Source organism: Bacillus sp. FSL K6-6540, from assembly GCF_038007545.1.
Genome location: NZ_JBBOXH010000001.1, coordinates 275,344 through 1,070,000 on the forward strand (window position 1 = coordinate 275,344; position 794,657 = coordinate 1,070,000).

Sequence of the window (794,657 nt, forward strand, 5' to 3'; positions counted from 1 at the left end):
GCATGTTGGCCGATTAGCCATCGAAGCCTGCCCGGACCACGCACCGTAAGCATAAGGAGTAATACGCACGATGTACAAAACAAAGACCACGCCAGGAACGAATCCTGGCGTGGTCTTTTCTATATGAAATTAGGAGTTATGAGGTTGATTCTTCGCCGCCGGATACATTCGGATTAGCATCCAGAATGCCTACCGTGACATCCCACAGCTTCGGCAGGAAACGGAGGGTCTCTTCGGCCCGCTGGAGCAGGTCAACGGTGGACGTTATGCCGAGATCGGCCAGAATCGCATCGAAAGCGGGTACATACTGCTCCTGAAATTCAGGAGTCCCGTCAACCTCCAAGATGTTGTGGCAGCGGGCGAAGGTGGCCACCATCCAGAAGACGGCTTCCCGATGGCTTCCGTTTAGGATCAGCTCGCGGCTGCCGTCAATGGCAATCGGTCTTGCTTCCGGCGTAATGTCACTGCTGAAGAAGAAGGGCGTCTTGGCAATCGCAGCAGCGGCGTCGAAGGTGCGGGCCAGTCCGTTGAGATGATTCATGGCTTGCTCGGCAGACATGTCTTTACAGCCCAGCAAACGTAACAGCTCCTCGTAGACCTCCTCTTGGTTATATTCCTTCAGCACGTCGCGAACGGCCGCATAGCGGAGTCTGACCGTGGGGTTGCGAAGCCCGGCGACCAGAAGCATATGGGTGGTTACGCCGGTAGGGAACAGCCACGAGGTCACCTGCCGATGCCAAGGAGCGGAAGGATCTATGGATTGGAGGCCGTTCATGATACGTTCGCGCACGTTCTCACAGCGGCGGGTGACCCAGATCCGGTCGGCAAAATGCCGCGAGACGTCCGTCTGCAGCTTGCGCAGTTGTCCGGTCGGGTCGGACATCAGGGTGTCTACGCGGAAGCTGCCGGCCAGATGGTAGGACGTTAATACTTGCTCGGGCGAAGCTAGGTCCTGCCAGGACAGATAGGTGACCTCGATCAAGGCGTCCTGGTAGATAAACTTCCCCGGTTTCAGCGGGGGCTCCGGATCCGCGGTGACTACAACGACGTCAATGTCTGATGACGGAGCCATCTCGGCATCGTCCGGCTTGCCGACCGTGGAGCCGCTGAAATAGGCACCCATGAATCCAGGCTCCCTGCTGGCATGCTGCAAGACCCAATCCGTTGCCGCTGCTCGTGCTGATCCAACGTTCATAATCAGATTCCTCCTCTACCTGCATGGTGTCGCAGAACATAACAAAAATATCCTGATTTTCATTCCTTCATCATTATATGGACTTCCCTTCTAATGTACAACCGCTTACAAAGGAGGCTAGGTCCGTCATCCACATAATAAAGAGAGATGGAGATGCATGGAAAGAAGATTAATCCTTATGGATGCAGGATACTGAAAAAGGCTCGATACATATAAGCTGGCACCGGTCTCCGCCAGTGTGAATTAAAAAACGGACATTCCCATATTCGCTGTCGTTCGGCGATCGGTAATGTCCGTTTTTGGCGTGATTCTCTATTCTATTCATCTGCAATCACAAGCGTTGTATTGGTCTTCTTGAAAGTTGGAATAAAGCTTGGATGGACGTTCGCATCCGTCACGATGGTATCGATTCTGTCGAGCGGAGCGATGGAAATGGTAACGTCTTTGCCAAACTTGGTGCTGTCCGCCATGACAATCACCTCTTTGGACAGCTCGATCATTTTTTTGCGCGTGATGGCTTCTTCCAGGTTGTAGTCGGAGATGCCTTTTTCGATGGTGATGCCGCTGCAGCAGATAAACGCCTTCAGCACATTCAGCTCATGAAAGTTGAAGATGTATTCATACGCGACGACGGATTGCTCCTCCCGCCGGATTTTGCCGCCGATCATAATCAGCTCCACGTCGCTGTCCATCAGCTCGATCGCAACCGGAAGTGAATTCGTAACCACCGTCAGCTTCTTCTTATGCTTCACGTATTTGGCGATTTGGTACGTGGTCGAGCCGCTGTCGATGTAGATGCAGTCGCCGTCATGAACAAATTCGCTGCATTTGCGGGCGATCCGGTCCTTCTCTTCCAGCTGGCTGACCATGCGCTCATCCATGGAGGATTCGCCGAACCGGGACTCCACGAGCTTTACCCCGCCATAGATCTTCTCAATCCGCCCTTGCTTGGTCAGGGTGTTCAAATCCCGTCGCAGCGTATCCACGGAGACGTTCAGCTCTTCCGTAAGCTCCGTGATCTTCAGTACTTTTCGAATCGTAAGCAGCTCAAGTATTTTCTTTTGCCTCTCCAATGGAAACATTCGCTCACCCATTCAATCCGCATTAGTGGTTGATGCCTGTATTCATGTCTAGTTTACCGATTCGCACGGCCATGTTCAATAGAGTTACCTATATTATTCATAAGTTAGGCATCAGTTTTGAGTGAATATGGTCAATAGTTAGTATTAATTTATGAATGATATATGCATAATTTACTTACATTTAACAGTTCCCATGATTCTTATTTACATATGGTTTCTATACTGAGGATGTGTTTAAGGAGGTGAGCCGTTTGCTGAAGCTAGAGCATATTTGCAAACAATTCGACGATAAAGTGGTTTTGGATGACATCAACGTAGAAATCGGCACCGGCGAGATAGTATCGCTGCTCGGTCCGAGCGGGAGCGGGAAGACCACATTGCTGAATATTATTTTGGGACTCACCCGAATGGATCAGGGAAAAATCGTGTTCCAGGGTCAAGATCTGAGCAACGTACCGATGAAGAAGCGGGGATTTAATATCGTGTTTCAAGACTATGCCTTATTCCCCAACTTGAATGCCTACGACAATATCGTATACGGCCTGCGCAATAAGAAGGGAACCGTGAGCGAGCAGGAGGTCCGGGAATATATCGATTTTCTCGAGCTCCAGCCCCACTTGGACAAGCGGATCGGCGAACTGTCAGGGGGGCAGAAGCAGAGAGTGGCCCTGGCCAGAACGCTTGTCACGAAACCGAAAATCCTGCTGCTCGATGAGCCGCTCAGCGCGCTGGACGGCGTGATCAAGGAATCGATCAAGCAGCGGATCCAGTCGATCGCCAGGGAATTCAAGCTGACCACGATCATTGTGACGCATGACCCGGAAGAGGCGCTGACGCTCTCGGACAAAATTCTGATCATCCATCAGGGACAGATTGCCCAATTCGGCACGCCCCAGGAGATTGTCCATCATCCGAGCAATGATTTTGTGAAGCAGTTCATTATCAAGCAGCTGCATATCAAAAGGCAGAACATCTACAACCTGTTCGGTGAACAGTATGCGTAGCACGAAGCCGGAAATGCGGGTTATTTTCACCGTCATCCTGTTATTGTTCGCCGTGTTTCTGTTCCTGCCGCTGCTCATATTGCTGGTCCGCTCCTTCGGATCCGATCAGGGATTTACCCTTGGACACTATGCATCCATAGGGGCGAATCGGGAATTCGTCGAGGCGATCGGCAACAGCGTGAAGGTATCGGGCGTAACGGCCGTGATCACGACCGTTCTGGGGTTCATACTCGCGTATTCCATTCATTGCACCAAAATATACCGGCCCGTCAAAGGCCTGCTGAAAACCGTCATCATGGTCCCCATGCTGCTTCCGACCATTACCTATGGGTTCGCCATCATGTATTCGTTCGGTAACCAGGGCTTGATCACCCGGCTTGCCGGGCGCAATCTGTTCGATATCTACGGATGGAACGGGTTGCTCATCGGCTACGTCATTTACACGCTGCCGCCGGTATTCCTGCTGATTCATAACGCGTTTAAGTACATTGATAAAAAATTCATCATCGTATCCAAGTTAATGGGTGACGGCACGATGAGAAGTTTCATGAATACGATTATGCGTCCCCTTGCGGGAGCCCTTGGCGGGGCCTTTGTGCTGTCCTTTATCTTAAGCTTTACGGATTTTGGGATTCCGGCTTCCGTCGGCGGTACCTACCCGGTCGTGGCGACGCAGCTGTACCAGGTGATGCTGGGTTCCATTCCGGACTTCAATCAAGGCGCTGTCATTGCGGTGATGATGCTGATTCCGGCCGTGTTCGGCATCTGGCTGCTGAATTATCTGGAAAAGTGGAATTTCCACTATGACAAGCTGTCGGATATCGAGCTGCCGCGGCAGCGCGTTCGGGATATCGCCTTCGGCGTGATGTCGTCGGCCATTGTGACGGGCATGCTGTCCATTTTTGCGGTGATGTTCATCGCTCCTTGGTTGAGCAGTTACCCCTATGACATGACCTTCACGTTCCAGCATGTGCGGGATGTGATTCAATCGAGTGACTTGACGGGGGTATATCGCAATTCGCTCTGGGTCGCCTTCTTGACGGCGCTGTTCGGTACCTTGATGGCGTACTTATCCGCGCTGCTCAATGTGCGTACATCGTTAAAGGCCCGGTCCGCGGTAGACATCGTATCCATGATAACCAATACGGTGCCCGGCATGGTGCTGGGGATATCCTACCTGCTCTTCTTTAACGGGAGCGGCCTGAAGGGGACCTTTTTCATTATCGTTCTGTGCAACATCGTTCATTTCTTTACGACGCCGTACCTGATGGCCAAGAACTCCCTGTCCAAGATGAATCCCTCCTGGGAAACCACGGGAGAACTGCTGGGGGACAGCTGGTTCAAGACCGTGTATCGGGTGATCCTGCCGAACTCGGCCTCAACCGTCATCGAGATGTTCAGCTACTATTTCATCAACGCCATGGTAACGATCAGCGGCATTATCTTTCTCGTATCGGCCCAGACGTCGCTCGTCGCCAGCAAAATCAAAGAGCTGCAGCATTTCGCCAAGTTTAATGAGATCTTCGTGCTGTCAATGCTGATCTTCTTCACGAATCTGATCATCAAGCTGGTGTGCGACGCATGGCAGAGGAGAACCGCGCAGCGCTAAAGCTGCCCCATCACGCCTGTCCGCTACGATGCCGGATCGTATTTCCGATCGCTGTTGTCTTCGGATTTCTCGGATTGAGATGACTAAGCGGTAGAAATCCGAAGACAAAGGCGAACGCATGCGCTTCTCCAATACGATTCCGTCCTCTCCGCTGGGTATTGGCACTGGAAGCGAGGAGCTTCTTGCTAATTTACCACCAGCCATTTTGAAGCGGGAATACGATGGCTAATTCATTATTTCACATCATTACTAAATAAAAAATTCAAGGAGTGAGTTAATCACGATGAAGACGCTGAAGGGAATGCTGCTGTCATTGATCGCAGTCAGTATGGTGTTTGCTTTGGCCGCCTGCGGCAGCGGCAGCGCGGGGGAAGCGAAGAAGGTAGTCATCTACACCAACGGGGATGAAGAAGCCGTTGCGGCAATGGAGACCTCGTTGAAGAATGCCGGATATGAAGGACAGTACCTTGTCCAATCCCTGGGCACCTCCGAACTCGGGGGCAAATTGATGGCGGAGGGGAACAAAATCGAGGCCGATCTTGTCACGATGAGCTCCTACTTCATCGAAAGCTCGCAGAGCAAGCATTCGATGTTTAAGGATCTGGCTTTTGACGCAGGCGCTACCGATTCTTATCCGGCATATTACACGCCGATTCTGGCGAATACCGGCTCCATCTTCGTGAATACGGAAGTGCTGAAGGATAAAGGATTGCCGATGCCCACCTCCATCACGGACCTGACCAAACCGGAATTCAGCGGACTCGTATCGATTCCGAACATCATGGATTCTTCCACCGGCTGGCTGCTCGTTCAGGCCATTATTACGCAATACGGCGAAGATGCGGGACGTAAGGTGCTTCATGACCTGATCGCCAACGTGGGACCGCATCTGGAGAGCTCGGGTTCCGGTCCGATCAAGAAAGTGCAGGCTGGCGAAGTGGCGGCCGGGTTTGGCCTTCGCCATCAGGCGGTAGCGGCTAAAGCCACCGGTGCACCGATTGACTACGTGGATCCGGTCGAAGGAAACTTCTCGCTGACCGAATCGGTTGCGGTCGTGGACAAGAAGAATGCAACGACGGATCTGGCGATGAAGATGGCCGAGACCATTGTAAAGGATGCCCGCAAAGATTTGATTGCGAACTACCCGGTGGCCCTGTACGAAGGGGAGACCGTCGATGAAGTCAACAAACCTGCATACTCGATGACCTTCGAGAAGCCGCTGACCGTGGAGCTGCTGGAAGAGCATCAGCAATTCTTCAACGGATCCAAAGAATAAGCCGAATTAGGAGCGATGCGACATGAAAACCTACAAGCTTTTGACACCGGGACCTTTGACCACAACCAAGGCGGTAAAAGAGGAAATGCTCTTTGACCGCTGCACGTGGGATGATGAATATAAATCCATTACGCAAAAAATCAGATCGCAGCTCTTGGCACTGGCCGGAGCGGATCCAGAGCTGTACACCGCCGTGCTGATGCAGGGAAGCGGCACGTTTGCCGTTGAAGCCGTCATGACGACCGCCATTTCGAAAGACGATAAGGTACTGATCGTAACGAACGGCGCCTACGGCGAACGGATCGTGAAGATGGCGGAGTATATCGGACTGAATTACGCGGAGTACAAGGTGAATTACGATGAACATCCAAGCGAGGATGAGCTGCGGGCTAGGCTCCAGGAGGATCTGCAGATTACGCATATCGCGATGGTTCATTGCGAAACGACCACCGGCATTCTGAACCCGCTGGAGATGATCTCGAAGCTGTCCAGGGAATATGGAAAAACCCTCATTATCGATGCGATGAGCAGCTTTGGCGGCATGGAGATCGATGTGCAGGGGCTCGGCATCGATTATCTGATCAGCAGCGCGAATAAATGCATTCAAGGCGTTCCGGGGTTTGGCTTTGTGATCGCCAAGCTGGAGAAGCTTACGGCCTGCGAAGGGATTGCGCGCAGCCTGTCGCTCGACCTGTACGACCAATGGAAGGGCATGGACAAGGACGGCAAATGGCGTTATACCTCGCCGACCCATGTCGTGGCGGCCTTCTCCAAAGCGTTGGATGAGCTGAATGAAGAAGGCGGCGTCCCTGCCAGGTTCAGCCGTTACCGGAATAACAATCGACTGCTGCGGGAGAGATTGGAGCAGATCGGCATTCGGTCGTATATCACCGATGACAAGCAATCCCCGATCATCACCACGTTTTTATTCCCGAGCGAAGGGTTCAGCTTTGAGCATTTTTACGCTTATATTAAAGAAAGGGGTTATGTGATTTACCCGGGCAAGCTGACCGACGTGGATACCTTCCGCATTGGGAATATCGGGGAGATCTATGAGCAGGATATCGAGCAATTATGTACGATTATTGAAGAATATATAGGGGTGACGGCACAATGAACCGAATCGAAGGCGTTATATTGGACTGGGCTGGAACGGCCGTGGATTTTGGATGTTTTGCGCCCGTGAACGTGTTTGTCGATATTTTCAAGAATGCGGGTATTGAGGTAACGATGGAGGAAGCGAGAGCGCCGATGGGGATGCTGAAGATCGACCATATTCGTGCCATGCTGTCTATGCCGAGAGTGTCTGCGCTATGGGAGGCGAAGTACGGCAGAGCTTTCGGTGAGCAGGATGTAGAACGGCTGTATGCGGAATTCGAGCCGGCCTTGATGGTCTCCTTATCCGAGTACACGGACCCGATTCCGGGTGTCATTGAGGCGGTTGAAGCGCTGAAGGAGCAAGGCTTGAAAATCGGTTCCACGACCGGTTATACGAGCGTCATGATGGAGGTCGTGGTTGCCAATGCGCGGCAAAAGGGGTACAGCCCGGATGTTTATTTCACGCCGGATGACACGCGCTCCCAAGGAAGACCTTACCCCTACATGATCTACCGGAACATGGAGTTTCTTGGATTATCGGCTTCATGGAAAGTCGTTAAGGTCGGCGATACCGTCTCCGACGTGAAAGAAGGCGTGAACGCAGGCGTGTGGTCGGTTGGCGTTGCTATCGGCAGCTCCGAAATGGGCTTGGGCTTGGAAGAGTTTCATGCCCTGTCAGAGTCGGACCGGGAAGCCGCGATCTCGAAAACCGAAGAGACGTTTATCCGTAACGGGGCGGATTTTACGATCCGGACGATGAGCGAGCTGCCGCAGTTGATCGAGAGCATTAACGGCATGCTGGCTGAGGGAAAAAGACCGGGCATTCAGCGCTAGGATGGTATTTAATGAAGAAACCGCGAATGGTATTCTTCGGTGCATAAGCTCTGTCTCGGTTTCTACTGTACTTTTTTGTTGACTTCCTTCATTGAGAGGGTGCTCACTTTAAACCTCAATAAAACAGATCCGGCAGAATTGCCGGGTCTGTTTTAGATTGAGTTAAGTTTCTAACGCAAATCGCTAAAAATGAATGAGGTAGCATTTAGATTTCTTTATTCTTACGATCCCCAAGTGTTTTTTCCGAATGATCTACTAGCAATTTCTTTATATCTTTCAATTCGTTCTTGAGACTATCCATTTCCGATTTCAACCCTGAATTTGAAATAGCATTACTAACAATCAGGTAAATTAGTAAGTAATTTGCTGCTAAAATAATGATAAAAAAAATGAGCTCTTGTACTCCAACAACCATGAAGAATCCATCCTTTCAACAATGGAACTAAAAACCTTATAATTTATTTACTCATTCCAAAAACAATGTGTGTTTACAGAATATTCTAATTATAGCATGATTCTGAATCTAAACAGGAACATGTAGTTGATCTCTTGAGGGAAACCAGGTCAAGTGGTCTCATATCATGCATCCAACATTTATGTTCTAAACCTGAGTTCGCTCAAAGGGTATAGCTCACCAACATGGGCTTAAATGTGACCACAAAGCTGATCAGGGGTATATTCACCTCACCAAAAAAGAGCAGTCCGCATGGACTGCTCTTCTTTCAATTTATTGCACATACGTGCCGATAAACTCCTTCACTTCCCGGTCGTACCCTTCTGGATCGAACTGGCGTGCCAGGCCGTGGCCTGCATCGGGGACGATGAACAGCTTCTTTTGCTCCGGACCGTTCTCGTACAGCTCATACACCATCTCGGTAGGGACGAACAGATCCCCGCCGCCGTGTATGAACAGCGTCGGCGTCTTGGATTTCTTCACCTGCTCCAGCGCGGAGGCCTCGCCGAAGGAGTATCCGGCCCGGATCTTGGTGAGCAAGCTCGTGGATTGAACCAGCGGGAAGGATGGAAGCTTATACATGCGCTTTAGCTGATAGGTCAGCTCATCCGTGACCGAGGTATACCCGCAGTCCTCGACAATGGCTTTTACCTGGGGCGGAAGCTCTTCGCCGCTGGTCATCATCACCGTTGCCCCGCCCATGGACACGCCGTGCAGGACAATCTGGGCGTCTTCCCCTGTATGCCGGATGACGCGTTCAATCCATCTGAGATAATCCATCCGCTCCGGCCAACCGAAGCCGATGTAATCGCCTTCGCTCTTTCCATGGCCACGCGCATCGGGAAGCAGGACGTTGTAGCCCAGGTCCTCATGGTACATTTGGGCGAATCCGCTCATCTGCTCCGAATGGCCGGAGTATCCGTGCGCGATCATGACGGTTTTATCCGTAGGCACTTCGGCAGGTAAATAGTACGCATGCAGTTTCAATCCGTCGTCTGAGGTAAGACTCCATTCCTCGAAGCTTTGCTTGGCCCACCAATCCTTGCTATCCGCAAAGGGGTTGTCGATATTCGAGTTGGCTTCCAGGTCCGGGTTGCCGTTCAGGAAGGCCTTGTCGGCCCGGGCAATAGCGACGTTATAAAAGTAGAAGCTGGCTGAAATTATAATGATTGCTAGTAATGCGATAATAGCTGCAGACATGGTCATAATCCTTTTTTTCTTAATGATGTGTACCCTCCCCGTCAGTGTTGATCGCGCTGAAGGCATGCCGAGAGGAAGAATGCGCCGAATCGATAGCTTCCTTCCACCTATCATATCGTACGTATCTTGATTCATCCATATGGCAGATCACGTTCGATTCGGATGGCGTTACATCAATCTTATCGGTTGGGAGAACCTAATCCATAAGAACTGTGGCAGGAGGTGCGAAGAGAGGAAGATGAACAAATGCTTTATCAGCCTGATCCTTGCCGTCGTCACGATTTTCGGCTTGCCTCTGCCGTCCCATGCCGAGGTGACCGATTATACATCACCGAAAAAGGATAGTGCCCAGCTGCAGTATCAGGATATGCTGATGCTGTTTCTGCTTCCCCATATCGATGAAGTGGTCAATCGGCATTATAGCCATACGTTGAAGGAGCTTCCGGTTGTCTATCCCTACTTCGTGGACGTAATCCGAGTGAAGAGAGTGAACGGATTCCGCGGCTTTCATTTCGTCATCACGCTGGAGGCCCGCCCGGTGGTCGGCCCCCATATCCCGGTGGGAAAGGACCGCCTTGTCTTTGAGGTCGCCCCGACGATTCCCGGCGGTATGGTGAAGCTGGTAGAATACAAGCATCTGAATACGTATGAGCTTCCCTCGCATTGGCAAGACATCGTGAAGTAACGGCGGCTGGGCTGTTCCATGTAAAAAAACAAGCAAACGCGGTGTTCGCGTTTGCTTGTTTGGCATGCAGGATAGAGTGCACTTATCAGGTGTAACAACTATCAGCTGCTCTAGGAGAACCCTATCGGCTCTCATAAACCGGCCGATCCGGCCCGGGTTCAGCTTGGCTCCAGCCGATGCCGAGCAGGACAACGATGGCGATGAAAGCGGCCGGCAGCACCCATTTCCAAGAATGCGCGAGCATTCGGACTGCCGGGGACATCAGGGCCAGTATCAGTCCGATCAGCACAACGCTGAACAGATGAATTCCCGGCGGGAGCAGAAGGAATACGATGTGAAAGACCGACGTGAACATCAGAACCGGGATAAGCGATGTTCCCAGCACGACGGCCGGATGGGTTAAGGTTTCGCGCGGGTCCCGGGTAAATGCCGCCCATGTCAGAGCCGCGAAATGAACCAGCAGCGGTATCGCGAATAAATAACTTGCGCCCGGCAGAAGCCAGGTCGAGCCGATGAGCAGCAGCAGGAACAGGAACGCGCCGCCAAGCAGCGTCTCCACTTCATTTGCTTTCCGCACAATCCAGCGGGTAAGTGCCACATGAACGATGAGTGTCACCAGGACAAAGCTGACGCTGTACAGAAGCGAATCATAGGTTGCGCCTGTGGGCTGCGTCATTTTGCCTGCCCACAATGCATCGATGAGCGTCCACAAGCCATAGCTGAGCGCGGTTGAGAGCACGACGGCCAGAATCGGAGTTCCGAGCCCGATCAGGCTTCCCTTAACGGTAAGCAGGGAGAAGCGGGCAAACAACCAAGCAAAAGCCAGCCATAGCGCTGCGATCGCCACGGTGAGCGGAATTGCCCATTGCGCAGGGTAGTGAACCAGCAGGCCAAACAGATTGAAATAGATGCGGTCGCCTGTGGAGGTCAGGTCAGCCAAGTCCAGGTTGCCAAAATGCCTTGCCATGGCGAGCGCATTCTCGCCTTGATGCTGCATGGTCTCAAGGGAGACATTCTCCGTGTTGTCCATCGGAGTATGGTAAGCTACCCACCCGTCGCCATAGGCAAAGTTCAGTCCCGGGAGGCCATGCTCCAGCGCCACCGTCAGATCGGTATCGTTCGGCAGTTGTTTGTAGAGATCCACCAAGAGGGAGTTGCTGACAGGATTGGATACGGCCCGGGCATATTCTTCAATGATCCGTCCATTGCTGTCGCTGGTCTGGAACATGAAAGACGAGCCCTTCGATCCCCGGGCTTCAAAATTCGCAATCATGCCAATCTCACGGTGCGCCGGATCCTGAAAGAACACCTCAGCACCTAGCAGGCCTTTTTCCTCCCCGTCTGTCAGCAGGATCCATATGTCATTTTGCGGCGGAGGTCCGGCCTGGATCGCTCTTGCCGTCTCCAGCAAGGAAGCTACGCTGACCGAAGCATCGTTCGCTCCCGGTCCGGTAGGGACCGAGTCATAGTGCGACATCAGTAGGAGCGGTTTCCCCGATCCGGTTCCTTTAATGACGCCGAGAATGTTCGTAAGCTGCACGTCGGCGTCGACGTACTTGGTTGTCAGACGGTCATTAAACTCCTGAACCTCCGGGTTCAAGCCGAGCTGCTTCATCTGTTCCACCAAATAAGCCCGGACTTCCGCATTGGCAGGGGACCCCATCGGGTGGGGCTTTTGGGCAATCCGCTCGACATGTGCCATGGCGCGTTCTGCGGAGAACTCGGTTGCGGGTGCATCGATCTTTCTGGCTTCCGGCGGCTTCTCGAACCACAGCATGAGGGAGATAAAGAGTATGACGGCCAGGATGGTTGTAAGCGGCAGCCAATAAGGAGGTCTGCGGTCCGGCGGTCTGCTCAATTGAATTTGCATGATCAATACTCACTTCCTTTTAGGATCATTCAGGGTCATTCGCGGTGTGATCTTTCATCGTATGTAAGAAATAGGCCCTTACACAGCGTAGTTCCAGAATATGACATGTGTCAATATAAGATTGAGAACGATGGCTCCTTACCTAACAAAAGAGCCTCCATCAGAATGGAAGCTCCTTTAATTTATATTCGATATTCATCTGTTCATACCATGCGTTTAGTCCGGTCCAGAGCTGCTCGGAGAGTTCATAGACATGATCGATTTGGAGAAGCTGTCCACGCATGACCAACTGTGCCAGCTCGTCATAACCGGAAGGTCGGGACGGGAGGGACAGGGATTCCTCCAACGTCCGCGCTCTTGTATGATAAAAGGTTCGGTTGGCAAGTCCAATCAGCTTGGCCGTCTGCCAGGTCAGGTCCTTAGCGCCAAGCGGGAGATAGTTAAGGTTCCCGGACTGGACGTTGTTTCGGATTTTGCCCATCGTTTCGTAGGGCTCCCAAATCATGAATTCCCGCATCGTTTCTTTGATCGCTTCGTCCGAAACCTCGAGGGGCAGCTTCCGAATCTCGGCGAGCAGGTTCCCCGGATCGTAGATTTCCTGCAGGTATACATAGGCGCCGGCCTTAATTGCCCAGGAGTCATCCACAGACGCGGCAGCCTTGAAGATGTCCTGTTTCTGTTTCATTCCGATTTCGATTTTGAAAGGGGGATATATGAATTCGTGCCCGGGCAGGGAGACTCCGTCCTGCGTAACAACCCGAAGCTCAATGTCCGAGTAAGGGCCATCGATCCCTTGCGCAATCGAGCCGTACAGGCCGATGGCCAGAATGTCATCGCCGTGCAAGTGAAGCAGCCGGTCTTTGATGTGATGAATGATGTTCATTTTCTCTTCTCTGGTCGTAGCCGCAGGATAAGATAGCATAAAGGAAATCCCCTCCGAAGAAAGTTAGTTATCTATATTATAGTATAAACAGGATAAGTGTATCAGGGGGTGACGGGTTATTGAAGTTTAGGAGCGTTATGTCTTGGTTCGTCTTGGCGATGGTGATCGGTTGTTCCGGTTTGAGCAAGATAGAAGTTCCTGAGGAACTGCTGGCGGAAGAAGAAGAATTACGAATTCATTATTTCTATGAATATGCGAATGCGGCGAATGGGCCGAATGAGCAGACGCATGTTGCATGGTGGAGTGAAGAGATCCATGTGTCCGATGCCGATCGAGAGGTTTTGCAAGCTACCAAATTACATAATGTAAGGGACGAGACCGGCAGGCAAATGGCGGATGCTATAGGACTAACCAGATTTCCGATTATTGTATTGGTGAATGATAAAGAAATCGTCTTGAAAACGGATGACTTAAATGAGGTTATAGATTTTCTTAAAAAGAACAGGCAGGGATCATAATATTCTTATGCCTATACTCCATATTATGGTAGTATATCCTTGCGGAGTGGGCAGGAGCTGCCGCATCCGCAGCCAATCTATAGCTGAGGTGAGAAGAGATGAGTAAAGCTGAGCAGAGTAGAGGCAAGACCAAGCAGGCATTGGATCGGGTTGTATTCATTGGCCGCACGTTTGAAGAGTACGCGCACATGTTTGATTTGAAGATGCCGGAGCTTGCTGGTAAAAGGGTGCTGGATTGCCCTTCCGGCGCGTGTTCGTTCACCGCTCACGGTTCGAAGCAGGGTCTCGGTATAACGGCCAGCGATATTGCTTATGATCACAAACCGGATGATCTGGAGACGAAGGGACTGCAGGATATCGGGCATGCCATGGAAACGATGGAGCAGGCAAAAAGCAATTATGTCTGGGATTATTACGGGGATGTAGAGGGGCTCCGCCGGCATCGCGAGCAAGCGCTCCGCGATTGCGTTAGGGATATGCGGGAGTTTCCGGATCGCTATGTCGCTGCGGTACTGCCGGAGCTGCCTTTTGATAACGAACAGTTTCACCTGGTGCTGTCCGCCCATTTTCTGTTCATGTATAGCGACCGATTGGATTATGACTTTCATGTCCAGACGGTTCGGGAGCTGCTGCGAGTGGCCTCGGAAGAGGTGCGCATCTTCCCGTTGACCGATTTATCGGGGAGCCGCTACGTCCATTTGGACCGTCTGATTCATGAGCTGGAGGCAGAAGGCTTTCGGGTAGCGGAAGTTAAAGTACCTTATGAATTTATGAAGAACGGCAATTCGCTGCTAAGCATTCGTAAGATATAGAAGTTTGAGAAGGTAAGAAGCGAGGAAGCCGGCAATGTGCCGGCTTCCTTTTTCTCTGGGGATGGTGATTATCGCCAGATCAGCAGGGTGTGCCGTGTTCACGTTCACTGACCCAATGTATGTTTCTGTCTTATAGAAGCACGGAGAATGGTTTTCATGGTGGAGGACAAATGACAAAAACTCAATATTGATATGATGAGGTTGTTTGCTATAATGTGTTCAACAGAGAGGGGGCGTGAAGGTGGGCAGCGGGCGAAAACGGAATCCCGTTGCTCATGGAACCTATGTCACATGACCAACCATTAACAAAAGAAGCCATATTGGACGCGGCCGAGCAGACGCTTCGACGTTATGGCCCAGACAAGACTTCGGTTGTCGATGTGGCCAAAGCGCTGCAGGTGAGCCACGGCTCGCTTTATCGGCATTTTCCCAGCAAGGCCGCTCTCAGAGAAGCCGTCACGGAGCGGTGGCTTCAGCGGATTGCGGATCCGCTGCAGACCATTGCAGACGGGACGGACGGCAGCGCCACCGATCGCTTGCGGTTATGGACGGATACCCTGATCCGGGCTAAGCGGACTTACGTTCTCGAGGATCCCGAGATGTTTGCCATGTACGCGTCCGTGACGCTGGAAGCCGTCAAGATCATCGATACGCATGTGAATTTGTTAATCGGGCAGATCACCCAGATCATGGATCAAGGGATGCGTGCCGGTGAATTCAAGCCAGGCCGGCCGGAGTCAGCGGCGAAGGCATTTTTCATGGCAACCTCCTTGTTTCACCATCCGGCCCATGCCTATCAATGGACTTCGGATGGGATCGAAGCCGCCTTCGAGTCGGTTTGGACGTTATTGTTGGCCGGGATTTCGACGAACGGTTAGCGGGAATAGGGATATGGCCAACCGCCGTCATCAGAATGCGGCAGAGAACTTTGGGAGCTAGCATGATGAGATCATTCCTTATGTAAAAAAGATGCTATTCTTGGCGATACTCGCATGGGATAGCGTCTTTTTTGTTTTGGTTCATTTACAAATGACAAAATTATAAATCTGTCACTTGTAATTTGTTATAAAGCGACATATAATCAAATTACTAATAAGAAATTGCCGATCAGAACATCCATCTGGGGAGAGATTCGTTTTTTTTCTCAATTCATATGCGGGAGGTTTTATCATGACAAAGGGCTTATCGGGCAAGGTAGCTATCGTAACGGGAGCATCCAGAGGCATCGGGCGTGAAATTGCAGAGAGACTTGCGGAGAACGGAGCCAAGGTTGTCGTAAACTATGCAAGCAGTCCGGCTAAAGCCGAGGAAGTGGTGGGCCTCATTAAGCAGGGCGGCGGCGAAGCACGGGCCATTCAAGCCGATATTAGTCAGGTAGCGGAGATCGAACGGCTGTTTCGTGAAACGATCGAAGCCTATGGCGGAATCGATATTCTCGTGAACAATGCCGGCATCATGACCACCAAGCCGATTGCGGCCATGACGGAGGAGGATTTCGATCAGCAGTTTGCGATTAACGTGAAGGGGACATATTTTGCGATCCAGCAGGCTTTTCGCCATATGAACTCCGGCGGACGCATTATCAATTTCTCGACATCGGTCGCTGGGCAGATGTTCCCGACTTACAGCGTGTATGCAGGGACGAAGGGAGCTGTGGAGCAGTTTACGCGTCAGTTGGCCAAGGAGTTCGGGCCCAAAGGGATCACGATTAACGCAGTGGCGCCCGGTCCGGTTAATACGGAGCTATTTACCGTTGGTAAATCGGAGGAACAGATTGCGGGGATCGTGAGCATGAACTCCTTCGGGCGCTTGGGCGAACCGGATGATATTGCAGGGGTCGTGCTGTTTCTGGCAAGCGAAGAGTCAAAATGGATCACGGGTCAAACGCTGCGCGTGAACGGCGGGTTCGTGTAATATCAGCGTTATGGCTAAGGAAAAAATAAAAATGCACCGGGATTCCGGTGCATTTTTGAATGACGGAAGGCCACGCCAGTGCGTCATAATGACCTTCAACACATTTTTATACCCAAGGATTTTTCTCTAGAGGGCGCTATTTCCCTCAAGACCCTCAAAACACTTTAAGCCCCTCAAGGCATCCTTAGTCCAGGTCCTTCCACTTCAGGTCCAGCGTCGGAGGCGTGTAGCTATCCATAAGCTCTAACAACTTGAGCGGATCATCGGACATGTTGATCAGGTTCAAGTGAGAGGAGTTGGAGAAGCCCTCGGTAATGCTGTACTGAATCAGCTTCATGAACGGTTCGAAATAATCGCGGATACTGAGCAGTCCGATCGGCTTCTGATGAATTCCGATTTGCGACCAGCACAATACCTCAAACAATTCCTCATAGGTTCCAAAACCGCCCGGCATGGCGATAAACCCGTCGGCCAGCTTGCCCATCGTCGCTTTGCGTTCATGCATGTCGGCTACTTCAATGAGCTGGGTCAGCTCGGTATGTACGATTTCCCCCTTGAACAGCCCTCTCGGCATGACCCCGATCACTTCGCCGCCATTTTGCAATACGGCGTTGGCAACTTCACCCATCAATCCGATGTTGGAGCCGCCGTACACTAATTTGTATTGGTTGTGGGCAATATGCCTGCCAAGTTCGGCCGCTTTTGCTTTATAGTCCGGATGCTCGCCCATGTTCGATCCTGCAAATACGCATATGGATTTCAATTTGCACACTCCTTACCCAGATGTTGATATTTCATTCGAGTAATTATACTATATATAGTGATTTATGTCATGGAATGTTCGGCATATCCTTTCGGCGCCGACATAGCACCTTTTTATTTTATGGCATGCATGTTCGTTTTATCATGGATTTAATCTCGGATTGTGTAAAAAGAAGGATGCAGTCATCCCAAGAAATCGCGGAGGTAACAAACGTCATGGATATGAACGAAGCGCAGCAATGGATTAAACAGTTCTACGGTGAAAGAGGCTGGGCCGGTTACGGCCCCTTTATCCGGGTCGGTTTTTTGATGGAGGAAGCAGGGGAAACGGCGCGCGCCGTACGCGCTTATGAGATTGGCAGGGACCGCCCCGATGAGGAGGTTCAGTCGAGGGAACGGCTCAAGCAGGATTTGGTGGAGGAGATCGGCGACGTGCTCGGCAACATTTCGCTGCTGGCGGATCTCTATGATATTTCGCTGGAAGAAGCGTTTACGGCTCATCAGCAGAAGTTGTTGAAACGGTTTGGTTCTTAAAGTTGACAGGCTAGTGCCGGTTCCCATTCAGTTTGTGGTAGTCCTTCGGAATGCTTCATAGGCGAAGGACGCTGCAGGCGCAAAACTTACGAAGGAAAAAGGCTGCTCCAGGTTCCCGGACCTTTTGGAGCAGCCTTTTTTTGAATATGATAAATCGTTATGAAATCCTAGGATACCAGCACCTTGCGGAATTCCTGCGTCAGCAGCGGGACGACATCGAACAGATCGCCGACGATGCCGTAATCGGCAACTTTAAAGATTGGCGCCTCCGGGTCCTTATTGATGGCAATGATGACCCGGGATTGGCTCATGCCCGCCAAATGCTGGATCGCGCCGCTAATGCCGCAGGCAATATAGATCTCGGGCGTGACGACTTTGCCGGTCTGCCCGATCTGGAGCGCGTAATCGCAGTAGCCGGCATCGCAGGCGCCGCGCGATGCGCCGACCGCCCCGCCGAGCAGGTCGGCGAGCTCCTCCAGCGGCTTAAAGCCGTCCGCGCTCTTCACGCCGCGCCCGCCGGAGATGACTATTTTGGCTTCCGATAGGTCGATTTTTCCCGTGGTTTTGCGGACGACGTCCTTTACCACGGAGCGGAGGGAAGGAGCCGGGTAAGCGATGTCCTCAATGCCGGCGCTGGCGCCTTCGATGGCTTCCGCAGCGGGAATATTGTTCGGTCGAACCGTGACCACCCACGGTCCGTTCTGAAAGACGCGTTTCTCAAAGGCTTTACCCGCATAGAGCGGACGCGTGAATACCGCTTCTCCGCCTTCGTTGTCAATGGCGGTGACGTCGGAGATCTGTCCGGCATTCAAGGAAGCGGCCACCAGCGGTGCCAAGTCGCGGCCGATGGCCGTATGCCCTAAGAGGACGGCATCGGGCTGTGCATGACGGATTACCGCTTCGATAGCGGCCATATAAGCTTCGGGATTATAGCTCTCCAGATCCTCATGCTCGACGGTATAGATGGTATCGGCACCATAGCCGTTCAGGACCGATACGGCCTCCGTAATGTTGGAGCCCGCAACCAGAATACGGATGCTGTCGCCATCTTCTGCAATTAAACGGGCAGCGCCAAGCGTCTCGAGGGCAACCTGACGCAGCTTCCCATCCCGGTTCTCGGCATACACTAATATCGTTTTGCTCATATCATAACCTCCTAAGATCCATTTGGGGTTGAAAGTAAAGAGAGTTTTACGATGTCGGCCAGCCTGAGCGTCCAAAGCGAATGCGGAACATTCCTCCAATCGCTGATGCCCCGGATTTCCAAGGCACATCAATCGAAAAGCGTGCATGACGGACATCCCGTAAACCATACAATCAGAATACATAAGGCACGATGGCAGGGGCTCTGCCGCTGCCATGTAACCGCATTCAACAATGAGAATCGAAGGAATTTACAGGTTCAATTTGTCCTTTTATTAAATCACTTTCGACTGCGTCCGCAGCAAGGATACCAGCTCATGCGCCACTTCGGCAGGCTCCCCCTTCAGAATGCGCCCGGCGCTTCGCTCCGGCGGCAAGGACAACTCGCTTTGCTTCGTTGCCGGCTGAATGTCGGGTTCGGATAACCCGAGATCATCCAGGGTCAGCGTCTGAAAAGGCTTCTTCTTGGCCTTCATGATGCCCGGCAGCGACGGATAACGGGGTTCGTTCAATCCCTGCTGTGCGGTGAAGATGGCCGGCAGCTGGACTTCAAGCACTTCCAGATCGCCTTCCGCATCCCGGTGCACTTCAGCGGTGGTCCCGTTCAGCGTAAGCTTGGTAATGGAGCCGGTGTGCGAAATGCCGAGAAGCTGTGCCAGGCGGATGGCCACTTGGCCTGAACCGCGGTCCACGGAGAAGTTGCCGCCGAGGATCAGATCCGGGCTTTCCTTGGATAAATACGCATGCAGCACCTTCGATACCGCATATTCATCGTCCGGAATCCGTTCGTCGGAGATCAGCACCGCATCGTCCGCCCCCATCGCAAGGGCGGTCCGGAGGGCTTCTGCCGTACGGTCGGGTCCGACGGACAGGAGCGTCACGCTGCCGCCGTGGTCATCCCGAAGCTTCACGGCTTCTTCTACCGCATATTCGTCATACGGATTGATGACGAATTTCACCCCATCCTCGGCAATCGATCCATTCTCAATCGTGATTTTTTCCTCCGTGTCAAAGGTCTGTTTAAGCAATACCACAATCTTCATCGGTTAAACTCTCCCTTCAATATGAATATCAGCAGGACTTATTGTCCGCCGGAAACACCGCTCAGAAAAAAGCTTAGCGTCTCATCCGCTTGGTCGGACAACGAATATTTACGGCCGGAGATCAGCCAAGAGGTTACCGCTTCGTCCATCGCGCCAAAAATCAGGTTGCGGACCAGCTTGACGTTCAGATCGGAACGGAATTTCTGTTCTTGGATGCCCTGTTCCAGGATATTCTCGATCAGTACGATATATGGCTTGAGCGCGCTGCCGATTTCCTTGCGCAGCTCCAAATCGCTCTGCCGCAGCTCAATCTGCGTGACATAGGCAAGTTCAGGATTGCTCTCCAGCTCCGAGAAATGGATGCTGCACACCGTCCGCAGCGCTTCCACGGCGTCCGTGGTTCCTTCCACGCTTTCGTGGAATTTGCCGACCAGTTCCCCAAGCTTTTCTTGGAACAGGCGGATCAGAATATCCTCCTTCCTCTTAAAGTACAGATAGATGGTGCCGTCGGCCACGCCGGCAGCCTTGGCGATCTTGGATACCTGGGACCGGTGATAGCCGTTTTCGGCAAAAACTTTCAGGGCGCCCTGGAGGATCAGGTGGTATTTTTCATTTTTTTTACTTGTCATATGCTCACCCCGGTGTTAGAATACAGTTAAAATTATGAATGAATACTCATTCATTTCTTGTATCCATCATAAAATACGTTCATGTCATTGTCAACGATGGGTTATCGAAGACGCGTAAAATGGATGAAGCAGACCTGGAAGAGCAGCAAAATAAGGCGTTCATATCAGAGCAATAGACGGCAGTTTAACCGGAAGAAACGAATAGCTGGGTATCCGCAGGCAAGTACACAAATACGGATGTAGCGTTGTACAGAGGAAGAGATGCAGCTAGCAGTCATGATGTTCGGTTTAGAGTGGTCGGCACGGCACGATGTGGAGGTCTTATTTTTGTCTCTATAATGAAAGCGCTTCATATATTGTCCCAATCTTGACACAATGACGAGCCGGTTCTGGAAGGAGTGACAGGAGCTGTAGAATTGGACGCTGCAGAGACGAAATGAAGGGTGTGGAAGAAGGATCTTTTAACGCAAGGGGCTGAGAGGGATGATTCCAACATTAATCAACGCGCTGCTCTTTGTCTTGATCACGGGCTGGGCAGTGTACATGTTCGCCACCGTGGTGTATCGCCGTTACCTGTATATCCGTTTGGGCAAGCCGGCGAATCTGAAGAAGGATCTGAAGGAACGCCTGAGCCAATTCGCCATCCAGGTATTCGGACAGAGCAAGCTGTTTAAGGACCGCAAGAGCGGCATCATGCACTTTATCGTGTTTTACGGATTTATCATTTTGCAGTTCGGGGCGCTCGATATCATCTGGAAAGGGCTCTCGGGCCACAGCCTGCCGATTCCGGGGCATGCGGGCTTCATCCTCATGCAGGAGATTACGGTTGCGCTGATTCTGCTGGCCATCGGTTATGCGGCATATCGCCGCTATGGCGAGAAGCTGAAACGGCTCAAGCGAGGCTGGAAACCAAGCATTGTCGTGTTTTTCATCACCACGCTGATGGCTTCGGTGCTGCTGACGATGGCCTTTGAACGGCTGATGGAAGATCTGGCGTGGTCGGCCATGGCACCCATCTCCTCGAGTATCGCGGCCGCGTTTGCCTGGATGCCGCCGGTGGCAGTAACGGTGTGTTATTACGTATTCTGGTGGCTTCACCTGTTGATTCTGCTGTCATTCCTTATTTATGTGCCGCAATCGAAGCATTTTCACCTCATTACGGCGCCGATCAACATTCTGGTTCGTCGCACGGATCCCCCGGGCAAACTCAGCAAGCTTGACTTGGAGGATGAAGAAGCCGAGGAGTTCGGGGTAGGCAAAATCGAGGACTTCACGCAGAAGCAGATGCTGGATTTCTATGCCTGCGTTGAATGCGGACGATGCACCAACGTGTGCCCGGCCTCGAACACGGGCAAGCTGCTGTCGCCGATGCACATGATCGTGAAGCTGAGGGACCATCTCACGGAAAAAGGTGCCGCGCTCACCTCCAAATCGGCGTGGATGCCTGCTTCCGTGTTTGGGTCGCCGGGCGTTCACTCCATGGGCGCAACGGATCTGGCGCTTGTCGGCTGGAAGGGCGAGGGGGTCACCGACATCGGGCCGACGATGGATGTGCAGAAGCGCTCCTGGCACCAAGTCGAGGGCGTCGACCCGAAGGACATTCAATTGATCGGCGGCGTCATGACCGAGGAAGAGATTTGGGCATGCACGACCTGCCGCAACTGCGAGGATCAGTGTCCGGTCGCAAATGAGCATGTCGACAAAATCGTGGATCTCCGGCGACATCTCGTGCTGATGGAGGGCAGCGTGCCGCAGGAAGGCCAGCGAGCCATGCAAAACATCGAACGACAAGGCAACCCTTGGGGAATCAGCCGCGCGGACCGGAGCAAGTGGGTGAAGGAGGTCGACCCGGAAGGGACGTTGGATTTGAAGATCCCGACCGTGAAGGAAAATCCGGACTTCGACATTCTGTTCTTTGTCGGTTCCATGGGTTCCTACGACAATCGCAGCCGCAAGATCACCCGGGCCTTCGTCCGGCTCATGAATGAAGCGGGTGTCAACTTCGCCATTCTCGGCAACGAGGAGAAGAACTCGGGCGACACTCCGCGCCGGATGGGCAATGAATTTCTGTTCCAGCAGCTGTGCATGGAGAACATCGAGACGTTTCAGAAATACGATGTGAAACGAATCGTCACGGCTTGCCCGCATACCTTCAATATTTTCAAGAACGAATATCCGGAATTTGGATTGGAGGCCGAGGTCATCCACCATACGGAGCTGCTGGATCAGCTGGTGAAGGAAGGGCGTCTTAAGCCCAAGTATCAGGTCCAGGAGAAAATCACCTATCATGACTCCTGCTACCTGGGACGGTATAACGACGTATACGATCAGCCGCGCAGCGTGCTTCGCGCCATTCCCGGCGTCGAACTGCTGGAGATGGCGCGGAATCGCGAGAACGGGATGTGCTGCGGCGCCGGCGGCGGTCAGATGTGGATGGAGGAGGACGCAGGCAAGCGCGTGAATCTGGCGCGTACCGAGCAGGCGCTGGCCGTATCTCCGACGATGATCAGCTCAGCCTGTCCGTTCTGCCTCACGATGCTGGAGGACGGCACGAAGCTGAAGGAAGTGGAAGAAAGCGTGAAAACGCGAGATATTGCGGAAATTTTGGAGTTATCCGTATTCGGTCTATCCGAAATCCATGAACAGGAGGTCGTTGTGCAATGAGTAATACCATTACCAAAGAAGCCGTCAGCGGTTCCGGGGTCGCAAGTCGAAACATAACCAAAGCCGCCGTGATCGGCTCGGGCGTCATGGGATCTGGGATCGCCGCCCATCTTGCCAACGCAGGCATTCCCTGCCTGCTGCTCGACATCGTTCCGAATTGCTTGACCGCCGAGGAGGAGAAGGCCGGCCTGACGCTGGATCATCCGAAGGTACGAAACAGGCTTGCCGCCAAAGCGATTGCGGCTCTGCCTAAATCAAGCACCGCTCCGCTCTACAGCGCTGATTTTGCGGGCCGGATCACGCCGGGAAACACCGAGGACCATCTAAGCCTGTTGAAGGATGTAGACTGGATCATCGAGGTGGTTACGGAACGCCTGGAAATCAAAAAGAGCATCTTCAAGCAGATTGAAGGCGTGCGTAAGGAAGGATCGATCGTCAGCACGAACACCTCGGGTATTTCCGTCAATGCGATGGTCGAAGACTGCAGCGAGGAATTCCGCAGCCACTTCCTGGGAACGCATTTCTTCAATCCGCCGCGTCATATGAAGCTGCTGGAGATTATTCCGGGCTTTGATACCGATCCGGACATTACGAAGTTCATGGTTGAATTTTGCACGAAGCGCCTTGGGAAAGGGGTTGTGCTTGCGAAGGACACGCCGAATTTCATCTCGAACCGGATTGGCACCTACGGACTTCTGGTCACGCTGCAGGAGATGGTGAAGAACAGCTATACCGTGGAGGAAGTAGATGCGGCCACGGGTCCTGTTCTGGGACGTCCAAAGAGCGCCACCTTCCGCACGCTGGATCTGGTTGGCATCGATACGTTTGTCCATGTAGCCAGAAACGTGTACGACTCCGTACCGGACGGCGAGGAGAAAGACGTGTTCACGGTGCCTGACGTCATGAATGAGCTTGTCGCCCGCGGCTGGACCGGGGAGAAGGGCGGCCAGGGCTTCTATAAAAAAGTAAAAGGGGATCAAGGCAGCAAAATCCTATCGCTCAATCTGTCCACGATGGAGTACAACCCGAGCGCCAAAGTGAGCTCCGCTTCCATCGAAGCCGCCAAAGCGGTAAAGGGAGCCAAGCGGAAGATCAAGGCTTTCCTGGGAACGCAGGATCGTTACTCGGAGCTGGCCTGGAATGTATTGAAGCAAGTGCTCGTCTATGCGGCCGGCAAGCTGGGAGAGATCGCCGATTCCATCCAAGACATCGACAACGCGATGAAATGGGGCTTCAACTGGGAGCTCGGTCCCTTCGAGACCTGGGATCTGATCGGACTGCCGGAATCCGTGCAGCGCATGGAAGCAGAGGGCATGACCGTCCCCGCGTGGGTGAAGGAGTGGGTTGCCGCAGGCAACAAGTCCTTCTATCAGGAGAAGGACGGCGAGGTGTTCCATTATTTCAAAGGCGAATATAAGGGCGTTGAGGTTCAGCCTGAGCTGATCTCGCTGCAAGCGCTCAAATCGCAAAACCGGATCATCCGCACGAATACGGGGGCGAATCTGATCGATATTGGGGATGGCGTTGCATGCCTTGAATTCACTTCGCCGAACAACGCGATCGGCGCCGATATTCTGGTCATGATTCAGCAGAGCGTGGAAGAGGTCAGGGCCAATTACCGCGGGCTGGTGCTGGCGAACGAAGGCCGGAACTTCTGCGTCGGCGCCAATCTGATGCTCATGCTGATGGAAGCGCAGAGCGGCGACTGGGATGAGGTGGATGACATCATCCGTCTGTTCCAGGGCAGCATGATGAAGCTGAAGGGGCTGGAGAAGCCGGTTGTGGCCGCGCCTCACCGGATGACGCTGGGCGGCGGCGTGGAAGCGTGCCTGCCGGCGGACCGGATCATCTTCTCGGCGGAGACCTATTTCGGCCTGGTGGAGACGGGGGTCGGTCTGATACCGGCAGGCGGCGGCTGCAAGGAGCTGGCGCTGATGACCAGCAACCGCCATCCCGACAAGGACAGCGACCTCCAGCCGGAGATCAACAAAATATTCGAGATGGTGGCGATGGCCAAGGCATCGACGAGCGGACATGAAGCCATCCGCATGGGATATGGACGCAGCGGGGATACGGTGGTCATGAATCAGGATTACCGGATCCATGAAGCGAAGCAGGCCGTGTTAGCGATGGACCGGGCGGGTTATGTCCCGCCGCAGCCGGGCAAAGCCCGCGTTGTCGGCCGCGATGGCCGGGCCGTGCTCCAAATGGGCGCGATCGACATGAAGCGAAGCGGCTATATCAGCGATCACGATCTGTTGATTGCAAAGAAGCTGGCGCATATCCTGACGGGCGGCGACGTCCCTGCGGGAACGGTCGTGAGCGAGCAGCATCTGCTCGACCTGGAGCGCGAAGCATTCCTCAGCCTGCTCGGGGAAGTCAAGACCCAGCAGCGCATGCAGCATATGCTGGCAAAAGGCAAGCCGCTGCGGAATTAAGACGGTTCAGCTTGGACTGTACTTCCTTGGAAATTTTGAGCGTCTTGCCTTCCGGTCTCTCCTTGCCTTCGGCATCTTGAAAAGCAATCAGGACATGACGAACGCTAATGTTGGTATAGTCCTTAAAGCTTCACAGCTAACAGATCAGCTATCAACCGCAGCGTAGGATTCGCCAAATCAAACGTGCATACGGTACATGTGGCAAACTGTCCGCGCTGCTGGATGTTTGGGTGATGGCGGCACTTTAATCAGTTCCACCCGGTACGTACTCATTTCAAGGCCGATGAACGGCCAGCAATCTTATCGGTATTGGATCCAACCATTTCTAGTTGATGAGGTGAATGGCATGAGAGAAGCAGTCATAGTATCCCTTGCTCGCACCCCGGTGGGGAAGGCGAAGAAGGGCAGTTTTGCCCAGACGCGCGTAGAGGATCTCGGCAAAGCCGTACTGGAAGCCGTCATTGAGCGTGCGCCGGGCCTGAAAAAAGAGGACGTCGAGGACATTATCCTCGGCTGCGCGATGCCGGAAGGCGAGCAGGGCCTTAACGTTGCACGGATTATCTCGTTGTATGCGGGTTATCCGGTCACGGTGCCGGCCTTGACCGTCAATCGCTTCTGTTCGTCCGGACTTCAGGCGATCGCTTTTGCTGCGGAACGCATTATGCTCGGCCATGCCGAGGTCATCGTCGCCGGCGGCGTCGAGAGCATGAGCCATGTGCCGATGACCGGCTTCAAGCCGGCACCGCATCCGACGATCGTCGAAGAGATGTCGGAGGTTTACATCGGCATGGGCCATACGGCGGAAGAGGTAGCGCGCCGCTTCGGCATCACCCGCGAGGCGCAGGATGCCTTCGCGGCCAGCAGCCACCGCAAGGCCGCAGCCGCTATCTCCGAAGGCAAGTTCCGGGACGAGATCGTACCGGTGAACGTAACGCTGGCTGCCGCCGATGAGCAGGGCAAAGTGCGCAGCAAAACCTTAGCCATCGATACGGATGAAGGGGTTCGGCCGGACACAACACCGGATGTGCTGGCCAGACTGAAGCCGGCCTTTGCCCTCGGCGGCTCGGTTACCGCGGGCAACGCGTCGCAGACGAGTGACGGCGCGGCGGCGGTAGCCGTCATGAGCCGCGAGAAAGCGGAGGAGCTGGGCCTTACCCCGCTGGCTACCTTCAAATCGTTTGCCCTGGCAGGCGTAGAGCCGGAAATTATGGGCGTCGGCCCCGTCGAAGCGATTCCGAAGGCGCTGCGCATGGCGGGCATCGAGCTGGATCAGGTGGATGTGTTCGAGATTAACGAAGCGTTCGCTTCGCAATGCCTCCACATCATCCGCGCGCTGGGGATCGACGAGAGCAAGGTCAACGTCAACGGCGGCGCCATTGCGCTTGGCCATCCGCTCGGCTGCACCGGCGCGAAGCTGACCGTCAGCCTCGTCTCCGAGCTCGCCCGCCGCGGCGGCGGCTACGGCGTCGTGAGCATGTGCATCGGCGGCGGTATGGGCGCCGCGGGGGTGTTCGAGGTGCATGCTGCTGGGGCGTAATTGCCTCTTCCGTAGGAGTCGTAACTCGTTCGTTATTGAAATAAATCTTGCTAAATGACAGCCGCAGGGAAGAAGCCTCCTTCTTGACTGGGGGAGAGCTGGAGCAGGTCCCGAGGAGGGAAATGTGGCCCGCCAAGGTCACCAGGGTCGACAGCCAATCCAAGCATGCCCCGGACCACGCATCGTGCGCACGGGGAGCAGTGCGCACGATGTACCCGTGTCCGCTCCGTACACGGACCGGACACGGCACCACTCACTCCATCCACAGGGGAGTGCAATGATAGCCGGAGTAAGGTGTTGAACTAGGAGATTCATAGTGCACGCCAACCTAGCGGAGAGGGCGGAATTGTACTGGAGAAGCAGCAGCGGTCGCCTTTGAGTTTGGATTTCTACTATAGATCAATTCATTCCCGGAAATCCAAACTCAACAGCGATCGGAAGTACAATCCGCACGCGGAGCGCCAATATTGCGCCGGAGTAACACATACACCATCTATGATCAACCAGCAAGTTCGCAACCTAGCAACACCAAGGCCACCATTGCACTCCACCTTATTCCAATTCCGAAAGGGGAAACCAATCATGAGCGATAACCAAACCAAAGAACCGAAAATCAAAGGCGGCAGCTTTGTCATCGATAATCCCGATATGCAGCGCATCCTGACACCGGAGGATTTCACGGAAGAGCACCGCATGATCGGCGAGACGGTGCGTGATTTTATCGATGGGGAAATCGTGCCGCACGATGAAGAGCTGGAGAAGCTCAATTACGAGATGACGGTAGATCTGCTTCGCAAAGCAGGCGAGCTGGGCCTGCTCGGTGCCGATGTGCCGGAGCCGTTCGGCGGGATCGGTCTGGATAAGGTCAGCTCCACGATTATTAACGAAAACTTGGCGAAGGGATCGTCCTTCGCGCTTTCCTTTGGGGCTCATGTCGGGATCGGAACGCTGCCGATCGTGTTCTTCGGCACGACCGAGCAGAAACAGAAGTACCTGCCGGATCTATCGACCGGCGCCAAAATCGCCGCTTATTGCTTGACGGAGCCGACCTCCGGCTCGGATGCGCTGGGTGCCAAAACAACGGCACGCCTGTCGGATGACGGAGACTATTATATTTTGAACGGATCGAAGCTATATATAACTAACGCCGGATTTGCGGATATCTTTATCGTCTACGCCAAGATTGACGGAGAGCACTTCACCGCGTTCATCGTTGAGAAGGAGATGGAAGGCTTCACGCTCGGGCCGGAGGAGAAGAAGATGGGCATCAAGGGCTCGTCGACGCGTCCGCTCTTCTTCGAAGACGTGAAGGTGCCGAAGGAGAACCTGCTCGGCGAGATCGGCAAGGGCCACCGGATCGCCTTCAACATCCTGAACATCGGCAGGTATAAATTGGCAGCCGGCACGGTCGGTGCGGCGAAGGAATCGATCGAGCTAAGCGCGAAGTATGCTAACACACGTAAACAGTTCGATACGCCCATCTCGCAGTTCCCGCTCATGCGCAAGAAGCTGGCCGAGATGAACATCACCGCCTTCGTGATGGAGAGCATGGTGTACCGTACGGCAGGATTGCTGGACGAAGCGATGCAGGACATCGATTACAACAGCGAGGATGCCGGAATCCACTCGGCTGCGGCCATTTCCGACTATGCCATCGAATGCTCGATCAACAAGGTGTTCTGTTCGGAAGGACTCGATAACGTGGCAGACGAAGCGGTACAGATTCACGGGGGCTATGGATATATCCAAGAGTACAAAGTGGAACGCATCTATCGGGACTCCCGCATCAACCGCATCTTCGAAGGCACGAACGAGATCAACCGGCTCCTGATTCCGGGCACGCTTGTGAAGAAGGCCATGAAAGGCGAAATCGCGCTCCTGCAAAAAGCGCAAGGCCTCCAGGGTGAGCTGCTCCAGCTGGTACCTGGTCAAACCTTCGAAGGCACGCTGGAGCAGGAAGCGCACTTTCTGGACATGAGCAAGAAGATTTTCCTCCTTGCAGGCGGTATGGCGGTACAGAAGTTCGGCACAAAGCTGGAGAAAGAGCAGGAGGCCTTGTCCAATCTGGCGGATATGATGATTGATATTTATGCCCTCGAGAGTGCGCTGCTGCGTACCCGCAAGCAAATCGAACGCACCTCCGAGGAAAAAGCAGCCAGCATGATCGAGATGACGCAGGTGTTTGCATACGAGGCGTTCCAGCGCATTGAAGCACTCGCGAAAGAGACGCTGGCCTCGGTGGAAACCGGGGATATGCTGCGCATGCAGCTGTCGGTGCTCAAGAAACTGACACGTTGCACGCCGGTCGATACGGTGGCCCTCAAGCGCAGCATCGCAGCCCGCGTGGTTAAGAACGAGCGGTACACGGTGTAACACGCGTCAACGCCAATACGATGCGTAAGTAACCGCAAAAGAGAGAGATTTTTCTTGGAGTAGGAAAGAAGGAGCATTCCTTAGGAAAGGGTTGGTTTTGTATGGATACAAAGCCTTGGCTGCCGTTTTATCCGCCCGAAGTAGCCCCCGCTTTTGATTATCCGAAACAGAATTTGGCATTATTTCTCGTAACCTCGGCGCAGAAGTTTCCGAATCGTCCGGCCCTGTATTTCATGGGAAAGACGATCAACTACAGAAGTCTGCTGGATGCGTCCTATCGTATGGCAAACGCGCTCCGCAGCAAAGGGATTAAGAAGGGCGACCGGGTAGCAATCATGCTGCCCAACTGCCCGCAGGTAGTCATTTCCTATTATGGCGCACTGCTCGCAGGAGCCGTGGCCGTCATGACCAACCCGCTCTATATGGAGCGGGAAATTGCGCATCAGATGAAGGATTCCGGTGCGAAGATCATCATTACGATGGATATGTTCGTATCCCGCGTTGAAAAAGTCATCGAGGAGACGGAACTGGAGCATATGATCGTCACGTCCGTGGCGGATTATCTGCCGTTCCCCAAGAATTTTCTCTACCCGATCAAAGCCAAGAAGGAAGGCCCTCTTCCGGTCGTCGATTATGGAAGCCGCGTCCATGCCTTCAAAAAGCTGCTTGCGGGCGCGCCGAATGATCCCGTCTGCGAATCCGTGAAAGCGGAGAAGGATTTGGCCCTGCTCCAGTATACAGGCGGCACGACCGGCGTTCCCAAAGGCGTCATGCTGACGCATATGAACCTGATCGCCAACACCGTGCAGTCCGCGAACTGGTGCTTTCAGGTGGAGGACGGGAAGGAGCGGTATTTAGCCGTTCTGCCGTGCTTTCACGTGTTCGGTCTCACCGTGCTGCTGAACCAGGCGATCTATCGTGCCGGCATGCTGATATTGGTACCGAAATTCGAAGTGACGATGATCCTGAACCTGATCAAAAAAATGAAGCCGACGCTCTTCCCGGGCGCACCGACCATGTATATCGCATTGATTAATCATCCCAAGATCAGGGAATACGACCTCTCTTCGATCAATGCCTGCGTCAGCGGCTCTGCCGGGCTTCCGGTCGAGGTGCAGGATAAGTTCGAGGAGCTGACCAAAGGGCGGCTGATCGAAGGCTACGGCCTGACCGAAGCATCCCCGGTTACCCATGTGAATCCGATATGGGGAAGGCGGAAGATCGGCACCATCGGCGTCCCCGTTCCGGATACGGACGCGAAGGTCGTGGATCCGGAGACGGGCGAAGAAATGCCGGTCGGCGAGCCTGGCGAGCTGATCGTGAAGGGACCGCAGGTGATGATGGGGTACTGGAACCGGCCGGAGGAGACGTTTGATACGCTCCGCAACGGCTGGTTGTTCACGGGCGACATGGCCACGATGGACGAAGAGGGGTATTTTACGATCATCGACCGTAAGAAAGACATGATCATTGCAAGCGGTTTCAATATTTATCCTCGGGAGATCGAGGAAGTGCTGTATGAGCATCCGTCCGTGAAGGAAGCCGTCGTGGTCGGAACGAAGGACGATTATCGCGGCGAAACCGTAAGAGCTTATATTGTACTGAAGGACGGCGCGTCTCCGGACCCTTCGGGCCTGGAGAAATTCTGCCGCAGCCAGCTGGCGGCCTATAAAGTGCCGCGCGAGTACGTGTTCCGCGATTCGCTGCCAAAGACGATGGTAGGCAAGGTGCTACGCCGCAAGCTGCTGGAGGAAGAAGAGGAAGGCAAAACAGGCTAAGCGCAGAATAGCGGAGTCGGCACGACCGACGATTCATGTTATCCCGCAGGAATGGATACAGTATCTAACGACGTCAGAAGTAAAAAGGAGGCGGCCTGATGAATCATACCAATGTCAACCCCGACGCGAAGGCCGAACAGCCGGCATTCGACCGGGAGGCGTACATCGAGGACATGACCAAAGCGGCAGAGCCCACCTTCTGGGGATATCTTGGCTGCAAGCTTGCGTCAGCCAGCTCGGAGGCGGTTGTTGTCACGCTGGATGCGCAGCCTCATCATATGAATATGATGGGCATCGTGCATGGCGGCGTACTCTCCTCGCTGATGGATAACGCCATGGGCATTGCCGTCATGCTGGAGCGTCCCGGCGAATCGACGGTGACAAGCAATCTGAACGTGCATTTTGTCATGCCGGCCAGGGCCGGGGTCCTTACGGTTACGGCAAACATCGTGCATCAGACGCACCGTTCGGTCACGACGGAATGCAGGATAACGAATGATAAGGGCGAGTTAGTCGCGATCAGCACAGGGTCGTTCCGAGTGAAATAATGCAGCTTTCTGCTGCCAAGAAACGGATGGTCTGTCAACGCTGGAGGGGCAGGCCATTTATTTTTTGGCGAGAGCGAATCATGGCGCTGCCGGATATAAAGCGTCTGTCCATGCAGCCAATAGACGATGTTAGGTGACTTCCAACCCGCTGGCAGAGCAGATTTTCTGTCGGGATTGTTCTCCGCACTTCTTGTCAGACCACTAAAGCTGTGGTACAATAAGAATGCTGTTTTTCATGTAGAATCTAGAATGTCTCTTAAGATCATAAATTTAGATGTTTACATACGTAGGAGGTGGAAGTCATGGTTGTATTTTTTGAAGTATTGCTCGTTATTTTCTCCATCGGGTTGATTACTGTCGTTCTTCTCCAAAAAGGGAAAAGCGCAGGTCTTGCCGGTGCCATCTCCGGCGGTGCGGAACATCTTTTTGGTAAAACGAAGGCTCGCGGTATGGATCTCGTACTGCAGCGTACAACGGTAGGTCTTGCAGCAGGATTTATGATTTTGGCCATCGTTGTTGCCATGTTGAAATAACAATTGCGTTACCCTCGCTTTTTCACTCTTGGAAGAGCGGGGGTTTTTTATTGCCTGAATTTCGGATTACATAGGTAAGGGCGGTGTTCGGAAGGATACCGGGGATTAAATTCGTGTATACTAGGGTATGAGTATATAAAGGTAAAGAATGGATAGAGGAACGATGAAATTGCAGGTTCCCGAGGTGATAACATGATAACTGAAGAAACATTACTGAACTTTATGCGGGAAACTGCATACAAACCGATGACGTACCAGGAGCTGGAGCAGCATTTTGCGATTGAGGATGCCCATGAATTCAGGGAGTTCTTGAAGCTGCTGAATGAGCTTGAGCAATCCGGAAAAATCATTCTGACGAGCACCGAGCGTTATGGCGTGCCGGAACGGATGTCTTTGCTGCGCGGACGGCTGCAGGCCCACGCGAAGGGTTTTGCTTTTCTGATTCCCGATGACCGTGAGCATCCGGACGTGTACATTCATGCCAATGACCTGAAGAGTGCGATGAATGGAGATACCGTGCTGGTTCGGATCAGTTCAAAAAGCAGCGACGGCGGCAAAATGGAAGGCGAAGTGGTCCGCATCGTGACACGCGCCGTTACCCAGGTAGTGGGCGTATTCCAGAACCATGAAGCCTATGGCTTCGTGCTGCCGGATGACAAACGGATTAACCGGGATATTTTCATTCCGAAGCATGCGATCAACGGCGCTGTTGACGGCGTGAAGGTCGTCGTGAAGCTGGTGAGCTATCCGGAAGGAAGAGCCGCGGCGGAAGGCGAAATCGTGGAGATTCTCGGTCATAAGGATGATCCGGGCGTCGATATCCTGTCCATTATCCGCAAGCATCAGCTGCCGGAGGGCTTTCCGGAGGAAGTGCTGGCCGAAGCGGACGCAGCGCCCGATGCGATCACGGAAGAAGAGATCGTGCAGCAGGGCCGCCGCGATCTGCGCGGTCTGAACATCGTGACGATTGACGGCGAAGATGCCAAGGACCTGGATGATGCGGTCAACGTGGAGCGTCTGCCAAACGGGAATTACCGTCTGGGCGTTCATATTGCCGATGTCAGCTACTACGTGCGCGATCGGTCCGAGCTGGATAAGGAAGCGTATAACCGCGGCTGCAGCGTGTATTTGGTGGATCGGGTCATTCCGATGCTCCCTCATCGCTTGTCCAACGGCATATGCAGCTTGAATCCGCAGGTGGATCGTCTGACGATGTCCTGCGAGATGGAATTCAATGAGCAGATGAAGGTCGTGAAGCACGATATCTTTACGAGTGTTATCCGTACGAAAGAACGGATGACGTATAACAATGTGAGAAAAATCCTGGTGGATGAGGATCCGGAGCTGATCGAGCGCTATAGTGATCTCGTGGAGGATTTCCGCTTGATGCGCGAGCTGGCGCTGAAGCTTCGGAACCGCCGGATGCGCCGTGGCGCAGTGGATTTTGATTTTGTGGAATCCAAGGTCATTGTGGACGAGAACGGCAAACCGGTGGATATCGTCAAAAGAGAGCGTTCCATTGCGGAGCAGATCATTGAGGAATTCATGCTGGCGGCCAACGAAACGGTGGCGGAGCATTTCCACTGGATGAAGGTTCCCTTCATTTATCGGATCCACGAGGATCCGGATCAGGAGAAGCTGCAGAACTTCATGGCGTTTGCGGCGAATTTCGGGCATCACGTGAAGGGACGGGGCAATGCGATCCATCCGCGCGCCCTGCAAAACCTGCTGGAAGCCATTCAAGGCACGAAGGAGCAGACCGTCCTCAGCACGATGATGCTCCGTTCGATGAAGCAGGCGAAATACGATGCGGAGAGCACGGGTCACTTCGGCCTCGCCGCGGAATACTATTCTCACTTCACGTCCCCGATTCGGCGGTATCCCGATCTGGTCATTCACCGGGTCATCCGGGAAGTGCTGGAGAGCGGCGGGTCGCTGAATGAGAGCCGTCATGAGCAGCTGGCCGGCCGGATGGCCGACATTGCGCAGCAATCCTCGGAACGCGAGCGCGTAGCCGTGGATGCGGAGCGCGATACGGAAGCGCTCAAGAAGGCCGAGTTTATGCTGGATAAGGTCGGTGAAGAATTCGAAGGCATTATCAGCAGCGTCACCAGCTTCGGCATGTTCATCGAGCTGGAGAACACGGTCGAAGGCTTAATTCGCCTCAGCGCGATGACCGACGATTATTACCATTTCGATGAAGGCCATATGGCTCTCATCGGGGAGCGTACGTCGAAGGTATACCGCATCGGCGACGATGTGAAGGTTCGCGTGGCGAACGTGAACATGGATGAGCACACCATCGATTTTGAGATGGTGGACATGAAGCCGCGCCGCCAAGGGCGCGGCGAAGGCGACCGCGGCGGCAATGGCGGCCGCGGGTTCGGTGCCCGCGACGGCGGAGGCCGCGGGGGCAAGGGCCGCGGCGGTAAACGCGGCGCGGCTGAAGGCGGCGCGCCAGGCGGGCGCCGCAGTGACAGCGCCGGCGGCCAGGGCGGCCGCGGCAAGCGCGGCGGCGAGGTGGCCGCTGGAGCAGCGGGCACTGCCGCTGGAGCTGGAGCTGGCGAGCAGCAGGCGTCGAACTTCGCCTTTGGCTCCGGCAAAGGCGGCTACAGCTCCGCAGGCGGCGGCGCACTAGGCTTCGACCGCAATGCTCGCAGCTCTGGCGGTGCCGGCGGGAAAAATCGACGCAAGAAGACGTCGGGCAGCGGCATTTTCATCGGCGAAGGTCCAACGCCGGGCGGCAATGCTGGAGGCAATTCCGGCGGAGGCGGCGGTGGCCGCAAACGGAAGAGTAAGGGCGGAAACGGTACAGCCGCTTTTGTCCGCAAGAAGAAAAAGTAAGCTTTTCCTCCTGATCTAACGCTGGAGGTGCTTGCCCAACCTTGCTTTTAGAGGCTGACGTTTGATACAATGGACTTCTGGTGAGATTGCATTTGGCGGTCTGTCGGAAGTCCTTTTTCCATTATCATTGTTGATGACAGGGGTGAGACCATGGGTAAGAAAAGTGACGGGAAGGTTCTGGCCCAGAACAAAAAAGCTTCCCATGATTACTTCATCGAGGATACGTATGAAGCCGGGATGGTGCTGACCGGAACGGAGATCAAATCCATACGGAACGGCCGCGTCAATATCGGAGATGCATTCGCTACCATTCGGAATGGCGAGATTCATATCCATAACATGCATATCAGCCCGTTCGAGCAGGGGAACCGTAACAACCCAACGGATCCTACGCGGACACGGAAGCTGCTGCTGCATAAGGAGCAGATCCGCAAGCTGCTGGGCCTGTCCAAGCAGGACGGTTACGCGATCGTACCGCTGAAGATCTACATCCGTAACGGCTATGCGAAGTTGCTGCTGGGCCTCGGTAAAGGTAAGCGTCAGTACGACAAGCGTGCCGATGCCGCCAAGAAGGACGCACAGCGCGATATTCAGCGTGCATTGCGCGAGAAGCAGAAGATTGCAAGGTAATCATGGTTATCCGTGGTATGCCGTTTAAGAAATCGGCATCATGTTTAATGAAGTTTATAGTGGGATGGCAGCTTTTAGCTGTGTTACCTGCAATGTATATATCATTTTGATGTAAAATGTGATATACTAATTGATGTAAGAGAGATCAATAAGATCTTTGACAATCAGCATACAGCCTGCGTATTCCTTTCTTGGAGGGAAAGAATGCGCAATAGATGGACTGCTATGACTGAATACATTCTTTGATTTAATCCGATAGCCCTTTTTGGCAGGAACGCTTAAGGTGCATAACACCAGCATTTCTCCAACTTAAGGGGGCGTTTTTGGATTCGACGGGGATAGTTCGGGCATGAGTAGCGGGTAGTGGGGACGCGTCCACTTCATCAACGCTAAAGCCAATTAAACGGCAAACAACAAAACAACTACGCTTTCGCAGCTTAATAACCTGTGAGCGTGCTCTCGCTCTGTATCGCCCATGTACCGGGATGAGGGCTCAACTTTAGTGGGATACGCTGTCTAGTCTCCGCCTGGGGCTAGCTGAAGAAGACAATCAGGCTGACCTGAAGGGAATCCGGTGACAGGGAGTCTCTAGGGTGACATCAAATCTGTCACTACACCCGTAGAAGCTTGTGTTGTCGTTATCTTCGGACAGGGGTTCGACTCCCCTCGCCTCCATACATAAAAAACCACAACTAATTTAGTTGTGGTTTTTCGTTTTCTTACGGTTAAATTGTAGTCCCAATGGGCTAGAAAAAGTTCGCTTAACAATTGATTAATGAAGATGATACCATAACCTTTAGGTAAGGCATTAACTCCAATGGCGAGTTCTATATTGTCTTTTTTAATCTGAACTATAGATCTCATAATATCAGTGATCAGCTTTATCCTCTAATCTTACGTTCTCAATTAAGGATTATAAAGTGTGAACATTTTTGACATCCTCATCAAATGTTTTTTGCAGAGTTATCTAACTTTGGAATGGATGTAAAACTAATCACTGACCTCAATACTTAGTGCTATCTGTTTTCTATAGAAGATACTATTATGAATCATTGGCATTGTTGAGAGCAAACAATACAATTAATTTTTTTGAAATCTTTGTGATTTAGCAGACTATTTATCTGACAATCTCAGTAACTTTATTACTTAGAAGAGCCCATTAATAGCTTTTCTATGGGATTGCCCTCATCTTTAGCTAGACAATTCTTGTATCAGACTAGAATTGGCCCTAAAAATAAAATATATTGACTAAAGATTGACTGTATTCCAATATTATGAATAGCTGGTGGAGTGTTGGGTTATGTCTTGATCGCATGTAAATAATATAATTGCAGAGGAGATACATTGTGGAGAATTTGCATGAAGTTTCACTTGAAAAAATTCTGGAAATAAAAAATATTAATGCCGATGTTGAAATGGCCACATTAGATTTCAAAGAAATCTATAGTATGTCGCCTACAACAGGTATTGAGATAATAAAAGATATTGTATCTTTTGCGAATTCTAAAGGTGGTCACATTATTTTTGGTGTAACAAATGATTATAAGTGGGTAGGTTTAGATGAGAGAAGCGATGAAAAGATCGATGATGCAAATCTTTATAATCTTATTGATAAATATGTAGATGGCCATATAAATATTATTATTGCACTACATACAATAGAAAAACGTGAGTTTGTGATTTGTTATATTTCACCGTCCCCAGAAATTATTCCGTTTAAAATTGACGGAAAGTATATGAAAACAGACCGTCAAAAGAAACAACATGAGGTAATTGTATTTAGAAAAGGTGATGTTTATTGCAGAAGGGGAAGTAGAAGTATTAAAGCCGACCATATTTTCTACAAACAAAAATCACATCAATTTCAAATAGTACATAATTTGCCTTCTTACTCACCATTCCATAGATTTATAGGACGAGATTCACAGGTGGAGCATTTGCATAGATTGTTGCAACATGAAAATACTAGACTGTTACAGGTTGACGGAATCGGGGGTATAGGAAAAACGTCATTAGTTTATCATTACTGCACTCTTATTTCAAAAAAAACTATTGAGCATAACTTTGATTTTATCATCTGGATGAGTGGTAAGAGAACGTATCTAACCCCAGCAGGAGAAAGAAAAATCAGAAACTACATTGCATCTTATCATGACGTTGTAAATGAAATTGCAGATTTTTTTGATACAGAATTAAATGGTACGGATACTACTGAGCAGGTAATTAGACTATTGAGTCAATATAACGTTCTGATAATAATAGATAATTTGGAGACATTGATCGAGGATCAACTAACTGAAATGCTTTTTAATCTGCCAAGGAACAGCAAGGCAATATTAACAACTAGAGAGTCAATTAGCGATTTTCAAATGAGTAAGATTACATTGGATGGGTTAAAAAGTAATGACTTTATTGAATTTATTGAGTTTGAGTATCGGCGATTGAAAGATAGTTCTCTTTTAGATAAATATAAGGATAGCATTGATGAGCTTTATATATTGACAAAAGGGATGCCCTTAGCAGCGCAACTTGTAGTAAATCAACTTGCATATGATGCTCCTATTAAATATGTTTTAGATGGCCTTAGATCTGGGAAAACATATGAATCATTACTGTCTTTTTGTTTTAAAGGGTCTCTTGAAAGAATTAACGGTGTGGCAAAGAAGGTTCTCTATATTTTGTCAATTGCTGAAAGTGAGAAATTATTTTCAATTAATGACTTAAAGTATATTAGCGGGTTCTCGGATGACGAGCTCCATGTCGCCATACAAGAATTATCAAAGTTGACTCTGTGTTTTACAGATAAAACTCACGATGGTCATGTTGGTTATGGAACTCATCATCTAATGAAACTCTACATTAGGCAACAAGAGATACCTGATAGAATTGAAATACTGAGAAAATATGAACAGTTTGTTGATGAATTGAGGCTAATCGAAGATGCAACAGTGTCAGAGGAGCAATACTTAGTGAACACAAGAGCACGCACTCACGAGGAGCGAATATCTGCCTTAAATATAAAAAATATAATTTCTACGTTTTATTTTAACGGTTATGATAATGCTACAGAGATTCTTGATAATGAGATAAAAAAGTGTTCTCAGTTTGCATATCTTCATTATATGAAAGCTATTATTGAAAAAATGTCAGGTTTATATAATTCCTATAAGTTAGCCTCTAAAGAATTGGAGATTGCCACCGATCTAGACCCTGAGCTTGTAGAAGCATGGATTGATTGGGGATACTTAGAGTTAGAGCAAAAAAATTATAATCTTAGTAGTCAATATTTCAGACAAGCACTATCGTTAGATTCGGAAAGTCCAAATGCGAATCACGGTTACGCTAGGTCATTATTTTACTTGTGTAGAAAATCAAATGATATTTCAATGGCCACATTAGCAGAAAAACACTACGAGCAAGGTTACCATAGAGAAAAAGAGGGATTCCCTTTAAGCAAGCAACAATTACACTCCAATGCTATTAATGCGCATTCCCAAGCATTGAACTTGATGATAAATTTAAATAATCTTCAAAGATCAATGGAAATAGTAAAGATGGGATTAACATACGAACATTCTAATAATATGCTGTCGTCCCTAAAAGGTGAGATTAATAAAAAAATTAAGGACCAGATATCCCTGGATTCAAAAAAGAAAGTACAGAGTGAGATAGCTCCGAGAGTCACTGAGTCTTATTCTGAAGGTGCCTCTAACGAAAAGCAAGGAATAACAATAAAACCAAATAGTAGGATTGGAACGAAGATAAGTGAAAATCTTCCTCAAGAGACCATCCAAAAACTACTTCAATTGCGTAATTTTGGGTAACATCAAAACTGATGACTATACTAATGGGAAGCGGTGTACGTGTCGTTATATTCAGGAATGTTACTCTCTTCGATTCTATTCACATCAAAGGAAAACTCGCTAAATTTGCGGGTTTTTCTTTTCTAAAGAAATGTTAAATTATCAAATTCATTACATGTTTTTATAGTCCAACATTACAAAACATTAAGAGATATTTTCATTGTAGTGATTAGTAAATAGACTTGAAATCATCATGATGCATGAGTACTCTCCCCCTCATCCATTAACTCAATAATCTCCCGAATATCACTTATATTTAAAGTCTCAGCAATTCTTTCAATATGGCTAAAGCTGATACTTTCCCGTTTTCCATTGGCAAGTTCACTTAATGCAGCGTGCCGTACATCGGTTATTCGGGATAATTCCCGCAAATAAATATTATGTACCTTGGTCAATTCCGAGATTTTAACGACAACTTTTTTCCTCATTATATTCACATCTCAAAAAGATCGATTTCAACTTGACTATACGCATAAGCGTACCGTATATAATTTCAATACTGGTACTCATATGCGTAACGACTATGAATTTATCAATGTTTATCGATCAGTGATTCATTTGTTAAGGAAGGAGAATCCCATGCCAAGCTTCCTGGTATCCCTATAATACGGACAGTTGAATCCTGTAGAGTGTAGAGAAGGCTGTTTCCACCGACCCTCAGTATCGCCTATAGAGCCGGTAAATATCCGAGTCTATGGATGCCTAGAAGAAGGGGCTTTTCAAATGATTTTCATGAGCTTGAGGAGTTATTAGATTTGTATCGACAAGTCCAATGACTGGAAATGGCGGCTTCTTTTACTGATGGTTTCAGACTGGGAGTGACGATGATCATCGGGGTATATTCTGAGTAATGTGATCAGTAAGAGCACTCATAAAACTGCGTAAAGACACGAATCATGTCTTTTTTTACATAAGGTACCTAAGTCACTACCCGAAATAAATTTAGCAATACCCGACGGCGAATTGTGGTTTTGCAGAGCCACGGCTCGCCTTCTCCATGTAAAACCACAACCGCATGAAGTTGTGGTTTTTTGCTGTGTTCGATTAAAAATGTAAAATCCTTAGCTATAAGTTTGCAAAGCAAGAAACCTCACTCAAAGAGTGTCAAATGCACGTTATCCTGAAGAAGGGCCTAGAGGTCCTTCTTTTTTTGCTTTCTTTTTTCTGACATTTGTCATAACCGGCTTGTGACAACCCACACTAATTGATTCTCGCGCTTTTTCAATATAATGAGGACATCAAGTAACGAAAGAAGAAATTAGCGGAGGTTAGGACAAAATGACAAAGGCGATTGAATGTATAAATCTAGTGAAGAAATTCGGCGACTACTGTGCCGTTGATCATATGAATCTATCATTTGAGAAAGGTCAGATATCAGCATTGCTCGGACCGAATGGGGCAGGCAAGACAACAACCATTTCCATGATACTCGGAATGATCAAGCCAACATCAGGAGAAGTCAGGGTCTTGGGGATGCCGTCCGGCACAAAAGAATTACGGCAGCGCGTCGGAGCGCTTTTGCAGGATGTTAAAGCAGCAGATGGACTTACGGTGAAAGAAGTGCTTCAATTGTTTCGCAGTTATTATCGTAATCCGATGTCGCTAGAGCGATTGTTAGACATTTCGGGTCTCCACGCGGATCAGAAACGACGCGCATCCTCGCTGTCTGGAGGACAACGCCGTAGATTAGCCTTCGCTCAGAGTTTGGCGGGAAATCCAGAGCTTCTCCTGCTTGATGAACCAACGGTCGGAATGGATATCGAGGCTCGTGGCCGCTTTTGGGACACCATTCAAGCGCTGGCAAGTGACGGACGTACGGTGCTTTTGACTACACATCATTTAGATGAAGCTGATGCTGTCGCAGATCACATCGCACTCATCGCCAGGGGACAGGTTGTTGCGGAAGGGACTCCGGAACGTTTAAAGGCTCAAACAGCGCTTAGAACCGTTTCATTTCGAGCGGCGAACGCGCCAGCCCAGCAGGAATGGCTCACATTACCTGGTGTAGAAAAGGCAGAATGCAACGGCGAGCGAATTCGTCTGTATGCTCAAGAGACCGATGTATTGTTATTTACACTGATGCAGTCTGAATGGGGAATTTCAGATATTGATATACAATCCGCCAGCTTAGAAGATACATTCCGAAGTCTTACAGGCTCAAATAAACAAACAATTATACGATAATAAACATTTTTAGGAGGAAAATAGCCATGTTACATATGTTTGTTGCCCAGACCAAAGCAGAAAGTATACGAATTATCCGTAGTCCATTTTTCTTACTCTTCTCCATTGCGATGCCGCTTGCTTTCTACTTTTTATTTGCAAGTATGAATGGGGTAGATCAATCGATTCAATCAACAACTTGGGGTGTCTTTTCATTGATGTCGATGACTGCATTCAGTTTGATCGGTACAGCCGTATCTCAATTCGGTATCCGTCTATCGTTTGAGCATCAAGATGGGTGGGTACGCCTGTTGAAGCTGACTCCACTATCTCCTGCAGTCTGGATTGGCAGCAAAATCGTATCGCAAATGGCGGTTCACTTGATCGTCATTGTTGTTATATTTGTATCTGCTGGCCTTGTTCATGATATACAATTGACAGCCGGGCAATGGATTTTATGCGGACTATGGTTATGGATTGGGAGCATATCTTTTCTGGCGCTTGGTGCCTTGTTAGGAACGCTTAAAAATGCGAATACCTCCGTTGCCATCGGAAATGTATTACAGATGGGGCTTGCCATTGTGGGAGGGCTTTGGATGCCGCTTAGTACTTTGCCAAGTTGGATGGGCTCGGTCGGGGAATGGCTTCCATCTCACCGTTACGCCAATGGGGCATGGAATATGATCGCTGGACAAAATCCAGCAAGTATCGATTTCATAATTTTGACAGGATGCGGTCTCTTCTTTATGCTACTATCAATCTATATATATAATCGACGGGATGCGGTCTAATTGAATAGAGAAAAGTGGCGTCTCTTTCCAAAATCGGAAGGAGTCGCTCCTTATATTTTGTTAACAAATTTAATGATACCCATGTACTTTTTACTCTATGAGCCATCAAGTATACAGTGGCTTGGCTTTGTTCTGTTAGGCATATTCGTTCTATCGTTTCGACAATCCTACTTTTATTTAAAGTGGGCCACGCCAATATTGATCGTACAGGTGGGTATACTTTTAATTTTAGCAGCTGTATTTCACCCTATGTATACGTTTATGGGTTTTATGATAGCTGCTCCGCTGAGCAAACAAAAGCTGCCGATATTACTCTCTATAACGATCGTTTTCACTGTAGCTATGGGATTTATCGCTGTTCCTTACTTGGATCGGATGGGCAGCCTAGTATGGATAGGGCTGGTGCCAATGTTTGGCATCTGTATTCTGCCGTATATTATTCGAACTTCGACCAGGTTTCAACAGAAGTCTGCGCGGCTGCGGGCAGAAACTGCTGAACGAATGGCACAGCAGGAGGAGCGCCAGCGGATCGCACGTGAATTACATGATACATTGGGACATACGCTGTCATTAATCGCACTAAAAGGCGAGGTCGTTGAGAAATTGGTCAATCGTCAACCCGAGAGAGCGATAGCAGAGGCTCGTGAAATACGAGAAACGGCACGCGCAGCCTTGAAACAAATGCGAGAATTGGTTACGGAGATGAAAGTTACATACCTCGCTGATGAATATAAGCATGCTGTATCGTTATGTTCAGCAGCGGGCATAACGCTTTTTTTTCAATATCAATCGATTTCAGATCCAAGACCTTCAAATGTAGGGACGGAAGACGCTTTAGTGAACAATCCGCTTCCGTTAACACCCTTGCAGGAGACGATTTTGGCGATGTGTTTTCGCGAGACGATTACAAATGTGGTTCGTCATAGCCGAGCAACAAGTTGCAGCGTTCTTCTCGACATTCAGGAAGGGGAAGTTCGTGTATCTGTACGTGATGATGGTATTGGGGCAGATATGGATCAATTCTATACTAGCAGTAATGGCCTCGCCGGTTTACGGCAGCGGTTGGTTATGATCGACGGACGTATGTCGCTGTCTTCGTCCCCAGGCAAGGGGACGGAAGTCACCTTACATATACCTAGGGTAATACGAAATGAAAAGGTAGGTAGTGCTTAGATGATTCGTATTGTTTTGGCAGAAGATCAAAAGTTATTAAGGGGAGCATTGGCAACTTTACTCTCGTTAGAAGATGATATTGAAGTAGTCGGTCAAGCTGAAAATGGGGAAGAAGTGATGTCCATGATTCAGCAATATGAACCCGATGTAGCTGTTCTGGATATTGAGATGCCGCTGAAAACGGGGTTAGATATTGCGGAATTAATTCAAAAAAATAAGTCAGCTTGTCGTGTCATCATCTTGACGACATTCGCGCGTCCTGGATATTTCCAGCGGGCTATGCAGGCAGGAGTTTATGGATATCTTCTTAAAGATACGGGCAGCGAGGAACTGGCTGATGCGATTCGTCGGGTCTATGATGGGAAACGTGTCATCAATTCAGAATTGTCGCTCGCGATATGGGATGATCCATGTCCATTATCACCCAGGGAACGTGAAGTCATGAAGTTGGCTGCCCAAGGCTTAGTTCTTCAAGATATTGGAGCACAGCTGTTTCTATCCTATGGAACGGTACGGAACTATATGTCAGAGGCGATTGGGAAGCTTGGGGCGAATACACGGATCGAGGCAATCGATATCGCACGTAGCAAGGGATGGTTGGATTAAGGAGAACTCCGAGGTATGGAGGTAAGCGGATCACCCCATTCAAGGGATGATGCAGCCAGCCCATAGAGAGCTTTAGAAGCTCTCTTTTTTATGATCCGCTACTTAGCATACCGTAACCTAATCAATACACTGCGGCGAATTGTGGATTTGCATAGCCACGGTTCGCCTCCATATATACCATCAGAAAAGCGACTGAATATGGTCGATTTTTTGCTGTGAAGGGGTATGTCTCCCAGCTGCCAAAATACTGAATGTACTCGCTCTTCATTGCCCATGTACCGGGGAGTTTCTTGGGTGACATCAAAACTGTCATTACACTCTTAGAAGCCTATGTGATATTATACCTTCTCCCTTCATACCCCCATAAAAACCCGCTCATTGAGCGGGTTTTTTCTCGTTGTAATTATGGTTCTGTATAAGTTAAAAGAAGAACGTCTTTTTGGGCAATCTTTTAATTTGATATGAGTTCAAATAATAGATTTTTGAGGGAAAATATTCCAATTTAGCTAAAATAGTATATACTAAATAACAGGAGGTGACCCATATTATGGAATAATAAAACAGTTTTTTGCTATTTAAACAAGAAGACTTTGGTGCGCGGCTCTCAAATCAGTCAATACATAGGAAGATAAAGCAAATTTCAATTCAATATTAGGAGGAACGCTTGTGAAAAAAAGTTTAAAAACACTTTCTGGGTTATTAGCGCTCGTCATACTATTCATTTCCTTTATACCAGCAGCCCAGGCCAACGCCGATAGTGATCCGGTTGCAATCGAAAAGCTGTCGTATTTAAGCGGTGAAGAACAGTTAGACGCCCTTTTAGAAAATGGACTCGTATTGCCTGAAGCATTTGAACAGGACGAGTATACGGTAAATGCCGTAAAAACGATCGTAGCTGATATTCAGCGAGGAGTAACGACCGTAGACCGCATACCGTATAACTATACGGAGTTAGCGGAGCTGGCCAAGAGAATCCTGGATGTGTCCGGGCAAGAAAGCATATCTGCTTTAGCGAACTATACGTTAAAAGATAGTACGGTAATAGGAACATGGTCGAACAGCTATACAGGATATAATTGCTACGGGTATTCCATAGGCGTGCATGTCTTTCAAAATCCGGGCTATCATTCCAATCAGAGCTTCAACATGAATCTATCGATTGCAAGTATGGCAGATTTAGTCGTTGATGATCTGGAGGCCCTTGGATATTGGGGTTATAAGACAGCGACTAAACCATCATCGTTGGCTAATTATGAACGTGTGGTGGCAATCCGAAAAGGAAGCGTCGATTACCATTTCATGAAAGGAACGACGACGGCTTCGGATTGGACTCATAAGCCAGGAGGGACGAATCCTTTGAGATGGAATTATTCTTCGCCTGGGTATAAAACTTGGACAAATGAATATTCCTACAATAATGTAAGTTATCAAGGAGACATCACCTACAATAGCTCCATTTATTACATCATCTATTGGCCTAAAAACGTCGGTCCACAGCCTGACAAGATTGATTTTTCAATTTGAGTGAAAAAGGCGATTCTTTTCCAGTAGTCGCCTGCGTCAAGAGCTAATCCTAAGGAATGGAATTGTTTTTCTTGGAGGTTTTGGATTCAAAGGAATTTCCTTTTCAATTTATCGGTGATTTGAAGTTGATTTTATCCTTATTCGTACACAGGAGGTGCCGGGTTGATGTCCAACATAATCAAAGTCGGCGGACTTAAATTACTGTTCATCTGTGCGGGCCTGGGATTGATTCTGCTTGGCGCCGGGTGCGCTCCGAAGACGGAGGAAGATGTGAAACCGGAGGTTGTAAACGTACCTGCGGAAGAAATGATCGCCATACTTTGGAATAAAGGATGGTCACCGGCTATCAGCGTCACTCGGGGCATTCCGTTTGAACTGAGCGGCAGTGATGAAATCGCGTATGACATATCAGGCGATACCGACTACTTATGCGCGGAAATCAAGGGCAGGCTTGAAAGCATGAGCAAGACGGGAACCTCAAGGAAAGCGGGAGAGCAATTTTACTGGAGCCCTCTCTGCGGGGACCCTCCGGCTGATCTCGCCGAAATTGAAACTTCATGGGTCACCGTCGTTCGTAAACAGGATGGGTATCCGACCGGAATGGTTCTGGTCAGGATCTCGCCGGAGCGAGACAACGGGAATGGAGGATTGACGTTCAAGGCAGACATCATCGCGAGTTTGGCTTTTCCCCAACAAGACGGGGCTTACCAAGACATTTCTGACGAGGATTTAAAGGAACTTGAAGCCACCTACAAAAATTGAAAGGACAGAGGCTCCATTCCCCACTCAAAGATTATTTGCTGATTTAGAAGTATGAATTGTCCATAAAATGTATGCAAAAGTCATCAGCCCATGTTCGGGTTGGTGACTTTTCCATTTGTGGTATAATAACCCGAAATGTCCACATTAACTGAAGATTGGCTGGTGAATTGGAATGAGCGAAAAATTCTGGTTAGTGGTACAGTATCCTCTGAAAAGTGCAAAAGGCAGCCAACGCGACCACTGGTTAAGAGAAAAAGTAATGGAATATTTAGAATTATCTCTAGCGGATGCGGATTTGGGCCATGTCGACGGCTTTGATATGGGGACATGCATTTCCGACCCGAAGAAGTATGCGCTTAATATATTTTGTGTTGTTACGGAGGAAGAACGGGGTATAGCCTTGGTAAAAAGAGTGATAAAAGAGAGTCGGCTTGATTATACCCGCATAAAAATGGCTACCATGCCCTATGGAAAAGAAGAAGAAACCTATACTCTGAAGTATGCCTATAAGAAGGGCGTTACCGATTTTTCACTATAGCCTATACGGTGTTTAAATGTCGTTCGGCGAGTTGGTCATAGTGTCTTCGCTTCAATAAATTCACCAGAGCCAGGCCCATTCCTAGTCTAAGGTCTAGGTTCAGATACCCCCTAAGACGGTTATGTCAGCCAAATAACGCGGATATAATGGATTTATAACTCGGAGCGTGACTTATGAAGCCATAAGGGGTGTTTGAATATGAAGGCAACAGAAGCGACTGCCATGTCGCGGGCAGGCAAGGTGAATTGGGTGCTTTTTAATCCGAAAACCTATGCAACGATTCTCTATTTATTGCTATCTCTCCCGTTAGGGATTATTTATTTTACAGTAGCGATAACGGGACTTACATTATCCATCGGTTTGACTCCGATATTTATCGGAATACCGCTGTTTTTTGGAGTAGCTAAGCTGTTGAATGGGATTGTGGTTTTTGAACAAAGCATGATTAGACAAATTTTAGGTTTACCTAATCCTACTGTATCGTATACCTACAATCACCAGTCTGAAGCTGGGCAGAATTGGTTGAAACGAATGGTGAGCGGATTTGACGGAGCGCTCTTTATTCGAAATCTGCTGCTCGTATTACTAAGATTTGTTACTGGCATCGTATTCTTTGTTATTATGGTAACGGTGATTTCACTGGGACTCGGATTGATTGCTCTTCCGGTCGTGCATATCATTTTGATGAATGAATTGCAGCTTGATATTTTGGAGAATAGCTTGTTCAGTTATTTTCATATCGATTGGACCTATAATCAGCAATACCTGCTGTACGTAGGCGTAGGCCTTATCCTGTTCTGGGTCGCGCTGCGCGTTGTGAATGGGCTTATGCAAATTCTGCGCAGAATCATGTATGTGGATGAGCCCTATCAGCAGCCGTCAGTGCCGCCGATGGAAGCACAAATCCATGCGCCCGTTCAGTCGCAATATTACGAGTACCAAGAGGATCACCCCACTCAAGGGATGATGCAGCCAGCCCATAGAGATCTTTAGAAGATCTCCCCAAAGCGACCTTAACCGGTCGCTTTTTCGTTTTTGCGTCCGGTTTAAGCCTGAAATATAGCCCGATCTACGCCTTGTATCTACAGATTTCAGCCGTTCACGACCATCCCGGATGGATGTTGTCCAAGAGGAAGTGTCATTTCCCCGACCTATAATCATTAACTCAGAATATCGCGGAATGCGCAGGTTATAACAAAATGATTGTTTCGGAACTGTTTTCGCAGCTGATAAGCTGTGGGTGGAATTCCAAAATTTGTTGATTTTAAACAAGGACTTTGGTTTTGACAGACATGGTCCATAAAGCGAGGAGGCTGATAAGAAAGTTCCAAATTATTGCAAGCGATTACAAAGCACAAGTGAATAAAAAAAGGAGGAGATGAAATGAAGAACAGCGTTGCAAAGGTAACCGGCATGGTGGTGTTGTTTTCTCTGGCGCTATCTCTCATAGCGGGAGGATGGGTGAATAAGACAACGGTCCATGCTGCCGGTCTTTCGATTATCGGCGGCGGGGGCTGGAATGAAACGGCGTATATAGAATGGTCACCCGTGAGTAATGCGGAGGGATACAATGTCTACGTGAAACACGCCAATGCGCCGGATTCCAGCTATCAACAAATGGATAATGAGCTGATCCGGCAATACCCTTCCTATTGGAGAGCAGATGCCGTTGGACTTGCAGCAGGAAATTATGTGATGAAGGTTGAAGCCAGGCTGTCGGACGGTTCAACGGTAAGTGTCGTTTCGAATAACCTATCCGTAGCGCCGCATGATCGATCCGGATTTGCTTTTTCCTCAGACTCGCCATACGGGACTGGCTCGGGTGCCTACAATGATGACGGTACGCTTAAAGATGGTGCACAAGTTATTTATGTGACCTCCGAGACGGCACGAACTGTAACCCTTGATGTGAAAATCAACAGCTCAGGCGGGGTTCAAACGGGCGTGGGGATCGGCGATATTTTGACGCTAAGACAAAAAGGCTACGATACAACCCCTCTTGCGATCCGGTTTATTGGAAAAGTTACCGATGACGACATGAACGGACAACTGAATAGCAGCGGCTACCTTCAAGTAAAAGGCAAGAACGATTACTCGGAAATGAATATGACGATCGAAGGGATCGGAGACGACGCTTATGCTTATGGGTGGGGATTGCTCCTTAGATACGTAGGGAATGTGGAAGTAAGAAACCTCGGGCTCATGTTGTTTCCTGATGATGGAATTTCCATGGATACAGGAAACGTCAACGTGTGGGTGCATAATAACGATCTATTTTATGGAACCGCAGGAGGAGATGCCGACCAGGCCAAGGGCGATGGTTCAACGGATCTGAAAAAAGGATCGACCTATATTACCATCTCCTACAATCACTACTGGGATTCGGGAAAAGCGGCTTTGGTCGGTTTGAGTGAATCGGAGGAATTCTTTGTCACCTTCCACCATAACTGGTTTGATCACTCGGACTCCCGCCATCCGCGAATCCGATTGGCATCGGTTCATATCTATAATAACTTCTATGACGGAGTCTCAAAATATGGGGTCGGTGTGACAACGGGAGCTTCGGCCTTTGTGGAATCCAATTACTTTAGACATGCCAAATACCCGATGTTGAGTTCCTTGCAAGGTACGGATGCTTTAGGGGAAGGGACCTTTTCGGGCGAAGACGGAGGCGTGATTAAGGCCTATAACAATAGGATCGTAGATGCGGACAGTCTGATTTATGCAAACTCCAATACCGGAACAGCTCCGGCAAATGCAACCTCATTCGATGCATACTTGGCTTCATCAAGAAATGAAACCGTACCAAGCTCATACAAAGCATTCGTGGGAGGAACGGCTTATAATAACTTCGATACAACCGTCGATACGGGAGTAAATAGCGCCGACATCGATAACGTGAGCGATGTGGAACAGATCGTTACCGCACAAGCCGGACGCCTGAATAACGGGGACTTCACTTGGGAATTCAATGATGCCGTAGACGACACATCCTATACACTCAATACAGCTCTTATGGCTAAAATAAGCAGCTACACCAGCGGGCTTGTATCCGTAGGCGGGAATTCAACCGGGGCGGAGCCGGAACCAGAACCGTCCACCGGAGAACAAGTTCACAACTTTACAACGTCCGGATTAGCAAGCGATTTCTTTCATATTGTAGGGAATCTCTCCACAACCAAGGGAACCGCGGTGTATAACGGCTTAACGCTAACCCAATGTTTGAAAATCGAGAGTTCAACCCGCATTACCTTTACCTCTACGGAAACCGCTACATTAACATTAGTGTTTAATTCGGCAGACGGAACCAAGATCAAGATTGATGGAACGAGTTATCCCATGACGAATGGTATGGTCAGTGTGCCACTTGCTCCAGGAGCGCATACGATTACAAAAGATCATACGACGAATCTCTTTTATATGGAGTTGGAGTAGAGCAGGGCGGGGTTTGTGCTCCCGCGCGTCTCTCATACGAATATAAAAAGCGACCGTGATTCGGTCGCTTTTTATATTTTATCTGTTGATTTGGTTATTGGGACACCATGCATCTGAATGGTAGCTGCTAAGTCGGGAAACTGATATTTATGATTAACCATATTACCGTAAAATCCTCCGCTTTCTTTGGGTTCATCCTAAAATACAAGTCATTATAACGCAGGAATATGACAAGTGCTGTAAAAGCGGTGCGTTTATTAGCATTGTAGAAAGGATGATTTTGCCCTAATGACTCTAACAAAGCAGCAGCCTTTTCGAACACGGTCTGATAAGCCTCCTCCCCAAAAGCGGAGGTCTGAGGGCTTAGTACGGCGGATTCGAGAAACCTGGGTTCCTTTACCCCGATTTGTTCACTTGGACTGTAGCGTTGAATCATCGATACATTAATAGCCATGACTTCTTGGACGGATAGATAACGATTTGATGTCATCTATCTTTTAGTCCTTGCAGTGTTTGATCGTACTCCTCAATAACATTTGTTAAAGTATCCAAGAAGTCTGCACTAATTCCTTCAGGTAATGAAACTCTTGTTGACTTCTTAATTATAATTTCTCCTGTTTCCGGGCTAACATCAATGCTGACGTTGTCACCTTGATCCAATCCAATTTGCTTCAAAGCGTCAGTCATGGTTATACCTAAACTGTTGCCGAATTTGGTCACTTTTCGTTCCATCAGAGCCACCCTATTCATAAAGATTCACTCCTTATCAGCACATTCAATCGTTATAACAATTATACAATTATGAAATCGATTTCACAGTCTAACTTTAGCCAACTTCGGAATTCGATTTCGTATCCCATAGTCATCCCCACCATGTTCCTGTACAATGAAGTGAAAATAAACGGGACTGGCGGAAGGGGGTGGCCAGCGTGTCTTTCAGGTTCAAACCGCTTAAGTCCTGGAGTCTTCGTGCTAAAATTTTGCTGATCTTCCTGCTGCTCATTTCGATTCCGCTCAGCCTGCAGGGCGTGGCTACCTACGTGGGTTTCTCCAACTCCGTTGAACGAAGAACCTCCGATTATACCGCTCAATTGGTGGACCAGATCAACCGGAATTTGGACAGGACCCTGATGGAGATGCAGAGATTGACGTTGATGCCTTTATACGATTCGGGGGTATTGTCCATCTTGCGCAAGTACAGGGAGGAGGATAGTCTACATCAGCAGCCTACGGTGGAAGAACGCTCCAAAATGCAACTTTATATCGCCAGCATGACCTTCGACAGGCCAGAGATTGACAGTATCCAGATTTTCGCCGGAAGCGGTTACACCTTCTCGAGCCTGGCTCCTAGCGCGATCGCTGCATATACGGACGTGGAGCGGCAGCCCTGGTACCCTGGCGTGGTAGAAGCAAGAGGAGCTTGGGTGCTGCTTCCGCCGCATCGGCCTTCTTACTATCTGGACGGCAATCAAAGCTATTTTTCCGTAGCCCGGCTGATCCGTGAGCCCAATACCAACCGGACGCTCGGGTTAGTCAAAATCGATTTGAAGCAGACCTTGTTCAAGCAGCTTGTCGATAATGTCAGGCTGGAAGAGAACGGCGGCATCGTCGTGCAGAATAGCCGGGAAGAGCTTTTCTACACGGCGACCGCAGATGGGGATACGGAGGCGTCCAAGCTGCTTTCGGATCGGATCCTCGGCCTTTCAGGGCGTTCGGAAACGGCCAGCGCGATTCTGCATATGGAAGGAAGCAAGTATTTGGTTGTCTCCAACTATTCCCGATATTCCGATATTAATATCGTCAGCTATATTCCGGTGGCGTCCCTGCTTGTGGAGACCAAGGAACTTCGAAATTTTACGCTTCTAGCCGGCCTGATATGTCTCGTTTTGGCCGGGGCCTTAGCTATCTACTTCTCTTATCGGCTGACCCAACCTCTCGGGACGCTGGTTAGAAAAATGCGACTTGTGGAGCTCGGCGATTTCAAGCAGAGTGTGCCGGTAACTGAGGATGAAATCGGTCGGCTTGGTTCCGGCTTCAACCGGATGGTAGAGGAAATCGACCGGCTCGTCCATGAAGTGTACGTGCTCGGCATGAGGGAAAGAGAGGCGGAGCTAGCCGCCCTGCAAAGCCAGATCCAACCCCATTTTATATATAATACACTGGAGTCGATCAGCATGCTTGCCCGGCAGCGCAATAATGAGGACGTCTCGGAAATGGCCACGGCTTTGGGACGACTGATCCGCAGCGCAGTGGAGCAGGACCGAAGCCTCATCCGGCTTGGCGAGGAGCTTGAGACGGCGGAGTCGTATATTCGCATCCAAAAAATGCGCCATGGTTCCAGGCTGCAGGCTATGTTCGATATCGAAGAAGGGTTGGACGATTGCCTGGTCCCGAAGCTGCTGCTCCAGCCGCTCATTGAAAATGCGATTATGCACGGGATTGGAGACCGCGAGCAAGGGGGAACGGTATACGTTACGGTGGCGCGATTTGAGGATGAGGTGCTGTTGACCGTTCGGGATGACGGGCGGGGCTTGTCAGAGGATGAATTGGCGGCTTTGCAAGCCTCATTGGAAGAGGCCGGGGATGATGTGGCAGCAAAAACGCCGGCGATGCCATTACGCGGTCATGGAGTGGCGCTAAAAAATATTAATCAGCGGTTGCGTTTGATTTACGGCCGGGACTGCGACTTCGAAATCGATGGAAGCTTGGGACAAGGTACGGCTTTTACCGTGACGCTGCCGTTCGCGAAACAAGAAAAGTAGGAGGTCATCCATGATCAAGCTCATGTTGGTGGAGGACGAGGACATTATCCGTAAAGGCATCCGCGATTTGATCGGCCGTGTGGCTCCTGATGTTGAGGTCGTATACGAAGCCGCTCACGGCAAGGAAGCGCTGGCTTATCTGGAACGCAATGTGGTGGATGCGCTCATTACGGATATTCGAATGCGGGAGATGGACGGGCTTCAGATGGTGGAAAAGCTGCGAATCGCAGGCCATGAGATGCCGATTGTCATTATCAGCGGCTATGGAGATTTTGTATATGCTAAAAAAGCGCTGCAATTCGGGATCGCCGATTACCTGCTGAAGCCCATAGACCGTAAGGATTTTACGGTTGCATTGGACAAGATTCGGCTAACCCTGAATTCTTCAAATCGATATGCGGGTGGGACTGAGCCGCAAAGCGAGGCGGACGGGGGGCCGCCATCCAGCGAGGGGCGCAGGATGATCCGGAAGCTGAAGGCGCATATCGCTGAAAACCCCGACGGTGATTTGCGTCTGCAGACGTTAGCGGAGATGGTGCATTTAAATCCTTCCTATCTAAGCCAGCTCTTTAAGCAGGAAGGAGGCGGCAATTTGTCCGATTATATCGCCGAAACGCGCATCCGGCGAGCCTGCAAGCTGCTGGAGACGACGAATTTGAAGGTTTACGATATCGCCCGTTTATCGGGATATCAAAGTCCGAAGCATTTTATGCTGGTATTTAAACAGCATACCGGAATGACGCCGGGAACCTATCGGGAGTTATACAGTGTGTAATACTACATAACAAATTATGTTATGTAGTTCTTTTTTATGGACTAAAACGGAAATAACCTAAAAAAATCGTACCTTTTCTGAACGTTTAGTGATTTTTTATATGACCATATGTAAATATAATTAACCTCATCACAACCTTAACTTGAACAATGCAGAGGGGGAAGCGGTATATGAAAAAATGGTTGACCGGTTTATTGGCATTAACACTTGGTGTGGGGCTCATGGGCTGCGCCGGGAAAGAACAGCCGAATCATACCCCAGGCGAAGCCAGTGGCGAGAAGGTACTGCTCAAATTCGCGACATGGGGAAATCCGGCGCAGCTTGAGCTGTACAAAGGGCTGACCGACGCTTTCACGGAGGAGCATCCGAATATTGAGGTGCAAATTGACACGATCCCGTTTGCGGACTATCAGCAAAAAATGTCCGTACTGGCGGCAGGCCAGGAGCTGCCCGACATTGCCTGGGTATCGGAGCGGATGGTACCGCAATTTATGGCCAACGACATTCTGGCCGATGTCACGGATATCGTTCAGGATGATGCTTTTGACATCGATGACATTATACCTTCGACGCTTGAACTGTTTCGCCAGGACGACAAGCTATATGGACTGCCGTTTTCCACTCCGCCCAGCGTGGTGTTCTACAACGAAGATTTGTTCAAGCAAGCGGGCTTAAGTACGCCGAACGAGCTTGCGGAAAAAGGAGAATGGACGTGGGAAACGTTCGAAGAAGCCGCAAAAACGATCAAGACGAGCGCTGCTTCACCGAACGTTTACGGGGCTAACTTTTTCCGCGACTGGAAGACATGGATTATTCTCGCTTCGTATTCTTGGTCAAACGGGAGCGGACCATTTAATCCAGAGATGACGGAATACACTTGGAATGATCAATACGGGGTTGAAACCTTGGACATGCTGAAGCGCATGATGTTTACGGAAGGCTCGCACCCGAAGGCGGGAGAGCAGGTTAATTTTGAATCCGGGCAAATCGGCATGATTTTCGACAACTATAGCTTTGTATCCAAAGCCAGGGAAATCCAAAATTTCAAATGGAGCATTGCGCCAATGCCATCGGGCTCGAAAGGCAGCGTTCCGATGATGGGTCAGGCGGGTTACGTGCTATTTAAAGAGGGAAAACATCCGGAGGAAGCCAAGGAACTGCTGAAATTCCTTGCCGGCAAAGAGGGTGTGCAGAAAACTTCGGCCTTCTTTGTGCCGCCGCGCCAATCGGTGTTGAACTCGGATGAGTTCCTGAGCGTGGAGGGCAATCCGGATGCCGGGCACATCAAGCAGGCGGTCATCGACGAAATGCCTAAAGCGGTTGTGCAGCCGGGACATATCCGCTGGCAAAACATCGACACGGAGATTTTGACGGGCTTTGACGAGTTATTTGCCGGGCGGGGCGAACCGCAGAAAATTCAGGATGAGGTAAAAAGCAAGGTGGATGCTCTGCTGAGCAAATAGAGGCAGTTACGTTAGGAGGAACGGGCATGAATCGTTTGGATAAAGCATTAAACGAAGCGCCGGGGCTGCAGCTGTTCGTCAGCCTCCCGGCCAATGACATCAAGCTTGCAGAGGCAGCCTTGGCTTCGGGCGCCGACGGATTGAAAGTCCATATCAACGTAGGGCACCGGGCCAGCGGCAATCGCTTCGGCACGCTGGACAGCTATGCCGACATGTTCAAGGACATTCGCTCCCGCTTTAACGGCCCCCTTGGAATTGTGCCAGGAGGCTCGGTGGAAGAGGTAAACGCGGAGGAAATCAACCGGCTCCCTGAGCTCGGAGTCGATTTCTACTCGATTTATGCCTTTCATCATCCTGCTTCTCTGCTGCAGGCCCCGGGACTGGCAAGAACGTTTGCGATCGATAGCGAGTTCGACCGGGGCCTCGTGGAAGGAGGCCGGACCTTCGGCATCAGCGCGCTTGAGGCTTCCATCGTTCCCGGCCATGAATATGGTACCAGGCTTACCCTTGCCGATCTGCTTCATTACCGCTGGCTGGCGGCACACGGCGGTTTGCCGGTCATTGTGCCAACGCAGCGTAAAATCGGCCCGGAGGATATCCCGGCCTTGGCCGATAGCGGCGTCAAGGTGCTATTGGTCGGAGCGGTGGTCACGGGCAATGAAGCGGAAGGCATCCTTAGGGAGGTTGCCGCTTTACGGAATGCAATCGATCGTCTGTAGAGGTGCCCCACAAGGAGGAAAGCGACATGACCACACTTGAAACGATAAAATCTGAAGGGCCCGGCCGTCCATTCCGAAGGAAGGCAAGGAAGACCAGGTCTTTAAACCGGGGAGACCATTTGGCGGGCTGGCTGTTTGTGCTGCCGATGGTGCTGGGGTTCGTTCTACTGCTGCTTGTCCCGCTCATAATGGCGCTTTATATGAGTTTTACCGATTGGCCGCTGCTGGGTGAGGCCAAGCTCATCGGATTCGAGAATTACCGCACGATTGCGGGGGACGCAGAATTTTGGCGCGTGCTGGGCAATACGCTTTATTTTGCCGCCGGACTTGTTCCGCTGAACATTATTTTGGCATTGCTGCTTGCAATCCCGTTATCAAAAAATATTCGCGGAGCCGGCTTTTTCCGGACATTGATCTTTATTCCGGTTATGACCTCGCTGGTGGTCTGGTCGATTGTCTGGAAGTATATGTTTGCCACGGATTCCGGGTTCATTAACCAGCTGCTGCGTATGATCGGCATTACCGGACCGGCCTGGCTGTACGATACCCGGCTTGCCATGCCCGTTGTTATCGTGACCAGTCTCCTGAAAAATGTCGGTTTGAATATGGTGTTGTTCATTGCGGCGCTGCAGCAGGTTCCGGCGCAGCTCTACGAGGCGGCCAGGATCGATGGCGCAGGGAGAATGCGGATTTTTTTCCGAATTACCGTACCCATGATCACGCCGACGATTTTTTTGACCCTGATGATGACCATTATCGGTTCGCTGAAGGTGTTCGGACAAATTTACGTGATGACACAAGGGGGGCCTTCCGGAAGCACCAAGGTGCTCGTCTACAACATTTGGGAACGAGCCTTTAAGCTGTTCGAGTTCGGATATGCTTCTGCGCTGGCTTATGTGCTGTTTGTCATCACCCTGCTGCTTACGCTGGCACAATGGCAGATGAGAAAAAGGTGGGTTCTGAATGAAAGCTAGTCTATTTGCTAAAAGGGGCAACCCGGCAGGCGGGAACCTGTTCCATTATCTGCTGCTGCTTGCCGTTTCGGTGGTCATGATGACCCCGTTCGTGTGGATGGTCTCTACTTCGCTCAAACAGCCGGCTGATGTGTTTGTTTTTCCGCCGCAGCTGATTCCGTCGCCGATACGATGGGCGAACTATGCGGAAGTGCTGGAGACGATCCCGTTCCATCTATTTTATGGCAACAGCGTCTATATCGCCCTTCTGGTTACCGTGGGCACCGTGCTTTTCTCTTCCATGGCGGGGTATTCTTTCGCACGAATTCCTTTTTGGGGGAGAAGCCTGGTGTTTCTGATGCTGCTGAGCACGATGATGATACCGAATGAGGTTATTGCCATTCCGATGTTTCTGTTTATGCGTGAGCTGGGTTGGATCAATACGCATTTACCGCTGATTATTTTGCCTATATTCGGCGCGGGCGGCGTGTTCGGGGTGTTTGTGATGCGGCAATTTTTTCTGGGGATTCCGAAGGAACTGGAGGAGGCAGCGATGATCGACGGCTGCTCGCGGCTGCGGATTTATTCCACAATCATGTTGCCGTTAGCAAAACCCGCGATCGCCACACTGATCATTTTCACGTTTTTGACGAGCTGGAACGATTTTTTTGATCCGCTGATCTTTATTAATGACCGTAAGCTGATGACCTTGCCGCTGGGATTATCGCTGTTTACCGACGAATCGGGAACATCGTGGCATTTGCTGATGAGCGCTTCGGTTATGGCGACATTACCACTGCTCATTGTGTTTTTCTTTGCGCAGAAGCAGTTTGTCGAAGGGGTATCCATGACGGGTCTCAAGGAATAGGGGAAATAACGCTTAAAAAGGAGGAGTAAAAAGAGATGGACAGCAGGACACGGATCATGGAGGCGGACGTGGTAGTTATAGGTGCGGGGCCGGCGGGCATTGCCGCCGCCATTGCCGCCGGCAGGCAGGGGGCAAGCGTCATCTTGATTGAACGGTACGGATTTGTCGGCGGGATGTCTACGGCTGCCGGAGTTTATCCTTGGATGACGTTTCATACACAGCGAGGGGAACGGGTCATCGGCGGCATTGCACAGGAGATTGTGGAGCGCCTGATGGAGCGTGGGGGCTCGCCCGGCCATCTTCGCGATACCGTCGGTTTCGTGCATACGCTGACGCCGTACCATCCAGAGATATATAAGGTGCTTGCCGTCGATATGCTGCGCGAAGCGGGGGTGAAGCTCGTCTCGCACAGCTTCGTTGACGAAGTGGGACGTGAAGGCGAATACATCCAGTCCGTGACCCTTACTGGAAAATCGGGGCGAATCAAGGTGGATGGGAAGATGTTCGTCGACGCGTCCGGGGATGCGGACGTCGCTTATCTGGCGGGAGCGCCGACGCTTCAGGGGCGCGAAAGCGACGGGCTGTCGCAGCCGATGACGATGAAATTCCGGATGCGGGGCGTTGACGTGGAGGCGATTCGGAAGGCGATGATTGCTGATCCCGACAACTTTTATCACAAAACGCCGTTTGCCGAGCTAGAGAAGGAGCTTATTCCGCTCACGGGGGTTTCCGGCTTTTATAAGGAGTGGAAAGCTGCCGAGGTCCCGATCAACCGCGATCAGGTTCTGTTGTTTATCGGACCGGAGAAGGATGAGGTGCTGATTAACTGTACGCGGGTACAAGGCTTAAGCGCGACCGATGTCGAGGAACTGACTTTGGCGGAGGAGGAAGGGCGCAAGCAGGTGCTGATGATGGCGGAATTTTTGAAATCGCGGGTGCCCGGATTTGCCGAGGCCTCCATTTCCTCGGTTGCCCCCCAGATCGGAATTAGGGAGTCGCGCCGAATCGACGGTCTGTATCGGTTAACGATGGAGGACGTGGTGACGGGACGACATTTTGAAGACGGCATTGCGCGGAGCGGTTATCCGGTTGACTTGCATGATCCGTCAGGCAAAGGGATCATGGAGGCTACCATCGAGAATGACGGTTCCTACAGCATTCCTTACCGCTGCCTGGTGGCCCGAGGGCCAGTAAATCTGCTCGCGGCAGGGCGCTGCATTTCCACCACGCATGAAGCACTGGCGACCACGCGCTTGACGCCAAGCTGCATGGCTACGGGAGAAGCGGCGGGCACGGCGGCGGCCCTGGCCTGCAAGGCGGGAATTACCGCGGCGGAAGTCGATGCATCGCAGCTCAGGGAGATGCTGCACGCCCAAGGGGCGATTGTGTGAAGAGACGCGGGCTAGAAGAAGCAGGTTGTTGCTACTCTTGATTTTGATTCTCCAATCTGCACTGTTATTTTTTGGAGTCCAGCACATTGAAAGATTAAGTAATGGATATTATAATATTTTCAAACCAACTTTCACCTATTAATGGAAAATAAGTCCTCTAGATGATTAGGGGGCTTTGTTCGTCTTCCTTGGGATTGAGTGAAAAAAGGGCAACTCATTCTCAGCAGACACTTGCTAACAAGAACTCTAGGAATAAATTCTTTAGTTAATTTCATCCTTACTCTTACACAGGAGGTACAAGTAGATGTCCAACATAATCAAAGTCGGTGGGCTTAAACTACTGTTCTTCTGTGCAGGCCTGGGATTCATTCTGCTTGGCTCCGGGTGCGAATCGAAGACGGAAGAAGAGGTGCAACCAGAGGTTGTAAGCGTATCTGCGGAAGAAATGATAGCCATACCTTGGAATGAAGGATGGTCACCGGCCATCAGCGTCACCCCGGGCATCCCGTTTGAACTGAGGGGCAGCGATGAAATAGCGTATGACCTATCAGGCGATACCGACTACTTATGCGTGGAAATCGAGGGCACGCTTGAAAGCATAGGCAAGGCGGGAACCTCAAGGAAAGCGGGAGAGCGTGTTTACTGGAGTCCCCTTTGCGGGGAACCTTCAGCTGATCTCGCCGAAATTGAAGCCTCATGGGTAACCCTCGTGCGGAAGCAGGAGGGATATTCGACCGGATTGGTTCTGGTCGGGATTTCGCCAGAACGGGAGAACGGGAATGGAGGATCGACGTTCAAGGCAAACATCATCGCAAGCTTGGCTTTTCCCCAACAAGACGGGGCTTACCAAGAGATCTCCAACGAGGATTTAAGGGATCTTGAAGCCGAATATAAAAAATAATCCCATCGAATAGTGCTGGTTACGGGATGCTTCGGTATCACATACGATGTCGGCTAGAGTTGCGAAACAATGTAATCCAGGTGACATCAAAACTTGACTAAGCCCGTAGAAGCTTGTGTGTTGTCGTTATCTTCGGGCAGGGGTTCGACTCCCCTGCCTTCACCATGATGAACATCATCCGCATGAGGATGGTGTTTTTGTTTTATATTAATACTATAGGCTAGAGCATGTCGTACAGATGGAGTGAAACCGATGAATCATAGTCATGATGGAGAGGAACCATTGATAACGGTACTCAATATGGATGGTCAACAACTGACACCATGTTTGCCCCATCGGGCTTGGCGGGAAGTTGAGCGATCGCGAGCTGTCTGGGTTGATGAGCAGACGATCCAGTTGCTTTATAATCCGTTCTTATTTCGGGACTATCGCAAAGCTGCACTGAAACGAGATCATCACACTTGTTTGTGGTGCGGACGACACGCCACGACAGTGGACCATATGATCCCCTCAAGCAAAGGCGGCTCGGATCTTCCGTACAACCTGATCGCTTCATGCAGCGAATGCAATACGAAGCGAGGAAACCGTTCTGCACTGTCCTTTCTCAAAGAAAACGCACACGCTGTTCCAAATCTTATGAAGCTTAGCTGGCGTATCTTTATAGCTAAATACAGACATCGTCAATTGAAAAAAAGAGGCACTTAAGTAAAGGCTTAGAATTGTTGTTTTGACCGACCGAAGTCTATGCAGAAATCGTTACGCGCTCATTCATTTTGCCGACATTAAAACTGTGGCCTATGTGGTGTTGTCTTCGGACAGGGTTAAGCTCCCTCGCCTCTCTCATACCGATATAAAAGCGGCCGTGATTATGTTAGGAGGGGAGACAGTTCGGATTAGACAGCGTGCAGGAAATACCTAGAATACAGAGGTAAGTTGGAGAAAGACTTTTCGAAGAAGTGGAATTATCTTCCCTTGTTCAATGAATTTTCATTACCTTTGTGCTTTTAATCACAAGTGATGGAGCATGAGAATGCTAGTTTAGAGAAGTAAACAAGATAGAGCTTCATCATTATATATTGAGAGTAAAAGAAACGGCTCTTTGATACAATAGAGGTATCACCAGGCACAGCTAAAGCAGTCGAAAGTGGAGTTAGCTGGATTCGCGGACTGTTCAAATAATTTCAGGAAAGGCGCTAGATCATGAACGCGATATCTTATCGGAAATCCGTGGCATGGGGCAAAGCACTTGGCAGTTTACTGTTTGTGCTGGCCTGCCTGTTTCTGCTGTACGCGGCCTTTTTTATGGATACTTCCTTTATTCGTAAGTTTTTTTGTATCACATCAGCCATAATAGGGATTCCATTTTTTGGAGGTTATCTGTTTGTCAGCTTGCCAAAGGCGCTGAAATCAGACACGCAGCTGTTGATCTACGATCAAAATTCCATTTCAGATGGTACGCGGACCGTAGCCTGGGCGGAGATTACAAGTATCAGCTACAGCGGCCCATCCATTCGGAAGTGGCTGCTTCCGAAATTTCCTGTGCTGATTTTTCATTTGAAAAACAAAAAGACCTGGACCGTGAACACGTATTATTTGTTGACCGATACCGAAATTCAGTCTGTCATGAAGCGTCTGCGGGGGCTGATCAGCCGTAACGGAAAGGAAACGAAATAGATCGGATCGAATCAGACTAAGAGAGCACCCTTTCGGTGCTCTTTTTTTGTTTTTCAAACAGACCGTCTTACACCAAGCATCTTCCAAATCAACCCAGCGATGTCTTATCTTGAACTTTGCGCAGTACTAGAATCTCCTCTATAATAATAGGCTAATCTTAAACTGCGTCAGGAGGAAACAATGGACTTTATCAAAAATCAACTAGACGGATATGGCATGAGCGAACAAACCATTGGATATCTCTCGAATATGATCATGGTCGTTTTTATCGCGGTGGTCTCCATACTGGCCAATTTTATTACCAAAAAAATCGTGCTGAAGACGATTATTCATATCGTCAACAACAATCGGTACACATGGGACAATATCATCGTGGAGAAAAAAGTATTCCACAAGCTGTCGCATCTTGTGCCGGCAATCATTATTTATTTTTCGGCGTCCATCTTTCCGGCGTACCAAATTCTGATTGAAAAAGCGGCCATGACGTACATGATTATCGTCACCATCACGGTGTTGAATGCACTGCTTAATGCTTTTGATGACATTTATCGTTCATTTGAAGTTTCCAAGATTAGGCCGATTAAGGGATACATTCAGGTGGTGAAAATCGTTCTGTTCATCATCGGCGGCATTGTGGTGATCTCGAACCTCATCGGGCAGAATCCGTTGATCATCCTCAGTGGGCTTGGTGCTCTATCGGCCGTTCTGATGCTGGTATTCAAGGACTCCATATTGGGCTTGGTTGCAGGCGTTCAATTATCATCGAATGATATGGTGCGTGTCGGCGATTGGATTGAAATGCCGAAATACAATGCGGACGGCGACGTCATCGACATTACGTTGAATACGGTCAAAGTGATGAATTTCGATAAAACGATCACGATGATTCCCAGCTATGCCCTCATCTCGGACTCGTTCAAGAACTGGAGAGGCATGCAGGTATCCGGCGGCCGAAGAATTAAGCGAAGCTTCTATGTCGATACAAGCAGCATCTGCTTTTGCACCAAGGAAATGATTGAGGAATTTCAGAAGATTCACTACCTTACCGATTATGTCACGACCCGATTACACGAAATTAACGCATACAACATCGAGCATCAGATCAATACGGAAAGCAACGTGAACGGCAGACAGCTTACGAATGTGGGCGTGTTCAGGGAGTATATCCATCAATACCTGCGGAATCATCCAAAAATCCATAAGGATATGACACTGATTGTCAGGCAGTTAGCACCGGGAGATAACGGACTACCCTTGGAAATCTACGCGTTCAGCAATGATACCAACTGGGGTGTGTATGAATCGATTCAAGCGGATATCTTTGATCATATCTTTGCCGTTGCGCCGACCTTCGGGCTTCGTGCCTTCCAAAATCCAACCGGCCATGATATCGTCCATCTCAAAGAAAGCCCGGAATATTCCCGGGGATATTGAGAACGATTCCGAGAGTAGTTCAACGAGTTACAAGGATTTCACGCGGGAGGAGATTGGCTATCCGTTGTAGAAGCAATGGTAGAACGAGGCTATCGCTCAATCGAGCGCCATTGGTCGGCGGGCGATGCCCTCTCGCTCGAGCTCGACATGCCCAGCACAGGAAAGGAGTGTCTACCATTGAACATCAACAATCCGATCATACCCGGCTGGTATGCAGATCCCGAAGCCAGAACGTATGAGGGGAAGCACTGGATTTATGCAACGCGGTCCTTCACGGAATATACGATGCAGATGAATCTGGACGCATTCAGTTCCGACGATTTGATCCATTGGGAGAAACATGAAGGCATTATCGAGATGGCGGATTTCCCATGGATATGGAGGGCGGTTTGGGCACCGACCCATATCGAGCACCAAGGGAAATATTATCTCGTGTTTGCATCGAACGATATCCAATCGAACGAGGAAACCGGCGGCTTGGAAATTGCCGTTGCGGACCGTCCGGAGGGGCCGTACAGAGGCTACTTGGGGAAGCCGCTCGTGGATAAGTTCATTCATCAGGCACAGCCGATCGATGCGCATCTATTCAAGGACGAAGATGGAACGATCTATCTGTATTATGGCGGATGGGGGCATTGCAACGTTGCGCGGATGAACGAAGAGATGACGGGATTCGTTCCATTGGCAGACGACAGCAATGAAATTTTCCGTTCCATTACGCCGGAGGGATACGTGGAAGGTCCTTGTATGATTAAGAAGGACGGACTTTATTATCTGATGTGGTCCATGGGCGGATGGACGAATGGAACCTATCGCGTAGCCTATGGCGTAAGCGACAGCCCGCTCGGTCCATTCAAGAATGAAGGCACGATTCTGGAGCGTCAGGAGCCGATTGCCGAAGGACCCGGCCACCATGGCTACTTGCATTTGCAGGAGAAAGATGAATGGCTTATCGTATACCACCGCCGGATCATTGGAGACACCGAGCCGGGACATCGCCAGTTATGCATAGATCGGATGCGGATCGGCAACGGCAAGATTGAGCCGGTCATCATGACTTGATTAGGAGAATCAATGGTGAAAAAGCGGCCCGTAATCGGTCGCTTTTTTGCGTCTTCGTGAGGGTTAGGTGTCAGGAAAATACCGGAAATAATCCGTATGATATAATCTAGTTATATCTTTTGACCATGGCAGGAGGAAAGAACCCGAAATGGCGATATTGAAGAATGACTGGGCGACATATTTAGATCAGGAGTTTACGAAGCCATACTACGTACAGCTGCGGGAATTTCTTATTGAGGAATATCGGACGAAGACCATTTTTCCCGATAAATACGATATTTTTAACGCGCTGCACTATACGCCGCTGGCCGACACCAAGGTGGTCATTTTGGGCCAGGATCCTTATCATGGACCGGGTCAGGCCCACGGACTAAGCTTCTCTGTCAAAGAGGGCGTCAGCACGCCTCCTTCCTTGCAAAATATGTACAAGGAGCTTCAGGATGATCTGGGCTGCTTCATTCCCAATAACGGCCATCTGATAACATGGGCGAAGCAGGGGGTGCTGCTTCTAAATACGGTGCTCACCGTAAGGGCCCATGAAGCGAATTCTCATAAAAACAGGGGATGGGAAAGCTTTACGGATAAGGTTATTGAGACGATCAACCGGAAAAATGAACCTGTCGTGTTCCTGTTATGGGGAAGCCACGCCCAGAAGAAGGCGGAGCTCATTACGAACCGGCAGCATAAACTGATTCGTTCGCCGCATCCGAGTCCGTTGTCTGCGCATCGAGGCTTTTTTGGCAGCAAGCCGTTTTCTCGCGCTAACGAATTTCTACGCAGTATGGGGATTCAGGAAGTGGATTGGCAGATTCCGAACTTGTAAGCGGAAGGAGAGGGCATTAGCGAAACCTCTGCATTCTGCAAGCGATAGTATCTAAACAAAAAACCACATCCGCATCAGGATGTGGTTTTCGTTTACTATTAAGGATGGACTTTTGCTTTTCTAACGGCCCGATTCGAAAGCGTAGGCCCACAGATATCCTTTCGATTCCAATAGAAGGGCATCCGGCCTTTCTTTCGGCTTCATGACGATGCTGTTGTTCGCATTCATGATGTAACCATCATTCACTCGTTCGATGACGATGGGCATATCGAGCTCCATAAACAGCTGACGCATCCGGTAAATCGTATTATACAGATTGGAAATTGCGCGTTTTTCCTCCACGTTCGTCCAGAGATCATCAATGATTCTCCACTTCGGGCACAATTTATTCTCATGCAGCAGCAAATAGTAAAACAGCTCCTCCGTGATGCGGGTAGGCCATTTTACAAGCTGCTCGCCTTTCGTAACGGAAGCTTCCCCATATAACTGGACATCGAACTCCTTCTTCTGTGCCTGCTTGGGTCTCTGGCCGTAATACTTCTGAAGGCGTTCATCCAGCTGCTTCACCATATTGATGGTCATCGGTTTCAAGAGATAATCCAGGGCTTGAACGCGAAAGGCTTGCACGGCATATTGCTGGTGAGCGGTCGTGAAGATCACAGGCACGTCGATCCCATTCTCCACCAAGTTCTGAGCCAGCTGAAGTCCCGTCATTCTCGGCATTTCAATGTCGAGCACGAGTGCGTCCAGATCCAGCTTCGGTATTTCCTGCAGCGCATCGAACGGCGATTCGAAGCAGCCTACAACCTGAAACGGGCCATGCGTTTCAAGCAAACGGGCATGCAGGCCCAGAATCGGTTTCTCATCCTCCACGATAATGATCTTCCACATTACCCTTGTCCCTCCTTCACGGGAATCGTTATTTGAATGGTTGTTCCGTTGCCCGGCGACGAGTGAAGTTCCAGGCTTCCTTGGGTAAGATCATGTACGCGACGACGTACATTCGTGAACCCGATTCCGGCATTGGCGGCCGTTCCCCCCATCAACTGAGCGCACTGCGCGGCCGACATGCCTACTCCATCATCGGCGACGCGTATGTTCAAGCAGGATGCGTGCAAGGAAATGGTGACCTGGACATGTCCCGGACCTTCCTTGTCGAATAGGCCGTGGCGTATCGCATTCTCGACTAAAGGCTGCAGGAGCAGGCTAGGAATCCGAACATGCTCCGCTACAATGGACGGATCGATGTCATAAGCAAAGGTTAAACGTTCGCCGAATCTGGCTTTTTCCACCTCGACATAGGCCTCGATAATCTCCAGCTCCTTCTGCAGGGTGGAGAATTGTCCATCCCGGCTCGTCTCGAAGATATAACGCAGGAATGAGCTGAGCATCGTTAGAAGATAGGCTGCACGCTCCCCATCCGTATAACAAAAGGCAATGATGTTGCTAAGCGCATTGTATAGAAAATGCGGTTTAATTTGGGTCTGCAGAAATGCCATTTCATACTCAATCGCCTTCAGCATCGACTGCTTTGTTTGTTCCGCAGCGTTCAAGCGGGCCATCAAGGTCTCTTTGGAAAAAGGCTTCAGCAAATAATCATTGGCGCCGGCTGCAAAAATCATTTCAACATGTCTGGGATATTCGGAAGAAATCATCATCAAGATCGGCAGATCCATTAAGGATGCCTGTATACGGATTTGCCGAAGCAATTCCAGACTATCCATGTCGCCTGGAATGATGTCATCCATGATCATCATCGCGATTTCCGGATGATTCCTGTAGTAGTCAAGCGCTTCTTGAGCCGAATAAGCGATTCGTACCTTGTAAGCGTCCCCCAGCATATCCCTCATGACTTCCGCATGCATCACGTCATCATCCACAATCAGGAGCGTTCCTAACGTCCGATCTTCTGCGTGCGCCGCAGACTGTAGATCGTATTCATGCTCCGCTGCGTTAACCGGCTCTTTACATTCGCTGAAAGCCAGGGTGACCGTAAAGCGAATGCCGCGTTGCAGGCGTTCATATGCGATGCTTCCATTCATCTGTTGGACGAGTTCCTCCGTCATCATAAGCCCCGAAGAATGCGGGCGTTCCCGATTCGCTGCCATGGATTCGCCGCTTGACGTCACTCGAAGCAGGACTTCCGTGCCCACCTGTACGGCTTCAATGCTCAGCTGATCATCTACGGTATCGTGAGAGATCTCGGTCATGATTCGGATGAATACCTGCGTCAGGCGCTGCTCATCCGCCCATACGTAAAGCTGCTTCGGAATCTGTTCGTTGATTGCGATCTTCTTCTTCGTGAAGGTAAACTGCATCAGCTGAATGACATGGAGCATGACCATCCGAACATTGGTGGACTTGAGCTGGATCGCGTAATCATCAAACCGAATGCGGGTGAAATCATGCAGATCCCTCAATAAATACACCATGTTCCCCATCAGCTGTTCAGCCAAGTACAATTGCTCGCCTTGCTTCTCGCGATGGGGCTCCCGGTTGATGGACCCCACCAGATGAACGGCATCGTGCAGAGGCCTCTGCAGGTCCTGCGTCGTGACCTTCAAGAAGGCATCCTTCGCATCGTTAGCCTTCTGCAGCCTGGTGCTCAGCTTCTCCGATTCCTCGGCCCGGTTCATCAGGCGTACGCCCAGAAAAACATTCATCGTCATGACAAACCCGACCAGCCCGATTCGGTTCATATAGTTGCGCCCGGTGAAGAATAAGCTGTCCGATGAAGCGCTTATCGCGAATACGGCTAGAAACAGAAGCATTGACATGAGAATGACGGCTTCATTCTTACGGATGTTGATTCGCTTCTTCATCGTCAGATAGAAGATGCGAATAATAATGCCTAGGATTAATCCATCGTTGTAATAAAAGAGCGGATACTGCGTAATCGACATGGTTCTGGCCGGGAGAACCGCATTAAAGAACGCGTAGGCCAGGATCGGCAGAAACAGCAGATACATCGTCTTTCGGCTCATGATGGAAGGAATCATTTTGACGATAAAGACAATCAGCAAGGTGGAGGCCAAGAAGGTCAAGCTGTCCTGCAGGCGAAAATAGAGCTCAAAGGGAAATGACGGAAACTCCCGAATGAACAGCCGCTCTCCTCGCAGCACGATGACCCATGCCAATAGCAGAAAGTGCAGACCGCTGTACAAGAAAGCCTCGTCCTTCGTTCGCAGCATGTAGATCGTGATATGGAACATGCTGAACAGCAGCAAACATAAGGTAGCCGTCCATTCCAAGGAAAGATCCCGCTGTACGTCTTCCTTCATCTGCTCGGCGTCGCCGAAATCGATCGGCAGGACGATGCCGCCTCTCGTGTTATAGAAATTGGAGGCATGAATGGTAATCAGCAGCTGCCGGCCCTCCGGTTTAAAATACGCTTCATAGGCAGGATTGTCTGGGGTTGTCGCATGTTTGGTTGCTGCCACGGTCCCTATTTTCGATAGGGGTACGCCATCAATATAGATGGTATGGGCAGACCAGATATTCCGAACACGGAGACCGATCTCATCGGTCCAGTGGTCCGGCAGGTATACGATTAACTGGTAGGATCCCCACTCGACATCCGATGCCCAGGGACCGGGTACTGAAAGATAATCGGTTTCGCTTGAAAAGTCGGCCGGGTCGACAAAAGATTCGGCGGTGAATTTCCAATCGCCGGCTAGCGATACAAACGGCGAATCCTTGAGCTCTCGCAAGTCAAGCACGCCGTCTACGGCTTTGATATGGACGGCACCCGTGTCCCGGTCGCTAAAAATCATATAGAGAATGGCGATTAAGGCGCAAATTGCACCCAGATAACCCATCCATTTCTTCATGTATAGTCACACCCTTATGGACTCTATCATATGGCAAAGATCTCTCAAAAATCTACCTGTCGATAATAGTCGAAATTTGAGAGATTTTTGAGAGATGCTTCTGATATGTTGAAATTAACAATTTTTACAATCTGCTTCGTTGGAGGGAGTTATCCGCACAAATTTATATCTGAATGGTACAAGGGGTCAAGGGTCGTTGTTGGATGTCATACGATTACTAACTTACAGGATGGGTGAAATAGTTGAAGAAAAAGATAATTTCAATGATCGTGGCAACGCTGTTAATTGTTACGAATATGCCAATGGCATATGCGCTCTCGCCGGTAGCAGAGGTTTACTATAATGCCGGAACGAGCATCTATGATTCCAGTGATTTTGAGAGCCAGTTGAATGATGCAATTAAAGCCCGGTTGAGCGCACAAGGCGTAAATCCTAAATATGTGTCCATCATGGACGCGAGCGCAGACCGGACAACGGTAACGGATACGACGTATGTGCATGCCGGATATGACAGCTGGTATATAGATCAATTTGGCTATGCGATTCCCCCGGCGGTTGAAACTGCCGATTACAATCACGTTCAAGCTTCCAACGGCGGTAACACGTTAACCTTCTATGGTTATACCTCGCCCGCGTATAAGGATTTCATGCTAACGCAGGGAAGCCCTTCAGGCAAGAAGATCATTACCTTCGACATGGATGAATCCAAAGTGGATTACCACAGCATGGAAGGCGGAGGTTTTCTATTTAATACCCAAATCGACGTCAGCGGGAAATTAAGCGGGTATGCGATTTTATATGTTCAAGGTGCCATCAATGTATATAAGATCGATGGCGTAGACGCAGCCGCTCTGCACAATGAAACGTGGAGTCCTTTGAGTTCCATGTCAGGCGTTACCTCCATCGGAAGTTTTCCGAAAGGGGCATCCACCCACCACAGCATTAAAATCGTCGTAACGGATACGACGCTGAGCATGTGGGATAATGGCGACCAAATCATTCGTAATCTAGCCCTTCCGGACGTTTACGGCAATGAATTTGGTCCAATTGTCAGCCATATAAGCCATGCTTGCGAGATCATTTCGATTTTTTCATTCGACAATATGAAATTATATTCAACTTCGAGCAAGCCGTTGGATGTAGCGGTCGATAATATCCTGTGGGGGACGTCGCCGCTGCGCTATGTCGTGAACATTAACGATGACCCTCGCGGGGATTTGGATCAGGGATCGAATCAATCCAAGCTGACGGAAGCGTTCAATAACAAAGGCACACAGTATATCGGTGTTACGGAGTCGACTTATACGGACACCAACGATGATTTTATCCGCGGCTTGAACGAAGGCGGACTGCATGTCGATTCCGACAAATCAACCGACGACATCATTCAAGAAATTGCGAATCGGATCGCGGATCAACTTGTTTCCGATTATAAAGAAGCCATTCAAGCCATTGAAACGGCAGAGGACAAAACCGATATCGAGTACCATTTTGCCGACACGAAAAATTCGGTGAAAAACAATCTAACATTGAAGCAAGACGATGACGTCACTACTACCTGGTCCTCCGACCAGCCGTCGGTCATTGCACCTGATGGAACCGTGACGAGACCGGTTACGAACCAGTCGGGAACTTATGTGACCTTGACGGCAACCATGACCAAAGACGGGCTGACAAGCGAGAAGACGTTTACCGTCTATGTTCTTGCCGCAGATCCGGCTCCTTTAAGCACATTGAGCGCTGTTGCGGGCAATCAGCAAGCGACATTGAAATTCCCTGCTTTAACAGGTGCAACAAACATCGTGGTCGAACAGTCTACCGATGGTACCAACTTTACGCAGGTAAGACCATTGGAGGCGCTGGATGCGGCTTCAACAAGCGCAACCGTAACCGGATTAACGAACGGGGAAACCTACTATTTCCGACTGAACGTCGAATCCGGACTATATGACGGCGTATCCAACGTAGTCCAAGCCTCGCCTTCGAAATCGTTAACCACGTTATCGGCAGAAGCAGGCAATGGGCAAGTGACATTGACTTTCCCGGCATTGACAGGGGCAACGAGCATTGTGGTTGAACAATCGGCGGACGGCACCACGTTTACTGCGGTTAGCCCGTTGGAGACATTAGATGCTGCTTCTACAAGTGCAACCGTAACCGGATTGACGAACGGCGAGACCTATCATTACCGATTGAACGTCAAATCGGGTCCATATGCTGGCTTGTCCAATGTGGTTCAGGCTTCCCCTTCGGAACCGATCACCACGTTGTCGGCCGTTGCGGGCGTCGGACAAGTGACATTGAATTTCCCTGCTTTAACGGGGGCAACGAGCATCGTTATTGAAAAATCTACGGACGGCACCACGTTCACGCCGGTCAACCCAGTGGAGACATTGGATGCCGGTTCAACGAGTGCAACCGTAGCCGGTTTATCGAGCCGTGAAACCTACTATTTCCGGTTAAACGTCGAATCGGGTCCACATGCAGGTTTGTCCAATGTGGTTAGCATCAAGCCGAACGCGCCTGCGGTACCGGCAGAAGATCCGCCTGCAGGGAATACAAACGTTGTACAGCAACCTGCACCTACTATGAAAACGGACGTTGTTGTTTCCGATCAAGCCAACGGGGGCAAAGTCATTCAGGACAAAATTACGAAGCTCGTCGGAGACAGCCTGAAAGTATCGGGGAAAATAAAATCGGCAAACGGTCAAGAATTGAATCTGCCGAATATCGCAATGAACCAGGACGGCAGCTTTACGCTTCCGAAAGTTGCACCTGGCGAATATACGTTGTCGCTGAACGTGATCGCGCCTAACGGGGTGAAGCTGGCTGGTCCTGCCGGCAAGCTGAGCGTCGATAGCAATGGAAATGCCAAGTTATCGGTTGATCTAGTCGATCCATATGGCACGATTCTCGATAAGGTGACGGAACAGCCTGTTGCAGGCGTGAAGATGCAATTGTATTGGGCAGATACGGAGCTGAATCGTTCCAAAGGCAGAGTGCCGGGAACGCTTGTCAATTTGCCTGAGCTTCCGGATTTTGCACCCAACAAGAACCATAACCCGCAAATGAGCTCAGACAGCGGTCAATATGGCTGGATGGTTTACGCCAATGGCGATTACTACTTCTTGGGCGAGAAGAACGGATACGTTGTTTTTGACAGCCGTACCGATAAGCGTGAAGAGCGCTTTGGCGCTGACAGCTATATTAAGGACGGAGTCATCCACGTCGGTGACACGATCGTGAAATTCAGCTTCTCCCAGGAGCCGAAAGTGAAGGCCGCAGGCGATCATCGCGCATACATGGTCGGATATCCTGACGGCACGTTCCAAGCGGATCGTGGCATTGTCCGGTCCGAAATGGCTGCGATCCTGTCTCGTTTGTATACATTCGCAGCGAGCTCGAAGAAAGTATCGTATTCGGATGTGAGTGCGAAACATTGGGCAACGAACGCGATTACGACCGCAACCAACAATAAATGGATGGTCGGTTTCGGCGACAATACATTCAAACCGAAGAAACAGATCACGCGGGCGGAATTTGCACAGATTCTCATGAATTTGTATAAATGGGACGCTGTCCAGGAGAGCACATACACGGACGTAGCGGGACACTGGGCTGAAAAAGCCATTGCAACGGCTCAGGAGCAAGGGGTGCTGTTCGATTTCACGGAGGAGACCTTCCATCCGAATCAGCCGATTACGAGATTAGAGGTTGTTCGAATCCTGAACCAACTGCTGGATCGTAAACCTTGGGATATCAAGGTTGAACCGAAGTGGACCGATGTTCCGGAAAATCACGACTATTATTCAGACATTATGGAAGCTTCGATTCCGCATGGGTTTGAGCAGCTTGAGACCGGAATTGAAGATTGGAAGGAATAGGGGCTAAGACCTTAGACGAAGCAATGGTAGAGAAGGGCAGTTAAGCTGCCCTTCCTATATTTTGTGCTCATATAGCGAGAGGAACCTTGAGTTCCTTTGAATAATTGATTTCAGCTATGCTAAACAAATGTAAAGATGCTGACCTTATGCGGTCAGCGTCTTTTTTTAAAAAATATTTATAGGTAAATGAACCCGAGCCTACAAAGTTCAACATATCCCTCCATCATATTCCATGATATACTAAAATAAACCAAAATATAGTTCTTGGAGGTACTATGCGAAGACCGATATTAGGACTTAATGCACAGGTTGGAACTAGTCTGGACGTCTCATCTAGGCAGCGGGCTGTAGTCCGATTGGAAGGAGTGGCATTGGAGAAAAGATTGCGTTCAAAACGCTCGAGCGCTTTCGTTGAAGCTATGACGAAGCTTGATGTAAGCGGTGTAATTGCCACTAAGGAGAAAGTACAAGAGTTTATAGATCAAATAGCCGGTGAATTTCCTGAGTTAGCAGCTGATCAACTTCCGTTAGGTATTGTGAGTAAGTGTTATTTGGGAAATCCTTATGAAGTACATTCGCTAGATGCTAGATTACAGATTATCGATCACTATAAACGAGGAGAAATATTACCTAACGGAATGGAAAAAGCTAGAAGATTGGCTATGCATCCTGGTTATGTCTACATCGAGGTATACATGAATATGATCTGTGCAGTATCCCAGTCTGGAGAAGTATCTATGATTAAGGAGTAGATGAGCGATGTCAAATCAAACGATCTCAACGGCGAACTTGAGTCGGATAGAAAATTCGTTAAGCACAATTAATGACAATATTAATGTAGTGTCTCATCAGGTTGCTACTGTAGAACAGCAACTGGAAGTTACGAAGAGCGATCTGGAACTGCTTGCAGAAGAGTTTCGGGAATATGTTCGCCAGGACGCTCTGATTAAGAATATCCAGTTGGCAGAAATGAGATTGGTTAAGGTTAGACAAGAGCTTGAAAATAAATACGGCCACTATGAGGATGTCCGTCGAAGAGCGATTGGAATATTGCAAGCCGTTGACACCAGTTTGGTACGTAAAGATACAATCGAGAATGCATCGGAAGAGCAGTTGTTGGCTGCTCCACGCTATTGGCTGGCGCCATGCTTAATAGCATTATCCGCATGGCTTAGTGATAAAAAGGAGCTGGCTGAGAAGGCAGTTATCGAAGCCTTGCGAAGAGATGATGAAAAGACATCTTTGTTTTTTGCATTAGTCACACGTCGAGGAGGCCGTTATCAATCAAGCCGCTCGTGGTTGGAACGATATTTTGGTCAGCAAGATCCGAATGAGCTAAAAAGAGAAATCGTTGTTTTGATTGATGGCTTTTCTAACGGAATTTTTGGTCCTGAAGCTAGAGCGAGATGCGGATTATTAATTAAGAGCTGGTTGGATGAACTTTCGCAAAAAGCCGGTTTTATAGAAACGCAGCGAGACCAATTGAAGAAGGCTCTTTTGTCGCGTGCAGAAAAGCTGGATTCTTCTAAATTTCCACATTTGCAAAAATATAGTCCGTCTTGGCCAAAGCTTCGGCATGCGCTTGAGGGTGCAAAACTTCATGATATTATTTTTCAATATTTCAATTTTATTCTTACGCAAGAGATCATCCCTTCCAAAAATTTGGCATTTGCAGTAGATCAACTGCTCGACATTTTAGTTCGTGAATTCGATGAAGAAGAGTTGCCGTTACGCCGTGAAGAACGATTGAATGAATTAATTATAAAAGAAGACGGAGATAAAAGTTCGGCAATGAATTTGTTTGCTGACGAAAAGGTCACTGAGGAAAAACTTGATTTTACCCAGTTGCTAACGAACTTCTCCATGTATCCAACAGAATCAAACGCTTCTGTTGCTACCCAAAAGCTAGCCATAGCATTATCAAAAGAATGGATTAACCATGCCCACAATGATCTAACCGCCGAAAATCGTAATGCAGTCCCTATCGATATTGAGATTGAATTGGATGATTGGTCAGGCACTTCAAGGGACGGAAGCAATGAGGAAGAACTGACCTCCCGTTTACAACAACATATTCAATTGAAAAAAGAGGACGCTTTAAGAAGGAACAAACTCGGCGCCAAACACTGGGTATCGTTAGTTGCGGGCATTGGCTTCTTTATATTAGGTGTAAGCACATTGTTTTTATTTATAGTTTCAGCAATCTGTTTAATTATTTTCATAAATGGTCTAAGGGCTGTAAAAAAGAATGTAGACATAATTGAGAAGAACTATGTGGAGCTTTTCGAAAATCATAAACAAATTTTAGTTGCAACTCTTAGTGATATTGTTGATTATCGCCGTGAATATGAGATTGAAGATACAAATGCAAGTAAAATAAATGAGCTGCTTGATCAAGTCACACCTGAGCAATATACATATTCAACCTACGATTCTGCTAGAGCTGTTATTTCGTCCAATTAAAAGGAGTGAATTTTTTGATGTTAAATAGAAGCAAGCCAATCATCCTGAATTCCTCGACAGAGCCAGTTGATCAAATGCAAGCGAAGTTAGACTTGAAAATTGAAGAACTGCAGAAACAGACAGTAAATCAATCATTAGCAGAAAGTTTTCCAGCATGGGATTTGAATCCGCCGGCTGTATTAGTTCGTAGACGGAGCTCAAAACTATGAATCCTCCAAGCTATTATTCCGAATGGATACAACTGTTTTATCAACTGAAAGAGCTCGGACAGGAAGATGAGAAAATCATTTCTGCTCTAGAAAAAGGAAGATTAGAATGGACACCCGGTGTCGCTGATAAAGTTGTAAATTGCACTTATGATGTAATTGAATTCAAGCTAAGGCATGCGACACGCCTATTCCAGCAGGAATTAGATCATACACGTGGTGAGGAAGCAGCAATTATTTCGGCTATAATAAATGCTCGGTACCGATTTGATTTACTTTATCGTTTATGCCGACTTTCTATTTTTCCTGAGGAAATAAAGGAATCCTTGATAAATGTAGTTAGTAAATATGTTGGAGATTCTCAGGAAGCTTTATTAGAAAGCGCAAGGCATGATCGAACAGGTCAGCTTGCCTATATGATTAGACATAACAGTTTGATACAGCAACAGACACAAGCTCCAGCGGCTGCGGCTCGTGAGCCGATTGAACAGAAAGAGCCAAATTCTAATCAATTCAAGCCTAGAAGAAGGGTGCTATTTTAAATGAGTGATCTGCAAACATGCATGAAAACCATGGAACAATATTTGAAAGCGAGAATTCCCTTTATTTCTATACGTACCGCGGAACGATCTCGTGCGCTTAGCTTTATAGCTCAATTATCCACAAAGTTAAATTTAAATATTGGCTACCATACGTTATCTCAAGGAATGAGAGATATATCTACAAATCGGCTTCTCAATGAGGACCGTTCGGTTATTGGTGGATTAGATTATGTGACACAAAAAATAGGTCAACTGCAAAATCAAACATTTGTTTTTACTGAGGTACAAGAACTTGAAGATGATACTCGAATGGCAAGACAATTGCAAGATGCGGTAATGCTTGCCACGGAAACAGGTGGAGCTATTGTTGTCATTACTAATAATCCTGTTTGGGGGCCGTTACAGCGTCTGGGCATGTCGATAACCCTGTCTCAGCCTAATGAGGATGAAATGCTGGTTATTATTCGTGATCAAATCAACCCTTATCGAAGTGAAATGACAATTGAGTGGAAAGATGCCGAGGAGAGACAAGCGGCTGCTATACTTGCGGGCATAAGTCAAATCGAGGCCGAGAATGTAATCGCGACATTATTAGCGAACGGAAGCATTTTGAACGAGGATTTGAAAGAATTAATGCATGCCAAAGATAAAATTTTCGCCGATATTTCTGGTATTGAACGAGTTATTGTAAGAGAAGACTATCAAATTGGCGGACTAGATGGTCTTAAATTATGGCTTGAAGCTAATCGTCAGCTATTGACGGCGGACTTACGCGAACGTGGTATTCGTCCTCCGCGAGGAATTTTGTTAGTAGGTGTTCCAGGATGCGGCAAGTCTTTGTCTGCTAAGGCTATTGCCTCCTTATGGAACCTGCCGTTGTACCGTCTGGATTTATCCACTATACATGGACAGTATTTAGGACAGAGTGAGAATCGTTTAAAAGAAGCATTATCAACAGCCGATCATGTGGCACCATGTGTATTATGGATTGATGAAATTGAGAAGGGACTTGCCGGTGCGGTGGGCGGTGGGGATGGAGGCACATCCATTCGTCTAGTCGGCCAATTTCTTTATTGGTTACAGGAAAGCCTTGCTAGAGTCTTCGTTGTTGCAACCGCAAATGATGTATCTAAGCTGCCCCCTGAACTGCTGCGCAGAGGACGTTTCGATGAGCTGTTTTTTGTAGACTTGCCAACTGCAAGTGAGCGGGAGGAAATCATAAAGATTTATATTGAAAAAGGATTGAAAAGAACGATAACTGATGATTTATTGCAGCATTTGGTGAGAATTTCAGATGGTTTTGCAGGTGCGGATTTGGAAGCTGCTGTTCGAGATGTTGTGAAGCAAGCATTCGTAAAAGGGGACAATTCAATTACAGATGAAACTTTTATAAACTTCTTTACAAACGTTGTGCCATTATCACAAACAAGTCCTGAACAAATTGAAACGATACGTACTTGGGGAAAAGAGAGGGCAGTACCTGCTGGTAAAATAAATGAAGAACAGAATTCCCATGGAGTTTACCGACCAAGCGGACGAAAGGTAATGGTGTAGTGTGTGAAGACCATTTTACTGGATCTGCACTCCAGACGCTAATTATTATAAATAATACGTTAGTTATAAGAAGACGACAGCCTTATAAGGCTGTCGTCTTCAAGTTTTTACTTTGGGAAGTATTACGTCACTTAGCTATAAGTCTGTCTGCATAAAACAGCGACATTACCGCCGCTATATGTAATTTTTTTATTTGTAGTAGTCAGCCGGTTGGTTGTCGGCTAACGCACTTTTTCGGTTTTCGTCTGGCCTGGACGAACGGATACGATGGGTTGACCAACCGAAGCGTCGCCAGCTGGAGTCAATTTGGGCAGCGTCGGCGTGACAGAGTACCCCCTTGCGAGGCCCTGCTTTTCGATTCTAGATCCGTGGAGATTGCTTGTGATAGGTTCGGAATTCTATCCGCTATTTTATTCTTATAAATAAGTTATTGGTCCAATACTATTTTCTCCTTCGATCATATGATACCAAGAATACGATTAAAGGAGGACTTATCATGGCTGAACAGGTTAGAGTGAGCCCGCAATTCAGAAGGCTTTGCGACCAATTTGGAAGAATCCTAGGCGGCGAATCGGAAATCGAAGAAGGTCCGGTTTGTTTTGTCACGCGGATGACGAACTTAAGAGAGACGATTTTGGGAAGAAGAACGCGTTCCCCTTTGGTTCAAATGCAAATGTTTTCGTTTGAATCGCTTGATCAGTCGGGCCGTGCGCTTTGTTTGGGTGAGACTGCCGTGCATCAAAACCAGGTGAATCGATTGATGTCGAATCTCCGCAAACGGGGGATTAAAGTAACGGCGCTCCATAATCACTGGCTAAAAGAACAGCCTCGTTTAATGTATATGCATTGGGAATCGATTGACAATCCGGTTGCGTTTGCCAGAAAAACAAAAGAATCCATTGCATTCTTGGGTTAATGCGGTTGAGTCATATCGTTCATATTTCTATCATTTCATGAGAGGATGATTACGTATGGCGGAAGTGCAAGCAAGTCCTCGCTTTAGAAGATTATGTGACCAATTCTCAAGTATTTTAGGCGGAACGGAGCATGAAATTACAAAAGGCCCAGTTTGCTTTGTCTCCAGAAATAGAAGAGTAAACGCATCTATCTTAGGTAGACGTACCACTTCTCCTTTGATCCGTTACCAACTCTTCTCGTTTGAATCTCTGGACAGTTCCGGTCGCGCGCTTTGTTTGGGAGAAACGGCTCTCTTCCAAGGCCAAGTGAATCGATTGCTGTCGAATCTTCGTAAGAACGGGATTAAAGTAACGGCCGTCCACAATCACTGGTTGTTTGAAAATCCCCGCCTGATGTATGTTCACTGGGAGTCCGTCGATGATCCCATTGCATTTGCAAGAAAAGTAAAGCGTTCTATTGCATTCTTAGGTTAACTATCGGATAGAAAAATATTAGAAAAGCGACCGTGATCGGTCGCTTTTTTACGAGGTTACTCCCTAGTGATAGTTCTTGGATTCATTCTCTTTGTATTTGCCGTCACTGTCATGCAGAGCTTGTTTTCTGCGATCATTGCGGGCTTGCTGCTGTTGCTGGGCCTCATGGCTGTTCACGGGTGTCTCTGCCAGTTGTTCCACCGTGTTAATCAGATTTTTGTCCGGTTGGTTCGTGCTCAATGGAAAGGTCCTCCTTATTTACTGGAATCGATTGTGATGTTTATTATGTGCTGGCGGTCATGCAGCTATTCGTAACTACAGCTTTGGCTTGAACGAGGGGCTAGCCTTATTCTCTCCAGGCATAGAAAAAAAAAGACCCGGCGGAAGCCGGGTCTTTTTTACATATGACATCTTCGGTCGTCACACGATTACATTTGATCCTTCGGGGCAAGCTCAATGGCAGAGCGAATCGCGGCGAGCATGCTCTTGTCATCGGCGATGTTCTTCCCTGCAATATCGAAGGCGGTGCCATGGTCGACCGAGGTTCGGATGATGCCGCCCTTCAGTCCGACCGTAATGTTCACGCCCTCTTCGATGCCCATGACCTTGATCGGCGCATGTCCCTGGTCATGGTAGCAGGCCACGACGATATCGAAATCGCCTCGGCCGGCTCTGAAGAACAACGTATCCGCAGGGAGGGGGCCGACTACATTAATGCCTTCCTGCTGAGCGCGCTGGATGCCCGGGAGCAGCTTTTCTTCTTCTTCGCCGTTACCGAACAATCCGTTCTCGCCCGCATGCGGGTTGATTCCGCAGACCGCGACTCTGGGATTGTCGAAACCGGCCTTTTTCAAGGTATCGTGGGCCAGTTTGACGACGGTATACGTTCTTTCCGGGTTGATGCTTTGAATGGCCTCGATCAATCCCATATGCGTCGTCAGATGAATGACCCGCAGGTTCGGGGTCGTCAGCATCATCGAGAAATCCTTGGTATCCGTGAGATCAGCCAAAATTTCGGTGTGACCCGGATACATATGTCCGCCTTGATGCAGAGCTTCCTTGTTCAGCGGAGCCGTGCAGATGGAATGGATCTTCCGCTGCTTCGCCAGATCGATGGCTCTGGCCAGAAACTGAAAAGCGGCATCTCCCGCGACGGCCGATACCTCGCCGAATGCAAGGTCAGCCGGCACGAGGTCCAGATCAATGACGTCTACGGTGCCGAACTCGTATGTTGCTTCGGCTGGCTCTTGAATGGCGTTCACCTTCAGGCTTGAGCCGATAATCGGAAGCACGCGTTCTAGTATTTTAGCGTCGCCGATCACGAGCGGGTTGCAGTTATCGTACATCTCCTGATGGGATAAGGCCTTCATAATGATTTCGGGTCCGATGCCTGCCGCATCGCCCATCGTAATTCCAACCGTCGGTTTCATGCTGGATTACCTCCTTTTATCGTTTGAATCGCATGGATAAATACGTCCGGCTTGCCGAATCCGCCTGCCTTGGTGACCACATACAGATCGTCGATCCCCAGAAATTTCGAGATCGGCACGCCGATTTCCAGCTCGTCCAGCAATTCGAAGCCGCTAATGCTCCATTGCATGCAGATTTGTTTGGCCGTGTCTCCGCCTGTCATGGATACGCCCTTGAAATAGCCGTGCTCCAGCAGCTTGGCACAGATCTCTCCCATGGCGCGCACAATCTCATTACTGACCTCGGTGTGATTGAGCCCGCGGGCTTCGCCTACGGCACGGGCCTGTTCGATGTCGGAGGACTCCGCCGTGGAATAGATCACGATATCTTTGCCTTCCAGTGCGTGCAGCTTGACTTCTTGATAGACGCGATTCATTTCTTCCATACGCTCCGCTGAATCGGACACAGCCTTATAGGACTCGAAATGCACGGGAACCACGTCGGTATGTTCCAGCAAAAGCTTTAGCTGGGCACGGGAGTTCTTATTCACGCTGCCGACCACGGTAAGGATCGGTCCCTGATTCTGCGCGATGGCAAGCTCCCTCGGTTTGGACGAAATATGATAATGGGCTGGCAGATAGTTGGCAATGCCTGCGGAGCCTGCCCACGCGAACTTGTAGGGAAGCTGACCGGTGATGTGCAGGATGAACTCCAAATGAGCTTCTTCCGTGGAATCGATCAGCACATACGGTATGTTATGTTCTTGAAACTCTTTTAATTTGCCTTCAATGCGGCCTGCTCCAGCTTCCAGGTCACGGACTGAGATCTCGCCGACGGCATACTTGGTTTGCAGCTTCAGCAAGTCGGGAAGATAGGAGTGGGTGACAGGCGTTTTGGGATCATGGGCAATCTCGGTTTCGGCTAACGGTACTCCATTCAAGTAATGGGTAGCGTTGAGAATGGTTCGATTGTTCTTGGGATAACCCGGAGCGATCATCATAAAGTCCGGCTTCACCACATCATATAACGCATCAATTTCGGTCCCGATATTGCCGCGCATGGTGGAGTCCATTTTTTTGAAAATCGTATCAAACCCGGCATCGGTTAAAAATTGAGCGGCCCGGCTTACTCGCTGATAAGCTTCTTCAGGTGTTATGGAACGGCTGTCCGTATCAAAAACAACGGCATCGTAATGACGAATGTTGTCTTGGTCCATATCGAACAGAACGCTTGTTTTAAGGCCATGACGAGCGAGTTGGACCCCGCTGTCATTGGCACCTGTCAAATCATCTGCAATGATGGCTAATTTCATGCAGTTACCTCCTCCTTGAGAAAAACGATGCAATCGAGGGGTTAGGGATAACCTCTATGCTGCAGGGTTGTTGTATTTTTCGACGCCGCCTGATTTCTCCAGTCTCTTGGACAGGAAACCAATGAAGACAGGCAGCAGTATGGCGGTCGTCACGACGCTCGCGGCGATTTGCACGGTCGCGATTTCGGCAATCGGCGCGAAGGAAGCATTCGCGGCGACGATCGCAGCCGGCGTGCCTACCGCATTACCCGCCGTGGAGCCTTCGGAAGCACCGACAATCGGATTCCAGCCGATTGCCTTGAACAGCAGGAAACCAATGCCGCCCGTGAGCAGTACCGTCAGCACGCCAAGCAGAATACCGCTGAGTCCGCCTTGAATGATGGATGAGAAATTGATGCCCATACCGAGCGAGAAGGCAAAGAACGGAACCAGCTTGTCGCTGCCTTTATGCAGCCAATCGGCCATATTCCGGTCCAGGTTCCCGATGACGACGCCGACGAGCAGCGGAAGCAGTACGGCAACGAAAGACATCGCCGAGAACATGCCGTTGGCAAAGCCCATAGCGCCGAAGATTGAGAGCGCCACCATCGTCAAGAACGGTCCGTCGCTTAATGCGAGGAAAGGATAGGCAGCTTTGTCATCCTCTTTTCCGTATTGTCCGGCTAACGCAATATACAGTCCGCCGTTTGAATTCGTCATCGCGGCGATAATGGCAAGTGGGGCAAGACCCAGGAATAATCCATTGGAATCCGCAAACAGGATGGCGACCAAACCTAATAATGCGCCTATCGCCCATTTAAACACAAGCAGCGTGACGCCTTTTCCGACCGACGAACCCGCTGTTTTGAACGTAATTTGCGTGCCGGCAATCAATAAGAAAAGGGCGATGAGCGTACTCGAGCTGTTCACGAATAAGGCTTCCGTAAACCCGCCGATCCGCAAAGCGTTTGGTGCGAATGTATTGATGCACGCTCCGATGAGGAGGGGAACAACCATCATACCGCCAGGGATACGATCTAATGTCGCTTTAATTTTCATAATGTTAGCTCCTTGTGTAATCGTTTTATTGAAGCGCTTGCAGTAATTATACTAGTTCAAATTGTTTGTTTTAGCAACATATAATTTCTGTAAATGAGATAAATCTAATAAATTGTTTAAAATTGCAACACTAAAGATAAAAAAAAAGACGTAAACTTAAATTTATTCTTTAAGTTTACGCCAAAGCGTGGCCCGATTAATCCCTAATCGTTCGGCTGCTCTAGATTGGTTATTCTTTTCCTCGAGGAGTACGTATTGAATAATGCCTTTCTCGATCTCTTTAAGCGTCCCTTTCAACGGAATAGGGTTTGAGGCTGGAGGCTGATGATCGAGCAAGCGTGCTAGTGTATCGGCTGAAATCACATAGTCGGTTTCGTTCATCGCAGCCTGTTTAATGAGCTGCTTTAATTGGCCGATCGTCATGTGCGCAGCATTCTGTCTTATCAGCTGCAAGGCATCTTCCTTTATTTTGACCGCCGCCGTCCCGTATTTTTGATGGTATCGGCTTAAAAAGAGCTGAATAAGCGAAGGCAGATCCTCCAAACGGTCCGAAAGCGAAGGCATGATGATCGTATTCAGGCTCATGTTCGGGGTTTCGTGTAGGTCAAGTGCCCGATCGCTAAGTATGAATACGCCAATCCCCCTATTTAGGCAGGTCTCCACAAATGCTATCAAACTCGGATCCTGTATGCATTCTTCCACATGGATGAATTCCACGGTCCTGGCTTTGGACAGCGGAAGGGTTCCTAACTGATCCGGGGAAACCTGGGCTAAATCGATCTGGAGCAGCAATCCGCCGTCCGCGTACAATTGATGAATATACTTCACGATGAAAGATTTGCCCGTATCTTCCCGGCCAAGCAGATGAATGGGCTCATGATGTTGATACAGAGCTTGGATGCTTGCCAACGTGGTGCGCATGGCAGCGGATTCGGCAATCATCGGCTCTGCTAATGGTTCAGCGTAGGCTTTGATGCCTGACTGCGCAAATTCATAGGGCCGCCCTTTTTCCAAGGAGTATACTTTATAGCTTCTGTTCTCCAATGAGGTTTCATAGGCTGTAACGGAAAGCTGGTAATCGTCCATCGTAAAAACATTCTGCACTTGGGATTTGTGGAATTCTACATTAGTATTGATCAGATAGATATGGTTATCCGTCAAAGGGCTGTGCTCAAAATCGGCTAATTGCTCATATACGATTTCATTCTGATCGTTAAAAATCACGAGATTGGGGTGTTCCTTGGCAATAAGATCGTTCAGAATGGCTGAAACGGTATGGTTGTTGCTCAGGTAGCGGTAGATGAGCTGGGCATCGTCCAAGGCTCGCATGATGGATTCTTTGCCGGAATGGATGAGGAGGCCCTTTAACCCGTAAGCCTCGGCCGTATGGACGGTGATGACATCCCCGACTACCTGCCGGTATCCGGCAGCTTTCAGCTCCAGCAATAACCGTGCAACATCTTCGGAGCTGTGTATGGTATACACTTTTAAAGGCAGATCCATTAAATCAATAATCGATTGGGCGCCCGATGTAATATTGGAAAAGCCGACAATGGCGGTTTTTCCGTTAAACTGGCTCGCCAGCGTCAAGGAACGGATCATGTCGTATCCGGACAGGTGGACGTCAATGACGGGGATGGATACCGCGGCTTTAATCAGCTGGGCCGTTCCGCCGCGGCTGATAATCACCTCGGCTCCGTTGTTTTGAGCCGAAGCTGCCAGCTCGGCCCCTTTTTGCAAGTCGCCGACGGCGTATTGTATGTCTAACTGGGGAAACAGAGGAATGCATTCTTGTATGATGGGAACCATCGCTTCATAAGGAGCGATCATATGGACACGTATACGCATAACTGATCCTGCCTTCATTCAAAATCATCCAATCGCATATCCGTGTTGACGGAATATAGATGTTTACATTATTATAGCCAACTTCATCGCATCCTGCGAACATTGCACTGTATTCCCCTACGGAATTTGTTACTATGATAGTACATAGATGCCTAATACCTAATGTTGGAATTCGTCAGGCATTTACAATCTTTCTTCATATGGCTTGGTGATTTGGAGAAACAAACAGGAGGGAACATATTGAGTACACAGAGAGTGGGAGCTCCTTTGGAAGGCTTTGCGGAGTTCAGCCGAAAAGTTGCCGCCGAAGGTGCCGTACTGTTAAAGAATGAAGGACAGGCTCTGCCCCTGCAGTCGAACGAAACCGTTTCCGTTTTTGGCAGGACGCAGATCCATTATTACCGCAGCGGTACGGGGTCGGGAGGCAGCGTTCATGTTTCCCATACAACGAATCTGCTGGGCGGTCTTCGGGATCAGAAGGGCATCGCCGTCAATGAAGAATTGGCTGCCGTTTATGAGCAGTGGATCGAGCAGAATCCTTTCGATAACGGCGGGGGCGGCTGGGCGGCTGAGCCGTGGCATCAGAAGGAAATGCCTTTGACCGATGAGCTGGTCACCGCGGCAAGACGGGCATCCGACAAGGCGATCGTTGTCATCGGGCGGACGGCCGGTGAAGATCAGGACAATGCCAATGAGCCGGGCAGCTACCAGTTAACGTCCGAAGAAAAAGCCATGCTGCAGCAGGTGACCGCACACTTCGAGCGAACCGTTGTAGTCCTGAATGTATCCAACATTATCGATATGAGCTGGATGCTCGATGAAGGTTATGTGCACCCGATTTCTGCAGTCATTTATGCTTGGCACGGCGGCATGGAGGGCGGTAACGCCATTGCAGACGTATTGGCGGGCAAGGTGACGCCCAGCGGCAAACTGACCGATACGATTGCTTATTCGATCGAGGATTATCCATCGACCCGCAATTATGGCAATGAGCTTAAGAACCTGTATCAAGAGGATATTTATGTGGGCTACCGTTTTTTCGAAACGTTTCGACCCGCAGCCGTCCAGTATGAATTCGGGTTTGGATTGTCCTATACGCAGTTCCGAATCGAGCCGCAAGAAGCCAGGCTCGCGGTTAGAGAGGGAGCACAAACCGTTGAGATCGGCGTGAAGGTGACCAATATCGGGACCGTCTATGCAGGTAAAGAGGTTGTGCAAGTTTATTATGAAGCACCGCAAGGATGGCTGGGTCAGCCTGCCAAAGTTCTGGCCGCATTCGGGAAGACGCAGGAGCTGCAGCCGGGGGAATCGCAGCAGCTAACGCTCCAGTTCCCGGTTCATGCCATGGCCTCCTATGACGATGCAGGCGTGACGGGCCGCCGTTCAGCCTATGTATTGGAGGCCGGAACGTACCGTCTGTACGCGGGAACCAGCGTGAGAAATGTGCAGCCTATCGGCTTGGATGGTCAAGAAGGTTATGTTGTAGAAACGCTGCAAGTTGTCGAGCAGCTTCAGGAAGCCATGGCGCCAACGGAGAGCTTCACGCGAATGAAGCCGGGCGTTCGCAGGGAGGACGGCTCGTACGAGCTTACATTTGCGGAGGTGCCGAAGCGCACGATTGCCATGGAAGAGCGCATTCACTTGAACCTGCCGCCGACCTTGGAGCAAACGGGCAATCGAGGCTATACCTTAAGGGACGTCCATGAGGAGAAAGTCAGTATGGAGGCTTTCATCGCCCAGCTTAGCGATCAAGATCTGGCGGTCATCGTCAGAGGAGAAGGCATGAGCAGTCCGCTGGTTACGGCAGGGACGGCATCGGCTTTTGGCGGCGTGAGCGACCGCCTGCTCGACTACGGCATTCCGGTGGCTTGCACCGCGGATGGACCGTCCGGTATTCGGATGGACAGCGGGCAGCAGGCAACGCAGGTAGCCATTGGCACCCTGCTTGCAGCTACGTGGAATACGGAGCTGGTCGAAGAGCTCTATGTGATGGAAGGCCGGGAGCTGCTTAGCTACAACATCGATGCGTTGCTTGGTCCTGGTCTGAACATTCGGCGCAGCCCGCTGAACGGTCGCAATTTCGAGTATTTCTCGGAAGATCCGCTCATCTCCGGCGCCTTTGCTGCGGCGTGCACGCGCGGGATTATGAAGGGCGGCTCCAACGCCACGCTGAAGCATTTTGCCTGTAATAACCAGGAGAAGCATCGGAGCAAAGTCGACGCCGTCGTATCCGAACGGGCCCTTCGGGAAATTTATCTGAAAGGCTTTGAAATCGCGGTGAAGCAGGGCGGGGCGAACTCCATCATGACCTCGTATAACCCAATCAATGGGCACTGGGCGGCATCCAATTATGATCTGAACACCACGATTCTGCGCGGAGAGTGGGGATTCCAGGGCATCGTCATGACGGATTGGTGGGCCATTATGAACGACGTGGTAAACGGAGGCCCGGCCGATCGAAAAAACACGAACTGGATGGTCCGTGCCCAAAACGATTTGTACATGGTGGTCATGAACTACGGAGCAGAAATCAACGCCTGGGAAGACAATACGCTGGCATCCTTGGAAAATGGTACGCTGACCCGTGGAGAGCTGCAGCGCAGCGCCATGAACATCTGCCAATTCCTGATGCATGCGCCGGTCTTCTCTAGAAAGCAGGTGATCGAGGAAGCCGTGGGTTCATTTAAAGCCGATCCTTCCCTCGAGTCGGTATCAGCGCAAGCCTTATCGGAGAGCACGCAAGTGAAGCCGGCTGCAGCGGGATCAACATATATGAAGGTGGAGGAATCCGGTGAGTACCGAATCATTGTGCGCATCATGTCGCCGGAATCGGAACTGGCCCAAAGCGCCTGCAACGTCACGCTGAACGATCAGCCGGTTACCACGATTCAAACGAATGGCACCGACGGCAGATGGATTCGGCAGAAGCTTGTCAAAGTGGAACTGGAAGCGGGTTATTACGAGATGAAACTGGACTTCGTCAAGCCGGGCTTGCAGATCGAGTGGATTGAATTGAAACGGGTTTAGATCTAAACACTATGGGATATCGCAAAGTACCGTTTAGCCTGATTCATTGATACATGAAATTAAATGGTAAGTGTCCGATGCTTCTCTTTTGAAAATAACGAAGGCGGCCCGCTCATGGAGCGGGCTTCTTTTAGGGTTTCTTAAAAATTTCGGCAGTGAATTGGAAAACATTCGTCGTTTGCTATTCCACATCCATTGAGGTATAATAAGTTTATTGGGATTTTGACCTGAGATTCACATATTGCAGAGGGTTATTATTTTGATTAGGAACCTTGTGCAATATGTGAATTTTTTGTTTTTTAACCAAAAATGAGAAAATCATATAAATTTAGGAGGTGTTTCTATGCAAACAGGAACAGTGAAGTGGTTTAACGCAGAAAAAGGCTTTGGTTTCATCGAGGTTGAAGGCGGCGAAGACGTATTCGTACACTTCAGTGCAATCGCAGGTGACGGCTTCAAGTCGCTTGACGAAGGACAGCGTGTTGAATTTAACGTAGTCCAAGGCAACCGCGGACAGCAAGCCGAGAACGTTGTAAAACTGTAGACTCGTGAAAGGATCCCCAAACGTATCGTTTGGGGATTTTTTTATAAGATATCAGAAAGTATAAATTTCGGAGGATCTGCTGCCTGATATCGCAAGAAAAACTACCGCTAAACGCGGTCCGTCTTCTTTTAGAGTACGTCGATTGACGTATTTCTTATAAAGGGTAGGCTTGCTAGTTTAAAGCACGAAAGTATTAAAAAATGTAGCTGAGGGGGAAATGCATTGTCTTATTCTTGGAATAAACCACTGGAAAATCTGCCGGAAGAGATGACCGCGATCTGGTCTTGTACGAAGGAAGGGTGTAACGGTTGGATTCGAGACAATTTCTCGTTCAAGGATGTTCCCGTTTGTTCACAGTGCGCCTCGTCCATGGTCAGCAGCAATAAAATCCTGCCGATTCTCGTTTCGTCGGATCAGCAAATCAAGCTTTACCGCAAGAATCAGCGCAAGGACGCGAAGTCGTAGGGCGGTTCTCACGGTCCCATAAACATTCTGCCCTCGTTCGTTGCGTACAAGAAAGGTTGAGATTTCATGCAGGCATTCGAAGATTGGAATCTAAAGGTGAAAAAAACGTTTAATGCTACAAGTAACAAGGAGGTATTAACCGTGTCTGAGGCAGGTCATTTGTTAGGTCTGTCCAAAGATCAAATGAAGATCTATGTCGATCAGAATAAGCTGACTAAGGTTCCGATCATGCGAAGCGTGCATCGATACCTTTTGTTGAAAAGTGAAATCGATCGAATTATGGAAAAGCGATAAGACAGTTCTGTCTTGTGCTCATACACTGACGGAATCTCGCTCTTCTCGATCAGTATCTTTCATACGAATATAAGAGAAGAGGGCGCCTTCATGGGCGTCCCTTTTTATTTCATGCCTCCAGTCGTTTGAAGGAACCTTTAAACGAATCATCTTAAAGGTCAAAAAAGGTCAAATTTAAAGATTCAAACAATTTTCTTAATCAAACCGCCCGATAACGAGCTGTTTTGGCGCAAATTCCTGCATCATCGGTTTTGGCATTTAAACGTTCCGGGCATATAATAAAAGCGTAAGGTCAAATAAGGTCAAAGAAAGGGGAATTCATGATGTTTGAATTGATGCCATTCGGCAAGCGCAGAGAGGATGCCTTCGGACAACTGATGAAGTCATTTCATGATGCCTTTAACGACGCTTTTCCTGATGATGTATTCGCGCCGTTCAAGGGTTCAATGATGTCGTTTAAGACGGATGTCAAGGAGACGGAGCACGCTTATCTGGTTGAGGCGGAGCTGCCCGGTTTTCGAAAAGACGACATCGAAATCAGCTACGCTGACCCTTACTTAACGATCAAAGCCGTGCGCAAGGAAGATCAGAGCGTGGAGGATACGAACCAGCACATCGTCCGCAAGGAGCGCCGTTACGGCGAGTATGTGCGCAGATTTTACGTTCAGAACATAGCCGAGGACCAAATCGACGCTTCCCTGAAGGATGGAGTCCTTAAGCTTGAAATACCAAAAAAGTCTGACCCTGGTAAGAAACGCATCCAGATCCGGGATGATATCTAATATATATGCCCTCCGATCCATAAGGTCGGGGGTATTTTTTTGTGCTTTCTTAGTCATAAATTTACATATATGCCAATGAATTTCGGCAAATGAAACCTATCGGGAGTATATAGGGTATTATAAGTTAAATGTAAACTTTTCGAGGGGGACGCACATGATGGGAATCTTATCGAGGTTTAAGGATATTATGAGGGTGAATGTGAATTCGTTATTGGAACGGACGGAAGATCCGGAGAAAACGATCGATACCTATATGCGGAGTTTGAACGGCGATCTGGGTAAGGTGAAAGCGGAGACCGCTTCCGTGCTCTCGGATGAGCGGAGAGCGAAGCGGGCACTGGATGAGTGCAGCGCCGAAATCCAGAAGCTGCAGCGATATGCGGAGAAGGCCGTGGAAGCGGGAAATGAAGGCGATGCCCTGAAGTTCCTGGAGCGAAAAGCGGCGCAGGCCGAGAAGCTAAGCGACCTGCAGGCAGCTCACGAATCGGCTTCCGCAAACGCCGTCAGGATGAAGCAATTGCAGGATAAGCTGGTGTCGGATATGAGTCAGCTGGGAGCTCGCTATGCCGAGTTGAAAGGGAAGATGGCCGCTGCGAAAACCCAGCAGGAGCTGAATGCCGGCCGATCCTCCTTGGGCGGTGCCAACGCGGCATTCCATACCATGGAGGAGAAAGCGAACCGTGCTTTGGATGAAGCGGAGGCCCTGGCTGAGCTGCGCGCAGGAGCGAAGGGAGATGACCTGGACGATTTGATCGCGGAGTTGGAGAAGAACATGGGCAAGGACGGAGCTGCCCCGACTTCACCTCCTAATGCCGAGGATGAACTGGAAGCGATCAAAGAAAAGCTGAACAAGAAGGAGTAACCATTTCATTGTTATCGAGGTGAGCAAATGCCGGTAATTGAATACAAATGTCCGAACTGCGGCAGCGGCATGGTTTTTGACGGCGATACGGGAATGTTGTCTTGCCCCAGCTGCGGAAGAAAAGACAATATCGAGGAAATCCCCGACCCGCTGAAGAAGCAGGTGTTCGCGGAAGACGAGGTAAAGGAGTACCATTGCAACAGCTGCGGAGCCGTGATCGTGACCGAGCCGGAGACCAGTGCCACGACCTGCAGCTTCTGCGGATCGGCCGTCGTGCTCAGCGACCGGTTGAGCGGCGAGCTGGCACCGGTGAAGGTCATCCCTTTTTCGATTACGAAGGAAGAGGCGATGAAGGCGTTCAAGAAATGGTGCCGGAACGGCCTGTTGACGCCAAGCGGATTTATGACAGCGGACCGGATCAAGGGCATCACCGGGATCTACGTCCCCTTCTGGCTGTATGAGCTGCATAATCGGGTTGAGGTTCATGGCCAAGGCACCAAGGTGAGAACTTACACGCAAGGAGATTACCAGTTCACGGAGACCGAGCATTTCGACATCTACCGGAAGATTCGCTTGAATTACGTGAAGGTGCCGATCGATGCTTCCGAGAAAATGAACGATGAGCTGATGGATAAACTGGAGCCTTTTCCCTATCAGCAGCTGAAGGAATTCAAGACGCCTTATCTGGCCGGGTACATAGCGGAAAAATACAGCCATGACGACGAGCAGCTTCTTCCGCGCGCTAAGGAAAAGATCAGCTCCTTCATTGATTCGTATATTTCGTCGGCGGTCTCAGGATACACGACCGTGAGTTATACCAACAAACGGATCGATACCACCAAGAAACAGGCCGATTACGTTCTCCTTCCGGTATGGATGGTGCACTATGATTACAACAAATCGGAGTATACGTTTGCGATGAACGGCCAGACGGGCAAGGTGGTCGGCAAGCCGCCGATCAGCAAAGCGAAGGTGGCCGGGTGGTTCGCGGGCATTTCGGGCGTCTCCTTGCTATCCTTGAAGCTGATCTCCTGGGCAATGGGAGGAGGGTTCCTGTGAGAAGACGATATGCGTTATGGACGGTCTTATTTTTACTAACGGTATATTTGATAGCGCCCTCCGGGATCGTCAAAGCCGCGGATGATAAGCCTTTGATCTTTGATGAAGCGAATCTGCTTAGTCCGGAAGAACGGAATGAGCTGAATGCGATGGCGAATGAGTACGGCGCCGAACGCGAGACGGATTTTATGATACTTACCGTTAACAGTGTCCCGAATGATGATTATGAGTTATGGACCGAAAACTTTTACGATGAGTATGCCCCCGGATATGATAAGCCGCACGGGAATACCGCTATTTTAACCATTGTAATGAGTGCTCGTGACGGTTCTCGTAACGTGCATTTGGAAGGTTATTATAAGGCTGAGAAGTATCTCGATTCCGGGAGACTGACCAAAATACGCAGCAAGATTACTCCGGACTTGTCGAGCGGCAATTACAAGCAGGCTTTTGAAAAATACATCAAAACCGCTCATCGGTACATGGGCTTTGAGCCGGACGTGAACCCGGATAATATTGTATTTAATCTCTGGTTTCAGCTGGGAGCTGCCGCTGCCATCGGCGCGATCGCCGTGGGCATCATGGCTTACCGCTCCGGCGGGCGGGTCACGGTTAACAGCCGGACCTATGAGGATGCCAGCACATCGGGGATCTTGAATCAGCAGGACCGATATATCAGAACAACCGTGACAAAGCGGAAAATAGAGCGCAACACGAGCAGCGGCTCGGGTGGCGGAGGCGGAGGCGGCGTCACCGGCGGCGGCCATTCGCACAGCAGCAGCAGCGGGAAATTTTAATGGGAAGGGATGGAGCATCAATGGGATTTTTCAAGAACCAATTCTCCAACGTAGTGGAATGGGAAGAGTTTAGAGATGACATGATTTTCTGGAAATGGCGCAATCGGGAGATCAAAAAAGGAAGCAAGCTGGTCATTCGCTCCGGTCAGGATGCGATATTCATCAATAACGGCAAAATCGAAGGGATTTTCGAGGATGAAGGCGTATATAACATCGACTCAGACATCATTCCGTTCCTTTCTACCCTAAAGGGTTTTAAATTCGGCTTTAACAGCGGTATGCGCGTGGAAGTGCTGTTCGTGAACACCAAGGAATTCACCGTTCGATGGGGTACGCAGAATCCGGTTCTGATCCCGACGCCGCAGCTGCCGGGCGGCATGCCAATCCGCGCCAACGGCACGTTTAATTTTAAAGTGAACGATTACGTAACGCTGATCGACAGGATTGCCGGGATCAAGGAGAGCTACCTTGTGGAGGACGTGAAAATCCGGATCAGTTCGGTGCTCGATCAATTGTTGATGAAGTGGATCAGCCGTGAAGGCAAGGACATGTTTAATCTGCAGGCGAACGCTTCCGACATCGCCAGAGGGATTCGGGAAGACCTCGACATGGAAGTGATGGATAACGGGATGACGATTACCGGCTTCCAGGTGATGAGCTTCAATTATCCGAAGGAAATTCAGGACATGATCACGAAGACGGCCTCCCATGAAATGATCGGCAATCTGCAAAAGTACCAGCAGGTCAGCATGACGGACGGGATCGCGTCCGGCAAGGTGAAAGGCGGCGGTGCGGCTTCGGATATGGCAGGCATGATGATGGGGATGAACATGGCCAATGAAATGATGAAAAATATGAATCAGAACCAGGGCCAAAACAATCAAAATCAAAGCCAGCAGTCTCCGGACGCGAAGGAGCAATCCGCCCCAGCAGCCTCGTCCTCTTCCGAAGGAAACAAGAAGCCCAATTTCTGCCCGAACTGCGGCGCGAAGAACGAAGGGGCGAACTTCTGTCCAAATTGTGGTCATAAGCTGGGTTGAATGAAAGCCAACAGCACGAATAAATGCACAACCTTGGGATGGACCTAAAGGTTTTGATGTCACGGTTAAAACGATACGAACTGCGTTATTTCTTCTATATAAAAGTAAATTTAACTCACGACAGCCCCCTCACTCATCAAGTGAGGGGGCTTTTTTGCTATGAACGCCGTAGCTGAGTTATGTATCTACCTTTCCGCAGGAAGTGGCTCACAACTGGAATGAAGAACAGCCTCCGAGGGCAGGAAGGAAGGTGCTGCAGTGCGAATCCGGAGAAATAGAACTTGACGGACAAATGAGAACTAGGCAAATGGAAAAAGGGTACATTATGATAGGACATATCGGTCATAAGAGAACTCCGAAAGACGAAGGGGGACAGGGGGATACTATGTTCAGATCGACATCCTGGCGCATATTTGTGATTAGCGGCATCTTTTTTGCAATGACCATCATACCGTTCTCGTTGTTTCTGGCCAACCGGTTTTCCCATTTCGCATACTCGCAGATGGGAACGTTTAATCAGGACCGCATCGACGAAATGGCGGAGCGGGTCGAGTACATCCTGGCCAAGCTGAAATGGTACAGCCTGACCATGTACGAGGATCATTCCGTGCAAAACTGGATGTATGCTTCAGCCGACAACCTGCTTCAAAATGCCAGCACGATGGGGGTGTTATCTAAATATTTATCTCACGAGCCTTATATTGAAACCGCTTACTTATTCAGCATCCGCAAACGTGAGGTGATCGACGCCAAAGCTGGATTGCTTTCGTTCGAGGAATTTGCCGATCAGGCGATGCTGCAGCGAATCGAGCGCACTCCCGGGAATTTCCTCCGCTATTTTGATCACCGGATAGGAAACCAATCGTATTTGGCGCTTCAGCTTCCTTCGACACCTGTGCAGAAAAACCGGGACGGGTATCTTGTCGTCCTGTTCGACAAGAAGGAGCTGCAGAAGCATTTGATCTCAGGCGACGAGAGAGCTGATACACTGCTCTCGATCGTGGATGATCGAGGAAGATTGATTCTGGGCGAAGGGGATGGTCGGCTCGAGGAGACCATCGATAACATCCAGACGGGGCAGAAGCGGGGATCATTCGAGATGAACAGCGCCGGAGGAAAAGCATTCGTCAACTATGCGCGGATGGGATCGCCGGAGTGGACCATTATATCCGTCACTGAAATGAAGCAATTCCGCGAAAAGGCCGGGGCGTTCAAAACAGTCATCATCGTCTGCTCGCTCCTGCTGCTCGTGGCGCTGCTCCTGGTCGCCTATTGGAATTCGCGCCGTTTCGTCGGGCCATTCCGCCGGCTGGCGGATCAACTGCAGCGGAAGCTGGGCGTGAAGGGGGAGAACGATTACGGCGTTATCGAGCAGGGCGTCGTTATGCTTCGCGATCATTATCCGCTGATCAAGACCGAATATTTGCGGCAATGGCTGCTGCAGGGCAGGCTGAGCGACGGCGCCAGAGCGGCGATTATCCGCGAATCGTGCCTGCTTGACTATGAGTGGCTTCGGTTGGCTGTTATCAAGATCGATTCCTATTACGAGATATCCGAGCGGTATGATTTCTTCTCTCGCAAGCTGCTCAAGTATGCAATCGGCAATATCGCAGAGGAGCTGCTTGGCACATCAGAACGGCCGATCGAGGTGGTCGATTTTGGGACCGACCATCTGGTCGTGCTGGTTGGCACGGCCAGTTCCCTCCCTGATCCCGAGTTGACCCAAGAGCTCAAGGAGCTTAGCCGTCAAGTCAGCCGTTACGTAAAGCTGGACGTGACGATCGCCGAAAGCGAAGCGCGGCGCGTACATGACGATTTACGCAAAGTATACGACGACATGAACGAACTGACATTATTCAAGTTTGTCAGCGGTGATGACAAAATCTACGTCGAACAAGACTTTGAACGATATGCCGATTTACAGGCGCCGATCGACTCCGCCGTGCATGAAAGCTTGATCCAGACGATTCGAAGCGGCAAAGAGGAGAAGGTGCTGGCCATGCTGGATGAGGTGTTCACGCGCCTGCAGACGATGAAATATACCGAGTGCCAATTCCAACTGAAGCTGCTTCTGTTTACGATCGTCAAGTCGTTCAGCAAAGTGATGTCTATCCAGAGTGTTGAAGGGATTGAGCGCCACTTGAGGCAGTTCGCCACGCTTACCGAGGTTCGCGAATGGCTGAAGGAAGAGACCGGGCTGATGATCCGGCAGCTTAGCGACCAAAAGGGATTCAATCGCAAGGAAAAGCTGATTGGGGAAATCATCGAGTACGTCCGCTACCATACCCATGACCCGATGCTGTCGGTAGACGATATCGCTGACCATATCGCTTTGTCGGCCAAATACGTCCGGCAGCTGTTTCACGAACATTATGGCATGCCTCTATCGAATTTCATCTTGAACGAGCGGCTCGGGAAGGTTAAGGAGCTGCTGGAGCAGACCAGCATGCAGATCACCGAAATTGCAGAGCAGTCCGGTTTTCAGACGAAAAGCCACTTTTTCACCGCATTTAAAAAAGCGACCGGCATGACGCCGAGTCAATACCGCGACAGCAAGGCGGACGAGCGGATGGAGCGGACGCGGCAGATAGCCGGGAACTCTGCGAATTAGAAAGGTCAGCGGGCGATTGAGAACCGGCCAGACCAATAACAACTGGCCGAACGCTCGCAAATCGGCCGCGCGAGAACCGAATCCGGCCAATGAGAACTAGGCAAGCCGCAACCGTGAATGCTACGATGGCTCCGTTCGAATCCTGCAAGCCGCACAAGAAAGGAGGGGCGCTCTTTGGAGCGACGTAGAAGGTTCGGCGGGTCGTTTGTGCGCGAGCTGTCGCGGAACCGGTATTTGTACTTACTGGCGCTGCCCGGCATTGCGTTTCTGGTCGTATTTGCTTATATGCCCATGGCCGGGCATCTGCTCGCCTTCCAGGATTACCGACTATCCGATGGAATATGGGGGAGCGAATGGGTCGGATTTAAAAACTTCGAGTTTTTCTTCAATGGGAAAGACTGGCTGCGGGTGACGCTGAATACCGTTTTCCTGAATGCACTGTTTCTCGTAACCGGTCTCGGCAGCGCGGTCGTGCTGGCTATCTTTCTGAACGAAATCCGTAACAGGCTGTTCAAGCGAATCACGCAATCGTTTATTTTTTTACCGTATTTCATTTCTTGGCTTGTCGTCAGCATGATGACGTTGACGCTATTCAGCACATCCGAGGGGCTGATTAACCGCGCGCTTGCCGCCCTTGGCTACGAAGGAGTGGACTGGTATTTGACGCCTGGCGTATGGCCGTATATCTTAACCGTCATTAGCGCCTGGAAGATTGCCGGCTATAATTCCATTATTTTTTTGGCCGTCATTACGGGCATCTCCTCGGAATATTACGAGAGCGCCCGAATAGAAGGCGCGAGCCGGATGCAGCAAATGCTCTACATAACGCTGCCGTTGATGCGGCCGACCGTGATGATATTGGCGCTGCTTGGCATTGGCCGTATTTTCTACGGCGATTTCGGCATGATTTACGCGATCATCGGAGATAACGGCATACTGTTTCCAACGACAGATGTCATCGATACGTATGCGTTTCGTGCGCTGAGGCAGCTGGGGAACTTCAGCATGTCCGCTGCCGTTGTCGTGTACCAGTCCTGCATGGGGCTTGTCACGATTCTGATCTTCAATGCGATTGCGCGCAAGGTGGACGCGGATTCAAGACTATTCTAAAAGGAAGGTTGGGCGAGTTGGCATGAGGCCGGACTTGGGCTTCCGATCGCTGTTGTCCCCGAATCGTTATGATCGTATAAGCTCGTTAAGCGGATACGATTCGGGAACAAAGGCGACCACTTGCGTTTCTCCAGCTCCGAACCGGCCCTTTGCTTCAGTCCCAACCAGTTAAGGTGTGATCGAAGTGAGAGAACGGTTGTTTCTTGTTTTGATGTACGCGGTGCTGGGCGCTTATGCGCTGTTTTGCTTCATTCCGTTCTGGATTGTGTTCATCAACTCGTTCGCCGATGAATCGCTTCTGCAGACGGCGGGATACCAGTTGCTGCCGAGCAAATTCAGCCTCCATGCGTACAAATTTCTGCTTTCCGGCAAGCAGGTGTTTCTAAGCTACGGTATTACGATTATCGTGACGATCGCCGGCACGGCGCTGGGCGTACTCTTGACAGCTGCCTATGCGTACACGCTGAGCCACCGGAAAGTGAAGTACCGCAATATTTTATCGTTTCTAACCTTCCTGACGATGCTGTTCGGTGCAGGACTTGTCGGCTTTTACATGCTGATCGCCAACTGGCTGCAGCTGAAAGACTCGGTGTGGGCGCTCATTTTGCCCTATCTGCTTAATCCGTTCTATGCCTTCATTCTTGTCTCATACTACCGGACGCTGCCGTATGAATTGAATGAAGCTGCGACTGTGGACGGCGCCAATGATCTCTATATTTTCTTTCGCATCATCTGGCCGATTTCGCTGCCTGTTATCGCCACGGTGAGCCTGTTTTACGCGCTGCAATATTGGAACGACTGGTACTTGTCATTGCTGTTTATCGACAATCACAAAATGCTGCCGCTGCAGATGATGATCCGCCAGCTTATGTCCAATTTGAATGTTATGGCTTATGTGAGCGGGAGCCAGACGCAGTACAACGTCGTCGTGCCGACCTATGGCATGCAGCTGGCGATCGTCTGCGTTACCATCGGCCCGATCGTGTTCGTCTATCCCTTCATCCAGCGCTTCTTTATAAAAGGTTTGACGCTTGGTTCGGTAAAAGGGTAGAGCCGCAAACGTGAAGGCGTTTGGCCGGTTCGAGCTTTCAATCGCTGCTGTTTATGAACCGGCTCATCCGCCTATTTTCTCTATTATTGATTCAGGGGGAAGGAACCATGAAAAGATTATTGTCCATCGCGCTTGTGTTATTGATTGCGCTCATCGCGATTGCGGGTTGTTCGGGCAAAAACGAAGGGGAAGGGAAGACGCCCGGACCGTCGGGTCAAACCGGAGACAGCGCCAGCGATGACGCCAAACTTGAAGAGGTGACGCTGAAAATCATGATTCCCGGCGATCGGCCGTCGGATATGGATTTGGTCATCGCCGAGGCAGAAAAGCGGATGAAGGATACGATCAACGTCAAGCTCGACGTCGTCTTCGTACCCTGGTCCGATCTGGCGCAAAAGACACAGGTAACGCTTGCTTCCGGCGAAAACATCGATCTCATCTTCGATGCGCCATGGCTGCACATCAATCAGATGATTGCAAACGGATTCTATGAACCGCTGGATGACCTGTTGGCCAAGTACGGCCAAACGGTGCTGGAGAAACGGCCGCAGCAAATGTGGGACTACAACAAATACGGCGGCAAAATTATGGCCGTTCCGCTCGGCGTCAGCTACATGTCCGGCAATTCGTACATGGTGCGCAAAGACATTCGCGAGAAGCTGGGCGTACCGCCGATCAAGACATATGAAGAATTGATAGCTTTCGCTTACAAGGTAAAGGAGCAAGAGAAAGGCATTATCCCGATGAGCGCAGGCTCCGCCACTTATTCATTTGTCGCTCACCATGCGCTGAACGATTACGAAACCCATGTCAGACCGACCCACGCCCTGGGCAACAGCCTGATGCTCTACTACAAGAACAATGACGGCAAAGTTTACAATTTGCTGGAGGATCGGGAGCCGATCGGAACGTGGCTGGCGAACACGCACAAGTGGTTTAAAGACGGACTGATCTTCAAGGACATTTTGACGACAAAAGATTTTCACCAGCCAATATCGGCAGGCAAAGTAGCAATCGTCACGAACGGCGCGTTCGGCATCGGCGATTCCCTCAAGAACACGTTCAAGAACAACGTACCGGGAGGCGAGCTGGAAACGGTCACCTTCTTTAACCCGGAAAAAGGCGCGAATTTGACCAATTTTAAACAGTGGAATTTCCTCGCTGTTCCGAAGGTGAGCAAGAACAAGGAGCGGGCGATTATGTTCCTGAACTGGGCGAATGAGAAGGAAAACTACGACCTGCTCTCTTATGGAATCGAAGGAAAGCACTGGGAAGCGGTAGGAGAAGACAAAATGAAAAACCTGGATACATCCGGCTACTCCGCATTCGGCTATGTCTGGCTATGGAATCCGGTCGATGAGCGCAGTGTTGTAGGTGGCGATCCGCAGAATGATGAAATGGATGCCGTGCTTCGCGATGCCGACATGTTCACTACCGACATTTTGGCCGGCTTCGAATTTGACAGTACTCCGGTGCAGAACGAAGTCAGCCAGTACAATACGGTCGACGGGCAATACTACACGGCGCTGTTTAACGGGGTTATCGATCCGGAGGACACATTGAAGAAATTCGAAGCGGAAGCCGGCCCCGCCCTCCACAAGATTCAGCAGGAGCTGCAAAAGCAAATTGACGAGTTCCTGGCGGCAAAGGCGGAATAAAACAGAATCACTTGAACACGGATAAACCGAAGTTTGCTTATCCACTGTTTATCTACGCCTCAGATCGCTTGAAGTGCGGAGTGTTTGGCTGCGCTGTACTAATGCTGTTGCCCACTGGAAACTTCGCCCCGCTGGCGGCACTGGATGCGGCGGTGACGGCTTCCTCTTCCGGAGGAAGCCGATCTTATACGCTTTGCTGCTTGCTTATGGCGGAATTCGCGAAAGGGGGGATTAAAATCTAGCGTTCACCCGGAACAGAAATAAGGATTTAAAGTTTTTGATATTTCTGTACTCGAGAATAAAGAAAAGGAGCTGGCCTTGATGAATTTGAATAAAAAATGGTTATCCGGATTAATGGCAGCCGTATTACTACTGACTCCGCTCTCTGCGGTTCAGGCGAAATCACTTGTTCCGGATGTGACCGTCCTGCAGGCGGCAGGTGCAGACCAGATGGAAGCAGGAAAGGATACAGGTCATCCACAGGTCGAACTAGATCAACTGACGGATGCTGGTGAACCGGCAGCGGAACAGGCACCACAAGGAATAGACGAAAATCAAGCGGCAGCATCTTCGTCAGTGCAGGAGACGCAATTTCGCAATCTCGCGGCAGGCCTTCCGTATGAATGGTCTGAAGCTCCGGAAGCTTCGCATCCCGATGACGGATACAAGCTTACGGACGGAACATACGGCGCATTGGATATGAACGACCCGGCATGGGTAGGACATCTGCGCGGAAAGGCTCGCGAAGTTGTGTTCGATCTCGGTGAGGAAAAGTCAATTGGAAAGATCACGGCTAATTTCTTTCAAGATTTTCCTACGAATTCGATTCTCGTGCCGCTGTCGGTATCGATGTATGTCTCCGACGATAAGGAAAATTGGGGGCTGCTTTCCCATAACGCTACGCAGCTTCTGTGGGGAGAAGGACCACCCAGACAGGAGACCTTTGAATGGGATGGCAGCCGGGATGGAATCAAAGGCGGGAATACGGAAGGCAAGCTGGCTTATGCCCGTTATGTGAAGGTGACCTTTTATATGCATCCTACACAGTGGGAATATATTGACGAAATCGAAATTATGGGTATGGACGGCAAGATTGAAGGAGCGGTAAAGGTTCCTGCCGAGCAGCCTCGTTTTTTGGAGCCGGGGGAAGCTACGGCCGGGATCCGGAATCTGAATCTGTTTTATAACGGACAATATGCGAATGGTTTGGGCGATTGGAAAAAGGAACGGATTATCCCTAATATCAGTTATGTAAATAAAGACGGCGAGCCGGTCGATTGGCTTTATGACGGCGTTCTATATCTCGGGATTGCTTCGCCTGCCGGTCGCGATTTCGGTCAGGGACAAACGAACCTGGACGATTGGAAATGGTATTTGGATAAAACATTTGCAGCCACGGGCGATATGCAGCAGTTGAATGAGGCTGCCAAGGAAGTTGGGGCCAAGCTGAAACAGCCCGATCATCAAGTCAAGGTTGTGTTAATGATTCCGAATCCAGGGGAATCCTTAACCAATTTTGGCGACATTGACGGTAGCGGTTCCTTAAATTTCAACGACTCCGTCGTAGGCAAAGAAAAAGCGTCTGAAAACAGAGGAAAAGCGGTGCAGTGGTGGCTGGACCAGACCCGGCAAAGATGGCAGGCTGCCAACTACTCGAATCTTGAGCTTGTCGGCATGTACTGGATGCCGGAACAAATCGACATATCCGAATCGGGACCGGACATAGCTCGCATGGTGTCGGATAAAGTGCACGCCATGAACATGAAGGTTTTCTGGATTCCACACTCCTATGCTTACAAAATGTTTATGTGGAAAGACGTAGGGTTCGATGCCGCGGCGCTTCAGCCTAACTATTTCTTCGGCGGAATGGATTCCGACCGTCTGGACGATGCTACGAATACTGCAAAGCGATACGGAATGGGGAACGAAGTTGAATTTGATGACGGAATGCTGACAGATCCCGTACTTCGTCAGCGTTTTGTCGAATACTTGGACAGCGGCGTCAGATCCGGTCTGATGCAAAATGGCTTCAGAGCTCACTATCAAGGCAATAATGCAGTATACAACTTAGGGGTAAGCAAGGATCCAAGTTTGCGTTTAATGTATGACTGGCTGTACCAGTATTTGAACGGAACGTACGCCATCGATAGCAGCCCGGCGCCGGAGACGATGGCGGAGGTTGTACAGCGTTATGTCGCATCGAACGAAATCAAGCCGGCTTTTGGTAATGATTTGACGTATCGATTGCAGACCATCAAGCTTCTTTTGGACGATAACAAGCCGAAGGAAGCCGTGACGTATATGCAGGATTTTCTCGCGCACATTCACGACCCGGCCGTCCAAGCGCAAGGGTTGATTTCGGTCCCGGCAGCAACGCTGCTTGATACCTACGCCCAAGTTCTCATTCATACCTGGTCTGACGAAGGGGGACTCAGCAATCTGGTTCTTGGCCAAAGCTATACAATTTCACAGCAGCCTAACAGCAACTATCCCGATTCCGGGAACGAACTTACGGACGGCCGATTCGGCGGGACGGATTACCGCACCGAGCAGTGGCAGGCCCATGCGGGAAGCGACTACCCTGACGAACGAAGCCGCACCATCACGTTTGATTTGGGCGGCAACAAATCGATCGGGGCCATTAGAGCCCATTTTCTTCAGGATCAAGGACCCGGCATCTATTTCCCTCAGAACGTCACTTTTTCCGTTTCATCTGACGGCGAGTCCTGGAGCACGCTGGCAACCGTTACTCCGCCACCGGCACAGGATGCTGCCTCGGCCGAGTTCGTGGGTTGGAGCGGGATAACAGACGGTGTGCCGGGGGAATCGGGAGCCGATAAAGTGTCTGCCCGCTACGTTAAAGTGGAATTCCCGGTCAACGTCTGGGTCTTCCTTGATGAAATCGAAGTTCTCGGCGTTGACGGCCATGCGGGGGGTGGCACTACAATCGACGGCGCAAGAGCCGTGGTGGATGCCGCTGCGAAGAAATTGACGATCGACGGTCTGGTCGTGAACGGCAGTCAGTCCCAAGTGGATTTGAAAATACTCGATTCGAAAGGGAAAGTTCGGTACGAAGGCCAGACGACCAGTACGGAAACGGGGAGTTTCCAATTCACGATCAAGCTTACCGGCAATTTAAAGGGAACCTGCGACGCCTATCTCTCTATGGAAGGAATGTCGGCTCCCGTTAAGATTTCATTCGAGTACAATAAAAAGGACTGACGTTTATTTCTTGCACAAGCTTAACTTCCGATGGTATACGTCCTGATTTCCATGATGTTGATTTAGGATGAGGGCATTCCGTGATAATTTCTGTCGCGGCATAATGCATGATAATTAATTTATGTTTCGTAAAAAAGCCATGGACGCAGCGTGATTTCCACGCTGTGATCTATGGCTTTTGCTTTCGAATCGGTCTTGATGACCGTATGATAAATATCTGATGCATCCCGATGTTTATGAACACGACTCATATCACGACTCATATAATGAAGTAATTGCGGGCTACTGAAAAATTCATACTGCTTGAAATCGAGATTAATGTAAACGCATACTTATTCATGGTATAATGCATCTAATAGATTAGGCAATTTTAGTCATCTGGGGTTCTTATAAAGCTGTGAATCTGGCCTGGGGGTGTTGCGAGGATGAAAAGGTACAGCGTGTGGCGTCCGGTCATGCTGATTGCGGTGGCGCTGCTTACGAATAACTTGGTCACGAGTTTGGCGGGCGTGTTTGGCATGTCGCCGAAGTCGGCGAGCGATTTAGGTTTTATCGCGATGATTATTGCCGCATTCATTACATATAACCGCATGATGAAAATCCGCCGCAAGTGAATAATCATTCACAGCCATTCATCGAATGAACAGCATGTTTATAAGCACCTTGGCCAAGGTGCTTTCTTTTCGTAAAGCGCATTTATTTTTTACCAAATCAAAGGGTCTGAATCCTTGCACACGCTTCGTATCACACCGCCTGTAATCCCCGTGTTATCTATAAAAACCGTCAAATCAACGATGCGAAAATTACGTCTCCCTATCTCTACTAGAATTGGAATAAAACATGTCTTAAACGTTTCACCGCGGCACAGATGCAGTTTGACAGATTCACCCAAATTTATGTTGAAAAGGGTCACTTTTATTAATATATTGTAAATAGCGCGAATCTAGTATTCGGGCATATATACCTAGGAGGGTTATCCTTAATGAAAAAAGGGGTCATATCTTTAATCAGTTTGGCGTTATCTGTCACAATGCTGGCGGGTTGCGGCGACAAACCGGCGTCAGAGCCAAGCGGCGGCGCAGGCGGCGACGCACCTAAGGCAAACTTCATGGTAGGGATGGTCACAGATGCGGGAACGATCGATGACAAGTCGTTTAACCAAGGCACATATGAAGGTATTGAGAAGGCGAGTAAAGACTTCAACATTAAGCATAAATACCTGAAGCCAGCTGGACAGACAGAGGCTGATTATTCGAAGGAAATTGTAAACCTTTACGATGCCGGATATAAATTAATCGTAACGCCGGGCTTCAAATTTGAGACGGCTGTGTTTAAAGCACAGGAAAAGTACACAGACGCTAAATTCGTTATTATCGATGGATCACCACGCCCTACAGCAGACGCCGATCCAGTTGTTAAGGAAAATACCGTATCCATCTTCTTTGCAGAGCAGGAGTCCGGGTTCCTGGCTGGCGTAGCGACTGCGCTTCATGTGAAGGATGGACAAGCAGGCTTTATCGGCGGCATGGAAATTCCGCCTGTACAGAAGTTCAACTGGGGCTTCCAACAGGGTGTAGCTTATGCTAACGAGAATCTCGGCACGAAACTGGTGATTAACAAAGAAAACGTTGTATATCAGGGAACCTTTGACGACACTGCAGCAGGCAGCCAATTGGCGGCACAGATGTATGACCGTGGCGTAAATGTGATCTTCGCAGCAGCAGGCGGCGTTGGTGTCGGTGCGATTAATGAAGCGAAGACTCGCGTGCAGCAAGGATCCGAAGTTTGGATCGTCGGCGTCGACGTTGACCAATATCAAGACGGCGTATACGAAGGCGACAAGTCGGTTGTACTGACTTCGGCTGTTAAGAAAATCGACAATGCGGCTTACGATATGATCAAAGCCGAAACCGAAGGCAAATTCCCGGGCGGACAAACGCTTACGCTGGATGCCACAAATGACGGCGTCGGCCTTCCTGAGAAGAACCCGAACCTGAGCGATGATGTTCTGAAGCAAGTTGACGAAGTGTTTGGCAAGATCAAAGCCGGCGAAATTAAAGTAGCCGCAGAGCAAGGCGATTTGATTAAATAAATCAAGACACCAAGGTTATCTACAAAGCGTGGATAGGCTTACTTGAAAAGCAGCGATACCCATGAAAAAAGACGGATTCCCTTCCGTCTTTTTTTAAGGTATTAGAATTTATAAGTTATTTCAGCGAAGCGAAAGCAGTTCTGTAATCGCATTTATATGTTTTGGGGCCCCCGAAAAGTATTTGGAACAAGCATCGAAGCATAGGCTCCACGATTTGGGCTTTTTAGGTATCAGACAGTATCATCAGCGCAAGCGATTGCATCCTGATATTGAATGTAGAATCATCTCTATGGAACTACGTTCGGGCTATTTGGAAGTGAGTCGATCCGCGTTTTTTAGCGGTAAATAATAAACAGGAAGATATCCAACATAAAAGAAGGAGAGGACCCAAAACCATGGACTATGTTGTCGAGATGGTGGGCATCCGCAAGGAATTTCCGGGGATCGTGGCCAATGACGATATCACGATTAGACTGAAGAAAGGCGAGGTTCACGCGCTGCTCGGCGAGAACGGCGCGGGCAAGTCGACTCTGATGAGCATCCTGTTTGGCATGTACCAGCCTGACCGTGGCGTGATCAAAGTCAACGGCAAGGACGTGCGGATTTCGAATCCGAACGTCGCGAACAAACTTGGAATCGGGATGGTGCATCAGCATTTTAAATTGGTCGAGCCGTTTACCGTGACCGAGAATATTATTCTCGGCAGCGAGACGCGCAAGTATTACTTTGGTTTAGACGTGAGATCCGCAGCCAAGCGGGTCGAGGAGCTGTCCAAACGATACGGGCTCAACGTAGACCCCTATGCCAAAATCGAGGATATCTCGGTCGGGATGCAGCAGCGCGTGGAAATTCTCAAAATGCTGTACCGCGATGCGGAAGTGCTCATATTCGACGAGCCGACTGCCGTGCTTACCCCTCAGGAAATCGAAGATCTGCAGGGCATTATGAAAAACCTGGTGAATGAAGGCAAATCGATCATTCTAATCACCCATAAATTGAAAGAAATTAAAGCGGTTGCGGATCGATGCACCGTTATTCGCCGGGGAAAAACGATCGGCACCGTTGACGTGGCCGACACAAGCCGCGAAGCGATGGCAGAAATGATGGTAGGCCGCAGCGTTTCCTTTAAGGTGGACAAGCAGGAGAGCCGTCCGGGCAAGACCGTGCTTGAGATCCAGTCGCTTACCGTAAAGAACAGTAAAAAAGTCGATGCGCTCAAAGGCTTCAGCTTGGATCTGCATGCCGGTGAGATCGTGGGCATTGCCGGCGTGGACGGCAACGGTCAAACGGAACTGGTGGAAGCCATTACCGGCCTGCGTCAAGCGGAGAGCGGGACGGTGAGCTTGAATGGTAAGGCCCTTAACGGACTTTCCGTCCGTCAGCGGAACGAGAGCGGAATCGGACACATTCCGGAGGACCGCCAGAAGAGGGGCCTCGTGCTGGATTATACGATTGAAGAGAATTTGATCCTTGAGGTGTATAACCGCCCACCGTATTCCAAGAACGGGCTGCTGCAGCCGGCAGCGATCCGCAAGCATGCGGAGCATATCATTCAGAGCTTTGATGTGCGTTCCGGAACGGGCGGCCGGTCGATCGTGCGTTCGATGTCCGGCGGTAACCAGCAAAAAGCCATCATCGGCCGCGAGGTAGAGCGCGATCCGGATCTGCTTATTGCTGTTCAGCCGACCCGGGGCCTTGACGTAGGCTCGATTGAATATATTCACCGTCGTCTGATCGAACAGCGGGACAAGGGGAAAGCCGTTCTGCTGGTTTCCCTGGAGCTTGATGAAGTGCTGAATTTGTCGGACCGCATAGCCGTTATCAATAATGGTGAACTGGTAGGTATCGTAAAAACCTCCGAAACGAACGAAAGAGAGCTCGGACTGATGATGGCCGGGTATCAAAAAGAGGAGGCACCACATGAATAACAGCGTAAAATCGTTGCTTGCCGTCCTGTTAGGACTCATCGCGGGTGCACTGCTTATGGCGCTGACCGGACATAATCCGGTAGAAGGGTATAAGTATCTCCTCCAGGGCGGGCTCAAAAATCCGGAGCGGATCGGTAACACGCTGGCGACGGCGACTCCGCTTATTTTGACCGGTTTGTCCGTGGCTTTTGCCTTCCGTACCGGGCTGTTCAATATCGGTGCTGCGGGCCAAATGCTGTTCGGCGGTTTCTGCGCAACGGCTGTCGGCCTTTCACTGGATTTGCCGCGGGCTCTGCTCTTGTTGGTCATGGTGCTGGTCGGTTTCATCGGCGGCGCACTATGGGCGGTCGTTCCCGGTTTTTTGAAGGCCAAATATAACGTGCATGAGGTCGTATCCACGATCATGATGAACTGGACGGCCTACTGGACCGTTTATTATGTCATTCCGGGTTACTTCAAAGGGGCGAGCCTGGAGACGGAATCGCGCCAGCTTCCACCGGAAGCCATGCTGCATCAGCAGTGGCTCAGCGATATGTTCCAAGGTTCTTATGTCAATCTGGGCTTTTTTATCGCGGTCATTGCTGTTCTGGTCGTCGCTTTCCTTATTAACAAAACAACGCTCGGATACGAATTGAAGGCGGTCGGATTCAACCGGCACGCTTCCGAATATGCGGGGATCGCTGTCAAACGCAGCATCGTGCTGTCCATGTTCATCTCCGGCGGCCTCGCGGGCCTCGCGGGAGTTGCACAGTATGCTGGGAATGCCTCCAGCATGCAGATCGGCGTGCTGCCGAGCCAAGGCTTTGACGGCATTGCCGTAGCCCTGCTTGGAATCAACGCACCTATCGGTGTGTTGGTGTCGGCCCTGTTCTTCGGGATTCTCTACTCGGGCAGAGGGTTTATGAATGCCATGACGGAGATTCCGCCGGAAATCGCCGATTCGATTATCGCCATCATTATCTATTTTGCGGCAACCAGCATCTTGATCGAGCGTCTGTACCGTAAATTGAAGCTGCGTCGCGCGGCAAATAAAAAGCAGGGGGAGTAAGGACATATGTGGACAACGATTGAACAGATTTTTCCGTATGCCATCGCTTACACGATCCCGCTTTTGATTACCGCGTTAGGCGCACTGTTCAGTGAACGAAGCGGGGTCGTTAATATCGGCCTTGACGGGTTGATGATTGTCGGTTCTTTCATCGGCGCCTTTGTCATTTTCAAAATGCAGGCCCAATGGCCTGGCCAATCGTGGGTATTATGGGTAGGGCTTTTGGCAGCGGCGGCAGCGAGCGCGCTATTCTCGCTATTGCATGCCTTTGCCAGCATTAACCTCAGTGCCAATCAGATCATAAGCGGTACGGCGATCAACATGATTGCGGGTGCCTTGACGATTTTCCTTGCCCGTAACATTACGGGTAGCGGCAAGATTACGATCACGAATGGTTTTGCACCATTTGATGTGCCCTTACTGTCTAAGATACCGATTATTGGGGATTTATTCTTCACCAAAACCTATGCAACGACCTGGCTCGTTCTGTTAGTGTTATTGCTCAGCGCACTGATATTGTACAGAACCCCCTTCGGTCTGCGGCTCCGGTCCTGCGGCGAGCATCCGCACGCGGCTGAAGCAGCCGGTATTAAGGTACAGTCCATGCGGTATGTCGGCGTCATGATCTCGGGTGCTTTTTCCGGACTCGGTGGGGCTGTCATTCTGTTGACATATTCCGGCGAATTTACGGGGAACGTTGCGGGACTCGGGTTCCTGGCTCTGGCATCCTTGATCTTCGGACAATGGAAGCCGCTCGGCATCCTGCTGGCGACCTTGTTCTTCGGATTTGCCACGACGGTAGCCAACGTATCGCAGGTCATCCCGTCCTTGGCGGTGATCCCGCCGGTCATTCTCAAGATTTTCCCTTATATCGTCACGCTGATCGCGCTCGTGATTTTCTCCAAATCCTCGAATGCGCCGAAAGCGGTAGGGGAGCCGTTCGATTCAGGTAAACGGTAACGAATTGCGCAAGTCGATGTAAGACAAATAGAACCTCTGATATGCCTATCCAGCTTTGGGTTTAGGTCTATCGGAGGTTTTTTTACATCTAGCATACTTTAGGTTAGAACTCCCAAAACATATCTGGTATATATAGTAAATAAGGTAAGAAAATTTAATAGAATAGAGGAGTGAACACCTGAATGCGCATTCGATTACATAGGTGCCAAAGGCCGTTAAGCATGCTTTTGGCTATCGTGATGCTTCTGAGTATCATCGTTCCTTTCAGCCCCGTGAAGGTGGCGGAGGCTTCTCCACGGCATGATCAGGTTGTGATCAGCCAAGTGTACGGTGGGGGCGGGAATAGCGGGGCATCTTTTACTCATGATTTTATCGAATTGTTCAATCCGACCAGCAGTCCGGTCGACCTGACAGGCTGGAAGGTGCGTTATGCGAGCGCAACAGGCACTTTTAACAACACGGCCTCTTTAACTGGCATCATAGAACCATATGCCTATTATTTGATTCAACTACAGAGCAGCGGCTCGGTAGGTGCTTCTTTGCCGACAGCTGATGCTGCAGGAGCATTGAACCTTAGCGGCTCCAATGGCAAAGTAGATCTGGTGAACACCGCTGGCGATCGCATCGATCTCATTGGCTATGGGTCCGCTTCAGAGTATGAAACGAGTCCGACCGCAGCTCTATCCAACAGCACGGCAGCGATTCGCAAGGAATTGACCTTTGGTCAAAAGGATCGCGGCCTTGACACGGATAACAATGCGGCCGATTTTATCGTTATAACCCCGGATCCCCGGAACAGTGCGAGTCCCGTTACGCCGGTCACGCCTGGCTCTGGCCTTGGAGCGGTAACGGCTAATCCGGAGCCTAATGCCTGGCCAGCCGGAACGGAGATTACGCTGAATCCGCCTACGGTAGGCGCTTCCGTTTATGCGGATGTGTATTTGTCCGGCGGGAACGGGTCCGGCTTCCAGCTCGTCAACGGCCCGATCATCCTTAACGAGCCTACGCGGGTGGATGCCTATGCAGCCCAAGATGGCCAGCCGGATGGGCCGGTCTCCTCGTTCCAATACGATATTTTAAGGCAATCGTCCGTCGCTGATGCCCGCAGCAAGGCAAAAGGCGAGCATGTATGGACGGAAGGCATCATTACGCATATCGAAGGCAGAGAAACCTACATTCAAGATGACACGGCAGGTATCGTGCTCTATGATTACCCGCTTAATGCCAGCGTTGGCGACCGGGTGAGCGTGGCCGGCGTGATGGAGATTTACAACAATCTTCAGGAGATCAAACCGCACGCCTTGCTGCCGCACAACGTAACGGGGAACCAGGTCGGAGTGCCGCAGGCTCTCCCAATTACCGGAGCTGATCTATCTGCAGCTGCAGGGGAGAATTATGAGGCAAGACTAGTCTCCCTGAATGATGTCACCATCAAATCCGAGAATAGACCTGGAGAATACACAGCCGAGCAAGGCGGGAATGAATTCATTATATATTCGGGCTTGTCCAAGCTGAAGACGGTGAAGACCTTCAGCCGCATCACGGGCGTGGTGAAGCAGTTCGGAAACATCTATGAGCTGATCCCTTTAGGCGAGGATGCCTTAATCGAAGAGATGTTCTCCGTAATCGCAAGTCCGGGTGCCGGACCGATTATTACCGGGGGAACGGTAACGCTGTCCAGCCCTACGCAAGGGGCAAGCATCTATTATACGCTCGATGGATCGGTACCGACGACAGCAAGCACGCTGTACAGCGCACCGATACAGATTGACCGTGATACGACCATCAATGCAATTGTTGTCTCAGGTGCGGATGTGAGCAAGGTATACGAATTTGCTTACAAGGCCACTCAGCAGCCGCGCATCGCGGATATCCAAGGCGAGGACCATGCTTCACCGTATAACGGACAGACGGTAACCGATATTGAAGGCGTTGTAACCCAGTACGGTTATACGTTCTCTAACGGCAGCATTAAGGGATTCTATATCCAGGATCCGAATCCGGATTCCAATCCGAATACCTCGGACGCCATTTTTGTGTATTCCACGGATCCAAACCGGCCTCAAATCGGAGATCTGGTGAGCGTAGCCGGTAAAGTCGCCGAGTATAACGAGGGAAGCTCCAGCAACCTAACTTCCACTCAAATCGAGCTGCAATCGTTCAAGAAGCTCGATCAGGCACAGCAGCTGCCGGACCCTATTCTATTAGGCAAAGGCGGACGTCCGATTCCGGCTGCCGTTATCGATAACGACGGCATGACCACGTTCGATCCGGAGGAGGATGCCATCGACTTCTACGAGTCGCTGGAGGGCATGCTGGTCAGACTTCCGCAGCCAACGATCATTAGTCCCTATTGGACAAGCAGCGGAACCTACAACATTGCGACCCGGGTCGAAAATGATGTCGCCGATGTCATTACGCCAGCGGGCGGGCTGGTCCTGAAAGAGAACGGCAATTTCAACCCGCAGCGTCTCTTGATTGCTTACGGCAATCCGGGTCAAGAAGTGAGCACAGGCGATACGTTTGCCGATGATGTGATCGGCGTGATCGGGTATAACGGCGGGAACTTCAAAGTGATCCCTGCCAAAAACAGCTTGCCTCCAATCGACAGCAGTTCTTTTAAGCAAGAGGTATCTACTATTGACGTGAATGCCGAACAGCTCAGAGTAGCGACGTATAATATTGAAAATTTCTACCCGGGCGTAAGCTCTGCCAAAATCAACAAGCTTGCGGAGTCGATCGTAAACAACATCAAGTCTCCGGATATTATCGGCCTTGTGGAAGTACAGGATAACAACGGAGAGCAGAACAACGGAACCACCGCAGCCGATCAAAGCTACCAGACCTTGATTAACGCCATCAAGGCAGCCGGCGGACCAACCTATAGCTTTACCGACATTGAACCAGAGAATAATAACGACGGGGGAGCGCCGGGAGCCAACATTCGGGTCGGTTTCCTCTACAACGCGGATCGCGTCCAGTTATCGGACAGCGTTCAGGGCAAGAAGGGATCCCCGACGGAATCCGTGGCGTATGATGCGGCGAAGGATCAGTTAACCTTGAATCCGGGCCGAATTGATCCGCAGAATGCGGCATTCAACGCATCGCGCAAGCCGCTGGCAGCACAGTTCGAATTCCAAGGGGAAAAAGTGATCGTCATCGCGAATCATTTTAACTCGAAATCCGGAGACCAAGGACCATTCGGCAACACCCAGCCGCCGGTTCTCTCCAGCGAAACCCAGCGCCATCAGATCGCAGCGGTCGTGAACGGTTTCGTGAAAGACGTGGTGTCCGCTAATCCTGATGCTAACATCGTCGTGCTGGGGGATTTGAATGATTTCCAATTTACCGAGACGGCAAACATTTTAAAGGGCAACGAATTAGACAACCTGATCGAGACGCTTCCGCTCAAGGAGCAGTACACGTACACGTATGACGGAAACTCGCAGGTGCTGGATCATATTCTGGTCAGCAAGAACCTGACCCGTTCTACGCAAGTCGATATCGTGCATCTGAACGCCGATTTCCCGGCCTCCAAGGGCCGCGTATCGGATCATGATCCCGTCGTCGCCCAGATCGACCTGAAGGAAGAAGCCGCGAACGGCTTCCCGCTGACGATTTTGCATACCAATGACACGCATGCCAATCTGGACACCGTAAGCTCGCCGGATAATATTGCGCGCCGGGTTACGGCAATCAAGGAAGCCAAAGCGAATGCGGTCAATCCTCTGCTCGTGGATGCGGGAGACGTATTCTCAGGCACGCTGTATTTCAATCAATATTTGGGACTCGCCGATCTGGAGTTCATGAATTTGGTTCAATATGATGCCATGACCTTCGGTAACCATGAGTTCGATAAAGGATCCGAGGTGCTGAACGATTTCATCGAGCATGCGGAATTCCCGTTTGTTTCCTCGAACGTGAATTTTTCGGCCGATGCTTTATTGACCCAGAAATTCAAAGATGAAGTGACCCGGGATGCCAAGGATGCAACCATCTACCCGGCCATCATCATGGAGGTCGACGGGGAGCAGGTTGGCCTCATCGGACTGACAACCGAAGACACGGCGAACATCGCTTCGCCAGGAGACGTAACCTTTGAGAATGCGGTGCAAAAGGCGAAAGACACCGTAGCGATGCTGAGGAAGGAAGGTATCAACAAAATCGTCGTACTGTCGCACCTCGGTTATGACGTGGATGTCAACCTTGCGAAGGAAGTCGAGGGCATCGACATCATCGTGGGCGGTCACAGTCATACCAAGCTGGATCAGGCGGTCGTGGACCGTTCGGACAGCGAACCGAAGCTGATCGTGCAGACAGGTGAAAAAGGTCAATTCTTAGGCCAACTGGAGGTCGTGTTTGACGACGAGGGTGTTCTGCAGGAGTGGAACAGCAGCCTCATTTCCGTTGACGAGAAAGATAGCAATGAGCAGTATGTCATTCAGCCGGATCCCGAAGCCTTGCAAATTCTGAATACCAAATATAAGCCGGGCGTAGATGAACTGAAACAAACGGAGGTTGGCACGACAGAAGTGAAGCTGAACGGCGTCCGCGCCGATGTCCGCACGAAGGAAACGAATCTCGGCAATCTGATTGCCGATGGCATGCTGGATGCGGCGCAAGCCGCCGGCACGAATGCGGTCATCGCCCTGCAGAACGGCGGCGGCATCCGCGAATCGATTGAAGCAGGCAAAATCACGATGGGTGACGTCATGACGGTGCTTCCGTTTAACAATGATCTCGTCACGATCACGTTAACGGGCGCCGAGATCAAAGAAGCCATGGAGAACGGGGTCTCCAAAACCCCGGCTCAGGACGGACGCTTCCCGCATATCGCGGGCATGAGGTTCTATTATGATTCGACCAAGCCGGTTGGATCACGCGTCCTGCGCATCGAGGTGAAAGGCAAGAACGGATATGAGCCGATCGACATGAATAAATCGTATGAGGTAGCGACGAACGCATTTACCGCTAAGGGCGGCGATTTCTATGCTTCGCTCGAGAAGGCTTATCTGGAGGGGCGCGTGAACCTGCTTTATAAGCCTGACTATGAGGTGTTCTCGAACTATGTGAAAAAGGTAGGCACCATCACGGCCAAGACCTCCGCCGTCGAAGGACGGATTACGGACTTGAAGGGAGCGTCGCTTCCGGGTGGTCCGGGAGAGCCTGGGCCGGGCAACCCTGAAAATCCGGGCACGCCTGGAACTCCAGGGCCGACGACGCCTCCCGTAAATCCATCGAATCCTGGCACGACGCCGCCGGCGGAACCAGGCAAGATCAAGGTGCCGGTTAAGGTGGAGAACGGCGCGGCGGCAGGCAGCGTGACCGGAGCGGCCATGAAGGGAGCCCTGAAACAGCCTGTTGGCGGAAAGGTTACCGTAGAGGTAACAAGCACGCAGCCCATCTCTTCTTCATCCGTTACCATCGAGAATGAAGCGCTGCGTGCGTGGCTTGATCAAACAAGCGCGCAGGTGCTGGTGGTAGCGACGCCTTACGGAAGCTATGAACTTCCGAAGACGGAGATCGATCTTCAAGCGCTGGCAGCCCAAGCCGGTTCGGATATGAACAGCCTTCAATTGGTCATTCAGCTTGCTGTCGATGCGGATGCCCTTAAATCAGCGGCGTCCAAAGGATATAAAGCGCTGCAAGCCGTGAGCTACACCGTGACGGTGAAGTCCGGCAGTGGCAAGGCTTTCACGCTGGATTCGTTCCAAACGTATGTGAAACGGTCCCTGAATGTCGACAAATCGCATGCGTTGACAGACATTGCGGTTGTTCGAGTGGATGGAAACGGCGAATACACGCCAGTACCATTCAAGGTGAACGGCCAACGTATCGATATCTATAGCCGAACCAACAGCACGTATCTGGTGTTGCAGAACCCGGTAACGTTCCAGGACATCGCGTCCCACTGGTCTAAGGGTGAGGTTGAATCGCTTGTAGCCAAAATGATCGTAACCGGGCGCACGGATCAGACCTTTGTTCCGAACGCTCCAGTCACTCGGGCCGAGTTCGCAGCGCTTGTCGTCCGGGCATTGGGACTTTCTGCAGACGCTGCGTCAGACAGCTTCCAGGACGTGGCTTCATCCGACTGGTATGCGGGAGCGATCCAGGCAGCCGTCGATGCCGATATCATTAACGGCTACACGGACGGCACTTTTAAGCCGAATCGGACGATCACGCGCGAAGAGATGGCTGTAATGGCCTACAACGCGCTGGAGTATGCCGGATACAACCCCGTCGACGCGGCAAAAGCTCATTTTGCCGATGCGTCCGCGATCGGAGCTTGGTCTCAGGCAGCGGTGTATGAATTGGCGGCACTTGATATTCTGAACGGAGATCCGAAGCAGCGCTTCAACCCTGAATCGAATGCCACCCGCGGCGAAAGCGCCGCTGTGCTCCATCGTTTGATGCAGGATTTGACGTACGTAAAATAAACAGGTTCTATAGCGGCTGGATGCAGGGTTAGCCTTTCGGTTATAAACGAGAAGGGGGAGTCCACCAGCAAATCTGCTGAAGAACACTCCATTGATCAACAAAATGGGAAATAGAAATGGCGGTGCTAAGGATACGATCCTTGCACCGCCATTTCTTGTTTTTTACTTTCGTTGCACCGCTTCTTTCGTAAATGGGTCGCACACGGAGCTTCTCCTAACAGAAAAAGGAGATAGCCATATCTATTGGGACACCCTCTTTTTTTTAATCCGAAAAACTTAAAAACAAAATGTGACCGATCCGCGTCCATAACTGTGTTAAGGGTAAAAGGAGGTCTAAAGGCGATGCAGATCGATTCGCTCCGGCCGGGCGGAGATATTACGGAAACCTATGAATTATATGGCGATATGCTTTTTAAAATAGCAATGGTGTATCTTGGGAACAAACAGGATGTCGAAGAAGCCATTCAGGAGACGTTCATTAAATTGATATATAAAGCGCCCGACTTCAGAGACCAGGAGCATAAGAAGGCTTGGCTCATTCGGGTGATTACGAACCACTGCAAGAACATGCAAGGGAGCCTGTGGCGCAAGCGGGTAACCAAAATGGAGCATATGAACGATTATTTTGTCGAACCGTCGGAACGGACGCTGATGGATAACGTCATGAGTTTGCCGTTCAAGTATAAGTCGGTCATCCATCTGTTTTATTACGAGGATTATTCCGTTAGGGAAATCGCCGGGATTTTGCAGATTAACGAGTCTGCGGTCAAGATGCGTCTTCAGCGCGGCAGGAAGCTGCTGCGCATGGACTTGGAAGGAGAGGACGATTGATGAATCGGAATGACTACAAATCATTGATAGATCGAATAGAACCTGATAAGGGATTGGAGGAGCGAATTATGAAAGGAATGAAACAAAATCAGCGTCAAACGACAAGAATGAGCCGAATGGGGGTCGCCGGCGTCACCGCGGCCATTATGCTGGGGCTGGTGGTAGTGACTTCGCTGGTATTGAATCTTGAGAACGAGCCAGCGGTCAGCGATATCCCGGTGGTTCAACAAGGGACTGGGGCGAATACCCCGCCGACCGCGAAGGTTGGTCACGATCCAATAACCATTCCGAAAATCGAACTTCCGGGCGAGAGCAACGTCAAAGCCGACATGATCGGTTTGGTTGTATACCAGGGCAATATCTACACCCAAACCGGTACGCAAATCACGCCGGAAATCGCCAAGCAGCTGCGGGGCGACAAGCTCGGACGGTCAAAGTCGGGGATTACGGAATGGAGCTCCTCCGATGATTATACGGAGCTTGCTTCGACGATCGGCGAAATGGATATATTCACGGTTAAGGGATATGACGCCGATTTTAGAATCATGTCCTACATGGAGCACGACGGGGAAGTCTACGCCGAATTGTATGAGCATTTGAACGGGATTACGGTGGCCAAGGGCGAGGATATCATCGGCAAGCTGAATCTGATGGGGAACATGACTTCGGTCAAATGGCAGGATTTCGATAGCTGGAACATGGGCGAGAACAAACTGCGCGAGCTTTCCGCCGATGCGGAGGTGCAAGCCTTCGTTGACGCTTTATATGAAGCGAAGCCGATAGCGGCAGAGCCTCTGTTTGAGCAAGGGATCTACGAGACCGGGCCTAGCGAGCAGAAATTTCTGTATATCCAGCTGCAGGACGGGACGGAAGTCCAGTTAAGACTGTTCAAAGGCGGCCAATATGTGCGATATGCCAATGCGCCTGTGTTCTTTCAATTGGAAGGCGCGGCATTCACCACGCTGTGGGAGCTAATGGAGGAATAGGTTCCTGCCGTTTGTATTCACGAAAAATAGGTAATGTAAAAAGACTAAAGGCTATCCCTAATCGGATGGCCTCTTTTCGTTGCTGTAGGATCGATAACGGCGATTCCTTTATCGTTTATCGTATTGGCCGTTCCTTGCTATTCGCTTGCTCTCGAAGATGGGCGGTTCGCTTTTACGAATGCGCTTGGCGTCATTCCGAAATACCGGGTAAAGGCGCGGGAGAACGTAAACAAATCCGAATAGCCCAGGGATAAAGCGGTCTGCGTGATGCTGGTTCCCTCGGCGGATAACAGGCGGTTCGCTTTCTCCATGATCAACTGCTGCATGTAGCGGGACGGAGAGATGCCGTATCGGCGGGTAAACGCGCGGGTGAAGTGACTGCGATGCACGCCGGCCCAGGCGGCAAGCTCCTCCACGGACAGGTTCTCCGTGCAATGAAGCCCCATATATCCGGGGACGGACTCGAGCCAGTCCGAAGCAGCCGAAGCAGTGGGAAGGTGCTGGTCCCGGTTGGGATCGATGCTGTGGATCAACTGGAATCCCAGCGACATCAGCTGAAGGCTATGGTCCTGCTGGGGCTGCCGGAGCAATCGCTGAATGTCCTTGATGACAGCCAAGGCATCGTCCCTGAAGGCATTTCGTCGATAGGGCCGCTCCGGACATAAATCGACATGCTTCAATATGGACGGCATCAACTCGCCCATAAAGGCCGTCCAGGTGATCATGGTAGACGGCTCGTCGCAGTCCTTGACATACGTATAGACCGAGCCGGGGAAGAGGCAGAACAGGTCGCCTTCCGAGAGGGAGACGCTGCTGCCGTCCCATCCGAACCGCACCTTGCCGCTGGCAACGAAATGTATACTATAAAATTCGACCGACCGGGGCCCGACTTTTTCGGTGAAAAAGGGGTGGGATCCGGATTTGAATATCCATAATCCCAGTTGTGTCTCAAAGTGAGCCGGGTTGTTAAAGTATTCTTCTCGGGATGGCCGCTGATTCACTGTTAAACTCATGTGTCCTCCTTCTACCTATAGCGATCATTTCTTTTTTGTTACTGCTATGATGCAACATATTGTATAACATTTGCAAGGATGGAGCATTCCGTATTCGTCGGCCAAAAGTTACGATGATGAGGAACAAGTCGAGCATAGTAGAGGTGAATGGAGATATGAAGCAACCGAATTTTATCGTGATTTATTGCGATGACTTAGGCTATGGGGATCTTGGATGCTACGGTTCGGACACCGTGAAAACCCCGCATCTGGACGGGTTGGCTGATGAAGGCATTCGTTTTACGAATTGGTATTCGAATTCCCCGGTCTGCTCTCCGTCACGAGCCTCATTATTGACGGGCAAGTACCCGGCCCGAGCGGGAGTCGGCGAGATTCTTGGGGCGAAGCGCGGTTCGCATGGACTGCCTGCCGACGAGGTGACGTTGGCTAAGGCGCTCAAGCCTGCCGGGTACAGGACGGCACTGTATGGAAAATGGCATCTGGGCTTGTCCGAGGAAACCAGCCCGAATGCGCATGGATTTGATGAGTTTTTCGGATTCAAGGCAGGCTGCGTCGATTTTTACTCGCACATTTTTTATTGGGGCCAAGCCCATGGTGTCAACCCCCTGCATGACCTATGGGAGAACGAAACGGAGGTTTGGGAGAACGGCCGGTACATGACCGAGTTGATCACGGAACGATCGGTAGATTTCATTCAGCGGTCGCGGGAGCAGGAGGCTCCGTTCTTCTTGTTTGCGTCGTACAATGCGCCGCACTATCCGATGCATGCCCCGCAGGAATACATGGACCGGTTTGCGCATTTGCCTTGGGATCGGCAGGTCATGGCCGCCATGATTGCCGCGGTGGACGACGGCGTCGGGGAGATCGTAAAGGCCCTGAAGGAAGCCGGCTGTTATGAGGATACGGTCATTTTCTTCTCCAGCGATAACGGACCGTCCTCCGAGAGCCGGAACTGGCTGGATGGGACGGAGGACGTGTATTACGGGGGAAGCGCGGGGATTTTCCGGGGGCATAAAGCAAGCCTGTTCGAGGGCGGAATCCGCGAACCTGCCATATTGAGCTGGCCGAACGGATGGGAAGGCGGGCAAGTGCGAGATGAAGTGGCGGCTATGATGGACATCGCACCGACCTTTTTGGATCTGGCCGGCGTCGATCCGGCGGCAGGACCGCTTCAAGGCGTTGCGCTGGACGGAAGCAGCCTGAAGGAGATGCTGCAAATGCGCGAGCCGTCGCCGCATCAGCAATTGTTCTGGGAGTATCAAGGACAACTGGCTGTCCGGGAAGGGGATTGGAAGCTGGTGCTGAACGGAAAACTCGATTTTGACCGCGTGGTTCCGGATCAGGTTCACCTGTCCGATCTGTCCAGGGATCCCGGGGAGCGCTCCAACCTGGCGGACCGTTACCCGGAGATCGTGGAACGGCTTAGCCGGGATGTGCGAGACTGGTATGAGGAAGTGCAGCGGCACGGATCCTGAGCGTGAATAGAGCATATCGCCTAAGCCTCAGCGATAAATGCAAAAAAAGCCCCGGCAACCGGGGCTTTTTATTATGTGTTGATGACAGGGTATCAGCAGAATCCGACAGCTGGAACCCTTAAAAAGGATTCAGGACATGGTAGAACACGTTCGGCGAAGCCATGCGATAATAATGGCTGCACCAGCCGACGCCCTTGTGATTGTCGCGGTTGGTCGTGCTGAACACCAGCCGTTCCTGGTCAAGTTCCTCGATCCGTGCCGCCCGTCCCTCCACGTATTCCAGGATGCGGAACGATGCAGTGTCCAGGCGGGTGATGACGCCGCCATAGCGGATATCGATGACCTCCCAGCCGAAGGGTTTGAACATCCGGTGCCACTGCGTGCGATGGGCAATGCGCAGCTCTTGCACGGCTTTGGAGATGGCAGGGAGCACGTTCTTGGCCATATGCCTTAAGGTATCGACGTCCTTGGCATCATAGGCTTGCTTCAGCAGAATGCCGATTTCGCTCTTGCGTTTGAGGACGGCGCTCAGCTTCTCCGGCATCTCGAACAGATAGTCCAGCTCGGCCGTGCTATCGCGCTTCGCACGCAAGTTTTGCTCCAGCTCGGCATAGTGGTTCGAGAGGTCCAGGCCTTCGATCTGTTTGTCGAACATCCCGAGGAGCACATCCTGATACAGCAAAAATTTCGACGGGTTGCTCTGTTTGGCGTTGTTCGGCTCCTGGCCGGGAATCTCGTCCAGATCCTTCAGCAGGAGGAACGCCTCCATGTCGATGCCCGTACAGAATTTCACCCGTTCCGCCAACTGAGCCGAGGAAGGCTCCTGTTCCGAGTAGGCATGCTCGGCATAAAGCTGCAGACCGAGCAGCGCCGCGAACGGATTTCCTTCGTTGCCGTCGTCGCCCCACATCGTGGCGTATACCTCGCGGATTCCTTCCTGCTTGCACACTTGAAGCGCAACATTCGAAGCGTTCAGGGACAACCCGTAATTGACGCCGAATGTGTTAAAGATCCAGACGGCTCCGGCAAACACGAGGTTGCAGCCCAGCGGGCGGTGATTGGCGATCAGCTTCTCATAGTCCGCCGGCTCCATGTGGGTGTAATCCCAGTACACCATGTCCACATCCTTCGGGATGCGGCAGGCCATATCCTCCGGGATCGAGGTGTCCTTGTCGTAATACGCCGCATCGCCGCCTCCGCCGGCAGCGAGCTTCAGGAACATGTCGCTCCACATCATCGGCTTCAGGCCGCGCTTGCGGACGGCAGCCAGGACTTTGTCCAGATGGGCGATCATAATGTCGAAACGGCTCACATAACCGTTGTGATCCAAATATTTACCACGTCCGAGCTCCTCCGCTTCGTCCATCCCGATATGAATCTTGTTGCTGCGGAACGGAGCGCTGGCAGCCTCGATCATCCGTTCAATCAGGGAATCGGTCTGCTCGCTGCCAACGAGCAGGGCACCCTTCGTATCGCGGTAATGCTTGATGGGCTCCCACTTCAGAAACTCCTCGAGGTGCGCCAAGGTTTGGATGCTTGGAAAAGCCTCGATGCCGAATTGATCGGCATAATCGTCCATCTCTTTCAGCTCCGCCTGCGTGTAGCGACCGCGCATATAACCGAAATACGGCTCGCCTTCGATCTGGTAGGTGTCCTCCATGTACAGCATCACGCTGTTCATTCCCATCAGGGCCATTTTATTCAGCATGAGCTTAAAGCTGTCCACGGTCAGCACGGCGTTGCGGGACAGGTCGAACATCGGGCCAATTTGGTCAAATTGCTGGCGTTCGTGAAGGTGGAACGAATCGCTTTGGCGGCTATGTTGAACCAGCAAGCCGAGTCCCCGGAAAAATTGATGTTTTCGTCCGTAACGAATATAGGCGCGGTCTCGGTCCCTGCCGACCTCCAGATCGCCATCGGACAAGGCTGCCTCAACGGGGATGCCGTTTTCCCCAAGTTCGACGCCAAGCTCCTCCAGCAGCAGCTCAATGCCTGGCATGACATCCGTAACAGCGCCCTCGAAACGAAATTTCATATGAAATCCCCCTGCATCCATGATTTTGCGAACATTAAACATTATATCATTATAATGTTTAATGTTATGGGAATCGCCGCTGGAAATCAATCCTTTGTTTGCAAAGTTAGAGGAGTTATCACGACCTATATCAAACGTACAGCGGATCGTGGACGAGTTATTCATTTACGAATTGATTAAAAAAAGAACAGAAAACGGGATTGACACTGCCGATAACCCGGTGTATTTTATATACAAATCGTTTTTGCAAAAACGTTTTGCATCACGAGAACATCAATCATTGCGTCATTCGATGATTCTTTCTTCAACGCGATAACGCCGTAATCGGCTAATACATGATACCGTTTACATAAGTGGTTGGGACTCTGCGGTTTTACAGCTCTACATTTATAGTCTAATCAAATGCTTTCCTATAATTTTGGATAAGGATGATCATGATGGCAGCAACCATAAAAGACGTCGCCCGTGAGGCCGGCGTAGCGGTTTGTACCGTGTCGTTTGCGGTCAATGGCTCCGCGCATGTAGCGGAAGCGACCAAGAAGCGGATATTCGATGCAATCGAGAAGCTGAATTACCGGCCGAACCAATCCGCGCGCGGACTGGTTACGAAGAAGACGAACAACATCGGCCTGGTGGTCGAAGATACGGTGGACGGTTTGGAGAATACTATTCTCCTCGATGTCGTCAAGGGACTTGGGGAGGCGACGGGAGACAACAATTACGATTTGCTGCTGTCCTTTCAGAAGCCGAGTACGAATAAATTGGCGGATCACCTGCTGGACGTCTACCGCAAGCAATCGGCGGATGGACTGATCCTGATGGGGGCGGCCATTAACCAGCCGTATGGGGAGCTGATCAAGAACCGGTTTCCGTTTGTCCTGCTCGGGAGGCCGACGATGCCCGGCGTGTGTCACAGCGTCAATGCGGATAACGAGCAAGGCGCCTATGAAGCCGTTAAATATCTGATCGGCAAAGGTCATCGCCGGATTGCGCTCATCACCCCATGCTCGCTGGAAGTGGATGCCTCGCTGGACCGGTATAACGGCTACCGCCAGGCCATGGAGGAATTAGGCGACGGATTCGACGAGCGGTTGGTTGAGATCGGTTCCTTCGAAGAAGACAGCGGGTATACGGAAACGGAGAAGCTGCTGAACGGAGCCGAGCGTCCTACCGCCATCATCGCCGGACGCGACGTGATCGCTTCCCGCGTCGTCGAGAAGGCTCAGGAGCTGGGTTACAAGGTGCCGGATGACCTGGCGGTGATCGGATTCGATAACACAGCCGTGTCCCAGTTGGCCCGGCCATCCATTACATCGATCGAGCTGCCGATGCGGCAGATGGGCCTGGAAGCAGCGAAGCTGTTAATGCAGCTGATTGACGGCGAAATTCGTTTTGACGATATTCAGACGATCGTTTTGCCGTGTACCGTCATTGAAAGAGAATCGACCTGAAAACGGATATTTTCGTTGGACGATTCTTTTTTTTGAAGGGTGCAAAAACGTTTTTGTACCCTGTTATCCTTGAAGGGAGTGATGCGGGTCCAATTTAGACATCTAAGACTTCACATAAATGTAAGCGAATTCATTAAACGCTTAGGGGAGTGAACGTCATGATCCATTTTAGAAAAATCGTAAGCCTCATTTTGATTTCCTCACTAATGATCATCATCGCAGCGGGCTGTACCAGCAGCGGACCCAATACCGCCAGCCCGTCACCATCCGAACAGCCTACCCCAACGGATAACAAAACACCAGCCGAACCAGCCGGAGAAGATACGGAAAAACCAAAAAGCGGCACGATCCAAATATCCTTGCGCGGTGCCTCAGCCGAGGTTTGGGGCAAGGTAGCCGACGCTTACATGGCTAAGCATCCGGACGTGAAGGTCGTCGTGGATATCAAGCCGGCCGAGGGTTACCGCGAATGGCTGCAGGCTCAGTTTGCCGCCGGAGAGCCGGAGTCCGATTTTGTGAACACGAATGAAAACAGCGACCTGAACGAAGACCAGAAATTCGTGGACTTCAAGCCTTGGCTGGAGACGGAGAACCCCTACACCGGAAAGCTCTGGAAGGAAAGCTTCAACCTGGACGGCATGGGCGTCAATCTGGATGACCCTAACCTGCAAACTTTGCAAGCGCTTAACTTTGAATCGGTTCAAATCCTCTGGATGTACAACAAAGAGATGTTCGAGAAAGCGGGGATTACCGATACCCCTAAAACGTTCGACGAACTCATCGCGACCTACGACAAACTGAAGGCGGCGGGTCATATCCCGTTCACGATCGGCGGCAACGCGCTCTCCCTGTGGAGCGGTCAGGCGGGCTGGCTCATGCGCATTTATCCGGACCAGTACTTCCGCGATTACGTGGAGCTGATCAAATCAAAGCCGGAAGATTATACGTACATGCCAAACATCGACGATAACTGGAAGTTCGACCTGAGCGACCCGTACAACGATTCCCGTTCCAAAGTATCGACGAACGAGCTGCGGATGTACCAGGCGATCAAAAACAAAGTCGGCCCGTATAAAGTCGAGGGCAATCCGGCGTGGCGCGAAGTCATGACAAATCTGAAAACCTTGTTCAGTTACGCGCCGGACGGTTTTATGGGCATGTCCGAGGAGCAGGCCTACAAGCTCTTCCTGACAGGCAAGGCCGCAACCATGGTCGCGCTTCCGTCCTCCTACTGGCAGCTTCCGAAGGATTTTGCCGATGCGGAAAAAACGGGAGAGAGCGGCGGCGTGAAATCCTTCGACTTCGGATTCTTTAACATGCCTTCCATGGAAGGGGAGCTGGTCCAGGCTCCGGCGAGAACGATTCACATCTACACCGGCTTCTACGGCTTCGTGAAGAAGAATGCGGAGCAAACCGCCCTGAACGTGGATTTCATGATGTATTTGACCAGCCCGGAAGGATATAAAGTGTACCTGGAAGCCATCCAGAATTCCAAAGACGCCTCCTTGAACGGCGCGCCGCTGCTTAACGACATCGAGCTGCCGGAAGAAATGAAGAAGACGTTCGAATCGTTTGACGCGATCGGGAATACGGAAGGGCTGAACAGCCCGGGCAACGTGTTGGCCCGCGGTCTCCATGACTATCAGCCGTCCGTGCAAAGCTATATCGGCCTGATCTCCAAATACTTCAACGATGAAATCGATGTGGATCAGCTGCTGAAACAGTACCAGGCGGATATTGACGCCAAATTTGAAGCCATGCTCAAGGAACGCAAAAAAGAACTCTCCGATATCGAGAATCCGGAGCGTCAGCCGCCTGTCAGACAGTAGCATTAGAAGGCTGTAAGGCGCAGGACTTCGCCTTCATCGGTGGAGTCCTGCGGGTTCACTTGGCATGGAAGGGAGTGTGAACACGAAGGTGATGAGAACAATATATTCCTGCCTGCTGGCTTCGCTGCTGCTATTTCTTTTTGCCCAGCCGATCCATGCCTCTGAGCCGATCTGGACGATGGAGCAGGGCCTTACGATCAAAGCCTTGTCCATATCAGAAGACGGCGAGCTGGTGGCGGTCGGTACGCAGAATGCGAGTGCCATTCTTCTTCAGCGCGACGGCACCCAGCGATTCGAATTCATGGCAAACAACGTCGTGACCGGTGTCGCCCTCCTGAATGACGGCCGCATGCTCGTCACTTCCGATGACCGGCATCTTTATATGCTGAGTGCTGACGGCAAGGAGCTGTGGAAGCGGGACTTTAAGAAAATGATCAAGAATCTGTCGGCAACGCCCGACGGCAAGCTGGCTATCGTGACGCTGCATAACGAAAGTTTGGTGCATGTGCTGGACGAACAAGGACAGACGCTGGGTGAAATTCCGATCGGCATCGCGGTGAAGAGCGCCGCGGTATCCCCGAACGGGCAATGGCTGGCAGCCGGAGCCGCGAACCAGTATGCCTATTTGTTCAATCCTGCCGGCGAGCTGCAATTCCAGACACCGCTGGAGGGCGACATTCTTCATGCTTCCGTTGCGGATAACGGAACGATGGTGGTCGGAATGTCCAGCAATAAAGCGGTCCTCTATTCGGCGGAGGGCAGCAGGCTTGGCGAATTGTTGACCAAGGATAAAGTGACCTCCGTTCATGTCACCCATGACGGGGAGTTTATCGGGGTAGCGGATTACTCGGGCAATTATTACGTGGCCAATCAAGACGGCGATTTGTTGTGGAGCACGAAGGAGGCCGGAGCCGGCCAGCAAATCCGGTTCAGCAAAGACGGCACGCGGCTCTTCGCAGGCTCGGACAAAGGAGCCGTCTTCCAATATGAAGTCGGGGCCGTGCTGGAGCAAGGCAAACAGGCGGCGATGGTCAAAACCGTGGTACAGGTAGCGGCCGTGATCGTATTCGTTCTGTTGACGGCCCTGTTATTTTTCTGGTTATGGCGCAAAAAACCTTACATTCTTCACCGGTTGTGGAAGAGCAAACTGGCGTATGCCATGCTGCTCCCCAGCTTTACGCTCCTTATCATATTTCTGTATATCCCGGCGTTCTCCGGCTTGATTCATTCCCTGTACGACTGGAATCCCGGAGCTAGAAGCGAGTTTATCGGGCTGGACAATTTCAGGCGCATGGCGAACGATCCGTACGTCACCAAAGGCGTGGGCAATCTGCTCATCCTCATCGCCACCGGATTGCTCAAGGCTCTTATTCCGCCGCTGATCGTGGCGGAGCTGATCTATCATCTGAGAAGCAAAAGGTCCCAGTATGTATTTCGCACGTTTTTCGTCATTTCCATGGTCATTCCATCCGTTGGCATGCTGCTGGTCTGGCAGGACATGTACGATCCGAACATCGGCCTTGTGAACCAGCTGCTGCGCATGATCGGACTCGGCTCGCTAAGCCATCCTTGGCTGGGAGACCCGAATACGGCGCTGTGGGCCATCATAATGATGGGCTTCCCGTTCGTCGGCATCCTGCAGTTGCTGGTGATGTACTCGGGGCTGATTGCCATTCCGGAAGAAGTGATCGAAGCGGCGAGAATCGACGGCGCCAAATCCTTCCGCATTATCCGGGCGATTCACCTGCCGCTGCTGGCGGGACAATTCAAGCTGCTGATCGTGCTCGCGCTGATCGGCATCATTCAGGACTTCGGCTCCATCCTGATCGTGACCGGCGGGGGGCCTGCCGACTCGACCTATGTGCCGGCGCTGCAGATGTATTTTGCCGCAACGAAATTCAATGACCTGGGCTATGCGTCGGCGCTTGGCGTCAGCATGTTCGCCATCATCATGGTGATTACGGTCATCAATATGAAATTCATCAAAACCAATACGGATTAGGAGGGAAACGGCATGAATGCTAAGGCTAGACTCGTTCATCAGTCGGGGCTTTATGTGCTGCTTATCGTTTTTGTTGCGTTGACCCTCGCCCCCATCGCTTTCACCTTGATTTCATCCTTCAAAAATAACGCGCAGATTCTGGGAGGCATCTGGACGCTGCCCATCCCGGCGCAGACCGCGAATTATGCGGAAGCCTTCGCGGCGATCTGGCGGTATACCTTGAATACGGTGCTCTATGCGGCGGTGGGCGGCACGCTGGTCGTGGCCCTGTCCGCCGTTGCGGGCTATACCTTTGCCAAGAAGGACTTTCTCGGCAAGGAGGTGCTGTTCATGCTGATGCTGGCCATCATGATGATACCGGGCGTCATGACGCTGATCCCTTCTTACGTCCTGTATGCGAATCTGGGGCTGGTGAATACGCCGTGGGTCATCATTATCAGCGCGGCCGCGGGCGGCCAGATTTTCGGCACGTTTCTGTGCAGGAGCTTCATGGCGGGCATTTCCAACGAGCTGTTTGATGCCGCCAAAATCGACGGTGCGGGAGAGTTCGTGGTGTTCACGAGAATGGTGCTGCCTCTGTCCGTTCCCGTCCTCATGACCTTGATGATCATGCAGTCCGTCGGGATCTATAACGATTACATCTGGCCGCTTTTGACCATTAAATCGAACAGCATCCAGATGATTGGCGTCGGGCTTACGCAATTCACGAACCAGTTCGGCATCTCCAACATGGGCGTGGAATTCGCGGCGTACATCATTTCGGCGATTCCGCTGGTGCTGCTGTTCAGCTTCGGGATGAAGTATTACATTCAAGGCGTTACGCAAGGGGCTTTAAAAATATAAAACGACGGACCAAATGGAGAGAGATGGATGAATATACACAGACAAGCGGAGAAGATACCCAGCTGGATCTGGCACAGGGAACGTGAGGGCCGGCGGCATGTCGTACTGGAAAAAACCTTTGTCCTGCATGCCGCGGTTGAGCAGCTTGAGATGAGAATCGCCTGTACGGGAGAAGCCGAGATCAGGCTGAACGATGCCGTGATCGGCCATTTCCCGGAGCATGCCAGGCATACGTCCGCATTTTATCCGGTAGAGGGGCTCCCCGGCGGTTTGGAGCCTGGAGCCTATACGCTCCGAATCGAGCTCCGAAATACGGAGCCGATGCCGATGCATCCCATCAATATGCATCTGCATGACCGCTCGGTGGGATGCATCGCCTACTTGAGCGGAAGCGAAGGCTTATGGCTGGCAACGGATGATACCTGGGAGGCCGGGGACGGTTCGGCAGAGGTGGTATGCGTTTGGGGCGAGGAGCCTTTCGGAGACCTGGATCATGCGCCTCCTTGGTTTATTGCCGGAGGATACGGCGATATCGTGGTCGAGCCTGTTCAAGGCATAAGAGTCATGTCCGCATCCGGAGTGGAAGCGGTCAGCGGCATAGATGGTGTAATTCAGATGAATGGAACAGCCGGAGGGCGAATCGTCCTAGGCGAAGTGGAGTCCCGGAATGAACGGCATATTTTTTATCATCTTCTGAAGCAGGGCGAATGGAAGGAACGCAGGACTCAGCAGAAAGGGCTGGATTTGAGCCGGATGCCGGAGCTGCTGCTGGAATTGCCCCATGAGCTCAATGTGCGGATGCAGGTGACCAACCACGGCGATTCCGAGATCGGTTTGCTGTGGAATGGCGCTGAATCCTTGCAGGAGCTGCGGCATTATGACGGATGCATGACCGAGTGGTTGGCGATTCCGCCGGGGAGCCTGTCGGCAACGAATCCCCAGGGCATGCGGTACGTGCAAATTTACGTAAGCGGGGACGATGGAGGAACATTCCATATCGAGCTCCGATTGGAGGCTGCCGGTGCTGCGCTGAACCAGGCGGGGCAGCTGCAGACGGACAACGACCTTATGCAGCGCATCTATGACGTGTCGGTGCATACCAGCCGGGTCTGCCATCAAATCGGATTGTGGGACGGCATCAAGCGGGATCGCCTGAATTGGGCTTACGATATTTACCTGGCCGCCAAAACCGAATACTCGCTCTGGGACGATTATTCGGTATTGAAGCGGTCGCTCCGGGAGCTGGGGCGGACCCCTTACGGCTATTGGATGAACAATCTCCCCTCCTATACGCTGTGGTGGCTCAGCAGCATATGGGATTACTACTTCGAGACGGGAGACCGCGAATTCGTATGGGAAATCCGGGAGGATCTGCAGCGGCATATCGCTTGGGTGAAGGCGAATGCGGATCCGTGCAGCGGGATTTTCATGCCGGATGCCAGAGAGGCACATTCCTTTATCGAATGGTCGCCCATGGGGACGTCTGAATCGTGGGCGTGCCTGAACGCGATTTATGGCATGACGAAGAGCCAAATGAAACGGCTGGCGGATTACATGCCGGAGCTCGGGCTCCATTGGGATGAACCGCAAGCGGAGCTTAAGGAGGAGCAGTTCATCGGGCCGTCATACGCGCTGCTCACCTCGGTCATCGGCATTAAGAGCGGGTATGTGGGAGAAGACAGCGCACGCAGATTTCTCCTCGACTATCGGCTGAGGGACCCGCTCACGCCATTGTCCGCCTACTGGCTGGCGGAATGCTACTCGGAGTACGGCATGCACGAACGGGCGTGGGCGGTTATCGCTACGGTCTGGGGAACGATGCTGGATGCGGGAGCAACCACTTTCTGGGAGGGGATCAGGCTGACGCCGAGCAGCGATATTCACCATGCCTTGACCACGTATACCGCGTACGATTCCTACCGGATGAGCCTGTGCCACAGCTGGTCGAGCACGCCGGTGGTCTGGATTGCCAGGTATGTCCTGGGGATTCGCGCGCTTGAGCCCGGATATGCCCGCATCGCTTTCGAGCCTCATGCGATCGGAGGGCTCACGGCCGCACGGGGCGTGATTCCAAGTCCCAGGGGCTTGATTAAGGTGGAATGGAAGCTGGAGCATGGCCGCATGATCAAATCAGCTCGCATCGGGGAAGCCGAGCTGGCAGGGAGGGCATGATGAAAGATCACTGGCAAGCGAGCTGGATTTGGGGAGATTGCCCCCCGAATACGGCCAACGTGTATCTGGAAGCGAGAAGGAGCTTTGACTTGCAGGAAGCGCCGATGGCGGGCCGATTGTACGTGTCAGCCAACCAGGAGTACTTGCTCTATGTCAATGGTACCGTGGTCGGGAGGGGCCCTTCACCTGCCGACCAGCAGTGGAAATATTACGACGAGATCGATGTGACCCCGCTGCTTGCGAAAGGTAGGAATGTGCTGGCCATCGTCGCCTACAATTTCGGTTCGACCGATATCGTGACAGGCCAGATGCAAGGGCCGGGGGGATTGATTGCCGAGCTTGAGATCGAGCGCGGAAACGGAGTATTCTGCGTGGCCGCCACGGATGCGGATTGGAAGGTCCGGCGATCGCCAAGATGGATGGCCCAGGTGTCGCGCCAGCATCAGTGGAACGGATTCCGCGAAATTTATCTCGCGCAGCAGGAGGACGGATGGGAGGAATCCGCCTACGACGATTCCTCCTGGAGCGGGGCGGTGGTTATCGCCAAAGCATTGGATCCGGATTCGCCATGGCCGCGACTGCTTCCGCGGGAGATTCCTCCGCTGCACAGGGAATGGGTTAGTCCGGCAGCGATCGTGCGGACCGAGGCCAATTTCGGCGTCAGCCTGGGGGAGTCGGGCATGCTGCCGAATCGCTTAGGCAGCACGGAAGCGTTCGGTTCGCCGGAGCATGCCCCTTTGGGTCATGAAGCGATTGGCTTGCAAGAGGACTCAGCGGGAACAGAAAGAGATCCAGGCGGGTTAGCGGCAGGTACAACGGACTGGACGCTTGATGCCAGCATGCCCGGCTCGCTGCCGGGTGTTGTGTATGACTTTGCTAGCGAAATCGTGGGGTATCCCGAGCTGGAGCTGGACGCGCCTGCGGGCGGCGTGATCCAGCTGTCGTACGGAGAATCGCTGGAGCTGCAATTGTATGACACTTTCATCCTGCGCAAGGGGCGAAATCGGCTGAAGCCCTTTGGCCGCCGGGCTTTCCGTTTCCTTCAGGTTACGGCACAGGCGACGCCGGCCGCGCTGACGATATCGCGCTTCGGCGTCGAATCCGTCCACTATCCGTTTGACGAATCCGGCTTTTTTCGCTGCAGCGATGAGCGCCTGAACCGGATTTGGGAGGTGGGGGCGTATACGACGCTGGTGAACAGCCAGGACCATCTGGAGGATTGTCCGCTGCGCGAGAAGGCGCTGTGGGTTGCCGATGCCGTGGTCATGGGCAAAGTCATCTACCACGCGTTCGGCGACGATCTGCTGCTGCGCAAATGTCTCTTGCAAGGGGCGCGGATTCAGAACGACGACGGCTCCATACCCGGTACCGGCCCGGAACGAAACTCGTTTCTGCTGCCCGATTTCTGCGCGCATTGGTTGTTCGGCGTGCATTCCCACTGGCGGTATACGAAGGACCGCGGTTTCCTGGAAGAAATCTGGCCGGCCATTACGCGGTTGATGGCGTGGTTCGCGCTGCAGGAGGATCGGGAGGGCCTGTTTGCCGGCGCCGACCGACCTGGCTGGTGGTGCTTTATCGACTGGGCCGATTACATCGACCGGCGCGATCGGGTGACGGCCGTCTCCTGCTTCTATTACAAGGCGCTCGGGTTGGCGGCGGAGCTGGCGCAAGATGTTGGACACGGTGAACTGGCAGGGCAGTGGAAAGACCAGGCGGTCCGGCTTCGCGCTGCCATAAGGGAGCGGATGCGGCCCCCTGGCGAGATCGTGTTTGCGGATTGCATCGGATCGGACGGATTATCGAAGCAGATCACGGCTCAGACCAACTTTGCGGCGATATGGTCGGGCCTGATGGACCCGGCGGAAGAGGACCGCTTCCTGGACGAATGGTACGACGGCGGAAAGCTGCCGCCGTTAAAAGGCGCTTTTTTCTATCATGTGGTTCTGGAGACGCTGATGAGCAAGGGGCGCGTAGACCGCGCCCTGGAAATCATAAGAAGCTATTGGGGCGGCATGCTGGACCGGGGAGCGACGACCTGGTGGGAGACGTATGATCCGTCAACGCCGGCCTGTACCGTGCCGAGCGCTTATCAAGGCAATACGCCAACTTATTTAGTTGATCATATTCCCGTGAGCTTTAGTCACGGCTGGGGCGCATCGCCGAGTTATATTTTGACGCAATCCGTGTTGGGCCTTGATTTAAGCAGACTCGGCGATCAGGAGGTATATCTTGCCCCGCATGCCGGTGATCTCGATTGGGCGGAAGGCGCTGTGCCGACGCGCTTTGGCATGATGGAAGCAAGCTGGAAGAGAGAGAAGGGAGGGAAGCTGAAATACGAGCTGACGGTACCGGAGGGAATTACCGTGAAAGCGATCGACGGGACGGACCTTGTGCTTAGAATCAGAGATTAAGGCGATCGGCTTGGAGACGAGCGAATAGGGGTTTGGAAAGGGGGTGAATGGCGTAGAACTGCGGCAACCGTATCATCTGAATCCATTTTGAGGAGGAACAAGCGTGATGAAGTTGAAGAGGCTTAAGACGCTGCTGGTGTATTCCGTCCTGCTGGCGCTCACCCTGCAAGCGTATCCCGCCGGGATCGTGTTTGCGGGCACGTATGATCCGGATTTAAAGGCATCACCCCATGTGCTGAACGTGACGGGTTACACGCCTTCGATTGTCATTGACGATTTTAACGAGCCTGATGCGGTAAACCAGCCGGGTAAATGGACCAGCGGAGCCGGGGCGGAGAAAGTCACCTACGCCGACCGTTATGCCAACGGCCCGAACTCTCCATATGAGGGAAGCCATGTGCTCGAGGTATGGTCGGATGAAGTCAAAGCCTATGAGTGGAGAACAGTATCCAGGACTTTTGATCAGTCGCTCGACTTGTCGGGCGTGAACTATCTGACGTTTGCGGCCAATTGCTACGGGTGGCAGACGGAGGACTATCTGATCAAGGTTACCCTGTTCAGCGGCGAAGATTCCTATGAGAGCATTGCCCAAATCAATCCGAACAGCTGGAGCAAAGTGGCAGTGTCCGTCAAGGATTGGGCCCAGAGGGACCACGTCACCAAGATCGAATTCGCGTTCATGCTCAACTTCGATCACGGCGGACTGAAGCCGGGCGATCCGGGATACGAATTCTGGGGCGGCAATTACCAGATCGATTATCTCAGCGGATCGAACGCCATCGGCATGGATTTTAACGTGGACGGGGAAACGGAAGGGTTTACCGCCCAAGGCGCCGAGGTAGGCGCAGCCGGCGGAGAGCTCCGATTGGCACCGGCGGGTGCCGCTCCCGTATTGCAATCTCCGGTGATCATCCAGGATATCGATCATTACAATACATTAAGCGTCAAATGGAGGAACGAGTCGCCATTCAACAAAGTGAAGGTCGAATGGATTACGGAGGAAAGCCCCGATTGGGATGACACGAAGTCGGAGGTGTTCGACATCGAAGCGAATAACAGCCAATCCGTTGAACAGGAATTTAATCTGTCGCTGCATCCGGAGTGGAGCGGCAGCCTGAAGCAGTTCCGGTTGACGTTCTTGAGCGACGGAGGGGCAAGCACGGGAGAAGTCGGCATCGATCAGATCCGATTCAAACAGCTGGCACCGATCGAGGTTTTCCCCGGGGAGCTTACGAGGCATGAGATCGCGGCCTCCCGGGATCGGATCGTGATCGAGGGCGCATTAAAGCCCGGGGAAGCGGAGCTTTATGAAGGCGGAGAGCTCCAATTGTTTGAGCTGCAGCCCTATGAATCCGAAAGGGATCTGGCGAATCGAGAGCCGATTGCCGAACAGGGGATTCAAGGACAATTTATGTTTGAGCTGGACCTGGCAGGAGAAGAGGGACGTACCCGACTGCAATCCAAATTTGCGGTCGCGGCCCTGCTTCCGGACGGATCGCTGGAGCTCGTGGACCGCGCCAAATACGTGAGCAACCCCGAGGTGCTTGCACCGAATACGTATCCGTTCCCTGTGGCGAAGAGCAAGAAGGGGCTGCAGGTGCAGATGGTCGGCGATGCGGAGGACCTCGGCATCAGCCATGCGGCGCTGAACGTGGATTACAATAACGCCCTGTACATGAACGGGGCCGTCAATCCGGCCAATACGTTCGAATATTCCTACGAAGGGGAGACCTTCTACTTCAAGAAGGATTGGATCGAGGAGCGGGATAATTCCATCAAGAGTTTGTCCGACAACGGGGTGACGGTATCCCTGATCCTCCTCATGTATAAGGGGGGAATGGACGATACCACGCCTAACCGGTATTTGCTCCATCCGGATGCCACGGAAGGCATCGTCTATGCATTTAACACGACGGATGAGCTAGGGACGAAGTATTATAAAGCCATCACCGCTTTCCTGGCGGAGCGCTACTCGCGCGAGGACGAGAAATACGGCAGAGCCGTCAATTACATCGTTGGCAACGAGGTGGACGCCGGGGAGACCTGGTACAATATGGGCAACGATAAAACGGTCAGGGAATTCGTTGAGGACTATGCCCGGACCGTGAGAATAACGAATACCGTCGTAAAAAGCTTTTACAGCAACGCCAGAGTGTATATTTCGCTGACGCATAACTGGGATCAGCAGCTGCCGTCCACGCAGATTGGCTCGTTCGACGGCCGATCGATCATCGATACGCTTCAGGCGGAGATCGCCGCAGCGGGCGACATTCCGTGGCATATCGCCTATCATCCTTACCCGGAAAACTTGTTCGATCCGAGAGCTTGGGTTGCGCCGCAGTCGCTCGAGCAGTTCGATACGCCGAAAATCACGTTTAAAAACCTGCACGTCCTCGTGGATTACATGAAGCAGCCGAAGTTCATGTACGGCAACGAGGCGCGCCGGATTATCCTGTCCGAGCAGGGCTTCCACAGCGGCGACAATTCGCCGGAAGGCCAGCAGCTGCAGGCGGCAGCTTATGCGTACGCCTATTACATTACGGACTTCCTGGACGGCATCGACTCCTTCATTCTGCACCGGCATGTGGACCATGCCGAAGAGTATGGCTTGAATCTCGGATTATGGACGCATGATCCGGATACGAGCAGGGGCGCCAACACTCCTGCGGAGCACAAGCTGGTGTACGATGTCTTTAAGTATATCGATACGGAACGTTCGCTGGAGGTGACGGAATTCGCGAAGCCGATCATCGGCATCGCCGACTGGCAGGCTATCGCGCCATCCTTCGATGCCGGCAAGCTTGCTCGGCGGGAGATACCGGATACGGCACCAGCGGCCGTCCTTCCCCCGGAGCGGCTGGAGGGCGCGGAAATGCTGTTTGATTTTGAGAACGGCGATGAGGGCTGGACCCATGCAGAGTATGTATCCGGCGTCGAAACCGATGCTTCCGTCACCTGGAGCGGCAGTCAAACGCTCAAGGCCACGGTGATGACCAGAGAGCAGCTGGGCGACAGCAAAGGCATCGCCAAGCGGTTCGACGAGCCGCTGGATGCCGAGGGCAAACCCTACCTGTTCTTTGGCATCAATCCTTCGAACGGGCCTGCGGCCGAATCCTATACCGTTAGGGTAAAGGTGTACAGCGATCAGCATGTGCTGGAAGCAGAGGCGAATGTTCCGCCCAAACAGTGGAGCAATCTGGCGGTTAACTTAGGGGATTGGGCCTTTAAGGACCGGATTACCAAAATCAAAATCGGGCTTGTCCCTGCAAGCCGGGTGCATTGGCAAGGAGGATATTTCCATGTGGACGACATCGGATTAGCCAACGGCATGGAGGCTGCGGAGCTTACCGCCGCTTTGACGCCGGAGCAGCCGGATGGCAACGACGGCTGGTACCGAAGCCCGGTAACCGTGAAGCTCGGCGCAGCGAATGGCATGCCGGACGGCTACGGCATTCAGTATCGCGTGAATGACGGAGAATGGCAGACGTACGGTTCTGAAATCATCATGAATACGGACGGGATTCATGGGCTGGACTATCGGACGATGAGTCCAGCCGGGGAACCGGGTTCCATCAAGTCGTTGACCTTGAAGATCGACCAGACCGCGCCCGTGGCGAGCGTAACGGCGGATCCGGTTAAGTTGTGGCCACCTAACCAGAGGTTGGTCCAGGTCACGGCTTCCGTCGACGCCAGCGATTCGGGCTCGGATATCGGTTCCGTCGTGCTGTCCTCCATTACAAGTAATGAGGAGCTGCAAGCGGAGGATATTCAGGGTGCGGAGCTGGGCACGATGGATACCTCATTCAGCTTGCGCGCGGCAAGATCGGGTGCAGGTTCCGGCAGGATCTACACGATCACTTACACGGTCACGGATCAAGCCGGCAATGAAACCGCGGCCGTGACCCAGGTGAACGTGCCGCATGATCAATCGAATCCATGATGGATGGATTCTAACGCCCGATAGACAGTCTGGAAGGGGAGAGGCAACGTGCTTACGATACAAAAACCGCTTGTGCATGGTCTGGAGAATCCATTGGGGCTGGATGTGTCTTCTCCCCGTTTTTCCTGGCTGCTGGAGAGCGATCGGCGCGGAGAGGCGTGCACGGCTTACAGGGTGAGGGTGTCCCTTTCCGCGGAGGGTCTCTCTAACAGGGACGAAGATTTGGCGTGGGACAGCGGCAGGCGAAGTGGCCAAAGCCTAAGCCTCCTGTATGATGGTCCGCCGCTGCAGAGCAATACGCGTTACTGGTGGCGGGTTACGGTCTGGGACCGTCAGGGTACGGAAAGCGAAAGCGTACCGGCATATTGGGATACGGGCTTGTTTCCCGGCGATTGGAGTGCCGAATGGATATGGCGGTCCGAGGAGATGAAGCTTAATGATTTTGCCTATTTCCGCAAATCCTTTGATCTCCGGGGAGCCGTTGCGCGGGCCAAAATATTCGTATCCGCCCACCATGTATTCCAATTGTTCGTCAACGGACAACGGGTTGGAGGCTATGGTTCACCCGCACCGACGGGGGTGCCTCACCGCAAATATTATTTGGCTTATGATGTGGCCCCCCTCTTGTCGACCGGTGCCAACTGCATCGGCGTTGCCGCTCATTATTTGGGCGGAAGCGGCCAGAACTATGTGAACGGCGTCCCGGGAATGCTGCTCCAGCTGCACGTGGAGCATGAGTACGGGACGGAGCAACTGGTTGTATCGGATCTGACATGGCAGGCCTTAAGGCAGATTCCGCATCGCATCGGGTCTCCTTATCAGCAGAACCGCCGCTTATCGTCCATAGAGGACTATGACGCGGCTCTTCTGGAACCGAACTGGCTGCAGCCCGATGTTGGAGAGGAACACTGCAGTTCGGTTGTTCTTGCTCATCCATCCGCGCAGCAATGGTCACTCCATTGGCAGCAGCTCCCTGAGGCGGAAGAGCTGGAGTCTATCATTCCATCCGTGGCAGCGGCGCCGTCGTTCGTAAACGGGGAAGAGGGGCTCATTCAGGTATTCGACGCTGGTAAAATCATATCGGGCTGGCCGCAGTTGGCCTTGCCCGGTATGGCAGGCGTCACGGTACGGCTGCGGTACGCCGAAACGCTCGATGGCGACGGGCGGGTCGTTCATCAAGTGTGCAACGAGACTTCGCATCATTATTACGACCTGTATACGATGCATGGACGCGGAGGGATCGAATATTGGCAGCCGGATTTCAGCTTTAAAGCCTTTCGTTATGTGGAGGTTACCGGCTATCCGCAACCGATTGAGGAAGGCCAGCTGCGAATTTGCTCAGCGGGTACGGCCATGGCACGGACGGGACACTTTCGGTGTTCGTCTGACTTCTTAAACAAGCTGTACGACGTTTGCCTGCAGACGCAGCGCAACAATGTGCTGGGCCAGGTGGTCGATTGCCCGCATCGGGAACAGGCGCAGTATCTCGCGGATACCGATCTCCAAGCCGAGACGCTGCTCTATAACTTCGATGCCTATCCGGTATTGGATAAGACGCTGCAGGACTTTGCGGACGGCCAATTGGAAGACGGCTCCTTCCCTTTTGTGTTCCCATCGAACTACGAGCATCCAGACTTTTTCATTCAAATCCCGGAATGGGACCTGCATTATGCGACCTTGCTGTGGAAGCTTTACCAGTTTAGCGGAGATACGGAGCTGCTCTTGCGATATTATGAACCGCTCCGGGTCATGATCGAGGGTTATCTATCGCTGATATCGCCAGCAACAGGCCTGATTCCGGTCGGCCGCGGATGGCATATTAGCGATTGGCCCTACCCGACGGTTGAGCATGAAGGCGAACATCTGACCGTGCAGCAGATCAAGGCATGGCAGGCGTTGCGCATACTGTCCGAAGCCGCTGCCTTGCTGAACCGGGCAGATGACAGTGCAGCGTATGCTGCCTATGCGCAGAAGCTGCAAGTCAGCGTCCTGAATGGGCTGTACGATGCTTCCGGCAAGCTGCTGCATGACAGCTCGGGATCGACTGCCACCCACCAAGGCGTTAATGCGTTGGCATTATATGCGGGGCTGCTGCCGCAAAAAGACCGGGAGGCTGCATTGAAGGCCGTGGCAGGCAAACCGTGGGAGAGCAAGACCGTCTTGTCGCTCCCGCTGCTCCGTCTTTTGTTCGAGGAAGGATTACAGGATCAGGCCTACCATTTGCTGAGTAAACCGGATTATCCGGGGTGGGGCTACATGGTTGCGCAAGGCGCCGAGACCATGTGGGAAGGCTGGGATGATATCGAGTCCCATTGCCATGCATGGAACGGTTATCCCGCCCGCTTGCTGCAGGAGTATGTCTGCGGAATTCAAAGCGGAGCTCCCGGGTTCGCGACGGCACGAATTCGCCCCTTTTTCGCGCCGGATCTGGACTTTGCCGAGGCTTCCGTTTCCACCGTAAGAGGCAATATCGCCGTACGGTGGGAGCGGGTCAGCGAATCCGGCATTCGGATGCGGCTTGAGCTGCCCTGCACGATGAGCGCTACCGCTGCATTGGCATCACCGAGCTCCCGCCCCATTACCGGTCTCCTGATCGATGGTGTAGAGATATGGAAAGGAGCAGCTTCAAGCTGTATGCCGGACGGCATCGTTCGCTGCGGCCTGGACGATAGCATGCTTGAACTTGAGCTGCTGTCGGGACGTTATGAGTTAACGGTTCGCTATTAGGCAGCGTTGTGCTTGCGGCCGACCAGCTTCAGCAATTCCATTAGCCCTATTTACAGGCAACGGCCATACCATACATGTAAACCTTAGTAGGGGAATCGGTCATCTGGATGACTGATTCCCTTTATTTGTTAGAGCTAGATGCTGCTGGAGAAAACCCGCTTGAGCCGCAAAATTCATGATGAAAACAGGTCAAAATATGGTTGACGAGAAGGAGCCTCAATACTACAATAAATGATGCAAACGTTTCCATTGTAATCGCTTTCATCTATTTTTGTTTCATTCTATATTTCGAACATATTCTCTAACTCTTGTCAGTAATTGTCGTACTTTACTTGATGGAAGCTCAAACCTGTTTATGCAAGCGTTTGCGCAATGATTGGCATCAACATCGTACCAGCTGTACCTAATCCAAGAACAGAAGGAGGTTATTTGTTTCATGAGAATGACGGTTTCAAGCAAACGAACGTGGTCCATCATCATGATTGTTTCGCTGATTTTCTCCATGCTCGGCATTCCGCCATCAACGGCCGATGCCAATAGCGCGCCAAGCCAGGTTACGCTGGTAGGGACTCTGCAATCCGAATTAGGCCATAGCGGGGATTGGGATCCGGCTGCCGCCGCGACAACCATGAACGATATGGGGAACGGAGAATACAGGTTCACCGGCAGCTTGCCCGCGGGATCGTACGAATACAAGATCGCGATCGACGGCAAGTGGGACGAGAATTACGGCTCCGCCCATTATTCCAATCCGAGCGGAGCAAACAAGGATGGCAACATCCTCATAGAGCTCGCTCAAGATTCCCAGGTTACCTTTTATTACAATCATGGGACGCACCGGATCGCGGATTCTACATACTACGCTCCGATCGAGGCGGATAAGCTTCCCCGAGTGATCGGCAGCTTCCAATCGGGCATCGGCGAAGCGGCCGACTGGTCGCCTGCGGATGCGAGATTAATCATGCAGGATTCCGATTATGACCATGTATACACGGTGACGGCCGACGTGTACGAAGGGGATCATGAGTACCAAATCGCTTTGGGCAGCGATGCGGCAAGTCCGGTTCACCCCGCTAATCGGGAGGCCCTTCAGCTGCCGCAGGATGTTAAGGTTACGTTCAGCTACGATGCGGCCAATCACGGCGTTGCCGCTCATTTCACGGTACCCGCCGATCCGGGAACGCCGGTGCCGGCTAACCATCTGCGCGTCCATTACAACCGGGCTGACGCGAATTACGGGAGCGTCGGACTGTGGATATTCGATGACGTCGCATCTCCGTCCGCCAATTGGCCGGCAGGCGCAACGCCATTCCCTGGCGGGCAGCAGGACGCCTACGGGGCCTTCGTCGACATACCGCTCAAGGACGGCGCGCAAAAAGTCGGCATCGTCGTTGTCGATCGCATCAGCGGCAATAAAGACGGCGGCGACAAGAAATTCACCCTAGCCTCGCCGGACATGAACGAAGTCTGGCTCAAGGAAGGCTCCGATACGGTATACAGCTTTGAGCCTGTTGACCTGCCGGCGGATACCGTTCGCATCCACTATCAACGTCAGGATCAGAACTATGATCCGTACGGTTTATGGTTATGGGGCGACGATGTCGCTGCGCCTTCGAAAGACTGGCCGACGGGGGCTACCATGTTCCCTTCAGGCCAAACCGACCGATATGGCGCTTATGTAGACATTCCAATGAAGCCGGGGGCCCAGAAGATTAACTTCCTCGTGCTGGATCCGGCCAAAGGAGACGCCGGCAAAGACGGAGGCGACAAAGGCTTCACCCTGGTAGACCGATACCAGCATTTGTTCATTCAAGAAGGCGACAACACCGTCTACACATCTCCGTATGGGGAAGTGCCTACCGGGTTGGTCTCGGCCGAGGTATTGGCTCCCGGAAAGCTCCAGCTCGGATTTACCATGACCGATGGTTTGGAAGCGGATACGCTGAAGAATGAGCTGCAGATTAAGAATAAGGACGGCCATCCGGTTGCCATTCAAAACGTGAAGATTACCGGAAACACGACCATCGAAGTAGCGGCATCATTTCAGCTGGATCAGATACCGCTAAGCGTAACTTACGCCGGAAAAACCGTATCCGCCTCCACCGGCTGGAGAATGCTGGATGAGATGTACGCTTACGACGGCGATGACCTCGGGGCGACTTATCAGGCTGGAGGAGCCGAGCTTAAACTGTGGGCACCGACGGCGACCGAAGTCACCGCAAAGGTGTACAGCAAGGATGATGCCACGCAGTTTATCGGCAATGTCGCCCTCCAAAAGGGTGATAAAGGGGTATGGTCGGTTCGGTTGAAGCCGGGAGACCTCGGCATCCAAGATTTTAGAGGATATTTCTATCAATATGAAGTGACCAACAACGGCGTGACGAAAACCGTGCTGGATCCATATGCCAAATCCATGGCGCAATTCAGAGTGAATACCAAGGGCGAAGTTGGACCGGACGGCGATATCGTCGGCAAAGCCGCGATCGTCGATTTGAGTCAAACGGACCCCGCCGGCTTGGATTTTGCGGACATTCCGGGCTACGAGCAGCGGGAAGACGCCATCATCTGGGAGATTCACGTCCGGGATTTCACGTCGGATCCGACGATTGAGAATGACCTGCATAACACGACTTGGGGATCCTACGACGCGTTCAAAGAGAAGCTCGAATACATCAAGTCCCTGGGCGTCACCCATGTTCAGCTGCTGCCCGTGATGGCTTGGTATTACGGTGACGAAGCGGCCATGAAGAACAGGGAGCTGGATTATTCGGCCAAAGACAATGAGTACAACTGGGGGTATGACCCGCACAGCTATTTCTCCCCTGACGGAGCTTACTCCGAGGATCCAACGGATCCCGAGCTTCGCATCAAAGAATTGAAGGCGATGATCAACGCCATTCACGAGGCCGACATGGGCGTCGTATTGGACGTGGTCTACACCCATATGGCCAAGGCGGATTTCTTGAATGATATTGTGCCGAACTATTATGCATTCCAGGATGCCAACGGCAATTTCATCGGCGGCTTCGGCAACAATCTGGCGACCAACCACAAGATGGCCGAGAAGCTGATGGTGGATTCGGTGAAATACTGGTTCGACGAATACAAAATCGACGGCATGCGCTGGGACATGATGGGCGACGCCACCTATGAGGCCGTGCAGAAAGCCTATGATGCCGCTGCAGCCATCAACCCGAAAGCGCTGTTCATCGGCGAGGGCTGGGTCACGTTCGGCGGTCATCTATCGGATCCCTCCCTGGCAGGCAAGGGCGCGGACCAGAATTGGATGGATAAAACGGACGACGTCGGCGTTTTCTCCGACGAGTTCCGCAACGAGCTGAAATCCGGCTTCGGCAACGAAGGCGAGCCGCGATTCATTACGGGCGGCGCGCGCGACATCCAAACCATTTTCAACAATATCAAGGCGCAGCCGAGCAACACGAAGGAAGATGATCCGGGTGACATGGTTCAATACATTGAAGCCCATGACAATTTGCCGCTATACGACATCATTGCGCAGTCCATCAAGAAGGACCCGTCGATTGCAGCGAATGATCTGGAGATCCATAAGCGCATTCGCCTGGGCAACCTGCTCACCTTGACCTCGCAAGGAACGGCTTTCCTCCATGCAGGACAGGAGTACGGGCGGACCAAGCAATGGCTGGGCCCAGGGGTTCCCGAGCAGAAATACCATGAATTAGAGGACGAGGCAGGAAACCGCTTCGGTTATTTCATCCATGATTCCTACGACTCCTCCGATGCCATCAACATGTTCGATTGGGAGAAAGCGACGGATGAAGCCAAATATCCGGAGAATAACAAGACGCGGGAATATACGGCCGGACTGATCGAGTTAAGAAAATCGTCCGACGCTTTCCGTCTCGGCGATCAGTCGATGGTGAATTCGAACGTAACGCTGCTGCAGATTCCCGAAGTAAAGGCGCAGGATCTGGTCATTGCATATAAGAATAAAGCGACGGACGGAACCGGCCATTATTATGTGTTCGTTAATGCGGATAACCAGTCGAGAACGCTTACGCTAAGCGAAGATCTGAGCTCCGGCACGGTGGTGGTCGATAACGATGAAGCCGGCACGACCGGCGTCAAAGCGAAGTCCGGCTTCACGTTAACCTCCGGCTCGATCACGCTTGAGCCTCTGACGGCCGTTGTGATCAAGACGGACGCCGCGGCGTCCGTACTCCGCGCGATATCGGTAGATCAAGGAAGTTACTCTTTGCAGACCGGTAAGACGCATCAAACCGCGGTATACGCTGAATACGAGGACGGCAGCAAACGAGCCGTAACGAAACAAGCAACCTATGCATCCAGCAACCCGCAGGTTGCTTCGGTAACGGCCGCAGGCGTGGTGAAGGGAGTCGCGGAAGGAACGGCGGTCATAACCGTTTCCTATCGGGGGTTCCAGAAAGAGATTACCGTAACCGTTACAGCCGATGAAGTGGACAATAAACGGTATGTGCAGCTTAACTACATTCGGCCGGATCAGGATTATGCGGATTGGAATTTGTGGGTTTGGAATACGGGGGTAAAGAACGATCAGATCGACTTTGAAAAGATAGAGAATGGCGTGGCTACCGTAAAGATTGAGGTGGCACCCGAAACAACAGGCGTTGGTTTCGTTCTGCGCAAAGGAACGAATTGGGATACGGCCAAGCAGGATATCCCGGATGACCGAATCATTCCGCTTCAGCCAGGCGAGGCCTTCACGAAAGTGAATGTGACCAGCATGGTGCATGAGCTGGAGATTTTGCCGAGCATTGCGGGGCCGACGCTTGAAGGCGGTAACATTACGTTCCATTACCGGGACGATCAATTGTTCAGGGACGGCCGGATGGATAGCATCTCTGACGTGAAAGTGAAGATTAACGGGAAGCTGGAAACGATGGCCTATGTTCCTGACAAGGAATGGTTCAGTTATACGCTTAAGGGCGTTGCTCCCGGAACGTATGATTACACGTTTATCGTCAATCATAACGGAACCACGAAGGAAGTCACCGACCCGAAAAACACGGTGAACGGAAAGTCGCAGGTGGTTTACCGCGATCCGACCGTGACCATCGGGGCGAAGGTAACCCCTGGTTCCATCTCTTATGATGAAAATGCGGTGCTAAAATTGAATGTAACCTCTTCGGAGCCCGTTGCTTACAAGGAAGCGTTCGTCGACCTGACGGAACTGGGAGGACCAGCCCGAGCGAAGGTTGATACAGAGCTGCTTGAGCACAGCATTGCCGTAAAGGATACGGTCACGGCCGGCAGCAAGAAAATTGGAATCACGCTAGTCGACCAATACGGCAATAGGCATACCGGCGGAGCCGCGGTAACGGTGAAGCCAAGAATCGCAGGCGGCAAACTCGATTTCGATTGGGACGAGGCGCGCATTTATTTTGTGCTGACCGACCGTTTCATGGATGGGGATGCCTCCAACAATGCGAATGTTGACAAGGATCACCCGGAAGCCTATCATGGCGGGGATTTCAGAGGACTGATCGATAAACTCGATTACATCGAGGATCTGGGCGTGAACACGCTGTGGATCACGCCGATTGTGGATAACATCGATTTCAATCAGGGTGCAGGCTTCGGCGGCAAGCAATATGCGTATCACGGCTATTGGGCCAAAGATTTTACGAAGATCGATGAACATTTGGGCGATCTGGATACTTTTAAGGAGCTTATCGATAAGGCGCATGACCGGGGCATCAAAATTATGGTGGACGTCGTGGTCAACCATACGGGATATGGCCTGAAGCCGGGAGACAGTGCGCCCGGTATCACGCAGGAAGATAAGGACCGGTTTAAAGGTATGCTTCGTACAGACGGTCTGTCGGCCGATACGGACCCGATCAAAGGTGAATTAGCGGGGCTTCCTGATTTCATAACGGAGAATCCGGCTGTTCGCCAGCAGATCATCGATTGGCAGGCAAGCTGGCTGGAGCGTGCCAAAACCGACCGCGGGGACACGATCGATTACTTCCGCGTGGATACGGTGAAGCACGTGGATGAAACGACATGGAAGGCGTTCAAAAATGCGCTGACCCACCTCGATCCGAGCTTCAAAATGATTGGCGAATATTTCGGAGCAACGGTTGACAGCGATGGCGGAACGCTTCAGAGCGGACAGATGGACAGCTTGCTGGACTTCGGTTTCAAAGGAAAGGCCAAGGAATTCGTGAACGGCAGCGTGGAATCGGTTGAGGCCTACCTGGCTGACCGCGAATCGAAGCTGGATAACACCCGAATGATGGGGCAATTCCTAAGCAGTCATGACGAGGATGGCTTCCTGTCCCACTACGTGGATGGCGACAAGGCAAAGCTGATGGCGGCCGCAGCGCTGCAAATTACATCCAAAGGCCAGCCGGTCATCTATTATGGCGAAGAGCTTGGGCGCTCCGGTAAGAATGCCGGTAAAATGGAAAACGGCGAATTTTCCGAGAACCGCGGCGATATGCCATGGGACCAACTGGAGGCCGAGAAGAAGCTGCTCACGCATTACCAGAAGCTCTTGAACATTCGAGCGGCAAACTCGAAAGTATTTTCAAAAGGAACGCGCGCATCCATTGCGGCTTCGAATGCGGATGGTTATATCGCATTCGACAAGCAGTATAACGGAGAGCATATCGTTACCGCGATTCATGTGAAGAACGAACCGAAAGAAGTCGTCCTGCCTGTGCCGTTTAAGGCGGGCAGCAAGGCGAAGGACTTGTACGGCGGCAGCGTGTATAACGTAACGGCCGATCAGAAAGTCACGCTAACGCTCCCTGCCATGTCGGATGGCGGTACCGTCATTCTGGCTGCAGTGCCAGCTGAAGGCGGCGGCAACGGCAGCAACCCCGGCAATGGAAACGGAAGCGGAGGAGCAGGCGGCAATCCGCCTACCGATCCGGGAACGAAGCCAAATCAGGGTCAGCGGATCGTTAACGAAGAATCGCTGCGCGGCGGGCAAGAGAAAGTAACGATTCAGCTCGGTGCCGAGGATATCGAAGTTCTCCTGCCGCTGACGGCAGGGGATATTCTGGGGGCGAAGCCGCTGGAGCTGAAGCAGGACGGCGTGATGGTACAGCTTACGTCCGCGCTGCTCAAAGCGCTGCGCCAGCTCGTACCGGCCGAGCAGGCTAAGGATGCGGTCATCTCGTTTAAGCTGAAGGAGGTTGGAACGCAGACAGCCGCCTCTCTCGTAGCCAAAGCAGCTGCTGCCGGGAAGGCTAAACTGAAGCAGGGCAGCAAGATGTACGAATTAGATCTTAACGTCCGTACGAAAGACGGCAAGGCATATAAGCTGGAGCATTTCATAGCACCTGTAACGATTGCTTTTCCCGTCGACAGCGCCATTCACGGCGAGCTGGCCGGCATCTACGGCATTTCGGAATTGGGACAATTGAAATATGCCGGCGGCAAGCCGGTAAACGGGCAGCTGACGGCTGAAGTCAGTCAATTGAGCTGCTATGCCGTGCTGGAATACGACAAATCGTTTGCCGACCTTACCGGCCATTGGGCGGAGCAAGCGGTAAAAGAGTTGACAGCCAAGCATATTGTGAATGGCACCAGCGATACGAAATTCAGTCCGCATCAGCCGCTGACGCGCGCGCAGTTCGCCGCGATGCTCGTTCGTGCCCTGGGCCTTAAAAGCACGCAAGACACGACCTTCACGGATGTGGACGGCGATGCATGGTATGCTTCCGCGGTTGCGGCGGCTTCCCAGCACGGGCTGGTGAACGGCAGAGGCAAGGAGACGTTCGCGCCGAACGCGTCCATCACCCGCGAGGAGCTGGCTGTGATGCTTTATCGTGCTTATCAGACCAAGGGAGACGCTTCTTCTTTAGAGGAAGCACCGGAACTGAAAGATAAGCAGCAAATTTCTTCATGGGCACTCCAAGAAGTGAATGAAGCCTTGGCCCTTGGCTTGATGAAGGGGCATGCCAATGGCATGTTTACGCCTCAAACCAAGACCACCCGTGCGGAAAGCGCACAAGCCATGCTGAATCTGTTGGAACGACTGCAGTAATTCCGACCATCCGCCGATTCGTGCAACGCTGGAATGGGGTTAGAGAGACGATTCGGGCGGGAATGACATGGTGTCGAGTCGCATTATAGCAATCTCTCGGAAACGCAAGGAGCCTGGACATGGATACATGACCAGGCTCCTTTTTCGTCCATACAGTCGGGGTTCCAACCTGAACTTTGGCGTAGATTCAAGTTTCACTAGATGACGGCTGAGGGGGTTTGGAGCCGGATGATCTCCTTCATGAGCTTTTTCAGCATGGCGGATGCTTTGACCTTAATAGGCAGGCTGTCCGAGACATGAATCTGGTAAGCGCCTTGCATAATGGCATCCTTGAGCTCGGCAGCGGATTCGCAAGGCATTTGCAGCTCGTTATAGACGCTTCCGAATTGGAGGCATTGATGCGTATCGCTTCCCGCCGTAACAGGTTTGCCGAGATCGGCGGCGAAACGTTGAACCTGATCTTGATTGGCTTCGCTGCCGTATTGGTACATATCCTTGGCATTGAGATCAAAGGCGTCCAGGCGGCTCAACTGGCTGCGCGTGAGATGGCGGAGCGGCGTGCTCTCCCGGAACGGATGGGCTCCGATCTTGAGCAGCGGGAAGCCTTCGGCCAAGTCCATCAGATCATCGAAAGGGATGAAGGAGCCCTTCTCCGTATATCCGTCCAGGCGACGGCGGGTTTCCAGAATGAACTCCTTCCGGCCGATCAGCAGAATGTGGCCGGTTTCCCGGATGTCCACTTCCATCCCCGGAAAGATCTTCAATCCGCCTGCATCGTAGTATTCGCCATTATAGGGAAACATGCTGTCAAGCTGCCGGTACACCTCGTCAAAATGGCGCGTGTTAAAATGCTCGGTCAAAGCGAGCGCATCAAGTCCGTTGTCCAGCGCCTCCCGGATCATCTCCTCATAATAATTTTTAGAGAAATCGGACGCTTTGGACAATTTGGCGTGGGTATGGAGATCAATTTTCATATTCGAACACTCCTTGTCAAAGTCAGTAATTTTAAGGTCAGCCGAACCAGAACAATAATGCGGTATATGCTGCCGTTCCGGTCAGGAACACCGCATCCCGCGCCGACAGGGTCAGGTGGGACAGCTTCAGCTTCTTGGCAGCCGGATTCTTCATGCCGTAGGAGAACCCGCGGGTCTCCAGCGCTTCTACCGTCGTGCGGGAACGTTTGGCGGTCGCCAGCATCAAAGGGAAAAAGGATAGCATCAGCAACTTCATGTAATAGGCTGCGAGCCGCCAGTAGAGAAAACCGGGATGCTCCGGCGCTTTTCCCCGAAGCCGGTAAGAGAGCAGCACATGGCGAAATTCTTCGAACAATACGGGGAGTATCCGATAGCCGTACGACAAGCTGAACGAGAAGGCGGCAGGCATGCCGAGCGCAAGCAGGCCGTCGCTGATTTTCTCGGGATCCATGCCGGAGAACACCGTAATGCTCGCAAGGGATACAACCGACAGCTTTAAGGTGAGTTTCAGCAGCGGAAGCGCCGAGCCGACGTCCCCGCCGAAAAAGAGGGACAGCACAAACAGCCAGCCGACCTGGCCGATCAGGCCCAAGCATAGTATGACGATAATAAACGGCGTAACCCGCGACAGAATGGTGGTGACCACCATCATGAGAAACAATCCGGCCAGCACGGTAATGTTTGAAATAAACCAGGGCGCTATAGCAAAGAACAGGTACCAGATCAGCATGCATCGGGGATCGAGCCGGGAAAGGGCGGCATGGCCGCTCCCGTAGGCGGTATTCATCAACTCGAGTTGAATCCGTTCAATCGAAATCTTGTTAAACCAGTTGCGGACTAGCTGCATGGCAGTGAATCTCCTTTCCGCTCAGAATGCCGTATATATGGCGGGCAAACTCGTCCGGCGAGCTGGTCGCGGGCACGACGCCCAGCCTTATAGATAAATCCATCATCTGGGTCGGTGCGAGCCCGGCCCGGGAAATAAGCTCCGAATCGGCGAAAATCTCGGAGACGGTGCCGTCGCCGGCCACGACGCCTTGATTCAAGACGATCACTCTGGTCGCCCATTCGTGAACCAGCTGCATATCATGGGTGGCGATGACAACGGTACGGACATGGTCCTCCAGCTCCTGCAGCGTATCCAAAAGCTCTTCGCGAGTGGACATGTCCAGATTGGCCGTCGGCTCATCCAGCAGAATCAGTTGGGGCATCATGGCAGCTCCAATAGCCAGGGATACGCGGCGCTGCTGACCACCGCTGAGGAGACGGGCATCCCGTTCCTGGAGAGGCTGAAGCCGGAAATGGGTCAGCATGCGATCAACCCTATCCTCAGCTTCCGGGTGACGGCGGCTCTTCAAGCCGTAGGCCACTTCTCTATACACATTGTCTTCAATGAACATATCTTCGGGATTCTGGAAGACGTAAGCCACGTTAGCGGATATTTGCTCCATCGATACATCCTTTGTATTCCTGCCTAGGAATAAGACAGAGCCGCCGGAAGGCTTGGCGATGCCGGCGATCAGCTTCAGAAGCGACGATTTGCCCGCGCCGTTGTTGCCGACAAGCGCGATGCGTTCGCCTTCATACAGGCGAAGATCTATGCCTCGAAGAACCTCGTGCTCCGTTTTATGAATCGTTCGGTAGCGAAGTACGGTATGGTGGAACTCCACCAGCGCGCCATGCTCCCCTTGCCGTTCTGATTCATCGCCCTGCTGGATGCGGTGCTGGTCGGAATCTGGGTCCTTCGCGGTTGTGTCAGCAAGTGAAGCATCGTCAGCTCTTGCGTCGGTTGGTCGATGATCAAGCAGCGACAGGGTATCCCCGTGCCTGTGCAGAAGCTCTCCAAAATAGACTTCTGCTTCCTCAGCCGTAATAGGGTAAGGCTGCTTCAGCTGAAATCCGGACAATCCCATAGCATGAGAGCCGGAGACGTCCGTTATCGAGTGCCCGTCCTGCGGACTGCCGGAGGCCATGCCGCCATTCAGCAGAATCGCAGACAGCTGTACCGCGGCTTTGGTCACCTGGGGCGGCTGGATGCCCAGCCGCTCCAGATCTTCAAGGCTGTTCAGCGCTTCAATGACCGGGCGCTGCCACAGCACCTTCCCCTGCTCCATCAGGCACACTTCCTCGCAGTAGTCGGCAATAAACTCCGCATGATGCTCAATCACGATAACGGTCTTTCCATGGACCTGATTCAATTGGCGGAGCACATCATACACTTGCCTGGCGTGCTGGGGATCGAGCTGGGATACCGGCTCATCCACCACGAGAATGTCCGGTTCCAGCGAGAGGGCTCCCGCCAAGGCGAGCAGATGCTTCTGCCCCCCGCTCAGTTCCCATATATAGCGGTCCTTCAGATGGGTTAACCCGCACATATCGAGTGCCCTGGCGCCCATGGCCCGGTAGTCCGGGAGCCCGTAATTGAGCGGAGCGAAATGGGCTTCATCCATGACGGTGGGGCGGACTAACTGGTTATCAAAATCCTGATAGACATACCCCACCATGCGCGATAGCTCGGAGACTGTCCGATTCTCGGCGGAAACCCCGCAGATTTCGACGGTACCGGTGAAATCGCCTGAATAATAGTGGGGAATCAATCCGTTGAACAGCTTGCAGAGCGTGGATTTGCCGCAGCCGTTCCCTCCGATGATCGCCGTAAAGCTGCCGCGGCGAATATGAAGGGAAGCTTCCTTCAGCACAGGCTGCTCCGAACCGGGATAGGCAAAGGTGACGCCTGCGATTCGGATGGCCGGATGGTCATGAACCAACGGTTTAGGCATAAGGCGGGTTCTCCGGCATTTTCTCTTCCTGAAGGCCGCGGTTTCTTCTGGCCCGCATGAACGTCAGTACCGCAATAGCAACGATAGCGGCTGCAGCAATGCTGATCCAGATCGCGCCGATGCCGAACCGGTCTGCAAAACCGCTGTCCCACTCGCCGAGGTTCCAGTCCGTTTCCGAAAGGGATTCCGCCCCGAAGGCAATCAGGGCCAAAACGATTCCGGCCAGGACCAGCTTGGGCGAGACGATGCCTGCGGCTTCGTATTGGGTAAGCTTCTGGCGGGGTTTGATGCCGAGCAGCGGCTCGATTTTTCCATACAACCTAGGAACCAGATATAATGTAGGCAGAAGAGCGAACAGAATGCCGGAGAACAGCACATCGTTCAGGAAACCGATGCCTTCGACAAGGACCACGCTTTGTGCAAGCCCGGGCACGGCTTCGAATTCCTCGACGCCGATCCAGACCTTGCCGATATCCACCAGAGAGCTGCACAGCTGGTGGATGATGACGCCCGATATGGCGGCGATGCCGACCTGAGCGCGGCTGAGGGGGTTTTTGACCAGACGGCCGGCAACGTACATGGCGAAGGAAAAGGTAAGAAACTTCTCCAGCTCTCCGAGACCGCCGAATTGCCCGAGCATCAGTTCACCGAAGATAACTTCGCCGAGCGCAGCCCCCACAGCAGCATAAAAAGGATGAAACAGCATGCAGAGGGTTAGGGGAATGAACGCGAAATATTCGACCGAAAGCTCGATCGGACCCAGGCGAAACGCGGGAATGAGCTCGGTGAACATGTTGGACAGGCCGTACAGCGACATGGACAGCACGAAAATCATCATTTTCTGCGAAGAGGTCAGGGTATAGACCCGTGAATTGCTTGCCATTAGAGAGAAGCCTCCTTGGGAATGGGATTTGCTATCAGTATAGGAGGCGATTATTAAAATGAACGGAGCACTATGTCAACGCATTGTAATATTTTTTACAAAAATATAATGATGAAATAAAATTTACATAACAATTACAGCGTATGATGAACTCATGCTCAATCACGATGATTTCATGCAGAAGGAGTGCAGCATCATTGAAGAATCTGTTTCCCGATACATCCGGGCTGTCGCCGAGCCAGCTCAAAATCGCCGATTTTATCGAACGTAATCCCGAGGAGATGCTGTTCATGACCGAGCAGGAAATCGCCGACAGGCTTGGCACAAGCATCGCGACCGTTTCCCGGTTTTGGCGTGCCGTCGGGCACGAGAATGCCAAGGCGTTCAAGCTGAAGCTGCGGGAATCCTCGGATACGACGCCTGCCATAAAGCTGGAAAAAACGATATCCCGGCTGGACGCGTCCAGTCTGCCCGCGAAAATGCTGGAACAGGCGAAGCATCATCTGCAAGACACGATGGAGAAGAACCGCCCGGACGAGCTGGAGGAGGCAGCCCGTCTAATGGCTTCGGCAAGACGCGTGTATGTGCATGCGCCTGGTCCGTCCCTCTCGCTGGGCGAGCTGTTATCGTACCGTTTATCCCGGTTTGGCATGTCGGTGCGATTCATGGCCGGCAGCGGTCATGAACTGCTGGAATCGCTCGCGCATGTAGAAAGAGAAGACGTCGTGCTGATCTTCAGCTTCACCCGGATGCTCCCGGAAACGGAGGTTATCCTGGACTGCGTAAGCCGCGTGCAGAATGCGGCGATCATGATCACGGACCGGGAGGAGTTCCGGTATGGAACGCCGGCGCAGATCTCCTTTTTTGTCAGCCGGGGGGACATGGGCGAATTTCATTCCATGGTGACGCCATTGCTGCTGATCGAGCAGCTCATTCTGAGCATGGGCATGCTGAATAAAGAGAAGGTGCTCCGCAAGCTGGATTACTTGGGCGAGTTGCGGACCCGATATGCGGATAAGCTGCCCAGAGGCAAAGCTTGAAGGTTTATAGTTCCGCCGGCAGCCATCCCTAATAGAAGTCGTTCAGGCACGCCCTGAAGGACTTTTTTTGCGTCTTTTGTCGCAGAACCATTGGATTATTTATGTAATTTTGATATAGTAGCCCTACCTCTATGAACTTGCTCGCCTCGGCTTGGCCCCTCTGTTTTTGCTGCGGTTCTCTGCGTATTCGCCATGGCTTTCTTAAACACGGGACGGTCATGCCCGCATCATGTTATCCAAGTGAAAATCCGATAAAGAAATGAATGGATTACATATCGGCAGGGTTGCCTGGAGAGGAAAATGCATCTAACTTCGAATTGAGACGTAGTATGTGTTATATCCTTTAATTACCTATATTTTTACGGATGTTTCATAAGCGGTTATAGGTTGAATCAGTCATCGCTCTATAGGAGTAGGGGAGGTGTTAATTCTTGAATGGCTCGAAGTCCGCGAAGCTGCTCCTGCTTATGGCGGTTATCGCGATCGTGAATATTGTCCTGGTTTCGCCCGGGCTGCTCGGCTTCCAAGTCGGCGGCGATAACGCTTTCCAGTCTGCACTGGTCATCACCGTATGGGTGGTCAGCATGCTTGCACTCTTTTATGGAAGTTATGTTTTGTTATTCAAGTCTCCGGCTGCAAAACCGATCCAAACGATTCAGACCCGCGAGGATTACATAGAGGCGCTTCACCATTACCGCAACGTGAAAGTGCTGAAGAATGATATCGCTCTTGCCCTGGACCAATTGGAGCGAATCGAGAAGAAGAGAAACGCGCTGCTGGGCGTTCTGGGTCAGCGTTTTCAGCCAACGGAGCTCAGTTACAAGAAATTCATGGGGGTCATCGATGAAGTCGAGAAGCTGTTCTACCTCAATATCCGAGGGATACTGAACAAGCTTGGCGTCTTCGCTGCATCCGATTTCGCCCGCATGGCGGACCAGCCGAAAGCCTCCCAGCTGTCCAGCAAGGTGGCGCAGAAAAAAACGGCGTTATACCAAGAGTACTTGGCTTACGTGACCGGTTATCTGGAGGCGAACGAGGAAATCATGCTCAAGCTTGATAAGCTGCTGCTGGAGATCTCTTTGCTCGGCAGCACCGATTACCGGGATGTGGAAGATATGCCGTGCATGAAGGAAATCGATGCGTTAATCAAGCAAACCAAATTATACAAGCAATAAGAGAGGGAGATGATTATGCGAAGCAAGGGTAGTGCCTTTGTCGTATTAGTGGCCATTGCAGTGGTCGTGTTTGTTCTAGTGTACGCGGGGATCACGTTAACCTCCAATCTGGGCAAAAGCCAAGCCGAGGTCGATTCGGAAGGCGCGGCTAAAAAGATCAACAAAATCTACAAGGATATTACTGTCACGACAGCCGATCCCATCAAAGGCCAAGTCGATCTGGACCCGGTGGCCGTCGCGGATTCCCTGCCCGATATATCCAAGTTCCCGATCTCGGTCGAGAATACGACGGACTTGTACGTGGAGATTTTCTCCTCGCCGGAGAAGGCGGGACCGGGCATTGACGGATGGCTGAACGAAGTGGCAGAGGAATTCAACAAATCCAAGCCGGTAGTGAACGGCAAGCCGGTATCCGTGAAGATCCGCAATATCGCTTCGGGAACCGCAACCGATTACATAACATCCGGGAAGTACGTGCCGGACGCTTTTACGCCTTCCAATGAGCTGTGGGGGGAGATGGTCAAGGAATACGGCGTCAAAGCCGAGCTGGTATCCAAGCGCCTGACGGGGAACGTCACCGGCGTCGTCACCCGAAAAGCCAAATACGACGAGCTGGTGGAGAAGTACGGCTCCTTGAACGTCAAGACGCTGACGGATGCGATAGCGAATAATGAATTGGCGATGGGATACACGGATCCTTTTGCCAGCTCCACGGGTCTCAACTTCCTGATCACGGCCCTTGAAACGTTCGACAGCAACGACATACTGGGTGAGAAGGCGGTACATGGCTTCGAGAAATTCCAAGCGAACGTTCCTTTCACGGCTTCCACTACGATCCAGATGCGCGATGCGGCGAAGTCCGGCATGCTGGATGCCTTTGTCCTGGAGTATCAGACCTTTGTCAACGCGGCGGATATGAAAAGCGGTTACGTCTTTACCCCGTTTGGCGTAAGGCACGACAGCCCTTTGTACGCGCTCGGGAAATTGCCGAAGGAGAAGCTGGACATTATCAAGAAATTCGCGGAATTCGTTGAGCAGGACAAATACCAGCAGATGGCCGACAAAAAAGGGTTCAACGGTCTTAACGATTACCAATCCGAGCTCGAGGTCGTCGACAGCAGCCTGCTGCCGTCCGCCCAGAAGCTGTGGAAGGAGAAGAAGGACGGCAACAAGCCGGTTGCGGCCGTGTTCGTGGCGGACGTATCGGGGAGCATGGACGGCGAGCCGTTAAACCGTCTCAAGGAATCGCTGTTGACGGGACAGAAATATCTGGGCCGGGACAACAGCATCGGCTTTGTATCGTATTCCACGGACGTTACGATCAACCTTCCGATCGGCAAGTACGATTTGAATCAGCAGTCGATGTTTGTCGGTGCGATCAACAGCCTCGAGGCCAGCGGGAATACCGCGACCTTTGACGGCATCGTCGTGGCGATGAAGATGCTGCAGGACGAGATGGCGGCGAATCTGGACGTGAAACCCCTGATTTTTGTGCTGAGTGACGGGGAAACGAACGTCGGGCATTCCCTAGACGATATCCGCGGACTGATCCAAGCCTTCAAAATCCCGGTGTATACGATTGGCTATAATGCCGACATTCAGGCGCTCCAAAGCATTTCCAGCATCAATGAAGCTGCCAGCATCAACGCCGATACCGATGATGTCGTATACAAAATCGGCCAGCTGCTGAATGTGCAGATGTAGCAATTTTTCATAACGATGTGAATCTGGTATATCAGAAACTTGTAGGAGGGGTTATATTGTCATTTACGATGGAAGTCATTCGTCCCGAAGAGATTAAGACGGCAATCGAGGAGCAGGTGAAGCCTGAGCCGGAAGAAGTCACGCAGCTGAAGGAACTGGCAGCGAGCAATGTGCAGGCCATCATGGAGCTGGATATCGAATCGCTCGAGAAACGGAGACAGGTGCTGCAATCCATTGAAAGCTTTGGCATCAGCACGATGAGGTCCTCCTCGGAGAAGAACGCGCTCCTGCAGGTTCAAGTGGGGAGATTATCGAAAACCGGGGACGAAGGCGGCGAAGTGGCCAAAGGGTTAACGGAGCTGCAGCTGCAGCTGAAGGATCTGGATCCGAGCGTTGTGGATTTTGCAAAAAGCGGACTGCTGGGCATGGTATTTAATCCGCTGCGCCGATATTTTGCCAAGTTTCAAAAGGCGGATGCCGTCATTTCGGACATCATCATTTCTCTTGATAAAGGAAAAACCGTATTAAAGAATGACAACACCACGCTGGAGATTGAACAGCAAACCCTCCGCGAGCTCACCAAAAAGCTGCAAAAGGAAATTCAGCTGGGCATGCTCATGGACACAGAGATCGAATCCCAGGTCGAGGCGGCCAAAATCCGCCAGGAGTCGGAGGACAAAATCCGGTTTATCACCGAAGAGGTGCTGTTCCCGCTGCGCCAGCGCGTGATGGACCTGCAGCAGATGCTGGTCGTAAACCAGCAGGGGATCATGGCCATAGAAGTCGTCATCCGGAATAACAAGGAGTTAATCCGTGGTGTGGATCGGGCAAGAAACGTAACGGTATCGGCGCTGAAAATTTCGGTGACGGTCGCAAGTGCCCTTTACAATCAGAAGATTGTCCTGAAGAAAATCGAGCTGCTGAACGAAACCACGAACAACCTGATCAGCGCCACCTCCAAAATGCTGAAGGATCAAGGTGCGGCGATCCACAAGCAGTCGCTGGAAACGAGCATTTCCGTCGATACCTTGAAGCAAGCGTTCACGGATGTGCTGTCAGCGCTTGATTCCATCAGCACTTACAAGCAGGAGGCTCTCCCGCGCATGCGCGAGACAATCCATCAGTTCAGCGAGCTGGCGGTCACGGGCGAGCAGCAGATTCAGCGTCTGGAGCGGGGGCAGAAGCTGGGCCTGTAGGAGAAGCCAGGGATCCAACAAGAAAAGAGTGTGCAGTCGTGATGCTGCGCACTCTTTTTACTTGGCTCCGAGTTCCTTATGCCCGCAAATAATTAAGCAGAATGTGCTTGAGAATCGCCAGCTGCTTCTCCGGCGCGAGGTCCGGCTCGACCACCAGAATGTTTTTCTGGAGGGACAGCTTTCTGGCAAAAATGCCGAATGTATTCACGATGGTGGTCAGCGTCTCGGCAATCGGAAGGTCGGCTTGAACCGATCCATCCTCGATGCCCTGCTCCACGATGGTCGAGAATACCTGGGATATATCCCGGTAGACGGCGTTAAACAGCTCGATATCCTCAAGAGGCTCCGTGAACTGAGCCGCATAGCTCTCGAAGTTCTCAAGCAGCTTGACGTTCGAGCTGGTCTGCTGCTCCAGCAGGGAAATGAAGTGGTCAAACAGCAGCTCCAGCTTCTCCATGCAGGAAATCGGCTGTTCCGCGACGGAGCGGAAGGTCTCGAGAACGGTTTCCAGCATTTTCGTGGCAACGGCAACGACGAGTTTCTCTTTGCGGGGAAAAAAACGAAAAACGGTGGCTACGCCCATGGCAGCCTCGGTGGCTACATCCTGCATGGTGGCTTTTTCAATGCCTTTATGTGTAAATACGCGCTCGGCTGCTTCGATGATGAGTTGGGTTCGGGCGTTTCGGGTTTCGGGATTCATAATAAGGCCCTCTTTCTTGCAAAACGATTTTATTTTACCCGTATTATATCCTCCCGCCCTTTTGACGACAACAAGAGCGTATACATCGGCGGAAAAAGCGGCCGGCACAAGGACCGCTGTTGATGGCGTTATTTCAATGGAATATTCATGAGGACCGGGCTTTGCATGTAGGAGCCGCTTACATATTTGTAGAAATCATTCATCATTGATGTCAATATCATCCGGCTTGAAGGGAGGCGCTGCAATTGGAACGACGGAGCGAGCTTATGGCCGCGGCTGCGAGCAGGTTCGGACTTTTGGAGCGGGATAGACTCCAGACGCATTTTTCCGAACACAGCCTTGTCCGTTCTTATCGAAGGGACGAGAAGACCGTGTATGTGCGCTTGACCGACGAGTCCCACAAACCCTATGCGAAGATTGCCGGGGAGGTGCAGTGGGTAGAGTTTCTTGGGAGTAAGGGCGTTTGCGTTTCGAGGCCGCTCCATTCGGCAGCCGCGAACCTTGTGGAGCGGATCCGGATGGAGGACCGGGAATATACGGCGGTCTGTTACGAGGAAGCCAAGGGGCGTCCGGTTGGGGAGAACGAAGCCGGCGAGGATTTATACAGGCGAATGGGCCAATTCATGGGAGGCATGCATCGTATCACCCAAGAGTATATCCATCAGGACCCCTTCACGAGACGGCCGAATTGGTCGTACGAGGCAGAGAAGGTTCGACATCTCGATTTACCGTCGTCTGAGAAGGGAATTGCCTCTCGTTATCAAGCCTTGTGCCGGTATATATCGAAGCTCCCGGTTTCTAGGGAGACTTATGGATTGATTCATGCCGATTTTCATTACGGCAATTTTTTTGTCCAGGGGGATGCGTTGTGCCTGATTGATTTCGATGCGAGTCGTTATTCATGGTTCGTGGATGATATAGCCGTCGCCGCCTTCTTCTCGGGTTTGACCGAAGGAGCCGATCCGGACAGAGGTAAATTCCTGATCCCTTTCCTGGAAGGATACCGTCTGGAGCGTTGCCTGGAGGAGGAGTGGCTTCGGGAAATCCCCTATTTCATGAAGCTGAGAGAAATGGGGCGGTATATGAAGCTGTTCCATGCCTGCCGCGGAAATTTCGACAAACTTCATCCCTGGGGACAGTGGTATATGAAAGGGCGCAGGGAAAAGATTTTGCAAAGCGATCTGCCACTTTAATAAACGAGCCTTGGTTCGAAAGACGGACCAGGGCTTTTTTATATTTCGGGGGAGGGCCGGCTGCGGCGGTTAAGGCGATGGAGAGGAACGAAGTCCTTGCAACTCAGATCTATTAATTTTCGCCAATAGGAAATTAATTCTAGTGCGATCAATTATTGCATTGACAGCCCATAGCGAATCTATTAGTATGTGCATAGCTTATTAAACCTACCAGATAACTTAGATTTATGGGGTGCGTTTGTTTTACGAGTTTTTTGACAGAGCATGATGCATACAATTCGTATGCATATGTCTACTACATGGGGGGATTACAATGAAAGCCAGAAAGTTAGGTTTACTCTTATCGTCGATCGTGCTGATGCTGTTGATCGCGGCATGCGGCAACGGCTCCGATCCGGCGGCAGAGGGCGCAGCCGAAGACAAAGGAAGCGAGAAGCAAGCCGAACAACAAGAGTACAAAGACGAGCTGAACATCGCGCTTACGGCTCAGCCGCCAACGCTGGATACGGCCTTGACGGTATCGGCGGTTGCGCTGGATACGGCCGGCAATATCTTCGAGCAGCTCTACACGCTGAATGCAAACTATGAGCCCGTACCGGCTCTGGCAGAGTCGGTCGAACGAAGCGAGGATGGTTTAACGTATACGTTCGCCCTTCGCCAAGGCGTGAAGTTCCACAACGGGAAAGAGATGACGTCCGAGGATGTTGTAGCCTCGATGAACCGCTGGCTGGTGACTTCGTCCCGGGCGAAGGTGCTGCTGACGAATGCCAAATTCGAAGCCGTCGATACGTATACCGTGAAGCTGACCGTAGAGTCGCCTACGTCGGACGTGTTGATTCTTATTGCATCGCAAGCGCAGTTCCCTTCCATCATGCCGAAAGAGATCGTGGACGCAGCGCCGGCTGACGGAATCAAGGAGTACATCGGCACAGGACCCTATAAATTCCAGGAATGGAAGCAGGATCAATACATCCATTTGGTGCGAAACGACGATTATCAGCAGGTGTCGGATGCGGAGCCAAGCGGATTTGACGGTCGAAAAGAAGCTCCCGCCAAAGACCTGTACTTCCATTTCGTCACGGACCACTCGACGCGCATTGCAGGCGTGAAGACCGGCCAGTACGATGTGGCGGACAGCATTCCGATCGAAAGCTATGATGAGCTGGCTGCCGACAACAACATCAACCTGCTCTCGTTCCCTGGCGGTGCCCTGACGGCATTTTTCAATACCAGCGAGGGATTGTTAAAGGACGTGAAGATTCGCCAGGCCATTCTCGCCGCGTTCAATAATGAGGAGATCATGTTGGCGAGCTTCGCCAAGCCGGATTTGTACTCTTTGGCGCCGGGTTACCTGAATACGAATCAAGTCCAGTGGTCGACCGAAGCCGGAGCGGAGTATTACAACCAGTCCAATCCGGAGAAGGCCAAGCAGCTGCTGCAAGAAGCCGGGTATAACGGCGAAGAAATCACGCTGCTGACGACCAAGGATTATAACGAGATGTACACGGCTACGTTGGTCATCCAGGAGCAGCTTCGTCAGATCGGCATGAACGTAAAAGTGGAGAACTTCGATTTCCCGACGTTCCTGGAAACGAAGAACGACCGTTCCAAGTGGGATATCTTTGTTGCCAGCACGGGCTATCAGCTTACCCCGCCGCAGCTGCTGGCCGTTAATCCGGATTGGGCCGGACTCGACAATGAAACGGTCAAGCAGGCGCTGATCGATATTCGCGGCGCAGCCACGCCGGAAGCCGCCAAGCAGGAATGGGAGAAGCTGCAGGGCTTCCTGTACGAATTCGCTTCCTCCACCGTAATCGGCCATTATAATGGCGTCGTCGCCACATCGAAGAAGCTTGAAGGTTTCGAGCTGTTCGAAGCACCGGTGGTTTGGAATGCCAAAGTAGCGAAGTAAGCGTATATGGAGGGTGTTACAAGTTACCGGAGTAACTTCGATAACACCTTCCTTTTTTGAAATTGGATTCATAGACCATGTACAAATGAGGGATTTGCCGTGCTGGCTTATATTACGAAAAGACTTTTGTCGCTGATTCCCGTACTGGCCGTCGTCACCATCGCTATATTTCTGATCATCCACATAACGCCAGGGAATCCGGCGGCGGCCATCTTGGGAATGGAGGCGTCGCAGGAGGAAATAGAGCAGCTGAATCAGGACCTTGGACTGGACCGCCCGATACTCGAACAATATACGAGCTGGGTAGCCAACGTGTTCAAGGGGGATCTGGGGGATTCGATTTTCATGAATCAGCCGGTCAGCGAAGCCATTGCGGAGCATATTACCCCCACGCTATCGCTGGCCATTCTGGCACAGGTCATCGCGATCCTGCTCGCGATTCCCTTCGGGATTATCGCCGCGTACAAGCGAGGGTCCATCGCCGATTATACATTGATGGGGATATCCTTGCTGGGCATGGCCTTGCCCAGTTTCTTGCTGGGATTGTTCCTTATGCTGTTCGTGGGCGTCAAGCTGCAGTGGCTGCCGGTCGCTGGATATGAACCGCTTAGCAGCGGGCTATGGGAACATATGAAGTATCTGATTCTTCCCGGCATTTCCCTTGGAACCATACAGGCGGCCCTGATTACGCGGATGACCCGTTCGTCCATGCTGGAAGTGCTGAATTTGAATTTCATCAAGACAGCCAGATCCAAAGGCCTGCATGAAATGAAGGTGCTGTTCAAACATGCGTTTCGGAGCGCGTTTCTGCCCATTCTGACCGTCATTGGACAAACCTTCGGCACGTTGGTGACGGGAGCGGTGGTCGTGGAGGCCATATTCAACATTCCCGGTCTGGGTCAATTGATCTTGAATTCCATTGCCAGAAGGGACTTTGTGGTGATCCAAGGGGTGGTGCTTGTCGTCACGCTGATGTACGTCACCATCAACTTGATCATCGACTTGTTATACGGCGCGGTTGATCCGCGCGTTCGATTGGATCGCAAATAAAAGAGGTGTAACGGGATGGCTACAGTTCAGGAAAAGGAATATGTCGCTCAAGTCAGCAAAAGGCTGAAAAAAGAGCAGCGCGCCTTAGGATATCGCCGCCTGAAGTCCAACTACGGGCTATTGATTGGAGCGACTATCTTTGTGGTATTGGTGATTCTGGCGCTGATCGGACCGCTCTTCACGAACTACGGTCCGTACGACATGAAGGTTGTGGACCGTTTAACTCCGCCAGGGGCCGAGCATTGGCTGGGTACCGACGAATTCGGACGGGATTTGCTAACGAGGCTACTCTACGGTGCCAGGGTATCGATTAGCGTCGGACTGGCGGTTGCGCTGCTGTCCTCCGCTCTGGGACTCGTGATCGGCGTCTATGCAACGTATTATAAGACGTTGGATCATATTCTCATGCGCATTTGCGACGGGTTGATTGCGATTCCGGGAATCCTGCTCGCCATTGCCTTAATGGCCGCGCTCGGCGCATCCGCCTTGAACGTTATCATTGCGCTGACGATCGTGTTCACGCCGAATATTGCCCGAGTCGTCCGCTCGGCAGCACTGGTAGTGCGCGAGCAAACCTACATCGAGGCCATGCATGTCCAGGGGGCCAGCTCCACGCGCATTATATGGCAGCACATCGTGCCTAACACGCTGTCTCCACTACTGGTACAGGCGACTTTCGTATTTGCCGAGGCGATTATCTCGGAGGCCGCGCTCAGCTTTCTCGGTGCGGGCATTCCTGCGCCCGAAGCCAGCTGGGGGAACATTTTGCAGGCAAGCAAGCTTGTAATTTACAAGGCATGGTGGATGGTCGTATTTCCCGGGGCCACGCTCGTCCTGTCCGTCCTTAGCCTGAATTTGCTGGGAGACGGGCTGCGCGATTTACTGGACCCCCGCGTGAAGCAAAAGTTTAGAAAGCGATGAATATAAGGCTGGAGGTGTTTCCATGAATAAAGAGCCTCTATTGGAAGTGAAAAATCTTAAAACGCATTTTCATACCGAGCGCGGAAGAGTGACGGCGGTGAACGGAGTGAGCTTTTCCATGAATACTGGCGACATCATCGGTATCGTCGGAGAGTCCGGCAGCGGAAAAAGCGTGATGTCCCAATCCATCATGAGATTGCTGGATCATACGGATGCAATCGAGTACGAGGGAGAGGTCGTATTCGAGAATCAGAACCTGCTGTCCCTTCCGCATTCTAAATTACGGGCGATCCGGGGTGATCGAATATCCATGATATTTCAGGACCCGCTAACCTCCCTGAGCCCTGTCTATACGATTGGAGACCAAATCGGAGAAGCCATTCGCCTTCATCAGAAGAAGTCCAAGAAGGAAGCCCATCAGCAAGCCATCGAAATTTTGCGGATGACGGGCATTCCTTCGCCCGAAATCAGGGTTAACGAATATCCCCATCAGCTGTCGGGGGGGATGCAGCAGCGGGCGATGATTGCCATGGCACTCTCCTGCGAGCCGAACCTGTTGATCGCGGATGAGCCGACAACCGCGCTCGATGTGACGATTCAAGCGCAGATTTTGGAATTGATTGCCGACTTGAACCGCAAAATGGGCATGGGCGTGCTGTTCATTACGCATGATCTGGGCGTGGTCTCGGAAATTTGCACGGGCGTGAAGGTGATGTACTTGGGGCAGATCGTGGAGGAAGCTCCTACGGAACAGCTGTTCCAAACGCCGCTGCATCCTTATACCCAGGGGCTGATCCAATCCATCCCCAAGTTGGAAGGGGACAGGGAGGATGAGCTTTACGTCATTGAGGGAACGGTGCCATCCCTGACGGATATTCCGCAGGGCTGCGGCTTTTCAACGCGGTGTCCTTTTGCTGACGAGCTGTGCCGTACCTCCGAGCCGCCGATGCAAACGGCCCAAACGGACCATCGAGTGAAGTGCTGGCATTACGAGGCCCTAAACAAGCAGGAAGGGAGGGAGACAACCGTTGGAACAAGCAGCTGATCGTTCGATCTTAAAGGTAAGCTCCCTTCACAAGCAGTTTCCGGTGTACGGATCATTCGGCAAGATAGGGGGCGCCAAAGCGTACGTCAACGCGGTCACGGACGTTTCCCTGCAATTGAACGAGGGAGAAACCTACGGCCTGGTCGGCGAATCAGGCTCCGGGAAAAGCACCACGGGACGCACCATCCTCGGATTAACGCCGGCAAGCCAAGGGCAGGTCCTGTATCGGGATCGGGAATTGGCTGCCATGACGAGGGAGGAAATGCGGAATTTCCGCAAGGACGTGCAGCTTGTTTTTCAAGATCCGTTCTCTTCGCTCAATCCGAGGAAACGAATCGGCCGGATGCTGGAGGAGCCCTTGATCATTCATAAAATGGGGGACAAGGCGGAGCGTCAGGAAACCGTGTTCCGCATCCTGAAAACCGTCGGCCTGCAGCCGGAGCATGCCTTTCGCTTTCCCCATGAATTCTCGGGCGGTCAACGCCAGCGGCTGGGCTTGGCGCGCGCGCTTATCATGAATCCGAAAATCATCGTGTGCGACGAGCCGGTCTCCGCCCTGGACGTGTCCATCCAGTCACAAATTCTGAACATGCTCAAGCGCCTGCAGCGCGAAATGAAACTAACGCTATTATTTATAACGCATGATATCAGCGTGGTTCGGTATATTTCGGATCGGATCGGCATTATGTATCTCGGAAAAATAATGGAAGAGGCTTTGACGGACGATTTGTTCCATGAGCCGTTGCATCCCTATACGAAGGCGCTGTTCTCGGCCGTACCGGATTTCAACCGCAGCCGATTAAAGGAACGGATCATGTTGCGGGGGGAAATCCCGTCCCCGATATCGCCGCCGAGCGGCTGTGTTTTCCACACGCGCTGTCCCTATGCGACCGATGTATGCAGAACAGACATACCGGCTGTAAGAGAAGTGCGGCCGGGCCATAAGGTCGCCTGTCATCTTGTTGACTAGAACAGATAAGTTCGCAACCCCAACCAAAAGGAGAGAAGGACCATGACAACGTTGCAAATCGTAGAAGGCCAGGATCGGATATTCAATGAGGCCGGGTTTCAGATTGCAGGAAACCACGGCCCGAATTTGGAGGGCGGCTTGTCACCGAGAGAGCTGCTGGAAGCGTCCCTGGCGCTGTGCGTATCCATCTCGCTCCAAAAAATAATGGCTTACGACGGCGTGGAATATGATAAGTCTTCCATTCATATCGAAGTGTCATCAGTAAAAGCAGAGGATAAAAGCAATAAGATCTCGCATTTCAACGTCCTTGTCTCGCTGCCGCCAACGCTGGAGCCTGCCTACAAGGAGAAGCTGAAATCCGTCGTAGAGCGTGCATGCACGATCGGCAATACGCTGAAAAGCGAGGCCGTCGTTGAACTGATCGAAGTGAATGAGCCTATCGAAACGAGCAGCAATGCGTAAAGGATTAGATGAAATATTAACCATTCAAGTCTATTCAACAAGAAAAGCCTTAGTCCGTGTTTCACCGCGGACTAAGGCTCTTCTGTTCTTAAGGGACCGTACGAATAAAATACGGAGACGTGATGCTTCTTCATTTTTATATTGTAAACGCGTCCGGTCACGACTGCGGCTGCATATTCCGCTCAAACGCGACGATCCAGTCGCCCTGGATGGCGGCATAGCCGGTATCTCCCTCCACGACAAGACCGTACAGATTCTTGACGTCAAGATACTCGTTTCGTTCTCCATTATCAAATTCGAGGGTGATGTAATAATACGTACGGGATGAATGGTTGGCATGCATCATTCCATTATCGTTGTTGTGGTGATTGGTATGATGGCGGACATCCATGCGTTTGGAGACGACCCGGGCAAACTCGGAAGTGCGCGGGGACTTGGCGTTCTTAACATAACGAGCGCCATTGGAGATGAAGCCCACGATCACAATGACGAATACAATCCCGATCAGAATGGGAACCAGCGTAAACATAAAATCAAAACCTCCGCCAAAAGACGGGCCTTGGGGCATCATCGACGGCACTCCTCCTGTTCCGTTATTTTTCCATTGATTATATGTACGGTAAAAATGACTAAAATGTTTCAAATTTTGGTTGGGGCAATGGATGTTCCGAGCAAGTAATGACCAACGGTTGAGTTAAAGGCCAACCTGGATTCCGTCGTTCCTTATTGACGTATCAATGACATGAGAGCGAGCGATCCGAAGTGCGGTACATAAAAATCGGCCTCAAGAGCGAGGCCGATTTATTTTTATTGTATGAACAAAGCTCTAACTCCACTAGGGAGCCTTCACTTCACATGTACTCCCGAGCCCGCATAATGCAGCCCCAGCTGATATGCCCGCTCCAGCAGGCTCTCCATGTGCTCCGCCCTGCCCTCTAACGTATCATAGAAGAATTCCACTCGGGAATCTTCGATTCCGGAATAGTTGGCCATGCCGACGTTGAGGGAATGGGACAGCATCGTATCATAGCTCCGCTTGGCAAAATGGTCCTCCGACGCTCCTGCCAATGCGATCCATAACGCCTTCTTGTGATGGAGCTTGGAACCGCCGCCATATGCGAAGCCGTGATTCCAGACACGGTCGATATACCCCTTCAGCATAGCCGGAACCCCGTACCACCATACCGGGAAAATATAGGCCAGCGCGTCGTGCTGTTTCATTCGCGCGATCTCATTTTCAACCTCAGCGGAGAAAACCTTGCCAGCATCAGACCAATCGGGTTCGTCCGCCTCCCACAGAACCGGATCGAAACCGATGCGGTAAAGATCCAGAACCTCCGTCTCATGTCCGGCATCTTGAAGCCCCTGCACAAATCGCTCCGTGACAGCAAATGTAAAGGAGTTCACTCTGGGATGGGTGACAACGGTCAGTACTTTCATCATGAATCACCTTCGCTTTCTTCTATAATGTGTTGAATGTGCTTTGTTTTCTTGCAGTACTGGTATAAGGGGATTATGTATCATATAATGGCTGGAAGGAAGTACGCACTTATTTGTTCTATAGGTACCTAAAGGTGCTATTAGCACCCTAAAGTGCCCTTCATAGTCGCAGTAATTTTACGTCCGGGAGGTGAGAGGATCTTATGAATCGCGATCGACAATACCATATTCCGTCCGAAGCCACCATGGAGGTGATCGGCGGCAAGTGGAAGATCGTTGTGCTGTGCCACCTTAGTTATGGGCCCAAGCGTACGAGTGAAATTAAGAAAGAGATGCCGGATATTACGCAGAAGATGTTAACCCAGACCCTTCGGGAGCTGGAGGAGGATGGGATTATTACGCGAACGGTCTTTAATCAAGTGCCGCCGAAGGTCGTGTACGAGCTGAGCGAATTGGGCGTTTCACTGCAGCCCATCCTGGATCAAATCTGTGAGTGGGGCGAGAAGTATATGAATGGAGAAACGAAGGTAAGTGCTCCATGAAGTCATGATAAAAGCTGCTGACCTGAGGGAATGAGTCGGCAGTTTTTTTGTTTTTCACGTTATCCATCCGGTTGAAATGTCCGTTCTGCGTGCCATTATTTTAAATCGGTTAGAAGGAAAGGCAGGGATATTGTGGAATATATAGTCCTTTAGACTCATGCGGGTTCTGAAAGTTTCGGCCAAAACGGAGTTTGTCGAGAAATTGAATAGTTACTAAAGATATAATAGGTAGAAGACTCAGGGCCGGGCGGGCTGTAACCATAAGAATTATCACTTTGGGTATGCAGGGAGAGCCATCCTTGAATTAATAGAAACGTTTGTCTCTCGGGTAACGTATGAACTTCATAGGACCTAAGGATTACTCACAAAAGGAGTGTGCACAGCTCAGATGGACGGCAATTATAACTTGTATATTGTTGGGCTTTCAATTGCGATCGCTATACTTGCTTCATACTCGGCTTTGAATATTACGTCCAAAATTTCGGACGCGAACGGCAAATCCAAGTTTTTTTGGCTATTCGGGGGAGCCATGGTCATGGGAAGCGGCATTTGGTCCATGCATTTTGTCGGCATGCTGGCGATGCACATGAATATGAACGTGAAGTACGATGCCTTTCTGACCATCATGTCGATGCTGGCCAGCGTGATTTCATCATTCATCGCGTTTTATATCACCATGCCCAAGGATATTAACTGGTCCAAAATCGCCATTGGCGGTTTCGTTATGGGAAGCGGCATCGTGACGATGCATTACATGGGAATGGAAGCCATGGTCGTACACGCCGACATTCGTTACGATCCCGTCTTTTGGATATTGTCCGTCGTCATTGCGCTGGCGGCCTCCTATGCGGCCTTATTATTGTTTCTTCGTTTTCGCAGCCATTCCAAGTCCAGCTTTCTCAAGTGGGGCTCGGCGGTTGTCATGGGATTCGCCGTGTGCGGGATGCATTATACAGGGATGAAGGCGGCGCGCTTTGAAGCGCATGCTGGCATGATGACGCATCAGCCGCAGTCTGTGGATTTCTTCCTCTTGTACTGCGTGACGGTCGCGATTTTTGCTATTCTGTTGATTTCTTGGGGCGCGATGTTCTTTGACCGGCATGTGCTCGAAAAGCTGGCCTATCAGGATACGATCACGGGATTGCCCAACCGCAATGAGATGAACCGGTTCTTCAGGACGAATGCCGAAACGGATAAGATTACGATCCTGTTTCTGGATCTGGACCAATTTAAGGCCATCAACGATACGCTGGGTCATAATGTCGGGGATTTGCTGGTTCAGGAAGTGGGCAAGCGGCTGCGTCAATTCATTCGAAGCGGCCAGCAGGTGTTCCGGATCGGGGGCGACGAATTTCTGGTTATTTTGAAGCAAAGCGACCCGAATTATGCCCAGCGCTTAGCCGATGATATACTCCAACAAATTAAAAAGGTGTACCATATCGACGGCAACGAGCTGTATGTGACGGTTAGCATCGGCATCAGCATCGGTTCCGTCCATAGCTCGGATCGTACGACGCTGCTGAAGAATGCCGACACCGCCATGTATAAAGCGAAGGGGCTCGGCAAGAATCAGCAATGCCTTTATGACGAGGAGATGGGTCTTCAAGAGGTTCGCAAAATGGAATTGGAGAAGGACTTGCAAAGAGCGCTGGAGATGAAGGAGTTCTTCATCGTGTATCAGCCGAAATGGAATGTGCAAAGCGACCGCTTGGTCGGATTCGAGGCGCTGCTTCGCTGGAAGCATCCCCGACTCGGCGTGATTTCCCCTCAGGAATTCATTCCGATTGCGGAAGAGACGGGGCTGATTATTCCGATGACCCGCTGGACGCTTGAAGAAGCATGCAAGCAGTGCAGGGTGTGGCAGGATAGCGGGGTTGTCCAGCCGGTCTCGGTGAATCTATCGGTCCGTTTATTTCATGGCGACAATCTGCTGGAGCTGATTCAAAACGTGCTGCACAAGGCGGATTTGGAGCCGCGGTTGTTAGAACTGGAGATTACGGAGTCCATGGTGCTGCACGATGTGAACGATATCATCCGTCAGCTTGGGAGTATCCGATCCTTAGGGGTTAAGGTCTCCATGGATGATTTCGGAACCGGCTATTCCTCGATTGGGCTCTTGGACCGGATTCCGATTGATGCCCTGAAGCTGGACCGCCAGTTCACCAATGATTTGGACACGCCCAGCAAGCGCGCCATCGTCAACGCCGTCGTTCTTATGGCGGAAAAGCTGAATCTGGACGTGATCGCCGAAGGCGTGGAGAATAAGGAGCATATCGACTTTTTGACGGGGCTCGGGTGTCATGTCATGCAGGGTTACTATTACGGAAAGCCGATGGATATCCATGAGATTGAGGTCTGGATGTACGACCAAGATCATAAGGCCGAAGAGTTCGCGGTCCTTCGATGAAGGGCGGAAGGGAATAGATACGGTTCATAAGAATAACGGGCACCGGGAGGTGTCCGTTATTTGTTGCTTTTGGGTACATCAAATGACTGGCGTTCCCAGGTATTTTAGACAAAATAGGCAATTTCCGCGCGCGGGAAATATTCTTGGATTCCCTTTTCGAACAGCTGCTGAAACTCCTCGACGGTTTCGGCCTTATAGACATACTTGAATTTTCCATACCTTCCCCACTTTAACTGCCGGTCCTCCTCATCCATGTCCAGCTTGGTTTTGGGGTACCGTTTCAAAATGGTGTTTTTGGCCGTTTTGGTAAACCGGTGCTGAATGAGCTCAAACGTCAGATCCTTAACCTCCACATGGCTCAATCGCTCATGGAGCTTCTCCAATAAATGCCAGTATCCTTCCTGCCATCCGTCATATTTGACGATCGGGGCAATGATGAAACCTAACGGATATCCGGCTTCGGCAATTTTCCCTGCGGCTTCAATGCGTTCTTCGAAGGAAGAGGTACCCGGCTCGAAATAACGGATCACATAATCGGAATTGATGGAGAAGCGTACCCTGGTATGGCCGCCGTGATCGATATTGAGCAGGGAATCGATGTTGGCGAATTTCGTCACGAATCGCAGTCGGCCATGTTCCTGCTTGGCCATAAATTCAATGTAATAGGCCAGTGCCCCGGTCAAATGCTCCAGAGATACGGGATCGCCGGTACAAGCGGCCTCGAACCGGGTGATTTCGGGCGACCGCTCAGCGATGTACTGCTTCGCTCGGCCCAAAATTTCATCCAGGTTGACATAAATCCGGACATAAGGCTTCGAGCTCATGGTGGTTTGCAGGTAGCAGTAATGACAATGCCCTGCACATCCCGTGGTCAGCGGGATGGCATACTCCGCAGAAGGCTTGGACGTGTCGAAATCCAAGGTCTTCCTAATCCCGACGACTAGGGTGCGTTTGGCGTTTCGGTATTTTTCGGTTTCGGTCTCCCCCGGAATGCCGGTTACCCGATTATGGGAGGTGGTCATTTTGATGGGTGTGCCTAATTCCTCAAACCATGCATGCAGCTTCTTCCCAAGCGGATACTCCAACGCATCCGGCTCAAAAAAGACGAGTTCCGGGTCAAAACGCTCCAACGAATCTTCCTCCCCCGCAAAAATTTAAGTATATGGATTATAGGATGGGCAATGGTCAGGTTGAACATGCATTGTACAAGTTATGAGTTTGTATGGTGCTGTTTTAAGCAAATAGGAGATGTGATGAATCTGTGAGCGATCATCGTTCAACATGGACAATTTAAATATATCATGTTATATTGTTATATAAATTAGCAGGTTTTGGAGTACCGTTGGAGGGATATCAATTTGAAAGATGCAGCTTCCACGAAGCCGATGTATGAACAGATTTTTAACGAGATGAAGCGAAAGATCTCAACCCATATGTTTCGGATTGGAGATAAAGTTCCATCAGAGAAGGAACTTGCGGATGAGTACGGAGTTAGCCGAATCACGAGCAAGAAAGCCTTGGATCTGCTGGCGGCAGAAGGCGTGATCGTGCGCAAGCCGGGCAAGGGATCGTTCGTAGCCGATCCGGATGAGCCTGTGGTACACAGGGAACCCATCTCCTCAGAGAGCACAGAAACGGGAACGGCCGGCCGGGAGAAAATGATCGGCCTGGTCATCACGGATTTTTCTTCAAGCTACGGGACGCGGCTGATCTACAGCATGGAGCAGTATTCCAGGGAGAATGACTGCTTTCTGGTCCTGCGCAGAACGTTCGGGGACCAGGATAACGAGGAATTGTCCATCCAGAAGCTGCGCAATCTCGGCGTGAACGGTCTTATCGTATTTCCCGCGCAGGGTGAATATTTTAATGCCGAAATATTGAAAATGGTCATTGCCCGCTTCCCGCTCGTCCTGATTGACCGCAAGCTGAAGGGGGTCGCTGCGGCTTCCATCAGCACGGATAATCTTGGGGCAGCCGTGCAGGCGGTGGAGCATTTATTCGATTTGGGTCATCGCCATATTTCCCTGCTGTCTCCTCCGCCGAGGGATACGACGGCGGTCGAAGAGCGGATTGAAGGATTCGTTCAGGCTCATGCCGCCCGGGGCATCGCGTTTGACAAGGAAATCTGGATCAGTGACGTAACGGCCACGCTGCCCAATGCTTTCTACGAAAGCAATATTGAACGGGAAATACAGCGGATCATGCAGCATTTGCAGGATCATCCGTCGATTACCGCTTTTTTTGCGATTGAGTACAATATTGCATTGCTTGCTAAGGTTGCGGCTGAACGCCTCGGTTTGCGGGTCCCGGAGGATCTATCTATCATATGCTTCGACAGTCCGCAATTAAATATCGGTGAGGGGTATTTGTTTACCCATATGCGGCAGAACGAGGAAGAGATGGGAAGGCTGGCGATCGAGACGGTGCTGGGCATCATGAACCACGACGCGGTTGCGGTCGAGAAGAGATTGCCTGCGGAATTGGTGGTTGGCGCATCTACCGGTCCCGTCAAGGAATAGCAGAAACTTGTTCAAACGTCTGCGCAGCTGGCGCAGCCTTCGATGCATAGTGTGTTGGAAAGTGACCGGCGAATTGGTAATTCCCTGACCGACCAAATGAAAATTCGAATTCGATAACGAAAACCTTGGAGGTTGAACCTTACAAACAGGAAACGTGAATACGGAATGTTTGTAATGTCTTCCCTTACCCATGCACGCATGCAAACCATGCGCTCACGAAGCTGTGAGCACATGGTTTTTTTTGTTCTTAATTCGGTGAGGAGCAGCGTTGTTTTGTGTCGACGTTTACCAAATACCTAATATAACATTTAATTTATTTTATATATTGACATATTAACTAGATAACAATATACTGATTCGTGATAGCGGTTTCATAATTCCATCAAGTGAAAGGGGAACATCACGTGCAATCCATAACTGAACTGCCAGAGGCCATTAGGCGGTTATCGGACATGGTTCGGGCGAAGCAGCCGAAACGAACGGCTGACATGTTCGAGAGATGCCTAGCCAATACCTGGAATACCACCTTGAAGCGAATGGAGGACGGCACGACGTTTGTCATTACCGGGGATATTCCTGCCATGTGGCTGCGCGATTCGGCTGCGCAGGTCAGGCCCTTCCTGGTGCTTGGAGAGGACCGCGAGATCGGCGACATGATCCAGGGCGTGGTCAGACGCCAGTTTGACTATATTCTGCGGGATCCGTATGCCAATGCGTTCAATGAGTCTGCAAATGGGATGGGACATCAGGATGATGCAACCGAGATGAGTCCGTGGATTTGGGAACGCAAATACGAGATCGATTCGCTGTGTTACCCGATCCAGCTCAGCTACCTGCTGTGGAAAAACTCCGGAAGAACCGGCCATTTTGACGAAACCTTTCGGGCAGGCGTGCGGCAGATTATCGAGTTGTGGACGACAGAGCAGCACCATGAACAGAAATCGGCTTACACCTTCGAGCGAAGCAACTGCCCTCCGTCGGATACGCTGGTCCGTCGCGGAAAAGGAGCGGAGACGGCATATACCGGCATGACCTGGTCCGGCTTCAGGCCGAGCGACGATGCTTGCGCCCACGGTTACCTGGTTCCGTCGAACATGTTTGCGGTCGTTGTGCTGGGGTATGTGACGGAGATTGCCGAGGAGATTCTGAAGGATCGGGAGCTGGCAGCGGCGGCGGAGGGGCTCGCGGCACAGATCGAAGCCGGCATACAGCGGTACGGCATTGTGGAGCATCTGGAATGCGGCCCTATCTATGCATACGAGGTGGATGGATTGGGTTCGGTTAACCTGATGGACGACGCGAATGTGCCCAGCCTGCTGTCCATTCCGTACTTGGGATACCGAAATGCGGAAGATCCGATATACGCGAATACGCGGAGGTTTATCTTGAGTGAGCGGAACCCGTACTACTTCTCCGGGACCGCTGCATCCGGCATCGGCAGTCCGCATACGCCCGATCAATACATATGGCATATTGCGCTTGCGATGCAAGGGATGACCGAACAGGATGAAGCCGAGCGGCAGCGCCTCCTTGAACTGCTGCTGGCAACGGACGGAGGAACCGGGCTCATGCATGAAGGGTTTCATGTGGATCGGCCGCAGGAATATACCCGGCCTTGGTTTTCATGGGCCAATATGATGTTTTGCGAACTGGTGCTGTTGTGTTCCGGTATCGCGGTTAAACGGTAAAGCTAGCAGCGGGATGAAGCGGCGAACCAAGCTTGGAATTCATAAGGGAGGGTTAACGAATGAAAAAGCAGTGGAAGATCGTATGGTCGATGATAGTTGTGATTGGGCTTCTGGCGGGATGCTCAGGAGGCAGCGGCGGCTCCTCCGGCGGAGAAGCCAGCGGCGGCAAAACGGTGCTGACCTTCTGGGGAGACTGGGGCGGAGAAGGGCAGGAACAGATCCAAACGATGGTGGATGCTTTTAATAAATCCCAAGATAAAATCGAGGTGAAGTATGCCCTGCAGCAGGACGTGGTGACGAAGTTTCTGACCGCGGCCACGAACGGGGGGACGCCGGATGTCGTGTTCTGGGACCGGTGGCGGACCGCGCTCTATGCACCTAAGAACGTGCTTCATCCCGTGGACGAATACCTGGAGCGCGACGGCGTCAACAAGGAGGATTTTTACGAAGAGGCTCTGAAGGAGCTTACCTATGAAGACAAGCTGTATGGATTGCCGTTGACGGTGGATGCGCGGGCCCTGTTCTACAACAAGAAAATGCTGGAGGAAGCCGGGCTTGAGCCGCCAACCACCTGGGATGAGCTTGAGGCGGCAGCCAAAGCCACGACCAAGTGGAACGGGACCAAGCTCGAAACGGCGGGGTTGTCGATGGGGGATCCCGGACTGTTCAACATGTATTTGCAGCAGGCGGGCGGAACGATGCTGACCCCGGAGAACACGATGAACGTGAACAACGAGAAGGGCAAAGCGGTATTGGACTTCTGGGGACGTTTGCTGAATGAGGACAAGGTGTACAAGATCGGTTTCGAGGACGGCTTGGGCGAAGGAACGGATGCGTTTGTAACCGGAAAAGTCGCCATGCTCTACACCGGCCCGTGGATGCTGAGCACCTATGATAAATACGGCAAAGACCTGGAGTACGGCATCGTGCCGCCACCGGCCGGACCGAACGGCGACAAGGGGAGCGTTATGGGCGGCTTTGGGCTTGTCATTCCGCAAGGCTCCAAGCATCCGGAGGAGGCTTGGGAGTTTATCAAATGGTGGACGGCCAACAAGGACAATGCCGTGTTATGGGCCAAAACGAGCCTGAATATGCCGGGCTTCAAGCCTGCCTTTGAAGATCCGTTCTTCGCGGACGATCCGAAATGGATACCGTTTATGGAAACGCTTGAATTTGCCAAAACACGGCCGACGCATCCGGGTTACTCCGTCATGGAGGAGAACGCCGTCATTCCGAATCTGGAGCTGTTCATGCAGAACAAGCAGAGCGCCGAAGAGACCCTCCGGCTCAGCCAGGAGCAGGGCGATAAGCAGCTGAAGGAAAATGCCGTTGCCCGTTAACGCATTCGGGGATTCTAGGAGCTACAGAAAGGAGCATGAGGATGACTTCCGCCACGAAGCCAGTCAGCGCCAAGCCTGCTTCCGTCACGAGGCTTGGCAAACACCAGGCCAGGATGGGCTACCTGTTCATTATGCCGACAATGCTGTTATTTGCGGTATTTATGGTGATCCCGGTTGGAATGGCGCTATACCTGAGTTTTACCAATTATGACGTGCTCAGCTCGAACGACTGGGTCGGCATGGACAATTACAGGCGACTGTTCGGCGATGATTTGTATTGGAAAACCTTCGTTAACGTGATGATCTATGCGGTGGTGTTCGTGCCGCTCAACGTACTGATCTCCCTTCTGCTGGCGATCCTGCTGAACCGGGCGGCGAGGGGAGTCAAGGCGCTGCGGACGTTTTACTATCTTCCGACCTTGACGTCGGCGGTCGCGGCGGCCACCGTCTGGATCTGGATGCTGCATCCCGAATACGGGCTCGTTAACGGGATCCTGTCGCTGTTCGGCATCACGGGCCCGGCCTGGGTGTCCCAGACCGATACCGCCATGTTGTCGATTATTATGATGACGCTGTGGCAGAGCGTAGGCTCCAATATGATCATTTACCTGGCCGGACTTCAGGGCGTGCCGGATTATCTGTACGAGTCCGCTCGTCTGGACGGTGCCAGCAAATTCGATTGCCTGCGTTACATTACCTGGCCGCAGCTGCGGCCGACCACATTCCTTGTCAGCACGATGTCGATTATCGGCGCGCTGCAGCTGTTTGATCAGGCATTCGTGCTCACGCAGGGCGGACCTGCCAATGCAACGAAAACGCCGGTTTATCTCATTTATCAGCAGGGCTTTAACCAGCTGCAAATGGGGTATGCATCGTCGCAGGCCTTCGTGCTGGCGATGGCGATTCTGGTCTTCTCGCTGATCAGCATGAAGATCAATAAATCGGAAGAATCGATTGTGTAATCGGGGCTTAGAGGAGGAAGACAAGAGATGAGAGCAATTGAGAGTCAGGCCAAGCGGCAGCGAATCCTTACCGCGAGCGTCTTCTATATCGGTGCCATTCTGATCGCCATCGTCATGTTTCTCCCGTTCTACTGGAGCGTGATGACCTCTTTTAAGCCGGATGAGGATATGTTCTCGATGCCGATCAAATGGTTCCCTACGGACATCACGCTGGAGCACTATAAAAAGGCGTTCACAACCGTACCCTTCGGCCTTTTTTTCTGGAATTCATTCTTTCTGGCCATTACCGGCGTGCTGCTCAACCTGTTCTTCGGTTCGCTCAGCGGCTACGCTTTTGCCAAGCTGAAGTTCAAAGGCAACTCGGGACTCTTCCGCGTGCTGCTGGCCGCGATGATGGTCCCGGGCATCGTCACGATGATCCCGAGCGTGTACGTGCTGCGCCATATACCGCTGATGGGAGGCAACGACCTGTTCGGAAGCGGGGGCATGGGGCTGATGAATTCCTTCTGGGGGATCATTCTTCCGGGGGCTTCCGGCACGTTTGCGGTGTTTTTCATGCGGCAGTTCTTCCTGACGCTCCCCTCCGACATGATGGAGATGGCGCGGATTGAAGGCTGCGGCGAATTCAAAATTTTTTGGCGCATCTATTTGCCTCTGACCAAGCCGGCGCTGGCAACCCTGAGCATCTTCACGTTTCAGGCGGGCTGGAACAGCTTCCTGTGGCCGATGATCGTGCTGAACGATCCGAACAAGGCGACGATCCAGATGGGGCTCCAGGCGTTCTCGTTCAATTTCCAGACGGATTACGGCCCGATGATGGCCGGGGCGCTGGTGGCTATTTTGCCGATCCTTGTCCTGTTCCTGGCTCTGCAGCGGTACTTCATTCAGGGCATCGCATTTAGCGGGATCAAAGGCTAGCGGGATGGAAGCTGGATATCTTTGACGGAATGGAAAAAGAAACTTGCATATTGAGATGTCAGGAGTGATTTCGACAATGATAACGGTGTCCGGTATTTGGACCAAAAGGGCCGATGAGGCGCAGCGCGCGCTGGAACGTCATTTCTGGAATGATTCGATCCGTATGTACAATATAGAAACGCCGTGCCCGGACGGGGCGTGCAATACGATTTTCCATTATTGGTGGATGGCGCATGCGGCGGATGTGCTGGTGGACGGTTATGTTCGCACGGCAGATCCGTTGTATGCGGAGCGGCTGGAGCAGCTGTATGAGGGAGTGCTCCGCCGAAATAACGGCGAATGGCCGAATGAACTGTACGATGACATGGAATGGATGGCGCTGGCATGGCTGCGCGCCTATGAGGCGACGGGGCTGGAGAAGTACAAGCAAGCGGCGCTGACGCTCTGGGAGGATATTCAAACCGGCTGGAACGACATTCAAGGCGGGGGAATTGCTTGGCACAAGGAGCAGCTCGGTTATAAGAATACTCCGGCTAACGCGCCTGCGGTTATTTTGGCGGCACGGCTGCATCGGGCTTTCGGCAACCCGGCGGACCTGGAATGGGCTCGGAAAATCTACGCTTGGCAGAAGAATGCCCTCGTGGATCCTGCCACGGGTTTTGTCTGGGACGGGATGAACCGGACCGGAGACGGGGCCATCGATAAAGATTGGAAATTCACGTATTGCCAAGGCGTATTTATCGGAGCAGCGGTCGAGCTGTTTCGGGTTACGGGTGATTCGGCGTACCTTGAAGACTCCAAGCGGACCTTTCAAGCGATGCGCGTAGAGCTGGCGGATTCGGCGGAAGGCATCCTCCCGGACGAAGGCGGAGGCGACGCCGGATTGTTCAAAGGCATCCTGATCCGTTATGTAACGGAAGCCATCAAGGTGTGGCCTGAAGCAGCAGAAGCTGCAGGGTGGCTGAGCCGGAACGCCAATGTGCTCTGGGAACAGGGAAAGACTGCAGATGGCGCGCTGTTCGGGACCGATTGGAAGAGCCGTCCACTGTCTGACGCTATCGTTCAGCTCAGCTCGCAGCTGAGCGGCGTGATGCTGCTTGAATGTGCGGCCGTGCTGGAATCCGCGGGGCAGGCTGGGGGGAGCGATGGTCGGCATTCTGCGGCGAACTGGGATGAGAGAGCGGACCTGCTGCAGGAGGCCATGTACCGAAATTACGGAAACCCGGACAGCGGCATTATGGATCAATGGTTTCCGCGGGAACATGCCGGGGCAGGCGAGAATTTCTATTATTGGTGGCAGGCGCATGTGCTGGATGTGCTGGTGGACGCTTATAAGCGCACGGGAAAACCGATGTATGCCGACCGAATGGAAGCATTCAGCCGAAGCCTGTACAAGTACAACGGCCATACGTTCACCCACAATTATTACGATGACATGGAGTGGACGGCACTCGCGCTGCTGCGTGCGCATCAGGCTACCGGAAGCGAGTGGTATAAGGAGCAGGCGCTTACGCTGTGGGAAGACATCAAGACCGCATGGAATGATCACTGCGGGGGCGGCATGGCGTGGAAGAAGGATCAGCTGGATTACAAAAACACGCCGGCTAACGCGCCTGCCGCCATTTTGGCGGCGAGGCTGTATCTTTTGGAGCGAAACGAGGAGGATTTGATCTGGGCAAAGCGCATCTATGAATGGAACAAGAGCCGGCTTGTCGATCCATCGACCGGGTTTGTATGGGATGGCATGAACCGGCTCGGCGACGGTGAGATCGATTACGATTGGAAGTTCACGTATTGCCAGGGCGTGTTCCTCGGTGCCGGAGTGGAATTATACCGTTGTACGGGGGATAAGTCCTATCTCGAAGACGCTAAACGGACCGCTGACGCGTGCATGCTGGAGCTGTGCGATCCAAAAACCCTGCTTCTGCCCGATGAGGGCATTGACGACACGGGTCTGTTTAAGGGCATCCTCATCCGTTATCTGCTGGTGCTGCTTGAAGAGGCGCCCGAAGAGGACGCCGTACGCCGAATGATCCAGCGTAACGCGGAAACGCTGTGGGAGAAGGGAATGCTTGAGGATGCTGGTTTATGCGGCCCTGCCTGGGACGCTCTGCCGACTCTTCCCGTTCAACTGAGCGTGCAGCTGAGCGGAATGATGCTGACGGAGGCTGCGGCCGTGTTGAACAACAAATAGCTTTGATTTGCTGTCAGCGATGCTGGCGTCTTGTGAATGATTGGAGAAGAGCACGCAAATCGGCGTGCTCTTTTTCATTTTATTTCCTATTCCACCAATTCGAGATGATTGTCATATGACAATATTCATGACAACACACACTGTTGGTCGCACGGGCCATGCGTTATATTTATGAGGTAAATCACATCCTGGCTTGGATACGAAACATGATTTCAGATGCTCTGTGAAGTAAGGTCATATCCGTTCATGAGGTGATGTATGTCCATTAATCTGAAAATAGAAGACGTTTGTATTCAGCTAGGAATTGACATTCATAAATTCAACTTGGAGAACCCTGAAATCAAGACCGAACCCGAAGTCCCCTACCCAGGTTACCCTCATCAACCGTCACCGCGATTTGGCAAACCCCTGTCATTACCTAAAATCTGATCGATGTCATATGACAATTTAATGACACCACTCACTATTTGTCGAGCTGCCCTTCTATTATATTAAATATGTTCGGTACAACAACGACGATCGTCATGAATAGGCAGTGCTTGTTGCAGATGTTTCACAACGTCGATACGTACGGCAAGCCATGAGAACAGACCGCCAAAGGGGAAGGTCTGTTTTCCCCATTCGTTCTGTCGAAGATTGCGGAACCGAGCCTACTGCATATCTGAAGAAAAGAAAAACCGCGAGCTTTTTGCGATTGATATAGCGCGGCAATGACGAATGCTATAATAGCCTTAATTAATTAGCCTGCGATCATTAAACACGCTGTTACATATAATCAGGGAGTGGAACTTTATGTTTGAAATGCCAGGATATCAAACATTGGACGTAATCCATACTAATGGAGACATTCAACTCTTTAGACTTTCGCGTTCTATCGACGGTTTGCGCGTCTTAGCCAAGACAACACGCGATGCAGGTCCGGAATCGGCCATGGTGGCTGCTTTTCGATACGAGTATGACGTATTGAAGAAGCTGGATGGCCGTGGAGCCTTGGAAGCGTACAGTTTGGAGATGATCGCAGATCGGCCGGTTCTTCTCCTGAAAGAAATGGCCGGGGTTACATTGGAACAGCTGCTGCGGGCATATTCTGACGTTCCGGAACTTCCGGATCTCCTGCGCATGGCTGTTGCCATAACCGATTGTCTTATTCGGATTCATCGAGAGAATATGACGCTGAACGAAATCACGCCCTCTCATCTGATGGTCAATCCCCGCACCTATGAAGTGAAGCTGATCGATATCCGTATGTGTTCAACCGAAGCGGGCAAAAGCCCGTTGTCTTCCTTAAGCCGGCCGGATGCGTTTCTTCCTTATATATCGCCTGAACAGACACGCAGAACGGGAATGACGCCGGATTACCGATCCGATTTTTATTCTCTCGGGATCATATTATACGAGTGGTTGTCCGGTACTTTACCCTTTGAACATATCGACCCTGTAAATACGGTATACCGCCATCTTGCCGGCACCCCTGAGCCTCTGCACCGCAAATTCCCATTCATCCCCAAAATAGTGTCCGATATTATACAGAAATGCATGGAGAAGATGCCCGACGATAGGTATATCAGCGCATTCGGTATTCAAACGGACCTTGAGGAGTGTTTCAATCGGCTTCAGGTTACAGGCGAGGTGGAACCATTCCGACTTGGAAGCCGGGATATACCGGAACGATGGGTGGAATCGGCCCAATTCTACGGACGGCAAGCCGAGCTGCAGATGCTGCAGGATGCAGTGCGGAGGGCGGCTAGCGGGTCTGTTGTGCTGGTTGGCGTTAGCGGAACGGAGGGGATAGGAAAAACTTCTTTTCTCATGGAAGCTCTGGAACAGGCTGCATCTATGGACTATTTCTTCATCAGGGGCAAGTTCGGCACCCATCAGACGGCTCAGCCTTACGATATTTGGATTCAGGTGATCCGTAAACTGATTCGTCAACTGCTGACCGAGGGCACACTGCAGGCCGAAGTATGGAAGCTGCGGATTCTTCAAGCGGTTGAGGATTACGGGAAAATTCTGATTGAACGGGTTCCCGAGCTGGAATTGCTGATAGGCCAACAGCCGCCTGTTCAACCGCTGCCGCCCGTGGAAGCCCAGGAACGGTTTCATCTGATCATGAACCGATTTATCCAGTTGTTCCTTCGTCCGAACTGTCCCCTGGTTCTATTTCTTGACGATCTTCAATGGGCGGACGAAGCATCTCTTCGATATCTGGAATTTCTTCTGGACGACAGAGCAACCAAGCATCTGCTGGTTGCATTGGCTTACCGTGATCAAGATGCAGACCCGATCCGTCGATTAGAAAACCGTTTGACTCATGATCGTATACTACGGAATCGTATCGACCTGCAGCCGCTTGCCTTGGAGGATATAAACCAGCTGTTAAAGGATGTCATGCGTCATAAAGATGGCGATGTAGAGGAGCTGGCTGTTGCCTTGCTTAGGAAGACAGACGGCAACCCCTTCTTTCTCAAGCAGTTTCTTGGAGATTTAATTGCCCATGGCCATGTGTTCTTTGATGCATCGAGCAAAAGCTGGTCATGGGATTTGCCGTTTATTGCCGAGATGAACATTCCCGATAATGCGGTCTCCTATCTGACGGATCGATTGCAGGTAATGCCACCATCCACAAAGATTGTAGTCGGCTATGCTTCATTCCTCGGAAGCCGATTTGATCTGGAAACCCTCTCCATTATATCCGGGCTCCACATAACGAAACTGGCGAAGGAACTGGAGATGGCAGAAAGGATGTCATTGGTGCAGCTCATCAACGACGGTAGCCGAAGCTCCTATAAATTTCAACACGACCGCATCCAGCAGGTGGCTTACACGCTTGTTCCGGAAGAAAAACGCTCGGAATTGCATTGGAGCATCGGCTTGCTCTTCCTTGACCGAATGAATCTCGGTCAGGGAGATGGTACGGAGGCTTTATTTGAAGCTGTTAATCATATGAACCTTGCCGTGGAGGGGAACCGTCAACCTGAACAGAGAACAAGGATGGCGGAGCTGAACCTTAGGGCAGGCTTGAAGGCGAAAGAATCGACCGCCTACGAGACTGCTCTGCGATATATGCGCCTTGCAACGGCTTATTTGGAGGCGGACGGGGATAACTGGGGGACAAATTATGGGCTCGCTTTTCAGGCCAACCGGGAACGAGCGGAATTGGAATATTTATGTGCCCATTTCCAGCTCGCCCACGACTTGTTCCAATCTTTGATGGAGAAGGCGGTTACCCCTTTGGACAAAGCATCGGTTTGTGTACTGAAGATGCATCTGAAGGCAAGTCAGGACCATTATGGGGAAGTGATCTCGTTAGGTCAAGATGCCTTAAGGCTGCTGCAAGTTGATTTTCCGTCTGATTTCGGTTCATTCGGATTGACTCTCCAGTGGTTACGGCTAAAGCGGAAATTAGGCAAGTATTCGATGAAAGAACTGGATCAATTGCCTCCCATGACGGATGCGTCCCGGCAGCTGGCCATATCCGCGTTGGTCCATATGAGCAATGCCTCGTTCTATGTCAATCGGAAGGGATGGCTTTCTTATACTCTAACGATCGTCGATATGACGCTGCGTTACGGCATGACCCCGGAGGCCTCCATCGGGTTTATGGGCTACGCCCTGTTCATGTATTATCGCTTCCGTCATGAAGAGGCATTTAAATGGGGAATGCTCGCATATCGCTTATCGAAACCATATCCGCAGCTGCATGTGAGAACGCTGACCGCATTTACTTTGTGTTCCGATAGTTGGCGGCGATACGACCCGGCTCTGCTCGGGGTATTTACCGAGAAGGCAGGCAAGATCGGGTTAGAATCCGGCGACTTGTGGCAAGGGAATCAAAGCGTGCTGATCAATTGTGGTTCCCTCTTACAGTTTGGTCATCCGTTAGGTGAGATATATGACCGGCTAATCGCAAGCTCAGGGAATATCTTAAGACATCATAATCATCTTCATTCCAAGCAGCTTAAAGTATTTATTGCGCTTCTCATTCGGTTGACGGGCGTTCGATCACCTGACGATCCCTTCGATACCGGGCAGATTACGGATGCGGAGTTTGCCGAGTCGGTTCATGGGGATTCATTCCATGTGATTGAAGAGTTAGTATGCATTTATCGATATTTGCCGGGGTATCTGTTTGGCGAGTATCGGGAAGCGAATGAAGCGTTAGCGAGGTCAGCCGTTATCTTGGAAAAGCGGAAAACGGCCGGTGATCCGATACTTCAATACTATTACGAGTCGCTGGTATGGGCAAAGCTTTACGAAGAAGCGCCGATGCAAGTGCAGAACGATTATATGGGGAAATTGCGCAAGCGGCTAAGCAAAATGAAAGAATACGCCATTCGCTGCCCAGAAAATTATCAGCATAAATATTTGTTGATGAAAGCGGAGATATTTCGGTTGATGCGGAGGAACCGTCAAGCCGAGGAGTTATACGAGCAATCGATAGAGGCTGCCCGCCAATATGGACATATTCACGATATGGCGATGGCGGCGGAGTGTTACGGCAAATATGGCTTGCGTCAAGGCAAGCCGCGTCTGGCCAGAATATATATGACGGAGGCTTATGAAGCTTACGTGCAGTGGGGGGCTTTGGCGAAGGCTGCGGTCCTTAAGCAGGAGCACCCTCATCTGCTGCAATTGAGGCCCGAGTCTGGATTGGAACGCGTGGATACGCTCTCGGTCATGATGTCCGCACAGGCTTTATCGGGTGAAATGGAGATGAGCCGGCTGTTGGATTCGCTGATGCGGATTATGCTGCACAATGCTGGCGCGGAGTATGGGGCGGTTATTTTCGATGATGAAGGTAAATGGACAATTGAGGCTTGGGGCACATCAGCGGATATCCGGATCGAGTCCGTGCTGTTGGGGGAGGAATCCGAAATCGTACCTGCCCCCATTGTCGGTTATGCAGCCAGAACGCAAGAGGTCATTGTTCTCCATGACGCGTCTAATGAAGGAATGTTTGTACGCAATACGTATGTCAGGAACAAAGGGTTAAAATCGGTGCTGTGTCTACCGATTATCCATCAGAATCAACTGACTTGCGTTCTATATATGGAGAATAAATTATCGCGCAGCATATTTACGCCCCAGCGGCTCGATATATTGAAATTGCTAGGCTCTCAATGCGCAATTTCGATCAAAAATGCCAAGCTGTATACCGGGATTCAATATTTGAAGGAAAATCTGGAGCTTCAAGTGGAAGAGCGAACGCGAAGTCTGGAGCGATCGATGAGGGAAACATCGGCCGCGCAGGCTGAGGCCTCTGTCTATGAGGAACGGAATCGTATCGCGCAAGAGATTCATGATATTGTTGGGCATACGCTTACTTCGACGATTCTGCAGATTGAAGCAGGCAAAAGGCTGCTTCATAAGGATATGCAGGCCGGAGTTCAGCGGCTGAACGAGGCACAAGATTTGGTGCGCCACAGCCTCAATGAAATCCGGGGCTCGGTACACATGTTAAGGGAGGACAAATATGCCCATCTTCCCAATATGCTTCAGGAGTTAATCCGGGATACGGAGCGAAACGCTGGAGTTACTATCCATGCGTCTATCCATGATCTGCCCGAATGGTTGTCTACAGCATGTAAGAAGACGATCTATCATGCGCTGCAGGAGGGATTAACTAACGGAATACGCCATGGTGGAAGCATGGTGTTCCATTTTAATCTGATGCTCGTGGGGTCGGAGCTTGAGTTCAGGCTTCAAGACCAAGGTATCGGGGCTCGCACAATCGTTAATGGTTTTGGACTGAAAACAATGAGAGAACGCGTTGAACAATTGGGAGGCAGCTTGACGGTGGATTCCAGACCCGGTCAAGGTTGTCTGCTTCGGATTAATTTGCCTTACCAAAAGCAATGGATTGGGGAAAAGGAATGGAAAAAATCACGATTGTAGTGGCTGACGACCAGCTGTTAACACGCGAAGGGCTACGGACGATACTGGATCTGGAAGACGACATGGAGGTTGTAGGGGTAGCCAAGAACGGGGAAGAAGCTTGTGAATTGGCGGATGCCCTCCAACCCAGACTTGTACTGCTAGATATTCAAATGCCCGTCATGGATGGAATCCAAGCGCTGAAGCATATAAAACAGAGCCATCCGGATATCTTTATTCTTATTTTAACTACGTTCATTGAGACGGATTACATCGTAGAAGGAATGGCGCACGGAGCGAACGGATACATGTTAAAGGATATGGATGCGGATAAAATGATTGCATCGATTCGGGATACGATTGCGGGACAGTTCATTCTTCCTGCTCCGGTTGCTGCTAAATTGGCGGCAAGAATGAGCAGAATGTCAGAGGGGCATTCTGGTATGCTAAGAAATCGGTTGGATCGAATCCGGTTGACCGAAAGGGAAGAAGAACTGGCAAGACTGATGGTCCAAGGGTTGAACAACCGGGAAATCGCGGATATGCTGCATATTGCGGAAGGCACAGCCCGTAATTACATTAGTAATCTCTATAGTAAATTGGAGGTTGTCGATCGGGCACAGGCTATCGTCCGGCTTCAGGCGATGTTGTGAACATTGGTACACGAGAATTCACCAGTTGAGCTTTTACTTGTGACCATTGTTTTTATTCTTGCTAAACTAATCAATAGAAGTAATAATTAAGGCGATACCGTTGAACACGAATCTTTCGGACGGAGTCATACTTCCATTTTTTGAAAAGGAATTAGAAATGAAAGGTACAAACCAATCTTTGACAGGGCTTAGAGGTCTGCTTGCATTATCTGTCGTTATCTATCATATATTCGGTTCAGCCATACTAGAAGGATATCTGCCGGATGTTGCAAAGGAATCCCCTCTGTATTGGATCAACTATGCCGGACCTATCTCAGTTAACTTATTTTTCGTGATCAGTGGATTATTAATTACGCAAAGTCTGTTGAACAAGCGAACATTGGGGCAATTTGCTCTTAATCGTATTTGGCGTATCTATCCCGTGTTTATTACGATCCACATCATTATTTTCGCTGTAGGTCCCTTTATCGGATACAAATGGATGGATGGCATTGGATTCGTAGATTATATTACTAACTTCATAACGAACGCACTGTTACTTCCCGGCATTTTTCCTTTGCCTATCGCTCAGATTGTTGCATGGTCATTAAGTTATGAGTTGTTTTTTTATATCATTGCGGGCTTGGCTTGGTTTGGTTATCGTAATGAGAGACTTTCTATGGTTTCTAAATGGGTTCTGTATGCTTTTGTCATCGGGTTGAGCATAGTCATTGTGGTTTATCACAGTGATTTCCTGTTTTTTGCAGTAGGTGTTCTGCTCTTTATATGTCAAAATAAGCTGCGAAATAGGTGGAAGCCTAATAAGATCTTTTATTTCAATGGATTGATATGTTTCATACTCATGTATGTCGCTTATCATAAATTTACTGTGCCAATCGCTGTCGCTCTCCTGTTAAGCTTCCTGTTGTTTATTCCAATCATTAAGGAATATGGGTTATTATCTCGCGTTCTTCGTACTGGTTTTATGAATTATTTAGGCAGGATTAGCTATAGCTTGTACATGTGGCATACGATGGTTATGTTTCCGTTAAAAATCTTTGTTCCTAAACTTAGTAGTATGATTGGCAGTTCATCGTTGTCTTTTGCGATATATGCAGTCTTATCCCTTTTCTTATCCATTGTTGTTTCGCATCTATCCTATCAATTTATAGAGCAATGGCTAACAGGTCAATTAAAGTTACGGATCAAAAGAAAAGATATTCCTGCAGAAACCGGAGTGATTATGAAGACAAGTTGATCGTCGATTTGCATTTAATTTAATTGTATTTATTAACTTAGTATGTAAAAATAAGTAATTCGGACTTCTTTAATTTAGAAGTCCTTTTTTGTTTCACTCATGGTTATCCCTTGTCATTATTTCTCGGGAAATAGCATCTGCTAGCGAATGATCCGAAATAAATAGTAGTTTCAGCCAAATCATTCCATTAAAATAGGACTGTTGAATCAACAATCTAGGGGGATACAAAATCAGATGAGCGCAGTACAGCTACGACACGTGCAGAAGACATCCGGCAGTACCGTATTAATTCCACACATCAACCTTGAGGTGAGCGCAGGTCAATGCGTTGCCATTCAATGCAATCACGAATTCGGACATCAATTGCTGCTCGCCATGATCGGGCAGACGCCGATATCGGAGGGCTCCATCTGGATTCTGGGAGAGGCGCTGACACCGGAACATACACGGAATATTAGAGAAAAAATAGGGATTCAGCTGTTATCGGATGCGGCATACGAGCGTCTGAAGGTTCGTGAATTTCTCCATTTTTATGCTCGTCTCTATGAGACGAAGCCGGACATGGAGCTGTTAATGCAGCGCTTAGGACTAGCAGAGAAGCAAAACAGCCGGGTGTTGCAGTTGACAACTTCGGAATTGCGCCGATTGTCCATCGCACGTGCACTCGTACATAATCCGCCGGTTTTGCTCATGGAAGACCCGGAGCAAAATGTCGATCTTGAGACAAGTTATATCATTCGCAATCTGATACCGGCTCTGATAGAGGAAGGCAAAGCGATCGTCATCACGACCATGGTGCTGGAACAGGCCATATCGATGACCAATGATGTGTATTTATATAGCCATGCCGGGTTTAAAAAGCTGGAAACGGCGGAAGAAGAGTTGGACCCCATTAGCGATAGAGATGGAGATGGAGATAGAAAGCCATTTCATTCAATAGAGGTAGAGGACCAGGAAAGAATAAAAACAGCAGCGGATTCCCGGATTGAAAATATAATCCCAGCTGAGGCTGCTGCGGAGACTGTAACTCAAGAAACAGAAGCACAGGCTCCGTTGACTGCGCCTAAGACCGCAACAGAAACGGAATCCGCCGAGGCTAAGCCGAAATCCGCCAAGCTAAGCGCTTTCCCTGATCATTCTCAATCTTCCGAAACCTTTGACGAAGCCGGGGCTGGAGGACAATCGGTCCCCGCGGGAGCTCAAGTGCCGGCCTTCGTCCAGCCCGTACGCTTCGAGAAGATTCCGGCCAAGGTGGGGGACAAGCTGATACTGTTTGATCCGACAGAAATTGATTATATCGAGAGCCATGAAGGCGTCGCGAATCTTCATGTTCTCCAAGGGGTCTATGCCTGCTCCATGTCGTTAAGCGATCTGGAAGGCCGGCTCAAGGGGTTCGGCTTCTATCGCTGTCACCGCTCGTACCTGGTGAATCTGCAGAAGGTCCGTGAAGTCATCACATGGACACGAAACAGCTACAGTTTAATTCTGGACGACCATTCCAAGAGCTCCATCCCGTTATCCAAAGGCAAATACGATGAGCTAAAAAAGATCATTGGCATTTGATTTGCGTTGCATTCATCCGAATGTTTGCTCCGTTCAAGGCTGATATCGCAGGTTTCGATAGCGGATATACTCCTTTCATCCCTATTATAATGCGGCGTTTTCGACGTTACCTTAACATGAAGGGTGTAAGGCGACAACGACAACCTGAAGGGATGGATCAAACGTGCAACCAATCATTGAAGTCGATCAGCTGCTGAAAGCGTTCGGAAACAAGAGTGCGTTACAGCATATACAATTTAATGTTCATCAAGGCGAAATATTCGGATTCCTGGGTCCAAGCGGATCGGGCAAAACAACGACGGTGAAGATCCTGACTTCCCAATTGCTGCCAACCTCCGGCACCGTGAAGGTGTTCGGTCAACCTATAAATAAAATGAACGATTCCAGCCATAAGCGCCGGATCGGCATACTGACCGATAACAGCGCATTATATGAGAGACTCACCATTCAAGACAATCTGGAACTGTTCTGCAGGCTGTATGACGTGGAATCGAAACGGATTGCCGAGGTGCTGGAAGAGGTTAATCTGGCCAATGATCGTCAGACGATGGTGAAAAAGCTCTCCAAAGGGATGAAACAGCGAGTGATGCTGGCACGTGCTATTCTTCACAAGCCGGATCTGCTATTCCTGGACGAGCCGACGTCAGCGTTGGACCCGGTTAACACCCTTCATATTCATGAGGGCCTGCGGAAATTGAATCGGGAAGGAACCACCATTTTTCTGACGACCCACAATATGATGGAAGCGGAGAGCCTGTGTGATCGCGTGGCCTTTATCCATGATGGCGTGATCAAAGCGATCGATACCCCGCAGCAGCTGCGGCTGGCGCATGCCGATCAATCGATGACGGTTCTGGTGAAGGGCGAGGGCAAGCGGGTGCTGCAGCAGAATGAAGAGAGCGCGCAGCGCATCGGACAATGGATGCTGGAAGGCAGGCTGTTATCGATCCATTCCAATGAACCGACGTTAGGCGATATTTTCGTAAAAATGACCGGGAGGGAATTGCAATGACATTTTCCATGAAGAGACTGCAAGCCATAATAAACAAAGAGTGGAAAGATAGTATCCGTAACCCGCAAATTCTGTTGATGATGGGAATGCCGATCATGTTTGCCTTCCTGTTCAGCAAGATGGGGAGCGACGGGACAAAGGGCGATGACATGATGATCCTGAGCTTTCCGATATTACTCGCCTTATCGATGACAGGCGCATTCGTGCTGGCGATGATGGTGGCCGAAGAGAAGGAAAAGCATACCCTGCGCGTATTGATGCTCTCGCCTGCGAGCACTACCGAGATTCTGATGGGCAAAAGCTTCCTCACCTTCGTATTGACCCTGATCGCGGTGATCGCTTCGGTGGCCGTTTCGGAGGTGCCGGAGGTCAACTGGGGAATTCCGTCCCTGCTGATTCTCGTCTCGCTCATCATGTTCATTGCGCTTGGTTTAATCATCGGCTTGATGTCACGTACCGTACAAGAGTCCTCCATTATCGGTTTGCCGGTACTGATTGTCTTCGTTATGGGCCCGATGTTCGCTCCCATGTTAGGAAATGAATGGATCATGAGCATCGTGAATTACTTGCCTACGCAGAAGTTTATCGATGTGATGGGCAGCGTCAGCCAAGGTGCCGCTATCAGCGAAATGACCCAGGATCTGCTGATCTGTGCAGGATGGACGGTCATAACCCTCGTTGCAGCTGCCGCAGTATACAGCCGTAAACGGTTCGATCGATAGCACTGGCTGTCGTCGGTACCGGCCATTAGATCCAATTAAAAAAGGTCTTTCCCAAAGCGAACCGGGGAAGACCTTCTTGCCGTTCAAACTTCGCCTCAACCGGATCCGGCGACCGCAATGCCGCTGAAGGAGACCGGTCCGCTGAGCAGCAGTGGATTTTCGCCGGGGAAGACTATATAGAGAGTATAACGGATCAATCCTTGGTTAACGACCGCGGCGGGAGGGGTATCACCGGCCGTCAGGGAGATGGGAAACATATTGAACGAGAGGTTCCCGGGATCGACGACCTGCTCGTAAATGATCGTTCCGGAACCCGGCGTTCCGCTGCCGTCGCGCTCAATCAATAGAGTCATGGAGGGAGGCTCTGCCTCGGTCGTGGCCGGACGCAACAAGGATACCGTGCCGGACAGCCATACGCGCACGTCCGTGACGTTGACCGTTCCAAGCGCCGGAATCGTTTGAAGTCCGATATCTCCGATAAGAAGCGGCTCGGAATTATCGAGGGGCTCACTATCGCTGGCCCTCGTAGGCATATGGACGGATAGACGCATGTCCAACAATTGAATCGGCATGGAGAGAAAACACCTCCTTTTAGGATAGTATATGATCCGCTTCATGGAAGGTGTGCCAATCTGAAAGCGGTTCCGTCCATCTCCGCGTCCGGCAGCCAAGCCAATAGAAAAAGCAGCCTCCTGGGCCGGGAAGGCCAAGGGGCTGCCGAGAGCATGATTATTCGAATGTGATAACGCCCGTGGTATGAAGCAGCACCAGTAATACGAGAACCGGCGCAATATAACGGAGCATGAACAGCCATACCCGGAACCAGCCTGCTTTCAGACCAGCGGCATCCGCTGCCTTCTTCCAGAAGTATCCCGCGAAGATGGTGGTGATCAGGCCCCCGACCGGAAGCAGTATGTTCGATGTGATGAAATCCAGCCAATCAAAGAAATTTTTGCCGCCGATATCGGTAAGCCCGGGCACGATGCCGAATGACAACGCGGAGGGTAGACCAATTAGCATAACCAGCGCGCTAATGACGACTACGGCTTTGGTGCGTCCCCAATGCCAGCGGTCCATGACATACGAGGTTGGGACCTCCAGTAGCGAGACGGAGGAGGTTAATGCGGCGATGGCTAGAAGGACGAAGAACAATCCTCCGAAAAAAGCGCCCAGCGGCATGGCCGAGAAGGCTGCCGGCAGGGCAATGAAGACAAGGGAAGGGCCGGCATTCGGCTCGATCCCGAACGAAGCGGTTGTCGGGAATATGATAAGCCCGGCAATAAATGCATAGATCAGGTCGCCTGCGCCGATGGCGAGGGTAGCCGGACCAAGGGATTGCCGCTTATCGACATAAGCCCCGTAGGTCAACAGAATCCCCATCCCAAGCGAGAGGGAGAAGAAGGCATGTCCTAGCGCGACGAGTGCCGCTTCCGGGCTCAGCTTCGAGAAGTCAGGATTCAAGAAGAACGATACCCCTGCTCCGGCCCCTGGCAAGGTTACAGCACGGATCATTAACACAATTAACAGAATGATCAGTCCCGGGATCAGGACCTTGTTGAATTTTTCGATTCCGCCGGAGATGCCTTTAGCCACTACCCAACCTGTGATCGCAATAGCGACAATTTGCCAAATGATCGGCATGTAGCCTTCCGTAAACGCGGTGAATTGACCGCCGAAATCGGTGTTGCTGTACAGATTGCCGCTAAACGACATGACGGCATAATGAAGCGTCCAGCCTGCCACAATGACATAGAAGGTCAGGATGAGAAACGGCGCGATAACCTGGAGCAATCCAAGCTGTCCAAAGACTTTCGGTCCGCCCGCTTTAACGAAGGAAGTCGCGGCACTCCCGCGGCCGGCTCGTCCGATGGCAAGCTCCGCCAGCAGGACGGGCAAACCGATCACGATGAGACAGATAATGAAGAGCAGGAAGAAAGCTGCGCCGCCGTGTTCTCCCGTAATGTACGGGAACTTCCACATGTTTCCGAGGCCGACAGAGCTCCCGATCGCGGCCAGGATGAATCCAGCAGAGGAAAAACGATCGTTTTTTCCCGGTGAAGCTGGGTTGTTAAGCTGAGATTTCATAGATGTTCCCCCAGTTGTTTAAAGTTAAGTTCCTCTATTATATTTCATGTTCTGCCAGAAAGGCATAAGCAATTTTTCCTAAGGGATGAAGACCTGCATTTGTATTATGCTGCGAACACCAAGTTTTCAATACTAACATTAACCACGATTTGTAAATAAATAAACCTTAAACACCAAGTTTAAGGAAAGGAAGGGACTTTTGATAGGGAAATAATCACAAATGCGTCTGACGGAAATGAAGGTTGGCAGGGGTTGACAAATACCTTAAGATAATATATCTTTACATTAAGATAAATAAACAAACAAATAACGGAAAAGAGGGATATCATGATCCAAAGCTTAACCCGGATTAACGAATTGGCACAAAAACAGCGGGAAGGAGTGCTCACTGTTGCGGAAAGAGCCGAACAGCAAGTTTTGCGCACGGAATACCTGCGCGAAATTCGCGGACAGGTGCTGAGCACCTTTTCGGGATTAAGCATCGTGGATCCCGCCGGTAATGACGTGACGCCTGAGAAACTTCGCAATGAGCAAAAGAACTGGAAAATCGAATAGCCATGACGATGTAAATGCTTTTACACAGCATGGTGAACATAGTGGAACAAGAAGAAGGATCGCCATGACATGGCGATCCTTCTTCTTTTATTTTACTAACACCAAATACGAATGACTCCCTCTATCCAAACCGCTCCGTCTTATACCACTTGGATTCCCTGCCCGTAATCTTGTCCACGATCATGGAGTAGAACGCCTTGATGGAGATGACGAGGAACAGCTGAGCGTAGGTGAAGTACGACACGCAGGATAGAATGAAGTTGCGCGTGGTGCTTTGGCCGATGTCCGTTGCGAGCGCCAGGTTAATCTGCAGGACGTAGATGTAATACATTAAGGCCCAGGCAATGACGAGATACATGTAGACATCCCCTTCAAACCGGAAAGGGGAGACGACGGCCGGATTAAACAGCGCGATGATCTGATACACGATATTGGCGATAAATATAATATCCGAGATGATGATGGCAATCATAAACCAGAAGTAACTGGCCGCGTAATACAGCACATGCAGCTTAATCCGCCAGCTGCTCCGGTCGAACAGATGATGAATATTATCCGTGACGACGCTGTAGTTGCCTTTGGCCCAGCGTTCGCGCTGCTTCATGTACACCTTCAGATCCTCGGGCTCCTGCTGATAAGCTTCGGCTTGGGGGGCCAGGGCAATCAGCTGCCCTCTCGTCAGGATCTCGAACGAAATCGCGGTATCTTCGGTAATCGCATGCTCGTCCCATCCGCCGATGTCCTGAATGAGCGCGGTTTTCACGATAAAGTTCGTGCCGGGAATGGTACCCAGCTTAAATAGCTGCCATAACCCGGTATGATGCACGCGCTGAATGGTCACCAGCTCCAGATTGATGCAGCGGGACAGGAAATTCTGCCCGCGGTTACGGGCCTTGTTGCGTCCAAAGACGGCCCCGTAGCGTTCGGGCTGCTCCATCGCCTTCTGCGTGAGAAACAACAGCGCATTTTTCTCAGGAGCGGCGTCCGCGTCGTAAACACAGATCCATTCGCCCGTTGCCTGCTTGAGCGCGTCGTTCAAAGCGCCCGATTTGCCGCCGGTTCCGGTTCTCTCCAGGATCACAAAGTCGCGGTCCCGGTAACGCTCATTCGCTTTCAGCGCTTGTAACCGCTCGGCCGTTTGATCCTTGCAATTGTCGGCGATGACAATCAGCTGCATTTTGTGGTGAGGGTAATTCATCTGCAAAATGTGCTCAACCGTTGCCTGGATGACCAATTCCTCATTGTGCGCGGGCACCATGACCGTCACGGTGGGATAATCCTCCAAATTGCCGGGATTCACCAGCTTCTGCCGGCTTTGTTTATGAATGAACACGATGGCGCCGGCCATGATAATAATCGACTCCAGTACGGCAATCCATATGCTGATGATGGAGATAACGAGGAAAAAGTCAGTCACTGAACTTCCCCCGATCATACTTTCGTTTGATTTTCGAACGGAAGCTTAAGGTTGCGATCGTCAGGATGATGATGGCGATGGAGAACACGATGCTGACCCCGATGCAGAGAGGGATAAACCAATGGGTATACGACATCGGCTGCAAGCCTCCTTTTTCATGGTGATGATAACTTCGTTAGATATACTCCCCGATGAGGTCGGTTTCGGTATTTCGTTCTAAAGCGGAGATGACGTCATCGATATGTTCATATCGGCTGAACTGCTCTTTCTGGAACACGAGGCCGCCGGCTCGGACCACTAGCTTGAGGGACATGCCTTTTTTGTCCCGGAAAGGGACGTTCATCATGGCGACTTTGATGCGGTCCATGAGGCTTTTGAGGTACTCCGGCTTGGTGAGCGGACACAGAATGATAAACCGCCCTTCGCCGATGGAGAACTTATAGTCCTCGTAACGGATCTGCTTCTGAATCGTATTGGACAGTTCTACAATCAGCTTGGCAAAGCGGTGGGAGCCGACGTTTTCCCTGGTCAGGGGGAGGAAATCGAGCTTAAACATCATAATGCAGAAGCCGTATTGATCGGAATACCGATGGGCCAGATTCGCTTGCTTCACCAGCGTGCTTTCAAAAGCCTCCTTGCTGCCGAGCGAGGTGTCAATGTCGATGTCCGGGTTGGTTTTCCTGAGCTGCTCGAGACGGCGGATAAATCTACGGCTTCGCACGAGAGCCAGCTTAATGAAGACGGCAATGGCGGTATTGGCGGGCGGCAGCAAAATCCAGGACAGCGTGAGCGCATGGATCGGAGCCAGCGTGGACAACCAGACGAAATACGTGACCAAATAAACAAAAACGGCGACCGTCGAAACGCCGACCGGCAGGAAGAAGCCGATAAGCAAAGCGGCCAACGAGCCGATGCTAAACATAAATTCCATGAAAGTAAAACTTTGGTTTACATGGATGTGCCAAAATAATAACGCCTGCTGGACGATGGCAAGAGCAATCAGCAGAAAATAACCGAATTCGACGCGACGTAAAGGGGTGGATTTTTTCATGTGTTTCCCTACTTTCTAAGCTCTTAAACCTTTTACGTTTGTGGTGAGGTCATCCCATATGTTATTTAAAAATTACCCAAATGTCGATAGATTTATCGATCCTTGTCACAATGTTCATATTAGATAAAGAACGCAGCGTTGGTTGACCCTCCAACTCTCTGATAAACTGACCCTTTCAGGGATCGGGATCTATAGGATAGAGTAGGATTAGAGCGTCTTGATGTCACAGACGGCAGCGTTCATCTGTCTTATAGGTGGTGTAGCTTACTGTCGACAATATACAGAGTAAGAAGGTGTGCCTGATGTTATGGGATCAAATCTATATCGAATACAAGCCGATGATGTTCGGCCTGGCCTACCGGATGCTGGGGAGTGCGGCGGATGCCGAGGACATCGTGCAGGATGTATTTTCCCAATTCGTGCAGATGGATCGGGGAGAGGTGCTAAACGAGAAGGCGTATTTGGCCAAAATGACAACGAACCGCTGCATCAACCTGCTGAAATCGTCCAGGCGCCAGCGCGAAACGTATACCGGTCCCTGGCTGCCGGAGCCGATGCCGGATTATGACATGATACAGCGGTCCGATCCTGCGGAACGCCGCGAGAATATCGGCTATGCCTATCTGGTGCTGCTTCAACGCCTAACGCCGCTGGAGCGTGCCATCTATATCGCCAAGGATACGCTGGGTCTCGAATATCATGAAATCTCGGAGATGCTTGGAAAGACGGAGATCAGCTGCCGCAAGACCTTCAGCCGTGCCAAGGAAAAAATGGGCCGCTATTCGGAGGGGCCGGTGGGAGAAGGAACCCGGACGGAACAGCAGGAACGCTTCGTTGAAGCTTTCCTGCGGGCGTCCGATATGGGGAATTTTAAGCCGCTGCTTTCTTTCCTGAAGGAAGAGGTTACGCTGCTGTCGGATGGCGGCGGCAAAGCGAAAGCAGCCATCAATCCGATACTGGGCGTGGAGCGGGTACGAGCTTTCTTCGAGGGATTGTCCGCCAAAGGCTCGTTTCGGGAAGGGTTTGAACCCGTCTCCGTCAACGGGGAGCCCGGCGTATTGCTGAAGCGGGAAGGCAGGGTCTCCATGGTGCTTACGGCAGAGTGGGAACCCGACTTATCCCGCATCAGCCGGATCTTTCTTGTGGTCAATCCGGATAAATTGCAGCTGTTTAATCAAAACAGCCCGGGAACAGCCCTGTAGCAACGCCGATCCGGTTCCAGGCATTGATGGTCGTAATCGCCATGACCAGATCGACGAATTGCTTCTCGTCAAAATGCTTGCGCACGCGTTCGTATACCTCGGCCGGAACGCCGGCTTCGGACAGCTTGGTCACGCACTCCGTCAATTCGATGACGGCCCGTTCCTCGTCGGAATAGATCGGCACTTCGCGCCACATCGGCAGAAGGAGGAGACGGTCCACGCTCTCGCCCATGGAGAGCAGATCCTTCGAATGCATATCCACGCAGAAGGAGCAGCCGTTGATCTGGGACGCCCGGAGCTTGATGATCTCGTACAGCTTGTGATCCAGTCCGCTTTTTTGAGCCGCTTGCTCCAGGGCAAGCAGGGTTTTAAAGGCTTCGGGATTGGCCGACCGGTAATTCATTCGCAGTTCCATGTTCAGTTCCCCTTTACGTTTGAAGGTTGATATTCACCTATATGACAGTTTGTCGCCGGGAATTGTGACATGTGAACGGAAAAAAAGAGAGAAACCCTTCATGGATGGAGTACGAAAGATACGAAAGGTGCAGCATTTCTTGGCAGAAATGCTGCACCGGGTAACGTTTTCGTCTCTGCATGGGGTTTCTTTATCGTTTATAACGCTTGATAGGTTTATTTCCCGGTTTTGAGCGGAATGCGCAGGACATCGTCCCGCTTATGGGTGGTATAGTTCCAAACATAAACCTCGAGCTCGGTCTTGTCGAAATTCTTATACACGTCCATATGTTTATTACTGTCATCCCCGAGCAGGCCGATGATGGCCGGCATGCCATAGCTCCGATCTTCGCCGTCCAGATAATAAGTCTGGTTGACGCCGCCGAACGCCGGGTCGGAGCTCAAGGATTCCACATAGAGATTATGATCCTTCATGTAATAGGTCCATGTAATCGGATAGCCGGCAATGCTGGACGTTAAGGTCTGATGCTCAGCCGAAATATCGGTCAAGCGGATCGGATTCTTATCTCCGGCGAATTCGTCGACGCGGTGCTTGGCGACCAGAGACACGGGGCGGTTCGCCAGAGAGGCTGCATCCAGTCCGGTCATTTCAAAGCGCAGCTCCGTTTTCTTGGACTGGCCGGGCACATGCCACATGCTTCCGCTTAACAGCGTTCCGCCTACGTCCAGCTGATAGTCCATGTATGGAAAACGGGTATGCTTTTCCTTATGGGTCAGGATCAGCCGGACTTGGGTTGGCGTCACGATCATTTCATGGATCTTCGATTCCCCAGGCACCTGATCTACAGGGATATTCAGCACGTCCTTCCATGTGCCGTTGGCCATTTGTTTCTTGGATAGAGCCATATTCAAGCTCCAGGTTTCATCGACGCTTTGCAGCGTGCGATCATAAGCCAACTGGAATGTCGTGCCTTCCGCACGCAGGGAATCGGACTTGAATATTTGCTGGCTCAGGTATTCTCCGGTGGCTGCCGGAGTTCCGAAAGTAGAAGGTTTAACCTCCTTAATCATCTCATTCTTGTCATCGGCTGCTTGAATTCGCACCCAGCTTCTGCTGTTCATTTCAGGGTCCGTAAATCTAATGGACGATTGAAGCAGGACATTGCCTTCGGCCTGCTCGAAGGACTGCAGGGTCACGCTGTCAATGCCATCCTTTTGAATGGGGAATGCCTGCGTATTCGGGTTTTGAGGGTCGTAAGGGATGGACTGTTTTCCATCGCCGGTAAAACGAATATTTTCCATTGCAAACTCGATATCCGCGATCTGGCCCTCAGCAACCCAATCGGTCTCGAAATACCCCTGGAATACGCCTAACTCCTCGTTCCACTGATGCGAATAATGGCCCTCCACGGAATGGCCTTCCTTATCTTTAAGCCCGATTCGATCAAAAGCGATTTGTTCGCCGGCCCGCGTCGAGCCAGGATCCAGGCTGTAGAGCAGGAACGTGCGGTTCTCATCGATAAACGCCGTGTGCACCGTTAGCGTGATGCCATCCTTCGTAACGGATTTCTCAATTGCCTGGCCAAGCCCTTGTTCTAGCGCAGTCTGGATCCCGGCCTTGTAAGACAGAAGATGGGACCAGTCATAATTCAAGGCTGCATAGACCGGTGTGGCCATCAGGGCGACGGATATCCCGGTAATGATCGCAATTCGCTTTCGCTTACGCGGACGAAGCGGAGTCGATTCCCCTCCGGCCACCTTCAATTCGTCCTGCTGTATGCTGCTCCACATCCGGTCAAAATCAGGATAAGACACGTTATTCGCTGTGTTCATCTGATTTTTCAGAGTATTCTCAAAACGTTCCAAATTGTTTCTCCCCCTTCAGCCAAAAGCCGTTATGATGCTCGAGCTTTTTGCGCATGATTTTCAATGCTTTGTGAAGCCTTGATTTAACCGTTCCTACAGGGATCTTCAACGTTTCGGCAATTTCCGCCATCGACAGCTCGCCAATATAGCGGAGCGTGACCACGGCCATCAGCTTGTCCGGGAGCTGCCGCAGCAGGCTCTCCCATTCCGCCGCCGCTGCTTTTTCCAATACGATGGTGTCCACGGATTTAACCGATGCCGCGGTCTGCTCGTGGAGCCAAGCGACCTGGCTTTGCTTTTCCCGCTGGGTCTGATTCCTTCTAAGCAGGTTCAGGCAGTGATTCATCGCGATGCGCATGATCCAGGCGCGTGTATGCTCTACGCTTCTCCAATCCTGGCGAAATACGGTGACGAATACGTCGTGGCAGAGATCTTCCGCATCTTGGGCGTTCCGCAGCATGTAGTAGCAGGTACGGTACACGTCCTTGTTGTATGAATCGAATAACTCGCGTTCCGTCAATCCAAGGCACTCCTTTCTTTGCGTTATGTCTAATAAACAAATGACCCTTGGAATGGGTTCACATTTTTTGTTGTGGCCTTGTAACGAAGGCGGGGACATTTTCTTATATTTTCGGATTGACTTCATTCTAACAAAAAAGAACATCTGCCCACCGTATAAAACGTAGGGCAGATGTTCTATGGATATCTGTAAGGTGGGGTGCCGCTGGCAGGCCCGTTAGAACCATCGATTAAGCCGAGGGTTATCACTAGATCGCTGGCGGCTTAAGCTATGCGGAACCAGCTGATCTGCACCTCGCCTTTCATGATCAGGAAGACGTCGGCCCGTCCTGCTAACCCCGTCAGATCGGCCTCTACCGTCGTCCAGGCCTGGCGCCCTCCGGTCGGCAGGACCCTGCAGCTTCCGGCTGCGGGGCCATCCGGGCTGCCGGTCGTAACGACGATGTCGCCGCCCTTGATATGTCCGCTCACCCTGGCCTCGAACGTGGCCGGAGAATTGCCGAGATCGGCGTCATGGAAGGCGATCCATCCCGAGTCGCCGGTTAAACGGATGCTTTCGCCGCCTTCGCGGCATTCATCGAGGAAGACACCCTGGTAGTCGTCATAATTCACTGCCCGAACAGGCTCTCGCAGCATGCGTGGCGGAATCGTTTCTCCTTCGACTTGAAGGACTGCGGTGACCGGCAGGCGGCCGGAGGATGGTCCAGCCATGAGCGTATAGGTCCCGCTTTCCACGCAGTAGCGCTCCCGGGTGACATCCCAGAAGGCCAGCTCCTCGGCTTTGAGCTCAAAGGTTACCGTTTCCGAAGCGCCTGGAGCCAGATGAACGCGGCGGAAGCCCTTCAACGTTTTGAGAGGACGGATGACGCGGGAGGAGTCAGCCTTCACATACAGCTGAACCACCTCATCCCCGGCCAGCTGGCTCTCGTTCCTAACCGCAACGGTGACGGTTACGCTGCCTTCGGCCGTGATCTGCGGACGGCTAAGCGATAGACCGCTGTATTGGAAGCGGGAATAGCTGAGGCCGTGACCGAACGGGTACAGTACATCCCCCTCGAAATATTGATAGGTCCGCTTCCCTTTGATAATGTCGTAATCCATGATGTCCGGAAGCTGTTCGGTTGACTTATACCACGTCATGTTTAAGCGGCCGCCCGGATTATAATCTCCGTACAGAACGTCGGCCACCGCGTGGCCCAGCTCCTGCCCGGCGTGAGACGTAAAGAGTATGGCCGGCACATGCTCCTGTTCCCAGTTCACCGCGAACGGATACCCGCCTACGATGACCACCACCGTATGGGGATTAGCTTCGAACACCGCCTGAATCAAAGCCTGCTGAGCAGGCGGAAGGGTGATGTCGGGACGGTCGATCGTTTCCTTGCCGTTAATGAACGGGCTGTTTCCCACGAAGACGATGGCGGTTTCAGCCGATGCTGCCGCTGCAGCGGCTTCAGCGATGCCGTCCTGAACCGTTTCGATGGTAAACGGCGTTCCCGTTTCCTCGATGCCGCCAACAACAAGCCGGCCATGCTCATCGAGCAGGATCGGTTTGCCTTCCCAGTTTTTCATCAGGAAGCTTCCATCCGGCAACGCCTCGAAGCCGAAAGCCTCCTTCACGAACCAGCCGCGAGCTTCGTCGGCCGCAGCTTGCAGTCCCGTCTCCGTTTCGGTTACGAATTTGCCGCTGCTGACCAGGCGGAGCGTGACAGAGCCCCAGCCCCAGTCGTTTCGCTCGAATACGGCGGCATCGGCGGATGCTGACGTGCCTGCAAACAGGATGCCCTGCTCCTCGGAAGACAGGGCGACATACGTGCCGCTGACGGCAGAACGAAGGCGCACCTGATCCAATCCCGTATGGAATTGAACGTAACGGTCTCCCGCTTTGGCCTGCACGCCCTGAAGCGGCGTAATCCGGTAGGGAGGCGTGCCGCTGTACCAATCCGTGAACGCTTCGTTGGCGAGCGGTCCGATCACGGCCGCGGATTTGAACGGATCACGCGGAAGGGGCAGCAAACCGTCGTTTTTCAGCAGCACGATCGACTCACGGGCGGCTCGAAGAGATAATTCGGCATGCTCCGGCGCGCAGAGCTTCGTCTCCGGTACGCGGCTGTATGGATTCCGCTCCTCCGGGTCGAATTCGCCAAGGCGGAAGCGGACGCGGAAGGTATTGCGGAGGGCATGGTCCAGATGCTGCTCCTCAAGCAATCCTTGCTCCAAAGCATCGCGGAGAGCGCGGAAGGAGATGTCCTGATCGTCGGTGATGCTGTCGATTCCGGCTTTGACGGAACCCGCAACGGCCTCTGCGTAGGAAGCGACATAATGATGGTCCATGACGGTACCCAGCACGTCACCCGCGTCCCCTACGACGAATCCGTCCATGCCCCATTCCTGCTTGACGATATCGTTCACTTCATGGTTCAGGTTGCACGGCGTGCCGTTGATGCCGTTATACGCGGTCATCATGGAACCGGCTTTCCCTTCCCGGAACGGAGCCTCGAAAGCTTTCAGATAATATTCGCGTTTGTTCCTCGGATCGATGCTTACCGAGGCGCTGCCGCGGTCGGCTTCATTGTTATTGCCGTAGAAGTGCTTCAGGGTAGCTACCGTTTTGTAGTAGAAGGGATGGTCTCCCTGCATGCCCTTCACCAGCCCGGTGGATAGCTCCCCGGTCAGGTGCGGGTCTTCCCCGTAGGCTTCTTCCGTTCGTCCCCACCGGGGGTCGCGTTCCAGATCCACGGTCGGCGCCCAGATGGTCAGTCCGTTGATGGCCCGGTCGCGCTGGTAATAGACCCGGGCTTCCTCTGCGATGACCGAGCCGATTTCACGCATCAGCTCGGGATTCCACGTGCACGCAAGTCCGGTGTTTTGCGGAAAGACGGTCGCTTCGCCAAGCCATGCCACGCCGTGGGCGCCTTCGGTGCCATGCTTATATTTTTGCACGCCGAGACGGGGGATTTCCGTCTGGTATTGGCACATTAATTCGATTTTTTCGTCCAAGGTCAATCGGGATACCAGATCGTGAACTCGCTCTTCCAGCGGTAGATCCGGATCCTGGAACGGATATTTCATGAGCAAAACCTCATTTCTAAGCAGAGTTGGAATGGAAACGCTCTCAGATATACATGCAAAAAGTGTGCGTTTCCCTTAAACCGTTAAATCAACTCCATCATAGCGCGCAAGGCGGAGTCATGATACACCGAGAATTAGCGCAGTTTTCATGTGGAAATTTCGAATCCCTGCGTGTAATAGATAATACATGGGATGCTCTATTAGAAGAATAGACCTCTGTTTGGGCACGGGTGAGAGATTGTTGTTGACTCCGTGTTCCATTCAGAGGTTTTTTGTTGATGTCCGTTACATTCGGCAAATCTCTTTGGGGCAGTCCTCGCAGTGGCAAATATTCCGCAAATAGGCGGGATCATTCAGAACGATGCGTCCCCGTTCGGTAGAAATCACGCCTTGATCCTTAAGCTCGTTCAAGATACGGTTGACGCTTTCGCGAGTAGAGCCGATCATCTCCGCCATCTCCAGATTCGTGATCCGCTTGCCGATGATAGCCCTGTGATCCTTGGCGGTCCCGCCGGTGCCGTACATATTGTACAGCCGCAGGAGCAGAGAGCATAGGGCGCCGGATTTGCCATGCAGCAGCAGATCGCGCAGTTTGCTCTGCGTGGTACGCTGCATGAGCGCCATCCAGCCCATATATTCCACGGCAAAGTCACCGTTGATGCGGATGATTTTATCCAGCTCGGTCTGGGACACGACGCCGACCTCGCTATCCTCCATGGCCCTGGCTTCGAAATGATGCACGGCTCGTCCGAACGGATCGGGCTCACCGAACAGATCGCCCGGGATGTGGAGCGACAAGGTTGCCGACAATCCGCCTTCCAGCAGCTTGGATACCTTCAGGCTTCCCCGGTTTACGAAGTACAGCCGGTCGGCAGGATCGTTCTCCTGATACAGACAATCGCCGGCAAACAAACCGATTGGCTCGGCCATTTCCCGGATTAAAGCGAGATGCGGCGGCGAAAAGACGAAGGAAGTGCCCGCAGGAAACAGCCCTCCATCCTTCGCATCGGACCTTGCAGCTCGATTCTGTTTCATACGATCTTCTCCTTTTCGTAACTTATTCGGCAAGCTGATAATTGTCATTCGTCAGTTTGAATGTATCGGTCAGACCTGAGGTGAGATAGATTTGATGGTCGGTGGTGACGAAAATGGCATCGGCGTCATCCCGGCTCTCGACGAACTGCCGACCTTCCGTAAGCCCAAGCGAAAAGACGGATGTCGACATGGCATCGGCGTCCATGGACGTGTCGGTCACGATCGTCACGCTGAGCAGGTCATTATCGACCGGATAACCGGTGAAGGGGCTCAGAATATGGTGATACACGGTTCCCTCTGCTTCGAAGAAACGCTCGTACACGCCGGAGGTCACGATCGTCTTATTGACGACTTCAAGCGTCCCCAGGGATTGCCCGCGATCCTTCTCAGGGTCCTGGATGCCGATATTCCACGGTGAGCCATCCGGCTTTGAACCCATGGCCAGGATGTTGCCCCCGAGGTCAATGATGGCGGAGCGGAAACCCTGCTGCTGCAAATAGTCCGCGATGACATCTGCGGCATATCCTTTGGCGATGGCGCCTAGATCCAGCGACATTCCCTCCTTCTCCAGCCGGATGGCGTTCGATGCCGGATTTAAAATCACATCCTTGTAGTTCATTCGCTGCATGGCGGCGGCGAGCTCATCTTCTTTCGGCACTGCGGGGTGTTCGCCCCCGATGCCCCAGAGATCCACCAGCGGGCCTACGGTCGGTTCGAAATGTCCGCCGGAAGCCGCTGCGTAATCGATGGCGGTCTGGACCACCTTGAAGGTTTCTTCCGAAACGCTGACCTCGGATTTGCCCGCCGCTTGATTGACCTGATCAATCTCGCTGCCGGCCAGCTGCCGGTTCATGCGCTGGTCGATCCGCTCCAGCAGAGCCCTAACCTCGTCGAAATGCCGGGTTGTCATCCGTTCATCGTAAACGCGGAGACTTACAATGGTATCGAATATAAAGTAACGTTCGGTTGCCGGTTCGGTGCTGGCGGCTGTCTTCTGATCCCCTTTGGTTGTGCAGCCGATCGCTCCCGTCATCAGCAGGGTGAGCATGATCAACAGGCTGCCGCAGGAAAGAAACTTCCTATACATGATAGTGCCTCCTCTTCGAATTCTGATGCTGTTTTTGCATCGAGTTCCGATGATCTCAGCGTATCAGACCCTTATCCCGCTGAATGTGAGAAAAATCATTTCTGGCACTTGGTGCAGCCCTGATAATGAAGATAAGCAAAGCGAAGTGGAGAGATGCTGATGAAACGCGGAGATATTGGAATAGCGCTTGTGCTGATAGCGGCTGTCGCCTGGTTTGGAATATCCAAGTTTATGGGGGAAGACGGAACGGCAAAGGGAACCTATGCCATGATCGAGGTGAACGGAAAGCATTATGATACGGTGGCGCTGACGGAAGAGCCCCGAGACATAGAAATCCGGACGGAGCGGGGATACAACCTCTTGAGGATCTCGCGCGAAGGGATCGAGATGGTGGAGTCGGATTGTCCGGATCAGCTCTGCATCGGGTTCGGCCACGTTCACGACATCCATGGCACCATCGTATGTTTGCCTAATCACGTGTTCGTTGAAGTGACCGGAGAACAAATTAAAGGAAGTGAGCCGGATGCCGTTGTCTCCTGATCCGTATGCGCTCCGCAAGCTGGTCGTGATCGCCATCTGCGCATCATTATCGGTGGTGCTGGGCATTGTGGAAGCCCTGATTCCGTTCGCGGTCACGATACCCGGCGCCAAGCTGGGGCTCGGCAATATTATGGTTCTGACCTGTCTGGTCTGCCTTGGGGGCAGGGATGCCTTGTGGCTCATTGTCTTAAAAACATTGTTGACCGCCTTTATACTCGGCAGCTTCTCGACCTTTCTGTTCAGCATGTTCGGCGCTCTGGCGAGTTATCTGGTGATGTATGTCATGCTGAGGCTCGGGGGGAGCAATTTCAGCTTAACCGGCGTGAGCATCGCGGGCGGCATCGCTCATAATATCGGGCAATTGACGGCAGCCTCGCTGGTATTGGGAACGGCAAAAATTTATTATTACCTGCCCTTTCTGCTCGGTGCGGGCGTGGTGACCGGGATCTTCGTCGGATGGGCCGCAAAATATCTGATCGAATCCCTGCGGCGTATTGATCCGTTCGGCATGTTTCACACAGAAAGCTAAGGGGGAGGCGTTAGGCATGGCGGGCATAACCGATAAGTCAGAGCATGCAGTAAAGCTTAAACATGTATATTACGGACAGGGCTGCACGAACGTGCTCAAAGATGTCTCGCTGGCGATCCCCCATGGACAGTGGGTATGCATCGCTGGAAGGAACGGGGCAGGCAAGTCCACGCTCATTCGCCTCTTGAATGGCCTGCTCCTCATGAGCCGGGGACGCATTCTGATCGATGGGCTGGAGCTGAACGGCCGCACGCTGGGCGACATTCGCCGTCATATCGGCATGGTGTTTGCCAACCCGGACGATCAGTTTGTCGGCCTCACCGTAGAGGATGATATCGCGTTTGGCCTGGAAAATCTGTGCCTGAGCCGGGAAGAAATGCAGCAGCGGATTCGAACCTATGCGGAGCGGCTGGATATCGTCCATCTGCTCCAACGGCATCCGGCCACTCTGTCCGGCGGACAGAAGCAGCGGGCGGCCATCGCTGCCGTGCTGGCGATGGAGCCTTCCATCATTGTCATGGACGAGGCGGCCTCCATGCTGGATGAGAAGGCCAAGAATGAGCTGCTGGGCCTGATGCGGGCCATGCACGCCGAAGGCAGGTACACGCTCATCTCTATCACCCATGATGTGGAGGAGATGGCCGAAGCCGACCGGATGATCGTGCTGGACGGCGGCATGGTGGCCGCGGACGGCAGTCCAAAGGAGCTGCTTCTGCAGGACGACTTGCTGGGGCGGTGCAGGCTGAAGGCGCCTTTTGCCCTCCAGCTGTGCAGGGAGCTGAAAGCGAGAGGAATCGATATCGGCGAGCTGGTCAGGGAGAAGGAGGTGCTGGAGGCATTATGGTCATATCATTCGAAGAGGTTTCTTACCGCTACCGGGACCGGGGGATGAGTCCGGTTCTTGGGCTCGACGGCCTGAATCTGGAGCTGGAGGAAGGCCGAATGATTGCCGTCCTCGGTGCGCCGGGCTCGGGGAAATCAACGCTTCTCCAGCATATGAACGGTTTGATTCGGGCGGATGACGGCCTGATTCGCATTTTGGATTTCTGCCTTGAACCGGGCGACAGTAAGAAAATTCCCGCCGGGCTGCGGCAGCGGGTCGGCCTGGTGTTTCAATATCCGGAGCAGCAGCTGTTTGAAGAAACGGTGGAGAAGGATTTATTATTCGGGCCCCTTAATTTCGGACGGAATCCAGCCGAAGCCACCGAGGCGGTCCGCAGAGCGGCATCCTTCGTCGGATTGGACGAGGAGCTGCTGGGGCAGAGTCCCTTCAAGCTAAGCTCGGGCCAAATGCGGAAAGCAGCAGTTGCGGCCGTATTGGCGGCCGATCCCGACATTTTGGCTTTGGATGAGCCTACGGCCTCCCTCGATCCTGCCAGCCGGGAGGATCTGATGAAGCGGCTGCATGGGTTAACGAGGACGCAAGGCAAAACCGTCCTCGTCGTCACTCACCGATTGGAGGAAATCGTGGCCTTTGCCGACGAATTCGTGGTAATCAAGGACGGCAAGGTCCTGTTTCAAGGAACGGCCGGGGAGCTCGTACACCGGCAGGAGGTGCTGGAGCAGGGAGGCCTGATGGCACCTTCCTCCGTGCGGATGGCGGGTATGCTGGCCGCACAGCTTGGAATCGAACCCGCGGAAATGCTTCCGGATGCGGCAGCATTGGCGGAATGGTATGCGGAACTGCTGGGATCATAGGACAGGGCTGGCAGGGCTAGGCAGAGGAGATAGGAGGGAGCCGACATGAAACGAAAAATCATCCTGGGCCGATATATGGAAGGCGATTCATGGGTTCACCGTCTGGATCCCCGCGCCAAGACGGCGGCCATGCCGCTCTTTATGATGGCCGTGTTCCTGGTGGACGGATATATGGGGGTACTCGCGCTGCTGCTGTTCACTGCTGTGGTGATCCGGACTACGCGTATCCCGTACCGCTATTACATCAGAGCTATGAAACCGCTGATGTTCCTGCTGTTGTTCATCCTGGTATTTCACATCCTTTATGATGCGGGAGGCGGGAAACTGCTGGATGTGGGCGCGTTCAAGGTATATGCCGGCGGATTGGAAAAAGGGATCGTGTCCGCTTCGCGGATGGGACTCTTCATCATGCTGGCGGCGGTGCTGACCTTCACGACCCAGCCGGAGCATCTGGCCCAGGGGCTCGGCAGCCTCCTGCGGCCGCTGACCTGCATCGGAGTGCCGACGGATCGGCTGGTGCTGATGCTCGGCATTGCCCTCCGGTTCATACCGACCATCTTCGAGGAAGCCGAGCGGCTGTGGAAGGCCCAGCAGTCCCGGGGACTGGACCTGTCATCCCGCCCGCTGAGGGAGAAGGCGCGGCTGATCATTGCCCTGCTGGTCCCGGTAACGACAGGCGCGTTCCGGCGCGCGATCGGGCTGGCCGATTCCATGGAGGCCCGGGGCTATCGCCTGGGTGCGCGGCGAAGCAGGTTCAGGTCGTTTGTATGGAAGCGGGCGGACACGTTATTCGTGGCGGCATTTCTGCTGCCCGTGGCCGCAGCCGCGCTGCTGTAACGGCGGTCTGAAGAGCATGAAAACCGCAGTCCGTAAGGACTGCGGTTTGTGGTTTATTGTTACTCGAATTGGATAGGAAAGGTCCCGCAAACGCTGGTGGACGAGTTGCTGCAGCCTTCTGGCTCTAATTCGTTTTCAATGTCTTTTAATAGCTTTGAGAACTCACCTAGATAAGGGTGCAGGACATGCTTCTTGTTATTGATTTTCCCTTGAACGATCCCGGCAAACCGTCCGTTCTCCGGTACTTCTCTTGCAGAGGCGAGTCTCCCGTTCTTGTAATTCTCTACTCTATAGTGCTCTTCGTCCTCGAAGCGTTGATTCAGTCCAGTGTAGAGCTCCATCACCCCATAGTCACCCGTTCGATATACGCCTTCGCTGATGGAGCTCCCGTAATCCTCCATTTCGCTTGCATATGCGAACCCTTTGTAGTCAGGCGTGGACTTATCCCTTTTGTAATAATTCAGCAGTTGAATGCGGCCGCGGGCCAATTTTGATTGCATCAATTCATTTGCCTGCTCCTGATCCGATACGGAAAACTCCAAGAGAGTGTTCCCATTCCGGTATTCAAACCCAAGGATGTCCAGGGATTGCATCACGGTATAACCTGACAGCAAGTCATGATCCTTGAAAATGCCCTTCGAGATTACATGAAATTCAAAATCAGGGTTGCTTTCGCTCCGAATTCCCGTTCCGTTAGGACGATCGTTTCGCCATTCCCCCTCGTAGACGATTTTCATATCCTCGGGAAGCTTGTCCGATATGTATTTGCCTGTACCGGATCTTTGCCCATTGTACCACTCGCCGCTGTATACTTTGGATGGTCCCCATCGCATCGTACCTTTTCCGTGAGGCTTGTTGTTCTTCACTTCACCATAGTAGGTGGCCCCGTTAGGGAGGGTCAAACTAACTTTTTGGCTGGAGGCTTTCGTCTCTTCATGGGTAAACATAAGAAACAGCAATGCCAGTGTAAAAAAGCTTAGGTATGTTCTGATCACGTTTGTAATACGTCTCCTCTAATCTGCCGATTTTTAATTTTGGCGTATCCCATAAGGTGGATGATTTACCCAGTCAAATCATAGATGAGATGCATGTCTGCCGTAAAGTTATAATATGGGAATTATATCAGTGAACTGGGGTTTGACCGATCTTTTTTGTAAGTTTTACAATGCATCTCATAGAAAATATAGATAAAAAACACCGATCCTTTACGGAACGGTGTTTTTGTCATACCTATTCATTCATCGGCATCGGCGTATCCGTCGGCTCGATCCCCTCGTAGGCCCGGTCCACGGACTGCCGGATTTCCTTCAGGCTCAGCCCCTGCTGCCTGCCGTCCAGGTACATGTTCGTAACGTCCAAGCAGGTTTGGCAGAATTTCGCGTGCGTGGTTGGCGTGAGCCTACCGTCTTCCTCTTGAGCATAGTAGCAATTGAGGTTGCTGCTATGGCCGGCATCGCCGCATCCGCAGAAGCAGGGCATGAAGGCCAAGTGGCTGGCATGGAGGATGGCTGCATTGTATTCCTTCACGCTGGACATATGTGGTAGAGGCGTATCGGGATGCAGCAGGTAGTCGGTTTTTCCGTCGGAACGGCCAGCAAGGGCTTCCGCATAGAGGATGTCGCTGCGATACGCGCCGCTTACCACTTGAACGCCGTTCACGCCTTCAAAGGTTTGCAGCGTAAGCGCAATGGCTTCTACCGCCCGTTCTCCCTCCTCGGAGCCGGTAAAGGCACGAAACGATGGGGACAACTCCACCACGGTCACTCCGTGTTCGGTTCGGATTTCTACGAAGTTTACGCCGGCCGGGATGGCACTTTCAAGTTCGGGCGGCAGCAGATCCGAAAGCTGGGTCAGCATCGTCATGGCACTGACTTTGGGATAGCTGACGGAGGTATCCGTCTGCACGTACTGGGATACCGGCGTGAATAAACCGGAATGCGGGTCATAGGCATGGAGGGTTACGCTGGGCATCGTGCTGGGGATGGCCGAGAGAATCGTTCCCTTGGGCGGACGTGTACCGTTCGCAGCGATATCTTCCAGCTCCCGCAGGATCCCGTCGCTTGATATATCTTCGGTCAGTCGCCCGAGTTCTTCCTCCTGAGCGTTCAGGAACAGGATGGTCGGGTGCTCCGTAATGCCGTACCGGTTAACGGCTTCCGTATCCTCCGAAATGCTGAAATACTGGTAACGGTAGTCCGGCGAGGTTGCTTCCATCTGCTCCATGACGCCCAGCGCCTTGGAACAGCCGCCACAGCCCTTGAGCGCAAAAATGGCGATGGAGCTCACTTGCGTGTCAACGGTCTCCTGTTCCGCAAGAGGAGATGTCCTGAATAGCATGAAGCCCCCGGCAGCAAGCAGGAGCAGGAAGGCCGTCAGCGCAATTCGCCACCGCCAGATTCGTGTGCGATGCATGTCTATTAAACATCCTTTCATATCGAACAGGGATGCATCCATGATGGACGTATCCCTGTTCGTTTGGAGTATATGGCTTCATGTCTGTCTTTAGGGCAGGAAATAATGGAGCAATGCCTGCAAATCATGCTGAGCCGGGTGATCCGCGAAGTCGCCGATCATGCGCTGGGCATGTTCCGCATAGGAACGGGCAAGCTCTTCGCTCTGCTCGATCGCGCCGCTTGCGGCGATGCGGTGGATGACGTCATCCATGTCTGCCGCGGTGGAATGAGGGCCGAGCTGCCTGATCTTCGGTGCAAGGGCAGGATCGTTTAGGGCGTAAAGCACCGGCAGCGTAATGTTGCCGTTTCGCAGGTCTGCGCCAGCCGGCTTGCCGATGGCCTCCCTGAGCTTCGTGAAATCGAGCAGGTCATCCCGGATTTGAAAGGCCATGCCGAGCGACTCCCCGAATTGAAAGAGCCGTTCAGCGGTTCCGGCATCCGCATGGGCTGCTTCCGCGCCCGCCTTCAGGCAGTGGGCCATCAACAGGGCCGTTTTGCAGCGCGTTTTCTCCAAATACTGCTCCATCGTCAGTCCGAAGTCGAAGCGGTGTTGAAGCTGATCGTATTCTCCCATGCAGAGCTCGGTGACCAGCGCCGCAAGCTCGGCTAATCGGTAGGCCTCGTCTTCGGAGACGTCTTCGCTGTTCCCGTCCGGGTCGCCGCCCGGATGACCGGCGGCCCATTCGATGGCACGGGCAATCATGTAGTTGCCGATGTGCACCGCCGTCTGGACATCGGTCGTCTCGTGCAGGGTCGGCATGCCGCGCCGCATATCGGATTGATCGATAATGTCATCGTGCACCAGCGAGGCCATGTGCAGATATTCAAGCAGTACGGCGGTTTTCATGACGGCCGGCTCATGGCCGCTTTCCCCGAAACGGCTGCCGAGCACGACCATAAGCGGGCGCAGCCGCTTGCCGCCGGCATTAATGAGATCCATGACGCTGCTCAGCACCACGGAGGAAGGGGGGAGGTCGCGGTCAGAGCTGACGACCTCCCGGAGCAGGCGATCGAAGGAAGCGAGATCCACTCCGATTCGGTTATGAAGGTTCATCTGTATCCGCGCCCCTTTCCATGGATGGCTCCTTACGCACTCCGCTGCTCCAGATAGCTGCGGATTTCGCGCTTAAGCTCGTTGAATATCCTTTCGGGTGAAACGTTCTTGAGCAGGCTGAGCTGCATGCGCTTATGAAAGGGGAGAAGCCGGGACAGCAGCTTCCATTCCTTTCGCTTGACGGCAATCCGGTACATGAGTCCCGTCAAATAATCGCCGTCCAGCAGCAAACGCGTCAGTCTCTCGTTATCCTTCGCTTGCAGCTTGCCATGCTTGTTTAGCGCAGTATGAATCAGGATGCAGCAAGCCAGCACCGTCATTTTGCGTGAATAGGCGAGTTCATAAGCGTTGAGCATATCGGCGATGTCCCTCACCGGTCTGTTATCCATCTCCATCCAATCGATATCCGTTCCGGAATCGATATGCGACCGAAGCAGGTCGATCGTATCCTGTAATAGCTTCATATCCATCGTTATTGACTCCTTCCGGAAGGCTCGTGTTGATCAGAGTGTGAATGCCGGCAGAACGGTTAGGGCTTGAGCTTGATTCGGCAAAGCGCCATATGATCAGCCCGTTCCATTGAATAGAGAAGAATTAGTCCGTATACACGTACCAGCGCCTTACGATCGGTATTCGTTTCCATACCTTTTTCAACCAAGGATACACATAGTAGTCAAGTCCGAACGTCCTGCCCGATCCGCCGATCAAGGCGATTCCTGCTGCCAGATACCACAGCATCTCGTTAGGTGCCATACCCGATACCCAAACCATGGCGCCCATGGCGACGCTGGCTACGGCTGCAGGTGCCGTGAACAATCCGACGATCAGCAGGATGCCGACGATCAGCTCAGCCAATACCATCGAGGTCTGAAACACATAGGCAAGCGAAGTATAGCCGCCGTCTCCGGTATAGAACATCAGGTCCATCGACCAGTCGACGATGGATTTCAAGAAATCCGGCACCGGAAGGGCGGAGACCGCTTCTGCGGTATAAGCGGAGGCGGCGGATACCGCGTCTGCCGCTCCGGCTCCGGCTGCATCGGCGCCTGCAGCGGAAGCTGCGCTTACGCCGTCGGCTGCTTTGGCAGGAATGAGGAACATTTTATTCGGATCGTCAATGATCTTGTGAATCTTATCCCACCCTTGGGACAGCCACATCCATCCGGCAAAAATACGCAGCGGAACGAGCCAGAAATTCGGCGAGCGCTTGGCAAAATGCCCGCCCACGAAGCTGCGGTTGTTCCGGACATGGAAGAACTCATGCAGCATATAATGGTATACCTTGTTGAAGCCGCAAACCTGGAACAGATAGAGCATGTTGATCAGATGTTTGACCAGCATGGCCGGGAAGCCGCTGAGCCTGAACATATGGCCCGGCACGCCCACGTTGGCTACCCCGTAGCGGCTGCCGATACAGACCATCGTGCCGTGGAACGTCGGCTTGTAGGATTTCATCGGTTTGTTCGATAATTCAGCCACGATGTTATGCGCAATGACCGGGGCCGCGAGTTCGGCGTTTTCCACCATTTGAGGTACGGGTGCAGCCGCGCCCTCAGGAATGTAGAAAATATTGTCCCCGACGACATATACGTTCGGATGAGCAGGAATTTGAAGCTTGTCGTTGGTCAAAATCCGCTTGCGGCCTTTTTGCTCGACATCCATGCTGCCAACCACATCGGAGCCTTCCACTCCGGCGGTCCAGATAACGGTGCGGGATTTGATATCGCTGCCGCCGACGGTAACGCCGTCCGGCTTAACCTCCGTAATCTTGGAGCCCGTGATGATGTTGACGTTCATTTTACGCAGCCGCTTCTCGGCTTTGCGTATTAACGGCTCCGGCAGGATCGGAAGGATCTTGTCGACCATGTCGGCAACGTGAAGCGTAACCTCGCTTGGATCCACGTAGAATTCCTTGCATAATTGCTGCGTGAACTCGGCCAACTCGCCGATCATTTCCACGCCGGTGAATCCGCCGCCGACAACGACGAAGGTCAGCATTTCCTTGCGGACCTGCGGGTTGCGCTCAAGAACCGCTTTGCGGAACATATTCAGGGTATGTTCTTTCAGGCGGACCGCATCATCGTAAGACCACAGGGTAAAGGCGTGTTGATCCGCACCCGGTATGCCGAAGAAGGTTGGCTTGCTGCCTGTACCGATGACTAAATAGTCGTAGTTGTAGGTCTGTTTCTCTCCCTGGAGCGTCTGGCCGTCAAAGTCGATGCCGCCGATTTCATCCAGCACCACGTCCACGTTCCGGAATCCGGAAAATACTTTTTTCAGGTCGATTTTGATGGAATCCTCCTCGACCCGGTTGGCGGCCACTTCATGAAGCTCGGTCAGCAGCGTATGATAAGGCTTGCGGTCGATGAGTGTTATCCGCAAATCCTTCTGTTTGCGCAGTCGTTTAGCCAGCTTCTTGGCGGTAAGTATACCGCCGTATCCGCCGCCCAGCACGATAATCTGTTTCATGCGAATCTCCCCTCAAGGAATAGTTGTCTTCTTTCTATCGTACTTGTGGCTTATTTGGCGCCTTCGAGCGCTTTCGCTGCCAGTTCTACGAATCCGTTGACGTGGATGGATACACCGGTGATGGCATCGGTTTTGCCGTCTTCACCCGTTACGATGGCCTGCGGGTCTTGCTTTTCGATCAAATACTGCTCGGCTTGATAAGCCTGCTCGTGCCATTCGGATTGAGCCCCGCCGTTCTTCATGCCGTACTCGCCTGATTTGGAACGGGTGACTTTGTCGGTGCCTCCGTCTTTATGAACGCCGTTCCAGCTGACTGCGGCGATTTTACCGTTAATTACGGTAACGTCGACGGTTTCCTTCCAGCCGGATTTGGCATCGAAGTCAGCCGCTTCCGCGTGGTAGCTGCCGTCTTTGTATGGTCCTGCTTCAACAGGTCCCGCGGCCAGCGCTTTGGCTGCCAGTTCCGTAAATCCGTTGACATGGATCGATACCCCGGATACGGCATCCGTGCGGCCTTCGTCGTTCAAGGCGAGCCCTTCAACGGACTGCTGAGCCACCAGGTATTCCTCCATCTTGGCTGCCTGCTCATGCCATTCCGCTTGAGCGCCGCCTTTTTCCTTCATGCCGTAGAAGCCTTTTTCGGAAAATGTCTTTTTGTCCAAGCCGCCGTCCTTATGCAGACCGTTCCAGTTGGCGCTGACGATTTTACCGCCTTCGACTTTAATCGCGACGAGTTCCTTCCAGCCGGAATCCTCGGCAAAATCGCCTTCGGCGTAATATAAGCCGTCCTGCAGGGCCGTTCCTTCTTGTGCCGGTTGCTCCCCGTTTCCGGCATTATCCGTGTTTTGGCTCTCTGCCGGTTTGTCCGTGGTGACAGGCTCTTTGTCTCCGTTGCCTCCGCAGCCTACGAGCAGCGCGAACATCAACATGACGGAGAGGGATAGAGAGAGTGTCCTTTTCATTCTGGTTTCCTCCTATGATCTTGTGAATTACTTCACAAATATTGTTCTTGAGTTCATTGTATTCTGAAAAAGAATAGTTATCGGTGAAAAAAATCACAAACTGACGCGGTGCTTCATGTTCAGGCGAGCATGCTGAATTTCAGGAAGTTGAGCATCCGTCAAATAATGCCTCGAATGTCATCCAGGGATTGAATGCCCTCGTTCTCCATCAGTTGAATCAGTTCTTCAGCCAGGGTATCTCCCGCACGGAGGTTGATGAAGTTGTACGTACCGATTTGTACGGCTGCGGCACCTGCCATGATGAATTCGAGGATATCCTCGGCACTGCAGATGCCGCCGATTCCCACCACCGGGATGGACACCGACCGGGCCACCTGATGGACCATCCGCAGGGCAATCGGCTTAATCGCCGGCCCGGATAATCCGGCGTACGCTCTGTCAAAAACGCTGCGACGTTCCCGAATATCAATCGCCATCGCTTGAATCGTATTGATTAGCGAGAGGCCGTCGGCCCCTTCGGCTTCACACATCCGTGCCATTTCCCTCAAATCCTTCGCCCCGGGAGAGAGCTTGACGAGCAGAGGCAGCTTGGTGGCGTTGCGGACTGCGCGAACCACCTCTCGAGCCTGCTCATTCTCGATGCCGAAGGCAAGCCCGCCTTCCTTGATGTTGGGACAGGAGATGTTAAGCTCGATCATGTCGACGGCCCGTTTGCCGGCTGAGCGCAGCTTGCTGCTGGCTTCGGTAAGCAGCTCGGCGCCCTCCGCATATTCCCGTACAGTGCCGCCGCCGAGATTGACGATGACCGCTGTCCCGTGCGAAGTCATGTCGGATAATTCGTGCTCCAGAAAAGCCCGGATTCCCGGATTCTCCAGGCCGATGCTGTTCATGATGCCCGATGGCGTTTCATAGATCCGCGTACCCGTATTGCCTAGCCGCGGGGTCAGGGTCAATCCCTTGGAGACAATGCCCCCGAGCTTGCGAAGCGGATACAGATCCGCATACGGTTTGCCGAAACCGAACGTGCCCGAGGCTGCTAATATCGGATTCGACAGCGGCACTCCCGCCAGTTCACAATCGATGGAGATCATTCCAGTTCACCTCCTTCGCCAGAAATACGGGGCCGTCGGTGCACGCCTTGCGGTTCGAACCCGCGGCAGTTAACGTGCAGCTGTTGCATGCCCCGATGCCGCAGCCCATTCGCTTCTCGATGGAAACGTGGAGCTTCGCGTTTGTACCTTCGGCTTTTTGCGCCAAGCTGTGCATCATCCCAACCGGGCCGCAGGCAAGTATCGTGTCATAGCGGCTCGGGTCCACTGCATCGACGATGGTGCCGCCGGACTTCACCGTGACATCCCGGCTGATTTCGTGGAATCCGTTGACCCCGAAGGGAACGCCGGCGTATCCCAGATACACGCTGGCTTCGGGAATTTCCTTAGCTGCGAGCAGCAGCGGAGCCACTCCGATACCGCCTCCCACCAATGCCGTCCGTCCTTGGGGTTCAGGAAACCCTTGCCCGAAAGGCCCTTCCAGCTGTATTTTGTCACCCGCTTGAAGCGCCGACAGCAGCCACGTACCGGTTCCCTGCACGCGATATAAGAAGGAAACGGAATCCTCCGTCAGGTTATGAACGCTGATCGGCCGTGACAGCACGGGATAGGCATCCCAGCAGCGAAGCATGAAGAACTGTCCCATTCGTGCCGAATAGCTGCCTTGAACGGTAAGTCGATAGATGCGATGGGCCAGTCTGACATTTTGAATAACAAGGGCCACGTTCTCATTCTCCTCCCTTGGCGTACTTTTTCCGCCCGCTATGTTCCTTGCTACAGTATCACAGACAGATAAGGCTACCTGTGACATTTCTCATATTCGGGCGTTGCCGAGGCTTGATACTTTTTGTATACATAACGCTAGGCGAGAAAAGGGTGGGGATCCTACATGAAAACACTAGTGATCGTTGCACATCCGGGTCTGCATGAGGGATCACGGATCAATCGCGAGCTAACCGAAACGGTGGGACATCATCCTGAGGTGACGGTGCATGACCTGTATCAGCGGTATCCGGATGGCATCATCGACATCGCGGCCGAACAGCAATTGCTGCTTCGGCATGACCGCATCGTGTTTCAATTCCCTTTCTGGTGGTACAGCTCGCCGCCTCTTCTGAAGCATTGGTTCGACGAGGTGCTGACCTTCGGATGGGCTTATGGCCCGGGCGGCGACAAGCTCCGGGGGAAAGAGTGGGGCGTGGCCGTGACGACCGGCGGAGCAGCGGAAGCCTATGGCAACGCAGGATATAACCGATACACGGTGGAAGAGCTCACCCGGCCTTTTGAAGTGACGGCCAGTCTGGTAGGGGCGGTCTACTTGCCGGTATTTACCGTGCATAATGCCATGCAGCTGACAGATGAAGAGCTGCGGCGTCATGCTGAGGATTTTGCGCTGCACGTGACAGGCGCAGTGAGGGCCGGATAAGGGTTACTAATGAAAACGAAAGTTCCTGTCTTCTAAAGTGATAGTTCGATTATCGGTGATGATGGGCAAAACGGCAGGTTGTATGCTCCAAACTATAATTGGTGATTATGGGCGGCGGATGCTCATTAAAAGTGAAGAAAAGAATGGCTGATACATGAGCCTGGCGGCAAAAGCTGCCGGGCTTTTCGGTGTTCTGGCAAATTGACGAATCGCCCGATCATTCGAAAACATGCGTTGCATTGTGGAGTCGCTTATTCTATACTCATATACATAGTTATACGATACATAGATTACCTAGGTATTGGAGTGATAGGGAAATGGGCATTAACAAAGAGCTGCTGAAAGGCAGCACCGTCATTTTATTGCTTACCGTGTTGAACAAGCGGGAAATGTACGGGTACGAGCTGATCAAGGAGATTGAGCAAAGCTCAGATGGGGTGTTCCTGATGAAGGAAGGCACGTTATACCCGATTCTGCACACGCTGGAGGCGGAAGGTTGGCTGGATTCCTCCTGGAGCCAGCATGATGGACGCAAACGGAAATATTACCGGATTACCGAGCGCGGCAGGGAGCAGCTCCATGAGAAGACCAAGGAGTGGGTCAAATTCCGGACGGCGGTGGATACAGTCATCGGGGAGGGAAGCTAGCGTGCGATCGGTTGAAGAATACAAGGTTGTCCAAGACTTCCTGACCCAGGTGTGCAAGCAGGTACGCGCAAGAGCCATGCATCCGGAAATCCGTGAAGAACTGCTCGGCCATATTGAGGAGCGGACGGAGCTTCTGATGCTGGAGGGCAATGCGGAGGAGCCGGCGGTGCAGGAAGCGGTGAAACAGATGGGGGATCCGGGGGATATCGGCAAAAGCCTGCATTTGGCCCATCGGCCTCAGTTGGATTGGAAGCTGCTTATCCTGCTGGCTTTGCTTTCGCTGATTGGGTTGTTCGGGGCACTGAGCGTGGATTATTCCGATACGGAAAAGATCACAGATATGTTCGCGAGAAAAGTTGTGTTCTTCGGTATCGGCTTGATCCTTCTCATCGGTTTCTATTTCTTGGACTACAGAAAGCTGAAGAAGTATTCCGGGGCTTTGTTTTTTATCATGCTATGCCTGATGGCGATGACGGAATTTTTCGGGACGAATATAAATGGAGCCAACCTCTATCTTCACGTCGGGCCTATTGTGATTCCCATGCTTGGAACGGTTTCCGTCTTTATTCTCCTCTTCTCCTTGGCAGGCATGAAGCCTGCGAATCGGTGGGGACCATGGGAGGCTGTATTCCACATCCTGTATCGGGGTGGGCTGCCGATCGCACTGTACAGCATGAGTGGTTCGATGGTGTATATGTTCATTTATTTGCTAGGATTCCTGATACTGACCTGGACGACGAAAAGGAATATTAAACAATTTGCGGTACTAACATTACTGTCGTTTATTGGTGTGGTTTATATTCTGTTTACTAAAAGGATATACCTCATGTGGAGATTGGAGGGGCTCGCAGACCGCGAGGGGGATGGCGGTTATTTCATGCGGGTCATCACGGATGCCGTTTCTTCCGCCGGCTGGTTCGGTCAAGGCTTTGCTGCGCCAAATCCAGGGATCCCGTACGTTTATAGCGACTCCATATACCCCTATCTGATTTATTGCTTCGGTTGGATGTTTGGCATCGTGGTGGGCATGGTCGTTCTTTTGTTCCTCGCCAGAATGTGGAGCATAGCCCATGTACTTCACGATTCCTACGGGAAAAATATCGTGACCGGTGTCATCGTAGTAATGGGACTGCGCCTGCTCATGCCAATCCTGATGGGACTGGGAGTGGTACCCATTGTGAGCCTGGACTTTCCTTTTATCTCGTATGGCGGCGTCAACAACATGCTGGATTTTGCCATAGTCGGCCTGCTCCTCTCCGTTTACAGACGCAAAAACATGATTCCAAGCGAGGTGGGAGAAGCGGCTCCGATAAAGGTAGCTTAGTGGGGGGGCGCTGAAGATCATTCTTCGATTTCGGTTAGCAGGCTAAAATTTATTAAAAGAAAAAGCGAGATCTTGGGCTCTCGCTTTTTTCTCGTTTATAGAGAAGCGTCATCATTCGTTCGGTGGCGTATAAGCTATACCTTCTCCAACGTACCGGCCGCAATCTCTTCAATATAGTGACAGGCCGCCTGATGACCTCTCTGCTCTTCGACTTCCCGAAGCATCGGCGCCTCGGATCGGCAGCGATCCGTGGCATACATGCAGCGGGTATGAAACCGGCAGCCGGAAGGCGGGTTGATCGGGGACGGAACATCCCCTTTGAGAATGATGCGTTCCTTCTTGCGCTCGGGATCCATTGTGGGGATGGCCGATAGCAGAGCGCGGGTGTAGGGATGCTGCGGGCGCCGGAAGAGAGAGTGTTTATCCGCGATTTCCACGATCGTCCCCAGATACATCACGATAATTCGGTCCGAAATATGCCGGACGACCCCAAGATCATGAGAGATGAACAGATAGGTCAGCTTGAATTCGGTTTGCAGCGATTTCATCAGATTGAGTACCTGTGCCTGGATGGACACGTCGAGCGCGGAGACCGCTTCATCACTGATGATCAGCTTGGGGTTCACGGACAAGGCACGGGCGATCCCGATTCGCTGCCTTTGTCCGCCGCTGAATTCATGAGGGTACCGATTGGCTTGATAGGCGGCCAGGCCGACCGTTTCCAAAAGCTCGATGGCACGGGACCGACGATCCTTCTTTGGCACGACATTTTGGATGTCCATCGCTTCTTCGAGTACTTGGAGGGCTGTTTTTCTGGGATTAAGCGAAGCGTAGGGGTCCTGAAAAATCATCTGCAGGTCTTTACGCCTTCGGGTCATCTGCGCTTTGTTCAGGGTGAGCAGATCGGTTCCCTCGAACAGCACCTCACCGGAGGTCGGTTCGTCCAGTCTCAGAATAGCCCTGCCCGTGGTTGATTTACCGCAGCCGGATTCACCCACGATACTGACGGTTTCCCCTTCGTGCACAGAGAACGAAATGTCATCCACGGCTTTGACGACGTTGACGGTACGGCCCAGGATGCCGCCTTTGATCGGAAAATACTGCTTGAGGTTTTTGACGGTTAACAGCTCTTTGCTCATGACAGTACGTTCACCTCGCTTTCCGGTTCCCACTGATCGGTGTATTTCCAGCACCTGACTTGTTGGTTATCATCCAGTACCTGAAGCTCCGGCAGTTTGTCGTAACACAGCTTGGCTGCATGGGGGCAGCGGGGGGCGAAGCGGCAGCCTTCCTGCGGATCATAGGGGCTCGGAACCGAGCCCTTAATCGGCTCCAGCGTTTCCTTATCGATATCATGCCGCGGCAGCGAGTTCATTAGGCCGATGGTGTAGGGGTGTTTCGGATGCTTGAACAGGGTCCGCACATCGGAATATTCCACCACCTTTCCGCAGTACATGACCGCCACGTCATCGCAGGTTTCCGCAACGATGCCCAGATCATGGGTGATAAAAATAATCGACATCTGCAGTTTCCGCTGCAGCTCCTTCATCAGCTCCAAAATTTGAGCCTGAATGGTCACATCGAGCGCCGTGGTCGGCTCGTCTGCAATGAGCAGATCCGGATTGCATGCCAGCGCCATGGCAATCATGACACGTTGACGCATACCCCCGGACAGCTGAAAAGGGTACTGCCGGACTCTTTTTTCCGGGGAGGGGATGCCGACCAGCCTCAACATCTCGACGGCTTTGTCCATGGCTTGTTTTTTACTCAGATTTTCATGGATTTGATAGGCCTCCGCGATCTGGTCGCCGACGGTGAAGACCGGATTGAGCGAAGTCATCGGCTCCTGGAAGATCATCGAGATTTGATTGCCCCGGATTTTCCGCATCTGCCGGTCCGATTGTTTGAGCAGATTCTCGCCGTTATACAGGATTTCGCCTCCGACGATTCGCCCCGGATCAAAGATCAGCCGCAGGATGGACAGGGACAGTATGCTTTTTCCTGAACCGGATTCGCCCACGATCCCGAGCGTCCTCCCCTTGCGTACGGTTAGGTTGATATCATCCACGGCTTTCACTTCGCCCAGTTCGGTAAAAAAAGAGGTTCGCAGGTTCTTGATCGTCAGCAGATTTGATGCGTGCTCTTCCATCTGTCGTAGCTCCTTTCGCTTTCAATTGGTCTGACTATATTTGCGATGATGAGGACTCTGGTTTTGTTATTTTTGATTTTCCGCTTTTGCGTGCATGGACTGAAAATTGGCTCAGTTCGCCGCTTTAGCTTAGTTGAGGACTCTGGTTCCGTTATTTCTTGATTTTTCGCCTATAAGCAGCAGGTTGAGGACACCAGATCCGCTATGCGAGAAATTCCGGGATTAATCGGTGATTTCGGGCGCATTAACGGATCGTGTGTCCGCGTGATTCGAAACAGATGGATTATCGGCAAATAGCGGATCATGTGTCCGGACGGGCTCCCCAAATGGCTCGATTAGCAGATCGTAAGTGCGCACGGGCTACCCAACGGCTCAATTACAGTAATTAGTGGGTTGAATGTCCGCATGGATTCGAAAAATAGTCGGTTATCAGCAAATAGCGGATCGTGTGTCCGAATGCCCCCCAAACGGCAGGATTACAGTGATTAGTGATGACCCGTAGCTTCTGTAATCTCGGGTGTACATGGACTTAAAATGAACTCAGTTGGCCACATTAGCTAGTTGAGGACTCTGGTTCCGCTATTTCATTAAATTCCGCCTTTTAGCAGCAGGCTGAGGACACCAGATCCGCTATTGCGAGATATTTCAGGATTAATCCGTGATTTCGGGTACATTAACGGATCGTGTGTCCGCGTGGATTCGAAAATAGGTGGATTATCGGTAAATAGCGGATCGTGTGTCCGGACGGGCCTCTAAACGGCTCGATTACAGTAATTAGTGGTTTAAATGTCCGCAATGGTCCGTAACAACTTCAGTAAATCTCGGGTGTACATGGACTTAAAATGAACTCAGTTGGCCGCATTAGCGTAGTTGAGACTCTGGTTCCGCTATTACTTGATTTTTGCCTTTTAGCAGCAGGTTGAGGACACCAGATCCGCTAATGCGAGATATTCCGGGATTAATCGGTGATTTTGGGCGCATTAACGGATCGTGTGTCCGCGTGGACTCGAAAATAGGTGGATTATCGGCAAATAGCGGATCGTGTGTCCGGATGGGCTCCCCAAACGGCTCGATTACAGTAATCAGCGGTTTATAATATAAGTCCGCAATGAGCCCCAAACAGCTCGATTTTCGGCAGATAGTGAATCCCGCCGTGTCCGCCTACACTCAACCAGCGATCGACGAAAAATCGCCAATCAATCGAAATCAATGCGCTTGTTGAAGTACCGGTAGGAGATGTCCACGAGCAGATTCACGATTACAAACATGATCGAGAGCACAAGCACGGTTGCCTGTACGACCGGGAAATCCCGTGCCCGGATCGAGTCGATGACGTAACGTCCCATGCCGTTCACGGCAAATACGGACTCGGTCAGCACCGCCCCGCCCAGCAGGCCTCCGAATTCCAGGCCGATGACGGTAATGACGGGAATCATGGCATTTTTCAAGGCATGCCGGTAGATGATGACGCGCTCCCGGACGCCCTTCGCCTGGGCGGTTCGGATGTAGTCCTGGCCGATGACCTCCAGCATGCTGGACCGGGTCATTCGGGCAATAATCGCGGCGCCCCCGGTCCCGAGCGTGATCACGGGCAGGACGGTTTGCGACCACGTGCCCCAGCCGGAGGGACGGAACCAGCCCAGATCCACGGCAAAATATTGGATCAGCATGAGCCCCAGCCAGAAATTCGGCATAGACAGCCCGAACAGGGCGATGAACATGACGCCGATATCGGCGGGGGAGCTTTTTTTGACGGCGGAGATGATGCCGGCCAGAATGCCGAGGAATACGGCCAGGATCGTTGAGTACACGGCAAGCTCAACGGTGATCCAGAACCGGCTTTTGAAAATTTCATCGGCGATGGGGCGACTGCTGCGGATCGAATCTCCCAAATCCCCCTGAAGCAAACCGCTGACGTAGTTCCAATACTGAAGCGGCAGCGGATCGTTCAATCCGAGGTTCTCGCGGATCTTCTCGACCTGCTCCTTGGGCGCCCCTTCCCCGATAATGACCTGCGCCGCATCTCCCGGAATGAGGTGCATCAGCAGGAAGACAACGATGGTCACGCCAATGACGACAGGTATCGTTTGAATCAGCCTTCGAATGGAATAGATGAGCATGGCCCGGCAGCTCCCTTCATTATTTTTTCATTTTCGGGTCAAGGACATCCCGCAAACCGTCACCCAGCAGATTAAATGCGATGACAACGAACACGATCGACAAGCCGGGAAACAGGGCCACATGAGGGTGGTCCATGATATAGTTGCGCCCATCATTCAGCATGGCTCCCCACTCCGGCGTGGGCGGCTGCGCGCCAAGACCGAGGAAGGACAGGCCGCTGGCGGTCAGGATCGCTACCGCAATCCGCAGCGTCGCCTGCACGATGATAGGGGATGTGATATTCGGCAAAATATGCCCGAAGATGATTCGGCCATCGCTGGCGCCCAACGAACGCATAGCATCAATATATTCGAGCTTGCGGACGGCCAGCGTGGAGCCCCGAACGACTCTGGCAAAGGTAGGGATCGAAAAAATACTGACGGCAATGATCACGTTGAACAGGTTTTTTCCAAGGACGCTGACAACCGCCAATGCCAGCAGAATGCCGGGAAACGCCAGCATGACATCGGTCACTCTCATAATGAGCGCATCCCATTTACCTCCGTAATAGCCCGAGATGATTCCGAGCACGACACCAAAGGCTGCACCGATGATCACCGAGATAAAACCGACAGAGAGCGTGAGACGCATGCCATGAATAATCCGCGTGAAAATATCCCGCCCGTTGTGGTCCGTACCAAACCAATGGTCGGCGGACGGCTTCAGCAGTTTCGTAGAATAATCCACTTTGGTCGGATCATACTGGGTGAGCAGGGGGCCGAAAATCGCGATAAGGATCATCAGCAGGAGAAAATAGCCCCCGAATAAGGCCGCTTTGTTCTTCTTCAGACGGTGGTAGAAAGATTTCCATTGTACAAGGCGGGTTCCACTAGGGAGCGATTCTGTTGTTCTGGCATCAGCGGTCATGTTAGGCACGTGAAATCATCCTTTCTCCAAGTATGGATGTCAGCATTGATGTCGTATAAACGTGAGGTAAATCTGGCTTCTTCTGGTATAAATATCAAATAGTAAAATATATGTTAACTGTGTATAAAATATTTTCCTATTTTGATTGAGAAGGGGGAGTTTGTTTCACATGACAGGAAATAGAAGATTCAAATGGCTTGTCTGCATTCTGGTCATGCTGACCGTACTGATGTCGGCGTGCGGCAGTCCAAGCAAGAGCAGTAACCCGGAAACGCCGCCAAGCGGCACCAATACGCCGGCACCTGAACCGGGGGCTAAAGATCCTCCCGAAGCAACAACCGACACCGGTGCGAATGAGCTTGTGATTGCCTGGCTTTCTGATCCGCCATCCATGGACCCTCATATGTCGACGGACCAGCAAACGAGCGTAATGACAACGCATATTTATAACACGTTGGTGATTCATGATAAGGATCTGAATATTCAACCGGGGCTCGCCGAGAGCTGGAAGGCAATCGATGAATTGACCTGGGAGTTCAAGCTGAGACAAGGCGTGAAGTTTACGGACGGCTCTCCATTCAATGCAGAGGTGGTCAAAGCCAACATCGACCGTATGCAGGATCCGGAGGTTGCTTCTCCGCGCGCTTCGCTTGTGGGCATGATTAAAGAGGTTAAAGTCGTTGACGAATATACGGTACAGCTCGTGACCGAGTATGCTTTCTCGCCGCTGCTTGCCCATCTGGCCCACTCTGCGGTCAGCATGGTTAGTGCGGAAGCCATCAAGCTGGATTACGAGAAGCTGAAGGCAGGCGAGAAGGCAGGCGCTTATCTGGCGCAGAACCCTGTTGGCACGGGCGTATTCAAACTAGAGAGCTGGAACCCGGGACAGGAAGTGAAGCTGGTGGCGAACGCTGATTATTGGGGAGATAAAGCGAAGGTTGAACGGGTCACGTTCAAGGTGGTGAGCGAAGAGGGAACGCGGATCGCGGAGCTGGAAACCGGTTATGCGCATATTATCGACCCGGTGTCGCCGAGCAGCATCAGCCGTATCGAGAGCACGGACGGCATGTCCCTGAACCGCCAGGCTTCGCTCAGCTTGTCTTATATCGGATTTAATAACAACAAGGAGCCGTTTAACGATGTGCGGGTGCGGCAAGCCTTGTCGATGGCCATCAATAAGGATGAAATCATCTCGGGCATCTACGAAGGCACGGGCATTCCTGCCGTCGGTCCGCTGGCACCGGACGTGAACGGCTATGATGCTACCGTTAAGCCGATCGAACATAACATCGACAAAGCGAAAGAGCTGTTGAAAGAGGCCGGATACGAGGGTGGCTTCTCAACGACCATCTGGACCAATGACAACCCGGAACGAATTAAGATCGCCGAGTACGTACAATCCAAGTTGAAGGAATTGAACGTCGAAGTCAAAATCGAAGTGGTCGAGTGGGGTGCGTATTTGGCCCAAACCGCAGAAGGCAAGCACGACATGTTTGTTCTCGGCTGGTCCACGGTAACGGCCGATGCCGACTATGGCATGTATGAGTTATTCCATTCCAAGAATGTAGGGGAGCCGGGTAACCGTACCTTCACGAAGGATCCGGAACTGGATAAACTGCTGGATGCCGGGCGTAAAGAGAACGATCCGGAGCAACGCAAGCTCATCTATAAACAGGCGCAGGAGAAGCTGGTTGAGTTAGCGCCGATGCTCTATATCCATCATCAGGAGTATTTAAACGGAGTCAGCAGCAAGGTGGAAGGCTTCTGGCGGCATCCGAACGGCATCATGCAGCTGCACCAAGTGTCCATTCAGCCATAAGGATGTCCTGAAAGCTTTATAGCTTTGAATCGTCATGATATAAAGAGGATTTACAGCAAGAGGCTCCTATCCGGGGGCCTCTTGTTTGATGTTGTTCGGTGTTGGGACAGGAGATAGGGTTAACCAGCCAATGGTTCATGATCACCCTCGTCGGGCATCCGCTAGATCATGCAGCTTGCGAGCGAAGGGAGTTGATGTGCTGTCTCGTTTTTTGATGTCAAAAGCATATTGAAAAAAATAATATATACATTGACGCATATATACGCATTGGTGTATATTATAGCCATGAATACTTCAGCTATGCAATTAACCCTCTTCACGATCTCGGAGCCGAACCGCTTCAACATTGTTGAACTCTTAAAGCAAGGGTCGAGATCGGTCAGCGACATCGTAGAGGCTTTGGGTATCGGCCAGCCTCAAGTATCCCGCCATCTGCGGATACTGAGCGAGGCCGGGCTCGTAAAAGTCCGCAAGAACGCACAGCAGCGCATTTATAGTCTCGAAGCCCAGCCGTTCCAGGAGCTGGACGTCTGGCTCGATTCGTTCAGCAGATTGTGGGAGGAGCGACTCGACAAGTTCGAGGACTATATGAGCGACTTTAACGAAGAGGAGAGTTAAGCCAATTCTTTTACTAGCTCCACAGGAAGATGCGGCTCTGCACGCAGAGCCGATTTCACAGATAGGAGGAATTCACATGGGCAGGAAGACCATCATCACGAAAGACCGGGAGCAGCGGAAGCTGACCGTGGAGCGTGTCGTATCGATACCTCTGAAGCTGTCCTGGCAGGGATGGACGAAGCCGGAACACATCGAACGCTGGTGGGGACCAAAAAACTGGAATGCGACGGTATATGAGATGGATGTCAGACCGGGCGGCGTATGGCGCTACAGACTGGCTCCCGATGCGGCGGGAGAAGGGGAAGAAGCCTTCTGCAAGGCGACTTACTCCGAAGTGGCGGAGTTATCGAAGCTCGTTTATACGGATACATTTACCGATCAGGACTGGAATCCCGTTGCAGGCAGCGACATGTTGACCTCGGTTACATTCGAAACAGTCAAGGATGGGACCCGATTAAGCATCATCACCCATTTTGCGAGCGTAGAGCAGCTGGAGGCTGCTGAAGGCATGGGAATGGTGGAAGGATACGCGGATACGCTGGAACGGTTTGAGAACGAAATAAGTTTGTACATAAAGGACAATAAAAGGAGAGATGATCATGAATTACGTGATGTCTAATGACGGTACCCGTATTTTTTATGAAAAGAAAGGGACTGGTCCGGCTGTCATTCTTGTAGCTGCCGCAGCTTCGGATCACAACGACACAACGCGTCTTGGAGAGTTTCTGTCTGAACATTTCACCGTCTACAATTATGATCGGCGGGGACGGGGCAGCAGTACGGATGCGGTTCCGTATGCCGTTGAACGTGAGATCGAAGATATCGATGCCCTTATTCAGGAGGCGGGCGGCAGCGCGTATGTATTCGGAAGTTCCTCGGGTGCTGTTCTGGCTCTGGATGCAGCGAGCAGACTTGGCGGCAGTAAAGTTAGTAAACTGTTTCTATACGAGCCGCCGTTTATCATTGACGACAGCCGTGCACCCGTACCTGCGGAATACGTACAGCAATTGAATGCGCTGATGGCAGGGAATCGGCGCAGCGAAGCCGTAGAATATTTCATGACAGCCGCGCTGGGGATCCCAACGGAATATGTAGAATTCATGAAGGCAGATCCTTCTTGGCAGGTCATGGAGGGCATGGCGCATACATTGGCCTATGACGGCATGATTATGGGGAGCACGCAATCCGGTCAACCGCTGCCGACGGATCGCTGGGATGTCGATGTCCCGGTCATGGTGATGACGGGCGAGAACAGCGGGTCCATGTTCCATGGGGCCGCTAGCGCATTGGTCGACTTGCTCCCTCAGTGCGAGCACCGGATGCTGCCTGGTCAGGACCATTCTGCCGTCGTGATGGCGCCGGAAGTGCTGGCTCCCGAGGTGTCGGATTTTCTGTTGCCTTCGGCAAATCGAATTCCGGGATAAGCGTGCTTGGCTCATCAAGAAACCGTGACCCTTAGGGCCACGGTTTCTTTGTTTCCTGTTCCGGTGGAAGTATTTATTCGGTCTTCTCAAACGGCTTAATAAAATGATTAAAGGCGCTGGTGCGAAACAGGTCGCGCCGGAATACAAAATGGACCTTGGAGCTGCGGTAACGCTTGGGAATTTGGAAGGCCTGCAATTTCCCGGCATCCACCCAGTCCTGGACGGAAGAACGCGTTAACAGCGAGATACCCAGCCCGGCGGCCACACCGCCCATGATGGCTTCCAGCGTGCCAAACTCCATAATGTTCATGGGCCCCACATTCTCCTCATGGAGCCATTGCTCCAACCGTTTACGGTGGTAGCAGCCCCTGCCAAAGAACAGCAGCGGTTTGGTGAGCAAATCGCGAAGCGCAGCCTCCGTGGGTTCCGAGATGAGGACAAGCTCCTCGTCAAAGGCCCGGATTTCGTTAAAGTCCGGGTAATCCAGAGGTCCGCTGATAAACGCCCCGTCCAGTTCATATTCGTTCAGGGCTCGAATCAAGTCGGCCCTATGGCCTGTAATCAATGACAGTTTCACATTAGGGTAGCGTTTATGATAATCCAGCATGATACCGGGAAGATGTACCGCGGCTGTGGTTTCCGATGAGCCGATTCGCAGCGGTCCCGACGGTTCTTCCGAGAATTGCGTCGATTTCACGGCTTCGTCAAGCAAACGCGTAATCTGATCGGCATACTTGAGCAGATTACAGCCGGCCGTGGTTAAGGCAACGCCGCGGCTGAGCCGATAGAACAGGGGCGTGTTCAGCTCGGATTCAAGCTGCCGGATTCTAGCGGTCACGTTCGATTGCACGTAACCCAGGCTTGCGGCAGCCTTGGTAATGTTTCCTTCACGGGCAACAGCCTGGAATATCTTCAGATCTCCACTCTCCACCTTAGCAGCCTCCTTATATCCATCATTCACAGTGATGGTTCGAATCTTATTTAATTATTTTACATGATACGAAGGTCGGAATAAACTGTGGATACACCTAGTTAAGGAGAGGGGAAATCATTGGCATGAGCAAACCGCGTATGCTGTTTCTGACGATATTTACGATGCTGGTCGCGGGACTTAACTTCCCGATCGGCAAAATGGCGCTGTCCTTCGGTTCCCCATTCGTGCTGCTGGCGATCCGGTTCGTGGGAGCGGGGCTTCTGATGCTGCCCTTCATTGCAAGGCGGCCCCATCCCAGGAGCGGCGCTGCCTGGCTGAAGCTGGCAACGATCGGTCTGTTTCAATCGGCACTCGTGATGAGTGGCATCTACCTGAGCATGCAGACCATTTCCTCCGGCAGCTCCTCGGTTTTATCTTCCAGCAACCCGATCTGGTTCATCGTGTTCAGCTTCCTGATCTTCGGTATGAGGTACCGTCTTCTTCAGTGGGCGGGCGTGATCATCGGTTTTATCGGCGTGTTCATTACGCAAGGCTTGCAGATGCAGATGCAGAGCGGATTCTGGTTTGCGTTGGGCGCGGGGATGGCTTGGGGAATGGCGACGCTGCTAAGTTCCCGTTGGGGCAAGGAGTTTGACGCTTGGGTCATGGCTGCCTATCAGATGCTGATCGGAGGCATCCTCCTGCTCATCGCAAGCCCGCTGCTGGAGCAGCCGCATTTTGTATGGGATTCATCTCAGATCTTGAAGGAGCTCTTTGTTCTAGGCTGGATGATTCTGATGAGTTCGATTGCCCAATTCGTCACTTGGTATTATGTGCTGCGCAACAGCGATCCCAATAAAGCTAACGTGTATCTATTCCTCATTCCCGTGTTCGGCGTATTATCCGGATGGCTTATACTAGGCGAGCAGCTGCATTGGTACACCTTGGCCGGAACAGTCTGTATTGGGCTTGGCATTTATCTGGTGAACCGGCCTGGACGAGTGGACGTAACAAAAGATCCATTCATGATCAAGGAGCGGTGCGGTACCGCATAAAGGCAAGAAACCTAATATATTCGAATTTAGCAGGTCGCGACGATGCCATTCGTGCGGCCTGCTTTTTGCCATGACAAGCAAAGGTTTTCTGGCCTGAGCAGGTATCACGATAAGTTATGACAAGGGGGAAATCCAAGAAAAATCTTGTCCCAGCAAAATAAGTAAATTTTATTAAAAATAAATCCATGTTATATTAAATTTACTAACGCCTTTGGAGAGGGGATAGGATTCATGAGTGGTTTGAAGGAAATTGCAAAGCTCGCGGAGGTCTCGGTGTCTACGGTGTCCAACGTGCTGAACGGGCGCAAGAACGTGGGGCGGGAGACGAGGGAGCGGGTGCTGAGGTTATGCTCGGAGCACGGCTATTTTCCGCATAAGTCAACCAAATCCGATAAAAGCAACACGATTATATTCGTCTTCAGCGACTTTGATCGCGATTATTATTTAAAAATCATCAAGGGGATCAGCCATTGCCTCACGGAGAATGGATACGACCTCATCATCTGCACGAATAAATCCAGCACCAATTTTATGCGCAGCAAGTTTGCAAGCGGTACCATAAGCCTCGACCGGAACATGACGGACGAATATTTAGTCTCGGTAGCCACGCCGCAGTTCCCCGTCGTTCTCATGGACCGGATTATCGATAACGAGTATGCCAATACCAAAAGCGTGATCGTGGACAATTACCCCGTGATGTGCGAAATGGTTCAGGCGCTGGTGGATAAACAGTTCAGAACCTTTGGATACATTGGCGGACTGGAGTTTACCCTGGATCATAAGGAACGCTTCGCCGGATTTATGGATACGCTTTCGAAGAATGGCATCGCGTTTGACAGGCGGAATTACTTCCATGGCGATTACAGCGAGGAAAGCGGATATCAGGCGGCCAAGATCCTGATCCTTAGCAACGCATTGCCGGAAGTGCTGGTCTGCGCTAACGACAATATGGCTCTGGGCGCGATCAAAGCTTTGGAAGAGAACGGCATACGGGTGCCGGAGGACATATCGATCACCGGCTTCGATAATTCGGACGCGGCGGCGATGGCCGGCTTGACGACCATTGCGATCCCGCGTTATGAAAGCGGTTATTTGGCGGCGAAGGAGCTGCTCGAGATGATCAAGGGCACGACGGGCAGGGAGCCCTTTAAACTGAATGCCACGATCCAGTGGAGAAAAACGGTGAGATAAACTTTATTTTTACAGCTAGTAAAATATCATAGATTTTACTAGTTTTTTTACTTAGTATTTTTATGAAAACGTGTACATTTTTTATTGACATTCTAGGTAAACCGCCCTATGATGGGTTTGTAAACGTTTTACTTTATAGAGTCCTTGAGGGGGAGGCGTGTCACTTGAAAAAAGTAAAAAAGGTATTGAGCATACTTACGGCAACGGCTTTGGTTGCGACACTCGCGGCCTGCGGCGGTACATCTGACAAAGATTCTGGAGCAGCAGCCGGAGGAGATGGGGGAGATAAGCTGAAGAAGATAACCCTCTTCCAATCGAAAGTCGAAATTACGGAACCTCTTGAAGCCTTGGTTAAAACCTATAAAGAAGAAACCGGCAACGAGGTTGAGGTATGGGGTGCCGCGGGCGACGCTTATTCGCAGCAGCTGGTGGCGAAGCTCAGCAGCAACCAGGGCCCAACGATATTCAGCGTGGCTCCTGGACCCGAGTCCGAGAAGCTGAAATCCTATTTTTCCGATTTGAGCGGCGAGGAGTACGTTAAGAACATTGCGCCGGACATGGAATTGAAGGTCGAAGATAAGACCGTCGGCGTTCCGTACGGCGTAGAAGGCTTCGGTCTCGTATATAACAAGGATCTGGTGGATCCGGCCAACATGAAGGACCTGGACTCCTTCACCAAGACGCTGGAGCAGCTGAAGGCTGACGGCAAGAACGGTTTGAGTCTGTCCCAGGAGGCTTACTTCCTGATCGGACACATCATCAACACGCCGTTTGCGCTTCAATCCGATCCGCTGGCCTTCATCGACCAGCTGAACAAGGGCGAAGTGAAGATGGCCGACACGAAGGAGTTCCAGGAATGGGCGAAATTCATGGATGTCATCAAGGCCAACACCAAGAATCCGCTGGAAGTGAAATACGATAGCCAGATGGGCGACTTTGCAACGGAAAAAACGGCCATGGTGCATCAGGGCAACTGGAGTTATTCCATGCTTGCGGACTTCGGCGATTTCGGCTCCAAAGTCGGCATGATGCCGTTCCCGCTTGCCGGCAACGATAAGATCGCCGTAGGCGTAGCCAGCTACTGGGTCGTCAACAATCAGGCGGACGCTGAGGAAGTCAAAGCCGCAAACGCTTTCCTGAACTGGCTCTTCACGAGCGAGACGGGCAAGAAGGCCATCGTGGACGATTTCAAATTCATCCCGGCTTTAACGAACATTGAAGCAGGCGATCTGGACCCGTTGTCTCAAGCGGTGCACGAAGCAACCACGAAGGGCGAGACGATCACTTGGGCGCTGAACTACTTCCCATCGGGTATCATCACCAATGATTTGGCTCCGGCTACGCAGGAGTACTTCATGAATCCGGGCATGACAGGCGAGCAGTTCCTGCAGAAACTCGATGAAGTATGGGCGAAAGCATCGAAGTAATCTAATTGAAGCCGAAAGGCAATCATCTGATATCACAATTCCATGAAAACGAAAGCCTAGCCTCAGACGTTCTGATGATGAGCGTTAGGCTTTTGTTTTTTCTAACACGACTTCAAGGTTTGATGCCGCCTTGCGGGAATCATCCGGAACGGAAAGAAGGTATGGATTATGAGCAAAAGAAAGGATAAAGCCTGGTTTGCCCTGTTTACGGTGCCGCTTCTGTTTATTTTCACGACCGTGGTCATCATCCCGTTCATTATCGGGATCGTGTACTCCTTCGTCAATTGGGACGGCATTCCGGCGAATCCGAAAGTATTCGTAGGGTTCGACAATTACGTTCAGCTGTTCCAGGACGACCGATTCCTGTCATCGGCTTGGCATACGGTTCAATTCACGCTGCTCGCGCTGGTATGCGTCAACGTACTGGGACTGGGCTTTGCGCTGCTGGTGACGACAAAGCTCCGCTCGAGAAATGCGGCGCGGACGATGTTTTTCATGCCGAACCTGATCGGCGGCCTGATTCTGGGTTACATCTGGCAGTTTATTTTTACGGATGCGTTCAGCTTCCTGGGCGAGAAGACCGGATTCGACAGCGTGTTCTTTAACTGGCTGCTGCATCCGCAGTTTGCGCTGTATGCGATCGTTGCGGTTTTCACCTGGCAGCTGGCGGGTTATACGATGATCATCTACATCGCAGGCATCCAGGGGATTCCGGATGAGCTGATGGAAGCGGCGAAGGTCGATGGCGCCAACCTGTGGCAGCGACTGAAGAGCATCGTGTTCCCGCTGTTAATGCCTTCGTTCACGATCTGTCTGTTCCTGACGCTGTCCGGGGCGTTCAAAATCTATGACGTAAACCTGTCGTTGACCAAGGGCGGACCGAGCAATGCGACGGAGATGTTTGCGATGAATATTTTCAACGAAATTTTCGCTTACGGTAATTATGGTTTAGGTCAGGCGAAAGCGATCATCTTCTTCCTGATTGTGGCCGGACTCACGCTGACGCAAGTCATCATCACGAAGAGAAGAGAGGTGCAGATGTAATGAAGAAATCAGGCAAATGGCTGCTCGATATCCTGCTGTTCCTCGCCTCGCTGGTCTTCTTGTCTCCTGTCTTCATCATGCTGATCAACTCCTTTAAGGATCGTGCCGAGCTGTATGAGAATGCGCTTGCGCTGCCTTCTTCCTTCAGCTTTGAGTATTATAAATCCGCGATGGAGAAGATGAATTTCTTCACGGCGCTAGGTAACTCGCTGTATGTCACCGTCATCTCGGTGATCATCGTCATCGTGCTCGCCTCCATGACGGCATGGATGCTGGTACGGACGGACAATAAGCTGAGCAAGGTCATTTTCTTCACGTTTGTGGCGACCATGCTGATTCCGTTCCAGACGCTGATGATGCCGCTGATGCAGGTGATGGACTGGATTCGCACCAATCTGCACATTCCGATGCTCAACACCCATGAGGGCTTGATCTATATGAACGTCGGCTTTACGTCCAGTATGGCGGTCTTCCTGTACCACGGGTTCATCAAATCCGTGCCCGTCGCGCTGGAGGAGGCGGCTACGCTTGACGGCTGCTCCAAGCTGGGCGTGTTCTGGCGGATCGTGTTCCCGCTGCTGAAGAACATCAGCGTGACCATCGCGATCCTGAACGTCATCGCGCTGTGGAACGACTATCTGCTTCCATCGCTGACGCTGTCGGACAAGGGGCTGCGGACAATCCCGCTCTCGACCTTCTATTTCTTCGGAGAATTCACGATCGTGTGGAACCAGGCGATGGCGGGCCTGACGCTGACGATCATCCCGGTTGTCATTTTCTACGTTTTCGCGCAGAAATACATTATCAAAGGGATTGCCGCAGGTGCTGTGAAATGAGGCGGATCATTACGAGAGCCGACGACTATGCTTCAAGCCGTTCCGCCAATGCTGCGATTGCCAGGACCGTTGAGGCCGGATTCATCAAAAATGTGTCCATTATGGCGCCCGGTCCTTATCTTGCCGAGGCCGCGCAGCTGCTGGCGCATCGCAAGGACATCTGCTTCGGCTTCCATATGACGCTGAACGCCGAATGGGATAACGTACGCTGGGGACCTGTTGCCGCGAAGGAACAGGTTCCTTCGCTTGTCGATCGGGCCGGGTACTTCTATCAGGACCCGAGCTTGTTTCAACATCATCCGCCTTCGCTGCAGGAGATCCTTATAGAGTGCGAAGCGCAGCTGGATAAATTGACTGCGGCTGGCTTTAACATTTCTTACGCGGATTCCCATATGCTGCCCGAGCGCTTCATTCCCGGGCTGCAAGAGGAGCTGGACCGCTGGATGGAGGCGAAGGGGCTTATCAACCACCGATATTACTACAACTTTTTCCCTGGCGGCGTTCCGGACGGGGCCGAGTCGTTTGAAAGGGTGCTTGGCGGCCTGACGGACGAACAGTACTTTTTCCTGTCCCATCCGGCGCTGTATTCGGAGGAAATGGTGCAGTGCGGCAATGCTCAAGTGGATGGGGAGGAGCTGGCACGAGGGCGTGATCAGGAGGCCGCCTTCCTTGCTCGGGAGGACTTGAACGAGATTAGCGAACGTTGGGGCTTCCGTACCGTGCGATATGATGAAGCGGCGCCGATATCTGGTGTATAATGGAAGGGTCATGATGAATTTATCTTGTTATACAGGGAGAGGCGGAATAGGATGAACACGAACACGGTTCGATTATTGCCAAGAAGTACCCCCGAAAACCAAGGAATCTCATCTCAGTCCATCAAACGTTTTATCGGCTCGATTCAGGAGAAGGAGCTTGAGCTGCACAGCTTCATGCTGGTTCGGCACGGGCATTCCGTCGCGGAGGGCTGGTGGAAGCCGTACGACGCGGACAAACCGCATATGCTGTTCTCGCTAAGCAAGAGCTTTACCTCTACCGCGATTGGACTCCTGGTCCAGGAGGGCCGGATTACGCTGGAGGATCGGGTGATCGGCTTTTTCCCGGAAAACAAACCGGAGGATCCGTCCCCGAATCTGTCCGCGATGACGATACGCGACTTGCTGATCATGGGCACGGGACATGCCCAGGAGCCTGCCATCCAGTCCGATATTTGGGTGGATGATTTCTTCAAGCAAGCAGTCGAGCATGAACCTGGAACCCACTTTGTATATAACAGCGCAGCGACGTACATGCTCTCGGCCATTCTGCAGAAGGTCACCGGCATTACGCTGCTGGATTATTTGCAGCCCCGTCTGTTCGAACCGCTCGGCATTCAGGGGGCTGCATGGGAAAGCTGCCCGCAGGGAATCAACACCGGCGGCTGGGGTCTTAAGCTGAAGACCGAGGACATCGCCAAGTTTGGCCAGCTCTATCTTCAGAAGGGAGAATGGGATGGTCGGCGCTTGATTCCGGAGGCTTGGATTGAAGAAGCGACCTCCAAGCAGATATCCAACGGACCTGCGGATTCCACTTCGGACTGGACCGAAGGATACGGCTATCAATTCTGGATGTGCCGCAACGGCGCTTATCGAGGCGACGGCGCGTTCGGGCAATTCTGCATCGTGTTCCCGCAGCAGGATGCGGTTCTGGCGATTACTTCCGGCCTTGGAGATATGCAGGCCGTGCTGAATGAGGTATGGGAGCATTTGCTGCCGGCGATGGGAGCAGATCCGCTGCCGGCCGATGCCGATGCGGCAGCCTCCCTTGCCGAAACGCTGCAAGCGCTTAAGCTGGATCCGCCAAGCGAGGAGGCGTTATCTCCGATGGAGAAGGACGTATCCGGGATCGTCTATGATCTCGAAGAGAACGAGGAGAAGCTGCATTCGTTCTCCGTCCGGTTTGAAGAGGATGGCGGGGTGTTGGAGCTTACGGGGGAACATGGCGTCAACTCGATTGCCCTTGGCCGGAGCGAGTGGAAGTCGGGAACCACGAAGCTGATCATGATGACGGATCAAGCGTATGCTGCCTCCATGACCTGGAAGGATGACCGGACGCTGCAGCTGATCGTCAGGCTGACCGAGACGCCGTTCTACCTAACGACGGAATGCACCTTCAGCGAGGAAGGCATTCAGCTGGCCTACTGGATGAACCAATCGTTTGAAGGCAAGGTAGTCCGGGAGATTAAGGGCAAAGCCAGGGCATAATGCCGATAAAACAAGGTACATCAAAAACCTCTCCATGATCATGGAGAGGTTTTTTGGCATGCCGTATTCAGAACCGTTCCGACACCACCTTCGGCTGCGTGAACAAGAGCAGGTAGTCGCGGCCGCCGGCTTTGGAATCCGTGCCGGACATATTGAAGCCGCCGAACGGGTGGGTGCCCACCAAGGCGCCGGTGCATTTCCGGTTCAAATACAGGTTGCCGACATGGAAATCGCGCCGTGCCTGCTCCAGATGCGCGCGGTTGTTCGAGATCACCGCGCCGGTCAGCCCATAATCGGTATTATTGGCGAATTGAATCGCTTCGTCGAAGGAGGCTGCCTTCGTGAAGGCCACCACCGGGCCGAAGATTTCCTCTTGGGAAATACGGGCAGTGCTGTCCACATCCGCAAAAATCGTAGGCTGAATGAAATACCCCTCCGGATCGCCCGGAAATCCGCCAAGTACCAGCTTGCCTTCGCTTTTTCCGATTTCGATATAGTCGAGAATTTTACGGTACGCCTTATCGTCGATGACGGGTCCCACCTGAGCCTCGGCATGGGAGGGGCTTCCGATCACCAGCTTCTTGGAGCGCTCGATGACCTTCTGCAGCACGGTATCATAGACGTCCTCATGCACGATGGCTCTGGAGCAGGCGGAGCATTTCTGGCCGGAGAAGCCGAAGGCCGAAGCGGTAATCGCATCCGCAGCAAGGTCCAAATCGACTTCGTTGTCCACGATGATGGCGTCTTTCCCGCCCATTTCGGCGATGACGCGCTTGATCCATCGCTGCCCCGGCTGCGTTTTGGCCGCACGCTCTTGAATTCGCAGTCCAACGTCGCGGGAACCCGTAAAGCTGACAAACCTGGTCAAAGGGTGATCCACCAAATAGTCGCCCACTTCCTGACCCGGACCAGGCAGGAAGTTAACGACACCCGGAGGCAGGCTGACTTCTTCCAGAAGCTGCACGAATTTGGCGGCTATGACCGGGGTGGTGCTCGCCGGTTTCAGCACAACGGTGTTGCCGGAGACGATGGCCGCCGTGGTCATACCGGCCATAATCGCGAGCGGGAAGTTCCAAGGCGGAATGACGATGCCGACGCCAAGCGGGATGTAATCGAGATGATTCTCTTCCTCCTCGTGGACCGTCAGCGGCTGGGGCGCGCTCAGGCGCTGCATTTCGCGTGCATAGAACTCCATGAAATCGATCGCTTCGGCCGTATCCGCGTCCGCTTCGGCACGCGTCTTGCCGGCTTCGAGGGTCATCAGCGCGGAGAACTCGAGCTTGCGCCGCCGCATGATTGCCGCGGCCTTGAACAGGTAGCGTGCCCGCTCGTTCGCCTCGGTGTGCTTCCACGTCTCAAAGGTACGCGCCGCCGTCTGAATGGCTTGCTCGGCAAGCTTAGTATCCGCTTGGGACACGACGCCGATGACTTGGCGTTTGCGCGACGGATTGACCGACTTAGCGGTACGTTCCGTATGGATTTTGGCACCGCCGATAACCAAGGGGTACGATTGGCCAAGCTCGGCTTCGACCCCGGATAACGCCGCATCGTATAACTTGTTGTTCCACTCGTTGTTGAAGTCCATAAATGGTTCGTTCCGAAAAGGTGCTCGCATGGGGAGGCCCCTCCTTAACATGATATGAATCGAAGCTTCAGGCCAATGGTCCAGCTGCGGATCGTCATGGTGGCATGGTTAGGATCTCCTGGTGAAAACCTCTATTTAAATATGTATGTCTCCCTGCATGCCGTCATGATTTTTGCATATGAGTTAGATAGAGTCATTTTGGTTACCTTGCAAAGGGGGCGCGCGCATGGACGGAACCGAGCTTTACCGTAAAGTGATCCTGACGGTGTCCGGCAATAAACTCGTGAAATGGCTGTCGATCAAGTACGGCCGGAAATTGGCTGGCCGATTCATTGCCGGCGATACCTTGGATGAGGCGCTGGACGAAATCGAGAGGCTGAACGCGAAAGGCATTCTCGTTACGCTGGATCATTTGGGGGAGGGCATTACGACGCTGGATGAAGCGGCCGGGTACCGAGAGGAATATTTGAAGCTGGTGGAAGGGATTGGGAGGCGCGAAGTGCAATCGAACGTATCCTTGAAACCGACGCAGATGGGCATGGCCCTGGACCCCGAGAAGGCTTACGAAAACATCAGGTCGGTGGTAAGAAAGGCTAAAGAGCACCGCAACTTCGTTCGCCTGGACATGGAGGATTCGCCGTATACCCAGGCAACCATCGATATGACGCTCCGCCTTCATAAGGAGGGGCTGACCAATGTGGGGACCGTGATGCAGGCCTACTTGTTCCGTACGGAGGAGGACGTGAAGAATCTGTTAAGGGCCGGCGTTAATTTACGGCTAGTAAAGGGCGCGTACAAAGAGCCGGGAACCATCGCCTTTCAGCAGAAGCGGGAGGTCATTGACAACTACAAGAAATTGGTCAAAATGCATTTTGACCAAGGAGCCTACGTCGCGATTGCCTCGCATGACGACAACATCATCGACTGGGTGAAGGTATTTGCCGAGCAGAGCCGCATAGACAAACAGGACTATGAATTTCAGATGCTGTATGGACTGCGGATGAACGATCAAGCAGCGCTTGCGCAGGACGGCTACCGTATCCGGTGTTATATGCCCTATGGAACGATGTGGTACCCGTATTTCACCCGGAGGCTGGCAGAGAAGCCGGCCAACCTGATGATGGTGCTCAAAAATATGTTCAAGTGAGCGGGATCCGATTGCAGAACCCCGTCAAAATGCCTGATGAAATAAGTGGCTTTTTGACGGGGTTCTTCATGGTTTCAAAAAACATCAGGCTGCTTAGAAGTGCCCAATCCAAAGGAAACGGGGACAGTAGCTCTCTGTAGCTGCTGCCCCTAGAAATGATAATACCCCTCCGAGCAATTCATAAGGAAGGAGTGCTCCAGCGGCAGTCCGCCTAACCGCTCTCGGGTGATGTGCCGATGCAGGTTGATCTCCAGATCGGCGAGGGCTGATACAGCAAGTTGCATCCGTGCGGGTCCCCACTGCTGCTGCTTTCGGGCATAGCGAATGGCCTCAGTCACGGACATGCCTCTCAGCCTTGAGAAGACGGATGCCCAGCGGACCAGGTCCGAAAATTCTCTCGTGCTTGGCAGGGCATATTCGACATATCCTGCCGCGTCTTTGCAGCTGACTTTGAACAAGCCGCAGTTCCAGCCATGATCGCTCCATGGGATAAAGCGTTCGGCCGAGCCCCGGTCGAAACGAAATATCTCCATATGGCGGATAGTCTCTCCACCTAATGCAGGCACTGCGGTTTCGATGACGGGTGTAAGCGCTGCCTCGATGAGTTTCGTCATGATATGATCTACGCTCCTTTATAAGAATGTTATATGCACGGCAAATAGGCCTGGTGAGCAGAGAAACCCCGCTCTCCAGGCCTATTTATGGTTAGAGCCCCAATTCCGGCGGCCGCTATGCCAAAGCTTGGATGGTATTCTCTCTCAACAACGCGCCTACGAGGTTAGCTGACGGATTCGGACTGAGAGCACCCTACCACTGGGCCCTTCGATCCTAGGCGCAGCGGATTCACCCCATTCACCAATCGAAGACTGGTGACTTTGGTTCCCCCGTCTCCCGGTCTGTCGGGAGCTCGGCGTATAACGTGTTTCGAATAGATGGATGAATCATACGCCGGAGGAAACGAAAAGTAAATGACCGTATGGGACGAATAGATTCCGAAATGTGATGAAAACGGTAAAAGAAAACGCGTACAATCGGTCGTGTCATCTATTATCGTGGCAAAATCTCAGTATCTCGTTGGATTGCGATAAATAAGAGGAAACAAGAGAAATACATAGTATAGAGCAGTATTCGGAAGATAGAGACGAAATACAGCTTGGTTCCTGTTCGACATAACGCCAGATGTGTTTTTGCTCACATTTACATCCTGCAGGGCCGGACGTATGATACGAACTATGAATTGACGGTCACCAACGACCAAGGCATACGGACAGTCGTTCCATATAGATTTAAAGGCAGTGTGAGAGCTGCCCCTAAGCTCTTTATGGATCGATGGCGAAGGCACCATGGGCCTTGCTGAGATTTGAAGGTAGAGGCGACTCTCACCGCGTGAACCTCCTGTTGCTGTGCTGTTATGCCCAGTCTGGATGACAAGTCAATGGCTAATAGAATAACATGCTACTCGTTTTTAATTTTCGCTGAGTCCTTGAATGGAAAAGGAACGGGGGAACCAGTCGGGAGATGAACCTGATCTCTCTGGGGTGAATCCTGTAGACAAGATAACGGTCTATGGGTAGGGCGACTCTCACGCCCGAATCCGTCAGCTAACCTCGTAAGCGTATCGAGAGAGGCAACGATTGTCGTGGACTTGGGCCACGGTGTATTTCACCGTGGCCTGTAAGAAGCCTGCGGGAAGAGTTCTTCTCTTTCCGCAGGCTTCTTTGTTGTTGCCTTCTCTTTCTGACCTTAGGAGGAGAAACGAAGATGGAGAAACCACAGGAATTCATCCTGGTATCCGCGCCGAACAAGGCCGGGGAGGAATTCGTCCGCCAGCTGATTCACAAACGTGTTCCGTTTGCGGCCATAGCCAACAACCGGGCTGAGCAGCAGAGGCTGCGAGAACTGGGCTGCAGACCCATCATTTTGATTGATACAAGAGACGAGCAGACCTGGATCATTCCCGAGTTTCCCGTCAGCAAGGTGTTTCTGTTCGAAAGCAGCTTGAATCTGTGCTGCCGCTATTTACGGATCTGCCGGACATGGACCTCGGAGTCGATTTACGTGATCACCCATTCCGGCAATCCGCGCTTGATATACAAAGGGCTGGGTGCCGATGTGGTGCTTCATACGAATCATCATCAGGTGTCCTTTCTGATGGCATCCGTAATGAGCTAAGCGTTTGGACTGACGCCACAAGAGTTAGGGGAGGTTACATTCATGCAGGATTTAGTTATGGTGCTCATTTTGGGAGGAACCTACGGACTGCTCATGCTGTTTATGTCCTGGTGCGGGCGCGTGGTTTCGGAACCGGAGGCTGATCAGCCGTGATGATCATGTTGATATTCACGATTTTTATTTTTCTCTATTTGATTTATGCGCTGATTCACCCTGAAAAATTCTAGGGAAACGGCTGAAGGAGGAAGGCATTCGTCATGGGCATTTTACAAATTGCCATCGTTATACTCGTTCTGGTGCTGCTGGTCAAGCCGCTGGGAACTTATCTATATCAGGTGTTTCGTTATGAAAGCAATGGAACGGACAGATGGTTCTCCTGGGCGGAGAAACGGATCTTTGCTCTGATCGGCTTAAAAGAACGCAAGGGGATGACATGGAAAGGATATGCCGTCAGCTTTGTGTTAACGAATATCGTGCTGGTTGCGGCGGGCTACTTGATTCTGCGGCTGCAGAAAGTGCTGCCGTTGAACCCGAGCGGTATCGGCCATATGGAACCAACCTTGTCGTTCAATACGATTATCAGCTTTATGACCAATACGAATCTTCAGCATTACAGCGGCGAGTCGGGATTGTCTTATCTGGCCCAGATGGCCGTCATTACGATGATGATGTTTACGTCCGCAGCGACCGGGCTGTGCGTGGCGATTGCTTTTATCCGGGCGGTGACCAGCAAGGGCACGACCGTCGGCAACTTTTTTGAGGACTTCGTTAAGGCGCATACCCGTGTATTCATTCCGGCTGCTTTCATCATTGCGATGGTACTGGTGGCGCTGCAGGTGCCGCAGACCCTGAAGCCTACGCTCAGCGTCACGACGCTGGAAGGAAGCGAGCAGCAAATAGCGGTGGGCCCGGTGGCTGCGCTCGAATCGATCAAGCATCTGGGCACCAATGGGGGCGGTTTTATGGGGGCCAACTCGGCGCATCCGTTCGAGAACCCGTCCCCGCTGACCAATGTGATCGAGATTCTGTCCATGTGGAGTCTTGGGGCGGCGCTTCCTTACACATTTGGTTTGTTCGCGAAGAGCCGCAAGCAGGGATGGATCATATTCTCGGTAATGATGACCTTGTTTATCGGCTTCCTGTCCTTGAACTATGCTGCGGAAACCAACGGCAACCCGGCATTAAACCAGCTGGGCATCGACGCCTCGCAAGGCAGCATGGAGGGCAAAGAGGTCCGGTTCGGGATCGCCCAATCCTCCCTGTTTACGACGGTGACAACCGCGGCTACGACCGGGTCGGTCAATAACATGCATGATACGCTCACGCCGCTCGGCGGGATTACGCCGCTGTCCCTGATGATGCTGAATTCCGTTTTTGGCGGAAAAGGCGTCGGGCTGATGAATATGCTCATGTACGCGATCCTGGCGGTGTTCCTGGCCGGTCTTATGGTTGGCCGTACCCCCGAATTTCTCGGCAGAAAAATCGAGGCCCGGGAGATGAAGCTGATCGCGATTGTCATTCTGGTACACCCATTGATCATCCTTGCTCCGACGGCGCTCGCGCTCATGACGGATGCGGGACAGGCGGGCATTGCCCATTCGGGCTTTCACGGCATCTCGCAGGTGCTTTACGAATACACGTCATCCGCTGCCAATAACGGCTCCGGGTTTGAGGGCCTTGCGGATAACACGCCGTTCTGGAACATCAGCACCGGACTGGTCATGCTGATCGGGCGCTACATTTCGATGATTGCCCTGCTCGCTGTAGGCGGCTCGCTGATGCGGAAGCAGTGGGTTCCCGAGACGCTCGGAACGTTCCGGACAGATAATAAGCTTTTTGCAGGCATTCTCATCGCGGTGGTCCTGATCATCGGTGCCTTGACCTTCCTGCCTGTGCTGGTGCTGGGACCGATTGCCGAGCATCTGACGATTCGTTAAATAGAAAAGGTGGCCTATTACCATGAATAATACGAGAAAAAAAGCGATGTCCCAAGAGATGGTCCGTCAGGCGCTGAAGGAAAGCTTCACGAAGCTGAATCCCGTCCTGATGATGAGAAATCCGGTCATGTTTGTCGTGGAGGCCGGGACTCTGGTCGTGCTGCTTATGACGATATTTCCGTCCTATTTCGGTACCGAGGGCAGTATCGGATTTAACCTGACCGTATTCGTCATCCTGCTGTTCACGCTGCTGTTCGCAAACTTCGCAGAGGCGCTTGTCGAAGGGCGCGGCAAGGCGCAGGCCGATTCCCTTAAGCAGTCGAAGCAGGAAATGACGGCTCGCAAAGTGATGGAGAACGGCGGGGTACAATCCGTGTCGTCCACGGCTCTGCGCAAAGGAGATATCGTGATGGTCGCGCAGGGCGAGATGATTCCCGGGGACGGGGAAGTGATTGCGGGCCTTGCATCCGTTGACGAATCGGCGATTACCGGGGAATCCGCCCCCGTCATTAAAGAAGCCGGCGGCGATTTCAGCTCGGTCACGGGGGGGACCCGGGTTGTCAGCGATACGATCCGCATCCGGATTACGAGCGATCCGGGGGAATCGTTTATCGACCGGATGATCTCGCTGGTCGAAGGGGCCTCCCGGCAAAAGACGCCAAACGAAATTGCGCTGAATACGCTGTTGATCGTCTTAACGCTGATCTTCCTGATCGTGGTTGTGACGCTGGCACCGATCGCGAAGTATCTTGGCATCGAGTTGACCGTTCCGGTGCTGATCTCGCTGCTGGTATGTCTGATCCCGACCACGATCGGGGGGTTGCTGTCAGCGATCGGGATTGCCGGCATGGACCGGGTAACGCAGTTCAACGTGCTGGCGATGTCCGGCAAAGCGGTTGAGGCCGCCGGGGACATCAACACGATGATTCTGGATAAGACGGGTACCATTACGTTTGGTAACCGGATGGCCAGCCGGTTGATTCCCGTCGGCGGCGAGTCGCTGGCATCGGTGTCCCAGTGGGCCGCGGTGAGCTCGCTGCAGGATGAGACGCCGGAAGGACGGTCGGTGTTGGAGCTGCTGAGGAAGGAAGGTTTCGCAGTGGATGAGAGCATGGCGGATGGGGCGGAATTCATCGAATTTAAGGCGGAGACCCGGATGAGCGGCATGGACCTGAGGGATGGCCGGAAAGTCCGCAAGGGCGCTGTGGATGCCGTCAAGGCGTGGGTGCAGTCGCAAGGAGGCCCTATCCCTTCGGATTTGTCGCCAAATAGCGACGCCATCGCCACAGAGGGGGGAACCCCGCTTGCCGTCGCCGTGGATAACCGCATCTTTGGTTTGATCTACCTGAAGGATACCGTGAAGCCGGGCATGAAGGAACGGTTTGACCAGCTGCGCCGGATGGGCATCAAGACGATTATGTGCACGGGCGACAACCCGCTCACCGCGGCGACGATTGCCCGTGAAGCGGGCGTCGATGATTTCATCGCGGAGAGCAAGCCCGAGGATAAGATTGCCGTCATCCGCCGAGAACAAGCCGAAGGCAAGCTGGTGGCGATGACCGGGGACGGGACGAACGATGCCCCGGCGCTGGCCCAGGCCGATGTGGGGCTGGCGATGAACAGCGGTACCACCGCAGCCAAGGAAGCGGCCAATATGGTGGATCTGGATTCGGATCCGTCGAAGATTATCGAGGTGGTTGCCATCGGCAAGCAGCTGCTGATGACGCGCGGCGCGCTGACCACCTTCAGCGTCGCGAACGATGTCGCCAAATATTTTGCCATCATTCCGGCGATGTTTGCAGCTGCTATTCCAAGCATGAACGTTCTGAACGTCATGGGACTGGGTTCTCCCATGTCGGCGATTCTGTCGGCGCTGATCTTTAATGCCATTATCATTCCGCTGCTGATTCCGCTTGCGATGAAGGGTGTGGCCTATAAGCCGATGAGCTCGTCGAAGCTGCTGCAGCGCAATGTGCTGGTCTACGGATTAGGCGGCGTGATCGTGCCGTTCATCGGGATTAAGCTGATCGATATGATCGTGCATCTCTGGATTTAGGCCGGAAACAGCAGCCGTCCTATCGAGATATCCCGGAGGCTGCTATTTGAGGAAAATATGAAAGAAGGGATCGAGGAACCATGAATAAGCCATTGCAGAAATCATCGCCGGCCCCTCGCGCCGGGGTGGGCGCGGCCCGTGTCTCGCTGGGCATGGCCCTGAGAACAAGTCTTGTATTTATCGTGTTATGCGGAATTCTTTATCCGCTGGTCACGACGGGAGCGGCGCAGCTGCTCATGCCGAAGCAAGCCGGCGGCAGTTTGGTCACGGATCGGGGCGGAAAGGTGGTCGGATCGGAATTGATCGGCCAGGACTTTACGGAGCCGCAATATTTTCACGGCAGGGTGTCCAGCATTGAATACAACGGGGCCGGCTCAGGCAGCAATAACTATGCCCCTTCCAACCCGGATTTGATTGAACGAACGAAGGCATCAATTGAAGCGTGGACGGAGAACAACCCGGACGTTCCGGTGAGCGAGGTGCCGATCGATCTGGTAACGAATTCCGGCTCCGGGTTGGATCCTCACCTATCGCCGCAGGCCGCGTATATTCAGATTCCGCGGATCAGCAAGCAAACCGGAATTGCGGAAGCAGAGCTTGATCAGCTGGTAAAGGAGCATACGGAGGGACGGGATTTGGGCGTATTCGGTGAACCGCGCGTGAATGTGTTGAAGCTGAATCTGGGGCTCCAAAAGCTTCTTAACCTTGACTGATCATGGATCCCTTTCGGAGAAAATCGCCGGAGGAGCTCTTAAGGTCGATTTCCAAGCTCCATCAGGGACGGCTCAAGGTATATATCGGGGCTGTGAGCGGATCGGGAAAAACCTATCATATGCTTCGAGAAGGGCAGACCTTGAGGCTGCAAGGCATCGATGTCGTCATATGCGCGGTATCCACGATGCAGCGGCCGGAAACGGTGGAGCAGGTCCGTGATCTGGAACGGGTGCCCAGCATTCATTGGATGGAGGACGGCGTAGAGAAGAAGGATCTTGATCTTGATCTGCTGGTGCAGCGCAACCCTGAGGTAGTGCTTGTCGATGGGCTTGCCCATCGCAACCGGAAGGGAGCGCGGCATGCTGCGCGGCTGGATGATATCCGATTCCTGTTAAGCCGCGGAATCAGCGTCATCACAACGGTCAACGTGTATGAGCTTGAGGATGTGCAGGACATTGCCTCCAAGCTGACGGGTATTAAAGCCAGCCATACGGTACCGGCCGATACGCTGGAGAGCGCCGACGAGGTGGTGCTTATTGACGTAACGCCCGAAACGATGCTGGAACGGGCACAAGGCGGCCTGCTTGGAGACGGCAGCCTATGGAAGCAGGGCAATCTGGCGGTGCTCCGGGAGTTGACGCTCCGCCTCGTTGCCGAAGGCGTGAGCCATTCCCTGGAGCGGTACCGCAAAGAACAGGGACTCGTCGGCCCATCGGGAGCCGATGAGCGAATACTGGTGTCCACCCAATACCATTGGAACGGTTCCATCTATATGCGGCGCGGGCAGCAGATCGCGAAGCGTTTAAACGGCGAACTGTTGGCTGTTACGTTTGTGAAGCCGGAAGTAGAGCTTACGAAAGAACAGGCCGCCTTTAAGCGCTCCATGGTGAAGCTCGCGGTGCGGATCGGCGCCAAGCTGGAGGAGCTGCCCCTCCGTTCCCGGAGGGAGCTCGCTGACATGCTGGTTCAGTATGCGCTGGAGCACCACGTTACACGCATTGTGCTTGGCCATTCGAAGCAGACGCGCATGCAAGAGCTTTGGCAGGGTTCGATTATTCAGGATCTGCTCAAGAAAACGCGCGGGATTGATATTTTTATGGTGGCGGATCGGGCGGAACATGACGGGGAGCGGATCATTCCGGCCCGGCTTCATCCGCTGCGGCTCCCTTCCGAATCGTTTCACCGCTTGAACGAACAGGAGCTGGATCAGAAGATTGAGCAGGTCAAGCGGGGACGGTTCAAGGTATATATCGGCGCCGCCCCGGGCGTAGGGAAGACCTATGCGATGCTGCGGGAAGGCAACGATCTGCTGAAGAAGGGATTGACGGTTCTCGTCGGTCTGCTGGAGACGCACGGCCGGAAGGATACGCTGTCCCAGGTGGGCAATCTGGAGGCCCTTCCGCGAAAAAGGGTGGACTACAGGGGATCGCGCCTTGAGGAGATGGATACCGATGAGATCCTTCGCCGGAGGCCGGACGTGGTCCTCGTGGATGAGCTGGCGCATACGAATGTGCCCGGAAGCAAGCGCAAGAAACGGTATGAAGATGTGCAGGATATTCTGTCGGCCGGCATCTCCGTCATTACGACCGTGAACGTGCAGCATCTGGAGAGCTTGAATGATGCCGTCGAGCAGATTACAGGCGTCCGTGTCCGCGAGACGATACCGGATCATATTCTGCAATCGGCCGATGAGGTTCAACTGGTCGACGTGACTCCGGAGTCGCTGCGGCAGCGGATGAAGGACGGAACATCTATGCGAAGGAGAAAATTCATCAGGCGCTCAGCCATTTTTTCAAGACGGGAAACCTGATCGCCCTAAGAGAGCTTGCCTTAAGGGAAATTGCGGATGATGTGGACGAGAGGCTGGAGTCCTGGCAGCGCAGCGGCTCGCTTCGGGGGCCGTGGCGGCGCGAGGAAATTATCTATGTCGTGGTCGGCAGGGAGCCGCAAGCGGAGCGGCTCATTCGCCGCGGCTTCCGGATCGCCCATCGACTGAAGGCAGCCTGGTATGTGGCATTCCCTCTGGAGCGTCATGACAGCCTGTCTCATGACGACGAGCAGCGCTTGACGGCGCTTCAGACGTTAACGGAGCGTCTTGGAGGCACCTTCACGATGCTGCCGCTGCCGGTAAAAAGGGGACCGGCATGCACCTGTTGTGGCCGATTGGTCGCCGCAGCAGACGAGGTCAAGGCGACCCAATTCATTATCGGCCAGCCGCAGATGGCCGGATGGAAGCTGTTCGCTCGGCGAAAATGGATCAGGAGTCTGCTGCGATCCTTAAGGCATATGGACGTGCTCGTGGTTGCGGATTACGATCCGCGCGTATGACGGCTGAAGCGCCGGGGGCTGAATGTTTTGAGAGGACCGGTGACGCAGGAGACTTGGGAATGCTGAAAGTGCAGGAAAAGCAGTAAACGCAGGAATCGCAGAAAACGCGGATAACGCAACATTCCGGAGAACAAAAACACCGGACGTACATTCCGGAGAAAAAGAACGTACAGACCGCAGAACGCTCGGAAACGGAAGAATGCAAGCAATACGCGCAGGCTGGCTTACTAGCGCGTAAGCGAACGAACAACGTCAAGAAGCCCGCTGACCTGTCATTACAGATCCGCGGGCTTTTTTCATGCTGCCGACATGCCTAAAGGCTGACGTACAAGCTTGTCTTATGATTCGCCCGACAGCGTGCGGTCGCCGGTCAAATATTTCTCGGTCAAGATGGAGAGCAGGCGAATGCCGACTTCATTCTCTCCGCCTTCGGGAATGATCAGGTCGGCGTATTTCTTGGAGGGTTCGATGAACGCCTCATGCATCGGCTTGACGGTTGTCAGGTATTGATTATGGATCGACTGGATGGTCCGGCCGCGGTCCTCAATATCGCGTACGACCCGGCGAAGCAGGCGCACATCGGGATCGGTATCCACAAACACTTTAATGTGAAGCAGCTTGCGCAGATTCTCATCGGACAGCACATGCAGGCCTTCGATGATGACGATGTTGTTCGGCTTCAGCTCGATGGTCTGATCCGTGAAGCGGGCATGGGCGGTAAAATCATATACCGGTGCGAAAGCGGGTTGTCCTCTTTTTAAAATGCCGAGATGCTCGACGAGCAGCTCGTTGTCAAAAGCGAACGGATGATCATAGTTAATCGCTTCGCGTTCCTCGAAGCTGAGCTCTTTATGATCCTTGTAATAGTTATCCTGCGAAATAAACGTGACTTTATCTGAACCAAGACGGTCAATGACAGAGCGGGCAACCGTTGTTTTGCCCGATCCGGTGCCGCCGGCGATACCAATTATGAGCATGGCGAATCCATAACCCTCCCTAGAGTTTGCAATTTTATTATTGTAGCACAGCATGCGCTTCTTTTCACTATGGGAGCATAGAACAAAAGATGGGATTTCCGTATGTTCTTTATTCTTACCACGGAATAGCGAACCGAATCTGTATGACTTATCATAGAGGATATCATGACTACAATTGAAAATGTTTCGGAGGGATGATCATGCGTTATACCGCTATTTACCCATGCAAGCCCGCCATATACCTTCAACAGGGAGAGAATCGGGGAAGCGTCGATTGGAGCCGCTATGAAGCTGTGGCCCTGAGCGACACCGTGACCGGGCTTGCCGCGAAGGAAGCGACGGAGGTGCGTGCCTGCTGGAGCGCCGAATGCTTCTACGTGCAGTTTGTTTGCCAGGATTCACATATCGTCTCGGAGTATCGGCATCGGGATGACCCGCTGTATGAGCAGGATGTCGTGGAGCTGTTTATGGATGATGCAGGGGAAGGTTTGGAATATATCGAGCTTGAGGTGAGCCCGAACAATGTTGTATTTGATGCGCGGATCCGTAACGATGGGCAAAAGTCGATCACGGACAGCGATGTCGAGTGGGACCTTACCGGCCTTCTGACCACGGTAGAGAACGATGGTAAGGGAAATTTGGTTTACGAGATTCGCATTCCGGCGCAGAACTTTCAGAATCCGCCGCAAGCGGGACGATGCTGGAACGTGAATTTTTACCGCATTGACGAGGACGACCAAGGAAACCGGGAATATCAGGCGTGGAGCCCCACCGGAGAGGTCAATTACCATATACCCTCGCGTTTCGGAAGGCTGGAGTTTGTGGATGCCACATAGCATGCACGCCCGGAATCGGTTGAACCGATTCCGGGCGTGCAGCGCTGATAATCGCTTTTTTTGGTTTGGTGATGCCTTACGGGTCCCGCTTAAGCTTACTTAAACCGGTAAGCATGCGGTTCATTGAACCAGAAGCTGCCGTCCTGGGAGAAGTCCCGGTATGGGCTTGGGGACACCTCGTCGACCAGCTTCAAGTCTTCTTCGGTCAGCTGCACGTTCAGTGCATTCAGATTGTCCGCAAGCTGCTGCTCGTTGCGGATGCCGACGACGGGAATGATGTTGCGCTGCAGCAGCCATGCGAGCGCGAACTGGCCCAGCGTGATCCCTTTGTCCTCTGCACGCCGGGCGAGCCATTCAACCTTGTCCAGTTTGGCACGGTTGCCGGGAGCATCCAAATCCATGCGCTCGCCCCGCGAATTGCCCGGCAGCGGCTGCCCGGCACGGTATTTGCCGGACAGCCAGCCGCCGTCCAGCGGGGAGTAGGCCAGCGTAGCCAGGCCGTGGCGCTGTGAAGCCGGCAGGATTTCCTGCTCGATATATCGGTTGAAGATGTTGTATGAAGGCTGATTGGTAACGAAGCGCTCCAGGTTCATTTTCTCGCTGGTCCACAGGGATTCGACGATGCGCCAAGCCTCGAAGTTCGAGCAGCCGATATATCGTACCTTTCCTTGGGCAACCAGATCATCGAGCGCGCGCAGCGTCTCGTCCAGCGGGGTATGAGGATCCGGTCTATGCACTTGGTAGAGGTCGATGTAATCCGTATTCAACCGTTTCAGGCTGGCCTCGACCTGTCTCATGATGCGGTAACGGCTGGCGCCTTCTCCGTTCGGTCCTTCGGCGGTCCGCACCTTGAATTTGGTCGCGACGATCACCCGGTCTCTTCGTCCTTGAAGGGCTTTGCCTATAATTTCTTCGCTCGTACCCTTGCCATAGGTATCTGCCGTATCGATAAAATTAATCCCCGAATCCAGCACCTTGTCGATAATGCCGAGCGAGGTCTTCTCGTCCAAATCCCAATCTCCGTAAGTCATGGTTCCCAGACAGAAGCGGGATACCTCAAGTCCGGTTCTTCCCAAATAGACGTAATCCATCGTTTAGCCTCCCCATCTCCAAGTGATCTTCGTGATCGAAATCTGCTTCCATTATCGGCCTTTTACGAATGGATGACAAGCGCAGCAGCCGGAAGCGAAAATACCCGGGGCTTTTTCATAAAAGAACAAAAACGGACATCTCAACAGGGATTTTGTCCCTTTTTTTGCATGCCGCTGGACATGTTGTTTTCATTGGGGCGGGTTCTATATACTTTTTAGTAAAGGGAAAGCGTTCCGCTTGGAGTGAGCGGACATGCTGTAAACGGAGGGGATGTTAAGATGAATGCTGTCATCGATGGTCTGATGACCGAGCTGGAGCAGCTGCTGGAGGAGAAGGTGGCCGAAGATCTTCGGGATCTGCTGGGCGAGTATAAACAATTGGAGGGAGCGCCCTCGGATCGATTGAAGCAATTTGAAGAGGAGTTCGGGATCGCTTTGCCGGAGGATTTCCGTTCGTTCTACAGCAAGAAGGACGGCAGCGGGTACGCATTCCACGTGCTCTATCCCGGTAACGAGGGAGATGGCGAATACACCCCGTTCTATCTGATGAGCCTGGATGAGATGAGGGAAGTCAAATCGTATTTCTGCGAGCGGGACGAACGGCTCGATGCGTACTACGGTCCAGAGGAGGTACAGCGGCTGGATCCTGAAATTAAACCGTACCTGTTCCACAAGGCATGGTATCCGTTTGCCACGATGGCGGGCGGCTCATTGTATCTGATGCTGGATTTCGATCCGGCTGAGCCGGGAACGTCCGGGCAGATCATCATGTACGTGCATGATCCTGATTTTGTGTACTATATCGCGCCTTCCTTCACGGAGCTGCTTCAGGCGTCCAACCGCAATCTGCGCACCGACATTGAAGAAGTGGACTACTAATTGAAGCAGAAGACATAGAACCACTCCTAATGCCCATAACTTTGCCTAGAGGCCGTGTGTTAGGAGTCGGATGAAGAACCGGCGAGGGGAGGTGACAGCCATGAACAACAGACGGGCCCTCTGGGGAGTCATCCTGTTAGTGGCGGCCGTGTTGCTGACACCCGGCTATTTTATTGCGCGCACGTATGGGCTTTTTCAGCATGAGGTGGTCTTGACCAAATACCAGCTCGCCGTTGATGTGGATGGTAAACAGGTGGATGCTTGGCCGCTGCTGGCTGGCTTCGCCGCGACCGATAAGAAGGGGGAGCTGCGCCCGCTGTATTACAGACTGGAAGGGTCGGACCTCAACATGCTGTATCAATTGGCATATGGGCAGTTCGAGGTGGAGGCTTCGGAGGACAATCCGTTCTTGGCAGGGAGGGTCCAGTATGACCATCTTGAGAACGACTATATCGAGACCCGGAAAGAGTATGTGAACGCAAAGGAATATCGGCAGGACATCATCTTTTATAATGACCGTAAAGAGCCCGTATTTACATACGACCCGGCAGCCAAAGCGGACGGGGATATGGTGAAGGAGATTATCACCGCAGGCATGACGCGCTCTAACGGCCAAGGAGGGTCGGGCGTGGTGGAGGATAAGTATCTGAATGTTACCCGATTGTTCGAGGAGAAGCTGGGCGTCAGCATGCGGGTTCAGGTGGATAAAGAGCGCAGGCTGGCCACGATCCATATGGAGCAGCTTAAATAGAATTTTTTTAAAAACGAGGTGCGGAATAATGCAGCATACAAAATTGACCCAAGAGGTGGATCTCACCATCTCGCACCATCAGATTCAAGTCCGCTCGCGGGATTTTGACGAGGAGTTGTGCCAGTGGGGAGAAATCAATATCAAGCAGGGCGCGGTCATTCATCCCGGGTATCTGACCTTTGATCCGATTCCGGACGATGCCTTCGGCGCTTGGGTGAAGCTGGCCTTGACAGAGTCGTTCACGGAAGACCCGAACGCGCAGCGCCGAATGGTCGTGCCGTTTGACGTTTTGGATCCTGGCAAGCTGGAGCTGCTATCCGTCATGTCGGACGCCGTCATCGAGCTTCCGCTGCAAGAAGGGCGGTATGCCTTGTATTTTGAGATTTGCGAGGATGAAGAGGTGTATTACCGTCTGACTTTCGTGCGTGAAGGAGAGTATGTCCAAGCCCGATATTTGATGGACGATGAATGGGGCGGCAGGGCTGGAGAAGCCTTGGCGGAGGGGTATTGTTGACCAATTCATTGCAGAAAACGGGGTACTGAAAGCCGCGTCAGGCAATTCCCCTGTCATTGAAATAAGAAGAGGCCTTCTCCGTGTTGGAGAGGCCTCTTTTGTTGCCGCTATGCTGCTCTGCCGTTGTCCCGTCTTGCTAGCTCTTTACGGGATTCTGATTGCGTGGAAAATAGCTATTGTGCTGCCGTCACCGTAATGTCGCCATATGGGCTTTGGTCAGCCTGCAGCTGCAGAATGTCCGTGAGGAAAGCGAGCGGAACATAGACGTGGCCGTCTTTCATTGCTGGAGACGCGCCTAGCGAGCGCGGAGCCATTTTACCCAATGCGTACGCATCCTTGTTCAGCGTCACCGCGCTCCAGACGGCGCCTTTGGAGATTTCCGCGGTTTTGCTCTTGCCGTTCCACTTGACGTCGAATTGGAGCTGACGCAGCACGCGGGCCGCGGGAACCATCATCTTGCCGTTGTTATCCTTGTAGTAAGAGCCTGGCTTCAAGACGGCGGAAACGGGCTTTTCCTCGGGTGCTGTATCCGGCAGCTTCACGGCAAATTCCGGCGTTCCCGTGGATCCTGGAGCGATGCTGTATTTTTGGAATACGATGTAGGCTGTTCCGTCCGCGACATAGAAGGATTGCTCCGCGTCTATGCCTTGAAATCCGTCTTCGTTCGCGAAGTAATGGTCCTGATCCGCGGCAATCGCGGTTTTGACCGCCGTATCCACGATCGATTTGTAATTCTTCCCGAACAGGTCCTCCAGCGTCACGCGCTGGGCTTCGGCTTCGTTCGTGAAGTTATACGTATCCACGCGGGGATCGCCATTGTTCATTCCCATGCCTTCCGTGATGACCTTAAGGGATATCAGGCTGTCGTCCGTGCCATCCGATGTAAGCTCATAGGTGATCGTCAGCTGATAAGGGTGCATGGTATAGCCGTTCTGTTCCGCATTTGCCGCAGCCTCGGAGGCCTCCTTTTCCCATTTGGCGATATCCTTGGAAGCATGGGATTCGATGATGTCATTTAGCTGATCTTGGTACTTGGTATCGGCCAGACCCTGGAATACAGGAATCTTGATATCCGTTTCGAGCCATTTTTCCTTGGAGTGCAATGTTTTGAACGTTATCCGTTGCGGGGCAGCAGTCGAAGTCTTCACCTGATCGGTGCTCGCTGCAGTTTTGGTTTCGGCATGGACATGAGCGGATGGCAGACCCGAAGCGGAAATCATCAGGACGCCCGCTAATCCGGCAGCCGCGAGTGTTTTGGCCAGTGGGCTTGTATGCTTCATTGTTTTCATCGTGATTACCTCCAGGGTTAGGTTTGATATCTTTAAAGTGAGAAGACAGAAGCGTTTTGGAGAAGCGAAGCGGTCTCCTTGTCCTCCGGATTCCCACGGACTCATAAAGTTTCAAAAGAAAATTCGGGGGCAACGGGGATCGGAAGAACGATCTGCACTCGTAGGTTGGTGATGAATGGCGGATCTATCGAATGTATTCGTTGCTGACGAGCTGATCCGCGATGGCCTCCGTAGGGATCGTAAATTCCACGACGCCCATATAGCCGGGAGCCACATCGTATTCGTTGAAGCTGATGACCAGTTTGCCATTCTTATCAATATAGAAATTGTGATCCTTGGCGATCGATTGGAATAGATCCTCCGGTATATCGGATTCGACGCCAGGCTGCTCTACCCAGTAGGTGATTTCGGGATTATCCTGCATCTGCCGGCGCATTTGCTCCTTGATATTGTCGCTGATGACTTGGATGTAGGAATCATCCTTGAACAGGCTTGGCAGCGTGATCACCAAATGGTTGATCTTGTCGATCGTATCGTATTGTCTGGACTCGGCGGAGCCACCTGCGGACTCTACGACGTAGCGGGAAAGCGTCAGCAGCTGTTCATTGTCGGTCACGACTTCATAACCGCTATCGAGGCTGAGATGCCCGCCGCCTTCATGATTTAGCTGGGCGACTTCGTCTTTGAAGTCCTCATACAGCTTCTTGTTCTCTTCCAGGTATTTGTTATTCAGCGTTTGCTCAAGCTCCGGATTGCCCAGGTTGGCAATGCCGGGCGTTTCGATATGCACTTCCGTGCTGCCGTCCTGCTCGGCATATTCGCGGATGGTCATCACCTTGACGATCTCGCCCAGAACGGGCACATCGGACATGGCCTTGGCGAATGCGGGACTTGCGTTCACGCCGGCAAACAGCAGTGTGCATGCAGCGGCCACGCCGGCGAGCCAGGGCAGGGCTCTATTTTTTGTTCGTCTGGCTGCAATGGCTTTGTTGACCACCGAGCTTAGTTCGTCGGGAATAGGAGTGCTCTCGTACTGCTCTTTCATCCTATTCATCTTGTCATGCATTATCGTTGTGCCTCCTCTTGGTCTTCCTCGCTTAGGTTCACGCGCAGTCTCTGCAGTCCTTGGTATAGCCTCGTTTTCACCGTGCTGACATTCTCATGGAGCACCTCGGCAATTTCGTCAATCTTCATATCTTCGAAAAACCGGAGAATAATGACGACCCGATACTTGTCAGGCAGATCCTCCAAGGACTGGGCCAGATCCAGATTCGGATAGTGGTCATGACTGCCGGGTAAGATGAACTCCAGGTTCTCGTCGTCCATGACGCGGACTTTTTTCTGTTTTCGAATGAGATCCAGGGAGGTTGTGACAATAATTCGGAAAAACCAGCTTTTTAGTGAACCCGTCTGCTTCAGCTTTTCCATGGATAAAAATGCTTTGTGGATCGCGTCCTGAACGATATCGAGGGCATCCTCTTTATTTCTGACGTAGCTGTATGCCAGCCGGTAGGCGCTGTCCTGATTTTCGGTTATGCATTGGATAAGAAGCTTCTCAAGCTTCCGGCCGCCTCTCATGTAAATATGACACTCCTTTGGGCCCGCGCGGGTAACCATCAATTGCAATTGACTTACGGAAGCAAGACGTGCGAGTCTTTCAAAAAGTTTGATTCTGCGAAAAAAATTTAAAAAAGCCGTTGTTTCTGTTTCTGTTTCTGTCCCATTATTCAGCCCATCCTCCAATTATCGCAACAAGAAAAAGACCCCAGTTCAACTGGGGTCTTGTTAGACTCATGGTTATTCGTTCTCATATCTCTTTAAAATAATTGCCGAATTATGTCCGCCGAAACCGAAGGAATTGGACATGCCGATGCGGAGCTTGGCGCTTCTCGCCTCGTTGGGCACATAGTCCAAATCGCAGGTTGGATCGGCATGATCCAGATTGATCGTCGGCGGTATGATGCCTTCTTGCAGGGATTTCACGAGGGCAATGGCCTCCGCGCCGCCGGATGCGCCCAGCATGTGTCCGGTCATCGACTTGTTGGCTGTTACCGGGATACGGTATGCCTCCTCGCCGAATACCTGCTTGATGGCCGCCGTCTCCGAACGGTCACCGATGACCGTGCTGGTGGCATGGGCGCTGATGACATCCACGTCGGCCGGGGAGAGGTCCGCTTCGGCCAGTGCCAGCTTCATCGCACGTGCCGCGCCGCTGCCGTCTTCCGGCGTTGCGACCATATGATAGGCATCCGAGCTGGCACCGTAACCGATAACCTCGCCCAGTATGACGGCGCCTCTGCGCAAGGCATGGGAAAGCGACTCCAGGATGAGGATGCCGGCTCCTTCCGCCATGACGAATCCATCGCGGTCCGCATCGAACGGCCGGCTGGCACGGCCCGGTTCCTCGTTGCGGGAGGACAGGGCGGTGGCATTCGCGAAGCTGGCCAGCGAGATGTCGGTCAATGCGGCTTCGGATCCTCCCGCGATAATGACGTCGGACCGGCCGGCTTGGATGTTAAAGAAAGCCTCGCCGATCGCCGTATTGCCGATCGAACATGCCGTAACCGGTGCCAGCGTGGAGCCCAGCGCCTTGTATTTAATGCTGATGAGTGCGGCCGCCATATTGGGAATCATCATGGGTACCAGGGTAGGACTGACCCGCTCGGGACCCCGCGACGACAGCGTGCCGCTCTGATTCATCAGGGTTTGGATGCCGCCGATGCCGGAGCCTACGTAGACTCCCATGCGCTCATGATCGATCTGATCAAGATCAAGGCCCGACTGGCTTATCGCTTGATCCGCCGCAGCCAGCGCAAACTGGCAGAAGCGGTCCAACCGCCGGGCTTCCTTCGCACCGAACAGCGCGTTTGCGTCAAACCCCTTCACGGCGCCTGCTATTTGTACCTTTTGTCTTGATGTGTCCAAATTTTCTATATGTGCAATACCGGATTCTCCTCGTACAAGCCGGGACCAGAACGTATCCACATCATGGCCCAGCGGCGATATGACGCCCATACCGGTGATAACGACTCTTTCCATGGATGAACAGCCTCCTTAGGACTTTATAACTTGTCAATCTTAAGGTTATAATGTCACGTGTAGTATCCTATTACAAGATACCGTTTATCCTAGTATAAAAACTGCTATCCTTGTTGAAGGAAGGAGGATGATAGATGAATTCCCAGGTTAGGCTGCAAGCGTTATCCGCTTTTTTGAAAGGGCAGCGTGCTAAAATCTCTCCCGAGTCCGTCGGGCTGCCACCCGGTACCCGGAGGAGAACACCGGGCTTGCGCAGGGAGGAGGTCGCCCAGTTGGCCGGCGTCAGTACCACTTGGTACACCTGGCTCGAGCAGGGGCGCGACATCCAGGTGTCGTCATCCGTGCTGGACTGCGTCGCAAGTGCGCTGCAGTTGAACGCGGACGAGCGCAGATATCTGTACTCCCTGGCGCTGGAGAGCGGGGCGGAGCCGTATACGGTCAAACACGAAGCGGTGCAGATCAGCCCGTCCCTGCAAAAAATCATCACCGAGCTGAAATATTGTCCCGTCATGATATCCGATCGGAAGTGCAATATCGTGGGGTGGAACCGCGCGGCTGCGTACGTGTTCCTAGATTTTGACCGGATCCCGCCCGAGGAGCGGAACATGATCCGGCTGCTCTTTACCCGCAGGGAATTCCAGCGGCTGGCGGTGAACTGGGAGCAGTTTGCCAGCGGCTTCCTGTCTATGTTCCGAAGCTATTACGGTCAATATGTCGAGGATGAATGGTATGATCATTTTTTGGAGGAAATGAAGAACGGGCATCCGGATTTCAACCGTATGTGGGAGCAGAGCCAGGTCAGCTACGCCCCGGAGGTGCATCTGGAATTCCGGCATGCCAAGGCCGGGAAAATGGTATATGAGCTCACGTCGCTCAAAGTGTACGGAAATGATGACCTGCGGTGCAGCATCTATACGCCGGCTCCCGACACGACCACGGAAGCGAAGCTGCGGCAGCTGATGGAGGAGAAGTGAAGGGAGGTAGCGGGGGAGCGGCGAGTTTACTTGCTGCGCCAGAGGTAACGGATGCTGGATACACTTGTTGCGCCGAAGTAATCGGGCTCCGTGCCGTTTGCACTTGCTGCACCTGATGTAACAGATTGCGATGCTGATGGTACTTGTTATGCCAGAAAGAATGGATCCCGTGCATTTTGCACTTGCTGCACCAGTAATTCCTGACTCCGCGCCGGCACTTACTGTTCTTGAAGTAGCCAAACTACTTGTTGTTCCCGACTAATCGGACACCAGTTCCGTTATTTGGCGAGATTATGCCCTAATTACAACTTTATCGGACACAAGATCTGTTATTGGGCTCATCACCGGCATATTCATCGTATTTTGGAGCAAATAACGGACTCACAGTCCGGTTCGTGTTCCAGAATAGTAGGTTTTGGCTTAATAGCGTATTCTGTGTCCGTTAATAGAAAACATCGCTCTGTCATACAAGCTTCAAACGCGTAACAATGTAAATCGTCTCGCAGCTCGTCACCCCTCCACATAACAAAAGCCCCGTGTCTGCACACGGGGCTTTTTGCTACACCATGATGTTGTTATAGAGCTACAACTAACTGGAAGCCGCCCAGAGTTCCACAGGCATTCCGCGCTGTGCTCCAAGGGGGCGACTGTCCACAATCGCCTAACAGCTCACTCCTTGACGCAACCATTACGCCCAATCGCGCCGCAGCGTGAACAGATCCTTCAGCTCATCGGTAGACAGCTCGGTAATCCAGCCCTCGCTGCTTGCAATTACCTGATCGCTCAGCTGCTGCTTGCTCTCCAGCATCTCATCGATCCGCTCTTCGAGCGTTCCCATGGAGATGAATTTGTACACTTGGACGTCCTTGGTCTGCCCCATCCGATAGGCCCGGTCGGTTGCCTGATTCTCCACGGCGGGGTTCCACCAGCGGTCAAAGTGGAACACGTGATTCGCCGCGGTCAGATTCAGGCCGACGCCGCCGGCCTTGATCGAGAGAATCATGACATTCGGCTGCTCTTCGGGCGGCAGGGTCTGGGACTGGAACTGCTCGATCATGCGATCGCGCGTCCGCTTCGGCGTGCTGCCGTTCAAGTACAGCACCGGCTCACCAAGCTCTTGATGCAGCACCTGCCGCATCATCTCGCCCATGCCGATATACTGGGTGAAAATCAGGCAGCGTTCGCCTTCGTCCCGCAGCTCCTTCACCATGGACAGCAGCCGCTCCAGCTTGGCCGAGCGGTTGACCACGGCCTCGGTGTCGAGCAAGCCGCCACCCCCCGGCAGTTCCGGGAGCGGCTCCTTCGTGAGCAGAGCCGGGTGGTCGCAGAGCTGCTTGAACTGCGTCAGAGCTGCCAGAATGGCGCCTTTGCGCTCGATGCCCTCGAGCTTTTGCATGCGTTCCAGGAGGCTGTTCACGGTCTGATCGTAAAGCGCGCCTTGCTCGGCGGTGAGATGAATATAAGTCTTCATCTCGTTCTTGTCCGGCAGGTCGAGCAGAATGGCAGGATCCTTTTTCTTGCGCCGGAGCATGAACGGCTTGATTAGCTTCTGCAAATCGGCCGTGCGCTGCTCGTTTTTGTCTTTTTCGATCGCCTGGATGAACCGGAGATTGAATGCCCGCAGGCTGCCGAGATAACCGGGGTTGATGAAGTCATAGATGGACCACAGCTCGGACAGCCGGTTCTCAATCGGTGTGCCGGTCAGCGCAACGCGGTGCCTTGCCGGGAAGCTTCGCACGGCGGCGGATTGCTTGGTGTCGGCATTCTTGATGTTCTGGGCCTCGTCGATGCCGATCGTTTCCCATTTCATGTCTCTTAACATCTCTTGATCGAGCGTTGCCGTCGCATAGGAAGTAAGAATAATGTCCGCTTGGTAAGCCTCATGATAGAAATCCTCGCTGCTGCTGCGCTTCCCGCCGTAGTGCAGCATGACCCGGAGCGACGGGGCGAACCGTTCAAGCTCCTTCTGCCAATTCCCAAGTACCGAGGTCGGACAGATCAGCAGGGAAGGGAGGCGTCTCTCTTCCCGCTCCATAGTCGTCTCCTTCACGTGCAGCAGGTAGGCGATAAACTGCACGGTTTTGCCAAGGCCCATATCATCGGCAAGGCATGCACCGAGCCCGTAACGCCGTAAAAAGGCAAGCCAGGCAAAGCCGTCATGCTGGTACGACCGGAGCTCGGCTTTCAGACCGGCGGGGACAGGGAGGCTCGGCCATTCGCTTTGCCGGCCGAGTTGGCCGATGAGCTTCACGAGATGCTCGTTCAGCTCCACTTCCAGTTTGATCCGTTCCGGATCCCGCGTTTCCTCCGCATCCTGACGAACCTGCTCCGCCTCATCGCTGTTCCCGAGCAGATGCAAGTGCAGAATATCCTGGAACGACAGGCCTTCCTCACGGTCGACGCCCGCCATCATCTGGCGGATTTGGGCGACCAGGGCCGGGTCCAGCGGAATCCACTGGCCCCGGAACCGTACCAGCCGTTCGTTCCGGGCAACAAGCTCGGCGAACTCCGCTTCGGATAGGGTAGCTTCGCCGATGGCGATGCGCCAGTCAAAATTGACCAGCGCATCCAAACCGAACAGGGAACCGCCGCTGCTTCGCTCCGCGCTCTCGCCTTCGCCGGAGCGGACTTTCGCCCGCAGCTTGGGCTTCTTCCTGCTGGCGGCTTCCCACCAAGCCGGCAGCAGCACCAGCCAGCCGGACTGGAGCAGCCGCTGGCTGTCGACGGTCAGGAACTGCCACGCGGCCTCGTCGGACAGCGGGGCGCCGAGCATGTCTTCAGCCGGAGCGTGAAGCACCCGGGCCGGCAGGGCTGCCCGCAAACCTTGGAGCCAGCCGGAGGCCCGCTCCTTGATATGGGCGGTCCATGTCTCCGGCCACGATCCGTATGCCTGCCCGTCTTCGGCCAGACGAACGGCTGCAAGCGCCGCTGCGTCCAGCTTGTCCTGCAATACGAGCCGAAGACGCCACTCGGCTTCTTCTTCGTCCGGCTCCAGCAATTGCAGCAGGGGCCGGAACGGAGCGGTATCCGGCCGCCATCCGATGGCGATCAGCCAGGACTTGTCATCCATCCCTTCGGCCGCAGAACGACTCGGCGAGAACAGCAGGGGATACTCCCTGCGCAGGTCAGCAACGGCTTCTTCGCTGCCGTACCACTGTTCTTGAACGGCGGCGGAGAACGCGGCGCGCAAGCCTTCATTCCATATCTCGTCTTCATCCAAGACGGAGAGGCGGGCCTGCTCTTCGGCTGAGAAAGCCTCCGCATCCCAGATCCATTGCAGCTTGCCATTCTTGAAGGCGCTCAAGCTGGGCGCGTACTGCTGATCCTGAATGCAGGCTGCCAGCGAAGGCGCAAGTTCAATGAAGGGAAGGCAATCCTCGTCCCAAACCCATTCGATATGTTCGAGCAGCCGGCCGTCTGCGAAGAACGGTATGACTTGTTCGGAAGGCAAGATGATGACTTCCATATCCTGAACGGATTGGACGATAAGCTCTGTTCCGTAGAAGGAGGCTTCATGCCAAGCGAATAAACGGTGCTTCAGGTATTGTCCGGATACGTAACCACGCATGACGGTAGAGCCGTATATCACGGCATCTCCGTATTCGCTTAATGCCATATGGACCGTGATGGTTTCCGTGTATCTGCTCATGATATCAGCTTTCCTCTCCGAAGCTCTTCCTGGAATGCGCGAAGCCGGCTGTTGCGTACGGACAAGGAAATAATGAACAGATCCCAGCGCTCCTGCTGTTTGAGCTTTTTATATAACTTAGCTAGCCGTTTGAGCAGCTTGACGGCTGCTTTATAGCCGGCCCGGTTCTTATGAAGGATGTATCGCTCGACGGCCTGATGATAAAAAGGCAGCAGCAGCTCGGGCGCGTTCTTCTCAATCGGCGCGAGCTCGCTGACCCGGAGCTCCAGCGGCTCCCGGCCTGTGCTTAATTGATAGTCGATCCATTCCCGCCATCTGCCGTGCGTGATCAAGGCATTCTGATAGATGTCCTTCGAATAAGGGAGCATGTCGGCAAGACTGCTCCACATCCGTTCCGTTTCCCCGGGCAGGTGCTCTATGACGGCATCCCAGTAGAATTGATAGCTGCTGAGGTGCTCGTTGCGGTGACTGCCAAGCAGCGGGCCGATCTCCGGGAGCCAGCGGGCCAAGCGGTCCCAGTCTCGTCCCGAATGCAGCATGTCGAAGAAGCCCAGGACGGAAGCCGGGGGCAGGCTGCTGACCTTGTCCGCTGCCCTGATCAGGTCCCAGGACGATTCGTCTTCTCCGAGATAGAAGGACATGAAGCTCTGCGCCATATACCATGAGGCGCGCGAAAGGCTGCTGCCGAGCTCCGATTCGGCTGCCTGCAGCTGCTCCAATTCCTCCTTGATCAAGCCGTCGTTCTTTTTTGCCAACGGATGAATCCAGTGCATCCAGAGCTGCATATAGACCTGGGCGTAAAATTTACGGTTCCGCGGTTCGCTTAGCATGCTCCGCCGGACAAACGAAATCGTCTCGGTCAGCCGCTGTCCGAATGCCTCTTCGTGTTCGCTGTCCACCAGCCCTTCATGAAGGATTCGCTCGATTCTGGCCAGGATATGATCCGCTGCCACCTGCGTATGATAGCCGATGTAAGAGCCTGAGGCATTCCAAGCACTGGCTGGCTGCTTGACCAGCTTCTCGAGAATGAAGAGATGGGCATGGAGCTCGTATAACGGATCCATATCCGGCGGCAGCGGCGGTTTAATGTGATGGAGTGAGGCTAACGCGTTTTTGGCGTAAAACGAATTCTGCGTGTTAGCTCCCAGCGATGCCGTGCAAACCTCGAACAGCTCATGCCATGCGGAGATCGGCAGCTCGGGCAAATGGTCGGCCTTGACTCTCCATTTCGAAACTCCGGCAGGCGGCCGTTCATGGCCTTGGCTCAAGCCGGGCTCGCTTCGGTCATACGAAGAGGTTGCGGCATACGTAGTGGAATGCGCATTAACCAAGGCATGGATGGATCGGCCCTGAAGCTGGGCATAGTCAAGCAGAACGGCCACCATATGCTTGCAGCCCCCGTTAACGGGACAGCTGCATTCGCTGTCGCTCAGGGAATGCAGCTGAAGCCTGATGCGGTAGGTTTCCGTTCCATCCACGGAAGCCTCGATCACACCGGAAGCATCCGCCTTTTCACTTGCGTGGACACGGCCCTGCTTGTAATATTGAAATCCCCGTTTAATGGTCAAATCGCTGAAATAACCGGCAGTTTGCCGAATGAGCGTTTGCCACTGCAGATCATCTAAAGTTAAGTTTGGGTTCATCATCGGACAGTCTCCTAAGAGAAATAATTCTAAGTATCCATTTAATCTATCACATTCCCCTAGATGAAGAAACCAGCCGGAGCAGCTTCACGCTGGAAAAGCCCGGCAGCGGGCTCCACGGACTTTTCGGCGTGGAGCGTTCGATCAGGAATACTCATATTGAACGATGAAACGGCCGATCTGATCGCATTCCTCGGCGAACCATACCTCGCCGCCGGAATCCACGGCAATGCCGTGAGGCTCGGCTGAGGGGGTGGGGATCGGGTACTCGGTAATGTCCCCGGTACATGTTATTCGTCCGATCCGGTTGGCTCCCCACTCCGTAAACCATAAATCTTCGCGAGCTCCCGCCGCGATGGCATGGGGTCTGGCATTCCCGGAAGGGAGCTTGAATTCCGTAATCTCCCCGGCCGTCGTGATCCGTCCGATTTGATTGCCGTTGATTTGAACGAACCACAGGGCGCCATCGGCACCTGCCGTGATGCCGACAGGCCCTGATTGCTCGGTTGGAATCCGATACTCGGCGATCTCCCCGTCTACCGTAATCCGGCCGATGCAGTTGTTTTGGTTTTCCGTAAACCACAGCGCGCCGTCCGGACCGGCCGTGATATAGGAAGGGTACGAGCCTGCGCGCGGCAAATCGTATTCCGTGATAACGCCTGCCGGCGTAATCCGGCCAATCCGATTGCCGATTAGCTGGGTGAACCATATGGCTCCATCCGGGCCCTCCGTCAAGCCGTAAGGAGACGAGCCTGCTTCCGGCAGCTCGAATTCCGTGAATGTCCCTTCTATTGTCATCCGTCCGATTTTATTCGCTTTGTACTCCGTGAACCAGAGGTCCCCGTTAGGGGCAGAGAGGATGGACATGACCCCCGCATCCGGCGTCGGGACATCGAAAGTACGCATATCCCCTCCCTTGGTGATTCGTCCGATCCGGTTTCCTTTTTGCTCCGTGAACCAGATGGCCCCGTCTCGTCCTGCCGCAATGCCATAAGGTCCCGACTCCCGGTTCGCTATCTTGTACTCCTGTACCGTGATCTGCATGCAAACATGCCTCCTTGTAGAAGTTGTTAGGATGCTTAAAGCGGATTCTTCATTTGATTGAGCGTGTTCAAATCTCGCGTTCGGCTTTCCCGGAATGGGGAAGGCCCTCCCTTGGATGCTTAGATGAGTTCCTGTCATCGATAATCTCTAGCCTCTCAATTGGTGTTGATTAAATAGAAAAACCCCCCACTCCGAGATTTCGGAATAGGAGGCGAATACGAACTAAGAAGATGCGGACTCTACCTGGAGAAGTCCCAAACATCCACCCGTCACATATAAAAAAAGCCGCACGAATCCTATCCCGAAAACCTCGTATCGTGAAATCGAAGTGTTTTCCAAATGCTTGGGACAGGATTAGTAGATCATTGGCTTTGGGTTCACCCTTTCATTTCTGGTTGCCTAGACTTTACCATAGGATATTCCGTGGTTTCAACCTCGGTTTATCCGAAGTTTGCCTTTACAACCGTCGGTTGCGCTTCTCGTCGATGTAGAGTTCAAGCGCGGTTATGGCCCGGATCATCAATTTGATGAGGAGATACAAAGCATATAAACCGAGAAGTGCGAATAGCCCGTATACGATAATGCTAAGCATGGAAAACATGCCGAAAAAGGATATCCCCTGGTTCAAGGAGCTCACCTCCCTTCAAGGTACTGTTTTACGAATCATATCGAAGATTCCAGTTGTCATATCCTTAAGACCAGGCGATGGCTTAACTCCCCGCTGAAGCTCGGAGCTCGGATACAGGTGAGTTCGTGCCCGATCCATGACATACTTATCGTTGGTATCCCGAATGAATGCCATTAACCTTGAATTAAGTATGTTCCATAATATAACAATCATTTCTGATTCTAACATATCATCTGGAATGTGGTCATGAATTTAAGTTTAAAAGCGGCAATTTTTACTGATGATGATCGAAAAAAATCGAAATAGAGACGCTTTTCGTCATTTTTCATGGATATGCACGAACCAATTGCATTCACCTTGCGTCTTAGTTATAGATGCATTACTGAATATTATAAGCCAAGGAGATTAGCGAACATGATAACCCGGAAATGGACGAAAATGGCTGCAAGCGGCGCTATAGCGGCCGCGATGCTGTTAAGTACGGCGGTACAGGCCCAGGCCGCGCACAAGAAGGACTTGGAATTTTTAAACGTCAATCATTATGTAATGACGCCGGATGTCAAACCCGTCATCGTGAACGGCACAGTGCTGGTCCCCCTGAACACGGTCAAGGAATACTTGAAGCCTATGGGGCTCCGCTGGGATAACAAGAATAAGACGCTAACCGTCAACACGGGCACCGATCAAGTCACCTTGAAAATGGGAAGCGACGTTGCCGAGGGAAAAGAGAAGACCTACGCCCTGTCCGTTCCCGCGCAGCTTATGGATGGTCGCGTCATGGTTCCCGCCCGATTCATGACGGAGCTGTACGATGCTGAAGTCCGCTTGGATACGAAGGATGGCATGGTTTACATTTATACGCCGGAGGTTGACCTGTTGACGGCGGAGGAGAACAGCAATGTGAAGCTGTATCCGGTCAGCGCATCGAAATATGGCAGATATGAAGGCATGGTGGTCGAGGTAGAAGGCAGGAAGCGGGTTTTTAAGGACTGGCATGGAGGAGAGGCTACGCGTAAACCGGTCATTCATTACCAGGATGTCACAGGCGATGGCAAGCCGGACGTTGTTGTGTTCTACGTGGACGGGACGGGCACCGGTCTGTACGCGGGGGAGATGCATGTAGTGGACGCCGGTTCTCTGGAGGAAATCCCGATCGAATCGCTGGAGCAGGCCGTATCGAGCCATGTGAAATCCAGCATCGAGAAGGAAGCGGATCACTTTACGGTTAAGGTTACGGTTGACGGAAAGGAAAGCGTCCAGAAGTTCAAGGACGATTCCAAAGATAAAAGCTATCTATTTGATAAGCTTGGCTTCGGAGCCGTTGTCAGACATCGTTTGGCGGAAGGACGGCTTCTTACGGAAGCGGCAGGAAGCATGAGCCCGGCCGGTTTTGCCGGGGATCTCCGAATCACATACCGATTTAATGAAGAGCTGAACCGGTTTGAGGTGGATGACATGGAATATCGTCGTTTGGAAGAGCGAGAGCAATAACGGTTTTTCATCATAAAGCTTTAGGACTACACATAAACGCATGTTGGCAGGATGTGATCAACATGGGTTAGAAGCGGAAGGTTTCGGTCGGATGATGTGAATTCCGAATGTGAGGGCGCTGCGGCGCCCTTTTTGTGCTGTGCTTTTATAGATTTCAACGCCGTTTTCATCTCCGTAGCCGTTCGCCGAAATGGGGCGTATACCATATGCTTCAAGAAGATTTCATCCCTTCTCATAGGACTTTATTACCATTTACTTGAGTCTTAAGATTCCTCTAAGATAGTTAATAAACCTGACACATTTTAGCGAAGAATGGAGATTGATTTTGAAGTAAACGCATTCAATGTTAAGTAATATAACAAGCCCATACCATGGGGACTTTGAACGGGGTGTATGTATGCAGCAATGGCTTGGGAAATCGCTAAAGCATAAATTGTCGTTGCTTATCATTATCGCTACGCTGGTGCCGCTGCTGTTTCTGGGCATTTTCTCTTTTAACATAGCCAAAAGCCTGACCGAGGAGAAGGCCAAAATTACGGGGATGAATACGCTCCGCCAGCTGGAAGCTTACCTGGATACGATGGTCAAGGACGTGGAGAATATCTCGCTGTTTCTCATCGGGCATACCGGTGTTCAGGCCTATCTGAAGACCGAGCAGAGCAACTACGTTCAGCAGACGACGGTTATTAATTTTTTGACGAACCTGGCCTTTTCCAAAGATTATATCGCCAACATCATCGTCGAACCGCTCGGCAGCAAAGATGCGATTTCGCATAAATCCTTGGTACGCTCCGAGTTCCGGAATATTACCGAAATGGTTCCCGATTATTACGAACACCATCCCAAATGGTGGTCATTCGTTCACCGGCAGTGGACCTTTGAAGGCGTCAGGAAGGTCATCACGCTGGCCCGGCCGATTCGGAGCACGGATAAATACAAGCCGATCGGGAACCTGCAGATCAATCTGGATCAGGGCGTCATTGCCAATCAGTTCCGGCAGGCCGTCCTGGAGAAGACCGGATTCGTCCTTCTTCTTGACGAGAATAACCGGATTATCGCCGGTCCGCCGGATATGGAGACCAATTTGACGCTGGCGGATTATTATCCTGCGATTGGAGAGTTCGAGGGGCTCAGCGGCAATATAGACTATGGCGAGGGAAGCAGCAAGAAGACCATTCTCTATAAGAAAATGTCCAGCGTGAACTGGAAGCTCGTCGGCATCATTCCTTCGCAGGAATACCGTTCCCAGAACCAGTATTTCATCAAATTGACGGCGGTTGCGGTCACGGTGGCCATCCTGCTGGCCATTATCCTGGTTCTTTTCCTGATCCAGAAGATTACGAATCCTCTGTCCGTCTTAACGAAATTCCTCAAGAACTCGAGCCCGGAAGAGCCGCTGCCGGCGCTGCCGGTCAAAACGGTTGATGAGGTCGGGCAGCTTATTATCAGTTATAACCGGCTCAGCTCCCGGATCGTGAAGCTTACCGATGAAGTGAAGCTGAACGAGTCGCTGAAGAAGGAGGCGGATATGCATGCACTGCAGGTGCAGATCAATCCGCATTTCCTCTACAATACGCTGTCATCGATCCATTGGCTGGCGCTGATGAACCAGGATGTGAAGATTGCCGAGATGGTGGGATCGCTCAGCGATTTTCTGAGGTTCAGCCTGAACAACGGGCAGGAATACTGCACGATACAGCAGGAGATCATGCATGTCCGCCACTACGTGAACATCCAAACCATCCGCTATCCGGACAAATTCGAGTTTAAGGATCTTGTGGAAGAGGATCTGTATCAGCACACCATGCTGAAGCTGCTGCTGCAGCCGTTGGTGGAGAATTCCATGCTGCATGGCATCCTGAGCCGTGACGGGGTAGGGACGATTACGATTCGCGGACACCGCGAACCCGAAGGGATCCGCTTCGTGGTGGAGGATGACGGCATCGGGATGACGGCGGAGCGCCTGAAATGGCTTCAGGAGCAGCTGGTCGAAAATCCGCTGCAGTACGAGAAGGGACAAACCCCGCGCGGCAGCTACGGGCTGCGGAACGTCCATAAGCGGCTGCTCCTTCATTACGGGAAGGATGCGGGGCTGCGTGTGGAGAGCACCGAGGGTACCGGGACACGGGTGATGTTTACGATACCTGATTTACCTGAAATTCAACAATCGGAAATATCCGGCAAAGGGGATGGCGACATTGAAGGTCATGATCGTTGATGATGAAGTGATCATTCGAAATGGTTTGAGTACCGTGATCAATTGGGCGGATAACGGCTTTACGGTGCTGACGCCCGCGGCTTCGGCGGAGGAAGCCCTTCAGCGTATTCCCGTTGAAATGCCCGAAATCATATTTACGGACATACGCATGACAGGCCTGAGCGGATTGGACATGGCGCATCAAGTCAAGCAGCAGTATCCCGAGATCGAGATCATCGTCATTTCGGGATACGATGAATTCGCGTATGCGCAGCAGGCGATGCGGGAAGGCGTGAGCGATTACCTGCTGAAGACGAGCAGGCCCGGTGAAATTATCGAGGCGGCTGTCCAAGCCAGGGGACGGCTGTTGCAGCGCAGGCTTACACAAGCGAAGGGGCAGGCCCAGGAAATGGTGGTCAACCGGGGCTTTCTGCGAAGACTGCTTGCTTCCGGGACTCCGCTGGATGAGCATGCCGAGGCCGAATTGTGTGAGCGATACCCGGAGCTGCGTTTGGAATCGAACGATTCGGTGCTGCAGATCTGGATGCTGTCGGTCTATCCGCTGCATCCAGAAGAGGCGGAACAATCGAACGTCAGCAGCGAGCTGCATCGATTAATCGGCACGGAGCTGGCCGAAGTGCTGCCATGCGCGTGGCTGGAGTGGAACGGCTCGCTGCTTCTGTTGGTGCGGGCAGAGCCGAATCATGGCTGGGGGCGGGTAGATTCCGCTCTGCATAAGATGGAATCCACGCATGCCTGCCGCATCAAGGCTGCCAGCGGCCGACGGGTCGCAAGCGCCAGGGAGCTGCACATTGCGCTGGCTACCGCGGTAGAGGCCAGCTCCTACGAGTGGCTGCTGCAATCGGAACGGCATATCCGTTATGAAGATATCGAAGGACGTACAGGCATCCGCACGGTATGTTCGATGGAAGAAGAAACCAAGCTGTCATCCCTGCTGCGTTCGGGGGAATCCGCCGACTTGCAGGCATGGGTGGCGGATCTGCTGCGGCGTATCCAAAGCCAGGGCCAGGCAACGCCCGGCTCGGTTCAGGCTTACCTGCATTCCCTGATCGTCTCGGCACAGCGCTGGCTCATACGGGCTGCGACGTCTATCGGCTATACCAGTCCGGTGAAAGTGGAAGAGACGTACGATATCCGCGAGTTGACCAAGAATCCGGAGAAGGTGCTGGTCGATTCGCTCGGGCTCATCATGAAGGAGTACCGTGATATGGTGTCGACGACAAGTCCCGTCCAGCGAGCGATCTCCTTCATTCATGAACATCTGGGACAGAGCTTGTCTCTCCAACAAGTGGCCAAGCATGTTCATATGAACCCCAACTATTTCAGCGAAATGTTCAAGAAGGAGACCGGACAGAATTACATCGAATTCGTAACCCAGGCGAAGCTTCGGAAAGCGATGCACCTGCTGCGGGAAACGCCGGCCAAAATCAGTGAAATCGCGAATGAAATCGGCTACGAGGATATCAAATATTTTAACCGCCTGTTCAAAAAGTGGACCGGACTCACCCCTTCGGAGTATCGGACAAATCCCGAATCCTGAATTTTGTCCCTCTATGGACTGAATTATATCCCCTATGTAAGCGTTACATCCTCTTTTATACTTGGGCTAATCATCTTGAAGCTTCATCATTTTCGTATATTAAAAGGGGGATTGACCATGAGACCAAAACGTAAAATAGGTCTTGTACTGCTGATGATGACACTGGTTCTTGCAGCTTGCGGAGGCGGGCAAAGCAAAGAGCAGGCCGGAGGGAACGAAGGCGATCAAGAAAAGGTCAAGCTGACCATCTGGCATAACTTTGCCGGTGACGACCTGCGCGCGAAATCAGTCCGGAGTTTTATCGATCAATTTGCTCAGGACCATCCTGAAGTTACGCTCGACGCGCAAGCGATTCCGCCGGACGGTTACCGTCAGCGTCTGAGCACCGTTGCGGCTGCAAATGAAATGCCGGACGTGTTCTTCGTTTATGCGGGAAGTCAGTCGGCCGAGCTTCATCAAGCGAAGCTGCTTCAACCGATCACGGAAGTGTTGGACGCCCATTCCGATTGGAAGGACAAATTCCTGCCGGGCGCATTTGATCCATACGAGTTCGAGGACGGCCAGATTTACTCCGCTCCATTGGGCATGTCCGCAACTTCGATTCTCTACTACAACAAAGCGTTGTTTGACAAACATAACGTAAAAGTTCCGACGACTTGGGAAGAAATGATGGCGGCGGTTAAAACGTTCAACGATAACGGCATTACGCCGATCGCCCTCGGAAACAAAGCGCCGTGGGTTGCGCAATCCACCATTATCGGATCGATTGCCGACCGCGTGACCGGCACCGAATGGTTCAAAAAAGCGGCAGCACAGGATGGCGCGAAATTCACCGATCCTGAGTTTATCGAAGCACTTGGCTATTTCAAAGAGCTCGTCGACAACAAAGCATTCCAAGAAGGTGCCAACAGCATCGACAACACGCAAGCCGAGCAGTATTTCATCCAAGGCAATGCAGCGATGATGATCAGCGGCGCGTGGACGCTCACCAACTTGGCGGCTTCTTCCTCCGAAGAGCAGATGAAGGATATTGAAGTGACGACTCTGCCTGCGATCCCTGGAGGCAAAGGCGAAGCTAACACCATCTCCGGCGGAGCTGGCGGCGGTCTGGCCCTTAGCAGCAGAACGGAAGGGAAAGCGAAAGAATTGGCGCTCGAACTGATTTATGCCGTGAGTGGACCGGAAGCGCAAAAAGCGATTGCCGAGAGCAACTCCATGGTCATGTACGATACCGAAATCGATGAGTCGAAAGTTACTTCCCTGTACTACAAAGCCTTTAACCTGGTGAAATCCACAGGCATTACGCCGGTATACGATGCTTATCTGTCTGCAGAAGCGGCTGAAGTCATCAACAACGGCCTGCAGGAAATCATGATGGGCGGTGCCGTCGAAGGCGTGGCCCAGAAGCTGCAGGATGCGCAAGCCCGATCCGCTACTCCATAAGAATAGATTCACTGCTGCATAAGGATTAGGAGGGAGGAGGCTGCCATGCCTACAGCGATGAGAAGCAAAGGATTTATAGCCATAGCTCTTCTTCCTGCGCTTCTGTTGTTTCTGATATTTGTCATCATTCCGGTTTTTTGGTCAGCATACTACGGATTTTTCAGTTGGAAAGGGTTCGGAGACGCCACGTTCATCGGCCTTGACAATTATAGAGAGATGTTCAAGGACCCGATCTTCTGGCGGGCGCTTCGAAACAACCTGATTCTGGTCGTATCGTCCATTATCGGCCAGGTTCCGATCGCGTTGATTCTGGCTATCGTATTGTTCAAGAATTCGTTCTTCTCCAGGTTCATCCGGTCCGCCGTCTTCATGCCGATGGTTCTCTCCACGGTGGTTGTCGGTCTCATCTGGGGTTACATTTACCACCCGCAGTTCGGGATTGCCAACTATGTGCTGGAGATGCTCGGCCTGGAGTCATGGACCCGTGCTTGGCTGTCCGATCCGAAGGTCAACATGCTGGCGATATCGATCCCGATTAACTGGGCGAACATCGGCCCTTATCTGGTCATCTTTATCGCAGCGCTGCAAAATATTTCGCCAGAGATCCACGATGCGGCCAAAATCGATGGCTCCACCGGCTGGAACAAGCTGATGCAAATCACGCTGCCGATGGTCTGGAGCACGGTGGTCGTAACCATTGTGCTCTGTATCTCGGGAAGCCTGAAAGCTTTTGACCATGTCATCGTCATGACAGGCGGCGGACCGGCGCAATCGACCGAGCTTCTTGCTACCTATATGTACAACAGCACGTTCAGCGTGTACCGCTACGGTTACGGCTCCGCCGTTTCCACGATGATCATGATCGTCAGCGCCATTCTTATCGCGCTTAACTATTTCGCAACGCGCAGAAAGTCAAGTTGACATGAAGGAGGGAGCGATGTGAATTTACAGACGACCGGGACCGGAAGTACCTCAGGGAAACGCGTCATCACGAAGGGGTTAACCGGATTCGTAAAATTGCTGCTGATTGTGTATGCGATTCTTACGCTCTATCCCTTGTACTGGCTTTTTACGAGCGCGTTTAAATCGAACCAGGATTTCTTCAACAACCCTTACGGCTTGCCGAAGGAGTGGATGACCGAGAATTTATTCCGGGCATGGGAGCTCGGAAATATGGGCCGAGCGATGATCAATTCGACGGTTGTAACGATTACGGCCGTCGTGCTGACCATCCTGCTAAGTTTACTAGCGGCGTATGTGCTGTCCAGATTCCAGTTTCGGTTTAAAAAGCTGGTGGTCGTGTTGTTCACGACCGGACTGCTGATTCCGATCCACAGTACGCTGGTGCCCCTGTTCATTATGATGAAAAATATCGGCCTGCTCGACACGTACGGCGCACTCATCCTGCCATATACGGCGTTTGAGCTGCCGATCGCGATCTTCCTGGCGATGGCGTACATGTCATCCATACCAAGAGAGATTGAAGAAGCGGCCATGATCGACGGCAGCGGCTGGTGGGGAATCTTCGGCCGAATGATTCTGCCGCTCTGTACGCCGATTGTGGCAACGATATCGATTCTGGCATTCCTCCGATTCTGGAATGATTTCTCTTTCGCCCTCGTATTCATCAATACGCAGGCATTGAAGACGCTCCCGCTCAGCTTGTCCCTGTTCTCGGACGGCTTCGGCACGGATTACAGCCTGACGATGGGAGCGATGGCGATCGCGGTCATTCCGACGATCGTGGCCTACCTGATCCTGCAGGAGCAGATCATGAAGGGCATGGTGGCAGGATCCATTAAAGGTTAAACTTCAAGCGAAATTCATATTCTTGAAAGAAAAAAGCCTCTTCCGGTCAACGGAAGGGGCTTTTCGTATGATTAGGTCAATCAGGGTCATCGGGGCGGGCGCTTTTTTACTCTCGAAAATATTCATGCACGTTTTTCGGCTACGTCATGCCGGCAAAAGAAATATAATAGAAACACGAGAACAAGAGAGCATGATGATCAAGGCCAACAAGCGTATGGCCCCTTAGAAAGTACATCAGAGCGGGGAGGAACCCAAGTGATATCGGCTGCCAATCAGCAGGAGTATTACCAGGCGCTGCTGGAAAAGAAATCGGAGTACGAAGGCGTGTTTTATGTAGGCGTGAAGACCACGGGGGTGTTCTGCCGCCCGACATGCCCGGCCCGGAAACCGAAGATGGAAAACTGCGAATTTTACGAGACGGCTCAAGAAGCGCTGCTTGCATCCTTCAGGCCTTGCAAACGCTGCCGTCCGCTATCGCACCCCAATCAGGTATCGGACTTGGTCCGGCTGCTCGTAGAAGCCGTTGAGGAGAATCCGGAGAAAAGGTGGACCAACCAGGACTTTCAGAAGCTGTCCGTGGATGCTTCGACGGCAAGGCGCCAATTCAAGAAGCGGTTCGGGATGACCTTCGTTGAATACGCACGGGCACGGCGAATGGGACTTGCCCTGAAGCAAATCCGGGAGGGGCATGCCGTCATCGATGCGCAGCTGTCGACCGGATACGAGTCGAGCAGCGGTTTTAGGGATGCATTTTCCCGCATCATGGGCGCGGCGCCTAGCCGATCGGGGCACCATAACATCTTAAAAGCTTCATGGATCGACACGCGTCTCGGGCCGATGATGGCCATCGCGGATGAAGAGGCGCTGTATCTGCTCGAATTCGTGGACCGCCGGGGCCTGGAGCGTGAGGTTGAACGTCTCCGGCAGAGAACCAAGTCGGCGATCATTCCGGGCCATACGGCTCCGATCCGTTCAATCGAGCTGGAGCTCGCAGCGTATTTTGAAGGGAAGTTAACGGAATTCAAGACGCCCTTGTTCTTGCTGGGTTCGCCGTTTCAACAAGAAGTGTGGGGCCGATTGCTGCGGATTCCCCCCGGCCAAACGTCTTCGTATGGCGAAATCGCAGCGGTGATGGGAAGACCGACCGCATATCGCGCCGTTGCCCAAGCGAATGGCGCCAATCAGCTTGCGATTGTCATTCCATGCCACCGCGTGATCAATACGAGCGGTGAGCTCGGCGGATATGGCGGCGGCCTATCACGAAAGCAGTGGCTGTTGCATCATGAGCAGTCCATGAGTACCGGAACCATACATGAATAGTGGACTTTCGTCGTAGAAAATGGTCTTACCTATAGGTAAGACCATTTTTGTATTTTTATCCGAGCTCAGCGAGCTGGGAGGGGTCATCGATCAGGAGTTTCATCTCCCCAAACTGCCTGTTGAAGATGCCGTGAAGGTTCTTCAGGAACTCGGATTTGATATTTTCAAAGGCAGCGGTCTAACCAATTCTCTGGAGCAATCTGTAATTATTATCCAAGTAAACGGCTTATCGCCTCCATCCTGCTGGTGACGATAAGCTATAAAGTAAGCCCCGGGATACAGGAGCTCTATGCTATAATTTGGAATGTCCCTATCTGGTTTCAAGATACCTGTTTCTGAAACGGGACGTTTGTTACATCGGTTCCTGTACATCGAAAGAAAGCGTGTTGGATCAAGAGTTCAACTATTTTATGCTAAGACCGTACGGTTCAGCAGGTACGAAAGAGAGGAAAAGACGAGATGATGATTCCGATTCTAGCCTTGGCAGCTGCCATTTCCGGAGGCATTGTCGCTTCAGGAGCAGGTGTGGCCATTTTGGTCGGGTATGTATTCTTTTTGATCGGCTTTTCCGGAAAGAAGGGGAGACGGCCGAATTTTCTGACTTCGGACGGGCTCAAGGCCATCGGCACGCTCTTGGTCGTGGCCGTGTTCATGGTGTTGGCTTATTCCTGTACCTTGACCAGCGGCTCCCTGATCCGTTTTAACGGGATGGACCCTGTCTTCCAATACGAGCAAGGAAAGAAACTGCTGTTTATCGGATTGGCCTCCGTTGCATGGTTTGTCGCCAGCTTCCTGTGGCTGCTCCCGTATATCGTCGAGATCAAGCCGCGGGAGTGGAATCGCAATCATCTGATAGGGGTCGGCGTTTATTTCGCGCTGGTCTTTGCCGCCGCCGGGGCCGCGATGCTATGAATGTGGCCGAAAAAAGCGAATATGTCGAGTTACTAAAGTGCAAAGCAGCCTAGCTCCTGCCTTCAAGGATGAGCATGGGCTGCTTCTTTATATTATAGTAGGAAAAAATCAGCGGGGGCTTTTCTCCTGCCCCGGCCTTGCCGGCACCGTTGCCGTTTCCCGGAATTTGACCGGGGATACGCCGTAGTTGGCCCGGAATACCCGGTGAAAATAGGAGTAGCTTGCGAAGCCGCAGGTTTCCGCGATTTCCTCCAGCGTCATTGTGCTGTATTTGATGCGCTCGACGGCTGCGTTCAGCCTGATCTCAAGGGCGTACTGGATCATGGTTTTTCCGTAATACTCCTTGAACAGCTTGACCGCCCGGGATAAGCTAAGCCCGACATGGGAAGCAGCCTCCTCCAGCTTGAAGGTTAGGGTGGCATGCTCCTCCACGAATCGCTTCAGCCGCAGGGCGGTGAAGGCAAGGCGATCGGTCGGCTTGATCTCGGTAATGGCGCGGTCCAGGCAGAGGCAGAGACTGCGCAGGAGGTAGTCGGTCAGTTCCCCGATTTCCCCTTCAAGGCCGCGCCGCTTCTCCAACAGCATCTGTCTCCACAGACCGAGCAAATAATCGTCGAGCCCAACATGACTGACGACAGGGCGGGGGATGCGGTTCCACCAATCATCAATCCAGGAGCCGTCGCAGAATATAAAATAATCCCCGCTGGACACGCGGCCATCCTCGCCGTCTTCCTTCACCCGCAGCTCGTATTCATCGCCGGGCTTCAGCAGCAGCAGGTCGCCTGCCTGCACATGGTGCTCGATGCCGTTGCAGTAGATTTCGCAGGAGCCTTCGGTTTGAAGTCGGAACAGATAGGTCGTCAAGCCGCCCCGATGGCTGTTGCTGAATTGCTGAAAGTGATAGGAATAGTCGCAGATGAGCAGCCTAGCTTCCATAATGGTAACAACCCCCAGTAAAAATATAAGCAGATAGTTCATGTTGCAGCAATATTGTTTATGTTCATTTTAGCCTATTTGCATGTATGATAGTAGCAGATAGAGCAGTAACTCATTTTTGGAATCGAGGTGCGCTATAATGAGAAGAATGAACATTGGTTTGCAAATGTATACGCTGCGCGATGAAACGGCACAGGATTTCCGCGGTACGCTCCGCAAAGTTGCTGAATTGGGTTATGAAGGCGTGGAATTCGCAGGTTATGGAGACATTCCGGCCGAGGAAATGAAAACGCTTCTTCAAGAGCTTGGCTTGAAAGCGATCGGCAGTCACGTGGGCCTGCATCTGCTTCGTGCAGACCTGCAGAAGGAAATTGATTACCTGAAAACCATTGGCGCTAAATATATGATGTGTCCATATGTGGCCGAAGAAGATCGTAAAGATGCCGAGGATTGGAAGAACCTCTTCTCCTTCCTGGAGGAAGTAGGGGCCGAAGCCCGCAAGCAGGGACTGATCTTTGGATACCATAACCATGCATTCGAATTCGAAGCCGAGGTTGATGGCCAGTTCGTTTTTGATGCGATGTATTCCGCAACGACGCCGGAAGCCGTGCAAGTGGAGATGGACGTATGCTGGGTACAATTCGCCGGACAAGATCCGCTTACCTACATTCCGAAATACGCCGGACGTCTTCCGCTGCTTCACCTGAAAGACTTCAGCAAGGATGCGGAAGGCAACATGAAGACGCTGGAGCTGAGCCAAGGCTCGGTTAACCTGCCGGGCGTCATTCAGGCTGCATCCGATGCAGGCACGGAATGGCTGATCGTCGAGCAGGACGTATGTCAGAACCCGCCGCTACAAAGCGTGGAGAACAGCATGAACTGGCTGAAGCAGAACTACCTGAACCAATTTTAATCTATAAGCAAAAAAGGAGACTTTCAATGAGCAAAATTAAAGTGGCAGTGTTTGGCTGCGGCGCGATCGCCCAGCGCAGACATATTCCTGAATACGCGAACAATGCTAACGTGGAGCTGGTTGCTTTTGCCGATCCGGTGAAGGAACGCGCCGAAGAGATGGCGGCCCAGTATGGCGGTAAAGCCTACGCAGACTACCAAGAACTGTTGAAGAACGAGAAGCTGGACGCCGTTAGCGTATGTACGCCGAACTATCTGCATGCTCCGATGAGCATCGCGGCTGCGAATGCCGGCCTTCATGTGCTGGTGGAGAAGCCGATGGCTACGACGGCTGAAGAAGGAGAGGAAATGATCGAGGCCGCCCGCAAGAACGGGGTGTACCTGATGGTAGGCCACAATCAACGCCTCATGCCTCCGCACGTAAAAGCGAAGGAGATTCTGGATTCCGGCAAGCTCGGCAAAGTGCTTACCTTCCGTACTTCCTTCGGCCACGGCGGTCCGGAGAGCTGGAGCCTGGATGGACGCGACAGCTGGTTCTTCCGCAAGGAAGAAGCGATTATGGGCGCCATGGGCGATCTCGGCGTGCACAAATCCGACTTTATCCGTTACCTGCTGAACGATGAGATCGTGGAAGTGGCAGGTTTTATCGGAACGGTCCATAAAGAAGGAACCGATGTGGACGACAACGCGACGTGCATCGTTCGCATGAAGAGCGGGGCCGTGGGCACGCTGATGGCAAGCTGGACGCATTACAGATCCGGCGATAACGGAACGGTATTGTGGTGCGAGAAAGGTGCCATGAAGATCGGTACCGTTAACGGCGACGAGGTGGTTGTAGAGCTGACCGACGGTACGGTGGAGACCTACAAGGTAGGCGCCATGGCAACCAATGAGAAGCAGGTTCCGAGCGGCGTCATCGACGCGTTCGTCGAATCCATTCTCACGAACACGCCGCCTAGCATTTCTGGTGAGGAAGGACTTCGTTCCTTGAACGTGATCCTGGGTGCATTCGAATCCCAAGAGACCGGTAAAATCGTGAAGCTGTAATAAATGCGAGTAGAGGGAGGCCGTATGCGTACGGCTTCCTTTTGTTTGTACTGCAAATCAAAGCAAGGCATAGCTTAGGAATGCAAAAAAACTATTAAAAAGTCCGCTCTGCCATCTTCATGGAGAGCGGACTTTTTAATATGGATTTTACTTGGGCATACGCGTTGTCCGATACATCCCATCCACCTTGATGCTATCACCGTCCTCCGCGACGGGAATGAAGATCGGTCGTTCATCCGGCGTGCGGTTCGGGGTATGCACGGTCAGCATCAGCTGGCCGTTCCAGGTACGGAACATCATGCCGTGCCCGCCGTCGCTGGAATATAAAGGTTCGGGTTCTTGGAGCCAAGGCCCGCATAGCTTGCCGGTTGGCGACTTGGCAACGCCGAGCGCGTATCGGCCATCCACAAAGCTGGCCCATAATAGGAGCAGATTCCCCGACGTTGTTCGAAACAGAAACGGGCCATCCGTCACATAGTTGCCCGATCCGGGAAAACGGGGCGAGTGGAACGGCGTGGCCCAAGCGGCTTCGGAGGCTCGGAACAGGGTTACGGGCTCCGAGGCGGCCTCCGTGAGATCGGGACTCAGGCGCATGGCGCAAATCTCGCCGTCGCCGACCTGCTGCCACTCGTGGCAGAACACCATCCACGGCTGATCCCTTTCGTCGACATAGAGCGTGCCGTCCAGGGAACTCCAGTCGACAGGGGTCACGGGCCCATCGCTATGAAGGGAGAAGGGTCCTGTCGGCTGTTCAGCCGACAGCACCGCAGTGCCCAGCAGATCGTTATCTTTTCGGCGGAAGGTGGCAAACATGATGTAACGCCCGTGGTAATAGTAGACTTCGGGTGCCCAGAAGTTCACGTCCGCGAAGAAATCGTCCGGTTTGCGAAAGACCGGATAAGGGCCTCCCCAATCGATTAGATCCCGGCTGATATAGACATCGAAGCCGTTTCCTTCCTTCCATATATTTTTGTCGGTGCTGCCGTACATGTAGTATGTTCGCTGTGTCGGATCAGGCAGTACGTAGGGGTCCCGAAGCTGAATGTCTGCAGTTTTCACGCTTAAGCGTTCACCTCCTTCAATTAACGATAGCTAGGATAGATGATGCCGATATCCCTCTCCGTCTTCAAATCTCCGTCTGAATACTGCTGCATTTCATTGCCTTTGATCCGGATCGGAATGGATGTGCCTTGATAGCGGAGCTCGCCTTCAATAATTCGCGCGCTCATGCCGATCACGCCCTCCAATTGTCCGCTGCGGTCCGCGACCAGCCGAATCCCGGCGGGCCCTTGAATATGAACGCGGCCTTCCCGGTATACGGTGACGTTGTCCGGGGTATTCACCAGTTCGTAGTGCAGCCCGTTCACAGTTCGGCTATAGGCCGTGTTGCCGGCGACTTCTTCGCCATGGTCCATATCGACCGGAAGCAATCCCGTAAACCACAGTCGATCCGATCCGATCGGCATGATGCCGCAGAGCCGTTCCACGTAATCCAGCAGGCACAGAATGGAAGGGGAATACGCCTCGGTAAAGCCCTCTGCACCTGTCCAAGGGCTCAAGGTTTGCGGGAAGCGCTTCGCCTTGGACAAGGCTGACAGAATCGGTTGCAGCACCCAGGTCAGCTCGACATAGCGGTGATGATGTTCAAAGGCATGCGGCGCCCGGATCAAGCTCAGGAAATTGGACGGCCCGCCCCAGCTGTTGTAAGAGGAGGACGGATCGAACCGCGGGTCGTCCATTGCGATGGACGTAAACGGATATTTGGCGAAGAATTTGCCGGTATTCAGCAAATACCGCCGCAGCATGTTGCCAAACAGCTCGGCGTCGCCCACCTCGCAGGCCATCACGCGCAGCAGCACGTCAGATTGGACCCGGACCAGTTCGTCGTTCCGATCCCGGTCATAGAAGAATTGATCGTCTTCGTCATAACAGTAACGGAAGAGGCTGTCCAGGCTGGCTTCGGCTTTGGCCCTCCAATCGGCTCCGGATTCGCCGAGCTCTTCGGCCATGCGGGCCAAATACATGCGCTGACAGTAGATGTTGGCCGTCAAATCCGGTGCCAGGAAGGGCAGAACCGGGGAGTCCGGGTGGAAGGCTGCGGCATCGTTCCTATAAGGCGTGTCCGGAACATGCCAGAACCTTGGCGACAGATCATGCCCGGTATCAAAGGTACTGAAAGCCTCCACGCAGCCGGTTCCCCGGGTGTTGCGGTAACGCGCGATCCAATCGTCGTAACGCGACATGGCTTGGTACATGGTCTTCAGGAAGGAGAGGTCCCTTCCATGAAGCTCATAGTGGTTCCAGACGCAGCGCGCCAGCGGCGTGACGAGCTGGATCTGGCGGAACGAAGGGCCGTTCTCCGTCAGTTTATAAGGGAGCAGCCCATCCTCTCTTTGCTGATCGGCAAAGGCGAGGTAGGTTGTTTCCGAGACCGAGGGAATCAGTCGCGATAGCAGCTCCGCATTGATGGTGCCGGTGCTCTCCAGCCAGCAGCCGAGATAGATACCGCCCTCCTGCAGAATCGGATCGCTGCCGTTCATCGGCACGATGCAGGTCAGCAGCTTCTCCAGCGCGGTATAATAAGCCGTTTCCAGCCGTCCGCCCGATGCCGCGAATCGGACGCCTGTCGCCTGCCACTCCTGCAGCAGCTTCCGATCTTCCGGTTTGCCCGGCTGCACCCGATCCGGTATCGAAATCCGTCGGAGCCGGTCCAGCATAGCTTCTGTCATGTCCGCCTCCTTGAAAGCTTTGTCATTGATTCGATTCAAATATGCGCACGGTGCCATTGTAGAAGTCCGCAACGGCCTGCTCGACGTTTTTCCGGCCGAAACCGATCTCCTGGGTCGTCGTCTGGGCCAGCTTGGAGAACTCGGCGAATCCCGGCGGATTATAACTCACGTCAAAAGGCTCGGTCTTCGTGGCTTCCGATACGAGGCTCGTATAATTGTACACAATCTCTTCCACAGGACCCGCTTCCTCCTGAAGAAGGTTGCGGTTGGCTTCCGTCACCGGCACGCCGCGGTCGTTGCCGAGGATTTTGGCCGCTTCGGGATCGTTGATCCAGAAGTCCATGAGCGTGGCCACTTCCTTCGGGTGCTTGGTGTTGGCATATCCGGATAGTCCTTGGCTGGACTCGAATACCACGCCCGTACCCTTCGGACCTCTAGGTACCGGATGGAGGATGAGCGGATCTTCCGTCAGGCTCTGGAATGCGGCCAGCTGATTGGAAGGGAGGAGGCTCATGGCTGCTTTACCCGTAATCAACAAGGATTTGCTGGTATCATCGTGCGGATTGGACACCTGAAGTTCAGGCGTAACGACACCGCCGGCCTTCGAAGCCTGTTCCCAATACTCGAACCATTCCTGAATGTCTTCCTTCGCGAAGCCGAGCTTTCCGTTCTCCATATCATACAGCTGTTTTCCGCGCTGCTTCAGAAAGATATCCATTCCGTCGACGGTGAAATTATAGGTACCGTATACGCCGTCGCCAAGCTTATCGGACAATTCTTTGCTGATGGCGGCAAAGTCCTCCCAATCCCAATCCTGCTCCGGCAGAGGAATGCCTGCCTTTTCGAACAGTGCCTTGTTGATGACGATTCCCCGGGCGTTTGCGCCGGCCGAAATATGCTGCAGCTTCCCATCCAGCCGGCCGTATTCCACCATGGTGGCATCCATGCCGTCCAGCTTCAGTTCGCTTCCGACATACGGATCCAGGTTCAGCAGCACATCTTTTTTGGCATAGTCCACCACGTTTCCGCCCAGGAAGAAGATATCCGGCGCGGTGCCGGAAGCGAGTTGGGTGTTCAGCTTATCGAAATATCCGGAGGAAGGCGAGAATTCGCCGACGATTTTGATGTTCGGATGTTTACTCTGGAACACCTTCAGGGCTTCGTTCGTAATATCGGCCCGTTTCTGGTCGCCCCACCACATCAAACGCAGCTCGACCTGGCCGCTCGGCTCGGCCCCTGCGTCCGCATTCCCGCCTTCTCCCGTGTGATCCGTTCCGGAACAGGCGGTGACGAATAATAGGAGCGAAGCCAACATGCCAACGAAACATTTCTTCAACATGGATAATCCCCCAGTCTAATCATAATTGGTTCATTTGCAGCACGCCCTCGCACGTCGGCAGGCAGCTTCTGAGGCTACTTCAGGCCGGTTGTGGCAATGCCTTCGAGAAAATACCGTTGAAACACCAGAAAAATGATCGTCACAGGCAGCAGCGATAGCGTGGACATGGCGAGCAGCGCCCCCCAATCCGATTGCCCCGAAGGATCGAACAGGGATCGGATCCCCAGCTGTACAGTGAACAAATCAATCTTGCTTAAATAAATCATCTGGCTGAAGAAGTCGTCCCAGCTCCAGATGAAGGTGAAGATGGCCGTCGTAATCAGCGCAGGGACGAGAAGCGGCACCACGATGCGGAAGAAGATCTGCGATTGTCCGCAGCCGTCGATGGTCGCGCTCTCGTCCAGCTCCCGCGGAATGCCGCGGATGAACTGAACCATCAGCAGAATGAAGAAAGAGTCATGCGCCAGCCATTTGGGCAGGATGAGCGGGAAATACGTATTGATCCAATGAAGCTCGTTATACAGAATGTATTGAGGCACGAGCGTTACGTGGTAAGGCAGCATAATCGTCACCAGCATGATGCTGAACCACAGGCCTTTGAATTTGAACTTCAATCGGGAGAAGGCGTAGGCTGCCAGGGAACAGGAGACGATGTTCCCGATGACGCTCATGACCGAGATCAGCACGGAGTTGCCGAAGAATCGGCCGAAGGAAATGCCTTGGAGCCCGCTCCAGCCGTTCACGTAATGATCCAGCGTGAAGGCAGTCGGAATGAGGCTGCTGTTGGTGAAGATAAGATGATTCGGTTTAAACGAGCTGAAGACGAGCCACAGCACCGGATACAGCATGAGCAGGCCGAGGAGGATAATGGCGGCATGCCTCCCGGCTTGAACCAGTCGTCGCTTAAGCGGCATATCCATTACCTCCCTTCCTGGTTATCCCCGTAGAAGACCCAGAATTTTGATGTAAGAAAAACGATTCCGGTGAACACCCCGATGATGACCAGCATGATCCATGCCAGTGCCGAGGCATAACCCATATCGAAGAACGAGAAGCCTTTCAGATACAGGTACAAGGTGTAGAACATCGTGGCGTCGAGCGGTCCTCCCCGCCCGTCTCCGATGACGTAGGCCGGCGTGAAGGCTTGGAACGAATTGATCATGCTCATGATCAGATTGAAAAAGATAACGGGTGACAGCATCGGCAGCGTGATGCCGAAGAATTGACGGATCTTTCCGGCACCGTCTACGCCGGATGCTTCATATAAATCAGTCGGAATCTGTTTTAGACCGGCAAGGAAGATGACCATGGCCGATCCGAACTGCCAGACGGACAGCGTGATAATCGTATACACCACATAGTCGGGGTGGGCGATCCACGAGGGGCCCGTGATGCCGAACCAGCCGAGGAACTGATTGACCAGCCCGCTGCCGTCAAAGATTTGGCGCCAGACGATGGCAATGGCAACGCTGCCTCCCAATAGAGAGGGGATGTAATACACGGTCCGGTAAATGCCGAGTCCGCGGATGCCCTTGTTCAAGGCCATGGCGATCAGCAGCGCGAACGCAAGTCTCAGCGGCACGGACAAGAACACATAATAGAACGTTAGCCACAAGGATCGTTGAAACGTATCGTCTTCGGTAAAAATCTGGACATAGTTGCTGAGTCCCGTCCAAGTCGGCGATGACAGCAGGTTGAATTTGGTCATGGACAAGTACAGCGATGCGATCATCGGCCCCAGCGTCAGACAGAAGAAGCCGATGAGCCAAGGCAGAAGAAACAAGTAGGCTGTCTTATTCTGCTGGCCGTATAAGGGCTTGGACAGCTTTCTCATAATGTGCCTCCCTTCAGGATGAATGAGCATGGGCGGTTACCTGATGGCCTGAAGCGCTTACAATCGGTATGTCGGTGCGCCCGGTAAACACATCATACCGGGGGAGGAGAGAGGGCGGAATCTCATTTCTTCGGATCATCGTGTTCGATTTTTTCGGATTGAGACAGTCGGAACTCGGAAGGGCTTTGATTGAACATTTTTTTGAATTTGGAGCTGAAATAGCCGGGTGAAGAGAAACCCGTCAGCTCGGCTATGTCCCATACCGTCAATCGGGTCTCCTGCAGCAGGCGTACGGCGTGTTTCATCCGAACCTCCGTAACGTACTGGATGAACGAGACCCCAGCCCCTTCCTTGAACATTTCCGAGAAGTAGGTAGGGTGGTAGTTATACTGCTCGGCCAGCGAGGTCAGCGATAATTCCTGCATATAATTTTCCTCGATATACCGCTTGGCGGATTCAATCAGGGTAGCGTCTCCGTCTCCGGATTCTGTGAGGTTGTCAACAAAATCCTGTGCCCACTGCATCAGCAGGCGTTCCGCCTGCTCCGGGGTCTCCAGCCATAACACCCATTCGGGTGAAATCCATAGAGGCCCCGCTCCCCGTGAATGCCGTATGTTGTCGAAAGCGGCGGATTCCATAATCAGCGTGATTTGAAAAAGGCTCCGTACCAAGCGGGCAGGCGATAGCCGGAATGACTCGCCCAGCTCCCTCCGGATGATGCTGCGGAAGGATTCCAATTCGCCCCGGATCAGGCAGCGATGAAGCGCGCGGCTTGTTTCGTCCGGCAGCAACGGACTTTGGTCGGTTACGGGTGCCTGATCCGGTCCGTTCTGGCGTCCTGCCAGATTCCAGGCCAGGAGGGAGTGGATATAACCCTCTTTCCAGCGCTCAAGCCCCGACACGGGCAGCCCTAATCCTACCTGCACCTCCACGGTTAAATACGAGGATGCCTGCGCGACGAGTTTATCCGCGAATGCATGTTGAATGCCGTCAAGCGCAATGAAATGCATGATACCGGGATGAGCTGCGTCATGAAACACTTGAACGCCGCCCGGATAAGATTCGGCGATTTCATGGCAGACCATTTCAAACGGAAGGCGGAGCTGCTCGGGCGCTCGGCCTTCGGGTGCTTTCTGCATGCCGGATTCCCTCATGCCCGCGGTGATGAAGCATACGCGGCCATCCTGCCAATCCTCCAGGTGAAACAGTCGAATCCGTTCCGTCATGGAGGCGGGGGGCAGGCGGTCGCCGCGCACGAGATCCAGCAGGAAGCGTTCCTTCATTTCTTTGTAATATTGGGATAGCCGCCACTGCATCATTTCCGAATCGTCCCGTACCTTGCGGTTCTTATCCAATTCGTGTTTGATTTTGCTTAAGGCGGATTTCAGGTCGTCCCGGGCAACGGGCTTCAGCAAGTAGTCCATGGCCTGGCTGCGGACGCCCGCTCTGGCGTATTGAAAATCCTCGTATCCTGTAATAATGATGATCTGGATGGTCGGATTGTGGCTCCGGCAAACGTCCAGCAGCTGGACGCCGTCCATGACAGGCATGTTCATGTCGGTAATGAGCAGGTCATACGAATGGGATTTCAAGAGCTCTTCAGCTTCCAGGCCGTTCCCGGCCTCCCCCGAAATGGCAAAGCCCATGCTTTCCCAGTCGACTTTCAACTTCAGCCCTTCGCGAACCTCGATCTCGTCATCTGCGATCAATACGTTGTACATGATATTCCTCCTGTACCGGTAGAATCAGTTCGATGCATGTGCCGGCTTCGCTCCCGTTCCGAATATGAACGGCAAATAAGTCGCCGTAATGCAAGCGGCAGCGAGCAATCACGTTGCCGAGTCCAATGTGCCAGCTCTCGCTTCGGAGGATCGGCTCCAATTGGGAGGCCGCCGCGGGATCCTGGAGCTTGCGGATGATCTCGGAGGGCATGCCGGGACCGTTATCCGCGACGCGGAGAAACAGGCGGTTGTCCTGCCTGCTGATTTGGATGTCGACCTGTGCCGTGGTTTGATGCTGAAAGCTGTATTTGACCGCATTCTCGATCAGCGGCTGCAGAATGAACTTGATCATCACCAGCGAATCCAGCCGGCCTTCCTCGTGGATGGAGATGTCGAGTTTATGCCCGAAGCGGGTTTGCAGAATGGAGATATAGTGGCGGACATAAGCCAGTTCTTCGGTTAAGGGGACCCGGTCGTCGCTGGTATTCATGGAGAAGCGCATCATTTTGCCCAGGTCCTCGATCACCTGCACGGTATCGTCCGTCCGGCGCTGCATGGCAAGACTGCTCACCAGCTCCAGGGTGTTAAACATGAAGTGGGGATTGATCTGCATGAGCAGCGCTTTATATTCCGCCTGCTGGCGGAGCAGCTTCAGCTCGAATTCGTTCTGGATATGCTGCCGCAGGCGGCTGATCATATAGCGGAAGGTGGAGATGACGTAACTGACCTCGCTCTTAACGTTTTTGTCAGGAGGCAGAACGGACTCGGCCTGGTCGAAGGCTCCGCGCTGCACCTGCCTCATCGCCAGCACCAGACGAGTTAAAGGCTTGGTGACGCCATAGGAGAGCCATGCGGCGGCAAACAGGGAGACCAGGATCAGAACGACGGTAACCAACAGAATGGTACTCTGAAGCTTGTGAAGAGAGGAGTACAGCTCCTTCTCCGGCGCCAGGCCGGCCAGCATCCAGCCGGTGCGCCCCAGTTTCTTGTAAACCAGAATGTCCCGCTGCCCCTCATCGTTGGTCAGATAGACGACGCCCGATTTCAGCGGGCCGTTTCGAATGCGATCGATCTCCGATAGAGCTCCGGCACCGAGTTCATGCGCCTGCTGAGATAGAATCGGGCTTCCTTGCTCATTCAGCAGAAAAATCGTGCTGTTCTTGGCCAAATGGATCCGGCTGAGCGGCTCCAGAAAATAAGACTCGCTGACGTTAACCTTCATCACGTTTTGCGCCGTGGCATGATGGAAGGTCCCGATGGGCATCAGCAGGCTGACGACGGGATTGCCGTGATCCCGGACGCGTTCATGCTGGTCCGTATGCGCTGGCAGCCAGCGGTCTCCGGACGCGAAGAAGTTCGTGTACCATGATTCCCGCAAAAAGGCAGGGTCGGTTTCGACTTGGTTCTCGCCGCCGATTCGAAGCCCGCTGCGCCGGTAGATGGATACGTCGGAGATACTGGTGTAGCTGTTGGTCGCTTGGGTCAGAAATCGGCTCATCGCAAGATTGGCCAGCATTTTCTCCCCTTCGGGCAGCAGCGGATCGCCGATGGCGTTATCCCAGTTCTTGGCCGTGTCACTGTTAAAGACCAGGGAAGCGACGTCATAAATCTGCATCTGGACCATATCCACGTAGGAACCGTATTCCTCCATCTTTTCAAGGGCCGAGGATTCGATGTAGGAGCGGATCACGGTGCGCGATTCCGTAAACAGCAGGAAGGAGAGCGTGCCGAAAGAGAGGACGAAGAGTGCGACGATAAAGGCGATCAAACGGCTTTTTAATGAGAAGAACATCCATTTCCTCCTTTGCGAAAAGCGGATTTCTAGGCGGTCTGCGACATGTGAAAAAAGGCTGCGCAAAATACGCAGCCTTTGAAGGAAAAATGCTTGGAGCAGCCGTGTACGGCTTAGAAACGAACCAAATTACCGATTCGTACAGGCATGCCGGTGGCGATGGCGCGGTTGGCTGCAATTCCTGTCAGTATGGATCTCGCCCCATCGATATGGTTGGCCGCGCGGGCATAAGGATCTTCCACCGGTTCCCCGAACAGATCATTCAGCAGCACCGGGTCGCCTCCGCCATGTCCGCCCTGCTGCTCCTCGACGTGAACCTCGTACGGGGCATCGAACATCGGAAGCACCCGCAGCGTTTTCCCGATTAACGCGCCTTCCAGGCTCTTGTCGCCCAGTGAATTGACGTAGGATTGTTCGACGATGTTCATCTCGATCCGGCCTTTGGTGCCGTTGATGGCGATGCGATAGCCTTCCCACGGCTGATAAGCGACCAGCGAATACGTTAATATGGCCTTATTCTGATATCGCACGAGGACGCCCATCGTATCCTCAATGTTGATGCCGTCCCCGAATACGCTTTGATCCCGCTGGTAGCCGTCCTCCGGCTCGGCATCCAGGTACATGGCTTTGAGATGCGCATCGGAATCCAGATGGAGCGCGAAAGGGTCCTCCTTGGCAACTGGGTTGCCGGTGGCGCGATTGTAAAACTGCGTAACGCCCCGTGCTTCGGCATTCTCTCTACCATAATACATGAGATCGCCGAATGCGAAAACGGTTTCAGGATGGGAACCGATCCAGAAGTTGACCAGGTCGAAGTGATGGGTGGACTTATGAACGAGCAACCCGCCGCTGTTCCGCTTGTCCCGATGCCAGCGCCGGAAGTAATCCGCGCCGTGGCGGGTATTCAGCAGCCATTCGAAATGCACCGAGGTCACCTGGCCGATGGTATCATTCATGATCAATTCCCGTACCTTGGTATGGTGGGGGGCGTAACGGTAGTTGAAGGTGACCCTGATGTTCTGTCCGGTCCGCTTGGCGGCATCCAGGATGGCCTGGCATTTTTCCTCGTCGATCGTCATCGGCTTCTCGGTCACGACATCGCATCCAAGCTCCATCGCGCGGATAATATACTTGTGATGGGTCCGGTCGATGCTGGTCACGATCACGTAGTCGGGCTTCTCGTTCTCGATCATCCGGTCGAATTGGTCCGCCGGGTAGGTAGGCACCTCGGCGTATTTATATTTTTCCCGCAGCAGCTGATTCGCGTAATTCATGCGGGTTTGATTGATATCGCAAAAGGCAGCAAGCTCGGATTTGTCGCGGAAGTTTTGGGCCAGGGCGCCATAAAAAAATTCGGCGCGGCCGCCGGTACCGACCAATACATAACGTTTCTTGTCACTCATCTCTATCGCCTCCTTGAATATAGCTCTAGCCTATAACAAGGGAGCATTGCTTTCGCCGCATTTCATGCGTAATCGCTTTCAAATACCGCATATTTTGCTATAATCCAAGAAAAGGGGGCAGCCCGCATGACCAAGCCTTTTCGAGCAGATTATCATGATCCCACCGGATATTTGAGCATGGAGTATGACCGCCGCATTGGCTATTTCTCGATGTCGGCCGACCATCTCCACGATCATTATGAGCTGTATTACCTGTTATCGGGCGAGCGGATCTACTTCATCAAGGATCGCTCCTACAGGGTTCGGGCCGGTGATCTTGTCTTCGTGGACCGGAATGCCGTTCATAAGACGCTGGACAGCGGCCGGCCCGACCATGATCGCCTTGTCCTCTATATAAACCCGGAATTGTTTGCGGATTTGGCCGTACCGCCTGAGCTGGCCGAAGGGTTGAAGGAGCCGTTCGGTTGGGATGTTCCCATTCTAAGGCTTCCTTCGCCAGCGAGTGAAGCGGTGGAGCGAATGGTCGGCGACATGGTGAATGAGATGATCCATCCTCAAGCGGGAAGCAGCTGGCTGCTTCGGCACCGAACGGTCGAATTGCTGCTCTTCGCCTACCGCAGCCGGCATTTGGGCATGGTTCGTTCCGCCGATACGGAGCCGGTCCTTCATCCGAAGACCCAGGCGGTCGTCCGGTATCTTAACGACAACTACCGGCAGGCCTTAACGCTGCCCGAGGTAGCGGAGGCGTTCCGGATCAGCCCGCACTATCTCAGCCGGCTGTTCAAGCAGACGACGGGATTTACCTTCAGCGATTATCTCAACCTGCTTCGGGTCAAGGAAGCGCAGCGTCTCCTGCGGGAGAGCGATGATTCCATCACGGATATCGCCTGGCGATCGGGCTTCAGCAACTTCTCCCATTTCGGGAAGATGTTCAAGCGGACGGTTCAGCTGTCTCCGAGGGCATACCGGCAGCAGTATCGAATGCGAAGCTAGAGGAATATGGCTGTGTCTTCTTTCTGGTTCACTAGAAAAAGCTGAAATAAAATAGATAGTCTCTATTTTATTTCAGCGAGGATGTGAGGGGATTTGTAATTGAACTTGAAGAGAAAATGGATCGACTTAACATAACTAATGACGGATTAAGCTTACTCGGAAAGACGAAAAAGAGATTGCTGCTTAGGTTCGTCTTGATCGAGAGTTTAGATGGTCTTCTTGTAATAAATAATCTAATAGAATATCAAGATAATGTTTTATATACTCTGTTAATTCAATTCGCTCATATTGCAATTCACGTATAGAGACGATCACTTTTCCAAAGTCGTAAGATTAATGTAAACCTTCGAGTCAGTTCCTCATTACTTTCTACAGTATCCGCCATTTTTTTCGTCTTTTTATTCAATACTTTCACAAAAAATATGCATTATATTTATTATATGGAACTATTACCCTTTTATAGAAAAAAATATATCATATTTTATGAGTTATTGTTACCATCCAATAAAAATAAGGAGTGATCAAATGTCTTTGGTGAAAAAGTTTTTCATTAAGAGGGGAAGTGCTGTCTTAGCAACAATCTTAGCACTAGTTTTATTGGTATCCGCTCCCCTTAAAGTAGGAGCTAGTGGATCTGCCGGGTTATTCGCCCAATTTTACCCAGGTAATTATAAAATTGATGTTATTCAACTACACAATGGATGGGCAGGTCCATGGAATGAAACACAGAACATACTTCATACAAACATTCACGTATGGGAAAAAGATTCTCGTGGAAACTACTCAATACATAAAGCCAATCTTCATATCTCAGCGAGAACTAATCTAGCTGGAAGCATTTGTTGGTATGTTCATGACACTGTAAATAATACCTCTAAGACGAACTGCCACCCCCTACTTGCCATAACTGAAGCCAAAGAAGCTATGCAGGAAGAAGTTAAGGCGCAACTGAATAAAGCAACAAATTGGGAAGTTGCTGTAACTGTTGGTGTAGTTGTAGCAATAGTTGTAATCGCTTGGGCTACATGGCCTGCAAGTGCTATAGCTTTGGTTGCTGCTGCTAGATCAGCGGGAGATCAACCGGAAGGAAATAGTGAGCAACCACCTATCGATACTGGATCAGATGAACTTTCTGCTCCTCCTAATGAGAAGGCACAAGAACCAGACGAATCTAAAAAAGCTCCAGGAGTTCCGGTTGAATCTGAAACGGTTCCAGGGATACCACCAAACGAAGATATTCCTGAAAATGAATGACAGTATATAATGATAAATAGAATGTTAGTTGTCAGAAATGAGGTGAGTTCAAAGAATTGTACACACATATACTGAGTAGCAAACTTGAAACAGAACAAAGAAAAGATCTGGTAAAAAAAATTATTTTGTTTTTTTGCAAAGAATGTAAGTATCTTAAGATAAGATGTTGGGCACAAGATGATGCTGACGCCCCCTTTCTGAAAAAACAAACGGTTCAAAGGACTTTTGGTGATGACGGCCTACTTGAATTACGTGTACCTATTGATAAGGAAGTTGTGGATTTCTTCAATCATTATGAGATGAGTGAAACTGAAAGCTATATCCTACCGTTCTTCCATCTTGAATTTCTAGATGAACAAAAGAATGTACAATTATATTGTGGCGATTCTGGAAGTGATGTTCTATTTGATGAAGCTACCTTCAATGCCCCACAGTTATTCGATCTAATAAGTGAAGAACACTTCAATAAATTAAATTGATTCTGATTAACAATAAGACGGACTGCTTCTTATCAGAGTTCGTCTTATTGTTTTTTTGTACTACCTTGAGACACCTTGAATAACCTGCCTTCAACTTTCTACTTGCCTGATCCTGTTCCAACAATTATATTCGAGAATCAGTTATTATGGGGCCTTCGGTCGCATGCGGGAGCACGACAATCAATCCACCCTATGTGAGACGGGGGTAATAGAGGCCGTAGCCCTAGTCGCTAATAAAATCACCACGTCCATCGAGTTGAATCAGCCCGTGAATGTGGTGCTTTTTGGTGTGCATATGGTATCTTGGAAGTGAACGAAAACGCCATGTTTGATAGATTCGTTGAGAGGATCGACAGTCATAATGAAAACAAAAATACAAGAGCTGCCGCTGTCGCCGGGCGTATATCTCATGAGAGATTCGCGTGGAACGGTCATTTACGTTGGCAAATCCAAAAGTCTCAAGAAGAGAGTACAATCGTATTTTTACAACAATAAATCGCACTCCCCAAAAGTGAAGAGGCTGGTTCAGCATGTCAAAGACCTCGAGCATATCGTCACCGACACGGAGTTTGAGGCGTTCATGCTGGAATGCAGGCTTATTCAGGACATAAAGCCGATGTATAACCGCAAGATGAAAAATCCGCTAGGTTATAGTTATATCGTATTGCGGCAAAAGCGAGATTGGCGATGGCTGGAAATTACAGATACACTGGATGAAGGCACACACGAACCGTCTCGTTTTTTCGGTCCCTATACAGCCAGCAGACATAGTCTTGAACATGCAGTTCAGAAGGTTAAGGAATGCTGTAAAATCGCCTGCAATCATGCACCTGCTGCTTCTTCGGCAAATACTCCCTGCTTGAATTATTCGATTGGCCTCTGTCTTGGCAAGTGTCTTGGCGGCGAAAGCGCGCGGCAATTTGATGAAGTCATGGATCGATTCATTGCTCTGCTTCAAGGGGACGACCGACGTTTATATGATGAAATGGAGCGAACCATGCTGGGCGCCGCAGAGCGTTTCGATTTTGAGCAGGCTGCAAAATACAGGGACGGCATGGAGGCGGTGAACTTGCTCTTAAGTAAACGGGATGTGATCGAGTTTGCCGAAGAGAATCACAGCATCGTTGTCTACGAGTATTTAAACGAAGATACGATCAAGTTATTTCTGATTAAGGGGAACGTTGTGCTGCACAGCGAGCGATGCTCTGTGGCTACCACGGCGGACATTGAATCGTTGAGGCAGAGGGTCAAAGCCTTGATTCTCAGCTATTTCACGAGGGATCCGGAAAGCGATGCTGCCGAGGTTACCCGGCAAGACATCGATGCTGCACAAATCATCTACAGCTATTTGCAGAGCAGCGCCTGCCGCTATCTTGTTCTTCAGGATTCATGGCTCGAAGACGGGGGGGAGCCTGATATGGAGGCTGCGCTGCGGGATTTTTTGAATCATCAAGTTGTGTCATTTTAATTTGAGCATGAGCCGGGCTGCAGCAGCCCGGTTTTTTATCGCCTATATTTCCAATCTTATTTTGTGGAGACGTTATCCCGGAAAAATCGCCCCATCGGCATCTCTCTCGTAAAAGTGATGCCCCCATACTTATATTTCACTTCAATCTGCGTGATGGGCTGATTGTTATAAAGACGGATGCCGTAATTAAGCGGAATCCGCGAACCTTGATCAAGGGCGGCTCTCTTCTCGTCCGGCATGAGCTCGGGCTTTAGCGGCACCTCCCGAATATCGACGAATTCGATATCGGGATCTTCATCAAGGCCTTCGCCTCCGACCAGATGAAGGGAATAACTGACGCCCAACTCGGCCTTGGCGGGCTTCATGCCATCGTTCACCCGCACGTCCAGCAGCTTCACATCGGCGAATCCCTTATTTATCACTTCGAAGATCATGGTATTTTCATCCGCGGAGGACGTAAATCCACCCACCTTGATGGGCGTGGGGCGAAGGAACAGCAGGTATAGAAGGATGGCCGAGAGGAGCAGCCCCAGGCCCAAATACCCGAGCCGGCGGAGATGTTTGGATTTAGGTTTCATGGCAGAGCAATCTTCCTTCTCTTATTAAATAGACAGCTTTACAACGGATTTGCCTGCCTCAATATCCGCTTTCATCGCTAACAGATATTTCCGGGTGCGTTCATCCATCTCATTCCAATTTACGAATTTGGCGAAGTAGACATAGGAGTAGATATTACGAAAGTCGATGAACAACGGGATCCGCTGGATCCATTCCTCGCTCAGCGTATTCTCTTGAAGATAGCCGGATAAGAACGAGTCGAAGAACCGGGCCACAAACTCGGCTTTCCTGTTTTCCGGAACCGTCTGAACCGCATGATAGATGGCGATGGCGATATCGTAGGCGAACCAATGGTACGAGACATCCCCGAAATCGAAAAAGATAATCTCCCCGTTATGTACGTGAAAGTTGTGATGGTGGAGGTCATTGTGGACGATGCCGTAGCCTTCCTGATCTTGCGGGAGGGACTCCAATTCCTTTAGATACTGCTGCCACTGCGTATGGAGTCTTTCACCTGCAGCCTCCGGGAACGCATCGGTAAAAATCACATGATCATTCCATTGGGGAAACGCCATTCGGTGCACGAGTGACGAAGCGGTGGCGTCCTTTTTGCCGAGCTTATGCATACGGCCCATCCCGCGTCCCCACTGCTTGATTATCGCAAAATCCGATGTTACATCCGTTAACGGGCTGCCGGGAGCCTTCGTAAAGGCAATGACATGGTATCGCTTGGAATCGTGGGTTACCTCTTCAATAAGAAGATCCTGTGCGGATCGAATGGACACCGCCATGTTCAGACCCTGCTCGGCGAGATAGGCCATCCACGTCAGCTCGCGAATGATCGAGGCTTTGCGGTATTTGGACGCGTCCAAGAATTTCATAATGAAGCTGCGTCCGTCTTCACCGTTGTATTCAAATACATTCTGATCGAATCCCCCAAGTAACTTCAGCGAATAAGAACCTCGGCCGAATCGTTCGGCCCCTTGATCCAAGACAGCCTGTTCCATGGAAAGTCCCCTTTATCGTATTCTCGATATGATGCTTATGCTTACATACCGGAAGGTTACTGTACTCACTACCAACTACAGTCTAACGAAGATGGCGGGTGGTTGCAAAAAATGGGAGGGCATACGAAAAAGGGCGCTCCCTTAGGAGCACCCTTGCATTTTTCTGTCAGCCTTCGAATTTCCGCGCCAGCTCACGGAAATTCAGCTCCGCCGTGCTGGACAGCACGACATCCGCATGCGGGAAATGCGCGGCGTTGCCGATCGCGACGGCGAACATGCCGGCGCCCTTGATGGCGTCGACGCCGGAGGCGGCATCCTCCACGCCGATGCAGTCGGCAGGCTCTACGCCAAGCTCTGCGGCAGCGGTGAGGAAGATCTCCGGGTCCGGCTTGTTGTTCTTCAGCTTGGTTACGTCGACAATCACGTCGAACTGGTCCATGACCTCAAGCCGTGTAAGCACGGCGATGGCGTTTTTGCTGGCTGACGCGATGCCGGTCTTCAGGCCGCTAGATCGGATGTCTGCCACAAACTCCGTAATTCCCGGCAGCAGGTCGGCTGGCGTGATCGTTTCGATCAGCTCGACGTACAGCTTGTTTTTGCGGTCAGCCAGCTGTACCAGCTCTTCATCGGAATAGTTCACAGGCGTCTCCGCTTGGCCGAGCAGCAGCTTCAGGGAATCCATGCGGGATACCCCTTTAAGATTCTCGTTGAACTCTCTCGTGAAGGGAATGCCCAGCTCGGTTGCCGTGGCTTTCCATGCCTGATAATGATACTCCGCGGTATCGGTAATGACGCCGTCCAAGTCAAAGATGACAGCCTTCAGCTTGCGTGTTTCTTTCATATCTTATAGCTCCTTTGTGAGAAAACGGAAAGTATAAAACCGAAACAGGGACCTTCCGGATATCGCAAGAAAAATGCGTTATTTGCTCTGCAGCGCATGTTTCACAGGTTTCCCGGCTTCAAGCGTTACGGCCTCGTCGTACAGCTTGATCTCGATGGATTCGCCTTCGACGATCTCCAAGGTCACGCCGTCCTTCTCGATGGAGACGCCGATGAGACGGCCGCGGAAGTTCAAGCGGAACGCATACTTCTCCCAGTCCTTCGGAATGGCCGGGGAGAGGGAAAGTCCGCTTTCCTTCAGGCGCATGCCGGCAAAGCCGTAGACGATCGACATCCAGGTACCGCCCATGTTGGCCATGTGCAGGCCGTCCTTCGTGTTGCCGTGCGTATTGTCCAGATCGAGGCGTGCCGTCTCGATGAAGTACTCATACGCTTTGTCCATATTGCCGATCTTTGAGGCCATGATGCTGAAGATGCAGGAAGACAGCGACGAATCATGCGTCGTGATGCCTTCGTAGTAATCATACGAACGCTGGATCGTTTCCAAGCTTTGCTCGTCTTCCAGCAGGAAGTGGGCGAGCACCGTATCCGCTTGTTTGCATACCTGATAACGGTAAATGGTGAGCGGGTGATAGTTCAGCAGCAGCGGATATTTGTCCTCCGGCGTGTTCTCGAAATCCCATACCGCTTTGCGGAGGAACGTATCGTCCTGCGGGTTAATGCCGAGCGCTTCATCATACGGGAGCAGCATGGCGTCCGCCGCTTTCGCCCAAGCGGAAATTTCATCCGCGGTTACGCCAAGCCGATCACATAGGGATTTGAAGCCTTGCGCATCGTAGGATTCCAGAATGGCGCAGCTCTTGGCGGCCCATTTCAGGTTATGCTTTGCCATGACGTTTGTGTAATAGTTGTTGTTCACGCAGCAGGTGTACTCATCCGGCCCCGTCACCTCATCGATATGGAAAGCGCCGTTATAATAGTGGCCGATGTCGGCCCACAGGCGGGCGGTTTCGATCAGCACCTCGGCCCCGTAGGACAAGAGGAAATCCCGGTCCTGCTCGGCGAGATAATACTGAATATAGCTGTAGGCGATATCTGCGCTGATATGGTATTGCGCCGTTCCCGAAGGAAAGAAGGAGGAGCATTCCGTTCCGGAGATCGTGCGCCACGGGAACAACGCCCCTTGTCGGTGTCCCATTTCCCGCGCTCTGTCTCTCGCCTGCTCCAGCGTGGAATAACGATACAGCAGCAGCTGGCGCGCAATGTCCGGCTGCGTCATCAGAAATACCGGGAACATGTAAATCTCCGTGTCCCAGAAATAATGGCCTTCATAACCTTCGCCGCTCAGTCCTTTGGCGGAAATGTTGCTGTGCTTGTCCCGTCCGGCGGATTGCAGCAGCTGGAATAGATTGAAGCGGATGCCTTCCTGGAGCTGGTCATCGTTCTGAATCACGACGTCGGCCGATTTCCAGTAGTCGTTCAGATACTCGCCCTGCTCGGCAAGCAAGTCCTCGAAGGAAGTATCCTTCAACTCCTCCTGCAGCTGAATGCCGCGCTCGAGCATGTCTTGCCCGTGACGAAGACTGTCGGTATACAGATTGTATTTCGTAAAGTGGATCGGTCCGGTCAATGGAAGGACAGCCGTGAAGGTAACCTCTCCAGTTCCGGCTTCGAGCTGAATGTCCGCATCGGCATTCAAGCGGTGACGGGTCACGCAAGCGGCACGCAGCTTGGACGCCATCGTCTCGTCTACGACATAGGCATCGCTGCCCTTGACGCCGGCATCGATGACGGTCATCCGTTCCGCATGCCCTGCGCCTACCCGGGGATCGTTGGCATTGGTGTAGTTCTTCACTTTGCCGTTCACGGTGGAAACGATGCGAATCTGGCCGTTGAAATTGACCGGCTCCATCCGAACGTCGATGGCGAACAGCTCCCGGTGCGCAAAGGACACCAGACGGCGGAAGGTCAGCTTGATCTCTTTGCCCTCGGGCGATTTCCACTGCACGATTCGTTCGGAGTACCCCTTGTCCATATGCAAGCGGCGTTCATGGGCAGTGATCGTTCCGTGATCCAGGCGGAAGGGTTCTTTCTCGTCGCCTAAATAGATCAGGACCGTTTGGGCATCAATATTGTTAACGAGCTTTTGCTGTGTATCGGGAAAGGCGAAGAGCTTCTCGCCGTAAGGGATTTCAATCACGTCGTGGAAAGCGTTCAGGTAGGTGCCTCGAATGGTGGACAGGCGCTCGCCGTAGCCTTCTTCGAAGTTGCCGCGCACACCCAGGTAACCGTTTCCGAGTGCAAAAATACTTTCCATATTCAGCAGGGCTTGCTGCGACAAATCAGGATTTGATATATTCCAGGTCATGGTCTACACTTCCTTCCTAGCATGGTTATGCTTGAATTTTAGAGCCAATCGGAGTTATGTTATACTAAAATATCAAGGTTTTTATCAATATTTTTAGGTGGTGGGGAAATAATGAAAGAGCCTTCACGTTCTGGAAACCAACCCTTTTACCTTTCTTCCCGCATGTTTTATTTGCGCGAGAATTTTATCCATCCCCCGTTCGACTATGAACACGAGCTGCTGGAAGCGATCCGCTTCGGCGATGAGAATAGAGCCATGGACATGCTGCGCAAAATTAACGAGCTGGAAGCGGCCGTGCTGGCGACGTATCCGCTTCGATCGAAGAAGAATGCCTTGATTGCCTCCTGCACCTTATTTACCCGGGCCATCATCAAAGGCGGCGTGGATCCCGAGATCGCCTTTCATTTAAGCGACACGCTGATCCTGGAGATCGAGCGAATGAGCGATGTGGAGCGGCTGGTTCATTTTGAATATGAGATGCTGGTGCAGTTTGTGTCGATGATCCGCTCCGAGAAGGAAGTCGTGTCGTTCTCTCACATTGTGAACCTGGCGATCTTTTACATCCGTGAGCATATTTTCGAGGAGCTGACCCTGCAGAGGGTCGCGGAATATTTGAAGGTCCACCCGAGCTATCTGTCCGATCGTTTCAAGCGGGAGACGGGCGAAGCCATAACCACCTTTATTAATCGGCGGAAGATTGAGGAATCCAAGCATTTGCTGGCCAATACGAACCAGTCGATATCCGAAATCGCGTTTACGTTCAAGTTCTGCAGCCAGAGTTATTATACGCAATTATTCAAGAATTTTACGGGAATGACGCCGAGAAAATTCCGGATAAGCGGCACGGCGCGGTAAAGGACGATCCTATCGAACAACGAGAAAAGAGAGACGCGGCCCATGAAGAAACTAAAGCAGAAAATGCTTCACTTAAGCCTGGAGAAGAAACTGATTGCGGCGTTCTCCGCCTTCATCATCGTTCCCCTTCTTCTGATCGGCGGGATCGTATCCTGGGTCTACGTGGAGAATAATCGGAGCACGATGATTGATGCCGCCGTGGAAAACAACAAACAAATCATTAAAAATATCGATACCTCCCTGCAGCCGCTGCTCCGGCTGTCCATGTTCCCGATCCAGGACTCCACGGTGTATCCCATTATGCGGAAGGATTACGGCAAGGTGACGTATCCATTGCTGGAGCGGGGGCAGGATTTCGATAAAGTGAACGGCTTGATCCAGAGCGGGATCATGCTGTATTCGGATTTGATTGACTCCGTGGTTATCTACCACGAGAACAGCCAGTCCATCATCGGCCGAAGCAACCGGGAATATATGAACTTCGGTTATTTCAAGGAGCAGTTTACCCGCGAGCCTTTTGTCCGGAAGATCAGGGAAGCGTATGGCGGCTTTGTCCCGGTAGGGATTCATCAGGAGCGGCTGCTGTCAACGAAGGGAATTCCGGTCGTGTCAGTGGGCAGGGCCATCTTGGATCCGTACACGAAGGAGGATCTCGGGTTTATCCTTTTTAATATTTCGGTGGATAAACTCAAGACGCTGTGGAGCGAGTCGGCATTTTCCGAGAATACGAATTTTTACTTGATCGACGAAACCGATCATATCGTGCACAGCGTTCACCCCGAGGAAATCGGACTGGCGGCGTCCGAGGTATTGGGAAGCGACTTTCAATATAACGCGGACGGCCAGGTCAACACGCAGATCAACCGGGATACCTACATGATTTCTTCTTCCTCTTCCATGGCGAATTGGAAGGCGGTCACGGTCATCCCGAAGAAGGATCTGTTCTCGATCGTATACCTGATGGTGGCTATACTGATCGGTGCGTTGATCCTGCTGCTGGTGCTGTCCATCCTGATCTCGGCCCGGATCGCCACCACGATCATGAAGCCGCTGGCGGTGCTGAACAGCAAAATGAAGCTTGTCTCCCAAGGTCAGCTTGACGTAAGCTTTGATACGAAGCAGCACGGCGAAATCGGCGTGATTAGTCATACCGTGGACCAGATGCTGCACGAAATTCGCGATTTAATCGAGCGGATTTACGTGGAGGAAGAGGAGAAGCGGAACCTGGAGATGAATGCGCTGCAATCGCAGATTCGTCCGCATTTTATCTACAACACGCTGAACGTGATCAAGTGGATGGCCAAGATTCAGGGGGCAACGGGCATTGAAGAAGCGCTGCAGGCTTTCTCTTCGGTTATCAAGTTTACGGTGAAGAAGGAAGGCGATTACGTGACCATTGCCGAGGAAGTCGAATTCATGGAGAACTATACGAAAATTCTCGATTTCCGCTATTTTAATAAATTTGATGTCACGTACGAGGTGGATCCGGCCGTAATGAATCATAGGACCTTGAAGTTTCTGCTTCAGCCCCTTGTGGAGAACGCGGTTTTCCATGGCTTTGAAGGCATCGATTACAAGGGCAGCCTTGTCATATCGATTTATGAGGAATCGGATGCGCTGATCATGAAGGTATGCGATAACGGGCGCGGTTTTCCGGAGGGCGGACAGGCGAAGGTGGAGCAGGACGGTCCGCAGGATACCTTCAACTCGATCGGACTGAACAATATACGGAACCGGATATCCCTTCATTTCGGGCCCGAGTACGGCCTGTGTATCCAAAGGGGAGAACAGGGCGGAACGGTCGCATGGCTTCGGGTTCCGATTATCACAGAAGAAGCAGGGTGATAGAAAGTGCGAATACTTATAGTAGATGACGAGCCGCTCGTTCGGATCGGGATCAAATCGGCGATTGACTGGGAAGCTCAGGGCGTGGACATTGTCGGTGAAGCGGGGGACGGCGAAGAAGCGCTGCGTCTGATAACGGAAACTGTGCCGGACGTGGTCCTGCTGGATATCAAAATGCCGAAGATGGACGGGCTCGAGGTGCTCCGGACGATTAAGGACCGGCAGATCCCGGTTCAAACGGTCGTGTTGAGCAGCTTCGATGATATTGCCTACGTGAAAGAAGCGTTGAAGCTGGGGGCTTTTGATTATTTCCACAAACCCGACATGAATGAACGCGAGCTGACTGCGATGCTGAAGAGCGTCCGGGAGCAGTTTGGGAGCCGGGGGATTCCGGCTCAAGTCGGGCCGGCTACGGCGGGCAACCGGAAGGAACAGATATTATTTGACGCTCTCCGAGGCCATGTTCATGATCTGCATGAAACGGAGCTCAAAGAGGGCAATATGTACGTCGTCCTTTTCAGAATCAAAGATTATCACACGGTTATCAAAAGGTACGCCAAGGAAACCGAGTCGATCCTGCCGAATACGGTGCAGAACGTCGTCAGCGAGATTCTGTCCACAGAGAAGGAAGTCGAATATCTTCAGCTGGATGAACAGTGCAGTGCCGTATTCATCAGCAACAGCGAGCTGAAAAGCCTGCTGGCCTCGTTGACGCGCGTCAATAAAATGGTGCAAATGATCAGTTCGGCGCTCAAGCGGTTTGTCAATATCGACATCGTGCTGGGCATTAGCGACTGGTTTGCCGATTTCGACGGCATTCGGACGGGCTACGAGCAGGCGGGCAAAGCGCTGTCCCATCAATTTTACCACCCGGATACGTCGATCTTTTATTATCAGCATCTGAAACAGAAGGGTGAGCAGGTCTATAGACAGGCCGATGCCTATTTAAGCCAGATGAAGTCTGCCCTCAGGGAGGAGGCGAACGAGCGCTTCCTGGAGCTGCTGTCCCAGTGGGAGAAGTTTCTGGCGCAAGAAGAATGCATGGAAGAGAAGGATGTCCGCAAGGTATACGAAGGTCTGCTGTTTATGATCGGAGAGGGCACGGGCGTACCGGGCGGGGGAGACGTTCAAGAAGAAACATCGGCCTTTGAAGAGATCCATGAGTTCGGGCAGCTGTCGGCCGCATACCGTGTCTTGTTCGAGGAGCGGCTCAAGAATCGCAGCCATCTGGAGCTGAGAGGTTACAGCCAGCTCACGCGCAATATTATGGAATATACGGAGGAGCACTACCCGGAGAGCCTTTCCTTGAAATTGTTCGGGGATTTGTTCCACGTCAGTCCGAATTATGTCAGCCGATTGTTTAAGCAAGAGGTCGGTCAGGGCCTCTTCGATTATATTAACGAGCTTCGGATCGAGAAGGCGAAGGTGCTCCTCAAGGACTATCGCTACAAAATTTATGACGTTGCCGAGATGGTGGGATTCAATAATCAGGCCCATTTTGCCATTGTATTCCAGAAATACACGGGCTTTTCTCCTAAACAATATAGGAAAGATGAAGTGTGATATTAGAGAAGAAAGTGTGATTTTTCATAAAAACGCTCGTGCAGTGCAATCTATTTATAAAAAAATAGTCAATTTTAAAAAATTAATCATCATTTGATTAATTTTTTTTGTTGTCCCGGCTCTTTATCATGAAGATGTAAGGTAAAACGAAAAGAAACGTGGGGGGTAGCATCATGGGTAAATGGAACAAGAAGTTTTCGGCCATGCTGGTTTTGTGCCTGGCTCTTGTTGTGGGTTTAACCGCTTGCGGCGGCAGTAAAAGCGCTGACAATACAGATAATGGAGCCGGAGACGCTGCTGAAAAAGTAACGGTGAATTTCGGATTCTGGGGTACGGCACAGGATCTGGAGATTTATCAGAAAGCGGCTGACACCATCTCCGAGCAGTATCCGGAGATCGAACTGAAAATCAAGCAATATCCGAGCAGCGAGCAGTTCTGGAACACGCTTCCGGGTGAAATTGCTGCGGGCGTAGCGCCTGACTTCATCAAGATGTCCAACGAAGGTGCTTACGAGTACATCAATAAAGGGCTGTTCTCGCCGATCGACGATCTGGTTCAAACCACGGGCGTGGACATGAGCCGTTTCCCGGATACATCGAAGAAGATTTGGAACGTGGACGGCAAGCAGTACGGCGTGCCGAACAGCGATATGCCGGCAATGTTCTTCATCAATGAGCAAATGTGGAAGGATGCCGGTCTCGGCGAGTACCCAACCACATGGGATGAAGTGATCGAAGCGGCCAAAGTGCTGAACAAAGGCGATGTGAAGGGCATTATCGTGAACCTGGATGCCTTCCATATCACGAACTACGTGAAGAGCTTCGGCGGCGGCTGGGGCAATGGTGCGACCATCAACTCCCCAGAGAACGTCAAAGCGCTGGAAATGATCATCGACATGTATGACCAAGGACTCGCGGTCACGCCAAAATCGCTCGGCTTCGGCTGGGACGGCGAAGTATTCAGCAATGAGCAGGGCGCTATGAGTACAGGCGGTTACTGGTACAAAGGGTACCTGAAGGATGCGAATCCGGACTTGAAAATGGTTGCCATTCCGGTTCCGAAAGGAACAACGAACGGAAGCACCATGAGCTCTGACGCTTACATGGTATTGAAAGACGCGAAGAACAAAGAAGCTGCGCTGAAGGCTGCTTATTACATGACCAATGACGATACGCAAACCGCATTCATGGAGCTCGGCTTCAATCCGGCCGTATCCTCGCTGTCCGAGCAGTATTTCGAGAAGAACCCTGAATTCAAGGCGCTGCAGCCTGCGCTGGAGTACAGCACGGACTATGGGTATCCAACGGATACCAAGCGCTTTACGGATGAGCTCGTGAAAGAATTGGAAGGCCTGATTCTGGGCGGCTCCGGTAAAACGGCTCAGCAAATTCTCGACGACATTCAAAGCCAGTTCAAATAAGAAAGAGGCAACACCCGCTCCCGCTCCTTGTTATCAGGGGAGCGGGAGCCTTTGTTCACACCACTTTGTGGGGGTATTTTCATGATCCAATCAATTTAAGTTTGGAAGCGGGGGATAACTTATGTCCGATTACAGCAGCAAGCACGCTGATATGAAAGGGAACAAGATCAGGCCATCCTGGTTCCGTTCGTTGGCAGACTCCGATAAGACGCTGGGCTGGTTGTTTACGCTGCCCTTTTTGATTTTGTGGGCATGGTGGTTTCTGTATCCATTCATCCAGTCTTTCGTAAGAAGTTTTCAGGATGCGAACTTTGCTGCCCTGGACCAAGCCAAATTCATCGGCCTCGAAAACTATGTCACCATTCTGCAAGATAAAGAATTCTTCCGGGCGCTGCTTCACTCCCTGGAAATCGTCGTCATCTCGATTCCGATTCAGACCCTGCTCGGTCTGCTCTTGGCGATCCTGGTGAACCAGAAGCTGAAGGGCAAGGGGATATTCCGGACCGTGTTCTTCATTCCGTATATTACCTCGCAGATCGCGATCACGACCGTGTTCATGATGCTTTTCAAGCAGGGCACCTTCCTGACGAAGTTTTTCGGAGCTTTGGGCTTCGGGAACGTGACTTGGTTTGCGGACACCAGCTATGCGCTCTTATTCGTATGTATTCTGTTTATCTTCCAGCAAGCCGGCTTCACCATGATTGTGTACTTGTCGGGCCTGCAGGAAATTCCGAAGGATCTGTATGAAGCGGGCGAGATCGACGGGGCGTCCAAGTGGAATAAATTCCGCTACATTACGGTGCCGTTCCTGAAGCCGATCACGTTCTTCATCGTGTCGGTGTCGACGATCGCCGGTTTCCAGATCTACGACCAAATTGCCGCGATTTCCCGTTATGGCGCGCTCGGCTCGCCGGCCGGCGCTACCAGCACGGTGGTAACGTATTTCTACCAGCACGGGATCCGTTACATGAACATTGGATACGGAAGCGCGGCGGTGGTGCTATTCTTCATGATCATCATGCTGATTACGTACCTGCAAAAAAAATTCCTGGATGAGAAGGAGTGAGAGTAATGTTGACCCGAACGAATAAAGGTCGGCCGTTTCTGTACATCGGCACGATTATCCTGGGGCTCTTATTCGCCCTTCCTTTTCTCTATACCATCTATACGTCCGTCATCCCGATGCGCCATGTCAATACCCTGACGTCGCCGGCCAACTGGACGTTCGAGAACTTCAAAATCTTCTTCACGAACGATGCGTACAACGTGCCGAGATGGTTCATGAACACCGTGATCATGACCGGCGTCGTTGTCATCGGGAACCTGATCATTAACCCGATGGCCGGCTTTGCGCTGGCCAAGCTGAATTTCAAGGGAAAAGGACTGATATACTGGATCGTCGTGGCCACCATGATGGTGCCGTACCATATGATCTTGATCCCGGTATACGTGAACGTGGCGCAGCTCGGATGGCTGAACACGTTCTGGGGATTGACGGTGCCCTTCCTCTATCAAGGCTTGTACATCTTCATGCTCCGCCAGTTCTTCATCTCGGTTCCGAACGAGTTCCTGGAGGCTGCGCGGATGGATGGCTTGACGAAGATGGGCGCTTTCTGGCGGATCGTGTATCCCCTGGCCCGCTCATCGCTGATTACGATGTCGATCCTTGCATTTGCCGGAACCTGGAACAGTTACCTCGTTCCGAGCACGCTGGCGAATACGCCGGAAATGTATGTGCTGGTGGTCGGCCTGAACAGCGTGAAGGATATGTTCTTCGAGAATACGCCGATGATCATGGCAGGAGTCGTGCTGTCCACGCTGCCGATCATCCTGTTCTTCTTCCTGTTCCAGCGCCAATATATCGAGGGGATTTCGAACGCCGGCGTCAAAGGCTGATATCGAAGCATCGGGAGGGATTAGACATGGATAACGTGGAACAGCGTGCAAAGGACCTTCTCGCGCAGATGACCTTGGACGAGAAGATCGGTCAAACGGTGCAGTACGGCCGGTGCGAGGAGCGGGAGCTGAAGCTGGTTGCCGAAGGCAAGATCGGGTCGCTGCTGAATGTGCATGGTCCGAAAAAAATCAACGAGCTCCAGCGGCTGGCCGTGGAGGAAACGCGGCTGGGGATTCCTCTTCTCATCGGGGATGACGTCATTCACGGTTTTCGCACCATCTTTCCGATTCCGCTCGGCGAAGCCGCCAGCTGGGATCTCGAAGGGATGGAGAAGAACGCCCGCATTGCGGCAGAAGAGGCGGCAGCGGAAGGCATCCGCTGGACTTTTGCCCCGATGGTGGACGTGACGCGCGACCCCCGGTGGGGCCGCATCGCGGAGAGCACGGGGGAGGATGCCTATCTGTCCTCCCTGGCCGCTGCCGCGAAGGTAAGAGGATTTCAAAGTCCGAACGGGGACGGCAACCCGGTCGTAGCGGCATGCGTGAAGCATTTTGCCGGTTATGGCTGGATTGAAGGCGGCCGGGATTATGATACGACGGACATGTCGGAGCGGACGCTGCGGGAAACCGTGCTGCCGCCGTTCGAGCACGGGATTCGAGCAGGCGCTCTGTCGGTGATGAGTGCTTTCAGCGAACTCAATGGGGTTCCCGCTTCCGGAAGCCTCTATCTGCTGCGGGATATATTGAAGCAGGAGTGGGGCTTTGACGGCATGGTGGTCAGCGACTGGGAGTCGATCGAAGAGCTGATCTACCATGGCTATGCGGAGGACCGGAAGGATTCCGCGCGGAAGGGGCTGAACGCCGGCGTCGACATGGACATGCATTCCGGCGTCTATCTCGATCATCTGGAGGCGCTGGTCCAGGATAACCCCGAGCTGATTCAGCTGTTGGATGATGCGGTGCTTCGCATTTTGAGGGTGAAAATCCGCCTCGGATTGTTCGAGAACCCGTATGTAAGCGAAGAAGCCGGAGATCTGCTGAAAGGGCGGGCCATTCCAGCGGCGCATCTGGCCCAGGCCAGGGACAGCGCCCGGAAATCGATCGTGCTCCTGCAGAATCGTAGCGGAATTTTACCGCTGTATACCGGCAAGCACAAGAAGCTGGCTTTGATCGGGCCGCTGGCCGATGATCGCCATAATTCCATGGGCTGCTGGGCTTGGAAAGGCCGGGATGAGGACGTTGTCACGGTGCGGGATGCTTTTCAATCGGAAATCGCACCGAAGGCCGAGGTGTTCTACGAGCAGGGCAGCGGCATACTGGAGGAGCTGGACGGCGGAGTCGAGCGTGCCGTTCAGCTTGCCAAGCAGTGTGATGTCGCCGTGGTCGTTGTCGGCGAATCCGAAGCGATGACCGGCGAACACTACAATGTGACGTCCATTACGCTTCCACCCTGCCAGGAACGCCTGATACGGGAGCTGAAGCGTCAGACTGACACGCCGATCGTCGCCGTGCTGATGAACGGCCGTCCGCTTGCGACTCCATGGCTGCATGAGCACGCCGATGCCGTGGTGGAAGCTTGGCATTTGGGAACCGCCACAGGCCTTGCGCTTGTGGACGTGCTGACGGGCGCGTACAATCCGAGCGGTCGCCTGCCGGTTACCGTTCCGCGCGCGACGGGCCAAATTCCGATGTATTACAACCGGAAGAATACCGGGCGGCCCCATCTGTACGAAGATTATATCGATTGCGACGATTCTCCGCTGTATCCGTTCGGGTACGGCCTCAGTTATACAACGTTCGACTATACGGATTTGCAGCTGGATCGGCATCAGATCGGCCGGGAGGAATCCGTGCATGTATCCGTGAGCATCACGAATACGGGATCCAGAGCCGGCGAGGAAACCGCGCAGCTCTACATCCGCGACTTGGTGGCAAGCTCGACCCGGCCGGTCAAAGAGCTTAAGGGATTTTCCAAGGTGCAGCTTCAGCCTGGTGAAAGCCGTGAGGTGCATTTTACGCTGGGACGTGAAGAATTGGGGCTGCTGGATGAAAGGCTTGAATTTACGGTAGAGCCCGGAAAGTTCCATGTCTGGGTCGGACCGCATTCGGAGGAAGGACTGCAGGCAGAGCTTGAGGTTGTTGAATAAAGGGGGATTTATGCATGGACTACCGCGTAATTAAAGAAGGAGACGTGTTTTTTCTGACCGGGCTTAACGGAGATATCGTCCAGGGGGACGATCAGGGCCATGGTTTGTATACGAAGGATACGCGTTTTCTGAGCCGCATGGAGCTGTTCATCGATGGCGAGAAGCCTTCGCTTCTGTCCTCCACGGGGGATAAAAGCTATGTGGCCTCCTTCCGCCTGATGAAGGACGCCAAGGATGAAGGGGCGATCGAAGTGCTTCGGGAACGCTTCATCTATGATGGCGTCCTGTATGAGCGCTGTACGCTGACCAATTACTTTGTGACCGATTCGAATATCGAGTTCGGGGTTTCCTTCGATGCGGATTTTCAGGATATGTTCCTGGTCCGTAAATACCGTACGGGCGAAGTCGGCAAAATGGAAGGGATTCGGACAGGCGATCAAGAGTTGACGCTGGCCTACGTCGGCGCCGACAAGTTGAGAAGGCAGACGCGCATTGCCTGGGATGCGGACGGCGGCAATGCGGATGATACCGGCACGGTTTCGTTCTCCTTGTCCCTGAAAGCCAAAGAGCAGAAGGTGATTACGTTCTTTGTCACGCCGATGACGGAGCGTCAAACCGCAGCAGAGACGCTGACTTATGAAGAGGGGCTGAAGAAACTCGAAGCCTCGTACGAAGCTTGGTACGGGAACAGCTCGCAGCTCCAGTCGGATTCCGCGCTGTTCAGCGGCTTGTACCAGAGAGGATTGCAGGATCTGCGCATGCTGACGACGGATGTAGGTTTCGGCGATACAACGGTAGCCGGATTGCCATGGTTCGCGGTTCCGTTCGGCAGAGACAGCTTGATCACGGCGCTGTTCATGCTTCCGGCGAACCCGCAGCTTGCCAAAGGAACCTTGAGAACGCTGGCGGCTTATCAAGGCGAGAAGACGGACCCTTGGCGGGATGAGCAGCCGGGCAAAATCATGCATGAGATCCGCTATGGAGAGCTGGTCACGACGAATCAGTCCCCGTTCTCGCCGTACTACGGCACCATCGATTCCACGCCGCTGTTCCTGGCGTTGATCGGCGAGTATTACCGCTGGACGGGCGATCTCTCCTTAGCGGAGGAGCTCAAGCCGAACGTGCTGCGGGCTTTGGATTATATCGATGCCGCCCTCGAAGCGGGCTCCGGCTTCATGGCCTACAAGCAGGAAGCCGAGAAAGGCTTCCCGAACCAGGGCTGGAAGGATTCCGCCAACTCGATCATCCATGAGAACGGCGAGTATGCGGAATCGCCGATCGCGCTGTCGGAGGTTCAGGGTTACGTGTATCAAGCGAAGCAATCGCTGGTACCCGTCTTCGCGGAGCTGGGCGAGCCGGAACTGGCCCGCAAGCTGGAAACGGAAGCCGAGGAGCTTCGCGTCCGTTTTGAAGCGGCCTTCTGGATGGAGGATGAGCAGTGTTACGCCATTGCGCTGGATAAGGATCAACGCCAGGTACAAAGCGTAACCTCGAATCCCGGGCATCTGCTCATGAGCGGATTGCCGGAAGAGAGCCGCTCGAAGGCGCAAGCCGAGCGGATGCTTAGAAGCGACATGTTCAACGGATACGGCATCCGCACGATGAGTACTGGCTCCACCGGCTACTATCCGGTGAGCTATCACAATGGGAGCGTATGGCCGCATGACAATGCCATGATCCTGCTGGGTCTCGGCAAGCAAGGATTCAAAGCTGAGGCAGGCAAGGTGATTTCCGGCCTGCTCCAGGCATCCGCGCATTTTGAATACCAGCGTTTGCCGGAGCTGTTCTGCGGTCATGATGCGAAGCTGGGCCATCCCGTTCCGTACCCGACGACCTGTTCGCCGCAGGCTTGGGCGGCGGGAACCTCGATCGTCTTCCTGCAGGCGATGCTCGGATTGTATCCGAACGCGGCGAAGAAGGAAATCGCGTTGTCCCCGTTCCTTCCGGAGGGGATGAACGAACTGAAGGCCGAACGGATTGCGATCGGAAGCGGGCACCTGTCGGTTAGCGTTGTGCGAAAGGCTGACGGCAGCGCGTTTCATGTGGAAGTGCTTGAGAATACAACCGGATTTGACCTGGTTAGCTGATCTTATACAAGATTTGCTTCTGAACAACCTGACTCTTAGTGCTTAAGGGTCAGGTTGTTTTTTTGTTGAAATATTAGGAACGTATGTTCTATAATAATGAGGTGATTTTGAACAGATTACTGTATACATACCGGATTGGAGAGAACCTATGAATTCCTATTGTACATATGCCCTACATCAGATCGAGGTGGCTGTCGTCTCGGTTGTCGCGATTATCGATAAGCTGGATGAACGGGATTTGCTCGTCAAGCCGACGGAAGGCAAACATTCGGTCGGAGAGCTGCTCAAGCATATCGCCGTCATCTGCCGGGCCGATTATCATATATCCGGAGGAGCCACCCAAGAGGAGATGAGCGCCTATTACGCAGGCGTGTCGTTAAATAACCTGAAGGACATACAGGCGGAGTTATTGAGCAACTATTCATATCTGGAGCAGGCGTTCCGAGAAATGACGGAAGAGGAGCTTCATCAGGAGATGACCTCTTATTGGGGCGTCACCTATTCGAGGTACGAATGGCTGCTCGAAATCGTGGCACACCTGTATCACCACAGGGGGCAGCTGCACGCGATGCTGGTTCACTGTAACGGGAAGGACCCGAAGGTTCCTTTGTTCGAATAGCTAGTGCTCGACGGGATGGATCAAGGGGAGCCGGCCAAGAAGTTTTCTTGGCCGGCTTATTGATTAAGCTCGTGCGCCTGCTGAGTCAATGAGTCCGGATTACCCCTGCATCCAAGCCTCCGCAAAGCCCGCTGTCCTGAAACTGCCTTCATGGGTCTTTGAATCGCTGTACGATCACAAAAACGAGCTTCCTGCCATGATATTTATTACATTGAGCTGACATTCTTTTAAATTCGACAAAATAAAACAAATTTCGCTATAGACTCAAGCTAAATAATTCCTCTATGATAGAAACTAAATAGCTCGACAAGCTATTATGAAAGCGCTATCCAAGACTTCGCAGGACGGCATGATCCTGAATCTAGGAGGGAATCCACCAAACCAGGGATATAGCAGAATCTGTTGTTAACTGAATAGAAAGCGTATTCATGATATGCAGGTGCCTAGGAGCGGGGCGTTAACACAGATTTTACATATCGTTAATACTCGCATGATCTTATAACTCTATCATAAGAGGTGTTCATAATAAGGAGGACACGCACTTATGACAGATCAAGGGAGTCGCCGTCTTCCCGTTATTGCTTCGATTACCAAGCTGGACAGATCGACGCGGCTGTGAACAGCGCGGTGGAACGGGTGAACCTGATGACAGGCGACATCATGAAACTAAGGGATATCGTAAACCGACTGCACTCCTCAGGCAAAAAAGTGTTTGTCCATCTGGAAATGGTAAGCGGCATCGGCCGGGATAATTCGGCAGTGCAGTATTTGGCGGATTCGTACAAGATCGACGGGATCATTACGACGAAGACGAATACGGTATTGGCTTCGCGCCAAGCAGGCATCAGCTCGATACAGCGCGTGTTTGCGATCGATACGACAGCTTTGGGAACCGCAGTGAAGATGATCGGACAAGCACGTCCGGACGAAGTGGAATTGATGCCGGGACTTATGCCCCGCGTCATCCGCGATCTGAAGAAGGAAATTCACTGTCCGCTCATAGTGGGAGGTTTTTTACGAAGCGAAGAAGAAATCGACGAGGCGCTGGCGAACGGCGCAGACCTCGTATCTACGGGAGACACGCGTTTTTGGACGTAACGGTCTTACGTAGGAATGACGGATTAACCACAATTACATATTTGCTAGGGGTGGAGACGATGAGATAACCCGAGTAGCAGCTACTTTAGCTTTTATAGGAGGTGGTGGCTCTTAGGTTGCGCTCTTTTTGACGTCTCTATTTTTGTGCGCTTTTTAAGGGATAGGCGGGCTGTTTGGATGGGGATTCTCCCGTTCCTATGGGATCCGCGTGCCGTTCCAACCGGCATTTGATGAAGTGGATCGACGGTAATTTTGGATGATGAATGATGAATAGATTCGAAAGGGGACAACAGATCATCTATGAAAAAGAAATCATGGTTGTTAATGTTATTGACCATATTTATGGTGATTACCACGGCTTGCGGAGGCGGCGGTGGAAGTGAAAGTGCCGGAGGAGAGGTCTCGCTGGATGACGTGGAAGCCGCTTCGATGGATATGAAGAACGACACGACACCCGTTAAAATCCAATACTGGCATGCCCACGCGGATGCCCAGCTTGAAGGCTTGAACTACATGATTGCCGAATTCCAGAAGAAATACCCTCATATCACGGTTGAGCCGGTGTTCCAAGGCGGTTATCCTGATCTTCACAAAAAATTATCGGCTGCAGTGGCTGCGAATGACGTGCCGGCCGTTACCAACGTCGAGGTATCATCGCTCGCCAATTTTGCGGACAGCGGCGTTTTTGCCGACTTGGGCCCGTGGATCAAGCGCGACGAAGTGAAGATGGACGATTTTGCTAAAGGGATGCTGAACGCCTATGCTTACAACGGCAAGCAGTTCGGATTTCCTCTCATCGTGAGCACCAGCGTATTTGTCTACAACAAAACGATGCTGGACGAGCTGGGTGTAGAGCCGCCTGCGAAGTGGGACGAAATCGAGGATTTCAATGCAAAAGTTACGAAAAAAGAAGGCGATAAAACGACTCGCTATGCCTTCTCCGTTCCAGGCTGGGACACATGGTACTATGACCCGTGGAACATTAACGGCGGCGGACAAATCCTGACGGAGGACCTGAGTGCTTCCGCTGTCGAGACCGAGGATTCTCTCCGGTACCTTCAGAACTTCTACAAGTGGCAAAATGAAGGCAGCATGCATATGGGCTTCGGTAAAGGGGCTTCCGACAATATGCGCCAGATGTTCCTGAACGGCGAAATCGCCATGGTGCAGCATACTTCCGCTATGCTGAAGATGTACCGCGAGAATGCGGACTTTGAGGTTGGCGTATCCTTTATCCCTGGCGATAAAGTGCGGACCTCCAACATTGGCGGCGCGGGGATCGTCATGATGGACGGCGCCGAGGATCTGGAGAAAGAAGCGGCTTGGAAATTCATCGAGTTCATGACTTCCGCGGAGCACAACATTAAATGGGCGGAATCCGTTGGATACCTGCCGACAAGAAAATCCGCGATCGAATCCGAGGAAGGCGATCAATATTTCGAAAGATGGCCGCAATACAGAGCGGTATACGAGCACTTCGACGAAGTAACGCCGCGTCTGCAGCATCCGGCTTATCCTGAATTCAGCGAAGTCTACAAAGAAGTCGTAGGGGAAATGGTATTGAACAAAAAAGATCCGACATCACTTATGCAGGATGCAGCCAAGAAGATCAACGATATTCTGGCTGACTATGAGTGATGCCTATGGAGACCAATAAAGCAATGACAAAGGCGGCGTCCGATCGGGCGACCGCTTCGGTCTCTAAACGGATGTCTCATACGTTGATCGAGAAGTGGAAGGACTTCTCGTTCGCAGTTCCGGCCTTGCTGTTTATGGGCGTGTTCCTGTATTATCCGCTGGGTTATTCCGTCTATATTAGCTTCACGAATTGGAACATGACCCGTCCCGTGAAGAAATTCGTGGGCGTCGATAACTATACGCGACTGCTGTCGAACTCGGATTTCTATCACTCCTTGAAGGTCACGTTCCTGTATACCGTCATGGACGTTGTATTCACGCTTGTCATCGGGTTGCTGCTGGCCTTGCTGCTCAACGTGTCATCGTCACGGCTGTTCGGCTTCATGCGCGGTGTCATCTTTATGCCGTATTACGTATCGATGGTTGTCGCGGCCATGGTGTTTACATGGATTTATAATGGACAATACGGGCTATTGAATTCCATTGTTTCCTGGTTCGGCGTGGAGCCGGTCGAATGGCTGACCAACCCTTCGACGGCCTTGCCGGCGCTGGTTGCCGTTTCGGTCTGGAAAGGCGTCGGCTTTGCAATGATCCTCTTTATTGCAGGCATGCGGGGGATTCCGGCCGAGTATTACGAGGCGGCCTCCATTGATGGAGCCAGCAAGTTCCGGCAGTTCCGCAACATTACGCTGCCGCTCTTGTCGCCGATGACCTTGTTTCTGGTCATTACCAGCTTTATTTCCTCCATGCAGGTGTTCCAGTCGATTGACGTCATGACCGATGGAGGTCCGCTCAAAGCAACGAATGCGATCGTGTACTGGATCTATACGATGGCCTTTGATGAATTCAAAACAGGAAGAGCCTCGGCGCTTGTCATGATTCTGTTCGTAATCATATTGCTGTTAACATTGGTACAATGGGTGGTCAGCAGGAAGAAGGTGCACTATGAAGGATAATTATATGGCTGGATCCGCCAAGAACCGAAAGACCATAATGACGCTCCGCGTAATCGGGGCCGTGATCGTGACCCTCGTCATGTTCTTTCCGGTGTACTGGCTGCTGATCAGCGCGCTCAAGACGCAGTCTGAGATGCGGATGGCCGTTCCTACATTCTGGCCGGAAACCTTTGCCTGGCAGAACTTTGCCGAAGCCTTCCGGGTTATCCCTTACGCGCGGTTCTTCGGCAATACCTTGCTCATGGCGGTCGGAACCATTATTCTGCAGCTGAACGTTGCGCTCATGGCCGCTTATGCATTCGCGAAGGGGAAGTTCTGGGGACGGGACGCGCTGTTTCTGTTGGTGCTTGCCGCGTTGATCGTGCCGGAACAGGTAATTTTCGTTCCCGTGTACGTCATGATGTCCAAGCTCGATTGGTTGAATACCTTCTGGGCGCTCATCGTGCCTCACGGGGCGTCCGCCTATGCGATATTCCTGCTCCGGCAGGCGTTCAAATCGATTAACAACGACGTGCTGGAAGCGGCGCGCGTGGATGGAGCCGGCCGATTCTCCATTCTGTACAAGCTATTGTTTCCGATGGCGATGCCGACGATCGTCACCATGGGCGTGTTGATCTTCATCTCGTCCTGGAACTCGTATTTCTGGCCGCTGATCATGACCAACAACAACGACATGCGCGTGCTTACGGTCGGTATCGCGATGCTGCGGGATTCCATCGCCGGGAATGAAGCGATGTTCTTCAACGTCATTATGGCGTCCAGCGTCATGGCGATCATCCCGATCGTGCTGGTTTTTACGGTGATGCAGAAGCATATCGTGGCCGCGATGGCGAACTCGACGTTTAAATAACCGCATAATCATATGTTGCGGAATTCAGGACGGTGTGGAGACGGTGGGTAAGGATACACCGCCATACCGTCTCTTTGTTCGAGCGAAGGACATAAAGCTAATTCCTGCGGTGCGCAGCAGGGATCGGGAAGCCCACGGCGAACAAACCTATAGAGCTGCAAACGGCCATTTCGATTGCGTAAGTCCGTCTCCTTGCGGCGGCAGTGTGATCGAGGCCGTCAATCGACTTATATATGGAGGGAATGGCACATGGAAGTACGGGGATTAGCCCATCGAGGGTATCCGCTCAAATTTCCGGAGAACACGATGCTGGGCTTTCGGAAAGCGCTGGAGCTTGGTTTCTCGCACCTGGAGCTGGATGTCCAGCTGACGAAGGACGGCGTGCCTGTCGTGATTCATGATCCCACGGTTAACCGGACGACCAACGGAACCGGAGCGATCAATGCCTTCACGCTGGAGGAAATACGCAAGCTGGATGCAGGCCGGGGGGAAGTCATCCCCACGCTGGAGGAAGCGCTGCTGTTTGCCAAGGATCGGATGATCGTTGACATCGAGCTGAAGCAGATGGGGGACACCTATCTCGGGCTGGAACAGAAGGTCATTGACGTGATCAAGGATACGGGCATGGAGAAGCAGGTATTCCTGACCTCCTTCGATCATTATTCGATTGAACGGGCCCGTTCCCTTGATCCTGACATCGAGCTGGGGCTTGTGATTTACGGGGCGACGCCATCGGTCTTTCCTTATCTGGAACAGATCGGCGCTCGCTATGTGTCCGTCAAATATGTATACGTGACCCCTTCGTTTATGGAGGAAGCGCGCAAGCGGGGGATTCAGCTCATCGTCTGGACGCCGGATGACGAGGCGGTATTGGCATCCCTTGCCCAGTATCCTGAACTCTTGATCGTAACGAACAACTTGGAAGGCTGGGCCAAAGTGTACAAAGAAAAGATTGCACTGAATGCTTAGCGTTTTCAGGGACTGACTTGCGCGCAGCGGATTGACCTATTAGGACACTTGCATTTAGGAAATGCCAAGGGTCTTTCGGGGCAAGGCGAACCTAAAGTCGAAATGTGCATAGAAAAAGGATCTGCCCTAGTCTCGATTTAGGGGCGGATCCTTTTATTATGAATGGCCGAATCCTGCTTGTTTCGGCTGCTTATGGCAGCGGAAAACGCCGCGGGCTTCATCTGGGCGGACGAATTTGAAAATTTAATGAAAATTTTCAGTTGACCTGCGGACAATTGTCCGTTAGAATAAAAAACGCGTTACCGGACAATTGTCCGTATAGACAAAAGACAGGGAGGATAAGGTCTTGGATATGGGAGTGGGGCCAAGTTCGGCCAAGATTGATTTAAGCAAAATAAAGAGAGGGCCGATCGTTGCCGCACTGATTATCGGCGCGTTCGTGTCCATCTTGAATGAGACACTGCTGAACATCGCTTTCCCAAGCTTGATGGAGCAGTTTGGCATTGGGGAGTCGACGGTGCAGTGGCTTTCCACATCTTACATGCTGGTTGTCGGTATTCTGGTGCCGGTCACGGCGCTGCTGCAGCTTTGGTTCACGACAAGACAGATGTTTATTGGCGCTATGTCGCTATTCCTGATAGGTACGATTATATGCGGTTTCTCGCCGGTATTCGGGGTGCTGCTGGTAGGCCGTATTCTGCAAGCCGTCGGAACGGGGCTTATGCTGCCGGTTCTGATGAACACCATACTTAGCATTTATCCGCCTCAGAATCGCGGAGCCGCAATGGGTATGATCGGTCTGGTCATCATGACGGCACCGGCGATCGGGCCAACGCTTTCCGGTTTGATCGTGGATGCGCTGAACTGGCGCTGGTTGTTCTACCTGGTCATTCCGCTCGCTGCGTTCTCCATCGTGTTTGCCGCAGTGTTCCTGAAGAACGTATCGGAACTGACCAAGCCGAAAGTCGATTACATTTCGATTATTCTGTCTACCATCGGTTTCGGGGGAATCGTATACGGATTCAGCAGTGCCGGCGAAGGCACCTGGTCTGATCCGAAGGTCATATGGTGCATTACGGCCGGGGCTATCAGCTTGCTGCTCTTCGTATGGCGCCAGCTGAAGATGGAGGAACCGATGCTGGATCTGCGTACCTTCAAATTTCCGATGTTCTCTCTCGTGACCGTGCTGATGCTGGTACTTATGATGAGCATGTTCTCCACCATGATCATGCTGCCGCTGTTCCTGCAGAACGCTCTGGGCTTGACTGCGCTATCGGCGGGTCTGGTCATGATGCCGGGCGGGATCATCAACGGATTGATGGCGCCGATTACAGGAAAGCTGTTCGATAAATTCGGACCGCGCGTTCTGATTATTCCCGGCTTGGCGCTGCTGAGCATCGCCATCTTCCTGTTCTCGCGCATCGACGCTTCATGGACGGGTGGTTATGTCATCTTCCTTCATGTTATGATGATGATAGGGATTTCGATGGTTATGATGCCGGCCCAAACCACGGCTTTGAATCAGCTGCCGCGCTTGCTGTATCCGCATGGAACGGCGATCATGAATACGCTGCAGCAGGTCGCGGGAGCTGTCGGTATGGCGCTCTTTATCAGCATCATGACTGCAGGTGCTAAAAATTACGTTGAAACAACCGGGGATCTCAATCCGGTGCAAAGCATGGTTGCTGGTCTTCATAATGCTTTCGTAATCGGGCTTGTTCTTGCAATCATCGCTTTCGTGCTGGGCTTATTTGTTAAACGTACGTCTTCACCCGTTGAAGAAAAACAGTCTGCCGCATAAGGTTCCCGTTTGTTTAATTAGAAAGGGATGCGTGCATTGCCGAAAGAGAATGACGAGTTGGGTCAAAAGATTTTGGATACGGCTCAGGCCTTATTTAACAAATACGGAGTCGAGGACGTCTCCATGCATCAAGTGGCCAAAACGGCGGGAATCGGTCAAGGTACCCTTTACCGCCGGTATCCCAGCAAGAGCAAGATTTGCTTCACGCTAATGGAAGCCAAGATCGACCGGTTTATGGAAGGGTTGGACGTTTATCTGCGCAATAGCGAAGGTGAAACGGTAGCACACCGGCTTCGGACGGTAATGACGAAGGTGATTCTGCATTTCAACGAGGATCTGGAGTGGCTCAGGGTGATGCTGACCTCTGACCGTCTGGAGGAAACCAAGAACATTATGTGCGAGAACCCGCCCTTCACGTATTTGCGCTTACAGATCAAGCGTCTGCTGGAGCTTGCGGCGGAGCGGGGGGAGCTGATGCCCCTGGATCCTCTGTTCACCTCCGTGATGCTTGCATCCCTGCCGCGGGCCGATATTATTCTGTACATGCGCGATATGGGATACAGCGCGGAACAGATTGCGGAGGAGTATTGCCGAAGCTTCGTGGACCCGCTATTCATACAACGCTAATTGATATATTCACTTACAGTACAAAAGCCGTTTCGGGAGATTGGAAAAGTCGCCCGGAACGGCTTTTTGGTTTATGCTCGGCCCTTGGACTTTCGATTTCAATGCAACATTTGGCAGATGCGTCCGTCAGTATAGTTGTACATGATAATCTAAGGCACCTAGAAAGGATGATGAACATGAACAAACAATGGAAAAAGCAAGCAGCGACGCTGATGGTTGCGGCCATGGCGGTTTCCGGCGGCGCAGCGGCTTATGCGGCACCCCAAACCGGAGACATTCAGGAACAGAAGCCGGTGGTGATCTCGGCGATCATTGATTATGGTGTTCTGGTCAACGGCAAGGAAGTGGCTGGAGCCGGATTCATGAATGCCGGCGCGAAACAGGTCATGATCCCGCTGCGCAGCGTATCCGAGGCGCTCGGATTCGAACTGGAGTGGAATCAACAAGACCGGTCTGCGGAGCTAACCCAACCGGGATCGCCGATCTGGACCCTCGTGCAAACGGGCAAAGATCAGTATGCGGTTAACAAAATGTATAAGTCCCTCGGCGCTGCTCCGATGAACGTAAAAGGCACGCTGTATGTTCCTGCGAGCTTCTTCAGCGAAGTGCTCCGGGTTAACGTCGCGGTTGATGGAACGAAGGTAAACATCACGTCCGAGGAAGAGGTTAAGAAGGAAACCGTGGTTGGAACCATCACGGAAGTTATCCATAACGAAGAACGCAAAGCCGTTCATATTAACGGCACGGGCACCGAAGGAATCGTGCTGAACGTGGATGAGAACACGGTCATCCGCGATGCGGAAGGCAAGAAGATCGAGCTTAAGGATCTTGCAAAAGGCATGAAGATCGAAGCGGTGCACAGCCTGGCGATGACGATGAGCCTGCCTCCTCAAACGTATGCTTACGAAATCAGCGTGAAGTCCGACAAGGAAGAGACGGAGCAGCTGGCTACGGCCGGCGCCATCACCGACATCAATGCGGATGGCGGCAACCTGCGCGTAACGATCAAGGGCAAAGGGTTGACGGGAGAATCCCCCAATGAGGTCGTCCTAAATCTGACGCCCGAGACGGTTGTCGTGAATAAAGACGGCAAAGCCTTGAAAACGAGCGACTTGACTGACGATGCGGAAATTATCGGCTACTACGGCCCGGTATTGACCAAGAGTCTGCCGCCAATCGGCAATGCCATCAAAATCGTTCTTCAATAAGTCATAAACGGGAAGAAGCCTGGCGGCAGCGCCAGGCTTCTTTCGGAATCCTTAATGATACAAGGGAGGGAGCGGAATTTCCTTATCGTAAATGGTGATGTTTAAACGCTTCTGTTCATCGAGTGAAGCGAAGAATACCTGATCGAGGAGAATTCCCCGCTGACCCAGCTGAGTCTCCAGCCATTCTCCGGTAAGGTTTAATTTTCGGAGGGTAATCGTTTGAATGCGTCCTTCTTTGACGACGGCGTAGGACAGGCCGGCATTCTGCCGCTTTAACTTCAGGTCCTCCAGCGTGACGGGGGTCTTCTCCATCTTTTTCAGGATGGATAAGGCACCGCTCGGCTCCAGCACGGCCATATCGACTTCAGCCATATCGAAGATCTGTTCCTTGCGCAGCATTTGCAAAATGTTATCGATGGAGTAACGTGCTTTTTTCATATTCGGATAAATGAACTGCCCGTCTTTAACGACAATCAGTGGTTCAAATGTAATCCACTTGCCGATGCGCCGGCTCTTCACAAGCAGGATCGAGGCAAGCTTCTGTAACAAGCCGATGGCGATGATCGCAAAGGCGGTATGGATATGTTCGATTTTGGGATCCGCGATGTCTGCTCCGACCACGGAGCCGAGGGACAGGATAATGATGTAGTCGAAAACGGGAAGCTCGGCGATGGAGCGGCGGCCCATGAATAGGGTAACGCCCAAGAGCAGCGGGTATATGGTATAAATTCTCCCAAGCACTAGCAGAAGATCCTTAAGGAGTTCCATGGCACAGACCCTTTCCGAAGATTTTGTGGTCCTTAACTAGAAGGGTGGGCAGTTGTCATGAAAAATATGTATATACGTCCATTTCCAAGTCTCGATCATGGCTTTTTCTCCAATCTATAGACGAGATTACCTAAGCCTTCGTTTGCGCAGGTATATTCCCTTCGCATGCCGAATACTGTACAACAAAATCGTCCATGACGGATGGAGGGAAACGGATGAAGCGCAGTTGGGTGAATTCGCCGTATTCATTTTCGCTGGGCATGTTTGCCATGATGGTTCCGAGTCAGGCGTTCAGCTCCTTTTACATCTTTTTTTACGTCGATACCTTGGGTCTTGGCATAGGGCTGGCATCTCTGGCACGAACCGTATTTCTGATCTGGGATGCGGTAAACAATCCGCTCATGGGGTATTGGTCCGATCGCACCAGAACCAGGCTGGGACGGCGCAGGCCGTGGGTATTCGGGGCGATTCCGCTCTTCATGCTGACCTTCGTGCTCGTGTTCTCGCCGCCGGAAGGATTGTCTGAGAACGGGCTGTTTATGTGGTTTTTGGTTGCCCTTATCCTGTATGAAGCCGTGGCAACCGTATTATGGGTCAATTATGGGGCGCTGTTCCCCGAACTGTTCCGCGGAGACCGCATCCGGGCGAAGGCCTCGGCCATCCAGCAGGGCTATCAAGTGGTGGCATTGTTGATCGGTACTGCGCTGACTCCGATCATCTATGACGCCATGGGATTTTCGAACATGGCGATTCTGTACGCGCTGCTGTTCGGCGTGTTCATGTTCCTGTGCATGATGAGCGTCCGCGAGGAAGAGGCGTTCAGCGCAAGCGAGCCGCTCAAGCTTGTCCACGCGTTTCGTGAAACGCTGCGAAACAAGAAGTTCTGGGTGTTCAACATCTCCAATTCTTTTGCCCAGACGGTGAATGGGCTGATAAGCTCCACGATCCCTTTTTACGCAAAATACGTGCTCCGCATCCCGGACAATCAAGTGTCGATTCTGCTGGCGGCCGTGTTTGTATCCGTCATCCCCTTGGTGTTCGTGTGGTACTGGATGATCCGCAGGATGGACGGCGTGAAGGCATGGCGTTTGTCGCTAGGGATATATGGGTTATCCGTCATCCCTCTGTGGTTTGGCTATGATCTGATAAGCGGCATTCTGGCAGGGATCGGGGTAGGGTTCGGTCTGGCGGGATTTCTGGTTACGCCGGCCATGGTTAGCGGCAACATCATCGATGAGGATGCGGAGCGGACAGGGCTTCGCCGAGAGGGGATTTATACGGCGGTCAGCGGGTTTATTACGCGTTCCAGCGGATTGATCTCCGCCCTGGCGTTTTTTGTCGTAGGCATGATATTCGGATATGAAAGCGGTGACAACCCGGGAAGCGATCCGGAATCGACCTTTCGGTACTTAATCAGTGTCGTTCCCTTATGCCTGTTGGCCATTTCCTTCGTGCTGTCGTATGCGACCAAAATCGAATTCTCAAAATCCATAGGAGGCGGGCATGACCATGGAGCGAAGACTGATCATCAACTGTGACGATTTCGGACAGAGCAAGGCCATGAATGAGGCGATCCGGCATCTGCTGGAGGAGAATAAAGTTTCATCGGCGACCATCATGACCGTGGCCCCCGGCTTTGAGGAGGCAGCCTCCTGGGCCGCACGCCGGCGCCAACCCAATGTGGGGCTGCATCTGACCTTGACGAGCGAATTCGAAGCTTTGCGGTGGAAGAGCTTGACCGGTCATTCTTCGTTGCATGACGCTAGCGGTCATCAATACCGGACGGTTCAGGAGTTTGAACGGGGAGCGGAGACGGGCGCCGTGCTAAAAGAGCTGGAGGCGCAATACCGGCTGGCGAAGAAGGCCGGCATCCGCATCAGCCATGCGGATAACCACATGGGCAGCCTTTACGGGATGGAAACGGGGCGGAGCCTTATCCCGCAGATGCTGTGGAAGACTTCCCGCTGGCGCCTCCCCGCGCGCTTGTTTCGCTATATTCATCCGGAAGATCCGCTGCTCAGCACGCTGCCGAATATCGAGCGGCCGGTGGCGCTTGCCTCCAGCCTGGCCGATACGTTCGGCGTGCCAATCCCGGATTATCTGCTCTCGCATCCGTTTCCCGTCGTCGAGGGAGAGACCTACGAGAGCTTCAAACAGTCGCTGATCGATAAGCTGTACAGACTCCCCGAAGGGGTCAGCGAAACGTACGTTCACCCGGGGGTGGAGGATGAATGGATGCTGGCGAATATTCCGAATTGGGAGAAGCGGGTATGGGAGTACCGCCTGCTGTTTGATGATGATTTTGCTTACGGTTTGCGGGATGCCAAGGTGATCCTGACGGATTACCGCTACGTGGAGGAGCATTTGAAGCGTCCCCGCGTGCGCTCGGCGGTGAAGCTGATGAAGACAATGGCCAAAAAAACGTAAGCCTATGCTAAAAACAAGCCCTGCCGCGGCACCGGCAGGGCTTGTTTTCGGTTAAGTACGCTGGGCTCGCACTGTCATGTACGGTCTCGTATCGACGTTACTTCGCTTCAGCTTCCAGCTTGGCAATCTGTGCCTTGTATTGGTCCAGCAGTTTCGCCAGCGCTTTTTTAATGGCGTCGGCGTCCTTGGAATCCATCGCTTTGAAGAGGTCGATTCGGGCATGGATAAACGCCAGATCCCCATCGTCGATCTTCACTTCCAAACTTTCTGCATCGCTGATTTTCATTGCCTTCACGCTGGCTGTCTCGAAACGGATCACGTCGTGTTTCCCGTCGCCGGCATCGGTTTTCACGGCTTCCGCTACTTTGATGGCGGTACTTTCGAGAGGGGCAAGCTCCTTGATCTTGGTAATCTGTATATCCTTGATATCGCCACTGTCCACGAATCCCTTGACAGCTTCAGCCGGAACAGCCTTCACGGCAATGGATATTCCGAAATCGCCTTCTGCCGCGACCGGCTTTACCTCGCCGTTGTCTGCAACGACAGCAGCGGCCTCCGAGAAAAAGAAGGTTCCCTCGCTTCCGGCAAGCTTGCCGTATTTCGCCAGCGTATCCTTCCAGTCCTGAACCGTTTCCGGCGCGTATTGTTCAGCCAACTCCAACGGATTCGGCATAACGGAAATGGTTGCCGTGGTGGCAACGGGGGCGCTTTTACCTGTTTGGTTCGGTGCATCGGCTGGGGTTTCGGCACCCGAGGCATGGACGGGAAGAGCTGCTGTTCCAAGAAGGGCAGCGGATAGGGCGAGCTTGCCAAATAGTTTGTGTTTCATCGTATTAACACTCCTTATCGGGGTTGGTTTGTCTTACAGTACCCAGTGTACGAATCAGCATTGGCAGAACATTGGTGTATTTGTGGAAAAACAATGGCATTCCCCATTCGCTTTGTGCCGATTGGTATACTAATGAAGAGATGAAGCTCGGAGGTAATGATATGAACCAAACCTATCTCATCGCCGTTGTGGATGACGATGTGCATATACGAAATTTGGTGGAGGCTTATTTGCGCAAGGAGGGTTACCGGACGGTGGGCCTTGGCACGGCGGAGGAAGGCTGGGACATGTGGAGAACGAATCCGCCGGATATGTGGGTGCTCGATATTATGCTGCCCGGCATGGACGGTTTTGAATTGTGCCGGCGGATCCGCGCGGAAGCCGAGGTCCCGATCATCATGATCTCGGCCAAAGACAGCGAAGTGGATAAAATATTGGGGCTTGAGCTGGGAAGCGATGACTACATGGTCAAGCCGTTCAGCCCTCGCGAGTTGGTTGCCCGAATCAAACGGCAGCTGAGCCGATGGTACAAATTCAATCACGCGGATAATGTCCCGCGGCTTGCCGCCGCTTCCCCGGAGCTTAGCAATGGGCGGCTTCAGTTACTGCTGGAGGAGAGGCGCGTGTTCTGGAACGGGGAAGAAGTGGATATGACCAACAAAGAATTCGAGATGCTGAGAGTGTTTGCCGAGCATCCGAACCGTGCGTTTACCAGGGACGAACTGCTGACCTCCGTATGGGGGGACGATTATTATGGAAGCGACCGGGCGGTTGACCATCTCATTAAACGGCTGCGCAAGAAAGTGGAGCAGCTGCCGATCGAGGCCATATGGGGACATGGATACCGAATGAGAACGGATGGGGAGGAATCGTCGATATGAAGCTGGTCCATCAGATCAATCTTGCGTTCGCTTTGTCGCTTATACTCGTGCTGTCCGTGACGGCCGTCGTCATTCATTATGTGCTGCTGGACCACTTTATCGGCACGCAAAGAAAGGACATGCAGTCCATTGGGGCGGCGCTGACGGCAAAGCTGGAAACCGCGGCTGCACAAAGCATCCCTATCGAGAGCGAGCCTTTGACCGTTAGCGGGTTTGCCTCTGCGCAGGTTGCCGAGGTAGGCGTTATTATTCAGGACAGCCAAGGGAATATAGTCCGCTCGACTCCTGTAACCCCTACCGCCCAGTACATGGGCATAGCAGCAGCCAGACCCGATAGCATAGCTTCGTTTAAATCGTCATCGGTGGACGGGCAATTCCTAACCGAGGTTACGGCAGTTCCCCAAGGGACGATGACGCTGATTACGCCAGTGAGCAAAATCAAGGCGATTGAGCAAGCGCTGATGGCGCGCTTGATGCTCGTATTCGGCGCAGGGGCCGTGGTCATGGTGATCTTAAGTCTATTCATCACCAAGAGGCTGATTAAGCCGCTCATGCATCTGCAGGAAGAATTGAAGAAGGTGAAGGAACGCCAATTCTCCGATGTCCGGCGCGTGTCGGCAAGCGGGGAGCTCGGCGCCGTGGCAGAGTCCGTCTACGAAATGGCCGGTGAGCTGGAGCGGTACAATCATGTGCAGAAACAATTTTTCCAGAACGCTTCGCACGAGCTGAAGTCGCCGCTCATGTCCATATCCGGATATGCGGAAGGAATCCGGGACGGCATATTCGAAGGGGAGGATATTCGCAAAGGGCTCGATATCATTATGAGCGAGAGCGGCCGGATGAGAAACATCGTGACCGAGATGACGCTGCTGGCCAAGCTGGACAGCGAAGATGATATTTTCAAGGCCGCAGAAGTCAATATGAAAGAGCTTGTAGAGGAAACGATCGAGAGGATCAATCCGGTTCTGGTGAAAAAAGGGCTGTTCGTGCATCTTTCGTACGGGGATAACGAATCGTTGACGGTGTATGCCGACCGGGATAAGTTGCTGCAGGCGCTTCTGAACATCGTTTCGAATGGGGCGAGGCATGCAAGCAAGCATATTTACATTCAAGCCGGTCTCCAAAAAGGTCGGGTGGTGCTCACCGTATCCGATGACGGCGATGGGATCTCCGAGGAACTGCTGCCGTATCTGTTCCACCGGTTTGTGAAGGGCAAGAACGGGGAGACGGGGCTCGGTTTGGCGATTGCCCGGGCCATCGTGGAGCGCTGCGGAGGCCTGATCACGGCGGGGAATCGCCAAGAGGGAGGCGCGATGATCTCGTTAGGCTTCCCGGTGCACGGGAAGGCTTCCATAGCTTAGGGTCTGTAACCATCCATCTTAACGGACGTCAATGGAAATCAAGCCGTTTGGGGTAAGAGGGGCTTTTTCTGGGTATTTATACTTAGAGAAAGCCTCATTTTTTGCGCAATCACACATATTATTCAATATTCCCTAACAAAACGCGTAAGCTATAGAGGATTTCAAGTTGAAAGGCAGAATTCTGTATATATCCGGGCAAGCTGGATGATAACAGGTGACAAGCAAGATACAAAATAATCAAAAGGCGATGGTGATGTTGTCCATGGATATGCAGTATCGAGTGGAGAAAGATTTTCTGGGGGAAAAACAGCTTCCTATAGATGCCTATTACGGCATCAATACGGTCCGGGCGGTAGAGAATTTTCCGATCAGCGGGGTGCCCATTCATGCCGAGCTCATCTCGGCTCTCGGAGAAGTAAAGAAAGCGGCCGCACTGGCTAATATGGAACTTGGCCTGCTACCGAAAAAGATAGGCAGCGCCATTATAGAGGCGGCAGACGAGATCATCGCAGGCAATCTCCGTTCCGAATTCATTGTCGATTCCATTCAGGGCGGGGCGGGCACTTCGATCAATATGAACATGAATGAGGTATTGGCGAACCGGGCGCTGGAAATTTTGGGAAAACAGAAGGCCGAGTATTTCTACTGCAATCCTAATAATCATGTCAATATGTCGCAATCCACGAACGATGCCATTCCGACGGCGATCCGCATTGCGTCGTACCGTCTGACCCAGGATCTCCTTGGGGTGTTCCGGACCTTGGTCGCCGGCATTCAGGAGAAGGCCAAGGAATTCGACGATGTCATCAAGATGGGACGCACGCATCTGCAGGATGCGGTACCGATCCGGCTTGGACAAGAGTTCGGGGCTTATGCCAACGTGCTGACAAGGGACATCCACCGCATCGAGCGGGCAGCGCAAGGATTATTGGTTGTCAATATGGGCGCGACGGCCGTAGGCACCGGGTTAAATGCAACGCCGGACTATATGCAGAGCGTCGTCCAGCATTTGATTGAGCAGACAGGCTTCTCCCTGAAGCAAGCCGAGGATTTGGTGGACGCCACCCAGAACACGGATGCATACATGGAATTATCTGCTGCGCTTAAAGTGTGTGCGGTAAACTTCTCGAAAATGTGCAACGATATCCGCCTGATGGCTTCCGGACCGAGAGCCGGCTTGAACGAGCTGAACGTGCCTCCGAGACAGCCGGGCTCGTCGATCATGCCGGGTAAGGTCAATCCCGTGATGGCGGAGGTCATGAACCAGGTGTCGTTCCAGGTGATCGGCAATGACCATACGATCAGTTTGGCTTGCGAGGCCGGGCAATTCGAGCTTAACGTCATGGTTCCGGTCGCCGCCAACAACCTGATGCACTCCCTGAAAATTCTGAAGAACGGCATGGACGTGTTCTACAAGAATTTGATGGTTGATCTTACAGCCAATAAGGAACGCTGCAAATACTTCGTGGATAACAGCTACGGCATCATTACGGCATTGAACCCGCATCTGGGTTATGACGTAGCCTCCAGGCTGGTGAAGGAAGCGCAGAAGACAGGCCAAAGCATCAAGGAGATCATCCTGGAGCAGGGACTTTTGACAGAGGAGCAGATTCTGGTCATTCTGGATCCTTACCACATGACCTCGCCGGGCATTGCGGGAGAAGAGTTCCTGTTGAACCAATAAGGATGTCTTTAACGATAAATAGAGCTGACCCCGATCGGGGTCAGCTCTATTTTTTGCGTTTATGGATTGTCGAGTGCCGCTATGAGGGAGGCGATGACGTCCTTCTCGGCATCATGTAGCACCTTGTTCGTTTGCCACTGATGGATTTCTTGTTTCACTTGGGCAACATCCTGGTAACCGAGATGGTACGCTATGCTTGAGATGACGCTTTGCCTACTTGCTTCGTCACCCAAATCAGCAAGTGCCTGCACCACGCCCTCCCTGTCTTTCGCAAACAATTCACCGACGATGGCGGCATATTGCTCGGCAGAGGCACCGTCGAGATTCGTTGTTGCGAGGAACATGCTCGCATAATGCTCGGGTTGGATGAGGGAGCGATGGGTATACAGCAGCTCCAGCGTTTCCAGCATTTTGCCGCTGCTCAGGCGGTTATATTCCGTCCAGTCCATGCCCTCCAAGTGAGCCAGCATGTTCGTGGCTTTATCCTCGGCACTCATGTCCTCTCCTTCGTACAATGATAATACGCGCTCCGCCGGACTTTCATGGTCCGTCACTGCACTTGTCGCAGGTTCGGAGGGCGACGAAGCCGGCGCTTTGGATGGGGTGCTCGAACAGGCTGTTACAAGAATCAGAAGAGCAAGGACGAAGCCGTAATAAGCTGCATGACGTTTGATCATGGATTCTCATCTCCTTTATAGTCTAAACGGATATTTCCTGTAAATAGTTACATAAAAAGGAGGGAGATATCGAGCTCTTTCCCATGATAAGATGAAGGCTGCATATTCGCATGCTCATTAAGTTTACGGTTGGGCTCCATTTGCCGATAAAAGTGTTAGAATAAACATATGTGACATGAAAGTGGCAGTATGATAAAAAGGGGTATGTGATTTTGAACAATCGATTTGGTGTGATAACCGATCAGGAGATCATTCAACAAGCAAAGCAGCAGTGTATAGACCAGGGGATGAACCCGGAGCTTCTTCCAACACATACTTATCGATTGAATGCTGAAGCACTGGCTGCAAGGCGTGCCAAATATAACGAATATATCGAAGTGATCCAAGTCTTCGTGAATAAATTCCTTTCCTCCGGATCCGGGAACCCTGTCGTGATTACGATGACGGATAACGAGGGCTTCATTCTTGATATGGAGGGGGACCCGACCATTATAGAAACAGCCCGTTATTTGGGCATCATGGAGGGCAGCGGGTATTCCCAAGAAGACGGCCCCAGCTCGATAGATCTGTGCCTTCGGTACAAACGGCCGTTTACGTTGATAGGAGAAGATCATTTTCATCACATTCTTCACCGCATGGCCTGTTATTCGGCTCCCTTTCACGGCGAAGACGGGAAGGCGATCATAGGGACGATCTCCCTAATGACGAACAAGGAGTTTGTTCACCCGCATTTATATGCCTTGCTCTGCACGATGGCCGATTCCCTGGAACGGGAGATGGTGACCCGCAAACAGAACACGCAGCTGCAAACCTTGAATCAGGTGCTGCTGGGAACGAAGCATTACGGCGTGATCATCACCGATGCGGAGGGCCAGATCCTGCAGATGAACGAAACCAGCTTAAGCCTGCTGTGCCCGGATGCCGGCGACCGTGACCGGACGAAATACGTGGGCCGCCCGGTGTTCGGCATCAAGCCGATTGGCGAGTATTATGAGCGGGTGATACACGGACAGGAGATTTGCATCGGAGAAGAGCTGTCCCTTGAGATATCCGGAAGCATGCACCACTATATCCTGGATGTTCAGCCGGTGTATGACCGGGAAGGGCAGCTTATGCGGGTCGTGGGCTCTCTGCGCGACATTACGGAGATGAAGCGTACGGAGGAAGTGCTGCGGAATACGGAGAAGCTGGTGTTTGCCGGCCAGGTTGCCGTCAGCATCGCCCATGAAGTCCGCAATCCCCTCACGACGGTAAAAGGAATGCTTCAGCTGGCCAATAAGGATGCCGCTCTCCGGCACTATGACCTGATCATGTCCGAGCTGGAGCGGGCCAATCTGATGGTAGGGGAATTCATGATCCTGGGCAAGCCCCAGGCGGCTGTGTTTAAGCTTGAGAATTGCGGCGAGATTCTGGAGGAAGTGCTTCATTTGTTCGCCATTCAGGCGAGCCTTGGCGGCATAAAGATGACTCAATGTTTCGGCCGGAATGCAACGATTCTGTGCGACCGGAACCAGATCAAGCAAGTCTTTCTCAATATTCTGAAAAATGCGATGGAGGCCCTGCCGTATGGCGGAAACATACACATCCAGATGGATGTGGAGGATGAATATCAGCGCGTGACTTTTACGGATAACGGCTCCGGAATGACGGAGGACGTGCTTCAACGGATCGGGGAACCATTCCATACGACTAAGCCCGACGGCAATGGGCTGGGCATCATGATCGTCCACCGCATCATGGAGAGCCACAATGGCCGGATCGTCATCCGGAGCGAGGAAGAGCGTGGAACATCGGTTGAGATCCGTCTGCCGATCTCGGGCCAAAGCCTCTCTAATTAATCTGATTAACAATTAAGGTTATGCAGCATGATACGGATCAACAGAAACAGCGCTGGCTTAGGCCGGTCCTTGAACGACAAAGGACCGGGCGGCAGCGCTGTTTTTTTGTAATATGAAGTATCTTCATCATTATTCCCAGTAACGGGACATGATGTCCGTAGCCCATTCGGGCTGCTTGGTCTTTGTCTTCGGCAAAAATTCCTCCATGACGGGTTTGATATCAACGACGGGTGTCCCGTCTACGGCATCCAGCCCTTTAACGAAAACGGACCTGCCGTCCCTGCTTACCAACTCCACTATGGTGGCTCCTAGCTTGTTGGGACGGTTCTTACCGCGCTGGGCGAAGATACCGACCTTGGGAAAGCTCGGATTATTTCGCGGATGTCTCGCCGCGTATTGGATGCTGTCGTCCTGGACGAGATGGAATACATAGATGATTTCAAGGTGGCTGAACGTTTCAATCCCATCCAGGGAGCTTTCATCCCATGCTTCGCCAAGCTTGATCTCCGAGATGACATCCCCCCAATAATCATCCTGAATCGCCTTTCTTTCGTTATGTATCGTTCCGATCGCCTGGATCGTATACATGCCGTTACCTCCTTCAGGTTATCGTTCCCTCATATAAACTTCGGGCGTTTTACCGATCACCGCTTTAAAATCCCGGATAAAATGCGACTGGTCATAATAACCCATATCCATGGCCAGCTCCAGCACATCCTGATGATCCAGGCCATCGAGCATTTCGGCGGCATTCTGCAGCCGGTACAGGCGAATCACCCATTTAGGGCTTACTCCGACGTATTGCTTGAACAGGCGCTGAAGTGATCTCGGGCTCATGTGGAAACATTCGCTGACCTGCTCGACCCGAATGATGTCCCGGTTGTGATGAATTTGGTCGATCATGGTATGAATCCGTTCGATCTGTTCATCCTCTTCGGGAAGAATGCGGCGAATAAGCTCCTCCATGTACCTAACCTTTAGCTCCGGCTCCTCTGCGGTCAATAGCCCCTGCTCCAGCGTATGGGGCTCAACTTGGAGAATCTCCATGGTTCCTATGGAGGAATCCGTCAGACGGTCCATGGACGTGTTCACGAACGGATAGAAACCGCCGGGCCTGAATTTGACGCGAATACTTGCCCCCTGCCCTCTAGATGGTGTGAATGCCTCGTGCTCGATACGCCGTAAAAAGCGGTCCGACGGGGTTGAACGACCAGATTGGCGCAAGGATTAGGAACAACATCCTGCAGATGAGGATGCTGGCCGGTTAAATCCCAATGAATGATCCAACTAAACACCTCCGATATCTCCGTAGCAGGCCTGGATTGATGGACAACTGGCCTCCACGGGATTTTGAGCTTGAAGTGCTTCCGCAGCTTGCGGCCTGTCGCATTTTTACAATACTTGGATCGCGGCTGCTTGATAACATCATCATATCACAGTAGGACAAGCGGGTTTTTACTTCGTATTTCAAGATGGGAGGAAACTAAAATGGAGCCGTTATATTATGAGTTTTATATCGGAGCTTCGCCGGAGAAGGTATGGGATGTCTTAACTTCGCCGGAGGGAACGCGGGCCACCTTTTTCGGGAGTGAACTGAGATCTTCTTTTCAAGTAGGGGAGCCTTACGCTTATGTGGGACCGGGGAATGACGGTGAGGAGACGGTTCATGTCTATGGGAATGTTCTGGCTTATGAGCCGCAGAAGACACTGAGCCTGTCCGAGCATCCGGGTCCGTCGTATTACGCGAATCATGAGGAGCTGGAGTCCCGCATTACGTTCACCCTTGAGCCGGTAGGGAATTGTACCAAGCTAACGCTGGTCAATGATCAATACACGCCGGATCATCCGTCCCGCGCAAAGGCAGCGGACAGCTGGTGGATGGTCATGAGCATTCTGAAGACCTATGCGGAGACGGGGGAGACCCTGGATCTGGGCTGGTAGCCTTATAGCAATAAATCGGCATATGGAAGGCAGCATCCAAGGATACCTCAAGACCGCGCACCATGCGCATGATTCATGAATTCGTTATATATCTGGATAAGAAAATCGATTAAGAGCCGTAATGGCTCTTTTTTGTTGCTTTTGGGTATGTGATTGTCCTGGATCGCGATGTCATGACGGCTCTCGCAAGAGGTACGGAGTCAACGCTCGGGCAGCACGTAGGTTCATTCGTTTATGCAGGGAGGACCGCGTTCCGCTTGCCAAATTTTCGATAGGGGGTATGATTTAGGTATCCGTACCGGCCTGCTCATGCACGGCTTCTCGGAAATGGGAAAGATGGGAGTGAAGGCATCATGATGGAGCGGACCCGCCCCCCTGTCCAGCAAATCCGCATCGGTATTATCGGAACCCGGACGATCGTTGACAAGATCATGAAGGTCATTGAAACCTTTCCTTCCTTTGACCCTGCGCCGCTGGTTTTCCAGGATGAAGACGAAGCGCCTGCACTGGCGGAGCGGATCGGGAGCGAAGTCGAAGTGTTGTTCCTCTCGGATCCGTTGTCCCAGCGCAAGGTGAAGGAGCTCGGTCAGGTCAAGATCCCTGTACATTACGTTCCCGTCACGGACGCGGGTTTATATAAAGCGCTGTTCCATGCCGGACAGCAGGAACAACTGGATGGAGGCATATCGGTGGACACCCTAACCGAGACGATGGTGGTTCGGACCATGAAGGATCTGGGCATCCCTGCTGTACAGGCTGTCGTCTACGACGGGCCGGCTTACGCCCCGAAGAGCAGCCTGATCGCGTTTCATCGCCATCAATACGAATCCGGCGGGTGCTCTGTTGCATTCACGGGCGTGGAATCCGTGGCCCAAGAACTGGCGCGGCTCGGAATACCCAATGAATGGCTGCTTCCTTCCGATCAGGATATCGTGGTATCGCTGGAGCGAGCCCTGCTGTCCACGGCATCCCGCCGCAGCTGGGAAGGTCAGATTGTGGTCGGGATGATAAATATAGACGACTTTGGCACCCAGGCGCTGAGACGGAACAATGAGCATGAGGTGCAGAAGTTGAAGCTGGATATTCACCGGATGGTGCTCGATTACGTGGAATCCCTGGATGGTTATCTGACCCATCTGGGCGGGGACGAGTATCTGTTTTTCACGACGCGCGGCATCTTTGAACGGGAAACCGGAGGTTACAAAACGATTCCCTTAGCCAAAGACGTGAACAAAACCTACGGCATTTCGCTCAGCATCGGCATGGGATTCGGCCGGTCGGCCAGCATGGCCGGAACCCATGCGCGCATCGCGATGCGGAAGTCCAAGGAGGTTGGCGGCAACGCCTGTTTTATCGTGCGTGAGGATGGTACGCTGATAGGGCCGCTGGAGATGGCCGATCCCGTGCTGGAGGTGCTGTCCTTTACGGATGCAGGGCTGATCAAGCGAGCAGAAGATGCGGGCATGACGAGCGCCTATTTAAGCAAGCTGCTGAACCAGCGCGCCCGTTCGGGTAAATACGAATATAAGGTCCATGAGCTCGCCCACCTGCTGGACATTACCGTCCGCAGCTCGCATCGCCTGCTTCAGCTTTGGACCGACAACGGGTTGGTGGAGATTTCGGGGATCGAGAAGGTGCCGAGAGGAAGGCCGAGGCAAATCTTCCGATTTACATTTTTAGAATAAAATATTAGTTATGTACTATAATGGAATTCGAGGTGATGAACTTGAAGCGAACGAGAGCCCCGTTTTCCCGCTTAGAGAAAATCTTCATCTTTACGCTGATCGGACTGGCTTCCCTTTTTATCGCTGCCTTCTTCGTGCTTCGATATATCGTGCTGAACGTTTCGTTTGCTCCCTGACATCAGGGGGCTTTTTTTGTGTGTCGTTTATTTAAAGACGATTTAAAGATTTGTCTTTATATCAAACGGGGCCGTATGATGAAGAAGAATCATCAATCGGAGGAGGAGATTGTTCATGTTAACCGTTGCAGCATTAGAAGCGAAGCTGGCGGAGCCTTCAGCACAGCTTGTTGCCGATTTGGCGTCTTTGGAAGGGGATATCCTGGTGCTTGGCGTCGGCGGAAAAATGGGTCCCAGCCTTGCAAGGCTGGCCGCCAACGCCGTGCGCGAAGGCGGTGGCGGCAAACGGATCATCGGCGTATCCCGGTTCTCGAACCAGGAGGCCAGGCGCGAGCTGGAGGAGGCGGGCGTACAGACGATTTCGTGCGACCTGCTGAACGACGGGGAGCTGCAGCAGCTGCCCGAGGCTCCAAACGTGATCTATATGGCCGGCAACAAATTCGGCACGACCGGCCGTGAATATTTTACTTGGGCGATGAACTCGTATTTGCCGGGCCGGGTGGCCGAGAAATTCAAGCAATCCCGCATGGTGGTGTTCTCATCGGGGAATGTGTATCCGTTCTCGCCGGTGGGCAGCGGCGGAGTCAACGAATCCGTTGCGCCGGAGCCGGTCGGGGAATATGCGCAATCCTGTCTCGGCAGAGAGCGCGTCTTTGAATATTTCTCCCACCAGAACGGTACGCCGATGGCAATCTACCGTCTGAATTACGCCATCGATATGCGGTACGGCGTTCTGCATGAGCTCGCCAGATCGATCCATGAGGACCGGCCGATTCACCTGGCGATGGGGCATGCGAATATCATATGGCAAGGGGATGCCAACGAGATGGCGCTCCGTTCGCTCCTGCATTGCAGCTCGCCTCCCGAAATCATCAACATTACCGGACCGGAGACGATGTCGATCCGCTGGGCGGCACAGGAGTTGGCGGCACGGATGGGCAAGGAAGTGACCTTTACAGGTACGGAATCCGAGACCGCACTCCTGAACAACGCCTCGAAATCCCACCAGCTCTTCGGTTATCCGAAGGTGTCTCTGCTGCAGATGCTGGATTGGACGGCAGCATGGGTGCAATCCGGCGGCGAGAGCTGGAACAAGCCGACGCACTTCCAAGAGAGAAAGGGGAAATTCTAATGAGCGGACAGATTCCTGCAATGCAGAGGTTGGCCCCCGAGAAGCTGAAAGCTCTTCACGAAGGGCTCGTCATACCGGCGCATCCGCTGGCTTTGGACGAGAACCGGAAGCTGGACGAACGCCGCCAGCGGGCATTGACCCGCTATTACGCCGCATCCGGTGCGGGCGGTGTGGCGGTCGGCGTTCACTCTACCCAATTCGAGATCCGCGATAAAGGCATTGACTTGTATGAACCGGTGCTGCGGCTCGCGGCCGAAGAGGTCCGCAGGGCGGAACTTGACCGCCCCTTCTTGATGGTGGCCGGCGTGTGCGGCCCCACGGAGCAAGCCGTGGAGGAAACGGAGATCGCCCGCAGGCTCGGCTATGATGCCGTCCTGCTCAGCATGGGCGGGTTAAGCGGCTGGAGCGAAGAGGATATTCTGAAGCGCACGGAAGAGATCGCGCAGAGAATGCCGGTGATCGGGTTCTATCTTCAGCCATCGGTTGGCGGCAACATCTTCTCCTTCGAATTCTGGCGTGCCTTCGCAGAAATTCCGAATATCGTAGCGATCAAGATGGCCCCCTTCAACCGCTACCAGACGATTGACGTCGTTCGTGCCGTCTGTTATTCGAGCCGCAGAGACGATATTGCGCTCTATACGGGGAATGACGATAACATCGTCAACGATTTGCTGACGACCTATCGTTTCCAGGTGGACGGAACGCCGGTCGCCAAGCCTATCGTCGGCGGTCTGCTCGGTCACTGGGCGGTCTGGACCAGGAAAGCGGTGGAGCTGCTGGAGGAAATCAAAGAGGCGCGCAAGCAGGAGCAGTTCGCGAAGGAATGGTTGACGCGCAACGTCGAGATTACCGACTCCAACGCGGCCTTCTTCGATCCCGCGCATCAGTTTGCGGGCTGCATCCCGGGCATTCATGAGGTGCTCCGCAGACAGGGACTGCTGCAAGGCACATGGTGCCTGAATCCGCATGAAACGCTGTCTCCCGGACAATCGGAAGAGATTGATCGGGTCTACCGGGATTATCCCCATTTAAACGATGACGATTTTATTCGGGAGCACTTGGAAAGTTGGCTGGCAGACTGATACAATGAGGGCAGAATAGTCGAAAGTGGGGAATCGCGCATGCGGTTTAAAGATGTGTTTTCTATTATTGGGCCCAGCATGGTGGGGCCTTCCAGCTCCCATACCGCTGGGGCCGTGCGGATTGGAAGAGCCGCGCGGCGCATATTTGGAGCATTCCCCGATCAGGCGGAAATTGTGTTCTATGGATCTTTTGCCGAAACCTACCGCGGCCACGGCACCGATCTGGCTGTCGTCGGCGGGCTGCTTGATTTTGCCACGGACGATATGCGCATCCGGAATTCGATCGAGCTTGCCGAAGCGGCAGGCATTGAACTTACCTTCAAGACGGCACAGAATGTGGCCTTTCACCCGAATACCGTGGAGCTGAGGCTGAAGGGCGGCGATCATACCGATGTCATTGCGGGCGCCTCCATTGGCGGAGGCAGCGTGGAAATGCTGCGCGTGAACGGTTTCGATGTCAAGTTTACGATGAATTATCCGGTGCTGCTGGTCTTTCATGACGATACGCCGGGCATGGTCGCGCATATCACCCGGCTCCTGGAGGCCGGCGGCGTCAACATTGCCTATATGGACGTGGACCGCAAGGGAAGGGGCGGCGATGCCATGACGGTGGTGGAGTCGGACGAAGCGGTTCCGGCCGAATTGATGAAGCATATCGAAGGACTGCCGAGCGTGCATCGGGTCGTCATCGCGGATTTGACAGTAGAGGAGGCGCAGTCATGAAGTTTTCTACGCTGGAGCAGATCATTGCATGCTGCCGGGAGGATAAGGTGACGATCGGCCAGCTGATGCTGAATGAACAGATCAAGGAAACGGGGAAAAGCCGGGACGAGACGTTCAAGCAAATGGCCGATTACTACGGCATCATGAAGGAAGCGGTGCACCGGGGAATCCATGAACCCGTCCCTTCCAAAAGCGGCCTGACCGGCGGCGATGCCGTGCGCGTCCATCAATATATGAGCAGCGGGGTACCCGCGCTTGGTACCGACGCTTGCACGGCGCTGGCCTACGCCCTGTCCGTGTCCGAGGTAAATGCCTCCATGGGGCGCATCGTAGCGACGCCGACGGCGGGCTCATGCGGCATTATTCCCGGGGTGTTCGTCAGCACGCAGGAGCGCTTCGGCTGGGAAGACGAGCATTTGGTGATGGGGCTGTTCAGCGCAGGCGCAATCGGCTACGTCATTGCCAATAACTCGTTTATTTCCGGTGCGGAGGGCGGCTGCCAAGCTGAAGTCGGCTCAGCTATCGGTATGGCGGCAGGCGCTTTGACGGAGCTGCGGGGCGGCACGCCGGAGCAGGCCGTTCACGCCGTCGGGCTTGCGCTCAAGAATTCCTTGGGACTTATCTGCGACCCGGTGGGCGGGCTTGTCGAGATTCCTTGCATCGTGCGCAACGGCTTCGGCGCGGTGACGGCGCTGGCGGCATCGGATATGGCGCTTGCCGGCGTGCGCAGCGTCATTCCATCCGACGAAGTGATCGACGTGATGCTGGAGGTTGGCACGGCTATGCCGTCCAAGCACAGGGAAACGGCGAAGGGCGGACTTGCGCAGACGCCGACCGGCAAGAAAATCCTTAAGGATCTATACGGCAAGGAAGGCAAAAAATTGCGGGAGAAGGGTGCCAAAGCGAAGAAAGAAGAAACGAGTGATTGAATTCACACCCGTTTTGATAGATCGCCAATGACGTTCTGCTTCATGTATATACGATGGGTAAGAGAAGAAATTTAACATCTTCCGTGAGGGATTTCGTGATGAAATCCCTCTATTTTTTTATCTATTTCTACCGCTTTAGCATTTTCCACATGCTCAAAAAGCCTGATGCTATGCGGGTTTTCGGCATTTCGCCCGCTAGAGGAAGAAAAAACGCCATCTCGCAGAAATACGCTTCTTTACGAATCATGGAAGCGTTTTTATGATGTGGATGGGTAGAAAATTCCGTGCCGGACCCTCGGCAGCGGATGCCCGATCATTTTAGAATATTCCCGCGACAGGCCGGGATCTTCGTCAACAAGGAGGCATGATAGGAAGCATCTTGATTTATAAACGTAGACCGGATGAGTAATCCGACACACAGGTGAGAAGAAATGACGGGGGTAGCGATCGCACAGATTCAGTCAGCCGCATTCAAATGATGGATTTAGAGGAGGAACGCAAATGACAAAAAAATGGTTTCGTATGGCACTCGTGTTCACATTAATCATTTCGATCTTGGCCGCATGCAGCGGAGGAAACAAAGAGGCAGCTCCCGAAACGGACGGAGAAACAGCACCTCCAACGGCGCCGGCAGATCCGGATCAATACGGGGATACTGGCGGTCTCGCGCTTCCGCTGGTCGATAAACCGACAACGATCAATTGGATGGTCGTCAGCGAGAAGACCAACCTGAACGATTCCTTGCTTGCCAAGGAGATCGAGAAGCGTACCGGTATCAAAGTGAATTTCCAACCCTATTCTTCGGCTACGTTTCAAGACAAGCTGAAAGTAACCGTTGCATCCGGCAAGCTCCCGGACATCATCCACGGATTGACGCCTCCGGAGCTGAAGAAGATCGGCAAGCAGAAAGCGGTCGTTGCCATTAACGAATATGTCGACATGCTGCCGAACTTCAAACGAATGTATGTGGACGAGAATCCTTGGGTCATTCCGTCCTACGGAGACGAATCCGGCAACATCTATACCTGGCCGGTTGCAAACATCAACCGTGACGTGAACCACGGCTTCCTGTACCGCAAAGACATCTTCGATGAGCTGGGCATCAAGGAATGGACGAATACCGACGAATTCTATCAGGCCCTCAAAAAGTTGAAGGAAGCCTATCCGGATTCCTATCCTTACGCCTCGAAAACGAAAGAGAACATTTTCCGCGATTGGGCCTTCGGCTGGGGGATCGGCGGAGCCAACTATCCGACGTATTACGACGAGACGGCCAAGGTATGGAAGTACGCTACCATACAGCCTGAGCACAAAGAAATGCTCGATTTCATGAAGAAGCTGTACAACGAGGGACTCCTCGATCCGGAATTCATGACGGACACCGACGATTCCTGGACGGCGAAAATGACATCAGGCAATAAATCCTTTGTCACCTATGACTGGATCGGACGTTTGGACCTGTTCTACAACCAGGTCAAGGACCAAAATCCGAACTATGATCTGCGATACGGCAATCCGGTCGGACCGACCGGCAACGGCAAGACGATCGAGAGCATCACGAACGGCTTCAGCATCGCGGTAGCCAACAACGACAACAAGGAAGCTTCCCTGAAGCTGCTCGATTACCTGACGAGCCCGTCCGGCGCCACGCTGGTGACGATGGGCGTGGAAGGCGAGACTTTCAAGATGGAAGGCGATAAAGCCGTCTATCCGGAGCTGACCGACGTGCCGCTGGTGGATATCAGCGTGCTGGAGGACCGCTATGGCCTGTGGCTGCAAGGATTGTATGTCAATTCCGACAAGCGCAGCGTGTACTTCAACTATACGGAGAAGGAGCAGGAGGCTCAGGATAAGCTCCTGAACGGCAATAAATTCGAGCCGCTGGATCCGGTCGTGAACTTTACGGATGACGAAACCGCAAAGATTGCGGAAATCCAAACCTCCCTGAAGAAATTGGCGGATGAATTTAACGCGAAATACATTCTCAACAAAAACTACGGCGATGTGCAGTGGCAGCAATGGCAGGCGCAGGCTGAGAAGCAGGGAGCCAAGCAGATCGTCGATATTTTCAACGCAGCCCAGAAGAGATTGGATGAAGCCACGAAATAATTCGCAGAAGAAATAAGGGTGATGGCGGCATCCAGGTACGACGCTCGGGTGCTGCTCATCATCTTAAGGAGGGAACACCATGTCAAGTGCAGGGACAGAGACAAATCTCGCCAAACCCCGCGGCGGGTTTGGGAGAAGAATGGTTTCGGCCTTTCAGCATATGAAGCGGGACAGACAGCTGTTGATTCTGTTTATCCCGTGCCTGTTGTTTTACGTTATTTTCCGATACGGGCCCCTGTACGGCTTGATCATTGCCTTCAAGGACTACAGCGTATTTACCGGCATTATGGAGAGCGAATGGGTAGGGCTCAAGCATTTCGAGAAATTTTTCGGCAGTCCGGATTTCTGGCTGCTGTTCAAGAATACGCTCCTTCTTGGCGTATACAATCTGATTTTCGGCTTTCCTTTTCCCATCATTCTGGCGATTCTCCTTAACGAGGTCAGAGTGAAATGGTTCAAAAAGTCGGTTCAAACGCTCAGCTATCTGCCTTCGTTCCTGTCGGTGGTCATTATAAGCAGCATGATTATCGACTTCCTGTCGCCCAATCAGGGGATCATTAATCAGCTGATCGCGGCGTTAGGTTTCGAGAAGACGTATTTTCTCATTGAGCCGAGCTGGTTTAGAACCATCTATGTTTCATCGGATATCTGGGCAACCGTCGGTTATGAAGCCATCATCTATATGGCTGCGATTGCAGGGATCAGCCCGTCGCTTTACGAAGCGGCCAAGGTGGATGGTGCCAAAAGGCGCCACATGATTTTTAAAATCACGATTCCCGCCATTCTGCCAACGATTATTATCATGTTTGTCTTGAAGACCGGGTCGATGCTTCGGATCGGATACGAAAAGGTATTGCTGCTTTACAATCCGATGACTTACGAGGTGGCGGACGTATTCTCGACTTATGTCTACCGGAAAGGCCTTCTGGAGAGCAACTATAGCTATGGCGCGGCCGTGGGCTTGTTCGAAGCCGTTGTCGCCATGATATTGTTGCTGTCCTCCAACTACTTCAGCAAGCGGCTGGGAGGTAGCGGACTATGGTAAACAACAAACGATTCAGCCTTCGAAACATCTCGTTATTCGGCATTATCAACACGCTGATTCTGACATGCCTTGCCATTATTACCGTGTACCCCGTCGTCTATATCACCGCCGTATCCCTCAGCGCGACCTCCGAAGTGGTGCAAGGGAATATCACCTTGTTTCCCAAGGGTTTTAATCTCGACGCCTATGCCCAGGTGCTGAACGACGACCGGGTGCCGCGCGCCTATCTGAACACGATTTTTTATACAGCGCTCGGTACGGCCATTAACCTGCTGCTTACGGCGGTAGCGGCTTATCCGCTCGCTCGCAAAAATTTCTTCGGGCGCAAGTTTTTCCTGTTGGCAATCATCATGACCATGTTCCTGAACCCGGGGATCATTCCGAACTACCTGATCGTATCCGAGCTTGGCCTGCTGGACAGCGTATGGGCACTCGTGCTTCCGAATGCGATCTGGACCTTTGAGCTGTTAATTCTCAAAAGCTTCTACGAGAACATGTCGGAATCCCTGCGCGAAGCAGCCGTCGTCGACGGCGCTTCCGAGTACCGCATCCTGTTCCAGATTGTGCTTCCGCTGTCCAAACCGGCACTGGCCTCGATCGGATTGTTTTATTTCATGGGCCATTGGAACAGCTTCTTTATCCCGCTGATTTACCTGAACGACGCGAATATGTACCCGCTTCAGGTCGTGCTTCGGGATATGCTGATTTTCAGCGAGAACGGAAGCAATCCGAGCCTGGTGGATGCGTCGGCGCTTGCTCCGCAGGCCATGAAGAACGCAACGATCGTGTTGTCGATGATTCCGGTGCTGCTGATCTATCCGTTTGCCCAGAAGTATTTTGCCAAAGGGGTCATGCTCGGTTCCGAAAAGGGGTGATGGGAAGGTGCCGGGGGCTATCATGTTGAATATGAAGGGATGACATCCAAGAGAGGTGAATCCGTATGAATCGATTGATCGCCAACAGAGGCTTGCTCCAGATTTTCTTCGCTCTGCAACTGGTCATCGGCATCATGTTCATATTCAATTACATCGTGTACAAGAATTCCATTACCGGAATTTACGACAAGGTGAGCGAGAACAACCGGATGGTGATCAGAAACATTATTCAGTCGTTTGATACCAGTTTCTCCTCCATTAACAATTTGATTTTTAACATTCATGCGCTTCCTTCGGACCGGATGCAGTTGGATAACGGCAAACTTGACATGGAGAAAGTCATCACTCTGCAGGACAGCGTCACCAGCATCGTATCCAACGTGGATATCGTGGAAGATGTGGTCATTTCGTTCGACAATCACGATTTGGCCATTACGACACGCGGAACCAGCAATCTGGACGCATTGTTTGACAGGCGGTATAAATCCCAGAAGTTCAACTCGATGTTCTGGAAGACGTTTACCCGATCGGAGCACGAGCTTACGGTTTTTCCAGCGGAGGTTTATGCGGATCAGAGCAGCGGGTACGGCCGGAACCTGATGATTGCCGTAGACGGCAACAAGGTCAGAATGTCGAACAAAAACCTGATGATCCTGATTAACGTGAACCGGCTGCTTAAGGGGGTCGATTTGAATTCCATGATTCCCGGGGCCTCGCTCATCGTGCTGGATGCGAACCGGAACGTCATCTTGAGCACCGAGAAGGATCTGGATCTGGTGGGCATTCTGAACGACGTGTACTTTAACCCGTCGCAGGAAGCCTCCCTCACGCATGACGATTTTGAATACAATTTCTACAAATCGGACTATAACGGATTTATATATATCAATAAAATGCCGTACAAGTTTCAAAATATCGATTCCGTCACCGATGCCAATACGTGGATTATGTACGGGGCGATTGCGTTAAACGTCATTCTGTCGGTGCTGCTCAGTATTTACCTGTACCGGCCGGTGAAGAACATCGTGCAGCTGCTCGGGGGGAGTTCTCTTCGAGGGAATGATTTCGTAAAAATCCAGAGCGGCATCGTCAAGGTGCAGCGGGAGAACGAATCCCTCAAGAAGCAGATGGATCTGGTGGATGAGGATATCCGCCGAAGCGTGTTCCTGCAAACGCTGGACGGCCATCACCATTCGCGCGAGCAGGAAATGCAGATGCAGAAGCACTACACGCATTTCTTCCAGTGCCGGCATTTCATGATGGCGGCCGTGTATTTGCAGCCTGCAGGCAAGGGGGCAACCAAGTCGGATTTTGTCCTGGAAGAGCTGACGTCTCAGATCCGGGGCGGCCTGGAGGAGCGCTATGGACATGTGGTGGTTTATCATGTCGAAGAGCTGAAATTCCTAGCGTTAATCGGTCTGGATCAGCCGTCCGAGCGCAAGCAGCTGGTCAGGAAATTCGAGGAGTATATTAGGCGGTGCAACGAGGATTATCATGATACGTTCACGGTGTGGGGCTGCGTTAGCCGCACGTACGAATCCAAAATCAGCAATTGCTCCGAAGCATACCGGAATATTAAGGATGGGCGGTTGTACCGGAATGTGAATGCGGACACGGACATGGTCGATGCGGAGCAGATTCGGTACGTCCCGGATATTTATTATCCGCTTCAGAAGATCGAGAAGCTGAGCAATTGCATGCTAAGCGGCAAGGTGGATGAGGGACTGCAGATCGTGAGCGATATTTTCCAGCAGAATGCGGATCTTCGCATCCATCACCATCAGATGGTGCATATTGCGAAGAGCATGTTCTTCCTCGTCATGAAGCAGGCGGATTCGCCGTCCGTTGACCGCAACGAGTTGTTCCGGCTGGAGAGTGATTTCATCCGCAAGGTCGATCAAGCCTTCACCTATGAAGAGATTCAGAAGGCGCTGATGGAAGTAATGCGCGTGGTGGCGAATACGCGGAACCACGATCCGCGAAGCAAGCTGAATCCCGCATTCATCTCCCAATACATCGAACTGCATTACATGGAGAACCTCTATTTGGATCATATGGCCGAAGTGCTGGACACCAGCTCGAAATACTTCTCCAATTATTTCAAGAAAACATTCGGCGTCAATTATGTGGAGTACTTGAACAAAGTCCGATTATCGCATGCGCGTGAATATCTGCGGAACACGGACCTCAGCATTGCCGAAATCGGAGAGAAAACGGGGTATTCGAACTCTTCCACATTTACGACGACCTTTAAGAAATACAGCGGCGTCTCGCCGAGCGAATATCGAAAAGCATCAGGAAAATAAGGTGGAGCAGGAGGGTCCATATGAAGGCTGTTGCCACGATTCATGGAAACGTGATCGTTGATCATATCGAGAGGCCGGCGGAATTGCCGGCGGGTCATGTGCGGATTCGCACCGAATACTCGGCGGTCAGTCCGGGTACGGAAATGATCTTTATACGAAAGGCTTCGGATCAAAAAGTCATTATGGGTTACAGCGCGGTGGGGATCGTCGAAGACTTGGGTGAAGGCGTGAAGGGGCTTGCCGTCGGTCAACGGGTGGCCTGTTATGGAGCACCTTACGTGCGCCATGCCCAGTGGCTTACCGTGCCTTCGAACCTGACGGCCATCGTCCCGGACGGGGTGGATCCGCAGGAAGCCGCTTTTGCGGGGCTGGGAGCGATTGCGATCCATGCCCTGCGGGTTGCGGATCTGCGCTTCGGCGAATCGGCCGTGGTGGTCGGGCTGGGCATCCTGGGGCAGATCATTGCCCAGATCGCGCATGCGGCGGCTTGCCCCGTTGCGGGATTTGACCTGAACCCGGAGCGGGTGCAGGGGATGAGGCAGCATATTGCCTATGCTTATGATAACCAGGAGCAGCTTGAGGAGCAGGTCGGGCGGATGACGGGCGGACATGGAGCCGACAGCGTCATCCTGTGCGCAAGCGGTCCCGGTGAAGAGCTTATCAACGCGTCCATGGGATGGATTCGGGATAAGGGGAAAATCGTCATCGTCGGCGATTTGTCTACAACCTACTCCAGAGGGCTGATGTTTGGCAAGGAAGCGCAGGTGCTCATATCACGGGCCGGCGGTCCGGGCCGGTACGACGCAAGCTATGAACTCAACAATACGGATTATCCGATCGGCTTTGTGCGCTGGACGGAAGGGCGCAACATTGCGGAATATATTCGTTTGCTGGCCGAAGGGAGAATCTCGATCAAACCGCTGATCTCGCATGTGGTTCCCGTAGATGAGGCGGGCAAGGCTTATGAGCGGTACGGCCCCGGGTCAACGACGCTCGGAACGATATTTAAATACGATCATGAGACGGTTGGTGCCAAAGCCGAATAGAATACAGCGATATCGAGGTGCGGTGTATATGGAGAATCATATAGAGGCGGATATCATCATTCTGGGCGGAGGACTCGGCGGCTGTGCCGCTGCGCTTGCGGCGGCGAAGGCGGGAAAACGCGTGGTTATGACCGAAGAGAGCGATTGGCTCGGCGGCCAGATTACAAGTCAGGGCGTACCGCCCGACGAGCATCCCTGGATCGAGCAGTTTGGCTGCACGGCCAGCTACCGTGAATTCCGGAATCGGATCCGCGATTATTATAAGGAGTTATTTCCGCTCCGGGCCGAATCGCGGCAAGAGCGTTACCTGAATCCAGGCAGCGCACTGGTCAGCGGCATTGCCCATGAGCCGAGAGCGGCGCTGGCCGTGCTGCAGGGGATGCTGGCACCTTACGTGCACAGCGGGAGGTTAACGATCCTTACGGAGCATGCGCTGATGGAAGCGGAGTCCGGCGGGGATCAGGTAACATCCGTCCGGTTGCGGGACAGCAGATCCGGCGACATCGTCAAGCTGACCGGCGCATTTTTCCTTGATGCTACCGAGGAGGGGGATTTGCTTCCGCTGGCCGGCATCGAATACGTGACGGGTTCCGAGTCGGCGGAAGAGACCGGTGAACCGCATGCTTTATCCGGTCCGGCGGACCGGGCGGACATGCAGGCTTTCACTTGGTGCTTCGCGATGGATTACCGGGAGGGCGAGGATCATACCATCCCGAAGCCGGATCGGTACGATTTCTGGAAGAGCTACCGGGCGGATTTCTGGCCCGATGCCATGCTGAGTTGGACGGGGCTAGTACCGCATACGCTGGAGCCGGTCACCTACAGCTTATTTCCGGATGGCCGATCGTTTTCCCTGTGGAAATACCGGCAGATCCTGAATCCGGAGCATTTCGAAGGCGGGTTGTTTGACAGCAGCGTCACGGTCGTGAACTGGCCGCAGAACGATTATTGGCTCGGCTCCATTATCGATGTCGGCCCGGAAGAGCGGGAACGGCATCTGGAGGAATCCAGGCAGCTGAGTTTGTCCCTGCTCTATTGGATGCAGACGGAAGCCCCGCGGCCCGATGGAGGAAAGGGGTATCCCGGACTCCGGCTTCGGCCGGACGTGATGGGAACGAAGGATGGCTTGGCAAAAGCCCCTTATATCCGTGAATCCCGCCGGATCCGCGCCGAATTTACCGTGAAGGAGCAGCATATTGCCGCCGAATGCCGGCCGGACGGGCGGGCGGAGACGTTCCACGATTCCGTTGGCATCGGCTGCTACCGGATCGATCTGCATCCTAGCACGGGATTGCGGACGTATATCGATATTTCGAGCCTGCCCTTCCAAATTCCGATGGGGAGCCTGATTCCAGTAAGTGTAGCCAATGTGCTGGCAGCCTGCAAGAATATCGGCACGACGCATATCACGAATGGGTGTTATCGTCTCCATCCTGTGGAATGGAACATCGGCGAGGCAGCCGGTCATTTAGCCGCTTATTGCATAGAGCATGGACTGAAGCCGCGGGAAGTACGGAATACCCCGGACCACTTGGAGGCTTTTCAGCGGCGATTGACGGAACAGGGGATCGAACGGTCATGGCCGTCCATTCATGCCGTTTGACGTCTTGTCGGAAATAAGGGGAATGCCTACCGAAATAACGATAGCCGTCTTTCCGGGCAGTGGGATACTGCTTGCGGAAAGACGGCTATTCATGCTGGTAGACGAATCATGACCGGCAAACTATTAATTTACAATAATATACAATTCTATTATACTTGTAGTAGATATGGATCCTACCTCTTTGTATATGGAGGCAGTTGCATATCGGACATCAGCTAACTTCGTGGTACTTTACATACGGGCAGTCTCCTCGTTTCCATCGATCATGGGAAGGGTGGTGGTTTAATCCGAAACCGGTTTACCAGGCTGTAGCGGTCATGGCTTTCCAATTCGAAAACCAAAGGAGCGAAACGTTGATGAAAGTATTCCGAAATTCGATTATCCGTAAGTCGGCGGCGTTGGTCTGCGCAGTTCTGCTGATCTTGCCGGCGGGGTTGTCCCTGGCGGCCAACAAGCCTTTTCCCCAGCATACGTCCTATACGAGCGGTTCGATTAAGCCGAACAACGTAACGCAGACCGCGATGGACAATGCGGTCAAGAGCAAATGGAACAGCTGGAAAGGGTCTTTTCTGAAGCCGGCTGCAACCGGGCAATATTACGTCAAATACAATTCCGCGGGCGAGACGGTATCCGAGGCTCATGGTTACGGAATGATTTTCACCGTTCTGATGGCGGGATACGACAGCAATGCGCAGTCGTATTTCGATGGGTTATATCGCTATTACAAGGCGCATCCGAGTGATAACAATCCGTATCTGATGGCGTGGAAACAGAACAGCAGCTTCCAGAATATAGAGGGGGCCAACTCGGCAACGGACGGCGATATGGATATTGCTTACGCACTCCTGCTTGCGGACAAGCAGTGGGGAAGCAGCGGATCGATCAATTACCTGCAGGCCGCGAAGGATATCATCAATGCCATCATGAGCAACGACGTCAACCAGTCCCAATGGACGCTGCGTTTGGGCGATTGGGCTACCAGCGGCAACTACAATACCGCCACGCGGCCATCGGATTTCATGCTGAACCATATGAAGGCGTTCCGTGCGGCCACCGGCGATGCCCGTTGGGATAACGTCATCAACAAAACCTATACGATCATCAACTCCATCTATAACGGTTACAGCTCCAATACCGGTTTGCTTCCGGATTTCGTTGTCATGTCGGGCGGCAATTATCAGCCAGCGGCAGCAGGATTCCTGGAAGGGGCGAACGACGGAAAATATTACTACAACTCGGCCCGGACTCCATGGCGGATTACGACCGACTATCTGATGACCGGCGATACGCGCGCGCTGAATCAATTGAATAAAATGAACACGTTCATTAAGTCGGCTGCAAACAGCAATCCTGCCAATATCAAGGCAGGGTATAATCTGAACGGGACCGCGCTGGTGACTTATAACAGCGGGGCGTTCTATGCACCGTTCGGCGTAAGCGCGATGACTTCGTCCAGTCACCAGAGCTGGCTGAATTCGGTATGGAATTATACAGCGAACGCATCTGCAGAGGGATATTATGAGGAGAGCATCAAGCTGTTCTCGATGATGGTCATGTCGGGAAATTGGTGGACATATTAACGCATAACGCCCTTTAACTTTATATAAATATAAAATGAAACCTGATCCGTTACGGATCGGGTTTTTTTGGGTCTTTCCTACCATTAATTGATTTTCGAAGTAAATTAATAAGAATTAGCATTGATATTTTATAAAGGTCAGTGTTAATATCTTATCAAATATAAAATGTTTTATATTATTATAAATCAAACAACCAGAGCTATCACCATAATGGGCATCTTGTTTTTTTATTTATGTAAGGGTTTACAAAAAATGAGGCGAAGGGAGAATCGTATGAAGAAAAACATGCTGCGTAAGACGGCTGCGGCAGGAATTGCCGTAATTTTAATGGCTGGAGGCTTAAGTACGGCAGGCCAAGGCCCTGCGGCCGGCGTTCCTGACGTATACGCGGAAGCGGCTCCGCTGAAGAAGGGGGAGAAGGCACCGGTATTCCGGGAGGCTTCCGTGCACGATCCGTCCGTGATCAAAACAGGGGATACCTACTATGTGTTCGGTTCCCATCTGGCCGCGGCCAAATCGAAGGACTTGATGAGCTGGGACATGGTCGCGTCCGGGGTTGCGACCGGCAATCCGCTGATTCCGAACGTAACGGAGGAGCTGAAGGAAACGCTGGAATGGGCGCAAAGCGATACGTTGTGGGCGGCCGACGTGATTCAGCTGGCAGACGGCAAATTCTATATGTACTATAACGCGTGCAAAGGAGATTCTCCGCGATCCGCCATGGGGATCGCCGTTGCCGATCAGATCGAAGGCCCGTATAAGGACATCGGCATCATTCTGAAATCCGGCATGTGGGACGAGATCAGTGAGGATGGAACCATCTATGATGCAACAAAGCACCCGAATGTCGTCGATCCGGATGTGTTCTTCGATAAGAACGGCAAGCTGTGGATGGTATACGGCTCCTATTCCGGCGGCATTTTCATTATGGAGATGGATCCCAAGACCGGAAAACCGCTGCCTGGGCAAGGATACGGGAAGAAGCTGCTGGGAGGCAATCACAGCCGGATCGAAGGTCCTTACATGGTTTATCACCCGGCCACGGATTATTACTACCTGTACCTGTCGTACGGGGGATTGGATGCGGTTGGCGGCTACAATATGCGGGTGGTCCGATCCAAAAATCCGGATGGTCCTTTCTACGATGCGGAGGGCAACGACATGAGAGAAGTGAAGGCCGATCCTTCCCTTCCGCTTTTTGACGACCGTTCGATTGAACCGTATGGCGTGAAGCTGATGGGGAACTACTTGTTCAAACGCCTGGTCGGCGATCCGGGAACGGGGATCGGCACCGGGGCCGTGTCGCCTGGCCATAACTCCGTCTATTACGATGAGCGGAGCAAACGAACATTCCTTATTTTTCACAGCCGCTTCCCGCAGCGCGGGGAAGAGCATGAGATCCGGGTGCATGAGTTGTATATGAATCAGGACGGCTGGCCGGTATCGGCTCCATACCGTTATGCAGGCGAGGAGGCCAAGGAGGCTAAGAAAATCACGCCGAAAGATGCGGCCGGAGACTATAAGCTGATCCAACACGGGAAAGATATTTCGTCCGTCGTCAAAGAATCGGTGCCGATCGAGCTTCATAAGAACGGTAAAGTAACAGGTGCAGCAGAGGGCGCATGGAAGATCAGCGGAAAGCGGGATGTGACGCTTACGCTGAATGGAGAGAGTTATAAGGGCGTAATGACTCCGCAATGGGACCCCGAAGCGAAGCGGCAGACGATGACCTTCACGGCCCTTTCGGCGGACGGTACCGCGGTGTGGGGCGCGCGTCAGCTTGATCGCAGCGACAGGGAACTCGTGGATGCCGTGAAGAGAGACCTTTCCCTCGGGGACGTGAGCCAAGTTTTCTACGATTTGGCTTTGCCGTCCGAGGCTTCCGGAGGTGCCGTCATTCGCTGGACCTCCTCTCATCCCGAAGTCATATCGGCGGAGGGAAAGCTGAATCGTCCTGCTGCCGGGGCGGGGGACGCGAGGGTTACGCTGACCGCTCAGATTACGAGCGGTAAAGCGAAGGCTTCCAAAGCGTTTGACGTAACCGTGCTGCAGCAGTCGGCAGGGCCGCTGCTGCTGAGCTATCCGTTCAGCGAGAATAAAGAAGGCACGGCGTTCGACGTCTCGGATAACGGATTTCATGGAAAGGTCCTTGGCGGAGTCCAGTGGAATGAGAAGAGCCGGCAGGGAGGCGGAATGGACTTTAACGGCTCGGACGGCTATATTGAACTGCCGAATCGGGTCACCGATACAGAGGACTTTACCTTTGCGGCCTGGGTATATTGGAAGGGAGGAGCACCGTGGCAGCGGGTGCTGGATGCCGGCAGCGGGCTTGCCAGGCATATGTTCCTGACGCCATCCCAACACGCCGGCGTCCTTCAGTTTACGATTCACGGCAACGGCGGAGACCAGAGCCTCCTTGGCAGTGCCCCGCTTCCGGTGAATGCGTGGACGCATGTAGCCGTGACCCTTCAGGGGGATACGGGCAAATTATACGTGAACGGACAGATGGTTGCCTCCAGCGATCACATGAAGCTGAACCCAAGCGGGCTGCTGACAACGGAAGCTTATTTAGGGAAAAGCCGGTTCGCTGCCGATCCTTACTTTAACGGAAGCTTGGATGAGGTGCGGATGTACAGCAAGGCGCTGACCGACAGTGAAATCAAGAAGCTGGCCGAGTAATCGGCCGTCGTCATGAGGCTCCATCGCGGCAGCCGTGAAGACGCTGATGGTCGGGGGAGCCACCCTGATGCAGGATCTCAATCCGAACTTTGCCTACAAAATGGCCGGGGCTACGGTGGCGGCCATACCGATGCTCATCATCTTCATCATGTTCCAGAAATACTTCACGAGCGGCATCTCGATCGGCGCGGTGAAGGAATAATTCATCTGTACTTGATGGAACGAAAGAAGGGGTCCCCAAAGATTCTTTGGCAGGGGATGCCCTCTTTTGCTGTTATAAGGCATTCCGCTATGTGACAGTGAGATAATAGACATACGAAGCATCCTTGCCGGAAAAATGGCAAGGATGTTTTTTTAGCGCTTATTTTTTAAAAATAACGGTTGACAGGAGAGCCCACATCATATATCTTGATATTAAGTTAAGTGACTATATAAAAGTTAGTCAATTGAAAGGAGTAAGTGAAAGTGCATAAACGTTAGCGAAGTAAAGCAGGTTAATCATTCTACACCTATATATCTTTATACTAAGATATTAATGAACTGGGTCGATGAATTTCTATAAATAATGAACATGAATATGGAGGCGTACAAAATGGCTATAGATATTGGATTGTTGATACTTCGTTTGGTGGTTGGGTTGTCGTTCATGGCGCACGGCGCGCAGAAACTGTTTGGTTGGTTTGGCGGTTACGGGCCGAAAGGGACCGGCGGCTGGATGGAATCGGTGGGCATTAAACCCGGCGTCGCGATCGCGGTGTTGTCAGGTCTGATGGAGCTGGTTGGGGGGCTGCTGCTGGCAGCCGGATTTCTCACGGTGCTCGGTGCAGCGCTGATCACGCTGACGATGCTGGGCGCCATCGTGAAGGTGCATGGCCGGAACGGGTATTGGTCCACAGCGAATGGATACGAGTATAATTTACTGTTGATCGCAGTGGCCGTTGCATTGGCACTCACGAGTGCAGGCGCATATTCGCTGGATGCGGTAATCTTTAACTAATCATGATGGGGGCGTGCAGATATGAGTGATTTGACGACATTAATTAAGAGCCGGAGATCGGCTAATCTGTTTATGGAAGGGATTGAAATCCCGGATCAGGATTTGAACGATATCTTTAATGAGGTTAAATATGCTCCTTCGGCTTTTAATTTACAGCACACGCACTATGTGGTGGTTAAGGATCCCGATATCAAGCACACAGTTTACGAAGCCGCCAACAAGCAGCATAAGATACTCACCGCGTCGGCCGTCATCGTTGTGCTGGGGAATAAGCAGGCCTACGAGGATATCGGAAGAATGAACGAGGGCTTTCTGAATTTGGGCGTGATCGACAAGCTTGAATATGACATGACGGTTGAATCGGTCACGAACTTTTATGAGGCGGGCGGAGAAACCTTTATGAGGGATGAAGCCATTCGGAATGCCAGCCTATCCGCGATGTTATTGATGATGGTGGCCAAGGACAAGGGATGGGATACCTGCCCGATGATCGGATTTGATCCCGATGCCCTGCAGAAGGAACTGAACATTCCGGACGCTTATGTGCCCTCCATGCTGATCGCGATCGGCAAGGAGGATGCGCGCAAACCGCGTCCCCGCGGCTACCGCAAGCCGGTATTGGAATTTGTGAGCTATAACCGATTTTAAGGGATGCAAGATAGGAACAGAAGCTCTCGAACAGGTTTTTAAACCTGGCGGGAGCTTTTTTTATGTCCATGATAAACATTCCACTCCATAATGACGATGATGAATATAAAGAGGTCGGTGTCGGTGTTTTGCCGGTTTTTCGTTATATAACGGGGGTGAACGAAATGAAAAGGGGGAAGCTGCCATATCGGCGGAATGGACAGCTCATGGTTCTGGTCGTCATCATGATGATGCTGACAGCTTGCGCGAAGGAGGCGCCGATAGCCGTTCAGACAACGCCATCGACTGTCACTGCACCGGGGGCAGGGGAAGCCGCGAAACCAGCGGAAATGCCGTCGGCGGCTAAGGAGAGTTTGCGTATGGCATTCCCGCAGGAAGATCCGGACCATCGCCAGGTCAAGCAAGAGGCTGAGCAGCCGAAGGGAGAGTCTAATCGCGATCCCGTCAAAGCGGTTCTCGACATGTACGAATCGCTTCAGGCTAACGATACCGCTTCGTATTTCCGTCATGCCGACATTCCGAGCGTCCGAATGTCCCCCGCCAAACTGAAGGTGCTGTTCGAAGAGGCGGGCAAACGTGAAGTGAGAGCGGAACGCTTCAAGCTGTTTGATAAAGAAGGGCTGGATGAGGTAAGCAGCCGGTTGTTATCCCTTACGTACGGGAGCCAGGCCGAAATCGTACTGGAGGAGCTCAGCCAGGGCGATCAGAATCTGTGGTTTGTGACGGCGTTCGCGGATGGGCTTAAAGTGGTGGAGCAATCCACGGTTTATCCGGGGGCTTACGAGCTTGGAAGGGAAGCGACGATGGAAGAGCTTATCGCGGTAGAAATCCAGCATACCGCTGAAGACAGGGCATTCTTTGCCGCGAAAGCGAAGCAGCCCGTATGGAACCCGGTGCAGACCGTTTCCTTGCTGTATCAGGCAGCGCAGGCGGAGGATGCAGAAACCTTTCACGCGATGTCGGGCGGGGTCGAGGGATATTTCTCAGGTCAGTATGACCGGGACATGGTGGAATTTACGGAATGGATGAAATCTTTTGAAAGCGTTCAGCATATGTCAATCGAATCGGTTTCGCGCGAGAATATCGCAGACGGTTATAGCGAAGAATACGATGAACGCTTTGGCGACGGTTGGCAGTTCATTGTGGCCTGGGACCCTCAGGATGAAGCAGGTTACCAAGGGACATCCTGGATTATGGCCCCAAGCGAAGACGGGACGCGATATGTCGTAAAGCAGACGCTTACCGCCAATCTGGAATCCTTTTTTGAGTAAGGAACGAAACACATACATAACAAAGCAAGCATAGCAGCCCTGCTCCTGAAGAGCAGGGCTGCTATGCTGTCGGCAAGGGATTGCATGATTATGGCTGGAGATTCTGGAGCATATCCATCGTTTCGTTAATTTTATTGACGGTTTGAACGATGTTGGAATTCTGGAAGTCGGTCACTCCGTTCTGGATTTGATCCATGTAACCGTTGATGTCGGTCAGCAGCGTGTCGTTTAATCCGACCAGCTGTTCATGGATCGTCTGCGCAAAGGCAGGGGCCTCGATACCGTTAAACTCCGAGATCCGGGTTTTCATCGCTTCGAGTTGCTCGGTCAGCGTTTCCTTGGCATCCGTATTAGTGGCTGCCTGCTGGGCGAGCTCCGGGATAGACTCGGCAAATTGGGAAGCTTCATTGATAAAGGTCGTTGCTTCCTTCGTATAATCCAAGGAATTGTTCACGCTGTCCACCAAGGAACATCCGGAGAGAACTCCCAGTACAAGTGAAATCAGCAATAATCGTTTGATCATTTCTCCTCCTCCTGTCGTTTTAAACGCAGTTCTTTACGTTGTATACGGATGACATGGAGAATGGTTGTATTTTTTTCGCATGAGCGGGCAGGTGCTTTCAGGCAGCCCTTAAGCAGAACGCCGGTTGCCGGCAGGATTAATATTTGCCCTGCAGGAAACGAATGAGTTCAATCAAACCTGCCAGGAAGCCGCCCGGCCTTGGGCCTTCGGCTGATGGAGCGGGCTTCTCGGGCTGGATGCCTTCTCCCAGGGAAGTTACGTCAACGGATGAGGAAGGACCCGTATTCCCGCATAGATGGGGTTTGAGCTTTTGCCCGCTTTTGTCGGCGAACACGATATATTCCTTGCCTGTTTCAAAGGATTCCCAGCCATTGGAATATAGGGTGACGGTAGGGGCATCCGATTCTCCCTTCCACCACTCGGAAACCTGGAATACATATTTGCTTTTGGATATATCGGCTTTAGGGTGGGATGAGGCCAACGTGCCCCTGAATACCGCATCCGAGGTTTTTAACTCCTCGGTAACTTTGCGAGGCTCCGCGCATGACAAGGCGGATGCCGTGGAGTGATCTGTGCCAAGCCATAGTCCAATCGTAAGGGAAAGAGCCATCATGGCGAGAAAGCCTTTTTTCATATTGGCGTCTCCTTTCGGGATGATTATGTATTTAGACGAGGAGAGTATCGCCATTGTTGCAGGTGCTTGCCAAAGAATGGATGGGAGGGGTAGAGCCTGGTTTAGAATGCGCAGGGGGCTGGATGCTGCAGAAACGGCAAATACCCCGCAAGCCATAAATGGCTGCGGAGCAGATTGGACGTACACGCTTATGGTGGCAGGGCACCCATTTTGTAACACGATGGTGGCAGCCCATATAGAAAGTTGAGAACGCTTAGAGCAGGGGCTATATCTGCCTTGCTTCCAGCCGCTTGGCGATGATGGACAGCAGATAATTCAGCGTAAAGTACAGCAAGGATGCGAAGACAAGGGCCGGGATGACATAGGAATAGCTGGAACCGCTTAGGATTTGCACGTTGCGCATCAGCTCAGGCAGCGAAATGATCACGGCGAGCGACGTGTCTTTAATGAGCGAGATGAACTGGCTCACCATGGGCGGGGACATCCGGCGCAGCGCCAGCGGAAGAATGACGTGCCGCAGTGTCTGCATATAAGAGAGGCCCGAGGCCCGGGCCGCTTCGATTTGGCCTTTATCCACCGATACGAGGCCGCTGCGTACGATCTCGGCGATCATGGCCCCTTCAAAAATGCTCAGTCCGACAACAGCCGCCCAGAAGGTCGGGATTCGAATCCCGGTCTGGGGCAGCACCATGCCGATGAAGAATATGATCAGCAGCAGCGGCAGATTGCGGATAATATCCACCAAAAAAGCCGTGGTCCTCGACAGGAAGGGGGTCTTCGTATACCTCACGGTCCCGAGCACGGTTCCGATGATGAAGCTGAATATAATGGATAAGCCGGCAACCTGCACCGTGATCCAAAAGCCTTGAAGGAGATATCGCAGGTTTGGCCAGGAGTATGCACCGATAAAATCCATCTCATGCCACCTCCTGTATATTGGGCAAACTTCGAACGTAACATCAATTGCTTCTCGCGAATCGGCGCTCCATATAGTGGACCGCGAGACTGAGCGGAACGGTCAGGAGCAGGTAGAACAGGGCCACAAACGTATAGACGGGTATGCCTTTGAAAGTGCTCAGGTTAATGAGATCGGCATAATACATCAGGTCGAGTCCGGCGATAACGCCCAGGACCGAGGAGTTTTTGACCAGGTTGATCAATTGGTTGCCGATGGCCGGCAGTACGATTTTGACCGCCTGCGGAAGAATGATGTAGCGCATATTCTGGATATAACTCAGCCCGGAGGAGCGAGCCGCTTCCGACTGCCCTGACGGTACCGCCTGAATGCCTGCCCGAATGGCTTCGGCGATGAAGGCAGCCGTATACACCATCAGCCCGAGCGTGCCCGAGGTGAACGGGTCGACCGGTATGCCGAGGGCGGGCAGGCCCAGGAAAAAGAAAAAGACAACCACGAGGAGCGGGATATTGCGGATAAACTCGACATAAATGGTGCCGATCGCCTTCAAGACGCGGAATGGAGCAATCCGCATAATGGCGATGAAGGTGCCCAGCACCAAGCTGCCGATCAGTCCCAGCAGGCTGGCGAGAATGGTCTGGCCTAGGCCGGCCATGAATTGATCCCAATGCTCGACCAGAATGTTGAAATCCCACAAGGTCACAAGGCTTCACCTCCAATGGGGATGATGATCGTTCGGCCGGTCGAATGAAGGCCGGGCCATTCTGGGAGGAAACCGGGATGGCTCCCGACGCCTCCTTCGGCCCGGCCCGGCCAAGTCTTGCGGCGGTTATTCCGGCTTTACGCCCATCCATTGCTCATACAGTTTGTCGTATTCGCCGCTGTCTTTCAGCTCCTTCAACAGCTCGTTGACGGTCTTCACGAATTCCGGGTTTCCTTTCTTGATCGCCATGCCGTACGGCTCATCGGTAAAGTTGCCGCCGACCAGCTCGAAGCTCGGGTCCTGCTGCTGCATGCCGAGCAGGATGGAATTGTCGGTGGTCAGGGCATCCCCCTGTCCGGCTTTGAGCGCGGTGAAGGCGTCCTGATAATTCTCGAATTCGAGAATGACCGCGTCGGGCGCTTTCTCGCGGATATTTTGCGCGGACGTGGAGCCTTTTACCGTGAGCACCTTCGTATCCTTGTTCAGGCTTTCCAGACCCGTGATCGGGCTGCCCTTCTTCACCAGCAGGGATTGGCCGGCCTCAAAATAGACATCGCTGAAATCCACCTGTTCTTTGCGTTCCTCCGTAATGGTCATCGTGGCAATAATGATGTCGATGTCCCCGTTCTTCAGCATGTCGATCCGGGTCTTGGAGGTGACCTCCTTCAGCTCGACCTTGGTCTCGTCGCCGAGAATTTTTTTGGCGAGCGCTTTGGCGATGTCGATATCGAAGCCCTCTACATTGCCAGTGGCCGGGTCCTGCAGTCCGAACAGCTTCGTATCATATTTCACGCCGGCCACCAGCTTGCCCCGTTTTTTGATCGCCTCCAGAGTGTCCGTGCTGCCGGACCCCCCGCATCCGGATGCGATCAGCATGATGACTAGCGCCAGCAGGGCCGCGCTCCACCTGAAGGTCCCCGTAAATCTTCTCTTCATATCTTTCGCTTCCCCCTTAAAAAAGTTATTTTCTCTTCATGCGTTTGGCCCCGAAGGAGCAGCATTGGTGAAGTTCCATCTTCGTCCGTACATGCCATATCCGATTTCTTCACCGGCTAGTGATGCAGCAGGCGGCTCAGAAACGCCCGCGCTCTTTCTTCCTTCGGCTGATTGAAGAACTCGGCAGCCGGGGCGTCCTCGATGATCCGGCCTTCGTCCATAAAGACGATCCGGTCCGCAGCTTCGCGCGCGAAGCCCATCTCATGCGTAACGACGGCCATAGTCATGCCTTGGTGGGCGAGCGAGCGCATGACATCGAGCACCTCGCCGATCATCTCCGGGTCAAGCGCGGACGTCGGTTCGTCAAACAGCATGATCTTCGGATTCATCGTCAATCCGCGGGCAATCGCGACCCGCTGCTGCTGCCCGCCCGAGAGCTGGGAAGGGTAACTGTTCGCTTTGTCGGCGATCCCGACCCGCTGTAGGTACGTCATCGCTTTTTCCGTCGCCTCCGCTTTCGACATTCTCAGCACCTTCATGGGCGCGAGAATGATGTTGTCGATCACCTTTTTGTGTGGATACAGGTTAAAGTGCTGGAAGACCATCCCGATATCCCGCCTGAATGTATTGATGTCGATCTTCCTGTCATGCAGCTTGACGCCATTCACGACGAGCTCGCCATCCGTAATGCTTTCAAGCCGATTGATGCAGCGCAGGAGCGTGCTTTTGCCGGAGCCGGAAGGTCCAACGATGACAACGACTTCCCCCTGGGAAATGGTCAGGTCGATTTCTTTCAGAACATGGAAGGTTCCGAAAAATTTGTTGACGCGGCTAAATTCAATCAGTAGAAATCCCCTCCTATTCACTTCGAATTGGACGCCTGCATGCATGTAAGCTATTGTCCTGTTTGGGTGCCAGGCCCTTTTTACACTGGTATGGCAAAGGGAGCTTGTTCCATGCCACTTTTAGGAAAATTTAGTATCCAAGCGGTGGGGAGTGAGATATAATAGGGGGCGTAATCTTATGAAGGAGGCAACATGGAGAAACGTGCAAAATTAACCGAAATCGACCTGGTTCGGGGCTTTGCGATGATGGGTGTGCTGATGGTGCATGCGACGTCGTTCGCCACAGTTCAGATGCGCGGGGACGATTTTTTTGGCTTGTATAACTTCCTGAACATATTTTCGAAGGTTGGAACGACCACCTTCATATTTCTGAGCAGCTTCGTGCTGTTCTATAACTATTATCACCGCCCGTTCAAGGGCCGTGACCTTGGGCGCTTCTTCAAAAACCGGCTGATGTATATCCTGGTGCCGTATGTGCTGTTCTCGGTTTTGTTCTTTACGGTGGCCTGGTATCATCGCGGGGGCGAGTCCGATCTGGCGGCGATGCTGGAGAGCTTCTGGCCCAAGCTGGCGACGGGAAAATCCTACACGCACTTGTATTTCATTTTCATTAACATTCAGTTCTATGTGCTGTTCCCGCTCGTATTGATGCTGCTCAAGCGATTCCGCGGCTTCGCGGCGGTCTGCGTGCTGGTCGGCATTGTACTGCAGTGGTTGTTCTACATCGGCAATGATGCCTGGTGGGACGTAACGAACCGGAACAGCTGGTCGCTGTCGTTTCTGTCGTATTATTTTCTCGGGGCATGGATAGGGATCTACTATGACCGGGTTAAGAACTGGCTGACTTCAGCGCAGCAGGCTGCAAGACCGGCGCTGCGCAAGCTGGGCTGGATCTTGCTCTGGGCGGTATGGCTGGGCGCCGCGCTGGTGCATATCGGCCTTCGATACAATCAGCGGCTGCTGGGGACGGAATATCACCCGCTGCTTTACGATACCTTTTGGAATGTGCATACGTTAACCACCGCCCTGGTTATGCTCCAGGTCGCGCTGCTGTTCGGGAATAAGAGCGCTTGGTGGTTGAACGGGTTTAGACGGCTCGGAGTGTATTCCTTCGGCGTTTATCTGGTGCATCCGCTGGTGCTGCTCTTTTACCGGGACTTTCCTCCGCGGACGGAGAACTCCTGGCTGCTGCTTGCGTGGTATGCCGGCGGGCTTGCCAGCGCGGTGGCGGTTTCGTATATAGCGGTCTACGGCATTAGCCGCCTGGGAGGCTGGACCTGGATCTTCTTCGGTAAGCTGCCGGGCAGCTTGCGGAAGGGAAAAGCATCCATTCCTTCGGTTCCGGTCAAGCCAGTGACGGAGGTGTCATCCTAATTTTGGAATATTGGAAAGGCGTTATCTTCGATAGGAGGAGAGCGCCTTTTTCTATTGGCCGGCGGCCGATATTTCAGGATGATTCCCTGATTTTCGGAATGAGGCTTATTGCCCTGTATGACATGTTATATTTTGTTTGATGTTTGGCCTATGGGTGGAATGTCGTCGTTGATAGTTCGAGGTCAATTACATTCGTTACAGACATGGAAGCGAGGGAATGCCAATATGAATGATAGCAGAAATCCTTTGGTAAGCAGTTTCGTTAAGGCGGACGGCAAACGCGTGGTGAATGGGGACGGGCAGGAAATTCTGCTGCAGGGGGTCGGGCTTGGCAGCTGGCTGCTGCCGGAAGGCTACATGTGGAAGATGCCGGAGCAGGGAGACCGCCCGCGGCGCATCGAAGGCATGATCAGGGAGCTGATCGGCGAAGAGAAGGCGGCCGCATTCTGGGAGACCTATTATGATCGGTATATCTCGGAAGCCGATATCCGGCAGATCGCCGCGGAAGGCTTCAATTCCATCCGGGTGCCGATCAATGCCAGGTTTATCATGGAGGAAGGGCAGCATCCGCCGTTTGCCTATCATGAAGGCCATCTGAGGCTCATCGATCGAGTGATCGATTGGTGCAGGACGTATTCGCTGTATGTTATTCTGGATTTGCATGGCGCGCCCGGCGGGCAGACCGGCGCCAATATCGACGATTCCGAGCGGGATTTGCCGGAGCTGTTCACGGATCGGCTGAACGCGGAGCGGACCGTGGCGCTGTGGCGTATGCTGGCGGAACGATATAAAGACGAGTGGATCGTTGCCGGTTACGACCTGCTTAACGAACCGCTGCCCGACTGGTTCAGCGAGTACAATGACCGGGTGATGCCGCTGTATAAGGAAATCACCGCGGCCATACGCGAAGTGGACAAGCGTCATATGATCATTCTGGAAGGCGTGCACTGGTCCACGGACTGGAGTATTTTTGACGATAAATTCGATGATAACCTGATGCTGCAGTTCCATAAATATTGGAACAATCCCGACACGGAGAGCATTCAGAAGTATATCGATCTGCGCGAGGAGTGGAATGTGCCGATCTTCATGGGCGAAGGCGGGGAGAACAACCCGCAGTGGTATACGGGGGCCTTCCGGATGTTCGAGGACCATAACATATCCTGGAACTTCTGGACCTGGAAGAAGATGAACACCCGGAATTCGCCGTTCTCGATCCGCATGCCGGAAGGCTGGGATAAGCTGACGGGTTACCTGGAAGGCGGTGAGAAGCCGTCTCCAGCCGAAGCGGAAGCGATTCTTGGCGAATACCTGGACCGTCTTCCGCTGGAAGCCTGCGATGCCTACCCGAACGTAGCCCGGTCGCTGCTGCGTCGGCTGCCCATTCAGATTCCGGCGGAGTTTTACGGGTATCGGGGCGAGGGCGTTTCGTATCATGTCGAGAAGAAGGCCAGCCAGAATATCGGCTTCCGCATTTCTGACGGCGTTCCGATGCGGATGATGACGGGCAAGGCGGAGAAGCCGAGCTACGCTTCGGAAGGCGGCAAGCCGTGGGCAGAGGATAACCTGGTATGCGTGCAGCTCCGGGAGGGCGATTGGCTTGCTTATGATGCGCTTTGCGCTGGCGCAGGCATCTTTCATCTGGATGTTCGGGCCCTGATTCCGGAGGGTGCGGTGGATATTATGCTGCAGGTCGGGGATCGGGAGCCTGAAGCCATTTCCTTGTCGGGCACGGGCGAAGGACAGTGGCACGTTCATAGGCTGGCCGGGGGGATGCCGATTGAGGAAGGCCCCGTGGATCTGGTGTTCATGGTGAATAAGGGCCGCATCGAGCTGGATTGGCTGGAATTTACCGAAGCGCGTTAAATGGATAAGGTGAAGGAGAGATGGTGCTGTGACGGAACAGGCGGCAATATCAGAAGGATTGTGCCGATGGCTGGACGGCTCCGATCTGGAGTCGAAGCAATACGAAGCGATGCTGCTATTGAGCGTAACGGAAGATGGATGGCCGAATACGGCCATGCTCAGCGTAGGGGAGGTTCTGGCCTTGGACCGGAACCGGCTTCGGATTGCATTATGGCAGGGGACGGTTACGACGGGCAATCTCCTTCGGTCCGGACAGGCTACCTTGGTAGCCATTCATGATGGAGCGGCTCATTATGTTCGGCTGCGCCTCCAGGCGCTTCCCGATCTGCCCGATGCCCGGCATCCGCGGCAGCGTTTCGATGCCGAGGTCGTCGCCGTTCGCGAGGATATCGCGAAGTATGCGGATATTACGTCGGCTATCAGGTTTCAGCTTCACGAGCCGGATCAAGCGTTGGAACGGTGGAAGGAAACGCTTGAGGAATTGCGGAAGTAACGAGGGTTGTTCGTATAATTCCTGCTCCATATATAACTCCCGGGATATGACGGGAGTTATATATGCCTGCTCGTGCTTAATCGGAATGATGCCGAAGAAGACAACTTTAATTTTTCCGCAGAATCTTTTGCTTAGGTATTTGCTATCGTCGTTCAAATGTGTTAAGATATGAATATCGAAATCGACCTGAATTCACATATTGTAGAGGGTTGTCATTTCTGGTAACCTTGTGCAATATGTGAATTTTTTTATTCCGTCTGCGAAGAAAAAAGGTCATGTAAATATATATCAAGGAGGATTCCCCCATGCAAACAGGAACTGTTAAATGGTTTAATGCTGAAAAGGGCTTTGGTTTCATCGAAGTTGAAGGCGGTAACGATGTATTCGTTCACTTCAGCGCGATCCAAGGCGACGGCTTCAAAACGCTTGACGAAGGCCAACGCGTTGAATTCAACATCGTTGAAGGAAACCGTGGACCACAAGCTGAGAACGTTGTTAAATTGTAATTACAATTGAAGACTGCCCTTAATGTGCGACATTAAGGGCAGTTTTCTTTTATACGGCGTTTCTATTTTCTAAGACGAGAATAAGGAGGAGCGTTCATGTATTCGCGTAAAAACTCGATGGAGAGTATTCCTGAGGAAATAACGGAAGTGTGGGCATGCACGAAGGAAGACTGCAAAGGGTGGATGCGGGACGATTTTGCGTTCGACACGGAACCGGTATGCCATTTGTGTCATTCCCCTATGGTCAAGGAAACGAGAAGCCTGCCGCAGCTAGTTAATACCAATAAACAACAGAAATCTCTTGCTAAGGGGATTCAGATCGAGCGCAAATAGCAGCTAATACCTAGAGAAAGCGCTGGGCAAACACTAATTCTTCTTGAAGCTACCTTCGGATTTTATGGTAAATCCGTCTATTTCTGTTTCATTGGAAGGAGAATGGTTAGTAATACGTGTACCCTTACATTCTGGGTCAGAATGATTTCGCAGCATAAGGGACGCAAAATTCAAAGGAGTGAAATGTATTGAACACGCAAACCGAGGTACTGAAGCGTAACATCGACAACATGATCATTCAGGAGAACCAAGGCGGCTTGAACGATCAGGAGAAATTCATCATGCAGAAGCTGATGCGTGAGAAATACCAGCAGGAACACGAAAGCAAACAGGAACAGCGCGAGGAAGACAAAGAGGAATAACGGGGAAACCGTTTGATATACGTTAGAACAAGGATGACATGGAAGCCTTGCCGATCAGAGAATCGGCTTGGGGCAGTAAATCATCCAAGAGAGAAGGCATGAATGGCAGCTACTGAGGCGGCTGCTGTTCATGCCTTTTTTTTGTGTCCCGGTCAGGAATGGGAACGATATTTCGTTTGGGGGGCGCAATTTTCGTTCTTGCCGTTGTTTACCCGAAAAATGAGCCCCTTGATACGAAATCTGAAACCTTACATGCAGACCATGTACGATTTACAATAGAAATATAGAGAATGTAAGGGTTTTCAAAATGATAGGATCAACTTGGAGGTCATAACCATGCAAAATCAACTTCATGCCGACGTTTCCGAAACCGGTGTCGGTCCCTCGATGGAGCCTTCTGTGCAGGATAAGAGGAAGCTTGACAGAAAAAGGTGGCTCAGAAAGCTCTACGGCCAACGACATCTTCAAATTATGGCGCTGCTCGGCGTTGTGTGGATGATCATCTTCAACTACATTCCCATGTACGGTGTCATCATTGCATTCAAAGAATTCAACATCGTCAAATCCATCGGCGAAGCTCCCTGGGTAGGGCTTGCGCATTTTAAGGAATTTTTCTCGGACGAGGACTTTACCAACGTCATGCGGAACACGCTCGGGATCAGCTTGCTGAAGCTGTTCATCGGATTTCCGCTTCCGATTATCTTTGCGCTCTTCCTGAACGAGATCCGGTCGGTTCGCTACAAGCGAACGATCCAGACGATCTCTTATCTGCCTCACTTCTTGTCATGGGTCATCCTGGGCGGCATTCTGATGACCTGGCTTGCGGATATCGGGATCATCAACAATATCTTGCTGGCCCTGCATATTATCGATGAGCCGATCACGTATTTGGCCGAGCCGAAATACTTCTGGGGAATCATTATCACTTCGGATATCTGGAAGGAGCTCGGGTGGTCTGCAATCATCTATCTGGCGGCCATTGCCAGCATTTCGCCGGAAATGTACGAGGCCTCCACGATTGACGGCGCCGGCCGGTTTCAGAAAATGTGGTATATCACGCTGCCAAGCATCAAGTCGACCATATCCATCCTCTTCATCCTTGCGGTCGGCGGTGTGCTGAACTCCAACTTCGATCAGATTTTGGTGCTCCGGAATTCGCTGAACGAAAGCGCGAGCAACGTCATCGATATTTTTGTGTACCACACCGGGATGCAGAACGGACGTTATTCCTACGCGCAAGCCGTCGCATTGTTCAAGTCCGTCATTGCGATCATCCTGCTGTTGATTGCGAACAGGGTGACCAAAAAACTGAACGACACCTCGCTGTTCTAACGAGAAGGGAGAATGATATACCATGCTTAAACGCAGAACCAAAGGCGAAGCCTTCTTTGATATATTCAACAACTTCGGCATGCTGATCGTATGCTTCCTGACGATCTACCCGATCTGGTACGTGCTGGTAAATGCCTTCAATGACGGGCAGGACGCCATGCGCGGAGGAATCTACTGGTGGCCGCGGATGTTCAGCCTCGAGAATTTCAGCGCGGTGTTTCAGAGCTCCGGCATCATGACGGCGATGGGCATCACCGTAGCCAAAACCGTGATCGGCGTGTTCATCCACGTCCTATTCACCGCGATGGTCGCTTATGCATTTTCGCGGAAGGGTCTGATCGGCGGCAAATTCTATATTCTGCTTGGAACGGTAACGATGTTTTTCGGCGGCGGGCTGATTCCAACCTATCTGTTGATCAAGGATTTGAATATGCTCGACAGTTTCCTGGTGTACATCATACCGGCCATGTTCAGTTTCTTTGACCTCATCATCTTCATGACCTTCTTCCGGGAAATTCCGGACGGTCTGGAGGAGGCGGCGAAGATTGACGGGGCCAACGACTGGTCGATCTTCCTCCGGGTCGTGCTGCCGGTATCCATGCCGGTTATCGCAACGATCGCCTTATTTCACGGAGTTTATCAGTGGAACGACTATTTCACCGGCGTCATCTATATCAACAATACCGACCTGCAGCCGATACAGACATACCTGTATAAGGTCGTTGCTCAATCGAGCTCCAATCAGATGATGGCCCAGGTGCCGGGCGGCGTAGCCAAGACGGTCACTTCCCAATCGATCAAAATGGCGACCATGGTCGTAACGACGGCGCCGATCGTATTCGTTTATCCGTTCCTGCAGCGATACTTCGTCAAAGGGATGATGATCGGCTCCATTAAAGGTTGATTCACAGGATTCGTTGTTAGCCTTCCTTTCCATCTCCCGGGGAGACCCGGGGGAGGGGAAATCTTACAGGTAGCTTCTCTTGCCTAATTCGGCGGGAGTTCTATATAATCATATTTTTAAATAAGAAAAGGGGTAAACACATGAGCAAGATGCTTAAGCCAAAGAGCCTTCTGTTGTTGATGTTCGCACTGGTCATGGCCTTTACAACAGCATGCTCGTCCGGCGGTGACAATAACGCGTCGGAAAAAGAGGAAGACAAACCGGCAGAAGAAGTAAAGCTGACTCAGGATCAGCCGGGATGGGAAGTCGATACCTCCCCGATTACGTTTGATTGGTACATCAACTTCGCCTGGTTCCCGAACAAATGGGGCGAGGACATTACGTCGCAATACGTAACGAAGAAGACGGGGGTTAACGTCAACTTCATCGTACCGGCCGGGAACGAAGCCGAGAAGATGAATACGATGATCGCTTCCGGCACACTGCCTGATTTTATTACGCTGGGATGGTATGAAGACGCTGTCAAAAAAATGATCGAAGGCGACCTCGTTCTGCCGCTGAACGAACTGGCCGACCAATACGATCCGTATTTCTATAAAGTAACCGACCCTGCGAAGGTGTCGTGGTACACCAAGGATGACGGCAATATTTACGGTTATCCGAATGCCTCCTCTTCACCGAAGGACTATGAGAAGTTTGGCGATAACATTACCTCCAACCAAACGTTCCTGGTCCGCAAAGACATGTATGAGGCACTCGGAAGCCCGGATATGCGCACGCCGGAAGGTTTCCTGAAAGCGCTTGAGGACGCCAAGAAAATGTTCCCGGACGTGAACGGACAGCCGCTTATTCCGTTCGGATTGCATGATTTCCATGAGAAGGGCAACAGCTCCCTTGAGGGCTACCTGCAGAACTTCCTCGCCATTCCGCAGGATAAAGACGGAAAACTGTATGACCGCAGCACGGATCCGGAATATGTAAGATGGTTGAAGACGTTCCGTATGGCGAATGAAAAAGGTCTGATGTCCAAGGATATTTTCGTGGATAAACGTCCGCAGATGGAAGAAAAAATCGCACAGGGCCGCTATTTCGCGATGCTGTACCAACGCAGCGATATGGCGAACCAGCAGAACGCGCTGTATGCAAACGATCCGAACTCCGTGTACATCGCGGTGGACGGACCGGCTAACTCCAATCTGGATCAGCCGACTTTGTCGGGTCCTTCGATCTCCGGCTGGACGGTAACCTTGATCTCCAAGAACGTAAAAGACAAAGCACGTGCCATTCGCTTCCTGGATTACCTGATCTCCGAAGAAGGCCAGCGTGATACCTACTTGGGCGAAAAAGGCGTGACATGGGATACCATTGACGGTAAAGATCAATTCCTGCCTGAGGTTGCAGAGCTGCTGAACAGCGACCGCGGCGCATTCGACAAGAAGTACGGAGCATCCCACACCTTCTGGATGATGATGGATACCAACATCACGCCGGCTTGGGCGCCTCCGGCCGTGGAGCCGTTCAAGCAGATGGAAGACTGGACCCGCGGCAAGACCCAGAGCTTCTCGCAATTCGATCAGCTGGATCCGGATGCCAGCTCCGAGGAAGGCATCATTAACGACAAGGTCATGAACGAGTGGGGCAAAATCCTGCCGAAGCTGATCTTTGCCAAAACGGATGCCGAGTTCGATCAGATCTGGAACGATTACCAAGCGAAGCGCGAATCGCTCGGATTCGCGAAAGTTCAGGAATACAGACAGAAAGAATACGAAGAGAACGTCAAGAAGCTTGAGGAATTCCTGAACTAAGGATTTTGGCTCGAGCGCGAAAAAAACAGAATGCAGGCGCAAGGTACCCTATGATCGATTTTGTCGAAATAGGGTGCCTTTTGTCGCATCACGAGCTAATATAGGATGGTATCCGATCGGCTGATGCTGCCTTTCCATCCAGGACTCGGTTACGGTTATTTCATGAAACGGGATGTGACAGTCATGATGAAACGAATGGCATCGCTTATACAATCGTTTACCTATTGGATTGGCCGCAGGTCGATGCAGAGCCGTTTGGTTGCTGCCTATATTTTGATTTTGCTGATTCCGAGCATGATCGTGTCGAATTATTTTTTCAAGCAGATTCGGGATACCTATATCAGCGATGCGCTTAACCAGAACTCGTTCCTGCTGGAAATCGAGAAGATGAACATGCTGAACCAGATCGAGGCGATCGAAATGGCCGCACAGCTGGCGATTTCGGACGACGGGATCAAGGATTATCTTAGGATTAATGAAGAGCCTGAGCCGGCATGGCTAATCGATTTGGCATGGGGGCCTTTCAAGGACATACAACGGATCCAAACCAATAATCCGAATATTACGCATCTTCGGTTATACACCAACAATTCGAACGTGACGGAGATGTGGCCGATCATTTTCCATGAGAAACGGATCGCAAGCGAGCCGTGGTTTCCCAAGGTCAAGGAGTTGGACGGCGGGGAGATGTGGGTATTCAACCACCGCGATCCCGATATTCTGCAGCGCTACGCCGCCGACGTGTCCGAAGAGCAGCCGAAGGTGTCCTTGATCCGCCAAGTCCATAACGGGAATTACAGCGGCGTGATTCAGGTGGATATGCTGCTCAAGTATTTTGCTCCGAAGACCTTTGCCGGTATCGTGGATGACAGCTCGCAGATGGTCATCGTGGATCAGGAAGGGAAGCTGTTCATGGATCGAAGCCAATCGTTCATGACCAGTCACGAGGGACTCCGGGACGAGGTGGAGCTTCAATTCGCTAAGCTGAAGCTGCAGACGGGCGACTCCGAGGAGACCATGCATGCCAGGTTCAGCCTGGAGGGTTCCTCGTTCCTGCTGATTGCGACGCCGATGGAGCGGCTTCATGCCCACGTGCTGAATGTCGTTTCCCTGGAAGGGGCGCTGAATAACGTATCCAAGGCCCAGGGACAGATTATAGCCGCGAACGTCGTGCTGATCATTCTGTTGTCGATTATTACGTATTACTTAAATTCCATTATCCTGAAGAGCCTGCGTCGTTTAACGGAAACGATGAAGAGAGTCCGCAAGGGAGAGGTTACCGCGGCCATTGCGATCCGGGGCGGCGGCGAGGTGGGCGAACTGGCGCATCATTTTAACAAATTGATCCGCACCATCAATGAACTGATTGCCCAAGGGGTTCGCAAGCAGGCGGTGACCAAGGAGGCGGAGCTGCGCACGCTGCACAGCCAGATCGATTCCCATTTCCTATACAACACGCTCGAAAATATTAAAATGCTGGCCGAAATCGAGGGACAGCGGACGATTTCGGACGCGCTGACCTCCCTAGGCGGAATGATGCGTTATAACTTCAAATGGTCGGGAGAGTACGTCAAGCTGAGGGATGAGATTCGCCATATCCGCAACTATATCGATGTGATGAATATCCGGTTCGACGAGCCGATCCGGCTTGAACTCAACATTCCGTCCGAATACATGGAACTCGAGGTATTGAAAATGTCGCTGCAGCCTATCGTGGAAAATGCCGTCAAGCATGCTTGGCCGGAGTTCCCGGATCAGGAGAAGCAGGTCAAGATCGATGTCATCGCATGGGAAGAGGACCAGATTACGATTAACGTCACGGACAACGGAATCGGGATCGAGCCTTATCGGCTGGGAAGGCTAGGCGAGATTTTGCGAACGGCGGACGACGAGGAGCTCCCTTCGGGAGATTATGGGCGCGGCGGCGTGCAGGCCGGTGGAATCGGGCTTCGAAACGTTCACCAGCGAATCCGGTTGTTCTACGGGAATGAATATGGAATCGAAGTGAAGAGCGAAGAGGGGAAGTTTACGCAGGTGACCATGACATTCCCTAAAGTGCTGTTAACAGGAGGAGGCAGTGGACATGAGAAGTCTGATGATCGTGGATGATGAGAAGAATATCCGGTATGGCCTGAAAACGATGATTGAACGGGAGTTCCCGGATCAATACGAGATCCGTTTGGCTGCCCAAGGGCAGGAAGCGCTGGAAGCCTACAACGAACAACCGGCCGATATCGTCATTACGGACATCCGGATGCCGGTCATGGACGGAATACGCCTGATCGAGGCACTGGCCGAACGGGAGGGTCCGCTGGGCGTTAAACCCGTCTTTCTGATTCTTAGCGGGTATGACGATTTTGAATATGCGAAGGCGGCGATCCGGTACCAGGTGAAAGAGTACCTTCTTAAGCCGATTCGACGGGACGAACTGTTCGCTGCCCTCCGAAAGACAGAAGAAGTTTTGATCCGGCAAGCGGACTTGCATGACCGCATGGCGGCCAGTGACGCATATCTTCAACAGCTGCAGACCCATCGGCTGAAGGAACTCCTGGAGCGGCCCCAAGGTGTGAATGGGGAGCCGGAGGCTGCCGCGGCTGAAATCGGATTTGATTCCTTCGTAAAGCCATTTCGGGTAGCGGTGATGAAATACAAATACGAAGACGGCAACTCCATGAACAAAGATGAGCTGAAGCAGCTGATTGATAACATGACGGCTTCGGTGGAAGGGCGGATCAATGCGTGTTTCCTGGACGGTAAGGGGAGGGTCGTGCTCATCGGCAGTCCGGACGGACAATTCGAGAAGCTGGCACGGCAGTTTACCGAGCGGGAGATGGACGGGCTCTTCGTCGGAATTAGCCGGAAAGGCTTCCGGTTCGAGGATATTCGGAGCTGTTACAACCAGGCGCTGACCGCTTTGAGTTATACGTTCATTCACCCCAACGTCAAACTGATGAGCCATGATGACATTCAAGGGGAGCTGAACACGTACCCGGTGCCGGAAGAGAATATCCGCAAGCTCGGCAACATGCTCGGCACGGAACGGGAACGGGAGATCAAGGCGCTGCTGCTGGACATTTTCCATATCGATGACATGCCCCATGTGGCCATCGATTATTTGGAGTTTGTCAGCAAACGGATTAATGAACGGGTGCTGGACGAAGTGTTCCGCGTGTACGGAGACTCCATGGTGGAAGTGTTGAAGCTGTACCGCAAGGTTGGGACGATGGACAATTACCGTCATTTCCATACGTATTTCAGGAATCTGGAGCATCTGCTGCTGCACGTGAACGAATATGTGAAAGGGATCCGTTCCGCCCACAGCGAGCATTCCGAGATCAAGGCAGCGGTCAGCTACATGGAGGAGAATTATCACAGGCCGCTGAACATGGCAATGGTCAGCAATTATGTATCGTTGAATTATTCGTATTTCAGCGAAGCGTTTAAGGCACATACGGGCGAAAATTTCGTGGTTTATCTCAAAAAGCTGCGAATAACGAAAGCCAAGGACCTGCTTCAGGACGGTGACATGAAACTTGCCGACATCGGCAAAGCGGTCGGGTTTGAGAACACCAAGCAATTCTCGCGCGTCTTCAAAGAGCTGGAAGGCATCTCGCCGCATGAATACCGGATCAAGGTGCAGACGGATGCAGGCTTGCAGCAGGAATGATTTCAAAAAAACGCTGGGAGGACCAGTCGCCAAAATGGTATTGTCTATGAAGGGAGAACCTTGTCCGTCAAGCGGCAGGGTTCTCCCTCTTATATGAACCGGGGACTGTTATTTTACATCCGATCCCCTTTTCACGGTTGACGCCACTATTGACTAGTGAGCGTTGAGCCCGTTTCAAGTAAGGTCTTCAATCCCGACAGTACGATCGGCAAGCCTAACTTCAGCGTGTTAGCCGTATGCAGCGCCTGATCAAACTCATCATGGATAACCGTTACCAGGGTTACGCCGTTAAGCTCGGCATGGGGATCGATTTCCCACGTAATGCGCGAGGGCTTTTCGCCGGCAGTATCATCGGTTATTAACATCCTCCAACTCAGAACCAGCTTATGCGGCGGATCTATACTTATTATGGTCCCCTCTGCTTGAACCTTGCCCTCGGGGTTCTTTAGGTTGAATGGCGAACCGATTTCCCAGTTGGATTGGATCGAGCAGTTGTACCAGAACTTTGATGTCTTGGCTGGATCGGTTATGGCGCGCCATACTTGCTCGGGTGCTGCTTTAATAGCAATCTGGTTTACATGACGGGGTTTCTGTTCCATATCCGGTTCACGCTCCAATTCATTTTTAAGGGATGTTAATTCCAGCGCCCAGGGCTCAGCGTATTTGCTGACCCACCGGTCGTATATTTGACGGATCGGCACGGAATTCAGATAATGCAGCTTCTCCCGGCCTACCTTTCTCGTTGTGATAAGGCCGGCTTCCTCCAGTATATGAAGATGCTTCATGACGCCGAATCGGGTCATCGCAAGGGGAACGCACAGCTCGCTTAAACTTTGCCCATCTGATTTATACAGCAGATCCAAGAGAGTTCGCCGGCTGGGATCCGCCAGTGCTTTAAATATTTCATTTTCCAATCGTGACATCTCCTTCTTAACAGCATGCTAAGAAAATTCAAATGGCTATTGACACGTGACCTAATGGTAACGTATTATAAACGTGACAGTATAGTCACATATTATCATACAACGAATCGTTTGTCAGCTTACGGCATTTTGAATGGACGAATGGGGAGGTATGAAAGTGACGAAGCAGCATAGTAAAGAGCATAGTAAACAGCATAGGTCTGGATGATTAAGAATCCATAGTGGTTAAAAAGTACAGGGAGGATGAGGAAACATATGAAAATTGTTATGATCGCGGGCAGTAATCGTCAAGGAGCTACAAGTACGTTATTGCTTCGCTATATCGGGAGGCTGCTGCAAGGTCATCAAATTTCAGCCGCATGTATCGAATTGAATGAATTGGAATTACCGCTTTATTCGCCTGACAACGAGGAACTGAGCCTGAATGTCCAGTATGTATTGGATATAGTCAAAGGTGCGGACGGATTGATCTTCGCGACACCGGAATATCATGGTTCGATTTCAGGGGTGCTCAAAAATGCCCTGGATTACATGAATGTAAGTCATATATCGGGGAAACCGGTGCTTTCCGTGAGCTCTGCAGGCGGACCGGTCGGGGTGAGCTCGCTGACCCATCTTCAGAGTATTATGCGCAACTTGCATGGGGTTAACAGCCCGGAGTGGATTTCTATCGGAGCGGGATCGCAAGGCTTTGATGCGGAGGGTGTTCCATTAGATGCTGGGCTGAGGGAGAGGGTTGATGCTGCTGTAGAGAAGTTTCTCGTTCTGACCCGGTCGCTTTCTGTTGGCGTCATGTCATTACGGTAACAGGACTTCACGGATTTCTAAACTGCGATCCATCCTATGGGTAACTGTGCATTTTACGGATGACTGTATAACGATGCGCCTAATACGTGACCATTTAGTTACGTATTAGGTGGAAAGGAGAATACATGTGAAAGCAATTCAGCCAGGTATAAAGAAGACGGCAGGAACAACTGTAGAGGCAGGCGAACGTTGGTTGGGTTCCTGGTTTGCAAGCCAGACTTACTACGATGCAAGATTCGCCGCCTTCGATACATTGGATAACCAGACGATTCGCATGATCGTACACCCCCATACCGCCGGCTCTACCATACGATTGAAGTTATCCAATCTGTATGGTTCCGAACAGGTAGTATTCGGCAGCGTAAACTTAGCGCTTTCCAATAAAGATGGGTATACGATTCCAGGAAGCGATAGACATGTCACATTCGAACGGATATCAATCATCATCATTCCTGCCGGACGAGAAATCTATACTGATCCCGTGGATCTTAACGTGAGTGGAGCTGTGGATGTAGCCATAAGCATATATGTTCCTCAATCAACTAAAACATCTACTTGGCATTTTTCCCCACCCCAAATCAGCTATATCGCCGATGGGGATCACGCTTCGGATAACAGTGCAGAATTTTTCAAGCAAAAGACCCACTCCTGCTGTTGGGTATCCGGTATGGAGGTATTATCCCAGGGAAGAAATTCACGAGTGATTGTTGCTCTAGGCGACTCGATTACAGAGGGGAGTACGTCTACCGCAGGCTCTAACCACCGGTGGCCAGACTTGTTTTATGATCGTCTTGTCCGGGAAAAGACAGACCGGGAAATTTCGGTCCTTAATTCCGGCATCGTCGGGAATCAGATTCTAAAGAGCGGTCCAGACGTTGGTCTGCCCGTAGCCGGAGAAAATGTGCTTTCGCGTTTAGATCGCGACGTTTTCTCTCACCCTGGAATTACAGACGTGATTTTTTTTGAAGGTATCAACGATATCGGCCTTGGGAATGCGACCGCGAATCAAATCATCGCGGGCATGAAGAAGGTGGCTGTCGAAGCGCATACCAAAGGAGTACGCATATGTATAGGCACCCTCACCCCGTTCGGCAATGCAAATTATTACTCGGAGGAAAAGGAACGAGTTCGCCAAGAAGTGAACCAGTGGATTCGTACTCAACATGTATTCGATGGAATGATTGACTTTGACAAGGCCTTAGCTAATCCCGAAGCTCCAAACGAACTGCTTCCCGCCTATGATTTTGGCGATCATCTGCATCTTAGCGATGCAGGATATAAGGCATTAGCTGATAGTATCCCATTGTCTCTATTTGAGAGATAGGAATCAGCCTGCTTTCCTAATGCAAATAACCAACAAAGGAGATGTTTTTCATGAAGACCATAGAGCAGAACAATATCGAAATGGTGACCGCAAAGATCGAGGAGTTGTGGAATAAAGGGGATATTTATCAGACGGATCAGTTTTTTGCCGAACAGATCGCAGAAGCCTTCGAGGATCAACACTATATGCTAGCTGATACCTTAGCCCAAGGGGAGAAGGTCATAGCAAGAATTGTTATTACAGGAACGCATAATGCCAGCTTTGCAGGAAATCCGCCGACGGGCAAATCCGTTCAGATTACCCAGTTCCGGGAATTTCATATCGTAGATGGCGAAATTACGAATCACAGTGGTTGGTTCGATACAGGGACGCTGCTGCCCCAAATCCAGGCAAAGTAGCTGCGGATGTTAACGGTAAAGCAATCGGAAAACCCAACGAACAAAGGAGATGTTTTATGATGAAAACAATAGAACAGAACAATATGGAAACGGTATCCGCGTTTATCGAGAGTTTCTGGAATCAGAGTGATATGGACAGCACGGATCAATTTTTATCGCCCGGTTATCAAGAGCATTCTTATCAATCCAAAGAAGGCCTGAAACAATTTGCCTTAACCATACTGGGGGCATTTCCAGATAAACACTATACCGTGGAACAGATGATCGCCCAAGGGGATAAGGTATTAGTAAGAATGGGGGTAAAAGGCACGCATACCGGCATGTTTTTTGGAAACTCTCCAACAGGCAATACCATTGATGTGACACTGTACCGTCAATATCGGGTAACCGATGGTAAAATAACCGAACATCGCGGTTGGATCGACATGGTGACGATGTGGCGCCAAATTCGAGGCAGCTAAAGATTCGGCACGATCCAGTCTTATTGACTGGGTCGTTTATTTTGCCCTCAGACTATGATATATTCCATCTCATTTTATCCCTAATATGGTAAAATAGAGGAGTCGGAGGTGCGTTATGACGAATTCAGCGAAATGGATCTGGGTATGGATGGTAGCATTGGTGCTGGCCTGCACCGTGTTTCTGATTGAACATCAGAAGAAAATCGAACAGGGAACGAAAATGACCTTGCAAAGCATTTTGGGCACATCTTTATTTCAAATATGGAGCCATTACACCGACATTCTGGCTCTGAAATCCATGCCCCTTCATGAAGCGCGCCTTGCGGAAGTGCGGCTGAAGCTGGCGGCCATCGAAGCGTATTCCAAGACAGCGGATGAAGCCGTCCGTTCGCAGCTGCTTAACCCCATCGCAGGAAAGTTCCTGGCTCTGTCCGACAGCATACGGGAAAGCTATGCGGAGAACGGGGAGTTCTCGGAGGAAGACATCGAGAAGTACGCGATCATCATGAAGGATTCGGAAGCATTGATTTCCCTGATGTACAAGGTGTATTACGTTTCGGATTCGGTTGAGGGGGGAGAAGTCAATCTGGACATCTCCGATTACGACGAATTGGTAGCGCTTAACAACCGGTTGAAGCATGATTTGGATGGATTTGCGAAGAAGTAATTTAGAATGCCGGAACCCGGAGAAGAAACGATAGTGATGACGGAAAAAAAAGACACCTGATCTGCTTTCCAAGGACATGCCTGGAATAGCGATCGGGTGTCTTTCCTATATGCAGGATTATGTAATCCCTTAGTTATTTATTGAGCTGCGGTCTCTAATGTGGACAGCGTCATTTCCATTTTGCGGGTGATTTCTTTCTGCCACTTCACGTCTCCAAGCTGGATCGCGAGGTTCAGCAGGTCCAAGTAATCATCCATTTGCAGAGAACAGCGGCGGGAAGTCGTTTTCATAAGTCAATCGGCTCTCCTTTGTATATAAACTCTTCAAGCGAAAAGCGTGTAAACCTGAGTGTAAATACATTCTCAACACATTCTCACTTGTCCGGTAATGATAATCATTATCATGTGGTTAATTCTCATTATAAAGGCTTCCCGCCCAGGTTGCAAGCCACTTTCTTGGATTTCGCGTAAAAATGAATTAATTCATGAAGAACCGCTGCCTGTATTTGCGCGGCGAGATCCCTTCCTGCTTCGTGAAACAGGAGGTGAAGTAGGCCGCATGATTGAAACCGACCTCTTCCGCGACCCGGCTGATGCTGAAATCCGTCTGCATCAGCAGCATCTTGGCCTGTTCGATCCGATAGCGCTGCAAATATTCAACCGGCGAGCAGCCGAATTCCTTCTGCATGCAGCGTGCGATATAGACAGGGTGGAAGTTAATGCGGTCGCCGAGCTCCTGTACCTTGAACTCCTCGCGATAATGCTTCCGCAGATAAGCTGCGGCCCGTTCGGCACAAGCGGAGGAGGGCGAGGAGAGTGGCGTATCCAGTGCGGCGGCCAGCAACTCGATGAGCTCTTGGAACACCACCTGCTGCCGCCACAGGATTTTGGCCTGGTGACCGTACTGAACCAGCGAAGACAGGGTAGCCAGGAGCTCCATGGCCTTTTCCGGCTGAGGCAGGGTGCCGAACTGGGGAATGTTAACGGAAAAATAGTTCGGTGTCATCGCCTTCAGCTCCGGAACTTCCTCTCTTCTAGGCGCTTGGCAAGCCTCGTCCGGGTGCCAATCCCCGGAGGTCTGGAAATGGAGCCAGTAATAATCGGTCTCCTCGGTGCATCCCCTCGTGCCGAAATGATGCGTATCGGGACGCAGGATCAGGAACATGCCGGGTTTGATCTCATAAGGACTTCCGTTCTCGGTGACATACAGCTGTCCCTTCCTAACGACGAGCAGATCAAAGATGCCGATGTTTTTGCGGTTGGGGTGTCCACTGTGAATCGGAGCCCGGGTAAGCCCGCTATTGATGTATTCCGGCAGCGGCGGAACGGTAAAATTCAGGATCGTCATAAGAAAGCCCTTTCGTGGTTCGCGAGGTTTGAATTTTGAAAGTTTTCGTTCGGAAAATGATATTATAACTCCAGTATACCATCTATAATTTGAAAAGGTTAAAGACCGTTTCATCATGAATTGTGTTTAACCCTTACATCATGGGTGGAGGTTGGAATGTTGGATAAAAACACAAACAAATTTACATTATGGGTTCTCGCATGGCCCATATTTATCGAGCTGTTCCTGCAGTTTCTGCTGGGAGCGGTGGATACATTGATGGTTAGCCGGATTTCCGACGATGCGGTAGCCGTGGTCGGCTTCTCCAATCAGCTGTTTCAGGCGATGACGACGCTGTTCATGACGGTCGCCAGCGGTGCCGGCATTCTCATTGCCCAGAAGATCGGCTCGCATCGGACGGGGGATGCCCGAACGATCGGCATCATGGCGGTAAGCGCCACCACCATCATCGGCTTGGCGTGCAGCGTGATATTGATTGCAATGCCGGAGGCTATCGCCTCGGTGCTGCAGCTGCCCGAGCATCTGCTTCCGCTTGCGGGAACGTATATCTCCATTGTCGGCGGCGGAATGATATTGATTGCCATGATGGCTACGATGAGCACGGTCATCCGCAATACCGGCAACACGCGCGGGCCGATGTACGTGGCTATCGGGATGAATATCATCCACGTCATTATGAACTATGGGTTTATATTCGGAGCTTTCGGCTTCCCGCAGTGGGGGCTTACCGGCGTTGCGATTTCGACGGTGGTCAGCCGGTTGCTTGCCGTTCTCTTGCTGGTGTACATGTTTCTGCGCTCCTTTGAATACCGAATCAAATGGAAGGAATTCCGGGTGTTCGACCGCCCGCTGTTCGGTGAAATCCTGAAGATCGGTTGGCCGCTCGGCATCAATATGTCCTGCTGGGTCTTTACGCAGCTGATCATCTACTCCTTCATTGCAACGCTGGGTGCCGCCGAGCTGGCAGCCCGTACGTACATGAATACGCTGGAATCCTTCTGCTTCCTGCTTGGCTCGTCGATCGCGATGGCGGCTCAGATCCAGATCGCGCATCTGTTCGGCGCAGGCCGGATCCGGGAGGCATACCGAAGCGCGTACCGCGCACTGGGTATCGGGGTAATTTACGTGGTCGTCAATGCGTTCCTCCTGTATGTTTTCGGAAAACAGCTGCTGGGGCTGTTTACGGACGATAAGACGATCGTTGCGATCGGGGCATCGCTTCTTGGGATGAACCTGATTCTCCAGCCCGGCAAAATGCTCAACATGGCGCTCGGCAACTCGCTCAATGCCGTCGGAGATACCAGGTTCACCATGTACATTTCCCTTGGCTCGATGTGGCTTGTCGCCACCGGGCTGTCCTATGTGCTTGGCATACACATGGGATGGGGTCTTATCGGCATCTACTCCTGCATGATTGCCGACGAGTATTTGCGCGGCGTGTTGTCTTTCTTCCGCTGGCGGGGGCAGAAGCACCTCCGCAAGGCAGAGCAAGTCGAACCGGTGAGCCATCAGGCACATTCAATGGAACCGATCCCGGCGCAAGCTTAATGATTGGTTATAATATAGAAAAAGGATACTTCGGCCGTGCGGCATCGGGGTATCCTTTTTTTACATACTAAAAAAATAACGTACTCGAAAACTTTTTGCCTGCATGCCGGGGTATTGTAAGTGATTGGCCAAGTGAAAGGAGGCAAGCACGGTTTGGTACACGACCTTATACAACGATTAAAGACGGAGTACAGCGATGAACTGTTTGAACAGCTGTATCGGTTATATGCGGATCGGGCGATTCGAACGGCAGCCGCAGTCACCGGAAGTTCGGCAAGCGCCGCCGACGTGGTCCAGGAAACGTTTATCCGGGTTTACCGCAATCTGGGGTCCTATGATTTGAGCAGGCCCTTTGAGCCGTGGTTCAACCGGATTCTCTATAACGAGTGCAACCGGTATTTGAAGAAACATGCGAAGATGGTGCCTTCGGAAATTTCCGAGGAGAGGGATCTTCCCTCCGAGAGCGACACCTATGAATTTGACCGGCACGGCGAGGTATATGAGCTGGTGCAGCGGCTGGATGATCCGCACCGGATTCCCGTTATTTTGAAATATTTGAATGATGTAGCCGAGAAGGATATCGCGGACATGATGGAGCTGAACGTCAACACGGTGAAGTCCAGGCTGTTCAAAGCGAGAAAGAAATTAAAGGAATGGATGCTGCAGAATAGGGGAGGGAATCAGCATGGGACGTGATCCATGGGATCAAGAGATTGCAGACGGCCTGAAAAAGGGGACGGATGACGCGATGCGACATAAAGACGAGATTTGGATGGCGATCAAGGAGCGGATTCATAGCGAGCAAGCCCAGCAGCCTGCAGAGTCGGAGACTTCCTTTGCGCCGCGGGAGTCGAAAGGACGCCGCCGTTCGGGACGAAGAGCGGCCGGATGGATTGCGGGCACCGCCGCTGCGGCAGCCATCGTGCTGACCGTCAGCTTTCAGACGGCGCCTGTCCAAGCGTTCATTGATCAGGTGAAGGAATGGTTCGCTCCTCAGAAGACGGTTGAACAGGAGCTGGAGGGCATGCCGGAAACAAGCGTGGATCAGCTGCATGAGGGAGCGGATTACGTGATTTATATGGATGAGAGCCGGTTTAAGATGGTTCATGAATCGGGCGTGGACCGCATTGAATTGAAGGAGAAGCCAACAGATGACCGCTATCCGGAGGTGTTCATGGAAATTTCGCAGGAGGGCATTGATCCAAAGAGCGCAGCGGAGCAGCTTCAGAAAGAGCTACAAACGTATCCGAAGGTCGAGGCGAACCTCGTGGATGAACCGATTCAAGGCTGGGAGGTGCGTGCGGTAGGCGGCACCGGCGGCAAAGAGTGGGATGATCCGGTCATACGGTATTATGTGTTCGATAACGGGCAGGGCGGCAGCTTTGTCGTGAAGCAGCGGTATTTCCTGGAGGCTTCCGAAGGCTTCGGTGCACGCTTCCATAACATGATGAAGGAATTCCATATTACCTCCAATCATAATGGAGAGACAACGAAGGAGTAGTGAGCAATGAACAAGATTAGCATGATATGGATTGCAGTGGTGGCCGTGCTGGTGATCGGAGGCTGCAGCAACGAAACTCCCCTGGTGGAGAACGAGCCGGTGAACACATCCGTGCAAGGGCTTGAATTAACCAAGCAGCCGGAGCCGGCAGAGAAGAAAAAGGCGGCTCCTGCGGAAGAGAGTGACGAGGCTTCAGGAGATCAATCGGTAGCGATGGCAGCCGATCCATCTCCGTCTGTTCCGGCCCCTTCCGCGGAAAATGCAACCTCTCAAGCAGACGCTTCAACCTCGAAAGAGCAGGGAGAAGATGTTGTTTCTTCCCTGAAAGAGCTGTCGCTGATAAGCAAGACGATGGAAGAAGTCCGGCAACAGCTTGGGGAGGCGAAGACGACGGCTAAAGGCGGGGGATTCACTTCGTGGCAGTATGATCATCCAGGCAAGGAAGGCTACCATTACCTCGAAACCGCCGTTTCGGTAGATGTTCAGGGCCTCGATAGCGGAAGCATGAAGGCGCAGCTCATGATTAGCTTTAACGAGAACAACTTGGTGGACTCTTATTCCATCTATCACTTGGTGGATGGTGAAATTATGGTGTACCGTGTCACCGAAGCAGGGGCTGTGGAGGAACCGGGACAGGCGGATTAAGCAGAAGGCGTTTATACAAGATAATCGCCAGCAAGCGCAATGAATGATAACAAGTGCAAGGGATAGTCCGACCGGAAGGTGATGGACTATCCCTTGTTATTGTTTATAGCTCGGATAGAATCGTTTGCAGACCGATCAATATGTTAAATTATATAACATTTAAATGATCTGACCTTCTGATAATGAGCTCTTTTTATTTCTGGAGTTATTTATTTAAATCTATCAAAAAAGGCAACTTAATAGGGATTATCATCCACAAACTATCATTGTAAACGTTTTCCCTACTGCATGTGATATTTGTTATATTAAATAACATTAAATAGAATGATTCTAACGGTAACACATATTTATGTTATATAATATTACATATACATCAGAGGAGAGTGCCATGATGAAACCAAAGTCGAAACGCCCGTTAGCAGTATGGAGTACCGCTGCATTTACCGCTTTTGTGATTTCTTTATCGCCTGTTGGGACGTATGCAGCCCATGCTGCGACGGTAACGGAAGTGAAAGGGACGGTTAGTGCGATTTCACCCGTGCAAACCCCTGCGGCGCCAGGCCGGAATACGACGGTTCCTCCCCTGTCGGAGGCCTCTAAACAATCGGCGAAGCCGAACGTGCTGGTGGTTGCGACTGGCGGCACTTTGGCGGGCCAATCGACGGATGCTACCAGCTTTCAATCCTATCGGGCAGGTACGCTGAAGATTGAAGACATGGTGGGCGAGCTTCCGAATACGGACAAGATTGCGGATATCAGCACGCTCCAGTTCGGCAACTCCGGGTCGAGCGCCTATACCATGGCCGATTTATACGATCTTTCCCGGACCGTCGACAAGGCGCTGGAGGTGTACGATAGCGTCGTCGTGACAACAGGGACGGATACGATGGAAGAGATTGCGTACTTCCTCGATCTGACGGTGCAAAGCGATAAACCCGTCGTTATCACCGGTTCCATGAGACCTTGGACGGTGATCGGTTCCGACGCCCAAGCGAACTTGTACAACGCCATCAAACTTGCCGGGAGCGGCCGCACGGAATCCTTCGGCACGGTGCTGATGCTGAATGACACGATTCATCTGGCACGCGGCGTAACCAAGACCAATGACTACCGCACCGACACGTTCGAAACGCCTATGCTGGGCGCGGTCGGATATATCGATGACGAGAATATCCGTATCTACCGGGCTCCCCTCCGTGCAATGAAAGACGAAGGCCAGGGCAAACCAGTGTTTGATCTGAGCAAAATCACGAAAGGCGATCTGGCGAAGGTCGAAATTGCGGTTTCTTATCAGGAGGCCGGCGGCGGGGCGATCAAAGGCTTTGTGGCAGACGGAGCTAAAGGCATCGTCACCTCCGGTACCGGCGCAGGCGGCATCTCGAGAGAGATGAGTGCCGCCCGCAAAGAAGCCATCGAAAAGGGGGTGGTCTTCGTAACTACGACCCGTACAGGCTCTGGCAGCGTATACGGCGGCGGAGAGGGCATCATTTCAGGCGACAACCTGAGTCCTCAACAAGCCCGCGTTCTGCTGCTGCTCTCCCTGTCCTTTACGGATGATTTCGATACGATCAAGGGTTGGTTCGCAACCTACGGAACGCCTGAAGTGTAATCTCAGACTCAGTCATTTTTTAGCTGCTCCTTATTCCTACTGAACGATGAATTTCCTTCCACCAATATATTTGCCGCCGGGGATGACCCGGCGGTCTTTTTTTGTTCGCAAGCACGGAGGACAAATCGATGTTGGCGTTCGTCGCATTCAGCGACTGAATAGCGTTCCGGTTAATGGGGCTAGCGTCGAAAAATGCGGGAGCTACGGATGTAACGGGGCATGAGCTTGACGGATATTTTCATCGGTTTATTGCTTTCTATGTCAGCTATTTGTATACTTTACAATAGTAAACGATTACTATAAGTGAGGGATCCTATGAAGAAGCCGACCACAATACATGATATAGCGAAGATGGCAAATGTTTCTTCGGCAACGGTTTCGCGCGTGTTAAGCAACAGCAGTTATCCTGTCAGCAAGGAGCTTAAAGAGCGCATCCAGCAAATCGCGAAGGAGTCCAATTATATTCCGAATATGCTCGGCAAACAGTTGAAGAAGAATACCAGCAATACGATCGGAGTCATCATTCCTTCTATTGTGAACCCGTTTTATTCTTCCGTCATTTTCGGGATCGAAGAGGTGGCTCGGCAGAATAGCTTTACGGTTATCGTATGCAACTCCCTGCAAGATCCGGCCCTGGAAGACGAATATTTAAGGACGATCATGGAGAAGCAGGTCAAAGGCTTGATCATCTCCTCGATCTCCAAGGATAAGAGCCAGTTGACCCAGTTGATGAAACTTGGCCTGAACGTCATCGCCATCGATCAGAAGATCGATGAGGACAACATTAACCAGATCGAGTTCGACTACCACAAGGCCGGTTACATCGCAACCAAGCATCTGCAGGAGAAGGGGCATGCGCGCATCGGTTACGTCACTTCCAAGCTGGATCGCCCAAGCCGCCGAAGCATTCATCAGGGCTATATGTCGGCGATGAAGGACGCGGGTCTCAAGCCGCTGGTGGTCGAGTCCCCGACCGAGGAAGTGTATAATGCGGTCACCGAATTCGATACGGGCAAGCAGCTCACGCAGAGACTGCTGGAACATTCGCCGCAGCCGACGGCGATATTTGCGTGCAACGACATGATGGCCTTTGGGGTGATCAACGAATTGTCGCAGCGCGACATTCAGGTGCCGGAGCAGATTTCGGTGATGGGCTTTGACGGCATTGACGTGGGACAGATGATTCATCCGCCGCTCACAACGATTAAGCAGCCCGATTACGAGATGGGGAAGATGGCCTGCAAAATGCTGCTGGATATGATGCAGGGCGAGGATAGCCCGATGTTCGATGTGATGCTGCAGCCTAAATTGCTGGAGCGAAAATCGGTCCGGGATATCCGGGAGAACAAGTGAATACAAGGATGGTTTAAAGCCCGGGCATAACAAAAACGCTCGGGCTTTATTAGTTGTTATAAAAGATATCGATTACTAACTTTTTTCTATTCGTTTCTTGATTCAGCATGTGGAAAACAATCCCTGTTAAACCTTGGAATACCTTATACAACGCTCAAAGTCAGACTTATATTATAAAAATAATCGATGGGAGCATAGAAAACTCTATTCAAGAAAGGGCTTCCATGCTATACTCGTTACAGAAATCGATTACTATAGAATCAATACCATTGGAATGAGCTGGAGCAGAAAACACGCAATCTCTATTTGCAACTCAAAAAGGAGGGTTTTCAATGTCTAAAAAGGTAAAGGTAATCTCTTTGATGCTGGCGTTTATGATGATGTTCACCGCTTGCTCCTCATCCGGCGGGTCAACCGATGGGGAGGTCTCGCCGGGGGAAGCGGAAGGCAGCAAAGAGAAGGTGACGCTCAAGATTGGGCTCCCTGGCAGCTATGAGGTGACGAGTAAAGAAATTATCGACGGTTTTATTGCGTCCCACCCCCACATCAACGTTGAAATCCAAGAAGCGCCTTGGGGGGACTTTACGTCCAAGATCGCCACGCAGATTGCAGGCAACACGATGCCGGACGTCTGGTTCCAAGAGAACGCCACCATACTTAGCTACGGGGAACGAGGCGTGGCAGAGGACTTGTCCTCCTACATTGAAGCCGACCTGAAAGCGGACGAATACATCGACGGCCTGTTCTCCGCCAAAACGCCTGAAGGCAAGATCTGGGGCGTGCCTCACGGCATTAACCCGATTGCGCTCGCGTATAACCAGGATGTCTTCGAGAAGGCGGGCGTACCTGTACCAACCGACGACTGGACCTATGACGACCTGATTGAGGCCTCCAAGAAGCTGACGGTCAAGGATGGAGACAACACGAGCCAATTCGGATTCATCGGTTCCTTTTCCATCACCAACGGCTGGTTTCCTTGGATCAAGCAGGCAGGCGGCTCGGCCTTGGACGACACCCTGACGAAATCGCGGTTTGACGATCCCAAAACCGCGGCCGGATTACAGCAGCTGTATGACGGTTTGGATCAAGGCTATTTTGCCGATATCGATTACCTGAAAGCGAACGGCGGCGAGCTCGAAGTATTCGCGAGCGGCAAGGCCGCGATGTATTTCCTTCAATACAGCCTGCAGGTGAATATGAACGAGAGCTTTGCCGACACGAACTGGGATGTCGTCAAAATTCCGAAAGGGGTTGACGGCAAGCGCTATGTTCCGATGGTAGCCAACACGTGGCTGGTCTCCTCCAGAGCGAAGCAGGAATCGAAGGATGCCGCCTGGGAGTTCCTGAAATATTATCTCGGCGATGAAGTGCAGGATATCGTCGTCAAGACGGGATCCACGCTGCCCGTGAAAAAGTCGGCGCTGGATCAATTGAAGGACAGCACAACCAAACCGCTGAACAAAGCGGCTTTCACGGACGGCATTAACGAAGGCGGCGTTACCCTGGATGAGAATGCTACCTGGAGCGAATGGCGCATTCTGGTGCAGCAGGTGGTCAATGAAATCATGGTGGGTAACGTTTCGGTGGAAGACGGCGTGAAGGATATTCATGCCAAGGTTCAGGATGTGCTGGACTCCGGTAAATAACTTTCATGGGATCAGGGCGATGCAGTCTTGACGACGTGTCGGATTGCATCCCTTGCTTCGTTAACGAAAGGCAGGTGTGTCATGCAGAAACAAGGATACTGGGGTTATATCTTCACATTGCCGTTTGTCATCAATGTCGTGGTTTTTCTCTTATTTCCGATCCTCTTCTCCACGTATATTTCCTTCACGGAGTGGGATTTGTTTAACCCCCCGCGGTGGATCGGACTGGACAACTGGGTGCGCGTCCTGAACAAGCACGAGTTCTGGGTGTCCATCCGGAACGTGTTTGTGTTTGCGCTCATCTTCGTGCCGATTCAGACGTTAATGGCATTCGTGATCGCATTCATGCTGAATCAGGCCATCCGGGCCAAGGGCTTGTTCCGGCTGTTCTATTTCCTCCCCGTCGTGACACCGTGGATCGCCGGCGGCGTGGTCTGGGTGTGGATGTTCAACTATCAATACGGCGTAATTAACTGGGTGCTGGAGTCTGTCGGCCTTGCCCCCGTCAAATGGATTGACAGCAGCCATTGGCTGATGGTCATCTCCAGCATCGCGATCGTTCAGGTATGGAAGGGCGTGGGCCAATCCATGATCATGATTCTGGCCGGCATGCAGAACGTTCCGAAAGAGGTGCTGGAAGCCTCGCAGATCGATGGCGCCAATGGCTGGAAGCAGCTGACGAAGGTGGTGTTCCCGATGGTAACGCCGATGGTGTATCTCGTCATGATTTTGTCTACCATCTCGGCATTCCAGGCATTCGACGTGTTCCTCGGTCTGTTCGGCTCCATCACCACGGGCATACCGGAGAGAAATATGGTGCCGAATCTGCTGGTGTACCGGGATGCGTTCCTGCTCTTCAAAATGGGACCGGCATCGGCAACGGCCTGGCTGCTGTTTGTCATCATCCTGAGCTTCACGTTGTTTCAGAAGTATTTCGAGAAAAAGTGGGTGCACTATGACTAAGACGACTCACCCCTTGCTTAAGGTGCTGATGTACCTGCTGCTGATTGCCGGTGCGGTTTTCATGGTGTTCCCGTTCATATGGATGCTGTCCACGTCGCTGAAGACGGTTGGCGCCATCTCGCAGATGCCGCCGCAGCTCATCCCGAATCCGCTGAATTGGGATAACTATGTGACGATATGGAATAAAGTCGACTTCGGTCGATATACCTTGAACAGCTTTTTCATCGTTTCGATCGAGATGGTGGGATCCTTGGTCTCCAGCGCTTTCGTGGCCTTCGGGCTGGCGATGTTTACCTTTCGGCTGCGGGGGCTCATCTATATGATCATGCTGGCTACCCTAATGATTCCGTCGCAAGTGACCATGATCCCGACCTATTTCATCTGGAAGGAATTCGGGGCGTTGAATTCGTACTACCCTTTGATCGTGCCCAGCTTCCTGGGCGGGGCGTTCGGTATTTTCTTAATGCATCAGTTCATTAAATCCTTGCCCAAAGAGCTGTATGAATCGGCTACGATCGACGGCTGCAGCCCGCCGGGCATATTCTTCAAAATTTATTTGCCGCTGTGCAAGCCGGCGCTGGCCGCGCTGGGCGTATTCACCTTCATGGGCGCGTGGAACAACACGCTGGGCCCGCTGATTTACCTGCAAGACAAGGAATTGTACACATTGCCGCTCGGCTTGCTCTACCTGAAATCGGAGAACGTCAATCAAGCGCTGCTGATGGCGGGGGCCGTTATTACGACGCTGCCGGTCGTCATCGTCTATCTGTTCGCGCAGAAGCAATTTGTTCAAGGCATCGCTTCGACAGGGATGAAAGGCTGAAGGAGGAACTTACGATATGAAGAAGTACGTGCTGGTCGGCGCTGGATCGAGAGCGCTGTATATGTTTGCTAAGCCGATGGTTACCGATTGGAGAGGCGTCCTTGCCTTTGAAGGCGTGTATGATGCCAATCCGGTGCGGGCGCGCTTTCTGAGCGAGGAGTGCGGGGGGATCCCCGTCTACGATGATTTTGACGGAATGATCGCCGCCGCGAAGCCGGATGTCGTGATCGTGGCGAGTACGGATTACACGCATCATACCTACATCGTGCAAGCCTTGAGGGCAGGCTGCGACGTCATTAGCGAGAAGCCGATGACGATTGACGAAGACAAGTGCCGGGAGATTCTGCAGGCGGAGTCGGAGAGCGGCAAGAAGGTGACGGTCACGTTCAACCTTCGGTTTGCGCCTTATTTTGCGACCGTGAAGGAACTGCTGCTGCAAGGGGCCATCGGAGATGTTTACCATATTGATCTGGAGTGGTTTCTGGACCGCCTGCATGGCGCGGACTATTTCCGCAGATGGCACGCCGAGATGAAGAACAGCGGCGGGCTGCTGGTTCACAAGTCCACGCATCACTTCGACATCGTGAACTGGTGGATGAACAGCCGTCCCGCGGAAGTTCATGCGTTTGGGACGAGACGGGTGTACGGGGACGACCGGCAGGACCATGGAGAACGATGCCTGACTTGCCACCGGAAAGACGAGTGCGAGTTCTATATGGATATCGAAAAGGATCCGTTTCTTGAAAAATACTATCGCCAGGCGGAAGAAGCCGACGGCTATTTGCGGGACCGCTGCCTGTTTGACGGCCGGATCGACATTTATGACACGATGTCGGTCAATGTCCGGTACGACAATGATGCGATGCTGACCTATTCCCTCGTCGCCTATAGCCCGTATGAGGGCTGGCGCGCCGCGATCAACGGCAGCAAAGGCCGGATTGAGGTCTCGAATGTATACAGCAACGCGGATATGAAGCAAGGGGAAGCGAGCCGGATTCATATTTTCAGAGCCGATGGCACGGAAGAGCTGGTCGAAGTCAATACATCGGCCGCTGGTCACGGCGGCGGGGATGCGAAGCTGCGCAAGGCGCTGTTCGAAGACGGGATCGAAGATCCGCTAGGTCAACAAGCCGACAGCTCGGTAGGCGCCGAATCCCTTCTGATCGGCGCCACGGCCAATCGCTCCATTGCCGAAGGCCGGGCGATGAAGCTTCCGGACGTTTCGCCTACGCTCGTCAACAGGAGTTCATCGAGATGAACAGCGTTCAGGAACTGGAGCAGTATGTCTGCACGCTATACGACACGCGGGATCAGTTGAAAGCGCATGTGTTCGAGCGTTCCGATGCCGCATTTGCCGCCGGGGATGCTATCCGCGATTCCATCGTCACGGCCGAGGCGGCAAGAGAGCGGCAGGAGGCCATAAGGGCGGCCTTCCTGAGGTCCATCGGCGGTCTTCCCGATGCATTCGCGAACCCGGGACGGGAGGAAGGGGCGGCATTCGGAGAGGAAACATCGCCTGACAGGTCTCCGCTTAAGGAACGTTCGCGCTGGTCCACGGGGAACGCCGGCAACATGTCAAATGGTAGAACCGATACCCTTCTTAACGGACGCACAACGGGAAGTATTCGCGGAACCGGCTTTCATATAGAGAAGGTGATGTTCGAGTCCCTTCCGGGGTATGCCGTCACGTCGAATCTGTATCTGCCCGATCACCGGGAAGAACGCTCCGCGGCCGTCCTGTTTCTGAGCGGGCACGAGCTGGGGGCGAAGCATGATGCCTATTATCAGCGCGTCATCCAGCACTTCGTCCGGGCGGGCATCATCGTGCTGGCCATCGATCCGATCGGGCAGGGCGAGCGCCTTAGCCTTCATGATTTCGAGCATCGGGAAGGGAGCGTCCTATGGGGAACGAAGGAGCATCAGCAGTACGGCGTTCAGTGCCATATGCTCGGCGACAGCGTAGCCCGATATTTCGTTCACGATGCCATGCGTGCCATCGACTACTTGTGCGAACGGCCCGAGGTCGATCCGTCGCGGATCGGCGTAACGGGAAATTCCGGCGGCGGAACGCAGACGGCCATGATGATGGTCTGCGATGAACGCATAGCGGCGGCGGCTCCCGCCACCTTCATCATGAACCGGCAGCTGTACATGCATGCCGGCGGCGTGCAGGATGCCGAGCAGGTATGGCCGGGCCTGTCCGGGCTGGGTTACGACCATGAGGATCTGCTTATCGCTTTTGCGCCGAAGCCGCTGATCGTGTTGGCGGCAGAATACGATTTCTTCCCGATTGAAGGCACGCGGCGCACCGTTGATCGCTGCAGGCGCTTCTGGGAGCTGCTCGGTCACCCGGGCGACCTGCAGCTTGTGACCGACGCCTCGACGCACCGCTATACGGATCGGCTGGCCGCGGCGGCCGCGGCATTTTTCGTCCGGCATCTCGAGGTGAAGGTTGTTCCCAACGATGCCATGAAGATCGAGGCGCTGCCTCCGGAACAACTGTGGTGCAGTCCCAGCGGTCAGATGTACCGGGATAAGGCGGCCGGAAGGACGATCCGGGACTTCAATGCCGATCGCTGCGACCAGCTGGCAGCAGCCCGTTCGCTGCTGCCGACGCAGCAAAGTCAGGATCAAGCAAGGCAGTGGCTGCAGGAGAAGATTTACGCCTCCCGGAAGCCTTGCGAATTGAACCCGCGCATCATTGGGCTGGGCGCAGTGGAGGGCCTTGAGGCCGATTATCGCTTGTGGTGGTCGCAGGAGGGCATCATGAACAGCGGTTATGTATTCCGACTGGCCGAGGATACAGCCGAACGAAGGCGGCCGCTGACCGTTGCCGTTTGGCGGGGAGGGACCCGCCAGCTGAAAGCGCATTGGGCCTGGATTCAGGAAACCTGCCGATCCGGCCGCGCCGTGCTGGTGCTGAACACGTCCGGGGTCGGTCCTCATGAGCCCTATCCGATCTATGGTAAGCCCGCGCGTTCTTATTTTGGGGTGCTGCATAAGCTTGCCGATGATTTGATCTGGCTCGGGGACAGTTTGGCTGCGCTGCGCACGTACGATGTCATCCGGTGCATGGAGGTTATCTCCCACTTTGATGAGTGGCAGGCGGGAGCGATCCCGTTCTATACGGTAGGTCGGGAAGGGTTGTATGTGCAGCTTGCCGCGGAGGTTGACCATAGAATCGGCACGATTACGGCCATTCATCCTGTGAGCAGCGCAGCCGATCTGGTCAGGGCTCGGCAGCTTGAGGAGGAGGAAGCGATGAGCGTCGTGTTTCCCGGCATTTTCAAGATGCTTGATCCCTCCGAGCTGAACGAACCACGGGTAGAATATCGCGGGCAACTAGAGGGAAAGGATGTGGAAGGACATGAGTAAACCAAAACCACTAACGGTCACGCTGGTCGGAGCAGGCCTTCGCGGCATGATTTACAGCGGATATGCGCTCCAGCGACCGGAGGAGATGCAGATTGTTGCCGTTGCCGATCCGGATGAGGTGCGGCGCAGCCGCTGCCAAGCGAAGTTCGGGATAGCGGATGAGCAATGCTTTGCAAGCTGGGATGAGCTGTTTGCCGGACCCCGTCAATCGGATGCGGTCTTCATCTGCACGAGGGACCGGGACCACTATGAGCCGACCATGAAGGCGTTGGCAGCCGGGTATCATGTGCTGCTGGAAAAGCCGATGTCCCCGGAGTGGCAGGAATGCATCGATATGGGCCGGCAGGCGGAAGCCTTCGACCGTACGTTAACGATTTGCCATGTTCTCCGGTATGCGCCTTTTTTCCAAGAGCTTAAACGGCTGCTCGATGAAGGACGAATCGGCCGCCTGATGTCGATCCAGCACAACGAGAACGTCGGCTATTGGCACCAGGCCCACTCGTATGTGCGGGGATATTTCAATAACAGCGAGTCATCCAGCCCGATGATTTTGGCCAAATCCTGCCATGACTTGGACATCATGCAATGGCTGGCGGGAGGCCGATGCCTAAGCGTGGCCTCCTATGGCCACCTGTCGCATTTCCGTCCGGAGTCGGCTCCGCCCGGCGCGCCGAAGCGCTGCCTGGATGGATGCCCGGTATCGCACGAATGCCAGTACTATGCGCCGAATACGTATTTGATCGAGAATGCGGGCTGGAAAGGCGAGGCTGCGAGCAACGACCCGAGTTACGAAGCGCGTTACCAAGCGATGCTGGAGGGTCCTTTTGGCCGGTGCGTGTACCATTGCGATAACGACGTCGTGGATCATCAGGTCGTCAGCATGGAGTTCGAGCATGACATTACGGCGGTGTTCACGATGAGCGCGTTCACGGAGAAATGCAACCGTACCATCAAGCTAATGGGCACCGAAGGCGAAATACGGGCCACGATGGAGACTAATGAGATCGAGATCCGCCGTTTCGGCAGCGGCAAGCAGGAAGTGATCCAGCTCGTCGATCCGGAAGGCCATGTAGGCCATGGCGGCGGGGATATGCGTTTGATCGCCGATTTTGTGAAGTCGGTTCAATCCAAGGGACAGCATAACAGCACAACCTCTGCCCAAGCATCGATCCAGAGTCATCTGATGGCGTTTGCCGCCGAGCGTTCCCGCGTAGAAAAACGCATGGTGAGGCTGGAGGAATTTATGAATAGCAGCGTTCTGGCCTAATGGCTTACATTTCTACAATGTTGTACAACAAGGAGGAATTATCATTATGCAGTTGAACATCTTGGAACATGCGGATCAGGCAGGCTTGGAGGCGGCCCGCGCTTGCGAGGTCATTCTCCGCGATACAATCGCGGAGAAAGGAAAAGCGCGAATCGTCCTGTCGACGGGCGCGTCGCAGTTTGAGTTTTTGTCGCACTTCGTGAAGCTGAATCTGGAATGGGAACGAATCGAAATGTTCCATTTGGACGAATACATCGCGCTGCCGGAATCCCATCCGGCGAGCTTTCGCAAGTACTTGAAGGAGCGCTTCCTGAAATATGCGAGCGTCGGCCAAGCTTGGCTCATCAACGGGGAGGGCGATCCCGAGGAAACGGTGAAGCGGCTGAACGAGGAAATCGTCAAAGCGCCCGTGGATTTGGCCCTGATCGGGATCGGGGAGAATGCGCATATTGCCTTTAATGATCCGCCGGCCGATTTTGATAACGATTCGCCTTATACGATCGTGAATCTCAGCGATACCTGCAAGAGCCAGCAGGTAAGGGAAGGCTGGTTTGCAACGAATGAGGAAGTGCCCAAACAGGCGATTACGATGACGGTCAAGCAGATTTTGAAGAGCCGCCATATCGTATCGGTCGTGCCTCATCAGGCGAAAGCGGCAGCCATTCAAAATACGATTCAAGGCGGGGTCGATAACCGGGTGCCGGCTACCATCCTGAAGACGCATTCCAGCTGGATGCTGTATCTGGATAAAGCATCGGCAGCGCCGATATATCAATGGGCTTAGGCAGGGGGCACCTATGATGTGGCGTGGAAAGCTCCCGCACACCGGCGAGCCGGTTGAGGTAGAGTCGTCAGACGGACGGATCGCGGCTATACGACGGTTAGGTCAGGGGGATAAGACGGCGTTGCTGCCCTGGATCAGCAGCGGCTGGATCGATGTGCAGGTCAACGGCTTCGGCGGATACGATTTGAATGGAACCGTGACGTCGCAAAGCGAAATTGAAGGTGTGACGCGGGCGCTGCATCGGTGCGGGGTCGCCGCCTACTTGCCAACGGTCATCACGGGCAGCTACGACCGGATGCGTCAAGCATTTCAGGCATTGTCCAAGTATGCCGGGTCCAAGCAGTTCGGGAGCGCCTCGATAGTCGGCATTCATATGGAAGGCCCCTATCTTTCCGATGAAGACGGCAGTCGCGGGGCGCATCCGAGGGAGTATATCCGCAATCCGGATTGGGATGAGTTTCAACGGCTTCAGGATGCGGCTGACGGGCTTATCCGGATGGTGACACTCGCGCCGGAGCGCGAAGGCTCGGTTCCATTTATAGAGAAGGTAGTCAAGGCAGGTGTTATCGTCGCGATCGGGCATACGATGGCAACCGGCGAGCAGATCGATCGGGCAGTGCAGGCAGGGGCGACGGTTTCGACGCATCTGGGGAACGGCTCGCAGCCCGTTTTGCCGCGCCACCCCAACTATATCTGGCACCAGCTGGCGGACGACCGCTTATGGGCCACCTTTATACCGGACGGCCACCATCTGGCGCCCCCTGTTCTGAAAGCGATGCTGCGGGCAAAACGGAACAAAGCGGTGCTTGTCAGCGATGCCGTCATGTTCGGCGGCATGGCTCCCGGAAGGTACAGCAGCCTCATCGGAGGCGAAGTCGAGCTGACGGCGGACGGGCGCCTGCATACGGTAGCGAATCCGGCGATACTGGCCGGATCCGCTTCTTCGCTGGAGGTTGGCATTGCGAATGCGATTCGCTATACGGATATGACGCTGGCGGAAGCAGTAAGCGCGGTCACGGTCCGCCCGGCTATGGTGCTGGATATGCCGCAGTTGGGCGAGCTTGCGCTCGGGAGCCCGGCGAACCTGACGCTGTTCGACTGCGATACGGACGGATCGGGCATGGTGGTCCGGGAGACTGTTGTAGCGGGCGAGAGGGTGTACGGTCCTGTTTGATGAACCAACACAAAAAAACCATCCCTGTCGAGCGTTCATTGCGCCAGCTCGCACGGGGATGGTTTTTCTTTTGATGTTATCTTTCGATATGCTCCACGAACCAGCGGACGATATGACTCAAGCGTTTGACCCGCAGATGCGGATGGCCGCTGCGGGACAGGTTATGGTCCGCGCCGGGGAAGCGAATCAGCTGGGTTTCACGGCCCAGTCGCTTCAAGGCGATAAACAGCTGTTCTCCCTGCTCGATCGGGCAGCGGAGGTCCTGTTCGCCGTGAAGGATAAGCAGCGGCGTGCTGACGTTTTTCACGTAAGCGAGCGGGGAGTGCTTCCACAGCTTGTCGAGATCGTCCCAAGGATTGCCCCAGATTTGATCCTGGGTAAAGGTATAGCCGATATCGCTGACGCCGTAGAAGGAAATCCAGTTCGATATCGAGCGCTGGGTTACCGCAGCTTGGAATCGGTCGGTATGACCGACGATCCAGTTGGTCATGAAGCCGCCGTAACTGCCGCCGGTCACGCCGAGACGGGAAGCGTCGATATAAGTGTAGGTATTCACAACATAATCCACGGCTTCCATCAGATCCTGGTAATCCCGCCCGCCGTAATCGCCTCTGACGGTATTGACGTGGACTTGACCGTATCCATGGCCGCCACGCGGGTTGGTATAGAAAACGGCATAGCCGGCTGCCGCCAGCAGCTGGAACTCATGCATAAACGTGTGTCCGTACATGGCTTGCGGACCGCCATGAATCTCCAGCACGGCCGGGACCTTGGAGCCTTCCGCGAAGCCGGCAGGCTTCATGATCCAGCCTTGGATCGGCCAGCCGTCCGACGTACGGAACGTAAAGGACTCCGGCGTGCTTAACGTAAGCTCGTTCCACAGCTCCTCATTGCAGTTCGTCAGACGGCGTTCCTCGTTGCTGCCTGTAGTGAAGCTGAACAGATCGCCTGGCTGCAGCGGGTCGGCAGCGGCAAATACCACGTTCTCTTCCGGTGTCAGTGCGAATTGGTACACCTCGCGTTCACCTGCCACCACCAGCTCGAAGGTGGAACCGTCCAAGGCAAAACGTCCAATATGGACGCCCCCATCCTGGCTGAGCTGAACGTAAACCGATCGGCCGTCCTTGCTGAACAGGGGAGGCGTTCCCGCCCCAGCTCTCATGTCGCTGACAGCGGCGTGCCCGAGCTGAACGTCCATGTCCGTGAAGAGGACGCGGGCTTCTCCGCCCGAGAGCGGAACCAGGTGGATTTTGGTCAGCGTGGCAAACCCGCAGCTGAGATCGCTGGCAAGCATGAGTACATGCTGCCCGTCCGGGGTGAACGCAATGGAACCGATCGAGAGGGTTCCGTCCGTGATTTCGGTTACCGATCCGCTGGACAGGTCCATGACAAACACATCGTTCGTCAAGCGAAGATCCGGGTCCGGGAAATGCTCCGTGGCGAGGGTGCTGCTGTATGCGATGCTGCCGCCGTCGGGTGACCAGGCAAAGGCATATACGTCAAAATCGCCTTCGGTGATTGGTTTGCATTCTTCCGTAGCCGGATTCACGATAAATAGATGATGTCGGCGGTCATTCCATAATCCGGGGCCATCGGCTTTATATTTAATGCGGTTAATGATTTTTTCTTCCGGCAGCTTGTGCTTGTCGTCTTTGTCTTTCTCTTCGCTTTCGGTAGATTCAGCCGCTTCGGCTTCGCTCCGAACCAGCAGACGCGAGCTGTCCGGCGACCATTTAAATGCGCTGACGCCGTGCTTCAGGTCGGTAGCGGGGCGGGCTTCCCCTCCGTTGGCAGGCATGATCCATACCTGTGGCTTATCGCCCTTTTTGCGCAAGAAGGCAAGCTCATACCCGTCGGGGGACCAAGCGGGTGATGCATCGGCCTCGCCGGAAGTGAAGGGAATATCCTGATCGCCCCCTGCGGGAAGCAGGCGGATATGGGAACGGTAACCGTCGTGCTTTTCGCTGACGGACTTATGTACATAGGCTATGGCCCCGCTTGCGGGGGATACGACAGGGTCATTCACCCAGTGCATCCGGTACAAATCCTCGGGCGTTATAAGTCGCTTATCAGTCATGAATCATCCTCCTAATCTTCTTGTGTGAGTTAAACCCCATTATCCCAGATAATGGCATGGAAATCTAGATAAAATAGAGGAGAAGGATGTGAACGTTTCGATCCAAATGCTAGTAAAACAGAGGAGGATTTACAATAATTCTAGGCTGTAATCGAGGATTTGGAGACAGAGAAGAGCTTGTTATTCTTCAACTGGTCAATTTATGACATGAACCGTACCCGAGAATCTCGATAGGTGTCCCCTTCTCTTTTTGTTATAATTGAGATAGACTCTCAATTAGGAGTATGCAAATAAGACCAACTATATAGAGCTCGGGAGGAAATCAAATATGAACATAAGTGAAGCTATCCGCACGCGCCGCAGCCTTGGCAAGGTCAAGCCTGACGCCGTACCGCAGGAGTTGATCGAACAGATCGTCGAAGCAGGAACCTGGGCGCCGAACCACAAGCTGACGGAGCCGTGGAAATTCTTTGTCATGCAAGGGGAAGGCCGCGACGTGCTCGGCAATGCCCTGGGTGATATTCAGGTGGCCGGCGGCGACGATACGAGCGAAGAGGCCGTGAACGCAGCGCGCGAATCGGGACGTACGAAGGCGTACCGCGCTCCGGTCGTCATCGGTGTGGCGGTTGAGCCGTCGACGGATCCGAAGGTGATTGAGCTGGAAGAGTACGGAGCGGTATTCGCCGGCATCCAGAACATGCTGCTGCAAATTCATGAGCTGGGTCTTGGCGCCGTGTGGAGAACCGGCGAGCCGTGTTTCCATGCGCTGATGAACCAAGCGTTCGGATTGAAGACTGACGATAAAATGCTGGGTTTCCTGTACATCGGGTATCCGGACATGGAGCCGAAGCAGGGGAAACGTCAACCGGCCGCGAACAAGACGGTATGGCTGAATAGTGCTGCAGACCTGTAGTTGATCTATCCCCGGCCGCAAAAATCCGGTATAATGGACCCTAAGTTTATCGAAGGGTGCTGGGCATCCGGGGGATTGACACTAGGGGAGTGTACATGGATGAAATTTCGGTTTAAACAGTGGGATCTGGGGAGCAAATTTATTTTTATCGCAACCTGTTTGGCGATAGCCTCTTTCTTTTTTAAATGGCTGGATATCGGCGTGGCTGCGGAGAACGGCTTTATGCAGGGCGGCGTGTTGTTCATCGTATGTTTCATCTATCCGTTTTTGAAAGTGGTTCGCGAGAAGAAGATGAACAAGCTGATTGCCTACGCCTTTGCGCTGGTCGCTATTTTCCTGACCATGATGTATGTGTCGTCCAAGACCATTGATTTTTTTGGAGAGACGATCAGAGGAGCGGCCGCTGGGCCGTATCTGTTTCTGGCGGCATGCGGGCTGCTGACCTTCGGTATTTTTAGACGCAAGGTTTAAAACGATAGGTTACATGCAAATGCCGTAACGATTAATAAAGGGCCGAGCCTATAGCAGCATGCTGCCCATAGGACGGCCCTTTTTGGCGATGAATGATGGGATTAGTTATGGTGGAGAAGCGCGAATCCGCTGATCGAAACGGCGTAGACGATGATCAGCACGACGGCAAGCCTCTTGGCGCGGCTGTTCAGTTTGAAGGCGGCGGACAGTCCGTTATTCACGATATTTCCGACGAAGAGAACGAATGTAATGGCAAGCGCGGTTAAGGCAACGATAAGCATGAGTTTTTCCATGGGGTATTAATTCCTCCTGATTAAACGGCCGCAAAGCCTGTTTTTCCTGTATCTGTTCCCATTGTATCCGACGAAGTTTAAACCCCGTTTAAATGGAGTTAAAAAATGTCCGCAGCCCTCGCAAGGGCTGTAACGTTGAGCGGGATACTGGGATTTTGATATACTGGAGAAAGCGGCCAAATATCCGCTGCATTACATAAACAGGAGGGATTTCAGAATGGCCAATCAAACTTTTACCGATGGACCTACTTTGAATGACGGCGTAAAAATGCCGTGGCTGGGCCTTGGCGTATGGAAGACCAAAGAAGGCGAAGAGGTTATTCAGTCCGTAAAATCAGCAATCGCTGCAGGGTACCGCAGCATCGATACCGCTGCCATCTACGGCAATGAAGAGGGCGTAGGGCAAGCCATTCGCGAATCCGGAGTTTCGCGGGACGAGCTGTTCATCACCACCAAGGTATGGAACGATGACCAGGGTTATGAGAAGACGCTGCAAGCTTTTGAGACGAGCCGCAAGAAGCTGGGGCTGGATATCGTTGATTTATATCTCGTGCACTGGCCGGGTAAAGATAAATACCTCGAGACGTGGAAGGCATTGATTCATCTGCAAAAAGAAGGCCTCGTTCGTTCCATCGGCGTCAGCAATTTCCAAATCCGCCACCTGCAGCATATCATTGAGGATACCGGCGTGGTACCCGTCGTCAACCAAGTGGAATTGCATCCGCTGCTTTCCCAGAAGGAGCTGCTGGGCTATGCACGCGAGAATCATATCGTTCTGGAAGCGTGGAGCCCGTTGATGCAGGGCAACCTCGATCAACCGGCGCTGGCTCAGATCGCGGAGAAATACGGAAAAACCACGGCGCAAGTCATTCTGCGCTGGGACATTCAGAACGGCGTCATCGTCATTCCGAAATCGATTAAAGATCATCGGATCCGTGAAAACGCCGGCATCTTCGATTTCGAGCTTTCCGCAGAAGATATGGCGGCCATTGACGGCTTGAACCAAAACAAACGTTTCGGCTCCAACCCGGATGAGTTCCTGTTCTAAATTTCGTTTTCATATAAAAAAGCGAGCACCAACCCTGAGGGAGGGAAGTGCTCGCTTTTTTTGCGTATTCAATAGCAGGTGGAAAGCCCCCTTGGCATTATCGTCCTTCCTGGTCGTCCTCGGGAAACAACGACTCGCCGATCGTGCCGAGCTTCCCTTGCACCAGGTCCTCGTGCAGCCTTCTTAACCAGTTCAGGTCCGTCTTGGCGTGCTCATACATCCCGATCATCAGGTGCTGCGTGCTGCGGGGGACGATATGCTGGTGCTCCACGTATAGTTGGTGCGCCTGGTTCACCCGGTGTTCGGCTTCCCGGATCCGGGTCTGCAGGATGGGGGCCAGAACGGCGGGGTCTGCGTGGCGAGAGAAGGGCAGCGCCATATACAGCGGGTGGTGCACGGGCTCGATGTCCCTGAATTTCTTGAGCAGCAGCTGTTCAAAAAGCTTGCGTCCGGATTCCGTGATCCTGTAGATGGTTTTATCCGGACGGCTGTCGCTTTGGATGGTTTCCACGGCCTCGATGTATCCTTCCTCGGCGAGCCGGTCTACCGCGTAATAGAGGGAGCCCATCTGGAGCTTGGTATATTGATCCATGCCCCGGTCCTTCATCTTGATCCGGATCTCGTACGGATGATGGTCTCCTTCCAGCAGCAAGCCCAGGATGGCCAGCTTCATGGACATGCCATCAGGCTCCCTTGGCTTTGGCGGGAACGGTCACCCGTTCGTTGCCCATCATAAGGACGAACACGAGAGCCAGCACCGCAGGCACAAGCGCCCACATGAACGTGTTCGCGATGGAATCGGCCAATGAAGCCGTGATCTGTTCGCGCACGTTCGCCGGGAGCTGCCCCATCACTTCAGGCGAAAGGACGGCATCCGCGTTTAACTCGGCACCGGCCGGCGCGTTTCCTCCGGCTTCCGCGAGCCGGTTGTTCAGGCCGTTGCGCTGGATGATCCCGAAGATTGTAATCCCCACCGTCATGCCGAAGGAACGAAGGAAGGAGTTCGTCGATGTTGCCGCGCCGCGCTGTCTGGCATCAAAGTTATGGATGGAGGCCATGCTGAGCGTGGAGAACGAGAACCCGACGCCAAAGCCGGTCAGGACCATGAAGAGCGTTAACAGGTAGCGCGGCGTATCCGGGCTTATCGTGCTTAGGCAGAAAATGCCTGTGATAAAGCACAAGACGGACAGGATCATGATGTTTCTAAACGAAGTCCGGGTCGTCAGCATACCGCCGCCTTGGCTCCCGAATACGCTGCCGAGCATCATCGGCATCAGAATGAGGCCCGAATTGGTTGCCGATCCACCGTACACTCCGCTCACAAAGATCGGGATGTAGATGGTTGCCACGATAAACGTTGCTCCATAGAACAAGGCAACGATATTGCTTGAAGCAAACAGGCGTTTACGGAACATTTGGAACGAAATAATGGGTTCGGCTGCTCGGGTCTCTGCGAACAGAAACACGATAAACAAAGCAATGAATCCCCCGAACAAGCCCAGAATTTGCGGAGAATCCCATGCATAGGTTTGCCCGCCCAGCTCCAGACCGAACATCAGACAGATGATGGCGCCGACAAGCGTCGCTGCCCCGGTCCAATCGATCTTCTGTTTGGCATGGGAACGCGATTCCTTGTAAGACGTCATAATGAAGATAAAGGACACGATTCCGATCGGAACGTTGACATAGAATATCCATTCCCAGCCGATGCTGTCGGTGATAAAAGCACCCAGCAGAGGTCCCATGATGCTGGAGGTGCCGAATACGGCGCCGAGAAGACCCGTCATCTTGCCGCGCTTCTCCGGCGGGAACAGGTCAAACACGATGGTAAAGGCAATCGGCATAAGAGCACCGCCGCCGATTCCTTGAATCGCCCGGTAAATAATAAGCTCTGTCATATTGTTCGCCATCCCGCAGAGGGCAGAACCAATCAGGAAGACAACCAGTCCGAATATAAAGAACCGCTTCCGTCCGTACATATCGGACAGCTTGCCGAATATCGGCGTGCCCGCCATAACGGCAACCATGTAGATCGAGGTTACCCAGACGACTTGGTCGAAGCCCTGAAGATCGCGGATAATCGTCGATAACGCGGTCGCTACAATCGTGTTATCGATGGCGGCCATGAAGATGCCGAGCAGCAGACCAGCGACGACCAATTTGATGTTGCTTTGTTGTGCATTCATGTTAAGGATACTCCTTTTCCTTATTCAACTATGTACATATTATTCAAATTTGAATAATTCGGTGGTTATATTGTAGCCGGATTAACAGAAGTTGGCAAGATGTTGAATGCACGGCCTGTCTCTACATTTTGCACAAGAAAAAACAAGGTCAACCCTGTATACGGGATGACCTTGAGATTATCGGGCGACAGCCGCCGGAATGTCGTTGCAATCAAGACCCTTGTCGGCAGATTCGTTTCGGGAAGCGGCCGCATGGTTCGGATGTTTTTTCAGCTCTGCATGTTTCGTGTGGTACGGCGCACAGGATAATAAAACGGCGATCAAGCGGATGCTTGTTTCCACAGGGGCCTCGGGTAAGGTATGACAGAGATTCGGCTGGCGATGGCAGCGTCTAACAGTTCATCTGGGGCGATTTCGGATCCAGCTGCATGAATTCGATCCGGTTGCCGTCCGGGTCCCTGGCCCAGCACTGCCAGTTGAAGTCTTTTCCTTGAACCGGCTGGACGTCCAGCTTCACGCCCTGCTTGCGAAGGTGCTCCGCGATGCGCTCGATGTCTTCAACCTCAAGGCAGAGATGGGAGAATCCGACGGGCCGCTCTACACGGGCCGGTTTATTTTGTCCGCCGTAAAACAGCTCGATAAACTGTCCATCACGCACCTTAATGTACTCGATCCACGGTTCGCCCTGATCATTGGGAATATCAAAAGCACGGGTAAAACCAAGCACATCACAGTAAAAATGCAGGGATTTCTCCATATCGGCAACATCGAACGCCAGATGGGCAATTCCTTTAATCATGACGGCATTCCTCCTCGGTATGTATTCGAAGCATGAGATAAGATGATTTCCTAAGTTCATTGTAACTTATTTTGTATACGCTTCCATATATATTTGCGGCATCGGGGAAATAAAACCGGGATCCTGGCTGAGCCACTCAGGCATGCAGCGGAAGCCTGTCATGCGGATGCCAAAAAACCCGAGGCCTGCGATAACAAGGCCTCGGGTTTTTGGGGGAGGATCCTCTTGACATGGCGACACGAGGATCCATTTGGCATATCTTCTGCTCATCAACGATCGTTTCAAATGTATCTGCTGCTATCAAACAGAGAAACCTTATACATAGGTCAGGCTGTCGAGAATTTCCTTCACGCTCAGCTCAGCGCAAGCCATGGAAGTATCGGCTACGCCATAATACATCCTCACGACATCGCCATCGACCAATGCGCCGCAGGAGAAGACAACGTCTCCGAAGAATCCGTTCTTCTCATAATCGGCCTTGGGCTCCATGATCGGTTGATTGGAGCGGGCGATGACTTTGGATGGATCGTTCAGATCCAGCAGCAGGGCACCCATGCAGTAGCGGTGATCCAACGTTGCGCCATGATACAGCTCCAGCCAGCCTTTATCCGTGCGGAATGGTACGGCCCCGCCGCCCATGCGGCCGCTGTCCCACATGCCATCGCGCAGGCCTGCGAGATGTTTGTGGTTGCCCCAGTATACGAGATTATCGGATTCGGCGATCCACATTTCCGGGTTGCCCGTGCTCTTGGTCGTTGGACGGTGCAGCGCGTAGTATTTGCCGCCTATTTTCTCAGGAAAGATCAGCACGTCCTTGTTGTCCGGTCCGAAAATCATCCCGTGATGCGTGAAGTTCACAAAATCTCGCGTCGAAACCATGGATTCGCCAACGCCTACCGAAGATACGGCGGAGAAGTAGATATAATACGTATCGCCGATCTGCGTAACGCGCGGGTCTTCGATTCCGAACGCTTCCAGCGACTGCGCGGGATATACCAGCGGCTTGTCGTCGATGGTAAAGCGATGACCGTCCGTGCTGCGTGCCACTCGAATATAGGATAAGGAAGTCAAATATTCGAAGGTAGCGCTGTGATTCACATTACGAATGACACGCGGGTCGGAGAAATCATAACGAGCATCGTCGGTACGGAATTCCAAAATGTCCAGCTTCTGTGTATCTGCATCGAATACAGGCGCTTTGACAATCATCGGATCGGCGCTGATCGGGCGCTCCGCGACCCGAAGCAGCAGCAGCACTTCGCCGTTATATTCGGCAACGCCTGCGTTGAAGGCGCCAATCACTTCGAAGCCGTCATGATACGGCTTCACGTCGGCCGGTGTAATCAGAGGGTTCTCCTCATATCTGTAAATATTCATGGTTGTTTACCCCTATCCAATGTTCTTATTTATTTGGAAACTGCTTCTTACTGTTCGAATTTGAGGAACGGATCCTGAATGGTTATACGATGCGCTTCCGCATCGCTGATGCCGGCATAGAGATCGGCGGTACCGTCAGCATGGCGAACGAGGCCTCCGCTAAACACGACGTCAGCGAGATCCGGACGCTTGGTTTCACCCGGCAGGAATTCGGCGCGTACGGCAATCAATTCCATATCGCTAAACTCGCCCGTCTGCGGATCTAGCGCAAACGCCATCGGATAATAGTGGCGATCCCCGGCTTCGTCGAAGCTGGCAACATGGCCAAGCACGCCGACAAGCCCATTGCTCAACAAGTGCAGCTCGTTGGCCCCGCCCCATTCCGAATCGATGAATTGGTCACCCAGAAGGGGGGCATCGTTAACGAGTTCTACCGTCACGTCTTCCAGCGAGCTCACCTTGGTAAACCCGATTTTACCTCGGCCGCCTTTTTCGCCTTGAGGACGAGTAAATACGCCGATTTCGCCGCCTGCCAGCTCCGTGAGACGCAAATCCTTCATCGCGTCGGGACCCGTGAAGAAAAGGGAGAGCTCGTTCAGCGTTTGGCCTTTCCGGAATACGGTTCTCCACATCAGCGCATTCTCCATCGTGGGGTGAGGGAAGATTTCAACGCCACCCAGAACCAGTTCGCCATGAATGAAGGTAAAGAACGGATCCTGAAGCGTAAAGACAGAGGCGCCTTCTTTCGGTACCCAGGTGCCGTCCTGCTCCACGAAGAAGCGGATTTCGGAATGCTCGCTGTCTCGCGACTCCACCCGGCCTGCAATGACGGTGACTCCGTCAATCCTGAAGGGAGCCGTGATATTATATACGTCTTTGTCGCCTACACCCGAAAACGAAAGCTTGACCGGGTTCTGGACCGTGGATTTTTTGCATTGATATTCTTGCAGCAGGGTTGCGCAAGTTTTTACAGAGGATTTGTTTAATGCCACCGTATGATGCCTCCTTATATAAACCATAAATAATTGCGTCTTAGGATACCCATACCGCAGCCGTGTGCGGTGGGACTTCGATTACCGATCCGCCGAGGGATACCATCTCGCCGCTTGCAGCAGCCAGCTCCAGCCTCTGGTCTGACCAATCGGACAGGTCCAGCCGAAGCGGCTGATAACCGAATTGAAGGACAATGACGGCTTCCTCGCAGCCGGATCGTTTGGTATAAGCGATTGCCGATCCCTCCAATTGCTCCAGCTTTACGTAATCGCCGGAAGAGAGGGCGGCATGCTGGACACGAAGCGAAAGCAGCTTTTTATAAAAAGAATACATGGAATCCGGCTGCTCCCGTTGCGCTTGCGCATGGATCTGTTCGTGCCCGGGCCCCATCCCGATCCAAGGTGTTTGATCCGAGAAGCCGCCGTAACGATCACCGTTCCATTGCATGGGGGATCGGGAGTAGTCGCGGCTCTTGGCCCGGGCCAAGTCCATAGCCTCCTCTTCCGTTCTTCCATTCTGAATTGCGGCTTCGTAGTGGCCGAGGCCCTGGATATCCCTCATGTCCTCGATCCGGTGCGCGATATGGTTCCTCATCCCGATCTCGTCGCCATAATAGATGAACGGAACGCCCTTCGCCGTTAACATGAGGGCTGCCATCAGTTTGGCTCGCTGCTCCTCGAACTGCGCATCGCCTTCGCCAAATCTCGAGATGTGGCGCTGCATATCATGGCTGCTGAAGAACAAGGTGGGGAGCTGATCGGATGCATGCTGGTCTTCCATGCGTTGAATCTCCCTATATAAATCCTCCGGGCGAAATTGCTCCTGACTTCCCAGGTTGAAATTGAAAACCACATCGAGAAGGCCGCTGCCGCTGTAGCGGAGCAGGATGTCCATATCCTCGGAACCGACTTCACCTACCATAAAAATGCCTTCGCGTTCATGCACATAACGGCAAATGTCGCCGATCGCCTCCACAATCCCGTCCTGGTTCTGATCGTACCGGTGGATCTGTTCGCCGTTATCATCTAACGGATTATCCTGAAAATCACCGGAGACCTTAAGGAAATTGATGACGTCCAGCCGGAAGCCGTCGATCCCTTTATCCAGCCAAAATCCCATAACATCCTTCATGGCTTGCCGGACTTCCGGGTTGGTCCAATTCAGATCCACCTGTTCCTTGGCAAAGGCATGGTAATAATACTGCCCCGTGCCTTCATCCCATTCCCAGGCGCTGCCTCCAAAGAAGGACTCCCAGTTATTCGGCGTCTCTTGATTAACGGGAGACTTCCAGATATACCAGTCGCGCTTCGGAGAAAGGGTGGAGGATTTGGACTCCTGGAACCAGGCATGGGCTGATGAGGTATGGTTCAGCACGAGATCCACAATGACTCGGATACCCCGCCGATGGGCTTCATGAATGAAACCATCGAAATCTTCCATCGTTCCGTATTCCGGATCGACGGCATAATAATCCGAAATATCGTAGCCGTTATCGATCTTGGGCGATTGATAGAAGGGGGTCAGCCAAATTCCGCCGATTCCGAGTTCCTTCAGGTAATCCAGCTTGGAGGTGATCCCCTTAAAATCTCCGACGCCATCCCCATTGCCGTCACAGAAGCTTGGCATGTAAATTTCATAAAAGACGGTTTTTTGCCACCACTTTTTTTGGTTTCTGTCCATACGTTTCCACTCCCGGATGAAAGCTGTTTTCATCCCTTTATTTAAGAGAAGCCCGGATAGGCAGGTTGTAAAAAAGTACAGACCCTCATATTCGAGCTTCCTGCAACGTTCTGATGCGTCATTTGAAGCCACCAGCGTTTTATTTGAGACTGAACTGCATGCCTTCCTTGAACTTTTTGCCGAAGATCGCGAACATGATAATAATCGGCACGGTAAGCAGGACGGATGCCGCATAGAGCGGACCCGGGTAACTGCCGTATGGCCCGAACATCTGGGACAAGAGTACGTTGAGCGTCAGCATGTCGTCGCTGCGGACAACGATCATGTCCCATAGAAGCTCGGTCCAACGCTCCATCAGCAAGAAGAGGAAGATCACCGCAGTGATGGATTTGGACATAGGCAGCATGATTTTGTACAAAATCTTGAAATCCGATGCCCCATCCAGTTTCGCTGCTTCGATAAAAGCATCCGGTACGGCTTTGAAAAAGTTGGTGTACATGAAGATCGCCCATAAACTGACGGCCTTCGGAATGATCATAGCCCAGTACGTATCGTAAAGTCCTACCTTCTGAATAATGAGAAAGTTCGGAATCAGCAGAATGATCGCCGGGAAGAACATATGGAACAACACGAAGTTATTCACGGTGTCGCGTCCCCGGAATTTCAATTTGGACAGCGCATAGGCCACCATGATTCCGAACAGCATCATAAGGAAGGTGGAGGCTACCGAGACGATGACGCTGTTGAAGAAGGCGTTCATCCATGGCCGGGCAATGCCAACCTCGCCTCCGGTAAGAAGCCATTCATAGGATTTTAACGAGAATTTGCTTGGAACGAGCTGCCTGTCCACCTGCGCCCAATCGGCAAAAGAGTTGAGCACCATGTACAAGTAGGGGTACACCATGACGAGAAGCAGAAGGGTTGCCAGTACATAGCGGCCCGCGAGACGACGTTTACTATTTTTCTTAGACCCAACCATTTCGTTTCCCCCAGCTTTCCAGCAGTTTACGAATCACGAAGATGGAGATGAACGTTACGATGGATGCCATAATGGCAATCGCAGACGCGTATCCGGCTTGCAAATTCGTAAAGGCTTGATTAAAGATTTCCATCTGCCATGTATTGGTTGCAAAGTTCGGCCCGCCGCCTGTCAGCTGGTAAACTTCCGTGAAGATACCGAAGGTTACGCCGAACGAGAGAATGAGCGTTGTATACAGGGCAGGGTACAAGAGCGGCAGCGTGATTTTCCAGAATCGCTGCCTGTCGGTTACCCCATCAATGGCAGCTGCTTCATAAACTTCCTTATCAATGCTTTCAAGCCCCGAGGTCAGGATCAAGGCATAATAACCCGTGAACTTCCAGGCCAAAATCAGACCGACGATAAACAGCGCCGAGAACGGTGAGCCGAGCCAGTCGATATTGATCCCGAATGTGCCTCTCAAGAATTCATTGACCGGACTGTTGTAGGACAGAAAGCCCTGTACAATCAGGGATGCAACAACACCAGAGGACAGATACGGCAGAAAGAAGCCGATCAGGTACACGCTTTTGAACTTGGGCAGTCCCTGTATAACAACGGCGACGGCGAGCGACATCGCGGTTACCAATGGAACAAACAGCATCATGAACTTGTAGGTAACCCAGAACGCGGATTGCACCCCGGGTGCGGCCATGGCTTTTCGGAAATTATCCAGCCCTACAAAATCAAATTCGGGGGCAATCAGGTCCCAATTCGTAAAAGAAAGGTACAAGGACCAAAGGAGCGGCCCCAGGAAAAATACCAATCCGAAAATAATGTAGGGACTGGCAAAAAGCCAGCCCAACTTATTGTTTTGCTTATTAATCATGATTAAAGTTCACCTTCAATCGCTTTCTTCATGTTATTCCAACCGGTTTGCGGATCGATCTCCCCGCGGATGACCTTATTAAATGCTTCTTGTCCGATCAAGGTTTGAAGCTCATTGAACTTCGGATTATCCATGGCTGGAACGCCTTTGGACACCGCTTCCGCATAAGGAGCCAGTTCCGGTTTCTCGGCGAGGATCTGCTTGAAGCCTTCCACTTCGTTCAGATCATCGCGTGCCGGAGGCAGGTTGGTTTGCTTGAACCATTTCACGTCATTTTCGTCGTTGGAATAAACCCATTTCAGAAATTCAGCGGCGGCTTGCTGCGATGCTTCGGGAGCGGCGGAGAAGATAACCAGACCTTTTGCATCCGCGTAGGTTTTTGCATCTGCCGGATCCATATGATCCGGTACCGGAGGCAGGGTCAGGGTGAAGTTTTCTCCATATTTAAGTTCAGGATACTTCGTTGCCCACATATCGAATGTCCAAGGACCGATATCGGTGAATACCCCCGCACCGGTTTCGAAAGGATCGGTTGCATTCTGCGCCAATACACCGCCAGCTTTACGAAGGTCATCAACGAAAGTCAGCATTTCCACGCCAGCTTTATCATCCGCAACAAGGCTTTGGCCTTCGATAAATTTGTTGCCGTCGGAAGCTGCGTTGTAGAGCAAGAAGAAATCGAACCAGCGTTTCCAGGCCGTAGGGTCTGCAAGGTCGGCGCCTTTAGCCCACATATATTTATCCGGATATTTCGCTTTCAGCTTCGTTGTGGCTTCCAGAACTTCACTGTACGTTTGAGGAGGCTCATTATATCCGATCTCTTTCAGGAAATCCGTTCGCCATCCGATCAGCATCGGGTTAGAGTAGATCGGCAATACATATTGGTGGCCGTCCGCGAATTCCCAAGGAGCGATCGTTTCGGTCATGTTACGGGACTCGACCATTTCCTTAAATTGCGGCAGTTCATCAAGAGCTACAAGCGCTTTACTGTTGGACAGCTGTGCGGCGAATCCACGGTTGATATTCTCCGCGACCGTCGGTGCATTCCCTCCTGCGATGGCAGCCTGAATACTTGCCTCAGAGCTTGGTGATTCTTTAATTGCACTAACGTTAACTTTTACGTCCGGATTCACGGTTTCGTACTCTTTGGCCATCTCTTGCCAAAATGCTTGCTGCGGCGGGTTCGGTGCCGCCCAGAATTCGACGGTGGTAACGCCGTCTGCACTTTGACCGCCGTTGCTGCCGCCGTTACCACAAGCAGCGAGTACCGTTCCACCTACCAATGAGATTGCTAGAAGCAAAGAAATTCTTGATTTTTTCATATTGACCCTTCCTCCTAAATGCAATAGGTCTTCCAATAAAGGAAGTTGACATTGCTAATTTTGTAACGTTACAAAAATATAATTACAAATTACTGAAAGCGTTATATTCACATTATTGTTCATTACACATAGGTTTGTCAACGCTTTAACCCCCAAAATACGACAAACAATTAATTCCTGTGAGGTAAATCACATAAATATAGTGCTTTACATAATTATTTTGTAACGTTAAAATAATGTTTGTAATGTTCGAGCGTGAGCTTTCAAATCTCTGATTGTTTTCGGTATAGTATGATGAGAATCCATTCGTCCTATACAACTATTCTTACTATAAAGAGAAAGGAACGTTATCCTTGACCAAGCCAAAAGTTACGATGCAGGATATCGCAGACTACTTGCAAATCTCCAAGAATTCGGTTTCGCAAGCATTATCAGGTAAAGGCGGTGTCAGCGAGGAGACGCGCAAGCTCATCATGCAAACGGCTGATGAGCTCGGCTACGTCTATACCGGAAATCGCAAACGATCCTCGGATCAAGAGGACGAGGAAGAATCTACAGGCAGTATTGCTCTAGTAGCAACGGATTTTGCCTTCTCTATGCGGGGCTTTTTCGGGGAAATCTACCTTACTATAGAAAATGAAGTGCAGAAGAGAGGGAAGAAGCTGCTGATCCAATCCATTTCCCAGCAGATGATGAAGGATCAGACGCTGCCCCCTTTTATCGAGGGAAGGGAAGTCGACGGGATCTTGATCCTTTCGCATCTTAGTACCGAATATATGAACACCTTGATCGATACCGGTATTCCTACCGTGCTCATCGATCATCACCATCCGGATGTGCAAGCCGATGCCATTCTTACGAACAACCGGTTCAGCGCCTATCATGTCGTTAAGTATCTCTATGAGCTGGGACATGCACGCATTGGCTTTGTTGGCAATACGTCCTTCTCCCCAAGCTATTATGAACGTCTGGAAGGTTTCAAGCTTGCCCATCATGAACTCGGCATGGAGCTGCACCCGAAATGGATTCTTAGCGATGCGCTGGAAGATCAGGAATTTATGGAGAAGCGGCTGCAGGGGCTGGACGAACAGCCGACTGCCTGGTTCTGCGTGAATGACGGTCTCGGGTTTATCGTGAATTCGACCATTTATAATATGGGCTATTCGATTCCGGGCGATATTTCCATTGTCAGCTTTGATAACGGACAGCTTTCCAGATTGGCTACGCCCAAGACAACCACCATGGGAGTGGACCTGAGACTATTCGGTCAAACGGCGATCCGGCAACTGTTTTGGCGGATGAAGCAGCCGGATGCGCCGCATATGGAGCTGCTGCTGCCGACAACACTCATTGAACGTGATTCCACATCGGCCCCGCGCAATTAACATAATGAATCGATGATTTCGGGATGGAGGCTTATTTACAACATGACCATTCAAGCACAAGAACAAGCTGTACAGGCATATGAACGATGGCTGAACAGCCGGGTGATTGACGAAGCGTCCAAGGATGAGCTTCGCGCTATTGCACATAACGAGAGCGAAATCGCAGACCGTTTCTATAAGGAACTGGAATTCGGAACCGGCGGACTGCGGGGAGTGATCGGTGCGGGCAGCAACCGGATCAATATCTATACCGTGGGGAAAGCAACCCAAGGGCTTGCTGCTGTGTTAAAACAGGAGTACGAATCGCCATCGGCGGCGATTGCGTACGATTCCAGGCAATTCTCTCCCGAACTTGCGCTTGAAGCGGCACTTGTGCTCGCAGGGAATGGCGTTAAGGCTTATGTATTTGAAACTCTTCGTCCGACGCCCGAATTGTCGTATGCCGTGCGGCATCTGAACGCAGAGGCGGGAATCGTGATTACCGCAAGCCATAATCCGCCGGAATATAACGGATATAAGGTGTACGGTTCGGATGGGGGACAGATTACGCCCGATACGGCAGCCAGAGTGATTAAGGAGATCGGGCATGTCGCTTCCTTTGAAGAAATCCGTAAGCTGGACCGGGCAGAGGCGGAAGGGAGCGGCCTGCTCGTATGGCTCGGCCAAGAGATCGATGATGCTTATACCCTCGCCGTTGCAGGCGTAAGCCAAAATCACGGAATCATACCTGAAGCCAGCAGCAATTACCGAATCGTATTTACGCCGCTGCATGGAACCGGTAACGTTCCTGTACGTGCGGTACTGAAGCATCTAGGTTTTCAGCATGTGGATGTCGTGCCGGAACAAGAACAACCGGATGCCAATTTCTCAACCGTGCAATCGCCTAACCCCGAAGAACATGCCGCATTTGAGATTGCCATCGCCCAAGCCAAGGCGAGCGCGGCTGACCTCATTCTCGGAACCGACCCGGATGCGGACCGCATGGGGGCCGTCATTCAGGATGATCAAGGACAGTATTTCATCCTTAGCGGCAACCAGTCCGGTGCCATCATGGTGCACTACTTGCTGGAATCCATGAAGAACAAAGGTACTCTTCCGGAGAACGGCGCGATCATCAAGACGATTGTGACCAGCGATATGGGAGCTGCCATTGCGGATGCATACGGTATGACCGTGTTCAACACGCTGACCGGGTTTAAATACATCGGGGAGAAAATGACGCAGTTCGAGAAGACCGGAGCGTTTGAATTTATTTTTGGTTATGAGGAAAGTTACGGTTATCTTGCCGGCAGCTATGCCCGTGATAAGGACGCTGTCGTTGCAGCCATGCTCATAGCCGAGGCGGGTGCTTACTATAAAACGCAAGGTAAGACTTTATATGAAGTGCTCCAAGAGTTGTACCGAACCTATGGCTATTTTGCCGAGAAGCTGGAGACGAGAACGCTTAAGGGCATTCAAGGCGTACAGCTGATTGCAGGCATCATGAGCGCTTGGCGTGAAGCGGCACCAAGCGAAGCGGCGGGGATTGAACTCAGCGAAACCGAGGATTTCAGCCTGGGACTATATGGTCTGCCACAAGAGAATGTGCTGAAATTCCATCTTGCCGACGGCAGCTGGTTCTGCCTTCGTCCGTCCGGCACGGAGCCGAAGATCAAGTTGTATTTTGCTGTTCAGGGCAGCACGTATGAAGAGGCGCAGGCTAAGATCGCTGCGCTTACGCAAGATGTAATGGCTCGAATTGATGCTTATATCGAACAGCACCAGAAATAGAAAAAAAGGACTGAACCCGATCGTTCGCTTCGGAACGGAAGGGTTCAGTCTTTTTTGGATATCGGCCAGCCTTTGGAAGGCAGGCCGATATTGTATGGCGTAAGAATGGCAAAAGCTGCGATAATCGTTTGAATTCATGATTCCAGAAACCGCTCTCGCTAGCGCCTGTGATGCACCGGAACTTCTTTACGACCCTGTTTCATGGGTGCCTGGCATAATGGACAGGCCTTGCTCTCCCGATCCCTCGTCTTAGCAGGGATACGTGCGTTGACTCGCTGCCAGCCCTTGCAATTAGGGCTGGTGCACAGCCATACGTCGACGATCTCTGTCGCAGCGGGAGCAGCCGGAGACTGCGGCTCGGGAGCAGAACTCGACCCTGAACCTGAACCGAAACGTTGGCTCCTCTGGTTAGCGGCGCTCCCGATTCCTCGCCCGGCAGAGGAGGAAAGCGATGAATGCTTGGCCGAGGTTTCTATGCGGATCGTACGTTTGGCCGTAAAGGCTGTGCGGGTCGTTGACCCTCCGCCCTTGTTCGGTATGCTGTTGCCCTGTTTGCTCTGTTCATCCGTGAGGAACACGTCCCGGAAGAAGCGGGAAACCTCCGCTTTCCGTCCGCGATAAAAGCCCGGGGAACTGATCACCAGTTCATCCCGTGCTCTGGTGATGGCAACATAAGCCAATCTGCGTTCCTCTTCCAGCGCATCCAAGGCCTTATCCTCTTTATCCGACAGCGGGCGCTGATCGTCCCTGCGCTCGGCGTCCAAAGCGGACGTATGCGGCAGAATGCCCTCGCTCGCTCCGATCAGGCACACCGAGGGGAATTCCAGCCCCTTGGATTTATGGATGGTCATTAAGCGGACGGCATCGGCATGCTCATCCCGTTTCATGGCTGCCATTTCCTTATGGATAATGATCAGCCGGTCGACAAATCCGACGAATTCAGCGATATCGCCAAAGCGCTTGGCGGAAGCCTCCAGTTCATCCAGCCCCTCTTGAATGAATTCCTTATGGAGGGTGATCTCCTGCCGCTCGTCGGCCTCCAGGAATTTATCGTAGAATTGCCGCCTCATTTCCTGCACGGCCTGAAGGGGCTCCATCGCCTTCAGGCCCTTGATGAGTTTGGAGCGTTCCCTTATATTCTCGATCTGGAAATCCTTCAGCCCGGGGAAGGAAAGAAGGTGCGAAAGAGGCCCTTTCTTGGGCCGCGGAGCATCCTGCTGCCGGATGAAAGCCATGCCCTTGTCGCGGTTGATGTACAGCGCATGAAGCATGCCCTCCATCGCCGTGAAATTGCGCCGGTCCAGCGACAGCCGCAGATGATCCATGAGCGGCTTGACGATCCACTGCTCGTAGAACAGATCCCCGTTCTCATAATGAATGAACGGAATTTCCCGCATCACGAGCTGCTCGAAGATCGCCCGGCTGTTGTTTGCGGTGCGATAGAGAATGGCATGGTCGCGGTACTGCTTCCCGTGCTCCCGGACCTGCTCGGTGATATGGGTCAGCAGCAGCTCCGCTTCTTGATCGGGATCACCGGGTCGAAGGTAGAGCGGCACGCTGCTGCTCTTGCGGGTCGACCGCAGCTGCTTGGGGCGCCGCCGTTCATTGACGCGGATAATTTCGTTCCCCAGCCCGACGATCGAGGAGAGGGAGCGGTAATTGATATCGAGCGTCACGACCTTGGCCCCGGGAAACGTCTGGTCGAATTCCAGGATGAATTCGTTGCGCGCCCCGTTGAAGCCATATATGGTCTGGTCATCGTCACCCACAACCATTAAATTGCGGTGCGGGGCGACGATTTTTTTGAGCAGCTCATAAGGCAGCAGTCCCGTATCCTGAAACTCGTCGACCATGACATAACGGTACCGGCTCTGAAGGGAGGCGAGCAGTCCGGAATCATGGGACAGCAGACGATAGGACAAGACCAGAATGTCGTCGAAATCCATCTGGCCATGCTCTTCCTTCCATGCTTCATACCGGGCAAAAATCTGCCGCTGTTCAACCTCGGCAGGCGTTTTGACAGGCAGCTCGTCAAGTCCGGTCATACTCATCCGGTGGGCGGACCACAGCGATAGCAGCGTCTCGGCTTCGTAGCTATCCTGCAAGCCCATTTCCCGCAGGATGCGCTTCATGATAAATTGCTGATGCCTGGCGTTGCTCAGGATTTCCTGCTTGTAGCCGCGGGTTCGCAGCAAGTACAGGAAGAAGGAATGGAAGGTTCTTGCCGTTACCTTGGCGGTTTCGCTGGACCTCAAGCCGGGAAGCGCCATGATGCGCTCCTTCATCTCGGCCGCCGCCTTGGAGGAGAAGGTGACAAGCAGGATGGAAGACGGATCGACGCTCTTGGCGGCAATAAGGTAGCCTGTCCGGCTGACCAGTACGGAGGTCTTGCCGGAGCCTGCGCCGGCAAGCGTAAGCAGCGGTCCTTGCGTGTGTCGTACGGCCTGGATCTGGGCGCGGTTCAGCAGCAGTCCCTGGGACTCCAAGCCGCGAAAAAAAGCCGCATCCGGCGCGTCATCGCGGATCAGGTCCCGGCTGTTCTCGAAAGAAGCCAGCTTCGCAAACGGAATATCCTGACGCTCACCGCCGTACGGGCGTTTATAAAAGGGTATGGATGTCATGAAATTCACCAATCATTTCGTATTTCGTTTATCGTCTTACCAGTTTAACGGATTCTCGGAAGTCTGGCAAAGTGCAGGATATGGGTAAGCGTATGGGCGAAGCTCTTATGATTCATGGCATGAATCATCGTTCATGAGAGTTATGAGCATAAGCTTCACTCCCAACTTGATAGAGGGAGAAGGTGTTATATTAAGTAGGAATGTTCAAGAGTATCCATAATCCATGTAGGAGGAGGGATGTCATGCTGGTTGTTATTGCTTTGCTGCAGCTCATCATGATCGGCATTTTGCTGAACATCAACAGCAAGCTGAAACCGCGCGATTATATTGCTGACGCGATGGAGAGGGACCGCCGAATCCGGGAGGAGCGGGAGAAGAAGCAGCAAATGGAGTTATGGTCCCACGAGGCAAGCGCGGGCAGCAGGGATCATTCATGACCTGAATCTTTTATATGACTAACGAAAAATCCCGGACTTGCCATGAAGGAAGAAGTCCGGGATTTTTTGCTGCCCTATGTCATGTTGCATATCGTGCGCATCGATCCCTGTACGCACGGAGCGTGGCCGGGGCATGCTTGGAGGGCCGTCGGCCCTCATTTCATGTTCGTCAGCCAGTTGCAGTATATGGCACTCGCCATAAGGCCATCACTCGATCCAATTCCACAGCCGCACTTCCCCGACCCGCAGATCGTGGACCCAGGATACCTCGCGCAAGGTCAGCAGCTCTTTGACAGGGCCGGTAATGACGGCGCCATAGAGGCGAACGCCGTTCTGTTCCACGTAAGCTACGGAAGCGTCCACGTCAATGAAGGGAGCCACCCGCTCGGCAATCAGGTCATACTCCTGCAGAAGCCGCAGCGATTTGATGAAGTGCTCATTCCGCAGCTCCCCGTCCCCGTAGGCGTCTACAGAAGGGTAATGTCCGCCGCTAAATGTGGTTTTGCTAAACCATCCCGTTTTTTGCTCCTGATAAGAGGTCACTGTCAAATCGTCATGATGCCAGACGGGATAAGAAGGAAAGCCGACAGGATGGGAGATTACGCCGTCCCCGCCGCCGAATCGGTTATCCGGCCCGGTATCGACGGCAAACCAGACGGCCTCCATATTCCGGTCTTCGAATTGTTTCAGCAGCTCGTCGGTCGTGAAGAAACGGTTAAACGATACATAAGCCTCGGCCACGGTGCCTTCGGGAAGCTTTTCAAGCCTGGACCAATCGCCGCTCTTTGCAGAGGAGGTGCTAGCGTTCTGTTCATTTGACTGTTCGTTGGGTTCTTCTTGATTCGCGGAAGAAGTCTCCGCAGAGCTATCCGGCCGGTAGAAAATCTGCGATGAACCCGAGCTGCCATTATGCCAATCCACATCGACGGACGGCAGCCCGAACAGGAAGTTGACGGTGTATTCGCCGACGGTCACGCGTTCGCTCCCTACCTGTTTGTCTATATCTCCGTACACTTCCTGCCGGAAGAAGGCTCTGACCTGGCTATTTAAACGTACGTCGATATTAGGCTTCGAGATCGAGATGGCGGAAGCGATGGCATCCCGATATTTATCGTTGCGGCTGGGATCGCCGACTCCGTAAAACAGCGCCGTAATGATCGAGCTGATGACGAATATCGCCAGAAACGCCGATATCACCGTCAACGTATTGGAGATTCGGGCCCGCCATTTGCCCCGGCGAACGATTCGCTTTTCTTTCTTGGGCGATAGGCCGGTCTGACCGTCAGCGGCATGAGGGGGGCCGGCATCGCTCGAACGCTCGTTATCCATCATCTCGTTCACGTAAGCCTGGTATTCCTCCAGCTTCTCCATTTCCCGTTCGATTTCGTTTTTTTCCTCGTCGCTCAGGTTGCCATCCGCATAGTCCTTCAGCCGCTGCCTGAATTCTTCGCTCATAAATTCCCGTCCTTTCGTTTCATGTCCCGCAGCCGCTGCCTGGCCCGAAATAACGTGATCTTGATATGGGATAAGGTGATGCCCATAATATCCGCCGCCTCCTGGTAGGTGAATTGATGAAAATCGACCAGGAGCACCGCTTGCCGCTGCTTCTCCGGAATATCGGCCAGCATCCGTCCGATTTCTCTGTGGACTTCTTGCTGGAGCAGGATGTTCTCGGGCGTATTCCGGTCTATCATCTGATCGAAAAATTCTGCGTCCCGGACGATGCTGCGGCTCGCCTTGCGCCGATAGTCCACGTAAGCGTTATGGGCAACCCGAAACAGCCATGGCTTGATTCGTTCTTCCTTCCAATCCTCGAGATACAAATATGCCCGGTAAAAGGTTTCCTGCACCAGGTCCTCGGCTGTATGGTGATCGTAAGAGAGGGAGTACAAGTAACGATACACGTCTTTCACGTAATATTGATAAATCGATTCCAGACTGTTCAGTTTCATGTCCTCCCCTCTATGTAACACACGTATAACCAGGGCATAAAGTTACAGTTAGGCTGTGAAAAAATGACACGGGGCTTTAACCCGTAAATCGCAAAAGCAAAAGCCCGCCAAGTGAGCGGGCTTCCGATAGCATATGAAGTGCTGAAAGAGAAGGAGGCTGCCGTAAACGGTGGGGCTCACGCGCCTCTGCAGCATTCGGACATCACTTGCTGTTCTTGTTGATGTAGGCCGTAAGCAATTTATACTGCTTGCTGTCTTTTTCGGCATAGTCCAGCGCCGTCTTTCCGGAAGCGTCTTGAAGGGAGGCATCTGCCTTGTGCTGGTTCAGCAGCTTGTCGATGTAGAAGTCATTCTTGTGGATGACCGCCAGATGAAGCGGCGTCTGACCTTCGAAATTCGGCAGGTTGTAATCAAGCTCGCCGGCTTGGCCGTCCATCTGTACAAACGGGGCGTAAAGGGAAGAATCGCCGTCTAGAATCAAATAATGCAGCAGCCCGTTGCCGGTGGTTTCATCTTGCGAATACAGCCTCGCTTCACCGGCAGCGATAACGATATAAATCTTTTGCATATTCAATTCGCCGTTGACTTCGATCAGCTTGCCGAGGTTTTTCACCAAATGACGCTCGTGGGCAGGCGCTCCTTCGGACTTGGAAGGCGCAGTCGGGCCGACCGGGATCGCCTCTCCATTCGAGGATTGGGGAATAATTCCGATTCCCTCGGGACCGACAGAGCCAACCCGATATCCAAGCGCTTCCGAGAAGTCCCGCACGGGGACATACAGCTTGTTCTGTATGACTACCGGAGAATCCGACAGCCGCGCTTCCGATCCGTTGACCACAATTTTGGATTGGGATGGGAATGCCTTCAGATAAACGGCGGCACCAACGGCCGTACCGGCTGTCAGTGCCACGCCGACGATCGCGCCGAGTGCAAAAGCAGGAACAGAAGAGAAGCGTTTTTTCATAATATCCTCCCATGGTCGCATATGGACTTTTACACCATTATATACCAATGCGGCGTTATCTCCATTGAATATCCGGATCCAATACGACGATTCTCTGCTCGTCCACAGCCCTTTTCAGCAGATATTCCTTCAGCTGCGTGGTACTGGTTATGACGTCGGGTTGGTTTGTCTTCATTTCCGTCGTCAGTTTATTCATGAATCGTTCGATCGATAGCATGTCCCGATATTCCGGCGGGGAGTAATCTTCCCAGTATTGATCTTCGCTGACGCCCATTGCATCCAGCATGCGCAAGTGCTGCTCTTGCACTTGTCGCGGCTGGCTCTCGAGCGTTTCCCGAAGCTGCCTTGCCCTCTGAGCCCCATCCTCCAGGCTTGCCGCAACGCCCTCTTCGTCAGCCAGCTGAAGCATCAATTCCTTTGCTGCCATTTCTCTAAGGAGCGTGGAGTCATCAGGTAGGGGGGTGTCGCTCTTTGTGAGATTGTCCTTGTAGGCGGTTAAATGTGTACGCGTGATGTAGGTGGCGCCGACTTGAATCAGCGCCTGACCGTCCAGGCTGTCGTTCATGCGGTGCTTCCCGCCTGAGCGATCGGAAGCATCGGTAAAGTACAGGATGGTGCTTATCGTCAGGACGCTTGCTATGGCGGTGCTAAGGATGGCGATGAATTTACGGTTTAATTTCATGCAGTCATTCCTCCTGGCATGAATGTATGGAAGCTTCGTACTAATATAGACGTTTTATCAATCTGAAAGGTTCTACAAAAATATGAAAAAAAGGCCTGAAAGCACAACATCAAAGTGCTTTCAGGCGCAGGCGGCCACCGTGATCGGACCGGCTTCGGGAGCGATGCTTATTTGCGAAGCAGGCGAGTTCTATGCGCGTAAATGATCGCTTTGTCCGCGAGAAATGCCGCGTAGAGCAGCAGGAAGACCGCATAGGGAAATCCGGTGCCGTCCAGGCTCGGAACGAGCCATTCGGCGGCAATGAAATACAGCAGCGTCAGCAGCACCGGCAGCTGCCGCTTCAGACGGTATTTCCAGACGGACCAGATGATGCCGGCGACCCCGGCAAACAGCATGACCAGACGGACTGCATCCAATGCGGATTGCACGATTTTTCTTGCTTCCTCGTTTCCGATGGCAGCCGCATATTTGGAGGTGCGGCCCGCAAATATGCTTCGGAACAGATGAACCAACGGATTGCCCTCGATGTATCTGGATTCCAGCCACAGCGCGGCGAGATTCCACGGACCGGACATATACCTCAATTTATTGAACAGCGGGATGTTCAGCCACCATGGAGACAAGATGAGCAGGTATCCCGCGCTAATGAGAAGGATCCCCCCGGTTACGATCTTGACCGGACTGCGGTATTTGATCCAGAAGGCAATGAACAATACAGGATACAGCAGCGCCTGGAGATTGTAGCAGGCCATAAGCGCCGTAAGCGCGCCGGCAGCCGCGTACCATCCCGCCTGCTTCAATTCAAGCGCTCCGATGACGGCGCAGACAAGAAGAAGCATCAAAGTCTGCATGGTCGTATCCGGCAGGATCAGGCGGACGGCGCCATAAGCCGGCCAGAATAGCGCATAGATCATGCAAGAGAGAAAAGCGATCCGCGTATTGAACATGTAGCGGGAAAGCACAAACACCAAGTAGACGGAAAATGCATGAAAGAAGCATTGGAGCAGCTGATAGCCGATCAGGGCAGCTTCCATGCTTCCGAATATGGCGGTAAGTCCGGCAATCATAAGCGGCACACCGGGCATGACGCTGGTGGCATGCTCTTCCAGGTCTCCACCGGGGTGGCTGATCATGGCCGCACTTTGGATATACCGTTCTTCGATCACGCTGCTGATGCTGGGGGAACGTTCATGAAGACCGGTCAGCACCAGCAAACATGACATCACCAGAACCGCTGCTATCAGTACCAACAGCATCCTTCGCTGCACACGGTTTAAAGTCCATATGGAAAACAAAGGGTCCACTCCACTCTTTATATAATCTCTAGGGTTTAGATCAGAATACATACCCTTCTATATTAAAGAAAAAACGGGGAAATAAAAAGGCTCCGCCAAAACGGAGCCCATAAGTTCAAGTTACGCTGCAGTGATAAGGCCAGTCCCATTTTTAAAAGCCGCTGTGATACTTATCGTCGCTGGATGAACGCTTCTTCGACGTGCCGTCCCGCTGCTTTTCTTCCTGGCGCTCCAGCCTGGCGTCTTCCATCGGAATCGGGTCCACATGCTGCTCGCTCTCAAATTTGTCGAACAGGCTTTCTTGTTCCGTCGGATATTGTTCAGGGTGATCCATGTTGCCGGGACCATTGTGAAGCGGAAGATCCTTTTTCTTGTCAGCCACCGATCTCACCTCATTTAACGTTGTGATACTACCTTTATACCTTATTTGAGGAAGTATCAAACATCCCAAGAGATGAGAAAGGCAGAGGGGAGGTGGTCTTTAAGAGATCTCCAGGCCGGCTGCAGGCTGCTGCTGCGCTTCGGCTTTGAGCCTTAAATAACGGATAAACAGCTCAACGAGCTCCGGATCGAACTGCGTGCCCGAGCAGCGGAGCAGCTCTTCAATCCCTTCCTCGAAGGTTTTCGTTTTCTGGTAAGGGCGTTCGGTCGTCATCGCGTCGAAGGAATCGATAATGGTCAGCATCCGGCACAGCTTGGGGATTTGGCTGCCCCTGAAGCCGTGAGGATAGCCGCCGCCGTCATACCGTTCATGATGAAGTTCGATGTAAGGAACCAGTTCCTTGAACTTTTCGTTCGTTTCCGCGATGCGCTTGCCCCAGCTGACATGCCGTTTGACGGTTTCCCATTCGCCGGCTGTCAGCTTGTCCCGTTTATTCAAGATTCCCCAAGGAATCTCCAGCTTGCCGATATCGTGAATGAGTGCCCCGAGCACAAAATTGCGGCGCTCCACGCTGTCAAGCCCAAGCACTTCGCTGATGTCCATGGCGTAGCGGAAGACCCGTTTGGAGTGCTTGAACGTATCCACGTCTTTATACAGGAACAGCTTCAGCTGCTGCTCGATGTCGCGGACGTCCTCCGCAAAGTCGATCTCGGATTCCTTTTCGGCGCCACTTCCATATACATGCACGTTGTTTTTGCCCTGTTTCTTGGCATAATACAGCGCTTGGTCGGCAAGCTCGACAAGCTGCGACTTGTCATGAATATCGATCCGGTACGAGGCAACGCCGGCAGAGAAGGAGAGACAGCCGGACGGAAAAATCTCGACGCCGTCGAAATAGGTATCGTTCAGCTTTTTGCGGAGCCTGTTAATGAAGGAACGTGCCTTATGGTCATCATAACCCGGCATCAGGATCGTGAATTCCTCGCCGCCGAAGCGGGAGGCCACCACCTCGGCCGTTTCGGATTCCACCTTGAGGTAATTGCCGAGAAATCCGAGCAGCATGTCGCCTTTCAGGTGTCCGAATTGATCATTGTATTTTTTGAAATCATCGATATCGATCATGGCCAGCGACAACGGCGTTTCATTGGTTTTGGCCTTCTTGATTTCGTCTTCCAGCAAATTTTCGAAATAGCTGTGATTGTATAATCCGGTTCGTTGATCCTTGATGGCTTTTTCTTGTACCTGTTTATACATCGTGAAGAGCTGCTTGAAGGAATAGGACAGCATCACGCTGAGACCTATAAACAGGGTCAACCCGAAAACGCCGTTATGTACGATGAGTATGGAGAGAACCAGCGATAGAATGAGCGTGCTGAGGTAAACAAGCAGTGTATCTTTCATGAAGGTTTTCAAAATATCATATAACGATCCCTTGTACAACAGGTAATAGTAGAAGCCGACAAGAAATACGTTGATAACAAAATAAACAACCAATGCTGCAACATACGCACCAAATTGATCATTGTGAATAGGACCTGCTTGTCCGCCCGCCATTTTGAAAATGAAGGAGGATCCCACGATCATCACGGTATACACGGAGAAATTAACAAAATGCTTCCAGAAGGGGATTTTTCTGTCGTAAAGCGCCATGGCAAGGGAGACGAACAGGATGACGGACAGCGCAAACGGTGCTCCATAGATAAAGATGCATGCCAGGTAAACAGAGGAATCCATGGACTGTAAATTACCCTCTGGCGGCAGCTGGAAGGTGAAGTAGTTTAAGATGAGGGCGGCGCCTAACATCGCATAGACCCATACCCACTGGGAAGGAGTATAATGGAAGATTTCCCCTTGATGCACCAGCAGGAAGGTGGAACAGCCCAGAAGAGAAAGAAAAACAAAATACAGCTGTCCCGCAAAGCCTTGAGAGAACCTAGGACGCTTAAATATGGACATAAATGATTTCTCCTCAATAAAATCAATGGTGTATTCTCCACATTTTAAGGTATATTGCGATGCAAAACAACGAAAAAGATGTAAAAAAACAGGCTGAATTTTCCAGCCTGTTTCTTATGGAAGTCGATTATCCGAATCTGTAACCGGAAGTCAGAGCGACAACAACAGAAGCAACGATGATGGCATTCAATACGATGCGGGAATACTTGATTTTATCAGTTTTCTTCACAGTTCTCCCTCCTTTCCAGGTGGTATGATGTATGATCAATTTTGTGGTTCCACACGTTCATTGGTATCGGATTTCGGTCCTAATGTTTGCACGTTGGCGGTATTCTTCCCCACGGTCATCAGGTTGAAAATGTAGAGAAAGATGCCGACGTTCATGATGATATCTCCGATACTGATCACCTGTGTTCTTGGATACGGCGGGGATAACGGTATAATGTCACCCAGGAACGGAAGGCGGGTAGAAGCGTCCATCAGATAATGCTTGGTGATAACGGTGCTGTTGCTCAGCATGTCCACGTAATAAGGATCCAGAACGGAAGCGGCGCTCATCGATACGGGCATTCTGCCGCCGTTAACCGCCATGACGAGGAAATTGAGAAAGACGCCGGCCAAGATGCTGCCAAAGCCCTTCTGGTCCCGGTTCATCCAAAGGAAGATCATGCCGGCGACGTAGATGAACATAAACACGTAGCTGCTTGCGGATGCCAGCCAGTCGGAATTCGCTTGAAAACGGAATATGAGCAGCTGTACGATCAGGAGAATTGGGAAGATGAGGCCGCCTTTCAGGCGGATCTTGCTGAATTGCTGCAGTCCGTGACGGAAACCGCCGCGTATCAGTCCGACAATTAACCCTAGTATAATGCCGTCAAATACCATGATAGAGTTCCTACTTTCATAGTTCGTTATCTCTGTAATAAGATAGTTCGACAGCGAATTGGTAATTCCTGCAACAATAATCAAAATTTATGGAAAAATTTCGGAGGAGAGTAAAAAGCTTGTCCCATCCTGTATAAATCTTATGATTCATGTACATTATAACAGATTAAAAGGATAAATCTTCCTACTTTTTTCGTGTTTCTGTTGCAGAAAGGAGCAAATTCGCCAACTTTACATACCTACGGGGGGTATAGTAAAGTGATAATGTACGACATTTTACGATAGGAGGGCGACAGCATGAAACAAGTGACATTGACGGTGGAAGGCATGTCCTGCAATCATTGCGTAAACTCGGTGGAAGGCGCGCTGAAGAGTGCGGGAGCTTCTGGCAAAGTCGATCTTGCATCCAATACGGTGGCCGTCGAATACGACGAAACCAAAGTCAGCCTTGACGCATTGAAGGAAGCGATTGAAGAGCAGGGCTACGATATCGTGTCTTAACGACAGATTTCCTGCCATATTCCCTAGCCGCGAAGTTTGGCTGAAATAAGAGCCGGCTGCTGAAGGCGATCGACAGCATGCCGGCTTTTTTGCGCTGCGGTCGCAGGCAACCCAAGCTTGCACTGCCCAAGCCGAAGTTTCATAATAAATGGAGCGATTCTTAAGAGCCTAAGGAGTGGATACCCGATGAATGACACGATTTCACTGCTGATGAACCATCGATCGATTCGTAAATATTCGGATCGGCCCGTGTCCGAGGAACAGCTGAGGGCTGTCGTGGCAGCAGGCCAGATGGCATCGACCTCAAGCAACGTCCAGGCATACAGCGTGATTGCCGTGACCTCACCAGAGAAAAAGCAGCGGTTGGCCGCTTTGGCGGGCAATCAGGCGTATATCGTGGAATGCCCGGTATTTCTGGTATGGTGCGCGGACCTGTATCGTTTGAAAAAAAGCGCAGAGGCGCATGTGGCGGATCAAGAGACGTACGAAGATTCGACCGAGAATTTCATCGTGGCCACGGTGGATGCCGCTTTGGCTGCGCAGAATGCCGCGATCGCGGCGGAATCGCTCGGTCTTGGTATTGTGTATATCGGCGGAGTCCGCAACTCCATTGCGGAGTTCTCCGAGGCATTGGAGCTCCCGGATTTGGTTTATCCGGTATTCGGCATGTGCCTCGGCTACCCGGATCAGGAGCCGGGGCTGCGTCCCCGGCTTCCGGTGAAGGCTGTCCTGCACCGTGACAGCTATGATCCGGCGGCCCTGGAAGAAGTGAAGAGCTACGACCGAATCTCTTCCGATTATTTGTCCAAACGCACCCATGGCAAGAACAGCGCTCCTTGGTCGGAGCTTATGGCCAAACGACTGGCGGAGCCGGTCAGGCTGCACATGAAGGACTTCCTGAAGGGAAAGGGGTTTATGGGGCGTTAGACATGAGTAGAGAGAGGAGCGGGTACGTCGCTCTCGTAAATCAATAGAGAGGGCTGGTACCGCTGCTCTCGTGGGAATACTCCAAAGGCACGCTGTACATCGCGCCCGCTGCTCCCTGTGCGCATGGTGCGTGGTCCGGGGCATGCTTGTACGGTCCGGCTCTAGGAACTACGCTTGGTTGGGAAAGCCAAGCCTGGCTGGCGTGGGATCGGTGGCGTTGGCAACGCAGTGCTCTCTGTGCGCATGGTGCGTGGTCCGGGGCATGCTTGTACGGTCCGGCTATAGGAACTACGCTTGGTTGGGAAAGCCAAGCCTGGCTGCGTGGGATCGGTGGCGTTGGCGACGCAGTGCTCCGATAAGTTTGCCGTAGCTTCAGAAGCTGCAAGCCGGAACGAGTTACGGACGGCAGCAGCAGTATCTAGCGGACCTCAGATCCGGATAGCAGTATCGGACCTCAGATCCGTTATTTTCATTATGGGCTCGTGTTTACCGGATCTATCGGACACATGATCCGTTAAGTAGCGTATAATCCGAAAAATGAGAGCCTAATTCGGTGAATAGCGGACCTCATGTCCGCCAATATTCGAAAAATGGCGCTTTTGAACAAAATAAGGTCCGCTGAGTCCGCTAATGTGCAGCTATTTTGTACATCGTGCTCCCTGCTCCCTGTGCACACGATGCGTGGTTCGGGGCATGCTTGGATGGCTGGTCGGCGCTAAGCCTGAACGTAAGTCACAACACAGGAAGTGTGCAGCAATAGGGCGACGATTGAACGTAAGTCACAACACGCTAAGCGTGGCGCAATGTACAACGCCTGAGCGTCAATAACAAACAGGAAGCGTGCCGCAATGGACGACGCTTGAACGTAAGTCATAACACATAATAGGGGCTGTCCCAAAAGGTCATGAAGTACGGACCAAGGGACAGCCCCTTTTTCAGAGGGCTCCTTTTATACGAGATTAATTGATCAGGATGACATGCCGATTCATTTGCCGATTCCCTGCTGGCGGTATTGACCTGGGGTGATCCCTTCCAGCTTCTTGAACATGCGATTGAAGTAGGGAGGCTGATATCCTGCAGCCTCCGCGATTTCATGAATGCGAAGATCCGTGGTCAGCAGCAATTCTTTGCAGCGGTTCATGCGCACGGTCGTCAGATAGTCCATATAATTCGTGCCCGTCATCTGTTTAAACGCTTTGCTCAGTTGGGATACGCTGACGCCGGCCTCCATGGCCATGGCATCCAGGGACAAGTCCTGCATCCCGTTCTGCTCGATTTGCTCCAGCACGTTTTCGACCAGCGATTTCATGGAGCTGTTGAAGTTCTTCGTCTGCTGATCGAGATAGGGCTCTATGATTTCTTTCTGGAACCAGTCCACGCAGGCCTTCGGGTCGCGAAGCAGGGACAGCTGCTCCTGCAGGTTGGAGAAATCGTACACCTGGTAAGGATTTAAGCCGGCCTGCAGCATGGAGCGGTGAACGCTCGTGATTAAACGCATGAGCCCATGGTGGACATGCCACTCCGAGCCGCCCCCGGCTTGAAGCGCCGTGACGAAGCGGCTCAGGGATCGCAGCGCGTCCCCCTGCAGCCCGAGGTTCAGGGTGTGTATGAAATCCTGCTCCAATTCCAGCGGAAAGTCGATCCAGTCGTTTTTCTGGGACAGCACCGTGTCCGCTTCCAGCAGCTGACTGCCGGCATCGAAGGATCGGTAATGCAGCGCCCGCTTGGCCTGTTCCAGAATATGGGGAACATCGGTCCAGGTCGAGCTTGGCCCGCCCAGCACGATGGTTGCCGACATCCGCAGCGTATCGCGCAGGGCCCGCAGGATCTGATCACACAGCAGCCTCATCATGCGTGTCTGTTCGTCGGCTTTAGGAAAGGCCGGGACGATCAGGACGACGCCAAAGGAGCCGTCGAAGAAATTGATAGGGTGCATATAGGCGCTAACGTCCTCTGCCAGCTCTTGAATCACGTTCAAAGCGGCATAGGTGAGAAGATGCTGATCGTTCTCCGTTAGCGGCGTCCGATCCTCCCCGTGGGTATGCTGCTGGAGAACGATCGCCGAGAATTGTTTATTCGTGATGTCAAGCTCCATCTCTTGCAGCTTAAGCACGTACTCGGACTCCGTCAGGTGGGCGGCTTGCCCGCTCAAAAATTGATTGATATAAGCCTCCCTGATCGCGGGCAAGGATCGCTTCCATTGATTTTGAAGCGTGTCATGCGAGAACCGGTACTGCTTCCACTCGTGTTCAATATATTCGAGCTCGTTGTACCGCGATGTCTGTTTGGCCTGATCGCCGCCAATCATATGCAGCATTTTGCGAATAGGGCGATACATCCTCTTGGAGGCAAACCAGCTTGCGCCCAGGGATGCCGCAAGCGCAAAAGCAAAGCAGATCAGGATGATATGGGTATACGGCTTCGTCGGGGCGATGATCGTGGACTGCGGCGTGCCGGATACATAGGTCCAATTCCGCTGCATTTTTTCAAATTGAACGGTATTCACCAGCCACACATCCTGATCGACCGGAACCTTCATCCGCAGACGATTCGTGCGATTGGCATTCTCCGGAAGCTTCAGCTGTTCCTGGATTGCGCTCATCGCCTTCGGCATGCTGCGGCTCATGCCCGATTCCCCGATGACATGGCCTTGATCGTCGAGCAGGAACGATAGATTCTCGCTGTTGCGAATCACGTGCAGCTTCGACGGATCGATGTAGATGACGATCGCCCCGTAGGGCGTATGACCGTTGAAGGGAAGCCGCATGACGAGCGCGTGGGAAGATCTCCCCTTATTGAAAGGCCGCTCCAGGTCATGTACCCAGAACATGTCCGAATCTCCCTCCATGAGCCGGCCGAAGCCTAACGCATCCTGTTCCTGATCCAATGTCCGCAGCCCGAGATCGGGCTCCATGATTTTATTTTGCTGTTTGATGTAGAGATAGACCTGATCCACAAGGGGATCGGCATTTTCCACCAGGTTCAGCGTATTAAACAGCTCGTTCGTCTCCTCGATATTCGACACAAAGTCCATATCGGACAAGGAAGGCTTGAAATGGGGCTTCACCACCATATTGAGCGCATAGTGGACCAGCTGGGTGAACTGCTCGTCCACTTGCCTCGCCGCGTCCACCAGGGCTTCCTCGTTCCGCTGCTGATATTGGTTGATCATATGCTGGTTCCCCACGTATAGGTAAACGGCCGTAATGGCCGAGATGGGGAGGCATGTCATCAACACGGCGAGCGCGATGCTTCTCCAATACATAACACCTTTGAAACCGGATTCAGGATTCTGTTGGCTCATAACACTAACCCCCTGTTGGCATAGACAAATCCAAGGCCTGATCGAAGAAAGCCGGGAAAATCATTAAATACTATCATAGCGAAAGAGGGGATTAGTTGAAAAGATCACATTTTCCTATTGATGCCGATGAACACGGCATTCCGGCACCAAGGAAAAAAAGTGCAATTCGAGGAAATGGATGATGCGAAACGCTTGGCAGGCAGGCATTTTTCCGTATTGTGCATCGAAGGGAGAGGGGGAAGGGCCGCGACGGAAAAAAAGTGGAATTGCAGGCAATTCTGCAACCGTTTACATTAGGGATACGTTCCGCGAACGGTAGGTTTGAACGAGACGACAAGGCTGAAAGTGAGGGAGTATCGATGAAAGCACAAGAAACCGTTCAGTCGGCAAAAGGAAGCGGGAGCGCCCCTATTCCCGCGAAATCCAAAACGAAGTGGGGGCGGATCCGGTCGGATGTAGCTCGCGACAAGTATTTATACATGCTGGCGTTGCCGGGTCTTATCTTTTTTATCATTTTCAAATATATTCCGATTACGAATCTCGTCATTGCTTTCCAGGAGTACTCGCCGTACTTCGGAGTGTTCGGAAGCCCTTGGGTAGGCTTCGAGCATTTCGCCCGGTTTTTCTCCAACGACGACTTCTGGATGCTGCTGCGCAATACGCTGGCGATTAGCTTCCTGAGCTTGATTTTCTTTTTCCCGGCGCCGATTATTTTAGCCTTGATGCTGAATGAAGTACGAAGCTCCTTCTATAAACGGACCATTCAGTCCCTGGTGTATATCCCCCATTTTCTATCGTGGGTATTGATCTATGGGCTGACCTACCTGATGTTCTCGCAATCGGAGGGCTTGTTCAATAAGTGGCTCGTCACCATGGATTGGGGAACGGTCGATATTCTCTCCAATCCGAACTATTTCTGGGGCATGCTGACGGCACAATCCATCTGGAAGGAGGTCGGATGGGGGACCATCATCTTCCTCGCGGCCATCGCCGGAGTGGATCCGCAATTATACGAGGCAGCCGTCATGGATGGCGCAGGCCGTATGAGACGGATATGGCATATTACCCTGCCCGCGATGCGCAACGTGATCCTGATTCTGTTGATCCTCCGCCTGGGAACGATCATGGATACCGGATTCGAACAGATCTATCTGATGATGAATGCGCCCGTCACCAATGTAGCCGAAGTGTTCGATACCTATGTATACCGGGTGGGGATAAGGCAGGGAGAATTCAGCTACAGTACGGCCATCGGGTTGTTCAAATCGATCGTCGGCGTCATCCTGGTGGTCTCGGCCAACCGATTGGCGAGGCGATACGGTCAAGAAAGCCTGTACTAGAGGACGGGCGAAGACAAGGAGGAGTAAAGCATGCATGAGAAAGGATGGAAAACCGGGCTCTTCGGCTTCGTAAACAACGGCCTGCTGCTGATCATCGGTTTGGCAACGATATTTCCGATTTACTATACCGTTATTCTGTCATTTACCGATCCGGTGGAGTATTATCAACGAAGCTTGATCTTATGGCCGCGGGATTGGACGCTGGATGCTTACAAGCATTTACTGTCCAACGGGTTGTTTGTCACCTCGATTTCCATAAGCGTGTTCCTGGCCACGGTCGGCACGATGCTCAGTCTGCTCGTTACCGGGGGGATGGCTTACGCGGTGTCCCGAAAACGGCTTCGGTTTCGCAAGGCGATCATGATTATGGTGTTAATCACCTTTCTCTTCACGCCGGGGCTGGTTCCGCTGTATCTGGTCGTCCGAAATGTGGGGCTCATCGACAGCGTCTGGTCGCTGATCCTGCCGAGCTTGACGAGCGCGTGGTATGTGCTGCTCATGAAGGGATTCTTCGACAGCATTCCGGACAGTCTGGAGGAAGCCGCGATGATCGACGGCTCTAATGATATCGGCGTGTTCTGGCGAATCATTCTGCCCTTGTCGCTGCCGGCGCTGGTGGCTTTCGGATTGTTCTTCGCAGTCGGCTATTGGAATACGTACTTCAACGCGCTGATGTTTATTAATGACCAGAAGATGTGGCCGCTGCAAGTGCTGCTCCAAAATATGCTGGTGGATCCCACGACAATGGGATCGGGAAGCGGCGGGGGATTTGCCTTCCAGGTGAACCGTCCGGTTCCGACGGAAACGTTGAAAATGGCAGCGGTCGTCATTGCTACCGTTCCAATCATGTTAGTGTATCCATTCCTGCAGAAGCACTTCGCCAAAGGGGCGATGGTGGGCTCCGTCAAGGAATGATCCGATATACGGTTTTCTTTTTCCAACATGGTCAGTCAGGGAAGAGGTATCATAAACAGGGAGGTCTAATGATGAAAAAAATGGATGCAAAGCCGAGCAAGTCGTTTCTGAAAATGTCGGGGGTGCTGCTCTTAGCAAGTTCGCTCTTGCTTAGCGCATGCGGCAGCCGCGGCGGGAGTCCCTCGAGCGGCAGCGAGGGCGGGACAGACAGCAGTGAACCTACAAGCATCACGATACAGACCTTGAATTATGCCACCGAATTCATAGACAACACGAATCCGCTTTGGAAAGAGCTGGAGAAACGCACCAATACCAAGCTGAATATTACGTGGCTGTCCCCATCCACGGCCGAAGAGAAAATCAATGTCATGCTTGCGTCCGGCGACCTTCCGGAGGTTACTTTCGTGGAAACGATGCAGAACCCGCAGCTGCAGAAGATGCTGAAGCAGGGAGTCTTCTGGGATCTGACCCCTTTTCTCAAAGACTACCCCAATTTAAATCGCGAAGAGCTGAAGGAAATGTGGGAAATCACCAAGGTGGACGGCAAGAACATCGTGATTCCGCGTTACTACCCAAGCTATGGGGGCGGGGTGTTCCCGATGATCCGCAAGGATTGGCTGGATGCCCTTCAGCTGGAAACGCCAAAAACGCTGGATGAGTTCCATAATGTGTTAAAAGCTTTCAAGGAACAGGATCCGAATGGTAACGGACAGGCGGATGAGATCCCGTATGCCGCTAATCCGAGCGCGCTCGCGTATATTTATAATATCTTTAATGAAACGCAAGGGGCCTGGAAGCTCCAGCCGGATAACACCCTGTCTCCGATTATTACGTCGGACGCGTCAAGGGAGGCCATGCTGTGGATCAAGCAGGCTTATGACGAGGGCCTGTTCCCCAAAGACTTTGCCATCATGAAGTTCTCCCAGGTGATGGATACGATGCGCAGCGCCAAGGCAGGGGTTGGGGGCATGTCCATGAACCATGCCTGGGTAACCGGCAAAGCCGTGAAGGACGTTGATCCCAAGGCGGATTTGATGCCACTTGCTTACTTGGAGAATGCTAACGGGGTGAAGTATACGCCTTCAGGCTCCCCGTACTATGGCGTGTACCTCATTCCGAAGAAAGTGCCTGAGGCCAAAGTCAAGAAGATCCTCGAGTTCTTCGACTATGGCTACAGCCAAGAAGGAAACGAGATGCTGACCTACGGAATCGAAGGCGTCCATTACAATCTGGAGAACGGAAAGAAGGTCGCAACGCCGCAAGCCGTCACCGATAAGACGGGAGATGGAAACCTGAACAATATGATTCACCTCGTCAGCGACGATATGGCTATCAATGCGGTAGGGATGCCGGACGAGGTGTATGAACGAAACGTAGAGATCGTTACGGAGCGCAAGACGGTTAAGGTGCCGAATCCTTCAGGCGAGCTCTACTCCGAAGCCTATAACAAATACTATCCCGAGATTTCCAAGAAAGTAGAGGATATGCGGGTCATGGTCATCACCGGCAAGGAACCGGTTGAATCGTACGATAAATTGATCGAAACGATTAAAAGCGATCCGAAGATGAAGGAGATTACAGAGGAGATCTCGAAGGCGTATCAGGAGAAATTTGTGAAATAACCGAAATCCAAACCACAATGCGAGTGAGCTCGCATTGTGGTTTTTTTGTTTCTTGGACCTGTCCCTTTCAATTTTAGGCCCCTGATGTCTAACATCAAACATCCTATAATTTTACATTAAAGCATAAAATATTACATGAGGGGAGGACAAAAAGTCATGAAAACGAAGGAAGGCATTAGGTTTGATATCGAGCAGGAAAGAAACAAGCTTCATAAAATGAAGCAGCGGTATCGTGATTTTAACCATCCTAAAGTCCTCAGGCAATCGATCGTGCTCGATGAACTGATTAACCAATATAACCGGTTCCTTAAAGAAAACAAACCGATTGCGTAAACAACCGGCTTGAATGGAACGGGAATTCTTTTTTTTATAGATCGTAAAGTCTAACCGCATTCTCGTAAAAAATCCTGCGAGCCTCGGAAACGGTCAGCCCGCGAAGCTCGGCCCATGCCGCCGCTGCGGAAGCCGTCATCTTAGGATGGGTCATCTGTCCGGTGAACGGGCCATCGAACGGCCAAGGGCCGTCGGTTTCGGTCATGACAAGATGCTCCGGATACATACGGGCAATATCGCGAATTTCATCCTCATAAAGAATGTCGGGCGTGAAGGAGATATAACAGCCTTTATCCGCCATCCGCTGCAAGGTGTCACGGGAGCCCTTGAACCAATGGAAATGGGCGCGGGTGACGCCATATTTGTCGAGCAAATCACATGCGGTATCCGCATCTTCATATACAGCGTGCAGTATAACCGGTTTATGATGCCGCTTCGCAAATGCTATAAATTGCTCAAGCAGGCATTCGTAAGGGCGGTTATCCCACGGCCGACCCTCCGTTTCGGCTTCCAGTCTGGCATAATAGGGCAGGCCGACCTCTCCGACGGCAATCATGTCGTCGACATGATTAGCCATCCAATCCAGCAGCTCCTTGGTTTCTTCAGGGGAAGGGACGGGCTGTTCCGGATGATAACCAAATGCCGGCCGCACCAACGGTCCGTACTCCCTGGCCAGCTCCAGGTTTCGCTTGCTGGAAGCCAGGTTCATGGAAACGGAGATGATGGTCTTAACTTCGCTTTTGCGGATATCCGCAAGAATCGTTTGCTGATCGGAGAAGGCATAAGAATCCAGATGAATATGGGTGTCCAGCAGAGGGAGATTCGTTTCCGTCTGCGTGAATGATTTCATCGTTATATCACCTCGCTTGTTCGCCTCCAAGGAGCGCTCTTGAATGATGGATACTGGAGCTTAGGCAATTGTATCCTGCCTATGCGGCTCAACGCTTGTGCTGTTCTTCGCGCATGATGGCGGAGATTTCGGTTTTTAGCGCGATAAAGGACGGGTCGTTCAGGATGTCTTCCCTGCGCGGACGGGGAAAAGGGACCTCCACCCGTTTCAGGATCGTGCCGGGCCGCGCCGACAGGATATAGATGCTGTCCGAGAGCAGCAGCGCTTCCTCGATATGATGGGTAATCATCAGCACCGAACGGCGCGTATCCTCCCAGATATCGAGCAGCCAGCGCTGCATATCGCTGCGTGTCAGCGCGTCGAGCGCGCTGAACGGTTCGTCCAGGCACATAACTTCCTGCGGACTCATCAGCGCGCGCAGAAAGGCGGCCCGCTGCTGCATCCCCCCTGAAAGGGTATGCGGATACGCCTTCTCGAAGCCGGCAAGTCCGGCCCGTTCCATCCAGCTGCAGGCATTTTCCCTGGCGGTGGTTTTCGAGGTGCCTCTCAGCTCCTCGGGAAGGAGCACGTTGTCCTCCACCGTACGCCAAGGGAAGAGGGCCGGCTGTTGAGGCATATAGGCGATGCGGCCTTTCTCTCCGGTCACGTCTTGACCGTCCATGAGTACGGAGCCTGCATCCGGAGCCGTTAACCCCCCGATGATATGGAAGAGCGTGCTCTTTCCGCTGCCTGAAGGACCGATCAAGGAGACGAATTCCCCGGGCTGCACCTGAAGCGAAAGGCCATCCAGCACGTGCACTTCGCTGCGCCGTTCGCGGAAGGTGATATGAAGGCTGCGAACCTCAAGGGCAGGCGCTGGCGGGACCGCGGTAGATGACTGGCGCTGCCAGTCATGATCCGGCAGGGATACTTGATGTGTCATGTCGCTAAACAGCCTCCTTTTATATAGGTTGGAAAATGTCTGTTCACCGTGGTTTTAACCTTTTCGATTCCAGCGGATCAGGCGCTTCTCCAGCAGGGTGATCAGCAGCACCATCAGCAGGCTGAGCAGGACGATGATCAGAATGGCAACAAACACCCGGTCCGTGCGGTAGCCGGATTTTTGCAGCATCATATAGTAGCCGATGCCCCGGTCCGAGCCGATCCATTCCCCGATCACGGCCCCCATGACCGAATAGGTGGCCGCGATGCGGATCCCTGAGAAGATGGAGGGGAGCGCATGCGGCAGCTCCAGCTTGGTGAAGATCTGCCATGAAGTGGCTCCCGCCATCTGCATGTAATTCATCATGGTGCGGTCGGTACGCGCCAGTCCGTCCAGGGCGGCAACGGCTACGGGGAAGAAGCAGACAAGGGTAATCACGATAACCTTGGGCAGCATGCCGAAGCCGAACCAAATCATGAGGAGCGGGGCGAGAGCGATCGTCGGCACGTTCTGGCTAAGAATAAGAAGCGGATAAAGGGCGGTTTTGAGAAAAGGCACCAGATGCAGGGCCAACGAGATGACAAGGCCGATCGCCGTACCGATCATAAATCCGACCAGGGTTAATTGCAGCGTGGCCAGCGTATGCTGAAAAAGGCCGGAGGCGCCGGTGGCGGCTTCATGCCCGATGGCCGTCGGCGCCGGCAAAATATACGGCTCTATATCGAATACCGATACCGCGGCCTGCCATACCGTCAAAAAGAAAAGGACCGCCGCAACGGGCGGCCAAACGGAGCTCCACCAGCCTTTTCTCATGGACGGTATTTCTCAGTCAGCTTATCCATGCTGATGCCGCCCGGATGGTGCGCGATTTTGACCTGGGATATGACGCTGGGACTTCCCGCTTTCACCAACGCCTCATGCATGCGCTCAACGATCTTCAACAGCTCGGAAAGCTCTCCTTCCAAGGTGGTTTCGAGCGCATGGACCTCGTATTTCACGCCCGACTCCTGTATGACCCGGATCGCTTCATCCACATAAGGAATGCTGTCGCCTCCATCTGGCGTTCTGGGTATCACTTGTATGCTCAAGAGGGTGTTTGCCATCTAAACTCATCCTTTCATGCAAGCTATATTGTAATGGAAGAGAGGCAGCCTGCCGGACAGGCCGTTTCTCTTCCTAATTAAATGCATCCTATGGTTTCTCCGGTAAAAATTCATTGGTGAAGGCGCTGTCCGCATCAAGCTCCTTCTCGAGCAGCTTGCGTTCAAACATCCAGTCTGCATACCCCGACCATACTTCGGCTTTCTGCTCGCCCCAGCGGGCAGCATCATCCTGATAGCGGGGACTCAGCCATTTCTGGCTGGCAAGAACCAGCTCGGCATCCAGTTCGGGAACGGCCTTCGTCAGCAGGGCAGCCGCATTCTCAGGATGTTGAATCGCATAGTCGTATCCTTTTGAGGTCGCCCGCATGAATGCTTTGACAAGCTCCGGGTCCTCCTGGATCAGCTTCTCGTTCGTTACGATCACCGGCGTGTAATAGTCAAGCTGCTCGGAGTAGTCCTTCACATAGATCATGTCAAGCGGCTCGTTCCGGAGCTCGGCTTCGATACCGGTCCAGGCATAGAAGATCCAGGCAAAATCAATATCGCGTTTGACGGCCGTAAAATAATCGGCATCGCCCATGTTAACCATATTTACTTTGCTGACATCGGCACCGTCGATCTCCATGATGGATTTCATGACGGCTTCCTCAACAGGCGAGCCCCAGCCGCCGTAGGATTTCCCTTCAAAATCGCCAGCCTTGACGATCCCCTTGTCCTTGGGGGCGGCAAAGCCGGATGTATTATGCTGAATAATCGCCGCAATGGAGACAAGCGGCAGGCCTTGGGTTCTGGCAAGCGTGACGCCTTCCTGGTAGCTGATGCCAAACGGCACCTTGCCGGATGCGACCAGCGTATCCGTTCCGCCCGCCCCCGGCTGGACGATCTGGACGTTAAGCCCTTCTTCCTCATAATACCCGAGCTCCTTGGCTGCATACAGTCCGGTGTGGTTTGTGTTGGCCGACCAATCGAGCATCAGCTGTACGTCGCGGAGCTTTTCGGCTGCCTGGCCGTCTGCGCCTTCGGTACCTGTATTTTCGTTCTGTCCGCCTGTACCGCATCCCGCCGCAACCATCAGCAGGGCGCAAGCGAGAAGCAGTGCGATCCATTTTCCCTTCTTCATCGTGTCTTCTCTCCTTTGAATTCTCTTTCTCTTTCTATGACCTCGTTAACTCCACAAAAAAAGCGCCCTGAATGATATCAGGACGCATGACGGCGTAAGTGTATACCACGGCAAATCATAGCTGCCGCAAACATGGACTTCCTACGCTGGCATTACCCAGATCAGGTGTAAGGGTCAGTATCATCGGATACACTCTCAGCCGGCCAAATTCCAGCTCCCCCGGGATTTATGAAGTTTCGGACGTTACATCCGTTATTATAGTCCTAACGCAAAGACCTGTCTAGTTCGGAAGGGATGCGAACGAGGCAGGTCTTCGTATTGGACATGGCTTGTGCGGTTGGAAGAATGAACCCCGTTAACCATTCACGGGATGAAGCATTTTGAAAGGAACCTGTTCGCCAGCGGTTAGCGCTGGAAGAACTCAATCCATTCTCCTTCGGGACCGTGGACGAAGAAATAGCGGTACCCGTTCGGAAGCGTTACGATTTCTTCGTCAAGATGAGGTACGGCCAGTCCCTGTACGCGCACATATTCCGCTTCGATGTTATCGGTGCTGACGGCGAAATGATGGACGGTGCCTTCTGCGGGAAGCGTGTCGCTGTAACCCTGGATAAGCTCGACTTCCGTTTCGTCGCTGCCGTTAAATCCGAGGAATGCCAGCTGGATGACGCCATTGGTATGGGTAAGGCGATCTTTCAGTTCAAGTCCGACGACGGTTGTGTAAAAAGCAATCGTGGCTTCAAGGTCCCGGACGACAATGCCGACATGATCCAATCGTTTCTGTGACAAGGCTAAACACCCTTTCCGATTCATATGAGATATGACTGAAATATTATCATATAATTCCTATACGTCAAGTGGGTCTTGAGGACGGAAAGCTTTTGGAGGGCGATGGTTTAATAGAGTAGAATCGATGGTCTTTCTTTCATTTCCTCATCTTTACTTTTAGGTGGGTAAAAAGTATCATGAGAACTATAACTATTAATTCAAAAGACCTAACAAACAAGCATTGAAGAAAGCTTGCCTTTTGGCCGAGGAGGAATGCTTATGAGTCCAACTCCAGCAGATCATCTGTGGATTCGACTCGCCATCATATATGCATTCATTCAGATAATGACCGTTCTGTGGATGCCTGATGCTTTATTGCTTCAGCGTGTTCTAGTCATTATGGCTTCCGCTGCCGCTTCCGTCTATTTACTACGGATCAGTCGGCATTACGAGCCGCATCTTCGAAGGTTTTGGCTTATCGCAAGTGCCGGGCTGATGGCGGATGCCTCGGCTCGAATCATCGATGCTTGTTATTTTTGGCTGGGGAAAGAGAGCGCTTCCCGGACAATATTGACTCAATTATTCTGGGGATTCGAAATCATCCTGTTTGCAGGTTCCCTCATTTATTTGTTCCGGCACGTTCAAGGTTCGTTTCGGGGAGTTCGGTTTATGCTGGATATCGTGATCGTTGGCATAACGGTCATGACGGTAGGCTGGGAATATTTCATCAAGCCCGAGCTTAACGGTTTGGCGAATGAAGCCTTGTGGGGAAAGCTGTGGGTGGACATGCTGTACCCGCTGTGCGCAACGGTGCTTATTTTCTTCACCCTGGTGTTGTATTTTAACACAGGGCAGCTAAGGAAACGGGCAGTCTTCCTGATATGCCTTGGCGGGAGCATGTACATTGCCGCCGATGTTCTGCATATGTATCTCGTCGATTATAAGGGTGTTGAAGTTCGTTCATACCTGTACCCACTGTATACGTTATCGGTATTCATCATTGGTTTGGCAGGAGGGCGGTCAGCTCCCGATGCCCGAAATCAATCGTTGGATGAGAGGGAGCCCCGTTCGTTCGGAAATCTGATCGTAAGATATCTGCTTCCTTACAGCGTGCTTGGCGGGATGTTTGCCCTTATGGTGCAGCGGTTCGGAGGATGGAACGGGCTTTTTACCGGCTTATCCCTCTGCGTCATCCTGATTCTGATCAGGCAGATCCTGATCCAGTTCGAGAATGACCGCTTGTTTGACCGGCTGCATCAAAGCTTGATGCAGAGCGAGACCTTGGCGCATCGCGACGATCTTACGGGACTCTATAACCGCCGCTACTTTAACGCGAGGCTGTCGAGCTCGCTGCAGGAGGCGGACCGTGCGGGTTCCCGCGTTGGGCTGCTGTATATGGATATGAACCGTTTTAAACGAGTGAATGACCGCTACGGCCATCGTGCCGGCGATTTGCTGATTCGTAAGGTCGCGACCCGTCTTCAAACCCTTGAATCCAAAGGCGTTCTGGTTTCCCGTTTAGGAGGGGACGAATTTACGGTAGTGATTCATCCGGCCGGCGAGGATCAGGAACTGATCTGGATGGCGGAAGAGATCTGGACGATGCTGAGCGAGCCGTATGAGCTGGAAGGGCATGAGGTCCGAACCACGCCGAGCATCGGCATCGCGGTCTATCCGGATCATGCCAGGAACGACCAAGAGCTGATCGGTCGCGCGGATGCAGCGATGTATGCGGCGAAAGAGCGAAACGCCCGCTGGCATTTCGATGTGGAACGAACGATGCTGCTGCAGCTGTTGGATCAAAAAGTCGAATAGATAAAAGATTCGGATATCGACAATCTGTTGTTAAGAGCAATATAAGTCGATTATTGTAGAATTTAGCGCAATCATTGCACGAATCTTGCGCATTTCTCGCAAAATAGGTCATAACTTCGATATAAAATCCATAAAATGCAAAGAAATCATATTCAAAATGCCGATAAGAAGCATAGTGAGAGCTAGCTTGCCAAGGAGGACGAACATGATTTGCGACAATTGCAGCACCTTTGAACCGATTGAGGACCAGGGGACCATTCATATGAAGCCTGCAAGTGGTGAGCTTATTCAATTGCTGGCAGTGAACGGCTACGCGGTACAAGAGAACAATGAGGGTTGTGCTGTGAACTACAAGGTACGAGCGGACCTGATCTCCATCATCGAGTGTCTGCAACCCCTTCCGCTGAAGATTCGTCAAGAGCTGTCCTTCTGTGTTACCCGTGGAGGAGCTCCGCAAATCCGGCATTCGTGGATCCCTATGCAGAAGTTCGAACTGCAGATGGAGCATTATGATATGGTGAATGTCATTTTACATAAGCAGTTTACGAGCTACATGCAGCCTATCGTGGATCCATCCGAGCAGATCGTGGCCTATGAATTTCTCCTTCGACCGGTAGAGTGGGGACCCCGTTTCCAGCCGTACGAGCTGTTTGAGACAGCCCGAAAAACCGGACTGCATTCATTTCTGGACCAGGCGGCACGAACCAGTGCGATTGAGACCAGTGCCGAGTGGCTTCCGATCGGCGTGAAGCGGTTCGTGAATTTCCTGCCGTCCTCGATATACGATGCGCAGATGTGTCTGAGCCACACCTTCAATACGATCGACAGGCTCCATCTGGATCCGAGGGATTTCGTATTCGAGGTGGTGGAAACCGAGAGAATCGACGATGTGAAGCATTTGCAATCGATATTCGAGGTATATCGAAGCCACGGCATCTCGGTAGCCATGGATGACGTCGGCGCAGGTTATTCCACATTGGAGCAGATGATTAAGCTTAAGCCGGATTATGTGAAGATCGACCGGAGTCTTATCGACCATTGCGATCGAAATCCCGCCCAGCAGAAGCAGCTCGAAATGATCACGAACATGGCTCATGATTTTGGGGCCATGGTGCTTGCAGAAGGCATCGAGAGACGGGAGGAGTTTCATTTTTGCCGAGATATCGGGATCGAGCTTTCGCAGGGGTATTTGTTTGGGAAGCCAGCCGAGCGCCCTCCGCGTGATCCTCATACTCAACTGATCTATTCATAACATACATAATCGGCATTTCCCCCGCACGGAGGCGCAAAGCGATGGCATTTATCTGATCCCGGCTTATGGCTGAAACCGAACCTGCAGATGATGCCTGACATGGACGAAGACGGGTTCTTCAAGAATGAGCCATGATGTAGAGGAGCCCGTTTTCTGTAAAAACAAGAGCCCTGGAAGATTTTCCAGGGCTCTTGTTTTTGTATGGGCCGGCGCATTGAAGCTCCAGTGCCTTTTATCTTGCAGCCGTTACCTCTCCAAATCCGCTGATGGCGTATTCCTTGCCGTTCACGTTCAGGACAGCGGGCGTATCCGTTTCGTTTACGATGAGGGTTTCATGGCCTTTGACGTTAACCTTCAGGCGGGATCCGCGGAACATCACCTTGAAGGAGAAGGAGGACCAATGCCCCGGAATGAACGGGTTCAGATGCAATACGCCGTCCTTCACGCGCAGGCCGCCGAAGCCATGCACAACCGACATCCAGGTTCCTGCCATGCTGGTCGTATGACAGCCGTCCTCGGTATCGTTGTTGTAGTTGTCCAGATCCAGGCGGGCTGTACGAAGGTACATCTCGTACGCCTTTTCCTGGTACCCGAGCTCGCACGCGAGAATGGAGTGTACGCATGGCGAGAGGGAGGACTCGTGTACCGTGAACGGTTCATAGAAGTCGAAGTTGCGTTTTTTTGTAGCCAGATCGTACCGGTCGCCAAGGAAGAACAATCCTTGCAGCACGTCGGCCTGCTTAATGTACACCGAACGCAGAATGCGGTCCCAGGACCAGTTCTGGTTCAGCGGCAGGTGGGCAGGGTCCAATTCCTTCACCGGAACCAGCTCCTTGTTAAGGAAACCGTCCTGCTGCAGGAAGACGCCGAGTTCCTCGTCTACCGGGTAGTACATTTTGCTGATGATATCCTGCCATTTGGCCGTTTCGGCATCCTGCAGGGCAAGCTTCGCCGTAAGCTCGGCATAGCGGGAATTCTCATTCTCTTTCAAATACTCCAGCACGTCGAGCGTGTATTCCATCGTCCAGCTGGCAATGCGGTTGGTATACCAGTTGTTGTTGACGTTGTTCTCGTACTCGTTTGGGCCGGTAACGCCCAGCATCATATACTGGTCCTTCGCCGGCACGTAATTCACGCGCTCCTCCCAGAAACGGGAGATTTCCACGAGCACTTCCAGACCGTATTGGCCGAGGTAAGAGAAGTCGCCGGTATAATTGACATAGTTATAGATGGCATAGGCAATCGCGCCGTTACGGTGGATTTCTTCAAACGTAATCTCCCACTCGTTATGGCATTCCTCGCCGTTCATCGTCACCATAGGATAGAGCGCCCCTTTGGTGAAGCCGAGCTTTCTGGCATTTTCCTTCGCCTTTTCCAGGTGCTTATAACGATAGATCAGCAGGTTGCGCGAGATGCTGGCATCGGCGGTGCTCAGATAGAACGGCAGGCAATAAGCCTCGGTATCCCAGTAGGTGCTGCCGCCGTATTTTTCCCCGGTAAAGCCCTTAGGCCCGATGTTCAGGCGGTCGTCTTCGCCGCTGTAGGTTTGGTTCAGCTGAAAAATGTTAAAGCGGATCGCTTGCTGGGCCGCCACATCGCCTTCGATGACGATATCGCTTTCCTTCCATTTGTCGCCCCAGGCATCTGCCTGCTCCTTCAGCAGCTGTTCAAATCCGGTCTCCACCGCCGGTTCCAGCACGGCACGCGCAGCATCCACCAACTCGCCGAATCCATGATTGCGGGAAGTGACGTTGGCCACGTATTTATAGACGGTAACGGCTTCGCCTTCGGATACGGGGACGCTTACGCGGTTCGCGGCATATTTCTCCTTCTCGATCAGCTCGGCTTGAAGATCCAGCTTCGCCCCGTTCTTAACAAGGTAATAAGACATAACGGAGGTAACATGGAAATCGAGCTTTTTGGTTTTTACGGTCAATGCGGCCGAGCCTTGCGCGGCTTCCTTGGATACCTCCAGCCAGAACTTCTCGTCATAGTTGGAGTCTTTGTTCTTCACATCGCCATCGAGATAAGGCGTAACCGTAAGTTCTCCAGCGAAATTAAGCGGCGTTACGGCATATCGGATGGCACCGATCTCGTGGCGTACAATGCTGACAAAGCGAACCGCCTCGATCTGGAGCTCCTTGCCGTCTTCCATGACAACGGTGAAGCGGCGGGAGAGGAAGCCTTCCTTCATATTCAGCTCGCGCACAAAATCCTTCACCGTGCATTTGGCCAAATCCAGCGGCGTGCCGTCGATTTCAATGCCGATGCCGATCCAGTTGGTGCTGTTCAGCACTTTGGCGAAGTATTCAGGATAACCGTTCTTCCACCAGCCTACGCGGGTTTTATCCGGATAATACACCCCGGCCATGTAACTGCCCTGCAGGGAGGAACCGCTGTAGGACTCCTCAAAGTTGGCGCGTTGGCCCATGAATCCGTTACCGATACTGAAGATACTCTCTGAGATTTCATGCGTGTGAGGATCAAAGCCCTCTTCAATAATTGACCATTCATCAAGCTTTAAATATTGTTTCACAATCATCGGCTCCTTTAGGTTTAGGAAAAATGGTTGCATATCTATATGGGATGATGCTGCTGAATGCTGTAAACGCATGTGCTCACACGCTTATAACTCCAGCAGTCGGTCCACCGTTAACTCTTCCAGGGAAGGAAGGACGAGGTTGGCGCGCCCCAAGGTTTCGGGCGAGCCGATGCCGACGCTGCGCATTCCCGCGCGGATGGCGGCTTCGATTCCGGCCTCGGCATCCTCGAATACGATACAGGCGTCAGGCCGGGCGCCAAGCTCGCGAGCTCCCAGCGTAAATACCTCGGGATCCGGCTTCGCTTGGCTGGTCTTCGTTCCATCGATGATGGCGTCGAAGTAAGGCGTCAGGCCGGTATTGTTCAGGATCAGCATCGCGTTCTTGCTGGCGGAGCCCAGCGCAACCTTGATGCCGCGGTCCTTCAAAGCTTGGATAAATTCGAGGGCTCCAGGCAAAATCTCGGATTCGTCCATATTGGAAATATACTCGACATACCAAGCATTCTTCTTCTCGGCCAGCGCCAGCTTCGCGTCTTCATCCAGCGATACTCCGCCAACCTCAAGCAGAATATCGAGGGAAGCCATGCGGCTTACACCCTTCAGGCGTTCGTTGTCCTGCTCCGTGAATTCAAAGCCGAGTTCTCCGGCAAGACGCTTCCAGGCAATGTAGTGATACTTGGCGGTATCCACCAGCACGCCGTCCAGATCGAATAAACAAGCGGATAGGGTTGACATGATCATCCTCCTTAAGGGATTAGTGCAAACGTTTGAACCAAGCTGCAAAAATAAAGGAAGCACCAGGATGCTTCTTTATTTTAAGTACTTCTTGCTATGCTCCGCATATTCGTCGACACTCAAGATTTAGGCGGCGAAAACATCGAGGATTCGCGGATCATCAATCGATGCGGAATAATATAGCGGTGCGGCAGGATCGTGTTGTCATCGTTGCGAATGGTCTGGATCAACGCCTGCGAAGCGGTATAACCCAGGTTATAGATGCCGATGTCAACGCTGCTCAGCGGTGGGGTCGATAGTTCGGTCAATGAGATGTTGTTGAAACTGATGATCGATACGTCCTGGGGAACTTTATACCCCAGCTCGTGCAGTCCGCGAACCACGCCGAATGAGACAATGTCGTCGACAATGACAAGCGCCGTCGGCCGTTCGGGCAGGTTCATGAAAAAGGACATGGCGCGATAGCCGCTCTCCTGCAGGAACTCGCCTTCAACAATCCATTCTTTTCTCATTTCAAGGCCTGCATCGGCAAGTGCCTTCCCGTAGCCCTTCATCCGGTCCTGGGATACGATCAGGTTTGGCGGCCCGCTGACAAAACCGATCCGCTGATGCCCAAGCGAGATCAAATGCTTGGTTGCATCATAGGCTGCCTGCACATTATCGGTATCGACCGATAACAGGTCAGGATATTTCTCGCTCCGGCCGACAAGCACGAAGGGGTAGTTGTTCGATTTCAGAAAATCAACGACCTGGTCGTCCTGCCTGGAGTAAAGCAAGATGGCGCCGTCGACGCGGCGGCCGTTAAGAAGGCGGGATACGGCTTCGACTTCCTCTTTCTCGTTGCCGCCCGAACTGAGAACGACATCGTATCCGGAACGGTTCGCTTGGGTGACGATACCGCGGATCAGCTCCATGAAGAATAAGTTGAGGAACAATTCCTCCGCGGGTTTCGGCAGAATGACGCATATGCTTTCTGTCGTTTTGGAAACAAGGCTCTTGGCCATAATATTGGGATGGTAGCCCATTTCCTCCATGATCTCTTTCACCTTGCGCGAGGTTTCGCGGCTGATTCTTGGATGGTTGGAAAGCACCCGAGAGACGGTGGAGGGGGATACGCCCGCTCGTTTTGCGACATCTTTTATCGTTACTGACATAATAGGACCTCCAGTGGAACCGTTTGCGTTTTTTTGAAAATAAGAAAGCGACTACTGGAGTCTCCCTTATTTCACAAGAGTAACTTTCCGCTGTTCGCCGACCGTTCCTCTTTATTAAATTGTGGGTCTGTCAGGCCCTGTGTATACGTGGATACCTATTGATCTAAAGGCATATTGATCCGGTATGTTAAACGGTTTCACACTGCTATATTAACGTTAATCGATAGGCTTGTAAATACGTATCCAAGTCAGTCCAACGCAATTATTTCACAAATGCATCAAAAAAGAAGCAAGGGTTAGAAAACGGAAGAAAGGCCGGTATTATGGCCAGAAAAAACCGGAAAACAACTTAAAATGGCATTGTGCAAACGATTTAACAAAACGAAAGTGTGGGTTATGATAGAGTGGGATCCAAAACAGGCCGTTATCAACCGATGAAGATGGAATTAAAGCCAGACCTTATTATGTAACCGTTTTATTGGAAAATTCTAGTGCTTTTTGATTCAAACGTTTGCGCTTTCTGATTATACATGAAAATACTTTAGATTACATAAGCGGAATGACTCGATGAATATCAGCTGCGTGAGCGAACAGGGGGTAACAGCGTGATACGAAATACATGGGGAAGACGCAGGGCTCTGCCGTTATGGCTTACGGCCTTTGCGCTTACGGGAAGCCTGCTTGCAGGCTGCAGCGGCACCGCGGTTGCGCCTCAAGAGGAGGCGAAGCCGCCGGCGGCTTCGGAATCGAAACAACCGGATACGAAAGCGCCTGCGCCAGAAGGAAAAACGGAGGTGGATGAGCAGCCTTCCGACGTCTATTATGAAATTTTCGTGCGTTCTTTCTATGATTCCGATGGGGATGGGATCGGTGACTTGCAAGGGGTCATCGAGAAGCTGGATTATTTGAATGACGGAAATCCGGAAACCTCGGAGGATCTTGGCGTGACGGGGATTTGGCTGATGCCGATCCATCCTTCGCCGAGCTATCACGGCTATGATGTGACCGACTACCGTTCCATTCACCCGGATTACGGGACGCTGGATGACTTTAAGACGCTGCTTGCCGAAGCGGATAAGCGCGGGATCAAGATCATTATGGATCTGGTGGTCAATCACACAAGCACGGAGCATGCTTGGTTTCAGCAGGCTGCGAAAGACAAGGCCTCGGGTACCCGGGATTGGTACATCTGGGCCGAGGATCAAGGGAAAACGCCTTCCGGATCCAGCGCGGCGGGAAGCGGCTCCCCTTGGCATGAGATGAACGGGGGGCATTACATGGGCACGTTCTGGGGCGGGATGCCGGATCTGAACTTCGATAATCCGAAGGTCCGCGAGGAGATGAAGGATATCGGGAAGTTCTGGCTGGAGCTGGGCGTCGACGGCTTCCGGATCGATGCAGCCAAGCATATTTACGAGGATCTGATGTCCGATAAGGGCGAGGCGACCACGGCCAAGAATACGGCTTGGTGGCAGGAATTCCGCGCCAGCATGAATGAAGTGAACCCGGAGGCTTATATCGTCGGGGAGATTTGGGATAATTCCGCTGCGGTCATCGCGCCGTATTTGGAGAATGCATTTGATTCCGGATTCAATTTCGGCTTGGGCGAGAGCATCCTCGGTGCCGCCATGAACGAGAAGGATAACAACCTGGCCTTCACCCTGGAGCGGACATATGGCTTGTTCAGCCAGGTATCGGACGGCAAGTTTACGGATGCTACCTTCCTGACGAATCATGACATGAACCGTGTCATGTCCCAGCTGAAGGATGACGTAAACCACGCCAAGATGGCTGCCGGCATTCTGCTGACGATGCCGGGCCATCCGTTTATCTATTACGGCGAAGAGATCGGGATGAAGGGAGCGAAGCCGGACGAGCAAATCCGGGAGCCGATGATCTGGTCCAATACGGGCAGCGATAAGGGACAGACGAACTGGGAGCCGCTTACGCATAACCGCGGTGATCAGGTCCAAGGCGTGGAGCAGCAGACCGGAGACGAGAATTCCCTGCTGTTCCGCTATCGCACGCTGATCCGGTGGCGGAATGAGCTGCCTGCCCTGAACAGCGGCACGATTGAATCTTATGCGTCAGAGAACCAGCAAGTGATGGCCTATATCCGCCGGACAAACGAGAGCGGGGCCCTTGTGGTTCATAACCTGTCAGGCACGGAGCAGACCGTGGACCTGGCATCAAAGAACGGATCTGCGGATTTCCGGTCATTGGCGAGAACCACCGACGACAGCGCGGCATTGGATGGCAGCAGTTTAACACTGCCGCCTTATACGACCGTTATTTTGGAATAGGCTGCGATCCTGCCTTATACAGCAAAACCCAACAAGACCCCGAGCCCCTGGAAGGAGGCATGCTCGGGGTCTTGTTTGACATCCGTTATAGCCCTAAGGCTACTCTGAGGACTAAGCACGAAACTGCCGCAAATAATTGGCCGTCACGGAATGCGGGCTCTCCAGCAGCTCGGCCGGTTTGCCGGAGAACAGGATATTCCCGAGGGAGCACGGCAGGTTAGCAAATCGGATGCATGAACATCGGGGATCCCATGTTACAATGACAAAAGATGAATTTACGGCATACATAAAAGCTTGCAAGGGCCTTTTTTTGACTTAAAGGCTATAGAATAACCCCTCATGGGGAGATACGAATGTTCGTACGGAAAGGAAGATTTACCATGAGCGCATGCATTCTATATATTGAGGATGACCGGGAGATCGGCGGATGGGTCAGCGAATTCCTCAGAGACAAGGGATACGAGGTACGGTGGCTGCTGAGCGGAGAACAGGCCGTACAGGAAGCGGCTCCGTGTGCGGTCGTTGTTCTGGACGTCATGCTTCCGGGGCTGGACGGCTTTACGGTCGGGCAGCGTCTCAAAAAGGCCTATCCCGGACTGCCCATCCTGATGCTGTCGGCTCGAACCTCTATTGACGATAAGCTGCAGGGGCTTGAGTTCGCCGACGATTACCTGACAAAGCCTTTCCATCCGGACGAGCTGGCTGCCCGTCTCGAGGTGCTTCTGCGGCGGTCTGTCGTGAAATCCGCGGAGCCCATCCGAGTGAAGCACTTATCGGTATATGAAGACGAGAATCGGATCGTGAACGAGGATACCGGCGAGGAGACGCTGCTGACCGGCAAACAGCATCAAATCTTTATGTATCTGCTCCAGCACCAGGGGCGTGTCATGACCAAGGAGCAAATATACGAGTCGGTCTGGGGAGAATCATATATCGAAGGGGACAAAACGCTGATGGTCCACATCCGGTATCTCCGGGAGAAGCTCGAGCGGGACCCCGCCAACCCGGAGATTATTGAGACCGTTCGCGGGCTTGGCTACCGGGTGAGAGCATGAGATGGAAAAGGAAGAAGGGAAGGTTCCGCAATTCGCTGACCAATCGGTATTTGCTGCTGATTTTGATGGCTATGATCTTCATGCCGATCATGTTTCCGTTAGCGTCGATTTTTTACTGGTTCGTGAACGATACTTTCTCGGATCGGCCGCCGGCCCCTGCCGGGAAATATACCAGCGGTGCCGCGTTAGAGAGAATGTGGCACGAGGAAGCTGCCGGATTAAGCGGAGCTTCGCCGGAGGCCATTGAGCAGAAGCTGAATTCGATACGGCAGGAGTATCCGGAGATCTCCATGTTCTGGGTGGATGGCGGCAATAAGACCAGGCTGCAGCTGCCGGTGCAGCCTAACTTGCCCGAGGTATGGAGCGCGCCCTATACCGTGCAATTTATGAAAAACTCCCTGGATAGCGATCCGTTCACCTCCGTGGCTTTTATCGGAGGAGAGGGATCGGGAGAAGGCTTCATGGTCATGCAGCTGCCGAGAAAATATCTTAATGTCCAGCAGCCCATTGCGAGCGAAACGGCGCTGTACGGGCTGTTCACGGCTTCGATGTCCGGCCTGTTCATTCTGGTCTCCTGGCTGTTCTTCGTGCGCATACGCAAGCGGCTGCTGCGGCTTCGTTCGGCCATGACGTCGTCCCATGCGTCGACGGGCATACCGCAGCCGGTTACGTTAACCAAGTATGACGAGATTGGACAGCTGGAAGAGGGTTATAACGATATGGTTATCCAGTTGGAAGAGGGACAGCGCCGCCAGCGCGAGGAAGAAGAGCTGCGCAAATCCCTGATCGCCAATCTGTCCCATGATCTCAGAACCCCGCTGACGGTGATTCGAAGCCATATTTTCTCCATGGAACGGGAGCCGCTGAGCCCGAAGGGAAAAGAATCGCTGTCGCTCATCGAATCGAAAATCGCGGATTTGGGCGGCCTGATCGACAACCTGCTGTCCTACAACTTGCTCACCAGCGGCAGAGTGCAGCTGAACATGGAATCTGCAGACGTGCTGCGAATCGTCAAGGAAAGCGCCGCTGCCTGGTATCCGGTATGGGAGAAGGCGGGAATCGAGCCTGACATCCAGGTGCGAGACGAGCCGCTCCACTGGAACGTAGACGTGCTGTGGTTCCGGAGGCTCCTCGATAATCTGTTCCAAAATGTCGCTCGCCACGCCCGATCCGGGCAGTACATCGGCATTCATACCGAGGAGAGGGAAGGACTTGAGGGCGTCCTTGTCATTTCGGACCATGGGCCGGGGATCGCAAGCGATTCCGGCAACAAAGGCACGGGCATCGGCCTGGCCATCGTGGACCACCTGACCAGGGAGATGGGGCTGGAAAGCCATGTGGGAAGCTCGGAGGAGGGAACGAGGATCCGCATCTGGAAGCGTTGAGCAATCAAGCGCCGGGCTATCAGGCATTTTATCCGGATGGTGAGGGCTAGGTCGAATATATAAAAAGAGGAGCCGGCTCGATTATCGGTTCCTCTTTTTTTTAGCTGCCAATAACAGAAAAAGACGCCCTGTCAGGCGTCTTCGTACCATTGCTTTTCGCTCGAGTTTCACGAGCTCGTCAGTGAACTAGGTTCATAAGCAAGGCAGGCTACAGCTGTTAGACTAAGAGAGAGATTCATTCTGAAATCCAATTGAACAAGAACATTCATATTCATCGTTAACCACACTCCAATCATAATGCTTAGTCGATTCATGTGAGAGAAGAGTGATCGGCATGCCATCATCAGCGTCAGGTAGCCCCCCTGTACGGACGCAATAAGCGTTTCGGCAAAGATATTATATCATATTCGGACACTTGCTAAAACGGTGGATAGGCTGCAATCGATGCGATTTCTTTAGCTTTACCAGCCGACAGAAGCAAATGCAAACGCAGGCTTTTTCATGCGTATTAGCTTATGGGAGGAAACCTCTTGAACTAATGAAAATGCACCAGCGGAGGGAACGGAATCGTTGCTGGAGAAGCGAAGCGTTCGCCTTTAAATCCGGGAAACCACCCCTGGGCAAATTCCAGTTTCCTGGATTTAACAGCGATCGGAAGAACGATCCGGCACCGGAGCGGCCTTAGCTGTACCAAGTGACTCTTAGCTCTTTTCACGAAATAACCGTTTGGATAGGCTGCCAGCTTTTTTAAAGAAAATTTAAACTTGGGGCCGACCGGCATTTAACCTTGGACATGTAGGATGTATACCTGAGGTGATGAACGTGACGGAACTCGTCATTCAAACAAAAGGCTTATATAAAATATACAAAAAGCGCGCAGCGGTCGTGGATTTGAATCTGGAGATCGCCCGCGGCGACATTTACGGCTTCCTCGGCCCGAACGGTGCCGGGAAAACGACGACCATTCGCATGCTGCTCGGACTCATTCAACCGACGCGTGGCGCGATTCATTTGTTCGGCAAGGATTTAAAGAGCGAAAAAATGGACATTTTGCGCCGGACCGGATCGCTTGTGGAATACCCATCCTATTACGGCCACTTGACGGCCGTAGAGAATCTGGAAGCGATCCGCCGGATTACCGGCGGCCCGAAATCCCGCATCGCGGAAGTGCTGGAGATCGTCTCCTTGACGAAGGAGGCCAAGCGCCCGGTCAAGGGATACTCGCTAGGGATGAAGCAGCGTCTTGGCATCGCGGCCGCCCTGCTGAACAATCCGGAGCTGCTCATTCTGGATGAGCCGACCAACGGCCTGGATCCGTCCGGGATACATGAAATCCGGGAGCTGATCAAGAATATGCCGCGCCAATACGGCATTACCGTGTTGGTATCCAGTCACCTGCTGGGCGAGGTCGAGCAGATGGCGGACAAAGTCGGCATTATTCGCGAAGGAAGGATGGTGTTCCAGGATACGATCGACAATCTGGTATCCACGGCGTCTAGCGGTTTCCGCTTATCGGTATCCGAGCCTGAGGCAGCGCTTGGACTAGCCCTAGACTTAGGCTGCGAAGGCGTCCTGCGGAACCAGATGCTGGAGCTGGAGAGCATGCAGGATGCCAAAATCGCGCAACTCGTGAAGCGCCTGGTAGAGAACCAGCATGCGGTATACCGGGTGGAAGAGCAGCGGAGGTCGCTGGAGGATATCTTCATGCAGATCGTAGGGGAGGGAAGCCGGGTATGATGTTCCGTGCGCTTTCCGCCGATTGGCTGAAAATCCGAGGCAAGGGCATCTGGTTTCTCGCTGCGCTCGGTCCCGTCGGGCTGGCAGCGATGCAAGGGCTGAACTTCGGACTTCGATACGATTACCTGATGAAATCCTACGCGGCGGATCCTTGGGGCGGACTGCTGGAGAACGTGCTCTTCTTTGTGCCGATTGCCCTGTTCCTCGGGATCACGCTGGTCTGCTCGCTGATGGCCAACGTGGAGCATCAGCTGAGCTCGTGGAAGCAGCTGCTGGCACTGCCTATCTCCAGAACGGCGGTATTCAGTGCCAAGTTCGTGCAGGCTTTCCTGATTCTCTGCGTATCCTGTCTCCTTCTGTCGATAAGTACCGCCGTCCTCGGCATCGTACTGGGGATGGGGGCAGTTCAAATGCCGTATGTCGATCTGCTGCGCATTGGGTTTGTGCAGTTATTCGCGGCGCTTCCCATGCTGGCCTTTCAACTGTGGATGTCTTTGACGCTTAAGAACCAGGGGATCGCGGTCGGGATCGGGATTACCGCCTCGGTCGTGTCGATGTTCGCCCTGCAGTTTCCTGATTGGATGCCGCTAAAATGGCCGCTGCTGGCTTACATGGGGCCGGGAGAAGCCCGCGTCATCGGAGCGGGTTTGCTGCTGGGCGCGGTGATCGCATGCGCTGGCCTGATTCATTTTAACCGAAAGGATGTGGACTAAGATGGCATCCTATCTAAGAGCGGTATCCGCAGAGTGGCTTAAGCTGTCGAAATCGAAGCTGTGGCCGCAAATCTTCCTGTGCGCGGTCCTGGTCATGCTGCTCGGCATATTAAACGGAAAGCCTGAGGAGCTGGCGCCATGGGAATATCTGATCAGCATTATGATCATTCTGCATGCCATGCTGCTGCTCCCGATTCTGACGGGGATATTCAGTGCCATGGTATGCCGGTATGAGCATTCGGGCGGGGGATGGAAGCAGCTGCTTGTCCTGCCGGTTTCACGCGGCGCCGTCTATTTTGCGAAATTCTCGGTGGTAGCCATGCTGCTGGCCGTCGTGCAGTTACTGTTCATGGGCGCCGTGCTGGGAGCCGGGTTGATCCACAAGGTGGATGCTCCGATTCCGTGGGAAATGCTGCTGCGTTGCCTGCTTGGCGGTTGGGTTGCCTGCTTGCCGCTTGCCGCGCTGCAGCTTGGGGTTTCAACGGCCTGGAGCAGCTTTGCCGCTCCGCTGGCATTGAACGTCGTATTTACCATACCGAACATGCTGGTAGCCAACTCGCAGACGTATGCTCCTTACTATCCGTGGACGCAGCCGTTTCTTGCGATGATGCCGGCGGGTCAAGCCGATTTCGGCGCATTCAACCTGCCGTTCGAAAGCCTCATGACCGTCGTGGTAGGAGGGTTTCTACTATTCTTTCTCGCGGGATTCGTCTATTTTCAGCGGAAAGAAGTGTAACTCTTCAGAACGGGATCTCCGGCTGGCGTGTTACGTGAAAAAGAGCTGCCCCGGGCCCTTACGGCCTGTTGGAGCAGCTCTTTTTATATATTCCTATGTGTAACGAACCCTTGGTATTGCTATTGAGGCAAATCCACCCACACATAAGGGGTGTCAGCCGCCTTCAATCCATACTCGATTATCGTGATGACGGCGACCGTTTCTGCCGGGTTGACGGCAGGCTCGCCCGTTTCGAAGAAATTCACCAGATTCTCGATGAACAAGGCGAAGAAATTCGAATTCGCGGTGACCTGCTTGAAGCCCCCGTCGCCATTTTTTATCCCCAAAGTAAACGGACAATTATCCCCGAGATGATTCACGGTGGCTTGCTGTCCGTTCCCGAAATCGATCAGCAGGGCAGGGGAGTCAGGCGTTCCGATGTACATCACCCGCTTCGGGCTGGTCCCCATCAGGCTGACGATCGGCTCGATTTGATGGATCGAATAATTGGCGAAGGCGCCCGGTCCCCAACTGCTGATCGTTTGAATATCGCTTCGGTCCAGCTCACGGTATTCGCTGGCAAAACGCAGGGCGGACGTCGAATACATCGGCGTTCCGTGCTTTGCCGCCAGGTCGAACAGGCGGATGGCCGTTTCGCGGTCAGGGGCGAACGTTTTATCGATATAGGTCGGCTTGCCGGATTGCAGCGGCAGCTGGGACAGCTCCTCATGGAATTCCGGATTGTCCGGGGAAAGCACGATCAGGTAATCGCTGCGCTCCACCACCTCTTCGATCGTGGGCAGCAGCTCAATTCCAAACTCCTTGCTCCAGGCGGCGTTCGTGAGCCCGTTCTCTTTGTCTTTCTTGCCGTAGGCGTACATGACCTTCATGGCATGTTCCGATGCCTGCTCAATCCACCCGGGATATTTGTTCGCGTGGAACTGGTCCAAATGCAGGTCGATGAATCCGATTTTTTTCATGATAAAGGGCCTCCCTGGCGTTCGAACTATAGGTTATAGGCTGTTCTGGGCAACGGGCTGCAGCGAAACCTCCGCGCCTTGGTCGGACGAGTCGTAAATCGCCTGGATGATCTGGGAGGAAAGGATGACCGTATCGATATGCGAAGGCTGTTTCTCCCCGGTTTGAATGCAGCGGATGAACCCGTCGATCTCATTCTGGAACATGCTGCCGAGATTGAATTTCGGCGTGGTTTCGATCAATGCGCCGTCCTCCGTGGTGTAGAAGGTGAAGTCCGCGCCGTATTTCAGCCGGATGCCGCCTTTGTCGCCGAGGAAGTCGATGAACATTTCTTCGGCGCCGATATTTTGCGCCCATGCGCCGTTCAGGGAAATGGTCGGGCCTTCCGTGCGGACGAGGGCCGTGACAAAATCGTCGACGTCATACGTGCCGTCATATTTCGGCGGACCTGCCCACATTTTGAGGAAGGTGTAATTCTCCATGTCTTTGCCCAGCTTGCAATAAGCCTGACCGGAGACGGTCTTCGGCTTCGGATCGCCCGTACAGTACATCACGACATCGAGGAAGTGAACGCCCCAATCGATCAGCGCGCCGCCACCGGCAATGGCTTTGGTCGTGAAGGCGCCGCCGAGACCCGGGATCGAGCGGTGGGAACGGAAGCTGGCATAAACGTGATACAGCTCGCCAAGATCGCCGTTTTGAATCATTTTTCTGATTCTGTTTACGCTTTCATTGTAACGGTTGACCACCCCGATATTGAGCGTTTTGCCCGTTTCGTGCTGAACCTTCTGCATCTCCAGCGCTTCCGCGTAGGTGCGGGCTGCCGGTTTTTCGCATAATACATGCTTTCCTGCCCGCAAGCAATCGATGGCGATGGAAGCATGAACGTCATTCGGCGTACAGATCGATACCGCGTCGACCTCAGGGTCGTTCAGGATCTGGTTGTAATCTTCGATGGCTTGGCCGCATTCGTATTTGGCGACGGCGGCATCGGCCCGGTCCTTCAAGATATCGCAGAAATATTTGATCTCGGCATCTTCGTTGGCCATGTAGGCGGGGATATGGGCACTGTTCGCAATCGTGCCGCAGCCAATCACGGCAATTGTAATTTTGTTCATCGGTTCTCCTCCAAAATCGTGGATTGATGATGCAGTGATGACATGAGCCTGTCGCATGCTTCTTCGTTATTGCTTGCCCCGAGTATAGCATGTGAGCGATCGCTTCGATTTCACTATCGTGTTTATTTATTGGATTATCGTACCGAGGCGCTAGTCCACGGTTTTAAAAGCGTTCTTTTTATAGTAAGCGGGAGTCGTTCCCGTGTATTTCTTGAAAATGCGGCAGAAGTAGGGAAGCTCGTTAAACCCGACCTTGAAGCACACGTCGGTTACCGTCAGCTCGGGCTCCGTCAGCAGCCGCATCGCCATTCGTATCCGGTAGTTGGCCAAGTACTGGCTGAAGGTCCAGCCTGTCACTTCCTTGAAACGTCGGCAAAAGCTCGTCCGGGACATCATCGTCCGCGCGCAGAGATCCTCCAGCCACAGGGGCTGATCGAAGTGGTCGTGGATATATTGAACGGATTCCAATATGGGCTCCCGATACGGGGCGCTGCCCGCGGTTACCGATATATGCTTGCTTTGCTCGGCATGCTCGCGGTTCACGATCGCCAGCAGCTTCAGCAGATTGGCCTTCAGCAGAATATCGAAGAAGGGGCCCCGGCCTCCGAACTCGTTCAGCATTTCAGTCAGGAGTTCCTTAACGACTAGGTCACTGCCGCCGGTCAAGGTGATTTTGAGCGGGACGCGGTCTTCGGTCGTGACAAAAGGCTTGATGAAGGAAAGGTCGAACAGCTGCGGCTCGTCCGGCATCCCCTCCAATCGTTCGTTAATGAAGGCCGGCATGAATTCGCACCCGAGCACCTCCAGTTCTTTCCCGGGGACCATCTCCACGCGATGGACGCTGTAAGGAGGGAGCACGAATATATTGCCCTGGACCATCCGGTATTTTTGGCCATAGAGCGTATGGATGAATTCGCCTTTGCTGACATACCAGATTTGAAGATAGTCATGCATATGATCGGATAAACTCCCGAACTTCTCGGTAATGCGGTACATTTTGCAGGGCAGGCCATTCGCCATCTCCAGCTCCGACGTAAAGTAGGCGATTCCTCTTCGGGTGCATTCGGCGATATCCGGTTCCAGCCAGTGAATAGCCATCGTTTCTTTCCTCCTCGTACGTTTCGATCCTGTTATTCATAGCATAACTGATTAAGGACATGAAGGAAGAGAAAAAGTTGAAAAAAGTGAGCTGTTTATGGGCATTCTGTCCATGATCAAAGTGATGAGGAGTGCCGGGGTAAGAGGACGGCAAGAGGAACGTTAGACAGTACGAAGAAAGTGGAGCATTATAAATATCCATCAGTATGCATGGAGAACGTGTAGCGTAAAGAGCCGAGGTATCCTGAAACACAGGATTAACCTCGGCTCTTTTGGCGTTACGGGCAAAACTCCTTCAGCATCTGCTCCTTCACTTCTTCAATGGGGAAGTGCAGGGGATAGGTGGATATCATCAGCATGATGCCCTGAAGGGTAGAAGAAAAGTACAAGGAGCGCTTGCGCGGCTCGGGTACTCCGAGACTTTCGAATATGCGGCATTGAATCTCAAATTGCCGTGCAGCCTCTTCCACAAGACGCTTGCTGTAGGGAAACAGCTCTTGATCCGCTTCGGGCTGTGTTTGAAGATGCAAGTAAAAACGGAATACTTCCGGCTGCTGATAGACGTTGTCGATGGCTTGCTCCAAAATATATTTCAGCTGATCCGCAGGTGCTTGGAGTGAAGCGGAATTCTCCATAACTTCGGCAACGCTTGCGATTCGCTCCTCGACCATAGCGGCAAGCAGTCCTTCCTTGCCTGAAAAATAATTATAGAGCAGCCCTTTGGATGTGCCGGCTTTCTTGGCTACATCGCTAATGGAAGTGGCATGGTACCCCTGATGGATAAACAAATCCATGGCGGTTTCCAAAATCTTCTCTTTCGCCATCTGGCGAATGCGTTCGTTCTCGCTGGGTGAGCGTGGCATGAAATCTTCATTCCTTTACGAATGGGGTGATATGAAGGGATAACTCCTCCGGATGCGTTAGCGTGACCATGTGATCCGCTCCCGCGATGGTGGCAAATCGAATGCCCGGAACCCTTCGAAATTGTTCTCCTACCTGCTGGTTATCGGTCAGTTCATGATCTCCTATGATGAACAGCGTTCTGGCCGAGATATCCTGTAATCGGTCCATCGCCGGCGGCTCCGGCCAAACCGAGTCAAAGGTGGACCAGGTAAACGTCCGCTCGAAATGGTGGCGAAGCATTTGGACCATCAGCTCCCGCTCGGCGCGGTTCCTTGTAATTTCATAAGAAGGCGGCTCAATGCACAGCTCGATCATTTTCTCGATATCAGGGGCAGCGGCGCTTACCCCGAGCATGTAGGTTTGCATTTCCTGAGAATAAGGAAAACCGGACAGGGCGGGCGCTATGACAATCAGTTCCGATACCCTTTCAGGATAATGGATCGCGAACTCCGTGGCAATCCGGCCGCCCATAGAATGACCGACAATCGCAGCTTGCGAAATATCCAGATGATCAAGAAGAGATAACAAATCTTCAACATAATTCGGCGGCTGAGCGGGAGAGGGAGAGCGTCCGGCTCCGCGACCGTCAAAGGCAATGACGCAAAAATGCTCCGCTAAAAGAGGGACAAGATAACTCCAGTCCCGCAGATCGGCTCCACCGCTGTGAACAAGGACGATAGGCTTACCGTTTCCATGAACTTCATAGTGCAGATCCAATAGAATACCTCCATTCGATTATCAATGATGTGCAGCGCTTGATGAACATTATTTTATTATTGAATGAACGTTTGGTCAATAGAAAATCGACTCGTATCTTGATTTGCCTTTCAAAGCTGGCATCCTACTGTGAATATCACTGTGAATTAATTCACTAATCTTATTTGTGAATTATGTTACAATCGAAAAAAATATATTTTTGGGAGTAGGGGGAACGGACTGTGGCTCGTTATTTTAACGGTAAAGAAGTGGAACTGTTGGCTCCAGCCGGAACATTCGAGATATTCAAGACCGTCATTGACGCAAACTGCGATGCCGTATATTTCGGGGGGCCATCGCTGAACATGCGCATGATGCGCAAGGGATACAACTTAAGTTATGAGGAGGTCGGCGAGGCCGTCCAATTGGCGCATGACCGCGGGAAACGTGCCTACATTACAGTGAACAACCTGATGAATGAAGAGGACTTGGAGGAAGCGAAGCGCTACTTCGCCTTTCTGAACGAGATCGGCCCGGATGCCATTATCGCGCAGGACCTGGCCGTGTTTCCCCTGATCCAAGAGATGAATTACACGAATATTCCGGTTCACTCCTCGGTCATGATGAACGTGCACAACCTGGAAATGATCGAAGCGCTCAAAGCATTGGGCGTTTCCCGCATCGTGGCTTCCCGCGAAATGGACCTGAAAACGGCAGAGGTGCTGCAGGCCAGGAGCGGGATGGAGTTCGAATATTTTGTGCACGGCGACATGTGCACGGTTCACGGGGCCAACTGCCTGTACAGCTCGATGCTGTTCGGCAACAGCTCCAACCGCGGGCGCTGCATGAAGCCTTGCCGCTGGGATTACCGGGTGAAGAAGGACGGCTATCTCTATCCGACCGAGTATCCGCTCGCGGCGAAGGATATGTACATGTACGAGAGCATTCCTGAGCTGATCAAGTCCGGCATCACCAGCTTCAAAATTGAAGGACGCATGAGAGACACCGAGTTTTTGCTGATGGTCGTGAATTCGTACGGAGACGCCATCGATCGTTATATTGCGGATCCGCTGGGCTACAATCGCGAGGCGGGGGCGGACATGCTGCATAAACATCGCAAGCGCGATTTCACGACGGCTTATGCCTTCGGCAAGCCGGGACTGGGCTTCATTAATCGCCGCTATGAGGGAACAGGCAAGTTTTACAGTACGGGGAAGGTGTTCAGTACGCCTACCGCCGAACGCGAGACGAAGGAGGAACGGGTGCTCCAGGTGAAGGAATCGCTTCGCCATGCGAAGCGGGAACGGCCGGACACGTCGATTCCGCAAATTACGGTGCATGTCAACACGGTAGAGCAGGCCCGTGCGGCATTAGAAGAAGGAGCAGGCGTCATTTACCTGACGGGGGACGTATTCCAGCCGGATCGTCCGTTTAGCCGCAAAGACATCGAAGCCTTGACGGCGGATAAAGGGGACGCGGAGATCGTCCTTGGCATGCCCCGCATGATGAATGAGCTTCAGATGGAGCAGTACCATCAGTTTCTCAGCGCAGGCATGGAGTTTAACCATTATGGTCTGGACGGCCTGCTTGCAACCAACATCGGTGCCATGCACAAGTTTCAATCCATCGGGCTGCCGCTGATCGCCGATTTCAGCCTGAACATCTACAACCATATGGCGGCTTCGTTTTATCAGGACCATTTTGGCATATCCCGAATCAATCCGTCCCTTGAGCTTCAGCTCCATGATTTGACGAAAATGCTGCGCCATCCGGAGATTCCCCTCGAGATCATCGTTCACGGCTCGCCAATCGTCATGTATCTGGAGCATGATTTATACGCCAATGCCGCAGAGTTCGAGCCCATAGCGGAAGAGGACAACCGTTTCGTGGATAACCGCCATCTCGTGCTGCTTACGGATAAAGGGGAGAACCCCGTTTACCGGGACGCCGCAGGGCGCAACCACTTGGCGCTGGCGAAGGAGCTGTGCTACATGCCGATCCTGAAGGAGCTGTATGAAGCCGGCGTCCATCATTTCCGCATCGAAGGAAAAACGTATACGACCGAGCAGCTTCGCAGCCTGGTGCGGTTATATCGTCAAGCTGCGTCGAACCTGGATGCATGCGGCAGGCTGTATCAAAGCATGGCACCGGTATACGCCGGGTTCACGCTCGGTTCGCTCCAGTTCGGCCATTCCCTGGAACTTGAGCTGACGGAAGCATGAGATCCCTTAGAGACGGGGCAGGAAGATGATCCGATGCGAGGCACCGTTTTCCTCAGTCTCTATCACGGAACATGGAAAAACGGAAATAATCGAAAGAGGGGGAGCATCCATGAAACATGATGGCCATAACCATATCGGTCCGGAAGCCGTCGCTGCCAAGCGCCGGCGGTACGGCTATCCTTGCACGGCGCATTTCTACAGCGAACCGCCCCAGATCGTCGGCGGCAAGATGCATACGCTTTACGGCCATGACGGCAAAGCTTATGTCGACTTCTTCACGGGCGTGTCGGTCGTTGCCTGCGGCCATTGCAATGAAGCCATTACGGCGAGAACGATCGAACAGCTGCAGACGCTGCAGCATACGTCAACCATTTACCTTACCCAGCCGATGGTGGACCTGGCGGAGCGGTTGGCGAACGGCGTTTTGCCCGGCAACTTAAAGCGAACGTTCTTTGTGAACAGCGGCTCCGAGGCGAATGAAGGCGCGCTGCTCGCCGCGCGTCTGCACACGAAACGCCGCAGCTTCCTGGCGCTGGAATACGGCCTTCATGGGCGCACCTTCCTGACCATGAACGTGACCGGCATCCCGATGTGGCGTGCCGACGATTTCCTGGATGAAGACGTGGCTGCGTTTATTCCACGACCTTATGATCCTGGCATGGATCAGGATGCCGCTGCCCGCCGCTCCCTGGACGCCTTGGCGAGCGTGCTCGCTGCGAAGGGAGACAGCTTTGCTGCCATGATCGTAGAGCCGATCCAAGGCAACGGGGGAATGATCGCGCCGCCGGATTGGTATTTCCGCGAGCTGAAGGCGATGCTGGAGGAGCACGGCATTCTCCTGATTGCCGACGAAATCCAGACAGGCTGCGGCCGCACCGGACGCATGTTCGCGATCGAGCATTACGGCATCGTGCCCGATATTCTCACCATGGCGAAGGCCTTGGGCAATGGCGTGCCGATCGGCGCGTTCTGCACGACGGATGAGATCGCCGCCAGTCTGAATCGGCCTTCGGCTTCGACCTTTGGCGGCAATCCGGTGTCATCGGCGACGGCGCTTGCCGTATTGGATTACATCGAGCAGGAAGGCTTGGTCGAACGTTCTCTGCGCGTTGGCGGGCGGCTCATCGAAGGCTTGAGGGAGCTGCAGGGCCGGTACGAGCTTATCGCTGATGTCCGAGGCAAAGGGTTTATGGCCGGAGCCGAAATCCGGGGTGCGACCGACGAGGAGAGCGCAGCATGGACGGATATTATTCTGGAGCGCATGAAGGATGAAGGCTTTATTATCGGCAAAAATGGGGTGGGCCGAAACGTGCTGGCCTTTCAGCCCGCCATGATCATCCCGGAGGAAGAGATCGAAGCGATGCTCCGTGCCTTGGATAAGGTGCTGGCAGGGTTATCCCAAACATAAACGAATGAGGTTGGATCCGGATGCAGATGATGTATAAAGTCGTTCATAAGACCAAAATGTTCGGAGAACTGGTGATGTTCTCCCACACGCTGTTCTCGCTGCCCTTTGCGATCATCTCCATGGTCTGGGCCGCCGGCGGCGTGCCGTCATGGCATGTCATGCTGTGGTCGTTGATTGCGCTGGTGGCCGCCCGCAACGGGGCCAATGCCTTCAATCGCGTCGTCGATTTGAAGTTCGACGCGGCCAACCCGAGAACGGCGGACCGCCATATGCCAAGAAAGCTTCTGCTGCCTCGCGAGGTGTACGTATTTGTGGTCGTTAACTTTGCCATCTTTATTCTTGCGGCAGGCATGCTGAATCCGCTCTGCTTGGGGCTATCACCGGCAGCGATTGTGCTGATCTGCACGTACTCGTACACCAAGCGCTTCACCTGGCTGTGCCATCTGTACCTGGGCTTTACGATCGCTTCGGCTCCGATCGGGGCATGGTTTGCCGTAACGGGGCAGTTGGCCTTCATTCCGTTTATTATCGGTACCGTCGTGATGTTGTGGATTGCTGGATTTGATATCATCTACGCCACGCAGGATATCGAATTCGATCGCAGCACCGGCTTGTGGAGCATTCCCCGCGCGTTTGGATTAGAAGGCGGACTGCTCATATCCAGAATGCTGCACGGAATTATGGTCATGCTGCTGTTTTCCCTTTACTTTATCCAAGGTTTGGGCTGGCTCTACTTGACGGGGATTGCCATCTCGGTGCTGCTGCTGGCCGTGGAGCACCGCATCATCAAGCCTTCCAGCCGCAGGCGGATGCAGCTTGCTTCCTACAATCTGAACCAGGTGATTAGTCTGACGATTCTGCTGTTTACTTTGGCGGATCAGTTTTTGCTCGGATAAAAAAGACTCCCTTCGACTGCCGGCCCGCATACTCGGGCTCGATGGCATTCAAAGGGAGTTTCATGTTTATTGCCCGGCTTTCAAGATCGCAAAGCCGTAAGCAGGCAGCTTCACGGTCAGCTGGCCTTGCTTCGCGCTAAGGCCTTCATCGTTCCACAGGTTCGTCCACTGGCGGTCCAGCACAGGGATTGTCATCGTGTTGCCCGCCTTGTCGTTGTTGACGGCAATGAGGATCGTTTCATTGTCGTCCTCGCGCAGGTAAGCGATTTTGCCCCCGTTCTTCTCGGCCTTCAAAAATTTGAAGGTTCCCGTGCGAAGAGCGGAATGCTCCTTGCGGAGCTTAATGAGCGTTTGGTAGAAATGGAAGAGGTCTTTGTCGTGTTTCGACTCGTCCCACTCCATGCATTTGCGGCAGCCCGGATCGTGCCCGCCGTCCATGCCGATTTCGTCGCCGTAATAGATGCAAGGCGTGCCGAAGTACGTGAATTGGAACATGGCGGCCAGTTTCATCAGGCGTTTGTCGCCGTTCGCCTGCGTTAACAGTCTTGCGGTGTCATGGCTGTCCAGCAGGTTGAACATCACTTCGCTGGCCTGTCTTGGATAGCCGGCAAGCTGCTTGCCGAGCATGAACGAGAACTTCTCGGCATCGGCGGTACGGTTGATGAAGAAATCCAGTACGGCATTCGTGAACGGGTAGTTCATGACGGCGTCGAACTGGTCGCCTTCCAGCCAGATGGAGGATTCATGCCACACTTCGCCAAGGATGTAAGCATCCGGGTTGGCTTTTTTCACGACTTGGCGGAATTCGCGCCAGAAGCTGTGTCCAACCTCGTTCGCTACATCCAGGCGCCAGCCGTCGATGCCCGTTTCCTTGATCCAGTACTCCGCAGCCTTGAGCAGATAAGCCCGAACTTCCGGATTCTCCGTATTCAGCTTCGGCATCAGCGGCTCGAACGCAAACGTGTCGTAAGTCGGAATGCCGTCCACCACTTCCAGCGGCAAGGAGCGAACGTAGAACCAATCCTTGTATTTGGAGTTCAAACCGTTCTTCTGCACGTCGACGAACGGGGCAAACGTTCTGCCGGAATGATTGAAGACCGCATCCAGCAGGACGCGGATTCCGCGCGCGTGGCACAGATCGACGAGTTTCTTCAGCGTGTCCTTGTCGCCGAACTGCGGATCGATTTCCATATAGTCTTCGGTATCGTATTTATGGTTCGTCGTTGCCGTGAACAGCGGCGTGAAATAAATCGCGTTGACGCCGAGCTCGCTTAAATGGTCGAGATGGTCGATCACCCCTTGGAGGTCACCGCCGAAGAAGTTCTTCGGCGTCGGTTCGGCACTGCCCCAAGGCAAGGCGCCTTCCGGGTCATTGCTCGTGTCCCCGTTCGCGAAGCGTTCCGGAAAGATTTGATAGAAAATCGCGTCTTTGACCCATGCCGGCGGATGAAAAACGTCATCCGGATTGATGAACGGGTATTCGAACAAGCGGTCCGGATTGGCCGGCGGCTCCGTCAGGAAGTCATATTCGGTCATCCAGCGCTTCTCGTCGCCCTGCTGCAGCAGGAAGCCGTATTTCAAGCGGCGGTATGGAGGAGTTGCCTCACACTCCCAATAGTCGAACATTTCATCCGAGGACAGCTTGGTCATCGGAATGTACTCCATCGTTTGATCCCACAGGTACTTGTCGCCTGCAAGGGCGTACACTTCGGTAAGGTCGTCCTTTTTGGTGCGGATTCTGAGATGGATGGTCGTGCCGTTATAAGCGTAGGACCAGTTTTTGCGCGGGCGGTGATAGATGGCTTCCAGAAACATCGATAATTCCTCCTTAATTAGTAAAATAAAAAAAGGCACAGCCAGGACTATGAATAGCCGAGGTTGTACCTTTGTAAGATAACATTGCCTTTAAATTATGAGATTTGAATCTGGTTGCTTATGAATTCATTAGCTGATTAAAAATATACCACGCGCTCTGAGCGTATTCAAGCCCTAAGTACAAGCGGCAGATCTCCATGCTGCATCGAAGCCGGAACGACCAGGTTCTCAGCGAGATCTTGCCGGGAGGGGCAGTCAAGAGGAAAGAGGCGGCGTTTGTTGTATAATAAAGGGATAAGGGCAAGCCTGACAAGCAGATACGCAATGAGGAGGACAACATATATGCAATACGACGATCAGATGAAAAACCGGATCAAGCGGATTGAAGGACAGCTTCGCGGCATTTTGAAGATGATGGAGGAAAACAAGGACTGCAGGGAGGTCATCACGCAATTATCCGCTTCGCGTACGGCAATCGACCGGACCATTGGCGTTGTCGTAAGCTCCAATCTGGTGGACTGCGTGCGCAAGGCCGAAGCGAACGGCGAGGATACGGAGAAGCTTGTGCAGGATGCCGTTAATTTGCTCGTAAAGAGCAGGTAGGGGATGAAGGACGGGCGTGGCAAAGGCTAGGAAATTGGTAAACGGACAAAATGGGTAAAGATAAGATGACGGTTATACTAAAAGGAGGGTACTCAGATGTCCGTGAATGAACGAATTATACTAGCCAAGCGGCCGCAAGGCATGCCGGAGGAGTCGGATTTTACGTTTGAGGAGCAGCCTTTGCCCGTACCTCAAGCCGGAGAAGTCCTTGTACGGACCGTATACTTATCGGTGGACCCGTATATGAGGGGCAGAATGAGCGATGCCAAGAGTTATGCCAAGCCATATGAGGTAGGGCAGGTTATCGCCGGAGGCGCAGTAGGGCAGGTCATGGAATCGACGGATCCGACCTATCGGGAGGGCGATTTTGTTGCAGGCACCTGGGGCTGGCAGCGCTTTGCCGCCGTACGCACCGGGACGCTGCGCAAGGTCAACCCGGATCTGGCACCCGTCTCGACCGCGCTGGGCGTGTTGGGGATGACCGGTTTGACGGCTTATTTCGGACTCCTGGATATCGGTCAGCCGAAGGAAGGGGAGACGGTAGTTGTATCGGGCGCCGCTGGCGCCGTTGGCATGATTGTCGGGCAGATTGCCAAGATCAAGGGAGCCCGGGTGGTCGGTATTGCCGGTTCTGACGAAAAGACCGGATACCTGACCGGGAAGCTCGGCTTTGACGTTGCGATCAATTACCGGACCGAAGATGTGGCTTCGGCTTTGGCGGAAGCTTGTCCGGACGGGGTTGACGTCTATTTTGACAATGTTGGCGGCGAGGTGTCGGATGCGGTTCTGCGCCTGATCAACAAAAATGCGCGGATCCCGATTTGCGGCCAAATCGCGCTCTATAACCTGGAGAAGCCGGATACGGGCCCAAGAATCCAGAGCCTGCTGCTGACCAATACGGCACTAATGAAGGGCTTTCTGGTCGGCGATTACGCCAGCAGGTACAATGAGGCGCTGCAGGAGCTGGCCGAATGGCTAAGGGATGGCAAGATTCAGTACACCGAGAATATCGTCAACGGATTCGACAAGACGATTGAGGCGTTTCTGGGGCTGTTTTCCGGAGAAAATCTCGGGAAACAGCTGGTGAAGGTAAGCGAAGAACAAAGCTGATCCTTTGACATACAAAGAATAAAAGAGTGTCGATTTCACGACTTCGCAAGTCTCCTCGGAGGGAGCTTTGCGGACGGGAGGGCAATTGCCTCCCGGATGGCGTGAGCATCGGCACTCTTCTTTTTGCGCTTAACTAAGTTTCATGACTGGTTTACGATGGAACATGTCCGCTATATCGCCGCCTCCGGCGTCATGAACTGCTGATACTGGCGGTACATCGAAATGCGCCAATGGACAATCATGCCGTAAGCGAGCATGAAGAACAGCGCCGCGGTCTGCGGGATGGAAATATGCTGTTCAATATATCCATGGAGCAGGAGCCTGACGGCCAGCAGGCCAAGCAGAATATACACGAAGCTTTTCGATCTCTGCATGAAGATCTGGCCGTCGACCTTCTCGAATTTGGTGCTGCGGATCAGTGGGTACGAGAAGATGAACCAGCCTACCAAAAAGGCGATTCCCGCCCACCATAAGGGGATGCGTACCTGCGGCTCAACGAACATCAGGAATCCGGTGCTCATCGCTACGGGAGGGATGATAATCTTCTTGACGGTTACGGGACGGTTGCTCGCTTTCATTCGAATGAAAATAACGGCCAGCGCCATAACCAGCATCGCGATCGTAGAGCCTATCTGAAGAATTGGGGAATCGAAATTAACCACAATTCAGACCTCTTTCCATAAATAAAATGACATCACAATGTGCTGCCTTATGATTATAGCACATTCTGATGCCAGGCAAAATCAGGCAGGCGCAGGAGGTACGGCCCTTCTAGCGCCGTCCGTCTTGTAGATGGAGCCCGGTGACGAAACTCCGGATCATGAAATCCAGGCTGTCGTCAACACTCAGATCCATGGCGAATTGGCCCGCGCGTTCCAGGGAAGAGAAGCCGTGGCATAGGCTGCGAAGGGTCCGTACGGCATGCAACGCTTCCGCTTCGCTGAGCTGGTAAGGGGCCAGGATTTGAAGCAGCAGCTCGACAATCTGATTCCCTACTCGCTGCGTTTCCTGCTCTTCGGGACGGACCGGCTGCAATGCGGCTTCGTACAATCCGGGGTGTGTTCGAGCAAAGTCGACATAAGTAAGGCATACAAGGCGCAGGGCATCTTCGCCCGACCGGCCGGCGACAGCCTTCAGCAGTTGGTCATGGAGCGTCTGGAGACCATGCCGCATCAGGGCGGCATGCAGACCGGAAAGCCCGTCTACGTGGTTATACAGGGAAGGGGAGCGAACCCCCAGCTTGGCTGCAAGCGCAGCCAGGGTCACCGCGTGAAGTCCCTCCCGATCCGCTAATTCGGCAGCGGTTTGAAGCAGTTGAAGCCGATCGATGCCGGGTCGTGGACTCATCGTGCATTCCTCCTGAACGTTGATTCGGCTTCCGCAACGGCCTGCTGCATGGCACCCGCCGGATTTCTCAGCATCCGTCCATGGCCGACAGCCAGAACGGCGGGCTTGAGCGCGGTAAGCATTCCGGCGCTTTCCAAGGCCTGCTCCTTGCTCCAGGTGGCCATGGCAGGGAACGGAAACCATGGTTTCATGACGCCCGATACGGCCAATCCGCCACGCGTCTGCCAAGCATCGCCGGCGATCAGGATGCCGCTGCGCTCATCGAGAAACGCCATATGCCCCGGCGTGTGGCCTGGAGTCGCGATGACCTTGAGGGAACCAATGGAGTCCCCGTCCTCCAGAAGAACGTCCGGAACGGTGGTAATGTTCTTCGGGATATCCCCGCGTATCGGCGTTTGCGGCTCTCCGGGCTGGAGCTCGGCATTTCCTTTCAACAGCAGCGCATCGCGCCTCGAGATGCAGACCGAGGCATTCGGAAGCTCCTTCTTTAACCCGTCGAGCGCACCGACATGGTCGCCGTGGGCATGGGTCAACACGATCCGTTTAATGGGTTTTCCGATATCGGCCGCAGCCTGCAGGATTCCCTTTTGGGAAAATGACATCCCCGCATCGATGAGGGAAAACCCGTCGCTTTCTTCTACAAGGTAAACATTGATCGGAAAAAGGCGAGGAAGAAAAGAAATTTGAGTCACCTGTTCAATCGTCGTTCTTAACATAAAGCCGTACCCCTTTCGCCTAAAACTAATGTTATTAGTATAATAACTAATGATATTAGTTTTAGCAAGCCTGATTTTAACATTTTCATGAATAGAGCCTTTGAACCACTAAAATTTTTATATATTTACCAAATTTTGAGTGCAATTTTCGTCGGTTTGCGTTACCATAAAGATAGATATACGGAAAAAAATGTAGGTTGTTTAGATAAGGGTGAGGAGCGGACGATATGGATATGTTCAAACGCATCGTACTTCTGATGGTGATGTATGCCTTCTCCGCAGTTCTGTTATACGTAGCCAGCCAGCACACGCCATATCTGCTTCCTGTCATCTGGATCTCCGCTCTGATGCTGCTGTTATGCGGCATCGGTTATCTGGGATACCATTATTTCTTTAAAGGACGCAGAAGACGAAGTTAATTGGGACTGACATACAAGTCTGCCTTGCCCGGGCGGGCTTTTTTTGTGCATAAAAATAAAAAAACCGTTTGATTGGCTTCGCAGTCTTTATATAGAGTGAAGTAAACAGCGAGGCAGGTCGAACGAGGGGAAGGTATATCGGATGTTGGAAACTAAAGAGCTGGCGGCTGCGGCATGCAGGGGAGACGAGGAAGCGTTCTATGCACTCGTCACCGAGCATCGGAGGCGCCTATACGGAATTGCGTACAGTTATCTGCATAACGAGAGCGACGCTTTGGAGGCATTGCAGGAGACGGTATGCCGGGCGTGGATGAAATGCCGGAAGCTGAAGCATCCGGAGGCGTTCGTCCCTTGGCTCATTCGGATATTGATTAACTGCTGCGTGGATGAACAGAAACGGAAAAAGCGCATGCTTCCCGTAGAAGAAGTGCGCAGCCGGGAGACGGCTGCGGAGATGGTCAGCGACAGCAAGCTGGATCTGGAGCGCGCGCTGAGCCGCATGAAGCCCAAATATCGCCATGTGCTGATCTTGAAATATTACCAGGACATGACGATCAGCGATATCGCGCATATTCTCGATGTACCGGAGGGAACGGTCAAAACCCGGCTGCATCAAGGATTAAAGCTGCTTCGGCAAAAAATCGAGCCAGGAGGTGCCGTATTCCATGTTTGAGAAGGAAGAGCGGATGCTGAACGAGATGAATAGGGATGCGGGGATCTACACGGCGGTTGTGTCCGATGAAGCATTGGATGCGGCCGTTCGAAGCGGAATGCGGAGAGGACGGCGCATGCAGCGGAGCCGGAAGCGGATGGCTGCCTTTTCTGCCGTGATCGCCACCGTAGCTGCCGCACTGCTGTTCGTGGTATGGGGCGGAGATGGAGGCATCGTGGAGCCGAAGGAGCAAATGGCGGCGCAAGGGCCGTACCCGCCATTGACCGGGTTTGATCTCGGAGAAGATATTACGCTGAATACGGCTAACCAACACGGCATGATCCAGCCGGTGAATCAATCGGTGACCCGGGGGGATTATACGGTAACGCTGAACGGGATACTTGTCGGCTCCCAGCAGATGGAGGTGTTTTATACGATCCAAAACGATGCGGAGTATCACGCGGACCTAAAGCGGGTCGAGATGAAACGTAAGGGCTCCAGCCAGTCGCTGCCATACAGCATCGGGTCGTCGGGTGGAACCCAGATTAAGCCCGGCCAAACATTCCGTTCCCGATCGGACATTCATATGGGCGAGAACCAATCCGTGCCCAAAGAAATGACGTTATCTTTTAGCATCGCCCCCTATTCAACGAATACGGTGCATCAATCCTCGGCAGAGGGCGAGCAGGTTCTCGATATCGACGTATCCGTTGATATGGAGACCGTCCAAAAGTTTACCCGCACGATTCCGCTCAACAAAATGCTGCAGATTGAGAGTCAAAGGTTCTATTTGAAGGAAGCCGTGTTATCCCCTGCCGGCATCGTCTTGAAAGCGAACATCCCTTCGACCAATACGATGAAGGTATCCGGTTTATGGGACGTGTATTTGGAAACTGTGGTTAACGGCGAGCAGATCCGATTGAACAGCGATTCCGCATTTTTGCCTGGTGCGGGAGGAGGGGACATGACGTACTTCTTCGACAGCAATATATTGGAGAATCCGGATTCGATCACGCTGAAAGCGAGCGGATTCCAAGCGGTGGACCCCTCCGAGATGAAACTGGTGATCGATACGGATAAGAAGGAGATTCTCCGTGCACCGGACGGCGATCTTCGGTTCGGAGCATACACGGGACATACGCTGACAGTGGAATACGAGGAGCGGGCTGACCGGCATATGGGCAGCGTATCGATTGAGCCGGAGTTCGTGGACGGGGAAGGGAACAAGCATACGATCAACGAGGACGCAGGGGGACTCAGTTCCTCGTCCCGATCTTCTACGGATACCGGAATAAGCCTCATCACGCAGTATATCCACCTTAAACCCGGGGATTACCCGCAGCCGCTCACGTTTACGTTAAGCAGCTACCCTGGCGTTATGGAGCATGCATTCGAGGTACCGATTCGATGAGATTAGAGATGCTGAAAGCTCATCAGAATGACCAATGCGCCGAACGCCAAGGTTACTGTACCCATAAGTTTTAAGTACCATATTCTCAGATCGCTGGGTTCCGTTTCATCTCTCGTTCTTCTGAACCACCAAGAGTACGGGTTGCGGATGGCATATAGGCCGATCCCGATGAGTGCCAGACCCATGAGCAGCACAGAAATGAAATCGAACATTTGATCAGCCCCTCTCTTAAGAGTTACTACGAATGGATTAAGCAGTAAGTTCCGTTACATGAAAAATAGGATGGTCCGAAATTTAGGACACGAAAAAGGAACCGTCCCCGACCATGAAGGCCGGAGGACGGTTCCTTTTTCTCTTTTATATAAATCCTGGATCATGGGTCGATGCCGCTATTCCCTGCGCTCGGTAGGGGAGCTTCCTGCCGGTCCTTTAGCATCCAGCAGCTCGATCAGAGCTTTGGGCACGCCGTTGAGGATCAGCCATTGGCGAAGCGTTTCGATGGCACGGATATGGCCGTTGCCTTCATCCCGCCAGGTCAGCAGCTCGACGACCTTAATGACGAGGAGCATCAGCTCCATTTTGTCATGCTCGGTTTGGTCTGCGCGGACTTTTTGGAATACGGCTTCTTTCTCCCAATCAAGCAATATCTCTTCCCCGATGGTCGGTCGCATGAGTGAATAGCTGTAATCGCACTGCGGGCAGTGAACCGTGGTGAACTGTTCGGATGTGAACGTAACCCCGATTTCCGTTTGACACTGGCGGCAGTGGAATTGGACTTGAATTGCCGAGTTCGTTTCCATGTCTATGTTGCCTCCTTCAAAGAGAAAGGTATCTACTTTTACCCAATAGTCGGTAACTGTGACCCATCTTCCCTTAAGGAGCAGTTTGAAACATGAAAAAGAATCGTCCTCAATAGGCGATTCTTTAAGGAAAAAAGTCAGCGTTTCCTTCTACTCTGCGAGCTCTTCACATGGGTGAACACATTATAGAGGAAAGCGAGAACGCCCAGCGTTACCAGAACGCCTCCCACGGCAATGACCGGCTCTACCGATTCGATGCCGCTCATCAGCAGGGCAAGACCGATCATCATGACGGGAAGACCGATATTGTGCAGCCAGAAATGCACTTTGCCGGCAGTGGACTCCCCGGCAGCCGGGAACAGAACATAAATAACGCCTGCAAGAGCCAGGGACGCCCAGCCCAGAAGGTTGACGTGTGCGTGAACCGAGGCGTAATCGTAGCTGTGGGTGATCGACATGTACATGCCGAGCAGCACCCCGAGCACAAAGTAAACAGCAGCGATTTTGATTAATTTAATCCCCATAAAACCCCTCCTTTATGGATTACTATTATGATATATGTCACCTGGGGCGAAGTAGACCTAGACGGAGGAGGATTTAATTAAAGAAGATGCAAAAAAAGAAACCGCGAATTTCCCTTGCCGGGAATTCACGGTTATTTCGTAAGCTTTCATGATATCCGCAATCTATTCAAGCTCCAGCACGTCATAGATCAGCCATTTGCCTTCGGTTTTCTTGAGCCAATAGAGCGACGTCGAATAAATCGTTTCGCCGTCCGCATCATCGCTTTCTTCGGCATAAACGACGGCGTCTTCACCTTGGAAGAAGACCGTCCGGAGCTCCTCCGATTTGAGGTTGAAATTCACCTCATCGAAGATGCCTTCCTCAATGCTGGTTTGGAACATCTCGTGGAAGACCGAGTCCGGGTGAATGACGGACATGAGCAGCGGGCCATTCTCCTCATTGAAGCCCTTGTACTGAATGTCGATAGACTCCAGGATGGCTTTCAGCTCCGCTTCCGGCACTACGGGACGAGCTTCAAGCAGTTTGTCTCCGAGGAAATATTCTGTCTCGTACAGGTTCAAATCATAGATTTTCCATGCGCCCGACGCATCCTTCTTCAGGAGATTCTCGTAATGGAGCGTAACATCCCATGCAAACGGCCCGCCGATGCGGTCTAGGCTCACACTGGTGTAGGCGTGGATCGACGTTCCGGCTACCGCTACATCCCATACGTCCGCGGATACATGTTTATCGTTCTTGAATTGATCCTGATAGTTTTGCTTAACCTCCGCAAGAACGGGAGATTCGGGGTGGAATACGCTCATAACTTCGTCCAGTTTCTTGGCGCTTCCAGCCTCTTCAATGATATGGTAAAGCTTCTTCACCTCGTCTTCGGCTTTGGCGGTCGCACCCTCGCGGTCAATCTTGACGGTACGCGCCTTGGAATCCCACTTTACCGGGAGTCCAGTGGCTTCAGCCACAAAACGAAGGGGAACCAGCGTATTGCCGCCTTGAGTGAAAGGAGCGATCTGCAGCGTGGTTTTTGCGCCATTGACATAGGCGGTCTTCTGCCCGATCGTCATCTGCAGCTTCTGATCGAGATATGTACCCGTCACCTGCTTGTTCGCGCCGTTCCAATGGACCTTATAATCCAGGGCTTGGAACAAAGGGCGGAATTGAACGAAAGTGACTCCGTTCTTCATGATCGGCGCCGCCGCAAATTGAATTTCCTGGTTATCGAGATAGACCCGGATTTTCCCTTGATCCTTTGCCGGAGCGGCTTGGGCCGCGCTTGCGAACAAGAACAAGAAAGCGATAGCCAGTAGGCTGATTTTTTTCTTCAATGTGCTGTCATCTCCTTCAACGAATGATAGAATAGAGAGGTAATTGTGGTAATCGTACATGATAAAACCAATGGTAGCAATACATTTCTTTGCGTGCAGTAATTGGTAGAGACAGCGCGGTGACGGCTTGCCGGAACGACTTGAAAAAAGGCGGTAGGCATGGGGCTCCGATGGGTAATACATAGTAAGAATCAGGCCGGGCCACCGGATCATTCATCAGACAAAGGAGTGGATCACATGACAGCAGGACAGGAACTGATATTTTACATAGGAACCTATGGTTCGGAAGAAGAGAATCGCATTCATTGGGGGGCGATGGATCGGGCTACCGGCGAGCTGCGCCTGTTAGGCGGCACGGCAGGCATCGAGAACCCGACCTATCTGGATTTCGATGACTCGATTTCCGTATTGTATGCAGCGAGCGAGAAGGGCGAAAGCGATGTGTCGGCTTATTCGGCCAATCTGGTCACCGGCGAATTGACGCTGCTGAATGTTCAGTCTACCGGCTCGTCCGGCGCGTGTCATGTATCCCGCACAACGGACGGGAAGCATCTGCTTACGACAGGGTACGGCGATGGACAGATTTCGGTGCTGGCATTGGAGCAGGACGGACGGGTCGGCGAGCTGGCCTCCAAGATCAAGCACAGCGGACGCGGCCTTCGCGATGACCGACAATCGGAGGCGCATCCCCATTCGATATTCCAAGACCCGGTCAACAAGTATATCCTGGTCAGTGACCTGGGGATGGATGACGTGATTGTGTACCGGCTGGAAGACGGAAAGCTGGTGACCCACCGCGAGATCAGCCTGCCGCCAGGCTCCGGCCCGAGGCATGTGGCTTTTCATCCGTCTGGCAAGTGGGTATACGGCACGAACGAGCTGAACAGCACGGTAACGGCATACGCGAACGACGCAACGTTCGGGGATCTGAAAATATTGCAGCATATCTCGACCTTGCCGGAGGACGTCGTGATGGATAGCAATACATCGGCCCAACTGCTGGTATCTCCTTGCGGCCGTTACCTGTATGCCTCAAATCGGGGACATGACAGCATCGTCCAATATGTAATCGACCAGGAAGCCGGTATGCTCCGTGCCGTCAACTGGGTGTCTTCCGGCGGCAAAACGCCGCGCCACTTCAATATACTGCCGGATGGCTTCCTGCTTACGGCGAATCAGGATAACGGATTGATCGCAAGCTTCCGGATCGACCCGGATACGGGGAATCTGGTCTCTACGGGCTATACGTTGGAAGTCACGCGCCCGGTGTGCATTTGTCCCGTGGAGAAGGCAAAAGCAAACAAACGTTAACTTATATGAAAGAAGAAGCAGCTTGAAGACCCGGGAAGGGAATCAAGCTGCTTCTTTTATGCGTCTCTCCTTGCCCGCAGCCGACGGACAAGGAACAAGGCGTCGAAAATTCTGTCTTCGTGTGTTTCAGCTAATGAAAGATTAACTGAATGAATCCTTAATGAGCAAAAATATGATTGCCGATCTGCAGCACTTGCGGCCTGGACCAGATCCAGTCGCTGGTCGCGGTTTTAGGATTGAAATAATACAGGGATTCGTAAGTCGGATCCCAGCCGCGAACGGCATCCAATGCGGCAAGATAGGCGGAACGGTTCGGCGTCAGCCAGTATTGTCCGTCATCCACGGCCGTAAAAGCCCCTTTTTGAAAGACGACGCCCCGAATGTCATTCGGAAATTCGCTGGATTGAATGCGGTTCATGACAACGGCCCCGACCGCAACCTGCCCTTTGTACGGCTCACCGCGGGCTTCGCTGTAAATGACTTTGGCCATGACGTCCATTTCGGATTGATTCAACGTATATTTTTTCAGCTGTCTCCAGGTTTGCGCACCGGTAATTCCATCGGCTGGCACGCCGTATTCTTTTTGAAAACGGCTAACGGCTGCTTTCGTGTTTGCGCCATATTTGCCATCCAGCGGCTGCGTGTAGAAGTCCAGCGTTTTCAGGCGATATTGAAGGTCCCAGACATCCCCGTTTTCACTGCCGGGCTTTAACAGCGGAGCGGCCTCCGTCGTTTGGGCGAATGTCGGCAGGATCAGAAGAACACTAAGGAAAAAAGCAGATAGGATTTTCCGTATTGGCTTTCTTATCGTGATCAACTCCTTTGGGGTAGAATTATAAGGTTGGAAACGGGTTCATACAACCATCAGTAAATGGAAATCGCGCCGTGACTGCGTTTGTTGTACCAAAAATGGTTCTATGGTCCGAATGGTCCTAAACTTGAAATTTTTTGAAAAAAAGGTTTGACAGCAGAAGGGGGACTTATTACAATAGCAACATAACATACTAAACAGGTAGGAATTATAATATATTGTTCTCACCGTATCGACGGAGGAACGCTCGAAGAACCAGGGCAGGCACGGTTGCAAACCGGCTTGACTCTGTTCCGATGAGCCTTCCTCCGTCTTTTTTTTGCCATGGGGCCTGTTTAGTAGAGAAGAATAGGGGGAGTGATCCATATGAAAAAGGTGTTGAAGCAAGGGGTTCTCATCGGATTAACAGTCATGCTGACGGCGGCGCTGACGGCTTGCGGCTCACAGAAAACAGAAACGGCCGCAACCGCCGGCGAAGCAACGCCTGCTTCGGGTTCAAGCAAGCCGAGCGTGGAACTGCTTAATGTTTCTTACGATCCGACCCGGGAGTTATACGATCAGTACAACAAGGCATTCGCGGCGCATTGGGAGAAGGAACAAGGCCAGAAGGTGACGTTTAAGCAATCGCACGGAGGTTCGGGCAAGCAAAGCCGTTCGGTTATCGACGGTTTGGAGGCGGATGTGGTGACACTTGCCCTCGGATACGATATCGATGCGATCCGCCAGGCCGGATTGATCAATGAAGGCTGGGAGAGCAAGTTTGAGCATAACAGCGCGCCTTACACCTCGACCATCGTTTTCCTCGTCCGCAAAGGAAACCCGAAAAGCATCCAGGATTGGCCGGATCTGATTAAGGAGGGCGTGGAGGTCATCACGCCGAACCCGCAGACCTCCGGCGGTGCACGGTGGAACTACCTGGCGGCATGGGGTTATGCACTCAAGGTTAACAACAACGACGAAGCGAAAGCACAGGAATTCGTGAAAGAGCTGTTCACCCATGTGCCGGTGCTGGACAGCGGCGCACGGGGAGCGACAACCACCTTTGTGGAACGCGGAATTGGGGACGTGCTGCTGGCTTGGGAGAATGAAGCCTATCTCTCGATTAACGAGCTGGGACCGGATAAATTCGAAATCGTGAACCCGTCCGTCAGCATTTTGGCAGAACCGCCGGTTGCCGTCGTGGATAAGAACGTTGACAAGCGCGGCACCCGGGAGGTGGCCGAAGCCTATCTGGAATACCTGTACAGCGAAGAGGGGCAGACGATTGCGGCGGAGAACTACTACCGTCCGACGCTTGCCAGCGTAGCCGACAAATACAAGGAGAAATTCCCGGCCATCGAATTGTTTACGCTCAAGGACGTGTTTGGAACATGGGAAGAGACGCAAACCAAGCATTTTAATGACGGCGGCATCTTTAATCAGATTTACGTGCCAGGCAGCTGATCGGCATAACCGCCGAAGGCAGGAAAGGATGAGTGGATATGACGGTACTCCCCGTACGGAAGCAAGGCAGAAATCATCGCAGGGTGCTCCCGGGTTTTGGAGTCGGCATGGGACTGACTGTCCTTTATATGAGTTTAGTTGTGCTCGTGCCGCTGTCGGCGCTGCTTCTTAATCAAACCGGATTGACCTGGGAGAAGTTCTGGTCGGTTGCAACCGATCCGAGGGTGCTGGCATCCTACCGGGTTAGTCTGACGACGGCGGCGTTGGCCGCATTGGCGGATACGATACTGGGGCTGCTGCTGGCCTGGGTGCTGGTGCGGTATGATTTTCCGGGCAAAAAATGGTGGGATGCCCTGATCGACCTGCCCTTCGCCCTGCCAACGGCCGTGGCGGGGGTGGCATTAACCGCGATCTATTCCGCGAATGGCTGGATCGGATCGCTGCTGGAGCCGCTTGGCATTAAGGCGGCGTTCTCTTCCTTGGGCATCACGCTGGCCCTGATGTTCATCGGCATACCGTTCGTCGTGCGGACGGTACAGCCGGTGCTGGAGGACGCGGAGCGGGACACGGAAGAGGCGGCAGCCACGCTAGGGGCAGGCCGGTGGCGCACGTTCCGCACCATCATTCTGCCGACTCTGATTCCGCCGCTGCTGACCGGGTTTGCGCTCGCTTTTGCCCGGGGGATCGGAGAATACGGCTCCGTCGTCTTCATATCGGGAAATATGCCGATGAAGACGGAGATTGCGCCGCTGTTGATCATGACGAAGCTGGAGCAGTTTGATTATGCCGGCGCTACGGCGGTTGCCTTGATTCTGCTGCTCATCTCTTTCGCGCTGCTGCTCGGAATCAATCTATTACAACACTGGACGCGGAAAACTGCGCGCTAGGGAGGGGGAACTATATGGCTGGAACCGTACCCGCTGCCGTCCCGGCAGGGAAACGAGGTACATCGCCCTCTCCGGCTGCAGCGGAGAAAACCTGGGTGAAATGGACCTTCATTAGTTTGGCTGGCCTTGTGCTTCTGTGGCTTATTGTGCTGCCGCTCGTTACGGTGCTGTCCGAAGCGCTAAAGAAGGGATGGGAGGTTTATATCGCGGCCTTGTCCGATCCCGATGCCTTGTCCGCGCTGCGGTTGACCTTACTGGTGGCGGCGATTGCGGTACCGCTGAATTCGATATTCGGCGTCATCGCGGCTTGGACCATAACGAAGTTCCGCTTTAAAGGCAAAAATCTGCTGATTACGCTGCTGGATTTACCGTTCGCGGTATCGCCGGTTATCGGAGGCCTCATCTTCGTGCTTATTTTCGGCCGTCAGGGTTGGTTTGGCCCTTGGCTCGAAAGCCATGATATCAAGATCATATTTGCCGTGCCCGGCATCGTACTGGCTACGTTATTCGTTACGTTTCCTTTTGTGGCCAAGGAGCTGATCCCGCTGATGGAGGACCAAGGGACGAAGGAAGAGGAGGCGGCTGTAACGCTCGGCGCCAAGGGCTGGCAAATCTTCTGGCGGGTCACCCTGCCCAATATCAAATGGGGACTGCTGTACGGTATCATTCTGTGCAATGCCAGGGCCATGGGCGAGTTTGGGGCCGTGTCCGTCGTATCCGGCCATATCCGCGGAGAGACCAATACGCTGCCCCTTCATGTCGAGATTTTGTACAATGAGTATCAGTTCTCGGCATCGTTCGCGGTGGCCTCCTTATTGCTGTTGTTAGCCGTGATTACGCTGCTGCTTAAAAATTGGTTTACGCGAAAAAATGCCCATTGACAGTCGTTTCCAACCCATGCTAAGGTTAATTCATACTATATAGGTTGGAAAAGAATGAATAATGATCGTTTACATTGAGAAATGCCACTTCGGCTGATGAAGATGAGTGAATAAATGAGGGCTTTGCCCGGTGAGGAGGCGTATCCATGGCTAAACCATTAAAAGTGGATGAAATGTGGCTCGAGCGCATAGCAAGCCTGCTGAACGACATGGAATTCGGTTCGCTGCAAATCGTAGTGCATGAGGGTCAAATCGTTCAGATGGAACGAACGGAGCGCAAGCGTTTCGAGAATACGGCCTCCGGAGCGGTCAAGACGTCAGGATCGTCCCGGGCATCCGGCCAGCAGCGAAGAACGAATACAAGATGACCAAGCAAAAGCTATCAAGTACCGGAAAAAGAACTTCCGCCAGATAACGTGAAGTGCTGCCTGTCCAGTCGACATGGGAAAGACACCAGGAGTGTTGGCCGATTAGACCAGGGGAACGCGCTTCGGTCATCATGCGGGAGTCCTTTTCTATTAGAGATAGAGTATAAGAATAATATAAACAGCCCGGCCGTTGAATCGGCCGGGCTGTATTTCATTGTGTTCATGCCCGCAGGCATCTTATCGCGACCGGAGCGGGCTGCTGCCGATCTCCGGCTCGCCTGCGCCTGTTGTTTCGCTTAGAAGATCGTGATCCCCAGCAGGATGAAGGAATTGTTCCATCAGCTCCGGATGGCCGGCATAGGGCCGTTCACGCCGCTTACGGGTAGCCGTTACCCGGAAACCCGCCAGATAGAGCAAGCATTGGGTAGCCAGAACGTAAGGCGAGGCTTCGCCGCCGATTAGGTTAAATAAGGCTGAAGCCACAATCAGCAGGTGGAGCACGGTATAGATCATGCCATGCGTTTTTCTTCTGGAATCCATCAACAAACGGTAGAAAGAGACCGTGGCAATGATATTGGAGAGCCATAAACACCAAACCTCGGGGCTTGCCCAGGCTGAGGATTGCCTGAGTTCCTCCGCAAGGACCGCCGTCCATAGGAGCGCGGCACCCAATGAAAGGGCAGGTACGGCAGGTTTTAAGAGCAGCCACAAGCCCATTCCCCAGCCCGGCTTCTCCAGCCGTCCGACCAGCTCATCGCGCTCCTTCATGAGTCTGTTGATCTCCCGGTCCAGCAGCTTGTGAAGCGTCGTCAATCGGGATTCATCGCGATCGCTTAGAAAGATATCCATTTGTTCGTGGAGCTCACGCGTCAACAGGTCGGCGGATTTGCATTCCTGCAGAAGCCGGATGAGCAGATCCTCGGGGACGGCCGTCCGGGTCGGTCGATGGATCAGCGTGCCGAGAAGCCCTGCCAGCCTGGTGTAGACCGTCAAGGTCTGACGAATGCGAGCGAGCGAATCCTTTCGTGCACCGAGCAGCCGGGACGCACTGTATATGTACAGGCCCGCAAATACCGCAGTGGCAAGAAGCGCGGCCACGAGCCCGTCCAGCGAGCCAAAGATATCAACCATCCATTCCGTAAGGGACAAGCGGATCCCTCCTTCAATATTCTACCTTTCACTATTGCACAAGAAGGAAGGGATTTCAAGCCGATTCGGTAACAGGCAGCTATAGAGCGCATGGGGGTTGCGTATAACGTTACGTCATAGCTTATAGTCGCCTTAGGAGGGGATTAAAGTGAAACGAAGAAAAGGATGGATTATCTTGGGTAGCATTCTCATTGCGATACTAGCTATACTGACGGTAGTAGACTTTCTATTCAGAGATGACGGGTCGTTAAGCGGTTTTGTTACAGAGGATGGGAAGAAGGAATATGCGGCGGCTTATGAGGAGGCGATGAGTCACTTGCCAGAACCGGTGGAGTCGATCAAGGTTCATACCGATTTTGGCGTGGTTCAGCTCTACAAGTTCCAGGGGAGCGATACACCGCACAAAACGCCTTTGTTGCTGCTTCCCGGAAAGGGATCTGCTACACCCATGTGGGAGGCCAATCTTAGCGGCTTTTTAGAACACCGGCCTGTATACACCGTTGATTTGATAGGAGAACCGGGTTTAAGCACAGAAACCAGACGGATTGAAACCGCTGCGGACCAAGCAGCATGGTTAGGGCAAGTATTGGATCAGCTGCCGGAATCAGAGATCCACCTATTAGGGCTGTCGTTCGGCGGGTGGAGTGCGGCGAATCTGGCGCTCAAGCATCCGGAGAAGATTCACTCGCTCTTATTGCTGGACCCTGTCTATGTGTTCGGCCCCATCCCATTGAACATGATACTGGCCTCCATTCCGGCGACGGTGCCCATGGTGCCCAAACCGATCCGGGAGAAAATGCTCAGCTATATATCCGGCGGGGCTGAAGTCGATGACAGCGATCCGACCGCCAAATTAATCGAAACCGGTATGCGGACATTCAAGAGCAAGCTGCCCATGCCGGAAGCCATCCAGCCGGAACAATTAGCTGAGCTGACGATACCGGTGCTCGGTATTTTAGCTGGACAATCGACGATGCACCATGCTGAAAAGTCGTATCAAACGGGGATGGATGCCTTGAAAGACCCTAATAGCGAGATGGTTTTATTTGAAGAGGCCTCGCATGCGATTAACGGGGAATACCCTGAAGAGTTACTGGAAACGATAGAAGCTTTTTTAGCGAAAATCGAGTAAGGGACAGGAAGGGATGGGTTCATGGGAAAAAAATATTCCGTAAAAGAAATCAGCCAATTGTCGGGAATAACACCGCGAACCATTCAGTACTACGATAATGAAGGGATTCTTAAAGCGGAGCGAGATGAGCTGGGGCATAGAGTATATTATGATAAACAGCTGTATGTACTTGAGCAGATTATGTTCTATAGAGCCATCGGTTTCTCTTTAAAAAAGATCAAAGAACAATTGATTGTGGGCACCGAGGAGCAGGATATCGAGAACATTCTAGATTACCAGGCATCGGTCCTTTATTCACAGAAAGAGAGCATCCAAGCCAAGCTTGACGGATTGCATGTGGCAAAGGAAATGATGAAAGAAGGGTACAACGTACCCTGGGAGCTGTTAGCCCTTCTTATGCGTTCGTTGAATGAGGTCGATATGTCGGCTTGGAAAGAATACGAATTTTCGGAGGAAGACGCGCGGCTGTTTCAAAAAGTATTTGACTCTGAGCAGGCGGTATTGGATTTTTACAATACGTTCAGAAAAATATCGCTGCAAGCTGCAGCTTATAAGGCCTCAAACGTCCCCATCGAGTCCCGTTTAGCCGGGGCCTTAGCCCAAGAATGGCAACAGATGGTTCAACGTGTGACCCATGGCGACGAACGGATTCATGCTGCTTTTTTAGCGGTCGATAACAATCGGGATCAATGGAACGCTGGAGAGCGTCAGCTTGTAATGGAAGCAGAACAATATTTGCAGGACGTTATAGAGCACTATGCTGATCGTAAATGAGCCGCATGCTGCCCGGGTTCGCTTCCAGTGCAGGAAGCTTGATCGTATGCTACTGTTCACATGACAGATCGGTTTTTCTCTTGGTAAACAATGTTTCCTCGAGGTAACATAAGGGGCCGAGCCGCATATAGTATATGAATAAGACATCGAAGAGAGGGAGGGGCCGGGGTGATGGAAGTGCAGGTAAAAAAAGCGCCGCTTCAACGCGCGAAAATGACGGTCGGTTATGTACTGCTTCTCATGTTGACGGTTTGAAAGCGATCAGGCCTTTTACCCAAAGGATAGGATAAGTTCCTTCATTAAACATAAAAGATGGCGCCAGAGGACACACCCTCTTGAGACGCCATCTTTTTTTAATGCCATAATGTAAGGATGGCAACGTTATCGATCGGAGTCATGAAGTTCCTTCCAGTACCTGTAGTCGTGAATGGCGAACCCGGAGAAGGAAGGGTGCTTTTCCGCCTTGGTGCATACCTTGCTCAGCTGTTCCTCCATATAGGACGTGCCTTCCTCGAAAAAGGTAATGTAAGCCCCCTCATTGCTGGACTTGGTCTCCACGGCAATCAGGGCCTCCTTGCCGAGTTCGTCGGCTTCCTTTAGCTCGGTCGCGGCGAGGTTGTATATGTTATCCGCTTGATCGCGATAGGCCATAATGACGATCTGGTCGAACTGCTTGATCATCCAGCGGCTGATCGACATCGACTGATCCGGCAGCTGGTAGGTATGCAGCCAGAAGGTCATGTCGGAGCCGATCGGCAGATTCAGCTTGTGCGCTTCATCAACCAGATAACGGACGCTCGCTTGCCACTGCTTAACGACCGAGGACTGGTTCGTTTTCCATTCGGCCAGCACATGCGGCTCGATATCGACATGGATGCCGGTGAAGCGCTCATTCGGGGCAGCGGACGCTTGATATTCGGCGGTCCATTGAATAAACGTCTCCAGCCGGTGACGTTCCGATTCCAGCGCCCAGTTCGGCGCCCCGCCGAGGACGTGGACCTCGATCCCTTGCACTCCTGCTTGGCGGATAAAGCTGCGGTAATACTCGGGACGGACGTCGCGGTTCATCTGCAGGTAGAGCACGTTCACTCCCTGGCTGCCGGCAAAGCTCAGAAAGTCATCGGCGGAGTCTTTGATTTGCGGGGTATCCCAGAACCAGGTTGCCTTCTGGCTGGGTTTCGCTTCCGCGGCATCTGGATGAAGGGACAGACTGCTTAGCAGCAGCAGGCCGCCAGCGAGACAGAGAGCCAGCAAGCGGACGTATTGTTTTTTCATAGGATGGATGTTCTCCTTTTCATTACGATTTAAACATAAGCATTAGGACAATCTTCGACAAGCGTATACCATTAGTATTGCGTTAGAAGTCATTACGCCAAATATACATTTTCATAAATGTGCACTTATGTATTCTATCGGTGAAAACAATATTGCAATTTATAGGTCTAAAGAGCTAATGTTTTGAGGAGAAATGAATAAGTGGAGTTTGAAGAGGTCTGCAAGGGGATAAGTAAATAGGAGGTGCGATCGACCAAGTACGGCTATACGCGGCACCGGGTGTTCATACTACTACTTAAGATATAAGAGAACCATTCCCCATCCTGGGTGATGTAGTATAATTTTTAAACGAAGGAGCGATGAACATGAAGGTAGCATTGATTGGAGCAAGCGGGACGATCGGGAAACGCATTACGGAAGAAGCGCTGCGCCGGGGACACGAGGTAACGGCGGTGCTGCGTAATCCGGATCGCCTTGAAGCGGAGCATGAGCGATTACAGAAAGTCAAAGCGGATGTGATGGATCCTTCGTCATTGGAAGAGGCTGTTCAGGGACACGATGCCGTGATCAGCGCTTTCGGTCCGAAGTTCGGACAAGAAGAGGAGCTTGTAGCAGCCGCGCGGACCATTGTGGAGGGAACGAGACGCGGCGGCGTAACCCGCCTGTTGATCGTTGGCGGCGCAGGCAGCCTGATCGCCGACAGCGGGGTACCGCTTATGGAAACCCCGGAATTTCCGGAAGAGATCAGACCGCTTGCCCGTGCGCATGCGGATGCTTACGATCTTTATAAGGAAAGCGATCTGGAATGGACGTACATCAGTCCGGCGGCCATCATCGAGCCGGGGAAACGTACCGGACAATTCCGGATCGGCATGGACCGCCTGGTGACGGATGAGAGCGGAAGCAGCCGGATCTCGGTTGAAGATTTTGCGGTAGCCGTGATTGATGAACTGGACGATCCGCAGTTCATTCAGTCCCGTTTTACCGTTGCTTATTAATCGACAGGCATCAAGCGAAGTCGTCAGAGCGTTTGGGTAGGATATATCGAAGCAAAGGGGAGAGCTTGGATGTATGTTGTGACGTCCGAACAGATGAGGGCACTCGATAACTACACGATTCGCCGCATCGGCATTCCGGCCATCGCGCTTATGGAAAATGCGGGTAAAGCGATTGCCGAGGAAGTCCTGAAATTATGCCTGGAGCGTCATGGCGCGAGCCAGTTACCGTCCACGGCGGCCGCTCGGACATCCGGGAGCGATCAAGCCTACTTGCCGGTCGATGACAGGTGCGACCGGCCGACTTCCTTATCGGGTTATTCGGCAGCGGCAGAGGGCCCTTTCACCGGAAATGAGCGGGTGATCGAGATGAGCCGCCCGTCGCCTGTCATCGACGGAGACGCGCGATTGCCCACCGCGCTGGCGGCGCAGGAACGCTGGCTCATTCTGGTGGGCAAAGGCAATAACGGCGGCGACGGCGTGGTCGCCGCACGGCATTTGCGTGACGCCGGCATAAGCGTCACGCTGCTCTACGCCGCCGAGCCGTCCGCGCTGGCCGGCGAGGCGGCGGTGCAGCGGGATGCCGCGGCAGCGCTCGGCATCCCGGCTCTGGTCCACGGCCGTGCCGCCGTGGACTACGGCGCGTACACCGGCATCGTGGACGCGCTGCTCGGGACGGGCGCGACGGGCGCGCCCCGCGGCGCTTACGCCGCGCTGATCCAGGCCGCGAACGACAGCGGCCTGCCGATTGTGTCCGCCGATATTCCGAGCGGACTGGACGCCGATACCGGCGCGCGGCACGAGCCGTGCATTTCGGCCGCGGTGACGGTATGCCTCGCCTTCCTGAAGCGAGGCTTGGTGCAGTACCCCGGCGCCGGGGCGGCGGGCCGGGTGGTGGTCCGCTCCATCGGCATTCCGGCATCGCTGTGCCGGGAGCAGGGCGTCAGCACGCATCTGCTCACCCCGCATGTCCTTCGGACGGAGCTGGGCGCCGATGTGTCGCGCCTCCGCGCGCCGGACGGACATAAGGGCACCTACGGCCACGTCCTGACCGTGGGGGGCAGCCGCACGATGAGCGGTGCAGGCCTGCTCGCTTCCCGAGCGGCGCTCCGCGCAGGCTGCGGCCTGGTAACCTGGGCGCTCCCTGCCAGTCTGGTGCTGCCGCTGAGCGGAGCCGCGCCCGAAGTGATGCTCGCCCCTGCGACAGAGGAGGAGAGCGGCGGCTACTGGAATGAGGCCTCCGCGGAGCAGGTCCTGGCCCTCGCCAAGTCCCGCGATGTGCTGGCCGTAGGTCCGGGGCTTGGCCGCTTTGAAGGAGACGCCAGGTGGCTCCGCCGGCTGTGGGAAGAATGGGAAGGGCCGCTGGTGGTGGATGCCGACGCGCTGAATATGCTGTCTGCGGCTGGCGATTTCAGCGCCTGGAAGCCGCGTGCCGCGGCCACGGTGCTGACCCCGCATCCCGGGGAGATGTCCCGGCTGCTGGGCATTCCTACTGCCGAGCTGCAGCGGGACCGGATCGGTGCCGCCGCAGGGTTCGCGACCGGGCACGGGGTTACCCTCGTGCTCAAGGGGGCGCATACCGTCGTGGCTTCGCCGGACGGACAAATCTACATCAATACGACCGGCACCTCCGGCATGGCGACCGGAGGCACCGGAGACGTGCTGACCGGCATCGTTGCCGGCCTGCTGGCGCAAGGGCATGCCGGTCCGTCTGCAGCCGCGCTTGGCGTGTGGCTGCACGGCCGTGCCGGCGAGCGGGCCGCGCGGCATCGGGGGCATCCCGCCTCGGTCATCGCCGGGGATGTCATCGAAGCGCTTTGAAACAACGAGCCAAGGGCCCTCATCAGAGGGCCCTTTTTCCATGGGAAAGAGGCTATAGGCTCTTGAATCAGATCAACCAGCACAGCAAGGGAACGGCCAGGGCAAAGAACGGGGTGGCCAGCGAATTGCTGGAGAATGCATGCTTTCCCCACAAGAACAGAAGCAGCGTCAGGGTTCCGGCAGCGGCACGGAGCCAGAGCTGCTCCGGATGACCGCCCGTGAACAAGGCGAAGAACAGAAAACCGACCGCTCCATACACAGCAGCCTGTTTCCCCTTATGCAGCGAAGGCAGGAACGCGAGTATGGCATCGGCCGCGAGAGAGGCCGTCAGCGCGTAACCGTACACCCAGTGTTCTTGCGGCATGTAAAGGCCTAACCACTCCGAGGCCTGATCCGCGCCGGACGGCCACGCCCAATCCAGCAGACTCAGCAGCAGCACGACGATACCGGCGCTAGCCAGCTTGTTTAATGCATAAAACCCCATGTCCATCCGGGCGGACCGTTTGGGAATTCCGGTGTTCATTGTACACATCCTCTGCACGTTATTCGTGGAATCCTCGGATGCTTGCGGCATCCATGCTAGCTGGTTACCATCTGCCCTCCGTTGACGTGAATAGCCTGACCCGTGACAAAAGAAGAAGTGATGGACGATGCCAGGTAAACATAAGCGGGTGCCAGCTCATAAGGCTGTGCGGCTCGCTTCATCGGCGAATTCGTTCCGAATACGGCAACCTCATCGGCGGAGAAGCTGGAAGGGATGAGCGGCGTCCAGACCGAGCCTGGCGCGACGGAGTTGACGCGGATGCCCTGATCGACCAGCGAAAGGGCCAGGGATCGGGTAAGGGAAACGATGGCGCCTTTGGTTGAGGAATAGTCGATGAGTTCCTTTAAACCGTCATAGGCCGTAATAGAGGCCGTGTTGATGATCGATGCCCCTGCTTTCATATGGGGCAGCGCAGCCTGGATCATGAAGAAGAACGGAAAGATATTCGTCTGATAGGTGTGATGCAGCTGTTCTTCCGTAATGTCCAGAATGCTGCGCTGCACATACTGGACGGCATGGTTGTTCACGAGAACATCCACTCTGCCGAAGCAGGCGATCGTCTCGTTAACCACGGCTTCGCAGTTTTTTTTGTAGCGCAGATCGATCTTCATTAAGAGGCATCGTCTGCCGAGTGATTCAATCCGCTGCTTCGTCACTTCCGCATCCGAAGTCTCATATAAGTATGGGATGACCAGATCGGCACCTTCCTTGGCGAAGGCAATGGCGGCCGCTTTGCCGATACCGCTGTCCCCCCCGGTCACAATGGCGATTTTGCCATCCAGTTTACCGCTGCCCCGGTAGGCGGGATCTTCGCTGATCGGACGCGGTGACATTAGGCTTTCAAGGCCCGGCTGGCAGTTTTGATGCTGGGGAGGGAAAGCGATGGGCTGCTCTTTGCATTCGGTTTTGGAGCCTACGTATGGAATGGGCTGTTGGGGATTCATTTCATTCCTCCTTTGGTATACGGGATGTTATTCATGGAACGTCGATGCTTTATCTCTATGCATTCGCCCAGTCCAGGGTGCCGGTTGTGAACAGAATAGGTGAAAGGTCGTGCGCAAATGCGCGGGTTACGGATTTTTAACGATGTCCTTTGGGCTATTGTGGTAAAATATTTCCAATTACATCAATACGGCCAAGGGGGAACGGTCACGGATGAAACCCGTCAAGCGTTCAAAATTCCGCCTGTGGGCAGGCAAGCAGTATTTTACGTACCGGCGTTATTGGGAATGGATGAAGAAGGGAGGCGGCATCGCCCGTACGCAAAGTCCTGAGCCGCTGCGATATTCGGTGTTCACACACCAAACCCCGCTGAAACGCCAGCTCAAGGACGTTGATATGTGGTATCAGCATCATAAGGTGATCAACCTGCGTCTGGCCGTGCGCCATCTGGATGGATTGCTGGTTCGTCCGGGAGAGACGCTGTCCTATTGGAGGAGCATTGGACGCCCGACCCGCAGGAAAGGGTATGTCGACGGCATGGTCCTGTTCTATGGAGGCTTTAAGGCCGGCGTGGGTGGAGGGCTGTGCCAGCTGTCCAACCTCATATACTGGATGACGCTGCACACCCCTCTGGAAGTGAAAGAACGGCATCGGCACAGCTATGACGTATTTCCGGATGCGAACCGAACCCAGCCGTTCGGGAGCGGCGCTACGTGCGCCTATAATTATTTGGACCTTCAGATTTATAATCCGACGAACGATACATACCAGCTGTCGGTATATGTATCAGAGGAGGATTTGATCGGGGAATGGCGATCCAGCGCCGCTCCGCTGCATCGCTATGAAGTATATGAGCGGGACCATCGCATTACCCAGGAAGTTTGGGGAGGATATGCGAGGCATAACGTCATTGGCCGCAAAGTGTTCAACAGGGAAGGCGAACGGATTCGGGATGAGTGGATTACCGAGAACCATGCGCTTATGATGTACTCGCCGCTGCTTGCCGAGAGAGGAAGCGAGATGTCCTGATCTAGGGAGGGGCTAGGTGTCGATCTAAAACCTTGTTCGCTTGGGGGACCTGGTTCGTGATCGGTTATATGATGCGAGCAATAAGGAAACGTCGGTTTGACGCGTCTGCCGCATTGACAAAAGCGCGGACACATTGATACGATGATACTAATTCTGACAAGTTTGCTCTGATTTATGCTGGTTGACGTCGGATGTTAGAGCGACTACTGACCGGAAGACTTTGCCGTATCCTGTAAAGTCTTTTTTTCTGAGATACAGGCTATGGCGGTCTGACTCTATATCGAGAGGACCCTACATAGCGATCTGACGCATGCATGAAATGGTGACATTATAAGATAAGCTGAGGTGAATGATTATGGCGAAAGCTGTTATTATTAATGGGAGCCCTACAGCCGGATCCCGATTGAATGCGGTTATGGATTTTGCGGAGCAGGCACTAGCTGCGGCCAATTTCGAGGTGAGCCGGATCGACGTGGCCGGGCTGCCCCCTGAGGATTTGATTCATACGAAGTTTGAGAGCGAACATATCGTCAAAGCCAACGGGCTTGTGGCTGAGGCCGATGCCGTGATTGTGGCAAGTCCGGTTTATAAAGCTTCGTTTACCGGCGTGCTTAAGACGTTTTTAGACCTGATTCCGCAAAAAGGCTTGGCTGGCAAAATCGTGCTTCCGATGTTCATTGGCGGCAGTCTCGCGCATTTGCTGGCGATTGATTATTCGCTCAAGCCCGTGCTGTCCTCGATCGGAGCCCGCCATATTCTGGGCGGCGTGTACGCCGTGGATGCCCAGGTGGCGCGTACCGAGGATGGCGGGTTTGACGTAGCGGAAGTGCTTCAGGAGCGTTTGGCCTCCGCGATGGAGGAATTGATTGAAGAAACCCGTTACCGGACAGAACGCGCATAGGGATAGCGTGAGTGACGGCAGGGGTGTTCTAGCGATATAGATCATATGGAGGGATACCATTTTGCAAAAGCTAGTGTTTTTTGTCGGCGTGGCCGGCACAGGCAAGACAACCGTAGCGAAGAAGCTTGCAGTCCGCATACCGGCTGCATTTCTCGACCGTGATACGGTGGGGGGACGGTTTGTCGAGAAGTTCCTGGAGAGCAACGGACTGGATCCGAACGACCGCGATTCTTCCTTCTATAAAGAGAATCTGCGCGATCTGGAATATGATACGACCAAGGATATTTGCATCGAGAACCTGGGTGCCGGGCAAAATGTCTTTATGATCTCGCCGTTCACGGCGGAGCTCAAGAACCGCGAATGGATTGAAGAGGTCATCGCATCCGCGGGATTAACGAAGAACGACGTTGACGTGAAGGTCATCGTGGTTGCGCTCAAGGACATGGATTTGCAGAAGGAACGGATCATTGACAGACAGACCGAGCGGGATCAGTGGAAGCTGGATCATTGGGACGACTTCAAGAAGCGCGTCGATTTCGTTCCGGAAGTGAACTGGGATATTCCGCAAACGTCCATCAAGGTGTTTGATAACAGCGGCGATCTGACGGAAGAGAAGGTCGAGGAGCTCTATGAATTTATCGTAAGCGAATAGCATATCGTACCAACTGATTCAATATCGGATGAAAAAGTGCGTCATTCCAGGTGCCGGCATGCCCTGTGATGGCGCATTTTTTTGAATATCAGGGCATCCACTGCGGGAAGGAGCTTCCTACCTGTTATCGACAGAGCAGCAGGGCTTCCCGGGTTCATTCCCTCAGGAATGCGTCGTAGAATGCAGCCTGCATCGGGCGATGATCCTGAATTGGAACCGAAGCTGGAATGTTATATAGTAGACTATAACTATAGGGTTCCGTATATCAAGGAGGGAAAGCGCTTGGATCACACGGCTATGCTTGCCTATCTTCGCAGCGTTGCGTTGATGAGGGATCGTGTTCCGACATTTCATGAATATCCTTTTAATTTGCCGGCCGTAGCAGCTATGGACGGTCTTCATTTTCATCCCAAGGTTACTTATATCGTAGGCGAGAATGGCATGGGCAAATCCACGCTGCTGGAGGCGATTGCCGCGGCCCTCGGGTTTAATCCGGAAGGAGGCACCATCAATTTCTCTTTTTCTACGGCGGAGACGCATTCTGTGCTGCATCAATATATCCGTACGGTTCGAGGAGTCCGGAAGCCGCGGGACGGCTTCTTTTTCAGGGCGGAAAGCTATTATAATGTGGCCTCCGAGGTCGATTCGCTGGGGCTTTGGCAGTCTTATGGCGGAAAGTCGCTGCATCATCAATCCCATGGGGAATCCTTCTTTGCGACGTTTCTGCACCGCTTCGGCGGCAACGGACTGTACATCATGGACGAGCCGGAAGCGGCCTTGTCGCCATTTCGCCAAATGGCGCTGCTGAGACGTATCCACGACCTGGTTCATGAAGACTCGCAGTTTATTATTTCCACGCATTCGCCGATTGTCATGGCTTATCCGGATTCGATCATCTACAAGCTGACATCCGAAGGCGTGGAAGAGACGAGCCTCGAGGAAACGGATCATTACATGATCACGAAGGAATTCGTGAATCGCCGGAAAGCGATGCTGCATGAATTGTTTGCGGACGATGAGGAATAAACGGGAAAGATAAGGGCTCGTAGATCGCTAGATCTTGCGAGTCCTTTTTTACATTGGAGGCCTGTTATTGTATTGGACGTTTCGTGTCAGGGGAACGAATGAGAGATTTCCTCCGTAGATGGTACAAATTATAAGAATTACGATTGTTCAGATCTCTGAAATAAACTTCGAATAATTTAAGTAATTAGTCCATTTGCGATTAATAATTGGGATGAATTAGAATGAAAATCATGAAAATGGTGTTTACAAGTTAGAATCATTGAACTAAAATAAGAACGAGGTGAAAAACTCTGGAGAACGGAAGAGAAGCAAGCGTGGAGAGACTCATGGACATGTATCGTGAGTTATCAGATAAAATGACGAGGCATCGGGTCGTGTCTTTCTTGAGTCATTTAAGAAAGAACGATTTGACGATGAATCAGTATAAAATCCTAAGTTTGATCGAGCAGCAGGGACCGTGGCTTCCCAACCGGTTGGCTGAGCACATGGAGCTTAAAGCTGCAACGATTACTTATTTGGTGGATGCGTTGGAACAACGGGGCTTGGTGATTCGTACGCCGAATCCGAGTGACGGACGCAGCCACTATGTCAATTTTACGGCAGAAGGCCGGCAGCTGGTGCTCGACGCGCGCAGCGAGGGGGACTATGCCGTTATGGAATCCTTCAAGCAGCTGGATGAGGACGAGGCGGATAACCTGTATATTTTGCTGCGATTGCTTGGCCGAAAGTTATTTCCAACGGAGTAAATGATAATATTATGTTTAAGTAATCCTGCCTCCAGTTCTGTTCATCAGATCCGGGCGGGGTTACTTTGTTTAGGAGGCTTCTTGTGAACACAGACGAAAAATCTTCATTTTGGCTAATTATGAGCGCCGTGTTTTTCGGCAATTTTCTCGCGGTGCTGAGCATTACCACTATCAACGTAGCCTTTCCGGTGGTGATGGAACAGTTTCATGCCACGCTAAGCACCACCCAATGGCTGATGGCCGGGTATTTGCTGGCAACGGGCATCGTGGCCCCCATCGTAGGCTACATGGGGGACCAGTTAAGTTATAAAAGGCTGTTCGTACTTGCATTGACGGGGTTTACCCTCTCGTCGCTGCTATGCGTTGTCGCCTGGAACATCGAAACATTGATCGCATTCCGGATCACGCAAGGCGTTTTCGGCGGGATGATCATCCCGATTACGATGACGATCATCTACCAGGTGTTTCCGCGCGAGCGGCAGGCCTATGCCATGGGCCTGTGGAGCCTGGCTTCCATGCTGGCGCCGGTGATCGGGCCGACCCTGGGCGGATGGCTGGTGCAATACTTCGGGTGGAAATCGATCTTCATCCTGAATGTCCCTATCGGCCTGATATCGATCGTCATCGTAAGCAAATTCATTCCTTTTTATCGACTGACCGGGAAGAAGACTTTCGATCTCCTCGGCTTCTTGACGGTGGTGGCGGGCAGCTCCTGTTTGCTGCTCTCCTTCAGCCATGGCAACGATTGGGGCTGGGGATCCTGGAAGACGATCTCCTTGCTCGTCGCCGGAATTCTGCTGCTGCTGTTCTTCATTAAGTGGGAGCTGCGTATTTCGTCCCCGCTATTGCAGCTGAAGGTCTTCAAATTTCCCCGATTCCGGTACAGCTTGATCTTGAACTGTATCGTGACGATCTCCCTCTATACGGGAACCTTGCTGGTGCCGCTCTATTTGCAGACCGTGCTGAAGCTGTCCCCGATGGATACCGGATTGATCATGCTGCCGGGCGCGATCGTCATGGCGGCGGCATCGCCGATTATCGGCAAATTTTATGACCGGATCGGTCCGTTCCGGCTGGTCATCACGGGTGTCCTTATCATTGTGGCCGCTACGCTGGCTTTCAGCGGGATCGGCACGAATACGTCGGTTCTGTACATTTCCATGCTGCAGCTGGTTCGCTGCCTCGGCATAGCGCTGTGCAACATGCCGTTAACGAACGCCGCGATGAGCGCGGTGTCCAGCGAGTACTCAGGCCATGCATCGTCCATTACGAACTGGGCGCGCCAGGGACTGGCTTCGTTATCCATCGGCATTTTCAGTGCGCTGGTGGTAACCAGAACATCCTATTACATGGGCGCCGGAACTGTGACTCCGCGTGCGGCAACAACCATGGGTATTGATGACGTGTTCATGATCGGCACGATGGTGGCGGTGGTAGCCATACCTCTTACATTTTTGTTACGGGTCAAAAAGAAAAAATCGACTCGCCATGTCGCGCTCTGACCGGGCATGCCCCGGCTGTATGAAGAGGATGAGCCTTCAGGCTGTTGAGACCGGCCCAAGATGCCGGGAACCCGAATATAATCTAGCGATTGAACAGGGTTGAACCTAAGAGCATGCATGACGCATGTATAACCTTAAGGATCGTCGGATAGGCCGTTAACCGATGAGAGAGCAGCTGTAGGGGCTGCTCTCTTATTTTGTTTATCCGCTCCATGGCTTGGATGAAATATGACAAAGCTGTTCTTTTATTCAATTCGCGGTCTGTGGTAGGGTGAAGTATACGATTGCAGGGGCTAGGAGGAGCTTATGGAATTTATACGGAAGCTGTGGATTTTCGGTTATCAGCAGGCTTTGTCCTGCCTATTTCCGGTGATTATCTTCGGCGCGCTGGGACTGACCAAGGTGATTGAGATTCCGGGTTTGCCGCGGTATGATCTCATTCTTCTCATCTGCGTCTTGGCGCAAATCGGGATGCTGGTGAGCAAGTTGGAGACATGGGATGAACTGAAGGTTATCTGCGTCTTTCACGTCATCGGATTGATGCTGGAGCTGTATAAAGTGCATATGGGCTCATGGTCTTACCCGGAGGAGGGCTGGAGCAAAATCGGCGGCGTTCCGCTGTACAGCGGCTTTATGTATGCGAGCGTAGCCAGTTATATCTGCCAGGCTTGGCGGCGAATGAATTTGCGCATTACCGGCTGGCCGCTGCCTGTGCTGACCGTGCTGATCAGCGCGGCGATCTACGCCAATTTCTTTACCCATCACTACGTATGGGATGCGCGCTGGCTCCTGACCGCATTGTTGTTCGTGGTGTTTGGCAGAACCATGGTGTATTTCGACGTTGACGGAAAAACCTTGCGCATGCCGCTGGTGCTGTCGTTCCTGTTGATTGGTTTTTTTATTTGGATCGCTGAGAATATCTCCACGTTTCTCGGGGCCTGGACCTATCCGGGACAGGAACGGACATGGAGTCTGGTGCATATCGGAAAAATCAGCTCGTGGTTCCTGCTGGTGGTCATCAGCGTCATCATTGTGGCCCAGCTGAAGCATATCAAGCAGGGGAGAGGCCCGGCCAAAGGCAATCCGAAGGGAACGGTCATGTGAATCAAGCTTAACGGGTTTGATCCTCCATTTAGAATCATGTATTCTATGGTTAGATGGAAACGATGGAATTAGTGGGCAATCAAGCAAGATACTTTTTACTTTTTGAACATAGATGAGTTTAGAATCTTGAAACTGCACGAGGCAGAGGGGAGGAGTATTCACATGAAAAAAAGATCATTGGCGTCGTTGTCCAAAGGCATGGGATACTCCACCGCTGTTTTCTTTGATCGGTCCGATGACGGGAGAAGTCTGTCCAAAATCGGATATTCGGCGATCAAGGATCCTTCATGCTATTGACTGAAATGAGGGAGCAGTGGAATTAAAAACACCACAGGTCGCTGGCTTGTGGTTGCATAGATCGGCATGTACACCACAGGTGCGCTGTGGTGTTTTTTTTGTGTTTCTAATGATACGAGCAAAGGAGAGGTAGACCATGTTCATGCAAGGAAAACAGATCTATGTCAAGTCGGTAGAGGAATCGGATGCGGAAGCGCTATGGAAGCTCGAGGTGGATAACCGGGATTTTTTCCAACGGTTCACGGGCTTAAGGGACGACGAATTCTATACCCTTGAGGGACAACTCGAACGGATTCGAAAGGCCCGGGAATCCAGCAAGGCGGATCAGGCGTATCTCTATATGATTGGACTGCGGGATACCGAAACGATCATCGGCGAGATCATGCTGACGGAAGTGGTGCGGGGGAATTTGCAGAGCTGCTGGATCGGTTATTTTCTGGATCGGGACCATAACGGAAAGGGGTACATGACCGAGGCCGTTCAAATGGTGGTGAGGTTTGCCTTTCAGGAATTGAAGTTTCACCGGATTGAAGCGGGCGTGATGCCGCATAATTTAGGCTCGATCCGAGTGCTCCTGAAATCCGGCTTCCATAAAGAAGGCATCGCCAGGAAAAACGTGAAGATTAACGGGAAGTGGGAGGACCATCAGACACTGGCTTTGTTGAATGAAGAGGATGAGGAGGCCTCGCCCCCGATTCAGCGGTTCAATCCGACCGTCATCGCCCCGCCGATCGGTCCGTATACCCATGTAACCAAGGTTGCGAGAGGGGCGGAGCTGCTGGTGTTCTCCGGCCAGGTGGGGACCGACAGGGAGGGGAAGCTGCCGACCGATATGAAGGAGCAAGTAGAGAACACCTTGGCGAATATTCAGCGGGTATTGGCTTCGGAAACCATGTCGGCGGATCATATCGTCAAAATCAACATTTGGGCGGTTCAGGAGGTCGACTGGGATCATTTCCACCGGGTATGGGAGAAATTCCACGGGGGAAAGGCGCCGTCCATGACGATGGCCTACGTGCCGGCACTGGCGATGCCGTCCCTTCAGGTGGAGATTGAGGTCTGGGCCGCGAGGGGGTAACGCTTGATGTAGAGGAACGGATTGCAGCCGTCATATAAAGGCATAAAAAAACCTCCGGGATCCCTGTTTAGGGGACCTCGGAGGTTTTGTGTATATGAAGGAAACTTACAGATCGTCAAAGCCGTTGTCGTCGCCCACTTTGCCGTAGTTACGGGATTTGGCTTCGAAGAAGTCGGTTTTCGTTGCGTTGAGGGCTTCGTCGGAGAAAGGCTTGATCCATGGCATGCAGTTGACGTCTACGCCTTCGTAAGCTTTTTCCAGACCCATCATGGTGATGCGACGGTTCGCGATGTACTTGATGTAATCGCTCAACTCGTTCAGATCGATGCCGCGCACATTGCTGAGCGTGTAATGGGCCCAGTTGGTTTCGAGCTCGACGGCACGGTCAATGGTGCGGTACAGGTAGTCGATGTTCTCTTTGGTGTTCAGCTCAGGGAAATCCTTGAGCAGCTGCTTGAACACTTCGGCGAAGAAGTAGCAGTGCTGGTTCTCGTCACGCTGAATATAGGAGATCATCTGGCTGGTTGCCATCATCTTCTGGTCACGGGCCAGGTTGTAGAAGAAGGCAAACGTGCTGTAGAAGAAAATCCCTTCCAGGATCAGGTCGGCGACCATGGCTTCGAAGAAGGATTGCGGCGACGGATTGTCGCGGAAATTCTGGTAAATGTTCGAGATGAACTGGTTGCGCTCCAGAAGAACCGGATCATGCTTCCAGTATTCGAAGATTTCCTTCTGCTCCTGCTCCGACACGATGGAGGAAAGCACGTAGGAATAGGATTGGTTGTGAACCACCTCTTGCTGACCGATGATGGCCGAGATGGCTTCGAGCGACGAGTCAGTGAAGTAGCGCTTCACGTCGCCGACAAACATCGTCTGCATGGAATCGAGCACAGCCAGCAGGGAGATGTTGATTTTGAAGGTGCGCTGCTCTTCAGGGTCCAGACGCGGGAACTGCTGCGCATCCTTGGACATCGGAATTTCATCCGCGATCCAGTGGTTCAGCAGCAGAACCTTATACAATTTATACATATGAGGCATCCGAATGTCGTTCCAGTTCAGGATCCCGGAGCATTCACCTTCAATGACGCGAGTGGAGCGGTTGGGTGCTTCGGTGTTAAATATCTTTTGCATTTGCATGCCGATTTTCTCTCCTTGTATTTCATAATAGGGCGGCGCATAGGCGAAGCTGAGGGACACCTCGCGGCATATTCATGGACCGGGTATCACACCGGGACGGGTATCCATCTCCAGCCGCTGTTGTCCGCCCTTTGCCTGAATGTATTGTAAAGGTTGCAAAGGGCTCCCAAAGGCGGACGTAAACTCTTCCGATTGGATACCCTTACCCTTGTAGTCTTTTAGTTAGAAAGCTAATTCCCGCCCGCTATACGAGAACCCTCGCATGCAGCCGTTCGATGCTTGTATTGAACCAAGCCTCCAGCGATTCCCGAAGGGAAAGCGCTCCTAGCAAGATGTAACTCAACAAATCGAACGAAGTACTCATTCGTCTCCGCACCGCATGAAAAGCGATTCCCAAGGGGAGAGCGGTCCCAGCAGACAGTAACTCAACAAATGGCACGAAGTAACTCAGAAGTCCCCGCGCCGCATTCCAGCGTTCCCGCAGGGAGAAAGCGCTCCTAGCCACTAAAGTAACTTAAGAAGCGCCTCATTCACATCTTACCCACCTTGCGGGTGTCCAGAGGGCAGAGCCCTTGGGGCCCTCCCTTGGAAGGGAGGGTTTGGGTGGGTTCGAAAAAGGTTAATCTAAACTCTTAGCTTGCGCACGACTCACACTCTTCAATCGTTAACGCACGGCTGCGTACATAGTACGTGGATTTGATACCGGCTTTCCAGGCATGCAGATGCAGCTCCAGGAATTCCGAAGCCCGGATATCAGGGCGTACGTACAGGTTAAAGCTTTGCGCTTGGTCAACGTGACGCTGACGGGCGGCAGCCATTTTGATGGACCAATGCTGGTCGATCAAGAAAGCCGTTTTGTAGTACCAGATCGTTTTCTCGGACAGATCCGGAGCAGGGTTCGCCACTTTATAAGTGGTTTTTTCTTCATAAGACAGAAGTTCGTACAATGGATCGATGCTCGCCGTGGAACCCGCGATGATCGAAGTGGAGCCGTTCGGCGCGATGGCAAACAGCCATGCGTTACGGACGCCGTTCGCTTGCACTTCCTGCTGCAATTCACGCCACTGTTCGGTGGTCACGAACTTGCCTTCATGCTCGCCGTCGGTATAACCGCGGAACGTGAAGTACTCGCCGCTCTCCCAGTCGGAGCCTTTGAATTTCGGATAGTGGCCTTTTTCCTTGGCCAACTCCATGCTGGATTTGACGAGCAGGTAGTTGATGTGTTCGTACAGATTGTCATTATAGGCAACGGCTTCGTCGGATTCCCAGCGGATGCCTTCCAGGGCCAGCAAGTGGTGCAGACCGAAGGTGCCGAGACCGACCGCGCGATATTGGCTGTTGGTGTATTGAGCTTGCAGAACTTCAATATTGTTAATGTCGATGACGTTATCCAGCATGCGAACCTGGATCGGAACGAGACGCTCCAGCACACCGGCAGGTACGGCACGAGCCAAGTGGATGGAGTTCAGGTTGCAGACAACGAAATCGCCAGGGATTTTGGAAATCACGATCCGGGTTTGGCCGTCTTTCGTAACCAGCTCCTCTTGCTCAACGACCGTCGGAGATTGGTTCTGCATGATCTCCGTGCACAGGTTGGAAGAGTAGATCATGCCATGAGCCGAGTTCGGGTTCGCACGGTTGACCGTGTCGCGGTAGAACATGTACGGCGTACCGGTTTCAAGCTGGGACTTCATGATGCGCTTCATAATGTCGATGGCTTGTACGGTAATGCGCGGCAGCAGCGGGTTCGCTACGGCTTCCGCGTATTTTTGGCGGAATTCGCCTTCGCCTTGAGTATGGTCATAGAAGTCCTCCAGACCTAGCGGACGGCCGTTCTCGTCTTTCCAGCCCATGATTTTCTTCACTTCATGCGGACAGAACAGGCTCCACTCTTCACGAGCTTCGACAGCCTCCATGAACAGGTCGGGCAGACATACGCCATGGAACACGTCATGCGCTCTCATGCGCTCGTCGCCGTTGTTCAGCTTCAGATCCAGGAAGGACAGGATGTCTTTGTGGAACACATCCAGATAAACCGCGATGGCACCTTTACGAGTTCCCAATTGGTCAACGCTAACAGCGGTGTTGTTCAGCTGGCGAATCCAAGGGATGACGCCGGAACTGGTATTCTTGTGACCACGGATGTCAGAGCCGCGTGCACGGACTTTACCGAGGTATACCCCGATGCCGCCGCCCATTTTGCTGAGACGGGCGATGTCCGTATTGGAATCGAAGATTCCTTCCAGGGAGTCGTCCACGGTATCGATGAAGCAGCTGGACAGCTGGCCGGCTACTTTTTTACCTGCATTGGACATGGTCGGCGTAGCCGCCGTCATGTACAGGTTACTCATGGCCCAGTAGGCTTCCTTGACAAGGTCAAGACGCTTGTCGGCAGGCTCGTTATGCATGAGGAACATCGCGATGACCATGTAGCGTTCTTGCGGAAGTTCCATGACGCGACCGTCAAAGTCGTTTGCCAGGTAACGCTCAGCCAGCGTCAACAGACCGATGTAATCAAACAGCAGATCGCGGCTTGGATCGATGCATTCGCCGAGTTCTTCGATTTGTTCTTTGGTGTAGCTGGTCAGAAGGTCCTCGCGATAGATGCCTTTCTGTACAAGCTCCGTAATGAGCGGGTAGAAGGCACCGTATGGTTCTTCCGGGTATGCTTTGTATCGGCGGTTGGTAGCCGCTTTTTTATATAAAGAGGTCAGAAACGAACGCGCAGCCGCAAACTTCCAATTCGGCTCCTCTTTGGTTACAAGCTCAAGGGCGGACATCGTGAAGGCGCTGCTGATTTCTTCGCCGGTAACTTGCTCACCGCGCAATTTGGCATTGACGCCGCGAAGCAGACGCTCCTTATCGAGCATGTCCAATCCTTTCAGAGTCCGGTCGGCATAGACGGAGAGGCGAATTTCATCAAAGGCGAGCTGACGGTTGTTCGGTTTAACTACGAGCTGGGGCATGAATAAATTCCTCGCTTTCTTCGGGGGAAATATGAAAAAGGACATCAAAAAAACATTTTCTAAAACCCGCGGGCAGGCTTGAAAATGTCCGTGCGCTGTGATCGGAAATGACGTTTGACATAAGCCCTTGAACGGGCATGATGTTATGTACAGACGCAAGTTTAACGAACACTTACCTAAAGCCCCGTAGGTTGGTGTCTGCTGCATATAGGCAGGTCTCTGACTCGGGCTTCTGCCTCCCGGCGGTGCCTTCCGAAAACCTTGATCCGATTGTTCGGTGGCTATGCCGTATGAGGAAGGCTGAAAAAATGATGAACAGCCTAAGAGCCCTTACAGTGGCGGGACCGTGATGGATTTACACCATGCTTCCCTATTAAGCCGGACTGCCTTATGGGTTGATCCGGCACCTATATACACTATATTTGGTTGTTGTTAATCTAATTTAACTCAATATATTGTGTTTGTAAACCATATTCTTAAAATTGAACGCAAAAAGAATTATAGCAAACGAGCGGTCATTGTGCCAGTTAAGAAACTGTCAAAAGGCGATAAGATTTCCTGGATTGTGACCAAATGCGACCTTTTCTGCGCAGATACCGCGTATATTCTCGTTTTGACAAAATAGGATATTACCGTATGGATGAGGCGGGCAGGATACACTATATCTTGTGTGAAGCTAAAATTGAAGGGCTTTGATATGGCGGACCGAAATTGGTATGATATCCGTATCCGGCATTGGAATTGAAGGGTCTTACATGATTGAGATATGACGAGGGAGGTTGTTCAGATGGCAATAGCAGAGGTAACGGTGATTCCGATCGGAACCGCAACCACGAGTTTAAGCGCTTATGTCGCCGAGATGCAGCGAATATTGAAACAGCAGGACGGGATTTCCTATGAGCTGACATCGATGAGCACGATCATCGAGGGAGAGCTTAACATGATCTGGCGGGCGATTGAGGCTTTGCATGAAGCGCCTTTTCTGTCCGGGGCAAAGCGCGTATCGACTTCCGTTAAAATTGACGACCGCAGGGACCAGGTCTCCTCGAGCAAACAGAAGATCCAATCCGTGCAGGAGAAGTTAGGCGGGTAATGCCACCAAATTCGGTGGATATTCCCGTTAGATTAGGACTTGCATTTTGCTGCCGAAGTATTATAATAATTTTTGTTGTTTCGAGAGGAATATCATCGAACCACATGTGCTGGTGTAGCTCAGGGGTAGAGCAACGCACTCGTAATGCGTAGGTCGGGGGTTCAATTCCCTTCACCAGCATCTTCATAAAGTCAATAATGGCACGGTTTTCCGACATTCGGAAACCGGGCCATTTTTGTTATTTATTCTGTTCTGCTACCATTTTTCTACCCTTTAGTCTGATGAAGTGTTATTTTCACCGTCGATAGGATCACTTTTGTTCTCTATCAAAGCGTCAAATTCCTTGCCGAGTATAGAATCGCCAATATTATTCAGTACAGCCTCCTGAAGATTGGGGAGAACATGTGAATATGTATCTAAGGTAACATTAATTGAACTATGACCTAGTCTCTCCTGTACAATTTTAGGGTGGATGCCGGCCTTCAACAGCAGTGTAGCGTGCGTATTTCTGAGGTCATGGAATCGAATACGCGGGAAGTCAGGAACTTCCTTTTGGATCTTCTCGATGAGCCGGTAGAAATTACGCATTAGATTTCGAGGACTTACTGGGGTTCCAGTGCGGGTTTGAATAACCAACCCGAATCTTTATAGAGTTTATTGTTGCATCTTTCGTGATCCTGTTTCTCCAAGTGATCTCTAAGAAGCTCAACAGTGTTTGCGAAAAGGGCGATCGATCGTACGCTACTATCATTTTTGGTATCGTCAAAGTCGTGTCCTTTTTCGGCAAGAGTGTAAGCTTGGCGGATGGAAACCATTTTCCTCGAAAGGTCGGTATCTACCCTACGTACGGCTAGGATTTCACTTTGTCTCATGCCCGTTGATGCAGCCAATTCAAAGGCCATGTAATACTGGTCAGTCTTTGATGCATCAAGAAACAACCTCGCAGTCGAAGCAACGAGTATTATTTCGGGGACTAAACAGATGGCCGTTATGCCTGGCAAACGTCAAACGTTCGGCATCTGCAGGAGCCGATACCGGCCAAGGGCATGCAAGGGCTTTGGAATTGGGATGGGGTGTCGGCATGATAGAACGGGAGAAGCTGACAAATCGGCAGGCTGACGCTCTGAAATTCATCAAAAACTTTGTGAATAAGAACGGGTATCCCCCAACTATCCGTGAGATCATTTTGGGGATGAACTATAGCAAAGGATTGAGGGGAATGGCGATGGCATGGGGACAAGGAGAGCGCTCTTTCCAAAAGCAAATAAAGCGGAGATCCAGCGCACAAAATTCCTGCTCGGAAAATATAAAGAGATGACTATGCTCATGCAGGATTTTGAGAAATTCGAACAGGACCTTAAACAAGTGGCCATTGATGGCGAAGCAGCTCGTCGCATCGATCAGGAGGATCTACACGCAGACAAGACTGCCAATGCCACCATCTTGATTGAGAAGCAGCGTTGGGTATATCAACAGTATCAGTTTTATACTCATCAGCTTCGTAGAGCAATCAGCTTGATTCAGGATGATGATGAAAGGAAAGCTATAGATTACAGATACATGCAAGGCTACTCATACAAGGAGCGTTACTTTTCTTTCAACATGATCTGAGTGACAGCACTATTCGACGGAAGATCGCTGAAGGTACTGAGAGCATGGCTAACACCTTAAAACTGATGGGATTCTTTGAGCAGGATGATGCAGAGTTTTGAGGGATATAAAAACAGCGGCTAACTAAGACGCAATTCAAGTCTCAGACTGCCGCTGTTTTATATAACTATCGTTTCTTGTTAGCATAATGATAGTGGGGTAGATTGCTTGAATAATCAAATACAAAACTGGTTACTGTATGACGATTAAATAGAAGAGCGCTGCTAAGACAAAACGGTATAGAGCAAACCATTCTAATCGAAGTCGCTTAATCAGTTTGATGAACGTCGCTACTGCAATCATTGCCACAAGAAAGGATGTCGTAAAGCCAATTATCATTAGAAAGAAATCGTCAGAATTCAGCAAATCGCGACTATCGTACAAATCCAACAAGCTTGCACCAAACATAACAGGCACGGAAATAAGGAACGTAAAATCTGCGGCGGCTTTTTGGCTAGTGCCAAGCAAGAGGCCGCCTGAAATTGTCGAACCCGATCTCGAAAATCCCGGCCACAAAGCCAAACATTGGAACAGGCCAATCCCGAAAGCTTGTTTATAATTAATCCCATCCATCGTATCAGCGGTTGCAGTTCTCTTACTACGTGCTGCGATGATCATCAACAAGCCACCTGCAACTAGACCGATCAAGACAGGGGTTGGGCCGAATAATTGGCTTTTTATTGTGTCCTTGAAGAGAAGATACAGGATTAATGCTGGTAACATAGCCAAAATCATATGAATTACATTTAATCCTTTACTTTGGGAAAAATCCATTCTAATCAGATTAGCCCCAATCTCCAGATACCTTTTCCAATAAAGAATTAGAACTGCCATCACCGCACCCAATTGTATAACGATTTTAAAAGTTATAGCAGCGTCTCCCTCGAAGCTAAGCAGATTGCCTGCTAAAATAAGATGTCCAGTAGACGATACCGGCAAAAATTCAGTTAAGCCCTCTATTATGCCAAGTATTATTGCTTTAATTACATCAGTGATCTGTAGAACCCCCCTTTTTGGAAATGCAATCGTTTAACAATTTCCAGTATAAGGGGGACATCTATATATTCCCATCGATTAACATGACAATATTCAATTTAGCATGACATAATTGTCACATTGCGCATTTATTTAGTTAAATTACCCTTTTAACTAAATAAATGGCAGAAAATCGATGCCTAAACGGAATTTGACCGTAAACTGAATACGATTTGACTCTAATGTGACCCTAAGTTGAACACCACATGACGGTTTTCCCATGATAGGATGTTAGCATAGAAAAACATAGAAAAAGGCGAGAATGACACGCACGGCTGCATGAATGCGGCATATGACCGGGGCGTAACTCTTCTCGTCTTTTTCTGATATATGGAGTCAGTGTAGCTTATATTAATAATTCCTTTGGATTTATCCGATACATAATATATTCAAATAATGGGAGGATGAAGGAGCTTGAAACTAAGAACAGGAACTATATTTCTTACTGCACTAACAATGCTCTTCTCAGTATTAACTACACAGGTTAATGCTGCAAGCACACCTTTTACACAGGGTGGGGGTTATGGACAAGGGGCATATCAGGAATTTGCTGATCAACCAACAGAGTTGAACTGGACTAGGCATTCAAGATTCACAGGAGTTAATAGTAATTTGTATGAGAAATGGAAGAAAGAACTTAGTCCAGCTTCGTTGTTTTCCCCTGTAATCGCAACAGATGGAACAATAATTGTAGGGACTAAAAATAAATACACTCTACTCGGATTAAACCCAGACGGGACTACTAAATGGGAGTATCTATTAACATCCAATTTAGATGATTCTTCTCCTGTGATAGGTCAAGATGGATACGTATATTTTGTAACAAATGGAATTATACACGCTGTTGATGTACAAACTGGAATTGAGAGATGGCCAAGTATCGATTTGGGTTTAGGAGCTCTGGGTCATATTGCATTAGGAAGCGACGGAACATTATACATAAGTTCACAAAGGAAGCTACTTATTGCTTTCGATCCAACTACTAAGGTGATTAAGTGGCAAACTGATATTGGCTACTATTTTGGGCAGCCTGTTATTGATTCTAACGGGGATATTTTTGTAAGAAGTAAAAGTGGATTAAATTTATTTGTTTCTGCGATTTCCTCTAATGGTAATATAAAGTGGAAAAAAGATGTACTTAAAACGAGTCTAAGTGATGTTCCACGTTTTGGTGCACCACAACTTGATTCACAGGGGAATTTATACGTTGTAAGCCGACCTGGAAAATCTTTGTTTAGTATTAAGACTTCCGACGGAACTATCAATTGGTCTCTGGTGCTTGATGGAGACATTTTTTCCACGCCTGCTCTGAATGATGGAAAGCAGGTTTTGTATGTGACGACTACTAAAGGGTTATACGCGATTAATCTAGATGGTAGTATTAAATGGAGAGGAGACACAGGGGGCTCAGGATCTTATAATTCACCATTGATTGATGCAAAAGGAGATATTTACGTAAATAGTTTGCATAGACTACTGATTTTTAACGAAAATGGAGAAAGATTCCCTATCTTTACAGTTGACACGTCTGGATATGAATCAAATAATATTACGATGGACAGCCAAGGTACATTATACTTTACTAATAGTAAAGGATATATTTATGCAATTGGTGGAGAAGCTTTAGGAACAGATCCTACTGTTCCACCAGTAGATCCTGAAACGCCAGTAGATCCTGAAACACCAGTAGATCCAGAACCACCTGTTGATCCAGTTGGTGAACGTGCAATTTTTGTTCTGACATTAAGTAATGGGACTGAGAAAGAATATGACCTTTCTATGCAAGAAGTACAGCAATTTATTAGCTGGTATGAAGGAAGAGCAGCAGGTACTGGCCCGATAACATTTGCGATTAATAAACATGATAATAATAAAGGTCCATTCAAACAGAGACAGGACTACATTGTTTTCGATAAGATTATCACTTTTGAAGTAAATGAATATTAGAGTATGGGCCGCTGTCTAAACAGCGGCTTTTGATTTAATGAGCATTATGTTGAAAATGGGAAGTAATGAGGGAACAGTCAGCATTATTCCGAATTCATTATGTTGACTCCATTTTTAACGCAACAGTAAAATGGTCTTGTTCTTCCTCTCTAGTTACTAAGTACAGATGCTTTTAAAGCAAAGAGCGCAGCGTTTTTGCTGCGGCCGGCATGGTCGCAATGCTCTGACGGATCTCTTTGCAGATAAGAACTGAATATATAATCTTAAGTCGTTCCTTCCTGGAGCGGCTTATTTTTATTTCCACGAAGGAGCGTGATGTTGTATGAAATGGATTCAATGGTTAATCAGAGTGACAGCAGGCAGTTCACCACGAAATAGAGAAGAACGACGACATGGCCGGAAAACGTAATAAACTAAAGCGACCACGTTACAAGCCGAAACAGCCGGAAAAGTGTAAACGATGTGTGTGGGGTGAATGGACCGGTACAAAGCAGTTCTGTAGTAGGAGACCTTGTGTAAAGAAGGAAAAACCTTCCTAATGTCGAAATTTGTTTTATTGAAAATATAGCAAAGGTGGTGGGATCGATTTACACTAGCAGCGCGGTCTGGTTTATTGATATTGATGATGCAAGTACTTTCTCGTTCGCAATTATACTTGTCTCATTCATATTATTTTTCACAATAGTGCCTCTTTTAATTAAATATTTGCCAGATAAACAAAGCGAAAAAGTAGCTAAAAGTATGCCTGTTTTACTTGTTGCTTTAATATTTGTAGACGTTATAATAGCTGTAATCTTTGATAGATAGTTCGTGGTTTAGACAAGTTTGTACAAAAATTTAGAGAATGTCGCTCTAAACGACAAAAATTTAAGTCGATTTAAAGCATCTGTGATTGATCACGGACGAATAGAGGAACAGGTCAGGAAAACAGCAGAGAAGGGGCATAGCGTTGGCGTATGCTCCTATTTGTCGTGCATCCATATAAGAAACCAACTCAACTCAAATAAAAGCTAGTCCTCCATTGTCGCTTTATGGATAATAATGTATCCTCATTGTAGGAGGGGACTAATTTTGTTTGATAAAGAAAAATTTATTAATGAGTTGCACTCACAAATCAGCAAGGAATTAATAGGGGCCGCTCGTGCTCTTGACGAAGACGAAGAGACTCACGAATTCTAAATGGTATTATGCTTGTGTTGTCCGCAACTATTACTATTTTCTTAGGTGTAAAGGGAATCCCTGGGTCCGAAAATATCGCTGTAATCCTTGGGGCTATATTAACCGCTTCTGGAGGCTTCAAAGTTTTTCATAGGTATGAAGAACAAATTTCAAATCTTAGTAAAACTTTCCATGAATTAAGATTACTTGATAGTGAGCTATCCTTTTACTATAAATCTGTACCCTTAGTAGATATAAAGGAAGAGCTTCTCTTAAAATTAAAAGAGAGGCTTCAGACAATTTTGAGGAATCATGCAGTCAGCGTCATCAATTTTAAAAGTAATGAAATCAATTGAGCAGCACCCGTAGGGTGCTTTTTTTATGAATGGAGAAAACAGAATGAACATCAGAATAGTACCGATCGACCTAATTAATGCAGCTGCCTACAACCCAAGAGATGATTTACAGCCAAGAGATCCTGACTAAGAAAAGCTAAAGCGTAGCATTGAAGAATTCGGCTATGTGGAGCCGATCGTTTGGAACGAGCGTACTGGTAATATGGTCGACGGTCATCAGCGGTATAAGATCATGGTTAACGAGCAGGGGCATACCGAGCTGGCCGTATCCGTCGTTAACATGGATGACGAGCAGGAACGGCTTCTGAACATTGCGTTAAACAAAGTATCCGGCCGCTGGGATGACGAAGCGTTGGCCAGGCTATTGGCTGATTTGCAAACGAGCGGGGCGGATTTGACGTTATCGGGTTTTGAAGAGGAAGAGCTCAGTGACCTGATCGCCGATTTCGGCAGCATGCCTGATACGGAGATTGAGGAGCCAGTTGTGGAGGATGATTTCGACGTTCAAGGGGCGCTTGATGACATCCGGGAGCCGGAGACGAAACGGGGAGATATTTGGCAGCTTGGCCCTCACCGATTGATGTGTGGTGATTCAACCAGCATTGAGGATGTAAGCTGCTTGATGGATGGTGAACTGGCTGCGCTGGTGGTTACAGACCCACCATATAACGTGGCCGTTGAAAGTGACTCTTCCCGTCTGGCCGCTGACGGCCGGGAGTCAATAATGAACGACGACATGCCTGCAGAGGAATTTGCGGGCTTTTTGCATTCCGTATTTGAGAGGTATGCCTAACATATGGCGCCGACGGCGGCGATATACGTCTTTCATCCATCTTCTTACCAGCGCCAGTTCGAGGACGCCATGAACGCTGCGGGCATTGTCATCCGCAGTCAATGCGTATGGGTGAAGAATGCGGCTTCGTTCGGTTGGTCGCAGTACCGCTGGCAACATGAGCCGGTATTCTACGCTCATGTTAAAGGGAAGGCCCCAGCTTGGTACGGCGACCGCCGTCAAACCACGGTATGGCGCGCCTGCCTGCCTGTGGAAGAACCTAACCCATCCTCAGTTTGGGAGGTATCCCGAGGGGATGTCGGCAAGTACGTCCATCCAACCCAGAAGCCGCTGGAGCTATTGGCCATTCCGATTGGAAACAGTAGCCAGAAGGGAGAAATGGTTGTCGATTTCTTTGGTGGCAGCGGATCCACTCTTATGACTTGTGACCAACTCGGACGTATCTGCAGAACCTTGGAACTTGATCCGATATTCTGTGATGTCATCAAGAGGAGATACCAAGAGGCGACCGGTATTGAACCTGTGCTACTTCATCGTGTTGATTCCGAAATAGGTTAGATAAGTTTTGTTGTTGTTCTGTTATTAAGCTAACGGGCAGATTAGCTCAATCGTTTCATTTACAAAACAAAAGATGTATTCTGTTATAAAAACACCTGAAAGGAGTTATTAAAATGATTACGGCTTATTCTGATAGGTATAAAGAAGAGGTCATTAAACTAATATTGCATGTACAGAATGTTGAATATGGTGTAGGGATTAGTGTCGAAGAACAACCAGATATACTAGATATTCAATCGTATTATATTAAGGATGGGGGTAACTTTTGGGTAGCGTTAAACGATAACGGTGAGGTTGTAGGCTCTATCGGTTTGCAAAAGAAAACTAACGAGGTTGCCGTACTAAAGAAATTTTTTGTTTATAAAGATTACCGTGGTAAAGAGCTTGGGATAGGAACGGGACTCTACGAAGCTTTGCTTGATTTTGCGCAGAAACATGGGTTTTCTAAGGTGATTTTGGACACTCCTTCCAAAGCTACTAGGTCACACAGCTTTTACAAAAAGGTTGGATTTAAGGAGATTGCAAAAGAGGATTTGCCAATTCAATATGATTACCCTGATAGAGATTCACTTATTTTTGAATTAGACTTACTCAAAAAATAATATTAGAAGTAATGGGTTTTCGGTGCTGATACTGAGCTAACGGGAATCGTTAGTTCAGTATCAACCACCTATCTGATTAGGGGGTTTTCTTTTGTCTATAGAACACCCTCCAAGATAACCAAGCAAAAGCAAAATAAAAGGAGGACGCTGACACGTCCTCCCCTTAGTCCAGGGTATTCCCCGGCTGAGATAGCGGCCCGCCGCGCGCGGCATTTATGCAGACATCCGCTATCTCGCATTCCATCATAACGGAAAGCCGAGGGGAACGACAATGGGAACACCTGAGAATAAAGATTTGCTTCTTCAGCATGAGCTTCAAGTCATGGAAGGTATCCTCGAGAGCAAGGAACAATACCGGAAGATCGTCAAAGCGGGTATAGCCAAGTGGGTGAAGGATTTTCAGGAAGGCCGGATTGAGATCAATACGGTGGACGACCTGAAAAAGCTGATTGAAATAGATATTGAGCTTCAGAAGGATGAATTATGATGTTGTCCTTTCTTGTTCAATCTGTTCAACGATGAGACAGTGCCTTTTAATCTGACTTTCTTTAAGTGCGTCTAACAGCATGAATGATAAAGCAAAAATAAAAGTTGAAAGGCAGATGAGTGATAAACTACCTATTGACTCTAATCCGGTTTGTAATGTTAGCAATATTTTTTCAATGTTATCTTTCCAACTAAAAAAATCTGCCTCTTTTAGGGCTGTATTTCTTTCTTCAAATCCTAACAAGGCAATTGAGACTGTAACCGTTACGGTCACTAGAGTTATGGAGATAGTTATTACAAGTTTTATCAGCAATTCTATTGAATTATTTAGATATGAGTTTTTCGAATTTCTTTCTTTCAGATGTAGCTTTGCTAGCATAAATTCAAAAGATTTTAGTTCTTTGTACAAAAAGTATAAATCTCTTGTTTTCGTGTAAGTTGTGATAACACCATTTTCCGAGTCTCTAAATAAAAAAAATGAATCAACGGCATTAGAAGAAAATAAAAATTTGAAGTAGTTAATTTCTCTAAATGGCTTGTTTAGCGTGACTGTGAGAAAAGAATAGTAAAGATAACATGAAAGTAGCAAGATAAACGCTATTGCTATCAATAATAGATAATTCAAGATAGTCCGACCTTTCCATAGGAATTGATAATAATATCGGAAAAACGTCATCAAAAATTAAATATGGGGGTGGTGATGGTGTAGCATGGCCAGAGAGAGAAGCCCCGAGCGGGACAAAGCAAAACAGATGTGGCTGGAGAGCGGCGGGACGATGAAGCTTAAAGACATCGCCGCCGCTCTTTCTATTGGGGAGACGCAGGTTCGAAAGTGGAAATCCCAAGATAAGTGGGCTGCTGATTTGAATAGTAACGTTACCAATGAATCGAAAGGTAACGTTACTAAACGAGGTGCCCCCAAAGGGAACAAAAACGCAGTCGGTAACCGTAGTGGAGCTCCTGCAGGCAATAAACGAGCTGTTGGCAATAAGGGTGGGCCCGGTGGGCCGCCGAGAAACAAGAAGGCCGTCACCACAGGTGAATATGAAACGATCTGGATGGATGCGCTGGAAGAGGATGAGCAGGACCTTGTTGATCAAGTCGACACCGATCCGATTCAACAGGCTGATGAAGCTATTAAACTGTTGTCTATTCGAGAGCGTCGCATGCTTCAGCGGATCGGTAAGCTGATGAATGGTTTGACCGAGAAACAACGAAGGGTCGTCTACCTGCCAAGTCATAACCATGGCCGACAAGAGAACCAAAACTGGGGTGATAGAAACTTCCCAACATCGACTCCTTAGGGTAATATTGTAGGATAAATATCCCAATGGGGGTATTCGTAAAAAATGAAGAAGTGGGCATATCTACTTAGTGGCATTTTGATCGGAGCTTTGGTTGTTACATCAGGAGATGAGGTTGCAGCGCAAGTGAAAAGTTTAGTAGGCCAGAAAGTAACTGGTGAGTACAAAATTATAGTTAACGGCGAAGTGCTCCAGGATAAAGGAGCCGTTATTGATGGAAGAACCAATGCGCCTGTGCGTGCGATCTCCGAATCCTTAGGAGCTGATTTGAAAGTGGATAACAAGAAAAAAACAATAACAATTACAACTGAGGACAATGCATCTGATAACAACAGCAGTGTTATTGGTGCGACTGATGAGAGTTTTTTGATAATCGAACAGACGTATTTGCAAGACTATAAAAAAGAAATTGAAACTGAAATAACAAGATTGCAAGGGGAAATCACCTATACAGAAAAACAGTTATCAAATGCGGCACCAGGATTAGAAACACAAGTATTCGAACAAGCATTGGAACAAATAAATAGTAATATATCCAATCAGAAATCAAAACTTGCTGAGATCAATCAGAAATTATTAGACGTCAACGCAAAGCTTGCGGCACTAAATAAATAATTCTGTTAAAAAGAGTCCGGTTCCCCCGGGCTCTTTTTATTTTGCCCGGAAGGAGGTGTCATATGGCTAAGGTTACAAAGGTGGAGCTGCAGATCGATAGGCGATGGAGAATGAAGTCGTTAAATACTTTCTAACACAAGGGCCATTTGCCTTGCTGTTTGTATGGCTGCTAATTTATGTGATGCGAGCCAACAAGGAACGAGAGGGTAGATTGCAGGATCTGTTAGACAAGTTTAGTGATAAATATGACGTAATCATTGGGGAACTTCGAGACATCAAAGATCTATTTCCAAGGAACTGATAAATAAAAATTTGAGAGGTCGTGTGAAATATGGACTGGAAAATGATTTTTGAACTTATTGATCCGCGGCTGTTAATCGTTGTGGCCGCTTGCTGGGTTATTGGCGGAGTGTTGAAGAAAACTCCAAAGGTGCCAGATTGGAGTATCGTTTATATTGTGGCCATCGTTGCTGTGTGGCTCACCATCGGGATTCTCGGATTTTCTGTTGAAGCCGTCATACAGGGGATTCTCTCCGGGGCTTTTGCTATATTTGGTCACCAGGCAGTGAAGCAGACGAAAGAAGGGATTAAGTCATGAAGAAGGTATGGATTGATGGTGGTCACGGCGGCAAGGATCAGGGAGCATCCGGAAACGGGCTAAAAGAAAAGGATATTGTTCTAACTCTTTCTCTTGAAATCAAAAAGCAGTTGGAGCGGGATTATGAAGGAGTCCAGGTGCTGTTGTCCAGGTCAAGAGATGTTTTCCTGGAACTCAAGGAGCGAAGCGACGCGGCCAACAAAGCCGGCGCGGATCTCCTAGTTTCCATCCATTGCAATGCTGGTGGCGGGGCAGGGGGCTTTGAGTCCTTCCGATATACTAATGCTTCAACTGCTTCACGGTCACTGCAAAACGTGCTCCACACCGAGATCATGACAGCCTTGAAGCCATTCAACGTAATTGATCGTGGACAGAAAGCAGCGAACCTGCACATGTGCCGTGAATCTAAGATGCCGGCTGTCCTGACGGAAAACCTCTTTATCGACGTGGCTGCAGATGCAGCCACGCTGAAGCGCCGGGAAGTCATTGAAGCTTTGATTGCCGGGCATGTCACCGGAATCGCGAAATACTTAGGCCTTAAAAAGAAGGGGAGTGCAGCTACGGTGAGTGATAAGGTTAATGTTGTAGTGGACGGAAAAAAGATCAAGGACGGTAAACTGATCGACAATGTGACCTATGTTCCTCTTCGGGCGGTAGGTGAGGCACTTGGAGCTAAAATTGGTTGGGATAAGGGGAGCAAGACAGCCACACTCGACACGAAGGTATAAAGCGTTGTTGAACGGCTATACTCTTATTGAGTGATCCCCAATTCACTCCCTCTATATATAGGAACCCTGTTAGTTTAATCGCTGGCAGGGTTTTGTTTTTCTATATTACGCTTCTTAATCCAATCGAATAGTGACCGTGTTTGTTCCAGTGTGTAAAAATTCTTGAAGAATTCAATACTAATTGCCATATCGGATATATCCAAATATTCTTGTAGTAAATCCTCTGTAACATAAAAACAAAATTCTCCATATACGTTAAACGTGGTGAACTGAATCTCTTTCATTTTCTTGATCCTTTCAAGTCATGTTCACACGTATTCTACCTCATAGTTGCTTATATCAAGCTCTAGATATTTCCGCATAAGTTGACAAAATGGCTACGACTACTTATAAAATGTTTACAAATCGCCCGAATTGAACTAATGAATGCAATATCAACGGTAGCACCGTGGTGTAATCCGCTGGCATCGGTAAAAGAACCTCGCTGGCTTAGGCTGGCGGGGTTCTTTTTTATTTGTAAATAGATGAAAGGATGGAAATTAGATCTATATGGTTCTAACCAAATAATTCCATGCATAATCTTAATTTTTTTTAGTACATTATAAAAAAGCTGTTGATAACGAACGTATGTTCGTATATACTCATATTATGTTTATTGTTGAATTCTAATACATTGTTTTGATAAAAAATCAACAAAATTCAAACAAAGTTTTATTTACTTTAATAATTCAATTGTGTAGTATTAAGTGTAATTGTATGTAGTACCACATGAAGTACACATGAAGTACCGCATGTAGTGCCGCATGTAGTACCACATGGATACGGAATTGACACTTATGTGGTTCTATGATAAGTTATCTGTTTGTCCTGTTACTGGGCTTTTTTTGTTTGAATAAGAATGCTGTTTTTGGGGATAATGTCCAATTATTAGATAGCTAAAGAGGAGAATGTTTATGTCAGCAACTAAAATTGAAAATCAACAGGTTGCTGTAGAACTATTAGTCCCGTTTTTAATTTATAAATTTATTGTAGGTGATGATCCATCTACGAGTGCATATAATTTAAGATTACTATGGCAGAAAGTTGGTTACTTAGCCAAACAAGTGGGGTTACCTTTGAATGAATATCAATTTAATTGGTATCTGAGGGGGCCTTACTCACCAGCGTATACTTCTATTCTTTATGATATTGATAAGAACTATGAGGATATACATTTGAATGAGCAAGCTTACTCTTTGAATGAGCAAGCGATTAGCACATTATTGCCTTTGAAAAGATTAGCTGATGAGCAACCAGCAACTCTATCATTACCTATCTGGTTTGAATTGTTGGCATCAATTCACTATTTGGGACAAGATAAAAAAATTACTAAAGATCAACTTTATTCAAAGTTAGTTAAATATAAACCACAATTCAGTGATACAAATAATTTCGAATTTGCATACAATCATCTAAAAATGGAAAATTTATTGTGAAAAAAGACCTATATCCTTATAATGGATATAGGTCTTTTTTTGGGGGTTGTATACAATGGAGCAACTAATATTAGATAATGTTGATCAGGCTTTAGAAAAATTAAAATTGTTTAATCAGCAGAGCTTCTCGAAATTAGATATTAACGAAATCAATGAGGCAACAACGAGATTCAGAATAATTGACGATCTATTTATTGGGGTTTTGGGATGGCCAAAGAATCTCCTGGAGGTAGAATGTGAAATTGGAGAGACAGCCGATGATAATAGACACAAAAGTATATATGCAGATTATATGGCGGTTTCTAACTATAACCAATTTATAATTGAAGCAAAGAGAAGCGGAAGCTACTTTAATATTCCTCAGGGGAGAGGCAGAGTTTATAAAAGCAGCGGATCAATCTATAATTCTGAGAATAAGGCTTTCATAGATCAAGCAAAAAAGTACATGTTAAAGTTCGGCACACCATTTTGTGTTCTGACAAATGGGTACCAATTTATCATTATAAGAAGACCAGCACCAAATCTGGAAAGAGACACAATCGTATTTAGGGATTTAAAAGATATAGAGTTACATTTTTCTCTTTTTTGGAGCATTCTCAATCCACATGCTGATGGGCCTTCGATTTTAGACAATGCCCTAAAGAATACTGGACAAATAAGACAAGCGCCGCCTTTTAATCGAAGAATCTCTGAGAAAATAAAAAATACAGAAAAGTATTCACTGGCTAAACATAGTGCAATTGTGGCGATAGAAGTTCATCTTAATCGTTTTTTTGGTGAGTTAGTGTCTAAGTCACAACTTGACCTATTAAAACAGTGCTATTGTGACCCGTCAGGAAGCTACAAGGATTTTGCTGGTGTGATAAAAAAGAGATTAGAACCACAACCAATTACAGCAATAACCCCTTTAGGTGGAAAGGATTTTCTAACAAAGAGCAATTTTGAGAAACAGTATATTGAAAATCTTAAAACAAATCCAGGTGCAGTATATGTGCTCCTCGGAGAAGTAGGGGCGGGAAAATCGACTTTTTTAGAGCACTTTTATAATTTTGAATTGAGTGATTTTGATAGAAATAAGATTATATGGATTAGGATTGATTTCCTAAAATATAACAAATCATTGGATCATTTGGATGATTTTATAAGTGACGAAATTATAGATAGAATTGAAAGTACAGAGTACGGATATTTAGCACTTAATGAATGGGAGACTCTTGAGAAGATTTATGAAAAAGAAGTGTTAAAGTTTAAAGCAGGTATCCCTCCGTCTCTTAGAAATAATCTGGAATTTACAGAAATGCAAATTTATACTCATATTCAACAATATCATCAACAAAAAGAATTTCGATTAAAGAAGACACTAGAGTACATTAAATCCGTAAAAGCTCTAAATGTATGTTTTGTTTTTGACAACATCGACCAGAAACCTTTTGATGAGCAAAAGGAAGTCTTATTAATGGCTCATCAGCGTGCAGATTCGTATGGTAGCACAGTTATAACGGCTATGAGGTATCAAAGTTACAATATGATCAAAAACAAGGCTCCATTCGATGCATTGCAAACATATGAATATAGAATTCAACCTCCAAGTGTTAAAAATATTTTAGATAAAAGATTTGAGGCTTTACAAAAGTACCCTCAAACTCATTATATTTATGAACATGGTACCAAAACGGTGAAAATACCCATAGTGAAATTTGTTAAAATCTTAAAGAATACTTTTGAGAAGGATCCTGATGCAAAAGTAGAAAGGTTGTTTGAAAGTTTATCAAACGGAAATATTAGAAAATTGTTGAAATTATTTAGAGCCATGGTAACTTCGGGGAATACAAGACTACACGAACTTCTTGATATTATTACAGAAATAAGCAATATCGAAAATACTCATTTATCGTACACCCAAGTTTTAGACGGAATTACAAGAGATAACAATAAATTCTATTCCAGTGAGGAATCTGAGATTATAAATTTATTTAAATTTGAAGAGGATGGTTTTTATTCGCACTTCTTAGTTATCTATATACTAAAGTATTTAGAATCAAAATTACTTTATAGGGACAAGTCTATGGGATATGTCGATATAAATGATATTTTGGATACCTTTTCCTCAGTTATAAACAATAGAGATAGGCTAGATACAATCCTAACTCCTTTATTAGTAAATTCATTAATAAATTCTGATGTTGGAGCTCGCGACACAATAGTAGGTACTAATGCAGTGCAAATTAGTGATGCGGGTCTTTATTACATAAACACTCTGATGCCGAACTGGCGATATATTTATAATGTAATGATTGATACGCCATTAAGAGATAACGCAGTGTTTGATCAATTAAATAGTAAATTCCAAAAAATCCAGCCTGTTCATAATCGAAATAGAAAACTTGATCTATCATATGAGTGTGTTGAAATCTTCATGAATTACTTGGAAGAAATTGAATCACAAGATTTAAAATATTTGAGTGAAGATTTCCCAATAAAGCCGATTGTGAATAGTCTTAAAAATGATGTCAACGCTTCATATTTGAGTGATAAAAAATCAGGAACTAGATAAATACAAACTATAATTCCAATATTTTATTGAAAAATAAATCTAATAAAAACCGGACTCCGTAGCATCCCCGATTTCGTCCAATTCCGCATCTTCACATGCGCCCTAATCCGCGGCTCAATATAAACGAAATTGTGGTCCTCCCCGGTAATCAACTGCTTCACAACGTTATAAAAAGCCTTCTTATGCGTAGGATTAGCGCCTAGTTCGATAATACCGGCTGGGCGCATTTTTGCGTTGGCTAGCGCAGGCACGGCCGCCAGCCATCCGAACTCCTCTTTCCGATATCCCGTTATAAAAACATCAGCATAAGACCAGTTAATCACCTTGCGCCAATTATCCGATCGGCGACCGGTTTCATATACGCTGTCTTTTCGCTTACCTACTATGCCCTCCATCTCACGTTCCTCTATCTGAGTAAATAACGCTTCGCCAGCACCTTCTATAAATGGAACAATGCCGAAACTTGCGGACGGTAGCGGGATCTGTGCGAGTATTTCCTTACGCTTCAACAACGGCAGCCGCCGGTGATCTTTTCCGTTATACTGCAGCACGTCAAAGATAACGAAAGTGACTGGTCGTGAAACGGAAAGTGCAGCAATCTTATCTGTCTTTTTCGACTGGAACCGCGCCATGACTGCTTCAAAATCCGAGTTACCACTCTCGGAATCAACGCATGCTATTTCGCCATCCAATACGATGTCATGCGGAAATTTAGCGTTGGCAATCTCAGGATACTGGCGCGTACAGTCGTTGTTGTGGCGTGTGTATAGGCGAACAACACCATTCTGCTGCGAAAAAATCAAGCGGTGGCCATCGATTTTAGGTTCAAATATGAAGCGCGAGTCTGAGAATGGAGCTGGCGATGTTGCGAGTAACATCGGATCAATAAACATAAAAACACCTCGAAATAATTATAACGTTCAAGGTTATGCTGATCAGGCGGTAAGTTATGTCATTTAATTAGGGGTTAATTTACATTAATAAAAGAACGAATGTTCGCATATAATACAAACAAATGTTCCTGTTTTGTCGAAGGAGGAGTATGCGTTGAAATCATCCAAACGTGTGGTGATGCTTGGTGACTGCCAGTCCTTCTATGCCTCAGTCGAAAAGGCCGAACATCCTGAATATATGGATCGGCCATTGGTGGTTGCTGGGGATCCAGAGCGTCGATCAGGAATCGTGTTGGCTGCATGCCCGCTTGCGAAAGCAAAGGGAATTACAACGGCTGAACGGCTAGGGGAGACAGTAGCTAAATGTCCGGACCTTGTTGTGATTAAACCTCGGATGCAGCGGTATATCGACGTATCAATGCTGATAACGGATATTTACAAGCAGTATACGGACTTGGTTGAACCCTACAGCATTGACGAGCAATTTTTGGATGTAACCGGCTCGATGCATCTGTTTGCGGATACTCCTGAAGAGATGGCCCGGATCATCCAGACCCATGTTCAGGCAACCACAGGAGTTTATACTCGCTTTGGAATTGCCGAAACCAAGATCCTCGCTAAAACCGCCTGCGACAATTATGCCAAAAAGAATCCATCCGGTATTTATACTTTGACCAAGGAGATGCTCCCAGAAACGCTCTGGAAGCGGCCGGTTAGCGACATGTTTATGGCCGGCAGCCGGATGACGAGACATTTTACTACAATGGGCCTCCCGACAATTGGTCACGTCGCACAGACACCATTGGGCAAGCTCAAACAAATGATGCGACGGAAGTTTGGAAAGAACTCCGATATCAATGCCGAAATGTATTGGCGCATCGCTAACGGAATTGATGACAGTCCCGTAAGGCCGGGGACGCACCAGGTCGCCCCTAAATCCGTCGGCCACATGATGACGCTGCCTCGGGATTACGGCACCATCGAAGAGATTAAGGTCGTGCTGCTGGAGCTTACGGAACTGGTCTGCCAGCGTTGTAGGGCATTAGGGTTCTCGGGCCATGTGGTATCGGTCGGGTGTATGGGAGCCGACTTCGATCGCCCCACCGGTTTCTCCAGGCAAATGAAGATGGAGGCCCCTTCCAATATCACAATGCAGGTATATCGTTGGGCCTGCAAGCTCTTGGCAGCGCATTGGGATGGCATGCCGATCCGGCGGGTGGGGATCAGTGTGACTCAGCTCACTCCCGATAACGAATACCAGATGTCTCTGTTTGATACTGGCCGTGAGAAACAAATGGCATTAGAACGGACAACTGATGCTCTAAAAAACAAATATGGAAATTCAATTGTGATTCGGGCGGTCTCTATGACGGCAGCCGGTCAGGCACTTGATCGATCGGCTAAAATAGGAGGACATTATAAATGACAAAATTAGACGGCAACGGATTATGGGAGTCAAGCCGGATGATGCTGCCAGAACATAAAGAAACGATCATCCGCCGGCAGTTGGAAGAGGGAAGGAAAGATAGGCCAACGCTCGATCCGCAAGAAATGGAGTTAATTGAACAGGCCCTGGCCGAGTCCTTTCATGAGCACCGTGCCGTTACAGTAAGGCTATTTGATGAGTACGAAGACGTGGAACTGAGGGGTATTGTCGTATTGATCCACACATTCAGACGAGAGATCAAGTTGTCCATGTCTGAAGGTGAATGGCAATGGATTAAAATAGATGAAGTTATTTCAGTTGGATGACAATCTACTATAATGAATGAAGTCATTAAAAAAAGCAGCCGTTTAAGAGCTGCTTTTTTAATGTGCTTATTCTTGAATTTGTTTTGCGATATCCATCAATTCTTCAAGCGAGGCCGTATTAGCTGAAATAGTAAAGAGGTGATCATCAGAGATCAAATGTACAACTTTTCTAACTTCCCCATCAACATACAATGCTTTAAGACCATTAACCTCTGTTAATTCAGAAGTCTCAGGGTAATAATCTGTCTTCAGGCTCTCAATAGCATCTGAAACTCCCATGTTTGCATCGACTTGATTTATACGAATCTCATCACCATCTGTAGTTGTTAATAAGGATCTAATGTGAAGTCCATACTCCCTTTGCAACGCTTGAACATTTTGTCGAGTGAGTCCTAAGGAACTGAGTAGTGCAGCTGAATTATCTTTTAAAAGCGGAATATGTATATCCGTCTCCGGTACATCAGCTAAATCGATCGTTTCAGGATCCTGAAGACCAGGGCCCACCGTTGTTTCTGGATTAATTTCAAACGTTTCTTGGTCTAGTGATGAAGTTTCAAGCGCCTGAAATTCCTCATTTTGCTGAGGTGCTAAAGACGACTCAACAACTGGAACAACGGTTTTTTGTTCGGTACCAGCAGCATAAGAGTAGTATGCAAACCCACCGCCCCCAAGAACAAGCGTACTAGCAAAGGCCATAACAGGAACTTGTTTTTTCATTTTTTTGAACCTCCTTATGTTCAGTATTTTATTTCTCATTTATATAAACACTATAGAAACTAAAATGTTGGAAATTATTTGGAATACAAGATTAATAAATATTCGTTGGTGTACCAGTTGGAACAAGAACGATTAATCAAAAACCAACAAAGTTTTTGTTGCGGGTTGGTCGAGAATCAAATTAAATTACCCGCCAGCATTTGCTGACGGGCTTCAGTCTTCTACCAGAACTTCTACCAATTCTTCTACCCAAATTAGGAACCTGTAGGAACTCGTCAGTCCCATTACATAAAGAAAGCCCTATTAATAGTGGGGGGAGGAACTTAAGGGTCCCCAAGGGAAACAGCATACAACGCACTCGTAATGCGTAGGTCGGGGGTTCAATTCCCTTCACCAGCATCTTTATAAAGTCAATAACGGCGCGGTTTTCCGTCATTCGGGAACCGGGCCGTTATTTGTACGTGTTGGCGAATGCACAATATTATTCGTTCCCATCAAAATGATAAATTAGTTGCACAACGCCTGAGGAGAACGTTCTTGTGTTCACCATTTTTAAATTCAACCTCTGTTTTATATCCACAAACAGCGGTTTTCCTTCTCCCAATACGACAGGGTGAACGGATAATCGATATTCATCAACAAGCCCTAAATTGATAAAAGTCGTAATAAGACTTGCTCCACCGTACAGCCAGATGTCTTTACCAGGCTTATTCTTTAATTTATTTACTTCTTCAAGAATGCTATCATTTATGAATATTGCGTTATGATCAGTCCCCTTTTGTGTCCTGGAAAATACATACTTTTCTTTGCTGTGAACCAATTCCCAAAATTCTTTTTCAGAATCCGTATGTCCAATTTCCGGAGTGAATTGTCCCCATAAATCATAGCTTTTTCTTCCATATAGAATGGTATCGATTTGATCTAAAAAATGATTAAACCCCATCTCAGGGTCCATAATGCACCAATCAACTTCACCATGTTTCCCTTCAATAAAACCATCCAAAGTAACCGCTAAATCTAAAATTATTCTTCGTGTCATGATGTATTGCTCCTTTCGTTACGTTAATCTACCATCCAGTATAGACCTCAAATATGTCACCTTATGTCATAAAACGCCTAACCTCGTTAAAATGGCCTTGTTCTTCCTCTCTAGTAAGTACGATGCTCTTAAAGAGCGAAAAAATAAATGAAATATTTAGGAGGTTTCATGAACAAACTAAAAATTGTTATTAGTTGTATTTTGTCATTTTTGATTATGATTTTATGCTTAAGGGCAGGTTATTTAAGTCTCAATCCGCCTATTCCGGAGACTGGACCAGTAGGTGAGAATCTACCGATACCTGATGGAGGAAATGCCTTTTTATATTTTCTAGCTTCTGGGCTTTCATTAATTGCATTGATCATTGGTATTTATAGATCCCTTAAGAAGTAAAATACACAAAATAATTTGCAAGTAGCTATCTGTAAGTTAATCTAACAAGCTATAGCTAAGTCTTTTCATGAGCACTGTGCCGTTACCTTAAGGCTGTTTGATGAGTATAAAGAATATAGAGTTAACAGGTATTGTCGTACTGATCGGCATGTCCAGACGTGAGATTAAAGTGTCTACTGGAGAAGGTGAATGCAACTTTTTCTTTGAGGTGATATTTTGGGAGATAAACCTTTTAAAGCTTTGAGATATATAATCACGTGGATAGCTTTTATTTTTGTTATATGCGTTTGGTTCAGTTCTCACAAAACGTTATTTTTAGGGTTTGTAACACTGTCTGTCAGTGCCGGATACCTAATGCATATTGTCGGAGTGAAAAGAGGGGAAAGTGAAGATAGCAAACTGTTCTTATCCATCATTTCGTGTTGTTTATGTTTTTTAGTAGCCCTATATATTTTTAGTATTACACTTTAGCCCGCCAGCATAAGCTGACGGGCTTCAGTTTTCTAACGGCTTATATATATTTATAAAACCCTAAGAGTAACAAATCGCCTTATTGTTTAATTCGTTCGTATACCCGATTTAATCAGCAGACATGGCCTCTGCTTTTGTTTCGTGGACCGTGCCAAATGGATGCTCTGGAGGGGCATATATCACGTATACTTTGAGCGGTACGCTGCCCATATTGGTTACATTGTGCCATTTTCCAGCAGGTATCATGATGGCATAGCCATCATAGGCCATTTCTTGAAAATCTAAATTATGTTTGCTATCGCCCATTTGAACAAGCCCTTGACCTTGTTCAATGTGTATGAATTGGTCGGTTGTGGGGTGAACCTCTAATCCAATGTCATCTCCAACATGAATGCTCATTAGGGTCACTTGTAAGTGCTTCCCAGTCCATAAGGCGGTTCGGTACGTATTGTTTTGTTTCGCAGCTTGATCAATATTCAGTACAAGTGGTCCTCGCCCATAATCCGTTATTTGAATATCTTCATCATCACGATTCCAACGGGCATCATACCAACTGAAATAATGAGGATTCAAGTTATGAAGCCGGTTGTAATCGTTCCAGTATTGATATCTTGGATCAAACACTTGATAAGGGTAACATGGATCGCGGTACATGTTCATTCTCCTTTTATCGTTTCATCATTTTCCGATTATCCTATGCTGCTGCCTAATTAAACGATTCGAAAATGGGCTAGGGCCTATAACTTAAGACAAGCGGTAAGCTAAGACATGGATATCGTCTTGGACTGCCGCTTTCAGATTTTAAGTTACCCTTGTTAGCCATAACGATAAGCCACTAACAACGCCTAACAACAAATAAGCCGATATTATGGTTAGGACGCCTTTAATCCCTTTCAGATTAAACCTCTTATAAATGGCGCTATCAATCATAGGTGATAGTATCAGACCTAATATGATAAAAATAAAAAAGTTTGGTACGAAATTGAACGCAAAGATGCCGCTATAAGAAGAATAATCAACGTAAGGAACCCTTTCAGAGATGGGTGTGTATATTCTCCAAGAGCTAAATAGGGTATATGCAATGACTGAGAGCAGCGCTGCCCCCAAAGCGGTATTTAGCCGTACCGTGCTGGTCCCGTGATATAATTCGGATAAAAAAGCGGAGCGTGGGCAGATGCTTAGACTGGAGAGTGTAGAGAAGAATCAAATAGGCGTTTATGCAGCAGCCTTGATATCAGGTGCAGTAATGGGCTTATTAAGCCCCGCCATAGGCATGTTTGTTGAGCCTGCCATATCATTCATGATTGCGATTCTTCTTTTCAGCATGTTTTGTCAAATTCCATTTCTTAAGCTGAGGGAGGCTTTAACCAACGGGCGTTTTAAGGGGGCTTTATTGCTTGTGAATTTTGTTCTAACACCGGTTCTCGTCTATATTCTAACCTCGGTATTTCCTCAACCGGCTCCCGTTTTACTTGGTGTTTGCCTTGTGCTTCTGACGCCATGCATTGATTATGTTATTGTTTTTACACAGTTAGGGAAAGGGAATGAGCGATTGATTCTTGCGTCCACACCGATCCTTTTTGTAGTACAAATGATTATGCTTCCGTTTTACTTGTGGCTTTTCCTTGGCTCGGAAGCAGCAGAAATGGTCAAGGTGGGCCCATTTGTCGAGGCATTTATCTTCTTGATTATCGTCCCGTTGCTTCTTGCTTTGGCTGCACAGTTCTGGGCCAAGAAAAGTGCCAAGGGTTCAAAATCGTTGCAATTAACCGCATGGCTCCCAGTACCCTTTATGGCGTTCGTTCTTTTTGTAGTCATTGCTTCACAAATCGGGAGGGTGTATGAAGATCTTAGCGTTATCATAGCGGTTGTTCCCATTTATGTTCTATTCCATATCATGACGCCGTTTATTTCACGGGCGACTTCGGCGTTTTTTCGAATCGGACCCAAGGATGGGAGAGCGCTTATATTTAGTGCAGGGACACGGAATTCATTAGTCGTGCTTCCTTTAGCACTTACCCTGCCTGAGGAAATGGCTACGATTGCAGCAGCGGTAATCGTCACTCAAACCGTGATAGAGCTAATTGCCGAGCTTGTTTATATACGTATCGTGCCAAATTTGATTTACCGGGATTGAAAATAAGTTACCGCCTGACTGAACAGGAAATATCGTCGCTGAATGACACTTGGGTCGCCGACAGAGGCTGGTTGGGTTATTTTTTGTCTATGAGCAGTACATGCGCCCTGACACTTCATGAATTATTGAATACGTTATATCGTATCGTAAGCAAAGGAGGGAATCTCATGGGCGAAGTTGGATACGGCGGGTATAACTCTGTCGGAGCGATTCTTGTTCTCTTCATCTTGTTGGTCATCATTACTGCTTCTTTCTGGGTATAATTTCGTTTCTTTCGCGTAACAAAAAGCCCTGCCGACTCATGTCGGCAGGGCTTTTTAAATCCTAAAGGGATGATTGGTAATGGGGCTCAAAATATAACCATCAGGATCCCGAATACGAGTACGATCGATCCCAGAACCACCAGAAGAATCCCGCTGGATTTTATATAGCGAATGTAGCCGGAATCAGGCTCCGACCCATACTTTATGTTCCACATTTTATATAAGGACCCCCATGTGGGTTTGCGTATCCTCATGACACCACGAATGATAAAAGCTGCAGCGAACACGATAAGTACAAATCCAGACATATAACCCGTCTCCGATCGGTTAGAATAGAAGTAACACGGATGAAATCACCGCCTTGCCAAACATGAAGGCAATCTCCGGGAAGTTCCATTGTATGCATAATATCAGGGATTCCGGATGAAATGAAGCTTGGGCCTGGGGCACAAGAGGTCAGCTCAAAACCGTAACCGGGCCATTCGATATAGGCTCCAGCAAACACCGACCGTACCCCATTGGAGTATCTTATATATTATACTCGTCCTTGCAGTAGGATCTATAGTTGCCTTGCCTAGTAAACGTGGAAGCATGAGCGGAAGGAAGGGACGCGGCCCACTTCGCTGTATTTAGCCACCAGGCTATTCAACAACCTACAAAGGCGGTGAATGATCGTGAAAAAGGTTTGGATTGACGCAGGACATGGCGGAAAGGATGCCGGAGCCACCGGAAACGGGCTGCAGGAAAAGGATATCGTATTAGCGCTGTCTCTGGCCGTGAAAAAACGATTGGAAGCCGAATACGACGGCGTTCAGGTAAACCTCTCCCGATCTTCCGATGTGTTTCTGGAATTGGCGGAACGGACCCATAAGGCAAACGCCGCCGGTGCCGATATCCTGGTAAGCATCCACTGTAACGCAGGCGGCGGTGCAGGGGGCTTCGAGTCATATCGATATACCTCCCCAAGCCCTGGTTCGGTAAAACTCCAGAGTGTTATTCATTCGGAGGTCATGAGCGCGATTACATCCTACGGAGTAAGCGATCGAGGACAGAAGGCGGCTAACCTGCATATGGTCCGTGAATCTAAAATGCCTGCGGTGTTGACCGAGAACCTGTTTATCGATGTGGCAGCGGATGCAGCCAAGCTGAAACGGCCGGACGTGCTGGACGCTCTGGCGAGAGGCCATGTCAACGGCATTGCCAAATACCTGGGACTTCAGAAGAAAGAGGGGGCTGCTGCGGTGAGCGATAAGGTCAATGTCATTGTAAACGGTAAGCAGATCGAAGATGGCAAGCTGGAGAATGGCGTGACCTATGTACCGCTCCGGGCCATCGGTGAGGCATTAGGCGCCAAGGTGGAATGGGATAACAAGACCAAGACGGCTACGGTGACGACCGAATAGACTCAAGTCCGGTGACTTTTAGATGAAGTGCCTTCCTCGCCGTACCTTGATGCAGATGCACAAGGATGCGTTCATGTTGAACAATTTATGTCTCTTTAATCGTAATTTAAGCTCCCCTTAATATTTCGGGCATAAGATAAAAGCACCCCTTTTAAAAAAATATATCAGAAGCCCCTCTAACATCGGTTAGAGGGGCTTCTTTGGTTGTCTTCCCTTATTAGAGGAAAGACCCGGGGTACGGTACTGATGGAATATTTACAATCCCAGCCATTTCGTAATATAAGCGGATACGGCTAATTCCTGAAAATCCTGCCAGCTGCGAAATGGGGTATGCTCAACGATAAACGGGTTAATCGTGCGACCTTGTATGAATTCGTCAAAATCTTCATCGGTGCTTCCCTCGTATCCAGCGGCCTTCAGCAAGTGATCGATGGAAGAAAACTTCGTATGTCTTTGAATGAATGATTCCGAGAACAGTTCTTCCACGGGCACCTCTTGTTTCATGTCCGAGAGCCTTGCGGCATTTTCGCGAATTTCTGATAGCTTCTCTTCATCCAGTCCGTCTAATCCACTGATCCCAGTATTCATTATGCCCACCTCCAAAAAGTTGCACGTCACTCTATTATACATATACGAGTATGCTGAATTATCGGATTCGCTTTTTTTTGAAGCGGGTATTGACTCGCTAGATTTATATAGAAAGAAAAGACGGAAGCGGCTCCTTCAATTGTATATAATCGCAGAGAGGCCGTGCAGTTGTGCGGTTTATTCTTTATGCACTTAAGAATAAACGATCATCACATTATAATTATTCTTTACCTAGGAATGATCGGGGTTTTCATGTAGACTGGTAATGATTTACTGCCGGGCATGCCTGTGTTTGGGGGATGACGGTCCGTACATACTTGCTTGCATATGGGGGTGGGCACTGTGCCCAAAAAAGAAAAGGTATCCATGTCATGGCTGCTGCGGTATTTGAAGCCGGTAAAAGGACGGCTGATCCTGCTGCTGGCCATGCTGCTGACGTCGACCGGCTTGCAGCTGCTGAATCCGCAGATTGTCAAACGCTTTATCGACACGGCAGCCGGCGGAGGCGTGATAGCCACGCTGATCCAGCTTGCGGGATTATTCCTGGTCGTGGCTGTGTTGAACCAGCTGATTACCGTAGCTGTCAGTTATCTGGGGAATGATATTTCATGGCGCGCGACGAACCGGCTCCGCGGCGATCTTTTGAAGCATTGCTTACGGCTGGATATGCGGTTTCATAATGTGAAAACGCCCGGCGAGATGATTGAGCGGATTGACGGAGACGTGACGAATATCTCGAATTTCTTTGCGATGTTCATCGTGCAGGTGATCGGCAGCTTCGTGCTGCTTGCCGGCATATTGGGATTCATGTTTACGGTCAATTTGCCCATCGCGATCGTTATGACGGTGTTCACGCTGCTGTCCATTCTGTTCATGGTGTTCATCCGGAATATGGGCGTCAATTCCTCCAAGAACGAACGGGAAGCCAGCGCTTCGCTGTTTGGATTGATTGAGGAACGCATCGCCGGCATCGAGGATGTTCAGGCGAACGGCAACGTGCCGTACGTCATGAACCGGTTTCACCGCTTGATGCGCAGCGTGTTCCTGAAGGGGAGAAAAGCCTGGATGCTCCGCGTCGTACCCTGGAACACCACGGTGATCCTGTTTGCCCTAGCGGTTACCGCAGTCCTGTTACTGGGGGTACGCTATTATTTGATCGATGAAATTACGCTGGGAACCCTCTTCCTGATCTATCAATATACGCAGATGTTAAACGATCCGATCGAGATGCTGGGCGACCAAGTGCAGGAGTTCCAGAAAGCGAAATCCGGCATGCTGCGCTCCAGAGAGCTGCTGTCCAACAAGAGCGAGATCGTGGACGGGGAGCAGGAAGAGCTGCCCGAAGGCGCGCTCGGTTTGGAGTTTGAGGGCGTCAACTTCAGTTACAACGCGGATAAACCGGTATTAAAGGACATTAACTTCGAAGTGAAGCCGGGTGAACGCCTGGGGATCATCGGACGTACCGGCAGCGGGAAGTCGAGTCTCAGCCGCATTCTGCTTCGACTGTATAACATCGACAGCGGGGTCATCCGCGTCGGAGGCACGGATATCACGAAGCTGAAGCTGCCCGCGCTTTATCGCCGGGTGGGGATGGTTACGCAGGATGTGCAGCTGTTCGACGGCTCGCTGCGCGACAACCTGACGCTGTTCGATCACGGCGTGTCGGACGAATTCATCCTGGAAACGACGGAGCGTCTCGGGCTTCGGCAGTGGATCGATGCGCAGCCGGAAGGTCTGGATACGCATCTGACCACCGGCGGGGCCTCGTTGTCCGCCGGGGAAGCGCAGCTGTTTGCGTTAACCCGGGTATTTTTGACGCAGCCGAGCCTGGTGATTCTGGATGAACCCTCTTCACGCTTGGACGCCGCAACGGAGACCATGCTGCAGGCAGCCGTCGATCAGCTGATGAGCAGTTGTACGGGCATCATCATCGCGCATCGGCTGGCTACCCTGGAGCAGGTGGATAAAATCATGGTGCTGGGTGACGGACGGATTCTGGAATTCGGCGCACGGGAAGCACTTGCGTTAGATCCGGCATCGCATTATGCGAGACTGCTGAGCACAGGCAGAGAGGAGGAGCTGGCGTGACCATCACGGGTTTTATAGGGCGGCTGTTTCGATTTAGGCCCTCATTATTTTTAATCAACGGTTTATTGTGGTGCATCTTTCATTCGCTGCCGTTATTGATCGGGCTCGGAATGCAGTGGTTTTTCGACCGGGCCACATCGAATTCCACGGATTATGTATGGCTGGCCGTTCCTTTGATTTTTATTGCCGTTGTAAGGGTCGCGCGGGTGGGGACGTTCTTTGCAGCCTTCTATCAATGGGTAACGTATATTTATCATATCCAGGCTATCTTGCGCACTAACATGCTGGCGGGGATCATGCGCTGGCCGGGACGGAATTTGCCGGCTTCTCCAGGGGAGGCGATGAGCCGCTTCCGCGATGACGTGGATGAAGTTGTGGAATACGTGGAGTCCTGGGTGGATTTTTGGGGACGTCTTGTTTTTGCGCTCGTATCCGTTGTCATCATGGCAAGCATTAACTGGAAAATCATGCTGGTGGCCGTGCTGCCGCTCGTGGTGGTCACGCTCCTGAACAATTTATCCGGCAACCGCGCACGGCGTTACGGCCTGAAGAACCGGGAAGCTACGGGGCGCATCACCAGCTTCATTGCCGAAACCTTCGGCGCGGTTCAAGCCTTGAAGCTCGGGCAGGCCGAAGATCATGTCCATGAACGCTTCACGAAGCTGAACGAGGACCGCCGGCAGGCAGCGCTGAAGGATAATCTGTTCAAACAATGGATGCGGTCCCTGAACCAGCATGTGCTGAGCATTTGTACGGGACTGATCCTGTTGATGTGCGCAACCGAGATGCAGGCCGGGCATTTCACCGTCGGGGATTTCGCGTTGTTTACGACGTACCTGGCCAATATCGGGTTCAGTATTTCCTTGTTCGGATATATGGTGTTTCAGCACAAACGGCTGAAGGTTTCCTTTGACCGTATGCGCTCGCTGTTCCGCCCCGGCGAGGAGGACCGGATTATTGAAGCGAGGGAAACGTATCTGAACGAAGATCCTCCGGAACTGCCTCTCATTCGCAGGGAGCCGGGGGAGAAGCTCAAAGAGCTGGAGGTAAAGAATTTATCCTATCATTATCCGAATTCGGAGAATGGGATATCGAATATCAACCTCCGCCTGGAGCGCGGCAAGTTTCTGGTGGTGACCGGCCGAATCGGGGCCGGGAAGTCGACGCTTGTCCGGACCCTGCTGGGGCTGCTGCCCAAGCAGGCGGGCACGATTCGCTGGAACGGGGAAGAAGTCGATCCGGCTACCTTCCTGATGCCCCCTCGGGCGGCTTATACCCCGCAGGTTCCAAGGCTGTTCAGCGATCCTTTGAGAGAGAACATCGTGCAAGGGAAGAAAGAGCGGGCCGAGGAAGCGCTGAAACGGGCCGTCCGGCTGGCCGTCATGGAGAAGGACATCGAGAATCTGGATCAAGGGTTGGAGACGTTTGTCGGCCCGAGAGGCGTCATGCTGTCGGGGGGACAAATCCAGCGCGCGGCCACGGCGCGCATGCTGATGACCGGCGCGGATCTGTACATCTTCGACGATCTGTCCAGCGCGCTGGACGTGGAGACGGAGCAGCTGGTATGGGAGGGAATGTTCAAGGAGCGTGACGTCACCTGCATTGCAGTATCGCACCGCAGGGCGGCTCTGTCCAAGGCCGATCATATCATCGTCATGAAGGATGGACGGATCGAAGCGGAGGGAAGCTTGGCGGAGCTGCTCGCCACGAGCGAAGAGATGCAGCTGTTATGGCAGGGTCAGTCCACGACCGAGACCGAGGCCGCGGTAGCGGATGAAGCCGAGGTTAGCAAGGTATAACATTCAATGTGGTTTGGAATTGGGGATATTTGAACAGGTTTAAGAGCAAGGCAGCTTCCGTTGGTGAGGAGGCTGCCTTGTTTTGTATAATGATGGGTGGAATATACTGGAATTATATCGGTCATATAAGGGAGAGTTCCGCATGAAGAATCGCAAGTTCTTGATCACTTTCGGCCATAACCTGGACCATAGCAATATGGATGATCTGGTTTCAGATCGACTGTCCCGCCATAAGGGCCGGATACAGAAGGATTACTTCGATCCGGTGCTGCGCAAAGGGGCTGCGTTTATTCTAAACTATCAGATCATCGACACGAATGCGGACAGAGTCTCGCAGCGGTATTACTTGGATGACTACCACATAACAGAGGCCCAGCTGCAAGGCTTTCTGTACTCACTGAACAAGCTGAAGGGCACGCATGTGTTGTGCAATCCCAGGAAGCAGGGGCATCACTGGACCGTCATCGACGAAATCGAGTACAGCTGTTATGCCTATCAGACATTGGACGGAAGGGATCTTCGTTTTATAGAATACCAAAACGATACCAGGGCGGATGCCGTCATGAAGAAGGGGATACCCCGGATTCCCGAGCATCAGCACTACCTTGCCTTCCCAATGGACTGCAGTCAGGAAGAGAAGGATCGGCGGTTGACCGACTGGATCTGCGGGATCATTGAAGCGGCAAGCAATGACCTCTAGCTTCAACGCTACTTCAAAGAATACCTTCACGTATTCCCTCCACCCGGGAATACGCGATTGGCGCTTCGTCTGCCCGTCCATGAACCTATCATGAATTCCATCGGCAGATTCTATTATTTTGCCTGCGGGAATAAGGATATAAGTACAAGCCGATCGATAGGCTCTAGGAATAGGATGTAGAAAATGAATGGAAAGGGTGGGTTTTTCATGGAATGGAGCGTCATTTTTCAACTGATCGATCCGCGGCTGTTCATGGTCGTTGCCGCTTGTTGGGTGATCGGATACGTGCTGAAGCAAACGCCTAAGGTTCCGAATTGGAGCATCGTATATGTGGTTATGGTCGTATCCATCCTGTTGACAACCGGTTTGATCGGCTGGAGCGTGGAGAATATCATCCAAGGCATCCTTGCGGGGGCGTTCGCCGTATTCGGGCATCAGGCCGTTAAACAAACGGCAGAGGCGATTGCGACCAGAAAGAAGTAAGAACGGCTGCAATGGGCCCCAGGATCATTTTGGTCTAAACCGAACGTTACCTTGTAGCCTGCGTCTCCCGCCTGTTATCCTAAAGTTCATGAGATCATGAGAGGGAGCGTGAAAGACATGCAAAGGAAAACGTTGAACGTTGAGGCGCTGCCTGGGTTTGAGCCGGAGATCGGCCGCTGGATATGGGGACTCGAGGAGGTGCGGCGGACGATATTGAAACGGCTGGCCGGGATCCGATATGAGCATTTGAATCATAAGGCGGCCGGCCGGCAATCCATCGGTTCACTGCTATACCATATTGCCTTAATCGAAGCGGACTGGCTGTACGTCGAGGTGCTTGAATCCGATTGGGACCCGAAAATAAAGGCTTGTTTTCCCTGGGATCACCGTACCGAGGATAACCATCTTTCTGAAGTGCCGGATCAGTCACTGGATGAACATCTTCACCGCATGCAGAGGGTACGTCATGAATTGCTTGCCCATTTCCGAGGAATGGACCTTTCGGACTGGAGAAGACCCAGACAACTGGAGCCGTACGATGTGACGCCCGAATGGGTCATCTATCATCTGATTGAGCATGAGTCCCATCACAGGGGACAGATATTTCAGCTGTTAAGGGAATTGGAGCAAGCGTGAGCATCGTCCCGACGCTGGTAAGCTTCGGCTTCTTCCCGGAGCCCGCATCGCGGCATTTTAAGCGAATGTGCCGTAATTTTTATAACCACGCAGGGCAGGGAGCATTCCTTGCTCTTTTTGCGCATATCCTGCAACGATTCATTCCGCCATACGTATTAAGCCAGATAGTATGCGTTCGGAGGGGATACGATGAATAACGAATTTTACGTGGGATGGGGAACGCTGGCGCTGATCAATGCCGGGCTGGCCCAAGGAAAGAACAGAACGGGCTTAAACTGGTTTCTGCTGTCGCTGTTGTTAGGCCCGCTCGCAACCTTGTTTCTTGTCTTGTCAGCTAAAAGGTGAACTTGGCAAAAAAGGTAAATCGGGCAATAAAAAGAGCCGCCTCCCGGCAAGGGAAGCGGCTCTTATCGTATTTTACATCCGCTGAAACATCGCGGTATCACGGCTGTAGTGCGTCAAATAACCTGTTTCTTCGTTGCGGATGCGGACGACATCCGGCGTGTAGCATTCAATGTAACCTCGCTCGATCTCCACGTATACGCTTGCGGGGTCTTCCTCCCACACGGAAACCAGCGTTTCCGACAGCGCGGCAGCGAAAAAATGGATGTCTTGCGATAGGTACCGGCTATTGCGGTCTATATTCATTTCATTTCCCCTTGATGATTAGAATCGGATAACATGCGGTCTACTAACTCGTTCATTCCCTTCCAGGAATCCTTCAGAATAAATTCATGCTGAATATGCGCATTCCATGGGCGCGGAATCAGGATGGTCTGTTTTCCGGCTTTTCTCGCAGCAATCGCATTATGGGGACCATCGTCAATCAGAAGGTCAAACTCCACCAAATCCTTGCGCTTGGCCACGAAAAAATTCTCGAACGGAATAAAAGGCATATGCCTCTGCAGCCATCTCCATTTCTCGGGCACCGAGGAGGGTCGGGCTGCGGTAACGACAATGACATCATAATCATGTGTCATTCTGTGAACCTCGTCAATCGTATATTCGTCAAATAGTTCGAGCTCTTCATACAAGCCGGGCTTTCCGAAGAAAAATTCTTCCGAGCATTCAGGATGCCAGATTTGGTGCAGGTTGTAATCGGTAATCTGATCGAGCGTAAGCTGGGGATCCTTGTACTGCAAATTGTGATAATGGATGGCTTTGGGAATCAGATGGCAGATCGTATCATCCATATCGATGGCGACTATTTTTTTGCTCATATCGTCATTACTCTCCTGTAATCATGAAATCTTCGAAAGATGATGTTCCGTAAATTGTAATGGACAGGATGCATATTGGCAAACCAAAATCAAAAATGGAAGGATGTTGCATTTCTTTCCCCTGACTCATTATAAACTAAGTATAACATTAATAGGCCGGCAACCCTTCTGATATTTTCCCGGCGTGGGTTCGACCGGAATCATAGCACCTTTCCTTCATTATGACAGTACATGTCATGAATGCCCTTTTATAATAGGAGCACTACAGGGCACAAAGGAGGAACGGCCATGCCGCAAGAATATATCCGCATTCGCGGTGCCAGGGAGAATAATCTAAAGAATGTTTCGCTCCAAATTCCAAAACGAAAAATCACCGTCTTTACCGGCGTATCCGGCTCGGGCAAATCGTCCATCGTGTTTGATACCATCAGTTCCGAGGCCCAGCGATTGCTGAACGAGACGTTCACCGCTTTTGTCCGGAACCGGCTTCCCCGGCATAGCCGCCCGGACGTGGACTCGCTCGAGAATTTGTCGACCGCCATCGTCATCGACCAGAAGCGGCTGGGAGGGAACTCGCGTTCCACGCTCGGCACGATCACCGATCTGTACGCCGTTCTTCGACTGCTGTTTTCGAGGGTGGGGCAGCCATTCGTGGGTTACTCCAATGCGTTTTCTTTTAACGATCCGCAGGGCATGTGTCCGGAATGCCAGGGAATCGGGAAGAAGGTGGAGCTGGATCTGACGAAGCTGCTGGATACGACCAAATCCTTGAATGAGGGAGCGGTCCGGTTTCCGATTTTCTCGGTGGACAGCTGGTATATGAAGAACTACACCATGTCCGGTTTCTTTGATAACGACAAGAAGCTGGCCGATTATTCCGAAGCGGAATGGAATCTCTTCCTGTACGGCAAGGAGGGGAAAGTGACCTTCCCGTCCAAAGGCGGACCGGTGCAGTCCGACTTCGAAGGCCTCGTGCTGAAATTTAACCGGCTGTATATTCAGCGAGATAGCAGCGAATTGTCCGAACGAACCTTCAATCACGTGAAAAATTTCATTACGCACGGCACATGCCCGTTATGCGAGGGGACACGGCTCAGCCAAGCTGCGTTAAGCTGCAGGATCAACGGATTCAACATCGCCGAGTGTGCGGCCATGGAGATCGGGGACCTAAGAGCGTTCATCCTGGATATCAAGGAGCCGATCGCTGCCGGCATGGTAGCCAGCTTAGCGGAGCGGCTGCAGCATTTGATGGATATGGGACTGGATTACCTGACGCTGAACCGGGAGACGACCACGCTCTCCGGAGGCGAGTCGCAGCGGGTCAAGATGGTCCGGCATCTGGGCAGCAGCCTGACGGACATGATGTATGTTTTTGATGAGCCGAGCGTGGGCTTGCATCCGCGGGATGTTCACCGTCTGAACGGCATGCTGAGGAAGCTTCGCGACAAGGGCAACACCGTGCTGGTCGTGGAGCATGACCGTGACGTGATTGAAATTGCCGACCATGTGGTGGATGTGGGGCCGAATGCCGGTACCCGGGGAGGGGAAATTGTCTTCGAAGGGACGGTCGAGCAGCTGTGCGACCAAGCTTCCACCTTAACCGGGCGGTATATGAAGCGGTGGATGCCGATGAAGGAACAGTTTCGCGTACCTACAGGGCATATGCGCATTGCCAATGCGAATCATCATAACCTGAACAATGTGACGGTGGATATCCCGGTAGGCGTATTGACCGTGGTCACGGGCGTAGCGGGATCAGGAAAGAGCTCGCTCATTCACCATGCCTTCCTGTCCCAGCATCCCGAGGCTGTTGTCATCGACCAGTCCGCCGTCAGCGCCTCGATCCGTTCCAACCCTGCCACCTACACGGGGATCATGGATGACATCCGGAGCATGTTCGCCAAGGCGAACGGTCAGAGTCCATCCCTGTTCAGCTTCAATTCCAAAGGGGCCTGCCCCGACTGCCACGGGCTCGGTTTCATCTATACGGACCTGGCTTTCATGGAAGGCATCAAGTCGCCGTGCGATACCTGTGACGGCAGACGTTTTAAGGATGATGTGCTCCAGTACAAGCTCCAGGGAAAAATGATCACCGAGGTGCTGGACATGACGGTGCTGCAGGCGCTGGTTTTTTTCGAGAAAAAAGAAATCAAGCGGCGGCTGGAAGCATTGCATGACGTGGGCCTGCACTATCTGACCCTCGGACAGCCGCTGAGCACCCTGTCCGGGGGCGAAAGCCAGCGCATCAAGCTGGCCAGCGAGCTGCACAAGCAGGGTCAGATTTACGTCATGGACGAGCCGACGACGGGGCTGCATATGTCGGATGTCGGGCATCTGCTGGACATGATGAATCGGCTCGTCGATAACGGCAGCTCGGTGATCGTGATCGAGCACAATCTGGACGTGATTCGTCAGGCGGACTGGATCATCGATCTCGGGCCCGAAGGCGGCAGCAGGGGAGGGAGGGTCATATTCGAAGGAATGCCCGCCGAACTGATCGCGGCGGAACACTCCCTGACCGGTAAATACGTGAGAGGATAGACTTAGAATGGCTGTGCCGCATATCCCCGCGGCATGGCCATTCTATGGTTATCAGGCTTATATGATCGTTTAAACGGCAATACTGTATGCTGCCACAGACTGCGGCTTAGGCAGGAGTCGGTTAATAAGAATGTATAAACGACTAATGTCCGTATACCGCGATGGGCAGCATTTTGATTGTAAACGGGGGATCAGGCAATGCGGAAAGCATGGTGGAAAGAAGCCGTTGCGTATGAGATCTATCCGCGCAGTTTCATGGATTCGAATGAAGACGGCATCGGGGATCTGCAAGGGGTGATATCCCGTCTGGATTATTTGAAGGATCTCGGGATTGACGTCATATGGGTATGCCCTATCTATCGATCCTCCAATAACGACAACGGCTATGATATCAGCGATTATCAGGATATTATGACGGAATTCGGCTCGATGGCCGACTTCGACCGGCTGCTGGCCGAAATCCATAAGCGCGGCATGCGCCTTATCATGGATCTGGTGCTTAATCATACCTCGGATGAACATCCGTGGTTTATGGAAGCCCGCTCCTCCCGAACGAATCCGAAGCGGGATTATTACATCTGGCGGGATCCGAGGGACGGGGCCGAGCCGAACAATTGGGAATCGGTGTTCACCGGTTCCGCTTGGGAATACGACGAACTAACGGGTCAATATTATCTCCATCTCTATTCGAAAAAGCAGCCTGATCTAAATATGGAGAATCCGGCGGTCCGGGAAGAGCTGGTGCGGATGATCCGCTGGTGGCTGGATAAAGGGATCGACGGCTTTCGCGTGGACGCGATCACCCATATTAAGAAGCTGCCGGGTTTGCCCGACATGCCGAATCCAAACAACCTTCGATATGTCGATTCAAATCCCGGTCACCGGAATATCGCGGGAATCCATGAATTTCTACAGCAATTCAAACGCGAAGCGTTGGCCGATTTTGACATTATGACGGTGGGCGAAGCCAGCGGCATTCCGATCGCCGAAGCAGACCGCTGGATCGGGGAGGAGAACGGGGCGCTGAACATGATTTTTCAATTTGAGCACGTCAATCTCGATTTCGGACTCGAAGGGCGCTGGGATTACGCCGTCTGGGACTTGGCCGAATTGAAGCAGATCATGCATAAATGGCAGACGGGCCTGGAAGGGACAGGCTGGAACGCTCTCTATATGGAGAACCATGATCAGCCGCGCTCCGTATCCCGTTTTGGCGATCCGGTCCACTATCATAAGGAATCGGCCAAGATGCTGGCTACTTTTTTTATGCTGATGCAAGGGACGCCGTTCATTTACCAGGGGCAGGAAATCGGGATGACGAATGTCGAGTTTCCGGAGCTGAGCGATTATCGGGACGTGGAGATCTACAATTATTACCGCGAGCGGCTGTTGGACGGAAAAGACGTGTCCGAGACGATGCGCAGAATCGCGTACCGGGCCCGGGACAATGCAAGAACGCCGATGCAGTGGGATGGCACGCTTTATGGCGGTTTCTCATCCGTCGTGCCGTGGATTCGGTCCAATCCGAATTATCATGAGATCAACGTGGAGCATCAGCTGGCCGATCCGGATTCCATTCTGAATTACTATAAGGCCTTGATCCGTCTGCGCAAGTCCACCGAGGTGCTGATCTACGGAAAATACGAAGCCGTGCTGGAGGAGCATCCGGAGATCTTCGCTTATTCCAGATCATTAGGGAACGAGGTATATCTGATCGTATTGAACTTTTACGGCAGGACGCCGGAGTTTCAGTTTCCAGCGGAATGGAGCGGCCGTCATCCGGAAGTGGTGCTCACCAATTACGAGCGGTCGGACCGGAGTTTCGGCCAATTCACCTTAAACCCTTATGAAGCGATAGTTTATCGTGTAAACTAAGTGGGTAAGCGATTTCTTGAAATGAGAGGTGAATGCAGCTTGTCGCAGCCTAATTTGATGTCTGCCGCCGTTCTTGATCGTCCTTTATCCATTGGGGTGAAGCAGGTGCCCATTCCGGAGCCGAAGCCAGATGAAGCCTTGATTCAGGTGTATTGCATCGGCATCTGCGGTTCGGACGTGCATTATTATGAGCATGGACGGATCGGAAGGTATGAGGTGAAAGAGCCGTTGATTCTGGGACATGAGCTGGCTGGAGTCGTTGTGAAAACGGGGGAGAAGGTGACAAATGTCTCCGTCGGTGACCGCGTGGCCGTGGAGCCGGGCGTTACGTGCGGGCGATGTGCCTATTGCAAAAGCGGACGCTACAACCTGTGCCCGGACGTGGTGTTCATGGCGACTCCTCCGGTTGACGGTGCCTGGGCCGAATACGTTGCGGTTCGCAGCGACTTCCTGTTCCGGCTGCCGGATGAAATGTCCTTCGAGGAGGGTGCATTGCTTGAGCCGCTGTCCGTTGGCCTTCATGCCGTACGCCGCGGGCGTATCCGGCCGGAGGACCGGGTGCTGGTGCTCGGTTTGGGCCCGATCGGCCTGCTTGCCATGGAGGCAGCCAAAATGTCCGGAGCCTCAGAGGTATTCGGCAGCGACGTCGTGGATTACCGGCGCAATCTGGCCCTTCAGATGGGAGCCTCCGGCGTGATCAATCCCATGGACGAATCCGTGCCCCAGCGATTGGTCGAACTTACGGGCGGCAAGGGAATCGATCTCATCATCGAAACATCGGGCAATGCCGGGGCCATCGCGGATTCCATCGGTTATGTGAACCGCGGGGGCCGCATCGTGTTTGTAGGCTTGCCTGCAAAGGATGCCATTCCGGTGGATATCGGCGCTTTGGTTGACGCCGAGTTGGATGTATACGGTGTGTTCCGCTATGCGAATACGTATCCGGCCGCTATTCAGATGCTGCAGAACAAGGGCAGCCGCATACGGGACATCATCACCCACCAGTATTCTTTGGATCAGATCGAGGAAGCCGTGGAGCTTGCCCGCACGCAAAAGGACACCAGCGTCAAAGTCATGATCTATCCTCATCAGAACGCATAACGTTCTTTGCGGCAGGAAGAGCTGCTCTGGAGCTGGCGGTACAATCGAACCTGAATAATGTGATCATCAAAAAGCACCGCTCCAACACTTGTCGGAGCGGTGCTTTTTTCAACCGGTTAGTCCGGGCGCTCATTGCTCATCCAGCTGTCGATGCGAAGATCATCGCCGTAGGTCTCGCGCGACGAAATTTCGCCGAGCTTCTGCTCGGCAGCCTCGCGGGTATCGAATCCGCCGATGACCGCGATAAAGTCCCCGCCGGCCGCCTTAATGAAGGCCACGTCGTCTTCCAAGTAAATCTCTTCAAGAATGGCAAGGGATTCCCCTTGCGGCATCGTCTCACTGCGGATATAGAAGACTTCGCGCGGAGTTACCGGCTCGCCGGTGGAAGTAAGCCTCAGCTCCAAATAGCCGGGATCTTTATATTCCGATACGGAATGCTTCACGCCGTCCTTCAGCTCAACGACAAAACGCATGGCCGAATCGTCCAGAATCACATTTTCATAAACATCCTTCACCAGCGGAAGCGCCAGCATGTCTTTCTTGATGGTATCATAGTCAAAATTTCGAACCCCGTTAAACGTGAAAATAAGGCGGTTCGGGGCATCTCTATGGTCGACGGTATAGGCAGGCACGCTGGAAACGGACTCGCCTTCCTGATCAAAATGAATCTTGATTACATCCTCGGAAGCTTCCGTTCCTACGGTAACGCCGTCGGTCCGCTCGCCGCCGCCCCCGAATTGCAGCACCTGAACGATGCTGCCCACCACGGGTACTTTGGATAAGGCATTGGCTACCGTTGGGATATTGACCACGAAGAGCAGGGCAGCGGCCGCTGCAACAACGGAAGAATACCTCATCATGCGTTTGGATCGTTTACGGGTGGCCGCCTTTTTCTGCGCAGCATCTATGACGCCTGTTAACTGAGCGGGAATTTCAATGTGTTCGTAGCGTTCTTTTCCTGTCATAGGCTATCGACCTCTCCCTCGATTAAATAAGATTTCAATTTTCCGATAATGCGATAAAACCTGGTTTTGACGGTGTTCTCGGACAATGACAGCACATCCGCCATTTCCCTAAAGCGCAGGTCCTCAAAAAACTTCAAAATCATGTAAGTTTTCTCCTCCGGCGGGAGTTTGTCCAGCGCATCGTACAGATCCATTTTCTCCTCCAGCGGGACCGCATGCTCTGCAGCCGCGTAGTCCTGAGCCTGGTCTTCCATATAGGTAAACCGCTTCTTGCGACCGAGATGGTCGATGGCAGCGTTAATGACGATCCGGGTCATCCAAGAATCAAAATACTGCGGCGCGTTCATCCGCTCATAAGCGAGGTATCCCTTATAGGTCGCTTCCGAGACGATGTCCAGTGCCTCCTGCTCGTTTTTGACATAGCAATAGGCCACCCGGTATAACTTGTTCTTGCATTTCTCGATATGTTCACTGAACTGTTGTTGCTTCGATTCTTTCGCTCTCAGTTCACTCACTCCTAACTACTAGCACTAGTATACATGTCATGGCACGAATTCGTTGATCTGTTCAATCATTGGCCGGATTGATGGGATCAACTCAAGTACTTGAGTGCGCTTGACTGATCATTAGACCGTGGAGAGGGCCAAATAGTTTTAGTCCGGGATAAAAAATAGACGAATGGAGGGATATACCAGGCCGATTACGCCGTATGTGCGAATCCAAGGCTGAAATGAGGAGGGATTGAAAAATACCGAGCAGCTTAACAGAAGACATGAAGGATGTTACTATATGAGTCATATGAAGTGAACGGAGGCCAGAACATGTAGGTTTTTCTACCCAACCCGCACAACTAAATACAGAATTGGGGTAGAAAGATGAAACGGAAATCCTTTCGATATCTCTGGATAGGCCAGGCGCTCGCCAATAGCGGCGATTTATTTTACATTGTCGGCCTGATGGCTATGATCCATGGGATTACGGGATCCGCCATGTTGATGGCCATGATCCCTTTCATTACGACGACGGCACGGTTTATAAGCGGGAGCTTTGCGCCCGTTTTAATGGACAAATACAGCCTCAAGTCGCTGCTTGTTTCGTCTCAGATCGGAAAAACGGTCGTGCTGTTCCTGTTGATGGTAACCTGCTATGCACTGGGAGAGCAGGAGGCGACGGTCTATGTGATTCTCGGATTCGTATTTCTCATCTCCTTGCTCGATGGCTGGGCTGCACCTGCCAGCCATGCCATGCTGCCGCGTCTGGTGGATGCCGCCGAGTTAACGAAAGCGAACAGCTTTGTTGCCATCGTGGATCAGATGATCCAACTGGGAGGCTGGGCGGTTGGGGGACTGCTGGTCGCAGTCTTGGGCGGAAGCAGCGTGATAGGACTGACCTTTGCGCTGTCCCTGGCAGCGGCAGTCTTCATGAAACTTATAGAGGATCGGCATGAAGCCGCCCCGGAACCGAAAGAGAAGACGCGCGTTTCGAAAGGGCGCTCCATTCAAGAAGGCTGGGCACTCATTTGGAAGCAGCCTTCCCTTCGGGCGATTCATGTGATTTATGTATTGGAGACGATGGCAGGCGTGATCTGGATCGCAGCGATCATCTACGTGTACGTGGCTGATGCGCTGCACAGGGAGGAGGCGTGGTGGGGATATATCAACGCAAGCTTTTTCCTGGGACTCATGCTGGGCGGACTGTTTGGAATGAGAGGCGGGGGGCTGATCGACCGCAATATTCGCAAGTTCGTCATCTGCTCTTCCTTCGGCATCAGTCTGATGACGCTCGGTTTTGGATTGACCTCGGTGCCTTGGCTGGCCCTTATGTTCTCGGCAGGCTTCGGCGTTTTTGAACAGCTGAAATCCGTCTCGCTGCAGACCACTCTGCAGCGGAGCGTATCCGTTCATCTGTTACCGAAGGTGTACGCGGCTCAAAGCGCGATGGTTTCGCTGGTATTTGGTCTATCCACGCTGCTGTTCGGGTTCATCACCGACGAATACGGCGTCCGGACTACGTATATCATTGCAGCTGCGGTGTTGTTCATCTCGGGCTGTTACGCTGCAATCATACGAACGAGGTGGCCGGGGGCAGGGGAAAGCGCAGCACAAGGAGGAGGACGCGCGGTTTAATTGGCATATAGGTTCATCCTCCCGCCGGACTTGATGACTGCAAGTTTCATACATCCAGACAATTTCGAAAATAAAAAAGGCGAGCGTTAAGCTCGTCTTTTTTATTTTTGAATACTACGGGGACTCACGTTATGAACAGGCGTTTCATCCATATCCTTATGCAAGGCTTTAATTTCGTAAGCCGTATTTGAAACAATCCACGCCCTTTTCCTGCGGAAACATAGGCTGGTAGAGCATACGATTCATTAGAATGACGATGGCATGAATAACGTGTAAGCGGCTCTCCCATCGCTATAGGAGAGCCGTTTTTGGGCTTGATATTCTGGTTACAGTGAAGGGCCAAGGGCAATCCAGGACACGAAGCCGTAGGAAAGGCTGCAATTCGGCTGGCGGATCACTTCCAGAACTGCTGCATCCTCGCGCTGGGATTTCAGTGAGATCTGGAAACCAGGATTGTTGCTCATCCCCACGATAACATAGTTAATGCCGGCATAAGGTTCATCGAATAGGACGGTTACCTCGGTCTGAGTGCCGGCCCCTGTCAATACAAAGGGGGTCATTCCAAATTGCTGAAGTTTCGGCTTCCCGCTTGAGCTGCGCACCGGCGTGAAGGCCAGATGCTGTGCAGTGACTGCTGATTCAGCCAATTGCTGGCCGGTAACAGCCCCGTCGGAAATATGAACGCTAGCGACAGCCGACTTGCCTAATTTGTCGCCGTCAATGCTGCCGTCAGCGAGTGTAAAGGTATCAAAAGCGTCCGGTCTAAGATGTCTTCTCTCGATGGTCCCGTCAGCGATTTGGTTTCCGGTAACAGCCCCCTCGGCCAAGGTGAAGTTATCAAAAGCATCCGGTCCAAGGTGTTTACTCTCAATGGAACCTTCGGCGATCAGGGAACCGTTCAAAGATCCCTCGGCCAAGTTCGCGCCAGTGATAGTCCCTTCAGCGATTTGGCTTCCTGTAACAGAACCGTCAGCCAGGGTAAAGTTATCAAAGGCACCCGGAGCGAGATGTTTGCTCTCAATAGACCCCTCGGCGATCAAGGAACCGTTCAAGGAGCCCTCGGCCACGTTCGCGCCAGTGATGGTCCCTTCAGCGATCTGGCTTCCTGTAACAGAGCCGTCAGCCAGGGTGAAGTTATCAAAGGCATCCGGTGCGAGGTGTTTACTCTCTATGGATCCCTCGGCGATCAAGGAACCGTTCAAGGAGCCCTCGGCCACGTTCGCGCCAGTGATGGTCCCTTCAGCGATCTGGCTTCCTGTAATAGAGCCGTCAGCCAGGGTGAGGTTATCAAAAGCATCCGGTCCAAGGTGTTTACTCTCTATGGATCCCTCGGCGACGTTCGCGCCAGTGATGGTCCCTTCAGCAATTTGGCTTCCTGTTACTGAACCATCGGCCAAAGTGAAGTTATCAAAAGCATTCGGGCCAAGGTGTTTACTCTCGATGGAGCCCTCGGCGATTTGTGAGCCGTTCAAGGACCCGTCGGCTACGTTCGCGCCGGTGATAGTACCTTCAGCAATTTGGCATCCTGTTACTGAACCATCGGCCAGGGTGAAGTTGTCAAAGGCATTGGGTGCGAGGTGTTTGCTCTCAATGGACCCCTCGGCCAAGGTGAAGTTATCAAAAGCATCCGGTCCAAGGTGCCGGCTCTCGATGGAACCTTCGGCGATCAGGGAGCCGTTCAAGGATCCCTCGGCCACGTTCGCGCCAGTGATAGTACCTTCAGCAATTTGGCTTCCGGTAACAGCCCCCTCGGCCAAGGTGAAGTTATCAAAAGCATCCGGTCCAAGGTGCCGGCTCTCGATGGAACCTTCCGCGATCTGGGAGCCGTTCAAGGACCCGTCGGCTACGTTCGCGCCAGTGATAGTGCCTTCAGCAATTTGGCTTCCGGTAACAGAGCCGTCAGCCAAGGTGAAGTTATCAAAAGCATCCGGTCCAAGGTGTTTACTCTCGATGGATCCTTCGGCGATTTGTGAGCCGTTCAAGGACCTGTCGGCCACGTTCGCGCCAGTGATAGTCCCTTCAGCGATTTGGCTTCCGGTAACAGAGCCGTCAGCCAAGGTGAAGTTATCAAAGGCATCGGGTGCGAGGTGTTTGCTCTCAATGGATCCCTCGGCGATCAGGGAACCGTTCAAGGATCCCTCGGCCACGTTCGTGCCGGTGATAGTACCTTCAGCGATTTGGCTTCCGGTAACAGAGCCGTCAGCCAAGGTGAAGTTATCAAAGGCATCGGGTGCGAGGTGTTTGCTCTCAATGGATCCCTCGGCCACGTTCGTGCCGGTGATAGTACCTTCAGCGATTTGATTTCCGGTAACAGAGCTGTCAGCCAGGGTGAAGTTATCAAAGGCATCCGGTGCAAGGTGTTTGCTCTCAATGGATTCCTCGGCGATCAGGGAACCGTTCAAAGATCCCTCGGCCACGTTCGCGCCAGTGATAGTACCTTCAGCGATCTGGCTTCCTGTTACTGAACCATCGGCCAGGGTGAAGTTATCAAAAGCATCCGGTCCAAGGTGTTTACTCTCAATGGAACCTTCGGCGATCAGGGAACCGTTCAAAGATCCCTCGGCCAAGTTCGCGCCAGTGATAGTCCCTTCAGCGATTTGGCTTCCTGTAACAGAACCGTCAGCCAGGGTAAAGTTATCAAAGGCACCCGGAGCGAGATGTTTACTCTCAATGGATCCCTCGGCGATCAGCGAACCGTTCAAGGATCCCTCGGCGACGTTCGCCCCAGTGATGGTCCCTTCAGCGATTTGATTTCCTGAAACAGAGCCCTCGGCCAGAATGAAGTCGTCAAAAGCATTTGGTGCAAGGTGTTTGCTCTCAATGGATCCCTCGGCAATCTGCGCCCCGTTCAGTGAGCCGTCGGCCACGTTCGCGCCAGTGATAGTACCTTCAGCGATCTGGCTTCCTGTAACAGAGCCGTCAGCCAGGGTGAAGTTATCAAAAGCATCCGGTCCAAGGTGTTTGCTCTCGATGGAGCCTTCGGCAATCTGCGCCCCGTTCAGTGACCCCTCGGCCACGTTCGCGCCGGTGATGGTCCCTTCAGCGATTTGATTTCCTGAAACAGAGCCCTCGGCCAGAATGAAGTCGTCAAAAGCATTTAGTGCAAGGTGTTTGCTCTCAATGGATCCTTCGGCGATCAGGGAACCGTTCAAAGATCCCTCGGCCACGTTCGCGCCGGTGATGGTCCCCTCAGCGATTTGGCCTCCTGAAACAGAGCCCTCGGCCAGAATGAAGTTATCAAAAGCATCCGGTCCAAGGTGTTTACTCTCAATGGATCCCTCGGCGATCAGGGAACCGTTCAAAGATCCCTCGGCCACGTTCGCGCCGGTGATGGTTCCCTCAGCGATTTGATTTCCCGTAACAGAGCCCTCGTCTAAGGTGAAGTTGTCAAAAGCATTCGGTGCAAGGTGTTTGCTTTCGATGGAGCCCTCGGCAATCTGCTCCCCGTTCAGTGAGCCGTCGGCTACGTTCGCGCCAGTGATGGTTCCCTTAGCGATTTGTCTTCCGGATACAGATCCGCCGGCCAGGGTGAAGTTAGCAAAAGCGTCGGGTCCAAGGTGCTTGCTTTCGATGGAGCCCTCGGCAATCTGCGCCCCGTTCAAGGAGCCGTCGGCTACGTTCGCGCCGGTGATGGTTCCCTCAGCGATTTGATTTCCCGTAACAGAGCCCTCGTCTAAGGTGAAGTTGTCAAAAGCATTCGGTGCAAGGTGCTTGCTTTCGATGGAGCCCTCGGCAATCTGTGCCCCGTTCAAGGAACCGTCGGCGACGTTCGCGCCGGTGATGGTTCCCTCAGCGATTTGATTTCCCGTAACAGAGCCCTCGTCTAAGGTGAAGTTGTCAAAAGCATTCGGTGCAAGGTGCTTGCTTTCGATGGAGCCCTCGGCAATCTGCGCCCCGTTCAAGGAGCCGTCGGCTACGTTCGCGCCAGTGATGGTCCCCTTAGCGATTTGCCTTCCGGATACAGATCCGCCGGCCAGGGTGAAGTTATCAAAAGCGTCCGGACCGAGGTGGCGGCTTTCAATGGAGCCTTCGGCGATCTTCGAACCTTTCAGGGACCCATCGGCGACGTTCGCGCCCGTGATGGTACCTTCAGCAATTTGACTTCCCGTAACAGAACCCTTTCCTAAGGTGAAGTTGTCGAAAGCATCCGGTGCGAGGTGCTTGCTCTCGATGGAGCCTTTGGCAATCTGCGATCCGTCTAAGGAGCCTTCGGCGATGTTCGCGCCGGTGATGGTTCCCCCAGCAATTTGACTTCCTGTTACGGAGTTTTCGGCTAAAGTGAAGTTATCAAAAGCGTCCGGTGCGAGGTGCTTGCTCTCGATAGAGCCCTTGGCAATCTGGGACCCGTTCAAAGCACCAGCCGCAATGTTCGCACCCGTGATGGTTTCCTTGGCGATTTGGCTCCCCGTAACGGAGCCGTTAGCCAGGTTGAAGTTATCAAAGGCGTCCGGACCGAGATGCCGGCTTTCAATAGAGCCCTCGGCTATTTTCGAGCCGTTCAGAGAACCTGCCGCAATGTTTGAGCCGGTGATCGTTCCATGGGCAATTTTTGCTCCTGTAACCCCGTGATCCTGAATAAGCTCCGTTGTAATCGCACCGGCTTCAATATGCTTCGTGTTGATGCTGTGCGTCTGCAAATGATGGGGAAGCACGGCACCTTCTGCCAATTGTCTTGATTTGACGGACCCAGGCTGCAGCTGATCGACTCCCACACTATCCGGTTGCAAGTGGACATGGCCGACAGACTGATCCGCCAGATGGGCCATGTTGACGGAGTAAGGTGCGAGATGGTGACTTTGAATAGAGAATAATTCTATATGCTTGGATGCCACAGCCCCTTCACTGAGATGGTTTCCATGGATCGATTCTCCGGCAATATGCTCGGAAAGAACGGCACCGTTCTCGATGTGCGACGATTCAATGCTTTCGTTCTGGATATGCTTTGCGCTGATCGAGCCTGACGCAATATGCCGATCGGTTACAGCGATATCCTCAATATGCTGTGATTTGACCACTTCCAAACCAAGATGGTCCGAAAGGACGCTCGCTTCTTGCAGATGCACTGCCGAGATGGAGAGCGGTTTGATTTTTTCTCCGCTAACGGCGTTTGTTTTCAATACGGTCCCCGACACAGATGAAGGGGTAAGGTGGTCTTCCGTAATCGATTGCGATTCAAGCTTCGCTCCTGGAATGCTTCCGTCGGCAAACAGCATATCGGGCGATCGGCTCTCGTCAGCCAAATGGTTTAGCGTGATGGATTTCTTTTTCAAATGGTAGCCGTGGATTGCTTCCTGGGTGATATGTTTGCCCAAGATGGATTCCAGTCCAAGATGCACTCCCTCAACCGACTGCTGGGCAATTTTGTCTGAGGTAACGGCTCCATTCTGAATGGCTTCCTTGGCGACGGAATGGGTTGACAGGTGGGTGGAACGAATGGCTTGGGATGCTATTTTGTCACCAGTGATGCTGCCTTCGGCAAGTTTGGACGACGTAACGGAAAGATCCGCCAGCTTGTCGGTCGACACGCTTTCCGGTGACAGTTTCAGGGACGTTACAGCATGGTCTGCCAGATGCCGAGGTGCAATAACGCCTTCACCGATAGAAGATTCGATTACGCTGCCTTCGGCAATTTTGTCGCTTGTTACCGCTCCGCGTCCAAGCGCTTCTGTCCCTACGCTCTCGGTCTGTAAATGGCAGCTGGCAACCGAGCCGTTGGTCAAATGCGATGATTGGATCGCCCCGTCTTGTATTGCATGTGCTCCGACGCTGTCCGCAGCCAGATGCTGCTGCAGAATGGATTGGCTTGCGATATTGCTGGAAGTCACGCCACTCTGCCTAATGATGCTGCCGCCAACCGAGCCCAACGCCAGCTTGCTGCCCGTTACACTTTCGGGTGCAAGCTGTTCTTCCCCAACCGATTCTCGCTGAAGATGCTGTCTCGCGATGGAACGGTCCGCCATGTGCTGCTCTCCAATCGTTCTGGAATGGATTGCCGCACCGAGCACGCTTTCAGGAGCAAAGTGCTGTGGCAAGATGCTGCCGATTGCGATATGTTTTGCTTTCACTGCATCTTGAGAGAGATGCCGGGCTTGAACAGCCTCCGAAGCGATTTGGGATGATTCTACGGCCCCTTTAGCCAAATGACGGGTTTGTACAGCTTCATTGGCAATCTTACTCGGGAGAACACTCTGATCAGCAATTTTTGAGGCCGTAACAGCCTGCTCGACCAGTTTGGCTGTATGGACTGACTGATCGGCAAGTTTGGAGCTCGTTATACTGGAATCGCTCAAGTGCCGGGTGGACACGGCGCTGACGTCGATCTGTTCGGGACCGATGGAACCAGGCTGAATTTGATCAGGCCCTATTGCACCGTCTTCCAGATGGCGGGCGCCCAGCGATCCATTCTGAATATGGTCGGCGCCAATGCCTCTAACAGCAATTTGGTCGGGGCCGATGCTTCCCTTGGCAATATGCTCCGATGTCACGGCCCTGCTGACGAGATGGTCGCTGTTAATGGATTTCTGCTGTATATGGGACCCGTCTACGGCGCTATCCGCTATTTTGTTTCCGGTGATGGCGCCATCGCGAATTTTGGATGACGTGACGGCATTGTCGGCAAGCTTGGAAGTGTGAATCGCCTCATTGGATATATGCCGGGTTTCTACGGCGCTTGATGCGATTTTTTCTCCAATGACAGATTGGTCGTCCAGCAGCTCCGTCGATACGAGCAGCTGCTCGAGGTGCCTTGCTGTAATAGCTCCGTCGGCTATTTTCTTCCCTTCAACGGCATGGTCCGCCAGCTTTTGGGTGGTTATGCTGCCATCCTTGATTTTGCTTGCGTTGACCGAGCCGTCCCTGAATTTGCGCGTCGATAAAATTCCATCCATGAGATGCTCGCCCGTGACTGACAATGGAGCAATTTTGCTTGAGGTCACGGCTTCGTCTGCAAGATGAAGGCTGGAAACGCTATAGTCTTGCAGTGCTTCGGGACCGACCGCTCCACGAGCAAGCTTGGAAGCCGTAACCGACTTGGAGGCGATCCGGTTCTCGGTTATGGCATATTCACCTATGTCCTCTGTAAATATAAATGCTCCCTTAATTTCTGGCATTTCCTTTTCAAGAATCAACTGCTCCGGCTCGATTTCCGTGTTAGGCAGAGGATCGGAAGATAGCGTCAAATGGTCAGAAGACAGTGTCATGGAAGAATCTGCAGAAGACAGTGTCACGGAATCCGTAGAAGATAATGTTGTGGAGTCAGTTGCTGCCGCGGCGGAGTCGGAATTTACCGTCACGGCATCAGAAAATGCAGTAGCCTCTGTTGATACAGAAATAGCTTCGTCTGATATTACGGGTTTGATGACTTCTTCTCTTTCTTGCTGCCTTAATTCGAAAATGCCGATGAGATCCTCTTCCGGATCCGCGAGAGGTAATGTTGAAAGAATGCGGGCTTCTTTTTCTTGTTCTGTTTCTGTTTCTTTTTCTTTTTCAGGACTGCGTCCATTACCGCGCCCCAACAGGTCGAGTTCCCTGGTACTAGGGTCGACTCTGAAGGGTTGGTTAGAAGATGTTGACGAGTTTTTTTTCTTTTTCTTCAAAACTGCACGCTCCTTCCGAATACTGATCGTCTCCGGTATCATATGCAGCCGTTTAGGCGGCTGTCACTGGTCTTTTGGGATTCGAAGAATCGAAATGGCGGCGCATCCATGGAAAAAGGACCCGGCAAAGGCCGAGTCCTTCATTGTGCGCTTAATAGCGCTTATAAAATTTAACCCCTGGCGCCTTTACGGCTGCACAGTCGGTTCCGTATTTGAAGTTTCTTCAAGAATCTTTGCTTCTAAAACGACAAAAGCCCTGCCTCTCTTTCGTCCTTGCGGCTCCGATGACCGCTCCAGTGTGAATCAGAAAACCGTTCCATAAAACTCATACTTTTAGGGTCATAAAATAGGAATTTGCACTTCAACAGAGATGTAAATAACCATGTTTCGAGGAACTTACGGGGTTAAACTTCGTGTAACAATTACTAATTATAGCACAGCTGCATGTAATAAGCAAAGATATTCAAACGAATATTAGAATGAGATGCAAAAACGCTTGATTTTTTCCTGAAATCCTACGATATTCATATTAACAGTTTTTTCTTGCGAATTCTGCTGCCGAGCTCTTAAACTTGTAGCATCATGTCGAATACGTTCGGATTGCATATGCCTTGCCGATATTTATTATCCGTTAATGAAAGTAGGCGTTCCATGCAACTGTATAAGTCTTTTCTTAAGCAGCTAATCCGGAACTATATGATCGGGTCCATTGCAGCTGTGCTTGTTGTGGGTGGCGTATTAATGGTAACGACCCTCGAGATTCCCACCTCTGAAGGCGTGCGTCTAATGCTCATATTGGCCATTTCGTTCATGGTAATGGTCGCATCGGAGCTGACGGTCTTTCTTCGCCATTTACGGCCGATTCACGCGGGATTTAATGAAGGCCATACGGATTTGGAAACGTTGGAAAAAGCGTATTTGAGCATTCACCGTATGCCGCGTTTGGCGGTATATCGCATATTCGGACCGCATCTGCTCGGTTTATCGCTTCCGGCCATTCTGCTTACCGTTTGGATGATGGAGCAGGGGAAGCTGAATTTCCCGCCGTTCTACATATGGCTGGCTTGCCTGGGGGCGGTCCTGCTGGCCAGCTGTCATGCCATGATCGAATTTTTCCTGACCATAGCCGCCATTCGCCCTTTGATCAAGGAAGTTCGGCGGCAGGCGCTGTCGCGTTATGGCGTGGATTTCTCTCTTGAGGGCCATGTGTTCATGGCGATTCGGACGAAATTTCTGCTGAGTACGATGCTGATCGGCACCTTTCCGCTATTTCTGTTCAGTTTGGCTGTGCAGATCCGGTTGGAGGGGCTTAGTCAGATTGTAGCTCAGCAGTATTGGGGCTGGGCCGGATTTATATTGCTGCTTGGGGTCGGATTTGCTTATATCGGCGCCTGGCTCTTGACCCAGGATTTGCAGCGCCCCATCCGTCAGCTGTACCGGGCGATGAATGAGATCAAGGAGGGCCGTCTGATTCAGACCTCCAATCTCTACTCCGATGAATTTTCCAATTTGATCGCGGGTTTTAATATGATGGTCCGCGGGCTGCAGGTGCGCGAGGAACGGAACCGCAAGCTGCTGGACAGTTATTTTGCCGCTTTGGCGGCGGCGCTGGATGCCAGAGATCCATACACGGCCGGCCATTCGCTTCGAGTAGCGGAATATTCGGTGTTGATCGGCCGTCTGGCCGGACTAAGCGAAGAGCAGGTTGATCTTTTGCATAAGACGGCATTGCTGCATGATATCGGCAAGATCGGGGTCAGGGACAACATTTTGCTGAAGGAAGGGAAACTGACGGCAGAGGAGTTCGATCAGGTAAAGTCTCATCCGGCGCAAGGGGAGAACATTCTGCTGCAAATCGAGCCTGCCGATGCGATGGCTCCTTACCTGGAGGGGGTGCGATCCCACCATGAGCGCTATGACGGAGGCGGGTACCCTGACGGGCTGAAGGGAAAGGAAATTCCGCTGTTCGGCAGGATTATTGCGGTGGCCGATGCCTATGATGCCATGACGTCGGATCGGCCGTACCGCAGCGGCATGAAATCCGCGGATGCGTTGAGCATATTGGAAGCCGGTAGGGGAACCCAGTGGGATCCCGATTATGCGGGCATGTTCGTGAAATACATGAAAGCGGAGAAGAAGGTCATTACGATCCGTTAGCGGGGGACCGGCCAAGGAACGCAGCTGCACGGATTCTTTGATGAGCAAGTAAGAGGCCGTACCTGTGCAGGTATACGGCCTCTTTTTTGTGGGGATGTCGTCTACATGCTGCCAAATGCTCCAGTCCAGCACGTTTATCATGCTGATTCATTACAGGAGCCGACAGGAAAAAAACAAGGATATCAGATCATCTGGTGAGCCGTATCGATTTCCGTACCTTCTTCATGCTCTGCATGCTTCCCCTTGCGATGCATCCAGCCTGCCAGCCATGTGCTGATTTCATATAGACCGATGAGCGGGACGGCAACCATTAGGTGCGATACGAGGTCAGGCGGCGAGATCAGCGCCGCAACGATAACCAAAACGACGTAGGCGTAGCGCCTCATGGTATGCAGGATAGCCGGGCTTAATATTCCTATTCGCGTCAGAAACAGGACGATGACAGGCAGCTCGAAGGCAAGAGACAGCGGGATGATGATATTGAACATGAAACCGAAGTACTGGGCGACGCCGTACGTCTCGACGAGGTCCATCTGACTGTTGATCCCCGTCGTAAAAGCGAGGCTCATCGGAAAAACGACAAAGTACGCAAACGCGACCCCTATGAGAAAACATAACGCAGAGAAGGGGATAAACCGAAGGGCCGCTTTCTGCTCGCGGCTGTTCAGTCCCTGATTGACAAACAGCCAGATTTGATGCAGGGCGAACGGCAAGGTAGGAAGCAGAGACAATACGATGCTGATGCTCATATAGATGCGGAGACCGTCCCAGGGCGAGAATACGTTCCAGGTTACCTGAAAGGCCGGCGAATGATGCTTTAACATGGATAACACTTGGGGTGCGGCGATCAGGCCTGCCGCCATGCTTAGGAGAAAGACGGCGGCTACCAGAAGGATTCGCTTTCTAAGTTCGGCGATGTGCTCGAGCAGCGTCATGGTATTCTTGAACTCCATAGACTTCGTCACTCCTTTGGTCATCATCGGAAGATCGGCGTGCAGCGCTGTTTTTTCGATTTATTCAATTCCTTCAGTTCAAACGTATTAAATCCCTCCTGCATTTTTTGATGGATTTCCTGAATGCTCTTCACATCCTCAAAAGAATATCTGCGGTTTCCTCCCTTCGTTCGCTCCGGAAATATGAGCTTGCGTTCCTCGTAATACCGGATTTGCCTTTCCGTCAATCCGGTCAGTTCGCAAACAACCCCAATACTCATCACCTTACTCTCCATGCTCTTTACCTCCTATGTAAGTATTGTTAACCCTGAGCTTTTGTTAATGGCTTGGGATTAAAACCAAAGAAGATAAAACGGTAATAATTTGGGTGGGTTCATTCCTTTTTGGAAGGATTTATGACATGATTTTATGAAAAAGAAGGTGAAAAAGCAATCATTTTTCAAAAATAAAAAAAACTATGTTAGGAATTCTTACATATTTTAAGTCAAACCTTGTTTTCTCTGCTAAGATCGGCTCATGAATCCAATCCAATCCCAAACTAGCGAAGGAGTGAACGAGGGTGGCTACAAAAGAACAACCAAAAGAGATGACCCGGAGACAATTTCTGACGACCGTTGGCAAGGTGGGCGGATCTGTCGCCGTCTTCAGCTTGATGGGTACGATGGGGCTCCTTACGCCGGAAACGTTGAAAGCCGCGGAATATACTCCACCCGGAAAGAATGATCTGCATCTCAGCGGCCGGGGCGGCAAGAAGATCGTTATTCTCGGCGCAGGGATCGCGGGCCTGACGGCAGCGTATGAGCTTGGTCTGGCAGGTTACGACTGCACGATATTGGAGGCAAAAAGCTTTGCCGGCGGGCGTAACTGGACGATCCGCAAAGGAACCTCCGTGTCGGAGATCGGATCCGGCCGTCAGACTTCCCGTTTTGATAACGGACTGTATTTCAATGCAGGCCCGATGCGGATTCCCCAGTTTCACGTCACGCTGGATTATTGCAAGAAGTTTGGCGTAGCCATCGAGCCCTTCAACAACGTGAACGAGAGCGGCTATTACTATAACGAGAACGTGGGGGCTTTGTCCGGACAGCGCGTCCCCAAGCGTGCAGCCAAAGCCGACGTACGCGGTTACGTGGCCGAGATGCTGGCCAAAGCCGTGAATCAAAATGCGCTGGATCTGCCGCTGACGGCGGAAGAGAAGCTGAAGCTGGTGGATTATCTGAAGGCCGAAGGCGATCTGAATCCGGACCTGTTCTACAAGGGATCGGAGCGCGGCGGGTATAAGGATGAACCGGGAAGCCGCCTGGATGCCGGCGTGCTCCGCGATCCGTTCGATTTAAAGGCCATCATCAATTCCGGCTTCGGCAAATATTTCAGCAACGAATACGGTTACGACCAGCAGATGATGATGTTTCACCCCGTAGGCGGCATGGACGCCATCATCAAGGCATTCGAGAAACGGGTAGGCAGCCGAATCAAGTACCGGGCCGAGGTGAAGGAAATTCGCCAGTCCTCCTCCGGCGTGCGAATTGTGTATGTGGACGGCCATTCCGGCAGAGAGCAGGAACTCCGCGGCGATTACTGCATCTGCACCATACCGCTGACGGTACTGAAGAAGATCCCCGCCGACTTCTCGCCGGAGATGTCCAAAGCCATCGGCAGCGTGGGCTACGCCTCCGCAAGTAAAATCGGTTTGCAGTTCAAGCGCCGTTTCTGGGAAGAGGACGAGTATCTGTACGGCGGCAGCAGCTTGACGAATATGGACATTACGCAAATCTACTATCCGCCGACAGACTATTTCGGGAAGAAGGGGATCCTGCTCGGCTATTATGCGTACGGGGGCATCGCCGATAAACTCGGCGGCATGTCGTATGCCGAGCGCGAGAAACTGGCATTGACGCAGGGGGCCAAGATCCATCCGCAGTATCCGAAGGAGTTCGAGGCCTCCTTCTCGATCGACTGGAAGAAGACCAAATACCAGGAGGGAGGCTGGGTATCCTATTCCGCCAATGATAGGAAAACCTACTACCCGACCCTCTGCAAGCCGGATAACCGCATTTACCTGGCAGGGGAGCATATCAGCTACATTACGGCCTGGCAGGCAGGCGCCATCGAATCCGCCCGCGAGGTCGTAACCGATATCCATCAACGCGTCATGAAATCATAATGGAGAAGGGAGTCCATAATCCATGAAAAATAAACTGAAGACGTTCCTGGCACTCGCCATGCTGTTCAGTGCCGTAAGCGTAACCGCATATGCCGACGGTGCTTCTGCCCATAAGAAGCCGGCCAAAGCTTTGCCGGCCCCTAAATTTTACGGCAGTCCTACATCCTCGATCTCCAGCGGGGTAGTCGTGCCGGAGGGTTCCTCTTATCTCTATACGAGCGGGACGGTTCCGCCATTGTTGAACAAGGACGGCAAAACGGTGTATGAACGCTATGGGGATACGAAAACCCAGGGGATCGGCATCCTGAAGGAAATCGAGAAGCAGCTGAAGGAGCAGGGATTGACGATGAAGGATGTCGTCTATTTGAGAGTATACCTGACCCCGGATGCAGCAAAGAACGGGACCTTTGATTATACCGGCTGGTTTGACGCATACGCCCAATTCTTTAATACGAAGGAGAATCCGGTTAAGCCTGCGCGTTCCACCGTGGGAGTTGCCGGTCTTGTGAATGCCGATTGGTTGATTGAGATTGAGGCCGTAGCCGTATACCCGAATAAGGAAAAGAAAAAGTAAGTTGTTCTCGTTCGCAGCGGTGGATCGAATGGCCGCTGGCTTTCAACATGAACCGTTACCATCACATATTAAAGGAGTTGGGTTCTATGTTCCAAAATGTCGGTTTTGTCGGATTGATGATGATCTTGATTGTCGTGCTCATTCTGTTCGGACCTTCCAAGCTGCCCGAGCTCGGCCGGGCGGTGGGCCGCACATTGTCCGAATTCAAAGCCTCCGCCAGAGAGCTGGTTGGCGAGGATAAAGAGGAGGAGAAGGATAAGGAGAGGGAGAGGGAAAGGGAGGGAGCCGTCATCAAACTGAAAGGCTGATAGGGAAGTTTAATTTCTCCCTTATGCTATGAAAATGGATATCTCTGTACAATCCAAGCTGCTGCCACGGATGATTGAAGTCCACGGCGGCAGCTTTTTGCATGCGGCGCTTGAGGTATGGTTCGAGAGCGGAACTCCCCGTTGTCATCGTTTGCCAGGATTCAGAGAAACTCCTGACGGGTATACACAAGTACAGGCAATGATACAATTCATCATCCATTACGCTAAGAGGAGCTGATACTTATGGATAGCAACGTATTTAAAGGGAAATGGAAGCAGATGAAGGGTGAAGCGAAGAAGCAATGGGGCAAATTGACGGATGACGATCTTGATGTGATCGACGGCGAGAAAGATAAATTGGTTGGCAAGCTGCAGGAACGCTACGGGCATACGAAGGATGCGGCAGAGCGCGAATATACGGATTGGAGTGCAAGATACCGCGACTAGTCCACAAGACGATAAGGGAGGCAGTACGAATCATGTTGGAATCCCGTGTTGTGACCGGCAAGGTGATCGATATTCGTGACGGCAAGGTGTTTACCTTACACGGAGATATGGTCAGCACCTATCATTTGGGATACTACGAGATGACGAACGAGGAGATTCTCCCTGTCACGGACAGTCAGCAGGCGGCAGCGCCCGCCGCGGGCTTCATGGCGGAAGAATCTTCCGTGTCCTCCGGCTGGCTCGGCAGGGAATGGAAACCGCTGGCCAGTTTCATAACCGCATGGAGAAAGAGTGCAAATCGAGCCTGATTTGCGCTCTTTTTTTGACTTTTTAAGCCTGTCTGTCCAGGTAATATGCAATGAGAAATTCATGTGAGTTTTATATTTCAAAAGTCATATTGACTTGGGTCCGATGCGGTGTAGAATGAGGTCAAAAGGAAGTTTGATCAGCCCATTTGAAGACATCGAAGGAGTGTATCAACATCAAGGCTGTCCAGGTTATTCACAAGCCGCGCAAACAGGTTTCGCATCAACGCAAACATTTGATGACGGCCACATGGGAAGGGGTTCCGGCGATCATTTTGCAGACGCTGCTGGGCGGTCCCTTCTTGACAGGATACTTATTGTACTTAGGCGCGGAATCCAGTGAGGTTGGTTTTGTTCTGGCCGTCACCACGCTGTTCAACGTGCTTCAGATTCTGGTTGCGTACCTGATCCAGCGCTTGCAGTACCGCAAGAAAGCAATGATTGTGTTTACCTTTATGCACCGCATGTTGTGGGGGGCTACGGGCCTGATCCCGTTTATTTTCCCGGAACGATGGTGGGTTCCGGTGTTTATGATCCTTTATATGGGCGCCTTTATTGCCAATACCGTATCCGGCATGCTGTGGACCTCGCTGATTAGCGACATGGTGCCGGCCAAAGTGCGGGGGCGTTATTTCGGCATACGCAATACCATCCTGAATGCGCTCGGAGCCCTGACCCTGTTTGTTGGCGGGATCATCCTGGACCGTTATCCCGGCGGCGGGGGCTTCCTGATTCTGTTTATGATTTCTTGGATTGCCATCGCTGCGAACTTATCCATGTTCTTCTTGTATCCTGATCCTCCCTTCGAGCATTCGAGCGAGCGTCAGTTTAGGGCGATGATCCGCAAGCCGCTGTCGGATACGACGTTTATCAAATCTACGCTGTTTCTGGCTGGTTGGCTCTTTCTGCAGACGTTGATTGTTCCGCTCTATTCGTACGCCATGCTGGACGTTCTGCATATTTCGTATTCGATCGTATCCATCATGACCGTTGCGCAGACCGTGATCATGATGACCGGTTTCTACGTATGGGGAAATTTGAATGCGCGTTTCAGCAACAGAACCTTGCTCTATTGGACATTGCCGCTGATTGCGGGGTCGTGCTTGACATGGGGCTTGCTGTCCGTCCTGCCCGTAATTCCGGTGCTGCTGTTATCGCATATGCTGCTTGGTGCCGGCGTAGGCGGCTTTAACCAGCTTGCCTTTAACTTCATGATCGGAGATACGCCGAAAAGCGAACGGCCGATGTTCATTGCCGTATACTCCTCCATCACGGGGTTTGCCTCTTTTCTCGGTCCCATGCTGGGCGGTCTCATATTCAAAGGGATTGCACATGCGCCCGACTGGGTATCCCGATATGGTTTTCAAACCGCGGTGGGCGTGTTGATGGTACTGATTGCTTTGACGGTGGGGCGGAGAGTGCTTCGTTCCGCTTAGAAGAACGGCAGGCAGCCGATGTCTTTCATGTCATGGATATTTCATATGATGAACGAAAAGGAGGGGTTTCGTTGGGAAAGGTTGCACTCGTAGTCGGGGCCACGGGGCTTGTGGGGCGTTCGGTAACCGACGAGCTGCTGGGCCGCGGGGAGCTTGATGAGGTGCGCGTGCTGGTGCGAAGACTCCCGGAGGTCACGCATCCCAAGCTGCTGCCCATCCTGGTGGAGTGGGATCAGCTGGAACGATACGGCGACGCTTTTTCCGGCGTCCATAGCGTGTATTGCTGTCTGGGGACCACAATCAGGAAAGCGGGGTCCCAGCAGCAGTTCCGTAAAGTGGATGTGGACTATGTCATCAAGACGGCAGAGCTGGCCAAGCAGAACGGAGTGAAGCAATTTATGGCGGTCAGCTCCGTAGGCGCCAATCCGAAGGTTCGTAATTTCTATCTTCGCACCAAGGGAGAGGTTGAAGAACGATTGGCCGGAATCGGTTTCCGAGGACTGCATCTGTTCAGACCGTCGTTATTGCTGGGGGATAGGCCCGAACGGCGGTTTGGGGAGCGGGCGGCTTCGCTTCTAATGACTTCCCTCGACTTTGCATTCAGGGGTCCGAAGCTTGCCCCATACCGGGCCATTCCGGCGCAGAAGGTCGCCAGGTCCATGGTGAACATCGGTCTAACGGATATGAAAGGCCATCATGTATACACCAATGAAGTGATGCATGTTCTAGGCGAGGCCGCTGATTAAATTTGCCAGAGAACCCGCGGCGGATTACAATGTACACATATAGGAATACATAGAAAGGGTGATATATCATGAGTAAACATATCATATCGACCGACAAAGCCCCGGGAGCCATCGGACCATACAGCCAAGCTGTAGAAATCAACGGATTCGTATATACTTCAGGCCAGCTGGGATTGAATCCGGAAACAGGAGAATTCGGTGAAGGGGTCCAGGAACAAGCGAAGCTTTCGCTCAGCAATGTCAAGGCAATCCTTGAAGCTGCCGGGACAAGCCTGGATCAAGTGGTTAAAACCACGGTATTCCTGAAGGATATGAACGATTTCGCGGCGGTGAACGAAGTGTACGGCAGTTTCTTCTCCGAGCCGTATCCTGCGCGCAGTGCCGTGGAGGTTGCTCGTCTGCCGAAGGACGGATTGGTAGAGATCGAGGTTATAGCCGTTAAGAATTAAACGATATGAACGTACAAGGAGCTTTGCCTGCGTCGGCAAAGCTCCTTTTGCTTGTTCTAAATCCTTTCGATGAAAATTCTGAAGAACGAGCCGATGAATCCGCGCTTTAATACCGGGATCGTCTCCGATTGCGCGTGAAGAAGAGCCATACGGCAAATACAAACAAGATGATCGAGAGCACGAAGGCGGTCATTAAAATACTGTCGGTCTCCCGATGCTCGGCGGCGATGGCGATGTAAGCCCAGGTGAAGACCAGCGGCACGATGCCGTCCCGGTATCGCAGTCCGATCAGGATGGCGAGTAAAGCGCCTACGCAGAGCAGGGCGATACCCAAAGCGGACTCGCGCAGCCCGAAGAGGCTCCAGCCATTCTTTTGGAACACGATCCCGACATTAACGATAAAGGCAGGGCACACCCAGCCGATATATAGGCTGAACGGCAGCTTCAGGCAGAATCTCTCGCCGGGCGTCGGATAGTCTATCGCATGCGTGCGCACATATAGAACCCATAGGGTCAGCAGCAGCAATAACATCACAACGACAGACCATTCAATATACAAATAGTGCCATAGTACAAGCCATGCCATATTGAATACGCAGCTGAGAATAAACCATGGACCGATGGATTTGACGGAATCCCGGTTTCCGGAGTCGCGGCGCAGCTGGTAGATGACAAAAAAGAGCAGCAGCACATAGATGACGGACCATATGGAAAAGGCATACCCTGCGGGAGTGATCGCCGTATAATACATATCCGATATCTCCCCGGTCGTTCTGCCGCCCAGCGGCAGCATGCCCGATAACATGTTCACGGTGATAACCCCGAGGAAGAACAGCAGATTCCACCAGCGGTACGGGTTCGTGCGGTACATACAATCTCCTCCTGATATCAGTCTGGACTATATAGAATATACCCAAAAGAATGGATAACGAGCCAGCAGCCAAAAGAAAGGGGGGGATAGTTTCCTTAATTCATATGCTTCTTGCGATATTCGTTCGGCGTGAAACCCTCCATCTTCTTGAACACTTTGCTAAAATATTTCTCGTCCTGGTAACCGACCATCTCCGCGATCTGGGCAATCCGAATTTGGGGATTGAGCAGCAGCGTTTTGGCTTTCTCGATTCGAATCCGACCGAGGAAATCCGATAACGTCACGCCGAATTCCTGCTTGAATTTACGGGAAATGTACTCCCTGCTAAGAAAGAACTTGCCTGCGATCTGCTGCAGCGAAATCTCATCATGATAGTGCTGCTCCAAATATTGGGCTATGTCATGAATGATGTGATTGTCCTTCGAATGGATCTGGGTAAGGACCCGGGATGCCGCATAGAGCCTTCCGCTGATCTGTTCGCGCCAGCGGTCCCAGCAAATCATGCCATCCTCGCTGTAAGGGAGGGCGGAGGGAAGGTCCTGCGAAATTTCAGCGTCCTCAACGGGCTCCTGCGTGCTTTTCACTTCATTTTCCGTCCAATGATACTGGATCCAGTCCCATTCCGAATTCCACCTCATCAGATGCTCGGGAGAAACAAGATCCCTCTCGCGAACCTCCTGCAGCCACTCTGCCGTGGCCGCCTCGATGCGCTCCTTGCTCCCGCTGAGCGCGGCCAGCTTGAATTCCTCCTCGTAGGAGGAGAGCCGCAAGGTGCGCGAGCCCTCGCTTTCGACGGCGCGCTCACGATGGATGTGGCACTTGCCGGTCAATAGATTACGGCTGCACAGCGCTTGGACTGCAGTCGAATAAGCCTTGGGCAGATCTTGGGGAAAAGCGCCCGCTTCGGCGGCGCCGAAATGGCTCCGCCTGCGAAGGGTGGAGAAGAACCCGTCATTGATTCGATCCAGCAGGTCGTTAAAGGGAAGACGTGGATTCCAACAGAGCAGGATGATTTCTCCGGGCTTGTCGATATGCCGGAAGGCTATTCCGCGATCCTTCAACAGCTCATTACAAATGTTGATGAGGGTGAAGGACAGCAGATGCCGCCTATTGCGGAATTTGGACAGCAAAGCTTCGTCAAATTGATCGTCGCGGAGCACGGCAACGTTGCAAGCCATGCCGGTTTCGGGCAGCGTCATCCGTTTCCGCAATTGAGAGACGACGCTTTCCCTGCTGCCGTAGCCGTTCACGAGATCCGAGAGCAGGCGGTCCATATAGAATGGGGTCATCTGATTCATTTCAATATTTTGATTGGTCATATGCCGCCGTTTCTCTTCCTCAAGCCGCCAGGTTTCAACCGCTTTGGCCAGCGCCTCGTTCAAGCTGTCCGGATCCACGGGCTTGAGAATATAATCGATGCCTCCCGAACGGATGGTATGGCGCACATATTCAAAATCATCGTATCCGCTGATGACAAGCACTTTAATATCCGGTTTCGTGGCATGCAGCCAGGTCAGCAGCTCAAGTCCGTTTTTGCGGGGCATCCGCATGTCGGTCAGGACAATCTGCGGTTTCTTCTCCTCGATTAGCCTTACCGCTTCCTCGCCGTCGGCGGCCTGGTCGATCTCCGTTATGCCATGCCGTTCCCAGTCTGCCAGAAGCCCTATAGCTTCCCGAACGTGCTGTTCGTCATCTACGATCAATACTCTCATTCTAGTGTTCACTCTCCCGTGGTTTAATATCGAGCGTAACCTTGACGCCGTGGGGCTCTGCATTCTCTATGGTTAATTCAGCATGATTGTTGGAGTACAGGTTCAACCGCATGTATACGTTCAACAGCCCGATAGAATCTTCGCCGGCATCGTTTCGGTCAGGGTGATGAAAGGCCGTCTCAAGTTTGCCGCGGATCGAGGCGAGCTCCGCCTCCTCGATGGAAGCCCCGTTATTCTCAATGACAACGATCAAGCGGCCATCCTCCGCGATGCGGGTGGAGATGGAGATGCGGCCGACGCCGGCGTGCGTGTTCATGCCATGCTTGAAATAATTCTCAACGATCGGCTGCAGGATCATCTTCGGAACCGGGGTCGTGAGGCTTTCCGGATCCACATCCCAGATGATTTCCAGCTGATCGCGGAACCGCTGTTTCTGCAGCTCAAGGTACAGCCGCACATGGTTGATCTCATCCTGAAGCGTCACTTTGCCCTCGCTGTTGCGCATATTGTAGCGCATCATATTCGCCAGCGAAGAGAGCAGGGAATAGATCCTCGGCACGTTGTGCTGCAGGGCCAAGGTGCCGATGGACTGGAGCGTATTGTATAGAAAATGTGGATCGATCTGGGCCTGTAGCGCCTTCAGTTGGTTGGTTTTATTGGCGATTTCCAACCGGTACTCGCGCAGGATCAGGTTGTTGATGGTATCCATCATCGTTCGGAAGCGTCGGGACAGAATTCCGATCTCATCCGGGCTTGTCACGTCAATATTCACGTCGAGCCGCCCGGTTTTCACCTGATTCATATAGGTTGTGAGCTGTTTAATGGGTTTTGTGATTCGAATCGATATCCATAATGTGCCGAATATGACAATGAATAGCGCTAAAATCGCAATAATCGCGTTAATGCTCGTTAATTCCGTCGAATGTTTGTACAGCGTTTGGTGCGGAATTTGCTTGACGAGCGTCCAGGGTGCGTAAGGCAAATCGAGCTTCTCATAGACAATCATCGCATCCTCGCCGTCATAATATCCTCTTTCCGCTTGAGCGATGACGTCCATAAGCTCAGGATCGTCCAGTGCTTGACCTCTCTGCTGCGGATCCGGACCGTATATGATGCTGCCGCTGCTATCAATCAAGTATAGCGCCTCTTCCCCTTTAGCATACAGCTGATCGCATATGGCCAAGATACTGTCGAGTTTCACGTCAATGGCCATGAGGGCATATTGGTCCGGCGCAGGCACGTTGGTGATGGATCGGTAGAAGGTGATCACCTCAAAATCCAGGATGTCCGCGGGCCGCGGAGGGAACCCGTAACTATGCACCTGATGGACGGGCTCGATGGCTGTATTGCCTTCGCCGAACTCTTCTATTTTGCGGTACGGAGCCTGCCGGAATTCCCTTCTTGGCAGATTGCTGGATATCTGGGTGGATTGTCCCGTCAATTGATTGTGCAGATAAATCTGGTGAACGTCCTGCGTGCCCGTTTGGATGGCCTGCAAGGTTGCATACAGCTCGGCTACGACCCGGTGGTTATCGGGATCCAGGGCAAGGTTGCGCAAAAAATGGGGATCCGAATAAACGGACAGCGACGCGCGGTCGATGCCGCGCAGATAGTTCATCAGATTGGTCGCTCCTTGATAGATCAGCCGCACATTTTCGTTCACCGTCTGCTCCTTCACGGACTCCCGCGTATGCGTAAACGTGATGATTAACGAGAGCAGGAGCGGGATGGTCGTGACGGCGAGCATGAACGTGATCAGCCGGGTCTGGATGCTGCGATATTTCATGAAGGATCACCTCGGAATTATCGAATGGGCATAAGCGCGTATGGTCAATATTTTACACCTAACGGTTCATGATTCTCCGTGTTTATTGTTTACAGGTTACCGCATAATAGCTGTACATCATACAACAACTTAACGAAAAGGGGAGATCAAGGGATGAATCGAAAAAAATCTTCGGCGCTGCTGCAGCAGTTTCTTTTCGTGGGGCCCTCCACCATATTTTTCATCCTCATCATGATCATTCCGTTCCTCCTGGGTCTTTATTATTCCTTCACGAACTGGAATGGCGTGTCAAGCAAAATCGATTTTGTCGGCTTTGATAATTTTGTTACCATCTTTACCAACGATGATAAATTCCGGGATGCTTTCTGGTTTACGACCCGGTTTACGGTGCTTGGCGTCATCCTTACGAATCTTCTAGGATTTATTCTGGCGTACTTTCTGACGAAGCCTTTGAAGACACGAAACGTGCTGCGGACGATCTTCTTCATGCCAAACGTCATCGGCGGCCTGCTGCTCGGTTTCATCTGGCAGTTTATCTTTGTGAAAGGGTTTGCGGCGATCGGCAATGCCACGAACCTCGGATTCTTTAACCTGCCTTGGCTCGGCACGAAGGGAACTGCCTTTTGGGCAATTGTAATCGTTTTTGTATGGCAGACGGCGGGGTACCTGATGGTCATCTATATCTCCTCGCTTAACAATGTGCCAAAGGATATTCTGGAGGCTGCCGAAATCGACGGGGCGAGCAGGGGGCAGGTACTGCGGTCCATTATCATCCCGCTTGTCATGCCGGCGGTTACGGTATGTTTGTTCCTGGCGATCTCCTGGTCATTCAAAATGTTCGACCTGAACCTATCCCTGACCAAAGGCGGCCCGTTCGGCTCGACCGAGTCGGTGGCCATGAATATTTACAACGAGGCCTATACGAATAACCGTCTCGGACTCGGAACGGCGAAGGCGGTCATATTCTTCATCGTGGTTGCCATCATAACAAGCCTGCAAGTTCGATTCACGAAGAGCAAGGAGGTTGAAGCCTAATGGAGACTACAAGAAAATACCGGCTGAACACCATGGCCACCGAGATCATCATGGTCATCGTGGCATTGCTCTTCCTAGTCCCGTTCTACTTCCTGTTCGTGAACTCCGTCAAAACCTTCGGCGAGCTGTTAACCGATTCGGCGGGGCTTCCGACTACGTTCGAATGGAGCAACTATTCACGGGCGTGGGACATTACCAACTTCCCGCAGGCGTTCTGGAATTCGCTGGTCGTTACGGTGGCGAGCAACTTGCTGCTGGCGATGTTAAGCGCCATGACCGCTTACCAGATGGTTCGCCGCAACACGCGTTTTAACCAGATCATGTTTGCGCTGTTTGTGGCGGCGATGGTCATTCCATTCCAATCGATCATGATTCCGCTCGTGAAAGTGACGGCAACGCTCGGCATTAACAACAGCTTGTACGGACTGATTATCTGTTACCTGGGCTTCGGGGTTCCGCTGAGCGTATTCCTGTTCCATGGCTTCGTGAAATCGATCCCGATGGAGATCGAGGAAGCCGCGACCGTGGATGGCTCCAGCGGGTACGGCGTATTCTTCCGGGTGGTTTTCCCGCTGATGAAGCCGATGTTCGTGACGGTGATCATCCTGAACACCTTGTGGATATGGAATGACTACCTGCTGCCGTCCCTGATTCTGCAGTCTGCCGAGCTTCGGACGATTCCAATTGCTACTTTTGCCTTTTTTGGGCAGTATACCAAGCAGTGGGACTTGGCCCTCCCGGCGCTGGTGCTGGGGATCATGCCGGTCATTCTGTTCTTCCTGGCCATGCAGAAGTACATCATTGAGGGAATTACGCAAGGAGCGGTGAAGGGATAACCGCCAAACGGTCAATTCCTTCCCCCTCAAAGATCAATATAATACCTGATCTAACGAAAATAGGTTGATTATACTGAAAAAGTAAACGCTATCAACGCATGCTGGACACGATGTTATAGAAGAAAAGGGAGGTTTTACAATGAAGAAATACGGTAAGCTGCTCCTGGTCATGGTTTTGGCTTTCTCCACGCTGCTTGCAGCCTGCGGCGGCAACAACGAGGACGGCCAAGGTGCTGAAGGCGGTGCCGAGGGCGGAACGAAAACGATTAAGATTTTTCAATTTAAAGTCGAAATCGCCGAGGCTTTGAACAAACTGAAGGCCGAGTACGAAAAAGAGCATCCCGGCATCAAGCTGGATATTCAAACGGTTGGCGGCGGCTCCGATTACGGTGCGGCGCTGAAGGCGAAATTCGCTTCCGGCGATGAGCCCGACATTTTTAACGTCGGCGGATACCGCGATCTGGAGACATGGTTTGAGAATGTCGAGGATCTCTCGGACCAGCCATGGGTGAAGGACGTTGTTGACGTTGCCAAAGAACCCATGACAAAAGACGGTAAACTGTACGGACAACCGATGACCATCGAAGGTTACGGATTCATTTATAACAAAGACTTGTTTGAGCAAGCGGGAATCACCGAACTCCCTAAGACACTCACGGAGCTTGAGGAAGCTGCCAAAAAGCTGCAAGCGGCTGGGATTACGCCATTCGTGAACGGATACCAGGAAACCTGGATTTTGGCCAACCACTTGCTGAACATTCCGTTCGCCCATCAGGAAGATCCCGATGCATTCGTCAAAGGAATGAATGAAGGCACGGAGAAGCTGGTTGGCAACGCGAAGTTCGATGAATGGATGAGACTGTTCGACCTCACCGTCCAATACGGCCAGAAGAACCCGCTGACGACGGATTACAACACGGAAATCACGACCTTTGCCAGCGGTGAAGCGGCCATGACCCAGAACGGGAACTGGACGCAGGTGCAGATCGACGGCATCAACCCGGACTTGAACATCGGCCTTCTGCCGATGCCGATCAATGACAACGCCGAAGAGAACGACAAGCTTCCGGTCGGCGTGCCGAACAACTGGGTCGTGAACAACAAATCGAAGGTGAAGGACGAAGCCAAGGAATTCCTGAACTGGCTCGTCACTTCCGAGACCGGTAAACGCTACATTACGGAAGAGTTCAAATTCATCCCGGCACTGACCAGCATCGAGGCGAACAGCGAGACGCTTGGCGATCTGGGGAACGATGTCATGAAGTACAGCCAAGAGAACAAAGCGCTCAGCTGGGAATTCAACAAATTCCCGGACGGCGGCATGAATGAATTCGGCAGCCAGATGCAGGGTTATGTGGCTGGCAACGTGGACAAAACCCAATTGTTCGAAGGCATTCAGAAATCATGGGACAGCTTAAAGGCGAAGTAATCGCGAGGTCGGCACGATTGCCATCCGAATGATTATGGACGTCAAAAAAGACGGTGCAGGACGAACCTGCACCGTCTTTTTGTTGTGGAGGCTAATAATTATTGCGAATCAGCAGGTAAATAATAAGACCTACCACAGGGAAGAACAATAAACCCAGCACAACAAGAATCGCGAACTCGGGACTGCGCCCTTTCCGCCGGGCATCGTTATAACCCCATACGCAGACGGCAATGTGAAGAAGAAAGAAGAACAATCCCAGCAATAAAGCCGCAATCCCGAAAATACCAAAGCCTATAAAACCCATAAATGCAAGACCTCCCGAACTCTTAATGTATGATCTACATACGCCGGATCAGCGGAAGGGTCGCATAAAAAATGCAGGCTTCGAAAATTTGGGCGGCAAGAATCAACGGGAGACTGCATAAGAACAAGGATTTTTCATTACTCTATATAATAGAAGAATTCGCTATGCAATACATAGATCATAACGAAATAGTAAAAACATGGTATGATAAAGGTTGACGTTATTTTGGCACTGGCCATAATCCGTATCGTTTTGAAATTAGGTTGCTATCGTATAAGATAGTAATAATATCTATAAAGCAGGAAAAGACGGGAGACAACGATGAATCAACCGCTCTATGGCGTATGGTTAGGTGACGTATTCTTTTGTTTTTCCGGTGAGGTTTCGGAGCCCCGAGTGGATGCATGGAGCAGAGTGGTCCGAACCTTTCGCAAACCGGATGGAACCCGTCCCTTCGCTAACGCTTCCCTCCGGCTTGCCGAGCTCAGATATCCGGCCAAAGTCCTCGGATCGAAAAGCGCGCGGCGTCCGGAACGGAAGACGCTTGGCGGACGGACGATGGAAGGGCTTGCGCTGACACCGGGAGACGCATTCTCCATGCTGGTTTCGCTCGATCCCGAGCATACCCAAGCTCAGGGTTTGGCCATCGGCGAAGAAATGGAATATTGGGTGCAAGCGAGCAGATTCGCATTGGAGCTGTTATTGCAGGGGAAGTTTGCACCAGGGACGGCGGAGGTACCTTCCGCCGGAAGGCGCAAAACGTCGATGCACACGATAAAAGCGGTATGGAAACCGCAGCTGAATACCGAGGATACGGCCCGTTTTCTGCAGCTGGCGGCGAATATTCCTCCTATTGCCATCGGGACGCCTGCAGCGCTTGCCGGAACCGATCCTTCCACGCGGGAGGAAGCGGGGGCGATCGTGCTGTATTCTTTCCTGTGCGGCGTGATCGACAGTCAAGCCAGGGCTGCCGTCCGCGAATCGGAGGACAAGCTGAAGGCCTATCTGGCGAACTACCGGCGGGGACAATCCCCGCTTACCGAGCTGTGGTGGAACAGTCTGTTGACGGTCAGTCGGGATATTCCCATTCAAGGAACGGTGGAGGAAGTGGGCGAGCTTGAGGAAGCCGTAGAACGGGTTGGGGGGACCGTGTTCCCTTACGCCGGCGGGGAGGATCAGCCTCCTGAGAACGGAACCCTTGCCCTTGGGCTGCGGCTCGAACCGCCGCTGGAAGAGAGCCGGAAGGACTGGAAGGTAACCTTCTGGGCACGAAGCCAGGAGGATGAAGGCTTATTGATGCCGGTCCGGAGCGTATGGGGAAGTCCGGAATCCGATCAGCTGCTGCGCGGACGGATGTATGCTGGGGCCCAGCTACAGCTGCTCATGAGGCTGGGAGAAGCCGCGGCGCTGGCTCCCGAACTGTCGGAAGGCTTGTACGGGCGCGCTCCGGAGAGCGTCACCCTGCCGCTTGAGCGGTTGTCGACGTTCATGAAGGAATCGGTTCCGAGATTAACGGCGAGCGGCGTTACGGTTCAAATGCCGTCCCGCTGGAGCAGGGAAGGACGCCGCCGCGTCGGCTTATCCCTCAAAATGATGCCGGATGCAAGATCGTCAGGCGAAGCACAGTCGACGCCGGTGCTCGGAATGGAGCATCTGGTGAGCTTCCAAATATCCGCCGCGATGGGCGGCCATACCCTGACGCGCGAGGAATTGAAATTTTTGGCCGAACAGAATCTGCCTTACGTCCAGTTCCGCGGGGAATGGGTTGAGGTGGATTTGAAGGAGATCAATCAGGTGCTGCGCTTCATGAAACGCCACGAGAAGGGCGAGATGGAGCTGGCCGAATGGATGCACCTGAGCGCCGAAATGGATGGAGAGCGCCTGTGGAAGGGGCTCTTCATCGAAGAAGTGGAGACAACGGGCCTGCTGTCCTCCCTGCTGGACGGGGAAACGGTGCGCAAGCTGCCGTCCCGCCCGATCCCTTCCTCGCTTCACGGAGAGTTGAGACCGTATCAGGAACGGGGATATCAGTGGCTAAGCGTGATGCGCGATTTGGGATTTGGCGTTTGCCTTGCAGACGATATGGGGCTTGGAAAAACGGTGCAGGTCATCACTTGCCTGCTGGAGCGCCTCAATACCGAAGCCGCGGGAGACCCGGTGCTGATCATTTGCCCGACCTCGCTTCTGGGTAACTGGCAGCGGGAGATTCAGCGATTTGCGCCGGATCTGACCTTGCATGTGCACCACGGCGTCCGTCGTCTGCGCGGAGACGATTTCCTGCAGGAGGCGGCCGATCATGATATCGTGCTGACGACGTATCACTTGGCCGGAAGAGACGGCGGGGACTTATCCGCGATCCAGTGGTCGAGCGTGGTGCTCGATGAAGCCCAGTATATTAAAAATTATCGTACGAAGCAGGCGCAGAGCGTCATGAAATTATCCGCGCCGCACCGCATTGCGATGACGGGGACGCCGGTGGAGAACCGTCTGGCGGAGCTGTGGTCGATCTTCCATTTTCTCAATCCGGGATATCTCGGATCGTTTAACAGCTTCCGTCAGCGCTATGCGCCGGGTGAAGGGCAGCAGGAGAGATTCCGGGAGCTTCACAAGCTGGTTTCTCCATTCATGCTGCGCAGACTCAAGAGCGATCCGGACATCCGTAAGGATCTGCCGGAGAAGCTGGAACTGAAATCGTATTGTCCGCTGACCGAGGTTCAAGGCGCGATGTATCAAGCCGTCGTCGACGAGATGATGGGACAGATCGAGAGTCGGACGGGCATGGCGCGCAAGGGGCTTGTGCTTTCATCCCTCACCAAGCTGAAGCAGATATGCGATCATCCGCAGCTGCTTCGACGCGACGATGGACGCGCTGTGCGTCCCGAGTCCTCCGGGAAGATGGAGCGCATGCTCGAAATTCTGGACAGCATCGCGGATGTGGGAGAATCGGCGCTGATCTTTACCCAGTATGTGGGCATGGGCGAGCTGTTGGTGAGCATGCTTGGACGTAAATACGGAAAACAGCCGTATTTCCTTCATGGAGGGGTGCAAAAACGCGAACGGGATGAGATGGTACGGGCGTTCCAGGCAGGCGAGGGGACGGAGTTCTTTGTCCTGTCGTTGAAAGCCGGGGGCGTAGGCCTGAATTTGACCCGTGCGAACCATGTGCTCCATTATGACCGATGGTGGAACCCGGCGGTCGAGAATCAGGCGACGGACCGCGTATTCCGGATCGGGCAGAACCGCAACGTTCAGGTGCACAAGCTGATTTCCCAGGGAACGCTGGAGGAGAGGATCGACGAGCTGATCGAACAGAAGAAGGCGTTGTCCGAGCAGGTGGTCGGGTCGGGCGAAACCTGGCTGACGGAGATGTCGGACGGCGAGCTCCGCCAGCTGATCGAGCTTCAGGAGCAGGATTGGATGTAACCGAAAATGCCGGTCCGCGGATGGCATCATGCCTACCAGGCGTACCGGTACGCGAATGGAATGTAAGGAGGTGCGGGCTATGGAAACTGCGGGATTAGGCGAAGGGCTCAGACTCGAGATCGAACCGGGATGGTTGAAGGGAAAAGCGGACGGAGACATCGAATCTTCGGAGACTTATGAGGTCAGCGTGCAGGTGGAGAAATGGGATCCTGCCGCCCGCGAGGCGGTTCTGGCTTATCTGGAGGAAGACCCGCAGGCGCTGTACCGCCTGCTTGCAGGTCAGGGCGCCCCTTGGCTGGATGAACTGGCGCCATCCCCCCTGCGGGGTGGAGAGCTTGCAGCCGAAGCGCGCTGCACATGCGGCCGAGCGGCTTGCGGGCATGCCGCAGCCTTGTTGGCTGCCGCAGCCCGGCGCCTAGCGGCAGAGCCGCTCCAGCTGCTGACGCTGCTGGGGCTGCCGCGGGAAGCGCTGCTGGCCGGCGTCTTCGACGCCTGGGCCAAAGCAGCCCCGCCGCCGGCAGGCGGCTCCGCCGCGGAGTCGGCCGCCCGCGCGAAGGAGAAGGGACCGTCCGGTCCTTCTCCGGGCGAATGGGTGGCCGAAGCGGCGGCCGAGGGCCGCTTGCACCGGCCCGGCCCGCAGCTTAGCGAGCTGGCGGTGCAGCTGTCGCCGCCGCCTCCGGCGGATCAGCTCGGCCCGGCGGGCGACTGGACAGGCTTGCTGCCGGGCGTTCGCGGCGCGTCCAAAGCGCTTGCCCTGATCGCTCGCGGGGCGGCCAAGCAAGCGGACCAGAAGCGCCGCAGCTTGGAGCCGCCTTCGCCATAGCTTGGACATCCATTGCAGAATGGTATGGAATTCGATAAGAGCAGCGCCGTAAATCGAGGCAAGCTGCCGAATACCTGACGTAAACGGTGTAAATCCGTCATGATTCGTCAGCGGCTCGTTTGTCCTGTTTATTCCGAATAAGGTACAATGGGGGCAGGACAAACTGTGGGAAAGGAAGTAGCAGAGATGAATGCATTTTCGGGAAGAGGAATCCGGTTTACAAGCGTAATGCTGTCATCCCTGCTGTTAGCAGGGGCCATTCTGGCGGGATGCCAATCCGACGATGCCGGCTCCGGCAAGGAACAGGGGCAGGAATTGCAGTCGCCGGCCGAGGGCCAGGAAGGCAGCACGCTTCCTGAAGGCGGATCGGAGAACGGGGAAACGGGGGCTGAGAATCAGCCGGCGGATCCGGTCATGGCAAAGCGCAGCGAGAATGCACTCCAGGCCACCATCCAGGAGAGCGGGGGCAAGCAGGTCGTGACCAATGCGGAGGCCGTGACGGTAGTCGTGAACAAGCAGCGCAGCTTGCCGGACGGTTATGAGCCGAGCGATCTTGTAGAGCCGGATGTTCCGTTTTCTTTTGATGAGCCGCACGAGAAACGGCACCTGAGACAAGAAGCGGCGGACGCGCTCGAGGAATTGTTCGACGCGGCCAAAGCGGACGGCATCGAGCTTCGGGCCGTATCGGGATACCGTTCTTATGCCCGCCAAAAAACCATATATGAGAACAATGTTCGTACCAAGGGGGAAGCCGAGGCTAACCGCGTAAGCGCTGTGCCGGGTACGAGCGAGCATCAAACCGGCCTGACCATCGACGTATCCAGCCCTAGCGCGGGCAATGCGCTGGAGGAAACGTTCGGCCATACGGAGGAAGGACAGTGGCTGGCGAGCCGCGCGCCGGAATTCGGCTTTATCATTCGTTATCCGGAAGGGGCCGAGGATATTACCGGCTATGTATACGAGCCTTGGCATATCCGTTACGTAGGAAAGGATTTGGCACCGGATATCGCCGACAGCGGCCTGACGCTGGAGGAGTATTTCGACGAAGCGAACATTAAACTGTAAGCTGTGCTAATAGTCGTAGGATAAACGGGACTTTTTATCCTTGTACCGCGGCTTGCGAATCTATAAAGTAGAACAGGACCTGCGCAAGACCGGGCGATGTTCTAGTTATACAAAGGAATCCCGGAGCGGCTCGCTCCGGGATTCCTTTGTTTTTGGACTGAAGCATTCGGATTACTTATTCAGCGGCGAGTCTTCATAACCGGGATCATCGTAGCCGGTATCGTTCAGCTTGCCGATGATGTTCATATCCTCGATGGTTTTGCGGGTGCGTTCATCCCCATGTTCATGGAGAAAGGTGTAAAGATTAATCGTCCGTTCATCGTATTCCTCGGCGGCATCGTCATGATCTGCCGATTTATATGGGACGAACGTCCGTTTAAAAGCATACCGGTCGCTGCTGCTGACCTCATGGAGCAGCCCCCTCAGCTTCGAGACCTCTTCATCATCCATATATACGACATATTCGTTCGTATCGTTCGGTACATCCTGGATCAGGTTGTGATTGACTGAAACATAATACGTCTTTTTATCGTTTGTCATGATAAATCCCTCCAGACTTCGGCAGCTCAAGGCTGCACGGAATAGGATACGGGGTTTAAACCGGCCGCCGCCCCTTACTGTGCATTTTTCTAATCATATACACGTTCGGGGGCCGGATGAATCAGAAGCGAAGTTGGAAGGGGCTTCCTTTTTCACATGGGGCAAGGAATTTGGTATGATAGAATCACCATGACGGCAGTATACTGGACGATGAGGATCATATCATGACACATGAGCAAATCTGCGAACTGCAAAGAAACATGGGGCAGCCGGTTTATGGCTGGCTATAAATCGTTTATAACCTTGATGAAGAGATATGACAATGTGCCGGCGGACCGCCGGTGAATCGGGATATGAGAAAGAGGAGGATTCATAAATGAAGATTTTACAGAAACTCAAGGATGGAGCTAACCGCGCAACGGAAAAGGCGCAGCACGTGGTCGAAGTGAATAAGCTCAACAGCCAAATTTCCGAAATCGAACAGCAGAAGAACTCGTATTACCTGCAGATGGGTAAAGTATTCTATGAGGGCTACCGTCAGCAGGATATGTCGATTGCGGAAAAGGAGATGGTCGAGCTCGCGCAAACCTGCGATGGATTGCAGGAGCAAATCGAAGCGATACGGAACCGCATCGCGGTGCTCAAGAATGAACGGGTCTGCGAATGCGGACGCGTGGTCGCGCTGGACGCGAATTTCTGCCCGTATTGCGGAAACAAGCTTGCCAATTTGATTGACCCTGAGGAGTCAGCGCCGGAAGAGCCGCGGGAGCCCGAGCGCAAGAGCATGTTCGATAAACGCGAATATGCGGCGGCTGAAGAAATCCAGGAGGAACAGGACGATGTCCAGACCTATGATTATCGTCCGAATCCGGATCCGTACGAGCCCGACCTCTATGATCCTGAACCGGAACGCCAGCGCGAGGAGATCATCGAGCGGTCGTCTGAACCGGAGGTTGATCCTGAACGGCTGCGCCTCGAGCAGGAGGAGCAGGAGAGGGAACGCCGCCATTGGGAAGAGCTCGAGCGCGAGCGGGAGAGACAGCTGGAGCTGGACCGCCGCATTCGTTTCTGGCAGGAAAATAATCAAAGTCAAGACTACGTAGGAGACGATGAAGCGACCCGCGACATGGTGAAGTGCCAAATTTGCAGCGTCGACCTGCCGAAAGGCTCGAAATGGTGTCCGCGCTGCGGAGCTGAACAGATTTAAGAGATAGGGATTCGGACGATCATGCCCTTGCGCGATGAATAAAGGACAGTGTGAATGATAGAGCAAGCGTTCGAGCATCTATGGGAGGACTAATATTATGGAACAATTGCTGCATCATTTGCGCAATTTGGGATTTACGGAAATTGAGTCGAAGATTATGGTGGACCTTGCCGAGCATGGGCCTGCAGGCGGGTATGAGGTAGCTAAACGTTTGGGCGCTTCGCGTTCCAACGTTTATGCGGCCATGCAGCGTCTGGAGCGGCAGAGAGCGCTTGAGCGAATGGACGGGGAACCTGTCCGTTACCGTTCGCTGAAGCCGGAGGAATTGACGCGGATGATATCCGGGCGCGTGGAGGCATCCCTCGCTTTTGTTGAGAAGAGCCTGCCGCGGAGCAGCGGCACGGCCGCTCCCTTCCTTAGCATGGAGGGGGATCAGGCGGTGCTTGATGTGCTTGTACGGGAGCTGAAGCGGGCGAAACGGGAGATCGTCGTTGACGTCTGGCGCGAGGAAGCGTCGCTGCTCCGTGAGCCGCTGGCGGAAGCGGAGGCAAGAGGAGTGAAAGTGCTGTGGGCTTGCGATGGTCCAGATCAGGGACTCTCAAGAACTTTGGCGTGGCCTGGGTGGAGCGACCTTGCGGAGCGAAGGGCCGGTGGCCGGAAGTTCTCGTTTGTCGTCGATCGGCAATGGTGCATCTTAGGGATGCGCGGCGGGGACTATGATACGGGAGCGGTCATCACGGAGCATCCGGTCATGGCAGAGCTGCTCTTGCATCATTTTACCCAGGAGATGGTATTGTTCCAGTTGGAACAGGACATGGGCGAGCAGCTGGAAGCGCGTTACGGAGAACACTTTGGCCTGATTCAAAGCGAGTATCTTAATGCGGAGCCGGAGACTGAAGAGCAGGAAGAGCAGGAAGACCTGGCTGCGTCATCGATAACCCGCCCGCTGGCGGGGCATGAAGGCGATCCCGAAGAAGTGAACGGGGACTCCAATCGTAATACGGCCTAGGGGCACGTTGTAGATCATTGCCTTTCCGGAAGTGACTTTTGTCACAGTTAAGCATCATGTTTCATCGTAGAATGGAATAGACATAATGATTAGGAACGCCGGGATTCATCTTGGCGTTTATTTGCTTAAGACCGGCAACCCGCGTGAATGAAGGCCGAGATGGCAGGAGAACATGAATGAGACGGGTGTGAACGGATAACATAACAACCAAGAAGGGAGATGGATGAGCATGGAATGCATCGTTCATTTTACAGTCGGACATAAAGAAGGCCCCAAGAAGCTGCGGGGATTGATTTTTGTTGATAAGGGAGAGACTCCTACAGGTGAGCAGCTGCTCGATATGTTTCATGAAATGGAGTACCGGGTGGTGCCTGACCCGCATGATGAACTTCTCTTTAAACCGGAGAACGGCGCCGAAAGCTATACGTATATACGCGTGAATGAATTGGATATGGGGCAGGAGCGATATACGGAAGACCGTAATTTGAAGGCGCTGCTGAACGAGCTGCTGCCGAAACAACGCACGGGTTTGTAACTTCTTGATGCTATTTAGAACCATGCGAAGATCATAAGCCCTCCGCCTTCCGCCAACGTCCGCTGGGATTTGTAAAATCCGCTTGCTATAATGGATGTACGGAAGGGGATGGCGATGTTTATTATTGCAGGAATCGTGGCGCTTTTGATATACGGCTTGCTGGTTTATTATATTGGCCGAAGCGTATGGAGCTGGTTGAGGCCGGGGCCGTCCATGGCGCTCAAATGGGTATACATAGTCGTGCTGACCGTGGTATCGACATCGTTTATATCAGGACGGTTTTTCGGTAATCCAACCGTGCTGAATATTATAGGATCGTATTGGATGGCTATTTTTTATGTGCTGATTATCCTTCTCCCGTTGATGCACATCGTGTTATGGCTGCTGAGGATGACGGCATTGCGAAGAGACGGGCTGGAGAAGGCGGCGGTATCCGTCGTGCTGGTGCTGATGGTGATCGCGATCGGTTTCGGCTCCTTTAACGCTTATAGTCCAACCGTACGTGCTTACGATATTCAGGTGGACAAGGATGCGGGTACCATGGAGAAGCTGAATATCGTCATGGCGTCCGATATGCATTTCGGCGTCCTTTCTGGCAAGGCGCACGCTGAGCGCATGGTGAAGGAGATCAACGGATTGAAGCCGGATCTGGTGCTGTTTCCAGGCGATATTATTGATGATGATCTGGATGCTTATTTAAGCCAGGGGATAGATCGGATTTTGACCGGTATCCAGGCGACCTATGGCGTATATGCTTCGCTTGGCAATCATGACCGATTCGAAGGGGAGATTACGGAGCTGATATCGGCTCTCGAGGACAGCGGTATGACCGTGCTGTATGACGAGAAACTGACGGTGGAGGGCTTGACGCTGGTAGGCAGGCGGGATAAACAGGATCAGGACCGCGCAGATTTGTCCATGATCATGGAAGGGGCGGATTTATCCAAGCCGGTTTTTCTGCTCGATCATCAGCCGAATGCGCTGGACGAAGCACAGCAGCAGGGCGTTGATCTGATCGTGTCGGGGCATACGCACCGCGGTCAGGTATTCCCGGCGCATTTGATTACGAGGGCCCTGTTCGAGAACGATTGGGGATATCTGCAAAAAGGCCGGATGCATTCCATCGTGTCCTCGGGCTACGGCTTCTGGGGACCGCCGATTCGGCTGGGCTCCCGTTCCGAGATCGTGCAGATCCATGTTACGTTTCAATAGATGAAATTGTCGGAGAAAGCTACCGTTGAGGTGGCTTTTTTTTGATGTCAGATATATTAGGAAAATTATGTATCCAGATAGGACCGGATTATTGTATGATTTTTGCTAGAAATATCACTTAGGTATAGGGGGGTTAAGGGTTTGGGTTTGATTAGGTTTAGAAAGATGGGCATGATGGCATTAGCCGCTGTCCTTGCGGGGAGTGTATTTGGAGGAGCAAGCGACGCCATGGCAGCATCAACTGCGCCTCTTCCAAGCAAAGAGAGGCTCGTCGCCGGCAATGGATTACCTTTAGGTCAATCGACTACGATTGCAGGGGGGCCGGGGCATGCAGCCGGGCTATCCTCGTCACTGGCTTCGGAAGGATTGCGACAACCGGGCAGTGTGGCTTGGCTGCGTGACGGCTCCGTTATCGTATCCGATACGGAGAACCATGTGATTCGCAAAATAAAGGACGGGAAGAGCAGCATTCTCGCAGGCGCCTCCTTGTCCTACAAGCGGGACGGCGGGGGACTTCCGATCGGCGGGCTCCTGGATGGCCAGGGCGAGCTTGCGTTTTTGAATCGGCCGTCCGGGATTGCCGTTGACGGAAAAGGTCAAGTGTACATAGCCGATTCAGGCAACCATGCCATTCGTAAAATCGATCAAGCGGGCAGAGTAACCACCATAGCGGGCAACGGACGGATTGGGCTGAAGGACGGGAAGGCTCAAGATGCCTTGTTCCACGAGCCGCAGGACGTTGCGGTTACCGAGGACGGCATTCTGTATGTGGCGGATACGCTGAACCACGTCATTAGGCGGATCTCTCCGGATGGGGAAGTAACGACGATTGGCAGCCCGTCGACGCGTGCTGTCCAGGTTCGCGCCGGAGTCATCGCATTGGCAGGGGACTACAAGAACGGTTCGCTTGCTGAAGCGCAATTTAACGAGCCGGCAGGTCTTGCGCTTGACGGTAAAGGCAATTTGTATGTCAGCGATTCGGGCAATCACGCGATCCGCTATATCGATTTCGGGAAAGGGACCGTTTCGACGGCCGCCGGCAGCGTTCCGTCATCCGATGGCTACGCCAAGGACGCGTTATACGCAGATCCTGGCTATCTGGACGGAGCTGCGGATGCAGCCCGCTTCAACTCGCCTCGGGGATTGGCATGGAGCGTGGAGGATGGACTTCTCATTGCAGATTCCCATAATCATGCCGTGCGTCAACTGAAAGACGAACGCGTGACCACCATGGTCGGCGGAACCAGAGGTTACGCGGACGGAATTGAAAGCGAGGTCCGATTCAACGCGCCGGCGGATATTGGGGTCGCTTCGGATAGTGGGGAGCTGTTCATCGCGGACCAACGCAATGGGGCCGTCCGGGCATGGTCCAGCTATAAGACGCCTGATGCTTGGCAACCAGGCCAAGGGATCGCCGCAGCTTACGGAGATCAGGTGGCCCAACTGGGCGACTTGGCCGTTATGAAACAGGGCCAGATCGTGGTGCCTGTCAGAACGTTAGGCACGCTGCTCGGAACCCGTTTGAGTTATGATGCCAAGAATAAGGAAATGACTTTAACCCTTGGCGAGGATGTCATCACGCTGCAAGCCGGAGATCCCTATATGACCCGGGATCAGGCGGGCAAAGAAGTTTCCCGAGCGGCGACGGAAGTTGAGCCGTATATCGCCAACGGCCAGATGATGGCTCCGCTGCGAGCGGTGGCCGAACTGATGGGCAAGGATGTCCAATGGAACGCCAGCACAAAGCTGGTTATCATCCGGGATTTGGCTGAACGGGAAACGAAGCCGGGGAATGTTAGCTTCAGCACTTCGAACTTTACGCCGAGACGCATGCAGGTCGTGGAAATCACCGGTTCGGCCAAGCTCCGTTACGGCGGGTATGCGCAGGTGGACGCCTACAAGGGGATGATGCTGGGTGAAGAAGATGAAATGGTTACCGGCTCCGGCACGGGAGGCGCCAAGCTTCGGATCCTGGATACGGAAGATGTCATTACGTTAGGCAACGACACGACGCTGGTGGTCGAGCAGCTTCGCAAGATTGGCATCTCCAACGTAACTCGGCTGAATCTGGAGGCTGGGCAGGCTTATTATGATGTTACCGACCTGGCCCGGTCGACGGATCGTTTCGACGTGCGGACCGGTTATGCGGACAATAGCGTACAAGGCACGCATTTTATAATCACCGTCAACCCCTTAACAGGGATGACAAACGTAGTGACCGCTAGCGGGAAAGTAAGCTCTTCGCTGGTGCCGACGGGCACAGAAGGTTCCTTGCTGCCATCCGGCCCGGTCATGATTAGTCCCACGCAACAAATATCGCTAGGCGGTTCACAGGAGGGACGCCCCCCTGTACAATTCATCGATATTGAGGATTTGATGGGGAACGCTTCGCCGGGAATCATTGCTCAGATAATTAAGAATAAGAACGACATCGACCGGGAGAACGAGGAGTTTCTCGAGAAGAAGCGGCAAGAACTACAGTCCGGACAAAGCGGAACCGGCACTCAAGACTTGATTATGAAATCGCCGGACGATTTGGCAAAAGTCGCGGATAATTTGAATAACCTCATCGGAAATATCGCGAAAGAGGCGCTTGATAAGAAAAAAGCCAGCCAAGAAGAAATAGATAAACTGATTAAAGAAGCGAACCCGGATTCGGGGAAGATATTTGATCCTGGCCAAGTGAAAGATTTGGATAAACAAGCCGGCCTCGACCCTGCTCTGGAGCAGGCGCGCTTGGAAGCATTGAAGCGCAAGCAGGAAGAGATACAGAAGAAGCAAGATCAACAGCAGAATCAGCTGGATCAGCTGCAGGAGAAACTCGGCGACATGCTGGCTAAGATCGAGCAGCAGAAGAAGCAGCAGGATGAAGCGAACCGAAAAGCACAGGAGGAAATGAAGAAGAAGGCTGAAGAGCGGCTTCTTCAATCCTTAAGCGCAGAGGAGCAGGCACGTTTTCTCCAGGGCAAGAAAGAGGCGGAGCAGGAGAAAGGCGCTCGGCAGCCGATGCCGGTTAGTCCTGGAGGCGGCTCGGGATCAGGAGGCAGCGTGTCGCCGCCTGTAACCGGTCCGCCTGTGACCGAGCCCCCAGTGACTGAGCCTCCGGTAACGGAACCTCCTACGACGGAGCCGCCGGGGACCGATCCTTTCGTGAAGGTTATATATAGCGATGATATGAGCAGTGAACTGTCGGCCCGCCCAGACAATTATTTTGGATCCATTCATTTCGAGACGAAAGGCTTAGCCGATGACTTGGAAGTTCAAGTCAGGGTGACGCTGACAAGGGATGGAATTCCGGTCGTGGGTCTGCCTGTCCGTCATGGCGAGCAGACGGTGGAATCCAACGCAGAGGGAAGCTTTGCGCTGCAGTCTGTTGATGGTACCGGCTTTAAGTTAAGCGAGGTTGCTTCGCCGGATACTCCGCTGGAGTTCTATGCCGAGCTGCTGGAGCCGGGCGGCTATACGGAGAAGATCGAGCTGCTCGAGATCAAAGAAGGCCAATTGACTGTGCTTGGAGAAGGCGTCCGTTCCATCCAGGTCAGTCCCTTCTCGCAATTCGAATTCATTGGCGAAGGGCCGTTTCCGGCAGCCCTTGATATGTATTGGGGGTTTTCTTCCAAAGCGTACGGACTGAGCGAGGATACCCGGGTTGGCTACGAATTGACGATACTCGATGACCATGGTCAGCCGGTAAGTCTGGGCGTACTCGGATTCCGGATGAAGCCGCATGAGCCGGGAACGATTCCGACGGAGGGGTATGAGATCGCAACTCCGGATCGTGAAGGGGTATACCGAGTGAATGCAGGGTTAACGGCTGGGGACATGGATCTGGGAGGGAATGGGAGCGATATCCTGTTCCGCTGGCAGCAAGCTCATGTCGGGACTTATACGCTCCGTATCCAGCTGGTTGATATAAACAGCGATATGTCGGTGCCCATCGGTGAGCCCCTGGAATGGATAATCGAAGTGATACCTACAAGTTGATGCAGGGAAGGCTGTCCCATTAATCGTATGGGGCAGCCTTTTTTCTCTTTAATTGACCAGTAGTTTATTATTTCCGTAAATTTTCACTTTATTTTTTCATAGGGAATGCGTTATACTTCATTCATTCGGAAATATATCATTTATACGTAAGCATTCTAAGGAATTCGGATATCATACATTTTCTCGTATAGGTGCAGGAATCGGCCTGCATGTCTCTACCCGATCACCGGAAATGATTGGACTACGGGTTATAGCAGCAGCGGACAAGCCAGGTCAATTCCGTTTGATCGGACGGCTAACGGTGCGTTTTTGCTGCTTATGCCCACTTGTTTCTTTCCCGGCGATTCGGTGAAGGGAGGAAGTGGGCTTTTTTGCTTGGAATGCGGACAACAAATTTAAGGGGGAGCATCATGCAATTACTGCAGAACAAAGTGAAAGAGGAAGGCATTGTATTAAGCGGACAGGTACTGAAGGTGGATTCGTTCCTGAATCACCAGATGGATCCGGTATTGATGAAAGAGGTGGGAAAGGAATTTACGCGATTGTTCAAGGAAGCGAACGTGACTCGCGTATTGACCATCGAATCCTCCGGCATCGCACCGGGCATCATGACCGCGCTTGAGATGGAAGTGCCTCTCATCTTTGCACGGAAGCAGAAATCGCTGACGCTCCGTGAGGATATATTCGTGGAGAAGGTGTACTCCTTCACGAAGCAGGAGACCAACGAAATTACGGTCGCTAAGAAATTCATCAAGCCGGGCGATAAAGTACTGATCGTGGATGACTTCCTTGCCAACGGCGAGGCGGCATTCGGGCTTGCCCGAATCGTCGAGCAGGCGGGTGCCGAAGTGGTAGGCATCGGGATCGTCATTGAAAAGGCTTTTCAACCGGGAGGACGCCTGCTGGCCGAAGCGGGCTACCGGGTAGAATCGCTCGTACGGATTGCATCGCTTGAAGACGGCGTAGTGACATTCGCATAGAACGAAAGCTAATAATTTATTGGGGGGAATCAAGAAGCCATGGAACAACAGAAACAAGCGGTGCAAGAACCGATTTTCGATAAAAATCGGAGTCCGGGCAAAACCTTTTCGCTGGGTTTGCAGCATGTATTGGCAATGTACGCAGGGGCAATCATCGTACCGCTTATCGTCGGTGGCGCACTCGGTTTAACGACGGAGCAGCTGACGTATCTCATCGCCATCGACCTGCTGGCATGCGGAGTCGCTACTTTGCTGCAGGTGTTCGGCAACAAGTATTTCGGTATCGGTCTTCCAGTCATGCTCGGCTGCGCATTCCAGGCGGTAGGCCCGATGATCATTATCGGACAGCAGCATGGCATGTCGGCTATTTATGGAGCGATTATCGCTTCCGGTTTGTTTGTCATTCTGTTCTCCGGTTTATTCGGTAAGCTGATTAAGGTATTCCCACCTGTCGTTACAGGCAGCGTAGTCACCATTATCGGTCTGACGCTGATCCCCGTAGCTTTGAACGACCTTGGGGGCGGTCAAGGCAGTGAGGATTTTGGCAGCGCACTGAACATTTCCCTTGGTTTCGGCGTTCTTGCTTTCATAATCATCATGAATCGTTTTGCCAAAGGCTTCTTGCGTTCGATTTCCGTTCTTTTGGGTCTCATTCTCGGCACCCTGGTTGCCGCGTTATACGGCGGGGTTGATCTCACCCCATTGCGCGAAGCCGGCTGGTTCCGCGCGCCGCAGCCTTTCTTTTTTGGCACGCCGGAGTTTAAAATCGTTCCGATCATGACGATGATTCTGGTAGCGATCGTCAGCGTTGCCGAATCGACGGGCGTATTTATGGCGCTTGGCAAAATCGTGGATCGCGATATCACCTCCAAGGACTTGTCCCGAGGTTACCGCGCGGAGGGTCTTGCGATTGTGGTAGGCGGTATTTTCAACTCGTTCCCTTATACCACGTACTCCCAAAACGTTGGCTTGATTCAGATGAGCCGCGTGAAGACGCGCGACGTCATCGTAGTGGCAGGCGGTTTGCTTGTATTGATCGGATTCGTGCCGAAGATTGCCGCCATGACGCAGCTTGTGCCGACGTCGGTTCTGGGCGGGGCGATGGTTGCCCTGTTCGGCATGGTGGTGTCTTCCGGCATTCGGATGTTAGGGGATCAAGTAGACCTTAACCGTCATGAGAATCTGTTCATTATCGCGTGTTCCGTCGGCATGGGTCTTGGCGTCACAACCGTGCCGGGCCTGTTCGCCAGCCTGCCCGACAACCTGCGCATTCTTGCCGATAACGGCATCGTGGCCGGCAGCTTGACCGCGATTGTGCTGAATCTGATCTTTAACGGCTTGAAATATACGAAGCCGACCCGCACTGAGCGGGGTGAAACGGCAGAAGGGCACGCAGCTTAAAATGATTTTCGATAGCAGCCGGATCCGTTCCGGCTGCTTTTTTTGATCCTGTTCGGTTCTCGGCTAAAGCCCAAAAAACGGCTTCCTCCTAATATGGGGAGGAAGCCGTTTTTGCATGACCTAGCTTAGATGCGCTGCATTTGTTTCTCCGCAAAATTGCCGATCCATGGCAGCTTGAACCATTTTCCTTGAATGGCGTTAAACATAAGCACCAGCCACATCAGCACGCCGACCAGCGCCAGGAGGGCGGAGGCCAGAAGGCCGATGATGGGCACCGCGCTCGACAGCAGGTGGGCGACGGCCAGGAGGCCGAAGGCCAGCAAGGACTGCAGCGCATGGAATATGACATATCGGCTTCTCTTTTCTAATGAAAGAAACAGAATTCCTCCGACCATGGGAAGAAGATAGCACAGCGTCGCGGCCAGATTCTCGGGAAGTCCTGTGGACGATTTGAAAGGGGACATCTCATCAACTCCTTGTCTTAGACCGGTTCTGGGGTAGGGCAAGCTATATACCTTACCTTATGAGCCGATGGGACAAAGTATGATGGTTATATCCCGGACTTATTTCATTTTCAATTGGAGCAGATATTTGACGAGCGCATCCTGCTGCTCCTGCGTGAACCCGCTGCTTTCGTCGACCCAATACTCATGTCCCTGACCGGTGACGTGGGTATCCCTGAGTCTCGAATCCTTGCGGTTCGCCTCAACGACCCGCAGCCTCAACTTGCGGTCGATCAGGGCTTTCAGGCTGTTGTAGGGATCCGGGTGAATGCCCTTCATAAGCGTTGCCGGCACTCCGGCTTGCGACAGCTCTGGCCCGACCGCGACGCCCCCGTCGTGCAAATACGGTGCCGACCAGCGGAGGCCGATCAATCCTTTGACCTTATAACCGCCGCCCGATTTATGGCCGAAGCCCAGCTGAATCTGCTCCGGATCTATTCCATCCAGCGGGACTTTAGTCGCCTTGGCGTCCGGAGGAATCGGGACAGGCGTGTCGGGCGGGTAGAACTCCGCCTCGCCAAAAGCGTTCTGCGTAAAATGGAAGGCCTTCGCCCTTGCAGGCTCGGTGCCGATTTCTGCCGCACGCAGAATGCGGTTGTTGGTAAAATAGTCGCCTGCGTGGCAAGTGATGCACTGCGCTTTTTTGAAAACTTCCGCCCCGAGGCTGAGGGTCTTGGCATCGGAGGTTTCAGCCTTATCGGTTTCAGGCGGACGGACGGTATTCTGATAAGCGGACATGGCATTAACCTGCTCCCCGGCCTTAAAACCCGGCGAACTGATATACAGCCCGTTCGGCGCTATGGCCGAAACCTTGGGGAAGTTCGGAATCTTGATGACCTTATTAACGCCGGGGGTTCCGGGATTCGGGTCCAGGCGGTCGAAGAATTCGGTCGGCTTCAGCCCGCTGCTTGGATCATAGCGAAACTTGCGATGGGCCGCATTTTGCAGGATGGTGCCCACATAAATCTCTTTGTCGATCCCCATTAGCGGCTCGCTGACCTCGGTTTGGCTCAAGGTATCCGTATTTTGGGCGTGAACATTGTTGCTGAAGGTGCTGAGTCCTTTGAAGGGACCCGCGATGGCGAAGCCGCTCCAGCTGTACGGATGGTCGCCCTTTGTAAACATATCGGGAATTTGGGTCACGTCGCTGACCTTATCGACGGTGGTATCGAAATTGCCGGGCGCCCATTTGATCAGATTGTCGTCAACGGCTTTTTCCAGCAGGGCGGGATCCGGGAGGGCTTCGGCTTGCCCTTTGGAATTTATGACGGTACGCTGCCCGTTCTTGACATAATCCACGAGGTTCGCAACGTCCGTGTGGGTGAAATACGCTGCGCTATTCGGGGCCAACGCCAGCATTAAACCGAGGTTCAGATCGGAATTGGGCGCGCCCTCCACGACCCTTCCCGTATCACGGTTCACGGTGGCATGGCAGGCCATGCAGCTAACGCCGATGCGGGTTTTGCCTTCGGCATATTTGAACGTTACGCCAATGGGGGAATAGGCTCCTTTGGCTACGTCAAAGCCGGTATCGATTTTATCCCCCTTGCGGAAGGTTTTGCCGCCGATGGTCACATCCTGATCAAGCTCGACGCGCAAATTGGTGGTTCCCCGTCCTTTCAGCTCGGCAAGGGCTTTAGCAACGTTTTTGAGCTTCATCGGACCGTCGACGATTCCCAAAATATCGGTCAAGAACACCTCATTGCCAAAGGATTCCTCATACATCGTGCGGCGCCCCAGGGCAAGCAGCTCTTTGTTTACCTCAACTGCGCCATTGGCCGCTGTCAAACGGGGGTGCTGATCCTGCAAAGCGGTTCCCGGGACCGTAAGCGTCTTGCCCCACAGGTCATACTGGCGAATGACATCGGTTTGCCGGGCTTGGATTTGCGTGGAATTGGAATTTTCCAATTTATGCGCAGGCGGTACATAGGCATACTCCGGTTCCACGACATTAGCTATGAGCCATAAGGCTGCCGCGATGGCGATCGGGATCAGCCACAGCAGAAGCCGCTTCGATTTTCGCATATCAAATCACCCTTTATTAGCAGGTCTGATGAATCATCTCTTCGCTGCCGTATGCAAGGGCTTTAATCTACTTCCACGTCATGGCGGAGCGGAGATTCGGCATTCACCTGTTTATCCGGACCTTTTTCTTTCGGAACCAGACGCTCGTCTGTTCTGCCTTGATGGTGGTTGTCGAAGTCATACTCCGCCAGCCGCCACTCCGTGGAGCCCATCTGCGGATCGAACGGGAATTCCTCTCCTCGCTTCAGGTACTCCTCCCGTCCCCATTCATTCGTGTACGTTCCGTCCACGTCAACCCCTTCTCGCGAAATCGGGTGAAGATTCTTGTCTTTACCGGACATGTCGCATGCTCCTCTCAGCTTTGATTTTAAGAAATGATTCATATGGCATAAAGTAACCAGAAAGAGGGGGGACTATCCGCCGAAATTTGCATGTTAGCCAGTGAATGGGCTTGGAAAAGGCACAAACGCTTCTTGCGAAGAAAGAACGAGGTTTGCGATTTGCCAGCTATTCGGCGGAAGCCGCTGCGGATTTCAGGGTCTCGAGGATATGGCGTTCCAGCAGTACCCGCGGGTTCTTCCAGCGGCTGACCTTGCTGTCGGCCGTAAATACGACGACCGCATCCAACTGGGGAAAAAGGTAGATTTGCTGTCCTCCATGGCCGTGGGCGAGCGCATAAACCGATCCGTTCTGAATGCCGGTCCACCATTGGAACCCGTAATCGCCGAAAGCCGGATAGCCTTTCACCTGCGGAGTGAGCGCCTGCTTAAGCCAGGTTTCAGGAATGACGGGCTTGCCTTGCCACAGTCCCCCGTCCAGGCAGCATAAACCGAATTTGGCCATGTCGCGGGAGGTAAGATACAGGCCGATATGACCCATGCTGTGGCCCTCGGGGCTCGGGGACCAGGCGGCATGGCGAATGCCGAGCGGCTCGAACAGATATTTCCGGGCATAGGTGTAGGCGTCCATTCCCGTGGCCTCGCTAATCGCAACGGAGAGCAGGTGGGAATCGGTGCTCCGGTATTGGAATCGGCCCATTTCCTGTTCGACGACAGGGAGGGATAGGGCGAAGCTCGTCCATTTCCGGTTGCGGTGGAAACGGTGGATGAGCGGTTCCCCGAGCTTTTTACCGGTTTGCCACGCAAAGCCCGAGGTCATCGTCAGCAGATGATGAAGGGACACGTTGCGCAATAACGGATGAGCTTGTTGGGGAACGTATCGCTGAAAGATATCGGTCACGGAGGCTTTCAGGTCAGGCAGTTCGCCGCGTGCGAGGGCGATGCCGCAAAGAGCAGACGTAAAGCTCTTGGTGGCCGATCTTAAATCATTCAGCGAGGAGACGCCATGGCCGCCGTAATAGCGTTCATAGATGAGTTTGCCGGCATGAAGGAGGAGAAAGCTCCGCATTTTCGGATATTGCTTCTGAATGATCAGATCGACCTGATCGAGCGCGTCGCGCCGAATGCCTGCGTCTTCAGGCTCCGCGACGGGAATGGGCGGGCTTGAAGCAACGGGGGAATGCAGGATAGTCTGTGACTTCACCATGATATAACGGCCTCCTTGTATCTCATCTTCTCAATCTTTGATTCCGGTGACGGCATTCGCCGCTTGCAGCCGGCAGGATCGTTTAAAAGTATCTTAACCAATTCTGTGCGCAACCGATGACGCGGCGAAAAAACATAGTACAGAAAAACAATTTTTGGGAAAGATGAAACAAACAGAGGAATATGATATAATATATTAATGATTCAGTTGCATGCTGTTAGGGTATGTATAGTGTCAGGTGCATTGGTAAGTTGCTGAATATCAACCTAATGGTCACCGTAAGAACTGCAATATGGCTTCAACTTAATGAGGTAGATCTTTTCGGCATTCTCTTTAAACGGAGTAATTTATTCCACACGTTTTGGGAGGGATCCATCATGGCAACGAAAGGTCACAATGAGGTTAAGGAAAGTCTGCGGGAAATGACACGAATTTTCCGGCCTAAAGATCCGAAAAAATTTGTAAAGGAGTATGTCCGGAAGTACCATATTATGGGGGGCTACGAAGAAGAGCTTACTCTTGTTGTTGAGCATGAACTTGGCAAGCTGAATTCCTCCGTTTCGTAACCTGTAACAGCACCTGGTCTATAGAAATATCACAGACACGCATCGCATCTTCACCTTGTTAACGACTAATGACATGAACCATTTTAGCGCCTATGGTTAAACCGTTTTTGGGACAAATGTCCCGAAAGCGGTTTTTTTGCGTTTAGCCATTTTGTCTTCGTGTTACGCGGAAAGTCTGCTTCTCGGGGCATTTTGCATCGGTCCCTACATATATTGTTAGCAATCGATCCGATAAGGATATAAGGGAGTGGACAGATGTGAGGATACAGCTTAGACGGAAGGAAGAGATCGGACATATCCGCGAGGCGGGGCGCATATTGGCCGCCTGTCACCGTGAAATAACCAAAGTCATCAAACCGGGGATCACGACCAGCGAGATCGATGCCAGGGTTGAGAAGTTTTTGGAGAAGAACGGGGCCTTCCCGGAGCAAAAAGGATACAAAGGTTTTCCTTACGCCACTTGCGCATCGGTCAACGAGGTGGTGTGTCATGGCTTTCCCGACCAGCGTCCGCTGCAATCCGGGGATGTCGTCACCATTGATATGGTGGTGAACAAGAACGGCTGGCTGGCCGACTCCGGCTGGACTTACGCGGTGGATCAGGTTTCCCCGGAAGTAAGGCAGCTGATGAAGCATACGCACGAAGCTCTGTTTAAAGGGATCGAGGCCGCGCGGCACGGCGCAACCTTGGGTGACGTCGGCCATGCGATCGAGCGGGTTGCCGAAAGAGAAGGCTATGGGATCGTCAAACCGCTGGTCGGTCATGGCATCGGCCGCGCCATCCACGAGCCGCCCGATGTGCCGAACTATGGAAATCCCGGAAGGGGCCTCAAACTCAAAGCAGGCATGGTCATTACCATCGAACCGGTATTTACCCTTGGCCCATCGGGCGCGGTATTCTGGGGAGATGACGGCTGGACCATCTCCAGTGCGGATGGATCGGTGGGCGTCCAGTACGAGCATACGATTGCCATTACGCGTGGAGATGCTGTTATTCTGACGGATTAAGATGCCGAAAAATATACCATAATAATAGGAGGCATTCTTTGCAGGGCCGGTTGCGGCTTTCGAGGAACACCTCCTTCATCATGTTTGTCCGGGTTGATAGGGGAACGGCTGCATACAGATTCAAAAAGGCGGAAATGACTGTATATATAGCTATGAAGGCTGTCGTTGACGGGATGTGAAGAATGTCGAATGAGGGGTCACGGAGTGGAAGACGCGCTTTGAAAGCGATTGCAAAATCAGTAACGGCGCGACTTTGACGACTTTTCGAACAATTTGTGAACTCCCTGTGAATGATTGACAAAAGCAACCCATGAACTTATATTTAATAAGTGATTGCTTTAATTGACAGGATTACTTCATCCGTGATTGTGCAGGTAGATTACCGCTGTTTGCGCCGGATGGTAGTCTACGAAAATCGGAAAAGTGGGGTAGATCAATGATGAAACGGTGGCAGGCTGTAAAGCGTCTTCTTCCTTTGATGGCCATGTTTGCTTTGGTGTTATCCGGCTGCGGCCGAGAGGATTTGTCGGTCTTAAGACCACAAGGTCCGGTAGCACAAGGTCAACTGGATTTAATTAAGCTCTCCATTTCGATTATGATCGTCGTAATGGTTGTGGTATTTGGAATTGCCGCATACGTGCTTGTTAAATTCCGTAGAAAAAAGGGACAAGATGAAATTCCTGAGCAAGTGGAAGGTAACCATAAGCTTGAGATCATTTGGACGGCGATTCCGCTGCTCTTGGTGCTCGTGCTTGCAGTTCCTACTATTCAAAAGGTATTTGCTTACGGAGAGAACGACTGGAACAATCCAGATGCAGTTAAGGTGGAAGTTACTTCTCACCAGTTCTGGTGGGAGTTCAATTATCCAGACTACGGCGTAAGAACGGCTCAAGAGCTGGTTGTTCCCGTAGGCAAGAAAATTGCATTCCAATTAAAAACGAATGATGTGCTTCACTCCTTCTGGGTACCATCGCTCGGCGGCAAGATGGATACAAACACGGAAGGCAGCGTTAACTACATGACTCTGGTTGCTGACAAAGCGGATACATACATTGGTAAATGCGCGGAGTTGTGCGGTCCTTCTCACGGTTTCATGGAATTCCGGGTGAAAGCGGTTGACGATGCGGCATTTGACAAATGGGTGGCGGCATTCAAAGAGCCGGCCGTGCTTCCTGCGGATGCGGCACTCGCCGAGAAATTCAAGACCAACTGTCTTTCCTGCCACGCTGTGGGCGACCAAGGCGGAGCGATGGGTCCTAACCTGACCGGCATTGGATCCCGTGAGACGATTGCGAGTATCTTGCTGAACGACATAAGCGGCAAACCAGGCACTAAGCCGACGAAAGACAACCTGGTGGAATGGCTGATGGAGCCTCAGGCTGTAAAACCTGGCAACACGATGCCTAATCCGAAGGATCTCGGCTTCAGTGACGAAGAAATCGAGCAGATTGCCGATTACTTGGCCAATTATAAGTTGGATTATTAATACAGCAAGAACTTTAAAAGGGGGTACAAACCTTGGCTCACGCTCATGCTTCTAGCCATAGCGTCAAACGCTACACGGGGATCATGGATTGGCTGACAACCGTCGACCACAAGAAAATCGGTATATTATACCTGATCGCGGGTGGTTTCTTCTTCGGGATAGGCGGTATCGAAGCGATTCTGATCCGCTTGCAGCTGATCAAGCCGATGAACGATCTGGTATCGGCTCAAGTATTTAACGAATTGATTACAATGCACGGAACGACGATGATCTTCCTTGGCGTTATGCCAGTTATCTTCGCCTTGATGAATGCGGTCATCCCGCTTCAGATCGGCGCACGCGACGTCGCGTTTCCGTTTCTGAACTCGCTCGGATTTTGGACGTTCTTGTTCGGTGGACTTTTGCTTAACCTGAGCTGGATTATGGGCGGCGCGCCTGATGCGGGCTGGACGTCCTATACGCCGCTCTCCACCAACGACTATTCGTCCACGCACGGCGTAGACTTTTACACGATAGGACTTCAGATTGCAGGTCTCGGTACGTTGATCGGTGGTATCAACTTCCTGGCTACCATCATTACGATGCGTGCGCCTGGCATGTCCTTCATGAGAATGCCGATGTTTACATGGACGGCGTTCATCACTTCGGCCATGATTCTGTTCGCATTCCCTGCCATTACGGTAGGTCTCGTATTGCTCAGCTTTGACCGTTTGCTCGGTGCCAATTTCTTTGATGTTGCGGCAGGCGGAAGCCCAGTATTGTGGCAGCATATTTTCTGGATTTTCGGTCACCCTGAAGTTTACATTCTGATTTTGCCGGCGTTCGGTATTATCTCAGAAGTTATCCCTACATTCTCCCGTAAACGTTTGTTCGGATACAGTTCCATGGTATTTGCGACCATCCTGATCGCCTTCTTGGGCTTCATGGTTTGGGCTCACCATATGTTTACGACAGGTCTTGGACCTGTAGCGAATGCGCTCTTCTCCATCGCAACGATGCTGATCGCCGTTCCTACCGGTATCAAAATCTTTAACTGGCTCTTCACGATGTGGGGCGGCCAAATCCGCTTCACCAGCGCAAACCTGTTTGCGATCGGTTTCGTACCGACGTTCGTAATGGGTGGGGTTACCGGCGTCATGCTGGCTTCTGCTCCTGCAGACTTCCAGTTCCATGACACGTACTTCGTCGTAGCTCACTTCCACTACGTTATCGTTGGCGGTCTGGTATTCGGTCTGTTTGCCGGCCTTCACTACTGGTGGCCAAAAATGTTCGGCCGTATGCTGAACGAAACGTTAGGCAAATGGACGTTCTGGTTGTTCGCAATCGGCTTCCACATGACATTCTTCGTACAGCATTTCCTTGGATTGCTAGGTATGCAGCGGCGGATTGTCTCGTACTTGCCGAACCAGAATTTCGATGAACTTAACTTCATCAGTACCATCGGTGCAATCTTGATGGGGATCGGCGTATTGCTCTTCTTGGCTAACATTGCCGTCACTACAAGAAAACCGGTTGGCGTTGCAGCGGATCCATGGGAAGATGGACGCACGCTCGAGTGGAGCATTCCTTCTCCACCGCCAGAGTACAACTTTAAGCAAATTCCGCTCGTTCGCGGCATTGACGCTTACTGGAAAGAGAAGATGGCAGGCAATAAAGAGATGACACCATCCGAGCCGGTTGGCCCGATCCATATGCCTTCGCCAAGCATCCTTCCGTTTGTGATGTCACTGGGTCTGTTTATCGCGGGTCTTGGTTTCATGTTTAGCACGGAAGACTTCTCGAATTCGTTCATGAGCTTAATCTTCAATAAATATATCGTTCTGATTGTTGGTCTTCTGATTACGTTCGCGGCAATGATCGCTCGTTCCCTGTACGATGATCATGGATATCACATCGAAGTTGAAGAACTGGAAGGGGAGGGTAAAGCATGAGTCACGCTGAACATGTAAACGGCGAACTTCCTCACGAGCCCGAGAAGGCAACACTCGAAGGCCGTAATAAGGTTCTTGGTTTCTGGCTCTTCCTCGGTGGAGAGGCCGTGCTCTTCGGTACGTTGTTTGCAACGTTCCTGGCGCTTCGCGGCCAGAACAACGAAGGTCCAACTGCTGCTGAGCTGTTCTCACTGCCGATCACGGCAGCAGCAACCCTGATATTGCTTGTCAGTTCCTTGACCAGCGTGTTCGCCATTCAGGCGCTGCACCGTCATAATATCGAGAAGCTGAAGCTGTGGCTGATCGTGACCGTTGTCCTGGGTCTTGGATTCCTTGGCCTTGAGATTTATGAATTCTATGAATATGTTGTGCATGAATCGTTTAACATGAAGACGAGTGCATTCTCGTCTGCATTCTATACGCTGGTTGGCTTCCACGGCGCCCACGTTGCTTTCGGGGTCGTGTGGATCAGCCTGTTGATTGCTCAGCTGTACAGAAAAGGGTTAACCGTGGTTACAGCACCTAAGGTTTATGTGTCTGCTATGTACTGGCACTTTATCGACGTTGTATGGGTGTTCATCTTCTCGGTCGTATACCTTCTTGGAAAGGTGGGCTAAGGAATGACTGCGAATCAACAATCCAATGAGGGGCCTACAGTGAAACACCGCCATCGTGTGGAAGGTCCTGAGAAACACATTGTCGTCTTTATTTTCTCCATCGTCTTGACTGCGATTGCTTTTGCGGCTGTCGCGGCCGGAGGCATCAACACAGCATTTACGATCATCCTTTTGCTGGTTATGGCTGTGTTGCAGGTGTTCGTGCAAATGGGTTACTGGATGCACTTGAAGGACAAAGGGCATCTGATGCCAATCCTGTTCATGATTGGCGGCTTCTTCGTAGCTAGTACCTGTATTGTCATGGCACTGTTCTGGGTTTGGTGGTAAAATGAAAAAGAGGTGGGCTACTTCAGCCCCCTCTTTTTTTAAGTCGTAGGAAGGTGTCACAATTTCGACAGAATTTAACCCGTTTAGGGGAGGTTTTTGCATGCTGGGCTTAGAATATTTTAGTTTTGCAGATAAATGGAGTCCCTTGTTCCTGGCATTTATGCTGCTCGTTACGGCAGGCTACTTCCTGTTGACCGGGCCGCTAAGCAGTCGCTTTGAAGGGAGTGCTCCGGTTTCCGCAGGAAGGAAAACACTGTTTGTAGGCGGTATGCTAACGTTCTATCTCGCACAGGGTGGACCTATTGAACTGCTCGGGCATACAATGTTCTCGTTTCATATGGTCAGTATGGCCATGTCCTATCTAATGGCAGTGCCGCTCTTGATTCTGGGTATTCCTGTTTGGATGTGGCGCGCCTTCGACAAGGTCAATCCGTTTAAGAAGCTCGGTTTCCTTGCGCGTCCGATTGTTGCCGCGGTTCTGTTTAACGGCTTGTTTTCGTTTTATCACATCCCGGTCATCCATGACTTTGTCATGTTAAACTTCTGGGTGCACCGTCTGTATTACTTGATCCTGTTTATCGCCTCGCTGCTGATGTGGTGGGCCATCATTAAACCGATTCCGGAGAAGGACAATTCGTCAGGGCTTATGAAGATGGGATACATCTTTCTCAACATGGTCTTGCTGACACCGGCATGCGGGCTCATTATTTTCTCAAGCGAACCGATGTACGCAACTTATAGCGATCCAGTGGTATGGGCGAAGGCGATGGGCTATTGCGTTGCCGGCGATACCTCCGCGTTGCTCAGCCAGTTCGGTGGGCCGGAGTTCTTCGGCTACCTGGAGCCCGCGATTGACCAGCGAGTGGGCGGGATCATCATGAAGTTTTTCCAGGAGATCATTTTTGCCTCGATGCTGGCCTATGTGTTCTTTCACTGGTACAAACGAGAAAATCAGGAAGACGATCCTTTGCCTGGCGAGATTCCTCCGGGCAAACTCAATCAGGCGTAACAGGATTATTGAAGGGGGATCCATATGGATTGGTTTTTTATATTTCCCACGGTCAGTACAACGTTCATCGTCATCAGCGCCGTGCTGGTGGCGATTGGCTGGGGACTTATCATTAAAGGGAAGCGCGAGGCCCACAAGAAAGTGATGATCTGGGCGGCCATCGCAGCCGTCATCTTCTTTATCATCTATTCCTCGCGCACCGTATTCATCGGCAACACGTCATGGGGCGGACCTGATGACCTGAAGCCGTATTACCAGGTATTCCTGATCTTCCACATTGTACTGGCTACCGTAGCCGCTGTGTTCGGGATCACGACGCTGGTCCTCGGCTTCAAGGAGAAGTTCTCCAAGCACCGCAAGTGGGGCAAAGTTACGTCGATCATCTGGTTCTTTACGGCCATCACCGGTGTAGCCGTGTATACCTTGTTGTACCTGTTGTACCCGGGCGGGCATACCCAGCCTGTATGGAAAGTCATATTTGGAATGTAATTGGAGGAGAACACCCGTCAGAGAAATCTGGCGGGTGTTTTTTAGTTTTGGCGGCTCAATTGTGGGCAGAGGAGGGGGAGTGTATCCGTTCCGGTCGCTGTTGAAACCAGGAAACTGGGATGAGATGAAATGGTTGTTTCCTGGTTTCAAAGGCGAACGCCAGGTCTCCTCCACGGCTACACTCCCCTGGTGCAGGGGAGCTCTTGAATTAACCGGTGGCACAGGGATGGTGACACCCGGCAGAAAACCTCTGGCGGCTGTTTAGAGAGTGTGAGGGCGGGGGTGGGAGAGTGTATCCGTTCCGGTCGTTGTTGAAACCAGGAAACGGGATGAGATGAAAGGGGGAGTTTCCCGGTTTCAAAGGCGAACGCCAGGTCTCCCCCACGGCTGCACTCCCCTTGTGCAGGGATATCCTTGAGTGAGCCGCCGCAGGGAAGGGAACACCATGAAACCTTTGACGGGTAATTTTTACAAATTCTATTGACACTGTTTATATACACACTATATACTGTGTATAAAGATATACACAGTGAGCACAGTAATCACACTAATCACACTAAGCACAGTGAGATCAGACTGCGATAATAAAACGAAATGAATATATGAAGGAATGAAAGGGTGAGACGCATTGCAACAGGTTATCCATAATGCGATGAAGATCGTAAAGAAAGACTTCGCAAGCGATAAGCTCCAAATCATATGGACGATACTGTTCATGCTGTACATGGGGTTCGCCACGAGCGTCGTCATAAACGTTCAGTTCGAGCATCTAGACGAATACAATAACCCGTTTGTCGATTTTATCATGGTGCTTTTTGCTCCTTTTGTAGGATTTTTATTTAACCGGAAGTCCTTCAAATATTTGAACGAGGATTCATACACCCGAATGCTGTACTTCTACCGGAGCATACCGGTGCCGGCTTCCGCGATTTTTGTTAGTCGGATCATTAATTCCCTGATCGCTTTTGCCATCAACAGCATCGTGTTTTACGGAATCATCTATGCTATCGGGAATCACCTTAGAGGCGTGATGGATATTCCAAGCTATATCGCCTTTATGCTGACATGGGTCGGGGTTGGATTTTTATTAACGGGACCTTATATCTACTGGGAAAATATGTGCAGCGGCAAGGTGTATCTAAGGAATACCGTTCTTATGAGTCTGCTCCTTTCGGGATTGATCGCTGTACTGAGCCTGCTGGGTTACAGCATATTCGAATTCGCAGCGAACGCCGCCATGAAATGGAGCCTGTTATCTCCGGTGATGTGGGGTTCGCTGATTGCGGGATTGGCGTCCATGCTGCTTATGAGCAAGTTAACCTACACGCGGCAGCAGACCAGGGATTTATCATGAAGGACCTAAAGATGAATCCGTACGGCATGCAATGGCACGGGCTTATGCACAAAAGAAAAGCGAGGTGGTAAAAGGTGCGACTTCTGATACAGATCAATGAAAATAGCGCAGAGCCTTTATATCACCAGATTGAAACTCAGCTGCGCTCGCTCATTATTAGCGGTCAAATCGAGGAGGGAACGTTATTGCCATCCATTAGGGAATTTGCCGGAGATCTGAAGTGTAGCGTTATTACGGTGCGCAGGGTGTATCAGGATCTTGAGAATGAAGGGCTGCTGCGAACGAGGCAAGGCACGGGAACCTTTGTTGCCGGCGTCGGCGACCAAGCCCGAGAACAATATAAACGCGATGCGGTCATTGAGGCATTAAGGGATGCCGTAGATAAAGGGCTTGCCGTTCAATTCAATGAAGATGAGATGAAAGAGATGTTCATGGAAGTTGTCCGGGAAAAATATGACGCCAAAGGAGGTCTCTAACATTCCATGGAACCGCATGTTATTGAGTTTCGTAATGTCATTAAACGGCGAAGAACGAAAACCATCGGCCCGATCCAATTATCGATTCCCCAAGGATATATCGTTGCCCTGGTGGGACCTAACGGCTCGGGAAAAAGCACGCTGCTGAACATGATGATGCAGACCGTGTTTCCGGACGAAGGCGAAATCACCTGGTTCGGCGAGTCTTACCGGGGAGAGCTTCCGGTCTCGATCCGTAAACAAATGGGCTTCGTTCCTGAACAGCTAAGCATAGAAGAACAGCATATGACGGTGGATGAAGCCGCCAGCTTCCGCGCATCCTGGTATGACGATTGGGACGGTTACTTTTTCGATGAGCTTCTATCCCGGTTCGATGTCCCGCGGGGCGTCAAACTGCGCAAGATGTCCAAGGGAGAACGCCGCAAGTTCGAGATCGCCGCTGCGCTGGCGCCAAGGCCCAAGTTCCTGCTGCTGGATGAACCTTCCTCGGGCCTGGATCCATTCGCATGGAAGCTGATGATCGATCAGCTGCACAAAGTGATGAAGTCCATGGATACGACCATCGTGCTCTCCACCCATGTGGTGGATGAAATCCGGCGTCTGGCGGACTATGTCATTCTCATCCATCACGGGAAGATGCTCGGCATGGTGGAGAAGGATTCGCTGCTGGACAACTGGAGGGAATGCTGGATTCAGGGAGATGCCTCCATTGTAAAGGAGCTGCCGGGTATTCTGAGCTTCAAGCAAGAGACAGCGAGCACGATATCTTTTATAACGACGGAATGCTTGGAAGTGGAGAAGATCCTGCAGTCTGCAGGCATCCCGTTTATTCAGACCCGTTCCTTGGAGCTGGATGAAGTGCTTCGATTATGGATTGACGGAAACATGCCTGCCAATGTGCAGAACTAGGATAGAGAGGGGTTTTTAGGAGATGCAACGATTGCAATTAGACAATGTAGTTAAGATTTATGCAGACAAAACGGCAGTAAACCGGATTTCGCTTCAGGTTGAGGAAGGTGAAATCTACGGGCTGCTCGGGGCGAACGGCGCCGGCAAAACAACCACCATGCGGATGGTGCTTGGACTGATCTACCCGGATGACGGAACGATCCTGTACAACGGAAAGCCGTACAACAAGGAACTGCGTCACATTATGGGTTACTTGCCGGAAGAGCGCGGGTTATACCCGAAAGTGAAGGTCAGCGAGCAAATTTCCTACTTGGCTCAGCTGCGGGGCATGTCCGCGAAAGACGCGGATAAGAGTTTGAAATACTGGCTGGAACGGTTTGAAGTTCCCGACTATTACGACAAGAAGATCGAAGAGCTGTCCAAGGGCAATCAGCAAAAAATGGGCTTTATCGCAGCGGTTGTCCATGACCCGCAAATTCTCATTCTCGACGAAGCCTTCAGCGGACTGGATCCGGTTAACGTCGAACTTCTGAAATCAACGGTAAAAGAACTCCGAGACAAAGGAACGAGTATTCTGTTCTCCACTCACCGGATGGAACACGTTGAGGAACTGTGCAAAAACATTACGATTCTCCATCGCTCCAATACGGTGGTAAAAGGGAATTTGAAGGATATCAAATCCAAGTATCCTCGTGAAGAGGTGGTGCTCGGTACGTCCGGTGAAGTTCGGGGTCTTGAAGCCCTGCCTGGCGTAACGGCGGTGGAGCGGACAGAGGACGGTTACTCCATCCGAATCAGTCAGGTTGATGCAGCGCAGAACATTTTGAATACGGCCATGTCGCAAAGCACGATCCATCGGTTTGAAGTGAAGGAACCGACACTCAATCAAATCTTCATAAAGGCGGTAGGTGAATCCAATGAATAATATGTGGACCGTTATCCGATTTACGTTCATGAATAAAGTAAGAACGAAGTCGTTTCTCGTTTCTACCTTGATATTTGCACTCATTATTACGATCGGGATCAATCTTCCTTTTCTGATCCAAATGTTTACGGGGGATAAGGCTGGATCCGACGAGACCACCCGCATCGGGCTGGTATATGGACAAGAACAAACGCTTGCCGAACAATTGGAGACCACTTGGAGCAGCTTACCGGCCAATTCCTACGAATTCGTCAAATACGAAACGGCAGATGAAGCTGCCCTGAATCAAGACATTAAAGACGGCGTAATCGAAGGCTATTTGAAATTTGAAGCGCAAGAAGGCAATACGTTCCCAACCGTGGTCTACAGCTCCGAAGACGAGGCCATGAGCCCGGAACTGCAATCCAATCTGCAAGCAGCGCTGCAGGTGGCGAAGACGCGCAGCATCGTAGAAGGACTCAATTTGTCCGATGCCCAGATCAATGAACTGAATATGCCGGTTCAGATTGACGCACGCAGCATAAGCACGAATCCGTCTGGCAATGCAGACGGGGCTTCGGATGAGAAGGAAGGGGCTTCCGAGGTTATCAACTACATTGTGGTGTACGCTCTGATTATTCTGTTCTTCTTCACTTTGATGGGTACGGGGAACATGATCGCCTCCGAAGTGACGACAGAGAAGAGCTCCCGTATTATGGAGATCTTGATTACAAGCGTATCTCCGCTGAGCCAAATGTTTGGCAAGGTCATCGGCATGTTCCTGTTGGGTCTGTCGCAGATCGCCGCATTCGGCATCGTGGCCGCCGTGAACCTGATGCTTCCGCACAACCTGGATACATTGAAGGACATGAATCTCGACCTGAGCGCGATTGACCCGATGCTGCTGGTGTTCGGTTTAATCTTCTACATCCTTGGCTATTTCTTGTATGCGATGCTTTATGCGGCCATTGGTTCGATCGTCAGCCGTACCGAGGATTTAGGGCAGGCGGTCATGCCGATTACGATGCTGTCGCTGGTGGCGTTCTATATCGCGATTTTTAGCCTGAGCGCTCCAAACTCGATGCTGATGAAGGTGTCCTCGTACATTCCGTTCATCTCGCCGACCACGATTCTGGTACGGATCGGACTAGGCGACATTACCGTATGGGAGATTCTTCTCTCGCTGGCGATCCTGATCGCGGCCATTCTCGTCTTCGGCTGGCTGGCTGCGAAAATCTATCGCACCGGTGTCCTGATGTACGGTAAACGCCCTACGTTCAAAGAGCTCAGAAAAGCAATGAAGGCTTATAAGATGTAAAGCAGTGGAAGTAGTGTTAGGGCTGCCGGAACAAAAAGTAGAGTTAAGGGGGGCGCCATACCGGCATCGGTATGGCGGACATAACCCCATAAAATAAGTAGAGTACAGCACGGTTATTCTTTGCCGCATAAGACCACACCAACATAAAGGAGCTTACATACATGAAAAATTGGAAACGCATGCTCTTGTCTCTCACGATTTCGGCGGGATTGCTCGCCACGTCAGTGCCTGCCATGGCAGCGCCGCAGCAGCCGGCTGTGAAAGTGAATAACCAAGTTGTCGAATATTCGCTTGGCACACCGGTTATAGAAAAAGGCACGACGCTTGTTCCGCTTAGAAGCACGCTCCAGGCTTTGGATGTGAAGCTGACGGGAGCTGCAGATGACAACATTACCGCCGTGGTGGATGGTAAGACCATTACCTTAAAAGGCAAACTGAAACGAATCAATGGCGTAACCTATGCGCCCATTCGGGTTGTCGGGGACGCAGCCGGCTATGAGGTCAAATGGAATGCAGCAACCCGTACCGTTCTGCTAGTTTCCAAGGCGACGGAAATCGAACAGACCGGCGGCCGCGGGTTTATGTGGGAAGTAGAGAACAATGGGAATACTGTATATCTGGTGGGCTCTATGCATATCGCGGATGACAGCTTCTACCCGCTGCGTCCGGAATTTGAGGAAGCCTTTGCCGAAGCAGACTATCTCGGTGTCGAGGTTGATGTCAGCAAAGCAGCTGACGAAGCGCAGCAGCAGCTGATTATGGATATGGGCATGTATAAGGATGGAACAGCGCTCAAGGATCATGTGTCCAGCGAGACGTACGCCAAGCTAGGCAAAATCCTGACGGAGAGCGGCATGAAGCCGAATGCCTTGGATGCATTCAAGCCTTGGGTAGTGGAAACCACGATCAGCAGCTTGAAAGCGGTGAAGGCTGGCTACGAAGCCGCTGCTGGAATCGATCTGTATTTCGTCCAGAAAGCGATCGAGCGCAAAATTCCGGTAATCGAGCTAGAATCCTATGAATTGCAGCTCGGCATGTTTAATGGCTTCTCCAAAGAGCTGCAAGAAAAGAATCTCAACATCGCCTTGGATAATTTCGACATCTTGGATGACGGTGTGGAGCAATTGGCTGAAATGTGGAAGACGGGTAATGATGAGGCGCTGCTGGAGTTCACCAACAGCATGGCCGTTGATGAGGAATACAACAAAGCGATGCTGATTGACAGAAACATCGGCATGGCCGAGAAAATCGACGGATACCTGAAGAACGGCAAAAAAGAAGAGTACTTCATCGTGGTTGGCGCAGCCCACTATCTGGGTGAGCATGGCATCGTGAAGCTGCTTGAGGATAAAGGCTATACCGTTGATCGTAAATAGATAAAAGCCATTGCTTGCGAATTATGACTCGATTCTAACATTCAAAAAGCGAAAACCTTCCAATGATCGAATGACGAACATTGGAAGGTTTTTTGTTGTTTCCGTATTTTATAAATAACTAGAAGCTGTTCGAACAGTCCTTACAGCAGCAATATGGCAGCGCCGATCATCGGGGTAAGGACCATGCAGGTTTTCAGCCAGACAACGGGTACGCGCTTCGTAAATTTTGCTCCGACGTACGAGCCGGACATCGTCCCGACCACAACGGCGGCGAGCAGTTGAACATCCAGGTATCCGATCGAGAAGTATCCGGCGCCTCCGGCCAGCGCAATCGGCATGATGACCAGCATGGTCGTGCCGGCGGCAAAGCGCATCGACATGCCAAGGACAAGCATGAGCCCGATCTGGATGAACGGAGTGGAGCCGATTCCGAACAAACCCGATAAGGCACCGGTGATCAGTCCGATGAGCAGCGCCTGCAGCCAGTATCGGAAACCCTGGACAACCGGTGGAGCCGAGACCTCGGAAGCCTTGGACCGCCGTGAGACGTACATCATCCTGAACCATAAGGCCAGTCCGGAGGCGAAGAGCATCCCGGATGTCATAAAGCCCAGTTGATCCTCGGGAATCAGCGAGGACCAGCCTGAGCTGACCCACGCCCCTGCCGCACCGGCTAAGCCGACGACGGCACCCGTTCTCAGCACCATATTCCCTTCCCGATAATGGCTGACCGAACCGGAAAGCGACGAGAAGAACATCGCCGCCAGTGCGGTACCCAGCGCGGTATGGATGGGATAACCGAATACAACCGTCAGGATGGAGATGATGAAACCCGATCCGCCTGCGCCCACGAAACCGAGGAGTAGTCCGAGCAGCACCATAACGAGGGCGATCTGGATCAACAACATCAGGCCATCCTCCAAACCTGATGGGGCACGCCGATTCCGGCGGGAACCGGCAGGTCCTCTCGAATGCAGCTGTTTTGGTCCAGCACCATGGTAGGGTGCCCGCTCCCATAGACGGGCCAAGCCGGCAACGCACGAATATTCGGCTCTCCGCTTTGTACGAATGCGACCCATGCTTCCCGCATGGCGCGTGCCAGCGCATAGCTCTCGGCGGCTACGGAATAGGGATCCTCATTGGAGTGCCATTCAGCGGGCATCGCATTTCGGTTGAATGCTGCGCCGATGAGACTGCCTTCATACCCGTGTATCGCGCCGAGCGAGCCGCCGCATTGGAGCCGATACATCCATACAGGAGTTCCTGACGATGCCACGGCTTCTGCAAACTGCATCGCTCCGATCGTATAGAGATGTTCGGTCAATGTTTTGCTCCACGCTTCACCCGATGCCATCGATTGCTCATAACAAGCATAAGCATTCCACGCCACAGCGGCATTCTCACCGAAGAAACGTTCGAGCGTCTCGAAAGCCGGGGACTGAAGCGCCGGATCGTTATGGATAAAAATAGCCGCTTCATTCTCATTCGTGCCGATCAGCAGCGGCGGGAGGCCGGCGTTCCCCGCCAGACTCGCCAGTGGATCCAACGGAATGACATGGCCGTCGGCAACCGGGCCGAACATATGCAGGCTGCGCGAGGTGTCGGAGCCGATCACCGACTGCGCTTCGATGATTCTCTCGGCAGGAAGTTCAAGCAGCTGATGCGCCTGTGCTAGCGGTAACCCCAGCTCTTCAAGCAGCCTAAGAGTCGTGACATTGGCGGTTTGGCAATCCCGTATCGACTGCGTTGCGCCGCTTTGGGCAATGGCCCGGTGAAATAAGCCCTGTGCCGCTTCCATCACGTAGAGGGTGGCGGTACATTTGGCCCCGGCAGAATTGCCGATGACGGTTACCCGCGACGGGTCGCCGCCAAAAGCGGTAATATTCAACCGAACCCACCGGAGGGCAGCCGCGATATCAAGCATGCCATGGTTTCCGGAGGTTTCAGACTCGTTGCCGAGCAGGTCTCCCAAATACAAAAAACCTAACGCGCCCAGCCGATAATTGATCGATACGTAGACGATCCCATCCTCTGCTGCGTAACGGAATCCATCGCACTCCGCTCCGTTCCCCGACACGAACCCGCCGCCGTGTATATAAACCATGACCGGTTTTAATTTCTCATTGACGCCCGTTGTCCACACATTTAAGTTTAGGCAATCCTCGGACTGTGCAAGCCCGGGCACGTTCCCGTTCGGCTGATGCTGCTGGGGGGCGATCGGCCCGAATTGCTTGCACGGCCTTACGCCCGTCCAAGCGAGCGGAGGGGCCGGAGGCTTGAATCTGCGATTGCCTACAGGTGCGGCAGCATAGGGGATGCCCCGGAATACATGCACGCCGTTTAAATCGGCGCCTTCCACTGTGCCAGATAATGTTTGCACGATCAAGTTGACCGTCTCCTATCCTTACAAGATGAGATTATTATATCTTGTTTCTATGATGAGCCCTAATATATATTAGATTATATAAATGATAACTGATGAGTTATGTATCAAAGAAAGTTGGAATGAGATGGAACTGTTGCAATTAAAATATTTTCAGACTGCTGCCCGAATGCAGCACATGACGAAAGCAGCCCATAGCCTTCATATATCGCAGCCGGCATTAAGCAAAATGATCGCATCGCTAGAAACCGAGCTGGGAACCAAGCTGTTCGAGCGGGAACGCAAATCCATACGTCTGAACGAGCATGGCAAGCTGTTTCTCCATCAAGTGGATATTGCGCTGCAGGCGCTGGAGGACGGAAAGCTGCAGCTGCAGGATGCCAGCGGCAGCACCTCCGCCGCCATCACGCTCGATGTGCGCGTCTCCTCGCATTTGCTGCCGGATCTATTGGCTGATTTTCGCAAAGAATGCCCGAATGCCGAGTTCCAATTGCAGCAGCATGTTTTGTCATCCGTAGGGATGCCGAGCTTCGATTTATGCCTGTCCGATGGCGCAGAGCCGCCGAAGGGAACGACCTCGGTGTGCTTGCTCGAAGAGGAGATCGTGGTTGCGGTACCCGCCGACCATCCGCTTGCGGATCGAGATCGGGTCAGCTTGCGGGAGCTTAAGGAAGAGAGCTTCATTACGCTGCCTCCGGGCAAATCGCTGCGCGAAACGACCGATGCGTTCTGCCGTCTTGCCGGCTTTACCCCCCGCATCCGATTCGAAAGCGACGACCCCGCCACCGTCCGCGGTCTCATTCGAGCGGGTCAGGGCGTCGCCTTCCTGCCGGTCGTGACATGGGGCGGATCAACCGGGCCCGATGTCGTCCAGCTGAGGCTCGAAGAAAGCTGGTGCAAGCGCTCGATTTCCTTGTCTTGGCCCAAGGACCGATACCTTATGCAGACGGCGGTGCTGTTCCGGGATTTTGCCATTCGGTACTTTGCTCGGCTGGCCGAATCGCACCGGCAGAACATGGCTCGGGGAGGGCTCTAGCCTGTACCGACCTGACCGTCCCCGGCGTGAGATTTTAGTGAATTCGAAAGCGAAAAGGAGCGTCACAAGAAGTGGAAACCAAACAGCCTCCCAGGCTAACCAATGAGGATTACCGATTGCAGCCTCGCGCGCCTGTTCAAGTATTTCACGGCATTCATCCGGGGACGATTCCGCTGCATTGGCATGAATTTTACGAGCTGAGTTATGTAGTTGGGGGAGAAGGGGAGCATAGGCTCAACGGCTCCGCGTATCCGCTGTCTTCCGGAACCCTCTTCCTGCTGACGCCGGCCGACTTCCATGAGCTGGTGTCCGTGGAAGACAAGCCTCTTGAAATATACAATGTCATTTTTACCGAGGCCATGATGGACGATAACCTGTATCACTGGTTGTTCGGAGGCAAGCTGGTGCTGCATGCACAGCTCGAGGAGATGCAGCACCGGCAGATATTCGCCGATTATGAACGGATGAGGGAAGAAACCGGAGCTTCGCGCGAAGGCAGCGAGATCGCGATTCGGGCTACGCTTCAGCGGCTGTTGGTGGATCTGAATCGGGGCAGTACCGCAAACTGCGCTTTGCCCACGAACGGGACCGGGAATCGGCAGCTCAACGTAAACCTGCAAAGGGCCTTGATCTACATTCACCACCACTTCCGGGAAGATTTGAGATTGGAAGATGCGGCCGCACAGGCCCAATACTCGGCTACGTATTTCAGCGAGTGTTTCTCGAAGTCCGTGGGACAGTCTTTTCAGCGTTACCTGCAAAATGTCAGAATGCAATTTGCCGAATCGCTGCTTCGGGTTTCCTCGCTGCCCGTCACCGAAATTTGTTACGCCTCCGGCTTCAATACGTTAGGGCATTTTGAGAGGGTGTTTCGTCAGCGAAAAGGGATGTCCCCCAGGCAGTACCGCCATCATGCAGGGATAGCCGAAGATATGCAGTATTTTTCCTAACGAATGCGCAGTATGGCTGTCACCGTCCGGGATATAATGGCCTCAGTTCGTGAAATCCTTACTTGACTGGAGGTTATGATGATGACAACGCAAGCGCTTTCGAAGCAGGAAGTTGAGTTTTATAAAGAGAACGGGTATTACCTATACCGGAAACCGCTCTTTAGCGCCGAAAAAATGCAGGTACTGACCTCAATCTTTGAAGAACAGCTCGAGGAGAAGGGCAGCAAGCTATCGGACGAACTGGATACCCCGCATTTCCGTGACGAAAGGCTGCTGGATTTCCTATTGGCCGATGAAGTGCTTGATCTGGTCGAACCGATCATCGGGCCGAATATCGGGCTGTGGTCGAGCCATTTTATCTGCAAAGATCCGCATGTCGGACGCGCTACGCCTTGGCATGAGGATTCGGCGTACTGGAACGGAAGATTAAGCAGCTTCGATAAGATTATCACCGTATGGCTGGCGATCGACCGCAGCTGGAAGGAAAATGGATGCATGCGCGTCATTCCGGGCACGCATCATAGCGGGTTCTCGGACTATGAGGAGGTGGACGGGACAAAGAATTTGTTCGACACCCAAATCAAGAGCGGCTCGGTTGATGAGTCTAGGGCAGTTTATTTCGAACTAGAGCCAGGGGAATGCTCGCTTCACGATTCGCGCATCATTCATGGCGCGGCGCCGAATACAAGCCCGTACCGGCGCTGCGGGTACACCATGCGGTATTTCTCGACGGACGCGCTGGTTTATCCGGATAAGAATCCCGGTTTTAAGGTGTGGCTGGCCCGCGGAAAGAACATCGCCGGAACGAAATTCGTCAACGAATAACCCGGATGGGAATAAAGGAGCGTGCATGAATTGAGCATTCAGCTGTATAAGGCCCTGTGGGGCATGGAGGGAAGCTGCAGGGACCAATTGACGAGGGCTGCACAGGCCGGTTACGCGGGAATTGAAGCTCCGCTGCCGCCGGCGAATCTGGAAGCCGAATTTAAGGAGTTGCTGGAGGAATTTCAGCTTCATTACATTGCCCAGGTGACTACATCCGTGCCCCATCAAGAAACCTTTGCCGAGCAGACGCGCCGGGCCGCAGCCTTCGGCCCGAAGCTGATCGTGTCCCATAGCGCCCGGGATGGCATGAAGATCGAGGAGCAATTGCGTTTTTTCGAGGCAGCGCTGAAGATCGAGCAGGAGGTCGGCATCACCATCGGGCACGAAACCCACCGGTCGCGGGCGATGTTCACGCCGTGGACGACGCGCACCTTGCTGGAGGAGTTCCCGGAGCTGAGCATTACGGCCGATTTCAGCCACTGGTGCTGCGTGACCGAGTCCTTGCTGGAGGACTATGCGGAAGACATGGAAGCCGCCATACGCCGGACCGTCCATATTCACGCGCGCGTAGGCTACGCTCAGGGCCCCCAGGTTCCCCATCCCGGGGCGCCTGAATACAGCCGGGAGCTGACAGTCTTTGAAGCCTGGTGGTCACGCATTGTCCAATACCGAAGAGAGCAAGGGTTCAGTCACACCAGCATAACGCCTGAATTTGGCCCGGCCGGGTACATGCACACCCTCCCTTTCACAGGGGCTCCCGTCGCGGATCTCTGGGACGTAAACGAGTGGATGGCCAAACGCATTTCGGAACGATTGGCGCCATAATAAAGATACGAGAACAAGCCGGACCATATGAAGGTTCCGGCTTGTTATTCGTTTCTTTGGGAAAGCCATCCCTGTCGAATCACTCATACACCCGCAGCCAGCCATCCAAGCATGCCCCGGACCACGCACCAGGTCCTCAGGGAGGGACCCGCGCACACGATTACAAAAGAACCATATTGGGATGCTGTTGGAGCCGTCTGAGTCTTCCCGCCTCACCGTACCGCGTTAGAATAAAACGATGCCGGCAGCCCCTGCCATAAGGAGAATCAGCAACGGGTGGAGTTTGTATTTGAGCAGGAGAAATAAACAAGCTCCGCAAATCAGCAGCGTGGGAATGAGTCCTCTTAAAGCCCCGTCGCCCTCATCGGGATAACCAAAATGAATGGCCGCATAGACGATGAGTCCGGTCGTAACCGGACGCAAGCCGTATAACGAAGATTTCACCCATGGATTCCCCCGCATGCGGTAGAAGAAGGCAGAGAGCATCACGATGACGACCAGCGACGGCAGGATGATGCCGACGGTCGAGACGACGGCCCCGGCATAGCCGGCGGTCTGATAGCCGATCAGCGTGGCGGCATTGGTGGCGATCGACCCGGGCGCCATGCCGGCCAGTGCCACGGTCTGCTGGAATTCCGCTGCGGTCAGCAGCCCTTTTTCCGTGATCTCCTTCTGAATGACCGGGATCACCGCATATCCGCCGCCAAAAGACACAAGGCCTACGCCAATGAATATCATGAACAAGTCCCAATACATTTCCTTCGCCCCGATTCGTTTCGCTCAAATGTAATATTCCAATTCCGGGCAGCTATCGGCCGCAGCCTTCTTCTCGGTATCCGCTCGCAGTCCCAGCCGTATTTTGATCTGGATGACGGCCATGCCGCCGAGCAGGCTAAGCGCAATCAGATAGAGGGGATGGACCCCGGTGAACAGCATCACGATTACGGTGGCAAGGGCGGTGATCGTTGTGGTGGCATCAAAGACGGCATATCTAGCCATCCGGTAAGCAGCCACGGCGATCAGCGCGATGATGGCCCCGTGCATACCCTTTAAAGCGGCTTCAACCTTAGGCTGATCCCGAAAAAACACCGCGGCCGTGCTGATCAGGAGCACGATGATAAATGTGGGGCATGTCACGCCCAGCACGGCCGAAACAGCCCCGGCCATGCCGGCTTGGCGGTGCCCGATCATGGCGGCGGCATTCACGCCGACGCCGCCGGGAGCGGAACCGGCAAGCGAGATCAGCTCGCCGATTTCCTCTTCGTTCACCCATTTTTTCTTGCTCACCACTTCGCGCTCAATCATAGGAAGCATTGCGTAACCGCCTCCGAAGGTGGAAGGCCCGATGCGAAAGAAGGTCCAAAACAGCCGGGCCAGCAGCATAAACCGTTCCTTCGCGCGGCTCATGTACGCGTTTAGCTTTTCCATTAGGCGTGGTGGATTCTCGGCATCGGCATCGGCTCCTTGCCAAGCTCGGCCCAGATATATTTAAGCAGCAGCTCCGCCTTCAGCTGCTCATATCCTGGTTCGTCCCACAAATTGTGCAGTTCTCCGGGATCTGCTTCAAGGTCAAACAGCTCGCCGTAGGTCTGATTGTAATAAACGGTGATTTTATAACGCTGCTCGATGTACGTTTTTTGATGAATCGTTGAAGGCTCATGCCGGAATTCGCAGAGGGCGTGCTGCCTTGCGGTATCGACAGCCCCGAGCCACACGTCCTTTTGGTCGATGCCCGTCATCGCGTGCGGGACCGGTATGCCGCAGAAGGATAGGAAGGTCGGGGCCAGATCGACCAGAGACTGTATCGCATTCGACCTTTTCCCGGCGGGCACCCGTCCCGGATAACGCACAATGTACGGAAGCTTGATCAAATCCTCGTAATGGAACCCGCCCTTGGCTTGAAGGCCGTGCTGGCCGAAGAAATGTCCGTGATCGGTGGTGAAGACAACGATCGTATCCTCCGTCAGTCCCAGTTCGTCCAGTCTATCGAGTATTTTGCCGATATATTTATCCATCATGCTGATCATGCCGTAATACACGGCGACCAGCTTTTTCTTGTCGTATTCCGTTAGCCTGGATTTCGAGCCGTATTCGTAATAGTGATGGGAACGGTAACCGTGAATGCCGAACCCGGTCTCAGCGAGATGCGAAAAATCGGGCTCCTCTTCCTGCGTCAATCCGAAATGCGGCGGATTGCGGTCATGCTCTCCGGGCGTCAGGGACGGGATCGTGAGTTTCTCCGGATCATACATCGAATCCCAAGGCTCCGGCACCAAATATTCCGGGTGCGGGTCGAAGAAGCTTGCCCACAAAAAGAATGGCTCCTCCGCCTTCTTGTATTGGTCCAAAAGCGAATGGGTCCGCTCGGCGATCCAGGTATTGTAGTGGTATTTTTCCGGGATGGGCCATGTGTAGGTTTGGGTAGGATCCATGGTTCCCGTAGGCGGCAGGAAGTAATCGCGCCAATTGGCGCATCCTTGCTCCTCCAGCCATAGGGCATAATGTTGTCCGACATGGGCCTCGTTCGTATGGTTGCGCGCCAGCTCGACGTGATCGAAGCCGTAAAAAGGACCGTGAAAATTTCGCCAATACGCCAAATCCTGAAGGATCGGGTAAGCTTCGACGGACGGGTAGTCTTCCGTGGATGTTAACGGCTGAAAATGTGCCTTTCCCACCAGCGCGGTCCGGTATCCGGCTTCTTGGAAGCTTTCGCCGACGGTATGGCGGTCTTCCAGCAGCTTTGTCCCCAAGGTCCAGGCTCCGTGCTGACTCGGGTACTGCCCCGTAATGATGGAAGCCCGGCTCGGCGTGCAGGTCGGATTGGGACAGTATGCCCGTTCGAACGTCGTCCCTTGGCGCGCGAGGCGGTCCAGGTTCGGCGTAGAGATTTCAGGCTGAAACGCGCCGATCGTATTCCAATGCTGCTGATCGCTAGTGATTAGCAAAATGTTAGGTCTTCTCGACAAGTGTAATCCCCTCCTAGTATGATGATATTGAAAAATAGGGGTTATCAAAATAGCACCGTGTTATATTTTTGTTGTCATTTTGTTATTCTTGATGAAAAAATGAAGGGAAGAGGGGAAGTCGAGTTGCAGGAGTACGAATACGAGTATGCCGAGTTTATCTACTATACGCCGGGATATTTGGATAAAGAGGCACAGATCTGGCCCGTCCGGGCGGGGCGAAGTTTAGCCAAGCCCAATTACAGGGTCGGGCCGAAACGGATCGAGTGTTACAGTCTGCACTTCGTGCATGAGGGAACGGTGCGGCTGGAGTTCGACGGCAAACGAGTGGATCTGCAGAAGAATGATCTGTTCTGCCTGTTTCCGGGCCGGACTTATTACTATCACCTGCTTCCCTCGGATGCACCGCTCCGGATGAGCTGGCTGGCCTTGGACGGAAGCAGGGTAAGGCCGCTGCTCGAGCTGGCCGGCTTAGTGCCGGAAAGCCCGTTCGGCAGACAAATGATCTCCTCCCGGGTCGAAAAGTCCGCCGAATGCGTGATTGATGCCTTGGCCGGCGTCGAGCGCTGGAAGCCGTCGGTATCGCTCGAGCTGCACGGTTTGGTTTATGGTCTGCTCGCCGGCATGGTTCCCGACGCGGCTTCCGCAGAGCCGACGGAGCTTGCGGGATGGATTAACGAGTGTTTGGATTACATGGAATTGCATGCTACCGAGGGGATATCCGTGCAGCAGGTTGCCGAATTCGCGGGCGTGCACCGCTCGTACTTCTCCAATATGTTCACGAGCCAGGTAGGAATGCCCCCGCTGAAATACCTTCAGCGCATCCGAATGGACAAGGCCAAACGGTTACTAACGGAAACGGACGCGACGATTACCGAGATTGCCCTGTCCCTGGGTTATCCCAATTTGTATTCATTCACCCGGGCGTTCAAGATTTATTTCAAGGTGCCTCCCATAACGATGCGTGAAAATCCATGCTGATTTCAGGAAGCGTTATGTACTATTGAAAACGGTTACCGATCCGGTTCCACGGAACCGAAAAAAGGAGACACTCGCCATGAAGCTCTCTACGATTCAAAGATGGCTATCGCCCAGACGAAGCATTCAAGGGAAAATATTCATTGCGTTCAGTGCGGTGACGCTCCTGTCCATCGTCTCCATTACGGTCATCGTGTATATGAGCATGCGCGAGACGATCATGCAAAATGCCGTCACCTCGGTTTCGGACAGCATCCGGCAGGCGGATGAATCGCTGAATATGATGCTGGAGGAAATCGACCGGCTGAACACCGTCGTGGTGACCAACAAAAACACGGTGATCGACACGCTGCTGAGCCCCCATGAAGAGATTAGTTATGAATGGTTTCTGGAACAGAAGCGGATCGACGAGTTTCTCTCCGTCCTGATCGATTACAAGCCCTATATTTCGCGGATTGCAGTGGTCGGTTTGAACGGGAAGGTGTATTTCTCGGGCGGTCCGTGGCTGGACAAGACGGTCTTGGGCAGCCCCATGATGGATTACATGCTCCACAACGGATCGCGCCATGCGTATTTCAAGCAGTCGGGCGTATCGGATGCCATCACGATCGGCCGTGAGATTCGATATAACCGCGAAACGATCGGAGTGGTCATGGTGGATTTGAATTATGATTTTATCCAAAAAACATACGGCGTGAAGCCGACCACCGACAGCATGATTTATGTGCTGGACAAGCAGGGCGGTTTCGTCTATGAAGCCGAATCGGCGCCAGCCTTTGCCCCTTCGTTCGATAAGATTCTCCGCATCCATCAGGACCTTGCAGGAAATGGGGATGCCATCAAGCAAAGCATAGACGGCAGAGATTATATCGTCGTGAGCCGTCAATCCGGGTATACGGGATGGAGCACCCTGGCTCTGATACCAATGGACTCGCTGCTGAGCGAATCGGCAAGGCTCCGCAAACTGTTGGCGGAGGTATCCATCATCGTGTTTATCGTTGTCCTGATCGCTTCGCTGCAGGTATCTTCCCGAATCACCCTCAACATCCGGCGATTGAAATCCCTGATGATGTTCGTGAAGGAAGGGAATCTGACGTTCCCCAAAAAGGAAATCAAAAGCGAGGACGAGACCGGACAGCTGTACCGTGTCTTCATCAGCATGGTGGAGGATTTGAAGCGGCTGCTGGAAGGGATCCGGGTCAGCGAGAAAGAGAAGCGGGAGGCCGAATTAACGGCGCTTCAGGCGCAGATTCATCCTCACTTTTTATACAATTCGCTGAATACCATCAAGTATTTGGCCAAGATGAACGGCGTGCCGAATATCGAAGAGGTGTCCGGATCGTTGATCGAGCTCATGCGCGGCGTTTTGGGCAATTCGAGCGAATTTTTGACGGTGCGGGAGGAACTGGATTATGTGGAACGCTATATCTCCATCGTGAAGTACAGGTATATGGAGCCGATCCGGATGGTCACCCAGGTGGAGGACGAAACTTTGCTGGAATGCCGGGTCCTGAAGCTGATGCTGCAGCCCCTTGTGGAAAATGCCATCATTCATGGCATCGGACCGCTGGAGCAGGAGGGACTCGTGCTGATACGCGTATGTGAAGAGGGCAGCGACCTCAAGATTGAAGTGATCGACAATGGCAAGGGGATGACGGCGGGGCAGCAGGCGCAGCTTCTGGGGGAGACGGGCAAGAACGGAAATACATCCCGTTTCAGCGGCATGGGGGTACGCAATGTGCATGAGCGGATCGTTCACATGTACGGGGATGGCTACGGCGTCAAATTGTACAGTGAGCCGGGTTTATATACGAAGGCCGAGATCCGGCTTCCGAACATAGTGGAGAATAAGATAAATCCCGACAAGAGGTGATATAAAGCCATGTTTCAAGTGCTGCTTGTTGACGACGAACCGCTGGTGCGGCATGATCTGCGAACGCTATTGGACTGGAATGAGCACGGATTCGAATTATGCGGCCAAGCCCATAACGGTATCATGGCGCTCGCGATGATCGAGCAGTCTCCTCCGCATATCGCGATTATTGACGTGAATATGCCGGAAATGAACGGCGTGGAGCTCAATCGGGCGATTAAGGCGCGGTTTCCGTCCATTCAGACGATCATGCTCAGCAGCTTTGATGATTATGACTACGTGCGGGAGTGCCTGAAGAACGGCTCCATCGATTATTTATTGAAGCATCGGCTGGACGGTGCGACGCTTGCTGCCTTGCTTAACAAAGCGGTCCTTGAATTGCGCCGGGCGGATCGGCTGCTGGAAGAGAGCGAGGCCCGCAAGGTTAAGACCGAGCGGATAAATCCCGTGCACATTCGCGACTACATCGCGCATCTGGTCAGGGGACGGAAGGAGGCAACCCTGGAGGTTGAGGCATTTTCGCGAGAAAACAGCCTGTACACCGGTGCGTCAAGCTATGCGGCCGCGGCCCTGCAGATTGTTCCGTTCCTGCTGCTGACGGAGTCATACAGCGACGTGCAGACGAATCGGCTGGTTCAGCAGGTGGTCGATATGATGCAGCAGAGCCTTGGCGATATCCGTGAGCGGACGGCAGCTTATGTGGAGGATGGACGGTTCATGATCGTCTTTGCGTTTAAGGAACGGAGCGAGCATGCCATAAAGAGCGAAATCGACGGACAGATGAGGAAGCTTCAGCATGCGCTTGAGCTGTTCCTCAATTTAAAATGCGTAAGCGCCGTCGGACATGTGTGCACCAGCCTGACCCAACTCGGAACAAGCTACGGCTCCGCCGAACGGTTACTCGATGCTTCCCGCTCGGAGCCGTCCGGCAGCAGCGCGGCCCCCAGGATGCCGGGCCGGGCCGGCGGGCTTGCCGATGAATACCACCAGCGCGTGTCTCTAACGATCGAGGAACACAAACAGCTGCTGCTTTCGATTGAACGACTGGACATCGAAGGCGTGCACGGTTTAATCGACTCTGTTTTTGCTTCCATCCACCATCTGCCGATCCATTCGCATACGGTCCAGATGATGGTCAGCGAGCTCATGCAAACCGGGGACAAGGCACTGAAAACCTGGCTGCCAGGGACGGAAGACGCCAAGGAAAAGCTCCCTTCCCGAAGCGAGCTCGGAAGGATCGGCAGCGTCGGGGAGCTGGTGCAGTGGCTGCAATCCTTCTATGCAGGCTTGCTCGGACTGCTGAAGCAGCACCGGGCTGGAGGGCCATATTCCCGACATGTCACGCAGGCCATACACTTTATTCTGGAGCGGTACCCGGGTTACGTGACGCTGGAGCTTGCCGCGGGCGCCATCGGCCTGAACTCCTCCTATTTGAGCCGAATATTCAAGGAAGAGACGCAGCGGACGTTCTCGGAGTATCTGAATCGGGTTCGGATCGATGCGGGGCGCAAGCTGCTGGAAAGCGGCAAATACTCGATCAAGGAAATCAGCGGACAAGTGGGGTTTACGACCCATAATTATTTTTTCAAAGTATTCAAGGAAATGACGGGCCTGACCCCGCAGGAGTATTTGAACCGCCTGGGAAGAGGATAAGGATAAAACCAAGTATTCGGATCGGCAGGGAAACGAACTCGAAAGCCGCCTTGTTATAAACCGTAAAATATGTGGAGTAAATGGTCAAATTTTTGTAACGGGCCGTCAAGGCGGCTGAATTATAATAATCACACACACCAACGGTAAACGCTTACAAATAAGGTTGGTGAATAAGAAAATATGGGGGTAGCTGATATATGCGTAGACGCTGGGGAAGAAACACGGTCATCTTCATGATCGTTTCCAGCTTGATGCTGGCCGGATGCAGTTCCGATGGAGGATCGAAGAAGGAAGCCGCACCCGAAGGTGCGGAGAATGTCGTACATACCACGGGGTTTCCGATCGTGGATCAAGCGGTGGAACTGAAAATGTTCACCCGGATTGCACCCGTGAACGGTCCGTTCAAGGAGATGCCGGTATTCCAGGATTACGAGAAATTGAGCAACGTCAAGGTGGAATTCATCGAAGCGCCAACGGACGGCTTCCAGGAGAAGAAAAACCTGCTGTTCGCTTCCAACGAGCTGCCTGACGCCTTGTTCCGTTCCGGGCTCTCGCCGCTTGAAGCCGTTCGCTACGGATCGGCAGGCCAATTGATTCCGCTGGAAGGCCTTATCGACGAATACGCGCCGAATCTGAAGAAATTGATGGAGGAATATCCCGAAATCCGTTCGGGCATCACGACGCCGGAGGGGCACATCTATGCGATTCCCGGCATTGTGACGCTGGGCGCGGCGCGTACGGATAAGAAATGGATCAACCAGATGTGGCTGGAGAAGCTGAATCTGAAGGTGCCGGAGACGACGGACGAACTGTATGAGGTGCTGCTGGCCTTCCGCGACGGAGACCCGAACGGCAACGGGAAGCAGGATGAGCTTCCGATGACGGCACGTGTCGGATTGTCGATTGTGGCCGCGATGAGCGGATCATTCGGACTGGATACGCAGCTCGGGTATAACATCAATATCGAAAATGACAAAGTGAGCATCTGGATGGGCAGCGACAAAAATAAAGAAATGTTGATGTATTTAAACAAGCTATACAAGGAAAAGCTTTTGGACCCTGAGATATTCTCGCACACGGAAGCTCAGTATTTGGCCAAGCAAGGGTCGGGAAATACGGGATTCTTCTTTGACCAGACCAACAATAACTTCTTGTCGATCCAGGATCAGTATACCGGAATCGCGCCGCCGGCAGGCCCGAACGGAGACCGGATGCAAAGCCAGGCCTTGCCGATTGCGCGGGACTTTGGAGCCTTTGCCATTACGTCCATCAACAAGTACCCGGAAGTCACGATGCGCTGGATCGATTATTTTTACAGCGATGAAGGATCTACTCTTCTGCGGTTCGGCAGAGAAGGAGAGCATTACGAACTCAAGGATGGGATCCCGTACTATACAGAGGATTTCCTGAAGGATATTACCAATCAGGCCAAAATCACGCCTTATGCGGGAGGAGGGGCCCCTCACATCATCAGCGAACAGGTTGCTTCGTTCATCAACCCGCCGCAGGTGCAGGAGGCGCAGCAGCAGCTGGATCCGTTCATGCCGAAGGTTCGTTACGCCGCCCCGATGTTTGACGAGCAAACCGCGCAGCAGGTCAACATTCTGCGCAACGACATCGACAAATACTACGAAGAGCAAAGCACGAAATTCATTGCGGGCGCGCTTAGCTTCGACAAGTGGGGAGAATTCCAATCCACGCTCCAAAAGATGAAGATCGGCGAACTGGAGAAATTGTATCAGGATGCTTATGACAAGATGGAGAAATAAAGCTGCCACATCATCGTGAAGGAGTGGATGCCCATGAAGAGCGCCAACGCCGATAAAGCGATGGTTCTGCCTCGAAGCGATTCGAGGCGGGGCCCCCGCCTCTTAAAGCAAATGGCCAAGCGGTATGATCTGTATCTCATGCTGCTACTGCCCATCGTCTGGTATTTGGTGTTTCACTACGGTCCGTTGTACGGGCTGCAGATTGCCTTTAAAAATTTCAATCCGGCCAAAGGCATTCTCGGCAGCAGCTGGGAGGGCTTCGGACACTTCGAACGCTTCTTCGACTCGTATTATTTCTGGCGGCTGCTGTGGAATACGCTGTCCATCAATTTGTTCTCGCTCTTGATTGCCTTTCCGATTCCGATCCTGCTGGCCTTAATCATCAGCGAAATACGCAGCAAGACCTTCAGCAAATGGCTGCAGAACATTACGTACATACCGCATTTTATATCGGTAGTTGTAATCGTCGGCATCCTGAATGTGTTCCTGTCGCCGACCAGCGGTCCCATCAATCTGTTGATCGAGGCACTCGGCGGCACGCCGATCCGCTTTCTGGAGGAAGCGGGCTGGTTCAAGACCATCTTTATCGGTTCTAACATATGGCAGAGCATGGGGTGGCAGTCCATTATCTACATTGCGGCGCTGAGCGGAGTGAACCCGCAGCTGTACGAGGCGGCGAAGATGGACGGGGCTTCAAGGCTGCGGCGCATTTGGCATATTTCCTTGCCGGGCATCGCGCCAGTCATCATTATTTTGCTTATTTTGGATATCGGCCATTTCATGAACGTGGGCTTCGAGAAAATATTATTGATGCAGAACAACTTGAATCTGGAATCAAGCGACGTCATCTCCACGTTTGTCTACACGACAGGCATTTTAAAAGGGGAATACAGTTACACGGCCGCGATCGGGCTGTTTAATTCCGCCATCAATCTGGTGCTGCTCCTGCTGGTGAACCGCATTGCGCGCAAGACGTCGGAGACGAGCTTATGGTAAAGGGGGGACCGACATGTCCAAACCATCGACAGTAAAGGAAGCCTCGAGTGAACGGCTATTCGACATCCTGATCTACGCGATCGCCGCTATCATTATCGTCATCGTGCTGTATCCGCTGTTGTTTATCGTCAGCGCTTCGTTCAGCGACCCGGCACGGGTATTGAACGGCGAAGTTTGGCTGCTGCCGAAGGGCGTGACGCTGGATGCCTATGAGAATATTTTGCACAACGACAAGATTTGGACGGGATACCGCAATACCATCCTTTACACGACCATCGGCACGGCGATCAATATCATCATGACGATATTGGCGGCCTATCCGCTGTCGAGACCCGATCTTCCCGGACGCAACGGGATCATGGTACTGATCACGCTGACCATGTTCTTCAACGGCGGGCTGATTCCGACTTATCTGTTGGTCAAGGACCTGGGGATGGTCGACACGATGTGGGCGCTGATCATTCCCGGCGCGATCGCCACGTACAATCTGATCGTAATGAGGACGTATTTCCAATCGAGCATTCCCTGGGAGCTGCAGGAGGCGGCCCATATCGACGGGTGCTCCAATTGGAGGCTGCTGTTTAGCATCATCTTGCCCTTATCGAAGCCGATCCTGGCGGTCATGGTGTTGTTTTATGCGGTCGGCCATTGGAATTCGTTCTTTAACGCACTCATATACATCCGAAACGAAGATCTGCACCCGCTTCAGCTGGTGCTGCGCGAAATTTTGCTGATCAGCCAATCGGATGCCGTGGACGGCAGCGTGGGACTGGAAAAAAGCATCCTGCTGGCCGAAAGCATCAAATACGCGGTCATTATCGTATCCAGTTTGCCTGTACTGCTGATGTATCCTTTGGTGCAGCGGCATTTCGTGAAAGGCGTCATGATCGGCTCGATCAAGGGGTAATGCCGGTATGATCGCACGGCTCACCCTAAAATTCCATTGGAGGTTATATTCTTGAATACGAACGCAACGATTACCATTGATTGCAGCCGCAAGAGCGAGCATGAGATTAATCCGTATCTGTTCGGTCATTTTGTGGAGGATATCCGGGACCATATGGAGGCGATGCTCGCGTTTCCGCTGAAGGACATGGATTTTGAGAGCGAGGCAGAAACGATGACGCCGGTATCGGGAAGCTGGCGCGCGTATTCGAACGGACGCAACACCCAGTACGCGATGGAAGCGCCGGCGCCCCGGCATTCGGGAAGAGCCCAGCGCATCCGCATCCTGAGCGATGACGAAGCTTATGCCGGCATAACGCAGAAGGCGGCATTAAAGGGGCCGATGAACTATACGGTCCGGCTTGTCGCCCGCGCCTCCATTGAGCTTCAATACGTGATGGTGGAAGCTGTCGACCGGCGCACGGAAGAGACGCTTGGACGGCTTCGCATGGAGCTTGGCAGCCATAACTGGCAGCACTATGAGGAGCAGCTGTCCATATCGCGCGAATGCACAGATGCCGAGATCCGGGTATATGTTCCGGCTGAGCATCCAAGGTGGATCGATCACGTGTCCACCGGCATGCTCTGGATCGATCACGTCTCTTTGCTGCCCGTCGACAGCATCGCCATGGTCAAACGCGAAGTGGTCGAGATGACTAAAGATTTGAATGCGGGCATGATGAGACTCGCAGGCAATTACATCAGCGCTTACCATTGGGAGCATGGCGTCGGTCCCGTCCTGGAAAGGCCGGTCATGTACAATGAGGCCTGGGGAGGGTGGACCAGCAAATATTTCGGAACGGACGAATTCATCCGTTTTTGCCGAGAGCTGCAGGTGGAGCCCCTGATTTGCGTGAACGACGGATCGGGCACCCCTGAAGAAGCCGCGCAGTGGATCGAATATTGCAACGGGAGCGCGGATACGCCGATGGGGGCTTTACGTGCCCGGAACGGCTTCCCTGAGCCGTATAACGTCAAGTACTGGGAGATCGGCAACGAAGTGTGGGGCCAATGGCAGGTCGGAACTTGCACGGCAGAGCGGTTTGCGGAGCGTACGATATCGTTTGCCAAGGCCATGAAGGAGGCGGACCCCTCCATCGTGCTGCTGGCCTGCGGTCATTACGAGCAGAACTGGAATAAGGCCGTGCTGGACCTGGCCGGCGAGAGCATCGATTATTTGACGCTGCATTTGTATCACGGCTACGGCCCTTTCGGCATGAACCGGGATACGCCGGCGGAGGATCGCTATAAGGCGATTGCCTCTTATCCCGAGTGGACCCGGCACCATGTCCGGCAGACGACGGAGCTGATCCGGTCCCGCCCGGAGCACAGCCACGTCAAGCTGGCGATCACCGAATACAACACGATGTATTATCCGAATACGGTGCGAAAAGGGCTTCCGAACGAGCACACGCTGGGAGCCGCGGTGGCCAATGCCGCCAACCTGAATGAAATGATGCGCTGCAGCGACATGGTGCACATCGGCAGCTTCTCTGACCTGGTAAATGGCTGGCTGGGCGGCTGCATACGCGTCGGGGACTATTATGCGGACCAATACTGCGGCAAGCAGCCCGGCTGGAGCGGGCATCCCCTTACGATCTACGGGACGCCGACCTATGAAGTGCTGAAGCTTTACGCCAATCGGGACGTTCGGCGCGTCCTTCCGGTCCAAGCGGAATGCGGAACCTTCTCCGTGGCTTCGATGAAGGAGACGCCTATGGCGCTTGACGCGCTTCCGGACCTGGACATCGTGGCGGGGACGAATGACGACGGCAGCATCGTCACCGTGTTGATCGTCAATCGAAGCCTGGAAGCGGTTAGGGCCGTGCTGAATTTGAAGGCCTTCAAGGCTTCCGGGGAAACGACCCTTTACGAAATCACCGGCGATTCTTACGATGACATCAACTCCGTTTTCCAGCCGGAACGTATTATGTGCAAGGAAAGCAAGGTTCCTGCAGAGGCGTGGCGCCAAGGCTACGACTTACGGCCTTCATCCGTTTACGCACTGGAATTCAGAGCGCAGGTGTGATGATATGAAGCCGTCCTTTTAAAATGAATGTTTTCGTGCGAAAAAGTCGGACTGCGCTTGCAGTTTCCGGCTTTTTTTGCGCAGGGAACGGTTGCGTTCCGGCCTGAATCCATACAGGAAGATCGTACGAATGGACACGAAATGTTTCATGATTCATCGTTTAACTTATTTATGGGAAGTGTAATTAGAGACTAAATACAAGGATGGGGTGATTAAGATGTCAAACGGAACCGTTGTGAATCAGGAAGCGGTCGAGACCGTGAAGGATATTATCAAGGATATCGAAACGGCGATGTTCTCCACGATATCGGAGGGCGGGATCAATGCCAGACCGATGCAAACGCAGGATATCGAATTCGACGGCGACTTGTGGTTCTTAACAAAGCGGGATACCAGCAAATACGAAGAAATCCTGGCGAATCCCAACGTGAATGTCGCTTATGTGGGCAAATCCTACGTCTCGATCCGAGGCAAGGCCGAAGTCGTGGATGATCTGGAGAAGAAGAAGGCGCTCTGGAATGCGGCGTACGAAAAATTTCTGCAGACGTCCTATGACGATCCCAACATTATTCTGATCAAGGTGGACACGGACACCGCGGAGTATTGGGAAACCGGAAACAAAACGAAAACGGTGAAAGCCTTCTTCAAGAAAATGGTGGGCCAAGAGCCCAAGGGCGACTCGGATATAAACAAAACCGTAGATCTCCATTGATAACGAAATTCGTTCATTAGCAGTGGCAAAACCGCAGGATCCTGCATCACGATCCTGCGGTTTTTTTATATGTTAGCCGAACCCGCATGCGCATATCCTTCAATACGGATCCCGTTTTGGTTATGAATGGATGAGCACCGGATGGGGTGGGCACTTTAATACATAACAGGGCATATTTAGCACCAAGAAGGAATATACCTCATCAAACAAGTGAGAATTATGTGAATTCGTGCTGGAATTCGCCTGCAAACCATAACGTGCAACTGGATGGTTTGATTACCGTCATGATATAATTTTTTCATAAATATGAAAAGTAGATTCCAGGAGAGGAGGTAGTACATTGGGAAGGCGTTATTGCAAATGGATCAAATTGCGGAATTAGGTTGTAATATTCTCTTCTGCGAACTACCTCTTTTTCATGGAAATATCGTATATAGAATGACCTGTTCAGATGCAAAAGCACATGGCCTTTAATTCAATTTGGAGGTGAATCCCTCTGAAGAGGGAAATCATTGGACATTATTACCATCGTTAATTTAATCATACTTGCCATACTGATTGCGTTGACCGCTTTTTTCGTGGCGTCCGAGTTTGCCGTCGTTAAAATCCGCATGTCGCGGATCGATCAATTAATAACGGAAGGAAACAAGAAGGCGGTTGTTGCCAAAAAGGTAGCCGGCGATCTCGATTACTATCTCTCGGCCTGCCAGCTCGGCATTACGGTGACGGCGCTGGGGCTCGGGGCCATCGGCAAGCCGGCCGTTGAGCGTTTCATGTACCCGGTATTTGATTGGTTTGACGTATCGGCTTCAACGGCTTCGATTGCCTCATACGCCATTGCGTTCATTCTCGTGACCTTTTTGCATGTCGTGGTGGGAGAGATGGCGCCCAAGACCTTGGCTATTCAATTCTCGGAAAAGACGACGCTGCTCCTTGCAGCCCCGCTGTATTGGTTCGGCAAGCTGATGTATCCGTTCATTTGGGCGTTGAATGGAGCCTCGCGCGTGCTGCTTCGTGCATTCGGCGTAAAACCTGCGCCGCATGAGCAGGCTTATACGGAGGAGGAACTGCGCATCGTCATGGCGCAGAGCTTTCAGGGCGGCGAGATCAATGGGACCAAGCTGGCTTACATGGAAAACGTGTTTTCGTTTGATGAGCGCGTGGCCAAAGACATTATGGTACCGAGAACGGATCTGATCACCCTGGATAAAAGCATGGAATACCCGGACATCGTCCGTATCCTGGATGAGAACAACTATACGCGGTACCCTGTCATCGAGGACGGCAGCAAGGATCGGGTGGTTGGCGTCGTCAACGTCAAGAAGATGCTGCCCCATATCGTGGCCGGACGAGACCGCAAGCTGGAAGAATTCGTTCGGGACCTCCCGGTCGTGCTTGAAATTACGCCGATCCAGGATGCCATGCTGAAGATGCAGCAGGAGCAGATGCATATGGCTTTGGTGATTGATGAATACGGCGGTACGGCGGGGATCCTGACCCTGGAGGATATTTTGGAAGAGATCGTAGGGGAAATTCGCGACGAATTCGATGAAGATGAAGTAGCGGATATCCGGAAGATCGGGGAACGCGAATATCTGATAAGCGGACGGGTTCTCTTGGAGGAGCTTGAGAAGCGCTTCGGCTTGGTATTCGAGGATAACGAGGAGATGGATACGATCGGCGGCTGGATACAGTACCAGAAAGGCACGACGGCTCAGGACGGCGATGAGATCCAGCATGGCGAGCATATATGGGCCGTAGCGGAAACGGATAATTTTCAGATCAAACACGTCATTCTCAGACACGGATGATCTAGGGCATGGCATGATCCCGTGTACATTTAGACCATAACTTTTTTGGAGGTGAATCCCTCGCAAGAGGGAAATCATTGGACGGAATAATCGCGTTGAATTTATTTTTGGTAGCCGTGTTCATCGGACTGACTGCATTTTTCGTAGGGGCCGAATTCGCCATCTTGAAGGTGCGGCTGTCCCGGATCGATCAATTGATCGCCGAAGGGAATAAACGGGCGGTCACGGCCAGGAAGGTAGCCCATGAACTGGATTACTATTTGTCCGCCTGCCAGCTTGGAATTACCATTACGGCTCTCGTGCTGGGCGCGCTGGGCGAACCGACCGTCGAAAGGATGCTGCATCCGCTGTTTGAACGATTCGACGTGCCGGCGGCGGTGGCAACGGTACTCTCTTATGCCATTGCCCTCGGGATCATCACGTTCCTGCATGTCGTCATCGGGGAATTGGCACCTAAAACATTGGCGATCCAATTTGCCGAGAAAATGACGCTGCTGCTGGCGTCTCCCTTGTATTGGTTCGGGAAGATCATGTATCCGTTCATCTATGCATTGAATGGAGCTTCGCGTCTCCTGCTTCGAGTATTCGGCGTAAAGCCGGCAGGGCATGAAACGGTCCATTCCGAGGAGGAACTGAAGTGGATCGTGGACCAGAGCTACGAGAGCGGCGAAATTAACCAGACCGAGATGGGGTATTTGACCAATATATTTGCTTTTGATGAGCGTACCTTGCGCGAAATCATGGTCCCGAGAGATCGCATCGTTACGGTAGAACGAGGGTGGCCCCTTGCCAATATCCTGGAGGTTCTGGGCGAGTACGACTATACCCGTTACCCGGTGACGGAATCGGGACGCGCGGAGGATTTCATCGGGTTTATCCATACGAAGGAGATGCTGACGGGCATAGCGGCCGGAAGAAACTGCAGCGTGAATGACTTTATTCACGACATGCCGCGTTTCCCGGAGTCGTCTTCGATCAAGGACGTCCTGATCAAGATGCAGCAAATCCGCGTGCATATGGCCGTCGTGACGGACGAATCCGGCGTGGCCATCGGGCTGGTGACGATGGAGGATATTCTGGAGGAGATCGTGGGCGACATTCGGGACGAATCGGATCGTCGCGAGCTGCAGGGTGCACACGCCTAAGCGATGACGAACTAGCATCGGGCACGATCCAGGAATAGGGTTCAATGTCCTTGTGGCCACCCATCCGCGGTGAGAGGGCATGGAATTGCCGAAACATAAAAAGAGCAGCTTCAACACGAAGCTGCTCTTTTTGCATGTGTTCTATCGAGTAGGTCTGCGTGCTGCCCCCATCGTAAAGCCGAAGCTGTACGTGCGGTTGGAAGGCAGCGTGAATTCTTCATGGATCGGCGCTCCCCAGCTGTCGTCGCCGCCGACGCCCATTTGCTTGTAATTGATGCGCAGGACGGTTTTATCGCTTGGCGGGAGCTTGTACGCATGGTCGCTGCCCTCCAGTTCCTCCGGCGTCCACGGCAGTGCGCATACCTCCATGAGGGAGGAACTCTCGAATTCCAGTCCGTCCCCGCCACTCTCCCCGGTTAGCAGTGCGAAGCGCACATCCGTTTTATTCCCGCACTCTTGAGGCCTCAGATAAGGGACGAACTGATCGGCGACCTTGCCCTCGTATCGGCCGATTTTGGCTCCTGTCTTCCGGTCCCAATAATTATCATGCGGTCCCCGCCCATACCAGCTGAGCGTATCGAGTCCTTCATCCAGCAAGAACAGCATGCCGACTTCCGGAATGTCGGGCAGACCGGCACCAGGGATCAAGGTTTCATGCACGCGGACAGTGCCGTCCGGATAGATTCGATATTCCAGCGTCAGGCTGGATACGGGATTGGTTTCGATCCGATAGTGGCTGGAGACCACGACGGCAGGGCCTTCCGCATGCCAGCGCAAAGACAGCAGCTTTCGCCGATCATGGGCCGTTCTCCACACGCCGCTGCGTTCAGGAAGCCGGTTGCCCAGATCGTTGTCGGTGACGGCCCGCCAGAAATTCGGTCTTGCGGGGGCCAGCAGGCATTCCCTGCCGGACAGTGCGTAGGATGTCAGATCGCCGGTGCCAAGGCGGAAACGCAACGAGACGGCGGAACCCCTGATGATAAGCTCTTCATCCGACTCGGCAGCTTCCAGAGCCTGCACGTTTGCAAGAGCGTCCGTTTCGGGTTGCTCGGCTATATACGGCGTCAGCACAAACTGCTCCCAAGCCTCCTCATGTCCTGCAGGCGCCCACTTGGTGCTCTCCTTCCGAACGAGGGAGACGGTGAGAATCGCTTCTTTTCCTTCGTCCTCCACAGGGGAGTACGGAACGTGAATTTCCGCTTGCTCACCTGGCTGAAGCGAGAGCTCGAGCGTGCCGGATTGGCTGACTTTGCCGTTTAGCGTTACGTCCCATTGTACAAGATACGAATCGAGGCTGGTAAACAAGAAGCGGTTGCTGACCCGAATCCGGCTTGCGGCAGGATCCAGGCTTTCGAACTTGACGTTCTGGTAGCATTTTTTCACTTCGTCCAGCTTGGGGGTTTTGGTTCGATCCGCGAAGATCAGGCCGTTCCCGCTGAAGTTGCCGTCATGCGGCGTTTCGTTGAAGTCCCCGCCGTACGCCAAATATGGTATTCCGTCCGCCGTTTGGGTGAGGATCGCTTGATCGATCCAATCCCATATAAAAGCCCCCTGCAAAATGTCGTACTTCTCAAACAGCTCCCAATAGAGGTGAAGCCCGCCGCAGGAATTCCCCATCGCATGACTGTACTCGCAAATGATATAAGGCTTATCCGGATTGCTGTTGGCATACTTCTCCACATCCTGCGGCCTTGCATACATGGTGGATTCCATGTCGCTGGCCGCTTCGGACGCCCTGTAATGAAAGATTCCCTCGTAATGAACCAGCCGCGACGGATCGGCTTCCTTCAGAAAATCGTGCATCGCAATGAAGTTGTCGCCTCCGAACGATTCGTTGCCAAGCGACCAGATGATGACCGAGGGGTGATTCTTGTCGCGTTGGAACATCGAATTGCAGCGGTCCAATACGTTGTCGCGCCACTCCAGCTTGCTGCCGGGCACCGTTTCTTCCAGCTCCTGCTGCCCATACCTCCAGGTTCCGTGCGTCTCCAAATTCGTTTCATCAATAACGTATAACCCATATTCATCGCAGAGGTCATACCATACGGATTGATTCGGGTAATGGGAAGTCCGTACCGCATTAATGTTATGCGTCTTCATCAGCTCAATATCGGTGATCATGTCTTCACGGCTGAGAGCCCGTCCGGTATCCGGGGAGAATTCATGCCGGTTTACGCCTTTGAACAGAATGCGCTGACCGTTGATTCGCATCAGCCCGTCCTTCAGCTCGAAGCGGCGGAATCCCGTGCGGCAGCTTACGGCTCCGCGGCAAGCTCCGTCCGTATTCTTCAATGCCAAGACAACGGTGTATAAATAAGGCGATTCCGCGCTCCATTTCTCGGGTTCGGGGACGTTCATGCTCAGGGTAAAACTGCCCTCGTCAATGATGTAATCCGCAATGGTGAGTGTTTGTTTCTGGACCAGCTGCCGGTCCTGATCGTAGAGAAGCGCCTCCAACTGGAGCGTGTCCTTGTCGATGGTCTCGTTATAATAATTCGTGACGGCTGCATCGATTTGCAGCTCGGCATGCCGGTACTCGTCATCAAGAACCGGGCGTACGAAGAAATCGGAGATATGGACGGCAGGGACCGAATAGAGATAGACCTCGCGGAAGATCCCGCTAAGCCTCCAAAAATCCTGATCCTCAAGCCAGCTCGCGTCGCACCATCGGTATACTTCAACGGCCAATTTGTTCTTGCCCTCAACCAGATAGGGGGTAAGGTCGAACTCGGCCGGCGTAAAAGTATCCTCGCTATACCCGACCATCTCGCCGTTCACCCATACATAGAAAGCGGATTCAACACCTTGGAAGCTAATATAAACGGGTTGTTCCTTCCATGTGTCAGGTACCGTGAATTCACGGATGTAGGAGCCCACGGGATTGTATCGGGTCGGTGCGAAGGGGGCTTTCAATTCAGGCTCCGATTCGGCCCAGGGGTATCTTACATTCGTATATTGAGGATAGTCATAGCCTTGAAGCTGCCAATGGGAAGGGACGGGAAGATCGGCCCAGCTCTCGGAATCGTAATCGGCCTCGTAGAAATTTTGGATGCGCTCTTCAGGCGTTTTGGCGAAAGCGAATTTCCAGGTCCCGTTCAATGACTGATACCAGGGGGACATGGCGTGGTCAAGGCTCAGCGCCTCGGACTCCGTCGGAAAATTCATCATGTAAGCATGGGCCTTGTGACGGTTCAACTGAAAAATATTCGGATTATTATTCCATTCGGGATAACCGTTTGCAGGTGCCTGGTAAATGAATTTGGTACGCAATGTGCTCAGCTCCTCCTAGATTATGGTTTCCTTCTACTGACAGTATAGAGGTTAATTCCGCCCAAGAGTATAAGGAAGTTGCGCTAATTCTATCAAACGATCAACAAAACAGCGAAATTTCGATCACTTAGATGGTCATTTGCATATCTTGCTGCCAGGGAAGCCGCCAGTTATGTCCAGCGCCATCAACATGACCAATATTACATTTACATGGAATAACGTTTATGAAATAATAGTTAGTAAATGATCATTCACTAACGATGGGAGGAACGTGCATGGTAAGACCTCGCGAATTTCAAGATGAGGTGATCTTCCACGGTGTCTACCGGGCACTATGCAAAAAAGGGTACGGCCAGTTAGCCTTAACCGACATCACGCATGAAATGAACATCTCGCCGGCAGCCTTAATGAAGCGATTCGGCTCGAAGAAGAATCTGCTCCTGGCCTACAGCGATTATGTCATTCAATTAACCAAGCAAGCCTTCCATGATGCGAGTTTGTCCGGCCAATCCCAAATCGAGGCGCTTAAGACGGTGTTCAGGGATGCCGTCTCGCATATGAAGGATCCTGTGGAATTGGCCAACCACACCTCCTTCTATCTGGAAGGGACGAATGATCCGGATTTGTTAGAGAAGACCCGGTACCGGCTGCAGCTGATCGATGAGTTTACCCGAAAGATGCTGGATCAGGCGATCACGAATAACGAGATCGTGCCATGTGACGTGGCACGGGTCAGCCGGGTGCTGCAAGCCGCGATCAGCGGCGCCATGCTGATCTGGATCAAAGAGTCGGACCGAAGCTTGAACGAACTGTTTGACGAGTGCTTTCAGGTCATATTCGCCTCGCTCGTTCAAGGCGGTACGGAATAATGCCCATTTTATTATGGAGAGGTGGAGGGCTATGCCGGTTTACAAAGGAAGGGAAGTCGATTTGTATTACGAAGTGAAGGGAGAAGGGAAGCCGCTGGTGTTTACGCACGGAGCTTCCTGGAATCATAAACAGTGGCGGCCTCAAGTCGATGCCTTCTCCCGTCGGTATCAAACCGTGGTGTGGGATATCCGGGGGCATGGCTCCTCTTCCTTGCCGCATGGCAAGGTGGATTCGGAGGATTTCAGCAGGGATTTGGCGGATTTGCTAAGCGAACTCGGCATTGAACAAGCGACGCTTTGCGGGCTGTCCCTGGGCGGTCATATTTCGCTGCAGACTGCCGTTCGCTATCCGGAGAAGGTTGCGGCCCTGATACTGATCGGCACGCCGTTCACGAATGCGTTTAATTGGTTCGAGCGCATGTTCGTGCCGGTAAACCGCTTAACAAGTTATCTGATGCCGATGTCCTTATCCGGAAAAATACAAGGCAGGATGTTATCCAAATTTAATAAGAGCAATCAAGCCTATATTGAGCAAGCCTTTGGCTCCATTGCTCATTCCGATTGGATTCGGATATGGGATGCGGTGACCCGAATGGACAGCACGCATGATCTGCACAAAATCCAGTGTCCGGTATTGCTGCTTCAAGGCGAAAGCGACACGATGATCCGAAGGCAGCAGGCATACATGCAGGAACAAATCGCGAACGCGCAATTGAAAATCATCCGAAACGCTCATCACGCAACGAATTTGGATAACCCCGACGAGGTGAACGAGGCGATCGCTTCATTTCTGTCGGCACACGCGATCTAGCGGTATTCGAGCACTTTCATTGACACCCCAAAACAGGGTTGCTACAATTTTAGGCATATATCCATCGGAATACAAGGGTTATCAAGGAGGGGACGAACTTGAATCGATTCGGTTCCACAGATCCATTCATACGTAATGAACGCGAAGCGGTGATCGCGGCCCGGGCCGACAAGCTGGGAGCGATATTCGCGGAAAGAGCACCTCAGCATGATCTGGAGGGATCGTTTCCGTTCGAGAATTTTGATGATTTGAAGGAGTCCGGTTATCTGAAGCTGACCGTTCCGGCAGCCTTTGGAGGAGAAGAAGCCTCCGTATACGAAATGGTGCTTGCCCAGGAACGGCTCGCCCGAGGAGACGGGTCTACGGCGCTGGCCGTAGGCTGGCATATCGGGCAGATACTGCAGCTGCGCCTTTCCGGGGCTTGGCCGGAGCCGTTATTTGAGAGATTGTGCAGAGACGTTGTAGCAGAAGGCACGGTCATTAATGAACTGGCGAGCGAGCCTGCGACGGGGAGCCCCAGCCGGGGCGGAAGGCCGGAGACGACGGCACGGCGGGTGTCGGGCGGCTGGCGCATCACCGGACGCAAAACCTTCAGCACGTTAAGCCCGATCCTGAAGCAATTCGTGGTTACGGCCGGAATCGAGCATAGCGAGAAGGTCGGCGCGTTCCTCGTTCGCAGCGGGCCCGGGGTCAAGGTTGAAGAGACCTGGAATACGATGGGCATGCGGGCAACGGGAAGCCATGACGTGATTCTGGAGGACGTATTCGTGCCGGACACGGAAGTCATTCGGGGACCCGATTATGAGAAGCCTGAGTTTCCCGTGCCTACGGAAGGCATTCTGTTTCATATCCCGGCATGTTATATGGGGATTGCTTATGCCGCGCGGAATTTTGCCATCGATTTTGCCCGTCATCATCAACCGAACTCCTTGACGGTGCCCATTGCCGAATTGCCGAACGTCCAAAGGCAGATCGCCCAAATCGAAGTGGACCTGCTGACGGCCCGCAGTTACCTGTACCAAACCGCCGACCGCTGGGACAAGGAAGCGGAGAACCGCGCCGCGCTCAAACCCGAACTTGGGCTTGCCAAGTACGTCGTGACCAATGCGGCGGTCCGGATTGTCGATCAGGCCATGCGGATCGTTGGGGGATTGAGTCTCTCCCGGAAGCTCCCGTTGGAGCGTATGTACCGGGATGTCCGGGCAGGTCTTCATAATCCGCCAATGGATGATGTCGTGCTGACGAATTTGGCCAAACGGGCCCTTTCGGAAGCGGAGGAGAAGGAAAATCAGGAGCCTTGATCTGATCGGACGAGAGAATAGGCCACTTAGCAGGAAATAAGGATAGAAACCGCGGGAGAGCTGGCTCCGGCGGTTTTTTTTGCGCTTCGCGTGCCGGACATTCCTTTTTGCGGCTCCATTACATAATCGCGGCATCTTCTGCAGCCTCTGCTTCATATACATACACTTAGGTTAGGATGGCGGGCTAACGGGTATAAAACCTATCAGTACGACTATACGAGTCGATCGAAATTCGCTCATGAGGAATTAGGTTGAAAGGAGATATGTAACCATGGATTCTGTGCTGTATTTGGGCTTGGCCGCTATATATGCTGTGCTGTTTCTGTATGGGTGCGTGCTGCTGAGGCGGGATGCGTCACCGGGGCTTCGGTACTTGCTGCTGATCGTAACGGCCGGATTGGTCTGGGATAACGGCGTGATCGGCATCGGGAAATACATGGGGGAAGGAGATCTGCTGGAGGGGCTTAACGTTGCGCGTTTCTGGGTGCATGCGTTGGCCACGCCGCTGCTTGTGCTCGTGTCGTTCGACCTGATACGCAAGGCCGGTAGCCCTTGGGCCAACAGGCCGGCCGCCGCATGGGGGGCCTGGCTTTTCACTGCAGCGCTGATCGTGCTCGAGGTGGTGACGGAGACCTTGCCGCTCAAGCTCCAACCATCCATGGAGTACGGAGCGCTGCGTTACGTTTCGTCCGAATCCGGGGGGCCGCCGCTCATGGTGATCCTGATCCTGATCCCGCTGCTGACGGCAGGCATTATCGTATGGCGGAGAAAAAAAACGCCGCTGCTGTTCATCGGCACGGTGCTGATGGCTGCCGGGAGCGCCATACCGATCCCGATCGAAAGCTCGGCTGCCACGAACGTGTTCGAGCTGCTGCTCCTCTTGTCCCTGTGGCTGACGGTACGCAAGCTGGTCTCCGCCCGTACGTTGTCTTTTCGCTAGTTCCTGCTGACACCGCGCTCGCCATCCAGATGTGCGCGGTTTTTTGGCATGTCCCGCCTTCTTTCGCTTGTTTAGCTCCCGCACCCATTTCCGACTAGCATCTGGATGTACCCCGCAGCTTCATGATGTACGTAAGCCGATTGGATAGCGCCACATTCAGCAAACCTTCAGCTTAGCCTAAGCCTGGCATAACCTTCCCCTAAGACTGCTTTCAGATTCCGTCCCTATACTTCAAATAGCAAGACAAACCATGATCCTAGAAGGAGAGATGACGATGAATCCGATAAGCAAAAAAGTATTGGTAAGCAGTATGGCGGCAGCGATCGTGCTGGGGGGAGCCGGGTATCTTCAGAACAAAACCTTTGCCGCGGCGAGCACGGATACGGCAGCCTCGGCAGCTCAGGACGGTCAGACGGGAACGGACACAACGGCTTCGGATGCAGCGAAGAACCGGGAAGGGAAGTGGATGGGTCATAAGGCGGGCGGACCTCGGGGCGGCAGCATCGTGAAGGAAACGGCCGAAATCCTTGGGCTGACGGAGGCCGATATCCGGACGGCGCTTGAATCGGGCAGCACGTTTGCCGAAATTGCCAAAGGCAAGGGAATGGCCCAATCTGCGTTCGTTCAGAAGCTGATCGAGCTGGAAACCGCCAAGATCGATGAGCGTCTGAGTGAGGGCGGCATTACGGAAACCGAAGCAGCCGAGTGGAAAGAGGGTCTGAGCGATCGTCTTACCCAAATCGTAGAGAGCAGCGACGCCGGTTTGGGGAAAGGTCATGGCAAAGGAGGCCGAGGGTTCGGCAAATTCGGCAATCCGGAGGAAATCGCGGCATTGCTCGGAGTGTCGGAGGACGAGCTGAAGGCCGGAATGGAAGAAGGACAATCGTTGGCCGAGATCGCGGCGGCGAAGGGAATGACGGAGGATCAACTGATTCAGAAGCTGAAAGATCAAATGACCGAGCCCTTGAAGCAATGGGTGAACGAGAAGCATACGGACGCTGATAAGTCGACTGCGGCTGCGGGAGAAACGGATGAGGATACGGAATAACGATTGAATCGAGATTGGATTGCTGAAGAGACTGGATGGTATTCTATTAAGAATACATTCAGTTTCTTTTTTTATATATAAGAAAGTCATCATTTTTTTTCTCACAAAGTGTTGACCTTAACGTTACGTAAAGGTGTACATTGAGTTTGTCAGGAGGTGAAACCATGGAATACACGGTGCAGAAGCTTGGGAAGTTGGCGGGAATAAGCACGCGAACCCTCCGTTATTACGATGAGATCGGGATTCTGAAGCCGGCCAGAATCAACTCGTCGGGGTATCGGATTTACGGGCAGGAGGAGGTCGATCAATTGCAGCAGATCTTGTTTTACCGGGAGCTTGGGCTGCAATTGGACGGTATCAAAGAGATTATGACCTCACCATCCTTCAATCGGACCAAGGCGCTCCAGGAACACCATGCGCAGCTCCTAGACAAGAGAAGGCAACTGGATTTGCTGATTACCAATGTGGAGAACACGATAGCCTCCGCCGAAGGGAGAAAAACGATGAGTGACCAAGAGAAATTCGAAGGATTCAAGCAGAAGCTGATTGATGATAACGAGAAGAAATACGGTAAGGAAATTCGCGAAAAGTATGGCGACGAAACTGTAAATCAATCCAATGCCAAGCTGAAAAATATGACGCAAGCGCAGCATGATGAAGTAACACGTCTGACGGAGGAGCTGTACGAAACGCTGACCGAAGCGTTTAAGCAGGGCGATCCTGCCGGCGAGCTGGCCCAGAAGGCGGCCGATCTTCACAAGCGTTGGCTCACCTTTTATTGGAATGAATACAGCAAAGAAGCCCATGCCGGCCTAGCCCAGATGTATGTTGACGATGAGCGGTTTACCGCCCATTATGACGAGAAGCAGCCTGGAACCGCCAAGTTCCTCCGCGATGCGATTCTCATCTACACAGGTATGAATCCCTCGTCATAAACAGGGATGAATAGAGGATTATCATATTTTTTGTAAAAGCCCTTCCTGCGGTTAATCCGCTTCGGAAGGGCTTTTTCATTTGGAATTTCTTGAGCATTTCATGCCAAGTTGTCTTTAGAGCAGAGGAAACTGATGATGGTACGACCTCGTATTTCAGATAGATTTTATTGCGCATTTCACAGAGACTATTATTTCTCAAGGTTGAGAGAGATAATAAGCATATTCCAATGGTCTACTATAAATTTTGCGTTTAATACTTTTAAGGTCTTTGTATATATTTTTTTGGGGTTTTCCGTTAAGTTCAATAATCCATAACTCTCTTTGCTCGTCTAACACAAAATCGACACTCAATTCTCCCAATGAACCCATATGAATGTCTGCTTCATGTGCGGCCGCTACACTTACCTCATACAGAGATCGGAGGATTTTATTCATTTTCTCCGGCGAAAATAATCGCGGAAGAATTTCTGAAACTTCATAAATGCTTTCACACATACTCGTGTTAAAGTAATGTTCATAAGCCACTCTACATGTAATGATGGAAACCGTCCATTCTCCAAGAATATCTTTTTGAACAAGGACCCGGATATCAAAATACTGATGATCAAATTGACTCATATGGATCCCTTGCTGAACCATGTATTCCGTTAGTCCGAGAAGTTTATCCAATTTTTCCTGAATGCTTTCGTTTTTTCTGCAAATATATCTTGGAGCCAAGCTATGCAAAGAGATGTGAATATCTCCATTATCCGTTAGTTCAACCCGATACACAGACTTCCCCTTAGATCCGTATAAAGGCTTAATGTATAGTAGTTTATATTTCTCTAATAGTTCTGATACATTCACTTCATTATATAAAAATGTGTCCGGCACATAAGCTTTAAGATCTGACTGTTGTAATAGGTTATGGAGATCCCATTTATTAAAAAAATTGATATTGTTGAAACATTTGTTTCTACCAATCGCCTTCTCTAGTCGTTGAATGGTTATTAATTTTTTGTTAAAACACCGGTTATAGACAACATGAGGAAATGGGAACGAACTTTGTTTCCATATGCCCTTTATCAGGCTAAGTCCAATAATACGTTGTTCATCCCAAAGAATATCTGCCGGTGTAAAGGCGTAAAGTTTCAGGTTTAGATTGTGATAACGTTCATAAAGCTCCAAAATTCTTTTTCTGCTGTTCCTTTTAGCTACCAGAATACCTATTAAAGGGCCATTCTCCAATCTCATCACTCCCATGACTTCGATATCTCGTATTATCTAATGCCAGCAGAGACATAATGCTATGGGACAAGAGCATAGGTGAACAGAAAATCAGCAATTGTAGTGCTCTATTTGCCTATTTTTCAGTTGATAGGTATTTGCCGTGTTTACCTTTTTAAGCTCTTAATATGATAAATTACTTTTGATAACAGGGAGATGAGACCATGGGAAGGTGTAATTGTCCACCAGGACCTCCAGGACCACCAGGACCTCCGGGACCTCCGGGACCTCCAGGACCCCAAGGACCGCAACTGCTTCAAGAACTTGGAGGAGCAATTGCAGCAGCTGGACCCGCAGGACTTGCAGGAGCACTTGGACCCGCTGGATTAGAAGGACTTGTAGGAGCCATTGGCGAAGCTGGACCTGAGGGACTTGCAGGGGCACTTGGACCCGCAGGACTTGCAGGAATCGCAGGAGCACTTGGACCCGAAGGCCTTGCAGGGATTGCAGGAGCAATTGGCCCTGCAGGACTTGAAGGTATTGCAGGGGCAATTGGCCCCGCAGGACTTGCAGGAATTGCAGGAGCGATTGGCCCCGCAGGACTTGCAGGAATTGCAGGAGCGATTGGCCCCGCAGGACTTGAAGGTATTGCAGGGGCAATTGGCCCCGCAGGACTTGCAGGAATTGCAGGAGCGATTGGCCCCGCAGGACTTGCAGGAATTGCAGGAGCAATTGGCCCCGAAGGACTTGCAGGGCCAGCAGGGCCAGCGGGGCCAGCAGGGGCAACGGGTGCAGCAGGGCCAGCGGGGCCAGCAGGGGCAACGGGTGCAGCAGGACCTGCGGGGGCAACGGGTGCAACAGGTGCAACAGGGGCAACAGGTGCAGCAGGAGGTGGAGGATTAATTCCATTTTCAACGGGTATCATCCTCGTTGGAGCTGAAGTAGTATCGGCTGCTCCAATTTTAATGGGTTTTGGCAGTAGCACGGTTGAAGTTATTAACGCTTCTGGAGAATCAACTATGCCACCCGAAGCAGGTGGTTTTGCTTTCCCAATTCCCTTTGCGGGTACCGTTCAAGATTTACAAATAAGTGTAGATTTATTGGTTGCTTCTGAGGTTTCTATCAACACTCTCGGTCTTCAATATGATTTTACAGTATTCCGCGCACCGTCAGTTCCTAATAATGGGATTGATCATAGTTCTTCACCTTACCTGACAACTTCGCTGACTAGTTCAGTTAGATTCGGAGCTCCGAATACGGTCATTACACCTGGTAACCCAACCGGTTTCCGTACCGCAACGAATAGAAATGTTGGGGGATCATTGGTGGTCGCTGAGGGTGATCGGATTGGTATTCGTGTAAGGACGCTTGCTGAGACTGATCCCTCGGCAGCTGATATTACCCAACTCTCATTCAGCGCCAGTCTATCTTATACTCCTTTTTAATAAGAGTCTCCTGTATTGTACTCCTCTATTTGTTACAGGGGAGGTAAATGATTCAGGAAGTGAATCGCCACTGCCTTTGTATAATATTGACATCATACAAAGGCAGTAGTCCCCTATGTTACACAATCCATCCTCTGATAAGCAATGATATATAATGAATGTGGAATCGTTACGGTTGCAACGTGTTGCAGCTGCTGTAACGATTTTTTTGATTTTATTGTAACATTTGCGGGATCGCCCGTTGTCTATGTGAGTACCAATGTGGAGAACACGATCGCCTCCGCGGAAGGGAGAAAAATCATCAGTGACCAAAGCAGCCTTGTCATACCGGGCAAGACCCTTTCCTGCGCTCACCCGCGAGGAGAGGGTCTTTTTTTATAGGGGATCCCTTGAAGGATCTTGAGCTGTTCACCCTGCCTACCTCTTCCACAATTAACCTCTTGTCTCCAAGGGGGGAGTAATGGTTAGATGTAACATGGGCTATTTTTCACAAACCTACACCATGGGTGATGACATATATATAGTGAGGGTAGAGAATGGATCAAATTGTACAGCAGGTAGTTACTATCTTTAACGATTTTCTATGGTCTAAACTGCTTATCGTATTGCTGATAGCGTTTGGCCTTTATTTTACGGTGGGCACCAAGTTCCTGCAGTTTCGCCTGATCGGCGAGATGTTCCGGGTCATCCGCGAACCCAAGAGCAAAACGAAGGGCAGCATTTCCCCGTTTCAGGCGTTTGCCATCAGCATGGCGGCCCGCGTCGGGACCGGGAACATTACCGGCGTTGCCCTGGCTATCTCGCTTGGGGGGCCGGGGGCCGTATTTTGGATGTGGATTATCGCGATCATCGGATCGGCCTCCAGCTTTATTGAGAGCACATTGGCGCAGATTTATAAGGTAAAGGATGGAGCGGGCGGATTCCGCGGAGGTCCCGCCTATTACATGCAGCAAGGTTTAAAAAAGCGGTGGATGGGCGTGCTGTTTGCGATCCTGATCACTTTGTCCTTTGGTCTTGTGTTTAACGCGGTTCAATCCAACACGATTACGATAGCTTTCCAGAATTCCTTCGGCACGGATCGTTTAACCCTCGGAATCATCATGGCGGTTGTTTTTGCGGCCATCATCTTTGGCGGAGTGAAGCGAATTGCCAAAATGTCGGAGCTGATCGTCGTGATTCTGGCTGTGCTGTATGTCGGTGCCGCGCTGTTTATCGTATTGGCGAACATCACCAAACTGCCGGAGGTGTTTACGCTAATCGTCAAAAGCGCGTTCGGTTATGAGCAGGTGGTCGGCGGATCGATCGGTGCCGCGCTCATGAACGGGATCAAAAGAGGCCTGTTCTCCAACGAAGCCGGCATGGGAAGCGCACCGAACGCTGCGGCGACCGCAACGACAAGCCATCCGGCGAAGCAAGGACTGGTTCAGGCGCTGGGCGTCCTGATCGATACGCTGGTCATATGTACAAGCACGGCATTCATTATTCTGTTTACCGGCGCATACCAGCAGACCGGACTTGATGGAATCGCCCTGACGCAGGCTGCGCTGGCCATGGAGATGGGCGCGTGGGCATCCGACTTCCTGGCGATCATGATTTTCCTGTTTGCGTTCAGTACCTTGATCGGTAACTATTACTACGGGGAAACCAACATCGAATTTTTGAAATCGAATCGGGTTTGGGTATGGATCTATCGGGTTTCCGTGCTGGCCATGGTCATCTTCGGCTCCGTGACCAGCGTGAAGCTGGTGTGGGATTTGGCCGACCTCTTCATGGGATTGATGGTAATCGTGAATCTCATCGCCATCGCGCTGTTATCCCGAACGGCCTTTGCCGCGCTGAATGACTACTTGAAGCAGAAGCGGGCAGGCCTCGATCCGGTCTTCACTAAAGACAGCATCAAGGGGCTTCAGGATGTGGAGTGCTGGGATGGACATGACAGCCCAACCACGAAAAGCGCCATAATCGAATAACGTGGACGGAATCGCTACGGTAGCTGTTGTTCTAGCTGCTGTAGCGATTTTTGATTTTACCGTAACCTTTGCGGAATCAAACCGTTGTCTAAGTGAGAAGGGGGAGAAAATACGAATGCTGCATGTTAATCGGATGACCTGGCGGACAAAGGCAAGGCTGCTCTTCAATGCTTTATTAGCTGCGTTGGGCGTGTTTCTTACTTATGTCATGTATTATATAGCCGTCCAAATTTATTATGAAAAAAATGACCTGAACGATAAATTTATAAGGTCTGTCATGACGACGGTTGAATTGCATGAGAGTGGACTTATGGTAGATAAACGCGGCTTGTCTCTGGTAGAAGTGACGCCCTTCCTCACACAGAAGAAATCGCTGAAAGTGTATAAGGATGTGGGGGAATGGCAGCTGATTGTCGGAGAGCTTCACGCGAAGAAGAGGTTATGGGGAGAACTGACCTATTCCGTTGAAGAACAGGGGCCTTACCTGAACCGCGAAGAAAGGGACCCTTATGTTCTGCATTCTGCGCTTCTGGATGGTGGGAAGATTACAGACTCCTCTCATCCGAATGGTGCAATGAACCAGTTAGAGAAACTGGAGGACGGCAACGTAGCGGAATTATTCTTCTCGCTTCGAACGTTGAAGTCACCGGAGCAGGTTTTGGAGCTCCTGTCGGATTATGATGTTAGAGCGACCAATATGGCTGTTTATGCTGGTGAACTGAGGGAAATCAAACTGGGTACTTATAGCTCTAGCGGCGCTGGTCACACGATCCCCCATCTTACATTGAGGCCCAGAATTATGTTTGACGATAACCATTTCCTTTCTGCATGGCATACTTTTTTCTCGTTGGAGGCAGGAATATCGGACGATGTGCAGCAGCTGATCGTCGACGTTGAATGGATGACCAACAATATCAAATACAACGGTGTAGATGATGACAAACAACGGCTGGCCTATTTGAAGAAAAATGGAGTTCAAGTTTATGGAGCAACCGTCACGGGACCTGTGCGGGAGCTGGAGAAACTGAAGGAGGAGTCGGAATTCTGGGGATTCCGTTTGGGCCGCATCGAGGTGTGGAATTGGAGCTAAGCCAGCTTGAGCTGTCATCCTTTGCATATGTCCCCAAATTTCTTCCATGCTTTGAACCATTCTGAGAAATTGGGAGCAACATTGGGAGGAACCATTCGTACACGGAGCGTCTCCTAACAGAAAAAGGGGTTCCCGTCAGATCTAAGATCTTTTGGGGCCCCCTTTTGTTTAAGAATAAGTAATACTTGTCCATGCCGCTAAGCAGCTTATCTATATTACGTTAAATATTTATCCCGCAAAATATTCATATGATGAAGCTCATGCCCTGCAATGACATAGGCGGCCGCCCGGGCGGAGAGCGGGTAGTTGTTGAACGTGCCCTGACGCAGCAGCGCTTCCTCCGTCAAGCTTCCAACCAGCGTAATGGTGGACTGCCTGACGGCAGCGTAATCCTTAAGGGCTTCCCGCAGAGGAAGCTGGCCGAAGGGAGAATTCTGGACAAAAATCTCCCGGTCGTACCCTGAAAATTCACGGGCATCCCCGCGCGAAATGTAGAGAATGCGATAGCTCCATAAACGCTCTACATCGGCGATATGACCGACCACCTGCTTGAGACTCCATTTTCCTTCCGCATAGCGGAAATTAGCTTGTTCTTCCGTCAGATCGCTCAGCGATCTTAACGTCTCGTCATGCTGCCGCTGCAAGATCTCGGCAATATGGCCTTCAGGGACAAGCGATACGTATTTTTCGCCGAGGGGCAAATATTCGTTAGCATTAGGCCTTGTGTTCATAACAAGTTCCTCCATATCCATGATTAAGAGCTCATATTAAAATTATGCCGCCAGGTCCAAATGAATGTATGTATGAACGGTCAGGTTGCTTGGGCCCAGATCAGATGGATGATTCCGTTCCAATAGCGTTCCGTCTTGACGATGTTCAGATCCGAGGCATTCACGATATCGATCATGTCCCGGTTATAATGACACCCGGATATCCGCCGTGCCGCGGGGTTGACGAGATGCTGCACGGCGCCGAGCAGCCGGTTCGTGCTCATGCCGTGCTCCAGCAAATAAATGCGGCCGCCGGGTTTCGCCCAGCGGTTGATGTTGTTCAATGCCTTTACCGGGTCTTCATAGCCGCATAGCGACAGGGTGGAAACCACGCAGTCGTAGGAACGTTCCGGCAGCTCCAGGGTCTCGATGTCCCGTTCCAGGAAAGTGGCCCGAATGCCAAGCTCGGATGCCATTTGGCGCGCCCGGGTTAACATCTCGGGACTGAAATCGACTGCCGTTACGTCCACCGTATCAGGATGATAGAAGGGGAAGTTGGCGCCGGCGCCGACAGCTACCTCGAGCACTTTGCCCTCAACCCCCTGAAGCAGTCGCTGTCTCCATTCTCCGAGTTTGCGCTGCCTGGTGTTCCTTTCATATATAGGAGCTTGTTTATTGAACTTTCGGATGAGGGAATTCTTATTCACGCGGAATTCTCCGGGCAACCCCTGTCTTGACCGCTGCTTTCACGACAAGCTCACGAATGGCCTTTACGACGTTCTGGTTGAACACGCTCGGAATGATATACGACGGGTTGCGTTCCTCGTCCGATACGGCGGATGCAATGGCTTCGGCTGCGGCCAGCTTCATTTCCTCATTAATCGTAGTTGCTCTGCAGTCCAGGGCTGCGCGGAAAATACCCGGGAAGCAGAGGACGTTATTGATCTGGTTCGGATAATCCGAACGTCCGGTCGCAATGACGCCCACAATATCTTCGACCTCTTCGGGTCTGATCTCCGGCGTAGGGTTGGCCATCGCGAATACGATCGGTTGATCAGCCATGGCTTGTACGTCTTCGCGGCGAAGCAGGCCGCCTGCGGAAAGGCCGATGAACACGTCGGCACCTTGGATCACTTGGCGCAGGGAACCTTCGACTTTGTTCGGGTTCGTATGCTCAGCATACCATTGCCACATACTATTACTGTATTCTCTTCCAGCAACCAGCGCACCTTCGCGGTCGACGCCGATGATGTCCTTAACGCCGGCCGACAGGAGGATTTTACTGCATGCCACCCCGGCAGCCCCGATTCCGCACACAACGACCCGAACGTTATCGATGGATTTTCCGACGATTTTCAGGGCGTTGATCAGCGCAGCGTACAGAACGACCGCCGTACCGTGCTGATCATCGTGGAATACGGGGATATCCAGCTCGTCGCGCAGTCTCTGTTCAATCTCGAAGCAGCGCGGAGAGGAAATGTCCTCCAGGTTAATGCCGCCAAATGCCGGCGCCATCGCTTTGATGCAGGCTATAATCTCTTCGGTGTCCTGGGTGTCAAGGCAAATCGGGAAGGAGTCTACGCCGGCCAGCTGTTTGAAGAGCATCGACTTCCCTTCCATGACCGGCATGGCGGCATAAGGGCCGATATTGCCCAAACCGAGCACGGCGCTTCCGTCCGAAATAACGGCCACCGTATTTCTTTTAATCGTGAGCGTGTAGGCTTTTTTCGGATCCTCCTGAATGGCCGAGCATACGCGGGCCACATCAGGCGTATAGACGCGAGATAGGTCATCGCGGTTTTGGATAGGGATTTTGGGCTGGGTTTCGATCTTGCCGCCGAGATGCAGCAGGAAAGTGCGGTCCGAAACATTGACGAGCCGAACGCCTTTTAAATGTTTTACTGTATTTGTAATTTTTTCGATATCGACGCTGTCGGTGACCGTAATGGTAATATCGCGTACGGTAATGTGGCCGCTGGCTTGAATGACGTCGATGGCAACCATGTCTCCCCCGGCTTCAAATATGGCGGATGCAACTTCACCGAATTTGATCTCTTGAGTATTCATTTCTAGTCTGAGGATAATGCTCTTTCCTCCGAGTCCGTTGTTTTCCATTGTTACCTCCAAATGTTTGATCGATTTCGTCATTCTCAGTGTATGTAGTTATGCAAAATGTTAACGTTATCATAGTTCGCTGAGCAGTGGTCAATTTCCTGTTTCACCGTAAAGAAACCGTGATATATATAAGAAGAATTTATTGGAAAAGGGGATTCCAAGGAAGTATAATCGAAAGCATCTTATTGCGAAGGAGAGAGCTGCCATGAATGCCAGAATCGAGGAGCTTGAAAAACGTTTGACCACCCAGCATCATAAGGATCTGTTCCTTCAGATGAAACATACGCTGCAGGCCGTCGATGATTTGGCCGAACAGCACCGGGTTTACCAGGCCGTTCAGGCACTTAGTGGCACACGCATCGTTGGAGCGGAGGAGAACGTGTATTTTGACACGTTGAATCAGGTCAAGGAACAGATTATTCATACCCTGGAGCTTACGATCGAGGATTTGGAGCATAAAGGGGATAAACATTACAAGAAGCATTTTAGGGACGGCGTGGAATAGAGTTGCTGCGCGGTCTGAACGGATCGAACAGCATGGATGAAAGCATGATTCCCCCAGGGGAGGCATGCTTTTTTTTGCGATTTTTTTCTGCAAGTTCCGTGTGTTTTCATAACATTTCAGGTTACATATTTATCCAATTTCATTGAAATGTGTAACAAATCGTTGATTAGTGTTATGGGATACGACTTCCAGATGCTTTAAAATAATGATAGTACTGGTAAAGCTTGGACAATGATTGTGGAAGATTTCCAAGTTCAGTCAAGTTATCTGTAAGTTAAGAGGGCAACTACTGTATCAAAGAAGGGGAGGTGGCCTTTAGCAGCCGGAGGTTGTGTAAACGCTTTATTTATTATCTTTTATATTAAAGGAGGATTAATTGTATGACTTTAAGTTTGCCGAACAAAGCTTGGCTCAAGAATTTGATCATTGCGGGTTCCACGATGTTGTTGATGACCTTGTTCATGGTTTTATTTGCGGATAAAGCTTCTGCCCACGGATATGTCGATTCTCCAGGAAGCCGCGCCATTCTGTGTAAGCAGGGGCAAAACACCGATTGCGGCGCCATCGTGTATGAGCCGCAAAGCTTGGAAGCTCCTAAAGGCTGGCCGAACGCAGGTCCCGCCGATGGCAAAATCGCGAGTGCAGGCGGCGCGTTCCCTAAACTCGATGAGCAGTCCGCAACTCGCTGGAGCAAAGTAAGCATTTCCCCGGGAACCACGACGTTCCAATGGCATTTGACGGCCAACCATGCGACGGCAAGCTGGAAATACTACATTACGAAAGACGGCTGGGATCAAAATGCTCCGCTGAGCAGAGCTTCGTTCGATCTGACGCCTTTCTGCTCCATTAACTACGGCGGCGTAAAACCTCCGACAAACTATGCATCCACTTGTAACGTTCCTGCCAAGTCCGGTTACCATGTCATTCTGGCGGTATGGGAAGTAGCTGACACGGCTAACGCTTTCTATAACGTCATCGATGTAGACTTCGGCGGTGGCGGCGGAACTCCGAACCCAGGCGTTCCGGCACCGACAGGACTTACTTCCCCATCCCAAACAAGCAGCAGCGTATCCTTGGCCTGGACAGCTTCCACCGGGGCTTCCAGTTATGAAATCTACCGTAACGGATCCCTTGTGGGTACATCGACTTCAACCTCTTATACCAACACGGGGCTAACCGCAGGAACGTCCTATACGTACACTGTGGTAGCCGTCAGCAGCTCAGGCAGTAAATCATCGGCATCGGCTCCGCTTACGGTTTCAACATCCGGAAGTTCCACGACCTATCCGGCATGGAGCGCAACAGCCGTTTATTTAGGCGGCAGCAAAGTCAGCCACAATGGCGTGAACTATGAAGCAAGATGGTGGACTCAAGGCGAAACACCTGGATCTGCCGAAGTTTGGAAGGTTATCCCTTAAATCGATCGTTTGACAGGATCCGGCGTCTAATGACTGCCGGATTTTTCTTAGGCTTTAGCCAGTTGAGTGCGTGAACCGCGCGAAACAAAGAACCACCCGCTATGCGGGTGGTATATTTCCTTTTTTTACTTCCACTAATAAGTATAGAGGAGATAGCTTCTAATAAGCGTAGAGGAGATAGCTTCCGTCGGCTGCGCATTGACCCTGATGGCTTGGAATTACCTATAGAAATATTGTGGGTTCACTGACCGTCGATGTTCTTCCTTCGATGATTTCATGACTTTCGCCAACTTAAACGGACCCTAGTTCCGTTATTCAAGATCATAACCCGATTTTTCACAATGTACCGGACTCCAGATCCGCTATTATGATAAATACGGGAGCAAATACCGATTAAAACAGCAAATAAGGTCCGCTGGGTCCGCTAAAGTTACTAAAAGGGTTGTTTTCGATGAAATAAGGTATTCTGAGTCCGTTAGGAAGTCCTTATACCAAAGAACAAGTACATCGTCCGCACTGCTCCCTGTGCTCCCTGTGCGCACGGTGCGTGGTCCGGGGCATGCTTGGATTGGCTGTCGAGCGTTGAGTTTTGGACATATTGAATGACATGGCGATTTATTTATGGACGTTCCGTGAATTTCTGCTTATTGCTCTTTTGGTCTAAGCAGGGATCGCGAAAAAAGCGAGTATGGATGGTAAACATAGCAGTGGAATATAAATGAGCAAGCCGCTGGCGAGCAGCAGCTTGAAAAAGGCACCCCCTGGGTGCCTTTCGTGCTTTCTGCAAGAAGTATGTTCAGGCAATGCCAAGGTATGCAAAGGTACGAAGGTATGCAAAAATATGCCGGTACGCCAAGGTACGCAAAGGTACGAAGGTATGCAAAGGCATGCCAAGGTCCGCAAAGATACGAAGGTATGCAAAGGCATGCCAAGGTACGCAAAAGTACGAAAGTATGCAAAGGTGCCACGGTCCGCAAAGGCATGCAAAGTTTGCTAGCCTCAAACCCTGTAAACGGTGATGCCCCGATCCTGAAAAGGCTTGACATCCGAGTCGGAAGCCTCGTTGCCGGTAACGAGTGTATGAATGGCGCTGTTGGGAGCGACCGTATGCAGGGACAGCTTGCCGATCTTGCTGTGGTCGGTGACTACGACAATTTCGCCGGCGGCCTGAATCATGTTCTGCTTGGCCGGGACGAGCAGCGCCTCCGGGTGCATGAGGCCATGCTGGGGATGCAGGGCAGGGGTGCCGATGAACGCTTTCTCAACATGCAGGGATTTCAGCACATGGTCGGTAAACATGCCGTTTAGCATATAGCTCGAGGGGTACAGCTCCCCGCCGGTCAGGATGACTTTGATGCCCGGAGCATCGCGAAGTTCGACGGCAACGTTCATATCGTTGGTTATGACGGTAATGTCCGAGCGGTGCACAAGATGCGTAGCAATATGAAGGGTGGTTGTCCCCGAATCGATGATGATATTTTCCCCGTCTTCCACGAGTGAAGCCGCGAGCTGGCCGATGCGTATTTTTTCGTCCCGATGAAAGTTGGTCCGTTCATTAAAGGATGGCTCGTTATGCGTCCATTGCTCCATGATGACCCCGCCATGCGTGCGCTTCAAAGCGCCTTCCTGTTCAATCTCCGCCAGATCGCGGCGAATGGTGGCCGTGTGGACGCCGAATTCGGATGCCAGGGCGGCAACCGTTGCCGTACGGTATTGCCTTACGTAATCAATGATCCTTTTCTTTCGTTCGTGTGCCAGCAATCGATAATTTCTCCCTTCCTAATTGGACAATGAGCAGCAGAGTGCGTTTGTACATACAATGCGCACTTTTGCTTTTTTATGCTTAATGGGCTCCATATCTATCTAGTGTACTCCCGTTATGTTAATGCCATGTTAAATCCCTTGCTGCGAAGCGAATTTACACAATCCGTACGAAGGCCTAACACTCTCCTAATATTGCAGATCTACAATCGAATTAAATAAAAATGAACAAAAGTGATCATTACATGTGCATTTGATGCGTACTTATTATCAGGTGCATGTAAGGGATTTCATGTTATGGAATCGTTCATTTTTTCGCTTGTCATGACAGCATCATTACACATTGGTGAGGGGGATCGCTCTTGGCATCCATTGAATTTGTGAAAGTGAGCAAGTCGTTTGATCGTCAAACCGTCATACAGGACTTGGATCTTACCATCGAGGACGGAAAATTCACCGTGCTGGTCGGCCCTTCAGGGTGCGGGAAAACAACGCTCCTAAGGATGATTGCGGGCATAGACCCTCAAACCTCCGGTTCCGTTCTGATCGACGGCAAGGATGTCACGCGCATTGCATCGGGGAAGCGCGGCGTGGCCATGGTGTTTCAGAACTACGCCATTTACCCGACGATGTCGGTCCGCGAGAATATCGAATTCGGCCTCGTGAACAATAAGGTTCCCAAAGCCGAGCGTAAGCGACTGGTGGAAACCATAGGGGCAACCGTGGGACTGAACGATTATTTAGACCGCAAGCCCTCCACCTTGTCCGGCGGACAACGGCAGCGGGTGGCTTTAGCCCGGGCCATGGTTAAGGATCCGTCCGTCTTCCTGATGGATGAACCGTTGTCCAATCTGGACGCCAAGCTGAGGGTTCAGATGCGGATCGAGCTGATCGAGCTGCACAAGAAGCTCGGGACGACCTTTGTTTACGTGACCCATGACCAAATTGAGGCCATGTCGATGGCGGATACCATCGTGCTGATGAACAAAGGGGTCATTCAGCAGGAGGCGCCGCCCGAAGTGGTGTACCGCAAGCCCAGCAATCTGTTTGCGGCCCAGTTCATCGGGGTTCCTCCCATGAACATTGCGCCGCTGGGGGACGATCGCGCGACGTTCGGGTTCCGTCCGGAAAGCGTTGTGATCGGCACGGAACCGGAATCGTTTCACTACACGGCCAAGGGCGAGGTCATCACGCGAGAAATGCTGGGCTCCGAGACGATTTATCAGGTGAAGACGACCGATGGTCATGCATTCATGGTGAAATGTCCGGATGACAGATACCATGTCGATCAGCAGGTCTGTCTCGGCGTGCCGGCCGACCAATTGTTTTTCTTCGGTCCGGATGAGAACCGGGTGGACGAGAAGGACAACCGCCACAGGGAGTTCATGGAGCGGCTGAGAGGGCTGGCCCATGGATAAGAGGAGGATCTGGGAAGGGATCAGGCCCTATGTGCTGATCGCGCCAGCCATGGCGGGTATCCTGCTGTTCGTGATGTATCCGGTAGGTTATTTGATTTACTTAAGCTTGTTCAAATACAACCTGATGAACAAAGACAAGAGCAAATTTGTCGGATTGGACAATTTCACGCAGATTCTGGGGCGCGGGGATTTCTACAAAGCACTCTGGAACACCTCCGTCTATACGGCTGGGGTCGTCATTTTGACCATGCTGCTGTCCCTGCTGATCGCCGTATGGCTGAACAAGAAAGGTCGTTTCAATTCGATCGTCCAGGCCGGGATTTTCACGCCGCACGTCGTATCCATCGTATCGATCTCGCTGGTCTGGCTGTGGCTGATGGAGCCGAATCAAGGACTGCTCAACTATCTGCTCAAGCTGGTTGGACTCCCGCCGTCCGCATGGCTTCAAAGCTCCAAGACCGCGTTGATGTCGGTCATTATCGTGTCGGTCTGGCAGGCCATCGGCTATTACACCCTGATTATCGTGGCAGCCTTGCAGAGCATATCGCCGAGCATTTATGAAGCGGCCGCGCTGGATAATGCGAGCAAGTTCAAGGTGTTTTACAAAATCACACTGCCGATGATTTCGCCGCAGCTGTTTTTTATTCTCATCATCATGACGATCGGCTCCTTCAAGGTATTCGACACCGTTCAGGTGATGACAGGTGGAGGACCAAATAATGCAACGACGACGCTTGTGTACTACATATACGGATTCCGAACGACCAATATCGGTTATTCGGCTGCGACAGGCGTTGTGCTCATGGCCATTATCGGATTGCTCACGTTCATCTATTTCCGGCTGTTATCCAAGAAGGTCCACTATCAATAAGGCTATAAGGCTTTGGCCACGAAGAAAGGAGGCACGGTTTGAAGACCTTTGACTTAAAAATCGTATGGACGGCGCTGGGCTATTTGCTGAAGGCTGCAGTGCTCATGATTTTCATCTTTCCGTTCCTGTGGATGATCTCCACATCGCTCCAGACATTCCGGGAGACGATGACGTTTCCGCCGACGTGGATTCCGGCTTCGCCGCAGTGGGGGAATTTCGCGGAAGCGATGAACGCGGGGCCTTTCCTGACCTATTTCAGGAACTCGGTTGTCGTCACCGGTTCCATCATCGTACTGCAGTTCCTGATCATGATTCCGGCCGCGTATGCTTTTGCCAAGTATAAATTCCCGGGAAAAACGCTGCTGTTCGGCATGATCCTGCTGGCCTTCATGATCCCGGGACAGGTTACGTTCATTCCGGTTTATCTGATGATGGCGGATTGGGGATTGGTCAAAACCCTGCTCCCGCAGATTATTCCGTTCGTTTCGAATGCCTTCGGCATCTTCCTGCTGCGGCAATACTTCATGCAGATTCCGGAGGAAATCATCGAAGCGGCCCGCCTGGATAACGCCAGCGAGTTCAAAATCATCCGGAAGATCATGATCCCCATGTCGAAGCCGGCACTCGCCACCATTGCGTTGTTCAGCTTCGTCAGTCATTGGAACGACTATTTTTGGCCGCTTGTCATGACCGATTCGGCAGCCGTCCGGCCGCTGACCTTGGGGATCGCCATGCTGCGGGAGACCGAGGGCATCAGCAACTGGCATATCATCATGGCTGGCAACGTGATTCTGGTGGTGCCCATCCTGCTTGTATATTTGTTCTGTTCGAAGCACATCGTGAAGGCTTTTGTTTATTCAGGCATTAAATAATTACAGGAAATGACAGGTTTCAGCCATTCATAATCGAATAATTAATGGAGGAATGAATCCCATGAAATCCAAATGGTATACACGCCTATCCGTCATCCTGCTGTTCAGTTTGCTTGCCGCATGCGGTGGAGGAGGTTCGGCCGAGCCCGGCGAAGCACCGGGAAGCGGGGGAACCGAAGCCCCGTCCGGAGACAAGGGGAAAACCACGGTGCAGTTCTGGCACTCGCTGGGAGGCAAGAACGGGGAATACATGGATGCGCTCATTCAGCGCTTTAATGCATCCCATGAGGATATCGAAGTCGTAGGCACCTTCCAGGGCAGCTACGACGAAACGGTAACCAAGCTGCAGCAGGCGATTGCATCCGGCACCGGCCCGGATGTCAGCATGCTCGAGCGAGCCTACATCCAGATGTTCGCGGATTCGGAGGTCCTTGAGGATCTGACGTCTTTTCTTGAAGGCTCCGGCATCAGCGCGGACGACTTCACTGCCGGTTTAATGGGACACTCCACCTTCAATGATCAATTGGTGTCGCTGCCGCTGAACCGTTCCACCCCGATCCTGCACGTGAACAAAACCTTGCTGGATGAGCTCGGGCTTCAAATCCCGACGACATGGGAGGAAATGAAGGAGGTCGCGAACGCGCTGGTCGTCAAGGAAGGCAGCGAGTATAAGCGATACGGCGTCACGATGCCCTACGACACATGGTATCCGATTGCCATGATTTCGCAAGCCGGCGGCACGTTCTTCAATGACGACAATACGTCGATCGGCTTTTCGGATAATGGTGCCGGTGCCAAAATGTTCACTTACCTGAAAGACCTGCAAAGCACGGGCGCATTGTATTATCCGCCCGCTCAGGATTCCGGCAACATCGTAAACAGCATGTTTGTGGAAGGCAAAGTCGGGATGATGTACCAATCCACGGGATCGATCGGCGGATTGTCCAGCGCGGTGGATTTCGATTACGTGACGGCATTCCTGCCTAAGGACGAAGTATATGCGAATCCGACCGGAGGCGCGAACGTGACGATGCTGTCTTCCTCCAAGAACAAGGAAGCGGCATGGGAGTTCATCCGGTGGATGGAGATGGAAGAGGAAGGCGCTCTTGAATTTATTTTGCAATCCGGTTACCTGCCTTTCACGAAGAAGATGGTGGAGTCGGAGAAGATCCAAGAACTGTGGGCCAAAGAACCGAACCGCAAAGTCGCCTATGATCAGCTGGAATTCGCTACGGATACCAATAAGGATGTGGCATGGCCTGAGATTATGCATGAGTTCTTCTCGGCCATGGAAGCGATCATGTACGACAGCAAGGATATCCCGGCGACGCTGGATACCTTCAAGAAAGAGACGGAGCGGATTTTGGCCCAATAACAACAGGTAAAGGAGTGGCAGGATATATGATCGAACGACTACGGGAGCCATCCTCTATGATGGTGGCTGCACATCGCGGGTATAAATCGGCTTATCCGGAAAATACGCTGCTGGCCTTTCGCAAGGCACTGGAGTTAGGCGTTGACATGCTGGAGTTTGATCTTCGGCTGACGAAGGATAAGGAGGTGGTGGTTATCCATGATGCAACGGTTCAGCGTACGACCAATGGTGCCGGCGAGGTAAGGGATTACACGCTTGCGGAGCTGAAGGGCTTAGATGCGGGCGGCTGGTTTGCCCGGGAATTCGAAGGCTTGAAGATCCCGACGCTTACGGAGCTTTGCGAACTGCTTCGGGAATACCCCGAGGTTTTATGCAACGTGGAGATTAAGCCCAGTCCCGATGCCCAAGAGGCCGCCGACCTGGCGATGGACTTACTGAACCGGTACGGGTACCTGCCGCGCTGCGTATTCACCTGCTTCGATGCTCAGGTTCTGACCTATATCCATGAAACGCATGGCCAAAAGACTCAGGGGTTTCCGGGCGAGAAAATGTCCGGCTTTGACTTCGGGGAGGAGGGCACCTACGCCAAAATGTGGGGGATCGGCGTGGAGATGTCACTGCTTACGCCGGAACTCGTTGCCCGGTTCCAGGCACAGGGTCTGCTGGTCTGGAGCTATTGCCCGGACGATGAGCAGGGCGTCCGGTATTCGCTGGAGTGCGGGGTTACCGGCATGACCTGCAATGACCCGCTGCCGGCGATGGCGGTTACCGGAAAGAAGGGTACGCGGATATGACCTCCATTTTATCGAATGTCCGGAGTCTAGCAGCGGATTTACCGGCCCATCAGCTTGCGAATCTGGACGAAGTAGAGCTGGTTCAGATCCAGCACGGAGCATTAGACGAGGTGGCGGGCTACCTTGAGACGAAACGGTGGACCTCGGTGGTCATGGTCGTGGACGGCAATACCTATGACCAAGCGGGCCAGAAGCTTTCGAATCTGCTCGCGAAATCCTCGATTGGGGTCCAGGTCACCCGGCTGCTTCCGGACCGGAAGGGAGATGTCATCGCGGATGAAGTATCCCTGGTCCAGGTCATATTGGATATCCAGCATAGCGGAGCGAAGGCGGTGCTGGCGGTAGGCGGAGGGACGATTCACGATATTAGCCGGTACTCCGCCTATACCGCGGGCGTTCCGTTCATCTCCATACCTACGGCCGCATCGGTGGATGGATTTAATTCCAAGGGAGCGCCGATCATTATACGGGGCGAGAAGATAACGATTCCGGCCATCGGACCGAGCGCGATATTCGCGGACGTCGATATTCTCATGGCTGCTCCCTCCCAGTTAACCGCGGCCGGATTCGGGGATATGCTGGGCAAGTACACATCGCTGTTCGACTGGAGGTTTGGCAGTTTGGTGGCCGACGAGCCCTATTTGCAAATTTCGGCGGATATGACGAAATCCGCGCTCAGCCAGTGCGTGAACGCGGTGGAACAGATTGCGAAGCGGAGCGAGGAGGGCGTACGCATCTTGATGGGGGCGCTCGTCGAATCCGGACTGGCGATGCTGCTGTTCGGTCAATCCCATCCGGCTTCGGGTTCGGAGCATCACCTGTCCCATTATTGGGAGATGGAGTTTATCCGTCTAGGGAAGAAACAGCTGCTGCACGGTGCCAAAGTAGGAGCCGCTTGCGTGGAAATCTCGAAGCTGTATCATCGTATCGGAGAGCAGGGGATTGAGCTGAACGGAGGCTCCTCCCCGGGTGCGGAAGATATAAAACGGCGAATGGCGCTGCAGTGGAACGACATCCGGTGGCATATTACGCATCTCCCGGAGCCGGATGTGCTGGGCGATCTGATGCGCATGGTAGGCGGACCGGCCGGGGTGTCGGAGCTTCCGATCGGCGATGGGCTGCTGGAACGGAGCCTGGCTGAGGCCCACAAGGTTCGATACAGCCGCTACACGCTGCTCCACGCTTACAACGAACAAAGATCCTTGTTTGTCCATTAAGGCAGGTTAAGGGTCGACGAGTGAAATAAGGCTGTCCCTCAAGCAGATCCTTCTGCTTCAATGGGGCAGCCTTTTTGGCTTTTCTGCAGCTGTGCTTTGATTCCGCCCGGCCTTACGAAGACGGCCAGCGCCCCAAAGACTGAGGGTGGTGCCGCCGATGCCGATCACTAACAAGGTCTAAAGATATATGTAATTTCTTTCATTTGAATAGGCATTTAGAACTATCACCCATCTATTTTTACATAAACGACCTAAAAGTCGAATTATGTAAAAAGTTTCGCCAAACTCTCAAAAATTGGACAAATGCTACCGATAACTTATAAAGCGGAGTCTTATCTCCCATTTTACACCAACATTTTTCGACATTGCCTGTTCGTTTTTGTATGTAGAGAGAAAGTCCTTACAGAAAAAAGAGCACTTGCAAAAATTTTGGACGAATGATCGGATAGGACCTAAGCGCTACTTATTGGGGGAGGATTTACAGCATGCTAAAGAGTCTTAAGCAAAAGATGATTACAATGATTTGTTTGCTCTTGCTAGTCAGTCTTGGATCCGTTTTTGCCGTAACTTACAGTCGGTCATCTGACTTGCTGCAGGAGAGCTTGGACAAGGAAGCTCAGCTTAGCGCTGAGAAGCTTGCGCTTCAGATCGACCAATTTCTTGATGTGGAGATTGCCAAGGTGGAAAGCATCGGGAAATTCATTACGGGTAACAAAGAGCAGGATCTGCAGTTGATTCAGGCTGCGCAGGAAGTGAACAAGGAATTTGAGACCTTCTTCTTCTCGTACGATTTGACGGGGAAGAACGTCATTAACTTTCTGGGCGAGGTGACCGACGTGTCCGACCGCGTCCATTATCAGGAAGCCGGGAAGGGCGAAGGCAAGCTGGTCGTGTCGGAGCCGGTGCTTTCCAAACGGACGGGCAATAACATCGTTACGATGATCATTCCGCTGATGAAGGATGGAAAACAGTACGGCTACATGGGCTCCACCCTTCCGATCAACGAAGTTCAGAAAACAGTCTCATCCCAAACGTTCGGAGACACCGGATATGCCTTTCTTCTGAGCAAATCGGGGACGTTCATGTGGTATCCGCAAGAGGAACTTGTCCTTCAATCCAACGTGAAGGACGTTAACAGCGCCGGATTAACGAAGGCCTACGAAGAGGTCAGCCAGGGCAGACCAGGCGAGTTCGATTATGTATTGGAAGGTACCGAGTATTCGGCGGCTTATGCACCGTCCAACTTGAACTGGGGGGTCTTCGTGACGGCACCGACCCATGAGCTGAATGCTCCAATCAAGGAGATGTCGTTTACGTTAGTCATTATCTCGGTTGCGGCCCTGGTCGTATCCGCCGCTGCAGCAATTTGGTTCACGGCCCAGATCGTCCGGCCGATCCGCAGGCTCAACACGGCTGTGAAGGAAGTCGCAGCAGGCGATTTGACCAAGACCATTCAGGTTAGCGGCAAGGATGAGGTGGCCGTTCTTTCCAGCGATTTCAACCAGACGGTATCGCATCTGAAGCATCTGGTCCTCGGCGTGAACGATTCCTCCCGCCAGGTCATGTCGGTGACGGAAGCCGTCTCGAGCGGGGTCGATACGGCCATGGACAGCGTGGACCGAATCGGATCCTCCATTCGCCAAATTGCCAGCGGAGCGCAAGCTCACGCCTCAAGCTCCAACGAAATCGCGACATCCATGAGCGACATGGCCAGCGGGATCGTCAAAATCGCCGAGACATCCTCGATGGTGTCCGAAGCCGCGCAGGAAGCTGCTAGCCAAGCGGAGACCGGATCGGTTGTTGTTGAACAAGCCGTGAAACAGATCGGCAACATCGGCGCGGGCACGTCCAAGGTTGGCACGGCGATTGAGCGTTTGAATGAGCGTTCCTCGGAAATCGAGCAAATTCTGAGCTTCATCACGGAAGTCACCTCTCGAATCCGGTTGCTGTCCCTGAATGCTTCCATCGAGGCTGCCAGAGCGGGCGAGCATGGACGCGGCTTTGCGGTCGTGGCTGAAGAAGTCAAGAAGCTGGCGGGACAGTCCGAGGTTTCGACCGATCAGATAGCGAAGCTGATTACGGAAATTCGCGAGGACACAATCAACGCCGTACAGGTCATGGACGTCAGCCGTAAGGATGTACAGGACGGCATTGCGTTGATTGAAGATGTGCGCGAGAAATTCGATAACATTCTGAATGCGACCCGCAACGTGGCGGATCACATTCTGGAAGTATCGGCAGCATCCGAAGAAATGTCCGCTGGATCGGAACAGGTCAGCGCTTCGGTTGAAGAGCTGAAATCCATTGCGGATCTGACTTCCAATGATGCACAGAACGTGACGGCTGCCATGGAAGATCAGATTGCAACCATCAAGGAGATTTCAAACTCCGTAAAACAACTGGAGACGGTCGCCCAGGAGCTCAGCAAAGAGCTCGGCAAATTCAGTCTCTAGCATTCCCTGGATCTTACGGACCGCGCGTAAGGGTACTTGAGAGGGGGGATGCCTGGAAGGAAAACGGCTCAAATCGCAAGCGTGCAAGGCAGTAAGTCAGAGGAAGTACCGGCAAGAAGAGGTTCGACGTTTCAAGGCAGATCGATGCCGCTGCCCACCAAAGGGCATCAGGAAGTACAACTAGAAGAAAACTGGAGGAAACGAAAACATGGCTAAAAATTGGAAAAAGGTATTACTGGCAGGGGTAGTCAGCTTATCATTGGTAGCAACGGGCTTTGCGGCAAACGAGGTCCTCACATCACCGGAGGTATCGGCTAAATCCGCTTCGGCCAATGCACCTGGTCAACTGAAGAAGCAAGCGGCTTCCCAGCTTGACGAAATTATCGAAAGAGGCTACATCCGGGTTGGTATGACAGGGGATTACAAACCGTTTACATATTTGAATCCTGCTACAAAAGAGTATGAAGGTTATGATGTTGACGCCATGGAAGAGCTCGGTAAAGACCTTGGCGTGGAAGTACGCTACGTCAACACGACTTGGTCCAACATGATGAAGGACTTGCAAGCTGATAAGTTCGACATCGCAGTGGGCGGCGTTACCCGCAACACGGCTAGACAAAAAACGGCTTATGTATCCCAAGGGTACATTTCCTTCGGCAAAGCTCCATTGATCCGTGCAGAAGACAAAGACAAATACCTGACGGTTGAAGACATCAATAAACCTTCGGTTCGCATCGGCGTGAATCCGGGCGGAACGAACGAAGTATTCGTGCGCGAGCACTTGACCAAAGCGAATGTGACGGTTGTACCGAACAACCTGGATATCCCGCATTTGGTAGCAGACGGTACGTATGACGTGATGATCACCGATACAATCGAAGCGATCACGTATGCGAAGGCGGATTCCAGACTGTATGCCGCTTTGACGGACAAGCCGTTCACGAACAGCGAAAAAGGCTACATGATTCCTCGCGGCGACTTTGAATATGCAAGCTATCTGGAAATGTGGATCGACGAAATGAAGCTGCAAGGCAAGTTTGCGGACATTCATAAAAAATGGCTGGAGTAGGTTGGATCAGGCTATAAACAGATAGCCAATCCCTGCCAGCAGATCAGGTTGAAGAACCTGATCTGCTGGCTTTTTTGTTTTGTTCAATAAGGGGAAGAGAGCGCCGCCTCGGCGTCCGGGAGGTTTACCAACCAAGCAAATAGGGTAGTAAATTAACATGGACATCGACTATATAACATCAGGATAGGAAACGGGGGGCAGACCATGAAGCTAGCTAAATGGATTGCGGCGTGTTTGATGACCGTATGGATGCTGACCGCTTGCGGCGCTCAAGAGGACTCAGGACGCGTGCAGATTGAGTTTTTTCAGAACAAGCCTGAAGCGAAAGGCTCCTTTGATGCACTCATCGAGAAATTTAACGAATCCCAGTCCGAGATCAAGGTGGTTCAGGTAAATCCGCCGGATGCGGAGACGGTGCTCAAGACAAGAGTCGTCAAGAATGACATTCCCGACATTATTGGCATGGGTGCAACCGATACGTATTCATTGCTGGCCCAAAGCGGCATATTTATGGATTTGACGGATAACCCGCTGCTGAGCCGGGTGGATGAGACTTATGTCCAGATGCTGAAGGACGTAGCTGGCATGGACGAGGTTACGGGCATTCCCTATTCCACTAACGCTAACGGCGTCATGTACAATAAGGAAATTTTCAAGGAGCTGGGGCTCAGCGTTCCTAAGACCTGGGACGAGCTGCTGGCTACGGCGCAGAAGGCCAAGGATGCGGGGAGAATCCCGTTTTATTTCACATATAAAGACGATTGGCAGACGGTGCTGCCGTTTAACGCATTGGCTTCCAACCTGGAAGGCATTGAATTTTACATGGATCGGCGGGAAGGCACCGTAACGTTTGCCGAGAAATACCGGGAGATTGCGGAGAAACAGCTCGCGCTGATGGATTATGGCCATGGGGACAACTTCGGCAAAAACTATGCGGACGGGAACCGGGATTTCGCGAGGGGAGAATCCGCCATGTATATCCAAGGAACCTGGGCCATACCGGAAATCCGGAAGGCGAATCCGGATGCGCCGATCGGCTTCTTTCCGCTGCCGACCGGCGATCGTCCGGAGGAGAATAAACTGATTTCGGGCGTGGATACCTTACTGGCTATTTCCGAGGATTCGAAGCATAAAGAGGAGGCTCAGCGTTTCATTCAATTTTTGCTGGAGCCTGAGAATAGCAAGCAATATATAACGGAGCAAACGCTGTTCTCCACCGTGGAGGGCGTGAAGCAGGAGGATCCCGCCGTCGCAGAGCTGCTGCCTTATCTGGAGCGGGGCCAGGTCATCGATTTTGCCGACCACTACATTCCCGCGGCGGTGCAGCTGAACTCGGTGATCCAATCCTTCCTCCAGAACCGGGATATCGACGGGTATCTGAAGAAGCTGGACACCGAATGGGACAAGGTAGCTGACAGGCGTTAACGGGCGGAAGGCGGTATTTTCTTCACACGATATCCAAGAAGCATTGAGGAGGACCCAACATGAACAAGCGGCTTATGCCTTATTACTTGATGACCGTGCCGGCGGTCGTGCTGTTCTTCGTATTTCTGACGCTGCCGGCTTTGCAGGGGGGGTATTACTCCTTCACGAACTGGAACGGATTCGGAGAAAACTTCGATTTCATCGGTTTCAAGAATTACGTCAATCTGTTTAAGGATGGCAACGTGGGCAATGCGTACTGGTTCACATTCAAATTCGCGGTCGTGGTCACCATCCTCATCAACATCTTCAGTCTGCTGATTGCCATGGGACTGAACGCCAGAATCAAGGCGAGGAATTTCTTTCGGGGCATCTATTTTCTTCCGAATATTCTGAGCGTGCTGATTGTAGGTTACATATTCAACTATCTGTTCTCGAATGTGTTCACCATTTGGGGACAGAACCTGGGGATCGGGTGGCTGTCGACCAATATTCTGGGCAGTGAACAGCATGCTTGGATCGGCATCGTGGTGGTCGCGGTATGGCAGGGCATTGCCTACAACACGATTCTGTATCTTGCCGGACTCCAGACCATTCCCAGTACGCTTTACGAGGCTTCCAACCTCGATGGAGCGAACCGCTGGCAGGAGTTCTGGAAAATAACGTTTCCTCTGATCGCGCCGTTCTTTACGATCAACATGGTGCTGGCGATGAAGAATTCCCTGATGGTCTTTGATCAGATCGTAGCCCTCACCAACGGCGGCCCGGGGCGGGCAACGCAGTCCATCTCCCATCTGATTTATACCGGCGGCTTCGAGGGAGGCGAGTTTGCTTACCAATCGGCTAACTCCGTGATCTACTTCATCCTGATTGCCACGATATCGATTGTGCAGATTCGGTTCCTGCAGAGAAGAGAGGGGGACATGTAATGCGGACGAAAACCAACTGGACGGTGATGATTCTCATCACATTGGGTACGATATTAATCCTGTTTCCGCTGTATATGACGATCACGATTGCGCTCAAAACGCCGGAGGACATGCTGGCATCGGTGTTCGGCCTGCCGAAAGACCTGCATTTCGAGAATTTCGCGAACGCCATAAAAATGACGAATTTCTTCCATGCGCTGGGCAACAGCGCCATGGTGACAACGGCAACGGTGGTGCTGACCCTGCTGACGAATTCGCTCGTCGCTTATGCCATTGCCCGCAATATGAACCGGAAGTTCTTCAAAGGCTTGTACTTCTATTTCATCAGCGCGATGTTTATTCCGTTCCCGATCATTATGCTGCCGCTGGTCAAGCTGACGGCCGGGTTCCATATGACGAATCTGGTCGGGCTCACCATCCTGCATACCGTCTATGCCTTGGCGTTTAACGTATTTGTGTACGTAGGTTATATCAAATCCATCCCGGTTGCGCTGGAGGAAGCGGCCCGGGTGGACGGCACGTCGACTTGGGGAACATTCTGGAGAATCATATTCCCCATTATGGCACCGATCAATGCGACGGTAGGCATTCTGATCTGCCTCTCGACCTACAATGACTTCCTGCTGCCGCTCATCATTATCAGCGATACGAATTCCTACACGCTGCCGCTGGTGCAGTATATATTCCAAGGGCAGTTCAACACGGACTTCAATCTGGCCTTTGCCTCCTATCTGATGGCGATGCTGCCGATGATCATTATCTATCTGTTCGCGCAAAAGTGGATCATCAACGGCATTACGCAGGGGGCTGTAAAATAAGGCGGCTTGGCATTTCCTAGAACTCTTAGTTCTATGAGTCCTTTCATGCAGCAGGCGGGGGCAGCGCAGTCCACGATCAGCAGCATGTACATGGTATCGCACATAATAACGAAAAGCTGTATTCCGGCATGATACCATGCCTGGAATACAGCTTTTTTGCTGCCACCAGGGTTCCAATAGGCGAAGGATCCCCTGGTTTATGGCGTGTCCTTATTATAATTGCAGCATTTCCCGCTTCTTCGCATCCGGGTCCTCGATGATCCTGCTGTCGTTGTTGAATATCATCGTGGAACGCGAAACCGGATCATAAGCTGGCCACGGCAGCGCCTCCGTATCCGGCGAGCCGCTGCGCGCAAATGCAATCCAGGCATCCTGGATCCGGTCCGACAGGGCTTGCGTGGCCGCATCGACTTGAACGCCGATGTTCTCAAACAGCGCCAGCGTGTTGAATACAAACGGGATTTCCAGGGCATGCATCGCTTTGCCGAGCACCGGATGGTCCGGCAAGGTCCAATCGAACCGGTACATCCATACCGGCGCGTGTTTGCACTGCGCGGAAGCGAATTGCAGGGCCGAGCGCCAGAAGTACAGATCGGTCATAATCTGGGCATGTCCGTCGATGCTGTACGGGTATTCCTTGGTGATGGGGGCGGCATTCTCAATGCCGGTCATCATCTCCACGGTGCGGACTAGAACGTCTTCCTTCACAAGCGGCATGTCCGGCCGGAAGAACAAAGCTCCTTCATCAAGATTCGTCCCGATCAGGATCGGCACGTCCTTGGCCCATCCCGATTGAACGGCCTGCAGCGGATCATGCGGCAAAGTGTCCGGTTCCAGAACCGGTTGAAAGATCATGTTGACGCCGGGTCCGATCCGTTTCTTCAGCCGTTCCCCGGCTTCGAATATCGACTCGCCCGTCAGGGAATCCAGCTGATGGATTTGGTCAGGCGTAATGTCCAGCTCCTTAAGCAAGCCGGCTGTTATCATCCGTGCCTGTTCCGGAACCATGACCTGGGCAGCGCCGCTCTCCATGATCGCCCGGTGGAACAGTCCCTTGGCTGCAGGCATCGCCAGTAACGCTGCAATGCTCATGCTGCCCGCTGATTCCCCGAATACCGTAACCCGCTCCGGATCGCCGCCGAAGGCCGCGATATTGTCCCGGACCCATTCCAGGGCAGCGATCTGGTCCAATAAACCGGTATTGGAGGAATAGGTTTCGCCGTATGGAGAGAGATGGAGAAAGCCGAGGGGACCCAGCCGGTAATTGAGGGTAACCACGATCACGTCTCCGCGGAGAACGAAGGGCGCGCCGTTATAGCTTGGCAAGCTGCCCGAGCCTGTGACAAAAGCGCCCCCGTGAATCCATACCATGACGGGCAGCGGCTCCGCCGGCATGTTCCGGGGTGCCCACACATTGAGATATAGGCAATCCTCGGATACCGTCTTGGTCACGCCGCCGCCAAGCATGCTGGATGTGGATTCAAGCGGCTGAAGGCACATGGGACTGAAAGCGGTGGTTTCTCTAATCCCGTCCCATGAATCGGGGGGCACAGGAGAACGGAACCGCAGCGGGCCAACCGGTGGCTTCGCATAGGGAATTCCCTTCCATACGCGCACTCCGTTTTCCGTAAGGCCTTGAATGCGCCCGTCTTTCGTTTGTACGACAAGTTCTGACATGTTCTCGCTACACCCTTTCTCTCTGCTCTATATATACACTTTACCAAGTTAGCGGCATAAGTTCAAAAAAGCACGAATCCTGAGGAATACAGGCAGGAATGTCATGTTACATGAAGAATGTAACAGGGTGGGCGGTATCGCGGACGGCGGATACGGCATCACCTGATGATCCATGTCATTATAGGCATACTGGAGGGATAAGCATGAACATAGCGATATTGGGCTGCGGCACGATGGGGACGGCCTATGCGCACAATTTGGCGAAAATGCCGGGAGTAACGGTGACGGGCGTGGTCGATATAAACGCCGAACGAGCGGAGCGCGCTGCAGCTTTGACCGGGGCGAAGGCATACACGGATGTAGAGTCGCTGTTTGAACAAAAAGATTTGGAAACGGTTGCGGTGTGTCTGCCCACCTATCTCCACCAACCGTTTGTACTGAAACTGGCTGAAAAAGGGCTGCACGTCATTTGCGAAAAGCCGGCAGCATTAACGCTGGAGGATGCGCAGGAGATGAAGGCGGCCTGCGAGAAGCACGGAGTCCGGTTGTTTATCGGACATGTCGTCCGGTTCTTCCCGAACTATCACGATGCCTATCGGCAGGCCCGCTCGGGGAATATCGGAACGCCGAAGATGGCTCACTTTAAGCGGTACGGTTCCTACCCGCAGGGAATGGATGGATGGTACAACGACCCTGGCAAGAGCGGCGGCGTCATCATGGATCTGATGATTCATGACATCGATTTTGCCTGCTGGCTGTTCGGGGAAGTGGAGTCGGTATATGCTTCGACCGTGAAGCGGACCGAGCCGCAGATGGAGTACGCCCAGCTTACGCTTCATTTTAAAAATAGCGCCATCGCGAGTCTAACCGGATATTGGGGGTATCCCGGTCCATTTACGACGCAGTTCGAGATCTCGGGAGACCAAGGCATCGTACGATTCGACAGCAATCAGGTACAGTCCTTGGACTTGAAATTGGCTAGCGCCGAGGCCGGGGAGGGAGCTGCTGTGCAGGTTCCTTCCAGTCCGAGCCTCCATGACCCTTATTATAACGAGGTGCAGCATTTTATCGAGTGCATCCGAAACGGCAGCGAGCCGCTCGTCAGCATCAAGGATGCTTGCTACGCCGTTGAAATCGCTCAGGCAGCGGAGCAATCGGCACAAACTGGACAGCCCGTGATGATCGGAGGGACGGTTTCATGAAAAAGGTGAAAGTAGGGTTTATCAGCTTTGCCCATATGCATGCGGCAAGCTATCTCTTCGGCATGCTGAAGCGGGATGACGTCGAGGTGATCGGAATCGCGGATGAAGACGCGGAGCGCGTTCGTCCTTACTCCGTGGATCGGGGGATTTCGTATTATGCCGACTATAATGAATTGCTGGCACAAGAACTGGATGCCGTAGTCATCTGTTCGGAGAACGCGCGTCATGCGGAAATTACCAAACGCGCCGCTGCGGCGGGCAAGCATGTGCTTTGCGAGAAGCCGCTGGGCCTATCGGAAGCCGAGATGCTGGAGATGATTCAGGTATGCAAGGATAACGGCGTTCAGCTCATGACCGCTTTTCCTTGCCGATATATTTCGTCCGTACGCCAGGCGAAGGAAGCGATTGACGCAGGGCAGATCGGTGACATTTTGGCTATGAAGGGAACCAACCGGGGAACCATGCCGGGCGGCTGGTTTATTGAACGGGAGAAATCGGGCGGCGGCGCCGTATTGGATCATACCGTCCATGTGATGGACCTGATGCACTGGTTTACCGGCAGCAAGGCCGAGGAAGTGTACGCCCATGCGGAAACGCTGTTCAACGATACCGAGATTGACGACGCCGGCATGGTCCACGTCAAATTCGCGAACGGCGTCGTGGCCGTGCTGGATCCAAGCTGGTCCCGCAACCGCACCTTCCCGACATGGGGGGACGTAACGCTTGAGATCATCGGCACCAAAGGCGTGCTGAACATTGATTCTTTTGCCCAGAAGAACGATGTATACAGCGATGTGACCGGTAAAGCGTCGTGGAGCTTCTGGGGCGATGATATGGACGAAGGCCTCGTCAACAGCTTTGTCGAAAGCATCCGCGACGGCAAGCCGGTCGAAATTACCGGGGAAGACGGCTACCTCTCCGCCCGGGTTGCCATTGCAGCGTACGAGTCTGCTAGCACCAAGCGCACCGTTCAGCTGAAGCCGCAGGGATAGTGCGGTTTTGCCGATAAAGCCGGGGAGCGGGAAATTCCCGTTTATGTAATGTGAGCGTGCAGGGATTCGTCCTTGAAGAATAAGCAGCAGCGCAATCGTCTTTAGGATGACACTTCTGCCTCCGGCCGGAAGCGCCGCTGCCTGTGAAGTGCGGGTCTATGCCTTTGTTAGACGCAGCCTGGCCTCTTAAGGATAGGAAGTCATTCCATCTTGAGGATGGAGTGATGGCAGAGAACCTTGCAATTTAAGCTCCTTCGATGTTCGTAATCGAGGGGGCTTTTTTATATGAGAACAATGGGGCTTCAAAGGATGAGCGTCCCTGAATCGCAAGCAGAGGGTCTCCGCTATCTCCGCTATTTCCGGCAAGACCCCGAGAACATTCGCGGACCGACGGTTTTCTTAAATTGGCAAAAAAGATCAAAAACGCTTTGCTCCCTTTTGGTATCCTTAATAACAAAGGAGGGCCTGACCTTGAGTACCCAGCGTATTATCCAAAAGAGCATCGCGTACATGGAGCAGCATTTGGAGGAGCAGCTGACCCTCGCGGATATTGCATCCTATGCCGGTTTTTCGCCGTATCATTTCCACCGATTGTTTCGGAGGGAGGTCGGCATGAACATCGCGGATTACCTTAGAAAACGAAGGCTCTGTTATGCGGCGCAGCTCCTGCTGCACACCGAGGCTGCGATTATCGACATTTCCCTGCACTGTCACTTCGAGAGCCAGGAGTCGTTTACGAGAGCATTCAAAAAATTGTACGGCATGCCGCCGGGGCGTTACCGCAAAATCTTTGCGGTTCATGCCCATCATTCACATTATCCAAAAGGAGAGGATCACATGCAGCAGCAAGCTCAATCCCCATTAAAAGGCTGGTTCCTAAGCGGAAGCCACCCTCAAGATTATGAGATCGGCGTCGATCGGACCACCGTCCACCAGGGAAGTACCTCGGGTTACTTAAGAGCACTCACGCCGATGGAGGATGGCGCTTTTGCAACCATGATGCAGCAGTTCAAAGCCGGCAAGTATGCGGGCAAGCGGATGCGGTTCTCCGGATTCGTCAAAACCGACAACGTGAAGGACTATTGCGGACTGTGGATGCGCGTCGACAATCGTGCTGAAGACGTGCTCCAGTTCGATAATATGAACAATCGGCGCATCGTCGGCAGCACGCACTGGAATCACTATGCCATCGTGCTGGACGTGCCTGAAGATAGCGCCACGATCTCGATCGGCGTCCTGCTTATGGGGACAGGCAAAGTGTGGGTGGACAGCTTCCGCTTTGAAGAGGTAGATCTCAGCGTACCGACGACGAACCTTGACGTTCACTATGAGCTGCTTGAGGAGCCCGCCAATTTATCGTTTGAAGAGTGGAGCATGGGGGATGCGCCCGTCTACGGAAATGATTGATCTTGGCTCGTCGCTGGATAGGGGATTCCCCATACAATCATTAGGCAGAAGTCTCTCCATACCGGAGGGCTTCTTCTTGTTGCCTTGGACGATGGCTTTGCATCATGATATTCCTGGGGGGATGTTTGACTGTTGAATATAGGCCAGATCGAGAACCATTTAAAGCATGAATATAGCTAAAAGGAGGGTGTGCCATGCAGGTGATTACACTATGCGGCTCCACCAAGTTTAAATCGCAATTTCGAGAAGCCGAAGCTTCGCTTACGCTTAGCGGACATATCGTCCTTAGCGTTGGATTTTTTGAGCAGAGCGACGGAATCGAGATCACGGAGGAGCAGGAGCGCAGGCTCAAAGAGCTGCACTTCCGCAAAATCGATATGTCCGACGAAATCTTTGTGATCGATGTGAACGGGTATATCGGCGAGAGCACGCGGGCTGAGATCGAATACGCCAATGGGCATGGTAAACAGGTGCGGTATTATTCAAAGGAGCGGTTAGGTGTAGCGACCCTGTAATCGTACAGGCAGTGCAACCGATATTGCGCACTAGGCTGGTATCTTATAGGCGCTGCAAAAGCGATACAACCCCGGGTTACGCGGTCAGTTTGAAGATCGTTGCTACGATCCATCGGTTTAAGGCGCCAATACATATTTAAGCCGATATGATGCGCGTGCTGCCTTCGGTCACGGTGCGAGGATCGTGATCTTCTGCAGGAGAACAGCTAATAGTTGATAGGCTATCTAATTAGCTGAGTCGTTGAAATTACCTAACGAAAGAAATGTACGATGAATCATGGACTAACCAAATAACCGGATGAATTGACTCATTATGTATCAGAGTAACTGAATTTATAATCTGGAATATAGAGTAACTGAACTTGTTATCGTGGAGTATTGAAGTAACTGGATCTTAGCTCATCAGGTACAAATAAGCGAAATAAAATGGAGTATAACCTTAAAGTAACTGAATAATCGATGGTTTGTACTTTAAAGTAACCGTATCTTTGATCATAACGTACCAAAATAGCCGAATATCTCACACTGCGCATCACTAGCGGACACAGCGGACCTTATTTGATGAGAAATAAGGGGATTCGTAAATGTTTCGGACATGAGATCCGTTATTCTCTGAAAACAGGCGGTTATCGAACCGGAATTCGTAACATAACGGATCTGGTGTCCGCTTATTTTGAAATTCAGGCGAATTATTGAAAATAACGGATCTCTGGTCCGGATCAACTGCATCGTGCACACTGCCCTCTGGCCGACAGTGCGTGGTCCGGAGCATGCTTGGATGTCTGTCGTCCGGCCGCTCGCCTAACACCATCCGGTTTTCACTCCCTTGTCGCCAACCCCGCCAAAAACAGTTGAGATACCCGCATCCGTGTCAACAGGCTGTTCCGCTATGCCACCGTGGCAAAACCAATCGGCCTGTGCGGCCATGCTGCCGTAGACTAAACCAATCGGCTCCGGGTCGAAACCACAGCAGGTGTCACGACTAATAACGAGCGTGCAGCAACGCCGATAACAAAAGGCAGGTCAAGATATGAAATCTTGACCTGCCTTTTTTACCCCAAACACAGCTGCTATTATGAAATGTCGCTAAGCTCGAAGCAGCGGAGCGAACGAATCGATTCCGGAAAAGCGATAGCGGTCGGCTGAAAGCTTTCCAACGGAAAGCTCGCTTCGGAAGCATATGCTTTGTCCCCGGATTTCTTCTTCTGAAAAATCATTTCGGAAATCCGGGGACAACAGCGATTGGAGGAACGATACGTGCGCGGAGCGTCTCTAGTGCTCGAGGAGGTACAAGGTTAGAGTAGCGAAACGTCTCCAAGCGCTAACGTGAGCGAAGCGCCCCTGATTTTCTAACGAAGCATCCTCAGATATAACTCATTTACAGATAAAGCACCAACGCAATAATGGCAGCGAGCACGATTCGATAGATCGCAAACGGCACCAGCTTGATCCGGTTGATCAGCTTCAGGAAGAAGCGGATGGAGATCAAAGCGAAGACGAAAGCCGCCACGAATCCGGCGATGAAGAACGGAAGAGCCTCCAGCGTGAAGTATTCCCAGTTCTTCAGCAGCGACAGGAAGCTGGCCCCGAACATGATCGGCACGGCCATGATGAACGTAAAGTCCGCCGCCGCGCGGTGGCTCATGCCCAGCATAACGCCTCCGGAGATGGTGGAGCCGGAGCGGGAGAAGCCTGGCCAGAGCGACAGACACTGAATCAGCCCGACGCTGAATGCCTGCCTGTACGTAATTTGATCGACAGTCACCACTTTCGGCTCTTTTTTCGAGCTGACCTTGTCGGCAACGATCATGAAGATGGCTCCGATCACAAGACCGATCAGCACCGTTTCGGTGGAAAATAAATGCTCGTCAATGAGGTCCTCGAACAAGACGCCCAGAACGCCGGCCGGAATCAAACCGACGATAACCTGGCTGAGTCTCAGTCTGCCCGTACCGGCCGGAACGCCGGCTTCGGGCTTTTTGCGCTTGAGTCCCAAGAGATCCAGGAAGCGGTCCTTGAACACCACGATGACGGCGAGAATGGATCCGAGCTGAATCACGACCTTGAACGTGTTGGCTACGTATTTCGTCAGAAACTCCTCGGATTTCAGCCACATGTCATCCACGATGATCATATGGCCGGTAGAGGATACAGGAGCGAACTCGGTCAGTCCCTCGACGATTCCCAGAATAATTGCTTTGAGGATGGTTAAAAAATCCATGACCTGCGGTCTCTCCCTTACTTAAAAATGTAAAATGTAATGATATGAATGATGCATGGCATGAAATGCGTGGTTCCAGCTTAAGCCGATTTTCTCCGCTTGCGGAAGAAGAAGAACAGGAATGCGATCACGGCCACGGCTATTACAGCATAAGCGATATTGGAATAGACGTCCATGAAGGCGACGATATTTTCCCATGAATCGCCGACGGCAGCCCCGACGGATACCAGAATGACGTTCCAGATCAAGGTACCGATGGTCGTAAAGAGCAGGAACATGCCGAACTTCATGTTGGACATCCCCGCCGGGATGGAGATCAGGCTCCGGATCAGCGGAATCATGCGGCAGAACAGCACGGTCCAGTAGCCGTATTTATCGAACCAGGCATCCGCCTTGCGGATGTCTTCTTTTTTGACGCGGAGGATATGCCCCCAACGGTCCACGATTTTCTCCAGCCGTTCGACATCGAGCAGGCGTCCGATCCCGTACAGGATGACGGCACCGACCACGGAGCCGATGGTAGCTGCGATAATGACGCCGGGCACCGTCAGTTTCGTGTAGGTTGTCATGAATCCGCCGAAGGTCAGAATGACCTCGGAGGGAATCGGCGGGAACACGTTTTCCAGGGCAATCATCAGCAGGATGCCGACATAGCCGAACTTCTCCATAATGTCCGTAATCCAGTTTTCCAAAAGTTACACCTCTTTCAAAAGATAAGGAGGCCTTTGCCATCCTTTATATAAGGGTCTGCTTCAGCTTGCGCAGATATTGGCTGCGGATGAAAAAAAAGTACAGGACCTGCATCATCAGGAAGCTGATCAGCACGATGCCCATTTCAGCCGCAATGGATAAATAGAAATAGCTTTGCAGCGCAATGAAGGCAAAGATGCTGTGCACGATCGCAAGTCCGATCGGTACAAAAAACAGCAGCGCGAGCTGTCCGGTAACGATCCGCCTGAACTCCCTGTCCGTCATGCCGAGCCGGGATATCGTGGCATAATGCCTGCGGTCAAAATCCAGATCGGCATAGAGGCGGAAGTACAGGAAACTTCCAGCCGCGATAAAGAACACCGTGCCCACAAGCAATGCCGCGAAGAGCAGCATGTTGTACAGGCTGTCCCGAAGGGCGAACAGCGTACCGCTGACCGCCAGCGCAAAGGTCCGGTCCATCTCATAGCGCACGGCACCGCCCGGAGCCAAATGGGGAACGATCCCCTCCGTCTCCGTAAAATCGTCCACGTAGAAGCCGGTGTACCGTTCCTGCCGGACCGGATCCGTGACGGCGGCAAAGATGTCGTCGCTGACGACAAGACCGCCGAAACGGGAATCGTCATCCATCTCCGGCAGCAAGTATTCCGGCACGCCGACATGATCGGAATAACCGATTTCACGCAGCCGGATGCCGGAATCCCGAAGCCGGTAAGAAGCGTAATCCCGGTTGCGGGTATAAGCTCTGTCGTTTTGCGAAGCAATGAGGACAAGGGCCTCCTCGCCGCTCGGCGGCTGCTCGTCAAACGGCAGTCCCGCCATCACGACAGCCGCCTTATAGTCGGAGAACGCGATCAGCGTCAACGGAATCTCCGATGGACCGGCCTGCGCGGATGCCGGTTCGGCATCCGTATATTTAACGCGAAACGATAGCGTTTCAAACGGTATTTTCCTCGACTCTAGCTCCTGCCGGATTTCGTTCAAATGCTGCTCTTCGGAGGTATCTCCCGTTTTGGCGAGATAACCGATGGCGGCCGGGAAGTCCTCGTTGAACTGCTTCGTGAGCACCGGAATGGAGGCGAATACGCCTACCGAGCAAAAAGACACGGCCAGCACGATCGTTACCATCGAAAACATCTGGGCATGATCCTTTAACCGGTACTGCAGGCTGGATAGCGAGATCAGTTTGGTTCTTCTCCAGGTGAACCGGCGGCTTTCTTTCAGCCTGCGGACGAGAGCAACCCCTAACTGCGAATAAATCAGATAAGTGCCGATCATCGTCATCAAGGTAACCGGGAACATGCGCAGCGCGAGGGTCGATGCGCTTGTCGTGGCTGCCAGGCCGTAGCTGACAAGCAGCAGGACAGCCGCCAATACGGATAACCACGGCGATGTTCTGGGCGCGGTTTTCGGCCGCTGTCCGGACTGGAACAAGTCGATGAGCGCTTTGGGCCGCAGCAGCCAGGACGTGCACAGCGAGATGATGAGGAACAGCAGCGCGTAACTCGCGATCGTCAGACCGAGCGCGCGCAGACTCAGCCGAAACGGCAGGGGCGGGACTCCGAGAAAGGCCGAGCCTGCCATCAGGAACAGCTTGCCTGTAATGATGCCGAACAGGATGCCCGTGGCGATCGCGCTTACGCCGATGATCATATTTTCAAGAAACACCATCTTGTTAAACTGGCGGTCCGTCATGCCGTGCATGAACAGAATGCCGAACTCGTGCTTGCGGGTCTTCAAGAAAGCCCCGACGGAATACAGCACGAAGAAAAACGAGAATACGTACATAATCAGCTCAGCGCCAACCATCGCCTGGATCACGACCGGATAGAACATCTCGTCCGTGATGGAAGGGTGAAACAGGAACAGCGCGCACACAAAGAAAATCATGACGGAGAATGCGCTGCTCAAGAAATAGGCCGCGTAGGTCCGCTTGTTCCTCAGGACATTCCTAAAAGCGAATTGTCGAAAGGTCATGACTTCCTCCTCCCAGCAGCGCCAGCATGTCGATGATTTTCTGGAAAAAGGCTTGGCGGTTGTCACCGCAATACATTTCATTATATAGTTGACCGTCCTTGATGAACAAGACGCGGTCACAGTAGCTGGCTGCCACCGGATCGTGAGTGACCATGAGAATCGTTGCGGAAGCTTCTTTGCTCGAAGCGGAAAGCGTCTGCATCACTTCTTTGGAGGCTCTGGAGTCCAGGTTTCCCGTCGGCTCGTCAGCCAAAATCAGGGAGGGCTCCTGAATGAGCGCCCTCGCGATGGCGGTGCGCTGCATCTGCCCGCCGGAAATCTCATAGGTGTGCTTGTGCAGAATGGACCCGATCCCGAGCCGGTCTGCGATCCGGTTCAGCCGGGTGCCCATTTCGTCCAGCGGCATGCCCTCCAGCGTCAGGGGCAGGACGATGTTTTCCTCAACGGTCAGCGTATCCAGCAGATTGAAATGCTGGAAGACGAAGCCCAGCTCCCTGCGCCGAAACAGAGCGGTATCGCTCCTGCCGAGCAGATGGGGATTGCGTCCGGCTATGATCACTTCCCCGGCCGTGGGCTGATCAATGGTCGCAATCAGATTGAGGAGCGTCGTTTTTCCGCTGCCGGAAGGTCCCATAATACCGACGAATTCGCCTTTGGAGACGTTGAAGTGAATATTGTTCAGCGCTTGGAACGCCACTTTGCCCTCATAGATTTTGGATAGATGCTTGACGCTCAGGATGGGCATATCTTCACTCCTCTATAACGATGTTATCATTGTAAAAGATTCGTTTGCGTCCATGCCATATTCGTAACTTACAGTTACCTTACAACCTTGTAAGGTTTCTTTTGCCGGCGTAAGCAGATCGGGAATAAGCCGCAGCGGCCTTAAAGAGCTTGTACTGCCGAACCCTGCCATCTGCCGGTGGAATTCATTGTGCGATATGGCCCGCAGCATCCGCAAAAATGATGCGGACCGTCGTTCCTTCATCGACCTTGGATTCGATTTCGAAGGCATGTCCAAGCTTGTCGCATATTTGTTTAACCAGAAACAGGCCCATGCCTGTCGATTCCTGGAACCGGCGCCCGTTCTCTCCGGTGAAATAGGGATCGAACACCCGCGGAAGGTCGCTTTGGGGAATGCCGATGCCTTCGTCCCTTATCTCAAGCACGACTTGATTCTCCCGGGTGTAGCCGTTGAAAAAGAGGGTGCCTTGTTCCTTCAGCGTATATCGAACCGCGTTGGTCAGCAGCTGCGTCAGCACAAAAGAGAGCCATTTCTCGTCCGTGGCCACCGTTAATCCGGAATCGATCCGGATGGACGGGTACATTCTCCGCCGGATAAACAGCCGCTTTTGCTCGGACGTGACATTTCGGACGATTCGCTGAAGCGGCAGGTTTTCCACATGGAAATCGCGCTCGAACGTATCGAGCCTGGCGGTATACAGCACGAGATCGAGCCCTTTTTTGAGGCGGTCCAGCTCGTCGCCGATCGCGGCAAAACGGGGGTCGTCATCATCCTGAAGGATCAGGTGAATGACCGAAATCGGCGTTTTCATCTGGTGGGCCCATTGGTTGATGAACTGAAGATGGCCTTCAATTTTATGCTTATAGTTATGCAGATCCGTGGTGTAATGCCGGAACTGGGTTTTCAGCAGCTGATGAAGCGCTTCGGCGAGCGGGGTGTGGGAGGATTCTGCCGAGGATTCGCCTGTGAGGGATTCTCCCGGGAGCGGCTGCTCCAACCGTTTATAGAAGGAACGGTTGGCAATGAAACGGAAGGCAAGATAGCCGACGAGCAGCAGCAAGCTGATGATGCCCGCGTACAGGCTGACCGTCAAATTGCGATAACCGTCCAGCCTATAGATCAGGGTAACGACAAGAAGCTGGGCGATGTAGACAATCATTAAGGGACGCTGTTCTTGCAAAAATAGTCTCATGCTTCGTCCCTCCAGCTCGGTACCAGTCGGTAGCCGCGCCCGCGCACGGTTTGAAGGCCATCCTCGATTCCGAGGGCGGCGAGTTTCTTACGGACGCGGGTGATGTACACATTCAGCGTATTATCGTCCACAAAGGCCTGATCATCCCATATTTTCTCCAGAAGCCGGTCCCTGCTGACGATCTGCTCGGGCTTTTTCATTAATTCGTCCAATATTTTGGCTTCGGTATGGCTGAGCTCCGCTTGGGTCGGTCCGAGCGAAACGGAGAGACGCTCAACGTCAAGCGTGAGTCCGGCGATGCTGAGGACCCGCTCATTCTGACCGGCAGCATAGGACCCGTAGGCCCGCCGGAGCTGGCTCTTGATTTTGGCCATGACGATCTCGTAGTCAAAGGGTTTGGTTATATAATCATCGGCACCGTTCTCCAGCGCCATCACCTGATCCATTTTCCCGTCGCGGGCGGAGATGAAGATGATCGGGCAGGTGGAGAGGCTGCGGAACTGCCGGCACCAATAATAGCCGTCGAATTTAGGCAGATTGATATCCAGAAGAACAAGATGAGGGTCATACGATTCAAATTGATCGCGCACCGTCTCGAAATCATGAACGGACTGCGTCGCATAACCGAATTTATGAAGATATTCTTTCAGCAGGCCGACCAGCCCGGCATCGTCTTCGACAATGAAAATTTTGAACATATCGATCATAGTCCCTTCATTTGACATTCTCGTACCGTCTGTATTGTACCAAATTGTCAGGATATAAGGAAAAATTGCATGAGCGAAGACAGCAGGACCAGGGGATGACGGGGAAGCTAGTGGCTCGCTTTATCTCGCGATCCTCCGAAAAATAATGTCTTGACGCTTGTGCCATCAGCTGATAATATACTTGATAATTCCAATCGAATAACTATGATAAATAAATTTGAATCGACCAGTCTGCTGGAGATCATGAGCATCCTTCATGATCTCCTTTTTGTCGTATGGACCTCGATTTACTATCAACCAAGGAGCGGGGGGATCAACGATTGCGTGCACAGGATGAATTGAAACTGACGGCGGATGTCCTCGTCATTGGCGGCGGTCCCGCAGGGGCTTGGGCAGCCTGGAGCGCGGCGTCCCAAGGTGCCAAAGTCATATTGGCCGATAAAGGGTTTCTGGGCTCCAGCGGGGCAACGGCACCCGGAGGAACCAATCTGCTATATTTGCCCCCTGACCATAAGCTGCGCGATGAAGCCGTGGCCCAGCGGATGAAGGAGGGCGGTTATTTATCGGAACCGGATTGGATCCATCGCGTGCTGGATCAGGTATACATCAATCTGGAACGCGTGGAGGCATGGGGATACCCGTTTCGCCGCGATGAGAACGGGGTCCCCATGCGAGACCATTTGCAGGGCCCGGAATATATGAAGCTGATGCGAAGCGCGGTCAACCGGGCGGGCGTACGGATCATGGATCAGTCCCCGGCGCTCGAGCTGCTTGCCGACGAGCATGGGGTCGGAGGAGCACGAGGCATATGCAGGCAGAAGAACAAGAATTGGGAGGTACGGGCACAGTCGGTTGTCATAGCTACCGGCGGCTGCGCCTTTCTGAGCAAGGGCCTTGGCTGCAACGTGCTCACAGGCGAAGGACTGCTCATGGCGGCGGAGCTTGGCGCCGAGCTATCCGGTATGGAATTCAGCCGCCAATATGCGCCGAGCGCGGCGTTTGGCACGGTGACCCGGGGGCGGCTTCTCAACTGGGCGACGTATTATGACGAAGACGGGAATACGCTGTACAGCCCCGGAGGGCCCAGGCCTCATGATTTTCTGCCGACGATGCTCCGCAAAGGACCGGTATACGCCATGCTGAATCATGCCGACACGGAAGAGAAACGGCGCATATTAAGGCAATCGCACGCCATCTTCTTTGTTCCGTATGATCGGGCGGGAATCGATCCCTTTAAGGAGCGTTTTCCCTTGACCCTCCGCTATGAAGGGACGGTCCGCGGAACCGGAGGCATCCGGATCACCGGCGAAGATTGCGCGACGACGGTACCGGGTCTGTACGCCGCCGGCGATGCCGCAACCCGGGAGCGGGTGACCGGTGCCAAGTCGGGCGGAGGGGCTTTTAATGCCTCTTGGGCGATTTGCTCGGGAACGTGGGCTGGCGAATCGGCGGCGAAGCATGCGCTGAGTACGCGTTCTTCTGCGGACGGCCGTCGCCTGCAAGGTGCGGGGCGGGCCGGAATGTCCCATCCATCCGCAGCACATGGGCAGGGAATGGATGCATCCGGCCTAATTCAATCCGTACAGCGGGAGGTGTTTCCGCTGGATATCAATTATTTTCGCAGCGAACCGGTCCTGCAGCAATCGCTCGAACGGCTGAACGGGCTATGGCCGGAAGTGTACGCGAAGGTAACCGGGGGTTCGCGCGAGCGGATCAAGGCAAGGGAAGCGGCGGCCATGGCGGCAACGGCAAGATGGATGTATGCGGCTGCGCTGACCCGGCGGGAAACCAGAGGGATGCATACCCTTCTGGAATACCCGGATCCGAATCCGGACCAGCAGCATCGTCTGACCGTAAGGGGGATCGATCATATCCAGGTGTATCCTGAGGGGCGGCCGCCCCGGCAGGCAAGCCGAGGTACCATGGACGCTTGCCGACACTATGGTGGTTCAAGAAATAGGAGCAGTGAAGCCGTGGGGGCTGCTGCCTGGATCGCGGCAGCGGCCGGGGAGGTGGAAGGCTCATGATCGAGGTTGTCAGTCAGCAGCGGTGCATCGAGTGCGGCCTGTGCGTCAAGGTCTGTCCGACCAATGTATTCGACCGGACGGAGACTGGGCTTCCGGTCATTGCCCGTCAGGAGGATTGCCAGACCTGTTTTATATGCGAGGCTTATTGTCCTGCCGATGCTCTGTATGTTTCTCCCTTTGCGGATATGGAGCAGAAGGTGACGGAAGAAGAGCTGATCGCGGTAGGGATCATCGGAAGCTGGAGGGAGACGGTCGGCTGGGGACGCGGGCGGACCCGGCTGGCCGAGATCGACGAGACCCCGTTCATCGATCGGATTCTCCCCCGGCGAAGTTAAAGCAGGAACTAAACCAATAGCATTCATACTGTCAACCATTCTAATGGAGACATTCCTTCGGTTTTTCGAAGAATGTCTCCTTTTGTATTCGAGGAGAGAGGTGCGCTTATGAAACGGGTTTGGCTGATGTTCAGGTTAGATGATGGAAGATTTGCGTTTCCCGAGCCGGAGCGTGATCGCAATGAGTGACCATGCACGATTGTACCGGCATGACCCTCCGGCTCCGGTCCACGGCAGCGAGTCGCTGGTACCGGAGCCCGCCGCCGGGCAGCGGCAGAGGCTCTCCCCGGGCGAAGCAGGTGCCGGGATATGGAGGAAGTCGCTGGGCACCTTTGCTGCGGGCGCGGTTCTTCCCGTGTCGCTGCTGGTTTTATGGCAGGTGCTCGGCGACCTTGGTTACATCTCGGAGCTGCTCTTCCCGACGCCGCTTCGCATTGCGGAGGCTTTTGCCCACTTGGCGGGCTCGGGTGACCTTGGCGGTCATGTGCGGATCAGTTTGGTTCGTGCCGCAGCGGGTTTCGCCCTTGGAGGGGCTCTCGGCCTAGCCTTCGGTATTCTGGTCGGGGTATTCCGCATATCCGAGCGGGTGCTCGATCCATCCATCCAGATGGTCCGCATGATTCCGCATTTAGCGGTTGCGCCGCTGTTCGTGCTTTGGTTTGGAATCGGGGAGTCGTCCAAAATACTGCTGATCGCCAAAGGGACTTTCTTTCCGCTCTATATCCAAACCTATCTGGGCATCCGCGGCGTGGATAACAAATGGTTCGAAGTAACAAGGGTTCTGGGTTTCACGCGTATCCAGCAAATCTTCAAGCTGGTCATTCCGTCCTCCCTGCCGCATATCTTCCTTGGGATCCGGCTGTCCCTCGGGCTTGCCTGGCTCGGGCTGGTCGTTGCCGAGATCATGGGCTCCACGTCCGGCATCGGCTATTTGATGACGGATGCCAGACAGTTCAGCAAAACCGCGACCGTGTTCGTGTGCATCGTCCTGTTTGCCGTCATCGGCAAAGCAGCAGACGCCGCGGTTAGGCTGATGGAGCGCAGGCTGCTGAAATGGAACGACAGCTATGAGGGTTAAAGCACGGCTTCTGTTTCCAAGAGAGAGGAGGAGACACGATGAATAACGCGAACGAACTTGCGCTGCCTGCGGCGGGGCAGCCACCCGCTGTATCGCAGCCGCCCAATCCTGCTGCCGCGCGCTCCAATCGCCGGCGTGCATCCTTACTACGGGCCATTGCGCTCGGATCGGCCCTTCCGGTTCTGGTGCTGGCCATATGGCAGCTGGCAGGCAATCTTGGCTGGATCGATGCGTTCTTCCTGCCGACGCCGGCGGCGATTTTCGAATCCCTCTGGAATCTGATCGCCTCGGGCAAGATGGCGACCCATCTGGGCATAAGCATCGGCCGCGCCGCTGCGGGCTTCGCCCTGGGAGGCAGCCTGGGCTTGATATTCGGCCTGCTGACGGGCTTCTCGCGCAAGTCGGAAATATTCCTGGATCCGACGGTGCAGATGCTGCGGATGATCCCGCATTTGGCGATCGCCCCGCTTATTATTTTGTGGTTCGGATTCGGAGAAACGTCGAAGGTGCTGATCATTGCGAAGGGAGCTTTTTTTCCGCTGTACGTCAATACGTTTCTCGGCATCCGGAGCGTCGACAAAAAGCTGTTCGAGGTATCGAGGGTGCTGCAGTACAGCCGGGTTCAGCAGATCATCAAGCTGATCATCCCGTCTTCGCTGCCTAACCTGTTAATGGGACTCCGCTTATCGCTGGCGGTATCCTGGCTCGGGCTCGTCGTTGCGGAGCTGATCGGTTCGCAGTCGGGGGTCGGGTTTCTCATCAATCTTGCCAAGCAATCCTCGTTAACGGAGCAAATTTTTGTGGGTGTATTGGTTTTTGCCGTCGTCGGTATGATGGTGGATCTGTTCGTCCGCTCTCTGGAACGCCGCTTGCTGAAGTGGCGGGATAGTTACAAGGGATGATCCGGCTTCATGAATGAGAGAACCGAGGAACAATGATGATTAGGAGGGGAACATGCATGAGTTCACGTATTCAAGGCAGCACGCTTCAGTTGGAAACGGATGTGCTGGTCATTGGCGGTGGCCCGGCCGGAGCATGGGCGGCTTTAACGGCTGCGGCGAAAGGCAGCAATGTCGTGCTGGCGGATAAAGGGTTCTGCGGATCAAGCGGGGCAACGGCGCCGTCGGGCACGGGCGTATGGTACGTGGAGCCTGAAGGGCGGCAGCGCCAGGAAGCGAAGATGAGCCGGTATTTTATGGGCGGACGCTTAGCCGAGAATGAGTGGATGGATCGGGTCCTGGATCAAACCTACGAGAATATGAACCGCCTTGGCGGCTGGGGGTATTCGTTCCCGGTCGATCCGGATGGCGGCATATTCCGGCGCGGCTTGCAGGGACCGGAGTATATGCGTCTCATGCGCAAGCTGGTGAAAAGAGCCGGTGTCAAAATACTCGACCACAGCCCTGCGCTGGAACTTCTGGCGGATGAACACGGAGTGGGGGGCGCCGCTGGCGTAAGCACGCAGGGCGGCGATCCCTGGAGAGTCACGGCGGGTGCCGTTGTCATCGCAACCGGCGGCTGCGCCTTTCTGAGCAAAGCGCTGGGATGCAACGTGTTGACCGGTGACGGCTATCTGATGGCGGCCGAGGCCGGGGCCGAAATGTCGGGCATGGAGTTCTCCAACGCCTACGCCATATCGCCAACGTTCTCCTCGGTGACCAAAACGGCGTATTACCGTTATGCAAGCTTTTACTACGAGGACGGCACGGTGGTAGAGGGAGCGGGCTCGACCAAAGGACGTTCCGTCATTGCCAAAAAACTGCTGGAGAACCGACAGGTATATGCCCGATTGGATCAGGCGCCCGCCGATCTGCAGCCGCTGCTCCGGGTGGGGCAGACGAATTTTTTCCTGCCGTTTGACCGTATGGGCATCGACCCGTTCAAGGATATGTTCCCGGTCACGCTTCGGCTCGAAGGGACGGTGCGCGGGACCGGGGGCATTCATATCGTGGACGAAACGTGCGCCACGAAGGTCCCCGGCTTGTATGCCGCCGGAGACGCCGCAACGCGGGAGCTGATCTGCGGCGGATTTACCGGAGGCGGCAGCCACAATGCCGCCTGGGCGATGTCTTCCGGCAGCTTTGCGGGCGAAGGCGCGGCGGACTATGCCAAATCGCTGGGACGGCATGCCACTAGACGCGAGGTGCACGGATTGTCTTCGGCTCCGATCGTATCTTCCGGTACCTTCGGCTCGCTGCAGGAAAAGCCGCCGATTGCCGCGGAGGAATACATTCGGGCGGTGCAGGAAGAGGTCATGCCTTATGACCGGAACCTGTTCCGTACGGATGAGGGACTTCGGGATTCGTTGCAACGGCTCGACGGCGTGTGGAAATCGATCCGACAGGAACCCATCCATCTTGATTATCAGGCGGTGAAGAAACGCGAGGCAGCGGCCATGGCTGCAACGGCCCGCTGGATGTACCGCTCGGCGCAGGCCAGGACGGAAACGCGGGGAATGCATAAGCGGGTTGATTATCCGGAGCTGGACGAGACGCAGCATTACCGCCTGATTACATCCGGGTTGGATGAAATCAGCGTCCGGGCGCAGCGCGTGAGCGAGGAGGCGGTTTCCCTTTGATTGAGCTGATCAGCGATGCCAGATGCGTGCAGTGCAATCTGTGCGTCTCCGTATGTCCGACCAACGTATTTGATAAAGTCGATAACGATGTGCCTGTCATTGCGCGCCAGAACGATTGCCAAACCTGTTTTATGTGCGAGCTCTATTGTCCGGCGGACGCGATGTACGTCGCGCCTCATCCGGACCGGCTCAGCGGGCTAAGCGAGGCGGAGCTGGAGCAGGCCGAGCTGTTGGGGGGCTACCGCGAGAAGGTGGGATGGGGACCCGGCCGAACGTCCATATCCAGCCATGCGTTTCTGGCTCAGCTCGCGAAGCGATCTGTTCCTTGATCGTCAGCCTCCCCCCTTTTTCAGGCAGCTCCACTCTTCCCGTCTGCATGGGAAGCATGATCTGCGGGCTCATTGAGGCCAGGGTTTGCCGGGGATTCCATGAAGCCCCGTAAGAAGCAAGAGGCGTAAGAAGCGAAAGCGAGGCAGTGTCATATCGAGATGGGATCTGTGAGGGGAGAGAAATCGAATGGAGAATCGAAACGTTGAGAAACACAAGCGAAAGCGATACGCGATTTTATTGACGCTGGTGGCGGCGGCGCTTGCTTTTTCGCAGGGCTGCGGCACCAAAGATCAAATAACGGAGGCATCAAGCTCCGGCGTGCCGAAAACGCTCAATTACGGATATATAGGAACCAATGCCTTGAATGTACCCGGAGGCGCTGAGGGCTGGGGGTTCCATAAGGGCATTATTCAGGAAGAGCTCAAGAAGCACGGGATTGAAACGGTAAACTTGACCGCCTTTCCGAACGGTCCGGATTTGAGCGAATCGCTGATCAGCGGTCGCCTGGACTTTGGCAGCTTGGGCGATACGCCGGCCATCCTGTCACGTTCAACGGGAGCGAAGACCAAGGTGATTACCCAAGGCTCGACCGACAGCATCGGGTACCTCGTAGCGAAGAAGGGAGGCCCGGCTTCCCTGGAAGAGTTAAAGGGAAAAACGGTAGCCACTCAAAAAGGTTCCTTCCACCACCGATACTTGGCCGGTCTTTTGAAGAAAGAGGGGCTGGCTGAGGATGTGAAGGTCATCCACCTGCTTCGCGTGGATGCGGAGGCTGCCCTGGCCCGCGGGGAAATCGACGCGATGACCAATACCGGCGTATATACGCTCAAACAAATCGATGAAGGCTATACGCTGCTGGACGATGCCACCAAGCATCCCGAGCTGTATGGAACCAGCGTAACCGTGGTGTCGGAGGATTATCTGGCGAAATATCCGGATTTCGCCAAGGCGTGGAATGAAGCCCGTTCCAAGGCGCTAGAGGATTTAAAGCTGCATGAGGAAGAGTACTATGCGTTTCTGGCCGAATTGCAGAGCGCGAAGGTGGAGTACGTGAAGAAGGTTAGCCCGATCGAGCTGATCAAGGAGGTTCCATTTACCGAACAAGGGCTGCAGCTGCTGGAAGGAACGAAGGCCTTTCTGATCGAAGAGAAGCTGGCGGAAACCGATTTTGCATTGGACGATTGGCTGATCAAGCCTTAACCAAGCTAAGACCAAGTCGTATTACAATAACCCGCAAGGGGTAAGGAGAGATGATCGTATGACCAGACCTGATCCAACCGTAATCGTATCAGCCCTTTCGAAGCGGACGGTGGCGGAACAAACGCGCCGTCCCGAATATCCGGTGCATGCCCACTTTGTGAATCGATGGTCTTCGAGGGCCTTTGACTCCCGTCCGGTCGAAGAGGATGTGCTGTATACCGTCTTGGAGGCGGCCCGGTGGGCACCCTCCTCGGGCAACGGGCAGCCGTGGCGGTTTATCGTTGCCCGAACAGAGGAGGAGCGGGAGCGATTCCGGTCCTTTATCCGTCCCGGAAACCGCGTGTGGAGCGATCGCGCGCCGGCACTTGTCCTGCTCGTTTCCTACACGCTGAATGCCAATGGGGAACCAAGCGGAAGCCACGCGTTTGATGCGGGGGCCGCTTGGGGAACAATCGCTTCGCAGGCTGCTTTGCTTGGGCTGAATACCCGCGCGATTGGCGGCTTCGACCATGAGCTTGCCCGCGAAGCCCTGCATATTCCGGAAGAATATGATCTGCATGCGGTCATAACGCTTGGATACCGCGGCGATAAATCGGCGCTGCCGGAGACGCTGCAGGAACGGGAGGTCCCTACGGACCGACGATCCTTGAATGAACTGGTGCATGAAGGAGTATTTCAAGCTAGGGAATGATGCCCGGCCACTCCGCACGAAAAACCGTTCCTTGGTTAACCGTGCTGTCCACGCTCATTTGGCCGCCATGCGCGTTCATGATGGACTGGGTGATGGACAGTCCAAGACCGGCACCGCCGTGCTGCCGGGTCCGGGATTCATCGATGCGGTAGAACCGCTCGAACAGATGGGGCAGATGCTCCTTCGAAATCCCGGCTCCATTGTCGCTGACCCGCAGTACGGCGTGGTCCTTGGTTTTATCCACCGTAACGGTAATCCGCCCTGTGTCGGAATCGGTATGCTGTACCGCATTATGGAACAGGTTGTAGATGACCTGCTTGATCTTGTCGGGGTCACACCGGCACAGCACGGCTGCCGCTTGAATCGTTACGTTTCTGCCTTGAGCCAGCATCCTGAGATGGGGCTCCATCTCTAGCAGCAGCCGATCCAGCCGGGTATCCTGCAGATGAAGCTCCGGCTTACGGTCAAGTTTGGCCAACAGAAGCAAATCCTCGACCAATTTCTTCATGCGCTTCGATTCGCCGTGCATGCTGGACAGTGCTGCATGGAGCTGATCCTTGTTGTCGGCGGCGCCGCGGCCAAGCACCTCCAGAAAGCCGTGAATCGAAGTAAGCGGCGTGCGCAGCTCATGGGAAGCATCGGCAATAAACCTCCGCATCTGCTCTTTCGCCTCGCGTTCCGCTTCAAACGCTCCCTCAAGCCTATTCAGCATGCCGTTAAACGATTGGGCCAAGCGGTCAATCTCCTGCTGACCCTGCATGGCCGGAAATCGCTCCGCCAAGTTTCCGGCATCCGTTCGTTCCACTGTTTCGACCATTCGGCTTAGCGGGTTAAGCGTCCTGCGCAGCAATGGCAGGTACAATGCAATCCCGCCAGCCATGGCAAGCAAAGCCAACGCGGCAAATATCAGCAGCTGCCGCAGCAGAACGGCATGGAGCGGCTGCGTATCCATTCCAAGCTGCAGTATACCGGAAGGGCTGTTAGGGCTGCCGTAAGGGCGAAAAACAACGATCTGTTCGGTGCCTTGGGCATCGTCAATCACTTCGTACGGAACGGGCCGACGCTCTTTGAATTGCTCCAGAATCGAGGTATAAGCCTCTGCTGCCAGCTTCGGTGCGGACAGACCGTTGTCACTGGCCAGGTCGGTGTAGCTTCCGTTCGTTGCGATCTTGGCAAGCGACATATTCGGCAGAAAGAGCAGAGGTCTATCCTCCTGGCGGGGCATGACCGCATGGGCGTCGTTATTCGGAACAGAAGGCCGGTTATGTTGCACGCGATCAGGCTCCCACATCTCCACGGGGATAGAGCGGACCTGAAGCGAAAGCGCCTCGGCCTGATTGCGGAACAGGGCGTTTTTCATCAGTACATATTGCAGCGCTCCGATCAGCACGAGCAGAAGCGCCAAGACGAGAAGGGAACGCGACAGGAGCTGCGTGCGCAGAGACGTTGGCCGAGATGCGCGTATACGGTTTCGGAAACTCATGGCAAATCCACCCGGTAGCCGGCTCCGCGAAGCGTGCGAATGACCCGATGCTCCTTGTCCCCAAGCTTCTCTCGCAGGGATCGGATATAGACCTCCACGATGTTATCCTCTCCCCCAAAGTCATAATCCCACACAATATTCAATATGTTCGATTTGCTCAGAACGCTGCCGTGTTTGGTCACAAGCAGTTTGAGCAGTTTATATTCCGTTGGGGAAAGCTCCAAGGCTTCCCCCAGGTATGAAATTTCTTTCTTGCGGTCATCGATGGTGAATGGCCCAAGCCGGATTTCGCCCAGCAGGCTCGGGAACTGATTGCGGAGTCGAGCTTGTATGCGGGCCAGCAGCTCTTCGAAACTGAAGGGCTTGGCCATGTAGTCGTCCGCTCCGGTCATAAGGCCCGTTACACGGTCATCGATCTCATCCTTCGCGGTGAGCATAATGACCGCAACATCCCGGCCTTCCTCCTTCAAACGTCTGCACACCGCAAGTCCGTCCATTCCCGGCATCATCACATCCAGAACGATGACATGCGGCTCGAAGCTGGCTGCTTCCCTTAACGCACATTCTCCATCGGAGGCCGTGCGCACCTCAAACCCTTCATTTTGGAGACCAAGCTCCAGAAATTGCAGTATGTGCGGCTCGTCATCCACAAGCAAAACGCGAATACGATGCATGGATCCCATGACAAAACTCCTCTTCTTTCATTCCTTCAACTTTATCATACGTGCCGTAGCTGAATGAATTCTGAACGCGAACTGAAAATAAACTGAAAAATGATTCGCAAATATGCATTCTCAAATCAGGGAATTTAAGGATGTTGATATCTGTTCGGTTATCGTTAATACTATCTTAAAGCCAAGACAATCAATGCAGCACCTGTTCAAGATCCATCATGGATGGGTGAAAGGAGGAGACTGGACATGATAGGAAATGTATATCCACCCGAGAATCAGGGCAAGGGCTCACTCGATGGAGGAAGGATAACGGAGTTGAAGCCGATCGGTTTCTCCGGAGAAGGGTCAGCCGTGACCCGGGTAGGGCCGCTTTTCTATTGGTCCTGGTTTCGTGCGCCCGTCGAAGGTTATATCGCGTCTCATCCCCATCAGGGTTTTGAAATCGTGACTTATATGATTCAGGGAAAGTGCGACCATGAGGATTCGCATGGTACGCACAGCATAATAGGGCCAGGAGGCCTGCAATTGATGAGGGCCGGTTCCGGACTTACGCATGAGGAACTTCTGACCGGGCCGGATGCAGAAGGATTCCAGATTTGGTTTGAGCCGTATCTTCGCGATTCATTGAAGCAAAACCCTGCCTGTCGTCAGTATCGTCCGGACTCCTATCCGGTAACCCGTATCCAGGGGGGATTGGTCAAAACGATGATCGGCGGTTCCGCCCCAACCGATCTGTCCGTGGACGTGAAGATGCTGGATATTCAAATTCTGGCCGGGCACGAAGCACGATATGAACTGAAAACCGGCAGGCGCGCGGCTGCGCTTGCCGTAAGGGGAGCCGGCAGCTTTAGCACGGAAGAGGATAGCCTCCTGTTTCATCATCGGGACTTTATGGTAATCGATACGGTGCCAGGTGAGACGATAAGCCTTAAGGCGCAAGAGAATGTCAGGGTCATCCTGATTGACGTACCGGAAAACCCTGGATATCCGCTCTATTCCAAGCGGCCATAGGGTCAAAAGTTTACAATATTGTAGTGGAATGAAATTGAGAAGGTACGATAAACTAGAGCCTGTCAGATGGGGTATCCGTCTGATCAGGCTTTTTTTTTAAAAACAGTATGACAGGGAATAGAGGTCATCTTCCAGGCAGCAATCGCAAGGAAAAATACATATATTTGGTAAGCAGAAAGACCCAACAAAGAAATCCGGACTTCTTTAGGCCGGACTGGTTGGGTTATTTTGGCATGTTTTTTTCTATAATAATCTATTTATACTAAATTCAAGTATAATAAGAGACTAAAGTCCTCCTCTTTACCAATAGTTGGCATGTGTTTTTGTGAGGATGGTAGCATGCGTCCCGAGACACAGCCTGTCTATAATGATTGCGGGATCACGAAAATGACATTTTCGTCATTCCACAATCAAACGAGATGGGGGAGATCGTTATTTTCTCGAAAAAAAGATTTAAACAATTGATGGCCGGAGCGCTGTTATCAGCAGCGGTTCTTGGTTCTTACGGATATGGGTCTGTGAATGAAGTGTCTGCTGCCAGCGTGCAGTCTGTAACCAAAGGTGTAGCAAGCTCGAATGTGTACATGCGCAATAAGCCTTCGACTTCGGGTAAAGTCGTTGACCGCGTGCATAAGGGTGAGCGCGTTCAAATTCTGGGCAAGAGCTCAAGCTGGTATAAAATCAAAACTTCGGACGGCAAGCAAGGATATGCTTCGTCTAAATATATTAACCAAAGCAGCGGATCTTCTAACACTTCCGGCAATTCGGGAAGCACGGCGCCTTCTGCGAGCACAAGCGTTGAAAAAGTAATCAGTGCAGGCATGAAGTATCTGGGCACGCCGTACGAATTCGGTTCTAACCGCAATTCAACGAGTACCTTTGACTGCTCGGCATTTGTTCGCCGCGCATTCATGGACGGCGCTAACATTACGCTGCCAAGCGATTCCCGCAAGCAAGGGCAGTACGTCAAAGATAAAGGAACGGCTGTTTACAACGTCAATCAATTAAAGCGCGGGGATCTGGTATTCTTCATGAGCTACCGAGGTTCGTCGGCTTCCGCTTATGCCGGATTGGACAAGTCCAAACAGCGGATTACGCACGTAGCGATCTATCTGGGAGACAACAAGCTGCTGCATACGTACTCGAAACAATCGGGCGGGGTCCTCGTAGGTAACTTCGGCGATTCTTGGAAACACCGCTTCATGCACGGCGGAAGCGTACTATAAAACATCGTTCCATGGATAAGATTTATCCATGGTTAGAATAAAAACAGAAGGACTGTCCGGTTGGGAGATCTGAACGATCTTTAACGGGCAGTCCTTTGTGTTATGCGATTTGCATTTCGCTTTCGATTTCAGTAAGGTGGACAGTAGGAACGGGACAACAGCATGAAGATAGGAACAGGAGGGACGATGATGAACGGTGGGCAGCGTTCCAATATCAGACCGGGGCTTGAGGTTGATATCGTACTGAAGCAGGACCAGAGAACGGGAAAATTAACCCGCGGCGTGGTCAAAGATATTTTGACCAATTCGCCCAACCATCCGCACGGCATTAAAGTACGTCTTCAAGACGGCCAAGTGGGACGGGTGAAGAACATTTACGAGTCGTAACATTCGATGCGCTTCGAGACTAAAGGCCATAGGCGCCTGGGATATAGCAAACCATTTGCTGTATCCAAAACTTCGCAAATCTGAGGAGTTTTGGATGCGGCTTTTTTGCATTTCCATGCAACATTGCTCACGATCCATCCGTCTGGAGGTTGAGGTGAACAAAAAAGATGAGAAGATACCTTTATATGGGGTTTATCTTGATGTTGATGTTAACGGGCTGCGCGAAGCAGGAGCTACAGGGGGCAGATCCGACTGGACCTTCATTGAATAAAGCTGCCAGGGGGAGTCAGGCGGAAATGACCGACGGGGACTTCGTGTATCGACTCGTTAGCGAGAAAGAGGAGTATGAACAGGGAGATCAAGTTCAAGTATACGGGGAGCTGGAGTATATCGGCAAAGAGGATGAGATTACGATAGGCCATGCGGCCTCCGCTTTTTATTTCCCGATGAAAGAGCTCACAAGAGACTACAACATCAGTTATGCCATGAACGAGCCCTATATTACAACCAAGCTGAAAAAGGGCGAGCCGCTGCGCGAATATTACAAAATCGGCGGTGGATACGACAGCAGGGACGACAAGAAATTCAAAGATTTCATCCATTCGCTGAAGGATGGTTTTCCGGGCGGGCGCTACGTCGTCTACGGATCCGCGGATTTCGTGATCGATGCCATGTCGCAGGGCGCGAGTCAGAGCGGCTCGGACGGGGAAGAGCCAAAGCGCTATAAGATACAAGCCGAGATCGAATTCAGCGTAAGCGAAGAGAAGAAATAAAACAAAGGGGTAACCGGCAGATTCTATGAACCTGCGGGTTACCCCTTTTAGCATGCTTATTGGAAGCCTTGGCCTTGATGTGTGTTAGGAAAACCTTGTTGGCCGTATGAAGGCTGAATATGCTGTGTTTGGTTGTGGGCTTGAACGGAGTACTCGACTTGTTTAACGATCTGGGAGATTTGCTGATACTGCTGCATCGCCTGTTGATGGCCTTGAAGGGCAGTTTGGATCATCTGCGCCGCTTGACGCTCACGCTGAGCGAGTTCCTCGAGTCGGGCCGCATTTTGCTGCTCTTGCTGCATCAGCTGCTGGTACATAGCCGAGCCCTGCTGCGTTTGCTGGGTCAGCTGCTGAAGAATTTGCTCGCACTGACGAATTTGCTGCGAAATTTGCGAATTGTTGTTATTCATTGGATACATGGCGTGTATTCCTCCTAAGAATTGTGGTTTCAATCCTCGGTTAGTGTACGGAAGAATACGTCAAATCATCCTGAATTATAATGTGAGCTGCCCTTCCAATATATGGACAAATTCCTCCAAAAAGGCTTGATCCTCTTGGTCGAAACGGTTCTTGAGCGGACTGTCGATATCCAGAACGCCATATAATGCGCCATCCACCATCATGGGCACCACAATCTCGCTGTTCGAAGCCGCATCGCAGGCAATGTGCCCCGGGAACTCATGTACGTCGGCTACAAGCAGTGTCTGCTGTTTAGCCGCAGCGGTTCCGCAAACTCCGCGATTCATCGGAATCCGGATGCAAGCGGGCAGTCCTTGGAATGGCCCGAGCACCAGCTCTTTGCCATCATAAAGATAGAAGCCGACCCAATTCGTATCGGACAGGAACTGTTTAAGCAGCGCAGATGCATTGGACAAGTTGGCAATGGCATTCGGCTCGTCGTGGATAAGTGCTTTCAACTGATTCAGGACCTGGGCGTATTGCTCGCTCCTAGTGCCTTCATAGGGTGTGTTTTGAAACATTGGATATCCGCCCTTCCTTCATTTGCGTTGATTCATTCACCTTAGTATAAGTATATGATATTCGTCAAGGGACAAGCCATGGGAAGAAAGGCTCCGGCGAATCCGGCTGATTCCTGACCATGTCGCAGGGGTAATGTATGACATGACCAGGTATCAATTCAATCAGGTGGAGGGAGAGAAGATCGAATGCGCGCAGACGTTCAAAATTTGTTTATCGGTATTCATATGCTCTATCACGCCCATGAGCGGGACCTTACGATCAGCGAGATGCAGCCCGAGCTGGAGCGTCATGGATATAAGGTCGGCGACCGGGAGGTTAAGCATGAACTCGAACGCTTGACCGAGGAGAACTTCCTGACGGCGCACGGTGAGGGGTACAGCCTCACGGGAGCCGGGATCGAGGAGTTCAAGGAAATCCAGATCAGGCTTAAGGAGCTTTGCGATGAAGTGCTTAAACCGGTGAACCCGAAAAAGGCCGATTCCATGGCGTAGGGCAGATAACAGCATAACAATTGAAAAAAGCCCCCGACTCACGCGGATCCAGCGTGCAGTGCGGGGGCTTTTTGAGCCGCCGTCCTATACTGTCTCAAGGGATCCGTCCAGCTCCAGTTGGAAGGTATTTTGGGCTGGCGCTGCTTCCGGCTGCGCTGCGCGGGCAGCTGCCGGCAGCGGTGCCTGGACGGGTTGATCTATATGTTCACGAAGGAAAGAGTGCACGCCTTCCCGATATTGCTCGGGATCCACATGATAAGCATTCGCATGGATAGCGCCTTCGATAAGAAGAAGTTGTTTCGGGTCCGGTTTGGCTTCGTACATCTCGATGCTCATTCGGGTAGGCACGTAATTATCCTTGGTGCCATGGATGAACATAACCGGAAGCGTGCTGTTCCGAACAGCACGGATCGGGCTGACCTGATCGAGGCTGAACCCGGCTTTACGCCGAATTCTGGCGTTCACCCAGGACAGGAACGGCACGGAGGGGATTTTGTTGATGCGCGTAAGCTGATGCCGCATTAAATCCGTCAAATCGGAATACGGGCAATCCGCGATGACAAGCTTGACCTGCGGATCGGCAATGGATAAATACTCCAGCACGGTTCCGCCTCCCAGCGATTGTCCATGAAGCCCGATTGCCACATCCTCGCCGTATTTGCGGGTAATCCAGCGCACCCACGCCTGCACGTCGTGTTTCTCATAATAACCGTAGGTGGTATAGCGTCCTTCGCTTCGTCCATGCCGGCGCTGATCGATCAGGAGCACGTTGTACCCCTCTTCCGTAAACAAATCAATGAATTGGGTGGATACGGCTCGCGAACCGGTATAGCCGTGGGCAAGAAGCATCCAGTGCTTGGAGCCGGGATTGTTTAGAATGGCTGCGCCGCACAGCTTCAACCCGTCAAAGCTCTTGATCGCCACTTCGTTCTTTTGAAGCGATTCATATTTCTCTCTGCTGTACAGTCCGGCTTTTTCCAGCACCGTGAACAGCTTGAGGTCATTCTTTACGCGCATCCGCGTAATCTGCAGATATCCGATTTGCGTAATGGCAGCGGCAATGACAACGACGGTGAACAGCAAGACAATCGCGATATACATACTCAGATGACTTCCTCCTTCTTCCGCACTGTACAAGGGAGCCGTGACAAGCATATTGACGGAAGCCTCCCGAATCCATCAATATATATACATCCAGCTCTAAGATGTTGATGGGGGACCAGGATACGGATTGATTTTCGCTATACTCTTTTATACACGCACATAGTATCACCGGAAACAGCCGATGCAAGTCAGTTTTTTTGCGAGGGGGTGGAATACCATGTACAGATGCGAAGGAATCGTTCCGGAAATGAAAGGGCGGCGGATCCGGCTGCGAAGGATGGAGAGGGAGGATGCGGAAGCGATGCTGGGCTGTTGGTCCGATCCCGCCGTAACCGCCTTTCTGGATATGCCCGTCATGGATTCAGCCGAGGACGCAAAGGCACTGATTGAGTGGCTGCAACGGCTTGCCGAGCAGGACGAAGCCATTCGCTGGGGCATCGAGATCACCGAAACAGGCCAATTGATCGGCAGCTGCGGATTTAATATATGGCAGCTGGAAGGCGCGTTCAAGGGCGAGTTTGGGTGTGAGCTGGCAAGCGGTTATTGGGGGAAGGGCTATATGACCGAGGCGGCCGAACTGGTTGCGGCTTTCGGGTACGCGTCCATGGGACTAAATAGAATCGAGGCTTTCGTCGATTCAAGAAATGAGCGTGCATGCCGATGGTTTGCGAAGAACGGTTATATGCGCGAAGGAGTGCTTCGCGATTATCGCCTTACGTCCGGCGGTTATGTCGATGCCGTCGTTTTTTCGCGATTGAGAAGAGAATGGAACACGCTATAAGAGAGGCAGTTGGTGGAATATGCTGATTCAATATGAGAAGGGCGGCACGCTTCTTCATCGATATGATCCTTTAAGCAAGCTGGTGATCCTGTTCTGTACAGCGGTAATCGCCATGCTGCTCGACCAAGCCTGGCAGCAGGCGTTGTTTCTCCTGTTATGCATCGGCCAAGCCCGATTCGCCGGCCAGGTGTCTTGCAAGCGTCTGCTGGGAGGGATCCGGCTCATTGCAATCGTTGCGATACCCTACTTCATTCTGACCAGCTTGACGGTCCAAGGGGACACCGTATGGCTGCAGTGGGGACCCATCACCCTGACGGTTGAGGCTCTGAACGCCGCGGGTGCCATGTCGCTCCGGATGTTTACGTTGTTTTTGACCTCGATGGCGTATATCTTGACGACGGATCCGAGAGAACTGGTTGCCGAGCTGACCCGACGTCTTCGAATTCCTTACCGGTTTGCGTTTGGCGTATCCGCTGCGCTGACCTTCATTCCGCTGTTGGAGGAGGAGGGTGCCCATATTCTGGCTGCCCAGCAGGTAAGGGGCCATCGACCGCCCAAGGGACTCGGAAGTCGCATCGGCTACGGATTGAAGTTTGTTTCGGCTGTCCTGCTTAATGCGCTGCGTCGTGTTCAGCAAACGGCGGGCGCAATGGAATCCAAAGGATTTGGCGCATACCCGGACCGAACCTATCGCACGGAGGTTAACATTCCTTCATGGGCGGTCGCATCGGCAGTTATGTATGTACTGGCAACGGTTTTCGTGTGGTGGATTGCCTAAATTGTTAACCTTAAAGAACGAAAAATGGGTTGACGTTAAGAGCCGAAGTGTGCAAAATATGAAAAGAAGCGTTGACGTACGCTAGCACAGCCGCCGACGGCGGCTGGTATGAAGGAGGACTACCTTTGAATTCATCATCACAGAAAAAATGGTTTGCTTTTACGACGCAGGAGATTATCCTGATGGCAATGCTTGCTGCCGTTAATGCCGTTCTCACCGTATACATAGGGCCGGTTAACAAGCTGTTGAACAGTCTGGGCGGACCCATCGCCACTTCGACGACGACGGGAATCTACATGGTTTATGGACTCTTGGCTTACTACATCATTCGTAAACCGGGAACGGCGGTTGTCACGTTTGCGATCGGCGGCACGATTCAGGCTCTGACCGGTACGGTATACGGCATTGCTTCGTGTTTTGTGGCCGCAGGCTGCTACATGATCGTGGCGGAGACGATTTTCGCGATCTACCGATACAAAAAATGGAGCGCCGGCGCTCTCATGCTGGTTGGCGGGGCGATGGTACCGCTCTGGTTCCTGTTCGCGGCCAACATGTTCGGGTATACGTCCTGGCCGGTCGAAGTGCTTGGCATTGCGCTGGTGGTGCGTATTCTGAGCGGCGTTCTCCTCTGCGGCCTGTTAACCAAGGTTTTAGGCGAGGCGTTAGTGAAGACGGGCCTGCTTCGCCGGTTCGCCGTCGCCGTTAAGGGATAGCCCGATGTCGGGAACAAGGGTGACATGCCGGGGACTGGGATTTCTCTATGACGGAGAGGAACGTCCGGTTATCCACGATATGAATCTGGACATAGCGGAGAACGATTGGGTCGCGATTCTTGGTGCCAGCGGCAGCGGGAAGTCGACGCTGTGCCAGCTGTTATGCGGCCTTCTTCCGCGGAGCGGCGGAGGCGCAAGAACGGGGGAAGTGCTGCTGGACGGCATGGATCCTGCAGCGGCGCCGATAGCCGACGTAGCGGATGCGGTCGGGGTGCTGTTTCAGGATCCGGATGCCCAGCTCGTTCAGGGGATCGTCGAGGACGAAGCGGCCTTCGGTCCTGAAAATATGCGGGTTCCGCCCGCGGAAATCGAGGAGCGGGTGGTGCAGTCCCTTGCGGCGGTCGGGCTGCTTCACCGCCGGACCGATCCGGTGCGCAGCCTGTCCGGCGGACAGCGGCAGCGCACGGCCTTGGCCGCGGTGCTGGCGCTGCGCCCGCGGCTCTTCGTCTTCGACGACGCCTGCGCCAGCCTGGATGCCGCGGCGCAGGCGAACTTCCTGCAGCTGTGCCATAAGCTGCAGGCGGAGGGCCGGACGCTGATCACCGCGTCCGGCCGCTTTGACGATGTCGCGCGCGCCGCTGGGCGCGTCATCGTCCTGGACGGCGGCACCGTCGTGCAGGACGGGCCGCCGGAGGAGCTGCTGCACCGCTGCGGGGAGCAGCTGGTGCAGCTGGGCTTGCTGCCTCGGCCCGCAGGCGAGGCAGCGAGTGCCGCCGGGGACAAGCCTGTCCCGGCAGCAACTCCCCCGCATCCGGCAGCGCGCCATGCGAAATTGCCGGTCCCCGCAGGTTCCGCGCGTGCGGCGGTATCCCATGCGGGCAAGCCAGTTCCTGCAGGTTCCGTACCTGCGGGGAGATCCCATGCAGAAGGCGCCAGGCTGTCTGCCGTCTCCCCGCTGCTCCGGATCGATTCGCTGACGTTTGCGTATCCCGGCGGCCGGGAGGCGCTGCGCGATATCGATGCGAAGATTGATCCCGGCGACTGGGTGCTGCTGACCGGCGAGAACGGGTCGGGCAAAACGACGCTCAGCCGCCTGATCATGGGCCTGCTGCCGTCTCCGGCAGGCAGCATTCGCTGGCAAGGGGAAGATACGAAGGGAATGGCCGTTTACCGCAGGGCCGAGTTGATCGGCTACGTGTTCCAGCAGCCGGAATATATGTTTACGGCCCCGAATGTTTGGGAGGAGCTGATCTACAGCCTCCATGGCGGGATGTCCGTGAAGAAGCGCCCGGAGCTGACGGCCGGCCAGCAGCAGCGGGCGAGGTTTCTGTTAGAGATGGCCGGACTTACGGATCGTCTTCAAATGTCTCCTTATTTGCTTAGTCAGGGCGAGAAGCGTCTCTTAAGCATCATCAGCCAATTGATGCTGGAAAGACCGCTGTATATCCTGGACGAGCCGACCTCGGGAATGGACTATGCCGCCATCGATAAAGTAACCGAGCTGTGCCGTTATGTCATCGGGGAAGGCTCGGCCATCCTGATGATCACGCACGATCCTGAACTCATGAAGCAACATGCCACTTCCTTTATTCATCTGCGGAGCGGGAAAATGTCTGTGCAACCTTAGCGGTAACCTTTATAATAGAAATGTTACATGATGTGAAAGCGCTCCTGGTATCGGGAGACGCTTTTATGCTGTTGGCCCCGTGTTTGTCCTAATAGGATCGGCAGGGACAGGAGTCATGCCGGGGCCGTCTAGAGTAAAGGGGACGAAGGAACGTGGGTGTATTAAGACAAGACAAACGCAGTTATATCCTGGTCGGTATTCTGTTATCCACTTTTATGGCTGCAATCGAAGGAACGGTTGTCGGCCCGGCGGGTCCGGCCATTATCAGCAGCTTCGGCAGCGTAAGCCTGATGAGCTGGATTTTTACGGCCTATCTGCTGACGATGGCCGTAACGACGCCGATCTTCGGTAAAATAAGCGATTTATATGGACGCAAGCCCGTATTTTTATACGGCTCGCTGATCTTTCTCGTAGGCTCATTGCTGTGCGGCCTGTCGCAGAACATGACGCAGCTGATCATTTTCAGGGCAATCCAAGGGATCGGAGCCGGCGCGGTTATACCGGTGACCTTCACGATTGTCGGAGACATTTACAATCTGGAGGAACGAGGGAAGATTCAAGGGATGATCAGCTCCGTTTGGGGAATTTCCTCGCTGATCGGACCGCTGCTTGGCGGGTATTTCGTGGATTACTTGTCCTGGCACTGGATCTTTGTTTTTAATGTTCCGTTCGGGCTGTTATCGATATGGCTGATTTTCCGTTATTTCAAAGAGGAGCGCAACGCCCGCGAAGTATCGATCGATTACGGGGGGGCGGCCCTGTTTACCGTGGGAATGACCGCGCTGCTGTTTGCGCTCGCGGTCGGCGGCGGAGAGAGCTATTCCTGGAATTCTCCGTTCATGCTCGGTCTGATGATCGGTTCCGTGGTGCTGCTCGCTGCGTTCCTGGTGGTGGAGAACAGGGTGAAGGAGCCGATGCTGCCGCTCCATCTGTTCAAGATCCGGGATATTACAGTATCGACGATAGCCAATATTCTGGTAAGTGCGCTTATCATCGGGTTGACCACGTATTTGCCGCTGTGGATTCAAGGCGTTCGTGGCGGCAACGCCACCTTGTCGGGTCTGACGCTGGCCCCGATGTCGATCGGATGGCTGATCGGCTCGATCATCAGCGGTCGCCTGATCGTTAAATCCGGCTCCCGGAAAACGGCGCTGATCGGCGTTGTGCTCCTAATCATCGGAGCGGTGGGATTGGCGTTCATGCATAAGGATACGGCGCTGGGCGTGCTGCTGGTCTTTACGTTCATTTATGGCGTCGGCTTCGGTTATATCTCCACCTTGTTTCAGATCATTGCGCAATCCTCGGTCGGCTATGAGGTTCGCGGAGCTTCCACGGCGCTGAACTCCTTCATCCGGACGTTCGGTCAGACCGTTGGCGTAGCGGTGTTCGGATTATGGGTCAATGCGGGAATCGCGGGCAGGCTTGCCGCTGAGCCGGATGCGGCCGGCATTACGAGCGACGACATTAACAAATTGCTCTCCCCGCATGGAATGGCCGAACTGCCGGAAGGGTCAGGCAGCCTGTTGAGCGGAATACTGGAGGGAAGCCTTAATTCCCTGTTCGTGGTGATGGCCGTGATGGCGGTGATCTGTATGTTGATCGTGGCCGCCTTCCGCAATGCGCCCCCTGAACCGGAGGCGGGAGAGGAACAACCGTCAGGCCATTGATCGATGGACGCATGTAAGGCATATATTTCATAATAAAAATGTAACAGGACCCCGGTCTCTTTGAGGCCGTGATCCTGTTTTTTTGTTGGATGCGCTCTTTGTGGGCTGCGCAAACGTCCATGTCGTAACAATCCCTTCGAAAGTGCCCGAAATCTTGCTTTTATGCCCTACACGGCACAGGGCGAACTCCGATATAATAAACATATTTCGCTATAAATGACTTCTCACACTACATAAACCAAGGGGCTGCCGATGTATGTCCAAATTTAATCTGTTCCGAAAAATCGTCCTGTTCATTTTTCTGATGTTGATTCCGATTGTCGGCCTCTATTTCTATTCGAACCAAACCACGACGAACGTGCTCAGCAAGGAGCTCAGCCAATCGAATACGAACCAGCTTGTTTTTTTTCAGAATCAGGTGAATACCAATATCGATATTTTGGCATCATGGCCGAATTTGCTCCTGCATGACCCGGACATCTCAAGCTTTCGGGATATCTATTTGCAGGATAAGTATCTAAACCTGGACGCGATTAATCTGGTGAAGCAAATTCAGACGAAGCTGAGCATACAGGAGAGCTCTTCGAACTGGCGGAGCCATCTGGCCATTTATTCCCCATCCCTCGGGCGGGTGGTCACCGAAAGCGATGCCGGGTTTTATTCGCCCGAGGAGCTTGCGGAGGACGTGAAGCCGGGGTGGCAGGTCACTCCTTATTACGAGGGGAGCGACCGGCGTTTCCTGTTTGTCTGGTATTCGGTAGCACCGTATTCCACCCAGCATCGTACGGGCAAGTCGAATACCGTGATCAAGGTTGAATTCGACAGCACCAATATCCAGGATATGCTGGACCGCTTTAAGAGCGACGGAAGGAGCGATCCGTTCTACTATAAACCGGATTCGGGCGTGATCTACAACCGTACCGCAGACCAGGAACTGATTAACCATATGATGGCGGAGCTGGATCGGGAGCCGCTCGAAGACGTGGAGAACCGCGTGAAGGAAGTGGGCGGCAAAACCTATTCGGTCAGCATCGTATTATCGGAAACGACCGGATGGTATTTGATAGACTATATTCCGCTATCGGACATTATGAAGCCGATCCATACGTCGAACAGGCTCTTTTATATTTCGATCGCAGCATTGCTCCTGATGAGCTGCCTCGCCGCATATCTGCTGTACTCCCAGGTTCAGGTTCCGATCAAGCAGCTGGTTTATGTGTTCCGAAGGCTCCAAGCCGGGGATTACGGGGTGAGGATGAAGGTAGCGGGCCGTAACGAGTTCAGTTTTCTGGCCACGAGATTCAACTCGATGGTGGAGCAGATTCAGGAGCTGTTCGAGCATGTATACATGGAGAAGATCCATGTCAGGGAAGCGAAGCTGAAGCAGCTGCAGTCCCAGATCAATCCCCATTTCTTCTACAATTGCTTCTCGTTTATTACCAGCATGGCGAAGCTTCGGAAATACGAAGCCGTAGTGGCGATGTCGCACAGCTTATCCCGGTATTTCCGCTACACCACGCGTCAGGAAAGGGAACTGGTTCCCTTGTCGGACGAAGTGGAGTTCGTTACGCATTATCTGGAAATCCAGCAGATGCGGATGAGGCGTCTCCAATATCATCTTGTTTTGACGGAGGAAGCGGAAGGCATGGAGATCCCGCCGCTGGTCATTCAGCCCTTGGTGGAGAATGCCGTGCTGCATGGCATTGAACCTCATTCGGGCGACGGTGAAATCAGGGTAACCTTCCGGATTGTGAACGGTCTGGCCTGCATTCAAGTGGATGATAACGGAATCGGCATGAACGGGGAGAAGCTGGCCGAGCTGGAGGCCCGGCTGAACAGGCCGATGGATCAGGAGATGGGCTGCGGCGTCTGGAATGTTCACCAGCGCATGCGGCTGCGTTATGGCGAAGAAGCCGGCCTGCGGTTTGCGGCATCTCCGCAAGGCGGCGTACGGGCTGTGCTCTACTGGCCATTGCCGGAACGCTTGGGAAGGAGCAATCAAAGTCAGGGCAGGGGGCAAAGAGTCGATGAATATCTTATTGGTTGATGACGAGAGTTATGTTACGGAAAGTTTATATCAGACGATACCATGGCGTGAGCTGGATATTGAAGAAGTGTATCAGGCTTCTTCCGCCCTGGAGGCGATCGACCTGCTGGAGGAGCAGGACATCGATGTGGTGGTTACGGATGTTCGGATGCCGGTGATGACCGGCCTGGAGCTGATGGAGACCATAACCGAGCGTTGGACGCATATCCGCTGCATTTTACTTACGGGTTATTCGGATTTTGAATATGCCAAGCAGGCGATTCGGCTGCAGGCATCCGATTACATTTTGAAGCCGGTGGACGATGGTGAATTCATGCGAAGCGTGAGCTCCGCCTTGGCGTCGATCCAGGAGGAGCGGAAGGAGCTTGGGCATTTCCATCAGCTCATGTACAGCCGCAAATCGGATCTCGGCATTCTGCGAAACAGCCTCATGCATGATCTCTTGCTGGGACGCGAGATGCCGCGACATTCGCTTGATCACAAGCTTCATGAATATGAAATTCCGCTCCGAACAGATCAGCGGACGATCATGCTGCTGATCCAGCTTGGGCAGAGGTTTACGGGGATGGACGACTATTCGGTGGGCCTGATGGAATATGCCATCGGCAACATTGCTGAGGAGGTATTTGCCGAGCTGCTCCATGTGTGGTCCTGTAAAACGCCGCATCATTGTTTGATTCTATTGGCTCAGCCCAAGAGAGTGCCGAACGCTGGAGATATGGAAACATTCGCGGATTCCCGCGAATTGAAACGGTATATAACCCAGTTTCAACAGGATGTGGGCAGCTATTTGAAGGGAAGCATTTCGGTTTTCGTGTCAGCCTCCTTTGATTTTCCGGGGGAACTGGGATCCGTTTACCGGTCGGGATTAAGCTCGCTTTACCTCTGGGGAAACGGAGGTCATGAAGTTATCCGATTCGCCGAAGACCACGATGACCGGCTGCATGAGCCTGTATGGGACGTTACCCAGGCGTTTGCAAAGCCGCCCAGCCTGCTGCATCTGCTGGAAACAAGGCAGTGGGATGCCGCCCGCGACAAAATAGAACAAGTCTTTGCAGAAGTTGAAACCGCATTCATCGGGCAGACGGCGTTGTATGAAATATTTTTATCGGTTGCGAATGCCTTCATGTACCTTGCTCACAAGCAGGGGCATTACATTCATCAGCTGGACCAGGCCGGCTGGGACCCCTTATATATTCAGCAGGTGGTTCAGTCGGCTGCCAAGCTGCGCTCCTGGTCGCTTGATATGCTGAATAAACTTCATGATATCTCGTCCGAACAGGAGACAACGAGCAAGAGCCATATCATCAAGCAGGTCCAGGAGATGGTGACTGCCGATTCGGGTCACGACCTGTCCGTCAAGACGATTGCGGACCGGGTATTTCTGCATCCGGTATATTTATCCAAGATTTATAAGAGCGAAACCGGAGAGGGACTCGGCGATTATATCATCCGCAAGCGAATGGAGCGGGCGTTATATCTGCTGAAGCATACGAACAAGAAGATTTATGAAATTACCGCTGAGCTCGGATACCAGAATCCGCAGTATTTCAGCAAGATGTTCCGGAAGCACTACGGAATGACCCCGAACGAATACAGAGACCAAGGATGTTGCTAAAGGTGCAGAAATCTTCGATTCGTGACATAGGATGCGGCTGCCGGCCCCTCTATAATTAAACATGTAATCCATAAGGTGGTAGAAGGGGGATTTAACGATGACCGCTAGAAGAAAGAAATGGTTCCCGATCCTGGCCGCGTCCTTGCTCCTGGCCGGATCCTTGGCCGGATGCTCCGGCGGCGAGCCGAAACCGGAAGCGGCGCAGCAGCCGGCCGAATCCAAAACTGAAAACGTCTACAAAGAGAAATACGATCCGGAAGTTACGATTACGACGGTGTGGGGCGTCGATCCGACGCTTCAATTCAAGAATGGGGAAACGATCGAGAACAATGTGGCTACGAAGTGGGCCAAGGAGAAGTTTGGCATCAACATCAAATCGTTGTGGTCCATTACGGATACCAACGGCGCTTTTGCAACCAAACTGCGGCTGGCCATGTCATCCGGACAGGAAATGCCGGATATCGTCACGCTCGGCACCGAAAATCAGCAGCTGGCCCAGGATTTGATCGATTCCGGCATGTTTGCCGAGGTCGGCACGCTGTTTGACCAGTACGCATCGGAAACGTGGAAGAACGCGATGAATCTGGATCCCAACGTGTGGAATCAGTACAGCCGGGACGGTAAGCGAATGGGGCTTCCGGTTCTGGATTTTGCCTATAATCACGACTATGTATTATGGATCCGGCAGGATTGGCTGGACAAGCTGGGGATGAGCGCACCGAATACGATGGATGAGCTTGAGCAGGTCATGGATGCTTTCAAGAATCAGAACCCGTCCGGTCTTGTTCCGGATAAAGTCACGCCGCTGAGCATCGGCTTCAAAACGTCCATGAGCACCTGGATGGGCGATCCGTCATGGATATTCGGCGCTTACGGAACGCTGCCGCAGCAGTGGAACGTGGCTGAGGACGGAAGCCTGGTATACGGCTCGGTCCATGCGGGCATGAAGCAGGGCTTGGTGAAGCTGAACGAGTGGATGAATAAAGGATACATTCCGAAGGAAGCCGCACTGTGGGATGAGAACAAAACGGCGGAGCCGGCTGTAGCCGGAACGGCCGGCATCATTCCGGGGCCTTACTGGATGAGCGGCTGGCCGCTGATCGATACCGTGAAGAATGCGCCGGAAGCCGTCTGGAAGCCTGTCCAGATTCCGGCTGGCCCTGACGGCATTGCGATGCGCCATGGAACGCAGTATACGAACGGCGTTACCCTGATCCATAAAGATATGGAGCATCCTGAGGCCTTCTTCACGTATCAAAACTACTTGTTCGATAACTTTGCTGTATCCAAGGAAGGCGGCGAATTTGCCAACGGGCTGTTCGAGGGCTACGACTTCGAGCTCGATGCCAATGGCGAAATGGTGCCCAACGATCAGATCCAAGGCGGTTACGTGAATGTCGTCCGTTACTTGCTGGTCCGCGACGGTGCCCGCATTCCGGACGAGCAGATGAAAGCGCTGCTGAAGCTGGCGAAAGGCGGGAAGCCGGAGAGCCGCCTCGAAAAGGACGTGGCGGTCAACTATGGCAAGGATACGCCTGCCGCTGCGGAAGTGCTGCTCTCCCAAGAGGAGATCTCCAAGAAGAACATGTTTACGGGACCGGTAACCGCCACTATGAAATCGAAGTGGGATTATCTCCTGAAGATCGAGAACCAAACCCTGAACGAGATCATTTACGGCAAACAGCCCGTTGAATCTTTTGATACGTTTGTGGAAACGTGGAAAGCCGGAGGCGGGGAACAGATCACCAAAGAGGTTAACGAATGGTATCAAAGCGTGAAGTAGTTGTGGTTACCGAGTAATGAAGGGCGGCCTGCTTAGGGCCGTCCTTTTTGTTCCATGTAAGACGCTGCAAAATGATTGCTATCGTGCCATGAATATTGGTTTTGTGGGCTACTGCGCCCCGTGGGACGGGTCCTATAATCAAGAGGTAGATTGATTTAACGGGAGGATCTTGGATGAAGAGGATGAAAAAAACGTGGCCTTTCCACGTCATGCTGCTGCCGGCCCTTATCTGTCTGTTCTTGTTCAGTTATTTGCCGATGGGCGGCATCATTATGGCTTTTCAGGACTATAAGCCGTGGGAGGGCGTTGGCGGCTCCGCATGGGTGGGCTTGGACAATTTCCGATACTTGTTTGAAAGGCAGGACAGCATGCAGGTCATATGGAACACCTTTGTCATCGCGGTGATGAAAATCGTGTTCAATCTGCTGATTCCGTTCGTGTTTGCCATTCTGCTGAATGAAATCCGAAAAACGGCGCTTCAGCGGAGCATCCAAACGATGGTGTATTTGCCCCACTTTTTGTCCTGGGTCATCCTGGGCGGAATTTTGATCGAAATGCTCGCCGTCGACGGCTTTGTTAATCGAATTCTGGCCGCTGTCGGCATCGATCCGATCTTTTTTCTCGGAGACAATAACTGGTTCCGGTTCACGGTGATCGTATCCGACGTATGGAAGGAGTTTGGCTACAATACGATTGTATTCCTGGCTGCGCTGGCCGGCGTTAGCCCGACCCTGTACGAAGCCGCGGAAATCGATGGAGCGGGACGCCTGAAACAAACGCTTCATATCACGATCCCTTCCATGATTCCCATCACGATCGTTGTCGGGACCTTGGCGCTCGGCAACATCCTGAATGCCGGGTTTGACCAAATCTTCAACCTGTACAATCCGCTGGTATACGAGAAAGGCGATATCATCGATACCTTTGTATACCGAACAGCGATCCTGAATGGCGAGATGGGGTTCGGAACGGCCATCGGCTTGTTCAAATCCGTGATCAGCATGGTCCTTATTCTCGTATCCTATCGGCTGGCCTACAAGTGGGCGGGCTACCGTATATTCTAGCAGAGCGAAAGAGGGAGAGCCATGTACCATAAAACGATGGAATACCGCATATTTAACGTGTTTAATACCTGCTTGCTTGTCTCGCTGGCCATTCTCTGCATCATTCCGCTGCTTCATGTGCTGGCGATTTCGTTCAGCTCCAAAGCCGCTGCCGACGCCAGTCTGGTGGGATTATGGCCGGTCGATTTTTCGCTGGAAGCTTACAAAAAAACGATCAATAACCCGGCATTTCTACACTCGATCTGGATCTCGATTGCACGTACCGTACTGGGAACGGCTTTGACGCTTGCCGTGACGTTTCTGGCCGCATATCCGCTGTCCAAAGAGAACCGCGTCTTCCGCAGCCGCAGTGTTTATTCCTGGCTGTTTGTGTTCAGCATGGTGTTCAATGGAGGCCTGGTGCCGTTCTATATCGTGATTCAGAAGCTGGGCCTGATCAACTCCTTCTGGGTGCTGGTGATCCCCGGCACCGTGAACACCTTTTTGGTGATCCTGATGCTGAACTTCTTCAGGGGAATTCCGAAAGAACTGGAGGAAGCGGCTTTCATCGATGGAGCCGGCCATTTCAAAACGCTGTTTAAGATTTATTTGCCGATCTCGCTGCCCTCGATTGCCACGATTGCGCTGTTCAGCATGGTGTTCCACTGGAACTCGTGGTTTGACGGGCTGCTGTATCTGAACAATGCCAAGGATTTCCCGCTGGCGACCTTCCTGCAGACGGTCATTATCCAGCGGGACATGAGCTCGATGAGCATGAGCCCGAAGGAGATGGAGCTGTTGTCCCAGACGACGGTGAATGCCGCACAGATCTTTATCGGCGCGGCGCCCATCCTGCTGGTTTATCCTTTTTTGCAGCGTTTTTTCGTTAAAGGGATGACGCTGGGTTCTGTCAAAGAATAAGAGATGCGATCCTATCAGGAAACAGGAGGTTTAACCTACTATGAAACGAACGTTTAATCCGATTAGCTCGAGCGTTCCGCACATGCTGCATGGCGCCGATTATAATCCGGAGCAATGGCTCCGTTATCCCGAAGTGCTCGAAGAGGATATCCGGCTGATGAAGCTGGCGAATTGCAACGTGATGTCCGTCGGCATATTTTCATGGGTTTCATTGGAGCCCGAGGAAGGGGTATTCACGTTTGATTGGCTTGACGGCGTATTGGACCGCTTTGCCGACAATGGAATTTATGCTTTTCTGGCTACGCCAAGCGGCGCAAGACCGGCCTGGATGTCGGAGAAGTATCCCGAGGTGCTGCGCGTAAGCGAGAGGCGCGTTCGTAACCTGCACGGCTTCCGTCATAATCACTGTTATACTTCGCCGGTCTATCGGGAGAAGGTCCATACGATCAACAGGAAGCTTGCGGAGCGGTACGGCAACCATCCAGCCGTGATCGGCTGGCATATCTCGAATGAGTTTGGCGGCGATTGCCACTGCGACTACTGTCAGGACGCATTCCGGTCTTGGCTGCAGGCGAAGTACGCCACGCTGGATGACCTCAACCATGCCTGGTGGACCGCATTCTGGAGCCATACGATTACGAATTGGAGCCAGGTTGAATCTCCGTCGCCGCACGGGGAGACGCAGGTACATGGAATGAACCTGGATTGGAGACGGTTCGTAACCGATCAGACGGCGGATTTCATCCGGCACGAAACGGAACCCCTCCGCAGGGTCAATCCATCCCTTCCGGTGACGACCAACCTGATGGAATATTTTGAAGGACTGAATTACTGGAAGTTTGCCGATTTGCTGGACGTGGTATCCTGGGACAGCTATCCGACCTGGCATGATCAGGGCGGGGATGAGGCCGCGCAGGCATCCCGCGTTGCCATGATGCATGATATCGTCCGCTCGATCAAAGGCGGGCAGCCGTGGATGCTGATGGAGAGCACCCCAAGTTTGACGAACTGGCAGCCGGTGAGCAAGTTGAAGCGCCCGGGTATGCATTTGCTGTCTTCCATGCAAGCCGTTGCCCATGGTTCGGATACGGTGCAATATTTTCAATGGCGCAAGAGCAGGGGATCGAGCGAGAAGCTGCACGGCGCCGTCGTCGATCATGTCGGTCATGAACACACGCGGGTGTTCGGCGACGTGGCTGAGGTCGGGGACTATCTCAACAAGATGGATGCCGTTGTAGGAACGGGCATTCCGGCGGAAGCGGCCGTCATTTTTGACTGGGAGAACCGCTGGGCCATCAACGATGCGCAAGGTCCGCGGAATAAGGGAGTCAAGTATGAGGAGACCGTGCAAGAGCATTACCGGGCTTTATGGAAGCAGGGAGTCCCGATGGATGTCATCGATATGGAGCAGGATTTCTCCGGATATAAACTGGTGGTCGCCCCCATGCTGTACATGGTGCGCCCAGGCGTGGGCGAACGGATTCAACAATTTGTGGAAGCGGGCGGCACATTTGTTGCGACGTATTGGTCGGGAATCGTCGACGAGTTTGACCTTTGCTTCCTTGGCGGATTTCCGGGTCCCCTTCGTAAGACGCTCGGCATATGGTCGGAGGAAATCGATGCTCTCCATGATCACGATGTCAATGGGATCGTAACGAATGACGGAGGGGGGCTTGGCTTGGCCGAGGCCTATGAAGCCGTTGAGCTGTGCGACCTCATTCATCTGGAGACGGCGGAGGCGCTGGCCGTTTACCGGTCCGATTTCTATGCGGGACGGCCAGCATTGACGGTCAATCAGCTTGGGAAGGGCCGGGCCTATTATATCGCCTCCCGGAACAAGGAGCCTTTTCATTCCGATTTTTACAGGAAGCTCGTTGAACAGACAGGCGTCCGCCGGGCGCTGCCGGTGGAGCTGCCTTCGGGCGTAAGCTCATCCATTCGTACGGATGGAGAGTCAGATTACATTTTTGTGATGAACTTCTCTGGCGAAGCGAAGCGGGTCACGCTGGACGGAGCCGATTACCGTGATTTTATCTCGTGCGAAGCCCTAGGGGCAGAGCTAGAGTTGGCGCCTTACGGAGTGAAGGTGATCAAAAAAGGGGCGAGTGCGTAAGCCGGCTCAGCCTTCCATGTTCCGATTCGTTTCAAAACATGCCTCTTCCAGGGACAGGTGCCTTCGTGCGATGCCTGTCCCTTCATCATGCACCGCGCCGCTCATTTGCCTATTCCATGTGATCGTCCTTTCCGCACCGGATCTGACATTTCGGGCCCTTGCGCCCGGGTTCATTTTGCTTGGAAAAGGACCGGAAATGTTGGCATTATGCCCTGTGGCCCCATTTAGAAAACGCCTACAATAGGGGTGTCACTTGCGCAGTGAACGAAAAACCAAGGAGGTATCGTAATGACTGGAGTCGCGAAAGGAGTTTGGTTCAGAATGTTTCTTTGCGTGTCGATGCTTGCGTTAACGTTTGGCTTTTCGGGTAACGGCGCCGCCGAGGCGGCGCCTGCCTTTGCAAAAGGTGCGGACATCAGCTGGGTTCCCGGTATGGAAGCTCAAGGGTATAAGTGGAAGGACAAGACAGGGGTTCAGCGCGATATTCTGGACATTCTGAAGAACGATTACCAGATCAATTCGGCAAGGATCCGTGTCTGGGTCAATCCCAACATGAATGATTACATGAACGGTTATCTGAATGCGGAAAAAGCCGCCGAGCTGGCCCAGCGTGCCAAGAATAAAGGCATGAGCATTATGCTTACGCTGCATTACAGCGATTCCTGGGCGGATCCGGGACAGCAGAACAAGCCCTATGCTTGGCGTAATTTTACTTTTCAGCAGCTGATGGATGCGGTCTATTCCCATACCGTCTATGTGATGAACACCATGAAGAACAAAGGCGTGACTCCGGATTGGGTACAGGTCGGCAACGAAACCAACAACGGAATGCTGTGGGAGGACGGCAAGGCCTCAGCGAACATGAAGAATTACGCATGGCTCGTCAATACGGGGCATAACGCGGTGAAGTCCGTCAGCGGCCAGGCCAAGACGATCGTTCATTTATCGAATGGCTACGACAATGAATTGTTCAAGTGGAATATTGGCGGCTTGATCAGCAACGGCGCGAACTTCGATATTATCGGCATGTCGCTGTACCCGGAAGCGGGCGATTGGTCATCGAAGGTCGATCAGACGATAGCCAATGCCAAAGACATGACCGCCAGATATGGAAAAAGCATCATGATCAGCGAAATCGGCATGGATTACAATCAGCCGGCGGCAGCCAAGAGCTTTATCCAGAGCATCAAGACCAAGGTGAGAGGCTTAGCGGGAGGTACCGGACTGGGCGTGTTCTACTGGGAGCCTGAAGCTACGCCGGGATACAATGCGGGATACAACAAGGGAGCCTGGCAGGCGGACGGGAAGCCGACCATTGCCTTGGAAGGCTTTAAAGACTGAGCGTTTCTAACCGGTATATTGAGCAAGAAGAACCCTGTTTCCGAGAAGGAGGAAGGGTTCTTCTCTGTGTTTTTTCAGCCCTGCTGGCGCACGATCTGCACCTGTTCCGCATGTTTTCCCATTTTGCCCAGCAGTCCGATCAACTGGCGCTTCTCTTCCTCGTCCAATCCTCCCAAGGCATGCTGGATGTGTTGTTCATGCAGTGGGTACAGCTTCTGCATCAATTGCTCTCCGGACGGAGTCAGCTCGGCATAGATCACTCGTCTGTCCTCGGGGCAGGGTCTGCGGCGCACGTAGCCTTTTTCAACCAGCTTATCGACCACGTAAGTGACGTTTCCGCTCTGCAGGAGCAGCTGTGCCCCGATCTGCTGGATGGGCTGTCGGCCTTTATAGAACAGTACTTCCATTACGGCAAAAGAGGTTGGATTAAAGCCTTCGATTTTACTGCCATTCACGACATGTTCGTTGACGCTCTTGAATGACTTGGCAAACACCCGATACAGGTGCATCGCAAGCTGTGTATCGCGTTCATGTGACACCTTCATACATTCTCCCGCCTTTGGTATGGACTCATGTCCTGAATTACTTCAAATCTAAGATTACGCTGAAATGTACAAATGCAACATGTGATTTGTCACAATGCGGACGAAACATTTTCCATCCTCCGGCTCCGGCAGCCACGATGCCTCCAGCCCGATACGCCCTCCGTGCGCCGATCCTATAATGAAATTCAAATGGGAAGGGTCCCTGAAACGACTACGATATAATGCAAGAATGTTTCGCTAAATGCAACTAATCCTTGCCCTGATGCGTAATACTGGGAATAGAGACAACGGATGGGGTGTTAGGATGCATAAGATTCAAGAGAATGGACTTGGGCCTGAACCGGTGCTGAAGGTGGATATTCAGGAGGCAGGATACGAACCAAGCCGCCCGCGCATACGGGATATATCGTTTCAAGTGGTGCCCGGCGAGCTTCTGGGTTTGATCGGACCGAACGGAGCGGGGAAAAGCACGACCATTAAGACGGTGCTGGGGCTTCTTAAAGATAGCAAGGCCGACGTCTATATTGCGGGCAGTCCTCCGCGATATGCTTACGTTCCCGAGCAGCCCGTGTTTTACGAGGACTTGACGCTGTGGGAGCATTTGGATCTGGCAGCCGCTGCTTTTGGAATGGACGATCAGCATTTTGAGGAGCAGGCCGCCCAGCTGCTTCGGCAGTTCGGCATGGAGTCGGTACGCCATGAACTGCCGGGAGGCTTCTCCAAAGGAATGAAGCAGAAGATGATGCTGATGATCGGCTTTCTCTCCAAACCCGACGTTTATATCGTAGACGAGCCGTTTATCGGTTTGGATCCCCGGGCAACCCGCGACTTCCTGAATTTGCTGCTCGAGGAGAGGCGCCGTGGCGCAGGTGTATTGATGTCTACCCATGTGCTGGACACCGCGGAGAAAATTTGCGATCGATTTGTGCTCATATCCGGAGGGCGGATTGCCTCGGAGGGCACGCTGGACCAAATCCGGCAGTCCGCTGAACTTCCCGGCGCATCGTTGTTTGACTGCTTCGATGCGCTGACATGAGGGGGATGATGGATATGGAACGATCACATCACTTCAGACATCCGGGCTCCCTTTTATGGCGAAGGGTGACCGCTCATTGGAAGAATCAGCGCGACAATCTGGCGACCGTGGTCGACTGGGTCGTGATGCTCTACATTATTGTCCCCGGCCTTCTCTTGGGAGGCGGGTTATACCGCGAGTTATGGACGAGCCCGCTTCCCGGATGGGTACAATTCCTGCCGCTGCAAGCGGTGGTAGGGATCCTGCTCTTCATGTTTTCCGGCAGAGTGCTGCTATTCTTTGAAGAGGCCGACACGTTGTATCTTCGCCAGCAGCGGGAATGGATGAAGGGATTAATGATCGGAGGCATGGCGTACAGTCATGCGGTTTCAACGATCAAGGGATTGATCATCTCGGTGCTAGCGCTGCCGATTCTCGTCAGGGAACATGAAATTACCGGAACTGCCCTGATGACATTGCTGGCAGTTACAGTCGTTTGCGCCTGGTGCGCCAATCTATGGACGGCCATGATTCGTTCCCGTTATAAAGGCTGGCGGAAGCATCTGATGACGTATGTTGTACGCTGGCTATCATTCGGACTGCTGACGCTGCTTGTTACGTTTTGGCTTCAGTCCTATGTTGTGATATGGGCGGCGGTTTTGCTTCTGCTCATACTGCTTTTTTTTCTCAGCCGAAAACGTCTGGCCATGCAGGGGACCTTCCTGGCCGATGCGCGCGAAGATGCAAAGACTCGGGTGCAGCTGACGGAGAAGCTGCTGGTTCAAGCCGTCGGGAAACCGCCCAGCATACGAAGCAAAACCTGGTTTATGCGGAAGTCCGGCCGATTGTTTAAAGGCACGGCGGAGAAAAGGCTAGCCGATGCGGGGCTTAAAGCGATTTTGCGCCAACCTGAGAGCCTGTTATTGTACGTTCAGATTACGCTGGTCGGCATCCCGGCCATCTGGCTCCCGCCGCTGATCATCAAAATCATCGTTTATGTTGCCCTTGTCTTGATGATGTCGTATTGGCTGAACACAAGATGGGCGTTGTTTGCCAAAGCCGAATTCATGCATGTGCTTCCGTTTACGAATCAGCAACATCGAGCCGCCGGCATTGTTGCGGTACGAGCTTTGCTCGCCGTTCCCGCATTTCTTTATTCGCTCGTGGCAGGGTTAACGCTTTTTCAGGGCGTAATGGGATGGCTCGCCGTGCTTGCATTGACCGTGCTTGCTCTCATGGTCGCGCCATCGCTCATGTCTTGGCCGGTATACAAGGAGGAGAAACGCCAACCTCAGGAATAATCAAAGCGCGCCGGAATGCTCCCATCTACAGGGCATTCCGGCGCGCTTTTTTAATCGGCTATGTGCGATACGGACTCGGCGGCATGCTTGCCTGCCGTATATCCGGTCGCAAAGGCGGCCGTGATGTTGTAGCCGCCGGTGTATCCATGTATATCCATAATCTCGCCGCAGAAGAAAAGGCCGGGCATGAGCTTCGATTCCATGCTTTTGGGCTGGATTTCCTTGAGGCTGACGCCGCCGCCCGTCACGAAGGCCTCCTTCAGCGAACGGGTGCCTGAAGCGCGGAACGTAAACTTTTTAAGAACGGAGGCCAGGTTTTCCTGCGCGGCTTTGGATATGCCGCTGCAGATCATGTCGCTATCGATGGACGATTTGGATAACAGCAGCGGGATCATCCGCTCCGGCAGCATGCCCTTAAGCACGTTCTTGATGCTCTTTCGCGGCTCCTCCTCCAATCGCCCTTTGAGCTCGGCCGCAAGCTCCGTTTGAGAGCGCTCGGGGAACATGTCGATGGCCATGTCCACGTTGACGACATCGAATTTCCGCTGCACCTGGCGGATGAACTGACTGCAGCGAAGCGCGATCGGTCCGGACACCCCGAAATGGGTAAACAGCATATCTCCCCGGTGGGCAATCACTTTTTTTCCTTTCGGATTCCAGACGGACAGCTCCACCTCCCGCAGTGACAAGCCCTGCAGCTCTTTAGAGGCAATAAAAGGCTCGGTAGACACGATAGGCACCTCGGTCGGATACAGCTCCGTTATCGTATGGCCTGCGGCTTCAGCCCATGGATAACCGTCTCCCGTCGAACCGGTCTGGGGCACGGATTGCCCGCCGGTAGCAATGATCACGCAGGAAGAGTGGATCACTTCCCCGGATTTCAGCTCGACCCCGGCCGTCCGGCCGTTCTCATAGAGAACGCGGTTCACCGGGCTATTCGTCCGGATATCGGTACCGAGCTCCTTCACTTTGCCAATCAGGGCATTCACCACGCTGGAGGCTTTGTCCGTAACAGGGAACATGCGCCCGTTGTCTTCCTCCTTCAGCCGAATGCCAAGACCCTCGAAGAAGGTCATGATGTCCCTGTTGTTCCAATGCTGAAAAGCGCTGTATAAAAAGCGTCCGTTCCCCGGAATGTTGGCAATCAATTCATCCTGTTCTTTGGCATTCGTGACATTGCATCTTCCGCCGCCCGAGATGCCAAGCTTACGGCCTAGCTTGTCCCCTTTGTCGATCAAGAGGACAGAAGCTCCTCTTTCCCCTGCAGCCACGCAGGACATCAATCCGGAAGGTCCGCCTCCTACGACGATAATATCATAATCAAGCATGTTTGCTCATAGCTCCTTTGGGGGTATATCAATTAATAGATGGATCTTATTATATAGGATATTCGCGAATTATCCCAAACCTCATGAATAGGACATAAGACGTGGGACTCCGTCGCCGCTGCAGGAATTTACATGATATTGTAATATGATGTCGCCTGTGCTTTAATCAGAAATATTAGATGCGTTGTCCAATTGAGGTGATGGATCACTGTGCTGAGCCTATGGAAAGATATTTTGCTGCAAGTTTTGCTGTCTGGTACACTCATCTTTCATCTGCCGCTTCTCCTCGACAGACATCTAAAGTGCCTGAACAAGAAGAACCCGGATGATCTGCTTCGATTTCGCAAGCATATTGTCATTGCCAGCGGAATCAGCACCGTATTGTGCGTCTTGATTTCTGCAATGAGCGATTATTACGTTCCGATCCATCTTGGCGTGATCCCGTTATTTTTAGGCATATTATATGGAAGCAGGAGTTCAGGGCTATGTCTTGCAGTAATTTATTTCACAAGCCATGGGCTGATTAACGGCTGGTCAACGACCGGCCTCGTTCTGAATTTGCTTGTCTTGGGATACTCGCTATTACCTAGGGTATCCTCCAATTTCAAGAAAGGCTCCATGACCGAAAAGATTTATTGGCTCTGGAGCGCGCTCGTTCCGGCTATGCTGATTATTGTAGCCTGCCACGCGATGGAAGGAAAGGCTAGGAATGACGATCTGAATCCGGACACGATTCTGGTGACCATTCTGTATATGCTGATCGGCATTTTTTATTCGGGAGTGATCGTGTATTGGATCGAATTAACCTCTGGGCGTCTGGCTTCGGGCCAGTACGACGTGAAGGACGGAGAGATTGCTTCATTAACGAAAATGATGGAGATGATTCCTTTAGGGATGGTTGCGGTGGATCGCAGCGGCAATATCATCGCCTTTAATCAACCGCTTATCCGCAGCTTTCGAAGCGTGTTTCCCAATCTGACCACCAAGGATGTCATCGGCAGGCCGTTGTTCGACTTGTTGGAGGGCATGATTCAAAAGGAACATCTACGCAGCCGATTTCAGAGAGCCATAAACGGTGTCGAAAGCACCGGGGAAATTATGCGCAGCGCTACTAGAGTGTATTCTACCGGCATTTATCCGCTTATACATAATGGGAACGGCGACATCATGGGTGCGGTAGGCATCATGGAAGACATTACGGAGCTTGAGAAGCTCCGCACGGAATTTATTAATGTAGAACGGTTAAGCTTGGTCGGCCAAATGGCGGCAAGCATCACCCACGAGATTCGCAACCCGATGGCTGTCGTGCGCGGATTCCTGCAGCTTATGAAAGAGAAGAGTCCGGATACGCTGGATCATTATTACCGGATCGTCATGGAAGAGCTCGATCGGGCCAATGGCATCATCAGCGACTTTTTGTCCCTGGCCCAGAACCGGGCAGCCGAGAAAGAAGAGTGCCACCTTCATGACATTATCCATGAGCTCAGCCCGCTCTTGTGGGCGGACGCCAATTTGCGCGGACAGAACATCGAGCTGAAACTGGGAACCGGCATTCCCGAACTGTATCTGAATGCCAAGGAAATGAAGCAGCTCATTCTGAACTTGTGCCGCAATGGGATGGAGGCCATGGATGACAAGGGGACGTTGACGATCGAAACCCGGCTGGAAGGGAACCTCGCCCAGTTGTATGTGGCGGATACCGGAATCGGCATACCGGAGAATGAGCTGGAGCGCTTGTTTGAACCTTTCTTTACCACGAAGAGCAAGGGGACGGGGCTTGGACTCGCCCTGTGCATGAGCATTGTACAGCGTCATCATGGAACGATAGACGTAAAATCGCACCTAGGTGAGGGCACGGTGTTCATCATTTCTTTTCCTGTCCGCTCGTACCCGCACGGCCTGCCGGAATCCCAGAGCGCTGCCGCTTCCGAATAAACGGTCTGTTAATTACGCATCATAAGGCAGAGCTCAGGGTAAAGGAGGGATTCGGATGAGTAAGAACGATTCCAAGCAACAGGAGCGGCAGGAGCGTGAAAACAAAGATCGCCGTGGCGAGCCTATCGTTGACAAGAAAAAGGACGGGGTAAACTATCCTGCTACCTAGTATGATGAAAATGAAGCAAGAAGACGGGCGGTATCCCATTTTGTGATGCTGCTCGTTTTGTATTTTCTTGCTTTCACTCTTTAGGATTGTATAATATAGATATCGATGAGCTGTTATAATTCGAACAATCTTGTTTATATAAGGAGTGAAGCAGTTATGGGTATGTCTTTTGACCGATATATGCGCGATATGGTTCAACCGATGCGGGATGAACTGACCAGTTTGGGAATCAAGGAGCTCACAACACCTGAAGAGGTGGAAGAAGTGCTTCCGGAGGCGAAAGGCACAACGCTGGTCGTTGTAAACTCCGTATGCGGATGCGCAGCAGGGCAAGCACGTCCTGGTGTAGCCATTGCGCTTGAGAACCAGGTGAAGCCGGATCATTTGTATACCGTGTTCGCCGGACAGGATAAGGAAGCAACGGCGAAAGCCCGTGAGTATTTTGCTCCGTATCCTCCATCCTCCCCATCGATTGCGCTGCTGAAGGACGGGGAATTGGTACACTTTATTGAGCGTCATCAAGTGGAGAACCGTTCCGCCGAGGAAATCGCCGCAGATTTGACCGACGCATTCAATCGCTACTGCCAGTAATTCGGCAGTTACATAGGCCCCGAAGCATTCGGCATATTCCGAAGCCGCGGGGCTTTTGTTGTATGAATGAAGTACTTAAGTTAGAGAGAACATACTGAAAGGAGTCATCTATCATGAGCCTGCAAGAACAAATTATCGCTGAACTCGGTGTCAAACCTACGATTAACGTGGAGGAAGAGGTACGCAAGCGCGTGGATTTCCTGAAAAACTACGTGAAGAACTCCGGCACTTCCGGACTGCTGATCGCCATTAGCGGCGGGATCGATTCGGCCGTGGCCGCCGGCCTGTGCAAGCGGGCTACAGACGAGCTCACGGAGGAGAACGGCAAGGAATACAAGACGCTCGGGGTGTTCCAGCCATACGGCGAACAGGCCGATATTTCCGACAGCTACGCAACGGCGAAGGCCTTCGATTTGAAATATACCGTCGAGACCAATATCGAGGAGGCGGTGAACGAGGTTGCTTTGGAAGTGGAGCATGGCCTGAAGAATATCGGCGTCCATCAACATATGAGTATCCCCGGCAAAGGCAACGTGAAGGCCAGAGTGCGTATGGTGGTACAATATGCGCTGGCATTCGAGCAGAATTTGATTGTTGTCGGCACGGACCATGCATCCGAGGCGATTACCGGCTTCTATACCAAGTGGGGGGACGGCGCAGTGGACATTACGCCGCTGAGTTCCCTCAACAAGCGTCAGGTTCGCATGCTTGCATCCTATTTGGGGGTACCGCAATCGATTCTTGACAAAGCGCCTTCTGCCGGACTTTGGGAAGGACAAACGGACGAGAAAGAGCTCGGAATCAGCTATGATGATAACAGCGACTATCTGGAAGGCAAAACGATCAATCCCGAGGTTCAGCAGAAGCTTGAGAGCTATTACGTCAAAACGGCGCACAAGCGCAATACGATTCCAGGCATCTAACATAACCATATCCCAAGCGCAACAAGCCTTTCGGAGGATCATCCATCCCCCGGAAGGCTTTATATTTTTTATGAGAGACTAGGTATACATGATGTTGTAGGTCGGTTTGAGAACGCCGTTGGCATATTGCTTCATATCGATCAAATCGAACTTCAACCTGGGTTTGACACTGCCGAATAACGGAACACCGTCACCAACCATCACTGGATTAATTTTCAAAACCAGCTGATCGATGAGTTTATGCTGGAGCAGGCTTCCTGCCAATTCTCCGCCGCCGCACAGCCACAGCTTGCCGACTGTTTGCTCTTTGAGATGACGGATGAAGGGGATGGCGTCCTCCTTGATCAATTCAACCTCATCGTTGGATTCGAATTCTAACGAACGTGAGAATATATAATGCTTAAGACCTTGGTAACCTGGCTCCCCTGGCTTAGCCCCCATCTTAAAACCAAACGCATACGTTTTACCGCCCATGAGGACCGCCTCATAGTCCTGGATTTCAGCCACGAAGTCCGGAACATGTTCACCATCGAATAAAAAAAGGGTCTGATCGATTCTCCCCTCCATCATAGCTTGATCTGCGATAAAATAGTCAAGCGAAACGGCAACGTGATAAATTAATGTACCCACAAGATGATTCCTCCTTCGTTTTATATGCTGTTCTGTTCAGTCTATATGGATAAAATTTGAAATACAACAAATATATTTAATTTCATCCTGTTGTAACACCGTAGTCTCGCGTTGGCGGACATCGACTGCTACAATAAGTAGGAGCGTGTTTATTTTTTTGGAACAGGAAGACTGGATCAACGAAGGGGAGCAGACGATTGTGATCTACGGAATCGGGCATGATGTGCTGGATATGAAGCGAATGGAGACGTTGATGACAGGCCCGCATGGAGAGAAGTTCATTCAGCGCGTGCTTACGCAGCAAGAGCAGGCCGTTGCCGCTAAGAAGGGGGCAAGACGGACGGAGTTTGTTGCCGGGCGTTTTGCTGCCAAGGAGGCGATATCCAAGGCATTTGGCTGCGGAATCGGCCGCCTGATCGGATTCCATGACATGGAAGTAATGCCGGGTGCTCTCGGCAGGCCGGAAGCCAGTCTGTCCAAGGAAGCCTGGGACCGTCTGGGCTTGGGGGGCCCCGCCCATTATGCGATTCATTTGACGATTTCCCATCAGGCCACGCTGGCTTCCGCTTTCGCCGTGGTGGAGAGATTAAGTAAGGAAGACGAAGGAGATTACGAATAGATGCATAACACGGAACACAAACGATACTTCAGCCAAGAGCTGCTGGATTGGTATGAAATCAATAAACGGGATCTGCCATGGCGCAGGCATCGCGATCCTTATTATATATGGGTATCTGAAATTATGCTGCAGCAGACCCGGGTAGACACGGTGATTCCGTATTTCCATCGGTTTATCGAGCGGTTTCCGACGATCCAATCGCTTGCGGACGCGCCGGAGGACGATGTATTGAAATGCTGGGAAGGTCTGGGCTATTATTCCCGCGCACGCAACCTTCAGGCTGCCGCTAGACAAGTGACGGAGCAGTACGATGGCGTGATGCCCAGCGGCAAAGATGAAGTGTCGGGTCTGAAAGGGATAGGTCCCTATACTTCGGGCGCCATTCGCAGCATCGCGTTCAACATTCCGGCCGCGGCCGTGGACGGCAACGTGATGCGCGTGCTTTCCCGTTATTTTTTGATCGAGGAAGATATCATGAAAGTGAAAACCCGTACCAAGATGGAGGATCTGGTGCTGACGCTGGTACCGGATGGACGGGCCTCGGATTTCACCCAGGCGCTGATGGAGCTGGGGGCCTTGATCTGTACGCCGAAGTCGCCCAAATGCCTGGTATGTCCGGTCATGGAGCATTGTTCGGCCAGGCTGGAGGGCAAAGAGGAATCGCTTCCTATTAAAACGAAGGCCAAGCCGCCGCGTCCTGAATACCGTCTTACCGCGATTGTAGAGGGTACCGGCGTGCACGAAGGCAAGATCCTGATCCGCAAGCGTCCAGCCGCCGGTTTATTGGCCGGTATGTGGGAGCTGCCGCATGTGATCGTACCGGCCGATGGGAGCAGCGTACCGGCCGCAATGCCCGAGGAGACGGCGATGGTCCGCTTGCGCGATGCCTTGCTGGAGGAAGGGGTACCGGTCCAGCCGATCGGCCATGTGATGGACGCGGAGCATACCTTTAGCCATATTCAATGGAATATGGGCGTATACCGCTGTAAGTGGCAGGATGTGCCGCCGGCAGCCCTGCAAGCAGCGGAAAGCGCGGCTGCATATGAGACGGGCGAAGAGAATTTCCGGTGGATTCACGTTCAGGATATGGAGCGTTACGCATTTCCCAATGTATTCATCCGGATTCTGAATGCCTATTTCTCATCTTGAAGCCGCTTTTGCCTTTTTCATTAGGATGTAATGCAGAAGAGGTTTGTAAGGAGTCGTGAAGCTTTTGCATAGTTGGAAGAATGCGTTGTTGTACATTTTTGGCATCGGGATCTCCAATCTCGGGAACTGGATCTATCTGGTTGCCATCAATTTGCTCGTGCTCCACATGACGGGGTCTCCCGCGGCAGTGGCCGGATTGTTCATCATCCGGCCGCTCGCTACTCTGTTGACCAACTCCTGGGCGGGCAGCATCATCGACAGGGCGAACAAGCGCAGGCTTATGATGATCACCGATGTGATCCGAGGGGCCTTGATCGCCCTGATTCCCTTCATGTCCTCGGTGTGGGGCATCTATGGCATCATGTTTCTGATTAACGTGGCGGGCTCTTTCTTTGGGCCTACGTCCATGACGTACGTAACGAAGCTGATTCCGGCAGAGGAACGAAAGCGGTTCAACGCATGGTCCAGCTTTACGACTTCCGGCGCGGTGCTGCTTGGACCCGCCTTATCCGGCCTGTTGATCGCCTACACGGATATTCGAGTCAGCATCGTCATCAATGCGGTATCCTTCCTGATCTGTGCGCTTGTCATCTACTTCCTTCCCGATGTGGATGGAGAGGAGGCGGCAGACAGCAAGCGGGAGGCCATGACGATGAGAATGCTGCTGCGGGACTGGGCCGCGGTGATCGATTTCGGAAAGGCCGCGAAGTATTTTATGCTCGTATACGTGCTGTTTCAATCCGCCGCGCTGCTCGGTTTTGCGCTTGATTCCCAGGAGGCCACGTTCATTAAGCAGGTGCTGCTCCTCGGCGACGAGGATTACGGATTGCTTGTCAGCGTTGCGGGAGCAGGGTATCTGGCAGGCTCGATGGCTGCGTCTTTATCCGTTAAACGGCTGTCGCTGCGTATGTTTATCGGTGCAGGGATGCTCCTGTCGAGCATCGGCTATATGATCTTCTATGCGGCATCGGGCCTCATGACGGCCGTAATCGGTTTTATCGTGTTTGGTTTCTTCTCTTCGTATGCCAACGCGGGCTATACCACCTTTTTTCAAAACCAGGTACCCGTTGATCTCATGGGACGCTTTACGAGCGTGACCCGACTGCTGGAAGGGATGCTGCAGATTCTCTTCACGCTCCTGCTCGGTTTTGCCGCCGATGCCTGGTCGCTGCAGGCCGTATGCCTGATCGGGGCAGGCGCAGCGGTTCTGTCCTCTGTCATGCTGCTGGCGGTCATCTACTCTCCGTCCAAAGCGCGCTATTATGAGTCCGGCCCTGCAGCAGCGGCAAACGATGCGTAGGAGGAATAAAATGAATATGAAAAGGCTGCTTTCGCGATAGACAGGGTCTACAGCGGAAAGCAGCCTTTTTGGTGATATGAGATCGGTTTTAGTCAGGCGTTATTACTTCGCGTTGTCGTAACGTTTGCCGACTTCTTCCCAGTTGACTACATTCCAGAATGCGGAGATGTAATCCGGACGTTTGTTTTGATATTTCAGGTAGTAAGCATGCTCCCAAACGTCCAGGCCGAGGAGAGGAGTTTGACCTTCCATGATCGGGCTGTCTTGGTTAGCGGTGCTGGTTACTGCCAGTTTGCCGTCTTTAACAACGAGCCAAGCCCAGCCGCTGCCGAAGCGAGTTGTAGCCGCTTTAGCGAAATCTTCCTTGAATTTATCGAAGCCGCCCAGCTCGCTGTTGATGGCATCAGCCAAAGCGCCGGTTGGTTGTCCGCCGCCGTTTGGTCCGATCACTTCCCAGAACAGGGAGTGGTTAGCATGGCCGCCGCCGTTGTTGCGAACCGCTGTGCGGATGCTTTCCGGTACAGCATCAAGGTTGCCGATCAGATCCTCAAGGGATTTGCCTTGAAGCTCAGGAGCGTTCTCAAGAGCAGCGTTCAGGTTGGTTACGTAGGTATTATGGTGGCGATCATGGTGGATCTCCATCGTTTGTGCGTCGATGTGAGGCTCGAGCGCGTCGTTTGCGTAAGGAAGTGCTGGTAATTGAAATGCCATAGTAAAAACCTCCTGTAAATTTAGTTTTTGGTTATGATGAAAGGCCTTCCTTCATCAGGAAGTCTTTATCATCCCGGAGCAATGGAATATGTAATCCGGCTACACTACATATATTAAACCGTTTTGGGTGATTAAATCAACTTTTATGTTTGAAAAGTCCGCGAGAGCCGATTTAAGGACTAAAGAATGTTGTTTCGCCGCAATGGAAAATGATGAAAAACTTTCCTGGGAAAGTTGTCGTTATATATATAGCCTTGAAGAAATCTGTACTTATAGATGGAGCATGAAAGGGATAGATCGAGGTAGAAAGGAGTCGTAACATGAATAGTACAAAGTTCAGAGTGACGGCCATTTTGATGGCTGCGATTCTGGCTGCGGCACCGCAAGTGGAAGCTGCTGCATCTAAGACGGAGACATCGCAAATCGCGAAGTCGGCCGCGCAGAAAAATGCAAATTTGGCCTGGAGCGTGAAGCTGGGCAGCAACGTCACGGCGAAGCTCGACCATGCCGACGTATGGCAGCAAAACGGGTCGCATGCGGCGGTATTTACCCTGACTTATAAAAATGGGGGCAAGAGCGCGGCGCGCCTGGTATCTTATTTTCCCAAGGTGGTCCTTCCCGGCGGTTCCGTGAGCGCGGCCAATCCCATTTCCAAGGACCTGGCCAAGAAGAAGGTAGAGCCCGGGCAAAGCGTGAGCGTCACCTACTATGCAAAGACCGACAGCAGCTCTTTGGCCGGCATGAAGCTGGTCATGGACGTATGGAATCCGCAGGTCAAAGGCTACCTGCAGCGCGTCGGAACGTACAGAATGCCCGCCAATTATTCCGCTGCCGTCCCAACGGGCTCAAGCACCAAGCTGAAGCTGGGCGGAACGCCGGTTACCGTACAGGCGGAATCGCTGGAGATCATCAAGTACGACGGCAAAGTCATCGCCAAAGTCGGGATGTATATGACCAACCATGGCGGCAAGGTATGGAACGATCGGGGATTCGAGCCGCATTTGGTAACGGCAAGCGGCAATTCGTTCCCTCTGCGTCATGAGGCGGAGGCGGAGGGGGTGCCTGTCCAGCCGAAAGAAAAGAAACTGGTTTACTACATAACGGAAGTTCCCTCTTACCTGAAGACGGCCGGCCTGCGTTTCTTATGGACCGAAAACGATGACACGCTGAAGCTGTCCCTGCCTGTCGCCTCATTCAAGCTGCCGGCGGCAACAGCTCCGAAGTGGGACGTCAAGGCGGGCGAAGCCAAGAAGTTGACCATCCGGGGGATTCCGGTCGATGCCAGAATCCGCCAGTCTTCGCTGCGTGCCTCCGGCGGACAGGGCATATGGACCATCGAGATGGCCTTCAAGAACAAAGGAAAAAAATCGGTGGAGGTTCCGGCCTACGAGTTCGCGATTAAAGCGTCCGAAGGCTCCTTCCATCCTTATACGCCGGACGGCAAAACGGGTTTGACGCTCCGCCCCGGGGAAGAGAAAACGATGGTGATGGAGATCACGCTTCCGCTTGATCTCAAGCAGGACCGGCTGAAGCTGCAAATGATCGGGGCATCAGGCACGGCCGGCGCATCCAAACCGCCCGCGAATCCGGGTGAGTCGGGCAGCGAGCCGACCTCCGAGGTTCAGGAGCCGTTGACCCTGCCGATTGCATACTTTGCCATCCCATACCAAACGGAACGCAAGTCATCCATCGGCGTGGAATACGGCGCGCAGTCGGCCAAAGGATTTGCGTATACGCTGGAATCCATCCAGCGCCTGCCGTGGCAGGACCAGGACCTGATCGTGGCGAAGCTGCGGCTGCGGAATACCCAGGAATCCAAATCGCTGCCGCTGCCTGAGCTTAAAGCGAACGTCACGGCGGATGAAAAAACAGGCTTGGCCGGCCCGGAGGTCATCGCCGAGGAGCAGGGCTCCCTGATTGCGCCGGGGGCATCAACCGAGGTGTACGTCATGGCGCGGATCCCGTATACGAAGGATATCCGTTCGCTCCGTTTCGAGCTGTTTACGCAGCAGGAGGCGGTCAAAACGTCGTTCCTGACCATGACCACGTCCGGGATGATGCAATCGATCGGCGTTCTAGAGAAAGGGAAGCCCTATACGGTCACGGCTGCGGGTAAACGTGCGGAGGCACAAGAACGGCGGACGGTCATCTATGAAGGAGCAGACTCCGACATCGTCTATTCGGAGTTCGTGCTGACCAGCAATGAACAGCGCCGCGTTCAAGCCGCAGTGCTGAAGGGGTACTTCCAAAGCACGGACGGCAGGATTTATGAAGCGGAGACCATTCAGCCGGAAGCGGCCCTTCAGCCGGGATCCAGGCAGTCGATCGTCTTTTGGGCCCGAGTGCCGAAAGGGGCTGCCAGCGAATTGGGCCTGGCCCTCGGCACGGCGATGTCCGGAGGCAAGCTTGCGGAAACGGGCAAGGACGCTACGGGCGTACTGGGCGTGAAAAAATTGATGCTGAATCCGGCCAGACCTGCGGCAAGCTCCGGCCTGACGCAGCTCGATTGGTATCCTTACAGCGTTTCGGTCACGAAAGCGGCTGGACATTTACAGGAGGGCAGTTCCACCATATCGCTTAATGCCACGTTGGATGTGAAACGAAGCGAGAGCATTGCGGCCGCGGATTCCGGCCGCAAGCTGATACTAATCATCAAGGACAGCCTCGGACAAACACAGGAGCGGACGCTTACGCCAGGCACCGATATCCAAGTGCCGGGCACCCGGTCGATATCGATGGAGCTGACGGACGAGCAGTACAAAAAGCTCCGCGGCGGCTGGTTTAACTTGACCCTTGTGGACGAATTCCAGAACGAGCGGATTACGCTGGGCAGCCAGAGCTACAACCTGACGTTCCAGCCCCTTCTGGACCCGAACGAGGAGAGATAGACTAAGAACCGGAAAGGAATAGCGAACATGCTGCGTTTGGAAAATGTATCGCACAGCTTTAAGAACGGCAACGAAGTGTTAAAGGTGCTTCATAACATCCAGTTCGAAGTCCAGAAGGGCGAGATGATTGCGCTGCTCGGCAGCTCCGGATCGGGCAAGTCCACGCTGCTCAACCTGATGGCCGGGCTGATGAAACCGACCGAAGGCCATATTTATATTGCGGATCAGGATATCGTCAAATACGGGGAAAACAAGCTTGCCGTTTTTCGGCGCAAGCATATCGGATTTATTTTTCAGGCTTACGAATTGATTCCGACACTTACGGTCCGGGAGAACGTTGAGCTTCCGCTTGTTTTTCAATCCGTTTCTCCGTCCAAGCGCCGCAAGAAAGCGATGGAGCTTCTGGAGATGACGGGGATCGGCGATAAGGCTTCGCTGTACCCGTCCCAGCTGTCCGGCGGACAGCAGCAGCGCGTCAGTATTGCCCGCTCGTTAATTACCGAGCCTTCCGTCATTTTTGCGGACGAGCCGACGGGCAACCTGGACACCAAAACGGAAGAGGAAATTATCCGAATCATGATGTCGCTGAACGAGTCCATGAAAACGACGTTTGTCATCGTTACCCATGAGATGGAAGTCGCCGCCCAAATGAAAAAAACGATTATGCTCCGAGACGGTTATTTGGTTCAGCCGGAGAACTACGCGACTTCCACGGGAGGGGAGCGGGGGCCGAGCGCCCCTTCGCCCCTGTCCGGGGTTCCGGTTCATTCGGAGGAGGCAGGTGAGGTCAGCTGAGATTTTTAGACAGCATACGGCTGGCATGGGGACAGATCAAACGCCGTAAAGTGGTAACGGCCCTGTGCATGACCGGCATCTCGATCGGATGTGCGGCTATTATCGTAGCGATCAGCATTGGCAACGGCGCCCAGAGTTATTTGGAGACGGAAATCATAGGCGGCATGAAACTTGACGAAATTACGGTGACTCCGCAGAGCACGGGCGGGCCCGGGGAAGGCGGCGGCCAATCGGCGGGAGGAGAACGGGGATTGCTTACGGATGATAAGGTTCAGGTCATTCAGGGCTTCAATCACGTCAAATCCGTTGTAGCCACCAAGCAGCTCGGTTATTTCCGGACCATATCGTCCGACAACCTGATCCATGAAGGCATCAACGTCGTGGCCGTGGACCTGTCCAAGCTTAAAGAGCAGGGGAACCGGTTCAAGGAAGGCGGCCCGCTGGAGCAGATCGGTGCCGTGGTACTGAATTACGGAGCGACAACCGGATGGAAGGACGCGGAGACGAGCGAAAGATTGAACAATATGATGAATTCCGATCCCAACAATCCGCAGCTATGGGAAGAGTTCCAGAAGTATGAGAGCACCGTTTCGGAAATGATCGGAAAGAACGTTCAGCTGGAGCAGATGGACAACGACAAGAAATTGCTCAGCCCGCAGCTCTACGTCGGGGGCGTGCTGGATGTGCCCAAGGGGCGGGATGCCCAGTTTGCATTCTATGACCGTCAGGCCTACATATCCTTTGACACGGCAGATTGGCTGACGGACAGCTTGAATCTGCAAAAAGGGCCAGCTTCGAAACAGCGGATTTACGATAATCTAACGGTCAAAGTGGAGGATCTGCAATATATTAAACCGCTCGAGGACCTGATCTCCAAGCTTGCGCTGAATGCGAGCGACAATCTGGCCATGCGGGATCAGGTTGCTTCCCAATTGGATACCTTCAAGGCGATCGCTCTCGGCGTAGGCGTATTTATCCTGTTGCTGGCCTCGATTTCGATCATCGTCGCCATGACGATGTCGACGCATCAGCGCCGCCGGCAAATCGGCATCATGAAGGTTCTGGGAGCGAATATGCCGCAAATCCGGAACATGTTCATCGTGGAAGCCAGCCTGCTTGGTTTGCTTGGCGGCTTGCTCGGCATCGTATTCGCGTATTTGATCATCAAAGGGCTGAATTCATTCATCATGGCTTCGGCAGGCATGTCGGGACTGCAAATCGCCGTGACGGCGGAGACGCTGCCGATCGGCATTGCCTTCGCCGTAATGACGGGCATCTTCTCGGGGATTTACCCGGCGATCAGCGCAGCAAGAACGAATGCGCTGCTGGCCATCAAGCGGGATTAGGATCATGAGTTTCGGAAAGGAAGCTAAATCGGTATGATAAAAAAAATCATAAAATGGACGGTTATCGCTGCTGTGCTGGGTCTGGTGGGGTATTGGGGATATGGGCAGGTGAAACCCAAGGAACCTGAGATTCCCATGATGGAAGAGCCGCAGGTCATCTCATTCCCCGTAACCGAGGAAACGATTCTATCGACCGTGCAGGTCAAGGGAACGTCCGAATACGGAAAGGAAACGAACGTATACGCGCCTTTTGAGGCGAGGGTGGAGTCCTGGAACGTCGAGAACGGCCAGCAGATCAAAAAAGGCGACGCCCTTTTCAAATTGGAGCAAAAGGCGATTCGTCAGCAGCTCCAGCAGAAGGAGGCGGAGCTGCAGAAGCGGAAGCTGGAGCAGGAGCTGAAGGAGTTTACGCTGAATCAGGATCTCGACAACGCGCCTGTAGGCGCAACGGAGGCGGAGCGCCTGAAAATGCTGGCAGACCAGGAAAATGCGCGGCTGAGCAGTCAGCTGGACGAGGTGAACAACGATATTGAACGTCAGACGCTTGCCGATTTGAACGACAGGCTGAGGCAATCGACATACGTATCTCCGGCAGCAGGCCTGTTCCTGTTCGACCCGACCCAGCAGCGGCCGCAATCGGTGACGGCCAACCAGTATATCGGCAAAATCGTCGACCTGGATTCCCTGCGGTTGGTGGCATACGTCGGGGAAAACGACATCTTCAGCATTCAGCCGGACATGGCGGTAGAGGTCAAGCTGCCGTCCATCAAGGATTTGAAGCTAAAGGGCAAGGTGCTGGAAGTGGCCAAATTCGCCGAGGCGACGGCTCAGGAGAAGCAGACGTCCCAGACGCCGCAGTTCAAGGTCATCATCTCGCTGCCGAAGAACGATCGCTTGATCGGCGGATTGACGCTGAACGGAGAGATCGTGACCAAACGGAAGAACAAGGCGGTTGTGGTTCCCAAGCTGGCCGTCATGACGGAGGGAGATAGCTCTTATGTCATGGTGGACAAGGGAGGCGGCCAGATCGAGCGGCAGGATATTGAGACGGGGATGCAGACGCTTGATAAAATCGAGGTTTTGTCAGGGCTGAAAGCGGGAGATACCGTCGTTCTTCAGTAAACATGGATGTACGAAAGCAGCGTTCCTCCAAAGGCACATGGCCGGGGGGCGCTGTTTTTTTACATCAAGTTCCCTCATTACAGCATGTGTCGCCACAGGAAAGGTAGCCCGGTGATTTCAAAAATACATGGAGACAATGATGTAAACTCATTGGTAATTAATGGGGTCCATTTTACCGTGAGCTAATGGTTTAAAGGCAGGAAACGAATCGATCATTCAACAAAAATATGGAATTTTATCCATCAAAATTAATGAAAACGCTTCATATAAAGCGCTTTCAGAAGAAAACTCGTGAATTTACGAGAAAGATGTGGTTTAATGGACAAGGAAACAGGATTTTCGGGTTTTTTGTAGTAAACTTAAATGTCAGGTTTGCGTTAACGGAATACTAGATCTTTGTAAACCGGGTAAACCGCATCATGCTAACGAAAAGGGAGATTTTGAAATGCATGTTCGTTCCTTTCAGTTGAGTGACTGTAACCCCGTAACCGAGCTATTACAGATTGCTTTATCGGAAGAATGCTACGAAAACACGATGGAGCCTTTCTCCAGGCAGCTCGCTTGGGACTCCGATCTGATTATGGTGGCAGAAGAAAACGGTGAAATCGTTGGTGCCTTAATCGGTACGATCGAACGCAATCATGGTTGTTATTACCGCATCGCCATTCATCCCGACTATCGCAGGAAAGGGATTGGCAAAGCCTTGATATCAGCGATGGAACAGCGTTTTCAATCACGGAAAGTCAGTCGGATCATGGTAGCCGGAGATGAGCACAACGCCGCAGCCATGCCATTTTATGAAGCCATGGGATACGGTGCCAGCCAAATCCTGCGGTCGTTCCAGAAGCTCAGTATCCTTGGTCAATAGTTGCAGCGACTACAGCGGTACATACGAGCAGCGCAAAACGGCGGCCTTAAGCTTCGACAGAGATAAGAAACGACATTTTTTCGATATGAAGCATATCTTTCAGCCGTTGCAAATGGGTGGGAGATATGCTTTTCTATTAATGTACCTGTTTTTGAAGGTACCGCCCTCGATGCTCGAAGGTGAAATCGAAGTAAAGTAGGTGTAGCATGGGACAAGTGATTCCTCCGGATTCAACTGAGCATGGCGAGAACAACGGGCCTCAGAATCAACCGGTCAAGAAGAACGGCTGGGCCGCCGAGCTGTGGGATTGGGTAAAGACGATTGCGATTGCATTTGTTATTATGGTGCTTCTAAATATGTTTGTGTTTAACCTGTCTATGGTTAAGGGCGAATCCATGCAGCCGACGCTGGTGGCATCGGAGCGGCTCTTTATTAATAAAGTGGTCTATCGCTTTTCGGAACCGAGCCACGGCGACGTCATTGTGCTTAAGGATCCGAGCGACGGACCGGACAAGAAGGAGTTTCTTGTTAAGCGTGTCGTCGGCGTACCCGGGGATACCATTGAGGTAAAGGATCAGAAGCTGTACGTGAACGGCGTGGCCCAAGAGGAAGGGTATACCGATGTCCCGATCGAGGATCCTGGCTTCGAGCCCGTTACCCTGGAAGAGGGAAGGTATTTTGTTATGGGGGATAACCGCCACCTCGGAAAGAGCAAGGACAGCCGCATGTTCGGCAGCGTGAAGGAAAGCGACATCGTGGGCAGGGCCGAATTTATTTTCTGGCCGTTGTCCGAGATCAAAAAGCTGTAGCTTAAGACAGAACATCATCCCAGAAAAGGAGGCGCTGGAGAATGACCTACACACTCGGCTCGTACGCTCCTCCGCCTTCGGTATGGGAGGAGCTCAAGCAGGAGCTAAAAGCCGTTGCACCCGAGCTCGGCATAGATGATATCGGCTTCGCCTCGGCGGAGCCGTTCCAATCCCTGAAGGGGATTTTGCAATCCCATCGGGATAAGGGTTATGAGTCCGGGTTCGAGGAGTCGGATCTGGATAAGCGGGTGACTCCCGCACTCCCCGACACCGAGCCGAAGTCCCTGATCGCCATCGCGATAACGTACCACTCCAAGATGGAGAACCCGCCGAAATCGGAGCCTGGCAAGTACAGGGGCATCATGGCGCGATCCGCTTGGGGAAGGGATTATCACCATGTGCTCCGGGAGGCGATGAGCCGCCTGGAGGCGTACATCAAGGAACGCGTGCCGGATGCAAAGCTTGAAAGCATGGTGGACACCGGCGCGCTTGTCGACCGGGCCGTCTCGCAGCGTGCCGGCATCGGTTTCAGTGCCAAGAACTGCGCCATCATCTCTCCGAAGTTCGGCTCCTGGATATTCCTTGGCGAAATGGTGACCAATATCCCGTTTCCGCCGGATTCGCCGGTAACCGAGGATTGCGGGGAGTGCACCAAATGCATCGATGCATGCCCAACCGGCGCCCTTGTCGGTCCCGGGCAGCTGAATGCCCAGCGCTGCGTTTCTTTTCTGACCCAGACCAAAGGATTTCTGGACGAAGAAGCCATGCGCAAGATCGGCAACCGGCTGTATGGATGCGATACCTGTCAAATTGTTTGTCCGAAGAACCGGGGCAAGAGCTGGACTCATCAAGAGGACTTCAAGCCCGATCCTGAAAAAGCCAAGCCGCTGCTCCTGCCCATTCTGGATATGAGCAACCGGGAATTCAAGGAGGCCTTCGGAGATACGTCCGCCGCTTGGCGCGGCCGTAAGCCGATTCAGCGCAATGCCGTCATCGCGCTCGGCAATTTTAAAGATATTTCAGCCGTACCGAAGCTGAGCGAAGTACTGCTGAAGGACCCGCGCCCGGAGCTGCGGGGAACCGCTGCATGGGCTCTGGGCCGTATTGGAGGCGAAGAAGCGTTGAACAACTTAGAGAAAAGCATGAAATCAGAAGGGGATTCCCGAGTACGAGATATGCTGCAGCAAGCCTTGAATAAACTAAAGCCTGAACCGGCTGGAAATGAAGCACCTGCCGAAGCGCAAGCCGCGGCCGAAGTTTCATCCGCCGGGGTTCCGGGTTCCTCTAATGGGGGCAATCCGGAGCAGGAGGGTCCTGTCATTCAGGGGGTCGAGCCGATGGCCATCCCTGAAGGAGGACCGGAAATGCTGTATTATGATGAAGTTCAATCTCCGATCGGACCGCTGACGGTCTGCGCCACGGAGAAGGGGCTTTGTCTCATTGAATTCGGCAGCTTCTATGTGAAGGAAGCGGTCATCCAGCAGTGGTCGCGGACTTGGGCCGGCAACGGCGGATACCAACGGGACGAGGCCAGACTAGCCCCTGCGATCACGCAGTTGAAGCAGTACTTTGCCGGGGAACTGAAGGCCTTCGACGTACAGCTGGACATGCGCGGAACCTCATTCCAACTGCAGGTATGGGAAGCGCTGAAATCCATTCCCTATGGAACGGTTTGCTCCTATAAGGATATAGCCGAATCCATCGGACGTCCGAAAGCGGTTCGAGCCGTAGGCGGAGCGAACAATAAGAACCCCGTTCCGATCATCGTGCCGTGCCACCGGGTGGTAGGAGCCGACGGAGCGTTGATCGGCTATGCCGGCGGCCCGGAAATCAAACGCACCTTGTTGACGATCGAAGGAGCCATGCCGGACCGTAAAGGGTCGTAGTTGACCAAGGCGTAATCATCGGAACTGCCTGCTGCGGAACATCCGTTATTTTCATTTGCTGTGACGAAAAGGACATGCTATGATAGGTTCGTGTATGCGCCATGAAATGGCAGATATTAGTAGAAGGTGGTCAAGTGATGGATATTGTCATTCCGATTATTACATTGATCGTGGGTCTGGTCGGCGGATTCTTCATCGGCGTATTCTATCTGCGCAAGCAATTGGAGAAGATGCAGAACGATCCGCAAATGCTGCAGAAGATGGCAAAACAAATGGGGTATAACATGAACAGCAAGCAGATGCAGCGTGCACAGCAAATGATGAAAAATCAGCCTATGCCGGGCAAAGGGCAAGGCCGCAAACGCAAATCATAATGCAAGAAAGCCCGCTCCCGTCTAAATGGAACGACGGAGGGGCATTTCTATTTAAAAAGACCGCTAACAGCGGCTATAAGTTAACCGTTTGCTTTTTTTTGGAACGGAAAGGGGGATTGTACTGTGGCGGGCGTAAAGGACTATGTGAACCATAAAGTAGGCCAAAACCGGGAGCAGATCGAGTACCATGTAGAGCAAATATTGAAGCTGATCGGTGAAGATCCCAAGCGTGAGGGTCTGCTTGAGACACCGGCCCGCGTGACGCGGATGTACGAAGAGATCTTTGCGGGATATGAAGTCGATCCCAAGGACGTTCTCGGGGTTACCTTCGACGAGAATCACGAGGAACTGGTCATTGTGAAGGATATCGTGTACTACAGCCAGTGTGAGCACCATATGGCGCCGTTCTTCGGCAAAGTCCATATCGGATATGTCCCGAGCGGCAAAATCGCCGGCTTGAGCAAGCTGGCGCGCTTGGTAGAGGCGGTAACTCGCCGTCTTCAGGTGCAGGAGCGCATCACCTCGCAAATCGCCGATATTATGGTGGAGGCGCTGCAGCCTAACGGCGTTATGGTCGTGGTGGAAGGCGAGCATCTGTGCATGTGCGCACGCGGCGTGAAGAAGCCGGGCAGCAAGACGGTAACGTCGGCTGTACGCGGTACGTTCCAGAGCGATTCCGCGCAGCGCTCGGAGTTTCTGTCCTTGATTAAAGACTAAGCTGGATTTTCATGATATCAAAAAGGCTTCGCCCACGGAGGCGAAGCCTTTTTTTGATTATCCCTGTGACGATATGAAGCCATCTGATCATCTAGGACAAGCAAGGAAAGATCAAGATGCGCCATCGACTTGTTTCATATATTGCACATACTGGACGAGGGCGCTTTTTTGCTCCTCGATCTCCCGGATTCGACGGGACATCTCCATGAAAAAGACTTCGATCTGATCCCTCAGCACATTAGCCGATTGTCCCTTCCAATCCTGAAGGCGGGCATACATGACCCGTGCCTCTTGTTCGTCGGACCGAAGGGCTGCAAGCAGCCCCGTCAGCTCGCGTTCGGCTTGAAGCAAATCATCAAGCTCCAGCAGAATCTCTCGACTCATCCCCATTCCTCCCGGTGGTTGCTAATAGATGTTTAACCGCTGTTATCTGTACGTTCAAACAGATCCGCCTTAAATTTAATGTACTGCACGATGTCGGTGGTATGCTGCAGATGCCACTGACTCATCGACATGATGGATGTATCCAGCTGCTGGACGATCGGCTGCAGACGCCGGCTGTGGCTAGAGAACATGTATTTGGAGAGACGCTGCCGGATTCCCTGCATTTCGGCATCGCTCTGATGGGCATGCGCTCGCCATTTCTCGGCTACGCTTCGCAGCTCGGCAGGGGTAACCTGGATGGTACCGGAGGAGCCTCCTGCCGATCCGGCTATGGCTCCCAGCGAGCCGCCCAAACCTAAGCCCAAGTTGCTCAACGGCCCGCCAAGACCAAACAAGAGATCGCTGTGGGAAGGGATTCTGGGCGAATCCACGGACTTACCGGTAGCGCCGTCATACAGACGGTTCGAAATGTACCCATTCTCGAATTGATAGCGGTCCAGCTGGTGATAGTTGGGGCCTCCCAGCGTATTATCGATTTTTTCTTTGATGCTGAGCCCGTCATTGGCATCCTTGTAACTGGAGTCTATGTAATAGGTTGAGCCGACGTGACCGTCGTAACCTCCGAGCGCACCGCTGGCAATAATGTCGCCGGGATGGGCGAAATTAATGATCTGGGAATCGAATTCCCCATTCTCGGCTTTTCTTCTGGCTTCAGGGGAGAGGCTACCGATGACGGACGGGGCGCTGAAGGTGACAGCCGACATGCCGGTATAAGCGGCAGCATATTGCGCGTTGGCTCCGCCCAGCGAATGACCGGTAAGGGAAAAATCAACACCCTTGTACTTCTCCTTCATTTCCAGCGCGTAATCCTCGGCTTGATACATCTGATTGGTGCCCAAGATATCCGTTTTCTTATCGATTTTCCTCGATTGTTCGCCGAACCAATCCGTGACATCGTTAATGCCCGTCACTTCTTTGACTTTGTCTACATGGTCGGCCCAAGGAGCCCGGAAATCCGGGATTTTTCGTTTGATCTCTTCAATGCCAATATCCGCGTCGGCCAGATAATCGGGGAGCGCATGGGATAAATCTCTGCCTGCTTCGGTGCCGCGGTATGCGATAACGGCCTGGTTCGTTTCCTTGTTGTAGAAAGTTACCGCGTCAAAACCGGATATGCTGTTGCTCTTATAGTCCTCAAGAACCTCCCATCCCGGCAGGTCCTCAACGGTATCTTCTTTTTTCAGATCGAGGTAAGCCGCTTCCGACATGAGTCGGTATGTCTCGTCATCCACTTGCGGTGAACTCAAATATATTCCCTCCTTAACGTGATCTATCAGGTTCAGAGCCTATGGTTGCTGCAAAGAGAAACATAGGTCCGTCACTCGCCCTTAATAGCTTTTCTAAGCTCCGGGTTCATCACGAAATTGGACGTTTCGCCTGTGTTGAAATCTACGGATATTTTAAAGGTTTGTTCAGGATGATCCACGACATACCCTTCGAGGTTAACCTTGTCCGCTACGATCGATGGCATCATCTCTTCTTTGGTAATCTCTACATCCAAATTGTATTTTTCCTTAAAATACTCAACGGCCGTGGTTTTCGCCTTTGTTATAACCTCGTCCGAGCTGCCGTTTGCAGTGGCTTCGTTTTGATTATGGTTCACGGGCTGGCATCCTCCAACAATTAGAATAATGAATACAAAAGCAAAAATGAAAATACGCGATTTGAACCTACTGTTCACACTGACCCATCCCTTCAGTCGTGATGTCCTGCTCCCACAGGCACGCCGGATCTTTCGGTTGTTGCCTTAGACCAATGCTGAGGCTGCGTACCAAGCTTACTGTCATATCATAATCCAGCATATGGTAGCGTTCAACCGAATAAATAACCAGATATGTGGTAAAAAAGACCTAACAATAAGGTTGGGTTACTCCTTAGCTTGAATAATCCTGTTCAATTCCGGGCTCATGACCAAGTGCCCCTCTGAACAGGGAAGCCCTCCCTAAACCCCATAAAGGAAGTAAGGAGGGCTATAGACTTCATACCCAATATTAACCAATCCGAAGCAGCTAATGCCGACTGAGAATTAAAACGGTTTCCATTTCAGCTTGCTGGCATGCTTGAAACGCTCCGCAACTTCCGGCCAGTAGACCACGTTCCACCAATCGTTGATGTAATCCTTGCGTTTATTTTGATGTTTAAGGTAATATGCATGCTCCCATACATCCAGGGCGAGGAGAGGGACGACGTCCCACTGGGAGAGATTTTGATGTTTCTCGGCCTGCAAAATTTCAAGCCGATGGCTGCGCGGGCTCCAGACGAGGATCGCCCAGCCGCCGCCTTCCACTTTGTCTGCTGCTTCGGTAAAATGCTTCTTGAATCGATCGAAGCTTCCGAAATCCTTCTTGATCTGCTGTGCAAGCTCTCCGCCCGGTTCGCCGCCGCCCCGCGGGTTCATGATGTTCCAGAAGATCGTATGCAGATAGTGGCCGGCACCGTGGAACGCAAGCTCGCGTTCCCAATGCTTCACGAGCTCGAAATCGCCGCTTTTACGGGCCTCCTCCAATTTCTTCTCCGCCTTGTTCAGGCCGTCGACGTAGCTTTGGTGATGGATGTCGTGGTGAATCCGCATGGTTTTCTCGTCGATATAAGGCTCGAGCGCATTATAAGCGTAAGGCAGTGGAGGGAGGCGGTGTCCGCCAATCGGCACAGCTTTGCCGCCGCTGTCTCCCATGCCTTGAATGGACAGCTCGGCTTCGGGAGTAGACGGCGGAGGAGACGTGGCCTCGTGCAGCGTCATCGACTGCAGCGGCATATCCACATCCATGAATCTCTCCAGCGCTCCGGCGGCGTTCAGTGTTTCGAGTGCATTCAGGAAATATTCGGACTCCCGAATCACATGGTGCAGAACCGTACCGGCAAGCGGTACTTTCTGAACGGCTTCACTGTTCTCTTTTAAGCTGTGCAGCTGGCGAATGAACTCCCTGGACTGCTCGCAGGAAGCGCCCAAGAGCTGCTCGACCTGGGCCAGCATTTGAGGCGTGGGAGAAGCATTATAACTTAGAATATGGCGCAGAAGTTCGTCTGCCGCCTTCTCCGTGTCGGAGAACACGACGGCCCATTGATCCAGCATCTTGACGTAGACCGGCTCCAGATCGGGCACCACGGCTTTGATCAGCGCGAGGTGTTTTCTTTCCTGATGCTTCCAAAAGCGAATTTCCTCCAGTAATCGCACCGGGAGCTTCGCTCCATAATGAAATAACATGTCCGTTCCCTCCAGTATCAGGTTCACTAAACACACTATATTCATTTGGCGGCCTGTATTATGAAGGAAAAATAAAAACCCCCGCTGCATCAGGCAGCAGGGGAGTAGAATCTTATACTGAAAGGCACGGTCTCTTCGCTATATAAACAACTGATGAAAACCTCAGGGTTCGTCCGGCGTTTCGAGTTTGCCGAGGAAGGTCGATACTTTGCGCAGATATTCCCTAGGGTGCTCGCGGAAGATAAGCTCATGATGGGCATCCTCTACAATCCAGGAATCGGAATCCGCATGCGTCTGGTTGGAAGCAATTTTCTCGGCGATCGGGTAAGGGGCCTTATCGTCCTTCGTTCCGTGGATGAACAAGGTCGGGAACGGGTAATCGTGCTTCTTCACTTCATTGTACGGGATTTGGTCCAGACTTGTGCCGTTAAGCACAGGGAAGAGCAGCTCCAGAATCTCCAGCGAAGGATGACGGGGGAGATCAATCTGGTTGTGGATATTGTGGTAAAGCGTGTCCGGCTCCAATAAAAAGGCGCTGTCCAGAATCATGGCATCCACGTCCTTGGTCTCAAGCCCTGCCTGCAGCGCGGTGCCGGCCCCCATGGAGAACCCCCAGACGACAATTTGCTTCGCGCCGCGCTGCTTCACATGCTCAATGGCTCCAAGAAGCTGGCGTTTCTCCTCCTTGCCCCCGGTCGCCACTTCCTTGCTGGTCTGGGAGGCAAAACCGTAATCAAACATGAGCACATTGAAATTCATATTGTGCGCGTAGTGGGCGATATCGTACATCGGTACCCAGGTTTCCTCCCGGTTAGCGCCGTAACCATGGCTGAGCACGATGGTTTTCGAGGAATTCTCGGCCGGGATATACCATCCATTGATATTTCGTTTCCCGTCAATCGAGTGGAACGTGACGTTCTCGTAATTCATATCTTTCGCAAGCTTGGGATTGGAATAGAGCGGAGCCACCGTCGGATTCGACAAAACCCAAGCGATATAGGCATGAAGCGCAATAAAACAGAAAACGAGGAAAAAAACGACAGATAATAACAGCGCTAATATAATATGCTTTAGACGGACCAAGCCCGTGGACAGCTCGGTCGGCGCGTCATTCAATTGGGAGAGTGGGGCATTACTACCAGTCGTAGTGCTCATAAGTGGCCCCTCCTTACCATATAGTCTGAGTGCGTTTCGTGAACATGAAAAAGTTGAAATTATAATAATCGTATGCCCGGATGCCTATAAAGTCAATGCAAAACCATAGATTGTAAGACAACTGTAAAGTCCCTGTCCCCATGGTTTACTTTTGAGAAGAATTCTCATATAATTCTTGTAACCAGGTTTCATACAATGAAACAGGAGAGGAGCTGATCGGGATGGAAGACCGCAAATTGACGGTACGCGCCGTAGAGCGAGCCCTTGATATCTTGATGTGTTTTACGAAGGATGGCGAACTTGCTCTCACGGAGATTTCTTCCCTTATCGGATTACATAAAAGCACCGTCCATCGGCTGCTAACAACGCTGGAAGACAAAGGATTCGTTGTGCGGAACAAAGAGACGGAGAAATACCGGCTCGGCTTAAAAATATGGGAGCTGTCGATGCATCTGTCCCAAAGCGATGACCCTGCCATTCGCCTTCAGCCGGCGATGGAGGCCTTGCGGGATCGGCTTGGGGAAACGGTAAGTCTGTATTTAAGGGACGGTTCGGATCGCCTTCGGATTCAAGCGGTTCAGAGCAACCAGGGGATCCGGCGGGTCGCCCAGGTCGGCGTGCGGCTGCCGCTCTCGGTGGGCGCGTCCAGCAAGGTTCTTGTGGCCTTTGCGCCTGAGGCGGACCAGGAGGAGCTGCTGAATGCGCCGGATTGGCCGGAGGCGGTCGATAAGAACGCGTACCGGCAGCAGCTGGCGGAAATACTGGAGAACGGTTACGCGATCAGCATCGAAGAGCGCGAACCTGGAGCGGCTGCCGTATCCGTGCCGATCTTCGACCGCAGCGGCCGCGTCGCCGCCGCGTTGTCGATGTCCGGGCCTGTAACCCGCCTGTCGGCCGAAACGCTTCGCGAGCATGCGCCAATTCTGATGGAAGCGGCACGGGAAATGGGAATGATGATTTAATTTATTCTATTGCCGGGTCAGAGACAGCATCACTATAAGTTATTGAATGACCGGGAGGCTGCATGTGATACAGCCGTCCGGCATAACAAACCGTCCAAGCGCTGTCCGTCTTCAGAGAAGGCTCGCCCATAAACGCTATTTCTTATAGGATAGAAAAGGACCGTCCCCCATGATCTTGGTGATCGCGGGGAACGGTCCTTTTGCCGCTGCAGCTCAGTATGTAACACGTAAGCGCAACTTAGGTCAGCTTCACGTTCTTTTCCTTCATTTTCTGATGAAGGATTTCTTGAAAGGTCAGGGGTTTGTCCGTCGCTTCCTCTTTCTTAGGCGCTGCTACCGGCTGCGGCCGTTGGTATTGATATTGGAACGAAGCCATCGTATGTATTTTGATCATAGGTACTTTCCTCCTGGGCATGGATTTCCGAAAATGTTTTTTACCAATTAACCTTCTTGGCATCATTCGAAACGGAATATCCAATATTCAGGAAAGAAGTACCGAAAAATAACAAAATCCCCATCATCCATAAGCGGATGATGGGGATTTGTTCCTAAGGCTAAAGCGCCTATAGGGAGTGTCTTATTGGTTCGATGCGATCATTTGACGCAGTACCGTTTGGAGGATACCTCCGTTATGGTAGTAATCCACGTCCACCATGCTGTCGAGACGAGCGATGGCTGGGAACTCGAATTGGGTTCCGTCTTCGCGCGTAGCGACAACCGTCAATTCCTGGCCTGGCTTCACATCGTTGCTGAGGCCCAGAATATCGAATGTCTCGCGGCCGTTCAGACCGAGGCTCTTCCAGCCGTGACCTTCCTGGAACTGGAGCGGCAGAACGCCCATGCCCACCAGGTTGGAGCGGTGGATACGCTCGAAGCTTTCAGCCAGCACAGCCTTGACGCCGAGGAGATACGTACCTTTTGCGGCCCAGTCGCGGGAGCTTCCCGTACCGTATTCTTTACCTGCGATAACGATCAGGTTCTGTCCGCCTGCTTGATAATTCATCGATGCATCATAGATGGACATCACTTCTTCCGTTGGCAGGTAAGTCGTAACGCCGCCTTCCGTACCTGGAGCGACCTGGTTACGGATCCGGATGTTAGCGAACGTACCGCGCATCATGACTTCGTGGTTACCGCGGCGGGAGCCGTAGGAGTTGAAGTCTTTGCGCTCCACGTTGCGATCGCTCAGATATTTGCCGGCAGGGCTGTTCGTTGCGATGTTGCCCGCTGGAGAGATGTGGTCCGTCGTAACGGAATCGCCCAAGAGAGCCAGCACGCGCGCTTCCTTGATGTCCTGGATGTCGTTCAGGCCGTTGCCCAGGTTTTCGAAGAACGGCGGGTTCTGAATGTAAGTGGATTGATCGTCCCACTCGTACAGCTCGCCTTCAGGCACAGGAATCTTGTTCCAACGCTCATTGGCGGTGAACACGTTCTCGTACTTGGAGCGGAATGCTTCAGGGCTGACGGACAGGCCGATCGCTTCGCGGATTTCCGCGCTCGTTGGCCAGATGTCCTTCAGATACACAGGCTCATTGTTCGGATCGTAACCGATCGGATCGTTCTGAAGATCGATGTTCACCGTGCCTGCCAGGGCGTAAGCAACAACCAGCGGCGGCGAAGCCAGGTAGTTGGCTTTGACTTGAGCATGCACGCGGCCTTCGAAGTTACGGTTACCGGACAATACGGCAGCTACCGTCATGTCGTTGTCGGCAATCGCTTCGCTCACTTCATCCGGCAATGGACCGGAGTTACCGATGCACGTTGCGCAGCCATAGCCTGCCACGTAGAAGCCAAGGGATTCCAGATAGTGCAGGAGACCGGCTTTTTCCAGGTAGTCGGTTACGACGAGGGAGCCCGGTGTCAAGCTGCTCTTCACATAGCCAGGCTTCTTCAGTCCGCGTTCAACGGCTTTCTTGGCCAGGAGGCCTGCGCCGAGCATAACGCTTGGGTTCGACGTGTTTGTACAGCTGGTGATGGCCGCGATTACAACTGCACCCGTACCCATTTCGCTGGTAGAGCCGTCTTTATGGTTAACTTTAACGGTCTCTGCGATTTTCTCGTCGCTGAGTCCATATCCGCCCTTATCGATCGGCGTACGGATGATGTCGTTAAAGTTTTGTTTCATGCTGGTAAGCTCGATACGGTCCTGCGGACGTTTCGGTCCGGCCAAGCTCGGCACAACCGAAGCCAGGTCCAGTTCGATTACGTCGGAGAACTCAGGGTCCGGCGTATCGGCCGTACGGAACATGTTTTGCGCTTTATAGTAGTTCTCCACAAGCTCAACCTGCTCATCGGAGCGGCCCGTGTTGCGAAGATAAGCCAGTGTTTCGTCGTCAACCGGGAAGAAGCCGATCGTAGCGCCATATTCCGGAGCCATGTTGGCAACCGTTGCGCGGTCAGCCAAGCTGATGTTGGCGAGGCCTGGACCGTAGAATTCTACGAATTTGCCTACGACGCCTTTCTTGCGGAGAAGCTCGGTTACCGTAAGGGCAAGGTCAGTCGCGGTAGCGCCTTCTGCCAGGCTGCCTGTCAGTTTGAAGCCGATAACTTCAGGGGTGACAAAGTACAGCGGCTGGCCGAGCATGCCGGCTTCCGCCTCGATGCCGCCGACGCCCCAGCCCACAACGCCAAGACCGTTGATCATGGTGGTATGGGAGTCCGTGCCTACGAGGGAATCAGGGAAGACCAGCGTTTCGCCGTCAACGGTCTTCGTAGCCGCCACGGAAGCCAGGTACTCCAGGTTAACCTGGTGAACGATACCTGTTCCCGGAGGAACCGCGCGGAAGTTGTTGAATGCCGTTTGAGCCCAGCGGAGGAAACGGTAACGCTCCTCGTTGCGTTCAAATTCAAGCTTCATGTTCGTTTCAAGCGCTTGGTCGGTACCAAAAGCGTCGACCATGACGGAGTGGTCGATAACGAGGTCGACCGGAACGAGCGGATTGATCTGTTTAGGATCGCCGCCGGATTTTTTTACAGTGTCGCGCATGGCTGCAAGGTCTACGACAACGGGTACGCCGGTGAAGTCCTGCAGTACGATACGGGCAGGGATAAACGGAATTTCCTTGTTGTTGTCGCGTCCTTCGTTCCACTTGGACAAGAGTTTTACGTGATCTTCGGTAATCGCGCGTCCGTCAAACTGACGAACGGCAGCTTCAAGCAGCACCCGAATGGAGAAAGGAAGCTTGGACACGCTGCCGTATCCTTGCTCTTCGAGTGCCTGCAGGCTGAAGTAGCGGTAACTTTTACCGCCCACCTCTAGGTTGCGAGAGATGGAGAATTGATCCTTTGCTGGCATTGATGAACCTCCTTAAGTCATTTCATAAATCGAATAAAGACAGTTAGGGTTAAATCCTTTTCGGTTTCACTAGATGAAACCTAATTTCATAAATTGACTACTTTAAGTATAACGTTTTCAACTCCCCGCGTAAAGCATTTTTTATAGAAGAAACGCATTTCAAAAAGGTGAAAACAAGCCTGTTTTCTTACCGGAAAGCAGCCGCTGCAATCCCGCGTTTCTGCAATCTCTTGACCGAAGTTCATAGCCTGAAGATTTGCTTCATATAGTTGTGATAGGGAACGGCGTGAATGGCAAGGTTAGAGGAGGAGAGAGGATGAACAGTTTGAAGCAAGCCGAGAAGCCTTGGAAGCAAGCTCTATATATTTACGTCAATCAATATAACCAAAATCGCGTGGACTATTCCTCAGGCCTGAAAGAGCAGATTGTGGCGGACCTGAACTACCTGGTAGAGAGAGGAGAGAGGCAGTTTCGCCTGCAATCGTGGTATGCGGAGCGGGAGGCAACGCCGCTTAAGAGCGAGACCCGTGCCCGTCTTCAGCGCATACTGAGGGAAACGGAGGATGATGTGGTCGCCGACGTGCGGCTCCACAGCGTCTTTTATTATGAAAAAAGAGGGATGACGCATCGGGAAGACACGGTTTTCAGGGAGCGGCTGACGCTGATTCGGGACGGGGATGCCTGGCTGATCGTCGGCATTGAACGTCTGCAGGATGAACGCCATCCTTTGCAAAGGGCCGACATACCGGGAGCAAGCTCGGACGCGGCCGGAAGGGAACCGTCCACTCCTTTCATGAACGGACGCGTATACGCCGCTGGCAGCAGTCCGCGATCGGGACGTTACGAACGCGAAGCCGCGGCTGCCTATGCCGACCGTTGGTGGGATTCCGGGAATCCGGAGTTTGAGGAATTCGACGTGGATTGCACGAACTATATCTCCCAGTGCCTCTTTGCAGGCAAAGCCCCAATCCACTATACTGGTAAAAGAGAAACGGGATGGTGGTACAAGGGATACGTCAACAAACGGGAGTGGTGGAGCTACAGCTGGGCGGTGTCGAACAGCTTCGCGCATTATCTGAATGCCAGTACCACGGGGCTTCGTGCCGAGCGGGTGGAGCGTCCCGAACAGCTGATGCTGGGGGACGTCATCGTGTACGACTGGGACGGCGACGGCGCGTTTCAGCACAGCACCATCGTAACGGCGTTTGACGCGGGCGGGATGCCGCTGGTTAATGCGCATACGGTGTCAAGCCGCCACCGCTATTGGGACTACCGGGATTCCTATGCTTGGAACGATAACACCGAATACCGGTTTTACCATATTCCCGATTATTTTTAAGATGACAGCATGTCATGCTGCAATACGGACAAGAGAGAGGTTAACATGGGACAGGATAAATTGACGGTTGGTTTAGTATACGGGGGAAAATCCGGCGAGCATGAGGTGTCGCTATCCACGGCATTCGCGGTCATGAACGCTTTTGATTTTGATAAATACGAGATTGTCCCGTTTTATATTTCAAAGCAGGGAACCTGGAGAATCGGCAGCAAGATGTCGGCTCCTTTCGCCCGGCAGGAGGAATTGAAGCTGGCTGAAGGGGAAGGCACGCAAACGGCGCTGAACGCCGTGTTCAGCAGACTGTACGGGGAAGAGAATCAGGCGGTCGATATTATGTTCCCGCTGCTTCACGGGACGTTCGGCGAGGACGGGACGATCCAGGGGCTGTTCGAAATGGCGGACATCCCTTACGTGGGAACCGGCGTGCTTGCATCCGCTGCCGGGATGGACAAAGTCGTCATGAAGAAGCTCTTTGCCCAGGCAGGATTGCCGCAATGCGAGTACTGCTATTTCAACCGCACCCAGTGGGAGCGGAGCCAGCATGAAGTGCTCAAGAACATCGAGGACAAACTCGGATTCCCGAGCTTCGTCAAGCCGGCTAACCTCGGCTCGAGCGTCGGGATTTCCAAGGCCAAGAACCGGGAACAGCTGAAGGCAGCGATTGAATCCGCGCTCCGCTTCGATGACAAGATCATCGTAGAAGAGTTCGTCGATGCGCGCGAAGTGGAGGTCAGCGTGCTCGGCAATGACGAGCCGATGGCGTCCGTTCCGGGTGAAATCGTCTCTTCCAGTGAATACTATGACTACGCGGCCAAATATACGGATGGACAATCGCAGATGCAAATCCCGGCCGAGATCGACCCGGATACGGCGGATCGGCTGCGCGACCTGGCCATTGCCGCCTTCAAAGCGATTGAGGGCGGGGGCATTACCCGCGCCGACTTCTTTGTCCGCCGTTCGGACGGTGCGATACTGATCAACGAAGTGAACACGATGCCGGGCTTCACGCCGTTCAGCATGTACCCGCTCTTGTGGCGGGAGACGGGCGTTTCCTACCGCGAGCTGCTTGACCGGATGATCGAGCTGGGCCTTGAGCGGTACCATCGCAAGCAATCCCTGATTTATGAGAACCAGGCGTAAGCCGTCACAATAGGATATGAAACACCAGGGGGAGTCCGCGCTATTCATTACGGCTCCCCTTGAGTCTAATATTTTGAGATGAAAGGAAGAGACATGATATGGGATTTCAAACCGAGTTCAATTCCGTTTGTAAGTTTAAAAGCGAGCAGGAGCTCTACGAGCTGCTGGAATACGGCCGCGGCAAAATGCTGAAGGATGGGCTCCGGGTGTTTCCGACGGGACAGAAGGTCATTGCCTATACGCCGGATAACCGGGCGGTGGCCATCGTCCTGATCACCGCATGCGTATCGGAGATCAACTTCCAGGGGCGGGAGGTCACTTCGGTCGAGCTGCAGCTCATCCGCAAATTGACGGATGAGGAAGCGCGCGTACAGACCGCGCTCGCGCACGAGATGTTCTTCGGAGACCATGCATGATTGTCCGTTTCGGTTATGTGGCCATGTCCACGGTCGTGCAGAATGCTTCTCCTTCCAAGACGATGACGATGAAGAGTTTCATGAAGCTGAATGACCGTGAGGCCGGCCTGCACAAACTGGAGCGGATCGCGAATGAGAACTTACATAATACCCTTCGGCTTCTGAAGCATAATGCGGCTCACGATATCAAGGTATACCGCTTCTCGTCCAAGCTGATTCCGCTGGCCACGCATAATGACATGCGGGACTGGGACCCGTTCCCGGCTTTGCAGGAAGGCTTTCAGGCCATTGGGGAATTCGTGAAAAAACACGGGATGCGGGTTTCCTTCCATCCGGATCATTTCACGGTGTTGAGCACGCCGCGTCCCGAAGTGCTGGTTAATTCGGTTCGCGACTTGGAGTCGCACGTCCGCATGCTGCAGGCGATGGAACTGCCTGCTTCCATGAAGAATAACATTCACATCGGGGGAGCTTATGGGGACAAGCCTTCGGCAGCGGCCCGATTCGTTGAACATTTTCATGAGCTTGACCCCCGCATCAAGGAACGGCTGACCCTTGAAAATGACGATAAAACCTTTACGGCCCAGGAAACGCTGGCCGTATGCCAGCAGACCGGGCTGCCGATGGTGCTGGACATCCATCACCAGTGGGTCAATAACGACGGCGAGGCGCCCTGGGAGCTGTGGCCGGATATCCTTCGCACCTGGGAGACGCAGCTTGCGCAGGCCGATTCGGAGCCGGCGCAGCCGCTGCCGCCTAAAATTCATGTCTCCAGCCCCAAGAGCAAGACCGATATCCGCAGCCATGCGGACGGGGTGGATGTCGTGCCGCTGCTCGCTTTTTTAAGGAATATTGCCGGGGTTACGCCAAAAGTGGACGTCATGATTGAAGCGAAGATGAAGGACGGGGCCTTGTTTGACCTGATGAAGGATCTGGGAAATTATTCGGAAGAGGGCATTACCATTCTCGACGGTGCTTCCATCGAAGTGAACCCTTAACCGATAAGTTGAGCTTGTTAACACTTGCAAGTTGATGGGTTTTGGGTTACGTTGGAAGTAGCCAAACAGGGATTCCCCTCAAGATAATGACATTGGACTAAAAAGTTCGTTCTCGCCAAGCATTCAGGTGCACAGCATAGGACGGACTTTTATTGAAATAGGCGGAATTTTCGCGTGGCTGCCCTTTCGGCTACCGTAATGACGGAATAGGATGTAGAGATTCCCAAGATTACTAGATTTATATAGAAAGTAGAGTGAGTGCTTTGAACGAGAATGAAAAGATTCCTTATGTTGTCAGCAGTAAGAGCTATACCGCCGTTGCGATTAATTGCGCAGCGAAAGCGGGAGAATGGATTAAGAGCAAACTGGGCACCGTCAAGCAGCTGAGCACCAAGTCTTCGGCGCAGGATATCGTAACCGAGGTCGACAAAGGCGCGGAGCAGATGATCCGCAAGCTGATCCTGACGCATTTCCCGGATCATGCGATCCTGGGAGAAGAAGGGGTTGCCCCGGGTACGGATGCCTATGCGAAGGCGCTTGAGGAAGCCAAAGACGAAGAGTATCTTTGGATTATCGATCCTGTGGACGGCACGACGAACTATGTTCACGGATTTCCGTTTTACTCCGTATCCATCGCGCTGGCTCATCATGGAGAAGTGATTGTCGGCGTTATCTACGACCCTTCCCGGGACGAGTTGTTCGTGGCGGAAAAAGGCAAAGGGGCTTACGTTCACGGCAATCCGACCTATGTCTCCACGGAGGAACAATTGTCGGACAGCTTGCTGGCCACGGGCTTCCCGCTGGACAGCAAGGTCAACTTGCCGCTCAACATGGCGGAGCTTCAGGCGCTGCTGCCGATGGTACGCAATATAAGAGCGGGCGGTTCCGCCGCGCTTCATCTTGCTTATGTGGCGGCCGGCCGGCTGAGCGGATACTGGGAGCACGGCTTGAGTGCCTGGGACGTTGCCGCGGGCGCGCTGCTGGTTCAGGAGTCCGGCGGCAAAGTAACCGATACGGAAGGACGGCCCTACGATCTGTCGGTGCGTCATTTAGCGGCAACCAACGGGTTGATTCATCAGCGTTTTTTGGATACGCTAAAAGATGCGGGCGAGGCTTTGGTCCGCTAAACGGTCACCATCCGCAGAGAGAATGCCGTTCACTATGAACCGTTTGATAAAAGGAGTGTGCGTACGATGAATGAGAAGTCGGATCAGGATTTGGAGCGCCAGCTCAGCGAGATGTTAACGGAGGGTGAAATGGAGAAGAAGGATCGGGAGAAGGAGGAGCGCAGGCTGCTCTCTCCGAAATATGAGATCCGGATTCAGACGCAGCTCGATCCCATCGTGGAGGAGACGCTCAAATACCGCAGCATGGCAAAGGAATTGGATGACCGCTATGACAAGTATATCGATAAGGCGGTAAAGAAGGAGAAGCCTGAGGATTCAGGCGAAGACGTGTGACAGCGCTTCAAGGAATATTGCGGTATTGGAGCGTAACATCATCCTGGTTCGGTATCAGGAATGGACAGCATGAAACAGGCTGTCCATTTTTTTGTGCAGCAATCAAGATAAGACTCTTCAAGACGGTGAATGTCGGAGTCAGGATGTGCGACCTTGTCCATATAGGGGGGAGGAGAAACAATGCGGGTTCAGCTGAAGGCTTCTCATTTTTTGGCAGGATTATCAGGTGTGGGTTCCATCCTGTTGTGGTGCATACTTATCATCTTTAATCCGTATACGGACGTTATGAACTGGAGTCCGGCCCTGAATACGTTCATTATGCTCTTTCTGCCAGGCTGCTTGGCGTTGATTGCGATGGTGTATTCGTACAGAATGCTGCTGCTGATTGCTTTTGGATGGTCGATACTGCCAAGCCTGTATATGGCAGGCACGCCAGGGATATTTGCTTGGTTTGGAGTTACCTCCATCGGTTATCTATTCGCGTATCTTCTCATGAAGCCGTCTCGCCCGGCTTGATTCGGTACCATTCGCCTGATGGTGGTGGTAAAATAAGGCTGTATCAAGATATTCGACGTTAAGGGAGTGAAGTCATGTTCAAACAATGGAAGAAGGGGCTGGCGGCAGTAACCGGCAGCTTGACGCTCGCGGTGGCGCTAGTCGGACCGGGCGTTGCGCCGGCTTATGCCGATGAGGCTGCGGCTAAGAATACATATCGTATCGTAACGCTGGGGGATTCGCTGACCGTCGGGTATGAGCCGGGAATGGATCTGAACAGCAAACCGTACGGTTTTGTTGACCGGCTGTATGAGCAAGGGCTGTTCCATGGCCGGACCGAAGTCACGAATCTGGGGATCGGCGGGTTGAAGACCGACGGGCTGAACAACTACGTCAAGGCCGTCCTGGATGAACGGGCGATCACGCCGGAGGAGCTGCAGCCGGGACTCAGCAGCATCGATCCGCGGACCAAGCAGATCGGCGCCGATGCAGCAAAAGCCAAGCCGATGATCGCCGAAGCCGATCTGATCACCATTACGATCGGCGGCAATGACATGATGAGTCTTGTCAGCACCGTGGAAACGTTAAACGATGAGCAGCTGCAAGCCAAGATGCAGGAACTGTTCCAGATCTATAAGGACAACGTGTCATCCGTCATTACGGGCCTGCATTCCCTGAATCCGGATGCCGCGATCGTAGTGGCCGACCAGTATAATCCGGTTCCCAAAATCGCCGATGACGTCGCGTACGCGAAACTGCTTGCGGCATCCGGTGAGTTCACGAAGCTGGTGGACGGGGTGGCCGGCGGTTTTGCAAGCCAGGGCGTAGACATCAAGGTAGCGCATGTCGCGAAGAAATTCGTGGGCTCCGAGCTGACGATGACCCATATCCTGAAGGATGACATCCATCCGAACCAATACGGATACGAAACGATGGCCAGCGTATTTGCCGAGACAATCTGGGGCAGCTATCAGAAACCTCCTGTTCAAAATGAGGGGCAGCCGATGCGCATCGTCGTGAAAGGGCAGGAGCTGAATACGCCTTACAAGCCGATCCTCCGCGACAACCTGAATTACGTAGCCATACAAGACATCGTGAACGCGGTGGGGGCGACTACCAAATGGGAGAATAAAACATCCAGCGCAACGATTACCTTCGGAGACCAGACGGTCGTGGTGAAGATCGGCGCCAAAACCGTTCAAGTCAACGGAACGGCCGTACCGATCGATACGCCGGCTTTTCTGCACAAGGTAGGAAAAGAGGATAAAACCTACGTGCCGCTCGCCGTGATTGCATCCGGCCTAGGCTTTGACGTTCAGTACAGTTCCAAATTGCGTACCGCATTCATCAATTTGTAATTCCAAGGGCAAGCTGCACCGGCTGGAAGGAGCCGATGCAGCTTTTTTTTGTGATTCCTCCGTGGCGGCCTACGAGAGAAGTCCTTTGTTTACCCCTCGTTATGGTCGACGGTGCGATAGAGGATCGGATGGGGATATCGCCTAAAGATTTGCACACAGGGTTGTGACGTTTTTAACATGAGATGCTCCCGGCAGGTGTTACAATACTACATCATTTCCCTTGAACGGGTGGTGTGACGTTGGCGCAGATTGGCCGCCCGCTCCGGACCGGAAAGTGGCGGATCCGTGAAATGGGCAGGGAAAGGTTTATCGAATGTCGAATCTTGGAAGAAACATAGATATGGCATTATAGGGGGATCAAGGAATGAATGGACCGATGATCATTACGTTGTCTGTTTTGGCCGTGGCATCCGTATTGTTCATGTCGGGAAAAGCGCGGTCGGATTTGGTCGCGATCGGCGTGTTGATGGTACTTATGCTAACGGACATTTTAAGTCCGGCTGAAGCCCTGTCGGGCTTTTCCAATTCGGTTGTCATCATGATGATCGGTTTGTTTGTTGTGGGGGGCGGCATTTTCCAGACCGGGCTGGCCAAGATGGCCAGCGGGAAGCTGCTGAAGCTTGGCGGGGGAAGCGAGACCCGGCTCTTGATCATGATCATGCTGGTGACGTCGCTCATCGGCGGATTCGTCAGCAATACGGGCACGGTAGCGGTGATGCTGCCCATCGTTGTCAGCCTGGCATACAGCGCGGAGATCAATCCGGGGCGGCTGCTGATGCCCCTTGCGTTTGCAAGCAGCTTGGGCGGCATGCTCACCTTGATCGGAACGCCGCCGAACCTTGTGATTCAGGAGACGCTGATTAACGCAGGGTACGAACGGTTGTCGTTTTTTGCTTTTCTGCCGATCGGCCTGGTGTGTCTGGCAACCGGGATTCTCGCGATATTGTTCCTTCGCCGTTATCTTCCCAGCAATGAAGAAGGAAGAACGGGGAACCAGGGCGGACGCTCGCTCAGGGAACTGGCCAAGCAGTATCGGCTGACCCAGAACCTGTATCGGATTCAGGTTGGAGCCGATTCCTCCATTCGCTCCAAGACGCTGCGGGAGCTGGATATTCCGGCTCGGTTCGAAATCAACATCATTGAAATCCGCCGTAAAATGTCGGCCAAGAATCAATTCTTCAAGACGATCAATCAGGAGATCGCGGGTCCCGGGACCGTGATAGAGGAAGAGGATATTCTGTACGTGAATGGTCCATTCGAGCGGGCCTCGGAGTTTGCGGAGACATACGGGCTTGTCATGCTGGACCAGGGTGTGCCCGAGCACCGTAAACATGCCGAAGAGTCGCAGTACGCCACAAGCGACGTCGGCATTGCGGAGGTGATGCTGACGCCGTCCTCGCGTCTGATCGGCCGGCTCGTCAAGCATTCGGGATTCCGCGAGAAGTATCGGGTGAACATTCTGGGCATCCAGCGTAAAGAACAGTATTTGCTGCATCATCTGAAGGAAGAGAAAATGCGCTTTGGCGACGCGCTGCTCGTGCAGGGCACGTGGAAGGACATTGCCCTGCTGGCAGCGGAGCAGACGGATGTCGTGGTGGTGGGGCAGCCTGCAGAGGAGTCGCGCAAATTGACGATGGACCACAAAGCGCCGATCGCGGCGGGGATCATGCTGCTGATGGTGATTCTGCTCGTGACGGAATGGATTCCGGCGGTGGCCTCCGTGATGATTGCCGCGGTGTTGATGGTGGTGTTCGGCTGCGTGCGCAACATGGAGGAAGCCTATAAGACGGTCAACTGGGAGAGCATCGTCCTTATTGGAGGGATGATCCCGATGTCCATTGCCATCGAGAAGACGGGAGCCGCCACGCTGATCTCGGATATGCTGGTTCATTCCCTGGGCAGCTATGGATCGCTTGCCCTGCTGGCAGGGGTGTATTTCACCACTTCGCTGCTAACGCTGTTTATCAGCAATACCGCCTGCGCGGTATTATTCGCGCCGATTGCGTTATCGGCTGCGATCCAGATGGGAGCCAGTCCGTATCCGTTTCTGTTCGCCGTTTCGATTGGAGCGAGCATGTGTTTTGCGTCCCCGTTCTCCACGCCGCCAAACGCGCTCGTCATGTCGGCAGGACGTTATAAATTCAGTCATTACGTGAAGGTCGGCCTGCCGCTTCAACTGACGATCGGGCTCGTCATGATGGCGGTACTGCCGCTGTTCTTTCCGTTTTAAAAGGGAACCGGCACCTAACACCCGCATGTTCAATCCGATGAGGATCGCGCATGCGGGTGTTATTCCATTTTGAGGGTAGATAGCGTGAAAGACGGGCGGTCAATACTCCCTCACACCTCGACAGATCGACTCCCGCCAGAGGCTCCTGCCCCTTTTTTTGCAGGAAATCGTCTGCCGCAGGGCTAATACATCCACTTAGGACATCCTGCCTAATCGTAAAAATGCGCATCATTTCCGTAGAAATGACTACGCTGATCCCACTGGATTGTTGCTATGCTTGAGAAAGCCGGAGGTGCAAGGGCCGATGAAGAACCGCTTCAAAAATCCGCTGGGACGCATGAACATCAAACAGCAGATGATTCTGCTGTTCCTGGTGCTGGTCATTCCGTTATTCGGGCTGAACGCCTACGGGAATTCCATGGCCGGTCAAATCCTGAAGCGCCATGTGACCAATGCTTATATCGAACTGAACAAACAAAATTTCAAGCTGATTAACCGGGACATTGAAACCGTTAACAAAGTAACCTCCACGGTCATCCAGAACTCGCAGATCCAGCAGCTGGATCCCTTTGCCGAGGTTACTGTACTGGAACGCGTCAAAAATTACGAGCGGCTCGAAAAGATGCTGATTTCCTTCTCCCAGGAGACGGATGAGCGTGAACCGGTCTATTACTCGCTTTATGTGTACGACCCGGACAACAGCTACTTCTTTGCCCCGTATTACCCTGACCGCAGAAAAGCAGGGGTATATTTTTTCTCCGACGAGAAGGAGAAGCCCGCTTGGTTCGATGAAGCCGTGGCGATGAAGGGGAACGGGTATCTGAAGCGCATGGCCAATCTGTCGCCGCCGGTGCAAGGACGCCAGGATCAAGAGACTTTAAGCTATGTGCGGGCCGTTAACAATATCTATCGGGGCGGTACCATCGGTGTACTGCTGGTTACGAATTTGGACGCGCGGATCGGCGAGTCGTTATCGACGGTCTCGATTCCCGATGGGGAGCTGTATTTTACGGATTGGGACGATAATATCCTGACCTCGTCGGTACAGGGCATGGCGGGCAAGCTGGAATTGCCGCCCGAAGCGGATCCGGGCCATTCCACGATCGGCGTCATAGATGTGATTACGTCGGATTTCATCTATGTCATCGATTACAATTACGTGCTCCAGCAGAAGCTGGTCTACAAGGTGCCCGTTAAAACGCTGCTTGCCCAGCAAAGCGAGATGAAGCGCGTCATACAGGTCATTTCCGTCGCTTATTTTGCCGTGGGCCTCATTATCGTCTTTTACTTCTGGCAGTCGCTGATGACGCCGCTCCAGAAGCTGGCGCATTTCGTGAGGAGGTACGAACCGGGAAACGTCGTGCCGGAAACCCCTTATCGGCGCAGAAAAGACGAAGTCAGTGTCCTGATCTCCACGATCTACGACATGGCCCGCCGACTGAATGACCTGATCCATTACAAATACAATATGGATTTGAAGCAGAAGGAAGCGCAGCTGCAGCTGCTCTATCAGCAGATCAATCCCCACTTGCTGTACAACACCCTGGAGAGCATTTACTGGAAGAGCACGATGGAGGGCAATACCGAGTCCGCCGAAATGATCAAGGATTTATCCAAATTGATGAAGATCAGTCTCAGCCGGGGCCGGGATCTTATCACGCTTGGGGAAGAGCTTGAGCATGCGGGGGCTTATATGAATCTCCAGCTGAATCGTTACGATTATCAGTTTACGATCCGATGGGACGTTCCCGAGGCATTGCTGGCGAATCATGTGCCGAAGATCACGCTGCAGCCGCTGCTGGAGAACGCGATCATTCATGGCATTAAAAATATGGGCGAGGACGGAATGATCCGGGTATCGGGTCATCTGGAGGGTGATCGATGCCGGATCGTCATTGAAGATAACGGCTTCCGCCCCGTGAACTACGAATCCATTCACCGGCTGCTCCATGACGATGCACCCGATCATTCGCTGGGCTACGGCATCCGCAATATCCAGGAGCGGATCCGGCTGCATTTCGGCAGCCGCTACGGGCTGCAGTATGAACCCGGGGAAGAAGGGGGAACCCGCGTGACGATCACGATACCGAGAACAGAAGCAGCAACCATTACAGCAACCGGACAGGAGGTTTCCTGATGTACAACATTTTGGTGGTAGATGACGAACCTTTGATATGTAAGGGCTTGGCAGGGCTGTTAACGTCCTCGGGCCTTGCCATCGATGGCATAACCACGGCCTACAGCGGGCAGGAAGCGCTGGACTACATACGGATGGGAGATATCGACCTGCTGGTCACCGATATCCAGATGGGCGAGATGAACGGCATTGAGCTGATGCAGCAGGCGAAGATCGTGAAGCCTTGGGTACAGACGATCATTATTTCAGCCCATGAAACATTTCAATATGCGCAGCGGGCGCTTCAGCTCGGAGCCAAGGATTATTTGATCAAACCGCTGAACAGCGAGCAGTTTCTGGATTCGGTCCGCAGCGTGCTGCTTAAGATGGACCGGCCGGCGCCCCAGGTTGAGCCGCTTCTCATGGCCGATAATGAGCATTTCCGGATGGAGGAGCCGCCGTCCGAAAGAATAGAGCGGCTGAACGAGCATCTCTCCATGGAGCCGGATCCATCGGCCACTGCCGGTCTCGACGAGTCGGAGCTGGGCCTGGTCGGCCCCTATTTTGCCGTTATCAAAATGAAACTGGGCCTGGCGGAAGAGCGCAGCGCTTCTTTTTCCAGTCATGATATACACCTGATTCAATATGCCGCGCTGAATATCGCCAAGGAGCTGCTGGAACAGGAGCCGCACACCTTGGTGTTCTATTCGCCGGAGCGGGACGTCAACATCATCCTTCAATGGAGCGAACAGGAAATGGAGGAGAACGCCAGCGGTAAAATCCACCATCTGGAGATGATCGGCCGGAGTCTGCACCACCATGTGGAGCTGCATCTGAAACGGAGCTGTACCGTGGGCATCAGCCAAATATTGAGGGGACGGGAATTCTTGAGCGTGCTCAGCCGCCAGGCGGACAAAGCGATGCTGTGGAGCGAGCAGCTGCATGATTTCCATGTCTTTTATTACGGGGATTTCAATTGGCACAATTATGCCCAGGAGACGTCGCAGGAGGTGCTTTCGAGCCAGAGCAACCGGATCGTGGAGAATACGAGGCAATATATCGATGAGCATTACCGCCAGAAGGGATTGACCATTCACGATGTAGCGAAGAACAATCACGTGAGCCCCAACTATTTGAGTTACCTGTTCAAAAAATATACCGGCAGCAGCCTGTGGGAGTATGTGGTGAAGCTGCGAATGGAGGAGAGCAGGGCATTGATCCTGAACACGGATCTCCGCCGGTACGAGATAGCCGAGCGGGTGGGTTATGAATCCCCGGAGCATTTCAGCAAAATCTTCAAAAAATACTACGGCGTCAGCCCAAGCGAGCTAAAGAAGTAAGATCCGTCATACTTCACATAGTTTTAGACATGTTCGAAGGCTCCCCGGCTTTTTTACAATAAAAGCTAGACATTGAATAAAGGAATGAGGGAGTCGGATGGAAGAAACGATCATGTCACAAGGCCAGGCTCTGATCGAGCCCGGCCGCCGCGCCCGGAAGGAGCATAAGCGCAAGCCGCTGTGGAGGAAGTATCTATGGGGGTATTTGTTCCTTGTCCCGGCCATAGCGATCTTTATCGTCTTTTTATGGGTGCCGATTTTCAAAGGGATCTTTTACAGCTTTTTTCATATCGATTTCGTAAAAGGCAATACCTTCGTCGGTTTGGATAATTATGCCGACGTTCTTAGCAATCCCGACCTGCTGCTATCGGTCAGGAATACCTTGTATTTCATGCTGTTAACGCTTGTCATCGGCTTTTGGGTGCCCATCGCCGCATCCATTGCCATCTCGGAGCTGAAGCTGTTTCAAGGGTTCGCCCGGATTGCCGCGTATCTCCCGTTTGTCGTGCCCGGGGTCGTGCTCTACGGCATGTGGCGATGGATGTACGATCCGGTGGGTCCGATCAATGCGTTGTTCGGCTTCTTCGGGGCAGATCCGGTGTCGTTCATATCGGATAGCCGCTTCTCGATGGTATCGCTGGTTGTCATGGAGACATGGCAGCAATTCGGCTCGGCGATGCTGATCTATCTGGCCGGGGTGCTGAGCATCCCGAAGGATTGGTATGAAGCCGCCGAAATCGACGGTGCCGGCGTGTGGGCCCGGATTAAATACATCACGCTTCCCTCGATGCGCAATCTGATTGTGCTCATGCTGATTCTGCAGCTGATCGGCACGTCACAGGCGTATCAATCGCAGCTGGCGATGCTGGACGGCGGACCGAACAAGGCCACGCTCACCTATGCGCTCCTGACCGTAAAATATGCGTTTAACCAGCTGGATTACGGGGCCGGAACCGCGATGGGCATCTTGATGTTCCTTGTGCTGAGTTTGCTGGGCATCCTGCAATTCAAGATGAACAGGGAGGAGTACTAGGATGAAAGAGAGAGGCATTTTGTCCGCTTCGGATTTGAGAAAACCGTGGAATAAGGCGGTTTACGGATTTATGGTGCTGTGCATTGCCGTGATGACCTTCACGATGCTGTACCCGATCGGCATGACGATGTTCAACGGATTGAAAAGCAATCAGGAAATCAACACGTTTCCGCCGCGCTTTTTTCCGTCGGAATGGCATTGGGAGAACTTCCCGAAGGGGTGGGCATACATCGATCTGCCGATGTTTCTGAAGAATACGCTGCTGATTTTCGGCGGTAATCTGCTGGTCACGATTCTGGTGCTGGGCATGGCGGCATTCAGCATTTCCCGCATCCGGGTTCCGTATCATCGGGCCATCTATTTCTTCATTCTCATGACCTTGTTCATTCCGGCGTCGAGTTACATGATTCCGAATTTTGTCAATTTGAAGGAGCTCGGCCTGCTGAATTCCTACTGGGCCTTCTGGCTGCCGGCCGGAGCGAACGCATACTTCTTCCTGCTGATCAAAAACTTCTTCGACGGCATTCACCCGGAGATCTTCGAGGCGGCGCGCATCGACGGCGCTTCGGAGATGAGCAGCTTCCTGCGGATCGCCATACCGCTATCCGTTCCGATCTTCGCGACGCTGGCGATTTTTACATTCTCCACGGCATGGAACGACTGGTTCTGGCCGTCGCTCGTCATGCAGACCCAGGACAAATATACGCTGGCTACGGCCATTTACAAGTATGTCATCAACGCAAGGAGCCTGGACAGCAGCGTTAAATTTTCGATCCTGTTCATGGTGATGGTGCCGCCGATCTTCGTATTTCTGGCGTTCCAGAAATTCATCATGCGCAGCGTCAGCCTTTCGGCCGTCAAAGGGTAGTGCAGCAGCGGTACACATCGTAGCCCTGCACACGATCGTCATATGAATGCACATCGTCCTTTCCGGATTTGGCTTTTATGATGGAGAGAGGAAAGGACATCATTATTTCAATAAGGAAAAGGGGAGTATCCATGCGCAAGTTCCCAGCATTACTGTTCTGCCTTATGCTGTTCAGCTCCTTGCTCGCCGCATGCGGCGGCAAAGCGGCGCCGGAGGTCACGAATAAAGAGGGAGGGACCGCCAATTCGGGCGGGACGGCCACGACGCAAACGGAGGAGCCGAAGGAGGATATCGCGGATCAAAAGATCACGATCAAGATTCACTATCCGCTGCCGGATGATACAACGCTGCGTCAGCAGGAGGACGATAAAATCGCCCGCTTCCAGGCGAAATATCCGAACGTGACCATCGTGAAGGACGACTGGCAGTACAGCGTCAACGAAATTGGGGTGAAGATGGCTTCGAACGAAGCGCCGACATTTTATAACACTTGGGCCACGGAGGCACAGCTGCTCGTGGAGCGGGGCTGGGTGGCCGACATTACGGAGTTCTGGAACGACTGGGAGTACAAGGACGACATGAATCCCGTGCTGCAGGATCAATTCATCGTGGACGGCAAGGTGTACGGCGTCACGCAGAACGGTTATATCACGTCTACGATCGTGAACAAGAAGCTGCTGGACGCGAAGGGCGTGCCCGTACCGCCGATGGATTGGACATGGGACGACATGTATAACACGGCGAAAGGCGCTGCGGACCCGAAGGCCGGCATCTCCGGAATCGCGCCGATGGGCAAGGGCAATGAGGCAGGCTGGAACTGGACCAACTTCTTGTTCGAAGCCGGCGGGGATATCGAAGTGAACGAGGACGGCAAAGTGAAAGCGGTGTTTAACTCGGAAGCCGGCGTGAAGGCGTTGGATTTCTACAAGAAGCTGAGATGGGAAGCAAACGCCATTCCGCAGGACTGGGCCCTAGGCTGGGGCGATGCTGTCAGCTCGTTCCAGCAAGGACGGACGGCGATGGTCATTGCAGGCGCATTTGACGTGATCCAGCCGGCATTGAACGAGGGCGGCATGAAGCCTGAGGACGTGCTTGCGTATCCGATGCCTGCGATGGAGAAAGGCGGAGCGCACCACGGCATTTTGGGCGGCAACTATCTGGTCATCAATCCGAATGCCACGAAGGAAGAACAGGAAATGGCATTCCGCTATATCACGTTTGATTATTTTACGGATGATGCGCTGAAATCGGTGGAAGATACGATCAATGCCCGCAAAGCCGAGGGCAAATATTTTGTGCCGACGCCGTTGGAATATTTCAGCGACGATTCGGAGTATGCGGCGAAGGTGAAGGCGATCTACGATAAGTACGACAACGTCTACGAATATGATCCGCAGCTCTTCAGCCTGTTGGAAGGAAAGCCTGAAGCGCAATTCGGCACGCAGGATTACTATGCGGCAATGTCCAACGTGGTGCAGGAATCGTTCTCGAAGGAAGGCACGGATTCCAAGAAGCAGCTGGACGAAACGGCCAAACTGGTTCAGGAGAATTTCTTTGATAAGATCGAGCAGAAGTAGGAATGGGGCTACCCAGGATGGGATTGGGGAACATGGCAGTACAAAAGAGAGACGTCGGTGCGGCGTCTCTCTTTGCTTTCTCATATCCCCGGCAATAGTTGCTAAAGCTGGGCGAAAGGTCAGCCCTTCAAGCAAGGACGCCTGATTGGTGTTCCGATTCCCAGACCGCCACAGGCAACTTTTTTTGTATTATCTTTCATTTTCAGCGTTCCAACGAGAAAAGAGCCATATTGTCTAATGATTGCTATTATGACGACCTTACCTGGAATCCGCCTTCGGAATGATCGTCTTTGCGATGCGAATCAGCTCTTCGACCGCGATGTCACCCGTGGTAGTGTTGAGCGATAACATGTAATGATGTCCGGTGGTTGGTTCTTCATAGACCCAGTCCAGCTGCGCCAACTGCGCCGAGTTTCCGCCGTTCCACGTTTTTTGCAGTACGTCCTGCCCATTGATCTTGATTTTCCGGCTGGTCATGCCCATGCTCTCATCCCAGTAGGAGGTCACGCTTCCGTGGTCCCCGTTATTCAGAATGGTAAGGGAGACTTTTTTGTTGTGGTTGGCATAATATACCGTCGAAAGCCAGAATTGATCGGTGAACTTCACCGGCATCAGTGCATATTCCTTCCCGGAAGCCTTGGCTTTCTCAAGCAGCTTTTTGGCGATGTTGGCTTTCTCCTGCTCGGTCAGCGGGTTCACGTCAGTCTCACGTTCCATGTGCACGTTGGCGTTTGTGAACGTATACGTGCCCGAACCGGACAGCTTCTTGGCTAGCGGTAAGCCAGGCACATTCACCATGTTTTGAAGCTTGGCGAAATCCTTGACGGCATGCGGAGTGGATTTGATGTCGATGACATGCTCGGGATTGTCCGGTACGACATAAATGATGGCGGCTTCGCCCGGCTCGATCTGTTCGTCCCAGATGGTGTTCATGAGATGTATGCGGTTCAGTTCCTTTTTCGAATAGCTTTTCGGCGAAGGCGCCTGAGCGTTCGATTTCTCCTCATAAAGAACTTCTCCCTTGCTGTTGGTTAAGGACTGGTACTGTACTGCGGCAAATCCGGTCGACGCGGTAAGCAGCATACCGACCATCATGAGAATGCTTACTTTGTATTTCACGAAAAATCGCTCCTTTTTAAGTTGTTTTTCCCGAATCTGGTTCATGACACGTTCCTGGAGGGCCGTCCCGGGCGGCTCAACCCTTTGAAAGAGTGGTTTCAGGTCCTGGCCGTTGTCCATGCTCATTCGTTTCTTCCCCCTCGGCGATGGCGTAATGTTTGCGGAACTTGGCTGCGGCCCGCTCAAATTTTTTCCTAAGATAGGTCGTGCTTTGTTGCAAAATAAGGCTGATTTCATGATAGCTCTTGTCCTCGACAGAGCGCAGGATGAGCAGGCTGCGTTCCTCGGCGGTCAGCTTGGCCAGAGCCTGGAGTACAGACGGATTGTAGTATTTGTGCTCGATGACCTGATCGACATGCCTGTTATCCTGATCCTTCTGATATAGAAAGGGGAGGTATCGGGACAGCTTTCGCTTGCGGAGCAAGTCGATGCACTGGTTACAGGCTATGCGGTACAGCCAGGCTTCGAAGGGCTTGTCCGTTTCGAATGTAGATAGATTGCGGTAAGCTTTCAAAAAAGCTTCCTGGGTGCAATCTTCTGCTTCGGCATAGTCGCCGAGCATGTGATAGCAATAGTTGAAGATGGCTTTATGGAATCGGTTCATGATCAGTTCATATTTGTCGATCTCTCCCTTCAAAACATCAGCAACGATCTGATGGAATGCTGGTTCATCCAAGTGGCTTCACCCCTTTACAATTTGTATTACGTTTGGGCAAAGGATAAATGTGACAACGGATTCAAGAAATCTTATTGGCAGGAGAGTGTATTCGGCAAAATCGGGTTGGAGTAAGGGTACGGCTGCCAGGATGGGATTCTGCTGCAAAATAAAAAAAGAGACGCCGAAGTGGCGTCTCTCTGCTGACTGATTTCCTCAGCAATCGGGACTTAATTTGAAAACCAGTGGTCCGTCCTCGTTGAGCCCGACTGCCTGATTATATTGGGAACCAACGGGAACCGCAACTTCCGGCAATCTTAGTAGATTTCGCTCGCATCCGCCGGCAGCTGCCGGACATGCTGCAGGAAGCCCGTTACGCGCTGATCCTGCCCCATATCGTACTCAAAGTCCAGCTGCTTGGCGACATCCAGCGCGGTTCTGCGAAACAGTGCTCCCATCGTAAACAGCGCCTCCCACACCTCTTCGTAGGTTCCGCGAGGGTAGGTGGACATCAGCTCGTTCCAGCTGTCCGCAGACAGGTGGTTTTTCAAGTACTTGCCGTTCTTGCCTACGCTTAGAGAGAAATCGGTCTGGGTGCCCACCTGCCACTCCAGCATTTTCATCAGCATCGGCCGCATGATGTTGTGAAGATGGTCCTGGGCATACAGGATTTCTTCACGCCACAAGCCTTTGGCGACATACGTGGATACCCACCAGAACTCGTTGCAGCAATCCTCGAAAAAGGCCGCCGACGGACGCTGTACCCAGAAATCCTCGTCGGACGGAGCAGGAACCTTGGGAAAGGTTTGATCTTTATCCATTAAGATCTGGATCAATTTATCTTCCTTGCAGTATTTCTCCTTCTCCTCGATGGGGATCAGGGTCATGTCAATCCGGTTCCCGTCGGTAAATAACATCAGGTACGAGAACCAGCCTCCAAGATCCGGAGGGAACAGGGCCATATCTTCCGGCGTCTGCAGAATCAACCGTTCCCCGAAGACGTCGATCCAGTTTGGATCCTGGATAAAGCTTTCCATATCCGTAACATGAAAGCTGATGTCGTAATCTTGAAAAATATCCTTCGGGACGTTAGGGTTCGTTCGGGAGCCTTCCAGGGTTACGGCCCGAACCCGCACATCGCGGGCTGCATAGCCCAATACCAAATCCATCATTTCTTGCTCGCTTCTCATGTGTTCGTAGCCTCCGTATTCATATTTGGACTACCGATGATTCGAATCGAACAGGTCAGGAGGTCCACGGATCCGGATCGTAGAAGCATGGCATGGATGTGGAGCAGGTTATAACTTGTTCAACAGCTTTTTCATGAGGAAATCTCCTTTCGCGTTCTTTGAATTTATCTAGGTTAATTCTTCATGGCCTTAAAAGATTCCTCCGCGGCCTCAAGCGTTGCCTCGATGTCCGCATCCGTATGGGCCGTGGTCATGAACCAGGCTTCGTATTTGGAAGGGGCCAGGTTCACGCCGCGGTCCAGCATGTGGCGGAAGAAGGCCGCAAAGGCTTCGCCGTCGGTATCCTGCGCTTCGTCATAGTTCGTGACCGGATGATCGCAGAAGTGCGTGGAGAAGGAGCCCCGGATGCGGTTGATCGTGAGCGGAACGCCATGGCGGTCTGCGGACGCTTGCAGGCCTTCCGTCAATTTGATGGTCAAGCGCTCCATCTCCTCATACACGCCTTCGCCCTGCAATACCTCCAAGCAGGCGATTCCGGCCGCGATGGAGGCCGGATTGCCAGCCATGGTTCCCGCCTGATAAGCCGGGCCGAGCGGGGCAACCTGCTCCATCACGTGTTTCCGGCCGCCGTAAGCGCCGATCGGCAGTCCGCCGCCGATGATTTTACCGAGAGCCGTAAGATCCGGCTGAATCGCCTCGTGATTGGCCAGACCCGTATAGGTTTGGGTGGATCCGTAATGGAAGCGGAAGGCGCTGATAACTTCGTCATAGATGACCAGCGACCCGTTGTCGTGCGCCATCTGGCACAGGCCTTCGAGGAATCCCGGCTTCGGCATGACCATTCCGAAGTTGCCGACGATCGGCTCGACCATCACGGCGGCCACATCTTCGCCCCATGCGTCGAGGGCAGCGCGCAGGCCTTCCAGATCGTTGAAAGGAACGGTAATGACTTCCGTGGCAATGCTGGCCGGGATGCCGGCGCTGTCCGGAATGCCGAGCGTGGAAGGCCCGGAGCCCGCAGCCACGAGGACCAGATCGGAATGGCCATGGTAGCAGCCGGCGAACTTGATGATTTTGTTGCGCTTGGTGTAAGCGCGGGCGACCCGAATCGTGGTCATGACGGCCTCGGTGCCGGAATTGACGAAACGTATCTTGTCCATGGACGGGATGGCTTCCTTCAGCATTTTGGCCAAGGTAATTTCAAGCTCCGTCGGCGTTCCGTATAGGGTGCCGTTTTGGGCAGCCGCCGTGATCGCCGCCGTAATATGCGGATGGGCGTGTCCGGTAATGATCGGGCCGTAAGCCGCCAAGTAATCGATATAACGGTTGCCGTCCTCGTCCCAGAAGTGGGCTCCGCTTGCGCGTTTCATGAAGACGGGTGCACCGCCGCCTACGGCTTTAAACGAACGGGAGGGGCTGTTTACGCCGCCTACGATATGCTGCAGCGCTTCTTGATACAGGGCTTCGGAACGGTTTCTTGAGGTTGACATGATAGTAAAACTTCCTTTCTTCATGAAGCAGGACAGGAAGCTAGATTGACGTAGCGCCCTGTCCTGATTGCTGTAGTGTATTAGTTGCGATCCGTTGTCGCAGATGGTGTTGCGGAGCTTTCAGAGTCGCTGTTCTCGGAGTCGGTGTTCCCGGAATCACCTTCCGTGCCTTCGCCGTCTTCGGTCTCAAGGTCTGGCGTCGGCGGGTTCATGATGTCCTGGATATACTGCTTCAGCGTATCCGGATTGCCGACCGTTAAGACGGCGGCGCCGCCGATATGTTCTTCCTTCAGTAGTTTCATCGGAGGTACCTGCTCGCTGCCGCTCATTTTGCTCTTGTAGGCGACGTTCGCAAGCTTCCACATATCCTCGACATCGAGATTCGTATCAATATAAGGGCTGACGGACTTCAAGATGTCCGGAAGCTTCATGATGGAAGTGGTGGTCTGCATTTTCTTGGCTACGGCCTTCAGGAGCTCGCGCTGCCGCTCGGTGCGGGTGAAGTCGCCCATCGCATCATAGCGGAACCGGACGTATTGCAGTGCCGCATTGCCGTCCAGATGCTGCATGCCTTGCTTCAAATCAATGTCGTACTCGTTCTTGTCGGCTTTACTTGAATAACTCATGTCCTTCTCCACGTAGAAATCAACCCCGCCGACGGAATCAACCAGCTTCATGAAGCCCTGGAAGTCCGTATAGACGTAGTATTGAATCGGTATGCCCAGCAGATCGCCTACCGCCTTCATGGCCGTGTTCGGGCCGTGCGTGATGGCCGTATTGATACGGTTTCGGTCATACCCGGGTATTTCTACGTAAGTATCGCGCAGAATAGAGAATAAGTGCATTTTCTTCTTTACGGGATCAATCGAGGCAACAAGCATACTGTCGGAACGAGGAATTTCCCCTTCCTCGAAACCGCGCGCATCGACGCCCATCAGCAGAATGTTAACCGTCTCCTTGCCTTCCCACTCCGGCGGGGCAGGGACTTTGGCATCCACCTTCTCGATTTCCCGAAAAGGGGAGGCTTCGCCAGTTTTCTGAAGACTTTGCAAGCCGTCATAAAACGAGGCCGCATAATAGATGCCGTAACCAATGACGGCGGCCAGTATGATGCTGACACTCCATATAATCGTCTTCTTTGTTTTTTTGGTCATTGGGTTCTTCCTTTCGGATTACGCTGATGAATAAATTCGATAGAACATTTGAACATTCGACATTCATTCTATTATAATTTTTTTCGAAAAGACAATCAATTTTACGGGCCTAAAGTCCGTATAGCAGGAGTTGAGCCTTATCGCAGACCAAAAGCAGTTGAAGATTGGAAGCAAGGTGCCGGATTTTTCACTTCCGGCTTCGAACGGGGAGAAGGTAGCATTAAGCGATTTTCGTGGGCGCAAAGTCGTGCTGTTCTTCTATCCGAAAAATATGACCCCAACCTGCACCGAGGAGGCTTGCAGCTTCCGGGACAACTATGGTGCGTTGGAGCAAGCCGGCGCAGTCGTGATCGGGATCAGCCCCGATCCGCTGAAATCCCACGCCAAATTCATCGATAAGCATAGCCTGCCCTATTTGCTCTTGTCTGATGAGGAGCATAAGGTAAGCGAAATGTTCGGCGTATGGCAGATGAAGAAGATGTTCGGCCGTGAATATATGGGTATTGTACGCTCAACCTTCTTGATTGATGAGAAGGGGAAGCTGGCCGGCGAGTGGCGGAAGGTGAAAGTGAAAGGCCATGTCGAAGCGGTTCTCGCAGCCGTGCTGTCATAGCTATATATGAAGAACGGTCCCTCGGCATGCCTGAACAGGCATGGTAAGGGACCGTTTTTTTTGAATATATCTTGCAAGCAGGGAACCTCCAATGAGGAGCTTATCACCTAAATCAGAGGATTTGGCCAACCTGAATGAATCAGAACTTCAAGAACGTACCCGTCCGATATTCGCGGAAGGCTTCGTTCACTTCTTCCTCCGTGTTCATGACGAAGGGACCGCGGGCTGCCACGGGCTCCCGCAGCGGCTCGCCTGCGTACAGAACAAAGCGAAGAGGCTCCGCAGCCGCTGCCCGTATTTCGCTAGGTTTTCCGTCGATTCCAGCGCCCAGCCACAACACCTGGCTTTTAGCCGCGTTTACGCCATTGCCTCCGAAGGTTCCGCTGCCCTCAAGGATGTAGATGAAGCCGTTATAACTGCCGGGCAGGTCCTGCGCGATGGAAGCGCCGGGCTCCAGCAGCACCTCGACCATCGTGACCGGAACATGATTTTTGGTGGCGGATACGACATCGCCGGAAGAACCGGAGAAGACTCGCACAACCGCGCCATCCTCTTGTCGGATCGGCATATCCGCGCCTTTCAGGTTCTGGTAGCGGGGAGTCGTCATCTTCTGCTCGCGGGGCAGATTGATCCAGAGCTGCAGGACGTGGGCCGTTATGCCTTCTGACGGTACTTCGTTGTGGATGACGCCGCTTCCCGCCGTCATCCACTGCACGTCTCCAGGCCCTAGCACGCCGCCCTTGGAGAGGCTGTCATAGTGTTCAACGGTTCCATCGATGACAAAAGTAACGGTTTCGATTCCCCGATGGGGATGGTCGTCGAATGAACCGGCCTGGAACTTGTCCTCCATCATCCCGAGAAACGGATCGGCTTTGCTCCAGTTTCCAAATTCGATGACGGGTCCTGAGGCATGGATGGAGCTGTGCCGCCGAAGAACGACATCCCGGACTTCCGTAATATCACGCTGAATGACCGCTTGGTGATTCATATGTCTATCATCCCTTCCGAGTTCTGGATTTGAATTCAGTTTACTAGTAATGTGAATAGGAATCAAGGGACGTAAGAAAATATCAGATTCTAGTCTTTTTTTGAATCGCCCTCCATATAATCTATCAGGAAGCCGAACTCATAGAAACGATGGAGGTAGAGTTGATAATGAAAAATATGGTGCGGGTTACATCGATAGCGGTATTCTTCGGCGTTGTGGCAGTGCTGATCATGATCGGCATGGGACTTGAGGTTCAGGCGCCGATGGCAGACTATGCGGAGCAGGCCCCTTTAGCAGCGGCACCCCTGACAGCAGTGCCAGAGCAGAATGTTCAAGCAAAGACCCGGGAGGCAAGCAAGCCGGTCGTCACCACTGCATTCAAGAAACCATCGGCTGTGAACGCCGCACCTGTTCAATATAAGAAGAAGCCTAGCGACAAAACGGTATACCTGACATTTGATGACGGACCATCGGATTTAACGCTCGACGTGCTGGATATTTTGAAGCGGGAAGGAATCAAAGGCACGTTTTTTGTACTGGGCAAGGAGGCGGAGACCCGTCCCGAAATTATCAACCGCATCTATGAGGAAGGCCATGTGATCGGGAATCATACATATGATCATCGTTATGACGAGCTCTACGGGCATTTTCAGGATTTCTGGGGACAGATTAAGAAAACCGAGGAAATCATCCGTTTGATTACAGGGGAACGGCCGCAGCTGGTCAGAGCTCCCGGGGGGACGGCCGGACATTTCGACGAAGCTTATTTTCAATACATGAAGCAGGGGGGATATCATGTATTCGATTGGAATGTCGACAGCGGCGATTCCAGGTATAGGGGCGTCCCGGCTAAGGACATCGTAAAGGGGGCGACCACGAAAGTGAACGGCAAGGAGGCGATCGTGCTTCTCCATGACGGTAAAGGCCATGCCGAAAGCGTTAAGGCTCTGCCTGACATTATTTCTTATTATAAAAAGCAAGGCTATGCCTTTGACGTGCTGTCTCCGGAAACCGAGCCCGTTCAATTTCGTGCTCAGCAGACCGCCCGCAAGGCTTCACAGCCTTCACAGCAGTGGATTCGCGAGCACGTCGCCGTCAACGCCGCGCTATTCGGGACCGGGCGAACGCTGGCCGTGGAATTCGGAGGGCTTGAAACCGCGTTTGCGGCAGGCGAATACAAGCTGGTCGACGGCCGGTTGATGGTTCCGCTGCGCGCTTTGGTGGAGCGGCTTGGCGGAAGCGTATCCTGGAAGTCTCACAACAAGACCGTGCAGGTGACGCTGGCAGGGAATCGCTGGGAAGCCGACCCGGTGGGAGGCTTGCTGTTCCCCATGCAAACCGGCGGCAAGCCGGTGTCCTCCGATGTTCATTTAATCGGCGGTACCGCTTGGATTCCGCTTCGGGAAGCGCTTGACTTTTCCGGCCGACCTGTTACAAGAGTGACATATGAAGAAGGCGAGTATCGCGTTCTAACTTTGTAGTCGAAAATTGTATTTTATGTTTGTAATTATGCTTCACAAGTTATAGACTAGTACTTAGAGATATTTATCACAATCCCTAAGATTGTTTCAGATAAAGGAGGGGGAAGTTTCCCCCTGCTTTATTTTTGGCGATAGTGAGTCACCCATAAGTTCGCACTTTTGTAAGTGATGCATAATAGATACCGGTTATCCCAAAATTAAAGCTAGCCGGTACGATCGTCGCCAAGTTCATCTTGGGAATTCACTTAAAGAAAAGGAGGCAATTCATTATGACAGAAACATCTTCTCCACAGCCGTCCGAAACTCCGGAAAATGTTGTAGGAAACCAAGAAGCTGCGGCGTCCAGCCGTCCTGATGTGCTGCTCGAACAACTGCTCAAGCCCGAGGTTCAGGAATCCCTCACAACTCTCGTGGACAATCTTCCAAAACTTACGGAAATGCTGACCGTCATGACTAAGGCGTATGACTTCGGTAAATCCGTAGCTACGGATCCCGTGCTAGCGGAAGACACCATGGCTTCCCTGAGCGGATTCGCGAAGCCGATCACGACAACAGCAAAAAGCGTTGCATCTGCAGCCATCGAAGCCGGAGACCGCGTACACGCTCAAGGCGACCAAGCTCAGATCGGCGTATTTGGTCTGATGAAAATGCTGAAAGATCCTCAGGTTCAAAAGGGTCTTCGCTATGCTCAGGCTTTTTTGGACGTTCTTAACGAGCGCGACCAACAAAACAAGCGTTAATCCATAAATCATACGAAGAACGGAGGATGGTCATGTCTAAACATATTTTAATTTTGGGCGGAGGCTATGGCGGCTTGCTTAGTGCGCTTTCTGCACGCGAGCATTTTGGTGCTGCCGCAAAAATCACGCTGATCAACCGTTTCCCAACCCATCAGATCATTACGGAATTGCACCGTCTGGCAGCAGGCAACATCGCAGAGAAGGCAGTAGCTTTGCCGCTCGACAAGCTTCTGCGCGGCGCGAACGTTGACCTGCGCATCGGCAACGTTAAGGAAATCAAGCCGGATGAGCGTTCGGTTTCCCTGGACGACGGCGGAAACTTCACCTACGATGCCCTGGTTATCGCACTGGGCAGCGAAACGGCATTCTTCGGCATTCCGGGACTGCAAGAGAACAGCTTCATTCTGAAGTCCGTGAACGATGCTAACCGTCTGCGTGCTCATGTGGAGTCCCGCATTGCGGAATACAGCAAAACCAAAAACAAAGCGGACGCTACCATCGTGGTTGGCGGCGGCGGCTTGACAGGCGTTGAGCTTGTTGGCGAATATGCCGATATGAGAAGCGAGCTCGCTCGCAAATACGGTATCGACCCACAAGAAATCACGCTTTATTGTGTTGAAGCAGCTCCTTCCATTCTGCCGGGCTTCCCTGCCGAACTGGTTGACCGCGCGACAACAAGCCTGCAAAAACGCGGCGTGAACTTCCTGACCGGATTGCCGATTACCAAAATGGACGGCACGACCGTTGAACTGAAAGACGGCAGCACGATTGAAACCAGCACCTTGGTTTGGACTGGCGGCGTACAGGGCAACTCCGTTGTGGCTAACTGCGGCATCGAAGTCAACCGCGGACGTGCGGTTGTCAACGAATTCCTGCAATCCGCTTCCCATCCTGACGTATACGTTGCAGGCGACAGTGCGGTTGTTATGGGACCGGAAGGCCGTCCATACCCGCCAACGGCACAGCTGGCATGGCAAATGGGCGAGCTGATCGGCTACAACATCTTCGCTCAATTGAACGGCGGCGCACCGGCTTCCTTCAACCCGGTATTCTCCGGTACGCTCGGCAGCTTGGGACGTAAAGACGCCATCGGCACCATCGGCGCCAACAAAACCCAATTGAAAGGTCTGCCTGCAACCTTGATGAAGGAAGCAAGTAACATGCGTTACCTGTCCCACATCAACGGTTTGTTCACGCTGGCTTACTAAGCCTGGAAGGCGACATTATATCCAAATACAAGAGATGGACCCGGAATGATTCGGGTCCATCTTTTTTTATTGCGCAGCCCAAACATAAGCGCAGAGACTTAGGGACAACGTCAGGAAAACATAATACGATGGATACACCCGAAGCGAGGATGCAAGCAGGGAAGGGATTCCCGGGCGCCGCTCCCGACGGGATGTGGGAGAAGGAGGTAAGAAAGGCAGAATGGATGAGCGTCCAGAGCGAAGAAGAAAGAAGGTCAGATAGTTATGTAAGCGCTATCTCAAATGGTTCGCAATTTTCATTTCATGAAACAGGAGGGAGCATGTATGCGGGGATACCGTCGTCTTCATTCGATCGTGATTCAACTGTTTATGTTTTTTTTCATCGGCACAACACTCCCGGTTCTCATCATGGGTTTCCTTTCGTATCACAAATCGGCATCGATCGTGGAGGAGCAGGTCAGTAAAGTGGCTTCCCTCACGATCACCCAAGTCAGCGACAAGCTGAATATGTTCTTCAAGAAACTGGACGACTCCTCGATGATGGTGCTGAACAGCAAAGTGGTTCACGGCATACTGGAGGATCAGGATATCAGTAAATACGACCTGACGTTGAAGGTGAAGGAGGGGAAGGACCTGCTGACGTCCATCATGATCAATTCGCCGGAGATCTTGGATGTATACGTGTTTGACGTGCAGCGGAACAATTCGGTCCTGAGCGCGGATTCCTTGATGTCCATCCCGGACCAGTGGGATTCTCCTTGGTATCGGGCGATATTGGAGGCGAACGGGCAGGCGGTATGGTTCGGCTTGTCGGATACCTCCTACCTGAAGCAAACGGGAATGGGATTTCCCGTGTTCGGGCTGGGCCGGGCAATCCGGAGCTGGGATACGGGGGAGATCGTCGGGGTGATGTTCATTGAAATTATGGGGGATGTCCTGATTGATGAATTAAACCATGTCCAATTCGGCGACACGGGGTATATGTACGTGGCGAATGACGAGAATCGTTACTTTTACCATCCCGATCCATCGATGTACGGGAAGCAGTCCAGGATCAAGCTGCCCTCGGGTTTGACGGAATACAACCTGAATAACAACAAAACGCTGATGATCCCCTCGCGCCTGAACAACGGCTGGCATGTGGTCGGCATGGTGCCGCTTAAGGAACTGACGGCCGATTCCGCCAGCATCCGGAGTTTCACGGTCTGGATCGTATTCGGATCGATTCTGGCCGCGATCGGCATCGGATATTTCATGACGCGGAGAATCGGCAATCCGCTCGTTCAGCTGAGCCGCTTGATGCGCAGAAGCGAGGCGGGCGATTTATCGGTCCGCAGCAAGAACGTAGGTCCCAGCGAGATCGGTCAGCTGGGCCGAAGCTTCAACAAAATGATAGAGCAGATCGACCTGCTCATCAGGCGGATCGCCGCGGAGGAGTCCGAGAAGAAAAAAGCCGAAATCCGCGCGCTGCGGTATCAGATCAATCCCCATTTTCTCTACAATACGCTGAACTCGATCCGCTGGATGGCCAAGCTGAATCGAACGAATGACGTGGACCGATCGGTCACGGCCCTGGTTCATCTGCTGGAGGGGAGCCTGGAGCGCAACGGTGTGTTTATAAGGCTTGGAGATGAATTGGAGCTGCTTCGGAAATATATGATCATCCAGAATTACCGTTATGACCACCCAATCGAGCTGCGGATCGATTGCCCCGAGGAAATGGAGGATCTCCACGTTCCCCGGATGCTGCTGCAGCCGATCGTGGAGAATGCGATCTTTCACGGGATTGCCCCGCTTGATGAAGGGGGCGTCATTCAGATCCGGATAACACTGCAGCAGCAGGATGTCATGGTGCGGATCGAGGACAACGGAATCGGCATTAAGCCTGAACGGATCAAGGGACTGCTGTCGTATGAGCAGGATCACTCCAAGCAAGGCATGACCCATATCGGCCTGCGTCATGTTCACCAAACGGTCCAGCTGTATTACGGCAGCAGGTACGGGGTATGGGTGGAAAGCACGGAAGGCGGAGGAACGAGGGTCACGGTCACGTTTGCGAAACAAAGGGGGGACGATTATGTACAGAGTGCTGCTCGTGGATGACGAAGCGATCGCGCGTACGGGACTGCGCTCGACCTTCGATTGGGAGAAATACGGTTACCGGCTTGTCGGGGAGGCCTCCAATGGACAACGGGCCATGAAGTGGATCGTAAACGGGGATCTGGACATTCTGATCACGGATATCGCCATGCCGGTCATGGACGGCCTGGAATTGACCCGGCGGACAAGGGAGCTTTGTCCTTGGGTGAAGGTACTGCTGCTCAGCTGTCACAGCGATTTCGAATTCGTGCGGGAAGGCATCAGGCTTGGCGCATCGGATTATATCCTCAAGCCGACGCTGGACGCGGACTCCCTGGTCGCCGTGCTTGATCACATGCGATTGAAGCTGGAAGAGGAGAAGCAGATGCAGCGGATTCTGACCGAGCATGAGCAGCAGCAGCGGCTGAATAAGAAGAAGGCTGCCGGAAAAATGCTCTTTCAGGCGCTGTCCGGTGAGCCGGATGCACTCGTGAAGCTGGAAGCATGGAACCATAACGGCTCGTATCTGCTGGCCGTGCTCCAGCTAGATTCGGATCTGGGCGCTGCTGCGGCCGGCGTACAGCCAAAGGATTGGCAGGAGGAGATCGAACGGTTCATGGGGCAGTTATATGACCAGGCGCCGGAGGCGCTGGCAGCTCGGCTGGAAACGGACCGGATCGCAGTCTGCTTACCGTTAAGGGATGAAGCAAACGGGCAGGATTCAGGGTACGAAGGAGCTATCCGCCTGCCGATCCGGAGCACGATGGGGCTCAGCAGGAGATATAACAGCATGGATAAGCTGCAAGAAGCGTTTAGAGAAGCCGCTGAAAGCCTGGAGGGCCTCTTCTTTCATCCAGATCAACAGATATTGCGGGCAGAGGAGCTTCCCCTGACCGCCGATTCGGCTCAGGAGAGGCCGGCTGCCGAGCTGCATGCCCTAAGGGCCGCGCTGACCGTCGGGAACATGGACATAAGCCAAGAGCGTCTCCAGTCCATTATGCAGAGCTGGCGTCCCGGACGGATGAAGAAGCCGGCGGTCCTCCGGGAAGCAGAGGAGCTTCTGAGCTTGCTTGCTATGTTTCATCTTCCCGGCGGCCCGCCGCTTCCGCAGATCGGGGAGGTGGGCAAGCTTCGCTCGGTGGAGGAAGTGAAGAAGCTGGTGCTTCAAGGCTTCCATGCGCTGCGGGAGGAAGCCATGCGCCACCCTGTACCGGAATCCACGCTGCATGAGCGGATCGTGCTGCAGGCCGTCCGATATATTAAGGCGCGCTTTACCGAGCCGATCTCCCTGCAGGAGGTGGCGGACGAAGTGGCCGTCAGCCGCAACTATTTTAGCGAATTGTTTAAGCGCGTCACGGGACACAACTTCATTGACTATGTCATTGATCTCCGCTTGAAACGGGCCAAGGAGCTGCTTTCCACAACATCGCTGCGTGTGTATGAAGTGGCGGATCGTTCCGGATTCAATGACGTCAAATACTTCAGCAAGCTGTTCAAGAAAATGGTAGGCATGACGCCAGCTGAGTACCAGGGACAGCATCGAAAATAAGGGGAATTTCATAGGATCGGAAAAGAAACCACTTTTTCGGAACATAATCCGTTCAAAAGCTTTTTGCCAAAATTTTATAATTAAAGCGTTTACAAAAGCTGTGCCAGCGAGTCCAAATCTGGTTTGAATGGAGGAAATGAAATGACAAGGAAACAGGTGAGAGGGTCATTGCTTGCAATCATTCTTCTACTATCATCCATACTCCAAGCGTGTGGAGGCGGCGGAACATCAGAGGGCGGGGAGTCCGGAAGCGGCGAGAAGGTCAAGATCAAATGGGCGACCTGGGGAAATCCCGGCGAGCTTAGCCGCTTTCAGGAGCTGACGAAGGAATTTAATAAGAATCACTCGGACATTGAGGTCGAATTTATTCCGATTCCGGGCGAGTATGATCAGAAAATATTAACCCAATTAACAGGCGGGACGGCTCCGGATATCTTCTATGCAGGCGACGCCCTGGTCGTGAAACTGATCGAGAATCAGAGCATTGAGAATTTGACGACGTATATGGAAGCTCCGGAAAGCGTGATCAAGAAAGAGGATTATTTCGAAGGCTTGTGGGGCGCAGCCGTGCGGGATGACCAGATCTTCGGGGTACCGGTGGATTGTAACCCGATGGTGCTGTGGTACAACAAGAAGGTGCTGAAGGAAGCAGGGATAACCGAGATGCCGGCCGATCTTCAGGCGAACGGACAGTGGACCTGGGACAAATTCAAGGAGATGGCGGACAAGATCAGGGACAGCAAAAAGTACGGCTACGTGCTGGATAACTCCTGGAACAGCTACCACAGCTGGGTTACTTCCAACGGCGGCCGGGTGTACGACGACGAAGGGAATTTCGTAGCGGCTTCGGATCCGAAGGCGATGGAGGCTTTCCGCTTCCTGTACGACAACGTGAAATCCAAAAACATCACCTTCTCCGGCACGCTTCCCAAAGGGCAAGGCGGGGATGCCATGTTTATGTCCAACCAGGTCGGATTCGTTGCTGCAGGCCGCTGGTACCTGCCGCTGTTCAAGAAGAATCAAGGGCTAGAATATGACGTGGTCACATGGCCAACCAATACCGGCAATAAGATCGAGCCGGCCGGTATTCCGACCGCCTACATGGTGATGAACAAGGCATCGAAGAATAAGGAAGCGGCATACACCTTCTTCTCCGAGTACGTAAGCAAAGAGGGCCAACGCTTCCGCCTGCAGGGCGGCGGCAATGCCGTTCCGTCGGTACAGGGAACGGATGAGGTGGTGCTGGAAGGGAATCTGCCGGAGCACGCCCAGTTATTCCTGGACGCGCGCGAGATCGGGTATTCCCTGACTCCGTTCGAGGCGGGCATTCCCGGACTAAGCCAGGATATAACGTCCAAGTTCGAGGCGCTGTGGCTGAAAGATCAGGAGCTTGAAAGCTCCTTGAAGGATATTCAGGATATGGCCAACAAGAAAATACAGGATTACAAGAGCGGCAATAATTGATCCAGCTCTGGGGAGGAACGGTGAGATGAAATGAACACGCAGCCTGCTGGAAGCTCCGGAGCCGCTCCTTCTCCGGAGCGGTTTCCGGAGAGGAGAACAACCTTAAAGAGCAAGACGTCCGACGGTTTATGGGGCTACTTTTTTATCTTTCCCCAGATGATCGGTTTGATCGCTTTTTCATTGGTTCCGCTCATCTCGGCTTTTGTCATCAGCATGATGAACTGGGACGGCATGGGGGCGAAGAAGTTTATCGGACTCCAAAATTTCGTGTCCCAGCTTCAGGATGAGGAGTTCCACATCGCTTTGGTGAACACGGTGTATTACACGATTCTGTCGGTACCGACCGGCATCGTTCTCGCCATGCTGGTGGCGGTGGGCTTAAACCGGGTTCGCGGAAAGATTCTGTACCGGCTGATCTACTTCATGCCGAACATTACGATGTCCGTCGCCGTGGCCGTCGTGTTTATGTGGCTGTTCAACGCAGACTTCGGCCTCATTAACATGTACCTGCAGCAGTGGTTCGGGATAACGGGCCCCTCCTGGCTGACGGATTCCAGGTACGTGATGCCTTCGATTGCCCTGCTGAGCGTCTGGATGGGGCTGGGAGGCAACATGGTGCTGTTCCTGGCCGGACTTCAGGGCATATCGAGAAGCTATTACGAGGCGGCTGAGATTGACGGCGCCGGCAAATGGCAGCAGTTGATCCATATTACGATTCCGCTGCTGTCCCCGACGACCTTTTTCGTGACGATCATGTCCATCATCGGTTCCTTTCAGGTGTTCGACCAGTCGTTTGTCATGACCTCCGGCGGACCGGCGAAGGCCAGTTATACGCTTGTCTATCACATCTACGAGACGGCCTTTGCGGACTTTACCTTTGGCAAGAGCACGGCGTCGGCAGTCATCCTGTTCGTGATGATCCTGTCGCTCACCTTGTTCCAGATGAAGATGTCCAAGCGGTGGGTGCATTACGAAGACTGACGATTCGAACCTAGGAAGGAGGAAAACGAATGATACATCGGGGATTGAGGATGTCCACCGTGGTGCTGCATATCGTGCTGATTTTAGGCGCCTGCCTGATGGCCCTGCCGTTTGTGTGGATGGTGCTCAGCTCGCTCAAGGATTTGTCGCAAGTATTCGTCGTGCCGCCCAAATGGATTCCGGATCCGTTCATCTGGTCCAATTATAAGGATTCGCTGACGGCCCTGCCGTTCGGGCGCGCGTATTTCAACAGCTTCTATATCAATATCATCGTGGTGGTTTCACAGCTGGTTACCTGCTCCATGGCGGCTTATGCTTTTGCCAAAATCACGTTCCCGTTCCGGGAGCCGCTGTTCGTCCTGTTTCTGGCAACGATGATGGTTCCGGGACAAGTGACCATTATTCCGCTCTATCTGATCATGAAAAATATCGGGTGGCTGGATACGCATCTGGCGATTATCGTCCCTTCTGCGCTGCTGAACGCCTTCGGGGTATTTCTGCTCCGGCAATTCTTCAGGGGCATTCCGAAGGAAATGGAAGAGGCGGCCATCGTGGACGGCGCGAATCGCTGGACGATCTACGCCCGGATCATGATTCCTCTAATCAAGCCGGCTTTATCGGCACTCGGGATTTTTACCTTCCTCGGGATGTGGAACAACTTCTTTAACCCGCTGATTTTTCTCAGCAGCACGGATAAATTTACCGTACCGATGATGCTGAATTTGTACCGGGGCATGTATGCAACGGATTGGACGCTGATGATGGCGGGGGCTTCCATTGCGCTCGTCCCGGTGCTCATCGTGTATATCATTGGGCAGAAATATATTATTGAAGGCGTTACGTTATCCGGGATTAAGGGATAGGCCGGCTTGAGCAGCCCGTAAGCGGGGTTCCTTTGTACAAAGGAACCCCGCTTACGGTTATTTGTGTTTGTGTTCCTGTAGTATATTCTCATAGATATACTAGTATGGTAGTATAAGTAAAAATGAGTGCGCTTACATTATTCGCTTGGTAAAGGAGGACGAGGGCGATGTTCAATGTGCTTCTGGTGGACGACGAACCATGGGTCTTGGAGGGATTGAGAACGATGATCGACTGGGAGCGGTTCGGATTCCAAATATGCGGGGAAGCCCTGAGCGCTCCCGAAGCGCTAAAGCTAATGGAACAATGGAAGCCTGAACTGGTGATGACGGATATCCACATGCCAGTCCTGAACGGCCTGGAATTGATTGAGCACAGCAAACGGATACTGCCTCTTCCTCCGAAATTCGTTATTTTGAGCGGATATGATGATTTTGGATACGCGCATCAAGCCATGCGCCAACGGGTCGCCGAGTATTTGCTGAAACCGATTGATGACGAGGAGATCGAGGCAGTGCTTGCCAAGCTCAGCCATGAGATCCAGGACGAACGAGACGCTGAACGCAGCAACCGGAAGAAAGCCGGCCTTGCCGTCCATTATTTGTTGAACCGGCTCATTCGGGAAGAGTTGAGTCCTGATTTGGCCGAGCAAGCCAGCAATGCGATGCAAATCCAGGGCGAGCCGCTGCTGCAGTGCCTATTGATTGAAACAGGGATTACTGAAACGGGAGTGGATTGGATCGAATGGATGACCGATTACGGGCCCCCGAGCTTACTGGGATGCTTCCAGGACAATAGCGGGAGCATCGGAGTGGTGCTGCATGTCGAGCATTCGACTCCGGATGAGGTCATGGAGACTGCGCTGCTGTTGCAGTCTGCTCTGGCCCGGGAGCTTGAAGGGCCGGTTATCGTGGCGTTAAGCGGCACAGGGGAGGGAATCCAGGCGATCGGAAAGCTTTACAGGCAAAGCGCGGAGGTGCGCGACGATAAGCGAAGCCAAGGCCGAAGCGGCGTGTTTTGTTGCCAAGAACCGAGAGGAGCCGAGCGGCTCCGGGGACTTCCCTGCGGATGGATGGACGAATTGCTTTCCATGATTATGGCGGGGGAGCATGCGTCCATCGAGTCATGCTTGGCGCGGATTTTTACGGCCATGCCCGATCATCTCCTCCACCTGAGGGCTTTTCAAGCCGATGTGGCCGATCTGGAATTGAAGCTGTGTCGAAGAATCGCGGAAATGAATGGAGATCCGGATCTATTCATGAACCGGCTGCAAAGGAAGCTTGGTCATCTGAGTGATGCTTGCCATAAAGCGCCGTTGAAGAATTATATGCGGTTGCTCGCGTTTGAGGCCGCTTCGCAGCTGGAAGAGTTAAGCAAGCTTAACGAGCACAACACCATTTTTCAAGTGATTCAGTATGTCGACCGGGAGTACCGGAGCAGGCTTCAGCTTCAGGATTTGGCACGACATTTCCATATGAACGCCACCTATTTGGGGCAGCTGTTCAAGAAGCATGCTGGCAAGCCGTTCAAGGAATACCTGAATGACAAGCGGATCGAGGAGGCCAAGCTGCTGCTGAAACGGAGCGGAATGAAGGTTTCCGAGATTGCGCTCCATGTCGGGTTCCCGAACGCGGACTATTTTATCCATAAGTTTAAGTTGACAACCGGGATTCTGCCCTCGAATTACAAGAATCATGTTGAAAGCAAGCAGCGCTAAACCGGGAGGGTGCCTTCATGAAGAGAATGTTCAGGCTGGGGAATTTCGTGAACGATATTCCGTTGAAAACTAAATTTTTTCTTATTTTTGTCATTGGTGTACTGCTGCCTATTCTGGTGGTCAACCTCATCTTTATGGATCGGATGTCGGAGCTGATCCGGGAGAGAGAGGAGCAGAACCTCGATATCTCGATGGAGCGGGCTAGGAAGGATATTCATAATTTCATCGACGGCGGGGTGGCTGTAAGTCATGCGCTGAGTACGGATAAGACCCTTTACGAAATGCTCGATCGCGAGTATGAGTCCCAGCTGGACTTCTACGAAACCTTTGATGAGCAGCTCCGGAATCGGGTAACGAGCTACATACCGGTTAACAACCAGATTCAGCGGATTAGCATCTTCACCGAAAATTCCACCATTGTGTCCGGCGGCAATTATCATGTGATCAACGATAATGTGCTCGAGAGCGACTGGTATGCATTATGGAGCAGCTCGGCCCATCCGGTGCTGGTGGCGGCGTACAGGGCGGCAGAAGCGAACAACTCGGCATCGACGGTTCCGTACTTAAGCGTGATTGAGAAGATGGATTACTACGATACCTATGACACCTATGAGAAGCTGCTTCGAATCGATATCGATTTAAGCAAGATTTATGACGTCATTGTACGGGAACGCGATTATCTGGATATGTATTTGGTGAACGAGAACAATGAGATTATTATGTCGGCCAGCAGCGGTTATGAAAGAGGGAAGTACAGCGCATATTCGAAGCTTGACCTGGAGCAATACGACGAAGAGGATCGGCATGTGTTCTCGATCGGAACGGCCAGGTACGTGAAGGGGTGGAAGCTGATCGGCATCAACCGGGGGAGCCGGATTACGAGCGCCATGCTGGATATGCAGCTGTTTACCGTTGTATTGGCAGCGGTTGTTACGCTGGTTGCGGCGGTCTTTATTACGGTCATGCTGAGATCCTACAATTACCGGGTGAAGCGTTTGGCGCGTCATATGCAGAAGGTGAGCAACGAGAAATTCGACTTGATTGAACTGGACGAAGGCCGGGACGAAATCGGCGGACTCATCCGGAATTTCAATCAGATGACAGCGAAGATGAACTCCCTGATCAACAATGTGTACAAGCTGGAGATTCAGAAGAAAAGCCTGGAGATGGAGCGGGTTCGGGCTGAATTGAACTTTTTGCAGAGCCAGATGAATCCCCATTTCCTGTTCAATACCCTGAATGCGATATTGGTGGTCTGCACGAAGAATCGATACACGGATGTGACGGATATTATCAAAAGCTTATCCAAGCTGCTTCGCAGACTCCTGAGCTGGAGAGAGGATTTGGTCTCCGTGGAGGAGGAAATCAGATTTATCGAAATGTATCTCAAAATCGAAAAATTCCGCTTTCGGGATAAATTCGAATATCAATTCAACATCGATATGGAAGCGCTTCATTATAAAATTCCGAAAATGAGCATTCAGCCGCTCGTTGAGAATGCATGCAAATATGGCTTGCAGGCGATGGATGGAGCGGGTCTGGTGACCATAAGCGCTTCGGTTGCCCGTGATTATCTTCGCATCGTCATTACGGATAGCGGTAAGGGCATTGAGCAAAGCAAGCTACGGGACATTATTCTCTCGGTTCGCAACGAGCAGTTCTCGGGCAACAGCTTCGGCATTCGAAACGTATATCGGCGGCTGGAGCTGTACTACGACGATCATGTCATTTTCAACATTGCCAGCACCCCGAATCAAGGGACAACCGTTTCATTCGAGATTCCGATCCGGCTGTTGGAGTCTCGGGAGCATGAAGGCGGAGAGGGGGAGAACCATGCCTTTCAAAGTGCTGTTGATCGATGACGAACCGGGTGCGATGGAAGGGCTGGCGCTGTGGATCGATTGGGAACGCTTGGGGTTTAGCGTCTGCGGAACCGCGGGCAACGGAGTGGAAGGCTTGAAGATGATTCATGGGCTTGCGCCGGATTTGGTCATTACCGATGTAAACATGCCGCTAATGGACGGGCTTCATATGATTGAAACCTGGCAGCAGCATCACCGGGATAGCAGTGTGAAATTTGCCATCATGAGCGGCTACAGTGAATTTGAATATGCAAGGAAGGCATTGCGGCACGGCATCCATCACTACATGCTGAAGCCTATTATTGCAGAGGAAGCCGAGGAGGAGCTCGGCAAGATTCATGCTGAGCTGATGCAGGAGCATCGCAGATTAAGCCTGAGTGCGATTGCTAAGAGGGAAGAGGATGTTTCGCTGATCATGCAAACGCTCTTGGAGATGCCGCTTAGGGCTAGCGGCCTGTCGAGGCTTCAGGTTTTATCCTCCGCCCATCAAGAGTGGAACGTATGTCTGATCCAAGCAGAGTCTGCCTTGTTTCCTGACGTCAAGGAAACCGTCGCCCGCTTGTCAGCCCACGCGAATTCGGAGTATGTCATCGATCTGGAATCGAACCGGCTTGGTTTGGTGAACGGTTATTCCCCTGACAACGGGAGCGTACCCTCAGGCACGATCCGCGAGCTGGTCCGCCATTATGCAGGACAGCGGCTGTTTATGGCTGTAGGAGAAGGCCAGCAGTCTCTGGTGCATATCCGTCGCTGCTACGAAACCGCCAAGGAAGCCATCGAGCATCAATTTTACGATCCGGCGTACGGCGGGATGATTTCATATGAAGAGGTACGGGATCGGCCGTTTCATTATCGTTACCCCACGAACCTGATGGATGATGTCATCAGGTCCGTGGAACTCCTCGACAAGAAGGGATACCGCGAGGCTGCCGGATTGGCTGCGTCCAGGTTTGCGGAGCAGCGAATCGCGCCGGGGATCGTGAAGAAAATGGTGATCCATGTTTTGTATAAAATCATGGATTTGGTGAGGGAGGCGGAAGGTGCGGAAGCTCGAATCCTGGCAGCCAAATCCAATGCAGCTGGATTAACGGACGGAACCTTCCATTTGAACGACTTGATGGGAGAGCTGCTGCGCTTCGGGGAAGAGTGCATCGAGCTTCTTCTCAAGGAGCAGGCCCGGCATTCGCAAGGCATAATCCAGGAGATTAACGATTATATTCGGCAGCACTACCGGGAGAATCTGACCATTAAGCGATTGGCGGAGCTTTTTTATCTGCATCCCGTCTATCTCGGCCAGCTGCTGATGCGTAAGAATGGGATTGGCTTCAACGAACTCATACATAATTTGCGGATTGAGGAAGCGGCCGCGCTGTTGAAGCAGAACAAGCTGAAGAACAGCGAAATCGCCGAAAGGGTCGGCTACACCCACTACAACCAATTCCTTAAGCATTTCGAAAAAAGATGGGGCATGGCACCGAATGAGTTCAAGAAGAGGATGTTCTAAAGTTTTTAAGGTTAATGCTTTAATTATAGTATAGTCCGCCTTTGAAAGCGCTTTTAAAATAAAGGAAGGTTACATGAAGAGGCGTATCGACCAACGATGTAACCACATTATGACGGAGGTGCTTTTATGGGGGGTAAGACAAAATCATGGCTTCGGCTCAGCACGGTGTTGCTGTTGTCGCTTTGCATCGTCCTTACGGGCTGCGGGGGCGGAAACGGGAATAGCGGGGCCAAGCCGGAAGCAAAGGACTCCGCAGAACAAACAACACCCGGGACGGACGGGGATAAGATCGAACCATTTGAGGTGAGTGTTTTTATCGGTCAGCCCGACCAGCAACCAACACCTGACAACAAGATTTATAAATTAATCAGGGAAAAGACAGGAGCATCCTTCAAATTCGAGTTCCTGGCAGGCGATATTGACCAGAAGCTCGGCGTTATGATTGCAGGCGGCGATTATCCGGACATGATGACAGCGAATCAAAAGCTGACAGCTGCCGGTGCCTTTATCCCGCTCGAGGATTTGATTGAAGAACATGCGCCAAACTTGAAGAAGCATTATGAGAAGTACTGGAACATGATGAAAGACCCGAATGACGGTCATATTTACAATCTTCCAAACTATGGTGTAACGAATGCTGATGTTACCTCGTCTTATTATTCGGGCCCAGCCTTCTGGATTCAGAAGGACGTATTGGCAGAGGCAGGATATCCAGAGGTTAAAACCTTGGATCAATATTTTGACATCATTAAACAATACAAGGAAAAGCATCCGACCATCGACGGTACCCCGACGATCGGCTTTGAAATTCTGAACTATGACTGGAAAAACTGGGGTCTGTTCAATGCTCCTCAGCATTTGATCGGTCATCCGAATGACGGCGGTGTAGTTGTTAAAGACGGCAAGGCGGAAATTTTTGCCGATAAGGACTATGCCAAACGTTATTATAAAAAGCTGAACGAAATGAATGCCCTGGGTATCATCGATAAGGAAACGTTTACCCAGAACTTTGACCAGTATATGGCGAAAATCTCCAGCGGTGCAGTTCTTGGCATGTTTGACCAGCACTGGAACTTCCAAAGCGCAGAGGACGCGCTGATTACTCAGAAGAAAGATGAAAGAACGTATGTCGGTCTTCCGCTTGTATTTGATGAAAGTATCAAGGATCATTACAAAGATCGTCCGGCTCTGAACCTCAACAACGGTTTCGGGATCACGGTCAACGCATCCGAAGAGCAGGCGATCAGAATTATCAAATTGTTGGATACGCTGATTCAAGAAGATTGGCAAAAAATCTTGTCCTGGGGGATCGAAGGGGAAGATTACATTGTCAAGGACGGCCGCTTCATGAAAACGCAAGAGCAGCGCGATCTGTTTACCGATGCAACCTGGAAGCTCGCGAATAAAGCCGATTCTTTCCACGGTCAAGCACCAAAAATGGAAGGTTTATTCTCGGACGGCAACGCTACGGACGGCGCTGCACAGCCTGAAGAAATGGTAGCCGCTTTGAGAGAGTATGACAAGAACTTCCTTGCCCAATACGGTTTCAACAGCTATGTTGACTTCTTCAGTCCGGCTCCCGAGAACGACATCGCTTACCCGGCATGGTCTGTCGACCTGGTAGACGGATCTGAAGCGAAAATCGTGAATACGAAGCAAAATGAGTTGTCCACGAAGTACTTGCCAAAAGCCATTCTTGCTAAACCGGAAGAATTCGACAGCGTCTGGGGTGAGTACGTCACTGATATCCGCAAGCTCAACATCAAGGCTTATGAGGATCGGATTAATGAAGTGCTGCAATGGAGAAGAGACACTTGGTCTGTTAAGTAAAGCAGCGGAAGGTACATGAATCGGAAACGGGAAGGCTTCTTGCCTTCCTTGTTTACGAAATATGGGGTTTTGGGGAGAACAAACTTATGGAAGAGACCGTAGTCAAAGACTCTGCCGTCCGCAAGCCTAAGACAAACAAGAAAATCACCTGGGCCGTACTCAAAGAACAGAGACAGTTGATCTATATGTCGGTGCCTCTGATGGCTTACATCATCTTGTTTGCCTACGTTCCTATTTGGGGATGGACCATGGCTTTCCAGGACTACAAGCCGGCTAGAGACTTTAGTGAACAGAAGTGGGTAGGCTTTAAACATTTTGAATTTCTTTTTAAGGACGATAGTTTCCTGCAAGTGCTTCGCAATACGCTCGCAATGAGTGTTATCAATATGATTCTCGGCTTTACGACTGCAATTATCCTTGCATTGTTACTGAATGAAATCAGAAAAGTATTTTGGAAAAGAACCGTACAGACGATCTCCTATCTTCCGCACTTTCTATCCTGGATCATCGTAACCGGGATTGTGGCGACGAGCTTGGCTTCGGACGGAATCATCAATGATGTCCTTATGAAGCTGCATCTCATCAAGGAGCCGATCCAATGGCTCAGTGAAGGCAAATACTTCTGGGGAATCGTCGGAGCGTCGCATGTTTGGAAAGAAGTCGGCTGGAATACGATTATATATTTGGCTGCGATGGCATCCATCGACCCGGCGCTTTATGAGGCTGCCGATATGGACGGGGCAAGCCGCTATCGGAAAATGTTCCATGTTACTTTGCCGGGCATTAAGCCAACGATCATTATTCTGTTGATCATGCAGGTCGGTCACATTCTGGAAGCAGGCTTCGAGGTTCAATACTTGCTGGGCAACGGTCTTGTTGTCGACTGGTCGCAAACGATTGACATTTTCGTGCTGAAGTACGGGCTTGCCCAAGGCAATTACTCATTAGCAACGGCTGCCGGTATATTTAAAACGGTCGTTAGTGTGACGCTGTTATTGATTGCAAACGGAGTCGCGAAACGGCTAGGGGAAGAGAGGCTGCTATAATGGACAATCAAACAATCAGCCCTGGGCCAGCAACTGCTGCCGCAGCGACTAAACCTGTCAGAAAAAAAAGCGTAGAGCCGATCCTTTTTAATACATTCAATACCTTGTTTATGATTGGTCTTGTCGTTGTCACATTATATCCGTTTCTGAACACGATCGTCGTTTCCCTGAATGCGGGGAATGATACGATCCGGGGCGGAATCTATCTCTGGCCGAGGGAATTTACCTGGCAGAACTACAAGGCGGTATTCGCTTCGGGAACGATATATGACGCGTTCTGGATTTCCGTGGCAAGAACAGTGCTTTCAACGCTGCTGAATCTGGTCTTGACCACGATGCTGGCGTATACGCTGAGCCGTCGGGAATATGTATTCCGCAAGCCGATTACATTGATCTTTATTCTGACGATGTACTTTAACGCAGGTTTGATTCCTGGATACTTTCTGATGAAGGACTTGAACCTGATTAATTCGTTCTGGGTATATGTGATCCCGTCGATGATCAGCGCATTTAATATGATCGTTATCCGGACGTATATCGGAACGATTCCGGAAAGCTTGGTTGAATCGGCAAGAATCGACGGAGCCGGAGATTTCAAAATCTTCATCCGGATCATCTTCCCGCTATGTAAACCGGTGCTGGCAACCATTGCACTGTTCGTGGCCGTGGGGGCTTGGAACTCCTGGTTCGATGCATTCATCTATACATCCTCCCGTCAAGAGCTGAGTACTTTGCAGTATGAGCTGATGAAGCTCCTATCATCCAGTATGAACGCGAACAGCAACCCGGCAGTAGCTGCCGGCGCGGGGATGACGAAGGACTCTGCGGTGAATATGGTAACGCCGATTTCGATTCGCGCTGCCGTAACGGTCGTGGCATCCGTTCCGATTCTGCTGGTCTATCCGTTTCTACAGAAATATTTCGTTGTCGGGTTGAACGTGGGCAGCGTCAAAGAATGAACAAGATTTTGCTGGAGGACAGATCATAACGGCAACCGATGAGGAGGCAAGCATTTCGTGTCTAAGAGAACGATCATTAGAAAGATCAGCCTGATGCTGATCGCGTTCTTGCTGCTTATTCCGCCTAGCTGGAGCGCGGCGGCAGTTGAACCGGCCCAAACGCCCGCTGATCAGAATCTTGTGATTCACCATCATTTCGATGGCGGGACGGAGGGGTGGTTCAAACGGGGGACGGAGACGGTGACTTCCGCTACCTATGCTTATGAAGGAACAGGGAGCTTGCTGACGGAGGGAAGGACAGCGACCTGGAACGGACCGGGGTTTAATCTATCCGCCACGAATCGGCTGGACAAGGGAGCGACATATGAAATTTCCGCTTATGTCCATCTGAAGGAGGGCACCCAAGGGTCTCAGAAGCTTCAGCTTGCCATGCAGCAAACCGGGGCCGAGCCGGAATACGTGAACTTCAGCAGCCCGGTCGATGTAACCGCCGACGGGTGGGTGGAGGTAAAAGGCCGTTATAAATACGATGCCAATGCATCAGCCCTGCAGGTGTATTTGCAGAGTCCGAGCAGTCCGGACGCCGCTTATTATATGGACGACTTCAAAGTCCGGCTGATTGAGCCGGCACCGGACCCGGGCAATGGGGTGCCGGGAGGAGAGAATACGGTCGTATGGGATTTTGAAGACGGAACGACGATGGATTGGGGACCTCGCGATTCGGAGACCGTAGAAGCTGTGCCAGAAGCAGCCCATAGCGGCGGCTACGGTTTAAAGGTCCATGATCGGACGAACAACTGGAACGGGCCCAGCCAGGACGTCAAAGACATCATGGTGAGCCAAAAAACGTATACGATCTCAGCCTATGCCAGGCTTGAGCAGGCTCCTGCCGCTGCGGTCAAACTATCGCTTTCGATGGAGAATAAAGCGGCGGGCGCAGCAGAGACGTCTTATACGACCCTCGCCTCAGCCTCCGCGAGCGGCACGGAGTGGGTGGAACTGAAAGGAACCTTCGGCTTCAGCTCGGATATGGAAACCTTGAAGCTGTACGTGGAAACCTCGGATCTTTCCAATTTCTATGTCGATGACATTAAGCTCGCTCTGCCGGGCTCCATTCAGACGGATATTCCCGCCCTGAAGGATGTGTATCGGGAGTATTTCGAGATCGGGGCAGCCGTGGAGCCCAAGCATCTGTCCGGCGTGCACAAGGAGCTTCTGGATTATCATTACAACTCGCTTGTTGCCGAGAACGTGATGAAACCGGAATCTCTCAATCCGAGAGAGGGAACCTATAACTTTACCAACGCGGATCTGATCAGGGATTATGCCAGGGATCATGATATGAACCTCCGGTTCCATACGCTGCTGTGGCATCAGCAGGGCGCCGAATGGATGCTGAAGGACGACAAGGGCCAATATCTTGAAGCCACGCCGGAGAATAAAGCGCTCGTCCTTCAGAGGCTGGAAGCTTATATCCATGAGGTGGCCGGCCGTTATAAGGGGGATGTCCGCGATTGGGACGTCGTGAATGAGGTCATTGACGAAGGGCGTCCGGACGGCATGCGGGACAGCCAGTGGTACCGGATAACGGGACTCGACTATATCCGGACCGCATTTCATGCTGCGCGAGACGCAGCCGGACCCGAGGCCAAGCTGTACATCAACGATTACAGCACGCACAACCCGAAGAAACGCGATTATTTGCTGAATCTCGTAAAACAGCTGAAGGCGGAAGGCGTTCCGATCGATGGCGTGGGCCATCAAACGCATATCAATATCAGCGGGCCCTCCATCCAGCAAATCTCGGATTCCATCCGGATGTTCGGCGAGGCGGGCTTTGATAATCAGCTTACCGAGCTGGACGTTTCGGTGTACACGAACAATACCGACGCCTTCCAGACCGTTCCTCAGGAATTGCTCGACAAACAAGGCTATCGGTACAAAGAGCTGTTTGAAGAATTGAAGCGGCTGGACCAAATGGGCGTTGATGCAGGCGTGGAGGGTGGCTGGATCAGCAATGTCACCCTTTGGGGGATTGCAGACGACCATACCTGGCTGCATGACCGTCCCGCGGGGACGGGCCGCCAGGATGCCCCGTTTCCTTTTGACAAACAATATCAGGCCAAGCCAGCTTATTGGGGAATGGTCGATCCCTCCAGGCTAACGATTGTGAGAAAAACCGGAATGGCTGTGGAGGGTAAGGCGGTCATCGACGGACAGCCGGATGCTTCCTGGAATCTGGTTCCGGCACTTAAGACGGAGAAGCTGGGATCGTTGTCTGCCGAATTTAAGACGCTATGGGACAAGGACCATATCTATGTCAGGGTTGACGTGAAAGACGGATCGATAGCCCCAGGGGATCAGGTTGATATCTTCGCGGTGGTGAACGGTACCCTGCAAGAGGCCCGGATTCAGCGTGGAGCCGCCAACACGGCAGAGACCGCGGGAGGTTACTCGGGGGAGGCTCTTCTCCAGCTACACGGAACAGGGGCATTGGGCAGCGACATTTTTTTCGATGTCAGGGTAACGGATTCCGGTTCGGATGACGGTTCCGAGCATGGCAAGAATGGAGCGGTGGTGTCCTGGAGCGATCCAAGGCATGCCCAGGAGAGCGATCAAGACGGACTCGGCATTCTTACGCTCGCTGCTGCGCCGAAATCGGCCCAGGCCCGCTACGGCACCCCGAAGGTGGACGGCGAGCTGGACGGGGTCTGGAAGGACGCCGCGGAACTGGCAACCGACGTGTGGGTCGAGGGTAACAGCGGCGCGACCGCAACATTCCGGACGCTATGGGATGAGAATTACCTGTATGTTTACGCCATAGTTAGCGACAGCTTGTTGTCGGATGCGAGTCCCAACGTATGGGAGCAGGATTCGGTAGAGATTTTTGTGGATCAGAATAATGGAAAGACGGATGCTTACCAAGAAGATGATGGACAGTACCGGATGAACTTCAACAATCTGCGTTCCTTTGGCGGTTATGCGGGCGAGGATAACTTCTCCTCGGCAGCGAAGGTGACCGACGGGGGGTATGTCGTTGAAGCAGCGATCCGCCTCGACAAGATCAAGCCTGAGAAAGGGACGGTCATCGGATTCGATTTGCAGGTGAACAACGATGAAGACGGCCAGGGCACAAGAGACAGCGTGGCCATCTGGTCGGATCCGACGGGCCAGTCCTATCAGAACACGTCCAGGTTCGGCGTGCTGGAATTCAAGAAGAGCTCCGCTCCTGGCGGAGGAGACGGAAACGGCGGAGAACATAACGGCGGCGGTGACGGAGGAAGCGGTGCAAACGCGGGCGGAGGCGGAAGCAGTACAAGTCCAGCTCCAAACACGCCTTCACTCGAAATCCGGAACAACGACGGGCGGATTCTCGCTGTAGTCTCGAGCCAAGTCCTTCAGCAGGCATTGGATAGGGCGGCAGCCGGTGTGGAAGGACCGAAGCGAGCAATCGTGGCTATCCCGGCTCAAACAGAGGCCCAGTCCTACGAAATTCAATTGCCGGGCAAGTGGCTGCTGGGGAACTCGGAAGTTGTGTTGATCCTCCAAACGGAGTTCGGCGCACTGGAGCTGCCAAGCGCATGGGTTCGGGGAGCCGGAGTAAAGGATACGGAAACCGTCGCGCTGCGTCTGGCGAAAGCTTCGGGCAGCAATCTGGGTGCAGCCCTTCGCGAGGAGATCGGTGATCGTCCGGTGTTCCGGATAGAGGCTCTTGCCGGCGACCGGGCCCTGTCGTGGAAATCGGGCAAAGCTCGCCTGATCTGGTCGGTGCCTTACACACCAACCAAGGAAGAGCTGGCACAACCGGATCATATCTTTGTCAGGGAGATCGATGCCAACGGGCAAGGCGGGCCTCTTGCTAACAGCCGTTATGATGCGAAACAGGGGATCGTTCGCGCAGCGCTGCCGCATGGCGGCACGTTTGCAGTCGTTTCCGCATTCAAGACGTTTCATGACCTGAAGCATGTGCCGTGGGCGATCGATGCGATCGAAACGATGGCATCCCGCGGATTTATCCAAGGGGTAAGCGAAACGATGTTCGATCCGCAGAACGAAATCACCCGGGCCGAATTCCTCGTTATGCTCGTACGCGTGCTGGAACTGGAAGGCTTGAGCGAAGGCCGGGCAGCATTCGGAGATGTTACGTCTTCGGCCTATTATTACAAACACGTGCAAATCGCTGCAGAGCTTGGGCTCGTTCAAGGCGTCGGCGGAAATCGTTTCTCGCCGGACGCGCCGATGACGCGCCAGGACATGATGCTGATCACGCAGCGTGCCCTGGAGGCGACAGGCAAGAAGCTGGAGGGCGAAGGGGCGCTGGATGCTTTTGCCGATGGGGATGAGGTTGCCGAATATGCCAAATCGAGTGCAGCTCTGCTTGCAGAGTCGGGCATCGTGAACGGCATGAACGGCAAAATCGCGCCGAAGGCTTACTTTACGCGTGCCCAGGCAGCCGTGATTCTGGACCGGATTTGGAATTGGGAACTGATTAAGGCCGTGAATCGTTAATGCGATGATCGGACGTGAACGATGTAAAGCAGCATGTACGTATGAATGAGATGGAGGCCACCCGTTGCTACGGGCTGGCCTTTTTCGTGCAGATCGTCCAGGCCAGGCGGGCGGCGCGCTGTGAATCATGCGGGACAGGCGAATCCTTTTCTAGCAAAAGACGTCTATCTTCGTGCTTTCTTGGAAAACCTATTCATAGATTCAAGATTCTAAGCTAACGCTATTAAATAATCTATGAATATAGGTTGGAGGTTGATGTACTTGTATCGTTCATCCGTTCATGCTGAAGAAGCCGATCATCCGGAGTGGGCGCCAGATCTTCTGGGGAGGGTTACCAAACGGGTCGGCAGCGTCATCGTCGGACATGAGGAGCAAATCTCGTTAACGATGATTGCCTTGCTGGCCGGGGGCCATGTGCTGCTGGAGGACGTGCCGGGAGTCGGGAAGACCATGCTGGTGAAGTCGGTGGCTGCGTTAATCGGCTGCGATTTCAGCCGCATTCAGTTTACTTATGATCTGATGCCAGGGGACATTACGGGCGCATCGGTCTATTATCCGCACACGGGAGAATTTGTATTTAGGCCCGGACCGGTGATATCCAATATCGTGTTGGCCGATGAGATTAACCGGGCATCGCCGCGGGCGCAATCCGCGCTGCTGGAGGCGATGGAAGAGGGGCGCGTCACCGTGGACGGTCATACGTATCCGCTGCCTGCCCCGTTCTTCCTGCTGGCAACGCAAAATCCGTACGAATATGAAGGCACAAGCCGCCTGCCGGAGGCGCAGCTGGATCGCTTTTTGATGAGATTATCGCTGGGCTACCCCAACATGGAAGGCGAATTGGAGCTGCTGGAGCGGGGAATGGGCAGTTCCAGACTGGATGATCTGAAGCCGATCATGATGGGCTCCGAGCTCATCCGGATGCAGCAGAGCGTGTCCCGCGTCTTCGTGGATGACACCATCAAACGCTACATGGTCAGTGTGGCCGATGCTTCCCGAAGGCAGCAGGGCGTATCCCTGGGCATCAGTCCGAGAGGGACATTAGCGTGGCTCCGTGCTTCGCAGGCAGCCGCATTCTTGACAGGCCGAATGTATGTCATCCCGGATGACTGCCTGCGCGTTGCCGTACCGGTGCTGACCCACCGGATTCACCTCGGTCATGATGCACGCGCAGCCGGCGTGACTCCTTATGAAATGGTAGAATCCATCCTTACGAGGTTTGACCTGCCGCGCCAGCGCAGCCGGAAAGGAAGCACCTCATGAGACGGCGTCTGCTGGATTGGTTGAGAGGCATAGCCATCTGGTCGGTGTCTTTGGGGCTCTATCTTTGGTTAGGCGGGGAAGCGCTGCGGCTGGTTTGGTGGGCATCCACGATTCTATTGCTGGGAGGGGCTATGACGAGCTTGCTCGGTCCGACCCGAATCACCATCTCGCACACAAGCTCCCCTTTGTGCATACAGGCTGGAGACTCCGTCCAGATGACGGTTCATGTTGCCTATCGTTGCATTCTTCCCCTGCCATGGCTTATCATCACCGACCGCATCGGCAGCAGGACATATCGCAAACTGCTGTTCCCGGGCATGCGGCGACGACTTGAGTATACCTACCGACTGAACCAGGTTCCCCGCGGAGTCTGGTCTTCGATCTATAGCGAGATGGAATGGGGTGATCTGTTCGGCTGGTTCAGGACAAACCGAAGTCTGCTCAGCGATTCGGGCGGCCTGATCGTGCTGCCAAAGCCCGCGGAGTGGCCTGTGGCCCAGATGCCCATGCATGGAAGCGATATGGATACGGAAGATGAACGCGTACGCTTCAACGTTTGGAATGAAATGAGAGGATCGGGCGTGCGCGATTATGTTCCAGGGGATCCCATGAATCGGATTCATTGGAAGAATTCCGCGAAGCTTGGCCGCTTGCAATCTTTTATGCCTCATGAGGGCTTTGGAGCAAGGCAGGGCGTTGTGCTGGATACATCGCTCCAAGGGTATGAGGGCCATGAAGCCCGGAAACCGCAGGAAGTATTTGAAGAAGCGGTATCGGCTGCAGCGGGAATGGTATCCCGGCTTATACGCCATAGAATCCCCTATCAATTATGCATGGATGGGACGGATTTAGAGGGTTCATCGATTGAACGCAAAGGCGGGTCCAAGGGGCAGCCGGATTCGTTGGTGCCTCTGGCCTCTGTTCAGCTAACCGGGAATGATCCGATGCGGAACCGAAGATTCCAGCAATCCTTCAATCCCTCGCAAAAGAATACGGATTGGGCTATCATCACCGGGTACTTCCATCAGGGTGCCGCTGTCGCCGGCATAAACCTCCTGAATGCGGGCTGCAGAAAGGTGACCATTTATTGCATTCAAAGCGTAAGCCGGTTGAAATCGGCTGAAAGCACAGCGGCGGCTCCATCGGAGAATCAGGCGCATCCGCCGTGGGCGCAGGAATTTTTCGGCAAAGGCGGGAAGCTGGTGTATGTACATGAAAAACCAGCAGTAGAGGTAGAGCACCCTATCAAGATCGGAGGTGCCGTCCATGACAGGACCGGACAGCTCGCCCGTTAGGGCTGGCGGCAATCGGGAAGCCGGGTCATTCGGATCACGGAGTGTGCCTTCGGTATTCGTTTCCAGATTGTCGCACGGAACGCTGCTTCATCGCATATTAATCACGCTGCCGGTGATGGGACTTCTGTCAGAGTGGCTCTTGCCCCTTCGGAATGCGGGTGAAACAGGCGGCCGGTTTGTGCTGGAAACCTTATTCCTATGGGCTTTGTTTCTGCTGCTACAAGGGTTGTTTACATGGCGAGGCTGGGTGTGGCTGCCGCTGAATGCCGGGCTGGTGGTCTGGCTCTGTTCCCGGTTGTTTGAATATAGCGATCCGCTCGCATGGCTGTCCGATTACGCTTCGCTGATACTTCCAGGCGACGCTTCGGCTTTCAGAAATGCGTGGGAGTTTACGATCTTAAGCCAGGAAACGAGGACGATCATCCTGCTTGTCGGCTGGGGCATCATGGTATCCGCAGTGCATATGCTGGCTCTGTATCGCCGGACCGTTTGGCTGTTTGGCGGTTCGACGCTGGTTTATTTGGCGGTGCTGGAGTCTGCCATGGAAGAAAGCGTCTATGGGGATATGCTGTGCGCGGTGCTGTACATGTTGCTGGCCCAGGGCATGATGCTGATCCTTAAGCTGAAGCAGGAAACCGTTGAGGGAACCTCTTCGGAAATGGACCTCCCCGAACCAATGCGAACCGGCCGCTTGTCCGGGCTGCCTCTGCTGCGCTGGAGCCTGTTTGTGCTGCTGGCCTCCGTTCTGATCGCGGGGATTACCCGAGTAGGAGGGGGCTTGGGCGAGCCTTCGCCAGGCATGGGATTGAGTGTGGCGGAAATGGCGGAACGACTGGCGGGATGGGGGGATCGGCTCCGCCGAAATACGGAACCGTCGATTCCTGCCTCCCAGGTTGCGGGATATGCTTTCCAAGGAGAAGATTTGGGAGGCCCTCTGACGCTCAGCGATGCATTGTATTTTACGGCGCAATCGCCTGTACCGACGTATTGGCGCGGAGACACGTATAATCGATATGACGGCCGGAAATGGGATGCAGATCCCTCCATCCGCAAGCCAGTCAAGCTATTGGAGGACCTGAGCGGTTTCCTGCCGTATTGGGAGCGTCCTTCTGGAGAGACGATCGTGCAGTCGCTGACTTTTGTACGGGAGACCCCCGTCCCATCTTTGCTGTCGGGAGGTATTATTACCCGCGTGAAGGAGATGCATTCTTCCAAAGAGAGAGGTGCGCCAAGGTTGGCCGTCGACAGGCTGTCCGAAACGATTTCCTTGCAAGGCGAGAGGGCGGTGTCCGGTTATACCGTAGAGACTTTATACGCGCAGCCGGAGGAGCAAGCGCTCCGCAGGGCGAACGGGGACGATCCCGAATATATGAAAGAAATGTATCTGGAGCTTCCCGAGGAGCTGCCCTCCAGGGTGAAGGATTTAGCGCGGAAGATTACATCGGACGCCGCGGGCAGGTATGAAACGGCGCAAGCTATCGAATCCTATTTGGAGCAGAACTATACGTATACGCTGCAAACCTCCGTGCCACCGGAGGGCCGGGATTTTACGGATCATTTTTTGTTCGATGCGAAGGAAGGGTACTGCGTTCATTTTGCTACGGCGATGACCGTCTTACTCCGATCCGAGGGCATCCCCGCACGCTATGTGACGGGATTCGCGCCTGGCGATCGGGTGGCCGGCACGATGGATCGTTACGAGGTCGCCCAAAAGAATGCGCATGCGTGGGTGGAAGTGTTTTTCCCGGGACAGGGGTGGGTTCTGTTTGATCCGACTCCGGGCTTTGGGGTCGAGGGGATGTCCCCGCCTCCGGCTGCCGGCGATTCCGGCTCCGCCGGAATGATGTCATGGCATACCTTGTGGAGTACCATGATCTACGCTGCCGTTAAAGTGCTCCTTGTGATATCCGCCATCGGTCCCGTGATGTTTGGGGTCGCGCTTTTGTTGATCCTCCCTCTTATTGTGGCCGTCATTTGCCGAATTCCGGCCGTACGCCAAAGTTGGGCCTTCATGAGGATGGCCCGGACGATAGCGGTCAGCGGGCGGGAGGGACTCGTATCGGCGGCGGTATGGGTCTGGGACAAGTTGCAGCGCAAGTATGGGGATCTGGAAAGAGGGCAGACCATGCGTCAATACGTCAGCGCCCTGTCGATTGCCGATGCCGAATTCAGGGCGGAGCTGGAGGCGTTCGCGTCGCGTTGGGAGCGGGCGGCGTACCAGGATGAACCTTGGTCCCGTACGGAAAAAGTACTCTTTTTGCGCCAATGCATTCGAATTGTCAAAAAACTGGCATGAAAACAAAGGGCCCTCTTTCTTGACGGTATGAATTGGGGTTGCGTATAATTAATTTCATTAATCAAGGGAGGCCCGGTAATGAATAAGCCTAATGAAATCATCGTCGTTTTGGACTTCGGTGGACAGTACAACCAACTTATAGCACGACGCATTCGCGATCTTGGCGTTTATAGTGAGCTTCTGCCATACAATACGCCCGTCGAGAAGATTAAAGATCTCTCCCCGCGCGGCATTGTTTTCTCAGGAGGTCCTTCCAGCGTGTATTCCGAGAATGCACCGCATGTGGATCCTGCCATTTACGATCTGGGACTGCCGATCTTCGGCATTTGCTACGGCATGCAGCTTATGGCTCAGCAGCTGGACGGAAAAGTAGAGCGTGCTTCGAAGCGCGAATACGGTAAAGCCGAATTGGAATTCGCTCCGAACTCGACGCTTGTCAAAGGGATTGAGCAAAAACAAACCGTATGGATGAGTCATGGCGATCACGTGGTATCGCTGCCTTCCGGCTTCAAGCTGGATGCAGGAACGGAATCCGCTCCGATCGCCGCGATGAGTAACGAAGACAAGAAGCTGTACGCCGTGCAATTCCATCCGGAGGTTCGCCACTCCGTCCATGGTAACGAAATGATTAAGAATTTCCTGTACGAAGTATGCGGCTGCGAAGGCAACTGGAGCATGGAGACTTTCATCGAGGATCAGGTTCGCGAAATCCGTGAAGTGGTCGGCGAGAAAAAAGTGCTGTGTGCACTGAGCGGCGGCGTTGATTCATCCGTTGTGGCCATGCTGATTCACAAAGCCATCGGCGATCAGCTGACATGCATGTTCATCGATCATGGACTGCTGCGCAAGGGCGAGGCCGAGAGCGTGATGGAGACCTTTGTCGGCAAGTTCGACATGAAGGTCGTCAAGATTGACGCTCAGGAGCGTTTCATGTCCAAGCTGAAGGGCGTGGACGATCCGGAGAAAAAACGTAAAATCATCGGCAACGAGTTCATCTACGTATTCGATGAGGAATCCAGCAAGTTTGATGATTTCGCATTCCTGGCTCAAGGCACGCTGTATACCGATATCGTGGAGAGCGGAACGGACACGGCACATACGATCAAGTCCCATCACAATGTCGGCGGGCTGCCTGAAGACATGAAATTCGAGCTCATCGAGCCGCTCAAAGCCCTCTTTAAGGACGAAGTTCGCAAAGTCGGCGAAGAGCTTGGCTTGCCGGACGAGATCGTTCATCGTCAGCCTTTCCCTGGCCCGGGTCTTGCGATTCGCGTACTGGGCGAAGTAACGGAGGACAAGCTGCAAATCGTCCGCGACTCCGACTACATCCTGCGCGAGGAAATCGCGAAAGCTGGCCTGGATCGCGAAATCTGGCAGTATTTCACGGCGCTTCCGAACATGAAGAGCGTCGGCGTTATGGGTGATGCGCGCACGTATTCCTACACCGTAGGCATCCGCGCCGTAACCTCCATCGACGGCATGACAGCGGACTGGGCGCGCATCCCATGGGATGTGCTGGAGAAAATCTCCGTCCGCATCGTGAACGAAGTCGAGAACGTCAACCGCATCGTGTACGACGTGACTTCCAAGCCGCCAGCAACGATCGAGTGGGAGTAATTTTTATACTGCTTCACTAAACATAAAAACCTTCAAATCCACATCCGTGGGATTGAAGGTTTTTTTTCGTTGGTACCATACGAGCTTTCCTCTTAAAACAATGGATTGAGGCCCTGGTTTATTGCATGCATCTTTTGTCCAATAAGATAAATAATACGTTAAGGTGCAATGGGTAAGAGCGAGCTTTAGGGAAGTTGAACCAAGACCGAACCTGTGAGGAGGAAAAGAATGAAAGCTATCGTCATTGACCGTTATGGTGGCAAGGAAGAGCTTCAGGAAAGAGAAGTACCTACTCCTGCACCGCAAGCGCATCAGGTCTTAGTCAAAGTGGCCGCTACCTCGATCAATCCAATTGACTGGAAGCTTCGAGAAGGCTATTTAAAACAAATGATGGATTGGGAGTTTCCCATTATTTTAGGATGGGATGTTGCCGGGACCATTTCGGAAATAGGGAGCGAGGTAACGGATTGGAAAGTGGGGGACGAAGTGTTTGCCCGCCCGGAAACGACCCGTTTTGGCACATATGCCGAATTTACTTTGGTGGATGACCACCTGTTGGCACGCAAGCCTGCTGCTATCTCATGGGAGGAAGCGGCATCCGTTCCGCTCGCGGGACTCACTGCTTGGCAGGCGCTGTTTACACATGGTGAACTGACCAAAGGAGAGAAGGTATTGATTCATGCAGGCGCTGGCGGCGTCGGTATGTTCGCTATCCAGTTTGCCAAACAAGCGGGTGCTTACGTCATAACGACCGCCAGCGAACGCAATCATGAACTGCTTGCCTCACTCGGTGCTGATCGGATGATCGATTATCGGACGACCCGATTTGAAGATGATTTATCGGATGTGGACGTTGTGTTCGATACGATGGGCGGTGACGTGCAGAAGAACAGCTTTAAAGTACTGAAACAGCATACCGGGCGAATCATATCGATTGTCAGCGATTTTGATGAAGAACTGGTAAGAAAATACGACGTGACCGCCAAAAATATATGGCTGGATCCCAATGGCCAGCAGCTTCAGGAAATAGCCGATATGTTAGAGCAAAAAAAGGTAAGAGCCGTCGTGGGAGCTACGTTTCCTTTTTCGCGAAAAGGGCTCTACGATGCCCACTCATTAAGTGAGACCCACCATGCTGTCGGTAAAATAGCCATAAGTTTCTCCTAAGAAGATAGACGATTCCGATTTCATCCTGCGTGTCCGGTTTGGACCCGCGTCTGCCACCATCGGATGTAAAACACCTCACCGGGCGGATTTCGATGAACATGTGCGCATCTTCCCAGGTTTTGGGTTATTTTTAGCCGTATGTAGGTCAGTCGTCCTAGAGCGGAAAGCTTTTGGAAAGGCAATTCCCGAACGTTTCTTTAAATTGACAAGTTTAATATTCGTTTTTGTTGTTGACAAGGTTGGGCTTCTCGTCCTAGAATATGTGTAGAAACCGACACGACAACTACAAATAACGAGCTTTTTCGTATAATCCCGGGAATGGGCCCGGGAGTCTCTACAGGTCACCGTAATGATCTCGCTACGAAAAGAAGAGCGGCAATATAATGATGCGGACTCGTCCAGCATTCGAGACCGGCCTGCAAGCTGGAGCAAAGCTCCAATGCAGCAGACCGGTTATTCGATAAGGATGCTGCCCGGCAGCATGCGAAAGATTGTTTTGCGGCTCTTTTTTCAAGCGACGGCCCTAGGGATCTATCCTTAGGGTCTATTTGTATGTTGCCGGTCATTAATTTAAGGGGGATATCTCTACAATGGAGCGTTTCTTTAAACTAAAGGAACACGGAACGAATGTAAGAACCGAGATTATCGCAGGCTTGACGACCTTTATGACCATGGCTTACATCCTGCTGGTCAACAATCTGTTCCTGGGTCCTGACGGCGCGGGCATTCCACAAGAAGGCGTATTCTTCGCTACCGCTGTTGGTGCCGGTCTCGTGACCATGGCCATGGGCTTTTTCGTTAACATTCCGGTTGCGCTGGCACCAGGTATGGGTTTGAATGCGTATTTCATGACAGTTGTATTAAGCTCGAACGGTGCGATTACTTGGCAGGCGGCGCTCGGTGCCGTATTCATCTCCGGTATCGTCTTCATCATTCTTACGGTAACCAAAGTCCGCCAAATGCTGTTGACGGCGGTTCCGAACAACTTGAAGATCGCCATTACCGTTGGTATCGGATTGTTCATTACGATCGTTGGCCTGAAGCTGGGCAATATCGTTACGGCTTCCATCAACCCGGGAACGGATATCTCTCATCCGGTACCAGGCGGTGCCTTCAATCTTGGTCTTGGAAATTTCGTTGA

670 protein-coding genes, 2 tRNA genes, 1 other RNA gene, 4 pseudogenes and 6 riboswitches (1 of these 683 running past the window's edge) are annotated in these 794,657 nt (G+C 52.3%); of the genes and pseudogenes, 467 read left to right on the plus strand and 210 right to left on the minus strand.

Annotation, left to right across the window (positions count from 1 at the left end; all coding sequences use genetic code 11):
• Nucleotides 1-136 precede the first annotated feature (136 nt).
• Nucleotides 137-1,195: a hypothetical protein gene (locus MHH82_RS01280; RefSeq protein ID WP_340962657.1), complete on the minus strand. Its 1,059-nt coding sequence runs from the start codon at nucleotides 1,193-1,195 to the stop codon at nucleotides 137-139.
• A 317-nt stretch (nucleotides 1,196-1,512) separates the two neighbouring features.
• The gene (locus MHH82_RS01285) at nucleotides 1,513-2,277 is read right to left on the minus strand and encodes a DeoR/GlpR family DNA-binding transcription regulator (protein ID WP_145040375.1); all 765 of its coding nucleotides are present in this window, start codon (nucleotides 2,275-2,277) and stop codon (nucleotides 1,513-1,515) included.
• A gap of 251 nt (nucleotides 2,278-2,528) precedes the next feature.
• On the opposite strand from MHH82_RS01285, the gene MHH82_RS01290 reads away from it, so the two are divergent.
• The 5 genes from MHH82_RS01290 to phnX all read left to right on the plus strand — a co-directional run bounded on the left by MHH82_RS01290 (nucleotide 2,529) and on the right by phnX (nucleotide 8,098).
• Entirely contained in the window at nucleotides 2,529-3,281 is a 753-nt protein-coding gene (locus MHH82_RS01290; RefSeq protein ID WP_012818473.1) for an ABC transporter ATP-binding protein, read from the plus strand.
• The gene (locus MHH82_RS01295; protein WP_012818474.1) at nucleotides 3,274-4,890 is read left to right on the plus strand and encodes an ABC transporter permease subunit; all 1,617 of its coding nucleotides are present in this window, start codon (nucleotides 3,274-3,276) and stop codon (nucleotides 4,888-4,890) included. The genes MHH82_RS01290 and MHH82_RS01295 overlap by 8 nt, the downstream gene beginning before the upstream one ends.
• Nucleotides 4,891-5,173: 283 nt before the next feature.
• Nucleotides 5,174-6,166, plus strand: coding sequence for an extracellular solute-binding protein (locus MHH82_RS01300; protein WP_012818475.1), 993 nt, complete (start codon nucleotides 5,174-5,176; stop codon nucleotides 6,164-6,166).
• A gap of 22 nt (nucleotides 6,167-6,188) precedes the next feature.
• Entirely contained in the window at nucleotides 6,189-7,283 is a 1,095-nt protein-coding gene (gene phnW / locus MHH82_RS01305; protein WP_012818476.1) for a 2-aminoethylphosphonate--pyruvate transaminase, read from the plus strand.
• Nucleotides 7,280-8,098, plus strand: coding sequence for a phosphonoacetaldehyde hydrolase (phnX, locus tag MHH82_RS01310; protein ID WP_012818477.1), 819 nt, complete (start codon nucleotides 7,280-7,282; stop codon nucleotides 8,096-8,098). The genes phnW and phnX overlap by 4 nt, the downstream gene beginning before the upstream one ends.
• A 205-nt stretch (nucleotides 8,099-8,303) precedes the next feature.
• Here the strand turns inward: phnX and MHH82_RS01315 are convergent, their stop codons facing one another.
• Together MHH82_RS01315 and MHH82_RS01320 are read right to left on the minus strand one after the other, a co-directional pair.
• Nucleotides 8,304-8,513 carry a hypothetical protein gene (locus MHH82_RS01315; RefSeq protein ID WP_036664887.1) on the minus strand — a complete coding sequence of 70 codons (210 nt, stop codon included), beginning with the start codon at nucleotides 8,511-8,513 and terminating at the stop codon, nucleotides 8,304-8,306.
• A 312-nt stretch (nucleotides 8,514-8,825) separates the two neighbouring features.
• On the minus strand, nucleotides 8,826-9,758 hold the full coding sequence (locus MHH82_RS01320; protein WP_313958354.1) for an alpha/beta hydrolase: 933 nt from the start codon (nucleotides 9,756-9,758) through the stop codon (nucleotides 8,826-8,828).
• Between the two features lie 232 nt (nucleotides 9,759-9,990).
• Here MHH82_RS01320 and MHH82_RS01325 point away from each other — a divergent pair, with 232 nt between their 5' ends.
• Nucleotides 9,991-10,437, plus strand: coding sequence for a DUF3888 domain-containing protein (locus MHH82_RS01325; protein WP_340962667.1), 447 nt, complete (start codon nucleotides 9,991-9,993; stop codon nucleotides 10,435-10,437).
• Between the two features lie 121 nt (nucleotides 10,438-10,558).
• Here MHH82_RS01325 and MHH82_RS01330 read toward each other — a convergent pair whose 3' ends face one another.
• The gene (locus MHH82_RS01330; protein WP_340962668.1) at nucleotides 10,559-12,307 is read right to left on the minus strand and encodes a M28 family peptidase; all 1,749 of its coding nucleotides are present in this window, start codon (nucleotides 12,305-12,307) and stop codon (nucleotides 10,559-10,561) included.
• Between the two features lie 160 nt (nucleotides 12,308-12,467).
• Nucleotides 12,468-13,229 (minus strand): kanamycin nucleotidyltransferase C-terminal domain-containing protein, encoded by a 762-nt coding sequence (locus tag MHH82_RS01335; protein WP_340962670.1) that lies wholly within the window; start codon nucleotides 13,227-13,229, stop codon nucleotides 12,468-12,470.
• A 98-nt stretch (nucleotides 13,230-13,327) separates the two neighbouring features.
• Here MHH82_RS01335 and MHH82_RS01340 point away from each other — a divergent pair, with 98 nt between their 5' ends.
• From MHH82_RS01340 to MHH82_RS01355, 4 genes are all read left to right on the plus strand, one after another.
• Nucleotides 13,328-13,708 (plus strand): hypothetical protein, encoded by a 381-nt coding sequence (locus MHH82_RS01340; RefSeq protein WP_251500229.1) that lies wholly within the window; start codon nucleotides 13,328-13,330, stop codon nucleotides 13,706-13,708.
• A gap of 98 nt (nucleotides 13,709-13,806) precedes the next feature.
• A complete protein-coding gene (locus MHH82_RS01345) occupies nucleotides 13,807-14,520 on the plus strand; it encodes an SAM-dependent methyltransferase (RefSeq protein WP_145040369.1) in 714 nt (237 codons plus the stop codon).
• Nucleotides 14,521-14,795: 275 nt separating this feature from the next.
• Nucleotides 14,796-15,398: a TetR family transcriptional regulator gene (locus tag MHH82_RS01350; protein ID WP_251500233.1), complete on the plus strand. Its 603-nt coding sequence runs from the start codon at nucleotides 14,796-14,798 to the stop codon at nucleotides 15,396-15,398.
• Between the two features lie 292 nt (nucleotides 15,399-15,690).
• On the plus strand, nucleotides 15,691-16,434 hold the full coding sequence (locus MHH82_RS01355) for an SDR family oxidoreductase (protein WP_251500236.1): 744 nt from the start codon (nucleotides 15,691-15,693) through the stop codon (nucleotides 16,432-16,434).
• 184 nt (nucleotides 16,435-16,618) lie between these two features.
• Here the strand turns inward: MHH82_RS01355 and MHH82_RS01360 are convergent, their stop codons facing one another.
• Entirely contained in the window at nucleotides 16,619-17,197 is a 579-nt protein-coding gene (locus MHH82_RS01360; protein ID WP_012818487.1) for an LOG family protein, read from the minus strand.
• Between the two features lie 215 nt (nucleotides 17,198-17,412).
• On the opposite strand from MHH82_RS01360, the gene MHH82_RS01365 reads away from it, so the two are divergent.
• On the plus strand, nucleotides 17,413-17,730 hold the full coding sequence (locus MHH82_RS01365) for a MazG nucleotide pyrophosphohydrolase domain-containing protein (RefSeq protein WP_192570056.1): 318 nt from the start codon (nucleotides 17,413-17,415) through the stop codon (nucleotides 17,728-17,730).
• Between the two features lie 167 nt (nucleotides 17,731-17,897).
• Here MHH82_RS01365 and MHH82_RS01370 read toward each other — a convergent pair whose 3' ends face one another.
• From MHH82_RS01370 to MHH82_RS01380, 3 genes are all read right to left on the minus strand, one after another.
• Nucleotides 17,898-18,875, minus strand: coding sequence for an electron transfer flavoprotein subunit alpha/FixB family protein (locus MHH82_RS01370; protein ID WP_340962680.1), 978 nt, complete (start codon nucleotides 18,873-18,875; stop codon nucleotides 17,898-17,900).
• A 273-nt stretch (nucleotides 18,876-19,148) separates the two neighbouring features.
• A complete protein-coding gene (locus tag MHH82_RS01375; RefSeq protein WP_009590186.1) occupies nucleotides 19,149-19,916 on the minus strand; it encodes an electron transfer flavoprotein subunit beta/FixA family protein in 768 nt (255 codons plus the stop codon).
• Nucleotides 19,917-19,954: 38 nt separating this feature from the next.
• Nucleotides 19,955-20,545 carry a TetR/AcrR family transcriptional regulator gene (locus MHH82_RS01380; protein WP_009590197.1) on the minus strand — a complete coding sequence of 197 codons (591 nt, stop codon included), beginning with the start codon at nucleotides 20,543-20,545 and terminating at the stop codon, nucleotides 19,955-19,957.
• A 483-nt stretch (nucleotides 20,546-21,028) separates the two neighbouring features.
• Here MHH82_RS01380 and MHH82_RS01385 point away from each other — a divergent pair, with 483 nt between their 5' ends.
• The 11 genes from MHH82_RS01385 (at nucleotide 21,029) to MHH82_RS01435 (ending at nucleotide 39,714) form a co-directional block, all read left to right on the plus strand.
• Complete coding sequence (locus MHH82_RS01385; protein ID WP_340962685.1) at nucleotides 21,029-23,209, plus strand: heterodisulfide reductase-related iron-sulfur binding cluster; 2,181 nt, start codon at nucleotides 21,029-21,031, stop codon at nucleotides 23,207-23,209.
• Nucleotides 23,206-25,647 carry a 3-hydroxyacyl-CoA dehydrogenase/enoyl-CoA hydratase family protein gene (locus tag MHH82_RS01390; RefSeq protein ID WP_340962686.1) on the plus strand — a complete coding sequence of 814 codons (2,442 nt, stop codon included), beginning with the start codon at nucleotides 23,206-23,208 and terminating at the stop codon, nucleotides 25,645-25,647. Before MHH82_RS01385 ends, MHH82_RS01390 begins: the two co-directional genes overlap by 4 nt.
• Before the next feature lie 346 nt (nucleotides 25,648-25,993).
• Nucleotides 25,994-27,184 (plus strand): acetyl-CoA C-acyltransferase, encoded by a 1,191-nt coding sequence (locus MHH82_RS01395; protein WP_012818493.1) that lies wholly within the window; start codon nucleotides 25,994-25,996, stop codon nucleotides 27,182-27,184.
• A gap of 582 nt (nucleotides 27,185-27,766) precedes the next feature.
• Complete coding sequence (locus MHH82_RS01400) at nucleotides 27,767-29,557, plus strand: acyl-CoA dehydrogenase family protein (RefSeq protein WP_251500242.1); 1,791 nt, start codon at nucleotides 27,767-27,769, stop codon at nucleotides 29,555-29,557.
• 101 nt (nucleotides 29,558-29,658) lie between these two features.
• Complete coding sequence (locus MHH82_RS01405; protein WP_340962688.1) at nucleotides 29,659-31,335, plus strand: long-chain-fatty-acid--CoA ligase; 1,677 nt, start codon at nucleotides 29,659-29,661, stop codon at nucleotides 31,333-31,335.
• A 98-nt stretch (nucleotides 31,336-31,433) separates the two neighbouring features.
• The gene (locus MHH82_RS01410) at nucleotides 31,434-31,883 is read left to right on the plus strand and encodes a PaaI family thioesterase (RefSeq protein ID WP_012818496.1); all 450 of its coding nucleotides are present in this window, start codon (nucleotides 31,434-31,436) and stop codon (nucleotides 31,881-31,883) included.
• 302 nt (nucleotides 31,884-32,185) lie between these two features.
• On the plus strand, nucleotides 32,186-32,416 hold the full coding sequence (secG, locus tag MHH82_RS01415; protein WP_009593367.1) for a preprotein translocase subunit SecG: 231 nt from the start codon (nucleotides 32,186-32,188) through the stop codon (nucleotides 32,414-32,416).
• Between the two features lie 192 nt (nucleotides 32,417-32,608).
• Nucleotides 32,609-35,260, plus strand: a complete 2,652-nt coding sequence (gene rnr / locus MHH82_RS01420) for a ribonuclease R (RefSeq protein ID WP_340962693.1) — start codon at nucleotides 32,609-32,611, stop codon at nucleotides 35,258-35,260.
• Between the two features lie 150 nt (nucleotides 35,261-35,410).
• Nucleotides 35,411-35,890 (plus strand): SsrA-binding protein SmpB, encoded by a 480-nt coding sequence (gene smpB / locus MHH82_RS01425; RefSeq protein WP_113061854.1) that lies wholly within the window; start codon nucleotides 35,411-35,413, stop codon nucleotides 35,888-35,890.
• Between the two features lie 313 nt (nucleotides 35,891-36,203).
• Nucleotides 36,204-36,568: a transfer-messenger RNA gene (ssrA, locus tag MHH82_RS01430) on the plus strand.
• 668 nt (nucleotides 36,569-37,236) lie between these two features.
• Entirely contained in the window at nucleotides 37,237-39,714 is a 2,478-nt protein-coding gene (locus tag MHH82_RS01435) for an RNA-binding domain-containing protein (RefSeq protein WP_340962697.1), read from the plus strand.
• A gap of 230 nt (nucleotides 39,715-39,944) precedes the next feature.
• On the opposite strand, the gene MHH82_RS01440 is transcribed toward MHH82_RS01435, so the two are convergent.
• Complete coding sequence (locus MHH82_RS01440; protein WP_340962699.1) at nucleotides 39,945-40,181, minus strand: helix-turn-helix domain-containing protein; 237 nt, start codon at nucleotides 40,179-40,181, stop codon at nucleotides 39,945-39,947.
• Nucleotides 40,182-41,031: 850 nt separating this feature from the next.
• Here MHH82_RS01440 and MHH82_RS01445 point away from each other — a divergent pair.
• The 9 genes from MHH82_RS01445 to MHH82_RS01485 all read left to right on the plus strand — a co-directional run bounded on the left by MHH82_RS01445 (nucleotide 41,032) and on the right by MHH82_RS01485 (nucleotide 50,745).
• Nucleotides 41,032-41,937 (plus strand): ABC transporter ATP-binding protein, encoded by a 906-nt coding sequence (locus tag MHH82_RS01445; RefSeq protein WP_251500258.1) that lies wholly within the window; start codon nucleotides 41,032-41,034, stop codon nucleotides 41,935-41,937.
• Between the two features lie 26 nt (nucleotides 41,938-41,963).
• Nucleotides 41,964-42,707, plus strand: coding sequence for an ABC transporter permease (locus MHH82_RS01450; protein WP_251500261.1), 744 nt, complete (start codon nucleotides 41,964-41,966; stop codon nucleotides 42,705-42,707).
• Nucleotides 42,708-43,880, plus strand: coding sequence for a sensor histidine kinase (locus tag MHH82_RS01455; protein ID WP_251500263.1), 1,173 nt, complete (start codon nucleotides 42,708-42,710; stop codon nucleotides 43,878-43,880).
• Nucleotides 43,881-44,486, plus strand: coding sequence for a response regulator transcription factor (locus MHH82_RS01460; protein WP_340962704.1), 606 nt, complete (start codon nucleotides 43,881-43,883; stop codon nucleotides 44,484-44,486).
• Between the two features lie 666 nt (nucleotides 44,487-45,152).
• The gene (locus MHH82_RS01465) at nucleotides 45,153-46,010 is read left to right on the plus strand and encodes a hypothetical protein (RefSeq protein WP_012818510.1); all 858 of its coding nucleotides are present in this window, start codon (nucleotides 45,153-45,155) and stop codon (nucleotides 46,008-46,010) included.
• A gap of 165 nt (nucleotides 46,011-46,175) precedes the next feature.
• Nucleotides 46,176-46,772, plus strand: a complete 597-nt coding sequence (locus MHH82_RS01470; RefSeq protein ID WP_012818511.1) for a hypothetical protein — start codon at nucleotides 46,176-46,178, stop codon at nucleotides 46,770-46,772.
• A 172-nt stretch (nucleotides 46,773-46,944) separates the two neighbouring features.
• Nucleotides 46,945-47,310, plus strand: coding sequence for a hypothetical protein (locus tag MHH82_RS01475; protein WP_036672764.1), 366 nt, complete (start codon nucleotides 46,945-46,947; stop codon nucleotides 47,308-47,310).
• 198 nt (nucleotides 47,311-47,508) lie between these two features.
• A complete protein-coding gene (locus MHH82_RS01480) occupies nucleotides 47,509-48,303 on the plus strand; it encodes a sensor domain-containing protein (protein WP_012818512.1) in 795 nt (264 codons plus the stop codon).
• A gap of 390 nt (nucleotides 48,304-48,693) precedes the next feature.
• Nucleotides 48,694-50,745 carry a pectate lyase family protein gene (locus MHH82_RS01485; protein ID WP_012818513.1) on the plus strand — a complete coding sequence of 684 codons (2,052 nt, stop codon included), beginning with the start codon at nucleotides 48,694-48,696 and terminating at the stop codon, nucleotides 50,743-50,745.
• A gap of 127 nt (nucleotides 50,746-50,872) precedes the next feature.
• Here the strand turns inward: MHH82_RS01485 and MHH82_RS01490 are convergent, their stop codons facing one another.
• Both MHH82_RS01490 and MHH82_RS01495 read right to left on the minus strand, forming a co-directional pair.
• Nucleotides 50,873-51,235, minus strand: a complete 363-nt coding sequence (locus MHH82_RS01490) for a type II toxin-antitoxin system death-on-curing family toxin (protein WP_012818514.1) — start codon at nucleotides 51,233-51,235, stop codon at nucleotides 50,873-50,875.
• Nucleotides 51,232-51,495 (minus strand): AbrB/MazE/SpoVT family DNA-binding domain-containing protein, encoded by a 264-nt coding sequence (locus MHH82_RS01495; protein WP_012818515.1) that lies wholly within the window; start codon nucleotides 51,493-51,495, stop codon nucleotides 51,232-51,234. Before MHH82_RS01495 ends, MHH82_RS01490 begins: the two co-directional genes overlap by 4 nt.
• Nucleotides 51,496-51,674: 179 nt before the next feature.
• On the opposite strand from MHH82_RS01495, the gene MHH82_RS01500 reads away from it, so the two are divergent.
• The 13 genes from MHH82_RS01500 to MHH82_RS01560 all read left to right on the plus strand — a co-directional run bounded on the left by MHH82_RS01500 (nucleotide 51,675) and on the right by MHH82_RS01560 (nucleotide 65,570).
• On the plus strand, nucleotides 51,675-53,507 hold the full coding sequence (locus MHH82_RS01500; RefSeq protein ID WP_340962710.1) for a cache domain-containing sensor histidine kinase: 1,833 nt from the start codon (nucleotides 51,675-51,677) through the stop codon (nucleotides 53,505-53,507).
• Between the two features lie 10 nt (nucleotides 53,508-53,517).
• On the plus strand, nucleotides 53,518-54,282 hold the full coding sequence (locus tag MHH82_RS01505) for a response regulator transcription factor (protein WP_340962712.1): 765 nt from the start codon (nucleotides 53,518-53,520) through the stop codon (nucleotides 54,280-54,282).
• Between the two features lie 170 nt (nucleotides 54,283-54,452).
• A complete protein-coding gene (locus MHH82_RS01510; protein WP_340962714.1) occupies nucleotides 54,453-55,745 on the plus strand; it encodes an ABC transporter substrate-binding protein in 1,293 nt (430 codons plus the stop codon).
• Between the two features lie 26 nt (nucleotides 55,746-55,771).
• A complete protein-coding gene (locus MHH82_RS01515; protein ID WP_145040326.1) occupies nucleotides 55,772-56,464 on the plus strand; it encodes a hypothetical protein in 693 nt (230 codons plus the stop codon).
• 26 nt (nucleotides 56,465-56,490) lie between these two features.
• Complete coding sequence (locus MHH82_RS01520; protein ID WP_012818520.1) at nucleotides 56,491-57,438, plus strand: carbohydrate ABC transporter permease; 948 nt, start codon at nucleotides 56,491-56,493, stop codon at nucleotides 57,436-57,438.
• Complete coding sequence (locus MHH82_RS01525) at nucleotides 57,428-58,285, plus strand: carbohydrate ABC transporter permease (RefSeq protein ID WP_012818521.1); 858 nt, start codon at nucleotides 57,428-57,430, stop codon at nucleotides 58,283-58,285. Before MHH82_RS01520 ends, MHH82_RS01525 begins: the two co-directional genes overlap by 11 nt.
• A gap of 35 nt (nucleotides 58,286-58,320) precedes the next feature.
• Nucleotides 58,321-59,676 carry an FAD-dependent oxidoreductase gene (locus MHH82_RS01530; RefSeq protein ID WP_251500293.1) on the plus strand — a complete coding sequence of 452 codons (1,356 nt, stop codon included), beginning with the start codon at nucleotides 58,321-58,323 and terminating at the stop codon, nucleotides 59,674-59,676.
• Between the two features lie 304 nt (nucleotides 59,677-59,980).
• Complete coding sequence (locus MHH82_RS01535; RefSeq protein WP_251500298.1) at nucleotides 59,981-60,577, plus strand: hypothetical protein; 597 nt, start codon at nucleotides 59,981-59,983, stop codon at nucleotides 60,575-60,577.
• A gap of 252 nt (nucleotides 60,578-60,829) precedes the next feature.
• On the plus strand, nucleotides 60,830-61,282 hold the full coding sequence (locus MHH82_RS01540; RefSeq protein WP_251500301.1) for an HNH endonuclease: 453 nt from the start codon (nucleotides 60,830-60,832) through the stop codon (nucleotides 61,280-61,282).
• Nucleotides 61,283-61,777: 495 nt separating this feature from the next.
• The gene (locus tag MHH82_RS01545; RefSeq protein ID WP_251500306.1) at nucleotides 61,778-62,251 is read left to right on the plus strand and encodes a DUF5381 family protein; all 474 of its coding nucleotides are present in this window, start codon (nucleotides 61,778-61,780) and stop codon (nucleotides 62,249-62,251) included.
• A gap of 180 nt (nucleotides 62,252-62,431) precedes the next feature.
• Nucleotides 62,432-63,685, plus strand: coding sequence for a mechanosensitive ion channel family protein (locus MHH82_RS01550; protein ID WP_012818526.1), 1,254 nt, complete (start codon nucleotides 62,432-62,434; stop codon nucleotides 63,683-63,685).
• 177 nt (nucleotides 63,686-63,862) lie between these two features.
• Nucleotides 63,863-64,747 (plus strand): glycoside hydrolase family 43 protein, encoded by an 885-nt coding sequence (locus tag MHH82_RS01555; protein ID WP_251500308.1) that lies wholly within the window; start codon nucleotides 63,863-63,865, stop codon nucleotides 64,745-64,747.
• Nucleotides 64,748-64,895: 148 nt separating this feature from the next.
• Nucleotides 64,896-65,570, plus strand: coding sequence for a uracil-DNA glycosylase (locus MHH82_RS01560; RefSeq protein WP_251500311.1), 675 nt, complete (start codon nucleotides 64,896-64,898; stop codon nucleotides 65,568-65,570).
• Nucleotides 65,571-65,690: 120 nt separating this feature from the next.
• Here MHH82_RS01560 and MHH82_RS01565 read toward each other — a convergent pair whose 3' ends face one another.
• Nucleotides 65,691-66,461 (minus strand): response regulator, encoded by a 771-nt coding sequence (locus tag MHH82_RS01565; protein ID WP_036664838.1) that lies wholly within the window; start codon nucleotides 66,459-66,461, stop codon nucleotides 65,691-65,693.
• Complete coding sequence (locus MHH82_RS01570; RefSeq protein ID WP_340962724.1) at nucleotides 66,461-69,400, minus strand: histidine kinase; 2,940 nt, start codon at nucleotides 69,398-69,400, stop codon at nucleotides 66,461-66,463. Before MHH82_RS01570 ends, MHH82_RS01565 begins: the two co-directional genes overlap by 1 nt.
• 242 nt (nucleotides 69,401-69,642) lie before the next feature.
• Between MHH82_RS01570 and MHH82_RS01575 the strand changes: the two genes are divergently transcribed.
• The 7 genes from MHH82_RS01575 to MHH82_RS01605 all read left to right on the plus strand — a co-directional run bounded on the left by MHH82_RS01575 (nucleotide 69,643) and on the right by MHH82_RS01605 (nucleotide 79,440).
• Nucleotides 69,643-73,284 (plus strand): S-layer homology domain-containing protein, encoded by a 3,642-nt coding sequence (locus MHH82_RS01575; protein WP_340962726.1) that lies wholly within the window; start codon nucleotides 69,643-69,645, stop codon nucleotides 73,282-73,284.
• 371 nt (nucleotides 73,285-73,655) lie between these two features.
• Nucleotides 73,656-74,036, plus strand: a complete 381-nt coding sequence (locus tag MHH82_RS01580; protein ID WP_261979532.1) for a hypothetical protein — start codon at nucleotides 73,656-73,658, stop codon at nucleotides 74,034-74,036.
• A gap of 7 nt (nucleotides 74,037-74,043) precedes the next feature.
• Entirely contained in the window at nucleotides 74,044-75,747 is a 1,704-nt protein-coding gene (locus tag MHH82_RS01585) for a hypothetical protein (protein WP_340962730.1), read from the plus strand.
• A 205-nt stretch (nucleotides 75,748-75,952) separates the two neighbouring features.
• On the plus strand, nucleotides 75,953-76,495 hold the full coding sequence (locus MHH82_RS01590; RefSeq protein ID WP_340962732.1) for a hypothetical protein: 543 nt from the start codon (nucleotides 75,953-75,955) through the stop codon (nucleotides 76,493-76,495).
• A complete protein-coding gene (locus MHH82_RS01595) occupies nucleotides 76,496-78,049 on the plus strand; it encodes an AAA family ATPase (RefSeq protein WP_340962734.1) in 1,554 nt (517 codons plus the stop codon).
• Nucleotides 78,050-78,545: 496 nt separating this feature from the next.
• A complete protein-coding gene (locus MHH82_RS01600) occupies nucleotides 78,546-78,965 on the plus strand; it encodes a DUF1259 domain-containing protein (RefSeq protein WP_340962735.1) in 420 nt (139 codons plus the stop codon).
• A 55-nt stretch (nucleotides 78,966-79,020) separates the two neighbouring features.
• The gene (locus tag MHH82_RS01605; RefSeq protein ID WP_012818537.1) at nucleotides 79,021-79,440 is read left to right on the plus strand and encodes a DUF1259 domain-containing protein; all 420 of its coding nucleotides are present in this window, start codon (nucleotides 79,021-79,023) and stop codon (nucleotides 79,438-79,440) included.
• Nucleotides 79,441-79,503: 63 nt separating this feature from the next.
• Here MHH82_RS01605 and MHH82_RS01610 read toward each other — a convergent pair whose 3' ends face one another.
• From MHH82_RS01610 to MHH82_RS01630, 5 genes are all read right to left on the minus strand, one after another.
• Nucleotides 79,504-79,680 carry a hypothetical protein gene (locus MHH82_RS01610; protein ID WP_012818538.1) on the minus strand — a complete coding sequence of 59 codons (177 nt, stop codon included), beginning with the start codon at nucleotides 79,678-79,680 and terminating at the stop codon, nucleotides 79,504-79,506.
• A 188-nt stretch (nucleotides 79,681-79,868) separates the two neighbouring features.
• Nucleotides 79,869-80,870, minus strand: coding sequence for a 4-hydroxythreonine-4-phosphate dehydrogenase PdxA (gene pdxA / locus MHH82_RS01615; protein ID WP_012818539.1), 1,002 nt, complete (start codon nucleotides 80,868-80,870; stop codon nucleotides 79,869-79,871).
• The gene (locus MHH82_RS01620; protein WP_036664833.1) at nucleotides 80,867-82,162 is read right to left on the minus strand and encodes a four-carbon acid sugar kinase family protein; all 1,296 of its coding nucleotides are present in this window, start codon (nucleotides 82,160-82,162) and stop codon (nucleotides 80,867-80,869) included. The genes pdxA and MHH82_RS01620 overlap by 4 nt, the downstream gene beginning before the upstream one ends.
• Nucleotides 82,163-82,216: 54 nt before the next feature.
• Nucleotides 82,217-83,200, minus strand: coding sequence for a 2-keto-3-deoxygluconate permease (locus MHH82_RS01625; RefSeq protein ID WP_012818541.1), 984 nt, complete (start codon nucleotides 83,198-83,200; stop codon nucleotides 82,217-82,219).
• A 162-nt stretch (nucleotides 83,201-83,362) separates the two neighbouring features.
• The gene (locus MHH82_RS01630; RefSeq protein ID WP_251500326.1) at nucleotides 83,363-85,048 is read right to left on the minus strand and encodes a sigma-54-dependent Fis family transcriptional regulator; all 1,686 of its coding nucleotides are present in this window, start codon (nucleotides 85,046-85,048) and stop codon (nucleotides 83,363-83,365) included.
• Between the two features lie 240 nt (nucleotides 85,049-85,288).
• Between MHH82_RS01630 and MHH82_RS01635 the strand changes: the two genes are divergently transcribed.
• The 14 genes from MHH82_RS01635 to MHH82_RS01700 all read left to right on the plus strand — a co-directional run bounded on the left by MHH82_RS01635 (nucleotide 85,289) and on the right by MHH82_RS01700 (nucleotide 103,570).
• A complete protein-coding gene (locus MHH82_RS01635; protein WP_251500329.1) occupies nucleotides 85,289-88,075 on the plus strand; it encodes a glycoside hydrolase family 3 C-terminal domain-containing protein in 2,787 nt (928 codons plus the stop codon).
• A 343-nt stretch (nucleotides 88,076-88,418) separates the two neighbouring features.
• Nucleotides 88,419-88,619 (plus strand): cold-shock protein, encoded by a 201-nt coding sequence (locus MHH82_RS01640; protein ID WP_012818544.1) that lies wholly within the window; start codon nucleotides 88,419-88,421, stop codon nucleotides 88,617-88,619.
• 222 nt (nucleotides 88,620-88,841) lie between these two features.
• Nucleotides 88,842-89,084 carry a cold-shock protein gene (locus tag MHH82_RS01645; RefSeq protein WP_012818545.1) on the plus strand — a complete coding sequence of 81 codons (243 nt, stop codon included), beginning with the start codon at nucleotides 88,842-88,844 and terminating at the stop codon, nucleotides 89,082-89,084.
• A gap of 66 nt (nucleotides 89,085-89,150) precedes the next feature.
• On the plus strand, nucleotides 89,151-89,378 hold the full coding sequence (locus MHH82_RS01650) for a helix-turn-helix domain-containing protein (protein ID WP_251500332.1): 228 nt from the start codon (nucleotides 89,151-89,153) through the stop codon (nucleotides 89,376-89,378).
• 323 nt (nucleotides 89,379-89,701) lie between these two features.
• The gene (locus MHH82_RS01655) at nucleotides 89,702-90,160 is read left to right on the plus strand and encodes an Hsp20/alpha crystallin family protein (RefSeq protein ID WP_251500867.1); all 459 of its coding nucleotides are present in this window, start codon (nucleotides 89,702-89,704) and stop codon (nucleotides 90,158-90,160) included.
• A 157-nt stretch (nucleotides 90,161-90,317) separates the two neighbouring features.
• A complete protein-coding gene (locus MHH82_RS01660) occupies nucleotides 90,318-91,022 on the plus strand; it encodes a PspA/IM30 family protein (protein ID WP_251500870.1) in 705 nt (234 codons plus the stop codon).
• 27 nt (nucleotides 91,023-91,049) lie between these two features.
• Nucleotides 91,050-92,081 (plus strand): TFIIB-type zinc ribbon-containing protein, encoded by a 1,032-nt coding sequence (locus MHH82_RS01665; protein ID WP_251500336.1) that lies wholly within the window; start codon nucleotides 91,050-91,052, stop codon nucleotides 92,079-92,081.
• The gene (locus MHH82_RS01670; protein ID WP_251500339.1) at nucleotides 92,078-92,878 is read left to right on the plus strand and encodes a TPM domain-containing protein; all 801 of its coding nucleotides are present in this window, start codon (nucleotides 92,078-92,080) and stop codon (nucleotides 92,876-92,878) included. Before MHH82_RS01665 ends, MHH82_RS01670 begins: the two co-directional genes overlap by 4 nt.
• Before the next feature lie 20 nt (nucleotides 92,879-92,898).
• On the plus strand, nucleotides 92,899-93,918 hold the full coding sequence (locus tag MHH82_RS01675) for an SPFH domain-containing protein (RefSeq protein WP_251500343.1): 1,020 nt from the start codon (nucleotides 92,899-92,901) through the stop codon (nucleotides 93,916-93,918).
• Between the two features lie 385 nt (nucleotides 93,919-94,303).
• Entirely contained in the window at nucleotides 94,304-96,529 is a 2,226-nt protein-coding gene (locus tag MHH82_RS01680; protein ID WP_340962740.1) for an AraC family transcriptional regulator, read from the plus strand.
• Between the two features lie 174 nt (nucleotides 96,530-96,703).
• On the plus strand, nucleotides 96,704-97,639 hold the full coding sequence (locus MHH82_RS01685; protein ID WP_113059096.1) for an ABC transporter permease: 936 nt from the start codon (nucleotides 96,704-96,706) through the stop codon (nucleotides 97,637-97,639).
• 184 nt (nucleotides 97,640-97,823) lie between these two features.
• On the plus strand, nucleotides 97,824-98,690 hold the full coding sequence (locus MHH82_RS01690; protein WP_340962743.1) for a carbohydrate ABC transporter permease: 867 nt from the start codon (nucleotides 97,824-97,826) through the stop codon (nucleotides 98,688-98,690).
• Between the two features lie 107 nt (nucleotides 98,691-98,797).
• Entirely contained in the window at nucleotides 98,798-100,348 is a 1,551-nt protein-coding gene (locus tag MHH82_RS01695; protein WP_012818554.1) for an extracellular solute-binding protein, read from the plus strand.
• 321 nt (nucleotides 100,349-100,669) lie between these two features.
• The gene (locus MHH82_RS01700; RefSeq protein WP_340962745.1) at nucleotides 100,670-103,570 is read left to right on the plus strand and encodes a DUF4855 domain-containing protein; all 2,901 of its coding nucleotides are present in this window, start codon (nucleotides 100,670-100,672) and stop codon (nucleotides 103,568-103,570) included.
• A gap of 119 nt (nucleotides 103,571-103,689) precedes the next feature.
• On the opposite strand, the gene MHH82_RS01705 is transcribed toward MHH82_RS01700, so the two are convergent.
• The gene (locus MHH82_RS01705; protein ID WP_340962746.1) at nucleotides 103,690-103,821 is read right to left on the minus strand and encodes a hypothetical protein; all 132 of its coding nucleotides are present in this window, start codon (nucleotides 103,819-103,821) and stop codon (nucleotides 103,690-103,692) included.
• Between the two features lie 174 nt (nucleotides 103,822-103,995).
• Here MHH82_RS01705 and MHH82_RS01710 point away from each other — a divergent pair, with 174 nt between their 5' ends.
• From MHH82_RS01710 to MHH82_RS01745, 8 genes are all read left to right on the plus strand, one after another.
• Nucleotides 103,996-104,184, plus strand: a complete 189-nt coding sequence (locus MHH82_RS01710; protein WP_145040239.1) for a hypothetical protein — start codon at nucleotides 103,996-103,998, stop codon at nucleotides 104,182-104,184.
• A gap of 368 nt (nucleotides 104,185-104,552) precedes the next feature.
• Nucleotides 104,553-105,662 carry a BMP family lipoprotein gene (locus MHH82_RS01715; RefSeq protein WP_340962747.1) on the plus strand — a complete coding sequence of 370 codons (1,110 nt, stop codon included), beginning with the start codon at nucleotides 104,553-104,555 and terminating at the stop codon, nucleotides 105,660-105,662.
• A 395-nt stretch (nucleotides 105,663-106,057) separates the two neighbouring features.
• Nucleotides 106,058-107,590 carry an ABC transporter ATP-binding protein gene (locus MHH82_RS01720; protein ID WP_340962749.1) on the plus strand — a complete coding sequence of 511 codons (1,533 nt, stop codon included), beginning with the start codon at nucleotides 106,058-106,060 and terminating at the stop codon, nucleotides 107,588-107,590.
• Complete coding sequence (locus MHH82_RS01725) at nucleotides 107,583-108,638, plus strand: ABC transporter permease (RefSeq protein ID WP_340962750.1); 1,056 nt, start codon at nucleotides 107,583-107,585, stop codon at nucleotides 108,636-108,638. The genes MHH82_RS01720 and MHH82_RS01725 overlap by 8 nt, the downstream gene beginning before the upstream one ends.
• A gap of 6 nt (nucleotides 108,639-108,644) precedes the next feature.
• Nucleotides 108,645-109,598 carry an ABC transporter permease gene (locus MHH82_RS01730; protein ID WP_009593905.1) on the plus strand — a complete coding sequence of 318 codons (954 nt, stop codon included), beginning with the start codon at nucleotides 108,645-108,647 and terminating at the stop codon, nucleotides 109,596-109,598.
• 182 nt (nucleotides 109,599-109,780) lie between these two features.
• The gene (locus tag MHH82_RS01735) at nucleotides 109,781-116,035 is read left to right on the plus strand and encodes a 5'-nucleotidase C-terminal domain-containing protein (RefSeq protein WP_340962753.1); all 6,255 of its coding nucleotides are present in this window, start codon (nucleotides 109,781-109,783) and stop codon (nucleotides 116,033-116,035) included.
• A gap of 342 nt (nucleotides 116,036-116,377) precedes the next feature.
• A complete protein-coding gene (locus tag MHH82_RS01740) occupies nucleotides 116,378-116,866 on the plus strand; it encodes an RNA polymerase sigma factor (RefSeq protein ID WP_340962755.1) in 489 nt (162 codons plus the stop codon).
• 68 nt (nucleotides 116,867-116,934) lie between these two features.
• On the plus strand, nucleotides 116,935-117,852 hold the full coding sequence (locus MHH82_RS01745; protein ID WP_340962757.1) for a hypothetical protein: 918 nt from the start codon (nucleotides 116,935-116,937) through the stop codon (nucleotides 117,850-117,852).
• Between the two features lie 137 nt (nucleotides 117,853-117,989).
• Here MHH82_RS01745 and MHH82_RS01750 read toward each other — a convergent pair whose 3' ends face one another.
• Nucleotides 117,990-118,865 (minus strand): AraC family transcriptional regulator, encoded by an 876-nt coding sequence (locus tag MHH82_RS01750; protein ID WP_340962758.1) that lies wholly within the window; start codon nucleotides 118,863-118,865, stop codon nucleotides 117,990-117,992.
• Nucleotides 118,866-119,020: 155 nt separating this feature from the next.
• Here MHH82_RS01750 and MHH82_RS01755 point away from each other — a divergent pair, with 155 nt between their 5' ends.
• Complete coding sequence (locus tag MHH82_RS01755; protein WP_340962760.1) at nucleotides 119,021-120,340, plus strand: sulfatase-like hydrolase/transferase; 1,320 nt, start codon at nucleotides 119,021-119,023, stop codon at nucleotides 120,338-120,340.
• 118 nt (nucleotides 120,341-120,458) lie between these two features.
• Here MHH82_RS01755 and MHH82_RS01760 read toward each other — a convergent pair whose 3' ends face one another.
• Nucleotides 120,459-122,375, minus strand: a complete 1,917-nt coding sequence (locus tag MHH82_RS01760) for a beta-N-acetylhexosaminidase (RefSeq protein ID WP_340962761.1) — start codon at nucleotides 122,373-122,375, stop codon at nucleotides 120,459-120,461.
• Nucleotides 122,376-122,809: 434 nt separating this feature from the next.
• On the opposite strand from MHH82_RS01760, the gene MHH82_RS01765 reads away from it, so the two are divergent.
• The 9 genes from MHH82_RS01765 to MHH82_RS01805 all read left to right on the plus strand — a co-directional run bounded on the left by MHH82_RS01765 (nucleotide 122,810) and on the right by MHH82_RS01805 (nucleotide 147,770).
• The gene (locus MHH82_RS01765; RefSeq protein WP_340962763.1) at nucleotides 122,810-123,826 is read left to right on the plus strand and encodes a LacI family DNA-binding transcriptional regulator; all 1,017 of its coding nucleotides are present in this window, start codon (nucleotides 122,810-122,812) and stop codon (nucleotides 123,824-123,826) included.
• 158 nt (nucleotides 123,827-123,984) lie between these two features.
• Nucleotides 123,985-125,655, plus strand: a complete 1,671-nt coding sequence (locus MHH82_RS01770) for an ABC transporter substrate-binding protein (protein ID WP_340962765.1) — start codon at nucleotides 123,985-123,987, stop codon at nucleotides 125,653-125,655.
• Nucleotides 125,656-125,746: 91 nt separating this feature from the next.
• Complete coding sequence (locus MHH82_RS01775; protein WP_340969780.1) at nucleotides 125,747-127,657, plus strand: ABC transporter permease subunit; 1,911 nt, start codon at nucleotides 125,747-125,749, stop codon at nucleotides 127,655-127,657.
• Between the two features lie 12 nt (nucleotides 127,658-127,669).
• Nucleotides 127,670-128,500, plus strand: a complete 831-nt coding sequence (locus MHH82_RS01780; RefSeq protein WP_340962766.1) for a carbohydrate ABC transporter permease — start codon at nucleotides 127,670-127,672, stop codon at nucleotides 128,498-128,500.
• Between the two features lie 27 nt (nucleotides 128,501-128,527).
• The gene (locus tag MHH82_RS01785) at nucleotides 128,528-130,672 is read left to right on the plus strand and encodes an alpha-L-rhamnosidase C-terminal domain-containing protein (protein WP_340962767.1); all 2,145 of its coding nucleotides are present in this window, start codon (nucleotides 128,528-128,530) and stop codon (nucleotides 130,670-130,672) included.
• Entirely contained in the window at nucleotides 130,669-133,083 is a 2,415-nt protein-coding gene (locus MHH82_RS01790; protein ID WP_340962769.1) for an alpha-L-rhamnosidase-related protein, read from the plus strand. The genes MHH82_RS01785 and MHH82_RS01790 overlap by 4 nt, the downstream gene beginning before the upstream one ends.
• Before the next feature lie 106 nt (nucleotides 133,084-133,189).
• Nucleotides 133,190-137,023, plus strand: coding sequence for a DUF5722 domain-containing protein (locus tag MHH82_RS01795; protein ID WP_340969784.1), 3,834 nt, complete (start codon nucleotides 133,190-133,192; stop codon nucleotides 137,021-137,023).
• 48 nt (nucleotides 137,024-137,071) lie between these two features.
• Nucleotides 137,072-139,750: a family 78 glycoside hydrolase catalytic domain gene (locus tag MHH82_RS01800; RefSeq protein WP_340962771.1), complete on the plus strand. Its 2,679-nt coding sequence runs from the start codon at nucleotides 137,072-137,074 to the stop codon at nucleotides 139,748-139,750.
• 436 nt (nucleotides 139,751-140,186) lie between these two features.
• A complete protein-coding gene (locus MHH82_RS01805) occupies nucleotides 140,187-147,770 on the plus strand; it encodes a pullulanase (RefSeq protein WP_340962773.1) in 7,584 nt (2,527 codons plus the stop codon).
• A gap of 197 nt (nucleotides 147,771-147,967) precedes the next feature.
• On the opposite strand, the gene MHH82_RS01810 is transcribed toward MHH82_RS01805, so the two are convergent.
• From MHH82_RS01810 to MHH82_RS01825, 4 genes are read right to left on the minus strand one after another with little or no spacing between them, the layout of a single operon-like run.
• Nucleotides 147,968-148,744: a PHP domain-containing protein gene (locus MHH82_RS01810; RefSeq protein WP_340962775.1), complete on the minus strand. Its 777-nt coding sequence runs from the start codon at nucleotides 148,742-148,744 to the stop codon at nucleotides 147,968-147,970.
• Between the two features lie 37 nt (nucleotides 148,745-148,781).
• Nucleotides 148,782-149,591 carry an energy-coupling factor transporter transmembrane component T family protein gene (locus MHH82_RS01815; RefSeq protein ID WP_012818577.1) on the minus strand — a complete coding sequence of 270 codons (810 nt, stop codon included), beginning with the start codon at nucleotides 149,589-149,591 and terminating at the stop codon, nucleotides 148,782-148,784.
• Nucleotides 149,566-151,524, minus strand: coding sequence for an ABC transporter ATP-binding protein (locus tag MHH82_RS01820; protein WP_340962778.1), 1,959 nt, complete (start codon nucleotides 151,522-151,524; stop codon nucleotides 149,566-149,568). The genes MHH82_RS01815 and MHH82_RS01820 overlap by 26 nt, the downstream gene beginning before the upstream one ends.
• Nucleotides 151,517-152,407, minus strand: a complete 891-nt coding sequence (locus tag MHH82_RS01825; RefSeq protein WP_340962780.1) for a cell division protein FtsQ — start codon at nucleotides 152,405-152,407, stop codon at nucleotides 151,517-151,519. The genes MHH82_RS01820 and MHH82_RS01825 overlap by 8 nt, the downstream gene beginning before the upstream one ends.
• Nucleotides 152,408-152,604: 197 nt before the next feature.
• On the opposite strand from MHH82_RS01825, the gene MHH82_RS01830 reads away from it, so the two are divergent.
• The 4 genes from MHH82_RS01830 (at nucleotide 152,605) to MHH82_RS01845 (ending at nucleotide 157,522) form a co-directional block, all read left to right on the plus strand.
• Nucleotides 152,605-153,447, plus strand: a complete 843-nt coding sequence (locus MHH82_RS01830; RefSeq protein ID WP_340962782.1) for a MurR/RpiR family transcriptional regulator — start codon at nucleotides 152,605-152,607, stop codon at nucleotides 153,445-153,447.
• A gap of 431 nt (nucleotides 153,448-153,878) precedes the next feature.
• Nucleotides 153,879-154,622, plus strand: coding sequence for a hypothetical protein (locus MHH82_RS01835; RefSeq protein WP_012818581.1), 744 nt, complete (start codon nucleotides 153,879-153,881; stop codon nucleotides 154,620-154,622).
• 15 nt (nucleotides 154,623-154,637) lie between these two features.
• A complete protein-coding gene (locus tag MHH82_RS01840) occupies nucleotides 154,638-156,326 on the plus strand; it encodes a vWA domain-containing protein (RefSeq protein ID WP_340962784.1) in 1,689 nt (562 codons plus the stop codon).
• A 56-nt stretch (nucleotides 156,327-156,382) separates the two neighbouring features.
• On the plus strand, nucleotides 156,383-157,522 hold the full coding sequence (locus MHH82_RS01845) for a toxic anion resistance protein (RefSeq protein ID WP_340962786.1): 1,140 nt from the start codon (nucleotides 156,383-156,385) through the stop codon (nucleotides 157,520-157,522).
• A gap of 76 nt (nucleotides 157,523-157,598) precedes the next feature.
• On the opposite strand, the gene MHH82_RS01850 is transcribed toward MHH82_RS01845, so the two are convergent.
• Entirely contained in the window at nucleotides 157,599-158,222 is a 624-nt protein-coding gene (locus MHH82_RS01850) for a TetR/AcrR family transcriptional regulator (RefSeq protein WP_036664802.1), read from the minus strand.
• Nucleotides 158,223-158,467: 245 nt separating this feature from the next.
• On the opposite strand from MHH82_RS01850, the gene MHH82_RS01855 reads away from it, so the two are divergent.
• From MHH82_RS01855 to MHH82_RS01885, 7 genes are all read left to right on the plus strand, one after another.
• Nucleotides 158,468-159,415, plus strand: a complete 948-nt coding sequence (locus MHH82_RS01855) for a phosphotransferase enzyme family protein (RefSeq protein ID WP_144374186.1) — start codon at nucleotides 158,468-158,470, stop codon at nucleotides 159,413-159,415.
• Nucleotides 159,416-159,728: 313 nt separating this feature from the next.
• Nucleotides 159,729-161,327: an ABC transporter substrate-binding protein gene (locus tag MHH82_RS01860; RefSeq protein ID WP_036664801.1), complete on the plus strand. Its 1,599-nt coding sequence runs from the start codon at nucleotides 159,729-159,731 to the stop codon at nucleotides 161,325-161,327.
• A gap of 99 nt (nucleotides 161,328-161,426) precedes the next feature.
• The gene (locus MHH82_RS01865; RefSeq protein WP_096774843.1) at nucleotides 161,427-162,377 is read left to right on the plus strand and encodes an ABC transporter permease; all 951 of its coding nucleotides are present in this window, start codon (nucleotides 161,427-161,429) and stop codon (nucleotides 162,375-162,377) included.
• 15 nt (nucleotides 162,378-162,392) lie between these two features.
• Nucleotides 162,393-163,298, plus strand: coding sequence for an ABC transporter permease (locus MHH82_RS01870; RefSeq protein ID WP_340962793.1), 906 nt, complete (start codon nucleotides 162,393-162,395; stop codon nucleotides 163,296-163,298).
• A 22-nt stretch (nucleotides 163,299-163,320) separates the two neighbouring features.
• Complete coding sequence (locus MHH82_RS01875; RefSeq protein WP_012818589.1) at nucleotides 163,321-164,343, plus strand: ABC transporter ATP-binding protein; 1,023 nt, start codon at nucleotides 163,321-163,323, stop codon at nucleotides 164,341-164,343.
• Entirely contained in the window at nucleotides 164,327-165,313 is a 987-nt protein-coding gene (locus MHH82_RS01880) for an ABC transporter ATP-binding protein (RefSeq protein ID WP_012818590.1), read from the plus strand. Before MHH82_RS01875 ends, MHH82_RS01880 begins: the two co-directional genes overlap by 17 nt.
• 42 nt (nucleotides 165,314-165,355) lie before the next feature.
• Nucleotides 165,356-165,775: an OsmC family protein gene (locus MHH82_RS01885; protein ID WP_340962797.1), complete on the plus strand. Its 420-nt coding sequence runs from the start codon at nucleotides 165,356-165,358 to the stop codon at nucleotides 165,773-165,775.
• A gap of 157 nt (nucleotides 165,776-165,932) precedes the next feature.
• Here the strand turns inward: MHH82_RS01885 and MHH82_RS01890 are convergent, their stop codons facing one another.
• Both MHH82_RS01890 and MHH82_RS01895 read right to left on the minus strand, forming a co-directional pair.
• A complete protein-coding gene (locus MHH82_RS01890; protein WP_340962799.1) occupies nucleotides 165,933-166,346 on the minus strand; it encodes a DUF2500 domain-containing protein in 414 nt (137 codons plus the stop codon).
• 275 nt (nucleotides 166,347-166,621) lie between these two features.
• The gene (locus MHH82_RS01895) at nucleotides 166,622-167,215 is read right to left on the minus strand and encodes an NAD(P)H oxidoreductase (RefSeq protein ID WP_340969787.1); all 594 of its coding nucleotides are present in this window, start codon (nucleotides 167,213-167,215) and stop codon (nucleotides 166,622-166,624) included.
• Between the two features lie 203 nt (nucleotides 167,216-167,418).
• On the opposite strand from MHH82_RS01895, the gene MHH82_RS01900 reads away from it, so the two are divergent.
• Together MHH82_RS01900 and MHH82_RS01905 are read left to right on the plus strand one after the other, a co-directional pair.
• Nucleotides 167,419-167,757, plus strand: a complete 339-nt coding sequence (locus tag MHH82_RS01900) for a winged helix-turn-helix transcriptional regulator (protein WP_009593955.1) — start codon at nucleotides 167,419-167,421, stop codon at nucleotides 167,755-167,757.
• Nucleotides 167,758-168,145: 388 nt separating this feature from the next.
• Nucleotides 168,146-170,164, plus strand: a complete 2,019-nt coding sequence (locus tag MHH82_RS01905; RefSeq protein WP_145040205.1) for a bifunctional diguanylate cyclase/phosphodiesterase — start codon at nucleotides 168,146-168,148, stop codon at nucleotides 170,162-170,164.
• 104 nt (nucleotides 170,165-170,268) lie between these two features.
• Here the strand turns inward: MHH82_RS01905 and splB are convergent, their stop codons facing one another.
• On the minus strand, nucleotides 170,269-171,294 hold the full coding sequence (splB, locus tag MHH82_RS01910) for a spore photoproduct lyase (protein WP_012818594.1): 1,026 nt from the start codon (nucleotides 171,292-171,294) through the stop codon (nucleotides 170,269-170,271).
• Nucleotides 171,295-171,522: 228 nt separating this feature from the next.
• Here splB and MHH82_RS01915 point away from each other — a divergent pair, with 228 nt between their 5' ends.
• The 13 genes and pseudogenes from MHH82_RS01915 (at nucleotide 171,523) to MHH82_RS01970 (ending at nucleotide 190,846) form a co-directional block, all read left to right on the plus strand.
• The gene (locus MHH82_RS01915) at nucleotides 171,523-172,683 is read left to right on the plus strand and encodes a GntR family transcriptional regulator (protein ID WP_051425403.1); all 1,161 of its coding nucleotides are present in this window, start codon (nucleotides 171,523-171,525) and stop codon (nucleotides 172,681-172,683) included.
• A 452-nt stretch (nucleotides 172,684-173,135) separates the two neighbouring features.
• Nucleotides 173,136-174,371 carry a glycoside hydrolase family 125 protein gene (locus tag MHH82_RS01920; RefSeq protein WP_051425402.1) on the plus strand — a complete coding sequence of 412 codons (1,236 nt, stop codon included), beginning with the start codon at nucleotides 173,136-173,138 and terminating at the stop codon, nucleotides 174,369-174,371.
• 59 nt (nucleotides 174,372-174,430) lie between these two features.
• Nucleotides 174,431-175,711 (plus strand): ABC transporter substrate-binding protein, encoded by a 1,281-nt coding sequence (locus tag MHH82_RS01925; RefSeq protein WP_012818597.1) that lies wholly within the window; start codon nucleotides 174,431-174,433, stop codon nucleotides 175,709-175,711.
• A gap of 41 nt (nucleotides 175,712-175,752) precedes the next feature.
• On the plus strand, nucleotides 175,753-176,673 hold the full coding sequence (locus MHH82_RS01930; protein WP_009593927.1) for a carbohydrate ABC transporter permease: 921 nt from the start codon (nucleotides 175,753-175,755) through the stop codon (nucleotides 176,671-176,673).
• Nucleotides 176,674-176,700: 27 nt separating this feature from the next.
• Nucleotides 176,701-177,591 carry a carbohydrate ABC transporter permease gene (locus MHH82_RS01935; protein WP_340962807.1) on the plus strand — a complete coding sequence of 297 codons (891 nt, stop codon included), beginning with the start codon at nucleotides 176,701-176,703 and terminating at the stop codon, nucleotides 177,589-177,591.
• A gap of 76 nt (nucleotides 177,592-177,667) precedes the next feature.
• Nucleotides 177,668-179,785, plus strand: a complete 2,118-nt coding sequence (locus MHH82_RS01940) for a glycoside hydrolase family 76 protein (RefSeq protein ID WP_340962809.1) — start codon at nucleotides 177,668-177,670, stop codon at nucleotides 179,783-179,785.
• A 792-nt stretch (nucleotides 179,786-180,577) separates the two neighbouring features.
• Nucleotides 180,578-185,680, plus strand: a complete 5,103-nt coding sequence (locus MHH82_RS01945) for an AAA family ATPase (protein ID WP_340962811.1) — start codon at nucleotides 180,578-180,580, stop codon at nucleotides 185,678-185,680.
• A complete protein-coding gene (locus MHH82_RS01950) occupies nucleotides 185,659-186,312 on the plus strand; it encodes a response regulator (RefSeq protein ID WP_036664790.1) in 654 nt (217 codons plus the stop codon). The genes MHH82_RS01945 and MHH82_RS01950 overlap by 22 nt, the downstream gene beginning before the upstream one ends.
• A gap of 100 nt (nucleotides 186,313-186,412) precedes the next feature.
• Entirely contained in the window at nucleotides 186,413-187,549 is a 1,137-nt protein-coding gene (locus MHH82_RS01955) for an acyltransferase family protein (protein ID WP_340962813.1), read from the plus strand.
• A 234-nt stretch (nucleotides 187,550-187,783) separates the two neighbouring features.
• Nucleotides 187,784-188,239 (plus strand): annotated as a pseudogene (locus MHH82_RS41590) (ATP-binding cassette domain-containing protein); the annotation flags it as partial.
• A 510-nt stretch (nucleotides 188,240-188,749) separates the two neighbouring features.
• Nucleotides 188,750-189,112: pseudogene (locus MHH82_RS41595) on the plus strand (LytTR family DNA-binding domain-containing protein); the annotation flags it as partial.
• A 163-nt stretch (nucleotides 189,113-189,275) separates the two neighbouring features.
• The gene (locus MHH82_RS01965) at nucleotides 189,276-190,124 is read left to right on the plus strand and encodes an ABC transporter ATP-binding protein (protein WP_012818603.1); all 849 of its coding nucleotides are present in this window, start codon (nucleotides 189,276-189,278) and stop codon (nucleotides 190,122-190,124) included.
• Nucleotides 190,121-190,846, plus strand: a complete 726-nt coding sequence (locus tag MHH82_RS01970; protein WP_340962817.1) for an ABC transporter permease — start codon at nucleotides 190,121-190,123, stop codon at nucleotides 190,844-190,846. The genes MHH82_RS01965 and MHH82_RS01970 overlap by 4 nt, the downstream gene beginning before the upstream one ends.
• Before the next feature lie 95 nt (nucleotides 190,847-190,941).
• Here MHH82_RS01970 and MHH82_RS01975 read toward each other — a convergent pair whose 3' ends face one another.
• Nucleotides 190,942-191,418 carry a hypothetical protein gene (locus MHH82_RS01975; protein ID WP_340962819.1) on the minus strand — a complete coding sequence of 159 codons (477 nt, stop codon included), beginning with the start codon at nucleotides 191,416-191,418 and terminating at the stop codon, nucleotides 190,942-190,944.
• 157 nt (nucleotides 191,419-191,575) lie between these two features.
• Entirely contained in the window at nucleotides 191,576-192,931 is a 1,356-nt protein-coding gene (locus tag MHH82_RS01980; protein ID WP_340962821.1) for a sodium-dependent transporter, read from the minus strand.
• 327 nt (nucleotides 192,932-193,258) lie between these two features.
• On the opposite strand from MHH82_RS01980, the gene MHH82_RS01985 reads away from it, so the two are divergent.
• Entirely contained in the window at nucleotides 193,259-193,486 is a 228-nt protein-coding gene (locus tag MHH82_RS01985) for a DUF896 domain-containing protein (RefSeq protein ID WP_340962823.1), read from the plus strand.
• Nucleotides 193,487-193,607: 121 nt separating this feature from the next.
• On the opposite strand, the gene MHH82_RS01990 is transcribed toward MHH82_RS01985, so the two are convergent.
• Genes MHH82_RS01990 through MHH82_RS02000 form a run of 3 tightly spaced genes read right to left on the minus strand, consistent with a single transcriptional unit; the run spans nucleotide 193,608 to nucleotide 195,954 of the window.
• A complete protein-coding gene (locus MHH82_RS01990) occupies nucleotides 193,608-194,903 on the minus strand; it encodes a glycosyltransferase family 2 protein (RefSeq protein WP_340962825.1) in 1,296 nt (431 codons plus the stop codon).
• Nucleotides 194,896-195,039 (minus strand): hypothetical protein, encoded by a 144-nt coding sequence (locus tag MHH82_RS01995; protein ID WP_009593808.1) that lies wholly within the window; start codon nucleotides 195,037-195,039, stop codon nucleotides 194,896-194,898. The genes MHH82_RS01990 and MHH82_RS01995 overlap by 8 nt, the downstream gene beginning before the upstream one ends.
• Nucleotides 195,040-195,078: 39 nt before the next feature.
• Nucleotides 195,079-195,954 carry a diguanylate cyclase domain-containing protein gene (locus MHH82_RS02000; RefSeq protein WP_340962829.1) on the minus strand — a complete coding sequence of 292 codons (876 nt, stop codon included), beginning with the start codon at nucleotides 195,952-195,954 and terminating at the stop codon, nucleotides 195,079-195,081.
• A gap of 302 nt (nucleotides 195,955-196,256) precedes the next feature.
• On the opposite strand from MHH82_RS02000, the gene MHH82_RS02005 reads away from it, so the two are divergent.
• Complete coding sequence (locus MHH82_RS02005) at nucleotides 196,257-197,156, plus strand: sigma-70 family RNA polymerase sigma factor (protein ID WP_340962831.1); 900 nt, start codon at nucleotides 196,257-196,259, stop codon at nucleotides 197,154-197,156.
• On the opposite strand, the gene MHH82_RS02010 is transcribed toward MHH82_RS02005, so the two are convergent.
• From MHH82_RS02010 to MHH82_RS02035, 6 genes are all read right to left on the minus strand, one after another.
• Nucleotides 197,125-197,571, minus strand: coding sequence for a carboxymuconolactone decarboxylase family protein (locus MHH82_RS02010; RefSeq protein WP_009593821.1), 447 nt, complete (start codon nucleotides 197,569-197,571; stop codon nucleotides 197,125-197,127). The two genes, MHH82_RS02005 and MHH82_RS02010, sit on opposite strands and share 32 nt — an antisense overlap.
• Before the next feature lie 215 nt (nucleotides 197,572-197,786).
• Nucleotides 197,787-199,436, minus strand: coding sequence for a DUF4179 domain-containing protein (locus MHH82_RS02015; RefSeq protein ID WP_340962834.1), 1,650 nt, complete (start codon nucleotides 199,434-199,436; stop codon nucleotides 197,787-197,789).
• Nucleotides 199,423-199,956, minus strand: a complete 534-nt coding sequence (locus MHH82_RS02020) for an RNA polymerase sigma factor (protein ID WP_036664778.1) — start codon at nucleotides 199,954-199,956, stop codon at nucleotides 199,423-199,425. Before MHH82_RS02020 ends, MHH82_RS02015 begins: the two co-directional genes overlap by 14 nt.
• A gap of 263 nt (nucleotides 199,957-200,219) precedes the next feature.
• Nucleotides 200,220-203,024, minus strand: coding sequence for a glycoside hydrolase family 3 protein (locus MHH82_RS02025; protein ID WP_340962844.1), 2,805 nt, complete (start codon nucleotides 203,022-203,024; stop codon nucleotides 200,220-200,222).
• A gap of 285 nt (nucleotides 203,025-203,309) precedes the next feature.
• Nucleotides 203,310-204,059, minus strand: coding sequence for a Crp/Fnr family transcriptional regulator (locus MHH82_RS02030; protein WP_145040195.1), 750 nt, complete (start codon nucleotides 204,057-204,059; stop codon nucleotides 203,310-203,312).
• 22 nt (nucleotides 204,060-204,081) lie between these two features.
• Nucleotides 204,082-205,146 carry an FAD:protein FMN transferase gene (locus tag MHH82_RS02035; RefSeq protein ID WP_145040193.1) on the minus strand — a complete coding sequence of 355 codons (1,065 nt, stop codon included), beginning with the start codon at nucleotides 205,144-205,146 and terminating at the stop codon, nucleotides 204,082-204,084.
• 159 nt (nucleotides 205,147-205,305) lie between these two features.
• Here MHH82_RS02035 and MHH82_RS02040 point away from each other — a divergent pair, with 159 nt between their 5' ends.
• From MHH82_RS02040 to MHH82_RS02060, 5 genes are read left to right on the plus strand one after another with little or no spacing between them, the layout of a single operon-like run.
• A complete protein-coding gene (locus MHH82_RS02040; protein ID WP_340962850.1) occupies nucleotides 205,306-205,686 on the plus strand; it encodes a NusG domain II-containing protein in 381 nt (126 codons plus the stop codon).
• Nucleotides 205,670-206,215 carry a Gx transporter family protein gene (locus MHH82_RS02045; protein WP_009593823.1) on the plus strand — a complete coding sequence of 182 codons (546 nt, stop codon included), beginning with the start codon at nucleotides 205,670-205,672 and terminating at the stop codon, nucleotides 206,213-206,215. Before MHH82_RS02040 ends, MHH82_RS02045 begins: the two co-directional genes overlap by 17 nt.
• Nucleotides 206,216-206,231: 16 nt before the next feature.
• Nucleotides 206,232-207,107, plus strand: coding sequence for an energy-coupling factor transporter ATPase (locus MHH82_RS02050; protein ID WP_340962853.1), 876 nt, complete (start codon nucleotides 206,232-206,234; stop codon nucleotides 207,105-207,107).
• Complete coding sequence (locus MHH82_RS02055) at nucleotides 207,056-207,913, plus strand: ATP-binding cassette domain-containing protein (protein WP_340962855.1); 858 nt, start codon at nucleotides 207,056-207,058, stop codon at nucleotides 207,911-207,913. Before MHH82_RS02050 ends, MHH82_RS02055 begins: the two co-directional genes overlap by 52 nt.
• Nucleotides 207,914-207,958: 45 nt before the next feature.
• Complete coding sequence (locus tag MHH82_RS02060; protein WP_340962857.1) at nucleotides 207,959-208,750, plus strand: energy-coupling factor transporter transmembrane component T family protein; 792 nt, start codon at nucleotides 207,959-207,961, stop codon at nucleotides 208,748-208,750.
• 59 nt (nucleotides 208,751-208,809) lie between these two features.
• Here MHH82_RS02060 and MHH82_RS02065 read toward each other — a convergent pair whose 3' ends face one another.
• The 8 genes from MHH82_RS02065 to MHH82_RS02100 all read right to left on the minus strand — a co-directional run bounded on the left by MHH82_RS02065 (nucleotide 208,810) and on the right by MHH82_RS02100 (nucleotide 217,461).
• Entirely contained in the window at nucleotides 208,810-209,745 is a 936-nt protein-coding gene (locus MHH82_RS02065; RefSeq protein WP_340962859.1) for a hypothetical protein, read from the minus strand.
• Between the two features lie 235 nt (nucleotides 209,746-209,980).
• A complete protein-coding gene (locus MHH82_RS02070) occupies nucleotides 209,981-211,162 on the minus strand; it encodes a PCYCGC motif-containing (lipo)protein (RefSeq protein ID WP_340962861.1) in 1,182 nt (393 codons plus the stop codon).
• Between the two features lie 90 nt (nucleotides 211,163-211,252).
• Nucleotides 211,253-212,257: a polyprenyl synthetase family protein gene (locus MHH82_RS02075; protein ID WP_340962863.1), complete on the minus strand. Its 1,005-nt coding sequence runs from the start codon at nucleotides 212,255-212,257 to the stop codon at nucleotides 211,253-211,255.
• A gap of 32 nt (nucleotides 212,258-212,289) precedes the next feature.
• Nucleotides 212,290-212,727 (minus strand): hypothetical protein, encoded by a 438-nt coding sequence (locus tag MHH82_RS02080; protein WP_009593826.1) that lies wholly within the window; start codon nucleotides 212,725-212,727, stop codon nucleotides 212,290-212,292.
• A 124-nt stretch (nucleotides 212,728-212,851) separates the two neighbouring features.
• Nucleotides 212,852-214,726 carry an FAD-dependent oxidoreductase gene (locus MHH82_RS02085; RefSeq protein ID WP_340962866.1) on the minus strand — a complete coding sequence of 625 codons (1,875 nt, stop codon included), beginning with the start codon at nucleotides 214,724-214,726 and terminating at the stop codon, nucleotides 212,852-212,854.
• A 50-nt stretch (nucleotides 214,727-214,776) separates the two neighbouring features.
• The gene (locus MHH82_RS02090) at nucleotides 214,777-215,688 is read right to left on the minus strand and encodes an FMN-binding protein (RefSeq protein WP_340962868.1); all 912 of its coding nucleotides are present in this window, start codon (nucleotides 215,686-215,688) and stop codon (nucleotides 214,777-214,779) included.
• Between the two features lie 158 nt (nucleotides 215,689-215,846).
• Nucleotides 215,847-216,779, minus strand: coding sequence for a dihydroorotate dehydrogenase (locus MHH82_RS02095; protein ID WP_251500537.1), 933 nt, complete (start codon nucleotides 216,777-216,779; stop codon nucleotides 215,847-215,849).
• A complete protein-coding gene (locus tag MHH82_RS02100) occupies nucleotides 216,760-217,461 on the minus strand; it encodes a dihydroorotate dehydrogenase electron transfer subunit (protein WP_012818627.1) in 702 nt (233 codons plus the stop codon). Before MHH82_RS02100 ends, MHH82_RS02095 begins: the two co-directional genes overlap by 20 nt.
• 165 nt (nucleotides 217,462-217,626) lie before the next feature.
• Between MHH82_RS02100 and MHH82_RS02105 the strand changes: the two genes are divergently transcribed.
• From MHH82_RS02105 to MHH82_RS02115, 3 genes are all read left to right on the plus strand, one after another.
• The gene (locus tag MHH82_RS02105; protein WP_090910206.1) at nucleotides 217,627-218,163 is read left to right on the plus strand and encodes an NAD(P)H-dependent oxidoreductase; all 537 of its coding nucleotides are present in this window, start codon (nucleotides 217,627-217,629) and stop codon (nucleotides 218,161-218,163) included.
• Nucleotides 218,164-218,480: 317 nt separating this feature from the next.
• Nucleotides 218,481-218,810, plus strand: coding sequence for a PadR family transcriptional regulator (locus MHH82_RS02110; protein ID WP_009595865.1), 330 nt, complete (start codon nucleotides 218,481-218,483; stop codon nucleotides 218,808-218,810).
• 1 nt (nucleotide 218,811) lies between these two features.
• On the plus strand, nucleotides 218,812-220,134 hold the full coding sequence (locus tag MHH82_RS02115; RefSeq protein WP_340962872.1) for an FtsW/RodA/SpoVE family cell cycle protein: 1,323 nt from the start codon (nucleotides 218,812-218,814) through the stop codon (nucleotides 220,132-220,134).
• A gap of 134 nt (nucleotides 220,135-220,268) precedes the next feature.
• Here MHH82_RS02115 and MHH82_RS02120 read toward each other — a convergent pair whose 3' ends face one another.
• The 4 genes from MHH82_RS02120 to nikC form a co-directional block, all read right to left on the minus strand.
• Nucleotides 220,269-221,273 carry an ABC transporter ATP-binding protein gene (locus MHH82_RS02120; RefSeq protein ID WP_012818630.1) on the minus strand — a complete coding sequence of 335 codons (1,005 nt, stop codon included), beginning with the start codon at nucleotides 221,271-221,273 and terminating at the stop codon, nucleotides 220,269-220,271.
• The gene (locus MHH82_RS02125) at nucleotides 221,270-222,283 is read right to left on the minus strand and encodes an ABC transporter ATP-binding protein (RefSeq protein WP_340962875.1); all 1,014 of its coding nucleotides are present in this window, start codon (nucleotides 222,281-222,283) and stop codon (nucleotides 221,270-221,272) included. Before MHH82_RS02125 ends, MHH82_RS02120 begins: the two co-directional genes overlap by 4 nt.
• Nucleotides 222,284-223,479: 1,196 nt before the next feature.
• The gene (locus MHH82_RS02130) at nucleotides 223,480-224,403 is read right to left on the minus strand and encodes an ABC transporter permease (protein WP_340962877.1); all 924 of its coding nucleotides are present in this window, start codon (nucleotides 224,401-224,403) and stop codon (nucleotides 223,480-223,482) included.
• 19 nt (nucleotides 224,404-224,422) lie between these two features.
• Entirely contained in the window at nucleotides 224,423-225,319 is an 897-nt protein-coding gene (gene nikC, locus MHH82_RS02135; protein ID WP_445661953.1) for a nickel transporter permease, read from the minus strand.
• Between the two features lie 160 nt (nucleotides 225,320-225,479).
• Between nikC and MHH82_RS02140 the strand changes: the two genes are divergently transcribed.
• The 4 genes from MHH82_RS02140 to MHH82_RS02155 all read left to right on the plus strand — a co-directional run bounded on the left by MHH82_RS02140 (nucleotide 225,480) and on the right by MHH82_RS02155 (nucleotide 229,171).
• Complete coding sequence (locus tag MHH82_RS02140; RefSeq protein WP_012818634.1) at nucleotides 225,480-227,129, plus strand: glutathione ABC transporter substrate-binding protein; 1,650 nt, start codon at nucleotides 225,480-225,482, stop codon at nucleotides 227,127-227,129.
• 285 nt (nucleotides 227,130-227,414) lie between these two features.
• Entirely contained in the window at nucleotides 227,415-227,747 is a 333-nt protein-coding gene (locus MHH82_RS02145; RefSeq protein ID WP_340962879.1) for an ArsR/SmtB family transcription factor, read from the plus strand.
• Between the two features lie 76 nt (nucleotides 227,748-227,823).
• Complete coding sequence (locus MHH82_RS02150) at nucleotides 227,824-228,366, plus strand: SRPBCC family protein (RefSeq protein ID WP_012818636.1); 543 nt, start codon at nucleotides 227,824-227,826, stop codon at nucleotides 228,364-228,366.
• Nucleotides 228,347-229,171, plus strand: a complete 825-nt coding sequence (locus tag MHH82_RS02155) for an alpha/beta fold hydrolase (protein WP_012818637.1) — start codon at nucleotides 228,347-228,349, stop codon at nucleotides 229,169-229,171. The genes MHH82_RS02150 and MHH82_RS02155 overlap by 20 nt, the downstream gene beginning before the upstream one ends.
• Before the next feature lie 73 nt (nucleotides 229,172-229,244).
• On the opposite strand, the gene MHH82_RS02160 is transcribed toward MHH82_RS02155, so the two are convergent.
• Entirely contained in the window at nucleotides 229,245-230,102 is an 858-nt protein-coding gene (locus tag MHH82_RS02160; RefSeq protein WP_340962883.1) for a LysR family transcriptional regulator, read from the minus strand.
• A 125-nt stretch (nucleotides 230,103-230,227) separates the two neighbouring features.
• On the opposite strand from MHH82_RS02160, the gene MHH82_RS02165 reads away from it, so the two are divergent.
• The 7 genes from MHH82_RS02165 (at nucleotide 230,228) to MHH82_RS02195 (ending at nucleotide 237,880) form a co-directional block, all read left to right on the plus strand.
• Entirely contained in the window at nucleotides 230,228-231,139 is a 912-nt protein-coding gene (locus MHH82_RS02165) for a DMT family transporter (protein WP_012818639.1), read from the plus strand.
• Nucleotides 231,140-231,370: 231 nt separating this feature from the next.
• A complete protein-coding gene (locus tag MHH82_RS02170; protein ID WP_012818640.1) occupies nucleotides 231,371-232,330 on the plus strand; it encodes a LacI family DNA-binding transcriptional regulator in 960 nt (319 codons plus the stop codon).
• 164 nt (nucleotides 232,331-232,494) lie between these two features.
• Nucleotides 232,495-233,757, plus strand: a complete 1,263-nt coding sequence (locus MHH82_RS02175; RefSeq protein ID WP_012818641.1) for an ABC transporter substrate-binding protein — start codon at nucleotides 232,495-232,497, stop codon at nucleotides 233,755-233,757.
• 168 nt (nucleotides 233,758-233,925) lie between these two features.
• Nucleotides 233,926-234,801 (plus strand): carbohydrate ABC transporter permease, encoded by an 876-nt coding sequence (locus MHH82_RS02180; protein ID WP_012818642.1) that lies wholly within the window; start codon nucleotides 233,926-233,928, stop codon nucleotides 234,799-234,801.
• Entirely contained in the window at nucleotides 234,801-235,637 is an 837-nt protein-coding gene (locus tag MHH82_RS02185; RefSeq protein WP_009595886.1) for a carbohydrate ABC transporter permease, read from the plus strand. Before MHH82_RS02180 ends, MHH82_RS02185 begins: the two co-directional genes overlap by 1 nt.
• Entirely contained in the window at nucleotides 235,634-236,395 is a 762-nt protein-coding gene (locus MHH82_RS02190; RefSeq protein WP_340962887.1) for a polysaccharide deacetylase family protein, read from the plus strand. Before MHH82_RS02185 ends, MHH82_RS02190 begins: the two co-directional genes overlap by 4 nt.
• A 51-nt stretch (nucleotides 236,396-236,446) precedes the next feature.
• Entirely contained in the window at nucleotides 236,447-237,880 is a 1,434-nt protein-coding gene (locus tag MHH82_RS02195; RefSeq protein ID WP_340962889.1) for a serine hydrolase domain-containing protein, read from the plus strand.
• Nucleotides 237,881-237,947: 67 nt separating this feature from the next.
• Here MHH82_RS02195 and pruA read toward each other — a convergent pair whose 3' ends face one another.
• The gene (pruA, locus tag MHH82_RS02200; RefSeq protein WP_340962891.1) at nucleotides 237,948-239,495 is read right to left on the minus strand and encodes an L-glutamate gamma-semialdehyde dehydrogenase; all 1,548 of its coding nucleotides are present in this window, start codon (nucleotides 239,493-239,495) and stop codon (nucleotides 237,948-237,950) included.
• A 196-nt stretch (nucleotides 239,496-239,691) separates the two neighbouring features.
• Here pruA and MHH82_RS02205 point away from each other — a divergent pair, with 196 nt between their 5' ends.
• Nucleotides 239,692-240,612 (plus strand): proline dehydrogenase family protein, encoded by a 921-nt coding sequence (locus tag MHH82_RS02205; RefSeq protein WP_012818646.1) that lies wholly within the window; start codon nucleotides 239,692-239,694, stop codon nucleotides 240,610-240,612.
• A gap of 149 nt (nucleotides 240,613-240,761) precedes the next feature.
• Here MHH82_RS02205 and MHH82_RS02210 read toward each other — a convergent pair whose 3' ends face one another.
• Nucleotides 240,762-241,226 (minus strand): hypothetical protein, encoded by a 465-nt coding sequence (locus tag MHH82_RS02210; protein WP_340962894.1) that lies wholly within the window; start codon nucleotides 241,224-241,226, stop codon nucleotides 240,762-240,764.
• 136 nt (nucleotides 241,227-241,362) lie between these two features.
• Nucleotides 241,363-241,535: riboswitch (cyclic di-AMP (ydaO/yuaA leader) on the minus strand.
• 540 nt (nucleotides 241,536-242,075) lie between these two features.
• A riboswitch (cyclic di-AMP (ydaO/yuaA leader) is annotated at nucleotides 242,076-242,244 on the plus strand.
• Between the two features lie 129 nt (nucleotides 242,245-242,373).
• Between MHH82_RS02210 and MHH82_RS02215 the strand changes: the two genes are divergently transcribed.
• From MHH82_RS02215 to MHH82_RS02235, 6 genes and pseudogenes are all read left to right on the plus strand, one after another.
• Nucleotides 242,374-242,784 (plus strand): hypothetical protein, encoded by a 411-nt coding sequence (locus MHH82_RS02215; protein WP_012818648.1) that lies wholly within the window; start codon nucleotides 242,374-242,376, stop codon nucleotides 242,782-242,784.
• Between the two features lie 158 nt (nucleotides 242,785-242,942).
• Nucleotides 242,943-243,011: a potassium-transporting ATPase subunit F gene (locus MHH82_RS41600; RefSeq protein ID WP_353057785.1), complete on the plus strand. Its 69-nt coding sequence runs from the start codon at nucleotides 242,943-242,945 to the stop codon at nucleotides 243,009-243,011.
• Between the two features lie 30 nt (nucleotides 243,012-243,041).
• The gene (gene kdpA, locus MHH82_RS02220; protein WP_251500569.1) at nucleotides 243,042-244,721 is read left to right on the plus strand and encodes a potassium-transporting ATPase subunit KdpA; all 1,680 of its coding nucleotides are present in this window, start codon (nucleotides 243,042-243,044) and stop codon (nucleotides 244,719-244,721) included.
• A 22-nt stretch (nucleotides 244,722-244,743) separates the two neighbouring features.
• Nucleotides 244,744-246,777 (plus strand): potassium-transporting ATPase subunit KdpB, encoded by a 2,034-nt coding sequence (gene kdpB / locus MHH82_RS02225; RefSeq protein WP_340962896.1) that lies wholly within the window; start codon nucleotides 244,744-244,746, stop codon nucleotides 246,775-246,777.
• Between the two features lie 80 nt (nucleotides 246,778-246,857).
• A complete protein-coding gene (gene kdpC, locus MHH82_RS02230) occupies nucleotides 246,858-247,490 on the plus strand; it encodes a potassium-transporting ATPase subunit KdpC (RefSeq protein WP_012818652.1) in 633 nt (210 codons plus the stop codon).
• Nucleotides 247,491-247,492: 2 nt separating this feature from the next.
• Nucleotides 247,493-249,819: pseudogene (locus MHH82_RS02235) on the plus strand (histidine kinase).
• A gap of 338 nt (nucleotides 249,820-250,157) precedes the next feature.
• On the opposite strand, the gene udk reads toward MHH82_RS02235, so the two are convergent.
• Nucleotides 250,158-250,796, minus strand: a complete 639-nt coding sequence (gene udk, locus MHH82_RS02240) for a uridine kinase (protein WP_340962898.1) — start codon at nucleotides 250,794-250,796, stop codon at nucleotides 250,158-250,160.
• A 200-nt stretch (nucleotides 250,797-250,996) separates the two neighbouring features.
• Between udk and MHH82_RS02245 the strand changes: the two genes are divergently transcribed.
• The gene (locus tag MHH82_RS02245) at nucleotides 250,997-251,632 is read left to right on the plus strand and encodes a carbohydrate-binding family 9-like protein (protein ID WP_012818655.1); all 636 of its coding nucleotides are present in this window, start codon (nucleotides 250,997-250,999) and stop codon (nucleotides 251,630-251,632) included.
• 95 nt (nucleotides 251,633-251,727) lie between these two features.
• Here MHH82_RS02245 and MHH82_RS02250 read toward each other — a convergent pair whose 3' ends face one another.
• Entirely contained in the window at nucleotides 251,728-252,723 is a 996-nt protein-coding gene (locus MHH82_RS02250; RefSeq protein WP_340962900.1) for an aldo/keto reductase, read from the minus strand.
• A 279-nt stretch (nucleotides 252,724-253,002) separates the two neighbouring features.
• Between MHH82_RS02250 and MHH82_RS02255 the strand changes: the two genes are divergently transcribed.
• The 3 genes from MHH82_RS02255 to comJ all read left to right on the plus strand — a co-directional run bounded on the left by MHH82_RS02255 (nucleotide 253,003) and on the right by comJ (nucleotide 254,867).
• Nucleotides 253,003-253,602, plus strand: a complete 600-nt coding sequence (locus MHH82_RS02255) for an SMI1/KNR4 family protein (RefSeq protein ID WP_009595862.1) — start codon at nucleotides 253,003-253,005, stop codon at nucleotides 253,600-253,602.
• A gap of 100 nt (nucleotides 253,603-253,702) precedes the next feature.
• Nucleotides 253,703-254,353 (plus strand): hypothetical protein, encoded by a 651-nt coding sequence (locus MHH82_RS02260; RefSeq protein WP_340962903.1) that lies wholly within the window; start codon nucleotides 253,703-253,705, stop codon nucleotides 254,351-254,353.
• Nucleotides 254,354-254,381: 28 nt separating this feature from the next.
• Complete coding sequence (gene comJ / locus MHH82_RS02265) at nucleotides 254,382-254,867, plus strand: competence protein ComJ (protein WP_340962904.1); 486 nt, start codon at nucleotides 254,382-254,384, stop codon at nucleotides 254,865-254,867.
• 173 nt (nucleotides 254,868-255,040) lie between these two features.
• Here the strand turns inward: comJ and MHH82_RS02270 are convergent, their stop codons facing one another.
• The 4 genes from MHH82_RS02270 to fabF all read right to left on the minus strand — a co-directional run bounded on the left by MHH82_RS02270 (nucleotide 255,041) and on the right by fabF (nucleotide 259,195).
• Nucleotides 255,041-256,156 carry a stalk domain-containing protein gene (locus MHH82_RS02270; RefSeq protein WP_340962906.1) on the minus strand — a complete coding sequence of 372 codons (1,116 nt, stop codon included), beginning with the start codon at nucleotides 256,154-256,156 and terminating at the stop codon, nucleotides 255,041-255,043.
• Between the two features lie 184 nt (nucleotides 256,157-256,340).
• Entirely contained in the window at nucleotides 256,341-257,222 is an 882-nt protein-coding gene (locus MHH82_RS02275; protein WP_340962908.1) for an anti-sigma-V factor rsiV, read from the minus strand.
• Nucleotides 257,222-257,734 carry an RNA polymerase sigma factor gene (locus MHH82_RS02280; protein ID WP_012818661.1) on the minus strand — a complete coding sequence of 171 codons (513 nt, stop codon included), beginning with the start codon at nucleotides 257,732-257,734 and terminating at the stop codon, nucleotides 257,222-257,224. The genes MHH82_RS02275 and MHH82_RS02280 overlap by 1 nt, the downstream gene beginning before the upstream one ends.
• A 219-nt stretch (nucleotides 257,735-257,953) precedes the next feature.
• Complete coding sequence (gene fabF, locus MHH82_RS02285) at nucleotides 257,954-259,195, minus strand: beta-ketoacyl-ACP synthase II (RefSeq protein ID WP_036664756.1); 1,242 nt, start codon at nucleotides 259,193-259,195, stop codon at nucleotides 257,954-257,956.
• Between the two features lie 134 nt (nucleotides 259,196-259,329).
• Between fabF and MHH82_RS02290 the strand changes: the two genes are divergently transcribed.
• Nucleotides 259,330-260,169: a helix-turn-helix transcriptional regulator gene (locus tag MHH82_RS02290; protein ID WP_012818663.1), complete on the plus strand. Its 840-nt coding sequence runs from the start codon at nucleotides 259,330-259,332 to the stop codon at nucleotides 260,167-260,169.
• 688 nt (nucleotides 260,170-260,857) lie between these two features.
• On the opposite strand, the gene MHH82_RS02295 is transcribed toward MHH82_RS02290, so the two are convergent.
• The 4 genes from MHH82_RS02295 to MHH82_RS02310 form a co-directional block, all read right to left on the minus strand.
• Nucleotides 260,858-263,818: a DEAD/DEAH box helicase gene (locus MHH82_RS02295; protein WP_340962912.1), complete on the minus strand. Its 2,961-nt coding sequence runs from the start codon at nucleotides 263,816-263,818 to the stop codon at nucleotides 260,858-260,860.
• The gene (locus MHH82_RS02300) at nucleotides 263,815-265,464 is read right to left on the minus strand and encodes an SWIM zinc finger family protein (protein WP_012818665.1); all 1,650 of its coding nucleotides are present in this window, start codon (nucleotides 265,462-265,464) and stop codon (nucleotides 263,815-263,817) included. Before MHH82_RS02300 ends, MHH82_RS02295 begins: the two co-directional genes overlap by 4 nt.
• Before the next feature lie 141 nt (nucleotides 265,465-265,605).
• Complete coding sequence (gene vgb(C), locus MHH82_RS02305; protein WP_012818666.1) at nucleotides 265,606-266,505, minus strand: streptogramin B lyase Vgb(C); 900 nt, start codon at nucleotides 266,503-266,505, stop codon at nucleotides 265,606-265,608.
• 457 nt (nucleotides 266,506-266,962) lie between these two features.
• The gene (locus tag MHH82_RS02310; protein ID WP_012818667.1) at nucleotides 266,963-267,133 is read right to left on the minus strand and encodes a hypothetical protein; all 171 of its coding nucleotides are present in this window, start codon (nucleotides 267,131-267,133) and stop codon (nucleotides 266,963-266,965) included.
• A 414-nt stretch (nucleotides 267,134-267,547) separates the two neighbouring features.
• Here MHH82_RS02310 and MHH82_RS02315 point away from each other — a divergent pair, with 414 nt between their 5' ends.
• From MHH82_RS02315 to MHH82_RS02350, 8 genes are all read left to right on the plus strand, one after another.
• A complete protein-coding gene (locus tag MHH82_RS02315) occupies nucleotides 267,548-268,624 on the plus strand; it encodes a copper amine oxidase N-terminal domain-containing protein (protein ID WP_340962916.1) in 1,077 nt (358 codons plus the stop codon).
• 397 nt (nucleotides 268,625-269,021) lie between these two features.
• Nucleotides 269,022-270,842 (plus strand): cache domain-containing sensor histidine kinase, encoded by a 1,821-nt coding sequence (locus tag MHH82_RS02320; protein WP_012818669.1) that lies wholly within the window; start codon nucleotides 269,022-269,024, stop codon nucleotides 270,840-270,842.
• Complete coding sequence (locus MHH82_RS02325) at nucleotides 270,832-272,382, plus strand: response regulator transcription factor (RefSeq protein WP_260871482.1); 1,551 nt, start codon at nucleotides 270,832-270,834, stop codon at nucleotides 272,380-272,382. Before MHH82_RS02320 ends, MHH82_RS02325 begins: the two co-directional genes overlap by 11 nt.
• Before the next feature lie 117 nt (nucleotides 272,383-272,499).
• Entirely contained in the window at nucleotides 272,500-273,825 is a 1,326-nt protein-coding gene (locus MHH82_RS02330) for an extracellular solute-binding protein (RefSeq protein WP_009595478.1), read from the plus strand.
• Between the two features lie 45 nt (nucleotides 273,826-273,870).
• Nucleotides 273,871-274,746, plus strand: a complete 876-nt coding sequence (locus tag MHH82_RS02335; RefSeq protein WP_009595489.1) for a carbohydrate ABC transporter permease — start codon at nucleotides 273,871-273,873, stop codon at nucleotides 274,744-274,746.
• Nucleotides 274,747-274,764: 18 nt separating this feature from the next.
• Nucleotides 274,765-275,634 (plus strand): carbohydrate ABC transporter permease, encoded by an 870-nt coding sequence (locus MHH82_RS02340; protein WP_009595479.1) that lies wholly within the window; start codon nucleotides 274,765-274,767, stop codon nucleotides 275,632-275,634.
• Nucleotides 275,635-275,889: 255 nt separating this feature from the next.
• Nucleotides 275,890-276,954, plus strand: a complete 1,065-nt coding sequence (locus tag MHH82_RS02345; RefSeq protein WP_036664749.1) for a bifunctional transcriptional activator/DNA repair enzyme AdaA — start codon at nucleotides 275,890-275,892, stop codon at nucleotides 276,952-276,954.
• A gap of 459 nt (nucleotides 276,955-277,413) precedes the next feature.
• Entirely contained in the window at nucleotides 277,414-277,866 is a 453-nt protein-coding gene (locus tag MHH82_RS02350; protein WP_340962921.1) for a hypothetical protein, read from the plus strand.
• A gap of 108 nt (nucleotides 277,867-277,974) precedes the next feature.
• Here the strand turns inward: MHH82_RS02350 and MHH82_RS02355 are convergent, their stop codons facing one another.
• Nucleotides 277,975-278,802: a helix-turn-helix domain-containing protein gene (locus tag MHH82_RS02355; protein ID WP_071222296.1), complete on the minus strand. Its 828-nt coding sequence runs from the start codon at nucleotides 278,800-278,802 to the stop codon at nucleotides 277,975-277,977.
• 139 nt (nucleotides 278,803-278,941) lie between these two features.
• Between MHH82_RS02355 and MHH82_RS02360 the strand changes: the two genes are divergently transcribed.
• Nucleotides 278,942-279,715, plus strand: a complete 774-nt coding sequence (locus tag MHH82_RS02360; protein WP_012818676.1) for a sugar phosphate isomerase/epimerase family protein — start codon at nucleotides 278,942-278,944, stop codon at nucleotides 279,713-279,715.
• Nucleotides 279,716-279,741: 26 nt separating this feature from the next.
• Nucleotides 279,742-280,761 carry a Gfo/Idh/MocA family protein gene (locus tag MHH82_RS02365; protein WP_340962924.1) on the plus strand — a complete coding sequence of 340 codons (1,020 nt, stop codon included), beginning with the start codon at nucleotides 279,742-279,744 and terminating at the stop codon, nucleotides 280,759-280,761.
• Between the two features lie 147 nt (nucleotides 280,762-280,908).
• Here MHH82_RS02365 and MHH82_RS02370 read toward each other — a convergent pair whose 3' ends face one another.
• The 8 genes from MHH82_RS02370 to MHH82_RS02405 all read right to left on the minus strand — a co-directional run bounded on the left by MHH82_RS02370 (nucleotide 280,909) and on the right by MHH82_RS02405 (nucleotide 291,579).
• Complete coding sequence (locus tag MHH82_RS02370; protein ID WP_251500618.1) at nucleotides 280,909-281,820, minus strand: glycoside hydrolase family 43 protein; 912 nt, start codon at nucleotides 281,818-281,820, stop codon at nucleotides 280,909-280,911.
• A 23-nt stretch (nucleotides 281,821-281,843) separates the two neighbouring features.
• On the minus strand, nucleotides 281,844-283,490 hold the full coding sequence (locus MHH82_RS02375; RefSeq protein ID WP_145040115.1) for an MGH1-like glycoside hydrolase domain-containing protein: 1,647 nt from the start codon (nucleotides 283,488-283,490) through the stop codon (nucleotides 281,844-281,846).
• A gap of 22 nt (nucleotides 283,491-283,512) precedes the next feature.
• Nucleotides 283,513-284,829: an ABC transporter substrate-binding protein gene (locus MHH82_RS02380; protein WP_145040113.1), complete on the minus strand. Its 1,317-nt coding sequence runs from the start codon at nucleotides 284,827-284,829 to the stop codon at nucleotides 283,513-283,515.
• Between the two features lie 74 nt (nucleotides 284,830-284,903).
• On the minus strand, nucleotides 284,904-285,743 hold the full coding sequence (locus MHH82_RS02385) for a carbohydrate ABC transporter permease (RefSeq protein ID WP_145040111.1): 840 nt from the start codon (nucleotides 285,741-285,743) through the stop codon (nucleotides 284,904-284,906).
• 5 nt (nucleotides 285,744-285,748) lie between these two features.
• A complete protein-coding gene (locus MHH82_RS02390) occupies nucleotides 285,749-286,663 on the minus strand; it encodes a carbohydrate ABC transporter permease (protein ID WP_009595490.1) in 915 nt (304 codons plus the stop codon).
• 122 nt (nucleotides 286,664-286,785) lie between these two features.
• The gene (locus MHH82_RS02395; protein WP_340962929.1) at nucleotides 286,786-288,384 is read right to left on the minus strand and encodes a response regulator; all 1,599 of its coding nucleotides are present in this window, start codon (nucleotides 288,382-288,384) and stop codon (nucleotides 286,786-286,788) included.
• The gene (locus MHH82_RS02400; RefSeq protein ID WP_251500624.1) at nucleotides 288,359-290,176 is read right to left on the minus strand and encodes a cache domain-containing sensor histidine kinase; all 1,818 of its coding nucleotides are present in this window, start codon (nucleotides 290,174-290,176) and stop codon (nucleotides 288,359-288,361) included. Before MHH82_RS02400 ends, MHH82_RS02395 begins: the two co-directional genes overlap by 26 nt.
• A gap of 113 nt (nucleotides 290,177-290,289) precedes the next feature.
• On the minus strand, nucleotides 290,290-291,579 hold the full coding sequence (locus tag MHH82_RS02405; protein WP_251500627.1) for a Gfo/Idh/MocA family oxidoreductase: 1,290 nt from the start codon (nucleotides 291,577-291,579) through the stop codon (nucleotides 290,290-290,292).
• 126 nt (nucleotides 291,580-291,705) lie between these two features.
• Here MHH82_RS02405 and MHH82_RS02410 point away from each other — a divergent pair, with 126 nt between their 5' ends.
• From MHH82_RS02410 to MHH82_RS02425, 4 genes are all read left to right on the plus strand, one after another.
• Nucleotides 291,706-292,572 carry an AraC family transcriptional regulator gene (locus tag MHH82_RS02410; protein ID WP_009595482.1) on the plus strand — a complete coding sequence of 289 codons (867 nt, stop codon included), beginning with the start codon at nucleotides 291,706-291,708 and terminating at the stop codon, nucleotides 292,570-292,572.
• Nucleotides 292,573-293,097: 525 nt separating this feature from the next.
• Entirely contained in the window at nucleotides 293,098-293,826 is a 729-nt protein-coding gene (locus tag MHH82_RS02415; protein WP_012818685.1) for a hypothetical protein, read from the plus strand.
• A gap of 56 nt (nucleotides 293,827-293,882) precedes the next feature.
• On the plus strand, nucleotides 293,883-294,305 hold the full coding sequence (locus tag MHH82_RS02420; RefSeq protein ID WP_036664739.1) for a hypothetical protein: 423 nt from the start codon (nucleotides 293,883-293,885) through the stop codon (nucleotides 294,303-294,305).
• A gap of 361 nt (nucleotides 294,306-294,666) precedes the next feature.
• Nucleotides 294,667-295,773 carry a GIY-YIG nuclease family protein gene (locus MHH82_RS02425; RefSeq protein WP_340962937.1) on the plus strand — a complete coding sequence of 369 codons (1,107 nt, stop codon included), beginning with the start codon at nucleotides 294,667-294,669 and terminating at the stop codon, nucleotides 295,771-295,773.
• A gap of 56 nt (nucleotides 295,774-295,829) precedes the next feature.
• Here MHH82_RS02425 and MHH82_RS02430 read toward each other — a convergent pair whose 3' ends face one another.
• The 4 genes from MHH82_RS02430 to MHH82_RS02445 all read right to left on the minus strand — a co-directional run bounded on the left by MHH82_RS02430 (nucleotide 295,830) and on the right by MHH82_RS02445 (nucleotide 300,546).
• The gene (locus tag MHH82_RS02430; RefSeq protein WP_012818687.1) at nucleotides 295,830-296,351 is read right to left on the minus strand and encodes a hypothetical protein; all 522 of its coding nucleotides are present in this window, start codon (nucleotides 296,349-296,351) and stop codon (nucleotides 295,830-295,832) included.
• A gap of 24 nt (nucleotides 296,352-296,375) precedes the next feature.
• On the minus strand, nucleotides 296,376-297,338 hold the full coding sequence (locus MHH82_RS02435; protein ID WP_145040107.1) for a phosphotransferase enzyme family protein: 963 nt from the start codon (nucleotides 297,336-297,338) through the stop codon (nucleotides 296,376-296,378).
• Between the two features lie 166 nt (nucleotides 297,339-297,504).
• Nucleotides 297,505-298,179: a beta-phosphoglucomutase gene (gene pgmB, locus MHH82_RS02440; protein WP_145040105.1), complete on the minus strand. Its 675-nt coding sequence runs from the start codon at nucleotides 298,177-298,179 to the stop codon at nucleotides 297,505-297,507.
• Between the two features lie 78 nt (nucleotides 298,180-298,257).
• On the minus strand, nucleotides 298,258-300,546 hold the full coding sequence (locus MHH82_RS02445; RefSeq protein ID WP_012818690.1) for a glycoside hydrolase family 65 protein: 2,289 nt from the start codon (nucleotides 300,544-300,546) through the stop codon (nucleotides 298,258-298,260).
• Between the two features lie 111 nt (nucleotides 300,547-300,657).
• Here MHH82_RS02445 and MHH82_RS02450 point away from each other — a divergent pair, with 111 nt between their 5' ends.
• The 18 genes from MHH82_RS02450 (at nucleotide 300,658) to MHH82_RS02535 (ending at nucleotide 322,126) form a co-directional block, all read left to right on the plus strand.
• Nucleotides 300,658-301,401, plus strand: coding sequence for a helix-turn-helix domain-containing protein (locus tag MHH82_RS02450; RefSeq protein ID WP_340962949.1), 744 nt, complete (start codon nucleotides 300,658-300,660; stop codon nucleotides 301,399-301,401).
• Nucleotides 301,402-301,443: 42 nt separating this feature from the next.
• Nucleotides 301,444-303,246, plus strand: coding sequence for a sensor histidine kinase (locus MHH82_RS02455; protein WP_251500634.1), 1,803 nt, complete (start codon nucleotides 301,444-301,446; stop codon nucleotides 303,244-303,246).
• A 6-nt stretch (nucleotides 303,247-303,252) separates the two neighbouring features.
• Complete coding sequence (locus MHH82_RS02460) at nucleotides 303,253-304,809, plus strand: response regulator transcription factor (RefSeq protein WP_145040101.1); 1,557 nt, start codon at nucleotides 303,253-303,255, stop codon at nucleotides 304,807-304,809.
• A gap of 173 nt (nucleotides 304,810-304,982) precedes the next feature.
• Nucleotides 304,983-306,230 (plus strand): ABC transporter substrate-binding protein, encoded by a 1,248-nt coding sequence (locus tag MHH82_RS02465; protein WP_012818694.1) that lies wholly within the window; start codon nucleotides 304,983-304,985, stop codon nucleotides 306,228-306,230.
• Nucleotides 306,231-306,351: 121 nt separating this feature from the next.
• Nucleotides 306,352-307,296 carry a carbohydrate ABC transporter permease gene (locus tag MHH82_RS02470; protein WP_009593673.1) on the plus strand — a complete coding sequence of 315 codons (945 nt, stop codon included), beginning with the start codon at nucleotides 306,352-306,354 and terminating at the stop codon, nucleotides 307,294-307,296.
• 5 nt (nucleotides 307,297-307,301) lie between these two features.
• Nucleotides 307,302-308,126, plus strand: coding sequence for a carbohydrate ABC transporter permease (locus MHH82_RS02475; RefSeq protein WP_009593690.1), 825 nt, complete (start codon nucleotides 307,302-307,304; stop codon nucleotides 308,124-308,126).
• 26 nt (nucleotides 308,127-308,152) lie between these two features.
• A complete protein-coding gene (gene bglX / locus MHH82_RS02480) occupies nucleotides 308,153-310,273 on the plus strand; it encodes a beta-glucosidase BglX (RefSeq protein ID WP_340962958.1) in 2,121 nt (706 codons plus the stop codon).
• Nucleotides 310,274-310,287: 14 nt separating this feature from the next.
• Nucleotides 310,288-312,360, plus strand: a complete 2,073-nt coding sequence (locus MHH82_RS02485; RefSeq protein ID WP_012818696.1) for an amylo-alpha-1,6-glucosidase — start codon at nucleotides 310,288-310,290, stop codon at nucleotides 312,358-312,360.
• 148 nt (nucleotides 312,361-312,508) lie between these two features.
• Nucleotides 312,509-312,979, plus strand: coding sequence for a DinB family protein (locus MHH82_RS02490; protein ID WP_012818697.1), 471 nt, complete (start codon nucleotides 312,509-312,511; stop codon nucleotides 312,977-312,979).
• Nucleotides 312,980-313,594: 615 nt separating this feature from the next.
• Entirely contained in the window at nucleotides 313,595-314,077 is a 483-nt protein-coding gene (locus MHH82_RS02495; RefSeq protein WP_340962962.1) for a glycerol-3-phosphate responsive antiterminator, read from the plus strand.
• 300 nt (nucleotides 314,078-314,377) lie between these two features.
• On the plus strand, nucleotides 314,378-315,715 hold the full coding sequence (locus MHH82_RS02500; RefSeq protein ID WP_012818699.1) for an ABC transporter substrate-binding protein: 1,338 nt from the start codon (nucleotides 314,378-314,380) through the stop codon (nucleotides 315,713-315,715).
• On the plus strand, nucleotides 315,715-316,671 hold the full coding sequence (locus MHH82_RS02505) for a carbohydrate ABC transporter permease (protein WP_012818700.1): 957 nt from the start codon (nucleotides 315,715-315,717) through the stop codon (nucleotides 316,669-316,671). The genes MHH82_RS02500 and MHH82_RS02505 overlap by 1 nt, the downstream gene beginning before the upstream one ends.
• The gene (locus MHH82_RS02510) at nucleotides 316,661-317,521 is read left to right on the plus strand and encodes a carbohydrate ABC transporter permease (RefSeq protein ID WP_009593684.1); all 861 of its coding nucleotides are present in this window, start codon (nucleotides 316,661-316,663) and stop codon (nucleotides 317,519-317,521) included. Before MHH82_RS02505 ends, MHH82_RS02510 begins: the two co-directional genes overlap by 11 nt.
• Nucleotides 317,522-317,564: 43 nt before the next feature.
• Nucleotides 317,565-317,789 carry a hypothetical protein gene (locus MHH82_RS02515; RefSeq protein ID WP_340962968.1) on the plus strand — a complete coding sequence of 75 codons (225 nt, stop codon included), beginning with the start codon at nucleotides 317,565-317,567 and terminating at the stop codon, nucleotides 317,787-317,789.
• Nucleotides 317,771-318,490 (plus strand): glycerophosphodiester phosphodiesterase, encoded by a 720-nt coding sequence (locus MHH82_RS02520; protein WP_251500648.1) that lies wholly within the window; start codon nucleotides 317,771-317,773, stop codon nucleotides 318,488-318,490. Before MHH82_RS02515 ends, MHH82_RS02520 begins: the two co-directional genes overlap by 19 nt.
• Nucleotides 318,491-318,842: 352 nt before the next feature.
• Entirely contained in the window at nucleotides 318,843-320,291 is a 1,449-nt protein-coding gene (locus MHH82_RS02525; RefSeq protein WP_397360276.1) for an MDR family MFS transporter, read from the plus strand.
• Between the two features lie 27 nt (nucleotides 320,292-320,318).
• Complete coding sequence (locus tag MHH82_RS02530; RefSeq protein ID WP_251500652.1) at nucleotides 320,319-320,918, plus strand: TetR/AcrR family transcriptional regulator; 600 nt, start codon at nucleotides 320,319-320,321, stop codon at nucleotides 320,916-320,918.
• A 176-nt stretch (nucleotides 320,919-321,094) separates the two neighbouring features.
• Nucleotides 321,095-322,126: a copper amine oxidase N-terminal domain-containing protein gene (locus MHH82_RS02535; RefSeq protein WP_251500655.1), complete on the plus strand. Its 1,032-nt coding sequence runs from the start codon at nucleotides 321,095-321,097 to the stop codon at nucleotides 322,124-322,126.
• Nucleotides 322,127-322,177: 51 nt separating this feature from the next.
• Here the strand turns inward: MHH82_RS02535 and MHH82_RS02540 are convergent, their stop codons facing one another.
• Nucleotides 322,178-322,894: a DUF421 domain-containing protein gene (locus MHH82_RS02540; protein ID WP_251500658.1), complete on the minus strand. Its 717-nt coding sequence runs from the start codon at nucleotides 322,892-322,894 to the stop codon at nucleotides 322,178-322,180.
• 215 nt (nucleotides 322,895-323,109) lie between these two features.
• Here MHH82_RS02540 and MHH82_RS02545 point away from each other — a divergent pair, with 215 nt between their 5' ends.
• The gene (locus MHH82_RS02545) at nucleotides 323,110-324,432 is read left to right on the plus strand and encodes an MFS transporter (RefSeq protein WP_251500671.1); all 1,323 of its coding nucleotides are present in this window, start codon (nucleotides 323,110-323,112) and stop codon (nucleotides 324,430-324,432) included.
• On the plus strand, nucleotides 324,398-325,321 hold the full coding sequence (locus MHH82_RS02550) for a polysaccharide deacetylase family protein (RefSeq protein ID WP_251500673.1): 924 nt from the start codon (nucleotides 324,398-324,400) through the stop codon (nucleotides 325,319-325,321). The genes MHH82_RS02545 and MHH82_RS02550 overlap by 35 nt, the downstream gene beginning before the upstream one ends.
• A 97-nt stretch (nucleotides 325,322-325,418) precedes the next feature.
• On the opposite strand, the gene MHH82_RS02555 is transcribed toward MHH82_RS02550, so the two are convergent.
• The gene (locus MHH82_RS02555; RefSeq protein ID WP_251500677.1) at nucleotides 325,419-326,150 is read right to left on the minus strand and encodes a hypothetical protein; all 732 of its coding nucleotides are present in this window, start codon (nucleotides 326,148-326,150) and stop codon (nucleotides 325,419-325,421) included.
• Between the two features lie 161 nt (nucleotides 326,151-326,311).
• Between MHH82_RS02555 and MHH82_RS02560 the strand changes: the two genes are divergently transcribed.
• The 3 genes from MHH82_RS02560 to MHH82_RS02570 all read left to right on the plus strand — a co-directional run bounded on the left by MHH82_RS02560 (nucleotide 326,312) and on the right by MHH82_RS02570 (nucleotide 330,076).
• A complete protein-coding gene (locus MHH82_RS02560; RefSeq protein ID WP_251500680.1) occupies nucleotides 326,312-327,031 on the plus strand; it encodes a response regulator transcription factor in 720 nt (239 codons plus the stop codon).
• Nucleotides 327,028-328,392 (plus strand): sensor histidine kinase, encoded by a 1,365-nt coding sequence (locus MHH82_RS02565; RefSeq protein ID WP_251500683.1) that lies wholly within the window; start codon nucleotides 327,028-327,030, stop codon nucleotides 328,390-328,392. Before MHH82_RS02560 ends, MHH82_RS02565 begins: the two co-directional genes overlap by 4 nt.
• A 253-nt stretch (nucleotides 328,393-328,645) precedes the next feature.
• Nucleotides 328,646-330,076, plus strand: coding sequence for an aspartate ammonia-lyase (locus MHH82_RS02570; RefSeq protein ID WP_012818711.1), 1,431 nt, complete (start codon nucleotides 328,646-328,648; stop codon nucleotides 330,074-330,076).
• Between the two features lie 59 nt (nucleotides 330,077-330,135).
• Here MHH82_RS02570 and MHH82_RS02575 read toward each other — a convergent pair whose 3' ends face one another.
• Nucleotides 330,136-330,753, minus strand: coding sequence for a hypothetical protein (locus MHH82_RS02575; protein ID WP_340962985.1), 618 nt, complete (start codon nucleotides 330,751-330,753; stop codon nucleotides 330,136-330,138).
• Nucleotides 330,754-330,959: 206 nt separating this feature from the next.
• Between MHH82_RS02575 and MHH82_RS02580 the strand changes: the two genes are divergently transcribed.
• On the plus strand, nucleotides 330,960-332,591 hold the full coding sequence (locus MHH82_RS02580) for an ATP-binding protein (RefSeq protein ID WP_340962988.1): 1,632 nt from the start codon (nucleotides 330,960-330,962) through the stop codon (nucleotides 332,589-332,591).
• Nucleotides 332,592-332,720: 129 nt separating this feature from the next.
• Here MHH82_RS02580 and MHH82_RS02585 read toward each other — a convergent pair whose 3' ends face one another.
• From MHH82_RS02585 to MHH82_RS41605, 3 genes are read right to left on the minus strand one after another with little or no spacing between them, the layout of a single operon-like run.
• Nucleotides 332,721-333,179, minus strand: coding sequence for an SAM-dependent methyltransferase (locus MHH82_RS02585; protein ID WP_340962989.1), 459 nt, complete (start codon nucleotides 333,177-333,179; stop codon nucleotides 332,721-332,723).
• 18 nt (nucleotides 333,180-333,197) lie between these two features.
• Nucleotides 333,198-333,671 carry a helix-turn-helix domain-containing protein gene (locus MHH82_RS02590; protein ID WP_445661987.1) on the minus strand — a complete coding sequence of 158 codons (474 nt, stop codon included), beginning with the start codon at nucleotides 333,669-333,671 and terminating at the stop codon, nucleotides 333,198-333,200.
• 8 nt (nucleotides 333,672-333,679) lie between these two features.
• Nucleotides 333,680-333,886 (minus strand): DUF6597 domain-containing transcriptional factor, encoded by a 207-nt coding sequence (locus MHH82_RS41605; protein ID WP_445661954.1) that lies wholly within the window; start codon nucleotides 333,884-333,886, stop codon nucleotides 333,680-333,682.
• A gap of 193 nt (nucleotides 333,887-334,079) precedes the next feature.
• On the opposite strand from MHH82_RS41605, the gene MHH82_RS02595 reads away from it, so the two are divergent.
• From MHH82_RS02595 to MHH82_RS02685, 19 genes are all read left to right on the plus strand, one after another.
• Nucleotides 334,080-334,532, plus strand: coding sequence for an SRPBCC family protein (locus MHH82_RS02595; protein WP_145040080.1), 453 nt, complete (start codon nucleotides 334,080-334,082; stop codon nucleotides 334,530-334,532).
• Nucleotides 334,533-334,885: 353 nt separating this feature from the next.
• A complete protein-coding gene (locus tag MHH82_RS02600) occupies nucleotides 334,886-336,217 on the plus strand; it encodes a hypothetical protein (protein WP_340962997.1) in 1,332 nt (443 codons plus the stop codon).
• Nucleotides 336,218-336,258: 41 nt separating this feature from the next.
• Entirely contained in the window at nucleotides 336,259-336,393 is a 135-nt protein-coding gene (locus MHH82_RS02605) for a hypothetical protein (protein WP_012818717.1), read from the plus strand.
• Nucleotides 336,394-336,508: 115 nt separating this feature from the next.
• Nucleotides 336,509-337,525, plus strand: a complete 1,017-nt coding sequence (locus tag MHH82_RS02610) for an NAD-dependent epimerase/dehydratase family protein (protein WP_012818718.1) — start codon at nucleotides 336,509-336,511, stop codon at nucleotides 337,523-337,525.
• Nucleotides 337,525-338,607: a dihydrodipicolinate synthase family protein gene (locus tag MHH82_RS02615; RefSeq protein WP_012818719.1), complete on the plus strand. Its 1,083-nt coding sequence runs from the start codon at nucleotides 337,525-337,527 to the stop codon at nucleotides 338,605-338,607. Before MHH82_RS02610 ends, MHH82_RS02615 begins: the two co-directional genes overlap by 1 nt.
• A 39-nt stretch (nucleotides 338,608-338,646) precedes the next feature.
• Nucleotides 338,647-339,330, plus strand: a complete 684-nt coding sequence (gene sdaAB, locus MHH82_RS02620) for an L-serine ammonia-lyase, iron-sulfur-dependent subunit beta (protein WP_090910122.1) — start codon at nucleotides 338,647-338,649, stop codon at nucleotides 339,328-339,330.
• A complete protein-coding gene (gene sdaAA / locus MHH82_RS02625; protein ID WP_145040076.1) occupies nucleotides 339,327-340,259 on the plus strand; it encodes an L-serine ammonia-lyase, iron-sulfur-dependent, subunit alpha in 933 nt (310 codons plus the stop codon). Before sdaAB ends, sdaAA begins: the two co-directional genes overlap by 4 nt.
• Nucleotides 340,260-340,760: 501 nt before the next feature.
• Nucleotides 340,761-342,368: an ABC transporter substrate-binding protein gene (locus tag MHH82_RS02630; RefSeq protein ID WP_145040074.1), complete on the plus strand. Its 1,608-nt coding sequence runs from the start codon at nucleotides 340,761-340,763 to the stop codon at nucleotides 342,366-342,368.
• Between the two features lie 79 nt (nucleotides 342,369-342,447).
• Nucleotides 342,448-343,413: an ABC transporter permease gene (locus MHH82_RS02635; RefSeq protein WP_009595687.1), complete on the plus strand. Its 966-nt coding sequence runs from the start codon at nucleotides 342,448-342,450 to the stop codon at nucleotides 343,411-343,413.
• Nucleotides 343,407-344,288 (plus strand): carbohydrate ABC transporter permease, encoded by an 882-nt coding sequence (locus MHH82_RS02640; protein ID WP_009595681.1) that lies wholly within the window; start codon nucleotides 343,407-343,409, stop codon nucleotides 344,286-344,288. Before MHH82_RS02635 ends, MHH82_RS02640 begins: the two co-directional genes overlap by 7 nt.
• Before the next feature lie 65 nt (nucleotides 344,289-344,353).
• Nucleotides 344,354-346,594, plus strand: a complete 2,241-nt coding sequence (locus MHH82_RS02645) for a helix-turn-helix domain-containing protein (RefSeq protein ID WP_012818724.1) — start codon at nucleotides 344,354-344,356, stop codon at nucleotides 346,592-346,594.
• A gap of 20 nt (nucleotides 346,595-346,614) precedes the next feature.
• Nucleotides 346,615-347,640 carry a zinc-dependent alcohol dehydrogenase gene (locus MHH82_RS02650; protein ID WP_340963013.1) on the plus strand — a complete coding sequence of 342 codons (1,026 nt, stop codon included), beginning with the start codon at nucleotides 346,615-346,617 and terminating at the stop codon, nucleotides 347,638-347,640.
• Nucleotides 347,641-347,668: 28 nt separating this feature from the next.
• Nucleotides 347,669-349,243, plus strand: coding sequence for an FAD-dependent oxidoreductase (locus MHH82_RS02655; protein ID WP_340963015.1), 1,575 nt, complete (start codon nucleotides 347,669-347,671; stop codon nucleotides 349,241-349,243).
• 356 nt (nucleotides 349,244-349,599) lie between these two features.
• Complete coding sequence (locus MHH82_RS02660) at nucleotides 349,600-350,823, plus strand: glycosyl hydrolase family 8 (protein WP_012818727.1); 1,224 nt, start codon at nucleotides 349,600-349,602, stop codon at nucleotides 350,821-350,823.
• 273 nt (nucleotides 350,824-351,096) lie between these two features.
• A complete protein-coding gene (locus tag MHH82_RS02665) occupies nucleotides 351,097-353,502 on the plus strand; it encodes a LamG-like jellyroll fold domain-containing protein (RefSeq protein ID WP_340963020.1) in 2,406 nt (801 codons plus the stop codon).
• Nucleotides 353,503-353,569: 67 nt separating this feature from the next.
• Nucleotides 353,570-353,704 carry a sugar ABC transporter permease gene (locus MHH82_RS02670; RefSeq protein ID WP_081746347.1) on the plus strand — a complete coding sequence of 45 codons (135 nt, stop codon included), beginning with the start codon at nucleotides 353,570-353,572 and terminating at the stop codon, nucleotides 353,702-353,704.
• A 390-nt stretch (nucleotides 353,705-354,094) separates the two neighbouring features.
• Nucleotides 354,095-354,499, plus strand: a complete 405-nt coding sequence (locus MHH82_RS02675; RefSeq protein WP_012818730.1) for a DoxX family protein — start codon at nucleotides 354,095-354,097, stop codon at nucleotides 354,497-354,499.
• Nucleotides 354,500-354,520: 21 nt separating this feature from the next.
• Entirely contained in the window at nucleotides 354,521-355,147 is a 627-nt protein-coding gene (locus MHH82_RS02680) for a nitroreductase family protein (RefSeq protein ID WP_340963024.1), read from the plus strand.
• Between the two features lie 62 nt (nucleotides 355,148-355,209).
• On the plus strand, nucleotides 355,210-356,418 hold the full coding sequence (locus MHH82_RS02685; protein WP_340963027.1) for a hypothetical protein: 1,209 nt from the start codon (nucleotides 355,210-355,212) through the stop codon (nucleotides 356,416-356,418).
• Nucleotides 356,419-356,506: 88 nt separating this feature from the next.
• Here the strand turns inward: MHH82_RS02685 and MHH82_RS02690 are convergent, their stop codons facing one another.
• The 6 genes from MHH82_RS02690 to MHH82_RS02715 all read right to left on the minus strand — a co-directional run bounded on the left by MHH82_RS02690 (nucleotide 356,507) and on the right by MHH82_RS02715 (nucleotide 361,020).
• Nucleotides 356,507-356,941, minus strand: coding sequence for a DUF6376 family protein (locus tag MHH82_RS02690; RefSeq protein WP_012818733.1), 435 nt, complete (start codon nucleotides 356,939-356,941; stop codon nucleotides 356,507-356,509).
• Between the two features lie 136 nt (nucleotides 356,942-357,077).
• A complete protein-coding gene (locus MHH82_RS02695) occupies nucleotides 357,078-357,575 on the minus strand; it encodes a hypothetical protein (RefSeq protein WP_145040063.1) in 498 nt (165 codons plus the stop codon).
• Nucleotides 357,576-357,840: 265 nt separating this feature from the next.
• Nucleotides 357,841-358,491 (minus strand): amino acid ABC transporter permease, encoded by a 651-nt coding sequence (locus MHH82_RS02700; RefSeq protein ID WP_009595092.1) that lies wholly within the window; start codon nucleotides 358,489-358,491, stop codon nucleotides 357,841-357,843.
• A 43-nt stretch (nucleotides 358,492-358,534) separates the two neighbouring features.
• Nucleotides 358,535-359,188 carry an amino acid ABC transporter permease gene (locus MHH82_RS02705; RefSeq protein WP_036664979.1) on the minus strand — a complete coding sequence of 218 codons (654 nt, stop codon included), beginning with the start codon at nucleotides 359,186-359,188 and terminating at the stop codon, nucleotides 358,535-358,537.
• A 132-nt stretch (nucleotides 359,189-359,320) separates the two neighbouring features.
• A complete protein-coding gene (locus MHH82_RS02710) occupies nucleotides 359,321-360,130 on the minus strand; it encodes an ABC transporter substrate-binding protein (RefSeq protein WP_009595086.1) in 810 nt (269 codons plus the stop codon).
• A gap of 116 nt (nucleotides 360,131-360,246) precedes the next feature.
• Entirely contained in the window at nucleotides 360,247-361,020 is a 774-nt protein-coding gene (locus MHH82_RS02715; protein WP_145040057.1) for an amino acid ABC transporter ATP-binding protein, read from the minus strand.
• A 147-nt stretch (nucleotides 361,021-361,167) separates the two neighbouring features.
• Here MHH82_RS02715 and MHH82_RS02720 point away from each other — a divergent pair, with 147 nt between their 5' ends.
• The 11 genes from MHH82_RS02720 (at nucleotide 361,168) to MHH82_RS02770 (ending at nucleotide 373,617) form a co-directional block, all read left to right on the plus strand.
• Nucleotides 361,168-362,349, plus strand: a complete 1,182-nt coding sequence (locus MHH82_RS02720; protein WP_340963035.1) for an acyltransferase — start codon at nucleotides 361,168-361,170, stop codon at nucleotides 362,347-362,349.
• A gap of 225 nt (nucleotides 362,350-362,574) precedes the next feature.
• Nucleotides 362,575-364,215: a glycoside hydrolase family 5 protein gene (locus MHH82_RS02725; protein WP_340963037.1), complete on the plus strand. Its 1,641-nt coding sequence runs from the start codon at nucleotides 362,575-362,577 to the stop codon at nucleotides 364,213-364,215.
• A gap of 28 nt (nucleotides 364,216-364,243) precedes the next feature.
• Nucleotides 364,244-364,708: a pyridoxamine 5'-phosphate oxidase family protein gene (locus tag MHH82_RS02730; RefSeq protein WP_012818738.1), complete on the plus strand. Its 465-nt coding sequence runs from the start codon at nucleotides 364,244-364,246 to the stop codon at nucleotides 364,706-364,708.
• Between the two features lie 305 nt (nucleotides 364,709-365,013).
• On the plus strand, nucleotides 365,014-365,214 hold the full coding sequence (gene cspD, locus MHH82_RS02735; RefSeq protein ID WP_006207896.1) for a cold-shock protein CspD: 201 nt from the start codon (nucleotides 365,014-365,016) through the stop codon (nucleotides 365,212-365,214).
• A 96-nt stretch (nucleotides 365,215-365,310) separates the two neighbouring features.
• Nucleotides 365,311-365,547, plus strand: a complete 237-nt coding sequence (locus tag MHH82_RS02740) for a cold-shock protein (RefSeq protein WP_012818739.1) — start codon at nucleotides 365,311-365,313, stop codon at nucleotides 365,545-365,547.
• Between the two features lie 188 nt (nucleotides 365,548-365,735).
• The gene (locus tag MHH82_RS02745) at nucleotides 365,736-365,909 is read left to right on the plus strand and encodes a hypothetical protein (RefSeq protein WP_009591843.1); all 174 of its coding nucleotides are present in this window, start codon (nucleotides 365,736-365,738) and stop codon (nucleotides 365,907-365,909) included.
• A 336-nt stretch (nucleotides 365,910-366,245) separates the two neighbouring features.
• Entirely contained in the window at nucleotides 366,246-367,241 is a 996-nt protein-coding gene (locus tag MHH82_RS02750; RefSeq protein WP_012818741.1) for an ABC transporter permease, read from the plus strand.
• Nucleotides 367,242-367,263: 22 nt separating this feature from the next.
• The gene (locus MHH82_RS02755) at nucleotides 367,264-368,145 is read left to right on the plus strand and encodes a carbohydrate ABC transporter permease (RefSeq protein ID WP_145040051.1); all 882 of its coding nucleotides are present in this window, start codon (nucleotides 367,264-367,266) and stop codon (nucleotides 368,143-368,145) included.
• 140 nt (nucleotides 368,146-368,285) lie between these two features.
• Nucleotides 368,286-369,950, plus strand: coding sequence for an extracellular solute-binding protein (locus MHH82_RS02760; RefSeq protein ID WP_340963045.1), 1,665 nt, complete (start codon nucleotides 368,286-368,288; stop codon nucleotides 369,948-369,950).
• A 105-nt stretch (nucleotides 369,951-370,055) separates the two neighbouring features.
• Nucleotides 370,056-372,059: a cache domain-containing sensor histidine kinase gene (locus tag MHH82_RS02765; RefSeq protein WP_340963048.1), complete on the plus strand. Its 2,004-nt coding sequence runs from the start codon at nucleotides 370,056-370,058 to the stop codon at nucleotides 372,057-372,059.
• Nucleotides 372,034-373,617, plus strand: a complete 1,584-nt coding sequence (locus MHH82_RS02770) for a response regulator (RefSeq protein ID WP_012818745.1) — start codon at nucleotides 372,034-372,036, stop codon at nucleotides 373,615-373,617. Before MHH82_RS02765 ends, MHH82_RS02770 begins: the two co-directional genes overlap by 26 nt.
• Before the next feature lie 146 nt (nucleotides 373,618-373,763).
• Here the strand turns inward: MHH82_RS02770 and MHH82_RS02775 are convergent, their stop codons facing one another.
• Nucleotides 373,764-374,531: an ArsR/SmtB family transcription factor gene (locus MHH82_RS02775; RefSeq protein WP_340963051.1), complete on the minus strand. Its 768-nt coding sequence runs from the start codon at nucleotides 374,529-374,531 to the stop codon at nucleotides 373,764-373,766.
• 264 nt (nucleotides 374,532-374,795) lie between these two features.
• Here MHH82_RS02775 and MHH82_RS02780 point away from each other — a divergent pair, with 264 nt between their 5' ends.
• From MHH82_RS02780 to MHH82_RS02800, 5 genes are all read left to right on the plus strand, one after another.
• Nucleotides 374,796-375,347 (plus strand): NADPH-dependent FMN reductase, encoded by a 552-nt coding sequence (locus MHH82_RS02780; RefSeq protein ID WP_340963053.1) that lies wholly within the window; start codon nucleotides 374,796-374,798, stop codon nucleotides 375,345-375,347.
• A gap of 127 nt (nucleotides 375,348-375,474) precedes the next feature.
• Nucleotides 375,475-376,671, plus strand: a complete 1,197-nt coding sequence (locus MHH82_RS02785) for an SGNH/GDSL hydrolase family protein (protein WP_251500771.1) — start codon at nucleotides 375,475-375,477, stop codon at nucleotides 376,669-376,671.
• A gap of 50 nt (nucleotides 376,672-376,721) precedes the next feature.
• Complete coding sequence (locus MHH82_RS02790) at nucleotides 376,722-377,069, plus strand: ester cyclase (protein WP_012818749.1); 348 nt, start codon at nucleotides 376,722-376,724, stop codon at nucleotides 377,067-377,069.
• 56 nt (nucleotides 377,070-377,125) lie between these two features.
• Nucleotides 377,126-377,530: an ester cyclase gene (locus tag MHH82_RS02795; RefSeq protein WP_340963057.1), complete on the plus strand. Its 405-nt coding sequence runs from the start codon at nucleotides 377,126-377,128 to the stop codon at nucleotides 377,528-377,530.
• A 115-nt stretch (nucleotides 377,531-377,645) separates the two neighbouring features.
• Complete coding sequence (locus tag MHH82_RS02800) at nucleotides 377,646-378,197, plus strand: hypothetical protein (RefSeq protein WP_340963059.1); 552 nt, start codon at nucleotides 377,646-377,648, stop codon at nucleotides 378,195-378,197.
• Between the two features lie 137 nt (nucleotides 378,198-378,334).
• Here the strand turns inward: MHH82_RS02800 and MHH82_RS02805 are convergent, their stop codons facing one another.
• Nucleotides 378,335-378,487 carry a hypothetical protein gene (locus MHH82_RS02805; RefSeq protein WP_009591875.1) on the minus strand — a complete coding sequence of 51 codons (153 nt, stop codon included), beginning with the start codon at nucleotides 378,485-378,487 and terminating at the stop codon, nucleotides 378,335-378,337.
• Between the two features lie 187 nt (nucleotides 378,488-378,674).
• Complete coding sequence (locus tag MHH82_RS02810; protein ID WP_012818752.1) at nucleotides 378,675-379,544, minus strand: AraC family transcriptional regulator; 870 nt, start codon at nucleotides 379,542-379,544, stop codon at nucleotides 378,675-378,677.
• A gap of 156 nt (nucleotides 379,545-379,700) precedes the next feature.
• Here MHH82_RS02810 and MHH82_RS02815 point away from each other — a divergent pair, with 156 nt between their 5' ends.
• From MHH82_RS02815 to MHH82_RS02880, 14 genes are all read left to right on the plus strand, one after another.
• Nucleotides 379,701-381,092, plus strand: coding sequence for an MATE family efflux transporter (locus tag MHH82_RS02815; RefSeq protein ID WP_340963063.1), 1,392 nt, complete (start codon nucleotides 379,701-379,703; stop codon nucleotides 381,090-381,092).
• Nucleotides 381,093-381,245: 153 nt separating this feature from the next.
• The gene (locus MHH82_RS02820) at nucleotides 381,246-381,788 is read left to right on the plus strand and encodes an RNA polymerase sigma factor (protein ID WP_096774695.1); all 543 of its coding nucleotides are present in this window, start codon (nucleotides 381,246-381,248) and stop codon (nucleotides 381,786-381,788) included.
• Nucleotides 381,778-382,593, plus strand: a complete 816-nt coding sequence (locus MHH82_RS02825) for a hypothetical protein (RefSeq protein ID WP_340963068.1) — start codon at nucleotides 381,778-381,780, stop codon at nucleotides 382,591-382,593. Before MHH82_RS02820 ends, MHH82_RS02825 begins: the two co-directional genes overlap by 11 nt.
• Before the next feature lie 6 nt (nucleotides 382,594-382,599).
• Complete coding sequence (locus MHH82_RS02830; RefSeq protein ID WP_340963071.1) at nucleotides 382,600-383,238, plus strand: hypothetical protein; 639 nt, start codon at nucleotides 382,600-382,602, stop codon at nucleotides 383,236-383,238.
• Between the two features lie 388 nt (nucleotides 383,239-383,626).
• A complete protein-coding gene (locus tag MHH82_RS02835; RefSeq protein ID WP_340963073.1) occupies nucleotides 383,627-384,847 on the plus strand; it encodes an asparaginase in 1,221 nt (406 codons plus the stop codon).
• 315 nt (nucleotides 384,848-385,162) lie between these two features.
• The gene (locus tag MHH82_RS02840) at nucleotides 385,163-386,200 is read left to right on the plus strand and encodes a LacI family DNA-binding transcriptional regulator (protein WP_145040035.1); all 1,038 of its coding nucleotides are present in this window, start codon (nucleotides 385,163-385,165) and stop codon (nucleotides 386,198-386,200) included.
• A gap of 332 nt (nucleotides 386,201-386,532) precedes the next feature.
• On the plus strand, nucleotides 386,533-387,846 hold the full coding sequence (locus tag MHH82_RS02845; RefSeq protein WP_012818759.1) for an ABC transporter substrate-binding protein: 1,314 nt from the start codon (nucleotides 386,533-386,535) through the stop codon (nucleotides 387,844-387,846).
• Between the two features lie 81 nt (nucleotides 387,847-387,927).
• The gene (locus MHH82_RS02850) at nucleotides 387,928-388,809 is read left to right on the plus strand and encodes a carbohydrate ABC transporter permease (protein WP_090910407.1); all 882 of its coding nucleotides are present in this window, start codon (nucleotides 387,928-387,930) and stop codon (nucleotides 388,807-388,809) included.
• Nucleotides 388,802-389,632 carry a carbohydrate ABC transporter permease gene (locus MHH82_RS02855; protein WP_009591862.1) on the plus strand — a complete coding sequence of 277 codons (831 nt, stop codon included), beginning with the start codon at nucleotides 388,802-388,804 and terminating at the stop codon, nucleotides 389,630-389,632. The genes MHH82_RS02850 and MHH82_RS02855 overlap by 8 nt, the downstream gene beginning before the upstream one ends.
• 16 nt (nucleotides 389,633-389,648) lie before the next feature.
• A complete protein-coding gene (locus MHH82_RS02860) occupies nucleotides 389,649-390,890 on the plus strand; it encodes a Gfo/Idh/MocA family protein (protein ID WP_340963082.1) in 1,242 nt (413 codons plus the stop codon).
• Nucleotides 390,887-393,007 carry an alpha/beta hydrolase family protein gene (locus MHH82_RS02865; RefSeq protein WP_340963085.1) on the plus strand — a complete coding sequence of 707 codons (2,121 nt, stop codon included), beginning with the start codon at nucleotides 390,887-390,889 and terminating at the stop codon, nucleotides 393,005-393,007. Before MHH82_RS02860 ends, MHH82_RS02865 begins: the two co-directional genes overlap by 4 nt.
• Nucleotides 393,000-394,274 (plus strand): Gfo/Idh/MocA family protein, encoded by a 1,275-nt coding sequence (locus MHH82_RS02870; RefSeq protein WP_145040030.1) that lies wholly within the window; start codon nucleotides 393,000-393,002, stop codon nucleotides 394,272-394,274. Before MHH82_RS02865 ends, MHH82_RS02870 begins: the two co-directional genes overlap by 8 nt.
• A gap of 46 nt (nucleotides 394,275-394,320) precedes the next feature.
• Entirely contained in the window at nucleotides 394,321-395,058 is a 738-nt protein-coding gene (locus MHH82_RS02875) for a glucosamine-6-phosphate deaminase (RefSeq protein WP_340963089.1), read from the plus strand.
• A gap of 13 nt (nucleotides 395,059-395,071) precedes the next feature.
• Nucleotides 395,072-396,232, plus strand: coding sequence for an N-acetylglucosamine-6-phosphate deacetylase (locus MHH82_RS02880; RefSeq protein WP_340963092.1), 1,161 nt, complete (start codon nucleotides 395,072-395,074; stop codon nucleotides 396,230-396,232).
• A gap of 76 nt (nucleotides 396,233-396,308) precedes the next feature.
• Here MHH82_RS02880 and MHH82_RS02885 read toward each other — a convergent pair whose 3' ends face one another.
• Nucleotides 396,309-398,309: a S9 family peptidase gene (locus MHH82_RS02885; protein WP_340963095.1), complete on the minus strand. Its 2,001-nt coding sequence runs from the start codon at nucleotides 398,307-398,309 to the stop codon at nucleotides 396,309-396,311.
• Between the two features lie 328 nt (nucleotides 398,310-398,637).
• Between MHH82_RS02885 and MHH82_RS02890 the strand changes: the two genes are divergently transcribed.
• Together MHH82_RS02890 and MHH82_RS02895 are read left to right on the plus strand one after the other, a co-directional pair.
• The gene (locus tag MHH82_RS02890; protein WP_340963096.1) at nucleotides 398,638-399,222 is read left to right on the plus strand and encodes a nitroreductase family protein; all 585 of its coding nucleotides are present in this window, start codon (nucleotides 398,638-398,640) and stop codon (nucleotides 399,220-399,222) included.
• 99 nt (nucleotides 399,223-399,321) lie between these two features.
• Nucleotides 399,322-399,693 carry a hypothetical protein gene (locus tag MHH82_RS02895; RefSeq protein WP_012818768.1) on the plus strand — a complete coding sequence of 124 codons (372 nt, stop codon included), beginning with the start codon at nucleotides 399,322-399,324 and terminating at the stop codon, nucleotides 399,691-399,693.
• 101 nt (nucleotides 399,694-399,794) lie between these two features.
• Here the strand turns inward: MHH82_RS02895 and MHH82_RS02900 are convergent, their stop codons facing one another.
• Nucleotides 399,795-399,986 carry a hypothetical protein gene (locus MHH82_RS02900; RefSeq protein WP_012818769.1) on the minus strand — a complete coding sequence of 64 codons (192 nt, stop codon included), beginning with the start codon at nucleotides 399,984-399,986 and terminating at the stop codon, nucleotides 399,795-399,797.
• Nucleotides 399,987-400,203: 217 nt separating this feature from the next.
• Between MHH82_RS02900 and MHH82_RS02905 the strand changes: the two genes are divergently transcribed.
• Nucleotides 400,204-401,034, plus strand: a complete 831-nt coding sequence (locus MHH82_RS02905) for an aldo/keto reductase (protein ID WP_009594154.1) — start codon at nucleotides 400,204-400,206, stop codon at nucleotides 401,032-401,034.
• Nucleotides 401,035-401,131: 97 nt separating this feature from the next.
• Here MHH82_RS02905 and MHH82_RS02910 read toward each other — a convergent pair whose 3' ends face one another.
• The 10 genes from MHH82_RS02910 to MHH82_RS02955 all read right to left on the minus strand — a co-directional run bounded on the left by MHH82_RS02910 (nucleotide 401,132) and on the right by MHH82_RS02955 (nucleotide 411,238).
• Complete coding sequence (locus MHH82_RS02910; RefSeq protein ID WP_340963104.1) at nucleotides 401,132-401,713, minus strand: PadR family transcriptional regulator; 582 nt, start codon at nucleotides 401,711-401,713, stop codon at nucleotides 401,132-401,134.
• A gap of 4 nt (nucleotides 401,714-401,717) precedes the next feature.
• Nucleotides 401,718-403,220 (minus strand): MDR family MFS transporter, encoded by a 1,503-nt coding sequence (locus MHH82_RS02915; RefSeq protein WP_340963107.1) that lies wholly within the window; start codon nucleotides 403,218-403,220, stop codon nucleotides 401,718-401,720.
• Between the two features lie 177 nt (nucleotides 403,221-403,397).
• Nucleotides 403,398-403,562 carry a hypothetical protein gene (locus MHH82_RS02920; RefSeq protein ID WP_186326520.1) on the minus strand — a complete coding sequence of 55 codons (165 nt, stop codon included), beginning with the start codon at nucleotides 403,560-403,562 and terminating at the stop codon, nucleotides 403,398-403,400.
• Nucleotides 403,563-403,611: 49 nt separating this feature from the next.
• A complete protein-coding gene (locus MHH82_RS02925; protein ID WP_012818772.1) occupies nucleotides 403,612-404,019 on the minus strand; it encodes a VOC family protein in 408 nt (135 codons plus the stop codon).
• A 315-nt stretch (nucleotides 404,020-404,334) separates the two neighbouring features.
• The gene (locus MHH82_RS02930; RefSeq protein ID WP_145040019.1) at nucleotides 404,335-405,396 is read right to left on the minus strand and encodes a BtaManbiosPhlase; all 1,062 of its coding nucleotides are present in this window, start codon (nucleotides 405,394-405,396) and stop codon (nucleotides 404,335-404,337) included.
• 47 nt (nucleotides 405,397-405,443) lie between these two features.
• Nucleotides 405,444-406,415, minus strand: coding sequence for an MTP-1 family protein (locus tag MHH82_RS02935; RefSeq protein WP_445661955.1), 972 nt, complete (start codon nucleotides 406,413-406,415; stop codon nucleotides 405,444-405,446).
• Between the two features lie 13 nt (nucleotides 406,416-406,428).
• Nucleotides 406,429-408,069, minus strand: coding sequence for a glycoside hydrolase family 13 protein (locus MHH82_RS02940; RefSeq protein WP_340963118.1), 1,641 nt, complete (start codon nucleotides 408,067-408,069; stop codon nucleotides 406,429-406,431).
• A 139-nt stretch (nucleotides 408,070-408,208) separates the two neighbouring features.
• Nucleotides 408,209-409,048, minus strand: coding sequence for a carbohydrate ABC transporter permease (locus tag MHH82_RS02945; RefSeq protein ID WP_012818776.1), 840 nt, complete (start codon nucleotides 409,046-409,048; stop codon nucleotides 408,209-408,211).
• The gene (locus tag MHH82_RS02950; protein WP_235201867.1) at nucleotides 409,035-409,913 is read right to left on the minus strand and encodes a carbohydrate ABC transporter permease; all 879 of its coding nucleotides are present in this window, start codon (nucleotides 409,911-409,913) and stop codon (nucleotides 409,035-409,037) included. The genes MHH82_RS02945 and MHH82_RS02950 overlap by 14 nt, the downstream gene beginning before the upstream one ends.
• 5 nt (nucleotides 409,914-409,918) lie before the next feature.
• Nucleotides 409,919-411,238 carry an ABC transporter substrate-binding protein gene (locus tag MHH82_RS02955; RefSeq protein ID WP_277747726.1) on the minus strand — a complete coding sequence of 440 codons (1,320 nt, stop codon included), beginning with the start codon at nucleotides 411,236-411,238 and terminating at the stop codon, nucleotides 409,919-409,921.
• 353 nt (nucleotides 411,239-411,591) lie between these two features.
• Here MHH82_RS02955 and MHH82_RS02960 point away from each other — a divergent pair, with 353 nt between their 5' ends.
• Nucleotides 411,592-412,623 (plus strand): LacI family DNA-binding transcriptional regulator, encoded by a 1,032-nt coding sequence (locus MHH82_RS02960; protein WP_012818779.1) that lies wholly within the window; start codon nucleotides 411,592-411,594, stop codon nucleotides 412,621-412,623.
• 42 nt (nucleotides 412,624-412,665) lie between these two features.
• Nucleotides 412,666-414,393, plus strand: a complete 1,728-nt coding sequence (locus tag MHH82_RS02965; protein WP_145040009.1) for a phospho-sugar mutase — start codon at nucleotides 412,666-412,668, stop codon at nucleotides 414,391-414,393.
• A 158-nt stretch (nucleotides 414,394-414,551) separates the two neighbouring features.
• Here MHH82_RS02965 and MHH82_RS02970 read toward each other — a convergent pair whose 3' ends face one another.
• Nucleotides 414,552-417,014, minus strand: coding sequence for a UvrD-helicase domain-containing protein (locus MHH82_RS02970; protein WP_340963126.1), 2,463 nt, complete (start codon nucleotides 417,012-417,014; stop codon nucleotides 414,552-414,554).
• Nucleotides 417,015-417,256: 242 nt separating this feature from the next.
• Between MHH82_RS02970 and MHH82_RS02975 the strand changes: the two genes are divergently transcribed.
• Nucleotides 417,257-417,451, plus strand: a complete 195-nt coding sequence (locus tag MHH82_RS02975; RefSeq protein WP_012818782.1) for a hypothetical protein — start codon at nucleotides 417,257-417,259, stop codon at nucleotides 417,449-417,451.
• Between the two features lie 207 nt (nucleotides 417,452-417,658).
• Here MHH82_RS02975 and MHH82_RS02980 read toward each other — a convergent pair whose 3' ends face one another.
• The 8 genes from MHH82_RS02980 to MHH82_RS03015 form a co-directional block, all read right to left on the minus strand.
• Complete coding sequence (locus tag MHH82_RS02980) at nucleotides 417,659-418,906, minus strand: anti-sigma factor (RefSeq protein WP_340963129.1); 1,248 nt, start codon at nucleotides 418,904-418,906, stop codon at nucleotides 417,659-417,661.
• Entirely contained in the window at nucleotides 418,903-419,403 is a 501-nt protein-coding gene (locus MHH82_RS02985) for a sigma-70 family RNA polymerase sigma factor (RefSeq protein WP_251500847.1), read from the minus strand. The genes MHH82_RS02980 and MHH82_RS02985 overlap by 4 nt, the downstream gene beginning before the upstream one ends.
• A 202-nt stretch (nucleotides 419,404-419,605) precedes the next feature.
• Entirely contained in the window at nucleotides 419,606-420,367 is a 762-nt protein-coding gene (locus MHH82_RS02990; RefSeq protein ID WP_251500850.1) for a stalk domain-containing protein, read from the minus strand.
• A 55-nt stretch (nucleotides 420,368-420,422) separates the two neighbouring features.
• On the minus strand, nucleotides 420,423-421,049 hold the full coding sequence (locus tag MHH82_RS02995) for a hypothetical protein (protein WP_340963134.1): 627 nt from the start codon (nucleotides 421,047-421,049) through the stop codon (nucleotides 420,423-420,425).
• 167 nt (nucleotides 421,050-421,216) lie between these two features.
• A complete protein-coding gene (locus MHH82_RS03000) occupies nucleotides 421,217-422,344 on the minus strand; it encodes an ArnT family glycosyltransferase (RefSeq protein ID WP_145039995.1) in 1,128 nt (375 codons plus the stop codon).
• Nucleotides 422,345-422,495: 151 nt separating this feature from the next.
• On the minus strand, nucleotides 422,496-422,726 hold the full coding sequence (locus MHH82_RS03005; RefSeq protein ID WP_009594140.1) for a hypothetical protein: 231 nt from the start codon (nucleotides 422,724-422,726) through the stop codon (nucleotides 422,496-422,498).
• Nucleotides 422,727-422,825: 99 nt separating this feature from the next.
• On the minus strand, nucleotides 422,826-424,682 hold the full coding sequence (locus MHH82_RS03010; protein ID WP_340963140.1) for a bifunctional diguanylate cyclase/phosphohydrolase: 1,857 nt from the start codon (nucleotides 424,680-424,682) through the stop codon (nucleotides 422,826-422,828).
• Nucleotides 424,683-424,946: 264 nt separating this feature from the next.
• Entirely contained in the window at nucleotides 424,947-425,567 is a 621-nt protein-coding gene (locus tag MHH82_RS03015) for a DUF5317 domain-containing protein (RefSeq protein WP_012818791.1), read from the minus strand.
• 297 nt (nucleotides 425,568-425,864) lie between these two features.
• Between MHH82_RS03015 and MHH82_RS03020 the strand changes: the two genes are divergently transcribed.
• Both MHH82_RS03020 and nfsA read left to right on the plus strand, forming a co-directional pair.
• On the plus strand, nucleotides 425,865-426,068 hold the full coding sequence (locus tag MHH82_RS03020; RefSeq protein ID WP_009594149.1) for a cation transporter: 204 nt from the start codon (nucleotides 425,865-425,867) through the stop codon (nucleotides 426,066-426,068).
• 186 nt (nucleotides 426,069-426,254) lie between these two features.
• Nucleotides 426,255-426,995, plus strand: coding sequence for an oxygen-insensitive NADPH nitroreductase (gene nfsA / locus MHH82_RS03025; protein ID WP_012818792.1), 741 nt, complete (start codon nucleotides 426,255-426,257; stop codon nucleotides 426,993-426,995).
• Nucleotides 426,996-427,980: 985 nt separating this feature from the next.
• Here the strand turns inward: nfsA and MHH82_RS03030 are convergent.
• Complete coding sequence (locus MHH82_RS03030; protein ID WP_145039991.1) at nucleotides 427,981-430,299, minus strand: AraC family transcriptional regulator; 2,319 nt, start codon at nucleotides 430,297-430,299, stop codon at nucleotides 427,981-427,983.
• Nucleotides 430,300-430,658: 359 nt separating this feature from the next.
• On the opposite strand from MHH82_RS03030, the gene MHH82_RS03035 reads away from it, so the two are divergent.
• The 4 genes from MHH82_RS03035 to MHH82_RS03050 all read left to right on the plus strand — a co-directional run bounded on the left by MHH82_RS03035 (nucleotide 430,659) and on the right by MHH82_RS03050 (nucleotide 434,509).
• Nucleotides 430,659-431,639 (plus strand): ABC transporter permease, encoded by a 981-nt coding sequence (locus MHH82_RS03035; RefSeq protein ID WP_036664971.1) that lies wholly within the window; start codon nucleotides 430,659-430,661, stop codon nucleotides 431,637-431,639.
• Nucleotides 431,640-431,669: 30 nt separating this feature from the next.
• Nucleotides 431,670-432,554 carry a carbohydrate ABC transporter permease gene (locus tag MHH82_RS03040; RefSeq protein WP_009594160.1) on the plus strand — a complete coding sequence of 295 codons (885 nt, stop codon included), beginning with the start codon at nucleotides 431,670-431,672 and terminating at the stop codon, nucleotides 432,552-432,554.
• 71 nt (nucleotides 432,555-432,625) lie between these two features.
• Nucleotides 432,626-434,176: an extracellular solute-binding protein gene (locus MHH82_RS03045; protein WP_012818795.1), complete on the plus strand. Its 1,551-nt coding sequence runs from the start codon at nucleotides 432,626-432,628 to the stop codon at nucleotides 434,174-434,176.
• 156 nt (nucleotides 434,177-434,332) lie between these two features.
• The gene (locus MHH82_RS03050) at nucleotides 434,333-434,509 is read left to right on the plus strand and encodes an aspartyl-phosphate phosphatase Spo0E family protein (protein WP_009594144.1); all 177 of its coding nucleotides are present in this window, start codon (nucleotides 434,333-434,335) and stop codon (nucleotides 434,507-434,509) included.
• A 34-nt stretch (nucleotides 434,510-434,543) separates the two neighbouring features.
• On the opposite strand, the gene MHH82_RS03055 is transcribed toward MHH82_RS03050, so the two are convergent.
• From MHH82_RS03055 to MHH82_RS03080, 6 genes are all read right to left on the minus strand, one after another.
• Nucleotides 434,544-435,359 carry a TatD family hydrolase gene (locus tag MHH82_RS03055; protein ID WP_012818796.1) on the minus strand — a complete coding sequence of 272 codons (816 nt, stop codon included), beginning with the start codon at nucleotides 435,357-435,359 and terminating at the stop codon, nucleotides 434,544-434,546.
• Nucleotides 435,360-435,447: 88 nt separating this feature from the next.
• Nucleotides 435,448-436,281 carry an ABC transporter ATP-binding protein gene (locus tag MHH82_RS03060; protein ID WP_340963156.1) on the minus strand — a complete coding sequence of 278 codons (834 nt, stop codon included), beginning with the start codon at nucleotides 436,279-436,281 and terminating at the stop codon, nucleotides 435,448-435,450.
• 54 nt (nucleotides 436,282-436,335) lie between these two features.
• Nucleotides 436,336-437,094, minus strand: coding sequence for an ABC transporter permease (locus MHH82_RS03065; protein WP_340963159.1), 759 nt, complete (start codon nucleotides 437,092-437,094; stop codon nucleotides 436,336-436,338).
• Entirely contained in the window at nucleotides 437,091-437,384 is a 294-nt protein-coding gene (locus MHH82_RS03070; protein WP_009594139.1) for an MTH1187 family thiamine-binding protein, read from the minus strand. The genes MHH82_RS03065 and MHH82_RS03070 overlap by 4 nt, the downstream gene beginning before the upstream one ends.
• An 88-nt stretch (nucleotides 437,385-437,472) precedes the next feature.
• On the minus strand, nucleotides 437,473-438,504 hold the full coding sequence (locus MHH82_RS03075) for an ABC transporter substrate-binding protein (RefSeq protein ID WP_340963162.1): 1,032 nt from the start codon (nucleotides 438,502-438,504) through the stop codon (nucleotides 437,473-437,475).
• A gap of 121 nt (nucleotides 438,505-438,625) precedes the next feature.
• Nucleotides 438,626-438,735: riboswitch (TPP riboswitch) on the minus strand.
• A gap of 174 nt (nucleotides 438,736-438,909) precedes the next feature.
• The gene (locus tag MHH82_RS03080; protein WP_012818801.1) at nucleotides 438,910-439,293 is read right to left on the minus strand and encodes a VOC family protein; all 384 of its coding nucleotides are present in this window, start codon (nucleotides 439,291-439,293) and stop codon (nucleotides 438,910-438,912) included.
• A gap of 258 nt (nucleotides 439,294-439,551) precedes the next feature.
• Between MHH82_RS03080 and MHH82_RS03085 the strand changes: the two genes are divergently transcribed.
• Nucleotides 439,552-441,087, plus strand: coding sequence for a GGDEF domain-containing protein (locus MHH82_RS03085; RefSeq protein ID WP_036664657.1), 1,536 nt, complete (start codon nucleotides 439,552-439,554; stop codon nucleotides 441,085-441,087).
• Between the two features lie 205 nt (nucleotides 441,088-441,292).
• Nucleotides 441,293-442,339 (plus strand): EAL domain-containing protein, encoded by a 1,047-nt coding sequence (locus MHH82_RS03090; RefSeq protein ID WP_340963168.1) that lies wholly within the window; start codon nucleotides 441,293-441,295, stop codon nucleotides 442,337-442,339.
• A 232-nt stretch (nucleotides 442,340-442,571) separates the two neighbouring features.
• On the opposite strand, the gene MHH82_RS03095 is transcribed toward MHH82_RS03090, so the two are convergent.
• The 3 genes from MHH82_RS03095 to MHH82_RS03105 form a co-directional block, all read right to left on the minus strand.
• Nucleotides 442,572-444,875 (minus strand): glycoside hydrolase family 65 protein, encoded by a 2,304-nt coding sequence (locus MHH82_RS03095; protein WP_340963170.1) that lies wholly within the window; start codon nucleotides 444,873-444,875, stop codon nucleotides 442,572-442,574.
• 90 nt (nucleotides 444,876-444,965) lie between these two features.
• Entirely contained in the window at nucleotides 444,966-445,616 is a 651-nt protein-coding gene (gene pgmB, locus MHH82_RS03100) for a beta-phosphoglucomutase (protein WP_340963172.1), read from the minus strand.
• A gap of 119 nt (nucleotides 445,617-445,735) precedes the next feature.
• Nucleotides 445,736-446,770 carry a LacI family DNA-binding transcriptional regulator gene (locus MHH82_RS03105; protein WP_009593335.1) on the minus strand — a complete coding sequence of 345 codons (1,035 nt, stop codon included), beginning with the start codon at nucleotides 446,768-446,770 and terminating at the stop codon, nucleotides 445,736-445,738.
• A 605-nt stretch (nucleotides 446,771-447,375) separates the two neighbouring features.
• Here MHH82_RS03105 and MHH82_RS03110 point away from each other — a divergent pair.
• From MHH82_RS03110 to MHH82_RS03135, 6 genes are all read left to right on the plus strand, one after another.
• The gene (locus MHH82_RS03110) at nucleotides 447,376-449,073 is read left to right on the plus strand and encodes an alpha-amylase family glycosyl hydrolase (protein WP_340963177.1); all 1,698 of its coding nucleotides are present in this window, start codon (nucleotides 447,376-447,378) and stop codon (nucleotides 449,071-449,073) included.
• A gap of 380 nt (nucleotides 449,074-449,453) precedes the next feature.
• Nucleotides 449,454-450,128, plus strand: a complete 675-nt coding sequence (locus MHH82_RS03115; RefSeq protein ID WP_012818807.1) for a response regulator transcription factor — start codon at nucleotides 449,454-449,456, stop codon at nucleotides 450,126-450,128.
• Entirely contained in the window at nucleotides 450,125-451,513 is a 1,389-nt protein-coding gene (locus tag MHH82_RS03120) for a sensor histidine kinase (protein ID WP_340963182.1), read from the plus strand. Before MHH82_RS03115 ends, MHH82_RS03120 begins: the two co-directional genes overlap by 4 nt.
• Nucleotides 451,514-452,329: 816 nt before the next feature.
• Nucleotides 452,330-453,250 (plus strand): ABC transporter ATP-binding protein, encoded by a 921-nt coding sequence (locus tag MHH82_RS03125; protein ID WP_433942049.1) that lies wholly within the window; start codon nucleotides 452,330-452,332, stop codon nucleotides 453,248-453,250.
• Nucleotides 453,247-453,963 carry an ABC transporter permease gene (locus MHH82_RS03130; protein WP_340963184.1) on the plus strand — a complete coding sequence of 239 codons (717 nt, stop codon included), beginning with the start codon at nucleotides 453,247-453,249 and terminating at the stop codon, nucleotides 453,961-453,963. The genes MHH82_RS03125 and MHH82_RS03130 overlap by 4 nt, the downstream gene beginning before the upstream one ends.
• 1 nt (nucleotide 453,964) lies before the next feature.
• A complete protein-coding gene (locus MHH82_RS03135) occupies nucleotides 453,965-454,699 on the plus strand; it encodes an ABC transporter permease (RefSeq protein ID WP_009591339.1) in 735 nt (244 codons plus the stop codon).
• A 119-nt stretch (nucleotides 454,700-454,818) separates the two neighbouring features.
• On the opposite strand, the gene MHH82_RS03140 is transcribed toward MHH82_RS03135, so the two are convergent.
• The 5 genes from MHH82_RS03140 to MHH82_RS03160 all read right to left on the minus strand — a co-directional run bounded on the left by MHH82_RS03140 (nucleotide 454,819) and on the right by MHH82_RS03160 (nucleotide 459,492).
• Nucleotides 454,819-455,658, minus strand: a complete 840-nt coding sequence (locus MHH82_RS03140; RefSeq protein ID WP_340963189.1) for a Gfo/Idh/MocA family protein — start codon at nucleotides 455,656-455,658, stop codon at nucleotides 454,819-454,821.
• A 33-nt stretch (nucleotides 455,659-455,691) separates the two neighbouring features.
• Nucleotides 455,692-456,774, minus strand: a complete 1,083-nt coding sequence (locus MHH82_RS03145) for a Gfo/Idh/MocA family protein (RefSeq protein WP_009591335.1) — start codon at nucleotides 456,772-456,774, stop codon at nucleotides 455,692-455,694.
• 150 nt (nucleotides 456,775-456,924) lie between these two features.
• Entirely contained in the window at nucleotides 456,925-457,872 is a 948-nt protein-coding gene (locus tag MHH82_RS03150; protein WP_012818813.1) for an AraC family transcriptional regulator, read from the minus strand.
• Nucleotides 457,873-458,150: 278 nt separating this feature from the next.
• On the minus strand, nucleotides 458,151-458,735 hold the full coding sequence (locus tag MHH82_RS03155; RefSeq protein ID WP_009591341.1) for a TetR/AcrR family transcriptional regulator: 585 nt from the start codon (nucleotides 458,733-458,735) through the stop codon (nucleotides 458,151-458,153).
• A 7-nt stretch (nucleotides 458,736-458,742) separates the two neighbouring features.
• Entirely contained in the window at nucleotides 458,743-459,492 is a 750-nt protein-coding gene (locus MHH82_RS03160) for an alpha/beta fold hydrolase (RefSeq protein ID WP_251502123.1), read from the minus strand.
• A 221-nt stretch (nucleotides 459,493-459,713) separates the two neighbouring features.
• Between MHH82_RS03160 and MHH82_RS03165 the strand changes: the two genes are divergently transcribed.
• The 3 genes from MHH82_RS03165 to MHH82_RS03175 all read left to right on the plus strand — a co-directional run bounded on the left by MHH82_RS03165 (nucleotide 459,714) and on the right by MHH82_RS03175 (nucleotide 463,997).
• Nucleotides 459,714-461,693 (plus strand): peptidase U32 family protein, encoded by a 1,980-nt coding sequence (locus tag MHH82_RS03165; RefSeq protein ID WP_340963196.1) that lies wholly within the window; start codon nucleotides 459,714-459,716, stop codon nucleotides 461,691-461,693.
• Between the two features lie 109 nt (nucleotides 461,694-461,802).
• Entirely contained in the window at nucleotides 461,803-463,101 is a 1,299-nt protein-coding gene (locus MHH82_RS03170; protein WP_036664636.1) for an aspartate aminotransferase family protein, read from the plus strand.
• Nucleotides 463,102-463,121: 20 nt separating this feature from the next.
• A complete protein-coding gene (locus MHH82_RS03175; RefSeq protein WP_340963201.1) occupies nucleotides 463,122-463,997 on the plus strand; it encodes a UbiA-like polyprenyltransferase in 876 nt (291 codons plus the stop codon).
• Between the two features lie 66 nt (nucleotides 463,998-464,063).
• On the opposite strand, the gene MHH82_RS03180 is transcribed toward MHH82_RS03175, so the two are convergent.
• The gene (locus MHH82_RS03180; RefSeq protein WP_340963204.1) at nucleotides 464,064-465,812 is read right to left on the minus strand and encodes an alpha-glycosidase; all 1,749 of its coding nucleotides are present in this window, start codon (nucleotides 465,810-465,812) and stop codon (nucleotides 464,064-464,066) included.
• A 342-nt stretch (nucleotides 465,813-466,154) separates the two neighbouring features.
• Here MHH82_RS03180 and MHH82_RS03185 point away from each other — a divergent pair, with 342 nt between their 5' ends.
• Together MHH82_RS03185 and MHH82_RS03190 are read left to right on the plus strand one after the other, a co-directional pair.
• Nucleotides 466,155-466,415 (plus strand): metal-sensitive transcriptional regulator, encoded by a 261-nt coding sequence (locus tag MHH82_RS03185; protein WP_012818820.1) that lies wholly within the window; start codon nucleotides 466,155-466,157, stop codon nucleotides 466,413-466,415.
• 96 nt (nucleotides 466,416-466,511) lie between these two features.
• The gene (locus tag MHH82_RS03190) at nucleotides 466,512-467,525 is read left to right on the plus strand and encodes an NADP-dependent oxidoreductase (protein WP_340963208.1); all 1,014 of its coding nucleotides are present in this window, start codon (nucleotides 466,512-466,514) and stop codon (nucleotides 467,523-467,525) included.
• A gap of 170 nt (nucleotides 467,526-467,695) precedes the next feature.
• On the opposite strand, the gene MHH82_RS03195 is transcribed toward MHH82_RS03190, so the two are convergent.
• From MHH82_RS03195 to MHH82_RS03205, 3 genes are all read right to left on the minus strand, one after another.
• Nucleotides 467,696-468,187, minus strand: coding sequence for a cytochrome c biogenesis protein CcdC (locus tag MHH82_RS03195; RefSeq protein WP_009595968.1), 492 nt, complete (start codon nucleotides 468,185-468,187; stop codon nucleotides 467,696-467,698).
• Nucleotides 468,188-468,296: 109 nt separating this feature from the next.
• Nucleotides 468,297-468,872 (minus strand): TetR/AcrR family transcriptional regulator, encoded by a 576-nt coding sequence (locus MHH82_RS03200; RefSeq protein WP_340963213.1) that lies wholly within the window; start codon nucleotides 468,870-468,872, stop codon nucleotides 468,297-468,299.
• Nucleotides 468,869-469,588 carry an MBL fold metallo-hydrolase gene (locus tag MHH82_RS03205; protein ID WP_340963216.1) on the minus strand — a complete coding sequence of 240 codons (720 nt, stop codon included), beginning with the start codon at nucleotides 469,586-469,588 and terminating at the stop codon, nucleotides 468,869-468,871. Before MHH82_RS03205 ends, MHH82_RS03200 begins: the two co-directional genes overlap by 4 nt.
• A 227-nt stretch (nucleotides 469,589-469,815) precedes the next feature.
• Here MHH82_RS03205 and MHH82_RS03210 point away from each other — a divergent pair, with 227 nt between their 5' ends.
• The 3 genes from MHH82_RS03210 to MHH82_RS03220 all read left to right on the plus strand — a co-directional run bounded on the left by MHH82_RS03210 (nucleotide 469,816) and on the right by MHH82_RS03220 (nucleotide 472,070).
• Nucleotides 469,816-470,007 carry a hypothetical protein gene (locus MHH82_RS03210; RefSeq protein WP_009595964.1) on the plus strand — a complete coding sequence of 64 codons (192 nt, stop codon included), beginning with the start codon at nucleotides 469,816-469,818 and terminating at the stop codon, nucleotides 470,005-470,007.
• 142 nt (nucleotides 470,008-470,149) lie between these two features.
• On the plus strand, nucleotides 470,150-470,680 hold the full coding sequence (locus MHH82_RS03215) for a sigma-70 family RNA polymerase sigma factor (protein WP_012818824.1): 531 nt from the start codon (nucleotides 470,150-470,152) through the stop codon (nucleotides 470,678-470,680).
• Nucleotides 470,673-472,070 (plus strand): DUF4179 domain-containing protein, encoded by a 1,398-nt coding sequence (locus MHH82_RS03220; protein ID WP_340963220.1) that lies wholly within the window; start codon nucleotides 470,673-470,675, stop codon nucleotides 472,068-472,070. The genes MHH82_RS03215 and MHH82_RS03220 overlap by 8 nt, the downstream gene beginning before the upstream one ends.
• A gap of 2 nt (nucleotides 472,071-472,072) precedes the next feature.
• On the opposite strand, the gene MHH82_RS03225 is transcribed toward MHH82_RS03220, so the two are convergent.
• From MHH82_RS03225 to MHH82_RS03240, 4 genes are all read right to left on the minus strand, one after another.
• Nucleotides 472,073-472,282: a hypothetical protein gene (locus MHH82_RS03225; protein WP_340963222.1), complete on the minus strand. Its 210-nt coding sequence runs from the start codon at nucleotides 472,280-472,282 to the stop codon at nucleotides 472,073-472,075.
• Nucleotides 472,283-472,459: 177 nt separating this feature from the next.
• Nucleotides 472,460-472,870 carry a hypothetical protein gene (locus MHH82_RS03230; protein WP_012818827.1) on the minus strand — a complete coding sequence of 137 codons (411 nt, stop codon included), beginning with the start codon at nucleotides 472,868-472,870 and terminating at the stop codon, nucleotides 472,460-472,462.
• Between the two features lie 137 nt (nucleotides 472,871-473,007).
• Nucleotides 473,008-473,394 carry a hypothetical protein gene (locus tag MHH82_RS03235; RefSeq protein WP_012818828.1) on the minus strand — a complete coding sequence of 129 codons (387 nt, stop codon included), beginning with the start codon at nucleotides 473,392-473,394 and terminating at the stop codon, nucleotides 473,008-473,010.
• A gap of 162 nt (nucleotides 473,395-473,556) precedes the next feature.
• Entirely contained in the window at nucleotides 473,557-474,717 is a 1,161-nt protein-coding gene (locus MHH82_RS03240; RefSeq protein ID WP_012818829.1) for a copper amine oxidase N-terminal domain-containing protein, read from the minus strand.
• A 237-nt stretch (nucleotides 474,718-474,954) separates the two neighbouring features.
• On the opposite strand from MHH82_RS03240, the gene MHH82_RS03245 reads away from it, so the two are divergent.
• Nucleotides 474,955-476,028, plus strand: coding sequence for a lactonase family protein (locus tag MHH82_RS03245; RefSeq protein WP_340963227.1), 1,074 nt, complete (start codon nucleotides 474,955-474,957; stop codon nucleotides 476,026-476,028).
• A gap of 157 nt (nucleotides 476,029-476,185) precedes the next feature.
• Here the strand turns inward: MHH82_RS03245 and sleB are convergent, their stop codons facing one another.
• Nucleotides 476,186-476,845 (minus strand): spore cortex-lytic enzyme, encoded by a 660-nt coding sequence (gene sleB, locus MHH82_RS03250; protein WP_145039952.1) that lies wholly within the window; start codon nucleotides 476,843-476,845, stop codon nucleotides 476,186-476,188.
• Nucleotides 476,846-477,205: 360 nt separating this feature from the next.
• Here sleB and MHH82_RS03255 point away from each other — a divergent pair, with 360 nt between their 5' ends.
• From MHH82_RS03255 to MHH82_RS03270, 4 genes are all read left to right on the plus strand, one after another.
• Complete coding sequence (locus MHH82_RS03255) at nucleotides 477,206-478,282, plus strand: sulfate ABC transporter substrate-binding protein (protein ID WP_340963232.1); 1,077 nt, start codon at nucleotides 477,206-477,208, stop codon at nucleotides 478,280-478,282.
• A 38-nt stretch (nucleotides 478,283-478,320) separates the two neighbouring features.
• The gene (gene cysT, locus MHH82_RS03260) at nucleotides 478,321-479,169 is read left to right on the plus strand and encodes a sulfate ABC transporter permease subunit CysT (protein WP_012818833.1); all 849 of its coding nucleotides are present in this window, start codon (nucleotides 478,321-478,323) and stop codon (nucleotides 479,167-479,169) included.
• 14 nt (nucleotides 479,170-479,183) lie between these two features.
• Nucleotides 479,184-480,050 carry a sulfate ABC transporter permease subunit CysW gene (gene cysW, locus MHH82_RS03265; RefSeq protein ID WP_012818834.1) on the plus strand — a complete coding sequence of 289 codons (867 nt, stop codon included), beginning with the start codon at nucleotides 479,184-479,186 and terminating at the stop codon, nucleotides 480,048-480,050.
• Nucleotides 480,051-480,196: 146 nt separating this feature from the next.
• A complete protein-coding gene (locus MHH82_RS03270) occupies nucleotides 480,197-480,418 on the plus strand; it encodes a YezD family protein (RefSeq protein ID WP_009595967.1) in 222 nt (73 codons plus the stop codon).
• Nucleotides 480,419-480,655: 237 nt separating this feature from the next.
• On the opposite strand, the gene MHH82_RS03275 is transcribed toward MHH82_RS03270, so the two are convergent.
• On the minus strand, nucleotides 480,656-481,567 hold the full coding sequence (locus MHH82_RS03275) for a hypothetical protein (RefSeq protein WP_340963238.1): 912 nt from the start codon (nucleotides 481,565-481,567) through the stop codon (nucleotides 480,656-480,658).
• Nucleotides 481,568-481,715: 148 nt separating this feature from the next.
• Between MHH82_RS03275 and MHH82_RS03280 the strand changes: the two genes are divergently transcribed.
• Both MHH82_RS03280 and MHH82_RS03285 read left to right on the plus strand, forming a co-directional pair.
• Nucleotides 481,716-482,699, plus strand: a complete 984-nt coding sequence (locus tag MHH82_RS03280) for an alpha/beta fold hydrolase (RefSeq protein WP_340963241.1) — start codon at nucleotides 481,716-481,718, stop codon at nucleotides 482,697-482,699.
• 21 nt (nucleotides 482,700-482,720) lie between these two features.
• On the plus strand, nucleotides 482,721-483,473 hold the full coding sequence (locus MHH82_RS03285) for a MerR family transcriptional regulator (RefSeq protein ID WP_012818837.1): 753 nt from the start codon (nucleotides 482,721-482,723) through the stop codon (nucleotides 483,471-483,473).
• A gap of 381 nt (nucleotides 483,474-483,854) precedes the next feature.
• On the opposite strand, the gene MHH82_RS03290 is transcribed toward MHH82_RS03285, so the two are convergent.
• Entirely contained in the window at nucleotides 483,855-484,748 is an 894-nt protein-coding gene (locus MHH82_RS03290) for a hypothetical protein (RefSeq protein ID WP_340963244.1), read from the minus strand.
• A 365-nt stretch (nucleotides 484,749-485,113) separates the two neighbouring features.
• On the opposite strand from MHH82_RS03290, the gene MHH82_RS03295 reads away from it, so the two are divergent.
• Both MHH82_RS03295 and MHH82_RS03300 read left to right on the plus strand, forming a co-directional pair.
• Nucleotides 485,114-485,746 carry an NAD(P)-dependent oxidoreductase gene (locus MHH82_RS03295; RefSeq protein WP_012818839.1) on the plus strand — a complete coding sequence of 211 codons (633 nt, stop codon included), beginning with the start codon at nucleotides 485,114-485,116 and terminating at the stop codon, nucleotides 485,744-485,746.
• 69 nt (nucleotides 485,747-485,815) lie between these two features.
• Entirely contained in the window at nucleotides 485,816-487,564 is a 1,749-nt protein-coding gene (locus MHH82_RS03300; protein WP_340963246.1) for an NAD(P)H-hydrate dehydratase, read from the plus strand.
• Nucleotides 487,565-487,631: 67 nt separating this feature from the next.
• Here MHH82_RS03300 and MHH82_RS03305 read toward each other — a convergent pair whose 3' ends face one another.
• Together MHH82_RS03305 and MHH82_RS03310 are read right to left on the minus strand one after the other, a co-directional pair.
• Nucleotides 487,632-488,087 (minus strand): hypothetical protein, encoded by a 456-nt coding sequence (locus MHH82_RS03305; RefSeq protein ID WP_036664614.1) that lies wholly within the window; start codon nucleotides 488,085-488,087, stop codon nucleotides 487,632-487,634.
• 56 nt (nucleotides 488,088-488,143) lie between these two features.
• Complete coding sequence (locus MHH82_RS03310; protein ID WP_012818842.1) at nucleotides 488,144-489,052, minus strand: SDR family oxidoreductase; 909 nt, start codon at nucleotides 489,050-489,052, stop codon at nucleotides 488,144-488,146.
• Nucleotides 489,053-489,263: 211 nt separating this feature from the next.
• On the opposite strand from MHH82_RS03310, the gene MHH82_RS03315 reads away from it, so the two are divergent.
• The 9 genes from MHH82_RS03315 to MHH82_RS03355 all read left to right on the plus strand — a co-directional run bounded on the left by MHH82_RS03315 (nucleotide 489,264) and on the right by MHH82_RS03355 (nucleotide 497,385).
• On the plus strand, nucleotides 489,264-490,079 hold the full coding sequence (locus MHH82_RS03315) for a VanW family protein (protein WP_340963249.1): 816 nt from the start codon (nucleotides 489,264-489,266) through the stop codon (nucleotides 490,077-490,079).
• Between the two features lie 355 nt (nucleotides 490,080-490,434).
• A complete protein-coding gene (gene ssuE / locus MHH82_RS03320; protein ID WP_012818844.1) occupies nucleotides 490,435-490,980 on the plus strand; it encodes an NADPH-dependent FMN reductase in 546 nt (181 codons plus the stop codon).
• Between the two features lie 61 nt (nucleotides 490,981-491,041).
• Complete coding sequence (locus tag MHH82_RS03325) at nucleotides 491,042-491,632, plus strand: AAA family ATPase (RefSeq protein WP_012818845.1); 591 nt, start codon at nucleotides 491,042-491,044, stop codon at nucleotides 491,630-491,632.
• Nucleotides 491,633-491,914: 282 nt separating this feature from the next.
• Entirely contained in the window at nucleotides 491,915-492,658 is a 744-nt protein-coding gene (locus tag MHH82_RS03330) for an AAA family ATPase (RefSeq protein ID WP_340963253.1), read from the plus strand.
• A 326-nt stretch (nucleotides 492,659-492,984) separates the two neighbouring features.
• The gene (locus MHH82_RS03335) at nucleotides 492,985-493,404 is read left to right on the plus strand and encodes a MarR family winged helix-turn-helix transcriptional regulator (RefSeq protein ID WP_009589289.1); all 420 of its coding nucleotides are present in this window, start codon (nucleotides 492,985-492,987) and stop codon (nucleotides 493,402-493,404) included.
• 83 nt (nucleotides 493,405-493,487) lie between these two features.
• Complete coding sequence (locus MHH82_RS03340; RefSeq protein ID WP_012818848.1) at nucleotides 493,488-494,906, plus strand: MDR family MFS transporter; 1,419 nt, start codon at nucleotides 493,488-493,490, stop codon at nucleotides 494,904-494,906.
• Nucleotides 494,907-495,212: 306 nt separating this feature from the next.
• Nucleotides 495,213-496,010, plus strand: a complete 798-nt coding sequence (locus tag MHH82_RS03345) for a DUF817 domain-containing protein (protein ID WP_340963257.1) — start codon at nucleotides 495,213-495,215, stop codon at nucleotides 496,008-496,010.
• Nucleotides 496,011-496,172: 162 nt separating this feature from the next.
• Nucleotides 496,173-496,307: a hypothetical protein gene (locus tag MHH82_RS03350; RefSeq protein ID WP_012818850.1), complete on the plus strand. Its 135-nt coding sequence runs from the start codon at nucleotides 496,173-496,175 to the stop codon at nucleotides 496,305-496,307.
• A gap of 136 nt (nucleotides 496,308-496,443) precedes the next feature.
• On the plus strand, nucleotides 496,444-497,385 hold the full coding sequence (locus MHH82_RS03355; RefSeq protein WP_340963259.1) for a GNAT family N-acetyltransferase: 942 nt from the start codon (nucleotides 496,444-496,446) through the stop codon (nucleotides 497,383-497,385).
• Between the two features lie 105 nt (nucleotides 497,386-497,490).
• On the opposite strand, the gene MHH82_RS03360 is transcribed toward MHH82_RS03355, so the two are convergent.
• Together MHH82_RS03360 and MHH82_RS03365 are read right to left on the minus strand one after the other, a co-directional pair.
• Nucleotides 497,491-498,522: a ribonucleotide-diphosphate reductase subunit beta gene (locus tag MHH82_RS03360; protein ID WP_036670897.1), complete on the minus strand. Its 1,032-nt coding sequence runs from the start codon at nucleotides 498,520-498,522 to the stop codon at nucleotides 497,491-497,493.
• Between the two features lie 632 nt (nucleotides 498,523-499,154).
• Complete coding sequence (locus MHH82_RS03365) at nucleotides 499,155-501,488, minus strand: ribonucleoside-diphosphate reductase subunit alpha (RefSeq protein WP_012818853.1); 2,334 nt, start codon at nucleotides 501,486-501,488, stop codon at nucleotides 499,155-499,157.
• Nucleotides 501,489-501,681: 193 nt separating this feature from the next.
• Nucleotides 501,682-501,914: riboswitch (cobalamin riboswitch) on the minus strand.
• Between the two features lie 361 nt (nucleotides 501,915-502,275).
• On the opposite strand from MHH82_RS03365, the gene MHH82_RS03370 reads away from it, so the two are divergent.
• The gene (locus MHH82_RS03370) at nucleotides 502,276-502,581 is read left to right on the plus strand and encodes an MTH1187 family thiamine-binding protein (RefSeq protein ID WP_036664605.1); all 306 of its coding nucleotides are present in this window, start codon (nucleotides 502,276-502,278) and stop codon (nucleotides 502,579-502,581) included.
• 108 nt (nucleotides 502,582-502,689) lie between these two features.
• A tRNA-Thr gene (locus tag MHH82_RS03375) sits at nucleotides 502,690-502,761 on the plus strand.
• A 93-nt stretch (nucleotides 502,762-502,854) separates the two neighbouring features.
• On the opposite strand, the gene MHH82_RS03380 is transcribed toward MHH82_RS03375, so the two are convergent.
• Nucleotides 502,855-503,217 (minus strand): tyrosine-type recombinase/integrase, encoded by a 363-nt coding sequence (locus tag MHH82_RS03380; RefSeq protein WP_340963264.1) that lies wholly within the window; start codon nucleotides 503,215-503,217, stop codon nucleotides 502,855-502,857.
• Nucleotides 503,218-503,662: 445 nt separating this feature from the next.
• Between MHH82_RS03380 and MHH82_RS03390 the strand changes: the two genes are divergently transcribed.
• On the plus strand, nucleotides 503,663-503,899 hold the full coding sequence (locus MHH82_RS03390) for a LexA family protein (RefSeq protein WP_340963268.1): 237 nt from the start codon (nucleotides 503,663-503,665) through the stop codon (nucleotides 503,897-503,899).
• Nucleotides 503,812-504,192 carry a hypothetical protein gene (locus MHH82_RS03395; RefSeq protein ID WP_340970244.1) on the plus strand — a complete coding sequence of 127 codons (381 nt, stop codon included), beginning with the start codon at nucleotides 503,812-503,814 and terminating at the stop codon, nucleotides 504,190-504,192. The genes MHH82_RS03390 and MHH82_RS03395 overlap by 88 nt, the downstream gene beginning before the upstream one ends.
• Before the next feature lie 231 nt (nucleotides 504,193-504,423).
• Here MHH82_RS03395 and MHH82_RS03400 read toward each other — a convergent pair whose 3' ends face one another.
• Nucleotides 504,424-505,227, minus strand: coding sequence for an undecaprenyl-diphosphate phosphatase (locus tag MHH82_RS03400; RefSeq protein ID WP_340969801.1), 804 nt, complete (start codon nucleotides 505,225-505,227; stop codon nucleotides 504,424-504,426).
• Nucleotides 505,228-505,680: 453 nt separating this feature from the next.
• On the opposite strand from MHH82_RS03400, the gene MHH82_RS03405 reads away from it, so the two are divergent.
• The 6 genes from MHH82_RS03405 to MHH82_RS03425 all read left to right on the plus strand — a co-directional run bounded on the left by MHH82_RS03405 (nucleotide 505,681) and on the right by MHH82_RS03425 (nucleotide 511,167).
• Nucleotides 505,681-507,213 (plus strand): outer membrane protein assembly factor BamB family protein, encoded by a 1,533-nt coding sequence (locus tag MHH82_RS03405; protein ID WP_340963271.1) that lies wholly within the window; start codon nucleotides 505,681-505,683, stop codon nucleotides 507,211-507,213.
• A 1,187-nt stretch (nucleotides 507,214-508,400) separates the two neighbouring features.
• The gene (locus MHH82_RS41610) at nucleotides 508,401-508,727 is read left to right on the plus strand and encodes a hypothetical protein (RefSeq protein WP_445661956.1); all 327 of its coding nucleotides are present in this window, start codon (nucleotides 508,401-508,403) and stop codon (nucleotides 508,725-508,727) included.
• A 166-nt stretch (nucleotides 508,728-508,893) separates the two neighbouring features.
• Nucleotides 508,894-509,520, plus strand: a complete 627-nt coding sequence (locus MHH82_RS03410) for a hypothetical protein (protein ID WP_340963273.1) — start codon at nucleotides 508,894-508,896, stop codon at nucleotides 509,518-509,520.
• A 3-nt stretch (nucleotides 509,521-509,523) separates the two neighbouring features.
• Nucleotides 509,524-510,078, plus strand: a complete 555-nt coding sequence (locus MHH82_RS03415) for a DNA-methyltransferase (protein WP_340963275.1) — start codon at nucleotides 509,524-509,526, stop codon at nucleotides 510,076-510,078.
• A gap of 113 nt (nucleotides 510,079-510,191) precedes the next feature.
• Nucleotides 510,192-510,680, plus strand: coding sequence for a GNAT family N-acetyltransferase (locus MHH82_RS03420; protein ID WP_340963278.1), 489 nt, complete (start codon nucleotides 510,192-510,194; stop codon nucleotides 510,678-510,680).
• A 271-nt stretch (nucleotides 510,681-510,951) separates the two neighbouring features.
• Nucleotides 510,952-511,167 (plus strand): hypothetical protein, encoded by a 216-nt coding sequence (locus MHH82_RS03425; protein ID WP_340963281.1) that lies wholly within the window; start codon nucleotides 510,952-510,954, stop codon nucleotides 511,165-511,167.
• Here the strand turns inward: MHH82_RS03425 and MHH82_RS03430 are convergent.
• Nucleotides 511,162-511,575 carry a hypothetical protein gene (locus MHH82_RS03430; RefSeq protein ID WP_340963284.1) on the minus strand — a complete coding sequence of 138 codons (414 nt, stop codon included), beginning with the start codon at nucleotides 511,573-511,575 and terminating at the stop codon, nucleotides 511,162-511,164. The genes MHH82_RS03425 and MHH82_RS03430 overlap by 6 nt on opposite strands.
• A 301-nt stretch (nucleotides 511,576-511,876) precedes the next feature.
• Between MHH82_RS03430 and MHH82_RS03435 the strand changes: the two genes are divergently transcribed.
• The 7 genes from MHH82_RS03435 (at nucleotide 511,877) to MHH82_RS03465 (ending at nucleotide 518,440) form a co-directional block, all read left to right on the plus strand.
• Nucleotides 511,877-512,470 (plus strand): phage terminase small subunit-related protein, encoded by a 594-nt coding sequence (locus tag MHH82_RS03435; RefSeq protein WP_340963287.1) that lies wholly within the window; start codon nucleotides 511,877-511,879, stop codon nucleotides 512,468-512,470.
• A gap of 45 nt (nucleotides 512,471-512,515) precedes the next feature.
• Complete coding sequence (locus MHH82_RS03440) at nucleotides 512,516-513,085, plus strand: stalk domain-containing protein (RefSeq protein WP_340963289.1); 570 nt, start codon at nucleotides 512,516-512,518, stop codon at nucleotides 513,083-513,085.
• 103 nt (nucleotides 513,086-513,188) lie between these two features.
• A complete protein-coding gene (locus MHH82_RS03445; RefSeq protein WP_340963292.1) occupies nucleotides 513,189-513,386 on the plus strand; it encodes a BhlA/UviB family holin-like peptide in 198 nt (65 codons plus the stop codon).
• Between the two features lie 30 nt (nucleotides 513,387-513,416).
• On the plus strand, nucleotides 513,417-513,683 hold the full coding sequence (locus MHH82_RS03450; protein WP_340963296.1) for a phage holin family protein: 267 nt from the start codon (nucleotides 513,417-513,419) through the stop codon (nucleotides 513,681-513,683).
• Entirely contained in the window at nucleotides 513,680-514,411 is a 732-nt protein-coding gene (locus tag MHH82_RS03455; RefSeq protein ID WP_340963299.1) for an N-acetylmuramoyl-L-alanine amidase, read from the plus strand. The genes MHH82_RS03450 and MHH82_RS03455 overlap by 4 nt, the downstream gene beginning before the upstream one ends.
• A 953-nt stretch (nucleotides 514,412-515,364) precedes the next feature.
• A complete protein-coding gene (locus tag MHH82_RS03460; RefSeq protein WP_340963301.1) occupies nucleotides 515,365-515,886 on the plus strand; it encodes a hypothetical protein in 522 nt (173 codons plus the stop codon).
• A gap of 55 nt (nucleotides 515,887-515,941) precedes the next feature.
• The gene (locus MHH82_RS03465; RefSeq protein WP_340963303.1) at nucleotides 515,942-518,440 is read left to right on the plus strand and encodes a hypothetical protein; all 2,499 of its coding nucleotides are present in this window, start codon (nucleotides 515,942-515,944) and stop codon (nucleotides 518,438-518,440) included.
• Nucleotides 518,441-518,463: 23 nt separating this feature from the next.
• On the opposite strand, the gene MHH82_RS03470 is transcribed toward MHH82_RS03465, so the two are convergent.
• Entirely contained in the window at nucleotides 518,464-519,333 is an 870-nt protein-coding gene (locus MHH82_RS03470; RefSeq protein ID WP_340963306.1) for an ATP-dependent DNA ligase, read from the minus strand.
• A 154-nt stretch (nucleotides 519,334-519,487) separates the two neighbouring features.
• Between MHH82_RS03470 and MHH82_RS03475 the strand changes: the two genes are divergently transcribed.
• Both MHH82_RS03475 and MHH82_RS03480 read left to right on the plus strand, forming a co-directional pair.
• A complete protein-coding gene (locus MHH82_RS03475; RefSeq protein ID WP_340963309.1) occupies nucleotides 519,488-520,759 on the plus strand; it encodes a DNA polymerase IV in 1,272 nt (423 codons plus the stop codon).
• Entirely contained in the window at nucleotides 520,756-521,085 is a 330-nt protein-coding gene (locus tag MHH82_RS03480; RefSeq protein ID WP_340963311.1) for a YolD-like family protein, read from the plus strand. Before MHH82_RS03475 ends, MHH82_RS03480 begins: the two co-directional genes overlap by 4 nt.
• Before the next feature lie 66 nt (nucleotides 521,086-521,151).
• Here the strand turns inward: MHH82_RS03480 and MHH82_RS03485 are convergent, their stop codons facing one another.
• Entirely contained in the window at nucleotides 521,152-521,802 is a 651-nt protein-coding gene (locus MHH82_RS03485; RefSeq protein ID WP_340963314.1) for a DUF4367 domain-containing protein, read from the minus strand.
• A gap of 328 nt (nucleotides 521,803-522,130) precedes the next feature.
• Between MHH82_RS03485 and MHH82_RS03490 the strand changes: the two genes are divergently transcribed.
• Nucleotides 522,131-522,198 (plus strand) — tRNA-Thr (locus MHH82_RS03490).
• A gap of 85 nt (nucleotides 522,199-522,283) precedes the next feature.
• Here MHH82_RS03490 and MHH82_RS03495 read toward each other — a convergent pair.
• A complete protein-coding gene (locus MHH82_RS03495) occupies nucleotides 522,284-522,841 on the minus strand; it encodes a dihydrofolate reductase family protein (protein WP_340963315.1) in 558 nt (185 codons plus the stop codon).
• A 168-nt stretch (nucleotides 522,842-523,009) separates the two neighbouring features.
• Between MHH82_RS03495 and MHH82_RS03500 the strand changes: the two genes are divergently transcribed.
• A complete protein-coding gene (locus tag MHH82_RS03500) occupies nucleotides 523,010-523,234 on the plus strand; it encodes a hypothetical protein (protein ID WP_340963318.1) in 225 nt (74 codons plus the stop codon).
• Nucleotides 523,235-523,813: 579 nt separating this feature from the next.
• On the opposite strand, the gene MHH82_RS03505 is transcribed toward MHH82_RS03500, so the two are convergent.
• Complete coding sequence (locus tag MHH82_RS03505; protein ID WP_251502170.1) at nucleotides 523,814-524,359, minus strand: cupin domain-containing protein; 546 nt, start codon at nucleotides 524,357-524,359, stop codon at nucleotides 523,814-523,816.
• Nucleotides 524,360-524,879: 520 nt separating this feature from the next.
• Here MHH82_RS03505 and MHH82_RS03510 point away from each other — a divergent pair.
• The 3 genes from MHH82_RS03510 to MHH82_RS03520 all read left to right on the plus strand — a co-directional run bounded on the left by MHH82_RS03510 (nucleotide 524,880) and on the right by MHH82_RS03520 (nucleotide 527,508).
• The gene (locus MHH82_RS03510) at nucleotides 524,880-525,842 is read left to right on the plus strand and encodes an arsenic resistance protein (RefSeq protein WP_340963321.1); all 963 of its coding nucleotides are present in this window, start codon (nucleotides 524,880-524,882) and stop codon (nucleotides 525,840-525,842) included.
• 167 nt (nucleotides 525,843-526,009) lie between these two features.
• Complete coding sequence (locus tag MHH82_RS03515; protein ID WP_012818867.1) at nucleotides 526,010-526,105, plus strand: hypothetical protein; 96 nt, start codon at nucleotides 526,010-526,012, stop codon at nucleotides 526,103-526,105.
• 674 nt (nucleotides 526,106-526,779) lie between these two features.
• The gene (locus tag MHH82_RS03520; protein ID WP_340963324.1) at nucleotides 526,780-527,508 is read left to right on the plus strand and encodes an N-acetylmuramoyl-L-alanine amidase; all 729 of its coding nucleotides are present in this window, start codon (nucleotides 526,780-526,782) and stop codon (nucleotides 527,506-527,508) included.
• Nucleotides 527,509-527,763: 255 nt separating this feature from the next.
• Here the strand turns inward: MHH82_RS03520 and MHH82_RS03525 are convergent, their stop codons facing one another.
• A complete protein-coding gene (locus tag MHH82_RS03525; RefSeq protein WP_009591801.1) occupies nucleotides 527,764-528,096 on the minus strand; it encodes a hypothetical protein in 333 nt (110 codons plus the stop codon).
• A 342-nt stretch (nucleotides 528,097-528,438) separates the two neighbouring features.
• Here MHH82_RS03525 and MHH82_RS03530 point away from each other — a divergent pair, with 342 nt between their 5' ends.
• The 6 genes from MHH82_RS03530 to MHH82_RS03555 all read left to right on the plus strand — a co-directional run bounded on the left by MHH82_RS03530 (nucleotide 528,439) and on the right by MHH82_RS03555 (nucleotide 534,147).
• Entirely contained in the window at nucleotides 528,439-530,184 is a 1,746-nt protein-coding gene (locus MHH82_RS03530) for an ABC transporter ATP-binding protein (RefSeq protein WP_036664595.1), read from the plus strand.
• Nucleotides 530,181-531,983, plus strand: coding sequence for an ABC transporter ATP-binding protein (locus MHH82_RS03535; protein WP_340963330.1), 1,803 nt, complete (start codon nucleotides 530,181-530,183; stop codon nucleotides 531,981-531,983). The genes MHH82_RS03530 and MHH82_RS03535 overlap by 4 nt, the downstream gene beginning before the upstream one ends.
• Before the next feature lie 142 nt (nucleotides 531,984-532,125).
• Entirely contained in the window at nucleotides 532,126-532,683 is a 558-nt protein-coding gene (locus MHH82_RS03540) for a hypothetical protein (RefSeq protein ID WP_041622091.1), read from the plus strand.
• A gap of 207 nt (nucleotides 532,684-532,890) precedes the next feature.
• Nucleotides 532,891-533,166: a phage holin family protein gene (locus tag MHH82_RS03545; RefSeq protein ID WP_119850149.1), complete on the plus strand. Its 276-nt coding sequence runs from the start codon at nucleotides 532,891-532,893 to the stop codon at nucleotides 533,164-533,166.
• Between the two features lie 117 nt (nucleotides 533,167-533,283).
• On the plus strand, nucleotides 533,284-533,802 hold the full coding sequence (locus MHH82_RS03550) for a DinB family protein (RefSeq protein ID WP_012818874.1): 519 nt from the start codon (nucleotides 533,284-533,286) through the stop codon (nucleotides 533,800-533,802).
• 189 nt (nucleotides 533,803-533,991) lie between these two features.
• The gene (locus MHH82_RS03555; RefSeq protein ID WP_006208027.1) at nucleotides 533,992-534,147 is read left to right on the plus strand and encodes a hypothetical protein; all 156 of its coding nucleotides are present in this window, start codon (nucleotides 533,992-533,994) and stop codon (nucleotides 534,145-534,147) included.
• A gap of 72 nt (nucleotides 534,148-534,219) precedes the next feature.
• On the opposite strand, the gene MHH82_RS03560 is transcribed toward MHH82_RS03555, so the two are convergent.
• Entirely contained in the window at nucleotides 534,220-534,450 is a 231-nt protein-coding gene (locus MHH82_RS03560; protein ID WP_009591802.1) for a hypothetical protein, read from the minus strand.
• Nucleotides 534,447-535,022 carry a 5' nucleotidase, NT5C type gene (locus tag MHH82_RS03565; RefSeq protein WP_012818875.1) on the minus strand — a complete coding sequence of 192 codons (576 nt, stop codon included), beginning with the start codon at nucleotides 535,020-535,022 and terminating at the stop codon, nucleotides 534,447-534,449. The genes MHH82_RS03560 and MHH82_RS03565 overlap by 4 nt, the downstream gene beginning before the upstream one ends.
• Before the next feature lie 288 nt (nucleotides 535,023-535,310).
• On the opposite strand from MHH82_RS03565, the gene MHH82_RS03570 reads away from it, so the two are divergent.
• From MHH82_RS03570 to MHH82_RS03580, 3 genes are all read left to right on the plus strand, one after another.
• Nucleotides 535,311-537,563 (plus strand): excinuclease ABC subunit UvrA, encoded by a 2,253-nt coding sequence (locus MHH82_RS03570; protein WP_340963345.1) that lies wholly within the window; start codon nucleotides 535,311-535,313, stop codon nucleotides 537,561-537,563.
• Between the two features lie 198 nt (nucleotides 537,564-537,761).
• Entirely contained in the window at nucleotides 537,762-539,438 is a 1,677-nt protein-coding gene (locus MHH82_RS03575) for a glycoside hydrolase family 13 protein (protein ID WP_340963348.1), read from the plus strand.
• Nucleotides 539,439-539,477: 39 nt separating this feature from the next.
• Complete coding sequence (locus MHH82_RS03580) at nucleotides 539,478-540,539, plus strand: NAD(P)-dependent alcohol dehydrogenase (RefSeq protein ID WP_145039918.1); 1,062 nt, start codon at nucleotides 539,478-539,480, stop codon at nucleotides 540,537-540,539.
• 116 nt (nucleotides 540,540-540,655) lie between these two features.
• On the opposite strand, the gene MHH82_RS03585 is transcribed toward MHH82_RS03580, so the two are convergent.
• Nucleotides 540,656-541,504, minus strand: a complete 849-nt coding sequence (locus tag MHH82_RS03585) for a hypothetical protein (RefSeq protein ID WP_340963352.1) — start codon at nucleotides 541,502-541,504, stop codon at nucleotides 540,656-540,658.
• Complete coding sequence (locus MHH82_RS03590; RefSeq protein ID WP_145039914.1) at nucleotides 541,501-542,019, minus strand: sigma-70 family RNA polymerase sigma factor; 519 nt, start codon at nucleotides 542,017-542,019, stop codon at nucleotides 541,501-541,503. Before MHH82_RS03590 ends, MHH82_RS03585 begins: the two co-directional genes overlap by 4 nt.
• Nucleotides 542,020-542,379: 360 nt before the next feature.
• Between MHH82_RS03590 and MHH82_RS03595 the strand changes: the two genes are divergently transcribed.
• Complete coding sequence (locus tag MHH82_RS03595; protein ID WP_340963357.1) at nucleotides 542,380-543,630, plus strand: MFS transporter; 1,251 nt, start codon at nucleotides 542,380-542,382, stop codon at nucleotides 543,628-543,630.
• A 326-nt stretch (nucleotides 543,631-543,956) separates the two neighbouring features.
• Here MHH82_RS03595 and MHH82_RS03600 read toward each other — a convergent pair whose 3' ends face one another.
• Nucleotides 543,957-550,829 carry a WIAG-tail domain gene (locus MHH82_RS03600; RefSeq protein WP_340963359.1) on the minus strand — a complete coding sequence of 2,291 codons (6,873 nt, stop codon included), beginning with the start codon at nucleotides 550,827-550,829 and terminating at the stop codon, nucleotides 543,957-543,959.
• Between MHH82_RS03600 and MHH82_RS03605 the strand changes: the two genes are divergently transcribed.
• The gene (locus tag MHH82_RS03605; RefSeq protein WP_144374197.1) at nucleotides 550,828-551,547 is read left to right on the plus strand and encodes a hypothetical protein; all 720 of its coding nucleotides are present in this window, start codon (nucleotides 550,828-550,830) and stop codon (nucleotides 551,545-551,547) included. The genes MHH82_RS03600 and MHH82_RS03605 overlap by 2 nt on opposite strands.
• A 329-nt stretch (nucleotides 551,548-551,876) precedes the next feature.
• Nucleotides 551,877-553,382: an HD-GYP domain-containing protein gene (locus tag MHH82_RS03610; RefSeq protein WP_340963363.1), complete on the plus strand. Its 1,506-nt coding sequence runs from the start codon at nucleotides 551,877-551,879 to the stop codon at nucleotides 553,380-553,382.
• 182 nt (nucleotides 553,383-553,564) lie between these two features.
• On the opposite strand, the gene tatC is transcribed toward MHH82_RS03610, so the two are convergent.
• Nucleotides 553,565-554,335 carry a twin-arginine translocase subunit TatC gene (tatC, locus tag MHH82_RS03615; protein ID WP_340963368.1) on the minus strand — a complete coding sequence of 257 codons (771 nt, stop codon included), beginning with the start codon at nucleotides 554,333-554,335 and terminating at the stop codon, nucleotides 553,565-553,567.
• A 23-nt stretch (nucleotides 554,336-554,358) separates the two neighbouring features.
• Nucleotides 554,359-554,610 carry a MerR family transcriptional regulator gene (locus MHH82_RS03620; RefSeq protein WP_012818886.1) on the minus strand — a complete coding sequence of 84 codons (252 nt, stop codon included), beginning with the start codon at nucleotides 554,608-554,610 and terminating at the stop codon, nucleotides 554,359-554,361.
• A gap of 284 nt (nucleotides 554,611-554,894) precedes the next feature.
• Between MHH82_RS03620 and MHH82_RS03625 the strand changes: the two genes are divergently transcribed.
• The 8 genes from MHH82_RS03625 to MHH82_RS03660 all read left to right on the plus strand — a co-directional run bounded on the left by MHH82_RS03625 (nucleotide 554,895) and on the right by MHH82_RS03660 (nucleotide 560,764).
• Nucleotides 554,895-556,499 (plus strand): flavin monoamine oxidase family protein, encoded by a 1,605-nt coding sequence (locus tag MHH82_RS03625; RefSeq protein WP_340963372.1) that lies wholly within the window; start codon nucleotides 554,895-554,897, stop codon nucleotides 556,497-556,499.
• Nucleotides 556,500-556,521: 22 nt separating this feature from the next.
• On the plus strand, nucleotides 556,522-557,073 hold the full coding sequence (locus MHH82_RS03630) for a RidA family protein (protein ID WP_009593031.1): 552 nt from the start codon (nucleotides 556,522-556,524) through the stop codon (nucleotides 557,071-557,073).
• An 86-nt stretch (nucleotides 557,074-557,159) separates the two neighbouring features.
• Complete coding sequence (locus MHH82_RS03635; RefSeq protein WP_036664551.1) at nucleotides 557,160-557,381, plus strand: twin-arginine translocase TatA/TatE family subunit; 222 nt, start codon at nucleotides 557,160-557,162, stop codon at nucleotides 557,379-557,381.
• A 243-nt stretch (nucleotides 557,382-557,624) separates the two neighbouring features.
• On the plus strand, nucleotides 557,625-557,828 hold the full coding sequence (locus tag MHH82_RS03640) for a CsbD family protein (protein WP_009593042.1): 204 nt from the start codon (nucleotides 557,625-557,627) through the stop codon (nucleotides 557,826-557,828).
• Between the two features lie 32 nt (nucleotides 557,829-557,860).
• A complete protein-coding gene (locus MHH82_RS03645; protein ID WP_036664548.1) occupies nucleotides 557,861-558,136 on the plus strand; it encodes a hypothetical protein in 276 nt (91 codons plus the stop codon).
• A gap of 146 nt (nucleotides 558,137-558,282) precedes the next feature.
• On the plus strand, nucleotides 558,283-559,569 hold the full coding sequence (locus MHH82_RS03650; protein ID WP_036664546.1) for an MFS transporter: 1,287 nt from the start codon (nucleotides 558,283-558,285) through the stop codon (nucleotides 559,567-559,569).
• A gap of 71 nt (nucleotides 559,570-559,640) precedes the next feature.
• A complete protein-coding gene (locus MHH82_RS03655) occupies nucleotides 559,641-560,315 on the plus strand; it encodes an NAD(P)H-binding protein (protein WP_340963383.1) in 675 nt (224 codons plus the stop codon).
• Between the two features lie 68 nt (nucleotides 560,316-560,383).
• Nucleotides 560,384-560,764: a RidA family protein gene (locus tag MHH82_RS03660; RefSeq protein ID WP_009593048.1), complete on the plus strand. Its 381-nt coding sequence runs from the start codon at nucleotides 560,384-560,386 to the stop codon at nucleotides 560,762-560,764.
• Between the two features lie 106 nt (nucleotides 560,765-560,870).
• Here MHH82_RS03660 and MHH82_RS03665 read toward each other — a convergent pair whose 3' ends face one another.
• The 3 genes from MHH82_RS03665 to MHH82_RS03675 all read right to left on the minus strand — a co-directional run bounded on the left by MHH82_RS03665 (nucleotide 560,871) and on the right by MHH82_RS03675 (nucleotide 565,133).
• On the minus strand, nucleotides 560,871-561,635 hold the full coding sequence (locus MHH82_RS03665; RefSeq protein WP_145039899.1) for a tryptophan-rich sensory protein: 765 nt from the start codon (nucleotides 561,633-561,635) through the stop codon (nucleotides 560,871-560,873).
• A gap of 95 nt (nucleotides 561,636-561,730) precedes the next feature.
• Nucleotides 561,731-563,347 (minus strand): response regulator, encoded by a 1,617-nt coding sequence (locus MHH82_RS03670; protein ID WP_012818894.1) that lies wholly within the window; start codon nucleotides 563,345-563,347, stop codon nucleotides 561,731-561,733.
• Nucleotide 563,348: 1 nt separating this feature from the next.
• Nucleotides 563,349-565,133, minus strand: coding sequence for a sensor histidine kinase (locus MHH82_RS03675; protein WP_012818895.1), 1,785 nt, complete (start codon nucleotides 565,131-565,133; stop codon nucleotides 563,349-563,351).
• Nucleotides 565,134-565,286: 153 nt separating this feature from the next.
• Between MHH82_RS03675 and MHH82_RS03680 the strand changes: the two genes are divergently transcribed.
• The 3 genes from MHH82_RS03680 to MHH82_RS03690 all read left to right on the plus strand — a co-directional run bounded on the left by MHH82_RS03680 (nucleotide 565,287) and on the right by MHH82_RS03690 (nucleotide 568,433).
• Nucleotides 565,287-566,168, plus strand: coding sequence for a carbohydrate ABC transporter permease (locus tag MHH82_RS03680; protein WP_009593034.1), 882 nt, complete (start codon nucleotides 565,287-565,289; stop codon nucleotides 566,166-566,168).
• Nucleotides 566,168-567,004 (plus strand): carbohydrate ABC transporter permease, encoded by an 837-nt coding sequence (locus MHH82_RS03685; RefSeq protein ID WP_012818896.1) that lies wholly within the window; start codon nucleotides 566,168-566,170, stop codon nucleotides 567,002-567,004. Before MHH82_RS03680 ends, MHH82_RS03685 begins: the two co-directional genes overlap by 1 nt.
• A gap of 139 nt (nucleotides 567,005-567,143) precedes the next feature.
• Nucleotides 567,144-568,433 (plus strand): ABC transporter substrate-binding protein, encoded by a 1,290-nt coding sequence (locus MHH82_RS03690; RefSeq protein ID WP_012818897.1) that lies wholly within the window; start codon nucleotides 567,144-567,146, stop codon nucleotides 568,431-568,433.
• Between the two features lie 91 nt (nucleotides 568,434-568,524).
• On the opposite strand, the gene MHH82_RS03695 is transcribed toward MHH82_RS03690, so the two are convergent.
• The gene (locus tag MHH82_RS03695; RefSeq protein ID WP_012818898.1) at nucleotides 568,525-568,737 is read right to left on the minus strand and encodes a PLDc N-terminal domain-containing protein; all 213 of its coding nucleotides are present in this window, start codon (nucleotides 568,735-568,737) and stop codon (nucleotides 568,525-568,527) included.
• A gap of 321 nt (nucleotides 568,738-569,058) precedes the next feature.
• Here MHH82_RS03695 and MHH82_RS03700 point away from each other — a divergent pair, with 321 nt between their 5' ends.
• The 3 genes from MHH82_RS03700 (at nucleotide 569,059) to MHH82_RS03710 (ending at nucleotide 574,048) form a co-directional block, all read left to right on the plus strand.
• Nucleotides 569,059-572,160 carry a DEAD/DEAH box helicase gene (locus MHH82_RS03700; RefSeq protein ID WP_145040768.1) on the plus strand — a complete coding sequence of 1,034 codons (3,102 nt, stop codon included), beginning with the start codon at nucleotides 569,059-569,061 and terminating at the stop codon, nucleotides 572,158-572,160.
• Between the two features lie 55 nt (nucleotides 572,161-572,215).
• A complete protein-coding gene (locus MHH82_RS03705) occupies nucleotides 572,216-572,983 on the plus strand; it encodes a hypothetical protein (protein ID WP_340963403.1) in 768 nt (255 codons plus the stop codon).
• A 186-nt stretch (nucleotides 572,984-573,169) separates the two neighbouring features.
• Nucleotides 573,170-574,048: a M15 family metallopeptidase gene (locus tag MHH82_RS03710; RefSeq protein WP_036664536.1), complete on the plus strand. Its 879-nt coding sequence runs from the start codon at nucleotides 573,170-573,172 to the stop codon at nucleotides 574,046-574,048.
• 171 nt (nucleotides 574,049-574,219) lie between these two features.
• Here the strand turns inward: MHH82_RS03710 and MHH82_RS03715 are convergent, their stop codons facing one another.
• Nucleotides 574,220-574,588: a hypothetical protein gene (locus tag MHH82_RS03715; protein WP_012818902.1), complete on the minus strand. Its 369-nt coding sequence runs from the start codon at nucleotides 574,586-574,588 to the stop codon at nucleotides 574,220-574,222.
• A 376-nt stretch (nucleotides 574,589-574,964) separates the two neighbouring features.
• Between MHH82_RS03715 and MHH82_RS03720 the strand changes: the two genes are divergently transcribed.
• The 7 genes from MHH82_RS03720 to MHH82_RS03750 all read left to right on the plus strand — a co-directional run bounded on the left by MHH82_RS03720 (nucleotide 574,965) and on the right by MHH82_RS03750 (nucleotide 584,916).
• Nucleotides 574,965-575,795, plus strand: a complete 831-nt coding sequence (locus tag MHH82_RS03720) for a zinc ribbon domain-containing protein (RefSeq protein WP_012818903.1) — start codon at nucleotides 574,965-574,967, stop codon at nucleotides 575,793-575,795.
• A 97-nt stretch (nucleotides 575,796-575,892) separates the two neighbouring features.
• On the plus strand, nucleotides 575,893-576,804 hold the full coding sequence (locus tag MHH82_RS03725; protein WP_340963410.1) for a TrmB family transcriptional regulator: 912 nt from the start codon (nucleotides 575,893-575,895) through the stop codon (nucleotides 576,802-576,804).
• A gap of 223 nt (nucleotides 576,805-577,027) precedes the next feature.
• Nucleotides 577,028-577,339 (plus strand): hypothetical protein, encoded by a 312-nt coding sequence (locus MHH82_RS03730; RefSeq protein WP_009593441.1) that lies wholly within the window; start codon nucleotides 577,028-577,030, stop codon nucleotides 577,337-577,339.
• Between the two features lie 114 nt (nucleotides 577,340-577,453).
• Nucleotides 577,454-578,551, plus strand: a complete 1,098-nt coding sequence (locus tag MHH82_RS03735; RefSeq protein WP_186326545.1) for a metallophosphoesterase — start codon at nucleotides 577,454-577,456, stop codon at nucleotides 578,549-578,551.
• Between the two features lie 141 nt (nucleotides 578,552-578,692).
• Entirely contained in the window at nucleotides 578,693-582,535 is a 3,843-nt protein-coding gene (locus MHH82_RS03740) for a stalk domain-containing protein (protein ID WP_340963413.1), read from the plus strand.
• Nucleotides 582,536-582,698: 163 nt separating this feature from the next.
• Nucleotides 582,699-582,799: riboswitch (purine riboswitch) on the plus strand.
• Between the two features lie 146 nt (nucleotides 582,800-582,945).
• Nucleotides 582,946-583,515, plus strand: coding sequence for a xanthine phosphoribosyltransferase (locus MHH82_RS03745; protein ID WP_009593434.1), 570 nt, complete (start codon nucleotides 582,946-582,948; stop codon nucleotides 583,513-583,515).
• A gap of 39 nt (nucleotides 583,516-583,554) precedes the next feature.
• Entirely contained in the window at nucleotides 583,555-584,916 is a 1,362-nt protein-coding gene (locus MHH82_RS03750) for a nucleobase:cation symporter-2 family protein (RefSeq protein WP_012818907.1), read from the plus strand.
• A 125-nt stretch (nucleotides 584,917-585,041) separates the two neighbouring features.
• Here MHH82_RS03750 and MHH82_RS03755 read toward each other — a convergent pair whose 3' ends face one another.
• The 4 genes from MHH82_RS03755 to MHH82_RS03770 form a co-directional block, all read right to left on the minus strand.
• Complete coding sequence (locus tag MHH82_RS03755; protein WP_009593435.1) at nucleotides 585,042-585,380, minus strand: DUF4870 domain-containing protein; 339 nt, start codon at nucleotides 585,378-585,380, stop codon at nucleotides 585,042-585,044.
• A gap of 99 nt (nucleotides 585,381-585,479) precedes the next feature.
• Complete coding sequence (locus MHH82_RS03760; protein WP_340963421.1) at nucleotides 585,480-587,444, minus strand: electron transport protein; 1,965 nt, start codon at nucleotides 587,442-587,444, stop codon at nucleotides 585,480-585,482.
• A 62-nt stretch (nucleotides 587,445-587,506) separates the two neighbouring features.
• The gene (locus MHH82_RS03765) at nucleotides 587,507-587,785 is read right to left on the minus strand and encodes a hypothetical protein (RefSeq protein ID WP_009590511.1); all 279 of its coding nucleotides are present in this window, start codon (nucleotides 587,783-587,785) and stop codon (nucleotides 587,507-587,509) included.
• Between the two features lie 166 nt (nucleotides 587,786-587,951).
• Nucleotides 587,952-588,989 carry a serine hydrolase domain-containing protein gene (locus tag MHH82_RS03770; RefSeq protein WP_340963425.1) on the minus strand — a complete coding sequence of 346 codons (1,038 nt, stop codon included), beginning with the start codon at nucleotides 588,987-588,989 and terminating at the stop codon, nucleotides 587,952-587,954.
• 377 nt (nucleotides 588,990-589,366) lie between these two features.
• On the opposite strand from MHH82_RS03770, the gene MHH82_RS03775 reads away from it, so the two are divergent.
• The 14 genes from MHH82_RS03775 to MHH82_RS03840 all read left to right on the plus strand — a co-directional run bounded on the left by MHH82_RS03775 (nucleotide 589,367) and on the right by MHH82_RS03840 (nucleotide 602,758).
• Nucleotides 589,367-589,555 carry a hypothetical protein gene (locus MHH82_RS03775; RefSeq protein ID WP_006208082.1) on the plus strand — a complete coding sequence of 63 codons (189 nt, stop codon included), beginning with the start codon at nucleotides 589,367-589,369 and terminating at the stop codon, nucleotides 589,553-589,555.
• Between the two features lie 257 nt (nucleotides 589,556-589,812).
• Nucleotides 589,813-590,562, plus strand: coding sequence for a type I methionyl aminopeptidase (gene map, locus MHH82_RS03780; RefSeq protein ID WP_340963432.1), 750 nt, complete (start codon nucleotides 589,813-589,815; stop codon nucleotides 590,560-590,562).
• 436 nt (nucleotides 590,563-590,998) lie between these two features.
• The gene (coxB, locus tag MHH82_RS03785; protein WP_009590534.1) at nucleotides 590,999-592,048 is read left to right on the plus strand and encodes a cytochrome c oxidase subunit II; all 1,050 of its coding nucleotides are present in this window, start codon (nucleotides 590,999-591,001) and stop codon (nucleotides 592,046-592,048) included.
• Nucleotides 592,049-592,131: 83 nt separating this feature from the next.
• Nucleotides 592,132-593,979 (plus strand): cytochrome c oxidase subunit I, encoded by a 1,848-nt coding sequence (gene ctaD / locus MHH82_RS03790; protein ID WP_374705894.1) that lies wholly within the window; start codon nucleotides 592,132-592,134, stop codon nucleotides 593,977-593,979.
• Nucleotides 593,976-594,596 (plus strand): cytochrome (ubi)quinol oxidase subunit III, encoded by a 621-nt coding sequence (locus MHH82_RS03795; protein WP_009590523.1) that lies wholly within the window; start codon nucleotides 593,976-593,978, stop codon nucleotides 594,594-594,596. The genes ctaD and MHH82_RS03795 overlap by 4 nt, the downstream gene beginning before the upstream one ends.
• 3 nt (nucleotides 594,597-594,599) lie before the next feature.
• Nucleotides 594,600-594,923 (plus strand): cytochrome C oxidase subunit IV family protein, encoded by a 324-nt coding sequence (locus MHH82_RS03800; protein ID WP_012818913.1) that lies wholly within the window; start codon nucleotides 594,600-594,602, stop codon nucleotides 594,921-594,923.
• A gap of 100 nt (nucleotides 594,924-595,023) precedes the next feature.
• Complete coding sequence (gene ctaG / locus MHH82_RS03805) at nucleotides 595,024-595,932, plus strand: cytochrome c oxidase assembly factor CtaG (protein WP_340963440.1); 909 nt, start codon at nucleotides 595,024-595,026, stop codon at nucleotides 595,930-595,932.
• Nucleotides 595,933-595,956: 24 nt separating this feature from the next.
• Nucleotides 595,957-596,421, plus strand: coding sequence for a DUF420 domain-containing protein (locus MHH82_RS03810; RefSeq protein WP_096777089.1), 465 nt, complete (start codon nucleotides 595,957-595,959; stop codon nucleotides 596,419-596,421).
• A 628-nt stretch (nucleotides 596,422-597,049) separates the two neighbouring features.
• Entirely contained in the window at nucleotides 597,050-597,775 is a 726-nt protein-coding gene (locus tag MHH82_RS03815) for a hypothetical protein (protein ID WP_213580160.1), read from the plus strand.
• A gap of 74 nt (nucleotides 597,776-597,849) precedes the next feature.
• Nucleotides 597,850-598,251: a GntR family transcriptional regulator gene (locus tag MHH82_RS03820; protein ID WP_012818917.1), complete on the plus strand. Its 402-nt coding sequence runs from the start codon at nucleotides 597,850-597,852 to the stop codon at nucleotides 598,249-598,251.
• A 6-nt stretch (nucleotides 598,252-598,257) separates the two neighbouring features.
• The gene (locus MHH82_RS03825) at nucleotides 598,258-599,160 is read left to right on the plus strand and encodes an ABC transporter ATP-binding protein (RefSeq protein WP_012818918.1); all 903 of its coding nucleotides are present in this window, start codon (nucleotides 598,258-598,260) and stop codon (nucleotides 599,158-599,160) included.
• 22 nt (nucleotides 599,161-599,182) lie between these two features.
• The gene (locus tag MHH82_RS03830; RefSeq protein WP_041621923.1) at nucleotides 599,183-600,085 is read left to right on the plus strand and encodes an ABC transporter ATP-binding protein; all 903 of its coding nucleotides are present in this window, start codon (nucleotides 599,183-599,185) and stop codon (nucleotides 600,083-600,085) included.
• The gene (locus MHH82_RS03835) at nucleotides 600,078-601,382 is read left to right on the plus strand and encodes an ABC transporter permease (protein ID WP_012818920.1); all 1,305 of its coding nucleotides are present in this window, start codon (nucleotides 600,078-600,080) and stop codon (nucleotides 601,380-601,382) included. Before MHH82_RS03830 ends, MHH82_RS03835 begins: the two co-directional genes overlap by 8 nt.
• Nucleotides 601,383-601,543: 161 nt before the next feature.
• Entirely contained in the window at nucleotides 601,544-602,758 is a 1,215-nt protein-coding gene (locus MHH82_RS03840; protein WP_340963455.1) for a TraB/GumN family protein, read from the plus strand.
• Nucleotides 602,759-602,898: 140 nt separating this feature from the next.
• Here the strand turns inward: MHH82_RS03840 and MHH82_RS03845 are convergent, their stop codons facing one another.
• Complete coding sequence (locus MHH82_RS03845; RefSeq protein ID WP_012818922.1) at nucleotides 602,899-603,666, minus strand: sulfite exporter TauE/SafE family protein; 768 nt, start codon at nucleotides 603,664-603,666, stop codon at nucleotides 602,899-602,901.
• Entirely contained in the window at nucleotides 603,666-605,138 is a 1,473-nt protein-coding gene (locus tag MHH82_RS03850) for a carboxylesterase/lipase family protein (protein WP_235201855.1), read from the minus strand. Before MHH82_RS03850 ends, MHH82_RS03845 begins: the two co-directional genes overlap by 1 nt.
• 130 nt (nucleotides 605,139-605,268) lie before the next feature.
• Between MHH82_RS03850 and MHH82_RS03855 the strand changes: the two genes are divergently transcribed.
• From MHH82_RS03855 to MHH82_RS03870, 4 genes are all read left to right on the plus strand, one after another.
• The gene (locus tag MHH82_RS03855; protein WP_012818924.1) at nucleotides 605,269-606,177 is read left to right on the plus strand and encodes a LysR family transcriptional regulator; all 909 of its coding nucleotides are present in this window, start codon (nucleotides 605,269-605,271) and stop codon (nucleotides 606,175-606,177) included.
• A 71-nt stretch (nucleotides 606,178-606,248) separates the two neighbouring features.
• Entirely contained in the window at nucleotides 606,249-607,127 is an 879-nt protein-coding gene (locus MHH82_RS03860) for an AraC family transcriptional regulator (RefSeq protein WP_012818925.1), read from the plus strand.
• A gap of 78 nt (nucleotides 607,128-607,205) precedes the next feature.
• The gene (locus tag MHH82_RS03865) at nucleotides 607,206-607,952 is read left to right on the plus strand and encodes a phytanoyl-CoA dioxygenase family protein (RefSeq protein ID WP_012818926.1); all 747 of its coding nucleotides are present in this window, start codon (nucleotides 607,206-607,208) and stop codon (nucleotides 607,950-607,952) included.
• 21 nt (nucleotides 607,953-607,973) lie between these two features.
• A complete protein-coding gene (locus tag MHH82_RS03870; protein WP_260871498.1) occupies nucleotides 607,974-608,777 on the plus strand; it encodes a sugar phosphate isomerase/epimerase family protein in 804 nt (267 codons plus the stop codon).
• 225 nt (nucleotides 608,778-609,002) lie between these two features.
• On the opposite strand, the gene MHH82_RS03875 is transcribed toward MHH82_RS03870, so the two are convergent.
• The 3 genes from MHH82_RS03875 to MHH82_RS03885 are packed head-to-tail and all read right to left on the minus strand — an operon-like array spanning nucleotide 609,003 to nucleotide 611,743.
• Nucleotides 609,003-609,533: a chromate transporter gene (locus MHH82_RS03875; RefSeq protein WP_012818928.1), complete on the minus strand. Its 531-nt coding sequence runs from the start codon at nucleotides 609,531-609,533 to the stop codon at nucleotides 609,003-609,005.
• A gap of 24 nt (nucleotides 609,534-609,557) precedes the next feature.
• On the minus strand, nucleotides 609,558-610,205 hold the full coding sequence (locus MHH82_RS03880) for a chromate transporter (protein ID WP_051425398.1): 648 nt from the start codon (nucleotides 610,203-610,205) through the stop codon (nucleotides 609,558-609,560).
• Nucleotides 610,205-611,743, minus strand: coding sequence for a sulfatase family protein (locus MHH82_RS03885; protein WP_251501633.1), 1,539 nt, complete (start codon nucleotides 611,741-611,743; stop codon nucleotides 610,205-610,207). The genes MHH82_RS03880 and MHH82_RS03885 overlap by 1 nt, the downstream gene beginning before the upstream one ends.
• A 123-nt stretch (nucleotides 611,744-611,866) precedes the next feature.
• On the opposite strand from MHH82_RS03885, the gene MHH82_RS03890 reads away from it, so the two are divergent.
• The 10 genes from MHH82_RS03890 to MHH82_RS03935 all read left to right on the plus strand — a co-directional run bounded on the left by MHH82_RS03890 (nucleotide 611,867) and on the right by MHH82_RS03935 (nucleotide 625,651).
• Entirely contained in the window at nucleotides 611,867-612,721 is an 855-nt protein-coding gene (locus MHH82_RS03890; protein WP_012818931.1) for an AraC family transcriptional regulator, read from the plus strand.
• Between the two features lie 76 nt (nucleotides 612,722-612,797).
• Entirely contained in the window at nucleotides 612,798-614,591 is a 1,794-nt protein-coding gene (locus MHH82_RS03895; protein ID WP_251501635.1) for a sensor histidine kinase, read from the plus strand.
• Nucleotides 614,592-614,600: 9 nt separating this feature from the next.
• Entirely contained in the window at nucleotides 614,601-616,244 is a 1,644-nt protein-coding gene (locus MHH82_RS03900; protein WP_012818933.1) for a response regulator, read from the plus strand.
• Between the two features lie 197 nt (nucleotides 616,245-616,441).
• Complete coding sequence (locus MHH82_RS03905; protein WP_192569787.1) at nucleotides 616,442-618,013, plus strand: extracellular solute-binding protein; 1,572 nt, start codon at nucleotides 616,442-616,444, stop codon at nucleotides 618,011-618,013.
• 33 nt (nucleotides 618,014-618,046) lie between these two features.
• A complete protein-coding gene (locus MHH82_RS03910) occupies nucleotides 618,047-619,009 on the plus strand; it encodes an ABC transporter permease (RefSeq protein ID WP_036664499.1) in 963 nt (320 codons plus the stop codon).
• A gap of 13 nt (nucleotides 619,010-619,022) precedes the next feature.
• Nucleotides 619,023-619,916 (plus strand): carbohydrate ABC transporter permease, encoded by an 894-nt coding sequence (locus MHH82_RS03915; protein WP_012818936.1) that lies wholly within the window; start codon nucleotides 619,023-619,025, stop codon nucleotides 619,914-619,916.
• A 51-nt stretch (nucleotides 619,917-619,967) separates the two neighbouring features.
• Nucleotides 619,968-621,983, plus strand: coding sequence for an alpha-L-arabinofuranosidase C-terminal domain-containing protein (locus tag MHH82_RS03920; protein ID WP_036664495.1), 2,016 nt, complete (start codon nucleotides 619,968-619,970; stop codon nucleotides 621,981-621,983).
• 217 nt (nucleotides 621,984-622,200) lie between these two features.
• Entirely contained in the window at nucleotides 622,201-622,695 is a 495-nt protein-coding gene (locus MHH82_RS03925; RefSeq protein ID WP_012818938.1) for a pyridoxamine 5'-phosphate oxidase family protein, read from the plus strand.
• A 512-nt stretch (nucleotides 622,696-623,207) separates the two neighbouring features.
• On the plus strand, nucleotides 623,208-624,506 hold the full coding sequence (locus tag MHH82_RS03930) for a hemolysin family protein (RefSeq protein ID WP_012818939.1): 1,299 nt from the start codon (nucleotides 623,208-623,210) through the stop codon (nucleotides 624,504-624,506).
• Between the two features lie 77 nt (nucleotides 624,507-624,583).
• Nucleotides 624,584-625,651, plus strand: a complete 1,068-nt coding sequence (locus MHH82_RS03935; protein WP_012818940.1) for a hemolysin family protein — start codon at nucleotides 624,584-624,586, stop codon at nucleotides 625,649-625,651.
• 141 nt (nucleotides 625,652-625,792) lie between these two features.
• Here the strand turns inward: MHH82_RS03935 and MHH82_RS03940 are convergent, their stop codons facing one another.
• Nucleotides 625,793-628,921 carry a glycoside hydrolase family 2 TIM barrel-domain containing protein gene (locus MHH82_RS03940; protein ID WP_012818941.1) on the minus strand — a complete coding sequence of 1,043 codons (3,129 nt, stop codon included), beginning with the start codon at nucleotides 628,919-628,921 and terminating at the stop codon, nucleotides 625,793-625,795.
• Between the two features lie 275 nt (nucleotides 628,922-629,196).
• Between MHH82_RS03940 and MHH82_RS03945 the strand changes: the two genes are divergently transcribed.
• The 6 genes from MHH82_RS03945 to MHH82_RS03970 all read left to right on the plus strand — a co-directional run bounded on the left by MHH82_RS03945 (nucleotide 629,197) and on the right by MHH82_RS03970 (nucleotide 634,825).
• On the plus strand, nucleotides 629,197-629,790 hold the full coding sequence (locus MHH82_RS03945; RefSeq protein ID WP_145040798.1) for a TetR/AcrR family transcriptional regulator: 594 nt from the start codon (nucleotides 629,197-629,199) through the stop codon (nucleotides 629,788-629,790).
• A 31-nt stretch (nucleotides 629,791-629,821) separates the two neighbouring features.
• Nucleotides 629,822-630,601 (plus strand): alpha/beta fold hydrolase, encoded by a 780-nt coding sequence (locus MHH82_RS03950; protein WP_340963481.1) that lies wholly within the window; start codon nucleotides 629,822-629,824, stop codon nucleotides 630,599-630,601.
• Between the two features lie 98 nt (nucleotides 630,602-630,699).
• Entirely contained in the window at nucleotides 630,700-631,902 is a 1,203-nt protein-coding gene (locus tag MHH82_RS03955) for an acyl-CoA dehydrogenase family protein (RefSeq protein WP_251501676.1), read from the plus strand.
• A gap of 271 nt (nucleotides 631,903-632,173) precedes the next feature.
• On the plus strand, nucleotides 632,174-632,842 hold the full coding sequence (locus MHH82_RS03960; protein ID WP_251501679.1) for a hypothetical protein: 669 nt from the start codon (nucleotides 632,174-632,176) through the stop codon (nucleotides 632,840-632,842).
• A 274-nt stretch (nucleotides 632,843-633,116) separates the two neighbouring features.
• Entirely contained in the window at nucleotides 633,117-633,890 is a 774-nt protein-coding gene (locus MHH82_RS03965; RefSeq protein ID WP_145040804.1) for a hypothetical protein, read from the plus strand.
• A gap of 164 nt (nucleotides 633,891-634,054) precedes the next feature.
• Nucleotides 634,055-634,825 carry a MerR family transcriptional regulator gene (locus MHH82_RS03970; RefSeq protein ID WP_340963490.1) on the plus strand — a complete coding sequence of 257 codons (771 nt, stop codon included), beginning with the start codon at nucleotides 634,055-634,057 and terminating at the stop codon, nucleotides 634,823-634,825.
• A 195-nt stretch (nucleotides 634,826-635,020) separates the two neighbouring features.
• Here MHH82_RS03970 and MHH82_RS03975 read toward each other — a convergent pair whose 3' ends face one another.
• Entirely contained in the window at nucleotides 635,021-636,067 is a 1,047-nt protein-coding gene (locus MHH82_RS03975) for a YheC/YheD family endospore coat-associated protein (protein ID WP_340963493.1), read from the minus strand.
• A gap of 372 nt (nucleotides 636,068-636,439) precedes the next feature.
• On the opposite strand from MHH82_RS03975, the gene MHH82_RS03980 reads away from it, so the two are divergent.
• The 4 genes from MHH82_RS03980 (at nucleotide 636,440) to MHH82_RS03995 (ending at nucleotide 640,536) form a co-directional block, all read left to right on the plus strand.
• The gene (locus MHH82_RS03980) at nucleotides 636,440-636,934 is read left to right on the plus strand and encodes a hypothetical protein (protein ID WP_340963496.1); all 495 of its coding nucleotides are present in this window, start codon (nucleotides 636,440-636,442) and stop codon (nucleotides 636,932-636,934) included.
• Nucleotides 636,935-637,050: 116 nt separating this feature from the next.
• The gene (locus MHH82_RS03985) at nucleotides 637,051-637,476 is read left to right on the plus strand and encodes a hypothetical protein (RefSeq protein ID WP_144374198.1); all 426 of its coding nucleotides are present in this window, start codon (nucleotides 637,051-637,053) and stop codon (nucleotides 637,474-637,476) included.
• A gap of 536 nt (nucleotides 637,477-638,012) precedes the next feature.
• The gene (locus MHH82_RS03990; protein ID WP_340963499.1) at nucleotides 638,013-639,446 is read left to right on the plus strand and encodes an alanine/glycine:cation symporter family protein; all 1,434 of its coding nucleotides are present in this window, start codon (nucleotides 638,013-638,015) and stop codon (nucleotides 639,444-639,446) included.
• 115 nt (nucleotides 639,447-639,561) lie between these two features.
• Nucleotides 639,562-640,536, plus strand: coding sequence for an anti sigma factor C-terminal domain-containing protein (locus tag MHH82_RS03995; protein WP_340963502.1), 975 nt, complete (start codon nucleotides 639,562-639,564; stop codon nucleotides 640,534-640,536).
• Between the two features lie 215 nt (nucleotides 640,537-640,751).
• Here MHH82_RS03995 and MHH82_RS04000 read toward each other — a convergent pair whose 3' ends face one another.
• From MHH82_RS04000 to MHH82_RS04010, 3 genes are all read right to left on the minus strand, one after another.
• Nucleotides 640,752-641,267, minus strand: a complete 516-nt coding sequence (locus MHH82_RS04000; RefSeq protein ID WP_340963505.1) for a DinB family protein — start codon at nucleotides 641,265-641,267, stop codon at nucleotides 640,752-640,754.
• 80 nt (nucleotides 641,268-641,347) lie between these two features.
• A complete protein-coding gene (locus MHH82_RS04005; RefSeq protein WP_340963508.1) occupies nucleotides 641,348-641,953 on the minus strand; it encodes a class I SAM-dependent methyltransferase in 606 nt (201 codons plus the stop codon).
• Nucleotides 641,946-643,361, minus strand: a complete 1,416-nt coding sequence (locus tag MHH82_RS04010) for an NAD-dependent malic enzyme (protein WP_009590761.1) — start codon at nucleotides 643,359-643,361, stop codon at nucleotides 641,946-641,948. The genes MHH82_RS04005 and MHH82_RS04010 overlap by 8 nt, the downstream gene beginning before the upstream one ends.
• 205 nt (nucleotides 643,362-643,566) lie before the next feature.
• On the opposite strand from MHH82_RS04010, the gene MHH82_RS04015 reads away from it, so the two are divergent.
• Both MHH82_RS04015 and MHH82_RS04020 read left to right on the plus strand, forming a co-directional pair.
• Entirely contained in the window at nucleotides 643,567-643,866 is a 300-nt protein-coding gene (locus MHH82_RS04015) for a hypothetical protein (protein ID WP_012818954.1), read from the plus strand.
• A gap of 380 nt (nucleotides 643,867-644,246) precedes the next feature.
• Nucleotides 644,247-645,284: a lytic polysaccharide monooxygenase gene (locus tag MHH82_RS04020; RefSeq protein WP_251501705.1), complete on the plus strand. Its 1,038-nt coding sequence runs from the start codon at nucleotides 644,247-644,249 to the stop codon at nucleotides 645,282-645,284.
• 999 nt (nucleotides 645,285-646,283) lie between these two features.
• Here the strand turns inward: MHH82_RS04020 and MHH82_RS04025 are convergent.
• Nucleotides 646,284-647,045: a DeoR/GlpR family DNA-binding transcription regulator gene (locus MHH82_RS04025; RefSeq protein WP_251501707.1), complete on the minus strand. Its 762-nt coding sequence runs from the start codon at nucleotides 647,043-647,045 to the stop codon at nucleotides 646,284-646,286.
• Between the two features lie 362 nt (nucleotides 647,046-647,407).
• On the opposite strand from MHH82_RS04025, the gene MHH82_RS04030 reads away from it, so the two are divergent.
• The 12 genes and pseudogenes from MHH82_RS04030 (at nucleotide 647,408) to MHH82_RS04080 (ending at nucleotide 660,283) form a co-directional block, all read left to right on the plus strand.
• On the plus strand, nucleotides 647,408-648,463 hold the full coding sequence (locus tag MHH82_RS04030; RefSeq protein ID WP_340963517.1) for an ABC transporter ATP-binding protein: 1,056 nt from the start codon (nucleotides 647,408-647,410) through the stop codon (nucleotides 648,461-648,463).
• Nucleotides 648,456-649,334, plus strand: coding sequence for a carbohydrate ABC transporter permease (locus tag MHH82_RS04035; RefSeq protein WP_012818958.1), 879 nt, complete (start codon nucleotides 648,456-648,458; stop codon nucleotides 649,332-649,334). Before MHH82_RS04030 ends, MHH82_RS04035 begins: the two co-directional genes overlap by 8 nt.
• 38 nt (nucleotides 649,335-649,372) lie before the next feature.
• The gene (locus MHH82_RS04040) at nucleotides 649,373-650,206 is read left to right on the plus strand and encodes a carbohydrate ABC transporter permease (RefSeq protein WP_277747812.1); all 834 of its coding nucleotides are present in this window, start codon (nucleotides 649,373-649,375) and stop codon (nucleotides 650,204-650,206) included.
• Nucleotides 650,207-650,267: 61 nt separating this feature from the next.
• Nucleotides 650,268-651,581 (plus strand): ABC transporter substrate-binding protein, encoded by a 1,314-nt coding sequence (locus MHH82_RS04045; protein ID WP_340963523.1) that lies wholly within the window; start codon nucleotides 650,268-650,270, stop codon nucleotides 651,579-651,581.
• Nucleotides 651,582-651,607: 26 nt separating this feature from the next.
• The gene (locus MHH82_RS04050; protein ID WP_340963526.1) at nucleotides 651,608-652,375 is read left to right on the plus strand and encodes a glycerophosphodiester phosphodiesterase family protein; all 768 of its coding nucleotides are present in this window, start codon (nucleotides 651,608-651,610) and stop codon (nucleotides 652,373-652,375) included.
• Complete coding sequence (locus tag MHH82_RS04055) at nucleotides 652,372-653,592, plus strand: sn-glycerol-1-phosphate dehydrogenase (protein WP_340963529.1); 1,221 nt, start codon at nucleotides 652,372-652,374, stop codon at nucleotides 653,590-653,592. Before MHH82_RS04050 ends, MHH82_RS04055 begins: the two co-directional genes overlap by 4 nt.
• Before the next feature lie 518 nt (nucleotides 653,593-654,110).
• Nucleotides 654,111-655,103, plus strand: a pseudogene (locus MHH82_RS41615) (HAMP domain-containing protein); the annotation flags it as partial.
• Nucleotides 655,104-655,196: 93 nt separating this feature from the next.
• Complete coding sequence (locus MHH82_RS41620; protein ID WP_445661988.1) at nucleotides 655,197-656,045, plus strand: methyl-accepting chemotaxis protein; 849 nt, start codon at nucleotides 655,197-655,199, stop codon at nucleotides 656,043-656,045.
• 208 nt (nucleotides 656,046-656,253) lie between these two features.
• Nucleotides 656,254-657,114: a transporter substrate-binding domain-containing protein gene (locus MHH82_RS04065; protein WP_012818964.1), complete on the plus strand. Its 861-nt coding sequence runs from the start codon at nucleotides 656,254-656,256 to the stop codon at nucleotides 657,112-657,114.
• A 204-nt stretch (nucleotides 657,115-657,318) separates the two neighbouring features.
• Nucleotides 657,319-658,539 (plus strand): ABC transporter substrate-binding protein, encoded by a 1,221-nt coding sequence (locus MHH82_RS04070; protein ID WP_340963534.1) that lies wholly within the window; start codon nucleotides 657,319-657,321, stop codon nucleotides 658,537-658,539.
• 59 nt (nucleotides 658,540-658,598) lie between these two features.
• Nucleotides 658,599-659,465, plus strand: a complete 867-nt coding sequence (locus MHH82_RS04075; protein WP_340963536.1) for a carbohydrate ABC transporter permease — start codon at nucleotides 658,599-658,601, stop codon at nucleotides 659,463-659,465.
• Nucleotides 659,465-660,283 (plus strand): carbohydrate ABC transporter permease, encoded by an 819-nt coding sequence (locus MHH82_RS04080; protein WP_012818967.1) that lies wholly within the window; start codon nucleotides 659,465-659,467, stop codon nucleotides 660,281-660,283. Before MHH82_RS04075 ends, MHH82_RS04080 begins: the two co-directional genes overlap by 1 nt.
• Nucleotides 660,284-660,496: 213 nt before the next feature.
• On the opposite strand, the gene MHH82_RS04085 is transcribed toward MHH82_RS04080, so the two are convergent.
• A complete protein-coding gene (locus tag MHH82_RS04085) occupies nucleotides 660,497-661,960 on the minus strand; it encodes a carboxylesterase/lipase family protein (RefSeq protein ID WP_340963539.1) in 1,464 nt (487 codons plus the stop codon).
• Between the two features lie 203 nt (nucleotides 661,961-662,163).
• Between MHH82_RS04085 and MHH82_RS04090 the strand changes: the two genes are divergently transcribed.
• The 4 genes from MHH82_RS04090 to MHH82_RS04105 all read left to right on the plus strand — a co-directional run bounded on the left by MHH82_RS04090 (nucleotide 662,164) and on the right by MHH82_RS04105 (nucleotide 666,076).
• A complete protein-coding gene (locus MHH82_RS04090) occupies nucleotides 662,164-663,162 on the plus strand; it encodes a Gfo/Idh/MocA family protein (RefSeq protein WP_340963541.1) in 999 nt (332 codons plus the stop codon).
• Nucleotides 663,159-664,154, plus strand: coding sequence for a Gfo/Idh/MocA family protein (locus MHH82_RS04095; RefSeq protein WP_340963544.1), 996 nt, complete (start codon nucleotides 663,159-663,161; stop codon nucleotides 664,152-664,154). Before MHH82_RS04090 ends, MHH82_RS04095 begins: the two co-directional genes overlap by 4 nt.
• 471 nt (nucleotides 664,155-664,625) lie before the next feature.
• The gene (locus MHH82_RS04100; protein ID WP_145040829.1) at nucleotides 664,626-665,561 is read left to right on the plus strand and encodes a helix-turn-helix domain-containing protein; all 936 of its coding nucleotides are present in this window, start codon (nucleotides 664,626-664,628) and stop codon (nucleotides 665,559-665,561) included.
• 194 nt (nucleotides 665,562-665,755) lie between these two features.
• The gene (locus MHH82_RS04105; RefSeq protein ID WP_340963548.1) at nucleotides 665,756-666,076 is read left to right on the plus strand and encodes a hypothetical protein; all 321 of its coding nucleotides are present in this window, start codon (nucleotides 665,756-665,758) and stop codon (nucleotides 666,074-666,076) included.
• A gap of 1,378 nt (nucleotides 666,077-667,454) precedes the next feature.
• Here MHH82_RS04105 and MHH82_RS04110 read toward each other — a convergent pair.
• From MHH82_RS04110 to MHH82_RS04135, 6 genes are all read right to left on the minus strand, one after another.
• Nucleotides 667,455-668,297, minus strand: coding sequence for an undecaprenyl-diphosphate phosphatase (locus tag MHH82_RS04110; protein WP_012818974.1), 843 nt, complete (start codon nucleotides 668,295-668,297; stop codon nucleotides 667,455-667,457).
• An 80-nt stretch (nucleotides 668,298-668,377) separates the two neighbouring features.
• Nucleotides 668,378-668,989 (minus strand): DedA family protein, encoded by a 612-nt coding sequence (locus MHH82_RS04115; protein WP_009594880.1) that lies wholly within the window; start codon nucleotides 668,987-668,989, stop codon nucleotides 668,378-668,380.
• A 43-nt stretch (nucleotides 668,990-669,032) separates the two neighbouring features.
• Nucleotides 669,033-670,982 carry an ABC transporter permease gene (locus tag MHH82_RS04120; protein ID WP_340963554.1) on the minus strand — a complete coding sequence of 650 codons (1,950 nt, stop codon included), beginning with the start codon at nucleotides 670,980-670,982 and terminating at the stop codon, nucleotides 669,033-669,035.
• Nucleotides 670,957-671,727, minus strand: a complete 771-nt coding sequence (locus MHH82_RS04125) for an ABC transporter ATP-binding protein (protein ID WP_145040835.1) — start codon at nucleotides 671,725-671,727, stop codon at nucleotides 670,957-670,959. The genes MHH82_RS04120 and MHH82_RS04125 overlap by 26 nt, the downstream gene beginning before the upstream one ends.
• Nucleotides 671,728-671,911: 184 nt before the next feature.
• A complete protein-coding gene (locus MHH82_RS04130; RefSeq protein ID WP_012818977.1) occupies nucleotides 671,912-672,919 on the minus strand; it encodes a HAMP domain-containing histidine kinase in 1,008 nt (335 codons plus the stop codon).
• The gene (locus MHH82_RS04135; RefSeq protein WP_036664555.1) at nucleotides 672,916-673,617 is read right to left on the minus strand and encodes a response regulator transcription factor; all 702 of its coding nucleotides are present in this window, start codon (nucleotides 673,615-673,617) and stop codon (nucleotides 672,916-672,918) included. Before MHH82_RS04135 ends, MHH82_RS04130 begins: the two co-directional genes overlap by 4 nt.
• Before the next feature lie 329 nt (nucleotides 673,618-673,946).
• Here MHH82_RS04135 and MHH82_RS04140 point away from each other — a divergent pair, with 329 nt between their 5' ends.
• The 8 genes from MHH82_RS04140 to MHH82_RS04175 all read left to right on the plus strand — a co-directional run bounded on the left by MHH82_RS04140 (nucleotide 673,947) and on the right by MHH82_RS04175 (nucleotide 681,865).
• On the plus strand, nucleotides 673,947-675,653 hold the full coding sequence (locus tag MHH82_RS04140; RefSeq protein WP_192569761.1) for an FAD-dependent oxidoreductase: 1,707 nt from the start codon (nucleotides 673,947-673,949) through the stop codon (nucleotides 675,651-675,653).
• On the plus strand, nucleotides 675,650-675,988 hold the full coding sequence (locus MHH82_RS04145) for a 4Fe-4S dicluster domain-containing protein (RefSeq protein ID WP_012818980.1): 339 nt from the start codon (nucleotides 675,650-675,652) through the stop codon (nucleotides 675,986-675,988). The genes MHH82_RS04140 and MHH82_RS04145 overlap by 4 nt, the downstream gene beginning before the upstream one ends.
• Nucleotides 675,989-676,169: 181 nt before the next feature.
• Entirely contained in the window at nucleotides 676,170-677,066 is an 897-nt protein-coding gene (locus tag MHH82_RS04150; protein ID WP_251501746.1) for an ABC transporter permease, read from the plus strand.
• Between the two features lie 38 nt (nucleotides 677,067-677,104).
• Complete coding sequence (locus tag MHH82_RS04155; RefSeq protein ID WP_012818982.1) at nucleotides 677,105-677,968, plus strand: ABC transporter permease; 864 nt, start codon at nucleotides 677,105-677,107, stop codon at nucleotides 677,966-677,968.
• 56 nt (nucleotides 677,969-678,024) lie between these two features.
• Nucleotides 678,025-679,644: an FAD-binding protein gene (locus tag MHH82_RS04160; protein WP_340963571.1), complete on the plus strand. Its 1,620-nt coding sequence runs from the start codon at nucleotides 678,025-678,027 to the stop codon at nucleotides 679,642-679,644.
• On the plus strand, nucleotides 679,641-679,973 hold the full coding sequence (locus MHH82_RS04165) for a 4Fe-4S binding protein (protein WP_009594932.1): 333 nt from the start codon (nucleotides 679,641-679,643) through the stop codon (nucleotides 679,971-679,973). The genes MHH82_RS04160 and MHH82_RS04165 overlap by 4 nt, the downstream gene beginning before the upstream one ends.
• Nucleotides 679,974-680,160: 187 nt before the next feature.
• Nucleotides 680,161-681,174, plus strand: coding sequence for an ABC transporter substrate-binding protein (locus MHH82_RS04170; protein WP_340963575.1), 1,014 nt, complete (start codon nucleotides 680,161-680,163; stop codon nucleotides 681,172-681,174).
• A gap of 58 nt (nucleotides 681,175-681,232) precedes the next feature.
• Entirely contained in the window at nucleotides 681,233-681,865 is a 633-nt protein-coding gene (locus tag MHH82_RS04175; protein WP_340963579.1) for a nitroreductase family protein, read from the plus strand.
• Here MHH82_RS04175 and MHH82_RS04180 read toward each other — a convergent pair.
• Nucleotides 681,855-683,348 carry a sensor histidine kinase gene (locus tag MHH82_RS04180; protein WP_340963582.1) on the minus strand — a complete coding sequence of 498 codons (1,494 nt, stop codon included), beginning with the start codon at nucleotides 683,346-683,348 and terminating at the stop codon, nucleotides 681,855-681,857. The genes MHH82_RS04175 and MHH82_RS04180 overlap by 11 nt on opposite strands.
• Nucleotides 683,345-684,031: a response regulator transcription factor gene (locus MHH82_RS04185; protein WP_036664469.1), complete on the minus strand. Its 687-nt coding sequence runs from the start codon at nucleotides 684,029-684,031 to the stop codon at nucleotides 683,345-683,347. Before MHH82_RS04185 ends, MHH82_RS04180 begins: the two co-directional genes overlap by 4 nt.
• Nucleotides 684,032-684,268: 237 nt before the next feature.
• Here MHH82_RS04185 and MHH82_RS04190 point away from each other — a divergent pair, with 237 nt between their 5' ends.
• From MHH82_RS04190 to MHH82_RS04205, 4 genes are all read left to right on the plus strand, one after another.
• Nucleotides 684,269-685,033, plus strand: coding sequence for a pirin family protein (locus MHH82_RS04190; RefSeq protein WP_012818989.1), 765 nt, complete (start codon nucleotides 684,269-684,271; stop codon nucleotides 685,031-685,033).
• A 419-nt stretch (nucleotides 685,034-685,452) separates the two neighbouring features.
• The gene (locus MHH82_RS04195; RefSeq protein ID WP_340969806.1) at nucleotides 685,453-686,259 is read left to right on the plus strand and encodes a C40 family peptidase; all 807 of its coding nucleotides are present in this window, start codon (nucleotides 685,453-685,455) and stop codon (nucleotides 686,257-686,259) included.
• A gap of 189 nt (nucleotides 686,260-686,448) precedes the next feature.
• Entirely contained in the window at nucleotides 686,449-686,646 is a 198-nt protein-coding gene (locus MHH82_RS04200; protein ID WP_006208161.1) for a YwbE family protein, read from the plus strand.
• Between the two features lie 200 nt (nucleotides 686,647-686,846).
• Nucleotides 686,847-687,419 (plus strand): hypothetical protein, encoded by a 573-nt coding sequence (locus MHH82_RS04205; protein WP_340963587.1) that lies wholly within the window; start codon nucleotides 686,847-686,849, stop codon nucleotides 687,417-687,419.
• A gap of 56 nt (nucleotides 687,420-687,475) precedes the next feature.
• Here the strand turns inward: MHH82_RS04205 and MHH82_RS04210 are convergent, their stop codons facing one another.
• Both MHH82_RS04210 and MHH82_RS04215 read right to left on the minus strand, forming a co-directional pair.
• Nucleotides 687,476-687,838, minus strand: coding sequence for a hypothetical protein (locus MHH82_RS04210; protein ID WP_012818992.1), 363 nt, complete (start codon nucleotides 687,836-687,838; stop codon nucleotides 687,476-687,478).
• 75 nt (nucleotides 687,839-687,913) lie between these two features.
• Nucleotides 687,914-688,399, minus strand: coding sequence for a GAF domain-containing protein (locus tag MHH82_RS04215; RefSeq protein ID WP_009594877.1), 486 nt, complete (start codon nucleotides 688,397-688,399; stop codon nucleotides 687,914-687,916).
• A gap of 186 nt (nucleotides 688,400-688,585) precedes the next feature.
• Here MHH82_RS04215 and MHH82_RS04220 point away from each other — a divergent pair, with 186 nt between their 5' ends.
• Complete coding sequence (locus MHH82_RS04220; protein WP_009594879.1) at nucleotides 688,586-688,891, plus strand: hypothetical protein; 306 nt, start codon at nucleotides 688,586-688,588, stop codon at nucleotides 688,889-688,891.
• Between the two features lie 84 nt (nucleotides 688,892-688,975).
• On the opposite strand, the gene MHH82_RS04225 is transcribed toward MHH82_RS04220, so the two are convergent.
• Nucleotides 688,976-690,046: an alpha/beta hydrolase gene (locus tag MHH82_RS04225; RefSeq protein ID WP_145040848.1), complete on the minus strand. Its 1,071-nt coding sequence runs from the start codon at nucleotides 690,044-690,046 to the stop codon at nucleotides 688,976-688,978.
• A gap of 166 nt (nucleotides 690,047-690,212) precedes the next feature.
• On the opposite strand from MHH82_RS04225, the gene MHH82_RS04230 reads away from it, so the two are divergent.
• From MHH82_RS04230 to MHH82_RS04285, 12 genes are all read left to right on the plus strand, one after another.
• On the plus strand, nucleotides 690,213-690,776 hold the full coding sequence (locus MHH82_RS04230) for a GNAT family N-acetyltransferase (protein WP_036664465.1): 564 nt from the start codon (nucleotides 690,213-690,215) through the stop codon (nucleotides 690,774-690,776).
• Between the two features lie 19 nt (nucleotides 690,777-690,795).
• On the plus strand, nucleotides 690,796-691,554 hold the full coding sequence (locus MHH82_RS04235; RefSeq protein WP_036664464.1) for an energy-coupling factor transporter transmembrane component T family protein: 759 nt from the start codon (nucleotides 690,796-690,798) through the stop codon (nucleotides 691,552-691,554).
• A 125-nt stretch (nucleotides 691,555-691,679) separates the two neighbouring features.
• Nucleotides 691,680-692,267, plus strand: coding sequence for an ECF transporter S component (locus MHH82_RS04240; protein WP_036664463.1), 588 nt, complete (start codon nucleotides 691,680-691,682; stop codon nucleotides 692,265-692,267).
• A gap of 4 nt (nucleotides 692,268-692,271) precedes the next feature.
• Nucleotides 692,272-693,894, plus strand: a complete 1,623-nt coding sequence (locus MHH82_RS04245) for an ABC transporter ATP-binding protein (RefSeq protein ID WP_340963606.1) — start codon at nucleotides 692,272-692,274, stop codon at nucleotides 693,892-693,894.
• Nucleotides 693,895-694,046: 152 nt separating this feature from the next.
• The gene (locus MHH82_RS04250) at nucleotides 694,047-695,561 is read left to right on the plus strand and encodes an MDR family MFS transporter (RefSeq protein ID WP_012818998.1); all 1,515 of its coding nucleotides are present in this window, start codon (nucleotides 694,047-694,049) and stop codon (nucleotides 695,559-695,561) included.
• 256 nt (nucleotides 695,562-695,817) lie between these two features.
• The gene (locus MHH82_RS04255) at nucleotides 695,818-697,608 is read left to right on the plus strand and encodes a sensor histidine kinase (protein ID WP_012818999.1); all 1,791 of its coding nucleotides are present in this window, start codon (nucleotides 695,818-695,820) and stop codon (nucleotides 697,606-697,608) included.
• A complete protein-coding gene (locus tag MHH82_RS04260) occupies nucleotides 697,589-699,226 on the plus strand; it encodes a response regulator (RefSeq protein ID WP_340963612.1) in 1,638 nt (545 codons plus the stop codon). Before MHH82_RS04255 ends, MHH82_RS04260 begins: the two co-directional genes overlap by 20 nt.
• 97 nt (nucleotides 699,227-699,323) lie before the next feature.
• Entirely contained in the window at nucleotides 699,324-701,009 is a 1,686-nt protein-coding gene (locus MHH82_RS04265; RefSeq protein ID WP_340963613.1) for a sugar ABC transporter, read from the plus strand.
• A 173-nt stretch (nucleotides 701,010-701,182) separates the two neighbouring features.
• Complete coding sequence (locus MHH82_RS04270) at nucleotides 701,183-702,073, plus strand: ABC transporter permease (protein ID WP_036664449.1); 891 nt, start codon at nucleotides 701,183-701,185, stop codon at nucleotides 702,071-702,073.
• 21 nt (nucleotides 702,074-702,094) lie between these two features.
• On the plus strand, nucleotides 702,095-702,973 hold the full coding sequence (locus MHH82_RS04275; protein WP_340963616.1) for a carbohydrate ABC transporter permease: 879 nt from the start codon (nucleotides 702,095-702,097) through the stop codon (nucleotides 702,971-702,973).
• A 40-nt stretch (nucleotides 702,974-703,013) separates the two neighbouring features.
• Nucleotides 703,014-705,086 carry a beta-galactosidase gene (locus MHH82_RS04280; RefSeq protein ID WP_340963619.1) on the plus strand — a complete coding sequence of 691 codons (2,073 nt, stop codon included), beginning with the start codon at nucleotides 703,014-703,016 and terminating at the stop codon, nucleotides 705,084-705,086.
• Nucleotides 705,087-705,407: 321 nt separating this feature from the next.
• Nucleotides 705,408-706,427 carry a glycoside hydrolase family 53 protein gene (locus MHH82_RS04285; RefSeq protein WP_445661989.1) on the plus strand — a complete coding sequence of 340 codons (1,020 nt, stop codon included), beginning with the start codon at nucleotides 705,408-705,410 and terminating at the stop codon, nucleotides 706,425-706,427.
• Nucleotides 706,428-706,501: 74 nt separating this feature from the next.
• Here the strand turns inward: MHH82_RS04285 and MHH82_RS04290 are convergent, their stop codons facing one another.
• Nucleotides 706,502-706,972, minus strand: a complete 471-nt coding sequence (locus tag MHH82_RS04290; protein ID WP_012819005.1) for a MarR family winged helix-turn-helix transcriptional regulator — start codon at nucleotides 706,970-706,972, stop codon at nucleotides 706,502-706,504.
• Between the two features lie 304 nt (nucleotides 706,973-707,276).
• On the opposite strand from MHH82_RS04290, the gene MHH82_RS04295 reads away from it, so the two are divergent.
• Both MHH82_RS04295 and MHH82_RS04300 read left to right on the plus strand, forming a co-directional pair.
• Nucleotides 707,277-708,008, plus strand: coding sequence for an ABC transporter ATP-binding protein (locus tag MHH82_RS04295; protein WP_012819006.1), 732 nt, complete (start codon nucleotides 707,277-707,279; stop codon nucleotides 708,006-708,008).
• Between the two features lie 14 nt (nucleotides 708,009-708,022).
• The gene (locus tag MHH82_RS04300; protein ID WP_340963623.1) at nucleotides 708,023-709,288 is read left to right on the plus strand and encodes an ABC transporter permease; all 1,266 of its coding nucleotides are present in this window, start codon (nucleotides 708,023-708,025) and stop codon (nucleotides 709,286-709,288) included.
• A gap of 50 nt (nucleotides 709,289-709,338) precedes the next feature.
• On the opposite strand, the gene MHH82_RS04305 is transcribed toward MHH82_RS04300, so the two are convergent.
• Nucleotides 709,339-710,616 carry a BaiN/RdsA family NAD(P)/FAD-dependent oxidoreductase gene (locus MHH82_RS04305; RefSeq protein WP_340963626.1) on the minus strand — a complete coding sequence of 426 codons (1,278 nt, stop codon included), beginning with the start codon at nucleotides 710,614-710,616 and terminating at the stop codon, nucleotides 709,339-709,341.
• A 210-nt stretch (nucleotides 710,617-710,826) separates the two neighbouring features.
• Between MHH82_RS04305 and MHH82_RS04310 the strand changes: the two genes are divergently transcribed.
• The 3 genes from MHH82_RS04310 (at nucleotide 710,827) to nadE (ending at nucleotide 714,234) form a co-directional block, all read left to right on the plus strand.
• On the plus strand, nucleotides 710,827-712,551 hold the full coding sequence (locus MHH82_RS04310; protein ID WP_012819009.1) for a two-component system sensor histidine kinase NtrB: 1,725 nt from the start codon (nucleotides 710,827-710,829) through the stop codon (nucleotides 712,549-712,551).
• A 325-nt stretch (nucleotides 712,552-712,876) separates the two neighbouring features.
• A complete protein-coding gene (locus tag MHH82_RS04315; protein ID WP_009594942.1) occupies nucleotides 712,877-713,311 on the plus strand; it encodes a BrxA/BrxB family bacilliredoxin in 435 nt (144 codons plus the stop codon).
• A gap of 113 nt (nucleotides 713,312-713,424) precedes the next feature.
• On the plus strand, nucleotides 713,425-714,234 hold the full coding sequence (nadE, locus tag MHH82_RS04320) for an ammonia-dependent NAD(+) synthetase (RefSeq protein ID WP_009594931.1): 810 nt from the start codon (nucleotides 713,425-713,427) through the stop codon (nucleotides 714,232-714,234).
• A gap of 78 nt (nucleotides 714,235-714,312) precedes the next feature.
• Here nadE and MHH82_RS04325 read toward each other — a convergent pair whose 3' ends face one another.
• Complete coding sequence (locus tag MHH82_RS04325) at nucleotides 714,313-714,864, minus strand: dihydrofolate reductase family protein (protein ID WP_145040866.1); 552 nt, start codon at nucleotides 714,862-714,864, stop codon at nucleotides 714,313-714,315.
• A gap of 199 nt (nucleotides 714,865-715,063) precedes the next feature.
• On the opposite strand from MHH82_RS04325, the gene acpS reads away from it, so the two are divergent.
• From acpS to MHH82_RS04340, 3 genes are all read left to right on the plus strand, one after another.
• A complete protein-coding gene (gene acpS, locus MHH82_RS04330; protein ID WP_340969812.1) occupies nucleotides 715,064-715,483 on the plus strand; it encodes a holo-ACP synthase in 420 nt (139 codons plus the stop codon).
• A complete protein-coding gene (gene mutY / locus MHH82_RS04335) occupies nucleotides 715,484-716,632 on the plus strand; it encodes an A/G-specific adenine glycosylase (RefSeq protein WP_036664432.1) in 1,149 nt (382 codons plus the stop codon).
• 64 nt (nucleotides 716,633-716,696) lie between these two features.
• A complete protein-coding gene (locus MHH82_RS04340) occupies nucleotides 716,697-717,932 on the plus strand; it encodes an MFS transporter (RefSeq protein WP_036664430.1) in 1,236 nt (411 codons plus the stop codon).
• Between the two features lie 102 nt (nucleotides 717,933-718,034).
• On the opposite strand, the gene MHH82_RS04345 is transcribed toward MHH82_RS04340, so the two are convergent.
• The gene (locus tag MHH82_RS04345; protein WP_012819014.1) at nucleotides 718,035-718,643 is read right to left on the minus strand and encodes a superoxide dismutase; all 609 of its coding nucleotides are present in this window, start codon (nucleotides 718,641-718,643) and stop codon (nucleotides 718,035-718,037) included.
• Between the two features lie 320 nt (nucleotides 718,644-718,963).
• On the opposite strand from MHH82_RS04345, the gene MHH82_RS04350 reads away from it, so the two are divergent.
• From MHH82_RS04350 to folE, 9 genes are all read left to right on the plus strand, one after another.
• A complete protein-coding gene (locus MHH82_RS04350) occupies nucleotides 718,964-721,531 on the plus strand; it encodes a hypothetical protein (RefSeq protein ID WP_012819015.1) in 2,568 nt (855 codons plus the stop codon).
• Between the two features lie 27 nt (nucleotides 721,532-721,558).
• Nucleotides 721,559-722,326, plus strand: a complete 768-nt coding sequence (locus MHH82_RS04355; protein WP_340963637.1) for an ABC transporter ATP-binding protein — start codon at nucleotides 721,559-721,561, stop codon at nucleotides 722,324-722,326.
• A gap of 50 nt (nucleotides 722,327-722,376) precedes the next feature.
• Nucleotides 722,377-723,672 (plus strand): ABC transporter permease, encoded by a 1,296-nt coding sequence (locus tag MHH82_RS04360; RefSeq protein WP_012819017.1) that lies wholly within the window; start codon nucleotides 722,377-722,379, stop codon nucleotides 723,670-723,672.
• 33 nt (nucleotides 723,673-723,705) lie between these two features.
• Nucleotides 723,706-724,794, plus strand: coding sequence for an efflux RND transporter periplasmic adaptor subunit (locus MHH82_RS04365; protein WP_145040868.1), 1,089 nt, complete (start codon nucleotides 723,706-723,708; stop codon nucleotides 724,792-724,794).
• 445 nt (nucleotides 724,795-725,239) lie between these two features.
• The gene (locus MHH82_RS04370) at nucleotides 725,240-725,662 is read left to right on the plus strand and encodes a GNAT family N-acetyltransferase (RefSeq protein ID WP_012819018.1); all 423 of its coding nucleotides are present in this window, start codon (nucleotides 725,240-725,242) and stop codon (nucleotides 725,660-725,662) included.
• A gap of 206 nt (nucleotides 725,663-725,868) precedes the next feature.
• Nucleotides 725,869-726,471: a signal peptidase I gene (gene lepB / locus MHH82_RS04375; RefSeq protein ID WP_012819019.1), complete on the plus strand. Its 603-nt coding sequence runs from the start codon at nucleotides 725,869-725,871 to the stop codon at nucleotides 726,469-726,471.
• A gap of 41 nt (nucleotides 726,472-726,512) precedes the next feature.
• Nucleotides 726,513-728,357 carry a tRNA epoxyqueuosine(34) reductase QueG gene (gene queG, locus MHH82_RS04380; protein ID WP_340963649.1) on the plus strand — a complete coding sequence of 615 codons (1,845 nt, stop codon included), beginning with the start codon at nucleotides 726,513-726,515 and terminating at the stop codon, nucleotides 728,355-728,357.
• Between the two features lie 137 nt (nucleotides 728,358-728,494).
• Nucleotides 728,495-728,731, plus strand: a complete 237-nt coding sequence (locus MHH82_RS04385) for a YneF family protein (RefSeq protein WP_009594912.1) — start codon at nucleotides 728,495-728,497, stop codon at nucleotides 728,729-728,731.
• A 123-nt stretch (nucleotides 728,732-728,854) separates the two neighbouring features.
• Nucleotides 728,855-729,448 carry a GTP cyclohydrolase I FolE gene (folE, locus tag MHH82_RS04390; RefSeq protein ID WP_012819021.1) on the plus strand — a complete coding sequence of 198 codons (594 nt, stop codon included), beginning with the start codon at nucleotides 728,855-728,857 and terminating at the stop codon, nucleotides 729,446-729,448.
• 111 nt (nucleotides 729,449-729,559) lie between these two features.
• Here folE and MHH82_RS04395 read toward each other — a convergent pair whose 3' ends face one another.
• The 5 genes from MHH82_RS04395 to MHH82_RS04415 form a co-directional block, all read right to left on the minus strand.
• On the minus strand, nucleotides 729,560-729,832 hold the full coding sequence (locus MHH82_RS04395) for a hypothetical protein (RefSeq protein WP_096777009.1): 273 nt from the start codon (nucleotides 729,830-729,832) through the stop codon (nucleotides 729,560-729,562).
• Nucleotides 729,833-729,864: 32 nt separating this feature from the next.
• Nucleotides 729,865-731,139, minus strand: a complete 1,275-nt coding sequence (locus MHH82_RS04400; protein WP_340963656.1) for a lipase family protein — start codon at nucleotides 731,137-731,139, stop codon at nucleotides 729,865-729,867.
• 71 nt (nucleotides 731,140-731,210) lie between these two features.
• Nucleotides 731,211-731,495: a hypothetical protein gene (locus MHH82_RS04405; protein WP_090912753.1), complete on the minus strand. Its 285-nt coding sequence runs from the start codon at nucleotides 731,493-731,495 to the stop codon at nucleotides 731,211-731,213.
• A gap of 423 nt (nucleotides 731,496-731,918) precedes the next feature.
• Nucleotides 731,919-733,097, minus strand: a complete 1,179-nt coding sequence (locus tag MHH82_RS04410) for a Fe-Mn family superoxide dismutase (RefSeq protein WP_036664407.1) — start codon at nucleotides 733,095-733,097, stop codon at nucleotides 731,919-731,921.
• A 162-nt stretch (nucleotides 733,098-733,259) separates the two neighbouring features.
• The gene (locus MHH82_RS04415) at nucleotides 733,260-734,252 is read right to left on the minus strand and encodes an alpha/beta fold hydrolase (protein ID WP_340963665.1); all 993 of its coding nucleotides are present in this window, start codon (nucleotides 734,250-734,252) and stop codon (nucleotides 733,260-733,262) included.
• A 221-nt stretch (nucleotides 734,253-734,473) separates the two neighbouring features.
• Here MHH82_RS04415 and MHH82_RS04420 point away from each other — a divergent pair, with 221 nt between their 5' ends.
• Complete coding sequence (locus MHH82_RS04420) at nucleotides 734,474-735,214, plus strand: IclR family transcriptional regulator (RefSeq protein WP_009591105.1); 741 nt, start codon at nucleotides 734,474-734,476, stop codon at nucleotides 735,212-735,214.
• Between the two features lie 238 nt (nucleotides 735,215-735,452).
• On the opposite strand, the gene MHH82_RS04425 is transcribed toward MHH82_RS04420, so the two are convergent.
• Both MHH82_RS04425 and acnA read right to left on the minus strand, forming a co-directional pair.
• Nucleotides 735,453-735,608 (minus strand): hypothetical protein, encoded by a 156-nt coding sequence (locus MHH82_RS04425; RefSeq protein ID WP_340963673.1) that lies wholly within the window; start codon nucleotides 735,606-735,608, stop codon nucleotides 735,453-735,455.
• 183 nt (nucleotides 735,609-735,791) lie between these two features.
• A complete protein-coding gene (gene acnA, locus MHH82_RS04430) occupies nucleotides 735,792-738,509 on the minus strand; it encodes an aconitate hydratase AcnA (RefSeq protein ID WP_145040873.1) in 2,718 nt (905 codons plus the stop codon).
• Nucleotides 738,510-738,825: 316 nt separating this feature from the next.
• Between acnA and MHH82_RS04435 the strand changes: the two genes are divergently transcribed.
• The 14 genes from MHH82_RS04435 to MHH82_RS04500 all read left to right on the plus strand — a co-directional run bounded on the left by MHH82_RS04435 (nucleotide 738,826) and on the right by MHH82_RS04500 (nucleotide 754,879).
• On the plus strand, nucleotides 738,826-739,848 hold the full coding sequence (locus MHH82_RS04435; protein ID WP_012819029.1) for an amidase domain-containing protein: 1,023 nt from the start codon (nucleotides 738,826-738,828) through the stop codon (nucleotides 739,846-739,848).
• 45 nt (nucleotides 739,849-739,893) lie between these two features.
• Nucleotides 739,894-740,988, plus strand: coding sequence for a D-alanine--D-alanine ligase (locus tag MHH82_RS04440; RefSeq protein WP_012819030.1), 1,095 nt, complete (start codon nucleotides 739,894-739,896; stop codon nucleotides 740,986-740,988).
• Between the two features lie 98 nt (nucleotides 740,989-741,086).
• Nucleotides 741,087-741,404, plus strand: a complete 318-nt coding sequence (locus MHH82_RS04445) for a hypothetical protein (RefSeq protein WP_009591113.1) — start codon at nucleotides 741,087-741,089, stop codon at nucleotides 741,402-741,404.
• A complete protein-coding gene (gene uvsE, locus MHH82_RS04450; protein ID WP_012819031.1) occupies nucleotides 741,401-742,402 on the plus strand; it encodes a UV DNA damage repair endonuclease UvsE in 1,002 nt (333 codons plus the stop codon). The genes MHH82_RS04445 and uvsE overlap by 4 nt, the downstream gene beginning before the upstream one ends.
• 263 nt (nucleotides 742,403-742,665) lie before the next feature.
• Nucleotides 742,666-743,529 (plus strand): inositol monophosphatase family protein, encoded by an 864-nt coding sequence (locus MHH82_RS04455; RefSeq protein WP_012819032.1) that lies wholly within the window; start codon nucleotides 742,666-742,668, stop codon nucleotides 743,527-743,529.
• 66 nt (nucleotides 743,530-743,595) lie between these two features.
• Nucleotides 743,596-743,862 (plus strand): hypothetical protein, encoded by a 267-nt coding sequence (locus MHH82_RS04460; protein ID WP_012819033.1) that lies wholly within the window; start codon nucleotides 743,596-743,598, stop codon nucleotides 743,860-743,862.
• Between the two features lie 180 nt (nucleotides 743,863-744,042).
• A complete protein-coding gene (locus MHH82_RS04465; protein ID WP_012819034.1) occupies nucleotides 744,043-744,378 on the plus strand; it encodes a hypothetical protein in 336 nt (111 codons plus the stop codon).
• A 74-nt stretch (nucleotides 744,379-744,452) separates the two neighbouring features.
• The gene (locus tag MHH82_RS04470) at nucleotides 744,453-745,715 is read left to right on the plus strand and encodes a stalk domain-containing protein (protein ID WP_340963684.1); all 1,263 of its coding nucleotides are present in this window, start codon (nucleotides 744,453-744,455) and stop codon (nucleotides 745,713-745,715) included.
• A gap of 364 nt (nucleotides 745,716-746,079) precedes the next feature.
• Nucleotides 746,080-747,945 carry an SLC13 family permease gene (locus MHH82_RS04475; protein ID WP_012819036.1) on the plus strand — a complete coding sequence of 622 codons (1,866 nt, stop codon included), beginning with the start codon at nucleotides 746,080-746,082 and terminating at the stop codon, nucleotides 747,943-747,945.
• 304 nt (nucleotides 747,946-748,249) lie between these two features.
• Nucleotides 748,250-750,082: a sensor histidine kinase gene (locus tag MHH82_RS04480; RefSeq protein WP_340963688.1), complete on the plus strand. Its 1,833-nt coding sequence runs from the start codon at nucleotides 748,250-748,252 to the stop codon at nucleotides 750,080-750,082.
• On the plus strand, nucleotides 750,082-751,401 hold the full coding sequence (locus MHH82_RS04485; RefSeq protein WP_340963690.1) for a response regulator: 1,320 nt from the start codon (nucleotides 750,082-750,084) through the stop codon (nucleotides 751,399-751,401). The genes MHH82_RS04480 and MHH82_RS04485 overlap by 1 nt, the downstream gene beginning before the upstream one ends.
• 97 nt (nucleotides 751,402-751,498) lie before the next feature.
• On the plus strand, nucleotides 751,499-752,434 hold the full coding sequence (locus MHH82_RS04490; protein WP_340963691.1) for a carbohydrate ABC transporter permease: 936 nt from the start codon (nucleotides 751,499-751,501) through the stop codon (nucleotides 752,432-752,434).
• Nucleotide 752,435: 1 nt separating this feature from the next.
• A complete protein-coding gene (locus tag MHH82_RS04495) occupies nucleotides 752,436-753,302 on the plus strand; it encodes a carbohydrate ABC transporter permease (protein ID WP_090912776.1) in 867 nt (288 codons plus the stop codon).
• Between the two features lie 131 nt (nucleotides 753,303-753,433).
• Nucleotides 753,434-754,879 (plus strand): ABC transporter substrate-binding protein, encoded by a 1,446-nt coding sequence (locus MHH82_RS04500; RefSeq protein WP_340963695.1) that lies wholly within the window; start codon nucleotides 753,434-753,436, stop codon nucleotides 754,877-754,879.
• Between the two features lie 258 nt (nucleotides 754,880-755,137).
• Here MHH82_RS04500 and MHH82_RS04505 read toward each other — a convergent pair whose 3' ends face one another.
• The 5 genes from MHH82_RS04505 to MHH82_RS04525 form a co-directional block, all read right to left on the minus strand.
• Nucleotides 755,138-756,124 (minus strand): DUF4367 domain-containing protein, encoded by a 987-nt coding sequence (locus tag MHH82_RS04505; RefSeq protein ID WP_340963698.1) that lies wholly within the window; start codon nucleotides 756,122-756,124, stop codon nucleotides 755,138-755,140.
• Nucleotides 756,075-756,674: an RNA polymerase sigma factor gene (locus MHH82_RS04510; protein ID WP_036664387.1), complete on the minus strand. Its 600-nt coding sequence runs from the start codon at nucleotides 756,672-756,674 to the stop codon at nucleotides 756,075-756,077. Before MHH82_RS04510 ends, MHH82_RS04505 begins: the two co-directional genes overlap by 50 nt.
• Nucleotides 756,675-756,970: 296 nt before the next feature.
• Nucleotides 756,971-757,843 (minus strand): aminoglycoside 6-adenylyltransferase, encoded by an 873-nt coding sequence (locus MHH82_RS04515; RefSeq protein ID WP_145040889.1) that lies wholly within the window; start codon nucleotides 757,841-757,843, stop codon nucleotides 756,971-756,973.
• Nucleotides 757,844-758,016: 173 nt separating this feature from the next.
• Nucleotides 758,017-759,333 carry a glutamate-1-semialdehyde 2,1-aminomutase gene (locus MHH82_RS04520; RefSeq protein ID WP_340963702.1) on the minus strand — a complete coding sequence of 439 codons (1,317 nt, stop codon included), beginning with the start codon at nucleotides 759,331-759,333 and terminating at the stop codon, nucleotides 758,017-758,019.
• A gap of 80 nt (nucleotides 759,334-759,413) precedes the next feature.
• Nucleotides 759,414-760,487: an LCP family protein gene (locus MHH82_RS04525; protein ID WP_340963704.1), complete on the minus strand. Its 1,074-nt coding sequence runs from the start codon at nucleotides 760,485-760,487 to the stop codon at nucleotides 759,414-759,416.
• 130 nt (nucleotides 760,488-760,617) lie between these two features.
• Here MHH82_RS04525 and bcp point away from each other — a divergent pair, with 130 nt between their 5' ends.
• Nucleotides 760,618-761,100: a thioredoxin-dependent thiol peroxidase gene (bcp, locus tag MHH82_RS04530; protein WP_012819045.1), complete on the plus strand. Its 483-nt coding sequence runs from the start codon at nucleotides 760,618-760,620 to the stop codon at nucleotides 761,098-761,100.
• A 139-nt stretch (nucleotides 761,101-761,239) separates the two neighbouring features.
• On the opposite strand, the gene MHH82_RS04535 is transcribed toward bcp, so the two are convergent.
• Nucleotides 761,240-762,088, minus strand: coding sequence for a pirin family protein (locus MHH82_RS04535; RefSeq protein WP_012819046.1), 849 nt, complete (start codon nucleotides 762,086-762,088; stop codon nucleotides 761,240-761,242).
• A 167-nt stretch (nucleotides 762,089-762,255) separates the two neighbouring features.
• Here MHH82_RS04535 and MHH82_RS04540 point away from each other — a divergent pair, with 167 nt between their 5' ends.
• The 21 genes from MHH82_RS04540 to MHH82_RS04640 all read left to right on the plus strand — a co-directional run.
• Nucleotides 762,256-763,569 (plus strand): polysaccharide deacetylase, encoded by a 1,314-nt coding sequence (locus MHH82_RS04540; RefSeq protein ID WP_340963710.1) that lies wholly within the window; start codon nucleotides 762,256-762,258, stop codon nucleotides 763,567-763,569.
• Nucleotides 763,570-763,838: 269 nt separating this feature from the next.
• Nucleotides 763,839-764,309: a DUF1641 domain-containing protein gene (locus tag MHH82_RS04545; protein ID WP_009591098.1), complete on the plus strand. Its 471-nt coding sequence runs from the start codon at nucleotides 763,839-763,841 to the stop codon at nucleotides 764,307-764,309.
• Nucleotides 764,310-764,341: 32 nt separating this feature from the next.
• Nucleotides 764,342-765,517 carry an NAD(P)/FAD-dependent oxidoreductase gene (locus MHH82_RS04550; protein WP_009591109.1) on the plus strand — a complete coding sequence of 392 codons (1,176 nt, stop codon included), beginning with the start codon at nucleotides 764,342-764,344 and terminating at the stop codon, nucleotides 765,515-765,517.
• A 324-nt stretch (nucleotides 765,518-765,841) separates the two neighbouring features.
• The gene (locus MHH82_RS04555) at nucleotides 765,842-767,620 is read left to right on the plus strand and encodes a sensor histidine kinase (RefSeq protein ID WP_012819049.1); all 1,779 of its coding nucleotides are present in this window, start codon (nucleotides 765,842-765,844) and stop codon (nucleotides 767,618-767,620) included.
• Nucleotides 767,595-769,145 (plus strand): response regulator, encoded by a 1,551-nt coding sequence (locus tag MHH82_RS04560; protein ID WP_340963716.1) that lies wholly within the window; start codon nucleotides 767,595-767,597, stop codon nucleotides 769,143-769,145. The genes MHH82_RS04555 and MHH82_RS04560 overlap by 26 nt, the downstream gene beginning before the upstream one ends.
• Nucleotides 769,146-769,286: 141 nt before the next feature.
• Nucleotides 769,287-770,609: an ABC transporter substrate-binding protein gene (locus MHH82_RS04565; RefSeq protein ID WP_009591115.1), complete on the plus strand. Its 1,323-nt coding sequence runs from the start codon at nucleotides 769,287-769,289 to the stop codon at nucleotides 770,607-770,609.
• A gap of 30 nt (nucleotides 770,610-770,639) precedes the next feature.
• Nucleotides 770,640-771,590 carry a carbohydrate ABC transporter permease gene (locus MHH82_RS04570; RefSeq protein ID WP_036664374.1) on the plus strand — a complete coding sequence of 317 codons (951 nt, stop codon included), beginning with the start codon at nucleotides 770,640-770,642 and terminating at the stop codon, nucleotides 771,588-771,590.
• Between the two features lie 29 nt (nucleotides 771,591-771,619).
• Nucleotides 771,620-772,453 (plus strand): carbohydrate ABC transporter permease, encoded by an 834-nt coding sequence (locus MHH82_RS04575; protein WP_012819052.1) that lies wholly within the window; start codon nucleotides 771,620-771,622, stop codon nucleotides 772,451-772,453.
• A 167-nt stretch (nucleotides 772,454-772,620) separates the two neighbouring features.
• Nucleotides 772,621-774,168 (plus strand): helix-turn-helix domain-containing protein, encoded by a 1,548-nt coding sequence (locus MHH82_RS04580; protein WP_036664370.1) that lies wholly within the window; start codon nucleotides 772,621-772,623, stop codon nucleotides 774,166-774,168.
• A 17-nt stretch (nucleotides 774,169-774,185) separates the two neighbouring features.
• Nucleotides 774,186-776,030, plus strand: coding sequence for a sensor histidine kinase (locus MHH82_RS04585; protein WP_012819054.1), 1,845 nt, complete (start codon nucleotides 774,186-774,188; stop codon nucleotides 776,028-776,030).
• Nucleotides 776,002-777,534 (plus strand): response regulator transcription factor, encoded by a 1,533-nt coding sequence (locus MHH82_RS04590; RefSeq protein WP_340963724.1) that lies wholly within the window; start codon nucleotides 776,002-776,004, stop codon nucleotides 777,532-777,534. Before MHH82_RS04585 ends, MHH82_RS04590 begins: the two co-directional genes overlap by 29 nt.
• A 126-nt stretch (nucleotides 777,535-777,660) precedes the next feature.
• Complete coding sequence (locus tag MHH82_RS04595) at nucleotides 777,661-779,364, plus strand: extracellular solute-binding protein (protein ID WP_036664364.1); 1,704 nt, start codon at nucleotides 777,661-777,663, stop codon at nucleotides 779,362-779,364.
• Nucleotides 779,365-779,450: 86 nt separating this feature from the next.
• Nucleotides 779,451-780,410 carry an ABC transporter permease gene (locus tag MHH82_RS04600; RefSeq protein ID WP_036664362.1) on the plus strand — a complete coding sequence of 320 codons (960 nt, stop codon included), beginning with the start codon at nucleotides 779,451-779,453 and terminating at the stop codon, nucleotides 780,408-780,410.
• Complete coding sequence (locus MHH82_RS04605; protein WP_340963730.1) at nucleotides 780,410-781,369, plus strand: carbohydrate ABC transporter permease; 960 nt, start codon at nucleotides 780,410-780,412, stop codon at nucleotides 781,367-781,369. Before MHH82_RS04600 ends, MHH82_RS04605 begins: the two co-directional genes overlap by 1 nt.
• Nucleotides 781,370-781,426: 57 nt before the next feature.
• Nucleotides 781,427-785,878, plus strand: a complete 4,452-nt coding sequence (locus MHH82_RS04610; protein WP_340963733.1) for an endo-1,4-beta-xylanase — start codon at nucleotides 781,427-781,429, stop codon at nucleotides 785,876-785,878.
• Nucleotides 785,879-786,133: 255 nt separating this feature from the next.
• The gene (locus MHH82_RS04615; RefSeq protein ID WP_049788667.1) at nucleotides 786,134-787,141 is read left to right on the plus strand and encodes an AAA family ATPase; all 1,008 of its coding nucleotides are present in this window, start codon (nucleotides 786,134-786,136) and stop codon (nucleotides 787,139-787,141) included.
• Nucleotides 787,138-788,436: a DUF58 domain-containing protein gene (locus MHH82_RS04620; protein ID WP_340963745.1), complete on the plus strand. Its 1,299-nt coding sequence runs from the start codon at nucleotides 787,138-787,140 to the stop codon at nucleotides 788,434-788,436. Before MHH82_RS04615 ends, MHH82_RS04620 begins: the two co-directional genes overlap by 4 nt.
• Complete coding sequence (locus MHH82_RS04625; protein ID WP_340963748.1) at nucleotides 788,408-790,732, plus strand: transglutaminase-like domain-containing protein; 2,325 nt, start codon at nucleotides 788,408-788,410, stop codon at nucleotides 790,730-790,732. The genes MHH82_RS04620 and MHH82_RS04625 overlap by 29 nt, the downstream gene beginning before the upstream one ends.
• Nucleotides 790,733-790,810: 78 nt before the next feature.
• A complete protein-coding gene (guaA, locus tag MHH82_RS04630; RefSeq protein ID WP_012819063.1) occupies nucleotides 790,811-792,349 on the plus strand; it encodes a glutamine-hydrolyzing GMP synthase in 1,539 nt (512 codons plus the stop codon).
• 228 nt (nucleotides 792,350-792,577) lie between these two features.
• Entirely contained in the window at nucleotides 792,578-793,516 is a 939-nt protein-coding gene (locus tag MHH82_RS04635; protein ID WP_340963753.1) for an NADP-dependent oxidoreductase, read from the plus strand.
• 282 nt (nucleotides 793,517-793,798) lie between these two features.
• Nucleotides 793,799-793,897, plus strand: a riboswitch (purine riboswitch).
• Between the two features lie 209 nt (nucleotides 793,898-794,106).
• A protein-coding gene (locus tag MHH82_RS04640) for an NCS2 family permease (RefSeq protein WP_012819065.1) crosses the window boundary here: on the plus strand, nucleotides 794,107-794,657 show its 5' end (the start). Its footprint extends 820 nt past the window's final position; 551 of the gene's 1,371 nt are visible here — the first part of the coding sequence; the start codon lies at nucleotides 794,107-794,109; its stop codon lies off the right edge, out of view.

Bases quoted from the DNA above. Each gene is read 5' to 3' on its own strand.
- MHH82_RS03210 (WP_009595964.1), top strand. From the start codon at position 469,816: ATGGATATGTTCAAACGCATCGTACTTCTGATGGTGATGTATGCCTTC.
- MHH82_RS02145 (WP_340962879.1), top strand. From the start codon at position 227,415: ATGAATACTTCAGCTATGCAATTAACCCTCTTCACGATCTCGGAGCCG.
- MHH82_RS02130 (WP_340962877.1), bottom strand. From the start codon at position 224,403: ATGCTCATCTATTCCATTCGAAGGCTGATTCAAACGATACCTGTCGTC.
- MHH82_RS04020 (WP_251501705.1), top strand. From the start codon at position 644,247: ATGACTTTAAGTTTGCCGAACAAAGCTTGGCTCAAGAATTTGATCATT.
- MHH82_RS04425 (WP_340963673.1), bottom strand. From the start codon at position 735,608: ATGATCAAAATACATACGATGGCTTCGTTCCAATATCAATACCAACGG.
- MHH82_RS02665 (WP_340963020.1), top strand. From the start codon at position 351,097: ATGAAGAAAAACATGCTGCGTAAGACGGCTGCGGCAGGAATTGCCGTA.
- MHH82_RS03875 (WP_012818928.1), bottom strand. From the start codon at position 609,533: ATGTATTGGGACTTGTTCATGATATTCATTGGCGTAGGCCTTGTGTCT.
- MHH82_RS03055 (WP_012818796.1), bottom strand. From the start codon at position 435,359: ATGAAATCATTCACGCAGACGGAAACGAATCTCCCTCTGCTGGACACC.
- MHH82_RS04545 (WP_009591098.1), top strand. From the start codon at position 763,839: ATGACAGAAACATCTTCTCCACAGCCGTCCGAAACTCCGGAAAATGTT.
- MHH82_RS01760 (WP_340962761.1), bottom strand. From the start codon at position 122,375: ATGAAATTTCGTTTCGAGGGCGCTGTTACGGATGTCATGCCAGGCATT.
- MHH82_RS03485 (WP_340963314.1), bottom strand. From the start codon at position 521,802: ATGAAAAAACAAGTTCCTGTTATGGCCTTTGCTAGTACGCTTGTTCTT.
- MHH82_RS02980 (WP_340963129.1), bottom strand. From the start codon at position 418,906: ATGAGCGAAGAATTCAGGCAGCGGCTGAAGGACTATGCGGATGGCAAC.
- MHH82_RS02860 (WP_340963082.1), top strand. From the start codon at position 389,649: ATGAAGAAGTACGTGCTGGTCGGCGCTGGATCGAGAGCGCTGTATATG.
- MHH82_RS03230 (WP_012818827.1), bottom strand. From the start codon at position 472,870: ATGGAAACGAACTCGGCAATTCAAGTCCAATTCCACTGCCGCCAGTGT.
- MHH82_RS02590 (WP_445661987.1), bottom strand. From the start codon at position 333,671: ATGGACCGTCTGACGGATTCCTCCATAGGAACCATGGAGATTCTCCAA.
- MHH82_RS01810 (WP_340962775.1), bottom strand. From the start codon at position 148,744: ATGAAAATTGATCTCCATACCCACGCCAAATTGTCCAAAGCGTCCGAT.
- MHH82_RS02915 (WP_340963107.1), bottom strand. From the start codon at position 403,220: ATGAATGCACAACAAAGCAACATCAAATTGGTCGTCGCTGGTCTGCTG.
- MHH82_RS03050 (WP_009594144.1), top strand. From the start codon at position 434,333: ATGAAAACGAAGGAAGGCATTAGGTTTGATATCGAGCAGGAAAGAAAC.
- MHH82_RS03710 (WP_036664536.1), top strand. From the start codon at position 573,170: ATGAATGCATTTTCGGGAAGAGGAATCCGGTTTACAAGCGTAATGCTG.
- MHH82_RS02095 (WP_251500537.1), bottom strand. From the start codon at position 216,779: ATGATCTCCATCGATTGTGAACTGGCGGGAGTGCCGCTGTCGAATCCG.
- MHH82_RS04265 (WP_340963613.1), top strand. From the start codon at position 699,324: ATGACCGCTAGAAGAAAGAAATGGTTCCCGATCCTGGCCGCGTCCTTG.
- MHH82_RS02035 (WP_145040193.1), bottom strand. From the start codon at position 205,146: ATGTATAGGAAGTTTCTTTCCTGCGGCAGCCTGTTGATCATGCTCACC.
- MHH82_RS04315 (WP_009594942.1), top strand. From the start codon at position 712,877: ATGGGTATGTCTTTTGACCGATATATGCGCGATATGGTTCAACCGATG.
- MHH82_RS01765 (WP_340962763.1), top strand. From the start codon at position 122,810: ATGATGGCAGCAACCATAAAAGACGTCGCCCGTGAGGCCGGCGTAGCG.
- ctaD (WP_374705894.1), top strand. From the start codon at position 592,132: ATGGATTGGCTGACAACCGTCGACCACAAGAAAATCGGTATATTATAC.
- MHH82_RS03730 (WP_009593441.1), top strand. From the start codon at position 577,028: ATGAGCATGGAATGCATCGTTCATTTTACAGTCGGACATAAAGAAGGC.
- MHH82_RS01785 (WP_340962767.1), top strand. From the start codon at position 128,528: ATGAATATACACAGACAAGCGGAGAAGATACCCAGCTGGATCTGGCAC.
- MHH82_RS04420 (WP_009591105.1), top strand. From the start codon at position 734,474: ATGGAAGACCGCAAATTGACGGTACGCGCCGTAGAGCGAGCCCTTGAT.
- MHH82_RS01905 (WP_145040205.1), top strand. From the start codon at position 168,146: ATGGACGGCAATTATAACTTGTATATTGTTGGGCTTTCAATTGCGATC.
- MHH82_RS03070 (WP_009594139.1), bottom strand. From the start codon at position 437,384: ATGGCAAACACCCTCTTGAGCATACAAGTGATACCCAGAACGCCAGAT.
- MHH82_RS03020 (WP_009594149.1), top strand. From the start codon at position 425,865: ATGAAACAAGTGACATTGACGGTGGAAGGCATGTCCTGCAATCATTGC.
- MHH82_RS01885 (WP_340962797.1), top strand. From the start codon at position 165,356: ATGACAACGTTGCAAATCGTAGAAGGCCAGGATCGGATATTCAATGAG.
- MHH82_RS03085 (WP_036664657.1), top strand. From the start codon at position 439,552: ATGAGTCCAACTCCAGCAGATCATCTGTGGATTCGACTCGCCATCATA.
- MHH82_RS04470 (WP_340963684.1), top strand. From the start codon at position 744,453: ATGTTCAAACAATGGAAGAAGGGGCTGGCGGCAGTAACCGGCAGCTTG.
- MHH82_RS03290 (WP_340963244.1), bottom strand. From the start codon at position 484,748: ATGAAAAAACAATACGTCCGCTTGCTGGCTCTCTGTCTCGCTGGCGGC.
- MHH82_RS04220 (WP_009594879.1), top strand. From the start codon at position 688,586: ATGCGCGCAGACGTTCAAAATTTGTTTATCGGTATTCATATGCTCTAT.
- MHH82_RS02075 (WP_340962863.1), bottom strand. From the start codon at position 212,257: ATGAACCTTCATAACCGAATCGGAGTGGATCTCGCTTCCTTCGATCGC.
- acnA (WP_145040873.1), bottom strand. From the start codon at position 738,509: ATGCCAGCAAAGGATCAATTCTCCATCTCTCGCAACCTAGAGGTGGGC.
- MHH82_RS03420 (WP_340963278.1), top strand. From the start codon at position 510,192: ATGATTACGGCTTATTCTGATAGGTATAAAGAAGAGGTCATTAAACTA.
- MHH82_RS01805 (WP_340962773.1), top strand. From the start codon at position 140,187: ATGAGAATGACGGTTTCAAGCAAACGAACGTGGTCCATCATCATGATT.
- MHH82_RS03750 (WP_012818907.1), top strand. From the start codon at position 583,555: ATGGAACAACAGAAACAAGCGGTGCAAGAACCGATTTTCGATAAAAAT.
- MHH82_RS01565 (WP_036664838.1), bottom strand. From the start codon at position 66,461: ATGTGGAAGATCATTATCGTGGAGGATGAGAAACCGATTCTGGGCCTG.
- MHH82_RS02595 (WP_145040080.1), top strand. From the start codon at position 334,080: ATGGAGCCGTTATATTATGAGTTTTATATCGGAGCTTCGCCGGAGAAG.
- MHH82_RS02085 (WP_340962866.1), bottom strand. From the start codon at position 214,726: ATGAAACAGATTATCGTGCTGGGCGGCGGATACGGCGGTATACTTACC.
- MHH82_RS01480 (WP_012818512.1), top strand. From the start codon at position 47,509: ATGAAGGCAACAGAAGCGACTGCCATGTCGCGGGCAGGCAAGGTGAAT.
- MHH82_RS02850 (WP_090910407.1), top strand. From the start codon at position 387,928: ATGCAGAAACAAGGATACTGGGGTTATATCTTCACATTGCCGTTTGTC.
- MHH82_RS03355 (WP_340963259.1), top strand. From the start codon at position 496,444: ATGTTCATGCAAGGAAAACAGATCTATGTCAAGTCGGTAGAGGAATCG.
- MHH82_RS02655 (WP_340963015.1), top strand. From the start codon at position 347,669: ATGGAGAATCATATAGAGGCGGATATCATCATTCTGGGCGGAGGACTC.
- MHH82_RS02635 (WP_009595687.1), top strand. From the start codon at position 342,448: ATGTCAAGTGCAGGGACAGAGACAAATCTCGCCAAACCCCGCGGCGGG.
- MHH82_RS03440 (WP_340963289.1), top strand. From the start codon at position 512,516: ATGAAGAAGTGGGCATATCTACTTAGTGGCATTTTGATCGGAGCTTTG.
- MHH82_RS01355 (WP_251500236.1), top strand. From the start codon at position 15,691: ATGACAAAGGGCTTATCGGGCAAGGTAGCTATCGTAACGGGAGCATCC.
- MHH82_RS04195 (WP_340969806.1), top strand. From the start codon at position 685,453: ATGGGGGAGATCGTTATTTTCTCGAAAAAAAGATTTAAACAATTGATG.
- MHH82_RS03480 (WP_340963311.1), top strand. From the start codon at position 520,756: ATGACAAAATTAGACGGCAACGGATTATGGGAGTCAAGCCGGATGATG.
- MHH82_RS01340 (WP_251500229.1), top strand. From the start codon at position 13,328: ATGTCTTGGTTCGTCTTGGCGATGGTGATCGGTTGTTCCGGTTTGAGC.
- MHH82_RS04580 (WP_036664370.1), top strand. From the start codon at position 772,621: ATGTTCAATGTGCTTCTGGTGGACGACGAACCATGGGTCTTGGAGGGA.
- MHH82_RS04035 (WP_012818958.1), top strand. From the start codon at position 648,456: ATGGATAAGAGGAGGATCTGGGAAGGGATCAGGCCCTATGTGCTGATC.
- MHH82_RS04480 (WP_340963688.1), top strand. From the start codon at position 748,250: ATGAAGAACCGCTTCAAAAATCCGCTGGGACGCATGAACATCAAACAG.
- sdaAB (WP_090910122.1), top strand. From the start codon at position 338,647: ATGCGGTTTAAAGATGTGTTTTCTATTATTGGGCCCAGCATGGTGGGG.
- MHH82_RS01795 (WP_340969784.1), top strand. From the start codon at position 133,190: ATGAAGTTGAAGAGGCTTAAGACGCTGCTGGTGTATTCCGTCCTGCTG.
- MHH82_RS02150 (WP_012818636.1), top strand. From the start codon at position 227,824: ATGGGCAGGAAGACCATCATCACGAAAGACCGGGAGCAGCGGAAGCTG.
- MHH82_RS03910 (WP_036664499.1), top strand. From the start codon at position 618,047: ATGAAGAGCGCCAACGCCGATAAAGCGATGGTTCTGCCTCGAAGCGAT.
- MHH82_RS01985 (WP_340962823.1), top strand. From the start codon at position 193,259: ATGATCCAAAGCTTAACCCGGATTAACGAATTGGCACAAAAACAGCGG.
- MHH82_RS02165 (WP_012818639.1), top strand. From the start codon at position 230,228: ATGAGCAAACCGCGTATGCTGTTTCTGACGATATTTACGATGCTGGTC.
- mutY (WP_036664432.1), top strand. From the start codon at position 715,484: ATGCATAACACGGAACACAAACGATACTTCAGCCAAGAGCTGCTGGAT.
- MHH82_RS03075 (WP_340963162.1), bottom strand. From the start codon at position 438,504: ATGAAGAAGGGAAAATGGATCGCACTGCTTCTCGCTTGCGCCCTGCTG.
- MHH82_RS02670 (WP_081746347.1), top strand. From the start codon at position 353,570: ATGCAGGATCTCAATCCGAACTTTGCCTACAAAATGGCCGGGGCTACG.
- MHH82_RS04180 (WP_340963582.1), bottom strand. From the start codon at position 683,348: ATGAGTTTCCGAAACCGTATACGCGCATCTCGGCCAACGTCTCTGCGC.
- MHH82_RS04155 (WP_012818982.1), top strand. From the start codon at position 677,105: ATGAATAACGCGAACGAACTTGCGCTGCCTGCGGCGGGGCAGCCACCC.
- MHH82_RS01660 (WP_251500870.1), top strand. From the start codon at position 90,318: ATGGGAATCTTATCGAGGTTTAAGGATATTATGAGGGTGAATGTGAAT.
- MHH82_RS02105 (WP_090910206.1), top strand. From the start codon at position 217,627: ATGAAAACACTAGTGATCGTTGCACATCCGGGTCTGCATGAGGGATCA.
- MHH82_RS02895 (WP_012818768.1), top strand. From the start codon at position 399,322: ATGAAATTTCGGTTTAAACAGTGGGATCTGGGGAGCAAATTTATTTTT.
- MHH82_RS02900 (WP_012818769.1), bottom strand. From the start codon at position 399,986: ATGGAAAAACTCATGCTTATCGTTGCCTTAACCGCGCTTGCCATTACA.
- MHH82_RS01705 (WP_340962746.1), bottom strand. From the start codon at position 103,821: ATGAGTCGTGTTCATAAACATCGGGATGCATCAGATATTTATCATACG.
- MHH82_RS03550 (WP_012818874.1), top strand. From the start codon at position 533,284: ATGCAAAGGAAAACGTTGAACGTTGAGGCGCTGCCTGGGTTTGAGCCG.
- MHH82_RS01485 (WP_012818513.1), top strand. From the start codon at position 48,694: ATGAAGAACAGCGTTGCAAAGGTAACCGGCATGGTGGTGTTGTTTTCT.
- pgmB (WP_340963172.1), bottom strand. From the start codon at position 445,616: ATGTCAACCCTATCCGCTTGTTTATTCGATCTGGACGGCGTGCTGGTG.
- MHH82_RS03495 (WP_340963315.1), bottom strand. From the start codon at position 522,841: ATGACACGAAGAATAATTTTAGATTTAGCGGTTACTTTGGATGGTTTT.
- MHH82_RS04535 (WP_012819046.1), bottom strand. From the start codon at position 762,088: ATGAATCACCAAGCGGTCATTCAGCGTGATATTACGGAAGTCCGGGAT.
- MHH82_RS04435 (WP_012819029.1), top strand. From the start codon at position 738,826: ATGAACAGTTTGAAGCAAGCCGAGAAGCCTTGGAAGCAAGCTCTATAT.
- secG (WP_009593367.1), top strand. From the start codon at position 32,186: ATGGTTGTATTTTTTGAAGTATTGCTCGTTATTTTCTCCATCGGGTTG.
- MHH82_RS02070 (WP_340962861.1), bottom strand. From the start codon at position 211,162: ATGCATCGCACACGAATCTGGCGGTGGCGAATTGCGCTGACGGCCTTC.
- MHH82_RS01920 (WP_051425402.1), top strand. From the start codon at position 173,136: ATGGTTCGGGCGAAGCAGCCGAAACGAACGGCTGACATGTTCGAGAGA.
- MHH82_RS02905 (WP_009594154.1), top strand. From the start codon at position 400,204: ATGGCCAATCAAACTTTTACCGATGGACCTACTTTGAATGACGGCGTA.
- MHH82_RS03145 (WP_009591335.1), bottom strand. From the start codon at position 456,774: ATGAACAAAATTACAATTGCCGTGATTGGCTGCGGCACGATTGCGAAC.
- MHH82_RS04505 (WP_340963698.1), bottom strand. From the start codon at position 756,124: ATGAGCATGGACAACGGCCAGGACCTGAAACCACTCTTTCAAAGGGTT.
- MHH82_RS04355 (WP_340963637.1), top strand. From the start codon at position 721,559: ATGCTGCGTTTGGAAAATGTATCGCACAGCTTTAAGAACGGCAACGAA.
- MHH82_RS02825 (WP_340963068.1), top strand. From the start codon at position 381,778: ATGGGACGTGATCCATGGGATCAAGAGATTGCAGACGGCCTGAAAAAG.
- cspD (WP_006207896.1), top strand. From the start codon at position 365,014: ATGCAAACAGGAACTGTTAAATGGTTTAATGCTGAAAAGGGCTTTGGT.
- coxB (WP_009590534.1), top strand. From the start codon at position 590,999: ATGATGAAACGGTGGCAGGCTGTAAAGCGTCTTCTTCCTTTGATGGCC.
- MHH82_RS02740 (WP_012818739.1), top strand. From the start codon at position 365,311: ATGTATTCGCGTAAAAACTCGATGGAGAGTATTCCTGAGGAAATAACG.
- MHH82_RS02390 (WP_009595490.1), bottom strand. From the start codon at position 286,663: ATGAGAAAGCTGTCCAAGCCCTTATACGGCCAGCAGAATAAGACAGCC.
- MHH82_RS04385 (WP_009594912.1), top strand. From the start codon at position 728,495: ATGGATATTGTCATTCCGATTATTACATTGATCGTGGGTCTGGTCGGC.
- MHH82_RS01380 (WP_009590197.1), bottom strand. From the start codon at position 20,545: ATGACAAGTAAAAAAAATGAAAAATACCACCTGATCCTCCAGGGCGCC.
- MHH82_RS03515 (WP_012818867.1), top strand. From the start codon at position 526,010: ATGGGCGAAGTTGGATACGGCGGGTATAACTCTGTCGGAGCGATTCTT.
- MHH82_RS01390 (WP_340962686.1), top strand. From the start codon at position 23,206: ATGAGTAATACCATTACCAAAGAAGCCGTCAGCGGTTCCGGGGTCGCA.
- rnr (WP_340962693.1), top strand. From the start codon at position 32,609: ATGATAACTGAAGAAACATTACTGAACTTTATGCGGGAAACTGCATAC.
- MHH82_RS03040 (WP_009594160.1), top strand. From the start codon at position 431,670: ATGCATGAGAAAGGATGGAAAACCGGGCTCTTCGGCTTCGTAAACAAC.
- MHH82_RS04175 (WP_340963579.1), top strand. From the start codon at position 681,233: ATGACCAGACCTGATCCAACCGTAATCGTATCAGCCCTTTCGAAGCGG.
- MHH82_RS02630 (WP_145040074.1), top strand. From the start codon at position 340,761: ATGACAAAAAAATGGTTTCGTATGGCACTCGTGTTCACATTAATCATT.
- MHH82_RS03570 (WP_340963345.1), top strand. From the start codon at position 535,311: ATGCCGCAAGAATATATCCGCATTCGCGGTGCCAGGGAGAATAATCTA.
- udk (WP_340962898.1), bottom strand. From the start codon at position 250,796: ATGCTCATAATTGGTATCGCCGGCGGCACCGGATCGGGCAAAACAACG.
- MHH82_RS04110 (WP_012818974.1), bottom strand. From the start codon at position 668,297: ATGGATTTTTTAACCATCCTCAAAGCAATTATTCTGGGAATCGTCGAG.
- pdxA (WP_012818539.1), bottom strand. From the start codon at position 80,870: ATGAAACCGACGGTTGGAATTACGATGGGCGATGCGGCAGGCATCGGA.
- MHH82_RS01315 (WP_036664887.1), bottom strand. From the start codon at position 8,513: ATGGTTGTTGGAGTACAAGAGCTCATTTTTTTTATCATTATTTTAGCA.
- MHH82_RS01320 (WP_313958354.1), bottom strand. From the start codon at position 9,758: ATGACCATGTCTGCAGCTATTATCGCATTACTAGCAATCATTATAATT.
- MHH82_RS02930 (WP_145040019.1), bottom strand. From the start codon at position 405,396: ATGAATATTTACAGATATGAGGAGAACCCTCTGATTACACCGGCCGAC.
- MHH82_RS03425 (WP_340963281.1), top strand. From the start codon at position 510,952: ATGGGAACACCTGAGAATAAAGATTTGCTTCTTCAGCATGAGCTTCAA.
- MHH82_RS02110 (WP_009595865.1), top strand. From the start codon at position 218,481: ATGGGCATTAACAAAGAGCTGCTGAAAGGCAGCACCGTCATTTTATTG.
- MHH82_RS02245 (WP_012818655.1), top strand. From the start codon at position 250,997: ATGCGTTATACCGCTATTTACCCATGCAAGCCCGCCATATACCTTCAA.
- MHH82_RS01525 (WP_012818521.1), top strand. From the start codon at position 57,428: ATGAAAGCTAGTCTATTTGCTAAAAGGGGCAACCCGGCAGGCGGGAAC.
- MHH82_RS01600 (WP_340962735.1), top strand. From the start codon at position 78,546: ATGGCTGAACAGGTTAGAGTGAGCCCGCAATTCAGAAGGCTTTGCGAC.
- uvsE (WP_012819031.1), top strand. From the start codon at position 741,401: ATGATTGTCCGTTTCGGTTATGTGGCCATGTCCACGGTCGTGCAGAAT.
- queG (WP_340963649.1), top strand. From the start codon at position 726,513: ATGACCTACACACTCGGCTCGTACGCTCCTCCGCCTTCGGTATGGGAG.
- MHH82_RS03305 (WP_036664614.1), bottom strand. From the start codon at position 488,087: ATGAACACCGGAATTCCCAAACGGTCCGCCCGGATGGACATGGGGTTT.
- MHH82_RS02170 (WP_012818640.1), top strand. From the start codon at position 231,371: ATGAGTGGTTTGAAGGAAATTGCAAAGCTCGCGGAGGTCTCGGTGTCT.
- MHH82_RS01875 (WP_012818589.1), top strand. From the start codon at position 163,321: ATGAATAAAGAGCCTCTATTGGAAGTGAAAAATCTTAAAACGCATTTT.
- MHH82_RS04305 (WP_340963626.1), bottom strand. From the start codon at position 710,616: ATGCTTGATTATGATATTATCGTCGTAGGAGGCGGACCTTCCGGATTG.
- MHH82_RS02060 (WP_340962857.1), top strand. From the start codon at position 207,959: ATGAAACGAAAAATCATCCTGGGCCGATATATGGAAGGCGATTCATGG.
- sdaAA (WP_145040076.1), top strand. From the start codon at position 339,327: ATGAAGTTTTCTACGCTGGAGCAGATCATTGCATGCTGCCGGGAGGAT.
- MHH82_RS02405 (WP_251500627.1), bottom strand. From the start codon at position 291,579: ATGAGTGACAAGAAACGTTATGTATTGGTCGGTACCGGCGGCCGCGCC.
- MHH82_RS02550 (WP_251500673.1), top strand. From the start codon at position 324,398: ATGACCATGGAGCGAAGACTGATCATCAACTGTGACGATTTCGGACAG.
- MHH82_RS03600 (WP_340963359.1), bottom strand. From the start codon at position 550,829: ATGACACTGTCTTCTGACCATTTGACGCTATCTTCCGATCCTCTGCCT.
- MHH82_RS03635 (WP_036664551.1), top strand. From the start codon at position 557,160: ATGTTCCAAAATGTCGGTTTTGTCGGATTGATGATGATCTTGATTGTC.
- MHH82_RS04260 (WP_340963612.1), top strand. From the start codon at position 697,589: ATGAATATCTTATTGGTTGATGACGAGAGTTATGTTACGGAAAGTTTA.
- MHH82_RS01890 (WP_340962799.1), bottom strand. From the start codon at position 166,346: ATGATGCCCCAAGGCCCGTCTTTTGGCGGAGGTTTTGATTTTATGTTT.
- MHH82_RS02040 (WP_340962850.1), top strand. From the start codon at position 205,306: ATGAAACGCGGAGATATTGGAATAGCGCTTGTGCTGATAGCGGCTGTC.
- MHH82_RS01285 (WP_145040375.1), bottom strand. From the start codon at position 2,277: ATGTTTCCATTGGAGAGGCAAAAGAAAATACTTGAGCTGCTTACGATT.
- lepB (WP_012819019.1), top strand. From the start codon at position 725,869: ATGGGACAAGTGATTCCTCCGGATTCAACTGAGCATGGCGAGAACAAC.
- MHH82_RS02520 (WP_251500648.1), top strand. From the start codon at position 317,771: ATGGAAGTACGGGGATTAGCCCATCGAGGGTATCCGCTCAAATTTCCG.
- MHH82_RS01605 (WP_012818537.1), top strand. From the start codon at position 79,021: ATGGCGGAAGTGCAAGCAAGTCCTCGCTTTAGAAGATTATGTGACCAA.
- MHH82_RS02435 (WP_145040107.1), bottom strand. From the start codon at position 297,338: ATGGAACAGGCTGTCTTGGATCAAGGGGCCGAACGATTCGGCCGAGGT.
- MHH82_RS02610 (WP_012818718.1), top strand. From the start codon at position 336,509: ATGTTAACCGTTGCAGCATTAGAAGCGAAGCTGGCGGAGCCTTCAGCA.
- MHH82_RS02490 (WP_012818697.1), top strand. From the start codon at position 312,509: ATGAATTCCTATTGTACATATGCCCTACATCAGATCGAGGTGGCTGTC.
- MHH82_RS03115 (WP_012818807.1), top strand. From the start codon at position 449,454: ATGAGCGCATGCATTCTATATATTGAGGATGACCGGGAGATCGGCGGA.
- MHH82_RS02545 (WP_251500671.1), top strand. From the start codon at position 323,110: ATGAAGCGCAGTTGGGTGAATTCGCCGTATTCATTTTCGCTGGGCATG.
- MHH82_RS02380 (WP_145040113.1), bottom strand. From the start codon at position 284,829: ATGTTGAAGAAATGTTTCGTTGGCATGTTGGCTTCGCTCCTATTATTC.
- MHH82_RS01365 (WP_192570056.1), top strand. From the start codon at position 17,413: ATGGATATGAACGAAGCGCAGCAATGGATTAAACAGTTCTACGGTGAA.
- MHH82_RS02185 (WP_009595886.1), top strand. From the start codon at position 234,801: ATGAAGAAATCAGGCAAATGGCTGCTCGATATCCTGCTGTTCCTCGCC.
- MHH82_RS03170 (WP_036664636.1), top strand. From the start codon at position 461,803: ATGAAACATGATGGCCATAACCATATCGGTCCGGAAGCCGTCGCTGCC.
- MHH82_RS03595 (WP_340963357.1), top strand. From the start codon at position 542,380: ATGAAACGGAAATCCTTTCGATATCTCTGGATAGGCCAGGCGCTCGCC.
- MHH82_RS02190 (WP_340962887.1), top strand. From the start codon at position 235,634: ATGAGGCGGATCATTACGAGAGCCGACGACTATGCTTCAAGCCGTTCC.
- MHH82_RS04185 (WP_036664469.1), bottom strand. From the start codon at position 684,031: ATGGGATCCATGCATCGTATTCGCGTTTTGCTTGTGGATGACGAGCCG.
- MHH82_RS03670 (WP_012818894.1), bottom strand. From the start codon at position 563,347: ATGAGAGTATTGATCGTAGATGACGAACAGCACGTTCGGGAAGCTATA.
- MHH82_RS04090 (WP_340963541.1), top strand. From the start codon at position 662,164: ATGAACATAGCGATATTGGGCTGCGGCACGATGGGGACGGCCTATGCG.
- MHH82_RS03700 (WP_145040768.1), top strand. From the start codon at position 569,059: ATGAATCAACCGCTCTATGGCGTATGGTTAGGTGACGTATTCTTTTGT.
- MHH82_RS02180 (WP_012818642.1), top strand. From the start codon at position 233,926: ATGAGCAAAAGAAAGGATAAAGCCTGGTTTGCCCTGTTTACGGTGCCG.
- MHH82_RS03365 (WP_012818853.1), bottom strand. From the start codon at position 501,488: ATGCCCCAGCTCGTAGTTAAACCGAACAACCGTCAGCTCGCCTTTGAT.
- MHH82_RS01950 (WP_036664790.1), top strand. From the start codon at position 185,659: ATGGAAAAAATCACGATTGTAGTGGCTGACGACCAGCTGTTAACACGC.
- MHH82_RS02645 (WP_012818724.1), top strand. From the start codon at position 344,354: ATGAATCGATTGATCGCCAACAGAGGCTTGCTCCAGATTTTCTTCGCT.
- MHH82_RS02445 (WP_012818690.1), bottom strand. From the start codon at position 300,546: ATGACCTGGAATATATCAAATCCTGATTTGTCGCAGCAAGCCCTGCTG.
- MHH82_RS04065 (WP_012818964.1), top strand. From the start codon at position 656,254: ATGGCTAAAAATTGGAAAAAGGTATTACTGGCAGGGGTAGTCAGCTTA.
- MHH82_RS01710 (WP_145040239.1), top strand. From the start codon at position 103,996: ATGAAAAGGTACAGCGTGTGGCGTCCGGTCATGCTGATTGCGGTGGCG.
- MHH82_RS04205 (WP_340963587.1), top strand. From the start codon at position 686,847: ATGTTGATGTTAACGGGCTGCGCGAAGCAGGAGCTACAGGGGGCAGAT.
- MHH82_RS03245 (WP_340963227.1), top strand. From the start codon at position 474,955: ATGACAGCAGGACAGGAACTGATATTTTACATAGGAACCTATGGTTCG.
- MHH82_RS03300 (WP_340963246.1), top strand. From the start codon at position 485,816: ATGTATGTTGTGACGTCCGAACAGATGAGGGCACTCGATAACTACACG.
- cysW (WP_012818834.1), top strand. From the start codon at position 479,184: ATGGCTGGAACCGTACCCGCTGCCGTCCCGGCAGGGAAACGAGGTACA.
- MHH82_RS04605 (WP_340963730.1), top strand. From the start codon at position 780,410: ATGGACAATCAAACAATCAGCCCTGGGCCAGCAACTGCTGCCGCAGCG.
- MHH82_RS01620 (WP_036664833.1), bottom strand. From the start codon at position 82,162: ATGAAATTAGCCATCATTGCAGATGATTTGACAGGTGCCAATGACAGC.
- MHH82_RS01650 (WP_251500332.1), top strand. From the start codon at position 89,151: ATGCAGGCATTCGAAGATTGGAATCTAAAGGTGAAAAAAACGTTTAAT.
- MHH82_RS04190 (WP_012818989.1), top strand. From the start codon at position 684,269: ATGATAGGAAATGTATATCCACCCGAGAATCAGGGCAAGGGCTCACTC.
- MHH82_RS02320 (WP_012818669.1), top strand. From the start codon at position 269,022: ATGCAGCAATGGCTTGGGAAATCGCTAAAGCATAAATTGTCGTTGCTT.
- MHH82_RS03985 (WP_144374198.1), top strand. From the start codon at position 637,051: ATGCCACCCGAAGCAGGTGGTTTTGCTTTCCCAATTCCCTTTGCGGGT.
- MHH82_RS03155 (WP_009591341.1), bottom strand. From the start codon at position 458,735: ATGCCACGCTCACCCAGCGAGAACGAACGCATTCGCCAGATGGCGAAA.
- MHH82_RS01850 (WP_036664802.1), bottom strand. From the start codon at position 158,222: ATGAATCCCGAAACCCGAAACGCCCGAACCCAACTCATCATCGAAGCA.
- MHH82_RS02470 (WP_009593673.1), top strand. From the start codon at position 306,352: ATGTCCGATTACAGCAGCAAGCACGCTGATATGAAAGGGAACAAGATC.
- MHH82_RS04600 (WP_036664362.1), top strand. From the start codon at position 779,451: ATGGAAGAGACCGTAGTCAAAGACTCTGCCGTCCGCAAGCCTAAGACA.
- MHH82_RS02875 (WP_340963089.1), top strand. From the start codon at position 394,321: ATGCAGTTGAACATCTTGGAACATGCGGATCAGGCAGGCTTGGAGGCG.
- MHH82_RS04415 (WP_340963665.1), bottom strand. From the start codon at position 734,252: ATGAGCACTACGACTGGTAGTAATGCCCCACTCTCCCAATTGAATGAC.
- MHH82_RS03995 (WP_340963502.1), top strand. From the start codon at position 639,562: ATGCTGCATGTTAATCGGATGACCTGGCGGACAAAGGCAAGGCTGCTC.
- MHH82_RS04015 (WP_012818954.1), top strand. From the start codon at position 643,567: ATGAATGCCAGAATCGAGGAGCTTGAAAAACGTTTGACCACCCAGCAT.
- MHH82_RS02815 (WP_340963063.1), top strand. From the start codon at position 379,701: ATGTTGGATAAAAACACAAACAAATTTACATTATGGGTTCTCGCATGG.
- MHH82_RS03720 (WP_012818903.1), top strand. From the start codon at position 574,965: ATGAAGATTTTACAGAAACTCAAGGATGGAGCTAACCGCGCAACGGAA.
- MHH82_RS03735 (WP_186326545.1), top strand. From the start codon at position 577,454: ATGTTTATTATTGCAGGAATCGTGGCGCTTTTGATATACGGCTTGCTG.
- MHH82_RS03390 (WP_340963268.1), top strand. From the start codon at position 503,663: ATGATAGAACGGGAGAAGCTGACAAATCGGCAGGCTGACGCTCTGAAA.
- MHH82_RS03370 (WP_036664605.1), top strand. From the start codon at position 502,276: ATGGCAATAGCAGAGGTAACGGTGATTCCGATCGGAACCGCAACCACG.
- MHH82_RS03840 (WP_340963455.1), top strand. From the start codon at position 601,544: ATGAAAAATTGGAAACGCATGCTCTTGTCTCTCACGATTTCGGCGGGA.
- phnW (WP_012818476.1), top strand. From the start codon at position 6,189: ATGAAAACCTACAAGCTTTTGACACCGGGACCTTTGACCACAACCAAG.
- MHH82_RS04635 (WP_340963753.1), top strand. From the start codon at position 792,578: ATGAAAGCTATCGTCATTGACCGTTATGGTGGCAAGGAAGAGCTTCAG.
- MHH82_RS02575 (WP_340962985.1), bottom strand. From the start codon at position 330,753: ATGATCAAACGTCATGCAGCTTATTACGGCTTCGTCCTTGCTCTTCTG.
- MHH82_RS02540 (WP_251500658.1), bottom strand. From the start codon at position 322,894: ATGGAACTCCTTAAGGATCTTCTGCTAGTGCTTGGGAGAATTTATACC.
- MHH82_RS04395 (WP_096777009.1), bottom strand. From the start codon at position 729,832: ATGAGTCGAGAGATTCTGCTGGAGCTTGATGATTTGCTTCAAGCCGAA.
- MHH82_RS04235 (WP_036664464.1), top strand. From the start codon at position 690,796: ATGCTGATTCAATATGAGAAGGGCGGCACGCTTCTTCATCGATATGAT.
- MHH82_RS01280 (WP_340962657.1), bottom strand. From the start codon at position 1,195: ATGAACGTTGGATCAGCACGAGCAGCGGCAACGGATTGGGTCTTGCAG.
- MHH82_RS02195 (WP_340962889.1), top strand. From the start codon at position 236,447: ATGAACACGAACACGGTTCGATTATTGCCAAGAAGTACCCCCGAAAAC.
- MHH82_RS02280 (WP_012818661.1), bottom strand. From the start codon at position 257,734: ATGAGAGGCGGCCGGAAGCTTGAGAAGCTTCTTATCCAATGCATAACC.
- MHH82_RS03660 (WP_009593048.1), top strand. From the start codon at position 560,384: ATGAGTAAACATATCATATCGACCGACAAAGCCCCGGGAGCCATCGGA.
- MHH82_RS02510 (WP_009593684.1), top strand. From the start codon at position 316,661: ATGAAGGATAATTATATGGCTGGATCCGCCAAGAACCGAAAGACCATA.
- MHH82_RS04080 (WP_012818967.1), top strand. From the start codon at position 659,465: ATGCGGACGAAAACCAACTGGACGGTGATGATTCTCATCACATTGGGT.
- MHH82_RS02675 (WP_012818730.1), top strand. From the start codon at position 354,095: ATGGCTATAGATATTGGATTGTTGATACTTCGTTTGGTGGTTGGGTTG.
- MHH82_RS01925 (WP_012818597.1), top strand. From the start codon at position 174,431: ATGAAAAAGCAGTGGAAGATCGTATGGTCGATGATAGTTGTGATTGGG.
- MHH82_RS04585 (WP_012819054.1), top strand. From the start codon at position 774,186: ATGAAGAGAATGTTCAGGCTGGGGAATTTCGTGAACGATATTCCGTTG.
- MHH82_RS02050 (WP_340962853.1), top strand. From the start codon at position 206,232: ATGGCGGGCATAACCGATAAGTCAGAGCATGCAGTAAAGCTTAAACAT.
- MHH82_RS04170 (WP_340963575.1), top strand. From the start codon at position 680,161: ATGGAGAATCGAAACGTTGAGAAACACAAGCGAAAGCGATACGCGATT.
- MHH82_RS02300 (WP_012818665.1), bottom strand. From the start codon at position 265,464: ATGATGAACCCAAACTTAACTTTAGATGATCTGCAGTGGCAAACGCTC.
- MHH82_RS04050 (WP_340963526.1), top strand. From the start codon at position 651,608: ATGATCGAACGACTACGGGAGCCATCCTCTATGATGGTGGCTGCACAT.
- ssuE (WP_012818844.1), top strand. From the start codon at position 490,435: ATGGCGAAAGCTGTTATTATTAATGGGAGCCCTACAGCCGGATCCCGA.
- MHH82_RS04490 (WP_340963691.1), top strand. From the start codon at position 751,499: ATGGAAGAAACGATCATGTCACAAGGCCAGGCTCTGATCGAGCCCGGC.
- MHH82_RS04410 (WP_036664407.1), bottom strand. From the start codon at position 733,097: ATGTTATTTCATTATGGAGCGAAGCTCCCGGTGCGATTACTGGAGGAA.
- MHH82_RS02255 (WP_009595862.1), top strand. From the start codon at position 253,003: ATGAATGCTGTCATCGATGGTCTGATGACCGAGCTGGAGCAGCTGCTG.
- kdpB (WP_340962896.1), top strand. From the start codon at position 244,744: ATGAATAATACGAGAAAAAAAGCGATGTCCCAAGAGATGGTCCGTCAG.
- MHH82_RS02410 (WP_009595482.1), top strand. From the start codon at position 291,706: ATGACCAAGCCTTTTCGAGCAGATTATCATGATCCCACCGGATATTTG.
- MHH82_RS03690 (WP_012818897.1), top strand. From the start codon at position 567,144: ATGAAGAAATACGGTAAGCTGCTCCTGGTCATGGTTTTGGCTTTCTCC.
- ctaG (WP_340963440.1), top strand. From the start codon at position 595,024: ATGCTGGGCTTAGAATATTTTAGTTTTGCAGATAAATGGAGTCCCTTG.
- MHH82_RS03285 (WP_012818837.1), top strand. From the start codon at position 482,721: ATGGGAAAAAAATATTCCGTAAAAGAAATCAGCCAATTGTCGGGAATA.
- phnX (WP_012818477.1), top strand. From the start codon at position 7,280: ATGAACCGAATCGAAGGCGTTATATTGGACTGGGCTGGAACGGCCGTG.
- MHH82_RS04485 (WP_340963690.1), top strand. From the start codon at position 750,082: ATGTACAACATTTTGGTGGTAGATGACGAACCTTTGATATGTAAGGGC.
- MHH82_RS01505 (WP_340962712.1), top strand. From the start codon at position 53,518: ATGATCAAGCTCATGTTGGTGGAGGACGAGGACATTATCCGTAAAGGC.
- MHH82_RS01970 (WP_340962817.1), top strand. From the start codon at position 190,121: ATGACATTTTCCATGAAGAGACTGCAAGCCATAATAAACAAAGAGTGG.
- MHH82_RS02415 (WP_012818685.1), top strand. From the start codon at position 293,098: ATGTCTTTGGTGAAAAAGTTTTTCATTAAGAGGGGAAGTGCTGTCTTA.
- MHH82_RS02330 (WP_009595478.1), top strand. From the start codon at position 272,500: ATGAGACCAAAACGTAAAATAGGTCTTGTACTGCTGATGATGACACTG.
- MHH82_RS04150 (WP_251501746.1), top strand. From the start codon at position 676,170: ATGAGTGACCATGCACGATTGTACCGGCATGACCCTCCGGCTCCGGTC.
- MHH82_RS02120 (WP_012818630.1), bottom strand. From the start codon at position 221,273: ATGAGCAAAGAGCTGTTAACCGTCAAAAACCTCAAGCAGTATTTTCCG.
- MHH82_RS02535 (WP_251500655.1), top strand. From the start codon at position 321,095: ATGAACAAACAATGGAAAAAGCAAGCAGCGACGCTGATGGTTGCGGCC.
- MHH82_RS02985 (WP_251500847.1), bottom strand. From the start codon at position 419,403: ATGAAACTGAACAGTCTGGAATCGATTTATCAATATTACGTGAAAGAC.
- MHH82_RS01940 (WP_340962809.1), top strand. From the start codon at position 177,668: ATGATAACGGTGTCCGGTATTTGGACCAAAAGGGCCGATGAGGCGCAG.
- MHH82_RS04295 (WP_012819006.1), top strand. From the start codon at position 707,277: ATGCATAAGATTCAAGAGAATGGACTTGGGCCTGAACCGGTGCTGAAG.
- MHH82_RS02270 (WP_340962906.1), bottom strand. From the start codon at position 256,156: ATGAAAACAATGAAGCATACAAGCCCACTGGCCAAAACACTCGCGGCT.
- bglX (WP_340962958.1), top strand. From the start codon at position 308,153: ATGGATAACGTGGAACAGCGTGCAAAGGACCTTCTCGCGCAGATGACC.
- MHH82_RS02005 (WP_340962831.1), top strand. From the start codon at position 196,257: ATGTTATGGGATCAAATCTATATCGAATACAAGCCGATGATGTTCGGC.
- MHH82_RS03470 (WP_340963306.1), bottom strand. From the start codon at position 519,333: ATGTTTATTGATCCGATGTTACTCGCAACATCGCCAGCTCCATTCTCA.
- MHH82_RS04365 (WP_145040868.1), top strand. From the start codon at position 723,706: ATGATAAAAAAAATCATAAAATGGACGGTTATCGCTGCTGTGCTGGGT.
- MHH82_RS04280 (WP_340963619.1), top strand. From the start codon at position 703,014: ATGAAACGAACGTTTAATCCGATTAGCTCGAGCGTTCCGCACATGCTG.
- MHH82_RS01640 (WP_012818544.1), top strand. From the start codon at position 88,419: ATGCAAACAGGAACAGTGAAGTGGTTTAACGCAGAAAAAGGCTTTGGT.
- MHH82_RS03755 (WP_009593435.1), bottom strand. From the start codon at position 585,380: ATGTCCCCTTTCAAATCGTCCACAGGACTTCCCGAGAATCTGGCCGCG.
- MHH82_RS04475 (WP_012819036.1), top strand. From the start codon at position 746,080: ATGAATGGACCGATGATCATTACGTTGTCTGTTTTGGCCGTGGCATCC.
- MHH82_RS01295 (WP_012818474.1), top strand. From the start codon at position 3,274: ATGCGTAGCACGAAGCCGGAAATGCGGGTTATTTTCACCGTCATCCTG.
- MHH82_RS01975 (WP_340962819.1), bottom strand. From the start codon at position 191,418: ATGCCGATTCAATTGTTGGACATGCGTCTATCCGTCCATATGCCTACG.
- MHH82_RS02335 (WP_009595489.1), top strand. From the start codon at position 273,871: ATGCCTACAGCGATGAGAAGCAAAGGATTTATAGCCATAGCTCTTCTT.
- MHH82_RS03510 (WP_340963321.1), top strand. From the start codon at position 524,880: ATGCTTAGACTGGAGAGTGTAGAGAAGAATCAAATAGGCGTTTATGCA.
- MHH82_RS04515 (WP_145040889.1), bottom strand. From the start codon at position 757,843: ATGAGAAGCGAGCAAGAAATGATGGATTTGGTATTGGGCTATGCAGCC.
- MHH82_RS04095 (WP_340963544.1), top strand. From the start codon at position 663,159: ATGAAAAAGGTGAAAGTAGGGTTTATCAGCTTTGCCCATATGCATGCG.
- MHH82_RS04550 (WP_009591109.1), top strand. From the start codon at position 764,342: ATGTCTAAACATATTTTAATTTTGGGCGGAGGCTATGGCGGCTTGCTT.
- MHH82_RS03205 (WP_340963216.1), bottom strand. From the start codon at position 469,588: ATGTTAAGAACGACGATTGAACAGGTGACTCAAATTTCTTTTCTTCCT.
- MHH82_RS01395 (WP_012818493.1), top strand. From the start codon at position 25,994: ATGAGAGAAGCAGTCATAGTATCCCTTGCTCGCACCCCGGTGGGGAAG.
- MHH82_RS04255 (WP_012818999.1), top strand. From the start codon at position 695,818: ATGTCCAAATTTAATCTGTTCCGAAAAATCGTCCTGTTCATTTTTCTG.
- MHH82_RS02910 (WP_340963104.1), bottom strand. From the start codon at position 401,713: ATGTCCATGAAGCTGGCCATCCTGGGCTTGCTGCTGGAAGGAGACCAT.
- MHH82_RS01385 (WP_340962685.1), top strand. From the start codon at position 21,029: ATGATTCCAACATTAATCAACGCGCTGCTCTTTGTCTTGATCACGGGC.
- MHH82_RS03295 (WP_012818839.1), top strand. From the start codon at position 485,114: ATGAAGGTAGCATTGATTGGAGCAAGCGGGACGATCGGGAAACGCATT.
- MHH82_RS02720 (WP_340963035.1), top strand. From the start codon at position 361,168: ATGGAGAAACGTGCAAAATTAACCGAAATCGACCTGGTTCGGGGCTTT.
- MHH82_RS03810 (WP_096777089.1), top strand. From the start codon at position 595,957: ATGGATTGGTTTTTTATATTTCCCACGGTCAGTACAACGTTCATCGTC.
- MHH82_RS04615 (WP_049788667.1), top strand. From the start codon at position 786,134: ATGTACTTGTATCGTTCATCCGTTCATGCTGAAGAAGCCGATCATCCG.
- MHH82_RS02360 (WP_012818676.1), top strand. From the start codon at position 278,942: ATGAGAAGAATGAACATTGGTTTGCAAATGTATACGCTGCGCGATGAA.
- MHH82_RS01345 (WP_145040369.1), top strand. From the start codon at position 13,807: ATGAGTAAAGCTGAGCAGAGTAGAGGCAAGACCAAGCAGGCATTGGAT.
- MHH82_RS02845 (WP_012818759.1), top strand. From the start codon at position 386,533: ATGTCTAAAAAGGTAAAGGTAATCTCTTTGATGCTGGCGTTTATGATG.
- MHH82_RS02275 (WP_340962908.1), bottom strand. From the start codon at position 257,222: ATGCATGACAAGATGAATAGGATGAAAGAGCAGTACGAGAGCACTCCT.
- MHH82_RS01740 (WP_340962755.1), top strand. From the start codon at position 116,378: ATGCAGATCGATTCGCTCCGGCCGGGCGGAGATATTACGGAAACCTAT.
- MHH82_RS01715 (WP_340962747.1), top strand. From the start codon at position 104,553: ATGAAAAAAGGGGTCATATCTTTAATCAGTTTGGCGTTATCTGTCACA.
- MHH82_RS04285 (WP_445661989.1), top strand. From the start codon at position 705,408: ATGTTTCTTTGCGTGTCGATGCTTGCGTTAACGTTTGGCTTTTCGGGT.
- MHH82_RS03045 (WP_012818795.1), top strand. From the start codon at position 432,626: ATGAAAAAAATGGATGCAAAGCCGAGCAAGTCGTTTCTGAAAATGTCG.
- MHH82_RS03190 (WP_340963208.1), top strand. From the start codon at position 466,512: ATGTCCGTGAATGAACGAATTATACTAGCCAAGCGGCCGCAAGGCATG.
- MHH82_RS02790 (WP_012818749.1), top strand. From the start codon at position 376,722: ATGAAGACCATAGAGCAGAACAATATCGAAATGGTGACCGCAAAGATC.
- MHH82_RS04085 (WP_340963539.1), bottom strand. From the start codon at position 661,960: ATGTCAGAACTTGTCGTACAAACGAAAGACGGGCGCATTCAAGGCCTT.
- MHH82_RS04055 (WP_340963529.1), top strand. From the start codon at position 652,372: ATGACCTCCATTTTATCGAATGTCCGGAGTCTAGCAGCGGATTTACCG.
- MHH82_RS01775 (WP_340969780.1), top strand. From the start codon at position 125,747: ATGAGAACAATATATTCCTGCCTGCTGGCTTCGCTGCTGCTATTTCTT.
- MHH82_RS02765 (WP_340963048.1), top strand. From the start codon at position 370,056: ATGGTATCCGATCGGCTGATGCTGCCTTTCCATCCAGGACTCGGTTAC.
- MHH82_RS01675 (WP_251500343.1), top strand. From the start codon at position 92,899: ATGGGATTTTTCAAGAACCAATTCTCCAACGTAGTGGAATGGGAAGAG.
- MHH82_RS04570 (WP_036664374.1), top strand. From the start codon at position 770,640: ATGAACACGCAGCCTGCTGGAAGCTCCGGAGCCGCTCCTTCTCCGGAG.
- MHH82_RS03950 (WP_340963481.1), top strand. From the start codon at position 629,822: ATGCCGGTTTACAAAGGAAGGGAAGTCGATTTGTATTACGAAGTGAAG.
- MHH82_RS03895 (WP_251501635.1), top strand. From the start codon at position 612,798: ATGAAGCTCTCTACGATTCAAAGATGGCTATCGCCCAGACGAAGCATT.
- MHH82_RS02990 (WP_251500850.1), bottom strand. From the start codon at position 420,367: ATGAAAAAACGCTTCTCTTCTGTTCCTGCTTTTGCACTCGGCGCGATC.
- MHH82_RS01410 (WP_012818496.1), top strand. From the start codon at position 31,434: ATGAATCATACCAATGTCAACCCCGACGCGAAGGCCGAACAGCCGGCA.
- MHH82_RS41610 (WP_445661956.1), top strand. From the start codon at position 508,401: ATGCTTGTGTTGTCCGCAACTATTACTATTTTCTTAGGTGTAAAGGGA.
- MHH82_RS01720 (WP_340962749.1), top strand. From the start codon at position 106,058: ATGGACTATGTTGTCGAGATGGTGGGCATCCGCAAGGAATTTCCGGGG.
- MHH82_RS03065 (WP_340963159.1), bottom strand. From the start codon at position 437,094: ATGAGAAAAGGCTGGTGGAGCTCCGTTTGGCCGCCCGTTGCGGCGGTC.
- MHH82_RS01825 (WP_340962780.1), bottom strand. From the start codon at position 152,407: ATGGCAAGCAATTCACGGGTCTATACCCTGACCTCTTCGCAGAAAATG.
- MHH82_RS01510 (WP_340962714.1), top strand. From the start codon at position 54,453: ATGAAAAAATGGTTGACCGGTTTATTGGCATTAACACTTGGTGTGGGG.
- MHH82_RS01780 (WP_340962766.1), top strand. From the start codon at position 127,670: ATGAATGCTAAGGCTAGACTCGTTCATCAGTCGGGGCTTTATGTGCTG.
- MHH82_RS01745 (WP_340962757.1), top strand. From the start codon at position 116,935: ATGAAAGGAATGAAACAAAATCAGCGTCAAACGACAAGAATGAGCCGA.
- MHH82_RS02660 (WP_012818727.1), top strand. From the start codon at position 349,600: ATGAAAGTATTCCGAAATTCGATTATCCGTAAGTCGGCGGCGTTGGTC.
- MHH82_RS03105 (WP_009593335.1), bottom strand. From the start codon at position 446,770: ATGTCAGTAACGATAAAAGATGTCGCAAAACGAGCGGGCGTATCCCCC.
- MHH82_RS02780 (WP_340963053.1), top strand. From the start codon at position 374,796: ATGAAAATTGTTATGATCGCGGGCAGTAATCGTCAAGGAGCTACAAGT.
- MHH82_RS04010 (WP_009590761.1), bottom strand. From the start codon at position 643,361: ATGGAAAACAACGGACTCGGAGGAAAGAGCATTATCCTCAGACTAGAA.
- MHH82_RS03800 (WP_012818913.1), top strand. From the start codon at position 594,600: ATGACTGCGAATCAACAATCCAATGAGGGGCCTACAGTGAAACACCGC.
- MHH82_RS02080 (WP_009593826.1), bottom strand. From the start codon at position 212,727: ATGGATATGAAGCTATTACAGGATACGATCGACCTGCTTCGGTCGCAT.
- MHH82_RS02205 (WP_012818646.1), top strand. From the start codon at position 239,692: ATGGACGGAACCGAGCTTTACCGTAAAGTGATCCTGACGGTGTCCGGC.
- MHH82_RS02770 (WP_012818745.1), top strand. From the start codon at position 372,034: ATGAGAAGTCTGATGATCGTGGATGATGAGAAGAATATCCGGTATGGC.
- MHH82_RS03175 (WP_340963201.1), top strand. From the start codon at position 463,122: ATGCAGATGATGTATAAAGTCGTTCATAAGACCAAAATGTTCGGAGAA.
- MHH82_RS03715 (WP_012818902.1), bottom strand. From the start codon at position 574,588: ATGACAAACGATAAAAAGACGTATTATGTTTCAGTCAATCACAACCTG.
- MHH82_RS03125 (WP_433942049.1), top strand. From the start codon at position 452,330: ATGAACGTGACGGAACTCGTCATTCAAACAAAAGGCTTATATAAAATA.
- MHH82_RS04290 (WP_012819005.1), bottom strand. From the start codon at position 706,972: ATGAAGGTGTCACATGAACGCGATACACAGCTTGCGATGCACCTGTAT.
- MHH82_RS01545 (WP_251500306.1), top strand. From the start codon at position 61,778: ATGAACGCGATATCTTATCGGAAATCCGTGGCATGGGGCAAAGCACTT.
- MHH82_RS01590 (WP_340962732.1), top strand. From the start codon at position 75,953: ATGAATCCTCCAAGCTATTATTCCGAATGGATACAACTGTTTTATCAA.
- MHH82_RS03545 (WP_119850149.1), top strand. From the start codon at position 532,891: ATGGAATGGAGCGTCATTTTTCAACTGATCGATCCGCGGCTGTTCATG.
- MHH82_RS01870 (WP_340962793.1), top strand. From the start codon at position 162,393: ATGGCTACAGTTCAGGAAAAGGAATATGTCGCTCAAGTCAGCAAAAGG.
- MHH82_RS04215 (WP_009594877.1), bottom strand. From the start codon at position 688,399: ATGTTTCAAAACACACCCTATGAAGGCACTAGGAGCGAGCAATACGCC.
- MHH82_RS04620 (WP_340963745.1), top strand. From the start codon at position 787,138: ATGAGACGGCGTCTGCTGGATTGGTTGAGAGGCATAGCCATCTGGTCG.
- MHH82_RS03185 (WP_012818820.1), top strand. From the start codon at position 466,155: ATGCAATACGACGATCAGATGAAAAACCGGATCAAGCGGATTGAAGGA.
- MHH82_RS01995 (WP_009593808.1), bottom strand. From the start codon at position 195,039: ATGTCGTATACCCATTGGTTTATCCCTCTCTGCATCGGGGTCAGCATC.
- MHH82_RS03825 (WP_012818918.1), top strand. From the start codon at position 598,258: ATGGAACCGCATGTTATTGAGTTTCGTAATGTCATTAAACGGCGAAGA.
- MHH82_RS01725 (WP_340962750.1), top strand. From the start codon at position 107,583: ATGAATAACAGCGTAAAATCGTTGCTTGCCGTCCTGTTAGGACTCATC.
- MHH82_RS03220 (WP_340963220.1), top strand. From the start codon at position 470,673: ATGTTTGAGAAGGAAGAGCGGATGCTGAACGAGATGAATAGGGATGCG.
- MHH82_RS02210 (WP_340962894.1), bottom strand. From the start codon at position 241,226: ATGACGAAACTCATCGAGGCAGCGCTTACACCCGTCATCGAAACCGCA.
- MHH82_RS02890 (WP_340963096.1), top strand. From the start codon at position 398,638: ATGAACATAAGTGAAGCTATCCGCACGCGCCGCAGCCTTGGCAAGGTC.
- MHH82_RS03445 (WP_340963292.1), top strand. From the start codon at position 513,189: ATGGAGAATGAAGTCGTTAAATACTTTCTAACACAAGGGCCATTTGCC.
- MHH82_RS01945 (WP_340962811.1), top strand. From the start codon at position 180,578: ATGTTTGAAATGCCAGGATATCAAACATTGGACGTAATCCATACTAAT.
- MHH82_RS02690 (WP_012818733.1), bottom strand. From the start codon at position 356,941: ATGATCAAACGATTATTGCTGATTTCACTTGTACTGGGAGTTCTCTCC.
- MHH82_RS01655 (WP_251500867.1), top strand. From the start codon at position 89,702: ATGTTTGAATTGATGCCATTCGGCAAGCGCAGAGAGGATGCCTTCGGA.
- nadE (WP_009594931.1), top strand. From the start codon at position 713,425: ATGAGCCTGCAAGAACAAATTATCGCTGAACTCGGTGTCAAACCTACG.
- MHH82_RS04120 (WP_340963554.1), bottom strand. From the start codon at position 670,982: ATGACCTTTCGACAATTCGCTTTTAGGAATGTCCTGAGGAACAAGCGG.
- MHH82_RS03215 (WP_012818824.1), top strand. From the start codon at position 470,150: ATGTTGGAAACTAAAGAGCTGGCGGCTGCGGCATGCAGGGGAGACGAG.
- MHH82_RS03200 (WP_340963213.1), bottom strand. From the start codon at position 468,872: ATGAGTCCACGACCCGGCATCGATCGGCTTCAACTGCTTCAAACCGCT.
- MHH82_RS01935 (WP_340962807.1), top strand. From the start codon at position 176,701: ATGAGAGCAATTGAGAGTCAGGCCAAGCGGCAGCGAATCCTTACCGCG.
- MHH82_RS02955 (WP_277747726.1), bottom strand. From the start codon at position 411,238: ATGAAAAAATCAAGAATTTCTTTGCTTCTAGCAATCTCATTGGTAGGT.
- MHH82_RS02125 (WP_340962875.1), bottom strand. From the start codon at position 222,283: ATGGAAGAGCACGCATCAAATCTGCTGACGATCAAGAACCTGCGAACC.
- MHH82_RS03525 (WP_009591801.1), bottom strand. From the start codon at position 528,096: ATGAATACTGGGATCAGTGGATTAGACGGACTGGATGAAGAGAAGCTA.
- MHH82_RS02805 (WP_009591875.1), bottom strand. From the start codon at position 378,487: ATGAAAACGACTTCCCGCCGCTGTTCTCTGCAAATGGATGATTACTTG.
- MHH82_RS01595 (WP_340962734.1), top strand. From the start codon at position 76,496: ATGAGTGATCTGCAAACATGCATGAAAACCATGGAACAATATTTGAAA.
- MHH82_RS02375 (WP_145040115.1), bottom strand. From the start codon at position 283,490: ATGACAGAAGCTATGCTGGACCGGCTCCGACGGATTTCGATACCGGAT.
- MHH82_RS02260 (WP_340962903.1), top strand. From the start codon at position 253,703: ATGAACAACAGACGGGCCCTCTGGGGAGTCATCCTGTTAGTGGCGGCC.
- MHH82_RS02650 (WP_340963013.1), top strand. From the start codon at position 346,615: ATGAAGGCTGTTGCCACGATTCATGGAAACGTGATCGTTGATCATATC.
- MHH82_RS02725 (WP_340963037.1), top strand. From the start codon at position 362,575: ATGAATGATAGCAGAAATCCTTTGGTAAGCAGTTTCGTTAAGGCGGAC.
- MHH82_RS02475 (WP_009593690.1), top strand. From the start codon at position 307,302: ATGTTGACCCGAACGAATAAAGGTCGGCCGTTTCTGTACATCGGCACG.
- MHH82_RS02525 (WP_397360276.1), top strand. From the start codon at position 318,843: ATGGGAGTGGGGCCAAGTTCGGCCAAGATTGATTTAAGCAAAATAAAG.
- MHH82_RS01370 (WP_340962680.1), bottom strand. From the start codon at position 18,875: ATGAGCAAAACGATATTAGTGTATGCCGAGAACCGGGATGGGAAGCTG.
- MHH82_RS03975 (WP_340963493.1), bottom strand. From the start codon at position 636,067: ATGGGAGTGATGAGATTGGAGAATGGCCCTTTAATAGGTATTCTGGTA.
- MHH82_RS04460 (WP_012819033.1), top strand. From the start codon at position 743,596: ATGAATGAGAAGTCGGATCAGGATTTGGAGCGCCAGCTCAGCGAGATG.
- kdpC (WP_012818652.1), top strand. From the start codon at position 246,858: ATGAATAAGCCATTGCAGAAATCATCGCCGGCCCCTCGCGCCGGGGTG.
- MHH82_RS02500 (WP_012818699.1), top strand. From the start codon at position 314,378: ATGAAAAAGAAATCATGGTTGTTAATGTTATTGACCATATTTATGGTG.
- MHH82_RS03395 (WP_340970244.1), top strand. From the start codon at position 503,812: ATGGGGACAAGGAGAGCGCTCTTTCCAAAAGCAAATAAAGCGGAGATC.
- MHH82_RS03960 (WP_251501679.1), top strand. From the start codon at position 632,174: ATGGATTCTGTGCTGTATTTGGGCTTGGCCGCTATATATGCTGTGCTG.
- MHH82_RS03945 (WP_145040798.1), top strand. From the start codon at position 629,197: ATGGTAAGACCTCGCGAATTTCAAGATGAGGTGATCTTCCACGGTGTC.
- MHH82_RS02465 (WP_012818694.1), top strand. From the start codon at position 304,983: ATGGGTAAATGGAACAAGAAGTTTTCGGCCATGCTGGTTTTGTGCCTG.
- MHH82_RS03695 (WP_012818898.1), bottom strand. From the start codon at position 568,737: ATGGGTTTTATAGGCTTTGGTATTTTCGGGATTGCGGCTTTATTGCTG.
- MHH82_RS04540 (WP_340963710.1), top strand. From the start codon at position 762,256: ATGAAAAATATGGTGCGGGTTACATCGATAGCGGTATTCTTCGGCGTT.
- MHH82_RS03555 (WP_006208027.1), top strand. From the start codon at position 533,992: ATGAATAACGAATTTTACGTGGGATGGGGAACGCTGGCGCTGATCAAT.
- comJ (WP_340962904.1), top strand. From the start codon at position 254,382: ATGCAGCATACAAAATTGACCCAAGAGGTGGATCTCACCATCTCGCAC.
- MHH82_RS02680 (WP_340963024.1), top strand. From the start codon at position 354,521: ATGAGTGATTTGACGACATTAATTAAGAGCCGGAGATCGGCTAATCTG.
- MHH82_RS02935 (WP_445661955.1), bottom strand. From the start codon at position 406,415: ATGGTTTATATAAGGAGGCATCATACGGTGGCATTAAACAAATCCTCT.
- MHH82_RS04370 (WP_012819018.1), top strand. From the start codon at position 725,240: ATGCATGTTCGTTCCTTTCAGTTGAGTGACTGTAACCCCGTAACCGAG.
- MHH82_RS02530 (WP_251500652.1), top strand. From the start codon at position 320,319: ATGCGTGCATTGCCGAAAGAGAATGACGAGTTGGGTCAAAAGATTTTG.
- MHH82_RS01560 (WP_251500311.1), top strand. From the start codon at position 64,896: ATGGCGATATTGAAGAATGACTGGGCGACATATTTAGATCAGGAGTTT.
- MHH82_RS04300 (WP_340963623.1), top strand. From the start codon at position 708,023: ATGGAACGATCACATCACTTCAGACATCCGGGCTCCCTTTTATGGCGA.
- MHH82_RS03620 (WP_012818886.1), bottom strand. From the start codon at position 554,610: ATGGAGAGTAAGGTGATGAGTATTGGGGTTGTTTGCGAACTGACCGGA.
- MHH82_RS02855 (WP_009591862.1), top strand. From the start codon at position 388,802: ATGACTAAGACGACTCACCCCTTGCTTAAGGTGCTGATGTACCTGCTG.
- MHH82_RS04445 (WP_009591113.1), top strand. From the start codon at position 741,087: ATGGGATTTCAAACCGAGTTCAATTCCGTTTGTAAGTTTAAAAGCGAG.
- MHH82_RS03335 (WP_009589289.1), top strand. From the start codon at position 492,985: ATGGACATGTATCGTGAGTTATCAGATAAAATGACGAGGCATCGGGTC.
- MHH82_RS01530 (WP_251500293.1), top strand. From the start codon at position 58,321: ATGGACAGCAGGACACGGATCATGGAGGCGGACGTGGTAGTTATAGGT.
- MHH82_RS01460 (WP_340962704.1), top strand. From the start codon at position 43,881: ATGATTCGTATTGTTTTGGCAGAAGATCAAAAGTTATTAAGGGGAGCA.
- MHH82_RS03645 (WP_036664548.1), top strand. From the start codon at position 557,861: ATGTTGGAATCCCGTGTTGTGACCGGCAAGGTGATCGATATTCGTGAC.
- MHH82_RS02795 (WP_340963057.1), top strand. From the start codon at position 377,126: ATGATGAAAACAATAGAACAGAACAATATGGAAACGGTATCCGCGTTT.
- MHH82_RS03775 (WP_006208082.1), top strand. From the start codon at position 589,367: ATGGCAACGAAAGGTCACAATGAGGTTAAGGAAAGTCTGCGGGAAATG.
- MHH82_RS03465 (WP_340963303.1), top strand. From the start codon at position 515,942: ATGGAGCAACTAATATTAGATAATGTTGATCAGGCTTTAGAAAAATTA.
- MHH82_RS02140 (WP_012818634.1), top strand. From the start codon at position 225,480: ATGACAGGAAATAGAAGATTCAAATGGCTTGTCTGCATTCTGGTCATG.
- MHH82_RS01680 (WP_340962740.1), top strand. From the start codon at position 94,304: ATGTTCAGATCGACATCCTGGCGCATATTTGTGATTAGCGGCATCTTT.
- MHH82_RS03905 (WP_192569787.1), top strand. From the start codon at position 616,442: ATGCGTAGACGCTGGGGAAGAAACACGGTCATCTTCATGATCGTTTCC.
- MHH82_RS02010 (WP_009593821.1), bottom strand. From the start codon at position 197,571: ATGGAACTGCGAATGAATTACCGGTCGGCCAATCCCGAAGCCTTTAAA.
- MHH82_RS04595 (WP_036664364.1), top strand. From the start codon at position 777,661: ATGGGGGGTAAGACAAAATCATGGCTTCGGCTCAGCACGGTGTTGCTG.
- MHH82_RS04125 (WP_145040835.1), bottom strand. From the start codon at position 671,727: ATGCCCATCCTGAGCGTCAAGCATCTATCCAAAATCTATGAGGGCAAA.
- MHH82_RS02600 (WP_340962997.1), top strand. From the start codon at position 334,886: ATGATGGAGCGGACCCGCCCCCCTGTCCAGCAAATCCGCATCGGTATT.
- smpB (WP_113061854.1), top strand. From the start codon at position 35,411: ATGGGTAAGAAAAGTGACGGGAAGGTTCTGGCCCAGAACAAAAAAGCT.
- MHH82_RS01535 (WP_251500298.1), top strand. From the start codon at position 59,981: ATGTCCAACATAATCAAAGTCGGTGGGCTTAAACTACTGTTCTTCTGT.
- MHH82_RS02455 (WP_251500634.1), top strand. From the start codon at position 301,444: ATGAAGAAACTAAAGCAGAAAATGCTTCACTTAAGCCTGGAGAAGAAA.
- MHH82_RS04070 (WP_340963534.1), top strand. From the start codon at position 657,319: ATGAAGCTAGCTAAATGGATTGCGGCGTGTTTGATGACCGTATGGATG.
- MHH82_RS01700 (WP_340962745.1), top strand. From the start codon at position 100,670: ATGAATTTGAATAAAAAATGGTTATCCGGATTAATGGCAGCCGTATTA.
- MHH82_RS02000 (WP_340962829.1), bottom strand. From the start codon at position 195,954: ATGAAAAAATCCACCCCTTTACGTCGCGTCGAATTCGGTTATTTTCTG.
- MHH82_RS03585 (WP_340963352.1), bottom strand. From the start codon at position 541,504: ATGACAGGAAAAGAACGCTACGAACACATTGAAATTCCCGCTCAGTTA.
- nfsA (WP_012818792.1), top strand. From the start codon at position 426,255: ATGAATGACACGATTTCACTGCTGATGAACCATCGATCGATTCGTAAA.
- MHH82_RS01300 (WP_012818475.1), top strand. From the start codon at position 5,174: ATGAAGACGCTGAAGGGAATGCTGCTGTCATTGATCGCAGTCAGTATG.
- MHH82_RS03415 (WP_340963275.1), top strand. From the start codon at position 509,524: ATGGCGCCGACGGCGGCGATATACGTCTTTCATCCATCTTCTTACCAG.
- MHH82_RS01695 (WP_012818554.1), top strand. From the start codon at position 98,798: ATGAAAAGATTATTGTCCATCGCGCTTGTGTTATTGATTGCGCTCATC.
- MHH82_RS02885 (WP_340963095.1), bottom strand. From the start codon at position 398,309: ATGACTGATAAGCGACTTATAACGCCCGAGGATTTGTACCGGATGCAC.
- MHH82_RS03060 (WP_340963156.1), bottom strand. From the start codon at position 436,281: ATGACACATCAAGTATCCCTGCCGGATCATGACTGGCAGCGCCAGTCA.
- MHH82_RS02940 (WP_340963118.1), bottom strand. From the start codon at position 408,069: ATGGACAGAAACCAAAAAAAGTGGTGGCAAAAAACCGTCTTTTATGAA.
- MHH82_RS03900 (WP_012818933.1), top strand. From the start codon at position 614,601: ATGTTTCAAGTGCTGCTTGTTGACGACGAACCGCTGGTGCGGCATGAT.
- MHH82_RS03865 (WP_012818926.1), top strand. From the start codon at position 607,206: ATGATGACAACGCAAGCGCTTTCGAAGCAGGAAGTTGAGTTTTATAAA.
- MHH82_RS01470 (WP_012818511.1), top strand. From the start codon at position 46,176: ATGTCCAACATAATCAAAGTCGGCGGACTTAAATTACTGTTCATCTGT.
- MHH82_RS02880 (WP_340963092.1), top strand. From the start codon at position 395,072: ATGATGTGGCGTGGAAAGCTCCCGCACACCGGCGAGCCGGTTGAGGTA.
- MHH82_RS03630 (WP_009593031.1), top strand. From the start codon at position 556,522: ATGAAAAATAAACTGAAGACGTTCCTGGCACTCGCCATGCTGTTCAGT.
- MHH82_RS02295 (WP_340962912.1), bottom strand. From the start codon at position 263,818: ATGAGCAGATACACGGAAACCATCACGGTCCATATGGCATTAAGCGAA.
- MHH82_RS04270 (WP_036664449.1), top strand. From the start codon at position 701,183: ATGAAGAGGATGAAAAAAACGTGGCCTTTCCACGTCATGCTGCTGCCG.
- MHH82_RS01730 (WP_009593905.1), top strand. From the start codon at position 108,645: ATGTGGACAACGATTGAACAGATTTTTCCGTATGCCATCGCTTACACG.
- MHH82_RS03360 (WP_036670897.1), bottom strand. From the start codon at position 498,522: ATGCAAATGCAAAAGATATTTAACACCGAAGCACCCAACCGCTCCACT.
- MHH82_RS03665 (WP_145039899.1), bottom strand. From the start codon at position 561,635: ATGTACCGCACGAACCCGTACCGCTGGTGGAATCTGCTGTTCTTCCTC.
- MHH82_RS02155 (WP_012818637.1), top strand. From the start codon at position 228,347: ATGAATTACGTGATGTCTAATGACGGTACCCGTATTTTTTATGAAAAG.
- MHH82_RS03135 (WP_009591339.1), top strand. From the start codon at position 453,965: ATGGCATCCTATCTAAGAGCGGTATCCGCAGAGTGGCTTAAGCTGTCG.
- MHH82_RS03345 (WP_340963257.1), top strand. From the start codon at position 495,213: ATGGAATTTATACGGAAGCTGTGGATTTTCGGTTATCAGCAGGCTTTG.
- pruA (WP_340962891.1), bottom strand. From the start codon at position 239,495: ATGCGAGCACCTTTTCGGAACGAACCATTTATGGACTTCAACAACGAG.
- MHH82_RS02425 (WP_340962937.1), top strand. From the start codon at position 294,667: ATGAAAACAAAAATACAAGAGCTGCCGCTGTCGCCGGGCGTATATCTC.
- MHH82_RS01630 (WP_251500326.1), bottom strand. From the start codon at position 85,048: ATGCGTATACGTGTCCATATGATCGCTCCTTATGAAGCGATGGTTCCC.
- MHH82_RS03675 (WP_012818895.1), bottom strand. From the start codon at position 565,133: ATGAAATATCGCAGCATCCAGACCCGGCTGATCACGTTCATGCTCGCC.
- MHH82_RS04245 (WP_340963606.1), top strand. From the start codon at position 692,272: ATGTCGGGAACAAGGGTGACATGCCGGGGACTGGGATTTCTCTATGAC.
- MHH82_RS03130 (WP_340963184.1), top strand. From the start codon at position 453,247: ATGATGTTCCGTGCGCTTTCCGCCGATTGGCTGAAAATCCGAGGCAAG.
- MHH82_RS03770 (WP_340963425.1), bottom strand. From the start codon at position 588,989: ATGGTGAAGTCACAGACTATCCTGCATTCCCCCGTTGCTTCAAGCCCG.
- MHH82_RS02385 (WP_145040111.1), bottom strand. From the start codon at position 285,743: ATGCCGCTTAAGCGACGACTGGTTCAAGCCGGGAGGCATGCCGCCATT.
- MHH82_RS01755 (WP_340962760.1), top strand. From the start codon at position 119,021: ATGAAGCAACCGAATTTTATCGTGATTTATTGCGATGACTTAGGCTAT.
- MHH82_RS03350 (WP_012818850.1), top strand. From the start codon at position 496,173: ATGAAAAAAAGATCATTGGCGTCGTTGTCCAAAGGCATGGGATACTCC.
- MHH82_RS02865 (WP_340963085.1), top strand. From the start codon at position 390,887: ATGAACAGCGTTCAGGAACTGGAGCAGTATGTCTGCACGCTATACGAC.
- MHH82_RS04145 (WP_012818980.1), top strand. From the start codon at position 675,650: ATGATCGAGGTTGTCAGTCAGCAGCGGTGCATCGAGTGCGGCCTGTGC.
- MHH82_RS02755 (WP_145040051.1), top strand. From the start codon at position 367,264: ATGCTTAAACGCAGAACCAAAGGCGAAGCCTTCTTTGATATATTCAAC.
- MHH82_RS03030 (WP_145039991.1), bottom strand. From the start codon at position 430,299: ATGAGCCAACAGAATCCTGAATCCGGTTTCAAAGGTGTTATGTATTGG.
- MHH82_RS04465 (WP_012819034.1), top strand. From the start codon at position 744,043: ATGCGGGTTCAGCTGAAGGCTTCTCATTTTTTGGCAGGATTATCAGGT.
- MHH82_RS03610 (WP_340963363.1), top strand. From the start codon at position 551,877: ATGCAACTGTATAAGTCTTTTCTTAAGCAGCTAATCCGGAACTATATG.
- MHH82_RS01495 (WP_012818515.1), bottom strand. From the start codon at position 51,495: ATGAATAGGGTGGCTCTGATGGAACGAAAAGTGACCAAATTCGGCAAC.
- MHH82_RS03925 (WP_012818938.1), top strand. From the start codon at position 622,201: ATGTCAAACGGAACCGTTGTGAATCAGGAAGCGGTCGAGACCGTGAAG.
- MHH82_RS03450 (WP_340963296.1), top strand. From the start codon at position 513,417: ATGGACTGGAAAATGATTTTTGAACTTATTGATCCGCGGCTGTTAATC.
- MHH82_RS02250 (WP_340962900.1), bottom strand. From the start codon at position 252,723: ATGGATTACGTCTATTTGGGAAGAACCGGACTTGAGGTATCCCGCTTC.
- MHH82_RS03760 (WP_340963421.1), bottom strand. From the start codon at position 587,444: ATGCGAAAATCGAAGCGGCTTCTGCTGTGGCTGATCCCGATCGCCATC.
- MHH82_RS01400 (WP_251500242.1), top strand. From the start codon at position 27,767: ATGAGCGATAACCAAACCAAAGAACCGAAAATCAAAGGCGGCAGCTTT.
- MHH82_RS02840 (WP_145040035.1), top strand. From the start codon at position 385,163: ATGAAGAAGCCGACCACAATACATGATATAGCGAAGATGGCAAATGTT.
- MHH82_RS02350 (WP_340962921.1), top strand. From the start codon at position 277,414: ATGATGATTCCGATTCTAGCCTTGGCAGCTGCCATTTCCGGAGGCATT.
- MHH82_RS02030 (WP_145040195.1), bottom strand. From the start codon at position 204,059: ATGAAACAGAATCGAGCTGCAAGGTCCGATGCGAAGGATGGAGGGCTG.
- MHH82_RS04575 (WP_012819052.1), top strand. From the start codon at position 771,620: ATGATACATCGGGGATTGAGGATGTCCACCGTGGTGCTGCATATCGTG.
- MHH82_RS03970 (WP_340963490.1), top strand. From the start codon at position 634,055: ATGGAATACACGGTGCAGAAGCTTGGGAAGTTGGCGGGAATAAGCACG.
- MHH82_RS02325 (WP_260871482.1), top strand. From the start codon at position 270,832: ATGATCGTTGATGATGAAGTGATCATTCGAAATGGTTTGAGTACCGTG.
- MHH82_RS04440 (WP_012819030.1), top strand. From the start codon at position 739,894: ATGGGACAGGATAAATTGACGGTTGGTTTAGTATACGGGGGAAAATCC.
- MHH82_RS03765 (WP_009590511.1), bottom strand. From the start codon at position 587,785: ATGTCCGGTAAAGACAAGAATCTTCACCCGATTTCGCGAGAAGGGGTT.
- MHH82_RS04590 (WP_340963724.1), top strand. From the start codon at position 776,002: ATGCCTTTCAAAGTGCTGTTGATCGATGACGAACCGGGTGCGATGGAA.
- MHH82_RS04520 (WP_340963702.1), bottom strand. From the start codon at position 759,333: ATGTCAACCTCAAGAAACCGTTCCGAAGCCCTGTATCAAGAAGCGCTG.
- MHH82_RS02695 (WP_145040063.1), bottom strand. From the start codon at position 357,575: ATGAAAAAAGGCTTTCTCGCCATGATGGCTCTTTCCCTTACGATTGGA.
- MHH82_RS02565 (WP_251500683.1), top strand. From the start codon at position 327,028: ATGAAGCTGGTCCATCAGATCAATCTTGCGTTCGCTTTGTCGCTTATA.
- MHH82_RS01840 (WP_340962784.1), top strand. From the start codon at position 154,638: ATGCGAAGCAAGGGTAGTGCCTTTGTCGTATTAGTGGCCATTGCAGTG.
- MHH82_RS02975 (WP_012818782.1), top strand. From the start codon at position 417,257: ATGCTGGTTGTTATTGCTTTGCTGCAGCTCATCATGATCGGCATTTTG.
- MHH82_RS02055 (WP_340962855.1), top strand. From the start codon at position 207,056: ATGGTCATATCATTCGAAGAGGTTTCTTACCGCTACCGGGACCGGGGG.
- MHH82_RS01330 (WP_340962668.1), bottom strand. From the start codon at position 12,307: ATGCAAATTCAATTGAGCAGACCGCCGGACCGCAGACCTCCTTATTGG.
- MHH82_RS03540 (WP_041622091.1), top strand. From the start codon at position 532,126: ATGAAGAATCGCAAGTTCTTGATCACTTTCGGCCATAACCTGGACCAT.
- MHH82_RS01930 (WP_009593927.1), top strand. From the start codon at position 175,753: ATGACTTCCGCCACGAAGCCAGTCAGCGCCAAGCCTGCTTCCGTCACG.
- MHH82_RS04160 (WP_340963571.1), top strand. From the start codon at position 678,025: ATGAGTTCACGTATTCAAGGCAGCACGCTTCAGTTGGAAACGGATGTG.
- MHH82_RS01735 (WP_340962753.1), top strand. From the start codon at position 109,781: ATGCGCATTCGATTACATAGGTGCCAAAGGCCGTTAAGCATGCTTTTG.
- MHH82_RS03010 (WP_340963140.1), bottom strand. From the start codon at position 424,682: ATGTCCATATTTAAGCGTCCTAGGTTCTCTCAAGGCTTTGCGGGACAG.
- MHH82_RS01750 (WP_340962758.1), bottom strand. From the start codon at position 118,865: ATGAGTTTAACAGTGAATCAGCGGCCATCCCGAGAAGAATACTTTAAC.
- MHH82_RS04105 (WP_340963548.1), top strand. From the start codon at position 665,756: ATGCAGGTGATTACACTATGCGGCTCCACCAAGTTTAAATCGCAATTT.
- MHH82_RS02995 (WP_340963134.1), bottom strand. From the start codon at position 421,049: ATGAAATTAAACCGTAAATTCATCGCCATCCTTAGCACCGCCATAGCA.
- MHH82_RS02715 (WP_145040057.1), bottom strand. From the start codon at position 361,020: ATGCATGCAGGCGTCCAATTCGAAGTGAATAGGAGGGGATTTCTACTG.
- MHH82_RS02365 (WP_340962924.1), top strand. From the start codon at position 279,742: ATGAGCAAAATTAAAGTGGCAGTGTTTGGCTGCGGCGCGATCGCCCAG.
- MHH82_RS03705 (WP_340963403.1), top strand. From the start codon at position 572,216: ATGGAATGTAAGGAGGTGCGGGCTATGGAAACTGCGGGATTAGGCGAA.
- MHH82_RS03120 (WP_340963182.1), top strand. From the start codon at position 450,125: ATGAGATGGAAAAGGAAGAAGGGAAGGTTCCGCAATTCGCTGACCAAT.
- MHH82_RS03140 (WP_340963189.1), bottom strand. From the start codon at position 455,658: ATGAAAAAAATCGGATTCATCGACCTGCATTTGGACCAGTTCCACGCG.
- MHH82_RS01585 (WP_340962730.1), top strand. From the start codon at position 74,044: ATGTCAAATCAAACGATCTCAACGGCGAACTTGAGTCGGATAGAAAAT.
- MHH82_RS03575 (WP_340963348.1), top strand. From the start codon at position 537,762: ATGCGGAAAGCATGGTGGAAAGAAGCCGTTGCGTATGAGATCTATCCG.
- MHH82_RS02505 (WP_012818700.1), top strand. From the start codon at position 315,715: ATGCCTATGGAGACCAATAAAGCAATGACAAAGGCGGCGTCCGATCGG.
- MHH82_RS03270 (WP_009595967.1), top strand. From the start codon at position 480,197: ATGGCTAAACCATTAAAAGTGGATGAAATGTGGCTCGAGCGCATAGCA.
- MHH82_RS02830 (WP_340963071.1), top strand. From the start codon at position 382,600: ATGAACAAGATTAGCATGATATGGATTGCAGTGGTGGCCGTGCTGGTG.
- MHH82_RS02045 (WP_009593823.1), top strand. From the start codon at position 205,670: ATGCCGTTGTCTCCTGATCCGTATGCGCTCCGCAAGCTGGTCGTGATC.
- MHH82_RS41620 (WP_445661988.1), top strand. From the start codon at position 655,197: ATGGACAGCGTGGACCGAATCGGATCCTCCATTCGCCAAATTGCCAGC.
- MHH82_RS03150 (WP_012818813.1), bottom strand. From the start codon at position 457,872: ATGGCTATTCACTGGCTGGAACCGGATATCGCCGAATGCACCCGAAGA.
- MHH82_RS01325 (WP_340962667.1), top strand. From the start codon at position 9,991: ATGAACAAATGCTTTATCAGCCTGATCCTTGCCGTCGTCACGATTTTC.
- MHH82_RS02965 (WP_145040009.1), top strand. From the start codon at position 412,666: ATGACCATTCAAGCACAAGAACAAGCTGTACAGGCATATGAACGATGG.
- MHH82_RS02585 (WP_340962989.1), bottom strand. From the start codon at position 333,179: ATGTATACGATCCAGGCGATCGGAACGATACATAACGAAAGAAAGGCG.
- MHH82_RS02970 (WP_340963126.1), bottom strand. From the start codon at position 417,014: ATGACATCCATACCCTTTTATAAACGCCCGTACGGCGGTGAGCGTCAG.
- MHH82_RS03640 (WP_009593042.1), top strand. From the start codon at position 557,625: ATGGATAGCAACGTATTTAAAGGGAAATGGAAGCAGATGAAGGGTGAA.
- MHH82_RS04345 (WP_012819014.1), bottom strand. From the start codon at position 718,643: ATGGCATTTCAATTACCAGCACTTCCTTACGCAAACGACGCGCTCGAG.
- MHH82_RS01625 (WP_012818541.1), bottom strand. From the start codon at position 83,200: ATGAAAATTAAAGCGACATTAGATCGTATCCCTGGCGGTATGATGGTT.
- MHH82_RS03090 (WP_340963168.1), top strand. From the start codon at position 441,293: ATGATTTGCGACAATTGCAGCACCTTTGAACCGATTGAGGACCAGGGG.
- MHH82_RS03845 (WP_012818922.1), bottom strand. From the start codon at position 603,666: ATGTTGTTGATCCAGATCGCCCTCGTTATGGTGCTGCTCGGACTACTC.
- MHH82_RS02945 (WP_012818776.1), bottom strand. From the start codon at position 409,048: ATGGTTGGGTCTAAGAAAAATAGTAAACGTCGTCTCGCGGGCCGCTAT.
- MHH82_RS03915 (WP_012818936.1), top strand. From the start codon at position 619,023: ATGTCCAAACCATCGACAGTAAAGGAAGCCTCGAGTGAACGGCTATTC.
- MHH82_RS03560 (WP_009591802.1), bottom strand. From the start codon at position 534,450: ATGAATATAGACCGCAATAGCCGGTACCTATCGCAAGACATCCATTTT.
- MHH82_RS02090 (WP_340962868.1), bottom strand. From the start codon at position 215,688: ATGAAAAGGACACTCTCTCTATCCCTCTCCGTCATGTTGATGTTCGCG.
- MHH82_RS02450 (WP_340962949.1), top strand. From the start codon at position 300,658: ATGAAAGAGCCTTCACGTTCTGGAAACCAACCCTTTTACCTTTCTTCC.
- pgmB (WP_145040105.1), bottom strand. From the start codon at position 298,179: ATGAAAGAAACACGCAAGCTGAAGGCTGTCATCTTTGACTTGGACGGC.
- MHH82_RS01770 (WP_340962765.1), top strand. From the start codon at position 123,985: ATGATCCATTTTAGAAAAATCGTAAGCCTCATTTTGATTTCCTCACTA.
- MHH82_RS04230 (WP_036664465.1), top strand. From the start codon at position 690,213: ATGTACAGATGCGAAGGAATCGTTCCGGAAATGAAAGGGCGGCGGATC.
- MHH82_RS03855 (WP_012818924.1), top strand. From the start codon at position 605,269: ATGGAACTGTTGCAATTAAAATATTTTCAGACTGCTGCCCGAATGCAG.
- MHH82_RS04000 (WP_340963505.1), bottom strand. From the start codon at position 641,267: ATGAACACAAGGCCTAATGCTAACGAATATTTGCCCCTCGGCGAAAAA.
- MHH82_RS01900 (WP_009593955.1), top strand. From the start codon at position 167,419: ATGAATCGCGATCGACAATACCATATTCCGTCCGAAGCCACCATGGAG.
- MHH82_RS02290 (WP_012818663.1), top strand. From the start codon at position 259,330: ATGAATTCCCAGGTTAGGCTGCAAGCGTTATCCGCTTTTTTGAAAGGG.
- MHH82_RS02430 (WP_012818687.1), bottom strand. From the start codon at position 296,351: ATGAAACCTAAATCCAAACATCTCCGCCGGCTCGGGTATTTGGGCCTG.
- MHH82_RS03015 (WP_012818791.1), bottom strand. From the start codon at position 425,567: ATGGTATTTGACGGCATTATACTAGGGTTAATTGTCGGACTGATACGC.
- MHH82_RS03830 (WP_041621923.1), top strand. From the start codon at position 599,183: ATGCAACGATTGCAATTAGACAATGTAGTTAAGATTTATGCAGACAAA.
- MHH82_RS03255 (WP_340963232.1), top strand. From the start codon at position 477,206: ATGAAAAAGGTGTTGAAGCAAGGGGTTCTCATCGGATTAACAGTCATG.
- MHH82_RS02615 (WP_012818719.1), top strand. From the start codon at position 337,525: ATGAGCGGACAGATTCCTGCAATGCAGAGGTTGGCCCCCGAGAAGCTG.
- MHH82_RS03965 (WP_145040804.1), top strand. From the start codon at position 633,117: ATGAATCCGATAAGCAAAAAAGTATTGGTAAGCAGTATGGCGGCAGCG.
- MHH82_RS01335 (WP_340962670.1), bottom strand. From the start codon at position 13,229: ATGCTATCTTATCCTGCGGCTACGACCAGAGAAGAGAAAATGAACATC.
- MHH82_RS02640 (WP_009595681.1), top strand. From the start codon at position 343,407: ATGGTAAACAACAAACGATTCAGCCTTCGAAACATCTCGTTATTCGGC.
- MHH82_RS04200 (WP_006208161.1), top strand. From the start codon at position 686,449: ATGAACGGTGGGCAGCGTTCCAATATCAGACCGGGGCTTGAGGTTGAT.
- MHH82_RS04565 (WP_009591115.1), top strand. From the start codon at position 769,287: ATGACAAGGAAACAGGTGAGAGGGTCATTGCTTGCAATCATTCTTCTA.
- MHH82_RS04275 (WP_340963616.1), top strand. From the start codon at position 702,095: ATGTACCATAAAACGATGGAATACCGCATATTTAACGTGTTTAATACC.
- MHH82_RS03435 (WP_340963287.1), top strand. From the start codon at position 511,877: ATGGCCAGAGAGAGAAGCCCCGAGCGGGACAAAGCAAAACAGATGTGG.
- MHH82_RS01440 (WP_340962699.1), bottom strand. From the start codon at position 40,181: ATGAGGAAAAAAGTTGTCGTTAAAATCTCGGAATTGACCAAGGTACAT.
- MHH82_RS03310 (WP_012818842.1), bottom strand. From the start codon at position 489,052: ATGAATCCCCAACAGCCCATTCCATACGTAGGCTCCAAAACCGAATGC.
- MHH82_RS04045 (WP_340963523.1), top strand. From the start codon at position 650,268: ATGAAATCCAAATGGTATACACGCCTATCCGTCATCCTGCTGTTCAGT.
- MHH82_RS03745 (WP_009593434.1), top strand. From the start codon at position 582,946: ATGCAATTACTGCAGAACAAAGTGAAAGAGGAAGGCATTGTATTAAGC.
- MHH82_RS02760 (WP_340963045.1), top strand. From the start codon at position 368,286: ATGAGCAAGATGCTTAAGCCAAAGAGCCTTCTGTTGTTGATGTTCGCA.
- MHH82_RS02570 (WP_012818711.1), top strand. From the start codon at position 328,646: ATGTTGTCCATGGATATGCAGTATCGAGTGGAGAAAGATTTTCTGGGG.
- fabF (WP_036664756.1), bottom strand. From the start codon at position 259,195: ATGGAAAGAGTCGTTATCACCGGTATGGGCGTCATATCGCCGCTGGGC.
- kdpA (WP_251500569.1), top strand. From the start codon at position 243,042: ATGGGCATTTTACAAATTGCCATCGTTATACTCGTTCTGGTGCTGCTG.
- MHH82_RS02355 (WP_071222296.1), bottom strand. From the start codon at position 278,802: ATGGAAGCTAGGCTGCTCATCTGCGACTATTCCTATCACTTTCAGCAA.
- MHH82_RS01515 (WP_145040326.1), top strand. From the start codon at position 55,772: ATGAATCGTTTGGATAAAGCATTAAACGAAGCGCCGGGGCTGCAGCTG.
- MHH82_RS01445 (WP_251500258.1), top strand. From the start codon at position 41,032: ATGACAAAGGCGATTGAATGTATAAATCTAGTGAAGAAATTCGGCGAC.
- MHH82_RS02315 (WP_340962916.1), top strand. From the start codon at position 267,548: ATGATAACCCGGAAATGGACGAAAATGGCTGCAAGCGGCGCTATAGCG.
- MHH82_RS04500 (WP_340963695.1), top strand. From the start codon at position 753,434: ATGCGCAAGTTCCCAGCATTACTGTTCTGCCTTATGCTGTTCAGCTCC.
- MHH82_RS02750 (WP_012818741.1), top strand. From the start codon at position 366,246: ATGCAAAATCAACTTCATGCCGACGTTTCCGAAACCGGTGTCGGTCCC.
- MHH82_RS01980 (WP_340962821.1), bottom strand. From the start codon at position 192,931: ATGAAATCTCAGCTTAACAACCCAGCTTCACCGGGAAAAAACGATCGT.
- MHH82_RS03505 (WP_251502170.1), bottom strand. From the start codon at position 524,359: ATGTACCGCGATCCATGTTACCCTTATCAAGTGTTTGATCCAAGATAT.
- MHH82_RS04225 (WP_145040848.1), bottom strand. From the start codon at position 690,046: ATGCTTGTCACGGCTCCCTTGTACAGTGCGGAAGAAGGAGGAAGTCAT.
- MHH82_RS02685 (WP_340963027.1), top strand. From the start codon at position 355,210: ATGTCCATGATAAACATTCCACTCCATAATGACGATGATGAATATAAA.
- tatC (WP_340963368.1), bottom strand. From the start codon at position 554,335: ATGGAGTTCAAGAATACCATGACGCTGCTCGAGCACATCGCCGAACTT.
- MHH82_RS03235 (WP_012818828.1), bottom strand. From the start codon at position 473,394: ATGGGGATTAAATTAATCAAAATCGCTGCTGTTTACTTTGTGCTCGGG.
- guaA (WP_012819063.1), top strand. From the start codon at position 790,811: ATGAATAAGCCTAATGAAATCATCGTCGTTTTGGACTTCGGTGGACAG.
- MHH82_RS04210 (WP_012818992.1), bottom strand. From the start codon at position 687,838: ATGTATCCAATGAATAACAACAATTCGCAAATTTCGCAGCAAATTCGT.
- MHH82_RS03460 (WP_340963301.1), top strand. From the start codon at position 515,365: ATGTCAGCAACTAAAATTGAAAATCAACAGGTTGCTGTAGAACTATTA.
- MHH82_RS02710 (WP_009595086.1), bottom strand. From the start codon at position 360,130: ATGAAGAGAAGATTTACGGGGACCTTCAGGTGGAGCGCGGCCCTGCTG.
- MHH82_RS01860 (WP_036664801.1), top strand. From the start codon at position 159,729: ATGAAAGCCAGAAAGTTAGGTTTACTCTTATCGTCGATCGTGCTGATG.
- MHH82_RS04130 (WP_012818977.1), bottom strand. From the start codon at position 672,919: ATGAGACTATTTTTGCAAGAACAGCGTCCCTTAATGATTGTCTACATC.
- MHH82_RS03225 (WP_340963222.1), bottom strand. From the start codon at position 472,282: ATGTTCGATTTCATTTCTGTGCTGCTCATGGGTCTGGCACTCATCGGG.
- MHH82_RS01405 (WP_340962688.1), top strand. From the start codon at position 29,659: ATGGATACAAAGCCTTGGCTGCCGTTTTATCCGCCCGAAGTAGCCCCC.
- MHH82_RS02870 (WP_145040030.1), top strand. From the start codon at position 393,000: ATGAGTAAACCAAAACCACTAACGGTCACGCTGGTCGGAGCAGGCCTT.
- MHH82_RS01540 (WP_251500301.1), top strand. From the start codon at position 60,830: ATGAATCATAGTCATGATGGAGAGGAACCATTGATAACGGTACTCAAT.
- MHH82_RS01520 (WP_012818520.1), top strand. From the start codon at position 56,491: ATGACCACACTTGAAACGATAAAATCTGAAGGGCCCGGCCGTCCATTC.
- MHH82_RS01475 (WP_036672764.1), top strand. From the start codon at position 46,945: ATGAGCGAAAAATTCTGGTTAGTGGTACAGTATCCTCTGAAAAGTGCA.
- MHH82_RS04350 (WP_012819015.1), top strand. From the start codon at position 718,964: ATGAATAGTACAAAGTTCAGAGTGACGGCCATTTTGATGGCTGCGATT.
- MHH82_RS04135 (WP_036664555.1), bottom strand. From the start codon at position 673,617: ATGTTCAAAATTTTCATTGTCGAAGACGATGCCGGGCTGGTCGGCCTG.
- MHH82_RS03990 (WP_340963499.1), top strand. From the start codon at position 638,013: ATGGATCAAATTGTACAGCAGGTAGTTACTATCTTTAACGATTTTCTA.
- MHH82_RS04560 (WP_340963716.1), top strand. From the start codon at position 767,595: ATGTACAGAGTGCTGCTCGTGGATGACGAAGCGATCGCGCGTACGGGA.
- MHH82_RS03315 (WP_340963249.1), top strand. From the start codon at position 489,264: ATGAAACCCGTCAAGCGTTCAAAATTCCGCCTGTGGGCAGGCAAGCAG.
- MHH82_RS01450 (WP_251500261.1), top strand. From the start codon at position 41,964: ATGTTACATATGTTTGTTGCCCAGACCAAAGCAGAAAGTATACGAATT.
- MHH82_RS02835 (WP_340963073.1), top strand. From the start codon at position 383,627: ATGATGAAACCAAAGTCGAAACGCCCGTTAGCAGTATGGAGTACCGCT.
- MHH82_RS04555 (WP_012819049.1), top strand. From the start codon at position 765,842: ATGCGGGGATACCGTCGTCTTCATTCGATCGTGATTCAACTGTTTATG.
- MHH82_RS03835 (WP_012818920.1), top strand. From the start codon at position 600,078: ATGAATAATATGTGGACCGTTATCCGATTTACGTTCATGAATAAAGTA.
- MHH82_RS01550 (WP_012818526.1), top strand. From the start codon at position 62,432: ATGGACTTTATCAAAAATCAACTAGACGGATATGGCATGAGCGAACAA.
- cysT (WP_012818833.1), top strand. From the start codon at position 478,321: ATGACGGTACTCCCCGTACGGAAGCAAGGCAGAAATCATCGCAGGGTG.
- MHH82_RS03455 (WP_340963299.1), top strand. From the start codon at position 513,680: ATGAAGAAGGTATGGATTGATGGTGGTCACGGCGGCAAGGATCAGGGA.
- MHH82_RS02925 (WP_012818772.1), bottom strand. From the start codon at position 404,019: ATGATTAAAGGAATTGCCCATCTGGCGTTCGATGTTGCCGATATGGAG.
- MHH82_RS02555 (WP_251500677.1), bottom strand. From the start codon at position 326,150: ATGAAACACAAACTATTTGGCAAGCTCGCCCTATCCGCTGCCCTTCTT.
- MHH82_RS01570 (WP_340962724.1), bottom strand. From the start codon at position 69,400: ATGAAGAAATGGATGGGTTATCTGGGTGCAATTTGCGCCTTAATCGCC.
- MHH82_RS01895 (WP_340969787.1), bottom strand. From the start codon at position 167,215: ATGAAAGTACTGACCGTTGTCACCCATCCCAGAGTGAACTCCTTTACA.
- MHH82_RS02800 (WP_340963059.1), top strand. From the start codon at position 377,646: ATGACGAATTCAGCGAAATGGATCTGGGTATGGATGGTAGCATTGGTG.
- MHH82_RS03035 (WP_036664971.1), top strand. From the start codon at position 430,659: ATGAAAGCACAAGAAACCGTTCAGTCGGCAAAAGGAAGCGGGAGCGCC.
- MHH82_RS03880 (WP_051425398.1), bottom strand. From the start codon at position 610,205: ATGGAAAAGCTAAACGCGTACATGAGCCGCGCGAAGGAACGGTTTATG.
- MHH82_RS03500 (WP_340963318.1), top strand. From the start codon at position 523,010: ATGAACAAACTAAAAATTGTTATTAGTTGTATTTTGTCATTTTTGATT.
- MHH82_RS01490 (WP_012818514.1), bottom strand. From the start codon at position 51,235: ATGACATCAAATCGTTATCTATCCGTCCAAGAAGTCATGGCTATTAAT.
- MHH82_RS01665 (WP_251500336.1), top strand. From the start codon at position 91,050: ATGCCGGTAATTGAATACAAATGTCCGAACTGCGGCAGCGGCATGGTT.
- MHH82_RS02560 (WP_251500680.1), top strand. From the start codon at position 326,312: ATGAACCAAACCTATCTCATCGCCGTTGTGGATGACGATGTGCATATA.
- MHH82_RS04625 (WP_340963748.1), top strand. From the start codon at position 788,408: ATGACAGGACCGGACAGCTCGCCCGTTAGGGCTGGCGGCAATCGGGAA.
- MHH82_RS01375 (WP_009590186.1), bottom strand. From the start codon at position 19,916: ATGAAGATTGTGGTATTGCTTAAACAGACCTTTGACACGGAGGAAAAA.
- MHH82_RS02025 (WP_340962844.1), bottom strand. From the start codon at position 203,024: ATGAAATATCCGTTCCAGGATCCGGATCTACCGCTGGAAGAGCGAGTT.
- MHH82_RS01790 (WP_340962769.1), top strand. From the start codon at position 130,669: ATGATGAAAGATCACTGGCAAGCGAGCTGGATTTGGGGAGATTGCCCC.
- MHH82_RS02810 (WP_012818752.1), bottom strand. From the start codon at position 379,544: ATGACGATCCTGAATTTTACCGTTCCGCCGCTGCCGGAATACATCAAT.
- MHH82_RS04525 (WP_340963704.1), bottom strand. From the start codon at position 760,487: ATGACCAAAAAAACAAAGAAGACGATTATATGGAGTGTCAGCATCATA.
- MHH82_RS02485 (WP_012818696.1), top strand. From the start codon at position 310,288: ATGGACTACCGCGTAATTAAAGAAGGAGACGTGTTTTTTCTGACCGGG.
- MHH82_RS03685 (WP_012818896.1), top strand. From the start codon at position 566,168: ATGGAGACTACAAGAAAATACCGGCTGAACACCATGGCCACCGAGATC.
- MHH82_RS03180 (WP_340963204.1), bottom strand. From the start codon at position 465,812: ATGTTTCTGGAAGCCATCTATCACCGCCCGCGCAAAAACTGGTCCTAC.
- MHH82_RS02395 (WP_340962929.1), bottom strand. From the start codon at position 288,384: ATGTACAACGTATTGATCGCAGATGACGAGATCGAGGTTCGCGAAGGG.
- MHH82_RS03605 (WP_144374197.1), top strand. From the start codon at position 550,828: ATGGAAGAATCTGCAGAAGACAGTGTCACGGAATCCGTAGAAGATAAT.
- MHH82_RS02400 (WP_251500624.1), bottom strand. From the start codon at position 290,176: ATGTTCTTCTCATTAAAAAGCCGTTTGATCGCCTTTATCGTCGCACTC.
- MHH82_RS01820 (WP_340962778.1), bottom strand. From the start codon at position 151,524: ATGCCTAAACCGTTGGTTCATGACCATCCGGCCATCCGAATCGCAGGC.
- MHH82_RS02700 (WP_009595092.1), bottom strand. From the start codon at position 358,491: ATGGATTTTATCGGTGCATACTCCTGGCCAAACCTGCGATATCTCCTT.
- MHH82_RS02215 (WP_012818648.1), top strand. From the start codon at position 242,374: ATGGAGAAACCACAGGAATTCATCCTGGTATCCGCGCCGAACAAGGCC.
- MHH82_RS03680 (WP_009593034.1), top strand. From the start codon at position 565,287: ATGAATCGAAAAAAATCTTCGGCGCTGCTGCAGCAGTTTCTTTTCGTG.
- MHH82_RS03725 (WP_340963410.1), top strand. From the start codon at position 575,893: ATGGAACAATTGCTGCATCATTTGCGCAATTTGGGATTTACGGAAATT.
- MHH82_RS04075 (WP_340963536.1), top strand. From the start codon at position 658,599: ATGAACAAGCGGCTTATGCCTTATTACTTGATGACCGTGCCGGCGGTC.
- MHH82_RS03795 (WP_009590523.1), top strand. From the start codon at position 593,976: ATGAGTCACGCTGAACATGTAAACGGCGAACTTCCTCACGAGCCCGAG.
- MHH82_RS01815 (WP_012818577.1), bottom strand. From the start codon at position 149,591: ATGCAGCTAGTCCGCAACTGGTTTAACAAGATTTCGATTGAACGGATT.
- MHH82_RS03565 (WP_012818875.1), bottom strand. From the start codon at position 535,022: ATGAGCAAAAAAATAGTCGCCATCGATATGGATGATACGATCTGCCAT.
- MHH82_RS04495 (WP_090912776.1), top strand. From the start codon at position 752,436: ATGAAAGAGAGAGGCATTTTGTCCGCTTCGGATTTGAGAAAACCGTGG.
- MHH82_RS01350 (WP_251500233.1), top strand. From the start codon at position 14,796: ATGGAACCTATGTCACATGACCAACCATTAACAAAAGAAGCCATATTG.